This is a genomic window from Desulfobacter sp., assembly GCA_028768545.1.
Classification (GTDB): domain Bacteria; phylum Desulfobacterota; class Desulfobacteria; order Desulfobacterales; family Desulfobacteraceae; genus Desulfobacter.
Window position 1 is genome coordinate 737,501 of the sequence record CP054838.1, and the last position, 922,746, is coordinate 1,660,246.

A 922,746-nucleotide genomic window follows, 5' to 3' on the forward strand; every position below is an offset into this window, starting at 1 on the left:
CCATGTCCAGGGTGAAGCGGGAGTAAAATCTCGTGGAGGCCCGAACCGTCACAGGTTAAAAACTGTTCGGATGAGGTGTGGATAGGGGTGAAAGGCCAAACAAACCTGGAGATAGCTGGTTCTCTCCGAAATATATTTAGGTATAGCCTTAAGCGTTTCTTGTTGGAGGTAGAGCACTGGATGGGCTAGGGGTCTCACCAGATTACCAAACCTAACCAAACTCCGAATACCAACAAGTTAGAGCTTAGGAGTCAGCCCGCGGGAGCTAAGTTCCGCGGACGAGAGGGAAACAACCCAGACCGACAGCTAAGGTCCCCAAATCTATGCTAAGTGGAGAAGGATGTGGGAATGCCCAGACAACCAGGAGGTTGGCTTAGAAGCAGCCATCCTTTAAAGAAAGCGTAACAGCTCACTGGTCGAGTGGATCTGCGCCGAAAATGTATCGGGGCTAAAGCATAGTACCGAAGCTTCGGATTGTATTTATACAATGGTAGGAGAGCGTTGTGTTGTCGCAGAATCGTTGGCGCGAGCCAATGTGGAGATTACACAAGTGTCCATGCTGACATGAGTAGCGATAAAGCGGGTGAGAGACCCGCTCGCCGATAGCCCAAGGTTTCCTGAGTAAAGCTAATCTGCTCAGGGTTAGTCGATCCCTAAGGCGAGGCCGAAAGGCGTAGTCGATGGAAAACAGATTAATATTTCTGTACCACCTCGTTATCGTTTGAGAGAAGGGGGGACGCAGGAGGGCAAGTCATCCGTCTGTTGGAATAGACGGTTCAAGCTGGTAGGCTGATCGGATAGGCAAATCCGTCCGATCTTAAGGCCGAGAAGTGATGAGGAGGAGCTTAGCTCCATAAACTGACTGCACCCATGCTGCCAAGAAAAGCCTCTATCGAGATAGCAGGTGATCGTACCAAAACCGACACAGGTAGGCAGGGAGAGTATCCCGAGGCGCTTGAGAGAACTCTGGTTAAGGAACTCGGCAAAATGATACCGTAACTTCGGGAGAAGGTATGCCCCCTATGGTGATTAATTTTCATTATAAGCTGTGGGGGGCCGCAGAGAATTGGTGGTAGCGACTGTTTACTAAAAACATAGGACTCTGCAAAGTCGCAAGACGAGGTATAGGGTCTGACGCCTGCCCGGTGCCGGAAGGTTAAGGGGATTTGTTAGCTTCGGCGAAGCACTGAACTGAAGCCCCGGTAAACGGCGGCCGTAACTATAACGGTCCTAAGGTAGCGAAATTCCTTGTCGGGTAAGTTCCGACCTGCACGAATGGCGTAACGACTTCCACACTGTCTCAACCAGAGACTCAGCGAAATTGGAATGGCGGTGAAGATACCGTCTACCCGCGAAAAGACGGAAAGACCCCGGCACCTTTACTACAGCTTGACATTGGATTTTGGGATATGATGTGCAGGATAGGTGGGAGACTTGGAAGCATGCTCGCCAGAGTGTGTGGAGTCACCCTTGAAATACCACCCTTCATATTTCAGTGTTCTAACCTCGACCCGTAATCCGGGTTAGGGACAGTGTCTGGTGGGTAGTTTGACTGGGGCGGTCGCCTCCCAAAGAGTAACGGAGGCGCGCGAAGGTTCCCTCAGGCTGATTGGAAACCAGCCGTAGAGTGCAAAGGCATAAGGGAGCTTGACTGCGAGAGAGACATTTCGAGCAGGTACGAAAGTAGGTCTTAGTGATCCGGCGGTTCTGAATGGAAGGGCCGTCGCTCAACGGATAAAAGGTACGCCGGGGATAACAGGCTTATCGCCCCCAAGAGTTCACATCGACGGGGCGGTTTGGCACCTCGATGTCGGCTCATCACATCCTGGGGCTGGAGCAGGTCCCAAGGGTTTGGCTGTTCGCCAATTAAAGTGGTACGTGAGCTGGGTTTAAAACGTCGTGAGACAGTTTGGTCCCTATCTTTCGTGGGCGCAGGATATTTGAGGAGATCTGATCCTAGTACGAGAGGACCGGATTGGACCAACCAATGGTGTTCCAGTTGTCGCGCCAGCGGCATTGCTGGGTAGCTAAGTTGGGTATGGATAACCGCTGAAAGCATCTAAGCGGGAAGCCAACTTCAAGATAAGATATCCCATACGCAAGTACTGAAGACCCCTCGAAGACTACGAGGTTGATAGGCCAGGTGTGTAAGCATGGTAACATGTTCAGCTAACTGGTACTAATAGGTCGTGAGGCTTAGCCACTTTTTTCCATAAACAAGATTAAACGCTTTAATGCAGACATATTGAAATTTACTACAACAGATAACAAATTAGGATCCCTGGGACATGTAGAAGAACATCAATCAGAAGTTCCAAGATCCAGCCATTTTAATCCGGTGGCAATGGCAAGGCGGCCACACCCGTACCCATCTCGAACACGGAAGTTAAGCGCCTTAGCGTCGATGGTACTGCATGGGAGACTGTGTGGGAGAGTAGAACGCCGTCGGATTATTCTTTAAAAAGCCCTGATTCCAGGTACCATTTGGTACAGGGGTCAGGGCTTTTTTTATATATTTTATCTTGTTTCTGGTTCTTATCAAAGTGCCAGTTGCAAGGAAAATGGTGTTTTGATACCCCTTTTGATTTTCATGAAGGGTTTTTGCCTCAGCTGTTAGGCACAGGTCGTGAAGCTGTAGTCTTCCTACTGCGAACGATCTGTAACACAGCAGATGGGGTAAAAAGGCTTCATGAAAGGGGGCCTGTAGCTCAGTTGGTTAGAGCGCACGCCTGATAAGCGTGAGGTCGGTGGTTCAAATCCACCCAGGCCCACCACCCCCGATCCAATAAAAGTGCTAAAAGCCCTGATCATTGATTTCCAACGGTCCGGGCTTTTTTTTTTCGGGTGACTGACAACAATTATTTTTCCAACCATATATCCTCAAGGTACTGAAAGCCTGATCAAGGTAAGGTCCGCATTTTTTTCAGATCTGCCGCTCAGTTGGTCAGAGCGCCCGCCTGGCCCGATGGTTCTGTTGCAAAAAATATTTCCAGGACAAAGAGATCGTTCAGGCGTAAAATTTACGCAGCATAAGAAAACAGATTTTCGACGAATTCTTTCTGCTTTAAAATTTCTCCCTTCCTAATATTTTTAACTTGTCCTTTTCTGATCATGTTCATAATTTCATAGCCTTTTAGCGTCCGCCAGGCAGAATGAAATGTCTTGAACCCCATACCAGCTCTGACAAGCTTTTTGATAAACCGGTGGTCTTGCTCAATAATATTGTTCAGATATTTATTCTGTCTTAGGATACAGTCCTTATTCAGAAGCTTTTTTTCTTTCAAAGCCTTTACTGCCGGAGGATATGCAGGATTTCCGTCAACACTCAGAACCCGAGGTCTGGAGCTATTGGAAGCTCGCAGCATCTTTTTAAAAAATCGTTTGGCAGATTCCATATTACGTCTGCTGCGAAGAAGAAAATCGATGGTATTTCCACGGGAATCGACCGCTCGGTAAAGATACTTCATTTTCCCCCGCACCTTGATATATGTTTCATCAATACGGTAAGAATCATTTGATTGCCGCAGATACTTCCTGCTTCGCTTTTCCATTTCAGGAGCATAGCGCTGAACCCATCGGTAAATGGTACTGTGATCCACAGACAAGCCCCGTTCTTGCATCATCTCTTCCAGATTCCTGTAACTCAGTTGATATCTCAGATACCAGCGAACATTCAACAGGATGATTTCTTTTTCATAATGACGCCACTTGAAAGGGTTTTCATTTTTCATACTATCTCTCTGCAAACAAATTAGTGCCAAAACGGACTTGTATCAGACATTAATAATTTTTTGCAACAGAACCCCTTGGCCAGTATGCAGAACGGGATCTATATTGTGCTGCCCATCGGCCAGATTCTTTTTCCGGATCAATTTGACCAATTTGCTCTGTACTGCTTTTTACTTGTCATGGGGCTTAATCCCATGATGTGGAGTATTGGAAAGGTCATGATTTCAGGGGATATTAAAAGCCGGATACGGGCATCAGACTTTTTCACCCCTCCCCTTGCTGCCATATTTATTTCAACGGCAGCGGTATTTACAGGGATGGGTGATCTTGTGCCCGGTTCAAAGGAATGTTCAGAATTCTGTGTCACGGTTTCGGTTCCCGGATCTGCCTCAGCGCCAGCGGAAGTAAAAGTCAGGTCCGAGAATGGGCCTTCAATCAGCCACGTCGGAGGAGTTGACTTTTGCTGGAGTGGAGTTCCTGGAACCATCTTTTCCATCTGTAAATAAATCCCTATCAAATTCCCAGCTCTTTATCCAGCCGGCCTTCAAAGAAAATTGCCAACTGGGAAATTGTCAGTGACCAATTTTGAATCGGCATTGTCCATTTTTTACTGGCGTTCTGGATCCCCATGTAAAGCAGCTTTAACAGGCTGTCCTGGTTCGGGAATGATCCCTTTGTTTTGGTCAGTTTTCGAAACTGTCGATGCACAGCCTCAATGGTATTTGTGGTGTATATTATCCGTCGAATCTCTTCTGGATATTTAAAGAAATGACTGAGGCGTTCCCAGTTGTTCCGCCAGGATTTTATCACAATCGGGTATTTGTCATTCCATTTATTTTCCAAGATATCCAGTTCTTCTTCGGCCAGATCCTTATTGACCGCTTTATAAACACGTTTTAGATCTGCCATAAATTCCTTTTTATTTTTGGAACCAACGTATTTCAATGAATTTCGGATCTGGTGGACTACGCAGAGTTGAACTTCTGTGTCCGGGAATATGGTCTCAATGGCCTCGGGAAAACCTTTTAGACCATCAACACAGGCAATCAGGATATCTTTTACCCCTCGGTTTGAAAGGTCTGTTAACACCTGCAGCCAGAAGTTCGCACCCTCATTCTCGGATATGTACAGCCCAAGAACCTCTTTGCGGCCCTCGATATTCACCCCAAGAATTGTGTAAACGGCTTTGCTGCCGACCTTTCCGTTTTCTCGTACTTTATAATGTATGGCATCAAGCCATACGATTGGGTACACATTTTCCAACGGCCTGGCCTGCCATTCTTTGACGGTATGGATGATTTTATCGGTAATGGTGCTCAGAGTGGCATTTGAAATCTCAAGTCCATAGATTTCCTGTAAATGGGAAGCCATATCATTATAACTCATGCCCAGGCCGTAAAGGGCTATTATCTTTCTTTCAATTTCATCGCTGAGCGTTGTCTGATGTTTTTTGACGATCTGTGGAGAGAAGGTTCCGGCCCTGTCACGCGGGGTTTCCAGCTCAAATTTACCATCCAGGGATTTAATGGTCTTTTTGCTTTTTCCATTACGGCGGTTGGCAGAAACTTCCTGCCCGAGATGGGACTCCAACTCTCCTTCAAGAGCAGCTTCAGCAAGATTTTTGATTAATGATGTAAGGACGCCGCCCTTACCTGTGAAGGGTTTACCTTCCTGGATGCCTTTAAGGGCTTTTTGAAAATCAAATTCGGTGTTTTCTTCGGTCATGTCAGTTCTCCTTATTTAGCTGAGTATATCAGCTTTCATTCAACTGACACAGAATTTTGAACGCCCTTCGGTTCAATCTTGGCATCCTTGGATCTTTTAGGCCAGGCCACAGTTCTCATTGCCGTGTTTGTGCTCGGGGCCACCATTGGATCTATTTCCTTTAAGCAACTGCCTTCAATATCAGATATTTTACGGGTCAGCCTGGTAAAGTTTGTCCTGGTTCCGGGATCTGTATTTACCCTGGTCTATCTTTTAAACTTTAATATCAGCCTGCCCCTGGTCTGCACCATGCTCATGATCCAGGCCTCATCCCCGCCGGCTACCAATCTTATCCTTATTGTGAAACGCTATGGGGGAGATACCCAGACGATCAGCGCCATGATGCTGATCCAGTATTTAATCGCTATTTTTGCCATGCCGGTGTGGATCGCTGTCTGGCAAAATTTTAATTAGCCTGCATATTTAACGAATGAATTTTGCTTTAGCTGCAAGGCGCAATTGTTCATCCAAACACGGTTTTTCAGTTATCCATTCATGATTTTAAATGGCCTGCTTGCAAATTATTCTTGGGCATCATGAAGGCCGAGGATGGCGTCAATCATCTCAGATGATTGTTTTGCCTCCTGGCTGGTTCCCTGCCAGACGGTATTGCCGGACTTAAGAACGATCACGGCATCAGATACGGCCAGAGCCCTCTGGGTGCTCTGTTCCACCAAAAGAATGGTCAGCCCGGTCTTGTTCAGCTCCTGAATGGCGTCATAGCAGATATCAATGGCCTTGGGCATGAGTCCCAGAGAGAGTTCATCAATCATAAGCAGTCTGGGCTGGGCCATCAATGCCCGGCCAATGGCAAGCATCTGCTACTCTCCGCCGGACAGGGAACCTGCCTTTTGCCTGAGCCGTTCCCCAAGTCTGGGAAAGATCGCCACCACCGTTTCAATATTTGACTGGGTCTCTTGTTTAGAAGTGGTATACCCGCCCACCACAAGGTTTTCATACACGGAAAGGCTTTTAAAAAGGCGCCGGCCCTCGGGGGCCAGGGAAATTCCCTTTTTCACCCGGTCCATGGGGGTGGTATGGGTGATATCCTGGCTGTCATATTCGATTTGTCCGTTTTTGATATTCACCTGGCCTGCAATGGCCATGATCAGGGATGATTTTCCCGCCCCATTGGCCCCTAAAATTGAGGTGACCGATCCCTTTTTTACAGATAGGTTTAACTCGTTGATCACCTGCATATTGCCGTAACCGCAGCTTAAATTTTTTAAATCAAGTATCATGAATTTTATCCCCCAAGATAGGCTGCCTTGACGTCAGGCTGGTTCATCACTGATTTTGGACTGCCCGATGCCAGGTTCCGGCCGTTGTCCAGGACATGGAGGGGGTCGGATATGCGGAGCACCTCGCTTAAATTATGTTCAATCATCACCACGGTCATGCCCTGGGTTGAAATCTTTTTGACCATGTCGGCAAGCTTGCCTGCCTCCTGGGAATTCAGGCCTGCCAGGGGCTCGTCCAACAAGATAATTTTACAGGGCTCTGGTCACTTCCAGCCGTTTGAGCACCCCAAGGGGCAGCTTTGACACCTCGTGGGTGCTAAAGGATTCAATGCCCACCATTTCCATGTATTGATCGGCTGTTTTATTTCCCTTTTTACGGTTTTTTAAAAAAAGCGAGGGCATGGCCCGTTGCATTTTTTTAAACCCTGCGGCAAAGGCGATATTTTCTTGGACCGTCATTGAATTAAAAGGCCTGACAATCTGGTGGGTGAGGGCAAGGCCTAAACGGATCCGCTTGTGGGTGGGCAGGCGCTCGATTCTTTTTTGGCCCAGGGTGATGGATGCGGATACAGGGGTGACAATGCCTGTTATAGCATTTAACAGGGTGGTTTTACCTGCCCCATTGGGTCCGATCAGACTTAAAAGCTCTCCTTGTTCAACAGAGAGGCTGACATTGTCCAGGGCGGTCAGCCCCCCGAACTTTACCGTGACCGATTCAACCGAAAGAATGGGGCTCATTTTTTTTCTCCCGTTTTCTGGGTGACAAGTTTGAAAAAACCGGCCAGACCGTCCGGGGCAAACCGCATGACAGAAAAGAGCAGCACACCGTACAACAGCAGTTTATAATCATTAATAAACCTCAGTAGTGTCCGGTTAGGTTGTTGCATATAAAAAGCATCTAAAATCATTGAAAAAACAGTCGGTTTTGTGTTGACAAATGTGCGTAAAAATTTTTGTGCGCCTTGAAAATTTAACTCAAGGAGCTCAAATGACGCACATCTCAGTCCCTAAAAAACAACTACGGTCCCTGAACTTTGACAATTTCAGGTGCCCTCTGATAAAGTCACTTTCAAAAGCACCGGAATTACAATCTCGAGGAGACCGCCCTTTAAAAATGACATTCGAAGACCAGATAAATGCTTTGGTTTATTTCCATCTTCAGGAGCACAAGTCTGCCCGACATTTAATTCAGGATCTCAAGGAGAATGTTTTTGCTAAAGAAAATATTGCGCCAGACGGTGGTATCAGCCGTAGTAGTTTCTGTGAAGCCATCAATCACAGGGGACTCGAACAACTGCAATTTATCTTTGAGGATCTTTATAAACAGGCTCTTGAGTGTCATCCGGGTGAACACGCCGAGTTAGGAGAGTTGGTTTCCATTGACGGTAGTCTCATAAATGCAGTCCTTTCAATGCACTGGGCGAACTACAGAAAAGGAAGTAAAAAAGCCAAAGTACATTGCGGATTTGACATTAATCACGGAATCCCAAACAAAATCTTTTTGACTGAAGGCAACGGCGCTGAACGCACTTTTGTTCCCAAAATACTTTCCAAGGGGCAAACAGGTGTTATGGATCGTGGATATCAATCCCATAAAGAATTTGACCTGCTTCAGGAGCAAGGCAAACATTTTGTCTGCCGTATAAAAACCAGGACAACAAGAACAATTATTGATAACCACGAGACCCCTTCCGACAGCTACATTTTTTATGATGCACTGGTTAAACTTGGTACTCCGAATCAAAACCAGACGAAAAGGCCTGTTCGGGTTGTTGGCTATAAAATTGCTGGCGTCAAATACTATGTGGCAACTGACAGGCATGATTTAACAGCGGAACAAATAGCAACAATTTATAAACTCCGGTGGACCATTGAGGATTTTTTCAAATGGTGGAAAGAACATCTGAAGGTATATCATCTCATTGCCCGCAGTGAATACGGCCTTATGGTTCAGATTCTTGGCGGCCTTATCACTTACCTGTTACTGGCAATCCATTGCCAAAAACAGTTTAATGAAAAGGTCACGATCAAAAGAGTTCGGCAGCTGCGAACCGCCATTCTAAATGACCTGTTTGGCTGCGAGGAGCAGGGCTCTCATAGTTCAAACAGGGACAATATTGTCAAAGATCAAAAAATTATTGAGCAAGCAAAAACCTAACCGGACATCACTGAATAAACCTGAACATTTCAGGCATGAGGGTTAAAAAAATAGTGGCCACGACAACCCCGAATATGGATCCGATGCCGCCCACCGCCACCATGGAAAGGATGGTGATCGACGGAATAAATCCAAATGTATCAGGAACAATAAACCTTGTGTAATAGGCATATAGACCGCCGGCAAGTCCTGCCATGGCGGTTCCCAGGGCAAAGGCCGTGATCTTGTATGCCCTGACATCCAGCCCCAGGACCCGGGCTGTGTGTTCGTCATCGGCCACGGCATCAAAGGCAAATCCCATCCAGGACCGCTTTACATGCCAGGAAAAGAGAATGGAAATAAGGGCAAAAATCAGGACCAGAACCAGGTATCCGGGTTTTGTCATCCCATGGGCCGGGATACCGGCAATACCCATTTCCCCGCCTAAAAATTCCTGCTGCCTGACAATGCCCACAAAGAGAAAGGCCACCCCCATGGTGACGATGGCTAAAAAATCTTCCCTGACCCTCAGGCTTGTCAGGCCGATAAAGGCCCCGATAATCCCGGTGAACGCAAACCCTGTGCCCAGGGTCAGGTAGATGGGCCATCCCATTTTTGAGAGCAGGGCCACGGTATAGGCCCCAATGCCTTAAAAGGCGGCATGGCCAAGGCTGATCTGCCCGCAATATCCGGTGATTAGGTTTAAGCCCACCGCAAGGATGATATTAATGCCGACAACGGTTGCAAGACTGATTTCATATAATCCCATAGCTTACCTCGATGCAAAAAGTCCGGTGGGTTTAATCATGAGCACCAGGATCAGGAATGCAAATGCAATGGCGTCCCTGTCCAGAAGGTTACCAACATAAATGGTGCCAAAGGCCTCAATGATCCCGAGAATCAGGGATGCAATCAAGGTGCCCATGACATTGCCAAGTCCCCCCAGAACGATCACGGCCAGGGATTTATAAGAGGGTACTGCGCCCATGGTCGGCTCTACAAAATTACTCAACAGGGCCACAAGCACGCCGGCAGCCGCAGCCAGAGCAGATCCCATGAAAAAGACCATATACCGCACCCGGATGGGATCAATCCCGAAACAGGCGGAAATCTGGGGGTCATCCACGGTTGCCCGCCACCCGGTGCCGATCCTTGTTTTCTGGGCAATCCAGGCCAATATCCCCAAAAGGATGATATTGGTGACCACGGTGATAATCTGGCAGGATCTTAAATGGATGCCGAACAGGACAACAACATCCTGAAGCGGGGGCTGGGTAAAGCTCAGGCCGAATGGCCCGAACACCAGGCGGAAAAGTTCCTCCATGCCGATATAAAGACCAATGGATGCGATAAGCGCCACATAGGGGGGCCGGTCTAATATGGGTTCATATACCAGGCGGTAAATACCCATACCCACAATTCCTGCGGCCAGGGCCGCAAGGACAATGCCCAAAGTCAGGCTCCCGGTCTGGTTGGTCAGAATGACACCCAGATAGGCCCCCAGGGTAAAAAGTCCTGCATGGGCCACGTGAAGCACCCTGAGCAGCCCGTAGATCAAGGTCAGGCCGACGGCGATAATGGCATAGGTTGACCCCTGGATGAGTCCTTGAATAATAAGTTCAATATAGAGCACGTCGCATATCCTTATTAATAATGGTCTTTTGACTTGATTTCTTCGTTATAACCTAAAGGTCAGAACCACCCAAATTTGAATCCTCGGAATATCGTATATATACCTGTGGTTAAAATTTGCATCTGCCCTGAACTCAAGCCAAAATCCTGCTTATTAAGGTACCCTTGGATTTTGGCCGGGTCCCGGCAGTGCAGACCCGGCCAAAATATCGATTACAAGGTATTTTTTATTTTTCAGGGGGAGCCAGAAGCTCGGGATCGGAGATGACTGAATGGTGGTGCCATTGTCCGTTTTTGACCACCTGGTTCTGGACATTTTTCATGACTTCGCCCAGGTTGTTGAATTTAATGGTTCCTGTGGCGGCTTTTACGGTAATATCTGCAACCATATCTGCCTTATACCCTGCCATGGCTTTGAAATTTTTGATAAAATCACTGGTTTCGGGTACATCAGAATCCCGGTCCAAAGAGGTGGTGATAATTACGCCTTCGGTAGCTTTTCCGGCAATTTCAATGAATTTCTGGGAATCGTATCCTTCCTGGCCGATCACGGGAACATTGACCCCTGAAGCCCGAAGCTGGCTCACCAGGGGGCCTGCGGTGAAATAATACCCTGAAGCATAGATGGCATCGGGTTTGTCTGATTTAACCTTGGCCACAATAGCGCCGAACTGACGGTCTTTGATGGAATATTCATATTCATTGACAATGGTGATGCCGAAATCCTTGGCCTTTTCCTTGAACCCTGCGGCCAGGGATTTGCCGAAATCATTTTTCAAGGTGATGATGACCACCCGTTTTTTGCCCAAAGTCTCTCCGATGAGCTTTGCACCGGCCCGGCCCTGAACTTCGCCTAAAAATGAGGTTCTGAATACATAGTCCCCTGCCTTGGTGATATCCGGATGAATACCATAGGCGGAGATATAGGGAATTTTGGCTTCCTGGAATATGCCTGCAGCAGATCTTGTGGGGGCGGAATAAGAGCCTGAGATCCCTACGGTAACCTTGTCCTGGCCAATGAGTTTATTGGCAATGGGGATGGACTGGGAGGCACTTGCCTGGTCGTCGTAAACCATGAGTTCAAGTTGTTTTCCCAGAATTCCGCCTGCGTCATTGATCTGTTTAACGGCCAGTTTCGCGCCGATGGAAGAGGATTTTCCGTCAGAAGCGGCAAATCCGGTTAAGGGGGCGTTAAACCCGATTTTAATCGTATCCTGGGCCCAGGCCCCGCCTGTCACCATGCAAAAAACAAGAATCCCAATCACAGCTATCTTTTTCATGATATATCTCCTCATTGGTTTAATGTTCATCGTCCAGCGTTATCAAGGTTCGTCACCTTTAAAGAATCAATATACCTGTCTATACAAGTATAGATATTGTGTCAAGCAGTATTTCTCCCCTGATCCACCATCAAAATACCATATTCTTCGTTGCCTGGGTTTGCTCCTCCCTGGAGAGTTTGACTTGTACACCTCACCTCACTCGTCGCTCGCTTGGCGCCGCAATAGGGTACCGCCTGGTGGCCAGAAAAGCACAGAACATCCCCATATTCGAGCAAATATGAAATTAGGCGGTGGATTTGGGTTCTCAGGTCATAAATACCCGGGGTCAGACCTGAATATTGGTGAAAACGTATATATTATTCTTGACCCTGGCCCGAGTTTGTGAAATATATGGAAATGTTTTTTATAAACAAACACTTATTTATAAAATAAATTATAATTATATTTTTTAACCTGTTCAAAATAAAAAGGATGTTTCCCTTAATTTATTTACAATCAAACTAATTTATTGTATGTGTGACGGGTTATATTGGGATTAATGGAATTTCTCATTACATACGCGAGGTGAAAACTATGAAAAAACGAATGCAGACCATTGACGGAAATACCGCGGCAACTCATGTGGCATATGCCATGAGCGAGGTTGCGGCCATATATCCGATTACCCCTTCAAGTCCTTTGGGTGAAATCGCAGACTCCTGGGCTTCCAAAGGGAGGAAAAATATTTTCGGTCAGGTTCTGGATATTAAACAAATGCAGTCAGAAGCCGGTGCGGCCGGTGCGGTTCACGGATCCCTTGCCGCCGGTGCCCTTACATCTACCTTTACCGCATCCCAGGGTCTTTTACTTAAAATACCCAATATGTATAAAATATCCGGCGAACTTCTCCCCAGTGTTTTTCACGTAACCGCTCGTTCCATTTCCGCCCATGCCCTTTCCATTTTCGGGGATCACCAGGATGTCATGGCTGCCCGGCAGACCGGTTTTGCCATGCTGGCCTCCTGTTCTGTACAGGAAGCCCAGGACCTTGCCCTGGTAGCCCATCTGGCCACCATGGATGCCAGGGTGCCCTTTCTGCATTTTTATGACGGGTTCAGAACCTCCCATGAGATCCAGAAAATTGAAATGATCGAATATGAGGACATGGCCTCTTTGTTTAACTATGAGGCGTACAGAGCGTTTAAAAACCGGGCAGTGAATCCCGAGCATCCAGATACCCGGGGGACGGCCCAGAACCCGGATATATATTTCCAGGGCAGGGAAGCGGCCAATGCCTTTTATACTGCCGTGCCCGGCATTGTAAAAGCCTATATGAAAAAAGTCGGGGATTTAACCGGCCGGTATTACAGCCCGTTTGACTATGTGGGTGATCCTGAAGCCGACCGTGTGATCGTGGCCATGGGCTCCGGCTGTGAAGCCATTGAGGAATCCATCAACCAGCTCAACACCCAGGGTGAGCGTCTTGGCCTGATCAAGGTCAGACTTTACAGGCCCTTTGACACCGAGGCATTTCTCCGGGCTGTTCCTGCCACCACTGAAACCCTGACCGTTCTGGACCGGACCAAAGAGCCCGGCGCCATTGGCGAACCATTGTACCAGGACGTGTGCACCGCATTCATGGAATACGGCGAAGGGCCTAAAATCATCGGCGGCCGTTATGGTCTTTCCTCCAAGGAGTTTAACCCCTCCATGGTCAAAGCCGTATACGACAACATGAAATCAATCGGTCCGAAAAACCATTTTACCGTGGGAATCACCGATGATGTCACCCATACCTCCCTTGAGGTTGAAAAGGGATTTGATCCTGCCCCTGAAGGCACCATCGCCGCCAAATTCTGGGGGCTTGGGTCTGACGGAACCGTTGGAGCCAACCAGTCTGCCATCAAGATCATCGGGGACAACACCGACAAATACGCCCAGGGGTATTTTGCCTATGATTCTAAAAAATCAGGCGGTCTTACGGTGTCACATCTGCGGTTCGGAGATGTGAAAATTCAATCCACCTATCTCATAGAAAACCCTGATTTTGTAGCGGTTCACAAATCCAACTATGTGGAGATCTACGATGTGCTCAAGGGAATCAAAGAGGGGGGCACCTTTTTGCTCAACTCCGAATGGTCCCTTGAAGACATGGAAAAACATATCCCGGGACCTGTGCGCCAGACCATTTATAAGAAAAACCTGAATTTCTACTATATTGACGCGGTTAAAATCGCCGGTGAAGTCGGCCTTGGCAACCGGATCAATATGATCATGCAGACCTGCTTTTTCAACCTGGCCAATGTGCTGCCCGTGGACCAGGCCATTGAACTGCTCAAGGCAGACATCAAACGGATGTTCGGTAAAAAAGGGGATGCCATTGTCAATATGAACATTGAGGCCGTGGATAAAACCCTGGATAAATTGGTAAAAGTAGATGTGCCCGAGTCCTGGAAAGATGCCGTGTCTGAACCGTTTGAACTTGAACCGGCCACACCTTTTGTGGAAAATGTCATGCGGCAGATCAATGCCCAGGGCGGGGATGATCTGCCCGTGTCTGCATTTTCCGTTGACGGGGTATTTGAACAGGCAACCGCCCAGTATGAAAAACGCGGGGTGGCCATTAATGTGCCTGAGTGGATTCCTGAAAACTGCATCCAGTGCAACCAATGTGCCTATGTCTGCCCCCATGCCGCCATCATCCCCATTGTGGCAACAGACGAGGAACTGGCTAATGCGCCTGAGGCCTTTGTTACGGTTGAGGGCAAAGGCAAGGGCATGGATCAGTTTAAATTCAGGATGCAGGTCAATCCCCTGGACTGCCAGGGATGTGGAAACTGCGCTGATATCTGTCCTGCCAAAACCACGGCCCTGGTCATGAAACCTTTGGCGTCCCAGGTGGATGTACAAAAGGTCAACCACAAATTTTCTTTGAATGTTCCCTTTAAAACCGATGTGCTCAAACGTGAGACCGTCAAGGGCAGCCAGCTCTTTCAGCCGCTGCTTGAGTTCTCCGGTGCCTGTGCCGGCTGCGGCGAAACCCCGTATGTAAAAGTCATTACCCAGCTTTTTGGGGAGAGAATGACCATTGCCAATGCCACGGGATGTTCGTCCATCTGGGGGGGATCAGCCCCGGCCATGCCCTATTGCACCAATGCCGACGGCCAGGGCCCTGCCTGGGCATCCTCATTGTTTGAAGATGCAGCCGAATTCGGATACGGCATGATGCTGGCCACCCAGTCCAGAAGAAAGACCCTGGCCGTAAAAATGGAACAGGCCCTGGAAGGGGATGTTTCCAAGGATGTTAAAGCAGCGGTTCAAGCCTGGATTGCCGGCAAAGATGATGCTGAAGAATCCAAAAAAGCCGGCCTGGCCCTGAACACCCTGCTCAAGGAAGAAGGGTCAGGGATTCTCAAGGAGATCTATGAGGACAAAGATCTGTTTGTGAAAAAATCCCATTGGATCTTCGGGGGTGACGGCTGGGCCTATGATATCGGATTCGGCGGCCTGGATCATGTCCTGGCATCCGGGGACGACATCAATATCCTGGTCATGGATACGGAAGTTTACTCCAATACAGGCGGCCAGTCTTCCAAGGCAACGCCCACTGGCGCCATTGCCAAGTATGCCGCCTCGGGCAAGAAGATCGGTAAAAAGGATCTGGGCCGGATGATCATGAGTTACGGTTATGTGTATGTGGCGTCCATCTCCATGGGTGCCAACAAGAACCAGACCATGAAGGCCATTCTGGAAGCGGAAAATTATCCAGGACCCTCTTTGATCATTGCCTATGCCCCCTGTATCAACCAGGGGATCAGAAAAGGCATGGGCAAATCCCAGCTGGAAGGAAAGCTGGCGGTTGAGTCCGGATACTGGCCGTTGTACCGGTATAATCCCCTTCTGGTGGATGAGGGCAAAAACCCCTTTACCCTGGATTCCAAAGCACCGGACGGAACCCTTCAGGACTTTTTGGGAGGCGAGGTAAGGTTTGCCGCCCTTGAAAAGAGTTTTCCCGAAGAATCTAAACGGCTGCGGGCCAAGATTGAAGACGAGGTGGCAGACAAATACACCATGCTCAAGATGATGTCCGAGGCCGGCAAAGAAAAATAGTAGCCAAATAGATCATTAAGTCAAAAAGGGGCTGGAAATCTTATTTTTTCCAGCCCCTTTTTTTAAATTGGTGATATTCAACCTTGGGGTTTACACTTTGATCAAGGTCCTGTATTTTCACTGTTTTGTAAAACCAATAGATCTTGAATGCAACAGGAAACCCAACCCGGTTGAACCCTATGAGATTAAGCTGTGTGTTAGAGAAAATCAGGCAATGGATATATGCATTGCCATGTAAAAGAGTCATCAGTGCCAGTCTTTTTTTCCTTCTTGTCTCTGCCGCCCCTGCAATGGATATTAAACCCTTTGGGGGTAAGGCCCTCTCTGATATTTTTAAGATAGATCAACAGGCCGCAGCCGTCTTTCCCCTGACCCGGATCCGGCGAGGCCAGCCCTATAAGATCATTCTCAATCCGGATCATTTTTTTGCCTTTGAATATGAGATCAATGCCGACCATCGCCTGGTGATCAAAAAACAGGGCCAAGACTATACCATATCCAAGCAGCCGATTGAGTATGATATCCGTGAGGAGGTGGTCTCCGTGGATATTGAGTCCTCCCTGGCAGAGGCGGTTCTCAGGGCCGGGGAGTACAGCTCTTTGACCTGGAAACTGTCTGATATTTTTGCCTGGGACATTGATTTTATAAAAGATATCAGGGCCGGGGACCGGTTTTCGGTATTGGTGGAAAAAAAATTTAAAGGGGAAAAATTTTGCGGGTACAAGGATATAAAAGCGGCTTTTTTTACTAACCAGGGGGTTGAATACAAGGCCTTTTTACATCCGGATGAAACCGGTAAAAAAATCTATTTTGACCCCAAGGGTCTTTCCCTTGAAAAGAGCTTTTTAAAAGCCCCTTTGAACTATTCACGGATCTCTTCTTTGTTTTCGGCCCGCAGGTTTCATCCGGTTTTGAAAAAATACAGGGCCCACCCCGGGGTGGATTATGCCGCCCCGAAAAACACCCCGATCAAGGCGGTTGCAGACGGGGTGATCACCTCTATTTACGATCATAAAACCACGGGCCGCCAGATTACCATCCGCCATTTCGGGGGGTATGAAACCTCCTATTTTCATATGAATAAATTTGCTGCGGCCATGGCCAAAAATAAACGAGTGACCCAGGGCCAGGTCATTGGGTATGTGGGAAAGACCGGGCTTGCAACCGGATATCACCTTTGCTTCCGCATGCGGAAAAACGGCAAACCCGTCAATCCCTTAGACCAGAGCCCGACGCCTGCAACGCCTGTGAAACGAGAAGATATGCCCGGGTTTTTTCGCCTGGCCGGACAATATACACAGAAAATTAAAGTCCATGAAAAACTGGCCAGTTCCGCACCCTGATTTTTAAAATTGACACAAGGTTTTTTGTTGGATCAGGACCCTGTTGCATTCTGCTGGGCTCTGATTCTTTCGGCCCCGGCCAGGATGTCCTCGGCATAGTATTTAAAACTATTGTAAAAGGAAAATACCTGGACCAGCCGCTTGAGGTCAAACCGGGCCGTAAGCCCCTCTTTTCGAATGCCCAAAAGGCGGGTGTCAAGCTCGTTGATCATCCTGGCCAGTTTTTCTTTTTCCAGGTTTGGATTATTTGTCACCAGACAAATGAGAAGATGGCCCGAGACCCTGGTCATGGCCTCAAGCTCATTTGCCATGATGATCTCATGCCCCTCGCCTTCCAGGCTGTTTAATATCCTGGCCATGGTTCTCAGGTTCTGTACGGCCCGGCCCATGAGAAAGACCTTGGCCTGGAAATGATCGGTGGTGAGCCGGTAAATCAGGGCTTCATGCTGGTGAATTTTTGATAAAAAGGCCTGGTTTTCCCTGACCTGGTCCACCAGGTGTTCCACCTGGATCTCATCCACATGCTGCTGTTTGTGAATAAAGGCATGGACCAAAGAGTGGCAGAGCCGGTCACAGGCCTGGGCCTGGTCCTTAAGCCGGGTTCGCAATACATCGGCCTTTCGCCGGGGAAAGACCAGCACAGAGACCCCAAAGGCACAGATAATGCCCAGGCCGATTTCAATGACCCGGGAAATGCCGAACATGATGATATTCGGGTCTGCAATCCCGGTCATAATAATGATCACTACTGTGATGGCGGCCATTCTGTACCGGGTTTTATACCGGGTTAAAAAGGCGCAGATGCCAATGGTTACGAACAGGCCGATTCCAATGCCTATGGGGGTATTGGGCATGATCAGCATCACGCCTACCCCCAGCACGGCACCGATAAGGGTGCCTGAGAGCCGGTAAAGACACATATCAATGGAATCGGCCACATAGACCTGCATGACAATGACGGTTGAAATGACGGCCCAGTATCCGAATTCCAGGTTAAAAACAAGGGTGATAATATAGGCAATAATGGCGGCCAACGCGGTTTTAAAACCGTGCAGCATATGGAGGTATGAAAGTTTCAAATTCAGGATCTTTAATTAAATTTTTTGAATGGCGCCCGCCCAGGGGGGTAAAAAATATTTTTGTGCTGGCAACCTTGGGATAAACCGACTAAACATAATAAATATCATTTATCATACAATGGCTGAAAATTGCCATAGCTTGTTGCAAATAAGGGGGAGTATGCCCAGTTTTTTAAGAAAAAAAGCAGTCCATGGATTAACGGCAGGTGATGTTTTTGTGATAACCCGCACCTTTACCTGGGAAGAGACTGAAAAATTCGGGGATCTGACCCGGGATTACAACCCGGTGCACTATGATAAAAAATGGGCCCGTGCCAAGAAATTTGACACCCTTATCTGCCACGGGCTTTTGGTGGGAGGCATGGTCTGCGAGTTCGGAGGCCAGGTGGGATGGCTGGCCACGGGTATGGATTTTAAATTTCTCAAGCTGGTATATCCAGGCGATACCATTGAGTGCCGGATCACCATCACCCAGATGGAGGAAAACGGCCGGGCCTGCGCTGAAGGTTCTTTTTTTAACCAGAAAGAGGTTCTGGTGGCCCGGGTCTTTTTAAAGGGACGCCTGCCTGCTGGCCGGGACAAAGATCTTCTGAATCAAATGATTGACCAGGGAGATCCCACCAATAAACTGGCCTAGCCCGAAAATTGCGGTGTTGCAGACCGTTTGCAGTAAAGTCACTAGGGCTTCACGGCCTGACGCCTTGCCGCTAAACTAAAATAGATTCGTGAAATATGCTGCCTGGGTTTTGTTCTCCGCGTTTTACAGGGCCGGGATTATTTTTTAGGCAATATTGCCTTCCATAATAGACTTGCCAGGCCCTGGCCCCCTTTGTAGGGACGGCCTTTGAGAATAAGCTCTTTTGTTTTTAACCGGAACAGCTCTTTTTTGTCCATCTCAAAGGGGTTCTGGTCCAGAATCACCATGTCGGCTATTTTTCCCGGCTCAAGACTGCCCCTCTGGTTTTCGTCAAACCCTGCCCAGGCAATTTCACTGGTGTACATTTTCAGGGCCTGGGCCACAGTAATGGCCTGGTCTTCTCTGTAGTGGTTACAGGCGCAATAGATCCCAAAGGCAGGATCCGGCTGGGTGCAGGGGGCATCTGACCCCCCTGAAACCCGGACGCCCATATCCAGCATGGTTTTCAAGGGGGAGATCTCATCCACACGGTCCCCCAGAATTTTTTTGATATACTCATAGGGTTCCAGGTCCCAGTGAATAAAGGCGGGCTGAGCAGCAATGCCGATGCCGTGTTCAGCGCAGCCTGCCACGGCCGACCGGCTCATGAGGCAGGCATGGATGATGGAGTGGCGGTGGTTTTTTCTGAAATTATTTTTCTGGGCCCTGGCAAAGGCGGCCACGGCCTGGTCCACGGCAGCATCCCCAATGGCGTGAAGCTGGACCTGCAGCCCTTTATCATGGGCGGTCTGGACAAATGTATTGATCTCATTGTCATCATAAAAAAGAATCCCCAAGTTGGCTGGATCATGGGTGTAAGGCTGGTTCAAGGCGGCATCACAGGAGCCGAAGCAGCCGTCCAGGGCTGTGGCAAAACAGCCGCCAATGCGGGGGAGTTTGCGTTTTTCCACCTTTTTGATATCCAGGGTCTGGAAAAAGATCCTGAACTGGACAGGGTCTAAAAGCCCCCGGGCCAGAAACCGGACCACATCCACATCCAGATCCCATAAAAATCCCACCCCTTCAGCCGGGTGGACCAGGGAAATCCCTTTGGATGCCAGGGTATCCACCCCTGAGATCATGTTTTTGATCAGGGAAATCACGGAAATTTTACCGGTGATATGATCTGTGGCGGCAAAAAAGGCTTCCTGGAAAAGCTGGCCCGTATCTGCATTATATCCCCTGAGCGTACTGATTTTTTTGGGCAGAAGGTTCTGCATGGCCGTATTGATCACCGAGGCATGGCCATCGTATTTCACCAGCATCAAGGGCCGTTTTTCTATCTTGTCCAGCTCGGCTTTTGTGATCAGACGCCCCTCTTCCACTGAATGAGCTGAGATGCCAAAGCCGAGGATGACTTTGGCCCGGGTCTTTTCCACATAGGCCTTCACCCGGTCGGATAATTGTGAAAAATTTTTAGCCTCTCTTACATCCAGGGTGGCTGAAAACAGGGCAAAGGATGAAAAGTGAAGGTGGGAATCCCCAAACGAGGGTATTAATGCTTTTTTTCCCAAGACCACCCGGTTGTGACCGGAATAGATTTCAGGCAGGTCATTGCCTGTAAATTTGATTTTTCCCTCTTCTTCCACCAGATAGTTGCAGGTGGTGTCCTCGGCGTCGCAGGTGAGAATACTGCCTTGGTATACGGTCATTTGGTTTTCCCGGATTAAAGGGTTGTCCCAACAGGGGCTTGGGGGTGCAGGAAAAAACCCCGTTTTGGGGGTGCCGTCTTATCTTTATTTTTCCATACCATGAATGGAGATAAAAGGTTAAGGAAAATTGTGATCATGGCGGATTCGTTTCTGGCGTCAAGCGCCAAGAGTGATGCCATAAAAAATTTATCTCCCTGGGGGGAATTCATTCTCCTTGGGCTGGCCCTGGTGTGCAACTTAAAACTCACCCCCTTATTCCTTGATCTAAAAGTTTCACCGTGCTAAACTTTTTTCATGTTTTTTTAACTATGATTAAAAATTTACAGGAGGCCGGACCCATGTCACCCCAGATGGAAACCAGAGTAAAAGAAGAGGTGGCCGCCCTGAACCTGGGCAATAAGATCAGGAATCTTCGAAAACACAGGGCCTTCACCCTACAGGAAGTCTCTGATCTTACCGGCCTGTCAAAACCCTTACTCTCTCAGATTGAAAATAATACTGCCGCCCCGCCCATTGCCACACTGATCAAGATTTCCACCGCCCTGGGAGTTAAAATTTCCCATTTTTTCCAGGACCAGAATATGGATGATAGAATTGTGGTGGTCCGGAAAAAAGAGCGGTACTCGGTTAAGAAATTATTTCACCATAAAAACGAAACCCGGATCGGATACAAATGGGAGGCCCTGGCCTACCCCATGGTGGGCAAGCAGATGGAACCCTTTGTGGTGGAGATTGAGCCCAGGGAGGAAAAAAAACTCTTGTTCAACGATCACCAGGGTGAGGAATTTCACTTTGTTCTGGACGGGATTGTTGAATTCAGAAGCGCTGACCAGGTCCATCACCTGAAAAAAGGGGACAGTATTTATTTTGATTCCAGCATTCCCCATGCCCTCAGGGGGATCGGCGGGGTGGCCAAATCTTTGATTGTTATTTTCGCCCCCAAATAAAGGGGGGTGCGATGGAGCACGACAGGTCCAGCCCAGAGTGTTTTGGCGCTGAAACCGTTATGAGTTTCAATCTTGGGCTGACGTATTTGTCTATTCTCAATACGATCTGCCATGGCCCGAATCGTTCATAACCTGAAGGTCGAAAACTGATAATGTTACCTCATCTGTGTCGTTTCAGACCGTTCGCATTAGAGTCACTTAGGCTTCACGGCCTGATCCCTTGAAGCTAAAGCAAAATCCATTCGTGAAATATGCGGGTTGGGGCACCCCAAAATCAAGGGCTGATTTTGGTCAACAGGGGTTATCTCTGGCCCCCGGTTAAAAAATTTCGTGTTTTTTTAACCCATCTGGGGTAAACCTGTTGCTTTTAAACGGTTTGAAGAGAAAGGGTGAATCAATATCATGAAAAAAGGCTTGGAATTGCTTTTTTTACCTGAAAAAAATCAAATTTTGACCCAGGCGGCAATGGACTTTTTAGCGGCCTTTGGCAGTCCTGCGCTTCTGGGCAAAGACTGGGCACGCATATTCAAAGGGGCTGCCCCTGAACAAAGGTTTGACAGACTCTTGTCTGCCTGCGGGTTTGACAGGGATCCCGGCGGTTTTTTTTCAGGGATCAGGCATCTTATTTTGGATGCGGCCGCCGAAGGAAGATCTGCACACATCGTCTTTAACAGGGTTGAACTGCCAACCTTGTTCTTATATCATTTGCTGGAAACCGATGATCCAAGCCAGTCTTTGCTTGCCGTAAAAACCGTAAAAACCTTATCTTCCGCCACAGCCAGACCCATAAAAGATGCGGAAAAAATCCAGGAGGTGCTCGATCAATACCCGGTGAGGCTGTCCGCCCATGTGATCCGGCAGTCCCTGGTGTCAGAGGGGGTTGGGACCCAATACCTTCCCTTTGCCCGGGAACTGGACCCCAACGGTCATACTTTGACCTTTGACGGCCATTTTAAGCAGGGGCTGATGGAACAGATGTACCAAAACCGGGCGATTTTTCTTCTGGACATGCGCTGCCCGGTGTATTGCCGGTTCTGCTTTAGAAAGCACAAGAGTCTGAGGAAAGAAAAATCCCCCACGGTCGCTGATGTTAAGGCGGCCGTGGCCAGGGTCGAACAGAACAAGGATATCAAAGAGATTTTGATCACAGGGGGAGAGCCTTTGATCAACATGAAAAATCTTAAGGCCGCCATCAAGGGGCTTTGCCGGATTGACCATGTAAAGACCCTGAGGATTGCCACCCGGTCCCTGGCCTATTATCCCCATCTTTTTTCCCACCACGACCATGCCTTGTTATCCTATCTCAAGGAACAGCAGCACCTTTGCCGTGACAAGGGAAAACTTATTGAAATCGGGGTTCACATGGTTCACCCGGATGAAATTTCAATTCAAAGCCTTGAAATCATGTCAGAACTGACCCGGTCCGGGATTCCCGTCTATGTCCAGACCCCGTTTTTAAAAGGGCTCAACGATACGGGTCCTGTGCTGGCCAGGCTGTTTACCCTGCTGCGCCAGGCCGGTGTCCGGATTTATTATATTTTTACCCCCTGCCATCCCATCCACGGCACTGAAAAATACTGGAGCCCGATTTCCCTTTCAATATTGGCCTATACCTATTTAAGGGCCAATATTTCAGACCGTGCCATTCCAAAGCTTTGTACGGCCACCTCTTTGGGCAAGATGGAGTGGCATTCCTCAGGCTGGGCTGTGGCACCTGATAGAGACGACCCCTCCCATATCTGGATCCGGACCCCGTATACCCGGGCCTATTTTCAACAGATGGTCCGGAACGGTTCAGCTTTGCCTGAAACCCGGGAAAACAAGGATCTTACCCTGGATGTCAAGTGCCTCATTGATATGGGGGAAGACCATTATTTTCTGGGATCCCATGACCTTGAGGTCTTGGAAGAGATTTGCCTGGAAGATCCCGGGGTACGGGCCCGGGCAAAAGAGATTCAAACATTATTTTACGGACCTGACCCCTTGATGGAAAGCTGTTTTTCAAGCCCCTGTCCCGGGGTGAGCCGGGTTCACAAGACCCGGGTGGAAATGGATTTGGATGTTGGGGATCGGGCCATGGCATACCTTGAAGCCCATCCTGAGATCAGCGATATTGTGTTGAGAGTGGATTTTCGGGCAGCAGATGCACCTGATTTTGGGATCAAAGGGCAGATTGATCAGATTGTCTCTTTTGTCAGGCGCCTGGAACTCTTTGATCAAAGGGGTTTTTCCATCAGAATCAGGTGGCAGGCATTTGACCAGAGGCCCGGGCAATTCACCAGGGAGGATATCGAAAGGTTAGGGGCTTTGGTCACCGATTCTCTGACCCGGCCAAGGAAAATAGAGATTGAAACCTGGTGGCTGGGTCCCTGGCAGGTCTCTTTGGCCCATGGTCAGCTGAGCCGGGCCTTATTATCCAAAGGCATTGCGGTTTACGGGAACCTGGCCCTGATTTCAGATCTAAACCACACCCCCGGTCTTGGTGTTGAAATGGCCCACGCCCTCAGGGATGCCAGTATCGGGTTTCACCATGTTTATGCGGCAGGCCTGTTAATCCAGAACAGGTTCAACCGATCAAAGCCCATTACAACGGACCGGATTCTTGCCATTGCCTCGCGTGTGCGCAAGGAGTGTTCCGGCAGACAGATTCCCCTTTATGTGATCTGGACCCCTCTGGGCGAGGTGGACTTTGGTTTGACCTCAAAGCTTGCAGACCAGGGCAGACAAATTCTGGTCTATCCCTATGACAGGGCATATCTGGCAGATATGGCGCCTATCGACCCGGATTTATCTTTGGACACTGCCCAGAGTATAACACCGGGCAGGAACCTCACAAAGGTAAACCTTGAAGGTCTTGTTTATAGCCCGGGGTTTTGGGTCTGATTATTGGAATCTATGGGAAATATCCGAAAGTCCCCGGTGTGTTCAGCAGGAAAAATTCCCGGGTCCTGATCGGGCCCGGGGGGAGACGCCGTAATCCAATCTCTTATACACCTGGGTTTTGAAGGGGATCATCCCTGTATTTGTCCTGAATTTCCAGGATTTGCTGCCTGGCCTTCATGGCCGTGTTGACCAGGTGGGGGTCAAATATTTTGCCTTTTTCCTGGCTGATATAGTCAAAGACCTTGTCAACGGGCCAGGCTTTTTTGTAAACCCGTTCGCTGCCCAGGGCATCAAAAATATCGGCCAGGCAGGTGAGCCGTCCGGCCAAGGGGATTTCAACCCCTTTGAGTCCCCTGGGATATCCTGTGCCGTCCCAGCGCTCATGGTGGGTATAGGCAATTTCAGCCGCCATTTTCAAAAGCTTTCGTTTTGAGGAGGAGAGAATTTTATGCCCGATGTCCGTATGGGTTTTCATGATGGTGAATTCTTCAGGGGTCAGTTTTCCGGGTTTGAGAAGGATGGCGTCGGGTATGGCCATTTTTCCCACATCGTGCATGGGGGAGGCCGCCTTGATCAGCGCTATTTCGTCTTTTGGATATCCGGCGGCCTTTCCTAAAATCTCGATGTATTCACCGACCCGGATGACGTGGTAGGCGGTTTCCCTGGACCTGTTTTCAACGATTTCTCCGAGAAGATGAATAATCTCCTGCTGGGTTTCCTGGATTTCCTGGTTCAAATATCGGTTGTCAAAGGCCACACCCACGTTCCGGGTAAATATATCCAAAAGACCCTCATACTCCTGGGTCATTTTTTTATCGCATCCTTCCAGGTAAAGGATGTGGTCTTTTTTTTCTGGGTGGGAAAGTATCCCATGAAATTATTGCCGAAATACCGGCTTTTTTGGTCTTTAATGGTTTGTTTTAATTGGGATTCCAGTTCCGGATCCATGGAATGGCAAGTGTTGTCTGTTTTTGTATTGGCATATTTTCCCGTGGCTGCGATAAATTCGCAGTCGCCGTTGGGCCCTTTGGCCATGGTAAAGCCTTCATTCCTGATGTACAATGAATCCTGGAGCCTGAACAGGGCCGAAATCTGGGTGAGCACACCCTGGGCCAGTTTTTTTATGGAATGCTGTTTGAACAGATCCCCTGAGGCTTCAATGATATACCGCAACCCGGTGCGGTTATTTTCAATGGCCTGCATGTCCCGGTAGGACCGGATGGCCGTGTAAATGACCGTGAAGAGCCGTTGGGAGGTCATCTCGGTTTTTTGTTTATAATCATTGATATCGTAATTCACTATGACTTCCCGCTCCGGGGCCTGGCCGGGCTGGCCCGTACGCAGGATAATCCTGACCAGTTTGTTTTTTAATTCTTTTCGTATTGTTCTGGCCACGTCCAGGCCGGCATGCTGGGTTTCCATGACCACATCCAAAAGGATGACGGCAATATCGTCGTGGATCCCCAGGCAGTCAAGTGCCTCTTTACCGGAATAGGCAGAGAGAAACTCTAAGGACCTGCCTTCAAATGAAAAATCGTCCAGCACCAGTTTGGTTGCCGTATGCACCTCTGGTTCATCGTCAACGATCAATAGTTTCCAGGCTTTCAAGGCCGGGCCGGAAGGGTTTTCCGGCTCTTCCGGCTTGAACACCAAAGAGGTATCGTTCATATTCGCTCCCCAAACGGGTTATTATTTTTATGTTGGTGATTCTTGTTCAGGCGGGTTTAATTTTAAGGCCTTTAAGCAATTTTTGTCAAGAAACACTTGAAACAAATCCCAGGGGACTGCCGGACCAGGTCCTGAATTATTTGGGAATTTTAAAGATGGTCTCCAGAATCGTTTCCATGGGACAAATTCCGGTAAAGGCAGACTGAACAAGGTTTAATCCCACAAAGGCCGTAAACAGGAACCAATAGGGAGAAACCAGCCAGCCCAGGGCCAGGGTCACTAGGATGATCACCCCTGCAATGGCGCGGATATATTCTTCCATTTTCATAATTTACCTCATTGATGATGATTTATCGTACAGGGCATAATAGACCACCGGGATCACCACCAGGGTGAACAGGGTGGAGGCGAAAAGTCCGAAAATCAATGCCCAGGCAAGTCCTGAAAACACAGGATCCAGTGTGATGGGAAAGGCGCCGATGGCCGTGGTCAGGGCGGTAAGGACAATGGGGCGCATCCTGACCACCCCCGAATCCAGGATGGCCTCTTTAAAGGGGCTTCCCTTTTGAACGGCTTCCTGGATAAATTCGATGAGCACCAGGGAGTTGCGGATCACAATCCCTCCCAGGGCGATCATGCCGATCATGGAGGTGGCGGTGAAAAATACGGGATTGGAAAAACCTCCCACATCACTGACAAAGAGGTTGAGGATGAAAAATCCCGGCATAATTCCCAGGATGGTCAGGGGAATGGCCATCATGATGAGCATGGGCATGACATATGACCGGGTGTTCACCACCAGGATAAAATAAATGCCGATCAGGGCTGCGGCAAAGGCAAGCCCCATATCCCTGAACACCCTCAAGGTGATCTTCCACTCCCCCTCTCCGGCCCATTGGATCCTGATGCCTTCGTCAAAGGAGATCGTTTTCAGGGTGGCCATCATGTCCAGCACGGCTTCTCCTGGGGCTCTTCCTGCCATTTCACCGGTGACATAGACCACGGGCTCCATGTTTTTATGGTAAATGGGGGGCCGGTTTTGGGTCTCCCGGATTTTTGCCAGTTCTGCCAGGGGAATGAGGTGGCCGGATCCGGACCGGATGGGGATATTGGCGATGGTCGCCAGGTCCGAGCGTTTTTTCCTGGGTAAAATCACCTTGATCCACAAGGGGCTGCGTTCCCTGTCCAGATGGATACTGGCAGGGGATCTGCCGCCCACGGCTGTGTTCAGGGCAGATAAAATGGCTTGGGTGTCAATCTGGTGGAGGGCGGCTTTTTCCCGGTCCACAACAATGTCTATCCTGGGGCTTGGCCCCTGGGTCATGATCTGGACGTCAGTGACCCCCTTTTCTTTTTCCATTGTTTTTTTAATGGTCTTAGCTGCCGTCATCAGGTCTGAATAGGGGGTGTCGTAGGAACCGTAGATTTCAGCCACCAGGGTTGAGAGGACCGGGGGGCCTGGCGGCACCTCAACCAGGGCAATCTTTGTTTTGTGTTTCCGGGCAATGGCCTCCAGATCTTTTCTCAGCCTGAGCAGCACGGCGTGGCTCTGCTGCTGCCTTTGTTCTTTGGGGGCCAGGTTGACCCGGATATCTGCCAGATAGCTTCCCTCCCGGATAAAATAATGGCGGACCATGCCGTTAAAATCCATGGGAGAGGCAATGCCGGTATAGGAGACAAAATTTGTGACCTCGTTCACGGTTTTTAAGTAGGCTTCAAATGCTTTGACCACCCGGTCTGTCTGCTCAAGTGAACTGCCCTCCTCAAGATCCAGGACAATCTGGAATTCATTTTTATTATCAAAGGGAAGCAGTTTAAGGGGGACCAGGCGAAATACCGCAAGTCCGCACGCCCCGGCCAGCATCAGGACAATGACAAGTCCGAGAACGGCTCTAAGCCAGGCCTTATCCAGAAAAGGGGTGAGTATGGCCCTGTACATGGCAGCGGCCCGGTTCATGGGATTTTTCGAGGCCTGTTTGGGGGGGGGACGGTTTTTAAGCAGATGATAAGAGACCCAGGGTACAATGGTCAGGGCCGCCACCGTGGAAAAACTTACGGTCAGGGGGACATTCACGGCCATGGGTGCCATATAGGGGCCCATCATCCCGGTGATGAAAAAAAGCGGGGTAAAACAGATAATAATGGCGATGGTGGACATGATCACCGGGGGTAAAACTTCCTGGACCGCCGCCAGGGCGGCTTTGAACGGGGGAAGGATTCCCATCCGGATATGGCGCTGGATATTGTCCACATTGGTGATGGGGTCATCCACCACAAGGCCCAGGGAGAGGATCAGGGCAAAAAGGGTGACCCGGTTGATGGTATACCCGAAGATATAATTGACAAACAGGGCCAGGGAAAATGAGACGGGTACGGCCAGGGCTACAACCATGGCCTCACGCCATCCCAGGGTAAAGGCTAAAAGCACCACCACCGAGAGAATGGCAAATCCCAGGGCGCTTAACAGCTCATTCACCTTTAGTCGGGCGGTTTCTCCTGTGTTCCGGGTGATTTCGATTCGCATGTCATGGGGGATGATTTTTCTTTTCATGGCAGCCACTTCCTCAAGGATGCTGTCTGCCACGGCCACGGCATTGGTCCCCTTTTTTTTGGAAAAGGCCAGGGTGACTGCCGGAAAGGTATCTGGCCCCTCTTTTGATTCGTTTTTCAGGCCATGGGCAGAAAAACCGATCCTTGTATAGGAGAGGGATTCTTCAGGACCGTCGATCACCTTAGCCACGTCACTCAGGTAGACCGGACTTTTTTTTCGGCCCGAGATCACCAGGTTTTTTACTTCTTCCACAGAAGAGAGAAAAGAACTTGAGGTCAGGGTGATGGCCTTGTTGGCCTTGTTGAAAACACCTGCCTGGGTGGAGACATCCGCCCCTGACAGGGCCAGATGAATATCTTCAAGGGATATGTCAAACCCTTTCATCTGCTCAGGATTCACCTCCACCCGGATTTCCCTGGACCGCCCCCCGATCACCTTTGTTCTGGAGATGTTTTTCAGCCTGGAAAGCCTTGTGGCCATTTCTTCACCCACCCGCCGCAGTTCATGATCTGAATTGGAAGGGGAGTAAAGGGTGAGGGTGATAATGGGCACATCATCTATTTCTATGGGTTTGACCAGCCAGTTGTCCACGATGGGCGGCACCCGGTCCAGGCTCATCTGGATTTTGTTGTGAAGTTTTAAAATGGATTTTTCCCGGTCTTGCCCCACAAAAAAACGGACCGTGACCACGGCCATTTCCCTGGTGGACATGGAATAGACATACTCCACCCCGTCAATTTCCCAGAGGATCTGTTCCAAAGGGGTGGCCACCAGGGTTTCAATCTCTTTGGGGCTGGCCCCGGGCGCCCTGACATAGATGTCTGCCATGGGCACCACAATCTGGGGTTCTTCCTCTTTGGGCGTGATGTATACAGAAAAAATGCCCAGGCTAAAGGCGATGAGTACCAGGATAATAGAGAGCTGGGAGGACAAAAAGACCTCAACGATCCGGGTCAGGAGGCCGGGGCTGGAATCATTTTTCATACTAGTATCCTATGGTGTCGTTTGCGTTTAACCCTGTCAGCACTTCGATTTTGGATTCAAAGCGTTTGCCGGTTTTAACATAAACCGGGTAAAATTCATTTTCCTTTGTTTTGACATTCACCATTTCCAGCTGGCCCACCCGGATCAGGGCGGCCTCGGGGATGAGCAGGGTATGCTCCTCTTTGACCGGGATGAGCAGGCGGCCGAACATGCCCGGATAGACCCCGGGGGTGTTCGGCAGGGCCGCCTTGACCAAAAAGGTCCGGGTCTGGGGGTCGGCATAGGGAACAATCTCTTCAATGGTGGCACTCAGGGTTTGCCCCAGGGTCTGGATCTTTACCCCATAGGATTTACCCTGGATAATTTTATGGATAAGCCCTTCCCTGACCCGGGCTTCCAGGCGAAGGGATCCGCTGGTCTGGATGGTGAGCAGGGGTTTTCCCGGAATGGCCTGGTCACCGGGGTCAATGAGGCGTTCAACCACCACGCCAGGGGCAGGGGACTTGATTCGGGTAAATCCCATGGCAATATTGGCCTCACGCACCACTTCCTGGGCCTTTCTGATATTGGCTCTGGCCGCGCCAACGCCCTGCTTTGAACGGTCCAGCCTTGCCTTGGCCTGGAGGTATCCTGCCCTGTCTATTTCCAGTTTCTGGGACGGCACCACCTCTTTGTCAAACAATATTTTGGTTCTCAAATAGGCGGCATGGGCCTGATCAAGCCCTGCCTGGGATTCTTCTATGGCCTTGCGGGCCTGGTTGAGACTGTTTTTAGCATAGGCAAGCCCCTCTTTTGCCTGTTCCAGGCGGGCAGCCAGCTTTCGGCTGTCCAAGGTGACCAGAATCTGCCCTGCGGTAACCCGGGCTGAAGGGACCACATTCACCTTGAGCACCTGGCCTGGAACCTGGGATTCGATCCGGGTCTGGGTGAGGGGGCGGATGGTGCCCACGGCAGCATGGGTTCTGACGATGACTTTGTTCTCTACCGGAACAATATGCAGAACCGCCACGGACTGGGGGTTTTGGGGGGATCTGCCCGGCTCAATGCTGCCCGAGTCGCACGAGGGAAAAGAAAAAACCAGAAGGCACAGGCCCATAAGCATTTTTTTCATGACACAGCCTTTAAATTAATAATGACAGAGATTGCTTAAAACAGGGTAATTCCAAATCAGGATGGTGTCAACCTATTTGGGATCGGGCCTATCGATAGTCCTTGTAATTGATATTGTATTTACCGGCCTTGTAGGAAAATTTTCTCACCGTGATATTAATGAGTTTGGCTGCCTTGTTGATATTTCCCCGGGTATTTTTCAAGGCATCCATGAGAATCTCTTTTTCCAGGCTGCCCACGGCAGCTTCCAGGGAGAGGGGCAGGGTTTTGGACTTGGTGCCGGTCTGGAGGGTGGCCGGCAGATGGTAGGAATGGACCGCCCCTTCATTGCAGAGGATCACGGCCCGTTCAATACAGTTTTCAAGCTCCCTGACATTGCCCGGCCAGTGGTATTCCATCATCATGTCAATGGCCGGGGTGGTAATCCGTTTAATCTCCTTGGTGTGTTCTTTTCTGTATTTTTCAAGGAAATGATCGGCCAGCAGGATGATATCGGTCCTGCGCATGCGCAAAGAGGGAATATAAATGGGAAAGACATTGAGCCGAAAATAAAGGTCATCCCTGAATTTGCCCTGCTGGACCATCTCCTCCAGGTTGGAGTTGGTGGCCGCCACAATCCTGACATCCGCCCGTATGGGCTTGTATCCCCCCACCCGTTCAAATTCCTTTTCCTGGAGGACCCTGAGCAGCTTAACCTGGGCTGAAAGATCCATGTTTCCGATTTCATCTAAAAAAATTGTCCCCTGATTGGCCAGTTCAAACTTTCCTTTTTTCTGGTGGGATGCCCCGGTAAAGGCCCCTTTTTCATGGCCGAACAGCTCACTTTCAATTAGATTTTCAGGTATGGCCGCGCAGTTGATCTTTATAAAGGGATTCTGGTTCCGTTTTGAGTTGTAGTGAATGGCGTTGGCCACAAGCTCCTTGCCTGTGCCGCTTTCCCCCCGGATCAATACCGTGGCCGAGGAGGAGGAGACCTGGGAGATCATCTGGAGAACTTCTCTCATCTTGTTGGAGTTGCCGATGATATTGGTAAACGAGTACTTGTTTTCCAGCTCTGATTTGAGCCGGAGATTTTCGGTTTTGAGCTGCTCTTTTTCCACCCGGATGGTTTCAATATTGATGACATGGTGGGCCACCATGGTGGCCACCACCGAGAGCAGTTTTTCTCCGTTGATCAAAGAGCGTTTGCCCTCATAGGGCCGGTCCGCAGAAATGGCGCCCACCACCCGGTTTTCTTTTTTAATGGGCACGCAGATAAAAGAATAGTCCTGGCCCTGGCCCAGGTTTCTGGAATGGGTTTTGTCAAGAAACAGGGGCTCTTCACTGATTCTAGGTACCACTGCGGCCTTTCCCGTTTGGATGACCTGGCCGATAATCCCTTCTCCCGGCAGGTATTTTATCTGCCGGGTTTTTTCTTCTGAAATCCCGTGGGCGATTTCAATTCTGATTTCACCGGATTCCGTATTGGTCAGAAAAATGATCCCCCTGATCAGGTTCAGGGATTCGGATAAAACGCTTAATACCTTGAACAGGGATTTTTTCATATCCATGTGCTGGTTCAGGGATTCGCTGATTTCATATAAGAGCGAGATTTCTTCTATGGACTTCATATAAGGGTATACCGGCAATTGAATTTAATATTATTATTTACTACTCTTTCCCCAGTCTGACTGCTATACTGGCACATACCGTGTTATAGCATAAAAATCAAACCGAAATACAGGGAAACACGGGATTGGGGAGCAGATTAAATGGGATCAAGCATTAAAAGGCATTCTTCTGAAGGAAAAAGAGATGATACAAAAGCCCTTGAGGTCTTGTATGATATTTCCCAGGCGGTTTCCAATACCCGGAACCTGTATGACCTTTATGTGAATATCCACAGGGCGCTGGACACCATCCTTACCGTGGATAATTTTTATATTGCCCTTTACCATAAAGACAAAGATTCCATCACCTTTCCCTATTATGTGGATGAAAAGGACGAACTTCCCGACGAGATTTTCAACTTCAGCCAAACCGCTTCCCTCACCGGCCAGGTGATTGATTCCAGGCAGCCCATGATTTTTTATGAGCAGGATATCATTGATTTTTCCCGCCGGCAGAATCAGGAGGTGATCGGCACGGTGTCCAAAATTTGGCTGGGGGCACCTTTGATCATCAAGAACCGGGTCATCGGGGCTTTGGCCATCCAGAACTTTGATTCTCCAAAAGCCTATCAAGAATCTGATCTTTTCGTGCTCAACACCATCTCCCAGCATATTGCCCTGGCCATTGAAAGAAAAGAGACAGAAGAAAAATTCAAGGAACAGCAGCAGGTGCTTGAAACCATTCTCGAGTCTTCTCCTGTGGGGATCTGTCTTGTGGAGAACAGAATATTTAAATGGGTGAACACCCAGATGGTCAAGATGCTCGGGTATTCGTCAAAAAGCGATCTTACCGACAAAAGCGCAGCCATTATCTATGGATCAAAAGCAGATTACAAAGCCGCAGGCCAGACAATAGAATCCCAGATGATCAAAGCCAACCGGGCTGATTTTGACTATGAACTTGTCCGCAAGGACGGGTCTCATTTTAAAGCCCATGTCATTGCCACAGGCTCCGGCAAAGGGACAAACCGTATTATCGGCACCATTGCCGACCTGTCCCAGAGGGAAAGGGTCCATGAGGAGCGGATGGAAAAAGAGCGGCTTCAGGGGGTGCTTGAAATGGCCGGGGCCATCTGCCACGAAATCAACCAGCCCCTGCAGACCATTCTCGGGTATACCACCCTGTTTGATACGCCTGAAACCGTTACCCCCAAAGCCCTGGAAGAGATCAAGTCCCAGGCCAACCGCATCGGAAAAATTACCAAGCGCCTTTCCAAGATTACCCGGTATGAAACCATGTCATACCCGGGAGATGCCACCATCGTCGATATCTGGCGCTCTTCCAACTAATATTCTTTTGTACCTTGATTAAAAGAGGGATTGATGGAATAATAGCGCCCTATTTCAGGGTGACTGAATTCTGGGGGCGGGCTCATCACAGCGTTTATAAGATTGGATTGAATACACAAATGGCCATGGACGAAAATAAGTCTGGAAACAGAGCGCAGCAGCGGAGTCTGGAAAAGACCCTTGCCGTTCTTTTTGAAATATCCAATGCAGTCTCCCATACCCGAAATTTAGAAGAATTCTATGGTGTTATCCACAAAGCCCTGGACACCATCCTCTGTGTGGATAATTTTTTTATCGCCCTGTATGACCCGGTCAAAGATCTTTTGAAATTTCCCTATTATGTCAATGAAACCTCTTCTCCCCCTTTGGAAATTTCAAATTTCAGCAAGACCCAAACCCTTATCGGCCAAGTGATTCAGACAAGAACCCCCATGATTTTTGATGGAAAAGAGAGTCTGGAAACAGCCTGTGGTCATAACAATGGCCGGCCATTCAAGGTCTGGCTCGGCAGCCCCTTGATTGTAAAAAACCGGGTGATCGGTGTCATGTCCATTCAGGATTATGCCTCGGCCACCGCCTTTCATTCAGGGGATTTAAGCCTGCTCAACTCGGTTTCCCAGCACGTGGCTCTGGCCATTGAGCGAAAAGAGGCGGAAACCCAGATTAAGGACCAGGGACAGATTCTGGAAAAGATTTTGGAATCTTCGCCCGTGGGTATTGCCCTGATTGAGGACCGGCTGTTTAAATGGGTGAACACGGAAATGGTCCGGATGTTCGGATACCGCTCAAAGCAGGAATTTGAGAACCAGAATGTCAAGATGGTTTACGGGGCCAGCCAGGATTTTATACTGGCCGGAAAAACAATCTACCAGGGGATTGCCCCAACCGAAAAAGTGGATTATGAAATTAATATGATAAAACAGGACGGGTCCTTGTTTCCCGTTCATGTCCGGCTCAATTCAACCCGGATCCACAGCCCCCTCTCATGGACCATTGGCACCTTTATTGATATTTCCCAGCGAAGGGCTGCTGAAAAGGAGACCTTTGAGCGGGAACGGCTTCAGGGAGTGCTGGAGATGGCAGGGGCGGTCTGCCATGAAATCAATCAGCCCCTCCAGGCCATTCTCGGATATTCAGAGCTTTTGCTCATGGATCCGTGCTCTCCCAGTTCCAAAAAAAGCCTAAGTTCCATCAAATCCCAGGCCAGCCGGCTGGGAAGCATTACCACCACCCTGGCCAATATTACCCAGTATAAAACCGTGGATTATCCCGGAAATACCAAAATCGTGGATATTTGGGGTGCTGCTCCCAAGACCGGGGCAAAAAGCTAAAGCCGGCCTCTGATCTTCGATTGGAACTGACCTAAGGTGTGTCAGAATCCGTTCTTGCCAGGGTATTCAGAAGCTCTTCCACACGGGACCTCAGACGTCTGTCCGGATCCAGCTGTGCTGACCAATAGTTGAGCACCCACCAGAGGCAATTGAGTTTTTCCTTGTCATCCTGCCACCAGGACGCATATTCCAGAATGGCTTCCGGGGTATTGTCTTCTGTGTTTATCTTGACATACATCCCATGGCACATGGACTGGGTCACAGGCGTTAACCCAAGCGAGGCAACGATGGTTGGGTTGATCACGGCTGCTCCTTGATTTGGTATACACAAGTTAAATTCTCTCTTACCTCACCCCCGGGGCATTGTAAACCCCGGGGGCGGTAAAAAAACAGGTATTTAAAATGCCTGTATAAACTGCCGGGTAAACAAAGAATGGTTACCCCTAGTTTACCTGGTTTTTTTCCACCGGGTAAAGATAATCCCCCCGTTTTTTTTTATATCCTTGAAACAAAGGTCGGCCCGGATGCTGGCAGATACACGGCCTGTGTCCGTTACCACGGACCCGCACAGGTAATCGGCCCCAAACTCAAACAGGGTTGGAGATGCCGGCGTGGTGGGTCCGAGGATGATGATCTTTGCACGGGTGGCCCGGGAAAGGTACCAGGCCATGTGACGGGTGAGCAAGGTGGTGCCGGTGAGGGCAAGAATCTCAAGCCGGGGCAGCACCTCTTCCCATTGGTCCCTGGCAAGGGCCCCTGATACGGGTTTGAGTTCAAAGAGATGAAGGGTACCCACCTTTTGCTTTAGGGCTGATGCAAAGGGGAATTCTCCCACCAGGCCCACGGTTTTGTCTTTTCCCAGCTCGGCAATCAGGTCTTCTGCGGGAAAATTGTCAGGTTCAACCCTGTTTGGATCCGGGGCGTTTCCAGCATTCATGGCCGCAAATCCAAGGGATATGGCCCATAGGGAAGACTGTTTGACAAGGTCGGCCGACTCTTTTACGGGTTTTCCAACAAGGGTCTGGGCCAGGTCTTTTTCGTTTTCTTTGGGCCTGGCGCCGAGAAAGGAGGCAAGCCCCATGCGGCCGCCTGCAATGACCCCGGTGAAGTTTTGTCCCGTGACCACTTCCTGTACAAGGGCTTCGGGTCTGGGCAGGGCTGCGAGCATCTGGTTAACCAGAATCTCTTCCTCATATGCTGAAAAACAGGACATTAAAATAGTTGTGGGTAAAATTAAGAACGACCCCGGGCTGCTCTGAATCAGGGTCAATGACAAAATCGGTGATGGTGGCCTGAAAAAATCCCTCTCTTAAGGGGGAGAGCATGAACACGGGGTGCAGGCTCGGGCGGCCCCCGTCTTTGACCAGGGCAAGGGTGGCCCAGTTGTGGTCAAGCCCGACCCTGTCTCGGGTCATGAGTCCTCTTTGTTGTTTTTTGGATGCCTTGAGCAGGGCCGGATCATCGGAAAAAATCACCTCTTTTACCTGGACCGTATATGGGGTAAAGGAAGAGGTCTGGCCGGGACAAGCTGTCTGGACAGGCAGCAGCAGATTCCGTTGGCCAAAAGGCAGACGGCAATGAGGCCCAGGGCTAAAAACCAGGCCGCGGCCAGAGGATAGTCCTGCCATACCATGGCAAGCCATGTGTACAGGTCCCCATGGTTCAGGGCCTTGAAAATTTCTTTCTGGTTTAGACTCAGCCCTGTGCCCAGGGCCAGGACAAGCACCAGAATCCAGAGAGAATAATAGGTCAGGCGGATGGAACTTAAACGTTGGATCATGGGGGGTCCTTTAATGGAAAAAGATCATATAAATGCCGAAAAGCCCTGGCAGAGCTCCGGTAATACCCTGGATTGCCGGGTGTCTTGGGCCGTCCTTGGGTTTGGGCTGGTGGCAGGCCGCCATGACCAAAAGAAAGAGAATGGAGGCCTTGAAAAATCCATGGCTCCACTGCCAGGAGTCCCCGAGCCAGTTCAGGCACCAGAGGGATCCTGTCCATTCTCCGGCCAGATAGACACAGGCCCCGGCCAGGAGGGTATTTCTTCCGCCGGCCTGATATACTTTTGACCCTGCCATGGCAAAGGTCAGGTATTGGGTGGTTCCGTGGAGTAAAACGCTGACCCCTAGAAGCCTGAAGTTGAAAAAAAGGATCACCCAGAGATTGGCATACATATAATAATCCGGGTTGAACTCCATGGGTTTTCCCCATTGAAGTGCCAGTACCCCAAGGGCGGTCAGGGCTGAGGCCAGGTAAAAAAGGCCTGGCTTTTGGGGCTTTTTTCCAAAGATCAGGGCCAGGGTGCCCCCAAGGGCGGCAATGAAGATTGAGGCTTCAAAAGGGCCGTACAAAGGGGGGCGGCCCGCCCGGACAATGACAAAGACAACCCCTGCCCAGGCCGCCAGGGTTCTGAGTACCAGGGCAAGGATATGGATCCGGGTCATTTTGCCCAAAAGGGCGGCAAGTTCAAGAGAGACCAGAATCAGAGCGGTATAATATAAAGTTTCAGTCATAGTGATCCTTTTATCAGGGCATCGGGGAAAAAAAGGTCTTTGGTCTTATTTAAGGCCAGAGCTGAGACCGGGATATTGTACAAAGCTGAAATGTTTTCAGAGGTCATGACCCGGGCGGTTCTGCCCTGGGCCAGAATGGTTCCCTGGCGGATCATCACCACCTGGTCGGCAAACAGGGCCACAAGGTTTTGATCGTGCATGGAGGCCAGAATGCTGATCCCCCTGGAACGGCAAAGCGTTTTTATTTTAGAGAGAAGATGGAATTGGTTGTTGAAATCCAGGTGGTTGCAGGGTTCATCCAAAAGCAAAAGATCTGATGCCTGGATCAATGCCCGGGCCAGGAGGGTGATTTGTTTTTCCCCCCCTGAAATGCGGTTAAAGGCTTTGTCTGCCAAATGGCCGGCATTGAGATGGTCAAGGGCCTGGGCGGCAAGATCATAGTCTTTTGGGCCGGGGCGCTGGGCCAGGCCCAGGAAAGGGGCTCTTCCCATGACCACAACATCCAGGACCTTAAAGGGGAAAATATCCAATTGTTCCTGGGGCACCAGGCTGACCTGCCGGGCAATCTGGCCCGGCCTCATATCATGGATGTTTTTCACCTGGATTTTCACCTGGCCTGATTCCGAAACAAGGGTCTGGTTCAGACAATGGATCAGGGTGGTTTTGCCGGAGCCGTTCCTGCCCAGGATTGCGCAGAAGATTCCAGGGTCAACCTTCAAGGAGATATTTTTGAATATTGAGGTGCCTGCATAGGAAAAGCAAAGGTCCTGGCATTCCAGAACCGGTGTCCGGGTTAAATCCATCCGGCCCCCCTGTTTTTGTACAATAAAAATCCAAATACCGGGGCGCCTGCCAGGGCCGTGATAATGCCCACGGGAATTTCAGAGGTGGTCATGGATCTGGCTGCGGTATCGGCCAGAACCAGGGCAATGGCACCCAAAAGGGCCGTGACCGGAATCATGCGTTCATGCTTTGGTCCGGCTATGCTCCTGGCCATGTGGGGAATGATAAGACCGATCCAGGCAATCTGCCCGCAGGCAGAGACAATGGCCGCCACCACCAGGGAGCTGACCAGAATGAACAGCCGTCTGTGGGGTTTGGGAACCAAGCCTAAAGATTGGGACTGGATATCCCCCAGGGAGAGAATGTTGAGTCTGAACCCCATGGCCATGACCATGACCAGGCCCAGTCCTGTCACAAGCCGGGTAAATCCAGGGTCTTTTACGGGCCCGCTTCTTTTTTGGGAAAGGGCGTTGGCAGGTGGTTTTTTCATTTTAATAATTGACCTGGTCATCAAGCCTTCCCCCCATCTGGGTCAGGCTTTTGCCGAAAAGGCTGAGAAAAAAATCATCGGCCCGGTCCAGGGGGTCTATGCCGATAAATTGTTCTGGATATGCCTTTTGGGCCAGCCAGAGGGTGGCCAGCACAGAGAGGGGAGAGGGAAAGTCCCAGGGTGCCAGGGAAGAGGGGCATCGGAAAACCGACCCTGAAGACACGGCTGAGACCCGGTCCAGGGGGGGGGGGGCATATTCAATCCTTTGAGTTCGGTTTCGGCCATATGGCTGGACAATACAATGATATTCGGGTTCCACCTGACCAGCTGTTCCGGTGAGATTCTCTGGAAATATCCTTCAAGGCCGCCTGCAACATTGATAATGCTGGCCCGTTTAAAAATTTTGTGCTGGAGCATGGCGCCTGTGGCTGTGGAGTAAAAGCCCATGGGAGAGGCGAAATATCCGGTTTTTTTCATCAAGGGATCCAGGCGGGCAATTCTCTGGTCTGTTATGCCGAGGATCTTGTCCATCTCCTGGGCAGCGGCCCTGCTTTTATCGTAAGTCCCCGTGGCTTTTCCCATGATATCCATGGCTGTTTTGATGCTGTCAAAGGTCTCGGGCACAATGACAATGGCGGGAATACCCAGGGTGTTCAGGCGGTCTGCCAGAACCCGTCCGTTTTTTTGGGAGAAGAGAATTACCAGGTCAGGAGCCAGTCCCACAAGGGTTTCCATGTTGATCCCTGTGGCTTTTTGTCCTACCCCGATGATTTTTCGGGTACCCGGATAAATCGCCTGGAGCAGAGGACTTTTTCTTGAGGAGTTGTCCATGCCGCAGATTTTTTGTTCAAGGCCCAGGCAATAGGCCATGATGGTGGCCGGCTTAAAGGTGGTGACAATGGTGGTGACAATGGTGGTGACATTTTCAGGGATTTCAACCCGGCGTCCGACCATGTCCTTGAGAATGGTCTTTGCCTCTGCCGGAACCTGTGCAAAGATTAAGGATGCGATCCAAAACAAGAGGATCAGGCCCATGACTGATGACCGGGGCCTGCCGGGGCCAGGGACGTGTAAGGCCTTTTTAACGGCTTCCATGGCGGCCTGGTTAAGCTTGGGGCTTCTGGAGGGGGTCACCACCTTGAGGGCGGTCATGGAACCGTCATTGTTCAGGATGAACTCTACCTTGACCCTTCCCTCGATATGCCTTGCCCGGGCTGATTCAGGATAGATCTTAACACTGTGGATCCTCAGGTTGAGCAGGTCAAAGTATTCCTTGGCCGTGGTAAAAACAATGCCTTCATGAACAGGGCCTGCATGGACAATTCAATATAGGAGACCGCCCGGCTCTGGTAAATCCCGGTCAAATGGAGCACAATGACCAGATGGATGCCAATGGAGACCAGGATAAAGCCCCTGAGGAGCCAGTTGGGGTTTTGAAGAATGCCGGCCAAAGGTTACAGCCCTTTTTCCGTGGCCAGACAGAGCCGTGCAGCTCCGGCTGCCTTGGCAATGTCCATGACCTGCACGGCCTTGTTCAGGATCACGGTCTTGTCAGCCTTGATGACGACCAATTGGTCGGGCTGCCCATTGATCCGTGTTTTGATCTGAGTGAACAGGGCCGCCATGGGAACAGGTTTTTTCTCCATATAGGCCTGGCCTGTTTTGTCCACGAACACCGTGATTTCGCGCCGGACCTGGGGGGCTGATGCCTTGGCATTGGGCAGCTTGATCTTGATACCCTCTTCCACAATAAAATTGGTGGTCAGCATAAAATAGATGAGCAGCAAAAACACAATGTCGATCAGGGAGGTTAAGGGGGCCTGGATCTGGTAGGGCTGAGCTTTTTTTGCAAACAGCTTCATATTGACCTGCCGTTGTTCTGGGCCAGGGCTGGGAGGAAGCGGACAGACCCGTCCTGGATCCGGGCCTGGTAATCATCCACCCGGGCCAGAAGATAGGAATGGGCCACCATGGTGGGCAGGGCTACGGCAAGGCCTAATGCCGTAGTCAGCATGGCCTCCCATATGCCTCCGGCCAGGACGGCGGCATTGACCTGTCCTCCCATCTCCTGGATGACCATAAAGGCTTTGATCATGCCCATGATGTTGCCCAGCAGCCCGAGCAGGGGGGCAATATTCCCGATGGTGGCCAGGGTCTGGAGATAGGCGGACAGATCCCTGACCTCCTGGTCCGTTGCATTGGCCATGACAATTTCAAGGGTTTCCCGGTCCAGGTCCCTGGCCACCAGGGCTGTGGCCAGCACCCGGCCCATGGGAGAGTTGCTTCTTTTGATGCGTCCAGGGCCTGGTCCATTTCACCCTTGATGACAAGTTTTGCCACCTTTTTTTCGATATTCTTTCCCCGGGACCGGTTCACGGCGTATCGGATGAGCCGTTCAAAAAAGATGGCCAGCACCAGGATTGAACAGAAGAGAATGGGGATCACCAGGATCCCGCCCTTTGATAAGAATTCCAGCATGATTATCCTCCTGGATCATCCCCCGGTTAAGGAAGATGCCTTGTTTGTATCTATATATCAGAGCAAACAATTACTTGAACAAGGATTTATACAACTTATATTTTCCCCATGAGATATTCATCAGATTTACGCAAACGCGTTATAGATTTTGTAGAAAATGGAGGAAGCAAGACGGAAGCTGCCAGTCAGTTTAATGTATCCCGTGGAAGTGTTCACAACTGGACGTCTGCCGAAGATGGTTTGTCATACAAGAAACCCGGTCCAAAAGGACCACGAAGTTTGGATCTGGAAGCTTTGCGCCTCCATGTGGAGACAAATGATGACATGACACAATCGGAAAGGGCGCAGCATTTCGGAGTATCCCGTGCCTGTATCTGGTATAATATGAAACAACTCGGAATCACTCGAAAAAAAAGATGACGGGATACAGGGAGCGAAGCGACAGCAAAAGAAAGGCATATCTTCGTCTTCGTGAACGTTATGTACGTCGTTGCAAAACGTTTGTTTATGTTGATGAAAGCGGCTTTTCGCCTTATACAACCCGTCGCTATGGATATGCTCTCAAAGGGCAGCGTGTTCATGGTTTGATTGCAGGAACAAAGCACCCTCGAACGTCTTTGATTGCTGCCCGCATCGAATATAGTTTTGAAGAACCATTTTTGTTTCAGGGAACATGCAATGCGGATATCTTTAATGCTTGGATCGAACACCAGTTGAGTCCACATCTGAACGATAATCATGTCGTTGTGATGGATAACGCATCCTTCCACAAGGGCGAAGAAACCAAATATTTGATCGAAAGAACTGGTGCAGCTCTTTTGTTTTTGCCCCCGTATTCACCGGATCTCAATCCGATTGAACACGATTTTGCGGCCCTAAAAACCATCCGTGAATACAATGAAAACGAAACGATTGATGAAATTATCAGGATGTATAAATAATTATCGGCATTGCTATAAAATCGGGACGCCCGTCAAAATCAAGGTCTTTTTCCCGTTTGACCAAAGTTTCGTTTTCATCATAGGTTTCCCAGAGGTCGGGTTGACCGTCCTGGTTGCTATCCTCTTCCACCCGGGTCACCATACCCTTGGCATAAAAATACCAGGTATCTGTTTTTCCGTCCCCGTTCAGGTCCTCTTCTGCCCGCTCCGGGGTATCTTTTTGGTTGTAAAACCAGGTCAAGCTGGCGTTTTTTGTCCTGATTTCCACCTGTTTTTCAAGAGCGCCTGACAGGGTATAGTATTCGATGAGATCTATTTTTCCGTCCAGGTCTTCATCTGTTCGTTTGACCCGGATCACCTGACCGGTATAGCAGGTGCAAATGTCAGGGTGGTGATCCCGGTTAAAGTCCTGGGTGGTCACCAAGGTCCATTGGGGGTCATCGTAAACCTGGCAGGTTTCAAAATACCCGTTAAAATCCGAATCCCGGGTCAACCGTTTTTTCACGGCACCCGGTCCGTAAAAGACCTTCAGGTCTGTTTTTCCGTCACCGTTTTCATCCCTTTCCAACCGTTCCAGGCCATTGTTTTTGTAAAACTGCCACATGTCCGGCCTGCCGTTGAAGTTGGTATCATCCGCCAGTTTTTCCCTGGCCCCGGTGGCAGAAAAGAAAATTGTCTGGTCCATGACCTTGTCCTGGTTTTTATCGGTAAAGCTTTGGCGAACCTGTCCCTCTTTCACCAGGGATTGGGTTTCAAACACCCCGTTCTGGTCATGATCCAAAAGGATAACTCTCAGGTCGCCCTCGGTAAAATGACGGATCTTGTCTATTTTGCCGGTGTGCTGAGTATCTTCCTGGATTTTTTTGATCCGGCCTTTGGCGTCAAACACCGTAAAAAAATCGAATTTCCCGTCATGGTTGGTATCTTTTTCCTGGAAGGCAATGACCCCGTTTTCAAATCGGGTGTGGGTATCAAAGGCGCCATTGAAATTATGGTCTGTTTTCTGAAAATCAGGCCTCCCGTTTTTAAACCAGGTGATTTCATCCGTCTGGCTGTCATGGTTTTTATCCTGATTCCGGGTCTTGATCATCCCCTGTTCAAAAAGGATGATTTCTTCGTACCTCTCCTTGTCAAAGGGCTGCTTCATCTGTTTGGCCATCTGTCCCTTGCCGTCAAACAAGAGGATCTCCTCTCGTATACCGTTTTCATCCTCATCTTTTTCCCGGCGCACAGGCATCTGATTTTTATACCAGGTAAAGAGATTGGGGGTTTTGTTGGCATCAAGATCCTGGGTACTATGGGTGAGGCGCCCCGCTTTAAAATAGTATAGGGTGTCAAATTGTTCATCGCCTGTGGTATCTTTTTTCATGAGGCAGACCTGTTCTTGGGCGTCAAACAAGGATATCTGAACCCGCTTGCCTTTGGGGGAAAACCGCTCCTGGCGGATCAGTTTTCCCTTTTGAAAATAATCTTTGCAGTCCATCTGGCAATCATTGTCCAAATCCCTTGTCACGAGGACTGGGCGGCCTTTTTCATAGACCTGGACCTGTTCGCTGAAACCATCATGGTTCATATCGGTTTCCACCCTGAGAAGAATCCCCTGGCTGTTGTAAGTCAGGACCTGGTCGTTTATCTTGTCATTGTCCAGATCTTTTTGAACCTGCCGGGCAAAAAGGGGGGGGGCAGGAAAGGCAGATAAGTATGAATACAAGGGCCGGCCCGGCAAGAGAGTACAAACCACTGAATTTTTGAGAAAAGCGCTGTCCAGGTCTCATGATCTATTTTCTTTTTGGGTCATATCCAGCCACAGGTATATGATTTTTGGTCTGTTTTGTCAAGAATAGCCAGATATTTAAAATGAGTTTTTGCCAAGCATAACCAAAACAAACCAATACGGAGTTTGTATTGTGACTGAGTTTACCTGGGCGGACAGAAGACCACCATTGATTGCCCTTTCTTGCCAGGCCACCAGGCGGTACCATATTGCGGCGCCAAACGAGCAACCAAAGAGGTGTACAAGTCGCAGTGAGGCGCAAACCAAGGCAACGAAAAAGGTGGTTCTGTCTGGTGGATCTGGGACGTGGTTTGACAATTTACCGGTCATGATCTAAGTAGTTTCAGGGGAGTTTTATCCTGAAAAACAGGGCAAAGAGCCTAAAATTAAATAAAGGAGCGTCATGGCCCACTCATTCAAGCAGAGAACCAAAGCCGCTATCATCGGGTATTCAGCCGCCTGGCTGGCCCGCCTATGGTTTGCCACCGTGAGGATAACCATTATCAACCCAAAGGTTTATAATGACCATTTTAAGCAGGTTGGCATTCCCCATCACGTGGTGGGTTCGTCCTGGCATCGGCATTCCATTTTTTTGTTTTATTTTTTTCGAAATCTCGGGGACCGGCTGATTATGATCAGCCGGAGTCTGGACGGAGAGATGACAGCGGCCATTGCCCGGCAGTTTGGTTATACCCCGGTAAGGGGATCCTCCTCCAAGGGTGGCGGTCAGGCCCTTCAGCAGATGATTGAGGTCATGAACAAGGGGGATAAAACATATCTTTGCGGCACTGCCGTAGACGGCCCCCAGGGCCCGCCACGGAAATTGAAAAAAGGCATGGTGGCCCTGGCCGCCCAGACCGGGGCGTTGTTTGTGCCCATGGCCTGTTCCGGAAACCGGGTCATCACCTTTTCCAAGGCCTGGGACAAAACCATACTTCCTAAACCGTTCAGCCGCATGGTCATCGGCTTTGGCGAGCCCGTGGCCATACCTCAGAAGATCGGCGGCGACCAGCTCAACCTCCTGTGCCAGGATCTGGAAGACCGGCTCAACCGGCTCACAGACCGGGTGGATCGTCTCTGTGGGTACACTGCCTGAGCCTGGTTTTTCCCTGCAGATACCAGATCAGGGCAAAGAGTGCCAGGCCGGCAAGGTGGACAAGAATGAGTCCCGGCCATAGCATGACTGTGCCTGCGGCCAGGAGCAGGGCCCGGGTCAAAAGGGAGAGTTTTGTTTTGATATGGCCCTGGAGCCCGCAGGCTAGGGACAAGAGCCCGACCAAAGCAAAGGCGAAAATTTCCAGTTTTACCGCCAGGCTCCCGCTTAAAATGGCGGTATAGGCAAAGAGCAGCGGAATGATGTAAAGTCCTTTGGCAATTTTCCAGGAGGCCAGGCCCGTGGTCATGGGTGGGGTTTTGGCAATGGCTGCCGCAGTAAACCCGCACAAGCAGACCGGCGGTGTCACGTTGGAATCCTGGCTGAGCCAGAAAATGATCATGTGGGCGGACAATAGCGCATAGGTCAGACTGGGTCCAGGCAGAACCAGTTCCCTGACGCAGGATTTGAGTTCCAATGGCAGCAGGGCCATAAGGGTTCTGGCTGCGGCCTCGGTCATGGGCTGTCCTAAGGGGCGCATTCCCATTTTCCCGGTTTTAAAAAGGCCTGTCTTTTAGAGCAAAAAGAATGATATCCTCTGTTACGCTGAAATGAACATAAATGGATTGTGCTAATGAAGAAAGCTGAAGATTGTAATACTGTTGATGAAGTCCTTGCATGCCTCAAAGAACTGGAAGAAGATCCAAATCGCTTGGTTCGTAACGCTAACGAATTAGAACAGATGGAGCAGGAAATCCTTGAGTATACAAATCGGATAAGCGCCTTTTTTTTAAAAAAAAGATCCAGGCCTCAGTAGATTCCTCTGAACAGGTCGACCAAGAAAAAGAATTGATGTCCAATTGGCCGGGACGGATGAAAAGCGAAGGGCTTGAGACCGTTTGGATTCAGCTTTGTACAGATAGTTCGGTTGATATTCATGTTCGATACTATCGAAGGTCCTGTGACCGCCGAAAAGGAAAAAGATATAAAGGTGCATACGCTGGTTTAATCCTTCTTGGAATCCATGATCGCTGCTCGCCTGCTTTGGCTTCTATGGTGAGTTCTTGGTCAGCCTTATTAAGTTCTTTTGAAGAAGTCCGTCAAGTGCTTTGTGACCGTGGGATGACGTTGGGTATAAAGGTCATCCGCAAACTGACCTATCGGTACGCAGAGCGGGCTCGAGCCGAACAACAAGCGGGCCGAATCCCATTAAATGATGGAGATTTACTTGAAGGGCGGCGAGTCGTTATCAGCACTGATGGTGGCCGCACTCGGCTCAGAGAGAAGAAAAGGGGACCAAAAACCCAAAAGGATAGAACCCGATTTCGTGGGGCATGGCGAGAACCCAAGCTTTTGATCATTTATGTAGTGGACGCCCATGGAAAACAAGAAAAAAGCTTTTCACCAAGGAATGTTCAGAATTCTGTGTCACGGTTTCGGTTCCCGGATCTGCCTCAGCGCCAGCGGAAGTAAAAGTCAGGTCCGAGAATGGGCCTTCAATCAGCCACGTCGGAGGAGTTGACTTTTGCTGGAGTGGAGTTCCTGGAACCATCTTTTCCATCTGTAAATAAATCCCTATCAAATTCCCAGCTCTTTATCCAGCCGGCCTTCAAAGAAAATTGCCAACTGGGAAATTGTCAGTGACCAATTTTGAATCGGCATTGTCCATTTTTTACTGGCGTTCTGGATCCCCATGTAAAGCAGCTTTAACAGGCTGTCCTGGTTCGGGAATGATCCCTTTGTTTTGGTCAGTTTTCGAAACTGTCGATGCACAGCCTCAATGGTATTTGTGGTGTATATTATCCGTCGAATCTCTTCTGGATATTTAAAGAAATGACTGAGGCGTTCCCAGTTGTTCCGCCAGGATTTTATCACAATCGGGTATTTGTCATTCCATTTATTTTCCAAGATATCCAGTTCTTCTTCGGCCAGATCCTTATTGACCGCTTTATAAACACGTTTTAGATCTGCCATAAATTCCTTTTTATTTTTGGAACCAACGTATTTCAATGAATTTCGGATCTGGTGGACTACGCAGAGTTGAACTTCTGTGTCCGGGAATATGGTCTCAATGGCCTCGGGAAAACCTTTTAGACCATCAACACAGGCAATCAGGATATCTTTTACCCCTCGGTTTGAAAGGTCTGTTAACACCTGCAGCCAGAAGTTCGCACCCTCATTCTCGGATATGTACAGCCCAAGAACCTCTTTGCGGCCCTCGATATTCACCCCAAGAATTGTGTAAACGGCTTTGCTGCCGACCTTTCCGTTTTCTCGTACTTTATAATGTATGGCATCAAGCCATACGATTGGGTACACATTTTCCAACGGCCTGGCCTGCCATTCTTTGACGGTATGGATGATTTTATCGGTAATGGTGCTCAGAGTGGCATTTGAAATCTCAAGTCCATAGATTTCCTGTAAATGGGAAGCCATATCATTATAACTCATGCCCAGGCCGTAAAGGGCTATTATCTTTCTTTCAATTTCATCGCTGAGCGTTGTCTGATGTTTTTTGACGATCTGTGGAGAGAAGGTTCCGGCCCTGTCACGCGGGGTTTCCAGCTCAAATTTACCATCCAGGGATTTAATGGTCTTTTTGCTTTTTCCATTACGGCGGTTGGCAGAAACTTCCTGCCCGAGATGGGACTCCAACTCTCCTTCAAGAGCAGCTTCAGCAAGATTTTTGATTAATGATGTAAGGACGCCGCCCTTACCTGTGAAGGGTTTACCTTCCTGGATGCCTTTAAGGGCTTTTTGAAAATCAAATTCGGTGTTTTCTTCGGTCATGTCAGTTCTCCTTATTTAGCTGAGTATATCAGCTTTCATTCAACTGACACAGAATTTTGAACGCCCTCTTTCACCATTTATTGATGGCTGTTTCAATGGACCGGATGGTGTATTCCACTTGTTAAAGGGTTATTTGAACTCCCTTCATATTCAGAACTCAGACAAAATACTGTTTGTTGCAGATGGGGCACATTGGATTTGGAATCGAATCCCCGGACTGCTAAAAGCATTGGGTTTGGCTCCTGAGCGTGTGTATGAACTTCTCGATTTCTACCATGCAGTTGAGCATCTGGGTACAGTAGCAGGCTTAAGGAAGACCTGGTCATCCAAGGAACGCAAACGCTGGGTATTGAAGCAGCGAGGTCTTCTGCTGAAGGGAAAGGCGATTGAGGTGGTACAGGCCGTCCAGAAGCTTTGTAGAGGCAGAAACAGTAAGGCTATCAAGACGGAACGGGATTATTTTGTGCGCAATGAACTGAGGCTTAATTTCTCAACTGTAAAAGCGTTGAACTTACCTATTGGCAGCGGTGCTATTGAAAGTTCGATTCGGAGAGTCGTGAATTTACGTCTTAAAGGTCCATGCATCTTTTGGTATCGGGAGAATGCAGAAAAAATGATTATGCTGCGATCATTTTATAAAGCAGGGCGTTGGAACTGCCTGAAGCAGATGGCAAACATGCACAATCCAGTGCCAGCGGTATAACCGGGAAAATGGGAATGCGCCCGATGCCGGTGTTTTCCTGAAGTTCTTTGACCCCGGCCTTGGTCTTGGCCGGGTTATACCCGTCATCAAACATGTGGTAGACGATCTTTCTGCCGTGGATGCCGCCGTTGGCATTGATCCATTTAAAATAATCCCCGGTGCCCCGGGCCACGGATCCCCAGGCTGCGGCAGGACCTGTCTGGGGTCCCCACTGCCCGATATGGATTTCTTTGTCGGTGACGCCCTCCCCGGCCATTGCCGAAAAACTTGCGCCTGCTAGAAAAACCAGACAGGATAAAATAATCAATCCTTTTTTCATGACATCCTCCTTGTTTTGGGTATGGTTAATGACGGACTCAGATTTTTCCTTTGGCTATACTTTTTTAATGTAATGCTTTGCAAACAGGCCGCTGGGTTTGATGCAGAGCACCAGGACAATGATGGCAAAGGCCACCACCGATTTAAATTCAATGGATATAAAGCCGCCGAAAAGGTTTTCAATGATGCCCAGAAGATAGGCTGCCACCACGGCCCCGGGCAATGAGGTCATCCCTCCCATGACGGCTGCGGCAAATCCTTTGAGCATGGGATCCCACATCATGAACGGATGCATGATGGTGGGCGAGATCATCAGCCCTGCCGTGGTGCCGACCATGGAGGATATCCCCCAGGGCATCGTGAGGACCTTATTGGTTTGGATTCCCATGATTCTTGCTGCCGTGGGATTTTGCTGGCAGACTTTCACGGCCAGGCCCAGCCTTGAAAATTTGAAAAATCCAAATAGAAGGATCATGAGCCCGAGGGCTGAGATCAGGGTCAGGGCTTTGAGTTTGGCAATGAAAATATCTCCGAAAATATAGGAATCATAGGGGCTGATGGGAAAGGGCATGGTTTTTTGTTCTGCACCGAATTTCCAGGAAACAAGGCCTATAATGACCATTTCCAGTCCAATGGTGATGACAATGGTGCCCAGGATATTGGGTTCCTTTGCCCGGCGAAGCACGGCAAATTCCAGGAATGCCCCCAAAAAAGCGGCAAAGGCAAAGGCCAGGGCAAAGGCCAGCCACAGGGGCAGGTTCATGGTGGTCAGCATCATCATGGTAAAAAACGAGGTTGCCAAAGCCATCTCCCCCTGGGCAAAGTTGGGAACTTGTGAGGTTATTGTAAATAATCACCATGGCAAGCCCCATGAGGGCGTAGGAAGAGCCGACTGCAATACCGCTGACAATCATCTGGATGAGATCCACCATTGTTTTTCCTTAAAATATTTTTTGCTGTCTTTATTGAACTCTACCCCGGGCCTGGTTGTTTTGTTAAAAAGGCCAGGTACGCCAGTATCGCTTGGTCCTGAGCCATACCCCGTAAAGTCCCAAAGGCTCGAAGAGCATGATGGCCACCATGATGGATCCGAATACGATATACTGGATATTGGAGACCCCGGTGATGGAAAACCAGGATTTGGACAGGGTTTCCAGCCAGTCCCCCACCAAAGGGATATCCAGAATATTTCTCAGCTTAAGATCCAGCCAGCAGAGCAGGGCCGCGCCGCAGATAGATCCCATCATGGAACCTAAGCCCCCGACCACCACCATGGCCAGGAACATGATGGACATCATCAGGGTGAATATTTCAGGCTCGATAAATTTGAGGACAAAGGCGTAGAGTCCGCCCCCGATTCCTGTGTAAAAGGCAGAGACCGCAAAGGCCAGGGTCTTGTAGTATACGATGTTCACCCCCATGGTCTGGGCGGCGATATCTGCATCACGGATTGCGATAAATGCCCGTCCCACTCGGGTTTTGATCAGATTCCGCATGAGCAGGACAAGGAAAAGGGTGAGGGTGATGAGAAGATAATAGAATTCTTTGTCCGTGTCGATGATCCAGGGTCCCATGACAATATCGGGGGTGTGCAGCCCTTCCCTGCCCCCGAACATTTCTATCCTGCCGATGATCTGGGTGATGGTCAGGCCGAATCCCAGGGTGGCGATGGAAAGATAGGGCCCTTCCAAACGGAGGGCGGGCAGGCCCAGGAGAAACCCGAATCCGGCTGCGGTCAGCCCGGCACAGGGGAGCGCCAGAAAAAAAGGGAAGCCTGCCTTGGACATGAGAATCACGGTGCCGTATGCCCCAATGGCGAAAAATCCCGCATGTCCCAAACTGATCTGACCGGTATATCCCACCAAAAGGTTGAGTCCTGCCGCCACAATGATATTGATGGCAATGTAGTTGGCAACATAGACATAATAATTTGTCACAACAAAGGGAAGACAGAGAAGAAAAACCAGGAGGAGAGCAAACCAGAAAATCACAACAGGAGAGGTGAGCAACTGAACATCTTCGTAATAATTCCGCTTCATATCCATGGGCATATCCTCGTGAACGATGAAAGAACTGAATTGTCGGATGTTAATCAAGTCATATTTTTTTAATGGCCCCTCTGTCAAGTAAAAAGCCAAAATTCATAAAATAATCTGGATTTTTCGTTGGGAATAAGCAGGTTAGGCAGGTGCTGAATCGTATCGGGTGAAAAGTAAATGAAATTTATAAACTGGATGACTCCATGCCACTCGGTTTTTTGGGCTTACCCTTGGGGTGTAAAGACCCGACAGAGGCGTTGCTCCATGGTGTTCAGGCGGAACCGGCAGGGGGCTGCTGGAAATCGGGTCAATGTTGTTCAAGGGGAGTTTCAGCTGACATGATTTGTCTCAAGTTGCTGATGCGCTGGTCAATTCTTGGGTGTGTGGAGATAAAGGAATGCCCGGGCAGGTTTGGATCATGTTGTGTCAGTCGGGTGAGTATCTTTTCAAAGGGGTGAATATCCCATCCGTTTTTTTTGAAGTAGAGTGCCACCCCGGCATCTGCGTCAAGTTCAAATTGTTGTGAATATCCCGATTCCAGCAAAAGGGCAGGCAGGCTGACGGCCAGGCCGGTAATTGATGCCCCGTCTCCTGCCACCAGAGAGATGATGACAAAGAGCCCTGTATTCTGGATAAGGTTTCTCAAGGCATGCCTCTGGGTGACATGGGTGATTTCATGAATGAGAATGCCCTGAATTTCCCGGGTGTTTTCTGCCATGGTCACCAAAGAATCGGTTATAAAAATCGTACCTGAGGGCAGTGCAAACGCATTGGCCCCGATTGCCCTGCTCTGTCCAAAGTGAAGGGAAAATGAAAAATCTGACTCCTTTGTTTCCATATCCCTGACCAGGGCGTTGAAAAGGGTTTGAATCTCCTTGATTTTTTCAGGATCAAGGCCTGAAGGCTTGAGCATTTGTTCTTGGATAAGTGTTTGGGCCTTAAGGCTGGTCTTGTCCAAAATATCCCGGGGCAGTTTGTCAGCAATATGGGTTGCAATCAGGGGAAGTCCCTGGGTAATAAGTCCGGCAATGAGAATGCCAAGTCCCAGCAGGCAGACCAGAACGGTTTTCCATTGGGTTTCAAAAAAATGGATGAGAAAAAAGGTTCGGTTCAGGCCCTGGTCATATTCTATCTGCTGGACAGCCGGGTGGTCTTCTGTTTCAAACCGCTGACCCTGGCTGAATTTTATGATTCGCCGGGTCTGTCCCAATTGGGGCACAAAAAGAGCGTCTTCAATTGGGCAGTCAAGGATAAAATCCGTTTTGCTGTCGGTTTGAACGGTGATCCTGCCTTGATTAAACACCAGGGTTGACGGTCTTGCCCGGGCTGTTTTTCCGTCAAAAAAAAAGCCTTGGAGTTTCATTATAATCCAATTTCAAAATCAAAGAAATCCACGGCAGCATCCCCGACTGCCGTCACCTCTTCTTGGTTTCCGGCTGTAAATTCATCCAGGGACTGGCCGGTTTCAATTGAGAGGGATTCCAGGATATAGCGGGTTCTTCTGATTTTTGCCCAGGGCATCATCAGCCCTAATGAAAAAAGGATGGCCAGGATATTGGTGACTTGGATAAAAACAAGCCGCCCGGTTTTCAGGCGGCTGTTGATAAAAACATGGCCAAGGCGGCTTGAATTCCAGCAGTGATTGGTAATTGTTGAAAAGATATATTGCTGGGAGACAGCACCTGCCAGAATCACCCCCGTGTAACTGGCCAAAATTGAGAGACTTGCCATACTCAGCATTTGAGGGTTTTTAATGGATTGGGATGAGGACATTCCCTCTGTCATAAAGACAAAGGCGATCATGATGCATAGGGGGATCGCAAAGATCAGGATAAATTGAATGGAGGCAAAAATATAGGCTTTGTAGAACACCTTGGAACTGGCCGAGAATTCGTTCATGGTGGACCCGAAGCCTGAATGACCGAAAACCCATTTTTTCCGCTGGTAGATCCAGCGGGGAAAATAGAGCCCAAGGGTCAGGGGGATGACCAGCGGCTTGAGCAGGAACAATTGATAACTCTGTTTCAGGGTGCCCTTGAATGTGAACCGGATATTTCGGTGGGCCGAGTTATGGGTGTAAAATTGTATGGATTTATAGGCCAGAAAGGGAAAAACCATATAAAAGAGGCCGATCAAGACAAAGGCCCATTCAGGGCTGAACTGCTCAGTTACCAGATAGCAGATAAACAAGGCGCCCACGATCAGGTGGCCTTTGAGGATGTTGACAGGGTTGGCAAGATAGTCAAACGGGTGACCTGCAATGGTGGTGTTGGCATAAAAATATTGCCGGGTTCTGACCTTGGCCCAGGCAGCGTATATGCCGCAGGTGATAATGGTTAAAAACAGATTCACAATCCAGATTTTAAAGTATTCTCCGGCAGTGCCTGAAAATTGAATTTCATGGATTTGGCTGGCCCTGGTCTGAAGTCATTGTGGAATCTCCCGTGAACATGGATTAGAGAATGTCACCATCCTCTATCGGTTTTTTGGCCATGGGTCAAGAAAAAAAATTAGCTTAAACAATCCTTTTTTGGGGGTGTACATAAAGGCAGCAGGGTATTTCATGGCCTTTTTCCATGGAAGTATGGTAAAGATAGAGGGATGGAAAGAGAACAGATCAACATATTGGCGTTTTCCCTGGACCGCCTGGTAAAAACTTTTGAAAAAGACTACGCCAAGGGGGCTTACCATGCCCATTCCCTCTACAAAGAGGTATTTAAAAAAGGCAATTTTAAATTTTTATCTGCTCCTGAATTCACCGCTTCTCTCCAATTTGCAAAAGCCCTTAAAGGAAACCTTCTGCTTGATCCGGGAACAGTGATCAAGACCTTTAAGGAAGAGAACCTGACAAAATTTATCACCCAATTGTCAGACGGGCTGAAAATAGAGTCTGTCATCATTCCCATGGCCCGGCACAACACCCTTTGCGTCTCCAGCCAGGTGGGATGCAAAATGGGGTGTGCCTTTTGTGAAACCGCCCGCATGGGATTCAAGCGGAGCCTTTTGGTCTCGGAGATTGTGGGCCAGGTCTTTAATGCCCGCCATGCTCTGGGTCATGATATTAAAAATATTGTGTTCATGGGTATGGGAGAGCCTTTTGATAATTTTGATGCTGTCATGGCTGCGGTGGGGATCATGAACGAGCAAAAAGGGTTTGACATTGCCCTGCGCCATATCACCCTGTCCACTGCCGGCCTTGTGCCGGGCATTGAACGGCTGGGAAAGATGAACCTGCCCGGCATCCGCCTGGCCATCTCTGTTAACGGCTCGGATGATAACATCCGGTCAAGCCTCATGCCGGTGAACAACACCTGGCCCATGGCAGCACTTAAAAACGCCCTGATGAATTATCCCCTTCCCAAACGGGGGGTCTTTTTATTTGAATATATTCTTATCAAAGGGGTGAATGATTCCCCTGCCCATGCAGAGCATCTGGCAGAATTTATTCATCCTCTGCCGGTCCGGCTCAACCTCATCCCCTATAATCCCATTGATGCCTTTGACCATGAGAGCCCCGGTGATGAGGAGATGCACACATTTGCAGACAGCCTGACCCAAAAGGGGATATTTGTGATCAAGCGCTGGAGCAAGGGACGGTCTGTCTCTGCCGGGTGCGGCCAGCTGGGAAAAGATATTCACTGATCTATAATCCATTCTGGCAGGTTCGGGTTAATACCCTTTTTGGGGGTCAACCAAATTTAAAAGGGGGCGGCCCGTTCTCAATCTTTTCAGATTTTCAATGATCTGGGGGGCCACGGATGCGGGATGGGTAAGGCTTGATATGTGGGGGGTGATTTTGATTTTCGGATGGGACCAGAAGGGATGGCCGGGTTCCAGCGGTTCTTTGTCAAAGACATCCAGGCAGGCGCCGGACAATAGCCCCCTGTCCAGGGCCGGTATCAGGGCGTTTTCATCCAGGTGCTTTCCCCGGCCCACATTGATCAGATAGCTTTCCCGAGCGAGTCTGGAAAAGGTTTGGCTGTTTAAGATGCGGCAGGTGGCCTGGGTGAGGGGCAGAAGGCAGATCAATACACGGGTTTGGCTTAAAAATTCGAAAAGCTGTTCTTTTCCGTAAAAACTTGGGATTCCCGGTATTGTGCCGGAACTGTTTTTCCAGCCGGTTACTGAAAATCCGTGGGAGATTAATTGCTGGGCAGCAGCCCTTCCCAATTGTCCAAGGCCCATGATGCCGATGGAAAAGTCTTTTTTGTCCAGAGGGGCAAGGGGGTGCCAGTCCTGATGGGACTGGCGGTTGTGATAAATGTCAAATTGTCTGAAATGGGAGAGCACGGCCAAAAGGATGTATTCAGCCATATCACTGACCAGGCCGCTGTCTATTATGCGGACAAGGGGAATATCCCCGGGCAAATCAGGATCTGAGAGCAGATGGTCCACGCCCGCACCCATGGAGGAGATACATCCAAGGTTGGGATAAAGGGTTAAACATCCCCAAGGATGGGACCAGGTCAATGCCAGCTCAATCTCTTCTCTGGGATGGTCATCGGGCCATACTCGGATTTCAAGTTTTGGATCAGCGTCGTTCAGGGCCCTGATCCAAGGGGCCGGGTCTTTGTCTGGGCAGATAAGGGTCAGTGCCATGGAAGAACTCTTTTGAAATTGTGTGATCTAAGGCAGCCCCGTTTGGGGCTGCCTTAGATTGGTTTTTTACCGGGCGGTCTGGGTCAAGTCAATGCTCAGGGCATAGGCCCCGCCTTCGAGTTTTGCCGTCAGGGGATACTCACCCTTTTCAAAGACCTTGAGCATGGCCCGGTTGGAGGAAAGGACATCCGCCGTCATTTTTACGGCCCCGCGTTCCTTTGCCAGGCGGGTCAGCATCTGGAATAAAAAGGTGGCAATTCCTTTCCCCTGGTAGTCTTCATCCACAACAAAGGCAATATCCACAAAGGGTTTGTCCGGGTATTTGGCTATCCTGGCCTCTGAAATCAGGGTCTGGTTGCCGGGCTCTCCCACCATGCCCACCACAGAGATAACATCCCTGTAATCTACATTGACATAGGCCTGCATCTTGGAGTGGGGCATGGTTTTGATGGGTGAAAAATACCGATAGTAGATGGCCTTGTCCGAGAACCTGTAAAATAGCCGCCTCATCTGTTCCTCGTCCGATGGGCGTATGGCCCTGAATTTGACATTGAGGCCGTCCTTAAATGTCTGGGTGGTCTCTATCTCTTTGGGATAAAAATGGGCACTGTCCGCAAGAAACATCTGGTCCGGGTAGAGCAGGTTTTCCATTTTTCCGCCGTCCACAAGACCGGGCCTGTCTTCGGGATGGGCAATTTCAATGAGGGCCTGGGCCCGTTCCCTTAGGGTTCGGCCCTTGAGATGGGCCACGCCAAATTCCGTGACCACCAGATCAACAGACTCCGGCAGGCTGAGCAGGTCCGGTGAATCATCCAGAAAGAGGCGGATATTGGCCACCCCGTCCCGGTTCCGGCTGGGCAGGGCCACAATGGTATATCCCCCGGGGGAAATTTCAGCCCCGTTGAGCACATCTGCAATCTGGCCGGGGCCTGCGGAAATGTTGGAGGAGCTGGAGTGGAGGGCCACCCTGCCGGACAGGTCCACCCTCCGCACCGGAAGCACCATGACAAACTTTCTGTTTCTCCCGATTTCCATGGGGTTGAATACCTTGTCAATACTCTGGAATTCCACCATGGGGTTTTTATTGAGCCAGTGCATGAGTTTTTTGGATCCCAGGGCATAGGCGGTGAGAGAGCGCCCCCGGAACATGCCCTTTTGCCGGTTGGTCACAGCCCCGCTTTCTGCAAGTTCCATTAGGGCGTCGGTAAAAAACGGGGTATGGATTCCCAGCTCTTTTTTTCTGACAAGATACTTGGGCAGGGCTTCGTAAATGGGGCCGTAGGTAAAGGCGATACAGGAGCCGTCTTCAATGACGGATGCGGTATTTTCTGCAATTTTGTCAAATACCGGTTCCACCGGATACCTGGGAAAATAAAAGGGCGGAACCTTTGACTCTATCACCATGTCAAATTCGTCAATGTGGGCAAAGGTATCTCCCAGGGTAAAGGGAATGTCCTCGTTGATTTCACCGATCACAAGATCGGCATGCTTCATGGCACGCCTTGACACATCAACGCCTAACCCCAGACTGCAGTATCCGTTGTCACTGGGCGGGGTGATCTGGATAAAGGCCACATCAATGGGGATGAGTCCCTCTTTCATCAGGGCGGGGATGGACGAAAACCGGGAGGGGATCATATCCACCCGTCCTGCGGTAATGGCTTCGGCCGAGACCCAGCCTGAAAAAAAGGTTCTCAGCCGGTATCTGTGGGATTCCAGGGCTTTGTAGGAAACCGCATCCCCGAAACTGAGCAGCTGGATCAGGGTCAGGTCTTCCAGGCGGTGGCCTTCGGAACTCATGAGGGCATTGACCAGGGTTCTGGGCTCGGCTGTTCCTGTGCCGATGAAAATATGCATCCCAGGTTCTATTTTTTTAAGGACCGCATCCGTGGAAACGGTATGTTTTTTCCATGAGGGAGTTTTCTTTTTAAACATAAGTATAGGTTATCCTTGGGAATTAAAGGTGTAAAATTTATTGTACACCAGGGTAAGAAAGACAGCCAGCATAACCGAAGACAGGCCGATGACCACGCTAAAATAGGCCGGCGCTGTCAGGGAAAGCCGGATAAGAAGGGTGGCAAGGGCATAGCCTGAGTTTCTGAATACTGCAGGAAACTGGGGCAGAAAGGTCTGGGCCAGGAGCACCATGAGCACATCGGAAAATATCAATACGGTGTAAAAAGAGGGGAAAAAGCTAAATACGGTCTGGCCTGTGAGTTTGAGGCCCAGATTGTAAACACCCATGGCGCAGAAGGTGATCAGCATGCACAGGGCCACATTTTTTTTAGCTGCAATGAACCGGTCCAGGGAGGGGCCTTTTGCCAGAACCCTGTCCAGGTTTTTCTGCATGGCTGTGAACAGCCCGAGCAGGGCGAATATGGCAATGGCCCCGAATCCGTAGGAGAGAATATGCCAGATCACCTCATTGTGGTGGCTCAGGGAGATGGGTTCGGGCAGGATAGACAACTCTTTGAATGTATTTCTCAAGAAGATCAGGGCCAGAATTTCAAACTGCTTGCTAAGGGCCCTGGACATGGATCCTGGAAGGGCAAGGATCATGCCCAAAATTTCCATGATCAATACCAGGAGAAATGCAAGATTAATGGCCATGTAATGGCTTGTTGGAATCTGGTCTGCCATGGACGGGGGCAAAAAGTCCTGGCGGTTGAGTTCAATCACCCCGAGGCTGGCCAGAAAAATCACCAACAGGATGGTTGATACGGTTTTGTGGGTGGACTCCCTGTGCCAGAAGTCCCTAAAGGCATCAAAGAGAATGGCGCCTATTTCCAGGAGTTTATCCATTTTTGAGTTTTTCGATATTATCCCGGGCAAAGTCAATGGAGGGGTCCACTTTTAAGGCCATTTCATAATATTTAAGGGCCAGGGCAATCTCTTTGAGTTCTCTATAGCAGGAGCCGATATTGGCATAATTAATGCCCAGGGAAGGATCAATTTCCAGGGCTTTTTCAAAATACTCAACAGCCGATTCAAATTTTTGGGTCATGAAAAAGCAGGCGCCTGCCGTGTTGAACATGTCCGGACGCTGTTCATCGACCTTGAGCCCCTTGTTGCAGATTTCAATGGCCCTGTCGTATTGTTCAAGATCTTTTAGGCAGGCCCCCATGTGGGAATAGATATCCGGGAGGTTGAGCCGGGCAGGATCCTTTTCAAGGGCGGTTTGAAATTGTTTTATGGCCTCTTTTTGTTCATAGACTGCATTGTGCATCAATCCCTTGTAAAAGCTGGTGTAGTACTTGCCGGGCAGGGCCTTTTCAAGTTCCTCCAATCTTGCCAGAGCCGTCACAGGGTCAACACTTTCCGTGATCAGCCGGGCTGAAAACATACCCACGGAAGCTGCGGCAGCCCGCTCCCTGAAATGGGCCCCGGGAATGATGGAATAAAAGGCCGGAATTTCAAGGCCCGGATGCATGGTGCTCATGGCCAGAATATGAAACCCCTTCTCTTCCAGAGTGCTGATCAGGTTTTCCACTTCTTCCCGGATATTGTCCGAGGAAAGATTGGGCAGGTCAGATGCCTTGACCATGGTCTTGGGGCAGGTAATCAAAGCGGCGTCTTGGATATTTGTGAATTTGGGCAGGCCCGAGGCGATATAGTTGGAGCCGGTGTTAAAATCTCCTGCCAGCTGGGCCACTTCCGTGAGGGCACGGCTCATAGCTTTTTCAGGGTCCGGAGAGGTGCCTGCGGTCCAGACGATTTCACTCATCTGGGGAAAGGTGGCCGGATCCCAGGCCAAAACGGCAATGGTGGGAATCCCCGTATCCAGGGTAAAGTCTGAGGCATATACCTCGATTCCCTGGGTTTTGAATTTTTCCAGCATCTCTTTGACCAGAGGGTCGGTAAACGAGTCCAGCCGGATTCCGGGCACTGCCAGTTTTTTCTGGCTGACCAAAGAGGAGGTATGGCGTTCCACAAGTTCACAGATCCCCTGTGTCAGGGCTTCTTCCGTGCAGTTCCCCGCACTTGGACCGTTAAATTCATTGATCATGTAAAACCAGTTAAAGGGGATATTCACCTCTTTTTGGGCACTAAGATCATACCCCCGGGTCCATTGGAGGGGGAGTTTGTCAAAAATAGGTTTGACCTTTAAGGCATCTGCCTCATTGTCATGAACGGATTTGACAATGAGGCTGTAATCCAGGGCCTTTTTTCCAAGTTCTTCCGGGGTGGCATAAAAGAAATTGTCCTCCTCGTTCATGAACGAGAAAAAACTGAACCGTTCTACCAGCTCCATGACAGCGCTTGCTTCTGATTGTTCCGGTGTCCCGCCTTTACCCATCTGTTTGTTGGTGCCGGTCACCTTTTTGGCATCTGTTCCGCATTCGCTGAAAAACACGGGGATATCCAGCCGGCCATTGTCAATGCGCCGGGTTTGGCTTAAAATATCTAAGTTCAGGCGGGTGGATTTTTGTTTGAAACGCTCCACGGTTTCTTTGGGAGAAATGATTTTATCCTGGTCAAAGGTATAGCCTTTTTGTGCATCTTTTAATTCTATTTTATAACCCATGGGGGCAGAGCCTTTCTTCATTTTTGTTCATCCTGATCTTGGCCGGGGCATTGATTTTTTCCTGGCCCTGGTTTTCTCGGGGGGTGTTAAACTGCGGTCTTTGCCTGTTGTGTCCGGGCTTTGGCCTGCAGATTTATGCCTGTCTAACCTGTCCATATTCTTTGCTTAAATCAAAAACTATATCATAATACCCCATAAAGGTTCAATGTGAAACCAAGAATCCCCAGGGCTCACGCATGTAAATATTGTAAAGTGCCTATAGTTTTGATTGGTTCAAGTATCATCCAAACATAACTTCCTCCAGATATTTGATATCCATAGCAGCATTCAACCTTTTGGTTTTTACACTCCCTTTAAATGTCTTATTGTTCCGTAATAAATTTAATGCAATGTGCCGAATCGCTGCAAAATTCTCAGGAGAGTTCCCCTTTCTGACTCTGCTTTCGTCTTCACGGAACGCAATATCCAATACCCAATGCACTGAATTTTCAATTCCCCAATGCCTCCTGACAGCATTACCAAAAATATTGGGGTCGCTATCCAGGCTCGATATATAATATCGCTTTTCATGACTGATCTGGCCGTCCATTTCCCGGGTGGATTCAATCATTCCAATACTTTTCAAACCTTTCCAACTTTTTTTATCTTCAAACCAATCAATATCAGAGGTTATCACAGCCCTGCGCGTTTCGACTCGACCGTGCCCTCCGTCAACACTGGTCTGTTCATTAAACTGGTACCCCTGATTTTTCATTTCTTCCATTTTATTGAAAAAAAGTACCGCTTCATCATGCAAGGTTTTATGATTTTCTTTCAGGGCAAGGACATAGTCACACCCTTTGTTTATTATGGTTTCAGCGATTTTCTTTTGAGTGCCCATGGCATCAATGGTTATAATGCAGCCCGAGATATCTAAAAGTTTTAAAAGATTTGGAATGGCCGTAATTTCATTTGATTTTTCTTCGGTTTTTAATTGCCCTAAAACCACTTTATTAGACGAAGCCCACGCACTGATCATATGAATGGCTTTCTTATCATTGGAGGTATCGTGTGAACGCCTTAGAGTTTTGCCGTCGATTGCAATGACTTGACCTTTGGTCATCTTTGCAACCGACTGAACCCAGTGCATAAAACTGCTCTGAAATTCATTCGGGTTCATCCTTTCAAAAATTCTGCCAAAGGTGTCATGGGAGGGTATCCCATGGGGAAGGCTTAGAAATTTTGACAACCACCTTTTTCTCTTTTTGCCAAAGTTTTCAATTTGCTCATAAGTGTCTGCGCCAGCAACTACCGCACAAATTGCGATGATGACGACATCAATTAAATTATGAAGCTTATTGTGGTGTCTGGGGTCCTGAATATTGTCAAAAAAAGTTTCAAGAGATTTTTTTTCGTTCATTGGCAACTCCTTGTGTTTATTGCCATATATATCGTATCTGTGCAGCGATGTCTAGGAAAATTTTGTTCGATGCTCATATACTATAGCAAGCCAGGAGAGCCAGGCTGGGATAGGGTGAAGGGGGTGGAGTGGCGTAAATGAGCGGCCCGCCAGGACGGCATAGGTCCGATCATTTCCGCTTCTTAAGCGGTCAGGACGACCGCTTAAGATTTAACGGAATCCCCCTCACCTATTCCAGCCGGGTAAGGACGAATCTTAATAAAAGTTACATGCGATGACCCTGCAAGAATCCCTGATCCACCATCAAAATACCATCTTCTTCGTTGCCTGGGTTTGCTCCTCCCTGGGGCGTATGACTTATACACCTCACTCGTCGCTCGCTTGGCGCCGCAATATGGTACCGCCTGGTGGCCAGGAAAGCACAGAACATCCACATACTTAGCCAAATATGCAATTAGGCGGTGGATTTGGGAAGAATCCAGAAGGTGATTTTCTTTTAATGGATTCCCAGCCTCATGGTTTTGGTCTTTATCTTTATGAATACCTGAAGCGGGTGGGGGGCAGGGGTTAGAGCAGGAGAGAAAAAAAAGAGGAACCAGACCCGGGTAGATCTGCCCGGGTTGAATGGTCCTGATGTCCAGGTTGATTCAGGCGCTTGCCACGGTTCTGAACCGGCTCATCCGTTTTTCCAGCAAAGAGAGGACAAAGATGAATCCGGCGGACAAGAGCATGTAAATACATCCGGCAATAAAAAAGAGTTCAACAGGCATGAAGGTTTCGGCGATGAGGTTCCGGGTAATCCCCGTGATTTCCAGCAGGGCCACGGTGGAGGCCAAAGAGGTGCCTTTCATCATGAGTACAAGTTCATTGGAATATCCAGGGATGGCAATCAGGGAGGCCTGGGGGCCGATGATCCGTTTGTAGATCTGGAACCGGGTCATGCCAAGGGAAACCGCCGCCTCAACCTGTCCTTTGTGGACGGATAAAATGGCGCCTCTGATGATTTCTCCGGCATAGGCGGTCGTGTTCAGGGTAAAGGCAATCACGGAACACCAATAACTGTCCTGTAGAAAGACCCAGAATATGGAATCTCTTATCCACTCAAACTGGGAAAATCCATAATAGATGATAAACAACTGAACCAAAAGGGGAGTGCCCCTGAAAAAATAAATATAGAGGAATGCCGGGAGGCTGAGCAGTTTTGATTTTGCATTTCGTATCAAGGCCAGGGGAATGGCCAGAACCAGCCCGGCCACCATGGTGATTCCGACCAGCTTCAAGGTGATGAATGTGCCGTCAATGAGTTGGGGCAGGCATTCTTTTATCAATTCCATATCCATTATGACACCGTCCCCACACCACGGTTGGCCCGTTGTTCCAGAACGTAAAGGACCAGGGTGGTAATTGTAGTGATTCCAAGATAGATGAGTGCAGCCGTGATATAGAAGGTAAAGGGCTTTCGGGTGTTTGCAACGGCCTGGGAGGCGTTTCGCATCAGTTCGTTCATTCCGATGACCGAGACCAGGGCGGTGTCCTTTTGAAGAATCATGAACAGATTGCCCAGGCCTGGAAGCGCATAGCGCCAGATCTGGGGAAATAAAATTCTGAAAAAGACCTTGGTCCGGCCCATGCCTATGGCCCGGGCCGCCTCTAATTCACCCTTGGCCACGGCCAGAATGGAAACCCTGAACACATCCGTGGCATAGGCCCCGTATACCAGGCCCAGGGTGAATACCGCCGCCACCATGGGATTGATTTCAATATAGAGTTCAAATCCCAACAGGGCCGCCCCTTGTGTGATGATGGCAGATCCGCCGAAATAGACAAATAACACCAAAATGAGCTCTGGCACGCCCCGGATGACGATGGTCCATGTGTCCGTGAGCCAGCTTAAGATCTTTATCCCGGAAAGTTTGGCCCCTGCCCCGGCCATGCCGGAAATCAGTCCCAGCGCCAAAGACATCATCATTATCTTGATGGTGCCGACAGTTCCGGCTGCCAGGGCACCGCCGTATCCGTACAAGTCAATCACAAAAGACCTCTCTTATGAGCTTGTTGAAAGGTACCGGCAGTCTTGCCGGTACCTTGTGTTTAATCCGCCTTTTAACCATACCCCCAATTGGGGTCTTTGGCTGTTGGTTATTTAAACCATTTTGAATAGATACGGTCGTAGGTGCCGTTGGATTTGATTTCGGCCAGGGCTTTGTTGAATGCCGCCAGAAGCGCCTTGTCCTCTTTGCGCAGGGCAATGCCAACGCCGTCACCGATGTAGGCCCGGTCTGTAACGGGGGTGCCCATTTTTTTAACCCCTTTATTTTCCGGGTCTGCAATGGTTTTGTTTACAAAGATGTCAGAGGCAAGCACCAGGTCGATTCTGCCGGATGCCAGATCAAGCACCTGGCTGGCAGGGGTGTCATAGTATTTGATCTCAACGGATTTTCCATAGACCCCTTTGATGTAGTTGGCCCAGGTGGTGGCCCGCTGAACGCCGACTTTTTTGCCCTTGAGTCCTTCGGGGGTGAATTGATAATTTTCCGTTGAACGGCCCATGAACAGGCCTGTTTCATCGTAGTAGGAATCGGAGAAATCAACCACTTTTTTGCGCTTTTCAGTAATGGACATATCCGATATGATGGCATCGAATTTTTTGGACATCAGTCCGGGGATCATTCCGTCCCAGTCCTGGATCACATCCACTTTTTCAACGCCCATAACCTCACACAGGGCCGCTGCGATTTCAACATCAAAGCCCTGGATTTTTCCGTCTCCGTCCACAAAGTTAAAGGGCGGGGTGGCGGTTTCATTGGCGATCCTCACCTTTTCCATGGAAAGGGCGGTTCCTGCCGTCATCAACAGTGCGATCAACAGATAAGCAATGATTTTTTTCATGATCTACTCCTTGTGTCTCGGTTGTGGGTGATTTGTTCTGGTCTCTTATGTTTTCCAGGCTTAACCTGGGGTTTCCTCCGTTAATGTCCCGGGTTCATGGTGACAAACTGTCTGAACCGGTCGGTTTTCGGGTGGGTAAATACCTCTTCCGGGGGGCCGTCTTCGGTGATTTCCCCTTCATCCAGAAAGACGATCCTTGAAGAAACATCCCTTGCAAACTTCATCTCGTGGGTGACAATGAGCATGGTCCGGCCTTCATGGGCCAGGGCCCGGGCAATGGCCACCCGCTGCTGCTGGCCTCCGGATAGCTGGCTGGGGTATGCATCTGCCTTTTCTCCCACCCCGACTTTTTTTAGATATTTTTCAGCAATTTCCCGGGCCATGGCCTTGGATCTGCCCAATACCTGGATTTGTCCTTCCATGACATTCTGGATGATGGTCATGTGGGTCCAGAGGTTAAAATTCTGGAATACCATGCCCAGCTTTGACCGGATGCGATTGATCTGGGAATTATCCGCAGCCTTTCGGCTCTCCTCTTTTCCCTGCATTCGGATCATCTCTCCGTCAATATATACATTGCCCTGTTCAGGGGTTTCCAGAAGATTAATGCTTCGAAGCAGGGTGCTTTTCCCGGATCCTGAACTGCCCAAAATGGAAATCACCTCTCCTTTTCGGGCGGAAAAATTAATGCCCTTGAGGACCTTAATGGATCCAAACCGCTTGTGAAGGTTTTCAACGCATATGGCATAGTCGCTGTGATTCATATCAGCCCTCTCATCTGCCGGCCCCAGGAAAGCCTTTGACCGTTAAGTTGGTGCCGGAACATGGGGCTTGCAAAAAAGAACCGATTTGCCAATGTCCCGGGAATGGCCGGCCCGTTTCATAACGGCGGCATTCTTTTCCCCTCTGGCGGTTTTGCCTTGTAAGGCGTGTCTATTAATTGCCAGGGCGGCCTTAAAAATTAAATTTAAATTAGTACTCAACAGCAATGATTAGCAACGAGCGTGCCAGCCAGCAACGGCCTTTGGGGTAATTCCGCGGAATCCGTTAGCCTGCCTGGAATAATTTTTAGTTTTTCAGATTTAAAACCAGGCGGCCTGGTCCAAATCAAAAAGACATTGGCCCAAACTCAAGTTGCTCTGGCCGGTTCAGGCCTGACTTTGGGGGATGATTTTCTTTAAATTCAAGGGGATGGGTGGATTGTCAAGGTTGTCATTCTCGTGCCAATCTTGACAAAGCATGGGGTTTGCGCCTTTTCATTGACGGACTTGAAAGCCGCTGCTCAATAGGTCAGTGTCATAAAGGGGAGCCGGTCTTTGGAAAGCCCATAGGGAATCAAAAAATCCAGGCTGTCCACGATTTGATGCGTTGACAATTCTTCTGGGCGATAAAGGCCTATGGGTTCGTCTTCTCTTTGTTGAAAATTTAAGAGATCATTTGAATATGCGTAAAAAAGATGGCATTCAAAGGCACGGCCATCTATATTGGTGCCCCTTAAAAGTCCCCTCAGCGTCCAGGTCAACTCCAGGCCTGTTTCTTCAAGACATTCACGTGCCATGGCAGCCTGAGGGCTCTCTTTGGCTTCTATTTTTCCGCCGATTCCGTTGAGCCTCCCCTTTTGCCATGCCGGCCTGTTCTTTTTGACGAGGAGCACCCTGGAATCAGTCTGCTCCTCATCTATGGTAAATCCAAACCCGACAACAAATTTGTCCATTATTTTGGGGGGTATCCTTAAAAATGACTATAATATTAATACCGGGTTTTGGACCGGCTTAGGCCGAGTATGCGGTTTAGGCAAGTCCTCCGCCGTCAACGGTTAAATTAGTGCCCGTGACCCACTGGGACATGGGGCTGGCAAAAAAGAGAACCGCGTTGGCCACATCCCGGGGAGCCCCCACCCGGTTCAGGGGGCGGTCTGCAGCCTCTTCCATAAAGGCGGCATCATCCTCTCCAAGCTGCTTTGCCTCATCATGGAGCAAAGGGGTGTCAATGTCGCCGGGGCTGACAGAATTGACCCGGATATTCTGGGGTCCATGGTCAATGGCCATGGCCCGGGTCATGTTCACAATGCCGCCTTTGGCAGCACAATAGGCCACGGCCTGGTTGCCCCCTTTTAATCCCCAGCCTGAGCCGGTGTTAATGATGCTGCCCCCCCCGTTTTTTGCCATGACGGGAACGCAGTATTTGGACAGAAGAAACGCACCTTTGAGGGTCACGTCAACGACGATATCCCATTCGCTTTCTTCAAGGTCTTCAACGGTTTTTCTCCGGATCACCCCGGCATTGTTGAACAAAATGTCAATTCGTTTGTATTGTGTAACAACCTGGTCAATTGCGGCGCAACACGCCTTGGCTGAAATGACATTGCAGGCGATAAACTCAGCCTTGTGTCCCCTTGCACTAATGGTTTTTACTGCATTTTTACCCTTGACCTCATCAACGTCCAGAATCACGGCCACAGCGCCCTGGGAAGCCAAAAGCTCTGCCGTGCCAAACCCAATGCCCGAAGAACCGCCTGAAATAATGGCCACCTTGCCGCTCAAGTCCAGTATGGAATCTGTATTGCCCGTACACATAAGGGATACTCCTTTATTTGTCTTTTGCCGGACCCTGGCCGGCAGTATTTATAATTTGTCACAGGTCTGTACTGAATAGCAATCTAAAGATTAGCAACTCGTGTGCCAGGCACAACAGGGCCCCAAGGTATAATGATATGGAATTCATTGTCCTGTCTGGGATAGTTAAAATTTTAAAGTGTAAAATATCCGTTCATTTTATTTGTATCAAAGATAAACCGATCCGGTTTAGGAGGGTATGAACCGGCCGGATCTGATACACGAGCCCAGATTGTATTTAAATTCAAACGATTACAAGAATGTCAATTCTGGCATCTTCCTTGTCAATAATGTCAATTTAGGCTCACGGTCGAATTAAAATCTTTCAAAATATGGCTTAAGAATTTTAATCGTATTCAAGGCGGAAGGCAGGGAGCATATTAGACATATGTGCCCAGCCACCCAACGCCGAAGATGATTAAAAAGATAAGATATATGGGAGGTTATATTCTGACCGGTAGCTTTAAGGCCAGCCAGTTGTGATCTTGCTTGATCAAACGGATCTTGGGATTCGGCTGATTAAATCAGCACACGCCCCCATTGACGCCCAGGATCTGGCCTGTGATGTATCTGGCCTCATGGGAACTCAGAAAGGAGACGGCTGCAGCGACCTCTTGGGGTTTTCCCAGCCGGCCTGCCGGGACATCTTTGGCGATCTGTTCAAGGGGCAGGCCCTGGACCATCTCTGTTTCAATGAACCCGGGGGCCACGGCGTTCACAGTGATGTTCCGGCTGGCAACCTCTTTGGCCAGGGCCATGGTCGCACCGATGAGGCCTGCCTTGGATGCCGAGTAGTTAACCTGACCGGGATGTCCCACCTGGCCGGAGGCAGAGGCGATGTTGATCACCCGTCCCCAGCGTTTGGACAGCATTTTTTTGACGACCAATTTTGTCACATTAAAAAAACCGGTCAAATTGGTGTCCATAACCCTTTGCCAGCTTTCATTTTTCATCATGACCATGAGTTTGTCATCCCTGATGCCGGCATTGTTTACCAGAACGTCGATCTGTCCTTTTTCTTTGAAAATAGTTTTCAGTTGGGCCTGGACAGCGTTCTGGTTGGTAACGTCAAAGGGGATCAGGGCGCCGTCGGATCCTGCCTTTCTGACCTGTTCAAGGGTGGTTTGGGCCTCAGTTTTGCTTGAATTGTAATTGATGTAAACAAAACAATTGGTTTGGGCAAGGGTTTTTGCAATTGCCCTGCCGATTCCACGGCTGGCACCGGTAACCAGGGCAATTTTTTTTTGGGATTTCTCATTGGCGTTTTTCATGGAAGCATCCTTAAAATCAGTTCAAATTTGTATTGGATTTATAGAAAGGCTGGGGTTTTTTGTCAAGAAATCATCCGGGGTTAAAAGACCATGGCATATACCTGGTCGTGGTTTTTCCAGACACAGGTTTCACAGCCTTTTATGTGGGTGTTGAACCGGCTGCCCTCGGCCATTGAAAAATCAATGTAATCCGAATTCATGATAAAAAGCGATCCTTTTTTTTGGTCCTGCTCAATCACAAAATAGGCGGCCCTGCATTCCCCTATGGCACAGAGCCGGCCCCCGAGAAGGATGCAGTTAAGGGTCGCAAAATCCGGAAGCAGGACTTTGAAACCGAGTTCTTTTGTGAGCAGGGCCAGGGCCTGGTCCACATCGTCGGCATTAAAATCCATTTGCTGATTCCCTTTAAGGTGAGTGGCTACGGCCTTTAGACTGATTTGATTTAGGTTTTTAAAGGCGGGCGTTTTGGGGGGAACGGTCAGTACAAGGGCCAAAAGAACAATGCAGGCAGCAGCAAGGCCTGTGATGGCCAGTGCGTATTTTTTTACAGAAGTTGTAAAAAAACCGGCATCCTGGTCAAGGCTTGCATTTATACTCTCCTCCAGCCCTCGGGGGGGCGTTTTAAAGGAAATCGCTTGGACAATTGCCTGTTCGAGTTCATTGTCCTTGAGAAATAATGCCTTGCATTCACGGCACTCTTTTATATGTCGGGCAGCCCCATGGGCAAGGATCTGGTCGTGGATATCACGATGGGTCAGCCAATGCTGGAATTCTTTACAATCCATTTTTATTTTACGGCCTGGCGGTTAAAGTTAATGTCCAATATTTTTTCCCCGGACGGTTTGAATTTTTTCAACAACCCTGTTTTAAGGTTTTCCCTGGCCCGGGTCAACCTGGACATCACCGTACCAATGGGGATATCAAGGGCTGCTGCAATTTCTCTGTAACGCATTTCATCCATATAATACAGGATCAGCACCTCCCTGTATTTCACAGGGAGCCTGTCAATGGCAGCGTTGAGCAAAAGGGCATCGGACCGTTCCAATATCTGTTCCTCAGCATCCTTTTGCCGGATCTGCTGCTTAAGAAAGTCAAGATAGTCCTCTTCCTTTAGCCGCTGCCTGGATTTGTTCTTCTGGCAGATTTTCAGAAAATTATTTCTTAAAATTCTGAGCAGCCATGGCTTGCACCTGGACGGATCCTTTAATTGGTGGAACTTGTTAAAGGCCATCAAATACGTTTCTTGAACAATATCCTCGGCATCATACACGTTGCCCGTATACCTCAAGGCAACATTGTACAAAAGCGTCATATGCGGATAGGTCAGGCTCTTGAACTTTTGTTTGGCCCTGTTTTTTTTTAATATCATGGACTCATTTCCCGGCTTGCGCCTCCTTGTCTGTTTAAGGTAATCAGGAAATGAGCCTTTGCAACCAATCCGTGCAAAAGCATTTTTGCAATCTTTACCTTATGAGGCTTTTTCCTGCTTTTTTATTCCAGATTTGGTTTATTGTGCCTGGACTGGCAGTTAAAAGCGCTTTCATGTATTTACCCATTGGTTAGATACCCCCCAGGATTGCATCAAAAAATTAAGATTATGGGTCTATAGATTGATTTTGACAATTAGAAAGGTTACTTTAGGATTATCGTTTTCAATTTAAATTATATATGGGTAAGCCCCGGGCTTTGGGGAATACCGCCCATTGTTTGATCTGTTCACGATCAAAGGCTTTAATGACCTAAGCTGTTGAAAGATTGTATGACCCCATGTGTTTGTGGCCGTATTGAACGGGTTTCAATAAACCTTTTGGCTTTGCAGGAGGGTGCGTCATAAAATTACCTATATGAGATACTCATTCAATCATTTTTTTATCACCATTATAGCCATCGTATCTGCCACCTTTATGGGGTTTCAGGATTTAAGTGCAGAAGAAAAAACTATTACCTTTGCAACCGAAGAATGGAAAGATGCCACAAACCGGGATGGTACGGGGTTGTATTGGGATATTTTACGGGCTGTTTTTGATTCTGAAGGATATCAGGTCACCCCCCTGATAAGATCTTATTCAGGATCGGTCACCCTTGTCAGGAATGGAACCGTAGACGGAATGATTGGTGCTTATATTGATGAAATCAAAGAAGGCCTTTATCCTGAACACCATTTTGCCGTTGATATTGTCCAGGCGCTTTACAAGAAAAAATCAAAAATTAAATGGGATGGCATCGAAACGATTAAAGGCAAAAGACTTGCCTGGATTGAGGGGTATTCATTTAACCAGTATCTTCCCCGGTCTGTAATGTACACAACCTCCCTTAGAAGGGTTGATTCGAGAAAAATAGGGGTGAACCTGCTTCTCTTGTCAAAAAGAGATTTTGTCTTGGATGCTGAAGGTGATATAAAGGATTTTTTCAAAGAAAATCAGGCCTATCAAATCAAAGATTTTGTGATGCAGCCAATTTGCGAATTAAAGCTCTACATTGTTTTTTCAAAAACCGAAAAGGGAAAAAGATTGACTCAAGTCTTTGATCAGAATTTTTCCAAGCTTTTAAAAGCGGGTGTAATAAAAAAGATGTACAAAAAATATTCCGGTAAAAACTTCACCCTTCCCTCGGATTTTTAATTGAATCTTTTTTGGGTTTCCGGCCCGTAAGGTTCAAGGTGAACCATGACGTCAATAATCCTGGTGTTTTTTTCAACAAGCACCTGTTTCACTTTTTCTGCAATATTATGGCCCTGAAATACCGTAAGCTTGCCGTCCACCTCAAGGTGAAGATCCATGTAGAAGGAGCCGGCCAGTTTCCGGGTTCGGATTTTGTGGACTCCGAGCACCCCCGGGGTCTGGGTGATGATTTGTTTTACCACCTCTAGGTCTTGTGAAGACATGCTGGTGTCCAAAAGCTCCCCAATGCTGGAGAAAAGGATGTCCAGGCCGACCTTTACAATGAATACGGAAACAAGAATGGCCCCGACCTGGTCAAGAAAGGCCAGTTTTGGGTTGATCAGGCAGGCGATCACCGCCACCAGAACGGGCAGGGAGGAAAGCGCATCTGTCCTGTGGTGCCATGCATTGGCCTTTACCGAAGATGAATTTGTTTCCACGCCCACTTGATAGGTCAGGCGGAAGAGGATTTCTTTGACTGCAAAGGAAAGCAAGGGGGCGGTGAATGTGATCCAGGACAAGGTGGCCTGTGTCCCCGGGGTCATGAGGGCCAGAACTGCCTTGTACCCGATGGTAACAGCCACACCCAGGAGGATGATTCCGATGCCGATGGTGACAAAAGACTCTATTTTCTGGTGGCCGAAGGGATGGCTTTCGTCTGCCGGGGCGGTCCAGTACTTTACCCCGAAAAGAATCACAAAGTCAGAAGAGGTGTCGGAAAAACTGTGAAGGGCATCTGCCACAACCGCCTGGCTGTTTCCATAGAGACCGATGACCAGTTTAACAATTGAAAGTCCAATGTTTGCAAAAAGCCCTGCCAGGGTAATTTTTCGTATCCTGGCCTTGCCCTGGGAAGTGCTCATAGTCATCCTTAATATTAATTTTTATCTGCAATCAGGGGTATGAATTTCAGGTTGGCCTTTGGAAAGGGATATTGATTCAAATCCTTTATTCTGGCCCATTTATGGTCAATGGGGCCTTTTAAGCAAACCCTGCCGGAAATATAATCGCAGTAAAAGACATCCATTTCAATCTTAAAATGGGTATAGGCATGGCTCACCCGTGTCAAAAAGGTATCTGCCCTGGATTCAATTCCTGTTTCCTCCCTGATTTCCCGGACACAGGCCTGGTCCGGGGATTCTCCTTTTTCAACATGGCCCCCTGGAAATTCCCAGAGTCCGCCCAGCAGGCCGGACAACTTTCTTCGGGTGATCAGGACAAGGTCGTTTTTGCGGACAATCCCCACTGAAATATGATGGGTGGGAATCTTTTTTTTCTTTATTCGAACCGGATAAAAGCTGACCCTGTCTTTTTTAAGGGCGCTGCAGGCTGATGCCAGGGGACAGGCTGTACAGACCGGGTTTTTCGGGGTGCAGACCAGGGCGCCCAGTTCCATCACAGCCTGGTTAAAGCTGCCGGGATCTTGTTTGAAAATGAGGCGGCCAGCCTCAGCCTTGAATTTTTTATGGGCAATATTCGCGTTGATCGGGGTATCCATGCAAAATAGTCTGGCCAGCACTCTTTTTACATTCCCGTCCACCACGGCATGTGCCTGGCCAAATGCAATGCTCAAAACAGCCGAGGCAATATAATCCCCGACCCCTGGAAGGGATAAAAAAGCGTCAAAGCGATCAGGGATGATTCCTTTCATCTCTTTGTTCACGATGCCTGCGGCTTTGTGAAGGTTTCTGGCCCGGGCATAATACCCAAGCCCTTCCCATAATTTTAGCACCTGTTCAAGGTCGGCAGATCCAAGATCCCGGACATCGGGAAAGGCTGCCATGAATTTTTCATAATAGGGAATAACGGTTTTTACCTGGGTTTGCTGAAGCATGACTTCAGAGACCCAGACCCGGTATGGGGAGACCTTGTCCCGCCAGGGCAGTTTGCGGGAATTTGCCCTGTACCAGTCCATGAGTTGGGTTTGAAACGCCAGTATTTGGGGGGATGAAAGACTCACAGGGTTTCCTTTGTTTTAGGCCTGAATCGTTTGACTTGGGACTGGAACTTTTCCAGGCTTGCGTCATCACATTCTTTTGTATACCGAAGACCTGAGTATAAATCCATGATCAATTGAATTTCCAGACAAAGATCCGGTCTTTTTTTGATACAAAGATCTGAGAATGTTTTGGGTCCCTGGCCGGGGGGTGGCACCAGCCCGATTTTGGACAGCTTTTTATAAAATTGATTCATGGTGTGTTTGATCGGGTCCAAAGGGGGGTGGGACCTGGAAAACTGCCATGCCAGAACAGAGAAAACAATCCCTGCAACAGATAGGGTCAACAAGATCAGAACAAGTCCTGTGGCCTGGTTGCCCCGGACTAAACCCAGGGTTGTGAGCCAGGCTTTTTGTTTAAAATAGGAGTATCCGGTAAACCAGGATTCCCATTCAAGGTTGGCGGCATCCATGGCAAATCGGATCCTGGACAAAAGGTTCAGGGCTGAAGCGCCTGATCCTGGACGGACAAGGGAGCCGTCCGGGTTGGTAAACAACCGCTGGGGGGCCACCGCGCCCGTGGGATCCCTCCGTATCCAGTCCTTGTCAAAATATTCCACCCAGGCATGGGCATAGGACTGCCGAACAATGAGATAGTTGCCGTAGGGGTTAAATTCTCCGCCCAGATACCCGCCCACGACCCGGGCTGGAATGCCTGCCTCATTGAGCATAAAGGCTGTGGCTGACGCATAATGACCGCAATATCCTTTTTGGGTGTCAAAGATAAAGCTGTCAATGGGGTGGTCGCCTAAAAGGGGCGGTGTCAGGGAGTAGACAAACTTGTTCTTTTTAAAATAGGCAAGAATTTTAGTGGCCGTATCCCTTGGATTGTCCGTTGTTTTACCCAGGTTTCGGGCCAGCTGACGGGTTCTGGGGTTTAGGGATTTGCCGTTTAAAAGGATTTGTCTTTGCATCTTCGTGACAGGATCAGTTTTTTGGGGTTCAGCAGGTGCTGAATCTGTTTTATACCCTTTTTTCAGGCTGGAAATGTGCCCAGGTTCCAGCCGGTCTGAAAACCCGGATTTTCCCTTGGACGGGTCCTGGAACCCGAAAAGACTGTCCGGCAGCCTGGGGAAAACCATGAACAGCAGAACGGCCAGGGCCCTGGCCAGGATAGAGCCTGCAAGATTTCGGCTCTGTTTAATGCTGGATTCTGGCCAATTGATCTTTACCAGGGATAGGGTGGTGACAAAGACACTGAACAGCATATAAATCATGGTGAACAAAGCATCGGACCGGAACAGGGAGGTGATAATCATAAAATAGGTTAACAGCAGGGTAATCATCCTGTGGCGGTGGGTCGGCATTTCAAAGGGTTTTATGGCGGCCATCAGAGCCATCAGCCCCACAAAAGCGTCTGCTCCGATCCTGAACCTAAAAAAGATTAAAAGCCCTGCAACTGCCGAGAAGGTCAGACAATGACGGATCCAGGCCGGAGGAAGGGGCCACCCGGTTTTGAACCGGACCAGTATATATCCCCACATGGTCAGGCACCAGAGATTGATCCAGACGGGAAGGTCGGGCACATGGGGAACAATAGCGACCACCAGGGCAAAAAGGATGGGCAGGGTCTCCTTTTTTTCTGGGTTCATGGAAATTGCCCGGGTTTTGGGGGTTAGGTTTTTCATGGCAGGACCTGGTCAGGGTCATACAGGGCAAGGGCCTCAAGGCATGAATGAAGATGGGCGTTTCCATTTTTAGGCATTTTGGAAAAGGTTTTGCCAATTTTAAGCCCATACCGTTGGTTTGTTTTTTCAGCATCAAGAATTGCCCCGCAGATCAGGGAGAGTTTTGATTCAATATCCCCTTGCCGGATCAGACTCAGATCAAATAAAATATCCTGGCCGGTCGGGGAGGTGAAATCCTTGACGAACATTCCCCGGCCCCTTGAAAAGGTTTTCCAGGAAATTCGGCCCAGGGGATTTCCAGGGACATAGGGTTTGAGCCCTTGAAAATCGTCAGGTCCTTGGAATGTACTTGGTTTTTGGCCGTCCCGGGTATCGCCGGCCTGGCCCCGGGCAATTTTTTTATGTTCAGGTGCCGGATATACAAGTCCTTTGGTGTCCAAGGAGAGCTTTGCCGAAAGCCTGAACAGGCCAAAGGGATAGACAGAACTCAGGACCAGGTTTTTGGGAACAAGATATCCCCTTTTTCGGGATTTGATTTTAAGATCAAACCAGGGGCTGGTCTTATCTTCTTGTGAAAAGGGCAGAGCGACTTGGCTCGGGGGGGTGAGGAAAAGGGACCGGCCCTGGTTGGCTCCGGCTTTGACCCTGATGGGAAAAATCATAAAACGGCCCATGAATACCGGCTGAACATGGGGCACAAAAAATTTAAGGCCGAGCAGGTTTTGATAGGAATGAAACAATGAGATTACAACCATGGTGCCGAGAAGAAAGACCAGGGTGAATCCTGCATTGTTGTTGTAATTGATGGATCCAAGGAGCATGGCCAAAAGGATAGCAAAAAAAAGACTGCCATGCTGGGTCGGGCACAATGAGAGGTCTTTTTTGTCGATAATCATACTACAGGCCTCTTAACATTTTAACCTGCCTTAAATTGGTATTTCCACCCGGCTGAACAGATCCATGAAATCCTGTCCGGGCAGGTGACCTGGCCCTCTTCCATGGCTTCAAGCAGGGCGCTCTGGCTTTTGGGGGTGGCCCGGTTGATTTCATCCACTAAGAAAACCTGGGTAAAGATGGGGCCTGGATGAAAATTGAATGTCCCGGCATTCTGGTCAAATACGGAGACGCCCAGGATATCTGCTGGCAAAAGATCCGAGGTAAACTGCATCCGCTGGAAGTTCAGGCCCATGCACCGGGCAAGGGCCTTGGCCAGGGTGGTCTTGCCGATCCCTGGAAAATCTTCAATGAGCAGGTGTCCCCGGGCAAACAAACAGGCCAGGGCCAGGCGGATCTGGCTTTTTTTCCCTAAAATGACTTGGGAAACCTGATCCACCATTGATTCCACCTGTTTATTCTGAGTCATGGGCTTACCCCTTTTGGGTTTCCCATTTGCGGATCAGGTTGATAAAGGTTCGTGTGGCTGTCCCCGAAGGCCCTTTGGGGATATAGGTTTTTTCGGTAAAATCCCAGGCCGTACCGGCAATATCCAGATGAGCCCAGGGGGTTTTTTCCACAAAATTGGACAAATAGGCCGCTGCCGTGATCGTTCCTCCGGGCCTGCCCCCGGTATTTTTGATGTCTGCCACCTTGGATTTAATCTGTTTTTGATAATTTTTATCCAAGGGAAGCCGCCATACCGGTTCCCCTGCCCTTTTTCCTGCGGATTCAATCTGGGCTACCAGGTCATCATTGTTGGAGATCAGTCCGGTATAGTGGTGGCCCAAACCAAGGATCACTGCCCCTGTCAGGGTGGCCACATCAACAACGCAGTCAGGCTTATAAGTCTTGATTCCGTAGGCCAGAGCATCCCCGAGTATGAGCCGGCCTTCGGCATCGGTATTGATCACCTCCGAGGTCACCCCGTTGAAATGGCGGATAATATCCCCTGGGTGAACGGCATTGGCCCCTGACATATTGTCTGTGGCAGGCACAATGGCAACCACATTTACATTTGGCTTTTCAATGGCCACCGTCTCCATGGCAGATAGAACCGCGGCACCGCCGCACATATCATACTTCATATCTTCCATTCCTGCCGAGGGCTTGATACTGATGCCGCCGGAGTCAAAGGTCAGGCCCTTGCCCACCAGGAGGATGGTTTGGGCGTTTTGGGGGGCGTGGTATTCCAGGATAACCATTCTCGGCGGAACCGAAGATCCCTGGTTCACGGCCAATATGCCTCCCATACCCATCTGCTCCATCTCTTTTTTTTCAATGCAGCGGTATTCCAGGTCGGTTTTTTTGGCCAAAACCTTGGCATAGCCTGCAAAGTCGGCAGAGGTCCATCCGTTGCCCGGTTCATTGGCCATGTTCCTGGCCGTGCAGGCACTAAAGGCTGCGTTCCGTCCTCGTTGCACCCCTTCTCTTATGGTTGTCAGATTCTGGTCACAGACCAGCCTGATCCCAACAAGCCCTGGATAATCGGTTTTCTTTTTGGTGGTGTTTTTGTATTTAACAAAGCGGTAGTCTCCCAGGACAATCCCTTCTGTCAGGATTTCCGCGGCCGTTGAAAGGTCTTTTACTCCCGGGGCCAGAAAGTCAGGCTCGGGCAGGTGTAAGACCATCTCTTTTGCCTTTGTTTTTTCGCAGGTCTTTGCGATCTCTCCGCCGGCTTGTCTGAGCATGTCCAGGGCTGCGCCTGGATCTTTTTCCCTGTCTACGGGACCAAGGCCCAGGACCAATACCCGTTTGGCGCAGGTCTTTGATCTTGCCGGAGGATAAAAGAGGAGCTGGTCTCCTGGTTTTCCCAGAAAATCTTTTAATTCAAAGGCTTTTTTTACCTGGGCCTGAACTGCCAAAGGACAGAGGGGCATCTTGTTTTTATTTTCAACGGCCAGGTATACCAGCAAATCGGTTTTAAAGGTTTTAGCGGCCTTGGTTGTGGTGGTGATTTGATTTTTATTCATGGGGTCACCTTAAATTTAGAATGGAAGGATCAAATATTCATTCATTACCATAGAAAAGGATCCGGCAAAAGGGGTTTTACAAGGGGGCAGCATGAAATGTATTGACCCGCCCTTTTAATGCCGTTAACAGCCAATGAGGGTGATGCTAATTTCCCGGGTTCTGTTGCAAAAAATTATTAATGTCTGATACAAGTCCGTTTTGGCACTAATTTGTTTGCAGAGAGATAGTATGAAAAATGAAAACCCTTTCAAGTGGCGTCATTATGAAAAAGAAATCATCCTATTGAATGTTCGCTGGTATCTGAGATATCAACTGAGTTACAGGAATCTGGAAGAGATGATGCAAGAACGGGGCTTGTCTGTGGATCACAGTACCATTTACCGATGGGTTCAGCGCTATGCTCCTGAAATGGAAAAGCGAAGCAGGAAGTATCTGCGGCAATCAAATGATTCTTACCGTATTGATGAAACATATATCAAGGTGCGGGGGAAAATGAAGTATCTTTACCGAGCGGTCGATTCCCGTGGAAATACCATCGATTTTCTTCTTCGCAGCAGACGTAATATGGAATCTGCCAAACGATTTTTTAAAAAGATGCTGCGAGCTTCCAATAGCTCCAGACCTCGGGTTCTGAGTGTTGACGGAAATCCTGCATATCCTCCGGCAGTAAAGGCTTTGAAAGAAAAAAAGCTTCTGAATAAGGACTGTATCCTAAGACAGAATAAATATCTGAACAATATTATTGAGCAAGACCACCGGTTTATCAAAAAGCTTGTCAGAGCTGGTATGGGGTTCAAGACATTTCATTCTGCCTGGCGGACGCTAAAAGGCTATGAAATTATGAACATGATCAGAAAAGGACAAGTTAAAAATATTAGGAAGGGAGAAATTTTAAAGCAGAAAGAATTCGTCGAAAATCTGTTTTCTTATGCTGCGTAAATTTTACGCCTGAACGATCTCTTTGTCCTGGAAATATTTTTTGCAACAGAACCGTATGGACGGGCAGCTGCTTTAAAATTTTTGTTGAACAATCCCAGGGCCAGATTCAGGTGATGGGTGATCTCGTGGCGCATCAGGGGGGTGGGGGTGATAAAATCATGGTTAAAGGTGACGTACATGAACAGGAGAATCGACCAGGTAAAGACAATGGGGGTGATGTCAAAGACCACCGGGATCTGGGCAATGACGGTAAACCGGTCGATCACCTTGGTAATATAAAGCAGATTCAAAACCAGGGGCACGACAATGACGGCACTGAAGACCCGGGTGACTATTTTATTTTTCCCTGAAAACTCCCGCTTGAACCGGCGGCTGCAAAAAATAAAGCCGGTAATAATGAACGCGTACTCAACGGCCATATGGATGTAAAATAAAGGGCCGAAACTGTCATCCCAGAAATCATAGCGGCTGTAAAACAAATAGTGCAGGGGGTTGATCAGTATCCACGAGAACTGAACCAGGGCAACCAGGCAAAGCCATCGCCTCAATTTTGAAGACAGGGGCTTTTCCGTTAAATAGGCATATCCAAACTCCACAAAGGCCAACTCCAGCACAAGGGTACAGGCATAATAGCCAAGAATAAACACCCACCGAAGATTAACTTCCGGGGCCACGGTTTTGAAAATCTTAAACACCATCCACATGATCATGGCCACCATCACCACAATAAAGGCATTGGCCGCATGGTCATCCCTGCGGGTTTTCATGGCAAACACCGTCAGGCAGACCACGGACAGAATAATGGCTGCCAGATGCACCAGGCAGATGACAGCAATTTCAAGTTTGAGAACCTCGGGCACAGATCCAGCCCCTATTCAATACCGTTTTCAACGGCGTATACGGCCAGCTCAAGGCGATTGGCAATACCAAGCTTCTCATAAATCCGGCTGACCTTGTTTTTCACGGTACCTTCGGTGTAGTACAAAGATTCACCAATGGTCTTGTTACTTTCCCCCAGAACAATGAGGCGGACGATATTGATCTCTTCCAGGGTCAGAAGATCGGCATAGCTTTTTTTTGTTCCCCCGGTTCTGGTCTTGAACTTTTCAATGATCACGGCCTTGGCCCCGGGGTGGATGACGGTGAGCCCCAGGGCCACGCACTTAATGGTGGCAATGAGTTTTTCATATCCGATGTCCTTGGTGATATATCCGTCGGCATCGCCGAGAAAGGCATCGGTGATATATTCCTGGTTTTCAAAGGTGGTCAGGATGAGTACCTTGATTTTTGGATATTTTTTCTTAATAATTTTCAAGGCGGCCAGTCCGTCTATTTCCGGCATTTCCACGTCCGTGACCACCAGGTCCGGCTGTTGGGCTTCACAAAATTGAATCAATGCCTGGCCGGATCCCACTGAACCCATCACGGTAATTTGGGGATCGCTGTTGATTATCTGTTCTAAAGAATTTCTCAATAACAGCTGATCATCGGCTATGGCCACCTTAATTTTTTGTTCCATAATATCTCCTGTACCTGCCCACGGTATCTCTTACCTCGGCCAGGTTGCGTTTTGCATCTTCAATGAGGGTCTCCACCTGGGAATCAAACCCGCCCCCCTGCTCCATCTGTCCAAGCGCCTTGATCCGCTGCCTGAAAGATTCCATGAATTGTTCCTGGGTCTGGGTGATGTTGGTGACCAGGGATGAGACTTCCTTTTCTTTTTCAAGGTCAAACACGATGTTTGAATATTGGCCCAGCTTCTGGTTGACCGCTTCCAGCCGGGCTTTCTGGTCGGCCTGGAGCGCCAGCATGGAAATAAGGTCTGTGATATCGCAAATGACCAGAGCCCGCCCCACCAGGCGTTTGCCCTGGCGGATCTCCTTGGTTCGGCAGTCCATGTACCGCCCATTGTTAGCTGAGGTAAATGTATTAAACCCATACTTGCGGCAGCGGACCATATCTTTGCTGAAAATCCTCTCAGGCCTTCCTCCGGGTATAGCCACGGCCTCCTGAACCAAAAAATCGGCATCCCGGGCTTGACGGTTGCGGAATATGATATTGTTGCCCGGGTCACAGACCAGAATCGCATCTTTGATAAGATCGTTGATATTGGCAAAGGCCTGGCCGCCGATACGATAGGATTTAAGATCTGCGGAAAAAATATGAATAGAGACCAGCCAGGCCGGGTATAAGGTCAGTAGCCCCCAGTTTCCCAGGCGGTCTGCCCAAATCGCCCCGCCCAGATACAGAGCCGGGGGAAAAAGAAAAAGAACAGAGGAAAAAAGCCTTGATTCTGACATCAGAACAACAGCCGCATATGCCAGCCAGCCGCCCATGATCCACAGGTAAACGGTTCCCAGCCGGACATCGGAAAAAACAAATGACTGAATCAGCCACTGGGGATGGAACCATGCCCCTGCAAGAATACAGCCCGAGATCAGAGAAAGAACAGGGTGAACTAAAACAGCAATTGGCCTTTTTTTGCTGAGCAGCCCGGATATGGCGGCAATGGTAATCAGGATGCAGGCAAGTTCCCCTCCCTTTGCCGCTTGGGCTGTCTCCTGGGAAACCAGCACCTCATGGGCGAATCTGAATATTGATGCCAGGCCCAGGGAAAGATGGGCCAAAAAAACGGGCTTGCCCTTCTGACCGAGGCCCTGGTACACGCACATCACTGTGCTGATGCAGACCCAGATCACGAAAAGGGTCAAAAAAACAATCACAGAAAACTGGTAATTTGTGTAGTAACGGCCGTCTCCCACACGTTCTCCTCGGGCCTAAAGGTTAATCTGCATCCCCCTTTATCATATGGAACATCGGTCCCACAAAAAAGTTTTTTTTAGGAAGGATTTCTCCTATCATTCCCATAAAAACCTTGTCAACCATTTCTTTTTTAAAGGCTTTATCCGCACCCAGATCCCCCCATGGGATAAAAACAAATCTTCCAGATCCCTTTTAAGAGTTTTTAATTTACAATCCTTGATTTGACGTTTATATTCCATTTAATGACTATGGAAAACATTGAAAAAAGCAGGACAAAAAAGAAAAAGCAGGCCCAGGCCCTTCAGAAACTCGGAAAAGAACTGGCCGGTCTGCCCATCCCGCATTTAAAGCGGCTGGACCTTCCAGCAGAATTGTTTGAGGCATTAAAAGCGGGCAAGTCAATCACCTCCAATGTTGCGGCCCGGCGGCAAAGACAATTTGTCGGCGCTTTGATGCGAAATGTGGACCCTGTGCCCATACGGATTGCCCTGGACAGCTTAAAGTCGGAAAACCGCCTTGCCCAGCCCTTGTCTCCCGCCCGAATATGGGTGGACAGGCTCCTAAAACAAGAGCCCGCAGCCATTGAAGAATGTCTTGAGGCCTGCCAGGACCTCACCCGGCAGCGGCTCAGGCAGTTGATCAGAAATATCAACAAGGACAAGCGAGCCCAAAAAAGTTCCAAAGCCCTGAAAACGCTGGAGGAGATTCTTTTAAACGGGATGGATCAAAGGTGAAGCGCCAGGGCAGATATGACCGAATCTACACCCAACTGGATGAATTGATCACAGACAAATCCCCGAATCTCATTGCGGCAATGGCAACCATTGCTGCCCTGCTTCACCATAAAATGCCCCATCATTTCTGGACAGGATTTTATTTTTCAGCCCCCAAAGGAGAGCTGAACATCGGACCTTACCAGGGCACCCTGGCCTGTCAGGTGCTCAAAGAGACCGGGGTCTGCCTTTCTTGTGTGAAGAAAAAAGCGCCGGTGGTGGTAAAAAATGTTGAAGAGTTTCCCGGCCACATTGCCTGTGATGCCAGGTCCAAAAGTGAAATTGTCATCCCCCTGATCAAAAATAAAAAGGTGATGGCTGTTCTGGACATTGATTCTTTGGATTTGTGTCAATTCAGCCGGGCAGATATCAAGCCCCTTGAAAAAATCCTCTCTTTGCTCACCCCTTTTCTTTAACCCTGCCAAGCCCTCTTAATTTAACCAAGATTTGACCCAGCCCAACACCCCCTTTTTTCTGGCCTTTTTAGGGACAGGATCAACCCTTTCTTTTCTGGCGGCCTTCCCGAGTTTGGTCATCTGATGTTTCGATCCTGAAACCAGGGACTGGCCAGGGCCGTTCAAGGTGATGAGAATCTCTTTGACCAAGGCGTCCTGGGTCTCTTTTTTGGCAATGTTCAAGTTTGGATTCTGCCCGAGAAAGGTCTCTGCCAGGCAAAGAGTGCTGCCGTCGCCGCTGGCACCGATTTGGGCCTCACGGGCAATGGCGTAGGCAAACTGGGTCAGACCTGCGATGAGAATATACTCAGGCGGGGCCTGGTCCGGCATCTGGGAAAAACCCACCCCCTCGCAGATATTGACCGGCAACTGCCAGGTCTTGAGCACCTGGGCCGCCACAAGGGCGTCCGTGGTGCCGAACAACTCTCGTTCAACCTCGTACAGGGGGTGTTCAAAGGTTTGGGCCCGGGCAATGGCAAAAGAAAACTGATCCGGAAAATGAATGGCCATCAAAAGCTTGCCCAGGCCCTGGAGCATCCCTGCCATATACAGGTCTCCGGGCAGCACATCCATGCCCAGGATGAGATGGCCCAGCCGCCGGTTGGCAACGGCGCAGGCCCAGGAAAATGCCCAAAAATCAGTATAGGAAAAGCCCTCAATATCCGGAAACCTTGGAAGAAGCTGTTTATAAAACTGAAGGCATACCGTATTCACGGTCTCTTTGAGGCCGATGCGGGTGATGGCAGACCTGAGGGTGACACTTTTTTCCATCCCGCTGTAATATTGGGAATTGGCCAATTGAAGAATCCGGGTAAAAAGGCCGGGGTCAGATTCAACCAGCTTTGCAAATTCAGGAATATCAATCTTGTCCTCGGGCTGGCGGACCATTTTAAAAATCCTGCGGATATTGCCTGGAATGGCAGGGATTTTAACACTTGTGGTGAGAATCTCATGGGCAATACTCAGGGCAATGGTTTTTTCGCTAACCAGGGTATCTTTCATGGGTCACCTTATCCTTATATAAAGTTAAAGCAAAGATGCTGAAAAGATGCCAGAAAAAAAATTTTAAGTGTAATCTTCATTGTTTAGGGATTTTTTTTATTTAAGTCAAACACTTATTGCCTCCCCGGTTCAAGGTTGGGAAAAACGCATAGGCATATCCGTATACAAGGCAAGGCGACACAAATTGTAACAATTTGACCCTATACTTTAGCCCGAACCTGGTATAGCATCAGGGCTCAAAATCATTTGACCCATGAATATAACCCACGAGGTGTGACATGATTTTAAGCGTCCTAAATATCCAAGCCCTTGAAATCATGGAATTTGGAATTAAGATTAAAGCATCTTTTAATGATTAGAGGATTTTTCCATGGAAGCCAAACCAAATCCCAACTCTTTTTCAGCCAAAACCATTCTGCCCAGGATTCTGCGCCTGATCTGGCAATGCATTCCCTTTATCGGGGTGCTGGTGGTCAGTGCCTTGATTCTCCTGCCCCTGATGCTGAAAATCTCTGACAAAAAAGCAGATCTTGCCCAGGCCCAGGCCATGCAGACCAAAGAGAACCGGGCCCTGACCAATGTGGTCACCATGGAGATCAGCCCCCAGGAGGTGGTGGAAAAAATCAGTCTCCCGGGTGTGGCAAAGCCCTGGATTTCCCTGAACCTGGTCACAGAGGTGAGGGGAAAAATCGTCACCAAGCAGGTGGAAGAAGGCATGACGGTTAAAAAAGGGGATGTCCTGGCCATTATTGACACCCGGGATTACCAGCACAACTATGATTCAGCCCTTGCCTCCTATGAAACCGCCCTGACCAATCAAAAGCGGTCCAAGGCCCTGTCTGAAAAACAATTCATCACCCAGTCCCAGCTGGATGATGTCCAGACCCGGGTAAAAACCACAAAAGCCGCGGTCAATCTGGCTCGCCTCAATTTGGACCGATGCACCATCCGTTCGCCCATGGCCGGGGTGGTGGACCGGGTATTTATCGAGTACGGCAATTTTTTAGATGCCGGCGACCCTGTGGCCGCTATCCTGGAGATGGACCGGCTCAAAATCGAGGTGGGCATTCCTGAATCTGATGTGTCGGCCGTACGCAAGCTGAGCCAATTTGACATGCAGTTTGATGCTCTGGACAAAAAAACCGTCACAGGAGACTATCATTACCTGTACAAGACCACAGACTCCATGGCCCGGCTCTACAACCTTGAAATCCGTGTGGACAACCCGGACCTTGAAATCCTTCCGGATATGTTTGCCCGGGTCAGCATCGTAAAAAATCATGAACCCCAGGGCCTGGCCGTTCCCATCTATTCCTTGGTCACCCAGAACAATGAGACCGGGGTGTTTGTTGAAAACAAGGGAGAGGTGGCGTTCAGACCCGTGACCACAGGATTCCAGGACGGATGGAAAATCCTTGTTTCAAAGGGGCTGGAACCCGGGGAACGGGTCGTTGTGGTGGGGCATAAGATCATTGAAAACGGGGAGAGTGTCAAGGTGGCAAGAACGGTTCACACCATGGAGGAGCTGATTCAATGATCCTGTCGGATACAGCCATTAAAAACAGGACCTCGGTGCTGGTGCTGGTCATCATCATTGTGGGCATGGGCCTGTATGCCTATAAGGTCCTGCCCAGGGAGAGCGAGCCTGAAATCACCATTCCCTATGTTTTTGTCCGCACCGAATACCGGGGGGGTTCAGCCTCGGACATTGAGACGGCCATTACCATTAAAATCGAAAAAAAACTCAAGGGGCTGAACAAGGTAAAAAATATTTCATCTGTCTCTTCCCAGGGCCTTTCCCAGATCAATATCGAGTTTCTGCCCGGCACAGATATTGACGAGGTATTAACCCGGGTCAAGGACAAGGTGGATGAGGCCAGGGGGGATTTGCCCACAGACCTTGAAAATGATCCCAGCGTCTTTGAGGTCAATTTTTCGGACATGCCCATTGTAGTCTATTCTTTGGCAGGCCAGGTAGGGCCCAAGGCCCTTAAAAAGATCGCAGATGATCTCAAGGATGATATAGAGGCCGTACCCGGCGTGCTTGAGGCGGATGTCACCGGCGGCCGTGAGCGGGAAATCCGGGTGGAAGTGGATACGGACAAGCTGGCCTATTACCGGATTTCCATTACCGATCTTCAGACGGCCGTGGTCACGGAAAACCAGAACACCTCAGGCGGTGCCATCACACTGGGGGACGGCAGGTACCAGCTGAAAATACCCGGAGAATTTGAAACCCCCGAAGAGATCCTCTCCCTGGTGGTGGCCACCCACGCGGGCAGGCCCATCTATCTTAAAGATGTGGCCAGGGTGGTGGACGGTCTAAAGGACGAGACCTCCAGGTCCCGGCTCAACGGGGTTCCCTCAATTAATATTTCGGTCAAAAAACGGACCGGTGAAAATATCATTGCCATTACGGAAAAAATCCAAACTGTCATTGAACGGGCCCGTCTGTCCTTTCCCCAGAACACCACCATCACAAGGCTCATGGACAAATCAGATGATGTCAGGGCCATGGTGGCAGACCTGGAAAATAATATTATTTCAGGCCTGATCCTGGTGGTGATGGTCTTGTTCGTGGCCCTGGGCATCAGGAATGCCGTTCTTGTCGGGCTTGCCATACCCTTTTCCATGTTTCTCACCTTTGCCGTTCTCCAAGCCCTGGGCATCAGCCTGAACACGGTGGTACTCTTCGCCCTGACCCTGGCCCTGGGCATGCTGGTGGACAATGCCATTGTCATCATTGAAAATATCTACCGGTATATGCAGCAGGGCGTCCCCAGGATCGAGGCGGCCATGAAAGCCACAGGAGAGGTGGCCTGGCCGGTTATCGGCTCCACCCTGACCACCCTGGCAGCATTTGCACCCATGCTCTTCTGGCCGGGCATCATGGGAGAATTCATGGGGTATCTTCCCTTGACCCTTATTGTCACCCTCAGCTCTTCTCTTTTTGTGGCCCTTGTCATCAACCCGGCCATGTGCGCCTTTTTCATGAGAGCCAAGGACCAGACCCAGGGGCCAGGGGCCCAGGAAATCCAAGCCTTGGGAGAGCAGCCCATTGAAATAAAAGGCATGGTTTTAAAAACCTATAAATTCATCCTGGAGCATTCCCTGAACCATAAATTCGCCGTGCTGGTCGGGGCCTTTGCCGTCCTGGTCATCCTTGTCCAGATCTGGATGCTGCGCATCGGCATTGAAAAACCCCTGGAATTTTTCCCTTCCATTGACCCCAGGTCCGCCTATGTCAATATTGACGTGCCCGAAGGGGCGGACATTGAATTCATCGACAGAACCGTCAAAGAGGTGGAAAAAGCCATTGCAGGCAGGCCGGAATCAGACTACGCCCATGCCGTTGCAGGCCAGACCCATGAAAAAGCAGACGGCTCTACTTTCACCGCCCCCTCGGACATCAACAATATTGAACATATCTATACCCGGGTGGTCCAGAACGCAGGGGCCTCAATTTTTGACTCCAACCTGCCCAATCACATCGGCATCCAGTTCATTGATTTTGAGGAGCGCAACACCTCTACCAAACTGGACCTGGAAAAAATCAGAAAACGGGTGGCCCATATCCCCGGGGTCAAGATCACCGTGGACGAGCAAAAAGACGGCCCCCCCACAGGGCCGCCCATCAATATCGAAATCTCAGGAGAGAACTTTGTGGTGTTGAGCCGGATCGCAGAACAGGTCAAACAGATGGTTCAAAACGTTCCCCATGTCAAAGATGTCCGGGATGACTACCAGGGAGGGCTGCCCTCGGTCCAGGTCAAGATCGACCGCCAGAAGACAGCACTTTTCGGCCTGACCACATCGGCCATTGGCATGGCCCTGAAAATCGCCTACAACGGCCTGGATGTCTCCACCTATTACGAGGGGGATGAGGATTATGATATCACCGTGTCCCTGGCTGAATCCGACCGCCAGGTCACCGATATTCTCCACAAGCTCATGATCCCCTCTCCCTCAGGAGAGATGGTGCCCCTGACCACCCTGGCATCCATTTCCTATAAAGGGACCATCGGCGATATTGTCCGGAAAAACCACGAGCGGGTGGTCACGGTCCAGGCAAATGTGGATGAGACCAAGACAACGGGTACGGTTGCCAGGGAACAGGTCATGGCCCTGATGAAAGAGATGAGTCTTCCTCCGGGATACCTTTACAAGTTCACCGGAGAGGATGAAGAGCAAAAAGAATCCCAGGAGTTTCTGACCATGGCCTTTATCGTGGCCCTTTTTCTCATCTTTCTCATTCTGGTAACCCTGTTCAACTCCGTGATCCAGCCGGTCATTATTCTCACCTCGGTAATTCTGTCTCTGGGCGGGGCCTTTTGGGGACTGACCGTGATCAACTCCCCTTTCGGGGTGATCATGACCGGGGTGGGTATTATTTCCCTTGCAGGGGTGGTGGTGAACAATGCCATTGTCCTCATTGACTACACCAATAAACTGCGGGATTCGGGCATGACCATCAGGGCGGCGGTGATCTCTGCCGGGGCCACACGGCTTCGTCCGGTGATGCTCACGGCTGTCACCACCATTCTAGGGCTGCTGCCCATGGTAACAGGGGTCTCCTATGACTTTCACCTCATGGCCATGTCCTGGTCCTCTGAGTCCAGCCAGTGGTGGAGTTCCATGGCCATTGTGGTCATTTTCGGCCTCATGATCGCCACCATCCTCACCCTGGTGGTGGTGCCTGCCCTGTATGCCCTGATAGAGGAGATGAAAGAAACAATATCCAGGGGATATACCCGGGCCAAGGAATTTTTCCCGGGAAATCCCGCACCCGGGTCTGTGAACTAAAAACACTACAGAAGGACAAGGTTAACCCCAGCCGGCCTTGGGTTCGCCTTGTCAAAAATTAGAGAACAAGTGTCTCATTCAGCCCCATGGGTCTGACCTCTATTCCGGGAAAGGCTTTGGCCACCTGGTCTGTAAACGGAGTAATGTCCACGGTCCGGGAAAGGGGCGGGAAAAAATCATCCTGGTGATGGGGAATGACACACCCGGGCCCCAGGGCCTCAACATAGGCCAAGGCCTTTTCACAAATCTTAGAATGCCCCTGGAGCGGCAGAAAAAGAATGTCGCAGGGAGTTGATTTAAGCCGTTGAAGCTCTTTTGCGGTGGACCCGGCAGAACCAAAAAAAAGAAGGCGCTTGTTCTGAATTTCAAACTGCCAGCTTAAAACCTGACCGCAGGGGAAATTGACAAGCAAGGGAAAAAAATCAGGCAGTTTTCTGCCGATCCTGGCCAGGCCCATATCTGACAGGGTATGGGCCGCAGTAGGGCTGCACACCACACAGGCCCCTGTCTTTTCAGCAATTGTTGGAACATCCATAATATGATCAAAATGACCATGGGAAATAAAAATATGGGAGGCTGTTTTCAGATCAGACGGCCTTAGAGTCTGGCTGGGGCTGGCCTGGCGATTCCGGCTCAGGAAAGGGTCGATTAAAAAGCATGCCTCTTGGGTACGAATCTTAAATCCGGCCGTTCCCAGCCATTGAATCTCCATGGAACCCTCCATAAATTCATCCTGTGTTTCATCACAATGACACAGGGAAAAAAGGGTTTCAATCTTTTTTAACCCAACCCAATCACCGTTAAAAGGGATACCCGGATCCAGACCAGAATTAATTTACCCCTGTTTTTTCTTTTTTTATAAAAAAACTTTGACTATTGAACATTAATGACAATTTTTAATTGTTGGATTTATATATTTTTAACTTTTTAGGAGTAAGATAAATGCAAAAAAGAGAACAATGGGGAAGCAGGGCCGGATTTATTCTGGCGGCCATTGGATCGGCCATCGGCCTTGGCAACATCTGGCGGTTTCCCTATGTGGCCTATGAAAACGGGGGAGGCGCTTTTTTTATCCCCTATCTGTTTGCCATGATCACCGCGGGTATTCCATTTATGATACTTGAATTTGGTACGGGCAATAAAATGAGGGGATCTGCCCCCCAGATTTTTTCAAAACTATCCCCCAGGTGGGAATGGCTGGGCTGGTGGCAGATTCTGGTATCCTTTACCATTTCCATTTACTACGTGGCGATTGTGGGATGGTCCATTTCTTATTTTTTTCTGGCCTTTAACCAGGGGTGGGGGACTGACACCAGTGATTTTTTCTATAAATCCTATCTCATGCTCTCGGACTCTCCCCTTGATTTCAAAGGGATTCGCTGGCCCATCTTTGCCTCGGTTGCAGGGGCCTGGGCCATCTGCTGGGTGGTTCTGTTCAACGGGGTGAAAAAAGGAATCGAGACGGCCTCAAAGATTTTTATGCCGGCCCTCTTTATTCTGGTGGTGATTATCACGTCCAGGGCGGTGACCCTGGACGGGGCCTCAGAAGGGCTCAACTGGATGTTCAAGCCTGATTTTTCAGCACTTTTAAACTTTAAGGTCTGGGTGGCAGCCTATGGTCAGATTTTCTTTTCCCTGAGTATCGGCTTTGCCATCATGCTCACCTATTCCAGCTATCTGCCCAAAGATGCGGATATGGCCAACAACGGCTTTATCACCGCCTTTGCCAATTGCGGATTCAGCATCCTCTGCGGTGTTCTGGTCTTCTCAATTCTGGGGAATATGGCGGCCCAGCAGGGGGTGGGTGTGGACAAGGTGGTCAGTTCAGGCGTGGGCCTGGCATTTGTCACCATTCCCAAGGCCATCAACAGCCTTCCCGGACCTGCATTTTTCGGTACCTTGTTCTTCCTGGCCCTGATTTTTGCAGGCTTAAGTTCCATGGTCTCCATCTGCGAGGTGTCAGTGTCCTCCCTCATGGATAAATTCCACATCAGCCGAAAAAAAGCCATGACCCTCTACTGCCTGGTCGGCCTTGTCACAGGGGCGGTTTTCGCCTCCCACAGCGGGCTTCTCGTTCTGGATATCGTGGACCGGTTTATCAATAACTTCGGTGTTCTTGCCGGCGGACTTGTGGAAATTATCTTTCTGACCTGGGTCTGCAAGCTTTCCGTTTTCAAAGATCATATCAACAAAACCAGTGATTTTTATGTGGGCAATTTCTGGACATTCTGCCTGAAGATCGTCACCCCTGGGGTTTTAGGCTATATGAGTGTGGCCAATCTCATTGGTGATCTAAAAACCCCCTATGGCGATTATTCATCCACAGCCCTGTTTTATTTTGGATGGCTGCTGGTGGTGGGTATCGTGGTAATCAGTTTTATTTTCCAGGCCCACAGCCTGGCCCAAAACAGGAGGTAGACCATGACAACATCCGCAATTATTATGATGGTACTTGGCCTTGGGGTGACCTGGGGCGGGGCAGCGGTGTGCATTGCCATTGCCATAAAAAAACAAAAAATTTAAACCACTGTAGCATTCCCCGGAAAAAGACCTCCGGGGAATGTTCTTTTTTTCATCCTGCCCTCCTGCCTTCCTTTTAGGCAAAAATTAACGGCTTCCCGCATTCATTCAAGTGAGCAAAAAGATATCCATTAATAAAAAAATTGCATCAGCATAATTACCTGAAAGACCTGCAGTCTTCAGAAGTCATGTAATTCAAATGATTGTCTAATGTACTGCTCATTTTTTTGCCTATATTGCCCAAAATCTTATTCATCTTAAATAGGCTAAAAAAGGTAAGCTGAAAATGATAACAAATCTATTCAAATCATCCTTGGGAAAATTAAAGGCAGCAGAAATCCATGATTTAAAAACCAAAGGCTTGGGGCTTTCTGTCGGGTTGAAAATGATGCTGAGTGTCGGACTGATTTCAATTTGCTGTATTGGCGTTCTTGTCTATTTGAATGTTAAGGTCTTTTCCCAGATCGGAGCAGAAACCCAAACGCTTTTGGAAATCAATTCATCCATGAACAAAGATCTAAGGGCAAGCATTTTTGATCTTCAAAGAAAATACCTGAATATCCCTAAACGGCTGCACGTGGACGCAGGCAGTGAAATTCAAGAATGGATAAAGACCAATTATGCCGTTGATAAAGAAACCATCATTGAGGGCCGGGAAAATTATCGACAATTTTTCAACCGTTCCCAGAGAAGAGAAATTTCAAAAGGCCATTTTGTTATTCAGCAACGGGAGGGTAAAATTATCCTTTCAAAGGGCATGGTGAATAAGGAAAATGATTTTCTTGAAAAAATCAACCAGATCCATTTAAAGACAGAAAATGGGACAGCCGATGCCCAAACCATAGCGGCATATATTCACAATGCGGTTCAGATGGCTGATGGTGACACTGCCTTAAAAAAAAGGGTGATTGAATTGAGCAATTATCTGGCAGATGAAGCCATTGCCGCTGAAAAATCCAGAAATGCCATTCTCTACAAAGTTGAAGAGATTGAAAGCAAAAAAACCAACCTGATTTCATACCGGAAAAACAAACAGCACACCATTATTTTGATGGCGGTGTTGACGATCTTGATCAATTTGGTATTGCTCCATCTCATGGTCTGGCTTCTGGTGGAAAGACCGCTGACACGCCTGACACGATCCTTGTATCAGATCAACAAGGGAGAGATCTTACATATCCCATATCAGAACAGAAGGGACCGGGTGGGTGTTCTTGCCGGTGCATTGAAAAAATTTGAAGATGTGCTGATTCAGCTTCGGAATGACGATCTGAAAAAGAAAGTCCAAAGACAAACAATCCAGGAATTGATTCAACAGATGTCGTGCATGATTGAGACGATTCAGACCAAAGCCCAGACCATGAAAAAAAATGCCGTTGAGTTAAGTATCCTTGCCGGGAATACAGAAGAACAAACCACAAATGCCAGTGAGTCCGCGTCAAGAACAGTGAAACAAACCAATGCGGTTTCGCATTCGACTCAAAAATTGCAATCAGCGGTACAGGACATCATCGGGCAGTTATCAAAACAAAATAATCTGGTGGGGGATATCAACTCGGTTACCCAGGCCTCACGTGAAGATATGGCACAATTGAATCAGGCATCAAGGGAAATCAGTGAAATTGTGAGCATCGTTAAAAACATTGCCGGACAAACCAAACTGCTTGCATTAAATGCCAGAATAGAAGCGGGCAGAGCCGGGGCAGCCGGCAAAGGGTTTGCCGTTGTGGCAAGAGAGACGAGAGCGCTTTGTATGCAAACCGAAGCTGCGAATGAAAAAATTGAAAACAAGATTACAGCCATCCAAAAAGCCAGCAAAACAATTGTTCAATATACACAGCAGACGGATATGCGAATTGAACGGCTAATGCTGGCCGGTCATAAAATTTCTGCCGCGGCTGAGGAACAGGACACCGTAACCTGTGGTATTTCAAAGAGTGCAGATGCGGCCGCAAGTGATATCAAAAATGTCACCAAGGAAATTGCAAAAGTAAATAAGGCAGCAAGCGCAACCAGCCGGTTTGCAGTCAGTGTACAGTCTTACTCTGAACAGATCGAATCTCAATTGTCCGATTTGCTCAAAGAAACCAGAGAAAAACTTTTAACGGCGGGCTTAACCGAAAATCTCAGCAGCTCAATTGATATGGGCGCTGCAAACGATCAATTGTGAGGGCGTTCAAAATTCTATGTCAGTTGAATGAAAGCTGATATACTCAGCTAAATAAGGAGAACTGACATGACCGAAGAAAACACCTAATTTGATTTTCAAAAAGCCCTTAAAGGCATCCAGGAAGGTAAACCCTTCACAGGTAAGGGCGGCGTCCTTACATCATTAATCAAAAATCTTGCTGAAGCTGCTCTTGAAGGAGAGTTGGCGTCCCATCTCGGGCAGGAAGTTTCTGCCAACCGCCGTAATGGAAAAAGCAAAAAGACCATTAAATCCCTGGATGGTAAATTTGAGCTGGAAACCCCGCGTGACAGGGCCGGAACCTTCTCTCCACAGATCGTCAAAAAACATCAGACAACGCTCAGCGATGAAATTGAAAGAAAGATAATAGCCCTTTACGGCCTGGGCATGAGTTATAATGATATGGCTTCCCATTTACAGGAAATCTATGGACTTGAGATTTCAAATGCCACTCTGAGCACCATTACCGATAAAATCATCCATACCGTCAAAGAATGGCAGGCCAGGCCGTTGGAAAATGTGTACCCAATCGTATGGCTTGATGCCATACATTATAAAGTACGAGAAAACGGAAAGGTCGGCAGCAAAGCCGTTTACACAATTCTTGGGGTGAATATCGAGGGCCGCAAAGAGGTTCTTGGGCTGTACATATCCGAGAATGAGGGTGCGAACTTCTGGCTGCAGGTGTTAACAGACCTTTCAAACCGAGGGGTAAAAGATATCCTGATTGCCTGTGTTGATGGTCTAAAAGGTTTTCCCGAGGCCATTGAGACCATATTCCCGGACACAGAAGTTCAACTCTGCGTAGTCCACCAGATCCGAAATTCATTGAAATACGTTGGTTCCAAAAATAAAAAGGAATTTATGGCAGATCTAAAACGTGTTTATAAAGCGGTCAATAAGGATCTGGCCGAAGAAGAACTGGATATCTTGGAAAATAAATGGAATGACAAATACCCGATTGTGATAAAATCCTGGCGGAACAACTGGGAACGCCTCAGTCATTTCTTTAAATATCCAGAAGAGATTCGACGGATAATATACACCACAAATACCATTGAGGCTGTGCATCGACAGTTTCGAAAACTGACCAAAACAAAGGGATCATTCCCGAACCAGGACAGCCTGTTAAAGCTGCTTTACATGGGGATCCAGAACGCCAGTAAAAAATGGACAATGCCGATTCAAAATTGGTCACTGACAATTTCCCAGTTGGCAATTTTCTTTGAAAGCCGGCTGGATAAAGAGCTGGGAATTTGATAGGGATTTATTTACAGATGGAAAAGATGGTTCCAGGAACTCCACTCCAGCAAAAGTCAACTCCTCCGACGTGGCTGATTGAAGGCCCATTCTCGGACCTGACTTTTACTTCCGCTGGCGCTGAGGCAGATCCGGGAACCGAAACCGTGACACAGAATTCTGAACATTCCCAAGTCAGGCCAAAAAAACTACGTGTGCCGCTTAGTCTGAGCACTTCACGGCAACTTAAAAACAAATCGTATTGCCATTAAATACAGCAAGTAATACTTGCCTGCCAAATCAATTCCAAGGGGTCAAACCGGTTCACCCTTCGGGCGAACCGGTTTGACTTCATCTGCGGTGTTGCATACCGTTCGCAGTACAATCTATCTTATGGCCACATCTAATAATCAGGATTTTGGTTTGAGTTCAAGGCGAAGGCAAATTCTAACCAGAGGAATATATTGAACATTGTAAGCATATGTTTCTCTCCGAGCCGAGGATTCAGATTTGCCTGGTTCTGACCTTTAGGTTGCAACAAAAAAATCGAGCCCAAATACCATTATTAGAAGTGGCCTTATTTTTAATTTCAGGATCTAATATTAAATCGCTTCAACCGTTGTGTCCGTGAGATCTCCCCCGGCATCCCCGGTATTCACCGTGCCCTTGGGTTCAATGGGCATGATGGTGCAAAGATCTTTGCAAACGGGTTTGTGCTCCACATTCTTCGGGATGACCGCCATGTCGCCCCGGGCCAGGGTCAGCCGTTTGTCCCGCAGCTCAATGTCAAATCCGCTCTCCACGGCAAAAAACACCTCGTCGGTCTCGGGATGACGGTGCCAGACAAACTCCCGTTGGGCCTTGACCAGCTTGAACTCATAATCATTCATTTGGGCAATCTGCTTGTAGGCATACAGTTCAGTGATCAGGTCTGCTTTTTCTGGTGTATTCAAAGCAAAGCGCCAGGGATCTGCCAATTAAAACCCTGGTTGCTGCCATCCAGAAACTCTGGTCTGAGACAGCATCAGACACAGGGCTTGAACAGAAGACACTTTAAAAAATTTGACAATAATCACAAAACATATCATATTAGGAAAAACCGTTTGTATTTTTAAAAAGGAATTTTTTTGTTCAAAACCTCATTAGATATTGTGTCAATCGTTGCCGACAAAAGGTAGTATAGATTCGGTCGCCGGTTGATTTTTTAATTTAGTCCAGATTAAGCCTAAGTCTTAGATAAAAAAGACTATATTTTTTCTGGCCCTCTCCGGATAGAGTCTCTCTGAAAATTCCGAATTTATTGATACGCCTTTTGTCTGCAACGCCCCTACACACAAAATGTTAAGACGCTATCCGCTTGCATATTTCACGAATCGTTTATGCCTTGGCAAGCTACCATAACTCACTGTATTTAAAAGTGTTATGATTCAATTTTCATGAAATATCCGGGCAAATCATGGATAAACGGGTATTGAATGCATACAAAAATACCCAAGAACCATATAAAAACAAGGTGATTATCAATGACGATTAAAAACAAAGAGACCCATATATATACCAACAACGTCCGCCAGCCTCTTTTAAAAATGGGTTGGGATTCACATTTCCAGGTTCATCTGGACAATATTTGCAATGACACCCTTTTTCCGGCCAGGGTCGTGGGCGTGCAAAAAAACAGTTTTTTTATCAGCCAGGGAGATTCAGAAAGCCTTGTCACTGTGGCAGGAAAGCTAAATCACCATAAAAAAAGCCTGTTCCCGGTCACAGGAGATTGGGTCCTTGTCAAAGAAAAGGTCATCTCTGCCGTATTGCCAAGGAAAAAAAGTTTGTCCAGAGGGGCAAGCGGTACCCATGGCAAGCAGAAATCCCCGTGGATTAAAGAACAGATCATCGCTGCAAATCTGGATATAGTATTTATCGTTTGCGGTCTTGACAGGGATTATAATATTCGACGAATAGAACGGTATTTGACGCTGGTATATAATTGTGAACTGACCCCTTGTATTATTTTGACCAAGGCAGATCTTCATCAAAATCCTGAGCACTATGTTCAAAGGGTTGAATCCGTAGCGTTTAACGTTCCGGTTCACCTTATCTCGGCAAATGATTCCACTGGATTGGCCTCATTGGAACCCTACCTTTCACAAGGCCGAACCATTGCCATAGTTGGATCATCAGGCGCGGGTAAATCAACCCTTGTAAATCGCCTTGCCGGAAAAACCATACAGCCCACCAACGGGGTCAGTGACCGTCTGGGAAAGGGAAAACATACAACGACCAGCCGCAGCCTTATCATGATGCCCCAAGGGGGTATGGTGATCGACAATCCAGGGATTCGGGAAATAGGATTATGGGATGACGACGGTGGGTTAAAAGGGGCCTTCCCAGAGATAGAAGACCTGGCCAATACATGCCGTTTCCAAGATTGCAGTCATACCCATGAAATTGGCTGTCAAGTGCTTCAGGGGGTATCAATCGGCACAATCACAAAAGAGAGACTGGAGAACTACCAAAAAATGAAACGTGAATTGGCATATTTATCTGACCGGCAAACCAAAAGCGCAGATCGGGTGGAAAAAGAACATTGGAAAAAAATCACCTTAAAAATAAAAGCCATAAATCGCAGAAAAAACACCCATGAATAAAACGAGTATTCGGCTTATGAAAAAAGGATTGAGGTTATAAAAAATCGATCCTCAAAACTTGTCCAGAATCGGTCCCATAAATACAGGGTCATCGCATGTAACTTTTATTAAGATTCGTCCTTACCCGGCTGGAATAGGTGAGGGGGATTCCGTTAAATCTTAAGCGGTCGTCCTGACCGCTTAAGAAGCGGAAATGATCGGACCTATGCCGTCCTGGCGGGCCGCTCATTTACGCCACTCCACCCCCTTCACCCTATCCCAGCCTGGCTCTCCTGGCTTGCTATAGTATATGAGCATCGAACAAAATTTTCCTAGACATCACTGCACAGATACGATATATATGGCAATAAACACAAGGAGTTGCCAATGAACGAAAAAAAATCTCTTGAAACTTTTTTTGACAATATTCAGGACCCCAGACACCACAATAAGCTTCATAATTTAATTGATGTCGTCATCATCGCAATTTGTGCGGTAGTTGCTGGCGCAGACACTTATGAGCAAATTGAAAACTTTGGCAAAAAGAAAAAAGTGGTTGTCAAAATTTCTAAGCCTTCCCCATGGGATACCCTCCCATGACACCTTTGGCAGAATTTTTGAAAGGATGAACCCGAATGAATTTCAGAGCAGTTTTATGCACTGGGTTCAGTCGGTTGCAAAGATGACCAAAGGTCAAGTCATTGCAATCGACGGCAAAACTCTAAGGCGTTCACACGATACCTCCAATGATAAGAAAGCCATTCATATGATCAGTGCGTGGGCTTCGTCTAATAAAATGGTTTTAGGGCAATTAAAAACCGAAGAAAAATCAAATGAAATTACGGCCATTCCAAATCTTTTAAAACTTTTCAGTAGTGTCCGGTTAGGTTGTTGCATATAAAAAGCATCTAAAATCATTGAAAAAACAGTCGGTTTTGTGTTGACAAATGTGCGTAAAAAGGGAATGTTCAGAATTCTGTGTCACGGTTTCGGTTCCCGGATCTGCCTCAGCGCCAGCGGAAGTAAAAGTCAGGTCCGAGAATGGGCCTTCAATCAGCCACGTCGGAGGAGTTGACTTTTGCTGGAGTGGAGTTCCTGGAACCATCTTTTCCATCTGTAAATAAATCCCTATCAAATTCCCAGCTCTTTATCCAGCCGGCCTTCAAAGAAAATTGCCAACTGGGAAATTGTCAGTGACCAATTTTGAATCGGCATTGTCCATTTTTTACTGGCGTTCTGGATCCCCGTGTAAAGCAGCTTTAACAGGCTGTCCTGGTTCGGGAATGATCCCTTTGTTTTGGTCAGTTTTCGAAACTGTCGATGCACAGCCTCAATGGTATTTGTGGTGTATATTATCCGTCGAATCTCTTCTGGATATTTAAAGAAATGACTGAGGCGTTCCCAGTTGTTCCGCCAGGATTTTATCACAATCGGGTATTTGTCATTCCATTTATTTTCCAAGATATCCAGTTCTTCTTCGGCCAGATCCTTATTGACCGCTTTATAAACACGTTTTAGATCTGCCATAAATTTTTTTTATTTTTGGAACCAACGTATTTCAATGAATTTCGGATCTGGTGGACTACGCAGAGTTGAACTTCTGTGTCCGGGAATATGGTCTCAATGGCCTCGGGAAAACCTTTTAGACCATCAACACAGGCAATCAGGATATCTTTTTACCCCTCGGTTTGAAAGGTCTGTTAACACCTGCAGCCAGAAGTTCGCACCCTCATTCTCGGATATGTACAGCCCAAGAACCTCTTTGCGGCCCTCGATATTCACCCCAAGAATTGTGTAAACGGCTTTGCTGCCGACCTTTCCGTTTTCTCGTACTTTATAATGTATGGCATCAAGCCATACGATTGGGTACACATTTTCCAACGGCCTGGCCTGCCATTCTTTGACGGTATGGATGATTTTATCGGTAATGGTGCTCAGAGTGGCATTTGAAATCTCAAGTCCATAGATTTCCTGTAAATGGGAAGCCATATCATTATAACTCATGCCCAGGCCGTAAAGGGCTATTATCTTTCTTTCAATTTCATCGCTGAGCGTTGTCTGATGTTTTTGACGATCTGTGGAGAGAAGGTTCCGGCCCTGTCACGCGGGGTTTCCAGCTCAAATTTACCATCCAGGGATTTAATGGTCTTTTTGCTTTTTCCATTACGGCGGTTGGCAGAAACTTCCTGCCCGAGATGGGACTCCAACTCTCCTTCAAGAGCAGCTTCAGCAAGATTTTTGATTAATGATGTAAGGACGCCGCCCTTACCTGTGAAGGGTTTACCTTCCTGGATGCCTTTAAGGGCTTTTTGAAAATCAAATTAGGTGTTTTCTTCGGTCATGTCAGTTCTCCTTATTTAGCTGAGTATATCAGCTTTCATTCAACTGACACAGAATTTTGAACGCCCTTTGTAAAAATTTTTGTGCGCCTTGAAAACTTAACTCAAGGAGCTCAAATGACGCACATCTCAGTCCCTAAAAAACAACTACGGTCCCTGAACTTTGACAATTTCAGGTGCCCTCTGATAAAGTCACTTTCAAAAGCACCGGAATTACAATCTCGAGGAGACCGCCCTTTAAAAATGACATTCGAAGACCAGATAAATGCTTTGGTTTATTTCCATCTTCAGGAGCACAAGTCTGCCCGACATTTAATTCAGGATCTCAAGGAGAATGTTTTTGCTAAAGAAAATATTGCGCCAGACGGTGGTATCAGCCGTAGTAGTTTCTGTGAAGCCATCAATCACAGGGGACTCGAACAACTGCAATTTATCTTTGAGGATCTTTATAAACAGGCTCTTGAGTGTCATCCGGGTGAACACGCCGAGTTAGGAGAGTTGGTTTCCATTGACGGTAGTCTCATAAATGCAGTCCTTTCAATGCACTGGGCGAACTACAGAAAAGGAAGTAAAAAGCCAAAGTACATTGCGGATTTGACATTAATCACGGAATCCCAAACAAAATCTTTTTGACTGAAGGCAACGGCGCTGAACGCACTTTTGTTCCCAAAATACTTTCCAAGGGGCAAACAGGTGTTATGGATCGTGGATATCAATCCCATAAAGAATTTGACCTGCTTCAGGAGCAAGGCAAACATTTTGTCTGCCGTATAAAAACCAGGACAACAAGAACAATTATTGATAACCACGAGACCCCTTCCGACAGCTACATTTTTTATGATGCACTGGTTAAACTTGGTACTCCGAATCAAAACCAGACGAAAAGGCCTGTTCGGGTTGTTGGCTATAAAATTGCTGGCGTCAAATACTATGTGGCAACTGACAGGCATGATTTAACACAGAAAAAATAGCAACAATTTATAAACTCCGGTGGACCATTGAGGATTTTTTCAAATGGTGGAAAGAACATCTGAAGGTATATCATCTCATTGCCCGCAGTGAATACGGCCTTATGGTTCAGATTCTTGGCGGCCTTATCACTTACCTGTTACTGGCAATCCATTGCCAAAAACAGTTTAATGAAAAGGTCACGATCAAAAGAGTTCGGCAGCTGCGAACCGCCATTCTAAATGACCTGTTTGGCTGCGAGGAGCAGGGCTCTCATAGTTCAAACAGGGACAATATTGTCAAAGATCAAAAAATTATTGAGCAAGCAAAAACCTAACCGGACATCACTGAGTTTGTTTATTTGATCGGTCATTGTCTTAACCGCTTTTTTAGCCCCTGCAGAAGTTCCTTTTCCCCTCAGATTGATTGACCATGCCTTGCTGTCGATCAATTTCATTGAGCACCTCATTTTTTTTGTGAATGTATCAAGAACGATAGGGGCCGCTTCCAATGCGATGTCATACCCGGCAGAGCTTTCAATATCATCTATTAAGCCGAATGTTCCAACCGCCATTTTTGCGGCCTCATAGAAAAAGGAATCACCCTTGCTCAGGTCAAAATTTTCCACTTCCTCTGGGGTAAAGCCCTTAAATAAATTTTTAATTTCCTGAGTGCTATCGCTTGCGATCGCTGATTCAACCCATACCATCATGGACAATAAAAGGATTAAAAAAGAGAGGACCTTTTTATTCATCATATTCACCCCTAAATTCGTATTTGTTTTCAATCATGTTTAAATAATTATTTTGTTCACTTAAAAAGGCTTGTACATTTTATCATCAAACAGCCCCATGTTCCGTCTTTGATATATATTTTTTCAAATGGATATGAACCGTGCAAGGTCTTCCTCGGTTCTTCTGGGCAATATGTGGATGGTCAGGGCAAGCCAGAACATGGCAATACCCATTCCAATTTTCCATTGAAAAAACAATCTTACTTCAATGGTCAGATTCCACTGTTTCCATAAATTTATATGGTCGGGACGTTAGGGCAAAAAAAGTTTGCAATCATAGCTTTTTAAAAGAAAATATGTCAATGATTTCCTATAATAACAGTTTTTATTGGAATAATAAGAATAGAGGCGGGATCTTCGGCTGAAAAAAGACCTCACCCTGTCCTGAAATTATCAGGATGAAATTTTCAGGACAGGGGTCAAAAAAAGGGTTAAAAGGGCCCGAATTTGATGGCCACGGCAATCATGAGAAAAATCATGGACAGACTGGCAATGCCCACCTGCATCTTCCAGGTCCACCGCATCCATCTGGGATAGGAGACCACGGTAAAGGAAAGCCCGATGAGCAGCAGGGCATTGGTGGGAAAGACCATGTTGGAAAACCCGTCCCCCAGATCAAAGGCAAAGACGGCGGTCTGCCGGGTCAGGCCCACAAGATCGGCCAGGGGTGCGATGATGGGCATGACCAAAAAGGCCTTGGCCGAGGCGAATGAGATAAAAAAGTTAAGCGCCAAAGTCAGCAGATAAATATAAAATCCCGCCTGGTAGGGGTTGGTCCCTTCAATGGCATTGGAGGCGTAAAATAAAATCGTATCCATGACATGGCCCCGGGTCATGATATGGGGAACGCTCATGGCCATGAGGATCAGGGCAATTCCGGGCAGCATGTTCATGGCCCCTGAAGAGAGCACCTTCAGCAGTTCGCCCTAGGAATAGCCGATGATCCGTCCGGCACCTGCGCCCCCGATCAAAAAGAGCAGAGCCACGGTTGGAAAGGCCGCATCCGACGGCAGGGCCGGGATCAGGCCGGCCAGAATCATGAAGACAATGGCAATGCCCAGGCAGATGCCGAACTAGATGGCCGCCCGTACCTTGGACGGATCATCCTGGGTACGGCTGCCCAGAACCTGTTCCGCACTAGACCGGTCCCTGATCCTGCAGTCGGCATCGTAGACCGGAGAGAGACTGGGATCTTTTTCTATTTTCCGGGCATATCGGCTGACAAAGAAATAACAAAGGATATAGGTGGCAATGAAAAAAATGATCCTGAACCAGGCGCCTGAAAACAAGGGCAGATCAGAAAGGTCCTGGGCCACGGCAATGGTAAAAGGATTGGTCACGGCCGCTGAAAATCCAAAGGTCAGGGCCAGCATCTCCTGCATCACCCCGCCCTGTTCCAATACGGTAAAAGAGCCCCCCAGAAAAATCATGAACAAAGACAGCACCAGGACCATGAGCCAATTGTCACCCCAGATCACCTCCACCGGGGCGGTGAACCACCGCCAGACCGGATAGCCTGCGTCCTGAAGGTAGTCAAAAGAACCTGCCACCACCGCCATCCGGCCTTCGGTTACCACCCGTTCATAGGCCCCGGCCGGAATCCATCGGGTTAAAAACCCTGAAAAAATAATAAGCAAAAATAAAATCCCAAATGCAGTCAGAAAAGGCTTGAGCCTGATTTTGAGTATGGAATCGTCCTGGGCAGCGGTCTGGTCGGCGGTTTTTTCAGTCATAAAAGTATCCTTATGGGTATTAAAGATGAGAAAAAAGCTGAAGGTAAAAGGCCAGTCCCTGTTCAAGGTTTTCCAGGGAGACCCGTTCATTGACCCCGTGGATGGTGGCCACATCCTCGGGAGTCAGCACCAGGGGGGTAAATCTTAACACCTGGTCTGTCAGATCATGGTAATACTTGGAATCTGTGGACCCGTTGACCAGAAAAGGAACGGCAACCACCCCGGGATGGGTATGGGCAAGCACCTTTTGAATAAGTTTAAACCCTGAACCATCCACAGGACCTGAAGGGATGGGTTCATTTGGGGGCCAGTGCCCGGCATCCCCAATGACGAGACCCGGGTCGGCCAGGGTTTTTCTGTGCCGGGTGCGGATCTGCTCGATGGAATCCCCCGGCATAATCCTGTGGTTGACCAGGCAGGTCGCCTGGCTGGGCAGGACATTTTCCTGTTCCCCTGCCCTGAACACGGTCACGGCCTGGGTGGTCCGGATCAGACTGTCCGTCACCTTGTTCTTTGAAAAAATATAAAGGATCAAGGGCCGGGTCAGCCAGAGGTTGGAAAATACCAGGCCCAACCCCGTGGAGACATGGGGGACAAATCTTTTGAGCATCTGAGATAGCACAGGATCAAGGCCGGTGGGAAACAGATTTTTCTCCAGGCGGGCAATGCCCTGGGCCAGCCGGCCAATGGCGGTTCCCTCTTTTGCGGGCATGGAAGAATGGCCGCTCTCCCCGGATGCTGAAATCTTAAAAGTGACAAATCATTTTTCCGCCATGCCCACCAATGCGGCAGGCCGGCCCTTGAGAAAGGCCAGCTGGCATTTGATGTCCAGGGTGCCCCGGCCCCAGAGGATCCCCTCTTTTACCCGGCCGCTGAACGGGGGTTCATCCCAGGATTCATCCCCTTTTTCCTCGGCAGGCACCACATCGTAATGGGCCAGAAAAAGGACCGGCTTTTTTTGGTCATTTTTCCCCTTCCAATGATAAATCAGGCCAAAATCCCCATGGACTTCACGGGTCATTGTCTTGTGCACCTCAGGATACATTTCAACCAGGCTCTCCTGAAAGGCACGGAACAGGGAAAGATCACGTTTGCTCCGATCGGTCCAGGAGATTGTGGGCAGCTGGATCATTCGGGAAAACCGCTGGATAAACCCGTTAAAATCAGGTTCAGGTAAATCAGGCGCATCCTTGCCCAAATCATCGGGCAGGGTAAATTCGCGTTTTACAGATAAGTACCGGACAAAACAGACAAGCCCCACCCCAGCCAAGAGAATCACGACAATCAAAAATACAGGCATAGAATCAACCGTCCTTTAGATTAAGATGAAATTGACCTATAGGACATGGGCACAGGTTTTGTCAAGTAAGAGCTAATTTATCCCGGGTGCCCATTCATGCCGACCTGATTGAAACAGGCCGGCATGGGTCTAACCAGTATTTTATTGAACCATTTTATCGGGCAGATAGGAGACCACTTCTGGAAACAGGGTCACAAACACCACCATGAGCACCATGATAATGAAAAACGGGAGGGTGGCCTTGAGAATGGTCCCCACCCGTTCATCGGAAATTCCCTGGATCACAAAGATACTGAACCCCACGGGCGGGGTGATCTGGGAGAGTTCCACCATGAACACCAGAAAAATACCGAACCAGAGGGGATCAAACCCCGCCTGGATCACAATGGGGAGAACAATGGGCAGGGTCATGACCACAATGGAAATCCCGTCCAGCATCATGCCCAGAAAAATATACATCAGGCCCACCACAAAGATCAGCACATAGGGGGACAGGTTCAGCCCTGCAATGTAAACGCTCACGGCCCGGGCAATGCCGACAAACCCCACGATCTGGGATAAGAATGAGGCTGCCAGGATAATAAAGCAGATCATGCAGGTGGTTTTGACCGCATTGACCAGGGCTTCTTTAAAATTTTCCCAGGTCAGATTTTTAAAGGCCAAAGCAAGGATGAGGGCGCCGATGACTCCGATGGCAGACGCCTCGGTCGGGGTGGTAATGCCCATGTAGATGCCGCCGAGAACGGCAAAGATCAATCCTAAAATCGGCAGAAGGTCTTTTAGGGCTAAAATTTTCTCTTCCGGGGAATAGCTCTCTGTTTTTTCCGGCACCACCCCGGGATTAACCAGGGAAACAGCCATGATATACAAAGAATAACAGGAGGCCAGGAACAGCCCGGGGATGACCCCGGAGATGAACAGCTTGCCGATGGAGGTGTCGGACAAAATCCCGTAGATGATCATGATCAGGCTGGGGGGGATGAGAAAGCCCAGGGTGCCGGCACCGGCAAGGGAGCCGATGGCCAGATTCTTGGAATAGCCCCGTTTGGAAAGTTCATCCAAAGTGATCTTGCCCACCGTGGCGGTGGTGGCGGCGCTGGAGCCGGAGACCGCGGCAAACAGAGAGCAGGCAAAAACATTGATGTGAAGCAGGCGGCCGGGAATTTTAGAGAGCCAGGGCAGAAGACCGTTGAGCAGTTTGGTGGAGATGGCGGTCCTGTAAAGGATCTCTCCCATGAGAATGAACAAAGGCAGGGCGGTCAGCGACCATGAATTGGTGGAATTATAAATGGAATTGGCCAGGAGCCCCCCGATTTTATCCCAGACCGAAATCACCGGCGGCAGCTTTAAATCAAATACCAGCATTCCGAAAATCCCCGTGCAGAGCAGGGAAAATCCGATCCACAGCCCGGAAAACAGGCAGAAAAACATAAAGCCGAAAAGCACAACCGACATAATCAAGGGATCGGAAATCATATGAGCCTCTTTAATAGCCTTGCCCCAAGCTGGAGATCAAAGAGCAGCAGCCCCAAGGGGATGACCAGCTGGGAAAGGTAGATAGGGGTTTCGGAAATGGTATCCGCCTGCATGCCAAGGGCCCAGGAGTCATAGACCATGAGGGATGCATAATAAAGGGCAAAACTGGTCACTCCAATGGCCACGGCCGTGGTCAACACGTCCAGGACCGCCTGCCCTTTTTCGCCCAATACCGATGTCACCAGGGTGATTTTAATATGCCCGTCTTCTTTAAAGGTAAAGGCAAGCCCGAGAAGCACCACCCCCACAAAAAAATAGGCAGAATATTCGTCCGAGATCAGGGTAGACGTATTAAAGACAGACCTTAACAAAATTTCCACGGCAATGACCAGGACGATGAGCACCATGAACAAAGCGGATAAACAGCCCCCCCCTAAGGAGAGCCTGTCTACTAGATCAATAATTTTTTTCATTTGGTATGGGCTTTAAGCAATGCTTTGGTCTTTGAGTCTGCCTTTTTGGCAAATTCCTCAACGATCAGGGCAGCGGCCTTGTCCATTTCAGCACTGAGCGCATCAGAGGGCTGGGCAATGGTAAACCCGTTTTCCTTGATAATGGCAAGGGCTTCCAGGGTCTTGGTTTCAGAGGCTTTCCACTGGTTGGCTTCGGTCTCTGCCGCGGCCTTGAGAATGGCAGCCTTCTGATTCTTGGACATGGCGTCCCAATAATCCATGTTCACGGTAACCATGTTCAGAGGAAAGGCATAGTTAATATTGGTAAAATGGTTGAGCACTTCCCAGAACTTCCCGTTTTTAGTGGATTCCGCAGAGGTCAGGACAGAATCAATCATCCCGGTTCTCAAAGAGGAGTAGACCTCACCCCAGGGCAGGGAGAGCGGTGCTCCGCCCAGTTCCCTTAAAAAATTGGCCCCGTTTTTATCATAGGTTCTTGTTTTAAGGCCCTTGATATCAGCAGAACCTGCAACCGCTTTCTGGGTAACCAGTCCAGAGGGGGGCCAGGGTGCTGCATAGAGAAATTTCTGGTTCCATTTGGCCGCGGCTTTTTCATAAAGGGGTTTGGAGTCTGCGTACAATGCCTTGGCCTCGGCAAAAGAGGCGGCCAGTCGGGGCAAAGAGGAAAGACCAAACACATGTTCACTGCCGGCCACCACCCCCATGAGAATATCACTCATGGGCAATTGTGCATCTTTGACCGACTTTAAAAGCTCAGGCCCCTTGAATCCGAGGCTGCCGCCGGGATGCACCGTAATCTCCACGCTGTCGTTGGAATAGGTCTTGGCAAGGGCGGCAAAATCCATGGCGCCCATGGTGTGGAAACTTGTGGCCCCGTAGACGGCGTTCAAGTCCAGTTTCATTGTTTTTTCAGCCCATGAGGGAGAGGCCGCAAACCATGCCATGACTGTGATGATCAATGCTTTTTTCAAGGTATTCATAAACACTCCTTTGAAATATATTATTATTATTCCCCGGCCCGACAATCTCACCGGCCAGGGGATATCCAGGTCCGGTTAAATCTGAATCATATACTTTTCCATCCGCTCTCTGAAAACCAAGTGGTCGTAAAAATCCCTGCCCAGGGTTAAAATCGATTTGACCCCAAGGTCGGCATTCTGCAACTTCTGGAAGGCGTTCATCTTTTCTCTGTATATATCATGGGCCTGTTCAAGGGAGACAGGCTCAAACCGGATCTGGTTTCCGGGCACCGCCTGGGCAAGCCTGGGAAGATCCGACGAGATCACCGTGGCAATTTTAGCATACCCGCCCACGGTCTGCTCAGCTAAAAGGATAATGGGCTGGCCGTCCGCCGGGATCTGCACCCCGCCGGGCAGGCTGGGCTCAGAGATGATGCTTTGGGGCATATTTTTTTTCCGGCACACCTTGGCGCCGTCAAGCCGATACCCCATTCGGTTGGATTGGGGGGTCACGGTAAAGGGCTGGGTGAAAAAAGTCTCCATGCCGGAATCAAAATAGGTCTCCTGGGGGCCGGGAACCACCCTCAAGGTAATCTTGGAAGGATATCGGGGAACGAGGGTTTCAGGAATTGTTCTGCTGAACGCCAGTTGTCGGCCCTCTCCCCGTTCAAGAACGTCGCCCGGGGCAAGAATGCGTCCTTTAAATCCCCCGAATTTGGCTCCGATATATGAAGACCGGCTGTTCATGACCACCGGGACATCAATCCCTCCGGTCAGGGCAAGATAGGTCCTGCACCCGGTATTCACCAGGCCCAATTGGATCATATCCCCGGGCCGGACATGGTGGGAGGTCCAGGCAGGGCAGGGATTTTGGTTAATGGACAGCCCCATATCCCCTCCGGTAACGGAAATATCAAATTCATCCAAGGCCTCCATCTGGCCGCCTGAAAAGGTAAATTCGAGCACGGCGGCATCAGGATCATTGCCCACCAGTAAATTGGCCAGATCCCCGGCCTCTTTGTCCAGCATACCGCAGGGCGGTACCCCGAACTGCTGAAACCCGAATCTGCCCCGGTCCTGAACCGTTGTAAAAGGGCCGGGGGCGATGATCTTCAACGCCTTCATGCCGCCCCCGTTTTGATCTCGTTAAACCGGTCCAGAGAGATGGGTGTAAATTTTAACTGGTCTCCGGCCTTGAGCAGAATGGGATTTTCCCTTGCAGGATCAAACAATTTAACCGGGCATTGGCCGATGAGCTGCCATCCCCCGGGACTGTCAATGGGATAAATCCCGGTCTGATTATTGGCAATGCCCACAGAGCCTGCCGGCACATGGGTTCGGGGAGAGCTGAGCCTGGGGGTATGAATCTTTTTTGAAAGGCCGCCCAAATAGGGAAATCCAGGGGTAAACCCGATCATATACACCGGATAAAGCGGGGCCGTATGAATTTCAACCACCGCTTGGGCGGTAAGACCGTTGGTCCGGGCCACATGGGCCATGTCCGGCCCGAGGCTTGGGTGGTAACAGACGGGAAGGTCAACAATATCAGGGGCTGCAAGAACAATGGAATCCAGGGTCTCATAAAGGGAGACAAGCCAGGGAATCAAACGGTCAGGAGAGGTCACCACCGGGTCATACACAAGGATCACGGCGCAATAGGTGGGAATAATTTCATCCACCCCTGAAGCAGGATTTTCTGCCATCCGAGTGGTCATGGCCCTGATCCGTGTATTCACACCAGGATCAATCACATTGCCCAGCTCCATGAGCAGCCCCCTGTCACCGGCAAGTTTGAACCGCGGTGCGGCATATAAAATGTTTGTATTTTGTGTCATTTCCCTAATCTGTCTGAAATTCCTTTCAACCGATGAAAACAATCACTAATAAATATACTTGTCATATATTTTAAAATATTGTCAAGTATATTTAAAATATTTTATACCAAAACCCTTCTCTGGAAAAGCCATGAAGAGGCCGCCAACACTCAGGATTAACCCTTGCCCGGAGCAAACAAAAGACAAGGATCAGACATGGCCGCAGATCAAAGGGCCGCGCCCATGGGGACCACCCCCATCCCCATGGATTCAAGCCCGGTGCGAATCTTTCTGACCAGATCCACGGCACTGGGATTGTCTCCGTGGACGCAGAGGGTTTGAACCTCAAGATCGATGCGGGACCCGTCACTGGCCACCACAAACCCCTGGGCCATATCCATGGCCCTTTGGGCCACCTGTTCTGGATCCGAGATCACGGCATTGGGCTCATTCCTGGGCACCAAAGTGCCCTGGGGGGTATAGGCACGGTCCGGAAAGGCCTCAAACACAACCTTCAGCCCCAAATCATCTCCCATTTTCCGCATGGTCTCTCCTTTTTTTCCGGCCAGGGCCACAAAGCAGAGGTCCGGATCCAGACTGAGGATGGCATTGGCCACGGCCCGGGCTGTTTCCTTGTTTTCCACGGCATCCAGATAAAGCGCCCCATGGGGCTTGACATGCTGAAGCCTGACCTTGTGAACCCGGCAAAAGGCCTGGAGAGCTCCGATCTGGTAGACCAGATAGTCTTTAATTTCTTCGGGGCTCAAACGCATATGCCGGCGGCCGAACCCCATGAGATCGGGGTATCCGGGATGGGCACCGGCCATGACCCCCCAGGCCTTGGCCGATTGAACCGTGGCATCCATGACCTGGGGATCTCCGGCATGCCAGCCGCAGGCAATATTGGCCGAAGAGATATAAGGCATGACCTGGTCATCCAGGCCCAGGGTATAATTTCCAAAACTCTCACCCATGTCGCAATTCAAATCAATTGTTTTCATTTTTCCCCTCTAACCTCAGGACACCATAAATTGAATGATGCGGTTCCTGAACGTTTCTATGTGGTGTTTGAGCAATTCCCTCAGCGGCAGAATGTTTTTGGTTTCAAGGCATGAAATGATTTTATCATGCTCCTTGATCACGCTGGCATAATGACTTTCAAGACTCTGGTCCGAATCAATAATCGTATTATAGGAGAGATAGGAGAGCCGTTTTGCTTCGCTTCGCACATCATGGGTGGCCCGGATAAGGAACTCATTCTGGGACGATCCGGCAAAATCCATGTGGAATTGATGATTGGCTTCAACCATACCCAGGAGGTCCTCCTCCTGGACGGCCCTCTGAATCGCCTGATTATCCGCTTTCATCTTTTCAAGAGCAATGCTGCAATTTTTTGTCAGGGCAATCTCAGCCACCCCGTTTTCAAATATGCGCATGGATTCAAACATGGCCTTGGTGTTCTGGAGGGTGATGGGCCGGACAATCACCCCGCGATTGGGGTGGGACTCTACCATTTTTTCACCCTGAAGCCGGACCAGAGCCTCCCTTACAGGGGTTCTTCCGATGCCCAGATCCGCCATGAGCTGGGTCTCTTCCAAATGCTGGCTGGGCTGATATTCCAGACAGATAATGCGCTGGACAATGGCTTCGTAGGCTGTCACGGCAAGGGGCTGCTTTGATGCTTTTTCCGTCTTTAATTTCATGATCCACCTTTTTTGATTGGTTTGGATCAGGTTATCGAAAGGAAAAATATATTTCAAGTATATTCTATTTAAAATATAAAGAGGCAGTTCTCCATTATCCAGGCTGAAACCGTATCGATCTATACCGGGCCCGAAGCCCTCCTTTGTTCCGGGCAGACTTGAAAAACCGAAGGCAAATTTTTTGCTGGGTCAGGGTCAGGGTCGACGAAATTCCCATTTTCCGGGAATTATCCGTTTTTGCCGAATCCGGCAGATCCCTCCGGCCATGGGGGCGTTGGGTGATGTGGGTATAATAGAGAAGGGCCCGATCCATAAGAACATACAAAAACTGAAGATTTTCATTGGGGCCCACCTGGACCCGGTCCCCTCCAAGCCCTTTGGCTCCCTGGCCGGCCGCTGCCGTGTCCAGAACCGCCCCCATGGTCCCGCCCACCACGGCACCGGCCGTGGCCAGCTGTTTTTGGGTCAGGCCCAGCATTTCCCAGGTCTGGTCAGAAAACAAATCATGTCCAAGGATTGAATACTCAGGCAGAGGATAATCAAAAAGATGATGGCGAAACAGGGACCTAATCCTGTTAAACATCTTTTTTTCCATCTTCCGGATCTCTTGGCGGTACGTAAGGGTCAATTGTTCTTTAAGGTCGGCCGGATCCATGTCCCGGGTCAGTTTTCCGGACAAAGAAAAGCCCACAGCCTGTTCAATTCCATGGGTGATATAGGCACAGGCCAGGCGGTTCCGCTTGTTCCACTCCCCTTTAAAGGCCTGGATTACCCGCTCCAGGCCCGGCTCCCAGTCCTGATCAATGGCCTTAAGGCTTTCCAGCATTCGGATCCGCTCGTAAAAATCTGCCTGGTTGGAGTTAAAAACCCGGATCACGTTAAAATATTTGCCAAATTCTTCTTTCCACAGGTCAGTATAATCCCGGTCCCGGGATTTGGCATTGATCACAGCCATCCTGGGCCGGCCCGTGAGCCTGAGAATTTCCATCTCAGCCAGATCATCCTCCCTCACCGGCCTTGCGCCGTCCACCACATAGATAATGCCTGCCCCCTTGGCCACCGGTGCAAGCAGCTCGCACTCATCTGCGAAAAAAGGGTCTGATTCAAACCTTGAAATAAACCGGTTCAAAAGATCAGGGCCGGGATTTTCCCTGAACCAGGCCAGGGTCTGGCAAGGCACCTGGAAGCCGGGGGTGTCCACGAACCGGATAATCTCGCGCTGGTCTATGTTCACGGTATAGGTGCTGGAAACCGTGGTTTCACCCGGCACCTGGCTGACCATAATTTTGTCATTCTCGGTCAGGGTCGAGACCACCGAGGATTTGCCCTCGTTTGGATGGCCCAGCACTGCAAATTCAGGTATGGATTCCAGGGTCATGACATCCACCTTTCCAAAATAATATCGGGATCATTCATCTGAGCCACAGCCGTTTTCCAGACCTGGTAGTTAATATCCGGTTCATCCGATTAATGCGTACCTTTTATTGTGAAGGTCCAAAAGTTTCAACCTGAAAAACTCCGAATCCCTGTATCCATAAGCTTTCCGTTTCATGGTTTTTATCTTGTTATTTGTCCCTTCTAAAGGACCTGTAGATATCCTGTAATCATAGTATGAAAGGATTCTTTGCCTGTGCACAGCCAAGGTCTTGGCAAATTTCATCAACATTGGAATTTTGGAAATATTGGCCAGATTGATCCAATTGCTGACTATCTTTTCAGCTGTTTCTTTTTTCTTTTGATTCCATATTTGCCTGAGTTCCTCTTTCATGTAGTAGACTACCAATAGCGGCTGATTTATTTTCAATGCTTCTTCTAACCGTTGGGCCTCCTTCTTGTCATCACTGAGGTTTTCGGGATTTTTTAACAAAAGCCACCGGACTCCCTTCAGAAGTTTTTGTTGCCCGGTATTGGCAAGAAGGTTGTAGAGCTTTCGCCTGAAATCCGACAGTTTCTCATTGAACAATTTAACAACATGAAATCTGTCAAAGACAATTGCTGAACCAGAAAGATTTTCAATAACAGCACTCAAGTATGCCGGGGACATATCGATGCTGACGGCTTTGATTTTTGCTTTCGATATTTTCACTTTTGTCCAAAAAGATTTCAAAGCTTCACCACCTTTTCCTTCTCCCACGTGCAGAATTCTACCGGATTCCAGATCCATCACGATGGTCAAGTATTTATGCCCTTTCCCTATGGAAATTTCATCTATGGCAATCTGCCGGACTTTCTCAAGGGGGATATTTCGATAACGCCTCAGCAGGTCTTCTTTCTGGATCTGCTTTATCGTATCCCAGCTGATCCTTAAATGGATGGCAATATCTTTGATTGTCATGAACTGAGACAACTCCAAGACATACCGTTCAAAAGCCCGGGTATAGCTTTTCCCCTCCTGGGCAAAGGATAGTTTGATTTGCCGGACAAATTGACAGAACGAACACCAAATTCTCTGGATAGCCGTCCTGAGAATCACGGGTTTTGAACCTACCGGTATTGTTCTGAGATCTCTTGTCACAATCCCTTTCCTGGTGACGGACCTGGAATTACATTCCGGGCATTTTACCGCCTCCGGTTTTGGTATGAGTTCAAAAGTGATTATTCCACCGATGAAACGTGTTGTTTTATAAAAGTAGTCACGAAGGCCAAAGGCATGGTATATGAAGCTTGTGGACATTAATTCATTCTCCGATTTTGTGCGAATAACACAAAAAAATTAGAACATGATCATGTTCACACCATCATTTCAAGCATAAAAATCCTTACTGTGTTATTGCCTTCCCAGTGATGTTTCTCAGTCCAGGTACGCGATTTTCTGATGAACCTAATATCCTCATTGTCCACACCAGGAGAATCCGCTCCAGGGGTCTGGGTTAAAAATATCCAAAAAGGCCGGTCGGGAAACAGGGATTGCCTGATCTGGACAATATAATGGAGAACTCCCCGGATAGGGGGCTGCCATACTTCTTGAAGCATGATCACAGGTGCTTTGCCATGGCTTGGAACCAGGGGTTCAAGAAAGGATAAATCTTTTTCCAAATCAAGGCTGAGACTGCAGGACTGGGTGACATTTACCCCCAATTGGGCTTCCAGGGCCTGGCAGGCCGATGCCATGGCCGACTCCGGATAAACCCGGGCAGAGCCAATCACCAGCCCGGAAATCTTTTGATACCCGTTAACAGGGACCTTCTCTTTTTTCTCCTCTACCCACCCCTCGTTGCAGGGATTTTCCAAAAAGGGATCAGGCAGGGGCGCCCTGTTTGCGGCAATGCTCCCCCGGGTGTGCCGGACCTTAATATCCATTTGGGGAGACCGCATTCTTGCAACCAGCCGTTTATACCGGGGCAGGCTGAAATCAAACCGGTCCACAGCCCTTTTCCGGGCCACCAGATGTTCCGTGGCCAGGCCCAAGATTCCCTCCTTGAGCAGAATCCGGCTGCCCTCGATCTGTTCAAGGGTCGGCACCCCCATGGATTCGGGCAGAATCCAGGACCAGGGCAGGGCCAGAAAAGAGACCAGGGAATGAATCTGGCTGCCCGACTGAAGCAAGGTGGATTGCCAGCCAAAGGCCAGGTCTGTCACCAGCACACGGAAAAGGGTGCCGCACAAGGCGCCCAAAGAAAAAAACAAGGCTGCCAGAGACGAGAGACTAAAAAAAGGCCAAAATAAAATGCCCTGGTATTCCCGGGTATTCAGCTTGAAAAACCCCTTGGCCTCTGAAATGGACCGTATATTTTCTTTCCCGGGCATCGGGCCAATCCCCTTGGCCAGACGCTTAAATTGTTTTTTGAAAAATTCAAAGATCAGGGCATGAATAAAAAAGGGGCCTGACCGGGTATTTCCCGATGTTTCCCCTTGAATCCGACGGATCATTACCCCGGCTGAGGCCAGGGAAAGCAGGCCCTGGAAAATAACAAAAAAAGCAATAAACAAGGTGACATTCACGGGCCGGCTGCCATGGTAGGCCAAAAAAGAATAGGCCGTAACAAGGCCCAGAACCATCCCTGCCAGGGCCAGGCCCCGACAGGTCCATTGATACAAGGATAAAAACAGGCTGCCCGGAAGCCGGGCCGGGTCTGGATTTTTTGTTTCGTGAAAAAATAAAAGCTTGCGGAATTCAAGCCAGGCAAAGATCAGGCCCCTGTCATCCAGGCCATGGGTGTCAATCTGGTTAAATATATCCCGGTCCCTGGCCCGGACCCGGTTCTGATCCTCTCCTGCCCGGGTGTCATCCAGGCGAATCAGATAGTCCAGATCCATTCAGTGATGTCCGGTTAGGTTTTTGCTTGCTCAATAATTTTTTGATCTTTGACAATATTGTCCCTGTTTGAACTATGAGAGCCCTGCTCCTCGCAGCCAAACAGGTCATTTAGAATGGCGGTTCGCAGCTGCCGAACTCTTTTGATCGTGACCTTTTCATTAAACTGTTTTTGGCAATGGATTGCCAGTAACAGGTAAGTGATAAGGCCGCCAAGAATCTGAACCATAAGGCCGTATTCACTGCGGGCAATGAGATGATATACCTTCAGATGTTCTTTCCACCATTTGAAAAAATCCTCAATGGTCCACCGGAGTTTATAAATTGTTGCTATTTGTTCCGCTGTTAAATCATGCCTGTCAGTTGCCACATAGTATTTGACGCCAGCAATTTTATAGCCAACAACCCGAACAGGCCTTTTCGTCTGGTTTTGATTCGGAGTACCAAGTTTAACCAGTGCATCATAAAAAATGTAGCTGTCGGAAGGGGTCTCGTGGTTATCAATAATTGTTCTTGTTGTCCTGGTTTTTATACGGCAGACAAAATGTTTGCCTTGCTCCTGAAGCAGGTCAAATTCTTTATGGGATTGATATCCACGATCCATAACACCTGTTTGCCCCTTGGAAAGTATTTTGGGAACAAAAGTGCGTTCAGCGCCGTTGCCTTCAGTCAAAAAGATTTTGTTTGGGATTCCGTGATTAATGTCAAATCCGCAATGTACTTTGGCTTTTTTACTTCCTTTTCTGTAGTTCGCCCAGTGCATTGAAAGGACTGCATTTATGAGACTACCGTCAATGGAAACCAACTCTCCTAACTCGGCGTGTTCACCCGGATGACACTCAAGAGCCTGTTTATAAAGATCCTCAAAGATAAATTGCAGTTGTTCGAGTCCCCTGTGATTGATGGCTTCACAGAAACTACTACGGCTGATACCACCGTTTGGCGCAATATTTTCTTTAGCAAAAACATTCTCCTTGAGATCCTGAATTAAATGTCGGGCAGACTTGTGCTCCTGAAGATGGAAATAAACCAAAGCATTTATCTGGTCTTCGAATGTCATTTTTAAAGGGCGGTCTCCTCGAGATTGTAATTCCGGTGCTTTTGAAAGTGACTTTATCAGAGGGCACCTGAAATTGTCAAAGTTCAGGGACCGTAGTTGTTTTTTAGGGACTGAGATGTGCGTCATTTGAGCTCCTTGAGTTAAATTTTCAAGGCGCACAAAAATTTTTACGCACATTTGTCAACACAAAACCGACTGTTTTTTCAATGATTTTAGATGCTTTTTATATGCAACAACCTAACCGGACACTACTGAAAAGTTTTAAAAGATTTGGAATGGCCGTAATTTCATTTGATTTTTCTTCGGTTTTTAATTGCCCTAAAACCATTTTATTAGACGAAGCCCACGCACTGATCATATGAATGGCTTTCTTATCATTGGAGGTATCGTGTGAACGCCTTAGAGTTTTGCCGTCGATTGCAATGACTTGACCTTTGGTCATCTTTGCAACCGACTGAACCCAGTGCATAAAACTGCTCTGAAATTCATTCGGGTTCATCCTTTCAAAAATTCTGCCAAAGGTGTCATGGGAGGGTATCCCATGGGGAAGGCTTAGAAATTTTGACAACCACCTTTTTCTCTTTTTGCCAAAGTTTTCAATTTGCTCATAAGTGTCTGCGCCAGCAACTACCGCACAAATTGCGATGATGACGACATCAATTAAATTATGAAGCTTATTGTGGTGTCTGGGGTCCTAAATATTGTCAAAAAAAGTTTCAAGAGATTTTTTTCGTTCATTGGCAACTCCTTGTGTTTATTGCCATATATATCGTATCTGTGCAGCGATGTCTAGGAAAATTTTGTTCGATGCTCATATACTATAGCAAGCCAAGAGAGCCAGGCTGGGATAGGGTGAAGGGGGTGGAGTGGCGTAAATGAGCGGCCCGCCAGGACGGCATAGGTCCGATCATTTCCGCTTCTTAAGCGGTCAGGACGACCGCTTAAGATTTAACGGAATCCCCCTCACCTATTCCAGCCGGGTAAGGACGAATCTTAATAAAAGTTACATGCGATGACCCTGCATTAAAAGAAAAGAGACCGGATTAAAACAGTCGATTTCACCGGCCCGAGCCAGACCTAACCAGGGTATATTTTGGATGAGCCAACAAGATATCAATATTTCAAATACAAACCAGCCAAACCCATTCAAACTATCAATTTGATTTACCCCGACCAGTTGAACTATTTTTTTTGATTTATTCAAACGAACCTGGCCCTAATCAGATTCATATCAATTGAGGAAGGATATTTTGAACAGAAGCAAAAAAATTATCGTGGTATGCCACTGCATACTCAACGCCAATGCCAAGGTCAGTCCCCTGGCAGTCTATCCCGGGGTGCTGCGCCAAGTCATGGACACCTTTATCGAACAGGGAGTCGGCATTGTTCAGCTTCCCTGCCCTGAATCTTCCTACCTGGGAGTTAACCGCTGGGGCATGTGTTTTGAGCAGTACAACCAGCCCAATTACAGACGTCACTGCCAAAAGATCCTGGCGCCTTCTGTGGACCAGATCGAGGCCTTTACCGCAGCCGGATATGAGATCCTCGGTGTGATCGGCGCCGACGGCAGCCCCAATTGCGGGGTTACCAAAATCCCGTCAGGACTTGTTGGCGGCGTGATCCGGGACAAAGAAATGGTCGAAAACCAGCTTAAAAATTTTACCTATCTCCAGGGCACCGGCGTCTTTTTAACCCAGTTTAAAATCATGCTGGAAAAAAGAGGATTATCCATTAATTTCATGGCGGTGGATGAAAGTGATCCATCCCAATTAATCACAGCAAAATAAGGAAAAACAGATGACTAAAAAAAATATTTTAAACATTGCCGCATGAGTTTTCATGGCTCTGGCCGTGGCAGCAAACGGTTTTTGTGCCGATCTTTCATTACAAAAAGTCCAGGACAAAGGTGAGCTTGTGGTCGGGTTTTGCGCCCAGTATCCCCCGTTTGAATTTAAAACCAAAACAGGGGATTTCCAGGGCTTTGATGTGGACCTTGCCAATGCCATCGGCAAGGAGATGAATATCCCTGTAAAATTCAAGGACGGAGAATGGCAGGGGTTGATTGCCGGCCTGCAAAAAGGGGATTATGACATCCTGATCACCTGCATGGGTAAAAATCCCAAAAGAATGGAGATGGTGGATTTCAGCGATACCTATGTGAATCTCACCGAAGTCCTGGTGGTTCGCAAGGATGAATCCCAAATTCAGGGACAAAACGATCTCAAAGATAAAATTGTCGGCGCCCAGATGGCCACCTCCAGCGAAAAGGCATTGAACAGCATCAAAGACCTGGTTGGCACGGCAAAAACCTATAATTACACCACAGAAGCGTTTTTAGATTTAAAGTTCAAACGAATCGACGCCCTGATCTCGGGAATTGCCTATGCTGCGGTACAGATCCAAAAAGACCCCTCGTTCAAGGTGGTGGGAGATCCTCTGCATTCAACGGAGATCGGCATTGCCCTGCCCAAAAACACCTCTGCCCTGAAATCAGAAATCAACCGGGCCATTGCAAAAATCAAGGCAGACGGAAGTCATCAGCGAATCCACGACAAGTGGCTGACCGTCAACTAAAAATCGGATAAAAACAAATGGACGGGTTTCAGACGAGTCTTATTTTAGAAAACCATGAGGAACTTATTTTCGGGGCCATGATGACCCTGAAAATCACCTCGGTTTCTTTTGTATTTGCCCTGGTTTTAGGGACCATGGTCGGGGTCGCAAGGTCCAGACTCGGCTGGCTGAACCTCATCCTCACCCCCTATGTAGAGGTATTCCGGGGAACCCCCTTGTTGATTCAGCTTTTTTTCATCTATTACGGGCTGCCCTCCCTGGGCATCTCAATGGAAAATTTCACCGCCGCATACCTGGGAATCGGATTATGCGGCGGTGCCTATATTTCTGAGATTATCCGGGGCAGCCTGTATGCGGTGGACAAGGGCCAGCAAGAGGCTGCTGTCTCCCTGGGACTTTCACGGTTTCAGTCCCTTTGGCATATTATTCTGCCCCAGGCCGTGCAGGTGGCCCTTCCTGCGTTGGTAAACTCATTTTCATCCCAGCTCAAAGAGACCTCGCTGGTCTCGGTCCTGGCCATCAACGAACTGACCCGGGCCGGCCAAATGGTCTATTCAAGGACGTTCAGGCCCTTTGAAATTTACCTGGCCGTGGGGCTGATGTATTTTATCATGACCTATACGGTTTCTCTTTTATCCCGGTACCTTGAAAAAAAATTCAAGGTCAGCGGGAAATTCAGCTCAGTTTAGCCGAAGAAAAAAATCAGAAGGTATATCCCATGGAAAAATGAAAGCTGCCACCGCTTTCATCTGGCCGGGGATCCAGTTTCCAGCCGTATAAAAATCCAATGGGGCCAATGGGGGTCTGATACCTGAGCCCAAGGCCGACGGAATCTCTAAAACTTTCGGATCCGCCTCTGCCCTGTGTCTGCCGGATTGCCCCGATATCGTAGAACCCGGAAATCTCAAAGTTCAGCCCCAGGTCATACCGGGCTTCAACCGCGCCAAGGATCACCTCCCGGCCCCCGACGGCCTGGCCGGCAGTGTCATAGGCCAGAAGGTTCTCATCAAACCCCCGAACACTTGAAGTGCCCCCTAAAAAAAACAATTGATCCTCAGGCACTCGGGTGTTGGCGCCATAGGGTTGAATAAACCCGTACCTGCCCCTGAAAGCCATGACCAGAGGTGAAAACAGGGTATAGTAATACCGGGCTTCCAACTGATATTTGATAAAATCATCCACAGAATTGTCAAGCCCGTTTGAGATATCCGCATTAACAGAGGAGACCCATCCCTTTTTGGGCCTGACATGAGAATCCGTAGTATTGTAGAGGATTCCCGGGCTTGCCACCAGCACATGCCTCGGCTCATACGGATCTGTTTCCTCCAGGGTCAACGGCCGGTACCGGGTCAGATATTGTTCTCTGAATTCATAGGACAGGCCCAGGTTCAGAATCAGGGTCCTGGACAGAAAATCCTGATAAAAATCCTGGGAAACCCCATAGGTCCGGGAGCCGAAATCCTTGTTGAACGCCTCTTGTTTTTCACCAAAAACCCGGGTATTGGAACGGATTTGGCTAGTCAAAAGCCGTGGTTCCAACAGGGCCAGGTCTGCTTTATATCCGATCTGGCTCACCTCGGCTTCCAGTTTAAGGTCAAGATTTTGACCTAGAAAATTATGATCCCCAAGTGTTGAATTGAAATATAGATGACGCTCGGTATCATACCCGGTTCCCATTTCAACATAATAGGGTTTTTTCTCCTCTACCTCCACAATGATATCGACCTTTGGCTCCTTGTTTTCCAAGCCGATGGTCCTGAACCGAACCGAATCAAGGGCATTGACATTCATCATATTTTGACGGCTCTCAAGCAGTCGTATAAGGGAAAGGGACTCTCCTTCTGACAATTTCATTTCATTGTCAAGTACAGACGGGCTGGTTCTGAAATTCCCCATATAATAGGTCTGTCCAACCCTTGCATGGGGACCTTCATCCACCAGATAGGTCAGGGTTAACCGGGTCCGGTCAACGCTCAGCACCCTGGCCGAGGTTACCTGGCAATTGGGATACCCCAGTTCAGAAATACTCTGCCTCAGACGATTCTCGTCCGTTTTGATCATATACTCTCTGAAGGGTTGTCCTGGCGTCAAGGAGATCAGATCCACAGCCGCCTCATGAGACAGGGCATACACCCCCTCAAACCGGAGCTGACCGACCTTGGTTTGAATGCCCTCGTCAATGACCAGGCTGATTTCCACCTGCTTGTGCCCGGATCTGCCCGGATCATCCCGCACCCTGACCCGGCGGTCAATATTTGTCCTTTGATACCCCTGCCGGAGATAAAGCGCCCGAATGGCGTTGATATCTTCATCAAGTGTTTTGGACACATAGACACCGCAACGTTGAAACAGCGGTACCCGGGTCAACATCTGTTCAAGGATCGTTTTCTCCGAAAAGACCCGGTTTCCTGTGATCTTAATTTTAGAAACACAATATTGGTCACCTTCATCAATGGCAAGGGTCACCTGCTTTACTGTTGGATTGTCAGGGGGGGGCGCCTTGACCCCGGACTCAACTTTTACATCCGGATATCCTTTGAGACGATATTTTTGTTTCAGGTTCCGGATGCTTTTTCTAAGGGCAAAATCATTTTCATTCCCCTCCCTGGACAGGGTCATCTCCCGGTTCAGGGTATGGTCCCAAAATTGTTCATTTCCCTGAAAGACAAATCCGTATCGGGGTCCCTCTTCAATGTGGAAGACCAGGTCTACCTTTTTTTCTTTTTCATTCCTCAAAACTTGGGCCCGGACCTTGACCTCTGCAAATCCTTTTTCCCGGTAAAACTGAATAAAATTCTTCACATCCTCATCCAAATCCTTTTGGATAAACCGTTTGGCGCTGCCGAACAAAATCGAGGCTTTCCAGGTTTTGATCCTTAACTTCAGGCGTGACGAAGAAAAATGGTCATTCCCCATGATGCGGACCTGGTTCACCTGAAAAAACGCCCCCTTATGAATGTGAACCCAGACCTGAAAATTTCCATCGGCCTCATCCTTTTGGGCGGACAAAGATACCTGAGGATCAATATATCCCTGCCGTTGGAACAGGGTCGTCACCCGTTTGGACTGATCTTCCAATCTCTTTTCTATAAAAACATCCCCAATGGAGATGGTCATCATATTCATCACTTCCCGCTCGAAAAGCGGAAAGGCATTCTTAACATGGATATCCTTGATCCGGCCAAAAGGATGAAGCTCAAACACAATTTTCATGCCCTGGGCGGTTTTTTCCGGATCCGGCACATGAATGGATTGAAACACCTTTGAATCTGAAAGACGGTCAATGGCCCGGGCCACCACTGCAGGATCATAGGGATCCAAAGGCCTTATCTGGATCAGATTCCTGGCAACCGCCTGCCAGACCCCCTTTCTCTCTCCTTGAATTTGGATATCAATCTGAAAAATTTTTTCTAAACCGTCCTGGCCGTGAGGCGTGGTAAACCCGGGCTCAGCAAAAAAAACAAAAAAGGCGCCCATGATAACAGCAAAAAACACCCATGGCCGTAAAGGGCAATTCATTATTTTTCTTTCCCATATCAGCACCTGGCTCACCTGAATTCCAATCGGTATTTTAATTCACCCCCAAAATTTCCACCCGTATCCTGGTATCCCCTCATAAACAGATTCTCAAGCAGTTTATAGTCGGTGGTCACCCGCTGAACCGTCTCACCGTTCCTGACATCCACTCCGTATTTAACACTGATCTTCCGGGACAAATCCGTCCCAATGGTCACCTTTACCCCGGGATTCCCCTGGTCATCGGTATCCTGGGGTTTGATCTCAAAATAATCAAATCCCGTGGCCTCTTTCCCTTTTTTTTCCAGTATATCGGCAACCATCCCGGAGAGAATCCCTTGGGGGGCAAAGCCTCCCCCACCGTCTGCCGAACGCAGTTCCCTTGTGGTCTTGCCAAAGGCTATCAAGGAAAGAATATCTTCATGCTGCTCCGAGGGGTCTGAAGAAAATTGAAAATCCAGATTGTCCGGTGTGCCTGAAACCGCCAGGGTAATGGTCCAGTCCCGAATTTGGGTTTCACCCTCAATCTCAATATCGGGCTCTATCTTATAGGGGTTCAAAAAATCAATGATGCCTTTTTTGACCTCAAATTCAACTTTTTGAAAATTAATAATACCGGAATCCACCTGGGCACGTCCGGCCAATAAGGGCGCATCCAGGCTGCCCTGGATTGTCAGATCCGGACTGACCTGAAGGTAGGCCAGATTATTGTCCACCAGCAAAGGCTTTCGCCGGCTCAGATGAACGTTCAGACCGATATTCCGGAAAAATTCAGGAAAAGACCGCTCTTCCAAAGGCGCAAGTTTCCGTGTCCTCCGGGTGGCCGAAGAGACGAGGTCCAGCTCAACATCCTTATAATATCGGCCCTCAACGAGTACAATTTCACCCACCAGATCAGATCCATCGCCATCCCCCCCAAGGCTCAGATGACCGTTCAGATTCAGGTCTATTACATCCGGGATGTCCAGGTTCAGTTGAAGGGCATTTAAGGTAAGATCAATTGTATTCACCGCCCATTCTTTTAACCCGATACTGCCGCCCAGATCAAAGTGGCCCTGGCCCAGCGCCCCCTTAACCCCAAGGATTTCAACCTGCCCTGGGCTAACATTGATCCGGCCCTCTATCTCCTTGAAATCCTGATCAATTGAATCAATGGATAATCCCAGCCCCTTGAATTGGATCTCCCCGGATACCCGGGGAGATGCGATGCTGCCGTCAATGGCAGCGTTCATACGGATCCTGCCCGAGGCAGATTCAACCGGTTTCACCAGGGGGGAAATAATGTCCAGGGGAATATCTCCCTGGGCCTGAAAATCAAGCGCCCCCCCAAGGCTGCCCTTGCCTTTGACCCAAAGGCGCCCCTTTTCCAGCAGGCGGATATGAACCGGCCCCAGGCGGTATTGCCCGTTTTCAACAAGGATACCCAGATCCTTTATCCCCATAAAAGGCCGGTTTGCAAACTGAATATCCAGTTTAGAAAGATCGGCTGAGCCCTTTACAAGATCCAGCCGGTCCCCCTGGCCCCGGGCCTGGATTCTGCCGAATACCCTCCCGGTGAGCTGGGGCCGGCCCCATAGTTTAAAATAGGGAGACAGGTCAACCCCGTCCATATCAAGGGCGGCTGTATATGCCTGGGTATCCAGATGAAAGGTCCCCTCCATGGGAAATCCCAGATCTCCTTTTATCTCCAAACGCCTGTTTCTCAATTCAACCCCAAAATTGCCAGGCGCTTGTTTTTCCCCTGAAATAACAAGATGTTTTACACCCAGATTCCCTTTAACTTCAGGATCTTTCATGGGGCCCCGGGCGGACAGATCCAGAAACAAGCGCCCGCTGCTGACACCTGTTTTTTTGACCGGGTCCAGACAGGTTAAATCAAAATCATCTGACGCCACCCTGAGATCAAAGGTCTGATCCATTGGCGCGGCCGTTCCTCTGGCCTTGACCACCGAACCGGGTGCGACCTGAATATCCAGTTGGGCAATCTCAAGAACAGACCCCTGAAGGAAAATTTTAGAGGAGAATTCATCAATGGACTGATCTTTAAACCCAAGGGCTTGACCCTCAATATTCAACCGTCCCCCAAGGTTTGAAATCCGGCCCTTGACCTGACCGTCCAGAAAGAGGCTGCCCCGAAGGTCTTTAAAAAAATCTTCCAGAAAGACAGAGTCTCCTGACAGATTTATCTCAACATCGGGGTCTGGTATGGGTGACAGGGTAGAGTCCAATACCCCTGCCCGGCCGGAGACTGAGATTAAAGACCTGCCCCGGGACAATTCCAATAGATCAATATCCAATTGTCCGGAGGGTTCCAGGCCGGCGTTTAATGTCAAATCGCCGAGAAAAATATCATTGAGGGCCAAATTTGAACCCAAAAGGGAGAGGGTCACCCAAGACCCAAAAGGACCGTCAATATCTGCCGTGGCCCTGAGGCGTCCTTTTCCTTGAACACGGCTAAGCCTGTCCAGGGCTCCGAGATCATCCATCTCAAGTTCAAGGCGGCCTAAAATTTCCCGGCTGGCTATGTCCATCCGGCCCTGGCCTGTGAATTCTCCTCCCGGCATGGTCAGACAGATGGAGCTGACCTTGGCCACGGACTGATCAAAATCCGCATCCATGCTGAGGTTGAAATCCATTGGGCCCCCCCCTTCCCGGGATTGAAAAAAACTGGCAATGGATTCGGATTGAATGGCAGCCCTCAGGTTTTCAGGATAAACCCCCTGGCCCTCCAGCCGTATTCTGGAAGATACTTGGCCCTTTGGAAGGGTTGGGGCCATGGCTGACAATTTCACCCCCTCCAGAGCAAGATCCGCTTCATAAGAGACTTCGTTCAAATCAAAGCCTTGTAAAAACCCGTTGGGAAAAGCGGTTTCAAGATCCACCTTCCCGTCCAGGGAAAAGTCTCCCACAGGGGAACCAAGGCAGGCCACCCCCATGGTTGCCTGTCTGTCTGTCATCATCAATCTGAAATCAGAACGGCCAAATGAATATTGATTGACGCCTCCACCTTTAGAAGAGATAAAAATCTTTACCCCAGGATTATCAGGACGGCCTTTAACACTGATCTTAGCTCGGACCCGGCCGTTTAGATCTAAATTCTTTATCCCTGCCGCCCGAACGACAGGTTCCAGTATTATCCCGGAAGCCAGGCTCATATCCAGCACAGGGGTTGTAAAAATATCCTTGATCTGTCCCCGGATCTTCATGTCGACCCCGGAGGATCCGCCCTGAACAAGGATATCAGAGAGTTGGCCCTCCTCAAGATCTGCCTGGACAAGCCAGGGATCAAGAACAAAGAATTGCCCCTTGTATTGGATATCTCCGGTCGCCATCTCCATCTTGAGCCGGGCAGAGGTTTCAAAGAGATCAAATTCTGAAACCCGGATATCCAGCCCTGAACCAACAAGATTCAGATCATTGTCCGGCATCTTAACCTGGACACGGCCTTGATTGAGCTCAAATTCATCGATCAGGATATTAAAGGGAATTTCCAGGGGCCCGGTTGAACGTTCAGGGGGGGAGGACCTGGGCGGAATCAAAGCCGTCAAAAGGTTGGAAGACCCGTCTTCCAAAATGCTGAGCCTGAATTCAGGAGAATCCAGAACAAGCCGGGATAAGGAGATTTCTTTTGACATCAGCCGGGTCCAGGATAAATCCAGGCCCAGTTTTTTGATGCGAACCAGGTCTTTCCCGGCCTCCCCCTGCAAAACAATTCCCTCCAGATCCAGCTGTCCTGCAAAAATACCAAGCCTGACTTTATCAACCAGCAGGTAACCGGGAATGGTCTCATTCATACGGGCAAGCAGAAAATCCCGGGGAAACCGGCTCTCCAAAAACCAGGCCAGGCCCCAGGCAAAGGCCATAAAAAGCCCACAGACAATCCCTGCCCATACATAGATTTTTCTGCCCCGGGCCAACAAGGTTCTCTCCTCCTTTTTCCCCCTAACCAACGCTTTGGGTTGTACTCATCCGGCCTCACCTTTTGCCCGGATATTTCATGACAATTTGAAAAAAACCCAGTAGTGTCCGGTTAGGTTGTTGCATATAAAAAGCATCTAAAATCATTGAAAAAACAGTCGGTTTTGTGTTGACAAATGTGCGTAAAAATTTTTGTGCGCCTTGAAAATTTAACTCAAGGAGCTCAAATGACGCACATCTCAGTCCCTAAAAAACAACTACGGTCCCTGAACTTTGACAATTTCAGGTGCCCTCTGATAAAGTCACTTTCAAAAGCACCGGAATTACAATCTCGAGGAGACCGCCCTTTAAAAATGACATTCGAAGACCAGATAAATGCTTTGGTTTATTTCCATCTTCAGGAGCACAAGTCTGCCCGACATTTAATTCAGGATCTCAAGGAGAATGTTTTTGCTAAAGAAAATATTGCGCCAGACGGTGGTATCAGCCGTAGTAGTTTCTGTGAAGCCATCAATCACAGGGGACTCGAACAACTGCAATTTATCTTTGAGGATCTTTATAAACAGGCTCTTGAGTGTCATCCGGGTGAACACGCCGAGTTAGGAGAGTTGGTTTCCATTGACGGTAGTCTCATAAATGCAGTCCTTTCAATGCACTGGGCGAACTACAGAAAAGGAAGTAAAAAAGCCAAAGTACATTGCGGATTTGACATTAATCACGGAATCCCAAACAAAATCTTTTTGACTGAAGGCAACGGCGCTGAACGCACTTTTGTTCCCAAAATACTTTCCAAGGGGCAAACAGGTGTTATGGATCGTGGATATCAATCCCATAAAGAATTTGACCTGCTTCAGGAGCAAGGCAAACATTTTGTCTGCCGTATAAAAACCAGGACAACAAGAACAATTATTGATAACCACGAGACCCCTTCCGACAGCTACATTTTTTATGATGCACTGGTTAAACTTGGTACTCCGAATCAAAACCAGACGAAAAGGCCTGTTCGGGTTGTTGGCTATAAAATTGCTGGCGTCAAATACTATGTGGCAACTGACAGGCATGATTTAACAGCGGAACAAATAGCAACAATTTATAAACTCCGGTGGACCATTGAGGATTTTTTCAAATGGTGGAAAGAACATCTGAAGGTATATCATCTCATTGCCCGCAGTGAATACGGCCTTATGGTTCAGATTCTTGGCGGCCTTATCACTTACCTGTTACTGGCAATCCATTGCCAAAAACAGTTTAATGAAAAGGTCACGATCAAAAGAGTTCGGCAGCTGCGAACCGCCATTCTAAATGACCTTTTTGGCTGCGAGGAGCAGGGCTCTCATAGTTCAAACAGGGACAATATTGTCAAAGATCAAAAAATTATTGAGCAAGCAAAAACCTAACCGGACATCACTGAAAAAAACCCAATCCTTTGGTGAAATATGCGGCTGAACACCCGGGCGATGATTCCCCGGCCGATCCATTTTTTAGCGGAACACTCTGACCATAATGATCAGGCCGATCAATAGAGCTGAAAATCCAAGCATGGGACGGATCTCAGCCTTTGTCAGTTTGCGCATCTCAGGATATCTCACTGCCATCACCCCGGCAAATCCCAGGGAGATAAAGGGAAGGGCAGGTAAAAAAAGATTTCCCCACCAGGCAGAAAATATGGACAGGCACAATCCAAGGCAGGCTATCGGAAAGTACAAACGCCCCTGTTTTCCAACCAGACTGTCATTCATTTTAAATTTTTCAGCACAGGCACAAAGAAAAACAATCACAACCCAGTCAGAGACCCCGAAAACCGGCAGAAAAAGATCAGATCCGGGCAAAGGCATTTTTAGAAGAAAAAAATCCACCAAAGGGGGAATCCCTTTCATTCCCCCTTCATAATAGCCTGAAATATTCTCTGCAAAATTCCGGGTCGGGCCGGCAAAAACGCTGAACAGATCAGCAAGGGAAACAACCACGCAAACCGGTACAAGCTCGGCAGGACGTTTCAAGGACACGGCCAGCCAGCTTCCCAAAACAGAGGCAAACAAGACCAGGTTAAGGGTTAAAACACAGGTCAGCACATTGGATCGTTCTCCGGTCAAAACAACCCATCCATACCCGGCTGCAAAAATAAAAAAACAGGCGGCCAGCACCTTTGTCCGCAACGCCCCCTGCCCTTGAATCCGGGGGTCAATACGGATCATATACACCCTTGAAACCCAGGCCGCCAACAAGACAAATCCCAGGATAAAGCCATATTCAAAAACCTGGAAGATGAGGCCCTTTTCCGGCAGCACCTGTCCCAGAAAATTCATTCCTGATAAGACCAGGCACCAGGTCAGGCCTATAATAAAAACAGGCTTCAGGTTTCAGCCCCCAGCCCCAGAATATCCGCAATATTTGCCCCGGGATCAATCACAGGCTCAATCAAGGACTTAGGGCAGGTCATGAGGGTAGAAATCCCTGGACCGTGGCCGGCCAGCCGGCAGTCGGAATGAACCAGGATGCCGATGCTCACCGCCCCCTGGACAAAGGCCCGGCCATAGGAGTTGTCATGGTCCATGAGTGCCACAAAATCCCCGAACCGCATCTGGTCCAGGCGATATTTTTCAACCGTGTCAGGATCTGAGGTCATGATGTCATAGTCCCCTGCCCCCACATGGGCCCGGCCAACCCCTGATCCCATGCACGGGGCCGGTACCATGGTGGTGACCCCGACCTTGAGCCGTCCGTTTCCCTGCTCTGAAATCTTCATCTTTTCCAAAAGGTTGGGATCCAGGTTAAACAGCTTGATCTCCGGGTAATCTGTCAGGGCAAGCCCCTGGCCCTTGGCCCGGATGAGAATCTTATCCTCATAGGTCATCTTCTCTTTGACTGCCCGGGGAAAATCCACAATAATATGCTCGGATCCTCCGTGATGGCCGATGACCACACCGGTTCCCCCCTTGGCTTCTCCTGAAATCAGCCGGGCCTCATTTCCCACACAGGACAGAAGCTGGAGGGAATTATTGGGAAATTCATTGGGTTTTTCACCATTGGCCGTACACGAGACCCCGGGTTCGATGTGGTCCCCGGCCAGACCAAAGGCTGAATCCCCGGCCTGGACATTGAGGGTGATTCCGCCGATGGCGGGCAATAAAAAAGGCTCTCCCTGGTGATCCACCTTCCAGCCCAGGCCCACCCGGGGCATTCCGGGTTTGCACGCCAAGAACATTTCCACGACTTTATCTTTGTTGGTCTTTAACATAAATTTTTTCCTTTTATTTTGGATATCTGCCCAGTTTAATTAAAAAAGGAACCGCTGTAAATCCTGTTATTGCAGCGATAATAAACATATAATCCAGTCCGAAGGCATCTCCTAACGCCCCGACCACCACCACGGCAATGGAACGGACCGCAAAAGAAATCATCATGAACAGCCCGTTTGCGGCCGAAGGGTTGTCTTTGGCTGTTTCCTGGATCAACGCCAGCATCACAGGGGTGGTGGACAAGACTGTAAACCCTGTCACCATGAGCATGAGAACCTGGAAAATCCCTGAAGTCAATATAAACAAAAGAATGGAAACCGGGGCAATCACAAGGGCCCAGAACAGCACCCGCTGCCGTCCCAACCGGTCCGAGAGAGTACCGGCGGACAAAATCCCTGCCACGCCCAGGGCCTCGTATGCGGCCAGGGCAGCCCCCCCGTACCATAAACTCTGGGTCTTCTGCTCCACGTAAACGGTTAAAAACATGCCCATGGACCCGTGCATAAAGGCCCGGGCCGCCAGAATGCCGGTCAGGGGCTCCAGAACATGACAGATCTCCCTGTAGGCGGATTTTAAAGATCCCCGCCTTTTAAAGGCAATCTTCTCATCCGAAGGTTCCAGAGTTAAGTATAAAAGTATCGACGTGACCAAAGCTAAAACCAGAATATAGTGAAAATTTGCCAGCCCCAGAACCGTGACGGCGGCCACGGCCACCATGGGTCCGAGTGTTCTGGCAAGTTCCCCGCCGGTCATGAAAAAACTCATGCCCCGGCCCTTGAGATCCCGGCTGTACCTTGCCACCAGCACCGGGGCAGGCACATGGAAAAGGGCCACTGAAATCCCGGCCAAAAAAAACAGGACCAAAAGCATGCCGTAGGACGGGGCGATGCCCATAAAACTCATGGGAATGGCCGTCAAGGTCGGGGCAATAATTACCAGCCACCTGGCAAGCCCGCGATTGTCTGCAAAAAGCCCGATCAGGGGATTGACCAGGGCCGGAATCTGCATCACCGTGGACAAAAGCCCTGCCTTACTCAGGCTCAAAGAAAGCTTTTCAATGATCAAGGGCAGCAGAGGGGAGAGAAAACTGGTGTAAAGGTCATGGACAAAGTGGGCAAAAGAGATCAAAGAGACCCTGGGGCCATCAAATTTTTTTTCCATGGAATTCTAGTATCCTGAGGTCTGAAGCATCTCCATGACCCCATAGGCGGTCATGTCGCATTGGATGGGGGTAATGGATAAAAAATGATCCTGAATAGCCCGATTGTCCGTGTCCCGGCCCGGTGCTGCCGCATCCATCTGGGAATACCAGAAATAGGGTTTTTTCCTGGGATCTTTTTGCCGAACAAAACCAGTGGAAAGGTTGTTGTCTGCCTGGCAGGTGATACGCGCCCCCCTCAATCTGATCCATGGGGATACAGGGTCCGTTAATGTTCAAAAACACCCCCTTGGGCAGGCCCTGGGAACAGACCTTGTCCACCCTGGAGACCAGGTATTTGGCCATGCCCTTAAAATCCATGACCTCTCCGTACTGAATGGAAGCGGCAATGGAGACAATACCGTTCAGGGCCGCCTCCCTTGCCGCACCTGCCGTGCCTGAATAATTAATATTGATCCCGGTATTGGAGCCTGCATTAATGCCTGAAATCACCAGATCCGGACGGCCCTGGCAAAGGGTTGCCAAGGCCAGTTTAACGCAGTCAGCAGGGGTTCCGGTAACCGCATACCCCTGACCGCCGCCGTTAAGATCCACCCGGTCATACCGCAGGGGCTGATTCAGGGTAATGCCGTGTCCAATGGCGCTTCTTTCCCTGTCGGGCGCAGCCAGGATCACCTCATGATCCCGGGTCAATGCCCGGTAAAGGGCCTGAATACCCGGGGCCCGGTATCCATCGTCATTTGTCACTAATATTTTCATATTTTTCTCTGTTTATTTTAATCCGTTGGTTAACCTTTTTATGCCTTAATTGTATTGAGGCGACTCTAGGGGATTTTCAAGTAAAAAGTCAAGCATTGGGTGGTAATTTTAAAATAGACGGCTCCCCGGATCATCCAAGCTGAATATACGACTGCCAGGGGCCGGGCATCTCTGCCATGAAAGCGCCGCGCGGTCAAAGGCCAAGGGGAGGCCTGGGCATGTTGACCCGGCAAGCCTTCGATGACTTTTGCAGCCTTGAGGGGAGACTCACTGAAGGGCAGGGCGCCTGGCCCTTAAACGAGCCTCTACCATGGCCCCCATCCGGTCCAGAGAATAGGGCTTGAACAAACAATTGCCACGGCTCAGGGTGGCAGCATCGGAAAATCCCGTGACAAAAAGAACGGCCTGGTCCGGGGGCTTTTTTAAAATCTGTTCACACACGGCCACCCCGTCCATCCCGGGTTCCATAATAATATCAAGAATCACCAGATCCACCGGGTTCCGGTTTAAAAATTCAAGCCCCTCCTCACCCGAGGCGCAACAGTGGACCCGATATCCCAGCCGCTCCAGGAGCCGGCAGGCAATTTCCAATTGAACGGGGTCGTCATCAACCACCAGCAGGTGTTGGTTCTTCCCTTTTACCAGCCTGTTTTTAACCTCTTTTCCTGATTCACGGGCCTGGACAACGGCGGGAAAATAAATATCCACACAGGTGCCCTGGCCCAGGGTGGATTCAACCTGGATAAATCCCTTGTGGTCATTGACCGCACCCATCACCAGGGCCATGCCAAGGCCTGTTCCGGAACGGCCCATCTGTTTGCTGGTATAAAAGGGTTCAAATATGAATTCAATCTCTTCCGGGGCAATCCCGGCCCCGTTATCTGAAATGGAAAAAAGGATATACTCTCCCTTGGGAATCTTAAAATATCCCTGGACCGGGTAAATAATTTTTTGGGGCTGTGACAACACCTGTTCTCTGACCCGGATCAAAATCTCACCGGTGCCTGAAATGGCTTCCACCCCGTTGGTTAAAAGATTCATCAGGGTTTTGGAAAGATGGACCGGAGATCCGATAACGGTTTTACTGCAGGGTTCAAACTGGGTCCTTATGGATATCGATTTGTGGGCCGCCATAAACTGCCGGTGTTCCGGGCTGCCAAGGTAGGATTCGGCAATCTGCTGAATATCCATGGGAACGGCTGTCACCACCCCCCGACGGGACAGGGTTAAAAGGTCATCCACAATGGCTGCGGCCTTCAATCCCGATGATTTAATGGTTTCAAGGGCATCTTTTAAAGGATCATCCTTGTCCATGGTCGGGATAGGTGACAAGGCCGGAAAGTATATTGTTCAAATCATGGGCCACACCGGAAGCCACCCGGCCAACCGTCTCCATTTTTATGGCATGAAGAAGCTGTTTTTCAACCCGGTCCCTCTGCTGGATCTCTTGGATCAGTTTCCGGCTCTGGGCCCTGTATTTGCGTTCTGATTCCTTGAGTTCAGCCCTGGCTGCAAAAAAACCGGACAAATAACTCCGGCGGACCAACGCCGTCCCCAGGGTCAAAAGGGAAAAAAGGCCCACGGCAATAAAAAACCGGGTCCAATAGGCCTGGTTTGCCCAGAAAACATCCAGGCCGGTGGCCAGAAAACAGAAGATCAGGGCAAAATTAAATGCCAGGGCAATGGACACCCCCAAGCGATCAGGCATCCACAAAGAAAGTAAAAAGAGAAACAAAAATGTCCAGGGGCTGACGTCCGCCTGATGCAAAACGCCCCCCCCCCCCAATATATAAACACCGAAAACAAGGAGCTGGAATCGTAACACATACCGGTAAATCAACATTTTCTTCAAATCCAAAAGCCGGGATTTCATAACCCAAAGAACGAGAATGAATCCCAAAAGCTGGAAATTGAGAACCCAGGATGCCCAGAACCGTCCGGAAAAACCCACATAAATATTAAACAGGGAGATGAACGGCACCAGGACAAATAAAAACCCCTTGAGGGTTGCAGGATGCTCCAACACCTGTTTTTCTACAGGACTGATCATAGTCTCCTGGTATAGATCGCTCATAAAGAATAATTCACTCAAACACAGGCAAGTTTTTTTTAACAGATATGGGAAAAATTTAAAAGATCCCTTGCGAAAAGATTGACTTATCATGGTTTGAGTATTATGGGTTTAGTATTGACGCTTTACTGATTTCTCCAGGAGGTATTTCATGGAAAACACGAAATTTCAGGCCATGGTCGTAAGGGAAACTCAGCCCAAAATCTTTTCCCGCACGGTTGAAGACCGTTTAGTCAAAGACCTGCCCCGAGGGGATGTTCTTATCCAGGTTTTTTATTCATCCCTGAACTACAAGGATGCCCTGTCCGCCACAGGCAACAAAGGGGTCACCCGCAATTTTCCCCACACCCCGGGCATTGACGCGGCAGGCATTGTCCAGGCCAGCAAAACATCCCAATTTTCGCCGGGCGACAAGGTCATCGTCACCTCATACGATCTTGGAATGGATACGGACGGGGGGTTTGGACAATATATCCGGGTGCCTGAAAGCTGGGTGATTCCCCTGCCCCCCGGACTGAGTCTTGAACAGAGCATGGTCCTGGGAACGGCCGGGTTTACAGCAGCCATGTCCGTTGAACGGCTGGTCCCGGAAATTACCCCTGCCCAGGGGCCGGTGCTGGTCACCGGTGCCACCGGCGGTGTGGGCTCCCTGGCCTGTGCCATTCTGTCCAAACTGGGCTATGAGGTGGCAGCCGTATCAGGCAAGCCTGATGACGGATTTCTCTCGTCTCTGGGGGTAGAACGAATTATTTCAAGACAAAATTTTATCAAAGAGACAACACCGCCCCTGCTAAAACCCGTCTGGGCCGGGGTGGTGGATACGGTGGGCGGGGATATCCTGGCCTGCGCCATCAAAGGCACCATGGAAAACGGCAGGGTGACCTGCTGCGGCCTTGTGGCCTCCCCAAATCTGCCCATCACCGTATTCCCCTTTATTCTCAGGGGAATTTCCCTGCACGGCATTGATTCCCAGCACTGCCCCATGGCCTTGAGAAAAAAACTCTGGCATCACCTGGCCTCGGACTGGAAACCCAGCCTGCCCGAGACCCTGATCCAAACGACCGGTTTAAATGATCTGGACCCCTTTATCGACAATATTCTCAAAGGCCGGATCAAAGGCAGAACCCTTGTGGAACTGCAATCATAAAAGACCCTTAAACAAGAAGGAGATCCCCATGAGCACACCTCAACATTGTCCCGGGTTTGAACATTTTAAAGAACTAAAATCATTCACCTGCAAATGTCCCAAGTGCAATGCAACCAAGGAAATTTTTTCAGACGAATTTGACAAAACCCATAAATGCGACCAATGCGGCGAGGAAATTGACTTTACCTCGTGCACCTACGAGGCGGGTTAACCCCTTACCCCTGCCGGTCGGTCCGGCAGGGGTAAAGAATCCCATGAACCCGTTTGACAGCGTAAAAATCACCGCACATGGTACAAACCCCGTCTTTGGACGGCCGGGAGTCTTCTTTATAGGCCCTTGCCTTTTCAGGGTCCAAAGCCGCGTCAAATTGTTTTTCCCAGTCCAGATCCTTTCTGGCCAGCCCCATGGCCTGATCTGCCTGTCCTGCGCCGGAAATCCCCTTGGCCAGATCCCCTGCATGGGCCGCAATTTTTGAGGCCATGATTCCCTCTTTGACATCATCCATTGACGGCAGGCGCAAATGCTCTGCAGGCGTAACATAACAGAGGAAGTCAGCTCCGTGCATGGCGGCCAGGGCCCCGCCAATGGCCGCAGTAATATGATCGTACCCGGGCGCAATATCCGTGACCAGAGGCCCTAGCACATAAAAAGGGGCATTGTGGCAGAGCTTTTTTTCAAGCCTCATATTCATCTCCACCTCGTGAAGGGGCACATGGCCCGGCCCTTCGATCATTACCTGGACATTTTTCTGCCAGGCCCTTTGGGTCAGTTCGCCCAGGGTGATCAGCTCCTGGATCTGGGGGGCATCCGTGCTGTCCTGAATAGCACCGGGCCTGAGGCCGTCGCATAGGCTGATGCAGATATCATGCTGTTGGCAAATGTCTAAAAGCCGGTCAAAATGTTCATAAAACGGATTCTCATTCCCGGTTTTGATCATCCACTCGTAAAGAATGGCACCGCCCCGGCTGACAATCCCGCAGACCCGGGGATTGTTTTTAAGGATGGCCGAGACCTTGAGGTTGAGGCCGGCATGGATGGTGACAAAATCAATCCCGTTTTCCCCGTGGATTTCCACGGTTTTAAACCAGTCATCAATACCAATCTCTTCCACCGGTTTTTGGGTTCGGGTCAGGGTATCGGAGATGGGCACACTGCCGATCATCACCGGCACTTGGGCCACCAATCGTTTTCTGAATCCCAGGGTATCCCCGGAGACGCTCAGGTCCATAATGGCATCGGCCTTGTACTTTAAGGCCAGCTTTGCCTTGTTCATTTCAGACTCAAAGGAACATACATCCTTTGACACCCCTAAGTTCACGTTGATCTTGGTCTTAAGACCCAGCCCCACGCCCGCGGCCCTGAGATTTAAATGATTTTTATTGGCCGGGATCACAATAGATCCGGCGGCCACCCGGTTCATGAGCTCTTTTCTGTCAATCGTTTCATTTTCAGCCACTGTTTCCATCTGGGGGGTGAATATGCCTTTTCTTGCCGCATCCATCTGGGTGGTATAGGTCAGTTTCATTTTTATTCTCCTAAAATTTTACGAATCTCATTTAGCCGGCCCGAAATATCGCTGGCACCGAGAATCTCTGTCACCAGACAGAGGGTTGTGGCACCGCAGTCTGCCACAGATTTTAAATTATGCCGCTTGATCCCGCCAATGGCCACAAAGGGTATGGACAAATTGGCAACCACATGGTCCAGATAGCCCAACCCAACGGCATCACAGACATCCGCCTTGGTCCGGGTGGCAAATATGGGACCCACCCCGATATAGTCTGCCCCGTCGGCCACCGCCTGGGCCGCCTGTTCAGGGGAATGGGTGGAGCAGCCCACCATGAGATGGGGAGCTGTCTGTTTTACCCGGGCCACGGGCAGATCCTCCTGTCCGAGATGGACCCCGTCTGCCTCCGTGATCAGGGCAATGTCCAGAAAATCATTCACAATAAAGGGCACACCGGCATCGGCTGTTATTTTCCGGATCTCCATGCACTCGGCCAGCATATTTTTTCTATCTTTTTCATGGGCCTTTTCCCTGTACTGAAGGATATCGACGCCTCCGTCCACAAGGCGTTGTGCCATTTCTACATTGGTTCGCCCCAAAGAAAAGGACTCGCCTAAAATACCGTAAATTCCCTCCGGAAATTGAATTGGTTTTGTCATTTTAGTTTTCCTTGTTCAAATTTGATTTAGGGTCCCTGGCCCGGTCCATCTCCGTTAAAACAACGGCGGCCATGAGGGCGGCAATCATGGCCACCTTGGGCGGGAATAAAGGCGCGTTTTTCTCGTCTGTTGAAAAATCGCCCACAATGTGACAAATGCCCATTTTTTTTATCCTGACACAGGTCATATCCCTTCCGGCAATACCCGAAGCTGAAACCACAGGGATGCCGGCACCGGCCAGTTCCTCGACCAGCATCTTTTTGGCCTGGGCATTGTCAAGGCCTTCCACCACCAGACTGCAGTCCTTGAAAATACGAGTACAGCCTCCCGGTATTAGCTTTTCACGGACAGGTTCGATGGCCATGGCCGGAAAAATATTTTTCAAATTTTCTTCAAGACAGTCCACCTTGAACCTTCCCACCTGGTCAACCGTATAAAACTGGCGGTTCAAATTTGAAAAATCAACCCGGTCAAAATCCACGGCCTGGATACTTAAAACCCCTGCCTGGGCAAGGTGACGGGCCACATTGGATCCGATGCCGCCCGCACCGGCAATGCCGACGATCATCTTAAAAGATCTCCCAGTCTTTGAACACAGGCTGACACCCGGCCGCCCGTATCATACAGGCCACATCATCCACACTTCTGGTGTCCGTGATCTCAAACTGGACCGTGGTCTCCTGCTCCAGACCAGGGTTCGAAGGGACTGAATACCCGCCCACATCGGTTTTGGACCCGGCGGAATACCGGGTGGCTCCCAGATGGATGAGCTGGTCCCTGAAAGCTGCCGACTCCCTTGTGGATACATTGATTCCCACCCTGGGCATGAACAGACGCCAGGCCAGCATGGTCTGGACAAACCCCGTGTCGGAATGCAGATTTTTCGGGGCAATTCCCCCGTCTGCCCGGGTCATCCTAGGCAGGGAAAGGGAGACTTCCACATAGGGAAACGCCCTTTCCAGAAATCTGGCATGAAGACCGGCCATAAAGGCTTCGGACCGGGGATCCCCAATGCCGAAAAGGGTGCCGATATTCAGGGCCCGGAACCCGGCCCGGGCGCCCCGCTCCGGGGTCAGCAGCCGAAAGGCATAATCCGACTTGGGGCCCTTTGGATGAACCTCCCGGTACAAGTCTCTCTCATACACCTCCTGGTAGACGGTCAAAGAATCTGCCCCGGCCTTGTTCAGTCGACCATAGTCATCCTCGTCCATGGGAAAAAGTTCCAGGGCAACAGAGGAAAAGTATCGGGTCAGCAGGGCCACCGCCTTTTCAAGATAATCCAAAGGGGTCTTTGCCGGCGCCTCTCCTGTAAGAACCAGGATATGACGAATGCCCAAACCAGAGACCGCTTTTGCCTCTTGCTCAATCTGCTCAAGGCTCAGCCGGGTCCTCGGAAAATCGGTTTTTGAATTAAATCCGCAATAGGTGCAGTGGTTAATACAAAAATCCGAGATATACAGGGGGGCGTACAGACCGATGGTCCGCCCAAAATACTGAACGGCCAGCGCACTTGCCTTTTGGGCCATGGGCTCTAAAAAATCCGTTGCCGCAGGCGACAAAAGGTTGAGCAGGTCCCTATGATCCAGGCAATTCATCTGTCCGGCCCGGGCCAGGCTGGCACCCACAGCTTCAGGGGTAACAGAGGCAAAATAGCCCTGAAAATCAAAAGTTTGATACTCGTCTGCCAATTGCATAAAAGACATGATTACCCCCTTAAAAACCCGGTCAAAGGCGAGGAATCCCGGGCCGTGGCGGATTGATCCCCAAGTTTTGAAATATAGGCCATTCGCCCGGCCTTTACGGCCAAGGCAAAGGCCTGGCCGGCCAGGGCCGTATCCTGGGCCGTGGCAATGGCCGTATTGACCAGGACCCCGTCTGCCCCCATTTCCATGGCACAGGCTGCCTGGGAGGGTCTGCCGATACCGGCATCCACAATCACCGGCAGCCGGGAGGTGTCAATGATTCGCTGGATCATGGCCGCCATCTCAAGCCCTTGGTTGGAACCGATGGGCGAGCCCAGGGGCATGACCGCCGACGCCCCTGCATCGTGAAGCTGGCGGGCAATGGTGATATCCGGCATCACATCGGGCAGGACAATAAATCCTTCTTTGGCAAGGATATTCGTGGCCTCAAGGGTTTGATGATTGTCCGGCAGAAGAAACTGCATGTCGGTGATCACTTCGATCTTGATAAAATCTCCGCACCCGGCGGCCCTGGAAATTCTTGCGATGCGGACAGCCTCCCGGGCGGTCCTGGCACCGGAAGTGTTGGGCAGCAGGGTCACGGAATCCAGAATCTTGGCCAGAATATTATCCTGGGCTCTGGCCTTTGGATCCACCCGTCTCAGGGCCACGGTGATCAACTCTGACCCGCTGGCTTCGAGCATGGGGGCAATGAGATCTTTTGAGGCAAACTTGCCGGTCCCTGTGAGCAGACGGCTGGAAAAGGATTGATCCCCTAAAATTAATCGGTCTTCCATGATTCAACCTCCCCCTACAAAATTGAGCAGTTCAACAACATCCCCGTCCTGAATAGGGATATGGGCCCAGCAATCGTGTTTAACCACATTAAAATTATGTTCAATGACCAGGGAAGACGGGTCCAGGCCCATGTCCGTGACAAGGGCGGCAAGATCGGGGATATCCGTATCCAGGTCAGCCCCGTTAAAAACAATTTTCATAACACCTCCAATGAATTAATGGATGTTTTACCGGGGATGGACCATGGGGAATAATACAGGCAGGCATAATACAAGAATGCATTATGGTCATGATACACTTTCCCTACGCCGGTATTAACCGTATCAGGTTCCAAGGGTTGAAGGTTTCCCTTCTCTCAGCAAGGATAGCACCCCCAGTGAACGTTCAGGACCATATATGATTTAAAATACCCTGTCAAACTGAAATATCAGATATCAGCTTCCCAAGAGAGTGGATCATGGAGATAAGGCAGGACAGGTCGCGGAATATGGAGGTTAGACCGCATATTTCACGAATCGATTTTGCTTTAGCTGCCAGGCGTCAGGCCGTGAAGCCCTAGTGACTCTACTGCGAACGGTCTGCAACGCCGCAGATGAGGTAAAATCGGTTCGCCCGAAGGGTAACCACCCTTGGAATTGGCTTGGCAGATAATTATAACCTGCTGTATTTAAAATAATTAATACCCAATTCCTTTAAATTGTCAGTTTCTGACCTTCAGGTTATGAAATATTCGGGTTAGACCAGAGAATAGACCCGGACAGGATCTTCTTTCCCCTTAACAGAGGCCTCGGGCATGGGGGTAAAGCTGTATTTTCCCTTCAGGGCATATCGGATATCTTCGCTGACCAGAATGTCGGTCTTAAACTCCTTGGTCAGATCCTGGATCCTGGAGGCCAGGTTCACGGTGTCACCGATCAATGAATAGGCAGACCTGTAGGTGGATCCGATATTGGCGGCCAGGACAGGTCCTGTATGAATCCCCACCCCGTGGGCGATGGAGGCCATGCCCTTATCTGCAAACCGCCGGTTCAGCAGTTCCAGCCGCCCCCGCATTTCCAGGGCGGTTTTTACGGCGGCCTCTTCATGGCCCTTTCTTGCCACAGGCGCGCCAAACACGGCTTCCACCTCATCCCCGATAAACTGGAGGATCAACCCCCCGTTCTGGTCAATGGCCCGGGAAATTTCATTAAAATAGGAGTTGAGCATATAAATCAGCTCCTTGGCAGGGGTGACCGCCACCAAAGGGGTGAAATTCCTTAAATCGGCAAATAAAATAGTGGCCTCTTTTCTCTCCCCGGCCAAAGGGATTTTGCCGGTGAGAATCTCGTCCCTGATCCGCCGGTCCACGTATTTGCCGAAGGTATCCTTGATCAGCTCCCGTTCCATCAGCCCCTGATTCATTAAGTTGAGCATTTCTCCGGCAAACCCGATCTCATCATTGGTAAATATCTTGACCTTGTGGGAAAAATCGCCGTTTTTTGCATGGGCCATGACCCGGATGATATCTGCCACCGGCTGCCTTAAATGGTGAAGCACCAAAAAGGATAATAAAATGGAAAGAACCATGAAAATGGCGCTTTCCTTGGCAATGGTATTTTCAAGATGCTGGAGCAGGGTGGCCAGGGTCATCTCATCCATCACCTCCATCTGTTTAAACCGGTGGATGGTCAAATGGATAAACGAGAGGGGGACCAGGGAAACGGCAAACAGCAGGGCAATGAACCTCACCCGAAGACTGATGGATCTTGCCCCCTTGACCTTGGACAATCCCCCGTTGGGGAAAAACAGAGGAATCCGGGTATGCTGGGACACATGCTCCACCCAGAAAAAAGCCAGGGTCACGGTAATCAGGCCGGACCCCAAACCGATACGCAATCCCCCGGGAGATCCTGCCGACCAGAACATAAATGATCCCAGGGCCCAGACCACGGTATCCATGATCACCACAAAATAGGGTTCGTTAAGGACCCGGCACCTGGCCCGTTCCAGAACGGCCGGGTCAGGCCGGGTCCCCTGGTGGAATTCGGTCAGGCATTTTCGAATGGACCGCTCATACCCGATGGTCAAAACGGACATGACCACGGCGCAGACCGCGCCATAGGAAATATCCAGGTAACTCACCAGGATCAAAAACTGTTCAGAGGCATTCCCGGCCCGGTTCATGAAAAAAACATTGGTCATCCAGTCCCCCACGAGCAGGGCAAGGGCATTGCCCAGGAGTACCTCATTGGCAACGTAGAATCTGTAGAATTTATTTTTTATCAGCCTGGCAGGATCCATATCATAAGATTTATCGATCACTTCCGGTTGTTTGTAAAGGGATAAGTACAAAAATATTGACCTTTGGCTCTCCCGGGTATAATTTATCCCCTAAAATTGGTTAGAAATTTTCAGCCAACGGAACACGGTGTAATTCCGTGACGGTCCCGCCGCTGTGATGGGAAATATCTGTTCTGCCATGCCACTGGTTTTCCGGGAAGGCGCAGCACAGGTCCAAGGCCCTAAGTCAGAAGACGAGCTGAAAATTTCGTGTGTAAAACTTGATGGTAAAGGGTTTTGTAAGATTCATCTCTTGCAGACCCTTTTTTGGGTTTAGCAAGGAGCTTGTCTTGGCAAACGCACGCAAAGCGATTGTCAACAAGACAGCCAAAACATAGCGAGGAAACTATGGCAACACAATTGGAATCTGCCCGCAAGGGCAAACTCACCCGGGAAATGAAAGCCGTGGCCCAGGCCGAAGGCCTGTCCGAGGCATTTATCCTGAATCATGTGGCCAAGGGGGAGATCGTCATCCCCTGCAATCCAAACCGGAAAAGCCAAAACATCGTGGGCATTGGCACGGGCCTGTCCACCAAGGTCAACGCCTCCATCGGCACCTCTTCGGACATCTGTGATATCGGCCAGGAAGAGGCAAAGGCAAGAGCCGCCCAGGACGAAGGGGCAGACACCCTCATGGAATTGTCCGCGGCCGGGGACATGGACAGGATAAGGCGATCGGTCCTGGCCGCAACAGACCTGCCCGTGGGAAATGTTCCCCTGTACCAGGCCTTTAAAGAGACCATTAAAAAATACAAAAACCCGGCCAAACTCAACCCTGAATATCTTTTTGATCTCATTGAAAAACAGCTGGATGACGGGTTAAGCTTTATGGCCATTCACTGCGGGATCAACCTTTACACCATTGAACGTCTGCGAAGGCAGGGCTTCCGCTACGGCGGGCTTGCCTCCAAAGGCGGCACCTATATGGTGGCCTGGATGGATATCAACAAAAAGGAAAACCCCCTTTACGAACAATTTGACCGGGTCTGCGCGCTCATGAAAAAATATGATGCCGTCCTCTCTTTGGGCAACGGGATCCGGGCAGGGGCCATCCATGACAGCCACGACCGGGCCCAGATGGCTGAGATGATCATCAACTGCGAACTGGCACAAATGGGAAGAGACAAGGGCTGCCAGATGATGGTCGAAGGTCCGGGCCATGTCCCCCTGGACGAAATTGAGGGCAATATCATGCTGGAAAAACGGATGTCCGGCAATGCCCCCTATTATGTGCTGGGCCCCATTCCCTGCGACACTGGCGCAGGCTACGACCATATCACCGCCGCCATCGGGGCGGCCTCCTCCGCCCGCTTCGGGGCAGACCTGGTCTGCTATATCACCCCTGCCGAGCACCTGGCCCTGCCCGGGGTTGAGGACGTGCGAGAAGGGGTCAGGGCCACACGCCTTGCCGCCCGAATCGGGGATATCTCCAAATATCCCCATCGCCGTGAAAATGAAAAACAGGCGGCCATGGCCCGGCGGGACATGCGCTGGGACGATCTTGAAAAATATCTGCTCTTTCCCGAACTTGCCAGAAAAATCCGCGAGGAAAGGGCGCCCGAACAAAAAGAGACCTGCACCATGTGCGGGGATTTTTGCGCCATGAAAAAAGGGATGGAAATATTTGAAAAAGACATCAAAGAAAAGAGGTGAATTATGTCATTACTTGAACAGACCATAAACCAAATTCCCAGCCTGGATCAAAAGGCCCTGGCAGCGGCCAAAGACCGGCTGGCAAACCAGGCCCGTCCTGCCGGCAGCCTCGGGATCATGGAAGAAATTTCAGCCCGGCTGGCCGGTATCAAAGGCACCATAGACGTCCGTCTGACCAACAAACGGATCATCACCTGTGCCGGAGATCACGGGGTGACCCAGGAAGGGGTCAGCCTCTATCCTGCGGAGGTCACGCCCCAGATGGTATTGAATTTTGCCGGTGGCGGGGCATCGGTAAATGTCATCGGGGACCATGCAGGCGCCATTGTCAAGGCAGCCGACATCGGCGTCAACTATGACTTTTCCCCTGACCTGCCCATCTTCCACAAAAAGGTCAGGCACGGCACAGGGAATTTCGCCAAAGAGCCTGCCATGACACGGCAGGAAGCAATCCTGTCCATTGAGGCCGGCATTGAAATTGTTGAAGAACTGAATGCCCAATCCCCTGTGGATCTTTTGGGTACAGGGGACATGGGCATCGGCAACACCACGCCTTCCACAGCCATTATTGCGGCATTTTCCGGCCTGCCCGTCAAAACCCTCACAGGCCGGGGCACAGGCATTGATGATGCCGCCCTGGACCATAAAATCGCCGTGATCCAAAAAGGCCTGGACCTGCACAAGCCCGACCCAAGAGACCCCCTGGATGTATTGTCCAAGGTGGGCGGCCTTGAAATCGGAGGCCTTGCCGGGCTGGTCCTGGGCGCTGCCGCCCGGGGCATCCCTGTGATCTGTGACGGGCTGATCTCCACGGCCGGCGCCTTGATTGCCTGTGAACTGGCCCCGGCGGCAAAACAATATCTCTTTGCCAGCCATAAATCCGTGGAAGCAGGCCATAAATACATGCATGACCGCCTGGGCGTCACCCCGCTCATTGATTTGCAGTTTCGCCTGGGGGAAGGCACGGGCGCGGCCCTGTGTATGGAACTTTTAGATCTTTCCACAAGAATTCTGGCCGACATCAAAACCTTTGAAGAAGTCGGAATCGCCCAGGCAACTGACTGAGCCTTTAAAATTATCTGACATCCAAAGTGCCCCGGCTTCACAGGGGCACTTTGGATTTTTTACCTGAAACCAAAATTTTTCACGTCTTGCTTTTTGAATCAAAGTTTAATATGCCTTAACTCAGGTGTATCCTCGTACCACCAGGGAACAAACCATCTTTCTTCTCTGCATTCTTCTTCCCACAAGTTCCCGCATCTAAATCCATGGAGGTGGAACCATGCTATTTCAATACTGGCTGAAATCCAGGGGCAGGACAGAAGATGCCCTTCAACTGATCCATTACCTCAAGGAAAACAAAATCCTCTTTCCTGAACAGGAAGAGACCTTTGAGGCACTGGCATCTCAAATTGATGCATCAAAAGCGGAGGCATCGGTCAAAACCGAGTTAAAAACCCGTGCAAAAAAGCTCTGGGCCCAATTCAAAGCCGAGCCGGTCGCCCACCCCGAACTGCGCTATTGGCTGGGAAAGATCTTGACCCGGGATGTGGCCTTGTGCGGAATTGTTGTTTTTCTCATCTGGACGGTGGCCTCTTCCATCAGCAATGACTCAAATATCTTAAGCCAACTTGCCGACGTTAAAACCGCAAGGGGGCTGATCACCTTTATTTTTGCCCTTGGCACCATTGGCACGGCCCTGGTCATTACCATTTCTGTGTTTACCTCCAACCGGCTGCCCGAAGAGAGTAAGGAACGATTTTACCGGGCCAAGGAAATTTTGACCATTCTCATCGGCATCCACTCCCGGCCAGGAAGGGATATTAAGCCTTTCCGAACCCCTTGTCTCCCCGGACAAACTCATTGCCGGTAAGGCCTTTACCCTTGTCAGCCAGGCCAAAGGCGGAGCACCGCCCTATGTATACGCCCTGAAAATCACCCAGGACCCGCACCGGGAAATTAAAAAAATATCCGGCCACACCCAGGAGGGTCTGGTGCTGAGCCCCCTGACCCTGGACCAAGGCAGTTATCTCATTTCCCTGACCTTGACGGATGCCCGGAAGGAAAGTACCCAAAAGGATAAAAAAATCATTGTAAACAGTGGGGAGTGACAAGGGGCAGCAGCTATCCCGCCTCTAATAATCAGGATTCAAATTTGCCTGCAAGGCGCCAGAGCGCGAAGCTGTAATAATTTTACTGCCAACGGTCTGTAAGGCTGCAGATCATGAAATATCCAGGCTGAAGAAAGAAGACCATGGCAATACGTTCGGCAGTAAAATCTTTGGGGCAAATCTTAAACCGCACGGTCCGGGTCAGGGGGTTTCAATTTCCCATGTCTGAGCGTAAAGGCCCAAACCACCCAAATGAGGCGATTAAAGAGGGCTGCGAGAATAAGATAAGCAGATCCTTTGAACAAAAAATCACCCCGGCCCACAGAGAAGAAAAGTTTAAATTGGTATTTTTTTCATGGCAGAAAACCGTTCATCATTTATTAAGCTTTAGGACAACAACAAGGAGATCTAAAAATGACAAGCGCACTTAGAGATGCCGTCCAGACCATTGGCAACACCATTGTGGACCTGAGCGAATTAAAGGTCCAGACCATTATCGGGGACGTCAATCTGATTCTGGACAAAAAAAAGCTGGTGGATCTTGAAAGCCTCTTAAAACCGGCAGGTGCGGAAGCCACGGCCCAGGCCAGGCTCCACCTGGTTTTGGATACCACCATCAAATTTGACGGGGATTCCATCAATTTTATTGATCCCCAAAAAGTCAGTCCTGAACTCATAGAACTGCACAAGGGAGCAGTGACCACAGGCCTGCTCCAGCGCCAGGGACTGGTTGAAATGTTCAAAGGCCTGATCCTATGACCCGGGGCCTGCCTCAATATCCAAAAACGGAGGACAAGAATTGGAAAACCCTGGATATCACGGATCAATACGCCCAGTTTGACCGTCTGTTGATTCAGGCCAGAAAAAAATCACTCTTTGAGACCCTGCCGGACAGTCCTGCAGCCGCCATGACCCGCGAGTTTAAAAAACATGGCCAAGCCATGGCTAAACAGCTCTGGCTGCTGGGCTACCTGGAAGCTGAGGATAAACACCAGGCCAGAAAGGCATTTCACCGGGACAGAAAAAATTTTTTAAACTCTGCTGCCCGGTTCCAGAAAGAGGCCGGTCTGAAACCGGATCGATGGACAGGAAAAAAAACAAGGGCGGCCCTGACCGCTCTGGTCAGCTTTGAAACGGACCATCTGGATAAAAGATGGCTGGACGCGCCCCATGAATATCCCGCAGTGATGCGGGCGGCCCAGTGCCGGCTTTTTGTCCTGGGCCTGGCGGCTGAACGGCCGGGCAAATCCTTTTCACTCATCGCCGTCAACGACTTGAACAAATTCAAGCGCCTGGCCATGGCCCTTGGCATGGTTACCCTGGAACAAGACCAGATCAGGCATTTTATGGATACCCGCACCCCAAGCCCTGCCCTCCTGGGGCTCATTCTTGACCAGGACTGCCTGATCAAGGCTGTGGCCCGGTCCTGCCGGCCAGGAGCCTGCGGCCTTGAATTCAATATCCCCTCCAGGAAAAGCCATGGCAGACATTTGCCCCAGGCCTACCAGATCAGACGATTTTTAACCCGCCTGGTCCAGGTGGAGTTCTGGCTCATGGGATATCAAATTCCCCTGGCTCAAATGCTTGAATACCCGGTAAAAGGCATTGACACAAAAAATGACCAGGACTGCAACCCTGAATTAAAAACCTGCCTGGCGGATTTTGCAGGCCTTGCCCAAAAAGCAAAAAAGACCTGGGCCAGAGAAATCACTCCGGAACTGTTCACAGCCTTTGATGACGCCTATGAAAACCAGGATGATGAAAAAGTGTTATCCCAAATCAACTCAAGGCTCCAACGGCCCCGGGAAATTGAACGCGCACTGGAACAGGGGAAAAAGCTCCACCTAAGGCTCTGGGATGGTATCAAACGGGTGTTGCGCTAGATCAGGCAGGCCCTTAAAAAAACCCTTCACACCATCCTGGACCTGGGCAAAAATATTGCCCGGTTTTTTTATGCCCGGGCCCTGGCCTGTTTTGACACGGTAAGGCAGGGGATCAGAATCGTTGTCAATGCCCTGGCCACCCTGGACGGGACCGCTTATCAGGCCCCGGGAATCTCCCTTGATCTTTCCTGCGACGGGGATGTGGTGGTGGGGCTGTCAGATATGACCTGTTTTGCCAAAGCCGACAAGGCCATCACCCTGATCCGCCTCAATGCAGAACGGTTCTGCCTGGCCGTCCGGATCTGCACCATGATTCTTTCAGGACTTGTAAATGCCGTCCTCTCCCAATGGGCGGCCCTGGCCAAGGTCTTGTTTGACAATGCCCTGACCTGTATTGATTTAATTAAAAACATTGATCAACTGGAAGATAAAATCCAGGCATTGTCCCATGCCTAAAGGAGGTTCTCTTGCCCAAAACCATTAAACGATTAGAACCGGATCCGGATGTCATCCGTGTCCAGACCCTTTTGTCCGCCAATGGATATTTTAAAAACCGAATCCCTGAACACGGGATATTTGAACTGATCACCTTTGAAAATGTCCAGCTCTTCCAACTTCAGCATGTGGATAAAAACGGGGCCCCCCTGACCCCGGACGGGGTGGTCGGCCCCAAGACCTGGTGGGCCCTGTCCCATGCCAGCGGGGAATTCCAAAAAAATCATTTCACCCCTACCCCCCCCAGGGGCTAACCCCCGCCCGCTCCCGGCTTATTGAGCTCCTGCTTGAGGAACATGAAAAACCGGTATTTGAGGTGCCGGACGGGTCCAACCGGAGCAAAGATATTGACTTGTACTGGGGCAATTCCGGAATCAGGGGCTATCCCTGGTGCTGCGCCTTTGTCTCCTGGGCCCTCTACCAGATCCTGGGATTTTACCCCATCCAGGGCAAACACCACGTGGGGGTCCAGGCCATGTGGCAGGCTGCCGTCCCGTATCAACCCTGAAATATTTTATTGACTGCATCCAAGACGGTCAGTCCATGGATTTTTCAAAAAAAGAACTTGATCTAGACCCGGTAAACCGTCATACCACAAGGTAAACTAAACATCATTGAATCTGGAGGTTGGATGAAAAAAAGTCTTTTTTCCCTTTTGATCCTCGTTCTTGCCCTGTGTTTCGCAGACCTGGCCATGGCCGGAATGTACACCTGGAAAGATAAAAACGGGGTCACCCATATCAGCGATGCGCCGCCCACAGCAGAACAGGGCAAGGTCAAGATCACCCACCCCGATATTTCCCCAAAACCAGACCCCCGGGTCCGGGTGGAAATCTTTACCACCTCCTGGTGACGGTATTGCAAAGAGGCAGTTGCCTTTCTTCGTTCCAACAATATCAAATTCATTGAATACGATCTTCAAAAACAACCGAGCGCGGCAAAGCGGATGAGATCCTTAGGCGGAGGGCGGGGCGTGCCTTTTGCCCTGATCAACGGCCAGAAAATCCGCGGATTTTCAAAGACAGCCTATCAAAACGCCCTTGGGATTTAAGTCATGATGGTATTGCTCCCAAAGGGATGTTTCTACAAAGTTGACACATCAGTGTTTAAAAAAAATGATACTTTGTATAAACAACTTTTCAACCCAAAACAAAGGATTAAAATATGGAAATAGTCATTAAAAAGTTGGGCAACCGTTTAGCCGCCAGTATCCCGGCAGCCATAGCCAACTCTTTAAAAATTGAAGTGATCACAAAATAAAAATTGAAGCCCAGGGGGGCAAGATCATTTTAACCCCGGTTAAAGACGTAACGTATAATCTTGATGATCTTTTAAAAGACTGCCCAAAGAAGCGGTTACGCCCGAGGAGAAAGACCGGAAGTGGTTAAACAGCCCGCCCATGGAAAAAAAGATATGGTAAAAGAATAAATTCCCCAAAAAGGGGATCTTGTATGAACGAATTTTGATCCGGCATCCGGGCATGAACAAAAAGGCAAAAGGCCCCTGCTGAAGTTTTAGGCAAGGTTAAATCACTCTTAAATTAATTGCCCATCTGCCTGCCCCTATTCCACCGGAGGGGGAATTTCAAGCTCCTCTTTTTCCAAATGCTCCTTGATCCTGGCAATGGAAATCACCTCTTCTTTACGGGCCGAAGGGGTTAAAAAAGACTTGAGTTTCTTGTCCAGCACCCGAGGATGAATATCCGAAGCAATGGAGACCACCCCTTCGGTGATAATACGCTGAAGCAAAAGTTCCTGGCTGGTCCGCTCCCGGATATTGGCGGCAATGGGATAACAGATCATGTTGGCCAGGATGACCCCGTAAAGGGTGGAGGTCAGGGCAATGGGAATGGTGGCCATGAGCGTGGCTGAATCCCCGATGCCCCCGAGCATGCCGATAAGACCCACCACAGATCCCACCAGTCCGAATGCCGGGGCCACGTCTGCCATGGTCTGGAGAAGCCTTAAATTTTCATCCCGGCGTTTGCGAAAAAAATACATCTCCGCATTCAAGGATTCCCTGATCTGTTCCGGGGTGTAATTGTCCACCATCAGCCCAATGGCCCGGCGCAGAAAAAAAATCGTGGTCTCTTCCTCTTCTTTTTCAAGGGATAAAATCCCCTTTATCTTCCGTTTAATGGAAAGATCCACCAGAATCTTGACAATGGTATCTGAATCCACGGCAGGCCGGGTATATGAGGCTGAAATCACCTTGAACAAAATCTTAACCCGCTCCATGCGAAACCCGAGAAGAACTGCGGTGCAGGTACCGCCCACCACAATGATAAGCCCTGCCAGATTCAGATAAAGCCCGATATTGCCGCTGAAAAAGAATCCCAGACAAAAAAGAAGAAAACAAAAAACCACCCCGATGATATTCTGCTTGCCATGGGTCCATACGTCAACTTTTGAGTTCTGTGTTATATCCTGGTAGTCCTGGTCCACCGTGTGTCCCCTTTATTTTAAGTTTTCCAGATAAGGCCTTTGTTTCATGAGTACAATCTCCACCCGTCGGTTCAGACGCCGGTTCAATATGCTGTTATTGGGCCTTACCGGCTGGTGCCAGGCATGGGCACTGATAAAAAACCGCTCTGCCGGTATCCCTGTTTTTTCAATCAAAAACCTGACGGTTTGTGTGGCCCTTGCTGCGGACAACTCCCAGTTGGTGGGATATTTTGCAGAATGATTGGGCATGGAATCTGTGTGCCCGGACACGTTGATGATATAGTTGTTGCTTCTCAAAACAGACGAGATCTGCCAGAGCCGCTCCCTTGCCTAGGGCCGAAGATCTGCAAGCCCTGTATCAAACAAAAGGTCCCCGGCAATGGAGATCCGCACAGCCTTGTCCGAAACCATGTCCACCCGCATGGAATCATCAACAAACTCATCTAAAAAGGCCTGTTTGGCCCGGTCATAAATGTCCGAAGGATTATGCAGGGCATCCACGTCCATAACCTTACCGCCCCCCTCGCCCCCGGAAACCCTGCTGCCCCCGGGCCCCTCTCCCAGAAGCAGTTCCCGGTTGCCGGCCTGGTAAACATAGAGCACGGTAAACAGCACAAACATGGTCATCATCAAATCTGACCAGGAGACCGACCATTTATCCCGTTTGCCCACCACATCATCCACCAGCAGATCCTCTCCATAGGGGTCAAACTGGTCAGACGCAAAAAAACCGGTGGATTCCCTGGTTTTGCCAGGTTCATCACCGGTTTGATTTTTGTCTGCTTCTATTTCATTGATTGCCATGCCATGCTCCAGCCTTTGGGGTAAGACAGCTTAAAAGCCCGTTCCAACCCGGCTTCAAGCCCATGACATGTTTTAGGCCATTAAGCCCATAAAAATCAAGGTTTTATTCAACACCCCCTGATTTTCATTTTGCGACCGTCTCCGGCGCAATCCTGCAAGCCCTATAATTCCGCATCCCATAAGGATTGATGTAGAAGTGATGGGCGTGTGTATGGGGGCTGCTTCGTAGGACAGAAAAAACTTGTGATGTTAAAGTCTTCGACATGGTGCCAGAGAAAATTCTCATGAAACCCGATGTTAAACACCAGGGTATTCTCTCCAGGGTATAAAAGACCTGAACCATCGTAATTCCAAAGCCCGGAGCTGCCCTCATCGACCAGAGGTTCAAAGTTGGTGCCGTTAATGGAAAAATAAGTATCACTATCCCACCTCATTGGACCAAAGTGGTTATAGCTCATATTTATATTGGCCAGCCTGATGCCATTGGGTAAAAGTTACATAAACCTGGGTCTGGTCATTAAAATCAGAACCATCGCTGTTGCCAAATGAGAGTACGCTGCCTGCATTAAAGGCCCCAAGAAGGTCAACGGTTGCAGCACAGGCATTGAGAGCCGCTGCAATTAAGATTAACATTTTTTTTGAACATTCTGCTTTTTCTTATTTTTTCTTTACTGACAAATCACTTTTACAATTCGCTCAGCAGCCCTACCATCCCAAAATTGAGGTTTTTGTCCGGTTTTCCAAAAATTGGACAGTATTTTTTCAAATGATGTGATCATTTTTTCTTTTGACGTCCCCATCAACTCATTGGTTCCCTGGGTCACGGTGATAGGCCTTTCCGTATTCTCACGAATAGTAAGACAGGGGATGCCAAGGGCTGTGGTCTCCTCCTGAAGGCCGCCGGAATCGGTCAGGGCCATACGGCTGTCTTTCCATAGGTTTAAAAACTCCATGTAGGAGAGGGGTTCTGTCAGTTCAATATTGGAGCCCGGGGTGATATTAAAGGCTTCCATGTTTTTCCTTGTTCTGGGGTGGATGGGGAAAATCAGGGGGAGGTTTTCTGAGATCTGATTCAGGGTGTTAAAAATCCTTTCAAGGGTCTTTTTATCATCCACGTTTGAAGGCCGGTGAAGGGTGACCACCCCGTATTCTTTATGTACTTTTTTAAATTCGCTGGTGGGAAAGCTGACCGTATCCATGGATTCCAGTTTTTTCAATTGGAAAAACAGATTGTCTATCATTACATGGCCCACAAAATGGATTTTCTCCTGAGGTTTGCCCTCTTTAACCAGATTTTCCAGTCCCTGTTCTTCGGTGACAAAGAAAAGATCAGATATGGAATCTGTCACCATTCGGTTGATCTCTTCGGGCATGGATAAGTCAAAGGAGCGAAGTCCTGCCCTCAATGCAGAGTTTTTTGGCCACAATGGAGCAAGCCAGGGTGGAGTTAACGTCTCCCACCACGATCACAAGATCGGGCCGGTCTTTTTCACAGATTTCTTCAAAACCGGTCATGATTTTTGCGGTCTGCTGAGCATGGGAGCCGCCGCCGGCACCCAGATGATAATCCGGATTCCGGATGCCAAGCTCTTCAAAAAAAACATTGCTCATGTTGGCATCGTAATGCTGGCCCGTATGAACGATTTTATATTCTATTTGGTCTTGGCAATTATCAAAGGCCCGGGCAATGGGGGCAATTTTCATAAAATTGGGTCTGGCCCCGGCAATGAGAAAAATTTTCATTTAAATGTATCCTTGCTGGCTGAGATAAAGCATAACCTCCTGGGCAGCTTCATCCGGGGTAAGATCGGTGGTGTCGATTCGCAGTTCCGGGGTGGGCGGATTTTCGTAAGGGTCGTCAACTCCGGTAAAATCCTTGATCAGCCCAGCTCTTGCCTTGGCATACATGCCTTTTCGATCCCTTTTCTCGCATTCTTAGATAGGGGTTGCCACATGGACTTCAAAAAATCCGCCATGGGTTTCAATGGCAGATCTGATCCCGGCCCTTGTTTTTTCATATGGGGCAATGGGGGCGCAGATGGCAATGCCGCGGTTTTTCGTGATTTCCTGGGCCACAAAGCCGATGCGCCTTACATTGATGTCCCTATGCTCCCTTAAAAAATTGAGCTCGGATGAAAGGTTACGCCTTACAATATCCCCGTCAAGAAGGGAGACCGGCCGTGTGCCGATTTCAAGGAATTTGGCATATAAGATCTTGGCAATGGTGGATTTTCCAGCGCCGGACAGACCGGTACAAAAAATGGTAACCCCCTGGGAAGACGGCGGGGGATATGATTTTTGAAGTTCCTTGATCACTTGCGGAAAAGAGGCCCAGGAAGGAACTTTTTTCCCGGCCCTGATCCTTTTTTGGATATCTGTGCCGGTAAAAGAAATGGTGTCCACCTTTTGGGGGACTTCATGGGAAAACCTGAACTCGTCCTCAAAGGGAAGATAAACCATTTCATCAAAGGAGATCACCTCTATGCCCAGCTCGTCCGAGGCCTGCCTGGCATATTGGGTGGCCAAATCATACTCGTAGAACGGGGTATCATTACTGTCATTGCCCGGAGAGGCATGGTCATAACCGATGACAAAATGGGTGCACCCGTAATTTTTCCCGATGACCATGTGGAGCAGGGCATCCCTGGGCCCTGCCATTCTCATGGACAGGGGCAGAAGGTTGACCATGCAGGAATCAGGGGGGTAATTGGGCACGACCTTCTGGTAGCAGCGCATCCTTGTATAATGGTCAAAATCCCCCTGTTTGGGGATGCCTGCGGCTGGCAGTAAAAGCAGGTTGGCCTTTGCCCGGCCCATGGCCTGGAGGGTCATTTCAAACTGGGGCCTGTGGATGGGCTGGCGGGTATAAAATCCCACAGTTCTTTTCCAACCCATTTTACGGAGGCGGTCGCGGATCTCAAAATGTGTCTGCCTCATCTGCCTAAAATCAGAATGGATGGGCAGGTTCATTGCACGTATCTCTCCGCCGATATAAAAGTTTCCGGATCGGGTGCAAAGATAATCCACCCCGGGATGGGCCTTGTCTAAGCTGCCATAAATTGATAGGGCCTCTTTTTCAATATCAACGGGCCAGATATCTTCCACAGTCATGATGCCCAAAGGGAACCCTTCTGTATCCCGCAACGCCACGGATTAACCCGTCTCAAGGGTGTCGGCAAAGCTTTGGGTTACATCCAGACAGATGGGAAGGGGCCAGAGTTCTCCTGATTCCAGGCGCATCCGGTCAAAACAGACTCATAATTGATCTGGCCCATAAAACCTGACAAGGGATGAAAGGCCCCTGTGGCAAGCATCTCAAAATCACTGATCTGCCGGTCATTGAGAATGACATCCGGCATGGTTGTGAGCAGGTCCTTGAGCAGGGTGTACTCTTTTTTGCCCACAAGCAGATCCAGTGGGTCTGGGTTTAATTTTGTCAAATTTAGTATTCTCCGGAATATTCTATTAGAGCCGCCAGAAGGTCACCCCTGTTTTTTCAACCGCCTTGAGATCCAGAACCGACTTCACGTCAATGAGGCAGCCTTTAGGAACGAGTTTTTGGGTCAGGCTGTCCAGGGGCTGATCCTTGTACCAGGCATGGGGCACGGCCAGGATGAGGGCGCCCAGGTCTTTAAGTTCTTCCCAGGGGCTTAAGTTCACCCCATAGTAGGCCTCGGCTTCACCAGAATCTGCCATGGGATCATGGACAATGGTTTCGCACCCATAGGATTCAAGTTCCTGGATGATGTCCACCACCCGTGTATTTCTCAGGTCCGGGCAGTCTTCTTTGAAGGTCAAACCCAGAACGCCCACCCGGGTCCCTTTGATGTGCTGGGAAGAGGCTATCATCATTTTAATGGTCTTTTCCACCACAAATTTGCCCATGTCATCGTTGATCCTGCGGCCTGCCAGGATGATCTCGGGATGGTAGCCCTCGGTCTGGGCCTTGTAGGTGAGATAATAGGGATCCACGCCAATGCAGTGGCCCCCGACCAGGCCGGGAAAGAACTTTAAAAAATTCCACTTGGATCCGGCAGCCTCAAGCACATTTTTGGTATCTATGCCCAAACGGTCAAAAATCAGGGCCAGCTCGTTCATCAGAGCGATGTTGAGATCCCGCTGGGTGTTTTCAATGACCTTGGCAGCTTCAGCCTCTTTGATAGTGCAGGTTTTGTGCACCCCTGCCTCTACAATGGATTCATAGAGGTCTGCCACCTTTTCAAGAGTATCCTCGTCATCCCCTGATACCACTTTGACGATCTTGGTCAGGGTGTGCTCCTTGTCTCCTGGATTGATCCGTTCAGGGGAATATCCCACATGAAAGTCTTTTTTCCAGGTGAGATTGGATTCTCGTTCAAGGATGGGCACGCAGATATCTTCGGTCACCCCGGGATAGACCGTGGATTCAAACACGACGATACAGCCTTTTTTCATAACACGCCCCACGGTGGCAGCAGCACTTTCCACGGGAACGAGATCGGGCCGCCTGGCCTGGTCAATGGGAGTGGGTACTGCCACAACGATCATGTCTGCATCAGACATAAGGTTGGGATCTGTGGTGGGGATAAAATATTTTGCCTGTTGAAATTCCTGTGCAGAGACTTCGCCTGTGGGGTCTTGATGGGCCAGACTATTGTCCACAATGGACTGCTTTAAATCAAACCCGACGGTGTTAAATTTCTGTGCAAAATGAACGGCCAAAGGAAGGCCCACATAGCCCAGCCCCACAACGGCAATTTTTGTATCTTTATTCATGGTTTGCGTGTTTCCTTAACTCTTTTTATCCCAGATAATTCATATACCATTCAGAGGCCAGATCCATGCCCTGTTTTACCGAATATTGAGGGTCATACCCCAGAAGATGCCTTGCCTTTGAGATGTCGGCCAAAGAGTGCCTCACATCTCCCGCACGAAACTCCCGGTAAATGGGGGTTGCCTGGGCTGCATGGGCAAACTTTGCAGCCACCCTGGTCTGGATCATGGCAAAAAGATCATTTAGCGAAGTCTTTTCTCCAAAGGCCACATTGTAGACCTGCCCGGCAGACTCTTCCCCTGCCAGACAGGCCATTATGTTGGCCTGGACGCAATTGTCAATATAGCAAAAATCTCTGGAGGTCTCACCATCCCCGTTGATGAACAGGTCCTCTCCTTTGATCAATGCGGAAAACCAGAGGGGAATCACCGCGGCATAGGCCCCGTTGGGATCCTGGCGGCGGCCGAACACGTTAAAATACCTCAAGCCCACAGGGCGCAGCCCGTAGGTTGAGGCAAAGACCCCGGCATAAAGTTCATTCACATACTTGGTCACGGCATAGGGGGATAAAGGGCTGCCAATGGTATCTTCTTGTTTGGGCAAACCAGGATGATCCCCGTAGGTGGACGAGGAGGCCGCATAAACAAAGCGCTTTACCCCTGAAAGCCTTGATGCTTCAAGCATGTTTAAAAAACCTGTGATATTATTTTCATTGGTGATGATGGGGTTTTCAATGGATCTTGGAACCGATCCCAAAGCGGCCTGGTGAAGAATGAAATCAATGCCCTGCACCACTTGTTTACAGGTGCCCAAGGATCTGATGTCCCCTTTTACAAATTCAAACCGTTTCCAGTTCTCCGCTCCCACGCTCGCCTGCACCTGGTCCAGATTATGCTGAAACCCGGTTGAAAAATTATCCAGTCCCCTGACCTGCTGACCGGCCTTGAGCAGGGTTTCGACCAGGTTTGATCCGATAAACCCGGCAGCGCCGGTGACCAGCCAAGAGTATTTTTTGTCTTTAAGTGCTTTAATCATTTGATCCTGTTTTCTTTGTTGTAGTATAAAATCGGGTAAACCACTCATAGGTGGTTTTGATCCCCTGGCCCAGGGGGATGGACGGTTTCCATCCCAAGGCTTTAATCCGGGAAATATCTAAAAGTTTGCGCGGGGTACCGTCCGGCTTGGCCGGATCAAATACAAGCTTTCCCGTGTATCCCACCTGTGTTTTTATGGTCTGGGCAAGCTCATTTATGGTGCAGTCAACCCCTGTGCCCAGGTTGACAAAACAGGGGTCAGGATAATTTATCAGGTGATGATCAATTTTGTCATCGCCAAGCGCCATGAGATGAACACTTGCCGCAGCCATATCATCCACATGAAGAAATTCGCGCATGGGCGTGCCGGTTCCCCAGATTGTAACACATGGAGATGCTGCCATCTTTGCCTCGTGAATTTTACGGATCAGGGCCGGCAGAACATGGGAGGTTTCCAAATCAAAATTATCGTTTGGGCCATAGAGGTTGGTCGGCCTGACCGCCATGAACCGGGTTTTATACTCCCGGTTATAGGCTTCACACATTTTGATGCCGGCAATTTTTGCAATGGCATAGGGTTCATTGGTCGGCTCTAAAAGGCCGGTCAGCAAATGTTCTTCTTTCATGGGCTGGGGCGCGGTTTTGGGATAAATACAGGACGAACCCAGAAAAAGCAGCCGCTTTACATCATGGGTGTAAGACGAATGAATGACATTGGCCTGGATAACCAGGTTGCTGTGGATGAAACGGGCAGGCCAGGTGTTGTTGGCATGGATCCCCCCCACCTGTGCCGCCGCCAGAAACACATGGTCTGGATTTTCCGCCTTAAAAAACGCGTCCACGGCTGCCTGGTCTTTTAAATCAACCCGGACAAGGGTGATGGGCATCTTTTTCTGCTCTTCACGGATTGAAGAGTGATAGGTCCCCACAAGGTTGGTATATCCATTTTCGATCAGATTCCGGACAAGGGCAGACCCCACCATGCCGGATGCGCCGGCAATAAAAATTTTATCTGTTTTATTCATTGCGGTCGTACACCTGGAACCCAGCCCTTTGGCAGAGTTCATCTTTTTTGGTCTCTTCAAGGTCTGACAGGGTCATTTCCCGAACCAGCCGCTCAAACCTGATTTTGGGTTCCCACCCCAGATTCTTCTTTGCTTTGGACGGATCCCCCAACAGGGTTTCCACCTCTGTGGGCCTGAAATACCTTGGATCCACCGGCACAATGGTTTTGCCGTTGGCAGAATTGATGCCTTTTTCGTCAATGCCCTGGCCCTGCCATTCAATGGCCATGCCCAGTTCTTGGGCAGATAATTCCACAAATTCACGGACAGAGTGCTGCTCGCCTGTGGCAATAACGTAATCATCCGGAGCTTCCTGCTGAAGCATGAGCCATTGCATTTCAACATAATCTTGTGCATGACCCCAGTCCCTTAAGGCGTTCATATTCCCCAAAAAGAGACATTTCTGCAGGCCCAAATGAATCCGGCAGAGGGCCCGGGTGATTTTCCGGGTCACAAAGGTCTCGCCCCGGATGGGGGATTCATGGTTGAACAAAATGCCGTTGCAGGCATAAATATTGTACGCCTCCCTGTAATTCACCGTGATCCAATAGGCATACAGCTTGGCGCAGGCATAGGGGGATCTGGGATAAAAGGGGGTATTTTCTGTCTGGGGCACTTCCTGAACCTTGCCGTATAGTTCTGAGGTGGAGGCCTGGTAAAACCGTGTTTTTTTCTCCAACCCTAAAAGACGGATGCCTTCCAATATGCGCATGGTGCCCAGGGCATCGGTATCAGCCGTGTATTCAGGAGATTCAAAAGAGAACTGGACATGACTCTGGGCAGCCAGATTGTACACCTCGTCCGGCCGGACCTGCTGAAGAATCCGAATCAAATTGGTGGCATCTGTCAGATCCCCGTAATGAAGGACCAGTTTCCGGTTGTCTGTGTGGGGGTCTTCGTAAAGATGATCAATCCGGTCTGTATTAAAAAGAGAGGCCCGTCTTTTAATCCCGTGGACCTCATACCCTTTTTTCAGAAGAAACTCTGCCAGGTAAGCCCCGTCCTGACCGGTAATGCCTGTTATTAATGCTTTTTTCATGGTCAAACCTCTAAACTCCTTAACAGCCTGCAAACCTTACTCAACCTCGGATAAATCCGTGAGCCCTTTTGCAATGGCAAATTTGGTAAGGCCTGCAATGGTGTGAATATTTAATTTTTTCTTAATGTTGTTCCTGTGGACATCAACGGTTTTGGAGCTGATGCCCATTTTTTTTGAAATGGTTTTGGAGGTATGACCCTCGGATATCAGCTGAAGAACCTCCCTTTCCCGGGCAGATAAAAGCGCCAGGGTGTCCACAACCTCCCATTCCCTGTTTTTGGCATACTCCACAACCATGTGGGTGATTTCAGGGCTTAAAAAAGTGGTGCCGCCCAAAATGATTTTCAAGGCCTTGAGCACCTCTTCAAAAGAGGCGGTTTTAAGCAGATACCCGGCAGCCCCGGCATTGAGCATGCCCAGAACATAGGGTTTGGCCGAATGCATGGTCAGTGCCACGATCTTAACCTTGGGAAGAAGGGAAAGGATCTGGCGGGTGGCTTCTATGCCGTTCATATCCGGCATGGTGACATCCATGATCACCAGGTCCGGCTTGCAGGCGGTTACAAGATCCAGGGCCACCTTGCCTGAATTGGCCCGGACAACCACTGTAAATTCTTTTTGGGCTTCCAGGGAATTTGACAACCCGTCCCTGACGACCTCATGATCATCAACCACAAGCACTTTTATTTTATTCATTTGATAATCTATTTCAACAAAATCGGGGTCTCGGCCCCGGGGGTTGGCGTGACACCAGGCTGTCATACGCGGCAAAACTTTTGATTAATACTCAACTTTCGGGATTCATTTATTCAAACCCGAGCACAGGTATAACACATTGAAATTATAATTTAAAACATTGAAGGGCCTTTCTGTTTGATATATGTTGAATTCGACAAAAAGAGACCTTTGCACGAGTCAATTATTCTTCCCAGTCCTCCCAATCCGGATATTGCTCAGGATTTTTCCCCTTTGCCTCTATGACCCGGGGGTAAACGACACCAGGCTGCGATTGTTTGTCTTTGTGTCGGGTCTTATTGATCTGGAACAGCCAGTTGTCTCCAAAATCAAATAAATAGAACAGCTTGCAACCTGACGGAAACGGCCAGACACTGGATAACCGAACCTTGCTGTAAGTTTTGACAGGATTAAACATATCCCAGTTGGGTTCTCCACCAACGGTATAGGCCCTGTTTCTATAATTCTTGCCTATATAGAACTCAAATAGGTGATCGTTATCAAATTCTACAATATCTTGTATAGCCTCATGCAATTGTAAAAAAGTTGTTACAGGTTCAACCTCCATCACACGTACCCACTCTGTGTGTGGAAGCTTGATTCGAAGCGTCCAAATAATTTGATTATTATCGTTGAGATTACCCATATCAAACTGAAATTATTGAATATCTATATTATTATTTCCCTATTAATTTAACCTCGGAGAGACATCATGGCATACAAAAAGATCGAATACGGTATTTCATTTGCTGACATTGCTATTTTTACTCTGATAAAAACAAAAACCTCTTGTTCCTTCGTGAAAGAGAAAACACCATTGACTGGCAGCCTTTTCAGGAACTGCTGATAGCTCACTATGAACCTGGCAAAGCCAAAACCGGGGAACTGACTGAGACAGAAGTTGAACGCAATAAAGCAATCCCAAAATATCGGTACATCGTTGAGCAGTACTTTGGCATCAGCCATCAGCATGAAAATGGACAGAGGGCTCTATTCCCCAGGATCATAAAGAATACCATTGATATCATGTTTCGGCAGTTTGCGTCCAATTTAAGAAAGGCGTCAACTTATTAAATTCCATTCCTGTTTAGGTGGATAGGTGCGCCCGGATCACAGAATCCGGGAATTAAAGCCTCCGTCGGAGATAAATTCATGTCGTAAGGCTCGATACCCCGCTGGGCCTCCCTGGCGCCAAAAAAAATTGATCCGGGATGCTAAAATCGAAGAATGTCTTAATCATGCAAAGGTCTCCACCTGCCCAAAAACCCGTCCCAAATGAAAAACAGAGATAGCTCCGCCCTGTCGGTTACATCATTCCCGATTATAGGATTCTAAAAAATGCTCACAATTGCCTTAATACTGGCAAAATACATACCAGACAAAAAAACGGCCGACCAGGAAACCAATCTAAAATACCCTCAACAAAAACTAAATAAAAGTAATTAGGACAAATCTGTCAAAATATAGTTTTTTTCAGTAGTGTCCGGTTAGGTTGTTGCATATAAAAAGCATCTAAAATCATTGAAAAAACAGTCTGTTTTGTGTTGACAAATGTGCGTAAAAATTTTTGTGCGCCTTGAAAATTTAACTCAAGGAACTCAAATGACGCACATCTCAGTCCCTAAAAAACGACTACGGTCCCTGAACTTTGACAATTTCAGGTGCCCTCTGATAAAGTCACTTTCAAAAGCACCGGAATTACAATCTCGAGGAGACCGCCCTTTAAAAATGACATTCGAAGACCAGATAAATGCTTTGGTTTATTTCCATCTTCAGGAGCACAAGTCTGCCCGACATTTAATTCAGGATCTCAAGGAGAATGTTTTTGCTAAAGAAAATATTGCGCCAGACGGTGGTATCAGCCGTAGTAGTTTCTGTGAAGCCATCAATCACAGGGGACTCGAACAACTGCAATTTATCTTTGAGGATCTTTATAAACAGGCTCTTGAGTGTCATCCGGGTGAACACGCCGAGTTAGGAGAGTTGGTTTCCATTGACGGTAGTCTCATAAATGCAGTCCTTTCAATGCACTGGGCGAACTACAGAAAAGGAAGTAAAAAAGCCAAAGTACATTGCGGATTTGACATTAATCACGGAATCCCAAACAAAATCTTTTTGACTGAAGGCAACGGCGCTGAACGCACTTTTGTTCCCAAAATACTTTCCAAGGGGCAAACAGGTGTTATGGATCGTGGATATCAATCCCATAAAGAATTTGACCTGCTTCAGGAGCAAGGCAAACATTTTGTCTGCCGTATAAAAACCAGGACAACAAGAACAATTATTGATAACCACGAGACCCCTTCCGACAGCTACATTTTTTATGATGCACTGGTTAAACTTGGTACTCCGAATCAAAACCAGACGAAAAGGCCTGTTCGGGTTGTTGGCTATAAAATTGCTGGCGTCAAATACTATGTGGCAACTGACAGGCATGATTTAACAGCGGAACAAATAGCAACAATTTATAAACTCCGGTGGACCATTGAGGATTTTTTCAAATGGTGGAAAGAACATCTGAAGGTATATCATCTCATTGCCCGCAGTGAATACGGCCTTATGGTTCAGATTCTTGGCGGCCTTATCACTTACCTGTTACTGGCAATCCATTGCCAAAAACAGTTTAATGAAAAGGTCACGATCAAAAGAGTTCGGCAGCTGCGAACCGCCATTCTAAATGACCTGTTTGGCTGCGAGGAGCAGGGCTCTCATAGTTCAAACAGGGACAAGATTGTCAAAGATCAAAAAATTATTGAGCAAGCAAAAACCTAACCGGACATCACTGGCTCAGAGTGGCATTTGAAATCTCAAGTCCATAGATTTCCTGTAAATGGGAAGCCATATCATTATAACTCATGCCCAGGCCGTAAAGGGCTATTATCTTTCTTTCAATTTCATCGCTGAGCGTTGTCTGATGTTTTTTGACGATCTGTGGAGAGAAGGTTCCGGCCCTGTCACGCGGGGTTTCCAGCTCAAATTTACCATCCAGGGATTTAATGGTCTTTTTGCTTTTTCCATTACGGCGGTTGGCAGAAACTTCCTGCCCGAGATGGGACTCCAACTCTCCTTCAAGAGCAGCTTCAGCAAGATTTTTGATTAATGATGTAAGGACGCCGCCCTTACCTGTGAAGGGTTTACCTTCCTGGATGCCTTTAAGGGCTTTTTGAAAATCAAATTCGGTGTTTTCTTCGGTCATGTCAGTTCTCCTTATTTAGCTGAGTATATCAGCTTTCATTCAACTGACACAGAATTTTGAACGCCTTTATGATACTTGAACCAATCAAAACTATAGGCACTTTACAATATTTACATGCGTGAGCCCTGTACATTTAAAGGGTTTAATTTGCTAAGCAAACCTGGTATAGAGAGGCTGAACTTTTATCTATTTTCAATGCCTCGGAGCCGGTAAATTTGAAAATTAAACTCTCTATTGCCAATAAACTCTTTCTCTTTTCCGTGATTGCACTGACCATTGTCATGATCCCCTTGTTTTTTTTGACAAACCAGGCCCTAAAAGACCTGGGTAATTTTGCAGACAAGGCAAACACCCGTCAAATCAGAGACATCTCCAAGATCTTTCTCATGGAAATCACCCGGGAAAAGGTTAAAAAATTCAATGAAAAAGCCTTGCGCTACCAGGCGTGTATCGCCTTTTTGGCCAAAAAAGCCCAAGAGATATACAACCAGCCAGCATTCTCAGAAAACCTGTCTTTTCAATTTTCTAACCTGGCTTTAAATCAGAAAAATCATATTTTTTACACCCCCGAATCCATGGTTTGCCAGACAGCATACTGGGGTGGAAAAACCATGGATCCAGACATCCTAAAAGAACTTCACCGTCTCTCCTCCCTGGACTCTTTGATGGAGACAGCCAGCGCCTTAACCGGAGATCTGACCCCGGTCCATATCACCACCCTGTCCGGGATCGGGAAATACTACACCCATGACCCTGCAGCACGCGCAAAATACTTTAACCTGCCCATACCCTGTAAAGCCGACCTGAGGGATGAAAAATATATCGGTATTTTTAAAACAGGAAAAACAGAGGATAGGATCGCCAGGATGACCGAGCCTTACCTGGGTATCATTCAGAACAAACCCCAGATCAATGCTGTTGCCCCCTTTTTTGATAAAAAAGGGGTTTTAAGGGGGGGTGCCGGAATAGATCTGCCCATGGACAGAATCTCCAGCGAGCTAAATCCTGCCAGCAGCCCAGAACGATTTTCCTTTATCCTGGACCTTAAAGGCCGGGTGATCGCTTTACCCCGCCAATATACCGCCCTGCTAGGACTGCCCGTTCAAAATCCCGAAAAACTGCCCGGCCCCGCCCTGGCTGATTCATCCATTCCCGGATTTAAAAAAATCGCCCGGGCCATTCAACAAAAAGAGGGCCGGTTTTTCAGAGTTGATACCGGAAAAACCGCCTATTTAATGATGACCGCCCCTTTTGTGGGCAAAGAACACATGCTTGTAGAGGTTGTCAGTGAAAAAACCATTCTTGAATCTGTTGTTAAAACCCGGTTTGCCCTGGGCAAAACCCTTTCCCTGGTGTCTGAAAATTTTTTGATCTTTGCCGAGCTGACCCTGATTTTAGCCTTTTTCTGCATCTACATCTTGCTGGAGACCTTTATTCGGCCCATTAAAAACTCACCGCCATGACCCAAAAAATTACGGAAAAAAAATATGGGGCAAGATCACGGCTGACCAGAACAGACGAAATCGGAAATCTGTCCAGGTCCCTGGATATCATGGCCGAACAGCTGGGGCATTTTGAAACCCAGGAAAAAGCCTTTATGGCCGATCTTGCAAAACAGACCCTGCAGCTAAAACAACTCAACGAATACCTGGTCTACTTTGAAGAGTCAGAACGAAAATCCATTGCCTCAAAGCTTCACGGCACCGTTGCCCAAACCCTGGCCATGGGGGTTTCAAAAATAAAAACCCATATCAACGGCTGCGACATCGGCCGCCATGACGACCTGATTCAGGTTAAAACCTTTCTTGAACATTCGGTCAAAGAGATCAGAACCATTATCTACGAACTGGCACCGCCCATTCTGGATGATTTTGATATTGATGTTGCCATTGAATTTTTAGTGGAAGAGATCAATGAAAAAAACGGCACCGGTTTTGATTTCACAAACCGCATCGGCGGGCCTGTCCCCTTGAACAGGGCGGTGAAGCTGACCTTTTACAGGGCCATTAAAACCATCATCACCAATATCCTGGAATATGCAGATGCGCCAGATGATGAACTGGAACTATACGGACATGAAGATTTTTTGTGCATCCGGGTCCAGACCCGGGGGCTCCGGTTAGGACTTAAACAGGCCACCACAGCCCCCGGTGACAAGGCCGGGCATCAAAATTTCTCAGAACGGATGGAACGGCTCGGAGGATCGATCCTGTTAAAACACTTTGCAGACCGGGGCAGCAAAATCACCCTCAAGGCACCGGTGCTCACACAGGTGGGACAAGAAAACCCGGAGTGATCACATCTGGGACAAGACCTTGACCTCAAGATGTTTCATCCCGAATTCAAGGGCTTTTTCTTTTTCCCCAAGGGGCATGGCAATATCAACCCGATGCTGAAATCTTTGATTCATCCGGTCCGTTACCAGGCATTCGCCAAATCCCTGGACCCAGATTCGGGTACCTAAAGGTACAAAATTAGCGGCACAGCGCTTGAGTCCGTTTTCCAGGGCCAGGCAAATATTTTCACCATTGGCGCTGATGCAGGGGTCATCATCGCATTGTCCCGCATCTCCTTCATTATAGGCGGTCACCCGTCTTTTTGCCCTGGCCTCAACATAGGTCAGCAAAGGAAAAATTTCATCTGAATCAACCGGTTTAAACGATGGGGGTTTCTGGGGCAAAGGATAAAGGACGGGGCAATTTTTCTGGACAACAGGGACGCAGGATTCTGCACCATGATCCATGAATGCACTGAAAACCGCCAGGCCAATGACCGTCATCGTGACCGAAAAAATCCATTTTTGGGTTGCCAGGATCAAATTGAATCTCTTTTTTTCCGATGGGATGTTTCCTCCTTTTTTAAAAAAAAGAATAATAGAAATACTTTGCAGCCCGAGTCAAGCCCCTTTTTATTGCACCCGGATTCACCATACAGCAGCCTTGTTTCGTTGCCTCCAAAAATCCTCCCTGGGGAGTATGGCTTATACACCCAACTCGTCATATCCTTGCGGCCGCAATAGGGTCAGGTTCCCAGGGCGGAGCCGAACCTATTTAAGACTTGGGTTGCCCTGAACTATTGTTCCAGTCTATCCTGACGCAGGAGCCCTTACCCGGACGGGAGTCGATCTTAAGCGCCAGCCAAACCGGGTGCATAGACGGGATACAATACTCAAGCCCAGCCCGAATCCCTGGCGTTTTTCCCCTTTGATATGGGAGCGGGTCACAAGGGCAAGTCTTTCCGGCTCAATTCCCATGCCCGTATCTTCAATGGTAATCAGTAGTGTCCGGTTAGGTTGTTGCATATAAAAAGCATCTAAAATCATTGAAAAAACAGTCTGTTTTGTGTTGACAAATGTGCGTAAAAATTTTTGTGCGCCTTGAAAATTTAACTCAAGGAGCTCAAATGACGCACATCTCAGTCCCTAAAAAACAACTACGGTCCCTGAACTTTGACAATTTCAGGTGCTCTCTGATAAAGTCACTTTCAAAAGCACCGGAATTACAATCTCGAGGAGACCGCCCTTTAAAAATGACATTCGAAGACCAGATAAATGCTTTGGTTTATTTCCATCTTCAGGAGCACAAGTCTGCCCGACATTTAATTCAGGATCTCAAGGAGAATGTTTTTGCTAAAGAAAATATTGCGCCAGACGGTGGTATCAGCCGTAGTAGTTTCTGTGAAGCCATCAATCACAGGGGACTCGAACAACTGCAATTTATCTTTGAGGATCTTTATAAACAGGCTCTTGAGTGTCATCCGGGTGAACACGCCGAGTTAGGAGAGTTGGTTTCCATTGACGGTAGTCTCATAAATGCAGTCCTTTCAATGCACTGGGCGAACTACAGAAAAGGAAGTAAAAAAGCCAAAGTACATTGCGGATTTGACATTAATCACGGAATCCCAAACAAAATCTTTTTGACTGAAGGCAACGGCGCTGAACGCACTTTTGTTCCCAAAATACTTTCCAAGGGGCAAACAGGTGTTATGGATCGTGGATATCAATCCCATAAAGAATTTGACCTGCTTCAGGAGCAAGGCAAACATTTTGTCTGCCGTATAAAAACCAGGACAACAAGAACAATTATTGATAACCACGAGACCCCTTCCGACAGCTACATTTTTTATGATGCACTGGTTAAACTTGGTACTCCGAATCAAAACCAGACGAAAAGGCCTGTTCGGGTTGTTGGCTATAAAATTGCTGGCGTCAAATACTATGTGGCAACTGACAGGCATGATTTAACAGCGGAACAAATAGCAACAATTTATAAACTCCGGTGGACCATTGAGGATTTTTTCAAATGGTGGAAAGAACATCTGAAGGTATATCATCTCATTGCCCGCAGTGAATACGGCCTTATGGTTCAGATTCTTGGCGGCCTTATCACTTACCTGTTACTGACAATCCATTGCCAAAAACAGTTTAATGAAAAGGTCACGATCAAAAGAGTTCGGCAGCTGCGAACCGCCATTCTAAATGACCTGTTTGGCTGCGAGGAGCAGGGCTCTCATAGTTCAAACAGGGACAATATTGTCAAAGATCAAAAAATTATTGAGCAAGCAAAAACCTAACCGGACATCACTGAATGGTAATACAATTTTTTTCAGATATGATGATCACAGATCCTTTGGAGGTATACAAAAACGCATTGCGCAAAAGATTGGTCACCGCAATATACAAAATTTCTTCTCTCACCCCAAGAACAGGATTATCACGAAAATCCAGATTCACCACCAGATCTTTCTTTTCAATAAGGTGTCTGGTATTGGCAAAGGCTTTTTCCACGGCAGGCCTGACCTCACAGGACTCATTGACATCTGTTTCCTCCCGGGCCAGCCATAAAAAGGTTTCAACCGTGGTTTCCATCTCCTTCACAGACATAGAAATTCTGTTCAAGGGTTTTTTAAGCAGGGGATTGGTCAAAACTTCCGGCTGGGTTTCCATGATCTCAACTGCCCCTTTGACTACGGTCAAAGAGGTTCTCAACTCATGGCTGGCATCCCGGGTAAACGGTTTCTCCCTTTGGACAAACTCCCGGATCCGGTTCATGCCCGACTCAATGGTGGCGGTGAGCATCCCGATTTCATTGGATTGTTTTTTTTCTGTCCAATGGTCCGGAATATTTTCCGGATTCAACCCCTGAATTTTATCCATCAAGGATTTCACGGGCTGAAACATCACTTTGGAGGTGATGCCCCCGATAATGGCGCCCGAAATCAAAAGCAGGGCCAGGGAAATCAAAAGGATCTGCCTGGATTTTAAGAATTCATTTTCCTGAAAAAATGCCCGCCCGTGGAATCTAAAATAATAGAACGCCCCTGTATCGGGAAGTTGAATCACACCCACATGGACGGGGTGCTTTTTTTCCCCGTGGATGCAGGATGTGAACTCCGGGTTCAAGCCACTGAAAGGAGTCCTGAAAAGGTTCAGGCACCTGGTCAATCCCTTTAAAGGCGTTGCTATATTTTGAATGGGGTAAAGGGGCGGTCCGGTCTTGTTCAAACTGGTAGAGGAAATAATCAATTTCCGTTCCCAGAAGATTTATGACCAGACGGTCCAGGGTTTTTCCCATAAGCATGAAGGTGATGACCCCGTTGATGAGAACCAGGACCTTTCCGAACAATAAAATGGCCGCAACAATACGGAACCGGATACTCTGGTAAAATGTCATGCCGGTTCCTTCAGCTTGAACCCCAGCCCGTGGACTGTCTATATCTGGACGCAGTCAAAGGGTTTATCCACTTTTTTTCAAAGATTATACTCAATGGCTCCTGAGCACATCCGACCCCGGGGGCAGATCTCCCCACAGGGCTGTCTCCATCTCTTTTCTGGAAACCGGGTTGGGACTGGCCTCCATGAGAAGTTTTAAAATATAAAAACAGGCATTGTTCAGATCCATTTTCCGGCCTTGGCGGACCACCTCAAAGGTGCCCAGATCCAGGGTCAGACCCGCCATCCTCAGGATCTTTTCTCCCTGGACTTTCGTTTGGCCAATGCCCTTATCCTGGCCTCCAGCTCTTTTAAGGCAAAGGGTTTTACCAGATAGTCGTCAGCGCTTGAATCAAACCCCACAAGCTTGTCGTCCAGTGTGTCCCTGGCCGTGAGCATGATGACCGGCACCTGTTTATCCGCCTGCCTGCGCAATTTTTTACACAGGGTGATCCCGTCCATTCCCGGAAGCATGAGATCCAGAACGATCACGTCATACGCCTGGGTCAGGGCCAGGTGATGCCCGCCAATGATGAAAACACAGGCCAGGGCCATGGAAATGGGGATTTAAAAAGGGTATCGCTGGTAAAGAAAAAAGGCTGGACAAAACAAGAGTGATTTAAAGCACATTCCGGATAAAATCTGAGATTCTCTCATTTTTGAGACAATCGCCAAAAAAACGATCTGGGGGTGCCTGGGCCACAAAGGCCCCTTTTTCCATAAAAATGACCTGGTCGGCCACTTCCCTGGCAAAGCCCATCTGATGGGTGACAATAATCATTGTCATCCCTTCCTGGGCCAGGGTTTTAATGGTGTTGAACACCTCGCCCACAAGTTCGGGATCAAGGGCTGATGTGGGTTCGTCAAAGAGCATGATATCCGGTTTCATGGCAAGGGCCCGGGCAATGGCCACCCGCTGCTGCTGCCCCCCGGACAGGGTAGCCGGAAAGACATCAGACTTGTCCAGAAGCCCTACTTTTTCAAGCATGGCATGGGCTGTTTTACCGGCGGCTTTCTTTTTCTCCTTTAAAACGGTAAGGGGACCTTCCATGACATTTTCCAGAACCGTCATATGGGGGAAAAGATTAAAATTCTGAAACACCATCCCGATTTTCGCGCGCAGGGCACAGACCTTCTGGGGATGATCCAGAACCTGTTTTCCCTTTTTTTCCACATATCCTGATGGCTTGCCCTTGAAAATAATCCGGCCCTCATCAATCTCTTCCAGGATATTAATTGCCCTGAGCAGGGTGGATTTGCCCGAACCCGAAGGCCCTACAATGACAATTTTCTCTCCTTTTTGAACACAAAGGCTGACATTGTCCACGGCCAGGGTCTGGCCAAACCGCTTGGTCATATTTTCAAGTTTGAAGATGCAGGCATCATCTGTTTTCATAGGCCCCGACCTTTCGCTCGACGCGTTCAAACACCAGGGTAAACACGGTTGTAAACCCAAGATAAATCATGGCGGCAATGATGAGCACATTGACATTAAAATAGGTATTGAAAATCTGGTCCGCCGACCTCATGAGTTCCACCATGGCAATGGTGGAGACCAGGGCGGTATCCTTTATCAGGGCAATAAATTCATTGCCCACGGGCGGCAGAATCCGCTTATAGGTCTGGGGAACAATGATCCGCCTCATGGCCTGAGCATAGTTCATGCCCAGGGCCTTGGCCGCTTCCATCTGTCCCTGGCCGATACTCTGGATCCCGGCCCTGATAATCTCGGCAAGGTAGGCAGAATAATTAAGGCTCAGGCCGATAACAGCTGCAGTCACAGGAGAGAGGGTAATGCCCAGGGAAGGCAGGCCGTAATAAATGAAAAAAAGCTGAAGCAGCAAAGGGGTGCCCCTGAAAAACCAGATAATGAACCAGCAAAGACCGGCCAGGGGAGAAAAGGAGGAAATCCGCCCAAGGGCTATAAAAAGTCCGCCCAAAGGAGAGACCATCATGGTGCAAAGGGTCAGACAAAGGGTCATGACCGCCCCTTTGAGCAGGGCGGGCAGAAACCGTTTACAATCTCTGTAAAAGGCCTGGTAAAACGGGAGTTGTTCTTGGGCCAGGGAGGACAAAAAGTTTTTTGCCTCAACATGATCGGGAAAAACCGCCAGCACCTGTTCACATGCGGCCCTGGCCCTTGGAATATCTTCAAGGGCATGAAAAAGGGAGGCGGCCAGCATCCGGGAGCGGGAAAAATCAGCGCCGCTGAGCCCGGGTCCGGGCTCAGGCACGGTCATCACAAGATCAATGGCTGTCTGGTATTCTCCTGCCGCGATCAGGTTGTTGGCCGTTACAAAGATGGGATCCGGCTCTTGTGCAGGCGCCGTGGCCGGAAAAAAGGCCAGGCAGACCAGAATGAATAGTATCCCGGCTGCCCGGCGTTTCATCATGTAGATTCGGTTTACCATTTTTCAGGATTGGTAATATCCTCGGCAAACCATTTTTTTGAAATTTTGGCCATGGTGCCGTCTGCGATCATCTCATCAATGGTCTTTTGAACCGCGTTCAGCAGATCTGCGTCGGCCTTGCGAAAGGCAATGCCGAAGGGTTCTTTGCTGATATTTCCGGGAAGGGCTTTAAACTTGCCGATCCGTTTGGAAATGGCATGGCGGCCGGCCACATTGTCAATGACCACGGCGTCTGTACGGCCTGCTTCAAGGTCCAGAAGGGCCTTGGGATTGTCTGCGTATTCCTTGACCTCTTTGGGTTGATTCTCCATTTTCCCAATGGCCTTGATGGCTGAAGAATCCTTCTGTGCGCCGATAATGGTATTGCCCAGGTCTTTATGGGTTTTGAAACGCTTTTCAGCAAACCTGACCACGGCAATCTGTCCGTCCATGATATAGGGTTTGGTAAAGGCCACCTTTTCCTGGCGTTCCGGAGTAATGGTCATCCCGTTCCAGATGCAGTCAAACATCTTTGAGTTCAGGGAGTGAACCACTCCGGACCAGGCCGTGGGTTTCCAGACAATTTCAAGACCTAAGCGCTTGCCCACTTCCTGGGCTGCATCCACATCAAATCCCACCAAGGTGCCGTCGGCAACCCGATATCCCATGGGCGGGAAAGAGTCATCCAGACCGATCACCAGTTTTTTGCTCTCTTTTATGCGGTCAAGGGAACCATCCCCTGCATAACAAACCGAGGACAGGGCAAACAGGCAGGCCAATAAAACTAAAATCTTTTTCATTTTTATCTCCAAAGTAAATTAAAAAACCCACTTCGAATATCGGAAAATCTTTATAATTTCAAGTAAATTATGGACATTTATAAAATCCTCTCTTGACCAACAGGCAAATTTTCAGGGCCGGTTAAAGATCTTTCTGCTTTTTTTGCGCTTTGTGAGACCAAAGTGAGATCTGCCTTTGTATATAAAATCATGATAAAATTTTAAGAATAGAATAAAGGATTATGCCAAAGAGAGGAGGATATAAAATAAAAAGCAACACCCTGGTTTACAAAACCAGCGGGGTTAATTGGCCCTCGGCAACACCGGCACAGCCGGGTGGGGCAATATTTTTTAAAAATCTTTTTTTTAATGCCGCCCCGGGGATGACTCGGGATAGAGGATTTCAGACAAATGGCGCACCTTGATCTGCCGGCCCTGTTTCATGGCCCCTCCCCGGAGCTGCATCACACAGCCCGGGCATTCCGTGGCCAGAATCTCGGCATTGCCGGCGGCCACATCCTCGAGCTTCCGGGTCATGATTTCATTGGACACACCGGGAAAATCAAGGGAAAAACTGCCCCCGAACCCGCAGCAGGTCTCTTCTTCTTGGGTGGGCAGATAAATATTGCCGGAACCTTCAATCACCTGCCGTGGAGCGCGTCTCTCCCCAAGGCCCCGGCAGAGATGACAGGGGGAATGAAAGGCGATCTTTTTGCCCGGGCAGGTTTGGGGCAAAAGGTGCGGGACACGAACCAGAAGCTGGCTGTAGGAAAGAACTTTTTTTGAAAATGCCTTGGCCCTGTCCAAAAGATCTTCCTTGAATAATTTTAACACCCCGTGCTTGAGATGGGAGGCGCAGGAAGCGCAGAGGGTGACAATATAATCCACCTCTTCCTCCGGAAAAGCGTCCCAGTTTTGAATGGCCACATCCCGGGCCGCTGCCACCTCTCCCATGCTCACGGCAGGCAGGCCGCAGCAGGTCTGGTCCATGGGAAAGATCACCTTTACCCCGGCCTGTTCAAACCCTTTCATGGCAGCCTCCAATTGTTCAGGATATACAAAATCCTGGACACAGCCTGAAAACAGGGCGATTTTACAAACAGGCCGGTCCACCGGTGTGTTAAGTGCATCAAACCGGTCCCGGAAGGGGACTTTTGCAATGGCCGGAAGCCGCCTGAAATTATGGTCAGAAGAAAAAACCATGGGCAAATGGCGCAGATAATCACCTGTTTTTTCTTTTGTCGTCCAAGGGGCCTGGGCCAGGCTGGCGGTCCGCAGCAGGGAATGAAAAAGGGTTCTGTTTTTCAATACCCTGGCCAGAACCAAACTTTTAAGGGGATGGCCCTCTTCATCCTGAATCCTTGCATGGACCGCCTTGATCAGGGCGGGCAAATCAATGCCCGCTGCACAGACCTGCCGGCATGCCCCGCAGTTGATGCAGTTTTTAACCAGGTTTCTGGCATTTTCACGGCCGTGGAAAAAATAGGTGGTCACAAGGCCCATGGCCCCGATATAAATATGGCCCAGGCCGTGTCCGCCCACCATGCGGTAAACCGGACAGACATTGGCACAGGCCCCGCAGCGCACGCATTGAAGGATGGGAGCAAACACAGGATCCCGGGCAATCCGGGTTCTGCCGTTGTCAAGGAAAATGAGGTGCATCTAAGGGGCGTTCCGGTCACCGCTCCTGGATTCCAAAGGCCCTGTGATCCAGGTGACATAGGAGGTAATGGCCTGGCCCGTGGCATTCCGGGGCAACACCTGGTTAACAGCCAGGGCCTCATAAAGGGTGGGCAGCACCTTTTCTATCCCGGCCAGAACCACGTGAACCCGGGGCAGGGTCGTCACCAGGCGGGCATTGCCCTCGTTGGTGACAAAGCCGACAGATCCTGTTTCTGCAATCAGATAATTGGCCCCGGTAATGCCCATGTCTGCTTTAACAAATTTTTGTCTGAGCTCTTTTCTGGCCACCTTGACCAGATCCTGGATCTGAGGTGCTTGTTCTTTTCCAGTGACCTTGGAAAAAAGATCTGCCACCTGAAGTTTTGACAAATGGATGGCCGGCAGAACCATGTGAGACGGCCCCTCTTTTCTCAGCTGGACGATCCATTCCCCAAGATCGGTTTCCGTGACCTCAAGCCCCTGGCTTTCCAGCCAGGGATTGAGTTGAATCTCTTCTGCGGTCATGGATTTGGATTTAACAATATGGCGGGACCCGGTATCTTTTGCAATCTGTGCAATTAATTGATTGGCCTCTCGTCCTGTGGCAGCCGGATGAACATGAATACCCAGCGCCCTGGCCTTGGCAGAAAATGTCTCCAGCAATTGAGTATTTTCGGCCAGGGCATGGGCCTTGATTTCAGCCACATCACAGATCATCTGCTCTTTATCCATGCCGGCAAAGGCTTTTTTTCGGGACGATTTATAGCCAAGGGCAAAAGCATCCATGGCCTGGCGGAGAAAGGTATTTGAAAGTGCGTTATCCAGGCGGGCCTTGTAGGTGTTCATCTTTTCTTTTTTGTGCATGGCTAATCTTCCACCAGAATAATGTGACGTTCCAAAGGCCCATGAACCCCAACGGCAAGCACCCGTTCGATATCGGCTGTCCTGCTGGCCCCGGTGATAAAGGCGGTATAGGAACCTGAACCGCTTACCAATTCATTGAGTTCTCCGGCCATTTCAAGGGCGGTGGACCGGATTTTTGAAGTGTGGAGAATGGCCAGGTGGACTTCAGGAAGCATGGTGGAAAGCCGTGTCTCTTCTTTATTGGAGTTCAAGACCAGGGTGCCGGTGCTGGCAATACCAAAATCCATGAGGGTAATCCCCATATCAATGCCCCAAGGATAGTTACCAAGGCCCTCTTTGATCAGAACAATGCCAGGGTGAGCGCGGCATTTTGTTTCCAGAAGATGAAAGCTGGGCTCATCCAGGTTGGGTGCAGCCAAAATTTTAGTGGTTCCGGGATCCAGATCACCCGGTATATCCATGAGAGGGACTAGCAGGGGTTTGGCCAGACAGATCTCCACAGCTTTTTCAAATCCTTGATCAAGGCAATCCGCCTGATAGACACAGGTCCCGACCTGGCCGGCATTTTCTTTAAAAAGTTTGATCAGGTCCCTCATTTTCATCTGCCCTGTTCTGCGTCCGAAAGGGCAAAGACCCTTTCGGACAAGAGTGTTTAATTGGGACCTAATTTATCATATTTTTTTTCCTATGACCCGAAAAATATGGCGGGCAGCCAGGTCACAAGACCGGGGAAAAGGCAGAGCAGCCCGATACTGACCACCTGGAGAAAAACAAAGGGAAGAATTCCCTTATAAATATGCATCATGGTATAGCCTTCAGGGGCCACCCCTTTGAAATAAAACAGGGCATACCCAAAGGGCGGGGTCAGAAAAGAGGTTTGAAGATTCACACACATGAGTATGGAAAACCAGAGGGGATTAAACCCAAGCTCCATGGCAATGGGCATGAAAATGGGCACGGTAACCAAAAGAATGGCAGCCCAGTCAATGAACATACCCATGAGAAAAACAATGGCCATCATCACGGCCAGGATAAACCAGCGGTTCATGCCCGATCCGATGAGCAGGTCCGCCACCACATCCCCCCCGCCCATGCTCAAAAATACCGTGGAAAAAAATTTTCCGCCGATAAAAAGCATCATGACCATGGCGGTGGTCCTGAGGGTGGCATAGGCAGATTCCTTGAGCACGGTAAGGGTCAGTTTTTTATTGCAGAACGCCAGAATAATGGAGCCCAACGCACCGAGCCCGGCCGCTTCCGTGGGCGTTGCCACCCCTGCCAGGATAGTGCCCATAACCGCCAGAATCAATGCCAGAGGCGGCACTAAAGATTTAAGGGTCATGGACCATTTCTGGGCAGGGGTATAGACTGCAGCCTCCTGCTTTGAAATGGGAGGACCCAGGGTTGGGTTGAAGTTGCACCGGATAAAAATATAGGTAAAATAAAGCCCTGCCAGGACCAGACCCGGCAAAATCGCACCGGCAAAAAGATTTCCCACCGAGGTTTCCTTCATACCGGTGAGCCCGCCGTAAACCACCATCATGATCGAGGGGGGAATCAGGATTCCCAGGGTGCCCGATGCACAGATGATACCCGCGGTCAGCTCTTTTTGGTATCCTTTGTTGATCAGGGCAGGGGTTGCCAGAAGCCCCATGGCCACAACCGATGCCCCGATAATCCCGGTGGTGGCGGCAAATACCGTGCAGACCACCACAACAGCCAGGCCGAGTCCGCCTTTAATCCCTCCCAGCACCACGTACAAAGATTCAAACAACGCATCCGAGACCTTGGACCGGTCCAGCAACTGTGCCATGAGAATAAACAGAGGAATCGCCACCAGGGTATAATTATTCATCAGTCCCCAGGCATTGTTGACAAACATGTCAAAGAGCATGGGAAGGGAAAATCCATTATCGATAAGGCCGAACAGGGTGGCCACTGCTACCAGGGTATAGGCCAGAGGGTGGCCAAAAATAATGGCCAGGATAAGGGTGGCAAACATGGCCACAGTCATGAATTCAAGACTCATGGAAAATTTCCTTAATTTTTAAACGCATTGATATCTTTAAACAAATTCGCGATGCCCTGGATGAGCAGAAGGGCAAAGCAAAGGGCCATGAGGATCTTCAGGGGCCAGATGGGCGGGGCCCAGGAGGTGGGATTCACTTCTAGGCCGGAAAAGGAGACATATGCATACTTGACCGACCAGAAGGTCATGCACAAAAAGACCGGCATGAAAAAAACCAGGTTGGTCAAAATCCTCAAAAAAATCTGGATCTTTTCAGGGGCAAGTGCCGTAAAAATATCAACCTTGACATGGCCGTCATATGCATCGGTATAGGCCAGCCCGAACATGTAATGAAGACCGTATAAAAAGGTAGTAGCCTCAAATCCCCAGGTGGTGGGGGCGTTAAACGCATAACGCATAAACACCTCATATACCACCACAATGAGCAGGGGATAGATGAGCAGGGAGGTGAGGTCTCCCTCTTTTTTGATCATGCGTTCCAAGCGGTTTGACAGGGTTTCCAACATGGGTATGTCCTTTATCGGAAATTTAATTCTTTAAGTTAGTCAAAATTTAAATGGCGGCCCGGCAGCCTGTGTTATACCGGGATGGTTTATGTTAAAGGCTGCCGGGCCGTGCAGGCCGTTAAAGCCAGGCGGGCCTGAACTCCAGGCCTGCCTGGGCAAACTGCCTGTTATTCGTGGGTTTTTCCGCCCACATAGGTCTCATAGGGCCAGGGGGCGACCCCGCCCCTTGCCTCTCTCCAGTCTGCGTAATCCTTGATAAAGGCCTCCTGTGAATCCAGGGCCTTTTTCACGTCAGGATATTTGGCCTTGACCGAATCCAGGTATTGTTTGGTAATTTTTCTAAACTCAATCCGGGTGGCCTTGTCCATGGTGACAAACTCTACCTTTTCCTTGAACAGACGGATGGCTTTTGCATTCAGGCCGTTGATCCAGTTGTAGCTCCAAAGCTGGGTTTCCTTGGCACAAATCTGGACAATCCATTTAAGATCCTGGGGAAGCGCGTTCCAGGCTTTTTGGTTGAAAATCACATCACATTGAAAGGCGGGCTGATGAACCCCCGGCTGGATGGCGTATTTGGTAATCTCATCAAACCCCATGGGATAATTAATGGCAGGGGTGGAATATTCCGCCGCATCAATAACGCCCCGCTCAAGGGCCAGGTAGACCTCGCCTCCGGGAAGGGGAGAGACCGATGCACCCAGGGTGTTCATGATATCCATGTACCAGCCCGGGGTCCTGATGCGCATGCCTTTGAAATCTTCCATTTTCACGGCTTTTTTATTGGAAAACAAGCCCATTTCCTGGCCGGTCTGCCCTGCGGGCAGTGCATAGAGGCCATGCTGGGCATAGAGTTCTTGAAGCATCTCAAGACCGCCCCGTTCATAAAGCCAGATATTATACCCTTCTGCATCCAGGCCAAAGGGGACTGAACCATAGGCGACAAAGGCCTCGTTTTTTCCCTTCCAGTACAAAGGAGAGCCGTGGGCCAGCTGGGCAGACCCCATGGACACGGAATCAAAGGTCTGGTTGGCCGGAACCAGTTCTCCGGCGGAAAAGGGCTTGATATCCAGGCGGCCGGCAGATGCCAGGCGGACAGAGTCGGCAAAATGGACGGCGATATCGTAAAAGAGCAGTCCCTTGGACCAGGGCATGACCATTTTCCATCGGATCTTTTCATCAGAGGTCTTAAAGCTTACCCGTTTTGCTGATTTATGGCGGGGGTCTTCTCCGAATTTCTCACGTTTGCCGGCATGGGCATTGCCGCAGATAAAAACAAATGCCATCAGGCAGGCTGCCAGAATCGTCAATCCTTTTTTCATCTTTTCCTCCATCTTAAAATTGCCTCAAGGTAAACCGTTAAATTATGGTGTATCCATCTTTATAAACCTGTTGCGCGTCTAACCCTGCAGCCTCCTTTCCCGGATCCTTGCCAAAGAATTCCAGCAAACCAATTTTCAGAAAACAAAAAAAAATACAATCAATCACTTTGGTATGACCAATATTAAAAGCCTGGAATATTATTTGTCAAGAAAAAAATAATATTCGGTTTGTTTTTTTGTACGGCTTTTGATATATAAAAGTTTATCCTATAATTTCAATTGGTTTTAATGGTCAGTACTGTACCCAGCCAGGAAAGGTAAGACCATGATAGGTTGTACCGAAAAACAATAGACCCCATTGGTTTTGCAATTGGTAATACCAATATTAAAAAGGACAAAAACATGATCAGTCAACCCATCATCAACAAATTAAGAGAAGTGCTTGGCCCGCAAAATGTTATGACAGAAAAAGAGGACATGCTCACCTATTCCTATGATGCAACGGTTCTTGATGCCCAGATGCCCGGAGCCGTTGTCATACCGGCCAACACAGAAGAAATCGGCCAAATTGTTCTTGTCTGCCATGAAAATAAGATCCCCTTAACGGTCCGGGGATCCGGGACCAATCTATCCGGGGGCACCATTCCGGAACGATCCGGCATTGTCATGCTCACAGGACGGCTGAACAAGATCATAGACATCAATGAAACAGATATGTATGCTGTGGTCCAGCCCGGGGTGGTCACGGCAGACCTTGCAGCGGCGGTGGAGGCAAAAGGACTTTTCTACCCTCCGGACCCCGGCTCCCAGGCCGTGTCCACCTTGGGGGGAAATGTGGCGGAAAATGCAGGCGGACTGCGGGGGCTTAAATACGGGGTAACCAAAGATTATGTCATGGGGTTAAAATTCTTTGATGCCCAGGGCAACTATGTGAAAACAGGATCAAGAACGGTGAAGTGTGCAACCGGGTATAATTTAACAGGGCTGATGGTGGGTTCAGAAGGCACGCTCGGGGTGCTGAATGAAATCGTTTTAAAACTCATCCCCCTGCCCAGGGCCAGAAAATCAATGGTGGCGGTTTATGACACCATTGAAAAGGCATCTGAAACCGTGGCGGCCATCATTGCGGCCAGGATCGTTCCGGCCACCCTTGAAATCCTGGACAATTTTACCATCCGGGCGGTTGAAGATTTTTCCAGGGCAGGCCTTCCCGTGGATGCGGCTGCCCTGCTCCTCATTGAAGTGGACGGTCACCCGGCCGTGGTTGAAGAAGAAGGGGAAAAAGTGGAAATCCTGTGTAAAAAACAGGGAGCCAAAAGTATTGATGTGGCCCGGACCGATGCCCAGCGTGATAAAATCTGGGCGGCCAGACGGTCTGCACTGTCAGCCTTGGCCAAACTCAAACCCACCCTGGTGCTCGAGGACGCCACCGTGCCCCGAAGTAAAATCCCGGAGATGGTAAGATCTCTCCAAACGATTGCATCCAAGTACAAAATTGATATCGGCACATTCGGCCATGCAGGGGATGGGAACCTTCACCCCACCATTCTTACGGACAAGCGGAATACAGAGGAATTTTCAAGGGTGGAAGCCGCCATTGAAGAAATTTTCGATAACGCCCTGGCCCTTGGGGGCACCCTGTCCGGGGAGCACGGCACAGGCATTGCCAAGGCCCCGTTCCTGGAAAAAGAATCTGGATACTCTTCCATTCTTTTTTCCAGAAAACTAAGATCTGCCCTGGACCCGAACAACATACTCAACCCGGGAAAAATCACGGGTGTGTCAGATTAAAAACGTGGCATAAAAAAATAATCTTCTCAGATTTAGGTATAAATATTATGGCAAATATGAGTGAACTGGCAAATTCAGTTAAAGAACTTGAAGAACAATTGGTGACCTGTATCAGGTGCGGTATGTGTCAGTCGGTCTGCCCCCTGTTTGAACAAACCCGCAAAGAAGCGGATGTGGCAAGGGGAAAGCTGGCCCTGCTCACAGGGCTTATGGAAAATGTTTTTTCCGATCCCGACGGGGTAGACCAGCGCCTGAATCAGTGTCTTCTCTGCGGGTCCTGCGCTGCAAACTGCCCCTCAGGGGTGAATGTCCTGGAAATTTTCATCAAGGCCCGGGCCATTTTAACCGAGTACAGGGGGCTGTCCCCGGCCAAAAAACTGATATTCAAAAAAATGCTGGCCCACCCGGGCAGGTTTGACACCCTGGTGGAATGGGCAGGTAAATTCCAGGGACTGTTTACCAAATCAGACGCCAATGCCCAGGGGACCTCCTGTGCCCGGCTGGTATCCCCCCTTCTGGCCCATCGGCATTTTCTGCCCCTGGCTGACACCCCCTTTCACAAAGAACTCCCGAACCAGGGTCTGAAAACAAAGGAAAAACAGATCAGGGCAGCCCTATTTACCGGCTGCCTCATTGACAAGGTCTTTCCCAACATTGCCCGGTCCGTGATTCAGGTTCTCGATCACCATGGGGTGGGGATTACCATCCCGTCCGGCCAGGGATGCTGCGGAATTCCAGCTCTGGCCTCGGGGGACAGGGATACCTTTACACGGCTTGTGGACCACCATCTTGCCCTGTTTGAAAAAGAAAATTTTAATATCTTGGTCACGGCCTGTGCCACCTGCACATCCACCATTAAAAAATTATGGCCCGCGATATACAAAAATCCGGATTCAGGGATCAAAAAAAGACTGGACGACCTGGCCGCCAAAACCATGGACATCACCCAGTTTCTCGTGGACCGGGTGGCGCCTGATGTTTTCTCAAAACCCCATTTGAACCCCACCGGAGAGGTCGTTACCTATCATGATCCCTGCCATCTGAAAAAATCCCTGGGCGTGGCATCCCAGCCCAGAACGCTGATCAAGGCAGCAGGCCACACCCTTGTGGAGATGAACGGATCGGATAAATGCTGCGGCATGGGAGGCAGCTTTAATGTATACCACTATGATCTTTCAGCTGCCATCGGCAAGCTCAAACAGGAGAATATCGTTGATACGAACTGCACCACCCTTGCCACAGGCTGCCCTGCCTGCATGATGCAAATCTCGGACATGCTGGCAAAACACAAGGCCGAGGTCAGGGTCTGTCATCCCATTGAACTCTACTCCCAGGCGCTGAACAAGAAAAAACCTTGATATCGATAATTGAATGTTTAATACTGTCAATTTTAAAGTTAAATGCCAAACTTGCACCGGAAAAATTATAAAAGACCAATGCCTTTGCCCATAAAACCCATAAAACCCAAACGGATTTCAGACCAGGTCTTTGACCAGGTCAGGGAGCTGATTTACCGGGGCACCCTCAAACCCGGAGAAAAGCTCATGCCCGAACGGGACCTGGCCCAAGCCATGGATGTCAGCCGGACCACGATCCGGGATGCCATTCAGCGACTGGCCGCCATGGGGCTGATTGTCCAGAAACAGGGCCAGGGCACCTTTGTTAAATCCATTGACGACACCCAAAACCCCCTTGTCAAAGCCATGGAAACCCAGGAGGCCTCTTTGAACGACCTGCTGGAGGTCCGCATGGGACTTGAGTGCAATGCCGCATTTCTGGCAGCCCAAAGGGCCGATGAAACCGATATTACGGCCCTGGACCAGAGCATTGGGGAAATGGAGACCGAGGTCAATTCAGGACGGCTGGGCACAGAGGCAGACACAGGATTTCACATGGCCATTGCCTATGCGGCAAAAAACCCTTTGCATATCCTGATCATGCGCAACTTCTACGATTACCTTTCCCATAATATTGGTGAAAATCTGGCCAGCCTCTACAAAGAACCGGACAATACCCAAATCATTTTCAACCAGCACAAAAATATATTGACGGCCATCAAGGCCCGGAGTTCTTCCCAGGCCCGGGCGGCCATGGAAGAGCACATCCGCTTTGTCATGGAATATTTTAAACATTCCGGGCATTAACCCGCTCCCGGTCCCCCCCCCTATTTTCCGGCTTGCGGGGAAAATATTCATCCGGCTCAGAAAATCCTTTTAACTCTTTTCTCACGGCAGCCGTAACAAAGGAATTCAGCCACCACATCACATCCCGGGTTCTGACATCTTCTCTCAGGTTGTGCATACGAGCGGCTTTTTCCCGGTCAGACATCTCAAAGGCCCTGAGTATGGCATCTGCGGTTTTGTCGGTATCATGGGGATTGACCAGAAGGGCATCCGTATAAAACTGCTGGGCAGCCCCTGCAAACTCACTTAAAATCAAGACACCGGTTTCATCGACATTGCAGGTACAATACTCCTTGGCAACCAGATTCATCCCGTCCTTTAACGGGGTGACAAAGGCAATGTCACTGGCGCGGTACAAGGCAACAAGCTCCTTCCGGTCCAATGACCTGAACATGTACCGGATGGGCAGCCAGTCATGGGTATTGAACACCCCGTTGATCTCTCCCACCAATTGCTCGATCTCAAGTTTCAGATCTTTATAGGCTAAAATCCCCCTCCGGCTGGGCACCACCACCTGAATAAAGCAGGCTTTTTTATGAAACTCGGGAAACCGGGTTAAAAACCGTTTAAAGGCCCTCAGCTTTTCAGGAATTCCCTTGGTATAATCCAGGCGGTCAACCCCGAGAATAATTTTGGCATCAGGGGCATTGTTCCGGATGGCCACGGACCGCTGCTTCACCCGTTTATCCCTGGCGGCAAATAAGAATTCATCATAGTCAATGCTGATGGGAAACACACCGATACGTTTGACCCGATTCTTGATTTTAAACTCGGTAATGGTCTGGTCAAAGGCGGCCCTGGCGTCTATATTGACCTCCTGGATCAATTTATTGATGCACCCGATGAAATTGCGTTTATGCTGGATGGTGTGAAAGCCCACAAGATCGTATTCAAGCATGGCTGACAGGAGTTCATACCGCCAGGGGCACCTGGAAAAAATTTCCACCGACGGAAAGGGAATGTGAAGAAAAAAGCCGATCCGGTTTTTTTTAACGGTTTTGCCCAGCAGCTGACCTAAAAGCAGCAGCTGATAATCATGGACCCAGATCAAATCATTGTCCTGGATATTATCCGAAACGATTTGGGCAAATTTTTCATTCACCTGCCGGTAGGCATCCCAGTATTCAGGCCGGAACAGGCAGGGCCCTGTAAATCCGTGGAAAAGCGGCCATAAAACAGAGTTGGAAAAGCCCTCATAGTAATTTTTAATCTCGCTGGCATCCAGGGGGACAGGCCTTATGTCATATCCGGCGGAGTTTGATTCAAGGGCCGTAACCGCATGGTCTTTGGCACCTTTTTCCAGGGTATACCCAGGCCATCCCACCCAGGTCCCTTGTTTTTGTTCAAGCACCGGAGCCATTGCCGTGACCAGCCCGCCCGCGCCTTTTTCAAAAATAATTTTCCCATGCTCATCCTTTCGAATGACCAGGGGAAGCCGGTTGGACACGATGATGATACGGCTTTTTTCAGAATAATATTCGAGCATGGTGCACCTCCTTCTTTTTTTAGCCTGGCAGAACAAATCTCAGATATCCACCACCGCCATATTGCCGGGATATAACTTTATAATCTCGTCTTTGACCATCATTGTAAACGGGATCGCCCTGTTTGTAAGGCTTTTCACAATGATCCGGCTCTGGGTAATTTCCAGATCAAGCCAGTGTTTTCTGTACCGAAGATGAAACTGGACCTTTTTAACCCGGTTGGGAAGAAGTGGATTTAAAATCAGAATATCGCTGCGAATTTCCAGGCCGGCATAGCCCCTCTGGAGAATATCAATGCACCCGGCCATGGCTGCCAGATGGATGCCTTCACGGATGCTGCCGGTATGATCCTGAAACATGTCGGTTTCAAGTGCCTGGCTGAAAAGGGACCAAGACCGTTCCCTGTCCTGGCGGGCCTCAATCCAGGCGTGGATCACCAGAGCCAGGGAAGACCCGTTGGTGGTCCTTTTTAAATAATAATTAATGTTTTTCCGGATAAAATCATTGTCAAACCCGTAGTCCAGCTGCTTGAACATCTTTTTTAAGGTTTCAGCACTGAACAGGTAAAAAAGCATGAGCACATCCGGCTGTTTGCTCAGCTTATACCGGTTTGGGGTATCCCCCTCTTTTTCAAGTATCCTGTCCAGCCTGCGGATATTACCGTATTTCTGGCGATACCCCTCCCAGTCAAACTCCTTGAGGGTTTCATATCCTTCAAACTGGCTCAGGACCCCATCCTCGTGGAAAATCAGCTTCATCCGCCGGCTCATGTGCTTCCAGCGGGCAAGCTCTTTGTCTTTAATTTTCAGTTTTCTGCGCAAAGCTTCCCAGTCCTGCCGAGGCAGGACATGGGTAATATTCAGGGCCTGATTCATGACAAACATGACCATGATATTGGTGTAGGCATTGTTGTTGATCCCTGGAGAGGTAGCCCCTGGATAGCCGTCATGGTATTCATCCGGTCCCATGATGCCAAAAATTTCATACCGGTCAAGGCAGGGGTCATAGCTGGCCTTGCTGGCCCAGAACCTTGCGATTTCAATGATAATTTCCCCCCCGTAAAAGCAGAGGAACTGGATGTCCTGGGTGGTCTGAAAATATTGCCAGATATTATAGACAATGGCATTGTTCACATGGTGCTGAAGGCGGGTATTATCCTCAATCCACCGGCCGGATTCAGGATTTAAATGCACAAGCTGAGTCTCCTCACGCCCGCTGCTTCCGCTCTGCCAGGGATACATGGCCCCGGTATCCCTCTCCGTGCCATCCCCTGGCCAGCATACCCACATCAATATCCAAAGAGTGAAAAGAAGAACTCTGGAGCAGATGAAACATATAAAGCCGGGTAATTTTCCCGGTGGACTGCTCAAGCCTGGCATTGTCCAGGGAAATATTAAAGTCAAACTCCCGCCATAACAAGGACCAGGCCGTGACATGGGAATTGAGCAGGGTTGTAAATTTTGTTTTAAACGTTGACACCGCAGCCTGGGCTTCCCACAGGCATTCATAAATGCCGCTGTCCTTTGAGGTGTATACGGACACTTGTTTTTCAACCACAAGACGGTCTGATCTTCCCACCTTTACCCGAAAGTATTTACCAATATACCCGTAGGGTTTATTCACCGGCAAAGGCTCAACCTTGACCCGTTTACTGCCCACAAATACATGGGTATAGGCCCCAAGAGCAATGTCAATACCCGAATTTCTCGTCCTCACTTTCAAGGCCACGGTTTGATCATCCACATGCCTTGCCTCCACAAGGTCAAGGTGACGGTTTTCCAAGTCCTTGTAACGTTCCACCCCTCGGTTGGTCACCCGGCCATCCAGGGCCGAACAGATGACAACTTCCCCTCCCCAGTTCAAAGGGGTCAGCTCCATTTTCATCCCGGCCAGATGCATCTGCTCTCCGTGGACAAAGGAGATCTGGGACAAAAGGGTGAGTCTTCCCCTTTCATCCCTGAAACTCAGATCCCGGTTCAATATTCCTTTTTTCATGTCCAAAGACTGTCTATAAAAAATCAAGGTGACATCTTTGAGGGAAAACCAGGGGTCTTTTCCAATACGAAAATTCAGGCATCTCCAATTGGGAATATTCACCAGGTCCTCATTTTCAACAATTCTCCCCTGAATATTGGTTTTCAGCCGGTTATAGCATCCGGCCAAATAGGTGCCGGGATAATGAACCTCGTCTGCGATCGCTTCGAGCGCCGTTCCCCGGGTCACAAAATAGCCGTTGCCCATGGCGCAGAGGGTTTCTCTTTTTCCCTCGTCTTCAGGGTCAAATCCCGTATACACATGTTCCCAACCGGAATCCTGGCCTGACCAGCGCCCCGCACTCACCTGTGACAGATCCTTGACCACCACATGGGCGCCGCGGGCTCTCAATTGCCCGGCCCTGTTGTTCCGGTCCACCCCGATGACCAGGCCGAACCCGCCCTGTTGACCTGCTTCTACCCCGGAAAGGGCATCCTCCACCACCACGCACCGTTCTTTTTAAGGGCGTTCAAAATTCTGTGTCAGTTGAATGAAAGCTGATATACTCAGCTAAATAAGGAGAACTGACATGACCGAAGAAAACACCGAATTTGATTTTCAAAAAGCCCTTAAAGGCATCCAGGAAGGTAAACCCTTCACAGGTAAGGGCGGCGTCCTTACATCATTAATCAAAAATCTTGCTGAAGCTGCTCTTGAAGGAGAGTTGGAGTCCCATCTCGGGCAGGAAGTTTCTGCCAACCGCCGTAATGGAAAAAGCAAAAAGACCATTAAATCCCTGGATGGTAAATTTGAGCTAAAAACCCCGCGTGACAGGGCCGGAACCTTCTCTCCACAGATCGTCAAAAAACATCAGACAACGCTCAGCGATGAAATTGAAAGAAAGATAATAGCCCTTTACGGCCTGGGCATGAGTTATAATGATATGGCTTCCCATTTACAGGAAATCTATGGACTTGAGATTTCAAATGCCACTCTGAGCACCATTACCGATAAAATCATCCATACCGTCAAAGAATGGCAGGCCAGGCCGTTGGAAAATGTGTACCCAATCGTATGGCTTGATGCCATACATTATAAAGTACGAGAAAACGGAAAGGTCGGCAGCAAAGCCGTTTACACAATTCTTGGGGTGAATATCGAGGGCCGCAAAGAGGTTCTTGGGCTGTACATATCCGAGAATGAGGGTGCGAACTTCTGGCTGCAGGTGTTAACAGACCTTTCAAACCGAGGGGTAAAAGATATCCTGATTGCCTGTGTTGATGGTCTAAAAGGTTTTCCCGAGGCCATTGAGACCATATTCCCGGACACAGAAGTTCAACTCTGCGTAGTCCACCAGATCCGAAATTCATTGAAATACGTTGGTTCCAAAAATAAAAAAGAATTTATGGCAGATCTAAAACGTGTTTATAAAGCGGTCAATAAGGATCTGGCCGAAGAAGAACTGGATATCTTGGAAAATAAATGGAATGACAAATACCCGATTGTGATAAAATCCTGGCGGAACAACTGGGAACGCCTCAGTCATTTCTTTAAATATCCAGAAGAGATTCGACGGATAATATACACCACAAATACCATTGAGGCTGTGCATCGACAGTTTCGAAAACTGACCAAAACAAAGGGATCATTCCCGAACCAGGACAGCCTGTTAAAGCTGCTTTACATGGGGATCCAGAACGCCAGTAAAAAATGGACAATGCCGATTCAAAATTGGTCACTGACAATTTCCCAGTTAGCAATTTTCTTTGAAGGCCGGCTGGATAAAGAGCTGGGAATTTGATAGGGATTTATTTACAGATGGAAAAGATGGTTCCAGGAACTCCACTCCAGCAAAAGTCAACTCCTCCGACGTGGCTGATTGAAGGCCCATTCTCGGACCTGACTTTTACTTCCGCTGGCGCTGAGGCAGATCCGGGAACCGAAACCGTGACACAGAATTCTGAACATTCCTTTCTTTTTCCACCCCCAACTGCCGGGCCGCTTCAAGAAAGGTCTGGGGAGAGGGTTTGCCCAAAAGGCCCATCTTTTGGGCCACAACCCCGTCCACCCGGACATCGAACAGGGTCTCAATTTTAGCCGATTTCAAAATTTGAACACAATTTTCACTTGAACTGACCACCCCTGTTTTAAACCCGTTTTTTTTCAACTCATCCACCAGATCAAGGGTGGACGGGTATACCTTTACCCCCTGTTTTTCCAACAGGTCTAAAAACAGCTTGTTTTTTCTCCTGCCCAAATCTTCCAGGGTATGGCCGATGTTTCGATCATCATCCCTTGCCGGGTCAAGCACAATATTCCTGGAGGCCAAAAAATCTTCAATTCCCTTGATCCTGGGTTTTCCATCCACGTACAAGGGGTAGTCCGTTTCCAGGTCAAAGGGAACAAACGCCTGACTGCCGGCCATCTTTTTTAAAACCCCATCAAACATCAATTTCCATGCAGCCCCGTGGACAGATGCGGTTTTTGTCACCACACCGTCGAGGTCAAAAAGCACCCCGTCAAAATTTCGGGGATGAATAATAGTTTTTGCATTTGGCATGGGCATCATCCTTTTTTCTTGGGATTCATATCCTCGGCCAGGGCAGACAGATATACGGTGTGTGAAGTCAGATAAAAAGAAAGGGTCCGGGAAAAATTTCTCCCAAGGATGCCGTCCACAAACAGGCGGCTGATATGCTGCTCCTGGGTCAAAAGGTTCTGGGACAAAGAAAAAATATGCGTTTCTTCAAAGGAAAGATGCATCACCATATCCGCCATGACCTGCCGTGCCCGGGGCAGGAACATAAAAAAATACAAGAGGTCAAGACAATTGATCACAATCATAATGGTCAAGTCCCTGACCTCTGAATTTTTACTGTGAAACAGGGCCTCGGGATTTTCCAGGATGGAAAGCTCCTCTGTTTCAGGAAATAAAAGGGCCAGTTTGGAATAAATGGCAAACAGATCTGAAAATTTTTGTTTGATCTCCCTTTGCCTGAGCCGCATATTGTGAAACCTGTCTGCAAGCCCTTCGATCACCCCGGCCATGGTGTCAGAGGCAGCCTTGGAAATAATGGCAGCCCATTTTTGGAGAATATCATCTATCCCGGGCACCTGGAAAAAGCCCAGCCCAAGGCCGATCAGGGTATTGAACACCAGGGCAATGGGAATGGATAAAATACTGCGAAAAAAATTACCCGTGCCCGTTCCCCTGGGCAGTCCCCTGAAAATATTGTGGGTTAAAAGATAAATGCCGTTGGCCAGGGCCATGAATGAATAGAGGGCCAAGGGGCTGGATTTGACATTGATGCCACACCATTGGTCCAGAACCAGGGTTTTCATAAGATAATCCAAGAGCGGCACTGAAAACCCGGTGAATAAAAGGGAATCGGCAAGCCTGTCCCAGCTCAGATGGTCATTCCACCTCACCTGGGAGGAGCGCTTAAAGCCCACCCCCCCCGAGGAACGACTGAAGCACATTTCTGACGCCGGTAATCCCGAACCAGATAAAGGCCCCAAACCAGGCCAAAACCCACCACTCCTTGGTCAGGGCAAAGCATAAAAATGCCGGAATAAAACCCAGAACACATTTTAAAAAATTTTTCACCTTGGAATTGAGATTGTTCCATGATTTTTCATGGACTGCTTTTTTAGGATGGGCCTGGGGATTTTCACCTCTGGTTTGGTCTGGGTTAAAAATTTTACCCAGGGTCAGTAGTGTCCGGTTAGGTTGTTGCATATAAAAAGCATCTAAAATCATTGAAAAAACAGTCTGTTTTGTGTTGACAAATGTGCGTAAAAATTTTTGTGCGCCTTGAAAATTTAACTCAAGGAGCTCAAATGACGCACATCTCAGTCCCTAAAAAACAACTACGGTCCCTGAACTTTGACAATTTCAGGTGCCCTCTGATAAAGTCACTTTCAAAAGCACCGGAATTACAATCTCGAGGAGACCGCCCTTTAAAAATGACATTCGAAGACCAGATAAATGCTTTGGTTTATTTCCATCTTCAGGAGCACAAGTCTGCCCGACATTTAATTCAGGATCTCAAGGAGAATGTTTTTGCTAAAGAAAATATTGCGCCAGACGGTGGTATCAGCCGTAGTAGTTTCTGTGAAGCCATCAATCACAGGGGACTCGAACAACTGCAATTTATCTTTGAGGATCTTTATAAACAGGCTCTTGAGTGTCATCCGGGTGAACACGCCGAGTTAGGAGAGTTGGTTTCCATTGACGGTAGTCTCATAAATGCAGTCCTTTCAATGCACTGGGCGAACTACAGAAAAGGAAGTAAAAAAGCCAAAGTACATTGCGGATTTGACATTAATCACGGAATCCCAAACAAAATCTTTTTGACTGAAGGCAACGGCGCTGAACGCACTTTTGTTCCCAAAATACTTTCCAAGGGGCAAACAGGTGTTATGGATCGTGGATATCAATCCCATAAAGAATTTGACCTGCTTCAGGAGCAAGGCAAACATTTTGTCTGCCGTATAAAAACCAGGACAACAAGAACAATTATTGATAACCACGAGACCCCTTCCGACAGCTACATTTTTTATGATGCACTGGTTAAACTTGGTACTCCGAATCAAAACCAGACGAAAAGGCCTGTTCGGGTTGTTGGCTATAAAATTGCTGGCGTCAAATACTATGTGGCAACTGACAGGCATGATTTAACAGCGGAACAAATAGCAACAATTTATAAACTCCGGTGGACCATTGAGGATTTTTTCAAATGGTGGAAAGAACATCTGAAGGTATATCATCTCATTGCCCGCAGTGAATACGGCCTTATGGTTCAGATTCTTGGCGGCCTTATCACTTACCTGTTACTGGCAATCCATTGCCAAAAACAGTTTAATGAAAAGGTCACGATCAAAAGAGTTCGGCAGCTGCGAACCGCCATTCTAAATGACCTGTTTGGCTGCGAGGAGCAGGGCTCTCATAGTTCAAACAGGGACAATATTGTCAAAGATCAAAAAATTATTGAGCAAGCAAAAACCTAACCGAACATCACTGACCCAGGGTGACAATATTGCCCTTTTCTTCCATATTCAACGAGTAGGACTCAAAGGCCCAATCCTGTTTTTCCTTTAAAAAAAGAGGATAAAATCCGGGAAGATACCGGGCCAGGCGGCCGTTGACATGAACGGTGGTGATCTGTTTCAAGACCCGGGCTTTTACCGGCAGCACCAGCCGGGTAGAGGCCTGGGCCGCCACCTTTGCCCCGGCTCTCGGCCCCAAGGTTTCCAGGACGCCGAACCCCATCCCAAATGCCCGGTGGGGTTTTCCAATGGAATGACTCCCGATTCTGGATTTCAAGGGATGAATGGAATACATGGACCTCAGCCCGTCAATATCATGGAGGATCTCCATGAATCTTTCCATCCGTTCCCCACTTGCCCGGCCTGAGTCTTGGGCCCTGCGGATAATTTCCCTGACCACCTGTTTGAGTTTGAGCAGACTGCCCTCGTTGATGCTTTTTTGAAGTTCATTAACCCCAGTAATCTTTTTAATCTTCTGGTCATTAAAATCCTTTAAATTCAAAATCTCGATCCGGGTAATCAATCCCCTTGATTCATAGAGTAGTTCAAGCACATCTTCGGGCTCAAGCCGGTCCAGGTTCAGGGTAATCCTGAATTCATGGTGCAGGCTCTGGATCTGACCCAGCAAGGGTAAAAACCCCTTTTTCAGCCGGTCGGGAATTGAGGGGGAATGCTGATCAATAAAATATCTGAACACGTCTGAACCACATGAAGGGCAAAGGTATTGGGACATAATGTCCATGACGCCCAGGGCTTTGATTCTTTCAGATTTTTCAGGATCGGCTTTTTTACCCCTTTTGGCTGCAGCCTCAAGAACCATGGCATGAATATACTCGGCAAGGTAAAGGGCGGATGCCTGGCCCGGATGGGCAAATTCCAAAAAGGTTCCCGCATGGATCTCGTCCATTTGAATGTCCAGATCTTTGCACAATTGTTTCAGGCAAGAGGTGTTAAACCGTTCTAAAAGCGCCAGCACACAGTCTTCCTGAAATTTAACCACCGCCTTTCCCTGGGCCATGAAATCCACCACATGGGGTTCGGATAAAAAGCAGAGAAAGGCCTGAACATCCGGAAGCCCCCGTGAAACCCAGACAAAACAAATATACTCATCCCTGAATTCAATGCCGATTCTCAAATCAATTTCCATTATCCTGGCCGCGTCAATAAGTTCAGCGGCAAATTTAGGCTCAATATAGTGATAATAGATCACCCTCAACCGGCGGATGCCTTTGATCCATGCATCCATGATCAAATGGGTCGGGGTTTTCCGGCCGGCAGTGTTGGCATCGTGGACATGGTCGTCAAAGGTGATCTGATTCCACTCTTCGGGCATTTCAAGAAGATGATAATGATCCAGAAACTGCCGGACCACCCGAGGCTTTCCAAATGCCGCCATCCTGAAATCATGTGCCAGCTGAAGCTGGTATGGATAATTTCCCCTGGCACGGACCAGTTCCTTCATGATCTGCAGCATCACCCGGGCCGTATTCATGGGCATGGAACCGTCAATGGCGCTGAAAATATCATCTTTTAAGCCCTTAAGGGCCTGAAGGCGGTTGTCAAATCCCCCTCTTTCCATTGAGGCCAGAAGGTTGACAATGGCATAGGCCGTTCTCAGCCCCTTTGACTCAGCCAGCTCCTTAATGCCCAGAGGGTGAAAAAACGGATAGTACAGGCTCCTGACATATTCGGGAATCGCAGGGGTATTGTAGACCTGTTCCACAATCTGGATCATTTCATGATCCCGTTGGTCAAAAAACATAGCTGTCATTTTTTAAGGCACCATCCAGACGGTCATCTTCCGGGCCCCGTTGACCACTTTCCAGGGAACCCGGCCAATGTTGAAATCAGAGACTCTTGATTTACCTTTTCTCCCGAAAACAATGGTATCGCACCCCTCTTCCATGGCCATTTCAACAATGGCCCCGGATCTGCTTTTCGCGCCTTTCATTGTCCTTTTGGCAATCTGGGCCTGGTTAAATCCTGCATTTAAAAGAATGTCTGAGGCTTTACTCAACGCCTTTTCAATCATTTCCAGGCCGGGGCTGGTCCATATGCCTGATTCATCAACCAATCTCTCTGCACTTGGCCCGTAAAAATCTCTGATCACACTGCCCAGAACAAAGCGGCAGTCAGATCCTTTGAGGGTGTCGGCAACAAACTCAACAGCCCGGTCCGCCCCTTTTGAACCGTCAATGGCCCAAAAAAGGGAGTGGGAGACCTTTAAGATACCGGCCAGAATCAGGGGAACATCCGTGGCTTTTTCAATCAGTTTTGAGGAGACACTGCCCATGGCAACAGGTAAAACAGACTTTGCGATTCCCCGCCGCCTGAGAACCAGGGCATGGTAGCCCTTTTGTGCCTCATCCAGAATATCCCTGGCAATGCCGCGGTTCCGCTCACAGATCACCAGGTCCACATGGTTGGCAGAAAACCCCTGGGCCAGCAATTTTGTCCTGGCCTGATTCATGAATTCATCCATTTGCTTGCGGCAGCTGTACTCCCAGGCATGCCCCCGGGATATAACATTCTGGCTGAAATCCTGGGTCCCCAGATCATAATAATATTCAGGGACCTTGTTCATCACGTTAAAAAGGACAAGGTGCCTGTCCCGGAAGGGCTTGAACGCACATAGATATTGAATGGTTTTAAATGACTTTTCTTCTCCGTCAAGGGCCACAAGTATTTTATCCTTGGCTTCAGTCATGGGACCTCCTTACGGTTAATGTAAAATAAACCCAGGCATGCACCTGGCTCACACTCCCCTGACAATCAGAGCAACAGATGTGCCATGGGACCGAACAAAAGACATAACACCGTGGTATAGGGATATTGGCTGTTAAAGGATTAAATAAGACATGAAAACAATGAAAAGGGATTTGCCAAGGTGTAAAGAATCTTGACACGGTTTGAAAAGGGGACAAGGTCACGCCTGCCTCTGCCCATTCGGGCAGAAACAAAGGGATGATCATAGATGATTGACGATTTTACATATTCCAGAATATGGTTTACATTTTGGGTCCATTTAAAAACCAAAGATCTTGGAGGAATTTAATGCCTTTAACTTCACACTTCCGCGCCCTTGAAAACATGTATGCCTCAGCCCCCATCAATGAAATCTACAAACCGGTTCTGAGCGTGTCCAAGGGAAAAGCTGAAATCAAAATGGCCTTGTCAGAACAATTTTTCCATTCAGCAGGGGCGGTCCACGGATCAGTCTATTTTAAAATGCTGGACGATGCCGCCTTTTTTGCGGCCAACTCCTATGAGACAAAGGTCTTTGTCCTGACCACCTCTTTTACCACCTATCTGACCCGCCCGGTTTCAAAGGGGCGTCTTAAAGCCGTGGGAAAAGTGGTTAATAAAAATAAATCCCAATTTATTGCCCAATCCGTGGTCTATGATGAAAAGAGCAATGAAATCGGCCGGGGCAGCGGGGTGTTTGTCAAAAGCAAAATGGCCCTTGCCCAGGCCAAGGGGTATAAAAACCCGATGTAAACTTCAGATTAAAAGCAAGGGACTGCTCATCGGGCAGGGTTTTACAAGATCACAAATCCAGCCTGTAAAAATGTCAGTTTTTGCTTGGCGGATCAAATGGGTTTAAAGCTGAACTTTTGTCCGCCAATGGCCGCTTCATACATCAGCCCGCCCTTTGCATGGACAAAGACGGCCATGCCTTTGTGATAGCTTGTTTTGGCCTGCCCGCCTGTGGCAGGACCTGCGCTGGCACCGGCAGTCGCCCCTTCTGTCCCTGCTTTTGCCTGGACACCGGCCGTGATGGCCACGGCCGATGCAGAGGCATCAAACTCAAATTCCCCGCTGGTGAACTCTCCACAGGATCGTTTGTCCTGGAAAAAAATAATCTGACTGAATGCCTGACCTCCCAGCTGGAAACCAATGCTCAATTTTGCAAGGGAGGTGGTCCCGGTCACTTTCCCGCCTTTGTAAACCTTACCTTCTCCATAGGCACCCCCGATTCCGATCCCCCCTTTTCCAATGGTTGGAAAAATAGCATACCCGTAGCAGGATTTGAAAAAGGGCTGTACCGCTTCTGATTTTTTAAAAACCGAAATGGTTTTTGAATAGGCGTCTGCATTGGCTATGCCGCCAAGGCAGAATACAAAAACAACACCTGCAATAAACAGCTGAATAAAAATTTTCAAGGATAACCTCCTCTGTCTGGGTTTAAAATTTACTTGGCATTGGATCATAACTGATATTATCTGATTATTTTACCCCAATATTGCACAAAACTTTGATAAAAAAAATCTTCTTTTCCCATTAAATTTCTGCTCTTGGGAAAAATCAAAAAGGCACCACCTCCCAGGTTATCAGAGCGTCACGATAAATTACGACGATTTTAACCCTGAATGCCCTGAAGCTGAAGCCCTTTGTGATTTTTGCAACCCTGGGGTTAGTCTGCCAATTGAAGATCTCCGGGTTTCCATGTTTTATCAAACCATGGATCAAGGGTACCATAGAGCCGCAGCAGGACATTGTAGCTTTTGCCGGGCAGGGTTTGAATCCAGTTGTCCTCCCGGCCTTCTGGGGCTTGGGGGCCGAACCAGACCGTATAAGAGTTATCCTTGTTTGGTTTAACCGAGGGGCTGTTGCTGTCAAGACCGGCTGATTTCTGGTCGGTCTCCAGCATTGAGCGGTGTTGGCCGGAATAGACCATGAATGACCAGAAGTTGTTGACCGGAATCGGCGCAGGCAGGGTCACCTTGTAGGTTTTACCCCCATCAAGAAAATTTCCCTCGGCATCATGGGGGATAAACGCATAGGCAGATCCGGTTCCCACTTTGGGCATGGCCATGGCCGGTGTAATACCGGTGGCGGCATAGTGAAACATAATACGGTCATCAAGAACCAGCTCACCCTTGTCCATAAAATCATGGCCGCCGGCAAAGGAGGTGTACCACTGGCGGTCCGGATAAAAATAGGCAGCCTTGTGACGTGGTCTGAAAACAATGGCCCTTGCCGTGGCATTGCCGATGGCAGCCGCATCTTTCAGAATTTTTTTCATTCGTGCATCCGGTGCAAACGGGCTTCCTTTCTTGATGCCGATGGAGGCAAACAGCCCCACAAGCTCAGGGTTAAAGGCATTGGCAGGTTCATATTGAACCACGGCGTTAAGCTCTTCATAAAAATGTGCATCATTGGCATGAATGGTGTTGAATCGTTTGCCGGAAAGGTCGTAGATTTTTTGCTCTGGCGGCTGGTCTGCCTGTGCGAACGGATAACAGCGAAATCCTTCTCTCAACTCTTTTGTGGATGCCTCCAAATCCCCGTCTTTTACAAAAACGCGCATGAACAGCCAGTTACGGTAGGTCGCAGACCTTGCAACAAAGTAGCCTTCGGGGATATCCCCCTTGTCGTCAGGTCCTAGGAACAGGTATTTTCCCCCCTTGCCCTGATCGGGACCGGTCAGGCCGAGATCACTGACAAAACGGAAAAATGCGTCATTAAGAGAGCCCAGAACAGGGCCGGTGATCTCTACGACAACCGGGCCATTTTTCAAGTCAACCTCTGCAAAGGCATATGGCGTGGTTGATTGGGCAGTCAAAAACAGGGTGCGGGCATCCATCAGCCCTTGGAAAAGCGCCAGATCCCCCGGTTTTAAGCCAGCCTCTTTGAGCCCCTCTAACATGGCATACAAGGAGGCTGCGGGCATGCCATTAAGGAACGCATCTACGCCCCGGGACAGGTCCAGAAAATCATAGGCTTTTTCCACCGTAGATTCGCCGGGCATACCATCAAAAAATTCGAGATCCCCGAGAAGTTCAGTCTCCACCTTGTCCGGGGTAAGCAAAAATTGGGGGACATCAGCCGATGTATTTCGGTTTTTGGGCATCTTGGGCATGAGCGTAAAATGTTGCGATCAATATGGGGGTTAATGCAATGATAATAAGGCGGATTATTTTTTGAGTGTTCATAGGTTCTCTCCTGAGTATTTTCCTATCCATATCAGTTTACAAGTTTGGGATCTCCGGGCCGCCAGGTTTTGTCAAAATAAGTTTCCAAAGGTCCGTAGAGCCTGAGATATACGAAAAATCCCACCCCGGGTTTTGTCTGAATCCAATTGGCTTCAGGAACACCCTCAGGACATTGAGGTCCATAATAGGTGTCAAAAGACCCGTCAGCGTTTGGTTCTGCCCCGTGTACGGTGCCGATGGTGGCATGATCCTGATCATTTTGGACAAGAGAGCGGGAGTGGTTGTCATAGACAGAGAGGGACCAGAAATTTGCGGCAGGAATATCCTTTGGCAGATGAATACGAAAGGTGTTATCTCCGGTAAGCCACCGACCCTTATCATCCTGATAAACGCCAATGTATTGTGATCCCTGCCCAGGAGCCGCAATTGTCATGGATTTCGATGTTCCAATGGCTTCAAAACCGTATCGCGTCCGCTGATCAATTGCCAGATAATTTGAGGCGTGAAAGCTTGGATCCTCAGATATGAATATTTTTTTCCACGGACTTTTATCGTACGGATACAGGTCCTTCTCCGGTACCCGCGGATGCCAGGACACAACTTCGGCCATGGCGCGCCCCCTCTTTGCCGCCGCCGTCAAAATGCCCTGCATCCGCGGGTCTGAATTAAATTTGCGACCATGGGCAATGCCAAGGGTCTCCAGAAGACCCAGCATGGCCATATCCTGAGGGCGCGGCGGGTTGTCATTGATGTAACGGGCAAGGGATTTATAAAACTCGAACCCCTCGTGGGTAAGAAAATCAGCCTTTTTTCCTATCATGGATATGAATGTCATTTCAGGCGGATTTTTGGCTTCCTCCAACCGGTACTGGCGGAAGGTGCGGACCAGTTTATTCAGCCTGGGTAAATCCTCTTTTGACTGGGGAATGGCCCGCAAGTAAAACACCACCGTATTGGTATCCGATTGGACCAGATGGTACGCCACCGAAGGCATTGGCCCCTTGTAACCCGGAGGAAGAACGAGAAAGCGGCCCCCCCGGTTCTGCTCGGGAGAAAAAGGTCCGCCGATATCCACCAACGGCTGTTGCCAGATATTATTCATTGTACCCAGAAGCCCTGCAGGGACATCAATGACCATGGGCCCTTTTCCAAGGTCTAATACGCCGGACAGATAAATGGTGTCCTGGTTGGCCGTGAGGATCAATTGCTGGGATTCAGCGGCCTTGTCAACCATGAGAACGGCATGATCCCCGGCCCCAAACTTGTGATGGGCGTCGGCCATGGCTCCATAAGAGGCCATGGGCAAGGCCCATAAATAAGCTTCCACGGCCCGCTGTAAATCAAGCTCGTCATAAAACTTTTTTGCGGTTTCTTTAGTGGGATATCCACCGATATATTCAACCGGCCCGATGCTTGACTCTCTTATTTCGGCCTGTGAAACCGATAAGACGAAAAAAATGCTGACAACGGCGCATAATGCCAGGCTTAAAGTTTTTTTATCCACTCTCATTTTACCTTCCTTTCTAAATCATTTATTTACACATTTTTTCTTTATTCGCATTATTGAGGGGGTACAGGAACCAGGACCATGAAAGCGTTTTTTTAATCTTTTAAACAAGAATTATCCTAAGTCTCCGGTATCAATTTTTTTGTTCGCACGGATGCGCTCCTTTATCTCATTTTTTAGGCCTTTCATCATCTCCCGGTACTCCTGTGATCTCTCCTGCGCCTGACCGCCCTTTGACTGCGCCCAGTATTCATGGGCCTCAACGCATTTATGATAGTCATCACAAAGAATTTGAAAGGACCGGCTGCCAAAGTACATCCGGCGCAGCAGATTTTTATGACAGGGACATTGCTGCATGATCAAAAAAAGCCCCGGTTTGATTATTGTCATCTTGCCTTCCTTTTTGGGGGGATGCCCGTATTGACTTTGATTGGGGCGTATGTAATATTCCAGACGTCCTTTTGGCTACCTATTATAGGTTAAAATAGGCTATCTGAAACCAATCATATAAATTTTCAAAAAATCGGACAAACTAATTTTGAACATAGAATTCGAGAATCCATCCGATCCATCTCAATTTCCGTCTTCAAAGATAAACCAACAGATGGACAGAGTTTTGAACTCGCCCGAGTTCCGCGTCACAGATGCCCAAAAATCCTTTCTTACCTACGTGGTAAACAAAACGCTTGCGGGCCGGGGGGATGAGATTAAAGGATATACCTTGGCCACAGAGGTGTTTGGCCGGGGGGAGGATTTTGACCAATCCATCGACTCTGTGGTCAGCATCCATGCCAACAAGCTCAGGCGCGCATTGGAGCGGTATTACCTGGTGGCAGGGCAGACTGATCCCATCCGCATCGATATCCCCAAAGGAACATATGTACCGATTTTCATGGCACAAACCTGTCCGGTCCCCTCTCCTGTCCGGGAAAAACCCAGCGCCAGAGACAAACAAAAACCGGGCTGGCCGGGTCTGGTGGTTCAAAATCTTGAAAACCTTACCGGAGATCCTGGGTTCGACCATGTGGGCATTGCCATTGCCACTGAAATTGCAGCAGAAATAACCCGGTATCAGGAGATCCGTGTACTGCTTCAGCCCCGGGATAAAAACAAACAGCGGGCCTCGGACAGCGGCGCCCGGTTTGCCTTGACCGGGAGTCTGTTTAAAGGGCTGTCCCACCTCAAAGTCAATATCGTATTAACGGACCTGAACAAAGGCTGCCAAGCCTGGGCAGACACCCACACAACCCAGACAACCCCTGCCCGGCTCATGCCTTTTACAGAGACGGTGAGCAGGGCCGTGACCAGCAAAATCTGTGCTGAACATGGCATTATTGCCAAACAACTGGCCATTGAATCAAAGGGTATACCCATTTCAAAACTCACCTCTTACGAGGCAGTGTTGAGATATCATAGATTTACTGCCCTATACACCCGCCAATCTTTTGAAGATGCTCTGGAAAGCCTTTTGTCGGCTGCTCAAGCAGAGCCCGAATGCGGACTGGTCTGGAGCATGATCGCCCGTTTGTATGCAGTGAATTACAGCATGGAATTATTTGAACACGATACTCCCATTGATAAGGCCATAGAGTTTGCCCAAAGGGGGGTAAGACTTGATCCGGGCAGCCAGCGGGCCAGAATCGTCCTGGCATTTGCCCTGATGATTGACAATAAACTCTCTTCTGCAAGGGCTGAAGCCAAAAACGCCCTGGCCCTGAACCCCGAGTCCATCATTTTTCTTGACAACATCGGTTATTTATTCACCCTTTTAGGTGAATGGCAGCAGGGCACCGCCCTTATCAAAAAAGCTGTCCGCATCAATCCCTATTACGACCCTATTGTCCATTTTGCCCTGTGGCTGGACATGTTTCAACAGGGAAACTTTCGGCAGGCCCAGGTGGAATCACTGAGCGTCAGGGCCCCTTATCTTTTCTGGTATCACCTGGCAAACGCTTCAAACCTCGGGCAATTAGGACGCATCCCTGAAGGCCGCAAGTCCGCAGACGCACTGCTCAAACTCAAGCCGGATTTTTCCCAAAGCGGCAGACAGCTCATTCGTCATTATGTAAAATTTGAGGACATTGTTGAACGATTGATTGACGGGCTGGGCGCTGTGGGAATTGATACCCTCTGATACCCGCCTTATTGTAGTCAAATCGATCCCGGGGAATGGTTTTCGGTCCGGTACTGCTGCACCCGGCAAGCAAGATAATGAGATCCATAAAAATCAAACAGGGTCTGAATTCAAAAAGGGGGATGATCATACCCTCTGTTTATGGTAACCCATTGCCTCTGTTCTGATTATTTCCTAAAACCGCCAGGATCCCCCCAGGATAATACCCTCCTGTGACACATCATATACAAACCCATCTTCATCGTAATCCACTTTCATATACCGGTACCCAATGGTGGTTGAAAAACCTTCGGTCCATTGGTAGCCTATGTTGGCCATCATGTCCCAGATGAAATCTGACCCCACCTTGAAACCGCCGGCAACCATGGATGTGCTGAGGAAAAACTTGGATTCTCCCAGGGGAATCAGCCCTTTAAAGCCGATTAACGGGTCGACCCAATCTTGTTTGTTGGAGCGCTCAGTCCCGGGCAGTAAGCCTGCACCAAACGTCAAAGAGGCGTCCACAGACCAGTACCGGAGCCCGGCCATGAGATCCAGAAACCCTTGATCTTTCTGAACCACTCGATAAAAACCGGCGGTTGAAAAGATCCAGGTTTTTGTCCGGCTGTTGAGGGTGGAGTAAAAAGGCCCGGGGGTTGGATCCTCAACCTCAATATCAGTATAGGCGATGTCGGCCACAATACCGTATCTGCCCTTTCGGGCCTCCCCAACCAGAAAAACGGCACCGTTGATGCCGCATAGGATGTCATCATAGAAGTCAAGATCAACATCTGCGGGCGGCAATCCCGGCTGGGTGGCAATCCGTCCTTTCTGGCCGGACAGCCAGGCATAGGGCGCCAATTGAAACTGCCACCCCTCCCGGGTCTCTGTTTTGCCATGGATTGGAAAGGCCAAAAAAAAAACCAAAGGATAAATCCGATCATCCCTGTAATATTTCTGATACTCATCTTATTTCCTTCTTGTTTTGACGATAGGAAAAAACACAAATCCCCCAGCCCGGATTGAGAGTCCATGTCCGTTCCCGATTCAGTTCGGCCAGGTTCAAGGACTCATCGCTATTGGTTTTCACCAGAATCTATTTAGTAATACCCAAAGGGGGTTTAACACCTATTATAGGATAAAATAGGGTGGAGATATCAAAGGTAAAAACGGATCAATTATGGTCTTTAAGCCCAAGGTATACCCCGCCGGGACAAAGCTATAAACCGGTTGCAATGCCGGGGGATCAGCCTGGAAAACCCCCACCTGTGATCCGGGCCGGGTCTATTTGTTTTTCATGGGCCAGACCCCGTCCCAGTCCTTGGGCGGGGATGCCATGTATTAACGGCAAATCCGGGCATATGCGTCTGCGGCAGGGTCTTGTTCTTTTATCCGGGAAAAGACCTTAAATGCCGAATGAAAATCGCCCTTGTTATACAGACAAAGCCCCTGGTCAAAGGTCTTGAACAGGTCTTTTCTGGGGTCTGCTTTTTGAAGGTCCATGGGCTCATAAATTTTTACAGCCCTGGCCCGTCCCTTGACCCGGATCCGGCCCAGGGGCCGCCAGAACAGCCCTGAGCGTGATGCCTGTCTTGTCTCGCCGGAAACCATGGTATAGGTGCCCAATTCCTTGTTGGCAGATTCCAGGCGGGCCGCCAGGTTAACACTATCCCCGATCATGGTATAGTCAAACCGGGTATTGGATCCCAGGTTCCCCACAACAGCCTCCCCCGTGTTGATGCCGATGCGCATCTTCACCTCTTTTCCGGTCTGGCGCCTGAATTCAGACCGCATCTTTCCAAGCCGGGCCTGGCAGTCCAGGGCAGCCCTGACAGCAAGGTCTGCATGGTCCGGTGTATCCAAAGGGGCATTCCAAAACGCAATGATGGCATCCCCTTCATACTTGTCAATGGTGCCCCCAAGGCCCTGGATGATATCTGTCATGGCGGTAAGGTATTGGTTTAAAAAACGGGTCAGCTCTTCAGGCTCAAGGGTTTCAGAAAAACTGGTAAAGGATTCCAGGTCTGAAAAAAATATGGACAATCTCCTTCGTTCGCCGCCCAGACGCAACCGGTCCGGGTTCTGGAGAATCTGGTCAATGACCTGGGCACTTAAATAATGGTGAAAGGCGGTTTTAATGAATCTGCGGCGCCGACCTTCTGTGGCGTAATTCACCACCAGACAAAGCCCGATGGTCATGGACACAGAGACCAGAGGCAGGGCCATGGGCAGCCAGACCCCGTAAGGGTACGCCAGAATGCCTGCGGCCACAGGCAGAACTAAAAACCCAGCGATCAATGAAAACATGGGAAGCGCCCGAGTATTGACCGAAGTGAGCATGCCGCAGCAAATCACCAGAATTCCTGAAAATACCAGGGTCAAGCCAAAGGGCAGTTGGGTCATGAAATCCTGGGACAAAAAATTATCCAACAGCGTAGCATGAATTTCCACCCCGGGAAACTGGCTGTCCACAGGGGTGGAATGAATGTCAAACAGGCCGGGCGCTGAAAACCCGAAAAATATATACTTGTCCTTAAATGCAGAATCCGCACGAGCGGCCTCTCCCTGGCCGGTTCTCAGCCGAAGTTCCGATTGCAGGACCCAGGCTGCGGAGTATGTCTCATGGGTGCCCGAAGGCCCCCTGTAGTTTAAAATCACACGGCCCTGGTTGTCCATGGGAACAGATCTCTGGCCAACCATGAAATTCCCGTTTTCAATACGGGCCCTGGCATTGGGGTGGGCCGCCAGGTAAAGGCAGAGCCCCATGCTGGGAACGGCCTGGTTTTCAAAGATGGAAAACAAGGGTATGGGCCTGTAGATCCCGTCTTTACCCGGTGCCAGATTAACATTGCAGAACAGGGCAGAGGCCTTTGCCAATTCGGGAACGGGCAGGGTAAGGCCGGTAAACGGCTTGACCTTGGATGTTTTAAGCCAGGCCTCCAGCCCTTCAACTGTAACTTTTTGGCTGTCAAGATTTTGGGGCCAGGTGCGGCCCTGGCCTGAAGACTGTCCCAGAATAAGGGAGTTGGCGACATTTCCGGCCTTTTCCATGGTCTCTGCAAACCCTGCATCATCAGCCACCCCATAGGATGAAGGCTCAGAATAAATCACGTCAAACCCAAGGCTTTTGGCCTGATTCCGCCGGCAGAAAGAGACAATGACCCCGTAAATTTCCCGGGGCCAGGGCCAGGTCAGCCCCAAGGTATTTTTTGCCCACTCAAGGCTGTTTTGATCCAGGAGAATAAGAACAATCTCTTTGGAGGGGTTTTGGGCGGCAATCCCTGTTTTTGCACGAAAATCCCAGGATTTATTTTCCAGGGTAGACAGCCCGCCCATCTGAAAAATCACCAGGGCAATGCCCAGGGATAAAAGGCCCAGCAGACCTCCCCTCAGCATTTTTTTATTTTTTTTGCTCCGAAAGTCCATTGCGCTTGGGCTTAAACCTTGGACAATTGCTGGAAAAATCTTGTTCGCCGCTGTTCAGGCGTTGTATAGGGTTTATACGGTCCTACAACCCGTTTGAGCACGGCCATCCGGTCCTGGGGAGACGGATGGGTCCTTGCAAAATCCCGGGCATTGGGCTCAAGCCTGGAGGACATCTGGTCAAGCATCCGCATCAGGCCCTGGGGATTATACCCAACCCGGTCCACAAGTTCGGCGGCGGCAAGGTCTGCCTCTTTTTCCTGCCCCCTTGAATACCCGCTGACCACCAGGGTGTGGGTGATGTCGGAAATGGTATCGGAAAAAGCAGCGGTTAGGTTCTTGACTTCCCCAGAACCGAAATGCTTTGTTCCTTCCTGGCCCAGGATGGTGACCGCCTTGGTAATCCTGGACTGCTGAATGGCCCCAAGTCCGTGTTTTTTTTCGACATGGCTGATTTCATGGGCCAGAACCCCGGCCAGGGAATCTTCATCCGGACAGCAGTGGATCAGCCCCCGGGTCACAAAGATAAACCCGCCGGGGGCGGCAAAAGCATTGATCTCATTTGAATTTTGTATCATGAACCTGTACCCGGCATAGGTCTCTGGCCGGTCAGAGGCCGTTGCCAGGGTCTGGCCCAACCGGTTGAGATAGGCATTGGCAACCGGGTTGTTATAGGGGGGATAGGTTTCCAATACCATGGCACCGATGGTTCTGCCGATATAGTATTCCTGTTCCGGGGTAAAGCTTTCAAAGCTTTTGCCCACGGCAGTTCCCACCCGGTTCAAAGACGCTGCCTGGGAATCAGAGATAAGATTGCTCTCCTTCATGGCCTGGGTAACCGTGTCCATGGTCTTGCATCCGGCCATAAAAAAGCCTGCGGCCCCAAGTGATAGGGCTGAACTTAAAAATTCTCTGCGGGTATTGGATTTCATGAAATTCCCCCTTGAGGCGAAAGCTTGCCCTGGATCAGAAACTGCCTGATCTGACTCTGGGAGACTTTATAGGTTTCCATTCTGTCTATGGCTGAAAAATCAAGCCTTGGATTCCGGGCCCGGAACTGGCCCTCGACCTGGGAGTTGAATCCCTTTCCGGCCAGGGCATACTCATCAGAGGAGGCTGCCATCTGTACATCTTTTTTCCCAGGATTGAGAATAACCTGCCTTGGGGTCAGGGCAGACCCGTGGACAAAGCCTGTGCCCCTTAAGGTGCTCACCTTTACCCACCCATTATCCTCGGATAAAACCGTCACCCGTTGTCCATAGGCCAGGACAATAATTACCGGGGAAAAAAAAGAGGGCCGTTGTCTGATATGGCTCTCTTTGACCTGAACGCTCATTGATTGGTCCATGATGATGTCTTTCCTTTACACATTTTACCCAATAGGTTTTAAGTATATGCAACAAAGGCTTTTAAATCAAGTTCTTACCCCATCTTACATATTTGCCCGCCACCCCCAGTCCGTTCTTTACTAAAATCGCAAATCCTGGTATTCAAAATATCATGCATGACTTAAAAATGAGCACCCATACCATAACCTGCGATATGGAGACCGGGGTGGACATCTGCGATATTACAGATGAACTCAACGCCCTGGTGTCCGGGGCCGGTATTGTCACCGGCATGGCCCATGTTTTTGTTCCAGGCTCCACAGGGGCTGCCACCACCATTGAGTATGAACCCGGGGTGGTAAATGACCTGAAACGGGCAATCAATGAACTGGCCGCCCCGGGCAGGCTCTATGACCACGAACTTGCCTGGCATGACGGCAACGACCACAGCCACGTCCAGGCCGCCCTTTTAGGCCCTTCCATCTCTATTCCAATCCGGGAGGCAAGGCTGGCCCTGGGCGACTGGCAGCAGACCGTGGTCATCAACCATGACAACAGCCCGAGAACCCGGGAAATGGTTCTGTTGCAAAAAATATTTCCAGGACAAAGAGATCGTTCAGGCGTAAAATTTACGCAGCATAAGAAAACAGATTTTCGACGAATTCTTTCTGCTTTAAAATTTCTCCCTTCCTAATATTTTTAACTTGTCCTTTTCTGATCATGTTCATAATTTCATAGCCTTTTAGCGTCCGCCAGGCAGAATGAAATGTCTTGAACCCCATACCAGCTCTGACAAGCTTTTTGATAAACCGGTGGTCTTGCTCAATAATATTGTTCAGATATTTATTCTGTCTTAGGATACAGTCCTTATTCAGAAGCTTTTTTTCTTTCAAAGCCTTTACTGCCGGAGGATATGCAGGATTTCCGTCAACACTCAGAACCCGAGGTCTGGAGCTATTGGAAGCTCGCAGCATCTTTTTAAAAAATCGTTTGGCAGATTCCATATTACGTCTGCTGCGAAGAAGAAAATCGATGGTATTTCCACGGGAATCGACCGCTCGGTAAAGATACTTCATTTTCCCCCGCACCTTGATATATGTTTCATCAATACGGTAAGAATCATTTGATTGCCGCAGATACTTCCTGCTTCGCTTTTCCATTTCAGGAGCATAGCGCTGAACCCATCGGTAAATGGTACTGTGATCCACAGACAAGCCCCGTTCTTGCATCATCTCTTCCAGATTCCTGTAACTCAGTTGATATCTCAGATACCAGCGAACATTCAATAGGATGATTTCTTTTTCATAATGACGCCACTTGAAAGGGTTTTCATTTTTCATACTATCTCTCTGCAAACAAATTAGTGCCAAAACGGACTTGTATCAGACATTAATAATTTTTTGCAACAGAACCCTTTGTTGTAATATCTAAAAAAATCCTGGCAAAAGGTTCTTGCATCCTCAATCGAACCAAAATGATTTGGAAATTTTGGACAATATGTCAATGTTTTAAATTGAGCTTCAGAGTAAGGGTTATCATTGCTGACGTGCGGTCTGCTGTGGGTTTTGGTTACCCCTAAATCGACAAGAAGCTGGGCAACCCCTTTGGATTTCATACTGGCTCCCCGATCTGCATGAAGTCCAAGCTGACCGGGTAATATATTTTGGTTTTCACAGGACTTCTCAATAAGCCTTTTGGCCAATGCTGTTTGTTCCCTATGGGCGACCATCCAGCCGACAACATACCTGCTGAAAATATCCATGATTACATACAGATAGAAATAAGTCCATTTTGTGACGCTTTTCAACTTGGTAATATCCCAGGACCAGACCTGATTCGGTCCGGTTGCCAGCAATTCAGGTTTTTTATATTTCGGGCGATTTACCTGCCGTCTTCGTTCCGGCACAGAACCATGTTCTTTGTGAAGAAGCCGATACATCGTTCTGATGGAGCAATAGTATTTTCCTTGGCATAGACCTGGTATGGGGCCTGGTCTCGATACGTGTCCGAGTGAAAAATATCCAAAACCGTTTGTTGTTCATCAGGATTCAAAGAAAGAGGAGAGCTGCCCCGCTTTGATTTCACCTGTTTTTTCGGAGAATAAAACCTATAAAAAGATGAGCGAGGGACACCGAAAGCCTCACATGAAGGCTTTTTCCCAAGATCGTGACTTAACGTTAGGGCGGCATTCATCAGTCGTCTCCTTTGAGGTCGTCCAGATTTTGTTGGATTCCCAGGATCTGAGAAATTTTTTTTTGGGCTTCAATGATGAGTTCCGCCTGTTTTAACTTATGCTCTAATTTAGATTTTTCTTTTTGAAGTCTGGCGACCTCTGTTGCCAATGGGTTCTTCTCTTTGGATTTCCTCCCTCGCTTTCGAGGTGCCATGGCGTTGAGAAGTCCTTTATTCCGGGCTTTGCGCCAATCGGCTAAATTTGAAGAATAGAGGCCCTCTCTTCGAAGTATCCTACCTATTCCTCCGGATTCATTGCAGTTTTCAACCTCTTGGAGAATACGCAGTTTATAAGAAGCAGTGAAATTACGCCGGGGCTTTTTCTCAGGAACTTCAGGATCAGGGATTGAATCCTGTCCCCCCAAGGAGGCACCAATTCCAGTCGCCCTATGGGCTCCTTCCATTGGTGCCTCCTTGGGGGCTGCCTGTTTTTCGGACTCTGGTAGTGGGTTCATTTTTATCGGTTTCATATAAGTATTGCCTTACCCGCCCTACACTAATTTATCAAGGGGTAAGTGTCTCACTTATATTGTCACAGAGGGGATGGTGTATTAACAGCTTTCGGTATTGGTCTTGAAAACTCAGAAGGTCTTTCTATTGGCTACAGAGATGTAGAAGATTAATAACAAAATTCGCATAACAACAGCATAAACGCGGACGGCTATAGCGCCCTTGATGGAGTCTTTTCCCAAAGCTCCGAAAAAAGGTACCCTGAACCCGGCCGTAACGAAGAGGGCTTCCAGCTAAACTTCCGCGGATCTTCCTGATCCGCTACACAGCGGGCGTACAACCGGATTTGTCGTCCTGACATCCGGTTTGTACTCACGCCGCTGGCAAGCTCTCCCCGCCACAGCCTGGAGACCCTGGTTTACGAACGCCGTTTATTAAAATTTGCTGATTGCCATTTCTCAAAACCCCTTGTTTTGTCTGGGGTCCTAAAATTTTTTTGGAGAATTTACAGCCGTGAAAGTTTACCAGGGAAATCAGGCGGGGTGCGGGTGGGATGCTGAACCGGCGTGAGCTCTATAATGATTGCAGGACAGCAAATCATCAGAGCGTCCGCTGCATTTCCGGTCAGGACGACCGGGAATGCTTTAGGTGAAGTCCCCACCCGTGCCCCGCCGGGTTAGGGCACAGATCTTTTTTAAACCAAGTACCAGGGAAAGGGCAATACCGGATAAAATTAATATCCGGCAAATCAATAAAACACATATTACCCGGCCTTTATAAGAGGGTCTCAAAAGGCAAGGGTGTCATATTCATTTTTTGTCTGGGTTGCGGGATGATTTTAAAAATTATTTGGTATGATCAAAAAGAAGAACTTTCCAAGGGCAGCCAGGAAGATGGAGATTTGATGGTGGAAAGACACAGGTTTTCTGAATTGACATCGGTCCGGGTTTTGGCTAAAAGTATTTTGGATAAAAAGCCATTTTAGATTCAGCCTGACCCAAGAGGATCTCTTGGCCAGGCTGAATCCATTAATATAGAAAAGGAAAATTACGATGATCAAGGCCAATGAAAATTATAATAAGCTACAGGCGTCTTACCTGTTTTCGGATATTGCAAAGCGGGTGGAGGCTTTCCAGGCAGCCAACCCTGAAAAAAATGTGATCCGCCTGGGGATCGGGGATGTGACCCGGGCCCTGGCACCGGCCATTGTTGACGGATTCCGTCAAGGGGTTGAAGAGATGGCCCAAGATGCCTCTTTCAGGGGGTACGGTCCTGAGCAGGGGTATGATTTTTTGAGAAAGGCCATTGCGGTCAATGATTTCCAGGCCCGGGGGGCGGATATCCAGCCCGATGAGATTTTTGTCAGTGACGGTGCCAAGTGCGATACGGGCAATTTCCAGGAGCTGTTTGCCAATGATATTAAAATTGCCATTCCCGACCCGGTCTATCCGGTTTATCTGGATACCAATGTCATGGGCGGCAGGACCGGCAACTGTGTGGACGGCCGTTACCAGGGCATTGTCTATATGGACTGCCTAAAAGAGAACCATTTTATGCCTGAACTGCCCAAAGAACCTGTGGATTTGATCTATCTTTGCTTTCCCAACAATCCCACAGGTGCCACGGCAACCAAAGAACAGCTTGGGGTCTGGGTGGATTATGTCCAAAAGAACAAGGCGCTCATTCTTTTTGATGCGGCCTATGAATCGTTTATCCGGGATGAAAAATTGCCTAGAAGCATTTATGAGATTGAGGGTGCAAAAGAGGTGGCGGTGGAGTTTAGAAGCTTTTCAAAAACCGCAGGATTCACCGGAACACGCTGCGGATTCACCGTGGTGCCCAAGGCCTGCAAGGTCTATGGGGCTGACGGTTCCCCCCTTTCCCTCCATGCCATGTGGAACCGGAGGCATACCACCAAATTCAACGGGGTCTCCTATCCGGTGCAAAAGGCGGCAGAAGCGGTGTATTCAGAGGCGGGCCAGGTCCAGGTCAAGGCCTATGTTGACGATTATCTGGCCAATGCCCAGGTGGTGAGAAAGACCATGACCGATCTGGGCTTTGACCATGTGGGTGGTGAAAATTCACCCTATATCTGGATTGACGGCCAGGGCCGTGATTCCTGGGATTTCTTTGATCTTCTGCTCAACAAGGCCGGTGTGGTCTGCACCCCGGGCGGGGGATTTGGCGGCTGCGGAAATAAATATATCCGGATTTCCGCCTTTAACAGTCTTGAAAATGTGACCTTGGCCATGGAACGGGTGAAAGATGCCTTAAAATGAATCATTTTTTCAATGTAAAGTCCCTGGAAGAGGTATTGTCCATGGCCGAGACCTTTTTCCCGGTGGATACCGAGACCATTGCCACAAAAGAGACCCTGGACAGGGTCTTGGCCAGGGATATTCTGGCCAGGGAGAATATGCCCGGATTTATGAGAGCCACCATGGACGGCTATGCTGTCCAGGCCTCTTCAACCTTTGGGGCCTCTGAATCCGGCCCGGCCTGGCTGGAAATTGCAGGGAGCATTGCCATGGGGCAAATTCCGGATTTCAAGCTGACCCATGGCCAGGCCGCCCGGATCGCCACCGGCGGTATGCTGCCCCCTGGCGCCGATGCCGTGGTCATGGTGGAGCACACCGAGGCGGTGGACGATCATTCCGTGGAAATTTACAAGAGCGTGGCCCCGCTTCAGCATGTGATTGATGCATCTGAAGATTTTGCCCGAGACCAGGTGGTATTGAAAAAAGGCACCCAAGTCCGGCCCCAGGAGCAGGGGCTGGCTGCAGGCCTTGGATACTCAAGCCTTGAGGTCTTTAAAATCCCACGGGTGGGCATTATCTCCACAGGGGATGAGGTCATTCCCATTGACCAGACCCCGCGGCCGGGTCAGATCCGGGATATTAATTCCTATTCTCTGTCCGCCCTTGTTGAAGAGGCCGGGGCAAAGGCCATGAGGTACGGCATCGTCAAAGACGATCCTGATGCATTAAAACAGGTGTGTGAAAAAGCCCTCTTGGAAACAGATATGGTCTTGATTTCAGGGGGCAGTTCCGTGGGAACCCGGGATTATACTGTGGAGGTATTGTCAGGGCTGGAAGATACCCATATCCTTGTCCACGGCATGTCCGTAAGTCCGGGCAAGCCCACCATTCTGGCCCGATCCGGCAACACCCCGGTTTGGGGTCTGCCCGGCCAGGTGGTCTCTGCCATGGTGGTCCTTAAAATTGCCGTGATCCCCTTTCTGGAACATATCCAGGGAAAAACCGGGACGAACCGCCGGATACGGGTGCCGGCCAGGCTGACCCGGAACCTGGCATCCGCCCAGGGCCGGAGGGATTTTATCCGGGTCTCCCTTGAACAGGGGGAAAAGGGGCTTGAGGCAAGGCCCGTATTGGGGAAATCAGGTCTCATCCGGACCATGGTCCATGCGGACGGTCTGCTGGACATCGGGGAAAATATAGAAGGTCTGGAAAAAAACAGCCCGGTTGAGGTCATACTTTTATAATAAGAAAAATGGTGCCAAATGAATGCCAAGCGAAATATCTACCTGGACATGAAAAGCATTGAAGAGGCAAAAGACTGTCTTTTTACTGAATTTAAAAAAAATATAACAGGGGTTGAGACTCTGGATGTGGTCAATGCCAAAGGCCGGATACTGTCCAAACAGGCGGTTGCCGCGATTTCCTCACCCAATTTTCATGCGGCTGCCATGGACGGGATTGCCCTGGATGCCCAGGTTTCGTTCGGGGCAAGTGAAGATGCGCCCAAGACCCTTGAAATCGGTAAAACCGCTTTTTGGGTCAATACCGGCCATGTGCTGCCCAAAGAGACCAATGCCGTGATCATGATCGAAAATCTTAACATTTTGGACAAGGAAATCATTGAAATTGAGGCCCCGGCCTTTCCCTGGCAGTATGTGCGAAAGATGGGAGAGGATATTGTGGCCACCCAATTGCTTTTCCCCAGGGACCATGAGATCAACGCTTACTCCATGGGGGCGCTGATTGCAGGAGGGGTGTTCAGGGTTGAGGTCAGGCAACAGCCCCGGGTATTGATCATCCCAACGGGTTCAGAGCTTAAACCATGGCAGGAGGCTGCCCCTGAAACCATGGTGCCCGGAGATGTGATAGAGTCCAACTCAGTTGTGCTCGGGGCGCTCTGCCGGGACTACGGGGCCTTGCCTGAGGTTCATTCCATGCTCAAGGATGATCTGCCGACCATTCAAAAGGCGGTTGCCGACGGGGTGGCAAAGGGGTATGACATGGTCATGATTATCGGCGGGTCCTCTGCCGGATCCATGGATTTTGCCAAGCCTGTGATTTCCGCCTTGGGAGAGGTCTTTGTCCATGGGGTGACCATGATGCCGGGCAAGCCTGTGATGTTCGGCAGGGTGGACAGCACCCCGGTCTTCGGCATACCCGGATATCCGGTATCCGCCATTGTGGCCTTTGAAGAATTTGCAGGCCCTTTGCTCGCCAAAATGCAGCATCTGCCCAAGGTCAAAAGAGAGATGGCTGAGGTGGCCCCTGCAAGGAAGGTGGCCTCCAAACTGGGCCAGGAAGAGTTTTTGCGGGTGAAGATCGGATCTGTGGACGGTAAACTCATCTCTTCTCAACTGCCCAGGGGGGCCGGCAGCATCACCACCCTGACCGAAGCCGACGGAATTATCCGGATTCCCAGGCAGGTGGAGGGAATTGCGGAGGCCCAAAAAGTTGAGGTCCATCTCTTAAGGCCTTTGGATGCCATTGAAAAGACCGTGGTTATCACAGGGTCCCATGACAATACCTTGGATCTTCTGGCCGACCAGATCCGGTTCAACACCCCGGGGGTGGGGATCTCTTCAAGCCACGTGGGCAGCATGGGCGGACTGATGGCCATCAAAAAAGGGGCCTGCCATATGGCCGGGTCCCATCTTCTGGATCCGAAGGACGGCAGTTACAACGTCTCTTATATTGAAAAATACCTTTCCGGCATCCCGGTGCGCCTGGTCAACCTGGTCATGCGGGAGCAGGGCCTGATCCTGCCAAAGGGCAATCCGGAAAATATCACAGGTCTTAAAGATATATCACAGGCCGGCATCCCGTTTATCAATCGCCAGCCAGGTTCGGGCACCCGGATTCTTTTGGATTACAAGCTCAAGGAACTGGGCATTGATCCACAGGATATTCCTGGATATGAAAATGACGAATATACCCATATGTCAGTGGCGGTTGCCGTGTTGTCCGGCCGGGCCAGGGCCGGGCTGGGCATAAAGGCGGCTGCCCTGGCACTGAATCTTGACTTTCTGCTCGTGGTCACGGAATCCTACGATCTGGTCATTCCTGAAAAATTTTTCCACCTGCGAAAAATCCAGACCCTGGTGAAAACCATCCAAACCCGCGAGTTTAAGGAAAGGGTATTGGCGCTTGGAGGATACGGGGTGGAGAAAACAGGAGAGACCCTATATCAATCTGCCTGAATCTGATCCATTGTTTTTTCTGCCCCGGAACCTGTTTCCGGGGCAGGGCCTCATTTTTTTCTAATTTAGTTACAATCTGTTTTTAATCCCGCCCTGTTAAACCATGTGCCAGTATTTTTCAGTAGTGTCCGGTTAGGTTGTTGCATATAAAAAGCATCTAAAATCATTGAAAAAACAGTCGGTTTTGTGTTGACAAATGTGCGTAAAAATTTTTGTGCGCCTTGAAAATTTAACTCAAGGAGCTCAAATGACGCACATCTCAGTCCCTAAAAAACAACTACGGTCCCTGAACTTTGACAATTTCAGGTGCCCTCTGATAAAGTCACTTTCAAAAGCACCGGAATTACAATCTCGAGGAGACCGCCCTTTAAAAATGACATTCGAAGACCAGATAAATGCTTTAGTTTATTTCCATCTTCAGGAGCACAAGTCTGCCCGACATTTAATTCAGGATCTCAAGGAGAATGTTTTTGCTAAAGAAAATATTGCGCCAAACGGTGGTATCAGCCGTAGTAGTTTCTGTGAAGCCATCAATCACAGGGGACTCGAACAACTGCAATTTATCTTTGAGGATCTTTATAAACAGGCTCTTGAGTGTCATCCGGGTGAACACGCCGAGTTAGGAGAGTTGGTTTCCATTGACGGTAGTCTCATAAATGCAGTCCTTTCAATGCACTGGGCGAACTACAGAAAAGGAAGTAAAAAAGCCAAAGTACATTGCGGATTTGACATTAATCACGGAATCCCAAACAAAATCTTTTTGACTGAAGGCAACGGCGCTGAACGCACTTTTGTTCCCAAAATACTTTCCAAGGGGCAAACAGGTGTTATGGATCGTGGATATCAATCCCATAAAGAATTTGACCTGCTTCAGGAGCAAGGCAAACATTTTGTCTGCCGTATAAAAACCAGGACAACAAGAACAATTATTGATAACCACGAGACCCCTTCCGACAGCTACATTTTTTATGATGCACTGGTTAAACTTGGTACTCCGAATCAAAACCAGACGAAAAGGCCTGTTCGGGTTGTTGGCTATAAAATTGCTGGCGTCAAATACTATGTGGCAACTGACAGGCATGATTTAACAGCGGAACAAATAGCAACAATTTATAAACTCCGGTGGACCATTGAGGATTTTTTCAAATGGTGGAAAGAACATCTGAAGGTATATCATCTCATTGCCCGCAGTGAATACGGCCTTATGGTTCAGATTCTTGGCGGCCTTATCACTTACCTGTTACTGGCAATCCATTGCCAAAAACAGTTTAATGAAAAGGTCACGATCAAAAGAGTTCGGCAGCTGCGAACCGCCATTCTAAATGACCTGTTTGGCTGCGAGGAGCAGGGCTCTCATAGTTCAAACAGGGACAATATTGTCAAAGATCAAAAAATTATTGAGCAAGCAAAAACCTAACCGGACATCACTGAGTATTTTTAAGTTTTTTTAGATAATCATACTATGGAGGCCAGGTCATGACAGGTGTGCGTGCAGGCGGATATGTTCCCAGTGAAAATGAACCCTATATGAGTGACTCCCAGATTCATTATTTTAAAGAGAAATTAATAAGGCGAAAACAGGCGTTGAGTCGGAAAATCGCAGAGACCATTGAAAAAATTAAAACCCTTGAATCTGTTCAGGCCGATATCCTTGACCGGAGCAATGCCTATGTCGGGCTTGATTTTGAGGTGAAAACCTTTGAGCGTTGCTCCCATATGATGGATCAGGTGGACCGCGCCCTTGGGCGGATGGATCAGGGCTGTTTTGGATATTGCGAACTCACGGGCAGTGAAATCGGATTGGGCCGTCTGGAGGCTATTCCCTTTGCTGCCATGTCCGTCCATGCCGTGGCAGAGGCTGAGGCTGGCCAGGCGTTTATTTTTCCGGGCAGATTGTCTTCCTGATCAGAAAGGAATCAGGAAAAAAAGGCCCGGAGTAATAGACTCCGGGCCTTTTGATTTTGTCGTCAATTTTCCCCTTGGGGGATTAGAGACTAATAGGGATGAATTTCAACCCTTCGGTTGAGTGAACGTCCGAAATCCGTACCGTTCAGGGCAACCGGTTTGGTGAACCCGAAGCCTGTCGTGGCCATGCGGTTTCTGAGAATCCCTTTGTCCACGAGATACTGGGTAACGGCATTGGACCGTCTCAAAGAGAGGGCCATATTGTACTCTTTGGTGCCGACATTGTCGGTGTGCCCCTGAAGTTCAACGCTCATGGCAGGATTTTTTTCAAGGATGACAACCACATCGTCAAGCATGGGATAGGCCGCAGGCTTGATCTCGGATTTGTCATAGTCAAACAATACATGGTCAAGGGTCCAGCAGCCCACTGCATTGACTTTGGCGCCCTGGGGGGTGCCTGGGCATTGATCTTCATTGTCATAGACCCCGTCCCCGTCACTGTCTTTCATGGCCATTTTTTTGGCCGCAGTCTTTTCCACAAAAACTTTTTCAACAAATGCGGCCATGGCATTGCTGCTCATCATGGCATTTGCATTTGAAAGAAAGCCGCAATTTCCGATCCGGGCGACTTCCGAGAGGAATGCTGTGCCTTTGGGATCGCTTCCCACCTGGATGGGGTAAAAGCAGATAGATGATCCGTATTTGTCTTTCAGGGCCTGAACCTGCGCGATTTTGGGTTCCATATCCAGGCCGTCTGAAATGATAACAACGGCATTGTTCGTGCCGGCGGTGCTTTCAAGGTCTGTGGCCACAGCGGTGAGGGCGGTTCCCAGAGGGCTCCAGCCGCCAGGTTCGGTTACCAGGGCAAGCTTGTTCGCAAGGGCGGCAGAATTGTACTCAGTCATCCCGTAAAATCGTTCAGTCAGGTTTTTGGAGACTGAATCGGCATGGCCAAAGGTTGTCAGCCCGGCGGTCTGACCCAGTTCCGGGATGGTCATATTCAGTCGTTCGGCAATGGCCTTGGCAGTGACAAATTTAGAATGGCCTTTGTCTCCATGCCTCATGGAACTTGAGGCGTCCAGCACGATCACAAAGGTATCCACCTTGGATTTGTACATGGCTGCATCAAATTTTTTGGCTGAAAATGAGGGGTGTTCTACGGTTTTTTTGGTCGCGCATCCAAATAAGAAAAGGAAGGCGATTATGGACAATAAACTTTGGACCAACAATTTCTTGTTCATTTTTTCTCCTTTTTGAATTTTTAACTACTGCTATTGATTTCGGTCTGGGGTTAGATTTAACCATTACTTGAAACGTTAGACAAATTTATCAAGTATAGTACATGAGAAAATAAATGAAATCAACCGTTCTTTTTTCAATTTTACGACAATTTAATTGGGGTTTGGACTTTAAATCGTTTGGTTCGTCACCCATGAAAAAACAGTGTTCGCCGAAGAATTTCACGGGGTCATCCCATTTTTTAAATCTTGCAATTTAGGGCCAGGAATTATATACGAATGCCAGGCTGGCCCCGGGGCCAATAGCGCAAATATTTAGAGCGGGAAACGAATGGAAATATATCAGGGAATTATTCTCGGCATCCTCCAGGGGCTGACCGAATTTTTGCCGGTAAGCAGTTCAGGACATCTGGTTTTGGGGCAGATCTATTTTAATATCACGGAATCGGCCCTTACCTTTGACATTGCCGTGCACATGGGCACCCTGGCGGCAGTCCTGGTGGTCTATTTTTCAGATATCAAAGATATCCTTGTGGCGGTGTTTCAATTTTTAGGGGGCAGGCTGGCCAAGGAAAACCGGGAAAACCTCAACTTTGCCGGGTGTATTATAGCAGGATCTGTACCCACGGCCCTGATCGGGTTTGGACTTAAGCAGTTTGAAGAGATTCTTTTTACCTCTTCTTTTCTGGTGGGGGCCATGCTCATGGTCACCGGCATTCTTTTATGGATATCCAGAAAATATTACCGGGATACCAATGCCAATGCCGGGCTTACCATCAAACGATCCTTATTTATTGGGGTGGTTCAGGGACTTGCCGTGATACCGGGGATTTCCCGGTCAGGCTCCACCATTGCCGCCGGCATGTTTTCAGGCCTGGACAGAATCCGGGCGGCTAAATTTTCCTTTCTTTTGTCCGTGCCTGCCATCTGCGGCGCCCAGGTAATCAGCATAAAGGATGTACTGGAAACAGGGGACGGGATTGACCCTGCCATGATTTATGGTACAATTGTATCGTTTATCGTCGGCCTGGCCGCATTGAAGTTTTTGTTAAAATTGGTTCATACCGGCAAATTTCATTTTTTTGCACCCTATTGCTGGCTGGTCGGTATCCTGGCACTTATATCGAATTTTGTTTAAGGAGGACCCATGCATCTTGGTATTTTCAGGGAATATGACATCCGCGGCATAGTCGGGGATGAGATTTTAGAACAGGACGCCGAGGCCATCGGCAGGGCCTATGGCACGCTGTTAGCCCAGCAGAACAGGAAAAAAGTCTCGGTGGGCCGGGACTGCCGCAATACATCCCAAGCCTTTTCAAAGGCGTTTATCCAGGGCATTTTATCCACAGGCTGCAATGTCATAGATATCGGCACCTGCCCCACCCCTGTGCTCTATTTTTCCATTCACCACCTGAACCTTGACGGCGGGGCCATGGTGACGGCCAGCCATAATCCTCCGGAATATAACGGGTTCAAACTCATGAGCGGCCTGGACTCCATCCACAGCCAGGGGTTGCAGGATATCAGGAGAATCATTGAACAGGGAAAGTTTGTTCAGGGCAAAGGAGAGCTTGAACAGGCCGATTTGATCACCCCGTACAAGGCCATGATTCTGGACAATATCAATCTGACCCAAAAAATCAGGGTGGGCATTGATGCGGGCAACGGCACCGGGGGCATTACCGCCCTGCCGGTGCTCAAGGCTCTGGGATGCGAAGTCCGCGATCTTTATTGCGATCTGGACGGCTCGTTTCCCAACCACGAGGCAGACCCCACCCAGAAAAAAAACCTTGTTGACCTCATTGATCTGGTTAAAAAAGAAAATCTCGACCTGGGCGTGGGGTATGACGGGGATGCCGACCGTATCGGGGTGGTGGACAAATACGGGAATGTCATTTATGGCGATCAGCTTATGATCATTTTTGCCAGGGAGATTTTAAAACGAAAACCCGGATCTACTTTTATCTCCGAAGTTAAATGCTCCATGGTCATGTACGATGAGATCAAAAAACTTGGCGGCATTGCCGTGATGTGGAGAACCGGCCATTCCCTGATCAAGAAAAAAATGAAAGAGGCAGGCGCCGCGCTTGCAGGAGAGATGAGCGGCCATATGTTTTTCAAGGACCGGTATTTTGGATTTGACGATGCCCTGTACGCCACCTGCCGGCTGCTGGAAATTATAGCAGATACGGGGTTGGGGGTGGACGAACTCATATCGGATCTTCCCACAACCTATACCACCCCTGAGATCCGTGTGGAATGTCCGGATGAGATCAAGTTTGATGTGGTGGCAAAAATTGTGGCCCTGTATAAGATCAAGCAGGATGTCATTGACATTGACGGGATGCGGGCCCTTTATCCTGACGGATGGGGGCTTGTGCGGGCCTCCAATACCCAGCCTGCCCTGGTGCTTCGGTTTGAGGCCCTGACCCAGTCCCGGCTGGAAGAGATCAAAGGCGAAATTGAAGCGGATTTGAAAATTATTATTGAGGAGACCCACTAACGCCGGGCATGCCCGGGGTGAGTAAAATTTATGCTCTTATCCCAACCCCAAAAAGAAGCCGTTCATCATACCGGCTCTCCGGCCCTCGTGGTTGCGGGAGCCGGTTCAGGTAAGACCAGAACCCTGACGGCCAAGTTTTCCCATCTTGCCGCCGCCGGCTATGATCCCAAACGGATTCTGGCCATCACCTTTACCAACAAGGCAGCCCAGGAAATGAAATCCAGGCTCATGGAGATGACAGGGCTTTCTGCCCAAAGTTTTGAATGGGTTCGAACCTATCATTCCGCCTGTCTTATGATATTGAAAAAGCATTGCCAGATCATGGGGTATACATCGCCTGTCCAGGTCTTTTCCGTGTACCAGCAGGACAAGCTGGTCAAGGAACTCTGCGTGAAAAACAATATTGAGAAAAAATATGCCGGAAGGATTCTTTCCGCCATTTCCCGGGCCAAAAATTTCGGGGACCCAGGCAAATATTTTGATCTTCACCCGGGATTCTACAATATCCGTATGGCAGATATATTTGACCAGTACGAGGAGAGGCTGGCCCAGATGAACTGTGTGGATTTTGATAATATTCTTTTAAAGACAAGGGATCTGCTCAGGGACAACAAAGAGATCTGCAACAGCTACAGGGAATATTTCACCTATCTTCTGGTGGATGAATACCAGGACACCAACAACCTTCAGGAGGATCTGACAGGGCTTTTACTGGGCAGCCATCGCAATTTATTCTGTGTGGGGGATGACTGGCAGGCGGTTTACGGGTTCCGGGGGTCCAACGTAAATCATTTTTTAGGATTTTCAGATAAATATCCGGATGCAAAGATTTTCAGGCTTGAGGAAAATTACCGGTCTGCCGACGAAATTGTCCAGGCCGCCAATGACATGATCGACTACAACCCGGACAAGATGGAAAAACGCTGTTTTTCACAGAAAAAGGGCGGGGTGGTGGAGATTTATGATTTTATGTCCGATTCCCATGAGGCAGAATGGTCGGCCAAGCGGATCAAGGCCCTTCACCGGCAGGGCCAGGGCATCCCCTATGACCGGATGGCCATTGTCTACCGAACCAAGTTTTGCTCTCTGCCCTTTGAAAAAATTTTCAGGGCCTTCCGGGTGCCCTACCGGCTTATGGGTGCCCAGGGATTTTTTGAGCGCATGGAAATTTTAGACATCAACTCCTATTTAAGCGCCTCTTATTTCCCCAATGACGACCTTTCCTTTGAACGGATCGTCAATACGCCCAAGCGGGGAATCGGGCCGTCCATGATCAAGAAAATTTCAGGGGTGCGCACGGGAAATGACAGCCTCCAGGATGCCGCAAGGACCATGGTCAAGGATCGGGTCCTCACCCCCAAGGTCCATGAAAACCTTAGCGATGTGATCGATATTTTAGAGACCATCCATGACATGGCCCCTGCCATGGCCATGGAGACGGTGCTGGATCGGACCGGGTATTATGACTATCTCAAGAAAAAGACCAAAACCGATGCAGAGTATATTTCCAAAAAAGAAAATATCGAGCAGCTTGTCTACACGGCCAGGTCCAAGGAGACCATGCTTGAATACCTGGAAGAGGCGGCCTTGATCCGGGAGGACAAGGATGAGGACGACGCCCAGGACGAAAACGGGGTGGCCCTGCTCACCATCCATTCGGCCAAGGGGCTGGAGTTTGACACGGTGTTTATCGTGGGGTGTGAAGAACGGCTTTTTCCCCATTGGCGGTCCATTGATGAAGGGGACAAGGCCTTGTTTGAAGAGCGCCGCCTCATGTACGTGGCCATGACCCGGGCGGAACGCTTTTTATATCTGAGCCATGCCAATTATCGCAAAGGGGAGTTTTCCACCCGCAGCCGGTTTATAGATAATATCAGGGAGTGTCTGGCCTGATGCCGGGCCGGACAGGACCTTAAATGGATCTTTTTTATGCCATAAAAGAGCCTGTTTCCCAGGCCCTGTCCAGGATTGCAGGCAGGGGGTATAAAATTATTCCCTCTGCCCATAAAGGGGTGTTTGTCACCTTGTTTTTTATCATATTCACCACGGTTACCGGGGTGGGTATTGTGGTGCCTTTGCTGCCCATCTATGCCCATGATCTGGGGGCGGCAGGGATTTATGTGGCCATGATTTTCGGTTCTTTTTCCCTTTCAAGGACCTTTTTGCTGCCGTTGTTCGGCAGGCTCTCCGATCAAAAGGGCAGAAAACCCTTTATCCTGGCAGGCCTTGTTTCCTATATCATGGTTTCCCTGGCCTTTGTCTGGTCGTCCTCTGTGGAAGAGTTGATCGTTATTCGGTTTATCCAGGGGGCGGGTTCGGCCATGATCATGCCCGTGGTCCAGGCCTATGTAGGAGAAATTACCCCCGAGGGTACAGAGGGGTACTCCATGGGGCTGTTTAATCTGTCCATGTTTTTAAGCCTGTCCATCGGCCCGTTCATGGGGGGCACCATCCTTGATTTATGGTCCATGGACGGGGCCTTTTACTGCATGGCAGGACTCTCGTTGGCCGGTCTTTTGCTCTGCCTTGTCTTTTTGCCTCCCCTGTCCATGGAGACCATTCGTTTAAGAAACAGAACGTCACTTCCTTTTTCCTCGGTAATCAGGGATTGGGAGCTTGCAGGGCTTTTGGTCTTCCGTTATGCCTATACTGCCTGTATCGGGATTATCTGGTGTTTTCTGCCCTTGTATGCCAGCAAGACGTTTAACCTTTCAGGTTCCCAAATAGGGTTTCTGGTCATGCTCGGGGTCTTTGTTTCGGGTCTGCTTCAACTGCCCATGGGGTATGCAGCAGACCGGCTCAATAAAACCCGGATGATTATCATCGGGGGAATGCTGTCGGCCCTTGGCATCATTTTGCCCTTTTGGGCGGCCTCTTTTACCGATCTTTTGGCGGGGGTCTTTATTTTTGGTATTGGCGGGGGGATTTCCATGCCTGCCCTTTCTGCTCTGGCCGTGGTCAAAGGGGATGAAAAAAAAGCCATGGGATCGGTGATGTCGGTGATGACGGTGGCCCATTCTCTGGGCATGTTCACAGGGGCCATCCTGGCCGGACTGTCCATGGATTTTTTTACCCTTGCCTATGCCTTTCCCTGCGGATTTGTCATCATGATTTCAGGCACCTTTGGGTTTCCCCTTCTCTATGGTTTAGGCCGTAAAAGGGGAATGGGATGAGAACAGGCCTCCTTGTCGGGATTTTGGTTTTATTCGGGGTTTTTTTGCTTCTGGCGGTTATTGGATGGGTCTATTCGGTTTTGCGCAGAAAACTTGAGCGGGAAATCAAAGAAAGATTTGACAAAGACCAGGTGCTCGGGGCCACCATTCGTGCCAATTTTTTCGGACAACGATCAAAGGGGAGAAAACAGGTCAGGGGCAACGGAGCCCTGGTATTGACCCGGAACGAATTGTTTTTTAAGCTGGCCGTGCCGGCCCGGGAGTATCTCATCCCCATGACCTCCGTAAAAGAGGTCTCCATGCCCAGGTCTTTTAACGGCAAATCCATATTGACTCGGCTTTTGTGTGTGGAATTTGAGGTCAACAACCAACGGGACGCCATTGCCTGGGCCGTTAAGGCGCCTGAATCATGGAAGGCCGCCATTGACCGCCTGTTAGAAGAACAAGGCCTGTAAAGGGATTTGCCCCGTTCGGATCTCATGATGGCAATGGCCTTGTCCAGGGGCATGGCTTTGCGGTAGGACCGGTGGGAGGTAATGGCATCCCAGCAGTCTGCAATGGAGGCAATCCTGGCCTCCAGGGGGATAGCCTTGCCCCGGGTGCCGTTGGGATAGCCGTTGCCGTCCCAGCGTTCATGGTGGCAATAGGCAATGTTTACCGCAATGGGGGCGATTTTCAGTTTGGATAAGATATTCTTACCGATCACAGGATGCTTTTTGATATGGTCAAATTCTTGGTCAGTGAGTTTGCCCGGTTTGTTCAGGACCTCGTCCCGGATACCGATTTTCCCCACATCATGGACAATGGCACCTCTGTATATGTCTTTGACCCGTTCCTGGGAAAGCTCTTTTTTTTCAGCCAGACCCCTGGCATAGCTGGCCACCCGCTCTACATGGCCCCCGGTATAGGTGTCTTTGGATTCAATGGTTGAGGCCAATACCATGAGAAAGACTTCCAGCTGCTCCCGTTTTGTTTTTTCCCGTTCAAGGGTATGCAGGGAAATCACATTTTTGACCCGGGCCTGGAGTTCAAGGTGGTGAAAGGGTTTGGTCAGAAAATCGTCTGCACCCAGCTGAAGGCTTTTAATACGGTCATCCGGCTCTGACAACGAGGTGATGATGATCACGGGAACGGATGTGATTTTCTTTTCAGCCCTGATCTTTTTGAGCAGGGAAAACCCGTCCATTCTGGGCATTATGATATCGGATATCACAAGATCCGGCATGACCTGGCTGATGGTCTCCCAGGCCAGTCGGCCGTCACTGGCAAGGTAGAGGGTATACCCTTTAAGTGCGCTGGACAGAAAATCTAAAATACCTGGATTATCTTCGGCAATCACAATGCTTCCCTGGGGATTTTTGGCCTCGATCTTCCGGATCTGACCATGGGCATTTTTATTTAAATCCAGCAGATTGATCTGAACAAGATCCGAGGCATCAATCTGGGCCAGGTCTGCCGCCCTCCGGTCAACGGCCCTGCGTTCTGAATGGGGAATGGGCAGGTGGTTTTCGCGCCGTTCTTTTCTGCGCCGTTCACTGACCGCATCAGGCTCTCTCTTTTCAAGATCCCGGGGCAGGGTGAGGGTAAAACAGGTCCATTCGTGTTCTAAAGACGTCACTGAGACGGTTCCATACATGCGTTCCACAGACTCTTTGACAATGGCAAGACCTAAACCTGCCCCTTCGTACATCCGGGTCAAAGAAGTGTCCCCCTGCTGGAACCGGTTGAATACGGTTGCGATCACCTCTGATGACATACCCACGCCGGTATCTTTGACCTTGATGATGATCTCTTTGTCCGTATTGGAAAGGGTGACTGAAATTTCACCTTTTTGGGTGAATTTATAGGCATTTCTGATCAGGTTGTTGAGGATGTCCTTGAGTTTTTCCTTGTCCAGAAAAATTTTGTTTACCGACGCCTCGGAATAATAGTTGAGGTCCACCTGATTGGCCTCGATCAATCCCCTGAAACTTGAGACAATCTGGAAGATACAATTGTCCACATTCATCCGGGTGAGGGATAATTTGTCAATGCCGGCGTCAAACTTGGAGATTTTAAGCAGCTGATTGATTTTATGGGTCAAAGAGAGGGTCTGCACCTTTATTTTATCGATGATGCTTTTTTGTTTCCGGCCAAGGGTTCCGGCCTGGCCTTCATCCATATAATCGGTCCATCCCCGGATCAGGGTCAGGGGCGTTCGAAGTTCATGGGTGATGTTGGCGATAAAATTTTTCTTTACCGAGGCGGCCTTTTCAAGATCTTTTACCGACTGCCGCAATTGCCGGGTCTGATGGTGCACCCGTTTTTCAAGGGTCATGTTGAGTATGACAAAATGACAGAGGATGAGAATAAAAATGGAAAACGAGATGAAAAAAAACCCAAAAGGATAGAGATCAATGTTTAACGAATTGACCAGGCCCGGGTAGTTGAGCAGATAATCCGTGCTGGACATGGAAAAGACCAGGGTGGACAATAAAAAATATTTGGCCCGGGTTCTTTTTATGGCTTGTTTTTCCCGTTGATAGACCCGGGTCAGGGAAATGGTGATCCTGATGACACAATAGACCACGGTCAAAAGATAAATTTGGTGTAAAATTCCAGCCGCGGGATAGAACCCGAACCAATAATTGTAGGGCCCCTGGACAAAGAGGTCGGTTGTCCAGAGGCTGACAAGAAACCCCGTATTAAGCCCGTAAAGCCAGGGGATTTCTTTGCGAGGTTCCTCAAGATAGCGGTAAAGGGTTTCATAGCAGGCCAGGGGAAGAAAAATAATGCCTGAATAACCGATTCTGCAGATCAGGTCTGCCCGTGCAGGATCTGAAGTCAAAAATAAGATCACCCAGGAAAATTGCCAGTGCACTGTGATGGCGCAGATTTTTAAAAAACTGTTTCTGATTTTTTTTGGGAGAGGTAAAAGGCGGTAACACCCATTCCCAGAGAGACAACGCTTGCAAACAGGGGCAGGAGGGCACTGAGATAGGGCATGGTTATTCCTTTATTTCATGGTAAAAATTTAAAGGACCCAGAAAGGTCTCGGGTATCCGGATGACCTTTCCTTTGTTGCTGACCACACAGAAGCGCTGGTATCCCTCTCCAAACAGCTTGCCTGTGACCTTGTCCCTAAAAGAAATGTCCAGGCGGCAGGTGGCGGCCTTGATATCCGAGGTGGTTAATTCCACCACCAGGGTATCCCCGAAATAGGCATTGGCCAGGAACCGGTTATAGGTATCCACGGTCACCAGGCGGATGCTCTGGTTGGCCATGAGCTCATGGAGGTCAGGCACATTGGCCAGGAGAAATTTTTCCTGGACCACCCCCTGGTATTCAATGAAATTTGAGAAATAAACATTGCCAAAGGCATTGGTGTTTTTAAGGGTGACCATGATTTCGGTGCGGAAGATCCTGTCCTGCCCATAGATTTTAAGGGCCTTGAGCTGTTTTTCAACATAGCTTGTAAACAGGTCTTCTTTTGCCTGCTCAACTTCAAGCACCTTGAATCCCACCCCTTCTTGGTTCTGCCATTGGGGATCGCAAATCATTTTAACGGTTTTAAATTCAGAAAGTTTGAGTTCAAGCTGGAATCGGGTGGTTGGAATGTCTCCGTCAAGTTTAAGAAACCCGCCCGAAGTGGAAATATTCTCAATAATTCCCGTACTTTTTTCCAGAACGGCCTTTATCTTTTTGTCCACCCGGGGGGCCCTGCTCATTTTCGATTTCGTCATTTTCGCACCATACTCCAAATAAGATGAGATCAGCAAAATCCATTTTGATTAACAGGTATCCCTTCCCTATCAGTTTTGGTTAAATCAGAATTTGTTAAAAAAGTAAAGTTATAGAAAATAATTATCCATTAAAAATGAGGGTTTATACCAGGGAGGGCCATTGCAAAAGGTCAACTGTATTGAAAATTTCGGAGGCATTTTCAATTCAATTATACTGGGAACGGCAAACCAGGGGGTATATTTTTCTGGAAAATTCCTTGAGGCGTGCAAATTCTAAAATGAGTCTGCCCAAAAGCGAATCCAGGTTTTTTTCTTTTTAGATTTACTCATTTTTTTCATCGCAGAGGCAGCCCGGGTCAGATCTTTGGCCCAAAGGTTGGCTGCGCTGCCCTTGATGGCATGGGTGTTCTTTTCAAGGACTTGATACGCTTGGGTATGGTTGCATTTTCCATAATCTGAAACTGATCGGGCAGCAAAAATAAAAATTCATTGAGCACCTCCGTGAAGAACGCCCGGTCATGGTCAAATTCTGCAAGCACCATATCCAGGTCAATGGGGGGGCTCATGGGCAGGTTTTGAGTCCTGGGTTCCAATCCCCTTTTTTTGGGGGGATCAGCCCGGCCACTCCATGTTTACCGGCCGTTTCGGGGCAATCAGCCAGATGCCGCATCCTGGGGTGACCGGTTCTTTTGCCATGGGGTTGACCAATATGCTTTTGTCCGGGCGTTGAAGGGCAAAGCTGAGGTATTCGTATTTTTGTTTGAGAAAATGATGCAGGTCCCACCAGGTTTGACCTTTTTTGATCTCAGGAACACTGACATAATAAATCTCTTCATTGGCATCATTTTTAAGCAGGATCTGCAGCGGGATATGAACCTTGTCCTGCATGGCTTGAACCATCATTTCCGCGGTCATTTGCATAATGGTTTCAAAGTGTCCCGGTACAGAGGTAAAGGTCTCCAGACTTTGGCTGGACAGGCAGCGCACCGTGATGTCACAGTCGCTTTTTTTCAATTTCAACCCATTGATCAGGGCAAAGAGGCTGACCTCGTCATTGCCCGTATGGATTATGATCTGGTCGGCCTGGCCCGTATTGGCCCGGTTCAGGGCGGTAATGGTGTCTGGCCGGCCTTTGACAAAGTAAAGGTTTTTTTGTTCGGGCATGGGATGCCGGGGCAGGTCTGCCAGCAGCACTATGTCCTGATGTGAATAGGTCTCATCTTCCCGGATCTGCTGGGCCAGGTATTCGGTTTCATCGGTATGGCCGACCAGGAGGATATGGCCGTTGCCGGTATAGGGTTTTTCCCCGTGCATTTTTTGGTCTCTCCTTTCAATGAGGTAGGATGCCACATGTGTGATAAAGGCGGCTCCAAGCCCTATTCCCATGAACATGGGAAGGATAACGGCAATAACTTTGCCTGCGGTGGATACGGGATACAAATCTCCGTACCCCACAGTGGTTGAGGTGACAATGCTCCACCATAGGGCCTGGTCCATATGGGTTAAGGCCGTGCCTTGGGGCTCTGCCAGGGTGATGAGAACGCTTGAAACGCCAAGCAGGCCCATATAGGCTGAAATAAGAACCACGCCTCTGTATTGAAGTCCGGTCCGGATAAGGGATTTAATCAAATGGAACAATGGCCCAACCTTTAAAAAAATCTGTCCGAAATCATGGTTAAAATGGTCTTAAATTACCCTATCCTGCCAAGATTTGCACGGACTATTTCCCCTGGGGAGACCTCCCCAAAAAAAGAGGGTCACCCAACCAGGCATGCCTGGAGGAGGATGGGGCTTGGTCAGGTGAATTGGGCTCTTTTTAATGGGTTTTATTTTTCCTGCCACTCGGGGGATCGTTTTTCGAAAAAGGCCTTGACCCCCTCTTTGGCATCCTGAGTGGTGCACAACCTTGCAAAAGCTTCATTCATATGGGCAAATTGTTTGTCGTAACTCATATCTTCGGAGGCATAAAAAGCTGTTTTTGCGATGCCAACGGCAAGGGGGCTTTTTTTCGCAAGTTCTTCCGCCCATGCCAGGGCTTGTTCGTCCAGATCATCCCTGGGAACGATGCGGTTGATCAGCCCCATGTCCTGGGCTTGTTCAGCCTTGATCAGATCGCCGTAAAGCAGCAGTTCCAACGCTTTTTTCCTGCCCACACATCTTGCCACCGGAATGACCGGACCCACGCAGTTTAAGCCCACATTAATGGCCGTCAGCCCCATGCGGGCATTGTCTCCGGCAATGACCAGGTCCGAGGCTGCAATCAGTCCCATTCCGTTGGCGGCAGCCACTCCCTGGAGCTGTGAAATCGCAGGGGTTTTGAGTTTGGAGATGGTCACCAGTGGGGCTTCCATTTTTTCTATCCATTCTTTGTATTCAACCGCTGTTTTTCCGGCCAGTTCATTCACATCAATGCCGGCACAAAAGGTCTTGCCTGATCCTTTTAAGAGAATGACCCGAACCTTGGGATCCTCGTCCAGTTCAACAAGGGCCTGGTTCAACTCCCCTGCCATCTGGCTTGAAAAGGTATTCATGCTTTTGGGGCGGTTCAGGGTTAAAATGCCGACAAAATTCTTGGTTTTTTCCAGAATAATGGTGTCAAATGCCATGGGAATCTCCTTTATATGTGATGAAGGTCAGATGAACGGGAAATATGGGTCCTCCTTACGATCCGAATTGGTTTGCCCTGCAGGTCCCATAGGGGGGCAGCACCAAAGACTTGCCATGATGGGAATGGTTCCATAGGCCATGGGGTATCCCTTAATGGTTGCAAATTAAATACTTGAGCATACCATGGCATAGCCCCTGACTGATTTTGAGTCAAGTTTTTTTAACGGGTTTGATCTGATGGGAGCCTATGGGAACAACGCCCTTGTCCCTATACTTTCCGGCTGAACCTTTTGGGGCGGTACATGGACAATTGGTCCATGTTCAGGGTGCCCAGGGTGATTTTAAGCCCCTGGCGGGTTTTTCCGGCCAGGCGGAACCAGTTTTCAAGTTCTGATTTTAAATCTTCCTCCCCCACTTTTTTGCTTCCGTTTTCTCCGGAAATATTATGGTCCATATCCCCTGAGTTGATGAAGGTCCACTGCTCTTTTTGTCGGGAAATTACCCCGGTATGGCCTTTGTTCCGCATTGAAAAGGAGAGAACCTGGCCCTCGGCCAGGAGGCTGCTCATGTCTTTCATCAGGTCTGCGGCCTGGGTGGACGGGTTGGTAACCTTGAAGATGGTTTTTTTAAACACGGAATTTCCTGACTCTGATACCAGGCCTTCTCCGTTGAGGTAATGGTTTTGGGGCAGCCCCTTTTCCAGGGCCTGGTTCATGAGATGGCGGCCAAGACCGCCTTTGCCCTGGTATTGGACTCCTAATTCCTTGAGTCCGCCCACCAGCAGTTCATAGCAGTCCATGCCTTCATAGTCTTGTCCGATGAAATTTTTCACGGCCCTGGACAATTGGGCTGGTTGATTGTCCGGGTCAAATTCGGGCAGATCTGTTTTAGCCTGCCGCTGCCAGGCCTTTTTTTCAGGTGCAGTTTCGTTCTGGGCCATAAAGGCGGTCAGCTCTTTTCCCCAGAGCAGTTCCCCGGAGGCCGGGTCGAACATCACCTGGGTCCCCGGCCGTATTTTGTGAAAGGCTTTGTCTGAGTTGATTTTATCGTAGATGATGTTCCAGCATTTTTCTTTTAGGGGGCTGTTGTACAAAAGCTGAGAAACCGTGGGGGTCTTCTGGGTGATCCTACCCAAATCCACAGGGGGGGGCTGATTTTTTCCATTTTGCGCTTTGGACAGGGCCCGGGAAAAGACCCGGTCAAATTCAGGCTTGCCTGGGGTGGCATAAGCCCGGGCCTTGATGGCCTGGCCTATCGTGTTTCTGGCTGGTTCCTGGATTTTCACATCATCCTCCTGGTGAGTCATCTGCCGGACCCTTTAAAGTGTGGATCGCGTTGGGTATCATTGGATACAAAGACAGCATTTTTTATGCCAAAAATAAAGAGAGGGGCGTGAATGGCCTCAGGGCAGGCCTTTTGCCCAAATATAGCCGTAAAAGGCAAGGGAAGAACAAAGCAAATCTGTCAATTTTCTGACAGGGTTTTACAGGGGCTCAGGTTTTTGACACCTTGGGAAAGAATATAGCAATGCCGATAATTATTTATACATCCTGATAATTTCATCAATCGTTTCGTTTTCATTGTATTCACGGATGGTTTTTAGGGCCGCAAAATCGTGTTCAATCGGATTGAGATCCGGTGAATACGGGGGCAAAAACAAAAGAGCTGCACCAGTTCTTTCGATCAAATATTTGGTTTCTTCGCCCTTGTGGAAGGATGCGTTATCCATCACAACGACATGATTATCGTTCAGATGTGGACTCAACTGGTGTTCGATCCAAGCATTAAAGATATCCGCATTGCATGTTCCCTGAAACAAAAATGGTTCTTCAAAACTATATTCGATGCGGGCAGCAATCAAAGACGTTCGAGGGTGCTTTGTTCCTGCAATCAAACCATGAACACGCTGCCCTTTGAGAGCATATCCATAGCGACGGGTTGTATAAGGCGAAAAGCCGCTTTCATCAACATAAACAAACGTTTTGCAACGACGTACATAACGTTCACGAAGACGAAGATATGCCTTTCTTTTGCTGTCGCGAGGGCGTTCAAAATTCTGTGTCAGTTGAATGAAAGCTGATATACTCAGCTAAATAAGGAGAACTGACATGACCGAAGAAAACACCGAATTTGATTTTCAAAAAGCCCTTAAAGGCATCCAGGAAGGTAAACCCTTCACAGGTAAGGGCGGCGTCCTTACATCATTAATCAAAAATCTTGCTGAAGCTGCTCTTGAAGGAGAGTTGGAGTCCCATCTCGGGCAGGAAGTTTCTGCCAACCGCCGTAATGGAAAAAGCAAAAAGACCATTAAATCCCTGGATGGTAAATTTGAGCTAAAAACCCCGCGTGACAGGGCCGGAACCTTCTCTCCACAGATCGTCAAAAAACATCAGACAACGCTCAGCGATGAAATTGAAAGAAAGATAATAGCCCTTTACGGCCTGGGCATGAGTTATAATGATATGGCTTCCCATTTACAGGAAATCTATGGACTTGAGATTTCAAATGCCACTCTGAGCACCATTACCGATAAAATCATCCATACCGTCAAAGAATGGCAGGCCAGGCCGTTGGAAAATGTGTACCCAATCGTATGGCTTGATGCCATACATTATAAAGTACGAGAAAACGGAAAGGTCGGCAGCAAAGCCGTTTACACAATTCTTGGGGTGAATATCGAGGGCCGCAAAGAGGTTCTTGGGCTGTACATATCCGAGAATGAGGGTGCGAACTTCTGGCTGCAGGTGTTAACAGACCTTTCAAACCGAGGGGTAAAAGATATCCTGATTGCCTGTGTTGATGGTCTAAAAGGTTTTCCCGAGGCCATTGAGACCATATTCCCGGACACAGAAGTTCAACTCTGCGTAGTCCACCAGATCCGAAATTCATTGAAATACGTTGGTTCCAAAAATAAAAAGGAATTTATGGCAGATCTAAAACGTGTTTATAAAGCGGTCAATAAGGATCTGGCCGAAGAAGAACTGGATATCTTGGAAAATAAATGGAATGACAAATACCCGATTGTGATAAAATCCTGGCGGAACAACTGGGAACGCCTCAGTCATTTCTTTAAATATCCAGAAGAGATTCGACGGATAATATACACCACAAATACCATTGAGGCTGTGCATCGACAGTTTCGAAAACTGACCAAAACAAAGGGATCATTCCCGAACCAGGACAGCCTGTTAAAACTGCTTTACATGGGGATCCAGAACGCCAGTAAAAAATGGACAATGCCGATTCAAAATTGGTCACTGACAATTTCCCAGTTGGCAATTTTCTTTGAAGGCCGGCTGGATAAAGAGCTGGGAATTTGATAGGGATTTATTTACAGATGGAAAAGATGGTTCCAGGAACTCCACTCCAGCAAAAGTCAACTCCTCCGACGTGGCTGATTGAAGGCCCATTCTCGGACCTGACTTTTACTTCCGCTGGCGCTGAGGCAGATCCGGGAACCGAAACCGTGACACAGAATTCTGAACATTCCCGCTGTCGCTTCGCTCCCTGTATCCCGTCATCTTTTTTTTCGAGTGATTCCGAGTTGTTTCATATTATACCAGATACAGGCACGGGATACTCCGAAATGCTGCGCCCTTTCCGATTGTGTCATGTCATCATTTGTCTCCACATGGAGGCGCAAAGCTTCCAGATCCAAACTTCGTGGTCCTTTTGGACCGGGTTTCTTGTATGACAAACCATCTTCGGCAGACGTCCAGTTGTGAACACTTCCACGGGATACATTAAACTGACTGGCAGCTTCCGTCTTGCTTCCTCCATTTTCTACAAAATCTATAACGCGTTTGCGTAAATCTGATGAATATCTCATGGGGAAAATATAAGTTGTATAAATCCTTGTTCAAGTAATTGTTTGCTCTGCTATAACAGCCTATCCTTAGGGGGATAAAGATCAGAACGGATTCCGCACCCAGGCAGTAAGGTTTTGCAACCCTGGGGGTAAGACTATTCTAAAAGCCAGGACTCATTGTTGTACAGGGTGAGGAGCACAGGAAAGAGCAGGGTATTGATCTCTTTTCTGTCGGTTGTCAGCATGCCTTTGCCAAAAATCCTCTGGCGGGAAAAAACCTCTGGTGTGAGAAATCGGGTCTTAATTTTGAAATTCAGGTTTGAAATCCGCTGTTCAAGCATGGTCTTGTTCACCTTGGGGTGAACGCCCATATACCAGCCCCAGTCTCCGAAAGAGGGAACGTTTTCATGGTAGGGAATCGTATAAAATCCCGCAGCTTTAAGGGTTCTTCCGATGCACAGATAACTTTGCTTGGCAAGATAGGGGGAGGTGGCCTGGACCGCCATGATGCCGTTGGCAGAAAGATGTCTTTTGACTTTTGAGTAAAATTCTTTTGAGTAGAGTTTGGTCAGTTCAGGGGTGGAGGGGTCTGGCATGTCCACGAGGATCACATCCCAGAATCCTTTGACCCGGCCAAGAAATTTATCCGCGTCAATATTCATCACCCTGACCTCTGCCAGCATCTGGAGGGTCTCTTTTTGATTCTGCCGTCGGGAATCAGGGCCTTGCTGGTAAATTTGCCTTGCAGGACCGGAAAAGACCCCGGAGGGCGGAGGGAGGGTGACCCGGGCATCTGAAAAGGCATTCTGGTTTATCCGGGTCAGCAGGGGATGGGTGGCGGCAAGTCGGGTCATGGCCGGGTCCAGATCCACCAGGGTGATTTCTTTGACGGTTTGGTATTTAAGGACTTCCCGCAGGGCCGCCCCGTCCCCGCCGCCCAGGATCAGCACCCGTTCCGGCGCACGGGCCATGGCCATGGGCGGATGGACCAAAGATTCATGGTATCGGGCTTCGTCAATGCTGCACATCTGGAGATTGCCGTTGAGAAAGAGGCGGATTTCATCCAGAGGGGTATAGTGGGTGATGACAATGTGCTGGTACTGGCTGGTTTTAGAATAAACAATGGGATCATCATACAGGGGTTGTTCATTTTTGATCTGCCAGTCCTGGTTGTTGATATACCCGTAGATCAGGGCTGCGAAGGTGGCCGCCATGACCAGTGAGAGCACAGGGCTTTTGGCAATGAGTTTTTTTCGGGTAAAATAGGCAAAGGTGGCCAGGGCCAGAAAAAAATTCATCCCAGCGGTGAGAAAGGCGGCCTGGGTAATGGGAAAAAACCGTAAAAGGATAAACACATAGATCAGGGCCCCTGCCAGGCTGCCGATATAGTCTGCAGACAGAATATTGCCCAGATTGGTGGACAGCTCTTTTGAAAAGTCATTGTTGATTCTGATGATGACCGGGATTTCAAGACCGATGAGGATGCCGATCACAGAGACAAAAAAATAGAGGACCAGGCTGTAGTGGCCGGTGAACCCGTAGGAAAGATAGGTGAGGCTGGGCGAGAACCCGCCTGCCAGGGCCAGGGCGATTTCAATACCGATAAAGGCATGGATGAGTCTTTTTTTGGAGACCTGGGCCTGGATCAAACTGCCGAATCCCATCCAGAACATCATCAGCCCGATGACCATGGCCCATTGTTCAAAGGCGTTGCCCAGAATCATTGAGGCCAGGCTGGCCTGGATATATTCCAGGATAATGCCGCAGGCCCCGGATGCGAACATGCAGGCGCAGAGCAGGGCCGAGGCAAAGTTAAAAGAAGACTGCCTTGGGGCGTCTTCTGTGTTAGATGGCAAAGGCAATGATGAGAGCCACGGCAATGACGGCGCTGTCTACAACGACCAGGGCGGCCACGTTCTGGTCTTCCTTGATTTCAGTTGCCAGGTTGGTGGTGGGCAAAAGCAGACGGTCCACAAGGGTTCTGAATCCCAAAAGCAGGACAATGCCGAACAGGGTGTAAATGGCAAACCCTGCAAGATCGGTCATCCAGCCGGTAAAGGGGCCTGACAGGCTGGACATGAGGATAATGCCCAGGGCAATGAGAATGCCGGCCAGGCTGATGCCTGCTGCCAGATTGTTCTTTTTAATCTCTTCTCTGACATTATACGGGGTGATCAGTTCATAGACAAATCCGAAAAACAAGAGGACCATCTGTCCTAAGATAAAAAAGAGGACCGCGGAAAAAAGGGACTGGAAAAAACTGCCCCCCCCGCCGGAAAGGCTGCCGTTGAGAATAAATCCCGTGGCAATGTACATGCCTGCTTCAACCATGCCCAAAGCAGTATTGCCGGTTACCGTCCTGCCGTCGGCCAGGGTAAATTCTTTGATGCATTCCTTGTCATTTTCCAGATGGCCCATCATGATAAAATCGTTGAGAAACCGTGCGGAAAATAAGAACCCTGTGATGATCAGCCCGTCCACCATGAGCTGGATAAGATCTGTCCAAAAGCCAGATGATGATCCTGACAATGCCCCTGCCATGGCAATGGCAATTCCGAGGTAAAGCCCGGCCCTTCGAAGGCCCACGGCCACATTGCCGTCGTCAATATGGCGGTCGTCGTCAAAGTCCCGGGTCCGCCAGTCATCCAGCCGCTTGGCCAGAAAAATAAAGAAAATACCGACCAGGGCAAAGGAAAATCCCTGGACCAGGCCTAAAAGAATTGCAGTGATATTCATTCTAACTCTCCTTGGAATTTATTCGTCTCTGAGCCCTTGTTTTTCTGTGCAAAGAAAAACACCTCTGGTTGGGGGCGATCCATTATTTACCTTTTGCCTTGGGGCCGCCGCCCCTTATCGATGCGCTGCCGCCCCGGACCGAGGCCGGCCTTGATTTGAACCCCCCTGTTTTGGCAAAGGTGGTGTTCTGGTATCGTGGGGACTGCTTGACTTTACTTCCCCGGGTGCCATAGGTGTAGGCACCGGTCTGGGTCCTGCCGTAGTAGGGCTTTTGATGCCTGTATCTGGTATGCCACCTATTCCATGATCCATAGGAATAATAGGAGGGGGGGAAAAGAAAAGGCTGGAGAAAAAGGCATACCGTCCGTACCAGGACCAGAAGCTTTCCCCTTTTTCATCCTTTTTCCATTCCCCGTATTGGGGATTGCCCACATAGGCCATCCCGGGCGGGGCTGCCTGGGGATCGGGTTCAAACTCACCGTAGGGCTTGGACAATATGGCCATGCCCAGGTTGTCCAGGTTTTTTTCATAAAAGGAGGGGTTTACCTTGACCCAGCCGGTTTCACTGGTCTCTCCATTTTCTTCTTTTATATATTTATGAAAATAGGTCTCTTTTGTGGCTTCCACCCAAAAGGAGGCGGCATTATGGCTCCGATCGGGCCAGTTTTCCGTTGGGTTGATGTTCAGGGTTGCCCAGGCAGGACCGATGTTGTTTTTTAGACTCATCCCCCTGAATCCAGGGGTGATTTCGGCCAGGGTCTCCAAATCCGACTCACCAACGCTCTGGTAGACGGCCGGGGTCACCTGCCGGTTAAAAGAGACAAATCCAGGGTTGTAATAGTCGGATCTTTCATTCCAGGATTCCCTTTTTATGGTCAGCTGATAGTTGACCTTCATATCCTGAAGTACCTTGGTATAGCTCTGGTAGAGAAGGGCCAGCTGTTTTTCCAGGTTGGGTTTTTTGGTTGTCAGGGTTTTTAGGTCCTGTTCAATGGCGTCGGCAGCCGTAATAAAGGCGCCATAGTCTGTCTGGCCAGCACCCAAATGGATGTTGTACTCTTTTTCAACCACCTTTAAATGGTCCCGGGTCTCTTTGGCCATTTTTGCAAAAAGGGCTGTCCTTGAATCAATTTCAGAGACTGCATCTGGAAATTTTTCTCTGGCCTCTGACACAGGACCTTGTTCAAGGGCCTGGATGGAGGACAAAATTTTCTGGCCCGACCTGGCGGCAAGGTCATGAACAGATTGGGGCTGATTCATTGCCGCGCGTATCCTGTCCATTCGGGCAAAGGGAGCTTGGGCTGTTTTCCGGGCCTCCTGAACCACCTCTTTGATCTGGAGCATCTTTACCCGGGCCAGGCCTGAATCCTCCGGGCTGTTTTTTTTGATAACAGGGGCAAGTTCATTCTCATACAGTCCCTGGGCCCTGGACAAAACAGCCTTTGCATCGTCAAAATACGTTGTCCAGTTTTCTTTTTGGGCATAGGGAGCCATGGGTTTAAACGGGGCAGAGGCGGCAAGGCCCTGGTATTTTGATTGTTGGTTCTGGATGTGGGTCTGGGCCGTCTTAAGCTCCCGGGCCAGGTTTTTTGCATCATCCCTGACGGCCTCTGGCAGGCCTTGGCCGCATCCGGCAATGCTTAAAAACATAAGTCCCATGAACAACAGGGCCATGGGCAGGATACCTGGAATCCGGCTGTTATTGGTCTTGTCCGTTTTCATCCCCGGCAACTCCTTTAGTCATAATGGTGATTTCTTCAGGGACAATGGGTTTGGAAATATAGATTTTGTACTCGTCCTTTGCTGATCCTTTCCACTCTTCAATGGTGATGGACAGAGTGCCGGAATCATTTTCAAACTCATACATATAGACCTGTTCTTGTTTGTTGTCCCGTTGATAAACCGCTGCCCAGTCATCCTCATAAAAGAATTTTTCTCCGGCATAAACAATAGTGTCTTCATCCTCAACGATCTGGTCAAGGTCATCCTCATCAATGGCTTGTCCTTCTTCATCTGCAAGCCGTTTGAATTTGGTCTGATTCAGGGTGATGGAGACGGACAATTCGTCATCGTACTCCCATTCAAAATGCCCGGTATGACCGTTTTCCAGGCAAAGGCAGGTCAGCTCGGTCATGGAATAGTCCTGGGGCGTTGCAAAATCCTCTGAGGTCTCCTGGTAGATAGTTTTTTCCTTGATATAATAGGTATCCCCAAAACAGTTAAAAAAATCTCCCTTCTGAGCATCCATGATGGTCAGTTCAGACGCTTCCTGCTGCGAGACCAGCCGTTCCGGACTCAGGGTCCGGATGAGTGAGAACCGTTGGTCAAAGGATTTTGTATCGATAATGCTTAGCATATCCCCTCTCTGATTTTATGATTGAACCTAAAATATCCTGCCTGGCCAAAGGCGCTTTGGCTTTCAGCCAGGGATTTAAGGCGCTTTGAGGTCTGTTAATCCTGGCGCCTGGAGGTCAGGGCATCGGTCCTGGCCCTGAATCGTTCATTCATTTCTCCCAGTGCATTTGAACTTTGGGAGGCAATGGAGATGGTCTCTTTGGAAATCAGGGCATAGGTTTCAAACGCCTGTTCATAGGAGTTGCATGCCTCTTCCAATGCCTGGATATTCACGGTCATACTCTGGCTCATCTTGGCCCCTTTGATTGCGGCATCTCCAATGACCTTTGCCGTATCTTTCATGGTTTCCGCGGCCGCCTGCTGAACCATGTCCAGGTGTTTGAGGGTTTCCATCTGCTGTTCGGCCGCCACCCTTACGGCCAGAGCATTTTTTACAGCCGTTGACAGGATCATGTCGGTTCTTTGCACCAGGCGCTGGACCAGGTGGGAGTTTCTCACCATCATTTCACCGCCGAACCGGGTCTGGAGATTGGAGTTGTCAATGGTCTGGAGATCCACAACTGCCATGGCCAGGTCCGAGGTCAGGGTGGTCAGGGCCTCTTTGATTCTGGGATCATCAACGGTTTTGGTATGGGCAACCAGTTTCTCCCAGATGATCTGTCCGAGAAAGATCTGCTCCTGGAGTTTGGGCTGGATGGACTTGAGGGCATCACATATCTGGGAAAGCTCGGCTGCATCAAAGGCCACCTGGTCCGCCTCGTTGCGCAGGTGGTTTCTTATCCCGTCAATGGTGGAATTGACGGTTTCCCGCCGTTCGGCAATGATGCTCAAGATTTCATCACCCTTGGGCAGCCGGTTCACGGTCCTTGTAAACAGGCCCATCATTTTTTTGGGCAGGGGCATCTGTGTTTTTGCCACGGTTGTGGGGTTGACCTTGTCCAGCTCTGTTTTGATGGCCAAGATGTTTTTTCCCACAGGGGAACTGTCGTTGGAGGCCACATTTTTCAGGACAGAGCCCATTTTGCGGTCATAAAGGGAGACCTGGGTCTGGGTCTCCTCCATGATTTCCCGGCCCAGGGAGAATACAAAATTTCCCAGCTGCCAGTCCGAGGGCTCTGCCTTGACTTGTTCAAGAAAATCCTGGGCCTGTGCCTCAAGGGCCTGGACATCTTCAACCGCCAGGTGTTTGGGCTGGACCGGTATGAGTTCATTGGGGGCCTGAACCGGGGTCAGGGCCCCCTGGCCGCCGGCTTCGGCTACCTCTGCGAGTACCGGGGCTTTGGCCTGCTGGCCGACCTTGGCAAGTTCCTGGGACAGACTGCTCATGGGTTCCTCCTTTATGAAAATTTGCCCTCAAGAAAATGGGCCATGGTTTTAAATTCAGCGGTTTCATTTTTTTCCACAATTTCCCTGGAACGGTGGCAGACATCGTGAAGGTTCTGGATGGCCAGTTCAAATACGGTCATTTGCGTCTTGCGGCTTTCCAGGGACAGGTCTAAAAATTCTTTAACGGTTTTATTTAAATGGGTTTTGCCTATTTTTTTCAATTCATAGGTCAGGGTCTCCCCGGGGTAACGCTCCATCATGGCAGGAATGACCGCCTTGAGATCATCAATGATCTGTTCAATGTGTAAAACCATGGACGTTGTAACCTCCCTGTCCTTGCGTATTATGAGGTTGAGCTTGAGCAGGGTTTCTAAAATTTCTTTAAATTCATCTTCTTTAGATTTTTCCTGGGCTTTTGGAGGTGCCTGCACAGGGTTTTCCTTGGCCTTGAATCCGGCTTGCCGCAGATGATTCATGAGCAGGCCGAATCCGATTACCGACACAAGAAAAAGAGTGACAATGATGATGGTGGTCATGGGCGCATCCTTTGGGTTGAAACTTAGGTTAATATTGACCAAAAATAATGTTAAGAAGAATAATGCAGGGGATTCTCCTTTACAAGGGCAAGCCTTGTTAATTTTATTCATACATATACAATAAATTGTATATGTATGAAGTATGGGCGGGTTTGTCTATTTCCCTGACTTGACTTTGGGTGCTTAATGTTTACTTCATATACCACCTGCAGCATGCATAAAAAGAATAATAAAATAATTTAGGGGAAAAAATATGGGTAAAACAGGATGTATTATCAGGGTGGTTTTGTCTATACTTGCGCTTGTCATTCTGGGTACCGGATGCGGGCCCAGCAAATCATCCAATGTCTATACCAGTGACCAGGCCCAAAGGGCGCACACCGTGGAGGCCGGCACGGTGGAATCCATCAAGGCGGTGACCATTGAGCCGGGCAAGGCGCCCGGGGCAGGAACGGTGATCGGCGGCGTTGCCGGCGGTGTGCTCGGATCCACCATTGGCAGCGGGAGCGGAAGAACCGTGGCCACTGTGGCAGGAGCCCTTGCAGGGGCCGCGGGCGGGGCTGCAGCCCAGAAGAAAATGGGCACAACCCAGGGCCTTGAAATTGTGGTGACCCAGGACAACGGCCGGAAAATTGTTGTGGTTCAGAAGGCTGATGTTCAATTTGCACCGGGGGACCGGGTCAGGGTGCTGACCTCCCCGGACGGTACTACCCGGATTTCAAAATAAGGATCATCAAGGCGGATCTTTATCATTTGCTTTTGCAAAATGGGTTATGATCCGGAGCGCAGTACAATTGTCTTATCTTTCTTGGCGGTTTTTTCCAAGGCAGATGATCAGTGATTTAAACGATTTATATAAACTTAGAAAAATGAAAACAGGGAATTTATCATCGCATAGGTATACCCCAGGAGATTATGAAAAAAAACAGCGCAAAAAATGAAAAATTAAGAAATGTTGCCATCATTGCCCATGTTGACCATGGGAAAACAACCCTAGTGGATGCCATGTTCAAGCAGAGCGGGCTTTTTAGAGAGGGCCAGCAGGTGGATGACAGACTCATGGACTCCATGGATCTGGAGCGGGAACGGGGAATCACCATTTCCGCTAAAAACTGTTCTGTGACCTGCAAGGGGGTGAAGATCAATATTATTGATACCCCGGGCCATGCTGATTTCGGCGGTGAGGTGGAACGTGCCCTGTCCATGGCAGACTCGGCCATCCTTTTGGTGGATGCCTCTGAAGGGCCTCTGCCCCAGACCCGGTTTGTATTGAAAAAAACCTTTGAAGCCAACCTGCCCGTGCTGGTGATCATCAACAAGATCGACAGAAAAGATGCACGGACCGACGAGGTTCTGGACATGGTCTATGATTTGTTTATTGACCTGGACGCCACGGAAGAACAGCTGGATTTTACCTATCTGTATGCCATTGGCCGGGACGGGATTGTAAAGCGGGAGCTGGAAGATGAGGTGGACAACCTCAAGGTGCTCTTTGATATCATCCTTGATGAAATGCCGGCCCCTTCCTATGATCCTGATGCCCCGTTTCAGATGCTGGTATCGGATCTGGGGTATTCGGATTATCTGGGGCGGCTTGCCATCGGCAAGGTGTTTAACGGGTCCGCCGCCTCCAATGCCAGCCTGGTCTGTATTGATGAGTCTGACAAACAAAATGCCCTAAAGGTCTCCAAACTCCAGTCCTATGACGGGATGACCCTTGGTCCGGTGGACCAGGCAGATACAGGGGATATTGTTGTTCTGTCCGGGATCGAGGATGTCAAGATCGGGGACACCATCTGCACCCGGGAAGCGCCTCTGGCCCTGCCCAGGATCACCGTGGACGAGCCCACGGTATTCATGCGCTTTTCCATCAACACCTCTCCTTTTGCCGGAAGAGAGGGCAAATATGTCCAGTCCAGAAAGATCAGGGAACGGCTGCTCAAAGAGACCCTGCTCAACGTGGCCATAGAGGTGGAGGAAAGCAGTGAAGATGATTCCTTTGTGGTCAAGGGCCGGGGCGAACTCCAGCTGGCCATTCTCATCGAGACCATGCGGCGTGAAAATTTTGAAATTTGTGTGGGCCGTCCCCGGGTGATATACAAGGAAGAAGACGGCCAGGTTTTAGAACCCATTGAACATTTGTTCGTGGACTGTGACGAGGATTTCATGGGGGTGGTCACTGAGAAATTGTCCATCCGCAAGGGAAAGATGCTCAATCTGGTCAACAACGGCAAGGGCCGTGTCCGGGTGGAATTTTCAATTCCTTCCAGGTCTTTGATCGGGTACAGGGATGAATTCATGACCGACACAAGGGGAACAGGAATTTTGAACTCCTATCTGTCCGGGTATGAACCCCACAGGGGAGAATTCCCGGTGCGGTACACCGGATCCATTGTCTGCGACCGCCAGGGAAAGGCCGTGCCCTATGCCCTGTTTAACCTGGAACCTCGGGGCCAGTTGTTTATTGCCCCTGGAACCCCGGTTTACGAAGGCATGGTGGTGGGCGAGCACAACCGCCATTCTGATATTGATGTCAACCCCTGCAAAGAAAAGAAACTGACCAATATGAGGGCGTCGGGCAAAGATGATGCGACCACCTGCTCCCCTGTCAAGCCCATGACCCTGGAACAGGCCATCCATTTTATCCGGGATGATGAGATGGTGGAAGTTACCCCAGAGTCCATCCGTATCCGGAAAACAGAACTCAATGCGGGAAAACGTCACATTCTCTGGGGAAAACAAAAGAAAAAAGAGCAAAAATAGCCGATTCACCAAAGGGGTGGTAAATTTTTTTTGCTCTTTTAAATGATTGCTGTACTGTCCAACCACCCCATGGAATCGATCCATGGGGTGGTTTTATATTTTTTTGTTGATACGATCTTGCCAATTCTCCTTTTTGGGCCGTTTTGATCATTCTGGGGTCAATCGTTGGTATAGGTATATCCAATAGCACCCCCTTTGTTTGATCGGGGATATCAATTTGAGTTGTCTGTTTTTTTTATATAAAAGAGAGAACCGATTATCAAAATTTGAATACTATTGAATATTTGCGATCAGGAATTAAAAAATGACCCCGATAGCCCTTAGATTACATCCTGGCCAGGACCTTTATGCTGAACTGGAACGCCTGGTGAACAGCCGCAAGATTAATGCCGCCTGCATCCTGACCTGTGTGGGGAGCTTAACCTGCGCCGTGCTTCGGTTTGCAAATCAGGAAAAGCCAGAAACCCTTTTGGGGCATTTTGAAATTGTTTCCCTTACCGGGGTATTGTCCAACAAGGGGGCTCACTGCCATATTGCCATTGCAGATGAACAGGGCAGAACCTATGGGGCCCATCTCATGCCCGGGTGCAAAATTTATACAACCGCTGAGATTGTGGTGGGCATCATTCCCCATTACCGTTTTGACCGGACCTTTGATCCGGATACCGGATATCCTGAGCTTGAGGTCAAATATTGCTCACAAAAATAAGGAGAAAGCATCATGAGTTTTAAAGAAAGCATCAAAAAAGATTTTACCACAACAACCATGGTGCTCATGGCTGTGGCCATTGTTATCAATATTGCGGTGGGCCAGCTGGTCTCCATACTCAAACTTCCCATTTTTCTGGATTCCATCGGTACCGTCCTGGTCGGCATCATGGCAGGGCCCTGGGCCGGTGGTTTGACCGGATTGCTCACCAACCTGATCTGGGGGATGATTTCCTCTCCTGTGGCTGCGGCCTTTGCCCCCGTCGCCATGGCCATCGGCATTGCTGCCGGTCTTTGTGCCAGATTCGGGCTTTTTAACGTCTGGTGGCTGGCCATTGTCAGCGGGGTGATCATTACGGTGTTCAATGCCGTTGTTGCCGTTCCCATCAAATTGTATATGTTTGGGGGAATCTCGGGAACAGGGGCGGATTTTTTAACCTCGTACCTGCTTGCCCTGGGCAAAAATCTTTTTGGTTCAGTGGTGGTCACTGTTTTTGTGTCCAACCTTCTGGATAAGGTAGTGACTGCCCTGTTGTGCTGGGGGATTGTGATTGCCCTGCCCCAAAGAACCGCAGCCCGGTTGCCCGGCCTTAACAAAGCCGGTTTAAAAAAATAAAGCGTCTTGAAGATCTCTTGTGCCAAACCCCAGGGTGACCTGCCGACAGACGCCCTGCCCGGGCCTTGTCCCGGCTTGCTGATCCCGGGGAGGTCTTGGCTTCATCAACTGCATCCGTTTACCAAGCTGAGTTATTTTTTTTTTTTGCCCTGGCATGGGTGTATCTGCTGCCGGGGGGATGGCAGCCTGATCTGATCCTGCTGGCTGTCAATACAGGGGCTGCGGTCAGTGCGAAAATTTTTAAACCCGCCTGGAAAATTGTCTGGAAAACCATGCTTCCCCTTGGGCTTTTCATGGTGCCCATCCATGGGATGTTTTATCCGGAAAATCATACCTTGTTGATTCCGCTGGGTCCGTTTAGCGTCTACCGGGAGGGTTTGGTGTTTGCCCTGAACACCCTGGCACCGATTTTGGTTTTATTATTTGTCTCTTTGTTTTTTGTGCTCACAACCCATCCGGCAGACCTGATCACCGTCATATCTCAGACCGCCAAATCTCCCTGGCTGGCCTATCTTCTCGGCAGCCCTCTGCTCTTGCTTCCGGCCATGCGGGACCGGATTGTCACCATTCAATCGGCCCAGAGGGCAAGGGGGCGGGAGACTGACGGACATTTGTTAAAACGGTTTTTGGGGCTGGCCCCCCTGGTGATGGGCTCGCTCGTTGAAATTGAACAGAGGGCAACAGCCCTGGAACTGAGAGGATTTAAGTCGGAAAATGATAAAACATCGGTCCGAATCGTTTCTGATTTAACAAGGCAAAAACAGTTCCGGCGGCTGATGCTGGCCGCGGCATTCGTTATTGTCCTCTATGGCTTAAGGAAGGTGATGGTTGCCTGAAATCCAGATAGACTGCTTTACCTACTATTATCCCGAAGCTGAAAGTCCTGCCTTGGAAAAACTCTCCCTTGGGATTTCAAAAGGAGAATTTGTCGGAATTATCGGCGCAAACAATTCCGGCAAGTCAAGTCTTTGCTATGCCTTGTCCGGAATTATTCCCCATCTGTATCAGGGCAGGGTAGAGGGACGAATTACAATCCATAAAAAAGATACCGCAGGCATGAGTGTCAGTGAGATTGCCCAAGACCTGGGCATGGTCATGCAGAACCCTGTGAACCAATTGTCAGGGGTTCGGTATTCGGTTTTTGAGGAAGTGGCCTTTGGGCTTGAAAATCAGGGCATCAAACGAGAGGCGATCATGGATCGGGTGAATCAGGTGCTCACTTATACTGGCCTTGAAGCCTTTGCCGACAGATCCCCGTTTCACCTGTCGGGCGGTCAGCAGCAGCGCCTGGCCCTGGCCTGCGCCCTTGGGACAGAACCCGGCATCCTGGTTCTGGATGAACCCACCACTTTTCTGGATCCCCAGGGCAGCCAACAGGTGTTTGAAATTTTGCACAGACTCAATCAACAGGGTACAACCCTTATCATTGCAGAGCAGAACCTTGGGTGGATTGCCGAATATGCAGACCGGGTCGTGGCCCTGAAAAACGGGGCGGTTGTCATGGACGGTCGGCCTGAAGCGGTTTTAACCTCTTCTGTGCTAAAAGAGATCCGGCTTGAGTGGACACGGTATACAAAGGTGGCCCGGCTGGCCAGGGAGAAAGGCTTCTGGATGTCGGGTGCCCGTTTGTCCGCTTCTTTTGGCACCACCATTGAAAGATTTAAAAAATGACCCTGCCTTGTTTGGCCATTCATATGGAAGATCTTTGTTTTGATTATTCTCCCCAGATAAGTGCCTTGAAAAATATTTCACTTGAAATCTGCCAGGGGGAGCAGGTTGCCCTGGTCGGGCACAATGGGTCGGGAAAGACCACCCTGGTCCGGCAGTTGAACGGGTTGCTCCGGCCGTGTTCCGGCCGGCTGCGGGTACAGGGAATGGACACGGCCGCCCATCCGGTCTCTCAATTGGCAAAACAAACGGCATTGTTGTTCCAGAACCCGGACGACCAGATTTGCAAATCCCGGGTATGGGATGAGGTTGCATTCGGCCCTAAAAATCTGGGGTATGCCAGGCAAAAAGTCCGGGTGCTGTTCAACGAGGCTCTGGCCTTGTTTGATTTATTGCCCCTTGAGGCGGCAAACCCCCATGATCTGGGGTATAGCGAGCGCAAACGGGTGGCAATATCATCTGTTATTGCAATGGATACACCTGTGATTGTGCTTGACGAGCCCACAGCAGGCCTTGACGCCTATGAAATTACCCTTTTGGATCAAATGCTTGAAAAGCTGAAACAAGAAGGCAAAACAGTGATTATCATTTCCCATGATATGGATTTTGTCGCGGAAAAACTTTCAAGAGTCGTCTGTCTGGCACAGGGGGAAAAAACCTTTGACGGCAATTGCCGAAATTTTTTTTCCGATGACCAGCTGCTTTCAGAGTGCGGATTGTTTGCCCCCCAGGTGGTCCGCCTCAGCACTCATTTTCAGCAAAAAAAAATGGCCTTGACCCCAGAGGCGTTCATTGCTGGATTCTAATCTTTTGTCTCATCTGTGATGAGGGTGCCCCCCCCATGGCGTTGATCCATGGGGGGGACCCCAAGTCCCGTGTTCGTTTACAACCTTTACTTTTCATACACCTGGGGCTCACTTAAAGCGTCCAATTCGTCCTCGCTAAAGGCTTCGGCATACACAGCCATTTGAATCATGGGAGGCTTTTTAGGCGTGAATTCCACCCATTTGCCGTTTTGTTTCTCCAGAAAAGGCCATTTTAAAAGGTCTGGCACCAGAGGGATCACCCCTTTGTAGAATTCCAGTTTCCCGTTTTTAAATTTTGCCGGCTGAAAGCCTTTGCCCGCAGCCAGGGTGTCAACCGCCTTTGTGCCATGGCAGTCCTGCATTTTCTGGCACTCTTGGTGACAGAATAGGTAAAATAGGGAACATAACAGATAAAGGGTTCATTGTTTTTTCCCACCAGGGTCTGAAGGGTGCCGCTGGTGATTTTGCCCTTGTATTTTACCAGCAGAAGAAAGTCTTTTACTTTTGTGGTAAAGCTTTTGGCTTGCTTTTGGTCTTTGCCAATTCACCAAAATGGCAATTGTAGCCTGCCATGGTATTTTGAACATGGCAGGCATTGCAGGCCAGAGCGTCCATATGAATTTCATGGGATTCGGTCTGGGGAATGGAGGGGAATTCTCCGGGCTTTTCAATATGGCAGTCCGTGCAGGAGGCACCCATGGCGCCGGTTTCCCTCATGCTTTTATGTTCAGTGCCGTTTCCGTGAATTTCCTGGTGGGTGTGGCAGTCAACACATGTCAGATAGCTGCTCCGGTGCACATCCTTGCAATTTGTCATAATATCAATGGAAATGGTTGCCTTTTCCCGGGCATGGCATTTAAGGCAGGTTTTGGCGCTGCTGGCCTTTTTAACGGAATAGATGGGGCACTGTTCTGTCTGCTTGAGATGACAGGTCCCGCATCCTTTGGCATGGCAGTTCTTACACCCGAGCTGGTCATATGGCACTTTTGTGATCTGCATGAACCCGTCCTTGGCTTCGTACCAATGCTTCATTCCCCTGCCTGTATGATGAAGACTTTTGGTAAAGCTTTCCTGTGCTTGTTCTGCCCCAAACGAAAGGCTCAAGGCAGCCAGCAACAGGATAATGGTTAACACGCCTCCGGATAAAAATTTCATACGGATTCCTCCTGTTTGAATTTAAAATGGGTGTTTAAAAGGTTAAGTTCGAGAATCGGCAGTCCCTAGCACCCTGAACTAGAAAGCCTTTGAAAAAGAAACAAGCGGTTGATTTGGGTGGGTGACGACCGCACCTTCTAATTTAAGAGCAAAATATATGCCGCAGTTTTAAGGGTGTTGGCAGTTGCGCCATCTGCCTGATCAGGGCGGGAAAGACAAAAAATTGATCCGGGGGTCGGCGAGGGTATATTTGCAGTATTGCAATGTTTTCAAATACAAAAGGTGCATTGAAATTTGGGCAGGCAAAAAAGGGAAAGGGTGTTCAAGGCCAAGCGGTTTGATGCTTTTTTTGTTCTGCGGCGGCCTTTTTGGCGATTTGAGTTGGCAGGGGTGAGAATAAATAAAAGGGGTGAATGATCACCCCTTTTATTATGGATTTGGTTATTTGTCTGCTGATTTGTTGGGGATCAGATGCCGAAATCCTTTCCATAGTTTTCAATGACAAAATCAATGTCCTTGTCCCCACGTCCTGAAAGGTTCACCAGGATGGTTTTTCCGGGGCCGGCTGTTTTGGCCAGCTTGGCGGCGTAGGCCATGGCATGGGCGCTTTCAATGGCCGGAATAATGCCGTCGGTGCGAGAGAGTTCAAAAAAGGCATTAATGGCCTCATCATCGGAAGCTGTGACATAGTTGACCCGGCCAAGGTCCTTGAGCAGGCTGTGCTGGGGGCCGACACCCGGATAATCCAGACCTGAAGCCACGGAATAGACAGGCAGGGGGTCGCCCGCCTCATCCTGAAGCAAATAGGAGGAAAATCCGTGAAGGACGCCGGGCTTGCCCAGGCTCAGGGTGGCCGCATGGTCTCCGTCCTTGAACCCTCTGCCAGAAGGTTCAACCCCGTAAATATCCACATCCGAGTCGTTGAGAAAGGCTGTGAACAGGCCCATGGCATTGGAACCACCGCCCACGCAGGCCACAAGGTTGTCCGGCAGTTTACCGGTCATGGTTTTGAACTGCTCTCTTGCCTCTATGCCTACGATCTGCTGAAAATCCCTGACCATCACGGGAAAGGGGTGGGGGCCCACCACAGACCCAATGGCATACAGCTGGGTAACAGGATCTTGAAGGTAGGCTTCAAATGCTGCGTCAACCGCATCTTTCAAGGTTTGGGTGCCCCGGGTTACCGGTACGACCCTCGCCCCTAAAATTTTCATTCTGACCACGTTGGGGTGTTCTTTTTTAATGTCCACGATTCCCATGTAGATATCGCATTCCAGCCCGACCAGGGTGGCAGCCGTGGCCAGGGCCACCCCGTGCTGTCCAGCCCCTGTCTCTGCAATGATTTTTTTCTTGCCCATGCGCTTGGCTAAAAGGGCTTCACCCAAGCAGTGGTTGATCTTGTGTGCGCCTGTATGGTTAAGGTCTTCGCGTTTGAGATAGATATCAGCCTCGCCGATTTTTTCGGATAAATTTTTGCAATGAAATATCGGGGAGGGCCGCCCTGTAAAATGGGTGTTCAGCTCCGAGAGTTCCTGGATAAAGCCCGGATCTTTTTTTATCTTTTCATAGCTCTGGGTGATCTCGTCCAGAACCGCCTGTAGCTGTTCGGGCACATAGGACCCCCCGTATTTGCCAAATCGGCCGTCTTTGTCCGGAAGCGGGGTATTTTCAAGGGGGGGAATATTTTCACTCATTGCAACTCCTTATGCGTTTATATGTTTCTAAAGATAGAAACATATAGCCCCAAAGAATTTAAAAATCAATGGTTTTTTTAATAAAAACGTCAGCCATGGAAAAATGATCCACAGCTGACGTTTAAGATACCGGTCTAAGCTTATGCCTGAGTTTAAAGATCTATGAATGAATGATTTTAAAATCAGATCCGTTGGGATGATCCTGGGCAAATTGAGCCAGTCGGTTTTCAAGTTCAACGAACCGCTCTTTTCCGGTCAGGGAAACACAGGCGCGCAGTCCTTCGTGACGGTCACTACCCGTGGTGGTCAAAGAGATGGCGCTGATGCCGTAGTAGAGCAATTCTTCCACAAGTTCTTCGCCGGAAAATCCCTCGTAGGCAATGGTAAAGTAAAATCCGTCGGCAATTTCCCTGTCTTCGTCCCTGTCATAGACAATGTGAAATCCGTTTTCCAGAAACAAGGCTTTCATGGCCTTTGCCCGCTCCCCGTATTCTTTTACCCCGTCCACGAAATTGTACTCGCCCTGGTTTACAGCCTTGAGCAGGCCTAAAAGTCCGTATTGGTTGGAGTGGGATACCCCTGAGCTTAGGGCATACATGGCTCCGAAGATATAGGCATACCCAAAATTATCTGTGCCGAACCATTGTTTGAGGTTGTTCCCTTTGGAGTTGAACAGCTTGTCTGGAATTGCGGTCATGCCGATGCGCTGGCCTGCCAGGGAAAAGGATTTGGAGCTGGAGATGAGCAAAATATAGTTTTCGGTGTATTGGGCCACCGTGGGGATAAATGGGGCCTTTGCCGGGACGGAATAATCCTGCCTGAAATCCATGCCGAAATAGGCCAGATCCTCAAGCACGAGGCAGTCATATTTTGTGGCAAGCTCGCCGATGATTTCAAGCTCCTGTTCGGTAAAGCAGATCCAGGCCGGGTTGTTGGGGTTAGAATACATCAGGGCGGCGATATCCCCTTTTTCAAGGTAGGATTCCAGCTTGGCCCTCAGCTTTTCACCCCTGAACTCATAGACATCGAAATTCTCAAAGGGCACGCCCAGAACCATGGCCTGGTTTTTGTTCACCGGAAATCCCGGATCAATAAAGAGCAGTTTGTCTTTGCCTTTTATCCTGCGGCAGGCACACATCATGGCCATGTAGCAGCCCTGCATGGATCCCACCGTGGGAAAGCAGGAAACAGGGTCTATTTCTTTGTCCATATAATTTTTTACAAAGGCTGAGATTTCTTTTTTGAGTTCGGGAATCCCGTCAAAGGGCGGATATTTGGAGCCCACCCCTTTTTTAAGGGCTTCGATTTCGGCATCCACGGCAATCTGGGGCGGTTCAAGTCCGGGCACTCCCATTTCCATGCGGATAAACTGCTGGCCCGAGGCCGTCTCTATATTGTTGACAATGCGGTTGAGTTCCCGGATGGAGGCCAGTCCCACAGACGCCAGTCCCATGGCGTTTATTTCCTGTTTTACAATATCCATGTCAATGGGAGGGTTTGCCATTTTGTTTTTCTCCTGAAAAAGATTAAATATTGATATATTTTTGAATCAAAAGATAGTAGGGGGAAACAGGGGAATTTTCAAGACTTATCTATGGATATTTTATCAACCCGCATATTTCACGAATGCCTTTGTGAATATCATTCCCAAGGCCCCCTCAAAAAGCGGCGGCCTGGACATTTGCGTGCCTGCCTTGACGGAAAAGATTTGTCCTGTGACGTATCCTTTTTAAAGGGCCTGTTTTTTGGGGGCCTGTTATAGCAGAGCAAACAATTACTTGAACAAGGATTTATACAACTTATATTTTCCCCATGAGATATTCATCAGATTTACGCAAACGCGTTATAGATTTTGTAGAAAATGGAGGAAGCAAGACGGAAGCTGCCAGTCAGTTTAATGTATCCCGTGGAAGTGTTCACAACTGGACGTCTGCCGAAGATGGTTTGTCATACAAGAAACCCGGTCCAAAAGGACCACGAAGTTTGGATCTGGAAGCTTTGCGCCTCCATGTGGAGACAAATGATGACATGACACAATCGGAAAGGGCGCAGCATTTCGGAGTATCCCGTGCCTGTATCTGGTATAATATAGAGGGCGTTCAAAATTCTGTGTCAGTTGAATGAAAGCTGATATACTCAGCTAAATAAGGAGAACTGACATGACCGAAGAAAACACCGAATTTGATTTTCAAAAAGCCCTTAAAGGCATCCAGGAAGGTAAACCCTTCACAGGTAAGGGCGGCGTCCTTACATCATTAATCAAAAATCTTGCTGAAGCTGCTCTTGAAGGAGAGTTGGAGTCCCATCTCGGGCAGGAAGTTTCTGCCAACCGCCGTAATGGAAAAAGCAAAAAGACCATTAAATCCCTGGATGGTAAATTTGAGCTAAAAACCCCGCGTGACAGGGCCGGAACCTTCTCTCCACAGATCGTCAAAAAACATCAGACAACGCTCAGCGATGAAATTGAAAGAAAGATAATAGCCCTTTACGGCCTGGGCATGAGTTATAATGATATGGCTTCCCATTTACAGGAAATCTATGGACTTGAGATTTCAAATGCCACTCTGAGCACCATTACCGATAAAATCATCCATACCGTCAAAGAATGGCAGGCCAGGCCGTTGGAAAATGTGTACCCAATCGTATGGCTTGATGCCATACATTATAAAGTACGAGAAAACGGAAAGGTCGGCAGCAAGGCCGTTTACACAATTCTTGGGGTGAATATCGAGGGCCGCAAAGAGGTTCTTGGGCTGTACATATCCGAGAATGAGGGTGCGAACTTCTGGCTGCAGGTGTTAACAGACCTTTCAAACCGAGGGGTAAAAGATATCCTGATTGCCTGTGTTGATGGTCTAAAAGGTTTTCCCGAGGCCATTGAGACCATATTCCCGGACACAGAAGTTCAACTCTGCGTAGTCCACCAGATCCGAAATTCATTGAAATACGTTGGTTCCAAAAATAAAAAGGAATTTATGGCAGATCTAAAACGTGTTTATAAAGCGGTCAATAAGGATCTGGCCGAAGAAGAACTGGATATCTTGGAAAATAAATGGAATGACAAATACCCGATTGTGATAAAATCCTGGCGGAACAACTGGGAACGCCTCAGTCATTTCTTTAAATATCCAGAAGAGATTCGACGGATAATATACACCACAAATACCATTGAGGCTGTGCATCGACAGTTTCGAAAACTGACCAAAACAAAGGGATCATTCCCGAACCAGGACAGCCTGTTAAAGCTGCTTTACATGGGGATCCAGAACGCCAGTAAAAAATGGACAATGCCGATTCAAAATTGGTCACTGACAATTTCCCAGTTGGCAATTTTCTTTGAAGGCCGGCTGGATAAAGAGCTGGGAATTTGATAGGGATTTATTTACAGATGGAAAAGATGGTTCCAGGAACTCCACTCCAGCAAAAGTCAACTCCTCCGACGTGGCTGATTGAAGGCCCATTCTCGGACCTGACTTTTACTTCCGCTGGCGCTGAGGCAGATCCGGGAACCGAAACCGTGACACAGAATTCTGAACATTCCCATAATATGAAACAACTCGGAATCACTCGAAAAAAAAGATGACGGGATACAGGGAGCGAAGCGACAGCAAAAGAAAGGCATATCTTCGTCTTCGTGAACGTTATGTACGTCGTTGCAAAACGTTTGTTTATGTTGATGAAAGCGGCTTTTCGCCTTATACAACCCGTCGCTATGGATATGCTCTCAAAGGGCAGCGTGTTCATGGTTTGATTGCAGGAACAAAGCACCCTCGAACGTCTTTGATTGCTGCCCGCATCGAATATAGTTTTGAAGAACCATTTTTGTTTCAGGGAACATGCAATGCGGATATCTTTAATGCTTGGATCGAACACCAGTTGAGTCCACATCTGAACGATAATCATGTCGTTGTGATGGATAACGCATCCTTCCACAAGGGCGAAGAAACCAAATATTTGATAGAAAGAACTGGTGCAGCTCTTTTGTTTTTGCCCCCGTATTCACCGGATCTCAATCCGATTGAACACGATTTTGCGGCCCTAAAAACCATCCGTGAATACAATGAAAACGAAACGATTGATGAAATTATCAGGATGTATAAATAATTATCGGCATTGCTATAATCTTAAAAGAGACTTTTTGCCAGATCACAGGGGCGGTAAATTGGCTCCAGCCCCATTTGAGAATACCGACCAGCCAGAATGAGATTCAGAGGGCCCAGGCCAGCATGGCAATTCTGTAGGCCAGCATGGGTATTGAGATCACCCATGCCTGGGGAAGAACAGGGAGGCTGACGTCATGGTACCATCTGAGCAGGCCGGCACTGGATCCGTTTCCCCTGATGTTCATGTCCGGATGGCCTAAAAGCCCGTTGGAAATGGCAAAGACCAGGGCAGCGGCAGACAGGAATGTCAGAAGGACGATGCCGACCTGGACCAGGTTAAAGCTTCCCCCTTTCATCTGGTTGGCCTTTTTTCTGAAATCCAGGGCAATGAGCCAGCCGATCACAAGGATGCCTGCCCCAAGGTTACTCATGGACATGCCAAGGCACAAGAGGAACCAGTGGAAAAAATGCAGCCCGGCCCATTGGGTGCGCGAGAGGCCCAGGGCAATGATAAAAACAATGATGAGCACGGACCAGAACAGGACTGCCGGTCCGACGAGCTGGTCTCCGCCGACTAACAATGGCCAGCGGTTCCGGGGAAGGCGGATATCCACACTTGCATTGGCACTGGGAAGGCCAAGATCAATTTTCGGGCTTTTAAAACGGGTGGAAATCCCATTGGCATCCATCCATTTAAGCTCTATTTCCTGTTTGCCCGGGGCAATGGGAAGGACCACCCGGGTGCCGTCCTGGCGGATGGGCTGGATTTTTCCCTTGATTTTTACCTCCTGAAGTCTTGCCCCGGGCACAAGTTGGATGGCGTGGTGACCGCCCTGGCTGCTTTTCAGGGAAAGAAACAGCTGGGCCGTGGTGGTGTTTTGTCCGGGGGCAAGTTTGAGCAGGCTTTTTTCAATGGTCAGGGTCTGACCGTCAATTCCCTGGGGCCGTGATATTGTGAGATTTACAGATTCTCCAGGCCAGGGGTACCAGGTGGGATACCAGAGGTTGGCGTTTTTGTGAAAAATTACGGGAATGCCCTCATAGGCCATGTGGAATACAGGTCTGACATCCACCTTCCAGACCTCTGTCCAGTCACAGGGTTTGACATGGGTCAGCCTGATTTCACCGGCAGGTTCCAGAAAAGACTCCCAGGTCAGGGATCTCTGGTCGGACCTTAAATTAATTTTGGCTCTATTGTCTTGCACCCGGATGCCCTTGGTGGTCACAGATTCCCCCTTGATCAAAGGGATATCCATGACCATGCCGGCTCCAAACGGACCGATCCGGGTCACCCGGGTCTGGATCTTCCAGACCAGGCCCAGAAGAAGGGTGCGCTCAACCCGGGCAAAGGGCGGGAGCACCCCTGTTTCAAGCACCTCTTTTTCCCGGGCGGTCTGTTTTGCCTTTTGTTTGAATTGAAGCTGTCCATCAAACCGGCCGTCTGCGTGGACCCCTTCAACAGACCAGCCCTCTGCTCGGACATCCAGGCGCCGGGGTTTGAGATGGAAGGTCAGCTGGAAGGTGTTCTGATTTCGGATCGGGCCTTGAAGGTTTATCCTGTGTCTGCCTTTGGGAATCATGAGCCAGAGTCGGTTGTCTTTTCGAATCAGCCCTTTGGCCGGTGAATTGTCAATGCTGACCTGGGTGGGCAGCCATTGTTTTTCATGGCCGGGAACAGGGATGGCCACATCTGTCTGGGCCTGGACAAGGCCTGTAATTTTCAGGTCAAGGGCGTTGATCCTCACCGAGATTTCTGATATGTCGGCACAGTTTGGAAAACAATCCTCTTTTTCAAGCAGCCGTTTTTCAAGTTCTTCAAGCATCTGGTTTGACGGGATCTCCGAGGCCTGGGCAAGGGTCGGGACATGGACCATGCATATTATCAAAAGGGCAAGACAAGGGGCAAAGGATTTGAGCGCCCGGATATGAACACCTTTGCCCGGTTTGAATTCCATACCAAACATGCCCATGGCAAGGACGATGATCAATCCCACCCGGATAAAGGAGAGTACCCGGTTGATTTTAGGACCGACAAGGGTGAATGAGACTTGTTGATCCCGGGTCACCGGTCCTGACCAGGAAAAGTTTATTGTCTTAAACGGGCGCCATAATGGTATGCCCGGACCTGTCTGGGTCAGGGCTTTGGGATCGTACTGCATCACCCGCTGTCCTGAATCGTAAGGCTCGGCCATGGAGGAAAAGAGCATGCGTTCTCCTTTTTCTTTGATGGCGCGGCCTGCCTTTATGGGTGCTTTTGCCGCGGGCGCCATCTTTTGGACCGCATCCATGGCCCTGGGCAAGGATCGGTTTTTGTTGATTTGTTTTTGGGCATATTCGGTCATGGAGGTCCATGGCTGGGCCAGTTGGGGATATATCCCGATGCGAAGGGCCTGGATGGAATAGGGAATGACAATGGCCACAAAGGCCAGAACCGCGGCGCCCTGAAAGAGCTTGATCAGGTTTTTGAACCTGCCTTTGGGCAGGAATTTTAACAGGGCAAATCCCACGAGCATGACCAGCCAGACATACCGGGGGGCATTGGGTTCATGAAATATGAGTACCATGGTGATAAAGGCAATCGGGGCCAGTTTTTTTGAATAGAGCTTTGCCAGGGCAATGGTGAAAATAAGGACCATAAAAAAATCCAGCAAGGTCCATTTTTTGATCCAGGTATGGGGGATATTGTCCATGCCGGAGGCATGTACTAAGGTCCATCCCGGCGGCAGGTGGAGCCGGCCTGACACCCGTTGGAAATCATGGTCCCATCCGGTTGCAGGCATTGGGGAGATTTTTCCTTTGAAAATACTGTCGGCAACAAGGTTGATCTGACCGTTGCGAAGTTCAATTCCGGCGTTGTCACTCTTTTTTTGCCGGGTGATCAATTGTTCTTTTCCATCCACAATGACCTGGCCCAGAGAGGTGGCAGGATCCATTTCCAGACGCCAGTTTGTATTTTTCTTCCCTTTGATTTTATCCTGGATAAAATATCCTGATCCGTCAAACCGCAGCCAGAGTGTCCGGTCTAAAGAGAGCTGGTCAGGTGCCGGCCGAGGGTCCCCCCGTTTGATTTCCTTGAATTTTAAGTTGGTGTTTGCTTTCATCAGATAGGCTGGATAATTTTGCCAGGCTTTGGGCATAGATGTCTGGAGGGGATCAATGGCCGGCACGCCAAAAATTTCAACAAGCCTCAGATCCGGCCGTGCCTTGAAGGACCAGGTCTCCTGGCTTGGCCAGACCCCTTTTTCAAGGGGAGTGAACCCCAGTTCGTCCAGGGGACCTGAATGTCTCAGATCCAGGTGAAGCCTGTACTTTCCGGGCCTGACCTGGATTTTAATGGTGGCATCCTTTTCAAGTCTTGCCGGCAAGGGGCTTTTCAAAGAAATGGGGGTAAATGCGTTGGGGGCATATACAGGTCCTATGGTGACCTGCCTTGCAGCGCCTGCCACATCAAGGGAAACCCTCGGGGGAATGGCATCGTCAATGAGTCTGAAACATTCTATTTTGAGCCGGTCTTCAATCCGTTTTTCTTTGTGGATATGTCTGAGCCACAGCCGTCCCCGGGTATCCAGGTTGGGGAAATTTAATTTTTTATCGTTTATGGTCAGGGACAAGAGCCCTGATTCTCGTGGCACCTGGATATATTCGGGAAGGCTGTTCCAGGCGAACCGACCTGTGACCACGTGGGAGCCGGGCAAAAGCATGACCCTGGGAAGGTCATTGTTTCCCAGGACCACCTTGGGCCTGCTGTCCACCCGGATATCCATGGGCCAATGCCGGCTGTTTCCGGGAAGGGCCACCCAGGTCCGTGAATTGATCAGCCAGGTCTGTCTGAAATCTCCGCCCCTGTCATCCAGGCTGATTTCAAGAGAGGAGGGCCAGGCGCACTGGTATTTATCTGCGGTATTAAAAAGGGGCACGCATTCCATCTGCTTTTCTTTTCCGTGGAGCACCCATTCTTTCCAGGGTTCGAGTACCTGGGGAATTTTTGCCTGGGGCTTTGCATGGCAGGGCTGGACCAGGGCAAAAAGACAAATAATGACAAACAGCCATGACCCTGTGATTTTAATTGGATTTTTTGAGTTTTTCACAATATGCTCCATTGGAATGGGATAGAGGTTCAGTCTGTTTTTGTTTGGTTGGTTCATGGATCTTGGACACCATTCATGGCATAATAAATTATCCTGCAAAAAGCAATCAGGAAAACCCTCAGGGCTCACGCATGTAAATATTGTAAAGTGCCTATAGTTTTGATTGGTTCAAGTATCATCCAAACATAACTTCCTCCAGATATTTGATATCCATAGCAGCATTCAACCTTTTGGTTTTTACACTCCCTTTAAATGTCTTATTGTTCCGTAATAAATTTAATGCAATGTGCCGAATCGCTGCAAAATTCTCAGGAGAGTTCCCCTTTCTGACTCTGCTTTCGTCTTCACGGAACGCAATATCCAATACCCAATGCACTGAATTTTCAATTCCCCAATGCCTCCTGACAGCATTACCAAAAATATTGGGGTCGCTATCCAGGCTCGATATATAATATCGCTTTTCATGACTGATCTGGCCGTCCATTTCCCGGGTGGATTCAATCATTCCAATACTTTTCAAACCTTTCCAACTTTTTTTATCTTCAAACCAATCAATATCAGAGGTTATCACAGCCCTGCGCGTTTCGACTCGACCGTGCCCTCCGTCAACACTGGTCTGTTCATTAAACTGGTACCCCTGATTTTTCATTTCTTCCATTTTATTGAAAAAAAGTACCGCTTCATCATGCAAGGTTTTATGATTTTCTTTCAGGGCAAGGACATAGTCACACCCTTTGTTTATTATGGTTTCAGCGATTTTCTTTTGAGTGCCCATGGCATCAATGGTTATAATGCAGCCCGAGATATCTAAAAGTTTTAAAAGATTTGGAATGGCCGTAATTTCATTTGATTTTTCTTCGGTTTTTAATTGCCCTAAAACCACTTTATTAGACGAAGCCCACGAACTGATCATATGAATGGCTTTCTTATCATTGGAGGTATCGTGTGAACGCCTTAGAGTTTTGCCGTCGATTGCAATGACTTGACCTTTGGTCATCTTTGCAACCGACTGAACCCAGTGCATAAAACTGCTCTGAAATTCATTCGGGTTCATCCTTTCAAAAATTCTGCCAAAGGTGTCATGGGAGGGTATCCCATGGGGAAGGCTTAGAAATTTTGACAACCACCTTTTTCTCTTTTTGCCAAAGTTTTCAATTTGCTCATAAGTGTCTGCGCCAGCAACTACCGCACAAATTGCGATGATGACGACATCAATTAAATTATGAAGCTTATTGTGGTGTCTGGGGTCCTGAATATTGTCAAAAAAAGTTTCAAGAGATTTTTTTTCGTTCATTGGCAACTCCTTGTGTTTATTGCCATATATATCGTATCTGTGCAGCGATGTCTAGGAAAATTTTGTTCGATGCTCATATACTATAACAAGCCAGGAGAGCCAGGCTGGGATAGGGTGAAGGGGGTGGAGTGGCGTAAATGAGCGGCCCGCCAGGACGGCATAGGTCCGATCATTTCCGCTTCTTAAGCGGTCAGGACGACCGCTTAAGATTTAACGGAATCCCCCTCACCTATTCCAGCCGGGTAAGGACGAATCTTAATAAAAGTTACATGTGATGACCCTGGGAAAACCCTGATCCACCATCAAAATACCATCTTCTTCGTTGCCTGGGTTTGCTCCTCCCTGCGGAGTATGACTTATACACCTCACTCGTCGCTCGCTTGGCGCCGCAATATGGTACTTTGCTGGTGGCCAGGAAAGCACAGAACATCCCAATATTTAAACAAATATGAAATTAGGCGGTGGATTTGGGAAAAAATCCGGGGGTGGGTTTCATGGGAGAGGCGCCAGGGAAAAAATTCAAATTATGGACGAATCCGGGTGAAGATGATAAAACCCCTGGAATTGAGACGGTAGCTGCACCTGAGGTGGTGCAATAAAACAAGAGAGTAAAAATAGAGGCATACAATGGAAAGACTTTTGTTGATCTCGGCTTCAGCTGCCTTGGGAACCATTTTTTTTATCTGGTTTTCCCAGGTGGTTAAAAAGAAGTACATGCAAAATTTTATCCTGTCACACCTGTGGCTGATGCATCCCAATGCAATTTGTTATTGGCGGACCGCCATGGCTCTTTTGGGGTTTGTCCTTTATTTTTTTACGGCCTATCAAGCGGTTGCCATTTTTATTTTCAGCTTTGCCGCCATCCTTGACGGAGCCGACGGTGTGGTGGCAAGACAGCTTAACCTGGTCTCCAGGTTGGGGGAGTGGCTGGATCCGTTGTGCGATAAACTCACCTATCTGCCCCCCATGATCGGGTTTGCCTATACCGGGATTTTATCGATTGATCTGGTTTGGGTGCTGGTGATCATAGAGCTGGTTGGTCAGTTTTTTGCCCGGAAAATCCTCGGCTGGCTCAATGTCTCGGGTGCGGCCAATAACTTTGGGAAAATCAAGGCCATGATCTGTTTTTCCCTTGTTATTTTTTCTGCCCTGGTGGATGCCAACCCGGAGATGCTCAACATTGCAGACGGGGTGCTCATGGGCTGCATTATTCTTTCCGCCACCTCCATGGTGTTTAAATTTATTCCCAACCGTCTCTATGCCGATATCCTGTCCATGCTCAACTTCTGCTGCGGTGCCATTGCCCTGGTCTTAACCTATTATCACTCTTTTGCCTGGGCCATTTGTATTGTCATCATGGGACAGCTGTTTGATCTTTTTGACGGGCGGATGGCCCTCAAGCACGGGGGGACCAAATACGGTCCCTATCTGGATGATATTGCTGATTTTGTCAGTTTTGGACTGGCCCCTGCCTATGTGGTCTTTCAAAAGGGGGGGGAGTTTGCCTGGGTCTTTGCCCTGGTCTTTATTTTTGCCGTGGCCTTCCGCCTGGTCCGGTTTGTGGTCAAGGATAAACATCAGACCGATCTGCCCACAGGTATTTTTAACGGGCTGCCCAGCCCTGCCGGTGCTCTGATTGTCCTTGGGGCCTCTCTTGTGGCCAATACCCTTTTTTTATGGATATTTACCGGGGTGTCAACCCTGCTGATGGTCAGTCATATCCGGTTTGCCCATTTTGGACGGGTGATTTTAAAACAGATTCCCAAACCGGTATTTTTTCTTATTTCAGCCTCAATCATTGTTGCCCTGGCCTTTATTTTTAAAACCCAGAATGTCCAGATGTTTGGGTATTTGATTTTAGGATCCATTCTTTTTTATCTGGTGGCCGGCCGGATTTGGGCCCAGAGAAACTGATCCCGTATCTTTATGGTATAAAATTTACAGGCTCCATGGCAAATGGAGTCATCATTTGCAATCAGATCAGAAATAAAATTTGAAATACCTAAAAAAGCTGTAGATTTTCATGGATTTAATGGTAGTCTTATTTTCGCAGTGAATTGACGCTGATCTATCATAAGGAGATAAAATGAGCTTTCGTCTGTCTGTTTTCTTGTTTGTTTCTCTGTTCTTATTTGTCTTCGGCCTTTGTGCGAATGGTTTTGCATCTGACAACAGTCATTGGTCCAGGCAATTTTCAAAACCTGCTGCCACCACCAAAATGTCCGGGTCCACAGGGATGAGCGACTCGATAGGCAAGCCCACTATTAAAATGGCCTGGTGGAATTCTGCTGTAGATTTCAGTTCTCAAGAGGCTCCCCTGCCCGAAGGTGCGGACAAGCCCTTTGATATTGTTGAGCCCGCCGTGGATTTTACCTGATCGGGGTACTGTGATCTGGTATTCAAAACAAAGGACTGGGTTTAAAAAAATCGGACAGGGCTTGTCCTGCAATACCAGTCTCCGTGTGAAAAAGGGCATGGAACCGCCTGCGTTCTATGCGGCGGTGAAAACAAGCCGCGGCGTTCAAGGCAGTAAAATTCCTGTGGTTCTTGAGGTTGAAAACCAATAACCCATATGGCCACGCGGGTATGGCCGAAACCAGGTTTTTCTGGTTTTGGCCATTTTTAAGGATATCCAAGACAGAATCGAGGCAGACCAAAAATAAGGAAAAAATAAAGGATGCGGATCTGCAAATCATATGAGTTTGGAGAAAAGATCAAGGGATATCACCTGGGCTGGTCTCTGGCGGGCCCGCCTTTGATGTCGGTTTATTTTTATGCGTTTGACCATCTTTTTTTGGATACGGGACAGGCCCATATGGGACAGGAGGTCCTTGAAATTGCAGGGTCACAACAGGTGGAAACCATATTTTTAACCCACCACCATGAAGATCATTCCGGCAATGCCGCCCTGATTCAAAAGGCCACAGTCGCCCGGGTCTATGGTCATCCATATACAAGAAAGAAGCTGAAAAAAGGGTATAAAATTCTGCCCTACCAGAAATATGTCTGGGGCAGGAGCTCGCCTGTGCCTGTCCTTGACTTGCCCAGGACCATTGATACGAGTTTGGGCCCCATGATTCCCGTTCCCACGCCCGGGCACAGCCGGGATCATACCGCCTATTTTCTGCCAGACCAGGGCATTGTCTTTTCAGGGGATCTTTACCTGGGGGACCGGATTAAATTTTTCAGGGCAGATGAAGATATCAAGGCCCAGATTGGGTCTTTGAAAAAATTGCTGGAACTGGATTTTGACCAGCTGTTGTGCTGTCACAATCCCAGGTCCCAAAAAGGGCAGTCCCATTTGAAAGCCAAGTTGGAATTTTTAGAAAATTTTTATGGCGGGGTGATTGAATTGTTTCTCAAGGGGGCTGGCGAAAAAGAGATTTTTTCAAGACTCTGCCTTGAAGAGGATTGGTTTACCAAGCTTTTTTGTTTTGGAAACGTGAGTATGATGAACGGGGTGAAATCCTGCATCCGCCATTACCAGGGACATTGATGCAAAATGTGCTTGGGCTAAATTTTTTTGGTCATTTTTTTATTAAAGCGCTGAACATGGTCCATGATCTGGATGGATGCGGTTTTACCATCCCTGGCCTTGATGGATGCGATGATTTTTTTAAAATCTTTTAGATTTTCCAGGGTCCTTTCCTGGTTCATGGGCAGATAATACTCATAATAGTTATGGATATTGTCATGGACACTCTGCTGGAGAAATTGGAACATCGGGTTCCTGGACATGGTGCCCAGATAGGCGTGCATGGCTTCGTCTGTTTTTAGGAAAATTTCCCAATCTCCCTGTTCATAGTTGGCTTTGGCCTGGCGGTAAAGGTCTTCCATGGCCTGGATATCTTGTTTTGTGGCCCGTTGGGCGGCAAGCTCCACAATGCTGCCCTCGATTTTGATTCGAAATTCAGCCAGATGGTCCAAAGAGACATCCCCGGACCGGATCAGCAGGGCCAGGGACTGCATCACAGGTTCTGCATCAATTTGTTTGACAATGGCACCGCCTGCCACACCTAACTTAATTTCGATGAGTCCTTTTTGTTCAAGCACCCGCAAGGCTTCCCTCAGAGTTCCCCTGCTGGTGTTGAAGGTATCCTTGAGCTCCCGTTCTGCCGGCAGCCGGGTGCCGGGTTCAAGTTTCCCGCTTAGAATCGCATCCTGAATCTGTTCAACCACATCCTGGAATACCCTGCTTTGCTTTGCTTTTTTAAACATGGAGTGCCTTTGTTGTTGATCCTGTCTTCTGAATAACAATGGTAAAATCGTTAGTGTTTTAAAACATCTAAATCGTTTTATGTCAATTCATAAGTGGTTTGGCTTCCAATCAGGCCCGCCTTTATCTTTTTTGGGGTTTTTTCCAAGGGGGGTGGGGTGGGTGTGTTTCTTTTTCGGCCCGGTATACCGTTTGGGTTTTGCCGTGATCACCTGTTTTTGTTTCTCCTTGGCCCTTGGATCTTTTTCCACAAAAAGGGGATCCATTGTAAAGGGATTTTTTTCAGTGTAATACATGAGAGTGGAAAAGGTAGAGGGGGTCGGGGTGAAGATCTGGACCTGTTCCGGACTGGTTTTAAGTTTTTCCCGGGTGAATTTTTTCAAAAGCCTCATATCCTCTGCTGTGCATCCGGGATGGGCCGCAATGAGGTAATAGGTGAGAAATTGTTTTTTCCCAAGGGATGAATTGATCTGGTAAAATTCATCTTTAAAGGCCAGAAGATCATTGACGGTCTGTTTGCCCATGAGGGAAAGCACCCGGGGCTGGGTATGTTCTGGCGCGATTTTCATCTGGCCTGAAACATGGGATTGAACCAATTGTTTTAAATAGGCATGCCCTTTTTTTGTATCCTGAAGGATAAGATCGTACCGGATACCTGAGTTGATAAACACCTTTTTGATTTTCGGCAGGCGTTCAATGGCTGAAAGCAGCGCCATCTGGGGTGTGTGATCCGGTTTAAGCGAAGGACAGGGGGAGGGAAACAGGCACCGCCGGTCCGAACATGCCCCCTTTTTCAGCTTTTTTTTGCACTCATATCCGTACATGTTTGCCGTGGGCCCGCCAAGATCAAAGATGTATCCTTTAAAATCTTTGTCTTCTGTCATTTTTTTGGCTTCGGCTAGAATGGATGCCTTGCTTCGAAAGCTTACCGTTCTGCCTTGGTGGACGGTGATGGCGCAGAAGTTACACTCTCCGTAACATCCGTAGTGGGTGGGGATGGAAAACCGGATGGTTTCCAGGGCCCTGACGCTGCCCTGGGCCTTGTAGTAGGGGTGAAGATCCCTTTGGAATTTAAGGTCATGCATGGCATCCATCTCTTGGGTGGAAGAGACCTGGGCCGGGGGATTGAGGACGATGAACCGGTTTGCATGGGCCTGGCTTATGGTCATGGCGGTTGAGGGCTCAGTGTTGGCATAAAAGGTCATAAAACTTTGAATATAAAGATCCTTGTCTGCTGACACCTCTTCAAAGGAGGGCAGGCAAATGCCTTCGGGGGTGTTGCTGACATACCCGATCCCGGGGATTTCTCTGATTTCATCTTCAATTTGTAAATCAGGGGTATGGTCTGCCTCAGCTTTTCGTTTCAATGCCCGGGCCAGGCTGACAATGCCCTTGTGAGCCATTCCAAATAAAAGATAGTCTGCCTTGGTATCCAATAAAATAGAGCGCCTTATTTTATTGGACCAGAAATCATAGTGGGCAATCCGGCGCAGACTTGCCTCAATACCGCCGAGCACAATGGGTGCGGTGGGTTTGAAATAGTGTCTGACCAGGTTGGTATATACAATGGTGGCCCTGTCAGGACGCTTGTTGTTGGTTCCTCCGGGGGTGTAATCATCTTGTTTGCGTCTTTTTTTGGATGCCGTATAATTGGCCACCATGGAATCCACGGCACCTGCCGTGATTCCCCAGAACAGCCGGGGTTCTCCCAGTCGGGAAATATCTTTGTCCGTATCAAGGCAGGGCTGGGCAATAATGCCCACGGAAAATCCCTTTGATTCGAGCATCCGCCCCACAAGGCTGACACCCATAAAGGGCGAGTCAATATAGGCATCCCCTGTAACCAGAATAATATCCAGCTGGTCAATGCCTGATTTTTGCAGTTCTTCAGAAGTGGTGGGAAGGAACATGACACTCTTAAGGTTTAGTTTGGGTTGAATTTAAGCTGTCATCATAACAGGAAAAACTGTGGAATACAATGTATTGCGGGCCATGGGAAGAAAACAGGTGTTGCTTTTTGATATGGGTATGTTTAGAATGGGCCAACTTCAATTTAAGTGCACCAATACCGGAAAACAGCACCATGCAACCAAAAAAAGACGGGCTCAGCCTGAGAAGTCTTTCAGTTCAGTTCAGTCTGATTATTCTTGGAATTCCTACCCTGGTCCTCATGGGGTTTGGGCTGTATCAGATTAAAACCAACACCATTGCCCTGGAAGCTGAGCTGAATAAGAAACTGGCAAATGAAGCCGCCCAATTGTCTGCAAGCCTTTCCACGGCGTTGTTTAATTTCGACGATGAAACCTGCCAGGTGATTGTCAAGGCGGCCTTGAACAAACCCGAAATCATCAAGATCATTATCCGGGACCTGAATGAACCCTATATGAGCGCCGGCAAGGGGTACAAGCTTAAGGATGTTGAGTCCAAAGTGGTCCAGTACCCATTCTTTTTAAAAAGGAACAGATCGGCCAGCTTGAACTCATTGCCATAACCCGGCTGCTCAAAACCCGGCAGGCCCTGTTAAAGCAGTCCATTCTCTGGCAAATTTTGGTTCTGGACCTTATTTTGGCCTTTGTCATGTCATTTGTTCTTGTTTTACGGTTTGTCCGTCCCTTAAAAGAGCTTCAAAAAGGATCAGAACAGATTGCCAGAGGAGATCTGGATTATCCTATTTCTGTCCGGCGAAAAGATGAACTTGGGGCTTTGGCTGTGAACCTTCTTACGATGCGGGATGCGGTCAGGGAAAAGGTCAACTCCCTTGAGTCTGAAATCAAGCGCCATGAAAAAACATCTGTTAGGTTGAAAACCACCAAAGAATATATGGATACCATTATCAACTCCATGCCTTCCATGGTGGTCAGCCTGGATTCGGATTTAAACATTATCCATTGGAATGATAGAGCCCGGGAGTTGACCCGTGTGTCAGCAAATCAAGCCGTGGGAAAACGGTTGCTTGACGTGATTCCGGCGTTTGAGCCGCTCAGAAAAAATATTCTGGCCGCCATTGAGGATCGGCAGATTTATCTTCAGCCCAGACAGCCCAGATCCATTGGCACGGTCATGGTATATGAGGATATCGCGGTTTATCCTTTAATTTCAAAGTACGTGGAAGGCGCTGTGATCCGGGTGGATGACGTGACCGAGCATGTGAAGATGGAACAGATGGTGGTTCAGTCGGAAAAAATGATGTCCGTGGGCGGGCTGGCTGCCGGCATGGCCCATGAAATCAATAACCCCTTGGCCGGGATGATGCAGAATGCTTAAGTTGTGCTTCAACGGATTACCCAGGATATACCGGCCAGTGTTGAGGCGGCCAGGGCCGTGGGAACCAACCTTGAGGCCATCCGGACCTTTATGTCGGACAGGGGGATTACCCGCCAGTTGGAATCCATCCATCATGCCGGGGTCAGGGCCTCCCAGATTGTCCAGAACATGCTTAGCTTTTCGCGAAAAGATTATGCGGGCAAATCCTTTCATGATATTTCAGACATCCTGGACCTTTCCGTTGAATTGGCCAAAAGTGATTATGATCTCAAGAAAAAGTATGATTTTAAACGGATAGAAATTGAACGGGTCTATGACCAGGATCTGCCCCGGGTTTCGTGTGAAGCCAGTAAAATCCAGCAGTTTTTTTTCAATATTCTTAAAAATTGTGCCGAGGCCATTCAGGAGATTCGCACAGATGAAGACCGGCCGGCTCCCAAGCTGATTCTCAGGATATTCAAAGGACAATCCGAAGTTGTCGTGGAAATTCAGGACAACGGGCCTGGCATGGAAGAGGGGGGCCGCAAACGCATTTTTGAACCCTTTTATACCACCAAACCTGTGGGCAAAGGCGCACGGTTTATCATCCACCTTCCCGCCGCCTGACACTTTCCCTTTTTGATTTTTCCAAGCTTGGGGTTGACATTATCTGTTTCTAAATATAGAAACAAAGCAGGGGCAATCCCCTGGAATCTCTAACCTTGAGGGAGAGCGAAATCATGCAGACGAAAATTTTTTTAAGCGAAGATGAAATTCCCCGCCAATGGTACAATTTAGCCGCAGACCTGCCCGGGACGATCAATCCGCCTCTGGGCCAGGACGGTAATCCCATCAGCCCGGAGATGCTGGCGGCTGTATTTCCCATGAACCTCATTGAACAGGAAATGTCCCAGGACAGATGGATTGATATTCCCGAAGGCATTCTTGATCTTTTGTACCGGTGGCGGACCTCTCCCCTTCACAGGGCCTTTGCCCTGGAAAAGGCCTTGGACACCCCGGCAAAGATATTTTATAAAAACGAAAGTGTTTCCCCTGTCGGAAGTCACAAGCCCAATACCGCTGTGGCCCAGGCCTGGTATAACAAGGAGTTCGGTATCAAACGGTTGACCACCGAAACCGGTGCCGGCCAATGGGGATCTGCCCTTTCCTATTCATGCGCCCTTTTGGGGATGGAGTGCAAGGTTTTCATGGTCAGGGTCAGCTTTGACCAAAAACCCTTTAGAAAGGTGCTCATGCAGACCTGGGGCGGAGAGTGTGTGCCAAGTCCCTCCCCTGACACCCAGGTGGGCAGAGAGATTTTAGAACGTATGCCCGACACCCCGGGATCCCTGGGCATTGCCATTTCAGAGGCCATTGAGGCGGCCGTGGGGGATGAAACCGGTCTGACCCGGTATTCGTTGGGATCTGTGCTCAACCATGTGATGCTTCACCAGACCATCATCGGCCTGGAAACCAAAAAGCAGCTCAAAAAGGCGGGGATTGACTAGGTGGATACCATTATCGGCTGTGCCGGCGGGGGCTCTAATTTTGCCGGCCTTGCCTTTCCCTTTGTCTACGACAAGATTCACGGGGCGGACATTGAGATTATACCGGTGGAACCGGCCTCCTGTCCCACGCTCACGGCCACACCTTTTTCCTATGACCACGGGGATGTGGCCAAGATGACCCCCATGCTGCCCATGCATTCTCTGGGACATAAATTTATCCCGGCCCCCATCCATGCGGGCGGTCTGCGTTACCACGGCATGGCGCCTTTGGTTTCCCATGCGGTGGAGGCAGGGCTCATGGATCCCATTGCCGTTAAACAGCTTGAATGCTATGAGGCCGGGCTTCTCTTTGCCCGGACCGAAGGATTGCTGGTGGCCTCTGAAACCTGCCATGCCGTGGCAGCGGCCATACGAAGCGCCAACCAGGCCAAACAAGAGGGCAAAAAAAAGACCATTGTGTTCAACCTTTCCGGCCACGGCCTCATGGACCTTAACGGGTATGAAAAATTCATGGCAGGCGAGCTTCAGGATATTGCCCTCTCTGCCCAGGATGTGGAGGAATCCAGGAAGGTCAGTCTTGAGGGCCATCCCATACCCAAAATTTAATCCACCAGCCCGTTTTTATTTCCGGCCGGTCACATGGGGGGCTGGCCGGGTCTTTTTTCAGGATCCCATTAATAGCCCGATGCCTGCAACAGCAATCACAGCGCCTGCAAATGCCCGCAAAGAGACCTTTTCCTTGTGGATGTAAATGGAAAAGGGAATAATACAGACCGGGCTCATGGATAAAAAGGTGGAGGCCACCCCGGTGGTGAGGTAGTGGAGCACTAAAAGGGAGAGGGAGACCCCGAGAAAAGGGCCGATGATTGAGCCTGTGAGAGTATAGGTGAACGCTTTTTTATCCTTTAATGCCATGCTGACCCGTCCCCATTCTCGGGTCAGGGTAAAGAGGAGGGCAGAACAGGCAAAGGCGGCAATGGCACGGACCTGGGTGGCGGCAAAAGGATCTAAAAAACCCTCCTGGGTCTGCATGCCGGTTTTGCTCAACACATATCCGACTGCCTGGCCCAGCATGGCGCCGAGACCCCAAAATATTCCTTTTACATTGATTTTTGGGTCATTGGTTTTTTCGGGGTCCTTTTTTTCAAGGATCACCATACCGACCCCGGCCAGGGTGATGAGTATTCCAATCCATTGAAGGGGCAGGTAGATATCTGATAAAAATGCCCAGCCGAGAATGGCTGCCATGGGAGCGGCAAGGCTGAACAAGAGCAGGGCAAGTCTCGGCCCTAATTCCACCAGGGCCTTGAACAGGCAGATATCTCCCAAAAAAAAGCCCACCACTCCCGACAGGCTCAAATAGATCCAGGCGCGTTCAGGAAAATTGCAGGGAATAATATTTCCGGTCTTAAAAAACTGATAGGCCCCGAACAAGACCAGGGCCGCGAAGATCCTGACAATATTGACAGGGGTGGAGCCTACCCGCTTGGAGGCAGCACCGAACAATTGGGCGCTGATGGTCCAGCAGACAACCGTGGCAATGGCAATCATTTCGCCTGTATATGGCATGTCAGACTCCAGGCAAAAATTTGATTCTTCTCAAACAATGCAGAAAAGGGGCTTTCCCCATGGTTAAGACAAATTTCAAACCGTTCATTGTTAGATGAGAATGTGTCAGATTACAAGAACAAAGATTTCAGATCCTATTTACAAGCCCTTTTTTTATTCAAAAACGGTCACCGGTTTCAAGGGCGTGGGCGGATAAATCTGTCCTGCATTGGGGGGCATGGAGTTGTATACCCAGTCAATGTCAACCTCTCCTGTTTTGATTCCGTGTTTTTGTTTCATGCCTGTAAATTTTCCCCGTACCAGAACAGATTCCAGGGTGGTTTTCAGCCCGAATACGGCCACCTCTGTATGTTCAGGGATGCTTTTTTTTCCCAGGGCTCCGGCCGGGAAAAGAAGTTTACTCAGACCCTCAACTCGGCAGGGGATAAATGGAATCAGGCATGGGAACCCGTCTTCTTCAATGATGGACAAGAATTTAAGACTCAAGGGGCTGGTAAGCATTTTTTTGCCATAAGAGGTTAAGGGGGCATCCATGGGGGTGGCTGGGGATTGGCCTTTTAAAAAGGGGGTGAGCAGGGAATACCATCCAAGTTTTAATACCGGCAGGGAGGTTGCAGCCGTGGTTTCAACAAGATCAAAATAATGCACCCGGTGGATGGGGAAATAGGCGTTATATCGTTGCAGGGGGAAATTTTTATAGGTTTCAAGTTCAGGCCCCTGGTCTTTTTTGCCTGTCCAGCACATCTTTCCGGTCCAGAATTTTTTAGCCTGCCCTGCGAGAATAAAAAATGCCGCTTTGGGATTTTTTGTAAGATAATACTTGCTGTTTCCCCTGATAAATTGTCCAAGGGTCATGCAGGTGTCGTCCATGGCCATCAGAGAATTGATAAAGGTGATATGGGGTTTGCCTTCAAGGGTTTGGGTGGCGCAGAGCCCGATTTTCTCCATGGGGGCCATGGTGTTCATGTCAAAGGCATTAAAGCGATGTTTCATTCCATAATCTCCTCTTTATTCTGGGTTTCTCCCATGGGTCCTGTGGAAAATACTATTTTTTTGTTTATCCCGGACTGGATAGCCGTTTCTTTAAGTTTTTTCATTCTGGTTTTTTCAATGGGCAGGCTGTTTTCATAGATCCAGGATCGCCCCAGCGCTTTATACTTGCTTTTGCCCAGGGGATTAAAGGCGCATAATTCCCACCTGGAAACCGCACCGCCCAGGTGATTCATGATAAATTGGCCGATGCCTTGGATGTTTTCTTCCCTGTCTGTGGTTTCGGGAATAATCGGGGTTCTGATCCAAAGATCTGTATTTGTTCTCTGCAAAAGATCCGGTAATCGTCTGAGATTCCCAAGAATTTTTTTGTTGTCTGTTCCGGTGAATTTTTTGTGCAGAACAGGATCAATCTCTTTGATGTCAAAAAGCAGAAGATCAATATGGTCCATCAATCGTTCCAGAATATCAAAAGAGACCTGGCCGCAGGTATCCAATGCCGTATGAATTCCCCGGGCCTGAAGCTGCTCCAGCAGATTTCCAAGGAATTTATGCTGAAACGTGGCCTTTCCTCCCGAAAGGGTGACCCCTCCATCGGAGGTTTCAAAATAGGCCCTGTCCTTGACCAGTTCAGCCACCAGGTCATGGGCTCTCCAGTCTTTGCCCAGAATCTCCATGGAAAGGGTGGGGCAATGTTCGGCACATTCACCGCAGGAGAGACAACGTTCGCGGTTGATGACCATGCCGTCAGGGTCTAAGGCCAATGCATTCTGCCGGCAGGTCTCCACGCAGATCTTACAGCCGATACAGCCTGAAGAATGCCAGACGATCTGGGGGGCGGGTGAAATGCTTTCCGGGTTATGGCACCAGCGGCAGGCCAGGGGGCATCCCTTGAGAAAGACCGTGGTGCGCAGGCCAGGACCGTCTTCCGTGGACATTCTCTGGATTTCGAGCACCCGCCCTAAAATGCCTAGGCTCTTTTTTTCCAGGGATTGTTTTGGGGCGGTATTAGAATTGACCATGGCTGATCCGTTTGATGACCTCGTCCTGAAGCTCTTTCCCGATGCTGGTGAAATAGGCATTATACCCTGTGATCCTGACCAGAAGGTGGCGGTGATCCTTGGGGTTTTTCTGGGCATCCTTGAGCATTTCAGGATCCAGCATATTGATCTGAAGGGCCGTGCCCCCGTTTTTATTATATCCCTTTAAAAAGGCTTTGAATTTTTTCTTGTGGTCCGGATCTTTTAAAAGGGAGGGGTTAAAGGTGATGGTGTGGGAGGCCCCGTTGGGCAGGTCGTTGACAAAGGCTTAGAAATCGTTTTTTGTACCTTTTTTTTACCGCCCAGCACCTTGCCCACTGAATTTGAATTGGCTGTGGGGCCGTTGATGTCCGCCCCGTTTGAAGGACAGATGGCATTGGAGAGAAATTGTCCTTGTTTTCTTCCGTCTGCACTGGCCGCCATAACATGGCTGTCCCCTGCCCAGTAATTCCAGGAGAGCATGCCCGGCCGGAACTGCCGGTGGGTGGAAAGGGTTTTATGCTTCCAGGTCTCTTTGCAGAAGATTTTCATGACCTGTCTTGCCAAATCATCTGCCTTGTCATCATCCCGGCCGTATTTCGGGGCCCGGTTTTTGGCCTTGGCCTGGAGGACTTCATACCCCTTCCAATTGGCTTTTAAGGCCTGGACCATCTGGGACATGGTGCATTCTTTTTTATTAAAGACCAGGTGTTTTATGGCTAAAAGAGAGTCCACAGTGGTGGCATAGGTCACGGCCTCCATGGTGGTAAAACTGATCTGTGCTCCCCCTCTTGTGATGTCTGTGGCTTTTTCCATACAGCCTTGAACCAGGCAGGATAAATAAGGGGTGGCAAAATAATCGTGGCGCAGGGATTCTGATAATTCATAAAGATCGACACATTGGCTGACAATATGGGCCATCTGGGTTTCAAAGGCCTCCATAAATTGTTCAAAGCTGTGAAACGAGTTTGGGTCTCCCGTGTCAGGTCCGTCCTGTTTGATTTTTTCTGTTTTCCCGGTCACAGGATCGATATAGGCAATCAGATCTTTTCCCCGGGCCAGGACAAGCTCCACTGCCTTGAGCAGGTTTAAATTGTTGTCCACGGTGCCGGACCTGTCATTGCCCACCATGGTGTTTTCAAGACACCCGACCGGGGCATAGTCATGGACATTTTTATCATGGATGAGATTTGGGATCCTTCCTTTTTGTCCCTGGAGGAGCATCCCGGCCATGGACCGTTCGTCAAAGTTTAAAAGAAAGGGGGCGCCCTGGCTTTTGCTGATCATGTCAATGCATTGGTCATAGAGCTTTTCAGAACTGTTTTGGTGGAGCCTGACATTGGGTTTGGGCTCTAAAATGGGGGACATCTCGTCAATGACCTCAAGGATCATGAAGGTCAGTTCATTGGTCATATCCCGGCCGTTTTGGCCCATGCCGCCCAGGGTGACCAGCTGGCCGTAGCCTGCGGTAATTCCCTGGTTGCCGCAGCGGATGGTGGCGTCATAGGCTGTGTTGCAGTGGATCCAGAAGCATTTGAGGATTTCCTTTGCAAATTCCCTGTCCATGCCCGCAGCCTTTGATATTTCCCAATAGGGGAGCAGGTATTGGTCCATCCGGCCCAAAGAGACTCCGGGGCCGGGATAGTTTTCGTCGCTCATGATGAGCATATGGTTCATCCACAGGGCCTGGACCGCTTCCCAGAAATTCTGAGCAGGTACCCAGGGCACCTGGCAAAGATTTTCTGCCATCTGGACAAGTTCTGTTTTGCGGCTTTCTTTTTTTTCTTTTTCGGCAAGATCCATGCAGAGGGCGCTGTATTTTTGGGCCAACTCCTTTGGCATCAGGCTTGCGGTTTTCATGGCCCGAAGCTGGGCGGCTGCCGGACCGGATTTTTGGGCCGGAGGGATCTGGTCCAACCGGGTGGATATTTCCTGGTGAATGCCCTTCCATCCCAGTTTCAAGGCTTTTTCATGGCCGGGTACAAGATGGCCGCTGGTCGCGCCGGCATTGCCGTATCCATGATCATGAAACCACTTGACCTTTGCCCTGATCCCGTTTTTGCCAAGGATTCGTTTATTATAGGCGGTTTGTTCTTTTTGGGTCAGGCACATGGAGGTCATGATATTAAACCGGCCCCCTGCAATGAGATCGCCCGGCAAAATTTCCTGGGGCAGGTGATTGACCATCACCTCTTTGACAAAAAGGGCCCGCCGTTCGGCAATGCTTTTGTCAAAAAAGTTTTTTCCAAGGGGAACCGGCCTTGAGGCCTGGGCATAGCCCCCCTTCATAACGTCAAACATCAAATAGGTCTCCGGCACAATATAATAGGTAAACTCATGGTATTGGAGGTCCCAGGGCGTGCCCGTGGTCCAGGCCGTATACTCGTTATTCCATTTTCTTTGGTTCCCTTTGAAGTAATAGTCTTTCAGCCATTGGATCCTCTGTGAATTTTGTTTTGTTTTCCGGTTCTTTTTTTTAATTGGATTCATGGGCCCCCGCTTTTGATTGGTCTATGAATTTTCGAAGATGGCTTTCCCCGTGGCTGAGCATATCCTTCATAATGGTTTTGGCCTTGTCCTCGTTTTGATCTGCAATGGCCCGGACCAGGCGGGTATGGAATCCGAAGACCTCGGGCACAAGGCTATGGTCTGAAAAGAATTTTACAGAGATGCTGATGTAAAATTGTTTCATGGAATTGAGAAGCAGGGGGTAGATCAGGTTGTCCGATGCCATGGCCAACAGATGGTGAAATTCAAAATCCAGTTGGGCCACCCTTTGTTTTTCTTTTGGGTTCATCTTTTTTTCCCGGTCAAGCAGGGCCTCAAATTGAGATAAATGGTCCTGGTTCCTTTTTTGGGCGGCCAGGCTTGCATTTTCCACCTCAAAGAGCAGGCGCATGTCCAGAACCGAATTTAATAGTTTTTCAGAGACCTGGCCCTCTCCGTATTCAAACAAGGTGGTCAAAACAAACAAGGAGCCTTGTTTTCGGTAGTCGTTAATGACAGACCCTTTTCTCGGGACCATGGTGACAAGCCCTTTGGATACAAGGTCCACAAGTCCCTCGTGAACCACCGGACGGCTCACCCCCATCTTTTGGGCAAGCTCTCTTTCCGGAGGCAGTTTTTCACCAATTTTAAAGTATCCTGAAAATATCAGTTTTTCAAAATCCTGGATAAAAAGATCTCGAAGGCTTGAACTCTGAATGGGTTTGATCATGATTTTTTCCTATAAATTTTGGCTGGTGGTAATACCACTATGAGAAATACGGTCTTAAAAGTCAAGAAAAAACTTCAGGTCTCTGCCTTTGAAAGAGAACTTCCGGCAATGGTTTTTTGGGGTATCTTGATAGAAATTCTCTTAAATGGTATATTCATTCGATTTTTCAACTTTTAACAGCGGAAATTACAAGGGCGTGAAGAAAAAGGATAAAACCATATACCGGTGCCGGTCTTGCGGGGGGCAGACCCCTAAATGGCTGGGCCAGTGCCCGGAATGCGGGGACTGGGATTCTCTGGTCGAAGAAAAGATTCTGCCGAGGACACCGGGCAAAGCCGGCGCTGCAAGACCTGCTTTTGCGGCAAAGCCGGTGCCCATTGATTCTGTGGATGTGACCCAGTCCTTGCGCTTGAAAACTTCGATCACCGAGTTTGACCGGGTGCTTGGGGGGGGGATTGTGGACGGGTCTCTTGTGCTTATCGGCGGGGATCCGGGCATTGGTAAATCCACCCTCATGCTTCAGGTTTTGTCCACCCTGTCAAAGGCCGGAAAAAAATGCCTCTATGTTTCGGGTGAGGAATCCGTCAGCCAGCTTTCCATGCGGGGGCAGCGTCTGGACTCCTCTTGTTCCTCCTTGTTTGTGGTCTCTGAGACGGATTTGGATGCCATTCTGGCCATGGCGGACAAGGATGCCTACGATGCGGTGGTCATTGATTCAATCCAGACCGTATTCCATCCGGATATCACCTCCACCCCGGGAAGCGTGGCCCAGATCAGGGAAGCAGCCATGCAGTTCATGCGCCTGGCCAAAACTTCTGGAACGCCCATTTTCCTGGTGGGTCATGTGACCAAGGTCGGGGCCATTGCAGGTCCCAGAATCATGGAGCATATGGTGGATACCGTGCTCTATTTTGAGGGGGACAAAAGCCATATTTTCAGGATACTTCGGGCGGTAAAAAACAGGTTCGGGTCTACCAACGAGATCGGGGTGTTTGAAATGAGAGAGCAGGGTCTCACCCAGGTGCCCAATCCCTCTGCCGTGTTTTTGTCAGAACGGTCTGCCATTGCGCCGGGATCCGTGGTCACGGCCAGTATGGAAGGCAGCCGGCCCATTCTCGTGGAAATCCAGGGCCTGGTCTCCACCACAGGGTTGGGTACGCCTAGAAGGACCGTGTTAGGGCTTGACAACCACAGGGTGGCCCTGATCGTGGCGGTCATGGAAAAACGCCTTGGCATGAACCTTTCAGGACTTGATATTTTCATGAATGTCACCGGCGGGGTCAGGATTGCAGAACCTTGTGCAGACCTTGCCATTGCGGCAGCTTTGGCCTCAAGTTTTCTGGACAGGCCCGTGCACAAGGAGACCACTTTGATCGGGGAAGTCGGGCTTACAGGGGAAATTCGGGCGGTGAGCCATGCCCAGGCAAGGATCAAGGAAGCGGCAAAAATGGGATTTACGAGGTGTCTGGTGCCGGCCTCAACCCTAAAGCAGTTGTCAAAGGTAAAGGGCATGACCATTGAGAGTATTCGTTATTTAAAAGATGCTGTGGAGGTATTGTTTGAAGGGTAAGGGGAAAAAGGGCGGTAAAGGGGGGCAGTGGGCAGATCATCTGACCCAGAAGGCCAAATCCCAAGGATATCCGGCAAGATCGATTTTCAAGCTTGAAGAGATTCAAAAAAAGTTTTGTGTGATGAAAAAGAAAGATCGGATTCTGGATTTGGGGTGTGCACCTGGCTCGTGGATGCTTTACGCGGCAAAACAGGTGGGAGATCATGGCCAAGTGTTGGGCATTGATTTAAAGGCCATTGAAATTAAGCTTCCCAAAAATGTCACAGCGGTCCAGGACAATATCCTGGCATTGGCAGATCCGCAATTTTTAGGGCAGGCTCAAGGCTTTGATCTGGTGATGAGTGATATGGCACCGGCCACCACAGGGCGTAAGGACGTGGATGCATTAAGGTCTTTTGAACTGTGTCGTATGGCATTGGACACGGCCTTGAAAACGCTTTGGGCAAAGGGACATTTTGTTTGTAAAATTTTCCAGGGCAATGAATTCAAGGCGTTCGAGAAAGAGGTGAAAGCCTCTTTCAGGGAATGTAAAATATTTAAGCCGGAAAGTTGCAGAAAACAGAGTAAAGAAATATATATTATAGCAAAAGGTAAAAAATAAGGAGGATCCATGTCAGGACATAGTAAATGGTCGACCATCAAGCACAAAAAAGGGGCGGCAGATAAAAAACGGGGAAAAATCTTTACCAAATTGATCAAGGAGATTACCGTGGCAGCCCGCATGGGCGGAGGGGATCCCGAGGCTAATCCGCGCTTAAGACATGCCTTGAATGCGGCCAAGGCCCAGAACATGCCCAAGGATAATTTTGACCGGGCCATTAAAAAGGGAACCGGAGATCTAGAAGGGGTCAACTACGAAGAAATTGTATATGAAGGTTATGGCCCGGGCGGGGTTGCCGTGCTTGTGGAATGTCTTACCGACAATAAAAACAGGACCATTGCCGATGTCCGTTATATTTTTAACAAGGCCGGAGGGAATGTGGGAACTGACGGCTGTGTGGCCTGGATGTTTGATAAAAAAGGGCTGATCTGCGTGTCCAAGGAAGATTCCGACGAAGATACCCTCATGGAAGTTGCCCTGGAAGCCGGTGCCGAAGATATCAAAGATGAGGGGGATGTGTTTGAGATTATCACCGAGCCCGATGATTTTGACGGGGTAAAAGATGCGGTTGATGGTGCTGAAATACCCTGCCAGATGGCCGAAATCACCATGCTGCCCCAGAACATGACAGAAGTCGCGGGCAAGGAAGCCGAACAGATGATCCGGTTTATGGATGCTCTGGACGATTGTGATGATATCCAGAAATTTTATACCAATGCAGATATTCCTGATGAGGCCTTTGAGGCCATCTAGATAAAGAAAATTTACATTTGGCATAAAAAAAGGAGCTGATTTTTCAGCTCCTTTTTTTGTTTCCAGGCGATTTTGTTTGAATTCAGGTGCGTTTATCTCAAAGGGGTGTTGCAGCCTTGGCGGAAAAATTGACACCAGGGTATTTCAATTTTAACGGTTTGGGTTTTCCTGGTGGCCAGGAGCAATACCATGATTTGTCCCTTATTTCATATGGATCATTTTTTGAACGGCGCCCAGGGCCTTGACCCGGATATCTTTGGGCACAATGATCGTTCCTGTGAGATTTTCCAGGCTGTTTAAAATATCTTTAAGGCTGATTTTTTTCATATCCGTGCACAGCAGCTTTTCTGACACCGGGAAAAATTGTTTTTTAGGATGGGCCTTGGAAATGGGATGGAGCAGGCCGACTTCAGTGCCGAGGATAAACTGCTCTGCACGGCTCTGTCCTGCAAACCGGATCATGCCCGAGGTGGACTGGATGCTGTCGGCCAGCGTCAGAACCTTTGGCGTGCATTCGGGGTGGGCCACAAACAGGGCATGGGGGTGGGCTTTTTTGGCTGCCATGACCTCTTCCACGGTCAAATCGTTGTGAAAGGGGCAGAACCCTTCCCAGAGATGGACTTTTTTATCCGTATGTGCAGCAGCATATTGTGCCAGGTTCCTGTCCGGGGTCATCAAGACTTGGTCGGCATCCATGGCATTGACCACCTGGACCACATTGGCCGAGGTGCAGCAGATATCCGAGGCGGCCTTGACTGCGGCAGACGAGTTGACATAGGTGATCACCGGGATATTGCCCAGCTCCTTTTTCCTGGCGGTCAAAGCCTCTGGGGTGACCATGTCGGCCATGGGGCAGCCGGCATCGGGGTTGGGCATGAGCACGGTTTTATCGGGGCAGAGAATGGCCGCGGTTTCGGCCATGAACCTCACCCCGCAGCAGATGATGATTTTGGCATTGGTGGCTGCCGCACGGATGCTCATTTCCAGACTGTCCCCGCAAAGGTCGGCAATGTCCTGAATCTCTTGGGGCTGGTAGTTATGGGCCAGGATAATGGCATTTTTTTCCCGGGCCAGCTGTTTGATTTTTGTTTCCATGGTCTGTCCTATTTTTGTGTCAATCAATCAGTTCATTTCAATGATGCTGACCCCCTCTGGAAGGGTAAAGGAAAAATTATCAGGGTCAGGATCTTCAAAAATAATATGGGTGAAGTAAAACCGGGTGGTATCCCCATAGATGTTTTCAGTGGCCACGATTTGAATCTGATGGCTTGGCAGATCAATGGTGATGCCAATGGATTTTAAGTCCGGATTTTCCTTTTTGGGGGTGAGAATCAGTTCGGCAAACTTGGGGTCGGTTTTGCCTAAGGAGATCTTGTAATTGTTCCGGATTCTTGAGATGTCCGACAAAAAAGAGCCCCCTGCACCGGCCTTGAAAAAAGGGGCGGCACTGCCTTGCATGACCTGGTTTTCCTCGGGCCGAAAGATCCACAGGGTCGTGCCGTTGGTGATGATTTCATGGACATCCGGGGTGTCGTAGCGCCAGCGCATTTTGCCTGGATGACTGAACCAGGCCTTTCCGGTTGCAATCTCTGTGAGGTCCAGTGCCGTAAGCCTTGCCACCTGTTCAAAATCAGCTGAAAAGCTTTTGTTGGCATAGGTTTTTTCAAGGCCTGTAACCAGGCTCTCTTTTAGATCTTCCGGCAGGGTCTCTGCCTTGACCGGGCTTGTCTGGCCAAGGCCTGCGGCCAAAAGAATCATGATCAAAAATCTAAATACCATGGTCAATCTCCGGTTATTTGAGCAGTTTTTCAAGGTTTTTGCGTTTATCGTCAGCATAGATCCTGCGCAGTTTGGGTTTTTCAATTTTGCCGGTGGGGTTTCTGGGCACATCACCGAAAAATATCTTTTTGAGCTGCTTGTACCTGGGCAATGTCTGCTGAAAATCGATGATATCCTGTTCACACATCATGACATTGGGCTTGATGCTGACAATGCCGGCAGGCAATTCACCCAGCCGTTCGTCAGGCACTCCGATCACGGCAATATCCTTGATTTTTTCATGGTTGAGGAAAAAATTTTCAATTTCCACGGGAAAGATATTTTCTCCTCCGTAAATGATCATATCTTTTTTTCGGTCCACCAGCCAGATAAATCCGTCCTTGTCATACCTTGCAATATCACCTGTGTGGAGCCACCCGTCTTTTATGGCCCCGGCGGTTGCCTCTGGATTTTTATAGTATTCTTTCATCACCCCGGCCCCTTTGACAATGAGTTCTCCGGATTCACCCCCTGGCAGGGGGTTGCCCTGCTTGTCAATGATCTGGGCTTCCCACCCGTGTCCGGGGATGCCGATGGGGCCGATACGGTCAGCATTTTCAATTCCAAGATGGACGCAGCCGGGACCTGATGATTCAGTCAGTCCGTAATTGGTGTCATAGGCCTGGCCTGGAAAGTATTTTTTCCAGTTTTCAATCAGACTTGGGGGAACGGGCTGGGCCCCTGCATGCATGAGCCGCCACTGGTCAAGACTGTGATCTGCAAGATTGATTTGACCATTTTCAACCGCAATGAGGATGTCATGGGCCCAGGGCACTAAAAGCCAGACAATGGTGCATTTTTCTTCGGATATAGCTTCTATGATCCATTGGGGGTTCACCCCGTTGAGGAGCACGCATTTGCCTCCGACGAGAAAAGAGCCCATCCAATGCATCTTGGCCCCGGTATGATAGAGGGGCGGGATGCACAAAAAAACATCTTCATGGGTCTGGTTGTGGTGGGCATTTTCCACACGACAGGCATGCATCAGGCTTTCATGGGTGAGCAGGACCGCCTTGGGGGTGCCGGTGGTGCCTGAGGTAAAATAGAGGGCTGCCTCGTCCTGGGGACCTAAGGCTACCTCGGGCAAGGTTTTAGGGTCTGAGGTTCGGATAAATGTTTTGTATGGCAACGCCCAGGACGGGCAGTCTTGTTCAGGGCCTGTAAAGATCCAGAACTCAACATGCCTGTCCAGATCTTCTTTGACCGCCTCAATCCGGTCGATGAATTCAGGGCCGAAAATAAAGGCCCGGGCTTCTGCGGTCAGGGTGCAGAGCCTGATCTTGTCCGATTCAAACCTGAAGTTCAGGGGCACGGCCCATGCACCGGTATGGAGGATGCCAAAATAAATGGGCAGCCAGTCCATGGCATTGGTCATGAGCTGAACCACCTTATCCCCTTTTTTTATCCCGTTTTGGGACAGGGCATTGGCGGTTTGAATGCTTTGGGAGGCAAACGCTTTCCAGGTGATCTCACTGCGCTGACCCGTGGCCGGTATCCGCTCTACCAGGGCTGTTTTATCCGGGAATTTTTCATGGTTTTGTTCAAGTATATCCGTGATGATCATTTATAATCAGGCCCTTATATCAATAGTACAATCTTACGGTGGTATGCCAAATAAAAATCCTGCCGGGTCACTATAGACCACGGCAGGATTATATTCAACACTAAATAGATGCTGAGCCCAAGGGCTCAACCCCGGGTTTATTTATCTTTTTTAACCTCTTCAAAGTCGGCATCCACCACATCTTCGTCATCACTGGGAGCGGCATCGGCAGCTTCGGCGCCACCAGCTCCTGGATTGTCCTGGGATGCCTGCTGGTACATGACTTCGGCCAGTTTGTGGGAGGCCTGGGACAAGGCTTCGATCTTGGCCTTGATCTCATCGAGATTGTCTGAGTCTTTGGCCTGTTTCAGGGCTTCGGCAGCCGCTTCAATCCCTTTTTTGGTCTCTTCGTCAACTTTGTCCCCGTGTTCTTTCAGGGTTTTTTCAGTCTGGTCCACCAGGGCTTCTGCCTGGTTTTTGGTGTCCACAAGCTCACGTTTCTGTTTGTCTTCTTCAGCATGCATTTCAGCATCCTTGACCATTTTGTCGATCTCATCGTCGCTCAGGCCGGAAGCCGCCGTAATCTGGATAGACTGTTCTTTGCCTGTGGCCTTGTCTTTGGCGGCAACATGGACAATACCGTTGGCGTCAATGTCAAAGGAAACCTCGATCTGGGGAACTCCCCGGGGTGCGGGCGGAATGTCAGACAGTTCAAATTGTCCCAGGGTCTTATTGTCTGAGGACATTTCCCTTTCACCCTGAAGCACGTGGATGGATACGGCCGGCTGGTTGTCGGCCGCCGTGGAAAAGACCTGGCTTTTTTTGGTGGGGATGGTGGTGTTTTTGTCAATGAGTTTGGTCATGACGCCGCCCAGGGTTTCAATACCCAGGGAAAGAGGGGTGACATCCAGCAGCAGGACATCATTGACATCCCCCTGGAGAACACCGGCCTGAACCGCTGCACCCATGGCAACCACCTCATCGGGGTTTACCCCTTTGTGGGGTTTTTTACCAAATATTTTTTCCACCCGCGCTTGGACTGCCGGCATCCGTGTCATTCCGCCGACCAGAACCACTTCATCCACACCGCCTGCGCCGAGATTGGCCTCTTTGATGGCGGTACGGCAAGGCTTTTCCAGATTGTCCAGAAGGTCTGCAACCAGGGATTCAAGCTTGGCCCGGGTCAGTTTGACATCCAGATGTTTGGGGCCGGAAGCATCTGCCGTGATAAAGGGCAGGTTGATAGTTGTTTCCGTGGCTGTGGAAAGCTCCATTTTGGCTTTTTCTGCCGCCTCTTTGAGACGCTGAAGTGCCATTTTATCGGCTCTTACATCAATGCCCTGGTCTTTTTTGAACTCATCTGCCATGAAATCAATGATTCTCAAGTCAAAGTCCTCGCCCCCGAGATGGGTGTCGCCTGAGGTGGACTTAACTTCAAATACCCCATCTCCGATTTCAAGGACAGAGACATCAAAGGTTCCTCCGCCAAGGTCAAATACGGCAATTTTTTCTTCACCTTTTTTATCCAGGCCATAGGCCAGGGATGCGGCTGTGGGTTCATTGATGATCCGTTTGACTTCAAGACCGGCGATTTTACCGGCATCTTTGGTGGCCTGCCTCTGGCTGTCATTAAAATAGGCGGGTACGGTAATGACCGCCTCTGTAACAGGCTCTCCTAGATAATCCTCAGCCGTTTTTTTGATGTTGGCCAGGATAAAGGAAGAAATTTCAGCCGGGCTGTGCTGTTTGCCGCGAAGGTTAATTCGGGTATCCCCGTTGCTGGCCCCTTCAATTTTATAGGGAAGGTTGGGAATATCATCCTGGACTTCCTTTGAGTTGAATTTTCTTCCCACAAGCCGTTTTACGCCGAATACGGTATTTTCAGGATTGGTGACAGCCTGACGTTTGGCAGTCTGGCCCACGATCCGTTCTCCGTTTTCACTGACGGCCACAATGGACGGGGTGGTTCTGCCGCCTTCTGCATTGGTGATGATGGTTGCCTCACCGCCGGTCTCCATGACTGCAACGCATGAGTTGGTTGTTCCTAAGTCGATTCCAATAATTTTACCCATAACATACCCTCCAAGATATCTTTATTTTTCTGTGTTTTTTTCTGTCTCTTTTTCAACTCTTTTTGAAACAACGACCATGGCCGGTCTGATGAGCCTGTCATGGAGAAGATATCCCTTTTGTAATACACTAACCACGGTATTATCGGGAACTTCATCGGTTTCCTGCTGGGTGACGGCCTGGTGGAAGTTGGGATCAAAGGGTTGATCCTGAGCTTCTACAGGGGTCACATTAAAGGTGGCAAAAAGCTTGAGGATTTCCTTGAGCGTCAGCTTTACGCCTTCAAGAAGGCTTGCATCATCAGATTCTTTTTCTGCAGAGGTGATTGCCCGTTCCAGGTTGTCCACCACAGAGAGAAATTGTTTGAAAACCGTTTCATTGGCAAATTTTTTGAAATCATCGATTTCTCTTTGTTTGCGTTTTTTAAAGTTTTCAAATTCTGCTGATAGTCTCAGGTTTTTGTCCTTTTCCGAGGCCAGCAATTCCTTTAGCTCTTTAATTCCTTTTGATTTTTTGTCGTTTTTTCCCGTATCAGAATTTTTTTGCTCGTTTTCCGTTGAGGCTTTTTTGGGGGAAGAGGCCTTTTTTTCTGTCTCTTTTTGTCTCTTATTTTCTTTGAGTACCAATTTGTTTCGCTCCAAAATCCCTAACTATTAAGAGTTTAGTCATTAAATATGATAAATTATGGCTGAAAAATAAGTCTGTTTGAAGCCATGTCAAGATATAAAAAATACTAGGGGGATGAATCAAGAAGAACCGGCTGTGCCGGTCGGACGGATAATTGCGTGACCGGGATCGATCCACGACACAGAAGGGATCACTTATCGCTGCTTCCTTCCGGACCTGACGAGGTTCATGGCCGTCTGTTACGAGGCGACCGATCAGAATTATCCGCCCGACCGACACAGCCGGGGAACACAATATATACGTGTTTTTTAAATTTAATTCAAGTCTAATTTAAAGGGAAGATTTTCATGCAAACACTTAAGAATTTAGTATTTGAACAAAACCAATTTTTGGGATAATATATAAAATATCCCATTTCAACAGATGAGCAAACACAGGAGAGTCTAATGAGTGAAATAGTAAATGACGGGGATCAGACCATTATAAAGCCAGGTACAGATGTCGTTGCCTCAATGGCTGAAACGTTTAAAGGCGAACTACTTTCAGCCATTAACGCCTCCAAAGGGATGGTTGTCATTGACCTTGAGGGTGCGGACATGGTCGATTCAGTAGGAATCGGCGTGATTATCGCCTCCCATAATACCCTGAGCCAGGCAGACCGGCAGCTCAAGGTCATCAATGTGACAAAGGATGTTTTTGGTTTGTTTACCACCATGCGCCTCAATCGTCGTTTTACAGTCCAAGGCGTTGAATAGGCTTTTGTTTTGATACTCAGGGCAGTTTTTATATTGGCCGTTATATCTGCCGTAGGGATTGTCGGCTGTGACAATGAAAAGGATTAGTATTCCGGATTGTCGGGCCTGGTTGCAGAACGGAACGATGCGCGGCAGGCTATTTCTGAACAAGGTGTGCTTTCCAAGAAGGCAGCGCCAAAGCAGGGCATGTATCCAGGGGAGGACAAGCCCCGTATTCTGCCTGAAAAAAAATTGATACCACGGTTGTGTACGAAAAAAAAGTAGAGATTGTGGATTCTCAGTCCAGGCAATCCCTTGTCCATGGGATTGCCTATATGAACAAGAACGGACAGATCGTAAAGATTAAAGTCAAGCGATAATTACCCCGGGTCATAATTACCCTAAGCCATTGACCGGTATCATTGATCCGGGTATCCTTGGGGTTTATGGGGCCGGAGATGGGTTTCTTTTTGAACCGTCCGGCAAATGATCCTCAATTGTTTTTGTCGGTTCCTTTATACCCTCGGGCTTGGTTTTCTGGGGTTCTTTTGGGGTCTCCTCCGGTTCTGGAGAGGCGGCATCCGGTGTTTTTTCAGAGAATGTCTCAAGCTGCTGTTCCAGTTCTTTGATTTTGCTGTTGGCCTTGTAAAGTTTTCCTGCAGCCTCTTCCTGCAGGTGTTCCAATTCACTTATGGTTTTTTTGCCGGCCTTGATTTTGTTCAGATACCCCTGAATGGTCCGGCTGTACTTCGCTGTTATCTTTTTTTCAACCGATTGGGTCAAGGTATGGGTTAAAAGGATATTGATCAGTTCGGCCACAAGGGCGATCACGGTAACATAGAGCATGCCGTCCGCCTGGAGAAAGTAAAGAATGACAACGATGATGATGGATGTAAAAAAAACCATGGCAAGTATCCGTGTTTATTAAATTCCGTAATTCTTTAGTTTAGTGTATTACATCGTCCCTATATAATTTAGGTTATAGGATAGGTTTTTGATTATTGCAAATGGATTTGACGGGAAGTGGTATCCTGAAGTTTAAGGGGTCCACCCTAGAAAGGGGCCTCTTTGTTCATAATGGTCGGGGCGAGAGGATTCGAACCTCCGACATCCTGCTCCCAAAGCAGGCGCGCTACCAGGCTGCGCTACGCCCCGTTCCATCATAAAAACAAAAAAGATTTATATCATTGAGGGTATGAAATATCAAGGTCAATTTTGGGTGTTGATAAATTGTCCCTCAATGGCTCGGGCAATGGTCCGGGCATAGGGCTGTAAAAACTTTTTTTTTGCCTGTTCTGATCTGGGGACCTGGGTCAGGGAAAAAGGTTCAATCATTATGCCGGGCATGAGCGTTCCTTCCAGGGCAATGACCGGAGCCTGGCAGACAAGGGTACGGACATGGGTCAATTTTTTGAAATGCCGGGCCGTGTTCTCTGCCATGCGTTTGGAGGCAGATTGGGATTCAAGGGGCTGGGTCTGCCATTGGTTTGCCTCTGAAGGGATTGCCAGTCCGTAATAAAAGATAAAGGCTTGGCCGGGTTTTTCACGGTGCAGATGAAGGCTGACAAAAAGATTGGCCCTGTTTTGATTGGCAAAGGCAGCCCTTTGTTCGGGGGATTTTTTTTCGGCAGGGCCGGATTGTTCCGGGGGGCGGGTCAGTCTGATCTGAAAACCTTCTGACAGCTCTGCTGCAATCATGTCGGCCAGTTCGAGTGTGATCTGGTTTTCTTGAATTCCGGCTCTTGAAATGAGTCCTGTATCCGTTTCACCATGACCCGGGTCCAGAGCGATGAGGGTCTGGCGGGTCATGATGGTTGCGGCGGGGGCCGGGGTCCAGGAAACCATGGTTAGGACCAGTATAATGAGGATAATCCAGTTTCTTTCTTTGGGCAATTTGCTTGACACCTTTATATAGAAGCGTTATTTTAGTAGACTTTGTGTAAAGTGTTTATGCCATACCATATAATAGTTATGGCATATTTTTTTAATTTTTTGAAGCCGTGTTTGTTTAGAACACGAATTTAATTGAAGACAACAGGACAGAATCATGCCGGTAAAAATCGAAGACAAAAGCAGTATTAAAAAGGTGCTTTCCTTTGAAATCCCCAAGGAAAAAGTGACCAAAGAACTCAATAAGGCCTATAATGAATTAAAAAAGAGCGCTGACATTAAAGGGTTCAGAAAAGGTAAAATTCCAAGAAAAGTGCTTGAGAACCGATTTGCAGCAGAGGTTCATGCCGATCTGGCCCCCCGATTGATTCAGGAGGTTTTTATCGAAGCCATCCAGGAACATGAACTCAACGTGGTGGGCGGACCTAAGATAGATCCCCCTGAGCTGAATCCTGATGCTGATTATGTTTTTGATATGACCATTGAAGTCAAACCGGAATTGCCAGATGTTGAGTTCCAAGGGCTTGAGCTGAAAAAGACCAAGTATGAAGTTTCTGATGCTGAAATCGACAGCCAGATCTATATGATTCAGAAAACCATGGCCAAAAAAGAACCTGTAACCGAAGAGCGTCCGGTTAAAGATACGGATTTTGTTCTCATTGATTATGAAGGATTTTTAAACAAGGAAGCGTTTGAGCATACGCCCAAAGTTGAAAATTATGTCATGGGGATCAACCAGGGTGCCCTGCCCAAGGAATTTTCAGAAAAACTCATTGGGGCTATTCCTGTTCAGGATTTGGAAATTGAAGTGGTTTATGCCGATGATTTTAACGATGAGAACCTCAAAGGCAGGACCATAGAATATAAGGTGACTCTCAAAGAAATTCAGGAAGAAATTTTGCCCGAGGCCAATGATGATTTGGTCAAAGGATTGGGTAAATTTGAGTCCCTTGATCAGGTTAAAGATTCCATCCGGGAGAATCTTGAAAAGGGGATTGAGCAGCGGGTCAAGCATGAGATGAGCGAGCAGATTTTTCAGGCATTGCTGGGCAAAATTGAGTTTGAGGTGCCTGAGGCCATGATCGAAGGAGAGCTCAACGGCATTATTGCCGAAACAGAGCAGGCCTATGCCCAGAATAACACCAGCTTGGAAGAGATCGGCCTGACCAAAGAGGGGATGAAAACCCAGTACAGGGATGTGGCTGAAAAACAGGCCCGGCGTCACCTGATCCTGGATAAACTCATTACCCAGGAAAACCTGGAAATGACTGAGGAAGAGCTGGATGCAAGTTTCGAGGAAATGGCCCAGGGCATGAACGCTTCAAAGGATGCGGTTAAAAATTATTTTAATATGGATCCCAAACAACTTGAATATTATAAGCATACCCAACTTGAAAAAAAGGCGGTTGATCTTATAATAGAAAAAGGCAGTGTTGTTGAAGTCGAACCTGAAGCTGCACCGGCGGCAACAAAAGCAGATGAAGAAAGCGACACTGAAGAATCATAATTCTTCCGCTTGCGGATAATACAAAAAGATAATGACAAGGAGTTTAATCGTGCCTCTTATTCCTATGGTTGTTGAACAGAGCAACAGGGGTGAACGTGCCTATGATATCTATTCTCGGCTTCTAAAAGACAGGATTATTTTCCTGGGGTCAGCCATTGATAATGAAATTGCCAATCTCATCGTGGCCCAACTTTTATTTTTAGAGTCTGAAGATCCTGAAAAGGATATCAGTTTTTATATTAATTCCCCGGGAGGGGTGGTAACGGCAGGTATGGCTATTTACGATACCATCCAGTATATCAAACCGGATGTGGCCACTGTCTGTATCGGCCAAGCCGCCAGTATGGGAGCCTTGCTCCTGGCTGCAGGGACCGGGGGCAAACGGTTTGCCCTTCCCAATTCCAGAATAATGATTCACCAGCCCTTGGGTGGTGCCCAGGGCCAGGCCACGGATATTCAGATCCAGGCCAATGAAATTTTGAGAATGAAAGATACCCTGAACGAGATTATGTCCACGCATACGGGACAGGATATTAAAAAAGTAGCTGAAGACACGGATCGTGATTATTTTATGTCCGGTGCCGAAGCCATGGAATACGGTATTGTGGACCGGGTGGTGGCTGACAGAAGCGAATTGGAACAAGCGTCTGACCAGGAGGCTTCAAAGGAGTCCTAAGATATGGCCAAAAAAGATGATAACAATGATCAGTTTTTCTGTTCTTTTTGCGGTAAAAACCAGAAGGAAGTCAAAAAGCTGATCGCCGGGCCAAGTGTCTACATCTGCAATGAGTGCATCAAGCTTTGCGGTGAGATCATTGAAGATGAAGAAAAAGAACAGGCAGCGGAATCTGAAGGCACAAAAGAATTTATGGTGCCCAAGCAGATCAAGGAAAAACTTGATTCCTACGTCATTGAGCAGGACCGCGCTAAAAAGGTGTTGTCCGTAGCGGTTTATAATCATTACAAGCGTCTGGCATCCCATTTGGAAAAATCCAAGGATGATGTTGAGATCCAAAAGAGCAATATTCTGATCATCGGTCCTACAGGCTGCGGCAAGACCCTTCTTGCCCAGACTTTGGCAAGGTTTTTGGCCGTGCCCTTTGCCATTGCAGATGCCACGGCCCTGACCGAGGCTGGCTATGTTGGAGAGGATGTTGAAAATATTGTTCTTTCCCTGGTCCAGAATGCAGATTACGATATTGAAAAGGCCCAGAAGGGGATCATTTACATTGATGAAATTGATAAGATCTCCCAGAGGGGAGATAACCCTTCAATTACCCGTGATGTCTCAGGGGAGGGGGTGCAGCAGGCCCTGTTGAAAATCATTGAGGGAACCATCGCCAGTATTCCGCCCAAGGGGGGAAGAAAACACCCCCAGCAGGATTATGTTAAGGTGGATACCTCAAATATCCTTTTTATCTGCGGGGGGACCTTTACAGGTCTTGAAAAAGTGGTTGAAAGACGGCTGACCCAGAAAACCATGGGGTTTGGTGCCAAGATTGCCGATAAAAAAGATATTAACATCGGCGCCTTGTTGGGCCAGGTCAAGCCTGAAGATTTGATCAAATTTGGTTTGATCCCCGAATTTTTGGGTCGTTTGCCCGTGATTACTTCCATTGGTGAACTCAATGAAAGTTCTCTTGTTAAGATTCTAACCGAACCCAAGAACGCCCTGGTTAAACAATACCAGCAGCTGTTTCAGGTTGAAGGGGTGGATCTTCAGTATACGGACGAGGCCCTTGAAGCCATGGCAAAAGAAGCGGTGGCCAGAAAATCCGGTGCCCGGGGATTGCGTGCCATCATGGAAGAGACCATGCTGGATATCATGTATGAAATTCCCTCCAAAAAAGATGTGGTCGAATGTGTGGTCGGTGAAGAAGTGGTCTTGAAGAATGAAGACCCCATACTCTTGTATGAACAGCCAAAAAAGCAGGCCTAAACCGAAAGTTTTCGCCAATGATCAAAATTTCAAAATTTTTTAACCCGGACGGCAGCGAAGGGGAGAAACGCATCCTTCCTTTGGTGCCGTTGCGGGATATGGTGTTGTTTCCCTTTGTCACCACCTCTGTGTTTGTGGGCCGGGAAAAGTCCATCAAGGCCTTGTCCCAGGCCATGGCCGGGGATAAAAAGATTTTTCTCACCACCCAGAAAGATCCTGAGGTGTTAAAGCCCAATATTCAGGATATTTTCCAGGTGGGGACCGAAGCAAAAATTACCCAATTGCTCCGTCTTCCGGACGGGACGGTCAAGGCTTTGGTCGAGGGGTGTGAGCGGGGACGCATTGTCAAAATGACTGAGGAATCCGGGTTTCAGACCGTAGAGTATATGGGCCTGGCTGAAACAATCATGGGAGAGGCAACATGTGAAGCTGCCGTTCGTACGGTGTTTGAAGCCTTTAATTATTATTCAACCCTCTCGGGTGTGGTGTCCAAAAGTTTTTTCAAAGGCCTTGATGCCTTGGTGGATGATCAGTCCCGGTATGCGGACACCATTGCGTCTCAGCTGCCGTTAAAGGTGGCTGACAAACAGAAAATATTGGAATGCGTGGATTTGGAAGAGCGGTTTTTTATTCTGCTCAAGCTTATCCAAAAAGAGACTGAAGTTTTTTCCATGTCCCAGAAAATCAAGGGCCGGGTCAAGGCCCAGATGGAAAAACTGCAGAAAAAGCATTATCTCAACGAGCAGATGCGGGCCATCCAAAAGGAGATGGGTGAGGATGGAGATCCCGGGGAATTCGCTGATCTTGAAAAGAAGATACGCAGCAAGCGGATGCCCAGGGATGCTGCCGGCGTGGTCAGAAGGGAGCTGGACAAACTTAAGATGATGTCTCCCATGTCCTCGGAGGCCACGGTTGTCCGCAATTATATTGATTGGCTGACGGCCCTGCCCTGGTATCGGAAAAAACGTGAAAAAACCGATTTAAAAAAAGCGGAAGCAATTTTGGACCGGGATCATTACGGGCTTAAAAAACCCAAGGAACGAATCTTGGAGTATTTGGCCGTACAGATTCTGGTAAAAAAAATAAAAGGACCGATTCTCTGTCTGGTGGGGCCTCCAGGGGTGGGGAAAACCTCCCTTGCCCGGTCTGTGGCCTCTGCAACAGGCCGGTCCTTTGCCAGGATTTCGCTTGGCGGGGTCCGGGACGAGGCTGAAATCCGGGGCCATAGACGAACCTATGTCGGGGCCATGCCCGGAAAGATTATTCAGACCCTTAAAAAGGTCGGGTTTAATAATCCGGTGTTCTGTCTGGACGAAATTGACAAGATGACCAGTGATTTTAGGGGAGACCCCTCTTCAGCCTTGCTCGAAGCTCTGGATCCCGAGCAGAATAAAAATTTTAACGATCATTATCTGGAAGTGGATTATGATCTGTCTGAAATTTTATTTATCACCACGGCCAACACCCTGTTTGATATTCCGGCGCCCCTGAGAGACAGGATGGAAATCATCCAGATTCCAGGGTATACCCGGTATGAAAAAGAAAAAATTGCCAAAGGATACCTGATTCCAAAGCAATTGGAACAAAACGGCCTTGACGAGAATGATGCGGTTTTTTCCAAAAATGCGGTCCACGCCATTATCAAGCAGTATACAAAAGAGGCAGGGGTGAGGAATCTGGAGCGGGAGATTTCGTCTGTTTTAAGGAAAATTGCCACCCAGATTGTCCGGACCGATACCCGTAAAAAACGCCAGGTGACCACCACCATGGTGCTCAAATATCTGGGGCAGCCCAAATTTAGGGATTCTGCCCTGGAAAAAGAGGATAAATCCGGTATTGTCACAGGTCTTGCCTGGACCCAGGCCGGCGGCGAATTGCTTACCATTGAAGCGGTGACCATGCCGGGCAAGGGCCGGGTGATGGTCACAGGGAAGCTTGGGGATGTGATGAAGGAAAGCAGTCAGGCCGCTGTTTCCTATGTTCGGTCCAGAAGCAGCGAGCTTAATATCCGAGAGGGATTTTACAAGGACACGGATATCCATATTCATGTGCCCGAAGGGGCCATTCCCAAGGACGGGCCTTCGGCCGGCATTGCCATGTGTACGGCCGTGGTTTCCATTCTTACGGAAAAGCCGGTGAGTAGGACAGTGGCCATGACCGGTGAGATTACCCTGCGCGGTCGGGTCTTGCCTATTGGCGGGTTAAAGGAAAAGCTGCTTGCTGCCCATGCAAACGGAATCAAAACCGTGATTGTGTGTGAGGAAAATAGAAAAGATGTCAGGGAAGTGCCCAGGGCCATCCTAAAACAGATGGAAATTGTTTATGTGGATGATATGGCCCAGGTCCTTGAACATGCCCTGGTCGAGTGAGAACATAAATACAAAAAAGGCCTCCTGATTGATCGGGAGGCCTTTTTTTTGCCTGGCTGAAATTAATTATCTTCTATAATTCTCAAAAATTCAGACATGGCCGTGACCTCATCTCTGGTCGCAATGGCCCGCCGCATCCCCACGATATAGTCGTATTCTTCTTTGTCCATGAGCAGGTCTTCTTTTCGGGTGCCGGATTTGTTAATATTTATGGCCGGCCAGACCCTTTGTTCCGCACACTCCCTTGACAGGTAGAGATCCATGTTGCCTGTTCCCTTGAACTCTTGAAAAATAACATCGTCCATCCGGGAGCCGGTTTCCACGAGAATGGTGGCAATAATGGTCAGGGACCCCCCGTTTTCAAGCTTTCTGGCGGCCCCGAATATCTTTCTGGGAAATTCCATGGCATTGGCACCCAGCCCACCGCTCATGGTTTTACCGTGGCTGTCGGTATCAATATTAAAGGCGCGGGTCATTCGGGTTAAAGAATCGATGAATACCACGGCATCCTGTCCGATTTCGGCACATCTCATGGCCGTATGCATAGCCAGACGGGTCATTCTCATATGCTGGCCGATTTGCTGGTCGGCAGAAGAGTAAAGTACATTGGCATCCACAAGCCCCCTCTGGAAATCGGTGACCTCCTCGGGACGTTCATCCACCAATAGAACAAAGACTTTGGCATCTGGATGGTTTGCCACCACCGAGTTGGCCATATGTCTTAAAATGGTTGTTTTGCCGGATTTGGGGGGTGCAATGATCAATCCTCTTTGGCCCATGCCAATGGGAACGATCATGTCAAGGGCTTTTCCGGTAATGTCTTCATCGTCCTGTTCTAGGCGATACCGTTCATAGGGGTTAACGCTGATCTGCTCCTGTAACATGGGGGTGTTTAAAAATTCATCAAAGGGAAGATGATTTATGGTTTCGATGCGAATCAGGGCAAGATTTAAATTCCTAGGCCCTTTTTTTTCGCCAAATCCTTCAATGAAACTACCCTCTCTGAGGTTCAACTTTCGGATAAGGCTGTTGGGGACGTAGGTGTTCTCAGGCCGGGGTTGGAAATTCTCTTCAATATTTCTTAAAAAACCGAACCCTTTGTCCATGATTTCCAGGTATCCCTGAACTGGTTCCATCGTTAACTCCTAAAACAATGAGGTGTTGGCAAATCGATAAAGCAAGGATCATGATCTGCTATTCCCTTGTGTGGTAATTTGTATCCAAGAAGAGAAAAAAGAAATGACTTGCATTAAAATTTATCGGATGTTTTTATTATTTGTTTCTCGCCAATTAATATATCATTAATTGTATTTACATGCAAGGATCTGCCTAAAGTTTAGAGGGGAAATTATTTAGGAATAAAAAATTATTTTATATTGAATTTTTGCTTGACACAAATTTTTATTGTTGCTATAATCCCTTCTGTTTTTGGGCGATTAACTCAGTTGGGAGAGTGCAACCCTTACAAGGTTGAAGTCGCAGGTTCAAGCCCTGCATCGCCCACCAAAAATGTGACACACGGGGGTGTAGTTCAGTTTGGTTAGAACGCTTGCCTGTCACGCAAGAGGCCGCGAGTTCGAGTCTCGTCACTCCCGCCATAATATAAAAGGTTTTCAGCAATAGCTGGAAACCTTTTTTTTTTGGGGTACGCCAGACATGGCGCCCACAAAATGGTCTGTCAAAAACAGCCTATCCCGAATATTCCATGAATTTTAAGTTTTTTGCCAAAAAGCTATATTATTACAATTGGTTATATCTTTTTTTTAATTCATTTTCCATTACACAAAACCTCACCCTCCGGGCAAAGCGTTTTACCTCATCTGCTGGGTTATTGTCCGCTCGCAGTAAAGGACTACGGCTTCTCGGTCTGTGCCTTGCAGCTAAGGCAAAACCGCTTTGTGAAATATGCGGGCTGATATGGCTGACATCTGTCAATAAAAAATATCAATCCCTGCTCCAAAAAAAATGTGGGTGTAATCATCAATCATTGCAAAGGCCGGATCATTGATTCGACGGCTGATCACGCTGATATTCGCGGGTTGGGTACCGCATGACTTACGTTCGTCGGGGGCTGCCTCAGTCTATTGCCGGATGTTTATGAACTGCATTATTCATAACCCGAACGAGGATTCTCCCATAACCGTGACCGCGCCTTTGCAATGCATTGATCTATGTTTTTCCATTTCTAAGCTGCTAATGTGGTTACGGCTACGATCATGGATACGCCTCTTAAACTCTGAATCGCTTTTACAACAGGTCTCAGGCGCCAATGCTCCACTACTGCCACTATTTGATTTGTTAACCGGTCAATTCGTTGAAGTGTTTCCTTCAAAGTATCGATATATTCTTGAAGAGCCACTTGTTGCGTCGGGTGTTTCATTGGCACCTCTGACAACCAGGCCAAGTGTGTTTTATTCCATCTGGTTTTTCCAGAATAAATTTTATTATTGCGAAGCAGGAAGGAATTTAACCGCTGCTTTGTTTTTTTTGCACAAATCCTGGCATCTTCTCTTGCCCTGCTCAAATCACGGATGGCTTCATCTTCTTCATTCGGAACATGTATCTGTGTCAAATCACCCGACCGATGTAGTCGTGCCAGATTCATTGCGTCCCGCCGATCTGTTTTTACCATGTCTCCACTCTTTTGGGGGATTAAAGATGGCGCTATCACAGCGCATTCAATATTTTGAGCCTTCAGTTGGCGATATATTCCATAACCTGTTGGGCCGGCTTCATAGACCACATTTAACTCATGCCCACTGGACTTGAGTTTCCGAATCAACTTATCGATGCTCAAAGGTGTGTTATGGATATTACCGTATGACATAGCCGGACTTTTTCTTCCTTCCTCTGCTATTGCAGCATGGATCGTATCTTTGTGGACATCAAGACCAACATATTTTATAGTTTTCATCACGACCTGCCTCCTTGGTTGTTAAAAGTTCTTATTTGCTTAAAACTTTTATACTTTGAGGCAGGTCGTGTTTCAACTGTCAGCCATTATGTCTATTCTTCTTTTAAAAGGCGTTTTTTCTAAAAAAAAGACCCTGGTTTTAATGCAACCCAGGGTCTTGGTTAAAAATATAAATGTTGTCAGCCTGTCTCAGGCCATGGATTTGAGTTCTTCTACAATGGCGTCACCCATCTGGGATGTGTTTACGGCCCTTTCTTTTTGAATTGTCAGGTCTGCTGTAAACACCCCTTTGTCCAGCACCTTGGATATGGCTGCCTCAATGGCATCGGCAGCCTGTGTGTGGCCTAAGGTGTACTTGAGCATCATGGCACCGGATAGGATTTGGGCAATGGGGTTGGCAATTCCTTTGCCGGCAATGTCCGGGGCAGAGCCTCCTGCAGGCTCGTAAAGGCCGAAATTATGCTCATTAAGGCTGGCCGAGGCAAGTAGCCCCATGGAACCTGTAATCATGGCACATTCATCTGAAATAATGTCTCCAAACATGTTGCCGCAGAGCAGAACGTCAAATTGATGAGGGTCCCGGACCAGCTGCATGGTCGCATTGTCTACGTAAATATGGTTTAAGGTGACGTCGGGATAGTCTTTGGCAACCTCTGTGACCGTTTCCCGCCACAAAACCATTGAAAAAAGAACATTGGCCTTGTCAACAGAGGTGACACGCTTTTGTCTTTTTCTGGCCGCTTCAAAGGCCATGCGGGCGATTCGTTCAATTTCAAACCGGGAATAGACCATGGTGTCAAAGGCGGTTTCGTCTTTACCCTCTCCGGTTCTTCCCTTGGGTTCCCCAAAGTAAATACCACCGGTCAGCTCCCGCATACACAGGATATCAAACCCGTTTTTAACGATCTCAGGCTTTAACGGAGAGGCAGAGGCCAGGGGGGGGAAAACCTTTGCCGGCCTCAGGTTGCAATACAGCCCAAAATGTTTTCTTAGGGGGAGAAGGGCGCCTCTTTCAGGCTGTTCCTCAGGCGGCAGGTCTTCCCATTTGGGTCCGCCCACAGAGCCAAAAAGAATGGCATCGCTATGTTCACAGAGCAAAAGGGTTGACTCGGGCAGGGCTTTACCGTGATTGTCGATGGCAGCACCGCCAATATCGGCAAATTCATATTCCAGGTCAAACCCGTGGATTTTACCTGCCGTGTCTAGCACTTTGACAGCCTGTTCCATAACCTCAGGGCCGATACCGTCTCCGGGTAATACAGCGATTTTGTTCAAATTTCCAGTCTCCTCATAGCTTAAGTGTGATGGGGTAATATCATAACGGAAATTGTATTTTATGCAATAGTTTTGTTTATTTAAAATAAATTAAATTAATCTATACTGGATTGATCTGGGCCCAGTCATGTTCAAATGCCGGGCCTGCGGTGGGGAATTTTTTTAAATAAAAAAAGGGGGCTGAAAAAATCAGCCCCCTCTTTTGTTAATCTAAACCGTGTTAAACTGGTTTATTTGCGGTTTCCATATTCAGCATAGGCCATGGCTACTAATCGGTAGACTATATGGGCCATTTTTGAAAAAGGTAAAAATGCAAACAAGTTGAAAATGGCAATGAGATGCAGGTAGTAAAAACCGTAGGAAACCCATTGCATATGCGCCAGACGGGTCATTTCTGCTAGCATGCCGGTAAGGCCAAGGGCAAAAACAACCCCAAGGATAAACCAGTCTTTATAAGCGGTGAGTTGCTCTTTGTTGGCCAGTCGGTTTTTGATCATCATGCCCGAACCGATCACAAGGGCCACCCCTGAAATATTGGCCAGCCATTTGATGGGATTGAGCTGGGGATAGGGACCGGGGTATCCGCCAAGATAGAGCATGGTGCCGCAGACCGCAGTTACAATGAAAAGTCCGATAAAAGAATAAAGCACCATCATATGGGGAGTTGCTCTGTCTTTATTGGTCTCGCATTGGTTGAACTTGTCGTGCTTGAGAACCGTGGGGATCACCCTTAAAAGTGCCTGGAACAATTCTTTATAATCCAGGGAGGTCTTGTCGGTCTTGCCTTCCTGAACGGCATTGTTGTGAATATCGGTGATAAACCGTTTTAAGGCCAGCAAAAAGACAACGACGGCAAAGGTGGCCGTGGGGATCATGGTCAGATCCACAAACCAGGTTGAGAAAAAGTCGCCATGGGAAATGACATGGGCACCCTCGTGGGTGTGTGCCCAGTGAAGGCGGCCGCCAAGGGCATCCCCGAACAAAACATTGAATATCTTGGTCATGGTGTCGCCGAAGTTCATGGTGATAAATGCCAGAACGGCAAACCAGATGGCCGGGATTCCAATAAGGAAGGGCAGTTTTTTGGGGTCATTGATAGCTTTGGCCAAGACCTTGGGTGTGGCATACTCGGTAATGGCAACAGAGCGGACAGCAGACAATACATCCCCCGGGGCAGCACCCCTGGGGCACAGGTCTGAACAATCCCCGCACTGATGGCAAAGCCAGATGTCACCGCTGCAGATCAGCTTGTCTTTAAGTCCCCAGGATGCAGCAATCATCTCTTTTCTGGGAAAAGGGCTGTCTTCAGGGGCAATGGGACAGGCAACGGAACAGGTTGCGCATTGGTAACATTTTTTCAGGGTTTCTCCACCAAGACCTCTTACTTCGGCAATAAACCCGAGATCTGGTTGAGCTAGATATTTAGCACTCATACTATGGTACCTCCATATAAGTTTGATATACCGCTATTAGAATCCTTTGAACGGGTTGGGACCAAGGGCGTCAACCTCTTCAACAAAGTCGTTGATGATCTGAGGCAGTTTGTCATATTCATCTATGGCAACTTCTGCAAAGGCTACACGCTCTTCTTCAAGGGCCAGGGAAGAAAGGGCATCCCCGATCTTTTTAACCCGGACTTCGGCCAGCTCGGAGCCTTTGATAAAGTGACACTGGTAGTCGTCACCATGTTTGCACCCGATGAGGATAACACCGTCCATGCCCTGGGCCAGGGCGTCTTTGATCCAGATGGTGTTCACAGAACCCAGACAGCGGACCGGGATGAAGCGGACGTCAGGAGAGTAATCCTGGCGGTTCATGCCCACCATATCGAGGGCCGGTAATGCATCATTTTCGCAGACCAGGGCCAAAAAGCGCAGGGGCGGCTCATCATAGTCGTCTTCACTGGGAACGCCGATGGCTTTAACCTGGGACCCGATAGAGTCAATGGAGTAATCGGCAAAGGAGATGATACGTTCAGGACAGGCACCCATGCAGGTTCCGCAGCGGCGGCATCTGGTCGGGTTGGCCTTGGGAGTGCCTCTTTCATCATCATCCAGAGCGCCAAAGGGACACTCAACCGTACATCTCTTGCATTGGGTACATCTCTGGAAGAAAAAGTCCGGGTAGGTCATGTCGCCGGACCGGGGGTGAACAGCCATGCCGCGGTTGGCGCTTTCAATACATTGGATTGCCTTGAGAGCGGCGCCTGTGGCATCTTCAATGGACTCTTCAATGGTCATGGCCCGGCGGATGGTGCCTGCGGCATAAATGCCGGTTCTCTGGGTTTCATAGGGAAAGCAGATATAGTTGGAGTCTGCATACTGGCCAAAGATATCATTGTCACGGAAACCCGGTCCCTGGCGATAGGCCAGGTTGATGATGGGATCATCCTTGGTCACCGGAACCATACCGCCGGCAACAACGACCATGTCAGCTTGGAGAGCCAAATTGTCTCCTAAAAGGGTATTGGTGGCAGTGACGGCAAGGCCGTTGCCCTGGGCCGTAACCTCGGTAACCGCGCCCTTGGTCATGAAAATGCCGTCTTCCTGCTGCATGCTTTTGTAAAAGTATTCCTGGAGACCCGGGGTTCTCATGTGCTGATAAATCACATAGGATTTACCGTCAGCATAGTCTTCTCTGACGTAGCGGGCCTGTTTTAAGGCCACCTGGGAGGTGACCGAACCTGTGTACTCAAAATCGGAATCATCTTCATCTTTGCCCGGAGACTGTATAAAGACAACGCTTTTGGCTTCTTTGCCGTCAGAGGGTCTGACAATTTTGCCTTTGGCGGCAATGGCTTCAAACTGGTCGTTGGTGACAACGTCGGGGTTGTCAAGAGACAGGTGCTCAAAGGCTTCACCTTCCAATACGTCAGGACGCCATCCGGCTGCAAGGACAACTGCTCCGTAGAGCTCGCCGTCGGGATCCATCTGAAGGATATCTTCCCGGCCTTCGTTGAATTTTAAATATTTTTCATGGGCAGCGTCTGCATCCAGTTCTTTCCCGTTCTCATCCACCAGCTCTTCTTCGGGCAGGGGAAAGGGGACGTCAAAGGGGATTTTTTCGCCAGGAGTTTTAAAAGAGACGGTGAATTCACCGGGCTGTCCTGCAATACGGGCCACTTCACAATTGGTTCTGACGTCGATGTTGGAACTAGCCTGGATTTCCTGAATCATCCCATCAACCACCGGTGCCTGAAGGGTCTCAAAGGGCTCTGCCACAGGCATCTGGCTGCGCAGTTTGGCCGCATAACCGCCAAGGGCCGCCGTTTTTTCAACAATGGTGACTTCGTATCCGGCCTTAACTGCATCGAGAGCTGCGCCCATACCGGTTACACCACCGCCCAGAACCAGAATTTTTTTGGAAAAAGATTCTGTTTTGTAGGCTTCGGGAAGGTTGACTTTCTCAACACGGATCATGCCCATTTTGATATAGTCTTCCGCCTTCATCTGGACCTGGTCAAAATGCTCTTCATCATCCTTCTGGTCTTCGGTCAATGCCGGGTAGGTCTCTCTTGAGTGGGGCCATACAACCCCCTCTCTAAGGTTTACCCTTTCAACGATGCAACCGGGGAAGTTGAAGGTGTCATGGTTAACCCTTCTGGAACAGGCTCCAATGACTAAGGAGTTGACTTTACCCTCATCAATATCTTTCTGGATGAGTGCCTGGCCTTCTTTGGAGCACAGGAAGGGATGGGTGGTGCAATTGGTTCCCTCTTCTTCGGGGACATCAACCAGAGCCTCCATATCGAGGGCATCTCCGATTCCACAGCCTGTGCAGATATATACGCCGTATTTTTTATCCATGGTCTGATTTACCTCCTAAGGGTCTGAATGGCTTTAAGGGCCATGCCGGTTGCATTCTGGTTAGATGTCACAACGTCGGCAGGTTTATTGGCACACCCTGCTGCGAACAGGCCGCCTTTGGAAAAGTCATTTACAATGAAACCGTCTTCGTTGAATTTCAGGTCTGCATTGGGTTTGTCAATGGCACAGGTGGGCTGCATGCCAGTGGCAAGTACCAGCATGTCCACGGTCTGTCTGACTTTTTCACCGGTAATGGTATCTTCGGCAACCAGATTGATGTTGCCTGTTCCTGCCTCTTCGCTGACCTCGGCCACTTTACCTTTGACAAAGAAGATGTTTTCATCCGCTTTGAGTTTGGCATAAAAGTTTTCGTATTTTCTGCCGGGAGTTCTAAGGTCAATATAATAGATGTAGATTTTGGCTTCCGGATACTGCTCTCTGATATAGGTGGCATGTTTGAGAGATGCCATACAGCAGATATAGGAGCAATAGGGAAGATGGTTTTCATCCCGGGATCCTGCGCATTGTGCAAAGGCGATGGTCTCAGGTGCTTTTTCATCCGAGGGGCGTACAATTTTGCCCTCTGTGGGGCCGTTGCTTGAGGCAAGGCGTTCGAGCATCATATTGGTTACGATGTTCTGGTAACGTCCAAATCCTAGATTGTCGATGCGGGTGGCGTCATAGGGCTGCCATCCGGTGTTGAAAACCACGGCGCCAACCTTGAGATCAACGGTTTTCTCTTCCATGTCAAAGTCAATGGCGTCGTATTTACAGGCCTCTTTTACCCGGTCGCGGTCATCCGTGCTCATGGCCGGATCCATGACATAGCGCTGGGGAAAAGCCATGTTGTGGGGCAGATAGGCGGCTTTTCTTTTGTCCATGCCAAAGTTGAACTCATTTGAAATCTCAGTTTCGCATACTTTGGCGCATTCACCGCAGCAGGTGCAGTTGTCATTCACAAATCTTGGGGCGGTCTTAAGGGTTACCGTATAGTCGCCTGCAGATCCTTCCACGCTCTGAACCTCAGACATGGTGAAGACTTTAATGTTTTTATTTTCTTTGAGCCGTCTGTAATTGATTTCAAGGCCGCAAGTGGGCGGGCAAAGTTTGGGGAAGTAGTGTTTAAGCTGGGTAACTCTTCCGCCAAGGGATGCTTCCTTTTCCACCAGGAAGACCTCATACCCCACTTCAGCAGCTTCCAGGGCCGTTGTCAGGCCGCTGATTCCACCACCAACCACCATGATGCTTCCACTTACCGGGGCTGAATTTTCTGTTGTCATGCTGTCCCTCCGTGCATTCTAAGTTATATCATTTTGGGTTTGTAATTATCGTTTAATGCCATACCTGATCAAAATTTTTCAGGTCTCCGGCATCCTCTCTCCTTATTCGTAAAACAGCAACCCTTGGTTGACAGTCTTACAAAAAAGGAGACAGGGGCGACGCCGGTTTCGGCATAATCTGAAAAAACCCCCAGGCGCTGGTGAACCAGCACCTGGAGGTTAATATCAAGCAACCCTAAGGTTAAAATCTTCTATCCGCACTAGTCGGCGATGATTTTCACGTAGGGTTCTTTTTTCAGAGTCCACTCGTTGGTCTTCTTGTCATAAGAAGAGTTAACAAAGCAGAACCATTCTTCGTCATTCTGACCCATGAAGTCACCTCTGTAGTAGAAACCAGGATATCTGGATTCTTCACGGAACTGGATGTGACGGGTATGAGCCTGAACAGTGTAGAGACGATGGATAATTTCCCATGCTCTCATCAGTTCATGCAAGTCACCAGCAGCAATCAGCTCAAGGTCTTCACGGAACATTTCAAACAGGTCCATGAGGATTTCAAGGGATTTGCCATTGGTCATGTAGTAAGTTGCAGTACCAGCACCATACTCATTGGTCATCTTCATCAGGCGCATTGCCATGCCGGCAGGTTTGCAGTATTTCGGGTTAACATCTGTGGCAGTGGTGTAGTCACAGTTGTCAAGGTAGTTGAAAACCGGTTTGTAAACCATGTCGATCAATTCCTGATCAGTCTCTGCAAAACCCACAACCTTGTCACCTTCAGCTGCCAGATACTGGAGCATGGACTTGGCAATGATACGGCCTTCAGCATGGGATCCTGAGGAGAATTTATGACCGGAGCAACCAACACCATCGCCAGCAGTGAAAAGACCGCGGGCAGTAGTCATTCTGTTGTAACCCCATTTGTAGCTGTCAGGTACCCAGTCTTCTTCGGGACCGGAGCACCAGATACCGCAGCAACCTGAGTGAGAACCCAGCAGGTACGGTTCGGTGGGCATAATCTCAGAGTCTTTTTTCTCAGGCTCAGTATTGGTTGCGCACCAGAGGCCTGCCTGACCAACAGACATGTCAAGGAAATCTTCCCAAGCTTCAGACTCAAGATGTTTGAGTTCTTTCTTGCTCATTGTTTCGCCCAATTTTTTCAGGGCGTCGGAAGTTTTCATGATGATGGGACCGCGGCCTTCTTTATACTCTTTCATCATGAGATGGTTTCTCAGGCAAGTCGGAGTAACAGCAGCAGTTCCGTAAGGAGCATATTTTTCAAGCTCTGCTTTGGCTTCGTCGGAAGCAGCATAGTTCTCACCAAGACCGTTCTGGGTCTGGGCTTTGAAAAGAAGGAACCAAGCGCCAACAGGGCCGTAACCATCTTTAAAACGGGCAGGGGTGAAACGGTTTTCCATCATGGAAAGTTCAGCACCGGCTCTCAAAGCCATGGTGTAAGTGGAACCAGCATTCCATACAGGATACCAGGCACGACCTTTTCCCTCACCAACGGAACGGGGCTGATAGATATTTACCGCGCCACCGCAGGCACACATGATAACCTTGGCATTGATGATGTAAACTTTGTTTTCACGTACGGAGAAACCAACGGCGCCGGCAACTCTTTTGGGATCGTCTTTGTCGTTGAGGATTTCAACAATAAAGCATCTTTCAAGAATGTTTTCTTCGCCAAGGGCTTTTTTACCGGCTTCAGCAACAATTCTTTTGTAAGATTCGCCGTTGATCATGATCTGCCATTTACCAGTACGTACGGGAGTAGCGCCTTCTTTGAGGGTACCCAGTTTCTGGCCTTTTTTACCGTCGAGGTTTTTGTTGTCTTCGGTTTTTTTCCAGATGGGAAGTCCCCATTCTTCGAACAGATCTACGGAATCATCAACGTGACGACCCAGGTCATAGATCAAGTCTTCACGAACAATACCCATAAGGTCATTACGGACCATGCGGACGTAATCTTCGATCTTGTTCTCACCAATGTAAGTGTTGATCGCAGACAGACCCTGGGCTACAGCGCCGGATCTTTCAAGAGCAGCTTTGTCACAAAGAAGGATCTTTGTATCATCGGAAGCCCATTTTTTAATTTCAAATGCGGTTCCGCAGGCAGCCATACCGCCACCAATGATCAGAACGTCAACGTCTCTTTTATCAACCTCTGGCTCTCTTGTAGCTTTAAGCTCTCCAACAGGTTTGTTAGGTAATGCCATTATATACCTCCAAAAATATTATAAGTATCAGAATTAAATGGTTTGATTGTGAACCTTATACCAACTCACTGGGAGTTTTCAGTTCAAAACCATCAGCTTCCTGGGTAGAAAGAAGACCGGAATTCAGGTCTTTGCCCTTAAGATCGTCATAGGAATTTGCTTCGCCTTCAGCAGTTGTTCTGATGGGGAATTTGAAGCGTTTTACAACACCGTTTCTGAACTTACAGGTCCACATGATGTCTTCGGTACCCATCATGGGAACAGTAGAACCTCCCATGGGTACGAAGTCAGAGTAACCTCTGCATTCGATAGCCTGGGAAGGACAGATTTTAACGCAGGAATAGCATTCCCAGCACTGATCCGGTTCCTGGTTGTATGCTTTCATTTCGTTGGGATCAAGAACCATCAGGTCATTGGGGCAGATGTACATACATGCTGTTTTGTCCCCGCCTTTGCAGCCGTCACATTTTTCTGTGATTACAAAAGATGGCATTTAAAATACCTCCATAAATAAAGTTAATCAAATTGCACAATACCGTTGTGCTACTATTCATATCAACATAGTCGACCAGACCGGAACTCTCCGGCTGGCCTGTTAATCCGCTGTTTCGGAGCCTTTTTTTGTGTTATTATCAGTCTGGTTTTTACTGATAAAACCCGTCATTTGCTCCGCATAAATGTTATGAAAATAGCACCCTCCCAAGGTTTTTGTCAAGAAAATTTAAAAAAAAGAATTTATCAATTTATTCAATATTATTGATGATTTTCATTGCTGACAATATATATTAACTCCCCAAAAGGATGCCACCATATATTGTGAATTTGTCCTTTATAAAATCATCTGGAAAAAAGGGTTGTTTCCTGATAGTTAAGCGGTATTTCATAAACACTTTTGAAGTGCAATCATATTGATAAGGAAAACAAATGAAAGAAGATATGATCCCTGTGGCATTGGGTGATCCCATGGGGTTTAATTGCAGCTCTGAAAATTCCTGCTTTAACGAGTGCTGCAGGGATTTGAACCAGGCCTTGAGTCCCTATGATATTCTGCGGATGAAAAACGCATTGGGCATGAGTTCCCAGGCCTTTTTACGTAATTACACCACCCGGCACAACGGTCCTGGAACCGGGCTGCCGGTTGTGGGGTTCAAACCGAACCCGGCCACGGGGCACACCTGCCCTTTTGTCTCTGAAAGCGGATGCACGGTGTATGAGGACCGACCGGGTTCGTGCCGACTGTATCCTCTGGCCCGGGCCATTTCCCGGGATCGGAATACGGGGGTGATCCATGAGTATTATGCCTTGATTGAAGAGGACCATTGCAAGGGGGAGGTAGAACCCGAGGCCGGCCCCAGCGTCGGTCAGTGGCTTGAGGGGCAGAAGGTGGCCGAACACAACCGCGAAAATGATAAGCTGATCGAACTGATCAGTTTAAAGAATCAGATCATCCCGGGTGAGCTGGAAGGGGCGGAGTCTGATATTGTTTACATGGCCCTCTACGATTTGGATGAATTCAGGGAGGCCATTTTTAATCGGGATCTGCTCAAGGATATATCTATTGATCCGGGCCTGATGGAAAAAATTAAAATAGATGATTTGTCCCTTTTGGACTTTGGGATGGCCTGGGTAAAATACCAATTGTTTGGCCGGGATCTGGATATCTGAATATGAAAATCCAAGGGAAAACAGCCCTGGTTCTCGGGGCGGTCAAAGGGATAGGTAAAGGCATTGGCCTGGCCCTGGCAGACCAGGGCTGCCGTCTTGTTCTCACCCGCCATGACTGGGAAGAGGCATACGAGGCCATGGAAAAATCCTTTTCCGACTCAGGGGCGGAGTATTCTATTTGCAAGGCAGACCTTCGCAGCCCCCAGGCGGTTGAGGCCCTTGCTGAATTTATTAAAAAAAAATACGGCAGCCTTGATATATTGATCAACAATATTGAGCGGGGCGGGTGGCCCACGGTCCACGGTGCCTATGTGGAAGACCAGTGGGACCTGGAAATGGAAACCACCCTCAAGGCCAAGCGCTGGGTCTTTGAATCCATGCTGCCGCTGCTCAAGACCTCAAAAGAGGCTGTGGTCATCAATCTGTCTTCCGTTGCAGGGATTGTAGGCAGGACCGGGCCTGCCGCTCTGGTCTTTAACGACGGCTATGCCGCAGCCAACAGGGCGGTGTCTTCTTTTACCGAAATCTGGGCCAGGATGGGGGCGCCCAATGTCCGGGTGAATGAACTCATGCTGGGTCTGTTTGAAACCCGTCATGCCCAGGGTACCCGGGGGTGGAAAGAGGTGCTCACTGATGAGGAGAAACAATCCCTTGTCCGGCATACCCTGGTAGGTCGTACCGGCACGGTGGAAGATGTGGTCAAGGCCATTAATTTTATCATTAAAGAGGCGCCTTATATGACCGGAAGTGTGCTGAGGCTGGACGGCGGCTTTGTGCTGGCCGGTGAACCTGTGCTCCCCATGCCCCAGGGTATTGTCTAAAATCTGGGAGAAAAATGTCACGGGGATATCAATTTTTTTGAAGGATAAAGATTGTCTGTCATTTTGGTTTGACAGTATATAATAAGGAGATCATTTGGTGACATTACGGCAGCTTGAATTGTTTCTTGCCCTGGTAAAAGCCCCCCATCTGAGCCAGGTCGCAAAGGATTACGGATTGACCCAATCTGCAGTGTCCATGGCTATCAAGGCCCTTGAGGAGACCCTGGGCAAGCCTTTGTTTGACCGGATTCATAAACGGCTGGTGATCAATGAGAACGGCCGGTATTTTTACAGAATGGTTGACCCTCTGGTCTTTGGTCTTCGGGAAAGTGAAATGATGTTCAGGGATCAGGATCTGCTCGGAGATATCAAGATCGGTGCCAGTTCTTCCATTGCCAATTATATTCTGCCCCAGATCATCTATGAGTTTGCCGAGCAGTACGGCGGGGTTCGGCTGGAAAAAATCACAGGGAATACCGAAGAAATCGGAAGACTCATCGAAGACGGAGATGTGGATATCGGTTTTGTGGAAGCTGACTATGCAAGCACTGAGATCGAGCGCAAGGTTCTGGGGCTGGATGAGCTTTATGTGGTTACCGGGGATAGGGATCTGGTCAGGGACGAAGAGTACAATCTGGACGAACTTTTGTCCAAGCGATGGATACTCAGGGAAGAAGGGTCGGGAACCCGTGAGGTTTTTCTTCATTATATGGAAAAGTATAAAAAGCGGTTTAGGCCTTTTTTAGAGGTGGGTCACACAGAGGCGGTGAAATCAGTCCTGAGGAATAAGGGGGCTGTCAGCTGTCTTTCCAGAATATCGGTTATGAACGAATTAAGTGCCGGCCAATTGTTTCGTCTAAAGATAAGGGATTTCAAGTTCACCCGGTCTTTTTATACCATCTGGCATAAAAATAAGTATTTCAGTTCTGTGCTCCAGGCCTTTCTCTTTTATACAAAAGAACGGTACAAGGCTGTATACGAAAGTCAGACACATATTCATTAGGCGGGTCAGGGATCCCCAACGTTGGGGCGTCATGGTCGGTTTTGCCGCCAAGTAAATGCACAAGGGCCTGGAAAAATGGTTAAAATTTCCAGGCCCTTTTTGCGGCGGTTAATCCTGGTATTTGAATGACACCCTTAAACTGGCCCTGAACTGGGCGGGCTTGCCGTTTTCAACTTTGATATCCAGTTTATTGACCTCGGCAATGCGCAAGTCCCTCAAAGAAGAGCTTGCCTTTTCAATGGCGGTTGCAGCAGCATCTTCCCAGGATGTGGGGCTGGATCCCACAAGATCGATAATTTTGTAAACACTTTCACCCATGATTACCTCCTTAAACATAAAAAATTAAATTATACGGACGGTATAGGGAAACTGAAGATGTGATGTTTTTGAGACTGAAAACAGATCGGAATGGTTAAGATTATATAAGATTTGCCCGGGTGTCAAACAGAAGGGCCGCGGCATGGGTTGACAAATGTCACCGCATGGTGATATTAACCGGACATGAACAAGAAAGCGCCGGTTGTTATCCGGGATAAAATGATCACTAGAAAAAGGCTGATTTCTGCTGTGGGCAGCATCCTTGGCCGAGAAGGGTTCAAGGGGATCGGCGTCAATGCCGTTGCCCGGGAGGCAGGGGTGGATAAGGTATTGATTTACCGGTATTTTGGGGGGCTGCCCGGTCTGATTGCCGCCTTTGGAAAGGAGGGCGATTTTTGGCCCTCTGCCCTGGAAATGGCCGGAGGAGATATCAAAGCCTTTTCCCGGCTCTCTTTGGAAAAAAGGCTTTCTTCTTTTTCCCGGTATTTTATTTCAGCCTTAAGAAAGCGGCCGGTGACGTTGAATATCATGGCCTGGGAAATGGTGGAGGTCAACGACCTGACCCGGGAGCTTGAAGCGGTCAGGGAAAAAAGTATTCTGGAGTTTTTCAAGCTTTTTTTTAGGACAAATCAGAACGCAGATCAGATTCAGACCGGTATGATGCTGGTCGGGGCTGCCTTGAGTTATCTGTTGATCCGTTCAGACCATATTGAGGTATACGGCGGTCTTGGACTTACCACAGATGAAGACTGGGAACGGATTCAGTCGGGCGTCGAAACCATTGTCAAGGGGATTGTAAATTTCAACAGGATAAATCTGTCCTGATTTTTTTTGTTTTAAAAAGTCACTGATAGGTGACAAATAGGGGGGCGTATGAACAGAAGGATGTTTTTAAAGCAGAATATGGCGGCGGCCGCTCTTTTTTTGGGGGCAGGCCAGACAATCACCGGATGTGGGAGGAATTTTCGGCAAACCCTGATGGATTCTTCATTGCCGCCGGGTGGCCGGGGGCTGCAGCAAAAAGGTCTTGGTCCAAAGGAATGGGCAATACTTTACCATGCCTCTCTTGCGCCAAGCGGTCATAACAGCCAGCCCTGGTGTGTCCGGATTAACGATCCCCGTGAGTGGGTGGTGGGGGCGGATCAAAAAAGAGGCTTAAAGGTGGTGGATCCGGAAAACCGTGAGATGTTATTGTCCATTGGTGCGTTTTTGGAAAACCTGGTTCAGGCGGCAAAAAGTTACGGGTATGATCCCCGGGTTAAGGTGATTGGCCGGAGTCGGTTTGACCAGGACCTTGCCCGTGTCAGGCTTTTGGCTATTGTTCCAAACCAGGCCTCCTTGTCCCGGATTACACTCAGGAGAACGGTCAAGTCCAACTTGAAGCCTGGGGAGATCGGCAGCGCTGATATTAAAGCCTTTAACAAAGCGGTTGGAGACGGGTTTTATTATTTCCCCCGGAACTCCGGCCATGGACGGCTTATGGCCGAGTCGGCCGTGGAAAATTTTAAACGCCAATTTGAAAATAAAGCGGCCATGGAAGAGGCGGCGTTTTGGACACGGCTGTCGGATCGTGATGCCAAGAAATTCAGGGACGGATTGACCACGGACGGAATGGAGATCAACGGTGTGATTGGATGGGGGGTGCGAACCTTTATGAAATCCAGGGATGTAACCGGTGAAACCTGGCGGAAAAAGGCGGTTGAAAAGGTGGCCGCCCAGGCGGGTCAGGGTGGTGGATGGGTGGTGATTACAAGCCGCGGAAACTCGGTGGCCGACCTGATAGATACCGGCCGCAGATTCCAGCGCATGGCCTTGCTGGCCCGGGAAAGAAATATCGGTATCCACCCCATGACCCAGTCTCTGGAAGAGCCCCATGGTCAAAAAACCATTCAAGAGAACCACGATGCATCCATGGTTCCCCAGTTCATGCTCCGGGTGGGGTATCTGGATCAGTATCCTGATCCGGTCAGTCTAAGGCGGCCGGTGCATTGGTTTTTGGTCTGATTATTTTATGATGTCCAGGGGTTTTGGCTGGCTGAGACGGTCTTTTTCCTGGGCCTGGATGGCAGTGATGGCAACGGTATTAATGATGTCCGCCACAAGACAGCCCCGGCTCAGGTCATTCACGGGCTTGTTCAGCCCCTGGAGTACAGGGCCGACAGCCACGGCTCCCGAAGACCGCTGAACCGCCTTGTATGTATTATTTCCGGTGTTCAGATCAGGAAAGATTAATACGGTGGCTTTTCCTGCCACAGGAGAGTCGGGCAGTTTTGTTTTGGCAACGTGGGGGTCTACGGCCGCATCGTATTGAATGGGGCCTTCCACAAGCAGGCCCCTTTGATTTTGTCTGACCATGTCCGTGGCTTCTCTGACCTTGTCCACATCCTTTCCTTTGCCAGAAGTACCGGTTGAATAGGAGAGCATGGCAATCCTCGGTTCAATGCCGAATATGCCTGCGGTCTCTGCCGAGGTTATGGCAATCTCGGCCAGCTCCCGGGCATCTGGATCCGGGTTGACGGCACAATCCCCGTAGGCCAGGACCTTGTCCCACAAACACATGAAAAAGAGGCTGGAAACCGGTGTGGAGCGCTGTTTAGCCTTGATGATCTCAAAGGCCGGCTTGATGGTGGCCGCAGTGCTGTGGATCGATCCTGACACCATCCCGTCTACATGGCCCATCTGGACCATCATGGTGCCGAAATAGTTGACGTCGCAGATCTGGTCCCGGGCATTTTCAATGGTCATGCCCTTGTGCTTCCTTAACTCATAATAGGTTTGGGCGTAGGGCTCTAAATGGGAAGAGTTCAGGGGGTCAATGATTTCAAATTTTCCCATGCGCAGACCCATCTTGTTGATTTTGCGCTTGATTTTTCTGGGGTTGCCAAGGAGGGTGATTTCTACGATTTCACGCCTCAGCAGGGTTTCCACGGCAAGCAATACCCTGTCTTCGGTCCCTTCGGGCAGGACGATTCTTTTTTTAAATTCCCTGGCTTTTTGAATCAGGTCGTATTCAAACATTTTTGGGGTGACAATGGTTGAATCTGTTTTGATCACCTTGTCTGAGAGTTTATCCGTATCAACGTGCTGTTCAAATAGTGCCAGGGCCCGGGTGATTTTGCGCTGATCATCAGGAGAAATGTCGGTTTTTAGTTTTTCCACCCGTACTGCCGTCTGAAAGGTGTCGTCTTCAACGCTCAGCAGCGGCACCATGCCGGAAAAACCCTGGATGAGATCCCATACCGAATCTTCCGGGGTGAGGCCGCCGGTCAGAATAATACCAGAGATATTTTCAATGGATCGGGAACTCAGGGTGGCCATGCAGGCGACAATGACGTCTGCCCTGTCGCCCGGGGTGATGATCAGGGTGCCGTGGGAAATCCGGGTTAAGAGATTTCTCAGCTGCATGGCCGCCACGGTAAACTGGCGGGCATGACGGTACAGCTGTTTGTGTCCGCAGAGGACCTTGGCGTCCAGGGCCTGGGCCACCTCTTTAAGGGTGGGTTTGTCAAGCACCTCTTCCTGGGGCACGGTATAGATTAACTGCCGGTTAAAAAGGTTGGTTGCCTTGAGATGGTCAATGATTTTGCCGGTATCCGAAGGTGCGGCCCGGTTGATGATGGTGCCGATGACATCACACCCTTTGCTGACAAGGGAGTTGAGGGTGAGGCCGGCAAGCATGGATATTTCTTCCATTGATTTTTCAAAGGCATCGGCCACCAGGAGGACCGGGCAGGAGAGGTTGTTGATAATGGTGGCGTTGATGTCAAATTCCACCCCGGCAGAAGAAGATACAAAATCCGTACCTTCACAGATGATGAACTCGCAATGCTGCCTGGCATCATTGTACTTTTCAATTATTTTTTCCAGAACTTCCCCTTTTTTCCCCTGGGTGATGAGGCTGTCGGCCTCAGCCTGGGTGATGCCGTACATTTTTTCGTAGGGCAGGTTGATGTTGAACTGGGTGGCCATGAGCTGGATGTCCTGGTCCAGTCCTTCCTGGGGTGTTTTTCGTATAATCGGTCTGAAAAAACCGATGCAGTCCAGTTTTCTGAACAGCATTTCCATCACCCCCAGGGCAATGGCGGATTTTCCTGATCCGGCTTCGGTAGCGGTAATATATAAACCATTCGACATGGATATTTCTCCTGAAAATGTTTACAGAGTCAAGGCCGGGACAAGAAATTTCAATATGTCCCGGGAAGTGTTAAATTTATAGCTGAATCTGTGATTCAATGGCGGGTCTCTTCATTGACGAGCATCTGTGCAATGGTCAGTTTGATTTTTTGGGTTTTACCTGTTGCATACCGATAGTCCATTTCAACCTTGGCCATCTGGCGGTAAAACGGGGTGCGGTCAAAGGGGACATAGGGCTTTGTGTCAAATTGGCCGGCAGAACAGCCAGGTCCTTTGATCACGGGAACGCCGGGTTTGTGAATTTCATGGGGCAGTCCGTGCATCCGGCAGATCATGGGGCGGAACTTGTAAAGCCTGCATTTGCCGTCAAGGAGCAGGGGGCATGGAATTTTTTGGGATTCAGGGGCTTTTTTGCAGGTGTTTTCATCTTTGAAAAAAGTGGATTTGCAATAGGATTTAGCTTGGGTGAGTATCTCTTTTTGATCCTCGGGGACCAGGGTGTTAAATCCATGGAGCAGGTATGCTTTTTCCACATGGGTGTGGTGGTAGAACAGGGAAAAACAGCAGTTATCCTTGCATCCTTGGCATTGGAATTGGTATTGGGCTGAAATCTTATCCCAGGCATGATCCATGGTTGAAAATAGGTCTGACAGCTGATGAAAATGATTAGGCATCTTTGGGTACCTGGATTTAAACAAGGGGGTTGGGGAAAAAGAGTCGGGTATAGAGCTTGAGCGCATATCTGTCTGTCATGCTCGCAATCAGGTCACACACCGACCGTTTCAATGTGTTTTTCCCCGAATCCCATGGTGCCATTTCCATTTTTTCCAGCTCCTGCTGCATGGTATCGGGGTTTTCCATAAAATAATGATAGAGTCCTTCAATGACTTTTTTGGCTTTGACAAATTCGTTGTGGACCGCCGGAGACCGATATACTTTATCATAGAGAAATTTGCGTAAAATAGTCATGGCCTGGAAAGTTTCTTTCCCCATGTTCAGGACAAATTCTCCGTTTTGGGGGCCGCTGTTGTATACCACCTGTTCCATCATGGTGGAGGCGCGCACGGAGTGGGTTTTTCCCAGTTTCCGCACACAGATGTCCGGCAGATCTGACATTTTGATCACCTTTCCCCTGAGTGCGTCGTCCAGGTCGTGGTTGAGGTAGGCGATGATATCGGCCAGCCGGACGATTCGACCCTCGATGGTGATTGCGGTTTCTCCGGGGGTGGACGGGATAATGTTTCCAAATCCTTTGGAGTGTTTGAGTATTCCGTCCCTGACCTCCCGGGTCAGGTTCAGGCCCAGGCCTTTGTTTTCCAGTACGTCCACGACTCTCAAGCTCTGGTCTGAATGGGTAAAATTAGGAGAATGAACCTGGATGAGGGCGGTTTCTCCACCATGGCCAAAGGGGGTGTGGCCCAGATCATGGCCCAGGGCAATGGCTTCGGCCAAATCTTCATTGAGCCGCATGGCCCGGGCAATATTTCTGGCGATTTCAGAGACCTCAAGGGTATGGGTCAGCCGGGTTCGATAGTGGTCCCCCAGGGGGGAGAGAAATACCTGGGTCTTATACTTGAGTCGTCTGAATGCATTGGAATAGACAATCCTGTCCCGGTCAAGCTGGAAAGGGGTTCGGATGTTGCAGGTGTCCGTTTCAGGATGCCGCCTTTGGGCAAAAGCGCTGGGTGTCCCGTATTCAGAAAGAAATTGCTGTTCTCTTTGCTGGAAAATTTCTCTGATGCACAGGTCGTTTTCTGATTTTTCAAGTGCTTTCATAAAATCATCATTGAATAATTATCAAGATTCATTAAAATACAGGATTTGGTGGAAAATGCAAGTGCCGGGTAAATTCAAACAATTGATAAAAGGGGCAGGCAATCTTTGCCCGTATTAATAAGGTGGCGGTTTTGACGTACGAGTTTTTTATGGAAAAAGCAATGGAGCAGGCAATGGCAGCCTATGACCAAGGGCAATTCCCCGTGGGGTGTGTTATTGTCCAGGATGGAAAGGTAATCGCTCAAGGGGCCAGGGCAGGGACTTCCGGAACCTCATCTTTTTTCAGTGAAATCGACCATGCTGAAATCAGGGCGCTAAAGCATCTGCAATCCTATGAAGGGGTGTTCAAACCCGATGACGCTGTGCTTTTTTGCACCATGGAACCTTGTCTCATGTGCTTTTCTGCCATCCTTCTTTCAGGCATAAAAACAATTGTTTTTGCCTATGAAGATGTCATGGGCGGGGGGACCTGTGTGGACTTGAGCGCTTTGCCTCCCCTTTATCGGGATGCCGGGGTCAAGGTGGTTTCCAGTGTGCTGCGTCAAAAAAGTCTTGATCTTTTTTATGATTTTTTTAATAAAGAGGCTAACTTATACTGGAAGGGGAGTCTGTTGGAAGCATATACTCTGGCACAAAAACAAACAAAGGGGGAATGAAAATATTTGCTTGCTTTTATTGGGTTGTGCCGTTATACTTCTAAGGTTATGCTTGTTATATTGACATGATTTTAATTAATTGCCACGGCAGGAGGTGTGAAAATATCTAAGCGAGGAAGGCAGGATCAAACACGAGTGAATAAGGGAATCAGGGCCAATGAAGTTAGGGTGATCGGTTCTGACGGCGAACAGGTAGGGATTTTGCCCATAGCGGAGGCATTGCGGGTTGCCGAAAGTCAAGAGCTGGATCTGGTTGAAGTGTCGCCGGATGCCAAGCCCCCTGTCTGTAAGATAATGGATCATGGAAAGTATAAGTACGAGCTGACCAAGAAAAAACAGGAGGCCAAGAGAAAACAGAAAAGTTCTCAGATCAAGGAGATCAAGGTTCGGCCGAAAACCGATGATCATGATTTGGCTACCAAGGTCAGGCACGTCGAAAAATTTATCAATAATAATGATAAAGTGAAGATTACATTGGTTTTCCGCGGGCGGGAGTTCATGCTCAAAGAACAGGCCAATGCCGTGCTGGAGAAAGTAGTGGAAATGACCAAAGAGTTTGCCCAGGTCGAACAGTATCCCAAGTTTGAAGGGCGGGTCATTACCATGCTGCTCGGTCCCAAATAGGGGCTTTGCTGTTGGTTTAAGTCTCTTTTTGTTTGAATACATTAGTTTATGTATGGTGGTATATTGCGTGTATACCACCTTTAGTTTTTAGTAATTGCAATACTTAATAGAGAGGGTATTATGCCTAAGATTAAAACGAGCCGTGCTGCGGCCAAACGGTTCAAAAAAACCGGATCCGGAAAATATAAATTCCGTAAATCCCATGCCAGTCATATTCTGACCAAGAAAACCACCAAGCGTAAACGCGGGTTTCGCCAGGATCAGATTATTGACGGTTCCGACATGAAAGAAGTCAGGCGCTTGTTGCCCAACGGTTAAGGACGGTGCTCGGCCATGGGGCTTGACTGCGCTGTTGTGTTAACTTGAATCATTCCCGGTCACGGGCCAAGGTCACGGAAGCCGGAAGTTTTAAAAAGGAGTGAACGTATAATGAGAGTTAAAAGAGGTTTTAAGGCAAGAAGAAGACGGAACAAGGTACTTCAGCTTGCAAAGGGATTTAGGGGCGGAAGAAGTAAATTGTATAGAACCGCAGCAGATGCGGTTGATAAGGCATTGATGTATGCCTATAGAGATCGGCGGACCAAAAAAAGAGATTTCAGAAAGCTTTGGATTGTCCGGATCAATGCGGGTGCCCGCATGAACGGATTGTCCTATTCCCGTTTTATGAACGGATTGAAGCTTGCAGGATGCGAATTGGACCGTAAGGTGTTGGCTGATCTGGCAGTGACTGATCCTGCAGGGTTTTCCCAGCTGGCTTCCCAGGCTGCTGCCAAACTCAATTAGAAGAAAGTCTTGGGGGTAAGTTGCAAAACAATATTTCAGATATTGAAAAAGAGGCCCTGAACCATATCTCTTCGGCCGGCTCCAAAGAGGCTCTGGATGAGATTGCCATTCGGTTTTTGGGCCGGAAGGGCGTGCTCACCGGTTTTTTGCGTAATATTTCATCCCTTCCTGAGGATGAGCGCCCAGGGGCTGGCAAAGACGCCAACCTGCTTAAGATTAAGCTTGAAAAGGTGATCAAACAGGCAGAGGCTGAATTGAACAATAGGGATGCCGGGACCGGGGAAGGCATTGATGTGACCCTGCCCGGCCGCCCAGCGGTACGGGGTGCACTCCATCCCATTACCCAGGTGATGGATGAGATCTGCGGTATTTTCATGCGTCTGGGGTTTGATATTGCCGAAGGGCCTGAGGTTGAGACGGATTATTATAATTTCGAGGCCTTGAATATTCCCAAATATCATCCGGCCAGGGACATGCAGGATACCTTTTATGTTTCTGATAATATTGTTTTAAGAACCCATACGTCCGGGTCACAGCCCAGGGTGATGGAGAAAACAGATCCGCCGGTAAGGATTATTTCTCCTGGCAAGGTCTTTCGCTGTGATTCAGATTTGACCCATACCCCCATGTTCCATCAGGTGGAAGGGTTGATGGTGGATAAAAATATTTCTTTTGGGGATCTAAAAGGGGTGCTGACCACATTTGTGCACCAGTTTTTTGACAAAGAGACCTCTTTGAGGTTTCGCCCCAGTTTTTTCCCGTTTACCGAACCCAGTGCTGAGGTGGATATCCGCTGTGTCATGTGCAAAGGCAAGGGGTGCAGGATCTGTTCAAAGACAGGCTGGCTTGAGGTTTTAGGGTCTGGCATGGTCCATCCTGCTGTGTTTGAAAATGTGGGCTATGATACCCAGAAATATACAGGATTTGCCTTTGGTGTGGGCATTGAACGCATGGCCATGCTCAAGTACGGTATTGATGATATTAGAAAATATTTTGAAAACGATTTACGTTTTTTAGGGCAGTTTTAATATGAAAGTCAGTTTAAGCTGGTTGCGCGAATATATCCCCGTTGACCTGGAATCCCAGGAGATGTCTGACAGGCTGACCATGGCCGGTCTAGAGGTGGATGCGATTGAAAACCTTTTTGATTATCTGGACAAGGTGGTTGTGGGTCAGGTGGTTGAGGCTCGTCAGCATCCCAACGCAGACAAGCTGACCTGCTGCGGCGTGGACGTCGGCCAAGCTGAGTTGGCGCCCATTGTCTGCGGTGCTCCCAATGTCAGGCAGGGCATGTATGTTGCCTGTGCGCTTCCGGGTGCTGTGCTGCCCAACGACTTTAAAATTAAAAAAAGCAAGTTGCGGGGAGAAAAATCCCATGGCATGCTCTGTTCTGCGGCTGAATTGATTTTGGATTCCGATGCCTCGGGCATCATGGATCTTGAGGGGGATCTGGTCCCGGGTATGCCTTTGGAAAAGGCTCTGGAGCTGACAGATACAGTTTTTGAAATCGATCTTACCCCCAACCGGCCCGACTGTCTGAGCCTGATTGGTGTGGCCAGAGAAGTGGGTGCCTTTACCCAGCCGCAAAATAAGGTTGTCCTTCCCGAGGCCTCTTTTCCCCAGGATCGTGTGGGTTCTGAATCCATAAATGATTATGTCTGTGTAAAAATAGAGGATAAAGAACTTTGCCCCAGGTACACGGCAGGTATGCTCTTTGACGTGACTGTGGGCCCTTCCCCATTTTGGCTGAAACAGCGGCTTGAGTCCGTGGGTCTCACCCCCATCAACAATGTGGTGGACGTCACCAATTTTGTGATGATGGAAACCGGCCAGCCCCTTCACGCGTTTGATTTTGACAATCTGGCCCAGGGGAAAATTGTGGTAAAGCCGGCCGGTGATTCATCCGTTGAATTTACCACTCTGGATTCAAAGGTTCATAAGATGGAGCCTGAGATGCTCATGATTTGTGATGGTGAAAAACCAGTGGCCATTGCCGGTGTCATGGGCGGAGAAAATTCTGAAATTTCTGATTCAACCACGCGGGTGTTGGTGGAAAGCGCATATTTTAATCCGGTTTCCGTCCGCAAGACTGCCAAGCGCACGGGGATTGCCACGGATGCCTCCCACAGGTTTGAACGCGGGGTGGACCCTGAAGGCACCCTCTTTGTCATGACACGGGCGGTTTCGCTCATGGCAGAACTCTGTGATGCAAAAATTGCCAGGGGAATCATTGACGAGCACCCCCTGAAATTTCAACCAGCCGAAATTGATCTTAAGGTTGAGGCTTTGAATGTCCGTCTGGGCACAGAATTTTCAAAGGATGAGATTTCCCGGATTTTAACCTCGGTTGAATTTGAGGTGGAGGCCATGGACGATGACCTGCTCAGGGTCAAGGTGCCCAGTTTCAGGGTGGATGTGGTCAGGCCCGAAGATCTATCAGAAGAGGTGGCACGGCTTTGGGGGTATAACAATATTCAGACCAGTTACCCTCCGGTGCCTGCCCGGGGCAAGGTTTTAAACCCGGCCTTGATGCTCAGAAGCAGAATCCGCCAGGCTATGGCCGGGTTTTCATTTTACGAAGCCATTAATTATAATTTTGTCCATGGGGAATCTTGTGTCCGACTGGGGCTGGATGAAGCTGATCCCAGACAATCGGTTGTTAAGATTTTAAATCCCATTTCAGATCAGCTCTCCGTATTAAGGACCTCCCTTGTGCCGGGGCTTCTTGAAACCATGGGGCGGAACACCGCCAAGCAGACCGAGACCTTGAAGGTTTTTGAAATCGGCAAGGTTTTTTATGCCGATACCCAGGGGGCACAGCCCCGTGAGGTTGAGATGTTGGGTGGGCTTATCACCGGAAACCGTGAAGATCAGACCTGGTATTCCAAAAAAGAAGGTTTGGATTTTTTCGATCTCAAAGGGGTGGTCCAGGGCCTTTTGGATGAGCTTTTTGTCACAGATGTTCAATATGCCAAAATCCAGGATCAAGCCTGCCCTTATTTTGAAGACGGGTATGGGGCCCTTGCGGTCAAGGACGGAAGAACCCTGTGCGCACTGGGGAAGATTGATCCCCGGGTACTCAAGGCCTATGGCCTGAAACAGGATGCCTTTGTCTTTGACATGGATGTATCCCTTTTGCTTGAGGTGATGCCTGAATCTGTTCAGGCCCAGCCGTTGCCGAAGTTTCCCTCTCTTTCCCGGGACATGACCTTTATTGTGGATCAAGGGGTTGAAGTGGGTGCTATTCTGGATAATATTGATATTTTTTCAAAAAAACAGGGCCTGATAGAAGATTTCTTCCTGTTTGACCTGTTTGAAGGGGAGGCCATTGGCCAGGATAGAAAATCCCTCTCTTTCAGGGTGGTGTACAGATCAGCAACCAAGACATTGACCGAAAAAAATGTCAAAAAAATTCACACCAATTTATCCAGCCGGATTCTGGAGACCTTTGACGCCAGTCTGCCCGGTTAAGACTTGATCCTGCCGGGCAGGGCAGATCTTTAAAAGGGGTGTTGACAAAAGGAATATGCCTTGTTATATTGTTCCGCTGATGCGGGCATAACTCAGTTGGTAGAGTGCAAGCTTCCCAAGCTTGATGTCGCGAGTTCGAGCCTCGTTGCCCGCTCCATATTTTGGGATATGGAATGGCAGGTTTGTTCCATTTGAAGAGGAAAAGTACAATCTGAGCCTGACTGGCAAGGATTTTGTTGAAAGTGGTACTAATTAGGAACGGGCATCTGCCCGTTTTTGTGTTTGTGGAAAGTATAAAAAAGAGGTTGCAGCTGGATATGGGATTTATCAGACAAAAAGATTTTGGCGGGCTTGAAGATCGGATTTATGCCGTGGCCCAGCCTCTGTGCCGGGCAGAGGGCCTTGAGCTGGTCCATATCGAGTGTGTCACCAGCAATCGGGATAAGATTGTTCGGCTCTACATGGATAAGTCCTCCGGGGTCACCATGAATGATTGTGTGACCGTGAGCCGTCAGCTTGGGGATCTGATTGATGTGCATATAGAGGATATCGGAAGTTATAGGCTGGAGGTCTCCTCACCTGGGCCCAACCGCCCTTTGAGCAATAAGGAGGATTTTATCCGGTTTGCAGGGCAGCGGGTCCGGATAGAAACTCATGATTCTGTCAGTGGTCAAAAAAAGTTCACCGGGATTCTTGAGAAGACAAATGATGATTCTGTTGTTATTGCAGTTGATGGTAAGACGCTTGAAATAGCCGCAATTAATATCACCAAGGCAATGCTTGCAGGTCAGTAATATGGAGAACGTTTAACATGTTTATCACAGATATAAAAAGGGTAATTGACCAGGTAAGCCGTGAAAAAGGAATTGATGCTGAAGTTCTTATTAATACCTTGAAAGAGGCCATCATTTCGGCTGCCAGGAAAAAAATCGGACCCAGGGCGGATGTTGAAGTCCATTATGATGAGAAAAGCGGTGATGTTGAAGTCTTCCATTTTAAAGAGGTGGTTGAAGAGGTTGAATATTCCGACAGCGAGCTGACCCTTGACGAAGGGGTTGAATATGATCCCGAATGTGAAATCGGTGACTCCTTAGGGATTCGAATTGATACCGAAGAGTTCGGACGTATTGCTGCCCAGTCTGCCAAGCAGGTGATCATTCAAAAGATGAGAGAAGCGGAACGCAATGCCGTGTATGAAAATTTTATCCAGAAAAAGGGAAAAATTATCAACGGTATTGTCCAGCGGTTTGACCGGGGCAGCATCATTGTTAATCTGGGCCAGGCCGATGCCGCGCTTCGGCCAAGAGAGCAGATGCCCAAGGAAAACTACAAGCGGGGAGACAGGCTTCGCGCCTATGTCCTGGATGTGCTTGAAGAGTCGAAAGGGGCCCAGGTCTTATTGTCCAGAACCCATCCTGAATTTTTGATTGAGCTTTTTAAAACAGAGGTTCCTGAAGTGGCCGAAGGAATCGTTTCCATCCGGGGGGCTGCCCGGGTGCCGGGCGTCCGTGCAAAAATTGCGGTTTCCTCAATTGATTCAGATGTGGATCCTGTGGGGGCCTGTGTGGGCATGAAGGGGAACCGGGTTCAGAGTATTGTTCAGGAGCTTCGGGGAGAAAAAATTGATATTGTTCAGTGGAGCCCGGATATTGCACGTTTTGTCTGCAATGCCCTGTCTCCTGCTGAAATAGCTCGGGTGATCATTGACGAGGATAATCAGTCCATGGAGGTTATTGTCAATGACGAATACCTGTCCATTGCCATTGGCAAGGGCGGGCAGAATGTATCCCTTGCCTGTGAAATCACGGGCTGGCATCTGGAGGTGACCTCTGAAGAGGAATACTCCCGGGAAGTCAAGGAGGGGTATGACAGCCTTATGAAATTGTCCAATGTGGGACTGCCCATGGCAGAGGTCTTGTTTAAAGCCGGTTTTTCCTCTTTGTTGGATGTAGCAGACGCTCTGGTAGAAGATCTTGCATCGATTATGGATCTTTCCCAGGAAGAGGCACAGGGGGTTGTTGAGGAAGCAGGCCAGATCATGGAAACAGAACGGATTGAAGCCCAGGAGGCCGTTGAAAAGGCGGCAATCGAAAGGGCTGCAGCCGATCAGGCTGAACAAGAGGCTGCAAAAGCTGAAGAGACCCAGGGGGGTGAAAACCCTGAAGATACAACCCAAGAACAGGCGGCGTTAGAAGATACTGAAGACTAGGTTGCATCGGTAAGCGACGGGTAAACGATTAGAATTATTAAAAGAGGATTACTGGGGGCAACGAATGGCGAAGGTCAGAGTATATGAGTTGGCTAAAGATCTGAATATGACAAATAAACAGCTTCTCAACAAGATGAAGGAACTGAAAATCGAAGTAAAAAGCCACATGAGTTCTCTGGAAGATAGCGCTGTCATCGCGATTAAAGGAAGCATGTTCGGAAAAAAGAAACAAAAAAGCGATGTAAAGGTTAAACCCTCAGTGATCCGCAGGCGGAAAACACAGGTTGATACGGATTTGCCTTTAGAAGATGAAGCCGGGGAGGAAGATTTAATTGATGAGGACCTTCCCCAGACCGATGAGCTATCGGCAGAACCGGTCGAACCTGAAAAGGTGATAGAACCTGAGGCTGAAAAACCTGTTGTGAAAAAGCGGTCGGCCAAAAAAAAGGTCAAGGCAGCAGAGCCTGCAAAGATTATTAAACCGGTCATTGCGGAACCTGAAAAAAAAGCGGAATCTGAAAAGTCCGCGCCAATGCCTGAAAAAACAGAACCTGAAGCAGCGGATGTTTCGGTCGAGACCCCTTCTGAGAAAACCCAAGAGGTTTCTGATGCTGCTGAGCCCAAGGGTGAAGCAAAATCATCAAAAACGCCAGAACCCCAGGCCTCTGAAGCAGATGAAAAACCTGCAGATTCGCCTGAGGATACAGACGATAACCAGGTTAAAAAGAAAAAGAAAAAGAAAAAATCAACCCCGGCAAAAATTGTCCGGGTGGCGGATCCGGCGGTATTGGAAAATCTCAAACGGATGAAGCCCTCCGAAGATAAACGCCACAACGGTTCAAGAGGCGGACAGGATGGACCCAGCCGCAGGCCCGTAAGGGATAGTCGGCCGCCAAGGGATACCCGGCCGGCCCCGGGGGCGTCCAGGCCGAATATGGCGGTGCCGCCCGAACCCGGCGGAGAGGTCCGGAAAAAAACATGGGGCAAGGATTTGCCGCCTGCATCAGGACCCGGGTCGGTTAAAAAGAAACGGCGTAAGAAAAAATCCGTGGTTGAGGGTGATGCCCTTTATAGAGGCCGGGGCCGCAAGAAACGCGGCAGAAAAGATAACCGGAGCAAAAAAGGCAACTTTCAGAAAACCCAGATTACAACACCCAAGGCCATCAAACGACGGGTTAAAATTGATGAGGCCATTGAGCTGGCAGAACTTGCCAAACGTATGGGCATCAAAGCCAATGAGATGATTGCCAAGCTCATGGGCATGGGGGTTATGGCCACGGTAAACCAGACCATTGATTATGACACAGCCTCTTTGGTTGCGGCTGAGTTCGAATTTGAAGTGGAAAAGGCAAGCTTTGAAGAAGAAGCGCTGATCAGTTCGCCTGCGGCCCAGGAAGAAGATGCGGGCAATCTGGTGGAATGTCCTCCGGTGGTGACCATCATGGGTCATGTTGACCATGGTAAAACCTCGCTTCTGGATGTCATCCGGGAATCCAAGATCACCTCGGGTGAGGCCGGCGGTATTACCCAGCACATTGGTGCCTATAATGTGCAGACGCCCAATGGCGGGCGGATTACCTTTTTAGATACCCCGGGTCATGCCGCGTTTACGGCCATGCGTTCCAGGGGGGCCAAGGTCACGGATATTGTTATCCTGGTGGTGGCTGCCGATGACGGCTGCATGCCCCAGACCATTGAGGCCATCAACCATGCCAAGGCCGCATCTGTGCCGGTTGTGGTTGCAGTCAATAAAATGGACAAGGCAGGGGCTGATCCCGACCGGATTATGAGAGAGTTATCCGAGCACGATCTTCTTGCCGAAGACTGGGGCGGAAACGTGATCTTTGTCAAGGTTTCTGCCAAAACCGGAGAGGGCATTGATGAATTGCTCGAGATGGTCATTCTTCAGTCCGAAGTGCTTGAACTCAAAGCCAACCCGGATCGGTCTGCCTTTGGTTATGTTGTGGAATCCAGGCTGGATACCGGCCGGGGATCTGTGGCAACGGTATTGGTCAAACAGGGAACCCTTAAAGATGGTGATCCCATTGTCTGCGGTCTTCATTCAGGCCGTATCCGGGCCATGATCGATGATTCCGGCAGCCGGATTGAAGCGGCAGGCCCTTCCACACCGGTTGAAATTGTCGGGCTGACCGGGGTGCCGGACGCAGGTGATGAATTTATTGCTGTGGCCTCTGATAAAGATGCCAAGCAGATTGCCGGCCATAGGATGCAAAAACAGCGGGCCAAGGAACTGGCCAAAAAGAGCCGGGCCAACCTTGAAAAGATGTTTGAAAACCTGGGTTCCGCTGAGATAAAAGAGCTCAAGCTTATTGTTAAGGCTGATGTTCAGGGGTCTATTGAGGCCTTGAACGATTCTCTCAAAGATCTTGCCAAGGATGAGGTTGATGTTAAAATCGTTCATTCGGGTGCCGGCACCATCAATGAATCAGATGTGGCTCTGGCGGCTGTTTCCGATGCCATTATCATCGGGTTTAACGTTCGTCCCAATCCCCAGATACGTAACTTGGCCCGGGATGAAAATGTGGACATGCGGTTTTATGATATCATCTATGATGTGATCAACGATATCAAGGCGGCCCTTGACGGTATGATGCCTTCAACCTTCCATGAAATTATCATTGGCCGTGCCGATGTCAGGAATACCTTTGTTGTTCCCAAAATGGGAACCATTGCAGGCTGTGCCATCACAGAGGGCAAGGTGATCCGGGGCAAAAAGGTCAGGCTGTTGCGTGACGGCGTGATCAAGTGCGATACAGAGCTTTCCTCCCTGCGCCGGTTCAAAGATGATGTCAAAGAAGTGGACCAGGGATTTGAGTGCGGTATCGGCCTTGAAAAATATAATGACATTAAGGTCGGCGATGCCATAGAATGTTATGAAGTCGAAGAAAGAAAGTATAAGGGTTAGCAGATAAAATGAAGCCCTATTCGCGTGCCGAACGCATTTCGGTCAAGATCCAGATGGCCATTACCGAGCTGATGAATAAAAAGATGCAGGACCCCAGGCTTGAAATGGCCACGGTCTCCGGGGTGAAACTCACCCCGGACCTTCGGGTGGCACAAGTGTATATTACCGTATTCGGAGATAAAAACAGGATCCGGGAAACCTTGGACGGATTTAAGAAATCCAAGGGATTCATCAAAAAAAGCATTGCCCCGAAGCTGGGGCTGAAATTCATGCCTGATCTTCGGTTTGTCCATGATGATTCCTTTGACAAAGCCGCCCGAATGGATGCCCTGATTGATGCGGCAACCAAAGGGGACAACAGACAGGACCCCAGCCCGGATACAGACCGATAAAAGATCAAGTTTCAACTCATCCAATGAAAGACGGCATCCTTGTTGTAAATAAACCCGAAGGCCTCTCCTCGGCCGGGGTCGTCGGACGTCTTAAACGGATTCTCGGCGTAAAAAAAATCGGTCACACCGGTACCCTGGACCCCTTTGCCACAGGCGTGCTTTTGATTGCCGTTCAGAAAGCCACCCGGATTTCAAGATTTTTTCTGGACGGAAGCAAAACCTATCATGCCCGGATAACCCTCGGGGCTGAGACCGATACCTATGATTGCACCGGAAAGGTCACAGCCCAGGTTGATCCAAGCCTGCTTGCCGAAATCAATTTTGACACGATTCAACAGGTGGTTTCAGGTTTTTTCGGTGCCCAGGAGCAGGTGGCACCGGCATATTCAGCATTAAAGCACAAGGGGCAGCCCCTGTACAAGCTGGCCCGCCAGGGCAAGATGATTCAAAAGCCCCCGAGACCGGTTGAGATTTATAAAATCAGGGCAGAAAAATTGGAACAGACCTCCGGCGGCCTGCCGGTGTTTGATCTGGATGTGGCCTGTTCTGGCGGCACCTATATCAGAAGTCTGGCCTATGATATTGGCCGGCGCCTGGGATGCGGTGCCCATCTGTCCGGCCTTTGCCGGACCCGCTCAAGCCATTTTCGGATCGAGGATGCCATAGACCTGCCCTGTCTTGAAACCATGGAAAGATCAGATATTAATTCAAGAATCGTTTCCATGTCTGACTGCCTTTATTTTCTGCCTGTGATTGAGGCGGATGATGAAATGGCCGGGAAAATCAAATTTGGACAGAAACTCAGCTTTGATCAGGTTCGGTCCGAATCAGGGGACAGCGCCCCCTATATTCGCGTGGTGGACGTAAACGGCACCCTTCTGGCCGTGGTCCAGCCGGAAACATCCGGGCGTTCTTATAAATATTGTTGCGTTTTCAGCAGTTAACTGGTAAATATATTAGGTTTATTGTGATGGTATGTTGGCTGATTATGCGCCTTGATTCTGAATGGAATATTGGATAAGAGGCCATTCAAAAGTCAGCCATACAAATACCAGGTTTAATTTATTCCAAATAAAGGAGTGTTACAGTGGTTTTATTAGCAGAGAACAAAGAGGAGATGATTGAAAAATTCAAACTCCACGAGTCAGACACCGGATCACCCGAAGTCCAGGTGGCCATTTTAACCCATAGAATCAGTTACCTGACTGACCATTTGAAAACCCATAAAAAAGACCATCATTCAAGACGGGGTCTTTTGATTCTGGTCGGTCGGCGTAGAAGCCTGCTGGACTATGTTAAGAAAAAAGACATAAACAGATACCGTTCTTTGATCGAGAAACTCGGACTCAGAAGGTAAGATGACCTTAAGCCGGTTTTTGGCGTGTTTTGGGTCAAAAACCGGCTTTTTTTATTTGCAGCGGGCGGCGCTTTTGGAAAGGCTTTCAAATAAGTTCGCATCTTTGCTATCAAATCAATCCGATTTTTTTTCACGGAGTTTGATGGTAAATATGCGGGTTTATGATCCTGAAAGTATCTTTTTCCAAAAAACCGCCTTTTTTATTATCCATTAAGGAGAAATTATGGAAAAGATCGTATCAGCCGAAATCGGCGGCAAAGAATTATCCATCAGTACCGATAAAATCGCCAAACAGGCCTCAGGCTCTGTTGTGGTGAAATACGGAGAGACCATTGTTCTGGTCACTGCCGTTGCATCCAAGGACCCCAAGGCAGAGATCAGTTTTCTGCCCCTCTCTGTTGACTACCAGGAAAGAATTTATGCAGCCGGCAGAATTCCGGGCAATTATTTCCGTAGGGAGATCGGCAGACCTTCTGAAAACGAAACTCTGAACGCCCGTCTCATTGACCGGCCCATCAGGCCATTGTTTGAAGATGATTATAATTTTGAAACCCAGATCATTGCCACGGTCATGTCCACGGATAAAATGTGCGAACCCGGCATTCTGGCCATGATCGGTGCGTCTGCCGCTCTGGAAATTTCAGACATTCCCTTTAACGGTCCCATTGCCGGCATCAAGGTGGGTCGGGTCGACGGTGAATTCATTGCCAACCCCACCCCTGCCCAGATGGAAGAGTCTGATATCGACCTTACGGTTGCAGGATCTAAAACCGGGGTGGTCATGGTTGAAGGCGGGGCAAATATCGTGTCTGAAAAAGATATGCTCGACGCCATCTTTTTCGGCCATGAAGCCATGCGGCCGGCCATTGCGCTGCAGGCAGAACTCAAGGCTGCCGTGGGCAAAGAAAAACGCGAATTTATTCCCCTGGCACGTGATGAAGCCCTGGCCGAAGCGGTTAAAGCCTTTGCCGCGGACAAGATCCACGAGACCGTTCAGGTCAAGACCAAGATTGAACGTCAAAGTGCATTACGCGCCTTGAAAGAAGAGGTGGTTGCCCATTTTGAAGACCAATATCCCGAACAGATCAAAGAGATCAAAGAGGTGTTTGGCAAGACCATTAAAGCCGTGTCCCGGAAGATTGTTCTCACCGAGGACAAACGTATTGACGGCCGGGCCTTTGATGAGATCAGAGATATTGCCTGCGAGGCAGGATGTCTTCCCAGACCCCATGGCTCAGCTCTTTTTACCCGGGGTGAAACCCAGGTTTTGGGCATTCTGACCCTGGGTTCAGGCATGGACGAGCAGCGGATTGAAACCCTGAACGACGGCAATATGACCCGGGCCTTTATGCTTCATTATAATTTCCCTCCCTATTCAGTGGGAGAGGTCAAACGGGCCGGCGGACCTTCAAGACGTGATATCGGTCACGGCAACTTGGCCCACAGAGCATTGGCCCGTGTCCTTCCCACTCCCGAAGAGTTTGAATACACCATTCGTTTGGTGGGTGAGGTCATGGAATCCAACGGATCTTCCTCTATGGGCACGGTCTGCTCAGGATGCCTGGCCCTCATGGACGGCGGGGTGCCCATCAAGGCCCCGGTTTCCGGTATTGCCATGGGGTTGGTGAAAGAAGGGGACAAAACCGCTGTCCTTTCCGATATTCTCGGGGATGAGGATCATTTCGGAGACATGGACTTCAAGGTGGCCGGAACCAGAGAAGGCATCACTGCCCTTCAGATGGACATCAAGATCAAAGAACTGTCCAAGGAGATCATGGAAACCGCATTGAACCAGGCCAATGGCGGCCGGATTCATATTTTGGATAAAATGCTTGAAACCCTTGATAAATCAAGAGACGAGGTCTCTCCCCATGCGCCCAAGATTGTCTCTGTCCAGATTCACAAGGACAAGATTCGGGATATCATCGGCCCTGGCGGCAAGGTGATCCGTGCCATTCAGGCCGACACCAACACCACCCTTGAGGTGAATGACGACGGAATTGTCAAGATTGCAGCGGAAAATGAAGAAGATTCTGCCAAGGCCGTTGCCATGGTCAAAGACATTGCCATGGATCCTGAGATCGGCACCATCTACGAGGGTGCTGTGGTCAAGATTACCGACTTTGGTGCCTTTGTTAATATCAAGTCCGGTACTGACGGCCTGGTGCATATTTCAGAGCTGGCCGATTATCGGGTGAAAAAAGTCACCGACGTTGTCAAGGAAGGCGAGGTCATCAAGGTTAAAGTGCTGGACATTAACCGGGACGGTAAGATCAAACTCAGCTATAAAGCTGCAAAGAAAGATGCCGAAAAAGAATAAATCTTTCAGCCTGTGTCCCCTGGCCAGCGGCAGCCGGGGGAACTCCATATTTGTATCCACACAGGATACAGCCGTGTTGGTTGATGCCGGGCTTTCAGGCATTGAGACGCAAAGGCGGCTTGAAGCTGTCGGCCAGTCTGCAGAACAACTGAAAGCCATCATCATCACCCATGAACATACCGATCATGTCAAAGGGGCAGGGATATTGAGCCGCAGGTTTGATATCCCTGTTTACCTGACCCCTCAAACCTTCCATGCCTGTAAATCCTTGGGTAAAATTGAGCACCTTCAATTTTTTGAGTGCGGAACTGCGTTTGAGATCGAAAATATCATTGTTAATCCCTTTTCCATTTCCCATGATGCAAAGGATCCTGCGGGCTTTACCTTGAGTTACAACGGGAAAAAAATAGGTATTGCCACGGATTTAGGGATTGCCACCAACCTGGTGAAAAATCATTTAAGTCTTTCCAACCTCCTCTATCTTGAGTCCAACCATGATCCTGAAATGCTGGTCAACGGGGGGTATCCCTGGCATCTTAAGCAGCGGATCAAATCCAGGACCGGTCATCTTTCCAATCAGGAAACAAGAGATCTGGTGGCTGAACTCCTTCACCAGGATCTGGATCATCTCATTCTGGCCCACCTCAGCGAAGAGAACAATTGCCCGGACAAGGCTGCCCATGAAGTGAGAAAAGGCCTGAACGGTAATGACACGGCTCTGTACGTGGCAGGCCCGGACCGGCCCGGAAAGATGATCCACCTGTAATTTTTGTCCTTGGTGCCTGTTGGAATGACCCTGACCCGGGGTGTTTCTTTTTTACCCGCCGCAATGATCCGCCTGTGTAAAATTTACCCAGACCAGGGTCTCTTGTTTTCCAAGGATATCTGGTTCAAATTAATATATGCTTTTAGATTTAAATGGATTATAAAAGAGGGTTGAAATACGGCACGGACCTTGCTTTTTATTATTTTTTATTTCAATGCGGTGTTGAGAAGGGTAAAAGGTTTTTTGTATTGAAAGTTGAACTTTTCAGGAATGGTGGAATGTCACGTTTAACCCTTTATTTTATTTTGGGCAGTCTGTTGATGAGCTTCGGGTGTAAAACCCTTGACCCGGAACCTGTGCCCCAACTCACCTTTGAGGTGCCTGAGACCTTTTCAGCCCGGGCAGAAAATCCAGACGATTTTCCCCTTATCCAGGAATGGTGGCAGTCGCTGAACAGCCCGGAACTCGACGCTATGATCCAAATGGGGTTGGATAAAAATTATGATTTAAATGTGTCCAAGGCCCGGATTTCCCAGGCTGAGGCAAGTCTTGAAAAGGAAAGGGCCCAATTAAAACCAAGCCTGGGGTTTTCTTTGGGAGGCGATAAAAAACAGACCCGGATAAAAAACAGTCAAACCCGTTCCAACACGGGCAGCCATTCCTGGGACGGATCATTGACAGGGGCGTATACCGTGGATCTCTGGGGAGAGGCCCGGGCAGGTGTCGAGGCAAAAAACCTGGCCCTTGAGGCGGCCAACCAGGATTTAAAAGATGCATCCTTGACCCTGTCGACTGAGATTGCCCAGACCTGGGTGAATCTTATCTCTGTAAGATCCCGGAAAAAAATTTTGGAAAACCAGATCAAAATCAACACCACCCACCTTGATCTTCAAAAATTGCGGTTCCTCCATGGAAAGGCAAGTGCCCTGGACGTGTCCCAGCAGCGGGAAGCCTTGGCCGAGGCCTTGTCCCTTGTGCCCCTGCTGGAAAAAGAAGCCTCTGAATTATTGAATACCCTTGGATTTTTAATGGGCACCCCCCCGGGAGTCCCTGTCCAGGTGTCTACCCAGGAACTGCCAACAGGGATGATCCCGGCAGAGCCGGGCCTGCCTGCCGATCTTTTGGCGAACCGGTCTGATATCCGGGCGGTCCGGGTGAGGCTTTTGTCGGCCGTTTTTGATGTTGAGGCGGCAAAGGCGGATCTTCTGCCCTCGTTTACCCTGTCTGCAGCAGCCCTTTTTTCCAGCGGCAGTCTGGACCTTTTATTTCAAAACTGGGTGGCAAGCCTTGGGGCCGCCTTTGCCGGCCCCTTGTTTGACGGTGGTCTTAGACAGGCCGAAGTTAAACGGGTCCGGGCAAAAATGGACGAGCTGATTCATCTTTATGCCCGTACTGTGGCCCGGGCCATCAAAGAGGTAGAGGACAGCCTGGTGGGGATCCGGCGTCAAAAGGAGTATATTGAGCGGCTGACCCAGGAGCTTGATGCAGCCCGGCTGACCCTGAAAGATGCCCGGGTTCAGTATCTTAACGGCCAAACCAGTTATTTGAACTATCTGACGGCCTGGGTGGGTATTGAACGGCTGGAACGCCAGCTGGTCAGTGAACATGCCAACCTGGTGAAAGAGAAAATCGTCCTGTACAGGACAATCGGGTGGCAATTGCCAGAGAACAAGACTGTGACCCCTGCCATTGGAGCGGAGTAAACCATGAATTCTTTGAACAGAGATAAACACCTGACCCGGACCATTGTAAAAATAATGCTCCCCCTTTTTTTGATCATGGGAGGTGCTGCCGGATTTTTTTATTTTAAATCCCAGAAAGTGGTCATCAAGCGCAAACCGCCAGCCTCCCATGTCTCCGTGGTACAAACCCTTACCCTTTTTCCCGGTCTCCATCGCACAAAGGTTTTTGCCATGGGCACGGTAAAACCGGACCAGGAGATCCAACTTAAGGCCAGGGTGGCAGGAGAGGTGGTCTATCTGTCTGATAAATTCGTCCAGGGCGGTTTGATGGAAAAAGGCGAGGTGCTGGTCAGGCTGGAGGATTTGGATTATCAGCTGGCGGCGGACAAGGCAAAGAGCAGCCTGGACAAAGCTTTAGCAGACCTTGAGATTGAAAAGGGCCAGCAGTATATTGCAAAAGAAGAGCTCAAACTGATCTCCCAGGTCTCCCCGGGCGGGGTGACATCCACGGACCTTGCCTTGAGAAAACCCCAGCTGATCCAGGCAAGGGCTGCCGTGGCCAGTGCCAGAGCCGAGCTTGAAAAGGCCCAGCTTGATCTTGGGCGGACCCAAATTATTCTCCCGTTTGATGCCCTGGTTCTGGAAAAAAATGTGGACCTGGGCTCGCTGCTCCAGGCCCAGGGTGAGATTGCCACCCTGGTGGGGATAAATAAATACCAGGTCCAGGCCCAGGTGGACTTGACCCGGCTCTCCCTTTTGACTATTGATGAAACCCTTGGAAGCCCTGCCCGTATCCGCTCTCTTTATGCCGACCACGTCTGGAACGGACGGGTGGTGAGGACCACGGGAAAAATCACGGGCCAGAGCCGTATGGCCGGAGTGATCGTTGAAATTTTAGATCCTTTGGGGCTTGAATCGAAAAATGCGGGTCCTAGGCTTCTGATCGATGATCATGTGGAGGCCGTGATCACCGGCAGATCCCTTGACCATGTCTATGCCCTGCCAAGATCCCTGATCCGGGAGAACAATACCCTGTGGATATATGATTCAGGAAGGCTTAAGATTGTTGCCGCCCGTCCTGTGTGGAAGGAAAAGGACCGGGTATTTATCCGGTCCGGCATAAGCCCCGGAGACCGGGTGATCGTTTCTGATCTGAGTGTTCCGGTTCAGGGCATGGCCCTGACCCTTGCCCCGGGGGAAAAACCATGAACAGTGGAACACCAGGTCCCCGGACCCCCATTGCCTGGATGGCAGGCAACTCTGTCGCTGCCAACCTGCTCATGGCCATTTTGCTTGTGGGCGGAATTTTCATGGGGATGTCCATGAAGCAGGAGGTCTTTCCCGAATTCAGCCTGGACATGGTCAATATTGTTGTGCCCTATCCCGGTGCCAGTCCTGAAGAGGTGGAAAACGGCATTCTTCTGGCTGTGGAAGAGGCCATTGCCGACCTTGAAGGAATTGATGAAATCACGGCCAGTGCCAATGAAGGCTCCGGCGTCATCAGTGTGGAAGCTTTGGAAGGCGCTGATATCAACCGGCTCTGGCAGGAGATTAAAAGTGAGGTGGACCGAATTTCCACCTTTCCGGACGAGTCTGAGGACCCGGTGATCACCATTGCTGCCCGGAAACGGGAGGTGATCCGGCTGGCCCTCTACGGAGAGGTGACTGAAACCACCATGAGAGAACTGGCAGACCAGGTCCGGGACAGGCTTCTCATGGACAAGAGCATCACCCAGGTAGAACTTGAAGGGGTCAGGTCCAGGGAAATCCATGTGGAGATTTCAAGGGCAACCTTGAGGCGTTACGGGCTTACCCTGGGGGAAGTGGCCCAGATCATCTCCCGGGCCTCTGTGGAACTCGGGGGCGGGGCCATCAAAACCCGGGGCGGGGATATCCTGTTGAGAATCAAGGACCGCAGGGACTATGCTGCCCAGTACAAGTCTTTGCCCATCATTACCCAGGCTGACGGGTCCCGAGTGGTGTTGGAAGATATTGCCCAGGTGATTGAGGGGTTTGAAGAGTCAGACAACTGGGCCTCCTTTAACGGGCAGCGGGCCGTGACCATTGCCGTCTTCCGGGTGGGAGACCAGACCCCCACCCAGGTGGCAGAATCGGCCAAAGCCATTGTAAATCAGCTCAATGCCTCCCTGCCCCAGGGGGTGGGCCTGAGCGTTGTCAGGGATATGTCCAAGATATTTGCCCAGCGGGCAGATCTGTTGATGCGCAACGCATACTTGGGGCTTGGGCTGGTTTTTTTATTTTTGGCTCTTTTTTTGGAAATCCGCCTGGCCTTCTGGGTGAGTCTCGGCATTCCCATCTCTTTTATGGGCTCTTTTTTGTTTTTATCTCCCTTTGGATTTTCCATTAACATGGTGAGTATGTTTGCCTTTATTGTGACCTTGGGTATTGTGGTGGATGATGCTGTGGTGGTGGGGGAAAATGTATATTTTTTCAGGCGTCAGGGAATTGGCTATATGGAGGCGGCAGTCCGGGGAGCGAAAAGCATTGCCATGCCCGTGGTTTTCAGCGTAATCACCAATATGGTGGCCTTTGTGCCTCTGATGTTTATTCCCGGTATCATGGGAAAGATATTTAAGCCCATCCCCTTTGTGGTCATTGCCGTGTTCGGGGTCTCCCTCATTGAAAGCCTGTTTATTCTGCCTGCCCACCTAAGCCATAAGGGCAGGCCTTTGTTTTTCCCTTTGAATCATCTTGAAAACTGGCAGAAGCGATTTTCCATTGGATTTGAAACCTTTGTGAAAAAAGTATACGGGGGCGTCTTATTTAGGCTTCTGGCCTATAGATATGCGGTCATTGCCTTGGGCATTGCCCTGCTGTTGATCACGGGCGGTTATGTTTTTTCAGGCAGGATGGGCATGGTCATGTTTCCAAAAACAGAGTCAAATTTTGCCTTTTGTGAAATCGATCTGCCCTATGGAACCCCTGAAAAAAAACTTAAAATTATTGAGGCCCGGCTGGTTGAGGCCGCAGGTCGGGTGGTGGCTGAAAATGGGCGAGAGAAACTTTCAACCGGGATTTTTTCCCAGGTCAATGAGAACCGGATCCGGGTGAGAATTTATCTTACCGATCCAGGGGTAAGGCCCTTGAGCACGGCAGACGTCACCAGGCTATGGCGGATAAAAACAGGGCAGATTCCAGGAATTGAAACCATTGGGTTTGAGTCCAACCGGGGCGGGCCGGGATCCGGGAAAAACCTGACTGTAAGCCTGAGCCACAGGGATATCGGACAATTGGAAAAGGCAGGCCAGGACCTTGGGAAAAGCCTTGGCCAATACCCCATTGTCCATGATATTGATGACGGGTCTGCCATGGGCAAAAAGCAGTTTGACATCAAACTCAGCCCCGGGGGAAGACGGATGGGCCTGACTTCCAGGGAGGTGGCAAGCCAGGTAAGGCATGCCTTCCAGGGCGTGGAAGCCGTAAAAAACCAGAGGGGGAAAAATGAAGTCACGGTCAGGGTGAGACTGAGCCGGGAAGAGCGGATATCCGAGGCCACCTATGAAGAGCTGGTCCTTTTGGCCCCTTTGGGGGAAATCATGCTCAAGGATGCAGTGGCCACCATCAAGGGCAGGGCCTATACCACCATCACCCGGACCAATGGAAAACGGGAGATTAAGGTCACTGCCAATGTCAGGCCGCCGTCCCAGGCGGATAATATTATCCAGGACATGAAATTAAAGGTTCTTCCGGATCTGCTGGTCAAATATCCGGGACTCTCCTACGATTTTAAAGGACGCCAGGCAGATATCAAAGAAAGCGTTACCTCGCTTTTAAAAGGCCTGGGCCTTGCCATGCTCTGTATCTTTGCCCTTTTGGCCATCCCCTTTAAAAGTTATTTTCAGCCGTTGATCATCATGTTCTGCATTCCATTCGGCATGATCGGTGCCATTGCAGGCCACGTGATCATGGGGTATTCACTCTCGGTGATGAGCCTTTTCGGGGTGGTGGCCATGTCAGGGGTTGTGGTGAACGATTCCCTGGTGCTCATTGATTTTGCCAACCAACGGGTCCGCCAGGGGACGCCCCTGCTTTATGCCATTCAGACGGCAGGCATTCAGAGATTTAGGCCCATTCTATTAACTACCCTGACCACCTGCGGTGGGCTTGCCCCCATTATTTCAGAGACCTCAAGGCAGGCCCGGTTTCTTATTCCCATGGCCATCTCACTCGGGTTCGGGATCTTGTTTGCCACCTTTATCACCCTGGTCATGGTGCCCTGCCTTTATTTGGTGCTGGAAGATATCAAGGCAATCTGGTCCCCAGAGTCCAAGGATGGATCCAAAAACCCTGGATAGACCGGTATTGATTTGTGATAGGATTATTGATAGCTGCCCAGGGTGACCTGTCTTGCACAGTGCTGGATCCAGAATTGATTGTGGGACAAGAGGATGCAGGTGGTGCCCGTTTTCTTGAGCTGATCCAGCCGGGTTCTGTTCTTTGTTTTTAGGCTATTTTGTATGATCATAAAACCTGTGAAATTCAATAATCACTTTTGTAAATTGAAAATATTCATTATACTTAACTAAGGTTGTGGACTCTCTTTTCTTTTGCCCTGTTTCAATACCGGCCTAAAATAATTTACAATCCAATACCATGAATAGAGGAAATGCATATGAATCCTGTCATCAATGCCTTAAACTTTCGCCATGCCTGCAAAGCCTTTGATCCGGATAAACGCCTGGAAAAACAGGACCTGGATCTTATTCTGGAGGTCGCCTGCCTTTCCCCGTCCTCCTTTGGCATGGAAGCCTGGAAATTTCTGGTTCTTTCTTCAGAAAAAATCAGGCAAGACCTCAGGCCGGCCTGCTGGGACCAGGCCCAGATCACCGATGCCAGCCAGGTGATCGTGATCCTTGTCCGGCCTGGTATTATTTTGGACCCGGATTTTGTACTGGAAAATTTTAAACGAAAGGGTCTGCCCGAAGATGCGGTTCAGGCCTATGCAGACCGGTATAAAGGGTATCTAAAAACAGAGGTCTTTCCCAGGATGTCTGCCTATGCCTGGTGTGCCAAACAAGCCTATATTGCACTTGCCGACATCATGACCGCTGCCGCATCCCTTGGGATTGACACCTGTCCCATGGAAGGGTTTGAAAAAGAAAAGGTGGAAAAAATACTTGAAATTGACACCCGGGAATATGAGGTGGCCGTGCTCGTGGCCCTGGGGTACAGGGCCGGTGAACAGACATCCAGGCATCGTCATGGCCGGGAGTTTCTGGTGAAAATCAGATAAACTCTGGCCGTTTCTCAAAGAAAGGTCGTTTCCCTGGAGCCGGGAATCTTGAAGGAGGTAAGGAAGACGAAAGGAGGGGGGTATGGAAGCACTGCGGATTCTGGTGGTGGATGACGAACCGGTCATCAGAAAATCCCTTGCCGGGTGGCTTCGCCGGGACGGATACCGGGTGGAGACCCTGGACAGCGGGGAACAGGCCATTGAAACCCTTAAAACCCGCAGCTTTGACATTATCCTTTTGGATATCCAGATGGACGGGATCTCAGGCATGGAGGTTTTGGACCATGTGAAAGAAGAATACCCGGACATTGATGTGATCATGATCACGGCTTTTGGCTCTGTTCCCTCTGCTGTCCAGGCCATGAAATCCCATGCCTATGATTATCTGCTCAAGCCCTTTGACCCGGATGAGCTGGGGGTGCTGATCAAAAAACTGGCGGATCACAGGGCCAGGAAAAGGGAAAATACCTATTTAAGGGAGGTGTTTGAGGAGCAGACCCGGTTTGAAAGCATGATCGGCCAGTCCACACCCATGCAAAAGGTGTTTTCCCTGATCAGGGACATTGAAAATTCCGAGGCCACCGTGCTTTTATCAGGGGAGACCGGGTCGGGCAAGGGGCTGGCTGCCAAAGCCATCCATTCCAACTCCAGGATGAGACAGGGCCCCTTTGTCTCGGTCAATTGCGGGGCCGTTCCCCCCCATATCATGGAAAGCGAATTGTTCGGACATAGAAAGGGGGCATTCACCGATGCAAAGGAGACCCGGAAAGGGCGGCTGGAAATGGCCAGGGGCGGCACCCTGTTTTTGGATGAAATCGGTGAAATCTCCATGAGGATGCAGATCGACCTGCTCCAGGTGCTGGAGGACAAGATTTTCTACAAGGTCGGGGGAACCCAGCCCATTAACGCCGATTTCAGGGTGATTGCCGCCACCAATGCAGATCTGGGCCAGGCCATCCAGGACCGGACCTTCAGGCAGGACCTCTACTATCGGCTTAACGTGATCTCCCTTGTCATGCCGCCCCTGCGACAGAGAAGAGAAGATATTCCCTTGCTGGCCAATCATTTTCTGGAAAAGTTTACCCAGGAGGTGAACCGCGGGGTGGTGCGGATCTCCAGGGATGCCATGGACGAGCTCATGCTCCATGACTGGCCCGGCAATGTCAGGGAGTTGTCCAACGCCATTGAGCGGGCCGTGGTGGTCTGTAAAACCGGGACCATCACCCCCCATGATCTGCCCATCGGCCCCTCCCTGGAAGAGGTGCTGGAACAGCGGTATTTTTCCCTGAGCGATGTGGAAAAAGATCATATATCCAAGACCCTGGAACAGACCCAATGGAATATCTCCAAAGGGGCCGCGCTCTTGGGGATTGACCGGTCCACCCTGTATAATAAAATCAAGCGCTATGCATTGGTTCCCCCAAAAAGTCCTGACCGGGACTGACCCATGCCTGATCCGTCCCATACCCTGATCCTTTCTCCAATCGGAGATATTCCCCTCTGGGTGATTCAGGTCCTGTCAGACAGGCTTTCCAGGGTATTCGGGTTTGATACCAGGGTGGCAAGGCTTCTTGAAAACCTGGATTTTGCCTATGATTCCCAGCGGAATCAATATTATTCCACCCAGGTGTTGGAGGTCCTTTGTTCCCTCTGCCCAAAAGAGGGGATCAAAATTCTGGGGGTGACCCGGGAAGACCTGTTTATCCCCATCCTCACCCATGTCTACGGAGAGGCCCAGCTGGGCGGAAAAGCCGCAGTCATCTCTGTTTCAAGGCTCATCTCAGGCCAGGACCTGGGCGGGGCAGATGCAGGAGAAGACCGTGTGTTCAAGGAGGCGGTCCATGAACTGGGCCATTGCTTTGACCTCCGCCATTGCGAGGATGAGCAATGCATCATGCACTATTGCCGGAAAATTCAAGAGGTGGATAAAAAGTCTTCCCAATTCTGCCGGTATTGCAGAGTCTTGCTTCAGGATTATATGGGGCAGATGATTTTGGATCAGACCTGAGGGTCGTTATTATATTTAAGATTCAGCCCCCAATAGGTCTTCTGTGCAACGTTTAGACTCGTAGGCAAGGCGAATTCATTTTGGGCTCTATGATTAATAAAATATTTACAAGACCGAGGGCGTTCAAAATTCTGTGTCAGTTGAATCAAAGCTGATATACTTAGCTAAATAAGGAGAACTGACATGACCGAAGACAACACCGAATTTGATTTTCAAAAAGCTCTTAAAGGTATTCAGGAAGGTAAACCCTTCACAGGTAAGGGCGGCGTCCTTACATCATTAATCAAAAATCTTGCGGAAGCTGCTCTTGAAGGAGAGTTGGAGTCCCATCTCGGACAGGAAATTTCTGCCAACCGCCGTAATGGAAAAAGCAGAAAGACCATTAAGTCCCTGGATGGTAAATTTGAGCTAAAAACCCCGCGTGATCGGAACGGAACCTTCTCTCCACAAATCGTCAAAAAACACCAAACAACGCTCAGCGATGAAATTGAAAGAAAGATAATAGCCCTTTACGGCCTGGGCATGAGCTATAATGACATGGCTGCCCATTTACAGGAAATCTATGGACTTGAGATTTCAAATGCCACCCTTAGCGCTATTACCGATAAAATTATTCATACCGTTAAAGAATGGCAGGCCAGGCCGTTGGAAAATGTGTACCCAATCGTATGGCTTGATGCCATACATTATAAAGTACGAGAAAACGGAAAGGTCGGCAGCAAAGCCGTTTACACAATTCTTGGGGTGAATATCGAGGGCCGCAAAGAGGTTCTTGGGCTGTACATATCCGAGAATGAGGGTGCGAACTTCTGGCTGCAGGTGTTAACAGACCTTTCAAACCGAGGGGTAAAAGATATCCTGATTGCCTGTGTTGATGGTCTGAAAGGTTTTCCCGAGGCCATTGAGACCATATTCCCGGACACAGAAGTTCAACTCTGCGTAGTCCACCAGATCCGAAATTCATTGAAATACGTTGGTTCCAAAAATAAAAAGGAATTTATGGCAGATCTAAAACGTGTTTATAAAGCGGTTAATAAGGATCTGGCCGAAGAAGAACTGGATATTTTGGAAAACAAATGGAATGACAAATACCCGATTGTGATAAAATCCTGGCGGAACAACTGGGAGCGCCTCAGTCATTTCTTTAAATATCCAGAAGAGATCCGACGGATAATATACACCACAAATACCATTGAGGCTGTGCATCGATAGTTTCGAAAACTGACCAAAACAAAGGGATCGTTTCCTAACCAGGACAGACTGTTAAAGCTGCTTTACATGGGGATCCAGAACGCCAGTAAGAAATGGACAATGCCGGTTCAAAACTGGTCACTGACAATTTCCCAGTTGGCAATTTTCTTTGAAGGCCGGCTGGATAAAGAGCTGGGAATTTGATAGGGATTTATTTACAGATGGAAAAGATGGTTCCAGGAACTCCGCTCCAGCAAAAGCCAACTCCTCCGACGTGGCAGATTGAAGGCCCATTCTCGGACCTGGCTTTTACTTCCGCTGGCGCCGAGACAGATCCGGGAACCGAAACCGTGACACAGAATTCTGAACATTCCCATATTGGCCTTTTTATAGTCGGCTGCGGTGTCTTAAACGCATCTGCTTTCATTATCATAGATTGCTCCCAAGAAATTATTTCGCAGATTTGTATAACATTTTAAAAAGAATGTTCTCCTACTAATTTAACAAGTTAGCTTTAAATTGAAAATCAAAATTAACGTAAGCAACCTAGGGCGCATTCCCATTTTCCCGGTTATACCGCTGGCACTGGATTGTGCATGTTTGCCATCTGCTTCAGGCAGTTCCAACGCCCTGCTTTATAAAATGATCGCAGCATAATCATTTTTTCTGCATTCTCCCGATACCAAAAGATGCATGGACCTTTAAGACGTAAATTCACGACTCTCCGAATCGAACTTTCAATAGCACCGCTGCCAATAGGTAAGTTCAACGCTTTTACAGTTGAGAAATTAAGCCTCAGTTCATTGCGCACAAAATAATCCCGTTCCGTCTTGATAGCCTTACTGTTTCTGCCTCTACAAAGCTTCTGGACGGCCTGTACCACCTCAATCGCCTTTCCCTTCAGCAGAAGACCTCGCTGCTTCGATACCCAGCGTTTGCGTTCCTTGGATGACCAGGTCTTCCTTAAGCCTGCTACTGTACCCAGATGCTCAACTGCATGGTAGAAATCGAGAAGTTCATACACACGCTCAGGAGCCAAACCCAATGCTTTTAGCAGTCCGGGGATTCGATTCCAAATCCAATGTGCCCCATCTGCAACAAACAGTATTTTGTCTGAGTTCTGAATATGAAGGGAGTTCAAATAACCCTTTAACAAGTGGAATACACCATCCGGTCCATTGAAACAGCCATCAATAAATGGTGAAAAGCTTTTTTCTTGTTTTCCATGGGCGTCCACTACATAAATGATCAAAAGCTTGGGTTCTCGCCATGCCCCACGAAATCGGGTTCTATCCTTTTGGGTTTTTGGTCCCCTTTTCTTCTCTCTGAGCCGAGTGCGGCCACCATCAGTGCTGATAACGACTCGCCGCCCTTCAAGTAAATCTCTATCATTTAATGGGATTCGGCCCGCTTGTTGTTCGGCTCGAGCCCGCTCTGCGTACCGATAGGTCAGTTTACGGATGACCTTTATACCCAACGTCATCCCACGGTCACAAAGCACTTGACGGACTTCTTCAAAAGAACTTAATAAGGCTGACCAAGAACTCACCATAGAAGCCAAAGCAGGCGAGCAGCGATCATGGATTCCAAGAAGGATTAAGCCAGCGTATGCACCTTTATATCTTTTTCCTTTTCGGCGGTCACAGGACCTTCGATAGTATCGAACATGAATATCAACCGAACTATCTGTACAAAGCTGAATCCAAACGGTCTCAAGCCCTTCGCTTTTCATCCGTCCCGGCCAATTGGACATCAATTCTTTTTCTTGGTCGACCTGTTCAGAGGAATCTACTGAGGCCTGGATCTTTTTTTTAAAAAAAAGGCGCTTATCCGATTTGTATACTCAAGGATTTCCTGCTCCATCTGTTCTAATTCGTTAGCGTTACGAACCAAGCGATTTGGATCTTCTTCCAGTTCTTTGAGGCATGCAAGGACTTCATCAACAGTATTACAATCTTCAGCTTTCTTCATTAGCACAATCCATTTATGTTCATTTTAGCGTAACAGAGGATATCATTCTTTTTGCTCTAAAAGACAGGCCTTTTTAAAACCGGGAAAATGGGAATGCGCCCGCAACCTATGCTATAAAGATCATATGAAGTCACAACCCATCCTTAAATTCTGGATGGCGTTCGAAAAAGTCGTTTAATTCTTCTAAAGGCTTGTTGCATCTTTCACATAAGTTATTTGGTGATTTTTCCAACTCAAAAATGGTTCCGCAATTTAAACATTTATAATATATTTTTGGTTCATCCGATTAATGCGTACCTTTTATTGTGAAGGTCCAAAAGTTTCAACCTGAAAAACTCCGAATCCCTGTATCCATAAGCTTTCCGTTTCATGGTTTTTATCTTGTTATTTGTCCCTTCTAAAGGACCTGTAGATATCCTGTAATCATAGTATGAAAGGATTCTTTGCCTGTGCACAGCCAAGGTCTTGGCAAATTTCATCAACATTGGAATTTTGGAAATATTGGCCAGATTGATCCAATTGCTGACTATCTTTTCAGCTGTTTCTTTTTTCTTTTGATTCCATATTTGCCTGAGTTCCTCTTTCATGTAGTAGACTACCAATAGCGGCTGATTTATTTTCAATGCTTCTTCTAACCGTTGGGCCTCCTTCTTGTCATCACTGAGGTTTTCGGGATTTTTTAACAAAAGCCACCGGACTCCCTTCAGAAGTTTTTGTTGCCCGGTATTGGCAAGAAGGTTGTAGAGCTTTCGCCTGAAATCCGACAGTTTCTCATTGAACAATTTAACAACATGAAATCTGTCAAAGACAATTGCTGAACCAGAAAGATTTTCAATAACAGCACTCAAGTATGCCGGGGACATATCGATGCTGACGGCTTTGATTTTTGCTTTCGATATTTTCACTTTTGTCCAAAAAGATTTCAAAGCTTCACCACCTTTTCCTTCTCCCACGTGCAGAATTCTACCGGATTCCAGATCCATCACGATGGTCAAGTATTTATGCCCTTTCCCTATGGAAATTTCATCTATGGCAATCTGCCGGACTTTCTCAAGGGGGATATTTCGATAACGCCTCAGCAGGTCTTCTTTCTGGATCTGCTTTATCGTATCCCAGCTGATCCTTAAATGGATGGCAATATCTTTGATTGTCATGAACTGAGACAACTCCAAGACATACCGTTCAAAAGCCCGGGTATAGCTTTTCCCCTCCTGGGCAAAGGATAGTTTGATTTGCCGGACAAATTGACAGAACGAACACCAAATTCTCTGGATAGCCGTCCTGAGAATCACGGGTTTTGAACCTACCGGTATTGTTCTGAGATCTCTTGTCACAATCCCTTTCCTGGTGACGGACCTGGAATTACATTCCGGGCATTTTACCGCCTCCGGTTTTGGTATGAGTTCAAAAGTGATTATTCCACCGATGAAACGCGTTGTTTTATAAAAGTAGTCACGAAGGCCAAAGGCATGGTATATGAAGCTTGTGGACATTAATTCATTCTCCGATTTTGTGCGAATAACACAAAAAAATTAGAACATGATCATGTTCACACCATCATTTCAAGCATAAAAATCCTTACTGTGTTATTGCCTTCCCAGTGATGTTTCTCAGTCCAGGTACGCGATTTTCTGATGAACCATATTTTTACTATGGGCTTTGATCTAATGCCTTTGATTAACCCATATAATCCCCAAAAAAAAATACAGGGCCCTACAATCCATTTTTCTTGTGATAATTTGACATCATGGTCACTTAACAAATACCACCCAAGTGTTGGTTCTGGCTCAACCGTAATGACAACACCCAAAATGATCAAGAGTCCACTAAATGAAAATAGCCAGATTCTATCTTCCATGTCACCTTATTGATTAAATTTTTTAAAATTTAAAATAATATACGCCTATCAAGATTGCAAAAATAAAGACCCATCCTTTATAGTCATCAATTAATCAACGGCCTTGGCTGAGGTTAAATCCAGACCGCAGCAAGAGCGGATCACCCTGACGATTTTATCGCTGGCATTATTTTTAGTGACATAGGCGATGGCACCGGCAGCCGTCATTTCAGAACCCTGTTCCCTTTCTTCATACATTGAAAGTGCAATGACTTTTATGTCGGGGTTGTGCTGGCAGATCATCCGTGTGGCCTGGACCCCGCCTATTCCCGGCATCATAACATCCATCAATACCACGTCCGGCTTTAATTGGGTTGCCATTTCTATAGCGGTCTCTCCGTCCGGTGCTTGGCCCACAACATGAAAAGAAGGATCCTGTTGTAATATTCGAACAAGGCCTTCACGCAGGACCGCATGATCATCTGCCACAAGAATACGGAGTTTTTCAGTTTCGCTCACCCGGGTGGATCTGTTCTGGATTTTTCGATGGACATTGGCATTTTTTATGGGCGATGAATTTTTACGGATCGAAGGTTTGCCTTTCTTTTCATCAAAGGGTAAATTTAACGTGATCGTACATCCATCACCCGGGCGGCTATCAATATTAACATCTCCTCCCATCCAGCTTAACCGTCCCTTTAGCATAAACAGGCCAAACCCGCCTGTCTCATACTCTGTTTCATCAGTATCCGCCGGTTCGAAACCTTTACCCCTGTCGCATACCTTTATTTCAATTCGGGCATGCGGTTTTTTTGAAATAATGATCTGTGCACTTTTAACGCCTGAATGCTTGACAACATTGAGAAGCAATTCCTGTATTGCGTTAAAAATGGTTAACCTTTCGGAATCGGTGAATTCGGTCAAATCCTCTGTTCCGATTGAAAAATGGACGGCCAGGCCATGAAGGCGGGCCACATGATTTTTAATCCAGTTTAAAGATTGTTTCAACGTGCCTTCGTACAAAATTGGGGGACACAAATCCATTGTCAGCATTCGGGCTTGATCAATGGCTTCACTTAAAATTTCAATGCCCTTTCTGGCAAATTTTTTGTTTTCATCATCCGTAATATTCTCTTCAACCAAAGAAAACGTAAACTTTGCGCCTGCAAGATGCTGCTGAAGATTGTCATGCAGCATGCTGGCCATACGCTGCCTTTCACGCTGTTCTACCTGGGTCAGTGCCTGTTCCATTCTCTCAAACTGCCGGGCACGCAGGTGCAATGCCTTATTGGCATTGCGGAGTTCATTTTCTGCAATACGCTGGTCTGTGAAGTCTCTGACAAGAACAATTACGGTATCTTTTCCGCAAAGAGCGACCCTTCCTTCAAACCAGCGGGATTTTTTATCGATTAAAAGTTCGTAGCTAAAAGAATTAACATCATTTGTAGATCTCAGTTTTGATATTGCACTCATACAGTCTTGACCAATGGGTGGGGGGAGAACCTCCATTACCGTTTTTCCAATCAGATCCTCACGGGGCAGAAAAAGGTCTTCTTCCGCAGCAGAAAAAATATCGATATAACGTCCGTCAAGTCCCAGAAGGAAAACAAGATCAGGCACTGCCTGCATCAGTGCACCACTCTGTTCTTCTATCACGGGAATATTTTTTGGAGTCAGCTTGTTTCCTTTAGATAACATTTTCAACATAGCCTCGAATTTTTGACATGAAGGAATTCATTTTAACCGCAATTGATTTTAGGCTAAAATTTTTTAGCATCATCAGATTATTTATTCAACTTGTTTCATATGGGTAGTGGGGTATCCGGGTAAGACAACCCTTGTTGAATTTTGGCTCCGCCCAAGGGTGACGGCAGGGCTTGCCTGACAGACCTTGGATTGAACCGGTCAGGGAACCGCTTTTTTCAACACCCAGCTGACCAGGGGTTTGGGCAGGATCAGGGCCAGCCGGATCAGGTTCGCCGTGGCAAAGGGAAACAAATAATCGGATTTTTCTTTTTCCATTGCCCGGAAAATATGCTGGGCGGCTTTTTGTTCTGTTATTTCAAAAGGAGAGGGAAGGCCGTCCCGGGCGACCCGTTGGTTGCAACAAATCCGGGATAAACAGAAACAAATTTAATGCCCGATGATTTTAACTCCCTGCGGCAGGTGTCCATTAAGATGCGGCATGCGGCTTTGGCGGCGGAATATGGGCCCTGCATGGGCAAACCCAGAAAACCGGCCAGAGAATTGGTATGGACGATCAGGCCATTGGCTTGTTTTTTCATTTGGACAATAAGGGGGACCATAAAATTTACCAGGCTGATATAATTTATATCCATGTTCCTGGAAATGTCATCCGCGGTTGCCTCTGACATGTTCAAGGGTGGGCCATCACCCACATTCAGCACGGCAGCCTCGATGTTGCCAAAGGCATTCATCGTTTGAATAACAGCCGCTTTTGCACTGTTTTTATCCAGGGCATCGCCTTTAATGACCAGCGCCCGGGAGCCGTTGGCCCTTATTTCTGCGGCCAGGTGATTTAATAATGGGTCTCTTCGGGCAAATACAACAATACGGTTTTGAAAATGGCTGAGTTCAAGTGCCAGGCGGTGCCCGATTCCTGAAGAGGCCCCAACAATGAGTATGGTTTTATTTTTAAGTCTCATTGGAATCGCCTGCCCCTAAAAATTTAACATCCAGCGAGAAGAATTGGCCACTAAAATGCCCAGATAATTACCCGCAGCATACCCTAAAATCGCGGCAGCAAAACCGGGGACCAAAAGCGCTCTGTTTTTTAAGGCTTCGGCAATTACCGGGATAAACGGTACCGACATAATTGCGGCGGAAGAGGTAATTAAATAGGTATTTGTATCTACTCGAAATATTTTGCACAAAACCAATTGGAGAAACAAGGAGCCCATGAGCAGAAAGATGATATACCCGGCCAGGGAATAGTCAATATTCATGAGGATATTCGTATCTGTCATTGTGCCCATGGTAAAACAAAAAATCAAAACCAAATACATGCCCAAAGAAAAGCTGTTTTCCAGTGCGCGAATCCATGGAATAAACGAAGAGATGATCCCCAGAGTGGTGATGGTGATAATCGTGGCCGAGGATTTCATGGATTCAGGAAACAGGCCGGCAATCAATAATGAGAGACCCACAACAAGGCCGGAACAGATCATGGCATAGAGGGTGTGAGACCGTTTGTTTTTTTCAACTAATTTTTTATAGGCATGGGCGGTTTCATCCGCCATATGCTTCATCCCCTGATATCCGTGGTTGGTCGTCTGTGCCGAGGATTCATAGGGCTGCAAAAACCGCCCGAAAATACGTTTCCCCATGGTCATCACAAACAAGAGGTAAACCGCTGAAAATAAAATATCATAGGTCACCATGGTGATAAAAATGGATTCGTCCCCGTGAATGGCGGTTTTAATTGCAGCCATGTTCGGCCCCCCGCCGGTATAGCCACCAACAGCCATGCCAGCAACCTGCCAGATCTGATCCACCTGGTCTTTGAATAACAGGGCACCGCCAAGGCTTGCAATGATCACTGATACCAAGGCAAACCCCATGCCCTTTAAGGTGTTGCCTGCCATATTAAAGGCCGCCTTAATATCAATGGAAAATAATAATAAGGGGATGGCCAGGGCAACGCTTACCTCTGATATCTGGGTTTGAATGCCTTGAATGGCGAGCCTGTCAAGGGAAAAAAGCTGGGATAAATCCAATCCGGCAGCAATGGCAATTCCGGCAGCAAAAGAGAGTAGAACCACCCCGATCCTGTCGAACACCGGCACCCGCTGGCATAAAAAGACCAGCCCGGCAGGGAAGAACAAAGATCCAAAGACCAGCAACATATTTCCTCCAGAATCAAAACGCGCATTTACAGCAATATTTTAGCAATCAGCCTTAATGGTTTAAATTTTTGTACAGCCTTGGTCAATATTCTGTACATTCAGAAGAGTGAAATTGTTTTGAGCCGTCCCAGCCTTAAACATGAGCTGTTCTTTTGGTTAACAAAGGTTCAATAAAATAGCAATCAATACTTGAACACAACGGATTGGTTTAAGGCTCCTGGTCAGAATAAAATTTTTCATATGTCATATTGGGGAAGATTTTACCGTGAGCCTAACCGGCTGGAACTAGCGGAAGATTATCAGAAAAATGTATCTATCAATTCCTGCCAGGTGATATGTTCAAGGTTTCCATAGATGTCATTGACCAGGGTTCCGCCGTCTGCGGCTTTGAGCCCGGTCCGTTCTTCAATGAACTGGTATAGGCTTTGGGCCTCATTTTCCATGAATTTTCGGGCGGTGTCCATGAACATCAGCTGTTTGAGGTCCTGTTTCAGGCCGGGGCAGAACAGGGTGATAATCCAGCCTTCGGTATAGGGCGCCTGGGCAATTTGGTTTGGATTTTTTTGGACCCGGGGGTTGGTCTCTGTGATCATTCCGGATATGGGGGCGGTAAAGGAGACTGAATTCCGGCCCCGGCCAAGGGTAAAGGCGGGCCTGCCCCGGGTCAGCCTTTGGCCCATAAGGGGTGCGGACAAAGCGTCAAACCCGCCCAAAAGCCTGGCTGCAAAATCGTCAACCCCCAGGCTGACCCTATTTTTTTCCTCCAGTTTTATCCAGGTATGGCCCGGGGAAAGATAATATCCGGCAGGCAGGGCAAAGCCTTTGACATGGTTGAATTCCACCTGGTTCACCCGGGCGCAGACCTTGAACTGATCCTGGAAAAACTGGTCAAATTCGCAGTCAATGCAGCGATAAGATCTGGGGCAGGTTTTAAAGTCGATCCGGTTTTTCATATAGTGGATGCAGGGGCGTTGGGACAATGGCCGTGTGTTGAGCTTTTCCTGCCAGAAGATAAATTTATCCGATTTCCGGGCAATGGGCTGATCTTTTGTCCGGGCCGCCTGATTTTTCCGGCAGACACGGACCATGGCCCGGTTAAACTGACAGTCTTCACAGAGAAAGTCTTTAAAACAGGGTTTGCTGGCCACCACCCCTGCCTGCATCCAGAGGCAGTCACGGGTGTTTAAAGGGGTGAGAGATTTCATGGGATCCTCCTCAGGTGCCTAAAAAACGGTTGACCAGGCGGTTCCATCCCAGGCCGGGCAGGCTGCCGTAAACATCCTGCACAAAGATTCCCCCGTCTGCGCTCAAGGGGCCGGAAACTGCTTCGACCATTTTTTCCAGGCCACTCACCTCACGGCCCAGCCATGCCGGGCTTTCTGTTTCGTCCATCAGGGGGCTGACAGCCCCTTTGAGATCTGAATTGTGTACTGTGAACAGCCAATGAGCAGAATAGGGATCATCCGCCATCCGGACGGGATCTTTCATTGGATCGGGATTGACCTTGGTGATCACGCCGTTAATAGGGGATAGAACATCTGCCGTGTTGTCCTGGCGTTTCATGCCCCATCCGGGACATCCGCTGCGCAGTTCCTCGCCCATGAGAGGAAGGGTGAGAGCATCCGGGCTGCCCAATACCCTGAGGGAAAAATCATCCATGCCCACCCGGAGGATGCTGCCCGCCTCAATCCGGGCCCAGGTATGGCCCGTATGGAAAAAGTGGTCCATGGGCAGCTTAAACCCCTTGATATCCTGCACCTGGGTGACGGCCTGGGCCCTGCCCGGGACCAGGGTATCTTCAAAGGTCTGGTCAAAATCGCAGCGCTGGCAATTATAATTCATGGGGCATACCTTGTGGCCGGCCCGGCCGGTCAGGGTATGACGGCAGGTCCTTTCCCTGCTGTCAAGGCGTCTCATGGCCTCCTGCCAGGAGATATGCTTTCCTATGTTAACAGCCTTGGCCATGGCGGAATCAAACCTGCAGCCGGCGCACTCGTAATAATGAGTGCAGGTCTTTTTTTTAACCACCCCGGCTTGCATCCACAAGCAGGGGGTTTCGATGGATTTGGTTTTTTGGGTCAAAGGGTTCATGACAGCCTCCTTTAGGGGTTGAGTTGTACAGATCATATAAAGCAAAAAGAATACCAGGTGTATTGAATTTTGTCGGATAAGATCCAAGGCCCATGAGGCTGGGTCTTTTGGGGGTGATGACCGGCTATTGATGTGTTTTTTAAAGCCAAGTCCTGGGTGTGGTTTTTTCCTTCACCGTTGCGGGGTGGTGTTTGGTAAAAATCCTTGGATGGCCCCGGTGTTACAGGGAAAATCCGGGGAGTGGTAAAATTCAACAGACCTGTCTGAATTTTCCACATCCCGACTTTTCTTGGACAGACCCCCCTCTTTTATGGTAAAAATAAATAATATTTCCCGCAGCTTATCTTTAAACAAGCAGGTGCCCCATGAACATCTCTATCAATGAAATGGATACCATCCTCAACGGGATCCGGGATTTTATCCTGATCATTTCCCCGGACCGAAAGATCCTTGTGGTCAATGATGCCTTTTTAACGCATATGAATTATGCCAGAGAGGATGTGATCGGCAGGAAATGTTATGACGTGTTCCAGGAGGTGACAAGGAAAAGCAGCAACTGCCATGAAAAATGCCCCCTGGAAAAGGTGATCAAAGAGCAGCGCCATTGCCAGGTGGAACTGACCCGGCTGGGCGCGGACAACAAGCCCAGGTTCACCGAGCTGACCATTTTTCCGGTGTGGGAGAAAAAGGGGAAAATTTCAAAATTCATTGAGATCAGCCGGGATATTACCAAGCGCAGACAGGATGAAGCCCGGGCCCAGGCAAGGCTGGTCAAAATGGTCGACCAAAGGACCCGCCAGCTCAAAGAAAGCCATGAGCGTCTTCTTCACCAGGACAAGATGGCCTCCCTGGGAAAACTTGCCTCTTCTGTGGTCCACGAGATAAACAACCCCGTGGCAGGGATTTTAAACCTGGTCATGCTCAGCAAGCGGGTGCTTGAAGAAGAGGATCATTTTGAACATGAGCTGGACGAGTTCAAGCAGTACCTGACCTATATGGAGACCGAAACCCGGAGAATCTCCAGGATCGTGAGCAACCTTCTGGTCTTTTCCCGTCAGTCCAAAATTGAAATTTTCAAGTTTGATTTAAACGAACTCATTGACCAGATCCTTGTTCTTAATTCCAACCTTTTGAAAATTAACCGGATCAGGGTGGTTGAGGACCTTGCCCATAACCTGCCTTTGATTTCAGGTTCCGAAGACCAGATCAAGCAGGTCTGCATGAACCTTATTTCCAATGCCGCCGAGAGCATGGCCCGCAGCCCTGAACGCTGTTTGACCATTAAGACCTTTGCCAAGCCCCGGGAAAAAGCCGTGGGTCTGGTGGTGGGGGATACGGGAAGCGGCATCCCCGAAGAGACCATCCCCAAGATTTTTGAGCCCTTTTTTACCACCAAGAAAAAAGGCAAGGGCGTGGGCCTTGGGCTGTCCGTGGTTTACGGTATCATCAATGAACACGGCGGCAGTTTGTACGTGGATTCCACCCCGGGCAGGGGCACCCGGTTTTCCATCACCCTGAATCAGAATCTGGATCCGGATAAAAAGGGAGCCTCCTCCCTGGTCCGGGCCGCGTCAAACGGCTGATCCAAATCTGTCACGGACAGTGAATTTTTTTTGAAATATTGTTTAGAATAAATTTTTCAAAATAGTTTTAAATTCATAAAAGACCTGATATTCTTGCCCCCACAGTTGCCCTTGGCACCTGTTTCAATTTTTTTAAAGGGGGGATCTCATCTAATGATGCACGCCATAGACTCCATCAGAGGCATTCATACATATCCTCAAGGCCAATGTCCCTATAGGTGCCAATGCCAATAATAATATTTTTGTGATTCCCGGGGCTGGAGCGAATGAAACATCTTAAAAGATTGATTATCATTTGAACTCCTGAAAGATACCCTTTCAATGTTCAGGCGGATTCTCAGCCTGAATAGAGCGTTTACAATGATTGCCGTTGGAATAATTCCAGCAAAAAAAAGGAAAGGAAATGGAAATTTTAAATAAATGGCTGGGGGCCATAGGAAAAGAGCTTGGGTACGAGATAAAACTTAATGATGAGGGGGTCTGTGCTATCGAGTTCCAACGCCCTGCTTTATAAAATGATCGCAGCATAATCATTTTTTCTGCATTCTCCCGATACCAAAAGATGCATGGACCTTTAAGACGTAAATTCACGACTCTCCGAATCGAACTTTCAATAGCACCGCTGCCAATAGGTAAGTTCAACGCTTTTACAGTTGAGAAATTAAGCCTCAGTTCATTGCGCACAAAATAATCCCGTTCCGTCTTGATAGCCTTACTGTTTCTGCCTCTACAAAGCTTCTGGACGGCCTGTACCACCTCAATCGCCTTTCCCTTCAGCAGAAGACCTCGCTGCTTCGATACCCAGCGTTTGCGTTCCTTGGATGACCAGGTCTTCCTTAAGCCTGCTACTGTACCCAGATGCTCAACTGCATGGTAGAAATCGAGAAGTTCATACACACGCTCAGGAGCCAAACCCAATGCTTTTAGCAGTCCGGGGATTCGATTCCAAATCCAATGTGCCCCATCTGCAACAAACAGTATTTTGTCTGAGTTCTGAATATGAAGGGAGTTCAAATAACCCTTTAACAAGTGGAATACACCATCCGGTCCATTGAAACAGCCATCAATAAATGGTGAAAAGCTTTTTTCTTGTTTTCCATGGGCGTCCACTACATAAATGATCAAAAGCTTGGGTTCTCGCCATGCCCCACGAAATCGGGTTCTATCCTTTTGGGTTTTTGGTCCCCTTTTCTTCTCTCTGAGCCGAGTGCGGCCACCATCAGTGCTGATAACGACTCGCCGCCCTTCAAGTAAATCTCCATCATTTAATGGGATTCGGCCCGCTTGTTGTTCGGCTCGAGCCCGCTCTGCGTACCGATAGGTCAGTTTACGGATGACCTTTATACCCAACGTCATCCCACGGTCACAAAGCACTTGACGGACTTCTTCAAAAGAACTTAATAAGGCTGACCAAGAACTCACCATAGAAGCCAAAGCAGGCGAGCAGCGATCATGGATTCCAAGAAGGATTAAACCAGCGTATGCACCTTTATATCTTTTTCCTTTTCGGCGGTCACAGGACCTTCGATAGTATCGAACATGAATATCAACCGAACTATCTGTACAAAGCTGAATCCAAACGGTCTCAAGCCCTTCGCTTTTCATCCGTCCCGGCCAATTGGACATCAATTCTTTTTCTTGGTCGACCTGTTCAGAGGAATCTACTGAGGCCTGGATCTTTTTTTTAAAAAAAAGGCGCTTATCCGATTTGTATACTCAAGGATTTCCTGCTCCATCTGTTCTAATTCGTTAGCGTTACGAACCAAGCGATTTGGATCTTCTTCCAGTTCTTTGAGGCATGCAAGGACTTCATCAACAGTATTACAATCTTCAGCTTTCTTCATTAGCACAATCCATTTATGTTCATTTCAGCGTAACAGAGGATATCATTCTTTTTGCTCTAAAAGACAGGCCTTTTTAAAACCGGGAAAATGGGAATGCGCCCCATTGAGATTCCGGGTGACAGGGAATCTTTGCTTGTTCTATTTGGACGAGCATTGTCACTCAACCTCTTTTTGATTGAGACAAGGGGAACGACAATTGCCTTTGCCGAGGAAATCGGTCAGATTATGCTCTGTTTTATGCAAGAAAAGCAAGTCTGTAATGCCCAGAAATTTGCCAGTCTTATTGAAGGATTTCACCAGACAGCGATTGATATACGGCGTAAACTGGAGGCATTTTCCCAAGAGGAGACAATAGGCGTATCTGCGCCCCCCCCACTCGTCGATTTTGTATAAGTGAGAGATTATCAGGAGGACAGTCATGGGATTTGGACCCATAGATAACCGTGTTAGTATGCTGAGCACTCAAGACCATGAGAAAAAGGTTCAACCCTTTTCTCCCCAAAAAGATGAAGGCTCTTCATCGCTGGTAAATAAAATCGGGATTTTTTTTAAACGGGTAATCGGTGGACGGATTGGAGCCAAGGCCGGTCACCATAGTGCCCTTGGCAGTATGTTTAAAATAGGTTTACAACAGGAGACCGGTCTGAATAAGGTAGTAAAGAAACCGATTGCTCCAACCCATACCTATACCTTTAATAAGCTTGGCAAGGAGAGGGCTCAATATTTTAAGCCATGGGTCACCGCTGCAAAAATAGCCAATGCCATGGATTTTCCGGATTCATATAAAGAGGCGGATAACAATTTTGGAATGTTGTTAAGAAATTCTCAGTGATGTCCGGTTAGGTTTTTGCTTGCTCAATAATTTTTTGATCTTTGACAATATTGTCCCTGTTTGAACTATGAGAGCCCTGCTCCTCGCAGCCAAACAGGTCATTTAGAATGGCGGTTCGCAGCTGCCGAACTCTTTTGATCGTGACCTTTTCATTAAACTGTTTTTGGCAATGGATTGCCAGTAACAGGTAAGTGATAAGGCCGCCAAGAATCTGAACCATAAGGCCGTATTCACTGCGGGCAATGAGATGATATACCTTCAGATGTTCTTTCCACCATTTGAAAAAATCCTCAATGGTCCACCGGAGTTTATAAATTGTTGCTATTTGTTCCGCTGTTAAATCATGCCTGTCAGTTGCCACATAGTATTTGACGCCAGCAATTTTATAGCCAACAACCCGAACAGGCCTTTTCGTCTGGTTTTGATTCGGAGTACCAAGTTTAACCAGTGCATCATAAAAAATGTAGCTGTCGGAAGGGGTCTCGTGGTTATCAATAATTGTTCTTGTTGTCCTGGTTTTTATACGGCAGACAAAATGTTTGCCTTGCTCCTGAAGCAGGTCAAATTCTTTATGGGATTGATATCCACGATCCATAACACCTGTTTGCCCCTTGGAAAGTATTTTGGGAACAAAAGTGCGTTCAGCGCCGTTGCCTTCAGTCAAAAAGATTTTGTTTGGGATTCCGTGATTAATGTCAAATCCGCAATGTACTTTGGCTTTTTTACTTCCTTTTCTGTAGTTCGCCCAGTGCATTGAAAGGACTGCATTTATGAGACTACCGTCAATGGAAACCAACTCTCCTAACTCGGCGTGTTCACCCGGATGACACTCAAGAGCCTGTTTATAAAGATCCTCAAAGATAAATTGCAGTTGTTCGAGTCCCCTGTGATTGATGGCTTCACAGAAACTACTACGGCTGATACCACCGTCTGGCGCAATATTTTCTTTAGCAAAAACATTCTCCTTGAGATCCTGAATTAAATGTCGGGCAGACTTGTGCTCCTGAAGATGGAAATAAACCAAAGCATTTATCTGGTCTTCGAATGTCATTTTTAAAGGGCGGTCTCCTCGAGATTGTAATTCCGGTGCTTTTGAAAGTGACTTTATCAGAGGGCACCTGAAATTGTCAAAGTTCAGGGACCGTAGTTGTTTTTTAGGGACTGAGATGTGCGTCATTTGAGCTCCTTGAGTTAAATTTTCAAGGCGCACAAAAATTTTTACGCACATTTGTCAACACAAAACAGACTGTTTTTTCAATGATTTTAGATGCTTTTTATATGCAACAACCTAACCGGACACTACTGAGATCTGCCATAAATTCCTTTTTATTTTTGGAACCAACGTATTTCAATGAATTTCGGATCTGGTGGACTACGCAGACTTGAACTTCTGTGTCCGGGAATATGGTCTCAATGGCCTCGGGAAAACCTTTTAGACCATCAACACAGGCAATCAGGATATCTTTTACCCCTCGGTTTGAAAGGTCTGTTAACACCTGCAGCCAGAAGTTCGCACCCTCATTCTCGGATATGTACAGCCCAAGAACCTCTTTGCGGCCCTCGATATTCACCCCAAGAATTGTGTAAACGGCTTTGCTGCCGACCTTTCCGTTTTCTCGTACTTTATAATGTATGGCATCAAGCCATACGATTGGGTACACATTTTCCAACGGCCTGGCCTGCCATTCTTTGACGGTATGGATGATTTTATCGGTAATGGTGCTCAGAGTGGCATTTGAAATCTCAAGTCCATAGATTTCCTGTAAATGGGAAGCCATATCATTATAACTCATGCCCAGGCCGTAAAGGGCTATTATCTTTCTTTCAATTTCATCGCTGAGCGTTGTCTGATGTTTTTTGACGATCTGTGGAGAGAAGGTTCCGGCCCTGTCACGCGGGGTTTCCAGCTCAAATTTACCATCCAGGGATTTAATGGTCTTTTTGCTTTTTCCATTACGGCGGTTGGCAGAAACTTCCTGCCCGAGATGGGACTCCAACTCTCCTTCAAGAGCAGCTTCAGCAAGATTTTTGATTAATGATGTAAGGACGCCGCCCTTACCTGTGAAGGGTTTACCTTCCTGGATGCCTTTAAGGGCTTTTTGAAAATCAAATTCGGTGTTTTCTTCGGTCATGTCAGTTCTCCTTATTTAGCTGAGTATATCAGCTTTCATTCAACTGACACAGAATTTTGAACGCCCTCGATAATAATGTTTTGTTAAATTCCAAACCGTTTGATCTTCCGGCGCAGGGTGTTTTTGTCAATGCCAAGTTCCCGGGCGGTTGCCATTTTTTTCCATTTGTTTTTTTCAAGGGCCAGCTCAATCGCATGTTTTTCGATTTCCTTGAGGGTCAGCCCGGTTGAGATAAGCAGGGAACCGTTTTGGGGAATCATCCTGTCCGGCAGGTTGTGAAGGCGGATCATATCCTCCCGGCATAGGACAAAGGCATGTTCTATGGCGTTTTCAAGCTCGCGTACATTTCCCGGCCAGTCATGAAGCATAAATGCGGTCAGTGCATTCTGGGACATGGCAACTATTTTTTTCCCGGTTAAATGGTTGAACCGGTCTATAAAATGATCCACCAAAACAGGGATATCTTCTTTTCGGTCCCCAAGGGGGGGCAGGGATAGTTTTATGATATTGATACGGAAGTATAGATCTTCCCTGAATTTGCCTTTTTCAACCAGTTTTTCAAGATTTTGATGGGGTGCCGCAATGACCCTGGCATTTGTTTTGATTGTCTTGCTAGACCCTAAAGGTTCATAGACCTTGTTTTCCAGAACACGGAGGAGGCGGACCTGCATGGCCTTTGAAATATCTCCGATTTCATCCAGTAAAATTGTTCCGTTTTGGGCCCGGGCGAATCGGCCGGGCTTGTCTTTTTTTGCATCGGTGAAGGCACCCGCCTTGTATCCGAAAAGCTCAGCTTCACACAGGTTGTCTGGTAATGCACCGCAATTGATTGCGATAAAGGGCCCTTTTTTTTTCAGGCTGTTATTATGAATCGCCCTGGCAAACAATTCTTTTCCGGTTCCGCTTGCCCCTGTAATCAAAACCGTGCTGTTGCTTTCGGCTATCTGGGGGAGAATCGAAAAAAGTTCGAGCATCTTCCCGCTTTTGCTTACAATATCATCAAAGGAGTGTTGTTTTCGGAGTGCTTTACGGAGGTTGTCCACGATGGTCAGGTCCCTGAATGTCTCCACACCCCCAATGATTTCACCTTTAGCGTTTTTTAATAGGGCCGTTGTTACACTGATGGGAATACGTTTATTGTCAGGCCGATGGATATAGACGGGCATATTGACAATCGGTTTTTTCCCCTTGAAGGTCTGTTTGATGAGGCAGTTTGTATCACACATACTGGCCTTTAGAATTTTAAAGCAGGGCTTTCCAATGGCCTCTTCCCTGGAAATCCCTGTGATTTTTTCCGATCCCTTGTTAAATGAGGTGATTTGTAAATCCATATTAACAGTAAATACCGCGTCTGCGATGCTGTCTAAAATGGTCTGATAATGCTTTTGAATTTGCTTTTCAAACTGTTTCATTTGAGTGTTCTTTAATTTAGATAAGCAAAATATATGATCTTGTTTAACAACAATATGGAATTGATGTCAAATCATCTATACAGGGGGCAGATTTTACAATTATGGCGTTCCGTGTCCAGGCTCGTCCAATAAAGGAACATATTGTTTCTTTTGCCTGTTGAAAATGGGTTCATATTGTTCCCTCATTTTTCAGGCGTATTCATTTTATCAAGGCATGAAAAATATTTAAACTGAAAATTATTTTTATCTTTTTAAAAGGTTAGATCTAAAAATACGATTGGATTTTTTTTTTGGCATAGCGATTGCTCAGTTACTTAAAAGGTCTTTTGTTTGAATTTGTTTGTCCAGGGTTTGACCAGCCACAAAAAGTTGAGTCCGTACATGCTGTAAAGAAAACTTATAGGTGTCCTGAGTCACAAGGGGCAAACAGATAAAAAGGGGTGCCACAAAAGGAGGTGATACCGAACCCGCTGATTTCCTGAGTGTAATTGTTGATGCAAAAAAAAATGACGTATGAATCTTTAGGAGAAGACCATGAGAGCCATTAAATTAGAAATTTGTTTGGGATTGGTCTTTGCTGTTTTTTTATTTTATCTTATAGCAGCTCCGCTCAATCTTCAGAAAATGAAAATCATTGTTTCACCTGCCATACCAATGCTCAAAAACTGATAAAAATTACAAGAACCATTGCAAAGTCGAATGCCGGAAAACCCGGAGCTTCAGCTAAAACCCAAGGGGAGGGGTGAGGCGGCGCAGTCGAGCCGTTGGCTCCTCATGAAAAGCTTTTTGTTGACAGTGAAATTGCAGAAGATGAAAACTATGGCGAACTCGGGTGTGAGGAGTGCCACGGGGGTGATCCAGGAGAACCGGACTGGCAAAAGGCCCATATCGGCGTTGTCAAAGATCCGTCCTATCCGGATCCGGCCAATGCCTGCGGTGCATGCCATGAAGACATTGCAGAACATTATAAAACCAGCCTGCACGTGAGTCTGTCACCTGAGAAAAAGATGATAGACAAAAGAGCGAACTCAAATCCATCTGTTCATGCCAAGGTTGATGCGGCCAGGGAATTTCATTGTAATTCGTGTCATTCCAGTTGCGGACAATGTCATATCAGCCGTCCGGAATCAGTTGAAGGGGGATTGATAGAAGGGCACCTGTTCCAGAAAAGGCCCCCGATGCAGCAGGTTTGTACGGCCTGTCACGGGAGCCGGATCGGCAAAGAGTATCTGGGCAAAAACAAGGGGTTTAAACCAGACATACACAAAGAGAAATATTTTAAATGCAGTAAATGTCACACAGCCGATGAGATGCATGGCGACGGGAAGGATTATGCCAACCGCTATGAAGTGAAAAATGGTCCCAAGTGTCTGGACTGCCATGAAAAAATTTATGAGGCAACCTCTGAAAACACGAAGAATCACTGGATTCACCGGGATCAGGTGAGTTGTAATGTCTGCCATTCCCAGGCGTATAAAAACTGCTATTCATGCCATTTTGGAAAAGATGATGACGGCCTTAAATATTATAAGACCCAAAAATCTCAAATGCAGTTTAAAATCGGCCTGAATCCCTTGAAATCCAAAAAGAGGCCTGAAACATTTGTTACACTGCGTCATGTCCCGGTGGATCGATCCTCATTTAAATTTTATGTTGAAAATGGATTGAAAAATTTTGACAAACTGCCCACCTGGAAAATGACCACCCCTCATAATATCAGGCGGAAGACGCCCCAGAACGAAACATGCAACGCCTGTCACGGAAATACAAAATTGTTTCTGCTTTCCGGTGATGTTGATCAAAAAGAGTTAAACGCAAACCAGCCCGTTATTGTACCCATGGACAGGATACCCGAAAAAAGGAGGGCTGACTAAAGGAGAATAACCTTGGTTTCTAACACTGAAAACATTCAGTGTGTTTAAATTTAACAGCAAAAGGAGGATATTTTATGAAAAAACGTAATCTGTTTGTCTTGGTATTCATTTCTCTGTTGTTTCTCACAGCACAGATTTCCCTTGCCAAGGACATGACAGCCAAGGATCTGGTGGGCGAGGCTAAGAAAAGTATTTGCGAGGTATCTGTGTCCGAGGCCAAGGCCCTATTTGACAAGGGTGGATATATTTTTTTGGACTGCCGTACCAAAAAAGAATTTAAGATGGGACATGTTCCAGGGGCAATGAATATTCCAAGGGGGCTTTTGGAATTTAAGATCGATAAAAAGATACCGGACAAAACCGCTGAAATTGTCATGTACTGCAAGAAAGGTTCAAGGGGATGTCTGGCCACCTGCACCCTTTGCCAGATGGGGTATAAAAACACAAAAAACATGGGCGGCGGCTGGATGGCCTGGGAGAAGGCAGGCTATCCTGTTGAGTAACTGACCCGCTGTGATTTCATAAACGGGAGCAGGTCAATTTGAACTGTTCCCGTTTATTCTTTAAGGCCACTTCTAATCATTGTCTTTTGGCCGCTGTTAATTAAAAAGAAAAAAATTCCCAGGTTTACAAACCAGAGAATCGTCCATAGATTTAATACCATTGATCGTCCGCTGACACCCTTATTAGGATAAATCCATGGAGACTTTGGTGTTCACCGCAGGATTTGTGCTGATCGCCCTGGCATCAAAACAGTTGGGGGCAAGCCTTTCGAAGACCGGCCTGCCGCTGATCAGCGCTTTTCTGCTCACCGGAATTCTGGCCGGTCCCTACGTGTTGGGGATGATCACCAAAGAGGCGGTTGACACTTTATCCTTTGTGGATGAAATTTCCCTGGGATTCATCGCCTTTGCAGCAGGGGCTGAACTCTATTTAAAAGATCTGCGAAGCAAACTATTAAGCATTGCCTGGATTACGGCCGGTCTGGTTTCTTTTACATTTTGTCTTACCTCGATTGCCTTTTATCTGATGGCCGGACATATCCCGTTTATGGCAACCATGCCGACGGCTGCAAAGGCTGCTGTGGCCATTCTGGCCGGGGCCATTCTTGTGGCCCGGTCTCCTTCGTCTGCCATCGCCATTGTCAATGAACTGCGCGCCAAAGGTCCGTTTACCCAGACGGTGCTCGGTGTGACCGTTATCATGGACGTGGTGGTCATTGTTCTGTTTTCCGCCAATTCTTCGGTGGCCGATGCCCTGCTGACAGGATTGCGTTTTAATTTGGGTTTTGTCCTGGTTCTTGTCTTTGAACTGGGCGGCTCACTGTGTTTAGGCGTTCTTGTGTCCCGAATCCTTTTGAGGATAATGCGTGTCCCAGCGCCTTCTTTGCTAAAAACGGCGGCCATTCTGGCAACGGGGTATCTTGTCTTTGTTCTGTCCGCAGGCATCCGGCAGTTTACCCATGACCGTTTTTTTGCGGAAATTCTGTTTGAACCGCTGCTGATCTGCATGGTGGCCGGTTTTTTTATATCCAATGCCTCACGGTTCAGAACGGAATTTTTAAAACTCCTCTACGACATTGGTCCTGTGGTTTATATCACTTTTTTTACCCTCACCGGCGCCTCGCTGTCCCTGGATGTGCTGGCGGCCACATGGCCGGTGGCCGTTGTCCTTTTTCTGGTCCGGACAACAGCTGTTTTTTTAGGTTCATTTGTCGGCGGAACCCTTGCCGGAAATCCGGCCAAAGCCAATTCGGTGAGCTGGATGGCCTTTATTACCCAGGCCGGTGTAGGGCTTGGACTTGCAAAAGACGTGGTGTTTGAGTTTCCCGGGTTCGGCAGTCCCTTTGCCACCATTATTATCTCTGTTATCATCCTGAACCAGCTTGTGGGGCCGCCGTTGTTCAAGTTTGCCATTAAGCTGATGAAAGAAGATCATCCAAAGTCTGACAAAGACCTGGCCGGGGGGATAAAAAAAGCAATTATCTTTGGAACGGACGGCCAGGCATCGGCCCTGGCCATGTCCCTTGTGTCCCAGGGCTGGCAGGTAAAACTGGCCATGAACGGCAAGGCGGGGCCAATGGAAAATTTTGAAGATATAAAGGTGGAACATTTTTCACAATTTACCCGGGGGGAATTGGAAGGGATCGGATGCCACAGGGCCGGGGCCATTGTCACCATGCTTTCCGACGAGGAAAATTACAGGATCTGTGAAATTGCCTATGAGAATTTTGGCGGTCAGACCCTGATTGCAAGGATAAACCACCGGGTAAATACCCCAGGATTCCAGTCTTTGGGAGTCCTGGTGGTGGATCCGTCCACGGCAATTGTGGGATTGTTGGATCATTTTGTCCGGTCTCCGGCTGCGGCATCCCTGCTGATGGGGATGCACAAAGAAAGAAATGTCGTGGACCTGAGGATTCAGAATCCCGACCTGGCCGGCCTGGCATTGAGAGACCTTCGCCTTCCATTTGATCTGGTGATCATGTCTGTGCGGCGAAGGGGGGTGTTGTTCGTGCCCCACGGATTTACCCGGCTGGAACCCGGAGATCTGGTCACCGTTCTGGGATCGGAAATTTCCATAAAAGAACTTTCATTACGCTTTGGTCTCAACCAAAAAGAGGCCATGGCCCAGATGGTGGAAAAGGCGGCGGCAACAGAGCTTAAAGATGAGGTGCCCATTCAAAAAAAGCTCCGGCAGATGATCACGTCTCCTGATCATACCCGGCCGGACCGGTTTGACCGCCTGGTGGCCAAAAGCCAGGTCATGGATTTAAAAAAACAGATTGACAAAGATGGGTTTTTCAAACGGGCAGCCAATGCCATGGCCGGCCCCTTGGGGGCATCTGCCGAGGAACTCTTCCAAATGCTGACCAAGCGCGAGGAGGAGATGACCACTGTTCTTGCCCCCGGTCTTGCCGTGCCCCATGTGATCCTCAACGGCCGGGAGCAGTTTTGTCTTCTCCTGGTCCGGTGCAGAAAGGGGATTGTGTTTTCTTCTTCCCAGCCCCTTGTCTATGCCGCCTTTGTCCTGATCGGGTCAAGGGATCAGAGGCTTTTTCATCTTCAGGCGCTTTCGGCAATTGCCCGGATTGTACTGGATCCCGGGTTTGAACAAAAATGGAGGCGTGCAAAAGGCAAAACAGCCTTACGGCAAATGATGATCAATGCTGACAGGCCGCGTGATACTTAAATCCGGCATTTTTTGTTTTGAGTTTTGGCGGGCTTGCAATATTCAGGTGATAAAAGGAGGTTTTTATGAAATTTAAGGGAATCAACCACCTTGCAATGGTGACAGGGGATATGGAATCCACCATCCGGTTCTGGCGTGACCTCATTGGTATGCGCTTAATCAACGGATTTGGCCAAAGGGGATTCCGGCATTATTTCTTTGAGATTGATGACAAAAACACCCTGGCGTTTTTTGAGTGGGACGGGGCGCAGCCCGTGGAACCAAAGGACCATGGGGTGCCGTTTAAAGGGCCGATCGTATTTGACCATATCGCCTTTGGCGTGGATTCCAGCCGCGAGGCATGGCAGCTCAAGGATAAACTTGAGGCGGCCGGGTTTGAATGTTCGGATCTCATTGATCATGGGTTCATCCATTCCATTTATTCTTTTGATCCCAACGGTATTCCCATTGAATTCTGCTACGAGGCAGGAGAGCGTGATTTTCGTAAAAATCCTGTTTTAAAGGATGATGATCCGCCCCCTGCTGCCCTTGAAGGGGCTGAGCCCCAGCCGGGAAAATGGCCCCGGGTCAAGCGTCCGACACCAGAAGAGGAGAGGTTTGTCTCCAGATGAAAACAGATAGGCCTTTTTGGGATGAGCTCAACCCGGACAGCTTTTTTTTTCTGATTTGCAGTGAAGGCCTTCAGGTGGTATGACAAATCAGTCATTTCAGGACGATAAAAAAACAGGCACCACCTTCCGGATAACCACCCGGGCAAGATCCGGGAAAAAAAATTAGACAAGGATACCCCATTTGGATACCCCGCCCATACGTTATGATAAAAAAGGTAAGATAGCTGTTATTACCCTGAACCGGCCGGAGAACAGGAACAGCATGGACCGGGAAACCATGCCTGGGTTCCAGAAAATACTGGGACAGGTAAAACAGGACCGGGAGTTGCGCTGCCTTATCATTACCGGCAGCGGCACCACCTTTTGCAGCGGTCCTGATTTTAAAAGCGGGGTCATAAAACAGGACGCACCCCTTCCCAACAAGGCGCTTCTGGATTTATACCAGCCTTTTCTTGATGTGGGAACGCTTAAAATTCCCGTTATTGCAGCTGTAAACGGACACGCCATTGGCGGGGGGCTGGGCCTTGCCCTGATGTGTGATATCCGGGTGGTAAACCGTCAGGCAAAGATGGGCGCCAATTTTGCCCGTCTGGGGCTTCATTCGGGAATGGCCATCTCCTATACCCTGCCCCGGCTGGTGGGGCTGGCAAAGGCAAATGAACTCTTGTTCACAGGATCCATTTTTACCGGGGAACAGGCCTTTTCCATGGGGCTTGTAAACTATGCAGTGGACAAGGATGAGGTTATGGAAAAGGCCATGGCCATTGCCCGTGAGATTGCCCTTTGTGCGCCGGTTGCCGTGCAAATGATGAAGCATTCCATCTATCAGGGCCTTGACTGGAATCCTGAAAAAGCGGCTGAGATGGAAGCCCATGTTCAGTCTCGGATCTTTGAAATGGCAGATGCCCAAGAAGGCATCAGCGCGCTGCTTGAAAAGCGAGAGCCCCGGTTTCAAGGCAAATAGCTCTGGGCCAGACTTCTGGTATTTAAAGATCCCTCAGATATTTGTTTTCATGGCGGCTGCAGCAAAGAGATCAGGCCTTGGATCCAATTTTTTTATTCAGCGTTTTTAAGGTCAGAAAATAAAGCCCTGCAACGATGACCCCTTTGAACAGGCTGCTGATACTGATGCACCACCAGATTCCGTCATATGTATACGATGTGAAATGGACGACAAAAAGTGCTGCAGGAATTCTGAGTCCTGTAAAAATAAAGCTTGTAAACGAAGGCTGTCTTGTTTTTCCAAGACCGTAAAATCCCCCGGAAGATGTTATTTCAATATACATGAAAATTTGGGAGACCGCAATGATTTTAAGGTACAAGGCCCCTGTGACTATCATCTCATGTTCATTTGAGAACAAAGAGAAAAGCGGTTTTCCAAAAAAGAAGAATGCAATGGTTGCAATCAGCCCTAAGCTTATGCTCAAAAAGAGAATCACATAATACCCCTGCTTGATTCTGTCATACTTTTTTGCCCCGTAATTTTGGCCGGTAAATGCTGCAAGGGCGGTGGAAAACCCAAGGGCGGTATTCCATGACAGGGCTTCAATACTTGCCCCGATATTCTGGACACCCAGGGGGATGGTTCCATATGCGGATACAATCCTTGCGATGCACATAGAAAAAATACAAAATGACATATGTCCCAGGGCGACCGGGATACCAATTCTTAAAATTCTTTTTACAATTTTGATTCTAAGGGGCGCAAATACTCTGAGGCAGGGGAGAACAGATTGTGTTGACTTAAGTTTAAAAAGAAAAATTAAAAATACCAGTATATTGGAAATCGTGGTCGCAATTGCAGCTCCTTTTATGCCAAGCTCGGGAACAAACCAGAGCCCGAAAATCAAAATAGGATCCAGAACCATATTTACAATCAAGCCGATAGAATTTACATAAAAAGGGGTTTTACTATTGCCAAAGCCCAGGTAAACGGCACTCATAACCGGGTTGACCACGGCAAAGCACATTCCAATTGATACGATTCTAAGGTAATGAACCGCTTTTACCATGACCTGAGGTTCCAGCCTAAAAAAGCTGAGAAGACTGCCCGCAAAAATAATAATCAGCAAATTGATGATAAATGAAGCAGACAGCCCGATGGTCAAGGCATTTTCCGCTACCTGTCTGGCCGTTGAAACCTCTTTTTTCCCCACAGACTGGGCAACAAGGGTTTCTGTTCCTGATTTTGTCGTATAAAAAAGACTCATCAAAAGCCAGATGAAAAATCCGGCGGTGGTGGCCGCCGTAATGGTTGCTGATCCCGTGCGCCCAAGCCATACAACATCGGTAAGATTATAGGCCATCTGGATAAAGGATGTGCCGATAATGGGAAAAGAGAGCTTGATTATTTTTGCCGCTATGGGACCTGATGTTAAATTTGTTTCTTTTTTCATTCGTTGATCTTTAATAAAAAATTATCGGTCAGAATCAAGGTCAGGGCTCACGCAAAACCCCGGATCTTTAAACCGGAATCATTAGATAACAAAATCCATGGCAAATAAAAAGATCCTGTTGATCTTCCACACAGATCTTGGAATTCGGTATTTTTTTTAAACCCCATAAAATGTTCATCCGTATGAGCCGAACCTTTGACTGCTGGGGCCGAGGATTTTTTCTGCCATTGTTTGGGCAGCCAATTTTGCGATGATCATTCAGCTCAATGGCCTGGGATGATCCTCCTTTTTTTAAGGCCCATGCCGGATGAAACAATCCGTTTATATGGAGTACCCTGTGTTTTTATACGCATAAATTAGCAGATTTAAATAAAAATCAATCCTGTTAGCGCTAAATAAAAATATCGCATTTTTATAGTGGTTTGACCATTTTAACCGGCAGTATCGGAATAAACGCCATGAGTAAGACAACAGAGCCGCTCACCCGACAGAGCAGACCCGAAGTTTTCAGGGAGCTTGCCCCCCAAAAAATCCGGGAGATACTTCTTATTTCAAGTTCATACAATATTTATAATATGGAAGAGGACGGCAGCCTTACCTCAAAAATGGTCAATGAGTACAAGGGGCTGAATCTTTCCTGTCCTCCGAGGATTACAGGAGTCTCGTCCGTTGAGGCCATGGCGCTTTTGACAGACCAGCGGTTTGATCTGGTCTTTATGGTGCCCCATTTGGACAAGATGGATCCCTTGTGCCTGGGCCGGCAAATCAAGGAGATTTGTCCGGATATCATGGTGATACTGCTTTTGCCCGGCACCCGGGGCACCCTGCCCGAATTAAAGCAGCAGAAGATTGACGGGGTCGACTGGACCTTTACCTGGTCCGGCAACCCGGACATGCTGCTGGCCATGGTCAAGCTCACCGAAGACCGTCTCAACGTCGGTCATGACATCAAGGTGGCCAATGTGCGTGTGATTATCCTGGTGGAGGATTCCCCTGAATATGCCGCCTGTTTCCTGCCCATGATTTACAGGGAAATTGTCCGCCAGACCCAGGCGCTTGTGAAAATCGGATGCAGCGACTGCCTCAAGCTGGCGGCAATGGGAAAACGGCCAAAAGTCCTGATGGCCTCAAATTACGAAGAAGCCAAGGACCTGTATGAGCAGTACGGGTCCCATCTTTTGTGCGTGATCTCGGATACGCGGCTTCCCAGATCAGAAAAAGAGGATGACCGGGCCGGTATTTCCATTCTATCGCAAATCCGTGAAGATATCCCTGAAATTCCTTTGCTCTTGATGAGTGCTGAAACAAAAAACCGGGAAAAGGCCCGGCAGATACCAGCGGTTTTTCTGGATAAAAATGCGTCTGACCTGAACCAAGACCTTCATCTTTTTTTCCGGAACCATCTGGGATTTGGGGATTTTGTCTTCCGAAACCGGGCAGGAGAAGAGATTGACCGGGCCTCAAACCTTGCGGTGTTGGAGAAAAAGCTGGCTGCCATTCCCGATGAGTCGGTCCTTTTCCATGCTGAGCAACACCATTTTTCCACCTGGCTCATGGCCCGTTGTGAAGTGGGGACGGCCCTTGAGGTCAGGGCGGTAAAACCCAATGATTTTGATACCATTGACGGGCTGCGCAGCCATATTATCGGCCAGATCCGGGATTTGAGAAAGCACCGACACAAAGGACTGACCCTTCAATTTAATGCCGATCTATTTGATGCCGATGTCATGGATTTTTCAAAAATAGGGACGGGCTCCATGGGCGGCAAAGCCAGGGGGCTGGCCTTTATGGCGGATCTTTTGACCCGCCATCCTGAAATCCAAGAGCAATATCCCAAAATAAAGATCAAAATTCCCAACACCCTGGTGCTCTGTAGCGATCTGTTTGACGGCTTTGTGGCTGATAACCATCTCAAGGATCTTGTCCTAAGGGGGCTTTCCTTAGAACAGATTGTCCAGGGATTTCTGGATGCTCCTCTGCCCGATGATCTGATCCGAAAACTTGAGATTTTTCTGGACCAGGTCAGGGTGCCCCTGGCCGTGAGGTCCTCAAGCCAGTTAGAGGATGATAGGTTCACCCCCTATGCCGGCCTTTACAAGACCTATAAAATTCCCAACAACCATGAGGATCCAAAGGTGCGGCTGGACCATCTGGTGACAGCGGTCAAGCTGGTCTATGCATCCACCTACTATAAAAATGCCCGGCGGTTTTGCCGGAATATAGCAGAGCAAACAATTACTTGAACAAGGATTTATACAACTTATATTTTCCCCATGAGATATTCATCAGATTTACGCAAACGCGTTATAGATTTTGTAGAAAATGGAGGAAGCAAGACGGAAGCTGCCAGTCAGTTTAATGTATCCCGTGGAAGTGTTCACAACTGGACGTCTGCCGAAGATGGTTTGTCATACAAGAAACCCGGTCCAAAAGGACCACGAAGTTTGGATCTGGAAGCTTTGCGCCTCCATGTGGAGACAAATGATGACATGACACAATCGGAAAGGGCGCAGCATTTCGGAGTATCCCGTGCCTGTATCTGGTATAATATGAAACAACTCGGAATCACTCGAAAAAAAAGATGACGGGGGGAATGTTCAGAATTCTGTGTCACGGTTTCGGTTCCCGGATCTGCCTCAGCGCCAGCGGAAGTAAAAGTCAGGTCCGAGAATGGGCCTTCAATCAGCCACGTCGGAGGAGTTGACTTTTGCTGGAGTGGAGTTCCTGGAACCATCTTTTCCATCTGTAAATAAATCCCTATCAAATTCCCAGCTCTTTATCCAGCCGGCCTTCAAAGAAAATTGCCAACTGGGAAATTGTCAGTGACCAATTTTGAATCGGCATTGTCCATTTTTTACTGGCGTTCTGGATCCCCATGTAAAGCAGCTTTAACAGGCTGTCCTGGTTCGGGAATGATCCCTTTGTTTTGGTCAGTTTTCGAAACTGTCGATGCACAGCCTCAATGGTATTTGTGGTGTATATTATCCGTCGAATCTCTTCTGGATATTTAAAGAAATGACTGAGGCGTTCCCAGTTGTTCCGCCAGGATTTTATCACAATCGGGTATTTGTCATTCCATTTATTTTCCAAGATATCCAGTTCTTCTTCGGCCAGATCCTTATTGACCGCTTTATAAACACGTTTTAGATCTGCCATAAATTCCTTTTTATTTTTGGAACCAACGTATTTCAATGAATTTCGGATCTGGTGGACTACGCAGAGTTGAACTTCTGTGTCCGGGAATATGGTCTCAATGGCCTCGGGAAAACCTTTTAGACCATCAACACAGGCAATCAGGATATCTTTTACCCCTCGGTTTGAAAGGTCTGTTAACACCTGCAGCCAGAAGTTCGCACCCTCATTCTCGGATATGTACAGCCCAAGAACCTCTTTGCGGCCCTCGATATTCACCCCAAGAATTGTGTAAACGGCTTTGCTGGCGACCTTTCCGTTTTCTCGTACTTTATAATGTATGGCATCAAGCCATATGATTGGGTACACATTTTCCAACGGCCTGGCCTGCCATTCTTTGACGGTATGGATGATTTTATCGGTAATGGTGCTCAGAGTGGCATTTGAAATCTCAAGTCCATAGATTTCCTGTAAATGGGAAGCCATATCATTATAACTCATGCCCAGGCCGTAAAGGGCTATTATCTTTCTTTCAATTTCATCGCTGAGCGTTGTCTGATGTTTTTTGACGATCTGTGGAGAGAAGGTTCCGTTCCGATCACGCGGGGTTTTTAGCTCAAATTTACCATCCAGGGACTTAATGGTCTTTCTGCTTTTTCCATTACGGCGGTTGGCAGAAATTTCCTGTCCGAGATGGGACTCCAACTCTCCTTCAAGAGCAGCTTCCGCAAGATTTTTGATTAATGATGTAAGGACGCCGCCCTTACCTGTGAAGGGTTTACCTTCCTGAATACCTTTAAGAGCTTTTTGAAAATCAAATTCGGTGTTGTCTTCGGTCATGTCAGTTCTCCTTATTTAGCTGAGTATATCAGCTTTGATTCAACTGACACAGAATTTTGAACGCCCTCATGACGGGATACAGGGAGCGAAGCGACAGCAAAAGAAAGGCATATCTTCGTCTTCGTGAACGTTATGTACGTCGTTGCAAAACGTTTGTTTATGTTGATGAAAGCGGCTTTTCGCCTTATACAACCCGTCGCTATGGATATGCTCTCAAAGGGCAGCGTGTTCATGGTTTGATTGCAGGAACAAAGCACCCTCGAACGTCTTTGATTGCTGCCCGCATCGAATATAGTTTTGAAGAACCATTTTTGTTTCAGGGAACATGCAATGCGGATATCTTTAATGCTTGGATCGAACACCAGTTGAGTCCACATCTGAACGATAATCATGTCGTTGTGATGGATAACGCATCCTTCCACAAGGGCGAAGAAACCAAATATTTGATAGAAAGAACTGGTGCAGCTCTTTTGTTTTTGCCCCCGTATTCACCGGATCTCAATCCGATTGAACACGATTTTGCGGCCCTAAAAACCATCCGTGAATACAATGAAAACGAAACGATTGATGAAATTATCAGGATGTATAAATAATTATCGGCATTGCTATACCAGCGCTCTGCCCCTTGACGATTCCATGGCTGTGATTGTCCAGGAGCTTGGGGGGAAAGAGTATGGAGATTATTTTTACCCGGCCCTTTCCGGAACGGCCCAGTCGTCCAATTTTTATCCCTTTTCACATATGAGTACAGAAGACGGGGTGGTCCACATGGCCCTGGGGCTGGGAAGAACCGTGGCAGAAGGGGGTAAAAGCCTGAGATTTTGTCCCCGGTATCCGAAAATTACTCCCCAGCTGTCAACGGCCAAGGATTTTTTAACCCGTACCCAGGAACGCTTCTACGCCCTCAAGACCCGGGGGTATCCAGAGAGCCTTCATTTTTCCACCCGGTCCAACCTGGAGCATTGGTCCATTGCCGATGCCTTGGAAGATCCTCCGGTAAAGGCCTTTGCCAGCACCTATGTTCCCGGGGAAGACCGGATACGGGATACCTGGTATTGCCAGGGCCCGAAAATGATGACCTTTGCCCGGGTGCTCAAATACGATGATCCGCCCATGGCCGGGCTGATTGCCGATCTTTTATCCCTTGGAAAAGAGGGGATGGGAATGCCCGTGGAAATGGAATTTGCAGCCAATCTGCCTGAACGGGAAGCTGACCCCTGGGAGTTTTTTATCCTCCAGATCCGGCCCATGGCTGATCCCGGCGAGCCTTCCGGGACGGATATTTCTTTAGAAGATGAAGAAAATGCCCTTTGTGTCTCGTCCACGGCCCTGGGCCACGGCACCCTTGAATCCATCCGGGATATTGTTTATGTGGAACCCGGCAGGTTTCAAGGAAATAAAACCCGTGAGATGGCCCTGGAGATCAGCCAGATCAATAACCGGCTTGCCCGGGAAAATCTGCCCTTTCTTCTGGCCGGCCCCGGGCGGTGGGGTTCGTCCGACCCCTGGCTGGGCATTCCCGTGGCCTGGTCCGATATCTCCAATGCCGGGGCCATTGTGGAGATTAGAAACGATTCCATCCATGCAGATCCGTCCGGGGGCTCCCATTTTTTCCATAATATTACGGCCATGGGCATTCCCTATATCACGGTAAATGAAACCGGGAAGGGTTTTGGAGACCGGTTCAGCCTGGCCGGACTCAAAGGCCAAACAATGGATCAGGGGACTCAATTTATCAAACACCTGCGGCTGAAAACCCCTTTGACCGTTAAACTGGACGGAAAGCATTCCCGCTGCGTTATTATGGGCGGATCAACCAAAATCGATACTATTGCAGCCTGAGTTCGCTCGGCCTGATTGTTTACTATTTTTATGAAAGGCAATAAGATGTCAGAAGAACTAGAACGAATCATTGACAAGGATCCGGAACAAAAAGAATTTCACCAGGCAGTCCAGGAAGTCATCGACACGGTGCAGCCTGTTCTGGACCGGAATCCCGAATACCGCCAGGCCAGAATTCTTGAACGGCTTGCCGAACCCGAACGTGCTATCATGTTCAGGGTGCCCTGGATGGATGATACCGGACGGGTTCAGGTGAACCGGGGATATAGAATTGAAATGAATTCTGCCATCGGCCCTTACAAGGGCGGGCTTCGGTTCCACCCCTCCGTCAACCTGAGCATTCTTAAATTTTTGGCATTTGAACAGGTATTTAAAAACGCTTTGACCACCCTGCCCATGGGCGGCGGAAAAGGAGGCTCTGATTTTGATCCAAAGGGAAAATCCTACAATGAGGTCATGCGGTTCTGCCAGTCGTTTATGTCCGAACTCTTCCGCCATATCGGGCCCAATACCGATGTTCCGGCCGGGGATATCGGGGTCGGGGGCCGGGAAATCGGATATATGTTCGGGATGTACAAAAAACTGACCAATGAATTTGCCTCTGTTCTCACGGGCAAGGGCCTTAATTGGGGCGGCAGCCTGATCCGTCCTGAAGCCACCGGGTATGGCTGTGTGTATTTTGCCGCTGAAATGCTGTCCACCCGGACCGATTCACTGGAAAACAAGACATGTTTGGTTTCCGGGTCTGGAAACGTGGCCCAGTACACGGTTGAAAAAATTCTTGACCTTGGGGGAAAGGTGGTGACCCTCTCTGATTCCGCAGGCTTTATCTATGATGAAACCGGAATTGACAGAGAAAAACTTTCCTGGGTAATGGACCTTAAAAATATCCGGCGGGGCCGGATCCGGGAATATGCCGACAAATATCCGGAAGCGGTTTACACGGAATTGGACGGTTCCCTGGACCATAATCCTCTGTGGGATATAAAGGCACGACTGTGCCTTTCCTAGCGCTACCCAGAATGAAATCAACAAAAAAGATGCCGTTAATTTGGTTGAAAACAAGGTGTTTGTGGTGGCCGAAGGGGCCAATATGCCATCCACCCCCGAAGCCGTGGACATCTTTCTGGATAACAAAATTCTATATGCCCCGGGCAAGGCCGCCAATGCCGGCGGTGTGGCCGTATCCGGCCTTGAAATGTCCCAGAACGCCATGCGGCTGGCCTGGACCCGGGAAGAGGTGGACAACCGGCTCAAGCAGATCATGAACAGCATCCATACCTCCTGTGTTGAGGCATCAGCAGAGTACGGACAGCAGGGCAACTACGTTGCCGGGGCCAATATTGCCGGTTTTGTCAAGGTCGTTGACGCCATGCTTGACCAGGGACTTGTTTAGGGGGGAAAATCCTGGTATATGATTTTCCACGCGCTAAACAACTAAGCGCCCCTTTCCCCCGACCCGGGGCAAGGGGCTAAAATGATGGACACATGATTGATACCCAAGGGCAGCCGGATATAGAACGGATTCTGGAACGGAATCGGGAACTGGAAACGTTGGAACATGAGCACAGGCTCATGGAACTCACCCTTAAACAACAGGCCCATGATCTCAAGGAACGGATCAAGGAGATCAACTGCCTTTTCGGTATTTCAAAGATTCTGGAGCAGACCGGACTCTCCCTTGAAACCACCTTTCAGCAGGTGGTGGACCTGATCCCCGATTCCTGGCAATACCCTGAAATTACCTGTGCCCAGTTGCTTCTCCACGACCAGAGCTTTCGGACGGACAATTATAAAAATACATTTTGGAAACAGCAGGTCGAGGTCATGGCCTATGGAGAGCTCATTGGGGTTTTGACGGTCTGCTACCTGGAAAATCGCCCGGAACGGGCCGAAGGTCCTTTTTTAAAAGAGGAGCGATCCCTTCTCAATGCCGTTGCCGAGCTGCTCGGAAGGACCAGCGAGCGAAAACAGGCGGAAAAAGACCTCAGTGAAAGCAAACAGAAACTCAAGGACCAGAACCTTTTGTTAAAGGAGAAAAACATTGCCCTCAGGGAGGTGATGAACCAGCTGATCGAGGAAAAGGAAAGCCTTGAAACAAAGGTCATGGCCAATGTGGAGAATTTGCTGCTCCCCTTGATAAAAAAAATGGACAATCGGGGATCTGAGATCGAACGGGAGTATCTGATCCTGCTCGAAGAAAATATCAGGCAGTTGACCTCATCCTTTGGCACCCGGATATCCAGACCCAATCTTAAACTCACCCCCCGGGAGAACGAAATCTGTACAATGATCCGGGGAGGGTTGAGCTCAAAGGAGATTGCCAAACTGCTGAATCTTTCCTACCGAAGCGTTGAAACCTATCGGAATCATATCCGTAAAAAATTGGGGATCACCAATAAAAAAGTTAACCTGGTCAGCTATCTGGCAAATTTATGAGCCGTGTAAACGGTCTGCAGCCCGGCTGCGGACCTTGAGGATATACCCATGAACAACCGATTTACCGGTGCTGTTTCCCAGCCCCCCATATCATAGAGACAGCAGAAAGCGTTAACCTGGATATCAGGGTTCTTTATGAAGCGGTGATCGACCTTTCTTCCGAAGGCCTGGTCACGGCCAATTGTATCAACATGGCTGCCGGAATTCTGCTCAACGACCTGGGCCTGCCCAATTATTTTTTTGAAAACATCACCAAAGCCTCGTTAAAACATCTTTTGGGGTCCATCGCTTCAAGCATAGCGGTTCAGGACGGCAGGGTCGCCCTGGTAGGACGGGTGGCCCACATTGATTTTGACCTGGCCCACGGCAACGATGTGCAGCGGGTCAGGATTGCCACCCATGAAACCCGGGACAACATGGAAAATGTGATTGAGGGCCTGATTTCCGGTCACCGGCGGGAGTATTATTATGGCAAGGAAAACGGTTATTACACCTATATTATCCGGCCGGAAACCGTGGATGATTATACGAAGAACGAATTTAAGGCCTCCAGGTTCCTCTTTAACCTGGCCGGAGATTATACGGCCACGCCTGAACCCACCCGAAAGCGGTATGAAAAATTTTTAACAGATGCCAAGGCCTCTGTCACCCCCCGGGTTGAAGCCTCCAACCTGCCGGACACGGGGGAGACCCGCTTTATGTTTAACTCGGATTTTGCCTCCCCCCAGATTCCCATCTTCAGGCAATTGTTCAAAGACCGCGGCCTTACCCTGATGCGGGCCTATTGGGACGGATCTTCTGTTCCCTCGTCCATTTGTTCCCTCTATATCCGGGGGGAGATCCCAAGAACGGTAAACGCTGAAATCATCAATGATATCCGCGGATTTCTGGCCTTTGGCATCAATCCGGTCACCGAATGCTATGTTCAGGGAAAACTCAGCTTTAAAGAGATGCTCTTTGCCGGCAATGCCATTGACTTTACCCGTATGTTTATCTTTGCCGATGGTGAAGCGTCAACCGACCGGCAGATCATGTCCCGGCTGGGCGGTCGTGCATATGAAGATGCCTTTGCCCATAGAGTCCACAATGCCAACCGGGCCGCCTTTAACGGGGGGATGATCCAGTCTGCGGCCATGGCCCATCCGGATCTGATTCAATTTTTATACGCCGTGTTTGAACAACGATTTGATCCGGCCCGGGCTTCCAAGGGGGCAAAACAGGATCTGGTGGAAAAACAAGAGGCGTTTAAGCGGCTTCTGGACAGCCGGTTTATGGGATTTGACCTGGGCAGACAGCTTTTTTTGTTCATGTCCAGGCTGGTTTTTTCCACCTTGAAAACCAATTTTTACACGCCTGAAAAGCGGTCTTTTAGCTTTCAGCTGGACAAAGGGGTGCTGGATCCGCTGGTCTGCAGCAGCCCTGTGTTCAGCATTATTTTTGTGAACGGGCACTATGCCTGCGGCATTCACATGGGGGCAGGCCATATTTCACGGGGGGGGCTGGAATTGTTGAATATCACCTAGGCCAACCATGCCGTTAAACGGGACACGGCTGTATTACTCTGTTATGCCTTAGGGCCCAAGGCCCAGCAGGCTAGGCAAAAGGATATCTGTGAATCCGGGGCCGCGGCGGTGATCCTGCCCCATGCCGTTTACGGGGAATATGCAAGGGATGCCCTGTTCGATTTTACCGACGGGATTTTGGACCTCATGCTCTCCCATGAGACCCCTCTGGACGACCGCGGCCGGCCTGAGATGCTTTTTTTCGGTCCAGGCCAGGGGACATCAGGGCTGATGGATGCCCTGACCCTGAGGGCAAAACAACGAAAATTTCCCTATTGGCAAAGTCTGTACTCGGGCAAGAGCAACCAGATTCCCCATCATACCTGCGGGATTCTGGAGAACGGGGATATTTTTGCCCTAAAGCCCGTCAAAGAGCGGGGAATTGATCTTAGGATCAATGGCAAATCCGTTGACCTCACCTCTGATCTTGACAGGCTTCATCAAAAAATCGGAGGGGAAATACGGATTTGGGGCATGGCCGGTGCCGGTATCCTGGCGGCCTTCAGAACCCTTATCTTTCACTATGATTCAAGTGAAAAAGATTTGAACCTGGCCATTATCGGCGGCCCGGAAGGCGGTCTGGGGCTTGGCCCATTTTTGGGGTACCAGGGCAGGATCTGCCTTATCATGGATCATACCGCCCTTGTTTTCGATCCCCAGGGACTGGACAGGACAGAGCTTGGGAAAATTGCCATTTCAGGCTGCCTGCCTTTGGGGGCAACCGCCCAGGCATTTTCGACTGAAAAATTGTCTCCCCAGGGGTTTAAGGTGCCTGCCAGGGAAAAATATCTGACCCTGCCTGACGGCAGGGTGGTGGAGGACGGGGCTGTATTTATTCGTAATTTTATGTTTGATCCGGCGAATCAGACCCATATTGACGAAGCCCGAATTCAGGCCCTCATCCCCTGGGGCGGGTTCAAGGAGATGGTCACCCTGAAGAATTTCACAGCCTTTCTTGATAATTTCCAAGCCCTTGAGTTTATTGTTGAGGGGGCTGGCCGTCTTTTCAGCGATGCTGCAAGATTGTCCATTTCTACAGAGACCGAAATCAAGCTGGTCAAAGATACCACTTCAGACAAAGGATTTGCCTTTTTAAGCGCCCTTGGGGAGTCTTTGCCCGGATTTTTTCCGGGGCCGGAACCCGGGATTTTGAATAATGCAAAAATCCGAAATGATTTGATCCGGGAGATGTTGACCCTGATTGAGGCACGTTCATCTGATGAAACCCGGATGCTTATCCGTATCCACAAAAAAAATCCTGACATTCCCTTGTCCATTCTCTCAGACAAGGTTGGGGAGGATATCCTTGCCCTTGAGTCGATGATAAAAGAAAATCTTGGTTCTCTTTTGAAAAAAAAGGGGGCGGTTTGGCAGGTCATTGAAGCCTACCTACCCAAGGTGCTGACCAAAACCCTGGGCAAAAAACGGATCATGACCGTTTTAAATTCAGATCAGATGCAGGCCTACAGGGATACCCTTATTACCAAAAAACTGGCATCCATGGCCTTTTATCGGTTCGGCCTTGACTGGGAGACCTTTCTTGTCCGGGTCAATATTGATTTTTCAGAGGCTGTGAAAAGCCTGTTCGACCATGATTTCCAATAGGCAAACGCTGGGATTTGGAATCCTTTTAAGCGTATCCCGGGCACTGGGCGACCTGAAATCTTTGGTTGACAAAAGAGCCCGGCCTATCCTATATCCCTGTTAGAGATTCTCAATCAAATCGTTTGAACTCATCCTGTCATCCGCTCTTTATAGATCTTCATCGACTTACACCCCTTTTAGCCGAATATGCAGGTTAGAGGAGCTTTTATCATGGAACACAGGCGGAAATTAATTGTTTTGGTTTTACTCCTGGCACTGGCCAGAACATCCCTGGCGTTTGCAGACGAACATCCGAATGCCCCACCCTTTCTGGACAGGAACCAGGCCTTTTCAATGATCAAAGACAATATCGCCCCTGATCATCCTGGCCTTTTTGTTTCCGATCATCCAATCCAGGGGGGAACTGAGATTCCGAGCTGGGGAAAAACCCTGAGGGTTCCGGCAAATTTTGGCCAGGCCTGGTTCTTTTTTGTTGATGACCAGCCCCAGGCCAATTGGGGCCATGACTGCCGGTATTTTTTCGTGGATATCCAAACCGGGCGCTTTGGTGTTGTCTCCGCTCTTACCCCGCCGGACAATTGGTCAAGGATGGAAAAATTCCAGCATCCCCCAAAAAATTTCAATTAGGCACCACCCATTCCTGGTATTTTTTTGCCTGGAACTTTTTTTATGAACATTATCAAAAGGAGGTCATAATGAAATTTAACCAAGGACGGTGGACATTCTGGTTTATGGCAGGCCTGATATTTTTTATCCCGGACATCACAATTGCGGCTCAGGCTGCAACACCGGAAATCAAAAAAGCCGTTATAATGAACACGCCGCTGAAGGCCCAGCTCTCCCTTGAACAGGCCCAGAAAACCATGACCACCCGGATTTACAAGGGAAAAATCGGTCAGCGGGCCCTGTACGCCAATCCCAAGCTCAAGCCGGCCGGCGCCAAAATCGGCAGCTGGAAAATCCCGTCCAAACTTGTAGTCTCAAAACCCTCCTGGTTTTTTTTCGTGGATGAACAGCCCGGTGCCAACTGGGAACACAAGGCCAGTTATATCCTGGTGGACAAGGCCAGCGGCGAGGTCACACGGGTTCCGGCCATGAGTCCGCCCAGGGAGGCTTTGACCCTAAAGCCTTTGAACAAAAAAGCCAAAACCTAGATGACCCTCATGAAAGCCGGGGCCAAACTCACCCGGACAAAAATGAGGGTCAAACCCATACGCCTGGTCAGGCAGGAAAAGTATGCCGTTCTTCTCTGCGGCGGCTGGAACAGCAGCTCCAACTATGCCCGGTATTGGAATGATCTCCAATTTATTTTTACAACATTAAAGCAAAAATACGGGTATTCAGATTCCCAAATCATTGTTCTTTACGCCAACGGCACCCACAGCCCGTCCGAGGATTTTGACGGTGACGGTATCAATGATATTGATTATGCCACCACCCAGGCCAATTTAACAACGGTGTTCAACATGGTTGCCGCCAATATTTCTTCTTCGGGAAAATTCTTTTTTTACGCCACCAATCATGGGGGAAACGACCCGGGTGATTACTAGGCCAATCTCACCCTTTGGCAGGACAGCATCCGGGATGACGAGTTTGCCAATCTCACCAAAAAAATCAAATGCCGGGAGGCCATTTACGTATTTGAGCAATGCTTCAGCGGCGGGATGGTGGATGATATTCTCAATGCCGCTCCCAAACCCTGCACCGGCCCCAGGATCTGCGTCATGGCTGCCGCCCGCCACGACGAGCCCTCATGGGGGTGTGATACCGAAGGCCAGTACGACGAATATGTCTATCATTGGACATCTGCGGTGTATGGGAAAACTCCTGGGGGCGCCCGGGTGGATGCCGACGCCAACAACGACGGAAAGGTGACCATGAAAGAGGCCCATAATTACGCCAAGGCAAAGGATTCAAGGAATGAACACCCGGTGATCGGCTCCTGTGTCACCGGGGCCTGCGATACCACCCTGGCCGTGAACAAACCTGCCAAGGAAGACTGTCTTTCCTTTAATCCGTCCCAAATATCCGTGGTGAAAAAACAAAATCGGTGGAAGGTGGCGGACGGTAAAAGCTGGCTTTTTGATTTTGGTTCAAACAAGGCCGAGGCTGTCAAAGCCCTGAAGATCATAAAGCATTACCGCATGGATAAAACCTGTTATGTGGGCCGGCCCGATCCGAGTTTTACCTTTCTTCTGGCTAAAAACAAAGCTCCCAAGGGCGGTATGCCCGGCGAAGACTGCATAAAATTCAACCCCCAGAGGCTCCAGGTCAAAAAGGTGAACAATCGGTGGAAAATCGTTGACAGCAAAAGTTTTCTTTTTGATTTCGCCAGTAAAAAAGATGAAGCGATCCAGGCCCTGAACCAAATCAAAAAATACGGGTTTACCCAGACCTGCTACCTGGGCCGGCCCGACCCGAGTTTCTCCTATTTGAAAAAATAGCCTTCTACCGCCGGAGATAAATTTTTCCGGCGGTATTTTTATGATTATCTCCCTTAAAAATAGCCTCAGTATTTTATAGATATTTTTATAAAAAAGTTTTTGATATATTTCCTTCTTTTAAAAGTTACTAAAAAGTAAAGAGGGAAAAGTACGGATATGTCTACAAAATGTTTCAGCAGTAGCAGAATAAAAATATTTTTGAAATTTACCTGTATTACCTGTTTATTCCTTTGCTGGTTTCTCATGTTTCCATATTTTGTCAGGGCAGAGGACATTACGATCACCACAAACACCACAGAAACCAACGGCGGTTTTTCGGATCGAATATATACCGATTCTCTGACATTAAATCCCGGTGTTGAAATTAATACAGCAGGGAATAATGAAAGCGGGGTTAAGGGGACGCATACGAATATGGTGAATATATTCGGAGATATCATCACCCATGGCGAATGGTCATCTGGGGTTGCCCTTACTGACAATAATATTGTTGTATATCGGGAATGTTCAGAATTCTGTGTCACGGTTTCGGTTCCCGGATCTGCCTCAGCGCCAGCGGAAGTAAAAGTCAGGTCCGAGAATGGGCCTTCAATCAGCCACGTCGGAGGAGTTGACTTTTGCTGGAGTGGAGTTCCTGGAACCATCTTTTCCATCTGTAAATAAATCCCTATCAAATTCCCAGCTCTTTATCCAGCCGGCCTTCAAAGAAAATTGCCAACTGGGAAATTGTCAGTGACCAATTTTGAATCGGCATTGTCCATTTTTTACTGGCGTTCTGGATCCCCATGTAAAGCAGCTTTAACAGGCTGTCCTGGTTCGGGAATGATCCCTTTGTTTTGGTCAGTTTTCGAAACTGTCGATGCACAGCCTCAATGGTATTTGTGGTGTATATTATCCGTCGAATCTCTTCTGGATATTTAAAGAAATGACTGAGGCGTTCCCAGTTGTTCCGCCAGGATTTTATCACAATCGGGTATTTGTCATTCCATTTATTTTCCAAGATATCCAGTTCTTCTTCGGCCAGATCCTTATTGACCGCTTTATAAACACGTTTTAGATCTGCCATAAATTCCTTTTTATTTTTGGAACCAACGTATTTCAATGAATTTCGGATCTGGTGGACTACGCAGAGTTGAACTTCTGTGTCCGGGAATATGGTCTCAATGGCCTCGGGAAAACCTTTTAGACCATCAACACAGGCAATCAGGATATCTTTTACCCCTCGGTTTGAAAGGTCTGTTAACACCTGCAGCCAGAAGTTCGCACCCTCATTCTCGGATATGTACAGCCCAAGAACCTCTTTGCGGCCCTCGATATTCACCCCAAGAATTGTGTAAACGGCTTTGCTGTCGACCTTTCCGTTTTCTCGTACTTTATAATGTATGGCATCAAGCCATACGATTGGGTACACATTTTCCAACGGCCTGGCCTGCCATTCTTTGACGGTATGGATGATTTTATCGGTAATGGTGCTCAGAGTGGCATTTGAAATCTCAAGTCCATAGATTTCCTGTAAATGGGAAGCCATATCATTATAACTCATGCCCAGGCCGTAAAGGGCTATTATCTTTCTTTCAATTTCATCGCTGAGCGTTGTCTGATGTTTTTTGACGATCTGTGGAGAGAAGGTTCCGGCCCTGTCACGCGGGGTTTTTAGCTCAAATTTACCATCCAGGGATTTAATGGTCTTTTTGCTTTTTCCATTACGGCGGTTGGCAGAAACTTCCTGCCCGAGATGGGACTCCAACTCTCCTTCAAGAGCAGCTTCAGCAAGATTTTTGATTAATGATGTAAGGACGCCGCCCTTACCTGTGAAGGGTTTACCTTCCTGGATGCCTTTAAGGGCTTTTTGAAAATCAAATTCGGTGTTTTCTTCGGTCATGTCAGTTCTCCTTATTTAGCTGAGTATATCAGCTTTCATTCAACTGACACAGAATTTTGAACGCCCTCGAAAGCAGGGGGCAGATATTTTCAATCCGCTTTATTTTTCGGATCAGGGCCGAATCAACCGGGGTCTTTCCCGAGGCCCAGACTTCACAGCGTCCCTCCTCTTCCGGGGTATACAAGACCGTTCCCTTGTACCTTTTATACCTCGTTTCTTTCGTAAAAAGAATATCTTGCCCTGGTGGCTTTTCCAAAAGGGCCTTGACCCTGGCCTGCAGCTTGAGGACCTGCTGGTCTGCCTTTCCCATTGCAGACCAAATTTGGTCTGCAATCTCGGACAGGGGCTCGTTGGGGGGGGCAGCGCACCCTGCAGCAAGGCTGAAAACCATCAGGGCAATTCCTGTGACCCACCATTTTTTATTTTTAAATACCACCATATATTTTCTCCCGGATCCTGTGCGTTTTCAAGGCAGGATGCATACCATCCTTCCTTTATATCAGAATCGATTTTATCCATACCAAGTTTCACCGATATGTCAAATGCAAGATGCTCGATTTAGGTTAAAATCTTTTGTGTTTTTTCGTTTGCTGTATTGCAGATTTTTGATCCTTAAAGTAACTTTGACAGACTTTGTTTTTTGGGAACGCCTGTGGTTATGCATTACAATGCCATATCCCGGGCCTGTCAAAACAACGGCCTTCTCCATGTGGTGCCATTGGTTTTTGCTTGATTACACAATAAGGGTCGTTTATAAACCTTTTTAACATAAACAAGGATTGGAAAACACTTGTGGACATATTAGTTTCAAAACTCCAAACGCCTAAAAGATACCATGTCCTTCATCGGCGACGATTAATCAGGATTTTTGAAGATTTCCACCAGTCCAAACTTGGGGTTGTCACCGCCGGTGCAGGGTACGGAAAAACCACCCTTGTCAAGGATGCCCTTGAAAATTTAAACATCAATTGTATCTGGTACCGGCTGGATGATCAGGACACGGATTTCCCGGTATTTATCTCTTATCTTTATTCTGCAATCCAAGATCATGTTTCAGATCCCAATGGATTTAAGATCAACGAGAAGGTTCCAAGACCAAACCTGCAAAAGCAGACAGAGGCATTGCTCAAATGGCTCTGCCTGGTTGAAAAAGTTATACTCAGACCCACCGTGCTGGTTTTGGATGATTATCACCTTGTCCAGGAGAGTGATCAGATCCGGGAGGCCATTGAATTTATTATTGAGCGGTTATCCGATCAGGTTCATATGGTGATTATTGGGCGAAGAAACCTGAACTTGAAGCTGTCCGGCTTAAGGGCCGGAGGTCAGCTTCTGGAAATCAGCGAAACGGATCTGGCGTTTACCGTTGACGAGATCCGGCGGTTTTTTACCCAGACCCAGGGGCTTTCAGATGCACAGATAAAAGATATCCATTCAAATACCGGGGGGTGGGCGGCAAGTCTGGTGCTTTTACGATATGCGTTTTTAAAACACAGGCCTACTGCCGTGGCAAATCATCTGGAATTGTTCAGGCAGACCCCCAATCATATTTTTTCATATTTAAAAGAAAACATTTTTGATGTCCAGCCGGACCATATTAAATCGTTTATGATGAAGGCAGCACTTTTACCGGAGATAGATACCCGGCGCTGTAAAAAGATATTTGATATTGATGATGCAGACCTGATTTTAAGACAGATGATTGAAGATCATTTGATGATATTTCCTGTGGATGAATCCGGCAGGGTGTTTTATTTTCACCATTTGTTCAGGGATTTTTTAATTGCCCAGATTAATCAAACCTATTCCATTTCTGAAATTCAAAAACTGCACTGCAGCATTGCCCGCAAAATACAAGAGGATGATATCTTCATGGCATTGCATCATTTTGTTGAAGGTCATGCATTTGAAGATGCCATACGTATTGTTGACAACTATGATATGGATTTTCTGCTGGAAGGTAAAATAAATTTCCTTGACCGGTGCCTGAAAAAGATCCCTGGGAAAATAATAGAAAAAAATCCCCAGCTCCTCCTGGCCCAGGCAAAGCTTTTTACATATTTTGGCGACCCGGGTCAGGCAACAAAGATGATTGGTTTGGCACTCAAGCAATTTAAAAAACAAAAATCCAAAGAAAACATGGTTAAATGTATTGTTGAACTTGGATCCCAATATTATTTTACCGGATATGTTAAAGAGGCAAAACTGCTCATGGAGCAGATCCTTGACGATGTGGAAAAAACATCAGCAACCTATATCATTGCCATGACCTATCTGACCTTTTTGTCCTCGGTTCTGGGAGAATTTAAAACGGCTGCCCGTTATTATCAAATCGTCCGGGATGAAATCAAAAATTTTCCAGAGTTCGAACAAAAGGCATACTCGGCTTTGATCAACACCTCCTATTCTTATACCCTATATATCAACGGTGAATTTGAGCGGGCGCAAAAATTTAATGAGAAATTATTACACTCTGTTCTTGAGTTGAAACTTGCCCCCTGTTCCCCCCTTGTTTATTATCAGCTCAGCGCCACCTGCTTTTACCTGGGCGATTTTGAAACAGGGGTGGACTATGCCAAAAAAGGCATTGGCTGCTGTGAGGATACATCGCTTTCAGACAGCCGGAAAGGCTGGGTTTATCTTGCCCGGGCCCACAATCACCTGGGCCTGGCTCAGTTTGAAAAGGCGATCAAGTATATTGACAAGAGTTTTGATCTTTTTGAAATGCCCGGCAATCGATGGGGAATGGCAAATGCATGGGAATGCCTTTACCAGGTCTATCTGGGTCAGAAAAAGTTTGAATCTGCAAAACAGATACTCGGCCGGGCCTTTGATATTATCAAGGGCTATGGCCTGGTCTTGACCCAAGGAATCCTTGAAAATGACAAAGCACACCTGTTTATCATGGAAAAAAAATATTCAGACGCACTGGAATGTCTTGAAACGGCCAGACCAAAACTTTTCGGTGCAAGTTACCATCTGTTTAACAACCATATGCTGAGCCTGAGATCTTATTTTGAATCCGGCAATACAACCTTCGCGGCCCACCATTTATCCTGCGCCCTGTCCCTTTGTGAGACCCATTCCTATGATCGGTTTGTCAACCAGGCACAGGACTGGCTGATTCCGTTGGTCCGGCAGGTGTCATCAACCCCGGACTTTTTGAATGAAAAAGATCTGATCTATATCCAAACCATATTAAAGGCGGATATAACAGGTCATGTGAAACCAATGCACATATCCTTGTTGGGCCGGTTTAAATTAATCCTGGGAGACAGGGAACTGCCCCTGTCGGCGTGGAAAAGTTCTAAGGCGCTCATGATTTTAAAATACCTTACCGCCAACAGGAAAAAAGGGTTTATCCCCAGGGAGGTTCTCATTGAGATGCTCTGGCCGGATCAGGATCCCCAAAAAACCGGCAGCCGGTTTAACATGGCCATGAGCAGCCTGCGGAAAACATTGGAACCGGATCTTTCACCCAAGGCGCCGTCTTCATATATTGAACGCAAAAAAGATATGTACCGGCTTTTTAATGAGAGACAAATTAAGATTGATACGGAATTGTTTTTTAATGCAGTGGCCCAGGCAAAAGCGATGGCCGGTGACGCTGATAAAGCCCTTGAGTCATATCTTCTGGCCGAATCATTATACAAGGACGTATTTTTAAATGAAGACCTTTATCAAGAGTGGTGTATTCAACAAAGGGAGTATTTCATTTCTGAGTTGATCCTTGTTCTCAAATCAGTCGTAACCCTGTATGAAGAAAAAAAAGACTATGTTCGCGGTATTTTTTTTGCCAAAAAAATATTAGCGGTTGACCCCTCTGATGAAACCGCATTTAAATATTTGATGATTTTTTATGCGAAAACCGGGAACCTGCCCCGTGTGACCAAGGTTTTTAAGGCATATCTCAAAAACTTAAAACAGATGGATTGCCCTGTGAGTCCTGATATGAAATCTTTGTTTGCCGATTTAGTCAAAATTTAGTCCGGTATATTATATCCGTGTTCAACGCGTTTTAAGTTAAACCAAAAAAAAGGGAAACTCAATATGCTTGAACTGGCGTTAAAGGGAAACAGAACATATTGGATATGGATCGCAGGCTTGCTGACCATGATCGGGATCGGGGCTTTTTTCTATGCAGACCAGCTTAAATACGGATTAATGGTAACCGGTCAAAGCCGGGATGTCTCCTGGGGATTTTATACGGCCCAGATGACCTATTTTGTGGGCGTGGCCGCCGGGGGGGTCATGCTGGTGCTGCCCTATTACCTGCACAATTATAAACAATTTGGAAAAATTACCATCCTGGGAGAATTTTTAGCGGTGGCAGCGCTTGTCATGTGTCTTTTATACCTTCTGGTTCACCTGGGCCAGCCCATGCGGGCCCTGAATGTTTTTTTACATCCAACACCCGGATCCATGCTCTTTTGGGATGGGAATGTCTTGTTTGGCTATCTTGTTTTAAACATGATTATCGGGTGGAATGCCCTTGAAGCCGAAAGAAACGGCATCAGCCCTCAGGCCTGGATTAAGCCCCTGATCTATATTTCCATTCCCATGGCCTTTTCCATACACACGATTACCGCTTTTATCTATTGCGGCCTGCCCGGTCGGGGATTCTGGCTGACGGCGGTGCTGGCCCCGAGGTTTTTGGCCTCTGCATTTGCCGCAGGCCCGGCCCTGCTGATCCTCTTGTGCATGGTCATCAAAAAAATGACCCGGTTTGACCCGGGCAGAGAAGTTGTTCAAACCCTTGCCCTGATTGTTGCCTATGGTCTGATTGCCAATCTTTTTTTCCTGATGTGTGAGGTTTTTGTGGTTTTTTATTCGAAAATCCCCTCCCATATGAGTCACATCAAATACCTGTACCTGGGGCTGGACGGGTATGCTGGCCTTGTGCCCTGGATGTGGGCCTCCATATTTTGCATGGTGCTGGCTGCCGTGCTTTTAATCCTTCCGAAAACAAGAAAAAATAATTATATATTAGGTGTATCCTCTGTCCTTGTTTTTATAGGCACCTGGATAGATAAAGGCCTTGGCATGATTGCCGGCGGCTTTATTCCATCGAGCCTGCATCATATTACAGAATATGTTCCCAGTTTGCATGAAATTGTGATATCAGCAGGAGTGACTGCCATTGGGCTGTTGATTTTAACCATATTGTTTAAAATTGCCATCAGCATAAAGGTGTATAATCAGTCTGGAAAAATCTAACCTTAAAGCGCGGGACCCTTCCCCGGGAATTATCCCGGGCATCCGGTGGTTTGGGGGTGCTTTTTTGCCCGGCAGGTTCAGCATCCCCTTTTCAACCCCAAGCGTGTTTTATTGGACACAAGATGAAATTTTTATCGTTTGTGATTATACTGATACTGGTTTTTGGGTATTCTTCCTCGGCCTTTGCCTTCACCAGCTTTGCCTTATACGGGCCCCAGATTTTTTATGGGATGAATTTTGACTATTTTTCCATTCCCTTAAAATTCTGGATTGAATCCAATTTGGGAATGAACATTTTTCATCTCTCCTTTTTATATGACCAAACCATTGATGACCCCGAATACAAAGGCTATTTTGCCAAAACCTGCGGGATGAACAGCAAAGGGCTTTTTTGTGCGTCCCAGGAGATTGAACCCCATATTGAAGGGCAGAAACACGCCGGCAGATCTGAAGTTCACATTGATGATCAATATGATGCCATCTCAAAATATTTTGGTGTTGACCAGATCAAGCAAACCATCAAAGGGAAAAAATGGATTCAATTTATAGGTCCGTCAATTCATAATCTGTTTGCCGATATTCAAGGAAACGCCATGGTTACGGAAACAGACAACAATGAAAATTTTGTGACCTGGATGGACAATGAATTTATCGTCATGTCCAATTTTTCCAATCATGGTATGGCGGGCAAGTCTTATCAGGAGGCTGTGGGTGCTGGGGCGGACCGGTATATAGCCGCCCATGATTACATTCTGGAAAATATGAACTCATTTTCTGTGGATCAGGGGTTCCGGCTTTTGGAAAAGGTCTCTTTAAATGAGAAAGACTGCTCAACCCAATGTTCTATGATTTTTTTGCCCCAAACCAATCATATTTATATCTGTGTTTATCAGGATTTTAAAACCCTGTGGAAGGTCTCACTGGAGAACAAGACAATTGAAACCCACCAGGGGGGTAACCCGAATTTTCAGGCCCGGCTGGGGAAAACCGGTATTCTAGCATCTGATTTAAAGTCCCTGGCCTAGCCTTTTCCTGTTCTTTGGTTTTGATTTACGGGCCTTGCCCGGGCAGGTTCAGGCCTTGTGAAATATGCGGTCTATTGCCTTATTTTTCCTGCTGCCTCGATCAATTTTGAATAATCAACTGATTTTTTCTTTACCTGTTCCTTTTGGGCGTTGGCCTTTGCAAGATAGCGGATCTGGTGTGAGTCAGAACCACTTGTTTTTATCCATCGGTTATGGAACTCAGCTATAACCAGGGCCGTAAAGACAATAAATACAGCCAGGCTCAGGTGTTTTTTAAATTTCAAAGCCCTTTTCCTTTCCCCTTTTTCCTCCCATCCATTTGCTCAAAAATGTTAAGTAGTCAAAAAAACAATTGACCGGGCATAGCGGGAATGTTCAGAATTCTGTGTCACGGTTTCGGTTCCCGGATCTGCCTCAGCGCCAGCGGAAGTAAAAGTCAGGTCCGAGAATGGGCCTTCAATCAGCCACGTCGGAGGAGTTGACTTTTGCTGGAGTGGAGTTCCTGGAACCATCTTTTCCATCTGTAAATAAATCCCTATCAAATTCCCAGCTCTTTATCCAGCCGGCCTTCAAAGAAAATTGCCAACTGGGAAATTGTCAGTGACCAATTTTGAATCGGCATTGTCCATTTTTTACTGGCGTTCTGGATCCCCATGTAAAGCAGCTTTAACAGGCTGTCCTGGTTCGGGAATGATCCCTTTGTTTTGGTCAGTTTGCGGTTACCCCCGATTTTAGGACCACTTGCTTAAGTGGAATCCGCGTCCTGAAAATGGTAAGAAAGGACGCATGAAAATGACACGTAAAAGAAGACAATTTTCGGCAAAATTTAAAGTCAAAGTGGCGGTCGAAGCCATCAAGGGAATGAAGACCTTAGCTGAGCTATCAACGGCCTATAAGGTTCATCCAAATCAAATATCGGCTTGGAAGAAACAACTGCTCACCAATGCCCTAGAGCTTTTCCCATCAGGGAAAAAACGGCGGCCAAAGACCGAGGAAGAAATCACTGCCCCACTTTACGAGGAGATCGGGCGACTGAAAATGGACATCAAGTGGCTTGAAAAAAAGTTATGAGCCTGCCGGTTTCAACGCGTCGGAGTTGGGTGAAACCTGACTCCGTCTATTCGATCCGACGCCAATGTCGACTGGCAGGCGCACCTCGTTCGGGTTTCTACTATAAACCCGTCCCTGAAACAAATGAAAACCTTCTGCTGATGCGTATGATCGACGAGCAATATATGAGGCATCCGGAATTCGGTTATCCGCGCATGACGAACTGGCTCCGTGATCAGGGACACTGTACCAACCGAAAGCGGGTAGCTCGTCTGATGCAGCGTATGGGAATTCAGGCCATCACGCCAGGACCACACACAAGCAAGCCTGCTCCTGAACATAAAGTATATCCATATCTGCTTCGTAATGTTGAGATTGAACGCGTTAACCAGGTTTGGAGCACCGACATCACCTACATTCCGATGCGGCATGGGTTCATGTACCTGAATGCTGTAATCGACTGGTATAGCCGCTATGTTATTTCGTGGGAGCTGTCGAACTCATTGGACAGTCTTTTCTGCATTGCAGCGCTGGAACGGGCCTTGGAACAAGACACCCCGGAGATCTTTAACACAGACCAAGGTTCACAATTCACCTCGGATGCCTTCACGGGTGTGTTGTTAGACAAAAAAATCGCTCTGAGCATGGATGGGCGCGGACGAGCTATCGACAATGTAGGTTCATCAGAAAATCGCGTACCTGGACTGAGAAACATCACTGGGAAGGCAATAACACAGTAAGGATTTTTATGCTTGAAATGATGGTGTGAACATGATCATGTTCTAATTTTTTTGTGTTATTCGCACAAAATCGGAGAATGAATTAATGTCCACAAGCTTCATATACCATGCCTTTGGCCTTCGTGACTACTTTTATAAAACAACGCGTTTCATCGGTGGAATAATCACTTTTGAACTCATACCAAAACCGGAGGCGGTAAAATGCCCGGAATGTAATTCCAGGTCCGTCACCAGGAAAGGGATTGTGACAAGAGATCTCAGAACAATACCGGTAGGTTCAAAACCCGTGATTCTCAGGACGGCTATCCAGAGAATTTGGTGTCCGTTCTGTCAATTTGTCCGGCAAATCAAACTATCCTTTGCCCAGGAGGGGAAAAGCTATACCCGGGCTTTTGAACGGTATGTCTTGGAGTTGTCTCAGTTCATGACAATCAAAGATATTGCCATCCATTTAAGGATCAGCTGGGATACGATAAAGCAGATCCAGAAAGAAGACCTGCTGAGGCGTTATCGAAATATCCCCCTTGAGAAAGTCCGGCAGATTGCCATAGATGAAATTTCCATAGGGAAAGGGCATAAATACTTGACCATCGTGATGGATCTGGAATCCGGTAGAATTCTGCACGTGGGAGAAGGAAAAGGTGGTGAAGCTTTGAAATCTTTTTGGACAAAAGTGAAAATATCGAAAGCAAAAATCAAAGCCGTCAGCATCGATATGTCCCCGGCATACTTGAGTGCTGTTATTGAAAATCTTTCTGGTTCAGCAATTGTCTTTGACAGATTTCATGTTGTTAAATTGTTCAATGAGAAACTGTCGGATTTCAGGCGAAAGCTCTACAACCTTCTTGCCAATACCGGGCAACAAAAACTTCTGAAGGGAGTCCGGTGGCTTTTGTTAAAAAATCCCGAAAACCTCAGTGATGACAAGAAGGAGGCCCAACGGTTAGAAGAAGCATTGAAAATAAATCAGCCGCTATTGGCAGTCTACTACATGAAAGAGGAACTCAGGCAAATATGGAATCAAAAGAAAAAAGAAACAGCTGAAAAGATAGTCAGCAATTGGATCAATCTGGCCAATATTTCCAAAATTCCAATGTTGATGAAATTTGCCAAGACCTTGGCTGTGCACAGGCAAAGAATCCTTTCATACTATGATTACAGGATATCTACAGGTCCTTTAGAAGGGACAAATAACAAGATAAAAACCATGAAACGGAAAGCTTATGAATACAGGGATTCGGAGTTTTTCAGGTTGAAACTTTTGGACCTTCACAATAAAAGGTACGCATTAATCGGATGAACCACAATGTATTCATCGAACGTCTTTGGTGGACACTCAAGTATGAGGACGTCTACCCTAAAGCTTACAGCGATGGGCACTCGCTGTACAGAGGGCTGGATGCCTATTTCTGCTACTATAACTGCGAGCGGAAGCATTCTGCACTGGACAAACAAACCCCAGCTGAGGTATTCATCAAAGGGACAGTCACAAAAGGAGGTCATAAGAAATTATGATCAAATATGCCTCCGGCGGCCCTACTGGGTATATGTTCCGCGCTAAGGCGCGAGGATTTAACGCATTAAGGACAGAAACATGGGAAAGAGAGCAGCATAAAAAACGAGCGGCTCGTAGGTCGCCTATATTACTAAACAAGAGAGCGCAGTTTCCACTTAAGAAATCTCGTTTCGTGGTTTAAGATTGGGGGTAGGCGCAGTTTTCGAAACTGTCGATGCACAGCCTCAATGGTATTTGTGGTGTATATTATCCGTCGAATCTCTTCTGGATATTTAAAGAAATGACTGAGGCGTTCCCAGTTGTTCCGCCAGGATTTTATCACAATCGGGTATTTGTCATTCCATTTATTTTCCAAGATATCCAGTTCTTCTTCGGCCAGATCCTTATTGACCGCTTTATAAACACGTTTTAGATCTGCCATAAATTCCTTTTTATTTTTGGAACCAACGTATTTCAATGAATTTCGGATCTGGTGGACTACGCAGAGTTGAACTTCTGTGTCCGGGAATATGGTCTCAATGGCCTCGGGAAAACCTTTTAGACCATCAACACAGGCAATCAGGATATCTTTTACCCCTCGGTTTGAAAGGTCTGTTAACACCTGCAGCCAGAAGTTCGCACCCTCATTCTCGGATATGTACAGCCCAAGAACCTCTTTGCGGCCCTCGATATTCACCCCAAGAATTGTGTAAACGGCTTTGCTGCCGACCTTTCCGTTTTCTCGTACTTTATAATGTATGGCATCAAGCCATACGATTGGGTACACATTTTCCAACGGCCTGGCCTGCCATTCTTTGACGGTATGGATGATTTTATCGGTAATGGTGCTCAGAGTGGCATTTGAAATCTCAAGTCCATAGATTTCCTGTAAATGGGAAGCCATATCATTATAACTCATGCCCAGGCCGTAAAGGGCTATTATCTTTCTTTCAATTTCATCGCTGAGCGTTGTCTGATGTTTTTTGACGATCTGTGGAGAGAAGGTTCCGGCCCTGTCACGCGGGGTTTCCAGCTCAAATTTACCATCCAGGGATTTAATGGTCTTTTTGCTTTTTCCATTACGGCGGTTGGCAGAAACTTCCTGCCCGAGATGGGACTCCAACTCTCCTTCAAGAGCAGCTTCAGCAAGATTTTTGATTAATAATGTAAGGACGCCGCCCTTACCTGTGAAGGGTTTACCTTCCTGGATGCCTTTAAGGGCTTTTTGAAAATCAAATTCGGTGTTTTCTTCGGTCATGTCAGTTCTCCTTATTTAGCTGAGTATATCAGCTTTCATTCAACTGACACAGAATTTTGAACGCCCTCGATAAATGCAACCGTGTCGCCGCCCCAGAATCCGGAAACAAGGATATCGGGGTTGTCATTGATGATCGAGGTAATGTAGGAGGTATAATCCGGCGCATAAATTTTGGGCCAGTATTCACCCACCACCTTAAAATCAACCCCGTACCGTTCAAGGTTATATTTGATTTCGTCAAACTGGCTGTGCCCGTATGCATAGTCTGGTCCGATAAAGGCAATGGTTTTCCAGGGTTTGCTTTTTTTCAGTTCTTTAAGATAGAGGGCGCCTGCTGCCATGGATTGAAAGGTATTGTTGGACACACGGAAATAGTAGGGTTGAAAATTATCAACAGTCAGACGTGTGGACGCGTGATCCGTACCGATAAAAATTTTTTTATACTGCTTGGAGACTTCTGTGACGGCCAGGCCGACACCGGAGCTGACCACCCCATGAAGAAAATGAACCTTATCTTCAGAAATGTAACGCTTTGCAACCCTTACCGCATAGGCGGCCTTGACCTTGCTGTCATTAAATGTCGCATCAATCTTGTATCCTGCAACTCCGCCTTTTGCATTGATCTCATCAATTACGATTTCAGCAGCTGCGACCGAATCTTTTCCATAGAGCCCCGCCCTGCCAGTCATGGGATACAACCCGCCGATCTTGATCAACTTGTCGGCCGCATTCACCTGTAGGGGAACAACCACAAATGCGAAAAATGCCACCAATAAACACAATAACCGTTGTCTTGTCTGCATTACATTTTTCTCCTATTTCTATTGGTTTTTAAATAGGACATCACACAAGATAATGCCCCAGCTCATCTTCTTGTTTCAATAGTCATAAATCGGAGTTCGTTTGCACGGCTTATAAAAATGCAATGACTGTGCCAGATAGTTGTTATCCCCATAACCGGCTGGAATTATAAGGAAGAATCTATTTAACGCGTTGTGCGAAAAGGCGAGGTATTGCAAAAATGCAATAACCATCAATGATGATAAGCGGCCAAATCCCTTATAAGCGGTCTTTGGATGTTAAATTACAAGGCATTGCAAAAATGCAAGTTACTGCATTTTTGCAATACTTTCTTTAATTCCGTATTTGGTCATCTTCCGCCACAGGGTTGTGGGGTGGAGATTTAACTTTTTTGAAGCTTTGGCAAGAGAACGGCATTCTAACAGGGTCTCCTTGATGATGCAGGCTTCAACTTCCGCCACCATTTCCTTGAGCGATCCTTTAACCAAGGGAATGGAAGGAGATGCTTTTTTTCCTTGGATTGACTCCGGGAGATCGTCAATCATAATTTGATCGCCGTCGCTCATGATGATCATACGCTCCACAATGTTGATCAGCTCCCTGACGTTGCCCGGAAAATCATACTTGCTCAATAAATCCAGAGTCTCATGCCTGAATCTTTTTTTAAACTTTTTCTGCTTGTTGAATTTTTCAAGGACATTTATGGTCAAAGGCGGAATATCTTCTTTTCTTTCCCTTAACGCCGGGATGGAGATGGGAACGACATTAAGCAGGTAGTATAGGTCCTCCCTGAAAAGGCCCTCCCGGATCATGTCCTTGAGATTTCTGTTTGTGGCCGCTATAATATTGACATCAATCCGGGTGGAATGCTGGGACCCTATTTGGGTAAATGTTTTGTTTTCCAAAACCTCAAGCAGTTTGACCTGCATGTCCATTTTGAGTTCCCCGATTTCATCTAAAAAGACCGTGCCCTGGTGGGCAATTTCAATAAGACCGGCCTTGCCTGTGTGCAATGCACCCGTGAATGCGCCTTTTTCATACCCGAACAATTCGCTTTCCATGAGTAAATTAGGAATGGCGCCGCAGTTAATTTTGATGAACGGCCCTTCTTTTCTGGGACTCATTTTATGAATAATTCCAGCCAGCATGCTTTTGCCCACGCCGGATTCCCCCAGCAGGAGAATTGATGTTTCCGCCCGTGCCACTTTTATGGCCTTTTTAACCACCTGGACCATGACCTGACTTTTAATGACCATTTTATCCAGTGCCTGTCACAATGACCTGCTTTCCCCCTAGAACCTTCTGCATGATGGTAATGGGCGCTTTTTTTTTGAGCACCTTAAGGGAGGCCGAGTAATCAAACACTTTCTCTTCCACCAGGCTGTTCATATTCCGTCCGATAAGGTCTTTTTTCTTAAGCCCTGTCATTTTTTCATAGGCAGAGTTCACCCGGATGGTGTTGGCCTGACCGTCTGTGATGTAAAGGCCGTCAAAAGAAGATTCAAATACGGCTTCTATCTCCTTGTAAAGCCGATTGTAGCCTTTAAGGTCTGAAATGATCGACTCATACTCTGAAATGTCCTGGAAAACCAGGAGTGCACCCATTATTCTTCCATCCTTTTGAATGGGCCAGAGTTGAGGCAGTCCCTCCTTAAGCGTATTCACGGTCATACCGTTTTTGCCGGAGGGAAAATGTTTAGTTGCCTGGGCTGTCATACCTATAAGCTATACATGATCCAAGCCAAATCATAAATACAAAAGTTGCCAGGGTAATCTTTCTTCATCTTCCTTGTTTTTTTAAATTATTGTTAGCGCTTCATCCATAACTGAGGATCAGGGCTTGTCTACCTGTTTGACAATTTTTCGATACCCGGCTATATTTGGGTATATCTTCCTCAAAATAAGTTCACAAGAGTTTGCAGATCAAGACAAATTACGATTTTTGTAACCCCTAACCGCTATTTTAAGGAGAGTGTCCATAATAAATGTCAAATGCCTGGTATTGCTCGTTTTATTGAGCATTTCACCGGTATGGATACTACCGGCCGGGGCAGAGACATGGAAACTGACCAGCCTCGACTGGCAACCCTATGCAGGAACGGAAATGGCAAACCAGGGAAACAGCATTCAAAAACTGCGTATACTCCTGGAAAAACAGGGAATAACCCTTGTCGTAGAGTATTATCTCTGGAAACGGGCCCAATTTCTTGCCAGAAAGCCAGAGTATGTCGGATATTTTCCGGCATGGCCCGAAGAGGTGGCAGAAGACTTTGTTGCGTCCCCACCCATTGACTGGTCCGTACTGGGATATATCAAGGAAAAACACAGCCGTGTTGAATTTAATACCGTTCAAGAATTATTCAAAAACTATACCGTGGGGATCGTCTTCACCTATGTATATCCACAAGCGGTTCAGAAGGCAATGACGGCGTATCCCGAACATACTGACAAAAGCCCGGATGAAGTCTCGTTGCTGAGAAAATTATCCCTTGGCCGTTTCCAGGTCGCCCTTACCGATCCCAAGGTTATGATGTATCTTGCAGAAAAAGAAAAAATCTCCAACATAGAGCCCATGACAAAACGCCTGGAAAAAAAGCCATTGGTCATCGCCTTCCGAAAGGGGGCTGACAACCAGAAACGAATTACTCTTCTTGAAAGCGTATTAAAATAAACAAAAAATCAAACCGGATCATAACCGGTATCGCTTAAACCATGATATTTTTTCATCCCAGCCCTTGAAATTTTGTCATCATGCAATAAAGTTGCATATAGGTAAAAAACAATTCCCTTCAACTCAACTTGAACCAGAAAAGGATCAGACATGGGCAAAATATGTTTACGGCTAATCATTTTCTTATCCATGACCATGGCAGCCGGGTCTGTTGCTGCAGCAGACCCTCTGCCCGTTTTTGTCAGCATTCTTCCCCAAAAATATATGGTCGAACAAATCGGCAAAGACCGTGTGGCTGTGAAGGTTATGGTCAGCCCCGGGGCAAGCCCTGCCACCTATGAACCCAAGCCTGTGCAGATGGCCCAACTGGCAAAAACCAAAATATATTTTTCCATTGGGGTGGCCTTTGAAAGGGCCTGGCTTGAAAAAATCGCCAAGACCAATCCCGCCATGACCATCGTTCACACCGATGAGGGCATAGACAAAATCCCCATGGCAGAGCATGGTCACGGAGAAGAGGACCATCTTCATGACAAGGCCCATTCCCATGAAGATAATTTTCACCAAGAAGACGGTCTTGATCCCCATATCTGGCTGTCTCCCAAACGGGTTATGGTTCAGGCCGGACATATCCTGAAAGGACTTGTTCAGGCAGATCCGGGCAGCAAAAAAATTTACACCCAAAACTATACTGAATTTTTAAAGCAAACCGCTGATCTTGACCAGGCCCTATCCAGCCTGCTTTTGGAAAACAAGGGCATGGGGTTTATGGTGTTCCATCCGGCATGGGGATATTTTGCCCATGACTACGGCCTTAAGATGATCCCCATTGAGATTGAAGGCAAGGATCCAAAACCCGGACAATTAAAGGACCTGATCCAGGCGGCCAGAAAAAAAGGTATCCAAATCATTTTTGTCCAGCCCCAGTTTTCAGCGAAGAGCGCCACCCTGGTGGCCAGGGAAATCCAGGGCCAGGTGGTGGCAGCAGACCCCCTGGCCTATGACTGGCACCAGAATATGAAAAACATGGCTGAAAAATTCAAGGAGGCCCTCAAATAGTCCAGATTCTTGAAAAAGCCATTGTTGAAATCAAGGGGGTTGATTTTTCATATAACGGTCAGACCGCCCTTTCCGATGTGGATCTTTGCATCCGGCACAAGGATTTCATGGCGGTTATCGGCCCCAACGGCGGGGGGAAATCCACCCTGCTCAAGCTGATCCTGGGACTGCTGACCCCGGACAGGGGAAGCATTCAAGTGATGGGAGGAAAGCCAAAGGATTTTTCATCTGCCATTGGATATGTCCCCCAGAACGTCCACATCAATGAAAATTTTCCCATTACCGCCCTGGATGTGGTGCTCATGGGCACCCTGGATCCCAAACATAAAAAAAAAAACAAAGGCCCTCACCAGGAAAAAAAAGAGGCCATGGAGACCCTGGACCGCCTTCATATGGCAGAGAATGCCCAGAAAAAAATCGGACAATTGTCCGGGGGCCAGCGCCAGCGGGTATTTATTGCAAGGTCTTTGATGACCCGTCCCCGTCCCCGTCTGCTTTTGCTGGACGAACCCACAGCCAGCATCGATACCAAAGGCCAGGCCGATTTTTATGAACTTCTGGAAAAACTCAACCAGGAGGTGGCCATCCTTGTGGTCAGCCATGATCTTTTTATCGTGTCCAACTACGTTAAATCCGTGGCCTGTGTAAACCAGCGGCTTCACTACCATCCCCACGAGGAAATCACGGGCCAGATGCTCGAGACCATGTATGCCTGCTCTGTGGAAGATGTCTGCAGGGTCCAGGTTCTGGCACACGGCATGCCTAAAACCCATAAATTCGGAGACCATGGCCGTGGACATTCTTAATTTTGAATTCATGCAAAACGCCATTGCCGCAGGATTGCTGACCAGCATCATCTGCGGCATCATGGGCACCCTGGTGGTGGTCAACCGGATTGTATTTCTGTCCGGCGGCATTGCCCATGCCGCATACGGGGGCATTGGCATGGCCTTTTACTTTAAATGGCCGGTGATGATTTCCACCATGGGCTTTTCCCTGGCCGCCTCCATGCTCATGGCCGGCATCACCCTCAAGGCAAGGCACAGGGCAGACACCATCATCGGGGTGATCTGGGCTCTGGGCATGGCCCTGGGCATTATCCTGATGGACCTCACCCCGGGATACAATGTGGACTTGATGAGTTATCTATTCGGCAGCATCCTGACCGTGCCCAGATCCGATCTTTTGATCATGCTGGTCATGGGCGCGGGAATTGCCGCTGTTGTGGCCCTGTTTTACAAGGATCTTCTGGCGGTCTCCTATGATGAGGAATTTGCACAGGTCCGGGGCATCCCGGTAAAACGGATTTATTTTTGCCTCATTGCCATGCTCGGACTCACCATTGTCATGGTCATCCAGGTGGTCGGGCTGATCATGGTCATTGCCCTGCTGACCATCCCCCCCTTTATGGTGGAAAAATATGCCAGATCCCTGGGCCAGATGATGATCTTTTCCAGCCTTTTGGGCATGGGGTTCACCCTGTGCGGACTTTGGCTCTCCTATGCATTCAATTTGACCTCTGGAGCCTCCATCATCCTGGTGGCAGGACTTTGTTTTCTGGTCTCCCTGGTGGTTGACAAACTCTGGGCCACGGCAAAAAAATCATCCAGAACAAAAACAAGGTAGGCCTTATGTGCATTCATTGTGATTATGAAAAGCTCATAAAAAAAGCCGAACTTGACCCCACCCCCAATCGAATCCGCGTCCTTGAAGTCATTGGGAACAATAGGTTTCCCTTGTCAGCATCAGAGATCCACAAGACCCTGGACCGGCAGGCCCCGGTAAACCGGGTCACCATCTACCGGATCCTGGATCTTTTGATGGGAAAAAAGATTGTTGACCGGATCGCCACCGGCGGCCGGGCCGCCTATTACGGCCTTGCCCCCAATGAACACCACCCGGCCCATCCCCATTTTTACTGCACAATCTGCGGCCGGATGGACTGCCTGAGCCCGGATGACCTGAACGTGGAGTACCATGCATTAAAAAGCAAATTTCCAGGAAGAATCGACAAGCTTGAAATGCGGCTGGACGGGATCTGCAACAATTGTCTGAACAAACCGTCATAGAAAAACTTGATTCTTTTTGATCCTCCGCTGGCCCTTATTTCCTTGACACCCAACATATAATTTAATACAAAAATTTTATTCTTCTGCCTGAAGGCAGAAAAAAACAAGTTAGAGATATCATAACAGCAAGGCCACGAAGGCCAGATCTTTTTTATTTAAAATAAAGAGTCTGGCCTTTTTTTATTTTTACACCAAAGGAAATCCTATGACTTATGAATCATTCAACTGGCCCGAAATGAAACTTGAGCCTGTGGGCATTGTCAAAAACCCCATTAAAACACCGAGTCTGTCCGCCGAAAAAAACAATCTTGAGCTTAAAACCCCTATGGATCAAATCAAAAAAGCCCAGAGAAAAATTGAAGAGACCCAGAGTGAAATCCATATTTTTGAAAAATGGGAACCCCTGCTCAAAGGGATAGACAGCTTTTCCCATGTCCTGATCCTGTACTGGCCTCACCTCATTGACCCTGAAAAAAGAAGGCTGCAGCAGGTTCATCCCATGGGAAGAAAAGACCTCCCCATCCAGGGCATCTTTGCCACCTGCAGCCCGGCCCGGCCCAACCCGGTTCTGGTCTCGGCAGTACCATTGGTAAGGACTGAAAAAAATAAACTCATTGTCAAAGGCTTTGAAGCGGTTGACCAAAGCCCGGTCATTGATATCAAGCCCTATCAAATCCATTATATGAAAAAAGAAAATCTCAAATTCCCGGAATGGATGGAACAGATAAACAGGGAACTGGACCATTAATTTACCCCAACGGCCGACTAATAAACAGATCTATCGCAAATCCCCTGGATTGATATTCAGTTTCCGCATTTTATGGCGAAGGGTGGAGGGATGAACACTCAACAGGCTGGCCGCGCCACCCGGGCCGTGAACCTGGCCCCGGCATTGTGTCAAAGCCGCCAGAATGATTTCTTTCACGGTCTGGTCCAGGGATTTTATCCTCTGGGGCCGGGCCTCCGGCTGTTTTGCCGGTAATTCGGCCGGACCTGAAGCCCGGGGGGATAAATTGGCCAGGGCCGCCTGGATCCGCTGATCAATCAAAGATTCCATATATCCCCGGGATTGTTCTTCGGTCAGATACCATCCGTCATCCTTGGGCAAAAAAACCTCGGGAGAAATGATGCCGTCAGTTGCCAGAATAATGGAGCGTTTGATCAGATTTTCCAGCTCCCGGACATTACCGGGCCAGGAATACTGCCGCAACCGGGCCATGGAATCGGTGTGGAGCACCGGCAGGGGGGAAATGTTCAACTGGATACAGGCTTTTTTGATAAACCCATGGACCAGGCTGGGCAGGTCTTCAAGCCGTTGCCGCAGCGGGGGCAGTTGAATGGGAAAGACATACAGCCGATAGTATAGGTCCTCTCTGAAACTGCCCTTTTGAAGCATGGCCCCGAGATCCTTGTTGGTGGCGGCGATAATCCGTGTGTCCACCGGAATGGAGGTCTTGCCTCCCAGGCGCTCCACTGTACCGTTCTGAAGGGTCCGCAAAAACCGAACCTGGGCTGGAAGGGGAAGTTCACCGACTTCATCAAGGAAAAGGGTGCCGCCGTCTGCCTGTTCAAACCGCCCGGGATGGCTCTGGTCTGCACCGGTAAAGACCCCTTTTTCATAGCCGAACAATTCACTGTCAATCAGGTTTTCAGGAATGGCACCGCAATTGACCTTGACAAAGGGCTGATTGTCCCGGGGAGACACCTTTTGAATCATGCCAGCAATCAATTCTTTTCCAGTCCCTGTTTCCCCCAGAATCAGCACCGGAGTATCCCGGCCTTCCAGCTGCCGGACCATTTCCATCACCCCATGAAGTCCGCCTGAGGTTCCGATAAGGGGAGAATCCTGGATCAGACGCAGCTCTTTTTCCAGATGATTTTTCTCTTCATTCAACTCCTGTTGAAAGGCCAGGGTCCGCCTGAATTTTAACATGTTTGACATGGCCAGGGTAAAGGGAGGGAGGACCAGTTTCATCTTTTCCATATGGTCACGGGTAAAACATCCCCTGTGACTCCCGATAAAGCATAGATGGCCCACGCTGGTTTGCCCGGCCTGCATGTGGCCCACAAGATAGGAACAGGGCTTATAGGGCAGAAGGTGGGAAATGGCCTTTCTGTGCGCATCAGACGTGCTGTGGGTCACAAGGTCGCTTAAAACCACCTGGTCCTTGCACTGTTCAAAATTTTCCATGCTGATAACATTTTCCCGGGGCAGGGCCAGGGTCTCTTCCACATAGCTGAATCGGTCCCGGGTGACCAGAAAAAGCAACTTTAAAATCGATAAATCACTGGAAAACTGTTGCAGGGAAACGCCTTCAATGGGAAAGTGTTCTTTGAGAAAGTCAAATACCGACACCATGGATTTTTCCAGGTCCAGGCTGCCGGTAATCAGGGAAACCGTCTCCCTGAAAAAAGAAAATTTCTGATCTGGTGTCATGATCCCCCAAAGCGGTTTAAGGTCAATTGCGACAATTAATACAACCATATTTGACAAAAATCAAGCCAAACTGTCGCATTAGACAATTAGCCCTTAAAAAATAATTTAGCCTGAAACCCTTGGCAATCAAGGGAGAACAAAGGAATACCGGCAATGGCATAGAATTTGTTTAAGAGTTCTGACAGCACTTTAACGGACCTGTTAAACAAGGTTGCCGGCGTTGCCCGGCGTTGGAGAAACCAATGCAGAAGACAAAACAAGATCCGACCCAGTCCGGACAATGGATCAAAGACAAAATCATTGAATTCAAAAACAAGGGGCAGTTTGCCGCCATGATCCAATGGCTGGACAAGCGGCTGGCAGACCCTGAACTCGATGACCGGTCACTCCAGGCAAAGTTATACAATGAGCTGGGGCTGGCCCACCTGGCCCAGGACCGCCCGGAAAAAGTCAGAACCTGTTATGAAAAGGCATTGGCACTGGTGCCGGATCATGTGAATGCCCTGTACAACCTGGCCAATCTCGACCTTGGGTCAGGCTTTTACACCGCTGCCCTGGACCGGTTTTCTAAAGTTTTGGACCTGGCACCGGATCATGCCGGCGCCCTTTACAATTCAGCACTTTGCCATGCCCTTGAAGGCCGGATCCGCGTTGCTCTGCCCCTGTTTGTCCGGGTGACCCAGATCAATCCCCTTTATATGAGCGCCTTTTACTGGGCAGGGGAATGCCAATTGAACCTGAAAAATTATGATTCAGCCCTTGGTTGCTTTGAACGTTCGGCAGAGCTGGATCCGGATCATCCCGAATCCGCAAGAGGACTGGCCATCTGCCAGCTTAAGACAGGGGCGCCCGGTGCAGCCCTGAAGACCTGCCAGGACCTGCTCAACAAAACCGGTCCTGACCCCACCGTCTTAAAGGTGATGGGGGATGCCCTTCTGGCCCAGGGCCAGGCAGAAGCGGCCGCCCTCTGCCACCTGGATATGGTGTTCCTTGACCTGGACGCCAAAGCCTTTCTGGTATCCAGGGCCAAGGCATTGTTTGAAAAAAATCCTAAGACGGCAAAACAATATACCCAGAGGATCATTGATGATCTACCGGAACTTGCATCAGCAATGGCCCCTATTGTTACTGATGAAATTAAACCTGAAACACCGGTTTTACCGGCGTAAATAAAACAAGGAGTTGACAATGCATGATTCAGAAAATCCCATGAAAATCATTCAAGATCCGGCCAATAGGATCGATGCAGCCGGCCATATTGAAGGAGAAACCGTTCCGGATGCCCGGGCAGCCCAACCGGACACCACAGAATCCTCAAACGGCATTTCCAGGAGAAACATACTCAAACTGGGCGGCCTGGGTGCTGCTTTGGCCTCCCTGGGCGGCGCAGGCGCTACCGGCTTTGCCGTTGGCCGGTCCGATGATGCCTATACCGGGTATGGAAGGACCTACCAGGGTGGGGACATGTTCTTTAACCGCAAACCCTTCAGGGTCAAAACAGCAAAAATGATGACCCCGGTGGCCAAGGTCACCCGGCCGGACTGGACAGATTTTTTATTTGACCGGAAACGTGCCATTATGGGGCTGATCAAGAGCGGAGAGTGGAACCCGGGCATGGGGCTTGAAAAAATGCCCGGCAAAATCGGGGATCATTACCGGAAAAAGCCCAAACACCATTATGAGACCATGATGGACTCTCTGGAAAAGGCTGTCACCCGGGTGGAGGAATGGAAAAACGGAAAATACAAACGCTATGCCGTGGCAGATGCTTACAACTCAGCCTTCAGATCCGCAGGCATGTATAACCGTCACGGCAGTGCCGTACCCGAATGCCCGGCAGACATCTTTCGTCAGACCGGCAAACCCCAGCCCCCCGAGGAATGGGATTTTCGAAATGTAAAGCGCAAGCCTCCCATGGAATTCAAATCAAAGGCCCATGCCTCAAAATTAATCAAGCGCATGGCCCATATGTTTGGCGCATCCCTTGTGGGAATAACGGATTTTGACCCCAGCTTCATGTTTACCAACAAGATGAGGGGCATGCCCGACGGCGGCAAAGCATGGGGAAACAAGGTCCCCTCCCATTGGAAAAGCGTTATTGTTTTCGGGGTTCCCATGTACTGGGACGCCTGCTATTCGGCCATTGGATACTCCACTTCCTTTGACGCATATTTCAGGTCAAAATGTGCCGCAGGTCTTCTGGAACGGTTTATCCAGGAATTGGGATACCCTGCCCGTGCCATGTTCCCGGGCACCCATTACGAGATCATGATGTCCCCCTATGTGCTCAAATCCGGGCTTGGAGAATACAGCCGGGCCGGCACGGTCATGGTTCCTGAACTTGGATTAAACTTCAGGCCGGCAGCGGTTGTCACCGATATCGAGTTTGAATATGACTCACCCATCAGCGTTAACATGGCTGAGTTCTGCAAAAAGTGCAAAACCTGTGCTGATGCCTGCCCGTCAGGGGCCATCCCCAAGGATGACGAACCCCAGACCGTGGTCCGGGGATTCAAGCGATGGCTGCTGGACGAGGAAAAATGTTATAATCAATGGGTTTCAGGACCCAACAGCGACGGGTTCGGGTGCCGGGTCTGTATCGGGGTCTGCCCCTTTTCCAGGAAAAACACCTGGATCCATACCCTGTCCCGTGAAATGGAACCCAGGGATCCCACAGGGCTTGTGTCATCGGGTCTTCTTGCCATGCAGCATAATTTCTTCAAATATCCTGATGCCCAGGAGTTTAAATCAGACTGGGACGGCGGAAAAGAGGCCAACTATCACAACCCGCCCTGGTGGATGCGCAGCGAAAACTTTTTTGAGCTGGAAAAAAACTGGGAATATCAAGGCATGGAATAAGGATTGTTTTCAAAGTTAATCCCTTAAAGGAGAAAAAAATGTTTCCCAATTCTACAATACTCAACTACCTGTTCTGGATGCTCATGGGCATGCTTCAGATCCCTGTTTTCATGGGCATGCGGCAATGGGCCCTGGACAAGAAAAAAACCGTAAAATGGTGGCAGCTTGTTCTCATGTACGGCTGCTTTGCCTCTTTATGCCTGGTACTGGCCGGAGGAATGACCCTGGCAGGTGAATATGAGACCCGGGCAGGGTTCTATTTCATCGGCTTTTTAGGCGTGGCCCATGTGGTTGCCGGAACCGTCATGGCCAGGCTGTTTGTATACACAAAACCCAGGTGAGCCGGAAAACAAGATGAACCATTCGGTAAAAAAAATATCAGCCCTTGCCACGATTCTGATCCTGGTACTGGCCTGGCTCGGCGGAGAACGCCGGGCCAGGGGGGCTGTTGAAGATCAGATTCATGCCATGATCCCGGGTCTTACCTTCCTTGAAAAAAAAGATGACAGGCTCTACCAGGGCCGATGGCCCAAAGCCTCAAGCCCTCCAGTCACCATTGCTATTGAATCCTGTCCCGGCTATGCCGGGCCCTTGACGGTGGCCCTGGCCGTGGGACCGGAAAACAAGGTCAACCGGGTGGCAATTTTGCACAGTACAGATACCCCGACCTTTTTGGATAAAATCGTGGATAAAGGCCTATTAAAGGCATTTATCCATCAACCCATAAATCCTGTGCCCCAGGTGGACGGCATCTCGGGGGCCACCCTGTCATCCGTGGCGGTGATTCAGGGGCTGACACAAGCAGGGCAGCGCATCCATGGCCTGGCATCAGGGGAAAAAATAATCCCGGCCTCCATCCCGGTCAACCGCAACGAGTGGATCAAGCTTTTGGGGATCGCGGCACTTTTTTCCGCAGCCCTGGGCCTGGGCCTGATCAAAGCCTTTAAAACCCGTAAAAAGGCCAGAACCCTTTTAAGCATTGTCTCCCTTGTGCTTGTGGGGGTGATCTGGGGCTGCCAGTTTTCCCTGCCTTCCCTTGCCCTGGCCCTGTCAGGCGTATGGGTTCAGGGACTGGCCTCCTGGGCCCCGCTGCTCTGCATGGTCCTGGCGCTTATGGTTTTTTGGAGAACCCAAAAAAATATCTATTGTGCCTTTTTCTGCCCCTTTGGCATGGTTCAGGACGGTCTTGGCAAAATCACAGGCTGCCCTCCGCCAAAACGGTTTTCCTGGATGACTTGGACAGCAAGGAGTCTGGCTCTTTTTGCCCTTGCCTCGGCCCTTTATTTTAAGGACTCGTCCATGGCATTGTACGAACCCTTTGGAATGGTGTTTAACTTTATCGGTTCCCCTTTTATCTTCGGGTTGACCATTGCCATTCTTCTGACCTCCCTGATTTTCAGACGTCCCTGGTGCAGGCTGCTATGCCGAGGGCGTTCAAAATTCTGTGTCAGTTGAATGAAAGCTGATATACTCAGCTAAATAAGGAGAACTGACATGACCGAAGAAAACACCGAATTTGATTTTCAAAAAGCCCTTAAAGGCATCCAGGAAGGTAAACCCTTCACAGGTAAGGGCGGCGTCCTTACATCATTAATCAAAAATCTTGCTGAAGCTGCTCTTGAAGGAGAGTTGGAGTCCCATCTCGGGCAGGAAGTTTCTGCCAACCGCCGTAATGGAAAAAGCAAAAAGACCATTAAATCCCTGGATGGTAAATTTGAGCTGGAAACCCCGCGTGACAGGGCCGGAACCTTCTCTCCACAGATCGTCAAAAAACATCAGACAACGCTCAGCGATGAAATTGAAAGAAAGATAATAGCCCTTTACGGCCTGGGCATGAGTTATAATGATATGGCTTCCCATTTACAGGAAATCTATGGACTTGAGATTTCAAATGCCACTCTGAGCACCATTACCGATAAAATCATCCATACCGTCAAAGAATGGCAGGCCAGGCCGTTGGAAAATGTGTACCCAATCGTATGGCTTGATGCCATACATTATAAAGTACGAGAAAACGGAAAGGTCCGCAGCAAGGCCGTTTACACAATTCTTGGGGTGAATATCGAGGGCCGCAAAGAGGTTCTTGGGCTGTACATATCCGAGAATGAGGGTGCGAACTTCTGGCTGCAGGTGTTAACAGACCTTTCAAACCGAGGGGTAAAAGATATCCTGATTGCCTGTGTTGATGGTCTAAAAGGTTTTCCCGAGGCCATTGAGACCATATTCCCGGACACAGAAGTTCAACTCTGCGTAGTCCACCAGATCCGAAATTCATTGAAATACGTTGGTTCCAAAAATAAAAAGGAATTTATGACAGATCTAAAACGTGTTTATAAAGCGGTCAATAAGGATCTGGCCGAAGAAGAACTGGATATCTTGGAAAATAAATGGAATGACAAATACCCGATTGTGATAAAATCCTGGCGGAACAACTGGGAACGCCTCAGTCATTTCTTTAAATATCCAGAAGAGATTCGACGGATAATATACACCACAAATACCATTGAGGCTGTGCATCGACAGTTTCGAAAACTGACCAAAACAAAGGGATCATTCCCGAACCAGGACAGCCTGTTAAAGCTGCTTTACATGGGGATCCAGAACGCCAGTAAAAAATGGACAATGCCGATTCAAAATTGGTCACTGACAATTTCCCAGTTGGCAATTTTCTTTGAAGGCCGGCTGGATAAAGAGCTGGGAATTTGATAGGGATTTATTTACAGATGGAAAAGATGGTTCCAGGAACTCCACTCCAGCAAAAGTCAACTCCTCCGACGTGGCTGATTGAAGGCCCATTCTCGGACCTGACTTTTACTTCCGCTGGCGCTGAGGCAGATCCGGGAACCGAAACCGTGACACAGAATTCTGAACATTCCCCATTTATCAAACAGGCTCAGGCTTTTGGTCTGTTTAAAAAAATGCTTTACTTTCATCCGGATGCAGGCGGCAACTATGAGCTCATGAGCGCCATGGGAAATGAACTGCCCCTGGGCCTGATTCTTTCTGCCCGTCATCATAACAACTGGCCTGATACTGAAGCGAATAAGAATTTTGTCGCAACTTTTAAAAAAAGGACCGGACGTTTTCCGACCTATGCAGCTGAAGGCGCCTATGCAGGCATTTACGCCATTGCTGCCGCAGTCGAGAAAGTCGGCAACCCCGATGATACAGAAGCCCTGGTCAAAGCCCTTGAAGGCTTAAAAATCAAACTGCCGGAAGATCCTGAAGGATTCACCTCTTATATCTATCCGGCCACCCACCAGATGGTTCAGGCCCAGGCCATCGGTACCACCATTGAAAATAAAGATTTCCCTCCTGCCACACGAATGCTTGGAAACTGGAAGATTTACAAAGCTGAGGATCTGATTCCGCCTGCTGAATACATTGACATGAAAAGAAAATAATCAATCATTGATCACCTGTGCAGGGATTTTGAATCCCTGCACATTTTCAAAAGGGAAAGAATAAATGGATTCCTCGTTTATCATAATGCAAATTATCAGTGGGCTTACCGTTGCAACCTTGTTGTTCCTTGTTGCAAGCGGGCTTTCTCTGATCTTCGGTGTTGGAGATGTGTTTAATTTTGCCCATGGTTCCTTTTATATGATCGGTGCCTACCTGGCGTTTCAGATTGTCAGTGTCCTCCAGGTAAATTTCTGGCTGGGACTTATCCTGTCCGGGCTGGGAGCCGGACTGGTGGGAATCGTTGCCGAAGTTTTCCTTCTGCGGCGGATCTATGGTCGAAAGCATGAGGCCGGGTTCCAGATCCTGTTGACCTATTGTTTGATTCTCATCATCGACGATCTGGTTAAAATCATCTGGGGTACGGAATACAAGACCCTTCAGCGGCCCCCCGGACTTACCGGGGCCGTGCAGATTGGAGATTTATACATTCCTTCCTACAATCTCGTTATCATTGCCATCGGCATTGTCGTGGTTGTTGCCGCATGGTGGATTCTGGCCAAAACCCGGTCCGGACGAATCGCCAGGGCTGCGGCCGTGGATCGTGAGATGCTCGGTGCCATGGGCATCAATGTGCCTTTGACCATGACCATGGTTTTCGGGATTGCCACTGCCCTGGGAGGATTTGCAGGCGCCCTGGCCGCTCCGCTGAGATCGGTTACTCCGGGGGCAGGTATTGAAGTCATCATTGATTCGCTGATCGTTGTTGTCATCGGCGGCATGGGCAATTTTTGGGGAGCCTGGCTCGGTGCCATTCTGATCGGTGAAATATCGGCATTCGGGATCGTCTTCGCACCGCAGTGGTCAACTTTGTTCAGCTATTTGGTCATGATCATTGTTCTTATCTTTAAGCCAGAGGGACTCTTTGCTCCCCGAAACATAAGGAAAGTTTAAACATGAAGGCTGAAAAAAGCTTCAAGGAACCGATCCTTTGGGCAGTATTAATATTGATATTCGGTCTGGTGCCGGTGCTAATGTCTTCAAGTTACCAGATGAACCTGGCCAGCCATATTTTAATCTGGGCATTGTTTGCCACCTCATTTAACATGCTGTGGGGAATCACAGGTATGCTCTCATTCGGGCAGGCTCTGTATTTCGGCTTGGGAGCCTATTCTGTAGGACTGCTGGTAAAATACATGGGCAGCATCTGGTTTTTTCCGGGCATCCTGCTCGGTCTTTTAATCTCGATCATTGTGGCCTACCTGGTCGGCCGGCTCGTGATCCGGGTCGGAGGTATCTATTTTACCATGCTCACCCTGGCATTTGCCCAGCTGGTCTGGCAGATTACATTCAAATGGTATAATTTTACCGGAGGCGATGATGGCATTGTGGGTATTATTCAACCGGGGATTTTTGCCAACCCAATTGTCTATTATTACCTGATTTTGGCCGTGGTGATCACTTCAGTCTGGATACTCAAACGCATTGCCTATTCCCCCTTTGGTCTGATTTTGAGATGTGTCAACCAAAATCCTGACCGGGTCCGGTTCCTGGGCCGCCGGGTCAGGCAGAACCAGCTTCGCATTTATATTATTGCCGCATTTTTTGCAGCACTTGCAGGTGCTTTAATGACCGGTGTAGATAATTCGATCCACACAGACATGTTTGTCTGGACGACTTCAGGAGAGGTTATTCTTATGACCGTTCTGGGCGGGATCAACCAGTTTTTCGGTCCCTTTATCGGGGCAATTGCCATGATCTTCATAGAAGATTTTGTGGGGGCATTCACTGAATACTGGTCCCTGATCATCGGTATCATCATTCTGGTGATCCTTCTGCTTTTCCCCAAAGGAATCGTGGGAGAGCTGCTTGAATTAAAGCATCGCTTTTTTAAATCCAATCAGGTGCGGGGTGGCAAATGAAATCTCTTTTAAAATTAGAAAACGTATCCAAAGCATTTGGGGGCCTATAGGTAACAAATAATGTAAACATGTCGGTGCTGCCCGGTGAAATATCGGCCATCATCGGACCCAATGGTGCAGGAAAAACAACGCTTTTCAACCAGATCACGGGCCATCTCCTTCCGGACAAGGGGAACATTATCTTTCAGGAGGAGGACCTCATCGGCCAGACTCCCCAGGAAATAGTTTTGGTTCATCCGATTAATGCGTACCTTTTATTGTGAAGGTCCAAAAGTTTCAACCTGAAAAACTCCGAATCCCTGTATCCATAAGCTTTCCGTTTCATGGTTTTTATCTTGTTATTTGTCCCTTCTAAAGGACCTGTAGATATCCTGTAATCATAGTATGAAAGGATTCTTTGCCTGTGCACAGCCAAGGTCTTGGCAAATTTCATCAACATTGGAATTTTGGAAATATTGGCCAGATTGATCCAATTGCTGACTATCTTTTCAGCTGTTTCTTTTTTCTTTTGATTCCATATTTGCCTGAGTTCCTCTTTCATGTAGTAGACTACCAATAGCGGCTGATTTATTTTCAATGCTTCTTCTAACCGTTGGGCCTCCTTCTTGTCATCACTGAGGTTTTCGGGATTTTTTAACAAAAGCCACCGGACTCCCTTCAGAAGTTTTTGTTGCCCGGTATTGGCAAGAAGGTTGTAGAGCTTTCGCCTGAAATCCGACAGTTTCTCATTGAACAATTTAACAACATGAAATCTGTCAAAGACAATTGCTGAACCAGAAAGATTTTCAATAACAGCACTCAAGTATGCCGGGGACATATCGATGCTGACGGCTTTGATTTTTGCTTTCGATATTTTCACTTTTGTCCAAAAAGATTTCAAAGCTTCACCACCTTTTCCTTCTCCCACGTGCAGAATTCTACCGGATTCCAGATCCATCACGATGGTCAAGTATTTATGCCCTTTCCCTATGGAAATTTCATCTATGGCAATCTGCCGGACAAATTGACAGAACGAACACCAAACTCTCTGGATAGCCGTCCTGAGAATCACGGGTTTTGAACCTACCGGTATTGTTCTGAGATCTCTTGTCACAATCCCTTTCCTGGTGACGGACCTGGAATTAAATTCCGGGCATTTTACCGCCTCCGGTTTTGGTATGAGTTCAAAAGTGATTATTCCACCGATGAAACGCGTTGTTTTATAAAAGTAGTCACGAAGGCCAAAGGCATGGTATATGAAGCTTGTGGACATTAATTCATTCTCCGATTTTGTGCGAATAACACAAAAAAATTCAGTGATGTCCGGTTAGGTTTTTGCTTGCTCAATAATTTTTTGATCTTTGACAATATTGTCCCTGTTTGAACTATGAGAGCCCTGCTCCTCGCAGCCAAACAGGTCATTTAGAATGGCGGTTCGCAGCTGCCGAACTCTTTTGATCGTGACCTTTTCATTAAACTGTTTTTGGCAATGGATTGTCAGTAACAGGTAAGTGATAAGGCCGCCAAGAATCTGAACCATAAGGCCGTATTCACTGCGGGCAATGAGATGATATACCTTCAGATGTTCTTTCCACCATTTGAAAAAATCCTCAATGGTCCACCGGAGTTTATAAATTGTTGCTATTTGTTCCGCTGTTAAATCATGCCTGTCAGTTGCCACATAGTATTTGACGCCAGCAATTTTATAGCCAACAACCCGAACAGGCCTTTTCGTCTGGTTTTGATTCGGAGTACCAAGTTTAACCAGTGCATCATAAAAAATGTAGCTGTCGGAAGGGGTCTCGTGGTTATCAATAATTGTTCTTGTTGTCCTGGTTTTTATACGGCAGACAAAATGTTTGCCTTGCTCCTGAAGCAGGTCAAATTCTTTATGGGATTGATATCCACGATCCATAACACCTGTTTGCCCCTTGGAAAGTATTTTGGGAACAAAAGTGCGTTCAGCGCCGTTGCCTTCAGTCAAAAAGATTTTGTTTGGGATTCCGTGATTAATGTCAAATCCGCAATGTACTTTGGCTTTTTTACTTCCTTTTCTGTAGTTCGCCCAGTGCATTGAAAGGACTGCATTTATGAGACTACCGTCAATGGAAACCAACTCTCCTAACTCGGCGTGTTCACCCGGATGACACTCAAGAGCCTGTTTATAAAGATCCTCAAAGATAAATTGCAGTTGTTCGAGTCCCCTGTGATTGATGGCTTCACAGAAACTACTACGGCTGATACCACCGTCTGGCGCAATATTTTCTTTAGCAAAAACATTCTCCTTGAGATCCTGAATTAAATGTCGGGCAGACTTGTGCTCCTGAAGATGGAAATAAACCAAAGCATTTATCTGGTCTTCGAATGTCATTTTTAAAGGGCGGTCTCCTCGAGATTGTAATTCCGGTGCTTTTGAAAGTGACTTTATCAGAGAGCACCTGAAATTGTCAAAGTTCAGGGACCGTAGTTGTTTTTTAGGGACTGAGATGTGCGTCATTTGAGCTCCTTGAGTTAAATTTTCAAGGCGCACAAAAATTTTTACGCACATTTGTCAACACAAAACAGACTGTTTTTTCAATGATTTTAGATGCTTTTTATATGCAACAACCTAACCGGACACTACTGAAAAAAATTAGAACATGATCATGTTCACACCATCATTTCAAGCATAAAAATCCTTACTGTGTTATTGCCTTCCCAGTGATGTTTCTCAGTCCAGGTACGCGATTTTCTGATGAACCATAGTTTTTTCAGGTATCGGCCGGGCGTTTCAGATTGCTTCCCTTTTTCCTGATGAAACCGTACTGGATAACATCAAAATTGCCTGCCTTTCCCGAATGGGTCAGACCCGAAGATTTTGGCGGGAAGCCTTGAAATTTAAACGCGCCACGGATTATGTATATGAACTGCTTGAAAACCTGGGGCTTGAAAAACAAGCCGACCGGTTTGCATTTGAGCTGGCCCATGGTGATCAAAAACTGCTTGATATCGGCGTTGCCCTGGCATTGAAACCCAAACTGCTCATGCTGGACGAACCCACTGCCGGGATGAGTCCGGAAGAGCGGGTAACCACCCGGAATCTGATTAAAAAACTCTGGAAGGAATTTAATCTGACGCTCATATTTATCGAACACGACATGGACATGGTTTTTGACATTGCCCAGACTGTAAGGGTATTGCAACAGGGAACTCTGATCGCCGAAGGTACTCCCGAAGACATTCAAAACAACAAGGAAGTGGTCACGGCCTACCTTGGGGAGGAACTCTGATGGAATATATTCTCAAGGCAAAAAATCTTAATACCTACTACGACAGGAGCCATATTCTCTTTGATCTGAGCCTGGATGTCAGACCGGGAGAAACTGTCTGTCTCATGGGCAGGAACGGGGCCGGAAAAACAACCACCTTCAGAACTCTCATGGGGCTGACACCGCCGAAAACCGGAACCGTGACATTCAAGGAAAATGACTGTACAGGGTTTTCCAGTTATAAAATGGCCCGGCTCGGGCTGGGATTTGTGCCTGAAGACAGAAGAATTCTGGGACCCTTTACCATAAGAGAAAATCTTGAGCTGGGTAAGGTTCCGGGCCGCAAAGGACAGTGGGACCTTGACTCTGTCCTGGAAATTTTTCCGATTTTAAAGGACATGGTCAACCGGATGGGCGGCACATTGTCCGGCGGAGAACAGCAGTTGCTGACCATTGCCAGAGCCCTGATGGGAAATCCGGATGTCCTTTTGCTGGATGAACCCACTGAAGGGCTCTCCCCGGTCATTGTTGGTGACCTCAAGGAACTGGTGCTTTCCCTTAAAACAACCCGTACAACCATTTTGCTTTCAGAGCAGAATTTAAAATTTTCACTGGCTGTCTCAGACCGGATAATCGTCATTGACAAGGGACATAAGGTCTACGGCGGCAGTGTGCAGGAATTCGGCGAACAAAAAGACATCCACAAGACCTATCTGGCTGTCTGATTTTTAAATATGACCCACAGGAGTAAAAAACAAATGAACGCAATACGAATTTTTCAGACAACACCGAGAATAATCAATGGTGCCGGTGCAATTGCCAATACAATTGATGAAATAAACCGCCTGAACTGTAAAAAAATAATGATTGTTACAGACAAAGGCCTGGTGACAGCAGGCATTGTTGAAAAACTTGAAACCCTGCTGAAAAATGCCGGTATCGAGTTTTCACGATTTGACAAGGTCGAACCCGATCCCAGGCTTGAAATTGCAGTTGAAGCGGCCGAACAGGTTAAATCCATAGGTGCGGACCTGGTGATTGGTATCGGAGGCGGATCCCCCATTGACATAGCCAAGATTGCCGCAATTCTGGCCACAAACCATGGCGATATTGCCTCCTATGTGGGTATTGATCTGGTCCTCAAACCAGGATTAAAAACCATTATTATTCCTACCACTGCCGGCACCGGATCCGAAGTCACCCCCATTGTCATCCTGTCCGACCAGAATGAAAAGTTAAAAAAAGGAATTGTCAGCCCCTACCTGTTTCCGGATATTGCCATTCTTGATCCGAAATTGTGTACAGGGCTTCCGCCCCAGGTAACCGCTGCCACAGGCATGATGCCTTTATTCACGCAGTTGAGGCCTTCACCTCCAAAGATGCAAATCCAATGACCGATCTTCTGGCATGTGAAGCGATCCATATGATCAGCAGCCATATCCGAACTGCTTTTTCAAACGGCGCAAACATTGAAGCCAGGGCAGCTATGCTTGAGGGCAGTATGCTGGCCGGGATGGCATTTGCCAACGCAGGCGTCACCGCAGTCCATGCATTTGCATATCCCATTGGGGCTGAATTCCATATTCCCCACGGCGTGGCAAACAGCATCATGCTGATCCCGGTCATGGAGTTTAACATGCTTGGCAACCTTGAAAAATTTGCCCACCTTGCTGATATTCTGGGTGAAAACACACAGGGATTGAACATTAAAGAGTCTGCCCAGCTTGCCCTGAATGCAATGAAGGATCTTACCCAAGACCTGCAAATTCCCAGACACCTGGCTGATTTCGGTATTAAAGATTCCGATATTTTTATGCTGGCCCAAGGCGTGATGAAAGTGACCCGGCTTCTGGCGAACAACCCAAGAACCTTGACGGTCAAGGATGCAGAAGATATTTATAGGAAAGTCCTCTAATCCGAGGACCCCTTTTATAAAAAACAGGAGATCCATATCATATGTTTGGTTTTTACAATCTACTGCTCCGGGTAAATGCATCACAGGAATCCTTTGAAATCACATCCCTTCAGGATTCCGTGCTTGAACAAAAACTGGGTGGAAAAGGGCTGGCCACACATCTTCTGCTTGAGAATAATCCTGCCGGGGTTAATCCGTTAAGTCCTGACAACCATCTGATTTTTACCACCGGCCCCATGTCAGGCACATCGTTGTGGGGGTCCTGCCGGTACGGGGTATACACAAAATCCCCCCAGACCGGTTTTTATTCAGAATCCTATTCCGGGGGCACCGTTGGCGAATATATCGCAGCAACAGGCATGGATGCGATTATGATCCACGGAAAGGCTGACCGGCCAGTCTGGTTAGAGGTTTCAGATGCCAGCGTGGCGTTTCATCCGGCAGATGATCTTGTGGGCCTGGACAGCATGGAAACAGAAGACCGGGTCAAAGACTGGATAAAAAAGAACCGGTCCGGAAAAACCAAATGCGGCGTGATTACCATCGGTCCTGCAGGAGAAAATCTTGTCAGCTTTGCCGTGATTGAGAATGATTATTGGCGGAGTGCCGGCCGGACGGGTGTGGGGGCGGTTATGGGTTCGAAAAATATAAAAGCCATTGCATTCAGGGGTAACGCCAAAAAAACAGTGGCCCATCCAGGTATTGTAAAGGCGTTTAATAAAACCCTTGCAAAACGGTCAAAGGATGATCCAGGGGTTTTTGCCTACAAGACCATGGGTACGCCTATGCTGGTTGATATCATGCACAGCGTAAAGGGGTTTCCTTCTGAATACTGGAAAAAAGGAACCGTCCCTCACCAGGACCAGATCAACGCCAAGGCGCTTCACGAACGGTGCGAGGTCAAGCCCAGTTCCTGTCTGAAATGTTTCATGGCCTGCGGACGGCTTTCCACGGTCAAGGAAGGCAGGCACAAAGGTCTGACCCTTGAAGGTCCGGAATATGAAACCATCTATGCTTTTGGCGGACTTTGCGGTGTTGAAACCATTGAAGATATTATCTTTCTTAATGATAAATGTGATCGGCTTGGCATGGATACAATTACCGGCGGAAACCTGGCCGCCTTTACCATTGAAGCCGTACGCCAGGGAAGGGTGAAATACGATATTGATTACGGGCAGACCGACAAGATCAGCAACCTGTTAAAAGATATCTCTGCACGAAAAGGTATCGGGGATATCCTTGCAAAAGGGATTATTGCAACGGCCAGGGAATGGGATATGGAAGATCAGGCCATCCATGTCAAAGGTTTGGAACCTGCAGGATATGACCCCAGGGTACTTCCGGGAATGGGACTTGCCTATGGATCATCGCCCAGAGGGGCCTGCCACCTTCGTGCCACCTTTTATAAACCCGAACTTGCAGGCATTGTTGAAAAGGATAAAATTGAAGGCAAGGCCGAAGTTTTTGCCGAATGGGAAGACCGGCTGACGCTTTTTGACACCTTTATTCTTTGTCGTTTTTACAGAGACATGTACCAGTGGGAAGAGCTTTCCACCATGATTAAAGGAGTCACGGGCCTGGAGCTTGACACAGAAGGGATGCGTAAAATTGCAACAACGGTTTCCGATGATATCCGACGGTTCAATATAAGGGAAGGACTCATCCCGGAAGATGACCACCTGCCCAAGCGATTTCATAAAGAATTCCTTCCCGAAACCAACCGGGTGATCACCCGAGACACCATGAACCAGCTTTTAAAGGAGTATTACAAGGCAAGGGGGTGGGACGAGACAGGCAAGCCCGGAGAATAGTAACAGAATTTAGTGACACGTTTTTTCATTGGATTAAATTTTGCCGGGAAAACGAACGTATTGTTTTCCCGACTTTTTGTACCTCAAAAAAGGCAGTTGGCTGCTCAAGCGGTTTTGTTTGGGCAGAATTGCAAAAAAAAAATTTAGATCAAGTCTGCGCAATGCATACCCATGTCCGGAAAACAAATCTCTGGAGTCCGGAAAGAATAAATGGTAGTTGAAAATGGCGGATTTTTTATGACCTGTTAATGTATAAAGGCAAAGCGTTATGCAAACATCTAAAGTGATTCATACGGTGAGCTGCCATGCTGAAGGCGAAGTCGGGGATGTGATTGTGGGCGGGGTGGCGCCGCCTCCGGGCAAGACCCTGTGGGAACAGTCCAAATGGATTGCCGAGGATGATACCTTGAGGCAGTTTATGCTCAATGAACCCAGGGGGGGTGTGTTCCGTCATGTGAATCTTCTGGTGCCGCCCAAGCATCCAGATGCCCAGATGGGATGGATCATCATGGAGCCGGAACATACCCCGCCCATGTCCGGATCCAACTCCATCTGTGTGGCAACCGTGCTGCTGGAGACAGGGATTCTGCCCATGGAAGAGCCTGAAACGGTTCTGACCCTGGAAGCCCCGGGCGGGCTGATCAGGGCCGTGGCCGAGTGCCGGGCGGGCAGGGTCAGGCAGATGACCATCCACAACCTGCCCTCTTTTGCCCTGGCCCTGGATGCCCCCCTGGAAGTTGAAGGCATGGGGACCCTAAAGGTGGATACCGCCTACGGGGGCGATTCGTTTGTCATTGTGAATGCCCAGGATTTAGGGTTTGAGGTCCGGCCGGACGAGGCCCGTGACATGGCCCGGATGGGAATCAAAATTACCCATGCCGCAACAGAGAAGCTGGGGTTTGAACATCCTGAAAATCCTGACTGGAACCATATTTCCTTTTGCCAGATCGCAGCCCCCCTGACCCGGGAAAAGGGAATCCTTAAGGGCAGGACCGCTGTGGCCATTCAGCCGGGAAAGCTGGACCGTTCCCCCACGGGCACGGGATGCTCCGCCCGGATGGCGGTGTTGGCCAAAAGGGGAATGCTCAAGATTGGGGACGCTTATATCGGAGAATCTGTGATCGGATCCCGGTTTTTTTGCCGCATTGAATCCAAGGTGAAACTGGGGAGACTAGAGGCCATTCTGCCTGTGATTTCGGGCCGGGCCTGGATTACCGGCACTCACCAGCATATGCTGGACCCGGAAGATCCCTGGCCCAATGGATATCGCCTCAGCGACACCTGGCCTGATTAAGTTTGGTTTAGAGAGGGGGGAGATTAATTCAAATCCTGGTTTTCTTTTTTAACCGGGACCTTAAAGACCTGGACCCCTTCTTTTTCCAGGGTTTTTTCCTCTTCCTTTGTGGTGGTGCCCCTGATATTCCTGACGTCCTTGGCCCCATAGTGCATTTCAAGGGCTTCCTTGGCAAAGGAGGAACCTACGTTTTCATAGTTGTTTTCCACAAATTCTGCTACTTTTTCAGTGAATTCGGCCAGGGCTTCCTCGTTGGCCTGCATGGCCTGGTGGGCCTGGGGAGAAGGTGATGAAGACGAGGTTTTAATGGCCACGGCAGAAAGCTTGGGCACAACAGAAAAGCTGTCGCAAACAGGGCATTGGAGCAGGCCTTTTTCCTGTTGTTGGTCAAGATCGGCCCGGTCTTCGAACCATCCTTCAAATGTATGTCCGTTCAGACATTCAAGATCAAATACAATCATCTGCAAATCTTAGGGCGGTTGTTCAATCCAACCGGCCTGTTTTATTAAATATATTTGGGTGCCATAAAATACTTACAAACCTAGCGGGATATACGCTATTTTTGCATCTTTTTCAATTGGGAAATACGGTCCAGATCCTTTTGGGAGGTCACACAGGGAAAAAGGCTGTTGTTTGTCAGCCCCGGATGGGCGCTGAGGTCAAACCGGGCGCAGGCCAAGGCCTCCTCCCACATGGGGGTATGGGGGATGGGGGTGTAGTAGGCCAGGACCGGAAGGATGCCTGTCTGCTTGACCAGATCCATGGATTTTTTTACATCCTCCAGATCCTGATCCGGCAGGCCGCAGAGCAGATAGGCCCCGAGCTGCTCCTTTTGAAACCCTGCATCTTTCAGGCTTTGAACCGCTGCAAAAAATTCATCTGCCCTGACCTTGACATCATGGTGGCGTTCCTTTGAAAAATTGGTGGTTTCAAGGCCCAGGCGGATGGCCTTAAACCCTGCCTGGAACATCAAACGGGCGGCTTTGGGATTGATTTCACGGATGTGAAGGGCATTGGGGGTGTGAAAGTTCAGATCCAGGTCCGCCCCAATAATTTTTTCCAGCAAAGGAAAGGCATAGTTTTTGGGGTTGATGAGCAGGGCATCATCGTAAAAGGGAAAGTGCTTGATGTTGAAATGATCATGCCAATGGCAGATCTCTTTGAACACATGATCCGGGGATCTTCTTCTCAGCCGGGGTTCTAAAAAGGAAGAGGCGCAGTATTCACAGGAAAAGGGGCATCCCCTGGAGGTGAGGATGGGGGCATAGGCCATGTGATTTTGGAGGTCCAGGGCCGGAAAGGGACTGGTGTCCAGATCTTTTGGGTCTGGCAGGCAGGTCATTTTAAATCCTGTGAATTCTTCTACCAAATCGGCCAGGATGGTTTCCCCCGGGCCGGTTACCACACGGTCGGCGCCTGAAAATTGTTCAGCATGGTCCTGGCAGAGGCTTGCATAAATCCCCCCAAGGACCAGGGGCACCTCCGGGAAAAAATGTTTAACCAGTTCAATGGTCTGGGCCACCCCTGAGGCCCAATAGGTCATCAACGAGGTGACCATGATCAGATCCGGCGGTTCCATGGCCAGCAGGTCCTGCTCAATCCATTCTTTTGGGGTGCCGTACCGGCAAAAGGCCCGGGTCTCATCTTCAAGGTAAAAGGCCAGGTCCTCTGGAATGGGAATGGGGGTTTTGTCAAAGGGTCCCCTGCCGTCCCAAAGAATTTTACCGGGCCGGGTCTGCAGGGGATGGAACCTGTCCATGCAGTCCATAAAAGAGACCTTGACCCGGTTCTGTCGCAAAATGGCGGCCAGGGAGAGCAGTCCCAGGGGTTTTGCCCAGAAATCAAAGGCTGCAAAATCGTGGATCCAGGGATTGATGCAGAGAATATGGGGGGGATCAGTCTTCAAAATACTTCATTGAGGTTTTTTTCAGCTCCTGCCGTGAAAACAGCAGGGTATAGGTCTCTTCTTTTATGGCCTTGGAGATTTTTTCAACAATGGCGTAACACTCTTCTTCTGTGCCGGCATGGACCATGGTGTACAGGTTGTTTTCCCAGTCTTTGCAAGGGTTTCTGCGGTAGCAATGGGTGACTTGCCTGAACGAGGCCATGGTGTTGCCCACCTCTTCAACCCGCTCTTCAGGTACTTTCCAGGCCACCATGGCATTGGCCTTGTACCCGGAATTCTGGTGCTTGAGCGTGGCTCCGAACCGTCTGATGATCTTTTTGGCGTTGAGGTTGTTGAGGACCTCTAAAAATTCATCCTCTGTAATGCCTATTTTTTGAGCCATTTCAAGGAAGGGCCGTTTGACCACCGGGATATCGGTCTGGAGCAGGGAAATTATTTTTTTTTCCAGGTCTGTAAGGGTGTTCATCTTGTATTGATTTCACTTGGTTCCGGTTAAAGGTTATTCCTTAATTTGACCTATTTGCCCTTGGCTTGTCAATACCTAGTTTCACAGGGCGATGGGCCTTATCATGAATATTTCACGAATCAATTTTGTTTTAACTGCAAGGCGCCTGGCCTTGAAGCCCTATAGACTTTACTGCGAACGGTCTGCAACGCCGCAGATGAACTATCCTGGTTCGATTTTGGGCGTATTGCTCAAATTATCCCAGGTTTTTTATTCTGACCGGGCAATTTGCCCGGTCAGAACAGAGCCCAGGGTTGGGGGTAAAGGATTTTAAGGCGGCGGCTCACTTCTTTTTTTTATCCGGGAACAGTCCCATAATGGCCTCTTCGGATGCCCGGCAGATGCCCCGTTCCGTGATAAAGCCTGTGACAAGGCGGGTCGGGGTCACGTCAAAGGCGTGGTTGGCCCCAGGGCTGGTTTCAGGGGGCACCAGAACCTTTTGGATTTTGCCGTTGCAAAGTCCCTGGACATAGCGGATCTCGTCCGGGTCCCGTTCTTCAATGGGAATGTCTTTGACACCGTCTGTGATTTCCCAGTCAAAGGTGGACGAGGGCAGGGCCACGTAAAAGGGAATCTCATTGTCCCTGGCTGCCAGGGCCTTGAGGTAGGTGCCGATTTTATTGGCCACATCCCCGGCCCGGGTGGTCCGGTCCGTACCCACGATGACCAGGTCCACCATCTTGTGCTGCATGAGATGGCCCCCGGCATTGTCCGTGATTACGGTATGGCTGATCCCGTGTTTGCCAAGCTCCCAGGCCGTGAGCCTGGATCCCTGGTTCAAGGGCCTTGTCTCATCCACCCAGACATGGATGTTGATGCCGGCATCAAAGGCCGTGTACATGGGGGCCGTGGCGGTTCCGTATTCAATGCAGGCCAGCCACCCGGCATTGCAGTGGGTGAGGATATTGACAGGTTCTCCGTTTTTTTGTTCTGCAATCTTTTTGATGATGGACAGGCCGTATTCCCCGATTTTTCGGCAGTTGACTGCCTCTTCTTCCACCACCTCAAGGGCCTTTTTCAATGCCGTGTCAACCCGGTCCTCATAGTTTGATTCTTGAATGGCCGCATCCATGCCCCGGTCAACTCCCCAGACCAGGTTTGTGGCGGTGGGTCTTGCCTTTTTCAGGCGGTCGCACTCCGAGGTAAACCAGGCATCATCTGCGCCGTTGTTTTTCTCCTGGACCAGGCTTACATAGACCCCGAAAGCCCCTGTGGCCCCGATCAGAGGGGCGCCCCTGACATACATTTCCCTGATGGCATGGATGACTTCATCCACAGAGGTCAGGTCCTCAATGATGAGTTCGTGGGGTAAAAACCGCTGGTCAATGACCTGGACCCGTTGGGTTTTTTTGTTAAACCAGATGGGTCTCATCTCTTTTCCATCCACCTTCATAACTATTTCTCCGGCAATTAAAATGTTTTAATAAAATGCTCTGCTTCTGAAATGGAGACATTCATCTCTTTGATCAGTTCTCCCACCTCTTTTTCAATGGAGACCATTTCACCGCCCAGGGCCCCTACGGCACGGGCGTTGAGGTTGTGTTTGAGATAGAGCACATAGTCGTTGAGCTTGGCCAGTACCGGGTACATGCCTCGGGTGGACTGGTTCATGGCAGCGGACAATTTCTGGTATTTGGCCTTGGCCTCTGACAAAGAGGCCTTGCTGGCATTTTTCAGGCGGGTATCATTGATCTGGCTGATTTCGGTTTTCCATTCGCTGAAAAGATCGGCAGCAACGGTTTCCACCCGGGTGATCCGTTTTTCAATCTGGGCAGCCCTCTGTTCGCAGTCTTCATAACTTGCCTTCAGCCGGTCATAAAAGAGTTCAAGGTCTCCGCCCTTAAAGTTGGTGATTTCTTTGATACGGGTCAGGGCATCTTTAAACTCTTTTTGGGCCTGGGTCTGGCTCTCCTGAACATCTTCCACATTGTCCTTGAGCAGATGGCGTTTTTCCTTGCCCATTTTTTCCATGGCCGAATAATAGGCTGTGGCACAGCCGGTACCCATGACCAGGGCGGTTATTAAAACAATACACATATGAATGAATCCGGGTTTCATTGCATCAATCTCCTAATCTCTCAGGTTAAAAGCATTGGGTTAGGGTTCTTATATCAGATCATATGGATTAAAGGCCACCTCTAAATAATTGTCTTTTGGCTCGATTTCTTCGTTGCAGGCAAATTGTAATCCTCGGAATACTCAATGTATGCCTGTGGTTAAAATTTGTCTGCGTCTTGAACTCAAACCAAGAGCCTGATGATTAGAGGTACCCTAAATTAAATTATTTCTTGGCAATGGGCCTGGTTTATGGAAGGGTAAACTCGCCTTTTTTCTCCTGTTCAAGGATTGACTTTAATTGAAAAAAGGATACATGATGATGTAATTTTTTTAAATTAGGGGGCTTGTATGGATAAGAAACAATTGGCAGCATTGCCCGGATTTTTAGATTGTCTCGGCCTGGACGAACCGCCCATGGGCATTTTTTTCAGCAAAGAACAACCAGAACAGGGATATTGCCCTGATCCTTTGGATTTGCCCACAAGGGAAAAAGAAAAAAACAATGCGATTAACTGGCAAAAGATCTTTTCCAATTTTTCCTGTGTTCTGGGCAAGATCTGGCTGGCCCGGAAAAAACAGACCGCCGCTTTTTTTTCCGCCCGGCATTTCGGCTGTCCTGGCGGGGCATTCTGGCTGGGGTTCAACAAACCCCAGACTCAGACCATTATCGATTATGTCTCCACCGGGGTCCCCGGCCAGATGGAGGGCGAGTTGTATTGCGATTCCCCGGAGACCCTTGCCCATATTTTTAACCAGGTGGACCCGGTTCCTGCGCCTGAACCCTATTGCGTGTTCAAACCTGTGACCCTGTTTAATGAAAATGAAACCCCGGTTCTGGTTTCGTTTTTTATCCGGCCTGAAGCTCTGTGCGGCCTTCATCAGCTGGCCTGTTATGTGACCCATGATCCCGAGGTGGTGGCATCTCCCTGGTCAGCGGCCTGCGGCAGCCTTGTGGCCTGGCCCATGCACTATCTTCAAAAAGGGGAACACCGGGCCGTGGTCGGGGGGTGGGACCCGTCGGCCAGGAAATTTTTTAAAACAGACGAGCTTTCATTCACCCTTCCCTATGAAATGTTTTTAACCATGCTCGAGCAGTATTCCCAGTCGTTTTTAAAAACAAAGACCTGGGCCAATGTCCAAAAAAAGATTCATAAAAGCAAAAAGGCCTGGAATGAAATCAAATGACGGGATCTGTTCTTTTACCGGATAAAGATCCTTTGGGCGCCATGCTCAAGGATTATTACAACGGGGATAAGACTGCCTATGTCCGGGTGGAATCCCCTGTGCTGGACATGTCCAAAATGCGTGGAAAGACCATGTTCCGGGATGAATTCAGCGATATTGAACAGACCGCCCTGGGGGTATGCCGGGGCCGCATCCTGGATGTGGGCGCAGGGTCGGGCTGTCACAGCCTGGCTCTCCAGAAGGCCGGGGCTGATGTGACGGCCCTGGACATCTCCCCCGGGTGCATGGCGGTTCTGGAAAAAAGAAGGGTGGAGCAGAGGATTTTTTCCAGCCTTTTTTCTTTAGAAAACCAGAGGTTTACCACCCTGCTCATGCTCATGAACGGTATCGGCATCTGCGGCTCCATTGAGGGACTGAATTTTTTTTTCCAGAAGATCCGTTCCCTGTTGTCCCGGGGCGGCCAGGTGGTTGTTGATTCTACGGACCTGAGCGCCATGTATACCCGTCAGGCCCTGGTGCCGGGCGAGACCGACACCTATTACGGTGAAACTCAATTTACCATGTCCTATGGCAATATCTGCGGGGATCCCTTTGACTGGCTTTATATTGATTATGCCACCCTGGCCTTTTATGCCCAGTTCCACGGATGGCAGTGTGAGCAGGTCATGACAACAAAGGATAAAAAATTTCTGGCCCGGATTTTTTAATTTAAGTTCTATTGAAGGGAAACGGGTTTCGGGTGTATAATTGAAATCAGCCCGGAGTTTACCCATTGGGTTTTGTCATTTATGAGATCCAGAGATGCCGGGTTAGACTCAAATGCAAAGGAGACCTTCATGACTATTTCTTCTTTTGATACCCGGGAAAAATTTGAGATCCAGGCCTATGGCAAGGATCAAAACATTGACAAAAATACCCATATCCCTTTTTCAGGTTCCCCCAGAAAACATCCCTATGACCCGGAACGCTTTATCCTGGTGGCCGATCCTTTTACGGACAACACCTTTTATTATGAATTTAAGATTGCAGATATCGGATTTGCAGAGGAACTGCCCAATATGACCAACATCAATGGAGAGGCCGTTCCCATGGCCCGGATCTGGGTGGTCAAACAGAGCGTGGGCATTCGGTCCACTCCCTTTGTGGTGGACCATATTTCTGTCTGATCCATCCAGAGGGGGATCAGAAAAAGAAACTCAGACCAGGCTGCGGATAAAGGGGCCTGTGGCATCCACCCCTTTTTCATCCACCTCCCGGATGGTCTGGGATCCGATCACAGCAATATCGGCCTTTCCCTTGAGAAAGTCGATATCGGCCTTGTCCTTGACCCCGAAACCCACGGCCAGTGGGAGGTTCGTGGCCTTGCGGCATCGGGCAAGATAGGCGGCCATGTCCTGGGAAAAATCGGTGTTTTTTCCTGTCACCCCTTTTCTGGCCAGGCAGTAGATAAAGCCTTGGGAGACCGAATCAATGGTTTTCATTCTCTTGTCAGCGGTTTCAGGGGAAAATATATAAATGGGGGAAAGAGCATGGGCCTCCATGGCGGTGATGTAGTCTTTGGATTCTTCCGGGGGGAGATCCGGCACAATGGCCCCGGTTAACCCCCGTTGGGCCATCTGTTCTGCAAAGGCATCCATTCCGTATTTGTAAAGAATATTGGCATAGCTCATGAACAAGAAGGGGATGGAAAACTCTTGGGCTGCCCGTTCTGCAAAGTCCAGGCATTTTTGGACGGTGGCGCCCCTTTCAAGGGCCTGCTGGTTTGCCTTTAAAATCACGGGACCGTCTGCCATGGGCTCTGAAAAGGGTATCTGGAGTTCCATGAGATCCACGCCTGCATCCACCATCTGCCTGACAATCTCGTAGGAGGCTTCAAACGAGGGATATCCCATGACAATATGGGTCATCAAGAGGATCTCTTTGTGTTTGAGCCGGTCTTGGATATGGGATTCAAGGCCCTTATTCATCGTATTCTCCTGCTTTGAGTTTGATAAATTCTTTCCATTTGGGATCGCCAATTGCATCGGCCACGGTAAAGATGTCCTTGTCCCCCCTGCCGGACTGGTTGATGATGATGATCTCGTCCTTGGACATGAGGGGGACCTCTTTAAATGCCCTTGCAAAGGCATGGGAAGATTCCAGGGCCGGGATGATTCCCTCTTTTTGCATGGTCAGCTTGAGGGCTGCCACCACCTCGTCGTCGGTGGCATATTCAAACCTTGCCTTTTTTTCATCATGCATCTGGGCCAGGATGGGAGATACCCCCACATAATCCAGGCCTGCGGATATGGAATGGGTCTCTTTCATCTGGCCGTCTTCATTTTGGAGAAAATAGGTTTTGTAGCCCTGGGCAATGCCGTGGCTGGCATCCTCGGAGCAAAGCCTTGATGCATGGAGGCTTGAGTCGATTCCCTTGCCCCCGGCTTCCACCCCCACAAGCTCAACCGGGTCATCCAGAAAACCGGAAAACAGCCCCATGGCATTGGATCCGCCGCCCACACAGGCATATACCCGGTCAGGCAGCCGGCCTTCAATTTCCATGATCTGTTTGCGGGTCTCTTTACCGATGATGGACTGGAAATAGGAGACCATCTCGGGAAATGGATGGGGGCCGCAGGCCGTACCCAGGACATAGTGGGTGGTGTCCATGTGGGTGACCCAGTCCCTGAAGGCTTCATTGATAGCGTCTTTGAGAATCCTTGTCCCGTCCTTGACCGGAACAACCGTGGCCCCGAGCTGTTCCATCCAGAAGACATTGGGCCGCTGGCGCAGGACATCCACTTCACCCATGTAGATGGTGCAGTCAAACCCGAACTTGGCTGCCATGGTGGCCGTGGCCACCCCGTGCTGGCCGGCCCCGGTTTCAGCAATCACTCGTTTTTTTCCCATTTGCTTGACCAAAAGCCCCTGGCCCATGACATTGTTGGCCTTGTGGGCACCGGTGTGGTTGAGGTCTTCCCGCTTAATATAGATTTTGGCCCCCTTAAAATGCCGGGTTAAATTGTCTGCATAGGTCAGGGGGGTGGGCCTACAGGAATAGGATGCCATCAGGGTTTCATATATTTTCCAGAAATCAGGATCATTTTTAATCTGCCTGAACCGGGCCTCTAATTCCTCAAAGGTGGCCACCAGGATTTCGGGCAGAAATGCCCCGCCAAAGGGGCCGTAATATCCGCGGTCTTTCATATGGGGTTCTCCAATTCAAAGGTTAATCGGGGAAAATACATATCAACTCTCTCCCCGGATGGTCTGGGAAAAGGCAAACTGGTCGGTCCGGCAGAATAAAAGAGAGAAAATGGCCCTGGAAGCCTTCGGGAAGTTGATCTCCCTGCGCACGACCAGGATAGGTTCCTGGGGAGAAAGTCCCAGAAGCTGTGCCCTGTGGACCCCCGGGTTTTCCACCGTGAACTGCTGGCTGCCGTCCCTGGGGTTCAGATAGTATTGTTCAGAGACGATCTGGGCAAGGGATTGGTTTGTAAGATCCATTTTTTCAATGCCTGCAAACAATTCGGTGTCCATGAAAATTTCTTCTAACAGCACAGGGCAGTCCTGGGCCAGGGTCAGCCGGGAGAGGCAAAAGGCAGGACTGCCGTGAAAGGGATTGTTTACATCGGTTTTGATTGTTTCCTGGTGTATGGGGGTGATGATTTTCGTCTTAATGGGGATGCCCCGGGTTGAAAAGGCCTGGGAGGTGCCGGCCAGGGAAAAAAGATCAATCCTGGGCGAGGGCTTTTTCACAAAGGTGCCGGCCCCCCGTTTTCTCTGGATCAACCCTTTTTGAACCAGAAGATTCATGGCCTGGCGCACCGTGGGTCTGCCGATACCGTATTGTTTGGCCAGACCGATTTCCGAAGGGATCATTTCGCCTGGGCCGTAGGTGCCTGAACGGATCCGGTCCTGGAGAATTTCCGCCAGCTGGTGGTATAGTGGCACCGGGGATTGGGAGTTGAGCATGGCTGCCTCATGTTTAAGTGGATTAAAATGAGGGCATGATAAAGAAAATTTGTTAAGTTGTCAAGACATTTGAACGAGCTTGGGTCCCAGGGGTTCAGGTCCGCTGTTTGGGGTTCACCCGTTCTTCTGCCGAAGCGTTGAACTGCTTTAACAGGCTAATGGATAATTCATCCGTGTTTTTATTTAAGGAGACCACCAGGGTATTGAGTTTTTCAGAGGCGGTTTCAAATTGCTTCATGGCCCTGATATAGTCGTTGATGTCAAATGGTTTGCCCGGATCCTGGCCGGGCTGGGCTGAAAATTTTTCAGCCAGTCTGTCCACGGAAAGGATCAGGTCATTGAACACCATCCCTGTTTCCCGGCTGTTGAGGATGAGATGGTCTGCCGTTGCCAGGGCATTGTTCATTTGATCAAAGCTTTTGTCCAGCCGGTCCAGGGTCTGGTTGAGTCCCTGGAGCACGGCATTGGCCTCTTCTGCCGAAAGGGACTTGACCAGGGCCTCTCTTTCCCTTTTGATCAGGTCCGAGGCATTGGCTAAAATGGCCTTGCGTTCTTTTGAGAGAATCTGATCCACCTGGTCAAGAGTGGCCTTGCGTTCCAGGGTCACTTGATCGGGCAGGGACTCAGCCAAATGGCCGAGTTTTTTGGCTGTCTGGCTGACCTCGTCAACCGCTTCGGTGGCCTCCCTTATGGGGGCCAGGAGTCCGCCGGGCCTCTGGATTGCTTTTAGGTTGGGTTTTTTTCCGATATTACCAAAATCGGAGAACCGGATATAATCCACGGCCACCTGGCGGGGGGGTTGATCCTCCAGGAGTGGATCAGGTCCATGAGTTCATCCCTTTGAGGGGGGGTCATGACCGTGGCCGCCTGGGACCAGATATCTTTTTCAAGGGAGGCAAAGGCATCCACCATGATGGTTGCCGGGTTGCCAAAGACCTGGGGCCGCCAATACTCTTCCCAGATGATCCTGTTAAGGGTGGTGATCACCGTCATGTCCAGCAGCGATGCCCCGGGGTGGGCAGGGCTTTTTCAAACTCTACGGATGCCTGGGCAATGGTGGCAAAAAAACGGTTGGCATAGGAGATGACCGCCGCATGGAGTTCCTCGGGTGCTACCCGGTTCTGGGTGGAATTGGCCTTGTCCGGGCCTGAGGTTTTTTGGGAAAAGGAGATACAGCTGGAGATCAACAAGGTGGTCAGAATTAAACAAAAACCATTCCAGACCCAGTCCAAAATCCGGGATTTCATATGCTTTTCCTTTGTCAGGTAAATCGGTTCAAATCAACGGACAGATATCTATCTCAACCAGATCAGGAAAATTTTGTCAAGCAAGGAATGGGAGAAAAAAAGAATCCCGGCAGAGATCTTTTTCTGCCGGGATAAATGACGAAAAAATGCAGTTGGTTAGGAGACCAGTACCTGTTCCAGGCAATCGACCATAAAGTCCATTTCTTTTTCATTGATGACCAGGGGAGGAGAAATCCGGATGGTATGGCCATGGCTGTCATTGACCACAAGACCCAGGTCCAGGAGTTTGCGGCAAAAATCCATGGCATTGCCCTCTTTGACTTCAATGCCGATGAAAAGGCCCTTGCCCCGGACCTCTTTGACGTGGGAGGAACGGTTCCCGATTTCCATGATTCTTTTTTTAAGGATCTTTCCCTTTGCAGCAGACTGCTCTGCCAGGCCTTCTTCTTCAAAAACCTTGAGGGCGGCTGTACCGGCCACACAGGCCAGGGGATAGCCTCCGAATGTGGAACCGTCCGAGCCTTTTGAAAATATCATGTCCATGAGCCGGGCATTGGTGATGAATACGGACAAAGGCACCAGACCCCCGGACAGGGCTTTCCCCAGGATGACTCCGTCGGGCACAATCTCTTCATGCTCAAAGCAGAACCGCTTGCCCGTTCTTCCCATGCTCACCTGGATCTCATCACAGACCATGAGAAGGTCATGCTCGTCTGAAAGGGTTCTAAGGCCCTTTAAAAAGCCCTTGGGCGGAATGAGCATGCCGCCCTCACCTTGGAAGGGTTCGACAAGGATGCCTCAGGTGTTGGGGGTGATGGCCTTTTTAACCGCCTCAAGGTCGCCAAAGGGAACCGAGACAAATCCCGGGGTCAAGGGACCAAAGCCCTCATTGTACTTTTTGCTCGAAGAAAAGGAGACCACCGAAATGGTCCTGCCGTGGAAATTATTGTTGAACACGATGATTTCCTGTTTTCCGTCAACAATCTTTTTTTGTTTAAACCCGTAGTAGCGCATGGCCTTAATCGCGGTTTCAACCGATTCCACCCCTCCGTTTTTGGGCAGAACCTTGTTGCCGTAGTTGCCGAACCTGGGCGCCATCTGGGGAGCGAATTTTGCGGCTTCGGACAAAAATATACCCAGAGGATCTGTAAACACTACATTGGAGAGGACCGAGGCATAGTTGCCGATCAGTGCGTCCATGACCGCATTGGTGATGGTGGGGTGGTGGTGGGGTGGCAGCCGAATATGCGGCCAAACAGTCCAGGTATTTTTTGCCCTTGTCATCGGTAAGCCAGCATCCTTTGGCATGCCTGACCACCAAATTGATCCGCTCATAGTGATGGGCGCCGTAATCTTCCTCTAAATTAAAAATAGTATGGTCGCTCTCATTGGAGAAACCGTCAAAATAGTGGATTTTTCTCATGCTTGTCATGGTTCACCTCCTTTAATTGTCCTCTTTTATAAGCTGGTAAATTCTTTTTTCTTCCGGGGTTAAGGCCTGGTTTCTGTCCAGGGTCTTTTCTAAAAAGCAATGGTAAAAGTCATGTCGGAGACTGTCCCGGTTGGCAATGATAAACCATTGGTTTCGGGTCCAGTTAATGGGGGCGGCATCTTCATTATCGGTTTCAAATATGCCCACCAGCGCCTCTTTTTTATCTGTGATAATATCAAATGACCTTCCCCCGATTTTAGCGATCAGCTCTTTTTGGCCCGGGTGGGTGGCTTGGACATCAAACCGTTTGGGTACTTTGCCCATGGCAATATAGCGAATGGCCACCCCTCGTTTTTCAGCCGTTTCCAAAGCGTCTGCCAGGTGGTGGTCTGCTTCGGGAAATAATCTGGTATAGATTTCCTTTTCAGCAGATTCGATCATTTCCTTGGCCTTGGCCATGACATTGTCATAACCGGTCAAGGTCCATACATACTCAAAATCTTCTTTTCGGCCTACCTTGGCAATTTCGTTTTCCACCGAGGCAATATTGGTTTTAAATTCTCTTTTCAAGCGGCGGATAAGCTCATCAGAGGGCAGGGGGGCGTATTGTCCGGACTGGACTTCAATGACATGGCCCTTGGCAATCAGATTTCTTAATACATCATAGATTCTGGACCGGGCAATCCCGGAAACTTTGCTCAGTTGGGACCCGTTGATGGGATGTTTGCCCACCAGGGCCATATAGCAGGCCGCTTCGTACTGGGAAAAGCCTAAACAGGTTAGTTTGGATTTATTTTGCATCTTTGCCTCGCCTGCTTTATGTTGCTACTATAATAGCAACATAAAGCAGGCCATCTTTTTTGTCAAGGCATTTAGGGGTGAAAGACCGTCATGGCCTGGCGTGAAATTATCTTTAAGTGCCGGCATGAACCATCACGGGATTGACAATTTTTTCGGGCTATGCGCATATGTATTATTTAATTCATATATCAACCAACAGGAGTATAGATATGGCAGGTTTAAACAAGGTCATGCTCATCGGCAGACTGGGAAGGGACCCTGAAATCAGGTATTCCCAGCAGGGAAATGCCGTGGTGAATTTTTCCATTGCCACAAGCGAGCAGTGGACAGACAAGAACACCGGGGATCGTCAGGAAAAAACCGAATGGCATCGAATCGTTGTCTTTGGCAAGCAGGCGGAAACCTGTGAAAAATATCTGTCCAAAGGCAGCCAGATATACATTGAAGGGCGCCTTCAGACCCGGTCCTGGGACAAAGACGGCCAGACCCATTACACCACAGAAGTGGTGGTATCAAATTTTCAGTTTCTGGGGGGACGTTCCGACAACCAGGGCGGTGGCGGATACCAGAATCAGGGCGGTGACGGTTATCAGAACCAGAACCAGAATTTCCAGGGAAACCGGGGCGGGCAAGCCCCCAATTCAAATAATTTCCAGGGCCAGACCAATCCGGGCATGGCAGGCGGACCCGATCCCATTCCTGATGACGATATTCCATTCTAGCCCGTTTAGTTCCAAGGAAACCCCATCATCTCTGGGAAAGGAATCATTGCCCTGGCAATGATTCCTTTCCTGTGGATTTTTTAATATCAATGATTTTGCTTTTCAGATAGGGCTTGGTTTCATACCGGGTGATATTGGTCAGGTCATGGGTGAGCCGTGCCAGCTTATCCACCTCTTTTTGGATACTGGCCAGGGCCGTAGCGGTCTTTTCATCCATTCCCCTTTGATCCAATAAAATTTCACAATATCCCATGATGACCTGGATGGGCTGGCTGAATTCGTGGGCAATTCCGCCGGTGGTTTCCAGGGCGGTTGTGAGCTTTTCTTTTTCCACCCAGACCCGGTCATGGGCCTTTTTTTCAGTCAGGTCCTCAATGGACAGGAGAACCGCTGACTTTCCGCCCAGTTTTAAGGGGGTGGTGGAAAACCTTAAATCTCTTTTCCCTTTACCAATCAAGGTCTTTTGGGTTTCAACCATGAATTTGGGCCGGCCCTGGGCCAGGGTGGTTTCAATGGCATTTTTTAATTTGCAGTCAACGCAACCTCTGCTGAACCCGTATCCGTTGGCATTTTTTTTATGATTGATGCAGTCAAAAACCTCTCCGCTGGCCCGGCCCTTGAGCTGTTTTTTATTGGTGAATATTTTGGCGTTTTGGTTGGATATAAGAACAGACCGATCCTGATCAATGACCAGTATGGCCATGGGCAGGGCATTGATGATGGCCAACAATCCTTTTTTGGTATATTCCACTAGGGGTTTAGACATTTTTCCATCGATCTATTTTTTCAAATCCGGTTTGGGCCGCCTCCAGAAGGCAGGACATGCTCACCGGTTTTTTATAATAATCGTCAAACCCGGCATCTCTGCAGTCAGACAATTTAAACAAGGAGGCATATCCGGTCAGGGCATAGAGAATGGCCATGGGCATCTCTTGTTTGATGGCCCGGCACAGATCAATCCCGTTCATCTCGGGCAGGTTCAGGTCAAGGAACATCACAAGTATTTTTTCAGTTTTAAGGATTTCAAGGGCTTGTTCGGCACTGGCTGCGGTTCTGATCGTATACCCTTTATTTGTAAATGCCAGTTCAAACATATTTAAAATGCTTGTTTCATCATCTACAACCAGTCAGTGATGTCCGGTTAGGTTTTTGCTTGCTCAATAATTTTTTGATCTTTGACAATATTGTCCCTGTTTGAACTATGAGAGCCCTGCTCCTCGCAGCCAAACAGGTCATTTAGAATGGCGGTTCGCAGCTGCCGAACTCTTTTGATCGTGACCTTTTCATTAAACTGTTTTTGGCAATGGATTGCCAGTAACAGGTAAGTGATAAGGCCGCCAAGAATCTGAACCATAAGGCCGTATTCACTGCGGGCAATGAGATGATATACCTTCAGATGTTCTTTCCACCATTTGAAAAAATCCTCAATGGTCCACCGGAGTTTATAAATTGTTGCTATTTGTTCCGCTGTTAAATCATGCCTGTCAGTTGCCACATAGTATTTGACGCCAGCAATTTTATAGCCAACAACCCGAACAGGCCTTTTCGTCTGGTTTTGATTCGGAGTACCAAGTTTAACCAGTGCATCATAAAAAATGTAGCTGTCGGAAGGGGTCTCGTGGTTATCAATAATTGTTCTTGTTGTCCTGGTTTTTATACGGCAGACAAAATGTTTGCCTTGCTCCTGAAGCAGGTCAAATTCTTTATGGGATTGATATCCACGATCCATAACACCTGTTTGCCCCTTGGAAACTATTTTGGGAACAAAGGTGCGTTCAGCGCCGTTGCCTTCAGTCAAAAAGATTTTGTTTGGGATTCCGTGATTAATGTCAAATCCGCAATGTACTTTGGCTTTTTTACTTCCTTTTCTGTAGTTCGCCCAGTGCATTGAAAGGACTGCATTTATGAGACTACCGTCAATGGAAACCAACTCTCCTAACTCGGCGTGTTCACCCGGATGACACTCAAGAGCCTGTTTATAAAGATCCTCAAAGATAAATTGCAGTTGTTCGAGTCCCCTGTGATTGATGGCTTCACAGAAACTACTACGGCTGATACCACCGTCTGGCGCAATATTTTCTTTAGCAAAAACATTCTCCTTGAGATCCTGAATTAAATGTCGGGCAGACTTGTGCTCCTGAAGATGGAAATAAACCAAAGCATTTATCTGGTCTTCGAATGTCATTTTTAAAGGGCGGTCTCCTCGAGATTGTAATTCCGGTGCTTTTGAAAGTGACTTTATCAGAGGGCACCTGAAATTGTCAAAGTTCAGGGACCGTAGTTGTTTTTTAGGGACTGAGATGTGCGTCATTTGAGCTCCTTGAGTTAAATTTTCAAGGCGCACAAAAATTTTTACGCACATTTGTCAACACAAAACCGACTGTTTTTTCAATGATTTTAGATGCTTTTTATATGCAATAACCTAACCGGACACTACTGACAACCAGTATGGTTTTTTCAGACATGGCTTCCTCTTTATACGGTTTTGACTGCTATTGGGTTTCTGAGAGTTGGAATATGCCGTGGATATTTAGGATCAGCCCCACCCTGCCGTCGGCCAGAATGGCCCCGCCGGAAAATCCCTGAATTCCTTCGAGATTCCCGCCCAGGCTTTTGATCACATATTCGTCTTTTCCTAAAAGTTCGTCAATGATCAGGGCTTTTTGCTGGTCTTTGGATTCCACAACCACGGCCAGGCCGTCCCAGATATCTTTATCGTCCTGCTCATCCGAGTACAGGGTCTTTAGTCTGACAATGGGAATGAGGCGGTCTCTTTCCTTGATCATTTCACCTTTGCCTTCTACGGTATAGCAATTATCTTGTTCCGGTTTAAAGGCCCGCTGGATGGCCGTGGTGGGGATCATATATTTTTCGTTGCCCACCCGGACCAGCATGCCGTCGATAATGGCCAGGGTCAGGGGGAGGCTGATGGTGAATTTGGTTCCTTTGCCCTTTTGGGATTCGGTTTTAAGGTGTCCCCGGAACCGTTCTATTCCGGATTTGACCACATCCATTCCCACGCCCCTGCCTGACACATCCGTGATTTTTTGGGCCGTTGAAAATCCCGGCTGGAGAATGAGGTCATAGATCTGGGCATCGGTCAGCTGGTCTGACTCAGATATCAGCCCGGATTGAACTCCTTTTTTAAGGATTTTGTCCCGGTCCAGACCTTTGCCGTCGTCCTGGATTTCGATAATGATGTTGCCGCCCTTGTGATAGGCGCTCAAATGGACGGTTCCCTTGTCCGGTTTGCCTGTTTTCCGTCGCAGATCCAGGGGTTCTATGCCGTGGTCCACCGAATTTCTGATCATATGGACCATGGGCTCGTACAGGGCCTCTACCACGTTTCTGTCAATTTCGGTCTCTTCTCCGCTCATGGTCAGGTTCACGGGCTTGTTGGATTTTTTGGACAGATCTCTGACCAGGCGGATCCTTTTCATGAATGTGGCCTTGATTGAAATCATCCGCATGGACATGGCAATGTGCTGCATATTGGAGACAATCTGTCCTAGATGGGTGACGCTCTGGACCAGTGAGGGGTCTTGGGAGACTTTTTGCTTGAGCATGGACTGGGCAATGACAAGTTCCCCTGCAAAATCCACAAGATCGTCGAGTTTTTCCGTGCTGACCTTAAGCTGGGCAGCCACTCTTTTCTGTTTTCTGTTCCATCAGCGCCTGGGCCACCTGAACAGGTTTTGCCTTGTGTTCTTCCACCAGGATTTGACCGATCCGTTTATCCGGCTTGGATTTTTTCTGGGTTTCCAGGGTCTGGTCCAGGCTTTTTTGGTCAATCACCCCTTTTTTGATCAGAATTTCACCCAAGGGTTCTTTGATCCCCTGGGTCAGCCGGAGGTGGAGGGTGGCAAGTTTGTCCCGAAGCCGGTTGATGTCAAGATCATGATCGCTGGGTTTTACCCCTTTGGCAAGTCCCTGCTTTACACGGCCCACCAGTTTTTTGAGCATGTCCACGGATTCTAAAATTGCATCTGTGGCCAGGTCATTGATCATGAATTCTCCGCTCCGGGCGCTGTCCAGAAGATTCTCCGTGGTATGGGCCAGCTGGTTGATTTTTTTCAAAGATAAAAATCCAGCCACCCCTTTGATGGTATGGACCGGTCTGAAAATATTGTTGATGATTTCCATATCTTCAGGATCCTGTTCCAGTTCGATGAGGTTCACCTCTATTGAATCCAGGTTTTCTTCGGCCTCTGACACGAAATCCATGAGGATTTCCATATCTTCATTTGATAGGGGGTCTGGGCCTTTATCATCTTCCGGAAGATCCGTTTTTGGGGGGGATATTGCGGCCTTTGGGGATGCATCTGGTTTTGGGGCGGAACGGGTCAAAATGGCGGAGTCGAGAATATCAATGACATCCTTGGTTTCAAAGGTGAATTCCACCCCTTTTTTCATGTGGCGGAGCAGGGCATCCAGAAGGATCAGGGCATTTTCCAGGGGCCGGGTATTGGACATGGTTTCCAGGGTCATATTTTCCACAAAACAAAGGCAGGAGTTGATGACCTGGAAAAAGGTTTCGGAATTGCTCTGTTTGGCAGTGATGGACAATTCTTCCAATATTAAAATCAGGCTGCCCAGGTCCGGGGTTTCGCCTGGGCAGAATTCGGCGATGAGTGTGGAAAAGCGGTGTAAGTTGGTTGACAGGTCTTTAAGGATCAGATTTTTATCCACTATGTTTTCTCCAAAGGAAATCTAGGCCGGCTCCGGAATTTCAGACATCAGAAACGGCATCTGCGCAAATTTTAAGAATTCTTGATGGCAAATCGTTAGTCTGGACAGCATCTTTTGTCAAGCATTTTAATCAGTTCTGTGGTTTCAGGCTTGGTGACGTAATTATCTGCATTCACCTGATGACACTTGGCTTTCATCTGTTTGTTGATCAAGGATGAGAACATGACCACATAAATATCCTTGAGCCGGGCATCTGTTTTAATCTTCCGACACAGGGTCAGCCCATCCATTTTGGGCATCTCAATGTCTGTAATCATAACAGTTTTGCGAAGTTTATCAGGCGTCGGGTCTTTAAAGTTTGCCCGGATATGGAAAAAAGCCTGTTCTCCGTTGATGAAATCATGGATATGGGGAAAGCCTGCTTTTTTCAGGCTTGAAACAACGCTTTTCCGCATCAAAGGAGAGTCTTCTGCAAAGATTCTGTCAATCTGGTCCCTGGGAATACTCTGTTTCTGGCTGATCTCCTCTTCTGATACCTCTTCTAAGATCAGGTCCGGAAAAATTGTGGCCAAAATGTGTTCCAGGTCAAGTACCAGGATCTGGGTCTCTTCCACATGTACAGACCCTGTAAAATAAGCATTGGCTTCAAGCATGACATCCATGGGAACAAATTCTTTCCAGGAGAGGCGATAAATTCGTTTCACGCCCTGAACCTTGAAACTATTGACCGAGTTGTTGAATTCCGTGACCACGATGATTTCCCGCTCCTTCTCCTTTTGCGGGGGGATGCCCAGAATCCCGGAAAGATCCAAAAGGGGGATGGTCTGGTCTCGATATAGGTACATGCCTGCAATTCCCGGCGGAGATTCGGGCAGCATCGTAATCTTGGTTTCATCGTATTGCTGAATGGACTGGACTTTGGCCACATTCATTCCAAAGGCCTGATCCCCTACAAAAACAGTTAGCAATTCCATTTCATTGGTGCCGGATTCCAATAAAATACCCTGGCTTGCTGTTTCTTGAATCCTCATTTTTTTTCCTTTGTCTGTATTGGGTCCATGTTTTTGTTATGGTCCGGCCTGGATACCCCATCTCACTTTTGGAACTGGCCTTTGCCCGATGGCCTTATACCTGATCCAAATCATGGGACTCACAGATATTGGACACAAAGCTGATCACGGTTGGCACCTCTTCTCGCCGGATGACAATATTGAGAATACGGCAGTTGAGCCGTTTGCCCGTTGATTGTTGAACCAGGGGAAAAGACCATTGCCCCCATCCGTTTTCAACCAGGGTCTGTTTTTCCCGGTCTGGAAAAAGTCCCATTCCGTTTTTTTTCATCAATTCTTTTTGTGTATATCCCAACGCCCTGCAAAGCGAGGGATTGACCTCAATGATTTTGCCCTGGTCCAGGCTGAACTTTGCCATGGGAAATCCAGGGAGGTCAAACAGGGTGTTCAGGGCCGTGTGGATTTGGGACAGCTGGGCTTCGAGATTTTCTTTTTCCCGGCGTTCCCTGGAGATGGATCCGGGACGATTCTTTGGGCGAATTTTTTTTTCTGGTAAAGATAAAAGAAAAAAAGAACCAGGCTGGTCAGGGCCAGGGCCAGGGTCAGGGTCAGGGCCGGCTGGATATGGCCGGAGCCGGTTGCCGGAAATTGTGCAAAGGCCTGGGACGGATCCCATATCCCAATGATGAGACTTGCAACCAGCCAGATATTAATTTTCGTCAGGATCGGTTTTTCCATTCTATGGCCTGAATTAAATCTCAAATTTTTTAAAAAATGCGTTTTGATTTCCGGTCCGGGAAATTCCTTGTTATCTAACGGGAAATCGTTTTTGAATTCAGCGAAACAGATGTATTAATGACGGTTAATGTACCATATGTGAGAAGGGGATGCAAAAAAAAACATGTACAAGTATCCCCTATTTCCATGGGTTTTTTTTCCGCCATTCCCTGGGGCTTTGATAGTGGCTTTTCTGGGACCAGATCCCTTTTTGGTTTTTCCGGGCATTTTTCTGGGCCCTTTGGTAGGGGGAAAGATTAAATCCCTTGGGCAGGGTTCCTCTGTATACTTCTGCCAGGCCCATTTGGACCATGCCAAGATTGATGTTTTTTCCCTGGTAAAAGACTTCTGCCAGGATCCGGTTTTATCCGCCGGTACCGTATTGGCTGAGCCTTACCTTTTTATTCAGGATCAGGCGGCTCAGCATCTGGGTGGCCTCCCGGCCAAAGGGCTGACCCTTTTTGTTCCTGCCCCCTGTCTCAGGGGTGTCAATGCCTGCAAGGCGGATTTTGAACTCAAGCCCTGCCCCCCGGGCCTTGAATGTGTCGCCGTCGTAAATTTTAATCACCTTGAACTTCTCACCTTGGAAAAGGGCGGTAAGCCTCTCTTTCATGAGGGAGGATTCTCCCCTCTGGGGTGGGGTGATATTTGAAAAATGCCGGGTGCCGTTTTCATCTGTCCACGTATAAACATCGGCATGTGAATGCGTGGGGCCTAAAGGGCTGATCATGATCAGCGCAAAGATGATAAATGGTTTTATACCCAAGGACATAATGCCTCCTGACCCGTGGAAATGATAGATAGACTATAAAAGAAAATCCGGATTAAGGCAACCTGGAAGGAGCGGCGTTTTATTGGGGTGTTGTCTTGAAAATCACCACAGCCCAGTCTTTTTCATCCTTTTGCCAGACCAATGAAAACCCATGGGTCTCATAGTGGGCCACAAGAGGGCTCGTTTCCCAGGAGCGGATCCCGGAAAGCACCAGAAAGGCACCGGGAATAACCGCCTGAACGATGAGCGGTGCAAGCTGTTTGAGTGTGGGAAACCTTAGGTTGGCCATCAAAAGTGACAACGCCAGGTCTTTGGGGTCCATGAGGTCGTCTACGATGGAGATCCGCTGTTCCAGGCGATTGGCAGCCACATTCTGCCGGGCCTCGCTCACGGCATTGGCGTCAATTTCCCAGGCCTGGCAGGTATCCATGCCGGCCAGGCAGGCGGCAATGGCCAAGACCCCGGATCCCGTACCAATGTCTCCAGCCTGTTTCCCTTGAAGGAATTGATGTGTATCCAAATGAAAAAACAGGGTGTCAAGGGCAAGAAGGCTCAGCCGGGTTGTGGGATGGTGGCCCGAGCCAAAGGCAATGCCCAAAGCGATTCTGATATCCATTTTATGGGGCTGTGCAATGCTTTTTATCTTGGGCGGGATGATAAAAAACCGGTCCGAGACCCGTACCGGTTTTGAAAAGCTTTCCATGACATAGGTGGATCCGTAAAGGTCCTGAAAGGCAATCTCCTGATCATTTACCAGGGATTTGAGAACCTGCCTGGCCTGGCGAATGGAGATGGACATGTGTTGGGCGATCAGGCCGATATAGGCACTGGCCGTTAGGCGGTTCCTGGATTCAAAGAGAATGTTCAGAACCTTGTCCCGGTTAAATGGAATCATACCCCTCATTTTTCAACAGCTGGGCATACCAGCAGGAAAATTCAAACATCCCCCTGATTTTTTCTTCATTGTTGACAATCCCCAGGCACATTTCAAAGGCGCCTTCAGCAAATGAGTTTGAATACTCTTCATGGTCCACTGAAGCTAAAAATTCCCGGATCAATACCTGGGAGGTCCGCTTGGTTTTGTCCTTGCGGATATCAATGGGGTCTTTGGGCTCTGCAAAGGGATCCCAGGTCTCATATCCTTTTTTAAGAATATGTTTTTGACCCCGTTTGCCCATGGCATCAAATATGGCTTTTTTTCGTTCCTCGGTTTCCTCGGGGGTGAAGTTAGAGTTCATCTTTTTTAACTCCAAGGTAGTCTTCGTTAAAATCGGTTACCATGGCCATGGAGACAGGGATCAGCATTTCATGCATCCTGATTTTTTCAGAGTTGATCTCTTTGACAAGTTCTGCCGAGAGCAGCTGGAGCTGGGTGTAGATCTTGTCCATGTTCAAGGTGGGGTAAGCCTTGCCCTGGGAAAAGTTGGTCCGGCCGCAGATATGGGAGACCCCTGCCGTGGAGGTGGGGATGCCGTAAACCCTGCAGGTGATGGGGCGGTGATCGTAGAGCACACACAAGTTGTTTTCGCCCAGCAGGGGGCAGCGGATCCGTTCCTGGGACATTTTTCCCACAATTTCCAGCTGGTCGGTCCCTTCTTTGACCTTTTTATAGGCTTCGCGTTTCATTTTGACCAGGGCCCGATCTGTCTTGAATGCAATTTCGAGAAGATCTGTTTTGGTTTTGCCTGAAAAGGTTTCTTTGAATTTATGGTTCAGGTAAATGGCTTCTATCAGGGTGAGGTCAAAAATGGCATAACAGCAGTCCGAGCATTTTTCCCTGCAGAAAACCTCTTTGGGAAATTCCTCTTTAACCTTGTTAAAAATTTGATCCACCATATTGACAACGGCTTCATACTTTACAAAATGTTTTTCTAAATCTAATGCCATGGGTCTTCCTTTTATTTTCCAATGCAAAAATTATTAAATATAGCATCCAGTATATCTATAGAGGCGGTTTCTCCGGTAATTGTTCCCAAAAAATCAATGCTGTTCTTAGCCTCTATTGCCAGGGTTTCTTCTTCCTGGCCAGAATCCATGCCCAGAAAAAGGGCCTCCATATGGTTCAGGGCCAGGCCAAGTGCGTTTTTATGCCGCAGATTGGGGATGACGGCATCATTTTCCATATCCAGATTCCGGATGCAATATTCCATAAGGCATTGACGAAGGGCATCAATGCCATGGTTCATGAGGGCGGAAATCTTTACAATGGGGATATGGGCAAATTTCTCCGGCAAAGAAACCCCCAGGTCCGCATCTTCTGCCAGGTCCATTTTATTGATGACATAGATCACCTTTTTGTCCGGCGGGATAATTTTTGAAAAGGTGTTTTCATTAAATTTTAGCCCCGGCTCTGACATGTATAAAATAATGTCTGCCGCAGCAATATGGTCCCTTGCCTTTTCAATACCGATAATTTCCACCAGGTCGTCTGTTTCATGGATCCCGGCCGTATCAATGACCACAAAGGGTATCCCTTCAATGTTGATCCCCTCTTCAATGGGGTCCCTTGTGGTGCCGGGTATGGGGGTGATGATGGATTTTTCCTTGTCAAGGAGCTGGTTCATCAGGCTGGATTTTCCCACATTGGGCTGCCCGCATATGGCTACCCGGATGCCGGTTTTTAAAAAACAGGCATCCTTATGCTGTTGAATCAACCCCTTTGATTTTTCAATGATCAGACAAAGGTTTTTTCGATCTTTGTCTGAAAAGGAAAACAGGCCGGTCTCATCCGGGAAATCAATGGATGCCTCAAGCCGGGAGAGAAAATCTGTGAGGATTTCCTTCATCTTTGAAATTTCGTCTTTAAGGGTGCCCAGATTCTGGGAGGCGGCAAATTTCAGTGCAGAGTCAGACCGGGCATTGATAATATCGGCGACAGCCTCTGCCTGGGTCAGGTCAATCCGTCCGTTTAAAAAGGCCCGCTTGGTAAATTCACCCGGCTCTGCCAGTCTGGCGCCTAAATCCACTAAAAGATTGAGGATACGCCTGAGAACAATGGCCCCGGAATGGGCCTGGATTTCAACCACATCCTCTGCAGTGTAGGACCTTGGCCCTTTCATGGGGATGAGCAGAACCTCGTCAATCACATCGGTTTTATCCTGGATATACCCGTGGTATACCCTGTGGGTTTTCAGCTTGGGCCCCTTGTCTTTCCGGCCCCGGACACAAGAGAAAACCGTTTGGGCAATCTCAAAGGATCTCGGGCCGGAAATCCGTATGACACCAATACCGCCGCTCCCGTAAGGGGTGGCTATTGCGGCAATTGTATCTGTCATTTATTTTTTTAACCGTCGTTTTCCTTTGTAGGAATTTCTTTTTTTGGGAAAAATAACCAGCCGTCTATAATACCCGTCTCCCATGCTTTGGGTTCTGACCTGGGAGTCTTCTTTCAGGGCCAGATGGACAATGCGCCGGTCCTGGGCACTCATCTGGTTGATGGTTGCCGGCCGACCCGTTTTTTTTGCCTTTTCCGCCATTTTAAAGGCCAGCTGTTTCAGGTTGGTCTTCCGTGTTTCCATATACCCTTCGATATCCACTTTGACCCGGACCCGGTCCTCGCTCTGGCGGTTGATGATCTTGTCCGTGAGAAACTGCATGGCATCCAGTGTCTGGCCTTTTCTGCCAATGAGAATGCCGGCATTGCCCCCTGTGATCTGAAGGGTGAGGCGATCCTGGTCTGTAATGGCCTCTATATGTGCGTCATCCGTGATCAGATCCGCCATTTTCTGGAGGGCTTCCTTGCCCAGGTCAATGGATGCCTGGGTAACATCCACAGGGGGAGGCAGTTCTTTTTCTTCCTTTTTTTCAGCAACGGGTTTACCGGGCCTAGACGCAGGCTTTGTATCCCATCTGCCGTTGTCATCTTCCTCTTTCCTGTCAGTTTCAGCCTTTTTTTTGGGCTTTGAAGGGGCGGGCTTGGCTGACTTTTTGGGCGCGGGTTTCGGGGCTGCCTCCTGGGCTGGCTTTTCTCCAAAGGCTTCATCAACAATGGAGAGAATCCCTTCCATCTCTTCGTCAGATGTATTGGCATCTTCGCTTGGCAGTGTTACCTTAATCTTAGCGTCTTTGCGTCCCACAATGCCGAATATACCCGAGGCTCCTGCTGAGGTGACCTCATAATCCAGATCGTTTTTGGCAATGCCCAGAGCGGCGCATGCTTTTTCTACCGCTTTATTTACATCTTTTCCGGCAAATTCCCGGGTCTCTTTCATATGGCCTCCTTAGGCTAATTTCTTCTGTGTGTAAAACTGCTGGCCCATTGAGATGATGTTGTTGACAAACATGTACAATACCAGACCTGCCGGAAAATTAATAAACAGGACGGTCATGAATATGGGCATGAGCATCATCATTTTGGCCTGCATGGGATCCCCTGCTGTGGGTGTCATTTTCTGCTGCAGCAAAAAGGATGCGCCCATGAGCAGGGTCAGCACGGGGATGCCGTAAGGGGCATCCATAAAGGGAATTGAAAAATCAAAATTGAAGAGGCGGTCAGGATCTGACAGGTCATTGATCCATCCGACAAAGGGGGCATGGCGCAGTTCAATGGCCTGGTAGAGCATCCGGTAAAGGGCAAAGAAAATCGGCATCTGCACCAGCAGCGGCAGGCAGCCTGACGCCGGATTGACCTTATAGGTCTTGTAAAGCCCCATGATTTCCTGGTTCATCCGCTGTTTGTCATCCTTGTACTTTTCCCTGATTTCCATCATCAACGGCTGAACTTTTTTCATTTCGTTCATGGATTTATAGCTTTTGGTGCCCAAAGGCCAGAAAACCAGCTTGATGAGAATGGTCAAAAGGATGATGGCCACCCCGTAATTGGGAATCACCGTGTGGATATAGTTCATGGTGATGAGCAAAGGCCTGGCAATGATGTCAAACCATCCAAAGTTGATGGATTTGATCAATAGGTTGTCATACTGGCTTAAGACCTTGTGGCTTTTGGGGCCCAGGTAGAGGGTATAATCATATTGGCCCTGTTTGCCCGGGTCCAGCCGGTCTATTTTCTGGATAAACCGGTTGGTGACCACTTCATCGGCAAACTTGAGTTTTAGGGTGGCGGCCACCGGAACCTTGGGCATGACAGCAGTCAGAAAATACCGGTCTGTCACCCCTGCCCAGCCCACTGTGGCTGAATAGGTGTCTTTGTCTTCAATATCTTTGGGATTAATGGAGATGTATTCATTGTCCAGATAGGCCACAGGGCCCTCAAAGGCGAACCTGGACCGTTTTTGGATATCATCGTTGAACACGGCAGGCATGGAAAAGACAATGGCGTCATTCACAGGCATGCCTGATCCGTTCTGAACCTGAATCCTGCAATCAATGAGATAGGAATCTGCCCTGAATGTGAAAATTTTCTGCACACTGATTCCCTGGGGATTGGTCCAGGAAAAGACAATGGTTTTTTCTCCCTGGGTCAGGCTCTGGTCTGTGGTTGATGCGTCTGCCGAATAAACGGCATTGCCCAGCCCTTGAACAGAACCGCCTGCCATGTCAAAGGAAAGGGTTCCCCCGAACCGGTCGGCAAGTGCCTGGGAAACCATCTGTTTCTGGGGGGAATCTTTTTTGCTGGTCTGCTTGAAGTTTTTCAAGGTCATGCTTGTTACCGCTGCCATGTGTTCACTGATGGCAATATCATACAGCGGGGTGGATACGGAAATGGTGCGGAAATCCTTTGGCGCAGCCATAACTGCCTGGGGCTGCCCGGTCTGGGTTGTATAGTCCGAAACCCTTGACTCTGCCTGCTGGGGCACGGATTGTTCCTGGGTTTGGGGCTGGATTTCCTGGGAGGGATTATCAAGCTGCTGGGGCGGGGTGAAAAAAAACTGATAGCCCACAAGGACTACCACGGAAAGCACCACAGCTAATAATAATCTTTTTTGCTCATCCATCTTCTCTCCTAAAATAAAAAAAATTTAATTAAGGAAGAGGAAAGCAGTACGCACAACGGTCAAATTACGGAACCGGATCATAACCTCCAGCATGGAAGGGATGACAGCGCAATATTCTTTTTGCGGCAAGTGCGCTGCCTTTGAGACTGCCATATTTTTCAATCGCTTCAAGGGCATATTCTGAACAGGTGGGTACATACCTACAGTTTTTCCCTAAAAACGGTGATATAAAAAATTGATAAAATTTAATCAATATGGATAATATTTGCTTGCTCATTTATGCCGACGCTATTTTTTTAAAAAGGTTATCAATCTTTTCAGTTATTTCTCTGTTGGATAGCGCAGTCAAACCCTTCCGTGCAATGATTTGGATATCGTTTATTCCGGGTATAGAATCTTTCTGGTGTCTGAAATATTCTCGTATAAGCCGTTTTATCCTGTTACGTGCTACTGCATTCCCCACTTTTTTAGATACGGTAATTCCAATGCGATTGTGTTTGCCTGTTCCCGGGAGAACAGCGGCTATAAAATAGCCTGTTCGTATCTTCTTTCCTTGTTTTGAAAGTCTTAAAAATTGAACCCGTTTAAGGATTCTTACATCTTTGGGTAAGGAAAAGTGACTCAATAAATTCCTGTCAGACTAGACCGTGGTCAGTCTTTTTCTGCCTTTTGCCCGTCTGGCATTGATAATTCTTTTTCCGCCGGGGGTTGACATTCTTTTCAGAAATCCGTGTTTTCTAGTTCTTTTCCGGTTGCTTGGCTGAAATGTCCGTTTCATAAAATTATAATCCTTGTTGCTGTCTGGTTTTTTTAAACCAATGGGTTAATCTCTCAAACTACAATAAACGCAAGACTTTAACGCATTCGTCCGTTAAAGTCAAGAATCATCCGAATTTGATTTTTGTTTTTAAACAGAATGCGTTCATAAAAAAGGGGTAATGTCTATATCTTCTGCCTGTTCAGGGCGTAAAAAAGTTTTTGCATATTCCATGCAGACCCCGGAGGTTAGAAATACCCGGAACAACTCCGGGTCAATGTGTCCCCTGTCTCTCATGCCCGCCATGATCTGAATGACCTTCCCAAGGGGCTTGGCTTTCTTATAGGGCCGGTCTGAAGCTGTCAGGGCTTCGAAAATATCTGCAATGGCTAAGATTCGTCCGGGTATGGAGATTTGTTCTTTGGTCAGTTTTCTGGGGTATCCGTCCCCCACAAGGGTTTCATGGTGAGCCCCGGCATATTCGGGTACCTGGGCCAGGTCCGCGGGAAAGGGCAGGATATCCAGCATACGGATGGTGGCGGTGATATGTTCCTGGATCTTATATCGGTCTTCCTCGGTCAGGGTGCCCCGGGCAATGGTCAGGTTATGGAGTTCCCCCTGGTCGTGGGCCAGGTCGGGGACAGGCATGTTGAACCCGAACTTTTCATCCTCCTTGTGCCGGTCAGGATCCCTGGACAGTATATGTTCGGGTCGGTCCTGGAGTAATTGTTCCTGGTAAGGCAGCGGTTGTTCGGTTTCGGGGTATTGCTCAGCCTCGATATGTGAGAGCCCAAGTCTGTTGTCAAAGTGGCGGGTCCAGGTCTGGGCCCTAATGGTTTTAAGCTGATCTGTTCGCTCTGGATCCATGAATTCCCCGCCGATGTTGCAGTCTGCAATAAAGGCAAATTCTTTGTGGAGCCGCTGTTGGGTTTCTTCCAGTTCTTTGATCAGGGAGAAATCCTCTTCTGTGCCCTGGGCTCTTTTTTTCCAATAGGCAAGCTGGGCATCCCGGAGCAATACCTCATACCGCATTCTGATTTCATGGATCCTGTTGTAAATCATCTCCAGTTTGGTTCCCTTGTCCACGATATGTTCCGGGGTGGTGATTTTGCCGCAGTCATGGAGCCAGGCCGCCACCTCAAACTCCCGCCACTGGTCTTTATTTTTAAATTTAAATTCTGCCAGCCCGGGAAGGTCGCTTTTCTGGGCGGCCCGGGCCAGCATAAAGGCAATTTCAGGGACCCGTTCGCAATGTTTTCCCGTGTAAGGGGATTTTTCATCAATGGTGGAGGCAATGAGCTTGATCAGGGCGTCCATGAATTCTTCCTGGGATAGTTAATAGTCCATTATGGCAGAGGCCATGGAGATCGTGGAATTTGACAGGGTCATGATTTCTTTGATGTTGGAGCTTACCCCCTGGATTTCATCCCACCGCCGTTCTTTGACTTTCTGATTTTCAATCACCAGCGCCTTGATGGGCCTGACAATTACCGAGGCCACAAACCAGAGCAGGGGGGTGAAAAAGACAAGGCAGCCCAGGGTGGCAAAGAGGGCCAGCCTGACTTTTTTCAGATAGGGGTTGAGAACTTCTGTTTTGTTTACCAGTACACCAATGGACTGGTTTGAAAAATGGATCAGGGGGTGGGTAAATGCCAGGTGGCTTTTACCGTCGACCATGATGGACTGGATATTGCTCTTGCCTGTTTTAGCCATGTCCAGAAGTGCTTTGTGGGGAACCACATGCCCGGAACGCCTGCCTGGTTTGGATTGGGTATCCGGAACCAGTCCCCATTGGGATGCAATTTTGAGTTTTTGGGCCGGGGTGATGGCCTTAAGCCCTTTTTCCAGGATGCTTTTCAGCAGGGGTTTTGCCGGATGAACCTGAAAGTAAAGGTGGTCTGTGTTTTTATTTGATAGTTCAGGCACAGGGTTGCCCAAGACCAAGGTATCCATGAAATAGGCATTTTTCAGGTAAAGGGCCACCTGTTTGATCTCTATGGTGGCGTCTGCCTTTTCATTTTTCACAGCGTTCATGGCCTCCAAAGGGGTGTTGACCTCCAGGATGGTGATTTGGGGATGATTTCGTTTGATTTCATGGTTTGTGGCCCAGGACCGGGGCAGTGAGATTGTCTTTCCATGGAGTTGGGTCAGCTGTGTAAGGGATTTTTTTCCGGCCTTGGTGACAAAGATGTGGGTCGTTTTTGCATAGGCACGGGTAAAAGGGGCAATGGCTTCCCGCTCAGGGGTTTTGAACAGGGAGTGGAGAAGGTCTAACTCTCCTGCTCGAAACATGGTTTCCAGGGCATCCCAGGAATATCCGTTTACATATTCGAGCCCGAGCCCTGTCTGCCCGGCAATGAGGTTGAGCAAATCTATGGAATATCCTGCCGGAAGTCCGCCAAGGGCAAAGTCAAACGGGGGCCAGTCCATTTCATTGGAGACCCGGACTAGGGGTGGGTCTTGATAAAGGCTTTTTCTTCAGGGGAAAGGGGGATTAACCGGGGCAAAGGCATGGATAAATCATCTGTTTTTGAATCTGATGAAAAGGTGATTTCCCCGTTGGGTTTAAATACAAAAATTTCGCATGAGGGGAGGAATTTCTGGCTTGAAAAAAAACTTAAAACAGCCTTTCGGGTCATGTCGGCGGCCACGACATGGCCTGTCTGTTTTATTCTGCCGGCAAAGGTCACCCCGGGAGACTTGAGGTTGGCAAAAAAATAGGGGGTGGATTTTTCCATCTGGCTCGAATCAAAGGCATGGGTATACCAGGGCCGCTTTCTGGGGTCGTAAGTGGTGGCTATCTTGCTTGAATGGCGCTGGAAATACCGATCATCTAAAAATTCCAGTTCTTTTTTCAAAGGGCCTTTGCCCGGGATGATTTTTATGATCAGCCATCGGTCTTTTGGATCGGCCCCATAGACCTGCCTGATGTCAGGGCTGCTTTCCAGGTTGATGATCTCGTAATATCCCCCGGTGTCATATCCCACCTGAATGGCATAGAGGTTGGGGTTCTGCTCCATGGCATTGGCCAAAACCGGCATGGCCGGATGTCTTGTTCCGGGTTTCGGAGGGGTGCTAAGTGTTTGATAATGCCTGAGCATGTCCACAAGTTCAGATGTTTGGCGGTCCCTGGACACTATTTTCTGGCTTATGTTTTCAGCCAGGGCGTGAAAATTTTTTTCAGCGGTTTTGTTGGCCAGTCTGGAGGAAAAAAAATATTCAATGCCGAGAATGATGCCTGCGGTTGCTGCCGTCATGAGAACAAACAGCCCAAGGACGGTGAATCGTATGGAAATGGTTTTTTTTGATCCGAACAGATTCATATACAAATCCTTCATTGAAAGTATGAAAAAGGATGAATTAAGCCAGGCCTTTGGCCATGGTGAAATTTTAATTTAAACCTGTACCACAGATGCATCTTCCATGGCAATTTCAAGCAGGGCAATGCCGGTCTCTTTGATGCCCAGGATATCCGCCTCTCTGGATCCCATGATATAGGTCATATCGTATTCCTGATTTTTTGGGTCCATTTTTTTACAAATCATATCTGCCAGCCTGACCACCAAAAGAAGGCTGTCGGATTCATCATAGTTTTCAATGTGGTGATCCCGGGCAATGTTGCAGTATTGCACGGGCAGCTTCCATTGGGTCAGCAGGGCATATCCCTGGGTTTCGTGGCGGTTTGTCAGGATATCTCCAACAAGGTCCGGGGTCAGTTTGATCGTCTCCTCTTTTGAGGCCAGCACTTTTTCAAGTGCGGAAAGCAGGCATAGTTTGCCCATGTCATGTAATAATCCTGCAATAAAGGCTTTGGAAACCAGGTCATCCATTTTAAGATGCCGGGTCAGCCAGAGAGAGGCAAAGGCGCAGGCAACGCAATGGTCCCACAGTCGGGTCTGGAGCCCTTTTATCATGGGGTTTTTTGATCTGAAATTCTGTTTATGGATCACCTGCATGATCATGTTGAACAATTCGGCCTGGCCCATTCGCAGGGCAGCCTCTTTGATGGTGGACACCTCTCCCAATCCTCTATAGTAGGGGGAATTGGCCACCTTTAAAATTTTGCTGGTCAGGGTGGGGTCGGTCCGGATCAGTTTTTTTACCGCATCCAGGTCTGGATCCGGTTTTATGATTTCATTTTGAAGCCTTGCCGCATCCGGGTTCAGGACCGGAAAATCACTCTGGTTTTCAATGTATTTGGCAAGGGTGTCTAAAATCGTGGTATTTTGAGTCATTTTTAAATTCCTGACAACCGGTTAATTTCATTGATGGACCTTGGGGGGATCAGCCGGGGAACGCATCTGAAGATTTCGTCCAGGGTGGTGATCCCGGCTGCCGCCTTTACCAGGGCGTCCTCCATCAAGGTCACAAACGGGGTGGTCTCAATGCTGATTTTTCGAATTTCAAATGTGGATTTATGATCAAGAATGGCTTCTCTGACCTGTTCGTTCAGGACCAGCATTTCAAACACCGCCACCCTGCCCTTATATCCTGTGTAGTTGCAGGCCCGGCATCCTTCCCCTTTTTGGAAGTCATACTGGGCAATATCCTTGGGAATGAAATTTAAAAGTTTGAGCTCTCCCGGGGTGGGCTTGTGGGGCTTTTTACAATGGGGGCAGATTTTGCGCAAAAGCCGCTGGGACAGGACGCAGACCACGGTTGATGAAATGAGAAAGGCTTCAATATTCATATTCATGAGCCGGATCAGGCCTGAAATACTGTCTTCGGTATGAAAGGAGGTCAGCACCTTATGGCCTGTGAGGGCGGCGTGGACCGCTACTTCAGCCGAATAATGGTCCCTGATTTCGCCGATCACGATTACATCCGGATCCTGGCGGACCACATGTCTTAGAGTCTCTTCATAGGTGAGGTTGATATTGGGATCAATGGAGCATTGGGTGATGACTTCCATGACGTATTCCACAGGATCTTCTGCCGTAATGATGCTCATTTCCGGTTTTTTAATGTGCTTGATGCTTGAATAAAGGGTGGTGGTCTTGCCTGAACCTGTGGGGCCTGTGATGATAAGCACCCCCCCGAGCACATCCCGGATATAGTGGGTCAGCATTCTGGGCTGCATACCGATATGCTCAATGGGGATGATCTGGTCGATGCGGTTGAGAATCCTGAGCACCACTTTTTCTCCAAACACCGCAGCATAGATAGAGACCCGCAGATCATAGGTGTTGCCCTTGTAGTCAAAACTCATGCGCCCGTCCTGGTGTCGTCTTTTTTCCGCAATATTGGCCTTGGACAGGACCTTGATCCTGGCCGTAACCATGGCGGTTGAATCCGGGTCAAGCTCCTTGTGAAAGACCAGGATTCCGTCTATCCTGAATTTAACCTGTAGCCTTTCCTTTAAAGGTTCTATGTGAATATCGCTGGCCCCTTCTCTGATGCCTGCCCCGATAATCGCGTCCACAATGCCCATGGCCGTGTTTTCATCAATGGGCTGAATTGGCTTTTTCTGGCCTGTGGCAACCTGGTCAATGAATTTTTCAATGGCACCCGGAGAGGAGATGGCAATTTCAAGGTGTTCTCCATAGAATTTTTTGGCCTGGTTGACGCTGTTCTTGTCAAAGGGGTCGGCAAAGGCCACAAGAATTTTGTCGCCCCGGGTTTTAACCGGAAGGAAATGATTGGTCTGGTACCATTTTATCGGGGCTTTTTCCAGAAGATCCGTGTCCAGTTTTCCGAAGAGAGGTTAACAAAGGGGAATCCCAGTTGAACCGAGAGGGCCTCTAAGAAATCAGACTCGCTCATGAACTGATGTTCAATAACGACCTGTCCCAGCTGCTTGTCCTTTTCCCTGGACTGGATATCCAGGGCCGCCTTGAGCTTTTCCAGAGAGAGGTAACCAAATTCCACCAGAAGATCTCCGATACGCAGGGACAAACGGTTTGACCTGAGCACCTCTTTCAGCTGGGTGTCTGTAACAAAGTTCAGCTCTTTGAGCACCCCGATCATGGTTTTGTCAGAGGCCAGTTTGGACTTTACCCTTTGGGCTGTTTTTGCCGTTTTGGCAGAGAGGATCCCGGCCTCGGTAAGCGCCGTAAGGATCTGTTCTGAAACAGAATCGTTTTCAGGGGGCATTTGGATTGTTCCCTATTGTTTTTTATATCCACCCAAGAAAGATCGTTCGAATTTCAGGTGACTATACCATATCCCATACCGGATGAAAAGGCTGGGAACCGAAGGTCATGGGGACAGGCAGGGCAAGGGGGCATTCACCCTATTTGGTCAGGGATTCGAAAATATGGTACTCCTCTATATGGTAATGGGGTTCGGGATAGATGGCAATGGGTTTTGAAAACTGGGTTTCCAGAGAGGCGATGAGATGCTTTTCGCTGCCGTGGAAAAGCTGGGCGATTTCCGGGTGAACCTTTAGGGTAAACAGGTTGCCCATCATGTCCGACGCCTCGGAGACCAGGTCTCTGTATATCTTGTGGCAGATGGATATGCCCGAAAGCAGGTGCCCGTTTCCATTGCAGTAAAAACAGGGTTCACAAAGGGTTCGGGTGAGGTTGCGCCTTGTTCTTTTCCGGGTCATCTGGACCAGGCCAAGTTCGGTTAAAGGGAGGATATTGGTCTGGCTTTTGTCCTTTTTCATGGCTTCGTGCATCCGGGACATCACCTTTTCCTTGTGAGAGTCCCTGCGCATGTCAATGAAATCAATGATAATTATCCCGCCGATGTTCCGCAGCCTTATCTGGTAGGCGATTTCCTTTACCGCTTCCAGATTGGTCTTGAGAATGGTTTCGTCAAAGTTGTGGTTTCCCACATAGCGGCCCGTGTTGACATCAACGGCGATGAGGGCTTCGGTCTGCTCTATGACAATGTATCCCCCGGACTTGAGCCAGACCTTCTTTTTCAGGGCCCGGGCAATGTCGCCTTCGATATTATAGGCGTCAAATATGGGTTCTTTGCCCTGGTAGAGATCCACGGACAGGTGGACATCGGGCATGAGCTTTTTTAAAAAATTCTGGACATTTTCATACTCGGTTTTTGAATCAATGACCAGTTTGTCTGCCTCGTTGGCCAATAGATCTCTTACGGCCCTGAAGGTGACGTTTAAATCCCTGTAGACCAGGGCCGTGGCTGAAACCTGGGTGCTGCGTTCCAGGATGTCGTCCCAGGTGTTGTTGAGAAACTCGATTTCCTTTTTCAAGGTGGACGCGTCAATATCCCGGGCCTGGGTTCTGAAGATATAGCCGAAGTTGTTTTTCCGGATGGGCATGAGCATCTCTTTGAGCCGGTTGCGCTCTGTTTCGTCACTGATCCGTTTGGAAATGCCGATGTGGTCCACCGTGGGCATGAGCACCATGTACCGGCCGGCCAGGGAGATGTGGGTGGTCACCCGGGGACCTTTGGAGCCGATGGAGGATTTGGCCACCTGGACCATGATTTCCTGGCCTTCGGTGAGCAGGTCTTCAATACAGCAGTCCGGTGCTGCCATGGGTTTCCATGACCTGGACTCTTTTTCCGGGTCCGGGTCATCCATGCCTGAGTCCTCAGGCTCCTGTTCAAATTTTTTACAGATTTTATGGCTTGCCGCATCCAGGACATCGTCCACATAGATAAATGCGGCCTGGTCAAATCCAATGTCCACAAAAGCCGCCTGCATGCCTGGCAATACCCTCTGGACCCGCCCCTTATAAATATTTCCTGCAATACTTGTATCATCCCTGCGTTCAATAAAGACCTCTACAATGGTGCCGTTTTCAAGCAGGGCCACCCGGGTTTCGTGGGGGGCGGAATTTACGACCAGCTCTTTTATCATGGGGCTGTCCTTGTCTTAAGTTTTTTTATCCTTGCGGTCAGGATTTTTTCTTGTTCAAGATTAAACCCTTTGGCCAGAAGTTCTGTGGGCCTGATGGTCCGTTCATTGTATTTTTTTAAGACCATTTCAATACAGCCGTCATCCGTTAATCTGACAGATGCAAGGGATTTTCTTAAATCCGTTCTTCTGGTTTTACCTTTTTTGCTGATATCTTCAACCCAAAATTCGTCCAACTCCAGGAAACGGTCTAAATCTGCCTGGGTGATCCAGGGAGATGAGAGCCTGATTTCATACCGGTCTTCTGTGTTTTGACGGCCTTTCAAGTGGCATTGGCAGCCGATGACCGAAAGCCCTTGGGGAAGCTGGGCATCCAGGGCCGCTTTGATCTGCCCTGTACCCAGCCTTTTTTCAAGAAAAATAAACAGGGTTTCTTCCTCGCTTTCCATGCCCAGGGGCAGGGCATTGTCAAAGGAGAGGCGCATGGAGGGGTTGAATCCTTTTGAATATTTTACATTCAGGCCTGCCCGTTTGACTGCCCTCTGGAAAATCGTGGACAGCTCAAGGTGCCCAAAGAGCCTCGCATCATCAAGTTTGGAAAAGGTGATGTCATATTTTATAAAATCTTCATCGGGCAAAGGGGCAGATGTTTTGTTTTCAAGCGCCTTGTTTTCGGGTGTGCGTTTTTTTTGCCCGGGGCCGTGGACAATGGGTTGGATCTGTTTGAAATCACAGATTCCGCAGCCTGTGCAGTCGGCCTTCCTGCAGTCAGGGGTCAGGGCTGCTTTTTTGGCCCGGTTAAACTCTTTTTCAAAGAATTGATTTGAAATTCCGGAATCAATATGGTCCCAGGGCAGGGGTTCTGCCAGGTCTCTTTTTCTTGAGGTATAAAAGGCCGGGTCAATCCGGCAGGCCTCAAAGGCCTGTTCCCAAAGTTTGAAATTGAACTGGTCCCTCCAACCGTCCAGGCGGCAGCCCAGGGTATAGGCCTTGACCAGAAGGGGGCCAAGCTTTCGGTCTCCCCTGGCCCAGACCCCTTCCAAAAGGGACATTTTAGGGTCTTGCCATTTAAGTTTGACCTTGCGGTGGTTGAGGTTGGTTTTCAGGAATAAAAGTTTTTCCTGGGTCTGGTCCAGGCTCATCTGGGCATGGCGCTGGAACGGGGTGTGGGCCTTGGGAATAAAGCAGGCAATCGAGGTGTTGATCATCTGTTTGCCCTTGGCATGGGCCGCGGCCAGGGAAGATGCCAGATCAACAATGCCCTGGATATCTTCCATCTCTTCAAAGGGCAGACCCATCATAAAGTAGAGTTTGATGTTTTTCCATCCCAGGGCCAGGGCATTTTCCACGGTGGCGGATATGGATTCCCGGGTCAGGTTTTTGTTGATGATGTCCCGGAGCCTTTGGGTGCCGGCCTCAGGCGCAATGGTAAATCCGGTTTTCCTGACGGTTTTGATCAACGCCATGAGTTCCGGGGTCAGTTTTTCCGCTCGGATGGAGGGAAGGGAGATGGCGTTGCATTGGCCAAGACTTAAGTTGAGCAGCTCCTGCATCAATACCGTGAGATCAGAATAATCCCCGGTGCTTAAAGAAAGAAGGGAAATGTCCGAATATCCTGTGGATGCCAAGGATTTTTTGGTGATTTCCAAAAGGTCGTTCAGGGATCTTTCCCTGACCGGCCGGTAAATCATTCCAGCCTGGCAGAATCGGCATCCCCTGGAGCATCCCCTGGCAATTTCCAGGCGCAGCCGGTCATGGACAGGCTTGGCATAGGGGACGATGGGGTCCATGGGAAAGTTATCCATGGTCAGTTCCGGCAGTATGGCCCGTTTGATCCTTGTGTAATCTTCATACTCAGGGACCAGGGTCTGAATTCCCTTTTCATCCCATTGGGGAGTGAAAAACGAGGGGATGTATACCCCCTGGATTTTGGAAAGCTGTCTGAGCAGGGTTTTCTTTTTTCCGTCTCCCTGGTGTTTAAAGGCCAGGACCGCATCGCTAATCTCAAGGACAGCCTCTTCGCCGTCCCCAATGACAAAGGCGTCAAAGAAATCAGCCAAAGGCTCGGGGTTAAAGGCGCAGGGCCCGCCCCCGATGATCAGCGGAAAGGTCTCGTCCCGCTGGTCTGCATAAAAGGGAATTGAGGAGAGATCCATGAGGGTGAGGATATTGGTAAAGTTCAGCTCATAGAGCAGGCTGATGCCGATGATATCAAAATCCGCCAGAGGGGTTCTTGTTTCCATGGACAGACAGGGGATCTGCTTTTCCCGCATGAGTTTTTCCATGTCCAGTGCCGGGGCAAAAAACCGTTCTGCTGCAATCTCTTTTCTCTGGTTGAGAATAGAGTAAAGAATCTGGAGACCGAAATGGGAGGTCCCGATTTCATAGAGGTCCGGAAAGGCCAGGGCAAAGGTGAGATCCACCTGGGTATGGTCTTTTTTTACCGCGTTTATTTCATTGCCTGCGTACCGGGTCGGGGTCTGGACCCGGGCAAGGATATCTTGATAATTTTGTTCATGCATGATACTGATTTTATAAAAAAAATTAACCTTAAGTTTTAGATAAATGCCAATGATCAAAGTTAATAAATATATAATTTTTCTATGGGAAACGCAATGAAAAGAACAAAGATTAACATTATATCAGGCCTTGAGACCTCTTTGGGCGATGTGCTTGTCAAAGGATGGATCAGGACCAAAAGAGATTCAAAACAGTTTTGTTTTCTGGAGATCAATGACGGATCCTGTCTTGGTAATATCCAGGCCATTGTCAACAATGACCTGGATAATTATGACCAGGTTCAAAAGCTGACAACCGGCTCTGCCGTTGAAGTGGAAGGGGCCTTGGTCGAGTCTCCGGGCAAGGGTCAGGCATGGGAGATTCAGGCCAAAACCGTGGTCGTGGTCTCCATTGCCCCTGAAGATTATCCCCTCCAGAAAAAACGGCACACAGACGAGTTTTTAAGGACCATTGCCCATCTGCGGCCGAGAACCAACAAGTACGGGGCCGCCTTCAGGATCCGGTCTGAAATGGCCTATGCCGTCCATCAGTTTTACAGAGACAAGGGGTTTTCCTATCTGACCGCCCCTTTGATCACAGGATCTGACTGTGAAGGGGCAGGAGAAATGTTCCGGGTGACCAGCCTGGATCCTGCTGATGTGAAAAAACAGGGACAAATGGATTTTTCAAAGGATTTTTTCGGCCGGGAATCCAATCTCACCGTGTCGGGCCAGCTCTCAGCCGAGATGTTTGCCCTTTCTTTGGGGGATGTTTATACCTTTGGTCCCACATTCAGGGCTGAAAATTCCAATACCAGCCGTCATGTGGCGGAATTCTGGATGCTCGAACCGGAAATGGCCTTTTGCGATCTTGAGGGCAACATGGACCATGGGGAAGAATTGGTGAAAACCCTGGTCAAGCATGCCATGGAACATTGCGAATCCGACATGAAGCTCTTTTCCTCTTTTGTGGATAAAGGCCTGCCCGTCCTTCTGGACAATCTGGTCAATTCGGAATTTGCAAGACTTCCCTATACCGAAGCCATTGCCATCCTTGAAAAAGCGGGCAAAAAATTTGAATTCCCCGTGGCCTACGGCATTGATCTTCAGTCCGAACACGAACGCTTTCTGGCAGAAAAGTACTTTAAAAAACCGGTCTTTCTCACGGATTATCCAAGGGAAATTAAACCCTTTTACATGAGGATGAACCCTGATGAAAAGACCGTTGCAGCCATGGATCTTTTGGTCCCGCGGATCGGTGAACTCATCGGGGGCAGCCAGAGGGAGGAGCGGCTTTCCTGCCTGGAAACCCGCATGGATGAGATGAACTTGGAAAAAGAGGCCTATTGGTGGTACCTGGATTCCCGGCGGTTCGGCACCGTGCCCCATTCAGGGTTCGGCATGGGGTTTGAACGGTTTTTAATGATGATCACCGGGATCACCAATATCCGGGACGTGGTGCCCTTCCCCAGGACCCCGGGGAGCATTGATTTTTAGTTCATGGCAACCTATTTTTATTTTCATTCCAGACTGGTGCGCCAGATTTTGGATGCGGTCCGTGCCGGAAAGAACACAATTGAGCTTTCCCTGGATCTTAACCTTTCGGTCTCTGTCTGGCCCATAGAGGATCATTGCCTGATTCTGGACACGGCCCAAGGGCCGGGCTCTGTTCTTTCGGGTTCTGGCCGAAAGACATTTGCCTTAAGCCTTGAGGACTTGGAACCCATCGCCGATGCCGGCAACAAGGTGTTTTGTTTTGACGGAGAATCGCTATTGCCTGTGGAGGTCCGTGCCGATGGATATTATAAGCTGGTACCCACCTCATCTGCGCCCACCCTTGAAATCAACGGAATCAAAATGCACCGATCCAAGGATATTGATCCGTTGGAGGATGCAAGGCTTAAAACACAGCGGGTGGTCAGGCCCGGAGATATTGTTCTGGACACCTGCGGGGGGCTGGGATATTCTGCCCTCTTTGCTGTAAAGGCCGGGGCAAAACAGGTGGTTTCAACGGAAAAAAGCCGGCAGGTGATGGAGATCCGGCAAAAGAATCCATGGATCAGGGCAAATGCCTTTGCCTGGTTCACCCGGGAGGCCGCTGCCCGGATTGAATTGGAAAATGCAGATATCAGCCGTTATATCCAGGGGATTGGCGACCAGTCCTTTGAGGCTGTGATCCATGATCCTCCAAGGTTTTGTTCTGCCACAGGAGACCTTTACGGCAAAGACTTTTACAGGGAATTGGCCCGGGTGGTGAAGCCCAGGGCCAGGCTGTTTCACTATACAGGCTCTCCCCGGCGGATAAAGGAAAAGGACAGGTTTATCAATAATGCCGTAAAACGGCTGGAAACGGCCGGGTTTGACAATCTGTCCTTTGATGACAGGCTTCAGGGGATATTGGGCACAAAAGCCGTTCCCCTGTATTAATACAGATTAATCCATCTAGGATTTGGGACAATTAAGATGAAGATTACCGTACTTGACTATGGGGCCGGCAATGTCCGCAGCCTGATCAATGCCGTTGAGAAAATGGGCGGCCAGACAAAAATGGTTCAAACCCCTGAAGATATCCTTGGGGCTGAAAAATTAATTTTTCCAGGGGTGGGTAATTATGCCTCCATGATCCAGACCCTTCACACGCGGCAGTTTGTTGAGCCGTTGAAAGAATATTTGAATGCAGACCGCCCCTTCCTCGGCATCTGTGTGGGGATGCAGGCCTTGTTTGAGGGCAGTGAAGAAGAGATCGTTCCCAACGAAAGCCTTGGGTTTTTCAAGGGCCGGGTGGCGCGGTTTAAAACCGATTTTTCCGTGCCCCATATCGGGTGGAACGGGATCAATATCAAGCAGGATTCTCCTTTGCTTGACGGGGTGGACCAGGAGACCAAGTTTTATTTTGTCCATTCCTATCATATTGTGCCCGAGGATACCTCTGTGATCCTTGCCACCACATCCTATGATTATGAGTATGCCTCGGCAGTGCAGCAGGGCAATGTCATGGGTACCCAGTTTCATCCTGAAAAAAGCGGGCGGGCCGGAATGCAGCTGCTCAAAAATTTTATTGATTCTGATTCTCTTAGGGCCCGGGGCCCTGTGGATATCCGGGGCAAAGGATTGTCCAAGCGGGTGATTGCCTGCCTGGATGTGAGGTCCAATGATAACGGAGATCTAGTGGTCACCAAGGGGGATCAATACGATGTAAGAGAAGAGGGCAGTGTTCGAAATCTGGGCAAACCCGTGGCCCTGGCCGGAAAATATTACGAAGAAGGGGCCGATGAAATCACCTTTTTGAACATCACGGGGTTCAGGGATTTTCCCCTTGAAGACATGCCCATGCTCAAGGTGCTCGAAGAGACCTCCAAAAATGTATTTGTTCCCCTGACCATTGGGGGCGGTATCCGGGAATTCACCGATAATAAGGGAGAGCATTACTCTGCTTTGGATGTGGCGGCCCGGTATTTCAGGTCTGGCGCGGACAAAATTTCCATTGGCTCTGATGCGGTTGATATTGCCGAAAAATATATTGAAACCGGTAAAAAGACAGGCAAATCCGCCATTGAACAGATTTCCCTGGTTTACGGGGTCCAGGCCGTGGTGATTTCCATTGACCCCAGACAGGTGTGGGTGGATTTCCCTGAACGGGCACCTAAGCACCATGTGATTCCTTCCAGGGAAAAAGGCCCCAACGGAGAGCGCTATTGCTGGTACCAGTGCACGGTCCAGGGCGGGCGTGAAAACCGGGATCTTGATGCCGTGGCCCTGGCAAAGGCCTGCGAGGAACTCGGGGCCGGAGAGATTCTGTTAAACTGCATTAACAGGGACGGAACCAATTCAGGATTTGATCTGGATTTGATCAACGCGGTGCGCAACGCTGTGTCCATCCCTGTGATTGCATCTTCCGGGGCAGGATGCCCGGCCCATTTTTCAGAGGTGTTCATGGAAACAGGGGCCCAAGCGGCCCTGGCCGCAGGGATTTTTCACAGGGAAGAGGTGCCCATCCAGGCGGTAAAGGCGCACCTGGCCGCCCGGGGGATTGAAGTCCGTAAATAGATCATACGGTTTTTTATGGCAGATCCGGGTTAGCCCGCATATTCCTCAAATTGCCAGTTTCTGACCTTCAGGTTATGAAACGTTCGGGTTAGATATGATCCAGAACAGACCCGGCAATGGCATCAATATCCAGGCTCAGGTCAACCGCCCCTGTTTTTATTGCCTCCTTGGGCATGCCGTAAACCACAGACGAGTTTTCATTCTGTGCGATGTTGAATGATCCGGCCGCTTTCATGGCGCTCATGCCGGCGGCCCCGTCAGATCCCATGCCCGTGAGGATGACGCCCAGGGCATTGGCTCCGGCATACCGGGCCACGGATAAAAAAAGAACATCCACTGCCGGCCGCTGGTGATGAACCATGGGGCCGTCTTTGATCCGCACGTAGTACCGGGAACCGCTTCGTCTGAGCAGCATGTGGAAATTGCCCGGGGCGATCAGGGCCTGGCCGTTGAATACCGTATCCCCGTCCCTGGCCTCTTTGACCCGTATTTTACACAATTTGTCCAGCCGTCTGGCATAGGAGGCCGTGAACTGGGCCGGCATGTGCTGAACCACCAATACGCCGGGGGCAGTTGCAGGGAAACGGGTGAGCACCTTTAAAATCGCCTCGGTCCCCCCGGTGGAGGCTCCAATGGCAATGAGCTTGGACGAGGTGGCTGACAACGACCTGTTCCATCGGGAGCCCACTTGTTTCACCGGGGAAATCGGCTTGATTTTTGCCCGGGCTGCGGCCTTGATTTTCCGGGCCAGGTCAGTGCTCATTTCGCCGACAGAATAGGCTGAACCCGGTTTTGAAATCACATTCACCGCACCTGCGGCAAAGGCATCCATGGCCGTCCGGCTGCCCTTGTCCGCCAGGGAGGAAATCACAATCACAGGCAGGGGGTGAAACTGCATCAGTTTTTTTAAAAAGGAGATCCCGTCCATCCGGTCCATTTCAATGTCCAGGGTCACCACATCCGGCTTGAGCCTGAGAATTTTGCCCCGGGCCACGTAGGGGTCCGGAGCCGTACCAATCACATGGATCCCGGGCTTGGCAGAAAGTTCTCTGGAAAGCAGTTTTCTGACAATGGCAGAATCATCAACTATCAATACTGAAATCGGGTTCAACCGTTGGGATCTCCAAGGCTATTGAGTTTTACACGGGCAATGAGGATATCATCGAGGGTGTGGAGTGTGACAGAGGCATCTGTATTGTCCTGCCCTGGATCAGAAAGGATTTCAGGAATGCCCAGGCCCATATAGGATGTGTTGTCCACCCGGGTCAGGGCGTTGCCCGCAATCATGTTCAAGGCTTCTTTCAGGGTGCCGTCCACGTGGGCCTCACTCAGGGTGCTGATGTCCTGGCCCATGAAATTTTCAGTCATGGTATTTAAAAGGGAGGGGGGAATGCTCAAGAAAATACTGCCTGAAAAATTACCGGAAAAGCTGGCGGCAGCCGTCTTCATCTCTGGCGGGCTGTGATCCGGCTTCAGGGGGGAGCTTCGGTTAAACTCTTCAAGGGTCAGAAAAAACATGGTTTCCATGACCTCAAAAATCGAATTCTTCACCTGTTTCATCAATTTGTTCTTCATCAATATGTTCTCCCAATAATTCAATGAGCAGGTCTCTTAGCTGTTCAGGGGAAAAGGGCTTTTTTATATATCCGGCTGCACCCTGGTTAATGATCTGGGTCACTTTTTCAACACTGCCCTCGGTGCTGATGACAATGACCGGGATTTTTTCCATCCCCTGGCTGGCCTTCATGACGCAGAGCATATCTAATCCGTTCATTACCGGCATGTTAAAATCGGTGATCACAATATCCACATCTGCCTGTTTCAGAATGTTGAGGGCTGCCTTCCCGTTTTCTGCTTCCAGAAAGGTTGAGGCCCCGTATCCGGCTGCTCTGAGGGTCTTTTTCAATACCCCGCGCATGGGCAAAGAGTCGTCAACAATTAAGATTGAAAAGGTCATGGCTTTCCTTTTTCTTTCTGTACTTCAAATGGTTTGTAAAAGATCTTCTAATTCCTGGATCTGACAGGTAAACTCTGCAATGATCCGGGTGATATCCTCGGCTGTAATCCCTATTTTTTTCATGGCTTTTTTATGGAACCGATAGGCCAGTCCGTCGGCCCCGACCCCCATCCCCATCATCATGCAGATGCAGTCGGCCAGGTATACCACGGCAATATCCTGATCCTGAATCATTTTGTCATCATGGATATGGTGGTTTCGTATGATCTTAACCATTTTAGGAGAAAATTTCCACATCTTGGCGATCATTCCGCCCAGTTCGGCATGGTCCACACCGATGATTTTTTTTTCCGCCTCGACAAAGCTTAGGTTTTTATTGACCACCAGGTCGGATATTTTTTCAAAGACGTTCTGGACAAATTTATCCAGAACGGTTTTGCCGATATCCTTGAGCAGGGCTGCGGTAAAGATCCTGCTTTTATGGGGTATGTCCAGGGTCACGGCAATCTGTCGGGCAATGATGGCAGAGGATACTGAATATTTCCATATGGCCCCTTCGTTGAGGTCATAGCCCGGCTGTTTCCCGTTGAGCACCTGGGTGCCGGATTTGAGCAGCACAAGGTCAATGATCTGGTCTGTCCCCAGCAGGTTGACGGCATCCTTAATGGATTCGGCCGGGTGCTTTAACCCGAAAAAAGCCGAGTTTGTGGTGCGGAGAACCGAGGCGGTCAAGGCGGGATCATATTGGATGATATTTGAAATATCCTCCATTGACGCCTTGGGGTCATCCACCTTTTCCAGGAGGGGATGAATCACGGCAGGAATGGGCTTTAAATTTTTGATCTCTTTGATCAAGATCTGGATGGCTGTCATATGAGTTCCTCGCCTATGCCCGACGTCTTGACAAAAATATTGCCCGTGGCAATTTCCAGGCGGACCGTCCGGTTCACGTTTCCGCCCACAGCCTGTTTTTCAATGAGCACATTGTTTTTGTAGAGCATTTTTTTCAGGGCCACGTAATTTCGTTTTCCAATGTTGAAAAATCCCTTTTGATCCAGAATTTCAGCACCACCGGCGATAAAAACCCGTATTCTTGGCTTTTTGGCCCCGAGCGTATAGGTTTTTTTGAACAGTCTTGGGATGCCGGTGTCTGCAAACATATAGGGTTTTGCCCTTGCCTTGGTTTCGTCAATGGTCGAATCCGGGAGCATATAGTGCAAAATTCCCCCTGCCCTGGCAAAGGGATCATAAATCACCACACCGATGCAGGAGCCTAGTGAATAGGTGACAATGGTATCGTTGACCTGGTTGCTGGTTTTCATGTCTGCAACGCCTACAATATGCTTCATACCGCCTCAAAATGGTTCGGGTAAGTGCCTGTTGGAAAACTCAGATGCCGTTAAAGGCGATCTGATCCCTGTGGGTTGTCTGCTGCCATGAGTTACCTGGAAAAAGAATTATGAACCATCATAGGCGATTTTCATAAGGGATGTCAAGCAACCCGGAAGCTTGAATCCTGGGGTATTTGTTCGCGGGTATTGTTACCTGGAAATTAAAATCTGGCAAAACCGGCCCATGCATTCTATACTCACTTTTCAGGGCCGCAAAAGGCAATCAAAATTTGTTTATCCCGGTGTTGCAACCCTTGTGAAGATTGTCGCGGTTTTTAATACCTTTTTACACCCTTGAGGGTTCATTAACCGGCCATAAATCAGGACCCCAAATGACACAGATCTATGAAAATATCAAAGAAAAGGCCAAGGCATTGTTTGAGACCCATCAGTTTTTGAACGAGTCCGTGACCGTGACGGCCAGGGCCCTGTCCGTGACCGAGGCCATCGGCAACCCAGAAGACGATGATTACCCCATTCAAAAGGGTAAGGAAAAACTGATGCAGGCAGACTTTAAATCTTCGTTTGGCCAGGCGTTTACCGATCATTTCGGGAATTTTAAAGGCAGCGTAAAAGATGTACTTGACCTGCCCCTGACCAACAATTTTCACCGGGCCATTCTGGTCTCCACCATCAATGCGGTCATGCGTCACTTAACGCTTTTAGACAACACCGTCCACTGCCATGATGATGAGCCCATAGAATGCGCAGCAGGCCTTGTGGCATATATCCGAGCGCATTACGGCCGGCCTAAAATTACCCAGATCGGGCTCCAGCCCCGAATCCTGTTTTTCCCCTGCGTCTTATTGACCTTGACCCGGACAATATCGGAACAGACAAACACGGGGTTATGGTGGAAGGGGCGGATCAGACCCGGGAGGCCGTGGACTGGTGTGATCTCTTGCTGATCACAGGAACGGTCATTGCCAACGGGAGCATTGATCTTTTTTTGGATAAAAAGCCCACCTTGTTCTACGGCACCACCATTGCCGGGCCTGCAAAGCTCATGGGCTGGGACCGGTATTGCAAAATGTCTTGCTGAACCGGTTGTGTGATCTTGGCCTGAAGAATTGAAATTTTTGTTTTAGGATCGGGGAATGTCTCCTGCCGCCTTATGTTACCATGATCAGACAGGGGGGGTATGACAGAAAAAAATCGAACATTTTTAACTTTGACCCAGGCCGTTGATGCGGTTGCTGCTGATTTCGGGCAGTATGGTGTTCAGCCGGATCTGTTTTATCAAATAGGTCTCCTGGTGATGGGAACCAATTTTAAGCTTGGCCTGTTGAATGGGGTCAAGCGGGCATGGATCCGTCCCGATAAAAATCTGCCCTTTACATTGGCAGGTGATGAGGGCTTAGGTTTTTACTTGATTCATCTGCTTGGGACCTGTCAAAAAGATGCCAGAACCATGGCCCGGATATGCGCTCTTGTTTTTCAAGCAGATGCCAGGCCCGGCCAACTGGGGGATAATTTTGGCATATGGATTGAGAACCATATGGGCGGGTTTGTCTGTAAAAGATGCGCATATTGCTGTCACCGCCTGGAAACGGTCTGCGTTGAGCCGGATTTTTTATTGTGGCAAAGCCTTGGGCGCAGGGATATTCTGTCCTGGGTGAAAGAAGAACGCCTGGAAACAGGGAAGATCCAATACCGGATCTGGGTGAATCCGAATACGGGAAAAATAGCGGAATCATGTCCTTTCCTCGCTTTTGAAAAGACCAATGGCCGATCCTATTGCAGGATTCAGGCAGTTAAGCCGAGGGTGTGCAAGGAGTATCCCTTTACCAGAAAACATGCACTGCACACGGGATGTCCCGGGTTTGACGGTTGAACCGTCCGGGACAAATTGCCTGAAAAAGGGGTAAGATCAGCGGATTTAAAAAGGGTTTAATGGCGGGCTTCTGAAGAAAACCGCACCAAGATGGAATCTGGGTAAAAGACCCGAGGTCATCTTTATGGTAAAAGCCTTTTTGTTATGTTAAGAGTAATTTTTGCCATTTTTGTTTGCCGGGCAGTGCTGGCCTCTGAAAGGAGGCGCGCCGGCGTTATAGGACCAATCAAAGGAGAACAATATGGGCAATAGAATGGATGTGATTTTAAAAGAGTTTGGCCAAACCCTTGGGTGCGACGAGTTGACCTTTGATGAGCACGGGTACTGCTGTCTGTTTTTTGATGACATCGTGGTCAACCTATAGGTGAATGAAAAGACCGAGCAATTGTTTTTGTATTCTAATATTGGTGATATACCCAAGGATGTGAATACTGAACTTTACGAAAAACTGCTGGAGGGTAACTTTTTGTTTCAGGGCACATCCGGCGGCACCATTGGGATGGATAAAACCGCGGGCATTTTTTCCCTTGCCTGGCAGGGACCCTTTATAGAGATGGGTGCGGCCGCCTTTGAAATGATTCTGGAAAATTTTGTAAATCTTACCGAGCATTGGCGCGGCATTGTCAAAGATCTGAGCTCTTCGCCCGGCAGTGGTGATTCCCTCCCTGGTTTTCCCCAGGGCATTCGGGTCTAACGGCCCTTTTAATTATCCAAAGGAGATTTGTCATGGCATTAAGTGTAGGCGATTTTACCTCAAAGGTGGCAAACGGAGGTTCGCTTAGATTAGAGTCCCAGGAAGGCGGGCAGAGTAGGGTTACCAACTTTGCCACCAATTTTAAAGGACGGGTGACAGCCTTTTTTCGGGGGCTTTTCAAACCCGGTACCGTGGCCACGGAAAACAAAAACGTGCTCAATGCCTTTGTCACCTCCTTGCGCGGCGACCCTGCATATGGTGATCGTTTCGCAGATATGGCTGCAACCACACTTGCCCGCAATATCGAGAGGGGCAAGCCTCTGACCACGCGTAATGTGCAGCAGGTCATGGATCAGATTCAGGAGGCCAAACGCCAGAATATCGGGTTTACCCATTTTCAGGCCATGGTCGTATCAGAGAACCAGGACAATCGGCCGGGAACCTTTGGCTCCATGTTTGCCGATATTGCCCATGAAAAAGGGCTGCCTGTGTTGACCTCCGCCTATGACACCCATGCATTGAGCCAATCCATTATGTCCGAGGTCCGGATGGCGGGCCAGTCCGGCATGGGCACGGTGACCGCAGGCCAGGCCCAGAGCATTGCCAAGAACAGGATTAATATTTTTCTGGAAAATGTGAAATCCAATATTGATACAATCCAGCAAAACATGACTGCAGGCCCGGAGCGGACCGCCATGGAAAAAGCCGTGCTGACCTTCACTGCCGTGATCAAGCCCAAGACCATTACCAGTGCCAGGCAAGTCTCTGGTACGGCCACCTCACTGATCAACGACATGTGTGATTCAAGAAAATCTGTGAATGAACGGCTTGGCAGTGTTAAGGCCTTTCTTGACGACGTGCTGGGTGCGCTTGAAAAAAATTATGAAGAAGTTGGGTCCGACGATCTCAATGCCGTGCTGACTCTGGCCCTAAGCTATGCCGGGAAGATGAGCAGCAAAACAGAGACTGAGATCTCAGGCGCCTTTGATGCTTGTAAGGGGTTTAAGGATACGGCCATGGGCCTTTCCGTCCCGCTGACCGGTCAGTTTGTTCGCAACCAGTCTGATATGGATGACGTACGCAAGGCCGGCAACGGATTGACCGTACTTTCCCGAATTGGTGAGTTTTTTGCGGGGCAGGCCGGCTACGGATCGGAGATGGGCACTGCCATCCTGATGGAGCAAGGGGAGGGCCTGACTCGTCCTGACCAGATTAACCCGGCCGGCCGTTCCGGCATGGGGGTTTTGGGCGTACCCATACCGGGTGAATAGGGTGCAATTGTTCTGATGAACAAGGCAGAGCGTTCAGCCCATTTTTTTCTGGCCGTAGGTTTTGAATTTTTCTAGAACCGTTTCCATTTCTTTTTCCGGCAGAATCACGGGGTTGCCGATGCTCTGGGTCTGGTAAAAAATCCGGGCGACAAATTCGATCTCTTCGGCGGCGGCAAAGGCTGTGTCCATATCTGGCCCCACAGCCAGCAGGCCATGGTTGGCCAGAAGCAGGGCATTGTAATCTTCGAGGTGTTTTGTCACATTCCGGGCCAGTTCCTCAGAGCCAAAGGTGGCATAGGGGGCAATGGGCACTTTTTTTCCTGCAAAACCCACCAGGTAATGGACTGCCGGGATTTCCCAGCCCAGGCAGGCAATTGTGGTGGCATAGGGAGAATGGGTATGCACTATAGCCTGAACATCCGGTCTTTGATGATAAACGGACAGGTGGAATCCAAGCTCGCTTGATGGTTTACAATCTCCCTCCAGAACAGTTCCAAAAAGATCGGTGAGGACGACATCTTCAGGCTGCAACGCGGCATATTCAATGCCGCTTGGGCTGACAGCCACAATTTTAGAATTTCGGTCAATGATGCTGAGATTGCCTCCGGTACCGGTTGTCAGACCGGATTCAACCATTTTCAGCCCAAAACGAACGATGGTTTTTCTTTTGGTTTCCAACTGCATAAATACCTCCATGGAAAATGATGATCTGTCCTAAATGGATAGGAAGAGGATTCATCATCTCTTGTCCTGGTTTCAACCCGTCAAAGGGGACTGCTTGAGCCCTGGGTGAATACCTATCAAATTTTTGGGTATTTCTGAACCCGATCGGCCATTTAATTTAAGATCTCTTATCCCCACGGCTTTTTGTTTAGCCGCATTTGGTATAACCGCATGAGTGGCAGGTTTTACATCCCTCTTCAAAGGTTATGGCTTGGCCGCATTCCGGACATAGATCCGACTTAAGTCTGTTTTTATACTGCTTTTTCCGGTGTCCATTTTTCCGGGGCAGATATCGTTTTGACAGCACTTTGGCAATGGCATCAGGAATTGAGTAGACCAACCCCCCATCCTGAAAAACCGCGTGTTCACCGCGAATTCCGCTGATCTGTTCAATGATTTCATCCACTTCAATCCCGGATCGCAAGGCCAGGGAAATCAGCCGTCCGATGGCCTCTGTCTTTGCCTGGGTTGATTTTCCGGATTTGCCCACGGTTGCAAAAAGTTCAAAAGGCCTGCCCTTGAATTCTGAAACCGTGATATAGAGACTGCCCATTCCGGTTTTAATTCTATCGGTAAACCCTTCAAGGGTCTGGGGTCTTTTTTTCCCGGCCAGAAGAAATTCATCTGACTCGGGTGTTTCACTTTTTTTTGAAACAGAAAGTACCTGGTTGTCCTTGCTGCCGTCCCGGTAAATGGTCACCCCTTTGCATTTAAGCTTAAAGGCCTGGTTATAGATAAACCTGACCTCGGCTTCAGGGGCGTCATGGGGGAGATTCACCGTTTTTGACACGGCATTGTCCGTGTACTTTTGAAAGGCTGCCTGCATTTTGATATGGTGTTCAGGTTTAATTTCATGGGCGGTAATAAAAATTTTTTGAAGGTCAGCGGGTACGCTGGGGTTTCCTTTGGCCGTTCCGGTTTCGGCAATTTCCTCCATCAGGGCATCGGAGTAAAATCCTTTTTCAATGGCCCGCCGCTTAAACACCGGGTTCACTTCAATCAGTCGGTCATTGTCCATGACCGTTCTGACATAGCTTAGTGCAAAGGCAGGCTCAATACCGCTGGAACAACCGGCAATGATGCTCAAGGTTCCTGTCGGGGCAATGGTGGTGGTGGTGGCATTGCGCATTTTCTGATCTTTAAAGATACTCTGGTCAAAATTGGGGAACACTCCCCTGGTTTTGGCCAGATGACAGGAGGCCTGGTGGGATTCTGTCTGAACAAAGTCCATGATTTTACAGGCCAGTGCCAGGGCCTCTGGTGAGTCATAGGCGATATCGAGCATATAGAGCAGGTCTGCAAAACCCATGATGCCCAAACCGATTTTCCGGTTTGCCTTGACCATGTCGTGGATTTCATCCAGGGGGTATCGGGACATGTCTATGGTATTGTCCAGGAACCGGACGGCAAGATGGATCGTCTTTTTAAGCTCGTCATAATCGACTTGAGCCTTGTTTTTCTTTTGGATCACAAACCGGGTCAGGTTGATGGATCCTAAATTACACGCTTCCATGGGTAATAGCGGCTGTTCCCCGCAGGGATTGGTGGATTCAATTGCGCCGATGCCCGGTGTTGAGTTAAACCGGTTAATTTCATCGATAAAGATGATTCCCGGATCTCCGGTCTCCCATGCCTGTTTGATTAATTCGTCGTAAACCGCTGCCGCACTGAGGCGGGCGGTTTTTTTCCCTGAACAGGGATCAACCAGGTCATACGCTTCTTTTTGGGCCGCTGCAGCCATGAATTCATCTGTCACAGCCACGGATATGTTAAAGTTGTTGAGCTCTTTTTTATTCTTTTTGCAGGTGATAAAGGTCATGATATCCGGGTGATCCACCCGAAGGACAGCCATGTTGGCCCCTCTGCGGGTTCCGCCCTGTTTGACCTGTTCTGTTGCCGTATTAAAGATTTTCATAAATGATACAGGACCGGATGCCACCCCTCCGGTGGAGCCGACCTTGCTGTTTTCAGGGCGGAGCCGGGAAAAGGAAAAACCGGTGCCCCCGCCTGATTTATGTATGATTGCGGCATTTTTAACCGCATCAAAAATACCGTCAATGCTGTCTTCCACAGGGAGGACAAAACAGGCGGCAAGCTGTCCCAATGACCTGCCCGCATTCATCAGGGTCGGGGAGTTGGGTAGAAATTTGAATTCGGCCATCAGGCTGTAAAATTGATCTTCAATCGTTTTAATATCTGTTTTGGAGTCGTAATTTTTTTCAGCTTCGGCAATATGGGTTGCCACCCGCCTGAACATATGTTCAGGTGATTCACATACCTTGCCCGCGGCATCTTTTTTCAGATATCGCCTTTCCAGAACGGTTTTGGCATTTTTAGTTAAAAAAGTGATCTGGTCTGTTTTTTTTTGACTGGGCATGGATATAGTTCCTTTTGATCGGTTAAAATGAATGTTTGTATCGAGAAAATATACTATATATGGTTATTTTTGCTAAGGCAAGCACAATATGTGGTTGCCGTTGCCGGCCGCTGGAGCCCATTCCTCCCTTGGCGTTTGATCTGTCCGCCCCAAGGGTGCATACCCTCGCCCAAATATATCATAACCTGAAGGCCAGAAACTGACAATTTGAGAAAACCGGGCAAATGTATCCCCGGGGTGATTCACGGTTTTACATTGGCCGGGCATCTGGGTAAAAAAGAGTTGACAAAGGGAGACGGTATAAATAAATTGGTCGTACGTCCGATCAATTTTTTTAGGAAACCGGTATGGGAAGAAAAAGCAAGGCAGACCAGCGGCGAATTCAAATCATCAAGGTGTTTTATCAATGCGTGGTTGACCAGGGTGTGGCCAATGCCTCGGTGCGGAAGATTGCCAATGCCGCGGGTGTCCCACCGTCCACCCTTCATCATTATTTTAAGAACAGAGAAGAGATTATCGAAGAGGCGGTGCTTGATTTTACCGACAAGATCTTTACCCGGTTTAATGAGCAGATGAGCGCCATGGACGCGGATTCAGAATGCCGGGACCAAGACCGGGTCAATCAGGGCATTGAGTTTATTTTTTCCCAGGGCATGATCAATGAGAACCACACGGGTTTTTTTCTGGAATGCTGTGTGGCGGCAAGGCATAACCCAAGGATCAAGGCCACCATTGCAGAGCTTTTTGAAAGATTTCGCAAGGCCATTGTGGATCATTTGGAACAGGTACCTGGATTTGACCGTTTGGATCTTTCCCAAAAATCCCTGCTGGCATCCACTGTGGTGGCTATCCATGAGGGGATTGAACTTCAATGGTTTGCCGATCCCGAACAGGTCAATTTGGCCCAGACCCTTGCAACCACAAGGAATCTGATCGATTTTTTTATCAAAAATGCAGGCAATCTCTCTTCCAAAGGAGGATGATCATGGACTGGACCCGCTGCTATGGAAGGTATCGAAAGATTTTTTCAGGTCAACGGTTTCCTCTGGCCTTTGTGGATCTGGACCAATTTGATCGGAATGTGGCCTATGTGGCAGCCACCCAGAAAAATACCGGCAAAACCATCCGGGTGGCATCCAAATCCATTCGAAGCCTGGATTTGATCAAACGGGTGTTTGAAAAAGGCGGCCCTGCCTATCAAGGCATTCTATCCTTTACCATGGAAGAGGCCGGCTTTCTTTTTGATAACGGCCTGGACGATATCATTGTGGCCTATCCCACAGCCCAGCCCTCTGATTTGGCCCTGTTTGCCCAAAAAACCAGGCAGGGGGCCAATCTCGCTTTGATGGCCGATTCTTTTGATCATCTAAAATTAATTTCCAGGGCCGGTGAAACCGCCGGTATCCCCCTCAAAGTCTGCCTGGATGTGGATATGTCCTTTAGGGCATTGGGCGCCCGGGTTCATCTGGGGGTGAGGCGCAGTCCTGTGTATTCTCCGGACCAGGTTCTGGATCTTGCCGTCAGGGCCGGTCAGCTGCCCTGTATCAGGGTTGCCGGGATCATGGGGTATGAGGCCCAGATTGCCTCTTTAAACGATAATATGCCAAGCCAGGCCATTAAAAATAAATTGCTCAGGCTGTTCAAGCAAAGGTCTGTGAAAGAGCTGACCCGTCGCCGGGAACAGATGGTGGCCCGGCTGAAACAGATGGACATCCCCCTTGAGGTGGTCAACGGCGGGGGCAGCGGAAGCCTGCTTTCCACGGGCAAAGACAGGGCTGTCACCGAAGTCACGGCAGGATCTGCTTTCTTTGCCCCCGGGCTTTTTACCCATTTTCACGAGGTCCATTTTGAGCCTGCGGCATTTTTTGCCCTTCAGGTGGCAAGGATTCCCAAAAAAGGGATGGTCACCTGCCAGGGCGGGGGATATGTGGGCTCGGGCGAGGTCAATGTCAACCGTCTGCCCTGGCCGGTCATGCCCCCGGGCCTGTCCTATATTCCCATGGAAGGGGCAGGAGAGGTCCAGACCCCCCTGATTCTCCCGTCCCAAGGCCCTGACCTCAAGCTTGGAGACCCTGTGTTTTTCCAGCATGCCAAGGCAGGAGAACTTTGTGAACGGTTTAATGAACTGCACCTGGTAAAGGATAACAGGCTTGCAGGCCGGGTGTCGACCTATCGGGGAAAGGGCCTTGCTTTTTTATAACACCAATATAACGAAAACGGTTTAGCCGCCGGGTTTTGATTGTTTAACAACATCCTTAACATTAGAGGAGGAAATGTGAAACCGTTCCGGATATTTGATTTTATCATTGTGGGGGCCGGGATTTCAGGCCCGTTTATTGCCGATGAACTCTGCAGGGCAGGAGCTGATTGTCTGCTCATTGAGGCGGGCAGAAAGTATTCAAGAAAAACCTATCCTGACAACGGCCTGGACGGGAATTCCCAGCTTTATTGGTCCGGCGGTCTGGAACTGGGCCATGACTGCAAGATCGCCTTTTTACGGCCCAAGGTGGTGGGCGGCGGTTCCATTGTCAACCAGGCCCTGGTGGACCGGTTTGATGAGGATGCCTGGGGCTCCTGGAAATCCCAGTCCGGGGTGGATTTTTTCAATGTCGATGATATGGCGCCCTGGTATGACAAGGCAGAAGGGTCCATTGAAATCCAGGAGATCCCGGCCCAGTTCAGAAATAAAAATGCTGAAATTTTTGATCAGGGGTTTAAAAATCTGAACTTCCAGAGTGCGCCTTTGCGGCGGGCCCAGAGCAACTGCCGCATAGAAGAGGGCAATTGCTGTATTGAATGCCTTAACGGATGCCGCCTGGGATCCAAGCAGTCCACGCCTGAAACCGTATTAAAAACCGCTCTGGAAAATGATCTGGTTCTGGTTTCCGATACCGAGGTGGTTAAGGTGGAAAACAACCAGGGGGATATCAAGGTGTTTGGCCTGGATCCCAATGGCGGAGAATCCATTTTCCAAGGAAAAAATCTGGTCTTGGCCGGAGGGGCCATCGGCAATGCAAGGCTGCTGCTCAACTCGGGATTTGGTAAAAAACTGCCCCATATCGGCAAAGGGTTTTTCTGCCACCCCCAGTTTATGAGTTTCGGGGTGTATGAAGAAAAGATCAACTCCCATATGGGGGCATTCCAGGCCTTTAAATCAGATGATCAGGGGTTTAGAAAAGAGGGGTTTAAACTGGAAAACGTCTATGCCGGTCCCGAGGGGATCTCTTTGCTGGTGCCGGATTTTGGCCTGGCTCATCACAGGGCCATGGAAAAACTCTCTCATTTTGCCTGTATCGAGGTCTGCACCCGGGACACCCATCCGGGCCAGATCAGTGTGAACCGAAAGGGCAAGGCCCTGATCCGAAAGGTTCAGAATGATGAGGATATCCGCAGGTATGAAAAAGGGGCCAAGGTCATTGATGATATTTTCAAGTCCACCAATGCCAAAGAGATCATCCACGGCAGGTTCGGCATCGGGCTTCATCTCATGGGATGCTGCGCCATGGGTACAGATTCGGGAACCTCTGTTATCAGTCCGGAGTTCAGCCTTCACAATCACCCTAATATTTTTGCTGCGGATTCGTCCATCTTTCCCAATGCACCGGGGATCAATCCCTCCCTGACCATTATGGCCCTGTCCAAAAGGGCGGCTCACACTATTCTTAAGAACAGAGCATAAGGAATAAAATTATGATCGTGTCAAAATATTTTTCCCAGGCCCAGTTAAAGGGGCTTGTCAAGGCCGGAGATATTATCCTGCCCGGCACCGAGACCTCTCCTTCTTTTTCAGATACCGGCTGCATTGTCCACATGGACCGGATGGCCGCCTTTTTGTCCGAAGATGATTTAAGCGGGCTTAAAATGCTGCTTTGGGTATTCAGGTGGATGCCGAAATGGAAGATACGCCTTCTTTTCAAGCTCTGCAATAAGAGCAGCAAGTTCCCGGGGTTTATCGGGGCCGGGATGCGCATGCTGGAAATTGGTGTCAAAGGGGCCGTGTTTTCACCCTATTATGCCAACCTTACAGCGCCTGGGTATACCGGAAAAAAAGTCCATGACGCCATTGACTGGCACCCAAAATTAGTGCTCAAAGAAGGAGAACTTCCGGAAAAGGCCATGTCCGTGAACCTTGATGATCCAGACCCTCAAGAGATTGACCTTATTTACAAGAGAGCCAAAACTGCCCAGCCTGACATCCGGGACTGGGGGGTGAAAAAACGGGTGGAATTCTTATCCGCCTTAAAAGCGGTGATTCTTGAGCACCAGGAGTTCATCCTTGACCAGGTCCAGAAAGATACGGGAAAATCAAGGTTTGACGCCATTACCGCAGAAATTTTCGGGGTGCTTGATTTTCTGGACTACCTTGAAAAAAATGCAGTGAAATGTCTAAAAGACCGGAAAGTGCCGACCCCTTTTGCCCTGATGGGCAAATCTTCCAAGGTTTATTTTGAACCGTTGGGCACAGCCCTGCTCATCTCCCCCTGGAATTACCCCTTTTACCAGGCCATTGTCCCCATTGCCCAGGCCTTTGTTGCGGGAAATGCCGTGGTGTTCAAACCCTCTTCAGCCACGCCCTTGAAAGGCCTTGTGGAGCTGCTCCTGGCCAAGGCCGGGTTCAGGCCCGGCTGGGTCCAGGTGGTTTACGGATCCGGGTCAAAGGTGGGAGACGCTCTTGTGGACGGCCGGCCAGACAAAATTTTTCTCATCGGCAGCCAGGCTGTGGGCCGTCATGTCATGGAAAAAGCGGCCCGTCATCTGATTCCCGTGGAGCTGGAACTTGGGGGTAAAGATCCCATGGTGGTCTTTGACGATGTGAATATTGAACGGGCCGCGGCAGGGGCCATCTGGGGGGCATTCACCACCACGGGCCAGTCCTGTACCTCTGTGGAGCGCCTCTTTGTCCATGAACAGATTTATGAAGAATTTAAAACCCGATTGATTCGGGAAACCCAAACACTGGTGTTGGGCACAGACAAGGACGGTAGCTGCGATATCGGTCCCATGTGCACCCAGGCCCAGGTGAAAGCCATTGCAGCCCAGGTAGCCGATGCCAAAGAAAAAGGCGCCCGTTTTCTCACCGGCGGGGACTGGGACGGCCGCTCCGAATTGGTTCCCCCCATGATTGTGGAAGGGGTGACCCAGGATATGCTCATGGACCAGGAGGAAAATTTCGGACCGCTTCTGCCCCTCTACTCTTTTTCCAGTGAAGCCCAGGCCATTGAACTGGCCAATGATCCGGAATACGGGCTTTCAGCATCGGTATGGTCCCATGATATCAAGCGGGCCGACCGGGTGGCCAGGGCCATTTACACGGGCAATGTCTCCATCAACAATGTCATGCTCACCGAAGGCAACCATGCCCTGCCCTTCGGCGGAGTGGGCAAAAGCGGGTTTGGAAGGTACAAAGGAGAGTTTGGGTTCTATGCCTTTGCCAACATCAAAGCCATCCTCATTGACAAGGATTCAGCCAATATGGAGGCCAATTGGTTTCCCTATACCCCAAAAAAGTATCAGATTTTTTCAGACCTTACCAAAGCCTTGTATTCACCCGGAAAGATTTTGGGCCTGATCAAGGGCTCATTTTACGGGCTCAAGCTTGAAACCTATGTGAAAAAACTGGCTAAAAAGGGCAGAGATTAACTTGAATTTTTGATGAACCTGCTGGAATAAAAAGAGGGATCAGGAGTCCTTTAGTACATCCTTTACCGTTTCATCGGTCTGGATGACAAGGGGCTCTTGCTCTCTTGCAGGTGCCGAACTTGTGATCTGTTTTCGTGTAATGGAAAAGGAGCCTGAGCCTGAGGAGATCACCCAGTCTTCCAGTTCAAAGTTGAGAAAAATGATTTCCGGGATATTGGAAAGCAGCTTGCACAGGGTTTCCACCTCTTCGTGCTTCATGTCCTGTCCTGAGACTTTGCACAAGCGTCCTGTAAAGCTTGCGGCCTTGCCTGAAAAGGAAAAAAAGAACTGCTGGAGATCTGTTCCGTGGCTGACCAGAACCCGTTTGATCTTTTGATTTATTTCATATCTGGTTTGTTTTGTTTTCATTTGGGGCGAATGATAAAAGTCAAAGCCAAAGAAGTCAATACTCTCTTGGATAAATATTCCGAAAAAAAGGGCAGAGGGTGGGCCCGGGCAAATGGAAAAAAGGGGGGACGCGTTTAATTCAAAAAACAATCCCTGGTCCATGGCTCGGCCGTCTTGGGCTCGCATACTTTGATCAGCCCGGGCATTACCGTGTTTCTGCCGTTGACCTTTGCCTTGTAGAGCATGGTGTCTGCATCTTCGATAAGCCGGGAAATGTCCGTGTTGGCTTCAAGCTGTGAAACCCCGAAACTGGCCGTAATCCTTATGCTGGCACCGTTGAACGGAATCCTCAAGCCCGCAATTTTGCACCGGAGCCGGTCGGCCAGCTCCATGGCCTTGGCCTTGTCTGTTTCCGGAAGGATTGCAATGAACTCTTCCCCCCCGTACCTGGCCAGGACATCCCCTTTTCTCATGCCCTGCCTGATGAGCAGGCTCACCTCTTTGAGGACCTGATCTCCCCCCAGATGCCCATGGGTATCGTTGACTGATTTAAAATGGTCCAGGTCAAGCATGAACAGGGACAAGGGGTTGTTATGCCGGGTGGCAGAAGAGACATGGCCCTTGAGCTGATTTTCAAACTCCCGTCGGTTATAACATCCGGTCAAAGGATCAATCACAGCCGCATCTTTGAGGTTTTCAATTTTAATCTGTTTGGACAGGGCAGCAGCGCATCCCTGGAGAATGAGACGGATCACCTCATCCTGAAAAGAGGTCATTCCTTTTTTGGGCATCATATAGAGGCGTGAAAAACAATTTTCCTCTTTAAGGTCATAATGAACCAGGGTATTAAGGCTGAATTTTTCCTGACATTCGTCCTGCTCAAACTCATGGTTTAAATAATTTAAATCCGAAGGATTTTTAATGCTAAAATCCTTGAGTATAATATCTTCAATGGAAGTCTTGTACATCCTTGGATCCAGCCAGACATCAAGTCCGGCCTCTTTTTTAACCACAAAGGCAAAAAGCCTGTACCCCAGAAGATCTTTAAGGCAAAGGGCCACCTCATTGATAATTTCCTTTGAAGAGGATTTCTGGTTCAAGGCCAGAATGTGCCGGGTCAAGTTATTCTGGGCCGCAGCCCTTTGGATAGAGGAACTGAATATCAGGCTGAAAAAAGCGGTCACAGTATTGCTTAGTTTATTAAGGGTCTGATTCATGGATTTTCCTTTTCAATCGGTGCAATTCCTTTGAAAAGAGAATAAAGCAAGAGGTGTGCCAAAATTTTTTGTTAAACCAAGGGGTTGACTTGTTTTGGGGCAGAGGGGGACTGCGGTCAAAGGGGAAAAATGTGCAGGGGAGTTCCACACCTCCCTGTCAGTCTTTTGACAGGGAGGTGCTCGGGAAGTGAATCTTAAAGGGTGCCTTTCAGGCCGATCTCTTCTGCCACGGGCCGCATCCCCATGATGACCTCGGACAGGTCCATGTCCAGAAAATCAGCCCCTTTCTGAATAACGGTTCTGTCCACAGCAGCGGCAAACCGTTTGTCCTTGAATTTCTTTTTGACGGACTTGGCCTTGATGTCCAATATGCTTTTAGAGGGTCTGACCAGGGCCGCACTTGACACAAGCCCGGTCAGTTTGTCTATGGCATACAGGGTTTTTTCCATTCGGGTTTCAGGTTTAACTTCCGAGCAGATTCCCCAGCCGTGGCTGACAACGGCCCTGATATATTCCGGCGGCCAGTGAAGGTCTTCAAACAATTGAACGCATTTGACACAATGCTGGTCCGGATACATCTCATAGTCAATATCATGGACCAGACCAACAATTTTCCAGGCGTCAAAATCTTCCCCAAAACGGGCGGCAAAATGTCCCATCACAGCTTCTACGGCCAGGGCGTGGCGGATCAGTCCGGGTTTGGAATTGTATTTTTTAAGCAGATCAAATGCCTCTTTTCGGGTGGGCTTATGGGAATTCATTCTCAATCCTTGCAATTTCATTTATTTTAGGTACAATCCTCATAACCTTTAACCCATAAGATGTCAATTGGTGAAGCCTTACTCCATGCAGACCAGGGAAAAAAAAGATGGGTTGTTGACAGAACCGCAGCAATGGTCTGCCAAATTGTTTCTTTTAGCAGGGGCATGGGCTGTTTTACTGGTATTGTTCGGTCTTGGGTTTTGGGCTTTTCCCCAAATTCCGCGATGGATATTTTTCTATCTCTGCCTGGGTATTCATTTTATTTTTCTGGCCGGGGTTTTTTTGGCTGTCAAGCAGCGTCACACCCAAACAAGGCGTTTGCACGCCCAGTCCCTTGAATTTCACAGTCTGGTTTCCCAGACCCGGGATTTATTGTGGGCGTTGGATGCAGATCTGTGTATCACAAAAAAACTGGGCCCGGGCCAGGATATGACAGGGTATTCTGCCCAGGAATTGATCGGCATGCCATTTGCCCGTCTGCTCTCTGAAGAGGCTGCCAAGGAATTTAACGGACTGGCCCGGCAGAATCAGCCCTTTTCCATGGAAACCGAAATCTGTCTGCCCGATGGGCAGGTTCTGGCCATTGAAGTTTCAGGAACCCCGGGAAAGGGCAATTTTTTCTGCCAGGGAGTGATCCGCAATATCTCAGAGCAAAAGCAGAGAATTCGTGACACCAAAGCGGTTGAAGAAAAACTGGGCCGGGCAGAAAAACTCAAAAACCTGGGACTGCTCGCAGGAAGCGTTGCCCATGATTTGAACAATATTCTGTCCGGGATCGCCACATATCCGGAGGTGCTGCTTCTGGACGAACATCTGGATCCAAAGATCCGTCAGGGTCTTATCATGATCAAGGACTCGGGAAGAAAAGCATCCTCCGTGGTTTCCGATCTTTTGACCATTTCCCGGGGCATCAAGGCGGAAAAACAGATTCTCAATCTCAACACCCTGATCGAGCGGTACATGGCCGCGCCTGAATTTCATAAGATCACAAAGACTTATGCCCAGGTGGAGATCGAGGTGATCACCGAGCCGGAACTGATGAATATCAGCGGTTCCTATATTCATATTGAAAAGGCCGTGATGAACCTGGTGCTCAATGCGGTTGAAGAGACTGCTGCACAAGATCGCGGCCGGGTCACCTTGTCCACGGCCAATTATTATGCAGATCATCCCATTGTCCATGGCCAAAAAAAAGAACTGCCCCCCGGGGAGTATGTGATGCTCACCGTGGCGGACAATGGTTCCGGCATTCCCGAAGATTGCCTGGACAAGATATTTGATCCTTTTTTTACCCAAAAAGAGATGGGCAAATCCGGCACCGGCTTAGGGCTGACCGTGGTGCTCAATGCGGTTCAGGATCATGACGGGGCCGTTTGTGTGGCATCCGATTCCCAGGGGACCCAGTTTAAACTGTTCTTTCCGGCCATCCGGGCGGAACTGCCGAAAATAGATATTCCCGGGTCTGTGGAGGAAATTAAAGGCCAGGGAGAAACCCTGCTGATTGTGGATGATCTGCCCAGCCAGCGCAAAATTGCAGCCACCATTCTTAAAAATCTGGGATACAAGGTGTTTTCCGTGGCTGATGGCCTGGCTGCCACGGAATTTGTGAAAAAGACCCCTGTGGATCTTTTGATTCTGGATATGATTATGGACCCCTTTATTTCCGGCCTTGAAACCTATGAGCGGATCAAGCGGATCTACCCGGACCAAAAAGCAATTATTGCCAGTGGACATTCAGAATCACAAGATGTATTAAAGGCCCAGAAGCTGGGTGCGGGCTGTTTTGTAAAAAAACCTTACACCATTTTAGACATGGGCATTGCCGTAAAAGAGGAACTTGAGAATTAATGGATATTTTAAAGACAAAGTCAAGGATGCAGGCCTGGTCCGGAATTCAGAAAAAAAAAGGGAAAACCATCAGTTTTGTCCCGACCATGGGCTATCTTCATAAAGGTCATCTCTCCCTGCTGGAAATCGGGGGTCCCCTTTGCGATGAACTGGTGCTCAGCATCTTTGTCAACCCGACCCAGTTCGGCCCCAACGAGGATTTGGATGCCTATCCCCGGAGTATTGAAAAAGATCTGGCTATGGCCGAAGCTGCCGGGGTCACCGCTGTTTTTCTTCCCAACACCCAGGAGATGTACACCCAAAATTATCAGACGCGGGTCTCTCTGGACCATCTGCCCAATTTTCTTTGCGGAAAATCAAGGCCTGTTCATTTTGGCGGGGTGGCCACGGTGGTCACCAAATTGTTTAATATTGTTCAGCCGGATGTGGCCATTTTCGGTAAAAAGGACTATCAGCAGCTCCAGGTGATCAAACAGATGACCCGGGATCTTGATTTTAACATTAAAATCATCGGCGGAGAGATTATCAGGGAAGCGGACGGGCTGGCCATGAGCTCCAGGAACGCCTATCTCACCCCTGACCAGCGGCAGTCTGCCCTCTGCCTTTCCCGGGCCATTGAACTTGCCAAAAAAATAGTTGCACAAGGAGACGTTTCAATTCTGCCCATTGTCAAAGAGATGGAAACCTTTATCCATTCCTTTGATCATACCCGGGTTGATTATATTGAATTCTGCGACCCGGAAACCCTTGAACCTGTTGATCTCATTGAATCCCAAACCCTTGTGGCCATGGCCGTCCAGGTGGGAAAATCCAGGCTTTTGGACAATGGGCTTATTGATCTGCCACAATAACCACTCGGCATTCTTTTAAAAATTTATGCCGTTCTGTGGATTTTTCCAGGCTCTTTGCATCTTTCATGCTCACCATAACCGCATTGGTTTTGTTGTCGGCTTTTCGCAATGCCTTGAACACCAGGGGATTGGATCCGATCCTTTTAAAGGAAAGCGCGGTTTCCATATCGCATAAATAGGTGGCCACCCCGTATTGGACGGCAAATTCCCGGCTGACAAACATGGACGAGTAAATTTCTTTTCCCTGTTCGCTGACAATGACCGGATAGAGAATGGGATCAAGGCCAAGGTCCCGGGCATCCACCACCAGGCCGGTATAGGGGATTTTGTTGATAGGGATTTCAGGCCGGTTTGATTTGCCCTCTGGTACGGGTTTGGACTTCATTTCAGTGATTTTAGGGATCTGTCGGATATGGTCCGGCAATACCAATTGGAGGAATCCCCCGAAAATTCGGGTTTCCATTTTAACCTCCACATCCATGGCAGAGGTATACAATTGCTGGGTAATGACGGCATCCTGGGCTGTTTTTTCTATCCCGGCCAGGATTACATCATGGGCGGAGGCATACTCCCCCACAGTGAGATCAGGGGAAATTTTAATCTGCTTTAAGATGGTGATGATGTTCCTGATGGCATTGGCCCTGGCGGATCCGGGCATGGCCGTTGGGCCAGCCTCCGTATTGATTTCCGGCTGGGCATGACCTGTAACCATGACCTGGCCGGTGCTCCAGTTGATCGCCCCGTTTTCAAACGATTGGATGCAATAAGAGGGGGCTGCCCTGACCCATTCCGGACGAATGGCCCAGGCCAGGATCATTGTGATGGCCACGGCCCGTCGGATGTAAAGGAATTCAGGTCTCATTTGTCTTTTCTTTTTCGGGTAAAATATAGGATGCCTCTATAAAGTCTGCCAGTTTTACCGCCTCTTCCAGCCCGAACACAGGGATGTCGGGGCGATTGGGGCGGATATTTGAATCTGTTACAAACGCAGCCAGATGGGGATCTTCAAGGCAAAAGGGAGCCTTGTGATCGCTGTCGGTTCTGAAGATTTCTATCTTGGGCTGGGCCTGGCGTTTAAACCCTTCAACAAGGATCAAATCCATACCCCCAAGATAGTCTTGCATTTTTTCTATGGGCTTTCGGGAATCGTCCTTTACCAGGGCCACCCGGGAATCGGTGATGACCAGTGCAGCATCGGCCCCGGCTTTTTTATGGCGCCAGCTGTCCTTTCCCTTTTTATCAAAGTCAAATCTGTCATGGGTGTGTTTTACCGATCCAATGGTGTAGCTGCGCTTTTTTAACTCGTGTATCAGTTTTTCAGCCAGGGTGGTTTTACCGGCGTTGGATTTGCCAACAATCAAAAGTATCTGAGGGCTCATTATTTTTGCTGTCTTAGGGGTAGTTCAAATGATTTAAAATAGAGCCCAGCCCAAAGAAAGTCAAGGCAGCAGCCATATTGTATTTTGTTCTGGGTTTCGCCCCGCTTTTCAAGGCGCTTTTAGCCTTGCAAAGCAGCACAAAGGCATGTATTTCTCTTTTAGTAATAACAGGCAAAACAATGACTTTTTTTCAGTGATGTCCGGTTAGGTTTTTGCTTGCTCAATAATTTTTTGATCTTTGACAATATTGTCCCTGTTTGAACTATGAGAGCCCTGCTCCTCGCAGCCAAACAGGTCATTTAGAATGGCGGTTCGCAGTTGCCGAACTCTTTTGATCGTGACCTTTTCATTAAACTGTTTTTGGCAATGGATTGCCAGTAACAGGTAAGTGATAAGGCCGCCAAGAATCTGAACCATAAGGCCGTATTCACTGCGGGCAATGAGATGATATACCTTCAGATGTTCTTTCCACCATTTGAAAAAATCCTCAATGGTCCACCGGAGTTTATAAATTGTTGCTATTTGTTCCGCTGTTAAATCATGCCTGTCAGTTGCCACATAGTATTTGACGCCAGCAATTTTATAGCCAACAACCCGAACAGGCCTTTTCGTCTGGTTTTGATTCGGAGTACCAAGTTTAACCAGTGCATCATAAAAAATGTAGCTGTCGGAAGGGGTCTCGTGGTTATCAATAATTGTTCTTGTTGTCCTGGTTTTTATACGGCAGACAAAATGTTTGCCTTGCTCCTGAAGCAGGTCAAATTCTTTATGGGATTGATATCCACGATCCATAACACCTGTTTGCCCCTTGGAAAGTATTTTGGGAACAAAAGTGCGTTCAGCGCCGTTGCCTTCAGTCAAAAAGATTTTGTTTGGGATTCCGTGATTAATGTCAAATCCGCAATGTACTTTGGCTTTTTTACTTCCTTTTCTGTAGTTCGCCCAGTGCATTGAAAGGACTGCATTTATGAGACTACCGTCAATGGAAACCAACTCTCCTAACTCGGCGTGTTCACCCGGATGACACTCAAGAGCCTGTTTATAAAGATCCTCAAAGATAAATTGCAGTTGTTCGAGTCCCCTGTGATTGATGGCTTCACAGAAACTACTACGGCTGATACCACCGTCTGGCGCAATATTTTCTTTAGCAAAAACATTCTCCTTGAGATCCTGAATTAAATGTCGGGCAGACTTGTGCTCCTGAAGATGGAAATAAACCAAAGCATTTATCTGGTCTTCGAATGTCATTTTTAAAGGGCGGTCTCCTCGAGATTGTAATTCCGGTGCTTTTGAAAGTGACTTTATCAGAGGGCACCTGAAATTGTCAAAGTTCAGGGACCGTAGTTGTTTTTTAGGGACTGAGATGTGCGTCATTTGAGCTCCTTGAGTTAAATTTTCAAGGCGCACAAAAATTTTTACGCACATTTGTCAACACAAAACCGACTGTTTTTTCAATGATTTTAGATGCTTTTTATATGCAACAACCTAACCGGACACTACTGACTTTTTTTAGATTGCTGGGAAAGGATTGATGGAAATTAAAAATAATCTGGCCTTGATCGGTATGCCGGCGGTGGGCAAGAGCACCGTGGGCGTCCTGCTGGCCAAAAAAATGGGGTATGCATTCCAGGATACCGATATTTTAATTCAGACACAAGAAGGGATGACCCTGGCCCAGATCATCGAGGCAAAGGGGCGTAAGACTTTTTTAGACATTGAGGCCCGGCATCTGATGGGGCTGGGGTGTTCCTCCCAGGTGATTGCCACGGGCGGTTCGGTTATTTACAGGGAGGCTGCCATGATCCATCTTGCACAAATGGCGACCATTGTATACCTTAGTGTTGATCTGCCCGTACTCATGACCCGGCTGTCCGACCTGGAAGCCAGGGGGGTGGCCATTGGTCCGGGCCGGGGGGTTGACGATCTTTACAAAGAACGGACGCCCCTGTATGATAAATTCTGCGATATTAAAATTGACTGCGGGCAGATGTGGCCGGACCAGGTGGTCTCTGCCGTTTTTGAGGCGGTTTGTTGCCCAAACCCCGCCCGTATGGACAAATAATGGCATGATGCCGGGAAGGAATCAGGTTATGGATGAGATGCTGACAACAAAAGAGGTGGCCAAATTTCTCAATGTGAATGAGAAAATGGTCTATTCCCTGATTGCGGAAAAAGGTCTGCCTGCATCCAAGGTGACCGGAAAATGGATATTTCCCATTGACCTGGTCCGTCAATGGGTGGAAACCGGGACGGAAAATTATCCGGAAATTGCCCCCCTACCTCCTTATCACGGCCTGGTACTCATCGCAGGGTCCAATGATCTGATTCTGGATGCCTTGATCACCACCTTTAACCTCAAACACCAGGAGCACATGGCCATGTTCGGCCTTACCGGAAGCATGGGCGGGCTAAAAGCCCTGCGTATGAACCGATGCCATATTGCCGCCTCTCACCTGGTGGCTGACAATAAAGAGTATAATTTCCCCTTTATTAAAGATGAGATGAGCCAGGTGCCGGCTGTGGTGAATTTCTGCCAAAGGGAGCAGGGCCTGATGGTGGCAAAGAACAATCCAGAACAGATTTTATCTGTTCTGGACCTGGCTGCAAAGGGGCTGACTATGGTTAACCGTCGGCTGGGCACAGGCACCCGCCAGCTCTTTGATCGCGAGTTGAAAAAACAAGGGGTTCTGGGTGAGGCCATAAAGGGATATGAGACCTGTCTGCCCCGTCATATGGATGTGGGGATTGCTGTCCTGTCCGGGGCGGCCCATGCCGGCCCGGGGATCCGGGCGGTTGCCAATATCCTGGGGCTGGATTTTATCCCCCTGAACTGGGAGCGGTTTGATCTGCTTGTCAACAAGGACCGGTTTTTTGACAAGGGTATTCAATTGTTTTTATCTTTGCTCAAGGGCAAGGTGATCCAGCGGACTGCTGAAAAATACGGGGGGTATGACCTGTCCATGACCGGCAAGATGGTCTATCCTGAAACCGATCTTCCGTCTGAAGAGTCTTCGGACAAAAAAGATATTGTTGGAGACCCCCCGCAGGGCAAGGGGTGATTCTCCAACAAACGGTTTAGGCGATCTCCGGAAAAAAGATCTGGGGATCTTTTCTGGTGCTGCAATTTTCGTTCAGCCATTTTGCCTTGTCTTTCATGGGGCCTTCTTTGAGAGATCTTGCATTCTGGGGGCAGGCCTTGATGCAGGCACAGCAGAAGATACATCTATCATCAATGGTGGCATATCCCTTTGTTTCATCCACAGCCTCTTTGGGGCAGGCCGTGACGCATACCCCGCAGTCATCACAGTCATCTGAAACATCAATAAAGGCAAAGGCCCCTTTTCCCATCCCCTGTTTGTAGGGATGATTGCCCGGCACCTTTAGAGCGCCCGGGGCTTTGCCGGTCTCTAAGTGTTCCGCAATTTTTTTCCCAAAGGCAAATGCCTGTTCAAGGTCCTGGGCATCCGGCCGGTTTAAGGCCGTGGGAAATTCTGTGCTTGAAAAGGAATGCTCTCCCACAAAGGCAGAGGCGGCCATGGGGTCAAATCCGCAGTCCTGTGCAATGTCTGTAAGCTCTAACAGGGCATCGTCAAATTCCCGGTTGCCGTATACCACGACGGGCACCACCGGGGTGTGGTCGGCTTGAAGGGTTTTAAAGTAATCTGCTGCATCTTTTGGGATACGGCCTGAATACACAGGTGCCCCCATGAGGACAATCTCATTTTCAAACTTGGGAGCCAGCTGAAATCTTGTTGCAGGCAATGTGATATCAACGACCTTGGTCACCTTTTTTCCCATGCCTTTGGCAATTTCTTCCAACACGGTCCGGGTGGTCTGGGTGGGGGAAAAATAAATAAGCGTGATCTCTTTCATAAAATCTCCTTTATTCTAAAAGCGTTTAAATTACCTGATGGCCGCTTTTTGTACGAAGGGTGAGATCGTCTGCTTTAAATCTTCCATCTCATCTTGGGTAAAAAAATGGTGGTCATCCGTTAAAAAACTGGGGTCCAGAATATCCACATTCCGGGAGCAGTTCTGGAGTATATAGGTTGATGCCCCTTGAATCATCTTGCCGATTTTTGCCATGATTTCCCGGGTAATAAAGGGTCTGGCACAGGTGGTCCTGAACTCATAGCCCAGGGCCTTGTCTATGATCAGGTCAATGGACTCCCGGATGCTTTCCACTTCGGATGTGTTTTTCATCACCAAGGGGTAGTGTTCAAGATCTGTTTTAATGTCCATTGCCAGATAGTCCACCAGACCCTGTTCCATGAGGCGAGCCAGGATTGCCGGCCGTGTGCCGTTGGAATCGAGTTTGATCTTGAATCCCATATCCCTGACCCGACGGATGAAATCCGGCAAATCTTTTTGAAGGGTGGGTTCTCCCCCGGTAATGGCCACGCCCTGGATCATGCCCCTGCGCCTTTTAAGAAAGGCGAAAATTTCCTCTTCGGTAAATTCCGGGGCTGTTTTCTTGTCCGTGCCTGCCCTGTTCACAGGCCCGGCAGCAAGTGCCGGGTTATGGCAGTAGGGGCAGGTGAAATTGCAGCCGGGCGTAAAGACCAGGCAGGCAATTTCACCCGGGAAATCAATGAGGGTGTTTTTTTGAAATCCGCCGATATGCATGGGCTGTCCTAGGATGCCACCTGGTGGGTATTATAGGTTTTTCTCATGCAAAATTCGGTTTGTTTGCCGTTGTTCCACTGGCTCACAGGTCTCAGATATCCGACCACTCTGGAGTAGACTTCAGTCGGTGCATCGCAGGTCTCGCATCTTTCATGCTCACCTGAAATATACCCGTGGGAGGGGCAGACGCTAAAGGTCGGGGTCAGGGTAAAATAAGGCAGGCGGAAGGTGTTGGACACCTTGGACACCATCTGTTTGACCACTTCAATATCCTGAACTTCTTCGCCCAAAAATAGGTGCTGGACCGTGCCGCCGGTATATTTGGTCTGAAGGTTGTCCTGGAGTTCCAGAGCCTCAAACAGATCATCGGTGTAGTTTACCGGCAGATGGGTGGAGTTGGTGTAAAAGGGGTCGCTTCCGTTCTGGAATTCTTCTTCATTGGCGCAGATGATGCTCTTGAATTTCTTTTTGTCCAAATTGGCAAACCTGTAGGTGGTGCCCTCTGCAGGGGTGGCTTCCAGGTTGAAGATCTCGTCGGTGGCTTCCTGCAGATTTTCAATCTTGGATCGGATATGATCCATGACCTTTACGGCAAACGCCTGGCCCTCTTTGGATGCAATGCCGTACTTTTCACCCATGAAGTTGATGCAGGCCTCGTTCATGCCCAGGATGCCGATGGTGGAAAAATGATTCCGCCAGTATACCCCGGTGCTTTCCTTGATTTTTCTTAAATAGAATTTTGAATAGGGGTAGAGATCTCCGTTGGTGAATTTTTCAAGGATTTTACGCTTGATGCCCAAAGATTCCGCAGAGATGTCAATGAGGTTGTCCAGGCGGTCAAAAAAGTCGGCTTCATCTTCGGCCACATAACCGATTCTCGGCAGGTTCAAGGTGACCACCCCGATGGAACCGGTCAGAGGATTGGCCCCGAAAAGACCGCCCCCCCGTTTGCGCAGCTCCCTGTTGTCCAGGCGCAATCGGCAGCACATGGATCTTGCATCTTCGGGATCCATGTCTGAATTGACAAAATTTGAAAAATAGGGAATGCCGTATTTTCCGGTCATTTTCCATATGTTTTCCAGTTTGGGATTGGCCCAGTCAAAATCTTCGGTAATATTATAGGTGGGGATGGGAAAGGTAAACACCCGGCCCTTGGCATCCCCTTCCATCATGACCTCGGCAAAGGCGGCATTGATGATGTCCATCTCATCCTGGAACTGGGCATAGGTCTCTTCCAAATATTGGCCGCCAATGATGACGGGGCTGTCCTTAAGGGTGCCGGGAACAATCAAATCCATGGTGATATTGGTAAAAGGGGTTTGAAACCCGACCCGGGTGGGGATATTGATGTTGAATACAAATTCCTGAAGGGCCTGTTTGACCTCTTTGTAGCTTAGGTTGTCATGTCTGACAAAAGGGGCCAAAAGGGTGTCAAAATTGGACATGGCCTGGGCCCCTGCAGCCTCTCCCTGGAGGGTGTAAAAGAAATTGACAACCTGTCCCAGTGCGCTTCTGAAATGCTTGGGCGGAGAGGATTCCACTTTTCCAGCCACCCCTTTGAACCCTTCAACCAGAAGGTCCTGGAGGTCCCAGCCCACACAATACACAGACAAGAGGCTTAGATCGTGGATGTGAATATCACCGCTGTAGTGGGCATCCCGGATTGCAGGCGGGTAAATGCGGTTGAGCCAGTATTCTGCGGTAATGTCCGAAGAGATGTAATTGTTCAGGCCCTGGAGGGAATAGCTCATATTGGAGTTCTCTTTGACCTTCCAGTCCATGCGGCTGATATAGGATTCCATGAGGCCGACGTTCTCGTCAATGGCAATTTTACGGATCTGGTTGTGCTGTTCCCGGTAGATAATATAGGCTTTGGCAGTCTTATAAAAGGGGGAGTCTAGCAGGACCCGTTCCACAATATCCTGAACTTCCTCTACTTCCGGAACAGAGCCCAACTGAAGGTCGCGTGCCAGGGTCAGCACTCGCATGGTCATTTTTTTGGCATCCCTGCCGTTGAATTCTCCGGTTGCCTCACCTGCCTTTACCAGGGCATTGGTGATCTTGGAAGAATTAAATTGCGCAACCCGTCCGTCACGTTTTTTGATCTGCTCAAACATGTACCCACCTCTTGAAATCTGATTGAAATTAGCATATCTTGTTGTCTGTGCCGCCGGAAACATTATCGTGGACGTTCCGGGCAGGCCTCAGATCTATCGCAATATATAGTTGGCTGTCAAGAGAAAAAAGCTATATATTGTGGTTTCAACCTAACACCCTGGAAATGCAATGCAACTGGATCAAAACCCTTTTTTTAGAAAAGCCATCGTGCCCTGGTATGACGCAAGTTTTGCCTGCTGGACCCTGATCTGGGCCATGGTGATTGTGTTTGGATTCTCTTTGGGCGGCATCTGGGTGGTCAGCACCACCCCTGAATTTTCAATGCACATCTGGTTTCCCTGTATGCTGGCAGGATTGTCCGGATTTTTGGCTCTGAAGGTGTATTTGCGGTTGCAGGCCAGGGCCGGAAACGATTAGATTTATCCCCTGAATCCCTGGACCACTTCAATGAGGTGGTGGAGAATTTTAGCCGTCACCCCCCAGATCACCACATCTTCGTAAGGATAGGTCAATTTCATGATACTGGGCTGGCGCCCGGCATAGCCTTTTTCTTTGTGAATTGTTTCAAGCAGGGCAAAGGGAATTTTAAAGACCCTGGAAATTTCTTCCCGGTCAAAACAAATCTGGTCCTTTTGATTCCATATTCCGGTAAATGCCTGGATATCCTTGTTGTTCAGGGTCTGAAAATGCCCGATGGATCCTGTGACCGCAACATTGTCGGCAATGATACCCATCTCTTCATTCAGCTCCCTTAGGGCGGTCGCCTTTGGGGAGGCATCCTTTTTGTCCACATGCCCCCCTGGAAACGCCATCTGGTTTCTCCAGGGATAGCCTTGGGTATCTGCCTTCTGGATAAAGAGAAGACTGGGGTCTGAATTGAATAAAAACAGGGCCATTACAGAGGTGGGCTGGTAAAGTTCAGGGTCCGGGGGCAGGGGGTGGTCTGCCGTCTCAATGGCGGATTGAATTTGTTTTGTACATCTTGCCTGGTCCATGGGCCTCCGATTCAAGAATTTAGGCTCATAAAATACATCTGATCCTTTTTCTTGTCAAACGCCGGGCAGATGATCCTTTAAATTGTTGGCTGATCTGCCCTTTTTTTCTTGACCCGTCTGATCGTAATTGATTATTGATAGGAATCATAAGGTTTCATTTCTTTTTTCCGACGATCAATACCTTATTTTCTTTTTAGTGGAGGTTCTTGATGAATTTGATAAAAATTCTTTCAAAAGTCAATCAGATAGAAAAAATTTCTTTTTTAAAAATTCTGGATAAATTCTGCGAGGAAAACAGAGATAAGAATCCTAAAATAGATAAAATCCTCACTGAGAGTGACAACATGCTGAAAAAGGCTGAAGACTCAAGCATCGTTCAGTTGTTTAGCCTGTTAAGGGATGAATATATGAAGCATCTTGAAACAGGCATAATCTTCAGCAACCATCAATTGGATATCGTTGTGGAAATCTTTGTTCGGGATGGAAACCAAATGATGTCTAAAGATTGGTTTTCAAAACTCTATAAACAATCATTATCTTCTTTGAAAAAGCATATAAAGCGGATAACTTCTGAGATTGCAAAAGAAAAAAGTGAGCTTGGGCCTGAAAAACGAAGAGATTATAAAATATATCAAAGTTGTGTGAAAACAGCCTTTACCAATGACATTCAAAATAATAGGGAAGAGCGCATTTCATGGTCTGAAAGAACCATCCTTCATACATTATCCACAAAACTCGGGCTTTTGCGAGAAGAAGAAAAATCAATTAGATATTCTGTTGTACCACCTGAAAGGCATGAGATAGATGAAATAATTACGGAATTAAAAGAAACAGGTATTATTTTTTTTAATCGGAAAACAAACACAATATTTGTGACGGATGAAATTATTTACCTGTTAAGAAAGATATTGGGCATTGAACTTCCTAATAAATATTTGCGTAGGATTCTTAAACATTTGAAAGATCCAGAAATAAATCTCATTGCGCGACACTATAACCTGGGCGCATTCCTATTTTCCCGGTTTTAAAAAGGCCTGTCTTTTAGAGCAAAAAGAATGATATCCTCTGTTACGCTGAAATGAACATAAATGGATTGTGCTAATGAAGAAAGCTGAAGATTGTAATACTGTTGATGAAGTCCTTGCATGCCTCAAAGAACTGGAAGAAGATCCAAATCGCTTGGTTCGTAACGCTAACGAATTAGAACAGATGGAGCAGGAAATCCTTGAGTATACAAATCGGATAAGCGCCTTTTTTTTAAAAAAAAGATCCAGGCCTCAGTAGATTCCTCTGAACAGGTCGACCAAGAAAAAGAATTGATGTCCAATTGGCCGGGACGGATGAAAAGCGAAGGGCTTGAGACCGTTTGGATTCAGCTTTGTACAGATAGTTCGGTTGATATTCATGTTCGATACTATCGAAGGTCCTGTGACCGCCGAAAAGGAAAAAGATATAAAGGTGCATACGCTGGCTTAATCCTTCTTGGAATCCATGATCGCTGCTCGCCTGCTTTGGCTTCTATGGTGAGTTCTTGGTCAGCCTTATTAAGTTCTTTTGAAGAAGTCCGTCAAGTGCTTTGTGACCGTGGGATGACGTTGGGTATAAAGGTCATCCGTAAACTGACCTATCGGTACGCAGAGCGGGCTCGAGCCGAACAACAAGCGGGCCGAATCCCATTAAATGATAGAGATTTACTTGAAGGGCGGCGAGTCGTTATCAGCACTGATGGTGGCCGCACTCGGCTCAGAGAGAAGAAAAGGGGACCAAAAACCCAAAAGGATAGAACCCGATTTCGTGGGGCATGGCGAGAACCCAAGCTTTTGATCATTTATGTAGTGGACGCCCATGGAAAACAAGAAAAAAGCTTTTCACCATTTATTGATGGCTGTTTCAATGGACCGGATGGTGTATTCCACTTGTTAAAGGGTTATTTGAACTCCCTTCATATTCAGAACTCAGACAAAATACTGTTTGTTGCAGATGGGGCACATTGGATTTGGAATCGAATCCCCGGACTGCTAAAAGCATTGGGTTTGGCTCCTGAGCGTGTGTATGAACTTCTCGATTTCTACCATGCAGTTGAGCATCTGGGTACAGTAGCAGGCTTAAGGAAGACCTGGTCATCCAAGGAACGCAAACGCTGGGTATCGAAGCAGCGAGGTCTTCTGCTGAAGGGAAAGGCGATTGAGGTGGTACAGGCCGTCCAGAAGCTTTGTAGAGGCAGAAACAGTAAGGCTATCAAGACGGAACGGGATTATTTTGTGCGCAATGAACTGAGGCTTAATTTCTCAACTGTAAAAGCGTTGAACTTACCTATTGGCAGCGGTGCTATTGAAAGTTCGATTCGGAGAGTCGTGAATTTACGTCTTAAAGGTCCATGCATCTTTTGGTATCGGGAGAATGCAGAAAAAATGATTATGCTGCGATCATTTTATAAAGCAGGGCGTTGGAACTGCCTGAAGCAGATGGCAAACATGCACAATCCAGTGCCAGCGGTATAACCGGGAAAATGGGAATGCGCCCCTATAACCTTGATCGGAAATTGGACAGGCCCGGGAAGATACAGGCCATTATTGAATGGGGTATTAATGCTACCTCATTATTAACTGAGGATATATATAAAAAAGGAGTGACAAAAGTTGAGAAACCCAAACGAATTCAGAATTTGATACTCAAAGATCTCAACATTGATTTGCCTAAAATGGGAAGATCTTTGGAAGAAAGGGTATGTATCCTACTTGATTTTTTGAGGAACCAAGAAAAGGAAGATACCACATCATTATCAAAAGACGGTTTGTCAAAATTACTCTCCTTGCTCATTGAATTTAAGCCGGATTTGAATCAAGTTGTTAAGTTGGAATTTGAGATTCAAAATGAGGATGTCATGCATGCCGGGTTGCTAAATGACTATAATATCGGGCCAAGAGATTTATTGTATTTGATTCCAAAAAAGGATCTGATTGAATTTTGTAAAAAGAATCAAATAAATTCTCGTGGGAATCTTATTCGCAATATCATAAGCAGCTTTAGAAATATCCAGGACTTATACTTTGATAATTATGTTGAGATTGGATGCCGAGACCTTAATACCTTAAAAGACAGAGGGCTGGAAATAAGAGAAAGTGAACTCGGCCTGCTGTATGAAAAAGTTACAAAGGATATTCTTAAGAAGCTTGGGTTTAATGTTGATGAAGCATTAAAAAAGAAATTAAATACTGCCCGATCAAAGATGGATATCCTTATTAATATAGGGAATCAGGATGTTATCATTGTTGAATGTAAAACGATCAAAGACAAAGACTACAATAAATATACAGCAGTTTCCAGGCAATTAAAATCCTATGAAAGCAATTGTAAGAAAAATGGCTATCATGTAAATCAGGTGGTTATTGTGGCCAGTGATTTTACTGAGGATTTTATCAGTGAATGTGAGTATGATTTGGACTTGAGCATTTCATTGATTTCATCTGTTGATTTGATAAAAATTTATGAAGGCTTGAAAGAGTCCAAGTACGACCAACTGCCGGTAAGGCTGTTGTTAAAAGACGGTGTGCTGAGCGGGGATAGAATTGTAAAGGCCTTGAATCGGTAAGATAAACCTTTGTTAATTTTCCCGGGTGTTCAACTGCCGGTAAAAGGCCTGCTCAATGGCCTTGACCTGGTTGAGACGGTCTTGGGTGAGAAAAATTTTAAACAGCGGATCAGTGGCGGTATAGTCTTGTTCAAGCAGCTTTTGTTCAAGAATGGAAAGCACCTGGATGGAGACATCGCAGGCAGGGTAGCCTTTGTCATCTAGGTGGATGTACTTGTCCTGGTGAATTTGGACAATATTATTGATGTCCACCAGCTTGACATTGCCGGCCGGCGTGAGAATCAGATTGCCCATCCCGGCAAGGTCCGGGATATAGCCGGTCTGGTCCATGAGGTTGCGGACCCTCCTGACAAAGGCGGCCATATTTTTAAAGGCCTTTTGGGCCCGGATATCTTTGGGCGTATCGTGGGCCATGGCAGAGAGCAGGGCCAGGACGTTTTCTCTGCCTGAAAGCCGCCAGGGGTCCAGAATCTCTCCGTCCACATATTCCTGAAGGCCGCAGAGCAGGATTTTTCCGGTATCATTCTGCCCGTAATCGGCAATGAACTCTTCGGATCTTGCAATGAATTTGGGCCCGATATATTCCACAAGGGTATTATACCGTTTGATCTCAAGGAAAATTTCCTCCTGGGTTTTAAACCGGTGTCTGAAGATCCTGAACATTTTTACGGGCCTGGCCCTTGGAAAGACACGGATGCCGTCCTGGACAACACCTGAGCTCTCTTTTTCCACATCAGAGGCCAACACCACCTCAAAAATATGGGATCTTAATCCGGACCTGTAAAATTTACGGAATACATACAGGTCTGAATTCCGGATAAAGTTGAGTTTTTTGACTTCGCTTCCGGATAAATGGGCCTGATTTCTGATGTCTTTCATGGCTTAGCTCTACCAGAGAATGCAAATTTCCTCCAGTTGTTCTTTAACGAATGTGACCGGGCCAAAAAAGAATAGGGTGAAAACCGCCCTGAAACCGGGTGGCAAAAGACGTCATTTGGGGGTATGATAAATTCAATTTCACCACAGGAGCAAAGGAGGATTATGGAAAAGAGCGAAATCGCCCGGAACGTTGCTGGTTGTGCCATGGTTTTGAAATTTTTCTTCCGGGCAAAAGGGCCTGACCCTCTGGCTTGGCCCAGGGCGTCTTAATATGCGTATTTGGGATATTGATCCGGGATTTTTAAATGCCCCGAGCCTTTTGGGAGAACACCGGGAACTCCACGGCCTTTTTTCCATCCACATGAATCATAAAAAAGGCTACTCCCGGCACCCGGAGACCTTGAGGTGGAAAACCGCGCTCACAGGGCTGTTCCAGCGCCACGAAATTCTGGTCCGGGAGATGCAGCTGCGCGGGATGAATCATAAAAGCCCCCTGGAAAAACCTGGAGGAACCCTGGTCTGGCCGGAATCGTGGATTGATCTTCCCCATGTGCAGTTTGGCCTGCTCAGGGCCAAGTATGAGGGAAAGCCCCATGGCCGGATTCCCCTGCCGGATAACTGCCAAAATCTCTGGGCATTTCACAAATATTCGGTCATGGCCCGGGACCCTGGGCTCTATAAACAGATCGGGCCGGCGGTTGCCCGAAACAATATCAGGTTTGACGATCTTGCCCTGTTGGTCACAGGCCTGCTGAGACAGCCCCCTGCCGTGGGGCGGATGAGAAACGTGCTGGATCATATGTGGGGATATGTCTCGGGATTCAGCCGGCTTTGGCCTGAAACTCTTGATTTGGCAGCTCAGTTCAAAGAAATTCAGGTGCTGAGCCTGGATTATGATATTACCTATTTAATAGCGTCTACGGCATTGTCAGAGATAGGGGCCTGGATTTAATTTTGCCGGATTATCTCCCCCGGCCTGAACGGGACTGCCCAAACAGGGATTTGAATTCTGCCTGCCTGCCTTGACAATTTCATTTTTGCTACAATTATTATTTGGAAACTATTATTTATAATTGTAAAAAAAATATAAAAACAGGAGTTACAATGGGAGCAAAAAAGACACGTAAATTTAAAACCGAAGTCCAGCAGCTGCTGCACCTGATCATCCATTCCCTTTATTCAAACAAGGAAATTTTTGTGCGGGAGCTGATTTCAAACGCCTCTGATGCCATTGACAAGGCAAGGTTCAAGGAACAAACCGAACCTGATCTCTTTGCCGAAGATACTGATTTTCATATCCGTCTGTCCGCAGACAAAGAGGCCAAGACCTTTACCGTTTCAGACAACGGCATCGGCATGACTTTTGACGAGGTCAACGACAACATCGGTACAATTGCCCAGTCCGGCACGGCAGCCTTTATGGAAGCCTTGGAAAAATCTAAAAATGAGACAGGCCTTTCCCCTGAACTCATCGGCCAGTTTGGGGTGGGATTTTATTCCGCCTTTATCGTGGCGGACAAGGTCCGTCTGGATACACGGGCACCGGGAGAGGAAAAAGGCACACGCTGGGAATCTGACGGCCAGGGATCCTATACCCTGGAAGAGATTGAAAAACCGGGACGGGGTACTGAAATCACCCTGTTTCTCAAGGATCCTGAAGAGGGTGACCAGGATTTTACCGAAGAGTATACCATCCAGAATATCGTGAAAAAGCATTCTGACTTTGTCACCTATCCTGTGATCATGAACCTGGAAAAGAGCGAGCCCATCCCTGAAAATGAAATCGTCAAGGACTCAGAGGGCAAACCCATTGGGGATACCTATAAAAAGGTCAGGTCCGATGAAACCCTTAACTCCATGAAAGCCATCTGGGCCAAGGCAAAAGACGAGGTCACAGAGGATGAGCACAAGGAGTTTTACAAGCATATTTCCCACAATTGGGATGACCCCTGCGAGACCATTCACAAAAAATTTGAAGGGGTGACCGAGTATGATGTACTCATGTACCTGCCGGCCAAAGCCCCCATGGATCTGTTCCGTCCCGAGCGCAAACACGGGATGCAGCTTTACTGCAAACGGGTCTTTATCATGGACGACTGCAAGGAACTGCTGCCCGAGTACCTGGGATTTGTCCAGGGCATCGTGGACGCTCCGGACCTCAACCTTAACGTGAGCCGTGAAATTCTACAAGAAGACCGGCTGGTGAGAAACATCCGCAAAAACCTGACCAAGCAGATTTTTTCCACCCTGGAATCCATGGACAAGGAAAAATACGAAGAGTTCTACGGTGAATTCGGCCAGGCCCTGAAAGCAGGGATTCCGACGGACTTTGCCAACAAGGAACGTCTGGCCGCCCTGTTGCGGTACAAGACCACCAAGTCCGGCGAAGAGTATGTCACTTTGGATCAGTACATTGAGAACATGAAAGAGGATCAAAAAGAAATTTATTTTCTCACCGGAGAAAGCCTGACCTCCCTTGCCAACTCTCCTCTGCTCGAAGCCCTCAAGGCCAAGGATTACGAAGTGCTGCTCATGGTGGATCCCATTGATGAGTGGGTGACCCAGTCCTTGCCCGAGTACAAGGAAACCAAACTCAAGAGTGCTGAAAAAGGGGACCTGGATTTAGACAAGGTCGATGATGAAAAGAAAAATGAATATTCTGCCCTGCTCTCCTTTTTAAAAGGCAAGCTTGAAGCAAAGGTCAAGGATGTTGTGGTTTCCAACCGCCTCAAAGACTCTGTCTCCTGCCTTTCCGGCGATGACTGGGGCATGAGCGCCTATATGGAAAAGATCATGAAAGCCTCTGGCCAGCAGACCCCGGACCAGAAGCGGGTGATGGAGATCAATGTCAACCACCCGGTCATGGAAAAGATCAAGGCATTGTTCGAGTCTGATACCACCAACCCCACACTTACGGATTATTCAGACCTGCTCTATGATATTGCCGTGATTTCAGAAGGTGGAAAACTGGACAACCCCGCCCGGTTCTCAGGACTTTTAGGGGATCTCATGGCCAAGGCCATATGATTGTTTATCTTGAAACCCTCGGCTGTTCACGCAATCAGGTGGACAGCGAGATCATGCTGGGCAAGCTTATTGCGGCCGGACACGAGACCACCTCGGATCCGGCCGCAGCCCAGGTGATTATTGTGAATACCTGCGGATTTATTTCAACCGCCTCTGATGAGGCGGTTGAAGTGATTCTGGAGATGGGGGCGTATAAAAAGACCGGGGCCTGTGAACGCCTGATCGCCACCGGCTGCCTGGCCCAGCGGTACAAGGATGATCCGGATCTGGTCAATAGCCTGCCCGAGGTGGATGCCTTTTTGGGCACGGCGGCCTGCGATCAGATCACGGCTGCTGTGGAAGGAAAAGACGCCACTCCCCTGGCCCTGTTTCCCGATCCCAACCTGAGAGGGTTCCAGGCTCCGGAAGATTCAAGGGCGCTTCTCTCCCAGGGCTTTGCCTATATTAAAGTCTCAGAAGGGTGCAACCGCCACTGCACCTATTGTATTATTCCCTCCCTTCGGGGAAAACAGCGGTCCCGGCCGGTGGAAGATATTTGCGCCGAAGCCGTTGATTTGGTGTCAAAGGGGGTCAAAGAGATCATCCTGACTGCCGAGAACACCACGGATTACGGCCAGGACCTGGAAAACCGGGAAGTCGGATTTCATACGGTATTGGCACAGCTTTCAGCGGCGGTAAAAAGAGCGGATCCCCATGCCTGGATCCGGTTTTTATACACCCATCCGTCCACCTTGGATGAACGCATCATCAAGACCGTCCGCGACCATTCAAATATCTGTTCCTATTATGATGTGCCTGTCCAGCATGCAGCCTCGTCTGTGCTCCGGCGCATGGGACGACCCTATACCCGGGAAAATCTCATGGACCTGTTCAGGTCCATCAGGCTAAATGACCCGGATGCCAGCCTGAGAACCACCATCATCGTGGGATTCCCCGGGGAGACCGACCAGGAGTTTGAAATTTTGATGGATTTTATCAAAGAGGTGAAGTTTGATCATTTGGGGGTATTTACCTATTCAGACTCCCAGGATCTTTCATCCCACCTATTAAAGGATCATATTGACCCGGAGATTGCCGAACAGCGCCAGGATACCCTTATGGTGGCCCAGGCCAAGATTTCCGAGTCCTTGAACCAGCGCCATGTGGGGCAAACCTATCCTGTGCTGGTCGAGGAAAGCCCCGAACCCGGGGTCTATATCGGCAGAACCCAGTTCCAGGCCCCGGAGGTGGACGGGATGACATTTATTTATTCAGATGGCCTGGACATGGCCACCCTTGTTCAGGTAAGAATAACAGATGCATTTGAATATGATATTGCCGGGGAGAGGGCATGAGTGTTGATATAAAATCAGAGATTCTACAGCTTGCAGCCCAGGACCTTGAACAGGTGGAAACAGCCCTTGAAAAGAACCTGGCCCCCAACCTTGATCTGGTCAAAACAATTGCCTCCCATCTGCTCTTTGCAGGCGGGAAAAGGCTCCGTCCCCTGCTCATGATCCATTCGGCAAGGCTTTGCGGGTATGAGACCGGATTTGAAATCTTGTTTTCCACCATTTTTGAATACCTCCATGCCGCCACCCTGCTCCACGACGATGTGGTGGACGGGGCAGACAAACGAAGGGGTAAAAAAGCGGCCCACACCCTTTGGGATGCTCCCAAGGTGGTGCTGACCGGGGATTTTCTCTTGGCCCAGGCCCTGGACATTGCCGCCCAGACCCAGTCTCCCCGAGTGATTTCCGTGATTGCCCATATCACCCAGGCCATGTCCCAGGGCGAGATTGTCCAGATGGAGAAAAAGGGGGATCCAAATCTTTTAGAACAAGAATACAACCAGATCATTGAGCGCAAAACAGCCGTGCTCATCCAGGGGGCCTGCCAGACCGGGGCCATTGTGGCCCAGGCCGCACCTGAAAAGGAGGCGGCCCTTAAAGCCTATGGATATCACATGGGCATGGCCTTTCAAATGGCAGATGATCTCCTTGATTATACGGCCACGGCCGAGGACCTGGGGAAAAATCCCGGCGCGGATCTGCGGGAGGGCAAGCTGACCCTGCCCCTGATCTACAGCCTGGCAAAGGCAGAAGACCCGGATAGAGATTTCATCCTGGCCTGTCTGGCAGATACAGGGTTTGAACCTGGACAATTTAAGGGGCTTAAACAGCGGCTTGAAGATCTTGGCGGGATTTCCTATACCCGGGACCAGGCCATTTTCCATGTGGAAAAAGCCAAGGCCGGTTTGGAGATGTTTGACTCGTCTCCGTCAAAGCAGCTGCTGACCCTGATTGCAGACTATTCCATCCAAAGAAAGGTGTGACCATGAATTTTAAACGTTCAGCAGGCATATTTTCGGCCTGGCTGGTTCTTTTTATCTTGCCTTCAATGACCCTGGCAGGCCAGAGCGCCAAGGTCCTCACCCATGTGACCACAGGAGAGCAGACCATCGAGGGCCAGGATTTATCCGGAGCCAAAAAAATGGCCGTGCGCAAGGCCCTGGAAGGGGCGGTTCAAAATGCCTTTGCCTCGTTGGTTTCCCGCCAGGTCTTTGCATCCAATCTTGAGTTTCTCTATGACAGGCTTTTGCCCGGAACCGAAGATTTTGTCATCATCTACAGGGTGTTGGACGGTATCCAGCGCAAGAATAATTACCTTGTGGGCGTGGAGTCCAAGATTGATCTTGCCCGGGTGGAAAAATATCTTCAAAACGCCCGGATTCTAAAAAAAGGGGGCAATAATCCAGTGGTGCTCATGCTGGTGGCCGAACAGACCCCGGATACCATTTTACCCCGGTATTGGTGGGGGAAGAATCCCCAGGCCTATACCTCCCTTGCAGAACCCGTGCTCAAGGCCCAGATGGGTGAGAACCGGATTTTGTTTGCCCATTCAGGTACGGATTATCCGGATCCCTCTTTTTATTCCATCCAGTTTTCCTCCATTTATGATACCCGGGCCGCCATGGATCTGGGTCAAGCCATGAAGGCGGACATGGTGGTTCTGGGCAAGGCCAAAGCCTTTGAATCCTTTAACCGGATGGGGGATGAAAAAGCCTTTGATGCCATGATTGATTTAAAGGTTTATGATCTGGCATCCCAAACCCTGGTGGTCCAGACCGATGCCCAGGCCACTGCCACAAGCCAGACCCAAACCCAGGGTTCCACCCAGGCCCTGACAGAGGCGGCCCAGACTGCGGGCCAGGAGCTGGGCCAGAAGATCGAAGCCTTCTGGAGCCAGACCCTGAGAAAGGAAAATCGGTTTGACCTGGTTGTTGAGGGGAATAATTTTCTGACCCGGTTTATTTCTTTGAAAAAAAGATTTCAGGATATCCGGGACATTGAAAATATGCAGCCCAAGGAAATCGGCACCTCCCACGCTGTTCTGGAAATCCTGTACAAGGGTAGCCCCAAGCAGTTTGCAGATGCGGTCCTTCTCAAAACCTTTGAGGGGTTCGGCCTTGAGATTGTCGAGGTTACCCCGGACCAGGTGAAAATCAGGTTTGTTGAAAATCAGGCGGCCGTGGAGGTCCAGGAAACCGGGCCTGAAATGATTTTGGAAAAAACAAAAGAATAATCCCGGGTTTTTCTTGACATAAAACAAGGGGTCTGATAAAAAAACTCGATGTTTAAAGGCGCGTAACTCAGTTGGTAGAGTGCTACCTCGACACGGTAGAAGTCAGCAGTTCAAGTCTGCTCGTGCCTACCAGTAAATTCAAGCACTTATGGAATTATCTGTAAGTGCTTTTTTTATTTTTTGTACCAATTCATACCAGATCGATTAAAATATCTGTGATATTTAGTATGTTGCTGAATAATGCTTCCGCTGGCGCTGAGGCAGATCCGGGAACCGAAACCGTGACACAGAATTCTGAACATTCCCTGTTCGGGTTGTTGGCTATAAAATTGCTGGCGTCAAATACTATGTGGCAACTGACAGGCATGATTTAACAGCGGAACAAATAGCAACAATTTATAAACTCCGGTGGACCATTGAGGATTTTTTCAAATGGTGGAAAGAACATCTGAAGGTATATCATCTCATTGCCCGCAGTGAATACGGCCTTATGGTTCAGATTCTTGGCGGCCTTATCACTTACCTGTTACTGGCAATCCATTGCCAAAAACAGTTTAATGAAAAGGTCACGATCAAAAGAGTTCGGCAGCTGCGAACCGCCATTCTAAATGACCTGTTTGGCTGCGAGGAGCAGGGCTCTCATAGTTCAAACAGGGACAATATTGTCAAAGATCAAAAAATTATTGAGCAAGCAAAAACCTAACCGGACATCACTGAAAAATAATAAGAGTTGAAATGGATTATTTACAGCAGCAGCATTTAATGATCAGTGTTGAAAAAAACGGCCCTGATAGATTAGTCAAACAGAGGTTTCCTTTGCGGTTTGGGAAATATTCGGAAATTAGGACCCCGGATTATGAGTTCTGTTTTAATCTGAACGGAGAGATCAAATCAATTCGAGGGCTTAAACCTGATTGGCCCCATCCGGCTGAGCAATTTAAGCGGACGGCCGGAAACGACTGGGTATATTATACTGTTGGTGATAAAAGCGGAGCTGATGGAATTATTTCCTGGATGGGCGAGTATTATTTGCCCTGCCTGCCGTACAGCAGCAATCCGGTTTGGGAAATCAATTATTTTTCCAACCCCGTGGTTATGAATGCCATGGGCCAATGGTCCCAGTTGTTCGGCACCTTGTATATGGCAAATGAAAAAGGTCTGTATCCGCATGCAAGAGGCCTGATCGAACGGATACTGGTCAATGATGATCAAACGCTTTATAAAAAATCCAAACAGCTGAATGAAATCATTGGCCTCAGGGTCTCTGTGCTTCCACCGGATACACGGCATGTGGATTATGATGTGATTCCTCTGACCATAGCCGACGGCTGCCTTTATCATTGCAAATTTTGCTGCGTCAAATCAGATCAGCCATTTCAAAGAAGGTCACAGGAGAGTATCAGGGGGCAGGTCGCGGCCCTGAAAAAACATTTCAGTTCAGATATTATAAATTACCATGGTCTTTTTCTTGGGAATCATGATGCATTGGCTGCAGGTCCTCAATTAATCTGTTTTGCAGCGCAAGAAGCCTATGATGCTTTCGGGTTCAGATCGCGGAAGGATCAAAGACCGTTTTTATTTCTCTTTGGCAGTGTGGATTCTTTGTTAAAATCAAAACAAAGTTTTTTTGAGCAATTGAACCGGCTGCCTTTTTATACGTATATTAATATCGGGTTTGAATCTGTTGATAAAACAACCTTGGCTGCTATCGGAAAGCCGGTTACTGTTGAAAAGGTGAAAACAGCATTTGCGAAAATGCTTCAAGTAAATAAAGCATATCATCGGATTGAAGTCACAGGTAATTTCGTTGCTGGAGACAATTTGTCACCGGATCATGACGAGTCCCTTGCGGATCTTTTAAAAAACGCTGATGTGGAAGGACAACCAAAAGGGGCGATATATTTATCCCCGCTTAAAAACAGCCCGAAAAAAAGAGAACTATTATCACGGTTTTATAAAATAAAAGAGGAAAGCAGGCTACAGGTCTTTGTCTATCTGATACAGAGACTGTAGATAAGAAAATTTGAACGATTCCGGTGCCGGGATTACCGCGGTTCACACCACAGGCCTGTCCCTCTCCTTTAAATACCCGGGTGAATTGGAAAAATATGCCCAGGGCCACAGCCTGTCAGGTGAACTGTCCTGGCAGTTTTAAAGGGGATAGGTCTATATGCCAGAGGCTGAACCGGCTTTTTTCGGTTAAGAGATTTAATTTCAACAAAGGACATGATAGGGATAAAATCATAGATGTTCAAATTAGGTGGGAATGTTCAGAATTCTGTGTCACGGTTTCGGTTCCCGGATCTGTCTCGGCGCCAGCGGAAGTAAAAGCCAGGTCCGAGAATGGGCCTTCAATCTGCCACGTCGGAGGAGTTGGCTTTTGCTGGAGCGGAGTTCCTGGAACCATCTTTTCCATCTGTAAATAAATCCCTATCAAATTCCCAGCTCTTTATCCAGCCGGCCTTCAAAGAAAATTGCCAACTGGGAAATTGTCAGTGACCAGTTTTGAACCGGCATTGTCCATTTCTTACTGGCGTTCTGGATCCCCATGTAAAGCAGCTTTAACAGGCTGTCCTGGTTAGGAAACGATCCCTTTGTTTTGGTCAGTTTTCGAAACTGTCGATGCACAGCCTCAATGGTATTTGTGGTGTATATTATCCGTCGGATCTCTTCTGGATATTTAAAGAAATGACTGAGGCGCTCCCAGTTGTTCCGCCAGGATTTTATCACAATCGGGTATTTGTCATTCCATTTGTTTTCCAAAATATCCAGTTCTTCTTCGGCCAGATCCTTATTGACCGCTTTATAAACACGTTTTAGATCTGCCATAAATTCCTTTTTATTTTTGGAACCAACGTATTTCAATGAATTTCGGATCTGGTGGACTACGCAGAGTTGAACTTCTGTGTCCGGGAATATGGTCTCAATGGCCTCGGGAAAACCTTTTAGACCATCAACACAGGCAATCAGGATATCTTTTACCCCTCGGTTTGAAAGGTCTGTTAACACCTGCAGCCAGAAGTTCGCACCCTCATTCTCGGATATGTACAGCCCAAGAACCTCTTTGCGGCCCTCGATATTCACCCCAAGAATTGTGTAAACGGCTTTGCTGCTGACCTTTCCGTTTTCTCGTACTTTATAATGTATGGCATCAAGCCATACGATTGGGTACACATTTTCCAACGGCCTGGCCTGCCATTCTTTGACGGTATGGATGATTTTATCGGTAATGGTGCTCAGAGTGGCATTTGAAATCTCAAGTCCATAGATTTCCTGTAAATGGGAAGCCATATCATTATAACTCATGCCCAGGCCGTAAAGGGCTATTATCTTTCTTTCAATTTCATCGCTGAGCGTTGTCTGATGTTTTTTGACGATCTGTGGAGAGAAGGTTCCGGCCCTGTCACGCGGGGTTTCCAGCTCAAATTTACCATCCAGGGATTTAATGGTCTTTTTGCTTTTTCCATTACGGCGGTTGGCAGAAACTTCCTGCCCGAGATGGGACTCCAACTCTCCTTCAAGAGCAGCTTCAGCAAGATTTTTGATTAATGATGTAAGGACGCCGCCCTTACCTGTGAAGGGTTTACCTTCCTGGATGCCTTTAAGGGCTTTTTGAAAATCAAATTCGGTGTTTTCTTCGGTCATGTCAGTTCTCCTTATTTAGCTGAGTATATCAGCTTTCATTCAACTGACACAGAATTTTGAACGCCCTTTAAAATAATTTTCTATACCCATGATTTGATCTTCCAGTAGTCGCTTTTAAACCATTCTAAGAGTCACAAATTCTTGCATAATTCTAAATCCCCCGACTATCGGAAATCGGTTCTGATTTATATCGGTATCATGAAGTCTTTTCACTTCGGAAAAAGTCAATTGGACATTTAAACTATTCATTTTATTTTCCAGCCATTCCGAGAATCTCAACAGGCAAGGATTTAGTATCCTTGTTTATTAAAGGACTCATGAGCATAACAGGATGCATTCTTCTTGTCTGGAACTCAATTGCCATGGAAATTAACGGGTTAGCCAGGACTATGCAAAAAAACATAATTGACAAATTCCCCTTGCCATCCGGGCAATAGGCAGTTTATGCTTCGATTGAACTGATTTCAATGAGGTCTTACGATTTGAAAACCAAGCATCCGACAATTAATGAATGGCTTTTTTTGTTTGCGATTTTAATATCGGCGATTGCATTGATCATCTCCGCCTGGCAGGCGTTTATATTTAGAACCCACAATGAATTAAGTGTCAGGCCGCTTTTCTAAAAAACTTGGACAGGTATTTTCCGAACTCGCAAAAGAGGTCGGCTGGACGTTTGATTAGCGGCAAACATGTTCTTTTTTTTGGGTGTTCACCCCAAACCCAACCGCCGGGAAATACCAGGGCAAAAGATTGATTCCCCATCCCATTGAAATCCCTATAACGCATAAGTCCTTGCAAGGATCTGCTTAAAAAATTCAAGCCTGCAAGTCTTTTCCCTGATCATGGGGTAAGGTTTGAAATCTGTTGACTATAAACCCTTTACAAAAGATTAAACCTATAATTTGCCCCTTGTCCTTATCACAAACGGTGTCAAGAATTATTTGACATTCATTCATCTAATCCATACATTGACTGGCGAATTTTGGCCGGCTAAATTTTGGCGTCGGGCAAATTTTTATGATGAAATTTGGCATTGCCGATGCCAACTGATTTTTGTTGGGAAAAAATTAATTGGCAAAACCAGAGAAGTAGAAAGAAAGCAGCAGGAAAATCATGTTTACAAACCCCTTGAGTTCAGACTTACCGTCTACCATTGACCATGCGGTCAACATCCTTTTGGATGATTTGCGATTATTGGACCGGACCCGGCTGGGTTCCATGACGGGCGCATTCCCATTTTCCCGGTTATACCGCTGGCACTGGATTGTGCATGTTTGCCATCTGCTTCAGGCAGTTCCAACGCCCTGCTTTATAAAATGATCGCAGCATAATCATTTTTTCTGCATTCTCCCGATACCAAAAGATGCATGGACCTTTAAGACGTAAATTCACGACTCTCCGAATCGAACTTTCAATAGCACCGCTGCCAATAGGTAAGTTCAACGCTTTTACAGTTGAGAAATTAAGCCTCAGTTCATTGCGCACAAAATAATCCCGTTCCGTCTTGATAGCCTTACTGTTTCTGCCTCTACAAAGCTTCTGGACGGCCTGTACCACCTCAATCGCCTTTCCCTTCAGCAGAAGACCTCGCTGCTTCGATACCCAGCGTTTGCGTTCCTTGGATGACCAGGTCTTCCTTAAGCCTGCTACTGTACCCAGATGCTCAACTGCATGGTAGAAATCGAGAAGTTCATACACACGCTCAGGAGCCAAACCCAATGCTTTTAGCAGTCCGGGGATTCGATTCCAAATCCAATGTGCCCCATCTGCAACAAACAGTATTTTGTCTGAGTTCTGAATATGAAGGGAGTTCAAATAACCCTTTAACAAGTGGAATACACCATCCGGTCCATTGAAACAGCCATCAATAAATGGTGAAAAGCTTTTTTCTTGTTTTCCATGGGCGTCCACTACATAAATGATCAAAAGCTTGGGTTCTCGCCATGCCCCACGAAATCGGGTTCTATCCTTTTGGGTTTTTGGTCCCCTTTTCTTCTCTCTGAGCCGAGTGCGGCCACCATCAGTGCTGATAACGACTCGCCGCCCTTCAAGTAAATCTCCATCATTTAATGGGATTCGGCCCGCTTGTTGTTCGGCTCGAGCCCGCTCTGCGTACCGATAGGTCAGTTTACGGATGACCTTTATACCCAACGTCATCCCACGGTCACAAAGCACTTGACGGACTTCTTCAAAAGAACTTAATAAGGCTGACCAAGAACTCACCATAGAAGCCAAAGCAGGCGAGCAGCGATCATGGATTCCAAGAAGGATTAAGCCAGCGTATGCACCTTTATATCTTTTTCCTTTTCGGCGGTCACAGGACCTTCGATAGTATCGAACATGAATATCAACCGAACTATCTGTACAAAGCTGAATCCAAACTGTCTCAAGCCCTTCGCTTTTCATCCGTCCCGGCCAATTGGACATCAATTCTTTTTCTTGGTCGACCTGTTCAGAGGAATCTACTGAGGCCTGGATCTTTTTTTTAAAAAAAAGGCGCTTATCCGATTTGTATACTCAAGGATTTCCTGCTCCATCTGTTCTAATTCGTTAGCGTTACGAACCAAGCGATTTGGATCTTCTTCCAGTTTTTTGAGGCATGCAAGGACTTCATCAACAGTATTACAATCTTCAGCTTTCTTCATTAGCACAATCCATTTATGTTCATTTCAGCGTAACAGAGGATATCATTCTTTTTGCTCTAAAAGACAGGCCTTTTTAAAACCGGGAAAATGGGAATGCGCCCCTTTGCAACCGACTGAACCCAGTGCATAAAACTGCTCTGAAATTCATTCGGGTTCATCCTCTCAAAAATTCTGCCAAAGGTGTCATGGGAGGGTATCCCATGGGGAAGGCTTAGAAATTTTGACAACCACCTTTTTCTCTTTTTGCCAAAGTTTTCAATTTGCTCATAAGTGTCTGCGCCAGCAACTACCGCACAAATTGCGATGATGACGACATCAATTAAATTATGAAGCTTATTGTGGTGTCTGGGGTCCTGAATATTGTCAAAAAAAGTTTCAAGAGATTTTTTTTCGTTCATTGGCAACTCCTTGTGTTTATTGCCATATATATCGTATCTGTGCAGTGATGTCTAGGAAAATTTTGTTCGATGCTCATATACTATAGCAAGCCAGGAGAGCCAGGCTGGGATAGGGTGAAGGGGGTGGAGTGGCGTAAATGAGCGGCCCGCCAGGACGGCATAGGTCCGATCATTTCCGCTTCTTAAGCGGTCAGGACGACCGCTTAAGATTTAACGGAATCCCCCTCACCTATTCCAGCCGGGTAAGGACGAATCTTAATAAAAGTTACATGCGATGACCCTGAATCCGGTTGCCTGGAATGGCGTCTGGATTTTCAGATCCAAATTGTGATACCTTGGCTGGACACAGCCGGGATGCGGCCCATTGGTTTTAATGCCTGAGCCTTAGGAAAAAAGGAGTGTGTTGGAATGTCTGTCCAGTTGATGATCATTCTGGGATATTTGGGTCTGACCATATGGGTGGGAATGTTTGCCAGAAGAAAATCAGGGTCTGCCAAATCCTTTCACGGGGCAAATCTCGGGGTGCTCATGTGCGTGGCTGCCGGAACCGGGGAATGGCTGGGCGGCACGTCCACAACCGGGATTTCAGAATACGGGTTTGCCTATGGCATTTCAGGGGCATGGTATACCCTGGCCAACGGAATCGGGGTGATTGTTCTGGCCCTTTTTTTTGCCAAATTGTACAGAAGCCTGGACACGGTAACCATTCCCGGAATTATTGAAAAATTTATCGGACAGGATGCCAGGGTGGTTTCTTCCATTCTGCTTACCTTTGTCATGATTGTTGTGGGAACCGCCCAGATCATTGCCGCAGGTACTTTAGGGGTCTCGGTTCTGGGGATGGATTTTACCCTGTCCGTGGTTGTTTTCGGCATTAGTTTTATTGTTTATACCTTCTTTGGCGGGATGAGGGCGGTGGGATATACCAATATCATACATCTGGCCGCCATGTACGGCGGGGTGATCCTGGCCATTATTTTTGTGGGAAAAGATATTGGCGGGATTGAAAATTTAGGCCAAATGCTGCCGGCCCAGCCCTATTATTCCATGACCGGTATTGGCATGCCCAAGGTCTCGTCCTGGGTGATCGCCTCGATTCTGGGGGCGTGCACGGCCCAGGCCGGAATCCAGCCGCTTCTGGCGGCAAAAGACGGGGCCACCGCTAAAAAGGCCGCTGTGATTACCGCCTTTGTGGTGGCCCCGTTCGGTCTGCTCACCGCATTGCTCGGCATGGCGGCCCGGGTCAAGTTTCCGGAATTGGAAAATGCCAAGCTGGCCCTTCCCCTGTTGATGATGAACTTTAATCCCCTGGTGGGCGGGATTGTCCTGGCCGCCATCACCGCTGCCATTTTATCCACCATTTCCCCCATTATTTTGGCCTCAGGCACCATGGTGACCAAGGATATCTACCATTGCCGGATCAATCCTTTGGCCGATGATGCCAAGATCCTCTGGGTGTCAAGGGTTTTCACCTCCCTTTCAGGGGTGGTCTGCATTGTTCTTGCCCTGGCGGTCTATCATGCCGGGGCCCGGATTCTGGATGTTGTCTACTTTGCCTATACCATCAGGGGGGCCTTGTTTGTGGTGCTGCTGTTCGGGATTTACTGGAAAAAAGTGACCCAGCCCGGAGCCATTACGGCCATGGTGCTGACCTCAATTGCCGGGGTTTTCTGGGTGGTTTACAAAAAAATTACGGGCGCCTATCCCATCCATCCTTATTTTACGGAGACCTATGCCGCTTTGATCGTGGCAGGGGTTTCAACGGTTTTGTTTTCAATTTTTCCCAAGGCCGGACCCTAAAAAGAGTAAAAAACGGGTTGAGTTTACCCTGAGCCAGGACTGGCTGGGGGTGCTGAAAAATTTATGCAGGCCTCACGCCTGACCGTCTGTCCTGGCTGAGGATGATCCCTGAAAAGACCAGAATTGAGGCCATGTACTGGACGCCGGTGAAGCGTTCCCCCAGGACAATGGCACTCATGATCAAACAGAATACAGGGATGAGGTTGATAAAGGCCGTGGCCTGGCTGGCCGGAATCCGGCTGACCCCGAAATTATAAAACCCGTATGCCCCCAGGGTCACGGCAGAGCCCAGGTAGAAAATGGCGGCCAGGGGAACCGGGTCAATCTGGGTGGGCAGGGTGGTGCCGGGCAGAAACAGGGCCGGGAAAAAGAAGACAGCCCCTGCAAAGCCCTGGATAAAGGTCAGAAACAAAGGGGAATACCTGGAGGTGAGTTTTTTCAAGGACAGGGCATAGCCCGTGGCGCAGACCATTGCCAGAAACTCCAGAAAATTGCCCAGCATGGGATTGGGGCCGTGGACAGAGGCTTTTGAGGCAAGGCTCAGCCAGAGGGCGCCGCCCACAGCCAGGGCAAACCCTGCACAGGTTCTGGGGCTGATCTGCTCTTTTAAAAAAAGCCAGGCCCCAAACGCCGTGAGCAACGGCATCATGGTGGTGATCATCCCTGCCTGGGAGGCCGAGGTATAGACCAGGGCATTGGCCTCAAATACAAAATAGAGGCAGGGCTCGCAGATCACCATCAGCAAAATGTATTTTGCATCCTTTAACCGAAGCCCTGTGTTCTTAAAAACAAAGGGGAAAAACAAGGCGCAAAGGCTGGCCACCACCATCCTGCCGAAGATGACCACCATGGGGTCATAGGTTCTGAATGCCAGCTTTAGGGCCACAAAGGTTGATGCCCAGAGTACCATGGCCACCACCAGGCAGATATAGGGGGTAATGGAACTATTTTTATTCACGGTTGATCCTTTTTAAAGTTAAGCTGTCAATCTTATCATTTTTGGAATTTTCCACAACCCCAATTCATGGCCTTTATTTCACCCTTGGTGCCTCAACGCGGAAGCCTTGAAGACTTTTGAAACGCAGGGGGGGATATTTATTTTTCTAAAAAAGGATAATTCTCATTTGTATCTTGCACAAATTTATGGAATCAAGTAGACAATTTTTTATAGTCTTTATTTTTTTACAAAAAAGGTGATTTTATGAGCCTGACATTTTCCTGTATGACCCCTGTGGACAGCAGTGTTTACCTGGAGCGGCCCTATGCTGATCCCCCCCAAATCCAAGCGGCCTTAAAAGCAGGTGTAGCCGCCCAGAAAATCTGGGGCACCACCCCTTTGGCTGACCGGAAACAATTTTGCGCCAGGGCTGTTGATGCCTTTGAAGCCAACCGAGAAGAGATTGCCAAAGAGATCTGCTGGCAGATGGGCAGGCCCATTAAATGGGCCGGTGGTGAAGTGGACGGGATGGTTGACCGGGCCAGGACCATGATCAATTTGGCCGATCAGGGCCTGGCCCCTGTGACCCTTGCGGCCAGGCCAGGGTTTAAGCGCTGGATTCAGCGTGAGCCTTTGGGTCTTGTCTTTGTCATTGCCCCTTGGAATTATCCCTATCTGACAGCCATCAACGCCATTGTCCCGGCCATTCTTGCCGGAAATGTCGTGGTGCTCAAACATTCGGCCCAGACCCCCTTGTGTGCAGAACGGCTGTTCCAGGCATTTGAGGCGGCAGGGCTGCCTTCGGGGGTATTTCAATACCTTCATCTTACCCATGAAGACACCCAGGCCGTTATTGAGGATCGCCGGGTGGATCATGTGGCCTTTATCGGGTCTGTGCCCGGAGGGGCCATGGTGGAAAAGGCTGCGGCAGGGCGGTTTATCAGTCTTGGCCTGGAACTTGGGGGAAAAGATCCTGCCTATGTGCGTGCAGATGCTGATCTGGATCATGCCGTGGACACGGCCATGGACGGGGCTTTTTTTAATTCAGGCCAGTCCTGTTGCGGTATTGAGCGGATTTATGTCCATGAAAGCATATATGATGCTTTTCTTGAAAAATCCCTGGCCTGGGTCAGGGGATTGACCCTGGGGAGGCCGGATGATCCTGAAACCACCCTGGGCCCCCTGGTCAAGGCCTCTGCCGCGGATTTTGTCCGGGACCAGATCCAGGATGCCGTTGCCCGGGGGGCCAAGGCCCATATCCATGGGGACGAGTTTCCCATGGACAAGGCCGGCACCCCCTATCTGGCTCCCCAGGTGCTGTCCCGGGTCAGCCATGAGATGCGGGTGATGACCCAAGAGATTTTCGGCCCTGTGGTGGGCATTCAAAAGGTCTCTTCTGACGATGAGGCCCTTGACCTGATGAATGACAGTGAATTCGGCCTGACCGCCGTGATTTTTACCCAGGATATTGATCTTGGGGTGGCTCTGGGGGCCAGGGTCAATACCGGCACCTTTTTTATCAACCGCTGCGATTATCTGGATCCGGAACTGGCCTGGACCGGGGTGAAAAATTCAGGCTGGGGCTGCACCCTGTCGGTGTTGGGGTTTGAATCTTTGACACGGCCCAAATCCTTTCATATCAAGACCCGGCTGTAAAAAAGGTCCCAGGGTTGTGGTCAGGGGGGATTCTGCTGGGAAGATTACACGATAATCCTAAAGGTGGACGGCGGCCTTTTTTTGGGCGTTTTGGGGGCAGGTTTTTTATCCTGCCCAGGGGCCCTGAGATTTGGGGCAAGTTTGAAATCCGTATGAAATTCATGCCCGCAGTTGGGGCAGCGCATGACCATGCCCCCGATGTCTGCAGGGATACGCAGCGGCTTGCGACATGCCTTGCAATTTTTAATGAGATAATTTTCCATGGGTATGATATCGGCAGGGTTGGTGTAACTATTAAGCAACGTGCTGCCGCCATTTAAAAATGTATCCCCCTCAGCCCGCATATTTCACGAATCGATTTTGCTTTAGCTGCAAGGCGTCAGGTCGTGAAGCCGTAGTGACTTTACTACGAACGGTCTGCAACGCCGCAGATGAGGTAAAATCGGTTCGCCCGAAGGGTGACAATTTGTACTCTTGGAATTGGTTTGGTAAGTAATTATAACTTGCTGTATTTAACATAATTAATATCCAGTTTCCTCAAATTGTCATGAATGTTCGGGTTAGGTGAGACCAAAGGTCTGGCGGGGGGTCAGCTCGTTTGGGAAGCGGTCCGCAAGTAATTTGCATAAATCAGAGCAAAAATGACATTCGTCCACATATCGGTCTGCATGGTCCAGGCTGTATTGCTCGGCCAATGCTGCCGGCCCGCCAAAGGCTAAGGGCCCGCACACCGGATGGGTCTTTGGGTCGTAATTGCCCAGGACCTCGGCCAAAGAGGTGTCAAGATAATTGCCCATGCTCAAGCCCTGACAGAGATGAACATTCCCAAAAGGATCAATATGAACCCGCCCGGGATTTTTCAAGTTTTCCTTTTTGCATTTTGTCAGCTCCGTCCATGGCCGGGTCGGTAAATCCTTTACCAGCGTTTCCACGGCCCGCCCTCTAAGCTTAGGGCCTCCGGCATATATGGGTTCCCCTTTAGCCTGGCCCTTTGGGGGGACCCATGAAGGTTTTTCAATGCAAATTTTATTGACATTCATTCCAAGTGCTTTGGCCGCTTGTGCTGCGATCTGTCCCGGTGTTGTACGGGTGTCATCATGGTGAAAAGAATCATCCCCCGGCTCTATGGTTTTCAAGCCAGCCTCCTGCAAGGGGCCAAGCCATAGTTTGGCATCCTCAACCCCTGTTGCCCAATAACAATTTGTTTCGACGGCTGTCTCAAACCCGGCGTTTGTCACCCGCCGGATCCCTTCATGGAGAAGACCATAATACAAAAAAGGCTCGCCGCCTTCAAAACTGATGGACTGGATGTGCTTTAAATCCTGGGCCTCCTGAACAAGACCCTTTAATTGATTTAAGGTAAACACCCCCGATCGTTCCGGGCTGCAAAAAAGAAAACAGTGGTCACAGGCATATGTGCAGGCGTATGTTAAGAGAATATGCAGTCCTGTAATCATTTTGACCTCCTTATCGTTCACGGATTGATCAAGTATTTTTTCCAGGATAATCGATTTTGACCGGAAAATGAAGGGATATCAGATCGGATCCCGGATCACTTTATCCCCCACGGTCTCAACGAGCTGATCCAGAATTTTGGCATCCTGGGGGTCTGCAGGCCGCCAGGCGTTTCCAAGCACCCGGTCCCCTGCCTTGTCAAGATTGACGTCTGATATCAGGATCTCTGTGTATTTCAGCCTTGGGTCTTTTTTGTGATATGGCCAAACCTCAAAAATCCTCAGATTATATATCTCCAGATCGAATTGTTCACAGATCCTGGGGATGATGTATTCAACGCAATTGGTGGCGGGGACGCCTGTGTCCTCGCCCTGGTCTATCAACAAGACCCAGGCCGCACAGGTCCTGGCTTCCTGGGCAATGATCAGATGACAAAACGAATCCATCAGCCCGGGATCCGTTTGCTCCTGTTCGGTCCCGGACCCTTTCCAATTGTAAATCGCTGAATATGTAATTTTAAAATACATGGCTTTGCTCATGCGTGGCCATGCTGAAGATGGCTGATTCCGGGGTTAAGCATACTTGCAAACATCCACCCATTCTTTAGCCTTTGAATATTTTTCAAGCTCTTCTAGGGTCAGCCGTATTGACGCGTACCGATCCCCTGCCGCCGGGATCACCTCCAGGTGTTTTTTCAAGGAGACATCCAGATATACGTTCATTGGGCGGCTCAGTCCAAACGGGCAAATCCCTCCGACGTCATGGCCCGTATGGGCCAGAGCCTCATCCTTGCTGAGCATTTTCGCCTTTTTGGAAAAATATTTTTTGTACTTTTTATTGTCAATCTTTGCCTTGCCCGCAACCACAATCAACAGCGGGGTGTCATCTATTTTAAAGGACAATGTTTTCCCGATTTGATCCGGATCAACCCCGTGTGCCTGGGCCGCCTCTTCAACCGTGGCTGTGGAGTCTTCTAAAACCATAACCCGGTGGGCCATATTGTATTTTTCGAAATATTCAATCACCGCTTCTAGGGACATGTTCCAACCTCATTGTATTCCAATTCTTATGGGCAGCAATAGTACTCAGCAATGAAGATATAGTGGATATGGAAGATTGAAACAAGGGTAAAAATTGTTTGCCCATGGGCAGGGAAAGGCTGTGCCCATCGTTTCTATGAAAACCTGGGCCTGCCACACAGGTCATTCTTGCCTTAATTTTTTTGGGTCGGACCTGCCGGAATTTCAGAGAGGGTATCACGGTTTGATCGGGTATGCCTGGAAATTTGAATCCATTAAAGGCGCTGGGCATGGAATTTTCTTGAGTACGGTCAATTCGCATTATCGGTTGATCTGATCTGGTGAAAATGATTTTTGATTCTGTTTCCAGTGTTCTGTGGTATAAGACCCTGGTGTAAATATGGAAATTTTAAAACAAAGACATCGTTAACTTAGGGTATCCAAAACAAATGAAGTCCAATACTCCCGAAGGGCCTCCCATGATGCTGGCTTGCTTTATCTGGGGCCTGGGTGCTCTTTTTTATCTGGCAGGATTTTTCCAGCGGGTCGCACCCGGTGTCATGACCCAGGAGCTGATGCAGGATTTTAATATATCTGCTTCAGGCTTGGGGCATCTGTCAGCCCTGTATTTTTATGCCTATGTCGCCATGCAGATTCCCACGGGGATTCTGGCGGATACCCTGGGTCCCAGAAAACTTTTAACCGCAGGCTGTATCATTTCGGGGGTAGGGACCCTGCTTTTTTCAATCTCTCCGGGATTCTTTGGCGCAGGGGTTGGCCGGCTTTTGATCGGCGGGTCTGTGGCCGTGGCCTTTGTGGGGCTTTTAAAGTTGTCCTCCGCCTGGTTTCCTAAAAAATTTTATGCGTTGGTCACCGGGAATGCCCTGTCCATAGGGCTGATTGGAGCGATAACCGCCGGGCCTCCCCTAAGATGGTTAATGGATATCTTTAATTGGCGCAGCGTCATTTTTGTTACTGGATTAATGACCCTTGTTTTAGGATGCCTGATCTGGTTTGTGGTAAGGGATACGCCCCAGGAAAAAGGGTATCCTGGAATTGAACCGGGTATCCCCCCGTTGCAATCCTTATCCTTTAATCAGATCTGGAAAAATCTTTTTAGGGTATTTAAATATCAAAATACCGTACTTTTGTTCGTCATCCCGGGTGGCATTGTGGGCTGCATATTGACCTTTTCCGGGCTTTGGGGCGTTCCCTACCTTGTTTGTCACCACCATTTGAGCCCGGGTACGGCAGCAAATCTAATCTCCTGTCTGCTGGTTGGCTGGGTCTTTGTCAGGGACAGTTTTCGGCTTGACCAATATGGGGGTGATGATGGGGCCCATGCTGTTACAGCCTGCTGTGGGCAATATATTGGATCATTATTGGACCGGGGAGCTGGTTGACGGGGCAAGAATTTATTCTCTTCAAGCCTATGAAACCGGGTTTATCCCTCATCCTTTTGGTTTTTACCAAAGAGACCCATTGCCGCGGGCTTGAATAGTCACAGATCAACCCTGAAACCCTTTCACAGCCGTGTGGAATGATTCTTATGCCCGGCCCACTTGGGCAAATCATCCTGAAGATCAATCACCCGATTGCCATAGAAGAGATGACAGGTGGGTTTGAACGGGTCCGGCACCTTGGCTGGATGTTGGAAATCAAACAATGAGGGGAAGGCCAGCCACATCCTGCGGCCTTCATCGGCAATGGGGGTGCCGCAATTGCCGCAGCTCACCTTGCAGGGTAAAATCCGTTCTCGCCTGCCCAGCTCGCTGTTGAAGAAAACCAGATGATCCAAACCCGCCGTCAGCCTGACATGATGTTTGTGAAAGATCGCAGCCCACTGCATGGGGGCACCGTGTAAGGTCTGGCAAACCTGGCAATGGCAAATTTTAGCATCAACCGGATCCGCGCTGACCTCGTATTGAACCGCCCCGCAAAAGCAGGCTGCCTTGTACTTTGGAATAAATTTTTTATCTTCCAAAGAGGCATACTCATATCCCAATGAATGTTCCATTAACAATTGCCCTCCAGTTTGAAATTGCCCGTTTTTTTAATCCCTCTTTTTTTCTTCCCAGGTATTGCGGTGGATACATCTTTCAGTATACCGCTCTTTTGACGGTAATTTCTGGGCCGGCCATCCCATGACCGCAAGGCCAAAGGGAATGATGTGATCCGGCAAACTGAATATGTTGCTGAATTTTTCCACCCGGTCCTCCAGAGGATAAATCCCTGTCCACACCGCACCAAGGCCGCTTGCATGGGCGGCTAAAAGCAGGTTCTGCATGGCTGCTGAGCAGTCCTGGGGCCAATACCCCTCGTATTTTTCTTGGGACAGATCTCCGCAAACAAGGATGCCCAAAGGGGCTTTTGTGATCATGGGCACATAGGGGTGAACGGTTTTAATCTGATGTTTTTTTGCACTATCCGTGACAAGGATAAACTGCCAGGCCCGCTCGTCTCCGGCACTGGGTGCCATCATGGCCGCGGCCAAAATCTTTTGGCCCAGGGATTCTGGGATTTTTTGATCCGTGTATTTTCTGATGCTTCGTCTGGTATGAATTGCTTCGAATAATTCCATTTTTGAGAACTCCATATTTTCATCCTGATGGTTGCAGGAGGTTAAAATAAAACAGGCTTGCATATAAATCAACTAGGGTATCGTTTGGCTCCATGCCCTTTTAAAACAATATTGGCCAGCATAAACTGAGTGGGCAAAAGCTGTTTTAAAATCTTTATAGCCTTTTTGACATAAGTCTGAACAGGGAAATTTCGTGGCAGGCATTCCATTGAAAAACGGAGCCTGACCCACAGGTCGTTCTTGCCTTAATTTACCTTGGTTTGGCCTGCCGGGATTTGAGAACTGTCATCAAGATTTGATCGGGTATTATTGATATATAGTGTGTTTTTTGGCGGTTGGCCATTGGATAATTATTGTTGAGTTTGAACATTCAAAAAAACTAATCAATTGATCTGTCAATCATTACCAAAAATTGCCAGGTGATTTTGAGCTTATATACCATGATTGCGGGGTCTCAATTTACTAAACGCCACCGGGTAAATCAGGTGGCGTTTAGTTATGATTCTCATGGCACTTTTTTTGTTAAACCAACAACTTTTCCACACGGCACGGTACATATCGGTGAAAGGGTGTTGCTGCAAAGCGATCCCTATGGCTACTTTTCGTTAGCCGGTTCACATTTACCCCATGTTCTCTCCCTTTATATTTCAATCCAAATCCGTGGGGCATCAGGACCTCACCCTTCCGGGTTTCACCGGTGATTTCAAGTTCAATTTCAACACTGGCCGCTTCCGTGGTCAGACTTACGATCTCCCCATCAACCATGTTTAATTGTGCTGCATCATCAGGATTCATGGCAAGTGTGCAGACACGTCTTGATTTGTTCCAGTCCGGCTTTCGCATCAGGGTGTTGGCCACATTGGAGGTGTGACGTCCGGCACTCAATGTCATGGGAAGAACAAGCGCTTTGGCCTCCTGTTCCGGAGTGATTTCATGGACCCATGCTTCCATTTCCGGAATATGGACATGAATCTTTCCATCAAGTGTCTTAAGTTCATCCATGTTGTTTTCAAAATCTGTTTTTCCGATCCAAAGGCCTTCGGGGTGGGTTAGAATTTCTTGAAACATCTTCTGGGACCATCCGATTCCAGGGGTTAGTATGGCAAGAGGGGCAATACTTTTATGACGAATAGAACCGATGATGGCTTTGGATACCAGGCGAAAATCAGTCAATTGTTCAAACCAGCCAGGTTTTGTGATGCCCTTGCGTGACGCCGCAGCAACCACCTTTTTGTTTGCGGGAAGCAAAATACCCCACAAGGCCGCTTTATTGCCTGATTCAAAAACACGTCCTAAGGTCATGGAAAGGATGTGGGGCATGACTTTAGCGGTCTTTTTGTTTTTGGAAACAAACGAAAACAATGCAGCGGCATAATCCATTCTGCCCTTTTGGGCCGCTTTTTTAAGCGTGTCTGGAATGTCAGGAATCAGCCCTGCAGCCTGGCAAATGCCGGTATAAATTTCTCCTGCCTCTTTGGCATCCCCTTTTGCAGCATGACGGGTTGCCGCATCTGAAAATACACCTCAGGGTATGTCCATGTAAAGAAGGTCGCATCCCAGGACTCATATCCGGATTTGGCAGGCAGAACATAGTCGGACAACTCGGCGGTTTCAGTCATCCCTCTGTGACAATATAAGTGAGACACTTACCCCTTGATAAATTAGTGTAGGGCGGGTAAGGCAATACTTATATGAAACCGATAAAAATGAACCCACTACCAGAGTCCGAAAAACAGGCAGCCCCCAAGGAGGCACCAATGGAAGGAGCCCATAGGGCGACTGGAATTGGTGCCTCCTTGGGGGGACAGGATTCAATCCCTGATCCTGAAGTTCCTGAGAAAAAGCCCCGGCGTAATTTCACTGCTTCTTATAAACTGCGTATTCTCCAAGAGGTTGAAAACTGCAATGAATCCGGAGGAATAGGTAGGATACTTCGAAGAGAGGGCCTCTATTCTTCAAATTTAGCCGATTGGCGCAAAGCCCGGAATAAAGGACTTCTCAACGCCATGGCACCTCGAAAGCGAGGGAGGAAATCCAAAGAGAAGAACCCATTGGCAACAGAGGTCGCCAGACTTCAAAAAGAAAAATCTAAATTAGAGCATAAGTTAAAACAGGCGGAACTCATCATTGAAGCCCAAAAAAAAATTTCTCAGATCCTGGGAATCCAACAAAATCTGGACGACCTCAAAGGAGACGACTGATGAATGCCGCCCTAACGTTAAGTCACGATCTTGGGAAAAAGCCTTCATGTGAGGCTTTCGGTGTCCCTCGCTCATCTTTTTATAGGTTTTATTCTCCGAAAAAACAGGTGAAATCAAAGCGGGGCAGCTCTCCTCTTTCTTTGAATCCTGATGAACAACAAACGGTTTTGGATATTCTTCACTCGGACACGTATCGAGACCAGGCCCCATACCAGGTCTATGCCTCTCTTCTTGATAAAGGAAAATACTATTGCTCCATCAGAACGATGTATCGGCTTCTTCACAAAGAACATGGTTCTGTGCCGGAACGAAGACGGCAGGTAAATCGCCCGAAATATAAAAAACCTGAATTGCTGGCAACAGGACCGAATCAGGTCTGGTCCTGGGATATTACCAAGTTGAAAAGTGTCACAAAATGGACTTATTTCTATCTGTATGTAATCATGGATATTTTCAGCAGGTATGTTGTCGGCTGGATGGTCGCCCATAGGGAACAAACAGCATTGGCCAAAAGGCTTATTGAGAAGTCCTGTGAAAACCAAAATATATTACCCGGTCAGCTTGGACTTCATGCAGATCGGGGAGCCAGTATGAAATCCAAAGGGGTTGCCCAACTTCTTGTCGATTTAGGGGTAACCAAAACCCACAGCAGACCGCACGTCAGCAATGATAACCCTTACTCTGAAGCTCAGTTTAAAACATTGAAATATTGTCCAAAATTTCCAAATCATTTTGGTTCGATCGAGGATACAAGAGCCTTCTGCCAGGATTTCTTTGGATACTACAATAAAGAGCATTACCATTCTGGTATTGGCCTGGTAACCCCGGAACAGTTTCATTATGGCATTGCTAAAGAGATTTATGGGTCTCGCTGTAGAACTTTGAAAGAGGCGTTTATTAAAAACCCAATACGCTTTAAGGGGAAAATCCCTCGGCCACCAGCTTTACCAGAAGCAGCCTGGATCAACAAACCGGAACAGGAAGAGAAGGATAAGATTGGAGCCTAATTTTAGGCATAAAGTGTCTCATTGTCATTGACACATTCCGCATGGCAAGCTCTATGGTGACCAGAAGGTCAAGTTTTTTAAAGGCATTCTCATAGGCGGTTGAATCTGCATAGGATCTGAGGGGATTGGAGCTTGAGGCAACAATTGCTCGAAGCCGCTGTGGATGATCGGATAAAATTTCCTCAGGCACCACATTGGGAGGGAAAGCCCCATTAATTGCAGGAATATCAGTGGTAACGGTGCGCCAGGTTTTGGTGTCCCGTTCATCTGTATGGGAGCCCAGAGGGATGAGACCGCCGGGGATGACATTTCCACCAGTGACACACAGCCTGCCGCAAACAGCTGCAAGGATCATATACAAATAGGTCACCAAGGTGCTGTGTCTGTTCATATAGACACCAAGATCAAAATGCATGCACCATTTGCGTTGGGAAAGTTCTTTGCATAATCCATATACATAAGATTCTTCAACCTCACAAAGGGCAAGGGCGCCTTTAATGTCAAATCCCTCAAACCAGGGCCGTATCTTTTCAAATCCTGTGACATGGCTTTTTATATACCCTTTGTTTTCAATGCCCGTTTTAAGGATGATGGCGATCATTGCTCTGGTTAACAGTGCATCAGTACCAGGTTTAACCGGGATATGGATATTGGCGATTTTGGCTGTCTCCGACTTTCGGGGATCAATCACTGCCAGCAGTTTATCTGGATTTTTTGAGAACTCTTTTAACATGATCGGGGCCCGTGGTGTCTGGTGTGACACCATGCCGTTCCAGCCAATGGCCAGGATCATATCACTGTGGTGTTCATCAGGAATGGCAAACCGGTTCTGACGGCCGAGCATTCGCCCGCATGCCCAGAAATAGCCGGTCAGTTCCTGGGCAAGGGCATTATAATTATACCGGGAGCCTAAACCTTTCATGAGGGACATGCCAAATGCGGCTTCAAAAGGGAATGTTCAGAATTCTGTGTCACGGTTTCGGTTCCCGGATCTGTCTCGGCGCCAGCGGAAGTAAAAGCCAGGTCCGAGAATGGGCCTTCAATCTGCCACGTCGGAGGAGTTGGCTTTTGCTGGAGCGGAGTTCCTGGAACCATCTTTTCCATCTGTAAATAAATCCCTATCAAATTCCCAGCTCTTTATCCAGCCGGCCTTCAAAGAAAATTGCCAACTGGGAAATTGTCAGTGACCAGTTTTGAACCGGCATTGTCCATTTCTTACTGGCGTTCTGGATCCCCATGTAAAGCAGCTTTAACAGGCTGTCCTGGTTAGGAAACGATCCCTTTGTTTTGGTCAGTTTTCGAAACTGTCGATGCACAGCCTCAATGGTATTTGTGGTGTATATTATCCGTCGGATCTCTTCTGGATATTTAAAGAAATGACTGAGGCGCTCCCAGTTGTTCCGCCAGGATTTTATCACAATCGGGTATTTGTCATTCCATTTGTTTTCCAAAATATCCAGTTCTTCTTCGGCCAGATCCTTATTAACCGCTTTATAAACACGTTTTAGATCTGCCATAAATTCCTTTTTATTTTTGGAACCAACGTATTTCAATGAATTTCGGATCTGGTGGACTACGCAGAGTTGAACTTCTGTGTCCGGGAATATGGTCTCAATGGCCTCGGGAAAACCTTTCAGACCATCAACACAGGCAATCAGGATATCTTTTACCCCTCGGTTTGAAAGGTCTGTTAACACCTGCAGCCAGAAGTTCGCACCCTCATTCTCGGATATGTACAGCCCAAGAACCTCTTTGCGGCCCTCGATATTCACCCCAAGAATTGTGTAAACGGCTTTGCTGCCGACCTTTCCGTTTTCTCGTACTTTATAATGTATGGCATCAAGCCATACGATTGGGTACACATTTTCCAACGGCCTGGCCTGCCATTCTTTAACGGTATGAATAATTTTATCGGTAATAGCGCTAAGGGTGGCATTTGAAATCTCAAGTCCATAGATTTCCTGTAAATGGGCAGCCATGTCATTATAGCTCATGCCCAGGCCGTAAAGGGCTATTATCTTTCTTTCAATTTCATCGCTGAGCGTTGTCTGATGTTTTTTGACGATCTGTGGAGAGAAGGTTTCGGCCCTGTCACGCGGGGTTTCCAGCTCAAATTTACCATCCAGGGACTTAATGGTCTTTCTGCTTTTTCCATTACGGCGGTTGGCAGAAATTTCCTGTCCGAGATGGGACTCCAACTCTCCTTCAAGAGCAGCTTCCGCAAGATTTTTGATTAATGATGTAAGGACGCCGCCCTTACCTGTGAAGGGTTTACCTTCCTGAATACCTTTAAGAGCTTTTTGAAAATCAAATTCGGTGTTGTCTTCGGTCATGTCAGTTCTCCTTATTTAGCTGAGTATATCAGCTTTGATTCAACTGACACAGAATTTTGAACGCCCTTATATGATCCGCTCCCCAGTATATCTATAGTATCGCAAGCCGGTTATCCGCTGGCAGCTGTCAAAGAGTGTTTAAGGCAACTCGTTTAAAAAATTGTCTATACCCAGCTGTCCATGACCTTGGGTCAACCTGTATACAGCCAGAGAAATTCAACATAATGGTTCATTGCTAAGCGTCTCTCTTTTTAATTTATTTATAGCGTGTAGAGATCGTCCGTGGCAAATACCGCTTCTGTGGTGAGGTTCACACCGAGCTTGCGCAGCCCTTCCTCATCGCCAGGGGAAGGCATGTGGGTCATGTGCATTTCACATTCGTTAAATTCCTTTAATCCTTCCATGGCAACCTGGATTGCGTGGTTGGACGTGGAGCTGATTGCCATGGCAATCAAGGTTTCCTGAAGGTCCATGCTCAGGCTTTTTTCGCCCAGGATATTTGTTTTTAGATTTTTTACCGAATCACAGACAAGATCCGGCATCAGGTTGATTTTGCTGGGAATGCCGGCCATATGTTTGATGGCTCTGACAATGGCACTGGAGGCGGCATGCATCCGGGGGGAGTTGCTCCCCTGGATAATCGTACCGTCTTTGAGCTGGATGGCAGCCCCGAAATGGATACCGTCATTGCCCAGCCTTGGATCTGCCTCGGCTTCTTGGGCAGCGTTTCGTGCCGGGATGACAACAACCCGGTTCTCAACGGTGAGGTGGTGCTCTTTCATCATGAGTTCGGCCCGTTGGACAGTCTCTTTGTCTGCAAGGCCCAGGACATATTCGCAGCGGTAGCGAAGATACCTGCGGATAAGCTCCTGCCGGGCCGCTTCCTGGGCAATCTCATCATTGGTGATGGCAAAGCCCACCCGGTTAACGCCCATGTCTGTCGGGGATCTGTAACCTGCATCATCACCGGTAATTTTTTCCAGAATCCGTTTCAGCACCGGGTAGACCTCAACGTCCCGGTTGTAGTTCACCGATTTGGTATCATAGGCCTCCAAATGGAAGGGATCAATCATATTATGGTCGGCCAGGTCGGCGGTTGCCGCTTCATAAGCCACGTTTACAGGATGTTTTAAGGGCAGATTCTAAACCGGAAAGGTTTCGAACTTGGCATAGCCGGATTGAATGCCGTGCTGGTGGTCGTGGTATAGCTGGGAGAGGCAAGTGGCCATTTTCCCGCTGCCCGGTCCCGGGCCTGTAACCACCACCAAAGGCTTTTTTGATTTAATATAATCGTTGGTTCCGTATCCTTCTTCGCTGACGATGAGGTCCACGTCCGTGGGGTAGCCCTTGGTAAAATAATGGGTAAAGACATTGATGTTCCGGTGCTCTAATTTTTTTTTGAAAATTACTGCTGCCGGCTGGTTTTCAAACCGTGTGATGATGACTCCCCGAACACTGATATCCCAGCTTCTTAAATCGTCTATGATTTTAAGAATATCTGTTTCATAGGTGATGCCGACGTCCGCACGAATTTTTTTGCGCTCAATGTCTCCCGCATAGATGCAAATCAGTACCTCAGCCTGTTCCCGAAGCTCGTGAAGCAACCGTATTTTGATATTGGGGTCGTACCCGGGCAGAACCCTGGCAGCATGATAATCAAAGAGTAGTTTACCGCCAAACTCAAGGTAAAGTTTATTATTGAACCGGTCAATCCGGCTTTTTATTTCAGCAGCCTGCTCTCTTAAATATTTTTCATTATCAAATATTTGTTTTTTTATCATTTTTCTTCCCCGGTTCAACTGTTTAAAAATCAAAAAGGGTGTATCATAAGTTCCTGATTTTGACAAATTACCCTTTTTATTAATTGCCTTGTTTTAATGAATTCATGAGGCGGACTTATCGTCAAAAACAATCAACGAAAAAACTCAAATGTTTGTTACTCAGGCTATTTGTGACATGGATGGTTGTCCATGGAAAATTTTTTTGGGCTCTGTTCTAATCACCGGGGCCGGATTTCAAAAAAACAGGGTGTTTTTCCGGGAAATTTTTAGATAGGCTTTCTGATGGACAGGATGGTTTACGGCATTGTGAAAAAGAAGGTCCACATCAATCCCGGCCCTTTTCACATCTATGGTGTATCGGATGATGTTCCCTTGGGGGATTTGGTTGGAGACAATGCCTTCTATATAGTAGTGTTCTGCATCCTCGGAAGAAAAAGGGGTCTGAGAAAACGTAATGGTCTCGGGCCGGATCATGATGGTTCTGCTGTCTGTGACGGATGAACCGGTCATCCGAGAAAAATCTTCTGAGCTAAGGTTATTGTAGCTTCCGATGAAACTTGCGGCAAATGCGGTGGCCGGCCTTGAATATAATTCCATTGGCCGGCCGGACTGTTCGATCCGCCCGTCATTGAACAGGTGAATGGTATCTGACATTCGCATGGCCTCTTCCTGGTCATGGGTAACAAAAATCGAGGTCATATTCAACTGGTTATGGAGTTCTTTTATTTTGATCTGCAACTCTTTTCTGAGTTTGGCATCAATGGCGCTGAACGGTTCGTCCAGCAACAGGACGCTGGGTTTTGTCGCCAGATTTCTGGCCAGGGCAACCCGCTGCTGCTCTCCGCCGGACAGATACGAAGGATACTTTTTCTCACTTCCGCTCAGGCCGACCATTTCCAAGGCTTTTGCCACCTCATGCCGAATTGTTTTTTCGGGCATCTTCTTCATTCTTAGCCCGAAAGCGATATTTGAATAGACCGTCATAGTGGGAAAGAGGTTATACTGCTGAAAAATCATCGCCACGTTCCGGAGCCTGGGAGGCACGGCAGTTATATCCCTGCCATCCATAAAAATCCGCCCGCCGCCCAGTGCCGTCAGGCCGGCGAGACAGCGCAGAAACGTGGTCTTGCCGCGGCCCGAAGGACCGAGCAGAGTGACAAATTCACCCTGCTCGATCCTAAGGTTTATCTTTTTGAGGATATGCCTGTCCCCATAAGATTTTTCAATATCTTTGAACTCGATATACGCCATGGTCAGTCTATCGGTTTAATGCCTTGTTGACAAAGCGCATATCCACGATGTCATCGTAAGGAATGCTTTTTGTGATTACATGGGTGGCGACACAAAAATTTTCAACCGCTTTCTGGCCTTCCTCAGAGATGTAGCAATCCTTTGTAAAACTGTTTTTGGACAGTTCTATTTTTTCTGTGAGTTCTTCCATCGTCATTGAGTCAAACAGGTCGGTAACCTGTTCAGCGACTTCAGAAGAGGTATGGGCGCCAATCCATTGTGCGCCCTTGACCATGGCGTTGACAAATTTTTGTACGGTTTCCGGATGTTCTTGGGCAAACTTTTTGGTGGTCACCACAATTTCAGCGGGAAAAATGTCCGCTTTCAGATATGACCTGCTGTCTTTATCATTTTCCGTATATACGAGCACATTGTGTTGGATATTTTTTAATTCAGGCAGATTATCCGAAGAAAAATAACTCGCAGAAATTGCGCCAAGGCCTAAGGCGGCCATGGAGGCACCGTAGTCCATGGTGACAAAGGTCACATCCTTTTCCGGGTCCAGTCCGTTCTGATTCAGGATATTTGAAATAAAGGAGTAAGGTGCGGAGCCGGGCATGCCTGCAAAAATGCTTTTCCCTTTGAGCTGTGAGATGTCAGTGATATTTGCCCCTGCCGCCAGGCCGTAAAGCCTTGTTTTGAATACCGTGCCGATCAGAGACGATTGCAGCCCCTGGATCTGGGCGGTCAGTACGGGCTCTTGGGAGAGAAGGCAGAACTGGGAGTCTCCGGCGTGCATCCCTAAAAAGGCTATGGGACCGTCTTTGTAATACATGAATTGGACGTCTAAGCCTTCATCTTTAAAAAAATTGTTTGCATATGCGATATAAACCGGCATCCAGGTGATGAAACGAAATTCTGAAACCACCACTTTGGTCAATTGTGAATCTGTTTTGGTTCCTGCCTGGGCAATTGCGTATCCGGTGATTGAAAAAAGAATGGATATGCTGATTAGCAATAACGTAATACTTTTTTTCATGAATCTGTTCCTTTAATTTTTTGTGTGATATGTGAAAAGATTGAGGTAAAACCCCGTTCCGTTTAGCTCAAAGAAAGCTGGGTTTCACTCCTCCATCTTAAAATGAACCGTTCAATCCGTTCCAGGCAATAGTCCAGGAGAACCCCAACGATCAGCAGAATAATGATGCAGGACATGACTCGTTCGATTTTAAAATATGAGGTGGCGTAGGAGACCATCCAGCCGAATCCGCCGGAGGATCCCATGTATTCCCCGATAATAGCGCCGACCATGCAGGCGCCGACGCCTCCCCTGATTCCGGAAAAGATAAAGGGCATGCAGGCGGGAATCACGACATGCCAGAGTGTCTGGAATGAATTATCGCCCAGCAGATGGGCGGATTCGATTAAGTTCTGTTCGGTATTTTTAATGGCGCTGTAGGTTGAGAAGAATAAGATAAAAAAGACCATCAGACCGGACAAGAATACCTTGGAAGCAATACCCAGCCCGAACCAGAGCACATAGACCGGTGCTAATGTAAGCTGGGGGATGGCGTTGAGGGCAGTGAGAATAGGATTAAAGATTTTGCCCAAAGGATCAAACTGGGCAAAAACAACCCCGGTCAGAATCCCTGCCGACGTCCCGTAAAAAAGGCCTAAGAATGCCTCCTGAAGCGTGATGAAGGTGTGTCTGGCAAGCTTCCCGCTGGCAGCAAATTCCATGAGATCCTTTAGAATCACACTCGGATAACTTGTAAAAAATGTGTTGTATAGATTCAGACGGGCACTGATTTCCCAGGCGGCAACCGCTCCGAGGATTAGCGACCACCGGATTGCAAAATAGACAATTTTTTTATCCGCTTTTTTGAGATCTGCGTCTTTCACGCTTTCTTTCCTGTGCCTTTTGTTTTTCAAAGTCGGTGTAATAAGTATGGCCGTATATAATGTTCATGTCCGAAATTCCGGCTTGGTCAAGTTTTTTCTCGATCACGGATTTACGTTCGTCCATTTCTACTGGGTTGATGGTCTGTCTCACGCCCTCAATAACACTTGAAAATATGGAAAAGGGGATGCCAGCCATGGCCTCTGTATTTTTCCATCTGGCCAGGTAGCGGGTGCCTGAACAGAACATGGAGATGTTCATTGTCTCGGTCTGAAGGGGGGTGACCGTGCATTCCACACAGACGGCCTGGTTCCCGATCATATTAAAATTAGTCTGCATCCCGTGCATATAGGTATACCCTTGGATAAGCCGCATGAGGTTTTTGTTGTCCGTGACAATGAGAACGACATCCGGTGCCTTTTCAAAATTTTCCAATGGCTTAACAATTACTCCATAGGTCGGGGTGGAAATGATTTTCATGTTGCCGGCCACCGTTGCTGCCAAAGATTTGTTTTGGTAGAGGCCCAGCATGATGCCTTCGCTTCCGTCATAGAAATCTTGTGCCGGTTTTTCCATGCCAAGAGCCCTTGTGCTGCCGAAACAACCGGAGTTTTCTGCGGTGAACTTCAACGCGGCACCACTCATGGCACATTTGACGCAGACACAATAACTTAAGGGGGCGTAAAGTTCTCTTGCCTCAAAGGTATCGAACTCTTCTTTTGTCTTGACCAGCTTGACGCCCACGATTCTGCGTCTTGTCTCTAAAACGGCATATGCTTTTTTAATATCGGTTTTCATTTTTCAACTCTTTTTTTGACCTGATTTTTTTAGAGTGGGAGGGCGCATTCCCATTTTCCCGGTTATACCGCTGGCACTGGATTGTGAATGTTTGCCATCTGCTTCAGGCAGTTCCAACGCCCTGCTTTATAAAATGATCGCAGCATAATCATTTTTTCTGCATTCTCCCGATACCAAAAGATGCATGGACCTTTAAGACGTAAATTCACGACTCTCCGAATCGAACTTTCAATAGCACCGCTGCCAATAGGTAAGTTCAACGCTTTTACAGTTGAGAAATTAAGCCTCAGTTCATTGCGCACAAAATAATCCCGTTCCGTCTTGATAGCCTTACTGTTTCTGCCTCTACAAAGCTTCTGGACGGCCTGTACCACCTCAATCGCCTTTCCCTTCAGCAGAAGACCTCGCTGCTTCGATACCCAGCGTTTGCGTTCCTTGGATGACCAGGTCTTCCTTAAGCCTGCTACTGTACCCAGATGCTCAACTGCATGGTAGAAATCGAGAAGTTCATACACACGCTCAGGAGCCAAACCCAATGCTTTTAGCAGTCCGGGGATTCGATTCCAAATCCAATGTGCCCCATCTGCAACAAACAGTATTTTGTCTGAGTTCTGAATATGAAGGGAGTTCAAATAACCCTTTAACAAGTGGAATACACCATCCGGTCCATTGAAACAGCCATCAATAAATGGTGAAAAGCTTTTTTCTTGTTTTCCATAAGGGCGTTCAAAATTCTGTGTCAGTTGAATGAAAGCTGATATACTCAGCTAAATAAGGAGAACTGACATGACCGAAGAAAACACCGAATTTGATTTTCAAAAAGCCCTTAAAGGCATCCAGGAAGGTAAACCCTTCACAGGTAAGGGCGGCGTCCTTACATCATTAATCAAAAATCTTGCTGAAGCTGCTCTTGAAGGAGAGTTGGAGTCCCATCTCGGGCAGGAAGTTTCTGCCAACCGCCGTAATGGAAAAAGCAAAAAGACCATTAAATCCCTGGATGGTAAATTTGAGCTGGAAACCCCGCGTGACAGGGCCGGAACCTTCTCTCCACAGATCGTCAAAAAACATCAGACAACGCTCAGCGATGAAATTGAAAGAAAGATAATAGCCCTTTACGGCCTGGGCATGAGTTATAATGATATGGCTTCCCATTTACAGGAAATCTATGGACTTGAGATTTCAAATGCCACTCTGAGCACCATTACCGATAAAATCATCCATACCGTCAAAGAATGGCAGGCCAGGCCGTTGGAAAATGTGTACCCAATCATATGGCTTGATGCCATACATTATAAAGTACGAGAAAACGGAAAGGTCGGCAGCAAAGCCGTTTACACAATTCTTGGGGTGAATATCGAGGGCCGCAAAGAGGTTCTTGGGCTGTACATATCCGAGAATGAGGGTGCGAACTTCTGGCTGCAGGTGTTAACAGACCTTTCAAACCGAGGGGTAAAAGATATCCTGATTGCCTGTGTTGATGGTCTAAAAGGTTTTCCCGAGGCCATTGAGACCATATTCCCGGACACAGAAGTTCAACTCTGCGTAGTCCACCAGATCCGAAATTCATTGAAATACGTTGGTTCCAAAAATAAAAAGGAATTTATGGCAGATCTAAAACGTGTTTATAAAGCGGTCAATAAGGATCTGGCCGAAGAAGAACTGGATATCTTGGAAAATAAATGGAATGACAAATACCCGATTGTGATAAAATCCTGGCGGAACAACTGGGAACGCCTCAGTCATTTCTTTAAATATCCAGAAGAGATTCGACGGATAATATACACCACAAATACCATTGAGGCTGTGCATCGACAGTTTCGAAAACTGACCAAAACAAAGGGATCATTCCCGAACCAGGACAGCCTGTTAAAGCTGCTTTACATGGGGATCCAGAACGCCAGTAAAAAATGGACAATGCCGATTCAAAATTGGTCACTGACAATTTCCCAGTTGGCAATTTTCTTTGAAGGCCGGCTGGATAAAGAGCTGGGAATTTGATAGGGATTTATTTACAGATGGAAAAGATGGTTCCAGGAACTCCACTCCAGCAAAAGTCAACTCCTCCGACGTGGCTGATTGAAGGCCCATTCTCGGACCTGACTTTTACTTCCGCTGGCGCTGAGGCAGATCCGGGAACCGAAACCGTGACACAGAATTCTGAACATTCCCTTTTCCATGGGCGTCCACTACATAAATGATCAAAAGCTTGGGTTCTCGCCATGCCCCACGAAATCGGGTTCTATCCTTTTGGGTTTTTGGTCCCCTTTTCTTCTCTCTGAGCCGAGTGCGGCCACCATCAGTGCTGATAACGACTCGCCGCCCTTCAAGTAAATCTCTATCATTTAATGGGATTCGGCCCGCTTGTTGTTCGGCTCGAGCCCGCTCTGCGTACCGATAGGTCAGTTTACGGATGACCTTTATACCCAACGTCATCCCACGGTCACAAAGCACTTGACGGACTTCTTCAAAAGAACTTAATAAGGCTGACCAAGAACTCACCATAGAAGCCAAAGCAGGCGAGCAGCGATCATGGATTCCAAGAAGGATTAAGCCAGCGTATGCACCTTTATATCTTTTTCCTTTTCGGCGGTCACAGGACCTTCGATAGTATCGAACATGAATATCAACCGAACTATCTGTACAAAGCTGAATCCAAACGGTCTCAAGCCCTTCGCTTTTCATCCGTCCCGGCCAATTGGACATCAATTCTTTTTCTTGGTCGACCTGTTCAGAGGAATCTACTGAGGCCTGGATCTTTTTTTTAAAAAAAAGGCGCTTATCCGATTTGTATACTCAAGGATTTCCTGCTCCATCTGTTCTAATTCGTTAGCGTTACGAACCAAGCGATTTGGATCTTCTTCCAGTTCTTTGAGGCATGCAAGGACTTCATCAACAGTATTACGATCTTCAGCTTTCTTCATTAGCACAATCCATTTATGTTCATTTCAGCGTAACAGAGGATATCATTCTTTTTGCTCTAAAAGACAGGCCTTTTTAAAACCGGGAAAATGGGAATGCGCCCGAGTGGGATCATAGTACGGAACAAGGCTTTTTTCTAATACATGTTACCAATAACATTGGGCCTGATTGATAGTAATATTCTATTTTAATTAAATGGAGATTTTCACATATGACCGGTGCGAATCAGGTCCTTGTACCCAGAAAAGAAAGGTATTATCGTGCTTGTGTGTTATCGATCATCCCGTGTGTTTTCATCTTGTTCAATTTTTCAAGCATGAGTTGTAAGGTTGATTCTTTTTCAATCAGGGGTGACAAATGATTTGAAAAAGACCAGAATGCCTTGCGTATGGAATGTGATAGATCATTATCTGCAATATTTTGATTGTTAAAATGAAGACCTTGATTGAATTTTGGATAAAATCTGAAAATATTTTTAACGCAACGTTTGGGTCTGTATATATCATCTGATATGAGCAGCCCTTATCCGCGATGCAATACCCGGTGTGTAATTTTCCTGGATGAATTACCATGATGTTCCCTGCAGGAACTATGTCTGGAGGCGATTTGTATCTAAAGGACTGGGCGCCTGATTCAACGATACCGATGGCAAAACTATCATGGGTATGCGAGGCGAATTCGTGATCGGTATATTGCGTAGATAAAAATTGGTTCATCAGAAAATCGCGTACCTGGACTGAGAAACATCACTGGGAAGGCAATAACACAGTAAGGATTTTTATGCTTGAAATGATGGTGTGAACATGATCATGTTCTAATTTTTTTGTGTTATTCGCACAAAATCGGAGAATGAATTAATGTCCACAAGCTTCATATACCATGCCTTTGGCCTTCGTGACTACTTTTATAAAACAACGCGTTTCATCGGTGGAATAATCACTTTTGAACTCATACCAAAACCGGAGGCGGTAAAATGCCCGGAATGTAATTCCAGGTCCGTCACCAGGAAAGGGATTGTGACAAGAGATCTCAGAACAATACCGGTAGGTTCAAAACCCGTGATTCTCAGGACGGCTATCCAGAGAATTTGGTGTCCGTTCTGTCAATTTGTCCGGCAAATCAAACTATCCTTTGCCCAGGAGGGGAAAAGCTATACCCGGGCTTTTGAACGGTATGTCTTGGAGTTGTCTCAGTTCATGACAATCAAAGATATTGCCATCCATTTAAGGATCAGCTGGGATACGATAAAGCAGATCCAGAAAGAAGACCTGCTGAGGCGTTATCGAAAAATCCCCCTTGAGAAAGTCCGGCAGATTGCCATAGATGAAATTTCCATAGGGAAAGGGCATAAATACTTGACCATCGTGATGGATCTGGAATCCGGTAGAATTCTGCACGTGGGAGAAGGAAAAGGTGGTGAAGCTTTGAAATCTTTTTGGACAAAAGTGAAAATATCGAAAGCAAAAATCAAAGCCGTCAGCATCGATATGTCCCCGGCATACTTGAGTGCTGTTATTGAAAATCTTTCTGGTTCAGCAATTGTCTTTGACAGATTTCATGTTGTTAAATTGTTCAATGAGAAACTGTCGGATTTCAGGCGAAAGCTCTACAACCTTCTTGCCAATACCGGGCAACAAAAACTTCTGAAGGGAGTCCGGTGGCTTTTGTTAAAAAATCCCGAAAACCTCAGTGATGACAAGAAGGAGGCCCAACGGTTAGAAGAAGCATTGAAAATAAATCAGCCGCTATTGGCAGTCTACTACATGAAAGAGGAACTCAGGCAAATATGGAATCAAAAGAAAAAAGAAACAGCTGAAAAGATAGTCAGCAATTGGATCAATCTGGCCAATATTTCCAAAATTCCAATGTTGATGAAATTTGCCAAGACCTTGGCTGTGCACAGGCAAAGAATCCTTTCATACTATGATTACAGGATATCTACAGGTCCTTTAGAAGGGACAAATAACAAGATAAAAACCATGAAACGGAAAGCTTATGAATACAGGGATTCGGAGTTTTTCAGGTTGAAACTTTTGGACCTTCACAATAAAAGGTACGCATTAATCGGATGAACCTAAAAATTTTAATCCACTGATAGACGAATCAGCCGAATAGATCGCTTTGTTGTTGTTTGTACTTTTTACCATCAAACGATCAGAGCAGTAAATGTAAAGATTGAAAGAAGGGTTAGAAATTGAGTGATTCTGCAGTAAATGTTTCTGGCCTTTAAAACCTTTTAACCCCTTATTGAAGGGGGGGATACTTTTTATTATTGGGGTTTGAAATGTAAAATCAGGCAGATCAGACACAAGGTGTTTCAGGTAAAGATTACCCTTTGGCCAGGCGCTGCTTTTGGGTTGGATGACGCCCCGGACGTTCTGTATGCTCTGTATTGTAACTTTTTTAAAACACCCCGATAGTCATTCCGGCAATATTTTTGAAAAAGGGTTTGGCCAAGGCCGGAATTTGGGGGGTAAGTGTCAATAAACGAGTGTACAAAATTACTTTTAAGACTTGAACTAAAGGGCTGCGCCATGGGAGCCAAGAATGGTTCGCCTGTCTACAGGTTGTGTTACGATGCTGGCAAGGGCCTGTTTTTTTAATTAATGCAATCTGGTTTTGTTTTGTGTATATTAACAAACTTTTCATCAAATATTTAAAGGAATTAAAATGAAAGTTGATTTAGATAAGGTCAGTTATGTTCTTGGGCAAAGTGTGGGAGGAGACTTTAAAAGACAGGGCTTTGACATTGATCCTCAAATTTTTGCAGAGTCATTTGTTGCGGCGTTTAACGGGGAACAATCCCAAATGCCTGTTGGTGAAATGCAGCACATTATGCAGAATTTCCAAAGAGCAATGGAGGACAAAAAGCAGGCAGAGCAGATGGAATCAGGGAAAAAAAATATTGAAGCCGGGGAAAAATTTCTTGAAGAAAACTCTAAAAAAGAAGGGGTTAAAACAACTCAAAGCGGGCTTCAGTATAGGGTGATCACCCAAGGCAGCGGGAAAAAACCTGCTGTCACAGATACCGTTGAAACCCATTATGAAGGCAAGACACTTGACGGTAAAATTTTTGACAGCTCATACAAACGAGGACAAACAACCACCTTCCCGCTGAACGGCGTCATTAAGGGCTGGACAGAAGCGCTTCAGATTATGGCTGAGGGCTCAAAATATGAATTGTATATTCCATCTGAGCTTGCCTATGGCCCAACCGGCAGTGGGGGCACGATTGAACCATATGCCACATTGATTTTCACTGTTGAACTGATTGCAATAAAATAACGGCGCATCAGATTTTTTGAATTCCGGGGATGGGAATTCGGAGAACCCGATGACATCTAAATTTTATGATCTAAATAGAGAGGCGGTTTCGCTGTTAGGACATCTGTACAAAGAACTATCCAACGGCTGACTGCCAGTGTCAAACTGCGCGGTATGCAATTTTCAGGCGCCTGGTTCTGGACAACCGCTCACGTTTTATTTGTCTTACCCGGAAACCTCAAGTTAGAGGCTTTCACCCAATGGACCGGAGGAATCTGAAATGGAATGGTGGCATAGTTTATCTGAGTTCTGGCAGGGCTTCATCTGTGGCGGTATTGCAGTTCCCCTTGTGATTGTTCTAATCGAGATCATTGTAAAGCTTGGATTCAAGCGGGGCTGACCCTGCCCCAGATTCAACTCCAAAAAAGGGTTTTGTTTTAATTTTTTGACTGCCCGCCGGCAGCCTTGTATTTTGAGCGGAAAGGTTGACTTTTGCCGCCTTTGTCAAAAAATTTGCCCAGATCTGGTAAAATGTTGACCCTAGTTTTATAAAGGTCACCCCGGGGGGCTTGCAAACCAGGCCCTTTGGGGGATGATCGCCCAGGTTTATCCGGAAAAATCTGGGCACCCCAAGATTCCTGATGCGCCTGTTTTCTTTCTTTGTTTTGCCGCAGGTTTTCTTTCAATTGATCTGTGGTCGTTCGTTTTCTTTTTGTCTTCCCAGTGATTTATCCTAAATTTCAAAGATGAAAATCATTTCCATTTTTTTTTAACGGCAGAAGAACAGTCCTGGCAAGTTTTCTGGGAAAAGGCTTGACTTTTATCTGGCTGATAAATAGTCTTCATTAAGTTAGTGGTATTAACAAAACTTTTTTGTAAAGGAATTCCCATGATTTTCAGTCAAATATCAGAGCGGCTGCAAAAAGGAGATCCCAAAGAAATCGCCGATCTTATCGGCCAGGTGTTTGACCAGGGCGCGACACCGGAACAGGTCCTTAACCAGGGCTTGATTGCCGGCATGGACCGGGTCGGACAAAAATTTCAATCCGGTGAAATTTTTATTCCTCACATGCTGCTGGCCGAAACCGGTAATGGCCCGGCAGGACGGGTGGTGCTGGGCACGGTGCAAGGAGATCACCATGACATTGGGAAGAATCTGGTATCCACAATGCTTGCAGGCAAAGGATTTGAGGTCATTGATGTGGGGATCGACGCCCCGCCTGAAACCTTTATCGCAGCCGTGGATGACACGGTACCGATCGTGGCCATGAGCGCGCTTTTATCTACCACCGCACCGTTTATTGGAAAGACCATCGAGGCTCTGGACAAGGCAGGGCTTCGTAAGAATCTTAAAATTATGGTGGGAGGCGGGGCTGTCAGCCAGAGATTTAGCGATGAGATTGGTGCGGATGCCTATGGCGGTGATGCCGCCACAGCTGCCGTGCTTGCAATGGATTTAGTGGGAAAGGGGGCATGATGAACGGAAAAAAACGGATTCTCACCGCCCTGGATCCTGGGCAGGCCGACCAGGTCCCCCTGTATATCCACGGGATTAATGAGGCCCCCATCATTGGCATTGGCCAGCAGATCACAGAAGGGCTGCCCGAAATAAACGATTTTCGAAAAATGAATGACGCTGAAAAGTTCAAGGTGCTGGATACCCTGTTTCTCATCCATGAAACCTTTGAGGTTGACGGGTTTACCTCCTTTGAGATCGGCCATGAATCAGGGGTTGATGACCAGCATATCAAGGATGAGTTCGGCGTGGTCTATGCCTTGTCTGACTTTGGCCTGCCCGTTGCCATGGGGCATCCCCTTAAAGAGGCCTCTGACCTGGAGCATTATCAGCCCCCGGTTCCGGACCCGGGGCATTTGCTGCTTTTAGATCTTGCCCGGGATCGTTTCAAGGGCGAAAAGGCCCTTTTCTGGCTCATGCGGGGAAGCTTTGTTCGTTGCTGGCGGCTGATGGGGATGGAAAATATGATGATCAAGATGTTTGATGACCCCCAATTTGTCCATGATGTGGCAGCCATGATACTGGACTATAACCTGGCCCAGCTGGATCTGCTGGTGGGGGCCGGTCTTGATGTCTTGGTGATTGAGGATGATATTGCGGACAAAAATTTTCCCCTCATCGCCCCGGGTCAGTTTTTAGAATTTGTGAACCGGTATAACCGTCAGGTTGTTGATGCGGCCCATGCAAAAGGCCTCAAGGTGGTTCGACACAGCGACGGAAATCTCTGGCCCCTCATGGACATGCTTCTGGACACAGGCTATGACGGGTTGAACCCCTTGGAACCCCAGGCGGGAATGATGCTTGACAAGGTAAAGGACTATTGCGGTGATCAAATCTGCCTGCTGGGCAATATCGATTGTGTTGATCTGCTGCCCAACGGAACGCCCCAACAGGTGGATGCAGCCGTAAAAAAGGCCATTGAGGATGCAGGTCAGGGAGGAGGGCTGATCATCTGCTCTTCAAACTCCCTTCATCCCGGGGTGGCCTCGGACAATTGTATAGCCATGTTTGAGGCCACCCGCAAGTGTGGCCGGTACCCGACCCCATAAAGGGATTCACCCCTAATTGTGACGAGGAATCAATGAAAACATTTTCAGCCCAGGCCCCACTGGGATCGCCTTCCTACCGCCGTTATCTTTTCTGTCTTTTATTTTTGCTCTATCTTTTTGATTATATGGACAGAATGGTGATTGTTTCTCTGTTTCCCTACCTTAAATCAGACTGGGGTATCACGGATACCCAGTGCGGGCTGCTTGTCTCTGCCGTGTATTGGTCCATATTAATTTTTTCATTTCCCGTGTCCATACTGGTGGACCGCTGGAGCCGGAAAAAAAGTATTGGGCTCATGGCCGGTATTTGGAGTTTGGCCACCCTGGCCTGCGCTTTTACCTGGAATTTTTCCCAGTTGTTTGCCGCCAGGACCATCATCGGGGTGGGTGAGGCAGGCTATGCCCCGGGCGGAACCGCCATGATATCAACGGTCTTCCCCAAGGAGCAGCGGGCCAGGGTTCTGGGGTTGTGGAATGCCTCTATCCCTCTGGGATCTGCCCTGGGCATTGCCATTGGAGGGTTGGTGGCCGAACACTGGGGCTGGCGTCATGCCTTCGGGCTTGTTGCCCTGCCCGGGATGGTTGCTGCCCTGCTCTTTTTTTTCATCAAAGACTATAAAACCGTGGTCCAAAACAGGGAAACGGTTCAGGTCAAGATGCAGTTTTCAGACATTGCCCGGCAGTTTACCCGCAACCCCACCCTGCTTTTTACCAATCTTGGCTTTGCTGCCAATGTTTTTGTGACCACCTCTTTGATGACCTGGCTGCCCACCTATTTTTACCGGTTTGAAGGGCTGACCATGAGCCGGGCCGGCATCAAGGGCGGGTCTGTGATGCTGCTGGCCATCATCGGAGCGCCTTTGGGCGGCGACCTGGCAGATTTGTGGATGAAAAAACGTCAAAATGCCCGCATGGTCTTTCCGGCCATTTCATCGGCCATCACAGCCCTGCTGCTCTTTATTGCCTTTGGATTTTTCAAAGGCCAGGTTCAATATATGGTTCTGCTTGGGGCCGGTGTCTTTGCCGTGGCATTTGTTCCGGCGGCTGTTGCCGTGACCCAGGACGTGGTTCACCCGGGGCTTCGGGCCATTTCCCTGAGTATTAATGTGATCATTCAGCACCTTTTGGGCAGTGCCCTGGGCCCGGTTTTCATTGGGGTTCTTTCCGATGACTTTGGTCTTGAAAAGGCCATGGTCTGCCTGCCGGTCTTTGTTCTCTTGGGCTGTTTGCTTTTTTTAACCGGTTCCCGGTTTTATGCAAGGGATCTGGCTGCAGTGGAACAAAATATTTTAGAAACGAGCTGAACCTGGCCCTGATATTTAACCTTATTTAAAGGATACTGCCATGGGATTTACCATGATTGGAGAATTGCTCAACACCAGCCGTCCGGGAATTCAAAAAGCGGTTGAACAACGGGATGAAGAGACCATCTGCCCGTTGGTGCTGTTACAGGAAAAACAAGGGGCCGCTTATATTGATATCAATGCCGGCGCCGGGGTACACACCGAACGCCGGGATATGCAATGGCTTGTTCGTACGGTCCAGGCCGTGACAAATCTTCCCCTCTGCCTGGACAGTCCGGATCCCCATGTATTGGCATCTGCCTGGGAGATACTGGATCGTCCCCCCATGATCAACTCTATTTCCCTGGAAAAAAATCGTTTCCAGTCAATGCTTGACCTGTTAAAGGGCCGGGAATGCCAGGTGGTGGCCCTGTGTATGGATGATACGGGTATGCCCGAAACAGCCGAGCAGATATGTGGGCGCGCCCATGCCCTGGTCAATGGACTTGCCGGCATCCATATCCAGCCGAATGCCATATGGATCGATCCCCTGGTCGGGCCGGTGAGCACCCATACGGGAAACGGGCTTATCTCTTTGAAAGCCGTGGCCCTTATAAAAAAACAAATTCCCGGGATCAACACGGTCTGCGGTTTGTCCAATATCTCATTTGGCCTTCCCAACCGCCGTATCATCAATCGAATGTTTCTGGGCCTGATGATGGGCCAGGGGTTAGACGGGGCTATTATGGATCCAGGGGACCGGGATTTAACCGCCGCCCTTAAAACCGTTCAAATGCTCATGAATCAGGACGAATACTGCATGGGCTTCATGGAATATTTTGCTGCAAATTCCTTGCAGGCAGATCACCAATGACCCGATCGGATAAAAACTGCCGGAACAAAGCGGGATCCAGGTCCGATTGCTCCCCCCGGACAAGACCGCCCACGGGCAGGCCCTGGGATTATCCCGGCAGATTGATTTTCCGGAGCTGGGCGGGGCGTCTGGGTTTCAAACCCGGTTCCTGGCGGCCATGGCCTTTCCCCATCCTTTTTTGTTGACACGAATGTGGAAGAACCTAGCGGGGGTAATGATGACCGTTCTGCCTTTTAACCGCATATTTTACAAATCGATTTTGTTTTGGCTGCATGGCGCCAGAGTGTGACGCCCTAGTGGCCTTACGGGGAACAGGCCCGCATCGGGGGAGAGGATCATTTGATGATATCCGAGTCAAACTGGATGATCAGGAGAGTTTAAATTCCCTTAAAACAGTTTCAGGCTTGATTCCAATCGGCCCTGGGTATAAAAGAAAAACCGGTGGGCCAATTTGCCGCCATTGCCGTCAGCGGGAAGCCTGCTGCATGGCCGGCCATCGATTTAAAAGGGTATCCAATGGGAACAAAAGAACGGAAAAAAAGGGAAAAGATAAACCGTAAGACCCAGATCCTCGGGGCTGCGCGTGCACTTTTATTCAGTAAAGGGCTTGGCGGGACATCTGTTAACGCAATTGCCGCCCGGGTTGAATTGAGTGTGCCTGCCATTTACCGGTATTATAAGAATAAGGATGAGATTATTTTTGATCTTTCCGAAGAGGGGCTTCAACTGCTGCAAAAGGATATTTGTTTGGCAACAGAGGCTGCCCAATATCCGGAGCTGAAACTGGAAGCCATTGCCCTGGCCTACCGCCGGTTCAGCATCGTCCAGAAAGATTATTTTACCGTGATTAATCATTTTTTAACCTCCCCTGAAACCGTGCTGCCGGATCACCTTAAGCATAGAATTGATCACTATGGTGAACATATTTTAATGCAGGTTGTCTCTGCCGTTGAGCAAGGCTGTAAAACCGGGCGGTTGTCCTGTGATGATCCCCGTCGTTTCAGCCTTATGTTCTGGGGGAGCATCAACGGGATCATCCAGCTCCAGAAGATTGAGCATACCATTTTTTCCGGCAAGGACCATGAGGCCTTGTATCAGCATACCGTGGAGACCCTGATACAGAGCATACAGATCAGTGAATCTCCCTTGAAAAATGCCCATTAAACCCAGGGGGGATTTTTAATCATCCGGACTTCAGCCTCTTTCCATGCCCCTGATCAAGGCTTGCCCGGGGCATACTCTTCTTGATATAAAGTCTTTTCCTGTCCTAATCTTATGCGGGATGAAATAAGGCCCAGAAGCATGGATGGCCGTCCGGCGCGGCGGAGATTCTGCCACCCGTGGCAAGATATTTGTAAATGGTCGTGGACCTTTGTTTTCAAAGGAGAACCAGATGGATTTCATAGACAAGATAATTTCGGGCTTTGGCACCATGGTCGGGCTTTCTGACCTGGCCCTGGACGATGGCAACTGCTGTACCCTTCAATTTGATCAGGTGATTGTGAATGTCGAGTATCTGCCCGATACCCGGGTGTTTTATTTTTATACCAGGATCGGGGCCATTCCGGCCAACAAAGAGGTCCGGCTTCAGATATTTGAATACCTGCTGGAGAGTAATTGTTTTTATCGCAAGGCCCATGGCGGGGTGCTCGGCATTGATGGGGAACAGGATGCCGTGATTTATACCCATAAATTTAATGCAGACGATCTTGATGCCAAAATTTTTGGCGATTATATGGAGGCCTTTGTGAACACGGCCGAGACTTTTGCCGGGGACCTGCTGGATGAATCAGGAGACAAGAGCAATGCCATGCCCCCCATGGGGGGGCTCCGGGTATAGACCCCATGGGGGAAATCCGATTATAGCCGCCCCCTTATTGGGGAATCCAACCAACAGCAAGGAGTAAATTATGCCTGGCGACATGTCACAATTGAATCGTCTGAATCAGTCCATGGGCCGGATCGGAGATCAGCATCTGGGCCTGGACAGTCAAAACCGTATTACCCAAGGATCCACCAACTGGCTGGGCCGGGCCGTGAACTGGGTTAAGTCTGCTCTGGGAATCAAGGGGCAGGAGCGTGACAACAAGGCCATCATGAATCATGTGATTGCCACCATCAAAGAGACCCAGGGTATGGGGGACCGCTTTGCCGACATTGCCAAGGGCCGTTTGAGCAGTGCTTTGGACAGGGGACGGCCCATCACGGGCCGGCGGGTCTCAACGGTGATCTCTGATCTGGTCAGGCTCAAGACAAGCGAGACCTCCGCCCGGGAGGCCAATATCAAGATTAACGTCAAGGACCTTTGCGACACCCTTTGCGATACCGGAGACACCCCGCTCATGGAAGCCCTGGAAGACCAAATGACCTTTTTCGGCCTGGGTGACAGGTTTGGTGAACTGGGGTACGCAGAGGTGATGGATCTGCGGGATGAGGTCGAAACCCGCCTGGAACGCTCCTGTCTGCGCAATGGGAAAAGTCCCACTCTGGAAGAGGCCTGGCCCGTTATCAAAGAGGCCTGCCGTAAGTTGGCAATGAACATGGTCAAAGAGAGCATCTCCCAGCGGGTGTCGACCATGGCCAATTATGAGGACAAGGATTCTCCATTGATGAAGACCTTTCAGGCCCATGCCCGGATTTTGAAAATGGAGGTGGATATCCAGCCCCGGGATCTGGCCAAACTGGCTGAAAAATTTGAAAATAAACTAACGGTGGTCTCTCTCTATGATCCTGAAAATCTTCACCCCCCACCCAGGAAGAATCCACCGATGCCATGAAACGGGTGATTGATTCGTTTTTGAACGGCCTGGCCGTGGTGGAGGCCCGAAAGGATCTGTCCGACACCCAGCAGGCCAGGGTAACATCGCTTTTGGTTTCTGCGCCCAAACTATATACCCCGAAGATGGTCACCGCCCTTTGCGATACGGTCACTGCGTCTGAAAAACTGGTCAGCGTTTTGACCGACACAAGCGTTGGTGTGGAAGAGGCGGGAGATCGCCTGAAAGCCTACCAGGAGGTGGTCAACACGGCACTGTATCAGGAAATGTCAGAGCGTGGAAGCCTGCTGAGAGAGGGCATTGGCGGGGCGCCCGAGGCAGATACCATTCGAAGGGATTCAATTAACCTCGGGCTGGCACTTTCGGGCATGACCCGGGATGATTCCCTGGCCAAATTTTACGATTTGGCCGGCCAGGGCAGTTCCTTGTCTGCCCTGCGCTTTAACCTCGAAAGCATGGACCAGACCGACCGTGCCGTGTCCATGGAAAAGATGACCCTTTTGCGTTTTCTCGGTGAGATGGGCAGGCAAGGGGATGTCCACCCCAAGATCATTGACCAGGCCTTGAACAATGTGGGGCCGGGGGGCGTGTCCGTGGACCATTTGCGTACACTTCTGGGTGAGGGCGTTCACGGCCAGGGCGGAGTGGTCATTGAAGAGGGCTTTAACATGGACGGGGCGCTATCGGTGTTTGATACCAATATTAACGAGGATATGGGGGTTGTCAGCAAGGATCCTGCAGGGCTCCGGGAAAAAGCACCTCAATCCCTGGTCGCCAAAGCCTCTTATTTTTACGACGGGTTTTTGACGGATTTTTTCCGCAACGGAATCATGGTGGGAGGGGACCGCATCCTGGGATCGGGCACCCAGGATTATGGCAAAATGGAAGCTGCCCTGGACAAGCTCATCTCCAAATTCCCCAGTGCCCAGGAAGCCGGGCGTGTGACCCGTCCCCTGTTCCAGAGTCTTGGGGCCACCATCATGATTTCCCTGATGTCGGACCCCGTCACCAGTGAGCCGATGATGAAACTCAATGCCTGCACGGGAAAGGGGCTTAGCGATTTTCTGACCTTTGACATCAGGCCCAAAGAAGAGGGTGTCTATGATGTGCGGGTGGATATGGGCACCCAAAAGGATTCCAGTGCCCCCAGCGGAAACAAGACAGATGGCTTGGGCATGTCCGCAGGTGTTGATATGACCGTTACCGGCGCGGACCGGGACGATCCCCGGCCGCTGGTGGAGACCCGTGGCTTTGATTTCGTGTTCGGCAGGATATAGACCGGCCATTAAAAATCTTCGAGGTAAAGGATTTACTCTGAATCCTGCGGGGTCAGATCCTTTTCCTGCCTCAGGTAACCTGCGGTTTCCGCCTCTTTTTCAATCTCTTTGGGCGGGGTGCCCCCGGGCCGGGTCTGCTGGTTGAGCTGGTAAATCTGGGAGGCATTGCCCAGGTCCCTTACACTGGTGATGGAGGCAATGGATTCCCTGTCCTTGAGAAAGTCGATCATATCTTCTTTGATGGACCTTAAGTCTTTATCAGACTTTCGCATCTCAAGAATATACCGGGGATGTTCAAGATTCCGCATGCCTGTGGCTGTGAATGTGGTCGAGACAATACGGGAGACAATCACCCATGGGGTAATGCTGCTTCGGATCAGGGTGTTTTCCGACCGGGTGCTGTCATGGATGCCCGTGCCTGTCGATATCTTTGATTCCGTGAATGTGCCTTCGCATTTAAAGTAGATGAGCAGGGACTCGAACTGGATTTCCGCGTAAAACAGATGGGCCGTGTTGACCAAAAGGTTGGCAAACCCGTTGAAGATGACCATGATGACGAAGAGATGGGCTGCATTTGCACCCAGGGTCATCAGGTCTTCTCCCCTGCTGCTGAACACATCCCCAAACGCGTTGGCCTGGCTGCCGGTATGCTGGTAGACACGGACAAGGGCAAAGGCTAACAAGATGGTCAGGGCCAGACTTGCCAGATGACAGAGGTTTCCAGCCAAAAGGCTGGTCAGCCGGGCCCTTAAAAATCCGGGTCTCCATGCCATGGGCATGACCCGGGGCTGGACTTCCTGGATCATTTCTCCCCTGAAATCCCCCTTGCCCTCGACCTGTTCGTTGAGCTGGGGGTCAAGTTCCTTGTATACTCTGTTGGGGACCTCTTTATACCGGCGGTTGGCCATGACCAGGTTGTCCAGGTTGATGAATATTTCATTGGGATGGACAGATTCCTGCCAGTTTTCCCTCAGTTCGGAGACTTCGGTCACAGGGTCGGCCTTGGTCATTCTCGCCCGGAGCAAAAAGGCAAGAAGACCGGTACTGATCAGGGCTGCGGCAAAGATGCCGGCCAGATACCAGAAAACATGGGCCCGGGACAGGGCCTCCATCCAGGTGGCCACCTGTTCGGCTGAAAGGCGGTTTTGGGTCATGACCCATGAAAAGCCCATGCCCACCACGCCGGGCAGCACAATGGCCGTGGACAATACGTTTACCAGATCCCGGGAGCCAAAGGAATCAATGGATTTTTCTGCCCCCCTGGGAGATGCCCCGGCCCCCGGCATACCAGACAAAAATCAGGTAGATGACCAGCACCAGGGCATATGCGGGAAAAATCGTCTTGCCGGCCTCGCCTGTAAATCCGGCCAGGGAGACAAAGGCCACAAATCCGAATGCAATCAAGGCGGTGAGCATTTTAACCCAGGCCCCGAAAATCCGCTGGGTCAGGTTCCGAATGGGATAGGGCATGAACAGCAGCTTGGGAAAGAGGCTGTGGAGCAGGCGGGCCAAAAGTCCCTGGGGTTCCAGAAAGGTTGCGTTTTTTCTGCCCACCAGCATCTCTTCAACGACCTGGGCGGTATAGGCCACATAATCGGACTCCTGGTCCGACTTGGTCGCATCTGACTTGTTGAAATTTCTGGCCAGGGAGGTGGGATGATTCCGGCCGACAAAATACCTTAGGGTGGCATATATTCCCGAGCCCAAAGCCCGGATGCCAAGGCTTAAGACAAAGATTCCGAACACAACCAGAATCCACCCGGCACCGGCATCTGTCTTGACAATTTTTACGGCCGTAAAGAGAAGGTAAATACCTGCTAAAAGCTGAAGAACACCTCTGAAAGACGTGATCCGGCCTTCAGGTTTAAACGGATTTTTTAGCCCAAGATCAATGGATCCATAATCAAACGCCATGATTTTAACTCCTTATCAACTCAATAAAGGCCGGGTCTGTCACCGGGCGCATTCCCATTTTCCCGGTTTTAAAAAGGCCTGTCTTTTAGAGCAAAAAGAATGATATCCTCTGTTACGCTGAAATGAACATAAATGGATTGTGCTAATGAAGAAAGCTGAAGATTGTAATACTGTTGATGAAGTCCTTGCATGCCTCAAAGAACTGGAAGAAGATCCAAATCGCTTGGTTCGTAACGCTAACGAATTAGAACAGATGGAGCAGGAAATCCTTGAGTATACAAATCGGATAAGCGCCTTTTTTTTAAAAAAAAGATCCAGGCCTCAGTAGATTCCTCTGAACAGGTCGACCAAGAAAAAGAATTGATGTCCAATTGGCCGGGACGGATGAAAAGCGAAGGGCTTGAGACCGTTTGGATTCAGCTTTGTACAGATAGTTCGGTTGATATTCATGTTCGATACTATCGAAGGTCCTGTGACCGCCGAAAAGGAAAAAGATATAAAGGTGCATACGCTGGTTTAATCCTTCTTGGAATCCATGATCGCTGCTCGCCTGCTTTGGCTTCTATGGTGAGTTCTTGGTCAGCCTTATTAAGTTCTTTTGAAGAAGTCCGTCAAGTGCTTTGTGACCGTGGGATGACGTTGGGTATAAAGGTCATCCGCAAACTGACCTATCGGTACGCAGAGCGGGCTCGAGCCGAACAACAAGCGGGCCGAATCCCATTAAATGATGGAGATTTACTTGAAGGGCGGCGAGTCGTTATCAGCACTGATGGTGGCCGCACTCGGCTCAGAGAGAAGAAAAGGGGACCAAAAACCCAAAAGGATAGAACCCGATTTCGTGGGGCATGGCGAGAACCCAAGCTTTTGATCATTTATGTAGTGGACGCCCATGGAAAACAAGAAAAAAGCTTTTCACCATTTATTGATGGCTGTTTCAATGGACCGGATGGTGTATTCCACTTGTTAAAGGGTTATTTGAACTCCCTTCATATTCAGAACTCAGACAAAATACTGTTTGTTGCAGATGGGGCACATTGGATTTGGAATCGAATCCCCGGACTGCTAAAAGCATTGGGTTTGGCTCCTGAGCGTGTGTATGAACTTCTCGATTTCTACCATGCAGTTGAGCATCTGGGTACAGTAGCAGGCTTAAGGAAGACCTGGTCATCCAAGGAACGCAAACGCTGGGTATTGAAGCAGCGAGGTCTTCTGCTGAAGGGAAAGGCGATTGAGGTGGTACAGGCCGTCCAGAAGCTTTGTAGAGGCAGAAACAGTAAGGCTATCAAGACGGAACGGGATTATTTTGTGCGCAATGAACTGAGGCTTAATTTCTCAACTGTAAAAGCGTTGAACTTACCTATTGGCAGCGGTGCTATTGAAAGTTCGATTCGGAGAGTCGTGAATTTACGTCTTAAAGGTCCATGCATCTTTTGGTATCGGGAGAATGCAGAAAAAATGATTATGCTGCGATCATTTTATAAAGCAGGGCGTTGGAACTGCCTGAAGCAGATGGCAAACATGCACAATCCAGTGCCAGCGGTATAACCGGGAAAATGGGAATGCGCCCCTGTCACCTTGATGGTTTATTCATTTTTAGTGCAAGAAACTGTATTACTGTTTAACCAGGGAAAAATCAACTTGGATTTAAGAATGATGGGGGGGTGCCCTGCTTTTTTTACCCCTTGCTTGATACAATGTATTTGCACTTAAATTATAAAAAAGTTACTCTTTAAAATAAAAGGCAAAGAAAGACCTTAGCCCCTGAACCCGCACACGGCTTTGGTCAGACCGGCCTGAGGCCTTGCAGCTAAAGCCGAATCGATTCTTAAAATATGCGAGCTCGTTTTTATAACACGGAAAAAAGGGATACCCCATGGCCATTTTTGGAACACATGGATTTGTCAGGAAACAGGAAGTTGGTTTTGCAAAAAAACTTCTGGTCTGGAAGTATGAAAATTCGGATATGGCCATGCCTGACCAGGCCGCTTTATCCGCCCAAGCTGAAGAGGTTGTTGAGCAGGCCCATGGGATCGCAAAAAAAAGGGGGCGTAATGTGATTGACATCTTAAAAGAGACAATCAAAGAGATTAAGACGAAAAATCACTTGTAAATTAACCCCCGACTAGATTCATGAAGATTTAGACCACCCATTGCGCAGGAATGAAAAAATAGACCTGTTCTTGACAAAAGCATATTTTTTAACTAAATGAATAAACAACTTTTGTCAGAAGACAAAGATGTAAATACAAGCGGTATACACATATAAATCAAAGCCACGGAGGCTTGTTGTTCCAGATGTCTGGAATGCATTTTCCGTGGCTTTTTTTTATTGGGGATAAAGATGAAAAAATTAAAATATGTTTTGTGGATTGTCGTGATTTTGTTTTCTGCTGGCAGTGCCGCGGCACAAGAGGTGACCGATGCCCGGGGCCGGACCCTGACTCTGCCGGACAGGGTGGAGCGGATCATCTGTTCGGGCCCGGGCTGCTTGAGGCTGGTCGCCTATCTTGGGGCCCAAGATCTGGTTGTGGGGGTGGATGATATTGAAACCCGGCAGCGTAAATTTGATGCAAGGCCCTATGCCTTTGCCAACAAGGACTTTCGGTCCTTGCCTGTTTTTGGGGGATTCAGGGGCCAGGATGATCCTGAGAAAATTTTAGGCCTTGATCCCATGCCCCAGGTGATTTTTAAAACCTTTAACGGTACCGGGTGTGATCCGGATGAGCTATGGAAAAAAACAAGGATTCCCGTGGTGGTCCTGGAGTATGGAGATCTTGGACAGGGAAGGTCAGATCTGTTTGCCTCCATTGACCTCATGGGCAAGATTCTGGACAAACAACCAAGGGCCCTGGAGGTGATTGATTTTTTCAAGGGCGAGATCCAGGCCCTGGCAGACCGTTCTCTGGATATGCCCGAAAAAAAAACATGCTTTATCGGAGGCATTGCCTTTAAAGGACCCCACGGCTTTCATTCCACAGAGCCGTGTTATCCCCCGTTTGAATTTGTAAACGGCCTTAACATTGCCGGCAAAGACCGCCCTTTGGGCAAAGCCCTTAAACAGACCCTCTTTTCCAAGGAAGAAATTCTGGAGGCTGATCCTGCCATTATTTTTGTGGATTTGAGTACCCTTCAGATGGGAGAGGGCCATGGGGGACTCTTTGAGCTGAAAACAGATCCAATCTACCAGGCCCTGACCGCGGTTCAAAAAAATCAGGTCTTTGGGGTGCTGCCCTATAATTGGTATAGCCAGAATTTTGGTTCCATACTTGCCGATGCCTGGTATGCAGGGAAAATTCTTTATCCGGACAGGTTCAAGGAGATTGATCCTGTGAAAGAGGCCGACCGGATCTATTCCTTTTTATTGTCAGTTCCGGTGTTTGAACAGATGAATGCCCTGTTCGAACACAAGGTCTTTACCCGGCTGGACTTGGAAAAATAGGGGGCATATGCATTTTGAAACATCAGGGTCTCCTGCGGCTTACCTGGGATATATACGCAAAAAAACTCTGTTTTTCTGGAGCCTGTGCACCATTTTAGTCGTTTGTTTTCTGGCTGCCATCAGCCTGGGGGCGGTCCATATCAACAGTCTGGATGCTTTAAAGGTGCTGGTCACAGGCTCCGGTGCCGTCAGGGATGAACTTATCATCTGGCAGATCCGGCTGCCCCAGGCCCTGACCGCCATGGTGGCCGGGGCAGGCCTGGCATGTTCCGGGGCTGTGATGCAGTCGGTGCTGAAAAACCCTTTAGCATCCCCTTTTACCCTGGGCATTTCCCATGCGGCGGCCTTTGGGGCGGCATGCGCGGTCATGGTCATGGGGTCCGGGGTCATGGCATCCAGCTCTGCCGATGCCCTTAATATTTCCTATCCTCTGCTCACGGTGGGCTCTGCCTTTTCTTTTTCCATGCTCACGGCAGGTCTGGTCATTTTCATTGCCGGGCGCCACGGGGCCAATCCCCAGGTATTGGTGCTCACAGGCGTTGCACTAGGCTCCTTGTTCATGGCAGGCACCATGCTGCTCCAGTTTTTTGCCGATGATGTTCAGCTGGCCGCCATGGTTTTCTGGACATTTGGGGATCTTGCCCGGGCCGATTGGTCAGATCTTAGGGTCTTGGGGCCTGTTACCCTGGTGATTCTTGTGTTTTTTCTGGTCAATGCCCGGTCTTTCAATGCCATGGCCCTGGGGGATGAAACCGCCCAGAGCCTGGGGGTGAGGGTGAAATCTCTCAGACTCTGGGCAATGATGGCAGCGTCGCTGACCACGGCCGTGATCATTTCGTTTGTGGGCATTATCAGCTTTGTGGGCCTTGTGGCCCCCCATATTGTCAGACGGGTTATCGGGGATGATCATTATTATCTGTTGCCGGCCACCCTGGTTTCAGGGGCACTCATCCTTCTGGGATCGGATATTACGGCCCGTCTTGTGCTTTTGCCCCATGTGCTGCCGGTCTCCATTCTCACCTCTTTTTTAGGGGCGCCCGTGTTTATCTATCTCATACTCAAAGGAGAGCATTCATGATGTTTGAGGTCAAGGATTTAAGCTTTCAATATAACCAGGACAAGGTGCTTGAGGATATTGGATTTTCAGTCCAAAAAGGAGAACTCACCGTCATCCTGGGGCCCAACGGGGTGGGCAAGACCACCCTGCTCAAGTGTCTGAACCGTATCTTTACCCCCCAAAAAGGATCCGTGCTTGTCAACCAGATGGATATCAGGGCCATGGGGGTCAGTGATATTGCCAGGCATATCTCCTATGTGGCCCAGGAAAATCCCGGGGGACGGCTGACAGTATTTGATGCCGTACTCATGGGACGGACCCCCCATATGCGGTACAAGGCAGGGCCTGAAGATATTCAAAAAACCCATGCGGTCATGGACCATCTTAACCTGGATCGGATGAGTGTGAAATATTTGGACCAGCTTTCCGGGGGGGAACTTCAAAAGGTGGCCATTGCCAGGGCCCTGGTTCAGGAGACGGATCTGCTCTTAATGGATGAACCCACCTCCAGCCTGGATTTGAAAAACCAGACCGAAATTCTCGAGTTGATCCGGCATATTGCAAGGTCCCATGAAATGGCCGTTGTGATGACCATGCATGATTTGAATTCTGCCTTGCGGTATGCGGATCAGTATATATGTTTAAAAGACTGCCGGGTTCTGGGCGCAGGACTGATCGGTGAGATCACACCGGAGTTGGTGACCCGGGTTTACGGGCTGCCTGTGGAGATTGTGCATCACAGGGGATGTCCCATGGTGGTGCCCGTGGCCGCCTGATTGCAGCGGTTTGACCGGCTGATAAATGAATCAAAATCAAGGAGAATATTTATGGGATGTGCAGTGGATACCAACTTAATTGAGGCAACGATTTCCTTTCACGGCCATAGCTGCCCCGGCCTTGCCATCGGGATCAGGGCAGCGGAACTGGCCATGGAAAAACTTGAAATTCAAAAGACCGCCAACAGTCTTTGCGTCACAGAAACAGATATGTGCGGGGTGGATGCCATCCAGTTTCTCACCGGGTGTTCATTTGGCAAAGGCAATCTGGTGCACAAGGATTTCGGCAAGTCTGCCTTTACCTTTTTTAACCGGGATACGTCCCAAGGATTCAGGGCCTTGTTCTTGGACAACGGCCCCCAGCAAGAAGACAGGACCGCTCGGATCCGGCAGATTATGGCGGCAGATCTTGAAGATATATTTGAGGTCCAGAAGATTGATGCGCCCCCGGTCCGGCCGGCCCGGATTTTAAAGAGCATTGTCTGTGATAAATGTAAGGAAATGACCATGGAATCCAGGATCCGGCTGTTTGGGGGAGAACAGCTGTGCATGCCCTGTTTTAAAGCTGTGGAGCAAAAGATTTAGGATGGCGGTGGTGCAATAAAAAAGATGCGCCGCAATGATTTTATTGCATGTCTTTCAAAAAAGGCTCACATGGGCAGATCCGTTCCCTGGCGGATTTCCATGGGAGCCTTTTATGATTTAAAATCCCCGGGACAGGATCGTTAACAAATTCGTCTAATCACAGCGAAATGTTTTTTTGGTATGAAATTATCTATAAATTCAAGGTGTTGGTTTTGTGCGGTTCAGAAAGACAGTTCTTTTCTGTCCTCCTGGCATGGTTATGGCTATACTCATGGATCATGAAATTGATTTAAAGTGACTGGATCCGGGCGTAATTTCCCGGCAAGGCGAACCTCCAGAGGAGAGCAAATATGTCAAAACGTTCTGTGTTCAGTGTATGTGGTATGTGTACTGTACGCTGTCCCATTAGTGTAGAAGTGAAAAACGGCCAGGTCTCATTTGTTAGGGGAAATCCCCATGTGCCGGCCATGAAAGGGGCAGTCTGCCCCAGGGGGGCTGCTGGAAAAGCCCTGCTCCATGATAGTGAACGCCCCCAGACCCCCCTGATCCGGGAGGGTGAGCGGGGTGAGGGAAAATGGAGAAAGGCCACCTGGGACGAGGCTTTGGATTATTTGGCCGACCGGCTGAACAGGATTAAAGAGGAGCACGGTCCACGGTCCATTTGTTTTACTGACCGGGGCGGGCCCTTCAGGGATATGCACCGGGCTTTTTTAAAGGGTCTTGGCACTCCCAATTATAATAATCATGATTCTTCCTGCGCCAGGAACGTCCAGCATGCAGCCCTCTCCCTTACCGGCATGGGACGTAAGGCCGTGGCCTACGATCTCAAGAACTGTAAACATGTGGTCCTTCAGTTCAGAAATATTTTTGAGGCGGTGAATGTTCAGGAGGTTAACAACCTTATGGATGCCATGGAAAATGGATGCAGGCTTTCTGTTATTGATATCCGATCCAATGTCTCTGCTGCCAAAGCCTCCAGGTTTATGAAAATTAAACCCGGAACAGACTATGCACTTAACCTGGCCGTTATCCACGAAATTATCAATAAGGGTCTTTATGATGAGAGGTTTGTCCATAAATATGTGGAAGGGTTTAAAGCGCTTCGGCAGTTTGTCACTCCCTATACCCCTGAATGGGCTGAAAAAGAGACCGGGATACCGGCCTCAACCCTTTGCCGTTTTGTGGAAGAACTGACGGCTACCGCCCCCGCCGTGATCTGGCATCCGGGCTGGATGGCGGCCCGGTACAAGGATTCCTTCTACGTCTGCCGTTCCATCTATATCATTAATGCCCTTTTGGGCACCTACGGTGCCAAGGGCGGGCTTCCCTTTGTGTCAAAACCAAAGGATGTGGGCGCCAAAGGACTTGCCTCCTTTATGGATCTTTATCCCAAGCAGGAAGAAAAACGGGCCGACGGGGTGGGGTGGAAGTACAAGCAGTTTGAAACGGGCCCGGGTCTTGCTCACCTGCTCTATGAGGCCATTGAAAAACAGGACCCCTATCCAATCAAGGCCTATATTGCCTATCGCCACGATCTACTTATGGGATATCCTGAACCTGACCGGATCCGAAAGATGTGGGAAGAACTTGACCTTCTGGTCTCCGTGACCTTTTCCTGGTCAGATACCGCCTGGCATTCTGATTTGGTCCTGCCCCTGTCCACCTATCTGGAGAGGGAAAGCATCATTGCCACGAAAAATGCACTCAAACCCCAGTTTTTCGTTCGCAACAGAGCCGTGGAGCCCAGGTACGACACCCGGGCCGACTGGGAGATTATTTCAGGTCTTGCCCGGCGAATGGACCTGCCGGATCTGGTCTTTGACAGTGTGGGGGATCTGTGGCGTTTCCAGTTTAAGGGCACAGGATTGACCATGGAAGATTTTTCTGAAAAAGGTCTGGTTTCTCTCAGTGATGTCCGGTTAGGTTTTTGCTTGCTCAATAATTTTTTGATCTTTGACAATATTGTCCCTGTTTGAACTATGAGAGCCCTGCTCCTCGCAGCCAAACAGGTCATTTAGAATGGCGGTTCGCAGCTGCCGAACTCTTTTGATCGTGACCTTTTCATTAAACTGTTTTTGGCAATGGATTGCCAGTAACAGGTAAGTGATAAGGCCGCCAAGAATCTGAACCATAAGGCCGTATTCACTGCGGGCAATGAGATGATATACCTTCAGATGTTCTTTCCACCATTTGAAAAAATCCTCAATGGTCCACCGGAGTTTATAAATTGTTGCTATTTGTTCCGCTGTTAAATCATGCCTGTCAGTTGCCACATAGTATTTGACGCCAGCAATTTTATAGCCAACAACCCGAACAGGCCTTTTCGTCTGGTTTTGATTCGGAGTACCAAGTTTAACCAGTGCATCATAAAAAATGTAGCTGTCGGAAGGGGTCTCGTGGTTATCAATAATTGTTCTTGTTGTCCTGGTTTTTATACGGCAGACAAAATGTTTGCCTTGCTCCTGAAGCAGGTCAAATTCTTTATGGGATTGATATCCACGATCCATAACACCTGTTTGCCCCTTGGAAAGTATTTTGGGAACAAAAGTGCGTTCAGCGCCGTTGCCTTCAGTCAAAAAGATTTTGTTTGGGATTCCGTGATTAATGTCAAATCCGCAATGTACTTTGGCTTTTTTACTTCCTTTTCTGTAGTTCGCCCAGTGCATTGAAAGGACTGCATTTATGAGACTACCGTCAATGGAAACCAACTCTCCTAACTCGGCGTGTTCACCCGGATGACACTCAAGAGCCTGTTTATAAAGATCCTCAAAGATAAATTGCAGTTGTTCGAGTCCCCTGTGATTGATGGCTTCACAGAAACTACTACGGCTGATACCACCGTCTGGCGCAATATTTTCTTTAGCAAAAACATTCTCCTTGAGATCCTGAATTAAATGTCGGGCAGACTTGTGCTCCTGAAGATGGAAATAAACCAAAGCATTTATCTGGTCTTCGAATGTCATTTTTAAAGGGCGGTCTCCTCGAGATTGTAATTCCGGTGCTTTTGAAAGTGACTTTATCAGAGGGCACCTGAAATTGTCAAAGTTCAGGGACCGTAGTTGTTTTTTAGGGACTGAGATGTGCGTCATTTGAGCTCCTTGAGTTAAATTTTCAAGGCGCACAAAAATTTTTACGCACATTTGTCAACACAAAACAGACTGTTTTTTCAATGATTTTAGATGCTTTTTATATGCAACAACCTAACCGGACACTACTGCAATAAAATGGAAGAAATGAAAAATCAGGGGTACCAGTTTAATGAACAGACCAGTGTTGACGGAGGGCACGGTCGAGTCGAAACGCGCAGGGCTGTGATAACCTCTGATATTGATTGGTTTGAAGATAAAAAAAGTTGGAAAGGTTTGAAAAGTATTGGAATGATTGAATCCACCCGGGAAATGGACGGCCAGATCAGTCATGAAAAGCGATATTATATATCGAGCCTGGATAGCGACCCCAATATTTTTGGTAATGCTGTCAGGAGGCATTGGGGAATTGAAAATTCAGTGCATTGGATATTGCGTTCCGTGAAGACGAAAGGAATGTTCAGAATTCTGTGTCACGGTTTCGGTTCCCGGATCTGTCTCGGCACCAGCGGAAGTAAAAGCCAGGTCCGAGAATGGGCCTTCAATCTGCCACGTCGGAGGAGTTGGCTTTTGCTGGAGCGGAGTTCCTGGAACCATCTTTTCCATCTGTAAATAAATCCCTATCAAATTCCCAGCTCTTTATCCAGCCGGCCTTCAAAGAAAATTGCCAACTGGGAAATTGTCAGTGACCAGTTTTGAACCGGCATTGTCCATTTCTTACTGGCGTTCTGGATCCCCATGTAAAGCAGCTTTAACAGGCTGTCCTGGTTAGGAAACGATCCCTTTGTTTTGGTCAGTTTTCGAAACTGTCGATGCACAGCCTCAATGGTATTTGTGGTGTATATTATCCGTCGGATCTCTTCTGGATATTTAAAGAAATGACTGAGGCGCTCCCAGTTGTTCCGCCAGGATTTTATCACAATCGGGTATTTGTCATTCCATTTGTTTTCCAAAATATCCAGTTCTTCTTCGGCCAGATCCTTATTAACCGCTTTATAAACACGTTTTAGATCTGCCATAAATTCCTTTTTATTTTTGGAACCAACGTATTTCAATGAATTTCGGATCTGGTGGACTACGCAGAGTTGAACTTCTGTGTCCGGGAATATGGTCTCAATGGCCTCGGGAAAACCTTTCAGACCATCAACACAGGCAATCAGGATATCTTTTACCCCTCGGTTTGAAAGGTCTGTTAACACCTGCAGCCAGAAGTTCGCACCCTCATTCTCGGATATGTACAGCCCAAGAACCTCTTTGCGGCCCTCGATATTCACCCCAAGAATTGTGTAAACGGCTTTGCTGCCGACCTTTCCGTTTTCTCGTACTTTATAATGTATGGCATCAAGCCATACGATTGGGTACACATTTTCCAACGGCCTGGCCTGCCATTCTTTAACGGTATGAATAATTTTATCGGTAATAGCGCTAAGGGTGGCATTTGAAATCTCAAGTCCATAGATTTCCTGTAAATGGGCAGCCATGTCATTATAGCTCATGCCCAGGCCGTAAAGGGCTATTATCTTTCTTTCAATTTCATCGCTGAGCGTTGTTTGGTGTTTTTTGACGATTTGTGGAGAGAAGGTTCCGTTCCGATCACGCGGGGTTTTTAGCTCAAATTTACCATCCAGGGACTTAATGGTCTTTCTGCTTTTTCCATTACGGCGGTTGGCAGAAATTTCCTGTCCGAGATGGGACTCCAACTCTCCTTCAAGAGCAGCTTCCGCAAGATTTTTGATTAATGATGTAAGGACGCCGCCCTTACCTGTGAAGGGTTTACCTTCCTGAATACCTTTAAGAGCTTTTTGAAAATCAAATTCGGTGTTGTCTTCGGTCATGTCAGTTCTCCTTATTTAGCTGAGTATATCAGCTTTGATTCAACTGACACAGAATTTTGAACGCCCTCAAGACGAAAGCAGAGTCAGAAAGGGGAACTCTCCTGATAATTTTGCAGCGATTCGGCACATTGCATTAAATTTATTACGGAACAATAAGACATTTAAAGGGAGTGTAAAAACCAAAAGGTTGAATGCTGCTATGGATATCAAATATCTGGAGGAAGTTATGTTTGGATGATACTTGAACTAATCAAAACTATAGGCACTTTACAATATTTATATGCGTGAGCCCTGTTCAAATTGTGCCTGGGCCACTGCCATGCCGTATCCGGGGACGATGACTGTTTTTTTGCATTGAGGATTTTTTCGGCCATATCTTTGATCGGGTTTGGTTTTTCCGGGCTCGGCTGAGTTGTTTCCGGGTCTGGCTGTGATTTGTTGGTTTTGTCCGGGTCCAGGTCCCTTGTTTTTGCCAGGGGCACAAAGACCCTGTAAAGGGATCTGTTCATTGCCTGGCACATCACATGGGTCAGAACGGAACCTGAGGCTGCCACTGCCGCACCACAGGAAATCAATAATTTATTACACAGAACCATGCCGCAAAGGGCCGCGGCAAGACCGGTGGTTGCATTGAGAAAGGATATGAGCACCGGCATATCTGCACCGCCCACACGAATGGCAAACAAAATACCGAATACGGTTGAGGCAAGGATAATGGCAACCCAGATGCAGATGGCCAGGGGTAACGCCAGAGAGGCGGCCAATCCAATCGATATCAGGAAGGTTACCATCAAAAAGAGGGAACCGAGGATGAGGGTGTGGTGTTTAAGTTCCACAGGGGGCTGGTTTAATCGGTTGGCAAGCTTGCCTGCGGCAATGATTGAGCCCGAAAGGGTGAATGCCCCCATGGCCAACCCGAGCAGCCCGGATATTTTATTGACAATGGAAAGGTTGCCCGCCCCCCTTGTCAGTTGGACAAAGGCAATTAAAAAAGAGGCAAACCCGCCTGCACCGTTTTGGAATGCCACCATTGACGGAATTTGAAGCATATTGATCCGGGAGACCACCCACACCCCTGCCAGGGACCCGATCAACAGCGCTCCTGACAGAACGTACGGATGGCAGGGGGGGGGTCTGAACAGGACAATGCCTGCGGCCATGACCATGGCAATCGCTGCAATCATATTTCCCCGTTTGGCCCGATCCGGGTGTCTGAACATCCAGATGCCCCAAAAGATCAGGCCGAGAATAAAAAAATCCAGCCCCTGGTTTAATATTCTTACCCCCATTATTGGCCCTCCCCTGCGTTTTTATTCTTGAACATCCTCAACATTCTGCCGGTGATGGTAAAACCGCCGATAAGATTAAAGCTGGCCATTATCAAGGCAATCCCTCCAATGATTTGTTCAAAGGGGGTGGATTCAACTGAAAAAAGAACCAGGCAGCCTAAAATGGTGACCGCAGATATGGCATTGGTCATGGACATGAGCGGGGTGTGAAGCAAGGATGGAATCTTGGAAATCAACACGTATCCCATGATGAACGAAAAGATAAAAACACCTGTGACTAAAACAATATTTGCCATGGTCGTCTCCCGAAATTTTATTGGTCGCTAAGATTTATGGCCTTGAGGGTGCCCTGGTGGTACAGTTTTCCCTTGTGGGTCACAAGAGATTTGCTGACGATTTCATCGTTCATGTCAAACTCTTTTGAGCTGCTGTCTTTGCAAAGGTTGTTGGCATACAGCCATGAAGAATGGATCGGCAGAGAGCCGGGGATGTTTTTAATGCCCCAGATATAGGTGCCCTGATGATTTATTTCCTTTCCGGGAGAGGTCATTTCACAATTTCCCCCCTGGTCTATGGAAACATCAATAATGACCGATCCGGGTTTCATGGATTCAACCATCTCTTTGGTGATCAAATGCGGGGCCACTTCGCCGGGCACCAATGCGCTTAAAATAATAATATCCGATTGGGCCACCTGGGGGGCCAGATACTCACGTTCCTTTTCAAGCCACTCATTGGACAATGCTTTGGCATATCCGCCGTCTCCAATGGTCACTTCGGGCGGCACATCAAACCCTGTAACCTTGACCCCTAAGCTTTCAGCCTCTTTTTTTGCGTCAGGGCGGATATCCACGGCTTTGACAGCCCCGCCCAGGCGTTTGCCGGTGGCAATGGCCTGCAGCCCCACAACACCTGTACCCACAACCATAATATTGGCCGGCTTGATCATGCCAATGGATGTCCCGATCATGGGGATAAATTTGGGAAAGTGGGCAGCGGCCATGATAATGGCTTTATACCCTGTGATGGCACTCATGGAGGTCAACGGGTCCATCCGTTGTGCCCGTGAAATTCTGGGAATGCCGTCCATGGTAAATGCGGTGATCTTTTTTTCCATCATTTTTTTGACATCATTGTGATTGGACGGTGCTGCCGGGTGCAAAAATGTAACCAGGATCTGATCTGGTTTGAGCATATCGATTTCGTGTGTATTGAAGGCCTCGTTAAAGAGGGGTTCTTTGACCTTTAAAATAATATCAGAGCTGCCAAATACCTCTGCTGCATCCCTGGCAATGGTGGCCCCTGATGCCGAATATTGATCATCACTTGCAAAGGCACCCTCTCCGGCACAGGTTTCAACCATGACATCAAACCCGAGTGTTTTGAACTTTTCCACGGTTTCCGGCAATGCTGCGACCCTGTTCTCATTTTTCATTATTTCTTTTGGAATACCTATGATCATTCTATGCTCTCCAATTTTTATGAGATGTTTTTGTCATTCCCTGATTTTTAAATTTGGGTGCCGGACCTGCTGTACTCCTCTTTGTTGCGGAGCAGATATGAACAAACCCAGGCCCGGCACCAATATTCTTGTCTATTCTTATTTTATCCTGGTGCGGGTCAGGCAACGGCTGCAACCTTTTGAATTTGCACCAGGGCAAGCTCCAGAGCAGCATGGAAAATTGGCGGCTCCGGAGAAGAAAGCAGGGTTGTCACTTCATGGTTTGCCTCCTTGACAAAGACCCGGACAAGCTCGCTATTGCCACCGCTGTTGTCCGTGACAACGGGTACAAGGGTGGACAAGGCCTCTACGGCCATTATTCTGACATTATAGTAGAGATCTGTTCGTTTGATCAGTTCAACCAGTTGTTTTGCCGTATCAACACTCGGGGCTGTCAAGGCTGATGAGGCTTCAACCGCCGCTTCTCTCAACCGCCAGTTTCCGTCAAAGCGAAGTAGCCGGATCAGTTCATCTTGATGATTGTCTAAGGTTCCCCCCTCTTTCAAATTTTGCAGTTTGTCTAATGCACCGCCCCAATCCATCAGATTTCCAAAGATGTCATCTTTCATTATTCCTTCAAGTTGGTTTTAATAAACCCATATCTTGTTTTTCTGTTTTTTTTTGCCTGGGCTGCACCTGTGACCTAATCCTTATATGGGTCATGTCTCCGGATTTTTGTCTAAGATAAAGAGCAATCCCTGTACCAAAGATAAAGAAAGGGTAACTGCTTGAAATCATGGTTTGTTTTAAAGAAGGTACGGAGGGTGTGTCCGGATCAGGACGTTGCAAAATGCAACAAGGATGCAGATTGCATCAGTTGAAACAAGAGACTTGGGACGGTTTAAATTTTAAAGCGTTTCATGATCCGGTATAGGGTGGAACGATTGATACCCAAAATTTTAGAGGCCTTGGTTTTATTGCCCCCGGTGGTTTCCAATACCTCCTGAATATGGTTCTTGCTCATGTGGTCCAGGGAGTTAATATTCCGGCGGGGGGTATTGGAGACGGTTTGTTTTAGAATGCCCGGAAGGCTTTGAACGGAGAGAATGGAATCTTCTTCGAACAGAGTTGCCCGTTCAATGATATTTTCAAGTTCTCTTACATTGCCGGGCCAATGATAATTTTCCAGCAGTTTTAGGGCATCTGAAGATATCTTATCAATTTGTTTTTTATTTTGAGCTGAATATTGTTTTAAAAAATGGAAGGCCAGCAGGCCGATGTCATCTGCGCGCTCACGTAATGGCGGTAAATGAATGGTGACAACGTTGAGTCTGTAATACAGGTCTTCTCTAAAGTCTTTTTTTTCAACCAGATCCTCAAGATTTCTGTTTGTCGCAGCGATAATCCGGACCCTGACATTTTTTCTTTTAAACGATCCCACCGGCTGGATTTCTCCGGTTTCAATGGCTCTTAGCAGCGCCTGCTGCAAGCCTTTGCCAATATCACCAATTTCATCCAGAAACAGGGTTCCCCCATCAGCCGCTTCAAAAACCCCCTGCTTATCCGAGACCGCCCCGGTATAGGCCCCTTTTCGGTGGCCAAAGAGTTCGCTGGACATCAGGTTTTCATTGAGGGCCGCACAATTGACCGGTATGTATGGTTTTGACGCCCGGTTGCCATTATGGTGTATGGCCCTTGCGACCAGGTCTTTTCCGGTCCCGGTTTCTCCACAGATCAACACCGTTGTTCGGGAGTCTTTTACATGGTGAATGGTCTTAAACAAATCTGCCATGGAAGGGCTGGTTCCAATGATGCTCTCAAAGGTATACTCGTTTTTCAGACGAATTTTTGAGCGGGTATTGTCCACAAGCAGGGCTTTTTTTTCCAAGGTTTTTTTTACGACCCGCTTGAACTCTTCCATATCAAAGGGCTTCATAATATACTCTTCCGCCCCTTCTTTCATTGCAGATACGGCAGTATCAACGGTCCCGTATGCTGTTATCATGATAAACATGATGTTTGGATCATATTTTTTTGCCGCTTTTAAAACCTGTTTGCCGTCAATGCCGGGCAACTTAAAGTCGGAAATAATCGGGTCAAATGACCTTGCTTTTATACATTGAAGGGCATCTTCCCCGGACGCTGCGGAAAAGGCTTCATATCCCTGTTTTTTGATGACATGCACCAATCCCCTGTTCAGGTTAAGATCATCTTCAACGATTAAAATTTTGAACCTACGCATGGTCTCGTTAATCCTCTATGGGCAGTTCAAGGGTAAAACTTGTCCCCGACTGTTTTGAGTTATTGGAGGTTGCACTGACCACTCTTAAATCTCCGCCTAATTTTTTGGCCATTTCATAACTGATAAACAGCCCTAACCCGGTTCCCTCGCCCGGCTTTTTAGTTGAATAGAAAGGGGTGAATATGTTTGAAATGGCCTGTTTTGAAATCCCGCTGCCCGAATCGTTTACTTCAATTTTAACCATTTTCAATACCCGGACAAAATGAGTTTTCAATATAAGGCTGCCCCCGTCGGGCATGGCCTCAACAGCATTTGCGACCAGGTTGGTCAGTATGGATTGCACGGTACTGGCATGGGCAACGACATCCGGTATATTTTTTTCCAACTCAAGTTTTACGTCTATTTTTTTTGAATTGCAGTGGGGAATGGTAATTTCCATCAGTTTAGTCAACAAACGATTACAGTCAACGGTCTTAGAATCACTGTGGGTGTGTCTTGAAAAGTACATTAGATTTTTGATAACATTGCTTCCCTGTTTAACCTCATCAATCACGGTTGACAGGTGCTGGCCGATGCTGTTTCGATTGAGATCCTTATCCGCCAGTTCTTCAAGTGCAATTTGAGTATAAAGCAGGGCATTTGCCAGAGGCGTATTTAATTCGTGGGCAAGTCCGGAGGTCAGCAGCCCCAATGAGGCGAGCTTTTCTTTTTGAATGACTTGAAATTCCATCTCTTTTTCGCGCTGATATTTTTCCTTGACCATGTTTGCGATGACCGCTGATATAAAAAAAGCCAAAAGAAAGACAACACATCCGGTGATGGCGGCATAAATCAGGGCTTTTTTTTCAAGGGCTTTAATCCGGTTTAATATCTCAACCATATCCTGGTCAGCAAAGACAATCCAGTTGAAAGGCGGTATGTTTTGTTGTGACTGCAAAACGGTTTTCCCTCGGTAATCAATGGATTGGCGGGCAGGTAACAGGGTGTTCAATACCGGCGTCTGGATTGAAATTTTAGTTTGAAGGGCTTTGGCCCCGAATCGGGAGGCGGATAAAAACCAGCCTCCCTTGTTGACCAGATAAACTTCCCCTGTATCCTCTATGTTATTTTCTTTTAACAGGACATCGATGAACCTGAAATCAACCATGGTGTACAAATATTTAGGGTCATCTTCATTCTGGTTTGTGAGCTTTTTGGATAGAATCAATACGGGATTCAGCTGGTCCTTGTCTGCAAGTAAAAAAAGTGTACCTGCCTGAACCCCCTTCCATGACAACCCGGGTTCGGTGGCTTTTTTCAGGATCTTGGGATCAATGGATTTTCCCTTTGAACTGAAAATCAGTCTTTTGGACTGGCTTAAAATAAAAAAATCAATATAGGGTCTGTGGGGATCGTTTTTCAACTGATTGATATGATGCTCAAAATTTGAGTCTGAAATGTCTAAAATACTGCAGAGCAGATTCATATCATTGACCCGTTCTATCATGAACTGCCGGATGGATTCTGCGTTTCGCTTTGATAAATTCATTAAATATAAGGCGGCTTTTTCCTCGATCATTTGTTTGCCCTGGGAGATTCCTATATACCCGAAAGAGACCAGGGGAACGAGTGCAACAAGCATGAATACACAGATTAAAAGCGATCGAAATTGCCGAAAGTACAGCTTTGTGAATTTTGTATCTATGATATCACCATAAATAAATTATCCTCTCTGTTCAAATTACCCTTATCATAGAGACTTAATTTAACCAATGAGATTCCGATTAAAGAAGGGTGATTTATGAAACCGTAAAAAGGAATACCCCCTGGGTTTGCAGATTTGGAGTATAAAGCAGATTAAAATGGATGGAGCGGGAAGATAATGAGGATAGCGGTTCTCAAACTAAATTTCCATTGAGGTCAAAAGAATCGATAGAACACTGCCTTTTGACATGGTTCAAACGGAAGGTGTTTATGAAAACCGCTATATTTTCATCATAGATTAGGCGTCCCTAAGGCATTTTAAGGGGGGCGGTGGACGTTTTAGGGTATCAAATTGCCGTCGTTTCCGGCCTCAATTCCGTAAATGTTTCAATCAAGGGCATCCCCGAATACCACTCTTTAAAGTCTTTAAGGCCCATATTAAGACAAAAGGCCATGCGCAGGGTATATCTTGAATTCAAGGGGTCAAATTTGCCTGCAACCAAGAGATCAAGCCAGAAGACAATGATTGGAAAGAATCTTAATACATGAGATTGGGCAAAAACAGGATAATCCAGGGGCAGAGCATGAGGATGACCACGCCTGCCATCACGGCAACCAGAAAAGGGGTAATACCCTTGAATATTTTTTCCAGGGGGACTTGTTTTTTCAATACCGTTTTGGCCACCCCGTAAACCACATAGACATTGATGCCCACAGGCGGGGTAATGACTCCCATTTCCGTGACCATGACAATGATAATCCCGAACCAGATCGGATCATACCCCAGGGCCGTGACCACGGGGAAAAATATGGGCACGGTCAGGGTGACAAAGGCCAGGGCATCCATGAAGCAGCCCCCGAGAAAATAGATGAGAATAATCACGCCCATGACCAGGATGGGGGGCATGTCAAGCCCTCCGACCCAGGAGGCGATTTCAAAGGGGATTCGTGTGACCGCTAGAAATTTTCCAAAAATAACAGCCCCGGTAATGAGCATGAGGACCATGCACGAGGTCCTCAGGGTTTCCATCAGCGAGTTGACAAAGCCCTGCCATGAGATCTGTCGTCTTGCCACGGCAATGACGAGCACCCCGAAAGCCCCGACTGCAGCAGCTTCTGTGGGGGTGAACAGCCCGTAGAAGATCCCGCCCACCACGAGTCCGAATATGGCCAGGGTTTCGCCAAGCCCTAACAGGGCCTTGAATCGTTGTGCCCAGGAGAATTTTTCTCCTGCAGGCCCCTGTTCAGGAGACATTTGGCACCGGATATAGATGGATACGATAAAGAGAAGGGTGACCAGCAGGGCCGGGAAAATGCCGGCCACAAAGAGCTGGCCAATGGACTGCTCGGTGAGGATGCCGTAGATGATCAAGACCACGGAAGGGGGCATGATCATGCCGATGCCGCCGCCTGAAGCCACTGCCCCTGTGGAAAGTTCATCATCATAGTTGAACCGCTTCATTTCCGGCAGGCCCACCGTGGCCATGGTGGCGGCGGTGGCAGGACTTGATCCGCAGACCGCTCCAAAGGCGGTGCAGGCAGATACCGTTGCCATGGCAAGTCCTCCCCGGATGTGGCCTAAAAATTTATACCCGGCATCGTAGAGGCGTTTGGAAATCCCTGAATTAAACCCCAGCTGCCCCATGAGAATGAACAAGGGGATGGTGGTCAAATCATAGGATGAAAAGGTTTCATAAACATTTCTGGACAATAGGACCAGGGCGGCAGAGGGGGAAATCATCAGGGAAAAACCCGCCACCCCTACCAATGCCATGACAAAGGCCACAGGCATTCTTGTCATGAACATGAAAAGCATGATCATAATGCCGCAAATTCCGGCGAGGACAGGGCTCATCAGGATTCCTTTTTTTGCTTCATGGTGTCAATGATCCGCTGTCCTATGATCACAGCAAAAACCGCAAGTCCTGCGGCCAGAATAGAGACAATATAGTGGATGGGAAATTCCAGGTTCATGGAGACTTCTCCTGTGTCCCGTATATCCCCGGCATACAAGAACATCTGCCAGGCAATAACGCTGAACAGGATAAAGCTTAAGGTCCGGGTGATGATTTCAAGACCTTGCCGGATGTTTTTGGGCAAAAGCCTTGTGACAATTTCCACGCCCACATGGCCGTCCATTTTATAGGTATAGGGCAGGGCCGCTGCCATGACAATTACGGCTAAAAAGCCGACCAGTTCCACTGAGCCGAAAATGGGATGTTTGAAAAAACGGCCCACCACATCTGCCACGGTGAGCAGCATCATGGCGGTGAGGGCGGCAGCGCCCAGGTATTGAAGCCAGAGAGAGAGGCGGTCGAGTATGGATATTTTCGTTTTCATTGATGGTCTATTTATAAAGTCAATGGGTCCGCCAGGCTGAAATCTACGCCTGCCGGACCCGTTTGTTTAAGTTAACTGAAATATGAACTTACATGTTCGTTTTGATAAAGTCCACAATGACTTTTCCGTCCAGCCCTTTTTTGGCAGCGGTTTTAATATACTTGTCAATGACAGGGGCAGCCGCGGTACGCCATTTTTGGGATTCAGTCTCGGACTGGGCAATGACCTTGCCCCCTTTTTCCTTGAAAAAAGCCAGTCCTTTTTGATCTGATTCATCCCAGGCCCGCCCGTGTTTGCCTGCCCATTCAGCGTTGATTTCCAGGATGATTTTCTGCTGTTCCGGGGTCAGTTTAGCCCATTTGTCCTTGTTCATGAACACGGCAAAGGTTGTGGTATAGGCGGTGGAATAGTTTTGGACCATGTAGTGGACCACCTCTCCGAGTTTCCATCCCTTGTTGGATTCCATGGGATGGGAAGATCCGTCCACCACCCCTTTTTGAAGCATCTGGTAGCATTCCCTCATGCTTTTCCCCACAGGAGACGCCCCGAGAGCTGCCTGTACCAGTCCGCTGGTGCCGGTTCCCCGAAGTTTCAGCCCTTTGAGATCCTCAAGAGTGTTTACCCCTTTGTCCCGGGTGTGGATAAGTCCCGGCCCATGGGCATGGAGAAACATGATCTGGGTATCTTTGAACTCTTTGGGAGAAAATTCCTTGAGCACGGCATTGGCCAGGGCTGTCGCCTGGACGCCCGAAGTATAGCCCATGGGCAGATCAATGGCCGAGGCCACGGGAAACCGTCCCCTGGAGTAGGCCAGGACGGTCATGCCGATATCTGCAATACCGTTGACCACCCCATCATAGGTCTGGGGGGCTTTGGTCAAGGTGCCGGCAGGAAAGTAATCAATGTTAACTTCTTCATTTGTTCGTTTTTTAACCTCTTTGCACCAGGATTCTGCCAGCTGACTCTGGATATGGGTGGGGGGGAAAAAGTTAGCATAGCTCAGCTGGGTTTGGGCCCAGATGTTCGGCGTAAAAAGCAGGCCTATGGCTGTAATCAACAAAAGAGAGCGCATTGTTCTTTTCATGGGTATCCTCCGGAAGATAATCTAATAATAGTTACAATATAACTATAAATAAGATAGGGTTTCTACCCTATGGTATCCAAGCCTGATTCCCTGTCAAGGGAAAAAAAAGGGGGACAGGAAAAAATAGGGAAAAAATTGGTTGATCGATCAACTATGCCCGGTTTAAAAGGCTCTTGAAAGATATAAACGTCCATATTTTTAATTACAAAAAGCTGATTTATAGCTTTATTTTAGCTTTTTGACCGGAGAGGGACGCCCTGGTTTGGGGCAAGTAAAAAAAAAGATCTTAAATTTTCGGAAAGGCCTGGATAATTTGATAGGATCAACCATATTTTAAATTCATGGTCGGTTCGGTTTTTTGAACCAACCGTGGTTAGAGGGGGACAGATTCTCCGGACAATATCATCAGGGTGAGGTCGTCGGCCTGGGCGGCCAGCCTCTGGATGCATTGATCCTTGATCCATTGAACCTGCTCATGAACGGACATCTGCCTGGACTGGACCAGCCAGTTTAAAAATCCCTTAAATCCCAGAAGCCCTTGGTCTGGGGGATCATTTTTCAGCCGTCCGTCTGTGAATCCGTCCGTGTATAGGAACAGCCGGCTGTGGCCCATGGGGATGGTGTTTATTCGGGGAGATGAAACATTGGGCATCACCCCCAGTGGCGGGCCGCAGGGCTTGACCTGAATGATTTTTTCAGGGCCCATGATCAAGGGCGGCAAGTGGCCCATATTGATGAGGTGAACCTCATGGGTGACAGGATCAAACCAGCCGCCTGCAAAGGTGACAAACATCCCCTGGACAGCGGTTTCATAAAGTTCTGCATTCATCATTTCCACCACCCGGCTGATATCATCCCCTACCTTGCACAGACAGCTGAAAAGGGAGATGGCCTTTGCCATGAGCAGGGCTGCGGCCGTGCCTTTTCCCGAGACATCTCCGATGCAGAAGCCAATGGCGCCTGAAGGGAGAAAAAAACAATCATAAAAATCACCGGAAAGGTGATAGGCCGGGATATTAAAGGCATTGATATTGGAAAATTTTTTAAGATCCGGCTGAAGGCTTTTCTGAATTTCCCTGGCCTTCCCAAGCTCGGCTTCCAGGCGGCCGGCATATTCATCCCTTTGACTTAAAGAGTTCTGGAGTTTCCAGGTCAGCTCCCGGTAGGTGAGATTGTCCTCTACCAGTTTCTGGTTTGCCTGGTTCATGATCTGGTTGAAATCATCATGGCTTGTGGGTTTGATCTTTAAAGGGCCGGTGGCCTGACGGACCTGTTCGGGCAGAGAGGAGAGCAGGGTTTGGATCTGTTCGTCCGAGAGTTTAAAAAAGAGTTTGGACCTTTTTTCAAGCAGCTTCAGGGCTCCTGCTTTGTCATGACAGGTATAGACTGCATTGCACAGATCTGCCAGATGGATCAGGGCCGGCAGCATATTTTCCCGACTTGGTTTTTCAAACCGGTGGTGGGCTGAAATGGCCCGGGCATAGGATTTGGGCAGCCCCCATTTTCTGGCCAGAAGCCCGCCCATATGATCGTGGGTAACTTTAAACAAGGCCTCTTCCATGGCCCTGCGGTCTTCGGGCAGATTGGGCCTTAAAAGGGGCCATCGGTCGGCCTTTTCAGGGTCCATGTAAAAGAGGACCAAGAGTCCGATATCCTGGAGCATGCCCGCGGAAAAGGCCTCTTCCACAGGTCCGTTTACCATTTTTGCAAGTTCCCGGGCTGCCACCCCCCGGCGGACTGAATCTCCCCAAAAGGCATCCATGTCCAATTGGGGGATGGAAAATCTTGAAAGGCTTTCCTTGACCGCAAAGCAGAGCACTAGGCTTTGGATCTGTTCCATGCCCAGGACCACCAGGGCTTCGGAAATGGTATGAATCTGCCTGGAAAATCCGAAAAAAGCGGAATTGACAATGCCCAGGAGCTGAACCGTTAAAGAGGGGTTGGTTGATACCAGCCGGGTTAAGGTGTCAATCCGGGCATCCTCTCTTAGGGTATACTCGATTAGTCCCATGATATGATGGTCGGGCATGGGCAGGTTTTCTGGCCGGATGCGGCGGTAAAAAGACGGGTCTGTCATCTTTTGATGCCTTTGTTTGATGGTGTGATCATACGGCTATTTTTCAGCGGCTTGTTCAGGGTTTAAAATCAGTTCATAAGAGGGCGTTTGGCTGAACTGCTCCTTTGCATAGAGAATTTTTCTGTACGTCCCCGTGATGAACATTTGGGCCTGGTCATCATAAAAAGGGCTCATGAAGTTGCCTGAATTGCCTGTGGGTATAATGGACCAGGAATTGTCAGGATCGTTGCAGTCTATGAGCCTCCGGGTGGAGGGCAGGGAGGCCACCTTGTAATCGTGGCTGCCGGTTTTTGACTTGAGCTTGTTTACCGAGGTGAATTCAGAAGGGCTGGCAAAGGGACCCACATTGAACAATCTGTTCAAGGGTTTTTTCCGGCCCATGGCATGGACAAATTTGATGGTGTGAACCGATCCCCAGGTCCATTGGCTCTGGTCTGTTCCGTACCTGTCGCAAAGTTCTTTTACCCCGGCTTTAAAGCCCGCAACAATCAAAGCATCCCTGGATTGAACCTGGATTTTTTTAAGGCCTTCCATATCCCATTTTTCCTCTTTGGAGAGAAGCTCATGGATCCGGGCGGCCCGGTCAGAGGGCCTGAAATATCTTGTGAGCACCCCAATGGGATCGATGGGGATCATTGTGGGCAAATTGTTGGCCGTGATAATCATTGAATTCTCAGGGTTTTCCATCTGGGGATTTTTTTCAAAGGGAAGATAGCCTGACCATTCTTCTGCGCCAGACCCCCCGTTGTGGATTTTTTTTCCGCTCACCTGCCCCGCCCGGATGGGCACCCGGCCTGCCGCCCACCACCCGATATTGCCGCTATGATCTATATAGGAGATATTAAGACCCGGGGCGGCCAGTTTTGAGAGTGCAGTTCTAAACTGGTCCATGTTTTCAGCCTTGCCCATGCCATAGACCACATCCAGTATGGGGTTGTCCAGCTTATGGTATACCCAGGAGACAGAGACAGGACGGCCTGTGTATCCTGTTAAAAAATCTGAAATCACCGGGCCGTGGGGGGTGATCCGGATGGTCAGGATCACATTGTTTTCCCCTTTGACCTTGATCTCTTCTTTAAGGGTTTTGATTTTTACCCACTGGCCCTTGAACTTGACCTCATCTTTTTTCTCCGGATGAAAGGTCTCTGCGTAAAGGTCAAGATCGTCGTTTTCAAACATGGTGATGGCCCAGGCCTTGGTGGTGTTGTGGGCCAGCATGGGAAAGGGCATGAGAGGTAAATGATACCCGTAGTTTTCATATCCCGGGTATGAGAGATGGGCCTCATACCAGACCCCTGGATTGGCAATGCCGATATGGGGATCATTGGCCAGAATCGCATGGCCGCTTTTGGTTTTTCCAGGTCCCAATACCCAGGAGTTGCTTCCGGTAAAGGGCGGGAAAATTTTTGCGGTCTGGTCCAGCAGCCGCTGGTATGCCCGTGTAAATCCGGTAAATTCATGGGCCTTCTTGCCATGGACTGATCCAAGGATATTTGGGGATTTTTTTGTTGATGCAACGGCCAGGGCCTCTTTGCCGATCCCCTGGGGGTTCATCACCGTGGTGTGGTTGTTCAGGGTATAGGCAGGAAAGATCAGGTCAAGATCCGCCCGGGTTAAAAAGGGTTCGAGAATGGTGTACAGAGAATCTCGCTTGATGCCGTCGGCAAAGGAATAGGCCACATATCCCATGACGGCAATGCAATCTTTCCGTGTAAAGGGGGCAGGGGTAAATCCCAGCAGGGTATACTCCACGGGCAGGGGCTGGGTGGCGATACAATGATTCACCCCGTCCAGAAAGGCATCCAGAAAGGCCAGGGCCTCGGCATTGATCAGGTCTTCTTTTTCCAGATAGTCCTGGGCCCTGTGTTTGAGCATCAGGGTGCGAAACTTTTTATCTACATCCACAAGTTTGGGGCCCAGGATTTCAGCCAGTTCCCCCTTGGCCAGCCGGCGTTGGAGTTCCATTTGAAAGAGCCGGTCCTGGGCCAGGGTCAGGCCCAGGGCAAAATAGGCATCTTTGCCGTTTTGGGCCGTGATATGGGGCACCCCCCATTGGTCCCGGACAATGGCGGTCTGCTGAGTGATTTTTGTGATGTTCAGACTGCCCTGGATTTTGGGCTGAAGATGGTCAAGATAGATCCAGGCCCCGCCTGTAGCAAGAATACCAAGTCCAAAAACAAAGAGGATAAAAAAGAAAAGAACTTTTGCGAGCTGCTTCATGGAATCTCCTTATTAAGGGGAAAATCAACAGGTTATTTGCAATGGGGTTGTTGTACACTAAAAAAAATCTTTCACAACTCTCAAACCCGTCGGCATCTGCCGGGGAGGATCGCCATGGTTCCAACCCCTAAAACGGCCGGGTGGGAAAAATTTTGTTTCTGCCAGGACCGGGTTTGGGCGGAATTGGCAAAAGGGGTTGAAATTTAAGGGTTTTTCCCATTGCTCCTCAAGGAGACCCATGATTGAATATTTTAATATTCAAGCGTTCTGCTTTTTTCCAACCCATGAACCGGGTTGCTCTTAAATCCGGAAAAGGAGTCTGTCATGAAAAAGATCATCCTCTGTTTTGACGGGACATGCAACGACCCTTCAGATGCCCGGCAGAAAAAAAATCTTAAGATGGAGATCAAGGACAATAGTGTTTCCAATATCTTTAAACTTCATTTGCTGCTGGGGGGCGGTGTGACCAAGGGAGAGGCAAGGGTTGCCGGCCAGAAAAGTTTTTACTATTCAGGGGTGGGCACCTATGGAAACAAGCTGCTTCAATGGTTTAATGCAGGCCTTGCCCTGTCCAATATGGATGTGGGGCATATTATCAGAACCGCAGCAAAAGACCTGGCCCGGGACTGGTCCCCCGGGGATGAGGTGATGGTCTTTGGGTTTTCCAGGGGGGCGGCCATTGCCCGGCGGTTTTGTGCAAAAATCAACACCGAAGTGGAAAAAAAGACCCATAAAAAGATGGATATCAAGGTCCGGTTCTTGGGGGTGTTTGATACGGTGGCCTCCATTGGCTGGCCCAATATGGATGATGATAAAAAGCCTGTTTCCGATGTGAAATTTGAAAATTGTGTGGTGGCAGATACTGTGGAAGAGGCCGTGCACATGGTTTCCATTGATGAAAAACGGACCGCTTTTATGCCCACCCTCATGGCCCATGATCCCGGTCGGATCACCGAGGTCTGGTTTGCCGGGGCACATTCTGATGTGGGCGGGGGATACCGGTATGACGGTCTTTTCGACGTGGCTCTGGATTTTCTTCTGGGTGAATTTGTTATCCGGGACCTGGGTCTGAAAATTTTGCCTCCAAAGCCCAAAGATTTTCAGAATCCGGCCTGCCGGAAACTCGGCCTGGCCTATGATGATGTGGCAATCCAACCCAACCCCATGGGCAGAAGCCATCAACAGGATCGTTCCTTTTTAGTGGAATGTGCCCTGTCAGACCGGGATCTTCGGGTCCATGTGGATGAAAATCATCCCCAGGGCGCAGCCCCCCTTCCCTGGGTTCATTATTCAGTGGTGGCCAGGATCCACGGGAACCGGTATTATCGGCCGGTTTCCCTGAGCAAGAGAAGCCTGAAAGACCTTGTGGAAAATGAGATTCCCCATGCCTTATGGCGGCCGGACAAGGCCGATCCAATTGAAGTCAAAGGCTTGGCTGAACATTTGAGCATGGGGCCGCCGGCCCCGAAAAAGCTTGAGATCGGCAATTCTCGTCTGGTGACAGTCTATGCCAACCAGAAGATGAACAGAAGCTATGTCTATGCCAATCAAGGCGAGGCCTATCAGTTCAAGCTGGCCCCCAACCAGATCTGGTTTGACTCCGGGGTGGACTGCACACCAAAGGGATGGACAAGGGCCTCTGAAGATTTTCCCTGGTATCTGGATATTCCCATAAAATGCATGGAAGATGAAAGACGATGCCCTGTTGCCGACTGGTTTGAACTGGTGGGGCAGGTGGGCAAAAATTCACCTGACTGCTTTCAGGTGCTCAAACATCTGTCTTCGAACAAGAGCCTTGAAGTCAATGGGGCAGGAGAGCTTTTCTTTTTTGTCAATGATTTGGAAGACCGGTATGACAACAACCTGGGCCTGGTCCAGGTTGAGGTGATCAGGATAAGATGATTCTCTGCCGGGCCGGGGGGGCAGTGATATTTTAAATTTTCAGTTGCTGGTTCATAGGGTCTCCAGGTTTGGGGCGTGGTTAAGCCGGACGACCACCACCCCGCCCCGGCCGTAGCCGAAATGACTGAAAACACCCCCGTAACAGGTGGAGATCCCCTTGTAAAAGGTGTGAAATGAAAGTGTATAGGGGCGGGTCTGGGCGGGATCCACATCCAGTATTGTCACTCTTCGGGTTTGAGGGTCAAATTGGCCCACAGGGGAAATATGGGGGATGTTCAGTTCTCTTATAAAGCTGCCCTGGTCAAAGTGGGCAATGACCAGGCAATTGTCCCGGACCTGGAATTCTTCCAGGACCAAGCCCAGTCTTTTTTGTATTTCTTTGGCAGGGGCGCCTCTTTTTGCCTTTATGACTTCCACCTCGGCATTAAAAATCCCATAGGCGTCCAGGCTGGCTGCGACCACACGGCCCAGCACGTTCAGGGGAAGGCCCCGCCGTCCTTTGTATCCCTGGGGGCCCATGCGTTCCTTCCAATGGGCCGCTGTCACCTGGTCAAGAAGATTTTGTTGGGTGACCTGTGTAAAACCCGGCCCCAGGCGTTTTTCCAGCAAGGTATTGATGATGGATGCCACAGATGCCACGGAGCAGGAGGAGTCATGGAATTGTTTGACATGGTGGCGGTAAAGGCCCGCCCTGAGGCTTTTTCCCTGTTTTTCTTTCGGGCCAGGAACCTTTAAGACCGCCTGATGCCTGCCAAAGCATCCGGTCCGGGTCAGCCAGTGGAAAAAATATCTCACAATGAGAACGGTTCTCATGGTATATCTGTAAATGAGCATCATGGGCGTATCCTGTTCAGTGAAATCAATACCTGAAATATCGTCCCAAAAAAAATATTGTCAATGATGAAAAAATCAGACCTGGAATTTTTAACTATTTTTCAGGGATGAAATACTGGTTTTCTCCCAGTTGGAGCATAAGGCCTTGGTCTGCCTCTTTAAGGCATTTGGAAATTTTGGCCAGGGCATGGGAGGTGAATTTGATCTCATGGGGTGGGGTTGAAAAAAAAAGGCTGTCTTTTTTGATATACAGCCTGCCAGGATCCAGCATTATTTTTTGTGAGGTGTTGAGCAATAGTTCGATCTTGTCTTTGATATGGATATGGGTCACAAAGATGGCCGTCTCTTCATAGGGGAAATATACTTTTTCTTCTCTGTCTTCAATGATCTGGCTTAGAAAATAGCCCTGGTCGTCTTTTTGGATGGATCGGTTAAAATAGCTGATGATCTTGGGATGCTCCAACCGCCCGTGCTCATTATGCCAGACCCCGTTAGAGTCCATCCAGAAAACCGCCTGTTCTTTGGGGATGATATTGATTTTATTTTCTGAACCCATGGCTTTTCCTTTTTTTTGATCCGGATCTTTATTTAGCCTAAAATCCGGTCCATATCAAGGCTGAATCCCGGGGTGCCCAGGGCTATGGCATATGGATTTGGCTTTTGGCCCACCAGGGGCAGGGTAACGGTTTTTTGCTAAATTTCAACATTTGTTTTGACCGCTGAAAAGCGCTGGCCCCGGTATTGACTATGAAAGGATAATATCGCATGCTGGAGCCATGTTTAATACGGGGAAAAAAATGAGCACGGACAAGCGGGTCACCATTATGACCCTGAACCTCCGGTTCGGCCTGGCCCGGGACGGGGAAAATGCCTGGGAAAAACGGCAGGACCGGGTGGCCGGGATATTAGAGCAATATCCGGCAGATTTTATCGGGTTCCAGGAGGTCAACCATTTCCAGGCAGGGTTTCTGGCCGGGCATCTGCCTGACCATAACCATATTGGATGGTACAATAAAAAAACGCCCTGGTGGCAGTCCAATATGATTTTTTATCACAATTCCTGGACCTGTCTTGGCAGCCGCCATCATTTTTTGACCCCAACCCCTGACATCCCCTCCAAACTTGAGGGCTCTAAATGGCCGAGGCAATGTGTGGTCGGATGGTTTCAAAAAAAGGGCAAAGACCTGGTTATGGCCAATACCCATTTTGATTTTTATCCCCGGGTCCAGGATAAAAGCGCACAACTGGTCCTGGAATTTTTGAGCCGGTTCCCCCTGGGTCTTTCTTCCGTCATTACTGGGGATTTTAATGCAGATCCCGGATCTTTGGCCTATGAACGGTTTATGGCCCATGGGTTTGACGAGGTGTTGAAAGGGGAAAAGATGACCACCTTTCACGGGTTTTCAGGCAAAGAAACCTTTCGTCACATTGACTGGATCCTTTACCAGGGCGGGTTGATCCTGGATGGGGTCAGGGTGGTTACCGATGATTTTAAAGGGAAATTTCCTTCGGATCATTACCCGGTGATCTCAACTTTTTCATGGAAGGACAGCCCCCATCTCCCATGAGCCGATTCCTTTCATCTATTCTGCCTTAGTCTGTAAAAGATCTCCCCGTTTTCAAGGTGATTCCTAAGATTGTCCAGGCCCTGGAAAAAGAGAAAAAAGCCCTGGTCCAGGCCCCGCCCGGGGCCGGTAAAACCACCCTGGTGCCCTTGGCTCTCTTGGACCAGCCCTGGATGAAAGATAAAAAAATTGTCATGCTTGAACCCAGGCGTCTGGCAGCCAGGGCCTGTGCCGCACACATGGCATCTCTTTTAGGGGAAAAACCCGGCCAGACCGTTGGCTTCCAGGTCCGCATGGAGCGGTGCATCGGTCCTTTGACCCGAATAGAGATCATCACCGAGGGGATATTGACCCGGAAAATCCAGTCTGATCCCGGCCTGGAAAAGATCGGGGTTTTGATTTTTGATGAGTTCCATGAACGGTATATCCACGGAGATCTCGGCCTGGCAATGGCCCTGGAGTCTTCCTGGGTCTTTAATCCGGAGTTACGGATTCTGGTCATGTCCGCCACCATGGATACCCGTGAATTGTCAAGTATCATGGACAATGCACCTGTAATCCTTTCCCAGGGCAGGACCTGGCCTGTGACCACCCATTACCTGGATCCGTCATCAGGGACCTTGAAACCCGGCTGAGCCAGACACTTGGCTCCCGGCCGGATATTAAAATTTACCCTCTGTTCGGGAATCTTCGTCCGGCCCGCCAGGCCGCAGCCATTGCACCTTCCCTTCCCGGACAGCAAAAAATTGTTCTGGCCACCCCCATTGCAGAAACCTCTTTGACCATCCAGGGGGTAAGAGTGGTGGTGGATTCAGGCCTGGCCAATCTGCCCCGGTTTTCCCCGGGCAGGGGAATGACCCGGCTTGAAACCCTGCCGGTTTCAAAGGCTTCGGCAGACCAGCGCCGGGGACGTGCCGGCAGGACGGCTCCCGGGGTCTGTTACCGGCTCTGGTCTGAGCATGTCCACCAGGGCCTGGTTCCCTTTAACCGCCCTGAGATGCTCTGTGCCGACCTTGCATCCCTGGCCCTTGAACTGGCCCAGTGGGGGGTGAAGGATCCCAGGGATCTAAAATGGCTGGATCCTGTGCCTGAAAACGGATTTGAATCTGCCCGGGCCCTGTTCAAACGGCTTGGCGCCCTGGACGATGGGGCAAGGATTACCGCCCATGGTCAAAGGCTTTTGACCGCAGGCATTCATCCAAGGCTTGCCCATATGGTGGTCAAAGCAATGGGATTTGGCCAGGGATTCATGGCCTGCTGCCTGGCGGCCCTGGTGGAAGCGCGTGATTTCATGGGAACAGGCCAGGGCGGGACAGACCCCGATCTGGGGCTTCGTCTGGAAATTTTACAGCAAATGGCCAAAAAAGGGAGATCCGCCCCTGGCAGCTCCGTCCATATGGGCCGGGCACAATCTGTGCTCAAACAGGCCCGGCGCCTGGCAGACCGGTTCAAAATTACATCCCGGTCCATGGATATTCCCATGGCCGGCAGGGTCCTGGCCTTTGCCTGGCCTGAGCGGGTGGCCCGAAAAAGAGGGGCGAACAGCCTTGCCTATCTCATGGCTTCGGGCAGCGGTGCCTATTTTTCCTTTGCCAATTCCCTTTCAAATGAGACCTTTATTGTGGCTGTCCATCTGGATGGGAATCCCAAAAGCGCCAGGATATTTCTGGGTGCGGCCTTTCGGGAAAAAGACCTTGAAACCGATTTTTCCGTTCAAACCCGTGCCAGGGTTGTCTGGGATAAAAAAAGCCGGTCAGTCAGGGCCTTTACCCAGAAGGAATATGGAAAAATTCTGCTTGGAAAAATCCCCTTGGCCGATCCAGACCCCCAGGCCGTGACCGCTGCCCTGGTCCAGGGGATATTCGAGGCCGGAATTGGGATTCTGCCCTGGACAAAGGATGTGGTAAAATTTAGAGACCGGGTTACCCTTTTAAGGGGACTGAAAGATTTGGATCCGGCATTTGAAGCCCTTCCCGACCTGTCTGATGATGGATTGCACGCCAGTTTGGACCTCTGGCTGGCCCCTTTTTTGGACAGGATATCTTCATTGAACGGTCTTGGGGCCAAAACCCTGGAAACGGCTCTGAAAAGCCGGATTTCTTGGGATCAGCAGCAGATGGTCAAGGTCCAGGCCCCCACCCATGTGACCGTGCCCTCGGGATCACGGATTCCCATCCAATACAGGGACGAAAACGGGCCGTTGAAAAATCCTGTGCTGGCGGTTCGGCTCCAGGAAATGTTCGGTTTGATGCAAACGTCCGCCATTGCCCGGGGAAAACTGCCCTTGACCCTTTATCTGCTTTCCCCTGCCTCCCGCCCGGTACAGATCACCCGGGATATTGAAAATTTCTGGAAACAGACCTACACGGAGGTGAAAAAAGATCTCATGGGTTGGTATCCCAAACATTATTGGCCGGATGACCCGGGAAGTGCCCAGCCCAAGGCCAGGGCCAAACCAAGGCATTGAAAATCTTGTTTAACGGTATGGGGGTTGAATATGTGAAATATCAAAGATGGGGAGTAAAGCGATGGAAAAATAGCATGCCTTTACCTAAAGAACGCGATAAAAAGAAGAGAATCAATGAAAGCACACCCTAAAGAGAGTTGAATAGAGCATCCATGCAAATTCCAGGGGAGATCAGAAATGGCAGATAAAAAATATGACTTTATCATCACCGGTGCAGGTCCCACAGGCCTTGCTGCCGCCATTACCGCAGGCCGTCTCGGGGCCTCGTGCGTGGTTCTTGAAAAGGGGAAAAAACCCGGGCCTGAACCCCGGGGGGAGAGTATTGCCGACTATGATTTCATGGACGAGCTTTTGGGAAAAGACTGGCTGAAAAATAACGCCTCAAACGATCCGAGTTTCAGGCGGTTTCACAGCCCCATGGACCGTAAAAACAGGCTCATTGATGTTCACAGGCCCTATTATTTTTTCCATTGGGATCACCTGATGACCCATATGAAAACCCTGGCCCTGGCGGCTGGGGCTCAATTTCTGTTTGAATCCGAGGTGGTGGATTTGATTGAAACCGACCATGGCTGTACAGGCATAAGATACCAGGATAAACAGCATAATCTCCATGAGATAAAGGGGAGAACCACCTTAGGGTGTATGGGCCATAAGGATCCTTTGGGCAAAAAATTTGGAATCAAAAGAGAACAAATTGATTGTCCCACCATGAAGTATTACAGCGCCAATGCCCCCCGGGTCAATTTATCCGAGCATCCCAACCTTCAATTTTATTTGATCTCCCCTAAAATGCTTGAGATTGCCCCGAACCTGCCCCCGGCCGTGGTCTATGTGTTTCCATTGGCTGACGGAAAAATGGAAGCCGGGTTAATGCTTCGTTTAGGGCAGTTGGAGAATTTAAAAGATGTTGAAATTCCGGATCCTAAACTCATGCACAAGGTCTGGGACCATTTGACTCAGAATTACCCCGGGTTTTCAGATTTTTTTAAGGGGGCCCAGACCAGTTATAAAAAACTGACCATGATCTCCAACCGACAATTATTTGAAAATATAATTCCCCATGAACGAGGCGGGCTGATTTTTCTTGGAGACACCATTGGTTTTAGTGAGGCAAACGGTTCATCCGGCTTGTATTTCGGCATGGCCCAGGCAGACTTCTGGGTTCGTTTGATCCTGGAAAATACAGGGCCGGAAAAATTTTTATGGTCTAAAGCCTTTGCACAAAACGCCAGGAGAGAATATCAAAAATGGCCGGTTTATACCCATATTAAAAAATCCTATAAAGATATTGTCCTGGCCGAAAAGATCATGTTTAAATTCTGCGGGTCTGATCGCGGATTGAACAGATGGTGGACCCCGCTGATGGCGCTTTTACAGATGAAAAGCTGAACATAAAAAAATGTGAATATCCAGACTGCATTGAAAGGACTTTGAATGAGAGTTGAACAGCCCGGACCCGTGACCTCGCGAATCACCCTTATGGGCCGGAATGAATCTTGTGTGTACCTGGTTGACGGAAAAGAGGAATATGCCATCCTGGGCGGGGGCATGACCTATATTGTGCCTGATCTCATGACTCAGATTAAAGCGGCCGGGATTGATGAAAAAAAGATCAGCCGTCTGATCATCCACCATTCCCATTTTGATCATCTGGGCATTGTTCCCTATGTGAAAAAACGCTGGCCCTGGATAAAAATCTCCGCCTCTGCCAGGGCTGCAGAACTTTTATCCCGCAAGGATGTGGTGGCCTCCATTGCCTCTTTGAACCTCATGCTTCTGCCTGACCAGGGTGCAGCAGATCTCAAGGAGAGCCTTGGGATCCAGACCATTGAGATTGACGAGATCCTGTCCCAGGGGGATGAGATCTCCTGCGGAGACCTTGGGTTTGAAATGATTGAGGTGCCCGGGCACTCCTCTTGCTCCATGGCGTCCTATCTTTTTCAAGAAAAGGCCATGTTTGCATCTGATGCCGGGGGAATTCCCTATGGGGACCATGTGTTTGCCGCGGCCAACTCAAATTTTGACGATTACCAGGCAAGCCTTGAAAAACTGGCCGCCTATGAGACCCGGGTTCATCTGTCAGAGCATTACGGGGCACTCACAGGAGAAGAGGGGCACAGGTTTATCTCAAGATCCATTGAAGCGGCGGCTAAAATGAGAGAATTGCTCGAGACCACCTATGCCCGTTACCAGGATGAAAAAAAGACGGTCAAGGCCCTGGTGGAGATCGTTTCAAGTCAGGCCTCTGGATATTTTCTGCCCAAAGAGGTCATGGCAATGGTGCTAGGTCAGATGACCCGGTTTATTGCCAAACAATATTCAGTCTAAGTATTAAAGGGGGAAACATGGGGGAAAAAGGTCTCGGCAGCTGCTGGCAGTTCATATGGAAAATGCACGGCGGCTGTTGGATGATTTCCTTTCTGACCACGGCATTGGCCTGGACGTGTTGGGAAAGGCCATGGAACAATTTTGCCAGACCGTGTTTGAGTTGCCCGAAGATGCGGTTTGCAGGCCCGGATGCGCCTATTGTTGCAGTTTAAGGGTAGGGGTTTCCATTCCCGAACTTCTGGTTATTTTTTACGAGCTAAAGGCCCAGGCCCATCCAGAGGTGCTGGCGGCCTTAAAGGCCCGGATTTTGGGAATGTTCAGAATTCTGTGTCACGGTTTCGGTTCCCGGATCTGCCTCAGCGCCAGCGGAAGTAAAAGTCAGGTCCGAGAATGGGCCTTCAATCAGCCACGTCGGAGGAGTTGATTTTTGCTGGAGTGGAGTTCCTGGAACCATCTTTTCCATCTGTAAATAAATCCCTATCAAATTCCCAGCTCTTTATCCAGCCGGCCTTCAAAGAAAATTGCCAACTGGGAAATTGTCAGTGACCAATTTTGAATCGGCATTGTCCATTTTTTACTGGCGTTCTGGATCCCCATGTAAAGCAGCTTTAACAGGCTGTCCTGGTTCGGGAATGATCCCTTTGTTTTGGTCAGTTTTCGAAACTGTCGATGCACAGCCTCAATGGTATTTGTGGTGTATATTATCCGTCGAATCTCTTCTGGATATTTAAAGAAATGACTGAGGCGTTCCCAGTTGTTCCGCCAGGATTTTATCACAATCGGGTATTTGTCATTCCATTTATTTTCCAAGATATCCAGTTCTTCTTCGGCCAGATCCTTATTGACCGCTTTATAAACACGTTTTAGATCTGCCATAAATTCCTTTTTATTTTTGGAACCAACGTATTTCAATGAATTTCGGATCTGGTGGACTACGCAGAGTTGAACTTCTGTGTCCGGGAATATGGTCTCAATGGCCTCGGGAAAACCTTTTAGACCATCAACACAGGCAATCAGGATATCTTTTACCCCTCGGTTTGAAAGGTCTGTTAACACCTGCAGCCAGAAGTTCGCACCCTCATTCTCGGATATGTACAGCCCAAGAACCTCTTTGCGGCCCTCGATATTCACCCCAAGAATTGTGTAAACGGCTTTGCTGGCGACCTTTCCGTTTTCTCGTACTTTATAATGTATGGCATCAAGCCATATGATTGGGTACACATTTTCCAACGGCCTGGCCTGCCATTCTTTGACGGTATAGATGATTTTATCGGTAATGGTGCTCAGAGTGGCATTTGAAATCTCAAGTCCATAGATTTCCTGTAAATGGGAAGCCATATCATTATAACTCATGCCCAGGCCGTAAAGGGCTATTATCTTTCTTTCAATTTCATCGCTGAGCGTTGTCTGATGTTTTTTGACGATCTGTGGAGAGAAGGTTCCGGCCCTGTCACGCGGGGTTTCCAGCTCAAATTTACCATCCAGGGATTTAATGGTCTTTTTGCTTTTTCCATTACGGCGGTTGGCAGAAACTTCCTGCCCGAGATGGGACTCCAACTCTCCTTCAAGAGCAGCTTCAGCAAGATTTTTGATTAATGATGTAAGGACGCCGCCCTTACCTGTGAAGGGTTTACCTTCCTGGATGCCTTTAAGGGCTTTTTGAAAATCAAATTCGGTGTTTTCTTCGGTCATGTCAGTTCTCCTTATTTAGCTGAGTATATCAGCTTTCATTCAACTGACACAGAATTTTGAACGCCCTCCGGATTTTTGAAATCTCTTCACAGGGCAATCTGCTTGAAGAGGATTTTTGGCGCAGCACACAGCAGGCCTGTCCCTTTCTCAACGACCAGGGCTGCTGCATTATTTACGGGTTTCGTCCTTTTTCCTGCAGGGCCTATCATTCCACGGACCGCAAGATCTGCCAAAGGGGGTATGAGGAGAAAAAAGAGGTCCAGGTGCCCTGCTTTCCCCTTTACCGGGCCACCACGGACATGTACTCTTCTGTCTTTATCAAGGTGTTGGGTGACAAAGGCTTTGCCTCTTTCCAGGTCAGCCTGGTCAAAGGCCTTGACATTTTGTTCAAGGACGAGGGCGCCTCAGCCCGATGGCTTGGGAAAAAAAATGTATTTTTGGATGCAAAAATTTAAAGGCCCTGTGAAGATTCCGACCTTATTTTTTTTTGTATTGAACTTTTATCCCTCTGGCAATGCGTCTGTATTTGAAACCTTTGATATTCTGAAACCATGTGATTTTTCAGAACCGCTGGCGGTTTTTTATCATCTTCCATAAAAGGGGTCGGGTATATGCAGAATTTATAAGGACCCATGGGGCCAAGATTGTCTTTTGCACCCCATGGGTTGTTCTTTCTGCCGAATAAAAGGTCTTATCGGGTCATTGAAAAGACCGTTGGATCAGCGGATGGTTTTCATGGCGCCCATATATCCCCTGAGACGCTGGCCCACCTGCTCAACCGAGGTATCCCTGATGGCCTGGTTGACCTGGATGAGGCGGATATTGTCGCATCCTGAATCGGCCAGGTCCAGGCCTTTGCCAATGACATCCGTGTCCAGGGTTGCCATAAAATCTTCAAGCAGGGGCACGGCTTTGTGGGCAAAGAGATAGCACCCGTACTCTGCCGTGTCTGAAATGACCACGTTCATCTCGTAGAGTTTTTTCCGGGCAATGAGGTTGGCGATCAAAGGCACCTCGTGAAGGGATTCATAATAGGCAGACTCCTCAATGATCCCGGCAGAGACCATGGTGTCATAGGCCAGTTCCACCCCGGCCTTGACCATGGCAATCATGAGAATGCCGTTGTCAAAAAATTCCTGCTCCGGGATCTCTTGGTCCTGGCAAACGGATCGTTCAAAGGGCGTCTGGGCGGTCTGGCCCCGCCATTTGAGCAGGTTGGCATCGTCATTGGCCCAGTCTTCCATCATGGTTCTGGAAAAATATCCGGTCATGATGTCATCCATGTGCTTGTTGAACAAGGGGGTGAGGATCTCTTTGATCTTATCGGCCAGGTCAAAGGCCCGTATTTTGGCGGGATTGGACAAGCGGTCCATCATATTGGTGATGCCCCCGTGTTTCAGGGCCTCGGTAATGGTTTCCCAGCCGTACTGCACCAGTTTTGAGGCGTAACCGGGATCAATTCCCTTGTCCACCATCTTGTCGTAACAGAGCAGGGAGCCCATCTGGAGGACCCCGCAGAGAATGGTCTGTTCGCCCATGAGATCTGATTTAACTTCGGCCACAAAAGAGGACTGGAGCACTCCTGCCTTGTGTCCGCTTGTGCCCGCGGCATAGGCCTTTGCCAGCTCAAACCCTTCTTGTCTCGGGTCGTTTTCCCGGTGAACGGCAATGAGGGTGGGCACGCCAAAGCCCCGTTTATACTCTTGTCTGACTTCAGTGCCCGGAGATTTGGGAGCCACCATGATCACGGTGAGGTCCTTTCGGATTTCCATGCCCTCTTCCACGATATTAAAGCCGTGGGAGTAAGAGAGACAGGCGTCTTTTTTCATCAAGGGCATGATGGCGTTAATGACCTTGGTATGCTGCTTGTCCGGGGTGAGGTTGATGACCAGGTCTGCTGAGGGCAGCAGATTCTCATAGGTGTCCACGGTGAATCCGTTTTCCGTGGCATTTTTCCAGGACTGGCGTTTTTCTGCAATGGCCTCTTTTCTCAGGGTATAGGAGACATCCAGTCCGGAGTCCCTCAGGTTGAGTCCCTGGTGAAGCCCCTGGGCACCGCAGCCCACAATCACGATTTTTTTGCCTTTCAGGGCATCCACTCCGCTGAATTCATCCGGATTCATGAACCGGCACTGGGAAAGTTCTTCAAGCTGAAGCCTCAACGGCAGGGTGTTAAAATAATTATTGCCCATAACAGGGTCTCCTTTATAAGGGTTGGTTTTTTAATCCTGGGGTTTACCATGACCTAAATTTTATATTGCGTCAAATGAATCGTTGGCAACATTGTATTGCAAAAAACGAAACAATACTTTAAAATATCAGGGTATTTTATTCAAAGGAGGCGTTTATGGACATTCGGACCCTGGAATTGTTCCGGCATTTAAGCGGCTCCCTTCATTTTGCCAGGACCAGCCAGGCCTGCCATATCACCCCCTCTGCCCTGACCCGGGTGATTCAGCGTCTAGAGGGGGATGTGGGGGAGACGCTTTTTTTCAGAAATAACCGGTCTGTGGAGCTGACCCATGCGGGCATGGCATTCAGGGCCTATGCCGAAGATGTGCTCAGGCGCTGGGACCTGCTCCAGGGACAATTGAGCGAGGATGAGATTCTCCACGGCGAGCTTTCCCTGTATTGTTCTGTTACGGCCGCCTATAGTATTTTACCCCGGATCATTACCCTTTACCGGACCCTGCATCCCAAGGTGCAGATCCGTCTGGAAACCGGGGATCCTGCCCAGTCTTTGAGCCGGCTCATGAACCGGGAGGCCGATGCGGTGATTGCAGCCCTGCCCGGCAAGCTTGCGCCCCAGGTGTCTTTTTTAAGCATGGCCACAAGCCCTTTGGTTTTTATTGCGGCCAAACAATATCCGGATGTGATTGTTAAAACCCATGGTCGGATTGACTGGGAAAAAACCCCCATGATTCTGGCGGACACGGGACTCAGCCGGGAACGAATGGACGTCTGGTTTGCCAGAAAAAGGGTGGTGCCCAATGTCTATTCCCGGGTGGCCGGGCACGAGGCCATTCTTGCCCTGGTCAATCTGGGCTGCGGCATGGGCCTGGTCCCCAGGATTGTCCTGGAAAAAAGCCCTTTTGCCCGGGAAATGACCATTCTTGAGCATATGCCGGATCTCCCCCCCTATGAGATCGGGCTGTGCACCCGGAAAAACAGCCTGGCCAGTCCCAGGATCCAGGCGCTTTGGGAGATCGGGGGCCAGTCGGCCGCCAAATATTGACTTCATTGCTAAATTCACATATGAAAAAGGCATGTGCAGACCATGGATGATCCGGCAGAAAATGCCTCAACAACAACCTTGCCTTGGAAAATAAGAGATTGAAAATTATTCAGCCAACATCACCTGAGACCGGAAATCAGCACCCGATGCCTCCCGTTTACCGGAAAATAATTCTGGCCTTTGCATTTGTTTTACTGGGCCAGGCGTTGTTTTTTTCCGGGCCTGTTCGGGCTGAATCCATCACCATTGCCTGCTACAAGGATTATCGTCCCTATTCCTATGTTAATGCCAAAGGTGAACCCGAAGGGGCCCTCATTGATTTTTGGCAGATGTGGGGAAAAAAGAACCATGTGGATATTTCCTTTATCCCCGGCGCTTTGGACCAAAGCCTTGAGCGGGTGCACAAGGGAGAAGCCGACCTCATGATCGGGGTTTTCAAGTCTAAGGAGCGCCTGGCAGGCCTGGATTTTTCAAAGCCCATGTTTGATGTCCACACCAACCTTTACATCCGTCAGGATATGGATATAGAAACCATTGAGGAACTGACCTCGGCAACTCCTGTGGGAGTGATCAAAGGAGATTTTGTCATTTCCTATTTTAAAACCCGGCATCCCAATTTGAAAGTAAAAGTCTTTGCAGGGTCTGAACAGGTGGTTAAATCTGTTCAGACCGGAAAAATAAAGGCCTATGCCCTGGATTTTCCCAATGCCATTTTCCTTTTGGCTGAACATGATTCTTTGACCCGGTTTCGGATATTAAAAACCCTGTACACGGAAAAACTCAGGGCTGCCGTGGCCAAGGGCAATGCCCCCCTGCTGGCCATGATCAACAAAGGCATCGCCTCTGTGTCAAAGGAGGAGATTGATGAACTTTACAGTAAATGGGGGATTCGGCCCCAACCTTTGATTGTCAAATACAGGGCCTGGATTGTTGGGGCCATTGTGCTGCTTTGGGGCGGATGTCTGGGATTCGGGGTTTATATTTTCAGGCTGAAGTCCAGGCTCCGATCCATGGGGGGGAAAAACCAGCCCTTTGACAGGGAAGAATGGAAGGAACTCATCTTTCAGGGGGAAAATGACTGGGTGGAATTCAAGTCTTCTTTGGTGTGGAACATGAAGACTCAAAAATCGGACAAGCGCATGGAAGCCGTTGTCATCAAGACCTTGTCAGCCTTTATGAATGCCCGGGGCGGCACCCTTTTTATCGGGATCAACGATGAGGGACAGGTCCTGGGGCTTGAACCGGATTACTCAAGTTTTCAGAAAAAACCCAACCGGGACGGTTTTATGCTCAAGCTCTCCTCCCTGATATCCCATCATCTGGGGCGGCAGAGCCATAAGTTTATCGTCACGGATATCCAGAATCTGGACGGCCATGATGTCTGCCGGATCACGGTTAAACCCGGGGAGCGCCCGGTGTTTGTCAAAGACCAGGGCAAGGAATCCTTTTATATCCGGGCCGGGGCCGCGTCGGTTCCCCTGACCATGAGTGAATCCCACGAATATATCAGCTCCAGGTGGTAAGTTTCGGGGCAGCCCTTTAGAACAAAATAGGTCAGGCACAAGATAGGGTGCCAGCCGTGATATTGAAAATTTTAGCTTGCACCCGTAATTGCAGATGATGAGAATTTTTTTCTCTTGAAGAGATTTTATATCCCAAAAGGTTTATTTCGATACCAAATTATTACCGGATGATAGCATCAGAGCAAACATGGATGCCAATACAGAGGCTAATTGCTTCATATGTTTGTGGACATCCTTTATATCTCGGCCAGGATAGTTCCGATAGGTAATCAGAATCCCGTTAAGGGAGGCGAAAAAAGCATGGGCGGTTATGCGATGGCTTCCATCCGGATTCAGCCGGCTGAAAAAAGTATTGAATTGATCCAACAGGGCCCGCTCTATCTGGTTAAGTTTGTCCACAGAAGATGTGTTTAATGCACCATCCAGCATGAAATGGGTCATCATACGAAAGTATGAATCGTTTTTTATCAGAAATTCCACAAAGGTGTTGGCCATATCCTCCACACCGGCCCCCTTATCTTTGATGACCTTATCGAGGAGAAGGTGGACCTTTTTTGCCCCCCGTGTAAGGGCCTCAATGAACAAAGATTCCTGATCCGGGAAATAGCGGTAAATGGAGGAGAGGGATATCCCGGATTCATCGGCGATATCCCTTATGCTTACCTTTGGGAATGGTTTGGCGGCAAACGATCGTTCCGCCGCATTCACAATCAGTTTTTGACGGGCTTTTCTTTCTTTTTCTTTGAGTATTGCAAGGGGTGTTTTTTTCATATCAACCTTTTTAGCGCTTGCCGTTAAGATTGCAATCTATCAGAATGCCCCCTCTTTCTTCAACACTATTTTGGATCAATCACAAAACCGCATCCACTTCTGCCATGGCCAAATTTTGATACGCATGGGTCAAATCGTGGCAGAATTTGTCCCAGCGTCGGCAGACCTCAAGGGTTTCAGTATCCGGACCAAAAAGAGACGGATGAGCGACCAGGGCTTTTGCCTCCTTTTCAAGGGGGGTAACAACTGCCGGATCAGCACCCGAAAGAAGTGATTTGATAACCTCATCCGGCGGATACCAATGGGATGCCCGTTGAAAATCCCGGTGAATCTGGGCAAGCAAAACGTTTCTTGGACCTTCCCAGAGTTCATTAATGGCAGAATCCCTGAAAAGCCTGGGAAGAGAAGAAAAATCTTCCATCACCCCATGGCCGCCGAAAATTGACATGGCCAGCCGGACCATATCCGTGCTGTCCCAGGCCGCCGTGATTTTCTGGAGCATGATCAACTCCCGGATGTTGAAGCGTTTCATCTTCGTTTCTAAGGGTTCCTGTCCATCTGTTTTCTTTTGAATCCCTCCCAGAACCAGAAAATCCCGGTAGAGTTTAAAGGTTGCCGCAAGGGTTCTTCTGGAAAACAGGGTTAATCTGTCGATCTGGTCCTTTACCATGGGAAACTCCTTGATGGCAAAACCAAAGGCAGACCGTTTGCGGCTGTATGCATGAGCCTCCCTACAGGCCCGGGCCATAAAGGCGGCAGCGGAAATGCCCACAGTCAGACGGGAATAGGTCAGGACAATGCCCACCACATTGGAAACCCCTTTGTCCAGAGGGCCGGCCGGATAGGCCACCGCACCCTTGTAGGAAATTTCAGCCGTTGTCAGTTCGGATGTTCCCATTTTCCACTTGATCCGGTTAATGGTGTAACCGTTCCGTTTTTCTTTGGCTTTGTCCCCCGGCAGCCAGGCCGGTACGATAAACAGCCCCACTTTTTCCGACCCCCGCGGCTTGGCGGTGACCACTGCATAATCAGCATGGGTGGCTGAACAAAAGAATTTATCTCCATATAACCGCCATACACCATCGGTTTCAACGGCTTCCACCCGGTTGGCCGGGACATCGGATCCTCCCTGGATTTCAGAGAGAAACTGGGAGCCGATGGCAATGTCATCCCCGAAGCCCTCCTTGCAATGGGCCAGAATACGGGCGAGTTCCGGAGTGTCGGCATAATTTTCCAACAGGGCCACCAGTCCTTCGGTGCAGGTCAGAGGGCAGGAGATGCAGGCTTCTCCGAGCTGATAGATCAGGTAAAGTTTGGTCAGTTTTTCAAACGGAGAGGTCCGGTCTGAAAAAAGCCGTTCACCAAACACCTCCCTTTCAAGCTCAAGGGTTTCCATGGGGCGGACAATACGGTCTATCCTATGGTTGTGGCCGTCGTACTGTACCAGATACGGCCTTTTTTCGGGCACGGCCGCTTCCTCTGCCAATGCTTTCCATCGGGAGGAGACCTTGGCAGAGGTCTCCCGGGCCGCCTTGTCTATGGCCTCCTTTTCCCCCGGTGCAAAACAGCGGATGACCTGTTTTAAGAAAGGGTCGCTATCATAAAAATCAGCCGTGTCCCTCCATGCTAGAAAATCGTCAAATGAATAGGGATTATCGGGATCGGGTAAAGACATTGGATCTCCTTTTTTTAAACCTGTTCTCTCAAAGAACGTTTCAATACTTTTCCCAAAGTGTTTCTGGGAATACCGTCTGAAAAATAAACCTCTTTTATACATTTGAACCCTGCCAGGCTTGCGCGGCAGGTCTCGAATACATCTTCTTTGTTCAGTCTGCTTTTTTCTGTTTTGACAATAAAGGCAACGGGTATCTCTCCCCAACGGTCATCGGGCTTGCCCACAACGGCGGCGTCCGCGATTTGCGGATGTTCCATCAGCACAGACTCTATTTCAGCCGGATAGATGTTCTCTCCACCGCTGATGATCATGTCCTTAAGCCGGTCAACAACAAAGACAAACCCGTCCTTATCCTCTGTCCCAAGGTCTCCGGTCCTATACCAGCCGTTGACCAATGCCTCTTTTGTGGCTGTTTGATTTTGCCAATACCCGTCAAAGACCTGGGGGCCGTGGAGCCATATTTCACCCACTTCGTCAGAAGCGCATTCCGTACCGGACACAGGATCTGTGATTTGGATACTGCCGTGAAAAACGGGTTTGCCCATGGAACTGGCCTTTTCCAATCCCATATCATGGGTCCAAAAGGTGATGGCTCCGGAATATTCGGTGGCGCCGTATACCTGATATACCTCTATATTTTGCTGGGCATAGGTACGGATCAACGACTCGGGTACGGGTGCCCCACCACAGATCAAATGCCTCAACCCTGAAAAATCCCTTTTTTTAAGCCCGGGGACCATGGCCATATATTGAAGCATTACGGGAACGGTCATGGCAAAATTAATCTTTTCTTTTTCAATGATTTCCCAGGCGGCAACCGGGTCAAAATCCGGCATAAACACCATGGAACACCCCACATGGACATTGGCAAATATCGGGGCCAGACCTCCGATATGAAAAAGCGGGGCAACAGAAAGATACCTGTACTTGTATGCTCAGTCCAGAGTGTGAACCAGGCCAATGGCCGCCCAAAAGCAGTTGTTATGGGTAAGAACGGCACCTTTGGGCTTGCCGGTGGTGCCCGAAGTGTACATGAGCACTGCCGGGTCATCCCCGAAACCTGTCAGTTTTGGTTCTGCATCCGTCATATCCTCAAGTATTTTTTCAAAAGAGTTTGCCTCTTCTGCAGTCCCTGTGGAAACGAAGACCTCAACAGAGGTGTCGGATTTCAAGGTTGAAACCGTTTGGGAAAATGCATCATCATAGATTAGAAGCTTGGCTTTGCAGTCATTCAGGATATATGACAGTTCTGGAGGGGCCAGTCTAAAATTAAGTACAGCTGTGATAACACCGGTTTTTGCGGCGCCAAACAGGACTGACAACACTTGTTCATTATTTTTGGCCAGAATTGCAAGGGCGCATTCCCATTTTCCCGGTTATACCGCTGGCACTGGATTGTGCATGTTTGCCATCTGCTTCAGGCAGTTCCAACGCCCTGCTTTATAAAATGATCGCAGCATAATCATTTTTTCTGCATTCTCCCGATACCAAAAGATGCATGGACCTTTAAGACGTAAATTCACGACTCTCCGAATCGAACTTTCAATAGCACCGCTGCCAATAGGTAAGTTCAACGCTTTTACAGTTGAGAAATTAAGCCTCAGTTCATTGCGCACAAAATAATCCCGTTCCGTCTTGATAGCCTTACTGTTTCTGCCTCTACAAAGCTTCTGGACGGCCTGTACCACCTCAATCGCCTTTCCCTTCAGCAGAAGACCTCGCTGCTTCGATACCCAGCGTTTGCGTTCCTTGGATGACCAGGTCTTCCTTAAGCCTGCTACTGTACCCAGATGCTCAACTGCATGGTAGAAATCGAGAAGTTCATACACACGCTCAGGAGCCAAACCCAATGCTTTTAGCAGTCCGGGGATTCGATTCCAAATCCAATGTGCCCCATCTGCAACAAACAGTATTTTGTCTGAGTTCTGAATATGAAGGGAGTTCAAATAACCCTTTAACAAGTGGAATACACCATCCGGTCCATTGAAACAGCCATCAATAAATGGTGAAAAGCTTTTTTCTTGTTTTCTATGGGCGTCCACTACATAAATGATCAAAAGCTTGGGTTCTCGCCATGCCCCACGAAATCGGGTTCTATCCTTTTGGGTTTTTGGTCCCCTTTTCTTCTCTCTGAGCCGAGTGCGGCCACCATCAGTGCTGATAACGACTCGCCGCCCTTCAAGTAAATCTCCATCATTTAATGGGATTCGGCCCGCTTGTTGTTCGGCTCGAGCCCGCTCTGCGTACCGATAGGTCAGTTTACGGATGACCTTTATACCCAACGTCATCCCACGGTCACAAAGCACTTGACGGACTTCTTCAAAAGAACTTAATAAGGCTGACCAAGAACTCACCATAGAAGCCAAAGCAGGCGAGCAGCGATCATGGATTCCAAGAAGGATTAAGCCAGCGTATGCACCTTTATATCTTTTTCCTTTTCGGCGGTCACAGGACCTTCGATAGTATCGAACATGAATATCAACCGAACTATCTGTACAAAGCTGAATCCAAACGGTCTCAAGCCCTTCGCTTTTCATCCGTCCCGGCCAATTGGACATCAATTCTTTTTCTTGGTCGACCTGTTTAGAGGAATCTACTGAGGCCTGGATCTTTTTTTTAAAAAAAAGGCGCTTATCCGATTTGTATACTCAAGGATTTCCTGCTCCATCTGTTCTAATTTGTTAGCGTTACGAACCAAGCGATTTGGATCTTCTTCCAGTTCTTTGAGGCATGCAAGGACTTCATCAACAGTATTACAATCTTCAGCTTTCTTCATTAGCACAATCCATTTATGTTCATTTCAGCGTAACAGAGGATATCATTCTTTTTGCTCTAAAAGACAGGCCTTTTTAAAACCGGGAAAATGGGAATGCGCCCGAATTGCAATTCGATCGCCCGCCGTTATACCGGACTTGGTTAAAAAGGATGCAAACCGGTTGATCCGCTGGTTCATTTCCCCGAAAGAATATCGGTAATCTTTTCCTATGCAGGCTTCGAGGTTTGGACTTAAAAATGCACGGTTGGTAAACAACTGACCAAGATTGATACCCATAAAAACCTCCCAAAAATGATACAAATTAACAATAAAAACAATGAGAACACTGTTCTCAATTACATTGTATTGTTCTCGTGTGTCAAGGTGCTTTAAATTTTTTGTGATTATAGTTTTCCGTGACAGGGTTATCGTAAACGGCATTTTGTCGAGTTGGCACTTAATGAACGAATTGTCAAAGAGACAAATTATGCCTGAATTATTATGTTATTTTGAAAAATGCAGAGATTTTGATTCAGGAACTCAACGGTATTGGTCTTATTATTAGCGCACAGAGATGATAAAAAAATTTATCAAGGCAAGTAAAGAAATTCAAACACTGAGGGGGATATCAGTATTTCACCGCCGCCAATATCGGATTTTTGTGCACACGGCTCATCTCTGTGGCCCTGAATGTGGCAACCTTAGCAAAATAAGCGTCATACTCTGAGAGTACCGAAGGTTGCAATATGAATTTACCGTCTGAGATTTCAGTTAAAATGTCTTTTTTTATTATGCTTTCAAAGGCCTTGTTCGATTTGTCCGTCCTTACACCGGCGATCTCATAGTCGATAATAACATCGGCAATGGCGTCTTTTTCAATCAGGGATAATTGTTTGAAGGCCTGGTGAAATTCAACCGTCCCCCTTGGCACTATTCCATAGAATGCCTTTGCCGCAAATATTTCTTGCGGGACTCCCTCATGGATTAACTGAGCATAATTTTTAAAACCAAAACGATCATAGTATGTTGGTAATCCTACAAGCGCGCACCCCTTGCTATTCATAGACTTGAGCAAGGCTAATCCATGATGGATAAGTGTTGTGCCTATTCGGAACCCCTGAAATTCGGGCAATACAGATATTGGACCAAGGCCATACCAGTTTGTTGTACCATCAGAAACGCTCACAGGCGAAAAGGCAATGTGCCCCATAATCTGTCCATCAATTTCAGTCACAAGGGATAGAGTCAATGCGCCGGCGGCACGCAAATCACGAATGGTTAAATGTTCGGTTTGCTGATTGAACGAATGATCCTTAAACGCCAGTTTTGTGACCCTAGTGATCGTCTCAATGTCTGATGGTTTCTCCTCTCTGATCATCATTTTATTATTTTCTCACACCAGCGTTGGGTCTAGCCTAAAAGGACCAACCCGTAACGTGAACTTGTAGAAACAGACGGGTCTTTACTTTTTTGCAACCACCCAGCCGTCTTGAGCAAATGGTTCATATTAATTCCATAGCCTGAAACCGATGGTCGAGAAAGGTCCGGATGTCGGCACTTTCCGTCACCGTTCAATACATTGCATTGGAGGTGTTCAGGACAATATATGTTTTTACAAGATCCGCCGGCAAAGGAGCTTGAAAAAACAGCCCCTTGGCATGGGCTGTTTTTTCAAGCGTTATCACAATAAAATGGAGTAATTTTGCAATTTCTTTTCGATTGGCAGAATACATTCGCTCTTGGGCCAGTTCAATTTCAATCAAGATTGCCCGGGGTGTTTCTCTCATATATTCTCTTAACCAATCCGGACCATTTAAGTTTGGCGGACATGTTGGAGATAACCCGTAATTAGGGCATCGGGTTTCCTGGCAAAGCGATGCGATATCATTTTCAATTTTAATTTTTTTGCCGTCAACCACTGCGGCTGCGCTGCTGCCCAGGTCCGTTGCCAACCGTAAAAGTTCTTCAATTATATCGTTTAAACTGTCCATATCCTTCGCTATGGGGTGCTTTTCACTGATCTTAACCGAAGGATTGGGATTCAATATCATGGTTTTGCACTGTCCACACCGCCGCTTTATTTCATCCGACCAAATTTCAACCATGGCACCACACCCATGACAGTTAAACTCAATGGGGACGGTTGACAATGTCTGGTCCAGGCCCGGGCATTTCATAGACTCGTTTAATCCCATATTTTTAAATCCTTTCAGAAAACGATTGTTGGCAATAGATCGCCTTGAATCCGCATGGATACCCTCTTGGGTCGTGTCCAAGAGCTTGCCCAACGGGTTCCCGGCAGACCATGCAGAATGCCAATGCTTTACTTTTTTCTGCGATCACATCCTTTTGATATGCTATTGAAATATGTAATACATCCCCCATTTGGGCTATAATTAAAATTAATTGCATTTCCCATGGTTGGAGAACCGGTTGACCAAGAAAGGGCGTTCAAAATTCTGTGTCAGTTGAATGAAAGCTGATATATTCAGCTAAATAAGGAGAACTGACATGACCGAAGAAAACACCGAATTTGATTTTCAAAAAGCCCTTAAAGGCATCCAGGAAGGTAAACCCTTCACAGGTAAGGGCGGCGTCCTTACATCATTAATCAAAAATCTTGCTGAAGCTGATCTTGAAGGAGAGTTGGAGTCCCATCTCGGGCAGGAAGTTTCTGCCAACCGCCGTAATGGAAAAAGCAAAAAGACCATTAAATCCCTGGATGGTAAATTTGAGCTGGAAACCCCGCGTGACAGGGCCGGAACCTTCTCTCCACAGATCGTCAAAAAACATCAGACAACGCTCAGCGATGAAATTGAAAGAAAGATAATAGCCCTTTACGGCCTGGGCATGAGTTATAATGATATGGCTTCCCATTTACAGGAAATCTATGGACTTGAGATTTCAAATGCCACTCTGAGCACCATTACCGATAAAATCATCCATACCGTCAAAGAATGGCAGGCCAGGCCGTTGGAAAATGTGTACCCAATCGTATGGCTTGATGCCATACATTATAAAGTACGAGAAAACGGAAAGGTCGGCAGCAAAGCCGTTTACACAATTCTTGGGGTGAATATCGAGGGCCGCAAAGAGGTTCTTGGGCTGTACATATCCGAGAATGAGGGTGCGAACTTCTGGCTGCAGGTGTTAACAGACCTTTCAAACCGAGGGGTAAAAGATATCCTGATTGCCTGTGTTGATGGTCTAAAAGGTTTTCCCGAGGCCATTGAGACCATATTCCCGGACACAGAAGTTCAACTCTGCGTAGTCCACCAGATCCGAAATTCATTGAAATACGTTGGTTCCAAAAATAAAAAGGAATTTATGGCAGATCTAAAACGTGTTTATAAAGCGGTCAATAAGGATCTGGCCGAAGAAGAACTGGATATCTTGGAAAATAAATGGAATGACAAATACCCGATTGTGATAAAATCCTGGCGGAACAACTGGGAACGCCTCAGTCATTTCTTTAAATATCCAGAAGAGATTCGACGGATAATATACACCACAAATACCATTGAGGCTGTGCATCGACAGTTTCGAAAACTGACCAAAACAAAGGGATCATTCCCGAACCAGGACAGCCTGTTAAAGCTGCTTTACATGGGGATCCAGAACGCCAGTAAAAAATGGACAATGCCGATTCAAAATTGGTCACTGACAATTTCCCAGTTGGCAATTTTCTTTGAAGGCCGGCTGGATAAAGAGCTGGGAATTTGATAGGGATTTATTTACAGATGGAAAAGATGGTTCCAGGAACTCCACTCCAGCAAAAGTTAACTCCTCCGACGTGGCTGATTGAAAGCCCATTCTCGGACCTGACTTTTACTTCCGCTGGCGCTGAGGCAGATCCGGGAACCGAAACCGTGACACAGAATTCTGAACATTCCCGACCAAGGCGTGGGGATTTAAAATTGGCATGGCCGTTGCCGCCTAATTTTTCAGAAGAGAAATCATCTTTTTGCACAATGCCCTAAAGGTGCCGTACCCTTGGGGTGAAATCATTTAACTTGTCTTCCCATGGGATGTTTGGCAATGACGTGTTTTACAACCGTTGGAAAATATAAGGATTTTCATTATGCCGATATTGACATAGCGAAATGTCTGTGTTACCCAGACCTTAATTTAAAAGCTGTCAGGAGATGATCCTGTAAATTTAAGGAGGGCATATGCCGCATCTGAGCATTGACAATACGCAAGTTGAATTTCAGCCCGGTCAGATCATTCTTGATCTCTGCCAAGACCTTTCCATAAAAATTCCCACCCTTTGTCATTTGGCCGGCACCACCCCCACAGGGGTGTGCGGGGTCTGCCTGGTCAAAGACTCAAAGGCAGGCATGGTACCGGCCTGCTCCACCCAGGCCCGATCCGGCATGGAAATCAGGACCCATGGCTTTGAGGTCAGGGCGGCCAGGAAAAAAGCCATTGAAGCCCTGGTCTCCACGGGCAACCATAACTGCGGGGTGGCAGGAGCCATGACCGCAGGATTTACGGATTTTCAGATGGATGCCCGGGAGATGGAAGCCTCTTTTGATCTTTGTCCTGCATGGGGGGACTGCAGGCTCCAGGATCTGGTCTACGAATACCAGGCCCAGGCATCGGGATTTGATACTCTCTGGAAAAATGAGGTGCCGGATGTGGCCAACCCCATGATTATCCGGGATTTTTCCAGGTGCATCGGCTGCGGCAGGTGTGTGAAAGCCTGCAACGAGGTCCAGGTGAACCGGGCCATCTCCATGGACAACGTTTCCGGCCGGGACCTTGCCGTTACCCCCGGTGGCGGCAGCCTTGTGGATTCTGATTGTGTATTTTGCGGGGAATGCATCCAGGCCTGTCCTGTGGGCGCTTTGGTGGAAAAAAAGGCTGAAAATAATTGGCGGCCCTGGGAAGAAAAAAAAATCAGGACCACCTGTCCCTATTGCGGGGTGGGGTGCCAGCAGTGGCTCCATGTCAAGGACAAAAAAATCGTCAAGGTCATAGGGGTTGAGCAGGGTTCTCCTAACAAGGGGCGGCTCTGTGTCAAGGGACGGTTCGGGTATGATTTTATCTATTCTGACCAGCGGATCAAAACCCCTGTGATCCGGGAGAACGGGGAATTCAAGGCGGTCTCCTGGGATCATGCCATAGATTATACAGCCGACCGGCTCAAAAAAATTATTTCCCAATCAGGCCCGGATGCCGTGGCCGGGGTGAGCTGTGCCAGATCCATCAACGAAGATTCCTATCAGATGCAAAAATTATTCAGGGCCGTGTTCAAGACCAACAATATCGATCATTGTGCCCGAACCTGACATGCTCCCACTGTCGCAGGTCTTGCGGCATCATTCGGTTCCGGCGCCATGACTAATTCCTTTGGGGAATTTTCAAAGGCAAAGATGTTTTTTGTGATCGGGTCCAATATGACCGAGGCCCATCCCGTGGCCGCCTCCTTTGTGAAAAATGCAGTTGAAAAAGGGGCCAGCCTGATTGTGGCAGATCCCCGGAAACATAAACTTACGGATTTTGCAGAGATCCACCTGGGTCTGAAGGTGGGGTCGGACATTGCCCTGCTCAACGGGCTCATGCATGTGCTCATCAAAGAAAATTTATATGACCGGGATTTTGTGGAAAACCATACCCAAGATTTTGACAAATTAAAGGCGGTTGTCGAGACCTATCCCCCGGAACGGGCAGGTGAGATTTCCGGGATTGATCCTGAAATCATTATTAAAACCGTCCGCCGCCTGGCCTCGGTACGCCCGGTCATGGTCTGCTATACCTTAGGGATAACAGAGCATACCTGCGGCAGGAACAATGTGGTGTCTGTTGCCAATCTTCAGATGCTTTTAGGAAATATGGGCGTGGAGTGCGGGGGGGTAAATCCCTTGCGCGGCCAGAACAATGTCCAGGGGGCCTGTGATATGGGGGCTTTGCCCAATGTATTCCCCGGATACCAGGCCGTTATTGACCCCTTGTCCAGGGAGAAATTTGAACGATTCTGGGCCGTGGATGGTTTGCCCGATAAAAACGGTCTCATGATCCCTGAAATGATGGAGGGGCTGGAAGAAAAAAAGGTCAGGGCCTTTTATATTTTTGGAGAGAATCTGGCCAATACCGAGCCGGATATCGCCAAGGTGGAAAAGGAACTGGGATCTGCCGAGTTTCTCATCTGCCAGGACATCTTTTTCAACGAGACCACCGAGTTTGCAGATGTGGTCTTTCCGGCAGCGGCCTGGAGTGAAAATGAGGGCACCTTCACCAACAGCGAAAGGCGGGTGAGCCGGGTGAGAACCGCCAGTCTTCCCCCGGGAGAGGCCCGGCCCAATTGGTGGATATTCAAGGAGATTGCAAAATGCTTTGGTGTGGAATGGGAGGCCACCAGCGCCCAAGAGATCTGGGACAATGAAATATCAGCGCTTGCCCCGGCCCTGGGGGGAATCAAGTATTCCCGGATCGAAGAAGACGGGCTTCAATGGCCCTGTCCAAGCATTGATCATCCCGGAACCGGATTTCTCCACGGCAAAGGATCCTTTACAAGGGGCAGGGGCCAGTTTTTGCCGGCAGAATGGACTCCTGCAGCAGAGGTGCCCTGTGAGGATCACCCCTTTGTCCTGAGCACGGGGCGCAGGCTATACCACTACCATACAAGGACCCAGACCGGCCGGTGCAAAGGTCTCAACCAGCTGCTCTCCGAGGAGACCGCAGATATTTCACTGGCAGATGCCGCCCGTTTGAACATTGACCATGGAGAGTATATTGAGGTCAGTTCCCGCCGGGGCCAGGTGAGGGTGAGGGCCAATGTCACCCGGCAAGTGCCCCAAGGCATGGTCTGGATGGCCTTTCACTTCAGGGAAAACAATGCCAACTGGCTGGCCAACCCCGCCTTTGACCCCATTACCCTGACCGCGGAATACAAGGCCTGTGCCGTGAATCTTGCAAAAGAGTCGTGATAAAACCGCCCGGGCCGGAAAAAGAGTTTCCGGCCCGGGCGGTTATCTTCTTAGGATCATAAAAGCCAATCAAATTTAGGCGTTCATTATACCGGGCATCATCTTCCCCCTTTTATTCCGGGTCCGCCAAAAATATTTTATCCTTGTTGCGAAATCAGGGCAAACCCTTTACTATCAGTGTATTCGATAATATTGTTGCGCTATTAGAGAAAATGACCTGCAGGGGCTGTCTGTTTTGAAAAAATTATTTAAAAAGCGTATTGTCCGGGATCTTGTTTGTCTGGCTGTTCTTGCCGGAGTTATTCTCTGGCTTTCCCGGAAATACGATGCGTTAGAATGGCTGATGGATTTTACCCGGACCCATGAATCATGGGAGCTGGATGAATTTTTTGCCATGGTTTTTTTCCTTTCATTTGCCATGGCAGTTTTTGCCTGCCGCCGCTGGCTGGAAAGCCAGCGCTTTCTTAGCGTTTTAGAAGAGCGGAACAAGGCCCTGGAGAAGGCCTTGGAAGAGATTGACTATCTCAAGGGAATTTTGCCCATCTGCTGTTCCTGCAAAAAGATCAGGGATCACAAAGGAGACTGGCAGTCTGTGGAGGCGTGTATTGAAGATCATTCCAAGGCCCGGTTTTCCCATTCCATGTGTCCTGACTGCCTGGAGGCGCATTATGGGGATGAACCCTGGTATAAAAAGGACAAAACCGGGCTCAAGTCTGAGAACTGATCTTGGATCTTTGTCTTTTTGGGATTTTTCTTGACAAATAGAGCCCGGTTTTGAATAAAGGACAGGTTCAGGTGCCGTACCGGCTTAATCGGGGAACCCTGTTAAAATCAGGGACGGACCCGCCGCTGTAATTGGGGACAAGGGCTGCAGATATCCACTGTGGAGACGCGTGCCATGGGAAGGGGCAGTCCAAGGATGATCCAAGAGTCAGAAGACCTGCCTGGATGTTGATGTTGCTCCCCTGGTATGGGGCAGCACCAGATCTTGGAGAAAAAGGGATCCCCGGATCAAGTGTCATTGGTCCGGGGGTTTGTATTCAGACGCCGGGTCAAGGCCTCATATTTTCAACTGAAAGGAAGATGAGATGAACCTGGGTTTGAATCTGCTGAATCGAAAAATTGCCTGCCGGGTGATGGGTGTTCTGTTGTTTTGTCTGATGTTTTTATCCCGGGCCCATGGCCTTGAGATCCGGGACAGTCTGGGCAACACCATTGATCTGGACGCTGTGCCCAAACGGATTGTCAGTCTGGTGCCTTCGGCCTCGGAAATTTTGACCCGCATCGGGGCCGAAGATCTGCTTGTGGGGACCACCTATCATGATGTTACCCTCAAAGGCTCTGACCGCCGGAAAATTGTGGGCGGTTTTTTTTCTCCCTCCCTGGCCCGGATAAAATCCCTGAACCCTGATTTTCTCATTGTTTCTCCCCTTCATGGGTCAATGATTCAGGCGTTTAAACCTTCTGGCATCCCTGTTTTTGTCTATGAAACAACAACCTTGGATCATGCCTGGGAACTCATGGCCTGCCTTGGCCGGATCACGGGAAAAGAGGCGCCTGCCCAGGCGTTGATCCAAGAGAACCAAAACCTTCTTGCCCATGTCAGGGCCAAGCTGGGCAAGGCCGGGGTTTCGCCCAAACGGGTGATCCGTCTCATGGGACGGGACAAGATCATGACCCCGGGAAAAGACTCTTTTCAAAATGAGATGATCCGGGCTGCCGGAGGGCTGCCCCCGGATTTTCAAAAGCCGGGCAAGGTGGTGACCGTGACCCTGGAGGAGTGGACGGCCTTTGATCCCCAAGTCATCTACGGCTGCGGCGGGGACCGGGCAGCGGCAGAATTGTTTTTTTCAACGCCCGGGTGGAAGGATGTGGCAGCCGTTAAAAATAAACAAATCTATTATCTGCCCTGCGATCTGACCTGCCGGGCTTCTGCCCGGACCGCAGCCTTTGTGGCAGGGCTTTCTTCCATGATTTACCCCCAGGCATTTGCAGACGCTGAAAATTTTGTTCATTCCACCGGAAAGATCAGTGAATCCTTCCTGAACAAGGACCCTGGTCTGCCTGGGAAAATGGAGCCGGACCTGGGGCTTGACTATGTGGACAAGGCCGTTATTGTCCGCAGCCATGTGTTTGATTTTGAAAATAAAACCCTGGTCATTGATTTAAAAGATCCCACAACCGTTGTCTCCACCCTGGAAGGTTCGCGGGATAATATTACCACGGTTGCCAATCACTATTCCCCGCCGCCCACCTGGATGCCCGGCCATGCAAAGGGGATTGATGCCACTAGAACGGGTATTCTCACGGCCATTGACCGAAACCCGGATCATACCTCTTTGCTCATGACCGGTGCGGATATGGATCACCTGGCCGTTCGCACTCAAACCTTTAAAGAGATGCAGGTCACGGCCCTGGTCACGGCCGGGGTGGTGTCAAATGCTGTGCGCATGGCCGAGGATGAGGGGCGGTATTATGAACCCGGCACCATCAATATTATTCTTTTGACCAATATGAAACTGTCGCCCCGGGCCATGACCCGGGCCATTATTTCGGCCACCGAAGCCAAGAGCGCCCTGCTTCAGGATCTGGATATCCGGTCCGCCTATTCAGGACAGGTGAATGGGGCCACGGGCACGGGTACGGACAATGTCCTGGTGGTCCAGGGCCAAGGCCTTCCCATTGACAATGCCGGGGGCCATTCAAAGATGGGGGAACTCATTGGGCGTGCTGTCTATGCCGGGGTAAAACAGGCCATTGCCGGCCAGAACGGCATCCTTGCGGGCCGCCATATTGTCCAGCGTCTTGAGGAGCGGAAGATCAGCCTTTACCAGCTTACCTCGGGCGCCCAATGCAATTGCCAGGAAAAAAAGGGGGATTTTTCAGCCATGGTGGAACACCTTCTGCTCAATCCTGAGTATTCAGGATTTATGGCGGCCGCCCTGAGCCTGAGCGATGCCTATGAAAATGGGCAGGTCCGGGATTTGACCTCTTTTGATCAATGGTGTCTTGGGGTGGCCGGCAAAATTGCCGGCACCCGGGTCCAGACCCTTGATTCACTGGTGGTGGATAAAAAAATACCCCTTGTGATCAAAAAAGCTTTTAACGCCGTCATGACCGGGGCCAGAATCAGGTCAGGCCAGGGGGAATAATGGTATGAAGATCAAATTTTGTTTGAGCGCTTTATTTTTGACCCTGGTGGCCTTTATTTTACCGGCCCTGTCTGCCGGGCAATCCCCAGTGATGGTCACTCGCGTGGTTTCCCTTTCTCCCATTATCACGGAAACCATTTACCTGCTCGGTGCCCAGGACAGGCTTGTGGCCAATACCCATTATTGCAATGTCCCCCCTGATGCTGCAAAAAAGGAAAAGATCGGGTCTGTGACCCAGGTGAATGTGGAAAAGATCATCAGCCTCTCTCCGGATCTTGTGATCACATCGGCCCTGACCCGGGAAAAACAGATCCAGGTGTTGAAGAACCAGGGGATCAACATCATGGAGATCGAAAATCCCAAAACCTTTGACCAGATGTGCGCCATTACCCGGGAAATCGGCCAGGCACTGGGCCGAGAGCGAGAGGCTGTAGCCATTGTGGCAGCAGCACAGACCCAGGTGAAACAGATCCGGGAACGGGTTTCCTGTTTTTCCCCGAGACGGGTGTTTATCCAGATTGGTCTTAAACCCTTGCACACGGTCAACAAGGATCTGTTTATCAACGAGTTTATCCTCTTGTCCAACGGGGTAAATATTGCCCAGGATCAGCCTTCGGGTATTTACAGCCGGGAAATGGTGATCAGGGAAAATCCCGATGTGATCCTCATTGCCACCATGGGCACCTCTAAAAAGGCAGGGTTCCTGGAAAAAGAGCGGTGGATGAAATTTTCATCCCTTAGGGCCGGGGTCAACAATGAGATCCATGTGCTGGATCCTGAAATGATCTGCAGCCCGACCCCGGCAAGCTTTGCCATGGGGCTTGCACAGGTGGCATCTTTGATCCATCCGGAGGCCGGCCATGACCAATAGCGGCAGATCCTGGGGGCTTGTGGTGGGCCTGCTTCTGGTTTTACTGATCCTGGCCGGGATACTTTCTCTTAGCGTGGGCAGTGCCGGCATTGCCGTGATGGATATTCCCGGGATTTTGATGGGGGGGCAAACTAGTGCCGAATACGGGATACTCACCGGCATCCGCCTGCCCAGGATGCTCTTGGGGCTGGCCATGGGCGGCGCCCTTGCCCTTGCAGGCACCCTGCTCCAGGGCATGTTTAAAAATCCTTTGGTCGAGCCCTACACCTTGGGAATTTCAGGGGGGGCCTCCCTTGGGATCTGCGTGAATATCCTGTTCAAGCTCTATGCCCATATCGGTATCATTGCCTATCCTCTGTCCGGGTTTGCCGGGGCGCTTCTGGTGATTTTTCTGGTCTACGGACTGAATCGCCGCACCCGCCATATCCGGTCCAACCGCATGCTTTTGACCGGGGTGATGATCTCCTATGTGGCCTCATCCTTGGTCATGCTTCTCATGGCCCTGGCCGGCACAGACGATCTTCAGAATATCGTGCTCTGGATCATGGGCTCTCTGGACGAGCCGGACATGGATCTCATCCTGCTCTCCCTTGGGGGATCCCTTTTGGGCCTTGTGCTCTCTTATTTTTTCTGTCTTGACCTCAACGCCCTGCTTTTGGGAGAGGAAGAGGCTGCAGGCCTGGGCATCAACACCTCCCGGACCAAACGAGGGGTGTTTTTCATTGCCTCTTTTTTGACGGGGCTGTCCGTGTCCGTGGCCGGGGTGATCATGTTTGTGGGGCTGATTGTGCCGCATTTTATGCGGATGATCACAGGACCGGACCACAGAATCCTTTTGATCGGTTCCTATTTCAGCGGGGCTCTGTTTCTCATTCTCTGCGATGTTCTGGCCCGGACCGTGATTGCGCCTTTGGAACTGCCCGTGGGTGTGATTACCGGCATTATCGGCGGGGTGGTCTTTATCTGGGCCATATCCCGGAAAAAAGGGGAGATATGACCCTGTCACCGATCTTGGATATCCAGGACCTGGGTCTGTCTTTTGCCGGGCGCCGGGTGCTTGAAAAGGTTTCTTTTTCAATCATGCCCGGCCAGATTGTCTCTGTTATCGGCCCCAATGGTGCCGGCAAGACCAGCCTGGTCAGGGCCGTTTCAAAACAGCTGCCCCTGTCCCAGGGCAATATTTTTTTTGATCAGACCAATATTCGCACCCTGGACAACTCTGTCCTGGCCCGGAAGATGGCTGTGGTGAGGCAGGCCATGGATCCTTTGCCCATGACGGTTCAGGCCTATGTGCGCCTGGGGCGTCTTCCTTTTTTTACGGGATTCCAGTTTTTTGAAACCCGGAAAGACAAGGATTTGGCATCAGAGTATATGAGGGTGACCGGGATCAGCCACCTGGCTCTTTCCTCAATGGACCGGATTTCCGGGGGCGAGCGCCAGCTGGCAGCGTTGGCCCGGGCCCTGACCCAGGAGCCCCGCCTTCTGGTCCTGGACGAGCCCACAGCCCACCTGGACATCACCCACCAGGCAAAGATTTTAGACCTTATCTCCGATCTGCGCAATTCTTTGGGCCTTACCGTGCTCATGGTGATCCACGACCTGAACCTGGCCGCTGAATATTCCGACTCCCTGGTCCTGATCAACAAGGATCACGGCGGCATCCATGCCATGGGAACACCAAAAAAAGTTCTCACCCGGGAAAATATTTTAGATGTGTATCACACCCGGGTAAAAACGGCCAAAAACCCGGTGTCGAAAAAGCCCTGTATTTTTTTGAACCGGTGGGGGGCACCTTCTGAACAATAGCATGATCTGTCAAAAGGGTTCTCCAGAGCCGGCAGGCGGCTCTGGAGAATGGGGTCATCCTGATCTTTCAAAAGATAAGGTGATCTTTAAAAGGCGTACTTGAGAGATGCAAAGAAATTGCGTCCGGCCATGGGGTAGCCGTTGATATATTCATAGTCTTTGTCAAAGAGGTTGTTGACCTCTCCGTGAACCCAGAGGGCATTCCCGTTTTCCTGCTGGAAAATTTTATAATTGCCTGTGAGGTTGGTAACGGTGAAATCTTTTTTTGTTACCCGTTCAGTTGCCATTGCAACCGCATTGTATACGTTGATATCCTGCTCTCCTGTGTGGGTAATCACCAGATTAACATTAAAAAGATCTGGATCGGCAACCCTGAGACCTGCTGAAATGGTCATATCGGAAGTATAAAGGAGATCCTTACCCGTATCACCGTCTTCATATTCGTTCAGATAAACGAAATTGGCAAAAGGCCTGACTTCCAGGCCCCATCCCAGAAGACCACCCATGTCAAAGGAGAGGGTGCCCTCAATACCGGAAATGGTTGCTTCATTTACATTGGAATAGGAATAATAATTGCTCATGCCCACGGTACGGGAATATGCGGATACGATTTTATCCTTGTAGTCTGTATAAAAGGCAGTAAGACCGGCCCGGGTCAAAAGAGACTCGTATTCAATACCGGCTTCATAGGTTTGGCTGCGTTCCGGGTTAAGGTTGGGGTTGGCCTCATAGATATAAAAGCCGCCGGAATATGACATATCTATGAGTAATTGTTCTGCCGTGGGCATGACAAAGGCCTGGCCAAAGTTGAGCCTGATTTTCCAATTGTCTGTGAGCAGGTAGGCTGTACCCAGGTTGAAGGTGACATCATCATCACTTTTTTCAGTGCCGTTACCTTCGATTTCATAGTCATCCAGTCGGACCCCACCAGAAAGAATCAGGCGTTCCCCAAGCAATCTGGTTTTTCCCAGGGCAAAGAGGGCCTTGTTGTCGTATTCGCTTGCCACGCCACTGGCGTTAATATCATAATTCACCCAGTCCGTGCCAAGGGTGAGCTGGGAAAGACCGAAATTTCCTGTGACCTGGGCCTGGATACCGTTCTGATCGGTTTCAGTTTCAGACGCATCCTTACCTGAATCCGGGTAATAATAGTTGTTGTTATCTTCTCCGTTGAAATATCTTAGACGCCAGGTATAGGATTTGGTTTCAGTGGCACCGTCATAGATGAGATCCAGAGAGGCGTTGTCTTTTTCGGTATAATCATCATTAGCTGAATTATATGCCAGAGAACTCCAATTCCCGGTTTCAACATCATAGAAATTGTAAATCAGACCAATGCGGTTGTCCGGGGCAAATTCGTATCCAAGATTAATACTGGCATTGATCTGGTCGTCGATATTGGTGTTGGCGTAATCCCCGTCATTTACCGTTTTATAATCATCTTTGTCCAGCCGGGTGATGGCTGCAGAATAGTCAAATTTACCGGATTTTCCAGAAAGGCCCACACTCTGCTCGTTGTGGCTGTAGCTGCCAAAACCGGCTTCCACAAACCCTTCAAAGTTATCGGTGCCTTGTTTGGTGATGACATTGATGACCCCACCCATGCCGGCGGACCCGTATTGGACGGCTCCAGGGCCCCGGATGATTTCCACCCGTTCAATATTTTTGGTCATGAATTTGGTCAGGTTTCCGGTTCCTGCCCGTCGACCGTTAAGGAGGATAAGAATATTACCGTTAAGGTCGTTGCCGTGGGGGTCTGTTCGAAAACCCCGGATACCGACGGAGGTGTTTCCCGAGGGATATTTGTGGATATGGCCGATGCCCTTTTCCGCCAAAAGGTCTGCCAGGCCACTGGCCCCTGAGGCTTCAATTTCAATTTTGTCAATGGTTTGTACGGTCTGGGTGACCTCTTTTTTCTTTTCTTTTACCCGACTGGCTGTTACCACCATTTCATCTGTGTCGTCAGCCATAAGAACTGACGGCAGCATCCAGACCGTTAAAATAATTAAAATCCATAACCATTTTTTCATCTTTTCTTGTCCTCCTAAAATTTAAGTAAAAACCTTAGGGTCCGGGCATCCCCAAAAGGGTAGAAAACAAAAACCCGGACCGTATATATACGATCCGGGATTTCCCATAACTATCCAATCAGGATCCAAAGTACCTTCTCTGTCCACGAGAAATAGGGGTGCTTTTGTCCAGGCAGGTCTTCTGACTTCCGGGTCATCCTACTCCCTGCTCCTTCCCGGCAATTTTGCCAGTGGTCTGCGCAGGTTTTGTCTCCGGTTTACAGCGGCGGGCCCGTTCCCGATTTTCGCGGGATTCCCTTTGCATCCGATGGTTCTCGGTCTGCGTCTGCGTTGTTACACGCACCTGAACAATGTTTCAGCTGTTTTACTACTCCCCCGGGCTTTTAATTGTCAATAGAAATGTGAAAATATTGTCATTGGGTTGTCCAAAGAATTATCCACCCTCTCAAAAGGAGGTGGTCTAAGATTCATGGACGTTTATTTTTTTGAGGGGGGCGGCATTGCCCTGTTCAGAGGTTATTGTCCGCACAAGGGTATTCCCAAGGGTGCATTTTCAGCCCTGATAGGGATTTGTCGCAGAATATGAGCACTCCGGCCCTGGCGGCCAGTATATTTTACTTGACATTTTTTGCCTTGGTTTGTAGCAACTAAACATAAATTTACCTGGTGCCAAAAGGCTTAATAGGGAATTCCGTTAGAATCGGAAACGGGCCCGCCGCTGTGATCGGGGACAATTGCTGCATCATGCCACTGTTTAATAAATGGGAAGGCGCAGCAGGAGAATGATCCGGAAGTCAGAAGACCTGCCATGTAGAAACCGACCTTTTTGTGCGGCACGCAAGGGGTCTGGCTTGATCTATCGGATAAAAAAGGGATATCCCCGGATCGTAACTATTACGGTTCGGGGATTTTTTTTGGAAACTATAAGTGGAATCTTAAAATGAAATTGAAGATGGTGTACGGCCTGGCCCTGATTCTGGCTCTGGCCCATGGCCCGGCCCTGGCAGATACTTTAGTGGACCGGGATATAAAGGTCCCGGTTCAACAGGCCATTAATACCCGGCAGGCAGCCCAGAAGCAAGTGGAGGCATGGGATGGTGAACAGGCCCGTCTGGTCGAGCTTTATGACCGGCTCACAGCTGAAAATATCCGGCTGGCCAAGGTCCGGGATTGCCTGACCCGGGACAGGGCGGATCAGGAAAAGGCCAACCAGGCCCTGGCAGCCGAGAAAAAAGAAGCTTTGAGAATTCAAAAAGAGATCCTGCCCTTTCTCGCCTCTGTGGTCAGGGAGATGAATCTTCTGGTCAAAACGGATGCCCCTTTTCTGGCAGGGGAAAGAGCCGATCGTCTGGCAAGGCTGTCTGCCATTCTGGATGACGGGCAGGTGTCCACTGCTGAAAAGTACAGAAAGACCATGGAGGCCTTGTTTATCGAGGCGGAATACGGGAATACCGTTGAGGTTTACCAGGAAAAGATCTTTTTGGACAACGCCTGGGTGTTGGGGAATATTTTCCGCCTGGGCCGGGTCTCCCTGTTTTTTCTCTCTTTGGACCGGGGCCGGGCTGCCCTCTTTGATGTGGCCCAAAACCAATGGCAGGTTCTGGACAACGCCTTTGTACCTGCCATTTCAGGGGTGGTGGACATGGCTGAAAAGCATCGGTCCATTGAGGTGATCAGCCTGCCCATCGGACGTTTGTCCCCGGGAGGCAGCCATGAATAAAATTAGCCTTCTTGTGATTGTTCTGGTCATGGCGACTGCCTCAACCGGCCTGGCAAAAGATATGCGCCAGTCATTTCAGAGTCTGGAAAAACAACGCAAAACAATGGCCCAAAAGGCGGCTTCGGAATTGGCATTCGCCCGGGCCCATGCCCGGGAACAGGCCCTGACCATCAAAAAGGATCGCCAGGCCCTTGAACAGGCCATTGCTGCCCTGAAATCTGAAAATAAAGATTTGGCAAAACTCACCCAGGGCCTTGAAAAAAAGGTCCAAAATCTCAGGGCCCAGGGACTTGAGCTTGGGAAGAGCCTTGAGACCTGCAGGGCCGTGAACAAGGAACTTGCCGGATTTGTCCATTCCCATGCCAAAGAGCTTAAAGCCCTTCTGGTTGAAAGCCTGCAAAGCGGATTAAACCCCAACCGCCATCCTTTCTTGCTCCCCATAATCAACCAGGAACGCTTCTGGTCCATGGATGATCTCAAGAAAATGACCCAAACCCTCTTTGATGAGATTCGGTCTTCGGGCGAGGTAAACCTCTGTCAGGGCCCTATTGTAGACCGGCAGGGCCGTGACCGGACCGCCCGGATTCTGACCCTGGGCAATTTTAACGGAATCTATGTATTGGAAACCGAATCCGGCCAGGCTGAAGAGATCGGCTTTCTCTTGTATTCAGACCAGAGCCAGCGGTTTTTTGCCTTGTCCAAACAGCCTTCGGCCCGAATGGCAGACCAGTTGGAGGGCTATCTTTCCGGGGACGAAGACAGCGCACCCATGGACATTTCCAGGGGAGGGGCCTTGCGCCGATTCACCCATGAACTCAGCCTTGCAGCCCAGGTCCCCAAAGGCGGACCCATTGTCTGGCCCATCCTGGTGATTCTGGTCCTGGCCCTGGTGATACTTGGGGAGCGGGTGATTTTTTTTATCAGGCAGAGGGTTAAAATTGATCCTTTCATGGACCAGGTGGCGGCGCTGGTGGACCGGGATGACTGGGAAGAATGCGCCCGGTTTATGCGTGACCGCAAAAAAGGCCTGATTCCCAGGGTGCTGCTCAAGGCCCTGGATTTCAGGACCCATTGCCGGGAGGAGATGGAAAATGCGCTTCAGGAGGCCATTTTAAAAGAGATTCCCGTTGTTGAACGGTTTTTGTCCACCCTGGGCATGCTGGCCGCCATTGCCCCCCTCATGGGGCTGCTGGGCACGGTCACGGGCATGATCAATACCTTTCACGTGATTACCTATTACGGGGCCGGGGATCCCAGAATGATGTCCGGCGGGATTTCCGAGGCCCTGGTCACCACCATGCTGGGACTGGCCGTGGCCATTCCCAGCATGCTCTGCCACACCCTGTTGTCCCGGCAGGTGGAAACCCAGATTAATCAGGTGGAGGAAAAGGCGGTTTCCTTTGTCAATATGGTGTTCAAGGCCAGGCAGGTCAGCAATGGCAACCCAGGATAAATTCTGATGCCTGACTTTTTGTATCATATGCAAGTCTATATCCGGTCCGGCGGGATTGTGATGCTTCCCATTCTCGGGGTCTCGTTTATTCTGTGGGTCCTTATTTTCAACCGGGTTCTTTTTTTGCGCAGGCTGTATTCGAAAAATATTTCCAGGGCTGCTGCCGGACAAATGGTCCAAAAAAACCAATGGCCTGCGGCCCGGGACCAGGGGGCCAATGCCTTTCTGGTCAGGGCCTTTTTATCCCGACGCAGTCAGGATCCTGTTTTGGATCAGAATATCCTGGATGAGGCCGTGATCCATGTCAATGCCTCTTTGGACCGATATCTTTCCATCATTGGTGTGCTCTCTTCGGTGGCACCGCTCATGGGGCTGCTGGGTACGGTGGTGGGGATGATGCAGACCTTTGAAGTGATCACCCTTTTCGGCACGGGTAATTCCCGGGCCATGGCTTCGGGGATTTCCGTGGCCCTGGTCACCACCCAGACCGGGCTGATGATTTCCATTCCCGGACTTTACATGAGCGGCTGGCTCAACCAGAGGACCATGAATCTCAAGCACCGGATCTCTTCCACAGGCATTTACTTAAAACGGTTTTTACAACCTGAAACCAGAGGCAGGTCATAAAATGCTCAATATTTCCGCAGCCAGGCGGACCCAGAAAAAGAGTCTTGAACTCAATATTGCTCCTCTCATTGACATGGTCTTTATTCTTCTGATTTTTTTTCTGGTCACCACCTCTTTTGTCAAAGAGACTGGGGTGGATATTTCCCGGCCTTCGGCCAGCACAGCCCAGGCCAAAACCCGGTCCACCATTCTGCTGGGAGTGACCAAGGAAAGCACTGTCCATCTAGACCAGCGAGAGGTCGATCTTAGGGCGGTGCAGTCCAATGTGGAGCGTGCCCTGGCTGAAAATCCGGAATCCGCAGTGGTCATTGTGGCGGACAAGGAGAGCCGAACCGGCCTGGTGATCTCGGTGATGGATGCCTGCAAACTGGCCGGGGCCAAAACGGTTTCCATTGCCGCAAGTCTGCCAAAGGGGCGGTAAATTTTTATGGATCCTAAAAATGTTTTCCTTCCTGAGCCAACACCGGTGAAATGGAAAAATATGATGGGATGGGGGCTTGCCGTATTTTTGTCTTTGGGCCTGAATTTGTTTTTATTCGGGATCATGCCCAATCTTATCCAGGGGGTGCCCCAGGGGGCTGAACCCCTTGAAGATCTCCACCCTCTGGAGGTGGTCCGGGTCAAACCCAAAGAGAGGCTGACCCCAAAGCAAAAGAATCTCCAACCGCCCAAACCCCGTCAGGAAAAAGTTAAACAGACCCCAGCAACAGGGCTTAAGACCTTGGTGCCCGCCATGGTCAAACCCCGGCTGCCCTTTGAACTCAACTCCCGGCTTCCTGAAATTTCCAGCCCCCTTGAAATGCCGCCATTGTCCCATGTTTCCATGACAGCCCCCATGCCCCAGGGGCCTTTTTTGGCCGGGGACCTGGACCTTCCCCTGACGGCTGTTGCCAAGATCCCGCCGGTATATCCGCTGCGGGCGACCCGCATGGGGATTGAGGGCTGGGTAAAGATCCAGTTTGTGGTGACCCCCAAGGGACGGGTCAGGGATGTGACCATTCTTGAGGCTGATCCCAAGGGGATATTTGAAACTGCTGTGATCAATTGTGCGTCCAAATGGCGGTTTATTCCCGGTACGGTTGAGGGAGAGGCCGTGGCCGTCCAGGCCCGGACCATCATCCGGTTTCAATTGGAGAAATGATGAGGCCACGCCCATATTCTTATATCCTGTTCATCCTGGTTCTGGTCATCCTGGCCGGATGGGCACCCCATGGCCATGCCAAAGACATTTTTCGAAACTTGCCCCGGGGTGCGGCCTTGTGTGTGAACAGGGCAGCAGCCCTTATCCAGGCCCGAAAATTTTCCGAGGCCGCAGCCGTGATCAAGGCCTTTCAGGACCGGCAGCAGGGGGTGACCCGGGCCCTGGCCGCCCAAAAGGGATATACCCATTACACCCTTGATTTTTATTTGGGAAATTGTCTGATGATGATGGATGCTTCCGTGGCCGGCCGACTGGAAGAGGCCGCCCGTGCCTATGATCAGGCCGTTGCCAAGGCCCCTGATTTTTCAGAAGCCTGGCTCAACCTGGCCCAGTGCCGGTATGGGCTGAACCAGATGGCCAAGGCCGGCCATGCCTTTGTTCGGGGCTATGATACGGCCCGGGAAAAAAAGGCCAAATCCCTGTATTATGGGGCGGCCTGTTTTTATCATGCCAATGCCCACCAAGAGGCCCTGGATACATTTTACCGGCTGATCAAGCGCCACAAATCAGAGATCCGGCTTGAGTGGACCGAAATTCTGGTCAACACCCTTTTTGCCCTGGACCGTAACCCGGAGGCCTTGCCGTGGATACAAACCCTTGCCGCAGATTCCCGGGAAGACAAACAAAAAAACTGGCAAGAGGTGCTTTTATATCAATACCTGACCCTGGGTATGGACAAAGCAGCTCTTGATTATGCCCGGAATCTGACCGGTCAGGATCCGGGCGAACCTAAGTGGTGGAAGGCGCTTGCCCATATCCACCTGGGAAAGGATCGGCTGGCGCAAGGCCTTCAGAGCTTGATGATTTATGGATTTCTCACCCCGTTATCCCCCTCTGAAATTCGTCTGACAGCAGATCTGTATTCTGCCTGCAATATCCCTTTGGAGGCGGCCCGGTATTATGAAGACTGGCTTAGAGCAGGGCCTGAAAAAGAAATTCAAGGCAAGCCATCACCTGAAAAAAAAGAACAGCATCAGGACCGGTCCGCTGTCATCTTAAAGATGGCCAATGCCTTTTTTCAAGGGGGAGACCCAAGGTCTGCTCTGGACTGGGCAGACAAGGGACTGGCCTTGAAAAAAGATCCCGGTCTCCTTGAGTTTAAAGCCCGTCTTTTATTTCATCATCAGGAATACCAGGCCGCAGGTGATGTGTATGAACAATTGGCTCGGTTCAAGGACTTCAAGGGGCGGGCTTTTTTGATGATGGGATATGCCGCCTGGAACACCGGGCAGTTTGAGACTGCGGCCCGGGCCTTTGAAAGGGCTGCGCTTTATCCTGATCAGAAAAAGGCTGCCCGGGCCTCTCTTGTCCAGGTGAGAAAAATGATTGCCCAAAACCAGATCAAGGGACTCGCCAGTACGCCTGTCGGCAAAAAGAGCCCCCCAACCCTGGATAAACAGTTTTAAAAATGATGAAAACCTTAGAATTCAAAGGTGTTGTAAAAAAAGGCAACAGCAGACATTTTACTGCTTTGGCCCTGTAACCCCTATGATGTTTGCAATGTTGGAGAAAAATTTAACCCATTATCCTTTATGGAGCTGCCCATGACAGATTTAGTGAAAAAATCAGATATCCCCCTTGTTGTTACGGCATTCGGTACCACGGAAAATGCCTTTTCCACCTATGAAAAAATGGACGGGCTTTTTAAAACCAGATTTCCCCGGAACCCGTTACTCTGGGCCTATTCTTCAAGAATGGTCAAGCATGCCATGAAACAGAAAAAAAATCTGGACCTTAAAGATCCTCTGGAAATCATGGCTGATCTTGCTAAGCAGGGCCATGAATGGGCGGTGCTCCAGTCCCTGCATTTGATCTGCGGCCACGAGTTTGACCGTTTGGTCTCCCAGGGCCAGGCCAGCGGCCTGAGGGTCTCCATGGGGCGTCCCCTTCTGACCTCTCAAACAGATTATGTCAAGGCTGCAAATGCCTTGGCAGGATCGATTCCGGCACCTGAGACCGGCATTGCCGCCGTATTGGTGGGCCATGGCACGGATCATCCTGCCTGGAGTGCTTATCCAGCCTTTGAAGATGTACTCAGACAAAGATTTGGTGCCCATGTTTTTGCCGGGGTGGTGGAAGGGTATCCTGAAAAAGAAGATATTCTTGCCCGGGTCAAGGCCGCAGGATTTAAACGGATCTGCCTGATCCCATTTATGCTGGTGGCCGGGGTCCATTTTAAGGAAGATCTCACCTGTGAACCAGATTCCTGGCAAAAATGTTTTGAAAATGCCGGGATCCGTGTGGATGTGGTGGATCAGGGAATTGGAGGGCTGTCGGGAATTCAGGATATTTTTTGCTGCCACATGGAAGCGGCCCTGGATATTATTCCCCTGTGATCCCGGGATAAACCAGAGATTTTTGCTGCGGCAGACCAGGTTTTAAAAATTCACATCCCGGCTGTTTTCTGATAAGAAAAGATCCATATGACAACCCCATTTTTAATACGGTCCAAGGTGTGGATAGAAGACGACTCGGGCAAGGTGATTTTCGGCCTGGGCCGGTTCAGGATTTTTTCGGCCATTGACCGGTGCGGATCCATTAATGCCGCGGCAAAGGAACTTAAAATGGGGTATCGGGCGGTCTGGGGAAAGATCAAAGCCACAGAAGAGGGCCTGGGCCGTCCCTTGCTCGTGAGAAATACCGGCGGCGCTGCCGGCGGCGGATCCACCCTGACCCCCTTGGCCAGAAAACTATTAATCGAGTTTCAAAATGTCCATTCCCATGTGATCTGCGAATCAGATCAGTTTTTTGCCTCTGTGTTTGAGAAAAAAATAGAACCAGACCTTTAATCCCCTTAATCCTGATCCCTGGATCAGGATCTGGGCGGGGGATTCGCAGGTTTTGATCTCTTCTGTGAATTTGACCCCGAATATATCCTGGTCAACAGTGAGCACAGCCTTTCTTCCCTTGATGATGGTCTCTTTTTCCGTTTTGTTTTTTACCCGGACCGCCGGGAGAACCTGCTGGGATCGATAGGCCTGGCTCAGGATAAAGGTCTCTTTTCTGATGATCAGTTGTTCAATGGTCTTTTTTAGGGCCTCTATCTTTGGTTTTCTTTTTTGAACAATTTGAAGCAGCTTATTTTTTTCTGTGTCATACTTGCGGGTATACCTGCGGTCTGCACTTACTGCACCCTTGTACATTCCGTATTTGATATCTGCCTGTGCTCTGACATGGGCGTTTAAGGTGTTGAAATCCATTGTTTGGGCCGTGTGGATCAATTGCTGAACAAAGGGGGCGTTGTCCCAATGATCATTCACCGGGGCCAAGGGCAGGTCCGGCCATTTGCCGGGATTCTGGTTTACGGCTCCAAGTATGTCTTCAAGGGTGCTGACCCCTGACAAAGGCTTGAACTCCAACAGGGCCAGGACATAGTTTAAATATTGATGCTGGCTCAGATAGGCCTCTTTGATCTTTGTTTTTTCAGCAAACCAGGTTTCCAGGGCCTGGAGTTCTTGTGCACAGCGCAGCTGATCAAGTTTTTGGGTCCGGGCCTCTATCATGGCCATGATGGAATCTGCCCTGAGATTGGGGGCCTTGCCAACCTGGAGAACACAGGGCCTGGGACCTGTGCTGAAAATATTTTTAACAATAATGTCTTCAAAGGCCTGGACAGCCACTGCTTTCAGGTCTGCATTGGGCGCTTTCAGACTTTTTCCGGTCATGATGATGGCATTGGAAATGGTCTTTCCTGCCAGGATATTCCCTTCCGCCTTGATTTTGGCAGGCTCACTTGCTTTGCTTGAGCCGATCTCCCCCTTGACAATGATATCTTTGGCCGCTGAAACCTGGCCCAGGACATTGCCGGAGACCTTCAGGGTCTGGCAGCGGACTTGGCCGTTTTTCAGAATGGATCCGTCCACCGTGAGGTTGACCCCTTTGTATTCATCTCCCAGATCCATGTCAATGGCCCCGGTATAATGCCGTTCCGGAACGGACTGGTCCTGGGGCAGGACAAAGAGGGTGCGGTTTTGATCGAGCACAGCCATCCCCTCATCTGCGGCCATGAAAAGATCCTCGTGCCTGACCGCAGTTGAGAAAGGCCGGGGCCGACGGGGCGGGGGTCAGTGAAAATCCACTGACATCTTTGCCTGGAATCCCGTTTTGGGGCGGAATCTGCTTGGCCAGGGCATCCCCTTTTTTCACCATGGGCAGAAGGTCTGCCTCCTGTTCTGCGCCCGAGGCAATAAACTGGGTGTCAAAGTAGAATTCCATTCTCCCGTCTTTTCCCTTTTCAGGGGCACGGCCTCTGGCAATTTTAATTTCATTGCCCAACCGGTTCTGGTCAATAAAGGCCTTGATCTCTTTATCCGGGCAGATGCCCCAGATAATGCCGATGGAATAAAGCCAATTTTTAAGGTCCGGCAGAAGGAGGTCTTCATAGCCCGGTTTAACCTGGATCAAATAGGCGGCCAGCTTGTTTTTTGAAAACCGATATTCAAAGCGCTGGGCAATGCGTTTGTTAATGCTGGTTTCAGAGTTGTATCTGTCCAGGGCCTGTTCCAGGGAGAGTCTTTTTTTTTCCATTTCTTTCTGGATTTGCAGGATTCGGCTGAGTTTTTGTTCTTCAAGGCCGAACAGCTCTTTGAGGACAAGTCCCAGATAGGGCTTGGCCCGGGTCTCTTCTGCCTTTTTTTCCTGGACCCTTAGGGCCTGGTTGAGCTGGTCAATGGAGATGAATTGTTTTTTAATGGCAATGGCGCCGAACCTCATGTTCAAAGAGATTTTATCCATCTTTGAAACGGCAATGTCGTTCATGGCCTCTGACAATAGGTCCTCTTTGATCCGGTCCTGGGTCAACAGGATGGCGGCCTTGTCTGCCTTGGAAATCTCCTGGTTTTCCAGGAGAATATCTCCGATGAGCTTACTCTGGTTGGATTCTTTGAAAATGGTGCTCTGGATATCCAACGCTTTTTTAACGCTTTTGGCCTGGACAAATCGGTTGGCCACCCCAAGTTCCCCGAATTTTTTATCCAGCATTTTCATTTCCAGGTGGTGGCGGACGGCAAAGAGAAATTCAATGTCCTCATCTGAAAGAGGCTGGGTCTCCTTGAACAGCTGTTCTGCCGTAAAATCGGGCCTTGTCCTGCGTTTTTGCTCAAAGGTGTCTATGAGGGCATTTTTCTGGTCAGCTGGGATCAGCCGGCATTTGACGGCCAGGGTGATCAGACCCTTATCCGCATTCGTGAGCGCATGGGCACCCTTTTTACCGGGGGCTTGAAATATCCTGGCCCCGGTGTCGGCTGTTTTTTGGGCGTCCGCATGAACGGACTTGGCATCAGGGTTCATAACAGGGGGAAAAATAAACAATTTTATATGGGATGTCAAGAAACCTGAGCCTTGACAACCGGCATTTTACCTTGTCTGTGCCGCCTATTTGCGGTATGGGTTATCCAAGAGTCATTTGCATGGTGTCCTGTGGCATATAGGTTGACCGGAGCTTTGTTTATACACCCGGCTCATGGGCCAAACAAAAGGATGCCCCCATGCAAAGAATTAAATTGGGAGGCCTGTCTTTTCAGATCCCGAAACGTCCTGCTTTTTAGGGGACTTATTCTGAAAAGAGGCGCACCGGGTGTGCCTGGAGACGGGCTGCCCTTCCAGAGAGGCAGGAGAATGAATATACCGTTTTGCAGCCAATGCGGAAGTCGAATGTCAGAGCGGATTCCGGATGATGATGACCATGTCAGGGCCGTGTGCAGTCAATGCAGCCATGTCCATTATGAAAATCCTAAAATGGTGGTGGGCACCATTCCCGTGTTCAGGGACAAAATTTTGATGTGCTGTCGGAATATTGAGCCCAGAAAAGGAAAGTGGACCCTGCCTGCCGGGTATCTTGAAAACCAGGAATCGGTTCAGGACGGGGCCGTGAGGGAAACCTTGGAAGAGACCCGGGCCAGGGTCCGTCTTGTTGGTCCTTATCGGATGTTTAACATCCTTTTTGTCGACCAGATTTATTTTATGTTTATTGCAGAACTCTTGTCTTTGGATTTTGGCCCCACAAAAGAGAGCCTGGAAGTTTGTCTGTTGTCAGAAGAACAGATGCCCTGGGATGATATTGCCTTTGAGGTGATCGGACAGACCCTGAAAGATTTTTTTGATGACCGGAAAGCACAGGCCGGCAATTCTTTGAAGGAAGCAACCTATGGGTTTAAGGTAAAGGATCTGGTTTTTAAACCCAGACCCGGAACCCCTTCCCTTTAAACAGCAAAAGAGGTTTATCCCAACCTTGCAGCTGAAACCTTCATGATTTTTGCAACATGGGGTTAGGCTCCCGGTCAGAATAAAATCTCCCATATGTCTTGTCTTTTTAATCATCTTCGCCGTTGGGTCGCAGGGCACATATTGAGTATAGTGTGAACGGCCTTCAACGACGCAGATGAGGTAAAATCGGTTCGCCCCAAGGGTGGTCACCCTTGGAATTGGTTTGGCAAGCAATTATAATTTGCTGTATTTAAAGATATCAAGGTCCAGTTTCCTCAAATTGTCAGTTTCTGACCTTCAGGTTATGAAATATTCGGACTATCGGATAAGGCAGGAGGTAAATTCCTTGAAGAGTTTAAGGGAAAATTTGCCTTCCTTGACTTCTTTTTTAATCAGATTGAGTGTGTCAAAGGGGGTTCTGGCCTTGCGAAAAGCTTTGCTCCTATAGGTCAACGATTCGTAGGAATCAATAAAGCCAATGATCTGGCTTTGCCGGCAGGAAATATCCGTTGCATTGGGATACCCGCTTTTGTCAAGGCGTTCATGGTGTTCCAGGGCCGTATTGGCCACAGCCAGATCAAATCCCGCGTTTAAAAGGATCATGTCATGCCCTGCCTGGGCGTGGGTCTGATAGGTTTTAAACTGGCTCTGGGTCAGACGCTCCTTGGATTCGATGATTTCTCTGTCCAAAGTTGAGGTGCCCACATCATGGAGCAGGGCGCACAGCCCTAAGGTCTGGGTATCTTTTTCTGAAAGGTCCAGAAAAAAGCAGTATTGGAGGGTCAGGGCCAGGACATTTACCGTATGCTCCACAATGATTTTTGAGGTGGTGGTTATTTTGCCCAGATAATCCATTGTGGTGTGGTCCTGGCTCATATTTTCAAGGAGGATGTCCAGGGTTTCCGGAAGGGCTGTCATGGCGGCTTCCTGGCCCGGTTCCAGGATTTCCCTGACAATATTGGAAAGTGCGGTCTTGATCTGGACCAGGCCACCTTCGGCCACCTGTTTGGCAAGGTCCATATTCAGGGTCCGGGTCAGCAGGTTCAAGGCCTTTGCCTTGTCTTTTTCTTCAATAAACAATTGGGGGTGGCGGGTCTGGCTTGCCCGCTCATGATCTAAAAGGTCGCCTGTCTGTTTGTATAAAAGATATTCTCCATCCTTGGATTGATGGTAAAAGGGGATGGTTTTTAAAAACTGGACCTGGGAGGGTCTGATGGGAAAGTAGTCTGACACGGGTCTTACCCTTTGCTGGTGATTAAGATTTTGGATTTATTTAATAACGGCCTTATGCTCTGATTGTTATATCCTTAAATTTACGCCTTGGCCCTTACAGCGCAGGGCTTTTAAGGCAAAATATGATGAAACCGAGTCTAAAGGATCTGGTTTAGAATGTCAAACCGGTCAAAGGGGGGCATGACGCAGGCGCCGCTAAAGAGTTCCCGGGCCAGGCCCAGCATCTCTCGGGCATTGTGGATGCCTGTGTCTATGGGAGTTGAATTTTTTTTCATTTTTTGAATCAGGGAAGGGGGAACCGCAATCCCATCCACCTTTGAATCCAGGAACAGGGCATGCTTTACCGAGATCAAGGGAAGAATCCCCATGATTACCGGGATATTGATATGGGCCAGCCCCCTTTGGATTTTTATGGCCGTGTCATGGTCATACACGGGCTGGGTCACCATGAATTCACACCCGGCTGCCGCCTTTTTTTTCATCCGTTTGATTTCATGATCAAGGCCGTCAACCTCTGGACGAAAGTCCAGGACAGCCCCTGTGTTCAGGCCGGATTTTTTTGCCATGGTGATGAGTTGAAAAACATTCAGATCGTTCACCGAGGTGGTGGGATGTTCAGGACCCGGGAGCGAAGGATCCCCGGTCACCGCGATAATGGTGTCCAGACCCAGGGCTTTTGCACCCCAGAGTTCTGCCTGAAGACCCAAGCGGTTGTGGTCCCTGACCGTAAAATGGAGGATGGCAGGTTTTCCGGTCTGCCTTTGAAGCAGGTGGGCAAAGGCCATGGCAGACATCCTGGGTCTTGCCACCGGGTTGGTGGCCACACTGAACCCGTCAAACCCAAGATCTGCAACGGTCAGGATTTTTTCCATCACCGCCTGGGAATTGCTGCCCTGGGGAGGTACCACCTCCAATGTAATTTTAAAGTTTTTCGGATCGGATGTGAAAAATGACATGGTTTTTCTCCGCAAGTCAAGGATGATCATTTGTTTTTCAAGTATGGATGAAATCCGGCCCAGGGTCAAATCCTAATTTGCCAGAGTTTTGAAATCTTTGAATTTTTTCTTGATCATCCCCCTCACACAATGGTAATGTTCCAAAATCGTTCCATGGTAAAATTTCATATATTTACCTAATAAGGGTACCTCTAATAATCAGAATTTTGGATTGAGTTCAAAGCGCAGAAACATTTTAACCAGAGAAATATATTAAATGTTGTAAGCATATGCTTCTCTCCAAATCGAGGATTCAAATTTACCTGGTTCTGACCTTTAGGTGGCAACGAAGAAATCGAGCCAAAAGACAATTATTAGAAGTGACCATAAATTGAGTACGTCCATAACTGCGTCTTTTTAACCCTGATCTTGGGTTAAATTCGCAGACCAATCGGAAACAAGGGGGGTGGATGTGGGTCTGAGCTATAAGATGCGTCTGGTTGTCCTGGCTGTTGGATTGTGCATTATGGTGGGCTGCGGGATCTTGTTCAAGTCCCTGCTGGTTCCCAAATCCTTTGGGGTGTACGGCCCTTACAGGGCCGATGCCATTGATGAAGAGACGATGATGCCCATCCGTCACGGCACAAACGCATCCTGCTATTCCTGCCATGGGTATGAGGCAAAGGTTCACAAGGCAGGCTTTCACAAAACCATCTCCTGTGAATTCTGCCACGGCCCCTATGCAGGCCATGTCAAGGAAAATAAAAAAACAGCTGCCCTGCCCGTAAAAAAGGGAAAAGAGATTACAACGCTCTGTCTGCGCTGCCATAATACGGAAATCAAGGCAAGATCCGAACAGGTGATCAAGACCGTTGCCATGCCGGACCATTTTAAAGCCCAGCAGGTCAAGCTGAGCCATACCTGCAACCAGTGCCACCACGTCCATGCCCCGTTGAAATATATTAACCGGGCCAAAGCGATCACCGGGTTGACGGAGAAAAAAATATGAAATTTGTTAAGCCTTTGCCGGACATGAAAAAGCGGTCTTTTTTGAAACAGGTACTCAAGGGGACCATTGCAGGTTCCCTTTACCTGGTTTATCCCATGGGGGCCAATGCCTTTGAGCCCCCCGAGTAGATTCCGGGAATCCAAGGTCATGACTATGATATCCTGGACCAGGAGTTTGCCTTTATCGTGGACATTACCCAGTGCATCGGTTGCGGGTCCTGCTGTGTGGCGGATAAACGCGAATATCATGTGCCCGACGGAAATTACAGAACCTGGGTGGAGCGATATGTCAAAGGATTTTCAGACCGGATTTATGTGGATGCCCCCAACGGGGGCCTGGACGGATACCAGACCCCCCGTTCGGACATAGAAGAGAAGGTCAGGGACACCTTTTTTGTGCCCAAGCTCTGCAATATGTGCAAAGAAGCTCCCTGTGTCCAGGTCTGCCCTGTGGGGGCCACCTTTACCACGCCGGACGGCTTTGTCCTGGTGGATGAGGCAAAGTGTGTGGGCTGTGCCTATTGCATCCAGGCCTGTCCCTATTCGGTACGGTTTATCAATCCTGAGACCCGTGTGGTGGAAAAGTGCAACTGGTGCTACCACAGGGTCCGCAAAGGCCTTTTACCGGCCTGTGTGGAGGTCTGTCCCACAGGGGCCAGAAAATTCGGCAGCCTCAAGGATGAATCTTCCGAGGTCTATCAGATCCTTAAAGGACCCGGAGTGCTGACGGTGCTGAAAAGAGAGATGGGCACCTGGCCTGCCCTGTATTACAAAGGGGCCAGAAGGGAGGTGGTCTGATGAATGCTGCATTTGCTTCGGTTCAGGGGGCTTCTGACTCCATAGGGTCTGCCACCATGCTTTTGTCCAACTATGTTTTTCCCAATGATCTTCACGTGCACTGGTCCATGATGATCGTGCTCTATCCCTATATTACGGGGCTTGTGGACGGGGCCTTTATCATTGCGGCCCTGTATTATCTGTTTGATGTGAAAAGCCTGCGCCCGGTGGCCCGGTTTTCCATGCTCTTTGCCCTGGCCTTTTTAAGATGTGCCACCCTGCCGCTGCTGCTTCATCTGGGGCATCCCGAGCGGAATCTGAACATGCTCATCACCCCGAGCCCCTCTTCGGCCATGGCCGGGTTCGGCTATATTTTTGCGGTTTCCATGGGGGTGGTGATTTTGTTCTTTTTATCTACCGGCCGGTGCTGGTGGAACTGAGGTGCATCTCAAAAGGATGGCTTCAGGTGCTCTACAGGATTATCACCCTGGACAGCATTGATCTGTCAAAAGAGGCCCTGGCCCTGGATGCAAGAATCATTAAAATTCTGGTGGGCATTGGTATCCCCGTTGCTGCCGTGCTCCACGGGTATGTGGGATTTATCTTTGGCGGGGTCAAGGCCAATCCCACCTGGTCCACCCCGCTCATGCCCGTGATATTTTTATTTTCCGCCTGTGTCTCAGGGATCTCCGCGGTTATCCTGGCCTATATTCTGATCCGGAAATTTTCAGGACGATCCATTGACCATGCCTGTATTGTGACCATGGCCAAGACCCTGACCCTGTTTTTTATCCTGGCCTTTTCCTTTGAAATGCTCGAGGTCTTTTCACATTCCTATCTTAAGACCGGCTACCACCACATGGTGGAAGGTCTGCTCAACGGTCCTCTGGCCTCATCGTTCTGGCTCTGGCAGGTAAAGATCTGTTCTGTGATTCCTTTGATCCTCTTAGGGGTGATGGGCCTCATGCGTTTGGATGAATTCTTTTATAATTTTCTGGCAGGCTCGGTCTCTGCCATCCTCCTGCTCCAGGTGCTGATCATGAGGTGGAACGTGGTCATCGGCGGCCAGCTCATGAGCAAGAGTGCCAGGGGCTATACCCAGTTTCACCCGGAATGGTTTGACAAGGAAGGGATCATTGCCGTGATCGTGGTCATGTCCATTCCCTTTATCATCCTCTGGGGTCTGGGCAAAATTTTTCCCTTTTGGGCCGGGGAGAATGAAACCTAATATTTAAACCTAAAAATATAAAATCTTGCAAGGGAGGTGGTGACGGATCAAGGCAAAACAGCAGGATCAAGGCAAAATCCTGTTGAACCCAATCAACTTGTTACGGAGGGTTTGAGTATGACTATTTTAAGGTCATTTTTGGCAGTTGCAATTTTTGGGGTGTTTACGGCAGGCTCGGCTTTGGCCCTGACCCAGGCCTCCTTTGACGTCAAAAATCCCCAAAATCAGGAAATGAATAAAAAATGTATCACCTGCCATTTAAAGGAGAATAAGTCCTTGGTGCTTCAATGGGAAAATTCCGCCCATGCCGCAGCCAAGGAAGGCCAGGTGGGATGTTATACCTGCCATGCGGCCGAGGCGGGTGATGAAATGGGGTACAAACATGAAGGGGCCTTTATCAAGGCGATTTTATCTCCCAATGACTGTGCCAAATGTCATGAGCCCGAGGCCAGGGAAATGGCGATTTCCCACCATGCCACCGCAGGCGAAATCATGGCCTCCCTGGACAATATGCTGGCCGAGGTGGTCGGCGGCATGCCCACCAACAAGGGCAACATGGCCTCAGGCTGCTGGCAGTGCCACGGCTCTGTGGTCTCATTGAAACGGGACAAGGAGGGCAAGACCCTGAGGTCCAAAACCGATGCCCCCCAGATGGATTACAATACCTGGCCCAATTCAGGTATCGGAAGGATCAATCCCGACGGAACCAAGGGGGTGTGCAACGCCTGTCATTCCAAACATGATTTTTCAGCCTCCCGGGCGCGTCAGCCCGAGAACTGCGGCAAATGCCATCTGGGCCCGGACCATCCCCAAAAAGAGATCTATGAGGAGTCCAAGCACGGGATTGCTTTTTTCACGGCAGAAAAGGGCAATACCCCCAACGGGATGAATATTTACAAGGACGGGTCCTGGGTATTGGGCGATGATTATCATACCGCACCCACCTGCTCCACCTGCCACATGGGATCCTTTATCAAACTGAACGGATCGGTTGCCAAAAACAGCCATAATGTGGGCGACAGATTGTCCTGGAATTTAAGGGCCCCTGTCTCATCTAAGCTGAACCGGGTGACCTTTACCGACGGGTCTGTCACGGATATTACCGGCGATCAGCCCCCCCGGGCCGGACAAAAGGCCAAGAAAAAATCCTATGTCAGGGAAGGGGACAAGCTTAAAAAAGTGATAGAGGAAAAGACCATTGCCTCTGTGGTGACCTGGAAACAGCGCCGCGAATCCATGCAGGAGGTCTGTAAATCCTGCCACGGGGTCAACCATATCAAAGATTTTTACAAGCAATTGGACGATACGGTCAACCTGTACAATGACAAGTTTGGAAAACCCGGGCTTGAAATTGTGAAGATGCTCAAAAAAGACAAGATCTGGAAAAATTCCGGATTCCAGCATAAGATCGGCTACACCTGGTTTGAGATCTGGCACCATGAGGGCCGCAGGGCCCGGATGGCTGCGGCCATGTTTGCACCGGATTATACCCATTGGCACGGCCTCTATGAGATCTCCAGAAATTTTTACCATGAATTTCTGCCCGAGGTTCAGGAGCTGGCCGACCATGCAGGCCAGGGCGAAAAGTACAAAAAATACATAAAAGATCTGCTGGCAAGACCTGAACATCTTTGGATCCGGACCGGCGGTTCGGCTGAAACCATGAAGCTGATTGAAGAGGAAAACAAACTGCGCTATAACCAATAAAGCGTATGTTTGCAATTATCCCTGATCTTGGAGAGGCCATGAACTCCAAGGTCGGGATCTTAATTCCGTCAGGCAGAAAGGGGCGGTGGCGCTCTTTTCTGCCTGATGTTTTTTGGGGGGGTGACAATGAAGAAACTGTTGGCGTTCTGGTTTGCCCTAACCTTTGGGGTGTTGCTTTTTTGGGTATGTATTCTTCCTGTCCAAGGGGGTGAACTTGAAGACCTTTTTGCCGAAGTCCAGGCTCTGAATATAGAACGCCAGGGATATGTGCTCTGCTGCGAACTCACCTCTGCCCAGCAGGCCTTTGCCAGGGATCATCTTGAAAAGGCAAATGCTTCAAAGGTATATAAATTAAGGGACAAGAGCCTTAATATTGTGGCAGACCGCACCACCCACCGGGTGCTGGTCATGTATGAGCAGTTTGAACAGGTTGACCAGGCCCGGGTTCAGACCCTTGTGGGAGACCTGTTTTTATCCTATGAAGACCCAACCCTTTCAGCCCATGACAAGGTGGTCTACTGGGCCTGGGGAAAAAAAGGCAAATTTACCGCAGACCAGTTCAACCTGGCCCGGGAGAAAAAAAAATCCCTGGCCATTGTGGCCACGGTGAAACTTAACTCCGAGATCAAGATCATGGACAAAGCCTTTGCCCACGACAAGGGGGATGTCTATTATATCATCAGTTCGGATCCCTTACTGGCCTTTTTTACTGACCCTTGATTTTTTCTCCAGGTTTTTTTACATTCAACCCCATGACAATTTTAAGACCGTTAAATTTAAGAAAATTGATTTTTTCCCTTTGGTTGGTCATATTCTGCATTCTGGGGACATCTTTGAGTTGCGCCTTGGCCCGCCCCCTGGAATGTGAATCTGCAAAGGGGGGTGTTCTGCGGTATGCCCTTCACAGTTCCAAGCTGGACAGCCTGGATCCTTTTTTTGTCAAAGGCGCCCAGAGCGCCACCTATGCCGACATGGTATTTAACGGGCTTTTGCGCTACACCCCCGGGGACGTCCGGAAGATTGAACCGGATCTTGCCCTTGAAATGCCCAAATTTGTGATCAAGGGTGGAAAACAGGTCTGGACCGTCCATCTTAAATCCAAGGTTTTTTTCCACGAGAGTCCCTATTTTCCCGCCCATGAACTTACGGCCCAGGATGTGGTCCTTTCATTGAAAAAAGTCGCCGACCCTGAACAAAGCGTTTTTTCAGGGTATTACCAGGGCATGACCTTTGAGGTTGTCAATTCATATGCCCTGAATATTATTCTGGATCAGCCGGTTTCCTTCTTGTTTTTTTTCCCTCTGATCACCAATTGGCGGGGGGGTATATTCTAAGCCGGAAAGTGTTTGAACCCGGGGGGTATGGAAAATTTCTCAAACACCCCGTGGGCACAGGCCCGTTTCAATTTGTCGACTATCAGCCCCAAAATAAACTTGTGCTCAAGGCCCATGAGCATTATTTCAGAGGGGCTCCCTGCCTCAAGGGGGTGTCGGTTTATTTTATGCCGGATTCAGCCCAAAGAGAGGCAAAATACAGATCCAATTGTTTGGATGTGATCTATGGCACCGGGGCTCCCGGCTGGCTGGAACGCATGGAAAAACTGCCCAAAACCCGGGTGGATGTCTTTGGCCCGGGATTTACCGGAATGTTTCATTTTAATCCGTCCATCAAGCCTTTAAATGATCTCCGGGTTAGAAAAGCCATGATGCATGCCATGGACAGGCAAGCGTTTCTTCATGCCTCTTCCGGCCGCCTGGTCTCTTTGGTGCTGGCCCCCATATCTGCCGACTTTCTGTCCGGAGGACTGACCAATGAAAAAGTAGAGGCCTTGAACCTTGCCCCGGCCTATGACTTGGGCCGGGCAAAAGAACTTTTGGCCCGGGCCGGGTATGAATCGGGATTTGATCTGGACATGGTGGTCTCTGAAAAACGATTGTACCGAAAAACCTTTGAGGTGCTCAAAGAGCAGCTGGCCCGGATCAATGTGAGGCTGAAACTCACCCGGGTCTCCCATTCCCTTTATAGCAGAGCAAACAATTACTTGAACAAGGATTTATACAACTTATATTTTCCCCATGAGATATTCATCAGATTTACGCAAACGCGTTATAGATTTTGTAGAAAATGGAGGAAGCAAGACGGAAGCTGCCAGTCAGTTTAATGTATCCCGTGGAAGTGTTCACAACTGGACGTCTGCCGAAGATGGTTTGTCATACAAGAAACCCGGTCCAAAAGGACCACGAAGTTTGGATCTGGAAGCTTTGCGCCTCCATGTGGAGACAAATGATGACATGACACAATCGGAAAGGGCGCAGCATTTCGGAGTATCCCGTGCCTGTATCTGGTATAATATGAAACAACTCGGAATCACTCGAAAAAAAAGATGACGGGATACAGGGAGCGAAGCGACAGCAAAAGAAAGGCATATCTTCGTCTTCGTGAACGTTATGTACGTCGTTGCAAAACGTTTGTTTATGTTGATGAAAGCGGCTTTTCGCCTTATACAACCCGTCGCTATGGATATGCTCTCAAAGGGCAGCGTGTTCATGGTTTGATTGCAGGAACAAAGCACCCTCGAACGTCTTTGATTGCTGCCCGCATCGAATATAGTTTTGAAGAACCATTTTTGTTTCAGGGAACATGCAATGCGGATATCTTTAATGCTTGGATCGAACACCAGTTGAGTCCACATCTGAACGATAATCATGTCGTTGTGATGGATAACGCATCCTTCCACAAGGGCGAAGAAACCAAATATTTGATAGAAAGAACTGGTGCAGCTCTTTTGTTTTTGCCCCCGTATTCACCGGATCTCAATCCGATTGAACACGATTTTGCGGCCCTAAAAACCATCCGTGAATACAATGAAAACGAAACGATTGATGAAATTATCAGGATGTATAAATAATTATCGGCATTGCTATACCATGAGAAAATCCGTGAGAATTTAAACCCCATTGTCCTCTATTTTACCTTCCGCCCCAATGCAGACAACTATCTTAGGGGATTTTTTCATTCAGATTCCATTGTTAAAACAGGTAAAACCCCCCACACGAATTTTTCCCATTATTCAGGCATGGACAGTCTTTTAGACGATGCAAAAAGCGATATTGATCCACGGCGGCAGGTGCTGCTCTGGGAGCAGGCCCAGATCAAGCTGCTCAGCCAGGCCCTTGTATTTCCGCTCTTTAATATTAGGCAATGCACCGTCAGAAGGGATTATGTGAATTACGGCCATGTTCTCCACTTTTCTTTGTCAGATTATCCCCAGTTCAATGAAACCACCTGTTTGATTCATCATGGCGGTGTGATTCCGTAGAAAAAAACCATGAGCACCATGACCACGGCGATGTAGATCAGGGTCATGCCGGATCCGGCCCGGATAAAGTCCTTGATTTTATATCCTCCGGGCCGCATGACCAGGGCATTGACCTGGTGGGTGGGCAGGATAAAGATGTTGGAGGCGGCCACGGCCACGAGAAGGGCGGCCATCCTGGGGTCAGCCCCGGTGTGGAGGGCCATGTTCATGGACAAGGGGATCATCAGGACCGCTGCCCCTATATTTGAGGTGACCAGGGTGAAAAAAGAGGTGAGGCAGCCAATGACCAGGAAGAGGAGGACCGGGGTGAGCATGCCCTGGGTGATGTTTATGATTGAGGCGGCCAGAAAATTTGCCGCCCCTGTGGTTTCAAAGGCAATTCCTAAAGGGATAAGCCCTGCCAGAAGAAAGACCGTCATCCAGTCGACCGATTGATAGGCTTCGTCCTGGTTCATGACCCGGGCGAGCACCATGGCCACCGCCCCTGCCAGCAGGGAAATGGACAGCTGGACCTTGAATCCCAGGGACAGGACCAGGGCCAGGCCAAGGCAGGCAATGGCGGTCCAGGCCTTTTCCGGGTGCAAAACCTCGCCTTTAAGATCCTGGGTAAAGGTCAGGGCTTTTCTGGGCCTGGCCAAATGAAATTTTTCCCATTCTCCAAACAATAAAAAGGCATCTCCTGCCTGGATTTTGGTTTCAGAGATATCTTCAAGAATCAGTTTTCCCCGCCTGTAAAGGGCCAGGGGATTGAGGGCTAGTTTTTTTCTGAACCCGTATTGGTGAAGGGTTTTGCCTGTAAGCTCGGACCTGGGGGGGACAATGGCCTCAATAATCCCTGATTTTTCTTTGGACAGGATGGTGCTGAGCCGGTCCGGCTCGGGCAGCAATTCCCATCCCATTTCCCTGGCCAGCCGGGTCGCATGGGTTTTATTATCCCACAAGGCCCACCACATCCGAAGGCTCGATCACATCCATTCGTCCCGGCACCAGGACCCGGTAGCGTCCCCTGTGTTTTGAGATACAGACCACGGTGGCATGGTATCTGGGGCGAAGTTCAAGTTCCTCAAGCCGTCTGGTGTAAAAGTCTTTTGGCACCCTCATTTCAAATACAGAACCGACCTCATCACCATAGGTGCATTCCAGGTCATGATCCAGCAGGTAGGACACATCTGAGCCAGGCGCTGCCTTGGGCAGAATGAGTTTGCCGAAGACCACAAAGTAGAGGATGGCGCAGAGGGTCAGGGAAAGGCCGATGGGGGCCACGCTGAAAAGGGTGAAAGGGAGATAGGGCTGGTCTGCCATGCGGGTATGGCTCCACCATGAGGCTGCCAGATCATTGAGAAGGATGAGAGGGCTGGATCCCACCAGGGTGATGCATCCGCCGATCACGGCAGAGTAGCTCATGGGAATGAGAATCTGGGAGACGGGCAGGTTCAGCTGCCGGCACATCCGGCGGGTGGCCGGTAAAAACAGGGCGGCTGCCCCGATATTCTGCATAAAGCTGGACAGCACTGCCACCGTGCCGGAGATCAGTGCCATGACCCGGGTCTGGCTTTTTCCCCCAAACCGGATAATGGCCCGGGCAAAGAGATTCATCACCCCGGTTTTATCAAGCCCGTGCCCGATGATGATCACCGCAATGATGGAGATCACGGCGTTGGAGCTTAATCCGGAAACGGCCTCGGCCGGTGTAATCACTCCGGACAGGGGTAAGAGCACCATGAGTAAAAGCCCTGCCATGTCCACCCGGAATAGATCCAGGATAAAGAAAAGACTGACAAGGATCAAAAAGATAAAAACAATGATCATTTCCGGGGTCAATCCTGTTAAAGCCATGGCATCACCTTGAAACAAGTCGGGTTGTAAAAAAATATATCCGGGCTAGGCCCTCATAGACGGCGGGTTTGTCTGGTGCATGGCAGAACCGGTATCAGGCCCTGCATTGGTATCAGGCGACAATCCGTTCAGGATGGGTAAACACGGCAAAATTGCTCGGTCTGACAAAGCCCACAATGGTGATGTTCATCTCCTGGGCCAGAAGAATACTCTGGTGGGTGGGCGCTCCCCTGGAGGCCAGGATGGGGATGGAGAACCGCCTTGCCTTGTGGAGAATTTCCGATGACACCCGCCCTGTGCCCAAAAGCACCAGGTTTTCAGGGTCTGTATCCTCAAGCACCAGGGTGCCGATCACCTTGTCCACGGCATTGTGCCTTCCAATATCGTCGTAATGAAATTGGGGCATTTCATTGTTGATGCTCACCCCGGCAGAATGGACACCCCCTGTTTTTTTGTGAAGATCAGAGCATTTGACCAGCCACCCCATGGCATCAATGATGGCCTGGCCCCTGACCCTGGCCCGGGTCTGAACCGGATGGCGAAGGGCAATTTCCATCATTGAGGTGTACATCACCCCTTTGCCGCATCCTGAGGTATAGACCCGCCGGCCTAAGTCCGAAGGGTCCTGGAAATTTTTGACCCTCACATCCAGCCGCCATTTTTTTGTATCCAGATCCAGGTCCAGTATCTCTTTGGCTGACTTGATCATACCCGAGGTAAACAAAAACCCATATGCATAGGCCTTTAAATTCGAAGGGGTGCACATGAGGGTGGCCATTTCATGGCCGTTGACCACAAAGGTCAAGGGCACTTCAAGGGCAACAAAGCTTTGTTCTTTTACCAGCGATCCCCCCTTGTACCGGGTAATGGGCTGACCAACCAATTCTTGGATCTGAGTGTCCACGCGCTTTCCTTTAAACTGTGAAATATTGTTGCCCAACCTATCATTGTCCGGAGGGGTTTGCAAGATTTGCCCATTGCTCAAAGGACGTTTTGGGGTGCCAGGGGGAGACGGATGGTAAAGCAGGTCCCTTTTCCGGGCTCAGATGAGAGATCAATTCGTCCGCCGTGGTCCTGGACAATGATAAAATAGGAGACGGACAACCCTAATCCCGTGCCCTGGTTTACCGGCTTTGTGGTGTAAAAGGGCTCAAAAATGTGTTTGGACACGGACGGGTCCATGCCCGGTCCATTGTCCTGGATGGTAATGCAGATCTCTTGGTCTTTTTGAACGATACCGATGTCAAGGCCGGGCTGCTCTTTAGAGTATGAATGGCCTGCCATGGCCTGGGCCGCATTGTTGATAATATTGAAAAACACCTGCTGGATATTGCTCTCGTCGCACAACACCTTGGGAACATCCCTGGCATATTGTTTTTGAATTTTAATTTTCCGGATATCGTAATTTTTCTTAAGGCTGTAGTCGTTTGTTGCAAATTCAATGCTCTGATCCATTATCCCGGCAATATCCTGAAGGGATTTCTCTCCGGATTTTTTCCGGATGAAATTGAGCATATTCTGGACGATTTTTCCTGCCCTGTTACCGGTCTCCACAATGGTGTCTAAAAAATTGACCACCTGTCTTTGTTCAAGGTATTTTTCCAGGGCCGTTAAAGAGATCCCCGCGTTTTGGGCGGCAGGTCCATTGGCAGGAAGGCTGGAAGACAGCCTGTTTTTGACCACAAGGGCGCTTTGGATCATCCCGGCCAGGGGGTTGTTGATCTCATGGGCCATGCCTGCGGCAAGCCCGCCAACGGTGATCATTTTTTCCGTCTGGATCATCATGGCTTCGGTTTTTTTCCGGTCTGAGATATCCCGCCAGGTGGCATGGAGGATCTGTTGTTTGGGGTTTGCTGAGATGGCGGTGAGCAAAATTTCAGCCGGGAAGACTTCTCCGTTGGCCCGGATATGGTTCCATTCAAACCTGTGACTGCCGTTTTTAACGGCATGGGCCATCATCTCTTTGGATTTTGAAGCCGTATCCTGCCCGTCGGCCTGGACCGGCGGTGAAAGGTCAAAGGGAAAACGATCAATGGGCTGGGCTGGGCTGTCATACCCCAGCATCTCCACCGAGGCCTGGTTGCAATCCATGATTTTCCCGTTTTCAAGGATCAGGAAGGCATCCTTGGACTGCTCAAATAATCGCCGGTATTTTTTTTCGCTGGCAGCCAGGTCTGTTTCATATGTATTTCGCTCCTTGAGCATGAGGCTGGCGGAGTCTGCCAGGGGAATGAATTCGGAAAAACAAATTTGATCATTTTCCAGGGGGCGATGTTTGAAGGCAGATTCTTTGAAATATCGGATAAAAAGTTCCAGGTTCTGGCTGATTTTTCTGGACAGCAGCCAGGCCAGGCCCACAGAGGCCAAAAGACAGAGGCCAAGGACTATAAAGGTTTTTAAAATCAGGACCTGGGTGGCCTTTTTCAGCTGAGCCTCTTTCATGGCAATCTGATGTTCGATTGAGTCAATGTGAACCCCGGTGCCGATATACCAGCCCCAGTCATCAATTGCCCGGACATAGCTGACCTTGGGTGCAGGGGGCTGCCCCTTGAATTTCGGGGCCACATAATTGACAAACCCTCCGCCGGAACGGGCCGCTTGGATCAGTTCCCCAACGATTTTCACCCCGTTGGCATCTTTGATATCAAGGGTGTTTTTTCCTTTAAAAGGCCCTGTCAGGCTCAGCCCTTCAAATGTGCCGGCAAAGATATAGCCCTTTGGTCCGAATTTGAGGGTTTCAAGGTAGCCTAAGACTTCTGTTTTGATTTTTTCTTCTTCATCAATGATGTATTTTCCGTTCCCGATCACCCAGTCCAACGGTTTGAAATATTTGACATAGGAAATTTTGGGCACAAAGATGCCGGGTTTGTCCGGCTTGTTCCAATGATAGGTGGAAAATCCTTCCCCCTGGGCAGAGCGGGCAATACGAATGAAATCTTTCATGATATATTTGCCCTTGGAGTCCTGGACCCCCATGAGGTTGGTTCCTTCCAGCTCTGGATTGTTCCGGTTTAAAAGTTCGGTGCCTGCCATGTCTTCGGCAAAATAATAGCCCTTGCCCTCATCCCAGGATGCAGCAAACAAGGCATCGTGGATTAATACCCTGATCTGGCCGGGTCCAAGTGAGTCCTTATTTTTTTTCCAGATATAGGTGGCGGTTTCCCAGGCCTCTTGAGTCCGGGATTTTACCGACTGCCTGACCCGTTTTTCAGCCAGAGATTTTTTATGTTGAATATAGTGAACCGCCTGCTGCACCTGGGTTTGAATGGTTTGCTTCCGGGAGGCGATATAGGCGGTTCTGACCTGGCGAAATTCTTGTTTCCGGGTGTTCAGCTCCCATCCCAGCCAGAGATAGGCCAGGAGGCATACCAGGGCCAGATAAAGAAGGGTAACACTGACCCAGAAGGTTTTTACAAGACTTTTATGTTTGGCCATAAATGTTGTCGCTTTTGAAAGCTGAAATTCGTAAATGAAAATATTAAGAATGAATTTAACAATTCATGGGCAAAATTGTCAATGTATAATCCTTGGGACGGATTTCAGGGCTTTTGTCCATGCCGGGTTGTATTTGATTTCGTCAAAGAGTAAACCTTGGGATAAGGCCCCCAGAAAAACAGGTTTAATTGTGGCTTGCATTTTTATCGCGACCCTATACAATGGCCGTTCTAATTTAATGGCAAGGCTGAAAATGACCGGGTGAACTCTTTTACTTCAGTAAAAGGCCTGCAAGATCAAAAAAAACAGCAAGAGGATAGTTTGAATGAAAAAAATACTGATTTTAATTGTGGCGGTCCTGGTGGGTACCTTTTCTTTAGCCTAGGCTGAAAAAGATGTATTCATCGGTATTTCAAAATTGATGACCCACCCGGACCTGGATGCACTTGAGCAGGGGATCCAGGACGGGGTGAAGGAAGGCTTGCCCAATGCCGGGTTTGACCTGCAGAATGCCAAAGCCGACAGGTCTGCCGCCAATTCCATTGCCCGGAAATTTGTGGTTGAAAAGGTGGATATTGCCGTGGGGATCACCGCCATGGCAGCCCAGTCCCTGGCCTGGAACATTGAGGACCGGCCCGTGCTCTTTTGTGCCGTCATGGACCCCAAGAAGGCAGGTCTTGCGAAATCCGCCACTCTTTTAAAATCCTTAAAACATGTTGAAAAATGGGTGACCGGCACCTCAAATATGCCCCCGGTCAAAGCGCAGATCATGCTTTTGCATCGGATCAAGCCTTTGAAAACCCTGGGTCATGTTTATTGTTCCCATGAGGCTGATGCCGCTGCCCAGGCCGAGGTTGCCAAGGAGGTCTGCAAGGCCCTGGGTATTAAATTTGTGGCAGCCACGCTGACCGGCCCCGACCCATCCAAGGTAAAGTCGGCGGTTCAGACCATTGCCCCCAAGGTAGACGGGATATACGTGAGCGCAGATTTTACCGTTTTCACGGCCCTGGCCGACGTGACCTCGGTTGCCATGGCCCATAAGATTCCGGTGATCTCCTCGGACCCAGGTTCTGCCGACACCACCGACGTACTGGCGGCCTGTGGATTAGACTATTACAAGATGGGCAGGGTAACCGGCAGGCTGGCCGTCGATGTGATCAAGGGTGCCAAACCCGCAGACATTCCCACCCGGTACATCACCGATCCCAGAGATTTAAACCTGTTTTTCAATATGGATGTGGCCAAGAAACTTGACCTGACCCTTCCAGAAGACCTTGTTTCCATGGCAAACAAGATCATCAAAGACGGCAAACTCAGCTCAAAATAAAAGTCATGGGGCACTGGTTTCCCCATGGGAATCTCTGCTCCTTTTTTTGCTCCAATATGTTCGATTCTCTTTTTCCAATTGGAACCCAAAAAATAAAACCTCAGGCTGTCTGTTTCAGGATTGATTTCATCTGATAATCTTTGCCTGAGAAGGGTCCATTGCGCAGGATCAACATTGCATTCAAAAATTGAGAATTGAACTCTTTGCCCGTAATCTTTGCAGGCTTTGGCAACCCTTCGAAGTCTTTTATGGCCGTTTTTATTTATTGAAACATCGTAGCTGACAAGAACCATCATTTTGATTTACCTCCAGAAAAACGGCGGATATCCGTCCATATCGTTGCGCATATATCGGTTCATTAAAAGCGCCTGAATATGGAAAAGCTGTCCCACCAAAATTTTTTCTTCGATAAAGGGATGGAAAATTTCATCCTGTTTCAGTGATGTCCGGTTAGGTTTTTGCTTGCTCAATAATTTTTTGATCTTTGACAATATTGTCCCTGTTTGAACTATGAGAGCCCTGCTCCTCGCAGCCAAACAGGTCATTTAGAATGGCGGTTCGCAGCTGCCGAACTCTTTTGATCGTGACCTTTTCATTAAACTGTTTTTGGCAATGGATTGCCAGTAACAGGTAAGTGATAAGGCCGCCAAGAATCTGAACCATAAGGCCGTATTCACTGCGGGCAATGAGATGATATACCTTCAGATGTTCTTTCCACCATTTGAAAAAATCCTCAATGGTCCACCGGAGTTTATAAATTGTTGCTATTTGTTCCGCTGTTAAATCATGCCTGTCAGTTGCCACATAGTATTTGACGCCAGCAATTTTATAGCCAACAACCCGAACAGGCCTTTTCGTCTGGTTTTGATTCGGAGTACCAAGTTTAACCAGTGCATCATAAAAAATGTAGCTGTCGGAAGGGGTCTCGTGGTTATCAATAATTGTTCTTGTTGTCCTGGTTTTTATACGGCAGACAAAATGTTTGCCTTGCTCCTGAAGCAGGTCAAATTCTTTATGGGATTGATATCCACGATCCATAACACCTGTTTGCCCCTTGGAAAGTATTTTGGGAACAAAAGTGCGTTCAGCGCCGTTGCCTTCAGTCAAAAAGATTTTGTTTGGGATTCCGTGATTAATGTCAAATCCGCAATGTACTTTGGCTTTTTTACTTCCTTTTCTGTAGTTCGCCCAGTGCATTGAAAGGACTGCATTTATGAGACTACCGTCAATGGAAACCAACTCTCCTAACTCGGCGTGTTCACCCGGATGACACTCAAGAGCCTGTTTATAAAGATCCTCAAAGATAAATTGCAGTTGTTCGAGTCCCCTGTGATTGATGGCTTCACAGAAACTACTACGGCTGATACCACCGTCTGGCGCAATATTTTCTTTAGCAAAAACATTCTCCTTGAGATCCTGAATTAAATGTCGGGCAGACTTGTGCTCCTGAAGATGGAAATAAACCAAAGCATTTATCTGGTCTTCGAATGTCATTTTTAAAGGGCGGTCTCCTCGAGATTGTAATTCCGGTGCTTTTGAAAGTGACTTTATCAGAGGGCACCTGAAATTGTCAAAGTTCAGGGACCGTAGTTGTTTTTTAGGGACTGAGATGTGCGTCATTTGAGTTCCTTGAGTTAAATTTTCAAGGCGCACAAAAATTTTTACGCACATTTGTCAACACAAAACCGACTGTTTTTTCAATGATTTTAGATGCTTTTTATATGCAACAACCTAACCGGACACTACTGATCCTGTTTCCTCTTTTGGTATGCAACCAGAACTTTTTTCCTGCCTTCATCCGTCATGTATACTGCGGTTGAATCTTTTTTAAAAAAGTCATTTTTGTTCACCTGACCAAGATTTATTAAGGTCAAGGTCAGGCGGTCGGCAATCAAGGGTCTGAACTCTTCCATCATATCAAGGGCCAGTCCGGCTCTCCCGGGTCTGTCCCTGTGCAGAAAACCAACCCCTGGATCAAGGCCTGCAGATTCAAGGGCGGATCTGACATCATGCATAAGAAGGGTATACAAAAATGAAAGCAGGCAATTGACCTCATCCCGCGGTGGCCGTCTGTTTCTTCCGGTAAAGGAAAACTCTTTTTTTTGTGCCGTAATCAGAGAATCAAAGACATGAAAATAACCGGCAGCGGCATCTCCTTCAATGCCCCGAATCCGGTTAAGGGTGAGAAGAGGACCGGAGATATCTCTCATGGATCGTTCCAGATGGTTTACGGCCTTTTGGATCCGGCCATCTTCTGTTTTATCTTTGTGATCCCTGAGAAACCGCTGCAGCACCCTGCGGCAGTTGGATATTTTGGCCGACAGGATGGCAGCAGCGATCCGGGAGGAGATATCTTCTTTGTCTGCACGGAGATATTGCTCCCGGCGGACAAGAACATTCCCGGAAACCGGGCCTTTGATCCGGGCTAAAAATCTTCCATACTGGGTCATGAAGCATACGGCAACGTCCTTCTCCGCACAAAATCCCATGAGAAAAGGGCTCATGGATACATTGCCAAAGCAGACAATACCTGACAGGGTGTGTATGGGGATCCTCAGTTTTATTTCTTTTTCCACTTTGACTGCAATGGCTTCCCCCTCTTTGGAAAGGTAGCTGCCCTGGGTGGTGACAAACAAGGTGTTTAATAGTTTTTTCATTTGGGTTCCACCATTTTTTTCATATAGGCCTGGACTGATTTTTTCCCGCAGACACGGGGCATGCAAAAGTCAATAAATGAGCAGTTTCTGCATTTGCCTTGATGATAGTCAGGGGCTGGCGTGATTCTGTCCCGGATCATTGTATGGAGTCTGCGGGCCGTGTCCCTGGTCTCCTGTCGGAGTTCCTGGGTAAAGTCCACTTTTTGCCGCCTGCGGGTTTTCCCGTAAAACAGGGCTCCTTTTTCAACCCGGGTATCGTACATCTCTTCAAGGCAAAGGGCCTGGGCGAAGAGCTGGACCTTGTCGATATTGTCTTTTTTGGGCCGCCCTCTTTTGTATTCCACAGGATAGGGCATCCATATTTGTTTTTTTTTATCGGCAAGATGAAACTCCACCACATCGGCTTTTCCCACCAAGCCAAGTTGCCGGCAGGTCAGGCCGAGGGCGTATTCAACCCTTACCTCCCCCCGGTCCCGGTCACCCCCCTTGTCCACCCGTTCATGCATGACCTTGCCCTCGGCAGTGAATTTGTTTTCAAACCATAGCCGCTCCACATGGATCAGGGCGCACTGCCTTGGGCAGAATAGGTAATGCTGCAGGGCGGACAGGGGTAGAAGATCAGAATTATCTATCATTAGAAACTACCCGGCTATTTTGTTTCAATGGTAACACCCTTGGGTAGGCCTGTTTCATTGATTTTTAATTCATAATCGCTGAAATCACGGGGGGGGGTGTTTTCATCCTTTTTTGTGATTGAGATTCTGTTAAACAATGAATGGGCTGGTGCACTACCTAAGGCAGAGTCATGTTTAAAAATGATTAATTTTCGGGTCGACATAAGTCCTCTGGCTGCGGAACGGTCAAGCTCGAACAGATTAACCAGCGATTCCCAGAATAAGGCAAGATCAGTTTTACTAAACCCTGTCTGGTCGGCCAAATGGGGGGATATAAATCCGTGGGCCATATAAACCCCGTATGGGATGGTATTTTTTCTGCCCATGGTTCTGTTGTCTCCCTGCTGTTTTTCAGCCTCTGCTTCGGTTGCAACGGCCATCCGGGTAATGGCATGTTCCAGAGTGACAACCGGGTCCGCAGATCTTCCAAAGGTCATTTGGACAGGCCCTCTGACCTGGCCTGCATTTTTCCCCGTGCTCATCACAGCGCCGAAGGTCCTGATATCATAATAGTTTTGGCACATCCATTTTCTGGCAACTTCTGTTTTATCGCCTTTGTTTTTTATCTTCTCTACAGTTTCCTGTTCATGGGCCTGGTCAATGAGAGTGTTGAGGACAGCCTTTTCCTTAATAAATATATCAAATGGTTTTTTTGCTTTTTTTAAAATTTGAATATAATTTCTAACTTTTCTTTTCAGGCAGACATCCGTGACAAGGCCGTGTCCGGTTTCAGGATCGATTCTGGGCAGGTTCCCGGCATCAGGATCTCCATTGGGGTTCCCGTCTTTTACATCGAAAATCAAGGCAAAGTCATAGCGGTTTGTGATGATCTCTTTCTTATTGGATTCGTTCATGTTTAGGTTCTCCTTGTTTTTATTTGTCTTTTTGATTTTTTGTGTTTTTTGTAAAGAATTTTTGCATCTGATGGTAATAGCCAATGGCAAATCGCCCCTGGTCTTCAATATTTAAATGGGCCGGGAACGCAAGGTCGGCAGGGATGTCGTTGATAATTTGGTTTAATAAATTTTCAAAATATATTTTGCGGCCATTGTTGTTTAACTTGGACAGATGATGATTTTTTAATCTTAAGAGGTTACCAAAGACTGTTCGTGGGGTCATGGATGCAGAACTATAGAAACGGTCTCGGATTGTTGCGTTGATACCGGGGCTGGCTTCCTGCTGAATTTTTTCAAGGGTGGCAAACAGCCTTCCTAACCGGTAGCCGATGTTAGTATTGTTTTCATCCAGGCTCATGTGAAGTTCCTCCTTTATATGGGGATGTTTAAATCGAATTGATAGGTTTATGCAGGCTTTGATCAGGGACGCCCGGGCGTAGGTGACAGCCTGTTCCGTTCGGATACGTCGAAGGGCTGCCATTAACAGGGTTTGGGGATAGGGCAATCCTTGGAGAATCGACCGCATGGTTTCTCCTGCAAGGTTTGGGGGGATGTTTTCTGATTTTCCAAGGACCGCCGTTGATACCAGGAGCCGGAAAAGGGAAAGTGTCTCCCTCTCCTTTGGGCCGTGGATAATGCGGATATCCTCAAAATGCAGCTTTATTTTTTCTGCCATATTGGAGACCGAGTCCACTATCCAAAAACGGACGGCAATACGGGCGGCATTGGGGGAGAGGCCCAGTACATAAAATTTATTTTTTTTGTTATCTCCTTCTAAGTACGCTCCGTTTTCAACCGACCGGAAAAGACTCTCCACAGCTTTTACCCCCCGGTCTGGATCATCTTTGGGCGGCTCTCCAAAAAAATTTGGCAGTTGCTGTTCAAGGTCACAGGCTTTTTCAGCCCAGAACACTGTAGAGGCATCTCCTACCCGCATCCGTTGACCGGAATCCCTGGACAGCAGATAGTTTAGGGCCGTGGTATAGGCAAAAACAGTATTTTTACCCATAGGCGCGTTATCCCCCTGGTTTTTGCCAAAGGATTTAAATGCCTCAAGGTTGAACGAGACAATGTTGGCACCGGCGGTTTGGGCGCCGTACACCCCTTTTATGGCGGGATGAAGTCTTTCCGAAGAGACCTGTTTGCCGGTCACAAGGCAAATGGTACCATCCTTATGGCTGCCTGAATCGGCTGCCCGGGAAATGATGGATTTTACTTCAGGCCGTTCCGAAATAATGCAGGTATCTTTGGCAAGCTGGAATGTCACATTGGCTTTTTTATCCTCAATAAGTTCCTGCCAAGCCTGTCCAAATCCAGAAAGAATTTCAGTCTTATCTTCTTTAATCAGAAATTGGCTAACAGCAAAAAGGCCCTGTTCTTGGTTATTTTCTAAGGCTTGGATTTTCTCCTTGAATGCCTCATGCTGTTTTGCTACCCGTTCTGGTGCTTCCTTTAAGAGTACTCCCAGGGCATATTCCAGATTATCCCAAAGCAGATTCGCTGCGACACCGCTTGTCTTTTTGACTGCCTGGGGGATCAAAAATTTTTTCGCTCTTTTATTTTTACCCTGGCCTTCATAGGTTGAATTGATGTTGATGGGTGTCCCGTCAGGTTTTAAAGTGATGATATAAGGAATTTCTTTATACTCAAATCCCAATGGTGCCATTTTTGACTCCGGCTCAGATGATTTTCGGTCATAATATTCCTTAAGTGCCTGAAGTATCATCCCAGCACCTCCTCTGAGTTTTTTCTATCCGGAACCGTAATGATCCCATTTTTCATTTGGGGTCTGAAAAACAGAGGTTTAATATTTTGGGGATCTGAGAAATCCATGTCATAAAGCATCCAGCCAAGATCCCGGTTTTCTTCAACCGGAGTCGCCGGTTCTGCAACAGGATTTACCAGGCGGAACTGGGCGGAAAATTCACGGCACCCCAGATAGGGCTGGTTAAAGCATTGGCCCTTTTTTGCCCGCCGTTCAAACATGGCCGCATACTTGGAAGGGGTTTCATCTTTTCGGAGCATTGCCTTTTCTGCCGTATCATTCAGGTATTCCGGCAGGGGATTTAACACTTTTTTCCTTTTTTCCGGGGGGATGAATTCAAACTCGGCAAATAATCGATATTTGACATCCCTGAGCAAAAGCCCCGCTCTTTGCTGCCTGTTGTCATCAATGAATATTTGTTTTTTCCGGGGTGAGGCCACAGCTCCCACTTCATTGCGCCGGACAGATATCCATTTGATGGGGGAGAGTACCTCAATTCGTTTTACCTGCCAGAATATGGCAGGCTTCCATAGAACAGCGTCAAAAATTGCCCTGGCCGCAGACGGGGTGATCACATCATAGCTGACGCGTTCCACCTTCATTTCCGGCCGGGTAAAGCAGGCATAGGGCCCGCTGACCTCCAGGCAAAAACCTTTCATGGTCCACCTCTTTTATTATATTAGGAGATTAAATCCTCTGGTGCCCAGCCCTGGCCAAAAATATCCAGGCCATGGGAATTGCTGTAGGGACCGAGCCAGGCCCAGAATTCGGGCCACACCTCGTCTATAAGTCCCTGGTGTTTTATTTTTTCAAAATCTGTTTTGGAAACATTAACTGAATATCTTTGAAGTTTGCGCATATTTTCCCGTGTGGGCCCGATGTGGCGCAGTTCCTCAAGAAATTTCCCGCTGTTCCCATAGGTTACAAAAAGGGGGCGGGAAGTTTGTTCAATCAGGTTAAAGGCTTTTGCTGCCGTCCTGAATTGAACATGAAGATCAGGCGCGTCTTTGATCAGCCAGTCTTTAAATTTGTCGCCCGTATCGTTGACTTTACCGTAAAAAAGGGAAAAGTACCGGTCAAAGATGTCAGGATGATCGAGATTGATTTTACCCGTATGTATTAATTCCCTGGTTGTATCTTCTCCCTTGCGAAGCAATCCGCCGGGTGAGTGTTTTGGGGGGATGAACACAACGATCCTGCCTAATTTGCCAACCGTGTTGAGCGTTCCTTCCCTATTGCAACGCCCCCCTGACTGGGCCACGGAATCCAGCCCGGATAGGGCCCTGTAAACAACAGGAAAATCAATATCCACACCTGCCTCCACCAATTGAGTGGAGATGACCCGGATGGGAAGGCCTTTTTGGAGGGCTTTTTTGATTTTTTCGATGACCTTTGATCGATGTTCCCCGCACATCAGGGCTGAAAGATGGATGGTGCCTTGGGGCATGAGCTGAAAAAGATCAAAGCAATCTTTGCGGGTGTTGACCACACAGAGCACCTGTTTATGGCAGGTCAGGTCTCGGGCGATGTCTTTCCAGGTGGACGGGGTTTTCATATCCTTTGGGAAAATGGTTTTTGTCCTTTTTAGCTGTTTATACAGCTTGGATGGGTTTGAAATGATGTTGAAGGGCGGGTCAATTCCTGGCAGGGCCGGTTGTGTTGCCGTTGACAAGGCCATGGAGACCTTATAGTCCCGGGTCAGATGGTTGACTTTTGGTTCATCCGATTAATGCGTACCTTTTATTGTGAAGGTCCAAAAGTTTCAACCTGAAAAACTCCGAATCCCTGTATCCATAAGCTTTCCGTTTCATGGTTTTTATCTTGTTATTTGTCCCTTCTAAAGGACCTGTAGATATCCTGTAATCATAGTATGAAAGGATTCTTTGCCTGTGCACAGCCAAGGTCTTGGCAAATTTCATCAACATTGGAATTTTGGAAATATTGGCCAGATTGATCCAATTGCTGACTATCTTTTCAGCTGTTTCTTTTTTCTTTTGATTCCATATTTGCCTGAGTTCCTCTTTCATGTAGTAGACTACCAATAGCGGCTGATTTATTTTCAATGCTTCTTCTAACCGTTGGGCCTCCTTCTTGTCATCACTGAGGTTTTCGGGATTTTTTAACAAAAGCCACCGGACTCCCTTCAGAAGTTTTTGTTGCCCGGTATTGGCAAGAAGGTTGTAGAGCTTTCGCCTGAAATCCGACAGTTTCTCATTGAACAATTTAACAACATGAAATCTGTCAAAGACAATTGCTGAACCAGAAAGATTTTCAATAACAGCACTCAAGTATGCCGGGGACATATCGATGCTGACGGCTTTGATTTTTGCTTTCGATATTTTCACTTTTGTCCAAAAAGATTTCAAAGCTTCACCACCTTTTCCTTCTCCCACGTGCAGAATTCTACCGGATTCCAGATCCATCACGATGGTCAAGTATTTATGCCCTTTCCCTATGGAAATTTCATCTATGGCAATCTGCCGGACTTTCTCAAGGGGGATATTTCGATAACGCCTCAGCAGGTCTTCTTTCTGGATCTGCTTTATCGTATCCCAGCTGATCCTTAAATGGATGGCAATATCTTTGATTGTCATGAACTGAGACAACTCCAAGACATACCGTTCAAAAGCCCGGGTATAGCTTTTCCCCTCCTGGGCAAAGGATAGTTTGATTTGCCGGACAAATTGACAGAACGAACACCAAATTCTCTGGATAGCCGTCCTGAGAATCACGGGTTTTGAACCTACCGGTATTGTTCTGAGATCTCTTGTCACAATCCCTTTCCTGGTGACGGACCTGGAATTACATTCCGGGCATTTTACCGCCTCCGGTTTTGGTATGAGTTCAAAAGTGATTATTCCACCGATGAAACGTGTTGTTTTATAAAAGTAGTCACGAAGGCCAAAGGCATGGTATATGAAGCTTGTGGACATTAATTCATTCTCCGATTTTGTGCGAATAACACAAAAAAATTAGAACATGATCATGTTCACACCATCATTTCAAGCATAAAAATCCTTACTGTGTTATTGCCTTCCCAGTGATGTTTCTCAGTCCAGGTACGCGATTTTCTGATGAACCTGACTTTTTTTCAATTTTGTCTGCTTCCTGACGGATATTTGAAAGATTCTTTTCACCTTCGTCAAGCCTGAATGGAAGGGCTGCCCGTCCGGTTTCTGAAGAATAAAAATCAGGCAGGCCTGCATGGTGGCCGGATACAAGATAGGCATACACCAATCCAACCTGGGGGCCGAACACCTCCATTGCAAAGGCTGCTCCGGCACTGGAATGATTTATTTTTCTGGTTCCGATTCCATCGTACCTTCTATCATCAAGCCCGTTTTCTCTAAGAAGATAGGCCTGGAATTCATCGGCGGCCTTGCCAAGATCGTGTAGGCGTCCTGCATTCCAGGCCCAATCGGAAGAGCAGAAATCCTTTGAAAAGCCGTATGCCTTTTGGGCGACATTTTTGAGATGAACCTCAAGTTTTTGCCAGTCTTCTCTGGGCTGACCGTCCTTGCTGTGGGCATATAGCTTTTTTGACATATGAAAGTCTCCATGATTTTTTTAACTATAGTTCCGATCTGGGACAAAAACGGTCCTATAAAAAACTATGGTTCATCAGAAAATCGCGTACCTGGACTGAGAAACATCACTGGGAAGGCAATAACACAGTAAGGATTTTTATGCTTGAAATGATGGTGTGAACATGATCATGTTCTAATTTTTTTGTGTTATTCGCACAAAATCGGAGAATGAATTAATGTCCACAAGCTTCATATACAATGCCTTTGGCCTTCGTGACTACTTTTATAAAACAACACGTTTCATCGGTGGAATAATCACTTTTGAACTCATACCAAAACCGGAGGCGGTAAAATGCCCGGAATGTAATTCCAGGTCCGTCACCAGGAAAGGGATTGTGACAAGAGATCTCAGAACAATACCGGTAGGTTCAAAACCCGTGATTCTCAGGACGGCTATCCAGAGAATTTGGTGTTCGTTCTGTCAATTTGTCCGGCAAATCAAACTATCCTTTGCCCAGGAGGGGAAAAGCTATACCCGGGCTTTTGAACGGTATGTCTTGGAGTTGTCTCAGTTCATGACAATCAAAGATATTGCCATCCATTTAAGGATCAGCTGGGATACGATAAAGCAGATCCAGAAAGAAGACCTGCTGAGGCGTTATCGAAATATCCCCCTTGAGAAAGTCCGGCAGATTGCCATAGATGAAATTTCCATAGGGAAAGGGCATAAATACTTGACCATCGTGATGGATCTGGAATCCGGTAGAATTCTGCACGTGGGAGAAGGAAAAGGTGGTGAAGCTTTGAAATCTTTTTGGACAAAAGTGAAAATATCGAAAGCAAAAATCAAAGCCGTCAGCATCGATATGTCCCCGGCATACTTGAGTGCTGTTATTGAAAATCTTTCTGGTTCAGCAATTGTCTTTGACAGATTTCATGTTGTTAAATTGTTCAATGAGAAACTGTCGGATTTCAGGCGAAAGCTCTACAACCTTCTTGCCAATACCGGGCAACAAAAACTTCTGAAGGGAGTCCGGTGGCTTTTGTTAAAAAATCCCGAAAACCTCAGTGATGACAAGAAGGAGGCCCAACGGTTAGAAGAAGCATTGAAAATAAATCAGCCGCTATTGGTAGTCTACTACATGAAAGAGGAACTCAGGCAAATATGGAATCAAAAGAAAAAAGAAACAGCTGAAAAGATAGTCAGCAATTGGATCAATCTGGCCAATATTTCCAAAATTCCAATGTTGATGAAATTTGCCAAGACCTTGGCTGTGCACAGGCAAAGAATCCTTTCATACTATGATTACAGGATATCTACAGGTCCTTTAGAAGGGACAAATAACAAGATAAAAACCATGAAACGGAAAGTTTATGGATACAGGGATTCGGAGTTTTTCAGGTTGAAACTTTTGGACCTTCACAATAAAAGGTACGCATTAATCGGATGAACCAAAACTATTTTGAGTTTTGATCTTTTTTTCTTGGATACGTTATTGTTATTTCTGCCTTGTAAAGCAGATACGCAATAAAGCAAAATATAAGAAATTCAATTTTATTGCTTTTGAGTAGTATTAACGCATCTTCTATAAAGGGTCAGTAGTGTCCGGTTAGGTTGTTGCATATAAAAAGCATCTAAAATCATTGAAAAAACAGTCTGTTTTGTGTTGACAAATGTGCGTAAAAATTTTTGTGCGCCTTGAAAATTTAACTCAAGGAGCTCAAATGACGCACATCTCAGTCCCTAAAAAACAACTACGGTCCCTGAACTTTGACAATTTCAGGTGCCCTCTGATAAAGTCACTTTCAAAAGCACCGGAATTACAATCTCGAGGAGACCGCCCTTTAAAAATGACATTCGAAGACCAGATAAATGCTTTGGTTTATTTCCATCTTCAGGAGCACAAGTCTGCCCGACATTTAATTCAGGATCTCAAGGAGAATGTTTTTGCTAAAGAAAATATTGCGCCAGACGGTGGTATCAGCCGTAGTAGTTTCTGTGAAGCCATCAATCACAGGGGACTCTATCTTTGAGGATCTTTATAAACAGGCTCTTGAGTGTCATCCGGGTGAACACGCCGAGTTAGGAGAGTTGGTTTCCATTGACGGTAGTCTCATAAATGCAGTCCTTTCAATGCACTGGGCGAACTACAGAAAAGGAAGTAAAAAAGCCAAAGTACATTGCGGATTTGACATTAATCACGGAATCCCAAACAAAATCTTTTTGACTGAAGGCAACGGCGCTGAACGCACCTTTGTTCCCAAAATACTTTCCAAGGGGCAAACAGGTGTTATGGATCGTGGATATCAATCCCATAAAGAATTTGACCTGCTTCAGGAGCAAGGCAAACATTTTGTCTGCCGTATAAAAACCAGGACAACAAGAACAATTATTGATAACCACGAGACCCCTTCCGACAGCTACATTTTTTATGATGCACTGGTTAAACTTGGTACTCCGAATCAAAACCAGACGAAAAGGCCTGTTCGGGTTGTTGGCTATAAAATTGCTGGCGTCAAATACTATGTGGCAACTGACAGGCATGATTTAACAGCGGAACAAATAGCAACAATTTATAAACTCCAGTGGACCATTGAGGATTTTTTCAAATGGTGGAAAGAACATCTGAAGGTATATCATCTCATTGCCCGCAGTGAATACGGCCTTATGGTTCAGATTCTTGGCGGCCTTATCACTTACCTGTTACTGGCAATCCATTGCCAAAAACAGTTTAATGAAAAGGTCACGATCAAAAGAGTTCGGCAGCTGCGAACCGCCATTCTAAATGACCTGTTTGGGTGCGAGGAGCAGGGCTCTCATAGTTCAAACAGGGACAATATTGTCAAAGATCAAAAAATTATTGAGCAAGCAAAAACCTAACCGGACATCACTGATAAAGGGTATCATTTTTTTCCCTGTGGCCTGAAAATTTCTAATTCTGAAAAAGCTGATAGACTCTTTCACTGTGAAAGAGCCTATTAGCTATTTACTGATATGCTGTTTCAATCCACTCAATAAATCAAATGATTATAGAGACCCTTTTAGGAAAACATAAAAGATAATTATGTGTCAAGCTTTATTTACTAATATGCTGAAATAGTTTTCATGTATTTATCATAAATTTTAACTCATCCTTAATCTCCATCCTTAAATCTTCTGGTTCCAATACCCTTGCCTCCTTACCAAAAGACATGACCCAGCGTTTGACATCCCTGCGGCCCGAGATGGTCATGGACAAGGTAAGAGAGCCGTCTGAATGGTTTTGGATCTGCTGGTCGGCGGCCCAGGATTTTTCTTTGATGTACGGGGCCTCATTTGGGGAGAAACGGATTTTTACCCTGACAGGATCGCCATGGGTCAGGTTGAAAGCGGAGTTCAGGACGGCTTGAGGGTCAAAGTGATTTGGGTAATTTACGTTGCGTTTGAGACGCTGGATGGTTTTGATCCGTTCAACCGCATAGGTTCTGATTTCACGGGTTTGCATTTTCAATGCAAAGAGATACAGCCCGCCGTTGTTTTCGTAAAAGTGAAGGGGGCCGATTTCCACATTTTCAATCGTGTCCTTGTAAAACGCGTGGTATTTGATCTGGCAGGAGGTTCGGTTGAGTATGGACTCTGTGAGTTTTCCAATGGTTTTTTCATGGCCGGCATATGTTTTGGATCCAATGGTTTTTGAAATGAAAATTTGTTTGAGCCCGGCAAGCTCATTTTGTGTTTTTTCAGGAACAAAATGCATGAGTTTGGCAAGCCCGTTTTTAATGTGAGAATGGATTTTTGTTTCCCTGAATATGGCGGTTTCGCCGGAGGCATGCAAAGAGAAATGATTTCCGGGATGGTCAGGGTGATTTTCGGCAGATCAATATTGGGCATGCGGACAAGATAGGCAGGTTCGATATGCCAGTATTTTTCCCGTTCAAAGAGGGGGCGTTCATCGTAAATGGGGATACCGATTTCTTCGAGGGCCTGGATGCTTTTGGATACCGAGCGGATGGAGATGTCCAGTTTGGATGCCATCTCCTTTTTTGTGGCCCCTTGGGATTTGGATAAAAGGGTGAGGGTCTGGATAAACTGAACGAGGTTTTTTCCTCTCATGATCGTCCTCCATAGATTATATTTGCTCTTATAGTAAATAAGCAAGGGGGTTGCAATCAGGGAAAGTATTTAGTTTTGAGGGAAAAATTAATTAAAGAAAAGGGGGATTATGGTGCGGTATCCTTAATAAGGGGGCTGCCCCGGAGGCCTCTGGCTCTTGTATGGGCAGTGCCCCCCTGTCATAGGGGGCAATACGCCCCCCGGTCCGGGATTATTTTTCCCCGTATTCAGCCAGGTATGACTCAATTTTTGTTTTCATCTTGTCGTCCAGAACGATTTGGCCGTTGATTTCACGGTTGTGAAGAAACTCGATGATTTCAGAGATGGTGACAATGGCGAAAATGGGAATGCCCAGGGTATCAGCCACTTCTTTTAGGGCATTTTTTTCGGTTTTGCCCCGTTCCTGGCGGTTGACGCTGATAACGATGCCTGTAACTTTTGGATTGTCACAGGTTTTCAGGATTTCCAGAGACTCTCTGATGGCCTTGCCCGAGGTGATCACATCATCCACCAGGATGAGCCGGGTTGACGCGTTCAGGGGCATGCCCACCACAGCGCTTTTGTCTGCATAGGTTTTGGCCTCTTTACGGTTAAACACATAGCCCTTGTCAATGCCCTGGTCGGCCAGGGCGGCGGCAGCGGTGATGCACAAAGGAATGCCCTTGTAGGCCGGCCCGTATATCCCGTCAAAATCGTCCTTAAAATGCGCCTGAATGGCCCGGGCATAATAGGTGCCCAGTTTCTGGATTTTGGCGCCGGTGTCAAACATGCCGGTGTTGATAAAATAGGGAGCGATTCTCCCGCTTTTCAATTCAAACTCCCCGAATCTCAATGCCTTGCACTGGACCAGAAATTCGATAAACTCTTGTTTGTAACCCATAAATATCTTTCCTGTTTTTTTGTCTCCGGCATTTGCCGGGATTATTGGCATCTCCATGATGCGTATTGGTCAATGGCCACGGGCTGCCCTGATTTTAGCAAGGCCTTGGAGTTGAAATCTTCCATGGTCCTTAAGATTTTGGAGCCAAACACCGGGCCGTCCTTGCACACCACCTGGCTGCCGCAGACACAGGCCCCGCAGACCCCGAACCCGCACCGCATATACCGCTCCAAAGAGATCTGGCAGGGGATCGCATGGGCTTCACAGATTTTAAACACCCTTGCCATCATGATTTCAGGGCCGCAGGCATAGACCATGTCCAGACCTTGTTTTTTTAATCGGTCTTCCAGAATTTCCGTGACAAATCCTTTGTGCCCCCGGGACCCGTCATCCGTGCATAGGTTTCGATGGGTTGCAAACCGGTCCGGGTAGAGGAGAAACTCTTTGGACCTTGCCCCGTGGATAAAAAAGATATCTTTGTCTTCCAAGGCTTCAAGCCGGTCCACAAGCGGGGCCAGAGGCGCCATGCCGCATCCCCCTGCCACAACCCCGATATTGGATTTAGGGCTGATCTTGAACCCATTGCCAAAAGGCCCCCTGATGCCGATTTGGTCTCCTTTTTCCAGGGCAACGGCTCGTTTTGAAAACCGGCCCTTGGCCTCAACGGTAATGGCAAATTGGGTTGGCCTGTGAAGGGAGATGGTATAGGGCTTTTCATCCAGACCCGGAATCCAGACCATGAGGAACTGGCCTGGCTTAAATTTAATGGAAAGGTCAAAATAAAGGCTGGCAAAGGAGGGAGAATGGACCTGTTTTCGGGCCACCCTTACCATCACGGGTCGCTGGTCTGTAATCATTTTTCCCCCTTTGGGTTCACAGGTTTTTGTTTTCCATGGGCAATGCCGATGATCTGGTCAATGGAGGTGGCATGGGTTTTCAGCCAGTCGTCAATTTCCTGGTTGACCCTGTTGAATACATTGATTCCTCGGTACCGGACGGCCGTGCCCATGCCCACAAGGCTGGCCCCTGCCATGATGATTTCCACGGCATCGGCGCCGGTGGTGATCCCCCCAAGGCCGATGATGGGGATGGAGACCTGTTCATAGATATCATAGACACAGCGCACGGCAATGGGCCGGATCATGGGGCCGGACAGTCCCCCTTTTTTAAAGGCCAGCACCGGCTGTTGGGATTCAATGTCAATGACCATGCCCGGTCCTGCCGTGTTAATGGCGCAGATGGCGTCGGCTCCGGCCTCTTCACAGGCCTTTGCAATGGTGCCGATGTCAGGCGCTGCCGGGGTGAGCTTGGCAATTACAGGGATATCGGTCACCTTTTTTACGGCAGAGACCACGGCAAATGAAGATTCCGGGTTGACCCCGAAGATCATGCCGTGGCTCTCTGAATTGGGGCAGGAGATATTCAGTTCAATAAACTCAGGGCCCTTGGCCGCCACAAACTGCGCCACCCGGGCAAACTCTTCCACAGATCCGCCGTAAATGCTGGCATTAACGGGAAATTTTCGGTTTTCAAGATCCTGCCATTCCTCTTCCATGTTGAGATAGCCGGGCGTGTGCAGGCCCACGGCATTGATCATGCCCTCTCCCAGGTCAATGACCGTGGGATTGTGATGGCCGTCCCTGGGCTCAGGGCCGATGGACTTCATGGTGGGCAGGCCGCACCCGTTCGCCCAGACCCGTTCCAGAATGGCCTTATTGTTGCCAAGAACCCCCGAGGCAAGTACCAGGGGGGTTCTTAGGGATGTTCCCAGAAATTCAATCTGCATATTATTTTTATCCTCTTGTAAAATCGAGGGTTTGTCTATCATGAACCCGAGGGTTTGACAAGGCAGAGCAATCCTAAAATTTATCGTAAAAGATCATATCATCTTCTATGCCCATCTCGTAGAGGCCGCTGATAATGGCATCGATCATGGGCGGAGGCCCGCAAAGATAGTATTCGATTTCTGCAGGATCCTCGTGGCTGCAAAGGTATTCATCGCAAAGATGGGTATGGATAAAGCCTTGAAGCCCGGTCCAATGATCCTCTTTTTCAGGGGAGGACAGGGCCACATGATAGGAAAAATTTTTGTATCTTGCTTCAAGATCCTTGAAATCCTCGTCATAAAACATCTCTCGTTTGGATCTGGCCCCGTACCAGAATGAAATTTTCCGGCCCGAGTCAATCCCGTCCAGCTGGTGAAGGATGTGGGACCGCAGGGGGGCCATGCCGGCACCGCCCCCGATAAAGCACATCTCCCTGTCCGTGTTTCTGGCCATGAAGTCCCCGTAGGGTCCTGAAATGGTGACAGGGTCACCCGGTTTAAGGCCGAAGACATAGGAAGAGCCGAATCCCGGGGGGATCCCTGCCGTGCCCGGGGGCGGGGTGGCAATGCGGACGTTGAGCATGAGGATCTCATTGTCATGGGGGGGATTGGCCAGAGAATAGGCCCTGAAGCCGGGCTTTATCCCCTTGGAGGTCAGTTCGAGCAGGTTGTATTTTTTCCACTCGCTTACATACTGGCTCTGGATATGAAAGTCCTGGAAGTTGAGATCATACTCGGGCACATCTATCTGGATATAAGCGCCTGCCTCAAAATCAATGGGTTCCACAGGTTTGAGCACCAGTTCCTTGATAAAGGTGGCCACATTTTCATTGGAGACCACCTGGGCCTCAACTTTTTTGATGCCGAAAATGGATTCAGGCACGTCAATGTTCAGGTCTTCCTTGATTTTAAGCTGGCAGGAAAGCCGCTTGCCCGCAAGTTTGTCCTTCCGGCTCAAATGGGCAAGTTCCGTGGGTAGAATACTGCCTCCACCCTCGGTGACTGTGCATTTGCACATGCCGCAGGACCCGGAGCCCCCGCAGGCCGAGGGCAGAAAAATTTCGTTGGCAGACAGGGCGGACAGCAGGCTGGGGGTGCCGGCCACGGTGATGTCTTTGTCTTTATTGATGGTCACCTTATGCTCTCCCTGGGTGGTGACTTTGGCTTCCACAAAAAGCAAAACCATGACCAGAATGCCGATGACCGCGGTAAAGACCAGTATGCTGATAAAATAAATCAAGGTTGCCTCCTAGAGGGTAATGCCTGAAAACATCATGAATGTCATGGCCATGAGCCCTGCAATGATCATGGTGATCCCAAAGCCGTCAAGGCCTTTGGGCACATCCGAATACCGTGTTTTTTTCCGGATGCTGGCCATGGAGACAATGGCCAGCATCCAGCCGGTGCCCGACCCTGCCCCGAAGACAATGGATTCAACAAAGGTGTAGTTTCGTTCCACCATGAAAAGCGAGGTTCCCAGAATGGCGCAGTTCACGGCAATCAAAGGTAAAAACACCCCCAGGGCTGCGTAGAGCATGGGCGAATACCGGTCAATGACCATTTCCACGGCCTGGACCATGGCGGCGATCACCGCAATAAAGGTGATAAATTTTAAAAAGCTGAGGTCCAGGTCTGGAAAACCTAACCAGGACAGGGCCCCGGGTGCCAGAAGCCCGTGGTAGATCAGCCAGTTGACAGGGCTGGTCACCGTGAGGACAAAGATAACGGCAAAGCCTAAGCCCGTAGCGGTTTCCACATTTTTGGACACCGCAATAAACGAGCACATCCCCAGGAAATAGGCCAAAAGGATATTGCCGATGAAAACCGAATTGATAAAAAGGCTGAGAAGATCGCCCATGGTTAACTCCTTTTTTCGCTTGAAATACCGGGAAGGGAATTTTTCAGCCAGACCAGCAGGCCGATGATGAAAAAGGCGCCCGGCGCAAGGACCATCAGCCCCATGTTTTGGAATCCTAAATCATAGATAAATTGGGGGATGATTGGCAGACCGAAAAATTTGCCCGATCCGAGCAGTTCCCGGACAAAGGCGACCAGCACCAGGACAAGACCGTAGCCAAGTCCGTTGGCAATGCCGTCCACAAAGGAATCAATGGGGTCATTGGCCAGGGCAAAGGCCTCTGCACGGCCCAGGACAATGCAGTTGGTAATGATCAGGCCCACAAATATGGACAGCTGTTTGGAGATGTCATAGAAAAAGGCCTTGAGCACCTCGTCCGTGACGATGACCAGAGAGGCGATCACGGCCAGTTCCACAATGATCCGTATGTTGGAAGGGATATGCTTGCGCATTAAAGAGATGGACAAAGAAGAAAAGGCGGTGACCACGGTGAGGGCCACGGCCATGACAATGGCTGTGGACATTTTTACCGTGACGGCCAGGGCAGAGCAGATCCCCAGGACCTGGTAGGCCACGGGGTTTTCCTTCCATATCCCCTTGATCAGTATTTCCTGGTATTCTGTTTTGGATTTGAACATGACACCCCTTTATTTTTTTTGAGTCTTTAATTCTTTTTGGCGGAAGGTCACAGAGACGCCCTCATATTTGATCAGGGTATCTTTGATTCCCTGGGAGAGGTATTTGCCTGTGAGGGTGGCACCGGAGATGCCGTCCACAAAGTGATCCTGCTCGGTTTGGGGCAGATCCTGGGTCTTGCCCTTGGCAATGGACACGGAGACGAACTTATTTTGGGAGTTGAGAATTTTTTTGCCTTTAAAGTTTTTCTTGAACCAGGCCGCTTCAATTTCTCCGCCTAACCCCGGGGTCTCCGAATGGCTGAACACGGAAAATCCCGACACGGTCTGACCGTCGTTTTCAAAGGCCAGGTAGCCTCTGATTTTTCCCCACAGCCCCCGGGTGTTCACCGGCAGGATATACCCTGTGATATTTTCTTTCATGGTCGTCTGGACATCCTCTTTTTGGGGTCCAAGGATAAAGTAAAGGTGCATGGCCCCGGGGATTTCGGTTTGAATCACCTTGCCCTGTGGGTCCACGATTTTTTCCTGGATACGGGTTTCGTAGATGGCGTTGACCAGGTCTTTGTCAGGTTTGTCCCCCGGTGCCACGAGTCCTGCCGCAGAGAGCAGGTTGATTTTTTTATCCAGGGCAATGTTTTCCTGTTGAAACCCTTTAAGGCCTGTGGCGGCTGCCGTGATCAGCAGGCTGCAGACCAGGGAGAGGCCTGCGGCAAAAAGGATCACATTTTTGCGGCTGTTTTTATCAGACATTGGGTATCCTCCTGGCAGACCGGAATTTTACCACCAGATGGTCGAGTAAGGGTGAAAAGACATTCATGAACAAAATGGCCAGCATCACCCCTTCCATAAAGGCCGGGTTCACCACTCGGATGATCACGGTGAGAAATCCGATCAAGAGTCCGAAAATCCACCGGCCCGGATTTGTGCCCGGTGCAGAAACAGGGTCTGTGGCCATAAAAGAGATGCCGAATAAAAATCCGCCGGCGCAAAGATGATACAGAGGACCTGCATTGGCCCAGCTCTCTTGGCCCCCGGGGATGAGATATACGAGCAGGGCGGTGATCACAAGCCCTGCAATCCCGCCCAGGATGATCCTGAAATTGGCAATCCGTGTGACCATGAGAAAGGCAGCACCGATCAGGCAGCACAGGGCTGAGGTCTCTCCCACACTGCCCGGGATCAGGCCGATAAAGAGCCGGGTCAAAGAAAATCCTGCCTCGGACAGGGCAGACCCGATGGCCTGGCCTTCAAACCCGGTTACGGCGAGGGCGGTGGCTCCGGATATGCCGTCCACAAGATCTTTGCCTGCAATCCAGATGTCTCCGGACATGGACACGGGATAGGAAAAAAAGATAAAGGCCCGGGCGGTCAGGGCCGGGTTTAAAATGTTTCTGCCCGTGCCGCCGAACACCTCCTTGCCCATGACCACACCGAATGAGATCCCCAGGGCCACCTGCCAGAGGGGGATGGTCGGGGGCAGGCTCAGGGGAAATAACAGTCCTGTGACCAGAAATCCTTCTGAAATTTTATGACGGCGAACCACGGCAAAGAGAAACTCCCATAAAAATCCCACCCCGTAGGATACCAGGATCATGGGCACCACATAAAAGGCACCTGTTGTGAATTCCTGGACCAGGGTATAGGATTCCCCCGTAGCCAGGCCTGCCTGAAATCCGGTGTTGAATATGCCGAAAAAAGTGACCGGTACGAGGGCCAGGATCACCATGCTCATATAGCGCTTTAAGTCCAGATGGTCCCGGACAAAGGGCATGAACATGTTTTTGGGGGAGGGCAGAAAGAAAAAGGTTTTGGTGGCATCCCAGATGGGTTCATATTTTTTGTATTTTCCCTCTCCGGTAAACAAGGGCTTTGTCTGGTCAAAGATGTTTTTTAGTGGATTTTTCATGCTTTGTCCTTGTAGTGGGCATCCATGCCGTTTGCCAGGATTTTGGCCAGTTCTATTTTCGAGGGGCAGGCAAAGGAGCAGAGCCCGCACTGGCAGCAGTCCAGCAGCCCCATGCCCAAGGCCTCTTCAATTTCGTCCGCTTCAAGGGCCTTCATGATAAAACTGGGCATGAGATTGTTGGGACAGATTCGTTCGCAATAGGAGCAGTTGATGCAGGCGCGAACCTCCCCGTGAAGGGTGGCGTCCATGGTAACAGGGGTTTTAAACACAGAAGACAAAAAAGAGCTGGAAAGCGTTGCCTTGTTTCTGCCCGGCCGTAGAAATCCAAACATCTCCTCCTGCTCGGCGGCCTCAATGATATTGACGGTGTTTTCAAAAAATCCCAAATGGGACTGGGGACTCAGCAGCCTGCCGTTAAAGCGCCCGGTGGTCATGATGTTGTCCGAAGTCACCTTTCCGGTAAGAGCGTCAAGGGGCACCCCCTGGCGGGTTTTTAAATGGGGCCGCCGGTCCTTGCCCCGGGTCAGGGTGACAATCTTTTCAATGGGATATTGTCCGGTGAGGATAAATTTTCCCATCATGATCAAATGGTCAAGGCTGATGCACCAGGAAAGGTTTTGGGCTTCATTTTCCTTAAGGGCGAAAAGTACTGCCCCGGGGTTCCAGGCAGGATATGTGTCAGCCACTTGGTGGGTGATCTGGCTCTCAATGCTCGGATCCAGCCGGTCAGGACCTGCAAGACAGCTTTGCCTGGCCGTAATCACGATGTTGTGGGAAAAGCGTTTCAGGGCGGCAATGCCTGTTTCAAAGGCGCTCACATTGTTTTCAAGGACCCGGCCCGGATGGGGGGAAAAAAGGTCATTCCCGTTCAGGGAAACAATGATCATGGCCGGGGTGTGGTCCGGGTCTGCCGTGTCCATGGCCGGGAACTGGCGAAGGCCCTGCCAGAGACCGCCTTGCTTGAGGCGGTCGGCTATTTCTGATTTGGGCAGGTCTGCAAGTGTTTTAGTCCCGATCGGGTCAAATTGGAAAAACTCATCCTTTTTTTCAGCCAGGATAATGACTTCTTCCAATCGCCTTCGTTCTCCATACAAGATTTTTTCCACCCTGCCTGTGGCAGGAGAAAGATAGTTGGTGGACAGGTCACGTTTGTCTGTGAACACCGGAGAGCCCGTCTGCACCCAATCCCCCTCTTTGACCAGGAGTTTGGGGCGGATAAAGGGAATTCCTTTTGCAGAACACCCGATTGTACGGGGAAAAGGAATCTGGATCATGGTCAGATCCGGACTTCCGTCTAATTTGGGTGTGAATCCCCTGGGAATTTTGATTTTTTCCATCGGTTCAATTCCATTTTTATCAATGATATGATGTGCTGAACGATATTTTAACTGCATCTCCCGTTTAACCAGAGGTATCTTATCAAATCCTGCTGTAATTTCAAGTCTGCAAAACAGAAGAACAGGGCAGAATTGAATCCGGCCCGTTGATCCCAAATCCGCTTATGGTTATGCCTGACCTGTATTTTGTTTCGGCACGGTTTTGTCACAATTCAGCGGGTTTGATCTTTTAGTCCAAATTTTTGTCCGCCATTGGGGGGCATGTGCCGCAGTGGGAATGGAACAAGGCAACCAGGACGGGGGGACCTTGAACACCAAATCAGGATCATGCCAATTGGAGATGACAAAGGCGAAATAATTATTGTATACTTTGGCCTGATTTTTTTGATTATTCAAACAAGGCCGAAAAAGGAGGGGATAAACCCTGGCTCGGTATTCAGGTCGCGCATTATGACGGGAAGAAATAAAAATATGTCACTTCAAAAAAATAAAGAGATTTTACTCATCTTTGTTCGCGCTCCTGAGCGTGGCCGGGTCAAGACCCGTCTGGCAAAGGCGGTGGGCGATGAAAAAGCCCTGGCCCTGTATAAACAATTTTCAAAGGCAAGCCTTGATGCAGCCCACGCCTGGGCTGAACAGGGGTCAACAGCTTCGGGTCAGGCCCTAAGGCAGGTCTGGATCTGCTTTTACCCCCAAGAAAAGTTGGATCTTGTAACAGAGTGGCTGGGCCGGGATCATATTTTTTGGGCCCAGTCCGGAGCCGGCTTGGGAGAGCGCATGGCCGGGGCCATGGCCGCTGCCTTTGACCAGAATGCCGTGCGGGTGGCGCTCCTGGGTACGGATATCCCTCAGATTCGCCAGGCCCATCTGGGCCGCGCCTTTGAATGCCTGGGGTCAAAGGATGTGGTCCTGGGCCCGAGTCTGGACGGGGGGTATTGGCTCATCGGCGCCCGCTGGGACAGGTTTTCTCCCCGGTTGTTTGAAGATATTGAATGGGGCGGCGATTCTGTGTTTTCCGCCACCATTGACCGATGCCGGGAAAATCATCTGACCTGTGCCCGGCTTGACCTGCTTCGGGATGTGGATACCCTGGCGGACCTTGAGGCCATTGAAAACAAAAAGACTGGCAAGGCTCGTATTTAAATTCGTTCTGGATCTGGGCGGTCATGAATAATACCATTTTTCAAGTTTCCACGGCGATACCCCCATTGCGTATAAAAAGATAAACCCCCAGTTTTTAAGGGTGGTGGAAATAATACCCCGGGTTTCCCAGCGCCGGGCTGAGGTGAGAATGGTTTGGCCCGGGAAAAAGGGGGGTATCCTTTTTTTTTTCACAGCAGCCATCAATCCCACATCTTCCATCAGGGGCAGGTCCGGGAATCCGCCCACCCTGTTAAACAGGTCTTTTGAAATAAAGATACCCTGGTCTCCGTATGGTATCCGGGTGAGCCTGGATCTCAAGGAGGCGGTTCGTTCAATGATCCTGAACACAGGTTTGGGAGAGTCTATGGCCAGGTCAAAGGCTCCGCAGAACAGGGGGCCAGAGGTTTGCCGGCCAAAGATCATTTGGTCCATGCCGGCCTGGCTTGGCCGGGTGTCGGCGTGGAGAAATAAAAAAAGATCTCCTGTTGCGGCCCTGGCCCCTGCATTCATCTGAATTCCCCGCCCCCGGGCAGATGCAATCATGCGGATGCCCGGATCGGGCATCCAATGATGAGCCTCAGGAGCAGTCCTGAGAAAGGAAAGGGTGGATGCTTTTTTTTCCCCGTCGACCACAAGGATTTCAAAGGGAACCAAAAGGCGAATGTCTGCCAGAGCCTTGAGGGTCTGGACAAGGGAGATTGTTTCCTTGTACACTGGAATGATGATTGAAATTTTCATGATCTTTTTTACCATGGTATTTTAGAAAAACACAAACTTTGGAAATTGTTTGCACCCATACCTTTCATTATGGGCTTTGAATTTTAAGCCTATTCAGGGCGGGGTGAAAACAAGGGTCCAACCAGGCAATTTCCCGCGTTATTATGGGGCTTCGCCCTGGGGAATCAGTGTTTTGGGCTTGATTTTCTTTTGAGGAAGGAATAAATGAAAGATTTATATTTGTAATTGACAAGGGAAAAGGAAAGATAAAAAGAATGGATATAAACGCGTTGGACCGTATCATTACCCAGGAGTTTTTAGACCGTCTCTTACCACCGGAAAAAAGCGACCAGTTTTTTGAGGCCCTTTACGGTGACGCCTCTGAAGGGGCCTATGATATACGGCTGGAGCCTGTATCTGTTTCTCAAGACCGAATTGTTCTATCCTTTAATCTGACCCAGCGTCCGGGCAAGTGTTTGGTCTGTAGCCTGACCTATGGTCTGCCCACGGTGTTTTCCCGCCATCCGCTGATCAATATCAAGGGCATGGTGGCTCAGATGGAAGAGGCAGGGATCAGGATTAAAAAATGGCAGTTAGGGGATACCGAAGAAAATTCTGCCGCCCTTCATATCATTCCTTTGTTTATGGATCTTGCCTGATCGTTGCTGGGCTGGAATAAAAAGGCCGGGTGCTTGACGCATCCGGCCTTTAATATTTTATCCCATGTTTTGTAGGTCTTATGCTTTGGGAAGCTTGGGAAAGGATTTGTTGAGTTTTTTATTCCAGTCATCCAGTTTGGCCTTTACCCGTTTAAAAAGCGCACCTGAATTTCCCTGGATGGCGATGCTGTCAATGGTATCGCCCTGGGCAATGCTGTCCACAATTTTCTGGTCATCTGCGGACTCAACCTCTCCGAATACGGTGTGCATCCCGTCCAGGTGAGGGGTGGGGCCATGGGTGATGAAAAACTGGCTGCCGTTTGTTCCCGGGCCTGCATTGGCCATGGAAAGGATTCCGGGTTTGTCATGCTTAAGGTCTTTTTTAAACTCATCCTCAAATTCATACCCCGGGCCGCCCATGCCGTTGCCGTAAGGGCAGCCGCCCTGGATCATGAAATCCGGGATAACCCGATGAAATTTTAGCCCGTTATAGTATTCGCGTTTGGCCAGGTTTGCAAAGTTGCCCACGGTAAAGGGGGTCTTGTCTGCAAAGAGTTTAATGCGGATGGTCCCTTTTGAGGTCTCCATGATTGCTGTCAAGTCTGCCATATGTTTTCTCCTTAAAATTAAAAAAAAGCTGTTCAAAAATAAGGTGTGATTTTATTTTGTCAAATTGGAAACAGGAGTCGCTGCCATTCCTGAACCATACCGGATCAGGTCCGGATGGATTTTTCGTCTCTTTCGCTGAGGTTGAACTCTTCTAAGGTGATTTTTGAGATGTCGCCGAGCGCCTGGCGGATGGATAAAAAATGATCAAAATGTTCAAGAAAAAGATCGGTCAGCATGGGGTCAAAATGGTTTGCTTTTTCCTGCCGGATAATATCAAACACCATCTCAGGCGGGTATGGCTTTTTATAGGGGCGTTTGGAGGTCAGGGCATCAAAGGTGTCGGCAATGGCAACGATCCTGCCGGAAAGGGGAATCTCTTGTTTGGACAATCCTTTGGGGTATCCTTTGCCGTTGAATTTTTCATGGTGGGTCAGGGCGATTTCTTCTGCCATCTGTAGGATCTTTGATTTTGATTTGCTCAAAAGCCTGGCGCCGATCAGGGGGTGCTGCTTGATGATCTCAAATTCTTTTGGGGTGAGTTTGCCCGGCTTGAGCAGGATGCTGTCCGGGATGCCGATTTTTCCCACATCATGCATGGGTGCGGCATAGCCGATGGTTTCGATAAACCGGGTGTCAAGGCCAAGAAGGCGGGCCATACAAGAGGCATATTCTCCAATTCTGACAATGTGGTCTCCAGTATCTTCATCCTTGAATTCCGAGGCCATGACCAAACGGTGAATGGAATCCACATAGGCATGTTTAAGCTCTTCATGGGCGTTTTGGGCCGCTTTTTTGAGCTGCCGTTCCTTGAGGACCCGCCGGACCCTTAATATGATTTCCTGGATGGAAAAGGGTTTTTCAACAAAGTCGCTGGCCCCGATATTGATGATCTCATCGTATTGGTATCCCTGGGCATGGCCGGTGATCAAAATATCCACCGGGGTCTGGCCCATGATTTCCAGGGCAATTTGACCTGAGGGGGCAACCGTGCACCTGTGTCCGGCCACCTCCATGGCCCTTTCAAAGAGATCCTGGATGGATGGATCGTCATCCACAATCAGAATATGGGCTTTGGCGGATGGCGCCAAGGCAGCGGACTTGACCGGAAACCTTTTTTTCCCGGCCCGGATATTTGGGGACGAATCAGCCATGAACCCTCATCATAGGTTAGGATGACATAATCGAAATTTAATGCTGGTGATAGTTTGAAAGTACAGCCGGACCCAGAGACCTGTCAAGGAAAATATAATGAATTCCAGGGCGTTGACTCATCTGGCGGTTTTAATTTTGTCTGGATGGATCTCTATCCTTGACAGAATAGTTTGAGATGTGGGAATGGTAGTTCAGCGGTTGGCCTGTAACTGACCCGGAGAGTGTTATATGATCCGACTCCTTGTGTTTTTTATGTTTGCAATCAGCCTTGTTGGTTTTCCTGCCCGGGCAGATGATTTTGATGATATCATGGCCCGGGGCGTTATTCGTCATCTCGGGGTGCCCTATGCCAATTTTGTGACCGGCAGCGGGGATGGACTGGATGCGGATCTGGTCCGATTGTTTGCCGCCTCTTTGGGCTTGGCATATGAGTATGTGCCCACCACCTGGGAAAAGGCCATTGGTGATCTGACAGGCTATGATATGGTATCCGGTGCCAGGGTGAAGGTCTGGGGAGATATCCTGGCCAACGGGGTGACCATCCTTGACTGGCGGAAAAAACGGCTCATCTTTTCATATCCGACCTTTCCCTCCCAGGTCTGGCTCATTGCCCGTGCGGACAGTCCTGTCAAGCCTATTGTGCCGGGGAAGACCATAGCCGAAGATATCCGCCGGGTCATGGCCCTTGTCAAAGGCCGGCAGGTCATGGGCATGGCCATGACCTGCCTGGAGCCTAAATTGTACGGATTGGAACGCAGCGGTGCACAGCTTCGGTATTTTAAAGGCAGCCTTAATGAGTTGGCCCCTGCTGTGATCAATAACGAGGTGGGCTTAAGCCTTTTGGATGTCCCTGATGCCCTGGTGGCCCTTGAAAAATGGCCGGGCCTGATCAAGATTATCGGCCCGGTTTCCCAAAATCAGAACATGGCTGTGGCCGCAAGAAAAACCGCCCCAAAATTGATAGAGGCCTTTAACCGTTTTTTCATGGACCTCTGGCACCAGGGAAAATACCGGTCCATGGTTGAGACCTATTATCCGGTTTTTCCTGCCTACTATCCTCGGTTTTTTGCAGGCCTTCCCGGTTCAGACCCAGGCCCTTTAAAATGAACTCCCGCGCCACTGTCAAACACCTGGAAGTCAAACACCTGGCAGCCCTGGTTTTTTGCTGCGGCCTTGCCCTGTTTATCGGGTTTACCCTTACCGGCCAGTCTCTTTTTTATAAAGAGATGGAAAAGCAACGGGTGGATGCTTTGAAACAGAGCCTGGAAAAAAGGGCCTTTGACCTTCAATATTATTTTTCAGAGCGGGTTTCCGATCTGGAAAACCTGGGAGATACCCGGGAGCTGAATGCCTATTTTGAAAATATGGCCCTGGGCATGTCCATGAAGTACGGGCTTAAATCAAGTCTTGTCCATGCTGAAAAACGGTTTCACCTGCTGATAAGATCAAAGACCATTGGCCAGGATCCCATTTATTCACGAATTGTGTTTGTTACGGACCAGGCTCAGGTGCTCATGGATACCAGGGGAAGGCCTGGTGCTTTTTCCAGCAGGTTTTCCCATTTGATCCGGGCCGGTGAAAAATCACGGCAGATTATGGGGAAAGGCTCTGACATTTTTGTGTCCCATCCCTTTTATTTTAAGCGGGCATATACCGGGCAATTAATTGCTGTTTTGAACCCTAAGACCATTCAACGCCACCTGGTGTGCCAGGCAGGTGAATTTGGCGGGGTTTACACCATGACAGCAGGGGCAGAACCTTTGCCGCTTCCCCGTGATATGGGTTTAGACCTGCCGGGCATTGACAATATTGACTGGGAAGGGGTGGAAGAAGGCCAGATCCTTGAGTTCAAGGGAAGGTGGAACAATGACCCGGCTTCAAGGATCATTGCCATGAGAGCGCCGGTGTCAGGTACCCCCTTTTCCATTATCAGTCTGAACCCGTCCGGGGCCATCTCCGGGAAAAGACTTGTGGCGATCATGGCGGCGGTTGCGATTTTTTTGATGGTGGGTATTTTTTTTATCTGGCGGGCCGCCACCCAGAAATTGATCATGGGGGTTCGGCTGTCAGAGTCCCGGGAAAATGAAAAAAGGTTCAGACATTTGGTGGAATTTTTACCCATCCCTGTTGTCGAGTACGGGTTTGATCTTAGGGTCAGGTATGCCAACAAAGAGGGCTTGCTTTTTTTGGGGAGTGGTCAAAAAGACGTTGACAAGGGAATCAAGATCACTGATATCCTGGTGGATTCGGAGCTTTCAAAGGCCCGGGACCATTTTGAGACATTGAAAGATGAAAAAAATCCCGGGCCCATTGAGATCAGCTTCAAGCCCGCAGACCGGGATAAAATCTGGGGTATGGTCATTCCAAGTCTGGTCTATGAAAACAATACCTGCATTGGTGTCCGCAGCTGTTTTATTGACATGACCCGGCGGCGGGAAACAGAACAGGAATCCATTCGAAAGGCTGAGCAGGAAAAATACGCCCTTGTGGGTCAGGTGGCCGGTAAACTGGCCCATGACTTTAACAATATCCTCGGGGCCATCATGGGCAATGCAGAGCTTTCCCTGATGGACTGCCGTGATGATGAGATCGGCCAGACCCTGAAGATTATTTTGGACCAGGCCAATCAGGGGAAAATTTTAACCCAGAACCTGGTGGCCTTTGCCAAGGATCAAGAGATCAAAGAAGAGTATTTTAATATCAATGAAAAAATAGATCTGGTCCTTACCCTGCTTAAAAAAGAGCTTTTGGGCATTCGAGTCATCAAGGAGTATGAAAAAAATCCTTCTGATCTACTGGCGGATCCCGGGATGATCGAGCATGCCCTGGTCAATCTTGTTCAGAACGCGGTCCATGCCATGGGCAAAACCCCGGACCCGGAACTTATTGTTGAAACAGCCTTCCGGGATTCAAAATTGACCATCTGCGTAAAGGACAACGGATGCGGTATCCCCAGGGATCAGACCGGAGAAATATTTTCTCCCGCATTTACCCTTAAAGGAAGCCGGGATGTGACCCAAGCCTATCCCCGTGAGGTTAAAGGGACCGGATACGGCCTGTCCAACGTGAAAAAATATATTGACAAGCACAGGGGACAAATTGATTTTTTAACCCAGGAGAATCAGGGGAGCCAATTTATGATCATCCTGCCCCTGAATGCCAAAACCTTGCGTGTGGAGACCCCGCCGATTCCGGGTAAAAAAAATATCATCCGGAATAAACATATTCTGCTGATAGAGGATGAGGCCGCCATTGCCAATGTATTGGAAAAGATTTTAACTTCTGCCCCATTTTTCCACACCGTTAAAAGGGCCGGGGACGGGGCTTTGGCCATGGAGTTGTTTGCCAACAACTCTTTTGATCTGGTCAGTCTGGATTATATTCTGCCGGGCCAAATCAACGGACTGGAGGTCTATACCCATATCCGTAAAACAAACAAAACCCTGCCCGTGGTGTTTATCTCCGGAAATATCCGGTTTCTGGAATCCATGGATGTTCTCAAGGCAAAAGATGAGTATATGGATCATTTGCCCAAACCCTTTGACAACCAGGCCTATGCCCGCAAGATTAACGGCTGGCTTGACCGTGATAAATAGAGGCTGACAAGATTTTTTATGAAAGACAATTTGTTCCCTTTGGATCTTATACCGGCGTCTGAAATATCCTCTAGGATTGCGAGTTTGAAATTTCAGATGGAAAAGGCAGGCATGGACGGGGTCTTTTTAACCCATAGGCCTGATTATTACTATTTTTCAGGTACGGCCCAGGATGCCTGGCTTTATCTTTCCCTGGACCATGATCCGCTTATTTTTGTCCGGCGGTATCTGCCAAGGGCGGTTTCAGAAACCAGGGTTGGCCATATCGTCCCTGTCCATTCGGTCACAGACATCCCTGATTTCATAAAGGAGAGCCACGGCAGATTGCCTGAAAAAATGGGCCTTGCCTTTGATCTGGTTCCGGTCCGGGATTTTAAGTTTTTTCAGTCCTTATTTTTCGGCACCCAGTTTCTGGATGCAACCCCGCTGGTGGAAGCGTGCAGAAGTATCAAGTCCGATTATGAGATTCAACAAATGGAAAAGGTTGCCAACATTTCCCAAGAGATATTTAACTTTATCCATCGTCATCTGACCCCGGGTGTCAGGGAGACTGATTTTTCAGGAACCATTGAGGCCTTTGCCCGGACCCTGGGGCATTCCGGCCGGATACAGATGCGCCATTACAGGGCAGAAGGGTTTTCATTTCATCTGATGAGCGGGGCCTCCGGGGGATTGCCCGGCGCTCTGGATTCGCCGGTCTGCGGCACAGGTGTCTGCACGGCCTATCCTTTTGGGGCCGGCCCGAAAGTTATCCGGGAAAATGAACCCGTACTCGTTGATTTCGCCACCATGGCCCATGGGTATCACATGGACGAATCCAGAATGTTTGTTGCAGGTGAGATGGCGGCAACTGCCCAGGGGGCCAGCCAGGCCGCCATTGATATTCTTTTTCATATCAAGGATATGATCAAGCCCGGTGCCTCGATCAAGCAGGTATTTTCAGGATCAGAGGCGTTGGCCCTCAAAAAGGGGTATGCAGACGCTTACCTGGGGATTCCCGGTCTAAAATCCAGATTTGTGGGGCACGGCATTGGCCTGGAACTTGTGGAAAACCCCATCCTGGCCAAGGGCAGGACCCAGGAATTTGTGCCTGGAATGGTCTTTGCCGTTGAACCCAAGTTTATTTTTAAAGATCAATTTGCCGCTGGCATTGAAAGCGTTATTCTGGTGACTGAAGAGGGCAGCCGGTTTTTAAGCCGGACGCCCAACAAGGTGTTCAGAATTTAGGATGGGGGTGTGTATCAGGGAAAAGCCGCCCAGGACTGAAAAAGCAGCGCCAGGCCTGTGACAAGATTCAAGTAGATGATTAAATTGGAGATCCCCCGGTTAAACCGGTCTTTCTTTTTGAAGACAAGCTTGTGGACAATAAAGGGAAGCAAGCCTGAAACGCCTGTAATTGCGGCCAGGATAATGCCGGAAACAGATTTTTTTTCCACCTCAATGACCCCGTAAAAAAGCAGGATGATGATGGGAAGATGCATGAGGAGAAAACCGGAAATTTTCCCGGGCAGTTTTAAGATCTCCCATTCTTTTTCATAGGCCGATTCAATTTCATGGAGCAATAACAAGGTTGCATTTAAAATATAGACCAGAGTGAAAACATCCATTGCCTGTCCTTTTTTATTGGATCCGTGACCATGGGCAGCGCCTGGTGCCGGCACCAGGCGCTGGTATTTTTCTATGAACAGGGGGTTTTAGGCCTTTAAAACCTCCTGGGTCTCAATGGCGATCTGCTGCTCTTCGTCCGTGGGCACCACCCAGACCTGAACTTGGCTCTTGGGTCCGTGAATGGCATGGGCCTGGGGATTTCTTTGGACATTTTTTCTTTCATCAATGTCAATGCCTAAAAATGACAGGCCGTCCAGGGCTTTGGCCCGGACGATTTCATCATTTTCCCCCACCCCTGCCGTAAAGACCAGGCCGTCCACCCGTCCGAGCACCGCGGCATAGGCCCCAATGTATTTTTTAATCTGAAGGGCAAACATGTCAAGGGCCAGGGCTGCCTGAAGGTTGCCTTTGCCTGCCTGATCATGGATGTCCCTTAAATCATTGTAACCGCAGATCCCTTTGAGTCCGCTTTTTTTATTGAGAACATCATCCATCTCTTTCTGGCTTAAGCCGGTATGGGTCATGAGAAATCCGAAAATTGCAGGATCCAGGTCTCCGCATCTTGTGCCCATCATTACCCCGGCAAGGGGGGTCATGCCCATGGAGGTATCTTTGCACTCCCCCTTTTCAACGGCGCAGATCGAGCATCCATTGCCCAGGTGGAGGGTGATGAGGTTCACCTCATCCGCAGCTTTGCCCATGAGCCTTGCGGCCTCTTTGGCCACATATTTGTGTGAGGTGCCGTGGAATCCGTATTTTCTGACCCTGTGTTCGGTATAGTATTCATAGGGCAGCGCGTAGAGATAGGCTTTTTCCGGGATGGTCTGGTGGAAGTTGGTGTCAAACACCGCCACCTGGGGTTTGCCCGGAAACAAGGCTTCAGCCACACAAATTCCGGTGAGGTTGGGGGGATTGTGAAGGGGGGCTAAAGGATTGTTGGCCTCAATGGCGTTTTTGACATCCTGGGTAATCAAGGTGGCGCATTTGAAGGTCTCCCCCCCCTGGACCACCCGATGGCCGATGGCGTCGATTTTCTGGGTGATCAGCTCTGCCATTAGGTGCATGGCAGCCTTATGATCGGGAATGGCACGGGATATTTCCTGTTTTTGAACCTGGCCGTTTTCATATTGTTTGTGGGTTAATTTTCCCTTGGATTCGCCGATTCTTTCCACGACCCCGCCGGTGACGGCCCGGGTGTTGTTCATGTCAAATAGTTGATACTTAAGGGAGGATGACCCTGTATTAATGATCAGAATATTCATGATCTTTCCTTGAATTTATGTGGTTAAGTGGTACAGACCTTGTGTCCGGCAATTATGTTTCATTGCCGGAGGTGGCGTAAAATTGTTTGATATAGGATTCTTGAACCTTGTAGGACCAGTGAATGTCTTTGAGAACCCCGGCCGCTGCTTCTGGGTTCTTTTGTTTGAGAAATTCAATATACTGGTCATGCTCGTCGCAATTTCTCATTTCCCATTCCGGGATATAGCTTTGTCCCTGAAAATCATAGAGCCTGTGTTTGATGGGAAGGATAAATTTTTCCAGCAAAGGGTTGTCAGACAGATGATTGATCACATCGTGGAAGGCCAGGTTGGTTTTGAACAGGTTTGAAAAATTGTCATTTTCAATATCTTTGCGCATCTGCTGGTTCAGCCGTTCCAGCCGGGTGATCTGGGCCGGCTTTATCCTGTGGTAGGTGTCCAGTACAATGGCGGCTTCAATAATACCGATACTGTCATAGGCATTTTTTACATCTTCAAGGGTCAGGGCATTGACCATGACCCCCCGTCTGGGCAGGATGGTGACAAAGCCTTCCAGCTCAAGGTGGATCAGGGCGTCCCTCAAGGGTGTCTTGCTGATGCCCAGCTGCTGGGCAATTTTATTGAGGTTGATGGCCGAGCCCGGAACCAGAATTCCTGTGACCATTTCCGTTCTCAGGTATTCATAGACCTGTTCCCTCAATGATAAGATATTTAACCGTGGTTTCATTCTTTGCTGCTGCCCTTTTTTTTCCATGCCAAATGCTCTTTTTTATATATGAATTCAAGAATTCCGTCAAATGGGGGCAGGTTTTACCCCCAGTTTAAATTATCTGATATCTAATATATCAGATATCAGATGCCGGTCAAGTGAATTGTTCCCCTTCCTGGCCTTAAAATTAATCGTATTGGTTGAATTTGGCAGGGCAACAGAGGTATAGTCTGGTGGATAAAAAATTAAAAATAAAAAAAGGCAGACCATGATTATTCTCAACACCCTTTTTCCTTTGTTTGCGCTCCTGGTGCTGGGCTGTCTGCTCAAATCCAAGGGGCTGACCTCAGATCTTTTTTTAAAGACTTCGGATAAACTGGTCTACTATATCTTTTTTCCTGTGATGCTTTTCTGGAAGGTGGTGGGATCTTCCACCACGGCCCAGTCCAGTACAGGGCTCTGCCTGGCCGGGATTCTGGCCGTGGGTTTGGTGTTTATATTCAGCCTGATTTTTATCCGAAAAAGAAAGGTGATTGGGTTCGAGGCCGGCTCTTTTTCCCAGGCCTGTTTTCGGTTCAACACCTACATCGGCATGGCCATTGTCCTGGAAACTTTGGGGCAGGAAGGGGTGAGGCATTTTGGGATTCTTATCGGGTTTCTCATACCGGCCATCAATGTGATGGCGGTTTCGGTTCTGATCTGGTATTCCAACCAGACCCTGCCCCTGGGAGAAAAAGCCTATTTTTTTCTCAGGGCCCTGGCCTTAAACCCATTGATCCTCGGATGTGTAGGCGGTGTTATCGTATCCAGAATCCAGGTGGAAATCCCTATTTTCCTCAACAACACCTTTGCCCTGGTCTCCTCTGTAACCCTGCCTTTGGCACTGATTTCCATTGGCGGCACCTTGAGTTTTGCAGGGCTTGCCAGGTACAAAACCCAAGCCCTTGCGGCATCCTGTTTCAAGCTGTTGGTTCTGCCTTTGACCGGATTTGCCATGCTCAAGGTGTTTGGGGTGGAAGGGGTTGCCTTTAAAACCGGGATGATCTTTTTCTGCCTGCCTACCTCAACCGCCCTGTATGTGCTGTCAACCCAGCTGAACTCAGATCTTGAGCTGGCATCAACCGCCATCATGGTCTCTACCATGCTGTCTTTTGGTTCATTGTCCGTGGCCCTGGTATTATAGCTCGACTATGCGGGATAGGCACGCTTTGGAATGGGGTGCTTAAATTCTGACCTGTTCAGCCGGATTCAGCCACAAAAAAAACAAAATATCAAATGCCTTTAACATTTCGCAAGTTTTGATTTTTTGTAAGAATGAATCCGGCCGAATGACGATTTTCAGTTCAGGCCTTTAGTCAATGGACGACCTGCAGTTCAGGGTATTGAGGGTGGTCTCTTTCATGAACCTGGCAACCTCTTGAATGGTTTCCGGATCATCAATTGAATTTCTCAAGATGCCGAACCCTTCTGACAGGGCCAGGATTTTGGCGGCGGCTTTTGCCTTGTCTTCCACGCTGGCAAGTCCCGTGTTTTCCCATCCTTGGATTTCTTTCACACCAAAGTCAATGAATTTGATCATCATGGCCTTGATCTTTTCCCTGATCTGGTCATCTCGAAAGCCCATGGCGTAGCAGGACCAGAACACGGCATCCCTCTGGGGAAGTGTGCCGCTGGTGTCAAAGAGGATTTCCATAAGGCTTTCCATCCTCTCCTTGGGAGTGGTCAAAGTCTCCAGTTCTTTGAGATACTGGTTCATGGAGGATTGGTAGAGAAAATCCACCATTTCCATGATCAGCCCTTCTTTACTTTTGAAATAATGGATGATCAGTCCAGAGTTTACGCCCATCCGTTTGGCAATCTTGCCGATGGTCATTCCTTTAAAGCCTTCTTCTTCAACGACTTTATAGGTATGTCTCAGAATTTCAGGTTTTCTGATATGTGATATGCTTTTTCGACCCATTTAGTATATTACCTTGTTTTTATTGTCTTAACGCTAATCAATATAATATATGAACCCCGGCCAGGGTTGTCAAACCTTTTATTGGATTCCCCCAGGCCGGGGAAAGGACCTTATTCCATCACAATCTCTTGTTCGGGGCCCATGGGTTAAAAAAGCCTTTATATTTCTTGTGCTTAAAAAAACTGCTCTTAAAAATTTTATCCTGAACCAGGGCCCTGTGATAAAAATTCAGGGCCCTGGCAGGTATCTGTTTTATTTGAGGCAGGGCCGGGATCAGGCAATATCCCTTCGGTCTGACATATCCACCAATACCCGTTTTCTTGCCTTGTCAATGCCCAGCTCTTTTCTTTTCTTATCAATATGACCAATCATCATCCGGGCGATTTCAATGGGGTCTTTGGCCACCCCCCATTTCCCATATCCTTGTTTTTCAAGGCCGTTAAAGAGCAGGTCATGGAATTTGGTCTCTTTGATCGAGGGGAATCCAACTCCAAAGACCGTGTACACACCGGAGGCCACAAAGTACTGGCCGATGGCCAGGGCCTTTTCGCTCATCCATTCCGGAGCGCAGCCGGCCACGGGCAGGTCGGCAATGGAATTGCCAAGACCGCCGGCTTTGACCATGGCTGAGGCGGCAATGAGTATCCTTGTGTTGTCCACACATGAGCCTAACCCCAGTACCGGGGGCATGCCCACGGTTTCACAGACCTCTGCTAAGCCCGGTCCTGCAAGGGGGGCGGCTTCCGGCACAAGAAACCCTGCCTTGGCCAGGGCAATTTGGGAACATCCGGTCTGGAGGACCAAAACATCATTTTTAATGAGTTCTTCCACCAGGGCCACATGGACGGAATCCTGTTTTACCTTGGGGTTGGTGCAGCCCACAACCCCTGCCACCCCTCGGATTCGGCCGTTGATAATGTTTTCATTCAAGGGGGAGTAAGAGCCTCTGAAACTGCCGCCCAGCATATATTCGATATACTCGTGGGTAAACCCGTGCACCCCGGACTGGCTGATCTGGGGAATTTCAACGGGCATGGACCGGGTGGCAAACCTGGCAATGGCCTTGGCCAGAATCTGGTCGGTACTGGCTTTGGGGTCAAGTTCGTCAAATTCAATATGGGTGGCCCCTTCAATATGGGCACGGGAATTGGTGGTAATCAAATGGGTGTCATAGCATTTGCTCACCTCTGCCAGCCCCTGTTTGATGCATTGGATATCCACCACGATGGCATCCACGGCCCCGGTGACAATGACGGCCTCTGTTGAACTGAAATTGCCGGCATGGGGCACCCCGTGGCGGGACATCATCTCTGCTCCTGAACAGCACATGCCCACAAGGTTGATGCCCACGGCCCCTTTGGCAATGGCCTGGTCAATATAAAACGGATCATTCACCGCGGCCAGCATTCCTTCAAACATGGCCGGTTCATGGCCGTTGACAATGATGTTGACATGGTTTTCCTTGAGCACGCCCATGTTGACATCTGCCAGGGTGGGAGAGGGGGTGCCGAACATGATATCGGATAATTCCGTTGCCACCATGGAACCGCCCCATCCGTCGGCCAGTGCCGTCCGGTTGATCTGTTTGGTGATATTTTTATAGTCCTGGTCGCAGCCGATATGGGTCCGGCTCATCATCTCCATGATTTCAAGCATGGCCCCCCTGGGAACGATGCCGTCTTTTCGCCATTGTTCCAAAGTGGCCTCGGGTGCCCGCCGGGTAAAGGGCATTTCTCCGCTTACATTGGAAAATGTTTTTTCCAGCTCATCGCACAGATCCTTGGCCACCTCATAGACCTCCCGGCCCTCAACCTCAATGCACAATGATTTGGCGACCCGTTCCAGTTTGAGGGTGTCGTCAATGGTAAATTCCTTTGCTTTTCCCTCGATAATGCCTTTGAACAACTCCAGAATGTGCCGACCATGGTCATTGTGGGAGGAAGATCCTGTGGCAACGTTTCTGCCCAGGTTCCTGGCCATGATGGTGTCGATGGTGGCCCCGCAGACCCCGACTTTTTTATAGGGATCTCTGGGGTTCAGGCGGCAGGGGCCCATGTAGCAATGTTTGCAGCAGGCAGATTCCGCCCCGATGGGGCAGGGCTTCATATCGTATCCGCGGTCAAGGTCAATGACCACCCCGTCCCTTCTTGCCTTGTCCAGCATGAGCCGGGTTGCTTCGCAAGCGGTTCTTTCTGAAGCGGGAACCTGTTTTTTTGTGGATTTATCACTGGCCATATTGTTCTCCTTTGAAATCGGTTTTCAGGGATTTTACAGGCAGATTAAACTGGATGAAGACAAACACCTGCGTTCCTGGCCCTGGTATCGAAAATTACCCTGGTTATAGGGAGATGAGACTAAATATATGATTTTTGTCTCTTGGGTTTTATTCCACAAAAATATTTTTTTTTTAAAGAGCGTTCTGATCATGGAGATTCTGGTGTTCAAAAACCTTTGAAAATACGGGGCCTTTGATGGCCGGTAAAATACCCATGGGATTCCTGGATAGAGTTATGTCTTTGTTCAATTTCCCAGTAGTGTCCGGTTAGGTTGTTGCATATAAAAAGCATCTAAAATCATTGAAAAAACAGTCTGTTTTGTGTTGACAAATGTGCGTAAAAATTTTTGTGCGCCTTGAAAATTTAACTCAAGGAGCTCAAATGACGCACATCTCAGTCCCTAAAAAACAACTACGGTCCCTGAACTTTGACAATTTCAGGTGCCCTCTGATAAAGTCACTTTCAAAAGCACCGGAATTACAATCTCGAGGAGACCGCCCTTTAAAAATGACATTCGAAGACCAGATAAATGCTTTGGTTTATTTCCATCTTCAGGAGCACAAGTCTGCCCGACATTTAATTCAGGATCTCAAGGAGAATGTTTTTGCTAAAGAAAATATTGCGCCAGACGGTGGTATCAGCCGTAGTAGTTTCTGTGAAGCCATCAATCACAGGGGACTCGAACAACTGCAATTTATCTTTGAGGATCTTTATAAACAGGCTCTTGAGTGTCATCCGGGTGAACACGCCGAGTTAGGAGAGTTGGTTTCCATTGACGGTAGTCTCATAAATGCAGTCCTTTCAATGCACTGGGCGAACTACAGAAAAGGAAGTAAAAAAGCCAAAGTACATTGCGGATTTGACATTAATCACGGAATCCCAAACAAAATCTTTTTGACTGAAGGCAACGGCGCTGAACGCACTTTTGTTCCCAAAATACTTTCCAAGGGGCAAACAGGTGTTATGGATCGTGGATATCAATCCCATAAAGAATTTGACCTGCTTCAGGAGCAAGGCAAACATTTTGTCTGCCGTATAAAAACCAGGACAACAAGAACAATTATTGATAACCACGAGACCCCTTCCGACAGCTACATTTTTTATGATGCACTGGTTAAACTTGGTACTCCGAATCAAAACCAGACGAAAAGGCCTGTTCGGGTTGTTGGCTATAAAATTGCTGGCGTCAAATACTATGTGGCAACTGACAGGCATGATTTAACAGCGGAACAAATAGCAACAATTTATAAACTCCGGTGGACCATTGAGGATTTTTTCAAATGGTGGAAAGAACATCTGAAGGTATATCATCTCATTGCCCGCAGTGAATACGGCCTTATGGTTCAGATTCTTGGCGGCCTTATCACTTACCTGTTACTGGCAATCCATTGCCAAAAACAGTTTAATGAAAAGGTCACGATCAAAAGAGTTCGGCAGCTGCGAACCGCCATTCTAAATGACCTGTTTGGCTGCGAGGAGCAGGGCTCTCATAGTTCAAACAGGGACAATATTGTCAAAGATCAAAAAATTATTGAGCAAGCAAAAACCTAACCGGACATCACTGTCAATTTCCAGGCCATTGGGTTTGAATTTTCACGGCCTTTGTTTTTTCTTAAATTTTTGTGCCGGATTGGGCGTTATACATCCAATTCAACTGTGATGGGGAAATGATCTGAAAATCCCTCAAGGTCAGCCCCGCGTTTGGCCGACGGCCGGCTGAATTTTCTGGGTTTACCGCCCTTGGTCTTTAAAATGGCGGGCTTGAATATCTCTAGGCTCTCATGATTTGCCCTTACGGGACTGCCGGGTTTGGTCATTTCTTTGGAAACCAGGAATTGATCCAGCATATTCCAGTCACTGCCGTATGCATAGGTGCCGGGATCATGGCCCTGCATCAAGGGCCACATCAGGTTGAGCAGGTGTCCGGATTTGGAATGGCGAACCCGGCCGGGATCCCTTGTTCCCAGGGTGTATTCCTGAAGGGACCGGTTAAAGGGCTCATCGTTGAAATCTCCCATGGATACCAGGGGAAGGTTTGGATCCCCTCCCCGTTTTTTGTTCAGAAGGCAGGATACAATATAGGCATGGGTTTCTCCGGTCAGAATCCGGAAGGGTTCGGACAGATACTGCCCCGCACTCCGGGCCGGCCAGTGATTGGCAATGGCCACAAAGGTGGCACCCGTGGCATTTACCCTGAGGCGGGTCCAGAAAATATCCCGGGTTGCAGAGCGCTTGATCACTACCTGGTGGTGGGTGCTTAACACTGTGAGCTCGTTGAGATCCAGGATAAATGAGGTATCAATTCCCCGGGCATCATGGGATTCATGGGAGACCACGGCATAATCCCTGGCCGGAAGGTTGACGGCATTGGCAAGTCGCTGGACCACAGATTCGTTTTCCGCTTCACACAGACCGAGCAGAGCCGGGCCTCTGCCATTGAACATCATCTGGATAATTTTTGCGAGCTGGGCGATTTTTTTGTCCCGGATTGCGGCGGTCCATCCCTTGAGTTCTGATTTGAGTTTGGATTTAAGTGCCGTGTCCCGGGATGCGGTTTCGTGCTCAAACAGGTTTTCCAGGTTCCACCAGCCAAGGTTGATTTTGGGCATACTCACCTCCGGATTTAAGGGTTAACCGTCTCGTTGTTTGACCTCTCCTTTGAAGATTATTCCCCGATCGTTTCTATGGAGGCAAACCTGGGTTCATGAAGGGGGATGAGGATAGCTGCGGCCTCCTTGACCCTGGCCATGATGTCATAGGCCTTGTATACATCCACATGGGTGCCCGGCGGGATCAGGTCCATTTCCATTCCACGGATTTCAGGCGGGGGATCATAGTTTTCATCAATGATGCAGAATCCGGTAATGGCCGCCCTTCCCTTGGGCGTGTCAATGAGCACGGTAAGGCCGCCCCGGGTGTGGACCGGGGTGTGCATGACACGAATGCCGTCTATAATTTCCATATCCCGGGTCACCACCCTGATCTGCCCGTTTTCTTCCACATCATCAATAAAATCTTCAAGATACCTGTAGTCCAGGGGATGGGGATTGTGAACGGATTCCAACTCTGCCTCGTGGACAAAAAAATCGGCGTTTACGCATTTATAATCGTTTTCACAATGGTCCATGTGAAGGTGGGTGTGGATGACGATATCAATGTCTGAGGGACTCAGTCCGTGACGGGCAAGGCCCTGTTCAAAGGTTTGGATTTTTCCGTTGATGGCCTTTTCCCTTTCCTCTGACTGGATGGGATTCATTTCTCCTGTATCCACCAGGATATTTTTGTCCCCGCCTTTGATCACCCAGGTGAAAATGGGGATGGTATAGGTTTGGCCCTGTCCGTGCTGATAGGTCATCATGCTCTTGTCAAAGACCTTAGTGCCCATGACGATGGGGTGAATGGTATATTGGGTGGCCATGGCTGAAATTCCCTTTTTTTATTCAGGTTGCCCCTGTCTCATATATCGGTATAGGAAATGAAGGGAAAAGTGTCAATAAAAGAGATCTGTACTGAAAATATGGTGATGGGAAAAAGTAATAAAAATGGGTGAAACCGCCTGAATAAAAAAGCCCGGCCCTTCTAAGAAAAGGGCCGGGCCGGACTGATTTGGAATACCTTGCTTTTAAATTATAGAATTTGTTTAAGAAATAATTTGGTCCGGTCATGGCCGGGGTTTGTGTAGAATTGTTCCGGGGTGCCCTCTTCAACGATCTGGCCTTCGTCCATGAAAATGACCCGGTCGGCCACTTCCCGGGCAAAGCCCATCTCATGGGTGACGCAGACCATGGTCATGCCTTCTTTGGCCAGGGTTTTCATCACATCCAGAACCTCGCCGATCATTTCAGGGTCAAGGGCGGAGGTGGGTTCGTCAAAGAGCATGATTTTAGGATCCATGGCAAGCGCCCTTGCAATGGCAACCCGCTGCTGCTGTCCGCCGGAGAGATTGGATGGATAGGCCAGGGCTTTTTCGGCAATCCCGACTTTTTCAAGAAGCATCATGGCTTTTTCATCCCTCTCCTTTTTAGTCCTTTTCCTGACCAGTTTCTGGGCCAGGGTCACATTGCCCTGAACCGACTGGTGGGGGAAAAGGTTAAAGGACTGGAACACCATGCCCATTTCCATTCTGACTTTGTTGATATCTGTTTTGGGATCAAAGATGTCCACCCCGTCCACCAGAATCTGACCGTGGTCTGCGGTTTCCAGGCGGTTGAGACAGCGAAGAAATGTGGATTTGCCCGATCCTGAGGGACCAATGACCACCACCACCTCTCCGGCTTTAATGGTATTGGTCACATCCACAAGGGCTTTGACCTCATGGGGGACGTGAAATGTCTTAAATATATTTTTTATTTCTATCATTTTGTGGACGTCCTCCTTTCCAGATACTGAACAAACATGGAAAGTGTAAAGGTCATGCTCAAGTAGAGAAGAGCGCATAAAAACCAGAGCTCAAAGGTCTGGAGACTGGTGGTGATGCCCTCACGTGTGGCCTTGGTCAGTTCCACCACCGAGATCAGGCCCAAAAGGGAGGAGTCCTTGATCAAGTTGATAAACTGGCCTGCCAAAGGCGGCAATATGGTTTTCAGGGCCTGGGGCAGGATGATGTGGAACATGGATTGAAAATAGGTCATGCCCTGGGACCTTGCCGCTTCCACCTGTCCAGGATGAATGGCTTCAATGCCTGCCCTTACAATTTCAACCACATAGGCGCCGGTGAATATGGACAATGCCATGATTCCGTACCATTCCGGATGAAGGGTGGGCAGTCCGTTCATGGCCAAAATTTTATTGATGGTGGTACCCAGCACAAAATAAAATATCATGATCTGGACCAGAAGGGGGGAGCCCCGGATAATTTCCACATAGGTGATGGCCGACCATTTGAGTATGGGAGTATCAGATACCCTGGCCACTCCGCCGATAATGCCTAAAAGAATGCCTAAAATAGTGGAGATAAAAGAAATTTTCAGGGTCAGCCAGAGTCCCTTGGCCAGGATACCGGGTTTCTTATCTCCCTTGTACTCTGCAACCACGTCTCCGGGAGAGACCATGTCTCCTTCATCCCAGTCAAAGGAGCCTTTGGGAACGGTGTAGGTCTGGGTTCCTTCTTCATCTTTGACCGTGATGTCAAATTTTTCATTGTTGGCCGAAATTGCTTCAATTTCGCCGTCTGATTCGGCATAAATGGTGATATTTTCGGTGTATACAAAGTATTTGGGGATCTTGAACCAGCGCCACTGGTAATCAACTGCAATGGTTGCCGAGTAGACCGCCCCGACCACTAAGAATACCAGTGCAATAAACCCGATAACAGACAGGGTGTATGCTGTGGGGTTGCTCAATCGCTTGATATTGGATATTTTTTGTGCCATATAAATCTGCCTTACAAAACAGGCCGGCAGTTGTAAAACTGCCGGCCCAAGTTAATTGTTACAAAATGATCTTATTCGGCAAGCTCTTTTTGCCAGTCGTTGGACTTGATCCATTTGTCATAGGCTTTCTGCCATCTGCCGTCGTTTTTATACTGGCGGATGAAATTATTGAGGTAGTTCAAGAAGTCGGGATCCCCTTTTTTGACTGCCATGGCAAGGGGCTCAAAGGTAAAGGGTTTGTTGAGCGCAATGGTTTTGCCTTCACCGTGGGCTGCCTGGAAGAACTCAATCAAGGGCAGGTCGTAAACCGTTGCATCGGCATTGCCCTGGATGACTTCCATGCAGGCTTCGGGCTCTGATTCAAAGGATTTGTAGGTGGCCTTGGGGATCATCCGCTTAACGGCTTTTTCTCCAGTGGTGCCCAGTTTTGAACATACAATGTATTTGGGATCATTCAGGTCTTTGTAGGAGAGAATTTTGCCTTCATGTTTTTTGTTGAGGAGGATGGCCTGGCCTACAACAATGTAGGGGTCAGAGAAGTTAATGGAGAGGTTTCTTTCCTGGGTAACGGTCATGCCGGCAATGATGACGTCGTATTTGTCCGTGATCAGACCGGGGATAATGCCGTCCCATGCGGTGTTTATGCCCACCTATTTTACGCCCATGGCTTTGGCAAGGGCTTTGGACAGGTTAATGTCAAATCCCATGTATTTCCCTTTGGTATTGGTCATTTCAAAGGGGAGATAGCCGGATTCAAACCCAACACGGAGCTGGCCTGATTTTACAATGGACTCAACCGTGGATGTCTTGGCCAGATTGATGTCCGCACTAAAGGCCGGTGCTGCAACAAAAAGAAAAGCAAGCGCAAATAAAGAAACAAAAATTTTTTTCATTTTTCCTCCTGGTTTTGGTGACCTCTCGCCTTGTCTAAGACCCTAATCTTAGGCAGTCAGTCAAGTTTGATTAACTAAAGAACACGTTTAATTAGTAAAATTCAGTAGTGTCCGGTTAGGTTGTTGCATATAAAAAGCATCTAAAATCATTGAAAAAACAGTCTGTTTTGTGTTGACAAATGTGCGTAAAAATTTTTGTGCGCCTTGAAAATTTAACTCAAGGAGCTCAAATGACGCACATCTCAGTCCCTAAAAAACAACTACGGTCCCTGAACTTTGACAATTTCAGGTGCCCTCTGATAAAGTCACTTTCAAAATCACCGGAATTACAATCTCGAGGAGACCGCCCTTTAAAAATGACATTCGAAGACCAGATAAATGCTTTGGTTTATTTCCATCTTCAGGAGCACAAGTCTGCCCGACATTTAATTCAGGATCTCAAGGAGAATGTTTTTGCTAAAGAAAATATTGCGCCAGACGGTGGTATCAGCCGTAGTAGTTTCTGTGAAGCCATCAATCACAGGGGACTCGAACAACTGCAATTTATCTTTGAGGATCTTTATAAACAGGCTCTTGAGTGTCATCCGGGTGAACACGCCGAGTTAGGAGAGTTGGTTTCCATTGACGGTAGTCTCATAAATGCAGTCCTTTCAATGCACTGGGCGAACTACAGAAAAGGAAGTAAAAAAGCCAAAGTACATTGCGGATTTGACATTAATCACGGAATCCCAAACAAAATCTTTTTGACTGAAGGCAACGGCGCTGAACGCACTTTTGTTCCCAAAATACTTTCCAAGGGGCAAACAGGTGTTATGGATCGTGGATATCAATCCCATAAAGAATTTGACCTGCTTCAGGAGCAAGGCAAACATTTTGTCTGCCGTATAAAAACCAGGACAACAAGAACAATTATTGATAACCACGAGACCCCTTCCGACAGCTACATTTTTTATGATGCACTGGTTAAACTTGGTACTCCGAATCAAAACCAGACGAAAAGGCCTGTTCGGGTTGTTGGCTATAAAATTGCTGGCGTCAAATACTATGTGGCAACTGACAGGCATGATTTAACAGCGGAACAAATAGCAACAATTTATAAACTCCGGTGGACCATTGAGGATTTTTTCAAATGGTGGAAAGAACATCTGAAGGTATATCATCTCATTGCCCGCAGTGAATACGGCCTTATGGTTCAGATTCTTGGCGGCCTTATCACTTACCTGTTACTGGCAATCCATTGCCAAAAACAGTTTAATGAAAAGGTCACGATCAAAAGAGTTCGGCAGCTGCGAACCGCCATTCTAAATGACCTGTTTGGCTGCGAGGAGCAGGGCTCTCATAGTTCAAACAGGGACAATATTGTCAAAGATCAAAAAATTATTGAGCAAGCAAAAACCTAACCGGACATCACTGAGTAAAATTAATACTTAGCATAAATTTTTCAAATGGCAAGCACTATTTATAACCTCTTGCATATTTAGCTCATATGATCGGTTTTAAGGGAACATTTTGTTAGCCCGCATATTTCACAAAGCGTTTTTTCCTTAGCTGCAAGGCACAGACCGAGAAGCTGTAGTCCTTTACTGCGAGCGGACTGTAACCCAGCAGATGAGGTAAAACGCTTTGCCCGGAGGGTGATGTTTCGTAGAATGTAAAACGACACAACCAATTGTAATAATATAACTTTTTGGCAAAACACTTAAAATTTCATGAAATATTCGGGTTAGGCTTTCGCCAGGGCTTCGCCTGTGCCAGGGGATCTTGCAAGGAAATTCTTTGAAAATCACCTTTCATGGGGTATACTATCCGCCATGAAAACATGGTTTGCAAAATGGGTGGTTTCCCTGATGATCATTTCCGGGTGGGTTATTTTCCCGAATCCAGGGCAATGCCGTGACAAGGAAATTCTTTCCCAGGCCGTGATGTGCACAGCCATCGAGACATTCAAACCCGTGGACCCGGCCGTGGTTTTTTCCATCTCCCGGGGAGAGGTTTTTTGTTTTTCACGATTTGACCCGGTCCTGGAGAAAACACATATCTTCCACCGGTGGTATAAGCGGGACAAGCTTATTTTTACCATGAAGCTGACCCTTTCTCCTCCCAAATGGTCTTCGTTCAGCAGGATACAGATCCGGGATGCGGACAAGGGACCCTGGCGGGTGGAAATTCTTGATGACCAGGACCAACTGATGCAAACCCTAAGATTCAGCATGACGGACTGATCTGCCCATGGAACAATTCCTATACGATTTTCCGGGATTTCGCTGGCAGGATCTGGTGGATATCCTTTTGAATGCCTATATTCTGTTCAGGCTTTATGTGCTGTTCAGGGGAACCAATGTGTTCAGGGTGCTTCTGGCCGTATGCCTGCTCTGGATCGTCAGCCGGTTTGCCTCTTTTTTAGGGCTCATTATTACCAACTGGGCCATGCAGGGGGTGATTACGGCAGCCACCTTCGTAATTATCATTGTGTTTAGAAATGAGATTTCCAGTGTGGTCAGGACACGGAATTTAAAGTCTTTTTTCTGGGGGATTCCAAGGCACCAGGTCAATACCCCCATAGAGATTGTTGTCGACAGTGTGAGGGATTTGGCCGAAAAAAAGATCGGTGCCCTGATTGTACTTCCGTTAAAACAGGGGCTGGACTCTTTTGTCAGAAGCGGGATCACCCTTAACGGGAAATTGTCAAAAGAGGCGTTGGTCAGTATTTTCTGGCCGGATAATCCCCTCCATGACGGGGCCGCTATTATCCAGGGGAACCGGATTACCCGGGCCGGTGTGATTCTTCCCCTGTCCCAGAAAAGAGATCTTGACACAAGTTACGGGACCCGTCACAGGGCCGCCCTGGGGTTGACCGAACTTACAGATGCCATTGTGATCGTGGTCTCTGAAGAGCGCGGTAAGATCTCGGTGCTGGAAAAAAACAGATTCCATTCCATTGGACAGGCCTCGGACATTCAGGCGGTTTTTAAAGACCATGCCGGAGAAGATCCTAAAAAAAGGGGGCTGAAACGTCAGACACGGGAACTGGCCCTTGCCGGGATGATCTGTCTTGTGTGCACCATTGGAATCTGGTATGTATTTTCAAGGGGAATGTCGACCCTGTCCACCCATGAAGTTCCCATTGAGTTTATCAAGCCTGATCCCAAACTTCAAATCACCCAGGTCTCTGCATCAGAGGCCAAGCTGCTGATTTCCGGAGCACTGCCCCTGATCAAGGCCCTGGATCCGGGACAGATCAATATTAAACTGATCCTGCCTGATTCAGGGGCGGGTAATAAAGTATTGCCCATTTCCCCAAAGGATGTCATGCTCCCTCCGGGTATCCAGCTTAAAAAGATTGAGCCGGCCCAGGTTAAAATTACCCTGGACGCCCTGGTGGAAAAAGAACTTCCCATCCAGCCCGACTGGAAGGGGAAACTGCCCAAAGGATTTATTATGGTCCGGGCAAGAACTATTCCTCCTGTCGTACAGGTCAAGGGCGGAGCCCTGGCCTTAAACCATGTCTCGACCATTTTTACAGAAAAGATTTTTTTGGACACCCTAAGGGATTCGGGCACAATAAAAGTGGGACTGGTGCTGGATTCGCCAGCCATGAAGGTTGAAACCGGCACCCGGGTTCAGGTTCAGTATTTTATATCCAAGAGCAACCCTGCAATTTAATCGACATTCATAAAGGACAAGAGATAACCTTAAGGTTAAGGACATCATTCATGGGCAAGGCAAATATCCTGGGACATACCCACAATTTAAGGATTTTATCCATTTCTGATTTTATTGAGAAGGACTTGACCCGGGATATTGAGAACAAGGATCTTCCGCCCATTGATCTGGTCCTTTCCTGCGGTGACATGGATCCTGAATACCTGTCATTCTTGCGGGACCGGCTGGACGCCCCCTTGTACTACATCAAGGGGAATCATGATATCAGATATACCCTGTCCAACCCAGTGGGGTGTGAAAATATTCATGCCAGGGTGGTCAGGGCAGGATCTTTGAATATTTTGGGCCTTGAAGGGTCTATGTGGTATAATGGGGGACCCAATCAATATACCGAAGCCATGATGAAAAAAATTATCTTTTGGCTGGGGTTTCAGATTTGGCGTAAAAAACCCATCCACATGGTGGTTGCCCATGCCTCTCCCCGTTATGTTCATGACAGAGAAGACTTATGTCACCGGGGTTTTGAATGTTTTAACCGGATGATGGCAAAGCTTCAACCTGATTATTTTATCCATGGGCATGTCCATGAGGCGTTTGAAGGGTTTGAACAGAGAATCACCCAAGTCAACCGGACAAAGGTGATCAACACCTGCGGCCATATTATTATTGAGGTCTGAGTATGATGAAATTTTTAAAAAACCTGTTTGATTCCAAGTCCAGAAATTCGGACAATGACCATGTTTCTTCCTTTAATGAGCAGCAGGCTGAAGAAGAGGACGTGGAATTTGTTGAGCACGGTCTCAAGACCATTCCCATGGACCAGATTACGGGCAGCGTGGGAAAATATTATGATTTTGATTCCAGGTTCAGGCCTAAAAAATATGTGTCAGGCAAGCGGTTCAGTGATATTAAACGGATCATGCGGGAAGGCGGCAGTCTGCCGCCGGTGAATCTTTACCAGATCCGCAATGACTATTATGTCCTGGACGGCAACCATCGGGTGGCCGCGGCCAAGGAGTTGGGATGGAGCGAGATCCAGGCCAAGGTGGTCGAGCTCTTGTCCGGTAAAAACACGATGGAAAATCTGATTTACATTGAAAGAAAGAAATTTTTTGAAAAAACCGGACTCAAGCAGACCATAGATCTCACCGAGGTGGGAAAGTATAATTTTCTGGAAAAACAGATCAAAAAGCATCAGCTTTACCTGGCATCCCAGTCCGGCAGGGACTGTGACCTGAAAAAAGCGGCCAGGGACTGGTATAATACGATTTTTGTCCCCCTGACCGCCATTATATCTTCAGGCGGTCTGCTGGCCTATTTTCCCGGAAGAAGTATTGCTGACCTTTACACCTATATTTCCTATTATCATTGGAACCGCAGCACCAACCGAAAATACGGCATCGGAATTGACCAGCTCATCCCCAAAAGCATGGAGGGGTTTAGAAAATCCATGCTCGAGAAAAATACCCCTGACTATCCTGAAATGAAGCGGACCATTACCGCCTTTATTTTTATCAATATCGGGGCCACAGAAGAGATGCAGATTCTGGACTCTCTGTATGCCTTGGATGAGGTTCAGGAGGTGCACTCGGTTCACGGCACCATTGATATCCTGGTTAAAGTGGTCCTGAAAAGGGATTTTCTGGCCTCCGATGCAGAAACCATTGCCGAGTTTGTGGATCAGAATATCAGGCGGCTTGAAGGCATTAACCGGACCCAGACCATTATTCCGGGCATATCCAAGGTGAAGATGGGATTTTAAAACCTGATGGCGTCGTAAAAAGGGGATTGCCGAGAAAGGGCGAAGGTACGGCAACCGGATATTGTGGATACAAAACGCAAAAAGGGCCGACGACCCAATGGATCGTCGGCCCTTTTATGTATCCTGGTGGATATTTACAAAGGGGTGTTGGGAACAAGATCCCAGATTCCGCAGGGGCAGGCCCCTTTGCAGAATCCGCACCCAATGCATTTGTCCCCGTCCACCACATATTCAAATCCGGTTTTGGTCTCTTGCCGGCTGATGGCCGCTTCTGGGCAGACTGCCACACAGATGCCGCAGTCCCGGCAGTTTCCGCAGGAGGCACAGTCCTCACCGCAGCTGTCCAGGGCAGCGGTCTCTTTTCTGGGGTCGTAATAGGCCAGAGAGACCCGTTGTTTGTCGATCATGGGCAGCTGTGATGCCTGATCCGGTGCCTTGCCCCGGATGATCTGGTCAATGGAAAAGGCCGCTTTTTTCCCTGCGCCGATGGCTTCGGTGATAAGACCTATGCCCACGACATCTCCAATGGCAAATACCCTTGAATCCGAGGTCTGGCAGTTTTGGTCCACTTTGACAAACCCGTTTTCCGTGACCAGTTCGTCTCCGAGAAAGGCAAGATCCGGCACATCCCCGATGGAGATCACCACCGTGTCAGCCGCTAAACGTTCCCCGTCTGCAAGCGTTACCCCTTTGGCTGTGATTTCTTTGGTAAACAAGGGCCAGCGAAATTTAGCTCCGCATTTTTCGGCATCTTCTTTTTCCTTGCCAAATGCCGCAGGTTTTTGGACATCAATCAGGGTGATGTCCCGGGCCCCTAACCGATGTGCCTCTGTTGCCACATCACAGCCGACATTGCCTGCCCCGATGATAAGAATCTTTTTTCCGGGGTGAACCTTGTCCTGTTTGGCCTGTTCCAGAAAATCATTGGCAGAGAGCGCTCTTTTGATCCCCTTCACCGGAAGTGTCCTGGGTTTTTTTGCCCCGGCCGCAACAATGGTGAAATCATAGTGATTTTTGATTTTGTAAAAAAGGGCGGCCGTGATTTTCTGTTCTGTGCGGATGTCCTGGATAAAGGATTTGACCCGGGCAAGTTCTGAATCCAGGGTCTTAGAGGGTACTCTGGATTCGGGAATTACCGAGGCGATTTTTCCGCCAATGGTCTTGCCTGTCTCAAACAGGGTCGGGGTGTGGCCCTTGAGGGTCAAATGCCAGGCCGCGGAAATACCGCCCGGGCCGGCCCCGATGACCGCCACCTTTTTTTTGCTTTTTCTGGCGGGTTTGGGCGGTTTGATATCCTGCCCTGCCCGACCCAGCAGCCGTACGTCAATGGGACTCATATAGGCTGAGTTCCGGGTGCAGGAGGCCATGCAGGGGCTGGGGCAGAGATACCCGCAAACCGTGGCCGGAAAGGGGGTGTGCTCAAGGCCCATGGAAATGGCCTCGTCAATATTATCGGCCCTGACCATGGCCCAGCGGTCCTGGACCGGAATGCCTGTGGGGCAGGCGGCCTGGCAGGGGGACGTATACCGGCCCTGTTCCCACACCGGTACGTACCGGCGGTTGTTTCCTTTGGCAATGAGGGGGATGGTTCCTTTTTCCGTCTCCTGAAGATCTCCGATAAGACCGCCTCGTCCAAGTTCAGCATCCCAGATCTGGTCCCTGAACCATGACATGGCAGGATGGCTGGTCCCTTGGGTTTTCTCCTGGGGGGTCTTTGAGGTAAACAGCCGCCAGTCTCGTCTGTTGGACATGTGTTCAAACAGATCCTGTTTTTGAATCTTGTCCAGAAAATTTTTGATATGGGTCCGAAGCCATTTCCAGTCCTTGTCTGCCAGGGGAATTTCTTTGGCATCTTTTTTGGAATACCCTTTTGCATTTCCCCGGAGAAAAACCTGGCCCCCCACCATACCCACCAGGGGGCGGTAGCCTAAGAGTTCTTCCCGATTTTCGCACCCATGGCCGCAGATCACGGCAATGCCGCCGGCCATGAATTCTCCGAAATAATCTCCTGCAGACCCCAGCACCCATAGTTCAGGGGGATCAAACCGGGGATTCCGCTTGGTCATGGTCATGCCCCGGGCGCCAATGGATCCGCCCACAAAGACTTTTCCCTGGGCCGCACCGTTCATGACCCCGTTGGAGGCGTTTCCATGGACAATGATCTGGGCGCCTGCATTGAGCCATCCAATATCGTCCGAGGCAGGTCCCATGATTTCAATTTCAGTGTTGGCGTTGCCCAAAGAGCCTGTACGCTGGCCTGAGTGGCCGATGATCCGGATTTGGGTTTTTTCTGTGCCTGCATCCCAGAGCCGTCCGCCAATACCGTGCTGGCCAAATGCCTGGACCTCGAGTTTCCGGTTCCCCCGGCTGATATGCTGGTGGATGATCTCTTCAAGAACCCTGGAAGGGATTCGTTTTTCGTCTCTTTTTCCTGCTATAAATATATAATCGCTTTTTTTCATGGCAGCCTCCTTTTACACCACATACTTGATACTGAGGCGGTCAGCAATGGCTTTATCGTCAATCCCCAGGGCATCGGACATACCGATGGGCAGGGAGGTGGAGCGGCCTAATGGGGCCACAATCTTTTTAAGCTCCGTGTCAAAGGAGACAAAGAGATCCACAATGCGCTGGGCCACATCTTCCGGGTCCAGCCGTCTGTAAAGTCTTGGATCCTGGGAGGTGATGCCCTTGGGGCATATCCCTAAATTGCAGACATTGCACCGGTCTTCTTCTGTTCCCACGCAGCCGGCCGCTGCCTGCATCACATATTTTCCGATCTGGACGCCCGAGGCGCCGAGCATGATCAAGGCTGCGGCATTGGCGGCGATATTGCCGTTTTTGCCGATACCCCCCCCGGCAAATATGGGCACTTCATTCTGCATGCCGATTTTGGTCAGGTTCAGATAGTTGTCCCGAATGCAAGAGGCGATGGGATGTCCCATGTGATCCATGGATACGGAATAGGCCGCCCCTGTTCCCCCGTCTTCACCGTCAATGGCAAGGCCCGAGGCATAGTCGTTTCTGGTTAGGTTGTTGAGCACGGCCAAAGAGGTGGATGAGGCGGATATTTTCGGGTATACCGGCACCCTGAATCCCCAGGCCATGGACATGGACAAAATCATTTTGGCCACGGATTCTTCAATGGAATACTGGGTCTGGTGGGTGGGGGGAGAGGGCAGGCTCACGCCTGGGGGCACGCCCCGGATGGCGGCAATGAGCTTATTGACCTTATGCCACATCAAGAGTCCGCCGTCCCCGGGTTTGGCACCCTGGCCGTATTTGATCTCAATGGCGCAGGGGTCTTCTTTCATATGGGGGATGGCATGGATGATCTCGTCCCAGCCAAAATAGCCCGAGGCAATCTGGAGGATGACATATTTTAAAAACCGGGAACGCAAAAGGCGCGGGGGGCATCCCCCTTCACCCGTGCACACGCGTACGGGCATGCCCATTTCCTCATTCAGGTAGGCCACTCCCATCTGAAGTCCCTCCCACATGGTGGGGGACAGGGCACCAAATGACATCCCCCCGATGATGAGGGGATAGATCTCCCTGACCGGCGGGATCCAGCCCTTTGTCTTGAGCCGTTTCATGTTCTCACTCGGGGAGAGCACCCGCCCTAAAAGGGTTCGCATTTCAAACTCGTGGCGGCCGGCATCCAGGGCCGGGTCCGTGAGCATGGAGATCCGGGTGAACTTGATCCGGTCAAGCACTGAGCCCGAGGCATTCCGTCTGCCGCCGCGGCGGCGGGGAACACCCTTTTGATTGATATGAAATTTCATCCGGTCCAGGCCTGGGTTTTTCACCGGGCGGATGGCATCGTTGGGGCAGGCCAGGGTGCACATGGCGCAGCCGATACAGGCATTTGCAACGGATGTTTTCTGGCGGATGCCGTAAAATTGATCATATTGGTTGGACTGTTCAGCCCCCGGTTTGACAGATGTTTTGATGATCCGTTTCTGGAAGGTGACAAGTTCAATGGCTTTGACCGGACAAACTGCTGTACACTGGCCGCAGAGGGTGCATCGGTCATTATTGTATTCGATCTGCCAGGGCAGATCATTCAGGCTTAAAGCGGAAGGTTCAAGGCTTGTGTTTGACGACATATATCTACCTCCTGGCGTTCAGGGCTTACAATGGCTGTATCAAGGTGCATGGGTTGAATATCTTTGGACTTGTCCCGGTCCGGAAGCACGGCATCCAGGCCGCAGATTTCCGAGGAAAAACCATAGAGGCCGGGTTTACCGCCCACGACCCCGGGCCGCAGTTTTTTTCTGTCCTGAACCATGAACATGGAATGGTCGGGCAGGGTGCCGATGACGCAGTTAGGGCCGTCAATGATCAGGGGGCGGCAGCTTTTTTTCAAATGGGATAAAAACTCATGGTCCGGGTGGGCTTCAAGATCTTGTTGCTGAAGGGGGGTGATCACATGCTTGTATGCATCAATGCCCAAGTCCAGCTCTTCCATGGAATAGTGGAGGATGTGGGCAAAGACCTCGGAATCGGATTGGTAACCTGAATATCCCGGGATGTCCCTGGATGAGAGAAAGTCCTTGATGGGAATAAAGGCGGTATTTTCTCCGTTGGTCATGGTGCAATACCCCTTAATAAAAAAGGGATGGCAGGCATAGAGGTTAATGGCATAGTTGGTGTTCTGCCGTCCCTGTGCCATGATGACCCGGGCGTGCAGCTCTTTTCTGTCCAGGCCCAGATAGTCGGCCAGCTGCATGGGATCGCCGATCTCTTTGATCATAATGGTGTCCGGCCAAAAGGAAAAAACGATCATGTCCTTTTTTTCTTCTCCCATTTCCCTGATTTTAAGACGGATTTTCAATAGCCTGTCTGCCAGTTCTTCCGGGTCCAGATTTTCCCAGCCTTCGGGCAGTTCATAGGCGCGGATCAGATAAAGATCGCGTTTTGGAATACCTTTTGCCCCCTGCTTTGGGGGTTTTAAAGAGATTTTATATTTGGTTAAAAACCCTTTGTCCATCATGAACAGGTCCAGGCGACGGATTCCTTCTTCGCTGAAAATACCCGAAAGAATCGGGGCATCTTTCATCTCTTCAAAGGGCTCGCCAAGATCCTGAAGCAGCAGGCCCACCCCGGAACCGTCATGCCCCTCTTTCATTACGTCCAGGGCTTTGATGGCCAACATGGGGGATACGGGATCCTTGCTGGTAAGTGCAAACAGACGACACATATATACACTCCTAAAATCTTTGTAAACAAGTTGCAGCTGCCGTTGTCCCAATCTGGTAAAAAAGGGGTCGGCGGCACAGCCCAGGGGCTGCTGACAAAATTTCGAACTTTCAAGTGTAAAGACAGAGTCCTGCCCTGTCAATCATTTTTATTGTTTTTCAGGGGGTTAGGTGTAGAATCGAACCTAAAGGTGGTTTTGTAAATCTTAAAATTTGCCCCATAAAATTAGGGATTCCCTGGAAATACATATTTATGTTTTGTGAAATCATAAATATGCAAGAGAATCTTAAGGTCCGGGGATGATGTAATTTTATTAAAAATTATTTAAATTTACTCAGACTGAACTCCCATGGGTATGGAAAATCCAGCATTTTTATAAAGTTTTTGGATTTTAACAAGGTCCTGTTCAAGGGTCGGGCCTGGATGAATTTTTCCCAGCCACCGGGTTTTTTTTGCATTATTGTCCAGGTACCAGCAGATGATGGGAATATCTGCGCCCTTGGCAATATACCAGAACCCGGTTTTAATGGCAGCGACATTTTTCCTGGTTCCTTCGGGGACCAGGGCCACGACCAGTTCCTGTCGCTGATTAAACTCATAAACAACGCTGTCCACAAATCCATGGGCCTTGTCACGCTTTACCGGCATTCCCCCAAGGCTTTTGAGCAACAGGGACATGGGGAAAAAAAACCAGGAGGACTTGACCAAAAGCCGTGCATTGACCCGGGCAAGCTTGATATAGGTCAGGGCGCGTACCGTATCCATATTGGCAGTGTGGGGAAACCCGATGACCACGGCTTTTTTTTCCCAATAGGGAGGCAAGGGCTCATAGGTCCAACCCATGAGAAAATAGACCAGTTTTCCTGTCCAGCTGAGGATGAGTGGAAATGGATTAGTGATGGTGGCCACACCCGCCCTCTTTTTTATTCTTTTTTTCCTGGCATAGGTCAAACATGTGGAAGAGTTTGAGTTCTCCTTTTTCATACAGGTCCAGGTTCTGGGCCACAGTCTCGGCTTGAGCTGCATATATTTTGATGCCTTCGCCGTGGAGTCCCCGCTGGGATCCGTCCCCGATACATTTTGTGACCACGGCCGTGACCCCTGAATCTTTGTCTATGAACTTTGTCTTGCAGGAGGTTGCGCCTGCGGCTTTTTTATTGGCGATCACCTGGATGTCACGGGTGTCCATATCCACAATCATGAATGCCTTTGCAACGCCGAAATGCTCGTTGACCCGGCTTTGAATCCCCTTATCTTCCTCGACTGGAAATGCAATTTTCATATTTCCTCCTTAAACCTTATTTTAAATATCATATCTGAAACTTGACCATATGATAAGGCCTTAATTTCAACTTGCAAGGCGAATGAAAATTCGCATCTTTCACCAAAAGATTTATCGCTGGCGAATTTTTGAAATTTACATGCCGTGGCCAGTGTGCTATTCTTTATCCCAGGGTTGATAGCCTAAAGGTCATAACGCAAAAAAAATGAGCTAAAAGATGAACACGGTTGAATTCAGAGCCCTTGGGCTTATGCACTCAAACAGATTAACCTAAAAAAAATTCGTACGAAAATTAGCATTGCGGGGATTTTTTCCGGCTGGACATTTTACAGGAGGGGTATGATGAAGCTCAAAATCGGAGCAAAAGTCAATCTTTTGGTCGTTCTTGCCTTAATTCTGGTGGGCGGTGTGTCTCTGTTTTTTTCCATTTCTGCATTAAAGGGAGAAGGTGAACTTGCCGTCCAACAATACAGCACAGACATGATGAAGGAAAAGCGCTTTCAGATCCGGGATCTGGTCAATTCCGCCTTTACCATTGCCAAAGAGCGGTTGGATGCCTCCATGGACAAGGATGCCATTCGAAAGGAATACGGGGATCAGGTTATGGCTGCGGTGAACCAGGCGGTTGCCGTGTTTGAGGCCATGGACGATGGGGCGTATACAGATTTTACAGAACAGAAAGAAGCTGCCATTGCCATTATTGACAAGATGCGCTGGGGAACTGACGGGAAAGGGTATTTCTGGATTCAGGATACAGACGGTCTCATGGTCCACCACCCCATTAAACCCGCCTTGAATAAGAAAAATCTTTTGGGAATGAAGGATCCGGACGGAAAGCTTTTTTTCAAAGAAATGGATCGGGTTGCCAAAGAACAAACGGCCGGGTTTGTGGATTATAAATGGCCAAAGCCCGGGTTTGAAAAGCCCCAGGACAAGATATCCTATGTCAAGCTGTACAAACCCTGGAATTGGATTATCGGCACCGGGGTATACCTTGAATCCACTGAAGAGCAGGCCCAGGCAAATGCCCTGAGAAGCATCGGTTCCATCCGTTACGGCGAAAAGGGCGCAGGTTATTTTTTCATCTATGATTCCAAGGGCAAGTGTATCCTTTTGCCGCCAAAACCCGAGCGCCAGGGGAAAAATTTTTGGGATCTTCAGGACGCCAAAGGCAATTATTTGATCCGGGATCTGGTCAAGGCGGGCAACTCAGCACCTGAAGGGGGATTTTTCAAGTACTATTTTCCCAAACCAGGTTCTGATGCGGATTTGGCCAAGACCTCTTTTATCCGAAAACTCGGGCCCTGGGACTGGTACGTGGGCACAGGGATTTATACCGATGATATAGACGCGGTGGTGGCCAAAGAAAAGCAGATGATAGAGGCCTTTATCTCGGGCGCCATCATGAAGACCAGCCTTGCCATTTTGGGTAGTATCATTTTTTCTCTGGCGGTCTCCTATTTTGTCATTGCAAAGGGGGTGGTGGGTCCCATCCGGCGCATTATTGATATGCTCAAGGATATCGCCCATGGAGAGGGGGATTTGACCCGCCGGATTACAGACACCTCCGGGGATGAAACCCAGGAGCTGGCCGAATATTTTAATATGTTTGTGGAAAATGTTCAGTCCATGATTTCAAGGATCAAGGGAGATACTGAAACCTTGACCGGATCCTCTTCTGAACTTGCCTTGCTTTCCGACCAGATGAATTTATCCGCCACAGATACCTCGGGCCGGTCGGAATCCGTGGCTGCAGCTTCCGAAGAGATGAGCACCAACATGAACTCCATGGCCGCGGCCATGGAAGAGGCTTCCACCAATATCAATATGGTGTCGGCAGCTGCCGAAGAGATGACGGCCACCATTACGGAAATTGCACAGAATGCGGAAAATGCCCGCCAGATCACCACAGATGCGGTGGGACAGGCTGAACATGCCACGACCTAGGTGGATGAACTCGGGGTCTCTGCCAAAGAGATTTTTACGGTGGTGGAAACCATTACCGATATTTCTTCCCAGGTCAACCTTCTGGCCCTGAATGCGACCATTGAGGCGGCCCGGGCAGGGGACGCAGGTAAAGGCTTTGCCGTGGTGGCCAATGAAATCAAGGATCTGGCCAGTCAGACAGCGGAAGCCTCCAATGCGATCAAAGAAAAGGTCTCGGGCATCCAGGCCTCCACCCAAGGGACGATTACAGAGATTTTATCCATTACCAAAGTGGTTTCGGAGATCAATGAGATTGTGTCCACCATTGCCGCGGCCGTGGAAGAACAGTCCGCCACCACAGGGGAAATTGCCGAAAACGTATCCCAGGCCTCTTTGGGGATTTCCGAGGTGAATGAGAACATTGCCCAGGGGGCGTCCGCCTCCCAGGGTGTCTCCCAGGACGTGGCCCAGGTCACCGATGCCGCAGCAAAGATTGCCGATTCAAGCGCCCAGGTCAAGAACAGGGCCAATTCCCTGTCCGAGATGATGGCCAAGTTTAAGGTCTGATGGGAGATTTTCAGAGCCTGAATTTAGGGCTGTTTTTGCCTCATCTGCTGGGTTAGAATCCGTTCGCAGTATAGGAACGACAGCGTCCCGGCCCTTGCCGCTAAGGCAAAATTGTTTTGCGAAATATCCAGGATAGCCGGCAATGAATTTTAAATTAAAAATAGGCGGCAGCCCCCGGGCTGCCGCCTTGAATTAAAGCAACCCCTTTAAATTTTTCAAAAGCGTTTAGGTGTAAAGGGTTTCAATTTTTTCTTCGTAATTGTCTATGATGATATTCTTTTTGAGTTTGAATGTCGGGGTCATCATATTGTTTTCAATGGTGAACTCCGGCACCAGGGCCACCTTTTTAATGGTTTCAAAGGAGGCCAGTTCCTGGTTCCTGTCTGCCACTTCTTTATCAATTAAATCCTTGATTTTCGGTTGGGTCAGCAGATCTGCATAGCTTGAATGGGGGATCTGGTTATCCCGGGCATAGGCGGTTATGTTTTCTTCGTCCAGGGTGGCCACGGCAGACAAATACTTGCGTTTGTCTCCCACCACGCAGAACTGGTTGATGTATTTGGAGGTCACCATGATCCCCTCAATTCGGGAGGGTGCAATGTTTTTACCGCCGGCAGTGATGATGAGGTCTTTTTTTCTCCCGGTGATTTTGAGTACATTGTTTTTGTCAATGGATCCTAAATCACCGGTTTTAAGCCACCCGTCTTCGGTAAAGTTGTCTTGGGTTTCATCGGGCATTTTATAGTACTCTTTCATCACGTTCCTGCCCTTGAACAGCACCTCTCCGTCGTCGGTGATCTTATGGAAAATGCCTGCCCCGGGAGGGCCGACCACGCCGAAATCATAGTCATCAATGCGGTTGACATTGGAAAAAGAGGTGTTTTCGGTCATGCCCAGGCCTTCCAGGATAAGCAGGCCTGCGCCATGGAAAAATCTTGCAATTTCAGGGTTGAGCGGCGCTGCCCCTGAAATGCACCATTTTACATTGCCGCCCAGGGCGTTTTGGATTTTTGAAAAGATGAGCTTGTTGGCAATTTTGTATTTGAGGGAAAGACCTGCTGGAATGGGTTTTTTGGCCACCTTGAGTTGGCTGACCTCGGCACCCACGGCGCAGACCCAGTTAAAGAGCTTTAAGGCCAGGCCGCCCTTGGCCTCCACCCCGGAGATGATTTTGGTATGGATTTTCTCAAACACCTTGGGCACGGAGATGAACCAATGGGGGGAGGCAAGCCCGAAATCGTTCAGCAGGGTGTTGATGCTCCTGGCAAAGGAGGTCCGGTTTCCTGTCCTGACCCCTGTATAACAGCAGGTCCTGGCAAAGACATGGGCCAGGGGAAGAAATAAAAACATATCTTCGCCGTCAAAAAATTTTCCGCTCTGGTAGACGGACTGGCAGGTGTAGGTCAGGTTGTCATGGGTGAGAACCACGCCTTTGGGCACGCCTGTGGTACCGGAGGTGTAAACCAGTCCGGCGGTATCTTTGGCCGTCACCTTTTGGGTCCGGGCCTGAAATACCCCTTCATCAATCCCCTTGCCCAGGTCTAAGAATTCATCATAGGTAATGACCCAGTCGTCATTTTTATACTCCCCGTTAAAGAGGATCACTTTTCTGATGTTTGGGATCTCTTGTCTGATTTCCAGAAGCTTGTCCAGCTGGTCCAGGTTTTCGGCAAAGACCAGCACTGCATCTGAATGGTTGATGATATATTGGCAGTCCTGGGGCAGATTGGATTGATAGATGCCCACGGTGCCGACACCCACGCTCATATTCCCAACATCGGTCAGGACCCATCTATAGCAGGTATAGCTTAATATATTGACCTTGTCCCCATGGTCTAGTCCCAGGGCAATTAAACTTTTGGAAACCGATTTAACCTGGTCGTAAAATTCCTGCCAGGTAACGGATGAGGCTTTTCCATTTTCATCAAACCATCGATAGGCGGGTGATTTTGCATATTGATCAACGGTTTCACTGAGCATTTGATGAAAATTGGCATAATCCTTAAACTGCATAACTCCTCCTGTAATCCAGATGTAATGGTGATAATCCATGCGTTTTTATGGGGCCTGGGCATTGGGTTCTGCTATGGGGTCACAACTCTCTCCTTTTGGGTCGGGGGTTTTTCCTAATAAACAACATTATTTAATAAAAAACAAGTTTTGGATTGCCATAGTGGCCATAAATTTTCAGGGGATGAATTTAAACCTGAAAATTCGTCCCACCCTGTTGACAGGGAGGGGACGGAATCGTATATTGTGACTGGCGGTCACAACTAATTTTAGGGGGAATATGGGGATTTCAGACCGAAAAGACAGGGATTTTAAACAAAGGGAAGCCGATATTATCAAGGCGGCCTTTGATCTGTTCAGCCACAAAGGGGTTGAATCCACCACCATTGATATGATTGCCGAACGGGCAGAGGTGGGAAAAGGAACGATTTACAAGCATTTTAAAGGCAAGAATGATATTTTTGCCTGCCTGGTGATTCGTCAGAGTCAGGATTTGATCCATACCCTGCACCAGATGGACCAGTCAGCACCGGTTCTGGCCAGGATAAAGAAGATGATCCGTATTTTCTGGCAGTCCCATGCCCGGGATATGGTGACCTTTGAAGTGGGCCGAAAATGCCACCAAATGATGGTGCTGGAAGATCTTCCCTTTCATATCCAGGCGGAGTACAACCGGCTGAACGATGAGAAAAAAGCCTTTGCCAGGGCATTGTTCCAGCAGGCCATTGATGAGCAAATTTTCAGGGATGCTGATGTGGACAACATGATTGTGGCTTCCATGGGGCTTTATATGGGCATGCTGGATTTGGCTCTGGAAGAGGATGTTTTGCCCTCGGAAGAGTTGTATGAAATATTGAAGAGTATTATATTTAAAGGGTTTATGCGGTGACACCCGCCTGGGTGTCATTTTTTTTGGTGATTTTGTGACCATCAGTCACAAAATCACCGAAAGTCACAATCCCCGTAAAGAAAGGAAAATCCATGGTCATCAGGGTTCTTAAATTCTGGGTCACCCGTTATCCTGTCCCGGTGCTGGTATTGCTTGCAGGCTTATCCCTGCTGGCCGGTCTGGCCCTGCCGGATCTTGACACGGACCCATCTCCTGAACTGCTGGCGCCGGACCATGAGAGCCGCCTGGCCGTGGACCGGTTAAGGGGTGATTTTACCGGCGCCAACAACGGGATCATTGTCATGCTCTCTGTCCAGGGCACGGACCAGGATACGGTGTTCAATGCCCATACCCTGGAACGGGTCCGGGCATTGACTTTAGCCTTTGAGTCCATTCATCTGATCAGTCAACAGGACCGGGATGCCCTGGCTGCTGAGGCCCTGGCTGCGCCATTGCCCATCCAAAAGATGGCCCTTGGCCTGGCTACAGCCCCTGTGAATGAAGATACCTGGCTGGAGGTGGATGAACTTTTGGAAACCCTTGCCTTTGCGGATCCGCCCCTGCCAAAGCTTGACGCCTTGGTCTCTGCATGGCCTGAAAAGCTCAGTCCTGTAAAAAAGGTCAGCTCTTTGGCTGCAACGGACAATATCCTGGCAAGGGCGGGGCGGCTTGAGGTCGCTCCCATCTACGAGAGGGTTCCCCAGGATGCGGCCGGCCTGGACCGGATAAAAAAAGAGGTGGGGTCCAATGATCTTTTTTCAGGACTTCTGGTTTCCAACCAGGGCCGCAACACCAGCATTAATATTGAACTTGCCCTGGACGAGGGTGCGGTAAAAGAGCGGTACCAGGTTTATTCCCAGGTGTCAGCCCTTGTGGAATCAAAAATTTTGGGGCCTGAAACCCATTATATTGCAGGTTTTCCCGCGGTGACAGCCGCCCTGGGCAAGGCCATGGAAGAGGACAGCAAAACCCTTTTTGCCATTGTTACCCTGATTGTCCTTTCCTGTCTGTACATCAATTTTAAGGGGGTCAAAGGGGTGGTCCTGCCTTTGTCCGTGGTCATGCTCTCTTTGGTGGTCACCTTAGGGGTGATGGCCGCTGTTTTTATTCCTTTGAATGTCATTACCATTTCTCTGCCTGTCTTTGTCCTCTCCATCGGGGTGGCCGACGGAATCCACATGTTTTCAGAATACCAGGATCACATTGACCAGGGCCTTGACAAGGAGTCAGCCGTCTGCCGGACCCTGGATCATTTAACCATGCCCGTGATCATGACCTCCATGACAACCGGGGCGGCTTTTTTTGCCATTTCCATCACCCGGATTGTTCAGGTCAAGTACTGCGGGCTTTTTGTCTGTCTCGGGGCATTGGTGGCCATGGTTTTTTCCCTTTTATTCATCCCCTCTCTTCTGGTCTGCCTGCCCCAAAAAAAGAGGCCGCACCCAGGCCAAAGAAAGCAGGGGGAAAAAAAGGCATATGAGCGGATTTTGATCCGAATGACCCGATGGGTGGTCAAACGGCCCGTGCAGACCACTCTTTTTTCCGGGCTTGTTTTTGTTGTTTTTCTGGCCGGGGCCCTGCAGGTTAGGGTGGACAATAATACCGTGGCGTTTTTTAAAAAAAAGGCCCCGATTTTTCTCTCATCCCAAGCCTTGAACCGATCCGGGGCAGGATCTGCCCGGATCAATTTTGTGATCCGACTGGACCCGAGTGCTGACAAGATTTCCCAGCCATTTAAACAGCCGGTGAATCTTAGGGCGGTAAACGGATTTATCGATTTTTTAAAGGCCCAGCCCGAAGTGGGCAAGGTCACGGACTTAACCCAGCTTATCCGGCGCATCCATTTTGTCCTCAACGACCAGGATCCTTCCCAGGACCGGCTGCCCGTAGACCCAAACCAGGACCCTGAGTCATCTTGTCTGATTGCACAATTGCTGCTGCTCTATGAAAACGGGGGGGGAGATGTCCTGTCTGACTATGTTGATCCGGCCTATTCCAGTCTGAACGTTTCCACTGTGCTCAGGACCAATTCCTCCAGGGAGACCAAGGCCTTTACAGACCGAACCATGGCCTGGGCCAAAACCCATCTGCCTGGATTGTTTGAGGTGGAAATCACAGGATCTGCAGCTGTGGAGGCCGCCACTACCCGGGAAATCGTACACGGCCAGGTCACAGGTCTCAGCGTCTCTGTTCTGGTGGTTTTGATCATGCTGGGGATCACCTTCCAGAATACGGCCTATACCCTCATTGCCATGATTCCTTTGGTCGGCACCATTGTGATCAATTTCGGGATCATGGGATTTTTTAACATTCCTCTGGATATCGGTACGGCCATTATTGCCAGTGTGGTCATCGGAATCGGGGTGGATTATTCCATCCACTATTTGAGCCGGCTCAAGGCCGGTCTTTCCCGGGGCATGACATTTGAACAGGCCTTGGAAGATACGGTCTCCCATTCGGGCAAGGCCATTGTTTCCAATGCGCTGACCGTGGGGTTGGGGTTTGTTGCCCTCTGGTTTGCCTTTCTTACCCCTTTGATCGTCATGGGCTGGCTGATTACCCTGACCATGGTGGTCAGCGCTTTGGCCGCACTGGTACTTCTGCCGGTGATGGTCTGTCTTGTTTTTAAATTATCTGTTCATCCCCGGGCCCGTGTCCAGGAGCCTGGAAGACTCAAAGGAGAACCTGATCATGAATTTTAAATTGGCCTTGTCTGTTTTTTTGACCCTCGGGCTATCCCTGGCCTCTGGCCTGCCCGCATATTCTGAAGATCTGCCCCTCACCCCATCCCAGGTCATGGAAGCGGTTGACACAAGAGAGGACGGAGATACCCTGATGATTCTCATTGATAAACACAAGAATCAGCGCATCCGTTCCATTAAAAGCATCCGCAAGGATGTGGGCCCGGACACCAAAGGGATATTGTTTTTTTTGAGCCCGGCTGATGTGAGAAACACTGCCTATATGTCCTTTGACTGGGAAGACCATACCAAGGAGGATGATTCCTGGCTCTTTCTGCCGGCGCTTGGCCAGGGCTCACGCATGTAAATATTGTAAAGTGCCTATAGTTTTGATTGGTTCAAGTATCATCCAAACATAACTTCCTCCAGATATTTGATATCCATAGCAGCATTCAACCTTTTGGTTTTTACACTCCCTTTAAATGTCTTATTGTTCCGTAATAAATTTAATGCAATGTGCCGAATCGCTGCAAAATTCTCAGGAGAGTTCCCCTTTCTGACTCTGCTTTCGTCTTCACGGAACGCAATATCCAATACCCAATGCACTGAATTTTCAATTCCCCAATGCCTCCTGACAGCATTACCAAAAATATTGGGGTCGCTATCCAGGCTCGATATATAATATCGCTTTTCATGACTGATCTGGCCGTCCATTTCCCGGGTGGATTCAATCATTCCAATACTTTTCAAACCTTTCCAACTTTTTTTATCTTCAAACCAATCAATATCAGAGGTTATCACAGCCCTGCGCGTTTCGACTCGACCGTGCCCTCCGTCAACACTGGTCTGTTCATTAAACTGGTACCCCTGATTTTTCATTTCTTCCATTTTATTGAAAAAAAGTACCGCTTCATCATGCAAGGTTTTATGATTTTCTTTCAGGGCAAGGACATAGTCACACCCTTTGTTTATTATGGTTTCAGCGATTTTCTTTTGAGTGCCCATGGCATCAATGGTTATAATGCAGCCCGAGATATCTAAAAGTTTTAAAAGATTTGGAATGGCCGTAATTTCATTTGATTTTTCTTCGGTTTTTAATTGCCCTAAAACCACTTTATTAGACGAAGCCCACGCACTGATCATATGAATGGCTTTCTTATCATTGGAGGTATCGTGTGAACGCCTTAGAGTTTTGCCGTCGATTGCAATGACTTGACCTTTGGTCATCTTTGCAACCGACTGAACCCAGTGCATAAAACTGCTCTGAAATTCATTCGGGTTCATCCTTTCAAAAATTCTGCCAAAGGTGTCATGGGAGGGTATCCCATGGGGAAGGCTTAGAAATTTTGACAACCACCTTTTTCTCTTTTTGCCAAAGTTTTCAATTTGCTCATAAGTGTCTGCGCCAGCAACTACCGCACAAATTGCGATGATGACGACATCAATTAAATTATGAAGCTTATTGTGGTGTCTGGGGTCCTGAATATTGTCAAAAAAAGTTTCAAGAGATTTTTTTTCGTTCATTGGCAACTCCTTGTGTTTATTGCCATATATATCGTATCTGTGCAGCGATGTCTAGGAAAATTTTGTTCGATGCTCATATACTATAGCAAGCCAGGAGAGCCAGGCTGGGATAGGGTGAAGGGGGTGGAGTGGCGTAAATGAGCGGCCCGCCAGGACGGCATAGGTCCGATCATTTCCGCTTCTTAAGCGGTCAGGACGACCGCTTAAGATTTAACGGAATCCCCCTCACCTATTCCAGCCGGGTAAGGACGAATCTTAATAAAAGTTACATGCGATGACCCTGGGCGCTTGGCAAGGTGAAGCGCATTGCCCCGGGGGACAAATCTTCGGCCTTTATGGGATCGGATTTTTCCTATTCAGACATCAACGGCATGGAAATCAAGGACTGGGACTATAAATTTGCCAAGGAAAACTTTGATTTAAACGGGGTTGAGACCTGGGTGATTTCAGGCCGGCCCAAGGCTGAAGCCAGAAAAAGGGTGGAAGAAGAAACCGGATATTCCAAAATACTGATCTGGGTGCGCAAGGATAATTTTATTGCGGTCAAGGCCAAGTACTGGGTCACCAAAGGGAAAAAAATAAAATATTTTAAGGCCCAAGAGATCAAAAAAATCGACGGCATCCTTACCCCTTTGAAAATGACCATGGTGACCATGGTCAAAGGAAAGGTCAGCCATTCAACCGTTCTGGTCGTTTCAAATCTTCAGTATAATCTGCCCGTACAAGACCATTATTTTACCCCGAGGCGGATGGAACAAGGATTATGATAATTCATGGGAAAAACAATTAAACGCTTAAGGCCGGCCGGGTTGACCATGGCGGTTCTGCTTTTCATTTTCCTTTTAAGGCCTCTCCCCTGCCCGGGTCAGACGGTGTCTGACCTGCCCCAGGCGTATCAGGACAGGACACAAGAGGTGCGAATGGCAATTTCAGGACCAAAATCACAAGAAACGGCTCCGGCTGAAGATGATGATTTTGATATTTTAGATCCCGACCTGGAATCAGGTGATCAGGATCCTTTTGCCGCAGCAGACCAGGCTGCCCTGGATTCAGCCCTGTCGCAAGACCTGTCTCCATTTCATTTTGGCGGGTACCTGGAAATTACCAGTGAACTGGGATTCAACAAGCCGGCAAACAGGCTTTCCTCGCTCAAGCCGTTGGTGTCCCTGGAAAGTGAATACAAGATTTCCCAGGACCATAAGCTTAGGGCAGATTTCAGGGCCTGGGTTGAAACCGCCTACGCTTTCACAGCCAGGGAAGATCCCGGTTCCTGGAGCCAGGATGATAAAAAATGGGATGTTTCAGCCTGGGATTTTTTTCTGGATTCAAGGCTCAATGAACATTTTTCCCTTAGACTGGGCAATCAGATTGTTGCCTGGGGGGAATCCAACTATGCCCAGGTTCTGGACGTGGTCAATCCCAGGGATATGACCCGGCCCGGCCTTATGGAGCTTGAGGATGCCCGCCTGCCTGTTCCGGACGGGGTGGCCTTTAAAGCGGCCCGATCCTTTAACGGCGGAGACTTAAGCCTTGTGGCCTCCCATGTGTATGATCCTTGTCCAATCCTTGACTACCAGGGCATGACCCATGGCGGCACCCTTGTTTTTGTCCCGGTGCTGGAGCGGATGACCAGTATCGGTGTGGGGGCCTCCCTGGTCAGGGATGCGGCCCTGTTCAAATTTGAGACTGCATTTCGAAAGGATCGGGCAGTACAGCGCCGGGATATTTTGGATCAGATTTATTCAGGCCTCCCACAAGACCAGGTTGAGACCTTTGCCCTGCATGACCAGATCGAGGCCCTGGCAGGCCTTGAATTCAGCAAAATTAACGATCTTTTGCTCTTGGCCGAAGTCTCCTGTGTTCACACCCTTTCCCATGATCAGACCCTGAATCAGCCCGAGAATCTTTACACCAGCTATTTTGAGGCCAAATATGAGATGTGGCACAACACCCTGAGCCTGGACCTTTTCTGGGTCTATTTTAATCCGGGTGACGGCCATATCCTCCGTTTGAGCGGGGAGTATGATGTGTATGACAACCTTAAGCTTGAGGCCGGTGTCGCCTTTTACGAGGCCCGGACGGCTGAAGCCCTTATTTATCCCTACAGGGATATGGACCGGTTATTCTGCCGGCTGACCTGGTTTTTTTAATCGTAACTCAGCCGGGTCTGCTCGTCTGTGATCACCTGGGATATCCGGTCCTGCCACAGATCTGAGGTCCAGGTGCCAAGGTCCTTGTGGGTCAGGTAATAGTTCTGGGGAATGGGATGGGTCCCCACCACCACCTCCAGACCGAATTTTGCCGGGATGAATTCACAAAAGGCCTTGATCCTGGGGCAGGGGGGATAGCCCACCACAAGGCCGGTGGCCAGGTGGATGACCTGGGTGTTGTTTTTTTTCATTTCCAGGGGCGCATATTCCACATTTCCGCCGGGACATCCCCCGCAGCTGGTATATCCGGTGATTTGGATTTCTTCGTCCTTATACCGGGCAAATCCCCCTTCACGGTTTTGCATGGCCCTGAGACATTTGCCCCCGGCACAGGTGTGATAGCGGTGGCAGATGATGATGCCGATTCCTTTCATTTTTTCTCCTTTAATTTAAAGAATTTCAGGATTATTTATATTTGGACGATGTCTGTCGGAATTACTGCAAACCATGTGCCATGAAAAAACAGGCCTCGGGGTATATTTTTATATGATTTTAGCCCGAATATGTCATAGCCTGAAGGTCAGCAATTGACAATTTGAGGGGGCTGGATATTAATCTCTTTAAATACAAAAGGTTAAAATTATTTGCCAACCCAATTTCCAGGGTAGAAATTGTCACCCTTCGGGCAAATTGATTTTACCTCATCTGCGTCGTTGCAGGTCGTTCGCAGTAAAGTTTCTACGGCTTCACGCCCTGACGCCTTGCAGCTAAAGCAAAATCCATTCGTGAAATATGCGGGTCGCCCCTTATCCGGACCAAAGATTGCGGGTATGTAAAGGATCATGGATCAGGGGGTTGCAGTCTTGCTCTTTTGGGCCGGCCTCTTCCAGGGGATTTTGGGGGGTATTTCTTTTTTGGGTTCCAAAATATGAACAAGAGAAGGGGGTTGCAGATTTCTCTATAGACTTGCCTTTTTTTTCCATTTTTCTGGTATGAACCTTGCTGATATTTCAGGTGAGTCTGGGTGAACCCGGAACAACCTGTTTTTAAGGAGCAAACGATGGAATTGACACGGGTGTTCGGCCCTGTACCCTCAAGGCGGCTGGGCAGGAGTGTGGGGATCAACAATATCCCGCCCAAGATATGCACCTATTCCTGCGTCTATTGTCAGCTTGGAAAATCCCTGGACCTCCGGCTGGACCGGCAGCCTTTTTATGACCCCGGTCTTCTTGCCGCTGAAACAGAGGATAAGTTGAAAAATGCCCGAACCCACAAAGAACCCATTGATTATTTGACCATTGTCTCCGAGGGCGAACCCACCCTGGATGCCGGCCTGGGAAATCTCATCGACTGCCTCTCCCCCCTGGGCGTCAAGATCGCTGTGATTACCAATTCCACCCTGCTCAGCCTTGGCGGGGTCCGCCGGGACTTGTGCCGGGCGGACTGGGTTTCGGTCAAGGTGGATACTGTGGATGAAAAAATATGGAGAAAAATTGACCGGCCCCACCCAAAGATCCGGTTCAATGAGATGCTTGATGGAATCGGCCTGTTTTCAGAAGCGTATGCCGGCACTTTGGTGACCGAAACCATGCTGGTCAAAGGGCTTAACGATACGGTGACTTCCCTTGAAAACACTGCCGGGTTTATCAGCGGGCTCAACAGTGGTCTGTCCTATATCAGCATTCCCACAAGGCCCCCTGCAATGCCCTGGGTTCAGCCCCCTGATCCCGGGCAGATTAACCAGGCCTATGGGCTGTTTACCGACCAGGGGGTGAACGCTGAATATCTTATCGGGTACGAGGGCAACCAGTTTGCCTATACCGGGGATATTGAGGCGGATATTTTAAGTATCACCGCCGTGCACCCCATGCGGGAGGATGCGGTTTCAGCCTATCTTGAAAAAGCAGGCGGCAGTTTTTCAGATATTGAACAACTGGTTCAGGATAATAAAATTCTGGTTTCGGAATACAAGGGCAGCCGGTTTTATTTAAGACCCCTGGCTGGCCGATAGGTTACCACCACGTCAGCCCTGAGTCTCTTGGTGCGGAACTCTTTTTCTGGGTTTTGTACCCGTGGATAAATTTTGTTCAAGCAAAAAAGGAGGTCATATCATGGGAAACCGATCTTATGAAAAAATGGTCAGGGATGTTTTTGCTTTGGCTGATGTGGCTGTGAACGGCAGCCGGCCTTGGGACATCCAGGTAAAGGATGACAGATTTTACAGAGACCTGGCCGTTGGCGGGTCCTTGGCTCTGGGTGAGAGCTATATGGATGATTGGTGGGACTGCCAGGCCCTGGACCGTTTTTTTGAACGGACCCTGGCATGCCGGGTGGACCAAAAAACAAGACCATCTTTAAAAATTATCTGGTGCAGTCTTAAGGCCTGGTTCGCCGGATCGCCCGGAAGACGACGGGCATTTGAAATCGGACTCCGCCACTATGATATCGGCAATGAGCTTTTTGCCCTGATGCTGGATAAATGGATGAATTATTCCTGTGGCTATTGGAAAGGGGCCAAGGACCTGGACCAGGCACAAAAGGCCAAAATGGATTTGATCTGCAGAAAACTCTGCCTTGAGCCCGGGATGCGTGTTTTGGATATCGGCTGCGGCTGGGGCGGGCTTGCCGCCTACATGGCCGAACATTACCAGGTTGAGGTCCGGGGAATCACGGTGTCCCAGGAGCAGGCCGCCCTTGCCCGGGAAAGATGCCGGGACCTGCCCGTTGACATTCGCCTGACAGACTATCGGGAGCTGACAGATCAATTTGACCGCATCGTGTCCGTGGGCATGTTCGAGCATGTGGGGCAGAAAAATTATCGGAAATTCATGGCAGTGGTCCGGCGGTGCCTGCTTGCCCAGGGGCTTTTCCTTCTGCATACCATCGGCGGCAACCGGTCTTTAAAGTCATGCGATCCATGGATTTCCCAGTATATTTTCCCCAACTCCATGGTGCCGTCCAGCCGGCAGATCTCATCGGCCGCAGAAAAATTACTGGTCCTGGAGGACTGGCACAGTTTTGGCCCGGACTACGACCCGACCCTCATGGCCTGGCACCGGAATTTTATCAATAACTGGGCCTGTATCAAGTCCAATTATGACCATCGTTTTTTCCGGATGTGGTCTTATTACCTGCTGGCATGTGCCGGAACATTCAGGTCCCGGCGGAACCAGCTGTGGCAGGTTGTCTTTTCCAGGGACGGCCTCAGGCCAAGGTATGAGAGTGTCCGATAACAAAGAAAGCAGGTTCTCTTTGACCTTGTTCCAGGGGGATTTTGTCTGGTTTGCCATCAGCAGACATGTTTCATCCCATCGTAAAAATAGTCCTCTAAATGCATATATCCTTTGATGGCCTTTGTTCCGATCCAGCGGAAGGGTTCAGGCGGCCAGGAAATCTGCTTTCGGTTGACAAAAAAGACCTCTGTGAGATCTGTTTTTTTCTCAAGCACAAGATCCTTTATGGTCTGGCCGTTGAGATGGGTGAGGCTGACCCCGTGGCCCATGCACCCTAAACTGTACACCACCCGCTTGTCACCCAGGTATCCTAATGCCGGGCTCATATCAATGGGCACAGACACAGGCCCGCCCCAGGCATCACTGAACTTGAGATTTTTCAAGGGGGGAAAAATGCTGCGCACATCGTTTCGCAGCCCTTTAAACACCTTTTCATTCATGTCTTTGTCCATGTTATACCCTTGGCTGAGGGTGATATCCCGGCCCCCCATGACAATCCGGTTGTCTTTTGTGAGCCGGTAATAATGAACCAGGTTTCTGGCATCTTCAATGCCCTGACGATTTTGCCAGCCAATGGCGGCATACTGGTCACGGGTCAGGGGCTCTGAGATCACGATATGGGTCCAGGCCGGCACCTGGCGGTTTTTTAAGTCCGGAAAAAAATGGGACCAGGCATTGGTTGCAAAAACAAGCTTTTTGGCCCTGACCTTTCCTTTCAGGGTCGTGAGGGTGAGATCTTTGTTCCCCCTTTTTACCTCGGTCACAGGGCTCTGCTCAAATATGTTGATGCCCATGGGCCTGATCAAGCCACTCAATCCCCTTAAGCCCGAGTTTGTGAGCCAGCTCAATCTCGTGAAGGATGCGCTGTTTATATTTTTCCGAGGTGGCCACCCGTAAAAACCCGGGGTGTTCATAGTCGCAGTCCAGGCTCAGATCCTCAACCAGGTGTTTTAGAAGGTCCACGGATCTTTCCATGTAATGATGGGCCTCTTTGGCCTTTGCCCTGCCGAACCGCAGGGCCGTAATGCTCACTCAGGGTCGGGCCGAACAGGGTCATATTAAATCCTCCGTTCCTGCCGCTGGCCCCGTATCCGATGATTTCACTCTCCAAAAGAACAATCTTGAGGCCGGGATCCTCCTTTTTCAGGTGATAGGCGGTTGAAAGACCTGTATACCCGCCTCCGATAATGGCCACATCTGCATCAATCTCCCCTTGAAGGCTTTTGCCCGGTACATAATCCCGGGTTGTCATCCAATGGCTTTTGGGCTGGATCTGAGTCATATCCCTCTCCTTTTAGTTTGGTTAACCGACCTATTCAATTTTAAAACGCCACTTATTTTTTTTCCCTATATCTTTTGCGATTATTCTGGAATTTTGATGTTCAGCCGATCTTCAATCAAACCAATGATCACGGTGTTGACATCTTTCCGGCTTAACGCCTTTGGGTCAACCATGAACTGAAGGGAAAATCCTTCTGCCACGGCAACCAGACAGGCGCTTAAAAGCCGGCTCTCCTCTTTCCCCCCGGCGGCCTTAAACACAGAGGCCATTTGTTTTCGATAGTTGTCAAACATATGGCTGACCGCAGTCATGAGTTCCTCTCGTTCAAACCCCATTTGAATGAGATTGTAAAAGACCCGGTTTAAGGAGAGGTTAAAGATCAAGCGGTCCGTGATGAATTCAATTGCAGATTTAACTTGTTGGTCAGGGGATTGGGCCTGGCGGATGAGAATTCGGATTTCAGTGGAATATTTTTCAATGATGGCATTGCCAAGATTTGAAACAATCTCGTCTTTGGTTTTAAAATAATAGTGGATGACCCCCGGGGGCAGGCCTGCCTTTTTGGCAATTTCCTTTATGGTCACTTTTTCATGGCCTTTTTCAACCAGACAATCATAGAGCGCCCAGACAATCTGGTCCCGACGTTCAGGTGCATTGCTCTTTCTGCCCATGGACTCTCTCCTGTTTTTTTTGTTTGGTCATACAACCAATATAAATTTTGAGGCCCTGTGTCAATATAAAAAACATTTGCGATCAGCCCGAATATTTCATAACAATTTGAGGCGGCGTTGCAGACCGTTCGAAATAAAGTCACTATGGCTTGACGCCCTTGCGCCTTGCCGCTAAAGCAAAATCGATTTGTGAAATATGCGGGTATAGGCCAAAATTTTTTTAAGGATATATGAATCAGGCGAAAAAAAAACCGGACCGCCAAATGACGGCCCGGTTAAAAGGAAGAGAGAAACAAATGCGCTGGGATTTATGGCCCCTGGCAAAAGAGCGCATAAAAAATATACCCATCACAGATAAATGATATACTTGATCATCTTAACCCTGACATGACAGGAAGATTACTAAACAGTCATGTTTGCACAATTAAATTGTGTTTTGATTCCTGACGGGTAAAACAGGCCTTGTTTTACACTATCGGTTTGGCCGGTGTTTTTAAAACAAGAATTAAAGGCTATCCTCCGGCCTTTACAGCCTTGTGTCCAAGGGATTTCAGGAATCCAACCAATACCTCCCGGTGGTTTCCCTGGAGTTCGATAACATTGTTTTTCACCGTACCGCCGGTACTGCATTTTTGTTTGAGTTGTTTTGCAAGCGCTTTTAAGGCAGGGCCTTCAAGGGCAAGCCCTTTGATCAGGGTCACCCCTTTTCCCTTTCTGCCCTTGGTCGATCTTTCCACGGTGATTTTTTCCTCTTTTTCAAGATTCGTGTGTGCCTTTGTTTTTTTGCAGATACATGCTTTAGACGGTTGATTGCAGTCAGGACATATTCTGCCCAGATCTGTGGAATAAACAAGCCTGCTGTTAAAGTCTTTTTTTTTCAATTTTAAATATCCTGTGACACTTTTTTTGAATGCCGTTTTTACAGGCCGTTAGGTTGTCCAATGTTCAGGATCGGCAATCCCTTTTGGGTCAATGCGGCTTTGCCTGAAACTTTATATATCATACCGGCTTACTCTTTTCACCACTTGCGACAGGTGATCGCCATAGGGGGGCAGCGCCCTTAAATCAATATTGCCAGAGGCTTTTGCAATCTCTTTTAATCCTTTGATCAGCCGCTGGTGGGCCTTTAACATCTCTGCCTGTTCCCTGGACATGCCGCAGAGAATCATCCCCATATGATGGGCATATTCGTTTGAATCCAATTTTGATTTTATGGGCATGATAACAGGGGAGAACCGGACAAGGACCTCCTGATTCGCATACATTGCTTCACATTGATTCCCCTTTTTTTCAATGGTTACGGGCAAAAGCAGATGGCTGATCAGCAATCCCGGGTTTTCAGATTCAATTTCGGGATGATTTGAAACCACCATATTGTAGTGGAGTCGTGAACCAAGGTCTCTTAACACCTCATTGGCCGTGATGGTAAAACAAAAGGGATCATCCTTTGATCCGGCGCAAAAATCGTATAAATGATGGACCGGGGTTGGCTTAGGGTTCTTGTCTGCAATGGCCAGAATTCCATTGAAATCCAGTGTGTTTTGGTGAGCAGCACCGCTATAGAAATCAAAGAGCTTTTTTTCAGTCTCCGGGGTCACAGGACATTTGCAGCTTAAAATGCCTAAAAAAAACGTTTTAAACGCCTCTGTTTCAATTTTAATATTCATCAGATTATCCTTAGGGTTTTTTTATAAATTCTTTAAAGGCTTAATAGGCAGAAATGATAGATGAGATCAAATTGATTATTTGAATAGGCCCCTATAAAACAAGGTTGACTGGAACACGCCTTTTAAGGCGGCGGAAGAAAAAAAAAGCTCCTGGCAACCCAAGTTACGCATCCTGTAAAGCCTTTGGTCCGGGTTCAGTTTGTCAGCCTGATGATTCTAATATTCTCTTTTAAAATCATTGACTTTGGTCTCAGGAATGTTTTAAAAAATTGTATCAAATTGTCAACATGTAGCCAATCAAGTTCAAAGAGGTGCCATGCATTCATTGACAAGAGTCATCGGATTGGGGGGCCAGGCTGAAGATCTCAAGTAGCAGGTGGATCTGTTCCTTCGGATTTTTGACAGTACCGAGAACGGCATCATCATCACAGACCCTGACAGTTATATCATCTATCTCAACGCGTCTTACGGACAGTTTCTTGAACTGGATCCCGATGCCCAGGTCGGCCGGCACTGCACCGAGGTGATCGATAACTCCAGGATGCATATGGTGGGCCGCACCGGCAGGCCGGAACTCAACCAGATTCAGAATCTTCGCGGGGTCAATATCATGGTGGAGTGTATCCCGGTCAAGCGGCTGGGTCAGGTCATTGCCGTGTTCGGCCGTGTTTTGTTCAGCGATCTCAACAAAGTGACCCGCCTGGCACAGACCGTGGAGGCCCTTGACACCCCCCTTGAGCGGATAGGGCAAGGGGGCTTTCGCTCTGCCCGGTTTACCTTTGATGATATTGTCGGCAAAAGTGAGCCCACGGCCAAGGTCAAATCCCAGGCCCGGCGGGCATCATTCAATGCCTTTCCCGTTCTCATCAGCGGGGAAAGCGGTACGGGCAAGGAGCTGTTTGCCCATGCCATTCATAACCAAAGTCCCCGGCAGGCCCATCCCTTTGTGAAGATCAATTGCGCTGCCATCCCTGAAAACCTTCTGGAATCAGAGCTTTTCGGTTATGACCCCGGGGCGTTCACAGGGGCTTTGTCCCGGGGCAAACCCGGGAAGTTTGAGCTGGCCCACCCCGGAACGATTTTTCTGGATGAGATCGGGGATATGCCTTTGAGCATGCAGCCCAAACTTTTGCGGGTCCTGGAGGAGAAGGCGGTTGAACGGGTGGGCGGAAACCGGATGATCCCATTGGATTTCAGGGTGATCGCCGCCACAAACCAGGACCTTCACCAGCTCATGGATGAGGGGTAATTTAGAAAAGATCTGTTCTACCGCCTTAACGTAATTCCGCTCCATCTGCCGCCCCTGAGGCGCCGGGCCGGTGATATTTGCCCGCTGGCCGAACATCTTCTTGAGGCCACTGCCAGCCGGGCCGGGCTTCAGACGCCCTCGCTTCTGCCCGGGGCTTTGCAGCTTTTGGAAAATTACCCCTGGCCGGGCAATGTCAGGGAACTTGCCAATGCCATGGAGCGGGCCTTTATCCAGTTTCAGGGGAGCCAGATCCGGGCCTGTGATCTGCCCGATGCCGTGACCGCTGTTACCCACAGGAAGGGGGCCCCTGTCCGGAAGCTTCACGCCCTCCAGGCCCGCACCGAACGCCGGGCCATCGTGGCTGCCCTTGAAGCGTCTGGGTTTAACAAGAGCAAGGCCGCAAGGCCGTTGGGTATTCACCGCACGCTGTTGTACAAAAAAATTCGAAAATACGGCCTTTCCCTTAAACCCGGCGGCCAGGTGTAGCGGCCTGGCTACAGGTTTGGGGTGACCGGTCGGAGACTGAATCTTCTTTATTGTCTAAATCATCTTTAATTTCAAAAGGTTAAATTTAATCTCCAGAGTCTTGGCATGGCCTTTGCAAAATTCAGGGACACGAGATAACGGCCCGGTCTTTGAGCATTTGCAACACTGGAAGATCTTTTAAACATTAAAGAAAAGGAGAGCATGGGATGAAAAAAGGCATGTGTATTCTGGTTCTGGCATGGATGGTAATGATTTGGGCGGCAAGCCCGTTGTACGCCAAGGTGATCCGGTGGAAAATGACCTCCACCTGGCCGTCGTCCATCTCCCTGATTGAGGCGGATCAGGCCTTTGTAAAAGCGGTAAACCACCTGTGCAAGGGTAAACTTCAAATTCAGTTTTTTACCGGCGGCACCCTGATGCCCTCCTATGAAGTATTTGACGCCGTGAGCAAGGGAGCCATTCAGGCGGCGGGTGACTGGCCCAACTATTGGGCCGGCAAGGACCGGGTGTTTGACTCTCTGGGTTCCTATCCCATGGGGCTGACCCCCATGGACTACCTGCTCTGGATATACAGCGGCGGCGGACTTTCTATTTACCAGGAAGCATATGGAAAGTTTGGCATGCACTATCTGGTCACCGGGGTGACGCCCATGGAATGCGGAATCCGCAGCAATAAACCCATCAAAAAACTGGACGATCTCAAGGGGATGAAGATCCGCATGTCCGGCAAGATCCAGGGGCATCTGCTGGAAGACCTCAAGGCTGCCCAGGTGGCCATGGCAGGTCAGGAGATTTACCAGGCCATGCAAAAAGGCACCATTGACGCCTGCGAATTTTCCAGTCCTTCATCTGACTGGGGCATGGGATTTGGTGAAGTGACCAAATTCTGGGCCGTTCCCGGATGGCATCAGCTCGCCTCTGTCATGGGGGTGATGATCAATGAAAAAGCCTGGAACGATCTGCCCCCCGATCTTCAGGAAACCGTGCAATACGCGGCCAAGGTTGCCACCATTGAGTTCTTGTGCAAGCCAGTGATGTCCGGTTAGGTTTTTGCTTGCTCAATAATTTTTTGATCTTTGACAATATTGTCCCTGTTTGAACTATGAGAGCCCTGCTCCTCGCAGCCAAACAGGTCATTTAGAATGGCGGTTCGCAGCTGCCGAACTCTTTTGATCGTGACCTTTTCATTAAACTGTTTTTGGCAATGGATTGCCAGTAACAGGTAAGTGATAAGGCCGCCAAGAATCTGAACCATAAGGCCGTATTCACTGCGGGCAATGAGATGATATACCTTCAGATGTTCTTTCCACCATTTGAAAAAATCCTCAATGGTCCACCGGAGTTTATAAATTGTTGCTATTTGTTCCGCTGTTAAATCATGCCTGTCAGTTGCCACATAGTATTTGACGCCAGCAATTTTATAGCCAACAACCCGAACAGGCCTTTTCGTCTGGTTTTGATTCGGAGTACCAAGTTTAACCAGTGCATCATAAAAAATGTAGCTGTCGGAAGGGGTCTCGTGGTTATCAATAATTGTTCTTGTTGTCCTGGTTTTTATACGGCAGACAAAATGTTTGCCTTGCTCCTGAAGCAGGTCAAATTCTTTATGGGATTGATATCCACGATCCATAACACCTGTTTGCCCCTTGGAAAGTATTTTGGGAACAAAAGTGCGTTCAGCGCCGTTGCCTTCAGTCAAAAAGATTTTGTTTGGGATTCCGTGATTAATGTCAAATCCGCAATGTACTTTGGCTTTTTTACTTCCTTTTCTGTAGTTCGCCCAGTGCATTGAAAGGACTGCATTTATGAGACTACCGTCAATGGAAACCAACTCTCCTAACTCGGCGTGTTCACCCGGATGACACTCAAGAGCCTGTTTATAAAGATCCTCAAAGATAAATTGCAGTTGTTCGAGTCCCCTGTGATTGATGGCTTCACAGAAACTACTACGGCTGATACCACCGTCTGGCGCAATATTTTCTTTAGCAAAAACATTCTCCTTGAGATCCTGAATTAAATGTCGGGCAGACTTGTGCTCCTGAAGATGGAAATAAACCAAAGCATTTATCTGGTCTTCGAATGTCATTTTTAAAGGGCGGTCTCCTCGAGATTGTAATTCCGGTGCTTTTGAAAGTGACTTTATCAGAGGGCACCTGAAATTGTCAAAGTTTAGAGACCGTAGTTGTTTTTTAGGGACTGAGATGTGCGTCATTTGAGCTCCTTGAGTTAAATTTTCAAGGCGCACAAAAATTTTTACGCACATTTGTCAACACAAAACCGACTGTTTTTTCAATGATTTTAGATGCTTTTTATATGCAACAACGGAATGTGTCAATGACAATGAGACACTCTATGCCTAAAATTAAGCTCCAATAATATCCTTCTCTTTTTGTTCCGGTTTGTTAATCCAGGCTTCTTCTGGTAAAGCCGGTGGCCTCGGTATTTTTCCCTTAAATCGTTTTGGGTTTTGAATAAATGCATCCTCCAATGTTCGGCAGCGAGATTCATAAATATCTTTAGCAATGCCATAATGAAATTGTTCTGGGGTTACCAGGCCAATACCAGAATGGTAATGCTCTTTGTTGTAGTATCCAAAAAAATCCTGGCAGAAGGCTCTTGCATCCTGAATAGCACCAAAAGTTTTGGGAAATTGTGGACAATATTTCAATGTTTTAAACTGGGCTTCAGAGTATGGGTTATCATTGCTGACATGTGGTCGACTGTGGGTTTTGGTTACCCCTAAATCGACAAGAAGCTGGGCAACCCCTTTGGATTTCATACTGGCTCCCCGATCTGCATGTAGCCCAAGCTGACCGGGTAATATCTTCTGGTTTTCACAGGACTTTTCAATTAGCTTTTTGGCCAATGCTGTTTGTTCTCTATGGGCGACCATCCAGCCGACAACATACCTGCTGAAAATATCCATGATTACATATAGATAGAAGTAGGTCCATTTTGTGACACTTTTCAACTTGGTAATATCCCAGGACCAAACCTGATTAGGTCCTGTTGCCAGCAATTCAGGTTTTTTATATTTCGGGCGATTTACCTGCCGTCTTCGCTCCGGCACAGAACCATGTTCTTTGTGAAGAAGCCGATACATCGTTCTGATGGAACAATAGTATTGCCCGTTATCAAGAAGAGAAGCATATACCTGATATGGGGCTCGATCTTGATATTTTTCAGAATGTAAAATATCCAAAACCGTTTGTTGTTCATCAGAATTCAAAGAAAGGGGAGATCCGGTCCGACTAACTCCAATATGTTTTTTTGGAGAATGAAATCTGTAAAAAGATGATCGGGGAATACCGAAAGCCTCACATGAAGGCTTTTTTCCAATATCGCAACTTAACGTTAGGGCGGCATTCATAAGTCTTCTCCTTTGAGGTCGTCCAGATTCTGCTGGATTCCCAGGATCTGAGAAATTTTTTTTTGAGCTTCAATGATGAGTTCCGCCTGCTTTAGCTTGTGCTCTAATTTGAATTTCTCTTTTTGAAGTCTGGCGACCTCTATGGCCAATGGGTTTTTCTTTTTTGGTTTCCTTCCTCGTTTTCGAGGTGCCATGGCATTGAGAAGTCCTTTGTCCCGAGCTTTGCGCCAATCGGTTAAATTTGATGAATAAAGGCCTTCTCTTCGAAGAATCTTGCCGATCCCTCCGATTTCGGTACAATTTTCAATCTCTTGGAGAATACGCAGTTTATAAGAAGCAACGAATCTACGCCGGGGTTTTTTTTCAGGTACTTCAGGATCAGGGATTGAATCCTGGCTCCCCAAGGAGGCCCCAACTTCAGTCGCCCCATGGGCTCCTTCCATTGGGGCCTCCTTGGGGGCTGCCTGATTTTCGGATTCAGGTAGTGGGTTCATTTTTATCGGTTTCATAAGTAATAATCCTTACCCGCCCTACACTAATTTATCAATGGGTAAGTGTCTCACTCACATTGTCACAGAGGGCAACCTAACCGGACACTACTGTGTGCAAGCAGTACTTTGATGTGATTGAATACACCCAGAAATTCGTGGACAAGGGCATTGAGATCAATTCCTATCCCAAAGAGGACCTGGAACGGATCCAGAAACTGATCGACCGCCATACAGAAGAGATCGCCGCAAAAGAGCCGCTGTTTAAAAAATCCATCCAGTCACAGATGGAATTCCGCAAAAAATTTGCCAAATGGCGCCAGATGGAAGGCCCCTTTGGTTTTGGCTACAACCCCACATCTTATCCCGATCTGGAAAAAAATCCCAAAGAATAAGTCTGATATCGCCTGCAGCACCTTGTGCTGCAGGCCTGACCGGCCGTTGCCAGGCGGCTCAACAAGATATTGGCACCTGTATGTTTTGTGCCTCAGGAGGTGGCTGTGAAAAATGCTTTGTTAAAAGTCAGGCAAACCGTGGACAGGCTGAACGACTGGATCGGCCGGATATTTGCCTGGCTCATCATACCCCTGGTGCTGATCACAGTGATGGAAGTTGTTTTGCGGCGGGGGTTCGGATCTCCCACCATATGGAGCTTTGAGGTGCTCAAACAGATCTACGCCGTGCATTTCATGCTGGTGGCGGCCTATGGCCTGCTCCATGGGACCCACGTTTCTGTGGACGTCTTCACCCAGATGCTGTCCGAAAAAAAGCAGGCCATACTCTCAATCATTTCCTACCTGATATTTTATTTCCCCTTTTGTATCCTGGGGGTATGGCAGGGCTATATCTTTGCTGCCACGTCCTGGAAAATGAAGGAGCATACCTGGAGTGTGTTTGCCCCGGCAATCTATCCTGTGAAAACGGTGATCGTGCTGACCTTTGTGCTGCTCTTGATCCAGGGGATATCCCAGGTGATCAAGGAGATCTTCATAATTAAGGAATGGGATGATGTTTGATATCAGTCCGGAGTGGTTGACAATTTTGATGTTTGCAGGGCTTTTGATCGGTTTGTTCATGGGTCACCCCCTGGCATTTGTCTTGGGTGGGCTGGCCGTTATTTTCGGGTATGTGGGCTGGGGACCTTCCATTTTTTATCTGTTTATGAACCGCATATGGGGGGTGATGGACAACTATGTCCTATTGGCCATCCCGCTCTTTGTCTTTATGGCCCAGCTGCTGGATTCCTCGGGTGTGGCCGGGGAATTGTTCCGGGCCATGCGGTATCTGCTCGGCCCCATGCCCGGCGGGATCGGGCTGACCGTGGTCATTGTCTCCACCCTGTTTGCAGCCTGCACCGGGATTGTGGGCGCATCCATTGTGACCATGGGGCTTTTAGCCCTGCCCATGATGCTGGAGTACGGCTACCAAAAGGAGTTGAGCTGCGGAGCGATTTCAGCCTCCGGCACCCTGGGCATTCTGATTCCGCCGATCATTATGCTGGTGGTCATGGCCAACCAGGCCACCATTTCCGTGGGCAAGCTGTTTGCCGGCGCGGTCTTTCCCGGTGTGATTCTCTCTGTGCTCTATCTGGCCTATATCGTTGTCCGCTGCTGGAAAAATCCCGACCTGGGTCCTGCCATCAGTGAACAGGAGGCCGCCGAGGTGACCCGTGCACAGATTTTTTTCATGGTAATGAAGTCATTGGTGCCCCCCATGATCCTGGTACTCGGGGTGCTGGGCAGTATCTTTACGGGCATTGCCACCCCCACGGAAGCCTCCGGGGTCGGGGCCTTTATTGCATTTTTAATGGTCATCGTATACGGCAAGTTTTCCTGGGAGGTATTGAAAAAGGCGGCGGTGAACACCCTACGCATCAACACCATGGTGATCTTTCTGCTGTGCGGGGCCACCTGTTTTACCGGTGTCTTTCTGGGCATTGGCGGCGGGGATGTGGTCACAGGATTTGTCTTGGGCCTGGGATTTGGTAAATGGGGCATTTTCTGGGTGATGATGGCCATTGTTTTTTTATTGGGTATGTTCATCGACTGGATCGGGATTGTCCTCATCTGTTTTCTTTTGTTTTTGCCCATTGCGAAAAGCCTTGGATTTGACCTGGTCTGGTTTGTGGTCATGATCGCCGTAAATTTACAGGCCTCCTTTCTCACCCCGCCATTTGGCTATGCCCTGTTCTACATTAAAGGGGTTGCATCGCCCGAGGTCAAGCTGGCCCATGTCTACCGGGGTATTGTCCCCTTTGTGCTCCTGATGATGGCAGGCCTTGTGCTCTGTGCCGTGTTTCCCGAGGCCGTGCTCTGGCTGCCCTCGGTCATGGTTGAGTAAAAATCGAACCGGGGGCTTGGCCCCCGACAATTTAATCCAATCAAGGAGAAAGCGTAATGTCACGACTTTTATGGACCCCTTCGCCCGCGCGCAAAGAGGCCTCCAATATTCACGGGTTTATGCAGCGGGTCAACGCGTCCCAAGGGCTTTGCCTTGAAAGTTACCAGGATCTGTATACCTGGTCCGTGGACCATATTTCACAATTTTGGGAACAGATGTGGAAAGAGGCGGGCATCCTTTGTTCAGACGCCTGGCACCAGGTGGTGGATGATGAAAATAAGATGCCCGGAGCCCGGTGGTTTGAAGGTGCCCGGCTGAACTTTGCCCAAAACCTGCTCAGATACCGGGACGATAAAACCGCCCTGATTTTCCGGGGTGAGAATCAGGTCCGCCGTACCCTGACCTATGCACAGCTTTATCAAAAAACAGCCCGGGTTGCGTCAGGGCTGAGGGCCCAGGGCGTTCAGCCGGGTGACCGGGTGGTCGGGTTCATGCCCAACATGCCTGAAACCATTATTTTCATGCTGGCATCTGCCAGCATCGGTGCGGTCTGGTCCTCATGTTCGCCGGATTTCGGCATCAAGGGGGTGATGGACAGGTTCGGCCAGATTCAGCTCAAGGTTCTGGTGACGGCGGACGGTTATTTTTTCAAGGGCAAAGCTTTGTCATGCCTGGAGCGGGTAAAAGGAATTCTGGAACAGATTCCCTCCATTAAAAAGGCGGTGGTGGTGCCCTATATTCATGATGCCCCGGATATTAAAGGATTGCCAAAGGCCTGTGCCTATGCGGATTTTGGTACGGACAAACCCGAGATCCTCTTTGAGCAGCTGCCCTTTGACCATCCCCTGTATATCATGTATTCATCCGGCACCACAGGACTTCCCAAGTGCATGGTACAGAGCGCCGGGGGGGTGCTGATCCATCAGGTCAAGGAGCTGATGCTGCACACGGATCTCAAGCGTGAAGATACCCTGTTCTACTTTACAACCTGCGGATGGATGATGTGGAACTGGCTGACCTGCGGGCTTTTTCTCGGTGCCACCATCGTTCTTTACGACGGTAATCCCTTTCACCCGGGCCCGGACGCCCTGTGGCGCATGGCCCAGGAAGAAAACATATCCATCTTCGGCACTTCGGCCGGTTATATTGCCGCCCTTCGCAATGCCGGGGTTCGCCCGGGAAAGGAATTTAACCTTGGTGCGCTTCGTACCCTGCTGTCCACAGGCTCTCCTTTGTCTGCCGAGGATTTTGACTTTATTTACCAGGAGGTGAAAGGCGATCTCCAGCTTTCCTCCATTTCCGGCGGTTCGGATCTCAACGGCTGTTTTGCCCTGGGCAATCCCCTGGACCCGGTCTATGCCGGGGAGCTGCAGTGCAGAGGGCTGGGTATGAAGGTTGAGGCCTATGATCCAGACGGAACGTCCGTGATCGGCGAGCAGGGAGAACTGGTCTGTGAAAAGGCCTTTCCTTCCATGCCGGTGGGGTTTTGGAATGATGAAGACGGGAGCCGGTACCATTCCGCCTATTTTAACGTATATCCCGGGGTCTGGACCCATGGGGATTTTATTGAAATCACCCCCAAAGGCGGGGTGATCATCTATGGCCGTTCCGACGCCACATTGAATCCCGGGGGGGTGCGCATCGGCACTGCCGAGATTTACCGGCGGCTGGAGCAGATGAATGAGATTGAGGACGCCGTGGTGGTGGGGCAGGACTGGGACCATGATGTCAGGGTGATTTTGTTCGTCAAGATGGCCCCAGGGGTTGAACTCACAGAGGGTCTGGAAAATTTGATTCGAATTGATCTGCGCACCCATGCATCACCAAGGCATGTACCGGCCAAGATTATTTGCGTGCCGGACATCCCCTACACCCTGAATATGAAAAAGGTGGAGCTGGCCGTAAGAAACGTGATTCATGGCCGTCCGGTAAAGAACACCGACGCCCTGAAAAATCCCCAAGCCCTGGATTTTTACCGGGATCTTAAGGCGCTCACCGTTTAACGGCAGATAAAATACGAAAGGATATGCCATGGATATTAATGAACCAACAATCACGCCGGACCAGATTCTGATCTTAAAAGATGACCATTTCACAGAAAAAAGCGTCTGTATGGTGACAGGCGCCGGCAGCGGCATTGGCCGGGCAACGGCCATTGCCGCTGCTGCCAACCACCTGACCGTGGTGGGCCTGGATTATAATGAAACATCCGGCCGGCAAACCCAGAAACTCTGCCAGGCACTGGGCGGCCGCATGGTGTTTATCCCCTGTGATTTGACAGAGGATGCCCAGATGGATGCGGCCGTGACCGAGGCGGCAAGCCTCGGCCAGATCAGGTTCCTTGCCAATATTGCCGGCATTCAGCATGTGGATCCCATGGAGAATTTTCCCGTGGAAACCTTTGATCTGATGCAGCGTATTATGGTCAGGGCGCCTTTTTATCTTTCCGGCAAGGTGATGCCCCTGATGCGGGAGGCCGGCGGCGGGGCCATTGGCAACATGGCCTCCATCCATGCCCATATCTGCACCTTGAATAAATCTTCCTATAATATTGCAAAGTTTGCCTTGCGCGGCCTTGCCAAGTCCATCTCTGCCGAGGGCCAGGGCGATATCCGGGGCTTTACCATCAGCACGGGCTTTGTAAAAACCGCCCTTGGCCTGGGCCAGATTCTTGCCCAGGCCAAGCAGAGGGGAATTACCCAGGAAGAGGTGGTCAATGATGTGATGATGGGGGCTTCCCGGGTCAAGGAGATGATGAGTCCTGTGGAGGTGGGCAATCTTTTTGTTCTGGGGTTCTCCAGATTCTCCCGGTATCTGCTCGGTGGTGATCTGCTCTTTGACGGCGGCATCGTATCGACCTATTGATCAAAACCCATAAGGATAGATCGTGGATCACGATCCATCCTTATGGGTTTGATTTCTTCGTTGCAGGCAAATTTAAATTTTCGGCCCGGAGAGATGCCTATGCTCACATATATTTAATATATTCCTCTGGTTAAAATTTATCTGCGCCTTGAACTTAACCCAAAATCCTGATTATTAGGGTGTCCCTTAATATTCAAAATTCGCCTGTTCTTTTTTTCAAAAAAGAAAAAAAATATTACAATTTATTCAAACAGGTCTATAATGATCTGAGCATTGAATTGGTTTTCTCTTCTCGTATCAGGCAGGTCATTTCCCATGGACAGCCCTTTTTTGTCTTGAACCACTATGCGGTTTGCAATATTCAGGTGACAGCGGAAACAAAAGAGTCAGGTATGGATAAATTTTAAATCTGCCATGAGTTGTTTTACGGCAATTTCTTTGGCCTTTGCCTCGATTTCAACGGTAATGTCCATGGGAATCCAATGCCGGGGCAGATCGTTGGGGTCAATAAAATCGTGGTGCTTTCCGGGGCTTGGGCCGTCCCAGCCGTTTTTGGGAGAGGATAAATGAAACAAAGGTTCACGGTTCCATGTGTCCAGGGCGCGTTGGGTGGCCGTTTCAACTGCCAGCCCGTCCGGGAGACATCGGTGGTGGTGGACGTCGTAGACCAAGGGGATCTTCAGATCCCGGCACACAGGCAAAAGATCATGGGGAGAATAGCTTTTGTCATCATTTTCAAGGGTCAATCTTTTTCTGATTGGATCAGAAAGGGTGTCAATGGTTTTCATGAGGCGGGAAATCGCCGAGGGTTTATCTCCATACACGCCGCCGGCATGAATGTTGATCACATCGGCATTCACCCATTCCGCCACCTGGGCCTGGTATTCAAGATCGGATACAGACCGCTGAACCACGTCCGGACGGGGGGACGACAAAACAATAAACTGGTCCGGGTGAAACGTGGTTCTGATATCATGGGTTAAGCTGAATTCGCCGCAGGCTTTGAAGGCACGGATCAGTTCTTGTGAACCGGGCAGATCGCCGATATCATACCCCATATCCGGGTGTGTTTTTAAGGGAAGGATCTGGCTGTTGATGCGAAAAGAACCGATGTTGTTTTTTTGGCAGAAATCAAGGGCGCGGGCCAGGCTTTGGGCGTTTTCAGCGCACAGCCGGGCCAGTCTTTTTTTTTGTTCCTCTTCTGAAAACCGGGCCAGATAGGATGCGGTCGTCCTTCGAAATTTAATGGGATGTTCTTTGAATACACAGCAAAGGCCGAATCGTATCATTGCAAGTCCTTGGGTTTTTAGGGGCGTTTGAACAAAGATAATCACCTTTGGCCGGTATTGAAGTATTAAAATTTATGACCATGTTTAAATGGTATATGTATTCACCCACATCTTTTGTAAAGGCGGTGTTATGATACGACTTAAAGAATCCATCCAGGTTAGAAAAAATATCAACTTCGTTTTTGATTATACAAGTGATTTTAGCCGTATCCAGGAATGGGATCCGGGAGTGATCTCTTCAAAGGCGGTTGAACCCGGCAGAACAGGGGTTGGGTCTGTCTATGACCTGAAACTGAAGTTTGGTTTTTTTCGTCCCAAAATTCAGTATCGGGTGGTGGAATACCAGCCCAATGCAAAGCTGGTGTTAAAAGGCCGGGCAGAATCCTTTACCGCCATGGATACCATACAATTTCAGGCGGACAACACCGGTACCAGAATTGATTACCAGGCCGATATTGAGTTTTCAGGTGTTGGCAAATACCTTGAGCCATGCCTTGTCCCAATTTTAAAGCAGACCGGGAAGGATGCTATACAGGGGCTTGAACGGGTATTGGACCATGGCACCTCAGCCCCCTTTGGCCGGGAATGGTTTCGATCCGGTTCCAACGGGCTGGATTGGCTGGCAGATCACGCCATTGTGCCGGGGATGCTCATGTTCAGCCGGTTTGGCTATGATTTGAGCAAACGATTCTGGACAGAACCCAAAACCAGCCTTTATGGAAAACAGGTGGTCTTGACCGGGGGAACCTCCGGGATCGGCAAGGCTGCTGCCTTTAAAATCGCAGAGAAACAGGCCTTTTTAACCATTGTTGCAAGAAACAGGAAAAAGGCCGAACAGGTGCAACAGGATATTATCGAAAAGACCGGCAATCCAAATGTCGACTTTCTCATTGCCGATCTCAGTCTGATGAAGGACATCAGGCAGGCGGCCACCCGGCTTTGTCATACAAAAAAGAAGATTGATGTCCTGATCAACAATGCCGGCGCCCTGTTCAATGAACGCCAAAAGACACCCGAGGGTGTTGAATTCACATTTGCAACAGATCTGCTCGGGGTGTTTTACCTTACCATGCTGTTGAAACCGGCCCTTGCCAGATCCAATGGGGCAAGGATCATCTCGGTGTCATCCGGGGGGATGTACACCCAGAAAATCGATGTCCTTGACCTTGAAAACCGTAGGGGTGAGTACAAGGGTGCAAAGGCATATGCCCGTGCCAAACGGGGCATTGTCATTTTAACCCAAATATGGGCACAGGCCTTCCGGAAAGACGGGATCACCGTGCATGCCATGCACCCGGGGTGGGTGAATACCCCGGGTATCCAGGGGGCCCTGCCGAAATTTTATCAAGGGGTCAACAAGATGCTCAGAACCCCGGAACAGGGCGCGGATACCATTGTCTGGCTTGCCGGGTCAGCCCGGGCCGGGCAGAGCACGGGCCGGTTCTGGCTGGACAGGCGACCCCATGAAACTGCGGTATTGCCCGGAACGGCGGAATCCGAACAGGAACGCCAGGGCCTGTGGGACCAGCTAAACGCCTTTGTCTCCCAGCGTCTGGGAATGCCCGGGATTTAAAGTGTCAATCTCATCTGAATATTGTCAATGCCGCCAACAATAAAGCCTGCCTGGCAGATGGAAAAATAATATTGCCATTTTCTACGGAAGGTCGGGTTAAACCCCATTCTGGAAATCTCCTGGCTGCGGTCAACAAACCGTTGCTGCCAGTGGTCAAGGGTTGTGGCATAGTGGGGTCCCATATGATAGACATCTGCGATCTTAAAGTCGGTATGGGCTGACAGGGTCTGGTTGAGGACCTTGAGGCAGGGCAGGTGACCGCCCGGGAAAATATGTTTCTGGATCCAGTCCCGTTCCCTGCAGTACTGGGCATATCGTTCATCTTGGATAATGATGGCCTGGAATACCATGCGTCCGCCGGGCTTTAAAAGTTTTTGGGCCTGTTGAAAATAGGTGGACAAAAACTGGGGGCCTACCGCCTCGATCATTTCAATGGAAATGATCCGGTCAAACTGACCCCTTGTATGGCGGTAATCCTGGCGTTCTATGGTGATCTTATCTTCAAGCCCCTCGTCTTTTACCCGCTGACATGCCCGGTCATACTGGGCCTGGGATACGGTAATGCCCGTGACCCTGCAGCCGGTCTGTTTTGCGGCAAACACGGCAAAGCCTCCCCAGCCGCAGCCGATTTCAAGAATGTGATGGTCTTTTTGCACATCTGCCTGTTCAAGAATCCGGACCATTTTATTTTCCTGGGCCTGTTCCAGACTCTCTTGGGGGGTCTTGAAAATTCCGCAGGAATAGAGCATCTGCCGGTCCAGGAACAGGGCATAAAATTCATTGCTCAAATCATAGTGGTCCCGGATGTTTTCTGTTGTATTCTCTATTGTGTTTCTGCGCCTTTCATGGGCTATTTTTTCCTGGACCCGGGTGATAAAAGAGAGCATGAAATTGCCGTCTGAAAATTGATCCCGATTCGTGATCAGCAGCATGAGTAGGCCGACAAGATCGGGGGTCTCCCATTCTGATGCCATAAAGGTTTCTCCAAATCCGATCTCACCGTCAAAAACAAGGCGCTGGAAAAAATGGTTGTCTTGTATCTTCATGACCGCCATTGGCCGATCATTGGGATCACCGAAGAATAAAGGGGTGTTGTCGGGCATTTCAATTTTCAGGCAGCCGGCTGACATCTTTTTCAATGCCTGGATGACCAGACGTTTACAGATGCGTTCCACCCAGCCGGGGGTTTGTTTTATCAATGTCATAGGATTTCCCGGAATCGGTTTATTGTTAAACGGCAGTTTTTTTTGAAAAAAAAGTTTAAATGCATGGGCATAGATTCTCGGAACACTCAAATGGGGGGCTGCAGGATATTTGATCATGGTTTTAAGATGATTTGACACGGTCAAAGGTCGGCTTTCTCCCTTGAGAACGGCCTCCATTATTTTTTTATTGTCATTGACCAGTTCAATTTTGATTTCCAGTTGGTCCGAAAGGTCTGAAAAATAAAAATAATACATCCCTTGGATCTTATTAAAGGGTGAGACATGAAATACCTTGGGGGTTTGAAAACTTGCAAACCAGTTGTCCGGGGGGCAGATGTTTTTGGTCAGCACATAGGGATGGCGCTCGCCGTAGGTGTTGTTGACCTCTGCGATGATGGCCGAAAGTTTTTGGTCCCGGGAAAAGCAATAATGAAAGCTTACCGGGTTGAATACATAATTAAAATACCGGGCCGAGGTGATGGTGGTCACACCGGCAATGGGGGTGGTGATCCCATGCCGGGCCAGGGTGGTTATGATTTTGTCCTTGAGCGGCAGATGGGAAGGGTGCAGATAATCTTTGTCATGGATGGATGTTACAGCCTTCCTGTTATACCCAAACAGGGGATATCGTTGGTTGAGGCGGGCAAGATCGTCAAGATCAAAGGCAAATATATATATTGGATAACAAAGTTCATGATTCACAGGTAAATACCTGCGATGGGCAATGGATCCGCGATAGATTTTTGAATTCACAGGCTCACCCCGAATTTTTCTGCCACAGCCAAAGCCGACCGGACGCCGTCTTCGTGGAAGCCATATCCAAAATAAGCACCGCAGAAAAAGGTGTTCAGATGACCGTTTAAACCGGGCAAATCCTTTTGGGAGGCAAAGGCATCAAACGAATATTGGGGATGGGTGTACACCAATTTTTTGATCACATGATTTTCTGGTATGGGCTTTTGGGGATTGAGGGTAACAAAATAGGGCCGGCTTGTCCCAAGGTCCTGGAGCCGGGTCATGTCATAACTGACCATGACCGGGGCGCCTTTGTCTGATTGTGCGCTCCGCTTGTAATTCCAGCTGGCCCAGGCCCTTTTATTGGGAGGCATGACCCGGGTATCCGTGTGAAGGAGGGTTGAATTGTGTGAATAGGTCCAGGCGCCCAGCAGCTTTTTTTCCCCAGGACTGGGGGTTTCGAGCATTTTCAATGCCTGGTCTGCATGGGTGGCCATAACAACGGCGTCAAAGGTCTGGGCCGGACCCTGCTCAAAGGCCAGGGTGATTTGGTCCTCTGTCCGGGATACCCTTGTGATGGTAGTGTTTTTGACGGCCTTTCCTTTAAATCCGGCCAAAAAGGCCTTGACATAGGTATGGCTGCCGCCTTGGACAAAATACCAGGGCGGGTGGCCTGTAACCCCCAGCAGTCCGTGATTTTCATAAAACTGGGCAAAGGTCTGGATGGGGAATTGTGCCATCTGGAAATCGGAACCTGACCAGATGGCGGCTGCCATGGGAATGATAAACTGATCAACCACTTCACGGTGAAGCCCTTTTTGGCTCACGTATTCGGCCAGGGTGATGTCTGGCAGTTCATGGGTGAGGTACTCTTTTCTCAGCACCTGAAGATAGCGGACCATTTCGTAGACAAATCGCAAGAATTTGGGTTTGACCAGGTTGGACCGGTCGGCGAAAATTGAATTCAGGTTCTGGCTGGCATAGCTGAGCCCGGACCGTTCGCAATGGTAGGAGAAAGACATTTGGGTCAAGGCTTTTTTAACCTTGAGCCGGGATAAAAATTTGATAAAATTCGGATATGTCCGTTGGTTGAGGACGATAAACCCCGTATCCACAGGGGTTCCCCGGTCCGGCCCCTGGTCAAGCACAATGGTGTGGGTATGGCCGCCGAAATAATCATTTTTTTCAAACAGGGTCACCCGGTGTTGGTTCTGGAGTAGATATGCCGAACAGATGCCGGAAATACCCGAGCCGATCACGGCAATGTTCAAATTTTGTTTTGAGTCCATGACACCCGCCTTTCTGGTTTAGATATGGAAAAAAGGAAAAGGCTTTTTCTTTAGGGTATACCTAAGTGTCAGAAAAACTTCAATTTAATCTTAATTTTTTTTAAGAGGTGTGTTCAGTTGTGGGCGTTATATAAGACGGCCCCTGGTTTTAATTGTCAACGATAGGGGATTGTTGGGTACATTGAAATTAAAAATAACGGTCTTAGGTTAATATCATTAACTTAAGACCTCTTTAAATCATAATACGATAGATGGAACATGGTGATTTTATGAAAGATAAGAGACTTATCTTTATTCTGGTCCTGATGGCCGGCGTTTTGGGGACGGGCAGTCTTCATGCACGCGCGGCAATGGTTGACGGCACCCGGTTTGCCCAGACATTTGAGACACCGAACGAACGCCTTTATTTAAAGGGCACCTCATTGCTCCGGTATCTTATTTTTATCAAAGCCTATACCGGGGCATTGTATCTTCCAAAAGGAGTGGACGGATCCCAAGCCCTTGGGGATGTTCCCAAGCGCCTCGAGTTGGAATATCGGGTGGCCATATCATCGGATGACTTTGCCGAAGCTACCCGGGCCAAGATCGAAGAATCTGTAGATGCGGCGCTTTTTGACCGCCTTTTGCCCAAAATAAACGCATTGAACCGCCTGTATAAAAATGTTGAACCTGGAGACCGGTATGCCTTGACCTACACCCCCGGCCAGGGAACCCGGCTGACTTACAACGGCCTGGCCCTGGGCACCATAGACGGGTCAGATTTTGCAAAGGCGTTGTTCGGCATCTGGATCGGTGCCAATCTAATTGATGCGGCATTTCGAGACGATCTTTTGGGGAGTTTATGATGCCGCCTTTTTCGGACGCGAAGTTATCATGGGCAGATCGGTTTGCATATGCGCTTCCGGCCTTGTCTCTGGCGATTATTGGTATTCCCGTATATGTGTTTCTGCCTAAATTTTATACCGACACCATGGGACTGGGCATTTCCACTGTGGGGGGGCTGCTGATGGCGGTCCGGTTTTTCGATGCGATTACAGATCCGGTTATCGGCTATGTCTCTGACCGGACCTCTGGGCGATTTGGCAGGCGCAAGCCCTATATGGCCCTGGGTGCCCTGGGACTTGCCCTGTCGATTCTGTTTTTATTCAGGCCGCCGGTCATTTCCCAGACAGGGCTGACCCTCTATTTTGGATTCTGGCTCTTTGCCCTGTTTTTTTTCTGGACCCTGATCACCATCCCCTATGAATCCCTTGGACCGGAAATGACCATGGATTATCATGAAAGAACCGCTCTTTTTTCTCTGAGGGACGGTTTTTTGATTCTCGGAACGCTTGTGGCCGCCGCATCGCCCGTATTGATTGACCAGCTGGTAAAGGCCGCAGGCAGAGTGCCCACGGACCAATACCGCTTTTCTATTATGGCCTTTATATTTGCGCCCATGATTGTTCTTTTGCCGTTTTACTGCATCTGGAAGATCAAGGAACATACGAGCCATAACCGCAAAGATGGCTTGTTAAAAGGTTTTTCAGCTGTTTTGAAAAACCGTCCTTTTATCATTTTAATCTCAGGATATACCATCAGTGCCCTTGGCAGTAATCTTCCGGCCACCCTGATTTTATATTATGTGGAATATGTTCTCCAGGCCCAAAATGCAGAAGGGTTCTTATTGATATATTTTTTAACGGGGATTTTATTTTTACCGCTTTGGATAATGGTTTCAAAAAAAATAGGAAAAAAACAGGCCTGGATTCTGTCCATGGTGGTCAATACGGGTGCTTTTTTGGGCGTTTTTTTTATAGGGCCGGGAGATACCTTTATCTATGGGGTTCTGGTCTTTTTGTCCGGTATCGGATTCGGTGCAGGCCTTGCGCTACCCTCTTCCATCCAGGCGGATGTGATTGACTATGACCAGTTGTTGACAGGGCAGCGGCGGGAGGGACGCTATATTGGTCTATGGTCCATCGCCAAAAAAATGTCCGCTGCCGCGGGCATCGGTATCGGCCTGCTGCTTTTAGGGAATACCGGATACAGTCCCAATGCGGAGCAAAGTGAGTCAACCCTTATGATGCTCAGGGTGCTTTATGCACTGGTGCCCTGCCTTTGTAATATTTTGTCCATTGTTATCATCAGTTTTTATCCGATTTCCCAGCAAGCGCATGCCCGGATCCGACAAGAGATTGAAAATACCCAGCATCAGCCGTCCTGACCCAAAAAGACAAGACCGGCCGTGGACATCAGGTAAAAAAGGCGTACAGCCCCACGGGGCAGATTATTTCAACCCATGGCCCCGAAGGCTTGATAGATGGCGGAGGCAGCAACGTTGACTTGGATAATATCCATCACCGGGAACGATGCCAGAACATTGCCCAAGCCGTTGATATTGATAGTCTCATGCAAAAACAGTGGTGGTCTGATGGCTGAAAATGGCCAGCCGCCCCTCAGGGTCCCAGATCGTGCTCCGTTCATGTGCATAGCCCCTTTCGGCACTGTCGACTTCACAATGGTAGGCCCACCACTCGTTTTCAGAGCAGGTGACACGATCCAGGTGAACAAATTCCAAAGCCCAATTCAATGTGCTTGCCGCAGCAGGTGCGTTTAATTTAGAGAGAACCGGTGTGGGCCAGGCATCGGCCAGGGCAATCAGCCATTCTTCCGAAAGACAGTCGGCCTGTTCACGAAAATTGATCCAGCCGCCCAGTTCTTTTCCCCCTTTGCCGGAAAAGGGCAGCTCGCCAATGGCCCAGCGATAGTTAAAATGGCGGGTAAACTCAGGTGTCAGGCCTTGGATATACGGCAGCTCAATTGCCTTGGACGGTTCCGGCATCTCCCGGCGGTCAATTGGTGCAATCCCGATTTTGGAGTCACGATCCGCACCAAAGCTTCCCAATGCAGCAGAGCATATTTTATTGTTCTGAATCAACTTGGACTCTATGGTTGTAACAGACTTTCCCGAACGCAACGGCTGGGTCTGGATGGTGAAAGGATCCGAACTTACCGGGCCCACAAAGGAAAACAGAAGGCTGCGGATTTTCCGCCCCAGGGGAACATGAGCACGCATGGATTTTAAGGACAGGGCCGCGACCAGTCCTCCGTAAGCGGTGCGTCCCTGCATCCAGTCATCGGGCACACGAAGGTCTGTTTTTTCCCCAGGAGAGGGGACATTGTCGATCAGGTGAGCAAATGAAGTGTTCTGCATATTAGAATCCTTGTTAACCGTTATGGTTTTGGTACCCCGCCTTTTGGGAGAATTTATTTTTAAAAAGTCTATAGTAAGTATAGATGAAAATCAAATAACAGGTTCAACAAGGTTTCAAATTTTAATTCAGCAGCGTCTCAACCCTGTCCATTGCTATAAACAATGGGATTTTTCGATTCTTGCGGCGATGTGTTATGGTGGGCCAATCAACCTGAAACCCGTAAATGGTTATGAATTCAAGGGTGATGACCGGCAGATTTTTGGCCATGAATCATAATTGAAATAAAAAAAGGATAGATTCAAAATCATTCATTTCAGCAGACTCAATTAAAATTCATCAATTGTTAATTAACCTTTGTACCAATGCCTACCATGCCATAGGAGAAAACAACGGCAGTATCTTAATTTTATTGATTGACAAAAGCATACAAGATCCCCAGAAAATATTACCCCCTGGCGATTATATTGAATTGGAAGTCGCCGATACCGGATCCGGTATGGATGATTCAATCATTGAAAAGATTTTTGATCCATACTTTACGACCAAGCAAGTCGGCCGGGGCACCGGCCTGGGCCTGGCCCTTGTCAAGGCGATTGTGAAAGAGCATAAGGGAAAGATCAGGGTCGAGAGCAAGCTGGGTCAAGGCACCCGTTTTTTTGTTTATTTCCCCATTTTGAAAAAGGAAGCTGACCCCGTTTTTTCTGCTTCAAATCAAACAATACGCTTGGATGGAAATGAGAGGATAATGATCGTTGATGACGAACAAGCCCCTGGCAATGAACAGTCTTTTAAAAACGATTCGAGAAATATTGGATTGAAAAAGGTTTCATCTGAGTTAACCAGGGCCCAGCCCTGTGCAGGGCTGGGCCTTGGTTTAAAAAACAGCCTCAGGTTTTGTCCGGTAATTTCCAGGCAATGACCATGAACGCAGCTCCAATGGCTGCGGCCAGCAAAGTGCCCGGTATCATGGGGATTAATGCCTGGAATTTGTCTGAGCTTGCGGCCAGCATGACCTTGCCGCCGGCAATCTTGTCAAAGAGCCAGGATCCCTTGATATAGCAGAGCAAACAATTACTTGAACAAGGATTTATACAACTTATATTTTCCCCATGAGATATTCATCAGATTTACGCAAACGCGTTATAGATTTTGTAGAAAATGGAGGAAGCAAGACGGAAGCTGCCAGTCAGTTTAATGTATCCCGTGGAAGTGTTCACAACTGGACGTCTGCCGAAGATGGTTTGTCATACAAGAAACCCGGTCCAAAAGGACCACGAAGTTTGGATCTGGAAGCTTTGCGCCTCCATGTGGAGACAAATGATGACATGACACAATCGGAAAGGGCGCAGCATTTCGGAGTATCCCGTGCCTGTATCTGGTATAATATGAAACAACTCGGAATCACTCGAAAAAAAGGGAATGTTCAGAATTCTGTGTCACGGTTTCGGTTCCCGGATCTGCCTCAGCGCCAGCGGAAGTAAAAGTCAGGTCCGAGAATGGGCCTTCAATCAGCCACGTCGGAGGAGTTGACTTTTGCTGGAGTGGAGTTCCTGGAACCATCTTTTCCATCTGTAAATAAATCCCTATCAAATTCCCAGCTCTTTATCCAGCCGGCCTTCAAAGAAAATTGCCAACTGGGAAATTGTCAGTGACCAATTTTGAATCGGCATTGTCCATTTTTTACTGGCGTTCTGGATCCCCATGTAAAGCAGCTTTAACAGGCTGTCCTGGTTCGGGAATGATCCCTTTGTTTTGGTCAGTTTTCGAAACTGTCGATGCACAGCCTCAATGGTATTTGTGGTGTATATTATCCGTCGAATCTCTTCTGGATATTTAAAGAAATGACTGAGGCGTTCCCAGTTGTTCCGCCAGGATTTTATCACAATCGGGTATTTGTCATTCCATTTATTTTCCAAGATATCCAGTTCTTCTTCGGCCAGATCCTTATTGACCGCTTTATAAACACGTTTTAGATCTGCCATAAATTCCTTTTTATTTTTGGAACCAACGTATTTCAATGAATTTCGGATCTGGTGGACTACGCAGAGTTGAACTTCTGTGTCCGGGAATATGGTCTCAATGGCCTCGGGAAAACCTTTTAGACCATCAACACAGGCAATCAGGATATCTTTTACCCCTCGGTTTGAAAGGTCTGTTAACACCTGCAGCCAGAAGTTCGCACCCTCATTCTCGGATATGTACAGCCCAAGAACCTCTTTGCGGCCCTCGATATTCACCCCAAGAATTGTGTAAACGGCTTTGCTGTCGACCTTTCCGTTTTCTCGTACTTTATAATGTATGGCATCAAGCCATACGATTGGGTACACATTTTCCAACGGCCTGGCCTGCCATTCTTTGACGGTATGGATGATTTTATCGGTAATGGTGCTCAGAGTGGCATTTGAAATCTCAAGTCCATAGATTTCCTGTAAATGGGAAGCCATATCATTATAACTCATGCCCAGGCCGTAAAGGGCTATTATCTTTCTTTCAATTTCATCGCTGAGCGTTGTCTGATGTTTTTTGACGATCTGTGGAGAGAAGGTTCCGGCCCTGTCACGCGGGGTTTTTAGCTCAAATTTACCATCCAGGGATTTAATGGTCTTTTTGCTTTTTCCATTACGGCGGTTGGCAGAAACTTCCTGCCCGAGATGGGACTCCAACTCTCCTTCAAGAGCAGCTTCAGCAAGATTTTTGATTAATGATGTAAGGACGCCGCCCTTACCTGTGAAGGGTTTACCTTCCTGGATGCCTTTAAGGGCTTTTTGAAAATCAAATTCGGTGTTTTCTTCGGTCATGTCAGTTCTCCTTATTTAGCTGAGTATATCAGCTTTCATTCAACTGACACAGAATTTTGAACGCCCTTTGAGCACACGGCCAGTTTGAGACCCGGAGACAAAACAATTCTTCAACCCAACATGACCTTTCACATGATTCTTGGAATGTGGATGGACAATTACGGTTTTGAATGTTCTGAATCTTTCAGGGTCACCGAAACCGGTGCCATGCCCTTTGCCTCCTTTGACCGGAAATTATTTATTATTGAGTAAGGCATCGGCAATACAAATAAGGAGACAGAGATTCCCATGGATAAAAAATCAGACCCTATACCCGATGGTCTATCTGATGGTATACAACGCCGGATCATTGAACTGAAATCAGAACTCATTGATCTGCGGCGTGATTTTCACATGTACCCGGAACTGGGGTTCCAGGAATTTCGAACGGCCCAGAAGATTGAAGTTTATCTTCAAGCTCTTGGTTTTGAAACCCATCGTATCGCTGGAACCGGAGTGGTCGCCCTTCTGGATAGCGGAAAACCCGGGGCCGTTCTCATGCTCCGGTCTGATATGGATGCGCTGCCCATAACCGAAGTGAGTGAAAAGGAGTACAAATCAAAAAATGAAGGCGTCATGCACGCCTGCGGTCATGATTCCCACATGGCCATGCTGCTGGTGGCGGCCCGGGTGCTCAAAGAGAACAAGGCCTTCCTTACCGGGCAGATCAAATTTGTATTTCAGCCCGATGAAGAGGTGGCAGGGGCCATTCGGCTGGTCCAAGAAGGGGTACTTGAAAATCCCCGTGTGGACGGTGTCATGGGCATTCACATTTGGAGTCTGATCCCCTCGGGAAGGGTCTCCATCACTCAGGGCGTGGTCATGGGCGGACTGGATGTATTTAAGGTCAGGGTAAAGGGCAAAGGCGGGCATACCGGCTACCCACACGAAGCCGTTGATCCTGTGATCGCGGCTTCCAGTATTATCCAGACGGTCCAGACCATCCAGACCCGGGAAATGGATGTCCAAAAACCCACCATCATTATGTTCGGTAAAATCCAGGCCGGAGAAAAAGCCAATATCATTCCCGAAGAGGTCACCATGGAAGGCACCATCCGGTTTCTCCATACCTCTGATCCGGATTCACCGGACAATCCCACCCAAAAGTTCATCCGGATCTGTGAAGGCATCTGCCAGGCCCACCAATGTACCTGTGAGATTGAAATTGAGCATGAAAACATCCCCCTGGTAAATGATGAAAAAATGGTGGGACTGGCCAAGCAAACGGCGGCTCAGGTGTTTGGCAGCGCTGATCTTATTGAAACCGGTAAATATATTGCCAGTGAAGATTTTAGCGAATTTTCATCCCGGGTCCCCGGGGTGTTTATTTTTCTGGGCTTTGCCAACAAGGAGAAGCAAACCCAATTTCCCCTGCACAATTCCAGATTTGATATTGATGAAAACGTTATGACAAAAGGAGTAGAGTTACATGTAAAAGGCGCTTTGGAATTTTTAAAAGAAAAATGATTTCACGCGTTCTTCGCCTATAAACCAGAACATTAACCCAAGGATAAAGGAGTCGGACAATGAAAAAAAAGTTGAGTTTAACATTGTTAAAAGCATTTTTGGCAAGCATTCTGCTGATTACGGTAACCAGCATGAACCTGTATGCAGCGGAGTGGAAGTATGCCATGGGAGAGGGTGTCAATGACCCCCAGGGTATTTATGCGACCGCTTTTAAGCGCTTTATAGAGGAAAATTCCAGGCATAAAATCAAAATTTATCCCGTGGGAAGCCTCGGTGAAGAGACCGATATGATGGAACAGCCCAAAGCGGGTATCCTGCAGTTTCTGGGACAGTCAACCGGCTACATGGGGGGAACCATTTCTGAAATGGATCTGTTCACGCTTCCCTATGTGATGCCCACAGATACGAAAGAGCTTGATTATTTTTTCAAAAACTCAAAAGTGATTAACGAGATGCTTCCGCCGATCTTCAACAATCACGGACTTGAGCTGCTCTCTATTTTCCCTGAAGGTGAGATGGCAGTGACCACCTTTGAGCCCTTTCACTCCCCCCAGGATTTGAAGGGCCAAAAAATGCGGGTGATGCCCGGTTCTCCGATTCTGGTTGAGACATATAAAGCCTTTGGCGCCTCCCCGGTTCCCATGACCTGGGGGGATCTGATCGGTGCCCTTAAAACCAATATGGTGGATGGTCAGGAAAATCCCACCGTATGGATTGAAGCATATGGCCTGGATAATTTGACAAAAGTATTGACCTATACCGGTCACGGACATTTCAATGCATCCGCATCAGCCAATAAAAAATTTTTCAACGAACTGGGAGATCGGGATAAAAAACTGATTCGCCAGGCGGCTGACCATGCACACGAGGTTATTTTAAAAGAGGCAGAAAGACTGGATGCTTATGGCATCGGTCGTATCGTCAGGACCAATCCTGAGTTTAAAATTGTGACCCTCACTGAACTAGAACGTGCCCCCTTTAGAAAAGCGGCAACAGCTGTACAGGAGTCATTTGCCTCCAAGAGCGATTCAAACAAAAAAATATTGGATCAAATGATGGCGGATCTAAAAGAAGCTGAGGCAAAAACAAAATAATAAAACCACAAAGGATCGCAAAATAGAGTGAGCCGTTGCAGCCGGGTCTATTTTGCGATCCGGGTTTGAGACCCAATTTAGGATTCGGGAGAAAAAATGACTGAGGCAGCAGAAAATAAGGGGAATCCTGTACTAAACGCGCTGGATTTCATTGATATGCAAATCAGCAGGTTTGAGGGTGTTATGCTGGCCGTTGGAGTGATCGCAATGACGATCAATACCATTGCCGCAGTGGTCAGTCGGTTTGTGTTTAATAGTGCCATTACCGTCACAGATGAACTGAACGTCATTTTCATCATTTTGGTGACCTATGCCGGACTCAGCTATGCCGCCCGAAATGGCCGCCATATAAGGATGTCTGCCATTTATGATGCCCTGCCGGAACGGCTGCGCAAGGTGTTGATGGTTTTGATGACCTCGGTGACCTCTGTGTTCATGTTTTTTCTTGCCTTTTATTCCTGCCGCTATATTGCCGAGGTCTATGAGAGCGGCCGGATTCTGCCGGCCTTGGGACTGCCTGTCTTTTATATCTATTTATGGGTGCCTTTTGGCTTTATTATGACAGGACTGCAGTATGCGTTTACGGCGGTTAGAAATCTGACACAAAGCGATGTTTACCTTTCTACCCATGTTAAAGACGGATATACCGACACCGAAAATGATAGTGAGAGTTAAGAGACCATGAAACGCTACCAGATAAATAAAATACTCGTGCTGCTTGTTATCTCCTGCCTATGGGCCACCTCTCTTTTCGCCTCAGATCCTGTCCGAGTGGTGATCGAAGAGACGGTCATAGAACAAAAAGCGGGTCAAAAAACCGACCAGAAAACACGCCTTTCTGTATACGGCTATGCAGAAGGGGTGGATCCATGGCAAACGCTCAGTATCACTTTAGGCGATGACAAGGGTGCCAGTGTCGGGCAGATGCTCAAGATCAATAAAATCGGCAATTGGGAGGTGGAAGCCGTCGACATCAGCGACTTTGCAGACGGCAGCATCTCCATTACAGTCAAGGTAAAAGATGACCGGGGGCATATCGCGGCGCAAACCGATTCAACGATTGTCCTGGATACAAGTTTCAGTTTGATCGATTTTTTGAACAGGCATTTTGCGCTCTCCATCTTTTTGCTCATGATTGTCTTACTGCTGTTGGGGTTTCCAATGAAAATCCCGTTGATTGCCGGGGCAACATTGGGGATCTACCTGCTGTACAACGGAGATCTGTCCCAAACCCAGTTCATGATCCAGCAGATGATGGCAGGAATTCGTCCGGCAGCGCTCATTGCCGTGCCCATGTTTATCCTGTCGGCCGATATCATGACCCGGGGCAAATCGGCTGAGAAACTGATCGATCTGTTGATGGCATTTGTCGGACATATCAAAGGGGGGCTCGCCGTGAGTACGGCCGGGGCATGTGCGGTGTTCGGGGCTGTTTCCGGTTCGACCCAGGCAACGGTTGTGGCCATTGGCGCCCCCTTGCGTCCAAGACTTCTGGAAGGCGGCTACAAAGACTCGTTTATTCTGGCCCTTATTGTCAACTCCAGTGATATTGCATTTTTAATTCCCCCCAGTATCGGGATGATTATCTATGGAATTGTTGCCAAAACCTCTATTCCTGAACTTTTTATTGCCGGCATCGGCCCCGGGCTGTTAATTCTGCTTTTGTTTTCAATTTACAGCGTGATCTATGCGATTTTAAATGGTATCCCTACCCAGTCCAAGGCATCATGGAAAGAACGTGGAATGGCAGTGTATCATGCTCTGTGGCCTCTGGGGTTCCCGTTTATTATTATCGGCGGTATCTTTGGCGGTATCTTCAGCCCCACAGAAGCTGCCGCGGTAAGCGTGGGATATGCCATCGTGCTCGAAGGCTTTCTTTTTCGAACAATGAAACTTTCCGACTTTTATGCCACCGCTTTATCCACCGGATTGGTGACAGCTGTTGTCTTTATACTGGTGGGCGCAGGCGCCGCCTTTGCCTGGGTGTTATCCTATGCACAGGTCCCCCAGCAGATTTTAGGGATGATCGGTATTGCGGATATGGGCCCATATGGGGTTCTTTTTGTGATCTCCGTTGCTTTCTTCGTCGGATGCATGTTTGTGGATCCCATTGTGGTGATATTGATTCTGGTTCCTATTTTTGCACCTGTGGTGAATAATGTGGGATTGGATCCTGTGCTGGTGGGAACCATCATCACGCTTCAGGTGGCCATTGGATCAGCAACGCCGCCGTTCGGTTGTGATATTTTCACGGCAATTGCCATATTCAAACGGCCCTATATTGAAGTTGTCAAAGGGACACCGCCATTTATATTTATTCTTTTAAGTGTGGCTGTGGCCCTGGCCTTCTTTCCACAGATTGCTCTTTTTTTAAGAGATGTGGCCTTTAGATAATAAGAGAGAACCCATGATTTACCAACAAAAAAACAACCAGGTTTCCTATGGGGAAGCCATTGGCATCCTTTTGCTGGATTCTCCGGTTCCTTTTATCCCGGGGGACGTGGCCAATGCCACCTCCTATACCTTCCTGGTCCGGTTTAAACGAGTGGCGGGGTTTTCCGTTGAAAAGGCCATCGGAGGCGACAAAGACATATACCCGGCCCTGCTTTGCGCTGCAAGAAATTTAAAAGAGAATGGGGTGAGGGCCATTACCGGGGATTGCGGGTTTATGGCCGTGCACCAGGATCAGTTGAAAAAGGATTTGAATATGCCGGTATTTTTATCCAGTCTTTTACAGATTCCCTTTATCCGGCAGCTTATCCCGGACGACCAGAAGATCGGAATTATCACAGCCAGTCAAAGGAATCTGACAGAATCATTTTTAAAAACCATCGGTATCCGGGAAAAAAAGGGAATGGTCGTGGTCGGTTTAGAGAATAGTCCGGAGTTTAAATCAGCTGCGCTGGATGAAAAAGGCAGCCTTGATTCAGAGAAAATTAAAACCGAGGTGCTTGAAAAAGCAGGGAGCCTGATTGAAACGCATAAAGAGATGGGGGCCATTTTGCTGGAGTGCTCCCTGCTGCCCCCCTATGCAAAGGGTGTGGCGGACAAGACCGGGCTGCCGGTGTTTGATTATATGACCATGATCGATTTTGTGTTTAGTGCCGTGGTGAAAAAAAAATATCGCGGATATATGTAAAAAATCTATGCTTAAAGGGTTGTAAACAGGAACTGAACAGATGAACCAGACACCTCGATTGCATGATGCCTATTGCGCCCGTGACCGCATCAACCATATTGTCAAGAACACCCCTCTTTTGATGGATTCTGATCTGGCAAAGATCACGGGTGCCAAAAGCATTCACTATAAACTTGAATGTCTCCAAAAAACAGGGGCCTTTAAAGTCAGGGGCGCTGCCAACAAGATTTTAAGCCTGACCACCCAAGAAAAACAAAGAGGCGTCATCACCTTTTCCACGGGTAACCATGGAAAAGCCGTGGCCTATGTGGCGGCCCGCCAGAACATAAAAGCCGTTGTCTGCCTTTCAGAGCATGTACCCGCCTACAGGGCCGAGATCATCAAACGCCTGGGTGCTGAAGTTTCCATAAAGGGAAAATCCCAGGACGAAGCAGAAAAAAATTATTATCAGGTCATGGCCGCAAACGAGATGATTCCGGTTGTTCCTTTTGATGATCCTTTGATTATTGCCGGACAGGGCACCATTGCCCTGGAAATTTTAGAAAAACTGCCGTTCACTGATGTTTTAATGGTCCAGTTGTCCGGAGGCGGTTTAATGGTCGGAATTGCCATGGTGGCAAAAGCCATCAATCCCGACATACAAATCATAGGGCTTTCCATCAAACAATCTCCAGCATTGCTGGAAAGTGTAAACGCAGGCGTTCCCGTTGAAGTTGAAGAAAAAGAGACCTTAGCAGATTCGCTTCTCGGAGGTATTGGCGTTGACAACCAATTTACCCTGGAAATGGTAAAAAAGTTAGTGGACCAGCATCTGCTCATCTCGGAAGAGGAGATAAAAGAGGGTATTCGTTATTTATTTGAACACCACCGCTTGATTGTGGAGGGTGCCGGCGTTATCGGCGTCAGCGCTCTGCTTGCAAAAAAAATAGATGTCAAAGGTAAAAATGCGGTCACCGTGCTCACGGGAAGCAGTATCAACTCTGATGAGTATGTTTCTATCATACAAAACAAATCAGAAAATTCATAAGGATTGTAAGATGGAAAAAGAACTGATCTTTTCCAATGAAGAATATCAGGTAAGAATTAAAAAAACCAAGGAGATGATGGACAAAGCGGGCATGGAGATGCTCCTTGTCATGGATCCTGGGAACATGAATTATGGTTCATCCGATTAATGCGTACCTTTTATTGTGAAGGTCCAAAAGTTTCAACCTGAAAAACTCCGAATCCCTGTATCCATAAGCTTTCCGTTTCATGGTTTTTATCTTGTTATTTGTCCCTTCTAAAGGACCTGTAGATATCCTGTAATCATAGTATGAAAGGATTCTTTGCCTGTGCACAGCCAAGGTCTTGGCAAATTTCATCAACATTGGAATTTTGGAAATATTGGCCAGATTGATCCAATTGCTGACTATCTTTTCAGCTGTTTCTTTTTTCTTTTGATTCCATATTTGCCTGAGTTCCTCTTTCATGTAGTAGACTACCAATAGCGGCTGATTTATTTTCAATGCTTCTTCTAACCGTTGGGCCTCCTTCTTGTCATCACTGAGGTTTTCGGGATTTTTTAACAAAAGCCACCGGACTCCCTTCAGAAGTTTTTGTTGCCCGGTATTGGCAAGAAGGTTGTAGAGCTTTCGCCTGAAATCCGACAGTTTCTCATTGAACAATTTAACAACATGAAATCTGTCAAAGACAATTGCTGAACCAGAAAGATTTTCAATAACAGCACTCAAGTATGCCGGGGACATATCGATGCTGACGGCTTTGATTTTTGCTTTCGATATTTTCACTTTTGTCCAAAAAGATTTCAAAGCTTCACCACCTTTTCCTTCTCCCACGTGCAGAATTCTACCGGATTCCAGATCCATCACGATGGTCAAGTATTTATGCCCTTTCCCTATGGAAATTTCATCTATGGCAATCTGCCGGACTTTCTCAAGGGGGATATTTCGATAACGCCTCAGCAGGTCTTCTTTCTGGATCTGCTTTATCGTATCCCAGCTGATCCTTAAATGGATGGCAATATCTTTGATTGTCATGAACTGAGACAACTCCAAGACATACCGTTCAAAAGCCCGGGTATAGCTTTTCCCCTCCTGGGCAAAGGATAGTTTGATTTGCCGGACAAATTGACAGAACGAACACCAAATTCTCTGGATAGCCGTCCTGAGAATCACGGGTTTTGAACCTACCGGTATTGTTCTGAGATCTCTTGTCACAATCCCTTTCCTGGTGACGGACCTGGAATTACATTCCGGGCATTTTACCGCCTCCGGTTTTGGTATGAGTTCAAAAGTGATTATTCCACCGATGAAACGCGTTGTTTTATAAAAGTAGTCACGAAGGCCAAAGGCATGGTATATGAAGCTTGTGGACATTAATTCATTCTCCGATTTTGTGCGAATAACACAAAAAAATTAGAACATGATCATGTTCACACCATCATTTCAAGCATAAAAATCCTTACTGTGTTATTGCCTTCCCAGTGATGTTTCTCAGTCCAGGTACGCGATTTTCTGATGAACCTGAATTATCTAACCGGGTATGACGGGTGGTCCTTTTATGTGCACCAGGGCGTCATAGTCTCCCTTGATCAGGAAAAACCATTCTGGTTTGGCAGGGAACAGGATAGAAATGGGGCAAGAATAACCTCATGGCTGCCCGATGACCATCTTTACGGATACCCCGATGAATATGTACAGTCCAGGTACACCCACACCATGGTCTGGCTCGCTGACTTGCTCGGCAAAATGGGCCTTGACAAAAAATCTCTGGGAATGGAAATGGACGGATACTGGTTTAACGCCAAAATGTATCTTACCCTTTTAGAAAAATTACCCCTGGCCGCTCCCATGGATGGAACCAATCTTGTCAACTGGGTAAAAACAATAAAATCTCCGGCAGAAATCGCATATATGAAACAGGCGGCACAAATCTGTGAACGCGTAATGAATATTGCGGTAAAAGAGATCCATGTGGGGGGTTGGGAAAAAGAGGTTGCCGCCATGGTCTCGGCGGGTCAGATTGCAGGGACTGATGAATTTGGCGGATCATCCACAGCCATTTTCCCCATTATGCCGTCGGACCAAAGAACATCCACAGCTCATCTGACCTTCCATCCGGACAGAAAATATCAAAAAAATGACGTGGTATTGCTCAGTAGTGTCCGGTTAGGTTGTTGCATATAAAAAGCATCTAAAATCATTGAAAAAACAGTCGGTTTTGTGTTGACAAATGTGCGTAAAAATTTTTGTGCGCCTTGAAAATTTAACTCAAGGAGCTCAAATGACGCACATCTCAGTCCCTAAAAAACAACTACGGTCCCTGAACTTTGACAATTTCAGGTGCCCTCTGATAAAGTCACTTTCAAAAGCACCGGAATTACAATCTCGAGGAGACCGCCCTTTAAAAATGACATTCGAAGACCAGATAAATGCTTTGGTTTATTTCCATCTTCAGGAGCACAAGTCTGCCCGACATTTAATTCAGGATCTCAAGGAGAATGTTTTTGCTAAAGAAAATATTGCGCCAGACGGTGGTATCAGCCGTAGTAGTTTCTGTGAAGCCATCAATCACAGGGGACTCGAACAACTGCAATTTATCTTTGAGGATCTTTATAAACAGGCTCTTGAGTGTCATCCGGGTGAACACGCCGAGTTAGGAGAGTTGGTTTCCATTGACGGTAGTCTCATAAATGCAGTCCTTTCAATGCACTGGGCGAACTACAGAAAAGGAAGTAAAAAAGCCAAAGTACATTGCGGATTTGACATTAATCACGGAATCCCAAACAAAATCTTTTTGACTGAAGGCAACGGCGCTGAACGCACTTTTGTTCCCAAAATACTTTCCAAGGGGCAAACAGGTGTTATGGATCGTGGATATCAATCCCATAAAGAATTTGACCTGCTTCAGGAGCAAGGCAAACATTTTGTCTGCCGTATAAAAACCAGGACAACAAGAACAATTATTGATAACCACGAGACCCCTTCCGACAGCTACATTTTTTATGATGCACTGGTTAAACTTGGTACTCCGAATCAAAACCAGACGAAAAGGCCTGTTCGGGTTGTTGGCTATAAAATTGCTGGCGTCAAATACTATGTGGCAACTGACAGGCATGATTTAACAGCGGAACAAATAGCAACAATTTATAAACTCCGGTGGACCATTGAGGATTTTTTCAAATGGTGGAAAGAACATCTGAAGGTATATCATCTCATTGCCCGCAGTGAATACGGCCTTATGGTTCAGATTCTTGGCGGCCTTATCACTTACCTGTTACTGGCAATCCATTGCCAAAAACAGTTTAATGAAAAGGTCACGATCAAAAGAGTTCGGCAGCTGCGAACCGCCATTCTAAATGACCTGTTTGGCTGCGAGGAGCAGGGCTCTCATAGTTCAAACAGGGACAATATTGTCAAAGATCAAAAAATTATTGAGCAAGCAAAAACCTAACCGGACATCACTGATGTTAATTGATAAATTTATACAAAAGGAAAGATAAAATGAAAAAAGAGATCATTTATACATCCAAGGCTCCTGAGCCCGGACCCTATTCACAGGCAGTTAAATTTGGTGATCTTGTATTTGTGTCAGGCCAGACGTCAGAAGATCCTGAAACATCCCAAACCATACATGACAGCGTTGCACAGCAGACCGAAAGAATACTCAAAAACATCAGCGCCATTCTTGAAGCTGCCGGTTCTTCCATGGACATGGTGTTAAGGGTTGATGTATTTCTTTCTTCCATTGAAGACAAGGACGAGATGAATGAAGTGTATGTTAAATTTTTCCCAGAAAACAGACCGGCAAGAAATGCTGTTGCCGTTGCTGGAATAGATGATAATCTCGATGTCGAAATTGAGGTGATCGCAGGAATTCACTAGGTTTAAAAATATAGCCAAATTGTTTTTGATATCGGCAAAAGTATCGGCGGGAAAATTTTTTTAAATACATCCTGCAAATAGGATGCGCGGATTCTTAACTTAATTTGTCATTCCCTCTTAATTTGACAGCACTCAAAGCAACCACCTGGCCGGATCTGATTGGGGCTGACTTGAGCAGGGCGCTTAATGGCTTGGGAGCCCTTAAATACCCTTAAGTATCATTTTTGTTTTTTATCATAAGCACCTTTAACTATTTATTTTTTCACTGGGTTTGGAGATCTTGATTGATAGTGTTACATTAAATCTTTAGTGTGAGCGTTTTAACATTTTAAGGTGCATAAGGGATCCCTACATGAAACAGACGGTAGCTAATCCTGAAGCAACGGATTTTCGATTTGAGCTGGCAAGATGGTCTATATTCGCTATTCTTATCCTTACCTACATTTTAGTCTATTTTCACCGCATGGCTCCCGGAGTCGTCTCCGAATTTCTCATGGCAGAGTTTGAAATCAACGGGACTCGTCTTGGAGCCCTGTCTGCCATCTATTTTGCAGTATATGCCCTGATGCAGATTCCTTCGGGTATCATTGCTGATACCTTAGGGACCCGATCATCCATTATTTCCGGGAACCTGGTGGCTGGGATCGGCTCAATACTTTTCGGCATGGCCATAGGATTTGAAATGGCCTGTGCGGGTCGCTTTCTAGTGGGCCTCGGGGTCTCGGTGGTCTTTATTTCCATCACCCTCTGTGACAATATAAGTGAGACACTTACCCCTTGATAAATTAGTGTAGGGCGGGTAAGGCAATACTTATATGAAACCGATAAAAATGAACCCACTACCAGAGTCCGAAAAACAGGCAGCCTGCGCCTACCCCCAATCTTAAACCACGAAACGAGATTTCTTAAGTGGAAACTGCGCTCTCTTGTTTAGTAATATAGGCGACCTACGAGCCGCTCGTTTTTTATGTTGCTCTCTTTCCCATGTTTCTGTCCTTAATGCGTTAAATCCTCGCGCCTTAGCGCGGAACATATACCCAGTAGGGCCGCCGGATGCATATTTGATCATAATTTCTTATGACCTCCTTTTGTGACTGTCCCTTTGATGAATACCTCAGCTGGGGTTTGCTTGTCCAGTGCAGAATGCTTCCGCTCGCAGTTATAGTAGCAGAAATAGGCATCCAGCCCTCTGTACAGCGAGTGCCCATCGCTGTAAGCTTTAGGGTAGACGTCCTCATACTTGAGTGTCCACCAAAGACGTTCGATGAATACATTGTCGATAGCTCGTCCGCGCCCATCCATGCTCAGAGCGATTTTTTTGTCTAACAACACACCCGTGAAGGCATCCGAGGTGAATTGTGAACCTTGGACTGTGTTAAAGATCTCCGGGGTGTCTTGTTCCAAGGCCCGTTCCAGCGCTGCAATGCAGAAAAGACTGTCCAATGAGTTCGACAGCTCCCACGAAATAACATAGCGGCTATACCAGTCGATTACAGCATTCAGGTACATGAACCCATGCCGCATCGGAATGTAGGTGATGTCGGTGCTCCAAACCTGGTTAACGCGTTCAATCTCAACATTACGAAGCAGATATGGATATACTTTATGTTCAGGAGCAGGCTTGCTTGTGTGTGGTCCTGGCGTGATGGCCTGAATTCCCATACGCGCTGCATCAGACGAGCTACCCGCTTTCGGTTGGTACAGTGTCCCTGATCACGGAGCCAGTTCGTCATGCGCGGATAACCGAATTCCGGATGCCTCATATATTGCTCGTCGATCATACGCATCAGCAGAAGGTTTTCATTTGTTTCAGGGACGGGTTTATAGTAGAAACCCGAACGAGGTGCGCCTGCCAGTCGACATTGGCGTCGGATCGAATAGACGGAGAGTCAGGTTTCACCCAACTCCGACGCGTTGAAACCGGCAGGCTCATAACTTTTTTCAAGCCACTTGATGTCCATTTTCAGTCGCCCGATCTCCTCGTAAAGTGGGGCAGTGATTTCTTCCTCGGTCTTTGGCCGCCGTTTTTTCCCTGATGGGAAAAGCTCTAGGGCATTGGTGAGCAGTTGTTTCTTCCAAGCCGATATTTGATTTGGATGAACCTTATAGGCCGTTGATAGCTCGGCTAAGGTCTTCATTCCCTTGATGGCTTCGACCGCCACTTTGACTTTAAATTTTGCCGAAAATTGTCTTCTTTTACGTGTCATTTTCATGCGTCCTTTCTTACCATTTTCAGGACGCGGATTCCACTTAAGCAAGTGGTCCTAAAATCGGGGGTAACCGCAGCCCCCAAGGAGGCACCAATGGAAGGAGCCCATAGGGCGACTGGAATTGGGGCCTCCTTGGGGGGACAGGATTCAATCCCTGATCCTGAAGTTCCTGAGAAAAAGCCCCGGCGTAATTTCACTGCTTCTTATAAACTGCGTATTCTCCAAGAGGTTGAAAACTGCAATGAATCCGGAGGAATAGGTAGGATCCTTCGAAGAGAGGGCCTCTATTCTTCAAATTTGGCCGATTGGCGCAAAGCCCGGGATAAAGGACTTCTCAACGCCATGGCACCTCGAAAACGAGGGAGGAAATCCAAAGAGAAGAACCCATTGGCAACAGAGGTCGCCAGACTTCAAAAAGAAAAATCTAAATTAGAGCATAAGTTAAAACAGGCGGAACTCATCATTGAAGCCCAAAAAAAAATTTCTCAGATCCTGGGAATCCAACAAAATCTGGACGACCTCAAAGGAGACGACTGATGAATGCCGCCCTAACGTTAAGTTACGATATTGGGAAAAAGCCTTCATGTGAGGCTTTCGGTGTCCCTCGTTCATCTTTTTATAGGTTTTATTCTCCGAAAAAACATGTAAAATCAAAGCGGGGCAGTTCTCCTCTTTCTTTGAACCCTGATGAACAACAAACGGTTTTGGATATTCTTCACTCGGATACGTATCGAGACCAGGCCCCATACCAGGTCTATGCTTCTCTTCTTGATAAAGGAGAATACTATTGTTCCATCAGAACGATGTATCGGCTTCTTCACAAAGAACATGGTTCTGTGCCGGAACGAAGACGGCAGGTAAATCGCCCGAAATATAAAAAACCTGAATTGCTGGCAACAGGACCGAATCAGGTCTGGTCCTGGGATATTACCAAGTTGAAAAGTGTCACAAAATGGACTTATTTCTATCTGTATGTAATCATGGATATTTTCAGCAGGTATGTTGTCGGCTGGATGGTCGCCCATAGGGAACAAACAGCATTGGCCAAAAGGCTTATTGAGAAGTCCTGTGAAAACCAAAATATATTACCCGGTCAGCTTGGACTTCATGCAGATCGGGGAGCCAGTATGAAATCCAAAGGGGTTGCCCAACTTCTTGTCGATTTAGGGGTAGAGGGCGTTCAAAATTCTGTGTCAGTTGAATGAAAGCTGATATACTCAGCTAAATAAGGAGAACTGACATGACCGAAGAAAACACCGAATTTGATTTTCAAAAAGCCCTTAAAGGCATCCAGGAAGGTAAACCCTTCACAGGTAAGGGCGGCGTCCTTACATCATTAATCAAAAATCTTGCTGAAGCTGCTCTTGAAGGAGAGTTGGAGTCCCATCTCGGGCAGGAAGTTTCTGCCAACCGCCGTAATGGAAAAAGCAAAAAGACCATTAAATCCCTGGATAGTAAATTTGAGCTGGAAACCCCGCGTGACAGGGCCGGAACCTTCTCTCCACAGATCGTCAAAAACATCAGACAACGCTCAGCGATGAAATTGAAAGAAAGATAATAGCCCTTTACGGCCTGGGCATGAGTTATAATGATATGGCTTCCCATTTACAGGAAATCTATGGACTTGAGATTTCAAATGCCACTCTGAGCACCATTACCGATAAAATCATCCATACCGTCAAAGAATGGCAGGCCAGGCCGTTGGAAAATGTGTACCCCCAATCGTATGGCTTGATGCCATACATTATAAAGTACGAGAAAACGGAAAGGTCGGCAGCAAAGCCGTTTACACAATTCTTGGGGTGAATATCGAGGGCCGCAAAGAGGTTCTTGGGCTGTACATATCCGAGAATGAGGGTGCGAACTTCTGGCTGCAGGTGTTAACAGACCTTTCAAACCGAGGGGTAAAAGATATCCTGATTGCCTGTGTTGATGGTCTAAAAGGTTTTCCCGAGGCCATTGAGACCATATTCCTGGACACAGAAGTTCAACTCTGCGTAGTCCACCAGATCCGAAATTCATTGAAATACGTTGGTTCCAAAAATAAAAAGGAATTTATGACAGATCTAAAACGTGTTTATAAAGCGGTCAATAAGGATCTGGCCGAAGAAGAACTGGATATCTTGAAAATAAATGGAATGACAAATACCCGATTGTGATAAAATCCTGGCGGAACAACTGGGAACGCCTCAGTCATTTCTTTAAATATCCAGAAGAGATTCGACGGATAATATACACCACAAATACCATTGAGGCTGTGCATCGACAGTTTCGAAAACTGACCAAAACAAAGGGATCATTCCCGAACCAGAACAGCCTGTTAAAGCTGCTTTACATGGGGATCCAAAACGCCAGTAAAAAATGGACAATGCCGATTCAAAATTGGTCACTGACAATTTCCCAGTTGGCAATTTTCTTTGAAGGCCGGCTGGATAAAGAGCTGGGAATTTGATAGGGATTTATTTACAGATGGAAAAGATGGTTCCAGGAACTCCACTCCAGCAAAAGTCAACTCCTCCGACGTGGCTGATTGAAGGCCCATTCTCGGACCTGACTTTTACTTCCGCTGGCGCTGAGGCAGATCCGGGAACCGAAACCGTGACACAGAATTCTGAACATTCCCTATGGGTAACCAAAACCCACAGCAGACCGCACGTCAGCAATGATAATCCTTACTCTGAAGCTCAGTTTAAAACATTGAAATATTGTCCAAAATTTCCAAATCATTTTGGTTCGATCGAGGATACAAGAGCCTTCTGCCAGGATTTCTTTGGATACTACAATAAAGAGCATTACCATTCTGGTATTGGCCTGGTAACCCCGGAACAGTTTCATTATGGCATTGCTAAAGAGATTTATGGGTCTCGCTGTAGAACTTTGAAAGAGGCGTTTATTAAAAACCCAATACGCTTTAAGGGGAAAATCCCTCGGCCACCAGCTTTACCAGAAGCAGCCTGGATCAACAAACCGGAACAGGAAGAGAAGGATAAGATTGGAGCCTAATTTTAGGCATAAAGTGTCTCATTGTCATTGACACATTCCGCATGAAGAATAACTCGGTCTGGTTCCACGAAAAAGTGTTTGGTATCACGAGTGGCCTAACTCTTTTTTTTGGAAATCTTGGGGCAGTAATGGCTGCCGGCCCTCTTTCACAAGCCCTGACGGTTTTTCATTGGCGCACCGTTTTCATCGGGATAGGTGCCCTTTCTCTCTGCCTGGCCCTTGTCGGATTTTTACTGGTCAGAAACAAACCCGAGGATATGGGATTTACTTATCCTAACACCTACACAGGTCATATCCAAACTGTAAACGCGCACTGGTTGATTAACCTTAAGAATGTGTTTATGACCCTGAGTGTTTGGCCAGGGTTTTGGGTCCAATTTGGTATGATTGGTAGCAGTTATGCCTTTATGGGGCTATGGGGAATGCCATATCTGCGGGATGTTCACAGCCTCAACCGCTCCTTTGCGGCTGATCACATGACGATCCAGTTGCTGAGTTTCGCCCTCGGTGCCCTGTTCTGGGGATGGGTATCTGATAAAATCGGCAAGAGAAAGCCATTTCTCATATTTGCTGCGGCAGCGTATGTCCTATCCTGGCTCGTTTTAATGTATTTGCCGTGGACGCCGGGAGTAACAGGTTTTATCATCTTTGCCTTTATGGGATTTTCAGCATCAGGTTTTGTGATCACCTTTGCCGCAGCCAAGGAGATTGTCCACCCACAACTTTCCGGTATGGGGGTCAGCGTGGTCAACACGGGTTGCTTCATCGGCACAGCCCTGGCTCAGCCTCTGTTCGGTTATATTGCAGACCTGATTTGGGATGGAAATATGGCAAACGGCGTCCGAATATACAGTGCCGCTGATTACCAGAACGGATTCATCGCTATGGTCTTTTTGTCAATTCTGGCCTTGGCAGCAGCATTTAGGGTCAGGGAAACCTATTGCCGGAATAATTTTAAAGGCTAAAATTATCTGTTTAAAACAGTAAAAAGTTTATCTGTTTCAACATATATTATATGTTTTCAGCAATCGTTTTTGTTTTGCATTAATATTCTGATTTCCTCCCGAGTGCTGATAGATAACCCTGTGCCATTATCGGTTCCGGCACCCAGCGTTCCTGAGTGAAACTCCGGGTGCCGAAACTGGCAAAATAAAAAGATATTCAATATTTTTATTTTGCCAGCAGTTCTCCGATCATTTTCTGGACAAGTTTTGGGTTGGCCTTGCCCTGGGAGGCTTTCATGGTCTGCTCTACTATAAAGCCCATGGACTTCTTATTCCCGTTTTTATAATTGTCCACCGCTGATGCATTCTCAGAAAGAACTTTATTGACGATCTTTTCAAGATCAGCCGCATCAGACACCTGCCTGAAACCGAATTGTTCAAAAATCTCTTCGGGCGTACCGTCCATTTCAAAAAGTTTTTCCAATACGGATTTGGCCGAATTTGAGTTGATCTCGTCCTTTTCAAGCAGTTGAATGAGGCTTGCAAACCGTTCAGGCGTGACACTGGTATCTGCCAGGGTCTGCCCGTGGGCCTTTAAGGCGGGAAGCAGTTGGGTTGCGATCCATCCGGCCGTCATCCGGGCGGGGGCGCCATGGGTGACAACGGACTCAAAGAACTCGGAAAGCCCCCGTTCTGAACTCATGAGTGCGGCTTCGTCGTGGGTCAATGAATAATCCCGGACAAACCGTTTGACTTTCTGGGCCGGCATCTCCGGAAGAAGGGATTTCATCTTTTCCAGCCAGGCATCGGCCAGGACGATGGGCGGGACCGAAGGGTCGGGAATGCAAGGTCCCTCGAATTTTGCCCGCATGGCTGTGGTGACACGTTTTTCAGGATCCCACAACCGGGTGTGCAACACAATGGGTTCATTATTGTTGACGGCATCGATCTGCCGTTTGATCTCATAGGCAATGGCATCACCCACATGGTGGATGGAATTCATGTTTTTGACTTCCACCTTGGTGTTGAGCTGATCACTGCCCTCGGGCCGAATGGAAATATTGGCATCGCACCGCATGGTCCCGGATTCCATGCTGCACTCTGCACAGCCCGTATACCGGACCTGGTTTCTTATGATCTTTAAAAATTCCATGGCCTCGTGGGGACTTCGAAAATCCGGCTCTGTGACGACTTCAATCAGGGGGGTGCCGGCCCGGTTGAAATCCACCAGGCTGATGGGAACCCGACCCTCGGTTTCATGGACCAGCTTTGCCACGTCTTCCTCCATATGGACGTGGTGCAGCCGAAGTTTTTTCGGTTGGTCCTGTTCGTCCTGAATTTCAATCCATCCCTTTTTTGCAAGGGGCTTATGGGCCTGGGAGAGCTGGAACCCCTTGGGAAGGTCCGGGTAGTAGTACACCTTCTGGTCAAAGGCACTTTCACTCTGTATTTCGCAATTAAGGGAAAGACAGGCAAGGGTCGCCTTTTCCAAGACCTCCCGGCTCATGACAGGCAGGGCCCCCGGCAGTCAAAGGCAGACGGGACAGACATTGGTGTTTGGATCATCTCCGGGGGAGTTGGCACAGTCGCAAAATATTTTGGTGGCCGAGTTCAGCTGTATATGAATTTCAAGACCGATTATCGCTTCATATTTCATGGTTACACCTTCCCTTTAAGGATATCGGATATGCGGCCGGCACGGGCAAGCAGTCCTGCATCGTCAAACCGCCTTCCAATGAGCTGAAGGGCTTTTCCTGCATCATCGGCGCTGTTCGTACCGGAGAGTGAAACCGATGGATTTCCGGTCAGGTTTGATAGAAGTGTCAATGAGAACGTATCATAAAAATTGGATACCGTGGTTGAATCTTCAGACCCGGATTCAGAGACCGGCCCGGCAGCCACTGGCAGGATGATCAGGTCCACGCTTTCAAAGGCATTTTCAAGGGATTCCATAAACCGGGCCCGGATGCGGCAGGCATCCAGGAACGCATTATAATTTCTGTATTGGAAATATCCTCCCTGGAAAAGATAGGCTTTGACCAGCGGACCAAAGGATTCACCCCTGGAATGGATGTACATCTCGTTCCAGTTCTTTACCGAAATTCCTGTCCGGTGGCCGTAGCGGACACTGTCGAACCGGCCTGCACTGGAGGATGCCTCCACGGTGCCGATCACGTTGTGAACGGTCCTGGCAAGGGAAAAATCCTTGATGTCAACTGCCTTGATCTTGATTCCGGCGTTGCTGAATTTTTCCAGATCCTGTTCAAATTCTTTGTTTTCCAGCCCCATGGCGGTATGCCAATTTCGGATCACACCCACGGTCAGCGGGCCGTCCTGGGTTACCGGATTGTCAAAGCCCTCCATGGCTTTATCAATACCGGCAAAATCCATGGAGGGGTCCCGTTCATCCACCCCGGCCATGGTTCGGACCGTTGTTGAAATTGTCTCAAGGGAGCCGGAAAGAATACCGCAGCACTCCATGGAGGGGACAAGGCCGATAAGGCCGGCACGGGGAATAAGGCCGTAGCTGGGCTTAAACCCGAAACAACCGGAATTTGCTGCTGCCATCCGTGCTTCACCGGTGGTATCGGTTTTCAGTACGACATCGCAAAGTCCTTTGGACAGTGCATCCCCACCGGTGTCTCCGTCAAGGCCAAGGCCCAGTTCGCCCATGGCGGTTCTTCCTTTGAGCTCGGCACCGGCATCCCGCAGGCGGGTGATCAATGCGGCATCTTCAAGGGCGACATAATTTTCAAGGGCCCGTGACTGGGCATGGGTGGGCCAGTTTTCCACAGATATGCCGGGCTCAACAGCTAAACGGACATCTGCCATGGGGCCGGTCCCGGGCCGGGCTGAGGCATTTGTATAGGTAAAAATTTCAGATTCCATAAAAAATCCTTTTGTGGTTCCCAATTATTCAAGTATGCTCGCGACCTTGAAGTAGTCTCCCTTTACGGAAGGCGCATTTTTAAACAGATCCCCGGTTTCAACAAATGAAGATCTTGTGGCTGACGTCCCCTCTCTGAAACAGTTTTGACCCTGGACCACCGAAATGGCAGGGTCGTATTCAGGTGCAATGTCCAGGACGGCTTCGGCCATTTTTGCCGCATCTTCAAGGGCGCTTTCAATCATGGACCGTTCTTTTTCTTCAAATCCCAGTCTGGAAACCCAGGACAGATAATCAATATCCTCCTGTTCCTGGTTTGAACCCGGCAGTGCCTCGGATTTTACAAGGTCCAGCAGGCCCAGTTCTTCTAGTTGTTCATGGGCCACCTGGGAGGGTGCTTCGGTGAGGGGGCAGAATGCACTTCTGTTTTTGGGAAAGGCCGTGACCTCCCGGATGGAAGGGGTATTCAGGATCATGGCGACCACCCGGTCCATACCAAGGGCAAGCCCGCCATGGGGAGGCGGTCCGAAATCCAGGGCCTGGAGAAAGAAACCGAATTTTTCCTTTGCCTCTTCAGGCGAAAGCCCCAGAGCCGAGAATACTTTCTGCTGGGTGGCCGGATCATGGATATGGATACTGCCGCCGCCCAATTCCTCACCGTTGACAACGATATCGTAGGACCGTGACAAAAGGGAGAGCAGGTCTTCGGTATCTGCGGGATCAAAGTCGATCCGATCCGGTGCGGTAAATGGATGATGGCTGGAGGTCACCCCTTCTTCCGTATATTCAAACAATGGAAAATCCGTAACCCAGACCGGTTTAAATAGATCTTTTGCGATCATATCAAGACGATCCGCGACATGAAGCCTCAGACGGCCTAAGGCGGAATTGACCACCTTGATAGAAGGATCGGCAATGATGAGAATCACATCGCCGTCCACGGCGTTGAACCGGTCAATGATCGTGCGCTGTTCCTCTTTGCTGAAAAACTGGACAATGTTGGAATCAAGCCGGTCTCCGGTTACGCGCATCCAGGTCATGCCCTTGGCGCCGAAGCCGGGAACGATCTGTTTTGCATATTCATTTTGGAGAACGTTTTTGCTTAGGCTGTTCGAGGCCTGTCCGACCCGGTCTTGTCCATGGCGTCCTGCCAGGTCATGCGGGGAAACGGCCGCGGCAGGCATGTCCCGCCAACTTCAAACATCCGGCTTAACAACTCTTCAATAAGCTCAAAGATAAATTCTTCATCAATAAAGGAGGCTTCAAGGTCCAGCTGGGTAAACTCGGGCTGACGGTTGGCTCTTAAGTCTTCATCCCTGAAGCATCGGGTAATCTGGTAATATCGTTCAAACCCCGCAACCATGAGGAGTTGTTTGAACAGCTGGGGAGACTGGGGAAGGGCATAGAAATGTTTTGGATTCATCCTGTTGGGGACCAGATAATCCCTTGCGCCTTCCGGTGTACTCCGGGTCAAAATAGGGGTTTCAACTTCGATAAATTCATTTTGCTCCAGAAATGCACGAACACAGGCGTTGATTTTATGCCGCTTGATGAGAAATTGCTGCATGCCCGGCCGCCTCAGGTCAAGGTAGCGATACTGAAGCCTCAAATCTTCGGACACCGGTTCACGGCTTATGGTTCCATCTTCACTGTCCACCATGGCTTTTTCAGAAACGGGAAACGGAAGGGTTTTGGACCTGCTGAGGATCGTCATTTTTTCAACGATCACTTCAATATCTCCGGTTTCAATATTTGGATTTTCGGTTCCTTCGGCCCGTTTTACGATTCGGCCGAAAACGCTTATACAATATTCGTTTCGGAGTGTCGTGGATTGATGGTAAACGTCGTCCGGGGCATATTCCGGGCTGAAAACCAGTTGAGCGATTCCGCTTTTGTCCCTGAGATGAACAAAAAGGACTTCCCCATGGTCACGAAGTGCATCGACCCAGCCCGCAAGGTGAACGGTTTTACCGATATCGCCCGGTCCAAGCCGGCCGCAATTGGATCTATCATTATACAGCATAACGCAAGATTCCTTTTCCTGTGGGAGTAATAATTATTCACACCGCTATGTCCAGATGGCTATAAGAAATAACTCATTTTTTGTAAAGAGAAAACGATTCAGCCGCAATGGTTTTGATCCCGTGGCGAGCGATTACCGGATGCAGCTGTTGGATTTTGGAGTAGGCAAATCCCTTAAGTTTCCTGTGACCGACAAAAAAAATGTTTTACCCAGAAGGGGGGGGGGGGGGGGGGAAATTGTACTCTGCAGAAAACAAAAAAAGCCCCTGACAAAATGCCAAGAGCCTTGATAGTCTGAGTGGTGATCCCACCGGGAATCGAACCCGAGTTTCCGGCGTGAGAGGCCAGCGTCCTAACCGCTAGACGATGGGACCACATCAATTGAGCACCATTAATTATACTGAAATCAGAAAAAAGTCAAATAAAAAGTTAAGGGTCTCTTTGATTTTTGGGGGTGTCTGGGTGAAAGGCCTTTGGATTAAAAGGCTTTTTTCTTCCCTTTTCTTGCACCCAGGGCAAAATAAACAAGCCAGCCGAACACGGGGATGATGGCCACCAGGTGCCAGACAAATTTTTCTTTTACAGAAGGAAAATCCTTTTTAATGATGTCAATGAGGGCCAGCATGGTCAGGCCGAATGAGAGGCCGACAACGATTAAAATGTATAAAAGTGTGTTTTCCATTTGCAGGTATGGGGTTCCTATTTTAATTTGTCTGAAATTTTAAGCAGGGTGTCTACATAATAGTTGCTGTGGTTGTATTTGAACAGGACCTCGTGCTGGCGCTGGCGGCTGATGCCTGACTTCCAGCCGTGGTGTTTTAAATAATTGGCCACGGAAAAAATAGCATCATTATGGTCGAATAAATCCACCCGGCTGTCTTTGTTGCCGTCCTTGGCCAGGGTCAGGGCATTGGAGGGCATGAACTGGGGAACGCCCATGGCACCGGCATAGGAGCCTTTGATGGCAGAGGGGTCAAGGCCTTCCCTTTCAGCGTACCGGATCAGGGCTTTTAATTCCTCATACCCCCATTTGCTCCGCTTGGCCACTTTTTTGTCAAAGCTTTCCCGTTTGGGTTTTTTCTTGTCCGGGATGGATTGCCAGATTTCTTCTTGCAGCGCCTTGTCCGTGAGGGCGGCCATGGTGGAGAGGGTGTTGATCACGGTGCGCTTGCCCAGGTAGGATCCCAGTCTTGTTTCCACAAGGATGATGGCCGTGATCACGGTTTTGTCCACGCCAAATGTTTTTTCTGCCGCATCCAGGCTGAGTTTGTGTTTTTCCATGTAGTTCTGTGCATTGGCAATGGACTTGGAAGAGGTGAACTGGTCGTAATTCAGGCTGGATTCCGAATGGATGAAAAACAGGGAAACACCGTCAGGGTTAAAATAAACGGTTTTTTGGTTGAACAGGTCTTGTATCTTTTGGGGGTCAAATCCGTCCTGGATAAGCCGCTCTGCCAGGGGGGCAAGTTTTTTATTCTCAGACGGTTTATCTTCCTGGGCAAAGGCGGCCGAGGACATGATAAATAGAGAAATCAAAAAAAACAGCAATAGAATCGATCGGGTCGGCAAATTTGGTTTATCCATGTTTAAGGTGTCTGCTCCCTTGCAGGTCTTAGGCCCAGGTTTTTATTCCAATTCCAGGTTACATTGTTTTAATTTTTTTATATAGCGTATTTTGTTTTTGATTGCATTAAAAAAATGATCTCCCCCATCTGTAACCATGGCGGTTCTCAAATTCAACCTTTGATTGGGGTCAAAAATGCCAATGAAATTATGTCTTTTTGCAGAGGTTATCCCCATTTGTTTTTGGGGGCCGGGATAGAGGAGAGTAAAATAAAGGGCCTGGAAACAGGTGGTTTCCAGGCCCTGGGTGTTATTCCCTTAAGAGGAAATGGGCAAATTATACATCATAGTAAAGGTCAAACTCATGGGGATGGGGACGGGAAATAACGGGTTTGACTTCGTTTTCCATTTTATAGTCAATCCAATAGTCAATAACGTCTTTGGTGAACACATCACCCTTGAGCAAAAAGTCGTGATCTGCTTTAAGGGCTTCCAGGGCTTCTTCCAGGGATCCGGGTGCAGACTGGATTTCAGCAAGCTCTTCCGGGGGCAGGTCATAGATGTTTTTATCCATGGGGTCGCCCGGATCCATTTTGTTCTGGATACCGTCGATCATTGCCATGGCAATGGCGGAAAAAGCCATATAGCCGTTGGCGGAAGGATCCGGGGTGCGGAATTCAACCCGTTTGGCATTGGGGGAACCCGAATACATGGGCAGGCGGATGGCAGCAGATCTGTTCCGGCTGGAATAGGCCAGTTTAATGGGGGCTTCAAATCCCGGCACCAGACGTTTGTACGAGTTGGTGGTGGGGTTGGTAATGGCGCAAAGGGCTTTGCAATGCTTCATGATGCCGCCGATGGCCCAGAGTGCATTGTCTGACAGGCCTGCATATTTGTTGCCGGCAAAGGTGGGGTTGCCATCTTTCCAGAAACTCATGTGGACATGCATGCCGGTGCCATTGTCACCGTAAAGGGGTTTGGGCATAAAGGTGACGGTGTGGCCGTACTTGTTTGCCACGTTTTTCAATACATATTTAAACCAGGCAAGCTTGTCGCTCATCTCCAGCAGCTTGTCAAAGCGCAGGTCGATTTCAGACTGGCCCGCAGTGGCCACTTCATGGTGCTGGCATTCCATTTCAATGCCCATGTCTTCCAGGGTGAGCATCATTTCGGTTCTCATGTCCTGGTACTGGTCATTGGGGGGAAGGGGGAAATATCCGCCCTTGGACCTGATTTTGTAGCCCAGGTTGGGTTCGGATCCGTCACCCGTGTTCCAATGGGCTTCCGGGCTGTCAATTTCAAAGAAGGAGGCATGGGGTTCCGAGGCATACCGGATATTGGAAAAGATAAAAAACTCAGGCTCGGGTCCCACAAAAATAGTGTCTCCCAGGCCCGTTGTTTTCAGATAGTTTTCCGTTCTTTTGGCAATGCCCCTGGGATCCCTGGAGTAGGACTCCTGGGTGATGGGATCATGGATGTTGCCGATCAGAACCAGGGTGGGTTCCTTGAAAAAAGGATCCATTTTGGCGGTCTCAGGTTCGGGAATCACGATCATGTCCGAGTTGTCAATGTTCTGCCATGCCCTCATGGAAGACCCGTCAAAGCCGAACCCGTCTTCAAAAGCAGACTCGGTAAGCTCTGAGATGGGGACACTGAAATGCTGCCAGGTGCCGATAAAGTCGGTATAGCGTATATCAACTACTCTTGCACTGTTTTCCTTTGCCATGGCGATTACGTCTTTTGGTGTCATTTTAAGCCCTTTCATAAAATATTTTGGTTGTTATATAAAATGCTGCATTGCGTAATTTAAATTGCATCGTCTCCGTCTTCACCGGTTCTGACCCGGATGGCCTGTTCAACGGGCAGGACAAAAATTTTGCCGTCCCCGATTTTACCGGAGTTGGCAGCGGTGCGGATGGTGTTGACCGACTCGTCCAGCCGGTCATCGGTCACCACGATTTCCAGCTTGATTTTGGGGACAAAGTCCACCACATATTCGGCGCCCCTGTAGATTTCCTTGTGTCCTTTCTGCCTGCCGTAGCCGTTAACCTCTGTTACGGTCATGCCGTAAATACCGATTTCACTCAAGGCCTCTTTAACGTCATCAAGCTTAAAGGGTTTGATAATTGCCTCAATTTTTTTCATTTATAATCTCCTTTGATTCTATCTGTGGAAGACGATTGATAATGGATTTTTTTATTTTGTCCAGTTTTTCAGGGGACTCGATTTTCTGATCCTCGTCCAGGCTTTTGACGTAAAAGATGTCAATGACCTGGTCCACCTTGGTGCCGACCATGGCCACATTCACGTTAAGGCCGCTGCGGTACAGGGTGTTGGTGATGGCAAACAAGAGGCCTGGAAAATCATAGGTCAGCACCTCTATGATGGTGAAAAAACTGGAGGTCTCATTGTCGATTCTGACCTGGTTGGGTTCGGGCTGTCCGGCCGAGGGCAGGGTCAAAACCTCTGGGATTTTTTTGAGGGCCTTGTCCAGGTAATGGTCGTCCTCAAGGGCCTGGCTCAGTTCCTGCTCAGCCTTTTCCCATTTTTCACTTTCAAAAAGCCTGTCCTTTGGGGGGCGGACATTAAAGATATCCAGGATATGGCTCTCTCCCAGGGAATAGGCCTGGGAGGCGACAATATCGATATGGTTCTGGAAAAAGATGCCGGCAATTTTCGAGTAAAATCCGGGTTTGTCCCTGCCGCAGATGGATACGGTTCTCATGTCAGGATCGTTTTCCTTGGCAATCTGCCAGATATAATCCCTGTTGTTCAGGTTTCTGTACAGATTGATATGGTCCACAATGTTTTGGGAGGGAACGTAGAGCAGGTAACGCCTGGACATGGCAGACAGCTGCTGGTAGACCTCGTCTTCCCGCCAGGATTCCCTGAGCAGGGCCAGCACATCTTTTTTCTTTTTATCAATGAGGCGCTGGGTTTTTTTGGTGGCCAGCTCTCCTGTTTTGATGATGCCCATGGTTTTGAGGAAAAGATCTTTGAGCAGGTTTTCCGTCCAGCTGTTCCACGCTTTGGGGCCCGTGGCCTTGGAGTCTGCAACCGTGAGCAGGAGCAGCATGCGCAGCAGCCTGATTTTTCCAATCCGGTTGGCCGTGTGCACGGCGGTTTCCTCGTCAAAAATATCTCTCCGGGTGGCGGTTTTGGCCAGAAAAAGATGGTGTTCAATGAGAAAAAGGATGTCTTGTTTTTCACCCGGGGTAAATCCTATACGGTCAATAATGGGGCCGGCAATTTTCGCCCCCCGTTTGGAATGTTCCTTGGCAGGGTCGGATTTGCCGATATCATGGAGAAGGCCTGCCACCATGAGCACGTTTTTATTCCGGATCTCTTTGTATATCCCGGCGTAGAGTTTTTCCATGAGGGTGGTGCCGGGTGTTTTAAAACTGTTGATGATCTGGACACATCGGATACTGTGCTTGTCCACTGGAAAAATGTGGTAATGGTTATACTGGATCTTGTTGACCAAGGGGGAAAACTCCGGGATAAACTGCTCTAATATCCCCGTGGCCAGCATCACGTTTAATACGTTGAATTCCCAATAGGACAGGGCCAGGATCCGTTTGAAAATCTTAACGCACCTGGGGTCTGTCCGGATGGTGCTATCCACCAGGTGGCGAAACTCCGAAGCCACACGCCTGGCTTCAATGGACAGGGGCATCCGGGTCTGGCCGCTTTCAAGAAAGATCTTGAGCAAGAGGTCCGGCGTCTGGAGGATGGAGACGGTATTGGCAAAGTATAGCCTGTGTTTTTTCACCACCAGGCCCGGGGTCTTGGTGGGCCGGGCCTCAAATGTTTCTTTTTTGATTCGGCAGGAGGAGACAATATCTTCAAAGGTGATCTGGGAGATCTGTTTTAAAAATTCCATTTTTTCATGGAGTTCTCCCAAAAAAACCTCCACGTCGGGCTGGCTGATTTTATTGTCATTGTCCAGGAGATTTGCCACTTCAGCCTGGTGCTCAAAGTGGAGGGTGTCGTTTTTCCTGCGGGTGATATAGTGGAGCCGGTTGCGGATGTCCCAGATATAGGCCAGTGAGGCTTCTAAATGCTGGTATTCAAAATTGGATAAAAACCCGTAATATTCCAGGTCCCGCCTGGATTTGATGTTTGATTTGATTTTGGCATACCAGAGCAGGGTGTGGTAATCCCGCAGGCCGCCGAATCCGGATTTGAGATCCGGGGCCACAAGATAGGTGGAGTCCCCGAAATCTTCCAGCCGTTTTTTTCCGTTTTCATAGAGAAAGTTTAAGGTGGGTTTTAAATGTTTGGCCGCCAGCTGTTTTCTGAATCTTTCCATGAAATCCGAATAGACCAGGGAGGCCCCGCAGAGGAATCGTGCATCCAGGACCGTGGTCAGGATGTCGAATCGTTCAAAGGACATCTTAATGCATTCGTCAATGTTCCGAACCGCATAGCCTACCTCAAACCGGGCGTCCCAGAGCGGGTATAAAAGTTCTTGAACAAAGGCTTCCACATCTGCGGGTACTTTTTTATCAAATAAAATTAAAAGATCAATGTCAGAATGGATGCACTGCTCTTTTCGGCCATACCCTCCCAGGGCAATGACGGCAAAGGGATTGCCCGCAATCACCATTTTCCTGGCAGCAATACTCTTTTCAAATACCGAATAAAAGTATTCGTCCAAACAGGTGGTCAGCCGTTCAAGGAAATTTTTTGCCCTGCCTTGGAGAAACTCTTTAATCAGCTGCTCTTTTTCTCGGATCAAGTGTTTTGCGTCCGGACTGTCCATTTTATCCTGCCTGTTTCTGAGTAAAATCATGTTGCGCACTTTGCCTTTGTTCGGCTCGATATACTGCAATGGCTGTGCCAGCCCTTTATTTTCAGGGGGTTGGAGAAAAGGAAAGGAGAATGGTTCTAAATATTTAAATACGGACGGGATTTAATTGCAAAAATGTAAATTTATAGGGCATTGATTATACAGTTTTGTAATTATAAAATATTTTAGCTGATTTTATACGAGCAAACATGCCAGGGTCGTGGCAGGGGCAGGGGAAAAGAGAACAGCCAGGTATAATTTATACCTGGCTGAAAAAAAAGATCCCTTTATTGGCAGGGGAAAAAAGGTTTAATCTTTTTCGATTTTTTCGGGTTCGTCTTCCTTGTCTTCAATCACAGGTTCCTTAGTGGCTTTTTTAAAATTTTTAATGCCTTTGCCCAGTCCTGCCCCGATTTCAGGGAGTTTTCCCGCACCAAAGATGATCAGGATAATGACAAGGATAATTATCAGTTCAGGCATTCCGATTCCACCAATCATATTATGCTCCTAATTTGTTTCATGGCGTTAGCGTCAAAATAAATCAAGTTAATTTAATTAGCATGTCGACCCGGAGGTGTCAATCTTTATGCGTCATGGCCAGGGGTGAAGAAAGATAACATTTTTGTAGTTTAATTTCTGTTGCAATGGATATTTTCTGAGGTTTGGGCAGATAAAAGGAGGTAAAAATTTTATATCCTGCTATAATGGGGGTTGACTATAAAAACCTGGCCTGTTAACCGTAAACAAAGTTTAGATCTTTGTAACCCTAAAACAACATAATGGTGACCTGATGACTAAATCCCCTGATGCCCGGTTTCAAGGGGCGCAACAATATGTTCTGGATCCGGAACTTGCCTCAATTGTCAATATATCTATGAAATTGGAAATGCCTTTGCTGCTCAAAGGAGAGCCCGGCACAGGCAAAACCATGCTGGCCCATGCCATTGCCCAGACCCTTGACATGCCTTTGATCATTTTGAATGTCAAATCCAGCATGAAGCTGGTGGAAGCCCTTTACCAGTATGATACCCTGACCCGGCTCAACGATTCCAGGTTCGGGGATTCTTCCCGTGATGTGAGCGACATTGACGAGTATATTAAGATGGGCAAGATCGGCCAGGCCTTTTGCTCAGATAAGAGGGCGGTGCTGTTAATTGACGAGATTGACAAGGCAGATACGGATTTTCAGGATGATATGCTGGATGTACTGGACCAGATGCAGTTTGATATCATTGAAACCGACAAGAGGGTTTCCGCCCAAAACCGCCCTGTGATCATCATCACTTCAAATGCCAAAAAGGATTTGTCAGATCCTTTTCTGGGCCGGTGCAACTTCCACCACATTGCCTTTCCCGATCCCAAGATGATGCGCAAAATCATCCGGGTTCATTTCCAGGACATTGACACCAAACTTGCTGAAAATGCCATTGCCGCCTTTTATTCTTTAAGGGAGATTGACGGAATTGAGAAAAAACCGGCCACACGGGAGTTGATCAACTGGATACGGGCCTTGAATGCAGACCCGGATTTCCATGCCAAAGACCTGGTCAAGGGGAGCATGCCCTTTTTAGGGGTGTTGTTTAAAAAGAGCCCGGATTATGAACAGGCCAAAAATATGACGGCCCGGCGTAAACTTTTTTAAGCTGCCTTAAAAAATGATGCAAAACCAAACCGTATTGGATGGGGTGCTATGTTTTTATCTTTTTTTTATACCTTAAAAGATGTGGGGGTGCCGGTCTCTCCCACCTCTTTTCTGACCCTGCAAAAAGCGCTGAACCAGGGGATGATCAACAGCCTGAACGAATTTTATACCTGTGCCAGGTCTGTTCTGGTCAAAAGCGAGCGGTATTTTGACCTGTATGATCAGGTTTTTGCCCACCATTTTGACGGGGTGCCTCTGCCCGAGGATGCTGGGTTTGAAGTGGACGATATGGCAAGGGCCATGCTGGATGAATGGCTTAAAAATCCTAAAACGATTGCCAATGCCCTGGGCGTGGATGAAAAAACCCTCAAAAATATGTCTCCGGACGAGCTTATCGAATATTTTAAAAAACGGCTCAAAGACCAGGACGGACGTCATGACGGCGGGAACAAGTGGATCGGTACCGGCGGGACCTCGCCTGTGGGCCACTCCGGGTATCATCCCGGCGGCATGAGGGTGGGGGGGGAATCCCGGAGCAAGTCTGCGGTCAAGGTGGCCAACGAGCGCCGGTACAAGGATTATTCCACCCATGGCCCCCTGACCCAGGCCAAGATCGGGGAGGCCTTGAAAACACTGCGGCACATGATCCCTTCAGGCCCTAAAGATGTGATCAATGTGGATGAAACCATTCGAGAGACCCTGCGCAACGCAGGTGAAATCGAGCTGATATTTGACCGGGCCATGAAAGACCGGCTGAAAATAATTTTGGCCATAGACAATGGGGGATGGTCCATGGATCCCTATATCCATGTGGTTCAGACCTTGTTTGATTATGCCCGGTCCCAGTTTACAGAGGTGAAGACCTATTTTTTTCACAACACCATTTACGACTATCTCTGGGAAGATCCTGCCCGGTATAAAAAACCCAAAAAGGTTATGGATTTTTCAAGGCTGGATCCTGATACCCGGCTGATTGTGGTGGGAGATGCCAGCATGGCCCCCTATGAACTCATGGCCCATGACGGATCCATTCATATCCGGGAACGCAGCGGCCGGTCAAGCATTGAGCAACTCAAATTTCTGACCGATACCTTTTCCCACACGGTCTGGCTCAACCCGGTCTCCCGGTCCATGTGGGGGTATACCCACACCATTTTAGCCATATCCAAGATTTTTCCCATGTATGAACTCTCTTTGGACGGACTTGAAAAAGCCGTGGTCAAACTCATGGAAAAAAACTAGCCTGAATATTTTATAACCTGAAGATCAGAAATTGACAATTCCAAGACTATAAATTGTCACCCTTCGGGCGAATTGATTTTACCCCATCTGCATCCTTGCAGACCGTTCGCAGCAAAGTCACCAGGGCTTCACGGTTTGGCGCCTTGCAGCTAAAGCAAAATCGATTCGTGAAATATGCGGGCTGGGTCAGGGATTTAAAAATTTTTGGGTTTAAATTTTAACCTGGTAAAGGTCCTGGGTGTTCTTGAAGATTTTTTCGGCAAGGGCCTCTGGGTCTGTGTTCTTGATTTGGGCCAGACGCTCCAATACCGATGCCACAAAGGCAGGCTCGTTGCGGCGGAATTTGTTTTTCTGGGGTTTGGGGGTGAGATAGGGGGCATCGGTTTCAATCAATATCCGGTCTTCCGGGATAAGGGGAGCAATCTGTCTTAAATAGGCTCCCCGGTTCAATATGGTGAGTATGCCGGTGATGCCGATATAATAGCCTAAATCCAGGTATTTGAACATCTCGTCTTTGGTACCGGAAAAACAATGGACCACCCCTCTTCTGGCTGCGGGTCCCTCTGATTTGAGAATCTCATAAAACCGTCCCTTTGAATCCCGTTCATGGAAAATCAAAGGCAGATCCAAGCTGCCTGCCATGGCCAGTTGTGCGCAAAAACAGGCTTCCTGGTCGGGTTTCGGGGAAAACATTCTGTTAAAGTCAAGCCCGGTTTCCCCCCATGCCTTTACACAATCCCGGGTCTGGGCCAGTTCTTTGAGAGAGTCCAGCACCTGGCCCGAACATTGGATGGCATCGTGGGGGTGAACCCCCACCGAGGTGAACACATGGTCATAGGCCTGTGCAATTTCTATGGCCTTGAGAGAGGTGGCCTGGTCAACCCCAACCACCATCATGGCGCGGACGCCTGCTTTTTCGGCCCTCTCCATCATCTGATCCAGGTCCGGGTCATAGCTTTTGTCGTCAATATGGCAATGGGAATCAAAAAGAATCATTGGTTTTCCTAAGCGCTTATGGGTCTGCCTGCCTGCGGTTTTATCCGGCCCCTTCCACAGGGTTTACGCGTTAAAGCCTTCACTGAGTTTGGAAGAAGCCGGGTTACGGGTTCAGTGAAGGCTCTTTGTAAGGAAAACTGTTTTGCAGCACTCCTTGACACAAGTGGTTTATATCAGTAAATTCTTTTTCAGTCAATTACCCAAGATCATAGGCTGTTAGGAATATATGAGCGCGGACGGCGGCAAAGCTAATATAATCAGATTATTCAACGTAACCAAACGGTATGGGGCCAAACTGGCATTGGATGATGTTTCCCTGGATATTGAACCGGGTGAGTTTATCATTGTTTCAGGGCCGTCAGGTGCCGGTAAATCAACCCTTTTAAAAGTGTTGTACCTGGCAGAACGGGTCTCTGAGGGTCAGATTCTGATCGACGGGATGAACCTGGCCAGGATTTCGCCGGGCAAGCTGCCTTTTTTGCGACGCCGTTTCGGCATGGTATTCCAGGATTTCAAGCTTATTCCCAACAGGACTGTATTTGAAAATGTGGCCTTGGTGCTCAAGGTGGCCGGTGAAAAGCCATCCTATATCCGGAAAAAAGTCATGCATGTCCTGAGAACCACGGGCATGGAAAAAAAGGCCAACCACCTGCCTCCTACCTTGTCCGGTGGAGAGCAGCAGCGGGTGGCCGTGGCCCGGGCCGTGGTGGGCGAACCCTCCATTATCCTGGCAGATGAACCCACAGGAAGCCTGGATGAGCATTCTGCACGCCTGGTCGTGGACCTGCTTTTGGAATACCATAAAAACGGGGCCACCATCTTGATTGCCAGCCATAACCTGGGGCTGGTGGAATCCAGTGTCCAGGGGCGGAATATTGCCCTTGAAGAGGGGAAACTTCGAGGAATATCCACCATGCTTTATTAAGGAAACAGACCATTGCCATGAAGCGATTTTTAATCAAAGCCTATGCAGATATACGGTCCAACCGGTTTTTGAATGTGATCACCATCATGACCATCGCCCTTTCCATCTTATTGGTATCCGTGTTCATGCTCTTTTTTGAAAACGCCAGCCGGGTTCTGGAATCCTGGAACCAGGGCGGCAGGGCCATGGTATACCTTGACTCCCGGTTTGACCCCGGGATGCTCATCGGTCTTGAAAAACAGCTCGGGGACCTGGGCGGTATTGAGTCTTCCACCTTTATTTCAAAATCCCAGGCCCTGGAACGACTCAAACAGGAGATGGGGTCTAAGACCGGTTTTTTTTCCAGTTTGAAAACCAATCCTCTGCCCCATGCCATTGAGATCACCATGGTCTCCTATTCCAGTTTTGATCAGGTCAAGGCCCTGGCAGAAAAGATTGAAGCTCTGGACATGGTGGCATCTGTGGAATACGGCCAGGGCTGGCTGGGCCGGTTTTTAAAAATATTCAACCTTTTTAAAATGACCGGGTATGCCATGTGCAGCCTGTTTTTACTGATTGCGCTTTTTATAACGGCCAACACCGTGCGCCTGGCCTTTTATGCCAGAAGAACCGAGGTTGAAATCATGCGCCTGGTGGGGGCCACCGAAGGGTTTATCAAAACCCCCTTTTACGTGGAAGGGCTTTTTCAGGGATTTTTAGGCGGACTCATGGGCGTGGGGATCCTTTTGGCCGGGTATATGACCCTTTCCTCTGGCATTACCCAGAATATCGGCTCTTACGTATATGTGGACATCCGGTTTTTGTCCTGGCAGGCCCTGGGGGTGATTTTATTTTCCAGCACATTTTTAGGTTGGTTTGGATGCTTTTTATCCCTCAAACAAATTTTAAAATAAGCCTGGCATTCCTTGCTGCCGGCCTTTTTTTTCTGGCCGGCCTTGTATGGGGCACCCCTGCTGCCGGTGCAGATAAAGCCGTTTTTCAGGGAACCATAACCGCCTTTAAACTGAACATCAGATCTGCCCCGGCCAGGGGAGCCGATGTGGTGGTGGTGGCGGACAAGGGCGATGCGGTGGATGTCCTGGAAGTTAAGGGGGGCATCGGGGGCTGGCTGCAGATCCGGTATGAGGGAAAAAAAGGATATGTGAGAAATCGGCCACACTATATCCGTTTGACCTCTCTTGCCCCGTCCATACCAAAATCCGCGCCTGTTGTACCGGATCCAAAATTGCAAAAATCCATGCCCCAGCTTGAAAATTCAGAACGCGGGTCTGGAACGGCAAAAAAGAAAATCCAACCAGAACGAACACAGGCCCAGAAAAAGGCCATTGCCCGGAAGATAGAACAAGCAACAAAAAAAGTGGCATCCTTCTCCCAAAAAGAGATGGAAATTTTGGACGGCCTCAATGAGATTGATTATGCCCTGAATCAGGCCCGGGTGAACGCCAGGACCTTGAGGCGGGAATCCTCCGACCTTGGCTCTGAGATTGAGACCATCCGGGAGAGGACCCGTGAACTTGGCCTGTCCATGGACGAAACCCGGAATTATGCCGGGGTAAGACTCAATGCCCTCTACCGGATGCACATGATGGGAAGCCTTGAAATGGCAGGCCCCCCCTCTTCATTGTTTGATTTTTTTGTAAAACAAAGATCCTTGAAAACGGTGGTGGCCTCTGATTTTTCCCTTTTGGACAACCAGGCCCGGGACCTTGAAGAACTGGCCCGGCTTGAAGACGATCTTAAACAACAGGTTGATGCCAAAGCCGTTTTAGAAGAGGAGCTTGGTCTTCAGATCCGGATTCAGGAAAAAGAATCCCATAAAAAAGCAATGATTCTTAAAGAGATCCAGAGGAAAAAGAAATTCTCCCAGGCCGCCCTTGCCTCATTGGAGGCCTCGGCCAAAGCCCTGGACCAGACCCTCTCTTCCATGGGTCTGCGGGGCAGTGCCGCCTTGGACGACACCTCATTTGTCCGGCAGAAGGGCCGGCTTTCCATTCCTGTGAGCGGAAAGATTATTTCCAGGTATGGCACTGCCAGAAAGGGAGATTACAAGTCCTTCACTTTTCAAAGCGGAATTGATATAAAGGTGGAACGGGGAGAACCCGTGCGTTCGGTTTTTAAAGGAGAGGTGATGTTCTCCCAGTGGCTCAAAGGGTATGGCAACCTGCTCATCATTAACCATGGTGACAACTATTACACCCTTTATGCCCATGTGGAAGAAGTGTTCAAGAAAAAGGGTGAACGCGTGAGTACTGGAGAAGTCATTGCAACGGCAGGGGATACCGGATCCATTAAAGGCCTCTGCCTTCATTTTGAAGTCCGTCATCACGGGAAACCCGTGAATCCCATAAAATGGCTGAAAAAAGGAGCATAATAGATGAGAGGTGAATGTTCAATAATGATACGGCGCGCCGGGATGATGGTTCTGGTTCTGCTCTTTTTTTTGGTCGGTGCTCCAGGTGTCGGTGCGGCGGATGAACAGACCTATAAATCCTTGAAATTGTTTTCAGATGTTTTGGAAGAGATCGAAAAAAATTATGTGGATGAAGTGGATGCCGAAGAGCTGATTCACAATGCCATACGGGGCATGGTGGGCAATCTGGATCCCCATTCTTCTTTTATGCCCCCCGAGGCATTCGGAGATCTACAGGATGATACCAAGGGCAAATTTTCAGGTATTGGTATCGTGATTACCATGAAAGAGGGCATTCTTACCGTGGTCTCCCCCATTGAGGGGACGCCTGCGTACAATGCCGGGATCAATGCCGGGGATATTATTATTAAAATTGACGGCCAGTCCACCAAGGATATGGCCTTGTGGGAGGCGGTGAGCAAGATGCGCGGCCCCCGGCATAAACAAGTGCTGATTACGGTGATCCGGGAGGGGGCGTCTGCCCCTTTGGAGTTTGATCTTAAAAGGGATCTTATTCCCATGACCAGTGTCAGGTCGGCGGTGCTCTCCCCTGGATACGGATATCTTCGGATCACCAATTTTCGAATGAACACCATTGATGATGTTGAAAAACAGCTAGCGGCACTTGAAAAAAAGGAAAACGGGCTCAAGGGGCTGGTCATTGACCTTCGGGACAACCCCGGCGGTCTTTTGGACCAGGCCATTAAGATTTCAGACCTTTTTCTGGACCAGGGCGTTATTGTTTCCATCAAGGGAAGACAAAAGAAAAATACCCAGGAGTTTACAGCCTATCCCGACGAGACCCTTCGGGACTATCCCATTGTGATTCTCATCAACGGCGGGTCTGCCTCTGCCTCGGAAATTGTGGCCGGCGCGCTTCAGGATCATTCCCGGGCCTTGATTCTGGGCACCCCTTCTTTTGGCAAGGGCTCGGTACAGACGGTTCGTCCCCTTAAGGAAGGATTTGGCATTAAATACACCATTGCAAGGTATTATACCCCCAGCGGCCGTTCCATCCAGGCCAAGGGGATTTTACCGGATATTGAGGTGGCCCAGGGCACCCTGGTGAAAAAGGATAAAAAGAAGTCCGCATTTGAGCGGATGATGAAAGAGAAAGATCTTAAAAACAGCCTCAAACCCGAGAGTCCGGGTAAAGATAAAAATAAGGTTAAAAAAGAGAAAAACAGTGAAGCCGAAACGCTCAACCAGGATGCCCAGGTCAAACGCGCCCTTGATATTCTCATCAGTTACGGGATTTTTAATAGAGTAAATGGCAGCTAAGAAAAAGATCGGGCCCGGAAAAAAAACCGTTTCAAAGGCAAGCCCTAAAAAAAAGACAAGCCCTAAAAAAAAGAGCCTGGCCCGTAAAAAGAGCGCTCCGAAAAAAGGGATATCCAAGGCAAATAAAACTCTTTTTCATGAGCTGAAAAAGGTGGGTCTGGGCATTGCCATTCTTCTTGCCGTCTGCATGACAACGGCCATGCTCGCGGATATTTTCCTTAAATCCGGCCGGCCTGTGCCGGAATTTGTGCCCTCGGCATCTGTTCCGGCAACAAAGGGGCCGTCCAAGGCCCTTGAGTTTCCCAAAAAAGAACAGGTCACAACCTCTGGGACTGCCGAAAAAAAGAGTGCCTCCCCAGGCCTCAAGGAAAAAGTCAAACCGCCCCAAGATCCGGCCATTGTCTATGAAGTCTTTGATGATGTGGACCCTGGACATGACCGTAAACCCCCTGTGGCCCCCTCTGATACGACCCCTAAAATTGCCATCATCATTGATGATATCGGGTATGACAAGGGATTGGCCATGTCTCTGTTTGATCTGGACAAGGATATTACCTTTTCAGTGCTTCCCTTTTCCCCTTTTGGTAAAATCCTTGCCCAAAGGTTTTCGGCAAAGGGGGCTGAACTCATGCTCCATCTGCCCATGGAACCTGTCCAGTATCCCCGGGTGAATCCCGGCCCCGGGGCCCTGCTCTCTTCCATGTCCCCGGATATGCTTTTGGATCAGCTGAGAAAGGACCTGGACGCAGTTCCGGGGGTGGCCGGTGTGAACAACCACATGGGGTCCAAAATGACGGCGGACTCGGACAAGATGAACCAGATTTTTACGGTGCTTAAAAAAGAGGATCTCTTTTTTATCGATTCCAGGACCGCGCCCAACTCAAAGGGAGAGGCGTCAGCAAGGCTGTTTTTCCTTAAATTTTCCCACAGGGATATATTTTTGGATAATTTCCAGGATATACACTATATATCAGGGCAATTTGGCAAGCTGGTCAAGGCCGCCCAAAAACACGGCACAGCCATCGGTATCGGTCATCCCTATCCTGCGACCCTGGAGACCCTGAAAATTGAACTGCCCAAACTCCAGGGCCGGGTTCAGGTGGTACGGGCAAGCCGCCTTGTGGCCATTCCCGGGTAAGGAATCTTTTTTGTATTGTCCTAAAAGAGCCTCAAGGCAATATGGGTGAAAAGCAGATATTTTGGGACCTGGCGTAGCGGTCCAGGGTTTCAACCCCGATGAGGGGGTCGGGTGAATAGGGCAGATTCAGGACTGGAAAAGAGGGGTATGGGTTCTCGAGGTTGTCTGTATCATTTGCATTGCGGTGGTTGAATATCAGAGCATCCAGCTTGATGTTCAAACCGGTCAGCTGGGTGATGATCCGTTGGGTTTCGGCCAAAGAGAGGCGGTCTCCGTTGTGAACGGCAAAAAAACGGGCCAGTCTTTTGTCTTGGAAAAATTGTTTTAACTCCAAATGGCTGGATTTAAGTTCCTGGATCCTGGCCAGAACCTTGTCCCTTTGAATCTCTTTGCCGGCAAATTTAATTCGTGAAATAATCTCTTTTCTCTGGTTGATTTCCGTTCTCAGTTTTTCCAATTGCTCCACCCAGAGCAGGGAGAGGGCCGGCAAATTGAAAAAATGCATGGACAGGGCTGTGGGCGGCATGTCAATGACCAGATAGTCACAGGCCTTGTGCTTTTCTTTTAATGCGGTGAATGCCGTTGCCAGGGCATGGGCCTCCATGCCCGGAGAGTATTTTAACACCTCAAAGTAGTTGTCCATGTTAAATGCGGTCAAATAGGCGTAGCTTTGTTTGACCTTCTGGGTGGTGAGGGCAAGATAGGCTTTGATCTCCCTGTCCCGGTCCACCTGAAGCACCTCAAGCCCCGCATTGATGCGGCGGGGTTTGTGGGACAGGGATTGTTCAAATATATCAGAGAGGTTATGGGCATCGTCAAAGGAGGCCAAGAGTACTTTCTTGCCTTTTCGGGCAAGCTCCAGGGAAAAGAGTACCGAAGCTGTGGATTTTCCAGTCCCCCCTTTTCCAAGGAAAAATATGGTTTCAGGCGTGTTCATCATGAGATATCAAAGACAGAAAATAATCTGGATAAAGGTTCATTTGCCGTTTCCACCCGTTCCATGAGAAGGATCAGATCCTTTTCCATGTCGGGTAAAAGATCCAAACTGATCTGAACCGGGGGAGAGGGCATGCCGATGAATGCCCCCTGGGAGAGCAGGGCAAATATATATTCAAGTTCTTCAAGTTCGTCTTCCACCCGTTCCACGGCCTTGTGCCTGGCAACTTCATCTGCCGTTGTCCAGAGGTTGACAAGCCAGGTCTTTGCCCGTTGGAAAAGGGTGGGTTTCATTCTTTTACCCTGAATATTTTCTGGTCAAATTCAATCCGTTTTCGGGAGGGAAAATGATAGTACAGGGCATAGAGGGCCATGAGCACAATGGCCCCTGAATAAAACTGGGGCAGGTCGCAGGCAAGGGCGACCAGGGCAAAATACGGGGTTATTCCGGCAACCAGGATCAAGCGTTTCTGAAAGGCCATGAACGCCTTTGGGTTAACCCGGGTGGCATCTTTGACCCTGTGGGCAAAAAGGGTTCTTATGAAAATAGGACCGGCAATCCCGGCCAGGGCCGCGCCGATAAAAAGAAGGGAGTGCCAGATCGGATCAAGGGCCAATTGTCCGGGCTGAACGATTTCGTATTCCCTGGCAAAATACAGGCCTGGGAAAAGAACGAGCACGGGCAGGAGAAACAAAGAAAATATTTTTTTTAATTGGGTCTGCATAAAAAGTATGGGGCAGGGAGTATCCCTGCCCCTTTGGGTCTATTTTATTGGTTATCTGATTTCATGGACATCAGTCTAATGATGCCTTCTGCAAAGATCCAGACGGCCAGTCCCAGGATCAGACCGTTTACCACCTGGAGGAGCATGTTGTGACTGGTGCCGAATTTGGTCTGGTTGAGTACCAGAGCCCAGATGGTCATGATCATCATCAAAGCGGCCGGAATGCCTGAAACCAGCCATTTCATCCCGCCCTTGGTTTTAAGATAAACCGTGATAATGATCAGGGCAAGTCCTGCCAGGGTCTGGTTTACAGCACCGAACAAAGGCCAGAGCTTGAGTGCGCCTTTTCCGCCGGCACCCGTGGCAAAGGCCAGGGCCAGGGCAGTGAGCACCGCAATAAAGGTGGCAATATATTTACCGGTTAAAAAGTTGAGCTTAACACTGGAAAAAAGTTCAGAGACAATATACCGCTGGATTCTTGTGGCCGTATCCAGGGTGGTGCCTGCAAACGAGGCCACAAAAACCCCCATGATAACCACGGCCACCCCGTTGGGAAGGCCTATGGAAGCGATCATGTTGGCAGAGCCGTTGACAAAGGCGGCCACTTTTGACCCCAGGCCTGCGGCAGCAGCCCACGAGGAATAATGGGTGGTCCAGGCGGCAACCCCGGTCAGGGTTTCGCCGGTTTTGGTCACATAGCCCATGCCGATACCGGCGGAGACGGCAATGATGACCAGGGTGGCCAGTGCCCCTTCCATGAGCATGGATCCGTACCCGACAAAGAGGGCGTCGGTTTCATATCTTACCCGCTTGGCCGAGGTGCCTGAAGAGACCAGGGAGTGAAACCCTGAAATAGCGCCGCAGGCAATGGTGATGAACAAGAAGGGCCACATGGGCGGTGCCTTGGCAGGGGTGGTCTGAACCGCCGGGGCAACAATTTCAAGGCTGCCGCCCAAGGCAGAGACAATTACGCCCAGAATGAGCAGGGCCATGGCAATCAACAGCTGGTGGGAGTTGATAAAATCCCTGGGCTGGAGAAGGGTGGTCACCGGCAGGGTGGAGGCGATAAATGCATAGATCAGAAGGATGATGGTCCAGACGCCTGTGGCGGGGATACCTGCCACTGCCGGCATTTTTATGGGAATATAATACCCGATGAATACGGTGAGATACATGAGGACAACGGCAATAATGGACCAGGTCATCACGCTTTTGCCCTGTTTATACACGGCATGGCCCAGTCAAAGGGCAATGGCCACTTCGCACCATACCGGGAATACAGAGGCCGGATACATGGCAAAGACCACGGCAATGACCAGGCCGAAGATGGCAATGACGATCCAGAGTTCAAGAAAGACAATGAGGAAAAAGAAAAACCGGGTTCTGTTGTTGACATATTTGGCCGTATAATCGGCAATGGATTTTCCCTGGTTTCTCATGGAGATGATCAGGGCGCCGAAATCGTGGACCGCACCCATGAAAATACTTCCGAAAAATACCCAGATCAGGGCCGGAACCCAGCCCCAGATGATTGCCACAGCCGGACCCACAATGGGGCCTGTGCCGGCAATGGAGGTAAAATGATGCCCGAAGATGACCTCTTTTTTGGTGGGAACATAGTCAATTCCGTCCTCCAGTTCAACTGCGGGAGCCGTGGCTGTTTTGGACAGCTTGAATATCTTTTGCCCGATAAACCTGCCGTACAGATTATACATCAAAAGGTAGCCGATAAAGGCAACAACCATAATCACAAGAGCATTCATTCTAAAATCTCCTTTTCATCATTTGCAAATAGTTATTGTCGTAAAATACCGTTTGTCTCGTGTCTGCCAGGGCAAACGGTATCATTGTTTTATCCAGTGCATTGTCCGAGCAAGACTATTGCTAGACGGGGGGCTGAAATAAAACCCAAAGATTCTATACGGTTACAATCGTCTCTGGCCATAACCCTTTTCCCTTAATGCAAAAATGCAACGGGTGTGCGTCAAGAACGCCACCACCCGGATATTCCATATTTTCGTATAATTGATATAAATATTGCAAATTTTCTCAAAATACAAATCCTATCTTAGGATTACACCCAGTAGTGTCCGGTTAGGTTGTTGCATATAAAAAGCATCTAAAATCATTGAAAAAACAGTCTGTTTTGTGTTGACAAATGTGCGTAAAAATTTTTGTGCGCCTTGAAAATTTAACTCAAGGAGCTCAAATGACGCACATCTCAGTCCCTAAAAAACAACTACGGTCCCTGAACTTTGACAATTTCAGGTGCCCTCTGATAAAGTCACTTTCAAAAGCACCGGAATTACAATCTCGAGGAGACCGCCCTTTAAAAATGACATTCGAAGACCAGATAAATGCTTTGGTTTATTTCCATCTTCAGGAGCACAAGTCTGCCCGACATTTAATTCAGGATCTCAAGGAGAATGTTTTTGCTAAAGAAAATATTGCGCCAGACGGTGGTATCAGCCGTAGTAGTTTCTGTGAAGCCATCAATCACAGGGGACTCGAACAACTGCAATTTATCTTTGAGGATCTTTATAAACAGGCTCTTGAGTGTCATCCGGGTGAACACGCCGAGTTAGGAGAGTTGGTTTCCATTGACGGTAGTCTCATAAATGCAGTCCTTTCAATGCACTGGGCGAACTACAGAAAAGGAAGTAAAAAAGCCAAAGTACATTGCGGATTTGACATTAATCACGGAATCCCAAACAAAATCTTTTTGACTGAAGGCAACGGCGCTGAACGCACTTTTGTTCCCAAAATACTTTCCAAGGGGCAAACAGGTGTTATGGATCGTGGATATCAATCCCATAAAGAATTTGACCTGCTTCAGGAGCAAGGCAAACATTTTGTCTGCCGTATAAAAACCAGGACAACAAGAACAATTATTGATAACCACGAGACCCCTTCCGACAGCTACATTTTTTATGATGCACTGGTTAAACTTGGTACTCCGAATCAAAACCAGACGAAAAGGCCTGTTCGGGTTGTTGGCTATAAAATTGCTGGCGTCAAATACTATGTGGCAACTGACAGGCATGATTTAACAGCGGAACAAATAGCAACAATTTATAAACTCCGGTGGACCATTGAGGATTTTTTCAAATGGTGGAAAGAACATCTGAAGGTATATCATCTCATTGCCCGCAGTGAATACGGCCTTATGGTTCAGATTCTTGGCGGCCTTATCACTTACCTGTTACTGGCAATCCATTGCCAAAAACAGTTTAATGAAAAGGTCACGATCAAAAGAGTTCGGCAGCTGCGAACCGCCATTCTAAATGACCTTTTTGGCTGCGAGGAGCAGGGCTCTCATAGTTCAAACAGGGACAATATTGTCAAAGATCAAAAAATTATTGAGCAAGCAAAAACCTAACCGGACATCACTGGATTACACCCTTTTTTTTCTGCAAAGTGTGATACTTGCCATTTATCATAATTTTAAATCAGGCTTGGTTTTAAAAAAAAATAAATTCCAGATAGATAAAAAAAGGATCACCGCTTTAAAATACCGGAATAGCATCAGGTGATATGGTTTTTTTCTTGACTATTGAAAAATAGTAAGTAAGTATTACTCACCAAAGACAAAAACAAGAAGGTTAAAAAAGACAAAAACAAGAAGGTTAAAATGAAACACAGGGGAAAAACAAATCCGCCCGGACGGATAAAGATCATGAAATCCTTTTCCAAACTTATGAAAGAAAAGGATTTTCATTCCATCACAACCGCTGAGATTGCCAGGAACGGTTCGGTGACCGAAGGTCTGATTTATAAGTATTTCAAGGATAAAAAAGATCTTCTTCATCAATTACTCAACGATCATTTTACCCGGTTTTTAGATAAAATTGAGGCCAGGATCCTTGAAGAGAAAACCTGCCGGGCACAGCTGGAAATTGTTATTTTTTCCAGCCTGGAAAGCTATGCGGAAAATCGGCTGTTTTCAAAAATGCTCTTTTTGGAGGTGAGAAGCTCCCCGGAGTATTATTCTTCGGGCGCCTATGCCAGGGTGCGCAAATATGCGGCCATCATTCTTGGGATTATCCAACAAGGAATTGATAACGGCGAAATTAAGGAAAAGACAGATCCTGTGCTTCTTCGAAAGGTTATTTTAGGGGCCATTGAACATGCCTGCCTTGGAGAACTTATTTTTGGCAGAGCGCTTGAAATTGACACGGTTGCCAGCGGTATTTCTGACATCATATTCAACGGAGTAAATCCATGACAAGATTAAGTTCAATCAACGCTTTGATAGAGAAAAATTTGGAATCAGGGATTGTTAATCTGAATGAGGATAAGGCCAAGCAAATTTTTCAAATCATGGGTATGCCCGTGGTCAAAGAAGAAAACGTCACCACCCAGGAGCAGGTTTTGGATGCAGGGCAGAAACTGGGATTTCCCCTTGTGCTCAAAGGGCTTGGGGCCAATATCCTCCACAAGACCGAAGCCGGCCTGGTGATTGTGGGCGTGGATGGAAATGACTCGCTCAAACAGGCGGCAAAGACCATTCAGGACCGGGCCGGAAAAAATTTGGATGGGTTTCTGGTTCAGCCCATGGTCCAGGGGGAGCGAGAGTTTGTGGCCGGGATGTTCAGGGACGATCAGTTCGGACCTGTGATCATGTTCGGCCTGGGCGGGGTGTTGACCGAAGCCATCGGTGATATTGTTTTTAAAATTGCCCCCCTTGACCCTGCTGATCTGGAAGATATGCTGGACAGTCTGGGGGCCCAGAAGCTTTTAGGCCCGTTCAGAGGGGAGGCCGCGGTTGACCGGGAGTCCCTTAAATCCGTATTAAAAGCCCTCTCCGATCTGGCCTGCGCCTGCCCCGGAATCCGGGAAATTGATGTCAACCCCTTGATTGTTAAGGCTGATGGCATGCCCGTGGCCGTTGACGGGCTCATGGTTTTGGAGAAAAATATCCCGTCCGGGACGCCGCTTTCGCCGCCCATTGATTTAAACGCATTAAGGTCCTGTTTTTATCCTGAGTCCGTCGCCTTTGTCGGGGCCTCTGCCACACCGGGTAAATGGGGGCATATGCTGCCCACCAATACCTTTGCCAGGGATTTTAAGGGCCGGGTGTTCCTGATCAACCCCAAGGGAGGTAAGATCATGGGCCGTAAGGTGTACAAGGCCCTTTCCGAAGTTCCCACAGATGTGGATCTGGCGGTGGTCACGGTGCCGGCCCACGGGGTGATGGACCTTATCCCCGAAATGGCCCCAAAAAAGGTCAAAGGCATGCTTTTGATTACTTCAGGGTTCAGGGAAGTCGGGGACCAGGGCCGGGATCTTGAGGATCGGATCGTGGCAGAGGCACGCAAGGCAGGAATTTTAGTGCTGGGCCCAAATACCATGGGGGTCTGCAATCCCCATGCAGAGTTTTATTCCACCGCTGCCAATGCCTTTCCCCTGCCCGGTTCCACAGCCCTTGTCTGCCAGTCCGGGAATATGGGGACCCAGCTTTTGGCCTTTGCCGAACAGCAGGATATCGGTATCCGGGCCTTTTCAGGATCCGGAAACGAGGCCATGGTCATCATTGAAGACTATATGGAAACCTTTGAACGGGACGAGCTGACCCGGACCGTGGTCCTTTATATTGAAAGCATCAAGCAGGGAAGGCGGTTTTTTAAGTCTGCCTCAAGGCTTTCCCAGGGGATTATTTCAAGGCTGAAAAAAATTCTTCCTCTCTTCTGGAGCCATGATAACCCTGTGGACATTGTGGGCGAAGGCGATCCTGGTATTCCCAGGACCTGCATGGAAGAACTTTTGCGCTGGGATGGATGCGATGCTGTCATCCATCTGGGCATACACGGCAAGCGGATTCTAGTCAATGCCATGATTGAGTCCATTCTCAAGGCAGACCCGGATGCCAATGCGGCTGAAGCGGCACAGTTCAATCAGGCCCTCGCCCAGGTGGAAGAAGATTATACCCAGTATGTGGTGGAGCTCACCCAGAAATATCAAAAGCCGGTTCTCGGGGTGAGTTTGCTCACCGATGAGCTGAGCCGGACCCTATACCGGTACGATCACCTGGAGTATAAAGGGGTCTATTTTCCCTCGCCTGAACGGGCGGTTAAGGCCTTGTCCGGAATGGTTCAATACCAGACATGGTTGGGCAAAAGAATCTGAAAAGACCAGGGTTGAAACTTGGGAAAAATTACTCTAAGTTGAATTTGTATTGTTAATAAGACTTTTTTTGGCCGGGATCACCCGGAAAATTTATGGATCAGGAGAGAACCATGAGCGCCAAAGTGACCACATCCACCCTCGTAAAAATGAAAGAACAGGGCAAGAAAATCACGGCCCTGACCGCCTATGATTATCCTTTTGCCGGTCTTGTGGACAGGGCCGGGATTGATGTTATTCTGGTGGGGGATTCTCTGGGCATGGTGGTCCAGGGCAAGCAAACCACCCTGCCGGTTACCATGGATGAAATGATTTACCATACCGAGCTTGTCACCCGGGCCTGTACCTATTCCATGGTGGTGGGGGACATGCCGTTTATGTCCTACCAGGGGGATTTGAACACGGCGGTAGAGAATGCCGGACGGTTTTTAAAGGAGGCCGGGGCAGGTGCCGTGAAACTGGAAGGTGGGGCTGATGTCTGCCCTGTGATCACGGCCATTGCAAAGGCAGGGATCCCGGTCCAGGCCCATATCGGGCTTACCCCCCAGTCTGTCCACCAGATGGGAGGATTCAAGGTCCAACGGGATGAAGACCGCCTGCTTGCCGATGCAAAGGATGTGGAGGCGGCCGGTGCCTTTAGCGTGGTTCTTGAAGGGATTCCCTCGCCCATTTCCGCCAAGATCACCCAGGCGTTGAAGATTCCCACCATCGGCATTGGCGCCGGCCCCGCCTGTGACGGCCAGATCCTGGTCCTTCATGATATGCTGGGGATCAATGATCGGTTTTTGCCCAAGTTTGTGAAAAAATATGCAGACATTGCCGCCCTTGCAGGACAAGGGCTTGAGGCCTATATCAAAGAGGTGAGAGAGGGGAAATTCCCGTCTGAAGATTATGAATACAAGTAAGAAGCGGTTTTCAATTATCGGGTGCGGCCGGGTCGGGGTGTCCCTGGCCGTGTTTTTATCGGGCAAGGGGTTTGAGCCGGCCGGGTTTTTCAGCAGAACAAGGGCGTCTGCCCAATTTGCAAGGGATATGGCAGGACTTGGAACGGTCTTTGGCTCTGCGGGCGAGGCCGCCCAAGGGGCGGACATTCTTTTTATCACCACCCCGGATACCCTGATCGAGACGGTGTGCAAGGATTTGGCTGCCAGCCTGAATCTTAAAAACGAGTCCATGGTCTTTCACCTGTCAGGGGCGCTCTCCTCTGATATTCTGGAATCGGCAAGGGAATGCGGTGCGGCCGTGGGGTCCATCCATCCTCTCCAGGCCTTTACCCCCTACGAGCCGGGCCAGGACAATCCCTTTGAAAATATTAATATTTCCGTTGAGGGAAGCCGTGGGGCCGTTTGTCTGGGCAAGGAAATTGTCAGGGCGCTGGGGGCCAAGGCCTTTACCATTCCTACGGAGGCCAAGACCCTTTACCATGCCTCGGCTGTGGTGGCATCCAACTATCTGGTGACCCTGGAAAAATTTGCCTTGAACCTGCTCATGGAAACCGGCCTGGACGAAGCCAGGGCCTATGAGATTTTGGAACCCCTGATCCAGGGAACTTTGGCCAATATCAAGGCCAAGGGGTGTGACCGGGCCCTGACAGGCCCTGTGGCCCGGGGAGATGATAAAATTGTCTCTTCCCATATCAAGGATATTGATGCCAAAACCCCTCAATTTTCAAAATTGTACCGGGTGCTTGGGGCTCACACCCTGGACATTGCCCGGCCGGGGGTAGATAAACAGGCGGAACATGAGTTGTCCCGCCTGTTTAAGAGTTGAATTGTGATACATTGGTGAAAAATGAAACCCATGGTTAGGTAAAACGATTCACCGATAAGGTCACTAAATTTTATTTAGGCTCAGGGGCGGCCGATTATCCGCCTCAAGTGCCTGGTTGGCCTCCTCGAGCATGGGCTTGCTGGAAATGACGGAAATTCCCTTTTTCTCTTCGTCCCGGGTAAAATAGGTGGCGGCAATCTTTTTAATCTTGGCTTTATCCAGCCTGAGCAGGGCATCCTTGAACCCTTTCCGGATTTCATCGGAAAGTTTTGTGATGTTTCGGTAAAAGGCTTTCATGGCCGCCGGACCCGGGGTCTGGGGTTTGTCAATGTCAGAGCAAACCTGGAGAATGGCCTCTTTGACGTCTGTTTCGGAAAAATTGCCCTGGACAATAAAGTCACAGGCATCGGCATAGACGTCCAGGGTCCGTTTGATATGGGGATCCCTGTAAGAGCCAAAGGAGAATATCCCCTCTTCTGTGTTGTACATGGCAAACCCGCCGTAAGCCCCGCCTTTTTCCCGGATTTCTTTGTGCAGGAACAGGGCGCGCAGCAGTTTTGAGATCACGGCAAGGCCCGGGGAGTCTTCATGGGTGATGCGTACGGTTTTAAATGACTGTCCCACAAACGAGACGGCCGTGTTGGTATACCATCCCTCATAGGGCCGGATACAATTGGTTTCCATCTCAGGTGTGAAAAAGGCCTTTGTCCCGCCCTGGGCAAGTCTGTCCTGGATTTGCCTGATCCTCTGGTCCGCCTGGACAAGCGAGGGTGCATCCCCGATAACGGCAGGCTTGATATTTTCTTTTCTGAGCAGGGCCTTTGCCATGGCAGCAAGATTGTTTTCCAATGCGTCCAAGGCGGCCTTGCCTTTTTTTTCATGACCAATGCTGGCCGTCAGGGCCTTGATCTGCTGGAATTGGGTAATGCCGTGCCAGAGTTCGTTGATATGGGAGGCCTTTGACAGATGCTGGGCTGACAGGGAAATGGCATATCTGTGGCCCGTGGAGACAATGGAAGATTCCATGCCTGTCTGGTATTGAAGCACCAGGTTTTTAAGCCGGTCATGATCTGAAAACCCATAGGCGTTTACAAACTCGTCCATGAGATCAAACATGGGGTCGATATTCCGGTCCAACGCTTTTCCCTGGAGCGCCAGAAATGAGTGGGAATCTCCGTTCTGTGAAAAATAGGAGCCTGAAAACGGGGAGATGGATATGCCCCCGGTATACAAATCCATTTTTTCGGCCAGTTCCACATAGGAGGAGTGTTTTGTGCCTGTGTTTGTAAAGGCCCGGCAGAAAAACGGAATCAGGCTGAACAGATCCTTGGGGATATTGCCTGCACCCAAGGGGCAGGTAAAGTACAAAATACCTGAACAGGCCTTGTCATAACTTGTGGACAGGCTGACCCCTTCGATATTGTCCGGAAGGATGATTTCAATTTCCGGGGGAACATCTTCAAGTTCCAGTGTGGGCAGGGAAGAGAGGTCTTCCTCGGTTTCCTGGAGTGCTTCAAGGGCTTTGGCATCCGAGCGGATCTGCTCTATCTGTTCCGGCCGAAGCTGTGAAAGCGTATTTTTGAGTTTTTCCTGGGTTTTTTGGGTCTGTTCTTGTTCCAGTCCAAGGGAAGGTTCCAAGGTGAACAAAAGCCTGTGGGGGTTGTCCAAAAAATAGGCCTTGATCTGTTCTTCCAAAAACGGGCCCTGGTCGAGCTTGCGCTTGAGCCTGTCCAGGTCCTGGTCAATATTGATGCAGGCCACAGGGTCTCCTCCGTGGATCATATGGCTGGCAAAAGAGAGCAATAGTTTAATTCCGAACGGATAGGGGGTATTGGTGATTTCCTTGCGGTAAAATTCAATCTGGTGGATGGCCGAATCAATGAGCCGGGGTTCAATTCCCTCTTCCACCAACCGGTTCAAGGTGGTGAAAATAATTTTTTCCACCTCTGATACCGATGATTTGGCAATGTCTTTAAGCCCGCAGACAAACATGGTGTCCTTGTTGTCTGGGTCAAACCCGGAACCGTCGGACAGGGCAGAGCCCAGGTTGGCATCAATCAGGGCCTTGCGCAGGGGTGAGGCGGAATTTCCCAGGAGAACCTGTTCTAAGATGGTCATCACCAAAACCTCGAAATCAGACCGGATGTCCGGGGTCAGCCAGGCCACACAGGCCTGGTATTTTTGGGACAGGTCCTCGGTGTCGGCATAGGCATAGGGCTGGGTCATGGTCCTTGGGCTGTCCCACCGGGGCTGGGACGGGACCCGGGTATCCAAATCCAGAAAGTCAAACCGGGACAATACCTTGTCCTGGATAAATTCTAAGGTCTCTTCTATGGGCAGGTTGCCATAGGTGTAAAAAAAACTGTTTGACGGGTGGTAGTATCGGGCATGGAATGACCGAAGCGCTTCATGGGTCAGGTCAGGTATGTCCAAAGGCTCTCCGCCTGAATTGTTGGCGTAGGTGGTGTCCGGGTACAAGCCTTCTAACAGGGCCCTTGACAATACCTGGTTAGGAGAGGACATGGCCCCTTTCATCTCATTGTAAACCACGCCCTTGTATATGAGCCGGTTCTCATTGGATTCGGTTTCTTCAAGTTCCAGACGATGGCCTTCCTGTTTAAAACTCAGCTCGTCGATATTGGGGAAAAAAGCCGCATCCAGGTAGACATCCATGAGGTTGTAATAATCTTTTTTGTTCTGGGTGGAAAAGGGGTACATGGTCCAGTCAGATGCGGTAAATGCATTCATGAACGTGGACAGGCTCCGCTTGATCATGGAAAAAAAAGGATCCCTGACCCTGTATTTTTTTGATCCGCAAAGTACGGTATGCTCCAGGATATGGGCCACGCCGGTGGAGTCTGTGGGCACGGTCCTGAAAAAGACCCCAAAGGTGTTCTCCTTGTCCTTGTTGGCAATGTGAATATGGGGGGCTTTAGTTTTTTCATGGACCAGCTCGATGAGATGGGCATCAATGCTGGGTAAATGGGTAACCTGTTTGACCTTGTATCCTTGAATGATCTGTCCGGGTTCAATCGCTTTCATATGTGTATCCTGCTAAATTTTGGTATAAATCCCCCGGCTGACCCGTTGGATTTTTTTGATTTTGTCCAGCCTGAAGATGATATTTCTCAGTTTTTTGTCGTCAAACCCGGTGGCGGCCTTGATGGTCTTGAAATTGGTGCCTTTAGGGTGGTTGCCGATGATTTCCAGTACAATGGAAGAGGTACTTTTTTTCTTTGGCGCCTTGGGTTTTCCCCTTGTTTTGCCCGAAGGCTGTTTTTGATAGATCAATTGCTCCAGCTTGTCAAGCCTTGCATGAAGATTGGTGATATCTTCCTGGGTCGGGATATCCAGACGTTGGAGCAGCATTTGAATAAAGTTTTCCCAGTTTGCGCCAATATCGATAGGTTCCATGTGTGATGCCTCCTTAAAAGTTGGGAACCAGGTTACGTCCTGTATGCCGGTCGTACGAGAAACGCCTGGTTTTTTTAAAGGACAGGACGGCTTGTCCGGGTATTGGATTCACTAGCAAATAAAAATTACTTCCGAACCCTCATAAAGTCAAGTAGTTAATTTGTAATAGAAAGTAAAACTATTTCCTTTGGAGAAAGGGGGTTAGGCATAATGGTTAGGGTAGAATTTTCCTTTATGGATTCTTATATTTTGCACCTTTTCTTTTCCCTGTGCTATGATGGGATAAGAATAAGGATACATTTTTGGGAATACAAAAAACGGAGTACAAGGGCATGACACACCCCGGAGAACTGCTGAAGAAAAACAACCTGTATGCGGGCAAGGAAATGGGACAAAATTTTTTGTCCAACCCTGCCTCGGCACAGATGATCGTTGACAGGACAGGCATTGGCGCAGATGATTTGGTTCTGGAAATCGGGCCGGGGCTGGGGGCTTTGACCCTGCCTTTGGCAAAGGCCGCAGCCCAGGTGGTGGCAGTGGAAAAGGACAGGCGGCTGATTCCTCTGCTGGAAGATGAGCTGGAACAGGCCTCCGTCTCCAATGTAACCATTATCAACAAGAATATTCTTAAAACAGATATTTTAAAGATTGCCGGTGACAGGTCCCTGGTGGTCATGGGCAACCTTCCCTATAATATATCCTCCCAGATTCTCTTTAAACTGGTCAAAACAAGATCTGTGATTGACCGGGCCTTTTTAATGTTTCAAAAGGAGCTGGGGGCAAGGATTCTTGCATCTCCGGGTTCAAGGGCCTATTCACGGCTCTCTGCCGTGGTTCAGTATGCGGCAAAGCTCAGCCATGTGGCCGACATCCGGCCCAGTTCCTTTTTTCCCAGGCCCGAGGTGGATTCTTCAGTGCTCGGGTTTCATTTTTTTGAGACCCCGGAAATGAGCCCTGAAAAAGAAGATCTGCTTTTTGCCGTGATCAAGGATGCCTTTTCCAAACGGAGGAAAACCTTGAAAAATTCCTTGAGCGGCGGCGGACTCGGGTTTGAAAAACAAGAGGCAGGCAAGGCCCTTGACCTGGCAGGAATTGACCCGGTGCGCCGGGCAGAAACCCTGACCATTGATGAGTTTATCTTGCTTGCCAAGGCCGTATGGGCCATGGGCAAACATGGGCCATGATCAAAGGCACCATCCCCATAGACCGGCTGATTGCCATGGTGGTCAACGGCGGCACCCTGAGAACGGGTGTGGATGTCTATGATCGGTTCGGCACCCTGCTTCTGGCCAAGGAAACCCTTGTGGATTAGGTCAGGCCCCTGGAAAATTTACGCAATAGAGGGCTTAGATCTCTGCCCCTGGCAAAAGAGGGGGGTGTGTTTGACAAAAGCGGCAATGCCGTAAAATTCAACCCTCAGGCCCTGCCGGCCTTATCCCTGGAAGATCCCGGTGATCCTGCCCCGGGCTTTGATCTCACCTCTCGGATGAAAGAAATTCAGGCCCTTCGAAAAGAGGCCTGCCAATATTATGCTAAGGCCAAAGACTGCCTGAAAAAGGCAATGGCCCAGATTCAATCCAATCAAGGGCAGTTTGATCATCAGGCCGTGGCTGCCCAGGTCACTGAGCTGGTGAATTTTTCAGGCAAGAATGATCATCCCTTTTCCTATATGGCAAAAGATCTGTTTTTATTTGACCAGTATCTGTTCAGCCACGGGGCAAATGTCTGTGCCCTGGGCACGGCAGTGGTCAACCGGTTCAACCGCTCTTTTTCAAAGGTCATCCAATCCAGTCTTTGGCCGGATTCAACCCCGGGGCCGGCCCATGAAAACCCGATCTTTTCCTATTCTTGCCCTGAAGAGCTTGACCAGATTTCCCTGGGGCTCTTTATTTTTGATCTGGGCAAGGCCCTGGTGCCCCAGGATCTGCTGAACAAGACCCGGGGGTTGACCCGGGAGGAATTTGAGATGATCCAGCGGCATTCCTACGAGTTCGGGGGGCAGATCTTGGAAAAGAACCATATGGATCATCCCGTGTTTACCAACATGGTTCAATATCACCACGGCCCGTTGTTTGCCGGGGAAAAGAATTGTTATCCCTTTGACCGGCCTTTTTCAGATATCCCCATCTATGTCAGGATCTGCAAACTTGTGGATATTTATGATGCCATGATTTCAAGGCGGAGCTACAAAGAGGCGGCCAACCCGGTGACGGCGGCAACCGCCCTGTTTCGAACCTATGTTAAAAAAGATCCTTTGCTTCAGTTTATTCTCCATGCCTTTGTCAACACCATAGGCCTTTATCCGCCCGGGTCCATTGTTTTTCTCAAAAACGGGCAGATGGCCTATGTCCTTGAAAGCTGCGGCCCCATTGTCCTGCCCTTTACGGATTCACACCAGACCCCCTTGACCCACCCGGAGGATCCCTTTGATGTCAAGACCCGGGAAAAAAGGATGGGCATCGACAATGACAGGAGCGTTAAAACCCCCAAAGAGGTCTTGAATCAATTGCCCCTCTTTATCCGGGAAATTGTTCTGCCCGGGCAGGGCAACTGATTTTTAATTTTGCTGCATACTTTTTGTTTTTTGCATTCCAGACTCGCCTCAAAAAAATTCCCAATATTTTTTCATTTTTTTAAAAGAAATTTAACAGGGCATAAAATTGACTGTTGCAATTTTTGACAGAGAGTGCTTAATCTTCAATTGAATTTAAAGGAGTTACCCTCTGTGACAATATAAGTGAGACACTTACCCCTTGATAAATTAGTGTAGGGCGGGTAAGGCAATACTTATATGAAACCGATAAAAATGAACCCACTACCAGAGTCCGAAAAACAGGCAGCCCCCAAGGAGGCCCCAATGGAAGGAGACCATAGGGCGACTGGAATTGGGGCCTCCTTGGGGAGCCAGGATTCAATCCCTGATCCTGAAGTACCTGAAAAAAAACCCCCGGCGTAGATTCGTTGCTTCTTATAAACTGCGTATTCTCCAAGAGATTGAAAATTGTACCGAAATCGGAGGGATCGGCAAGATTCTTCGAAGAGAAGGCCTTTATTCATCAAATTTAACCCATTGGCCATAGAGGTCGCCAGACTTCAAAAAGAGAAATTCAAATTAGAGCACAAGCTAAAGCAGGTGAAACTCATCATTGAAGCTCAAAAAAAAAATTTCTCAGATCCTGGGAATCCAGCAGAATCTGGACGACCTCAAAGGAGAAGACTTATGAATGCCGCCCTAACGTTAAGTTGCGATATTGGAAAAAAGCCTTCATGTGAGGCTTTCGGTATTCCCCGATCATCTTTTTACAGATTTCATTCTCCAAAAAAACATATTGGAGTTAGTCGGACCGGATCTCCCCTTTCTTTGAATTCTGATGAACAACAAACGGTTTTGGATATTTTACATTCTGAAAAATATCAAGATCGAGCCCCATATCAGGTATATGCTTCTCTTCTTGATAACGGGCAATACTATTGTTCCATCAGAACGATGTATCGGCTTCTTCACAAAGAACATGGTTCTGTGCCGGAGCGAAGACGGCAGGTAAATCGCCCGAAATATAAAAAACCTGAATTGCGAGGGCGTTCAAAATTCTGTGTCAGTTGAATGAAAGCTGATATACTCAGCTAAATAAGGAGAACTGACATGACCGAAGAAAACACCGAATTTGATTTTCAAAAAGCCCTTAAAGGCATCCAGGAAGGTAAACCCTTCACAGGTAAGGGCGGCGTCCTTACATCATTAATCAAAAATCTTGCTGAAGCTGCTCTTGAAGGAGAGTTGGAGTCCCATCTCGGGCAGGAAGTTTCTGCCAACCGCCGTAATGGAAAAAGCAAAAAGACCATTAAATCCCTGGATGGTAAATTTGAGCTAAAAACCCCGCGTGACAGGGCCGGAACCTTCTCTCCAAATCGTCAAAAACATCAGACAACGCTCAGCGATGAAATTGAAAGGGCCGGAATGGACTTGAGATTTCAAATGCCTCCACACCATTACCGATAAAAATCCATAAGCCCCAAAAAGGGCGGCGTCCTTACATCGTTAATCAAAATCTTGACCCCGCGTGGGCCGTAATGGAAAAAAGACCATTAAATCCCTGGATGGTAAATTTGAGCCTTCTCTCCACAGATCGTCCATCAGACAACGCTCAGCGATGAAATTGAAAGAAAGATAATAGCCCTTTACGGCCTGGGCATGAGTTATAATGATATGGCTTCCCATTTACAGGAAATCTATGGACTTGAGATTTTCAAATGCCACTCTGAGCACCATTACCGATAAAATCATCCATACCGTCAAAGAATGGCAGGCCAGGCCGTTGGAAAATGTGTACCCAATCGTATGGCTTGATGCCATACATTATAAAGTACGAGAAAACGGAAAGGTCGGCAGCAAGGCCGTTTACACAATTCTTGGGGTGAATATCGAGGGCCGCAAAGAGGTTCTTGGGCTGTACATATCCGAGAATGAGGGTGCGAACTTCTGGCTGCAGGTGTTAACAGACCTTTCAAACCGAGGGGTAAAAGATATCCTGATTGCCTGTGTTGATGGTCTAAAAGGTTTTCCCGAGGCCATTGAGACCATATTCCCGGACACAGAAGTTCAACTCTGCGTAGTCCACCAGATCCGAAATTCATTGAAATACGTTGGTTCCAAAAATAAAAAGGAATTTATGGCAGATCTAAAACGTGTTTATAAAGCGGTCAATAAGGATCTGGCCGAAGAAGAACTGGATATCTTGGAAAATAAATGGAATGACAAATACCCGATTGTGATAAAATCCTGGCGGAACAACTGGGAACGCCTCAGTCATTTCTTTAAATATCCAGAAGAGATTCGACGGATAATATACACCACAAATACCATTGAGGCTGTGCATCGACAGTTTCGAAAACTGACCAAAACAAAGGGATCATTCCCGAACCAGGACAGCCTGTTAAAGCTGCTTTACATGGGGATCCAGAACGCCAGTAAAAAATGGACAATACCGATTCAAAATTGGTCACTGACAATTTCCCAGTTGGCAATTTTCTTTGAAGGCCGGCTGGATAAAGAGCTGGGAATTTGATAGGGATTTATTTACAGATGGAAAAGATGGTTCCAGGAACTCCACTCCAGCAAAAGTCAACTCCTCCGACGTGGCTGATTGAAGGCCCATTCTCGGACCTGACTTTTACTTCCGCTGGCGCTGAGGCAGATCCGGGAACCGAAACCGTGACACAGAATTCTGAACATTCCCTGAATTGCTGGCAACCGGACCTAATCAGGTTTGGTCCTGGGATATTACCAAGTTGAAAAGTGTCACAAAATGGACCTACTTCTATCTATATGTAATCATGGATATTTTCAGCAGGTATGTTGTCGGCTGGATGGTCGCCCATAGAGAACAAACAGCATTGGCCAAAAAGCTAATTGAAAAGTCCTGTGAAAACCAGAAGATATTACCCGGTCAGCTTGGGCTACATGCAGATCGGGGAGCCAGTATGAAATCCAAAGGGGTTGCCCAGCTTCTTGTCGATTTAGGGGTAACCAAAACCCACAGTCGACCACATGTCAGCAATGATAACCCATACTCTGAAGCCCAGTTTAAAACATTGAAATATTGTCCACAATTTCCCAAAACTTTTGGTGCTATTCAGGATGCAAGAGCCTTCTGCCAGGATTTTTTTGGATACTACAACAAAGAGCATTACCATTCTGGTATTGGCCTGGTAACCCCAGAACAATTTCATTATGGCATTGCTAAAGATATTTATGAATCTCGCTGCAGAACATTGGAGGATGCATTTATTCAAAACCCAAAACGATTTAAGGGAAAAATACCGAGGCCACCGGCTTTACCAGAAGAAGCCTGGATTAACAAACCGGAACAAAAAGAGAAGGATATTATTGGAGCTTAATTTTAGGCATAGAGTGTCTCATTGTCATTGACACATTCCGCAAATCGCTAACCTTTACCCCTATAGATCCGCGGCTTCTTGAACCATAAGATTAGCACCGAGCCTCGTGCCTCGGCACGGTTACTAATCCTTCATTTGTTATGATTTCTATTATCAAAAACCACAGAGAATTTTGCTAATATTTCTTCCGTTTGAGAATTCACAATTTTAAGAGTAATTGGATAACGTTCATCTTGCTTTCCTGAATCTGCCGGACAAGTCTTCAATAGTTTTCCGGCATGATGCAAGGCTATTTTACCATTCATCACGCCGCAGATTATGTCTTTCAATTCAAGTTCTATAACATCTACAAGACTCTGAATCTGTTGGGCATGGGTTTTTTCTATATGGGCAAATATATAAGAGTTGATAGTTGAGTACTTATCTGTTGACGTAATGAATTTTCCATCGCCGAAATAGGGAATGTTCAGAATTCTGTGTCACGGTTTCGGTTCCCGGATCTGTCTCGGCGCCAGCGGAAGTAAAAGCCAGGTCCGAGAATGGGCCTTCAATCTGCCACGTCGGAGGAGTTGGCTTTTGCTGGAGCGGAGTTCCTGGAACCATCTTTTCCATCTGTAAATAAATCCCTATCAAATTCCCAGCTCTTTATCCAGCCGGCCTTCAAAGAAAATTGCCAACTGGGAAATTGTCAGTGACCAGTTTTGAACCGGCATTGTCCATTTCTTACTGGCGTTCTGGATCCCCATGTAAAGCAGCTTTAACAGGCTGTCCTGGTTAGGAAACGATCCCTTTGTTTTGGTCAGTTTTCGAAACTGTCGATGCACAGCCTCAATGGTATTTGTGGTGTATATTATCCGTCGGATCTCTTCTGGATATTTAAAGAAATGACTGAGGCGCTCCCAGTTGTTCCGCCAGGATTTTATCACAATCGGGTATTTGTCATTCCATTTATTTTCCAAGATATCCAGTTCTTCTTCGGCCAGATCCTTATTGACCGCTTTATAAACACGTTTTAGATCTGCCATAAATTCCTTTTTATTTTTGGAACCAACGTATTTCAATGAATTTCGGATCTGGTGGACTACGCAGAGTTGAACTTCTGTGTCCGGGAATATGGTCTCAATGGCCTCGGGAAAACCTTTTAGACCATCAACACAGGCAATCAGGATATCTTTTACCCCTCGGTTTGAAAGGTCTGTTAACACCTGCAGCCAGAAGTTCGCACCCTCATTCTCGGATATGTACAGCCCAAGAACCTCTTTGCGGCCCTCGATATTCACCCCAAGAATTGTGTAAACGGCTTTGCTGCCGACCTTTCCGTTTTCTCGTACTTTATAATGTATGGCATCAAGCCATACGATTGGGTACACATTTTCCAACGGCCTGGCCTGCCATTCTTTAACGGTATGAATAATTTTATCGGTAATGGTGCTCAGAGTGGCATTTGAAATCTCAAGTCCATAGATTTCCTGTAAATGGGAAGCCATATCATTATAACTCATGCCCAGGCCGTAAAGGGCTATTATCTTTCTTTCAATTTCATCGCTGAGCGTTGTCTGATGTTTTTTGACGATCTGTGGAGAGAAGGTTCCGTTCCGATCACGCGGGGTTTTTAGCTCAAATTTACCATCCAGGGACTTAATGGTCTTTCTGCTTTTTCCATTACGGCGGTTGGCAGAAATTTCCTGTCCGAGATGGGACTCCAACTCTCCTTCAAGAGCAGCTTCAGCAAGATTTTTGATTAATGATGTAAGGACGCCGCCCTTACCTGTGAAGGGTTTACCTTCCTGAATACCTTTAAGAGCTTTTTGAAAATCAAATTCGGTGTTGTCTTCGGTCATGTCAGTTCTCCTTATTTAGCTGAGTATATCAGCTTTGATTCAACTGACACAGAATTTTGAACGCCCTTCCGAAATATTTTTTATTTAACCACGTTAATTTTAAATATGAAGGTCCCCAACACTGCTCGCATTGTTTGAATATGGATAATAAATCTGCAAACCTTTCTTTGGTATTAAGTCTTAACTCCATCTCAATGACATCGTATTCGATTTGAATATTACCTTTATCTTGGCACTTAATAAGACTTCCGCAAAGCTGATGAGATTCCTCTGGAAGGCTATCATACCACCAGTTTATAATTTTATATAAAAGGACCTGGTTATTATTAATGTAATATTTTTCAGAACAGGCAACATCATTGGGTACTGCGGAAACGCATACCAAAACAAGAGTAAAAGCCAACACCCATTTTATTATCGAATGATTATTCATTTTTGATCATAACTTTAAAATAACCGGCTTGACCCAGTAGTGTCCGGTTAGGTTGTTGCATATAAAAAGCATCTAAAATCATTAAAAAAACAGTCTGTTTTGTGTTGACAAATGTGCGTAAAAATTTTTGTGCGCCTTGAAAATTTAACTCAAGGAGCTCAAATGACGCACATCTCAGTCCCTAAAAAACAACTACGGTCCCTGAACTTTGACAATTTCAGGTGCCCTCTGATAAAGTCACTTTCAAAAGCACCGGAATTACAATCTCGAGGAGACCGCCCTTTAAAAATGACATTCGAAGACCAGATAAATGCTTTGGTTTATTTCCATCTTCAGGAGCACAAGTCTGCCCGACATTTAATTCAGGATCTCAAGGAGAATGTTTTTGCTAAAGAAAATATTGTGCCAGACGGTGGTATCAGCCGTAGTAGTTTCTGTGAAGCCATCAATCATAGGGGACTCGAACAACTGCAATTTATCTTTGAGGATCTTTATAAACAGGCTCTTGAGTGTCATCCGGGTGAACACGCCGAGTTAGGAGAGTTGGTTTCCATTGACGGTAGTCTCATAAATGCAGTCCTTTCAATGCACTGGGCGAACTACAGAAAAGGAAGTAAAAAAGCCAAAGTACATTGCGGATTTGACATTAATCACGGAATCCCAAACAAAATCTTTTTGACTGAAGGCAACGGCGCTGAACGCACTTTTGTTCCCAAAATACTTTCCAAGGGGCAAACAGGTGTTATGGATCGTGGATATCAATCCCATAAAGAATTTGACCTGCTTCAGGAGCAAGGCAAACATTTTGTCTGCCGTATAAAAACCAGGACAACAAGAACAATTATTGATAACCACGAGACCCCTTCCGACAGCTACATTTTTTATGATGCACTGGTTAAACTTGGTACTCGAATCAAAACCAGACGAAAAGGCCTGTTCGGGTTGTTGGCTATAAAATTGCTGGCGTCAAATACTATGTGGCAACTGACAGGCATGATTTAACAGCGGAACAAATAGCAACAATTTATAAACTCCGGTGGACCATTGAGGATTTTTTCAAATGGTGGAAAGAACATCTGAAGGTATATCATCTCATTGCCCGCAGTGAATACGGCCTTATGGTTCAGATTCTTGGCGGCCTTATCACTTACCTGTTACTGGCAATCCATTGCCAAAAACAGTTTAATGAAAAGGTCACGATCAAAAGAGTTCGGCAGCTGCGAACCGCCATTCTAAATGACCTGTTTGGCTGCGAGGACCAGGGCTCTCATAGTTCAAACAGGGACAATATTGTCAAAGATCAAAAAATTATTGAGCAAGCAAAAACCTAACCGGACATCACTGATTTGAAATATATTTTTTTTCTTTTTCGTCAAACTAGTCACCGTTTAAAGAATTAATATTACTATGGGGCAAGACTCTTAATAAGTGATATCACCCGTTTCATTTGGATTATTGGGTTGGTTTGTCATTGGATATCATCCATTTTAAATATCCTGCAATAGACCCAGTTAAATAAAATGGGAGGTTTAGCAGTAAGAACTCTTTCCCGTTAAGAGTTTTGATTTGGTTAATTTCTAATTTTCCGGAATAAATCCTCACGGCATATTTATGAGGTTCGCGGTCTATGAACTGATGGAGATAGCGTAGCCGACCTGTTGCAGCAGATTTTACTTCAACGGGTATGAGCAACCCTTCATATTGAATCAGGTAATCAACTTCGGCAGTGGATTGTTTTTTTTCCCGGTTCCAAAAATACAATTTGAATAAAGGAGATGTTTCAACAGCGAGAAGTTCCTGTCCGACAATATGTTCTGCTATTTTCCCCTGATAGACAGAATCAATACTATTGGCCCCGAACAAATCTTTTTGAAATCCAGAAAAATAGTTCAGCATTCCTGTGTCAAGGACTTGGAGCCTCGGCGATTTTTTTATGTTTGGCAGCAAAGGAGGACTGACAGAGGATGAAGGGTATAAAAGGTAAATCAACATCGCTTTTTCCAATACTTTTAATGCTTCCCCCATTTCCCTTGATTTATAGTTGGAATTACCAAAACCCTGAAATTTAATCCTGCTGCCTGCTTCATAGAATGAAGTTGAAACGGCATGTCGAATTACGTTAACCATTGTACTGTTTCGAGCATACTTTTCAACGTCATCAAGATAAGAAACGATTAAGCTGTCAAATATACTGTTAAGCGCTATGATGTCTTTCTGGTCGGAATGTTTTTCAACTATTTCCGGCATACCCCCAATGATTGAATAGGTTTGAAATAATTTCATTAGCTTTTCATGTGCGAAATCAGGGGCTGGAATGTTTTTTGTAAGAATATCCAGGCTGGCTGTTTCGGATAAAGCATTTAAAAATTCCTTGAAACTCAAAGGTTTCATCACAAGATATTCCACTCTGCCGACAGGAAAGCTGATATGGGTATCAATAAGTGTCTCTAAAAGAGATCCGGCTGCAATAACATAAATATCGGGAAATGCTTCATAAAAATATCTAAGATAAGAGACGGCTGCTGGACAAGCCTGAATCTCATCTATGAATATTAAAATTTCACCGTCATGCTTCACTTGATTTTTATAAAAGAAAATAGCTTGCAGTAAATCTTCAATGGGATAATCCTGCTCAAAAATGGTTCGTTCCTCTTTTATTTCAAGATTCAAAGATAGATATTGATTCAGTGATGTCCGGTTAGGTTTTTGCTTGCTCAATAATTTTTTGATCTTTGACAATATTGTCCCTGTTTGAACTATGAGAGCCCTGCTCCTCGCAGCCAAACAGGTCATTTAGAATGGCGGTTCGCAGCTGCCGAACTCTTTTGATCGTGACCTTTTCATTAAACTGTTTTTGGCAATGGATTGCCAGTAACAGGTAAGTGATAAGGCCGCCAAGAATCTGAACCATAAGGCCGTATTCACTGCGGGCAATGAGATGATATACCTTCAGATGTTCTTTCCACCATTTGAAAAAATCCTCAATGGTCCACCGGAGTTTATAAATTGTTGCTATTTGTTCCGCTGTTAAATCATGCCTGTCAGTTGCCACATAGTATTTGACGCCAGCAATTTTATAGCCAACAACCCGAACAGGCCTTTTCGTCTGGTTTTGATTCGGAGTACCAAGTTTAACCAGTGCATCATAAAAAATGTAGCTGTCGGAAGGGGTCTCGTGGTTATCAATAATTGTTCTTGTTGTCCTGGTTTTTATACGGCAGACAAAATGTTTGCCTTGCTCCTGAAGCAGGTCAAATTCTTTATGGGATTGATATCCACGATCCATAACACCTGTTTGCCCCTTGGAAAGTATTTTGGGAACAAAGGTGCGTTCAGCGCCGTTGCCTTCAGTCAAAAAGATTTTGTTTGGGATTCCGTGATTAATGTCAAATCCGCAATGTACTTTGGCTTTTTTACTTCCTTTTCTGTAGTTCGCCCAGTGCATTGAAAGGACTGCATTTATGAGACTACCGTCAATGGAAACCAACTCTCCTAACTCGGCGTGTTCACCCGGATGACACTCAAGAGCCTGTTTATAAAGATCCTCAAAGATAAATTGCAGTTGTTCGAGTCCCCTGTGATTGATGGCTTCACAGAAACTACTACGGCTGATACCACCGTCTGGCGCAATATTTTCTTTAGCAAAAACATTCTCCTTGAGATCCTGAATTAAATGTCGGGCAGACTTGTGCTCCTGAAGATGGAAATAAACCAAAGCATTTATCTGGTCTTCGAATGTCATTTTTAAAGGGCGGTCTCCTCGAGATTGTAATTCCGGTGCTTTTGAAAGTGACTTTATCAGAGGGCACCTGAAATTGTCAAAGTTCAGGGACCGTAGTTGTTTTTTAGGGACTGAGATGTGCGTCATTTGAGCTCCTTGAGTTAAGTTTTCAAGGCGCACAAAAATTTTTACGCACATTTGTCAACACAAAACCGACTGTTTTTTTCAATGATTTTAGATGCTTTTTATACGCAACAACCTAACCGGACACTACTGATATTGATTGAATCGTTCTGAAAAAAGGTGAATAGCAGTCGTTTTTCCTACTTGCCTTGCACCCCTCAGAATCAATGGTTTCTGGCCTTTTTTCTCTGCCCATCTTGATAATCTTTTTAATATATCTCTTTTAAACATTGGATTCTCATTTGTTGATTGGTATAAGGTAAGAGATATTTGACATCAATATTGTAATAAAGTCAAATATAATATTTGCATAAATTGTAACGTAGTCAGGCATTTTAATGTGATGCAGTCGCCGTGAACGTTTCAAAATCTGCGGCTTGTCCGTCAGCATTTTGCTTGTTAGAGGAAAAATTGAAAGACTTATTTTTGGAAATTACGCCAATTCAAATCATAGCTTGCGCTTCTTCCTCCGCCAGGAAGTCGAACCAGGACCATTTTTTGAACGAGATCAGCCAATTCTCTTTGGGCAGTAGCACGACTGGTATGAGCGATTCCTATATATTTTTTATTTTTCAACCCACCTTCAAAACCGTTGTGGCCAGCATCAAGCAATCTGTTGATGACTTTTGTCTGCCTGCTATTAAGTGGTGTCTGGGCAAATGTCTTCCAAAATCTTGCTTTAATCATTATTCGTTCCAGCAATGAATTTGAATTTAGAATTGCCCGATTCATGCATTCAAGAAACCATATCAACCAGTTTGTTATTTCCAGATTCCCGATCTGAGAAGCATTCAGGATATCATAATAGTCGTTTCTTTCTGCCATTATCTGTGATGAGAAGCTGTAAAACCGTTTCGAGCTGTTTTCGTCACGAGCCAGCAGCATATCGGTTAACGTTCTTGCGATTCTGCCGTTCCCGTCATCAAAAGGATGAATACTAATGAACCATAAATGAGCGAGAGCCGCTTTAAGTATACCATCTAAAGCTGTTTTCTCATTTGCCCAGAATACAAACCTTTCCATTTCGTTTTCAATCAAATTGGCAGGAGGGGCTTCGAAATGAACCTTTTTATGGCCGATTGGGCCTGAAACTACTTGCATAGGCCCATATTTATCATCCCGCCATTGGGCCACATTTATTTGAATCATGCCTGAATATCCAGTAGGGAAAAGGGAGGCATGCCAGGCAAAGAGCCTTTCCGGCGTCAATTCCTTGCTATGGTTATTGGTTGCATCCAGCAGTATCTGTACAAGTCCATCAGCTTTTTGATCCTGTACATATTTCAAACCGGCATCTGGAAGGCCAAGCTGGCGTCCCACAGAAGATCGGACAGCATCAGGATCTAATTTCTCTCCTTCAATGGCCGAAGTTTTTAAGGCTTCTTCCACAAGTACATCAGCCCTTGCCGTTTGTTGGATATCAAATCCCAACTCCCTGACCTGAGCGATTAATGATCCCTGGTTGAACCGGACATCACCCAGCGGTTTTAGCAATGCATCACTGTTCCATGTAAAGTGCGGCCAGGATTTATATTTCCAGATATATTTCATAAATTGAGTTAAATACCCTTCCCGATCAAATTATATCTTGAGTCATTTAATTGTAAGTTTCGACTCACATATTGAGTTGATTATTGAGGCTATTTGACTCAAAGTCAAGGGAAGAATTATCACCCTTCAGTGGATTTAAAAAAATTTTGAAAATAACCGGTATGATCCAGAGTTCCTAAACAGCGTTGAATCTTGACCCCTTTCAGCGTGATCTTGACCCCCCTTAACGATTAGTCCAAATTCACCGAGGATTTTATAAATCCTTTTTATTAAAGGGTTTGAGTGTTTTAATAAAAACAAAATTTTTTCCAAAGAGGTCAGGGTCGAGCGCTGATTGGGGGGCAAATTTGCACGCTGTTTAACACCCCAATTCCTTGATCTGAGTTATTAAAGCGCCTTGACTGAACCGGATATTGCCCAAGGGCTTCAATAATTTAGCACTGTCCCATTTGAGGTCTGGCCAGGATTTAGTTTGCCATATGTATTTAATCAACTCAAAGTCAAGGGAAAATTGGAGAGTCAAAATTTCTGTATATCTGCGCCCTGTATTTGAAATTATGTCGTATCTTCAATGCGTAATTGAATCCTGTTATTAAAATTTGACCAGTTTTAAAAAATTAGAACTGATATGCACAGTAGTTCAAAGTCAAATTTTCATACATTTTCCCCTGATTCTTTTTTGGCAAACCACAGGTGTTTTTTCTCTTGACCTCTCCTTTAATGGGCGACAAAAAGTCGATTGAATTCTCTTAGAGGGCCCATTTCGGTATCAAAATGGGGCCGCCAAGAGCGCTTTTTGAGGGTTTTGAAAAAAATAATCCTTTAAAAATAAAGGGTTGCAAAGTTTTGTTTGGTCCGACACCATTTTACAATTTTCATGAGCAATGAGAGGGTTCAGGCTATACATCAAAACCCTTTGGCAAAACTCAACGAGAACAACTCACCTTCATACCGTGCTTCTGCATCGTATTCCTTCAAATAACGAAATGATACTGACGCATTCCATGGTACATAGCTCAACCCGAGCTGGCCGCCCAGTGCATGAACTTCATCTTTCACATTTAAAAGCGGATGGACATCTCTTCCTGAGTCATTATCCACCTGCCACTGGCTATATCCGGACAATCCCAGTTCCGCTATTAGGGTCTCTTCTTTATTCACCGGGATATATTGGCTGATCCCGTAATCCAGTGAGAACCGATCCCCCGGGGTAATATCTGCACCGTCTTTATCATGGTGAATTTCATAGGTTCCGGATACCATAACGGCGGTCCCCTTGTGCTCCCATGGAAAAACCGTAAGGCTTGCCTGGAACTCATGGGTTAAAAAGCCAAGACCTGTATTGTCGACCGCTCCGTCACTGTATTCTCCGGTCGGTGCATAAATCCCATATCCAATGGCAACTGACGTATGAATATTATTCCAGCCCAACCAAATCGGTTTAAGATAAAGATCACCGAAACCCCACTGTGATTCATCGATACCCCCCCCAAGAGCGGCAAGTGTATAACTTGTGTTAACGATGGCAGGCTGTGCAAAAGCCGCATAAGATGCGCCCAGTATTTTCTGAGAGCTTGACCACAAAAACACCGGGGCAACGGCATATGAATCGACCTGAGACTCAAACTTAATTGGGCCGATTGAACTGACTTCTTTCCCATTACGATCTTTATATGTATTAGAGGTGTAATAGATATTGTACTGCAGATAGTAAAAGCCGGGATCAGGAACAATGAAATCCCTCACGTTCCTGACACCAGGCATGTAATGGCCTAATTCACCTGCTGAAACAGAAAATGATATTCCTGCGAGGACCGCCATTATCGTCAGCATCCCCTGAATAATTTTTTTGACTGCAGTATAGCGGCAATTCATCTTTTTAACCCCTCCTTTTTAGTAATATTCTTCAATGACATTTCTGCTGGGGTCCGGGACCGGTTTTCACCGCATTTGCATATTCGGCTTTTGCAGATTTCAACTGCTCGAGAAAAACAACATCGCTTTGCCAGTGGACGTTGCAAACATACCGGCTTTCTCCAAACATCCGCCCCCGTTCCAGTATCTTATCAGCCCTATCCGGGGCGATCTCTGTGAGAATAAGGGCCAGGCTGTTTGGCAGGGATTCCGGTTTGAGATATCCGACCAAAATCCCGGGGTGTATTTCAGGAACATTGACGGGAATCCATTTTTTTTTAAAATAGGGTTTCTCCGGCCCATACAACCGAAGATAGACAAACCATCCCATGCCCGGTTTGGTCTGGACCCAGTTTTCCTTAGGTATCCCTTCGGGTTGCTCGCGGCCAAAGTAGGCATTATAGGAGCCGTCATCGTTCGGCTTGGCACCATGCACCGACCCGGCAAAAAATGACCTCGAATTAGGCTTGAGTAACTTTGCTTCATCTTAAATTTTGAAAAAAAAGATCTGTTATACAGGTTATTATTTTACTGGCTCTGCCTCCGGTGCTTTCCATGTCCCGTCAAAATATGCTTTCTGCGGTAGGTAGATTCGCAGCATATAGTTCCATCCGGGCATAATCGGAAGAAAGTTTTCCTTTGACGAATCACCTCCAAAGTGTATCGTTACCGAGCCATCTTTATCAGCTTTCGCCTTACGGCTGTTGATGACATATTTATTGTGCTCGTTCTCCTGAAAGAACCCTTCACTGTTGTAAACGCTGATGGACCAGAAAGCATCTTTTGCCGCAGGCACATTCTTGAGCGTCACCGTGTACGGTGTTTTGCCATCATTTTTTTGAGGGACATAGGACCTGTAAACCGCGTTCTCGGGCTTCCAGCCGCCCCATGTGTCGGCGGTACCGACAATATGTGCAATCGGATCAACTTCATCAATGCTGCCGCCATAGGCCGTGTCTCGAATCGGCAGATATTTACCCAGTACTTTTAAAGCCTCACGCATCTCTTTAAGTGCTTCACGATCCCAATTCGGCACCTCGAACTTACCTTTAGACTTTTGGATTACTTTCAGCCCGTCCTGAGTCCTGTGAGCCTCGGCCAGATCATCTGGATCCTCCGCGTCAACGAGCGTCCGCACAATAACGGCAACGTACCGGCTCCCCATCTTTTCCTTCGTCAGCGTGTACTTTCCTGGTTTGTAGGCTACCAGCGTGGCAAAGTGTCCCTCATTTACTACCAGGAGCGATTGGTAGCGGCCCTGTATATCGGGCTTGATAATGGTGGCGGGTTCCGTGAGATCAAGCACCACTGAGGAGTACAGAGTGTCCCGGTTCATCCGTACCACATTCTGTTTGTCGATTGGCGTAAATCCTCGATCGTGAAACCATTTGCCAAAGCTATCCTGGGTATCGACGCCAAGCTGCATCATAAAATGTGTTTCGGCAGTGGCGAACTTGTCCAAGGTGACCGGTACGTTTTCCGATGTATCGGACTTTTTTTCGCCGGCATAGACAGGCGCAGATACAATGGCTAAAAGTAAAATCCCGACACTATAGAAATTACGTATTTTTAAATTCATGCTTATCCTTTCTTAGAATGTGTTAAAAATCTACTTGGCACCCATCCGGAAATAAAAAATATCCGGATGGGGCTTTCAGCACTATTTTACCATTTCAATTGTTCCCGGCCGCCAGGTTTTGTCGAACCAGGGATCTAAAGGACCGTACAACCGGAGAATAAGCCAGAAGCCTTTACCGGGAGCCGTCTGCACCCAGTTATTTTCTTTGCCTTCCGGGGCTGCAGGGCCGAAATAGATATCGGTTGAACCGTCCGTATTGATTTCAACGTTTCCACTCTGGCTGTTAAGGCTTGGAAATTGCTGATCGGTCTGCAGCATGGAACGGGTCTGAGAGTCATACAGCACCACAGACCAGAAATCCTTGGCCGGAACATTTGGCGGCAATGTCAATTTGTAGGTTCTGTTTCCATCCAGCCACTTTCCTTTTGAATCTTTGGCTGCTGCCGCATATTGAGAACCGATGCCCGGCATGGCGACTGCCATGGCAGGCGTAATGCCGATGGCGTTGTACATGAACATGGTGCGTGCATCCCGGTGCAGCCATCCCTCTTTGGACATGAACTGATGATTTCCAATGATAAAGGCACTGAACCAGGTGGGATCATCCTCATAGAAAAAAACTGTTGGGTCAGTGGATGCCCAGGAGATGGTCCTTGCTATGGCGGCACCGGTAAAGGCAGCTTCATCCATGATTGCTTTCATGCGCTCATCCGGTTCGAACGCATGCCCTTTAATAATCCCCAGCAGGGCCAGTCTGCCTTTCCTGTCGGCATCGATAGCGTCTTCCCACTCCTCCTGCACAACAGCGTTCAGCTCTTCATAAAACTCGTAATTGTTCGCATGGATCGTATTGTGAGGCACACCCGATGTATCTTTAAACTCCATCTTGGGAGGATTTTCCGCTTTTGCAAGGGGATAGATCCGGAGGCCGTTCCGGAAGCTTTCCGCTGCCGGTCCGGGATCACCATTGACGAGAAATCCCCTAATGATGAACCACACGCCGTAGGTTTTGGATCGAAAGACATGGTACCCTTCAGGTACATTACCGTCATAGCCGGGAGGAAGGACCAGGAATTTGCCACCCTGTCCTTTGTCCGGGCCTGCATTCCCAATATCCCCCACATAACGCATCCACATGTCGTCCAGAATACCCAGAACATTGGCCGGAGATTCGATAACGACGGGCCCATTTTTTTTCAGATCGAGAAAATTGGAGGCATATACCGTTTCCGTATTGGCCGTCAGCCACAGGGCTTTCGAATCCATCAAGTTTTCAAAGAGGGCCATCTGGTAACATTCCTGGACCCCCATGCTCCGGAACCCCTCGCGGATTGCGAAAATGGAAGCGGCGCTCATTTCATCCAGAAACACATCAACTGCCCTGTGAAAATAGAGATAGTCATGCATTTTCCGGGCAGTCTCATCTGTAGGGAATCCGTAGAAAAACGTGAGAGTACCCAACCTTGTTTCAACTTTGTCCGGTATCATAATCGATTTCGGGATATCCGTTGTCATCTTCATCTGTGGAGCGGTGTCAACAGCACTCCTGCTCACACAACCGGTAAAAATCAACACCATTAAACCGGCCAACAGTATCATAAATTTATAACGTTTCATCTTGTTCTCCTTTTAGATCTCATCTATTTGGGTTTAGGCAGTACAAAGTTCACCTGAAAACGTACTCGAAATCCTTCGGGACCGGAATCCGGTGATTCAACCCAGTAACCAACACCGGCCTGCAGACTGACCGGCAGCCGCCCCTATCTGACCAGTTTGGAAACAGCGGCATTTATCGGGACGGACCATTTTTCTGTTTCCCAGTTATACGAGGATTTGCTCTGCAGTGAAAATGTCCATGCACTCGGCAAGGTGTACGCCAGGAAAGGTTGAACAAACGTGTTACTGATGTCCTGACGGGCGCTGTCTCCCGCATACGACCAAATGTGATTGGCAAGGGTGCCCATGGTCCATTTTCCACGCACCGTCAGTGCCACCGCAGCAGGTCCTGCGCCCCACTTTTCGCCTCCCAGGTAGGTTTCTGTTGCTGAGGGAAAAACGAGTATGGGGCCTGCTCCCAACATCAGTCCACTGGATGTCGGCCTGCTTGGCGAGAAAAAGAGGCTGACGTTGATGTCGCCCAGGCCACAATCGGATCCCGAACCGGGAAGAATATCGTCCTGGTAAATCACCGGTATAATCGATCTGGTGATCAGGTTCCAGTTATCATTCAAATGAAAGGGTATTACCGGCTGGATGTTCGCCTGCAGCCGCCAGCCATCATCCATCGGGCCTATATCCCGGTCGTAGTTTATCTGGATGGGAATCGTAATCAGGTCGGCAAGCGGGTTGGAAAGTTCCTGGGCGAGATCGGCGTCTTCGCCCTGAGCCTGAACCGGAAAGGCTATGGTTATAAATGAAAGTAGTAAAAAGAAAATCAGAAAGATTCTTGTTTGGCCGCGTTCTCTATTTTTTCTCACCGCTTTTTCCTCCATAATTTGAATCCTTTATTTAATCCGTGCTGAAATCCAGCACTGTCTGTAAAATTTCATCTTCAAGTTCTTTTAGGAGAGCTTCATATTCTTTAGTTCGGCTCGGCGCATACTCCTGCTCTGAAGAGTGCCAATATTTCAGCGCTTCATCGCACACTCGATAGCGCCTTTGCTTCTTCCGTGGAAAGTTCACCGGGGTAAGGTTCCGGGTGAGCTTCTGCGCGACAATGCTTACAGGCAAGGTTGCAGGAACGGGTTACTTCCCACGCAATCAGTCTGAGCGGAGGTGAGCCGTAGGCGTTGTTTGCAGGAATAGGATTAACGCCGGGATGTCTGCCTGGTCTTTGACCTGGATTGCCGCCAGGATGCCCCCCGCCCGGATGTCGCGGAAGTAAGTGAAATGAAAACATCTGCATCGGTTCCTATGGAAATCGCTGTCCCTTTTGCAATAGATCCTGAGTAAATTGATTCATTGATAAAGGTGCCACCCCATTTTTGAACGGTTGGATATATTGCCTCAACTTGACTTTTTAAACCAATTTCATTGACAGCGTATTTCGCAATAATGCTTTCAAGATAACTATCGGCTGTCATTCGTTGTTCCTCCTTCACTAACCACAAAAATCTGCGGCGTAGTCCGTAGCATTTTTATTGTTGGGGGAAATGTTATTCTGAATTGTTGAACGAAAACTATGAGTTGTATCCGAGAGTTAAATTAAAGATGTTTAATTTTAAGTTCTTTGTAATGCTTTTTCAAATACTCGGCAGCTAATCTACGATGACACATATCAGCTGTTGGTTCACTGCATAAAAAACATGATCCACCAAGTTCGCTCAAGCTTAACTTGGATTCGATTTCCCGTCTCTTTATCAGAGCGCTGTATTGCACAACGTATTCATCCCAAGAAATTTGTTTTTTCTTATCCCTCTGTGACAATGTGAGTGAGACACTTACCCATTGATAAATTAGTGTAGGGCGGGTAAGGATTATTACTTATGAAACCGATAAAAATGAACCCACTACCTGAATCCGAGAATCAGGCAGCCCCCAAGGAGGCCCCAATTCCAGTCGCCCTATGGGCTCCTTCCATTGGTGCCTCCTTGGGGAGCCAGGATTCAATCCCTGATCCTGAAGTACCTGAAAAAAACCCCCGGCGTAGATTCGTTGCTTCTTATAAACTGCGTATTCTCCAAGAGATTGAAAATTGTACCGAAATCGGAGGGATCGGCAAGATTCTTCGAAGAGAAGGCCTTTATTCATCAAATTTAACCGATTGGCGCAAAGCTCGGGACAAAGGACTTCTCAATGCCATGGCACCTCGAAAACGAGGAAGGAAACCAAAAAAGAAGAACCCATTGGCCATAGAGGTCGCCAGACTTCAAAAAGAGAAATTCAAATTAGAGCACAAGCTAAAGCAGGCGAAACTCATCATTGAAGCTCAAAAAAAAATTTCTCAGATCCTGGGAATCCAGCAGAATCTGGACGACCTCAAAGGAGAAGACTTATGAATGCCGCCCTAACGTTAAGTTGCGATATTGGAAAAAAGCCTTCATGTGAGGCTTTCGGTATTCCCCGATCATCTTTTTACAGATTTCATTCTCCAAAAAAACATATTGGACTTAGTCGGACCGGATCTCCCCTTTCTTTGAATTCTGATGAACAACAAACGGTTCTGTGCCGGAGCGAAGACGGCAGGTAAATCGCCCGAAATATAAAAAACCTGAATTTCTGGCAACCGGACCTAATCAGGTTTGGTCCTGGGATATTACCAAGTTGAAAAGTGTCACAAAATGGACCTACTTCTATCTATATGTAATCATGGATATTTTCAGCAGGTATGTTGTCGGCTGGATGGTCGCCCATAGAGAACAAACAGCATTGGCCAAAAAGCTAATTGAAAAGTCCTGTGAAAACCAGAAGATATTACCCGGTCAGCTTGGGCTACATGCAGATCGGGGAGCCAGTATGAAATCCAAAGGGGTTGCCCAGCTTCTTGTCGATTTAGGGGTAACCAAAACCCACAGTCGACCACATGTCAGCAATGATAACCCATACTCTGAAGCCCAGTTTAAAACATTGAAATATTGTCCACAATTTCCCAAAACTTTTGGTGCTATTCAGGATGCAAGAACCTTCTGCCAGGATTTTTTTGGATACTACAACAAAGAGCATTACCATTCTGGTATTGGCCTGGTAACCCCAGAACAATTTCATTATGGCATTGCTAAAGATATTTATGAATCTCGCTGCCGAACATTGGAGGATGCATTTATTCAAAACCCAAAACGATTTAAGGGAAAAATACCGAGGCCACCGGCTTTACCAGAAGAAGCCTGGATTAACAAACCGGAACAAAAAGAGAAGGATATTATTGGAGCTTAATTTTAGGCATAGAGTGTCTCATTGTCATTGACACATTCCGCAGTTTTCACGGGCCTTATCCACAAGCCTTGGGAAAAGCTCTGCCGTTACAATTTCCCAGGGGTTTCGATGTCCCTGCTGAATCACATTACCGTCGTAGTTGCAGACCGTGCCTTCACCAAAGTAGTAAAACACCCCGTCGTAGCCGGCCAAATTGACTGACATGGTATACATGAGGTTCTGCCAGGCATTGGTGCGGTTGGTCCAGATCCACTGGTCATTAACCTGGGTGGAGTAGCCTGAGATGCGGATATAAACGTTGCACCCTTTATATGCCGCTTCACGGGCCAATTCCGGGAACATTCCGTCATGACAGATACAAACCGCTAACTTGGAGCCCTTGGGACCGTCACACACCGGCATGCCGTAATTCCCCGAAGACCAGGGTTCAATCGGCACCCAGGGCTGTAGTTTACGGTAATGCAGGGCAATCTCACCGTCACTGTTGATGATAATGGCGGTATTATAAGGGGGCAGGGTCGGGTCTTCATTTTTTTCCATTAAAGAAAATACACCCCAGACTTTGTTCCGGACACAGGCCTCTTTAAACTTTGAAATCTCAGGACTGTCAATGGTGAGCAGCATTTCATCATATGTCCAGATACTGGTATTCAGACCCTGGGTGGAATATTCGGGCATCACAATGAGATCCAGATCAGGATACCCTGCCTTGGTTGAATCCACGGTCTTACAAATCTGATCCACCTGCACCTGAATATCCTCAGGACCTTTAATAACAGGTACCGGATACTGAACCATTGCCACCAACAGCGCTTCTTCCCATGCACTAACACTTCCTGTACTTCCCATAACCATCCTCCTTGCCCATAAGGCGTTTTGTTAATAATAAGGGTTTTAAAAATTGCCAAATTTTAATTTCTGACAGTTGCAAAATCTTTGTTCGCTGAAACCCTGATTTGCAAAGAGTGGTCCCTTTCTGATAAAAATAATATTTTTTTTATAACCAACTAATTTAATACAAAAAATCAGTGATGTCCGGTTAGGTTTTTGCTTGCTCAATAATTTTTTGATCTTTGACAATATTGTCCCTGTTTGAACTATGAGAGCCCTGCTCCTCGCAGCCAAACAGGTCATTTAGAATGGCGGTTCGCAGCTGCCGAACTCTTTTGATCGTGACCTTTTCATTAAACTGTTTTTGGCAATGGATTGCCAGTAACAGGTAAGTGATAAGGCCGCCAAGAATCTGAACCATAAGGCCGTATTCACTGCGGGCAATGAGATGATATACCTTCAGATGTTCTTTCCACCATTTGAAAAAATCCTCAATGGTCCACCGGAGTTTATAAATTGTTGCTATTTGTTCCGCTGTTAAATCATGCCTGTCAGTTGCCACATAGTATTTGACGCCAGCAATTTTATAGCCAACAACCCGAACAGGCCTTTTCGTCTGGTTTTGATTCGGAGTACCAAGTTTAACCAGTGCATCATAAAAAATGTAGCTGTCGGAAGGGGTCTCGTGGTTATCAATAATTGTTCTTGTTGTCCTGGTTTTTATACGGCAGACAAAATGTTTGCCTTGCTCCTGAAGCAGGTCAAATTCTTTATGGGATTGATATCCACGATCCATAACACCTGTTTGCCCCTTGGAAACTATTTTGGGAACAAAGGTGCGTTCAGCGCCGTTGCCTTCAGTCAAAAAGATTTTGTTTGGGATTCCGTGATTAATGTCAAATCCGCAATGTACTTTGGCTTTTTTACTTCCTTTTCTGTAGTTCGCCCAGTGCATTGAAAGGACTGCATTTATGAGACTACCGTCAATGGAAACCAACTCTCCTAACTCGGCGTGTTCACCCGGATGACACTCAAGAGCCTGTTTATAAAGATCCTCAAAGATAAATTGCAGTTGTTCGAGTCCCCTGTGATTGATGGCTTCACAGAAACTACTACGGCTGATACCACCGTCTGGCGCAATATTTTCTTTAGCAAAAACATTCTCCTTGAGATCCTGAATTAAATGTCGGGCAGACTTGTGCTCCTGAAGATGGAAATAAACCAAAGCATTTATCTGGTCTTCGAATGTCATTTTTAAAGGGCGGTCTCCTCGAGATTGTAATTCCGGTGCTTTTGAAAGTGACTTTATCAGAGGGCACCTGAAATTGTCAAAGTTCAGGGACCGTAGTTGTTTTTTAGGGACTGAGATGTGCGTCATTTGAGCTCCTTGAGTTAAGTTTTCAAGGCGCACAAAAATTTTTACGCACATTTGTCAACACAAAACAGACTGTTTTTTCAATGATTTTAGATGCTTTTTATATGCAACAACCTAACCGGACACTACTGAAAAAAATTAGAACATGATCATGTTCACACCATCATTTCAAGCATAAAAATCCTTACTGTGTTATTGCCTTCCCAGTGATGTTTCTCAGTCCAGGTACGCGATTTTCTGATGAACCTGAGATATCAACTGAGTTACAGGAATCTGGAAGAGATGATGCAAGAACGGGGCTTGTCTGTGGATCACAGTACCATTTACCGATGGGTTCAGCGCTATGCTCCTGAAATGGAAAAGCGAAGCAGGAAGGGGCGCATTCCCATTTTCCCGGTTATACCGCTGGCACTGGATTGTGCATGTTTGCCATCTGCTTCAGGCAGTTCCAACGCCCTGCTTTATAAAATGATCGCAGCATAATCATTTTTTCTGCATTCTCCCGATACCAAAAGATGCATGGACCTTTAAGACGTAAATTCAGGGAATGTTCAGAATTCTGTGTCACGGTTTCGGTTCCCGGATCTGCCTCAGCGCCAGCGGAAGTAAAAGTCAGGTCCGAGAATGGGCCTTCAATCAGCCACGTCGGAGGAGTTGACTTTTGCTGGAGTGGAGTTCCTGGAACCATCTTTTCCATCTGTAAATAAATCCCTATCAAATTCCCAGCTCTTTATCCAGCCGGCCTTCAAAGAAAATTGCCAACTGGGAAATTGTCAGTGACCAATTTTGAATCGGCATTGTCCATTTTTTACTGGCGTTCTGGATCCCCATGTAAAGCAGCTTTAACAGGCTGTCCTGGTTCGGGAATGATCCCTTTGTTTTGGTCAGTTTTCGAAACTGTCGATGCACAGCCTCAATGGTATTTGTGGTGTATATTATCCGTCGAATCTCTTCTGGATATTTAAAGAAATGACTGAGGCGTTCCCAGTTGTTCCGCCAGGATTTTATCACAATCGGGTATTTGTCATTCCATTTATTTTCCAAGATATCCAGTTCTTCTTCGGCCAGATCCTTATTGACCGCTTTATAAACACGTTTTAGATCTGCCATAAATTCTTTTTTATTTTTGGAACCAACGTATTTCAATGAATTTCGGATCTGGTGGACTACGCAGAGTTGAACTTCTGTGTCCGGGAATATGGTCTCAATGGCCTCGGGAAAACCTTTTAGACCATCAACACAGGCAATCAGGATATCTTTTACCCCTCGGTTTGAAAGGTCTGTTAACACCTGCAGCCAGAAGTTCGCACCCTCATTCTCGGATATGTACAGCCCAAGAACCTCTTTGCGGCCCTCGATATTCACCCCAAGAATTGTGTAAACGGCTTTGCTGCCGACCTTTCCGTTTTCTCGTACTTTATAATGTATGGCATCAAGCCATACGATTGGGTACACATTTTCCAACGGCCTGGCCTGCCATTCTTTGACGGTATGGATGATTTTATCGGTAATGGTGCTCAGAGTGGCATTTGAAATCTCAAGTCCATAGATTTCCTGTAAATGGGAAGCCATATCATTATAACTCATGCCCAGGCCGTAAAGGGCTATTATCTTTCTTTCAATTTCATCGCTGAGCGTTGTCTGATGTTTTTTGACGATCTGTGGAGAGAAGGTTCCGGCCCTGTCACGCGGGGTTTCCAGCTCAAATTTACCATCCAGGGATTTAATGGTCTTTTTGCTTTTTCCATTACGGCGGTTGGCAGAAACTTCCTGCCCGAGATGGGACTCCAACTCTCCTTCAAGAGCAGCTTCAACAAGATTTTTGATTAATGATGTAAGGACGCCGCCCTTACCTGTGAAGGGTTTACCTTCCTGGATGCCTTTAAGGGCTTTTTGAAAATCAAATTCGGTGTTTTCTTCGGTCATGTCAGTTCTCCTTATTTAGCTGAGTATATCAGCTTTCATTCAACTGACACAGAATTTTGAACGCCCTCGAATTTTCTGACTTCTACCTCCCCCTCCTTTTCACGCACTGGATTCAAATATAAAAAAGGCCTTTGGCGTATAATGCATTGAACCCTGGGAAAAATCACCTTTTTCCCACACCCCGAAAAGAAGTCTTTATGCCGATCTTCGAATCCAAGGACAAAATGAAACAAGTACTGGGCGGGCTGTTCGACATTCTTTTAACCGATCCTGATGCAGGCCCCAAGTTTGCCAAGGCCGGGATCACCATCAAGTTTGATATTTCAGATCCCGATGCCCATAGCTCTTGCCAAGGGCCTGATCAAGGCCAAGGGCCCCATGCCCAAAGTGCTCAAGCTTCTTCCCATTCTCATCCCTGCCTATGCTGCCTATCCGGACTGGGCAAAATCCCAGGACATGTCGGTTTAATTTAAAGTTAAGGTTTTTTGACTAAAAATTTACCCTGGGCACAAGGCAATGGACAGATCTATACCCATTGGTCCGGGTGCTCCAGAATCATTTGCCTTTAATTTTTGTCTTTTTATCAGGAGAATTTCTTATGGAACGAAGTATCCGTGAATATGAAACCGACAGAAAAGAGGCCGTTAAAATCGCGGCCCGGCTCATCCTTGCCTCGGGCACCACAACCCCCCGGGTCGGCGGGGTGGGGGAATGCACCATCCATATTTTTGACGATCCCTGTGATATCGAGGATATCTGCCAGAAAATGGAAGCCATGGCCGAAATCAAAAAGTCCTGGAATTTTTTTAACCGGGATGCGGCCATGGTCAGGGATGCCGATGCCTTGCTCATCACCACCTCCCTGCGCTGTCTCAATGACCCGGCAGACATCAACTGCAACCTGTGCGGTAAACTGGTCTGCGAATACCTCAAAGAGGAAGACAAGCTGGAACCATCCGAGGATGTGGCATTTACAGGGCCCTTGTGCACCTTCAGGGCCACCAACATCGCCTACGCCCTGGACGGGATGATGAACCAGGCAAGACATTTAGGCGTTGACTATGGCTCCTATTGGTCCTGCGGGGCAGCGGCCATGCGCATGGGCATTTTGCCCAGGGATACGGGATTTGCCATGGGAGTGGCCATTTCCGTCACTAAAAAAAGCCCGTTCCGGGATATCCCGAAAAACTATGCCCAAATTAACCAGCGGTCCATGAACGATCGGATGATCAACCGGCTCTGGCCCCAGTTCAGATCCATTTATTCATAGAAAGGAAGGCATGTATGAGTATCACAAAAATGTCAGACCTGGTGGAACAGGGATTTAACCGTTCAATTGAACTGGTCAGCCTGGCTGCCCATAATTCATTCAGGTTCAACGAGAGAAACACCGTAAAAATGGTCACCCTCCAGGGTGAGGATTTAGAGCAGATTGCCGAGTATTGTTTTTCCCTGGGCGACATGTCGCCCCTGGCCGCCCGGGACGGCATGAACCTGGTCCAGATGATGAAAGAGCCCTTTGCCCTGTTCATCATCGGAGACAAACGAAAATCCGACTTCAACTACAATTGCGGGGCCTGCGGATACAAGACCTGTGCAGAACTCAACAAGGCCGAGATGGTGGAATCTCTCACCGCCAACGGTCCCTCCTGTCTGTTTAAAAATATCAACCTGGGGATCGCGGCCAATGCTGCGGCATCCTCAGCCCATGCCATGGGCCTGCACTGCCGGGTTTTTTCCACCTTTGCCTTTGCCGCCAAGGCGTTGGAAGTGATCGAGGATATTGACATATGTATCTCGGTTTCCATAAGCGCGGCCAAGAAAAACCCCTATTTTGACCGTCACGAATACTGGACCCAGGACCATTGGGATGAAACCTTTGCAAAAGAATTTTCACCCTATAGCCACGGGTTCATCGGTGCGGTGGAAGATTAAAAGGAGAAAAACCCATGGCAGACAAGCTGCATTTAAACCAGGCCATTATTTCCCATTTTCTGGAGCTCAAAGCAGATGCCCAGCCAGACAAGGAAATACTGGTCTTTGAAAATTCGGGATCCACGCCTTCAACCACGCCGGACCCGGCAGACGAAATTTTCACCTATGAAATGCTTTACCAAGGATCCAACAAAATTGCCCAGGCCTTTCTGGACGCAGGGCTGACCTCCGGCGATACCTATGCGGTGTTCATGCGCAACCATGCGGAGTTTGTGCTCTCCATGCTGGCCGGCCCGGTCATGGGGGCAATCATGGTGCCCATTGATCCTAGAAGCCAAGGGCAGCGGCTGAAATTTTTACTCACCAATTCCAGTGCAAAGGCCGTTGTGGTCTCTTTGGATTATCTGCCGGCCTTGGAAGCGGTACTGCCCGACCTGCCCCAGATCAAAACCGTGTTTCTGGTTGAAAAACCGGGACAGACCTATGAAAAACAAATCAACCATCCCTACCTTAATGAAATTCTTGAACAGAATACCTGGGACCGGGTGGATCAGCAGACCATGGATGTGCGCCATCCGTTTCAGATCATTTACACCTCGGGCACCACAGGAGATCCCAAAGGGGTAATGATCAGAAACAATAGGTTTGGAATGTTCAATATTGTCACCCGGCTGGTCTGGAAGTACAAACCGTCGGATGTGCTGTATACAGGACTTTCTCTCACCCACGGCAATGCCGATGGCCGTAACCCTGTTCCCGGCCATCGGCACCGGGGTCAAGGCGGTGATCTCCCCTAAATTCACCAAAAGCCGAATCTGGGATATCTGCAGAGCCCACGGCTGCACAAGCTTTTCCCTTCTAGGGGGAATGATGGCTGGAATCTTTAATGAAACCCCAAAAAAAAATGATCCGGACAATCCTGTGAAAACAGTCATTTCAGCCGGTACGCCCAGGGCCATCTGGGAAGGGTTTGAAATTCGGTTTGATACCCAGATTTTAGAATGGTACGGGGCGGTGGAAGGGGGATTTGCCTACAAGCCGCCGGGCCGTGGTCCCATCGGATCCTTTGGCAAACCATTGCCCGGGCTCATGGAATTCAAAGTGGTGGATGAATCAGACAATGAAATGGACAATAACACCCCAGGAGAACTCATCGTCAAGATGACCAAGGGAGAGACCAAGGTGGATTATTTGGGCAACAAGGCGGCGTCTGACGAAAAAACAAAGGGGGGATGGCTGCGCACCGGAGACATGGTCTTCAAGGATGACAAAGGGTGGTATTTTTTCTGCAACCGCAAGGGCAAGGAACTGCGAAGATCAGGGGATTTTATCCAGCCCGACCATATTGAAAAGGTACTGGGCGAACATGAGGATGTTTCCGAGGCCTGTGTATACGGGATCCCGGCAGCCTCGGGTGCCCCTGGCGAAAGTGATCTTGTGGCGGCCCTGTCCCCGTTTGAGGGAAAAACCATAGATCCTGTCAAAATCTTTGAGGCCTGTAAAAAAGGGCTGGAACCCAACTTTGTCCCCTCCTATATCCAGGTCAAAAAGATCATTCCCAAAACCATTTCGGAAAAGGCCCAGGACCGGGTGCTCAAGGATGAATTCACCCCGGACGGGGATAATATCTTTTGCCTGGCTGACTATTAAAGGAGATCCCATGAAATTGTATACGGATTTAAATATTGACCTGACCAAAGAACAAGACTCCATCAAAGAAGAGACCCATAGATTTGCCAAGGAGGTGCTGCGGCCTGCCAGCCTGGAACTGGACAAACTCCATGATCCTGCCCAGGTAATTGAAAGTCCTTTGTTCAAAGATGCCTTTAAAAAGGGGTATGAACTGGGATACCACACGGTATTCTTACCCGACTCCTGGGGAGGGATCGGGGCGGATCCCTTGGAATCCCATATCATATTTGAGGAGCTTGCCTGGGGATCGGTGGACTTTGCCATCGGCATCGGCGTGGCCTGTTTCCCGGCTTTTTTTGCAGCCATGGTGCCGGATGAACGCCTCATAGATGAAATCATCACCCCCTTCTGTGAAAACACCGATGCTTCGTTTATCGGATGCTGGGGCATTACCGAACCCGACCACGGCACCGACACCCTCTCTCCTTTTACCCCGGAATTTTCTGACCCTGCCATCAAAGGCCAGACCCTGGCCGTCAGGGACGGGGACGAATATATCATCTCCGGCCAAAAGGCGGCCTGGGTCTCCAACGGCAGTATTGCCACCCATTGCCTGCTTTATCCCCAGCTTGACACCGACAGGGGCCTTGCCGGTGGCGGAATCTGCATTGTGCCCCTGGATCTTGCCGGGGTTAAAAAAGGGGCTCCCCTGGACAAAATGGGCCAGCGGGCCCTGAACCAGGGGGAGATCTTTTTTGACAATGTCCGCATCCCCAAAGAATACATGCTGGTGGATCCTGAATCCTACGAAGCCATGCTCGACATCACCCTGTCCACGGCCAATGCAGCCATGGGCGCCATGTTCACAGGGGTGGCAAGGGCGGCCTATGAAGAGGCCTTGCCCATGCCAAACAAAGAATCCAGGGCGGAAAACCTCTGTACGAGCACCAGAAGATCAAGCACAAACTTTTTAAGATGTTCATGAAAATAGAAGCGGCCAGATCCCTGAGCCGGGCCGCCATGATCTACAACTACTCCAACACCCCGCCTTCCATCCAGTACTCCATTGCCTCCAAGGTCTTTTGCACCAACACGGCCTTTGAAGTGGCAAGCGAGGCTGTCCAGATCTTCGGAGGATCCGGGGTGAGCCGGGAATACCCGATTGAAAAATTTTTCAGGGATGCCAGGGCGGGCATGATCGAGGACGGAGCAAACGACAGCCTCATGATCACGGCGGCCCACCACCTTTAAGATCACAGGTAAAACACACTAAAATTTGGGGTCCATAGACACACAAAGACCTTAAAAGGAGTTCATTCATGGACAAGGTATATATCATCGGTCTGGGCATGATCCGGTTCAACAAATATCCGGACAAGGATGTCAGGACAATGGTCCAGGAGGCCACCCATTTAGCCCTTGAAGATGCTGGCATCTTAAGATCAGATATCCAGTCTGCATTTTTCTCCAACACCTTCTGGGGGATGTTTGCAGGACAGCAGTCCATTCGCGGCCAGGTCATTTTACGGTCCATGGGCATTGAAGCCATTCCGGTCACCAATGTGGAAAATGCCTGTGCAGGTGCTTCCACCGCACTTCACATGGCCTATGCCTCTGTAAAGGCAGGGCTCCAGGAGGTGGTCCTGGCCCTGGGATCTGAAAAAATCACCCACGAAAACAAGGCCGTCTCTTTGGGGGCCTATGCATCCTGCATGGATGTGGGCAATTTTGAATCCCATATGAAAATGATTGAAGCGGTGGGCAAAAGTTTTACCCTGGACATCCCCCCGGACCAGACCCCGCCGGGCAAGGACAGGAGCGTGTTCATGGACGCCTATGCCATGGGTGCCCGATGGCATATGAGCAAATACGGGTCCACCCAGGAACAATTGGCGGCCATCTGCGCCAAAAACCATTGGCACGGCTCTTTAAATCCCTTGTCCCAATACCAGCAGGACATGAGCCCGGACCAGGTGCTGGCGGACAAGGCCGTGGCCTATCCTTTGACCCGGGCCATGTGCGCCCCGGTGGGCGACGGGGCAGCCGCCGCCATTGTCTGTTCTGAATCCTATTTAAAACGACTGGTTTCTCCCAGACCCCTCCTCATCCGGGCATCGGTGCTGAGCACGGGCACGGACCGTGATCTCAACGGCCAGAACATTGGAGAACGCCTCTCAAAACAGGCCTATGAAATGGCCGGCATCGGCCCCCAAGACATTGACCTTGCCGAACTCCACGATGCCACAGCCTATGGGGAGCTTCACCAGACCGAAGCCATGGGATTCTGTCCTGAAGGAGAAGGGGGGATCCATGCCCTGACCGGGGCCACAACACTTGGGGGCAAACAGCCGGTCAACACCTCCGGCGGCCTGGAATGCCGGGGACATCCCATTGGGGCCTCAGGCCTGGCCCAGATCTATGAAATCGGTACCCAGTTGAGACAAGACGCAGGCAAACGCCAGGTTGCAGGCGCCAGGATCGGCCTGACAGAAAACGGAGGCGGAAATATCGGGGTGGAAGAGGCGGCCATGTGCATCCACATCCTGGAAAAAGGATGATAGGATGAAAAATATCTTTATCACAGGCCAGGCAGGGTATATTGCCACCTGTCTGGCAGAGTCACTTCTGGACCACACCGAGGTGGAAAAAATAGTGGGAATAGACATAAGGCCGCCTGATCCGGCCCGTCTGAATTTGGCCCATCCCAAATTTCATTTTATCCAAAGGGGTGTCAAGGATAATATGGAAAAAATCATCGTTGACCATGGGATTGACACCATTGTCCATACGGCCTGGGTCCTGGCGCCTGACCATGATGCCAGACAGATGGAAGACATCAATGTCAGGGGAACCCATAACATCCTTGAGGCGGCCAAAAGGATCAAGGTGGATCAAATCCTTTATACCAGCTCCACCAAAGCTTACGGGTTCCACCCGGACAATGAGATCCCCCTGACCGAAGAGAGCCCTTTGAGGGGAAATACGGATTTTACCTATGCCAAAAATAAAAAAGAGATGGAACAGGTGTTCAAGGATTTTTCCCTGGCCCACCCCAAAACCGTCACCACGATACTCAGGCCCTGCTTTGTGGCCGGGCCCGGGCTTGACAATCCCTTGTCCCATCATTTGCAAAAACCCTTTGTCCCCCTCATCCGGCAAACCGCACCCTTCCAATATGTACACGAAGATGATCTGGTCAGAATCATGGTCCTCAGCCTGGAACAAAGACTGCCAGAGGTGTATAATGTGGCCCCCGAGGGCACCATGGAATTTAACCAAATGGTTAGAATCCTGGGCAACCGGCCCATACAGCTTCCCGACATTGTGGTCAGGATATTCAACAATATCGCCTGGCATCTTCGGCTCAAACAGCTGACCCAGTTTCCCAACCCAGCCTTGAATCTCATGCGCCATCCCTGGATCGCCTCTTCAAAAAAGCTCATCCAGGCCACAGGATACCAATTCCAGTACAATACCCAGGAGGCGTTCCTGGATTATGCCCGGTATATCCAAACCCAAGGGAAATATTCAAAATGAAAAAACATATATTGATCACCGGTGCAGGCAGCGGCATCGGCCGCGCCACAGCCCTGTATTTTGCAAAAAAGGGCTGGTTTGTGGGACTGTTTGACCTTGATGAACAAAAGGTAACCGCCCTTTATCAGACCATTGGCAGCGCCTTGGCCTGTTACGGCAAAATGGATGTCACCGACCCCGGATCTGTCCAGGCAGGCCTGGACCATTTTCTGGCCCAGACCGGAAACCGGCTGGACCTTCTCTTTAACTCGGCCGGAATCCTGTTCATGGGCCTTTATGACACCATTGAACCGGCAAAACAAAAAACCATGGTTGATGTCAATCTCACCGGGGTGGTCAACATGATATCGGCCTGTCTGCCCGCCCTTAAAGCCACCCCCAACGCCGCTGTGCTGACCATGTCCTCGGCATCAGCCGTGTACGGCACGCCTGAACTTGCCGTGTATTCAGCCACCAAACACGGAATCAGGGGACTTACCGAAGCCTTGAACATTGAACTCTCATCTTTGGACATCCATGTGGGGGATATCATGGTCTCCTTTGTTCAGACCCCCATGGTGCTCGAGGCAGAAACCCGGGCCACAAGCCTTGAACGCTTAAAGGCGGCCACAGGCCCGGACCCGGTTGCCCGGATGGTGTTCAAAGCCTATTATAAAAGAAAGGTTCACTGGCAGATGGGGGGCATGCTCAAGCTGATGATCTTTTTCACCACCCTGGTTCCCTTTGCCAAACGCCTGCTGGTCAAAACGTTGGCCTTGGGATCCCAAGCCTGATATTAAGCCCCACCCTTGTGGTGTAATCCTGTCAGGCAAATTGGGCTTGATCGTAAACCTCATAAGGGATCAGGCAGGCCGGTCTCCGGCTCGTTTAAAGTAAGCCTGATGGTAAAACTTGCCCCCTGGCCCGGATCGGACCGGACAAAGAGATCTCCCCTGTGGTTTTCCTTTATAATAAAATAGGAGACGGAAAGCCCAAGCCCGGTTCCCGTGCCCACAGGCTTGGTGGTGAAAAAGGGCTCAAAGATCCGTTTACGGACCGATTCTGGAATCCCAGGGCCATTGTCCTGAATTTCCACTCCTGCCGAGCCACGGTCAAGAAAATACCGAATTCTTAACAAAGGGGCGTCTGTATGGTCTGCGGCCATGGCCTGGGCCCCGTTTTTAAGAATATTGAACAATACCTGCTGGATCTTGCTTTTCTCACAAGGAACCAGGGGAGGATTCCCCTCAAACTCCCTGTGAATGGCAACAGACCTGAAATCATAATTGTCTTGAATATTAAAATCATTCTCCAGCAGGGAAATGGTGGCATCCACCATTTCCGGAAGGGAATGCCTTGACATGGGACTGCCCTGCTTCCGGCTGAAAGAAAGCATATTTTCCACAATTTTCGCCGCCCTTTTTCCCACGTCCACCACCTGGTCCAGCATGTAAAAAATCTTTCTGTCCTCCATATACCCGGTCAGAGCGGCCAGATCAATTCCACATTTATCTGCAGCCTCGATATTGGCAGGAATCGGTCGGGACAGACGATTGTAAATGACCTGAACATTCTGGATCATCCCGCTTAAAGGATTGTTGATTTCATGTGCCATGCCAGCGGCAAGCCCGCCCACGGACATCATTTTTTCAGACTGTACCATCATCTGTTCAAGCCGTGTTTTTTCACTGATATCATCCACCCGGATCACCGCACCGGGGGTGGTTTTGGACAATACCGGAAAAATCAGAATATACGTGATAAAGGATTTGGCGTCAAGGGTCAGCACCTGTTTTTCCCTCAGTTGAGTCTGCCCTGTTTCCACGGCCCTTTTCAGATCCGGCAGATAGGAAGAGACCTGGGGGAAAAGTGAATTTAAGGGTTTACCCCTGGCCTCTTTTTCCCGTATCCCTGTCATCTCAGAAGCCCCGCTGTTCCATTGGATCACCCGGGCCTCCCGGTCCACCCCGATGATGACGCAGGGCATGGAATTGATAATACTCTTTACATAATTTCTGGCATGACGCAGGGCATTTTCCGCGGCTTTCTGGTGAGAGGTGTCCCTCAGGACAATTAACCAGCCGCTCTGGCGTCCATTTTTTTCCCAAAGAGGAGAAATCCTCAACAGCCATGGTCTTGCCCCCTTGCCCCGGATATCCATCTCCAACCCCAATTCCACGGGTTGCTTTGTTCTATTCTAGCATACCACCTGGTGCAGGCAGGGAAAAATATCCCGGCCATGCAGCCCTGTCCAGGGAAGGCGATCCGGCCCAAAAGCACTGACACAGGCATGGTTGACCTCCACCACCTGTTCTTTCATATCCAAAACAATTACCGGATCTCCCAGCCCATCCATGACAGCCTCGTGGGCCAGGGGGATAAGATGGAGCAGATGGTAGCGGAACAAGGCAACGGTAAATGCCGTACTCGTCAGCATAAAGGCAAGGGGGCTGAAATCGATATGGGCAAGGCTTTCCACCTTGGTCAGATAAACCCAGTTGGCTGCCCAGGGAAACAAAAACCCGGCGAGCATGATGCCGACCTGGATTCTATGGGAGTCCTTAGAGGAGACAAGCTCTTTTACCAAAAGGCCAAAGGCGATCAGGATCAAGGCATAGGAAAGTGCCGTATAGATCCAGAATAAAATCCCCCGTTCAAACTCAAGGGCCTGAATCCCCGGCCGGATTGAAAAGGTGACATCCTTCCACAGCAGATGATGAAATCCATTTGTAAACGCAGCCAGGACCACGCCCGCAGGAATTAACCACAAGACCCGGGCCATCCATGTGGATAAAAAAGAGGCCTTGCCCACAACAATCAGAACAAACCGGAACAATAGCAGGCTCAGGCATCCGACCCCCAGGTATTCCAGCCTGACCCAGAAAATTTTGGTGGCCATATCCGGGCTGAGCAGCTCCATCCCATAGGTGGCCGACCAAAACCCTGAAGCCGCCAGAAGAAAAAACAGGTGTCTGGCCCGTTGATTCTGCCAGTCACGAAGCAAATAGGCACCAAGACCCACACTTGCCATGCATGACAAAAGGGAAAGACACCCGTAAATTAAATTCCAGATCAAAAAAACAACTCCCTGCCTGTTCCCTTGGGCTATCCAAAGGCCTGCAATCGGCCCCAAGAAACCCAAAGGGTAAAGGGTCCTTAAAAATCAAACGGTTTGACCAAACCGGGCAGCCATCTTGTCCTTAACGGCCTGGGCAACGGCGGTCCTGTCATGATCCTGGGTCAGACGCTCTCCTAAAAGTTTTCCGGCCTCAACAGCGGCGGCCATAACCTGAGTTTGTTTTGCCACATCCGGAATAATATTATCTGTGATTTTAACACCTGGGCCATGGAGCATGGTGGGAATCCCCACCTGGCAGGTTTCCCCGAACCCGCAGGTAAAACAGGAAGCCGCCCCCTGCCCCTGAACCTTGGCCACGCTTTCAATGAAATTATACATGAAAAATTCTTCAATCTGATCTGCCGGGGCAGCCCCTTTTGTGCCGCCGACCCCCACAGCCACGGCCAGTTTTCCCCACAGGGTTCTTCCTGTCTGGTGGCGAAACTGAAACCAGCGTTCCAAAAAGGCATGGGTCAGGGCATTTAGGGTAGAATAATAGTTAGGCCCCCCGATGACATAGGCGTCTGCCCCTACAATCTTATCCCGCAAAGGTGCCATGTCGTCCTTGACCTTGCAGATATTATCCTTTACACAACCCAGGCAGGCAATGCACCCCACGATTTTCTTTCCCCGCAGGGACACCAGATCATAGTCACAACCCGTGTTTTCCAGAACGGTTTTAACCAGAGTCATCACACCCGAGGTTTCATCTTTTCGCGGACTTCCGCAGATACCCAAGATTTTCATCTCATCCTCCTGTTAAGGGTTGATTCATTGAACTGAATAAGTTTAAGAATACATGATAAACCAATCCGCGTCCAGCAGGGGATCAAATTAAGAGACAGGTCCGTGTTTCCATAAAAAATTCAAATAGTTCTTGCCATAAGGCCTGTCTTTCTATATAGTGCATATTTTTTAATGTATCCTATCTGCTATTTCCAGACCGGATCAATTTTTCATAAGGATTTCCCATACCCCATGTCCCACGACACCATGCCCGAAAACGGGTTTGACCAGATGTCTTTGAGTACTGCTGTGCAGTCCGCTGTTTTAAACGCCGGTTATAAGAGCCCCACCCCGGTCCAGTCCGCCACCATTCCCCTGATGCTTGAAAATTCTGATATTATCGGCCAGGCCCGAACCGGCACAGGAAAAACCGCTGCCTTTGCCCTGCCCCTGCTCTCCCGCATTGATCTATCCCTCAGACGGCCCCAGGTATTGATACTCACCCCCACCCGGGAACTTGCCATCCAGGTGGCCGAAAGCTTTGAAACCTACGGCAAAGCGATGAAGGGCTTAAACGTTCTTGCCGTATATGGGGGCCAGAGCTACGGAATCCAGCTCAACCAGTTGAAAAAAGGCGTACACGTGATTGTCGGCACCCCCGGACGGCTCATGGACCATATCCGGAGAAAAACCATCTCCCTGGCCCATCTTTTTTCCAAGGTATTGGACGAGGCCGATGAAATGCTCCACATGGGATTTATCGAAGATGTGGAATGGATATTTGACCAGACCCCCAACCAAACACAGACCGCCCTGTTTTCTGCCACCATGCCCGCCCCCATACGAAAAATTGCCAATAAATACCTTAAAGATCCTGAAACGATCACCATTCAGTCGGATGCATCGGATCTTGCGAGCATTACCCAGCAGTACTGGCTGGTCAAGGGCTGCCAGAAATCCCACGGCCTGGTCCGTTTCCTTGATGCCGTAACCTTTGACGGGGTGATTATATTTGTCAAAACCAAGGCATCCACCCTTTCGGTCTGCAAGGTCTTGGAAGACAGAGGATTTAAGACAGAAGCCCTGAACGGAGACATGGCCCAGGCGGCCAGGGAAAAGACCGTGAACCGCCTGAAAAGAGGACATATCGACATATTGGTGGCAACAGATGTGGCGGCCAGAGGACTGGATGTGGAACGCATTTCCCATGTGATCAACTATGATATGCCGTCCAAGACCGAACCCTATATACACAGAATCGGAAGAACCGGCAGGGCCGGCAGGACCGGAGATGCCATTTTGTTCATCCATCCCAAGGAAAGATGGATGGTCAGAAAGCTTGAAAATGCCACCTCCCAGAAGATCAATGAAGTCCATTTGCCTTCCAACAAGGCCATCAATAAAAAAAGAGTGGCAGATTTCAAATCCGCCATTTCCCAGGTCTTGGAATCCCAGGATCTGACCGTGTTCCAGGATCTGGTAACCGACTATGCCCAGGAGCATTATGTGCCCATGGAATCAATTGCCGCGGCCCTTGGCCGGCTGGTTCACGGCGACACCCCCTTTCTTCTGGATAAAAAAGAAAAGATCAAACCCGCCACACGCCCGGTCCAGGCCTTGTCAAAACGGCCCAAGGAAAAAAAGAATTCAAGCCGCCAGAACCCGATGGCTTCAAAAACAACCAAACAAGAAACCCAGACCCCGTTTCTGCCCCCCAAAAAAGGCATGGACCGGTACCGGATTGAGGTGGGCCGCAGCCACGGTGTCAGCGCCCGGGATATTGTGGGGGCCATTTCAAACGAAGCCGGCCTTGAAAGCAAATTCATCACAGGGGTCACCATCAGAAATAAATTCACCGTGGTAGATCTGCCCGCAGGCATGCCCGGAGATATTTTTCACCTGCTCAAAAAAACCTGGGTCAAATCCAGGCCCATGGGAATTTCAAAGGTGGCCTGAGAACAAACCTGTCCCCAACAGGATACTGGCAAAGATAAAAAAAATTTGATACCTTCATTTTTATGAAGGAAATGATACGACGGTTAAAAATATTTTTATCCTTATTTATCCTGCTGACCCTGATCGGCACGCTGGGGTTTATGACCTTAGAAAACATCTCCCTTGCCGAGGCCTTTTATTATAACATCGTAACCATGTCCACGGTGGGGTACGGGGATATCCACCCGACCACCCCCCAAGGCAGATGGTTTGCCATTTTCATTATTGTGATGGGCGGTGCCACCTTTCTCGGGGTGGTAGCCAATGCCACGGAACTGCTCATTGCCCGCAGGGAAAGCATGACCCGGAGGCGGAAACTCAATATGGTTCTGGGCACTTTTTTCAGTGAAATCGGTTATGGCCTCCTCATGGCCTTTTCCGGTATTGACCGAAATATCAAGTCCATCGCCCCGGCGTTGATCATGACCATGAACTGGCAAGGCAAGGATTTTATGTCCGCTAAAAAAGCCTTGGCCCTCCACCATTTTGACCTGGACATTCATGCCAAGGTATTGAATGAAACCCATACTTTTTTAATGGGAAAAAGGCAGTTCCTAATCGATTTGATTGAAAACCCGGTGCTGATTGAACACGAAATGTTCTCTGAACTGCTTCTGGCGCTGTTCCACCTCATGGACGAACTCAACTCAAGGGAAGACTTCAACAGGCTTCCCAAAACTGATCTTGCCCACATTTCAAAGGATTTCAACCGGGCCTATCGAACTCTGATCCTCCAATGGATGGATTATCAACAACACCTTAAATTCAACTATCCTTATCTGTTTTCCCTGGCGGTGCGGCAAAATCCGTTTAACCCGGATTCAAGCCCGGTGGTAAGGTAAAAGGGGTACAACAATGACTCAATTTCGACGAATTCACATGGCAGCGGGCATTGTCGTTTTAATCCTTTTTCTTTGTGTGCCTGCCATGGCCGCCCGGCCAAAGTATGTATTTTATTTTATCTGTGACGGCCTTGGGGCGGCTCAACGGCAGCTCAGTGAATTTTTTCTCAGGGAAAAACAAAAAGACCATACCCGATCCCTGGTCATGAACACCTTTGAGGTGGCAGGCATGAACACCACCTATTGTGCTGACTCCCTGATCACGGATTCTGCAGCAGCAGCAATCGCCCTGGCATGCGGGAAAAAAACAAACAAAGGGGTGATCGCCCAGGATGCCAACGGGAAAAATCTCACAACCCTGGTTGAAGCGGCCCGGGACCATGGGATGAAAACAGGTCTGATCACCACCACCCGGCTGACCCATGCCACCCCTGCGGCCTTTGCCGCCCACAATATTTCAAGGGGCAACGAAAATCAGATCGCCGAGGATATGGCTGCTTCCGGAGTGGATTTCATGGTTGGCGGCGGGGCCCGCCACTTTATGCCGCAGTCCGTGGAAATCAAACAAAAAGATGCCAGAGGTAAACGCCTTAAATCCAAACGAACAGATGAAAAAAATCTGGTCAAGGCGATGAAGAACAAGGGATATGCCACCTTTATCGGCAGGCAAGGGGCCAGGGAGTTTAAACAGACTGATTTTTCAAAAAAAGACAAGGTCTTTGCCGCCTTTACCACCTCCCACACCCCCTATGAGATTGAACGGATCAACCGCTACCATGAAATGCCCTCCCTGGCCGCCATGACCCAGGCCGGGATTGAGGTGCTTTCCAAAGGGGACAAAGGGTTTTTCCTCATGGTGGAAGGGGGCAGAATCGACCATGCCGCCCATGCCAATGACCCCACAGGAGTGATTTATGATACCCTGGCCCTTGACCATGCCGTAACCGCAGCCTTTGAATTTTTAAAGACCCACAAAACCCAAACCCTTATCCTTGTGGTGGGGGACCATGAAACCGGCGGTCTGGGCCTGGGTATGGACAGCATGGGATACCGTCTTTCCATGGATGCTCTTATGGCCACAACGGTTTCTGTGGGAGATTCCCTGGCCCATGGAGAAGGCCGGTATACTGGAGATAAAAAAGCCTTTATGGACTATCTGGAAAATAAATTCGGCCTGGCCGACCTGAAGATCAAGGAAATTGCCGCCCTTGAAAAGGCCATGGCCCTGGCCGACAGGAGTCGGACATCCGGGTATTATAAAATAAATCCGCCAGCCCTAATGGCAGCCCGCCTTTTGTCTGCAAGGGCCCATATCAGCTGGGCCACCACCATCCATACCGCCACTATGATTCCCATGTCCGCCGCAGGCGCAGAGGCCCAAAAATTTGGCGGGTACAAGGACAATACAAAAATCGCTGCCACCCTTGCTGCGTTGCTGGGGTTTTCCCTGTAAAAAAACCAATTTCCCGGCCTGTTGCTTTTTGCACGGGCCGTGTCTATATTTCTTCCATGAAAAAATCATTGATAATACCCATTGGCGGACTTTTGGCAGTTATGGCAGGGGTGATTCTCTATTTTTATGTCCAAAGCCCCAGCCTTCCTTTCCTGACCCTGGAAGCCAAGGCCAGGGTCATCCGGGCGGACAATTCAGAAGTCCACTCTTCAGGCCTTTCCCATATCGGGTACCAAATTCTGGAAATCCAAATTTTAGATACAAGGTTCAAGGGTAAAAACACAAGGGCCGTGAAAAGCCTCAACGGGCAGGTGCCCCTTGAAAACCTGTTTGCCCCCCATGACACAATTATTGCCGCCCTGATCCTGAATCCAGCAGGAAATCTTCAGGAGGCCAAGGCAGTGGATCTTTATCGCCAGGACAGCCTTTCCAAGCTCTTTGTCCTCTTTGTGGCCGCCTTGATTCTCTATGCCGGGGTGGTGGGCATCAAAGCATTGATCTCCTTTATTTTAAGCATTTTCATTATCTGGGAAGTCCTGGTCCGTCAAATTCTTGCAGGTGCTCCCCCGCTTTTGACCACCGCATTGACCATTGTGGTGTTGTCAGGTCTTATTATTTTCATGGTGGCAGGCATGAACCGCAAAGGGGTGACCGCGTTTATCGGTACGATAACCGGCCTTGTCATCACCCTTGGGGTGACCCTGTATTTCAGCAAAGAAACCGGGCTTTTCGGCATGACTCAGCCCTATGTCAACGGACTTATTTTTTCAGGTTACCACGAATTGGATATTCGCCAGATCTTTTATTCGGCCATTATTCTCGGGGCCTCAGGCGCGGCCATGGATATCAGTGCCGCCATGGCTGAAATCCAGATCAAAAAACCGGAGATCAGGCCCAAAGAACTGATCCAATCGGGCTTCACCGTGGGCCGGCAGGTCATCGGCACCATGACCACCACCTTGCTTTTGGCATACTCAGGAGGGTATCTGACCCTGCTCATGCTCTTTAAGGTCAAAGATTTAAGTTTCACCAGAATGATCAATTTAAAAATCGTGGCCGCTGAAATTCTAAGGACCCTGATCGGCAGTGTCGGCCTGGTCATGGTGGCCCCCATAACCGCCCTTGTGGGCGGTATCATCATGGCTAACATACTAAAAAACAAATCAATATCTTCATGACCTTCACGATTCAGACCTTAAAAAAAACTTTAAAATATTTATTTTGCATCAGTAGTGTCCGGTTAGGTTGTTGCATATAAAAAGCATCTAAAATCATTGAAAAAACAGTCTGTTTTGTGTTGACAAATGTGCGTAAAAATTTTTGTGCGCCTTGAAAACTTAACTCAAGGAGCTCAAATGACGCACATCTCAGTCCCTAAAAAACAACTACGGTCCCTGAACTTTGACAATTTCAGGTGCCCTCTGATAAAGTCACTTTCAAAAGCACCGGAATTACAATCTCGAGGAGACCGCCCTTTAAAAATGACATTCGAAGACCAGATAAATGCTTTGGTTTATTTCCATCTTCAGGAGCACAAGTCTGCCCGACATTTAATTCAGGATCTCAAGGAGAATGTTTTTGCTAAAGAAAATATTGCGCCAGACGGTGGTATCAGCCGTAGTAGTTTCTGTGAAGCCATCAATCACAGGGGACTCGAACAACTGCAATTTATCTTTGAGGATCTTTATAAACAGGCTCTTGAGTGTCATCCGGGTGAACACGCCGAGTTAGGAGAGTTGGTTTCCATTGACGGTAGTCTCATAAATGCAGTCCTTTCAATGCACTGGGCGAACTACAGAAAAGGAAGTAAAAAAGCCAAAGTACATTGCGGATTTGACATTAATCACGGAATCCCAAACAAAATCTTTTTGACTGAAGGCAACGGCGCTGAACGCACTTTTGTTCCCAAAATACTTTCCAAGGGGCAAACAGGTGTTATGGATCGTGGATATCAATCCCATAAAGAATTTGACCTGCTTCAGGAGCAAGGCAAACATTTTGTCTGCCGTATAAAAACCAGGACAACAAGAACAATTATTGATAACCACGAGACCCCTTCCGACAGCTACATTTTTTATGATGCACTGGTTAAACTTGGTACTCCGAATCAAAACCAGACGAAAAGGCCTGTTCGGGTTGTTGGCTATAAAATTGCTGGCGTCAAATACTATGTGGCAACTGACAGGCATGATTTAACAGCGGAACAAATAGCAACAATTTATAAACTCCGGTGGACCATTGAGGATTTTTTCAAATGGTGGAAAGAACATCTGAAGGTATATCATCTCATTGCCCGCAGTGAATACGGCCTTATGGTTCAGATTCTTGGCGGCCTTATCACTTACCTGTTACTGGCAATCCATTGCCAAAAACAGTTTAATGAAAAGGTCACGATCAAAAGAGTTCGGCAGCTGCGAACCGCCATTCTAAATGACCTGTTTGGCTGCGAGGAGCAGGGCTCTCATAGTTCAAACAGGGACAATATTGTCAAAGATCAAAAAATTATTGAGCAAGCAAAAACCTAACCGGACATCACTGATTTTGCATTTTAAACTCTTTTTAATTAGTATGGCCCAAGTGATATAATTAACCCCTTGGGATAATAATAAAAACCGAGGGCGTTCAAAATTCTGTGTCAGTTGAATGAAAGCTGATATACTCAGCTAAATAAGGAGAACTGACATGACCGAAGAAAACACCGAATTTGATTTTCAAAAAGCCCTTAAAGGCATCCAGGAAGGTAAACCCTTCACAGGTAAGGGCGGCGTCCTTACATCATTAATCAAAAATCTTGCTGAAGCTGCTCTTGAAGGAGAGTTGGAGTCCCATCTCGGGCAGGAAGTTTCTGCCAACCGCCGTAATGGAAAAAGCAAAAAGACCATTAAATCCCTGGATGGTAAATTTGAGCTGGAAACCCCGCGTGACAGGGCCGGAACCTTCTCTCCACAGATCGTCAAAAAACATCAGACAACGCTCAGCGATGAAATTGAAAGAAAGATAATAGCCCTTTACGGCCTGGGCATGAGTTATAATGATATGGCTTCCCATTTACAGGAAATCTATGGACTTGAGATTTCAAATGCCACTCTGAGCACCATTACCGATAAAATCATCCATACCGTCAAAGAATGGCAGGCCAGGCCGTTGGAAAATGTGTACCCAATCATATGGCTTGATGCCATACATTATAAAGTACGAGAAAACGGAAAGGTCGGCAGCAAAGCCGTTTACACAATTCTTGGGGTGAATATCGAGGGCCGCAAAGAGGTTCTTGGGCTGTACATATCCGAGAATGAGGGTGCGAACTTCTGGCTGCAGGTGTTAACAGACCTTTCAAACCGAGGGGTAAAAGATATCCTGATTGCCTGTGTTGATGGTCTAAAAGGTTTTCCCGAGGCCATTGAGACCATATTCCCGGACACAGAAGTTCAACTCTGCGTAGTCCACCAGATCCGAAATTCATTGAAATACGTTGGTTCCAAAAATAAAAAGGAATTTATGGCAGATCTAAAACGTGTTTATAAAGCGGTCAATAAGGATCTGGCCGAAGAAGAACTGGATATCTTGGAAAATAAATGGAATGACAAATACCCGATTGTGATAAAATCCTGGCGGAACAACTGGGAACGCCTCAGTCATTTCTTTAAATATCCAGAAGAGATTCGACGGATAATATACACCACAAATACCATTGAGGCTGTGCATCGACAGTTTCGAAAACTGACCAAAACAAAGGGATCATTCCCGAACCAGGACAGCCTGTTAAAGCTGCTTTACATGGGGATCCAGAACGCCAGTAAAAAATGGACAATGCCGATTCAAAATTGGTCACTGACAATTTCCCAGTTGGCAATTTTCTTTGAAGGCCGGCTGGATAAAGAGCTGGGAATTTGATAGGGATTTATTTACAGATGGAAAAGATGGTTCCAGGAACTCCACTCCAGCAAAAGTCAACTCCTCCGACGTGGCTGATTGAAGGCCCATTCTCGGACCTGACTTTTACTTCCGCTGGCGCTGAGGCAGATCCGAGAACCGAAACCGTGACACAGAATTCTGAACATTTCCCTAATAATATCCTTCTCTTTTTGTTCCGGTTTGTTAATCCAGGCTTCTTCTGGTAAAGCCGGTGGCCTCGGTATTTTTCCCTTAAATCGTTTTGGGTTTTGAATAAATGCATCCTCCAATGTTCGGCAGCGAGATTCATAAATATCTTTAGCAATGCCATAATGAAATTGTTCTGGGGTTACCAGGCCAATACCAGAATGGTAATGCTCTTTGTTGTAGTATCCAAAAAAATCCTGGCAGAAGGCTCTTGCATCCTGAATAGCACCAAAAGTTTTGGGAAATTGTGGACAATATTTCAATGTTTTAAACTGGGCTTCAGAGTATGGGTTATCATTGCTGACATGTGGTCGACTGTGGGTTTTGATTACCCCTAAATCGACAAGAAGCTGGGCAACCCCTTTGGATTTCATACTGGCTCCCCGATCTGCATGTAGCCCAAGCTGACCGGGTAATATCTTCTGGTTTTCACAGGACTTTTCAATTAGCTTTTTGGCCAATGCTGTTTATTCTCTATGGGCGACCATCCAGCCGACAACATACCTGCTGAAAATATCCATGATTACATATAGATAGAAGTAGGTCCATTTTGTGACACTTTTCAACTTGGTAATATCCCAGGACCAAACCTGATTAGGTCCGGTTGCCAGCAATTCAGGTTTTTTATATTTCGGGCGATTTACCTGCCGTCTTCGCTCCGGCACAGAACCATGTTCTTTGTGAAGAAGCCGAGACATCGTTCTGATGGAACAATAGTATTGCCCGTTATCAAGAAGAGAAGCATATACCTGATATGGGGCTCGATCTTGATATTTTTCAGAATGTAAAATATCCAAAACCGTTTGTTGTTCATCAGAATTCAAAGAAAGGGGAGATCCGGTCCGACTAAGTCCAATATGTTTTTTTGGAGAATGAAATCTGTAAAAAGATGATCGGGGAATACCGAAAGCCTCACATGAAGGCTTTTTTCCAATATCGCAACTTAACGTTAGGGCGGCATTCATAAGTCTTCTCCTTTGAGGTCGTCCAGATTCTGCTGGATTCCCAGGATCTGAGAAATTTTTTTTTGAGCTTCAATGATGAGTTTCGCCTGCTTTAGCTTGTGCTCTAATTTAAATTTCTCTTTTTGAAGTCTGGCGACCTCTATGGCCAATGGGTTCTTCTTTTTTGGTTTCCTTCCTCGTTTTCGAGGTGCCATGGCATTGAGAAGTCCTTTGTCCCGAGCTTTGCGCCAATCGGTTAAATTTGATGAATAAAGGCCTTCTCTTCGAAGAATCTTGCCGATCCCTCCGATTTCGGTACAATTTTCAATCTCTTGGAGAATACGCAGTTTATAAGAAGCAACGAATCTACGCCGGGGTTTTTTTTCAGGTACTTCAGGATCAGGGATTGAATCCTGGCTCCCCAAGGAGGCCCCAACTTCAGTCGCCCCATGGGCTCCTTCCATTGGGGCCTCCTTGGGGGCTGCCTGATTTTCGGATTCAGGTAGTGGGTTCATTTTTATCGGTTTCATAAGTAATAATCCTTACCCGCCCTACACTAATTTATCAATGGGTAAGTGTCTCACTCACATTGTCACAGAGGGCTTCCCTGGCCAAAAAAGGCAAGATGCTTTTGACAATTTCCACCACTGAGGACGAAATCCTGGGTATTGGCGGCAAAAATGTTGAAGGGTTTTATGCCTGCATGAAATATTTTCAGAGCCTTCCCAATGAAAACAATAAGGCATTTGTTGCGGCCTTTAAAAAGATGTGGGGAGACGACTCTGTGATCGGTGACGTGACCCAGGCCGCATACCTTGGCCCCTGGCTGTGGAAATATACTGTGGAAAAAGCCGCTAGCTTTGATATTGATAAAATTGCTGTGGCCTCTGACGGGATTGAGTTTGATAAAGCACCTGAAGGCTATGTCCGTATCCACAAAAACCATCACCTCTGGTCCCGTGCAAAAATTGGTCAGATGCTGGCCAACGGCCAGTTTAAGATGCTTGCCGAATCCGATGATCTTATTGAACCGGATCCCTTTCCAGAAGGGTACAAATAAGTCGGCAGATTTTTTTAATGATTAAAAAACGAATGCCCCCTGAAATGGTTGCCGTGTCAAAAATTTAAGGGGGCATTCCCATTTAAGAACGCTTTAAAATGATTTTTTAAGCATGATACAGGAGATATCCCAGTGAATGGTTCATTTTTTCTTGATATTTTTAACGACTATAGCGCTGATGAGCTTTACAGTATCTTTGTTATGCAGGGATTTGCAGGGATCAGTTTGTTTTCTGTGTTTTTGCTGATGGCATTGGGGCTTGCGATTATTTTCGGGCAGATGAAGGTGATCAATATGGCCCATGGGGAATTCCTCACGGCCGGTTCCTATACAACGGTATTGCTCTCTGATCTGGTTACCAAATATTTTCCTGCGGCCCTGTCGTATTATTTTTTTATTGCCATTGTCATGGCCTTTATTGTGGCTTTTTTGCTCGGTTATATCCTGGAAAAGTATATTGTTTCTTTTCTCTATGAGCGTCCTTTGGATACCCTGCTTGCCACATGGGGGATTAGCATGGTTCTCCAGCAGTCTTTTCGTTTGATTTTTGGTGCACGTGAGGACTCTGCCACCATGCCGGATTGGCTTATGGGATCCTGGTCCCCGACTGAAACCATATCCATTCCCATAAATGGTATGTTTTTATTGTTCATGTCCGTTTTGATGACCTTTATTGTCATCATGCTCATGTATCGATCCCGTTGGGGGTTGAGGGTTCGGGCAACCGTTCAGAACCGGGATATGGCAAATGCCGTGGGGATCAACTCTAAAAAAGTGGATCGCTGGACCTTTGCCATGGGCTGTGGCCTGGCCGGTGTTGCTGGGGCTGCCTTTACAACCATTGGCTCGGTCTCTCCTTCAGCCGGGTCTCTTTATATTGTGGATACCTTTATCGTTGTGGTTTTCGGTGGGGCCGGAAGTATCCTTGGCACCATACTCTCATCCTTTGGCATTGCCCAGTCCCAGTCCATCATGGAATTTTTTCTCACGGGTGTTCTGGCCAAAGTATTTGTCCTATTGAGCATTGTCGGCATTTTGATGCTGCGTCCCCAGGGGCTGCTGGCAAATAAGATCCGCCAATAAGGATGCTCGTGTACCCTGACTGCGAAAAATATGATCGGCAATATTTATAAGGAAATTGACTATGAATACTTTATTAAATAATAAAATTACCGGCAACAAGAGCGAGACCGTCTCTTTTCTCATCCTGGCCTTAATTTTGATTATTCTTTTTCCCCTGGTGTTTGATATTTTCAGGTTAAACCTGGTGTCCAAATATTTGAGTTTGTCCTTTGCCGCCCTGGGGCTGGTTTTGTGCTGGGGATACGGCGGAATCCTGAGTTTGGGCCAGGGGGTGTTCTGGGGACTTGGGGGCTATGCCATGGCCGCCTTTCTCAAGCTGGAAGCGGCGGCAAATATTGCCAAGGAAGCAGGTTCGGACCAGTTAAAAGCCCTTACCACAGTAGGAATGCCTGATTTTATGGACTGGAACCAGATTACTGAACTTCCCTATATCTGGTATCCGTTTAAGAGTTTTCCCCTCACCTTGGTGATGGTCCTGGTTCTGCCGGGAATCGTTTCCTACATCATTGGTGTGGCCATGTTTAAAAGACGGGTCAGTGGTGTCTATTTTGCCATCATTACCCAGGCATTTTGCTGGATCATGGAGATTCTTTTTGTGACCCGCCAGGGATGGACCGGTGGAATCAAGGGCATTACGGATTTAAGAACCTGTATGGGATGGGATATCCGTACGGTATCGGCCCAGTATATCCTTTATTTTGTAACGGTTTTTTTGGTGATGGCCATGATTTTACTTGGTAAGTATATCTTAAACTCCAAGCTTGGCAGGCTTTTGGTGGCCACCCGGGATATGGAAAATCGTGTTCGGTTTTCCGGATATGATGTGGCGGATTTCAAGATTTTTATCTTTTGTCTTTCCGCGGTGATCTCTGCTGTGGGCGGGGCCATGTTTGTCTTGAACGTCGGGTTTATGTCGCCCAAATTGGTGACCATTGAACCCTCAATTTATATGGTGATCTTCTGCGCATTTGGCGGACGGCTTTCATTGGTGGGGTCCATATACGGCACCTTGCTGGTATGCTTTGGCCGGACTTTTTTTTCAGAGTTATTCCCCGAATTATGGATGTTTTTGATGGGTACGGCCTTTATTTTGATCACTATGGTATTTCCCCGGGGGGTGGCAGGGATTGTTGAAGATTACACGTCAAGACTCAAGGATTTTTTAAAAAAATATGCCCCTGGATCCAAACAAAAAACGGCATTATCGAAATTGGATGACACTGAACTTGCCCTAGAACCGGTTTATGTGGAATTTGAAAATCCCAAAGGAGCTAAATAATGCCATTAAAAGATTTTGTACTTTCAGTTGAGGGTCTTACGGTTTCCTTTGACGGTTTTAAAGCCGTGAATGATGCTTCCTTGTACGTTGAACAAGGCGCCTTACATGTGGTGATCGGTCCCAATGGGGCCGGAAAAACCACCCTGCTTGATTTGATCTGCGGAAAAACCCGCCCCACGGCCGGGAAAATTAATTTTATGGGCCATGATCTCACCCATATGGCCGAACAGGAGATCGTGAAAAAAGGGGTGGGACGTAAATTTCAAACCCCTTCAATCTATCCTTCTTTAACCGTTTTTGAAAATCTGGAGATTTCATTTCCCCGGGGCAGGAGTGTGTTTGGGGCCTTAAGGTTTAAGCGGGATCAAGAGGTGATTGACCGGGTGAATGATATTGCCGAGATGATTTTTTTAAAAGATAAGCTGGACACCCCCGGAGAATTGCTCAGCCATGGACAAAAGCAATGGTTGGAAATCGGCATGCTCTTAATTGCCGATCCAGAACTTCTGCTGTTAGATGAACCGGTTGCAGGGATGAGTGTGGATGAGCGAAGGCAGACAGACTTGCTTTTGGAAAAAATTTCCAAGGAAAGATCCGTGCTTATTATTGAACATGATATGAATTTTGTGAGGGAAATTGCCCACAGGGTCACGGTCCTGCACCAGGGATCTGTACTTGCCGAAGGATCAATGGAAAGTATTGAAAAAAATAAAAAAGTGATTGAGGTATATCTGGGCCATTAATCTGCCGTTGCTCCGGGTGTTCATCAAAAAATAAAAAGATAGGGAAATAAAATGCTTAGAGTCAGTGATGTCCGGTTAGGTTTTTGCTTGCTCAATAATTTTTTGATCTTTGATAATATTGTCCCTGTTTGAACTATGAGAGCCCTGCTCCTCGCAGCCAAACAGGTCATTTAGAATGGCGGTTCGCAGCTGCCGAACTCTTTTGATCGTGACCTTTTCATTAAACTGTTTTTGGCAATGGATTGCCAGTAACAGGTAAGTAATAAGGCCGCCAAGAATCTGAACCATAAGGCCGTATTCACTGCGGGCAATGAGATGATATACCTTCAGATGTTCTTTCCACCATTTGAAAAAATCCTCAATGGTCCACCGGAGTTTATAAATTGTTGCTATTTGTTCCGCTGTTAAATCATGCCTGTCAGTTGCCACATAGTATTTGACGCCAGCAATTTTATAGCCAACAACCCGAACAGGCCTTTTCGTCTGGTTTTGATTCGGAGTACCAAGTTTAACCAGTGCATCATAAAAAATGTAGCTGTCGGAAGGGGTCTCGTGGTTATCAATAATTGTTCTTGTTGTCCTGGTTTTTATACGGCAGACAAAATGTTTGCCTTGCTCCTGAAGCAGGTCAAATTCTTTATGGGATTGATATCCACGATCCATAACACCTGTTTGCCCCTTGGAAAGTATTTTGGGAACAAAAGTGCGTTCAGCGCCGTTGCCTTCAGTCAAAAAGATTTTGTTTGGGATTCCGTGATTAATGTCAAATCCGCAATGTACTTTGGCTTTTTTACTTCCTTTTCTGTAGTTCGCCCAGTGCATTGAAAGGACTGCATTTATGAGACTACCGTCAATGGAAACCAACTCTCCTAACTCGGCGTGTTCACCCGGATGACACTCAAGAGCCTGTTTATAAAGATCCTCAAAGATAAATTGCAGTTGTTCGAGTCCCCTGTGATTGATGGCTTCACAGAAACTACTACGGCTGATACCACCGTCTGGCGCAATATTTTCTTTAGCAAAAACATTCTCCTTGAGATCCTGAATTAAATGTCGGGCAGACTTGTGCTCCTGAAGATGGAAATAAACCAAAGCATTTATCTGGTCTTCGAATGTCATTTTTAAAGGGCGGTCTCCTCGAGATTGTAATTCCGGTGCTTTTGAAAGTGACTTTATCAGAGGGCACCTGAAATTGTCAAAGTTCAGGGACCGTAGTTGTTTTTTAGGGACTGAGATGTGCGTCATTTGAGCTCCTTGAGTTAAATTTTCAAGGCGCACAAAAATTTTTACGCACATTTGTCAACACAAAACAGACTGTTTTTTCAATGATTTTAGATGCTTTTTATATGCAACAACCTAACCGGACACTACTGGCTTAGAGTAAAAGATCTGCACAGCGCTTATGGCCAGAGCGAAATTATCCATGGGGTGAGTTTTGAGGCCAATTCAGGAGAGATCATCGCCATCATGGGGAGAAACGGGATGGGTAAGACCACCTTGATGAAAACCCTGATTGGTATCAATCCCATTAAATCGGGTGCCATTGAAGTGGACGGTATCGATGTGACCCAACTTCCCACCCATTTACGGGTCAAAAACGGGGTGGCCTATGTGCCCCAGGGCAGGCAGATTTTTTCATCTTTGACCGTGGAGGAAAATATTTTTACAGGTCTTGAGTACACCTTTGATAAAAAAAGGGAGCTGCTCAGCGAGGTCTATAATATGTTCCCGGTGTTGTTTGAAATGAAAAAACGAAAGAGCGGAAACCTTTCCGGTGGCCAGCAACAGCAGTTGGCCATAGCAAGAGCCTTGGTGTCCGAACCCAGGGTCTTGATTCTTGACGAGCCCACAGAGGGGATTCAGCCTTCCATTATTAAAGATATGGCCCGAATGCTCAATGAGATTAAATTAATGGGCGAATTGACCATTGTGGTATCCGAACAGGTGTTGAGTTTTACCGTTGATATTGCCGATCGCATGTATGTGATTGAGTCGGGCCGGTTTATCCACGAAGATGTCCGGGGGGCAATTGATGAACAAAAAATGGTTCATCAGAAAATCGCGTACCTGGACTGAGAAACATCACTGGGAAGGCAATAACACAGTAAGGATTTTTATGCTTGAAATGATGGTGTGAACATGATCATGTTCTAATTTTTTTGTGTTATTCGCACAAAATCGGAGAATGAATTAATGTCCACAAGCTTCATATACCATGCCTTTGGCCTTCGTGACTACTTTTATAAAACAACGCGTTTCATCGGTGGAATAATCACTTTTGAACTCATACCAAAACCGGAGGCGGTAAAATGCCCGGAATGTAATTCCAGGTCCGTCACCAGGAAAGGGATTGTGACAAGAGATCTCAGAACAATACCGGTAGGTTCAAAACCCGTGATTCTCAGGACGGCTATCCAGAGAATTTGGTGTTCGTTCTGTCAATTTGTCCGGCAAATCAAACTATCCTTTGCCCAGGAGGGGAAAAGCTATACCCGGGCTTTTGAACGGTATGTCTTGGAGTTGTCTCAGTTCATGACAATCAAAGATATTGCCATCCATTTAAGGATCAGCTGGGATACGATAAAGCAGATCCAGAAAGAAGACCTGCTGAGGCGTTATCGAAATATCCCCCTTGAGAAAGTCCGGCAGATTGCCATAGATGAAATTTCCATAGGGAAAGGGCATAAATACTTGACCATCGTGATGGATCTGGAATCCGGTAGAATTCTGCACGTGGGAGAAGGAAAAGGTGGTGAAGCTTTGAAATCTTTTTGGACAAAAGTGAAAATATCGAAAGCAAAAATCAAAGCCGTCAGCATCGATATGTCCCCGGCATACTTGAGTGCTGTTATTGAAAATCTTTCTGGTTCAGCAATTGTCTTTGACAGATTTCATGTTGTTAAATTGTTCAATGAGAAACTGTCGGATTTCAGGCGAAAGCTCTACAACCTTCTTGCCAATACCGGGCAACAAAAACTTCTGAAGGGAGTCCGGTGGCTTTTGTTAAAAAATCCCGAAAACCTCAGTGATGACAAGAAGGAGGCCCAACGGTTAGAAGAAGCATTGAAAATAAATCAGCCGCTATTGGTAGTCTACTACATGAAAGAGGAACTCAGGCAAATATGGAATCAAAAGAAAAAAGAAACAGCTGAAAAGATAGTCAGCAATTGGATCAATCTGGCCAATATTTCCAAAATTCCAATGTTGATGAAATTTGCCAAGACCTTGGCTGTGCACAGGCAAAGAATCCTTTCATACTATGATTACAGGATATCTACAGGTCCTTTAGAAGGGACAAATAACAAGATAAAAACCATGAAACGGAAAGCTTATGGATACAGGGATTCGGAGTTTTTCAGGTTGAAACTTTTGGACCTTCACAATAAAAGGTACGCATTAATCGGATGAACCAAAAATCAATTGTTCTCCCAGGACTGATCCGGATGAACCCAAATCCACCGCTTGATTTTATATTTGTTCAAATATTGGGGAGGTCCCGTGCTTTCCTGGCCTTCAGGCGGTACCATATTGCGGTGCCAAGCCAGCGACGAATGAGGTGTATCAGTCATACTCAGCAGTGAGGAGCAAACCAAGGCAACAAAGAAGATTGTTCTGTATGCTGGATCAGGGAGTATTTACTTGAGAAGGGCAGATAATAGTGGTACTTTCAAATGTCTAATATTCATCTCTTTGGAGCTGATACCGGGAATGAAACATATTATTGAGACCCAGGTACTGATCATGGGAGGCGGGGCAACCGGCACCGGACTTGCCCGGGATCTTGCCCTTCGCAATATTTGTACTATTCTGGTGGAAAATCGGGAATGTTCAGAATTCTGTGTCACGGTTTCGGTTCTCGGATCTGCCTCAGCGCCAGCGGAAGTAAAAGTCAGGTCCGAGAATGGGCCTTCAATCAGCCACGTCGGAGGAGTTGACTTTTGCTGGAGTGGAGTTCCTGGAACCATCTTTTCCATCTGTAAATAAATCCCTATCAAATTCCCAGCTCTTTATCCAGCCGGCCTTCAAAGAAAATTGCCAACTGGGAAATTGTCAGTGACCAATTTTGAATCGGCATTGTCCATTTTTTACTGGCGTTCTGGATCCCCATGTAAAGCAGCTTTAACAGGCTGTCCTGGTTCGGGAATGATCCCTTTGTTTTGGTCAGTTTTCGAAACTGTCGATGCACAGCCTCAATGGTATTTGTGGTGTATATTATCCGTCGAATCTCTTCTGGATATTTAAAGAAATGACTGAGGCGTTCCCAGTTGTTCCGCCAGGATTTTATCACAATCGGGTATTTGTCATTCCATTTATTTTCCAAGATATCCAGTTCTTCTTCGGCCAGATCCTTATTGACCGCTTTATAAACACGTTTTAGATCTGCCATAAATTCCTTTTTATTTTTGGAACCAACGTATTTCAATGAATTTCGGATCTGGTGGACTACGCAGAGTTGAACTTCTGTGTCCGGGAATATGGTCTCAATGGCCTCGGGAAAACCTTTTAGACCATCAACACAGGCAATCAGGATATCTTTTACCCCTCGGTTTGAAAGGTCTGTTAACACCTGCAGCCAGAAGTTCGCACCCTCATTCTCGGATATGTACAGCCCAAGAACCTCTTTGCGGCCCTCGATATTCACCCCAAGAATTGTGTAAACGGCCTTGCTGCCGACCTTTCCGTTTTCTCGTACTTTATAATGTATGGCATCAAGCCATACGATTGGGTACACATTTTCCAACGGCCTGGCCTGCCATTCTTTGACGGTATGGATGATTTTATCGGTAATGGTGCTCAGAGTGGCATTTGAAATCTCAAGTCCATAGATTTCCTGTAAATGGGAAGCCATATTGCCGATTTCCCAGGACTCTGCCAAAAGGCCCAGATTCCCTGCAGGCGCCTGGATATTCAAACTGCTCGGGACAAGGCTCCCTGCCTTTCAAAGGAGGTGATTGCCGCATATGAAGTTCCGGATGCTGCAATTGATCCGTTTAAACTTGCCATTGAAAATATGACTCAGGCCCGGGGACTTGGGGCAAGCTATCTTTCCCGTTCCAGGGTCGTTGGATTTGATCTGGACAAAAAAGGGATCTGCCTTGTCCGGGTGGAAAACACCCGGACCCGGGATATTTTCGGCATCAAGGCCGATGTTTATGTCAGCGCCTCTGGCGCCTGGGCCGGCGGTCTGTCAGCCATGGCCGGCATTGAAATTCCCATGGTATTTTCCACGGGCAGCCTGTTGGTGACAGGCCAGCGCCTGGCAAAACCGGTGATCAACCGGCTGCGAACGGCCAGTGACGGCGATATCCTGGTGCCGGGCGGGATGGTTTCCATTCTCGGCACCACCTCTGTCCGGGTGGATTGCCCTGACCGGGTTTTTCCCACTGTGGAAGAGGTGGATCTCATCATTAACCAGGGCTGCCAAATGGTGCCGGGCCTGGAAAAACGGCGGTATATCCGCTCCTATTGCGGGGTGCGTCCTCTTGTCGGCTCCAAACCCGGGGATGACAGGGCCGTGACCCGGGGGTTTTGTCTCATGGATCATTCAAGGGAGGGGTTTGATAATTTTGTGACCATTACCTCGGGCAAGCTGACCACCTACCGGCTCATGGCTGAAAAGACCGCTGATTTGGTCTGTGAAAAACTGGGCTTAAGCCGGGCCTGCAGGACAGGGGAACTGCCTTTGCCCATGGCCGAGACCGGAGACTGGACTCAGCCGGGTGCTGCCCTGCGCTATGGGTTTGCCCTGCCTGATGTGAACGACAAAATCTTGTGCGAATGTGAAATGGTGCCTTCTTCAGCTGTTGATGCCATTGTGGCTGATATAAAAAGGCAAAAGGGTGTGCCCGATCTTTTGTCCATTGCATTGAGAAGCCGTATGGGAAAGGGCCCCTGCCAGGGTTCCACCTGCAGTGGCCGGGTCCTTTGCCATCTTTATGACACAGGAGAGGTTCAGGCAAGGGAAGGGATTCAGGAGATTAAACATTTTTTAAACGAACGGTGGAAGGGGGAGCATGCCCTGCTATGGGGGGATAGCTTGTCCCAGTCTTCTTTAAAAGAAATGATTCATTGCGGCTTGTTCTGTCTGGAGATGGACCATGAAGACAGGTGAGACGGTCCATTGCGACCTTCTGGTCATTGGTGCGGGCCTGGCCGGGATGACTGCGGGAATCCGGGCGGCGGATATGGGCCTGGATACGATTGTGGCAGGCAATACCTCCCATCTCACCTTTGCAAGCGGGCTGATGGATTATCTGGGTGTTTATCCAAGGGGATTGGGTCTGTTCACCTCACCCCGGCAGGGGCTGGACCAGATGATTTCTGATTTGCCCGGCCATGCCTATGCCCTGACCGGCCATGGGGCCATTGTTGCCAGTTTTGACTTTGTCAGAAAGATATTGGCCCGGGTGAACATGCCCTATGTCCGGGCCCAAAGGGAAAACCAGGTCAGAAATCTCGGGGTGATCACAGCCATGGGCACCCTTAAGCCCAGTTTCATGGTGCCTGAAACCATGAGGGCCGGGTGCATTGACCTTGAGTCTGGGAAAACCGACAATTCGATGGTGGTTGCCGGCATCAAAGGGCTTTCAGGGTTCAGTGCCTCCCAGGTGGCCCAGGGCACGGCATCCTATTTTTCACAGACCATCCCGATTGAGGTGGATCTGCCCGGGATACCCCTCAAGGCGCCGCCCCAGGTGGTGGCAGAAAAAATGCAGCAAGAGCGGGTGCAAAAGGCCTTTGTCCGCCAGATTCTGCCCCATGCTCGGGACAACCGGATCTGCGGGATGCCGGCAGTCTGCGGTATTGACCAGAGCCATTCTGTTTGGGCAGGGCTTGGCCAGAGGATACAGATGCCCTTGTTTGAAATACCGGGGTCTCCTCCCTCCATACCCGGCCTGCGGCTCAAAAGGGGATTTGAACGGATATTGGAACAGGCAGGGGCGCGCCTGATGTCCAATATCCGGATAAAAGAGCCTGTGTTTGACGGTAAAGGCTTTACCCTTTTGGCAGGGATGGAGCCGGACCCGATCAGGATCAGGGCCAAGGGGGTGATTTTGGCCACGGGACGGTTTTGGGGAAAAGGGCTTCATGTCAGGCGGGAAAGGATTGTTGAACCTTTGTTTCACCTGGATGTGGCCCAGCCCACAGGACGGCACCTCTGGCATGAGGATGTGTTCCTTTCTCCCAAGGGTCATCCCATTAATATGGCAGGCGTTGAAACCGATACCTTGTTTAGGCCCTTGGATGAGCGGGGGCGTCCTGTGTATTCCCGTCTTTATGCGGCAGGCAGTCTTCTTGCCCACAATGACTGGCCAAGGTTTAAATCAGGTGCCGGTCCCTCCATAGTCTCTGCCTGCAGGGCCGTGGACGCCTTTTACGATTCTTTGGGGGCAGCTGATGATTAAGGTCTTGGTGATCCTCACCCTTTGTTTTTGTCTGGCAGGTCTTGTCTTTAAAGTCTCGTCCATTTTTCGTCTGGGCCGGCTGTTTGAGAAAAAAAAAATGACCCTGTCCAGCCGTATTTTTCAGCTCAACTATTCAGGGGCGGTTTTCAATATTTTGTTTCAGAGCCGGCTTTTTCGTGCCGGAAAGTTTAGATGGCTGGTCCATGGGCTTATGGTTGCAGGGTTTGGCTATCTGTTGATGGTTCATGCCTTGGATGACTGGACCTGGGTTCTTTTTGAGGAATATCAGCCCGGGATTGAGCCTTTCCGAATGCTCAGGAACCTGGCCGGCCTCATGGTGATCGCAGCCTGCCTGGGGTTTCTTTTGAGGCGGACACAACACTCCAGGATTAATTTGGAGCGGCGCAGAAGAGGTGTGCGGTTTAAGGTCAAAGGGACCCTGACCATTATGGTTATCCTTGGACTGGTCAGTTCCGGGTTTCTCACAGAAGGGTTGAGCATCATCTCTGAAACCCGGTTTGACCAAATGGTGGAAGACTATTCTGGCCTGGCCGGGGAGGATGAACAGGTCCACTTGAAAGCCTATTGGGCCAAATATTATCAGGTGGCTTTTTTAAAAAACATGAAGGTGCTGCCGGGCCAGGACATCGGCCAGGCACGCATCAGCCTGGAACAGGGGTATGACCTTAATGAAACCTATTGCCTGGAATGCCATACCCTGCCGAATACTGCCTTTGTCTCTTTGCCCATTGCCCGTCTGGCCACCCCTTTCGCCCCCTGGGCCACCGAGTTCCATCTGGACCGGGTCATGTATTTTATTCATCTGGGTTTTGGCCTTGCCCTGGTCGGGCTGCTTCCCTTTTCCAGGATGTTTCACTTAATTGCCATTCCTCTGGCCTCTGTAAAAAAAAGAATGACGCTCAAGGACTTGGATGTGTGTATGGGATTTTTGGATTTGGCAGGATTGTCAGCCTGCACCCAGTGCGGACTCTGTACAAAGGTCTGTTCTGTATATCCGGATTACTAGGTGACTGAAAACGCCCAGATTCTGCCCCATGTCAAGATTGAGACTTTCACAAGGCTTGCCCGTAAGAAAGTGGTGGATGTTTCCGTTCTGGCCAGACTCCGGTCGGGCAATGACGACTGCACCCGGTGCGGGCGTTGCGCTGATATCTGTCCTTCGGGCATTGATCTTGTCAGGGTGTGGACCTGCGCTGATTATCTCATGGGCTGCCTGGGGTGCACGGATCATTATACTGCGGCCATGCACGCCTCTTTTGACCTGTGGACCGGTGGGGGCACGGAACCGGCCCGGAAAAAGGATGAGATGTCTGACCCGGCAAGTCCCTTGTCCGCTCTCATTGGCCAGGCAGATGCCTTTGAGCATTGTGTCCAATGTACGCTTTGCACCAATGCCTGTCCTGTGGTGTCCTATGACTTGTCTGAAAATGATCTGGGCCCCCACCAGGTCATGAACCTGCTCCGTCTTGGCAAAGCCTTTATGGCGTCCGGTTCGAAAATGGTATGGCATTGTTTGACCTGTTATCAATGCCAGGAGATTTGCCCCATGTCCATCCGGGTGACAGATATTCTTTTGGAACTTAGATGCCAAGGCCAGGAAAGGGCCCAGACCATTACCCTGGAAAGGCTTCGAGGGGAAAGCAAATGAGACTGGCCTATTTTCAAGGGTGCAAAATTTTATTTGACCTGAATTCATATGGAAAGGCTGTTGAACGTTTAATGGCACACCTGGGGGTGACCCTGGTAACCCTTGACTTTAACTGCTGCGGAAATCGGGCAAGGGGAAAGAATCTTGCCGCCTCTGTGCATGCGGCCGTAAGAAATATAGCCCTGGCCCAGGCCCGGGGCCTGGATATATTTACCCCGTGCAAATGCTGTTTTGGCCAGCTTAAACACGGGCTGTTCTGGTATGCTGAAAATAAGATGATCAGGGAAAAAGTTGACCTGGCCTTGGCTGAAGAGGGCCTGAAATTTGAGGCTGCCCCGCTGATCCAGGATCCTGGAACCGGAATTCTTGAAAAAAGAACGGTCAGAATTCGCCATCTTTTGGATTTTTTATTCCATGATATCGGCCCCAGGGTTCTGGCCAGCCGGATCACCCCTGTTTCAGACCCGGTAAAAGTCGTGCTTCAGCAAGGCTGTCACGCCTTGAGACCTTTTTCAGTCACCCAGTTTGACAACCCCTTTGCACCCAGGATGTTCAGGCAGCTTGCCAAAACGGCCGGGCTTGACCCTCTGGACTGGGAAAAAGAGGTTGAATGCTGCGGTTCCCCTGCAGCAGAGACCAACAAGGCCCTGGCATTACAGATTTGCCGGCAAAAGTTGTCCAGTGCCCAAAATGCCGATGCCGATTATATCTGTACGGCCTGTACCCACTGCCAGATCCAGTATGCCATGGGCTATACCCCCAAAAAAGATGTCAGACCCGTTCCCTTTGCCGTTTTTCTGGGCGCAGCCCTTGGCATCCAATCCCGTTTGTTTCATACGGACCAATGGCCAAACATATAAATTGCACGATCCTAACGGTTTGATAACAATCTGTTCTTATACTATTCGGGCATTGAATCAAATCAATTATGGAGTCGTTATTATGAAAGATAGATTTTATTGTGATAATCCTGAATGCCGTGATCGTGAAGGGAAAACCATTGTGGTGGTCATGAATCAGGAAAGTATTATGGACGATGATAACCTGGCCCAGATGTTCTGCCCCAAGTGCAGATCCCGTCTTGTCCGCTGTTATGAGGAGACCAGAACGGCCTGCTGATACAAAAGGTTTTTCCCGGCCAGGCCCGCGCTTGAGCGGTTGCTCAAATTTCTTTGTTACCTTGTTTTTTTATCTTGCCCGAGACCGGGCGTTTCTTTGATCCTTTTTCTTCTTATTTTGTCAGGATTTTTTACAGGATGTTAATTTCGGATGCGTTTAAGGCTTTTTGACCCCGGCTGAAATCGCTTTACATTCAGTATCAGGTCCCCTGGCCCCTTAACCCGCATATTTCACAAAGCGTTTTTGCCTTAATGGCAAGGCACAGACCGAGAAGCCGTAGTCCTTTACTGCGAGGGGACTGTAACCCAGCAGATGAGGTAAAACGCTTTGCCCGGAGGGTGAGGTTTTGTATAATGGAAAACGACTTAAAAATGACACAACCGATTGTAATAATATAACTTTTTGGCAAAACGCTTAAAATTTCATGAAATATTCGGGTTAAATTTGCCGTGGCATATATTTTGAAGATAAGTCTTTGACAGCAAAGATGATTTTCATCCCCCAAGGCATGATCGAGGAAAAGGAGAATATGATGAGTACTGCGAATTTAGCCAGAATGTTCGATCCTGGAACCATTGCCGTGATCGGCGCCAGTGAGAAAAAAGGCCGGGTGGGTCAGGCCATCGTCCAGAACCTGATTACCCATACCTTTGAAAAAGATATTTTTCCTGTGAACCCCAACTATTCAAACATTATGGGCATACCTGCATTGGCAAAGGTTCAGCAGATTCCCAAGGATATTGATCTTGCCATCATTGCCACCCCCATCAGCCAGGTTCCCAAGATCATTGCGGCCTGCGGGGAAAAAAATGCAGCCGGCGCTGTGATTGTCTCGGCCGGGGGAAAGGAGACAGGGCCTAAGGGAAGGGCGATTGAAGAAAAGATAAAGGGTGCGGCCATTGAGGCGGGCATGAGGATCATCGGGCCCAACTGCGTGGGCATTGCAAATACCCTGAACGGGTTGAACGCCAGTTTCATGCATTTGTTCCCCCCTGCCGGGCGGATTGCCTTTTTGTCCCAGAGTGGGGCTGTCTGTACCTCTGTATTGGATCTTGCCCTGGCCGAGAATGTGGGGTTCAGCCATTTTGTAAGTCTTGGATCCATGCTGGATGTTGATTTTGCCGATATGATTGATTTTCTGGGCACCCAGCCCAAGGTTGAAAGCATTGTCATGTATATGGAAAACATGACCCATATCCGGAACTTCATGAGTGCTGCCCGGGCGGTTTCCAGGATAAAACCGATCATTGTCCTTAAATCGGGCAGGTCCCCTGCCGGGGCCAGGGCCGCCGCTTCCCACACCGGGGCCATGGCAGGAGAGGACAGGGTATATGATGCGGCCTTTAAACGGGCGGGCATCCTCAGGGTGGACGAGTTTGACCAATTGTTTGACTGTGCCAGGCTTCTGGCCCGGCAGCAGCGGCCCAGAGGCAAGAACCTTGCCATTATAACCAATGCCGGCGGGCCCGGGGTCATGGCCGTAGACGCCCTGGCCCGGTACGGGCTTGAACCGGCACGCCTGAGCCAGAAGACCATTGAGCGTTTAGACCATGGGCTGGCAAAAGAATGGAGCCGGGCAAATCCCGTGGATATTCTGGGAGATGCCACACCAGAACAATATCTTCGGGCTGCAGAGATCTGCAGCAGGGCCCCTGAGGTGGACGGCCTGCTTTTGCTCTGCTCTCCTGTGGGCACCTTTGACCCTTTGGTTCTGGCAACCCCTTTGGCTGAATGGATAAAAAAAGTTCAATGCCCGGTCTTTACCTCGTGGATCGGGGTCATTCGCATGGACGAGGCCAGGCAGACGTTCAATGAAAACGGCGGGACCACCTTTGACACCCCTGAAAAAGCGGTCCGGGCATTTGCCGGTCTCTACCAATACGGGCGCAATATTGACATGCTTCATGAAATTCCGGTGAGACGGGATAAAAAGCGCAAAATAGATTTCAAAGCCGCCCGGATTATCATTGAGGAGAATCTGGACCGGGATCAGCGGTTTTTAAGTGAAGTCCAGACCAAAGCTTTGCTCGGCTGTTACGGCATTCCGGTGAACCGCACAAAAATGGCCTCAACCCCGGAGCAGGCTGCCCAGGCGGCTTCACAGCTGGGATTTCCCGTGGCACTTAAAATCAGTTCTCCTGACATTGTGCACAAATCAGATGCCGGGGGAGTGGTTTTAAACCTTGTGGACGCAAAAGAGGTACGAGCCGCCTTTGCCCGGATCATGGAAAATACGGCCAAGGCATTTCCTAAGGCCCGTATTGACGGGGTTTGCGTTCAAACCATGGCGCCGATGGGAGATTATGAGATCATTGTGGGGGCAAAAAAGGATGATCAGTTCGGCCCTGTGCTTGTATTTGGCATGGGCGGGGTGATGACAGAGATTTTTCAGGATACCGCCTTGGGCCTGCCCCCTTTAAACCCGGCCCTTGCCAGGGAAGTGATCAATGCCACAAAGATTTCAAAGGCGATCAAGGGGTTTCGGCATTTAAAGGCCGTGAATGCCGAACAGGCAGAGGAAATATTGATCCGGACAGGACGGCTGGTCACGGATTTTCCCCAGATCAAAGAGCTGGATATCAATCCATTGGTGGTTAAGGATGGGAATCTTATGGCCGTGGATGCCAGGATCCGGGTTGAAAAGACCTCTACAATTTCCCCGGATCATTTGATTATCAGCCCTTATCCTGCCTGGCAGGAGGCCTGCTTTAAAACCGTGGATGATGAAAAAATCATCGTCCGGCCTATCCGTCCGGATGATGGCGGGCCCATGATTTCGTTTTTTTCAGATCTTTCCCGGGAAACCGTATATTCCCGGTTTTTTTCTCCCATCAAGCAGTTGTCAAAATCCATGCTGATCAAACTCACCCAGATTGACTATGACCGGGAGGTGGCCCTGGTCGCCTTTGCCCCGGACCTGTCCGGCGATCAGATCATCGGGGCGGCCCGGGTCATTTCCCTGACCGACGGTGAGACCGGGGAGTTTGCCATTGTGCTTGCTGACCCCTGGCAGGGCAAAGGGGTGGGGGCAGGTCTGCTCAAACGCTGCCTTGCCTTTTCACAGCGAGTCGGCCTTAAAACGGTCTATGGCCTGGTCTTGAACGAGAACACCCAGATGCGGAAACTGGGCAAAAAACTGGGGTTTCAAATTAAAAAAGCCCCGGATTCCTGTGATATTGAGTTGAGGATTGATCTTGAAACCCTGGGAGGCCAGGATCAGGGAGTTCATTCTTGATCCCCGGCCGGTTTACTGGTAAAACAGCGTTAAGAAAACTTTTTTCCCGTCTGCCAAATCAAGGAGAATTTAATGCCAGAGATAAATGTGACCAATTGGGAGGATCAGCTGATTTCACCTGAAAAGGTGCTCAATCATATCTAGCCCGGAATGACCGTGTTTATCGGCACAGGCCCTGCCGCCCCAAGGACATTGATACGGACCCTTCTTGATGTGGATAAACACAATATCAGGGACCTTGAGCTGGTTCAGCTGGCCGTGCTCGGGGAAACCATTCTCTCCCTGGACAGACTGAGTGCCCCCAATTACCGGCTGAAAACGTTTTTTTCAGGATTTGTGGCCTGGGACACCATTTCTGCGGGACAGGTGGATCTTATTCCGGCCTATTCATCTGAGATTCCTGAAATCATCAAATCCGGCCGGGTGGATATGGATGCGGCCTTTATCCAGATCACCCCGCCCAATGATGCGGGATACTGCAGTTTGGGGGTTGCCGTGGACGTGGCCCGGGAGGTCATGGACAAGGCCAGCCTGGTGGTGGGAGAGGTCAACGAGTCCATGCCCTTTACCTATGGGGACACTTTTGTTTCCATTGATAAATTTGACCTTCTGGTCCGGTCGGACAGGACCCCTGTCACCTATGCGCCCGCACCCGTGGATGATGTGATGAAAAAGGTGGCTGCCAATGTGGCCTCGGTGATCCGGGACGGGGACTGCATCAACTATTCCCACGGCCCTATGTTTGAAGCCCTGGTCCCTTTTTTGTCGGATAAAAAGGATCTGGGTATCCATAGCCTGTACTTTACAGATGCCCTGGCAGAGCTTGTCAATTCAGGGGTCGTGACCAACCATAGAAAATCCCCTTTCAGGGGCAAATCCCTGGCCTCCTATGCCCTTGGCACCAAAGAACTGATGAAGTGGCTCCATAAAAATCCTTTGGTCGAGTTCCAGGGCATTGACTGGGTATGCAACTCCCAGTTCATTGCCAACAACCCCCAGTTTGTGGCCCTTTACGAGGGGCGAAAGGCAGATATCCAGGGGAGTGTGGCCTTTCCCCTCAAAGGAGCTGTGATCACAGGGCCCGGAGAAGGGATTGATTTTTACAAGGGGGCAGAGGCCTTCAGAGACGGGGCCACCATCATCGGCCTGCCCAGCCGGAATGCAAAGGGATAGTCCAATATCCTGGTCTCCATCCAGAATTATGCCAACCAGCTTCGGTTGAGGGAATCGGTCCATATGATGGCCACGGAATACGGGGTGGCCATGCTCAAGTGGCGTCCCCTGAGAGAGCGGGCCCAGGCCATTATCGACATTGCCCACCCCGATGACAGGGAAGACCTTATCAAACAGGCCAGGGAGAGAAAAATCATCTATCCCAACCAGATTTTTGTGACCCGCTCCGCCCATCTGTATCCGGATCATATCTCCTATACCAAAACCTTTAAAGGGGATAAGACGGTTCGGTTCAGGGCCATGAAACCCTCGGACGAGGCTGCCATGAGACGGTTTTTTTACCGGTGTTCAAAGGAGATGGTCTTTTACCGTTTTTTTTATTCCATCAAGACTATGAGCCACGACAAGATGCAGGAATATGTCAATGTGGACTATGGCAGGGAATTTTCCGTTGTGGGATTTGGGGGAAAAAAAGGCGAGGGCAAGATGATTGCCGAGGCCCGACTGGTAACGGTGGATGACGGAGATATGGGAGAAGTGGCCTTTCTCATTGACGAGGCCTACCAGGGGGTTGGGATCGGGACCTATCTTATTGAACTGCTCATTGTTGAGGGACGCAAACGGGGGTTGAAAACCTTATCGGCCCAGGTTTTGTCCGATAACTAGCCCATGATCAAGGTTTTTGAAAAAGCGGGGCTGCCTGTGGAGTCCCGCCTGGAAAGCGGGGTATACCAGATCAACATTGCCCTGACATAACCCCCTGTTACTGTTTTAAGCGTTGGGTCAACCCGCATATTTCTCGAACCGATTTTGCTTTAGCTGCAAGGCGCCAGGCCGTGAAATCCTGGTGAGTCTACTGCGAACGGTCGGCAACACCGCAGATGAGGTAAAATCGGTTCGCCCTAAGGGTGACTACCCATGGAATTGGTTTATAAGTAATCGTAACTTGCTGTATTTAAAAAATTTAATATCCAGTTTCCTCAAATTGTCAGTTTCTGACCTTCAGGTTATAAAATATTCGGGTTAAAGGGCTTTGTTCATGCAAGAGAAAACAGCCTGGAATAAAATCGCAGACAGGGCATTGGCCACATTTAAAGAATTTTTTTTTCCGAACATGGGAATGTGAACAGGATCATCAATCACTGAAAGCACATGGGGGGAGATGCCGTACTCCTCATTGCCCATGACAATAACGGCCTTGGCCGGCCAATCATACTCATGGCAGGGCACAGAGCCTTGAACGGTTTCCGCACCAATAATCTGGAACCCTTTCTTTTTTTTCTCAAGCAGCAGTCCTGCAAGGTCCTGGGTCTTTTCTTCATCCACGGATTGATGGGCGCCCATGGCAGTCTTTTGGACCTGGCGGCTCTCTTTGCCCGGGCAATTGCCCAGAATCAGGCCGGAGACGCCTGCAGCTTCGCAGGTTCTGAATATGGATCCGATATTAAAGAGACTGCGCAGCCCGTCCAACGCAACCTCATAGTCCATGTCCGGCCGGTTTTGGCAGAGTTGTACTCTGTCCTGGGTCGTGACCCTTTCCAGAAGATCGTAATCTTTGACCCCTTGTCCTGCGGCAGTTCTATGGCGGTGAATGGCATCTGAAATATAGACCAGCCATGCCCTTGTGTCCTCTGTTTTGGGAGGAAGCGCACAGGGAAGATCTATCCAGGTGCAGATGGCCTTGTACTGGGCATGAAAGGCCAACAGGCCTTTAAAGGTCTGCCTGCCCCCTGCCATGGTCTGGTAGATCCGGGAGAGCCAGGCAACAACATGGGTGTAGCGCCCTGTGTCAGAGAGGGATAAAAATTTTTTGCGGGTAAATCCAAAGCTGTCCATCTGTGTTTTATATCAGTAAATTATTGTTAGGCAAATGCAAATTTATCTGAACCTAAATCGGATATTTTTTTTAGGCCTGGCAATCGCGGTTAAAAATTGTGATTCAAATTCGAACCTAAAGGTTTAAACATAGTTACAATATGTTGTGGACGGTCATTTTTGATAAAAAGTTACCAGTCATAAAAGAAAGGTATTGACAAATGATTTTTACACATCTATCGTTTTGCTCAAATGTCGACATTCGACTTTTCATCAAGAAGGTTAGACTAATTTTTTAAGAGGTATTTATGAAAACAAAGCAACCCATATTAACCGACAAGGCTCCCAAAGCGATTGGCCCTTATTCCCAAGGAATTGTTTGTGAAAATTTTTTGTTTGTTTCAGGGCAATTGCCGATCAATCCTGAAACGGGGAAAATCGAAGGAAAGACGATCAAAGAACGGGCCAAACAGGTTTTTTCTAATATAAAGGCAATTATCAATGCTTCCAACGCAAATGAAGAGGACATTGTAAAAACCACATTGTTTTTAACGGATATGAAAGATTTTAATGAGATAAACCAAATCTATAATGAGTATTTTACCGAATCCTATCCCGCACGCAGAAAGGGCGTTCAAAATTCTGTGTCAGTTGAATGAAAGCTGATATACTCAGCTAAATAAGGAGAACTGACATGACCGAAGAAAACACCGAATTTGATTTTCAAAAAGCCCTTAAAGGCATCCAGGAAGGTAAACCCTTCACAGGTAAGGGCGGCGTCCTTACATCATTAATCAAAAATCTTGCTGAAGCTGCTCTTGAAGGAGAGTTGGAGTCCCATCTCGGGCAGGAAGTTTCTGCCAACCGCCGTAATGGAAAAAGCAAAAAGACCATTAAATCCCTGGATGGTAAATTTGAGCTGGAAACCCCGCGTGACAGGGCCGGAACCTTCTCTCCACAGATCGTCAAAAAACATCAGACAACGCTCAGCGATGAAATTGAAAGAAAGATAATAGCCCTTTACGGCCTGGGCATGAGTTATAATGATATGGCTTCCCATTTACAGGAAATCTATGGACTTGAGATTTCAAATGCCACTCTGAGCACCATTACCGATAAAATCATCCATACCGTCAAAGAATGGCAGGCCAGGCCGTTGGAAAATGTGTACCCAATCGTATGGCTTGATGCCATACATTATAAAGTACGAGAAAACGGAAAGGTCGGCAGCAAGGCCGTTTACACAATTCTTGGGGTGAATATCGAGGGCCGCAAAGAGGTTCTTGGGCTGTACATATCCGAGAATGAGGGTGCGAACTTCTGGCTGCAGGTGTTAACAGACCTTTCAAACCGAGGGGTAAAAGATATCCTGATTGCCTGTGTTGATGGTCTAAAAGGTTTTCCCGAGGCCATTGAGACCATATTCCCGGACACAGAAGTTCAACTCTGCGTAGTCCACCAGATCCGAAATTCATTGAAATACGTTGGTTCCAAAAATAAAAAGGAATTTATGGCAGATCTAAAACGTGTTTATAAAGCGGTCAATAAGGATCTGGCCGAAGAAGAACTGGATATCTTGGAAAATAAATGGAATGACAAATACCCGATTGTGATAAAATCCTGGCGGAACAACTGGGAACGCCTCAGTCATTTCTTTAAATATCCAGAAGAGATTCGACGGATAATATACACCACAAATACCATTGAGGCTGTGCATCGACAGTTTCGAAAGGGCGCATTCCCATTTTCCCGGTTTTAAAAAGGCCTGTCTTTTAGAGCAAAAAGAATGATATCCTCTGTTACGCTGAAATGAACATAAATGGATTGTGCTAATGAAGAAAGCTGAAGATTGTAATACTGTTGATGAAGTCCTTGCATGCCTCAAAAAACTGGAAGAAGATCCAAATCGCTTGGTTCGTAACGCTAACGAATTAGAACAGATGGAGCAGGAAATCCTTGAGTATACAAATCGGATAAGCGCCTTTTTTTTAAAAAAAAGATCCAGGCCTCAGTAGATTCCTCTGAACAGGTCGACCAAGAAAAAGAATTGATGTCCAATTGGCCGGGACGGATGAAAAGCGAAGGGCTTGAGACAGTTTGGATTCAGCTTTGTACAGATAGTTCGGTTGATATTCATGTTCGATACTATCGAAGGTCCTGTGACCGCCGAAAAGGAAAAAGATATAAAGGTGCATACGCTGGTTTAATCCTTCTTGGAATCCATGATCGCTGCTCGCCTGCTTTGGCTTCTATGGTGAGTTCTTGGTCAGCCTTATTAAGTTCTTTTGAAGAAGTCCGTCAAGTGCTTTGTGACCGTGGGATGACGTTGGGTATAAAGGTCATCCGTAAACTGACCTATCGGTACGCAGAGCGGGCTCGAGCCGAACAACAAGCGGGCCGAATCCCATTAAATGATGGAGATTTACTTGAAGGGCGGCGAGTCGTTATCAGCACTGATGGTGGCCGCACTCGGCTCAGAGAGAAGAAAAGGGGACCAAAAACCCAAAAGGATAGAACCCGATTTCGTGGGGCATGGCGAGAACCCAAGCTTTTGATCATTTATGTAGTGGACGCCCATGGAAAACAAGAAAAAAGCTTTTCACCATTTATTGATGGCTGTTTCAATGGACCGGATGGTGTATTCCACTTGTTAAAGGGTTATTTGAACTCCCTTCATATTCAGAACTCAGACAAAATACTGTTTGTTGCAGATGGGGCACATTGGATTTGGAATCGAATCCCCGGACTGCTAAAAGCATTGGGTTTGGCTCCTGAGCGTGTGTATGAACTTCTCGATTTCTACCATGCAGTTGAGCATCTGGGTACAGTAGTAGGCTTAAGGAAGACCTGGTCATCCAAGGAACGCAAACGCTGGGTATCGAAGCAGCGAGGTCTTCTGCTGAAGGGAAAGGCGATTGAGGTGGTACAGGCCGTCCAGAAGCTTTGTAGAGGCAGAAACAGTAAGGCTATCAAGACGGAACGGGATTATTTTGTGCGCAATGAACTGAGGCTTAATTTCTCAACTGTAAAAGCGTTGAACTTACCTATTGGCAGCGGTGCTATTGAAAGTTCGATTCGGAGAGTCGTGAATTTACGTCTTAAAGGTCCATGCATCTTTTGGTATCGGGAGAATGCAGAAAAAATGATTATGCTGCGATCATTTTATAAAGCAGGGCGTTGGAACTGCCTGAAGCAGATGGCAAACATGCACAATCCAGTGCCAGCGGTATAACCGGGAAAATGGGAATGCGCCCATCTTCCTTATGTTTTGTTCTCGCATCATCACGCTTAGAGAACCCGCCTGACAGCCTTCATTCGTTCGCCTTGCCCACGTTCTGATAATTTTTCCCAGGGTGTATCAAAAAAGGGGTCAAAGGAGGCGGGATTGTCTTCGAGTTCAGTGTCCAGCCATGACATGGGATTGAATATCCCGCTCGTATCTTGCCTGGCGGCAAGTTCGGCAGCGTTCCTGACATGTTCTGTCAGGTTTAATGTTTTATCCGGGTCGGTATGGCCTGGCTCCTGATCAAAAGGATTGTATTCCGGGTTTTTATAGAGGGTTGCAGACCCGTTCATTATATCGGGTTTATACACGGCTTCGATCCAGTTTTCAGGTTTAAATTCTTCAAATGCAACTGAAATCGAAGATGTTTTGCATTCAAGACTCTTGGCTGCACTGGTGACAATTTTTTCAGTCAGTTCTTTTTTCTGCTGCTCAGATCTACCGGCATATAGTTTGATAATAATATGGGGCATGGGATTTCCTTGGCCGTTGTCAGGTTACCGGCCTTTCAGGCCGGGGCAGATATGTCTAAATGATCTATACCATAAAAACATTTGCCTGACAGTAAGAATTTTTATTGAAATTTTAATGTCTTTATGGCTTTCTGTCTTGACATCTATGTCTCTTTTATGGTTCTATGGTATCAGGTCTGGGACCAGGTGAATGTTTAAAAAATTAAGAGGGTTACATGAGTGAAAAAGACAAGTTAAAGCAACTGACCTTGAGAATGCCGGAATATCTTCACAGAGAATTTAAGTTAACTGCGGTCAGGCAGGGGCGGACCATGGGCGAGGTGACCATTGAACTGATCAGAAAATATGTGAGCAAAGCATCTGATCCCTTGTGAGATAAACAGATGAATCATAAGGAGGATGTCATTCGTTTTTCAGATTTTTTTGTCCCAAAGTATCTGCACTCCAACCCAAAGGTGCGGATTAAATTCATCAATCAGACAACAGATGTGAAACTTCTGGAGCAGATGGTTGAAAAAGACGAGGAAGACTCTGTTGTCATGGCTGCCAGAGAGAGGTTAGAGGCATTGACGGTGACTGCCACATCTTAAGGGGCCAGCCTTGATTCAATGGCATCCACGGCATCCATGGCCGCATCTTTGAGGTCCTCATGGCTGAGATGGGTGATCTGTTGAAGGATCCATGCCTTTGTTTCAAGGCCTCCGATTTCTCCCAGCGCATAGAGGATGTCCCCCTGGATCGGGATGTCCCGGCCTTCAAAGCGTTCCATGAGAATCGGAGCCAGTTTCAACCCAAGGTCTGGGGCTTGTTCTCCCAAGTATTCCACCACCACCATGGCCCCGAGCCGGACCGACCAGGTCTTGTGGAGAAGAAGCCCTGTAAATCCGTCAAAAATTTTTCCGGTTTTAATCATTTCCTTTGTGATCCATTCGGCATCCCTGGCTTCTATTATGTTTTTCAGGGTGGACGTGCCAAGCCTTGATGGATCCCGGTTTAATATCATTGAAATCAATTCTGTTTCGGGCACGGCCTCGGTCCATCGAAAATCTTTGTCCAGAATCAGGCAGGGGGCGGCCATAACCTTGTCCGTTTCCGCCTTTTGCCGGAACAATGATCCGTCAATGATGTGCAGACCGATTTTTTCACAATAGGCTGCCATGGGGATCAGGGTTTTGACCATGGCCGGGCAGTGGGGGCATTGAAGGGCAATATAAAGGGTGAGTTCACAGGGCAGTTCAATACGATCGAGCATCTGGCGGATCTCTTGTGACAGAACGTTTGCCCCAAGGGATTCAAGACTGGATAAAAAGGGAGCCAGTTCCCGTTCCAGGGGCAGGGCCGAATAGGTGATGTTTTCCTTTAAGGCAAATCCGGGCAGATCGGACTCTCTTTTATTGGGAATCCAGGTGATGTTTGAATTCAAATTCGTCCATGCCTTGGCAAACCGGGTAAAGCGCTCTTGCTCCGGGTGGTCTGCGGTCAGGATGGAAATATTAAAATTGCCGGGCGGGGTCCAGTTTTGGATTGTTTTTTTGTCTGCCTTGTCCATGATACAGTTCCTCAATGGGGTGTGGGTTTCTTCTTCTTTATCAGAATCCGTCTTTTAAATTAAGGCCAAATCATGTAAATAATTCTCTGACGTTTTTTATTAACCTCCACAGGCCAAAACATATGAGATTTATTGCAGACCTGCATATCCATTCAAAATACTCCAGGGCGACAGCCAAAAACCTATATCTTGAAAACCTTTACCATACTGCCCAGATCAAGGGAGTGACCCTTGTGGGCACAGGAGACTTTACCCATCCGGCCTGGATGGAAGAACTGGAAACCAAGCTTGAGCCGGCTGAACCAGGGCTGTTTTCTTTGAAAAAGGAGTTTGCCGCCTCCATTGAGTCTGATATCCCTCTTGCCTGCAGAGGTCAGGTTCGCTTTATCCTCCAGACTGAAATTTCCAATATTTACAAAAAAGACGACCGGGTTCGCAAGAATCATAACCTGATCTATATGCCGGATATTCAGACGGCCAAGCGCTTTAATGCCCGTCTGGATGCCATCGGCAATATCAAGTCCGATGGCCGTCCCATCCTGGGCCTGGATGCCAGAAATCTTCTTGAGATCATGCTGGAAACAAGTGACCAGGCTTTTTTTATTCCTGCCCATATCTGGACCCCCTGGTTTTCCATGTTCGGGTCTAAGTCCGGGTTTGACACCATTGAAGAATGCTTTGGGGACTTAAGTGCTCATATTTTTGCCTGCGAAACAGGGCTCTCTTCGGATCCCCCTATGAACTGGCGGGTAAAAGATCTGGATCGGGTGCGGCTGATCTCAAATTCAGATGCCCACTCCCCGGGGTATTTAGGGCGGAATGCCTCTGTATTTGATACCTCTCTGGATTATTGGGCGGTTAAAAAAGCCCTGGAAACCCATGATCTTTCCGCCTTCCAGGGCACTTTGGATATGTATCCGGACCAGGGAAAATATCATTATGACGGCCATCGCAAATGCAAGGTACGGCTCAACCCCGATGATACGGCAGCCTTGAACGGGATCTGCCCTGAATGCGGTAAACCCTGACGCTTGGGGTCCTTTACCGGGTCAGAGAGCTTGCAGACCGGCCCGAGGGGTTTACACCTGAAAACCGGCATGGCCACACCTATGTGGTGCCTTTGGCGGATATTCTTTCAGAGATTTTTGAGGTGGGGCCTAAAACCAAGAAGGTGACCGGGTATTTTAACAAGGCTGTGAACGCTTTGGGTCCGGAACTTGGCATTCTTACGTCCAAATCTTTTGAAGAGATTGAAAAGGCCGGCATTCCCCTGCTGGCTGAAGCCGTCAAAAAGATGAGAAAAGGCGACCTTCACATTGATCCCGGGTTTGACGGGGAGTACGGCAAGGTCAACCTTTTTACTCGGAAAGAAAAAGAAGAGATCCGGGGAGAAAAATATCTATTTTTTGATTTGCCCCGGGAAAAGAAACGATCTGGAAAGAAAAATACCAGACTCAACCCAGGAAAAGTTTTCGGGCCAAAGGCAAGGCTCAAGGAGAAAAACTTTTCAGTCCCCCAGGGTCCTCAGGGGCTTGTGGATGGTCTGAATGCTGAGCAGGCAAAGGCGGTGAAATCAGCGGCCAAAACCATGTTGATCCAGGCCGGACCCGGCACGGGAAAAACCAGAACCCTGACCGCTAAAATGGCTTGGCTGATTTCAGACCAGAACCTAGATCCGGAGAAAATTTTGGCCCTGACCTTTACCAACAAGGCTGCAAAAGAGCTTTGCCAGCGCATTGAGGTCTTTATGCCCCAAAAGGGCGGCCAGGTGATGGCTGTAACCTTTCACGGGTTCTGCCTTGGGATGCTCAAAACATATGGACATTTTTCTTCCGGACTTATGGAAGATGATTTGAGAATGAAAATTTTGGGGCTGGCCGCTCAAAAGGTGCCGTACCAGAGCCCAAAGGGAAAATGGTCCAAAAAAGAGCTTCAAAGAATGGACCATTGGATTGGCCTTTGCAAACAGCAGCTTTTGGGCCCGGCAGACGATCTGTCCTCTGTTGCAGGAGATGAGGCCGGGGTCTTGGCAGCACTCTATGGGGAATATAATCGGCTTTGCATCCAAAGAAAGCTTGTGGATTTTGAAGATCTTATTTATCTGTGGACAGGTCTTTTGATGACCGACGCCCGGATTCTGGACACACTGGGCAAAAGATTTTCCCATATCTTTGTGGATGAGTACCAGGACCTGAACCTGGGCCAGTATGAACTGGTCAAATTATTGGCCCGGAACCATCACCTTTTTGTCATCGGAGATCCAGACCAGTCCATTTACGGGTTCAGGGGATCGGACAACCGGTTTTTTAACCGGTTTGCCCAGGATTACCCAGGATGCGAACAGATCCGGCTTGTTCGAAATTACAGATCCACCCAGACCATTTTAGATGCCTCTTTTCAGATGATTACCACAAGGGGCGCCAATGCCCAGGGAAGTAAACAGGTTTTTTCCATCCTGGAGAATACCCAGCAGGTGGTCATCAAGGAGGCCCCCTCTGAAAGTGCCGAAGCCGTGGCTGTGGGGAAGATGATCGAAACCCTGGTGGGCGGGCTTTCATTTTTATCCATGGAGACAGGCCGGCAAGACCTGGATGGTAAGAAAGAATATGCGTTTTCAGACTTTGTGGTGCTCTATCGGACAAAGAGACAATGCCAGGCATTTATTCAGGCTTTTGAAAAGGCGGGTATTCCTTTTCAGACCGCAGACCGGGAGAGCTGGCTGGCCATGGAAGGGATAAGGGAGGCCCTGGGGTTTTTAAGACTCATCGCGGGTCGGGCCGTTCCCGAAGATGAGGCTGTTTTGGCAAAGGTCTTTGACAAGACCAGGGCACAGACGTTTGACCCGGATCTGCAATCCATGCTTTTTTTTGAAGATCAAGACCCTGGAAGAGCGGATAGTCTCGGGCTACTGGAGAAAATTTCAAAGGCCGCGAACCTTTGTTCCCGGATTCGTGACAATGATCGCCTGTCTGCGGCATGGGAACGGCTTGAAAATTTTGCCCGGGTCTATCCTGTACCGGGTGATCTTTTGGATGCCTTACGCCTTGACCAGGACCAGGATCTTTTGGACCCGGGGGTGGAAAAGGTCTCTTTGATGACCATGCATGCATCCAAGGGGCTTGAGTTCCCCGTGGTCTTTGTGACCGGATGTGAAACCGGGATGATTCCCTATGCCAGGGACGGGGAGAATGTTGAGGATATTCAGGAGGAAAGGCGGCTTTTTTATGTGGCCATGACCCGGGCCATGGATATTCTTTGTTTGACATATGCCAAAAAAAGACGCATATTCGGCCTCAATAAATCCCGGACAAGGTCCTGTTTTATTGATGATATTGAAAAAGAACTGGCCTGCTACGAAAAGACGGGAAGAGGCCGGGTAAAAAAGAAAAAATCAGAAATCCAGTTGGAGCTTTTTTAATCTGGAATCGTAAATTTAAGGAAAAAAGACCAAAGACCATGGAAAGAACCCCCTGCAAGGAAATTAAACTTGAAAATGATCATTGCCTTGAAATTTTTGATGATTCAAGGAAAATAGCTGACGATGCCTGTGTGGTGATCATGACCGCAGAAATGAAAATTCCGGTTCAAAAAGAGTTGTTTACCATAGAACCGGTAACTGACAAAATGTTTGAGACCATTCTTGAAACCCTGGGATCCCCCATTGTTTACACCTATCGGGTGGAACGCAATATGATCATGGACAATGAACGAGAGGCCTTGTTTGAAAGTCTGGTCACAACCTTTATGGAAAATACCGGCAAATATATTGCAAAGCCCAGTTTTCCGGAAAAGCTGGTTTTAAAGGAATACAGGGAAAGAATTGAAAAAAAGACCCCGTAAATTTTTAGGATTTCACCTTTTGGGTCTGGCCTTGGTCTGTTTTTTTATCCTGACCCTTTTCGGGCCCTGTCCCTGCCGGGCTGATATCTATAAATACACAGATAACCAGGGGGTGGTTCACTTTACCAATACGCCCACAGCCAAGGGCTTTAAACTTTATCTCAGGGAAAAAACAAGAAAGAAATCAAGGTTTTGGCCCGGGCCTGAGTTTTATGATCCCATTATAAAAAGGGCAGGAAAGGCCTTTGGGGTTGAAATTGCATTGATCAAGGCCGTGATCCAGGCGGAATCCAACTTTAACCCTAAAGCGGTATCGAGAAAAGGGGCCCGGGGGTTGATGCAGATCATGCCGGAAAACGATAGGGCCTTAAATATTTCCAATCCCTTTGACCCTTCCCAGAATATTATGGGGGGCACCCGGTACTTAAGCCAGCTTTTGATTCGGTATGACAAAAAAGTATCCCTGGCCCTGGCAGCTTATAATGCCGGCCCCACAGCCGTGGATAAATATCAAAACATTCCGCCATTTCAGGAAACCCGATCCTATGTCCAAAAGGTGATGGGGTTTTACCAGAGGTATAAACGGATATAGGTCTGTTTTTTCAGTCTTTATGTCAGATTTTAAAACAGAGGCAGCCCGGGAGATTGTTTTGCCTGGTTACAGGGTTTTTTGAATTTCCTGAATAAACTGAATCAGCTTGTCCCTCATATCCGGTCGTTCCAGGGAAAAGGCAAGGTTGGCCATTTGGAATCCCGCCTTATCCCCGCAGTCAAACCGGGTGCCTTTGAATTTGTACCCGAAAATGGGCTGTTCTTGAAGCAGGCCTTTCATGGCATCGGTCAGCTGGATCTCTCCACCGGCCCCTTTTTTTTTTTTTCCCAGATAATCCCAGATTTTCGGGGTGAGAATATACCGGCCCACAATGGCAAGGTTTGAGGGTGCCTCTTGGGGAGAGGGTTTTTCAACCATATCGTTTATTCTGACCACATCATCTTCAAGGGGGCCGGCATCCAGAATGCCGTACTTGTCGGTCTGGTCTTTTTCCACCTCCATGACAGCAGCGATGGAGGCCCTGAACCGGTCAAATTTTTCCACCATTTGGGTGAGTACAGGCTTGCCTCTTGTCTGGATCATATCATCGGCCAGAAGCACGGCAAAGGGCTCATCTCCCACAATATCCCGGGCGCACCAGATGGCATGGCCCAATCCCAAGGGCTGATGCTGACGGGTATAGACAATGGTCCCGGTTCTCGGGACAAGTTCCTGAATCTGTTTGAGCAAGGCTGTTTTTCCCTTGGCCTCTAAGGTGGCCTCTATTTCAAAACACCGGTCAAAATGATCTTCCAAGGCTTTTTTTCCCCGGCCGGTGACAAAAATGATCTGTTCTATCCCTGCGGCAAATGCTTCTTCAACCGCATACTGGATAATGGGTTTGTCCACCACCGGCAGCATTTCTTTGGCCATGGCCTTGGTGGCCGGGATGAACCGGGTACCTAAACCGGCCACCGGGAAAACAGCTTTTCTGACTTTCATATGGGCTCCTTTGAGCGTGGAAATCTATTGGTGTCTTTTATGTATTTAGAAAGGAATGTCAAATTTAATTTTTTTTGTTCTGATTCCGCAAAATACCGATTTTGTCTGATCCGGGTCCTATCCGATTGACATTATTATCTTTTTTCTGTATAGTCCTGGCCTTTAAATGACCTGTTATAAATTGATGAGGAAACCCCATGACCGACAATAAAGAGAACGACAAGATAGAGAAAACCTCTGAGATACCGCCTGAGCAGATGAGCCTGAAAACTAAGTTCAAGTTTAAATGCCACAAGGGTGTGAGTTGCTTTACCGACTGCTGCCGGGGTATTGATATCATGCTCACCCCCTATGATATTTTAACCATGCGCAAAAAGCTTGACTTGAGCTCTGAAGAATTCCTGGCGGTTTTTACCACCCCCCAGATTCTTGAAAAGGCAGACATGCCCGTGGTTACCCTCAAGATGCTGGACGATGAGCGCAAATCTTGTCCCTTTGTAGAGGACAAGGATGGGTGCGTGATCTATGAAGACCGCCCCACCACCTGCCGCTACTATCCTCTGGGGGTGGGGGCTTTGAGTCATTCCGGGGAGCAGGGCGAAAAGGATGAGTTCTTTTTTACCGTAAAAGAAGCCCATTGTAAGGGGTTTGAGGAAGATCAGGAATGGACTGTGGCCGATTGGCGAGAAGACCAGGGCGTGGACCTTAGGGATGAGGTCAATGACGGCTGGCTGGATCTCATGGTCAGGAAAAAATCCTTGCCCCCGAGCATGAAGCTTTCCGAGCAGGCCAAGCAGATGTTTTTCATGGTCTGTTACAATATAGACAAGTTCAAGACATTTGTCTTTGAATCCACCTTCCTTTCCCGGTATGAGATTTCCGAAGAAGAGATTGAAGAACTCAAAGCTGATGATGTTAAATTGCTTCAGTTCGGGTTTGAATGGCTTAAGGCGACTTTTTTCCATGCCGGTGAGGAAAAGTTCAAGGCAAAAGAGGAAAAATAATCCCTTTCATTTATAGGGGATGTCTGGCAAAATGCGGCCTTCCCCGGTAAGAGTATAACAAAGGGCCATGGATGATCATCCATGGCCCTTTGTTGTTGTGGGTTGGTTTTTTAAAGGTCAAATTTACTAAGACGCCGGTTTAATACTCATACCAGAGTGCGTCGTGGGCCTTTTCATCGGCCAGCCGCGCATCAATATCCACATTGAAAAAATCTGCCACCGGTGCAAAAATTTCAGGGGTTGCGTCCTGAACCTGTTTCATGGTGGTCAGGATTTTATGGAATCCTAGTTTTGTCATTTTACCCAAAGGTTTTCTGCAAGGGCCTGAAGGCATGCCCAGAATCTGCATCATGGTTTTAACGGGCAGCGGATTCCGGGCACGGCAGGAGACAGGTCCGAAGGCGCAGGTCTCCTGGGTGGTTACCACCACAAGATCCAGCAGGGGGCTTAAGGCGGTCTGGACGTCTTGGGCCTCTTGGGTTTTTCCCTGGTTGATCAGGGTGACAAGCTGTGTCATGGCTTGGGGAGCGATATTGGACATTACAGAGATGGCACCGCAGACCCGGATCTCCGGATCTGTCATCACCTGATGCACCAGGGCGTCATCTCCGGAAAAAATGTTAAACCGCTCCCCGCAGAATTTTCGGGTCAGTTTCATATTGGCAATATCTCCGGTGGCCTCTTTGACCGAACTGACATTGGGGCAGTTTTGGGCTAGGATGGCCAGATCCTGAGGCAGCATCTGGGCACCTGTCCTGCCCGGAATGATATAGGGCACAATATCCAGGTCTGGATATTTTTTTGCCACTACCTGGTAGTATTCCTGCCTGATCTCAAGGGAGGAAGGACCATTATAATAAGGATCCACCATGAGGATGGCATCCACCCCTTCTTTTGCGGCATGGCCTGCAGCCACGATGGCCTCTTCGGTGTTGTTGGAGCCGGTTCCTGCGATGCATTTGCACTTGCCCTTTGTCTGTTTGGCGGTCAGGGCAATGACATGGTCATGCTCTTTCCATTTAAACGTCGGGCTTTCACCGGTGGTGCCGGTGGCTAAAATTCCGGTGATGCCGTTTTCCATTTGAAAATCAATGAGCTGGGCCAGACCTGTCTGGTCCAGGTCGCTTTGAGATGTAAACGGTGTGACGAGTGCTGTGTAGCATCCTTGTTCCATAATCCTAAGACTCCTGAAATTTAATCATCTATTGCTCTTTGTTTAGGCGGGTCAAGACCAGGTGCTACCATAGTTTGGGTAATCGCTTCAAGCAATAATATTCCCGTTGTATGGATTTAAGACCTTGACACTTGTGCCGAGTAGACTAATATATAAGATTTTAGTCGAAAGACAATACATAAAACGTTTTTATCTTACGGAGTTAACTATATGTCCGAGATCCAGAGCCAAAAAAGTCTGCCCAAAAATGCAGACGAGCAGATTGCCATGTTACGGAATGCCCTTGCCCAGAATACCGAATGCGGGACCACCCATTATAACCTGGCCGTGGCCCTGATGGGAAAGCAGGAGTATACAGAAGCGGAACAGGTACTTCATGACGCCCTTGAATGCAGTCCTACCCTGGCTGAAGCCTATGTGCTTTTAGGGGGGATCTGTCTCCAGAGAGGCGACCTTGAAGGATGCTTTAGGTTTAACCAGCGGGCAACAAAAGCCCGTGCCGGGTTTGCAGAAGGGTATGGCAACATGGCCTTTGTCCTTCTGCAGCTGGTCGACGGCAAGGATGAAAAAGAGGATGAGGAAAAGGTAGACAAGGCCATCAAGAATCTTAAAAAGGCCATTATCCACAATAAGAATTTTGTCCAGGCCTTTACCACCCTGGGGACAGCCTATTTCATGAAAGGGCTTGTAGAAGAAGGGATAAAAGCCAATCTTGAAGCCCTGGAAGTTCAACCTCAATTTCCCATTGCCCACAATAATCTGGCAGTGGCCTATCTTCAAAATAAAGATTATGAAAAAGCCATCCTTCACTGTGATAAGGCAGTAGAGCTGGGGTTTGAGGTGGCACCCGATCTTTTGAAGGAACTGGCCTCCCACCGGAATTCATAATCGTTTGCCAGGGTGTATTCTCCATCTTTAAAACTAAGCGGATGCAGGATTTTTATTGACATGGGGTAACAGAAATTCTATATCTGCAATGTTATTTTGCTTAAACTGTTTATTTTAAAGCGGGGATTAAAATATAACCGCTTGAAATGACATGGAAATGAACTATTGAATGAAAAGTTTGGAAAACCTTTTCATTAAGTGATTGTAAATTAACTATTAACGGAGGTAAGTAAATGGCAAAACATGAGACTCCTTTCTTGGACCAGTTGGAATCTGGTCCGTGGCCTAGCTTTGTCTCTGACCTGAAACAGCAGGCTGAAGTCAGAGCAAAGAATGAAAAAGGTGTTGAATTCCAGATTCCTCAGGATTGTGTAGACGATCTTCTGGGCGTTGTGGAACTTTCTTACAAACATGGACGTACCCATTGGAAACATGGCGGTATCGTAGGTGTTTTCGGTTATGGTGGTGGTGTTATCGGTAGATACTGCGATCAGCCCGAACTTTTCCCTGGTGTTGAACATTTCCATACCATGCGGGTCAACCAGCCTGCAGGTAAATACTACACCACTGAATACTTGAGGAAATTGACTGAACTGTGGGACTTCAGGGGTTCCGGTGTGACCAATATGCACGGTGCAACCGGTGATATCATCCTTCTGGGAACCACAACTCCCCAGCTGGAAGAAGTGTTCTATACATTGACCCATGATTATAACCAGGATCTGGGTGGTTCAGGTTCCAACCTGAGAACCCCTGCCGATTGTCTGGGTACATCACGCTGCGAATATTCCTGCTATGACACAGCTGCACTCTGCCATTTTCTGACCAACGAGTATCAGGATGAGCTGCATCGTCCGGCATTCCCCTACAAATTTAAATTTAAATTTGACGGCTGCCCCAACTGCTGCGTAGCATCCATTGCACGTTCCGACATGTCCTTTATCGGTACCTGGAAAGACGACATCCGTATTGATCAGGATGCGGTTGCAAAATATGTGGAAAATGATGCTGCCTATCCTGCAAATGCTGGTGCTTACAAGGGTTCAAAAGACTGGGGTCCCTTTGACCTGGAAAAAGAAGTTCTTTCCCTCTGTCCCACCAAGTGCATGAAGTACGAAAACAAAAAACTCTCCATTGATACGGCCAATTGTACCCGCTGCATGCATTGTATCAATGTTATGCCTCGCGCTTTGAAAATCGGTAAAGAAACCGGTCTTTCAATTCTCTGCGGTGCAAAAGCACCCATCCTTGACGGCGCTCAGATGGGTTCTCTGCTGGTTCCCTTTATCGAAGTCAATCCTGACAACGATTACGAAGCAATCACAGAAGTTATTGAAAACGTCTGGGATTGGTGGATGGAAGAAGGCAAAAACCGTGAACGTCTTGGTGAGCTGATCATGCGTCAGGGTTTCCAGAAACTTCTGGAAGTAACCGGTATCGAAGCCATGCCTCAGCATGTACAATACCCCAGAACCAACCCCTATATCTTCTGGAAAGAGGATGAGGTTGAAGGTGGTTGGGAACGTGACGTTGAAGAATACAGAAAACACCATCTTAGATAGGAAGGGAGAATCATAATGGCATTTATTTCTACAGGTTATAATCCTGAGAAACCGATGGAAAACAGAATCACTGACATCGGTCCGAGAGACTATAACGAATTTTATCCTTCTGTAATCGCAAAAAATAAGGGTAAATGGTCCCACCATGAAATCCTTGAGCCGGGTGTCCTGGTTCATGTTGCTGATTCCGGAGACGAAGTATACACTGTAAGGGTCGGCGGTTGCCGCCTCATGTCTACCACTCACATCAATGAAATCTGTGAGATTGCTGACAAACATTGTGACGGTCATGTTCGTTTTACCACCCGTAACAATGTTGAGTTCATGGTAGATTCCAAAGATAAGGTAGAGCCCCTGAAAAACGATCTGGCCTCCAGAAAGTTTGAAGGCGGTTCCAATAAATTCCCCATCGGCGGTACCGGTGCCGGCGTAACCAACATCGTTCATACCCAGGGCTGGATCCATTGCCATACCCCTGCAACAGATGCTTCCGGTACAGTAAAAGCTACCATGGATGCCCTGTTCAGTGATTTCCAGGACATGAGACTTCCTGCACAGCTGAGAGTTTCCATGGCCTGCTGCCTGAACATGTGCGGCGCGGTTCATTGCTCTGATATCGCTATCTTGGGATATCACAGAAAACCGCCAATGCTTGACCATGAATATCTGGACAAGGTCTGTGAAATTCCTCTGGCCGTTTCTGCCTGCCCCACCGCAGCCATCAAACCCAGCAAACAGACTCTGGCCGACGGTACTGAAGTAAAATCAGTTGCTGTTAAAAATGAACGCTGCATGTACTGTGGTAACTGCTACACCATGTGTCCTTCAATGCCTCTTGCTGATACTGAAGGTGACGGTATTGTTCTTATGGCCGGTGGTAAAGTTTCCAATAGAATTTCCCAGCCTAAGTTCTCCAAAGTTGTTGTGGGCTTCCTGCCCAATGAAATGCCCAGATGGCCGTCCATGACAGACGCCATTACCAGAATGGTTGAAGCCTACGCCTCTGGTGCCAACAAGTACGAACGCCTTGGCGACTGGGCAGAAAGAATCGGATGGGAAAAGTTCTTTGAAGTATGTGAACTTGATTTCACCCATCATCTGATTGATGATTTCCGTCAGCAGGCTTACATGAGCTGGCGTCAGTCCTCTCAGTTCAAATTCTAATTAAACTTTTTTGTTTAATTGGTCTTTTGAACCATAGCTGTAAATTAAAGGATGGGCCGGAGAATGTTGTGTTCTCCGGTTCATCCCTTTAAACGCAAAGGAGTTTACCATGAGCGATCTTCTTGATGATAAAGAAGCTGCACGGAAAGCGGTTACTGACTGGCTCGCAAAGAAGTCCAAAACCAAAACCAAATTTTACATTAAAGATTTCTATAAAATTTTTCCCGATGACAAACCCAGAATGATCAAAAAGGTTGTCAATAAAATGGTTGAAGATCAGATCCTTGAGTTCTGGTCTTCAGGATCCACCACCATGTACGGTCTTAAGGGTGCTGGTATCCAGCATTCCTCTGAAGGCGAAAACTAAGAAAGAAAAAGCATATCCATGACCGTCAGTAGGGAAAACGTCCCTGGAGTTGTCATAGCCGGCCTCAGGGGGGGCGCAGGAAAGACAATAATATCCCTTGGGATAACTGCCGCATGGAAAGCGAAAGATATAAAGGTTGCTTCCTTTAAGAAGGGACCTGATTATATTGATGCCGGCTGGCTGTCACGGGCAGCCGGCAGCCCCTGTTATAACCTGGACACCTATTTATGTTCACCCACGGTGGTTCAGTCCTCTTATCTAAGACATACTCAAAATAATGACATCGCTGTTGTAGAAGGCAATCGCGGCCTTTATGACGGGATTGACCTTGAGGGGTCCACCTCTACCTCCGAATTGGCAAAACTGTTGAATCTGCCTGTTCTTCTGGTGCTTGACTGCACCAAGAGCACCCGGACCATGGCGGCCCTGCTTATGGGGTGTATGAATTTTGATCCGGATATCCAGATTTGCGGGGTGGTGCTCAACCGGGTGGCCGGCAAACGCCACGAAAAAAAAGTCCGGGACAATATAGAACGCTTTTGCCGGGTGCCGGTCTTTGGGGCGGTACCGAAATTGACCCAGGATGATTTTCCCGAACGCCACATGGGGCTTGTGACTTCAGAAGAGCACAGTTTTTCACGAAAGGCTCTGGAGGCTGCAAAAAGGGTGGCAAGGGAAAATATTGATCTGGACGGACTCTACCGTTCTGTGGTTAAAACCTGCTGTTCGAACCCGCCTGGGCCTAATTTCTGTGCATCTGTCGCCCAAAAGGAGAATAAACAAGGGGATAGCAAGGTCACCATCGGTATTGTCAGGGATTCAGCCTTTCAGTTTTATTACCCCGACAATCTCGAGGTCCTTGAAGCTTTGGGCGCAGACCTTGTATTTATCAGCCCTCTTTCCCAGGAGTCAATACCCGAAGTGGATGCCATCTACATGGGGGGAGGGTTTCCCGAGACCCATGCTCCGCAGCTGGCAAAAAATAAGGGGTTCCGGGAGAGCCTGAAGGCGCTGTCCAGGAAAGGGATGCCCATTTATGCAGAGTGCGGGGGCTTGATCTTTCTGGGTGAAAGCATTCAGCTGGAGGGCCGGGTCTATCCCATGTCAGGTATTTTGCCGGTACGGTTCGGTTTGTCACCAAAACCCCAGGGCCATGGGTATACCGAAGTGAAAGCGGTGGTTGAGAATCCCTTTTATCAAGTCGGTGAAGTGATCAGGGGGCATGAATTTCGATATTCCAAAATTCTTTCCATTGATTATGATGATGATCAAATGGCCTTTAAGATGATGCGGGGCAAGGGGATCCTTGAGAAAAAAGATGGCTTTTTCACGGATAATACCTTTGGAACCTATACCCATACCCATGCCCTGGGAGCAACTTCCTGGGCGTCTTCGTTGATTTCCAAGGCCCGAGAATACCGCTGCCGATAATTTTTTTTGCCCAAGTCCTTTGGGTAAAAAACCTGGATTGTTTTTAAATAAAAAAGGGGCACCTTCGTTTAAAGATGCCCCTTTTGTCGAATACTTTGAATGCGTTAATTACATTTTTTTATGGCAGTCTCCGCATTTGGTTCCGGCTTCAACTTTCATTTTTTTGTGGCATCCAACGCAGTTTTCATGCATTGCTGCTTCAAGCTGCAGAATATCGACCGGTTTTTTCTTGTAAACACCCTGAAAGGTTTTGTCTTTTTTAACGGCTTTTACCCGGTTGTGGCACTCGTCACATTTTTGAACATCATCCCCTGCTTTAAGATCAGCTAGGGGTTTACCGTCTTTATCATGATGGCAGTCGCCACAGGTCAATTTATACTCTTCGGAATGCTTTTTGTGGGTAAACTGAACCAATTGGGTCGGTTTTTTTGCTTCGGGGCTTTTTTTGCGTTTTTTAATGACTTTGCTTTCCATTGTCACAACATCACCAACTTCAGTGCCTGCCTGAAGACCGGTTGCCAGGAAAATCACGGCAATTCCTGCTGCCAACAGTAGCGTGATCAGTTTTTTGTTCATACCTCTTTACTCCTTTAATGATTACAATTTATTTTGCCTCTTTACCGGTGAATCTCACCGGTAATATATAAAACTGTCTCTATTTTTTCCCATAAGAATGGAAAAAAGTCAATACCTAAGGCCTGGTTTACCAGCCTTTGAATCTCTTATTGAACCTATTGGTTTTCAGGTTCCTGGTCTTTCTCATCCTCTTCTGATACCGCTTTTTTACCAAAGACTTTTGCACCGATAATACTGATTTCATAGAGGACCATCAGGGGCAGGGCCATCATGATCTGGGTCACCACATCCGGCGGGGTAATCAGTGCCGCCCCCACAAAGAAGAGTAAAAGGGCATATTTTCTGTTTTTTTTCAAAAACGTCACATTCACAAGCCCCATCCGGGCCATGAAAGTTAATACCAGGGGCAGTTCAAAAACAAATCCAAATGCCAGGAGCATTTTTGATGCAAAAGAGAGGTACTCTTTCATGGACGGCATGGCATGGATGGTTTCCGTGGCAAAGCCCAGGAAAAACTGAAATCCATAGGGAAAGACAATAAAATATCCAAAGGATGACCCCACCACAAAAAAGAAAATGGATAAAACAACAATGGGTATGAGGTATTTTTTTTCGTTTCGGTACAGCCCGGGTGAGACAAACATCCAGAATTCATAAAAAAGCACAGGGGTGGCCACAATAATACCGGTGAGCAAGGAGACCTTAAGATAGGTGAAAAAGGCTTCAGGCAGGCCTGTGAATATCAATTTGGCATTCCCTGCTTCTGCCATGGCCGTAACCAGGGGAGCCGTCAGAATTTCAAAAAGTTTTTCCTTGAAAAAATAAGCGCCTAAAAAACCAACGCCCACAGCAATAAAGGACCGGACCAGGCGATCCCGTAATTCGCCCAAATGTTCTGTAAAAGGACTTTTACCCTCGTCGTTGCTCATGATAATTTCGTTTCGGCTCTCTTATTTTGGGGTTGCAGACCCATTGTCAGATGAAAACCCCGCATCTGGGTTTGATGTCTCGGCGTCAGTAGCCCGGGTCTGGTTTGATGCCTCAGAAGATTGGGGGGTGGCCCGGTCAGTCTCAGGGGACGTGTTAGGTTTTCCAGAAGATGGGTTTTTAGACTCTGGTTCAGAGTCCGTGTTGATATCCTTGATGACTTCTTTAAGACTTTCTTTGGGCTGAGGGTCAATGTCCTTGACCGTGGTTTCTATATCAATGGATCGTTTAAAATCCTGGGCAGACCGTTTGAATTCTCCCATGGCCCGGCCCAGTGTTTTGGCCAGATCCGGTAATTTTTTCGGCCCTATGACAATCAGGGCGATGGCCAGAATCAATAGAATTTCAGGCATTCCAAGACCAAACATATGAAATAATACTCCTTTATTGCAAATTGCTTTTAACTGAACCTGTTGATTTTACACTGAACCTGTTTGGGTGTCAACCTACTCAATCCTTTTTTGGGGCTCTTTTTCTCGGGGGTCTTCGATTGCCTTTATAGGGCCTTTTTCCTTTGGGTCCAGGTTTTGCTGACCTTGGATGGCGAGGTTTGGGCGGACGGGGGGCCGGCTTGGGAAGCTGAGCTTCTAATGCTTTTGTCGGGTATTCGCAGGATACCTTGTGTCCGAGCACCTCTTCAATTTTGGGAATCTGGAAAGAACTCATTTCATCGGCAAAACTGATTGAGGTTCCTGTGGCTCCGGCTCTCCCGGTTCTGCCGATGCGGTGAATATAATGTTCAGGTTCAAGGGGCAGGTCATAGTTGACCACATGGCTGATATTTTCGATGTGAAGCCCACGGGCTGCCACATCCGTTGCCACCAGGACATTGAGTTTTCCATTTTTAAAGCTGTTGAGCACCTTAAATCGTTTATCCTGGGAAACATCCCCGGATAAAACACCGGCGTTCTGTCCGTACCTGGACAGCTTGTCCGATAGAAATCTTGCCGTATCCTTGCGATTGACGAAAATAATGACCCGTTTGAGGTTTTCACTTATTAGCAGGTTACAGACGTTCTTGAATTTATCCTCTTCAGTGGTCAGGTATACAATCTGGTTGATGGAATCCGCAGCCGCCTGTTCGGGATCTATTTCAATACGGACGGCTTGTTTTGTCCAGGAATCTGCCAGGCGGAGGACCTCATCTGTCAGGGTGGCGGAAAAAAACAAGGTCTGGCGCTTGTCTTTATGGGGGGTCATATAGATCAGGCGGCGGACATCGGGTATGAATCCCATGTCGAGCATCCGGTCTGCCTCGTCAATGACCACAATTTCCACTTGAGACAGGTTGATCAATTTTTTGGATATAAAATCAAGAAGCCGCCCGGGGGTTGCCGCAATAACATCGGCAGGTTTTTCTGTCAGCTGGTTTTGCTGCTTTTGATATCCTGTGCCTCCGTATACGGAAACAATCCTCAGATGGGAATATTTGGCCAGGCCTTTAAAGTCCTTTTCAATCTGGTAAACCAGTTCCCTTGTCGGGGCCAGAATCAGGGCCCTGGGAAATCCTTTGGTCCGTTTAATGGGTTTGCGGGTAAACTGGTTGATCAGGGTGATGATAAAGGTGGCACTTTTTCCGGTTCCGGTCTGGGCTTTGGCTGTGGCATCCTGTCCCTTGAGGGTTAAGGGGAGCATGCGGGCCTGGATATCGGTGCAGAATTGAAATTTTAAATCTTTTACTGCATGCATAAGGCCTAAGGGAAGGTTTAAATCATGAAATCTGGTTTTCCCTTCCTGGGGGTCTACCTGGAAACTTTCCAGGCTCCAGGGTTTCTTTTTTGGCCGGGGTGGCCGCTTTTCAGGCAGGTCCGCTGCTCTCTCAACAGTTTTCTTGTTTGGTTGCCCTTGAGTCTTCTTTGGCAGAATCTCCTTTTTTAAAGGAGCTTCTTTTAAGGTTTCTTGGGAAGTAGAGGCGCGGTCCGCTGATTGTCCGGGGAGCAGGTTTTGTAAAAATCGTAATAATCGTTTCAATAGTATTTTAAATTTTCTGTTTATGGGTGAATATAAAGACTGCCTGTCAGTAATTAACAGACAGGCAGTCTTTTGGGAAGCAAAATTTATTCCATTTGCTTTGTTTTGGGAGGGTTACCCACCGGCAATCAGGGGCAAAAGCTGTACTATTGAGCCGTCTTCAATCCGGGTGTGGTCAAATCGGGGGCTGGATATCAGCCGCCCGTTGACTCTCACCACAGAGACAAATATTGAGTTTTCAACCTCTGCCAGCAGTTGGGTAATGGTCATGCCCTCCTGCCAGTCCATGGGTTTGTCGTCCACCTGGATCATGGGATCTCTATTCCACTCCGTTTTGTTTTAAGACCTCAAGGACTTCGGGGAAATCAATGCCCAGGCGCTTGACGGTTTTTACCGTGGGGATGCCATTGGGTGTCCATCCCCTTCGATCGTACACGGCATCCTTGAGCAGTTCGTATTGTTCCTCCCGTCTGGCTCTGAGAGCCGCTACCTTGGCCGCGGTATCCATGGCTGAGATGTCCATTTCATATTTATCCCTTAATTGGTCATCATAGCGTTTGGACCGGGATTTGTACTCTTCTTGGGTCACAGGACCCATGGCGCGGTAGGGCAGGGTATCGTGTTCTCTGGTGCCATATCCCATTTTCAGGTTGAATACCCGCTGGAAGTTATATACGGCCTCACTCATGACAATGAGGTCGTCCGGGGTGACTTTTTTTCCGGTCACGGCTGAAAAAAAATCCGCGTACCATCCAACATGTTTGGCGACTTTGGCCGGTTCCGAGGTGTTTTTATTGTCTTCAGGCACAATGTCGTTCCATGGCAGTTTGCACAGTCCGCAAAGGCCGAACCAGGTTCTGAACATGGGAAACCAGTGCAGGGCCTCGGCTTTGTTTTCAAAGGTGGGCATGAAGTTGTGGACCATGTCCAGGAAAATCAGCCAGGCTTCATCATGCTGGGGGCCTTTGAGGGCAAGGCCGTATCCTCCCTGCTGGGCCAGGCTTTCCTTGGTAATGTATTCTGAAAATTCAAGGCCTTTGGATTCCATGCCGATATCCTGCATGAATTTGGGGTCTGCCCCGAAATCCCGTGCAAAGATTTTTTTCATTTTCCGGATTCCCTTGCCCACAATAGCCCCGAAACCATCCCCCTGGGCCATCTGATGTATGAGCTCAAGGGCGTTGAACCGGTTGCCAAAGCTTAGATTCATGCCTTGGGTATCTTTAATGGTGATTTGTTCGTTTTCAAAGCATTCCATGACAAAACCGATGGAGGTGCCAACGGAGATGGTATCAAGACCGTAGGCGTCGCAGTAAAAGTTGATTTCAAGAATGGTTTGGGGATCAAAAATCCCCAGGTTTGATCCGCATCCGGCAATGGTTTCATATTCAGGTCCGTCCACAAATACTTTTTTTCCCCGATACGGCCCTGTAAACGGTGAAAAGTCTTTTACCCCGTGGGCACAGGCCACGGCGCAGCCTCTCCAGCATCCGTCAAACCCCTTGTCAAAGATATGTTCAAACACCTCTTCTCCTATGACTTTGCCTTCAGGATGGGAGCCGAACTTGAAATTGTGCACGGGCAGACAGTCATGGTCATTCATAATGGGAACCAGGTGGGTGGTGCCCACAACGGACATTCTGTTTTGTTTGCCGTCCAGGGTGTTGATTTCTCGGGCATGGGCCTTGGTTACTTTTTTGAGAGCCTCAGGGTCTGCCGGGGCATTGGCTTTCATGGAAATCGCTCCAAACCTGGCCACCACCGCCTTGATGTTTTTATCGGCAAATACGGTGCCGATACCTCCGCGGCCGGCCTGTTTGTATCTGACCATTTTTCGTCCCGCATCCCACCAGGAGAAATTCAGACAGCCGAAATAGGTGTTTTGAGCCCCGGGCCCGGCGGTGACCACCGAGACGTTTACCGGTTTTTTTTCATCAAAATGCCGGGTGAGTACGTCTGACATTTCATAGGCATCTTTGGGCAAATCTTTTGCCTTGAAGATTTTGATCTGGTTTTCAATCCCGTCAATGAGAATCACCCGGTCTTCATCGGCTTTGCCGTCAATCTGAATGACATCAAATCCTGAAAATTTTTTATAGGGACCAAAGTATCCCCCGACATTGGAGTCAATGGGGGCAGCGGTGAGAGGCGAAATGGAGGTGACAATGCTTTTTCCTCCCCCTGGGTACCCGGGGGTGCCGCCAAGGGGGCCTGATGAAATACAGATCGTGTTTTCAGGATCGTTCCATTGGGTCGTTCCTGAAACCGCATTCCACATCAGCCATAGGTCGTATCCCTTGCCGCCGATGAATTTATCCTTGATTTCTTCTTTTATGGGGATGATCTCGACCTGGCTGGTGGTGAGATTGACCCGGAGTGATTGATCTGTATATCCCTTTTTTACCCCGCTCCTCTCATAGGATACGGCTTTGATTTCATTAAGACTGATTTGACCCATTTTTTCGCTCCTTAGAAATCCTGCATTTATTTTGTTAAAATGATCATGTTGTGGACTGGCAAAATCCACAGGTTTAACAACAGATTATACCATATTAGAATTTCAAGGTATAGAAAGATCTCCCTTGACAACACTAATGGTTAAACCATTGGTATGTTATTCTCCTTTTTTTGTCAACCAGGCCTTGGCTGGTTTCCATATGAGGATTTTACGGGAAAAGGCAAAAATTCTTGACTTTTCGGGTGTTTCACAGTATTAAGCTTATGGAAAATAACGTGTAGCCAAGGTGGTTAGAATGCTGATTGTCGCCAATTTTTTTGAAGCTGTTGCTGTAGTCTTAGACTATGCCTTAACATTGTACATGTGGATCATCATTGCAGGTGCGGTATTGTCCTGGGTGAGTCCGGATCCGTATAATCCCATTGTCCGATTCATACATCGGGCCACAGAACCTGTCTTCTACCAAATCCGCAAGCGGTTGCCCGTGAATTTTGGCGGAATGGATATCTCACCCATTATTGTCATTTTAGTGATTATTTTTCTTCAAACCTTTGTCGTGAACAGCCTCCACGGGCTGGCGCGCTCTATATAATTAACCGTAAAAAGGGAGTTTTTATGGGGGTTACACCGCTGGTTGTCAAACAAAAGGAATTTTCGACTCGGTTCCGGGGGTTTGATGTACAGGAAGTGGATACCTTTCTTGAAGAGGTTGCAAGGGAATTGGAGTCCCAGGATCGTGCCATTGAATCGCTGGGTCAGGAAAAGCACCGGCTGGACCTGGAAAACCAGGGGTACCGGAAGCGGGAAGATTCCATGAAAAATGCCATGATCCAATCCCAGAAGGTTTTGGATCAGATGAAGGATAATGCAAAAAAATCTGCCCAGGTCGTGATTGCCAATGCAGAGGTTGAAGCGGAAAAAATTTTGAACAGGGCCCATAAGCGGCTTTCACAGCTTCACAGTGATATCACGGAGCTTAAACGCCAGCGGATCCAGCTTGAAATGCAGATCAGTTCCGTTCTTGAGTCCCATTCCAAACTTCTTGAAATGACCAAGGAAGAAAATAAGGCTGCGGACGAATCCGATGCGACCTTGGAATTCATCCGGCCGGCATAGTACATTCAAGTCCGGCCAAAGCCTATGAAAATAGCCCTGAGGGCCAAGAGCACAAGAGTTGGTTGTTTGAAATTGTCCTGCCTGAAATTCGCATCCAGGCGTTAGATTCAGGCCGTCCCCCTTAATTCTTTAACTATTATAGGTGTGCCAATGGCTGAGATTGATGCCTTTTTTAAACTCATGCATGACCAGGGAGCCTCGGATCTTCATTTAAACGCCGGTCAGCAGCCGGCCCTGCGTCTTGACGGGGATATTGAGCGGATTAAGTATGATGAACTCACCTCTGACAAGCTTCGGGGCATGCTCTATGAAATCACTTCCCAGGAAAAAATCAAGGTTTTTGAAGAGACCGGGGATGTGGACTTCGGGTATGAAATTCCCGGACTGGCCCGATACAGGGCCAATTATTTTATGCAGAAAAACGGTATTGCAGCCGTGTTCCGTGAAATTCCGTCCAATATCCTGACGGCAGATCAGCTGGGGTTGCCGCCTGTGATTTCCAAGCTGGCAGATTTGCCCCGGGGCCTTGTTCTGGTTACAGGCCCCACAGGATCCGGTAAATCCACCACCCTGGCCGCCATCATCGACCAGGCCAACAAAAGCCGTAAAGACCATATTATCACGGTTGAAGATCCCATTGAGTTTGTTCACAAGAGCCATAATTGTATTGTCAACCACGGGGAAGTGGGACTTCATACCCAAACCTTTTCCTCTGCTCTGCGCGGGGCCCTGCGTGAGGATCCCGATATTATCCTGGTGGGCGAGCTTCGGGACCTTGAAACCATCTCTCTGGCCATAGAGGCGGCATCCACGGGTCATTTGGTCTTTGGCACCCTGCATACCTCCAGTGCGCCTAAAACTGTGGACAGGATCATTGAGGTCTTTCCCAGCTCTGAACAGGCACAGATAAGATCGACCCTTTCAGACGGTCTCAGGGCCGTGGTGGCCCAGGTGCTGTTCAAGCGGGTGGACCAGAAAGGCCGGTGTGCGGCATTGGAAATTCTGGTGGCCACCCCTGCGGTTCGAAACTTGATCCGGGAAGCCAAAACCCACCAGATCCCCTCGATGATTCAGACGGGTAAGCAATACGGGATGCAGCTTTTGGATGATGCCATCATGGATTTGTATAAAAAAGGATGGATCAGTCCGGACGAGGCCTATTCAAAGGCGAACAACAAGGGGCTGTTCAGACCCTTTCTCAAGAATGCGCCTTCGGATTTTACTGAAGCCTGATAGATACAGGAGCCTGGCATGAAAAAACAGCAGATTGACCATATTCTGAACCGGATGCTCGATTCCCACGACAATGTCTCGGATTTGAACATTACCCCGGGAAAGCCTTTGCAGGTGGAAAGTTCTGGCCAACTGGCAGAGGTTAAAATTCAGCCGGATTTTAGTATCCTCGACCCCTTTTCAGACCGAAGTCTTTGCCTTGAATTTGATCAATAATGACCGGAAACTGACCGAAACCCTTCTTCGGGAAGGCTCTTGCGACCTTTCCTATCAATTGGGAACAAGGGCACGGTTCAGGGTGAATGTCTTTTCCCGTTCAGGCAAGTACTCCATCGTGCTAAGAAAGCTTGAAACTCAGATTCCCACCATTGAAAGTCTGAATCTGCCCAAGGCCTTTCTGCCCATGGCCGAAGAAAAGAACGGCATTATTTTTGTCACCGGTGCCACAGGCTCTGGTAAGTCGACCTCACTGGCTGCCCTGCTGGACAGGATCAACGCGACCAAATCCGTTCACGTCATTACCCTGGAAGATCCCATCGAGTACCAGCATCCCCAGAAGAAATCCACCTTTAACCAGCGGGAGCTGGGTATGGATTTTGATACCTTTGCATCCGGGTTGAGGGCGGCGCTTCGCCAGGCCCCCAAGGTGATTCTCGTGGGGGAAATGAGGGATCGGGAAACCGTTGAAATCGGGTTATCTGCTGCGGAAACAGGCCATTTGGTTCTGTCCACCCTTCATACCGTGGATGCCGGCCAGACCATCAACCGTGTGCTGGGCATGTTTTCCACGGAAGAGGAAAAACAGATTCGGATTCGCTTGGTAGATACCGTGCGCTGGGTGGTGGCCCAACGGCTGCTGCCCAAGGTCGGGGGCGGGCGTGTGGCGGCCTTTGAGATCATGGGCCCCAACCTGAGGGTCAAGGATACCATCCTCAACGGGGAATCCGAAGGCAAGACCTTTAACGATATCATCACCACAGGCAAGGCCCAGGGCATGATTTCCTTTGACGAGTTTATCATTTCCCTTTACGAAGAGGGCAACATAGAAGAGGCCACAGCCATGGCCTATGCTTCCAGAAAAGATATTGTCGGCCGGGGCCTTGATTCGATCAAGAGTTCCAGGGGTGAGTCAACCACAGGGATCGATTCCCTGGAAATTGACAGAAGCTACAAGGGAGACAAATGATGAATATCACATGCCCGCACTGCAAAACAAAATTAAACCTGCCCGACGATAAAATTCTAAAAGACCGGAACGCCTCATTTAAATGCCTTCGATGCCGGGAATCGGTTCCCATAAGAGCATCCCAGGGCTCAATACCGGCAGAGCCCTTGCCCGGGGTGAAGCCGACCGGAACATTTCAAGGGGGCGACCTTGACCAGGCCCTGGTCTGCATGTCTTTGTCCAATACCCGGGAAAGGGTTGCCGAAGGGATTCAGCAGGCCGGTTTTTTTGTTGATATTCCTGAAAACTCATCCCAGGCGCTCAAGCAGCTTGAATATCGGATTTATCCGTTGATCGTGGTGGATGAAGCCTTTGATAGGGACAATAAAATGGCAGGTCACTTGATAGAGATGGATATGTCTGTCCGCCGTAAAATATGCCTGGTGAAGATCTGTTCGGGGGTTGAAACGGGAAATGCCATGGCAGTCCTTCATTCAAGCGTTAATTTTGTGATCCAGTCCAGGGATCTGGAACAGGGAGATGATGCCCTGATCCGGGAGATGTTGGTCAGGGCCATGGCTGACCACAATATCTGTACACCATCTATAACGATTCCATGAGGGCCGCTGGCAAGGCATAGACCCGATATGATGCAAAACTGGTATGACCCGTCAGGACCGAGGGAAAGATTTCAGCGCTCTTTTTCTGTTTTAAACTTGGCAATTATTGTGTTTACCCTGGTTCTCCTGGCTTCGGAATTCAGGTTTGACTGGTGCGAAACCCTTGCGGGCCGGTTTTTGATGTCCGTTAATGAGAACCGGCCTGAAATCGGCGGAATTTGGGATTCCGGCCGTCATCTGGTCAATGCCCGCCAATCCATAAATCAAATGATTCTGCGCAAGGAAACGGCAAGGGAGAATGTCCGCAAGTCCGATTCATTTGAGGCCCTTGCCAAGGACCTTGGCCCGGGGGAATGGGTGAACCTGGACAAGGTCAGGTTTAAACAGCTCTATCTTTCTTTGGCCCGGGAAATGCGCATGTTTCTAATTGAACCGGCACGGCTGGTCTGGTTGCTCAACGGCAATGCAACCGACCGGATTTTTTGCGAGGGTCAACCTTTTGGTCTCAAAGTCTATTTTATCGATTCCAATAACCGGGTGATAGATCAGGTTGATCTGGATACCCGGAAAATGGCGGCCCTGTCCGGCCAGGCTTTTTTTCAAGGTACACTTGATGCCCTGCCCGGGTTTTCAGGCCGGATCTATGATGCAGCCCCTTTTTTTAAGGCGGTGTTCAAGCTGCCGCCCAATATGATGCCGGACCTGATTCAGAATGGGGACAGCCTTTTTGCCCAGAGCGGAATGCTGACCCGGGTGGGCGTTTGGAATACATCAGAACACGGGTTTATTCGCCTGGGATTTGAGTTTATCTATATGGGCGAGACCCGGGTGGTTCAGATCAAGGCAAGGGAGTGGGCCGTCTGGCAGCTGAGCCTTATTCTCAAGGGAGAAGGGGTTTGAAACCTTTTGTTTTTTTTGGGTCTGCCATCCGCACCCTTTTTTTTCTGGCGTTGTTTGCTCTGGCACTTGGATTGGTTTTGGGCGGGGGGCTGGTCCTGACGGTGTCACAGGATCTGCCGAAACTGCCCACACCCTTGAACCGGATTATTGAAACGCCCCAGAGTCTTATTTATGCGTCCAACGGCCAGGTGCTCATCGCTCTTGGAGAACGAAAAGCAATTTCCCTGGATATGGTTTCCCCTGATTTTCTCAATGCCATTGTGGCCACTGAAGATCATTTGTTTTTTGATCACCACGGGATCAATAAATTGAGAACCCTGAAAGGTTTGTACATTACCCTGTTCAAGCCGGGCCAGGTTCAGGGGGCTTCGACCATCACCCAGCAATTGGCGAAAAATCTGTTTTTCAGCTTTGAAAAATCCTGGTATCGCAAGTTCAAAGAACTGCTGGTGGCACTGCAGATAGAAGCGGCCAATACCAAGGAAGAAATTCTTGAGGCCTATGTTAATCAGATCCATTTTGGGGCAGGGACCCAAGGAATTGAAAAAGCGGCCCAGACCTTTTTTGGAAAATCCGCCATTGACCTGGATCTGGCCGAGGCCTCTCTTTTGGCCGGCCTGCCCAAGTCTCCCAGCCAATACAATCCGTTCACCCATTATGATCGGGCCCTTGCCAGAAGATCGGTGGTTCTGGGGCGGATGACTGCCCTGGGATTTATTTCCGCCCAAGAGGCTAAAACCATTGATTTAACCCGGCCCATGCTTCATCAGGGAAGGCGAGATGCCAGAACCGGCAGTTATTTTCTGGACGCATTGATTCATGATTTGATCCAGGCCTATGGCGAAGATGTGGTGTTCCACGGTGGGATAAAGGTGTATTCCACCCTGGATCCGAGGCTTCAGGCCATGGCGGAAACCTCGATGACCAAAGAGCTTGACCGTTTGGATACTATGATGGGGCTTGCTTTGGATGCACCAGAAAAACCCCAAGGCGCACTTGTGGCCATTGACACGGCCAGCGGCGGGGTCAAGGCCATGGTCGGGGGAAGAAATTATTATCTAAGCGAGTTTAACCGGGCCATAAAGGCCCGGCGTCAGCCGGGAAGCGGGTTTAAACCCTTTCTTTACTATGCTGCCTTTCAAGGGAAAGGGTATCATCCTGCCACCCGGGTGGTTGACAGACCGGTCTCGATTCCTGTTGCAGGTGCCCCGGACTGGTCGCCTGAAAATTTTGAACACCGTTATGGCGGCCCCATGATTTTGAAACAGGCCCTGATTTCATCGGTAAATACCATTGCCGCCCAATTGGTTGAGCAGATTGGGCCGGAGGCTGTGATTGATGTGGCCAAGGCCTGTGGCGTTAAGAGTCCTCTGGAAAACGTCTATTCAGTGGCCCTTGGCACCTCCGGGGTAACGGTTTTTGATATGGCGGCAAGCTTTTCTGTTTTTGCCAACCTGGGAGTTCGCCGGCCGCCTTTTTTATTCTGGCGGATCGAGGATGCCAGGGGCCGGGTGATTTTTGAACATATTGTCAAAGAGTCCAGGGTGCTTGATCCTGCCCTGGCATTCCAGGTGGTGGACATGATGTCAGGGGTGGTGGACACAGGTTCCGGACGAACGGTGCGCAAACTGGGGTTTAAGCGGCCTGCCGCCGGGAAAACAGGAACAACGGATAATTATAATGATGCCTGGTTTACCGGGTTTACCCCTTCCTTGTCCTCTTCTGTCTGGGTCGGATTTGACCGGAAAAAAATGCTTAAAAACAAAAGAGGGGGCGGGATTACAGGGGGCCGGGGGGCTGTTCCCATATGGACGGATTTCATGGGCCGGGCGCTTGCAGGCGAACCTGTAAGGGGGTTTGGGGTGCCCTCCAATATTCGGTTTGAAACCGTGGATGGTGTCACAGGATGTCCCGTGGTCCCGATTCTTGACCCAGGTTCCCAGAGGGGGATTCCGGAACAAGGGCCAGGCCAGAATCATGGGGTCCACACATTGAAGGTGGCCATGAAAACAGGCCAGTCATTATGCTCGGAGGATAAAAATGCGCCGCCTCCTTAGACATTTCAGCGTGAGATTCTGGCTGTTAACCCTGATGGCCCTGCCACTCTCTTTCTGGTCCCTGCCCTGGCTGAAAACCTGGTTTGAAACGGTCCCGGTTCTTTTAATATTTGCCGGCCTATTTGTTTTGATGGGCATCTGCCTGGGGCTGGGTTTGGATTTTCTGGGCACTGCCCGGTTAAAAAGCCTGGTACGGGAGGGAGAACTCTGGGAGCATGCCGGTATCATGGCCCGTGCTGAAAAAAAATACATCCAGGCCCTTGGCATGTTTGACAGCGTCTGGGTATCCCCCTGGGCCGGTCGAAGATGCGAACCTATTCTGACCCGTGCGCTTGGGCGGTTTTTTTTGAATGGGGGAAGTCGGCATCCGGGATTTAGGATGGCAGCTGATTTTAGCCTTAGGGCCAATCCCGGGGACAAAACCCTGGCAATGCTCTGGCTGGCCCGTTCCGGTGCTGCGGGCAGGGCTGACGGTCAGGTTCAGTCGGTGTTGACGGCCCTGGCCGATGCCCATTATGATGATCCTGATATGGCATTGGCATTGGTCGGTCCGTTTTTGGACCTTGGCCGGGTGGATTATTCTGCCAGGCGGCTTTACCAGGGCTTTTTTGATGGGCCTGACGTTGTAGAAAAGGATGGGGCAGGGGCTTTAAAAGAGATCCGGGCCAGGATTGATACCCTTGTCGGGGACCATGAAATGCGGTCCGGGCAGCATCTTTCGTTGAAATCTGACCCGGCCGCGGCCCCGGTTTTTGGGAAATATCAGACTGGGACGGGTCAGGGGCTGGATGAGATTGAGATTCAAAGGGAGCTGGGCCCAGACTCTCTCGGTCAGGTGTCCGGGCAGCCAGTGTCGGTATCAGCCCGTATCAAAGGGCGTATTAAACGATGTTGGGCGGCAATCAGTGGCGTTCTGAGCCAGATCAAGCAAGGGGGGGTGACCCGATTTAAACAGATCCGGAAAAAAGAAAAATTAGGCCTGTATTTTCGGGCCGGAGTCATGGGACTGATGGGGATCTGGCTGATTTTTTTTGTTTTTACCACCCTTTCCCATATGTTCAAGTCCACCCAGCCGCCCGGACAAAAGATCCATGTTTTGATTCCAAAAAAACTGACCATTCAGGTGGCCGCCTATCTCAAGCTCGTCCATGCAGAGCGTTATGCCGCAAGCCTAAAAGACAAAGGGATAGAGGCACACATTAAAAAAACCAAAGGCGGGGGTAAAACCTGGTATCTTGTGCGGGTCTCCTCATTTACAGACAAAAAAACTGCAGCAGATTTTGGAAACCGCCTTAAAGATCAAAAGATTATTGAAGATTTTTTTGTGAGCAATAAATAATTGCCCCGGCTTTGGCGACCGGGGGACTTGCTTATAGATTCACCACCTTGTCGGCAAGCTGCATGGCGGTGACAATATCCAGCATATTGGTGGTCTGGCCCACCGCTTTTTTCTCCATCAGACTTAGATGGGTCAGGCAGGTTCCGCAGACCAGGATCGTAATACCATCGGCCTCAAAGGCCTTAAGTTCCTCTATTACGGCAGATTCCTCAATGGCAAGTTTTACCCCGCAATTGACAAAGACCAGGCGCCAGAGATCCTCTCCCATTTCCTTGAGGGTTTTGATGAAGTTGATCATAAGCTTGCGGCCAAGCTCGTCATCCTCTTTGCCAAGGGTATCGGCGGAAATCATCACCATGATTCGCTGGGCGGGATCGGGGTTATCTTCACCGGTCAGGGCTGGTCCTGAACTTTGATTTGCCTGGGATATATCTCCATGGGCCTCGTCCCTCAATCCTTGGACAGTGGAAGACCTGCCGTCTGAGTTCACGCCCACCTCAAATCCGTTGTAGGATAAAAACCGGCTGACATTTTCCACTGCCGCGTCATTGTCAACAATGACCCTGATCTGGGTGAGCCCTTTTTCAGTTTCAATGCAGTTTTTTGTTTCTAGTACCGGGGCCGGGCAGTCCATATTCCTGCAATCAATCTCTTTTTTCATCTTTGTCTTTCACCTGTGGGTGTTAATATAATTTTGATACGTCAGCGACCTTATCCGTTATTTTTCCTTTGAACGCCGGGGAAAGAACAAGGGCGTGGTAAAATCTTATTTTTGCAATTGTATGGTAAGGGTGGACAGGGATGAAGTCAAATTGGGATCTCCAATACAAAATGGAATCTGGATTGAAATAATAAATACCTTAAGGTGTGGCTCGGTGATGTGTTTTGAAAAAGAGGCGGGAACCGAGGATGATAAATCTTGCTTGTAAATCCTGTTTTTAAAAATATTTAAATTAAAAGATTTTGGGCCGGTCTGTTGGCTTCCCCTTGGGATGTGTTATTTAAGGCGCTTTGGGCTTGATAGTTTTTCCCAGCGCCTTGATTCCTGCAATGGAAAATTGGGTGATATGATCTGCCATTCGGTTGATTAAGTCCTGGTCAAGGGGCTGGCCCAAAAAATAGGCCATGTCCCTGGGATTGATGGTCAGCAGGCTCCGGCATTGACTTGAAATGTTCAGTTCGCAGAATATAAGGGTTTCACGGTCCGGGGTTTGTCCCATGATGTTTTGGATAATCTGGTGAAGTTTTTGCCGGTTGGGTTGGATTTTATCGTACCAGGCATCCTGGATCAGTCCGGTGGGATTGACCAGTTCCATCATATAAAGCCGGCTGAAAGCGCCTTTTTCTCCGGTATCGGTGAACTTGTTCATCAGGTTTTGAATATATTTTTGAAGCTGTTCCTGGGGAGAACAACCCTCCATGTCGGCAAATAGAGTCTCTCCAAATCGGTCAACTGAATATTGCCAGGACTCAATATAAAGCCCTGCTTTATCTTTGAAATAATAGTTGATTGATGCCTGGTTGGCGCAGGCTTGCTTGCAGATATCCGCCACCCGCGTCTTGGTGTATCCGTTTTGGGAAAACATTTTACAGGCTGCGTTTAACAGTCGTTTACGGGTTTCTTTGCCATCTCCCCTTTTTGCCATTTTTTTTTGCCTTTTTTCGGGTCAGCAGGTCCTGGTGTTTACAGATCTGAATTTGTGCAATTTTAATAATTTGACAATTTACACTCGTTTGGATAAATTATCTTAAATCATCGTTTAAAACAAGCATTTAATTTTAAAAAGGAAGATGCCATGCGCTCACCCAATGGATTTGTTTTAATTTTATTTTCAGTTTTCTTATCCGGTATTGCAGCAATGGGGTGTGACAGGCAGCAGGCATTTTCACCGCCCCCCCCTGTACCTGAGGTGGCCTTTATCCGCATTGAGCCCCAACCTTTGATGCTTACCACGGAACTGCCCGGCCGGACCTCTGCATGGGAGGTGGCCCAGATCCGGCCCCAGGTCAGCGGCCTCGTCCAAGAACGGCTGTTTACAGAAGGGGCCAATGTTAAAAAAGGCCAGGCCCTTTATCATATTGATCCTGCCCCTTTTCAGGTCGCCCTGGACAATGCCCGGGCCAACCATCTGGCCTCTCAACGGACAGCGGACCGTGAACGGGCAGCCCTCCAGGCCAGTATTGCCGATTTGGCAAGGCTTGAGGCAAATCTTGATCTTGCCCTGAAAAACAGGGAAAGATATGAGACCTTGTTTGAAAAAAAGGTGGTCTCTACCATTCAGCGGGACCAGTTCGTGACCGAGGCAAAGGCCGCAGCAGCGGCATTCAGTGCAGCCCAGGCCCAGGTGGAAAGCCGCAGAGGAGCTGTTGCCGCAGCCCTTGCCGGCATCCAGCAGGCCGAAGCCATGATGAAGACAGCACGGATCAATCTGTCTTACACCCGTATCATTGCGCCGATTTCAGGCCGCATCGGAATGTCTGCCGTTACCCGGGGCGCCATGGTGACGGCATACCAGGCCCAGGCCCTGGCAATCATTCAGCAGATGGATCCCATTTATGTGGATGTGCCCCAGTCCACAACCCAGCTGCTCAGGCTGAGAAAGCGGCTGGAACAGGGGCGTATCAGCCAGGACGGGAGCGGCCAGAACAAGGTGGGCCTGATCCTTGAGGATGGTACGGCCTATCCTGTCCAAGGTGTCCTGGAATTTCAGGATATCACCGTGGACCCCACCACAGGCTCAGTTATTCTCAGAGTGGTTTTTTCCAACCCCGACAATTTGCTGCTTCCGGGCATGTTTGTCCGGGCATCCGTAAAAGAGGGGACCCATGACCGGGCGGTTTTGATTCCCCAGCAGTCTGTGTCAAGGGATCCAAAGGGCAATCCTGTTATTTTTACCTTGGATGATGACAATAAAGTCCGTGCCAAAATGCTGACCCTTGACCGGGCCATTGGTGACCAATGGCTGGTTTCATCCGGTCTTTTACGTGGGGACCGCCTGATTGTCGAAGGTATCCAGAAGGTTCGTCCCGGGGCCCTTGTCCGTCCCGTTCCCCTTGAGCCAGGGCCTGTGGCAAAGGAACAAAAGAAGGATAACCCCCTTGAAAAATCCGTGGACGGAGGTCAATAATGCTCTCTAAATTTTTTCTGGACCGTCCTGTTTTTGCCTGGGTCATTGCCATTGTGCTGATGGTGGCAGGCGGTCTTGCCATTTATAATCTGCCCATTGCCCAGTATCCGCCCATAGCTCCCCCCTCCATTGCCATAGATGCCTTTTATGCCGGGGCTTCTGCGGAAACCGTTGAGAACAGCGTGACCCAGATCATCGAACAGAAGATGACCGGTTTTGATGATATGCTCTATCTTTCTGCGACCAGCGATTCTTCAGGGGCCGCCCGAATTGAATTGACCTTTGCGCCGGGGACGGATCCCGACCTTGCCTGGGCCAAGGTACAGAACAAGCTCCAGTTGGCCATGGCCAGTCTTCCCGAGGTTGTCCAGCGCCAGGGGGTGAGGGTGAGCAAGTCCACAAGAAATTATCTGCTCGTGGTCTCCCTGATTTCAGAGGACGGGCGCATGGATGGAAATGATTTAAGGGATTATGCCCAGTCCACCCTGGAAAAGGTGCTGGCCCGGGTGCCGGGTGTGGGCGAAGTGACCACCTTCGGCACCCAGTACGCCATGCGGGTCTGGCTTGATCCCAACAAGCTGACTAATTTTCATCTGACCATTGAGGATGTGATGGCTGCCCTTAAAGGGTATAATGTGGAGGTCTCTGCCGGTCAGTTCGGCGGATCTCCGGCAGTCAAGGGCCAGCGGTTGAACGCCTCCATCGTGGTCCAGAATCTGCTCAAGACTCCGGATGAATTTGGTGCCATTCCCCTTAGAATCAACCCGGACGGCTCTGCGGTTCGGATTCGGGATGTGGGGCGCACCGAGCTTGGAACCGAGCAGTATGATGTGGCAGCCCACTATAATGGGATGCCTGCAGGCGCACTTGCCATCCGTCAGTCTGCCGGGGCCAATGCATTGGCAACGGCCAAAGCCGTCCGGGACAAGCTTGACGAGATGAGTCAGTATTTTCCTTCGGGCATGAAGGTGGTATATCCCTACGATACCACCCCTTTTGTCTCCGTGGCCATTGAAGAGGTTTTTGCCACCCTTTTGGAGGCCATTGTCCTGGTCTTTTTCGTGATGTATCTGTTCATGGGGAATTTGCGGGCCACTTTGATTCCCACCATTGCCGTACCTGTGGTGATTTTGGGAACCTTTGCCGTTCTGGGGCTGTTTGGCTTTTCCATCAATATGCTCACCATGTTTGGCATGGTTCTGGCCATTGGCCTGCTGGTGGATGATGCCATTGTGGTGGTGGAGAATGTGGAGCGGATCATGGCAGAGCAGGGGCTCTCCCCAAGGGAGGCCACAGCCAAATCCATGACGGAAATCACCAGCGCCCTTGTCGGCATCGGGCTTGTTCTTTCGGCTGTTTTCGGGCCCATGGCCTTTTTCCCCGGGTCCACCGGGGTGATTTACCGGCAGTTTTCCGTGACCATCATTGCCGCCATGCTGCTTTCCGTGGCCGTGGCCCTGATCTTGACCCCGGTGCTTTGCGCATCACTTCTCAAACCCGTGCCGCCGGGCCATGAACCCGCGGACAATGCCGTATTTTTCATGCGTCCCTTTTTCAGGTGGTTTGACCGCAGCTTTTTTAAATTCAGGGATCTGTACTTGAAATTGGTGGGCCATTCCCTCGCACGTAAATTTCGATACTTTATGGTTTTTCTCATCATTGTGGGCGGCATGGGATTTTTATTCGGCAAAATGCCCACAGCCTATCTGCCGGATGAGGATCAGGGCCTGATGTTTGTCCAGGCCATTCTCCCTGCAAACTCCAGCCTGGAACAGACCCGTGATGTGCTGGAACGGGTTAAGGATCACTTTCTTGAAAATGAAAAAGAGGCCGTGGAATCCATTATGACCATTGCAGGGTTTGGATTTTCCGGCAGGGGGCAGAATGTGGGAATGGCATTTGTCAGGCTTCGGGACTGGGAATTGCGGAAAAGCCCGGAGTTGAAAGTCAAGGCTGTTGCCGGCAGGGCCATGGGGATGTTTTCAACCATCCGGTCGGCCATGGTCTTTGCATTTGCCCCGCCCGCAGTTGTGGAACTGGGCCAGGCCAACGGGTTTGATTTTCAGCTTCTGGACCGGGGCGGCATCGGTCATCGTGCGCTCATGGCCTCCCGGAATCAGTTGATGGGCATGATTGCAAAAGACCCAAGGCTCACCCGGGTCCGTCCCAACGGCCTTGAAGATGTGCCCGAGTACCGGATTGATGTGGACTGGGAAAAGGCAGGCGCCCTTGGGGTGGCCATTACCACCATCAACAGAACCATTTCAGCGGCATTCGGCAGCGCCTATGTCAATGATTTTATCCAGGCAGGACGGGTAAAACGGGTCTTTGTCCAGGCAGATGCCCCTTTCCGCCGCCTGCCCAAAGATTTGGAAAAACTTTACGTTCGCAATACCGCAGGTAAAATGGTGCCCTTTTCCGCCTTTGCCACTGGCCATTGGACCTCGGGTTCCCCAAAACTGGAACGGTTCAACGGATTTCCCTCGATGAACATCTGGGGAGAGGCAGCTTCGGGCACAAGTTCTGGTGAGGCCATGACCGCCATGGAAGAGGCTGTGGCACGGCTGCCCCGGGGCGTCGGGTTTGACTGGACCGGGCTCTCTTACCAGGAACGGATGTCCGGGTCCCAGGCACCCTTGCTCTACGGGTTTTCCATTCTGGTGATTTTTTTGTGCCTGGCCGCCTTGTACGAAAGCTGGCCCATTCCCATTTCGATTCTCATGACCCTTCCTCTGGGCGTGATCGGCGGGGTTATTGCCTCGTCCATGAATGGCCTGCCCAACGATGTCTACTTTCAGATCGGGCTTTTAACCATTCTGGGGCTGACCACTAAAAATGCCATTCTCATTGTCCAGTTTGCAAGATCCCGGGTGGACGAGGGGCTGGGGCTGGTTGAGGCCACCCTTGAAGGGGCAAAACTGAGGCTGCGCCCCATCATCATGACTTCCCTGGCATTTGGATTCGGGGTGCTTCCCCTGGCCCTGGCCAGCGGAGCCGGGGCCGGTGCCCAGAGAGCCATCGGCATCGGGGTCCTCGGCGGGGTGGTGACCTCTACCCTATTGGTGATTCTTTTTGCACCTTTGTTTTACGTCATGATCTATAAACTTTTCGGCAAGCACAGGGGAAAGGTTTCCATGGCCCATAACCCAGATGAGCAGGGTAAAGACATAAACAAGACAGGGGTGTAGACCGCATATTTCACGAATTGATTTTGCTTTAGCTGCAAGGCGTCAGGCCGTAGCGACTCTACTGCGAACGGTCTTCAACGACGCAGATGAGATAAAATCGGTTCGCCCGAAGGGTGACTACCCTTGGAATTGGTTTGGTAAGTAATTATAACTTGTTGTATTTAAAGAAATTAATATCCGGTTTCCTCAAATTGTCAGTTTCTGACCTTCAGGTTATGAAATATTCGGGATAGACCGGGTGGGTGCTGCTGTGAGCTGAAAAGCCTGTTTTCATAGGATGTTTTTGGCTTTGAAAATTGCCTGACTGACACAGGTTTGTCTGTAAAGAGATTACTCAGAATGATCTTCAAGGGATTGGGGTAACGTTAGCGACAGGGCAAATTCGTTTCTTTTGCCGCCAAAACCCGTGTATTGTAAACTGTTTACCACTTCTTGGGCAATATAAAGGCCCAGGGCATCAAATGAGGTCCGTTTGAGTTTCTTTTTGGTCCCTTTGGTAAAATATTGGGCCAGGGAGCCGCCAGGTCCTTCATACCCAATGGTAATATGAAGGCTGGTCTTGCCCAGACCAATGGAAATATCAATCCAGAATCTGTTATTCGGTGCGGCCATTTTTGCGCAATATGTAAAGACTTATTCCACGGCAACACCATAAAGTTTGATCTGGGTATCATCAAATCCGTATTTTTTAAACACAGCCTCAAGAGAAGGCACGACCAATGCAAATGTTTTCAGGTCCGGGGCCAGGGAAATGGTGAATATTTTTTCAAGGTTTTCCTTGTCAGGCACGAAGTTCACTCCTCCTATAATCAAAATTTACCTAAGGATAGTCTCAATTCAAAAGGGTGTCAAACGTCGAGGCGGTCCTGATTTATTTTGACACTTCCATACCAGATATCGTTTGGTAAAAATTGAGATAGTCATGATTGCAGGTTATTGTGCTTGCGGCATCATCGGAAGTTTACCAGCATTACTTCTGCCAGTCCGGCCTGTTTTGAATTTATGGACAGCAATCATGTATGCTGGTCAACACGGGGGAATTGGTTTTGCATTCCTAATTTGACCATTCTGTTTCTTAGTGTATTGGGGTGAATGTCTAAAATTTTAGCAGCTCCTCCAGGACCAGAAATTTTACCCCGGGTATAATTAAGAACCGCGTTAATGTGAGATACCGTAATCGTGTTGAGGGTTTTAAATGAGTGGCTGTCGATGGGATTTTCTGATTTGGGTTGCCTTGAAAATTTTTCCAGTTGAGAATCTTCATCCGATGTTAATTCAAAAAAAGAAAGCGGTTTGCCTTTACTGAGGATCAGCGCTCTTTCGATAATGTTTTCAAGCTCCCGAACATTACCCGGCCAATCATATGTCTGAAGCTGCTCCACGGCATTGCAAGCCAGTTTAGGACGAAAGGTTAGGTTCATCTCCCGGCATTTTTTTGAAATAAAATAATCGACCATGGCAGGGATGTCCTGTTTGCGGTACTTTAAGTCGGGTATGGTTATTGGAAATACATTAAGTCGATACCAGAGGTCGGTGCGAAATTTGCCCTTCTTGATTCTTTGGGGAATATTCCGGTTTGTGGCCGCAATAATACGGACGTTGACTTTCAAATTCCTCAATCCTCCCACACGTTCAAACTCTCCGGCCTGGAGAATTCTTAATAATTTAACCTGTGCAGATAAGGGGAGTTCTCCTATCTCATCAAGGAATAGTGTCCCCTTATGGGCCCTTTCAAACCTGCCGGGTCTAGCTTCTATGGCTCCGGTAAATGCCCCTTTTTCATGACCAAAAAGTTCTGAATCTATCAGGGTTTCAGGGATAGCGCCGCAATTAACATTGATCATGGGTCCTTTACACCGATCGGACAATTTATGAATTTCAACTGTGGCCACTTCTTTTCCTGTTCCGGTGTTGCCCAGTAAAATTACAGGACTGTCTGTCGGGGCTACATCTTCAATCAATTGTCTTACCTTTCGCAGGCCTGAATCTGAACCGATCATCAGATTTTCATCCCTGTGCGAGGTTTCACTTTGAAGCGCTTTGTGATGCTGTTCTAATTCCCTGTATCGAAGGGCATTGGATAACGCAATGGCAAAAGGCTGGTTGATTGCCTGGATAAGTTCAGTATGGCTTTGGTTGTAAGGGATTGGCCCTTCTCTCATCATTGTAAAGTTCCCAATCACCTGATCCTGTATTTTCAGGGCACAGGTAATCGTACTGAACGGCGCATTGGCTATCTGCCTGGCACGGTATGAAAACCGATTCATCAGCATTTCTTTGATATTGATATTCATGGGGTTTTTATGGTCTCTGACCCATGGGAGTGTCTGGTCAGCAGATTTTTTAAGCCAGGTATCCAGATAATTTCCAACACTTTGAGGTATAATGATGGGCTCATCCACCAGGGAACCGCCGTCGTCGTTGGCAAAAGCAATCAACCTTGCGGATTTCTTTGTATGCCCGCTTTCGTATCGGCTTAGAAATATCATGACGATGGGTATTTTGTTTTTCAGGTAGGAAAATGTCTGATACAGGGCTTCGCTGAGATCTAAATTTCCACAGATCTTCTGGGTGACTGATTGAAATATTTTTGCATTCAGACTATTTCCCATATTTCGTATTTCTCCACCGTATATGGTTAATATATTCACCATATACGGTATATCAAAATATTATTTTTCTCAACCTGTTGAAAATAAAAATAAAAAAATATTGGCACATTATTGGCTAAACAAACATGCCCAAGAGGTGTTATTCGCTACCCCAAAATCGGGTCTTATTTAAACCAGTCAAATTGAGGAGGCAGACAATGAAATTATCCTTTAACCGACCAGAGGGAAAAAAAAGTTTTTCCGATGACTTGATCAGTTCTATTCGGATGAATGTATCTAAAAGTCCTGATAACATAGCAGTTACATTTGAAGGCAATAAATTGACCTGGGCAGATGTCTGGGAAAGAAGCAGCCGTCTGGCCAACGGCTTGATGGGCCCTGGTCTGCAGCAGCACGATCGGGTATTGATTTTTCTACCTAATTGTCTTGAATATCCAGAAGCCATTTTGGGTATTAATAAGGCCGGTTGCATCGTTACAGGGGGGAACGTTCGTCTGACAGGACCGGAAATTGCCTACCAGCTTAATGACAGTCAGGCACGGGCAATAATTTTAAAAGGGCCGGAAGAATTGGAAACGATTCTGTCTGTTAAAGATCAGATTCCTGAGTTGAATCATATTATTATGATTGATGATAAACCTGTTGAGACGGTTCATAATTACAATAACCTGATAGCGGACAATCAGCCGACTGAACTGGATATTGAAAAAAAATCAGATGATATTCATCTTCTATTGTACACTTCAGGGACTACAGGCAAACCCAAAGCCGCTGCCCGCACTTATAAATGTGACTATCACATGGCCGTTGCCGTCTGCCATGAGATGGCCCTGGGCCCTGCTGACATTTACCTTGCGGTTGCGCCCATGTATGCAGCAGCCAGTATGGGGTACGTTTTATCCACCATGATGAGCGGTGGAACAGTGGCGATCGTTTCAGGATTTGTGCCGGATCAGTTTTTTGCTCAATTGGAAAAAACCCGTGCCACATGGACGTTTGTGGTGCCTATCATGTATGAATGGGCTCTGAAAACGCCTGAAGACATCCTTAACTCCCATGACATTTCCAAAGTCAGATGTTTTATCGCCTGTGGTGCTCCCCTGTCCAATGCCACGGCCATAAAAATGGTGAAACGCTTTCCCAATGCTCAAGTGGTAAATTGGCTGGGAGCTTCGGAATTCGGATTTATTTCAAAATATGTATGCAAAGAAACCATGCCGCCCGAAGGATGTGTGGGCAAACCGCTTTTTGATCTTGAACTAGCCGTGTTTGACAATGCCGGTAAAAAAGTTTCCGCAAAAGAACCGGGTGTGCTTTATGGACGTGGTTACAGCATGTTTGAAGGCTATTTAAACAAGCCAGAAGCAACCCGTAAAACATTTCTGGACCATGAATGGGGAACAGTGGAGGATATCGCAACCCTGGGTGATGACGGCAATTTTTATATTATTGATCGTAAAAAAGACATGATCATCACCGGCGGTATGAACGTCTATCCTGTGGAAGTTGAAAATATATTGATGAGTCATGACGCAGTGGCGGATGTAGCGGTTATTGGAGTGCCTGATGATAAATGGGGTGAAGCGGTTAAAGCTTTGGTCGTGTCAGCTTCGGGCAAAAAATCCAGTGAAGAAGAACTGATTGAATACTGTCGGGAAAAACTGGCTGGGTTCAAAATGCCTAAAAGTGTTGAATTCATAGATGCTGTGCCTCGTTCGCCTATCGGCAAAGCTTTAAAGCATAAACTTCGGGGAAAATACTGGACGGGCAAAGATACAAAAATATAGATGGGCGCATTCCCATTTTCCCGGTTTTAAAAAGGCCTGTCTTTTAGAGCAAAAAGAATGATATCCTCTGTTACGCTGAAATGAACATAAATGGATTGTGCTAATGAAGAAAGCTGAAGATTGTAATACTGTTGATGAAGTCCTTGCATGCCTCAAAGAACTGGAAGAAGATCCAAATCGCTTGGTTCGTAACGCTAACGAATTAGAACAGATGGAGCAGGAAATCCTTGAGTATACAAATCGGATAAGCGCCTTTTTTTTAAAAAAAAGATCCAGGCCTCAGTAGATTCCTCTGAACAGGTCGACCAAGAAAAAGAATTGATGTCCAATTGGCCGGGACGGATGAAAAGCGAAGGGCTTGAGACCGTTTGGATTCAGCTTTGTACAGATAGTTCGGTTGATATTCATGTTCGATACTATCGAAGGTCCTGTGACCGCCGAAAAGGAAAAAGATATAAAGGTGCATACGCTGGCTTAATCCTTCTTGGAATCCATGATCGCTGCTCGCCTGCTTTGGCTTCTATGGTGAGTTCTTGGTCAGCCTTATTAAGTTCTTTTGAAGAAGTCCGTCAAGTGCTTTGTGACCGTGGGATGACGTTGGGTATAAAGGTCATCCGTAAACTGACCTATCGGTACGCAGAGCGGGCTCGAGCCGAACAACAAGCGGGCCGAATCCCATTAAATGATAGATATTTACTTGAAGGGCGGCGAGTCGTTATCAGCACTGATGGTGGCCGCACTCGGCTCAGAGAGAAGAAAAGGGGACCAAAAACCCAAAAGGATAGAACCCGATTTCGTGGGGCATGGCGAGAACCCAAGCTTTTGATCATTTATGTAGTGGACGCCCATGGAAAACAAGAAAAAAGCTTTTCACCATTTATTGATGGCTGTTTCAATGGACCGGATGGTGTATTCCACTTGTTAAAGGGTTATTTGAACTCCCTTCATATTCAGAACTCAGACAAAATACTGTTTGTTGCAGATGGGGCACATTGGATTTGGAATCGAATCCCCGGACTGCTAAAAGCATTGGGGTTGGCTCCTGAGCGTGTGTATGAACTTCTCGATTTCTACCATGCAGTTGAGCATCTGGGTACAGTAGCAGGCTTAAGGAAGACCTGGTCATCCAAGGAACGCAAACGCTGGGTATCGAAGCAGCGAGGTCTTCTGCTGAAGGGAAAGGCGATTGAGGTGGTACAGGCCGTCCAGAAGCTTTGTAGAGGCAGAAACAGTAAGGCTATCAAGACGGAACGGGATTATTTTGTGCGCAATGAACTGAGGCTTAATTTTTCAACTGTAAAAGCGTTGAACTTACCTATTGGCAGCGGTGCTATTGAAAGTTCGATTCGGAGAGTCGTGAATTTACGTCTTAAAGGTCCATGCATCTTTTGGTATCGGGAGAATGCAGAAAAAATGATTATGCTGCGATCATTTTATAAAGCAGGGCGTTGGAACTGCCTGAAGCAGATGGCAAACATGCACAATCCAGTGCCAGCGGTATAACCGGGAAAATGGGAATGCGCCCATATAGATTGTCTGCTGATATTACTCCCCCCCCCATCGTTGCAATGTCGGGGGGGGGGGTAATATCAGCTTTTGCTGCCCCGGAATGGAAAGGTTTTAATCCAATTTTATTGTATTTAAGGATTAAACCATATTTGAGAAAAATGATGCCCAAAAACGGTTCAACCTGCCTGAAACCTTAGCTCGGTTTCGGGCTGAGATGGCCTATCCGGATGCCTGGAACCGTCAGGCGTGCCGGTGCGAAAGGCATTCTAAAAGGCTGAACCCATAAAAAACAATGTGCTTTTTATGGGTTCAGCAGGACAGGCTTTTTTTTAATTATGCCTTTATATCTGCTGTGTCATCCTCATACAGCATTCCCCATTTATTGATGTATCCCAGCAATATGGAGATGAGTGGCGTCAGCCACAGGAAAAACGCCCATGGTGCATACTCCAGTGTGCTGACACCTAAGACGCCGAACATGTACAATGCGTTGTCAGTCCAGGGATAAAGAGGGGCGGTCAAGGTTCCGCCATCTTCCGTGACCCTGGATAAGACCTCAGGTTTTAGTTTGAATTTTTTAAAAGATTTTGCCATTAACTGGGGGGTCATGATCAGGGAAATATACATGCTGCACCCGGCCGCATTGGTAACGTTTCCCACAATAATAGTGGAAAGGATTAATTGGCCGACGCTCTTTATTTTACGTGTTAACGGTTCAATCAATGCATCCAGAACACCGATGTGCTTGAGCACACCGCCAAATCCCAACCCGAATAGCATAACGGCCACAACAGACAGCATGCTGACCATACCGCCCCTGTTTAACAATTTATCAATATATATAATGTTTGTTGAAATGGAATACCCGCCCCAGGCAACCCCCACAGCCTCTGCAAAATCTTTCCCCTGCAGAATTATCGCCCCATATGGAGCCCAGTGCCGCACCAATGGCAATACTGGGGAAAGCCGGTTTTTTCATTATCATCAACCCAATGACAACCACGGCGGGGATGATCATTAAAAGGCCGATATTAAAGTGGGTATCCAAAACAGTTAAGATTTCATTGATATTACTGGTGTCCAGGGAATTATCACCATATTTGAATCCAATGACCAGATACATAACACAGACTATGAGGTAGGATGGAACCGTGGTATACAGCATGCTCATTATATGTGAAAAAACATTGGTTTCCGACATGGATGCCGTCAGGTTCGTACTGTCGGACAGGGGTGACATCTTATCTCCAAAGTAGGCACCGGAAAGAACGGCGCCTGCCGTCATGGGGGCGGGTACGCCCAGGCCTGCGCCGATACCCATCATGGCTACGCCTGTGGTGCCAACGGTTCCCCATGAGGTGCCCGTGGCCAGGGAGGTCAGTGAACAGATCAATAAAGCGGCAAATAGAAAAATACTGGGGTTAATGATTTTTAAGCCGTAATAAATCATGCTGGGCACGACACCGCCTGCAATCCAGGTCCCCACCATGGCCCCGACGATGACCAGTATCAATAAAGCCTGGAGCCCGCTTCTGATTGAATCTGCGGCCGCAGATTCCAATTCATCATAGGTGTATTTTAATTTTCTCCCGAGTATGATTGCCAGGAATAAACAGGCCAGCAGAGCAATCTGGACAGCAATATTAAACGCCAAAATACTTGCAAATATAATAACAAAACATGTAACAACCAGAAACAGCGACTCTCCAAAACCAGGTTTTAACTTGTTCTCCATTTATATTTTCTCCTACTTGTTAAGATATTAAAAATCCCGTTCTTATATGATTGCCGTATTATTTTTTAAGCATTCACTCCTGTCTTGCTGTGAATTGTCTTTTCAATGATCGTTAATGTTTTTTCCAGGATGGATTTTGGGCAGGCAAAATTAATTCTTTCAAACCCCTCTCCGCCTTTGCCAAAAATATATCCTTCATCCAGGGCAATTTTGCCTTTTCCCTGGATAATGGCTTCAAGTGATTTTGCATCCCCTGTGACAGCCCGGAAATCCAGCCAGGCTAAATAGGTTCCTTGGGGCCGGATAAATTTAATTTCCGGCATTTTTTCTTTTACAAAATTTTCGATAAAATCCACATTGGATTCCAGATATTCCAGCACCTGTTCTAACCAGTCTTGTCCCTGGTTATAAGCCGCCGTTAGGGCGACAATTCCAAAACAATTTGTTAACCCGACATTGTTTCGTTCCAATGTCTGGGAAAAATATTTGCGAAGTTTCTGGTTTGGAATGATCAGATTTGAGGTTTGAAGACCTGCCAGGTTAAAGGTTTTACTCGGGGCCGTACAGGTAATGGAGTTCTGGGCGAACGCTTCTGAAATATCGGCAAAGCAAACATGCTTATGCCCTTTTAATATTAAATCCGAATGAATTTCATCGGAAATAATAATCACATCATTTTTAATACACAGGTCACCTAATTTTTTGAGTTCTTCTTTGCTCCACACCCGGCCGACAGGGTTATGGGGATTGCATAAAATCAGAAGTTTGACACGGGGGTCTTTTACTTTTTCTTCCAGATCATCAAAATCCATTGTATATTGTTCATCCTGAAATTTTAATTGATTATAAACAGGATGGCACCCATTGTTTGAAATGGCATTAAAAAATGGATAATACACAGGGTTTTGAATGATGACCCGGTCCCCGGGATAGCAGAAGGTCTGGATCAGGTAATTGATTGCCGGAACAATTCCGGGTGAAAAGACCAGCTAGTCTTTTTTTATTTTCCAGCCATGTCTTTTCTGGGTCCAGTCTATAATTGCCTAGTAATAGCTGTCATCTCTCTGGCTGTACCCATAAATACCATGCTCAACTCTTTTCATGAGGGCATCAATAACCGGTTGCGGACATTTAAAGTCCATATCCGCCACCCACAGCGGCAGAAGATCCGCGTCTCCAAACTGGGCCTTAAGGAAATCCGGCTCCCACTTCATTGAATGGGTCGATTCTCTGTCAACCTCTTTATCAAAGTCATATTTCATTGTGCCAACCTTTTCCCATAGTGATGGATTGTAAATTAGAATTATTTGTGCGCGATGGCTTCAATTTCCACCAATGCATCCTTTGGAAGCCTGCTGACTTCAAAACAGGACCTTGCCGGCGGATTTGTTTGAAAATAGCTGCCATATACGCCATTGAGCTTGGAAAAATTATTCATGTCGGAAATAAACACCGTTGTCTTCACCACGTTGTTCAGGTCCATGCCGGCTTGCTTTAAAATAGCCGCAATGTTTTCTATTGATGTCTTTGTCTGAACTTCAATATCATTGGGCGCCATTTGTGATGTAACCGGGTTTATTGGAAGCTGCCCTGACAAAAAAAGCATATCGTTAACGGCAATCGCCTGGGAGTATGGTCCTATGGCAGCAGGCGCCAATGGGGTATTAATTGTTTTCTTCATTATGGTGTTTCCTTATTCTTAAATAAAAATGAATCCGTATCAATGATAGACACAGAAGGGCCGTATGGATAAATCTGCGTTTATTTAAGCTTATTTAAATATCGATAAATGGTCGGTTCTGATGTTTTTAAATGTTTGGCTATTTCACTCACCGCGCCTTTGAGTAAAAAGATCCCTTTTTGATTCAAAGCCTTTATGATTTGCATTTTTTCTTCCAAAGACATTCTTTCCGGCGGGATATTGGTTTCCACCAAAATCGTTTTAATGGCATCAGAGGTCAGATCTTCTATGGAATGGTCCAGTTTCTCTGAAATCGGTTCAACATTTTTTTGCCTGTCACCCCCCGTTGGCAGGTTAATCAGTTTGTCCAATTCATTCCGGGTCTGAACAAAGGCGGAAATATCTAAATTGATGCAAAGCGCCCCTATGACCTTATTGTTATCGTCTTTAATTAAAAGGGTGGATCCTTTTACGTTTTTGCCATTCTTGGAACACCCTTGATAGTTCGTGATGAAATCCGTGTCCAAGGTTGTGGACCCTTTTTTTAATAATTTTAAGAGCAGGTCGGTGGCCGGCCCCCCTACAACCCTTTCACTGATTTGATTGTTTTCAATGGCAACGATGGACTGGTCTATATTTTTTAAATCATGCAGAACGATTTCAAATTGAGGTCCTAATGCCTCGGCTAAAAATTTAACAATCGGAATATATTTTTGTAACATGCCACCTCGCAAATATTTTTTATTGCCTTAATATTTTTTTGTCAACTTAATAATACTTTAAAGTTGTGATAATAATTTTGCAAGAGTTGTTTGTCCCAAATGAAAAATATTAGGGTTGACCCAGGTATATTGAGTTTTATGCTCAAGCCTTGCAGGTCCTTTTTGGTTTCCAGCAAATCGTACCCAGGAAGTTTGGAAAAAATGTTTGGTCTTTTTTTAGGGCAAGATGGTGCAAAAGAATTGCATACAAAACAAAAGACGATTGATAAGGAATTATACCTGTTTTCTGTAACAGAGTTTGTTTCCCAAAGAGGGCTGCATCCGGCATTGCCGCCTCAAAGTCTTTTTTTTATTCGAAATACCCTTTTGACAGCATCGGCCACCATTGATGGGTGCTGCTCATCGGCATGCCTGATGCGACCGTTGATCCCTTTTAACCCGCACTGATTGCGATGACGATTGTTAAAAAGGAAAAAACCATCCCTGCCGGTGCACTGAAATTTTTTCTGATACAGCGCTGATATCTTTGGTCGTCCAGGTGTTTACCCAATCCGACATGGGAATACTACCGGATTGGGCTTGCATTTTAATCTGCTTTTTCAGGATGCGGCATAAATGGCGCCCATTTTGCTTTTTGGTCCAGGCGGGGGACCCACATGGGCTCGCAATGGGGATACTCCCATTTGAATCCATTTACCTTTTTGATCTGGAAGCTGTCTTCCAGGGGATGGGAAAAAACTTCTCTTAAATGTCGGTATTGGAGCCAGTTGAATTCTTCCCTGATTTCGTTGGGCTTTATTCTTGGTTTCATACCTTCTGGCAGGTATTTAAGGTTGTCTTTAAGATCCCTCAGCCGCTGGAGGCGTTCAGGTTTATTGTATTTGTATTTGATCTTGCAATCGCTCAACTGATTTTTTGGGGTGTCGGGTTCATGTTTCCAGGCGGACCATCGTTTATAGGGCAGGGGGTTGGCTTTGTTGGGGGTGCCGAATATCTTTGTTGCATTCCAGGATTGTATTCCGTCTTTCCAGGCCCCCATCCAGGTTTCCTGGGTGTCGATGCGTTGGAGAACAATGGCATGGCCCAGGCTCGGGTTTAGGGCAAAGGTTCCAAACTGGAGCCTGCCGCCGGTAACGTACATTAAGGAATCACCGATACATGGGGACTTGCCGCCGATACCCCTCAGGATCGTCCGGTCAATGACCTTGTCCTCAAAGAGACGATCACAGATCAGCCGGCAGATGGCGGCCGTATAATACAGGGCTTCGCAGGAATGTCCATGGAACCGTATAATGTCTTTCATTCCAAATTTCAGTGTATGCTTAAAGTATTGTCCGGCCGTTCCTTCGGTAAATATGGACTGAAATTCGGGCAGGTAATCGCAATCCTCCATCAAAGGCGCATAAAACGTGGCTTTGTCGTCAGTATAATCTGTGCCGCGATAGATATATTTGGGGGGTGAATCAAATGATTTGTTCTTTTTTCTGTATTTATTCTCAATGCCCTCATATTTTTTTTGTCTTCTGCTGCCGCTGGTTTAAGAAAGATGCTGCCCAGTGATGCAGCCCCGGCTGCCATTGTTGCTGTGGTGGCGGATTTAAGAAATTGCCGCCGTTCTTTGCCTTTTTTTTGATGTGTCATCATATTTCCTTCATTGTATGTGATTTAAAAAAAATAGTAAAGCAGTTCTCCTGTTGTTTTGCATTAGTGATACTCATCCTTTGGCCGGGGTTTGTCAATTTGAAATTTGAAAAGTTTAATTATAACCAAAAGGGACCAGAATTAACTTAAATCCAAATGGAATCGTTTTTTGAGATTGCCAAAATATTGAGGACTTTGTTTTTCCAAGCCGCATTGTTTTCCAGTGACATGGCCTGATTTATTGCCGGCAATTATCCTGAATATGCGGAATAACCCTGTTTTCAAAGCAATCGTCCACTGCCTTGGATTAAGTTTTTTTTGTACGTCAAAAAGAGTTTGGAATGCCTAAGGAATTGTTGTATAGTCCTTTTGGTTTTTAACCCTTACACTCTGAATTTAAGAAAAGGATGATCATGACTCAATTAAAGACACCCGTGAGCAGCAAAGGCCTTTTTGATCTATTATACCAAAGCTATGTTCCCAGAATTATCAATGCAGCCATTGAAATTGACCTGTTCCAGGCCCTTTCAAAGAAGGGAATGACCCTGGTCCAACTGACCAAATCCCTGAAAATAAAGGCAATAATCACACACGCCCTGCTGGACGTGCTCATTGCCGTCAACCTGGTGGAAAAAGAAGGGGAGGTGTACTCACTTACCCCGGCGGCCCGGGATTTTCTTTTAACGGAGGCAAAGACAAATCAGATTGATGCCGTAAAAGCGTATTCTGGCAGCAGCGGCCCCTTTGATTCTCTTGTTCAAGTCCTCTGCAAGGGACCTGCGCCCTTTAACCCTAATATGTGGAGTTCCCCAAAGGCCGTACTGGATATGGAACAGCAGCAAAAAAGGGGGGGGGGGGGCTATCCAGGCTGTCCTCTCCTTTGCCAAGGGCTTGCCCGAATTTGAATCATCCAGAAAACTATGCGATTTTGCGGGAAATATCGGGTATTTTTCATTTGCCTTTATGCAGGCAAATGAAAATTTAAGGGCGCATATTTATGATCTGCCCGAGGTCTGTGACCTGGCCTGGAAGCTTAAAAAAGATCAGCCACATTTTGACCGTTCGACCTTTCATGATTTTGACATGGAAAAAGATACCTCTTTTGGCAGCGGGTATGATCTTTTTTTCAGCTCCCATTTTTTATACGAGCTGAACGCAGACAACAGGCTTTTAGATTTTTTTAATCAGGTGAACCAGGCCATGATACCGGGCGGCCTTTTTATCTCAAATCACATTGTACCGCCGGAAGACAATGCCCCGCATCTGACATTTGCCATTGTTGAGTTGTTGACACGGTGCATGGGATACCCCACCCACCGCCTTCCGGAACAAGATATTATAACGGCTTTAAGCAACGCAGGATTTGGCAAGTTTACAACCAAACGTATTGAGACAGAGTTTACCTATCCGATACTGCTTTTATCTGCCGTAAAAATAAGGGATTAACCCTTTTAAGGACCCAGGGATCAGATGGTTGATCCCTGGGGTTCGCCCATCTGCCTGGGGATATTGTCCCGGCCCGTGGTTGGCAGGTCTTAAATTCATTTGTCAACGGCCCTAACTGCCTGTAGGTTTTTCATGGGGCAGGCCTTTTTTTGCATTGGCCATCAGGCTTGAATTTCGGTTTGTCAAGAAGGGGCGTATGCCCCTGATCCACCATACAGAAACATTTTCTTTGTTGTCTTGGTTTGTTCCTCATTGCGGAGTACCTTCATTCGTCGCTCGCTTGGCACCGCAATATGGTACCTTTGCGGGTGGCCCGCGAAAGCACGGAACACCCTCATATTCAAGCCAATATAAAAATAAGCGGTGAACTTGGGTATGAGAGGCAGTGCCGGGAGATGAGTTTTGAATTTTCCGGAAATATGGGGGTATGCTCCAAGGGCCTTGGGTTGAATTTAAGGGTTTGGGTCAGGCGTTTAAAATTCCCCTGCCCAGGGGAGGCAACCGTGAAAAGAAGAAAGGAAACCCCATGATTATTATTTCAAATGTTCACTATCCGCCGGAAAGCACCCGGGAGATAGCCAAACGGTATTTGACGGCAAAGGCCTTGCCCGATTATATTATAAAAAAAGGCCCTTATGTCTCTTCAAGTACCGGCAAGGGCATCCATTCCATTACCTACTATGAAGTGGAAACTCACCGGCTGGCGAGGCGCTTCAGGCGGTTGGTCAAAGCCTTTTAGTCTATTTCGGGGTCAAGGGATACACCTATGATATCAAACCCTATTTTGAGCTTGAAGAGGGGTTGGGTATTCTGGGCATGTGATTTTTATTTTGGCGCTGTTGTTTTGCCCATTCGCAGATATTTTCAAAATCAGAAAATTTCCATTTATGGGGGAAATTTTCGCATTGAACAGGCTTGACCGGTTGAATTTTGCAGCCCTTGTCTGTTAGGAAAATGCATGCCCCGTCTGTTTGCTCGATCAGGGACAGGGTCTGCCTGTCCCGGGTCAACCGGGTATAGGTATTGGTAAAGGTGTGTACATCCAGCCCTAAATATTGGGCAATGGCATCGGGGTCTTCAGGGCCGAGTCTGACATATCCCGATTCCCTGCAGCAGGCATGGCATTGGATACAGTGAAAGTCTGTGAGATCCAGTTCTTTGTTCAAAGGCATATTATCCACGCTGTTTTCAGGCCGCATCAGGTCGTTTTTTTGATTTTGGGTCCATTCTTTTTTTTTCAAACTCACCTGTGATCATGGCCACAAGCTCTTCAGAGCTCAGCCGCCGTCTTGAAAGCCTGTATTCATTATTTTCCACCACCACTTCGGCCGGCATGGGTCTTAAATTGTAATTGCCGCCCATGGCATAACAATAGGCTCCGGCATTCTGGATGACCAGAAGATCATTTTCCCTTATCCGGGGCAGGGTCCGGTCTTTGGCAAACAGATCCCCGGTTTCACAGATGTTACCGCAGATATCATAAACCTGGGGGCTTCCCTGGGGGTTGGATAGATTGTCAATGGCGTGATAGGCATTGTAGAACATGGGCCTGATCAGCTGGGGAAATCCTGAGTCTGTGCCGCAGATGGTCCTGTGGCGGTTGCGTTTTATGGTGTTGACCTTTACCAGCAGGCTGCCGGCCTGGGCTGTTAAAAATTTGCCCGGTTCAAACCAGAGTTCAAGTTCTCGGCCATAGTCATTACAGAATTGGGAAAAAACCTGGCACACCGCCTTGCCCATGGATTTTAAGTCTATGGGGGATTCATCCGGCCCGTAGGGCACCTTGAATCCGCCGCCGAAATCAAGAAATTCAAGATCCGGGAAATTCGTTGGGGTGGCAATGGTCATGACCTGGTTCATGGCCTGGATAATTGAATCGGGGTTTTGCAGTCCAGAGCCTGTGTGTTCATGAAGCCCCACTACTTTCAGGCCTGCTGCCCGGGTAATGGCTGAAACCTTGTCTACATCCTCAAGCAGAATACCGAATTTGGTCAGATCCCCGCCGGTTTTAATTTTGTCATGGGCCCCATCCACCACATCCGGGTTGATTCTGAGGCAGACCCGGGTATTTGGAAAGGCCTTTGCATATTTTTCAAGCCGGGACAAAGAACCGATATTCATGAGTACGCCGGTATCGGCCACTTCGTTCATCTCGGCATCGGTTATATTGTTGGCCGTATAGATGATATTATTGATCTTTATCCCGCATGATTGCGCCATGTAAAGATCTCCGGGGCTGACGGCATCAATGCCTGATCCCAAAGCTGCCAGGCAGCCGATGATATCTTTGTTGAAATTGGCTTTCATGGCATAGCAAATTTTTAGTTTGGGCCAGTCAAATGCGGCTTTAAATTCTGCATACTGGGTTTTGATCCTGTCCAGATCATAGACATAGGCAGGGGTATTGTATTGTTGGGCAATGGCGATAAGAATGTCAGATCTCATATTGATTTCTCCCTTGTGTGTGGAGATATATTATCATCAAAAAAGGGTTAGTCAAGAATATTATTCTAAATAATAGCGATTGCTATGAGTTTTATTCGTAATTTATCAGACAAAAAGATTTATATTCGGCACGCTCAGGGTCTGGGGGCAAGGCATGAGCTGGACCTTTATATTTTCTTTTAAGGCGTCCATGGTATCTGCCTTCATCATCTTCTTTAAAATAGAGTGGGAAAATTTAAAATTGGCACAAAAATAGGGGGCAAATTTTTTAAACATTTTTAAGGCAAAAAAGTCTTCATAATGGGTTGTGAGCAATTGAGCCATTCTCATGGCGGTCTCGTAATAGATCTCTTCTTTGGGCTCAAGGCCCTGGGTCCACTGGGCAAATATCCAGGGCCTTGCCACGGCCATTCTGCCCAGGGACAGCCCCTGGCATTGGGTCTGGTCTATCATTTTCATCCCGTCTTGAATCTCAAACAGGTTGCCATTGCCAAATACCGGGATATTGACTGCGTCTTGAACCTGGCCGATGATTTCCCACTGGGGGGCACGGCTTCTCCGGTCCGGTGCCACCCGGGGATGAAAGGTCAGTCCGTCTGCGCCGGTCTGTTCAAATCGGTTGCCCATGGCTGCTGCAAATTCAGGGTTATTTTCCCATCCGGTTCTGTATTTGACAAAGACAGGGCAGGAAACGGCCTTGCGGACCTCGGACACAATTTGGGCTGCAAGGTCCGGTGTTTTTAACAGGGCGGCCCCGCATCCCCTTTTACATATGGCCGCCACAGAACAGCCAAAATTTAAGTCCACCCCGAAAAAACCTTCGTCTTCAATGCGTTTGGCTGCCAGGGCCATGCTTTGGGGGGTGCTGCCGAAAATCTGGCAGACCGTGTGGTCAAGTTCCTGGGGCCGCCAGCTAAAGACTTGTGAGATCCGCGGGTTTTCATGGGGAACGGCCCCGGCCGAACACATGCCGGTAAACAAAAGGCCGAATCCGCCGAATTCGGTGACCATCTGTCTGAAGGCAATATGGCCCAGCCCGGCCATGGGGGCCAGGACCATCCGGTTTTCTATTTTTTTGCTGCCAATGGCCAGGGGGCGGCAGAGATACTCTTTTAACTGTTCATGGGAAATCACAATGCATATATCCGGCAATTTTAGGGATTAAAAAAAGGATATATAACTGAAATAATAGCTGATTGTCAAATTTGAATCTGCCCTGATTCATATCGGGCACGTCCCGGGCCCAACATGGGGGAAGATCCGGTCAGGCCGCTTAAAAATAAACCTTGGGTATCCTGGCCTTGGCTTGGGGTGTTTTTTTAAACCCCAGGGTCATCGCATGTAACTTTTATTAAGATTCGTCCTTACCCGGCTGGAATAGGTGAGGGGGATTCCGTTAAATCTTAAGCGGTCGTCCTGACCGCTTAAGAAGCGGAAATGATCGGACCTATGCCGTCCTGGCGGGCCGCTCATTTACGCCACTCCACCCCCTTCACCCTATCCCAGCCTGGCTCTCCTGGCTTGTTATAGTATATGAGCATCGAACAAAATTTTCCTAGACATCGCTGCACAGATACGATATATATGCCAATAAACACAAGGAGTTGCCAATGAACGAAAAAAAATCTCTTGAAACTTTTTTTGACAATATTCAGGACCCCAGACACCACAATAAGCTTCATAATTTAATTGATGTCGTCATCATCGCAATTTGTGCGGTAGTTGCTGGCGCAGACACTTATGAGCAAATTGAAAACTTTGGCAAAAAGAGAAAAAGGTGGTTGTCAAAATTTCTAAGCCTTCCCCATGGGATACCCTCCCATGACACCTTTGGCAGAATTTTTGAAAGGATGAACCCGAATGAATTTCAGAGCAGTTTTATGCACTGGGTTCAGTCGGTTGCAAAGATGACCAAAGGTCAAGTCATTGCAATCGACGGCAAAACTCTAAGGCGTTCACACGATACCTCCAATGATAAGAAAGCCATTCATATGATCAGTGCGTGGGCTTCGTCTAATAAAGTGGTTTTAGGGCAATTAAAAACCGAAGAAAAATCAAATGAAATTACGGCCATTCCAAATCTTTTAAAACTTTTAGATATCTCGGGCTGCATTATAACCATTGATGCCATGGGCACTCAAAAGAAAATCGCTGAAACCATAATAAACAAAGGGTGTGACTATGTCCTTGCCCTGAAAGAAAATCATAAAACCTTGCATGATGAAGCGGTACTTTTTTTCAATAAAATGGAAGAAATGAAAAATCAGGGGTACCAGTTTAATGAACAGACCAGTGTTGACGGAGGGCACGGTCGAGTCGAAACGCGCAGGGCTGTGATAACCTCTGATATTGATTGGTTTGAAGATAAAAAAAGTTGGAAAGGTTTGAAAAGTATTGGAATGATTGAATCCACCCGGGAAATGGACGGCCAGATCAGTCATGAAAAGCGATATTATATATCGAGCCTGGATAGCGACCCCAATATTTTTGGTAATGCTGTCAGGAGGCATTGGGGAATTGAAAATTCAGTGCATTGGGTATTGGATATTGCGTTCCGTGAAGACGAAAGCAGAGTCAGAAAGGGGAACTCTCCTGAGAATTTTGCAGCGATTCGGCACATTGCATTAAATTTATTACGGAACAATAAGACATTTAAAGGGAGTGTAAAAACCAAAAGGTTGAATGCTGCTATGGATATCAAATATCTGGAGGAAGTTATGTTTGGATGATACTTGAACCAATCAAAACTATAGGCACTTTACAATATTTACATGCGTGAGCCCTGTTTTAAACCCGGCTACGCCTTGACAAGCCAGGGGACATATCCTATTTTAATACGTTATTTTATTGGGGATTATTTAAGCATGTTCAATAGGCATGAGCAGGATAAAAAACAGTTTCGGCGGCTCTTTAAGCAAGAGGGGCTTGATCGGTTTGAGGAACGCTTCCAGGTGCTGGAGGCTTTTTTAAAACTTGAGCACCATGTCAGCGTCCAAGAGATTTCAGAACAGCTTAAGGCGGACGGCACATCCATGTCCGATGAGTTCATCGCCCAGAGCATGGAACAGCTGTGCCGGTTTGGGTTCGCCAACCAGGTGAACTTTCACAAGGACAATATCATCCTCTACGAACACCGGCATCTCGGGGTGCACCACGACCATATGATCTGTACCAAATGCGGGGCCATACTTGAGTTCAAGGATGAGGCCATAGAGGAGCGACAGAGAAAGCTGGCCCGGGCTTATGGGTTTCATATGCTTCAGCATAAGATGGAAATTTATGGTCTTTGTTCCAAGTGCATGGCTCTAAGGGAAAAATTGGTTCCCCTTTCCAAGGCCAAACCCGGAGAACGGTTGATCGTTAAATCCGTGGAAGCCGGCAGAAAAATGCAGTTGAGGATTTCTTCCATGGGGCTCAAGATCGGGGATGTTGTTGAGCTGGTTTCCAATGGCATTGGCGGTCAGGTGGTGGTGGCCCTGGGAGAAAACCGGCTGGTGATCGGCACGGGCATGGCCGAGAAAATCTGGGGAACCCCCATGGCAAGGGGGTGCGGGTGCGGGCATACTGACTTTTTAACCTGCCCCAGAAAACGATGCCGTAAAGGGATAGTTAAACTCTGTCAGATGAAAGCAGGTCAGGAAGGGCGAATTGTCCGGGTGTCCGGGGAAAGTGTTTTAAGACGAAGGCTATTGGAAATGGGCATCAACCGGGGAACCCAGATCTATGTGGAAAAATATGCCCCGCTCAAGGATCCCCTTGAACTGGTGGTAAAAGGCTATCATATTTCCCTGCGTGTGGAAGAGGCCGGCAATATCCTGGTTGAGGATGTAAGGGTTAGAGAAAAATAAGAATGAAAGATGAAATCACCATTGCCCTGGCCGGCAATCCCAACTGCGGCAAGACAACGATTTTTAATAATTTGACCGGAGCCCGGCAGAAGGTGGGCAATTGGCCCGGGGTCACGGTTGAAAAAAAAGAAGGCCGCCTGAAATACAAGAATCATGAGATCCGGGTGGTTGATCTTCCAGGGACATACAGTCTTACCCCTTTTTCCATAGAAGAGGTCACGGCAAGGGATTATGTTCTGAACCAGGCGCCTGATATTGTGATCAATATCATTGATGCATCCAACCTTGAAAGAAGCCTGTTTCTGGCCCTTCAAATCCTTGAGCTGGGACGGCCTGCCTTGTTTGTCCTGAATATGGCAGACATGGCCAAGGCCAAGGGGATCAAGATTGATGCCGACCAGCTCTCCGGCCTTTTAAATCTGCCCGTGGTCTTTACCGTGGGAAATAAGAACAAGGGAACCCATGATATTCTTGATGCGGCTGTCAGTGAAATTGCGGCCTTTGAATCAGGCAAAACCGCCCGCCGGATAAACTATGGAAAAGAGATTGAAAATTGTATTGAAATGGTCTGTGCTGACCTTGAATCAGAACATGGCGATCCGGTGCGCAACCGCTGGCAGGCCATTAAACTGCTTGAAGATGACAAACTGATCAAAGAAGAGATTCAAGAACGCTCAGGCGCTTCAGAGGCGCTTGAGACGGCCATGGTCTGCCGGCAGAGGATCTTTGATCTTTATCAGGATGACTTTGAAATCATACTCACCGACGATCGGTACGGGGTGATTGAGGGATTGATCAAGGCGACTGTCAGTCTTTCCGCCCAAAAACGGATTGATATGTCCAGAAATATTGACCTGGTGCTCACGGATCGGTTTTTCGGGATACCGGTCTTTATCTTTTTTATCTGGGCCATGTTTCAGTTGACCTTTTCTCTGGGGGCCTATCCCATGGAATGGATCGAGCACGGGGTGGGACTGCTGTCCGGTTTTCTGGACCGGATGATGGACCCTTCTTTGTTCAAATCCCTGGTGCTGGACGGAATTGTGGCCGGCATTGGTTCGGTCATTGTTTTTCTGCCCAATATCCTGATTTTGTTCTTTTGCATCGCCCTGTTTGAGGATACCGGATATATGGCCAGGGCGGCATTTCTCATGGACAGGGTTATGCATACCTCAGGGCTTCATGGAAAATCATTTATTCCCATGCTCATGGGATTTGGATGCAATGTGCCGGCCATTATGGCCACCCGGGCCCTTGAAAATCAAAAGGACCGGGTATTGACCATATTAATGACTCCCTTTATGTCCTGCTCGGCCCGGCTGCCGGTTTATATTGTATTGGCAGGAACTTTTTTCGCCCACAGGGCCGGCACCATTATTTTCTGCCTCTATGCCACAGGTATCCTCCTTGCCATCCTTACCGGCCGGATTTTAAGGGGACTGATGTTTAAAGGAGAGGAAGCCCCCTTTGTCATGGAACTGCCCCCCTATCGGGTGCCCATGCTCAAAAGTCTGATGATCCACATGTGGGACCGGGGTAAAATGTTTCTCAAGAAGATGGGAGGGGTTATCCTTGTCGGATCCATCATCATCTGGGTATTGTCCACCTTTCCGATGCAAACTGAATTTTCAGTGGATTACGATGCCAAAATTGAGACGGCAAGATCCGCATCTCTGGCCAGGACGGCAACCCTTCAGAATGAAACGGAACGCAGGCAGGCATCTGATGAGCTCGGGCGTGAAATTCAACATATGTTAAACCTCAAAGAACAGGAACGGGTGGCAGGGTCATATATTGGTATGATCGGAAAAACCCTGGAACCGGTTTTTTTACCCATTGGTATTGGGTGGCAGGCCAGTGTGGCCCTGGTCACAGGATTTGTGGCCAAGGAGGTTGTGGTTTCAACCATGGGGGTGTTGTACGGGGTGGGAAATGATGGAGAAGATGAGCTTTCAAATGCGCTTAAATCGTCGGGAATGACCCCTTTGTCGGCCTTGTCCATGATGGTTTTTGTGCTTTTGTACGTTCCCTGCTTTGCAACGGTGGTTGCCATTTACAGGGAAGCATCGCCCAAATGGGCCTGGTTCAACGTGGTCTATACCACCACGGTTGCGTGGGGGATGTCTTTTCTGGTATACCAGACCGGAATGATGCTAAGCTGATTTTAGATTGGAGATGTTTATGTGGAGTGGATGGTCAAGGGCAATATCAAGAATCGTTTTTTTCTTTATCCTGTGGGCAATGGTTTCAGGTTCGGCTTTTGCTGCCGAACGCCTGGCCGTAAAGTCTTCAATTGCAAACCTCAGGGATGGTGCCGGCACCAAATACAAGGTGCTCTGGCAGGTTGAAAAATACCATCCCTTTATTGTGGTTTCCAAAAAAAAGGACTGGTATGAGATCAAGGATTTTGAAGGGGATACGGCCTGGGTTCATAAATCTTTACTCGCAAAAATTAATACCGTTATTTCTGTTAAGGAAAAATGTAATGTCAGGTCAGGACCGGACAAAAAGACCAAGGTGGTTCTCAGGGTTGAACGGGGGGTGCCGTTCAAGGTGCTGAAACGAAAAGGAAACTGGATTCGTGTTGAACATGCAGACGGTGAGACCGGCTGGATTTACAAAACGCTTGTCTGGTAATTATAAAATTCATAAGGGATAAGGGTATACAAATGTCGGAACAAGGCGTATCAAACGAAAGAAAAAAAGAACTGGAACAGATGGACCCCTTTCAGGAGAGCCTGGTAAAAGGGATGGCCTATGCTTCAAAAAACAAAAAACAGTTGATTTTGATTCTGGGTGCTGTCGTGGTGGTCTGTGTGGTTTTCTCAACCATCATGTTCAGCTTTAAACGCTCGGAACTTGAGGCGTCCAATTTGGCGGCCAAGGCCAGATCCGAGTATGCAAAAGTCTATGCCCAGGATCAGGATTTCCAAAAAGGGTTTGAGGCGGTCAAGGATGATTTTGATGACCTGCTTGAAGAATATGCCAACACCAATGCCGGACGCATGGCCCAGGTGAGTTACGCAAAAATTTGTTTTGATGCCCAAAAATACGATAAGGCCTTTACCCTGTATTCCAACGCCCTGGAGGCCATGGGCAATGAGGCGGGAATGGGAAATTTTTTGCTTTCAGCCCTTGGAAACCTTTCCCAATTAAAGGGAGAGCCTGAACAGGCAAAATCTTTTTATCTTAAAATTGAAAAAGGGACATCCTCTCTTTTAAAAGATGAAGCAAGATTTGCCCTGGCCTTGATTTATGAAGCACAGAACGATATGGCATCCAGCCTGAAAATGTATGAAAAGATCATCAGGGAAAATGAAGATTCCCTGTACAAAGCCATTGCCCAGGCCAAGGTCGATGGCGGTCAATAGCGATTGAAAAAAAGTGAGTACCACTAAAAAAGGCTGCCGTTTGGCAGCCTTTTTTAGAAAAGGAAAAAAAGATGAAAAAACTAACCGCTGGTTAGTGAGAATTTAAAATGCAAAATCTTGGCCATTCTTTTAAAAATTCCCTGTTTAAATCTTTAAGTCACTAAAAACAAAATATATTTTTTTTAAAAGCACCGCAATTCTGATTTTTCCCCCTTCTTTTTTTTTACAAATTGTTCTAAAAGTTCAAAAAATTGAACCCCAAAGGGGGCGAGGCTTTTTCCAACCGGCTGATATCCAAATTTTTAAGCGGGTTAGCCGAAATTCAAAATTTTGAACCCCAGGACTTTTGTATGATTATTTTCCCAGGTTCAATTCCTTGTCCAGATTGAATTTTTTTAATTTCTGGTTGAGGCCGCTTTTACCGATGCCTAAAATCTGGGCGGCTTTGGTCTGGACATTGCCTGACATTTTCATGGCCCTTTGGATCATACGCTTTTCCACGGCAGCAAGGGTTTCGGACAGGCCTACCCCTTCTGGGATTCCGTCCAATTGCAGGGGGGTGCCAGGGGTATTTCGGATATGGGGGGGGAGATCTGATTTGGCAATGCGGTTTGAGCCTGAGAGGATCACGGCCCGCTCAATGACATTTTCAAGTTCCCGGACATTGCCTTTCCATTCATGGTCGCAGAGGATTTGTGCAGCCTCCTTGTCTATGCCTGTGACAGAGGTGCCGGCGGATTCAGGGCCCTGGGTGTACTTTTGAATAAAATGATTGATGAGCAGGGTGATGTCTTCCTGGCGTTCCCTCAACGGCGGCATGGTGGCCTTGACCACATTGAGGCGGTAGTAAAGATCTTCTCTGAAATTGGATTTTTTCACCTCTTCTTCCAGGTTTTTGTTGGTGGCGGCAATGAGCCTGAAATTCACCTGGATGGGCTCTGTTCCGCCGACCCGTTCCACAGTCCGTTCCTGAAGCACTCTTAAAAGCTTGACCTGCAGGGGCATGGGCAGTTCCCCGATTTCATCCAGGAAAAGGGTGCCCTTGTCAGCCAGTTCAAACCGTCCTTTTTTCATGTTGGCAGCCCCGGTAAAGGCCCCTTTTTCATGTCCGAATAATTCGCTTTCCAAAAGGGACTCGGCAAAGGCAGAACAATTTACCGCCACCAGGGTCTGGTTTTTTCTCAGGCTGTTGTAATGGATGGACTTGGCCACCAGTTCCTTGCCAGTGCCGCTTTCTCCTTCGATGAGAACCGAGGCATTGGTGGGTGCGACTTTTTCTATGATTTCATAGAGTTCCTGCATGGGTTTGCTTTTGCCGATAATATTGTCAAATTGATACCTGGAGCGGATGGCGTTTCTTAAAATGACATTTTCCTGGACAATCTTATACATGGAAAGGGCCTTGCCGATATGGGCAATGAGGGCTTCATTTTCAAAGGGCTTTAAGATAAAGGTATAGGCCCCTTTGTGCATGGCTTCTACCGCTTTTTCCACACTGCCGAATGCCGTCATGATAATGACGGGCAGGTCGGGCTTGATCTCTTTTATTTTTTCCAATAAGTCTATGCCTGACATGCCGGGCATTTTAACATCGGAAAGAACCAGGTCGATGAGCTGGCTGTTGAGGATGTCCAAGGCCTCCATACCGCTTGATGCGGTAAATGTCTTGTACCCCTCTTCTGAAAGCACCTCTCCAATGATCATGGGATAGTGCTTTTCATCATCAACAATCAATATGTTTTCCATTTATCTTTGCTCCTTGAAATTCTCTTCTTCGGCGGGCAGTGCAATTTCCAGACGGGTCCCGTGGGGGGAGACATTGGAAATTTCTAAACTGCCCTGGTGGGCCTCAATGATATTTTTGATGATGCCAAGCCCAAGCCCGGTCCCTGTCTCTTTTGTGGTGAAAAAAGGGGTCCATATTTTTTTGATGACTTCCGGGTCTATGCCTTCTCCTGTATCGGTAAAACTGATATGCACCATGCCTGAATCATACCGGGTGGCAATGGTAATGGTACCCTTTGTTGTCATGGCCTGGAATGCATTGAGGAAAATATTCAAAAATGCCTGATACAGCATTGTCGGGTCTGCCAAAATCAGGGGCAGGTTGTTTTGAAAATCCTTTACAATCCTGACATTTTCCTCACGGGCTTTGGGGGATAGGAATACCAGGTTTTTTTCAATGATATCCTCAATGGCGCAAGGTCTTAAATCTGCGATTTTAGGTCTGGCAAAATCAAGAAAATCCTTGATGATATGATCCAGCCGGGTGGACTCTTCAACAATGATGTCCGGAATATTGGTGGATGGATCCAGGCGGCTCATTTTTTTTTTCATCAGTTGGGCACTGCTTTTAATAATGCCCAAGGGGTTTCGTATCTCATGGGAGACCCCGGCCGTCATTTCACCGATGGCAGAGAGGTGTTCGGCCCGCCTGAGTTTTTCTTCAAGTTTCAGCCGTTCTTCAGCCCTTGTCTGTATAATTTTTTCTCCGTGTTTGACCACAAATCTGAGGATCAGGAAGAGAACCCCCATGATGATGGCGCAGCTGGCAACAATCAGCCCCTGGAGTTTGAATACCTGCTGGTAATCCTGGGATACATCGCGGATGATTTCAATAACCCCGATGACCATCCGGTCTTTGTTGGCCCGGGACAATTGAACCTCCTGGATCAAAGGGGCAAAGGTGACGATTTTGGTTTCTTTGGGAAACCAGAACATCAGTTCCAGAAAGCTTCCCTTTTGTATGAGTTTGGAGGTGGCCTCGCTTTTCATGGCCCTTTCATAGTGGACGCCGCCGGCATTTTTTTTGCCGATATAGCTTTTGTCAAAGCTGTACCCGATAATATTGTCCGTACCATAGATATTGACCATGTCAACGTGGAAGCTGTGGAGGGTGGATTTGACTACGGCATCTAAAAGCTGGTGTTGTCTTTTTTCCCTTAGTTTGACTTCTCCATGCTTGAAGACCACTGGGGCGACAAACCGCAGAAAAATCTGGTGGTTGAGGTTTTCAACCAGGAGCCGGTTATACTCTTTGCTTTTTTCAAGCAGAATATTCCGGACCCAGTGTGCATTCAGAGCTGCAATGACAATGGTTGCCGTGAGCATGACAATAAGACTTGACACGGTAAAGGCCTTGACAAGAATAAAGGGGCGGGTGCCGGGTGCCGGGTTGGGTTTTGGGGGTAGTTTTTTCACATTAATAGATAATTTGGGAAGTTTTTTTCATATTTTATCGGTTTTTTATTTGACAAATCCTTTTTCTATTTGCTATTCAATCCTTTAAAAGAAGGATTATACTTGACTTTAGGTACATATCGTATCAAATTATAGTAATATTAATACGACATAGCAATACAAATTACAAATGTATAATCTTTAGTTCAGGCCATTTAAGATAGCCATTTTAAGGTAGGGGCGTATGGTATTCGGAAAAAAAGATCATCTTGTCGGCTTAGATATTGGCTCTGCTTTCATTAAAGTGGCTGAACTGAAAATGGGCAAAAAGGGAAACACCCTTAAAAAGTTTGGTATTGCCCCTGTTCCCAGCGGGGCGATTGATGAAGGCCGAATCGTTGATATGCAAGGCCTTGCCAAGGTTATCCGCTCCTTGTTCAAGTCCCAGAAAATCAAAGAAAAAAATGTGGCCATCTCAACGGGTGGTCATTCCGTGGTGATCAAAACCATTTCCACACCCAAAATTTCAGACAAAGAACTGCATAAAACGATTCGGACCGAAGCTGAGCAATATATTCCCTATGATATTGACGATGTGAATATCGATTATCAAATTCTGGGGGAAAGCGAGTTTTCGCCTGACCAGATGAATGTGCTGTTGGTAGCCGTCAAAAAAGATTTGGTGGCAGAATATATTGAACTGATCCGCATGGCAGGACTGAACCCCTATATTATTGACGTGGATGCTTTTGCCCTTCAAAATATTTATGAAACCCTGCCAGATGAAAATCCGGAATTTGTGACGCTTCTGGTGGACGTGGGAGCCTCTAAAACCTCATTGAACATTTTAAAAGACAATCATTCCATGATGATGCGGGATATGATGGCCGGGGGGAATCAAGTCGTTGAAGCCATAAGTGATCGTCTCGGAGTGGATTTTGATTCAGCTTGCCAAATTCTTCTGGCCGGGGCAAACACGGCTGAGGATGAGGAAACAATCAACGAGATCTGTACAAATATATCCAATCAATGGTGCTCTGAAATCTGTGAAGTGGTTCATACCTTTGAATCCGGCACCAATGATATCAAACTTGAAAAAATTTTGCTCAGCGGCGGCGGGTTCATGAAGACCTTTGCCCAAAGCCTGATGTCGGAATTGGATGTACAGGTATCCAATATCAATCCCTTTGGAGGACTTATCATGGACCCCGCACAAATTGATGACCTTGAGGGACTTAAACTCCAGGCCCCTATTGTATTGGGGCTTGCCATGAGACGGGTGGATGACAAATGATACGGATTAATCTTTTGCCGTTCAGGCTTGCCCGGAAAAAAGAAAATGTCCGCCGTCAGGTCTCTGTTTTTCTTCTTTCCCTTCTTTTGATTGTTTTGTCATTGACCTGGTATACCCTTGGCATGGAAAAGGAAATAACCAGTATAGAAGGGGACACAGCATCTGTAAAGGCCCAGATTCTGCTGTACAAGGAAAAGGCAAATCGGGTGACGGACATTAAGAAAAAGCTTAAAGTACTGAACGAAAAACTGAAAATTGTGGCCTCACTTCAGACCCGGAAGAACGAACAGCAGATCCTTTTAGAAGAAATGGCAGACCGGGTAGTAAAGACCAGGATGTGGATAGAAAACCTTAAGGCCGACGGAACAAGCGTTACCGTTCAAGGCATTGCTTTTGACAATCCTACCATTGCCGATTTTATGAGAAATCTTGAAAAATCTCCCCTGTTTACCTCTGTTGATTTGAAACGGTCCAAGGTCAGGAGCTTTGAAGGGGATGTTGACCTGAAATCATTTGAATTATTGTGCCTGAAAAAGCAAGTCATTCCAGAAGAACCACCCAAAGAGGGTAAAAACTAATGGCTGAAGAAAACAAGGAAAAAATCGGTAACCCGATTCAGGCAAGACTGGAGAGCTTTTTTGTCAGGATTGGAAAATTAACAAAGATCCAGCGGGTGGTGGTTTGTTGTGTATCCCTTTTGCTCATCGGCGGGGCTTATTATTATTTTATTTTTGCGCCAAGGTATGAATTGCTCAAAGCGGCCAAAGAAGAACTTCAGGTCCAGCAAGACAAGCTTGAATCCTATAAGATCAAGGCCAGGTCCCTGGCAAAGTACGAGAAGAAAATGGCTGAGGCCCAGGAACGGTTTAATATTGCAATGAAGGCACTGCCCGATAAAAAGGAACTTCCTTCCTTGCTTACAGGTGTTTCCAAGGCCGGCCGCAAAGCCGGACTTGACGTTCTTTTGTTTCAACCGGAACCCATTGTCAACAAGGAGTTTTATTTGGAAATTCCTGTGTCCATGACCGTGAGGGGGCGTTACCACCAGGTCGCGGACTTTTTCTTTCAGGTGGCCGGTCTGAACCGAATTGTCAATATTCAGGATATGTCCATGACAACTGATCCTAAGACAAAAGAACAGGTTCAAATGAAATGTTCTGCCGTAACCTATATGTTTGCGGATCCGGGCGAGGCAGCGTCCAAGGACAAAAAAGGCAAGAAAAATAAAAAAAGAGGATAATTGGCATCTGGTATGGCAAAATTTATTAAAATATTTTGTGTGACAGGTCTGGGCATGCTGTTGTTCTGTTTAATCTCCTGTAAAGAAGAAAAAAAGACCCAGCCCCCCCAGAAACCGGTCTTGGTTGTTTCTAAATCCATTGGACAACCGACCCCTTCGGCCAAAGGCAAAGATAATCTTGTCACTGACCAGGTAAAGGCGGATGAAAAAAACGGGGCGGCAAAGTCTTCTGGAGTCAAGGCGGCAATGCCTGGTTTGGTTGCGATCCCGCTGAATCCAAAGGATAAAATGGCCAAGGTAGAGCCGGTGGTCAATGAAGAGAGCGTTACATACGATACCCGGGGGTGGGTGGATCCTTTTGTCCCCCTGTTTAGTGAAAAAGAAGAGCCCATATCCGGGGAAGGCATTCCAGGCCAGGCCGGACCTGAAAAGTCCATGCGGCAATTGACACCATTGGAAAAAATGGATTTGAGCCAGATTAAACTTGTGGCCGTTATTGAACTGAGGGGCAGTACCATTGCCATGGTTGAAGAGGCCAGCGGTAAGGGATACGAGGTAAAGCTGGGAACCTATATTGGCAGGAATCAGGGACGGGTATCTGCGATCCATAGGGAAGGGATTGTGGTCAAAGAGTATGTTAAAGATTATAAGGGAAACCGGAAAGAGCGGCTCCAGGAGATCAAATTTCATAAAAGTGAAGGTGGAGAATAAAATGGGGTATTATCAGTCTGCTGTTAAACAACATGGGATGATGGTGGTCAGTGCTGTGTTGGCACTTTTCCTTGTGGCAGGGTGTGCAACCCATAAGGCCGAAAATTTGGCCCCGGAAAAGGATGTCAAGGTTGTTGACAATGCTGGACCAAGGCTTGTTGAGGCAGTCTCGGTCAGCCATGGCCAAGGCATGCTCGAAGTTTGGATTCAAGGGTCCCAACCCTTTGAATATACCTCTATCAAACAGTCATTTCCCTTTGCCGTTTCCGTTTATCTGCCGGATACCCGGCTGAGGTCCGGCCTTGTTCCGGAATCTGTCGCTGATCCCCGGGTTTCCAGTATCAAGGCGGGGTATGCCGATGAGGGCAGGACAACGGCTAAAATAGATATTTTAATGACCCAGGACCTTCAATACCAGGTTAGAGAACAGGGGGAACGCTTAGGGATTATTTTTCAGGAAGAAGTCACAAAAACGGCCATGCCTTTAAAAACGGAGGCCTTGGAGACCCCAGCGGCCAACGCCGCCTCTGACAAAACAATGAATCAGGAAGACCTTGTCATTCCGGATGCCCAGGCAATGCTGACCCATATTGAATTTGATACCACCCAAACCGGACAATCCGACATCCGGATTCAGACAAGTCATCCGGTCCGTTATGAAACCCGTCAGGCCGGCCCGGACTATCTGTATTTGATTTTGCACAACACAAGGATTCCCGAACATCACCAGCGGCCCTTGCTGCCCCGGTATTTTAAATCCGCTGTGGAACGGGTGGACCCCGGTCCGAATCCGGACAATTCAAAGGATACAAGGGTTGAGATTAAAATCAGGGATCAGGTGCCGTTTTGAGTGGCCCAGACTGCTGACGGGATTCAAATGGTGTTTGAGCCGTCATCTGTACAGCCCCCAGAATTTACCAAAGCCAGGAAAAATGTATTATCAGGTGAAACGAGCGTGTCAGAGATTGGGCCTGCCCGTCAGGCCTTAATGAATCCCTCCCTGCCAGAGTCTGTTTTGACCAATGCGCCTGCCCCGTATACCGGAGAAAAGATCAAGCTGGATTTTTACGATACAGATATTAAAAATGTGTTCAGGATCCTAAGAAGTGTCAGCGGAATGAATTTTGCCATTGACCAGGATGTCCAGGGAAAGGTGACCCTGAGTCTTGAAGAGGCAGTGCCATGGGATCAGGTTTTGGATTTGGTCTTAAAGATGAACGGCCTGGGCAAAAAAATGGAAGGGAATGTGGTCCGTATTGCCACGGCAGAGACCCTTAAAAATGAAGAGCAACTGATCCAGGATGCCATTGAAGCCCATAAAAAAGCCATGGAGCAGAAGGTGGCTTTAGAGCCTCTGGTCACAGAATATGTGCCCATTAACTATTCTGATGCCTCAACCGATATTGAGCCCCATGTATCACAAATTCTGACGCCTGAACGGGGAAAGATATCTGTGGATCAGAGGACCAATATGATTATTATCACCGATACCCAGGCAAAAATAGATCAGGCACAGGATCTGATCTATCGACTGGATACTGTGACCCCGCAGATCATGATCGAGGCTAAAGTGGTTGAAGTCACCAAGGAATTTTCAAGAAGCATCGGTGTGAACTGGAATCTGTCCAATGCCTCAAGCGTTACGTCTGGGTTTTTGGATGATTTCAGCGTTTCCGTCAATGGCGCCAATGTGGGCGTTAATACGGATTTTTCATTTTTCAGGCTTTTCGGTTCTTCGGTAACGGCCTTGAATGCCCAACTGGAAGCTTCAGAGGAGTTGGGGGATGTCAGGATTGTATCTTCTCCCAGGATTTTGACCCTGGATAATAAAAAGGCCATGATCAAGCAGGGCCAGGAATATGCATATCTGGAGGGCGCATTCCCATTTTCCCGGTTTTAAAAAGGCCTGTCTTTTAGAGCAAAAAGAATGATATCCTCTGTTACGCTGAAATGAACATAAATGGATTGTGCTAATGAAGAAAGCTGAAGATTGTAATACTGTTGATGAAGTCCTTGCATGCCTCAAAAAACTGGAAGAAGATCCAAATCGCTTGGTTCGTAACGCTAACGAATTAGAACAGATGGAGCAGGAAATCCTTGAGTATACAAATCGGATAAGCGCCTTTTTTTTAAAAAAAAGATCCAGGCCTCAGTAGATTCCTCTGAACAGGTCGACCAAGAAAAAGAATTGATGTCCAATTGGCCGGGACGGATGAAAAGCGAAGGGCTTGAGACAGTTTGGATTCAGCTTTGTACAGATAGTTCGGTTGATATTCATGTTCGATACTATCGAAGGTCCTGTGACCGCCGAAAAGGAAAAAGATATAAAGGTGCATACGCTGGTTTAATCCTTCTTGGAATCCATGATCGCTGCTCGCCTGCTTTGGCTTCTATGGTGAGTTCTTGGTCAGCCTTATTAAGTTCTTTTGAAGAAGTCCGTCAAGTGCTTTGTGACCGTGGGATGACGTTGGGTATAAAGGTCATCCGCAAACTGACCTATCGGTACGCAGAGCGGGCTCGAGCCGAACAACAAGCGGGCCGAATCCCATTAAATGATGGAGATTTACTTGAAGGGCGGCGAGTCGTTATCAGCACTGATGGTGGCCGCACTCGGCTCAGAGAGAAGAAAAGGGGACCAAAAACCCAAAAGGATAGAACCCGATTTCGTGGGGCATGGCGAGAACCCAAGCTTTTGATCATTTATGTAGTGGACGCCCATGGAAAACAAGAAAAAAGCTTTTCACCATTTATTGATGGCTGTTTCAATGGACCGGATGGTGTATTCCACTTGTTAAAGGGTTATTTGAACTCCCTTCATATTCAGAACTCAGACAAAATACTGTTTGTTGCAGATGGGGCACATTGGATTTGGAATCGAATCCCCGGACTGCTAAAAGCATTGGGTTTGGCTCCTGAGCGTGTGTATGAACTTCTCGATTTCTACCATGCAGTTGAGCATCTGGGTACAGTAGCAGGCTTAAGGAAGACCTGGTCATCCAAGGAACGCAAACGCTGGGTATTGAAGCAGCGAGGTCTTCTGCTGAAGGGAAAGGCGATTGAGGTGGTACAGGCCGTCCAGAAGCTTTGTAGAGGCAGAAACAGTAAGGCTATCAAGACGGAACGGGATTATTTTGTGCGCAATGAACTGAGGCTTAATTTCTCAACTGTAAAAGCGTTGAACTTACCTATTGGCAGCGGTGCTATTGAAAGTTCGATTCGGAGAGTCGTGAATTTACGTCTTAAAGGTCCATGCATCTTTTGGTATCGGGAGAATGCAGAAAAAATGATTATGCTGCGATCATTTTATAAAGCAGGGCGTTGGAACTGCCTGAAGCAGATGGCAAACATGCACAATCCAGTGCCAGCGGTATAACCGGGAAAATGGGAATGCGCCCTATCTGGAACGGGATGACTCAGGCGGATCCTCGGTTGCCTTTAAAGATATTGATCTTCTGCTTGAGGTCACCCCCCATGTGACCCCGGACAAACGGATTTCAATGACAGTGCGCCTGACCAAAAATGACGTGGCAAGTGTCACTGCAGGGGTCCCCACCCTGGCCACCAATGAGGCTGAAACAGAACTGTTGGTCAACAATAACGATACCGTGGTGATCGGGGGCGTGGTCAAAACCACCCAGAGCGATGATGATGACGGGATTCCCTTTTTGAGCGGGATTCCGGGCTTAGGCTATCTTTTTTCCACAAAAACCAAAGAGGACAATCGAAACGAGCTGCTGATTTTTCTGACCCCGTCCATTGTTCAGCTTGAACAAAAACGCCAGGGTTCAAGAGCGGTAAATTAGTCGTTTTATTTTTAAATGCCCCCCGCCCGGGGGGCATTTATATCGATATATTCAGGCCGGAATTGAAAAAGATCCTAACCCGAATATTTCGCGAATTGATTTTCATACCTTGAAGCCGTAGTAACTCTACTGCAAACGGTCTGCAACGCCGCAGATGAAAAAAAATCGGTTTGCCCGAAGGGTGTCAATTTGCACCCTTGGAATTGGCTTGGCAAGTAATTATAATTAACTGTATTTAAAAAAATTAATATCCGTTGTGGGAATGTTCAGAATTCTGTGTCACGGTTTCGGTTCTCGGATCTGCCTCAGCGCCAGCGGAAGTAAAAGTCAGGTCCGAGAATGGGCCTTCAATCAGCCACGTCGGAGGAGTTGACTTTTGCTGGAGTGGAGTTCCTGGAACCATCTTTTCCATCTGTAAATAAATCCCTATCAAATTCCCAGCTCTTTATCCAGCCGGCCTTCAAAGAAAATTGCCAACTGGGAAATTGTCAGTGACCAATTTTGAATCGGCATTGTCCATTTTTTACTGGCGTTCTGGATCCCCATGTAAAGCAGCTTTAACAGGCTGTCCTGGTTCGGGAATGATCCCTTTGTTTTGGTCAGTTTTCGAAACTGTCGATGCACAGCCTCAATGGTATTTGTGGTGTATATTATCCGTCGAATCTCTTCTGGATATTTAAAGAAATGACTGAGGCGTTCCCAGTTGTTCCGCCAGGATTTTATCACAATCGGGTATTTGTCATTCCATTTATTTTCCAAGATATCCAGTTCTTCTTCGGCCAGATCCTTATTGACCGCTTTATAAACACGTTTTAGATCTGCCATAAATTCCTTTTTATTTTTGGAACCAACGTATTTCAATGAATTTCGGATCTGGTGGACTACGCAGAGTTGAACTTCTGTGTCCGGGAATATGGTCTCAATGGCCTCGGGAAAACCTTTTAGACCATCAACACAGGCAATCAGGATATCTTTTACCCCTCGGTTTGAAAGGTCTGTTAACACCTGCAGCCAGAAGTTCGCACCCTCATTCTCGGATATGTACAGCCCAAGAACCTCTTTGCGGCCCTCGATATTCACCCCAAGAATTGTGTAAACGGCTTTGCTGCCGACCTTTCCGTTTTCTCGTACTTTATAATGTATGGCATCAAGCCATACGATTGGGTACACATTTTCCAACGGCCTGGCCTGCCATTCTTTGACGGTATGGATGATTTTATCGGTAATGGTGCTCAGAGTGGCATTTGAAATCTCAAGTCCATAGATTTCCTGTAAATGGGAAGCCATATCATTATAACTCATGCCCAGGCCGTAAAGGGCTATTATCTTTCTTTCAATTTCATCGCTGAGCGTTGTCTGATGTTTTTTGACGATCTGTGGAGAGAAGGTTTCGGCCCTGTCACGCGGGGTTTCCAGCTCAAATTTACCATCCAGGGATTTAATGGTCTTTTTGCTTTTTCCATTACGGCGGTTGGCAGAAACTTCCTGCCCGAGATGGGACTCCAACTCTCCTTCAAGAGCAGCTTCAGCAAGATTTTTGATTAATGATGTAAGGACGCCGCCCTTACCTGTGAAGGGTTTACCTTCCTGGATGCCTTTAAGGGCTTTTTGAAAATCAAATTCGGTGTTTTCTTCGGTCATGTCAGTTCTCCTTATTTAGCTGAGTATATCAGCTTTCATTTAACTGACACAGAATTTTGAACGCCCTCTCCGTTGTCCCAAATTGTCAGTTTCTGGCCTTCAGGTTATGAAATATTCGGGGTAAACGCCTTTAAGCATGTATGGGCTATTTTATTTGTACAGGCTTTTATCCGTTCAGGCCACAGATTCCAGTACATGTATATCCGATTTAAACCTGACAGATGCCCCTCTGGCATTGGGAGCGGACCCTCTGTCCGTCCATTGAATTGGAAGAAATATCGCCGTTTTCATCATTGCGTTCCCTTTTGAACCATACGGCCTGCTATTATAACTCAATCTGAGAGGGGGCTTGCGGAGACTTTTTTATGCACAAAAAGTGTTATTGAAGTCTTACGATATGATCATCTGCTTTGCGGGCCAGGCTTGAATTTTCCGGCACCAGCCTTAGTACAAGCTGCCAGGCCTTTATTGCCTGCTTGATCCGGCCCTTGGCCTCATAGGCCTGGGCTATGTCGGCATGGAGGATGGCAGCATCGGGAGATCGCCTTATTTTTTTATGAAGAAAGGTCATGGCGCGATCATATTGACCTGTGCGTAGGTAAACCTGTGCAAGACCATGGGAGGCGGTTAGAAACCTGGGCTCCTCTTCTAGGGCCTTTAAAAAATAAGACTGGGCCTGGGGAAAATTTTGTTTCCCAAGATAGGCTCACCCGATATTGGTCAGAGGGAAATGGGGGGTAGGGTAAATCAAATCATCCAGAACAAGCTGGAATTGTTTGATGGCCGTGTCCCATTCTTTTTGTCGAAGAAAAGCGGCACCCAGGTTGTTGATGGCTTCGGTGTAGTCTGGTTTTTTTGAAAGCGCTTTTTGAAAGGCATTTTCAGCCAGTTCATATCTTTTTTTTCCCATATAGGCCAGGCCCAGACTGTTTTGAATATAGGGATCGTTGGGGACCAGTTTTTCCGCTTCAAGGAGTTTGGCCAGGGCCGTTGTATAATCCCCTTGAGCCTGATACACATCACCTTCTTTTTTGATGGCCTGGGCAATCTTGACTTTTTTTTGGGGCGTTGTCGCGCTGGTGCATGATACGACAAAGAACAAGACCAGTATTAATTGAATATTTTTTTTCATAAAGTCGGATCCTCACCCAGGTTTAACAAGGTTATTCCCTCATTTTTTAAAAAGGATTCTGCCCTTTCCAAAGGGGGAGTTCTGGTAATAAAGTATTTTTCCATCTGTGCGTTTACATAAATTCCAGAGATGGTTTCCACTTTTCCGTTTGAATTAAAAGAGGGATTTTTCCAGGTGGTATATCCGAGTTTTGCAAAAAGCATCAACGCGGTTTCTCCAAAGGTGAGATCCGGTGAAAGATTGAGTATTTCATACCCGTTTTTTTTGACAAGTTCTAAGGCCATCCCATAGACGCTGCCCGTATTGACCAGAAGGTCTGGTTTATTGTCATGGGTGATCCGTCCAAGGGATACTGTCATTTCAATATTTTTTAAGAGAATGGGGAAATGGGCGTCGGCCTCATAGGAAAAGGGCGTGGCAGATACCAGGGCCTTGACCAGGGCTTTTTGGGATTTTGGGACCTCATTCATGGCCTCTTTGTTGAAAAATATGGATTTGCGGGAAAGGGTGGTGTTAAGCTCCTCATAGTTGGATTTTTTTCCAATAGGCTTTCATGGCGGCAACAAGGTCTTTATCCAGGCTGGCTTTGGAGGCTTTCTCCGGAATGATAAGGGTCTTTTTCCCTGTGGGGTCTTCCAGTATCGGGGTTTTTGACAGATCCAGCATTTTGGCTGAATCGCCTTTTTGTCCGGGAAAATAAATTTTTCCTTCATGCATCAAGGTTCCCTGAATGAGCTGGGCATACCGTTTCAGGCGGCCCAGATCCTGGGGAGAGAGAATCGGAAGGGGGGCACTTCCTTGTTTTTTTGACATAAGCTGCTGGGAAATATCAGGCAATCCCTGGGCGAGCAGGGTTTCAAACCAGGGCTGTGACAGGATGTCCGGGTCAGGAACCAGGACGTGTGCCCCAGGATAAATTTGGTTGATATCCTGGATATCCGGGTTGAGACGGGTAAAGGTCTTTTCCCAAAAGGGTTGAAACCGTATCTCCCTTTTTTACGGAACGTTTATGAATAAAAGCTGCCAGGTTTTTTTCGTCCAGGTTAAGTGAAAATTCAAGCACTGGGACCTCAACCATCCCGTCCTCTTTTTGAACATAGGCTTTTTTGTCTACCCGTTTTAGGGGGATTAAAATTTGAATACCCGGGGCAATGGCGTCAATATTGTTGAGCTGGGGATTTATTTTTTGAAATATGGTTAAAAAGCGGGGGAAATCCGATGCTGAAATTTCTCCTTTTTGACGAAATATTTTATAAAGCCAATCATCTTTTTTAACCCGATAGGGTTCGCACAGGTAATCTTCATTTTCATAGGTGAAAATGGAATATTGCTTATAATGGGTTTTTACCCCGTCTGCGCGGGATGGCAAAGGCTGACCAAAGGATATGAGTCCCAGGGACAGCCCGACGAGTATGATTGCCCAAAGCGGTTTCATGGTTGATTACAGATCAAGGTGGTTTGCGATTTTTTGGGAGATATCATTGACAAATTTTTGGAATTCGGATTTTGCCAATCGCTTTTCCTGGGATGGGGCAAGATCTGGGTCGTCCGGGGAAATTAGAACGGGCAGGTTGATGAATTCATCATCCGGGCAAACCCGGTATGAGGCCGGCAGTTCCTTTTTAAAATAAAGATCCTGAAATCCTGAAAATTTGATGGCATGGGCCGTGGCATCCAGAATGACGGTCTCTTTTGAATGAATAATTCCCTGGGATTTTGCCTGAACCATTCCTGCCAGGCATTCACCGCCCTGGGTGCAGGTGATGTGGCCGTTTTGGTTGGCCGTCAACTGCCAGTCCATGATTTCCTGCTCTTTGACCTGTACGATAAACACCTTGGTTGCGCCCGGGTCTGCCTGGTTGTATTTTTTGGCAATTTTGATCACTCTGGGCATGGATACGGGATTTCCGATCATTGCTGCTTGGGCGACACTGGGCTGGGTATCCACTGGCTTAAATGACCGTT

Annotated in this window: 800 protein-coding genes, 7 tRNA genes, 2 rRNA genes, 1 other RNA gene, 70 pseudogenes and 5 riboswitches (2 of these 885 only partly in view); of the genes and pseudogenes, 418 read left to right on the forward strand and 462 right to left on the reverse strand. The window is 48.4% G+C overall.

Annotated elements, in window-relative coordinates:
* From HUN05_03590 to HUN05_03600, 3 genes are all read left to right on the forward strand, one after another.
* Window positions 1-2,211: ribosomal RNA gene (locus HUN05_03590) — 23S ribosomal RNA — on the forward strand; it begins 776 nt to the left of the window's first position.
* 123 nt (window positions 2,212-2,334) lie between these two features.
* Window positions 2,335-2,451: ribosomal RNA gene (gene rrf, locus HUN05_03595) — 5S ribosomal RNA — on the forward strand.
* A 246-nt stretch (window positions 2,452-2,697) separates the two neighbouring features.
* Window positions 2,698-2,774, forward strand: a tRNA-Ile gene (locus HUN05_03600).
* Between the two features lie 246 nt (window positions 2,775-3,020).
* Here HUN05_03600 and HUN05_03605 read toward each other — a convergent pair.
* The gene (locus tag HUN05_03605; protein WDP84349.1) at window positions 3,021-3,731 is read right to left on the reverse strand and encodes an IS6 family transposase; all 711 of its coding nucleotides are present in this window, start codon (window positions 3,729-3,731) and stop codon (window positions 3,021-3,023) included.
* Between the two features lie 75 nt (window positions 3,732-3,806).
* On the opposite strand from HUN05_03605, the pseudogene HUN05_03610 reads away from it, so the two are divergent.
* Window positions 3,807-4,043, forward strand: a pseudogene (locus HUN05_03610) (permease).
* Window positions 4,044-4,242: 199 nt separating this feature from the next.
* Here HUN05_03610 and HUN05_03615 read toward each other — a convergent pair.
* Entirely contained in the window at window positions 4,243-5,454 is a 1,212-nt protein-coding gene (locus tag HUN05_03615; protein WDP84350.1) for an IS256 family transposase, read from the reverse strand.
* Between the two features lie 75 nt (window positions 5,455-5,529).
* Between HUN05_03615 and HUN05_03620 the strand changes: the two genes are divergently transcribed.
* Window positions 5,530-5,907, forward strand: a complete 378-nt coding sequence (locus tag HUN05_03620) for an AEC family transporter (protein WDP87909.1) — start codon at window positions 5,530-5,532, stop codon at window positions 5,905-5,907.
* 107 nt (window positions 5,908-6,014) lie between these two features.
* Here the strand turns inward: HUN05_03620 and HUN05_03625 are convergent.
* Both HUN05_03625 and HUN05_03630 read right to left on the reverse strand, forming a co-directional pair.
* Window positions 6,015-6,734 (reverse strand): annotated as a pseudogene (locus HUN05_03625) (ABC transporter ATP-binding protein).
* 5 nt (window positions 6,735-6,739) lie between these two features.
* Window positions 6,740-7,472 (reverse strand): annotated as a pseudogene (locus HUN05_03630) (ABC transporter ATP-binding protein).
* Window positions 7,473-7,722: 250 nt separating this feature from the next.
* Between HUN05_03630 and HUN05_03635 the strand changes: the two are divergent.
* Window positions 7,723-8,892 carry an IS4 family transposase gene (locus HUN05_03635; GenBank protein WDP87910.1) on the forward strand — a complete coding sequence of 390 codons (1,170 nt, stop codon included), beginning with the start codon at window positions 7,723-7,725 and terminating at the stop codon, window positions 8,890-8,892.
* 7 nt (window positions 8,893-8,899) lie between these two features.
* On the opposite strand, the gene HUN05_03640 is transcribed toward HUN05_03635, so the two are convergent.
* From HUN05_03640 to HUN05_03650, 3 genes are all read right to left on the reverse strand, one after another.
* The gene (locus HUN05_03640) at window positions 8,900-9,502 is read right to left on the reverse strand and encodes a branched-chain amino acid ABC transporter permease (GenBank protein ID WDP84351.1); all 603 of its coding nucleotides are present in this window, start codon (window positions 9,500-9,502) and stop codon (window positions 8,900-8,902) included.
* A 141-nt stretch (window positions 9,503-9,643) separates the two neighbouring features.
* Complete coding sequence (locus HUN05_03645; GenBank protein ID WDP84352.1) at window positions 9,644-10,504, reverse strand: branched-chain amino acid ABC transporter permease; 861 nt, start codon at window positions 10,502-10,504, stop codon at window positions 9,644-9,646.
* 226 nt (window positions 10,505-10,730) lie between these two features.
* A complete protein-coding gene (locus HUN05_03650; protein WDP84353.1) occupies window positions 10,731-11,798 on the reverse strand; it encodes an ABC transporter substrate-binding protein in 1,068 nt (355 codons plus the stop codon).
* 561 nt (window positions 11,799-12,359) lie between these two features.
* On the opposite strand from HUN05_03650, the gene nifJ reads away from it, so the two are divergent.
* Together nifJ and HUN05_03660 are read left to right on the forward strand one after the other, a co-directional pair.
* Window positions 12,360-15,875, forward strand: coding sequence for a pyruvate:ferredoxin (flavodoxin) oxidoreductase (nifJ, locus tag HUN05_03655; protein ID WDP84354.1), 3,516 nt, complete (start codon window positions 12,360-12,362; stop codon window positions 15,873-15,875).
* Window positions 15,876-16,102: 227 nt separating this feature from the next.
* Complete coding sequence (locus tag HUN05_03660) at window positions 16,103-17,218, forward strand: M23 family metallopeptidase (GenBank protein WDP84355.1); 1,116 nt, start codon at window positions 16,103-16,105, stop codon at window positions 17,216-17,218.
* 32 nt (window positions 17,219-17,250) lie between these two features.
* Here HUN05_03660 and HUN05_03665 read toward each other — a convergent pair whose 3' ends face one another.
* Window positions 17,251-18,297 carry an FUSC family protein gene (locus tag HUN05_03665; protein WDP84356.1) on the reverse strand — a complete coding sequence of 349 codons (1,047 nt, stop codon included), beginning with the start codon at window positions 18,295-18,297 and terminating at the stop codon, window positions 17,251-17,253.
* Window positions 18,298-18,457: 160 nt separating this feature from the next.
* Between HUN05_03665 and HUN05_03670 the strand changes: the two genes are divergently transcribed.
* On the forward strand, window positions 18,458-18,934 hold the full coding sequence (locus tag HUN05_03670) for an acyl dehydratase (protein WDP84357.1): 477 nt from the start codon (window positions 18,458-18,460) through the stop codon (window positions 18,932-18,934).
* A 137-nt stretch (window positions 18,935-19,071) separates the two neighbouring features.
* Here the strand turns inward: HUN05_03670 and HUN05_03675 are convergent, their stop codons facing one another.
* On the reverse strand, window positions 19,072-20,625 hold the full coding sequence (locus tag HUN05_03675) for an amidohydrolase family protein (protein WDP84358.1): 1,554 nt from the start codon (window positions 20,623-20,625) through the stop codon (window positions 19,072-19,074).
* Between the two features lie 338 nt (window positions 20,626-20,963).
* On the opposite strand from HUN05_03675, the gene HUN05_03680 reads away from it, so the two are divergent.
* Window positions 20,964-21,572 carry a cupin domain-containing protein gene (locus tag HUN05_03680; GenBank protein ID WDP84359.1) on the forward strand — a complete coding sequence of 203 codons (609 nt, stop codon included), beginning with the start codon at window positions 20,964-20,966 and terminating at the stop codon, window positions 21,570-21,572.
* A gap of 402 nt (window positions 21,573-21,974) precedes the next feature.
* Window positions 21,975-24,455: a radical SAM protein gene (locus HUN05_03685; GenBank protein WDP84360.1), complete on the forward strand. Its 2,481-nt coding sequence runs from the start codon at window positions 21,975-21,977 to the stop codon at window positions 24,453-24,455.
* A gap of 103 nt (window positions 24,456-24,558) precedes the next feature.
* Here the strand turns inward: HUN05_03685 and HUN05_03690 are convergent.
* The 5 genes and pseudogenes from HUN05_03690 to HUN05_03710 all read right to left on the reverse strand — a co-directional run bounded on the left by HUN05_03690 (window position 24,559) and on the right by HUN05_03710 (window position 32,378).
* Window positions 24,559-26,123: pseudogene (locus HUN05_03690) on the reverse strand (DUF3369 domain-containing protein).
* 136 nt (window positions 26,124-26,259) lie between these two features.
* Entirely contained in the window at window positions 26,260-26,451 is a 192-nt protein-coding gene (locus tag HUN05_03695; GenBank protein WDP84361.1) for a DUF2892 domain-containing protein, read from the reverse strand.
* A 3-nt stretch (window positions 26,452-26,454) separates the two neighbouring features.
* Entirely contained in the window at window positions 26,455-29,658 is a 3,204-nt protein-coding gene (locus HUN05_03700; GenBank protein ID WDP84362.1) for an efflux RND transporter permease subunit, read from the reverse strand.
* Window position 29,659: 1 nt separating this feature from the next.
* On the reverse strand, window positions 29,660-30,769 hold the full coding sequence (locus tag HUN05_03705) for an efflux RND transporter periplasmic adaptor subunit (GenBank protein WDP84363.1): 1,110 nt from the start codon (window positions 30,767-30,769) through the stop codon (window positions 29,660-29,662).
* A gap of 88 nt (window positions 30,770-30,857) precedes the next feature.
* Window positions 30,858-32,378 carry a sigma 54-interacting transcriptional regulator gene (locus HUN05_03710; protein ID WDP84364.1) on the reverse strand — a complete coding sequence of 507 codons (1,521 nt, stop codon included), beginning with the start codon at window positions 32,376-32,378 and terminating at the stop codon, window positions 30,858-30,860.
* Window positions 32,379-32,519: 141 nt separating this feature from the next.
* Here HUN05_03710 and HUN05_03715 point away from each other — a divergent pair, with 141 nt between their 5' ends.
* Together HUN05_03715 and HUN05_03720 are read left to right on the forward strand one after the other, a co-directional pair.
* Window positions 32,520-33,707 carry a GAF domain-containing protein gene (locus HUN05_03715; protein WDP84365.1) on the forward strand — a complete coding sequence of 396 codons (1,188 nt, stop codon included), beginning with the start codon at window positions 32,520-32,522 and terminating at the stop codon, window positions 33,705-33,707.
* A 107-nt stretch (window positions 33,708-33,814) separates the two neighbouring features.
* Window positions 33,815-35,038 carry a GAF domain-containing protein gene (locus tag HUN05_03720; GenBank protein WDP84366.1) on the forward strand — a complete coding sequence of 408 codons (1,224 nt, stop codon included), beginning with the start codon at window positions 33,815-33,817 and terminating at the stop codon, window positions 35,036-35,038.
* Between the two features lie 31 nt (window positions 35,039-35,069).
* Here HUN05_03720 and HUN05_03725 read toward each other — a convergent pair whose 3' ends face one another.
* The 12 genes and pseudogenes from HUN05_03725 to HUN05_03780 form a co-directional block, all read right to left on the reverse strand.
* Complete coding sequence (locus HUN05_03725) at window positions 35,070-35,342, reverse strand: hypothetical protein (GenBank protein WDP84367.1); 273 nt, start codon at window positions 35,340-35,342, stop codon at window positions 35,070-35,072.
* Between the two features lie 144 nt (window positions 35,343-35,486).
* Window positions 35,487-36,251 carry a hypothetical protein gene (locus tag HUN05_03730; GenBank protein ID WDP84368.1) on the reverse strand — a complete coding sequence of 255 codons (765 nt, stop codon included), beginning with the start codon at window positions 36,249-36,251 and terminating at the stop codon, window positions 35,487-35,489.
* A complete protein-coding gene (locus HUN05_03735) occupies window positions 36,229-36,513 on the reverse strand; it encodes a hypothetical protein (GenBank protein ID WDP84369.1) in 285 nt (94 codons plus the stop codon). The genes HUN05_03730 and HUN05_03735 overlap by 23 nt, the downstream gene beginning before the upstream one ends.
* 5 nt (window positions 36,514-36,518) lie before the next feature.
* On the reverse strand, window positions 36,519-36,818 hold the full coding sequence (locus tag HUN05_03740; protein ID WDP84370.1) for a hypothetical protein: 300 nt from the start codon (window positions 36,816-36,818) through the stop codon (window positions 36,519-36,521).
* 10 nt (window positions 36,819-36,828) lie between these two features.
* Window positions 36,829-37,548: a hypothetical protein gene (locus tag HUN05_03745; GenBank protein ID WDP84371.1), complete on the reverse strand. Its 720-nt coding sequence runs from the start codon at window positions 37,546-37,548 to the stop codon at window positions 36,829-36,831.
* On the reverse strand, window positions 37,545-38,351 hold the full coding sequence (locus tag HUN05_03750; GenBank protein WDP84372.1) for an ABC transporter ATP-binding protein: 807 nt from the start codon (window positions 38,349-38,351) through the stop codon (window positions 37,545-37,547). Before HUN05_03750 ends, HUN05_03745 begins: the two co-directional genes overlap by 4 nt.
* Window positions 38,342-38,842 carry an iron chelate uptake ABC transporter family permease subunit gene (locus tag HUN05_03755; GenBank protein WDP84373.1) on the reverse strand — a complete coding sequence of 167 codons (501 nt, stop codon included), beginning with the start codon at window positions 38,840-38,842 and terminating at the stop codon, window positions 38,342-38,344. The genes HUN05_03750 and HUN05_03755 overlap by 10 nt, the downstream gene beginning before the upstream one ends.
* A gap of 75 nt (window positions 38,843-38,917) precedes the next feature.
* A complete protein-coding gene (locus HUN05_03760; GenBank protein WDP84374.1) occupies window positions 38,918-39,973 on the reverse strand; it encodes an ABC transporter substrate-binding protein in 1,056 nt (351 codons plus the stop codon).
* Window positions 39,878-40,144, reverse strand: a pseudogene (locus tag HUN05_03765) (energy transducer TonB). Before HUN05_03765 ends, HUN05_03760 begins: the two are co-directional and overlap by 96 nt.
* Window positions 40,069-40,272: a hypothetical protein gene (locus HUN05_03770; protein WDP84375.1), complete on the reverse strand. Its 204-nt coding sequence runs from the start codon at window positions 40,270-40,272 to the stop codon at window positions 40,069-40,071. The pseudogene HUN05_03765 and the gene HUN05_03770 overlap by 76 nt, the downstream one beginning before the upstream one ends.
* A 3-nt stretch (window positions 40,273-40,275) precedes the next feature.
* Window positions 40,276-40,683 (reverse strand): biopolymer transporter ExbD, encoded by a 408-nt coding sequence (locus HUN05_03775; protein ID WDP84376.1) that lies wholly within the window; start codon window positions 40,681-40,683, stop codon window positions 40,276-40,278.
* Window positions 40,680-41,299: pseudogene (locus HUN05_03780) on the reverse strand (MotA/TolQ/ExbB proton channel family protein). Before HUN05_03780 ends, HUN05_03775 begins: the two are co-directional and overlap by 4 nt.
* A gap of 108 nt (window positions 41,300-41,407) precedes the next feature.
* On the opposite strand from HUN05_03780, the gene HUN05_03785 reads away from it, so the two are divergent.
* Window positions 41,408-41,719, forward strand: a complete 312-nt coding sequence (locus tag HUN05_03785; protein WDP84377.1) for a hypothetical protein — start codon at window positions 41,408-41,410, stop codon at window positions 41,717-41,719.
* Window positions 41,716-42,240, forward strand: a complete 525-nt coding sequence (locus HUN05_03790) for an IS630 family transposase (GenBank protein ID WDP84378.1) — start codon at window positions 41,716-41,718, stop codon at window positions 42,238-42,240. Before HUN05_03785 ends, HUN05_03790 begins: the two co-directional genes overlap by 4 nt.
* Here HUN05_03790 and HUN05_03795 read toward each other — a convergent pair.
* Window positions 42,224-43,951 (reverse strand): hypothetical protein, encoded by a 1,728-nt coding sequence (locus tag HUN05_03795; GenBank protein ID WDP84379.1) that lies wholly within the window; start codon window positions 43,949-43,951, stop codon window positions 42,224-42,226. The genes HUN05_03790 and HUN05_03795 overlap by 17 nt on opposite strands.
* A 466-nt stretch (window positions 43,952-44,417) precedes the next feature.
* Here HUN05_03795 and HUN05_03800 point away from each other — a divergent pair, with 466 nt between their 5' ends.
* The gene (locus HUN05_03800; protein ID WDP84380.1) at window positions 44,418-45,110 is read left to right on the forward strand and encodes a lysophospholipid acyltransferase family protein; all 693 of its coding nucleotides are present in this window, start codon (window positions 44,418-44,420) and stop codon (window positions 45,108-45,110) included.
* Here HUN05_03800 and HUN05_03805 read toward each other — a convergent pair.
* The gene (locus HUN05_03805) at window positions 45,070-45,648 is read right to left on the reverse strand and encodes a hypothetical protein (GenBank protein WDP84381.1); all 579 of its coding nucleotides are present in this window, start codon (window positions 45,646-45,648) and stop codon (window positions 45,070-45,072) included. The genes HUN05_03800 and HUN05_03805 overlap by 41 nt on opposite strands.
* Window positions 45,649-45,741: 93 nt before the next feature.
* Here HUN05_03805 and HUN05_03810 point away from each other — a divergent pair, with 93 nt between their 5' ends.
* Together HUN05_03810 and HUN05_03815 are read left to right on the forward strand one after the other, a co-directional pair.
* A complete protein-coding gene (locus HUN05_03810; protein ID WDP84382.1) occupies window positions 45,742-45,924 on the forward strand; it encodes a hypothetical protein in 183 nt (60 codons plus the stop codon).
* A gap of 56 nt (window positions 45,925-45,980) precedes the next feature.
* Window positions 45,981-46,580, forward strand: coding sequence for a hypothetical protein (locus HUN05_03815; protein ID WDP84383.1), 600 nt, complete (start codon window positions 45,981-45,983; stop codon window positions 46,578-46,580).
* 105 nt (window positions 46,581-46,685) lie between these two features.
* On the opposite strand, the gene HUN05_03820 is transcribed toward HUN05_03815, so the two are convergent.
* On the reverse strand, window positions 46,686-47,897 hold the full coding sequence (locus HUN05_03820) for an IS256 family transposase (protein WDP84384.1): 1,212 nt from the start codon (window positions 47,895-47,897) through the stop codon (window positions 46,686-46,688).
* 133 nt (window positions 47,898-48,030) lie between these two features.
* Between HUN05_03820 and HUN05_03825 the strand changes: the two genes are divergently transcribed.
* Window positions 48,031-48,600, forward strand: coding sequence for a hypothetical protein (locus tag HUN05_03825; protein WDP84385.1), 570 nt, complete (start codon window positions 48,031-48,033; stop codon window positions 48,598-48,600).
* Here the strand turns inward: HUN05_03825 and HUN05_03830 are convergent.
* The 5 genes and pseudogenes from HUN05_03830 to HUN05_03850 form a co-directional block, all read right to left on the reverse strand.
* Window positions 48,515-48,919 (reverse strand): ABC transporter substrate-binding protein, encoded by a 405-nt coding sequence (locus tag HUN05_03830; protein ID WDP84386.1) that lies wholly within the window; start codon window positions 48,917-48,919, stop codon window positions 48,515-48,517. The two genes, HUN05_03825 and HUN05_03830, sit on opposite strands and share 86 nt — an antisense overlap.
* A 54-nt stretch (window positions 48,920-48,973) precedes the next feature.
* Window positions 48,974-49,850: pseudogene (locus tag HUN05_03835) on the reverse strand (branched-chain amino acid ABC transporter permease).
* 63 nt (window positions 49,851-49,913) lie between these two features.
* Complete coding sequence (locus HUN05_03840) at window positions 49,914-50,963, reverse strand: branched-chain amino acid ABC transporter permease (protein WDP84387.1); 1,050 nt, start codon at window positions 50,961-50,963, stop codon at window positions 49,914-49,916.
* Between the two features lie 301 nt (window positions 50,964-51,264).
* Window positions 51,265-52,320: a M48 family metallopeptidase gene (locus HUN05_03845; GenBank protein WDP84388.1), complete on the reverse strand. Its 1,056-nt coding sequence runs from the start codon at window positions 52,318-52,320 to the stop codon at window positions 51,265-51,267.
* Window positions 52,320-53,363: a DUF898 domain-containing protein gene (locus HUN05_03850; GenBank protein WDP87911.1), complete on the reverse strand. Its 1,044-nt coding sequence runs from the start codon at window positions 53,361-53,363 to the stop codon at window positions 52,320-52,322. Before HUN05_03850 ends, HUN05_03845 begins: the two co-directional genes overlap by 1 nt.
* A gap of 195 nt (window positions 53,364-53,558) precedes the next feature.
* Between HUN05_03850 and rlmN the strand changes: the two genes are divergently transcribed.
* Entirely contained in the window at window positions 53,559-54,599 is a 1,041-nt protein-coding gene (gene rlmN / locus HUN05_03855) for a 23S rRNA (adenine(2503)-C(2))-methyltransferase RlmN (protein WDP84389.1), read from the forward strand.
* Between the two features lie 27 nt (window positions 54,600-54,626).
* Here rlmN and HUN05_03860 read toward each other — a convergent pair whose 3' ends face one another.
* The 14 genes from HUN05_03860 to HUN05_03925 all read right to left on the reverse strand — a co-directional run bounded on the left by HUN05_03860 (window position 54,627) and on the right by HUN05_03925 (window position 69,624).
* Complete coding sequence (locus HUN05_03860) at window positions 54,627-55,556, reverse strand: glyoxylate/hydroxypyruvate reductase A (protein ID WDP84390.1); 930 nt, start codon at window positions 55,554-55,556, stop codon at window positions 54,627-54,629.
* Between the two features lie 66 nt (window positions 55,557-55,622).
* Complete coding sequence (locus HUN05_03865) at window positions 55,623-57,491, reverse strand: GNAT family N-acetyltransferase (protein ID WDP84391.1); 1,869 nt, start codon at window positions 57,489-57,491, stop codon at window positions 55,623-55,625.
* Between the two features lie 9 nt (window positions 57,492-57,500).
* On the reverse strand, window positions 57,501-58,358 hold the full coding sequence (locus HUN05_03870; protein ID WDP84392.1) for a hypothetical protein: 858 nt from the start codon (window positions 58,356-58,358) through the stop codon (window positions 57,501-57,503).
* Window positions 58,351-60,081 carry a YcaO-like family protein gene (locus tag HUN05_03875; GenBank protein ID WDP87912.1) on the reverse strand — a complete coding sequence of 577 codons (1,731 nt, stop codon included), beginning with the start codon at window positions 60,079-60,081 and terminating at the stop codon, window positions 58,351-58,353. Before HUN05_03875 ends, HUN05_03870 begins: the two co-directional genes overlap by 8 nt.
* A gap of 280 nt (window positions 60,082-60,361) precedes the next feature.
* Window positions 60,362-61,480, reverse strand: coding sequence for an ISAs1 family transposase (locus HUN05_03880; protein ID WDP84393.1), 1,119 nt, complete (start codon window positions 61,478-61,480; stop codon window positions 60,362-60,364).
* Window positions 61,481-62,127: 647 nt separating this feature from the next.
* The gene (locus tag HUN05_03885; protein ID WDP84394.1) at window positions 62,128-62,820 is read right to left on the reverse strand and encodes an ABC transporter permease; all 693 of its coding nucleotides are present in this window, start codon (window positions 62,818-62,820) and stop codon (window positions 62,128-62,130) included.
* Window positions 62,820-63,512: an ABC transporter permease subunit gene (locus HUN05_03890; protein WDP84395.1), complete on the reverse strand. Its 693-nt coding sequence runs from the start codon at window positions 63,510-63,512 to the stop codon at window positions 62,820-62,822. Before HUN05_03890 ends, HUN05_03885 begins: the two co-directional genes overlap by 1 nt.
* 107 nt (window positions 63,513-63,619) lie before the next feature.
* On the reverse strand, window positions 63,620-64,369 hold the full coding sequence (locus tag HUN05_03895; protein ID WDP84396.1) for a transporter substrate-binding domain-containing protein: 750 nt from the start codon (window positions 64,367-64,369) through the stop codon (window positions 63,620-63,622).
* An 80-nt stretch (window positions 64,370-64,449) separates the two neighbouring features.
* A complete protein-coding gene (locus tag HUN05_03900; protein ID WDP84397.1) occupies window positions 64,450-65,133 on the reverse strand; it encodes an amino acid ABC transporter ATP-binding protein in 684 nt (227 codons plus the stop codon).
* 518 nt (window positions 65,134-65,651) lie between these two features.
* Window positions 65,652-66,083, reverse strand: a complete 432-nt coding sequence (locus tag HUN05_03905; GenBank protein ID WDP84398.1) for an NUDIX domain-containing protein — start codon at window positions 66,081-66,083, stop codon at window positions 65,652-65,654.
* Window positions 66,084-66,159: 76 nt separating this feature from the next.
* Window positions 66,160-66,945, reverse strand: a complete 786-nt coding sequence (locus tag HUN05_03910; GenBank protein ID WDP84399.1) for an SDR family oxidoreductase — start codon at window positions 66,943-66,945, stop codon at window positions 66,160-66,162.
* Between the two features lie 563 nt (window positions 66,946-67,508).
* The gene (fabG, locus tag HUN05_03915; protein ID WDP84400.1) at window positions 67,509-68,255 is read right to left on the reverse strand and encodes a 3-oxoacyl-ACP reductase FabG; all 747 of its coding nucleotides are present in this window, start codon (window positions 68,253-68,255) and stop codon (window positions 67,509-67,511) included.
* An 80-nt stretch (window positions 68,256-68,335) separates the two neighbouring features.
* Complete coding sequence (locus HUN05_03920) at window positions 68,336-69,040, reverse strand: hypothetical protein (GenBank protein WDP84401.1); 705 nt, start codon at window positions 69,038-69,040, stop codon at window positions 68,336-68,338.
* Window positions 69,041-69,042: 2 nt separating this feature from the next.
* The gene (locus HUN05_03925) at window positions 69,043-69,624 is read right to left on the reverse strand and encodes a sigma-70 family RNA polymerase sigma factor (protein WDP84402.1); all 582 of its coding nucleotides are present in this window, start codon (window positions 69,622-69,624) and stop codon (window positions 69,043-69,045) included.
* Between the two features lie 475 nt (window positions 69,625-70,099).
* Between HUN05_03925 and HUN05_03930 the strand changes: the two genes are divergently transcribed.
* Complete coding sequence (locus HUN05_03930) at window positions 70,100-70,876, forward strand: transporter substrate-binding domain-containing protein (protein WDP84403.1); 777 nt, start codon at window positions 70,100-70,102, stop codon at window positions 70,874-70,876.
* Here the strand turns inward: HUN05_03930 and HUN05_03935 are convergent.
* From HUN05_03935 to HUN05_03960, 6 genes and pseudogenes are all read right to left on the reverse strand, one after another.
* Window positions 70,873-71,778, reverse strand: coding sequence for a cation transporter (locus tag HUN05_03935; GenBank protein WDP84404.1), 906 nt, complete (start codon window positions 71,776-71,778; stop codon window positions 70,873-70,875). The genes HUN05_03930 and HUN05_03935 overlap by 4 nt on opposite strands.
* Before the next feature lie 14 nt (window positions 71,779-71,792).
* On the reverse strand, window positions 71,793-72,830 hold the full coding sequence (gene mutY, locus HUN05_03940; GenBank protein WDP87913.1) for an A/G-specific adenine glycosylase: 1,038 nt from the start codon (window positions 72,828-72,830) through the stop codon (window positions 71,793-71,795).
* Between the two features lie 41 nt (window positions 72,831-72,871).
* Window positions 72,872-74,539 carry a DUF3488 domain-containing transglutaminase family protein gene (locus HUN05_03945; GenBank protein ID WDP84405.1) on the reverse strand — a complete coding sequence of 556 codons (1,668 nt, stop codon included), beginning with the start codon at window positions 74,537-74,539 and terminating at the stop codon, window positions 72,872-72,874.
* Window positions 74,536-75,435 carry a DUF58 domain-containing protein gene (locus HUN05_03950; protein ID WDP84406.1) on the reverse strand — a complete coding sequence of 300 codons (900 nt, stop codon included), beginning with the start codon at window positions 75,433-75,435 and terminating at the stop codon, window positions 74,536-74,538. Before HUN05_03950 ends, HUN05_03945 begins: the two co-directional genes overlap by 4 nt.
* 83 nt (window positions 75,436-75,518) lie before the next feature.
* Window positions 75,519-75,902 (reverse strand): annotated as a pseudogene (locus HUN05_03955) (AAA family ATPase).
* A 4-nt stretch (window positions 75,903-75,906) separates the two neighbouring features.
* Entirely contained in the window at window positions 75,907-77,445 is a 1,539-nt protein-coding gene (locus tag HUN05_03960) for a leucyl aminopeptidase (GenBank protein WDP84407.1), read from the reverse strand.
* A gap of 229 nt (window positions 77,446-77,674) precedes the next feature.
* Here HUN05_03960 and HUN05_03965 point away from each other — a divergent pair, with 229 nt between their 5' ends.
* Window positions 77,675-78,385, forward strand: coding sequence for an IS6 family transposase (locus tag HUN05_03965; GenBank protein ID WDP84408.1), 711 nt, complete (start codon window positions 77,675-77,677; stop codon window positions 78,383-78,385).
* Here HUN05_03965 and HUN05_03970 read toward each other — a convergent pair.
* Genes HUN05_03970 through HUN05_03980 form a run of 3 tightly spaced genes read right to left on the reverse strand, consistent with a single transcriptional unit; the run spans window position 78,373 to window position 81,147 of the window.
* Entirely contained in the window at window positions 78,373-79,245 is an 873-nt protein-coding gene (locus HUN05_03970) for a hypothetical protein (GenBank protein WDP84409.1), read from the reverse strand. The two genes, HUN05_03965 and HUN05_03970, sit on opposite strands and share 13 nt — an antisense overlap.
* An 11-nt stretch (window positions 79,246-79,256) precedes the next feature.
* Complete coding sequence (locus tag HUN05_03975) at window positions 79,257-79,904, reverse strand: response regulator transcription factor (protein ID WDP84410.1); 648 nt, start codon at window positions 79,902-79,904, stop codon at window positions 79,257-79,259.
* The gene (locus HUN05_03980) at window positions 79,888-81,147 is read right to left on the reverse strand and encodes a hypothetical protein (GenBank protein ID WDP84411.1); all 1,260 of its coding nucleotides are present in this window, start codon (window positions 81,145-81,147) and stop codon (window positions 79,888-79,890) included. The genes HUN05_03975 and HUN05_03980 overlap by 17 nt, the downstream gene beginning before the upstream one ends.
* Window positions 81,148-81,390: 243 nt before the next feature.
* Between HUN05_03980 and HUN05_03985 the strand changes: the two genes are divergently transcribed.
* On the forward strand, window positions 81,391-81,882 hold the full coding sequence (locus HUN05_03985; GenBank protein ID WDP84412.1) for a DUF615 domain-containing protein: 492 nt from the start codon (window positions 81,391-81,393) through the stop codon (window positions 81,880-81,882).
* Entirely contained in the window at window positions 81,879-82,337 is a 459-nt protein-coding gene (locus HUN05_03990) for a GAF domain-containing protein (protein ID WDP84413.1), read from the forward strand. Before HUN05_03985 ends, HUN05_03990 begins: the two co-directional genes overlap by 4 nt.
* Window positions 82,338-82,352: 15 nt before the next feature.
* Here HUN05_03990 and HUN05_03995 read toward each other — a convergent pair whose 3' ends face one another.
* Entirely contained in the window at window positions 82,353-83,378 is a 1,026-nt protein-coding gene (locus tag HUN05_03995; GenBank protein WDP84414.1) for an HDOD domain-containing protein, read from the reverse strand.
* A gap of 370 nt (window positions 83,379-83,748) precedes the next feature.
* Between HUN05_03995 and HUN05_04000 the strand changes: the two genes are divergently transcribed.
* Both HUN05_04000 and HUN05_04005 read left to right on the forward strand, forming a co-directional pair.
* A complete protein-coding gene (locus HUN05_04000; GenBank protein WDP84415.1) occupies window positions 83,749-84,915 on the forward strand; it encodes an efflux RND transporter periplasmic adaptor subunit in 1,167 nt (388 codons plus the stop codon).
* Window positions 84,912-88,181: an efflux RND transporter permease subunit gene (locus HUN05_04005; protein ID WDP84416.1), complete on the forward strand. Its 3,270-nt coding sequence runs from the start codon at window positions 84,912-84,914 to the stop codon at window positions 88,179-88,181. Before HUN05_04000 ends, HUN05_04005 begins: the two co-directional genes overlap by 4 nt.
* 58 nt (window positions 88,182-88,239) lie before the next feature.
* Here HUN05_04005 and HUN05_04010 read toward each other — a convergent pair whose 3' ends face one another.
* Entirely contained in the window at window positions 88,240-88,905 is a 666-nt protein-coding gene (locus HUN05_04010; protein ID WDP84417.1) for an MBL fold metallo-hydrolase, read from the reverse strand.
* A 218-nt stretch (window positions 88,906-89,123) separates the two neighbouring features.
* Here HUN05_04010 and HUN05_04015 point away from each other — a divergent pair, with 218 nt between their 5' ends.
* The 4 genes from HUN05_04015 to HUN05_04030 all read left to right on the forward strand — a co-directional run bounded on the left by HUN05_04015 (window position 89,124) and on the right by HUN05_04030 (window position 94,149).
* Window positions 89,124-90,599, forward strand: a complete 1,476-nt coding sequence (locus tag HUN05_04015; GenBank protein WDP84418.1) for a sodium-dependent transporter — start codon at window positions 89,124-89,126, stop codon at window positions 90,597-90,599.
* Between the two features lie 3 nt (window positions 90,600-90,602).
* On the forward strand, window positions 90,603-90,704 hold the full coding sequence (locus HUN05_04020) for a methionine/alanine import family NSS transporter small subunit (protein ID WDP84419.1): 102 nt from the start codon (window positions 90,603-90,605) through the stop codon (window positions 90,702-90,704).
* 868 nt (window positions 90,705-91,572) lie between these two features.
* Window positions 91,573-92,871, forward strand: coding sequence for a hypothetical protein (locus HUN05_04025; protein ID WDP84420.1), 1,299 nt, complete (start codon window positions 91,573-91,575; stop codon window positions 92,869-92,871).
* Between the two features lie 114 nt (window positions 92,872-92,985).
* Window positions 92,986-94,149: an IS256 family transposase gene (locus HUN05_04030; GenBank protein WDP87914.1), complete on the forward strand. Its 1,164-nt coding sequence runs from the start codon at window positions 92,986-92,988 to the stop codon at window positions 94,147-94,149.
* A 581-nt stretch (window positions 94,150-94,730) separates the two neighbouring features.
* Here the strand turns inward: HUN05_04030 and HUN05_04035 are convergent.
* A complete protein-coding gene (locus tag HUN05_04035; protein WDP87915.1) occupies window positions 94,731-95,018 on the reverse strand; it encodes a cupin domain-containing protein in 288 nt (95 codons plus the stop codon).
* 633 nt (window positions 95,019-95,651) lie between these two features.
* Here HUN05_04035 and rsgA point away from each other — a divergent pair.
* The 3 genes from rsgA to HUN05_04050 all read left to right on the forward strand — a co-directional run bounded on the left by rsgA (window position 95,652) and on the right by HUN05_04050 (window position 97,653).
* Window positions 95,652-96,773 (forward strand): ribosome small subunit-dependent GTPase A, encoded by a 1,122-nt coding sequence (gene rsgA, locus HUN05_04040; protein WDP84421.1) that lies wholly within the window; start codon window positions 95,652-95,654, stop codon window positions 96,771-96,773.
* A 366-nt stretch (window positions 96,774-97,139) separates the two neighbouring features.
* The gene (locus HUN05_04045; GenBank protein WDP84422.1) at window positions 97,140-97,352 is read left to right on the forward strand and encodes a transposase family protein; all 213 of its coding nucleotides are present in this window, start codon (window positions 97,140-97,142) and stop codon (window positions 97,350-97,352) included.
* Window positions 97,309-97,653 (forward strand): ISAs1 family transposase, encoded by a 345-nt coding sequence (locus tag HUN05_04050; protein WDP84423.1) that lies wholly within the window; start codon window positions 97,309-97,311, stop codon window positions 97,651-97,653. The genes HUN05_04045 and HUN05_04050 overlap by 44 nt, the downstream gene beginning before the upstream one ends.
* 230 nt (window positions 97,654-97,883) lie before the next feature.
* Here the strand turns inward: HUN05_04050 and HUN05_04055 are convergent.
* A pseudogene (locus tag HUN05_04055) lies at window positions 97,884-99,046 on the reverse strand (IS256 family transposase).
* A 162-nt stretch (window positions 99,047-99,208) separates the two neighbouring features.
* Between HUN05_04055 and HUN05_04060 the strand changes: the two are divergent.
* Window positions 99,209-100,376: pseudogene (locus tag HUN05_04060) on the forward strand (IS4 family transposase).
* Here the strand turns inward: HUN05_04060 and HUN05_04065 are convergent.
* From HUN05_04065 to HUN05_04145, 17 genes are all read right to left on the reverse strand, one after another.
* Window positions 100,320-100,796: a hypothetical protein gene (locus tag HUN05_04065; GenBank protein WDP84424.1), complete on the reverse strand. Its 477-nt coding sequence runs from the start codon at window positions 100,794-100,796 to the stop codon at window positions 100,320-100,322. The pseudogene HUN05_04060 and the gene HUN05_04065 sit on opposite strands and share 57 nt — an antisense overlap.
* A 467-nt stretch (window positions 100,797-101,263) precedes the next feature.
* Window positions 101,264-101,743 carry a hypothetical protein gene (locus tag HUN05_04070; protein WDP84425.1) on the reverse strand — a complete coding sequence of 160 codons (480 nt, stop codon included), beginning with the start codon at window positions 101,741-101,743 and terminating at the stop codon, window positions 101,264-101,266.
* Between the two features lie 162 nt (window positions 101,744-101,905).
* Entirely contained in the window at window positions 101,906-102,565 is a 660-nt protein-coding gene (locus HUN05_04075; protein WDP84426.1) for a hypothetical protein, read from the reverse strand.
* A gap of 19 nt (window positions 102,566-102,584) precedes the next feature.
* Window positions 102,585-103,277, reverse strand: a complete 693-nt coding sequence (locus HUN05_04080) for a M20/M25/M40 family metallo-hydrolase (protein ID WDP84427.1) — start codon at window positions 103,275-103,277, stop codon at window positions 102,585-102,587.
* A gap of 48 nt (window positions 103,278-103,325) precedes the next feature.
* Window positions 103,326-103,865 carry a M20/M25/M40 family metallo-hydrolase gene (locus HUN05_04085; GenBank protein ID WDP84428.1) on the reverse strand — a complete coding sequence of 180 codons (540 nt, stop codon included), beginning with the start codon at window positions 103,863-103,865 and terminating at the stop codon, window positions 103,326-103,328.
* Window positions 103,866-104,006: 141 nt separating this feature from the next.
* Window positions 104,007-105,341 carry a TRAP transporter large permease subunit gene (locus HUN05_04090; protein ID WDP84429.1) on the reverse strand — a complete coding sequence of 445 codons (1,335 nt, stop codon included), beginning with the start codon at window positions 105,339-105,341 and terminating at the stop codon, window positions 104,007-104,009.
* Window positions 105,338-105,814: a TRAP transporter small permease subunit gene (locus HUN05_04095; GenBank protein ID WDP84430.1), complete on the reverse strand. Its 477-nt coding sequence runs from the start codon at window positions 105,812-105,814 to the stop codon at window positions 105,338-105,340. The genes HUN05_04090 and HUN05_04095 overlap by 4 nt, the downstream gene beginning before the upstream one ends.
* Window positions 105,811-106,794 carry a TRAP transporter substrate-binding protein gene (locus HUN05_04100; protein WDP84431.1) on the reverse strand — a complete coding sequence of 328 codons (984 nt, stop codon included), beginning with the start codon at window positions 106,792-106,794 and terminating at the stop codon, window positions 105,811-105,813. Before HUN05_04100 ends, HUN05_04095 begins: the two co-directional genes overlap by 4 nt.
* A 75-nt stretch (window positions 106,795-106,869) precedes the next feature.
* Window positions 106,870-107,898: a biotin-dependent carboxyltransferase family protein gene (locus tag HUN05_04105; protein WDP84432.1), complete on the reverse strand. Its 1,029-nt coding sequence runs from the start codon at window positions 107,896-107,898 to the stop codon at window positions 106,870-106,872.
* The gene (gene pxpB / locus HUN05_04110) at window positions 107,895-108,608 is read right to left on the reverse strand and encodes a 5-oxoprolinase subunit PxpB (GenBank protein ID WDP84433.1); all 714 of its coding nucleotides are present in this window, start codon (window positions 108,606-108,608) and stop codon (window positions 107,895-107,897) included. Before pxpB ends, HUN05_04105 begins: the two co-directional genes overlap by 4 nt.
* 206 nt (window positions 108,609-108,814) lie before the next feature.
* On the reverse strand, window positions 108,815-109,588 hold the full coding sequence (locus HUN05_04115) for a 5-oxoprolinase subunit PxpA (GenBank protein WDP84434.1): 774 nt from the start codon (window positions 109,586-109,588) through the stop codon (window positions 108,815-108,817).
* 15 nt (window positions 109,589-109,603) lie between these two features.
* Window positions 109,604-110,290: a GntR family transcriptional regulator gene (locus HUN05_04120; GenBank protein ID WDP84435.1), complete on the reverse strand. Its 687-nt coding sequence runs from the start codon at window positions 110,288-110,290 to the stop codon at window positions 109,604-109,606.
* A gap of 94 nt (window positions 110,291-110,384) precedes the next feature.
* On the reverse strand, window positions 110,385-111,662 hold the full coding sequence (locus HUN05_04125; protein WDP87916.1) for a GTPase/DUF3482 domain-containing protein: 1,278 nt from the start codon (window positions 111,660-111,662) through the stop codon (window positions 110,385-110,387).
* 87 nt (window positions 111,663-111,749) lie between these two features.
* Window positions 111,750-112,964, reverse strand: a complete 1,215-nt coding sequence (locus tag HUN05_04130; protein ID WDP84436.1) for an ISL3 family transposase — start codon at window positions 112,962-112,964, stop codon at window positions 111,750-111,752.
* A 56-nt stretch (window positions 112,965-113,020) separates the two neighbouring features.
* A complete protein-coding gene (locus HUN05_04135; GenBank protein ID WDP84437.1) occupies window positions 113,021-114,547 on the reverse strand; it encodes a DUF2868 domain-containing protein in 1,527 nt (508 codons plus the stop codon).
* Between the two features lie 14 nt (window positions 114,548-114,561).
* On the reverse strand, window positions 114,562-115,731 hold the full coding sequence (locus HUN05_04140) for an IS4 family transposase (protein ID WDP87917.1): 1,170 nt from the start codon (window positions 115,729-115,731) through the stop codon (window positions 114,562-114,564).
* A 97-nt stretch (window positions 115,732-115,828) separates the two neighbouring features.
* Window positions 115,829-116,266 carry an ISAs1 family transposase gene (locus HUN05_04145; GenBank protein ID WDP87918.1) on the reverse strand — a complete coding sequence of 146 codons (438 nt, stop codon included), beginning with the start codon at window positions 116,264-116,266 and terminating at the stop codon, window positions 115,829-115,831.
* A 589-nt stretch (window positions 116,267-116,855) separates the two neighbouring features.
* On the opposite strand from HUN05_04145, the gene HUN05_04150 reads away from it, so the two are divergent.
* The 3 genes from HUN05_04150 to HUN05_04160 are packed head-to-tail and all read left to right on the forward strand — an operon-like array spanning window position 116,856 to window position 118,868.
* Entirely contained in the window at window positions 116,856-117,392 is a 537-nt protein-coding gene (locus HUN05_04150) for a hypothetical protein (GenBank protein WDP84438.1), read from the forward strand.
* Between the two features lie 52 nt (window positions 117,393-117,444).
* Window positions 117,445-118,179 carry an amino acid ABC transporter substrate-binding protein gene (locus tag HUN05_04155; GenBank protein ID WDP84439.1) on the forward strand — a complete coding sequence of 245 codons (735 nt, stop codon included), beginning with the start codon at window positions 117,445-117,447 and terminating at the stop codon, window positions 118,177-118,179.
* A gap of 17 nt (window positions 118,180-118,196) precedes the next feature.
* The gene (locus HUN05_04160) at window positions 118,197-118,868 is read left to right on the forward strand and encodes an amino acid ABC transporter permease (protein ID WDP84440.1); all 672 of its coding nucleotides are present in this window, start codon (window positions 118,197-118,199) and stop codon (window positions 118,866-118,868) included.
* Between the two features lie 13 nt (window positions 118,869-118,881).
* Here the strand turns inward: HUN05_04160 and bamA are convergent, their stop codons facing one another.
* Together bamA and HUN05_04170 are read right to left on the reverse strand one after the other, a co-directional pair.
* The gene (gene bamA, locus HUN05_04165; GenBank protein ID WDP84441.1) at window positions 118,882-121,698 is read right to left on the reverse strand and encodes an outer membrane protein assembly factor BamA; all 2,817 of its coding nucleotides are present in this window, start codon (window positions 121,696-121,698) and stop codon (window positions 118,882-118,884) included.
* A 29-nt stretch (window positions 121,699-121,727) separates the two neighbouring features.
* A complete protein-coding gene (locus tag HUN05_04170; protein ID WDP84442.1) occupies window positions 121,728-125,615 on the reverse strand; it encodes a translocation/assembly module TamB domain-containing protein in 3,888 nt (1,295 codons plus the stop codon).
* A gap of 225 nt (window positions 125,616-125,840) precedes the next feature.
* Between HUN05_04170 and HUN05_04175 the strand changes: the two genes are divergently transcribed.
* A complete protein-coding gene (locus HUN05_04175; GenBank protein ID WDP87919.1) occupies window positions 125,841-127,010 on the forward strand; it encodes an IS4 family transposase in 1,170 nt (389 codons plus the stop codon).
* Window positions 127,011-127,094: 84 nt separating this feature from the next.
* Here HUN05_04175 and HUN05_04180 read toward each other — a convergent pair whose 3' ends face one another.
* From HUN05_04180 to HUN05_04205, 6 genes and pseudogenes are all read right to left on the reverse strand, one after another.
* A complete protein-coding gene (locus HUN05_04180; GenBank protein WDP84443.1) occupies window positions 127,095-127,919 on the reverse strand; it encodes a hypothetical protein in 825 nt (274 codons plus the stop codon).
* 47 nt (window positions 127,920-127,966) lie between these two features.
* Window positions 127,967-128,851 carry a DUF4438 domain-containing protein gene (locus HUN05_04185; protein ID WDP84444.1) on the reverse strand — a complete coding sequence of 295 codons (885 nt, stop codon included), beginning with the start codon at window positions 128,849-128,851 and terminating at the stop codon, window positions 127,967-127,969.
* A 13-nt stretch (window positions 128,852-128,864) separates the two neighbouring features.
* Window positions 128,865-130,013: an MFS transporter gene (locus tag HUN05_04190; GenBank protein WDP84445.1), complete on the reverse strand. Its 1,149-nt coding sequence runs from the start codon at window positions 130,011-130,013 to the stop codon at window positions 128,865-128,867.
* A 6-nt stretch (window positions 130,014-130,019) separates the two neighbouring features.
* A pseudogene (surE, locus tag HUN05_04195) lies at window positions 130,020-130,770 on the reverse strand (5'/3'-nucleotidase SurE).
* A gap of 267 nt (window positions 130,771-131,037) precedes the next feature.
* Window positions 131,038-132,102, reverse strand: a complete 1,065-nt coding sequence (locus HUN05_04200) for a response regulator (protein WDP84446.1) — start codon at window positions 132,100-132,102, stop codon at window positions 131,038-131,040.
* Window positions 132,071-132,820, reverse strand: coding sequence for a hypothetical protein (locus HUN05_04205; protein WDP84447.1), 750 nt, complete (start codon window positions 132,818-132,820; stop codon window positions 132,071-132,073). The genes HUN05_04200 and HUN05_04205 overlap by 32 nt, the downstream gene beginning before the upstream one ends.
* Before the next feature lie 172 nt (window positions 132,821-132,992).
* Here HUN05_04205 and HUN05_04210 point away from each other — a divergent pair, with 172 nt between their 5' ends.
* Window positions 132,993-133,988, forward strand: coding sequence for a YhdH/YhfP family quinone oxidoreductase (locus HUN05_04210; GenBank protein ID WDP84448.1), 996 nt, complete (start codon window positions 132,993-132,995; stop codon window positions 133,986-133,988).
* Window positions 133,989-134,016: 28 nt separating this feature from the next.
* A complete protein-coding gene (locus HUN05_04215) occupies window positions 134,017-134,199 on the forward strand; it encodes a hypothetical protein (GenBank protein ID WDP84449.1) in 183 nt (60 codons plus the stop codon).
* Between the two features lie 4 nt (window positions 134,200-134,203).
* Here the strand turns inward: HUN05_04215 and thiC (HUN05_04220) are convergent, their stop codons facing one another.
* The 7 genes from thiC (HUN05_04220) to HUN05_04250 form a co-directional block, all read right to left on the reverse strand.
* Window positions 134,204-135,514 carry a phosphomethylpyrimidine synthase ThiC gene (gene thiC / locus HUN05_04220; protein ID WDP84450.1) on the reverse strand — a complete coding sequence of 437 codons (1,311 nt, stop codon included), beginning with the start codon at window positions 135,512-135,514 and terminating at the stop codon, window positions 134,204-134,206.
* 2 nt (window positions 135,515-135,516) lie between these two features.
* Window positions 135,517-136,155 (reverse strand): thiamine phosphate synthase, encoded by a 639-nt coding sequence (gene thiE / locus HUN05_04225; protein WDP84451.1) that lies wholly within the window; start codon window positions 136,153-136,155, stop codon window positions 135,517-135,519.
* A gap of 1 nt (window position 136,156) precedes the next feature.
* Window positions 136,157-136,723 (reverse strand): sulfur carrier protein ThiS adenylyltransferase ThiF, encoded by a 567-nt coding sequence (gene thiF / locus HUN05_04230; GenBank protein ID WDP84452.1) that lies wholly within the window; start codon window positions 136,721-136,723, stop codon window positions 136,157-136,159.
* 1 nt (window position 136,724) lies between these two features.
* A complete protein-coding gene (gene thiH, locus HUN05_04235; protein ID WDP84453.1) occupies window positions 136,725-137,858 on the reverse strand; it encodes a 2-iminoacetate synthase ThiH in 1,134 nt (377 codons plus the stop codon).
* A gap of 2 nt (window positions 137,859-137,860) precedes the next feature.
* Complete coding sequence (locus tag HUN05_04240) at window positions 137,861-138,634, reverse strand: thiazole synthase (GenBank protein WDP84454.1); 774 nt, start codon at window positions 138,632-138,634, stop codon at window positions 137,861-137,863.
* Between the two features lie 3 nt (window positions 138,635-138,637).
* Complete coding sequence (gene thiS / locus HUN05_04245) at window positions 138,638-138,835, reverse strand: sulfur carrier protein ThiS (GenBank protein ID WDP84455.1); 198 nt, start codon at window positions 138,833-138,835, stop codon at window positions 138,638-138,640.
* Window positions 138,836-138,917: 82 nt separating this feature from the next.
* Window positions 138,918-139,020: riboswitch (TPP riboswitch) on the reverse strand.
* 350 nt (window positions 139,021-139,370) lie between these two features.
* Entirely contained in the window at window positions 139,371-140,966 is a 1,596-nt protein-coding gene (locus HUN05_04250; protein WDP84456.1) for a hypothetical protein, read from the reverse strand.
* Window positions 140,967-140,995: 29 nt separating this feature from the next.
* Window positions 140,996-141,173: riboswitch (cobalamin riboswitch) on the forward strand.
* 129 nt (window positions 141,174-141,302) lie between these two features.
* On the opposite strand from HUN05_04250, the gene thiC (HUN05_04255) reads away from it, so the two are divergent.
* The 10 genes from thiC (HUN05_04255) (at window position 141,303) to HUN05_04300 (ending at window position 148,147) form a co-directional block, all read left to right on the forward strand.
* The gene (gene thiC / locus HUN05_04255; protein WDP84457.1) at window positions 141,303-142,607 is read left to right on the forward strand and encodes a phosphomethylpyrimidine synthase ThiC; all 1,305 of its coding nucleotides are present in this window, start codon (window positions 141,303-141,305) and stop codon (window positions 142,605-142,607) included.
* A gap of 3 nt (window positions 142,608-142,610) precedes the next feature.
* Entirely contained in the window at window positions 142,611-143,672 is a 1,062-nt protein-coding gene (gene cobT / locus HUN05_04260) for a nicotinate-nucleotide--dimethylbenzimidazole phosphoribosyltransferase (protein ID WDP84458.1), read from the forward strand.
* Between the two features lie 217 nt (window positions 143,673-143,889).
* Window positions 143,890-144,480: a hypothetical protein gene (locus HUN05_04265; GenBank protein ID WDP84459.1), complete on the forward strand. Its 591-nt coding sequence runs from the start codon at window positions 143,890-143,892 to the stop codon at window positions 144,478-144,480.
* A gap of 652 nt (window positions 144,481-145,132) precedes the next feature.
* On the forward strand, window positions 145,133-145,477 hold the full coding sequence (locus HUN05_04270) for a hypothetical protein (protein WDP84460.1): 345 nt from the start codon (window positions 145,133-145,135) through the stop codon (window positions 145,475-145,477).
* On the forward strand, window positions 145,474-146,601 hold the full coding sequence (locus HUN05_04275; protein ID WDP84461.1) for a hypothetical protein: 1,128 nt from the start codon (window positions 145,474-145,476) through the stop codon (window positions 146,599-146,601). The genes HUN05_04270 and HUN05_04275 overlap by 4 nt, the downstream gene beginning before the upstream one ends.
* A 207-nt stretch (window positions 146,602-146,808) precedes the next feature.
* A complete protein-coding gene (locus HUN05_04280) occupies window positions 146,809-147,057 on the forward strand; it encodes a hypothetical protein (GenBank protein WDP84462.1) in 249 nt (82 codons plus the stop codon).
* Window positions 147,058-147,068: 11 nt separating this feature from the next.
* Window positions 147,069-147,350 carry a peptidoglycan-binding protein gene (locus HUN05_04285; protein ID WDP84463.1) on the forward strand — a complete coding sequence of 94 codons (282 nt, stop codon included), beginning with the start codon at window positions 147,069-147,071 and terminating at the stop codon, window positions 147,348-147,350.
* Window positions 147,351-147,412: 62 nt separating this feature from the next.
* On the forward strand, window positions 147,413-147,604 hold the full coding sequence (locus HUN05_04290) for a hypothetical protein (GenBank protein ID WDP84464.1): 192 nt from the start codon (window positions 147,413-147,415) through the stop codon (window positions 147,602-147,604).
* A 123-nt stretch (window positions 147,605-147,727) separates the two neighbouring features.
* A complete protein-coding gene (locus HUN05_04295; GenBank protein WDP84465.1) occupies window positions 147,728-147,949 on the forward strand; it encodes a DUF4124 domain-containing protein in 222 nt (73 codons plus the stop codon).
* A 42-nt stretch (window positions 147,950-147,991) separates the two neighbouring features.
* The gene (locus HUN05_04300) at window positions 147,992-148,147 is read left to right on the forward strand and encodes a hypothetical protein (GenBank protein ID WDP87920.1); all 156 of its coding nucleotides are present in this window, start codon (window positions 147,992-147,994) and stop codon (window positions 148,145-148,147) included.
* A gap of 511 nt (window positions 148,148-148,658) precedes the next feature.
* Here HUN05_04300 and HUN05_04305 read toward each other — a convergent pair.
* The 12 genes and pseudogenes from HUN05_04305 to HUN05_04360 form a co-directional block, all read right to left on the reverse strand.
* Complete coding sequence (locus tag HUN05_04305; protein WDP87921.1) at window positions 148,659-149,519, reverse strand: MotA/TolQ/ExbB proton channel family protein; 861 nt, start codon at window positions 149,517-149,519, stop codon at window positions 148,659-148,661.
* A gap of 33 nt (window positions 149,520-149,552) precedes the next feature.
* Window positions 149,553-149,837, reverse strand: coding sequence for an OmpA family protein (locus HUN05_04310; GenBank protein WDP84466.1), 285 nt, complete (start codon window positions 149,835-149,837; stop codon window positions 149,553-149,555).
* Window positions 149,838-149,870: 33 nt separating this feature from the next.
* Window positions 149,871-150,344, reverse strand: coding sequence for a hypothetical protein (locus HUN05_04315; GenBank protein WDP84467.1), 474 nt, complete (start codon window positions 150,342-150,344; stop codon window positions 149,871-149,873).
* A gap of 447 nt (window positions 150,345-150,791) precedes the next feature.
* Window positions 150,792-150,977 (reverse strand): hypothetical protein, encoded by a 186-nt coding sequence (locus HUN05_04320; protein ID WDP84468.1) that lies wholly within the window; start codon window positions 150,975-150,977, stop codon window positions 150,792-150,794.
* 35 nt (window positions 150,978-151,012) lie between these two features.
* Window positions 151,013-152,087, reverse strand: a pseudogene (gene wecB / locus HUN05_04325) (UDP-N-acetylglucosamine 2-epimerase (non-hydrolyzing)).
* Window positions 152,088-153,703, reverse strand: a pseudogene (locus tag HUN05_04330) (bifunctional sulfate adenylyltransferase/adenylylsulfate kinase).
* Window positions 153,704-153,809: 106 nt separating this feature from the next.
* Entirely contained in the window at window positions 153,810-155,099 is a 1,290-nt protein-coding gene (locus tag HUN05_04335; protein WDP84469.1) for a nucleotide sugar dehydrogenase, read from the reverse strand.
* A 25-nt stretch (window positions 155,100-155,124) separates the two neighbouring features.
* Window positions 155,125-156,132, reverse strand: coding sequence for an SDR family oxidoreductase (locus HUN05_04340; GenBank protein WDP84470.1), 1,008 nt, complete (start codon window positions 156,130-156,132; stop codon window positions 155,125-155,127).
* On the reverse strand, window positions 156,125-157,156 hold the full coding sequence (locus HUN05_04345) for a GDP-L-fucose synthase (GenBank protein ID WDP84471.1): 1,032 nt from the start codon (window positions 157,154-157,156) through the stop codon (window positions 156,125-156,127). The genes HUN05_04340 and HUN05_04345 overlap by 8 nt, the downstream gene beginning before the upstream one ends.
* Window positions 157,149-158,234: a GDP-mannose 4,6-dehydratase gene (gene gmd, locus HUN05_04350; GenBank protein WDP84472.1), complete on the reverse strand. Its 1,086-nt coding sequence runs from the start codon at window positions 158,232-158,234 to the stop codon at window positions 157,149-157,151. Before gmd ends, HUN05_04345 begins: the two co-directional genes overlap by 8 nt.
* A gap of 36 nt (window positions 158,235-158,270) precedes the next feature.
* The gene (locus tag HUN05_04355; GenBank protein WDP84473.1) at window positions 158,271-158,930 is read right to left on the reverse strand and encodes a response regulator transcription factor; all 660 of its coding nucleotides are present in this window, start codon (window positions 158,928-158,930) and stop codon (window positions 158,271-158,273) included.
* 223 nt (window positions 158,931-159,153) lie between these two features.
* Window positions 159,154-159,615 carry a hypothetical protein gene (locus HUN05_04360; GenBank protein WDP84474.1) on the reverse strand — a complete coding sequence of 154 codons (462 nt, stop codon included), beginning with the start codon at window positions 159,613-159,615 and terminating at the stop codon, window positions 159,154-159,156.
* 956 nt (window positions 159,616-160,571) lie between these two features.
* On the opposite strand from HUN05_04360, the gene HUN05_04365 reads away from it, so the two are divergent.
* On the forward strand, window positions 160,572-161,741 hold the full coding sequence (locus tag HUN05_04365) for an IS4 family transposase (protein ID WDP87922.1): 1,170 nt from the start codon (window positions 160,572-160,574) through the stop codon (window positions 161,739-161,741).
* Window positions 161,742-161,748: 7 nt separating this feature from the next.
* On the opposite strand, the gene HUN05_04370 is transcribed toward HUN05_04365, so the two are convergent.
* A complete protein-coding gene (locus HUN05_04370; protein ID WDP84475.1) occupies window positions 161,749-162,165 on the reverse strand; it encodes a transposase in 417 nt (138 codons plus the stop codon).
* Between the two features lie 215 nt (window positions 162,166-162,380).
* Here HUN05_04370 and HUN05_04375 point away from each other — a divergent pair, with 215 nt between their 5' ends.
* Together HUN05_04375 and HUN05_04380 are read left to right on the forward strand one after the other, a co-directional pair.
* The gene (locus HUN05_04375) at window positions 162,381-163,628 is read left to right on the forward strand and encodes a cache domain-containing protein (protein WDP84476.1); all 1,248 of its coding nucleotides are present in this window, start codon (window positions 162,381-162,383) and stop codon (window positions 163,626-163,628) included.
* Window positions 163,625-164,461 carry a hypothetical protein gene (locus HUN05_04380; GenBank protein ID WDP84477.1) on the forward strand — a complete coding sequence of 279 codons (837 nt, stop codon included), beginning with the start codon at window positions 163,625-163,627 and terminating at the stop codon, window positions 164,459-164,461. The genes HUN05_04375 and HUN05_04380 overlap by 4 nt, the downstream gene beginning before the upstream one ends.
* Here the strand turns inward: HUN05_04380 and HUN05_04385 are convergent, their stop codons facing one another.
* Window positions 164,462-164,983 (reverse strand): 3D domain-containing protein, encoded by a 522-nt coding sequence (locus tag HUN05_04385; GenBank protein WDP84478.1) that lies wholly within the window; start codon window positions 164,981-164,983, stop codon window positions 164,462-164,464.
* Between the two features lie 267 nt (window positions 164,984-165,250).
* Window positions 165,251-165,466 (reverse strand): sensor histidine kinase, encoded by a 216-nt coding sequence (locus tag HUN05_04390; protein WDP84479.1) that lies wholly within the window; start codon window positions 165,464-165,466, stop codon window positions 165,251-165,253.
* Between the two features lie 101 nt (window positions 165,467-165,567).
* Between HUN05_04390 and HUN05_04395 the strand changes: the two genes are divergently transcribed.
* The gene (locus HUN05_04395; protein WDP87923.1) at window positions 165,568-166,737 is read left to right on the forward strand and encodes an IS4 family transposase; all 1,170 of its coding nucleotides are present in this window, start codon (window positions 165,568-165,570) and stop codon (window positions 166,735-166,737) included.
* Between the two features lie 7 nt (window positions 166,738-166,744).
* Here HUN05_04395 and HUN05_04400 read toward each other — a convergent pair whose 3' ends face one another.
* From HUN05_04400 to dctP (HUN05_04455), 12 genes and pseudogenes are all read right to left on the reverse strand, one after another.
* Complete coding sequence (locus HUN05_04400; GenBank protein ID WDP84480.1) at window positions 166,745-167,506, reverse strand: HAMP domain-containing histidine kinase; 762 nt, start codon at window positions 167,504-167,506, stop codon at window positions 166,745-166,747.
* The gene (locus HUN05_04405; GenBank protein ID WDP84481.1) at window positions 167,466-167,837 is read right to left on the reverse strand and encodes a hypothetical protein; all 372 of its coding nucleotides are present in this window, start codon (window positions 167,835-167,837) and stop codon (window positions 167,466-167,468) included. Before HUN05_04405 ends, HUN05_04400 begins: the two co-directional genes overlap by 41 nt.
* Before the next feature lie 90 nt (window positions 167,838-167,927).
* Window positions 167,928-168,122, reverse strand: coding sequence for a hypothetical protein (locus HUN05_04410; protein WDP84482.1), 195 nt, complete (start codon window positions 168,120-168,122; stop codon window positions 167,928-167,930).
* A 2-nt stretch (window positions 168,123-168,124) separates the two neighbouring features.
* Window positions 168,125-168,430, reverse strand: a complete 306-nt coding sequence (locus HUN05_04415) for a response regulator (protein WDP84483.1) — start codon at window positions 168,428-168,430, stop codon at window positions 168,125-168,127.
* A 64-nt stretch (window positions 168,431-168,494) separates the two neighbouring features.
* On the reverse strand, window positions 168,495-169,271 hold the full coding sequence (locus tag HUN05_04420; GenBank protein ID WDP84484.1) for an amino acid ABC transporter ATP-binding protein: 777 nt from the start codon (window positions 169,269-169,271) through the stop codon (window positions 168,495-168,497).
* A complete protein-coding gene (locus HUN05_04425; protein WDP84485.1) occupies window positions 169,258-170,286 on the reverse strand; it encodes an amino acid ABC transporter permease in 1,029 nt (342 codons plus the stop codon). Before HUN05_04425 ends, HUN05_04420 begins: the two co-directional genes overlap by 14 nt.
* Window positions 170,280-171,065: an amino acid ABC transporter substrate-binding protein gene (locus HUN05_04430; GenBank protein WDP84486.1), complete on the reverse strand. Its 786-nt coding sequence runs from the start codon at window positions 171,063-171,065 to the stop codon at window positions 170,280-170,282. Before HUN05_04430 ends, HUN05_04425 begins: the two co-directional genes overlap by 7 nt.
* Before the next feature lie 345 nt (window positions 171,066-171,410).
* Window positions 171,411-173,570: pseudogene (locus HUN05_04435) on the reverse strand (LUD domain-containing protein).
* A gap of 2 nt (window positions 173,571-173,572) precedes the next feature.
* Entirely contained in the window at window positions 173,573-174,172 is a 600-nt protein-coding gene (locus HUN05_04440; GenBank protein ID WDP84487.1) for a lactate utilization protein, read from the reverse strand.
* 83 nt (window positions 174,173-174,255) lie between these two features.
* A complete protein-coding gene (locus HUN05_04445; protein WDP84488.1) occupies window positions 174,256-175,599 on the reverse strand; it encodes a TRAP transporter large permease subunit in 1,344 nt (447 codons plus the stop codon).
* Window positions 175,600-175,610: 11 nt separating this feature from the next.
* Window positions 175,611-176,105: a TRAP transporter small permease subunit gene (locus tag HUN05_04450; protein WDP84489.1), complete on the reverse strand. Its 495-nt coding sequence runs from the start codon at window positions 176,103-176,105 to the stop codon at window positions 175,611-175,613.
* Window positions 176,106-176,272: 167 nt separating this feature from the next.
* A complete protein-coding gene (gene dctP, locus HUN05_04455; GenBank protein ID WDP84490.1) occupies window positions 176,273-177,424 on the reverse strand; it encodes a TRAP transporter substrate-binding protein DctP in 1,152 nt (383 codons plus the stop codon).
* Between the two features lie 402 nt (window positions 177,425-177,826).
* On the opposite strand from dctP (HUN05_04455), the gene HUN05_04460 reads away from it, so the two are divergent.
* The 3 genes from HUN05_04460 (at window position 177,827) to HUN05_04470 (ending at window position 181,359) form a co-directional block, all read left to right on the forward strand.
* Window positions 177,827-179,215, forward strand: a complete 1,389-nt coding sequence (locus tag HUN05_04460) for an FAD-binding protein (protein WDP84491.1) — start codon at window positions 177,827-177,829, stop codon at window positions 179,213-179,215.
* A gap of 47 nt (window positions 179,216-179,262) precedes the next feature.
* Window positions 179,263-180,573 (forward strand): (Fe-S)-binding protein, encoded by a 1,311-nt coding sequence (locus tag HUN05_04465; protein ID WDP84492.1) that lies wholly within the window; start codon window positions 179,263-179,265, stop codon window positions 180,571-180,573.
* A gap of 78 nt (window positions 180,574-180,651) precedes the next feature.
* A complete protein-coding gene (locus HUN05_04470) occupies window positions 180,652-181,359 on the forward strand; it encodes a FadR family transcriptional regulator (GenBank protein WDP84493.1) in 708 nt (235 codons plus the stop codon).
* On the opposite strand, the gene HUN05_04475 is transcribed toward HUN05_04470, so the two are convergent.
* Genes HUN05_04475 through HUN05_04485 form a run of 3 tightly spaced genes read right to left on the reverse strand, consistent with a single transcriptional unit; the run spans window position 181,340 to window position 185,357 of the window.
* A complete protein-coding gene (locus HUN05_04475) occupies window positions 181,340-182,884 on the reverse strand; it encodes a trehalose-6-phosphate synthase (protein WDP84494.1) in 1,545 nt (514 codons plus the stop codon). The two genes, HUN05_04470 and HUN05_04475, sit on opposite strands and share 20 nt — an antisense overlap.
* A 39-nt stretch (window positions 182,885-182,923) precedes the next feature.
* The gene (locus tag HUN05_04480) at window positions 182,924-184,123 is read right to left on the reverse strand and encodes a hypothetical protein (GenBank protein ID WDP84495.1); all 1,200 of its coding nucleotides are present in this window, start codon (window positions 184,121-184,123) and stop codon (window positions 182,924-182,926) included.
* Window positions 184,089-185,357: a hypothetical protein gene (locus HUN05_04485; protein WDP84496.1), complete on the reverse strand. Its 1,269-nt coding sequence runs from the start codon at window positions 185,355-185,357 to the stop codon at window positions 184,089-184,091. Before HUN05_04485 ends, HUN05_04480 begins: the two co-directional genes overlap by 35 nt.
* Before the next feature lie 88 nt (window positions 185,358-185,445).
* Here HUN05_04485 and HUN05_04490 point away from each other — a divergent pair, with 88 nt between their 5' ends.
* The gene (locus HUN05_04490; protein WDP84497.1) at window positions 185,446-186,657 is read left to right on the forward strand and encodes an IS256 family transposase; all 1,212 of its coding nucleotides are present in this window, start codon (window positions 185,446-185,448) and stop codon (window positions 186,655-186,657) included.
* A gap of 105 nt (window positions 186,658-186,762) precedes the next feature.
* On the opposite strand, the gene HUN05_04495 is transcribed toward HUN05_04490, so the two are convergent.
* Together HUN05_04495 and HUN05_04500 are read right to left on the reverse strand one after the other, a co-directional pair.
* A complete protein-coding gene (locus HUN05_04495; protein ID WDP84498.1) occupies window positions 186,763-187,416 on the reverse strand; it encodes an HAD hydrolase-like protein in 654 nt (217 codons plus the stop codon).
* A gap of 5 nt (window positions 187,417-187,421) precedes the next feature.
* Entirely contained in the window at window positions 187,422-188,336 is a 915-nt protein-coding gene (locus HUN05_04500) for a hypothetical protein (protein WDP84499.1), read from the reverse strand.
* A 360-nt stretch (window positions 188,337-188,696) separates the two neighbouring features.
* Between HUN05_04500 and HUN05_04505 the strand changes: the two genes are divergently transcribed.
* Window positions 188,697-189,866, forward strand: coding sequence for an IS4 family transposase (locus tag HUN05_04505; protein ID WDP87924.1), 1,170 nt, complete (start codon window positions 188,697-188,699; stop codon window positions 189,864-189,866).
* A gap of 7 nt (window positions 189,867-189,873) precedes the next feature.
* On the opposite strand, the gene HUN05_04510 is transcribed toward HUN05_04505, so the two are convergent.
* Both HUN05_04510 and HUN05_04515 read right to left on the reverse strand, forming a co-directional pair.
* Window positions 189,874-191,676 carry a hypothetical protein gene (locus HUN05_04510; GenBank protein WDP84500.1) on the reverse strand — a complete coding sequence of 601 codons (1,803 nt, stop codon included), beginning with the start codon at window positions 191,674-191,676 and terminating at the stop codon, window positions 189,874-189,876.
* Window positions 191,677-191,679: 3 nt separating this feature from the next.
* Complete coding sequence (locus HUN05_04515) at window positions 191,680-192,612, reverse strand: universal stress protein (GenBank protein WDP84501.1); 933 nt, start codon at window positions 192,610-192,612, stop codon at window positions 191,680-191,682.
* A 347-nt stretch (window positions 192,613-192,959) separates the two neighbouring features.
* On the opposite strand from HUN05_04515, the gene HUN05_04520 reads away from it, so the two are divergent.
* On the forward strand, window positions 192,960-193,403 hold the full coding sequence (locus HUN05_04520; GenBank protein ID WDP84502.1) for a PaaI family thioesterase: 444 nt from the start codon (window positions 192,960-192,962) through the stop codon (window positions 193,401-193,403).
* Window positions 193,404-193,495: 92 nt separating this feature from the next.
* Here HUN05_04520 and HUN05_04525 read toward each other — a convergent pair whose 3' ends face one another.
* The 4 genes and pseudogenes from HUN05_04525 to HUN05_04540 all read right to left on the reverse strand — a co-directional run bounded on the left by HUN05_04525 (window position 193,496) and on the right by HUN05_04540 (window position 197,738).
* Window positions 193,496-194,050, reverse strand: coding sequence for a hypothetical protein (locus tag HUN05_04525; GenBank protein WDP87925.1), 555 nt, complete (start codon window positions 194,048-194,050; stop codon window positions 193,496-193,498).
* Between the two features lie 269 nt (window positions 194,051-194,319).
* Window positions 194,320-195,841, reverse strand: a pseudogene (locus HUN05_04530) (DUF1254 domain-containing protein).
* A gap of 31 nt (window positions 195,842-195,872) precedes the next feature.
* Window positions 195,873-197,351, reverse strand: a complete 1,479-nt coding sequence (locus tag HUN05_04535; GenBank protein WDP84503.1) for a DUF1254 domain-containing protein — start codon at window positions 197,349-197,351, stop codon at window positions 195,873-195,875.
* Window positions 197,352-197,462: 111 nt separating this feature from the next.
* Window positions 197,463-197,738 (reverse strand): hypothetical protein, encoded by a 276-nt coding sequence (locus HUN05_04540; GenBank protein ID WDP84504.1) that lies wholly within the window; start codon window positions 197,736-197,738, stop codon window positions 197,463-197,465.
* Window positions 197,739-197,964: 226 nt separating this feature from the next.
* Here HUN05_04540 and HUN05_04545 point away from each other — a divergent pair, with 226 nt between their 5' ends.
* On the forward strand, window positions 197,965-199,482 hold the full coding sequence (locus HUN05_04545) for a hypothetical protein (protein WDP84505.1): 1,518 nt from the start codon (window positions 197,965-197,967) through the stop codon (window positions 199,480-199,482).
* Window positions 199,483-199,656: 174 nt separating this feature from the next.
* On the opposite strand, the gene HUN05_04550 is transcribed toward HUN05_04545, so the two are convergent.
* The 4 genes from HUN05_04550 to HUN05_04565 form a co-directional block, all read right to left on the reverse strand.
* Entirely contained in the window at window positions 199,657-200,388 is a 732-nt protein-coding gene (locus tag HUN05_04550; protein ID WDP84506.1) for a hypothetical protein, read from the reverse strand.
* A 414-nt stretch (window positions 200,389-200,802) separates the two neighbouring features.
* Window positions 200,803-202,887: an adenylate/guanylate cyclase domain-containing protein gene (locus HUN05_04555; protein WDP84507.1), complete on the reverse strand. Its 2,085-nt coding sequence runs from the start codon at window positions 202,885-202,887 to the stop codon at window positions 200,803-200,805.
* Between the two features lie 11 nt (window positions 202,888-202,898).
* Window positions 202,899-203,816 (reverse strand): M48 family metalloprotease, encoded by a 918-nt coding sequence (locus HUN05_04560; GenBank protein WDP84508.1) that lies wholly within the window; start codon window positions 203,814-203,816, stop codon window positions 202,899-202,901.
* The gene (locus HUN05_04565; protein ID WDP84509.1) at window positions 203,813-204,232 is read right to left on the reverse strand and encodes an SH3 domain-containing protein; all 420 of its coding nucleotides are present in this window, start codon (window positions 204,230-204,232) and stop codon (window positions 203,813-203,815) included. Before HUN05_04565 ends, HUN05_04560 begins: the two co-directional genes overlap by 4 nt.
* A 152-nt stretch (window positions 204,233-204,384) precedes the next feature.
* On the opposite strand from HUN05_04565, the gene HUN05_04570 reads away from it, so the two are divergent.
* Complete coding sequence (locus HUN05_04570; protein ID WDP84510.1) at window positions 204,385-204,906, forward strand: YjbQ family protein; 522 nt, start codon at window positions 204,385-204,387, stop codon at window positions 204,904-204,906.
* Here HUN05_04570 and HUN05_04575 read toward each other — a convergent pair.
* The 4 genes from HUN05_04575 to HUN05_04590 form a co-directional block, all read right to left on the reverse strand.
* Complete coding sequence (locus tag HUN05_04575; GenBank protein WDP84511.1) at window positions 204,842-205,552, reverse strand: IS6 family transposase; 711 nt, start codon at window positions 205,550-205,552, stop codon at window positions 204,842-204,844. The two genes, HUN05_04570 and HUN05_04575, sit on opposite strands and share 65 nt — an antisense overlap.
* Before the next feature lie 20 nt (window positions 205,553-205,572).
* A complete protein-coding gene (locus HUN05_04580; protein WDP84512.1) occupies window positions 205,573-206,019 on the reverse strand; it encodes a transposase in 447 nt (148 codons plus the stop codon).
* A gap of 74 nt (window positions 206,020-206,093) precedes the next feature.
* Window positions 206,094-206,405: a hypothetical protein gene (locus HUN05_04585; protein WDP84513.1), complete on the reverse strand. Its 312-nt coding sequence runs from the start codon at window positions 206,403-206,405 to the stop codon at window positions 206,094-206,096.
* Complete coding sequence (locus HUN05_04590; protein WDP84514.1) at window positions 206,405-206,914, reverse strand: hypothetical protein; 510 nt, start codon at window positions 206,912-206,914, stop codon at window positions 206,405-206,407. Before HUN05_04590 ends, HUN05_04585 begins: the two co-directional genes overlap by 1 nt.
* 812 nt (window positions 206,915-207,726) lie before the next feature.
* On the opposite strand from HUN05_04590, the gene HUN05_04595 reads away from it, so the two are divergent.
* The 6 genes from HUN05_04595 to HUN05_04620 all read left to right on the forward strand — a co-directional run bounded on the left by HUN05_04595 (window position 207,727) and on the right by HUN05_04620 (window position 214,254).
* A complete protein-coding gene (locus HUN05_04595; GenBank protein WDP84515.1) occupies window positions 207,727-207,879 on the forward strand; it encodes a hypothetical protein in 153 nt (50 codons plus the stop codon).
* A gap of 67 nt (window positions 207,880-207,946) precedes the next feature.
* Window positions 207,947-209,173: an LL-diaminopimelate aminotransferase gene (locus tag HUN05_04600; GenBank protein ID WDP84516.1), complete on the forward strand. Its 1,227-nt coding sequence runs from the start codon at window positions 207,947-207,949 to the stop codon at window positions 209,171-209,173.
* The gene (locus tag HUN05_04605) at window positions 209,170-210,396 is read left to right on the forward strand and encodes a molybdopterin molybdotransferase MoeA (protein WDP84517.1); all 1,227 of its coding nucleotides are present in this window, start codon (window positions 209,170-209,172) and stop codon (window positions 210,394-210,396) included. The genes HUN05_04600 and HUN05_04605 overlap by 4 nt, the downstream gene beginning before the upstream one ends.
* 18 nt (window positions 210,397-210,414) lie before the next feature.
* Window positions 210,415-212,349 carry a molybdopterin biosynthesis protein gene (locus HUN05_04610; GenBank protein WDP84518.1) on the forward strand — a complete coding sequence of 645 codons (1,935 nt, stop codon included), beginning with the start codon at window positions 210,415-210,417 and terminating at the stop codon, window positions 212,347-212,349.
* A 247-nt stretch (window positions 212,350-212,596) separates the two neighbouring features.
* A complete protein-coding gene (locus HUN05_04615) occupies window positions 212,597-213,766 on the forward strand; it encodes an IS4 family transposase (GenBank protein WDP87926.1) in 1,170 nt (389 codons plus the stop codon).
* Window positions 213,767-213,825: 59 nt separating this feature from the next.
* Entirely contained in the window at window positions 213,826-214,254 is a 429-nt protein-coding gene (locus HUN05_04620) for a transcriptional regulator, TraR/DksA family protein (GenBank protein WDP84519.1), read from the forward strand.
* Window positions 214,255-214,343: 89 nt separating this feature from the next.
* On the opposite strand, the gene HUN05_04625 is transcribed toward HUN05_04620, so the two are convergent.
* Window positions 214,344-215,495: an OmpA family protein gene (locus HUN05_04625; GenBank protein ID WDP84520.1), complete on the reverse strand. Its 1,152-nt coding sequence runs from the start codon at window positions 215,493-215,495 to the stop codon at window positions 214,344-214,346.
* A gap of 328 nt (window positions 215,496-215,823) precedes the next feature.
* Between HUN05_04625 and HUN05_04630 the strand changes: the two genes are divergently transcribed.
* The 4 genes from HUN05_04630 to HUN05_04645 are packed head-to-tail and all read left to right on the forward strand — an operon-like array spanning window position 215,824 to window position 221,168.
* The gene (locus HUN05_04630; GenBank protein ID WDP84521.1) at window positions 215,824-216,630 is read left to right on the forward strand and encodes an undecaprenyl-diphosphate phosphatase; all 807 of its coding nucleotides are present in this window, start codon (window positions 215,824-215,826) and stop codon (window positions 216,628-216,630) included.
* Between the two features lie 9 nt (window positions 216,631-216,639).
* Window positions 216,640-217,995, forward strand: coding sequence for a phosphomannomutase/phosphoglucomutase (locus tag HUN05_04635; GenBank protein WDP84522.1), 1,356 nt, complete (start codon window positions 216,640-216,642; stop codon window positions 217,993-217,995).
* Window positions 217,996-218,025: 30 nt separating this feature from the next.
* Window positions 218,026-219,888 carry an ATP-dependent helicase gene (locus HUN05_04640; GenBank protein ID WDP84523.1) on the forward strand — a complete coding sequence of 621 codons (1,863 nt, stop codon included), beginning with the start codon at window positions 218,026-218,028 and terminating at the stop codon, window positions 219,886-219,888.
* A gap of 23 nt (window positions 219,889-219,911) precedes the next feature.
* Window positions 219,912-221,168: an MFS transporter gene (locus HUN05_04645; GenBank protein ID WDP84524.1), complete on the forward strand. Its 1,257-nt coding sequence runs from the start codon at window positions 219,912-219,914 to the stop codon at window positions 221,166-221,168.
* A gap of 70 nt (window positions 221,169-221,238) precedes the next feature.
* Here the strand turns inward: HUN05_04645 and HUN05_04650 are convergent, their stop codons facing one another.
* The 7 genes from HUN05_04650 to HUN05_04680 all read right to left on the reverse strand — a co-directional run bounded on the left by HUN05_04650 (window position 221,239) and on the right by HUN05_04680 (window position 229,586).
* Complete coding sequence (locus HUN05_04650) at window positions 221,239-223,995, reverse strand: response regulator (GenBank protein WDP84525.1); 2,757 nt, start codon at window positions 223,993-223,995, stop codon at window positions 221,239-221,241.
* 160 nt (window positions 223,996-224,155) lie between these two features.
* Window positions 224,156-224,890 carry a hypothetical protein gene (locus HUN05_04655; protein WDP84526.1) on the reverse strand — a complete coding sequence of 245 codons (735 nt, stop codon included), beginning with the start codon at window positions 224,888-224,890 and terminating at the stop codon, window positions 224,156-224,158.
* 356 nt (window positions 224,891-225,246) lie between these two features.
* Window positions 225,247-225,456 carry a hypothetical protein gene (locus tag HUN05_04660; protein WDP84527.1) on the reverse strand — a complete coding sequence of 70 codons (210 nt, stop codon included), beginning with the start codon at window positions 225,454-225,456 and terminating at the stop codon, window positions 225,247-225,249.
* 46 nt (window positions 225,457-225,502) lie between these two features.
* The gene (locus HUN05_04665) at window positions 225,503-226,456 is read right to left on the reverse strand and encodes an NAD-binding protein (protein WDP87927.1); all 954 of its coding nucleotides are present in this window, start codon (window positions 226,454-226,456) and stop codon (window positions 225,503-225,505) included.
* Window positions 226,457-226,716: 260 nt separating this feature from the next.
* Window positions 226,717-227,496, reverse strand: a complete 780-nt coding sequence (locus HUN05_04670) for an enoyl-CoA hydratase/isomerase family protein (GenBank protein ID WDP84528.1) — start codon at window positions 227,494-227,496, stop codon at window positions 226,717-226,719.
* Between the two features lie 269 nt (window positions 227,497-227,765).
* Window positions 227,766-228,782, reverse strand: coding sequence for a hypothetical protein (locus HUN05_04675; protein WDP84529.1), 1,017 nt, complete (start codon window positions 228,780-228,782; stop codon window positions 227,766-227,768).
* 252 nt (window positions 228,783-229,034) lie between these two features.
* Window positions 229,035-229,586 (reverse strand): IS630 family transposase, encoded by a 552-nt coding sequence (locus HUN05_04680; protein WDP87928.1) that lies wholly within the window; start codon window positions 229,584-229,586, stop codon window positions 229,035-229,037.
* A gap of 19 nt (window positions 229,587-229,605) precedes the next feature.
* Between HUN05_04680 and HUN05_04685 the strand changes: the two genes are divergently transcribed.
* Window positions 229,606-230,817: an IS256 family transposase gene (locus tag HUN05_04685; GenBank protein ID WDP84530.1), complete on the forward strand. Its 1,212-nt coding sequence runs from the start codon at window positions 229,606-229,608 to the stop codon at window positions 230,815-230,817.
* 197 nt (window positions 230,818-231,014) lie between these two features.
* Here the strand turns inward: HUN05_04685 and HUN05_04690 are convergent, their stop codons facing one another.
* The 7 genes and pseudogenes from HUN05_04690 to HUN05_04720 all read right to left on the reverse strand — a co-directional run bounded on the left by HUN05_04690 (window position 231,015) and on the right by HUN05_04720 (window position 238,258).
* Window positions 231,015-231,326, reverse strand: coding sequence for a hypothetical protein (locus tag HUN05_04690; protein ID WDP84531.1), 312 nt, complete (start codon window positions 231,324-231,326; stop codon window positions 231,015-231,017).
* Window positions 231,327-231,460: 134 nt separating this feature from the next.
* The gene (locus HUN05_04695) at window positions 231,461-233,167 is read right to left on the reverse strand and encodes a polyamine aminopropyltransferase (GenBank protein WDP84532.1); all 1,707 of its coding nucleotides are present in this window, start codon (window positions 233,165-233,167) and stop codon (window positions 231,461-231,463) included.
* The gene (locus HUN05_04700; GenBank protein ID WDP84533.1) at window positions 233,151-234,041 is read right to left on the reverse strand and encodes a DUF350 domain-containing protein; all 891 of its coding nucleotides are present in this window, start codon (window positions 234,039-234,041) and stop codon (window positions 233,151-233,153) included. Before HUN05_04700 ends, HUN05_04695 begins: the two co-directional genes overlap by 17 nt.
* An 82-nt stretch (window positions 234,042-234,123) precedes the next feature.
* Window positions 234,124-235,763 (reverse strand): annotated as a pseudogene (locus HUN05_04705) (hypothetical protein).
* A complete protein-coding gene (locus HUN05_04710; protein WDP84534.1) occupies window positions 235,741-236,397 on the reverse strand; it encodes a DUF4178 domain-containing protein in 657 nt (218 codons plus the stop codon). Before HUN05_04710 ends, HUN05_04705 begins: the two are co-directional and overlap by 23 nt.
* Before the next feature lie 95 nt (window positions 236,398-236,492).
* Window positions 236,493-237,722 carry a toxic anion resistance protein gene (locus tag HUN05_04715; GenBank protein ID WDP84535.1) on the reverse strand — a complete coding sequence of 410 codons (1,230 nt, stop codon included), beginning with the start codon at window positions 237,720-237,722 and terminating at the stop codon, window positions 236,493-236,495.
* Between the two features lie 11 nt (window positions 237,723-237,733).
* A complete protein-coding gene (locus tag HUN05_04720) occupies window positions 237,734-238,258 on the reverse strand; it encodes a hypothetical protein (protein ID WDP84536.1) in 525 nt (174 codons plus the stop codon).
* A gap of 253 nt (window positions 238,259-238,511) precedes the next feature.
* Between HUN05_04720 and HUN05_04725 the strand changes: the two genes are divergently transcribed.
* From HUN05_04725 to HUN05_04755, 7 genes are all read left to right on the forward strand, one after another.
* Window positions 238,512-238,985 carry a glycine zipper 2TM domain-containing protein gene (locus HUN05_04725; protein WDP84537.1) on the forward strand — a complete coding sequence of 158 codons (474 nt, stop codon included), beginning with the start codon at window positions 238,512-238,514 and terminating at the stop codon, window positions 238,983-238,985.
* Window positions 238,986-239,173: 188 nt separating this feature from the next.
* Window positions 239,174-241,021, forward strand: a complete 1,848-nt coding sequence (gene typA / locus HUN05_04730) for a translational GTPase TypA (GenBank protein ID WDP84538.1) — start codon at window positions 239,174-239,176, stop codon at window positions 241,019-241,021.
* A gap of 304 nt (window positions 241,022-241,325) precedes the next feature.
* Window positions 241,326-241,730 (forward strand): DNA-binding protein, encoded by a 405-nt coding sequence (locus tag HUN05_04735; GenBank protein WDP84539.1) that lies wholly within the window; start codon window positions 241,326-241,328, stop codon window positions 241,728-241,730.
* Between the two features lie 12 nt (window positions 241,731-241,742).
* The gene (locus tag HUN05_04740) at window positions 241,743-242,345 is read left to right on the forward strand and encodes an ECF transporter S component (protein WDP84540.1); all 603 of its coding nucleotides are present in this window, start codon (window positions 241,743-241,745) and stop codon (window positions 242,343-242,345) included.
* Window positions 242,346-242,440: 95 nt separating this feature from the next.
* Entirely contained in the window at window positions 242,441-243,181 is a 741-nt protein-coding gene (locus HUN05_04745; GenBank protein WDP84541.1) for an energy-coupling factor transporter transmembrane protein EcfT, read from the forward strand.
* Window positions 243,174-244,016 carry an ABC transporter ATP-binding protein gene (locus tag HUN05_04750; GenBank protein WDP84542.1) on the forward strand — a complete coding sequence of 281 codons (843 nt, stop codon included), beginning with the start codon at window positions 243,174-243,176 and terminating at the stop codon, window positions 244,014-244,016. The genes HUN05_04745 and HUN05_04750 overlap by 8 nt, the downstream gene beginning before the upstream one ends.
* 23 nt (window positions 244,017-244,039) lie before the next feature.
* Entirely contained in the window at window positions 244,040-244,819 is a 780-nt protein-coding gene (locus HUN05_04755; GenBank protein ID WDP87929.1) for an ABC transporter ATP-binding protein, read from the forward strand.
* Window positions 244,820-244,905: 86 nt separating this feature from the next.
* On the opposite strand, the pseudogene HUN05_04760 reads toward HUN05_04755, so the two are convergent.
* The 3 genes and pseudogenes from HUN05_04760 to HUN05_04770 form a co-directional block, all read right to left on the reverse strand.
* Window positions 244,906-245,974, reverse strand: a pseudogene (locus tag HUN05_04760) (hypothetical protein).
* Window positions 245,975-246,441: 467 nt separating this feature from the next.
* Window positions 246,442-247,668, reverse strand: a complete 1,227-nt coding sequence (trpB, locus tag HUN05_04765) for a tryptophan synthase subunit beta (protein WDP84543.1) — start codon at window positions 247,666-247,668, stop codon at window positions 246,442-246,444.
* Window positions 247,669-247,828: 160 nt separating this feature from the next.
* A complete protein-coding gene (locus tag HUN05_04770; GenBank protein WDP84544.1) occupies window positions 247,829-249,172 on the reverse strand; it encodes a pyridoxal phosphate-dependent aminotransferase in 1,344 nt (447 codons plus the stop codon).
* Between the two features lie 308 nt (window positions 249,173-249,480).
* Between HUN05_04770 and HUN05_04775 the strand changes: the two genes are divergently transcribed.
* From HUN05_04775 to HUN05_04785, 3 genes are all read left to right on the forward strand, one after another.
* Window positions 249,481-249,792, forward strand: coding sequence for a hypothetical protein (locus HUN05_04775; GenBank protein WDP84545.1), 312 nt, complete (start codon window positions 249,481-249,483; stop codon window positions 249,790-249,792).
* 35 nt (window positions 249,793-249,827) lie between these two features.
* Window positions 249,828-251,039: an IS256 family transposase gene (locus HUN05_04780; GenBank protein WDP84546.1), complete on the forward strand. Its 1,212-nt coding sequence runs from the start codon at window positions 249,828-249,830 to the stop codon at window positions 251,037-251,039.
* Between the two features lie 208 nt (window positions 251,040-251,247).
* Entirely contained in the window at window positions 251,248-251,772 is a 525-nt protein-coding gene (locus HUN05_04785; GenBank protein ID WDP84547.1) for an IS630 family transposase, read from the forward strand.
* Between the two features lie 103 nt (window positions 251,773-251,875).
* Here HUN05_04785 and HUN05_04790 read toward each other — a convergent pair whose 3' ends face one another.
* Complete coding sequence (locus tag HUN05_04790) at window positions 251,876-255,859, reverse strand: hypothetical protein (protein ID WDP84548.1); 3,984 nt, start codon at window positions 255,857-255,859, stop codon at window positions 251,876-251,878.
* A 175-nt stretch (window positions 255,860-256,034) separates the two neighbouring features.
* Window positions 256,035-257,153 (reverse strand): ISAs1 family transposase, encoded by a 1,119-nt coding sequence (locus HUN05_04795; GenBank protein ID WDP84549.1) that lies wholly within the window; start codon window positions 257,151-257,153, stop codon window positions 256,035-256,037.
* A gap of 627 nt (window positions 257,154-257,780) precedes the next feature.
* Between HUN05_04795 and HUN05_04800 the strand changes: the two genes are divergently transcribed.
* The 3 genes from HUN05_04800 to HUN05_04810 all read left to right on the forward strand — a co-directional run bounded on the left by HUN05_04800 (window position 257,781) and on the right by HUN05_04810 (window position 260,649).
* Entirely contained in the window at window positions 257,781-259,067 is a 1,287-nt protein-coding gene (locus tag HUN05_04800; protein ID WDP84550.1) for a CDP-alcohol phosphatidyltransferase family protein, read from the forward strand.
* A 172-nt stretch (window positions 259,068-259,239) separates the two neighbouring features.
* Entirely contained in the window at window positions 259,240-259,530 is a 291-nt protein-coding gene (locus tag HUN05_04805) for a hypothetical protein (GenBank protein WDP84551.1), read from the forward strand.
* Between the two features lie 300 nt (window positions 259,531-259,830).
* On the forward strand, window positions 259,831-260,649 hold the full coding sequence (locus tag HUN05_04810; protein WDP84552.1) for an MBL fold metallo-hydrolase: 819 nt from the start codon (window positions 259,831-259,833) through the stop codon (window positions 260,647-260,649).
* Between the two features lie 17 nt (window positions 260,650-260,666).
* Here the strand turns inward: HUN05_04810 and HUN05_04815 are convergent, their stop codons facing one another.
* Both HUN05_04815 and HUN05_04820 read right to left on the reverse strand, forming a co-directional pair.
* Entirely contained in the window at window positions 260,667-261,371 is a 705-nt protein-coding gene (locus tag HUN05_04815; GenBank protein WDP84553.1) for a FadR family transcriptional regulator, read from the reverse strand.
* Between the two features lie 87 nt (window positions 261,372-261,458).
* Window positions 261,459-263,279, reverse strand: a complete 1,821-nt coding sequence (locus HUN05_04820; protein WDP84554.1) for a YgiQ family radical SAM protein — start codon at window positions 263,277-263,279, stop codon at window positions 261,459-261,461.
* Between the two features lie 173 nt (window positions 263,280-263,452).
* On the opposite strand from HUN05_04820, the gene HUN05_04825 reads away from it, so the two are divergent.
* From HUN05_04825 to HUN05_04840, 4 genes and pseudogenes are all read left to right on the forward strand, one after another.
* Window positions 263,453-263,860, forward strand: a complete 408-nt coding sequence (locus tag HUN05_04825) for a hypothetical protein (GenBank protein WDP84555.1) — start codon at window positions 263,453-263,455, stop codon at window positions 263,858-263,860.
* An 86-nt stretch (window positions 263,861-263,946) separates the two neighbouring features.
* Window positions 263,947-264,633 (forward strand): HAMP domain-containing protein, encoded by a 687-nt coding sequence (locus HUN05_04830; GenBank protein ID WDP84556.1) that lies wholly within the window; start codon window positions 263,947-263,949, stop codon window positions 264,631-264,633.
* A 3-nt stretch (window positions 264,634-264,636) separates the two neighbouring features.
* Complete coding sequence (locus tag HUN05_04835; protein ID WDP84557.1) at window positions 264,637-265,239, forward strand: HAMP domain-containing histidine kinase; 603 nt, start codon at window positions 264,637-264,639, stop codon at window positions 265,237-265,239.
* A gap of 113 nt (window positions 265,240-265,352) precedes the next feature.
* Window positions 265,353-266,726, forward strand: a pseudogene (locus HUN05_04840) (TrpB-like pyridoxal phosphate-dependent enzyme).
* 57 nt (window positions 266,727-266,783) lie between these two features.
* Here HUN05_04840 and HUN05_04845 read toward each other — a convergent pair.
* The 6 genes from HUN05_04845 to HUN05_04870 all read right to left on the reverse strand — a co-directional run bounded on the left by HUN05_04845 (window position 266,784) and on the right by HUN05_04870 (window position 272,915).
* On the reverse strand, window positions 266,784-267,689 hold the full coding sequence (locus HUN05_04845; GenBank protein ID WDP84558.1) for a DMT family transporter: 906 nt from the start codon (window positions 267,687-267,689) through the stop codon (window positions 266,784-266,786).
* Between the two features lie 153 nt (window positions 267,690-267,842).
* Window positions 267,843-268,682: a hypothetical protein gene (locus HUN05_04850; GenBank protein WDP84559.1), complete on the reverse strand. Its 840-nt coding sequence runs from the start codon at window positions 268,680-268,682 to the stop codon at window positions 267,843-267,845.
* The gene (locus HUN05_04855) at window positions 268,679-269,701 is read right to left on the reverse strand and encodes a glycyl-radical enzyme activating protein (protein ID WDP84560.1); all 1,023 of its coding nucleotides are present in this window, start codon (window positions 269,699-269,701) and stop codon (window positions 268,679-268,681) included. The genes HUN05_04850 and HUN05_04855 overlap by 4 nt, the downstream gene beginning before the upstream one ends.
* Window positions 269,688-269,972, reverse strand: a complete 285-nt coding sequence (locus HUN05_04860) for a hypothetical protein (GenBank protein ID WDP87930.1) — start codon at window positions 269,970-269,972, stop codon at window positions 269,688-269,690. The genes HUN05_04855 and HUN05_04860 overlap by 14 nt, the downstream gene beginning before the upstream one ends.
* Window positions 269,924-272,188, reverse strand: coding sequence for a hypothetical protein (locus HUN05_04865; protein ID WDP84561.1), 2,265 nt, complete (start codon window positions 272,186-272,188; stop codon window positions 269,924-269,926). The genes HUN05_04860 and HUN05_04865 overlap by 49 nt, the downstream gene beginning before the upstream one ends.
* The gene (locus HUN05_04870) at window positions 272,175-272,915 is read right to left on the reverse strand and encodes a FadR family transcriptional regulator (protein WDP84562.1); all 741 of its coding nucleotides are present in this window, start codon (window positions 272,913-272,915) and stop codon (window positions 272,175-272,177) included. Before HUN05_04870 ends, HUN05_04865 begins: the two co-directional genes overlap by 14 nt.
* A 196-nt stretch (window positions 272,916-273,111) precedes the next feature.
* Here HUN05_04870 and radA point away from each other — a divergent pair, with 196 nt between their 5' ends.
* From radA to HUN05_04885, 3 genes are read left to right on the forward strand one after another with little or no spacing between them, the layout of a single operon-like run.
* Complete coding sequence (gene radA, locus HUN05_04875) at window positions 273,112-274,485, forward strand: DNA repair protein RadA (protein WDP84563.1); 1,374 nt, start codon at window positions 273,112-273,114, stop codon at window positions 274,483-274,485.
* A complete protein-coding gene (locus tag HUN05_04880; GenBank protein ID WDP84564.1) occupies window positions 274,457-275,086 on the forward strand; it encodes an RlmE family RNA methyltransferase in 630 nt (209 codons plus the stop codon). Before radA ends, HUN05_04880 begins: the two co-directional genes overlap by 29 nt.
* Before the next feature lie 9 nt (window positions 275,087-275,095).
* A complete protein-coding gene (locus HUN05_04885; GenBank protein ID WDP84565.1) occupies window positions 275,096-275,839 on the forward strand; it encodes a YebC/PmpR family DNA-binding transcriptional regulator in 744 nt (247 codons plus the stop codon).
* Window positions 275,840-276,040: 201 nt separating this feature from the next.
* On the opposite strand, the gene nadA is transcribed toward HUN05_04885, so the two are convergent.
* From nadA to ffs, 6 genes are all read right to left on the reverse strand, one after another.
* On the reverse strand, window positions 276,041-276,934 hold the full coding sequence (nadA, locus tag HUN05_04890; protein WDP84566.1) for a quinolinate synthase NadA: 894 nt from the start codon (window positions 276,932-276,934) through the stop codon (window positions 276,041-276,043).
* Between the two features lie 27 nt (window positions 276,935-276,961).
* Entirely contained in the window at window positions 276,962-277,618 is a 657-nt protein-coding gene (locus HUN05_04895) for an outer membrane lipoprotein carrier protein LolA (protein WDP84567.1), read from the reverse strand.
* A gap of 13 nt (window positions 277,619-277,631) precedes the next feature.
* Window positions 277,632-279,221 carry an acyl--CoA ligase gene (locus tag HUN05_04900; GenBank protein ID WDP84568.1) on the reverse strand — a complete coding sequence of 530 codons (1,590 nt, stop codon included), beginning with the start codon at window positions 279,219-279,221 and terminating at the stop codon, window positions 277,632-277,634.
* A gap of 137 nt (window positions 279,222-279,358) precedes the next feature.
* On the reverse strand, window positions 279,359-281,272 hold the full coding sequence (gene dnaK / locus HUN05_04905) for a molecular chaperone DnaK (GenBank protein ID WDP84569.1): 1,914 nt from the start codon (window positions 281,270-281,272) through the stop codon (window positions 279,359-279,361).
* 21 nt (window positions 281,273-281,293) lie between these two features.
* Window positions 281,294-281,896, reverse strand: a complete 603-nt coding sequence (gene grpE, locus HUN05_04910) for a nucleotide exchange factor GrpE (protein ID WDP87931.1) — start codon at window positions 281,894-281,896, stop codon at window positions 281,294-281,296.
* Between the two features lie 160 nt (window positions 281,897-282,056).
* Window positions 282,057-282,153, reverse strand: an RNA gene (ffs, locus tag HUN05_04915) — signal recognition particle sRNA small type.
* 190 nt (window positions 282,154-282,343) lie between these two features.
* Between ffs and HUN05_04920 the strand changes: the two genes are divergently transcribed.
* A complete protein-coding gene (locus tag HUN05_04920; protein ID WDP84570.1) occupies window positions 282,344-282,652 on the forward strand; it encodes an STAS domain-containing protein in 309 nt (102 codons plus the stop codon).
* A gap of 423 nt (window positions 282,653-283,075) precedes the next feature.
* Here the strand turns inward: HUN05_04920 and HUN05_04925 are convergent, their stop codons facing one another.
* From HUN05_04925 to HUN05_04935, 3 genes are all read right to left on the reverse strand, one after another.
* Window positions 283,076-283,537, reverse strand: coding sequence for a hypothetical protein (locus HUN05_04925; protein ID WDP84571.1), 462 nt, complete (start codon window positions 283,535-283,537; stop codon window positions 283,076-283,078).
* Between the two features lie 172 nt (window positions 283,538-283,709).
* Window positions 283,710-283,786 (reverse strand) — tRNA-Pro (locus tag HUN05_04930).
* 54 nt (window positions 283,787-283,840) lie between these two features.
* Window positions 283,841-284,524, reverse strand: coding sequence for an N-acetylmuramoyl-L-alanine amidase (locus HUN05_04935; protein ID WDP84572.1), 684 nt, complete (start codon window positions 284,522-284,524; stop codon window positions 283,841-283,843).
* 154 nt (window positions 284,525-284,678) lie between these two features.
* On the opposite strand from HUN05_04935, the gene tig reads away from it, so the two are divergent.
* Genes tig through lon form a run of 4 tightly spaced genes read left to right on the forward strand, consistent with a single transcriptional unit; the run spans window position 284,679 to window position 290,336 of the window.
* Window positions 284,679-286,028 carry a trigger factor gene (tig, locus tag HUN05_04940; protein ID WDP84573.1) on the forward strand — a complete coding sequence of 450 codons (1,350 nt, stop codon included), beginning with the start codon at window positions 284,679-284,681 and terminating at the stop codon, window positions 286,026-286,028.
* A 31-nt stretch (window positions 286,029-286,059) separates the two neighbouring features.
* Window positions 286,060-286,704, forward strand: coding sequence for an ATP-dependent Clp endopeptidase proteolytic subunit ClpP (gene clpP / locus HUN05_04945; GenBank protein ID WDP84574.1), 645 nt, complete (start codon window positions 286,060-286,062; stop codon window positions 286,702-286,704).
* Window positions 286,705-286,707: 3 nt separating this feature from the next.
* A complete protein-coding gene (clpX, locus tag HUN05_04950; protein ID WDP84575.1) occupies window positions 286,708-287,967 on the forward strand; it encodes an ATP-dependent Clp protease ATP-binding subunit ClpX in 1,260 nt (419 codons plus the stop codon).
* A 17-nt stretch (window positions 287,968-287,984) separates the two neighbouring features.
* The gene (gene lon / locus HUN05_04955; protein WDP84576.1) at window positions 287,985-290,336 is read left to right on the forward strand and encodes an endopeptidase La; all 2,352 of its coding nucleotides are present in this window, start codon (window positions 287,985-287,987) and stop codon (window positions 290,334-290,336) included.
* Between the two features lie 62 nt (window positions 290,337-290,398).
* Here the strand turns inward: lon and rho are convergent, their stop codons facing one another.
* The gene (rho, locus tag HUN05_04960) at window positions 290,399-291,472 is read right to left on the reverse strand and encodes a transcription termination factor Rho (protein ID WDP84577.1); all 1,074 of its coding nucleotides are present in this window, start codon (window positions 291,470-291,472) and stop codon (window positions 290,399-290,401) included.
* A gap of 294 nt (window positions 291,473-291,766) precedes the next feature.
* Here rho and HUN05_04965 point away from each other — a divergent pair.
* Together HUN05_04965 and HUN05_04970 are read left to right on the forward strand one after the other, a co-directional pair.
* Window positions 291,767-291,842 (forward strand) — tRNA-Val (locus tag HUN05_04965).
* A 14-nt stretch (window positions 291,843-291,856) separates the two neighbouring features.
* A tRNA-Asp gene (locus tag HUN05_04970) sits at window positions 291,857-291,934 on the forward strand.
* A gap of 587 nt (window positions 291,935-292,521) precedes the next feature.
* On the opposite strand, the gene HUN05_04975 is transcribed toward HUN05_04970, so the two are convergent.
* The 7 genes from HUN05_04975 to aprB all read right to left on the reverse strand — a co-directional run bounded on the left by HUN05_04975 (window position 292,522) and on the right by aprB (window position 302,326).
* Window positions 292,522-293,250, reverse strand: a complete 729-nt coding sequence (locus HUN05_04975) for an IS110 family transposase (GenBank protein ID WDP84578.1) — start codon at window positions 293,248-293,250, stop codon at window positions 292,522-292,524.
* Between the two features lie 189 nt (window positions 293,251-293,439).
* On the reverse strand, window positions 293,440-294,525 hold the full coding sequence (gene leuB, locus HUN05_04980) for a 3-isopropylmalate dehydrogenase (protein WDP84579.1): 1,086 nt from the start codon (window positions 294,523-294,525) through the stop codon (window positions 293,440-293,442).
* Between the two features lie 230 nt (window positions 294,526-294,755).
* Window positions 294,756-295,958, reverse strand: coding sequence for a quinone-interacting membrane-bound oxidoreductase complex subunit QmoC (gene qmoC / locus HUN05_04985; protein ID WDP84580.1), 1,203 nt, complete (start codon window positions 295,956-295,958; stop codon window positions 294,756-294,758).
* Between the two features lie 36 nt (window positions 295,959-295,994).
* Window positions 295,995-298,331, reverse strand: coding sequence for a hydrogenase iron-sulfur subunit (locus tag HUN05_04990; GenBank protein ID WDP84581.1), 2,337 nt, complete (start codon window positions 298,329-298,331; stop codon window positions 295,995-295,997).
* A gap of 8 nt (window positions 298,332-298,339) precedes the next feature.
* Window positions 298,340-299,611 (reverse strand): CoB--CoM heterodisulfide reductase iron-sulfur subunit A family protein, encoded by a 1,272-nt coding sequence (locus HUN05_04995; protein ID WDP84582.1) that lies wholly within the window; start codon window positions 299,609-299,611, stop codon window positions 298,340-298,342.
* A gap of 260 nt (window positions 299,612-299,871) precedes the next feature.
* Window positions 299,872-301,833, reverse strand: a complete 1,962-nt coding sequence (locus HUN05_05000; GenBank protein ID WDP84583.1) for an adenylyl-sulfate reductase subunit alpha — start codon at window positions 301,831-301,833, stop codon at window positions 299,872-299,874.
* 55 nt (window positions 301,834-301,888) lie between these two features.
* Complete coding sequence (gene aprB / locus HUN05_05005) at window positions 301,889-302,326, reverse strand: adenylyl-sulfate reductase subunit beta (GenBank protein WDP84584.1); 438 nt, start codon at window positions 302,324-302,326, stop codon at window positions 301,889-301,891.
* A 431-nt stretch (window positions 302,327-302,757) separates the two neighbouring features.
* Between aprB and HUN05_05010 the strand changes: the two genes are divergently transcribed.
* The 3 genes from HUN05_05010 to HUN05_05020 all read left to right on the forward strand — a co-directional run bounded on the left by HUN05_05010 (window position 302,758) and on the right by HUN05_05020 (window position 305,322).
* The gene (locus HUN05_05010) at window positions 302,758-303,498 is read left to right on the forward strand and encodes a YkgJ family cysteine cluster protein (protein WDP84585.1); all 741 of its coding nucleotides are present in this window, start codon (window positions 302,758-302,760) and stop codon (window positions 303,496-303,498) included.
* 2 nt (window positions 303,499-303,500) lie between these two features.
* On the forward strand, window positions 303,501-304,319 hold the full coding sequence (locus tag HUN05_05015) for an SDR family oxidoreductase (protein ID WDP84586.1): 819 nt from the start codon (window positions 303,501-303,503) through the stop codon (window positions 304,317-304,319).
* Between the two features lie 97 nt (window positions 304,320-304,416).
* A complete protein-coding gene (locus HUN05_05020) occupies window positions 304,417-305,322 on the forward strand; it encodes a LysR family transcriptional regulator (GenBank protein ID WDP87932.1) in 906 nt (301 codons plus the stop codon).
* Window positions 305,323-305,430: 108 nt separating this feature from the next.
* Here the strand turns inward: HUN05_05020 and HUN05_05025 are convergent, their stop codons facing one another.
* Window positions 305,431-305,640 (reverse strand): dodecin domain-containing protein, encoded by a 210-nt coding sequence (locus HUN05_05025; GenBank protein ID WDP84587.1) that lies wholly within the window; start codon window positions 305,638-305,640, stop codon window positions 305,431-305,433.
* A 222-nt stretch (window positions 305,641-305,862) separates the two neighbouring features.
* Here HUN05_05025 and HUN05_05030 point away from each other — a divergent pair, with 222 nt between their 5' ends.
* Complete coding sequence (locus tag HUN05_05030; GenBank protein WDP87933.1) at window positions 305,863-306,465, forward strand: TetR/AcrR family transcriptional regulator; 603 nt, start codon at window positions 305,863-305,865, stop codon at window positions 306,463-306,465.
* Window positions 306,466-306,618: 153 nt separating this feature from the next.
* On the forward strand, window positions 306,619-307,644 hold the full coding sequence (locus HUN05_05035) for a nitroreductase (protein WDP84588.1): 1,026 nt from the start codon (window positions 306,619-306,621) through the stop codon (window positions 307,642-307,644).
* On the opposite strand, the gene pta is transcribed toward HUN05_05035, so the two are convergent.
* The 3 genes from pta to HUN05_05050 all read right to left on the reverse strand — a co-directional run bounded on the left by pta (window position 307,645) and on the right by HUN05_05050 (window position 311,550).
* Window positions 307,645-309,774, reverse strand: coding sequence for a phosphate acetyltransferase (gene pta / locus HUN05_05040; protein ID WDP84589.1), 2,130 nt, complete (start codon window positions 309,772-309,774; stop codon window positions 307,645-307,647).
* Between the two features lie 95 nt (window positions 309,775-309,869).
* Window positions 309,870-310,448 carry a hypothetical protein gene (locus HUN05_05045; GenBank protein WDP84590.1) on the reverse strand — a complete coding sequence of 193 codons (579 nt, stop codon included), beginning with the start codon at window positions 310,446-310,448 and terminating at the stop codon, window positions 309,870-309,872.
* A gap of 16 nt (window positions 310,449-310,464) precedes the next feature.
* The gene (locus HUN05_05050) at window positions 310,465-311,550 is read right to left on the reverse strand and encodes a deoxyguanosinetriphosphate triphosphohydrolase (protein WDP84591.1); all 1,086 of its coding nucleotides are present in this window, start codon (window positions 311,548-311,550) and stop codon (window positions 310,465-310,467) included.
* Between the two features lie 131 nt (window positions 311,551-311,681).
* On the opposite strand from HUN05_05050, the gene HUN05_05055 reads away from it, so the two are divergent.
* The 22 genes and pseudogenes from HUN05_05055 to HUN05_05160 all read left to right on the forward strand — a co-directional run bounded on the left by HUN05_05055 (window position 311,682) and on the right by HUN05_05160 (window position 337,393).
* Window positions 311,682-312,206 carry a nucleoside deaminase gene (locus tag HUN05_05055; GenBank protein WDP84592.1) on the forward strand — a complete coding sequence of 175 codons (525 nt, stop codon included), beginning with the start codon at window positions 311,682-311,684 and terminating at the stop codon, window positions 312,204-312,206.
* A gap of 96 nt (window positions 312,207-312,302) precedes the next feature.
* Complete coding sequence (locus tag HUN05_05060) at window positions 312,303-312,830, forward strand: translation initiation factor IF-3 (GenBank protein ID WDP84593.1); 528 nt, start codon at window positions 312,303-312,305, stop codon at window positions 312,828-312,830.
* Between the two features lie 120 nt (window positions 312,831-312,950).
* Window positions 312,951-313,148: a 50S ribosomal protein L35 gene (gene rpmI / locus HUN05_05065; protein ID WDP84594.1), complete on the forward strand. Its 198-nt coding sequence runs from the start codon at window positions 312,951-312,953 to the stop codon at window positions 313,146-313,148.
* A 108-nt stretch (window positions 313,149-313,256) separates the two neighbouring features.
* Window positions 313,257-313,613 (forward strand): 50S ribosomal protein L20, encoded by a 357-nt coding sequence (rplT, locus tag HUN05_05070; GenBank protein WDP87934.1) that lies wholly within the window; start codon window positions 313,257-313,259, stop codon window positions 313,611-313,613.
* 20 nt (window positions 313,614-313,633) lie between these two features.
* A complete protein-coding gene (gene pheS / locus HUN05_05075) occupies window positions 313,634-314,641 on the forward strand; it encodes a phenylalanine--tRNA ligase subunit alpha (protein WDP84595.1) in 1,008 nt (335 codons plus the stop codon).
* Window position 314,642: 1 nt separating this feature from the next.
* Window positions 314,643-317,084: a phenylalanine--tRNA ligase subunit beta gene (locus tag HUN05_05080; protein ID WDP84596.1), complete on the forward strand. Its 2,442-nt coding sequence runs from the start codon at window positions 314,643-314,645 to the stop codon at window positions 317,082-317,084.
* Window positions 317,085-317,165: 81 nt separating this feature from the next.
* Window positions 317,166-317,241, forward strand: a tRNA-Gly gene (locus tag HUN05_05085).
* Between the two features lie 160 nt (window positions 317,242-317,401).
* Window positions 317,402-317,878 (forward strand): ribosome maturation factor RimP, encoded by a 477-nt coding sequence (locus HUN05_05090; GenBank protein ID WDP84597.1) that lies wholly within the window; start codon window positions 317,402-317,404, stop codon window positions 317,876-317,878.
* A gap of 17 nt (window positions 317,879-317,895) precedes the next feature.
* Window positions 317,896-319,293 (forward strand): transcription termination factor NusA, encoded by a 1,398-nt coding sequence (nusA, locus tag HUN05_05095; protein ID WDP84598.1) that lies wholly within the window; start codon window positions 317,896-317,898, stop codon window positions 319,291-319,293.
* Window positions 319,294-319,357: 64 nt separating this feature from the next.
* Window positions 319,358-322,219, forward strand: coding sequence for a translation initiation factor IF-2 (gene infB, locus HUN05_05100; GenBank protein WDP84599.1), 2,862 nt, complete (start codon window positions 319,358-319,360; stop codon window positions 322,217-322,219).
* Window positions 322,220-322,227: 8 nt separating this feature from the next.
* The gene (gene rbfA, locus HUN05_05105) at window positions 322,228-322,611 is read left to right on the forward strand and encodes a 30S ribosome-binding factor RbfA (protein WDP84600.1); all 384 of its coding nucleotides are present in this window, start codon (window positions 322,228-322,230) and stop codon (window positions 322,609-322,611) included.
* A gap of 23 nt (window positions 322,612-322,634) precedes the next feature.
* Complete coding sequence (gene truB / locus HUN05_05110; GenBank protein ID WDP84601.1) at window positions 322,635-323,555, forward strand: tRNA pseudouridine(55) synthase TruB; 921 nt, start codon at window positions 322,635-322,637, stop codon at window positions 323,553-323,555.
* 143 nt (window positions 323,556-323,698) lie between these two features.
* On the forward strand, window positions 323,699-323,968 hold the full coding sequence (rpsO, locus tag HUN05_05115) for a 30S ribosomal protein S15 (GenBank protein ID WDP84602.1): 270 nt from the start codon (window positions 323,699-323,701) through the stop codon (window positions 323,966-323,968).
* 223 nt (window positions 323,969-324,191) lie between these two features.
* On the forward strand, window positions 324,192-326,288 hold the full coding sequence (gene pnp / locus HUN05_05120; GenBank protein WDP84603.1) for a polyribonucleotide nucleotidyltransferase: 2,097 nt from the start codon (window positions 324,192-324,194) through the stop codon (window positions 326,286-326,288).
* Window positions 326,260-327,054 carry an MBL fold metallo-hydrolase gene (locus tag HUN05_05125; protein ID WDP87935.1) on the forward strand — a complete coding sequence of 265 codons (795 nt, stop codon included), beginning with the start codon at window positions 326,260-326,262 and terminating at the stop codon, window positions 327,052-327,054. Before pnp ends, HUN05_05125 begins: the two co-directional genes overlap by 29 nt.
* Before the next feature lie 278 nt (window positions 327,055-327,332).
* Complete coding sequence (locus HUN05_05130; GenBank protein WDP84604.1) at window positions 327,333-328,757, forward strand: efflux transporter outer membrane subunit; 1,425 nt, start codon at window positions 327,333-327,335, stop codon at window positions 328,755-328,757.
* A 3-nt stretch (window positions 328,758-328,760) separates the two neighbouring features.
* On the forward strand, window positions 328,761-329,945 hold the full coding sequence (locus HUN05_05135; protein WDP84605.1) for an efflux RND transporter periplasmic adaptor subunit: 1,185 nt from the start codon (window positions 328,761-328,763) through the stop codon (window positions 329,943-329,945).
* Entirely contained in the window at window positions 329,942-333,052 is a 3,111-nt protein-coding gene (locus HUN05_05140) for an efflux RND transporter permease subunit (protein WDP84606.1), read from the forward strand. The genes HUN05_05135 and HUN05_05140 overlap by 4 nt, the downstream gene beginning before the upstream one ends.
* A gap of 317 nt (window positions 333,053-333,369) precedes the next feature.
* Window positions 333,370-333,990, forward strand: a complete 621-nt coding sequence (locus HUN05_05145) for an NAD(P)H-dependent oxidoreductase (protein ID WDP84607.1) — start codon at window positions 333,370-333,372, stop codon at window positions 333,988-333,990.
* An 82-nt stretch (window positions 333,991-334,072) separates the two neighbouring features.
* Window positions 334,073-335,434 (forward strand): sigma-54-dependent Fis family transcriptional regulator, encoded by a 1,362-nt coding sequence (locus HUN05_05150; GenBank protein ID WDP84608.1) that lies wholly within the window; start codon window positions 334,073-334,075, stop codon window positions 335,432-335,434.
* 3 nt (window positions 335,435-335,437) lie between these two features.
* Window positions 335,438-335,998: an archaemetzincin family Zn-dependent metalloprotease gene (locus tag HUN05_05155; GenBank protein ID WDP84609.1), complete on the forward strand. Its 561-nt coding sequence runs from the start codon at window positions 335,438-335,440 to the stop codon at window positions 335,996-335,998.
* A 183-nt stretch (window positions 335,999-336,181) separates the two neighbouring features.
* Window positions 336,182-337,393 (forward strand): annotated as a pseudogene (locus HUN05_05160) (IS256 family transposase).
* Window positions 337,394-337,760: 367 nt separating this feature from the next.
* On the opposite strand, the gene HUN05_05165 reads toward HUN05_05160, so the two are convergent.
* The 9 genes and pseudogenes from HUN05_05165 to HUN05_05205 form a co-directional block, all read right to left on the reverse strand.
* Window positions 337,761-338,921 (reverse strand): hypothetical protein, encoded by a 1,161-nt coding sequence (locus HUN05_05165; GenBank protein WDP84610.1) that lies wholly within the window; start codon window positions 338,919-338,921, stop codon window positions 337,761-337,763.
* A 56-nt stretch (window positions 338,922-338,977) separates the two neighbouring features.
* Entirely contained in the window at window positions 338,978-339,160 is a 183-nt protein-coding gene (locus HUN05_05170; protein ID WDP84611.1) for a hypothetical protein, read from the reverse strand.
* Window positions 339,161-339,438: 278 nt separating this feature from the next.
* Complete coding sequence (locus HUN05_05175) at window positions 339,439-340,653, reverse strand: ISL3 family transposase (GenBank protein ID WDP84612.1); 1,215 nt, start codon at window positions 340,651-340,653, stop codon at window positions 339,439-339,441.
* 56 nt (window positions 340,654-340,709) lie between these two features.
* Window positions 340,710-341,018 (reverse strand): hypothetical protein, encoded by a 309-nt coding sequence (locus tag HUN05_05180; GenBank protein ID WDP84613.1) that lies wholly within the window; start codon window positions 341,016-341,018, stop codon window positions 340,710-340,712.
* A 90-nt stretch (window positions 341,019-341,108) separates the two neighbouring features.
* Window positions 341,109-342,704, reverse strand: coding sequence for a response regulator (locus tag HUN05_05185; GenBank protein ID WDP84614.1), 1,596 nt, complete (start codon window positions 342,702-342,704; stop codon window positions 341,109-341,111).
* A gap of 198 nt (window positions 342,705-342,902) precedes the next feature.
* Window positions 342,903-343,663: pseudogene (locus tag HUN05_05190) on the reverse strand (SDR family NAD(P)-dependent oxidoreductase).
* A gap of 15 nt (window positions 343,664-343,678) precedes the next feature.
* A complete protein-coding gene (locus HUN05_05195; protein ID WDP84615.1) occupies window positions 343,679-344,863 on the reverse strand; it encodes a DUF819 family protein in 1,185 nt (394 codons plus the stop codon).
* A gap of 299 nt (window positions 344,864-345,162) precedes the next feature.
* A complete protein-coding gene (locus tag HUN05_05200) occupies window positions 345,163-346,068 on the reverse strand; it encodes a glycine cleavage system protein H (protein ID WDP84616.1) in 906 nt (301 codons plus the stop codon).
* Window positions 346,069-346,078: 10 nt separating this feature from the next.
* Window positions 346,079-346,954: a glycine cleavage system protein H gene (locus tag HUN05_05205; GenBank protein WDP84617.1), complete on the reverse strand. Its 876-nt coding sequence runs from the start codon at window positions 346,952-346,954 to the stop codon at window positions 346,079-346,081.
* Window positions 346,955-347,319: 365 nt separating this feature from the next.
* Between HUN05_05205 and HUN05_05210 the strand changes: the two genes are divergently transcribed.
* Window positions 347,320-348,537: a PAS domain-containing protein gene (locus tag HUN05_05210; protein WDP84618.1), complete on the forward strand. Its 1,218-nt coding sequence runs from the start codon at window positions 347,320-347,322 to the stop codon at window positions 348,535-348,537.
* 318 nt (window positions 348,538-348,855) lie between these two features.
* Here the strand turns inward: HUN05_05210 and HUN05_05215 are convergent, their stop codons facing one another.
* Both HUN05_05215 and HUN05_05220 read right to left on the reverse strand, forming a co-directional pair.
* Window positions 348,856-350,142, reverse strand: a complete 1,287-nt coding sequence (locus HUN05_05215) for a hypothetical protein (GenBank protein WDP84619.1) — start codon at window positions 350,140-350,142, stop codon at window positions 348,856-348,858.
* A 56-nt stretch (window positions 350,143-350,198) separates the two neighbouring features.
* Complete coding sequence (locus HUN05_05220) at window positions 350,199-350,381, reverse strand: hypothetical protein (GenBank protein ID WDP84620.1); 183 nt, start codon at window positions 350,379-350,381, stop codon at window positions 350,199-350,201.
* A 93-nt stretch (window positions 350,382-350,474) separates the two neighbouring features.
* Between HUN05_05220 and HUN05_05225 the strand changes: the two genes are divergently transcribed.
* Window positions 350,475-350,774, forward strand: a complete 300-nt coding sequence (locus HUN05_05225) for a CesT family type III secretion system chaperone (GenBank protein WDP84621.1) — start codon at window positions 350,475-350,477, stop codon at window positions 350,772-350,774.
* 25 nt (window positions 350,775-350,799) lie between these two features.
* A complete protein-coding gene (locus HUN05_05230; GenBank protein WDP84622.1) occupies window positions 350,800-351,213 on the forward strand; it encodes a hypothetical protein in 414 nt (137 codons plus the stop codon).
* A gap of 7 nt (window positions 351,214-351,220) precedes the next feature.
* On the opposite strand, the gene HUN05_05235 is transcribed toward HUN05_05230, so the two are convergent.
* The 3 genes from HUN05_05235 to HUN05_05245 form a co-directional block, all read right to left on the reverse strand.
* Window positions 351,221-352,390: an IS4 family transposase gene (locus tag HUN05_05235; GenBank protein ID WDP87936.1), complete on the reverse strand. Its 1,170-nt coding sequence runs from the start codon at window positions 352,388-352,390 to the stop codon at window positions 351,221-351,223.
* 97 nt (window positions 352,391-352,487) lie between these two features.
* The gene (locus tag HUN05_05240) at window positions 352,488-353,345 is read right to left on the reverse strand and encodes an IS256 family transposase (protein ID WDP84623.1); all 858 of its coding nucleotides are present in this window, start codon (window positions 353,343-353,345) and stop codon (window positions 352,488-352,490) included.
* 83 nt (window positions 353,346-353,428) lie between these two features.
* Window positions 353,429-354,757, reverse strand: coding sequence for a sigma 54-interacting transcriptional regulator (locus tag HUN05_05245; protein ID WDP84624.1), 1,329 nt, complete (start codon window positions 354,755-354,757; stop codon window positions 353,429-353,431).
* A gap of 764 nt (window positions 354,758-355,521) precedes the next feature.
* Between HUN05_05245 and HUN05_05250 the strand changes: the two genes are divergently transcribed.
* The 5 genes from HUN05_05250 to HUN05_05270 all read left to right on the forward strand — a co-directional run bounded on the left by HUN05_05250 (window position 355,522) and on the right by HUN05_05270 (window position 361,398).
* Window positions 355,522-356,631 carry a hypothetical protein gene (locus HUN05_05250; GenBank protein ID WDP84625.1) on the forward strand — a complete coding sequence of 370 codons (1,110 nt, stop codon included), beginning with the start codon at window positions 355,522-355,524 and terminating at the stop codon, window positions 356,629-356,631.
* A gap of 74 nt (window positions 356,632-356,705) precedes the next feature.
* Window positions 356,706-357,134: a hypothetical protein gene (locus tag HUN05_05255; protein WDP84626.1), complete on the forward strand. Its 429-nt coding sequence runs from the start codon at window positions 356,706-356,708 to the stop codon at window positions 357,132-357,134.
* 196 nt (window positions 357,135-357,330) lie between these two features.
* Window positions 357,331-359,823 carry a cation:proton antiporter gene (locus HUN05_05260; protein WDP84627.1) on the forward strand — a complete coding sequence of 831 codons (2,493 nt, stop codon included), beginning with the start codon at window positions 357,331-357,333 and terminating at the stop codon, window positions 359,821-359,823.
* 65 nt (window positions 359,824-359,888) lie between these two features.
* Window positions 359,889-360,434 carry a VOC family protein gene (locus tag HUN05_05265; protein WDP84628.1) on the forward strand — a complete coding sequence of 182 codons (546 nt, stop codon included), beginning with the start codon at window positions 359,889-359,891 and terminating at the stop codon, window positions 360,432-360,434.
* Window positions 360,435-360,615: 181 nt separating this feature from the next.
* Window positions 360,616-361,398, forward strand: coding sequence for an enoyl-CoA hydratase/isomerase family protein (locus HUN05_05270; GenBank protein WDP84629.1), 783 nt, complete (start codon window positions 360,616-360,618; stop codon window positions 361,396-361,398).
* A gap of 70 nt (window positions 361,399-361,468) precedes the next feature.
* Here HUN05_05270 and HUN05_05275 read toward each other — a convergent pair whose 3' ends face one another.
* A complete protein-coding gene (locus HUN05_05275) occupies window positions 361,469-362,830 on the reverse strand; it encodes an MATE family efflux transporter (protein ID WDP84630.1) in 1,362 nt (453 codons plus the stop codon).
* 458 nt (window positions 362,831-363,288) lie between these two features.
* Between HUN05_05275 and HUN05_05280 the strand changes: the two genes are divergently transcribed.
* The gene (locus HUN05_05280; GenBank protein WDP84631.1) at window positions 363,289-365,073 is read left to right on the forward strand and encodes a hypothetical protein; all 1,785 of its coding nucleotides are present in this window, start codon (window positions 363,289-363,291) and stop codon (window positions 365,071-365,073) included.
* 30 nt (window positions 365,074-365,103) lie between these two features.
* A complete protein-coding gene (locus HUN05_05285; protein WDP84632.1) occupies window positions 365,104-365,415 on the forward strand; it encodes a hypothetical protein in 312 nt (103 codons plus the stop codon).
* A 175-nt stretch (window positions 365,416-365,590) separates the two neighbouring features.
* Here the strand turns inward: HUN05_05285 and HUN05_05290 are convergent, their stop codons facing one another.
* A complete protein-coding gene (locus HUN05_05290) occupies window positions 365,591-366,802 on the reverse strand; it encodes an IS256 family transposase (protein ID WDP84633.1) in 1,212 nt (403 codons plus the stop codon).
* Window positions 366,803-366,858: 56 nt separating this feature from the next.
* On the opposite strand from HUN05_05290, the gene HUN05_05295 reads away from it, so the two are divergent.
* The 9 genes and pseudogenes from HUN05_05295 to HUN05_05335 all read left to right on the forward strand — a co-directional run bounded on the left by HUN05_05295 (window position 366,859) and on the right by HUN05_05335 (window position 376,058).
* Window positions 366,859-367,395, forward strand: coding sequence for an IS630 family transposase (locus tag HUN05_05295; protein WDP84634.1), 537 nt, complete (start codon window positions 366,859-366,861; stop codon window positions 367,393-367,395).
* Window positions 367,370-368,644: a hypothetical protein gene (locus HUN05_05300; protein ID WDP84635.1), complete on the forward strand. Its 1,275-nt coding sequence runs from the start codon at window positions 367,370-367,372 to the stop codon at window positions 368,642-368,644. The genes HUN05_05295 and HUN05_05300 overlap by 26 nt, the downstream gene beginning before the upstream one ends.
* A gap of 45 nt (window positions 368,645-368,689) precedes the next feature.
* Window positions 368,690-370,040, forward strand: a pseudogene (gdhA, locus tag HUN05_05305) (NADP-specific glutamate dehydrogenase).
* 92 nt (window positions 370,041-370,132) lie between these two features.
* Window positions 370,133-371,083, forward strand: a complete 951-nt coding sequence (locus HUN05_05310) for a LuxR family transcriptional regulator (protein WDP84636.1) — start codon at window positions 370,133-370,135, stop codon at window positions 371,081-371,083.
* 59 nt (window positions 371,084-371,142) lie between these two features.
* Window positions 371,143-374,250, forward strand: a pseudogene (locus HUN05_05315) (NAD-glutamate dehydrogenase).
* A gap of 210 nt (window positions 374,251-374,460) precedes the next feature.
* The gene (locus HUN05_05320; protein WDP84637.1) at window positions 374,461-374,877 is read left to right on the forward strand and encodes a hypothetical protein; all 417 of its coding nucleotides are present in this window, start codon (window positions 374,461-374,463) and stop codon (window positions 374,875-374,877) included.
* Window positions 374,878-374,945: 68 nt separating this feature from the next.
* On the forward strand, window positions 374,946-375,404 hold the full coding sequence (locus tag HUN05_05325; protein ID WDP84638.1) for a hypothetical protein: 459 nt from the start codon (window positions 374,946-374,948) through the stop codon (window positions 375,402-375,404).
* Window positions 375,405-375,800 carry a hypothetical protein gene (locus tag HUN05_05330; GenBank protein WDP84639.1) on the forward strand — a complete coding sequence of 132 codons (396 nt, stop codon included), beginning with the start codon at window positions 375,405-375,407 and terminating at the stop codon, window positions 375,798-375,800.
* Between the two features lie 27 nt (window positions 375,801-375,827).
* Window positions 375,828-376,058 (forward strand): annotated as a pseudogene (locus HUN05_05335) (hypothetical protein).
* Window positions 376,059-376,759: 701 nt separating this feature from the next.
* On the opposite strand, the gene HUN05_05340 reads toward HUN05_05335, so the two are convergent.
* The 3 genes from HUN05_05340 to HUN05_05350 are packed head-to-tail and all read right to left on the reverse strand — an operon-like array spanning window position 376,760 to window position 379,015.
* Window positions 376,760-377,347, reverse strand: a complete 588-nt coding sequence (locus HUN05_05340) for a hypothetical protein (GenBank protein WDP84640.1) — start codon at window positions 377,345-377,347, stop codon at window positions 376,760-376,762.
* A 17-nt stretch (window positions 377,348-377,364) separates the two neighbouring features.
* Window positions 377,365-378,576, reverse strand: coding sequence for an IS256 family transposase (locus HUN05_05345; GenBank protein WDP84641.1), 1,212 nt, complete (start codon window positions 378,574-378,576; stop codon window positions 377,365-377,367).
* A 28-nt stretch (window positions 378,577-378,604) separates the two neighbouring features.
* Window positions 378,605-379,015 carry a hypothetical protein gene (locus HUN05_05350; GenBank protein WDP84642.1) on the reverse strand — a complete coding sequence of 137 codons (411 nt, stop codon included), beginning with the start codon at window positions 379,013-379,015 and terminating at the stop codon, window positions 378,605-378,607.
* A gap of 329 nt (window positions 379,016-379,344) precedes the next feature.
* Here HUN05_05350 and HUN05_05355 point away from each other — a divergent pair, with 329 nt between their 5' ends.
* From HUN05_05355 to HUN05_05365, 3 genes are all read left to right on the forward strand, one after another.
* The gene (locus tag HUN05_05355) at window positions 379,345-382,563 is read left to right on the forward strand and encodes a transcriptional regulator (protein WDP87937.1); all 3,219 of its coding nucleotides are present in this window, start codon (window positions 379,345-379,347) and stop codon (window positions 382,561-382,563) included.
* A gap of 63 nt (window positions 382,564-382,626) precedes the next feature.
* Window positions 382,627-383,793 carry a polysulfide reductase NrfD gene (nrfD, locus tag HUN05_05360; protein ID WDP84643.1) on the forward strand — a complete coding sequence of 389 codons (1,167 nt, stop codon included), beginning with the start codon at window positions 382,627-382,629 and terminating at the stop codon, window positions 383,791-383,793.
* Between the two features lie 122 nt (window positions 383,794-383,915).
* Entirely contained in the window at window positions 383,916-384,818 is a 903-nt protein-coding gene (locus tag HUN05_05365; GenBank protein ID WDP84644.1) for a hypothetical protein, read from the forward strand.
* A gap of 71 nt (window positions 384,819-384,889) precedes the next feature.
* On the opposite strand, the gene HUN05_05370 is transcribed toward HUN05_05365, so the two are convergent.
* Window positions 384,890-385,102, reverse strand: a complete 213-nt coding sequence (locus tag HUN05_05370; GenBank protein WDP84645.1) for a hypothetical protein — start codon at window positions 385,100-385,102, stop codon at window positions 384,890-384,892.
* Between the two features lie 254 nt (window positions 385,103-385,356).
* Window positions 385,357-385,536, reverse strand: a pseudogene (locus HUN05_05375) (transposase).
* A gap of 74 nt (window positions 385,537-385,610) precedes the next feature.
* On the opposite strand from HUN05_05375, the gene HUN05_05380 reads away from it, so the two are divergent.
* The 4 genes from HUN05_05380 to HUN05_05395 all read left to right on the forward strand — a co-directional run bounded on the left by HUN05_05380 (window position 385,611) and on the right by HUN05_05395 (window position 388,123).
* Window positions 385,611-385,889, forward strand: a complete 279-nt coding sequence (locus HUN05_05380) for a transposase (GenBank protein ID WDP84646.1) — start codon at window positions 385,611-385,613, stop codon at window positions 385,887-385,889.
* Between the two features lie 29 nt (window positions 385,890-385,918).
* Window positions 385,919-386,608, forward strand: coding sequence for an IS3 family transposase (locus HUN05_05385; GenBank protein WDP84647.1), 690 nt, complete (start codon window positions 385,919-385,921; stop codon window positions 386,606-386,608).
* An 85-nt stretch (window positions 386,609-386,693) separates the two neighbouring features.
* Window positions 386,694-387,908, forward strand: a complete 1,215-nt coding sequence (locus HUN05_05390; protein ID WDP84648.1) for an ISL3 family transposase — start codon at window positions 386,694-386,696, stop codon at window positions 387,906-387,908.
* Entirely contained in the window at window positions 387,905-388,123 is a 219-nt protein-coding gene (locus HUN05_05395; GenBank protein ID WDP84649.1) for a transposase, read from the forward strand. Before HUN05_05390 ends, HUN05_05395 begins: the two co-directional genes overlap by 4 nt.
* Before the next feature lie 131 nt (window positions 388,124-388,254).
* Here HUN05_05395 and HUN05_05400 read toward each other — a convergent pair whose 3' ends face one another.
* The 4 genes from HUN05_05400 to HUN05_05415 all read right to left on the reverse strand — a co-directional run bounded on the left by HUN05_05400 (window position 388,255) and on the right by HUN05_05415 (window position 391,767).
* Entirely contained in the window at window positions 388,255-389,361 is a 1,107-nt protein-coding gene (locus HUN05_05400) for an IS256 family transposase (GenBank protein ID WDP84650.1), read from the reverse strand.
* Between the two features lie 35 nt (window positions 389,362-389,396).
* A complete protein-coding gene (locus HUN05_05405) occupies window positions 389,397-390,164 on the reverse strand; it encodes an ABC transporter substrate-binding protein (GenBank protein ID WDP84651.1) in 768 nt (255 codons plus the stop codon).
* Between the two features lie 306 nt (window positions 390,165-390,470).
* Window positions 390,471-391,418: a sigma 54-interacting transcriptional regulator gene (locus tag HUN05_05410; protein WDP84652.1), complete on the reverse strand. Its 948-nt coding sequence runs from the start codon at window positions 391,416-391,418 to the stop codon at window positions 390,471-390,473.
* A gap of 1 nt (window position 391,419) precedes the next feature.
* Window positions 391,420-391,767: a PAS domain S-box protein gene (locus HUN05_05415; GenBank protein ID WDP84653.1), complete on the reverse strand. Its 348-nt coding sequence runs from the start codon at window positions 391,765-391,767 to the stop codon at window positions 391,420-391,422.
* A gap of 367 nt (window positions 391,768-392,134) precedes the next feature.
* Here HUN05_05415 and HUN05_05420 point away from each other — a divergent pair, with 367 nt between their 5' ends.
* The 6 genes from HUN05_05420 to tsaA all read left to right on the forward strand — a co-directional run bounded on the left by HUN05_05420 (window position 392,135) and on the right by tsaA (window position 396,709).
* Window positions 392,135-392,833 carry a hypothetical protein gene (locus HUN05_05420; protein WDP84654.1) on the forward strand — a complete coding sequence of 233 codons (699 nt, stop codon included), beginning with the start codon at window positions 392,135-392,137 and terminating at the stop codon, window positions 392,831-392,833.
* Window positions 392,834-393,028: 195 nt separating this feature from the next.
* Complete coding sequence (locus HUN05_05425; GenBank protein WDP87938.1) at window positions 393,029-393,892, forward strand: zinc ABC transporter substrate-binding protein; 864 nt, start codon at window positions 393,029-393,031, stop codon at window positions 393,890-393,892.
* A 5-nt stretch (window positions 393,893-393,897) separates the two neighbouring features.
* The gene (locus HUN05_05430; protein WDP87939.1) at window positions 393,898-394,698 is read left to right on the forward strand and encodes an ABC transporter ATP-binding protein; all 801 of its coding nucleotides are present in this window, start codon (window positions 393,898-393,900) and stop codon (window positions 394,696-394,698) included.
* Window positions 394,679-395,518 carry a metal ABC transporter permease gene (locus HUN05_05435; GenBank protein ID WDP84655.1) on the forward strand — a complete coding sequence of 280 codons (840 nt, stop codon included), beginning with the start codon at window positions 394,679-394,681 and terminating at the stop codon, window positions 395,516-395,518. The genes HUN05_05430 and HUN05_05435 overlap by 20 nt, the downstream gene beginning before the upstream one ends.
* A 5-nt stretch (window positions 395,519-395,523) precedes the next feature.
* Window positions 395,524-395,961 carry a transcriptional repressor gene (locus HUN05_05440; GenBank protein WDP84656.1) on the forward strand — a complete coding sequence of 146 codons (438 nt, stop codon included), beginning with the start codon at window positions 395,524-395,526 and terminating at the stop codon, window positions 395,959-395,961.
* Between the two features lie 205 nt (window positions 395,962-396,166).
* Window positions 396,167-396,709 carry a tRNA (N6-threonylcarbamoyladenosine(37)-N6)-methyltransferase TrmO gene (tsaA, locus tag HUN05_05445; protein WDP84657.1) on the forward strand — a complete coding sequence of 181 codons (543 nt, stop codon included), beginning with the start codon at window positions 396,167-396,169 and terminating at the stop codon, window positions 396,707-396,709.
* A gap of 30 nt (window positions 396,710-396,739) precedes the next feature.
* On the opposite strand, the gene HUN05_05450 is transcribed toward tsaA, so the two are convergent.
* Window positions 396,740-398,398 carry a sigma-54-dependent Fis family transcriptional regulator gene (locus tag HUN05_05450; GenBank protein WDP84658.1) on the reverse strand — a complete coding sequence of 553 codons (1,659 nt, stop codon included), beginning with the start codon at window positions 398,396-398,398 and terminating at the stop codon, window positions 396,740-396,742.
* 242 nt (window positions 398,399-398,640) lie between these two features.
* Here HUN05_05450 and HUN05_05455 point away from each other — a divergent pair, with 242 nt between their 5' ends.
* The 9 genes from HUN05_05455 to HUN05_05495 all read left to right on the forward strand — a co-directional run bounded on the left by HUN05_05455 (window position 398,641) and on the right by HUN05_05495 (window position 406,844).
* A complete protein-coding gene (locus HUN05_05455; protein ID WDP84659.1) occupies window positions 398,641-399,567 on the forward strand; it encodes a tetratricopeptide repeat protein in 927 nt (308 codons plus the stop codon).
* A 40-nt stretch (window positions 399,568-399,607) separates the two neighbouring features.
* On the forward strand, window positions 399,608-401,257 hold the full coding sequence (locus HUN05_05460) for a 4Fe-4S dicluster domain-containing protein (protein WDP87940.1): 1,650 nt from the start codon (window positions 399,608-399,610) through the stop codon (window positions 401,255-401,257).
* Between the two features lie 38 nt (window positions 401,258-401,295).
* Complete coding sequence (locus HUN05_05465; protein WDP84660.1) at window positions 401,296-401,598, forward strand: hypothetical protein; 303 nt, start codon at window positions 401,296-401,298, stop codon at window positions 401,596-401,598.
* A gap of 13 nt (window positions 401,599-401,611) precedes the next feature.
* A complete protein-coding gene (locus HUN05_05470) occupies window positions 401,612-402,712 on the forward strand; it encodes an FMN-binding protein (GenBank protein ID WDP84661.1) in 1,101 nt (366 codons plus the stop codon).
* A 39-nt stretch (window positions 402,713-402,751) separates the two neighbouring features.
* Window positions 402,752-403,963 (forward strand): IS256 family transposase, encoded by a 1,212-nt coding sequence (locus HUN05_05475; GenBank protein ID WDP84662.1) that lies wholly within the window; start codon window positions 402,752-402,754, stop codon window positions 403,961-403,963.
* 17 nt (window positions 403,964-403,980) lie between these two features.
* Window positions 403,981-404,661, forward strand: coding sequence for an ABC transporter substrate-binding protein (locus tag HUN05_05480; GenBank protein ID WDP84663.1), 681 nt, complete (start codon window positions 403,981-403,983; stop codon window positions 404,659-404,661).
* A gap of 85 nt (window positions 404,662-404,746) precedes the next feature.
* Window positions 404,747-405,613 (forward strand): branched-chain amino acid ABC transporter permease, encoded by an 867-nt coding sequence (locus HUN05_05485; GenBank protein WDP84664.1) that lies wholly within the window; start codon window positions 404,747-404,749, stop codon window positions 405,611-405,613.
* 80 nt (window positions 405,614-405,693) lie between these two features.
* Window positions 405,694-406,581: a branched-chain amino acid ABC transporter permease gene (locus tag HUN05_05490; protein WDP84665.1), complete on the forward strand. Its 888-nt coding sequence runs from the start codon at window positions 405,694-405,696 to the stop codon at window positions 406,579-406,581.
* Window positions 406,582-406,649: 68 nt separating this feature from the next.
* On the forward strand, window positions 406,650-406,844 hold the full coding sequence (locus tag HUN05_05495) for an ATP-binding cassette domain-containing protein (GenBank protein ID WDP84666.1): 195 nt from the start codon (window positions 406,650-406,652) through the stop codon (window positions 406,842-406,844).
* On the opposite strand, the gene HUN05_05500 is transcribed toward HUN05_05495, so the two are convergent.
* Window positions 406,814-407,833: an ISL3 family transposase gene (locus HUN05_05500; protein ID WDP84667.1), complete on the reverse strand. Its 1,020-nt coding sequence runs from the start codon at window positions 407,831-407,833 to the stop codon at window positions 406,814-406,816. The two genes, HUN05_05495 and HUN05_05500, sit on opposite strands and share 31 nt — an antisense overlap.
* A 54-nt stretch (window positions 407,834-407,887) precedes the next feature.
* Window positions 407,888-409,057 carry an IS4 family transposase gene (locus HUN05_05505; protein ID WDP87941.1) on the reverse strand — a complete coding sequence of 390 codons (1,170 nt, stop codon included), beginning with the start codon at window positions 409,055-409,057 and terminating at the stop codon, window positions 407,888-407,890.
* A gap of 244 nt (window positions 409,058-409,301) precedes the next feature.
* Here HUN05_05505 and HUN05_05510 point away from each other — a divergent pair, with 244 nt between their 5' ends.
* The 5 genes and pseudogenes from HUN05_05510 to HUN05_05530 all read left to right on the forward strand — a co-directional run bounded on the left by HUN05_05510 (window position 409,302) and on the right by HUN05_05530 (window position 414,828).
* Window positions 409,302-409,829, forward strand: coding sequence for an ATP-binding cassette domain-containing protein (locus HUN05_05510; GenBank protein WDP87942.1), 528 nt, complete (start codon window positions 409,302-409,304; stop codon window positions 409,827-409,829).
* Entirely contained in the window at window positions 409,829-410,533 is a 705-nt protein-coding gene (locus HUN05_05515; GenBank protein ID WDP84668.1) for an ABC transporter ATP-binding protein, read from the forward strand. Before HUN05_05510 ends, HUN05_05515 begins: the two co-directional genes overlap by 1 nt.
* A 33-nt stretch (window positions 410,534-410,566) precedes the next feature.
* Window positions 410,567-411,723, forward strand: a pseudogene (locus tag HUN05_05520) (iron-containing alcohol dehydrogenase).
* Window positions 411,724-411,764: 41 nt separating this feature from the next.
* Window positions 411,765-413,534 carry an aldehyde ferredoxin oxidoreductase family protein gene (locus HUN05_05525; protein ID WDP84669.1) on the forward strand — a complete coding sequence of 590 codons (1,770 nt, stop codon included), beginning with the start codon at window positions 411,765-411,767 and terminating at the stop codon, window positions 413,532-413,534.
* A gap of 268 nt (window positions 413,535-413,802) precedes the next feature.
* Window positions 413,803-414,828, forward strand: coding sequence for a proline racemase family protein (locus tag HUN05_05530; GenBank protein ID WDP84670.1), 1,026 nt, complete (start codon window positions 413,803-413,805; stop codon window positions 414,826-414,828).
* 23 nt (window positions 414,829-414,851) lie between these two features.
* Here the strand turns inward: HUN05_05530 and HUN05_05535 are convergent, their stop codons facing one another.
* From HUN05_05535 to HUN05_05555, 5 genes are all read right to left on the reverse strand, one after another.
* Complete coding sequence (locus tag HUN05_05535) at window positions 414,852-415,289, reverse strand: DUF1178 family protein (GenBank protein WDP84671.1); 438 nt, start codon at window positions 415,287-415,289, stop codon at window positions 414,852-414,854.
* A 95-nt stretch (window positions 415,290-415,384) separates the two neighbouring features.
* A complete protein-coding gene (locus tag HUN05_05540; GenBank protein WDP84672.1) occupies window positions 415,385-416,734 on the reverse strand; it encodes a cobalamin B12-binding domain-containing protein in 1,350 nt (449 codons plus the stop codon).
* The gene (locus tag HUN05_05545; protein ID WDP84673.1) at window positions 416,724-417,200 is read right to left on the reverse strand and encodes an Lrp/AsnC family transcriptional regulator; all 477 of its coding nucleotides are present in this window, start codon (window positions 417,198-417,200) and stop codon (window positions 416,724-416,726) included. Before HUN05_05545 ends, HUN05_05540 begins: the two co-directional genes overlap by 11 nt.
* A gap of 322 nt (window positions 417,201-417,522) precedes the next feature.
* On the reverse strand, window positions 417,523-418,632 hold the full coding sequence (gene mtnA, locus HUN05_05550) for an S-methyl-5-thioribose-1-phosphate isomerase (GenBank protein ID WDP84674.1): 1,110 nt from the start codon (window positions 418,630-418,632) through the stop codon (window positions 417,523-417,525).
* Between the two features lie 17 nt (window positions 418,633-418,649).
* Complete coding sequence (locus HUN05_05555; GenBank protein WDP84675.1) at window positions 418,650-419,297, reverse strand: DUF2959 domain-containing protein; 648 nt, start codon at window positions 419,295-419,297, stop codon at window positions 418,650-418,652.
* Window positions 419,298-419,645: 348 nt separating this feature from the next.
* On the opposite strand from HUN05_05555, the gene HUN05_05560 reads away from it, so the two are divergent.
* The 3 genes from HUN05_05560 to HUN05_05570 all read left to right on the forward strand — a co-directional run bounded on the left by HUN05_05560 (window position 419,646) and on the right by HUN05_05570 (window position 421,648).
* Window positions 419,646-420,482, forward strand: a complete 837-nt coding sequence (locus tag HUN05_05560) for a DUF169 domain-containing protein (GenBank protein ID WDP84676.1) — start codon at window positions 419,646-419,648, stop codon at window positions 420,480-420,482.
* Window positions 420,479-421,189, forward strand: coding sequence for a methyltransferase domain-containing protein (locus HUN05_05565; protein WDP84677.1), 711 nt, complete (start codon window positions 420,479-420,481; stop codon window positions 421,187-421,189). Before HUN05_05560 ends, HUN05_05565 begins: the two co-directional genes overlap by 4 nt.
* Before the next feature lie 129 nt (window positions 421,190-421,318).
* Window positions 421,319-421,648: an inorganic pyrophosphatase Ppa gene (locus HUN05_05570; GenBank protein ID WDP84678.1), complete on the forward strand. Its 330-nt coding sequence runs from the start codon at window positions 421,319-421,321 to the stop codon at window positions 421,646-421,648.
* Window positions 421,649-421,678: 30 nt separating this feature from the next.
* Here HUN05_05570 and HUN05_05575 read toward each other — a convergent pair whose 3' ends face one another.
* From HUN05_05575 to HUN05_05610, 8 genes and pseudogenes are all read right to left on the reverse strand, one after another.
* A complete protein-coding gene (locus HUN05_05575) occupies window positions 421,679-422,449 on the reverse strand; it encodes a tryptophan synthase subunit alpha (protein ID WDP84679.1) in 771 nt (256 codons plus the stop codon).
* Window positions 422,442-423,668, reverse strand: coding sequence for a tryptophan synthase subunit beta (trpB, locus tag HUN05_05580; protein ID WDP84680.1), 1,227 nt, complete (start codon window positions 423,666-423,668; stop codon window positions 422,442-422,444). The genes HUN05_05575 and trpB (HUN05_05580) overlap by 8 nt, the downstream gene beginning before the upstream one ends.
* A 42-nt stretch (window positions 423,669-423,710) precedes the next feature.
* Window positions 423,711-424,436 (reverse strand): GntR family transcriptional regulator, encoded by a 726-nt coding sequence (locus tag HUN05_05585; protein WDP84681.1) that lies wholly within the window; start codon window positions 424,434-424,436, stop codon window positions 423,711-423,713.
* 94 nt (window positions 424,437-424,530) lie between these two features.
* A complete protein-coding gene (locus HUN05_05590) occupies window positions 424,531-425,217 on the reverse strand; it encodes a hypothetical protein (GenBank protein ID WDP84682.1) in 687 nt (228 codons plus the stop codon).
* Window positions 425,163-425,423, reverse strand: a complete 261-nt coding sequence (locus HUN05_05595) for a hypothetical protein (GenBank protein ID WDP84683.1) — start codon at window positions 425,421-425,423, stop codon at window positions 425,163-425,165. Before HUN05_05595 ends, HUN05_05590 begins: the two co-directional genes overlap by 55 nt.
* A gap of 2 nt (window positions 425,424-425,425) precedes the next feature.
* A complete protein-coding gene (locus HUN05_05600) occupies window positions 425,426-425,683 on the reverse strand; it encodes a hypothetical protein (GenBank protein WDP84684.1) in 258 nt (85 codons plus the stop codon).
* Window positions 425,684-425,839: 156 nt separating this feature from the next.
* Window positions 425,840-427,115: pseudogene (locus tag HUN05_05605) on the reverse strand (aspartate aminotransferase family protein).
* A gap of 12 nt (window positions 427,116-427,127) precedes the next feature.
* On the reverse strand, window positions 427,128-427,916 hold the full coding sequence (locus HUN05_05610) for a TrmB family transcriptional regulator (GenBank protein WDP84685.1): 789 nt from the start codon (window positions 427,914-427,916) through the stop codon (window positions 427,128-427,130).
* A gap of 203 nt (window positions 427,917-428,119) precedes the next feature.
* Here HUN05_05610 and ssb point away from each other — a divergent pair, with 203 nt between their 5' ends.
* Window positions 428,120-428,638, forward strand: coding sequence for a single-stranded DNA-binding protein (gene ssb / locus HUN05_05615; protein WDP87943.1), 519 nt, complete (start codon window positions 428,120-428,122; stop codon window positions 428,636-428,638).
* A 43-nt stretch (window positions 428,639-428,681) separates the two neighbouring features.
* On the opposite strand, the gene HUN05_05620 is transcribed toward ssb, so the two are convergent.
* The 25 genes and pseudogenes from HUN05_05620 to HUN05_05740 all read right to left on the reverse strand — a co-directional run bounded on the left by HUN05_05620 (window position 428,682) and on the right by HUN05_05740 (window position 452,836).
* A complete protein-coding gene (locus HUN05_05620; protein WDP84686.1) occupies window positions 428,682-429,404 on the reverse strand; it encodes a hypothetical protein in 723 nt (240 codons plus the stop codon).
* Window positions 429,397-429,732, reverse strand: coding sequence for a response regulator (locus HUN05_05625; GenBank protein WDP84687.1), 336 nt, complete (start codon window positions 429,730-429,732; stop codon window positions 429,397-429,399). Before HUN05_05625 ends, HUN05_05620 begins: the two co-directional genes overlap by 8 nt.
* Before the next feature lie 47 nt (window positions 429,733-429,779).
* Entirely contained in the window at window positions 429,780-430,949 is a 1,170-nt protein-coding gene (locus tag HUN05_05630; protein ID WDP87944.1) for an IS4 family transposase, read from the reverse strand.
* 181 nt (window positions 430,950-431,130) lie between these two features.
* Window positions 431,131-433,348 (reverse strand): annotated as a pseudogene (locus tag HUN05_05635) (chemotaxis protein CheA).
* A 74-nt stretch (window positions 433,349-433,422) separates the two neighbouring features.
* Window positions 433,423-434,358 carry a chemotaxis protein CheV gene (locus HUN05_05640; GenBank protein ID WDP84688.1) on the reverse strand — a complete coding sequence of 312 codons (936 nt, stop codon included), beginning with the start codon at window positions 434,356-434,358 and terminating at the stop codon, window positions 433,423-433,425.
* Between the two features lie 94 nt (window positions 434,359-434,452).
* Window positions 434,453-434,755, reverse strand: coding sequence for a PAS domain S-box protein (locus tag HUN05_05645; GenBank protein WDP84689.1), 303 nt, complete (start codon window positions 434,753-434,755; stop codon window positions 434,453-434,455).
* Between the two features lie 29 nt (window positions 434,756-434,784).
* On the reverse strand, window positions 434,785-435,075 hold the full coding sequence (locus tag HUN05_05650; protein WDP84690.1) for a hypothetical protein: 291 nt from the start codon (window positions 435,073-435,075) through the stop codon (window positions 434,785-434,787).
* A 178-nt stretch (window positions 435,076-435,253) separates the two neighbouring features.
* Window positions 435,254-435,472, reverse strand: a complete 219-nt coding sequence (locus tag HUN05_05655; protein WDP87945.1) for a thermonuclease family protein — start codon at window positions 435,470-435,472, stop codon at window positions 435,254-435,256.
* Window positions 435,473-435,478: 6 nt separating this feature from the next.
* Window positions 435,479-435,886 (reverse strand): thermonuclease family protein, encoded by a 408-nt coding sequence (locus tag HUN05_05660; GenBank protein WDP84691.1) that lies wholly within the window; start codon window positions 435,884-435,886, stop codon window positions 435,479-435,481.
* Window positions 435,887-435,965: 79 nt separating this feature from the next.
* On the reverse strand, window positions 435,966-436,781 hold the full coding sequence (locus tag HUN05_05665) for a 50S ribosomal protein L11 methyltransferase (GenBank protein ID WDP84692.1): 816 nt from the start codon (window positions 436,779-436,781) through the stop codon (window positions 435,966-435,968).
* Window positions 436,768-437,124 carry a hypothetical protein gene (locus tag HUN05_05670; protein ID WDP84693.1) on the reverse strand — a complete coding sequence of 119 codons (357 nt, stop codon included), beginning with the start codon at window positions 437,122-437,124 and terminating at the stop codon, window positions 436,768-436,770. The genes HUN05_05665 and HUN05_05670 overlap by 14 nt, the downstream gene beginning before the upstream one ends.
* On the reverse strand, window positions 437,114-437,773 hold the full coding sequence (locus HUN05_05675) for a YkgJ family cysteine cluster protein (GenBank protein ID WDP84694.1): 660 nt from the start codon (window positions 437,771-437,773) through the stop codon (window positions 437,114-437,116). The genes HUN05_05670 and HUN05_05675 overlap by 11 nt, the downstream gene beginning before the upstream one ends.
* Before the next feature lie 11 nt (window positions 437,774-437,784).
* Window positions 437,785-439,161, reverse strand: a complete 1,377-nt coding sequence (gene mnmE / locus HUN05_05680) for a tRNA uridine-5-carboxymethylaminomethyl(34) synthesis GTPase MnmE (GenBank protein WDP84695.1) — start codon at window positions 439,159-439,161, stop codon at window positions 437,785-437,787.
* Window positions 439,162-440,097 (reverse strand): Jag N-terminal domain-containing protein, encoded by a 936-nt coding sequence (locus tag HUN05_05685; protein ID WDP84696.1) that lies wholly within the window; start codon window positions 440,095-440,097, stop codon window positions 439,162-439,164. It lies immediately after the preceding gene.
* 9 nt (window positions 440,098-440,106) lie between these two features.
* A complete protein-coding gene (yidC, locus tag HUN05_05690; protein ID WDP84697.1) occupies window positions 440,107-441,780 on the reverse strand; it encodes a membrane protein insertase YidC in 1,674 nt (557 codons plus the stop codon).
* 64 nt (window positions 441,781-441,844) lie between these two features.
* Window positions 441,845-442,057 carry a membrane protein insertion efficiency factor YidD gene (gene yidD / locus HUN05_05695; GenBank protein ID WDP84698.1) on the reverse strand — a complete coding sequence of 71 codons (213 nt, stop codon included), beginning with the start codon at window positions 442,055-442,057 and terminating at the stop codon, window positions 441,845-441,847.
* The gene (rnpA, locus tag HUN05_05700) at window positions 442,058-442,405 is read right to left on the reverse strand and encodes a ribonuclease P protein component (GenBank protein WDP84699.1); all 348 of its coding nucleotides are present in this window, start codon (window positions 442,403-442,405) and stop codon (window positions 442,058-442,060) included.
* A 15-nt stretch (window positions 442,406-442,420) separates the two neighbouring features.
* The gene (gene rpmH, locus HUN05_05705) at window positions 442,421-442,558 is read right to left on the reverse strand and encodes a 50S ribosomal protein L34 (protein WDP84700.1); all 138 of its coding nucleotides are present in this window, start codon (window positions 442,556-442,558) and stop codon (window positions 442,421-442,423) included.
* Window positions 442,559-442,702: 144 nt separating this feature from the next.
* On the reverse strand, window positions 442,703-443,854 hold the full coding sequence (locus HUN05_05710; GenBank protein ID WDP84701.1) for a hypothetical protein: 1,152 nt from the start codon (window positions 443,852-443,854) through the stop codon (window positions 442,703-442,705).
* 18 nt (window positions 443,855-443,872) lie between these two features.
* The gene (locus tag HUN05_05715) at window positions 443,873-444,967 is read right to left on the reverse strand and encodes a transporter substrate-binding domain-containing protein (GenBank protein WDP84702.1); all 1,095 of its coding nucleotides are present in this window, start codon (window positions 444,965-444,967) and stop codon (window positions 443,873-443,875) included.
* 17 nt (window positions 444,968-444,984) lie between these two features.
* On the reverse strand, window positions 444,985-445,860 hold the full coding sequence (locus tag HUN05_05720) for a hypothetical protein (protein WDP84703.1): 876 nt from the start codon (window positions 445,858-445,860) through the stop codon (window positions 444,985-444,987).
* Window positions 445,861-445,932: 72 nt separating this feature from the next.
* Window positions 445,933-446,772, reverse strand: a complete 840-nt coding sequence (locus HUN05_05725; protein ID WDP84704.1) for an HDOD domain-containing protein — start codon at window positions 446,770-446,772, stop codon at window positions 445,933-445,935.
* Window positions 446,773-446,774: 2 nt separating this feature from the next.
* Window positions 446,775-448,630 (reverse strand): annotated as a pseudogene (tadA, locus tag HUN05_05730) (Flp pilus assembly complex ATPase component TadA).
* Window positions 448,631-448,769: 139 nt separating this feature from the next.
* Window positions 448,770-450,317, reverse strand: a complete 1,548-nt coding sequence (locus HUN05_05735; protein ID WDP84705.1) for an Rne/Rng family ribonuclease — start codon at window positions 450,315-450,317, stop codon at window positions 448,770-448,772.
* Window positions 450,314-452,836, reverse strand: coding sequence for a TIGR03960 family B12-binding radical SAM protein (locus HUN05_05740; protein ID WDP84706.1), 2,523 nt, complete (start codon window positions 452,834-452,836; stop codon window positions 450,314-450,316). The genes HUN05_05735 and HUN05_05740 overlap by 4 nt, the downstream gene beginning before the upstream one ends.
* A gap of 93 nt (window positions 452,837-452,929) precedes the next feature.
* On the opposite strand from HUN05_05740, the gene asnS reads away from it, so the two are divergent.
* The 3 genes from asnS to hisF are packed head-to-tail and all read left to right on the forward strand — an operon-like array spanning window position 452,930 to window position 456,859.
* Window positions 452,930-454,309 carry an asparagine--tRNA ligase gene (asnS, locus tag HUN05_05745; protein WDP84707.1) on the forward strand — a complete coding sequence of 460 codons (1,380 nt, stop codon included), beginning with the start codon at window positions 452,930-452,932 and terminating at the stop codon, window positions 454,307-454,309.
* Between the two features lie 3 nt (window positions 454,310-454,312).
* Complete coding sequence (locus HUN05_05750; protein ID WDP84708.1) at window positions 454,313-455,239, forward strand: hypothetical protein; 927 nt, start codon at window positions 454,313-454,315, stop codon at window positions 455,237-455,239.
* A 36-nt stretch (window positions 455,240-455,275) separates the two neighbouring features.
* The gene (gene hisF / locus HUN05_05755; protein ID WDP84709.1) at window positions 455,276-456,859 is read left to right on the forward strand and encodes an imidazole glycerol phosphate synthase subunit HisF; all 1,584 of its coding nucleotides are present in this window, start codon (window positions 455,276-455,278) and stop codon (window positions 456,857-456,859) included.
* Between the two features lie 88 nt (window positions 456,860-456,947).
* Here the strand turns inward: hisF and HUN05_05760 are convergent, their stop codons facing one another.
* From HUN05_05760 to HUN05_05780, 5 genes are read right to left on the reverse strand one after another with little or no spacing between them, the layout of a single operon-like run.
* Complete coding sequence (locus HUN05_05760) at window positions 456,948-457,970, reverse strand: chemotaxis response regulator protein-glutamate methylesterase (protein WDP84710.1); 1,023 nt, start codon at window positions 457,968-457,970, stop codon at window positions 456,948-456,950.
* A complete protein-coding gene (locus HUN05_05765; GenBank protein WDP84711.1) occupies window positions 457,967-458,434 on the reverse strand; it encodes a chemotaxis protein CheX in 468 nt (155 codons plus the stop codon). The genes HUN05_05760 and HUN05_05765 overlap by 4 nt, the downstream gene beginning before the upstream one ends.
* Window positions 458,391-458,816 carry a response regulator gene (locus tag HUN05_05770; protein WDP84712.1) on the reverse strand — a complete coding sequence of 142 codons (426 nt, stop codon included), beginning with the start codon at window positions 458,814-458,816 and terminating at the stop codon, window positions 458,391-458,393. The genes HUN05_05765 and HUN05_05770 overlap by 44 nt, the downstream gene beginning before the upstream one ends.
* A 24-nt stretch (window positions 458,817-458,840) precedes the next feature.
* On the reverse strand, window positions 458,841-459,689 hold the full coding sequence (locus HUN05_05775; GenBank protein WDP84713.1) for an HDOD domain-containing protein: 849 nt from the start codon (window positions 459,687-459,689) through the stop codon (window positions 458,841-458,843).
* Window positions 459,686-460,165 carry a chemotaxis protein CheD gene (locus tag HUN05_05780; GenBank protein WDP84714.1) on the reverse strand — a complete coding sequence of 160 codons (480 nt, stop codon included), beginning with the start codon at window positions 460,163-460,165 and terminating at the stop codon, window positions 459,686-459,688. Before HUN05_05780 ends, HUN05_05775 begins: the two co-directional genes overlap by 4 nt.
* A gap of 374 nt (window positions 460,166-460,539) precedes the next feature.
* Between HUN05_05780 and HUN05_05785 the strand changes: the two are divergent.
* The 5 genes and pseudogenes from HUN05_05785 (at window position 460,540) to HUN05_05805 (ending at window position 464,006) form a co-directional block, all read left to right on the forward strand.
* Window positions 460,540-461,249: pseudogene (locus HUN05_05785) on the forward strand (hypothetical protein).
* A 99-nt stretch (window positions 461,250-461,348) separates the two neighbouring features.
* On the forward strand, window positions 461,349-462,041 hold the full coding sequence (locus tag HUN05_05790; protein ID WDP84715.1) for a YkgJ family cysteine cluster protein: 693 nt from the start codon (window positions 461,349-461,351) through the stop codon (window positions 462,039-462,041).
* 241 nt (window positions 462,042-462,282) lie between these two features.
* Window positions 462,283-462,405: a CesT family type III secretion system chaperone gene (locus HUN05_05795; GenBank protein ID WDP84716.1), complete on the forward strand. Its 123-nt coding sequence runs from the start codon at window positions 462,283-462,285 to the stop codon at window positions 462,403-462,405.
* The gene (locus HUN05_05800; protein WDP84717.1) at window positions 462,406-462,735 is read left to right on the forward strand and encodes a type III secretion system chaperone; all 330 of its coding nucleotides are present in this window, start codon (window positions 462,406-462,408) and stop codon (window positions 462,733-462,735) included. It abuts the gene before it with no gap.
* Window positions 462,736-462,767: 32 nt separating this feature from the next.
* Window positions 462,768-464,006 (forward strand): hypothetical protein, encoded by a 1,239-nt coding sequence (locus HUN05_05805; protein ID WDP84718.1) that lies wholly within the window; start codon window positions 462,768-462,770, stop codon window positions 464,004-464,006.
* Between the two features lie 33 nt (window positions 464,007-464,039).
* Here HUN05_05805 and HUN05_05810 read toward each other — a convergent pair whose 3' ends face one another.
* Window positions 464,040-464,690, reverse strand: coding sequence for an L-fuculose-phosphate aldolase (locus HUN05_05810; protein ID WDP84719.1), 651 nt, complete (start codon window positions 464,688-464,690; stop codon window positions 464,040-464,042).
* 187 nt (window positions 464,691-464,877) lie between these two features.
* A complete protein-coding gene (locus tag HUN05_05815; protein WDP84720.1) occupies window positions 464,878-467,106 on the reverse strand; it encodes a vitamin B12-dependent ribonucleotide reductase in 2,229 nt (742 codons plus the stop codon).
* Window positions 467,107-467,453: 347 nt separating this feature from the next.
* Here HUN05_05815 and HUN05_05820 point away from each other — a divergent pair, with 347 nt between their 5' ends.
* The 4 genes from HUN05_05820 (at window position 467,454) to HUN05_05835 (ending at window position 472,746) form a co-directional block, all read left to right on the forward strand.
* Window positions 467,454-468,089 (forward strand): TetR/AcrR family transcriptional regulator, encoded by a 636-nt coding sequence (locus tag HUN05_05820; GenBank protein ID WDP84721.1) that lies wholly within the window; start codon window positions 467,454-467,456, stop codon window positions 468,087-468,089.
* 2 nt (window positions 468,090-468,091) lie between these two features.
* The gene (locus HUN05_05825) at window positions 468,092-469,306 is read left to right on the forward strand and encodes an alanine racemase (GenBank protein WDP84722.1); all 1,215 of its coding nucleotides are present in this window, start codon (window positions 468,092-468,094) and stop codon (window positions 469,304-469,306) included.
* Window positions 469,307-469,381: 75 nt separating this feature from the next.
* Window positions 469,382-470,785, forward strand: a complete 1,404-nt coding sequence (locus HUN05_05830; protein ID WDP84723.1) for a GMC family oxidoreductase — start codon at window positions 469,382-469,384, stop codon at window positions 470,783-470,785.
* Window positions 470,786-471,222: 437 nt separating this feature from the next.
* Window positions 471,223-472,746, forward strand: coding sequence for an aldehyde dehydrogenase family protein (locus tag HUN05_05835; protein ID WDP87946.1), 1,524 nt, complete (start codon window positions 471,223-471,225; stop codon window positions 472,744-472,746).
* Window positions 472,747-472,785: 39 nt separating this feature from the next.
* Here the strand turns inward: HUN05_05835 and HUN05_05840 are convergent, their stop codons facing one another.
* From HUN05_05840 to HUN05_05850, 3 genes are all read right to left on the reverse strand, one after another.
* Window positions 472,786-473,154, reverse strand: a complete 369-nt coding sequence (locus tag HUN05_05840; GenBank protein WDP84724.1) for a hypothetical protein — start codon at window positions 473,152-473,154, stop codon at window positions 472,786-472,788.
* Between the two features lie 113 nt (window positions 473,155-473,267).
* On the reverse strand, window positions 473,268-474,350 hold the full coding sequence (locus tag HUN05_05845) for a GGDEF domain-containing protein (GenBank protein ID WDP84725.1): 1,083 nt from the start codon (window positions 474,348-474,350) through the stop codon (window positions 473,268-473,270).
* Between the two features lie 194 nt (window positions 474,351-474,544).
* A complete protein-coding gene (locus HUN05_05850) occupies window positions 474,545-475,111 on the reverse strand; it encodes an HDIG domain-containing protein (protein ID WDP84726.1) in 567 nt (188 codons plus the stop codon).
* 115 nt (window positions 475,112-475,226) lie between these two features.
* On the opposite strand from HUN05_05850, the gene HUN05_05855 reads away from it, so the two are divergent.
* Window positions 475,227-476,960: a response regulator gene (locus HUN05_05855; GenBank protein WDP84727.1), complete on the forward strand. Its 1,734-nt coding sequence runs from the start codon at window positions 475,227-475,229 to the stop codon at window positions 476,958-476,960.
* Complete coding sequence (locus tag HUN05_05860; GenBank protein ID WDP84728.1) at window positions 476,960-477,811, forward strand: pantoate--beta-alanine ligase; 852 nt, start codon at window positions 476,960-476,962, stop codon at window positions 477,809-477,811. The genes HUN05_05855 and HUN05_05860 overlap by 1 nt, the downstream gene beginning before the upstream one ends.
* On the opposite strand, the gene HUN05_05865 is transcribed toward HUN05_05860, so the two are convergent.
* The 3 genes from HUN05_05865 to HUN05_05875 all read right to left on the reverse strand — a co-directional run bounded on the left by HUN05_05865 (window position 477,792) and on the right by HUN05_05875 (window position 480,564).
* Window positions 477,792-478,673 carry a hypothetical protein gene (locus tag HUN05_05865; GenBank protein WDP84729.1) on the reverse strand — a complete coding sequence of 294 codons (882 nt, stop codon included), beginning with the start codon at window positions 478,671-478,673 and terminating at the stop codon, window positions 477,792-477,794. The genes HUN05_05860 and HUN05_05865 overlap by 20 nt on opposite strands.
* On the reverse strand, window positions 478,663-479,190 hold the full coding sequence (gene mobB, locus HUN05_05870) for a molybdopterin-guanine dinucleotide biosynthesis protein B (GenBank protein WDP84730.1): 528 nt from the start codon (window positions 479,188-479,190) through the stop codon (window positions 478,663-478,665). The genes HUN05_05865 and mobB overlap by 11 nt, the downstream gene beginning before the upstream one ends.
* A gap of 204 nt (window positions 479,191-479,394) precedes the next feature.
* Window positions 479,395-480,564, reverse strand: coding sequence for an IS4 family transposase (locus tag HUN05_05875; GenBank protein WDP87947.1), 1,170 nt, complete (start codon window positions 480,562-480,564; stop codon window positions 479,395-479,397).
* 157 nt (window positions 480,565-480,721) lie between these two features.
* Between HUN05_05875 and HUN05_05880 the strand changes: the two genes are divergently transcribed.
* On the forward strand, window positions 480,722-481,252 hold the full coding sequence (locus HUN05_05880; GenBank protein ID WDP84731.1) for a shikimate kinase: 531 nt from the start codon (window positions 480,722-480,724) through the stop codon (window positions 481,250-481,252).
* A 28-nt stretch (window positions 481,253-481,280) separates the two neighbouring features.
* The gene (locus HUN05_05885) at window positions 481,281-482,249 is read left to right on the forward strand and encodes a helix-turn-helix transcriptional regulator (GenBank protein ID WDP84732.1); all 969 of its coding nucleotides are present in this window, start codon (window positions 481,281-481,283) and stop codon (window positions 482,247-482,249) included.
* 16 nt (window positions 482,250-482,265) lie between these two features.
* Here HUN05_05885 and HUN05_05890 read toward each other — a convergent pair whose 3' ends face one another.
* Genes HUN05_05890 through HUN05_05900 form a run of 3 tightly spaced genes read right to left on the reverse strand, consistent with a single transcriptional unit; the run spans window position 482,266 to window position 485,933 of the window.
* The gene (locus tag HUN05_05890) at window positions 482,266-483,063 is read right to left on the reverse strand and encodes a 4Fe-4S binding protein (GenBank protein ID WDP84733.1); all 798 of its coding nucleotides are present in this window, start codon (window positions 483,061-483,063) and stop codon (window positions 482,266-482,268) included.
* Window positions 483,064-483,093: 30 nt separating this feature from the next.
* A complete protein-coding gene (locus HUN05_05895; protein ID WDP84734.1) occupies window positions 483,094-483,816 on the reverse strand; it encodes an anaerobic ribonucleoside-triphosphate reductase activating protein in 723 nt (240 codons plus the stop codon).
* An 8-nt stretch (window positions 483,817-483,824) separates the two neighbouring features.
* On the reverse strand, window positions 483,825-485,933 hold the full coding sequence (locus HUN05_05900; GenBank protein WDP84735.1) for a ribonucleoside triphosphate reductase: 2,109 nt from the start codon (window positions 485,931-485,933) through the stop codon (window positions 483,825-483,827).
* A gap of 169 nt (window positions 485,934-486,102) precedes the next feature.
* Here HUN05_05900 and HUN05_05905 point away from each other — a divergent pair, with 169 nt between their 5' ends.
* Window positions 486,103-486,351, forward strand: a complete 249-nt coding sequence (locus HUN05_05905; GenBank protein WDP84736.1) for a hypothetical protein — start codon at window positions 486,103-486,105, stop codon at window positions 486,349-486,351.
* A 2-nt stretch (window positions 486,352-486,353) separates the two neighbouring features.
* Here HUN05_05905 and HUN05_05910 read toward each other — a convergent pair whose 3' ends face one another.
* Window positions 486,354-486,929, reverse strand: coding sequence for a CoA pyrophosphatase (locus HUN05_05910; protein WDP84737.1), 576 nt, complete (start codon window positions 486,927-486,929; stop codon window positions 486,354-486,356).
* A 209-nt stretch (window positions 486,930-487,138) separates the two neighbouring features.
* Here HUN05_05910 and HUN05_05915 point away from each other — a divergent pair, with 209 nt between their 5' ends.
* From HUN05_05915 to HUN05_05930, 4 genes are all read left to right on the forward strand, one after another.
* On the forward strand, window positions 487,139-487,957 hold the full coding sequence (locus tag HUN05_05915) for a hypothetical protein (protein ID WDP84738.1): 819 nt from the start codon (window positions 487,139-487,141) through the stop codon (window positions 487,955-487,957).
* Between the two features lie 73 nt (window positions 487,958-488,030).
* Window positions 488,031-488,213 (forward strand): hypothetical protein, encoded by a 183-nt coding sequence (locus HUN05_05920; GenBank protein ID WDP84739.1) that lies wholly within the window; start codon window positions 488,031-488,033, stop codon window positions 488,211-488,213.
* 56 nt (window positions 488,214-488,269) lie between these two features.
* Window positions 488,270-489,430 (forward strand): hypothetical protein, encoded by a 1,161-nt coding sequence (locus HUN05_05925; protein WDP84740.1) that lies wholly within the window; start codon window positions 488,270-488,272, stop codon window positions 489,428-489,430.
* Window positions 489,376-490,521, forward strand: a complete 1,146-nt coding sequence (locus HUN05_05930) for a hypothetical protein (GenBank protein ID WDP84741.1) — start codon at window positions 489,376-489,378, stop codon at window positions 490,519-490,521. The genes HUN05_05925 and HUN05_05930 overlap by 55 nt, the downstream gene beginning before the upstream one ends.
* Before the next feature lie 12 nt (window positions 490,522-490,533).
* On the opposite strand, the gene HUN05_05935 is transcribed toward HUN05_05930, so the two are convergent.
* On the reverse strand, window positions 490,534-491,400 hold the full coding sequence (locus HUN05_05935) for a hypothetical protein (GenBank protein ID WDP84742.1): 867 nt from the start codon (window positions 491,398-491,400) through the stop codon (window positions 490,534-490,536).
* A gap of 271 nt (window positions 491,401-491,671) precedes the next feature.
* Between HUN05_05935 and HUN05_05940 the strand changes: the two genes are divergently transcribed.
* The 8 genes and pseudogenes from HUN05_05940 (at window position 491,672) to HUN05_05975 (ending at window position 500,004) form a co-directional block, all read left to right on the forward strand.
* The gene (locus HUN05_05940; GenBank protein ID WDP84743.1) at window positions 491,672-492,352 is read left to right on the forward strand and encodes a DUF1722 domain-containing protein; all 681 of its coding nucleotides are present in this window, start codon (window positions 491,672-491,674) and stop codon (window positions 492,350-492,352) included.
* 152 nt (window positions 492,353-492,504) lie between these two features.
* Window positions 492,505-494,427, forward strand: a complete 1,923-nt coding sequence (gene htpG, locus HUN05_05945) for a molecular chaperone HtpG (GenBank protein ID WDP84744.1) — start codon at window positions 492,505-492,507, stop codon at window positions 494,425-494,427.
* The gene (rimO, locus tag HUN05_05950) at window positions 494,424-495,761 is read left to right on the forward strand and encodes a 30S ribosomal protein S12 methylthiotransferase RimO (GenBank protein WDP84745.1); all 1,338 of its coding nucleotides are present in this window, start codon (window positions 494,424-494,426) and stop codon (window positions 495,759-495,761) included. Before htpG ends, rimO begins: the two co-directional genes overlap by 4 nt.
* Entirely contained in the window at window positions 495,758-496,741 is a 984-nt protein-coding gene (locus HUN05_05955; protein WDP84746.1) for a polyprenyl synthetase family protein, read from the forward strand. Before rimO ends, HUN05_05955 begins: the two co-directional genes overlap by 4 nt.
* Window positions 496,742-496,743: 2 nt before the next feature.
* A complete protein-coding gene (locus tag HUN05_05960; GenBank protein ID WDP84747.1) occupies window positions 496,744-497,991 on the forward strand; it encodes a hypothetical protein in 1,248 nt (415 codons plus the stop codon).
* A gap of 56 nt (window positions 497,992-498,047) precedes the next feature.
* Window positions 498,048-498,123, forward strand: a tRNA-Val gene (locus HUN05_05965).
* Window positions 498,124-498,295: 172 nt separating this feature from the next.
* A pseudogene (locus HUN05_05970) lies at window positions 498,296-498,694 on the forward strand (transposase).
* A gap of 32 nt (window positions 498,695-498,726) precedes the next feature.
* Entirely contained in the window at window positions 498,727-500,004 is a 1,278-nt protein-coding gene (locus tag HUN05_05975; protein ID WDP84748.1) for a radical SAM protein, read from the forward strand.
* Window positions 500,005-500,424: 420 nt separating this feature from the next.
* Here HUN05_05975 and HUN05_05980 read toward each other — a convergent pair whose 3' ends face one another.
* The 4 genes from HUN05_05980 to HUN05_05995 form a co-directional block, all read right to left on the reverse strand.
* Window positions 500,425-501,636, reverse strand: coding sequence for an IS256 family transposase (locus HUN05_05980; GenBank protein ID WDP84749.1), 1,212 nt, complete (start codon window positions 501,634-501,636; stop codon window positions 500,425-500,427).
* Window positions 501,637-502,881: 1,245 nt separating this feature from the next.
* Window positions 502,882-504,042 carry a hypothetical protein gene (locus tag HUN05_05985; GenBank protein ID WDP84750.1) on the reverse strand — a complete coding sequence of 387 codons (1,161 nt, stop codon included), beginning with the start codon at window positions 504,040-504,042 and terminating at the stop codon, window positions 502,882-502,884.
* A gap of 56 nt (window positions 504,043-504,098) precedes the next feature.
* On the reverse strand, window positions 504,099-504,281 hold the full coding sequence (locus HUN05_05990) for a hypothetical protein (protein ID WDP84751.1): 183 nt from the start codon (window positions 504,279-504,281) through the stop codon (window positions 504,099-504,101).
* A gap of 56 nt (window positions 504,282-504,337) precedes the next feature.
* Window positions 504,338-504,679: an ISAs1 family transposase gene (locus tag HUN05_05995; protein ID WDP84752.1), complete on the reverse strand. Its 342-nt coding sequence runs from the start codon at window positions 504,677-504,679 to the stop codon at window positions 504,338-504,340.
* A gap of 408 nt (window positions 504,680-505,087) precedes the next feature.
* Between HUN05_05995 and HUN05_06000 the strand changes: the two genes are divergently transcribed.
* Complete coding sequence (locus HUN05_06000) at window positions 505,088-506,479, forward strand: sodium:solute symporter family protein (protein ID WDP84753.1); 1,392 nt, start codon at window positions 505,088-505,090, stop codon at window positions 506,477-506,479.
* A 61-nt stretch (window positions 506,480-506,540) separates the two neighbouring features.
* Here the strand turns inward: HUN05_06000 and HUN05_06005 are convergent, their stop codons facing one another.
* Window positions 506,541-507,437 (reverse strand): DMT family transporter, encoded by an 897-nt coding sequence (locus HUN05_06005; protein WDP84754.1) that lies wholly within the window; start codon window positions 507,435-507,437, stop codon window positions 506,541-506,543.
* Window positions 507,438-507,680: 243 nt separating this feature from the next.
* Here HUN05_06005 and HUN05_06010 point away from each other — a divergent pair, with 243 nt between their 5' ends.
* Window positions 507,681-509,072 carry an aldehyde dehydrogenase family protein gene (locus tag HUN05_06010; protein ID WDP84755.1) on the forward strand — a complete coding sequence of 464 codons (1,392 nt, stop codon included), beginning with the start codon at window positions 507,681-507,683 and terminating at the stop codon, window positions 509,070-509,072.
* Window positions 509,073-509,632: 560 nt separating this feature from the next.
* Here the strand turns inward: HUN05_06010 and HUN05_06015 are convergent.
* The 3 genes from HUN05_06015 to HUN05_06025 all read right to left on the reverse strand — a co-directional run bounded on the left by HUN05_06015 (window position 509,633) and on the right by HUN05_06025 (window position 511,567).
* Window positions 509,633-510,529, reverse strand: coding sequence for a 4Fe-4S cluster-binding domain-containing protein (locus tag HUN05_06015; GenBank protein WDP84756.1), 897 nt, complete (start codon window positions 510,527-510,529; stop codon window positions 509,633-509,635).
* 78 nt (window positions 510,530-510,607) lie between these two features.
* Entirely contained in the window at window positions 510,608-511,054 is a 447-nt protein-coding gene (locus HUN05_06020; protein WDP84757.1) for a hypothetical protein, read from the reverse strand.
* A 45-nt stretch (window positions 511,055-511,099) separates the two neighbouring features.
* A complete protein-coding gene (locus tag HUN05_06025; protein WDP84758.1) occupies window positions 511,100-511,567 on the reverse strand; it encodes a YbaK/EbsC family protein in 468 nt (155 codons plus the stop codon).
* A 428-nt stretch (window positions 511,568-511,995) separates the two neighbouring features.
* On the opposite strand from HUN05_06025, the gene HUN05_06030 reads away from it, so the two are divergent.
* Window positions 511,996-512,949 (forward strand): MFS transporter, encoded by a 954-nt coding sequence (locus tag HUN05_06030; protein WDP84759.1) that lies wholly within the window; start codon window positions 511,996-511,998, stop codon window positions 512,947-512,949.
* Window positions 512,950-513,071: 122 nt separating this feature from the next.
* Here the strand turns inward: HUN05_06030 and HUN05_06035 are convergent, their stop codons facing one another.
* From HUN05_06035 to HUN05_06045, 3 genes are all read right to left on the reverse strand, one after another.
* Entirely contained in the window at window positions 513,072-513,563 is a 492-nt protein-coding gene (locus HUN05_06035; GenBank protein ID WDP84760.1) for a GFA family protein, read from the reverse strand.
* Window positions 513,564-513,599: 36 nt separating this feature from the next.
* Window positions 513,600-514,127, reverse strand: a complete 528-nt coding sequence (locus HUN05_06040; GenBank protein WDP84761.1) for a nitroreductase family protein — start codon at window positions 514,125-514,127, stop codon at window positions 513,600-513,602.
* Between the two features lie 522 nt (window positions 514,128-514,649).
* Window positions 514,650-515,507, reverse strand: coding sequence for a hypothetical protein (locus tag HUN05_06045; GenBank protein WDP84762.1), 858 nt, complete (start codon window positions 515,505-515,507; stop codon window positions 514,650-514,652).
* Window positions 515,508-515,884: 377 nt separating this feature from the next.
* On the opposite strand from HUN05_06045, the gene HUN05_06050 reads away from it, so the two are divergent.
* Window positions 515,885-517,335 (forward strand): IS3 family transposase gene (locus HUN05_06050; protein WDP87948.1). Its coding sequence is split into 2 segments (ribosomal slippage): window positions 515,885-516,272 and window positions 516,272-517,335, totalling 1,452 coding nucleotides; the frame shifts between segments, so codons are not numbered across the junction.
* Here HUN05_06050 and HUN05_06055 read toward each other — a convergent pair.
* The 8 genes and pseudogenes from HUN05_06055 to HUN05_06090 form a co-directional block, all read right to left on the reverse strand.
* Window positions 517,292-518,266, reverse strand: a complete 975-nt coding sequence (locus HUN05_06055; GenBank protein ID WDP84763.1) for a molybdopterin-dependent oxidoreductase — start codon at window positions 518,264-518,266, stop codon at window positions 517,292-517,294. The genes HUN05_06050 and HUN05_06055 overlap by 44 nt on opposite strands.
* Before the next feature lie 190 nt (window positions 518,267-518,456).
* Entirely contained in the window at window positions 518,457-519,668 is a 1,212-nt protein-coding gene (locus HUN05_06060) for an IS256 family transposase (GenBank protein WDP84764.1), read from the reverse strand.
* Window positions 519,669-519,928: 260 nt separating this feature from the next.
* Window positions 519,929-521,449: pseudogene (locus HUN05_06065) on the reverse strand (DUF1846 domain-containing protein).
* Between the two features lie 234 nt (window positions 521,450-521,683).
* A complete protein-coding gene (locus tag HUN05_06070) occupies window positions 521,684-522,700 on the reverse strand; it encodes an ABC transporter ATP-binding protein (GenBank protein ID WDP84765.1) in 1,017 nt (338 codons plus the stop codon).
* Window positions 522,701-522,707: 7 nt separating this feature from the next.
* Window positions 522,708-523,718, reverse strand: a complete 1,011-nt coding sequence (locus HUN05_06075) for an ABC transporter substrate-binding protein (GenBank protein WDP84766.1) — start codon at window positions 523,716-523,718, stop codon at window positions 522,708-522,710.
* Window positions 523,719-523,780: 62 nt separating this feature from the next.
* Complete coding sequence (locus HUN05_06080; protein WDP84767.1) at window positions 523,781-524,581, reverse strand: ABC transporter permease; 801 nt, start codon at window positions 524,579-524,581, stop codon at window positions 523,781-523,783.
* Window positions 524,550-525,377 (reverse strand): DUF169 domain-containing protein, encoded by an 828-nt coding sequence (locus HUN05_06085; protein ID WDP84768.1) that lies wholly within the window; start codon window positions 525,375-525,377, stop codon window positions 524,550-524,552. The genes HUN05_06080 and HUN05_06085 overlap by 32 nt, the downstream gene beginning before the upstream one ends.
* Window positions 525,378-525,439: 62 nt before the next feature.
* Window positions 525,440-526,009, reverse strand: coding sequence for a hypothetical protein (locus HUN05_06090; protein ID WDP84769.1), 570 nt, complete (start codon window positions 526,007-526,009; stop codon window positions 525,440-525,442).
* Between the two features lie 154 nt (window positions 526,010-526,163).
* On the opposite strand from HUN05_06090, the gene HUN05_06095 reads away from it, so the two are divergent.
* A complete protein-coding gene (locus HUN05_06095) occupies window positions 526,164-527,375 on the forward strand; it encodes an IS256 family transposase (protein ID WDP84770.1) in 1,212 nt (403 codons plus the stop codon).
* 105 nt (window positions 527,376-527,480) lie between these two features.
* Here the strand turns inward: HUN05_06095 and HUN05_06100 are convergent, their stop codons facing one another.
* The 3 genes from HUN05_06100 to HUN05_06110 form a co-directional block, all read right to left on the reverse strand.
* Window positions 527,481-528,059 carry a hypothetical protein gene (locus HUN05_06100; protein WDP84771.1) on the reverse strand — a complete coding sequence of 193 codons (579 nt, stop codon included), beginning with the start codon at window positions 528,057-528,059 and terminating at the stop codon, window positions 527,481-527,483.
* Between the two features lie 56 nt (window positions 528,060-528,115).
* A complete protein-coding gene (locus HUN05_06105) occupies window positions 528,116-528,298 on the reverse strand; it encodes a hypothetical protein (GenBank protein WDP84772.1) in 183 nt (60 codons plus the stop codon).
* Between the two features lie 342 nt (window positions 528,299-528,640).
* Window positions 528,641-529,012 (reverse strand): AraC family ligand binding domain-containing protein, encoded by a 372-nt coding sequence (locus HUN05_06110; protein WDP84773.1) that lies wholly within the window; start codon window positions 529,010-529,012, stop codon window positions 528,641-528,643.
* Between the two features lie 141 nt (window positions 529,013-529,153).
* On the opposite strand from HUN05_06110, the gene HUN05_06115 reads away from it, so the two are divergent.
* Together HUN05_06115 and HUN05_06120 are read left to right on the forward strand one after the other, a co-directional pair.
* Window positions 529,154-530,368: an ISL3 family transposase gene (locus tag HUN05_06115; GenBank protein ID WDP84774.1), complete on the forward strand. Its 1,215-nt coding sequence runs from the start codon at window positions 529,154-529,156 to the stop codon at window positions 530,366-530,368.
* Between the two features lie 598 nt (window positions 530,369-530,966).
* Window positions 530,967-531,581 carry an FKBP-type peptidyl-prolyl cis-trans isomerase gene (locus HUN05_06120; GenBank protein ID WDP84775.1) on the forward strand — a complete coding sequence of 205 codons (615 nt, stop codon included), beginning with the start codon at window positions 530,967-530,969 and terminating at the stop codon, window positions 531,579-531,581.
* 416 nt (window positions 531,582-531,997) lie between these two features.
* Here the strand turns inward: HUN05_06120 and HUN05_06125 are convergent, their stop codons facing one another.
* On the reverse strand, window positions 531,998-532,246 hold the full coding sequence (locus tag HUN05_06125; GenBank protein WDP84776.1) for a hypothetical protein: 249 nt from the start codon (window positions 532,244-532,246) through the stop codon (window positions 531,998-532,000).
* A 203-nt stretch (window positions 532,247-532,449) separates the two neighbouring features.
* Between HUN05_06125 and HUN05_06130 the strand changes: the two genes are divergently transcribed.
* The 8 genes from HUN05_06130 (at window position 532,450) to HUN05_06165 (ending at window position 540,336) form a co-directional block, all read left to right on the forward strand.
* A complete protein-coding gene (locus tag HUN05_06130; GenBank protein ID WDP84777.1) occupies window positions 532,450-533,037 on the forward strand; it encodes a cobalamin B12-binding domain-containing protein in 588 nt (195 codons plus the stop codon).
* Window positions 533,034-534,125, forward strand: coding sequence for a hypothetical protein (locus HUN05_06135; protein WDP84778.1), 1,092 nt, complete (start codon window positions 533,034-533,036; stop codon window positions 534,123-534,125). Before HUN05_06130 ends, HUN05_06135 begins: the two co-directional genes overlap by 4 nt.
* Window positions 534,126-534,157: 32 nt before the next feature.
* Window positions 534,158-535,429, forward strand: a complete 1,272-nt coding sequence (locus HUN05_06140; GenBank protein WDP84779.1) for an MFS transporter — start codon at window positions 534,158-534,160, stop codon at window positions 535,427-535,429.
* Between the two features lie 40 nt (window positions 535,430-535,469).
* Window positions 535,470-536,282 (forward strand): dihydropteroate synthase, encoded by an 813-nt coding sequence (locus HUN05_06145; GenBank protein WDP84780.1) that lies wholly within the window; start codon window positions 535,470-535,472, stop codon window positions 536,280-536,282.
* A 516-nt stretch (window positions 536,283-536,798) separates the two neighbouring features.
* Window positions 536,799-537,446, forward strand: coding sequence for a TetR/AcrR family transcriptional regulator (locus HUN05_06150; GenBank protein ID WDP84781.1), 648 nt, complete (start codon window positions 536,799-536,801; stop codon window positions 537,444-537,446).
* Between the two features lie 229 nt (window positions 537,447-537,675).
* Window positions 537,676-538,122 (forward strand): type III secretion system chaperone, encoded by a 447-nt coding sequence (locus tag HUN05_06155; protein WDP84782.1) that lies wholly within the window; start codon window positions 537,676-537,678, stop codon window positions 538,120-538,122.
* A gap of 70 nt (window positions 538,123-538,192) precedes the next feature.
* On the forward strand, window positions 538,193-539,059 hold the full coding sequence (locus HUN05_06160; protein WDP84783.1) for a hypothetical protein: 867 nt from the start codon (window positions 538,193-538,195) through the stop codon (window positions 539,057-539,059).
* Window positions 539,056-540,336: a hypothetical protein gene (locus HUN05_06165; GenBank protein WDP84784.1), complete on the forward strand. Its 1,281-nt coding sequence runs from the start codon at window positions 539,056-539,058 to the stop codon at window positions 540,334-540,336. The genes HUN05_06160 and HUN05_06165 overlap by 4 nt, the downstream gene beginning before the upstream one ends.
* A gap of 32 nt (window positions 540,337-540,368) precedes the next feature.
* On the opposite strand, the pseudogene HUN05_06170 reads toward HUN05_06165, so the two are convergent.
* Window positions 540,369-542,250, reverse strand: a pseudogene (locus HUN05_06170) (hypothetical protein).
* A gap of 145 nt (window positions 542,251-542,395) precedes the next feature.
* Between HUN05_06170 and HUN05_06175 the strand changes: the two are divergent.
* The 8 genes and pseudogenes from HUN05_06175 to HUN05_06210 all read left to right on the forward strand — a co-directional run bounded on the left by HUN05_06175 (window position 542,396) and on the right by HUN05_06210 (window position 550,020).
* Window positions 542,396-542,578, forward strand: coding sequence for a hypothetical protein (locus HUN05_06175; protein WDP84785.1), 183 nt, complete (start codon window positions 542,396-542,398; stop codon window positions 542,576-542,578).
* 56 nt (window positions 542,579-542,634) lie between these two features.
* Complete coding sequence (locus tag HUN05_06180; GenBank protein WDP84786.1) at window positions 542,635-543,795, forward strand: hypothetical protein; 1,161 nt, start codon at window positions 542,635-542,637, stop codon at window positions 543,793-543,795.
* A 328-nt stretch (window positions 543,796-544,123) separates the two neighbouring features.
* Window positions 544,124-544,360, forward strand: coding sequence for a hypothetical protein (locus HUN05_06185; GenBank protein WDP84787.1), 237 nt, complete (start codon window positions 544,124-544,126; stop codon window positions 544,358-544,360).
* A 231-nt stretch (window positions 544,361-544,591) separates the two neighbouring features.
* Entirely contained in the window at window positions 544,592-545,689 is a 1,098-nt protein-coding gene (locus HUN05_06190; GenBank protein WDP84788.1) for an iron ABC transporter substrate-binding protein, read from the forward strand.
* Between the two features lie 7 nt (window positions 545,690-545,696).
* On the forward strand, window positions 545,697-546,767 hold the full coding sequence (locus HUN05_06195; protein ID WDP84789.1) for an iron ABC transporter permease: 1,071 nt from the start codon (window positions 545,697-545,699) through the stop codon (window positions 546,765-546,767).
* Window positions 546,764-547,522 carry an ABC transporter ATP-binding protein gene (locus tag HUN05_06200; GenBank protein WDP84790.1) on the forward strand — a complete coding sequence of 253 codons (759 nt, stop codon included), beginning with the start codon at window positions 546,764-546,766 and terminating at the stop codon, window positions 547,520-547,522. The genes HUN05_06195 and HUN05_06200 overlap by 4 nt, the downstream gene beginning before the upstream one ends.
* Window positions 547,523-547,573: 51 nt before the next feature.
* Window positions 547,574-548,107 carry a TraR/DksA C4-type zinc finger protein gene (locus tag HUN05_06205; protein WDP84791.1) on the forward strand — a complete coding sequence of 178 codons (534 nt, stop codon included), beginning with the start codon at window positions 547,574-547,576 and terminating at the stop codon, window positions 548,105-548,107.
* 350 nt (window positions 548,108-548,457) lie between these two features.
* A pseudogene (locus HUN05_06210) lies at window positions 548,458-550,020 on the forward strand (molybdopterin-dependent oxidoreductase).
* 6 nt (window positions 550,021-550,026) lie between these two features.
* On the opposite strand, the gene HUN05_06215 reads toward HUN05_06210, so the two are convergent.
* Window positions 550,027-551,196, reverse strand: coding sequence for an IS4 family transposase (locus tag HUN05_06215; GenBank protein WDP87949.1), 1,170 nt, complete (start codon window positions 551,194-551,196; stop codon window positions 550,027-550,029).
* A gap of 144 nt (window positions 551,197-551,340) precedes the next feature.
* On the opposite strand from HUN05_06215, the gene HUN05_06220 reads away from it, so the two are divergent.
* Entirely contained in the window at window positions 551,341-551,805 is a 465-nt protein-coding gene (locus HUN05_06220) for an ISAs1 family transposase (protein WDP84792.1), read from the forward strand.
* Window positions 551,806-551,816: 11 nt separating this feature from the next.
* On the opposite strand, the gene HUN05_06225 is transcribed toward HUN05_06220, so the two are convergent.
* On the reverse strand, window positions 551,817-553,028 hold the full coding sequence (locus HUN05_06225) for an IS256 family transposase (GenBank protein WDP84793.1): 1,212 nt from the start codon (window positions 553,026-553,028) through the stop codon (window positions 551,817-551,819).
* Between the two features lie 276 nt (window positions 553,029-553,304).
* On the reverse strand, window positions 553,305-553,547 hold the full coding sequence (locus HUN05_06230) for an NAD(P)(+) transhydrogenase (Re/Si-specific) subunit beta (GenBank protein WDP84794.1): 243 nt from the start codon (window positions 553,545-553,547) through the stop codon (window positions 553,305-553,307).
* 123 nt (window positions 553,548-553,670) lie between these two features.
* Between HUN05_06230 and HUN05_06235 the strand changes: the two genes are divergently transcribed.
* A complete protein-coding gene (locus tag HUN05_06235) occupies window positions 553,671-554,072 on the forward strand; it encodes a hypothetical protein (GenBank protein ID WDP84795.1) in 402 nt (133 codons plus the stop codon).
* A 244-nt stretch (window positions 554,073-554,316) separates the two neighbouring features.
* On the opposite strand, the gene HUN05_06240 is transcribed toward HUN05_06235, so the two are convergent.
* The 10 genes from HUN05_06240 to HUN05_06285 form a co-directional block, all read right to left on the reverse strand.
* Complete coding sequence (locus HUN05_06240) at window positions 554,317-554,613, reverse strand: NAD(P) transhydrogenase subunit alpha (GenBank protein ID WDP84796.1); 297 nt, start codon at window positions 554,611-554,613, stop codon at window positions 554,317-554,319.
* A 17-nt stretch (window positions 554,614-554,630) separates the two neighbouring features.
* Entirely contained in the window at window positions 554,631-555,779 is a 1,149-nt protein-coding gene (locus tag HUN05_06245; GenBank protein WDP84797.1) for an NAD(P) transhydrogenase subunit alpha, read from the reverse strand.
* A gap of 158 nt (window positions 555,780-555,937) precedes the next feature.
* Entirely contained in the window at window positions 555,938-556,387 is a 450-nt protein-coding gene (locus HUN05_06250; GenBank protein ID WDP84798.1) for a hypothetical protein, read from the reverse strand.
* Window positions 556,388-556,659: 272 nt separating this feature from the next.
* The gene (locus HUN05_06255; GenBank protein ID WDP84799.1) at window positions 556,660-558,000 is read right to left on the reverse strand and encodes a sigma-54-dependent Fis family transcriptional regulator; all 1,341 of its coding nucleotides are present in this window, start codon (window positions 557,998-558,000) and stop codon (window positions 556,660-556,662) included.
* Between the two features lie 7 nt (window positions 558,001-558,007).
* On the reverse strand, window positions 558,008-559,621 hold the full coding sequence (locus HUN05_06260; protein ID WDP84800.1) for a histidine kinase: 1,614 nt from the start codon (window positions 559,619-559,621) through the stop codon (window positions 558,008-558,010).
* Between the two features lie 600 nt (window positions 559,622-560,221).
* Window positions 560,222-561,538, reverse strand: coding sequence for a TRAP transporter large permease (locus tag HUN05_06265; protein WDP84801.1), 1,317 nt, complete (start codon window positions 561,536-561,538; stop codon window positions 560,222-560,224).
* Window positions 561,538-562,023: a TRAP transporter small permease gene (locus HUN05_06270; GenBank protein ID WDP84802.1), complete on the reverse strand. Its 486-nt coding sequence runs from the start codon at window positions 562,021-562,023 to the stop codon at window positions 561,538-561,540. The genes HUN05_06265 and HUN05_06270 overlap by 1 nt, the downstream gene beginning before the upstream one ends.
* 88 nt (window positions 562,024-562,111) lie before the next feature.
* A complete protein-coding gene (locus HUN05_06275; protein WDP84803.1) occupies window positions 562,112-563,107 on the reverse strand; it encodes a TRAP transporter substrate-binding protein in 996 nt (331 codons plus the stop codon).
* Window positions 563,108-563,480: 373 nt separating this feature from the next.
* A complete protein-coding gene (locus HUN05_06280; protein ID WDP84804.1) occupies window positions 563,481-565,184 on the reverse strand; it encodes an HDOD domain-containing protein in 1,704 nt (567 codons plus the stop codon).
* Between the two features lie 36 nt (window positions 565,185-565,220).
* The gene (locus HUN05_06285; protein WDP84805.1) at window positions 565,221-567,404 is read right to left on the reverse strand and encodes a penicillin acylase family protein; all 2,184 of its coding nucleotides are present in this window, start codon (window positions 567,402-567,404) and stop codon (window positions 565,221-565,223) included.
* Window positions 567,405-567,728: 324 nt separating this feature from the next.
* Between HUN05_06285 and HUN05_06290 the strand changes: the two genes are divergently transcribed.
* Window positions 567,729-569,306: a DUF2235 domain-containing protein gene (locus tag HUN05_06290; protein WDP84806.1), complete on the forward strand. Its 1,578-nt coding sequence runs from the start codon at window positions 567,729-567,731 to the stop codon at window positions 569,304-569,306.
* A 51-nt stretch (window positions 569,307-569,357) separates the two neighbouring features.
* Here the strand turns inward: HUN05_06290 and HUN05_06295 are convergent, their stop codons facing one another.
* A complete protein-coding gene (locus HUN05_06295) occupies window positions 569,358-570,140 on the reverse strand; it encodes a phytochelatin synthase (GenBank protein WDP87950.1) in 783 nt (260 codons plus the stop codon).
* 94 nt (window positions 570,141-570,234) lie between these two features.
* Entirely contained in the window at window positions 570,235-570,696 is a 462-nt protein-coding gene (locus tag HUN05_06300) for an MFS transporter permease (protein WDP84807.1), read from the reverse strand.
* 241 nt (window positions 570,697-570,937) lie between these two features.
* Between HUN05_06300 and HUN05_06305 the strand changes: the two genes are divergently transcribed.
* From HUN05_06305 to HUN05_06325, 5 genes and pseudogenes are all read left to right on the forward strand, one after another.
* Complete coding sequence (locus tag HUN05_06305) at window positions 570,938-571,708, forward strand: endonuclease/exonuclease/phosphatase family protein (GenBank protein WDP87951.1); 771 nt, start codon at window positions 570,938-570,940, stop codon at window positions 571,706-571,708.
* A gap of 56 nt (window positions 571,709-571,764) precedes the next feature.
* A pseudogene (gene hrpB / locus HUN05_06310) lies at window positions 571,765-574,172 on the forward strand (ATP-dependent helicase HrpB).
* A 177-nt stretch (window positions 574,173-574,349) separates the two neighbouring features.
* Window positions 574,350-575,564 carry an FAD-dependent monooxygenase gene (locus tag HUN05_06315; GenBank protein WDP84808.1) on the forward strand — a complete coding sequence of 405 codons (1,215 nt, stop codon included), beginning with the start codon at window positions 574,350-574,352 and terminating at the stop codon, window positions 575,562-575,564.
* Between the two features lie 45 nt (window positions 575,565-575,609).
* Entirely contained in the window at window positions 575,610-576,503 is an 894-nt protein-coding gene (locus tag HUN05_06320) for an MBL fold metallo-hydrolase (protein WDP84809.1), read from the forward strand.
* 55 nt (window positions 576,504-576,558) lie between these two features.
* A complete protein-coding gene (locus HUN05_06325; GenBank protein WDP84810.1) occupies window positions 576,559-576,927 on the forward strand; it encodes a hypothetical protein in 369 nt (122 codons plus the stop codon).
* Window positions 576,928-576,983: 56 nt separating this feature from the next.
* Here HUN05_06325 and HUN05_06330 read toward each other — a convergent pair whose 3' ends face one another.
* Window positions 576,984-578,195, reverse strand: a complete 1,212-nt coding sequence (locus HUN05_06330) for an IS256 family transposase (protein WDP84811.1) — start codon at window positions 578,193-578,195, stop codon at window positions 576,984-576,986.
* A gap of 56 nt (window positions 578,196-578,251) precedes the next feature.
* On the opposite strand from HUN05_06330, the gene HUN05_06335 reads away from it, so the two are divergent.
* Window positions 578,252-578,650 carry a YkgJ family cysteine cluster protein gene (locus HUN05_06335; GenBank protein ID WDP84812.1) on the forward strand — a complete coding sequence of 133 codons (399 nt, stop codon included), beginning with the start codon at window positions 578,252-578,254 and terminating at the stop codon, window positions 578,648-578,650.
* Between the two features lie 264 nt (window positions 578,651-578,914).
* Here HUN05_06335 and ilvC read toward each other — a convergent pair whose 3' ends face one another.
* Window positions 578,915-580,387, reverse strand: coding sequence for a ketol-acid reductoisomerase (gene ilvC, locus HUN05_06340; GenBank protein WDP84813.1), 1,473 nt, complete (start codon window positions 580,385-580,387; stop codon window positions 578,915-578,917).
* A gap of 155 nt (window positions 580,388-580,542) precedes the next feature.
* Here ilvC and ilvY point away from each other — a divergent pair, with 155 nt between their 5' ends.
* Entirely contained in the window at window positions 580,543-581,430 is an 888-nt protein-coding gene (gene ilvY, locus HUN05_06345) for an HTH-type transcriptional activator IlvY (protein WDP84814.1), read from the forward strand.
* A gap of 146 nt (window positions 581,431-581,576) precedes the next feature.
* Window positions 581,577-582,953, forward strand: a complete 1,377-nt coding sequence (locus HUN05_06350; protein ID WDP84815.1) for a transporter substrate-binding domain-containing protein — start codon at window positions 581,577-581,579, stop codon at window positions 582,951-582,953.
* Between the two features lie 141 nt (window positions 582,954-583,094).
* Here HUN05_06350 and HUN05_06355 read toward each other — a convergent pair whose 3' ends face one another.
* The 9 genes from HUN05_06355 to HUN05_06395 all read right to left on the reverse strand — a co-directional run bounded on the left by HUN05_06355 (window position 583,095) and on the right by HUN05_06395 (window position 590,430).
* Window positions 583,095-583,724, reverse strand: a complete 630-nt coding sequence (locus HUN05_06355; GenBank protein ID WDP84816.1) for a TetR/AcrR family transcriptional regulator — start codon at window positions 583,722-583,724, stop codon at window positions 583,095-583,097.
* A 79-nt stretch (window positions 583,725-583,803) separates the two neighbouring features.
* A complete protein-coding gene (locus tag HUN05_06360) occupies window positions 583,804-585,399 on the reverse strand; it encodes an acyl-CoA dehydrogenase family protein (GenBank protein ID WDP84817.1) in 1,596 nt (531 codons plus the stop codon).
* Between the two features lie 14 nt (window positions 585,400-585,413).
* Window positions 585,414-586,244, reverse strand: coding sequence for an AMP-binding protein (locus HUN05_06365; GenBank protein ID WDP84818.1), 831 nt, complete (start codon window positions 586,242-586,244; stop codon window positions 585,414-585,416).
* A gap of 90 nt (window positions 586,245-586,334) precedes the next feature.
* Window positions 586,335-586,721 (reverse strand): AMP-binding protein, encoded by a 387-nt coding sequence (locus HUN05_06370; GenBank protein ID WDP84819.1) that lies wholly within the window; start codon window positions 586,719-586,721, stop codon window positions 586,335-586,337.
* A 54-nt stretch (window positions 586,722-586,775) separates the two neighbouring features.
* A complete protein-coding gene (locus tag HUN05_06375; GenBank protein WDP84820.1) occupies window positions 586,776-587,936 on the reverse strand; it encodes a hypothetical protein in 1,161 nt (386 codons plus the stop codon).
* A 56-nt stretch (window positions 587,937-587,992) separates the two neighbouring features.
* Window positions 587,993-588,175, reverse strand: coding sequence for a hypothetical protein (locus tag HUN05_06380; protein ID WDP84821.1), 183 nt, complete (start codon window positions 588,173-588,175; stop codon window positions 587,993-587,995).
* A 607-nt stretch (window positions 588,176-588,782) separates the two neighbouring features.
* Complete coding sequence (locus HUN05_06385) at window positions 588,783-589,535, reverse strand: N-acetyltransferase (protein WDP84822.1); 753 nt, start codon at window positions 589,533-589,535, stop codon at window positions 588,783-588,785.
* Between the two features lie 29 nt (window positions 589,536-589,564).
* Window positions 589,565-589,762 (reverse strand): hypothetical protein, encoded by a 198-nt coding sequence (locus HUN05_06390; protein WDP87952.1) that lies wholly within the window; start codon window positions 589,760-589,762, stop codon window positions 589,565-589,567.
* A complete protein-coding gene (locus HUN05_06395) occupies window positions 589,726-590,430 on the reverse strand; it encodes a hypothetical protein (GenBank protein WDP84823.1) in 705 nt (234 codons plus the stop codon). Before HUN05_06395 ends, HUN05_06390 begins: the two co-directional genes overlap by 37 nt.
* A 235-nt stretch (window positions 590,431-590,665) precedes the next feature.
* On the opposite strand from HUN05_06395, the gene HUN05_06400 reads away from it, so the two are divergent.
* The 7 genes from HUN05_06400 to HUN05_06430 all read left to right on the forward strand — a co-directional run bounded on the left by HUN05_06400 (window position 590,666) and on the right by HUN05_06430 (window position 600,915).
* Window positions 590,666-591,877, forward strand: coding sequence for an IS256 family transposase (locus tag HUN05_06400; protein WDP84824.1), 1,212 nt, complete (start codon window positions 590,666-590,668; stop codon window positions 591,875-591,877).
* A 449-nt stretch (window positions 591,878-592,326) separates the two neighbouring features.
* The gene (gene fdhF, locus HUN05_06405) at window positions 592,327-595,086 is read left to right on the forward strand and encodes a formate dehydrogenase subunit alpha (protein WDP84825.1); all 2,760 of its coding nucleotides are present in this window, start codon (window positions 592,327-592,329) and stop codon (window positions 595,084-595,086) included.
* A 235-nt stretch (window positions 595,087-595,321) separates the two neighbouring features.
* Window positions 595,322-595,810, forward strand: coding sequence for a hypothetical protein (locus tag HUN05_06410; protein WDP84826.1), 489 nt, complete (start codon window positions 595,322-595,324; stop codon window positions 595,808-595,810).
* Between the two features lie 52 nt (window positions 595,811-595,862).
* Window positions 595,863-596,049: riboswitch (cobalamin riboswitch) on the forward strand.
* Window positions 596,050-596,174: 125 nt separating this feature from the next.
* Complete coding sequence (locus HUN05_06415; protein ID WDP84827.1) at window positions 596,175-598,238, forward strand: adenosylcobinamide amidohydrolase; 2,064 nt, start codon at window positions 596,175-596,177, stop codon at window positions 598,236-598,238.
* Window positions 598,239-598,242: 4 nt separating this feature from the next.
* The gene (locus HUN05_06420) at window positions 598,243-599,109 is read left to right on the forward strand and encodes an ABC transporter substrate-binding protein (protein ID WDP84828.1); all 867 of its coding nucleotides are present in this window, start codon (window positions 598,243-598,245) and stop codon (window positions 599,107-599,109) included.
* Window positions 599,099-600,106 (forward strand): iron ABC transporter permease, encoded by a 1,008-nt coding sequence (locus tag HUN05_06425; GenBank protein WDP84829.1) that lies wholly within the window; start codon window positions 599,099-599,101, stop codon window positions 600,104-600,106. Before HUN05_06420 ends, HUN05_06425 begins: the two co-directional genes overlap by 11 nt.
* Window positions 600,103-600,915 (forward strand): ABC transporter ATP-binding protein, encoded by an 813-nt coding sequence (locus tag HUN05_06430; protein ID WDP84830.1) that lies wholly within the window; start codon window positions 600,103-600,105, stop codon window positions 600,913-600,915. The genes HUN05_06425 and HUN05_06430 overlap by 4 nt, the downstream gene beginning before the upstream one ends.
* An 86-nt stretch (window positions 600,916-601,001) precedes the next feature.
* On the opposite strand, the gene HUN05_06435 is transcribed toward HUN05_06430, so the two are convergent.
* Entirely contained in the window at window positions 601,002-602,945 is a 1,944-nt protein-coding gene (locus tag HUN05_06435) for a TonB-dependent receptor (protein ID WDP84831.1), read from the reverse strand.
* 153 nt (window positions 602,946-603,098) lie between these two features.
* Window positions 603,099-603,307, reverse strand: a riboswitch (cobalamin riboswitch).
* Window positions 603,308-603,592: 285 nt separating this feature from the next.
* A riboswitch (cobalamin riboswitch) is annotated at window positions 603,593-603,771 on the forward strand.
* Window positions 603,772-603,885: 114 nt separating this feature from the next.
* Between HUN05_06435 and HUN05_06440 the strand changes: the two genes are divergently transcribed.
* The 8 genes from HUN05_06440 (at window position 603,886) to HUN05_06475 (ending at window position 610,735) form a co-directional block, all read left to right on the forward strand.
* Window positions 603,886-604,665, forward strand: coding sequence for a DUF3450 domain-containing protein (locus tag HUN05_06440; protein WDP84832.1), 780 nt, complete (start codon window positions 603,886-603,888; stop codon window positions 604,663-604,665).
* The gene (locus HUN05_06445; GenBank protein ID WDP84833.1) at window positions 604,658-606,118 is read left to right on the forward strand and encodes a MotA/TolQ/ExbB proton channel family protein; all 1,461 of its coding nucleotides are present in this window, start codon (window positions 604,658-604,660) and stop codon (window positions 606,116-606,118) included. Before HUN05_06440 ends, HUN05_06445 begins: the two co-directional genes overlap by 8 nt.
* 6 nt (window positions 606,119-606,124) lie before the next feature.
* A complete protein-coding gene (locus tag HUN05_06450; protein WDP84834.1) occupies window positions 606,125-606,745 on the forward strand; it encodes a MotA/TolQ/ExbB proton channel family protein in 621 nt (206 codons plus the stop codon).
* 1 nt (window position 606,746) lies between these two features.
* Window positions 606,747-607,166 carry a biopolymer transporter ExbD gene (locus tag HUN05_06455; protein WDP84835.1) on the forward strand — a complete coding sequence of 140 codons (420 nt, stop codon included), beginning with the start codon at window positions 606,747-606,749 and terminating at the stop codon, window positions 607,164-607,166.
* 6 nt (window positions 607,167-607,172) lie between these two features.
* Window positions 607,173-607,886: a TonB family protein gene (locus HUN05_06460; GenBank protein WDP84836.1), complete on the forward strand. Its 714-nt coding sequence runs from the start codon at window positions 607,173-607,175 to the stop codon at window positions 607,884-607,886.
* Complete coding sequence (locus HUN05_06465) at window positions 607,883-609,352, forward strand: tetratricopeptide repeat protein (GenBank protein WDP84837.1); 1,470 nt, start codon at window positions 607,883-607,885, stop codon at window positions 609,350-609,352. The genes HUN05_06460 and HUN05_06465 overlap by 4 nt, the downstream gene beginning before the upstream one ends.
* 138 nt (window positions 609,353-609,490) lie before the next feature.
* Window positions 609,491-610,282, forward strand: coding sequence for a sirohydrochlorin cobaltochelatase (locus HUN05_06470; protein ID WDP84838.1), 792 nt, complete (start codon window positions 609,491-609,493; stop codon window positions 610,280-610,282).
* A gap of 87 nt (window positions 610,283-610,369) precedes the next feature.
* A complete protein-coding gene (locus HUN05_06475; protein ID WDP84839.1) occupies window positions 610,370-610,735 on the forward strand; it encodes a LysR family transcriptional regulator in 366 nt (121 codons plus the stop codon).
* Here HUN05_06475 and HUN05_06480 read toward each other — a convergent pair.
* Both HUN05_06480 and HUN05_06485 read right to left on the reverse strand, forming a co-directional pair.
* Window positions 610,682-611,953 (reverse strand): hypothetical protein, encoded by a 1,272-nt coding sequence (locus HUN05_06480; protein WDP84840.1) that lies wholly within the window; start codon window positions 611,951-611,953, stop codon window positions 610,682-610,684. The genes HUN05_06475 and HUN05_06480 overlap by 54 nt on opposite strands.
* Window positions 611,940-613,274, reverse strand: coding sequence for a DUF342 domain-containing protein (locus tag HUN05_06485; GenBank protein WDP84841.1), 1,335 nt, complete (start codon window positions 613,272-613,274; stop codon window positions 611,940-611,942). The genes HUN05_06480 and HUN05_06485 overlap by 14 nt, the downstream gene beginning before the upstream one ends.
* Before the next feature lie 288 nt (window positions 613,275-613,562).
* Here HUN05_06485 and HUN05_06490 point away from each other — a divergent pair, with 288 nt between their 5' ends.
* Window positions 613,563-614,150, forward strand: a complete 588-nt coding sequence (locus HUN05_06490; GenBank protein WDP84842.1) for an NUDIX hydrolase — start codon at window positions 613,563-613,565, stop codon at window positions 614,148-614,150.
* Window positions 614,151-614,468: 318 nt separating this feature from the next.
* On the opposite strand, the gene HUN05_06495 is transcribed toward HUN05_06490, so the two are convergent.
* Complete coding sequence (locus HUN05_06495; GenBank protein WDP84843.1) at window positions 614,469-615,383, reverse strand: HD domain-containing protein; 915 nt, start codon at window positions 615,381-615,383, stop codon at window positions 614,469-614,471.
* A gap of 137 nt (window positions 615,384-615,520) precedes the next feature.
* A complete protein-coding gene (locus tag HUN05_06500) occupies window positions 615,521-616,339 on the reverse strand; it encodes a methylenetetrahydrofolate reductase (GenBank protein WDP84844.1) in 819 nt (272 codons plus the stop codon).
* Between the two features lie 451 nt (window positions 616,340-616,790).
* Here HUN05_06500 and HUN05_06505 point away from each other — a divergent pair, with 451 nt between their 5' ends.
* The 10 genes and pseudogenes from HUN05_06505 to HUN05_06550 all read left to right on the forward strand — a co-directional run bounded on the left by HUN05_06505 (window position 616,791) and on the right by HUN05_06550 (window position 624,357).
* Entirely contained in the window at window positions 616,791-617,327 is a 537-nt protein-coding gene (locus HUN05_06505) for a hypothetical protein (GenBank protein WDP84845.1), read from the forward strand.
* A pseudogene (locus HUN05_06510) lies at window positions 617,324-618,124 on the forward strand (4Fe-4S dicluster domain-containing protein). Before HUN05_06505 ends, HUN05_06510 begins: the two are co-directional and overlap by 4 nt.
* Window positions 618,125-618,180: 56 nt before the next feature.
* Window positions 618,181-619,331 (forward strand): annotated as a pseudogene (gene nrfD, locus HUN05_06515) (polysulfide reductase NrfD).
* 117 nt (window positions 619,332-619,448) lie between these two features.
* A complete protein-coding gene (locus HUN05_06520; GenBank protein ID WDP84846.1) occupies window positions 619,449-621,038 on the forward strand; it encodes a hypothetical protein in 1,590 nt (529 codons plus the stop codon).
* A gap of 126 nt (window positions 621,039-621,164) precedes the next feature.
* A complete protein-coding gene (locus HUN05_06525; protein ID WDP84847.1) occupies window positions 621,165-621,758 on the forward strand; it encodes a hypothetical protein in 594 nt (197 codons plus the stop codon).
* 113 nt (window positions 621,759-621,871) lie between these two features.
* A complete protein-coding gene (locus HUN05_06530; protein WDP84848.1) occupies window positions 621,872-622,372 on the forward strand; it encodes a hypothetical protein in 501 nt (166 codons plus the stop codon).
* Window positions 622,373-622,380: 8 nt separating this feature from the next.
* On the forward strand, window positions 622,381-623,199 hold the full coding sequence (locus HUN05_06535) for a hypothetical protein (GenBank protein ID WDP84849.1): 819 nt from the start codon (window positions 622,381-622,383) through the stop codon (window positions 623,197-623,199).
* On the forward strand, window positions 623,114-623,425 hold the full coding sequence (locus HUN05_06540) for a hypothetical protein (GenBank protein WDP84850.1): 312 nt from the start codon (window positions 623,114-623,116) through the stop codon (window positions 623,423-623,425). Before HUN05_06535 ends, HUN05_06540 begins: the two co-directional genes overlap by 86 nt.
* Window positions 623,422-623,946: an IS630 family transposase gene (locus HUN05_06545; GenBank protein WDP84851.1), complete on the forward strand. Its 525-nt coding sequence runs from the start codon at window positions 623,422-623,424 to the stop codon at window positions 623,944-623,946. Before HUN05_06540 ends, HUN05_06545 begins: the two co-directional genes overlap by 4 nt.
* 9 nt (window positions 623,947-623,955) lie before the next feature.
* A complete protein-coding gene (locus HUN05_06550) occupies window positions 623,956-624,357 on the forward strand; it encodes a hypothetical protein (GenBank protein ID WDP84852.1) in 402 nt (133 codons plus the stop codon).
* On the opposite strand, the pseudogene HUN05_06555 reads toward HUN05_06550, so the two are convergent.
* The 3 genes and pseudogenes from HUN05_06555 to HUN05_06565 all read right to left on the reverse strand — a co-directional run bounded on the left by HUN05_06555 (window position 624,336) and on the right by HUN05_06565 (window position 629,628).
* Window positions 624,336-626,193 (reverse strand): annotated as a pseudogene (locus HUN05_06555) (anion permease). The gene HUN05_06550 and the pseudogene HUN05_06555 overlap by 22 nt on opposite strands.
* A gap of 112 nt (window positions 626,194-626,305) precedes the next feature.
* Window positions 626,306-627,097: a formate dehydrogenase accessory sulfurtransferase FdhD gene (gene fdhD, locus HUN05_06560; GenBank protein WDP84853.1), complete on the reverse strand. Its 792-nt coding sequence runs from the start codon at window positions 627,095-627,097 to the stop codon at window positions 626,306-626,308.
* 77 nt (window positions 627,098-627,174) lie between these two features.
* Window positions 627,175-629,628: a cache domain-containing protein gene (locus HUN05_06565; protein WDP84854.1), complete on the reverse strand. Its 2,454-nt coding sequence runs from the start codon at window positions 629,626-629,628 to the stop codon at window positions 627,175-627,177.
* 325 nt (window positions 629,629-629,953) lie between these two features.
* Here HUN05_06565 and HUN05_06570 point away from each other — a divergent pair.
* Window positions 629,954-630,955, forward strand: a pseudogene (locus HUN05_06570) (ABC transporter substrate-binding protein).
* A 29-nt stretch (window positions 630,956-630,984) separates the two neighbouring features.
* On the opposite strand, the pseudogene cas2 reads toward HUN05_06570, so the two are convergent.
* The 10 genes and pseudogenes from cas2 to HUN05_06620 form a co-directional block, all read right to left on the reverse strand.
* A pseudogene (gene cas2, locus HUN05_06575) lies at window positions 630,985-631,251 on the reverse strand (CRISPR-associated endonuclease Cas2).
* A gap of 154 nt (window positions 631,252-631,405) precedes the next feature.
* Window positions 631,406-632,575, reverse strand: coding sequence for an IS4 family transposase (locus HUN05_06580; GenBank protein ID WDP87953.1), 1,170 nt, complete (start codon window positions 632,573-632,575; stop codon window positions 631,406-631,408).
* A 122-nt stretch (window positions 632,576-632,697) separates the two neighbouring features.
* Window positions 632,698-633,612, reverse strand: a complete 915-nt coding sequence (gene cas1c, locus HUN05_06585; GenBank protein WDP84855.1) for a type I-C CRISPR-associated endonuclease Cas1 — start codon at window positions 633,610-633,612, stop codon at window positions 632,698-632,700.
* Complete coding sequence (gene cas4 / locus HUN05_06590; GenBank protein ID WDP84856.1) at window positions 633,609-634,247, reverse strand: CRISPR-associated protein Cas4; 639 nt, start codon at window positions 634,245-634,247, stop codon at window positions 633,609-633,611. Before cas4 ends, cas1c begins: the two co-directional genes overlap by 4 nt.
* A gap of 14 nt (window positions 634,248-634,261) precedes the next feature.
* Window positions 634,262-635,140 (reverse strand): type I-C CRISPR-associated protein Cas7/Csd2, encoded by an 879-nt coding sequence (gene cas7c, locus HUN05_06595; protein ID WDP84857.1) that lies wholly within the window; start codon window positions 635,138-635,140, stop codon window positions 634,262-634,264.
* Between the two features lie 19 nt (window positions 635,141-635,159).
* The gene (gene cas8c / locus HUN05_06600) at window positions 635,160-636,908 is read right to left on the reverse strand and encodes a type I-C CRISPR-associated protein Cas8c/Csd1 (protein WDP84858.1); all 1,749 of its coding nucleotides are present in this window, start codon (window positions 636,906-636,908) and stop codon (window positions 635,160-635,162) included.
* Window positions 636,905-637,606 carry a type I-C CRISPR-associated protein Cas5 gene (gene cas5c / locus HUN05_06605; GenBank protein WDP84859.1) on the reverse strand — a complete coding sequence of 234 codons (702 nt, stop codon included), beginning with the start codon at window positions 637,604-637,606 and terminating at the stop codon, window positions 636,905-636,907. The genes cas8c and cas5c overlap by 4 nt, the downstream gene beginning before the upstream one ends.
* Before the next feature lie 20 nt (window positions 637,607-637,626).
* Window positions 637,627-638,619 carry a hypothetical protein gene (locus tag HUN05_06610; protein ID WDP84860.1) on the reverse strand — a complete coding sequence of 331 codons (993 nt, stop codon included), beginning with the start codon at window positions 638,617-638,619 and terminating at the stop codon, window positions 637,627-637,629.
* Between the two features lie 46 nt (window positions 638,620-638,665).
* A complete protein-coding gene (locus tag HUN05_06615) occupies window positions 638,666-639,880 on the reverse strand; it encodes an ISL3 family transposase (GenBank protein WDP84861.1) in 1,215 nt (404 codons plus the stop codon).
* Between the two features lie 85 nt (window positions 639,881-639,965).
* Window positions 639,966-640,493: a CRISPR-associated endonuclease Cas3'' gene (locus tag HUN05_06620; protein WDP84862.1), complete on the reverse strand. Its 528-nt coding sequence runs from the start codon at window positions 640,491-640,493 to the stop codon at window positions 639,966-639,968.
* Between the two features lie 217 nt (window positions 640,494-640,710).
* On the opposite strand from HUN05_06620, the gene HUN05_06625 reads away from it, so the two are divergent.
* Entirely contained in the window at window positions 640,711-641,925 is a 1,215-nt protein-coding gene (locus HUN05_06625) for an ISL3 family transposase (GenBank protein ID WDP84863.1), read from the forward strand.
* Between the two features lie 274 nt (window positions 641,926-642,199).
* A pseudogene (locus tag HUN05_06630) lies at window positions 642,200-643,355 on the forward strand (IS4 family transposase).
* A gap of 223 nt (window positions 643,356-643,578) precedes the next feature.
* Here HUN05_06630 and HUN05_06635 read toward each other — a convergent pair.
* From HUN05_06635 to HUN05_06680, 10 genes are all read right to left on the reverse strand, one after another.
* Window positions 643,579-644,289, reverse strand: a complete 711-nt coding sequence (locus HUN05_06635) for a WYL domain-containing protein (protein WDP84864.1) — start codon at window positions 644,287-644,289, stop codon at window positions 643,579-643,581.
* Between the two features lie 489 nt (window positions 644,290-644,778).
* Window positions 644,779-645,447 (reverse strand): orotate phosphoribosyltransferase, encoded by a 669-nt coding sequence (gene pyrE, locus HUN05_06640; protein WDP84865.1) that lies wholly within the window; start codon window positions 645,445-645,447, stop codon window positions 644,779-644,781.
* A gap of 41 nt (window positions 645,448-645,488) precedes the next feature.
* Window positions 645,489-646,304 (reverse strand): dihydroorotate dehydrogenase electron transfer subunit, encoded by an 816-nt coding sequence (locus HUN05_06645; GenBank protein WDP84866.1) that lies wholly within the window; start codon window positions 646,302-646,304, stop codon window positions 645,489-645,491.
* Window positions 646,301-647,233, reverse strand: a complete 933-nt coding sequence (locus tag HUN05_06650; GenBank protein ID WDP84867.1) for a dihydroorotate dehydrogenase — start codon at window positions 647,231-647,233, stop codon at window positions 646,301-646,303. The genes HUN05_06645 and HUN05_06650 overlap by 4 nt, the downstream gene beginning before the upstream one ends.
* Before the next feature lie 73 nt (window positions 647,234-647,306).
* Window positions 647,307-648,512: an NADH:ubiquinone reductase (Na(+)-transporting) subunit F gene (locus HUN05_06655; GenBank protein ID WDP84868.1), complete on the reverse strand. Its 1,206-nt coding sequence runs from the start codon at window positions 648,510-648,512 to the stop codon at window positions 647,307-647,309.
* Window positions 648,513-648,521: 9 nt separating this feature from the next.
* Window positions 648,522-649,130: an NADH:ubiquinone reductase (Na(+)-transporting) subunit E gene (gene nqrE / locus HUN05_06660; GenBank protein WDP84869.1), complete on the reverse strand. Its 609-nt coding sequence runs from the start codon at window positions 649,128-649,130 to the stop codon at window positions 648,522-648,524.
* A gap of 2 nt (window positions 649,131-649,132) precedes the next feature.
* Window positions 649,133-649,768 carry an NADH:ubiquinone reductase (Na(+)-transporting) subunit D gene (locus HUN05_06665; protein ID WDP84870.1) on the reverse strand — a complete coding sequence of 212 codons (636 nt, stop codon included), beginning with the start codon at window positions 649,766-649,768 and terminating at the stop codon, window positions 649,133-649,135.
* A gap of 9 nt (window positions 649,769-649,777) precedes the next feature.
* Window positions 649,778-650,518: an FMN-binding protein gene (locus HUN05_06670; protein WDP84871.1), complete on the reverse strand. Its 741-nt coding sequence runs from the start codon at window positions 650,516-650,518 to the stop codon at window positions 649,778-649,780.
* Complete coding sequence (locus HUN05_06675) at window positions 650,511-651,674, reverse strand: NADH:ubiquinone reductase (Na(+)-transporting) subunit B (protein ID WDP84872.1); 1,164 nt, start codon at window positions 651,672-651,674, stop codon at window positions 650,511-650,513. Before HUN05_06675 ends, HUN05_06670 begins: the two co-directional genes overlap by 8 nt.
* Window positions 651,671-653,011, reverse strand: a complete 1,341-nt coding sequence (locus HUN05_06680) for an NADH-quinone reductase (GenBank protein WDP84873.1) — start codon at window positions 653,009-653,011, stop codon at window positions 651,671-651,673. The genes HUN05_06675 and HUN05_06680 overlap by 4 nt, the downstream gene beginning before the upstream one ends.
* Window positions 653,012-653,461: 450 nt before the next feature.
* Between HUN05_06680 and HUN05_06685 the strand changes: the two genes are divergently transcribed.
* Window positions 653,462-654,154, forward strand: coding sequence for a TIGR04282 family arsenosugar biosynthesis glycosyltransferase (locus tag HUN05_06685; protein WDP84874.1), 693 nt, complete (start codon window positions 653,462-653,464; stop codon window positions 654,152-654,154).
* Window positions 654,155-654,175: 21 nt separating this feature from the next.
* Here the strand turns inward: HUN05_06685 and HUN05_06690 are convergent, their stop codons facing one another.
* Entirely contained in the window at window positions 654,176-654,892 is a 717-nt protein-coding gene (locus tag HUN05_06690) for a TIGR04283 family arsenosugar biosynthesis glycosyltransferase (GenBank protein ID WDP84875.1), read from the reverse strand.
* Between the two features lie 254 nt (window positions 654,893-655,146).
* On the opposite strand from HUN05_06690, the gene HUN05_06695 reads away from it, so the two are divergent.
* Window positions 655,147-655,530 (forward strand): pancreas/duodenum homeobox protein 1, encoded by a 384-nt coding sequence (locus HUN05_06695; protein ID WDP84876.1) that lies wholly within the window; start codon window positions 655,147-655,149, stop codon window positions 655,528-655,530.
* Between the two features lie 78 nt (window positions 655,531-655,608).
* Here the strand turns inward: HUN05_06695 and HUN05_06700 are convergent, their stop codons facing one another.
* Together HUN05_06700 and HUN05_06705 are read right to left on the reverse strand one after the other, a co-directional pair.
* The gene (locus tag HUN05_06700) at window positions 655,609-656,139 is read right to left on the reverse strand and encodes a peptidylprolyl isomerase (GenBank protein ID WDP84877.1); all 531 of its coding nucleotides are present in this window, start codon (window positions 656,137-656,139) and stop codon (window positions 655,609-655,611) included.
* Between the two features lie 104 nt (window positions 656,140-656,243).
* Window positions 656,244-657,290: an HD domain-containing protein gene (locus HUN05_06705; GenBank protein ID WDP84878.1), complete on the reverse strand. Its 1,047-nt coding sequence runs from the start codon at window positions 657,288-657,290 to the stop codon at window positions 656,244-656,246.
* 229 nt (window positions 657,291-657,519) lie between these two features.
* On the opposite strand from HUN05_06705, the gene HUN05_06710 reads away from it, so the two are divergent.
* From HUN05_06710 to HUN05_06720, 3 genes are read left to right on the forward strand one after another with little or no spacing between them, the layout of a single operon-like run.
* Entirely contained in the window at window positions 657,520-658,398 is an 879-nt protein-coding gene (locus HUN05_06710) for a transporter substrate-binding domain-containing protein (GenBank protein WDP84879.1), read from the forward strand.
* Complete coding sequence (locus HUN05_06715; GenBank protein ID WDP84880.1) at window positions 658,395-660,887, forward strand: response regulator; 2,493 nt, start codon at window positions 658,395-658,397, stop codon at window positions 660,885-660,887. The genes HUN05_06710 and HUN05_06715 overlap by 4 nt, the downstream gene beginning before the upstream one ends.
* A gap of 18 nt (window positions 660,888-660,905) precedes the next feature.
* Entirely contained in the window at window positions 660,906-662,114 is a 1,209-nt protein-coding gene (locus HUN05_06720) for an aminopeptidase P family protein (GenBank protein ID WDP84881.1), read from the forward strand.
* A 14-nt stretch (window positions 662,115-662,128) separates the two neighbouring features.
* Here HUN05_06720 and HUN05_06725 read toward each other — a convergent pair whose 3' ends face one another.
* The 3 genes from HUN05_06725 to HUN05_06735 form a co-directional block, all read right to left on the reverse strand.
* Window positions 662,129-662,494 carry a hypothetical protein gene (locus HUN05_06725; protein ID WDP84882.1) on the reverse strand — a complete coding sequence of 122 codons (366 nt, stop codon included), beginning with the start codon at window positions 662,492-662,494 and terminating at the stop codon, window positions 662,129-662,131.
* A gap of 87 nt (window positions 662,495-662,581) precedes the next feature.
* On the reverse strand, window positions 662,582-663,757 hold the full coding sequence (locus HUN05_06730; protein ID WDP84883.1) for an acetate kinase: 1,176 nt from the start codon (window positions 663,755-663,757) through the stop codon (window positions 662,582-662,584).
* 52 nt (window positions 663,758-663,809) lie between these two features.
* Window positions 663,810-664,484, reverse strand: coding sequence for a GntR family transcriptional regulator (locus HUN05_06735; protein ID WDP84884.1), 675 nt, complete (start codon window positions 664,482-664,484; stop codon window positions 663,810-663,812).
* Between the two features lie 250 nt (window positions 664,485-664,734).
* Here HUN05_06735 and HUN05_06740 point away from each other — a divergent pair, with 250 nt between their 5' ends.
* On the forward strand, window positions 664,735-665,649 hold the full coding sequence (locus HUN05_06740; protein ID WDP84885.1) for an AEC family transporter: 915 nt from the start codon (window positions 664,735-664,737) through the stop codon (window positions 665,647-665,649).
* 168 nt (window positions 665,650-665,817) lie between these two features.
* Here the strand turns inward: HUN05_06740 and HUN05_06745 are convergent, their stop codons facing one another.
* Both HUN05_06745 and cooS read right to left on the reverse strand, forming a co-directional pair.
* On the reverse strand, window positions 665,818-666,426 hold the full coding sequence (locus HUN05_06745; GenBank protein ID WDP84886.1) for a TetR family transcriptional regulator: 609 nt from the start codon (window positions 666,424-666,426) through the stop codon (window positions 665,818-665,820).
* A gap of 273 nt (window positions 666,427-666,699) precedes the next feature.
* A complete protein-coding gene (cooS, locus tag HUN05_06750) occupies window positions 666,700-668,661 on the reverse strand; it encodes an anaerobic carbon-monoxide dehydrogenase catalytic subunit (GenBank protein WDP84887.1) in 1,962 nt (653 codons plus the stop codon).
* A 422-nt stretch (window positions 668,662-669,083) separates the two neighbouring features.
* Between cooS and HUN05_06755 the strand changes: the two genes are divergently transcribed.
* Window positions 669,084-670,253, forward strand: a complete 1,170-nt coding sequence (locus HUN05_06755; protein WDP87954.1) for an IS4 family transposase — start codon at window positions 669,084-669,086, stop codon at window positions 670,251-670,253.
* A gap of 86 nt (window positions 670,254-670,339) precedes the next feature.
* Here HUN05_06755 and HUN05_06760 read toward each other — a convergent pair whose 3' ends face one another.
* From HUN05_06760 to HUN05_06780, 5 genes and pseudogenes are all read right to left on the reverse strand, one after another.
* The gene (locus HUN05_06760; protein WDP84888.1) at window positions 670,340-671,311 is read right to left on the reverse strand and encodes an endonuclease/exonuclease/phosphatase; all 972 of its coding nucleotides are present in this window, start codon (window positions 671,309-671,311) and stop codon (window positions 670,340-670,342) included.
* 56 nt (window positions 671,312-671,367) lie between these two features.
* A complete protein-coding gene (locus HUN05_06765; GenBank protein ID WDP84889.1) occupies window positions 671,368-672,120 on the reverse strand; it encodes an N-acyl homoserine lactonase family protein in 753 nt (250 codons plus the stop codon).
* A 209-nt stretch (window positions 672,121-672,329) separates the two neighbouring features.
* Window positions 672,330-673,061, reverse strand: coding sequence for an amino acid ABC transporter ATP-binding protein (locus tag HUN05_06770; protein ID WDP84890.1), 732 nt, complete (start codon window positions 673,059-673,061; stop codon window positions 672,330-672,332).
* Window positions 673,058-674,074 carry an ABC transporter permease subunit gene (locus HUN05_06775; protein ID WDP84891.1) on the reverse strand — a complete coding sequence of 339 codons (1,017 nt, stop codon included), beginning with the start codon at window positions 674,072-674,074 and terminating at the stop codon, window positions 673,058-673,060. Before HUN05_06775 ends, HUN05_06770 begins: the two co-directional genes overlap by 4 nt.
* 71 nt (window positions 674,075-674,145) lie before the next feature.
* Window positions 674,146-674,967: pseudogene (locus HUN05_06780) on the reverse strand (transporter substrate-binding domain-containing protein).
* Window positions 674,968-675,197: 230 nt separating this feature from the next.
* Between HUN05_06780 and HUN05_06785 the strand changes: the two are divergent.
* The 5 genes from HUN05_06785 (at window position 675,198) to HUN05_06805 (ending at window position 680,392) form a co-directional block, all read left to right on the forward strand.
* Window positions 675,198-676,367 carry an IS4 family transposase gene (locus tag HUN05_06785; GenBank protein WDP87955.1) on the forward strand — a complete coding sequence of 390 codons (1,170 nt, stop codon included), beginning with the start codon at window positions 675,198-675,200 and terminating at the stop codon, window positions 676,365-676,367.
* 411 nt (window positions 676,368-676,778) lie between these two features.
* Complete coding sequence (locus HUN05_06790) at window positions 676,779-677,189, forward strand: DUF2914 domain-containing protein (protein ID WDP84892.1); 411 nt, start codon at window positions 676,779-676,781, stop codon at window positions 677,187-677,189.
* A gap of 7 nt (window positions 677,190-677,196) precedes the next feature.
* Complete coding sequence (locus tag HUN05_06795) at window positions 677,197-678,630, forward strand: TIGR00159 family protein (protein ID WDP84893.1); 1,434 nt, start codon at window positions 677,197-677,199, stop codon at window positions 678,628-678,630.
* 50 nt (window positions 678,631-678,680) lie between these two features.
* Window positions 678,681-679,307 (forward strand): metallophosphoesterase, encoded by a 627-nt coding sequence (locus tag HUN05_06800; GenBank protein WDP84894.1) that lies wholly within the window; start codon window positions 678,681-678,683, stop codon window positions 679,305-679,307.
* A 2-nt stretch (window positions 679,308-679,309) separates the two neighbouring features.
* Window positions 679,310-680,392 (forward strand): ParB N-terminal domain-containing protein, encoded by a 1,083-nt coding sequence (locus HUN05_06805; GenBank protein WDP84895.1) that lies wholly within the window; start codon window positions 679,310-679,312, stop codon window positions 680,390-680,392.
* Window positions 680,393-680,526: 134 nt separating this feature from the next.
* On the opposite strand, the gene HUN05_06810 is transcribed toward HUN05_06805, so the two are convergent.
* From HUN05_06810 to HUN05_06830, 5 genes are all read right to left on the reverse strand, one after another.
* A complete protein-coding gene (locus tag HUN05_06810; GenBank protein ID WDP84896.1) occupies window positions 680,527-682,854 on the reverse strand; it encodes an FAD-dependent oxidoreductase in 2,328 nt (775 codons plus the stop codon).
* A 12-nt stretch (window positions 682,855-682,866) separates the two neighbouring features.
* A complete protein-coding gene (locus tag HUN05_06815) occupies window positions 682,867-684,501 on the reverse strand; it encodes a 4Fe-4S binding protein (protein ID WDP84897.1) in 1,635 nt (544 codons plus the stop codon).
* Complete coding sequence (locus tag HUN05_06820) at window positions 684,465-685,595, reverse strand: glutamate synthase (protein WDP84898.1); 1,131 nt, start codon at window positions 685,593-685,595, stop codon at window positions 684,465-684,467. The genes HUN05_06815 and HUN05_06820 overlap by 37 nt, the downstream gene beginning before the upstream one ends.
* A 329-nt stretch (window positions 685,596-685,924) precedes the next feature.
* Window positions 685,925-686,578, reverse strand: coding sequence for a 1-acyl-sn-glycerol-3-phosphate acyltransferase (locus tag HUN05_06825; GenBank protein ID WDP84899.1), 654 nt, complete (start codon window positions 686,576-686,578; stop codon window positions 685,925-685,927).
* Complete coding sequence (locus tag HUN05_06830) at window positions 686,487-686,876, reverse strand: NifB/NifX family molybdenum-iron cluster-binding protein (protein WDP84900.1); 390 nt, start codon at window positions 686,874-686,876, stop codon at window positions 686,487-686,489. Before HUN05_06830 ends, HUN05_06825 begins: the two co-directional genes overlap by 92 nt.
* 339 nt (window positions 686,877-687,215) lie before the next feature.
* On the opposite strand from HUN05_06830, the gene HUN05_06835 reads away from it, so the two are divergent.
* Entirely contained in the window at window positions 687,216-688,823 is a 1,608-nt protein-coding gene (locus tag HUN05_06835; GenBank protein ID WDP84901.1) for a cache domain-containing protein, read from the forward strand.
* Window positions 688,824-689,369 carry a hypothetical protein gene (locus tag HUN05_06840; GenBank protein ID WDP84902.1) on the forward strand — a complete coding sequence of 182 codons (546 nt, stop codon included), beginning with the start codon at window positions 688,824-688,826 and terminating at the stop codon, window positions 689,367-689,369. It abuts the gene before it with no gap.
* 225 nt (window positions 689,370-689,594) lie between these two features.
* Here HUN05_06840 and HUN05_06845 read toward each other — a convergent pair whose 3' ends face one another.
* Window positions 689,595-691,382 (reverse strand): long-chain fatty acid--CoA ligase, encoded by a 1,788-nt coding sequence (locus HUN05_06845; protein WDP84903.1) that lies wholly within the window; start codon window positions 691,380-691,382, stop codon window positions 689,595-689,597.
* Window positions 691,383-691,659: 277 nt separating this feature from the next.
* Here HUN05_06845 and HUN05_06850 point away from each other — a divergent pair, with 277 nt between their 5' ends.
* The 3 genes from HUN05_06850 to HUN05_06860 all read left to right on the forward strand — a co-directional run bounded on the left by HUN05_06850 (window position 691,660) and on the right by HUN05_06860 (window position 695,316).
* Window positions 691,660-692,268 (forward strand): TetR/AcrR family transcriptional regulator, encoded by a 609-nt coding sequence (locus tag HUN05_06850; GenBank protein ID WDP84904.1) that lies wholly within the window; start codon window positions 691,660-691,662, stop codon window positions 692,266-692,268.
* A 92-nt stretch (window positions 692,269-692,360) separates the two neighbouring features.
* A complete protein-coding gene (locus HUN05_06855; protein ID WDP84905.1) occupies window positions 692,361-694,970 on the forward strand; it encodes an MMPL family transporter in 2,610 nt (869 codons plus the stop codon).
* Window positions 694,960-695,316 (forward strand): outer membrane lipoprotein-sorting protein, encoded by a 357-nt coding sequence (locus HUN05_06860; protein WDP84906.1) that lies wholly within the window; start codon window positions 694,960-694,962, stop codon window positions 695,314-695,316. The genes HUN05_06855 and HUN05_06860 overlap by 11 nt, the downstream gene beginning before the upstream one ends.
* A 38-nt stretch (window positions 695,317-695,354) precedes the next feature.
* Here the strand turns inward: HUN05_06860 and HUN05_06865 are convergent, their stop codons facing one another.
* Window positions 695,355-696,473, reverse strand: a complete 1,119-nt coding sequence (locus HUN05_06865; GenBank protein WDP84907.1) for an ISAs1 family transposase — start codon at window positions 696,471-696,473, stop codon at window positions 695,355-695,357.
* Between the two features lie 296 nt (window positions 696,474-696,769).
* Here HUN05_06865 and HUN05_06870 point away from each other — a divergent pair, with 296 nt between their 5' ends.
* Entirely contained in the window at window positions 696,770-697,240 is a 471-nt protein-coding gene (locus HUN05_06870) for an outer membrane lipoprotein-sorting protein (protein ID WDP84908.1), read from the forward strand.
* Window positions 697,241-697,246: 6 nt separating this feature from the next.
* The gene (locus tag HUN05_06875; protein ID WDP84909.1) at window positions 697,247-698,623 is read left to right on the forward strand and encodes a hypothetical protein; all 1,377 of its coding nucleotides are present in this window, start codon (window positions 697,247-697,249) and stop codon (window positions 698,621-698,623) included.
* Here HUN05_06875 and HUN05_06880 read toward each other — a convergent pair.
* Window positions 698,620-699,057, reverse strand: coding sequence for a CGGC domain-containing protein (locus tag HUN05_06880; GenBank protein ID WDP84910.1), 438 nt, complete (start codon window positions 699,055-699,057; stop codon window positions 698,620-698,622). The two genes, HUN05_06875 and HUN05_06880, sit on opposite strands and share 4 nt — an antisense overlap.
* A 626-nt stretch (window positions 699,058-699,683) precedes the next feature.
* Here HUN05_06880 and HUN05_06885 point away from each other — a divergent pair.
* Window positions 699,684-700,634, forward strand: coding sequence for a radical SAM protein (locus HUN05_06885; GenBank protein ID WDP84911.1), 951 nt, complete (start codon window positions 699,684-699,686; stop codon window positions 700,632-700,634).
* Between the two features lie 100 nt (window positions 700,635-700,734).
* Entirely contained in the window at window positions 700,735-701,856 is a 1,122-nt protein-coding gene (cfa, locus tag HUN05_06890; GenBank protein ID WDP84912.1) for a cyclopropane fatty acyl phospholipid synthase, read from the forward strand.
* Window positions 701,857-701,912: 56 nt separating this feature from the next.
* On the opposite strand, the gene HUN05_06895 is transcribed toward cfa, so the two are convergent.
* The 6 genes from HUN05_06895 to HUN05_06920 all read right to left on the reverse strand — a co-directional run bounded on the left by HUN05_06895 (window position 701,913) and on the right by HUN05_06920 (window position 705,476).
* Entirely contained in the window at window positions 701,913-702,650 is a 738-nt protein-coding gene (locus tag HUN05_06895; protein WDP84913.1) for an FAD-dependent oxidoreductase, read from the reverse strand.
* Window positions 702,631-702,819: an FAD-binding oxidoreductase gene (locus HUN05_06900; GenBank protein WDP84914.1), complete on the reverse strand. Its 189-nt coding sequence runs from the start codon at window positions 702,817-702,819 to the stop codon at window positions 702,631-702,633. Before HUN05_06900 ends, HUN05_06895 begins: the two co-directional genes overlap by 20 nt.
* Window positions 702,794-703,138 (reverse strand): FAD-dependent oxidoreductase, encoded by a 345-nt coding sequence (locus HUN05_06905; GenBank protein ID WDP84915.1) that lies wholly within the window; start codon window positions 703,136-703,138, stop codon window positions 702,794-702,796. The genes HUN05_06900 and HUN05_06905 overlap by 26 nt, the downstream gene beginning before the upstream one ends.
* Before the next feature lie 80 nt (window positions 703,139-703,218).
* The gene (locus HUN05_06910; protein WDP84916.1) at window positions 703,219-703,809 is read right to left on the reverse strand and encodes a TetR/AcrR family transcriptional regulator; all 591 of its coding nucleotides are present in this window, start codon (window positions 703,807-703,809) and stop codon (window positions 703,219-703,221) included.
* Window positions 703,810-704,321: 512 nt separating this feature from the next.
* A complete protein-coding gene (locus tag HUN05_06915) occupies window positions 704,322-704,690 on the reverse strand; it encodes a stress response translation initiation inhibitor YciH (GenBank protein WDP84917.1) in 369 nt (122 codons plus the stop codon).
* Window positions 704,691-704,801: 111 nt separating this feature from the next.
* Window positions 704,802-705,476 carry a hypothetical protein gene (locus HUN05_06920; GenBank protein ID WDP84918.1) on the reverse strand — a complete coding sequence of 225 codons (675 nt, stop codon included), beginning with the start codon at window positions 705,474-705,476 and terminating at the stop codon, window positions 704,802-704,804.
* Window positions 705,477-705,792: 316 nt separating this feature from the next.
* Between HUN05_06920 and HUN05_06925 the strand changes: the two are divergent.
* Both HUN05_06925 and dctP (HUN05_06930) read left to right on the forward strand, forming a co-directional pair.
* A pseudogene (locus tag HUN05_06925) lies at window positions 705,793-707,211 on the forward strand (sigma 54-interacting transcriptional regulator).
* 206 nt (window positions 707,212-707,417) lie between these two features.
* On the forward strand, window positions 707,418-708,257 hold the full coding sequence (gene dctP / locus HUN05_06930; GenBank protein WDP84919.1) for a TRAP transporter substrate-binding protein DctP: 840 nt from the start codon (window positions 707,418-707,420) through the stop codon (window positions 708,255-708,257).
* On the opposite strand, the gene HUN05_06935 is transcribed toward dctP (HUN05_06930), so the two are convergent.
* The 3 genes from HUN05_06935 to HUN05_06945 all read right to left on the reverse strand — a co-directional run bounded on the left by HUN05_06935 (window position 708,254) and on the right by HUN05_06945 (window position 711,090).
* Window positions 708,254-709,423, reverse strand: coding sequence for an IS4 family transposase (locus tag HUN05_06935; protein ID WDP87956.1), 1,170 nt, complete (start codon window positions 709,421-709,423; stop codon window positions 708,254-708,256). The genes dctP (HUN05_06930) and HUN05_06935 overlap by 4 nt on opposite strands.
* Before the next feature lie 150 nt (window positions 709,424-709,573).
* A complete protein-coding gene (locus HUN05_06940; GenBank protein ID WDP84920.1) occupies window positions 709,574-710,581 on the reverse strand; it encodes an IS3 family transposase in 1,008 nt (335 codons plus the stop codon).
* On the reverse strand, window positions 710,578-711,090 hold the full coding sequence (locus HUN05_06945) for a hypothetical protein (GenBank protein WDP84921.1): 513 nt from the start codon (window positions 711,088-711,090) through the stop codon (window positions 710,578-710,580). The genes HUN05_06940 and HUN05_06945 overlap by 4 nt, the downstream gene beginning before the upstream one ends.
* Before the next feature lie 92 nt (window positions 711,091-711,182).
* Here HUN05_06945 and HUN05_06950 point away from each other — a divergent pair, with 92 nt between their 5' ends.
* From HUN05_06950 to HUN05_06970, 5 genes are all read left to right on the forward strand, one after another.
* Entirely contained in the window at window positions 711,183-711,464 is a 282-nt protein-coding gene (locus HUN05_06950; GenBank protein WDP84922.1) for a hypothetical protein, read from the forward strand.
* Window positions 711,465-711,569: 105 nt separating this feature from the next.
* On the forward strand, window positions 711,570-712,085 hold the full coding sequence (locus HUN05_06955) for a TRAP transporter small permease subunit (protein ID WDP84923.1): 516 nt from the start codon (window positions 711,570-711,572) through the stop codon (window positions 712,083-712,085).
* Window positions 712,078-713,409: a TRAP transporter large permease subunit gene (locus HUN05_06960; protein WDP87957.1), complete on the forward strand. Its 1,332-nt coding sequence runs from the start codon at window positions 712,078-712,080 to the stop codon at window positions 713,407-713,409. The genes HUN05_06955 and HUN05_06960 overlap by 8 nt, the downstream gene beginning before the upstream one ends.
* A 56-nt stretch (window positions 713,410-713,465) precedes the next feature.
* Window positions 713,466-715,412: an acetoacetate--CoA ligase gene (locus HUN05_06965; GenBank protein WDP84924.1), complete on the forward strand. Its 1,947-nt coding sequence runs from the start codon at window positions 713,466-713,468 to the stop codon at window positions 715,410-715,412.
* A 28-nt stretch (window positions 715,413-715,440) separates the two neighbouring features.
* Complete coding sequence (locus HUN05_06970) at window positions 715,441-716,274, forward strand: SDR family oxidoreductase (GenBank protein WDP84925.1); 834 nt, start codon at window positions 715,441-715,443, stop codon at window positions 716,272-716,274.
* A 386-nt stretch (window positions 716,275-716,660) separates the two neighbouring features.
* Here the strand turns inward: HUN05_06970 and uvsE are convergent, their stop codons facing one another.
* The gene (uvsE, locus tag HUN05_06975; protein WDP84926.1) at window positions 716,661-717,563 is read right to left on the reverse strand and encodes a UV DNA damage repair endonuclease UvsE; all 903 of its coding nucleotides are present in this window, start codon (window positions 717,561-717,563) and stop codon (window positions 716,661-716,663) included.
* A gap of 130 nt (window positions 717,564-717,693) precedes the next feature.
* Here uvsE and HUN05_06980 point away from each other — a divergent pair, with 130 nt between their 5' ends.
* Entirely contained in the window at window positions 717,694-719,136 is a 1,443-nt protein-coding gene (locus HUN05_06980; GenBank protein WDP84927.1) for an SDR family NAD(P)-dependent oxidoreductase, read from the forward strand.
* Here HUN05_06980 and HUN05_06985 read toward each other — a convergent pair.
* Complete coding sequence (locus HUN05_06985) at window positions 719,133-721,094, reverse strand: DUF1365 family protein (protein ID WDP84928.1); 1,962 nt, start codon at window positions 721,092-721,094, stop codon at window positions 719,133-719,135. The two genes, HUN05_06980 and HUN05_06985, sit on opposite strands and share 4 nt — an antisense overlap.
* Complete coding sequence (locus HUN05_06990) at window positions 721,091-722,365, reverse strand: FAD-dependent oxidoreductase (protein WDP84929.1); 1,275 nt, start codon at window positions 722,363-722,365, stop codon at window positions 721,091-721,093. The genes HUN05_06985 and HUN05_06990 overlap by 4 nt, the downstream gene beginning before the upstream one ends.
* 269 nt (window positions 722,366-722,634) lie before the next feature.
* Between HUN05_06990 and HUN05_06995 the strand changes: the two genes are divergently transcribed.
* Window positions 722,635-723,210: a chalcone isomerase family protein gene (locus HUN05_06995; protein WDP84930.1), complete on the forward strand. Its 576-nt coding sequence runs from the start codon at window positions 722,635-722,637 to the stop codon at window positions 723,208-723,210.
* Entirely contained in the window at window positions 723,207-724,571 is a 1,365-nt protein-coding gene (locus HUN05_07000; GenBank protein ID WDP84931.1) for an MFS transporter, read from the forward strand. Before HUN05_06995 ends, HUN05_07000 begins: the two co-directional genes overlap by 4 nt.
* Window positions 724,572-724,754: 183 nt before the next feature.
* On the opposite strand, the gene HUN05_07005 is transcribed toward HUN05_07000, so the two are convergent.
* Window positions 724,755-725,561 (reverse strand): thioesterase family protein, encoded by an 807-nt coding sequence (locus tag HUN05_07005; GenBank protein ID WDP84932.1) that lies wholly within the window; start codon window positions 725,559-725,561, stop codon window positions 724,755-724,757.
* Between the two features lie 43 nt (window positions 725,562-725,604).
* Between HUN05_07005 and HUN05_07010 the strand changes: the two genes are divergently transcribed.
* Window positions 725,605-725,838, forward strand: a complete 234-nt coding sequence (locus tag HUN05_07010) for a hypothetical protein (protein WDP84933.1) — start codon at window positions 725,605-725,607, stop codon at window positions 725,836-725,838.
* Between the two features lie 64 nt (window positions 725,839-725,902).
* Window positions 725,903-726,481 carry a hypothetical protein gene (locus HUN05_07015; protein ID WDP84934.1) on the forward strand — a complete coding sequence of 193 codons (579 nt, stop codon included), beginning with the start codon at window positions 725,903-725,905 and terminating at the stop codon, window positions 726,479-726,481.
* On the opposite strand, the gene HUN05_07020 is transcribed toward HUN05_07015, so the two are convergent.
* Complete coding sequence (locus tag HUN05_07020) at window positions 726,450-726,629, reverse strand: hypothetical protein (GenBank protein ID WDP84935.1); 180 nt, start codon at window positions 726,627-726,629, stop codon at window positions 726,450-726,452. The genes HUN05_07015 and HUN05_07020 overlap by 32 nt on opposite strands.
* Window positions 726,630-726,671: 42 nt before the next feature.
* Here HUN05_07020 and HUN05_07025 point away from each other — a divergent pair, with 42 nt between their 5' ends.
* The gene (locus HUN05_07025; protein ID WDP84936.1) at window positions 726,672-727,043 is read left to right on the forward strand and encodes a hypothetical protein; all 372 of its coding nucleotides are present in this window, start codon (window positions 726,672-726,674) and stop codon (window positions 727,041-727,043) included.
* 105 nt (window positions 727,044-727,148) lie between these two features.
* Here the strand turns inward: HUN05_07025 and HUN05_07030 are convergent, their stop codons facing one another.
* Complete coding sequence (locus HUN05_07030) at window positions 727,149-728,360, reverse strand: IS256 family transposase (protein ID WDP84937.1); 1,212 nt, start codon at window positions 728,358-728,360, stop codon at window positions 727,149-727,151.
* A 66-nt stretch (window positions 728,361-728,426) separates the two neighbouring features.
* On the opposite strand from HUN05_07030, the pseudogene HUN05_07035 reads away from it, so the two are divergent.
* The 8 genes and pseudogenes from HUN05_07035 to HUN05_07070 all read left to right on the forward strand — a co-directional run bounded on the left by HUN05_07035 (window position 728,427) and on the right by HUN05_07070 (window position 735,274).
* A pseudogene (locus tag HUN05_07035) lies at window positions 728,427-728,612 on the forward strand (ectoine hydrolase DoeA).
* Between the two features lie 36 nt (window positions 728,613-728,648).
* Window positions 728,649-729,866 (forward strand): amidohydrolase, encoded by a 1,218-nt coding sequence (locus tag HUN05_07040; protein WDP84938.1) that lies wholly within the window; start codon window positions 728,649-728,651, stop codon window positions 729,864-729,866.
* Between the two features lie 59 nt (window positions 729,867-729,925).
* Complete coding sequence (gene dctP, locus HUN05_07045) at window positions 729,926-730,960, forward strand: TRAP transporter substrate-binding protein DctP (protein ID WDP84939.1); 1,035 nt, start codon at window positions 729,926-729,928, stop codon at window positions 730,958-730,960.
* A gap of 96 nt (window positions 730,961-731,056) precedes the next feature.
* Window positions 731,057-731,635, forward strand: coding sequence for a TRAP transporter small permease (locus tag HUN05_07050; protein ID WDP84940.1), 579 nt, complete (start codon window positions 731,057-731,059; stop codon window positions 731,633-731,635).
* 456 nt (window positions 731,636-732,091) lie between these two features.
* Window positions 732,092-733,354 carry a TRAP transporter large permease gene (locus tag HUN05_07055; GenBank protein WDP87958.1) on the forward strand — a complete coding sequence of 421 codons (1,263 nt, stop codon included), beginning with the start codon at window positions 732,092-732,094 and terminating at the stop codon, window positions 733,352-733,354.
* A 13-nt stretch (window positions 733,355-733,367) separates the two neighbouring features.
* Window positions 733,368-734,099, forward strand: coding sequence for an aspartate/glutamate racemase family protein (locus HUN05_07060; GenBank protein WDP84941.1), 732 nt, complete (start codon window positions 733,368-733,370; stop codon window positions 734,097-734,099).
* Window positions 734,100-734,139: 40 nt separating this feature from the next.
* Window positions 734,140-735,126, forward strand: a complete 987-nt coding sequence (locus HUN05_07065; GenBank protein WDP84942.1) for a pyridoxal-phosphate dependent enzyme — start codon at window positions 734,140-734,142, stop codon at window positions 735,124-735,126.
* A gap of 10 nt (window positions 735,127-735,136) precedes the next feature.
* Window positions 735,137-735,274, forward strand: coding sequence for a hypothetical protein (locus HUN05_07070; GenBank protein ID WDP84943.1), 138 nt, complete (start codon window positions 735,137-735,139; stop codon window positions 735,272-735,274).
* Here HUN05_07070 and HUN05_07075 read toward each other — a convergent pair.
* Entirely contained in the window at window positions 735,263-736,477 is a 1,215-nt protein-coding gene (locus tag HUN05_07075) for an ISL3 family transposase (protein ID WDP84944.1), read from the reverse strand. The genes HUN05_07070 and HUN05_07075 overlap by 12 nt on opposite strands.
* A 141-nt stretch (window positions 736,478-736,618) precedes the next feature.
* Here HUN05_07075 and HUN05_07080 point away from each other — a divergent pair, with 141 nt between their 5' ends.
* The 4 genes and pseudogenes from HUN05_07080 to HUN05_07095 all read left to right on the forward strand — a co-directional run bounded on the left by HUN05_07080 (window position 736,619) and on the right by HUN05_07095 (window position 739,727).
* Window positions 736,619-737,287 (forward strand): aminopeptidase P family N-terminal domain-containing protein, encoded by a 669-nt coding sequence (locus HUN05_07080; protein ID WDP84945.1) that lies wholly within the window; start codon window positions 736,619-736,621, stop codon window positions 737,285-737,287.
* Window positions 737,288-737,384: 97 nt separating this feature from the next.
* A complete protein-coding gene (locus HUN05_07085; GenBank protein ID WDP87959.1) occupies window positions 737,385-738,554 on the forward strand; it encodes an IS4 family transposase in 1,170 nt (389 codons plus the stop codon).
* Between the two features lie 50 nt (window positions 738,555-738,604).
* Window positions 738,605-738,985, forward strand: coding sequence for a RidA family protein (locus tag HUN05_07090; protein WDP84946.1), 381 nt, complete (start codon window positions 738,605-738,607; stop codon window positions 738,983-738,985).
* 352 nt (window positions 738,986-739,337) lie between these two features.
* A pseudogene (locus tag HUN05_07095) lies at window positions 739,338-739,727 on the forward strand (MFS transporter).
* 323 nt (window positions 739,728-740,050) lie between these two features.
* On the opposite strand, the pseudogene HUN05_07100 reads toward HUN05_07095, so the two are convergent.
* Window positions 740,051-741,192: pseudogene (locus tag HUN05_07100) on the reverse strand (IS3 family transposase).
* 96 nt (window positions 741,193-741,288) lie between these two features.
* Between HUN05_07100 and HUN05_07105 the strand changes: the two are divergent.
* From HUN05_07105 to HUN05_07125, 5 genes and pseudogenes are all read left to right on the forward strand, one after another.
* Window positions 741,289-741,732 (forward strand): hypothetical protein, encoded by a 444-nt coding sequence (locus HUN05_07105; protein WDP84947.1) that lies wholly within the window; start codon window positions 741,289-741,291, stop codon window positions 741,730-741,732.
* A complete protein-coding gene (locus tag HUN05_07110; protein WDP84948.1) occupies window positions 741,732-742,400 on the forward strand; it encodes a DDE-type integrase/transposase/recombinase in 669 nt (222 codons plus the stop codon). The genes HUN05_07105 and HUN05_07110 overlap by 1 nt, the downstream gene beginning before the upstream one ends.
* A gap of 35 nt (window positions 742,401-742,435) precedes the next feature.
* Window positions 742,436-743,647, forward strand: a pseudogene (locus HUN05_07115) (IS256 family transposase).
* A gap of 17 nt (window positions 743,648-743,664) precedes the next feature.
* Entirely contained in the window at window positions 743,665-744,198 is a 534-nt protein-coding gene (locus HUN05_07120; protein WDP84949.1) for a transposase, read from the forward strand.
* Between the two features lie 41 nt (window positions 744,199-744,239).
* On the forward strand, window positions 744,240-745,163 hold the full coding sequence (locus HUN05_07125) for an MFS transporter (GenBank protein WDP84950.1): 924 nt from the start codon (window positions 744,240-744,242) through the stop codon (window positions 745,161-745,163).
* A 205-nt stretch (window positions 745,164-745,368) separates the two neighbouring features.
* On the opposite strand, the pseudogene gatB reads toward HUN05_07125, so the two are convergent.
* From gatB to tatA (HUN05_07175), 10 genes and pseudogenes are all read right to left on the reverse strand, one after another.
* Window positions 745,369-746,799, reverse strand: a pseudogene (gene gatB, locus HUN05_07130) (Asp-tRNA(Asn)/Glu-tRNA(Gln) amidotransferase subunit GatB).
* A gap of 2 nt (window positions 746,800-746,801) precedes the next feature.
* Window positions 746,802-748,031 carry a hypothetical protein gene (locus HUN05_07135; protein ID WDP84951.1) on the reverse strand — a complete coding sequence of 410 codons (1,230 nt, stop codon included), beginning with the start codon at window positions 748,029-748,031 and terminating at the stop codon, window positions 746,802-746,804.
* Window positions 748,032-748,055: 24 nt separating this feature from the next.
* A pseudogene (gene aspS / locus HUN05_07140) lies at window positions 748,056-750,052 on the reverse strand (aspartate--tRNA ligase).
* Window positions 750,053-750,350: 298 nt separating this feature from the next.
* Window positions 750,351-750,425: transfer RNA gene (locus tag HUN05_07145), tRNA-Glu, on the reverse strand.
* Window positions 750,426-750,529: 104 nt separating this feature from the next.
* A complete protein-coding gene (locus HUN05_07150; protein WDP84952.1) occupies window positions 750,530-750,733 on the reverse strand; it encodes a PLDc N-terminal domain-containing protein in 204 nt (67 codons plus the stop codon).
* 17 nt (window positions 750,734-750,750) lie between these two features.
* On the reverse strand, window positions 750,751-751,635 hold the full coding sequence (locus HUN05_07155) for a lytic murein transglycosylase (GenBank protein ID WDP84953.1): 885 nt from the start codon (window positions 751,633-751,635) through the stop codon (window positions 750,751-750,753).
* Window positions 751,636-751,951: 316 nt separating this feature from the next.
* Window positions 751,952-753,364: a type I glutamate--ammonia ligase gene (gene glnA / locus HUN05_07160; GenBank protein ID WDP84954.1), complete on the reverse strand. Its 1,413-nt coding sequence runs from the start codon at window positions 753,362-753,364 to the stop codon at window positions 751,952-751,954.
* A 56-nt stretch (window positions 753,365-753,420) separates the two neighbouring features.
* Complete coding sequence (locus HUN05_07165; GenBank protein WDP84955.1) at window positions 753,421-753,759, reverse strand: P-II family nitrogen regulator; 339 nt, start codon at window positions 753,757-753,759, stop codon at window positions 753,421-753,423.
* Complete coding sequence (glnD, locus tag HUN05_07170) at window positions 753,746-756,379, reverse strand: [protein-PII] uridylyltransferase (protein ID WDP84956.1); 2,634 nt, start codon at window positions 756,377-756,379, stop codon at window positions 753,746-753,748. Before glnD ends, HUN05_07165 begins: the two co-directional genes overlap by 14 nt.
* 336 nt (window positions 756,380-756,715) lie before the next feature.
* A complete protein-coding gene (gene tatA, locus HUN05_07175; protein ID WDP84957.1) occupies window positions 756,716-756,904 on the reverse strand; it encodes a twin-arginine translocase TatA/TatE family subunit in 189 nt (62 codons plus the stop codon).
* Window positions 756,905-757,196: 292 nt separating this feature from the next.
* Between tatA (HUN05_07175) and HUN05_07180 the strand changes: the two genes are divergently transcribed.
* Window positions 757,197-758,048 (forward strand): MoxR family ATPase, encoded by an 852-nt coding sequence (locus HUN05_07180; protein ID WDP84958.1) that lies wholly within the window; start codon window positions 757,197-757,199, stop codon window positions 758,046-758,048.
* A gap of 48 nt (window positions 758,049-758,096) precedes the next feature.
* Window positions 758,097-759,290, forward strand: a complete 1,194-nt coding sequence (locus HUN05_07185) for a hypothetical protein (protein ID WDP84959.1) — start codon at window positions 758,097-758,099, stop codon at window positions 759,288-759,290.
* A 210-nt stretch (window positions 759,291-759,500) separates the two neighbouring features.
* Here HUN05_07185 and HUN05_07190 read toward each other — a convergent pair whose 3' ends face one another.
* Entirely contained in the window at window positions 759,501-760,286 is a 786-nt protein-coding gene (locus tag HUN05_07190; protein WDP84960.1) for a TatD family hydrolase, read from the reverse strand.
* A gap of 226 nt (window positions 760,287-760,512) precedes the next feature.
* Between HUN05_07190 and HUN05_07195 the strand changes: the two genes are divergently transcribed.
* The 5 genes from HUN05_07195 to HUN05_07215 are packed head-to-tail and all read left to right on the forward strand — an operon-like array spanning window position 760,513 to window position 766,040.
* Window positions 760,513-761,211, forward strand: coding sequence for an ATP-binding cassette domain-containing protein (locus HUN05_07195; protein ID WDP84961.1), 699 nt, complete (start codon window positions 760,513-760,515; stop codon window positions 761,209-761,211).
* A gap of 17 nt (window positions 761,212-761,228) precedes the next feature.
* Window positions 761,229-762,104 (forward strand): ABC transporter permease, encoded by an 876-nt coding sequence (locus tag HUN05_07200; GenBank protein WDP84962.1) that lies wholly within the window; start codon window positions 761,229-761,231, stop codon window positions 762,102-762,104.
* The gene (locus HUN05_07205; GenBank protein ID WDP84963.1) at window positions 762,071-763,582 is read left to right on the forward strand and encodes a peptidoglycan DD-metalloendopeptidase family protein; all 1,512 of its coding nucleotides are present in this window, start codon (window positions 762,071-762,073) and stop codon (window positions 763,580-763,582) included. The genes HUN05_07200 and HUN05_07205 overlap by 34 nt, the downstream gene beginning before the upstream one ends.
* Before the next feature lie 24 nt (window positions 763,583-763,606).
* A complete protein-coding gene (locus tag HUN05_07210; GenBank protein WDP84964.1) occupies window positions 763,607-764,902 on the forward strand; it encodes a S41 family peptidase in 1,296 nt (431 codons plus the stop codon).
* Window positions 764,892-766,040, forward strand: a complete 1,149-nt coding sequence (locus HUN05_07215; protein WDP84965.1) for a divergent polysaccharide deacetylase family protein — start codon at window positions 764,892-764,894, stop codon at window positions 766,038-766,040. Before HUN05_07210 ends, HUN05_07215 begins: the two co-directional genes overlap by 11 nt.
* A gap of 31 nt (window positions 766,041-766,071) precedes the next feature.
* Here the strand turns inward: HUN05_07215 and HUN05_07220 are convergent, their stop codons facing one another.
* The 4 genes and pseudogenes from HUN05_07220 to HUN05_07235 form a co-directional block, all read right to left on the reverse strand.
* Window positions 766,072-766,980, reverse strand: a complete 909-nt coding sequence (locus tag HUN05_07220) for an ArsA family ATPase (protein ID WDP84966.1) — start codon at window positions 766,978-766,980, stop codon at window positions 766,072-766,074.
* On the reverse strand, window positions 766,977-767,270 hold the full coding sequence (locus HUN05_07225; protein ID WDP84967.1) for a hypothetical protein: 294 nt from the start codon (window positions 767,268-767,270) through the stop codon (window positions 766,977-766,979). Before HUN05_07225 ends, HUN05_07220 begins: the two co-directional genes overlap by 4 nt.
* The gene (locus tag HUN05_07230) at window positions 767,267-767,593 is read right to left on the reverse strand and encodes a hypothetical protein (protein ID WDP84968.1); all 327 of its coding nucleotides are present in this window, start codon (window positions 767,591-767,593) and stop codon (window positions 767,267-767,269) included. Before HUN05_07230 ends, HUN05_07225 begins: the two co-directional genes overlap by 4 nt.
* A gap of 152 nt (window positions 767,594-767,745) precedes the next feature.
* A pseudogene (locus HUN05_07235) lies at window positions 767,746-769,464 on the reverse strand (carbon starvation protein A).
* A gap of 446 nt (window positions 769,465-769,910) precedes the next feature.
* On the opposite strand from HUN05_07235, the gene HUN05_07240 reads away from it, so the two are divergent.
* The 5 genes from HUN05_07240 (at window position 769,911) to HUN05_07260 (ending at window position 775,594) form a co-directional block, all read left to right on the forward strand.
* The gene (locus HUN05_07240; GenBank protein ID WDP87960.1) at window positions 769,911-771,080 is read left to right on the forward strand and encodes an IS4 family transposase; all 1,170 of its coding nucleotides are present in this window, start codon (window positions 769,911-769,913) and stop codon (window positions 771,078-771,080) included.
* A gap of 252 nt (window positions 771,081-771,332) precedes the next feature.
* A complete protein-coding gene (locus HUN05_07245; GenBank protein ID WDP84969.1) occupies window positions 771,333-771,926 on the forward strand; it encodes a TetR/AcrR family transcriptional regulator in 594 nt (197 codons plus the stop codon).
* Window positions 771,923-773,827 carry an acetate--CoA ligase family protein gene (locus HUN05_07250; GenBank protein WDP84970.1) on the forward strand — a complete coding sequence of 635 codons (1,905 nt, stop codon included), beginning with the start codon at window positions 771,923-771,925 and terminating at the stop codon, window positions 773,825-773,827. The genes HUN05_07245 and HUN05_07250 overlap by 4 nt, the downstream gene beginning before the upstream one ends.
* Window positions 773,828-773,937: 110 nt before the next feature.
* Window positions 773,938-774,729 (forward strand): 3-methyl-2-oxobutanoate hydroxymethyltransferase, encoded by a 792-nt coding sequence (gene panB / locus HUN05_07255; GenBank protein WDP84971.1) that lies wholly within the window; start codon window positions 773,938-773,940, stop codon window positions 774,727-774,729.
* Entirely contained in the window at window positions 774,716-775,594 is an 879-nt protein-coding gene (locus HUN05_07260) for a DUF2520 domain-containing protein (GenBank protein ID WDP84972.1), read from the forward strand. The genes panB and HUN05_07260 overlap by 14 nt, the downstream gene beginning before the upstream one ends.
* Window positions 775,595-775,657: 63 nt before the next feature.
* On the opposite strand, the gene HUN05_07265 is transcribed toward HUN05_07260, so the two are convergent.
* Window positions 775,658-778,636 carry an insulinase family protein gene (locus HUN05_07265; protein ID WDP84973.1) on the reverse strand — a complete coding sequence of 993 codons (2,979 nt, stop codon included), beginning with the start codon at window positions 778,634-778,636 and terminating at the stop codon, window positions 775,658-775,660.
* Window positions 778,637-778,648: 12 nt separating this feature from the next.
* Complete coding sequence (locus HUN05_07270; protein ID WDP84974.1) at window positions 778,649-779,008, reverse strand: hypothetical protein; 360 nt, start codon at window positions 779,006-779,008, stop codon at window positions 778,649-778,651.
* 332 nt (window positions 779,009-779,340) lie between these two features.
* On the opposite strand from HUN05_07270, the gene rsmA reads away from it, so the two are divergent.
* The 7 genes and pseudogenes from rsmA to HUN05_07305 all read left to right on the forward strand — a co-directional run bounded on the left by rsmA (window position 779,341) and on the right by HUN05_07305 (window position 784,906).
* On the forward strand, window positions 779,341-780,192 hold the full coding sequence (gene rsmA / locus HUN05_07275) for a ribosomal RNA small subunit methyltransferase A (protein ID WDP87961.1): 852 nt from the start codon (window positions 779,341-779,343) through the stop codon (window positions 780,190-780,192).
* Window positions 780,189-781,562: pseudogene (locus HUN05_07280) on the forward strand (diguanylate cyclase). The gene rsmA and the pseudogene HUN05_07280 overlap by 4 nt, the downstream one beginning before the upstream one ends.
* A gap of 237 nt (window positions 781,563-781,799) precedes the next feature.
* Window positions 781,800-781,964, forward strand: coding sequence for a hypothetical protein (locus HUN05_07285; GenBank protein WDP84975.1), 165 nt, complete (start codon window positions 781,800-781,802; stop codon window positions 781,962-781,964).
* A gap of 264 nt (window positions 781,965-782,228) precedes the next feature.
* The gene (locus tag HUN05_07290) at window positions 782,229-782,612 is read left to right on the forward strand and encodes a hypothetical protein (GenBank protein WDP84976.1); all 384 of its coding nucleotides are present in this window, start codon (window positions 782,229-782,231) and stop codon (window positions 782,610-782,612) included.
* Window positions 782,613-782,651: 39 nt separating this feature from the next.
* A complete protein-coding gene (locus tag HUN05_07295) occupies window positions 782,652-783,008 on the forward strand; it encodes a transposase (protein WDP84977.1) in 357 nt (118 codons plus the stop codon).
* A 238-nt stretch (window positions 783,009-783,246) separates the two neighbouring features.
* A complete protein-coding gene (locus tag HUN05_07300; protein WDP84978.1) occupies window positions 783,247-784,074 on the forward strand; it encodes an IS256 family transposase in 828 nt (275 codons plus the stop codon).
* Window positions 784,075-784,297: 223 nt separating this feature from the next.
* On the forward strand, window positions 784,298-784,906 hold the full coding sequence (locus HUN05_07305) for a transposase (protein WDP84979.1): 609 nt from the start codon (window positions 784,298-784,300) through the stop codon (window positions 784,904-784,906).
* 131 nt (window positions 784,907-785,037) lie between these two features.
* On the opposite strand, the gene HUN05_07310 is transcribed toward HUN05_07305, so the two are convergent.
* Both HUN05_07310 and HUN05_07315 read right to left on the reverse strand, forming a co-directional pair.
* Window positions 785,038-785,211, reverse strand: coding sequence for a hypothetical protein (locus HUN05_07310; GenBank protein WDP84980.1), 174 nt, complete (start codon window positions 785,209-785,211; stop codon window positions 785,038-785,040).
* A 324-nt stretch (window positions 785,212-785,535) separates the two neighbouring features.
* The gene (locus HUN05_07315; protein ID WDP84981.1) at window positions 785,536-786,747 is read right to left on the reverse strand and encodes an IS256 family transposase; all 1,212 of its coding nucleotides are present in this window, start codon (window positions 786,745-786,747) and stop codon (window positions 785,536-785,538) included.
* A gap of 595 nt (window positions 786,748-787,342) precedes the next feature.
* Between HUN05_07315 and HUN05_07320 the strand changes: the two are divergent.
* A pseudogene (locus tag HUN05_07320) lies at window positions 787,343-788,511 on the forward strand (IS4 family transposase).
* Window positions 788,512-788,632: 121 nt separating this feature from the next.
* Here the strand turns inward: HUN05_07320 and HUN05_07325 are convergent.
* From HUN05_07325 to HUN05_07380, 12 genes and pseudogenes are all read right to left on the reverse strand, one after another.
* On the reverse strand, window positions 788,633-789,973 hold the full coding sequence (locus HUN05_07325) for an ATP-binding protein (protein ID WDP84982.1): 1,341 nt from the start codon (window positions 789,971-789,973) through the stop codon (window positions 788,633-788,635).
* On the reverse strand, window positions 789,879-791,048 hold the full coding sequence (locus tag HUN05_07330; protein ID WDP87962.1) for an IS4 family transposase: 1,170 nt from the start codon (window positions 791,046-791,048) through the stop codon (window positions 789,879-789,881). Before HUN05_07330 ends, HUN05_07325 begins: the two co-directional genes overlap by 95 nt.
* 456 nt (window positions 791,049-791,504) lie before the next feature.
* Entirely contained in the window at window positions 791,505-792,635 is a 1,131-nt protein-coding gene (locus HUN05_07335) for a Fic family protein (GenBank protein ID WDP84983.1), read from the reverse strand.
* 358 nt (window positions 792,636-792,993) lie between these two features.
* Complete coding sequence (locus HUN05_07340; protein WDP84984.1) at window positions 792,994-793,158, reverse strand: DUF4172 domain-containing protein; 165 nt, start codon at window positions 793,156-793,158, stop codon at window positions 792,994-792,996.
* A 383-nt stretch (window positions 793,159-793,541) separates the two neighbouring features.
* Window positions 793,542-794,510 (reverse strand): transporter, encoded by a 969-nt coding sequence (locus tag HUN05_07345; protein WDP84985.1) that lies wholly within the window; start codon window positions 794,508-794,510, stop codon window positions 793,542-793,544.
* 301 nt (window positions 794,511-794,811) lie between these two features.
* Window positions 794,812-794,985: pseudogene (locus HUN05_07350) on the reverse strand (DUF1214 domain-containing protein).
* Window positions 794,986-795,072: 87 nt separating this feature from the next.
* Window positions 795,073-796,128: a DUF1214 domain-containing protein gene (locus HUN05_07355; protein WDP84986.1), complete on the reverse strand. Its 1,056-nt coding sequence runs from the start codon at window positions 796,126-796,128 to the stop codon at window positions 795,073-795,075.
* Window positions 796,129-796,209: 81 nt separating this feature from the next.
* The gene (locus tag HUN05_07360) at window positions 796,210-797,727 is read right to left on the reverse strand and encodes a DUF1254 domain-containing protein (GenBank protein WDP87963.1); all 1,518 of its coding nucleotides are present in this window, start codon (window positions 797,725-797,727) and stop codon (window positions 796,210-796,212) included.
* A gap of 41 nt (window positions 797,728-797,768) precedes the next feature.
* Window positions 797,769-798,566: pseudogene (locus HUN05_07365) on the reverse strand (transporter).
* Between the two features lie 70 nt (window positions 798,567-798,636).
* Window positions 798,637-798,774, reverse strand: coding sequence for a hypothetical protein (locus HUN05_07370; protein WDP84987.1), 138 nt, complete (start codon window positions 798,772-798,774; stop codon window positions 798,637-798,639).
* Window positions 798,775-798,935: 161 nt separating this feature from the next.
* Window positions 798,936-799,211: a hypothetical protein gene (locus tag HUN05_07375; protein ID WDP84988.1), complete on the reverse strand. Its 276-nt coding sequence runs from the start codon at window positions 799,209-799,211 to the stop codon at window positions 798,936-798,938.
* Between the two features lie 121 nt (window positions 799,212-799,332).
* Complete coding sequence (locus HUN05_07380; protein ID WDP84989.1) at window positions 799,333-799,554, reverse strand: DUF488 family protein; 222 nt, start codon at window positions 799,552-799,554, stop codon at window positions 799,333-799,335.
* Between the two features lie 152 nt (window positions 799,555-799,706).
* On the opposite strand from HUN05_07380, the pseudogene HUN05_07385 reads away from it, so the two are divergent.
* Window positions 799,707-801,000: pseudogene (locus HUN05_07385) on the forward strand (IS3 family transposase).
* A gap of 42 nt (window positions 801,001-801,042) precedes the next feature.
* Here HUN05_07385 and HUN05_07390 read toward each other — a convergent pair.
* Window positions 801,043-801,849 (reverse strand): annotated as a pseudogene (locus HUN05_07390) (formamidase).
* A 190-nt stretch (window positions 801,850-802,039) separates the two neighbouring features.
* Complete coding sequence (locus tag HUN05_07395) at window positions 802,040-803,209, reverse strand: IS4 family transposase (protein ID WDP87964.1); 1,170 nt, start codon at window positions 803,207-803,209, stop codon at window positions 802,040-802,042.
* A gap of 237 nt (window positions 803,210-803,446) precedes the next feature.
* Here HUN05_07395 and HUN05_07400 point away from each other — a divergent pair.
* Window positions 803,447-803,578, forward strand: a pseudogene (locus HUN05_07400) (IS6 family transposase).
* A 342-nt stretch (window positions 803,579-803,920) separates the two neighbouring features.
* On the opposite strand, the gene HUN05_07405 reads toward HUN05_07400, so the two are convergent.
* Entirely contained in the window at window positions 803,921-805,132 is a 1,212-nt protein-coding gene (locus HUN05_07405) for an IS256 family transposase (GenBank protein WDP84990.1), read from the reverse strand.
* 197 nt (window positions 805,133-805,329) lie between these two features.
* On the opposite strand from HUN05_07405, the pseudogene HUN05_07410 reads away from it, so the two are divergent.
* The 9 genes and pseudogenes from HUN05_07410 (at window position 805,330) to HUN05_07450 (ending at window position 813,009) form a co-directional block, all read left to right on the forward strand.
* Window positions 805,330-805,600 (forward strand): annotated as a pseudogene (locus HUN05_07410) (hypothetical protein).
* A gap of 130 nt (window positions 805,601-805,730) precedes the next feature.
* Window positions 805,731-806,402: a hypothetical protein gene (locus HUN05_07415; protein WDP84991.1), complete on the forward strand. Its 672-nt coding sequence runs from the start codon at window positions 805,731-805,733 to the stop codon at window positions 806,400-806,402.
* 14 nt (window positions 806,403-806,416) lie between these two features.
* Window positions 806,417-807,067, forward strand: a complete 651-nt coding sequence (locus tag HUN05_07420; GenBank protein ID WDP84992.1) for a hypothetical protein — start codon at window positions 806,417-806,419, stop codon at window positions 807,065-807,067.
* Window positions 807,068-807,081: 14 nt separating this feature from the next.
* The gene (locus HUN05_07425; protein ID WDP84993.1) at window positions 807,082-807,864 is read left to right on the forward strand and encodes an acyl--CoA ligase; all 783 of its coding nucleotides are present in this window, start codon (window positions 807,082-807,084) and stop codon (window positions 807,862-807,864) included.
* Window positions 807,806-808,717: an AMP-binding protein gene (locus HUN05_07430; protein WDP84994.1), complete on the forward strand. Its 912-nt coding sequence runs from the start codon at window positions 807,806-807,808 to the stop codon at window positions 808,715-808,717. The genes HUN05_07425 and HUN05_07430 overlap by 59 nt, the downstream gene beginning before the upstream one ends.
* Before the next feature lie 10 nt (window positions 808,718-808,727).
* Window positions 808,728-809,950 (forward strand): annotated as a pseudogene (locus tag HUN05_07435) (acyl-CoA/acyl-ACP dehydrogenase).
* Window positions 809,951-810,018: 68 nt separating this feature from the next.
* The gene (locus HUN05_07440; protein ID WDP84995.1) at window positions 810,019-811,257 is read left to right on the forward strand and encodes a thiolase family protein; all 1,239 of its coding nucleotides are present in this window, start codon (window positions 810,019-810,021) and stop codon (window positions 811,255-811,257) included.
* Between the two features lie 4 nt (window positions 811,258-811,261).
* Window positions 811,262-812,236, forward strand: coding sequence for an NAD-dependent epimerase/dehydratase family protein (locus tag HUN05_07445; protein ID WDP84996.1), 975 nt, complete (start codon window positions 811,262-811,264; stop codon window positions 812,234-812,236).
* The gene (locus HUN05_07450; protein ID WDP84997.1) at window positions 812,233-813,009 is read left to right on the forward strand and encodes an SDR family oxidoreductase; all 777 of its coding nucleotides are present in this window, start codon (window positions 812,233-812,235) and stop codon (window positions 813,007-813,009) included. Before HUN05_07445 ends, HUN05_07450 begins: the two co-directional genes overlap by 4 nt.
* Window positions 813,010-813,068: 59 nt before the next feature.
* Here the strand turns inward: HUN05_07450 and HUN05_07455 are convergent, their stop codons facing one another.
* From HUN05_07455 to HUN05_07465, 3 genes are all read right to left on the reverse strand, one after another.
* On the reverse strand, window positions 813,069-814,394 hold the full coding sequence (locus tag HUN05_07455) for a PAS domain S-box protein (protein ID WDP84998.1): 1,326 nt from the start codon (window positions 814,392-814,394) through the stop codon (window positions 813,069-813,071).
* 18 nt (window positions 814,395-814,412) lie between these two features.
* Complete coding sequence (locus tag HUN05_07460; protein ID WDP84999.1) at window positions 814,413-815,291, reverse strand: hypothetical protein; 879 nt, start codon at window positions 815,289-815,291, stop codon at window positions 814,413-814,415.
* A gap of 87 nt (window positions 815,292-815,378) precedes the next feature.
* The gene (locus tag HUN05_07465; protein ID WDP85000.1) at window positions 815,379-816,080 is read right to left on the reverse strand and encodes a flavodoxin family protein; all 702 of its coding nucleotides are present in this window, start codon (window positions 816,078-816,080) and stop codon (window positions 815,379-815,381) included.
* 231 nt (window positions 816,081-816,311) lie between these two features.
* On the opposite strand from HUN05_07465, the gene HUN05_07470 reads away from it, so the two are divergent.
* The 6 genes from HUN05_07470 (at window position 816,312) to HUN05_07495 (ending at window position 824,243) form a co-directional block, all read left to right on the forward strand.
* Entirely contained in the window at window positions 816,312-818,015 is a 1,704-nt protein-coding gene (locus HUN05_07470) for a DEAD/DEAH box helicase (GenBank protein WDP85001.1), read from the forward strand.
* A 62-nt stretch (window positions 818,016-818,077) separates the two neighbouring features.
* Entirely contained in the window at window positions 818,078-818,896 is an 819-nt protein-coding gene (locus HUN05_07475; GenBank protein WDP85002.1) for a two pore domain potassium channel family protein, read from the forward strand.
* A 37-nt stretch (window positions 818,897-818,933) separates the two neighbouring features.
* Window positions 818,934-820,349, forward strand: coding sequence for an alkaline phosphatase (locus HUN05_07480; protein WDP87965.1), 1,416 nt, complete (start codon window positions 818,934-818,936; stop codon window positions 820,347-820,349).
* Between the two features lie 68 nt (window positions 820,350-820,417).
* Window positions 820,418-821,527 carry a YibE/F family protein gene (locus HUN05_07485; protein WDP85003.1) on the forward strand — a complete coding sequence of 370 codons (1,110 nt, stop codon included), beginning with the start codon at window positions 820,418-820,420 and terminating at the stop codon, window positions 821,525-821,527.
* 177 nt (window positions 821,528-821,704) lie between these two features.
* Complete coding sequence (locus HUN05_07490) at window positions 821,705-822,874, forward strand: IS4 family transposase (protein WDP87966.1); 1,170 nt, start codon at window positions 821,705-821,707, stop codon at window positions 822,872-822,874.
* Window positions 822,875-823,031: 157 nt separating this feature from the next.
* The gene (locus HUN05_07495) at window positions 823,032-824,243 is read left to right on the forward strand and encodes an IS256 family transposase (GenBank protein WDP85004.1); all 1,212 of its coding nucleotides are present in this window, start codon (window positions 823,032-823,034) and stop codon (window positions 824,241-824,243) included.
* Window positions 824,244-824,419: 176 nt separating this feature from the next.
* On the opposite strand, the pseudogene HUN05_07500 reads toward HUN05_07495, so the two are convergent.
* A pseudogene (locus HUN05_07500) lies at window positions 824,420-825,415 on the reverse strand (IS3 family transposase).
* On the reverse strand, window positions 825,412-825,924 hold the full coding sequence (locus HUN05_07505; protein ID WDP85005.1) for a hypothetical protein: 513 nt from the start codon (window positions 825,922-825,924) through the stop codon (window positions 825,412-825,414). The pseudogene HUN05_07500 and the gene HUN05_07505 overlap by 4 nt, the downstream one beginning before the upstream one ends.
* A gap of 92 nt (window positions 825,925-826,016) precedes the next feature.
* Between HUN05_07505 and HUN05_07510 the strand changes: the two are divergent.
* The 4 genes and pseudogenes from HUN05_07510 (at window position 826,017) to urtD (ending at window position 829,559) form a co-directional block, all read left to right on the forward strand.
* Window positions 826,017-826,454 (forward strand): annotated as a pseudogene (locus tag HUN05_07510) (transporter substrate-binding protein).
* Window positions 826,455-826,655: 201 nt separating this feature from the next.
* Window positions 826,656-827,537 carry an urea ABC transporter permease subunit UrtB gene (urtB, locus tag HUN05_07515; GenBank protein WDP87967.1) on the forward strand — a complete coding sequence of 294 codons (882 nt, stop codon included), beginning with the start codon at window positions 826,656-826,658 and terminating at the stop codon, window positions 827,535-827,537.
* A gap of 61 nt (window positions 827,538-827,598) precedes the next feature.
* Complete coding sequence (gene urtC, locus HUN05_07520) at window positions 827,599-828,816, forward strand: urea ABC transporter permease subunit UrtC (GenBank protein ID WDP85006.1); 1,218 nt, start codon at window positions 827,599-827,601, stop codon at window positions 828,814-828,816.
* Window positions 828,816-829,559: an urea ABC transporter ATP-binding protein UrtD gene (urtD, locus tag HUN05_07525; GenBank protein WDP85007.1), complete on the forward strand. Its 744-nt coding sequence runs from the start codon at window positions 828,816-828,818 to the stop codon at window positions 829,557-829,559. The genes urtC and urtD overlap by 1 nt, the downstream gene beginning before the upstream one ends.
* 75 nt (window positions 829,560-829,634) lie before the next feature.
* On the opposite strand, the gene HUN05_07530 is transcribed toward urtD, so the two are convergent.
* Window positions 829,635-830,804: an IS4 family transposase gene (locus tag HUN05_07530; GenBank protein ID WDP87968.1), complete on the reverse strand. Its 1,170-nt coding sequence runs from the start codon at window positions 830,802-830,804 to the stop codon at window positions 829,635-829,637.
* Between the two features lie 90 nt (window positions 830,805-830,894).
* On the opposite strand from HUN05_07530, the gene urtE reads away from it, so the two are divergent.
* From urtE to HUN05_07545, 3 genes are all read left to right on the forward strand, one after another.
* Entirely contained in the window at window positions 830,895-831,635 is a 741-nt protein-coding gene (gene urtE, locus HUN05_07535) for an urea ABC transporter ATP-binding subunit UrtE (GenBank protein WDP85008.1), read from the forward strand.
* Window positions 831,636-831,752: 117 nt separating this feature from the next.
* Window positions 831,753-832,967, forward strand: a complete 1,215-nt coding sequence (locus HUN05_07540) for an ISL3 family transposase (protein WDP85009.1) — start codon at window positions 831,753-831,755, stop codon at window positions 832,965-832,967.
* Window positions 832,968-833,267: 300 nt separating this feature from the next.
* Window positions 833,268-833,543, forward strand: coding sequence for a hypothetical protein (locus HUN05_07545; GenBank protein ID WDP85010.1), 276 nt, complete (start codon window positions 833,268-833,270; stop codon window positions 833,541-833,543).
* A gap of 7 nt (window positions 833,544-833,550) precedes the next feature.
* Here the strand turns inward: HUN05_07545 and HUN05_07550 are convergent.
* A pseudogene (locus HUN05_07550) lies at window positions 833,551-834,411 on the reverse strand (IS256 family transposase).
* On the opposite strand from HUN05_07550, the gene HUN05_07555 reads away from it, so the two are divergent.
* The 8 genes and pseudogenes from HUN05_07555 (at window position 834,397) to HUN05_07590 (ending at window position 844,917) form a co-directional block, all read left to right on the forward strand.
* The gene (locus tag HUN05_07555) at window positions 834,397-835,671 is read left to right on the forward strand and encodes an FAD-dependent oxidoreductase (protein ID WDP85011.1); all 1,275 of its coding nucleotides are present in this window, start codon (window positions 834,397-834,399) and stop codon (window positions 835,669-835,671) included. The pseudogene HUN05_07550 and the gene HUN05_07555 overlap by 15 nt on opposite strands.
* Window positions 835,658-836,965: a glycerol-3-phosphate dehydrogenase subunit GlpB gene (glpB, locus tag HUN05_07560; protein ID WDP85012.1), complete on the forward strand. Its 1,308-nt coding sequence runs from the start codon at window positions 835,658-835,660 to the stop codon at window positions 836,963-836,965. The genes HUN05_07555 and glpB overlap by 14 nt, the downstream gene beginning before the upstream one ends.
* Window positions 836,958-837,992: a hypothetical protein gene (locus HUN05_07565; GenBank protein ID WDP85013.1), complete on the forward strand. Its 1,035-nt coding sequence runs from the start codon at window positions 836,958-836,960 to the stop codon at window positions 837,990-837,992. Before glpB ends, HUN05_07565 begins: the two co-directional genes overlap by 8 nt.
* On the forward strand, window positions 837,993-838,634 hold the full coding sequence (locus HUN05_07570; protein WDP85014.1) for a 4Fe-4S dicluster domain-containing protein: 642 nt from the start codon (window positions 837,993-837,995) through the stop codon (window positions 838,632-838,634). It begins immediately after the preceding gene.
* On the forward strand, window positions 838,631-839,494 hold the full coding sequence (locus HUN05_07575) for a hypothetical protein (GenBank protein ID WDP85015.1): 864 nt from the start codon (window positions 838,631-838,633) through the stop codon (window positions 839,492-839,494). The genes HUN05_07570 and HUN05_07575 overlap by 4 nt, the downstream gene beginning before the upstream one ends.
* Window positions 839,495-839,576: 82 nt before the next feature.
* Window positions 839,577-839,753, forward strand: coding sequence for a hypothetical protein (locus HUN05_07580; protein ID WDP85016.1), 177 nt, complete (start codon window positions 839,577-839,579; stop codon window positions 839,751-839,753).
* A gap of 532 nt (window positions 839,754-840,285) precedes the next feature.
* On the forward strand, window positions 840,286-842,988 hold the full coding sequence (locus HUN05_07585; protein ID WDP87969.1) for a bifunctional acetate--CoA ligase family protein/GNAT family N-acetyltransferase: 2,703 nt from the start codon (window positions 840,286-840,288) through the stop codon (window positions 842,986-842,988).
* Window positions 842,989-843,060: 72 nt separating this feature from the next.
* A pseudogene (locus HUN05_07590) lies at window positions 843,061-844,917 on the forward strand (GNAT family N-acetyltransferase).
* A 267-nt stretch (window positions 844,918-845,184) separates the two neighbouring features.
* Here HUN05_07590 and HUN05_07595 read toward each other — a convergent pair.
* Window positions 845,185-845,997 (reverse strand): hypothetical protein, encoded by an 813-nt coding sequence (locus HUN05_07595; protein ID WDP85017.1) that lies wholly within the window; start codon window positions 845,995-845,997, stop codon window positions 845,185-845,187.
* 287 nt (window positions 845,998-846,284) lie between these two features.
* On the opposite strand from HUN05_07595, the gene HUN05_07600 reads away from it, so the two are divergent.
* The 4 genes from HUN05_07600 to HUN05_07615 all read left to right on the forward strand — a co-directional run bounded on the left by HUN05_07600 (window position 846,285) and on the right by HUN05_07615 (window position 849,208).
* Complete coding sequence (locus tag HUN05_07600) at window positions 846,285-846,635, forward strand: hypothetical protein (GenBank protein WDP85018.1); 351 nt, start codon at window positions 846,285-846,287, stop codon at window positions 846,633-846,635.
* Window positions 846,636-846,670: 35 nt separating this feature from the next.
* Window positions 846,671-847,735 (forward strand): IS256 family transposase, encoded by a 1,065-nt coding sequence (locus tag HUN05_07605; GenBank protein ID WDP85019.1) that lies wholly within the window; start codon window positions 846,671-846,673, stop codon window positions 847,733-847,735.
* Between the two features lie 73 nt (window positions 847,736-847,808).
* Window positions 847,809-847,991, forward strand: coding sequence for a hypothetical protein (locus HUN05_07610; protein WDP85020.1), 183 nt, complete (start codon window positions 847,809-847,811; stop codon window positions 847,989-847,991).
* A 56-nt stretch (window positions 847,992-848,047) separates the two neighbouring features.
* Complete coding sequence (locus tag HUN05_07615; GenBank protein WDP85021.1) at window positions 848,048-849,208, forward strand: hypothetical protein; 1,161 nt, start codon at window positions 848,048-848,050, stop codon at window positions 849,206-849,208.
* Between the two features lie 56 nt (window positions 849,209-849,264).
* On the opposite strand, the gene HUN05_07620 is transcribed toward HUN05_07615, so the two are convergent.
* On the reverse strand, window positions 849,265-849,732 hold the full coding sequence (locus HUN05_07620; GenBank protein WDP85022.1) for a tautomerase family protein: 468 nt from the start codon (window positions 849,730-849,732) through the stop codon (window positions 849,265-849,267).
* A gap of 215 nt (window positions 849,733-849,947) precedes the next feature.
* Between HUN05_07620 and HUN05_07625 the strand changes: the two genes are divergently transcribed.
* Together HUN05_07625 and HUN05_07630 are read left to right on the forward strand one after the other, a co-directional pair.
* Window positions 849,948-850,106 (forward strand): copy number control protein, encoded by a 159-nt coding sequence (locus HUN05_07625; protein WDP85023.1) that lies wholly within the window; start codon window positions 849,948-849,950, stop codon window positions 850,104-850,106.
* 9 nt (window positions 850,107-850,115) lie between these two features.
* A complete protein-coding gene (locus tag HUN05_07630) occupies window positions 850,116-850,322 on the forward strand; it encodes a hypothetical protein (protein WDP85024.1) in 207 nt (68 codons plus the stop codon).
* Here the strand turns inward: HUN05_07630 and HUN05_07635 are convergent.
* Complete coding sequence (locus HUN05_07635) at window positions 850,319-851,281, reverse strand: hypothetical protein (protein ID WDP85025.1); 963 nt, start codon at window positions 851,279-851,281, stop codon at window positions 850,319-850,321. The two genes, HUN05_07630 and HUN05_07635, sit on opposite strands and share 4 nt — an antisense overlap.
* Before the next feature lie 122 nt (window positions 851,282-851,403).
* Here HUN05_07635 and HUN05_07640 point away from each other — a divergent pair.
* The 3 genes and pseudogenes from HUN05_07640 (at window position 851,404) to HUN05_07650 (ending at window position 855,713) form a co-directional block, all read left to right on the forward strand.
* Window positions 851,404-854,699: pseudogene (locus tag HUN05_07640) on the forward strand (UvrD-helicase domain-containing protein).
* Window positions 854,700-854,737: 38 nt separating this feature from the next.
* On the forward strand, window positions 854,738-855,121 hold the full coding sequence (locus tag HUN05_07645; GenBank protein ID WDP85026.1) for a hypothetical protein: 384 nt from the start codon (window positions 854,738-854,740) through the stop codon (window positions 855,119-855,121).
* Window positions 855,102-855,713, forward strand: coding sequence for a lytic transglycosylase domain-containing protein (locus HUN05_07650; protein WDP85027.1), 612 nt, complete (start codon window positions 855,102-855,104; stop codon window positions 855,711-855,713). The genes HUN05_07645 and HUN05_07650 overlap by 20 nt, the downstream gene beginning before the upstream one ends.
* A 66-nt stretch (window positions 855,714-855,779) precedes the next feature.
* Here HUN05_07650 and galU read toward each other — a convergent pair whose 3' ends face one another.
* Window positions 855,780-856,655 (reverse strand): UTP--glucose-1-phosphate uridylyltransferase GalU, encoded by an 876-nt coding sequence (gene galU / locus HUN05_07655; GenBank protein ID WDP85028.1) that lies wholly within the window; start codon window positions 856,653-856,655, stop codon window positions 855,780-855,782.
* A 197-nt stretch (window positions 856,656-856,852) separates the two neighbouring features.
* Here galU and HUN05_07660 point away from each other — a divergent pair, with 197 nt between their 5' ends.
* A complete protein-coding gene (locus HUN05_07660; protein WDP85029.1) occupies window positions 856,853-857,659 on the forward strand; it encodes a YkgJ family cysteine cluster protein in 807 nt (268 codons plus the stop codon).
* 139 nt (window positions 857,660-857,798) lie between these two features.
* Here the strand turns inward: HUN05_07660 and dapA are convergent, their stop codons facing one another.
* Window positions 857,799-858,833, reverse strand: a complete 1,035-nt coding sequence (gene dapA / locus HUN05_07665) for a 4-hydroxy-tetrahydrodipicolinate synthase (protein WDP85030.1) — start codon at window positions 858,831-858,833, stop codon at window positions 857,799-857,801.
* Between the two features lie 210 nt (window positions 858,834-859,043).
* On the opposite strand from dapA, the gene HUN05_07670 reads away from it, so the two are divergent.
* The 5 genes from HUN05_07670 (at window position 859,044) to HUN05_07690 (ending at window position 864,245) form a co-directional block, all read left to right on the forward strand.
* Window positions 859,044-859,721 carry a tetratricopeptide repeat protein gene (locus HUN05_07670; protein ID WDP85031.1) on the forward strand — a complete coding sequence of 226 codons (678 nt, stop codon included), beginning with the start codon at window positions 859,044-859,046 and terminating at the stop codon, window positions 859,719-859,721.
* A 233-nt stretch (window positions 859,722-859,954) separates the two neighbouring features.
* Entirely contained in the window at window positions 859,955-861,283 is a 1,329-nt protein-coding gene (gene dsrA, locus HUN05_07675; GenBank protein WDP85032.1) for a dissimilatory-type sulfite reductase subunit alpha, read from the forward strand.
* A 15-nt stretch (window positions 861,284-861,298) separates the two neighbouring features.
* The gene (gene dsrB / locus HUN05_07680; GenBank protein ID WDP85033.1) at window positions 861,299-862,447 is read left to right on the forward strand and encodes a dissimilatory-type sulfite reductase subunit beta; all 1,149 of its coding nucleotides are present in this window, start codon (window positions 861,299-861,301) and stop codon (window positions 862,445-862,447) included.
* Between the two features lie 109 nt (window positions 862,448-862,556).
* Window positions 862,557-862,814 (forward strand): dissimilatory sulfite reductase-asociated protein DsvD, encoded by a 258-nt coding sequence (locus HUN05_07685; GenBank protein WDP85034.1) that lies wholly within the window; start codon window positions 862,557-862,559, stop codon window positions 862,812-862,814.
* A gap of 18 nt (window positions 862,815-862,832) precedes the next feature.
* On the forward strand, window positions 862,833-864,245 hold the full coding sequence (locus HUN05_07690) for a cobyrinate a,c-diamide synthase (GenBank protein ID WDP85035.1): 1,413 nt from the start codon (window positions 862,833-862,835) through the stop codon (window positions 864,243-864,245).
* Between the two features lie 108 nt (window positions 864,246-864,353).
* On the opposite strand, the gene HUN05_07695 is transcribed toward HUN05_07690, so the two are convergent.
* From HUN05_07695 to HUN05_07720, 6 genes and pseudogenes are all read right to left on the reverse strand, one after another.
* On the reverse strand, window positions 864,354-864,821 hold the full coding sequence (locus tag HUN05_07695; GenBank protein ID WDP85036.1) for a cytochrome c3 family protein: 468 nt from the start codon (window positions 864,819-864,821) through the stop codon (window positions 864,354-864,356).
* Between the two features lie 155 nt (window positions 864,822-864,976).
* Window positions 864,977-865,750: a twin-arginine translocase subunit TatC gene (gene tatC, locus HUN05_07700; protein WDP85037.1), complete on the reverse strand. Its 774-nt coding sequence runs from the start codon at window positions 865,748-865,750 to the stop codon at window positions 864,977-864,979.
* Window positions 865,751-865,999: 249 nt separating this feature from the next.
* A pseudogene (gene tatA / locus HUN05_07705) lies at window positions 866,000-866,176 on the reverse strand (twin-arginine translocase TatA/TatE family subunit).
* Window positions 866,177-866,258: 82 nt separating this feature from the next.
* On the reverse strand, window positions 866,259-867,674 hold the full coding sequence (locus tag HUN05_07710) for a DEAD/DEAH box helicase (GenBank protein ID WDP87970.1): 1,416 nt from the start codon (window positions 867,672-867,674) through the stop codon (window positions 866,259-866,261).
* Between the two features lie 219 nt (window positions 867,675-867,893).
* Complete coding sequence (locus HUN05_07715; GenBank protein ID WDP85038.1) at window positions 867,894-868,091, reverse strand: MoaD/ThiS family protein; 198 nt, start codon at window positions 868,089-868,091, stop codon at window positions 867,894-867,896.
* 7 nt (window positions 868,092-868,098) lie between these two features.
* Window positions 868,099-870,237: an aldehyde:ferredoxin oxidoreductase gene (locus HUN05_07720; protein WDP85039.1), complete on the reverse strand. Its 2,139-nt coding sequence runs from the start codon at window positions 870,235-870,237 to the stop codon at window positions 868,099-868,101.
* Between the two features lie 295 nt (window positions 870,238-870,532).
* Between HUN05_07720 and HUN05_07725 the strand changes: the two genes are divergently transcribed.
* The 8 genes and pseudogenes from HUN05_07725 (at window position 870,533) to HUN05_07760 (ending at window position 878,667) form a co-directional block, all read left to right on the forward strand.
* Window positions 870,533-870,829 carry a YggT family protein gene (locus tag HUN05_07725; GenBank protein ID WDP85040.1) on the forward strand — a complete coding sequence of 99 codons (297 nt, stop codon included), beginning with the start codon at window positions 870,533-870,535 and terminating at the stop codon, window positions 870,827-870,829.
* A gap of 23 nt (window positions 870,830-870,852) precedes the next feature.
* Window positions 870,853-871,353, forward strand: coding sequence for a DivIVA domain-containing protein (locus tag HUN05_07730; protein ID WDP85041.1), 501 nt, complete (start codon window positions 870,853-870,855; stop codon window positions 871,351-871,353).
* 150 nt (window positions 871,354-871,503) lie between these two features.
* Window positions 871,504-872,586: a type IV pilus twitching motility protein PilT gene (locus HUN05_07735; GenBank protein ID WDP85042.1), complete on the forward strand. Its 1,083-nt coding sequence runs from the start codon at window positions 871,504-871,506 to the stop codon at window positions 872,584-872,586.
* Between the two features lie 18 nt (window positions 872,587-872,604).
* Window positions 872,605-873,772: pseudogene (locus HUN05_07740) on the forward strand (PilT/PilU family type 4a pilus ATPase).
* Window positions 873,769-874,371, forward strand: a complete 603-nt coding sequence (locus HUN05_07745; GenBank protein WDP85043.1) for a zinc-ribbon domain-containing protein — start codon at window positions 873,769-873,771, stop codon at window positions 874,369-874,371. The pseudogene HUN05_07740 and the gene HUN05_07745 overlap by 4 nt, the downstream one beginning before the upstream one ends.
* Before the next feature lie 27 nt (window positions 874,372-874,398).
* Complete coding sequence (locus HUN05_07750) at window positions 874,399-875,271, forward strand: hypothetical protein (GenBank protein ID WDP85044.1); 873 nt, start codon at window positions 874,399-874,401, stop codon at window positions 875,269-875,271.
* On the forward strand, window positions 875,268-877,328 hold the full coding sequence (locus tag HUN05_07755; GenBank protein ID WDP85045.1) for a PBP1A family penicillin-binding protein: 2,061 nt from the start codon (window positions 875,268-875,270) through the stop codon (window positions 877,326-877,328). The genes HUN05_07750 and HUN05_07755 overlap by 4 nt, the downstream gene beginning before the upstream one ends.
* Window positions 877,312-878,667 (forward strand): SPOR domain-containing protein, encoded by a 1,356-nt coding sequence (locus HUN05_07760; protein WDP85046.1) that lies wholly within the window; start codon window positions 877,312-877,314, stop codon window positions 878,665-878,667. Before HUN05_07755 ends, HUN05_07760 begins: the two co-directional genes overlap by 17 nt.
* A gap of 31 nt (window positions 878,668-878,698) precedes the next feature.
* On the opposite strand, the gene yedF is transcribed toward HUN05_07760, so the two are convergent.
* Window positions 878,699-879,328 carry a sulfurtransferase-like selenium metabolism protein YedF gene (gene yedF, locus HUN05_07765; protein ID WDP85047.1) on the reverse strand — a complete coding sequence of 210 codons (630 nt, stop codon included), beginning with the start codon at window positions 879,326-879,328 and terminating at the stop codon, window positions 878,699-878,701.
* A gap of 340 nt (window positions 879,329-879,668) precedes the next feature.
* Entirely contained in the window at window positions 879,669-880,313 is a 645-nt protein-coding gene (locus tag HUN05_07770; protein WDP85048.1) for a CerR family C-terminal domain-containing protein, read from the reverse strand.
* A 150-nt stretch (window positions 880,314-880,463) separates the two neighbouring features.
* Between HUN05_07770 and HUN05_07775 the strand changes: the two genes are divergently transcribed.
* Window positions 880,464-881,795: an efflux RND transporter periplasmic adaptor subunit gene (locus HUN05_07775; GenBank protein WDP85049.1), complete on the forward strand. Its 1,332-nt coding sequence runs from the start codon at window positions 880,464-880,466 to the stop codon at window positions 881,793-881,795.
* Window positions 881,795-884,983, forward strand: coding sequence for an efflux RND transporter permease subunit (locus tag HUN05_07780; protein WDP85050.1), 3,189 nt, complete (start codon window positions 881,795-881,797; stop codon window positions 884,981-884,983). Before HUN05_07775 ends, HUN05_07780 begins: the two co-directional genes overlap by 1 nt.
* A 330-nt stretch (window positions 884,984-885,313) precedes the next feature.
* Here HUN05_07780 and HUN05_07785 read toward each other — a convergent pair whose 3' ends face one another.
* The 3 genes from HUN05_07785 to HUN05_07795 form a co-directional block, all read right to left on the reverse strand.
* Entirely contained in the window at window positions 885,314-885,595 is a 282-nt protein-coding gene (locus tag HUN05_07785; GenBank protein WDP85051.1) for a hypothetical protein, read from the reverse strand.
* Between the two features lie 21 nt (window positions 885,596-885,616).
* Complete coding sequence (locus HUN05_07790; protein ID WDP85052.1) at window positions 885,617-885,772, reverse strand: hypothetical protein; 156 nt, start codon at window positions 885,770-885,772, stop codon at window positions 885,617-885,619.
* 224 nt (window positions 885,773-885,996) lie between these two features.
* A complete protein-coding gene (locus HUN05_07795; protein WDP85053.1) occupies window positions 885,997-887,595 on the reverse strand; it encodes a sigma-54-dependent Fis family transcriptional regulator in 1,599 nt (532 codons plus the stop codon).
* Window positions 887,596-887,792: 197 nt separating this feature from the next.
* Here HUN05_07795 and HUN05_07800 point away from each other — a divergent pair, with 197 nt between their 5' ends.
* The 3 genes from HUN05_07800 to HUN05_07810 all read left to right on the forward strand — a co-directional run bounded on the left by HUN05_07800 (window position 887,793) and on the right by HUN05_07810 (window position 890,885).
* On the forward strand, window positions 887,793-889,382 hold the full coding sequence (locus HUN05_07800; protein WDP85054.1) for an acyl--CoA ligase: 1,590 nt from the start codon (window positions 887,793-887,795) through the stop codon (window positions 889,380-889,382).
* 103 nt (window positions 889,383-889,485) lie between these two features.
* Window positions 889,486-889,668: a hypothetical protein gene (locus HUN05_07805; protein WDP85055.1), complete on the forward strand. Its 183-nt coding sequence runs from the start codon at window positions 889,486-889,488 to the stop codon at window positions 889,666-889,668.
* Between the two features lie 56 nt (window positions 889,669-889,724).
* Window positions 889,725-890,885, forward strand: coding sequence for a hypothetical protein (locus tag HUN05_07810; protein ID WDP85056.1), 1,161 nt, complete (start codon window positions 889,725-889,727; stop codon window positions 890,883-890,885).
* Window positions 890,886-891,224: 339 nt separating this feature from the next.
* Here HUN05_07810 and nhaC read toward each other — a convergent pair.
* From nhaC to HUN05_07830, 4 genes and pseudogenes are all read right to left on the reverse strand, one after another.
* Window positions 891,225-892,626, reverse strand: a pseudogene (gene nhaC, locus HUN05_07815) (Na+/H+ antiporter NhaC).
* A 65-nt stretch (window positions 892,627-892,691) separates the two neighbouring features.
* Window positions 892,692-893,888, reverse strand: a pseudogene (locus tag HUN05_07820) (pyridoxal phosphate-dependent aminotransferase).
* Between the two features lie 41 nt (window positions 893,889-893,929).
* Window positions 893,930-894,307 carry a RidA family protein gene (locus HUN05_07825; protein ID WDP85057.1) on the reverse strand — a complete coding sequence of 126 codons (378 nt, stop codon included), beginning with the start codon at window positions 894,305-894,307 and terminating at the stop codon, window positions 893,930-893,932.
* Window positions 894,308-894,387: 80 nt separating this feature from the next.
* A complete protein-coding gene (locus HUN05_07830) occupies window positions 894,388-895,029 on the reverse strand; it encodes a PAS domain-containing protein (GenBank protein ID WDP85058.1) in 642 nt (213 codons plus the stop codon).
* A 192-nt stretch (window positions 895,030-895,221) separates the two neighbouring features.
* Here HUN05_07830 and HUN05_07835 point away from each other — a divergent pair, with 192 nt between their 5' ends.
* Window positions 895,222-895,476, forward strand: a complete 255-nt coding sequence (locus HUN05_07835) for a hypothetical protein (GenBank protein ID WDP85059.1) — start codon at window positions 895,222-895,224, stop codon at window positions 895,474-895,476.
* Window positions 895,477-895,615: 139 nt separating this feature from the next.
* Here HUN05_07835 and HUN05_07840 read toward each other — a convergent pair whose 3' ends face one another.
* Window positions 895,616-896,332 (reverse strand): formylmethanofuran dehydrogenase subunit E, encoded by a 717-nt coding sequence (locus tag HUN05_07840; protein ID WDP85060.1) that lies wholly within the window; start codon window positions 896,330-896,332, stop codon window positions 895,616-895,618.
* Window positions 896,333-896,421: 89 nt separating this feature from the next.
* Window positions 896,422-896,673, reverse strand: a complete 252-nt coding sequence (locus tag HUN05_07845; protein WDP85061.1) for a twin-arginine translocation signal domain-containing protein — start codon at window positions 896,671-896,673, stop codon at window positions 896,422-896,424.
* Between the two features lie 410 nt (window positions 896,674-897,083).
* Here HUN05_07845 and HUN05_07850 point away from each other — a divergent pair, with 410 nt between their 5' ends.
* The 3 genes and pseudogenes from HUN05_07850 to HUN05_07860 all read left to right on the forward strand — a co-directional run bounded on the left by HUN05_07850 (window position 897,084) and on the right by HUN05_07860 (window position 898,938).
* Window positions 897,084-897,575, forward strand: a complete 492-nt coding sequence (locus HUN05_07850; GenBank protein ID WDP85062.1) for a hypothetical protein — start codon at window positions 897,084-897,086, stop codon at window positions 897,573-897,575.
* On the forward strand, window positions 897,562-898,116 hold the full coding sequence (locus HUN05_07855; protein ID WDP85063.1) for a hypothetical protein: 555 nt from the start codon (window positions 897,562-897,564) through the stop codon (window positions 898,114-898,116). The genes HUN05_07850 and HUN05_07855 overlap by 14 nt, the downstream gene beginning before the upstream one ends.
* Before the next feature lie 526 nt (window positions 898,117-898,642).
* Window positions 898,643-898,938: pseudogene (locus HUN05_07860) on the forward strand (hypothetical protein).
* Here HUN05_07860 and HUN05_07865 read toward each other — a convergent pair.
* From HUN05_07865 to HUN05_07875, 3 genes are all read right to left on the reverse strand, one after another.
* Entirely contained in the window at window positions 898,896-899,288 is a 393-nt protein-coding gene (locus HUN05_07865; protein WDP87971.1) for a YkgJ family cysteine cluster protein, read from the reverse strand. The pseudogene HUN05_07860 and the gene HUN05_07865 overlap by 43 nt on opposite strands.
* A gap of 16 nt (window positions 899,289-899,304) precedes the next feature.
* On the reverse strand, window positions 899,305-900,561 hold the full coding sequence (gene lysA / locus HUN05_07870) for a diaminopimelate decarboxylase (GenBank protein ID WDP85064.1): 1,257 nt from the start codon (window positions 900,559-900,561) through the stop codon (window positions 899,305-899,307).
* A 105-nt stretch (window positions 900,562-900,666) separates the two neighbouring features.
* Window positions 900,667-901,620 (reverse strand): tRNA-dihydrouridine synthase family protein, encoded by a 954-nt coding sequence (locus HUN05_07875; protein WDP87972.1) that lies wholly within the window; start codon window positions 901,618-901,620, stop codon window positions 900,667-900,669.
* A gap of 551 nt (window positions 901,621-902,171) precedes the next feature.
* On the opposite strand from HUN05_07875, the gene HUN05_07880 reads away from it, so the two are divergent.
* The 5 genes from HUN05_07880 (at window position 902,172) to HUN05_07900 (ending at window position 907,780) form a co-directional block, all read left to right on the forward strand.
* The gene (locus HUN05_07880) at window positions 902,172-903,290 is read left to right on the forward strand and encodes an ISAs1 family transposase (protein ID WDP85065.1); all 1,119 of its coding nucleotides are present in this window, start codon (window positions 902,172-902,174) and stop codon (window positions 903,288-903,290) included.
* Between the two features lie 135 nt (window positions 903,291-903,425).
* Window positions 903,426-904,409 carry a FeoA domain-containing protein gene (locus HUN05_07885; GenBank protein ID WDP85066.1) on the forward strand — a complete coding sequence of 328 codons (984 nt, stop codon included), beginning with the start codon at window positions 903,426-903,428 and terminating at the stop codon, window positions 904,407-904,409.
* A 2-nt stretch (window positions 904,410-904,411) separates the two neighbouring features.
* Window positions 904,412-906,571, forward strand: coding sequence for a ferrous iron transport protein B (gene feoB, locus HUN05_07890; GenBank protein WDP85067.1), 2,160 nt, complete (start codon window positions 904,412-904,414; stop codon window positions 906,569-906,571).
* Window positions 906,572-906,590: 19 nt separating this feature from the next.
* Window positions 906,591-907,046 (forward strand): SH3 domain-containing protein, encoded by a 456-nt coding sequence (locus HUN05_07895; GenBank protein ID WDP85068.1) that lies wholly within the window; start codon window positions 906,591-906,593, stop codon window positions 907,044-907,046.
* Window positions 907,047-907,078: 32 nt separating this feature from the next.
* Window positions 907,079-907,780 (forward strand): hypothetical protein, encoded by a 702-nt coding sequence (locus tag HUN05_07900; GenBank protein ID WDP85069.1) that lies wholly within the window; start codon window positions 907,079-907,081, stop codon window positions 907,778-907,780.
* A gap of 354 nt (window positions 907,781-908,134) precedes the next feature.
* On the opposite strand, the gene HUN05_07905 is transcribed toward HUN05_07900, so the two are convergent.
* Window positions 908,135-909,526 (reverse strand): sigma-54-dependent Fis family transcriptional regulator, encoded by a 1,392-nt coding sequence (locus HUN05_07905; GenBank protein WDP85070.1) that lies wholly within the window; start codon window positions 909,524-909,526, stop codon window positions 908,135-908,137.
* The gene (locus HUN05_07910) at window positions 909,527-910,891 is read right to left on the reverse strand and encodes a two-component sensor histidine kinase (protein ID WDP87973.1); all 1,365 of its coding nucleotides are present in this window, start codon (window positions 910,889-910,891) and stop codon (window positions 909,527-909,529) included.
* A 313-nt stretch (window positions 910,892-911,204) separates the two neighbouring features.
* On the opposite strand from HUN05_07910, the gene pilM reads away from it, so the two are divergent.
* The 9 genes and pseudogenes from pilM (at window position 911,205) to HUN05_07955 (ending at window position 918,008) form a co-directional block, all read left to right on the forward strand.
* On the forward strand, window positions 911,205-912,254 hold the full coding sequence (pilM, locus tag HUN05_07915; protein ID WDP85071.1) for a type IV pilus assembly protein PilM: 1,050 nt from the start codon (window positions 911,205-911,207) through the stop codon (window positions 912,252-912,254).
* Entirely contained in the window at window positions 912,251-912,832 is a 582-nt protein-coding gene (locus HUN05_07920; GenBank protein WDP85072.1) for a PilN domain-containing protein, read from the forward strand. Before pilM ends, HUN05_07920 begins: the two co-directional genes overlap by 4 nt.
* Window positions 912,832-913,494: a type 4a pilus biogenesis protein PilO gene (locus tag HUN05_07925; GenBank protein ID WDP85073.1), complete on the forward strand. Its 663-nt coding sequence runs from the start codon at window positions 912,832-912,834 to the stop codon at window positions 913,492-913,494. Before HUN05_07920 ends, HUN05_07925 begins: the two co-directional genes overlap by 1 nt.
* Window positions 913,495-913,506: 12 nt before the next feature.
* Window positions 913,507-914,205 carry a pilus assembly protein PilP gene (locus tag HUN05_07930; GenBank protein ID WDP85074.1) on the forward strand — a complete coding sequence of 233 codons (699 nt, stop codon included), beginning with the start codon at window positions 913,507-913,509 and terminating at the stop codon, window positions 914,203-914,205.
* Between the two features lies 1 nt (window position 914,206).
* Window positions 914,207-915,055, forward strand: a complete 849-nt coding sequence (locus HUN05_07935; protein ID WDP85075.1) for a hypothetical protein — start codon at window positions 914,207-914,209, stop codon at window positions 915,053-915,055.
* Between the two features lie 105 nt (window positions 915,056-915,160).
* Window positions 915,161-916,105, forward strand: a complete 945-nt coding sequence (locus tag HUN05_07940; GenBank protein WDP85076.1) for a secretin and TonB N-terminal domain-containing protein — start codon at window positions 915,161-915,163, stop codon at window positions 916,103-916,105.
* Between the two features lie 73 nt (window positions 916,106-916,178).
* Window positions 916,179-916,361 (forward strand): hypothetical protein, encoded by a 183-nt coding sequence (locus tag HUN05_07945; protein WDP85077.1) that lies wholly within the window; start codon window positions 916,179-916,181, stop codon window positions 916,359-916,361.
* 56 nt (window positions 916,362-916,417) lie between these two features.
* Window positions 916,418-917,578, forward strand: coding sequence for a hypothetical protein (locus tag HUN05_07950; GenBank protein WDP85078.1), 1,161 nt, complete (start codon window positions 916,418-916,420; stop codon window positions 917,576-917,578).
* 22 nt (window positions 917,579-917,600) lie between these two features.
* Window positions 917,601-918,008, forward strand: a pseudogene (locus HUN05_07955) (type IV pilus secretin PilQ).
* A gap of 429 nt (window positions 918,009-918,437) precedes the next feature.
* On the opposite strand, the gene HUN05_07960 reads toward HUN05_07955, so the two are convergent.
* From HUN05_07960 to thrC, 6 genes and pseudogenes are all read right to left on the reverse strand, one after another.
* Window positions 918,438-919,649, reverse strand: coding sequence for an IS256 family transposase (locus HUN05_07960; GenBank protein ID WDP85079.1), 1,212 nt, complete (start codon window positions 919,647-919,649; stop codon window positions 918,438-918,440).
* A 379-nt stretch (window positions 919,650-920,028) separates the two neighbouring features.
* Window positions 920,029-920,781: pseudogene (locus tag HUN05_07965) on the reverse strand (tetratricopeptide repeat protein).
* Window positions 920,778-921,251, reverse strand: a complete 474-nt coding sequence (locus HUN05_07970) for a hypothetical protein (GenBank protein ID WDP85080.1) — start codon at window positions 921,249-921,251, stop codon at window positions 920,778-920,780. Before HUN05_07970 ends, HUN05_07965 begins: the two are co-directional and overlap by 4 nt.
* A 52-nt stretch (window positions 921,252-921,303) precedes the next feature.
* Window positions 921,304-921,594: a hypothetical protein gene (locus HUN05_07975; protein ID WDP85081.1), complete on the reverse strand. Its 291-nt coding sequence runs from the start codon at window positions 921,592-921,594 to the stop codon at window positions 921,304-921,306.
* A 73-nt stretch (window positions 921,595-921,667) separates the two neighbouring features.
* Entirely contained in the window at window positions 921,668-922,216 is a 549-nt protein-coding gene (locus HUN05_07980; GenBank protein ID WDP85082.1) for a hypothetical protein, read from the reverse strand.
* Between the two features lie 6 nt (window positions 922,217-922,222).
* Window positions 922,223-922,746, reverse strand: the end of a protein-coding gene (thrC, locus tag HUN05_07985) for a threonine synthase (protein WDP85083.1). Its footprint extends 973 nt past the window's final position; the window shows 524 of its 1,497 coding nt (coding positions 974-1,497); its start codon lies beyond the right edge, outside the window; it ends in the stop codon at window positions 922,223-922,225.

Bases quoted from the DNA above. Each gene is read 5' to 3' on its own strand.
- HUN05_03605 (WDP84349.1), bottom strand. From the start codon at position 3,731: ATGAAAAATGAAAACCCTTTCAAGTGGCGTCATTATGAAAAAGAAATC.
- HUN05_03615 (WDP84350.1), bottom strand. From the start codon at position 5,454: ATGACCGAAGAAAACACCGAATTTGATTTTCAAAAAGCCCTTAAAGGC.
- HUN05_03635 (WDP87910.1), top strand. From the start codon at position 7,723: ATGACGCACATCTCAGTCCCTAAAAAACAACTACGGTCCCTGAACTTT.
- HUN05_03650 (WDP84353.1), bottom strand. From the start codon at position 11,798: ATGAGGAGATATATCATGAAAAAGATAGCTGTGATTGGGATTCTTGTT.
- nifJ (WDP84354.1), top strand. From the start codon at position 12,360: ATGAAAAAACGAATGCAGACCATTGACGGAAATACCGCGGCAACTCAT.
- HUN05_03670 (WDP84357.1), top strand. From the start codon at position 18,458: ATGCCCAGTTTTTTAAGAAAAAAAGCAGTCCATGGATTAACGGCAGGT.
- HUN05_03675 (WDP84358.1), bottom strand. From the start codon at position 20,625: ATGACCGTATACCAAGGCAGTATTCTCACCTGCGACGCCGAGGACACC.
- HUN05_03680 (WDP84359.1), top strand. From the start codon at position 20,964: ATGTCACCCCAGATGGAAACCAGAGTAAAAGAAGAGGTGGCCGCCCTG.
- HUN05_03685 (WDP84360.1), top strand. From the start codon at position 21,975: ATGAAAAAAGGCTTGGAATTGCTTTTTTTACCTGAAAAAAATCAAATT.
- HUN05_03695 (WDP84361.1), bottom strand. From the start codon at position 26,451: ATGAAAATGGAAGAATATATCCGCGCCATTGCAGGGGTGATCATCCTA.
- HUN05_03700 (WDP84362.1), bottom strand. From the start codon at position 29,658: ATGAAAAATGATTCCAGCCCCGGCCTCCTGACCCGGATCGTTGAGGTC.
- HUN05_03705 (WDP84363.1), bottom strand. From the start codon at position 30,769: ATGAAAAAAATGCTTATGGGCCTGTGCCTTCTGGTTTTTTCTTTTCCC.
- HUN05_03710 (WDP84364.1), bottom strand. From the start codon at position 32,378: ATGAAGTCCATAGAAGAAATCTCGCTCTTATATGAAATCAGCGAATCC.
- HUN05_03715 (WDP84365.1), top strand. From the start codon at position 32,520: ATGGGATCAAGCATTAAAAGGCATTCTTCTGAAGGAAAAAGAGATGAT.
- HUN05_03730 (WDP84368.1), bottom strand. From the start codon at position 36,251: ATGTCCTGTTTTTCAGCATATGAGGAAGAGATTCTGGTTAACCAGATG.
- HUN05_03740 (WDP84370.1), bottom strand. From the start codon at position 36,818: ATGATCCAACGTTTAAGTTCCATCCGCCTGACCTATTATTCTCTCTGG.
- HUN05_03745 (WDP84371.1), bottom strand. From the start codon at position 37,548: ATGACTGAAACTTTATATTATACCGCTCTGATTCTGGTCTCTCTTGAA.
- HUN05_03750 (WDP84372.1), bottom strand. From the start codon at position 38,351: ATGGATTTAACCCGGACACCGGTTCTGGAATGCCAGGACCTTTGCTTT.
- HUN05_03755 (WDP84373.1), bottom strand. From the start codon at position 38,842: ATGACCAGGTCAATTATTAAAATGAAAAAACCACCTGCCAACGCCCTT.
- HUN05_03760 (WDP84374.1), bottom strand. From the start codon at position 39,973: ATGACCGCCCTCAAGGTGGTGACCCCCTCCAGAAGCCCCAAGCTTAAC.
- HUN05_03775 (WDP84376.1), bottom strand. From the start codon at position 40,683: ATGAAGCTGTTTGCAAAAAAAGCTCAGCCCTACCAGATCCAGGCCCCC.
- HUN05_03785 (WDP84377.1), top strand. From the start codon at position 41,408: ATGAGATATTCATCAGATTTACGCAAACGCGTTATAGATTTTGTAGAA.
- HUN05_03790 (WDP84378.1), top strand. From the start codon at position 41,716: ATGACGGGATACAGGGAGCGAAGCGACAGCAAAAGAAAGGCATATCTT.
- HUN05_03800 (WDP84380.1), top strand. From the start codon at position 44,418: ATGGCCCACTCATTCAAGCAGAGAACCAAAGCCGCTATCATCGGGTAT.
- HUN05_03805 (WDP84381.1), bottom strand. From the start codon at position 45,648: ATGCGCCCCTTAGGACAGCCCATGACCGAGGCCGCAGCCAGAACCCTT.
- HUN05_03810 (WDP84382.1), top strand. From the start codon at position 45,742: ATGAAGAAAGCTGAAGATTGTAATACTGTTGATGAAGTCCTTGCATGC.
- HUN05_03815 (WDP84383.1), top strand. From the start codon at position 45,981: ATGAAAAGCGAAGGGCTTGAGACCGTTTGGATTCAGCTTTGTACAGAT.
- HUN05_03820 (WDP84384.1), bottom strand. From the start codon at position 47,897: ATGACCGAAGAAAACACCGAATTTGATTTTCAAAAAGCCCTTAAAGGC.
- HUN05_03830 (WDP84386.1), bottom strand. From the start codon at position 48,919: ATGAAAAAAGGATTGATTATTTTATCCTGTCTGGTTTTTCTAGCAGGC.
- HUN05_03840 (WDP84387.1), bottom strand. From the start codon at position 50,963: ATGGATATGAAGCGGAATTATTACGAAGATGTTCAGTTGCTCACCTCT.
- HUN05_03845 (WDP84388.1), bottom strand. From the start codon at position 52,320: ATGAAACTCCAAGGCTTTTTTTTTGACGGAAAAACAGCCCGGGCAAGA.
- rlmN (WDP84389.1), top strand. From the start codon at position 53,559: ATGGAAAGAGAACAGATCAACATATTGGCGTTTTCCCTGGACCGCCTG.
- HUN05_03860 (WDP84390.1), bottom strand. From the start codon at position 55,556: ATGGCACTGACCCTTATCTGCCCAGACAAAGACCCGGCCCCTTGGATC.
- HUN05_03865 (WDP84391.1), bottom strand. From the start codon at position 57,491: ATGTTTAAAAAGAAAACTCCCTCATGGAAAAAACATACCGTTTCCACG.
- HUN05_03870 (WDP84392.1), bottom strand. From the start codon at position 58,358: ATGGATAAACTCCTGGAAATAGGCGCCATTCTCTTTGATGCCTTTAGG.
- HUN05_03875 (WDP87912.1), bottom strand. From the start codon at position 60,081: ATGGGTTATAAAATAGAATTAAAAGATGCACAAAAAGGCTATACCTTT.
- HUN05_03880 (WDP84393.1), bottom strand. From the start codon at position 61,480: ATGAACGAAAAAAAATCTCTTGAAACTTTTTTTGACAATATTCAGGAC.
- HUN05_03885 (WDP84394.1), bottom strand. From the start codon at position 62,820: ATGGATATGGAATTGATAAAAGAATGCCTGCCCCAACTCATTGACGGC.
- HUN05_03895 (WDP84396.1), bottom strand. From the start codon at position 64,369: ATGAAAAAAATCATTGCTTATCTGTTGATCGCACTGTTGATGACGGCA.
- HUN05_03900 (WDP84397.1), bottom strand. From the start codon at position 65,133: ATGAATCACAGCGACTATGCCATATGCGTTGAAAACCTTCACAAGCGG.
- HUN05_03905 (WDP84398.1), bottom strand. From the start codon at position 66,083: ATGGACAAATTTGTTGTCGGGTTTGGATTTACCATAGATGAGGAGCAG.
- HUN05_03910 (WDP84399.1), bottom strand. From the start codon at position 66,945: ATGTGTACGGGCAATACAGATTCCATACTGGACTTGAGCGGCAAGGTG.
- fabG (WDP84400.1), bottom strand. From the start codon at position 68,255: ATGAAAAACGCCAATGAGAAATCCCAAAAAAAAATTGCCCTGGTTACC.
- HUN05_03920 (WDP84401.1), bottom strand. From the start codon at position 69,040: ATGGATTGTAAAGAATTCCAGCATTGGCTGACCCATCGTGATATCCAC.
- HUN05_03925 (WDP84402.1), bottom strand. From the start codon at position 69,624: ATGATATTAAAAAAAAACAGGGCCAAACAAAAGTTCAAGAGCCTGACC.
- HUN05_03930 (WDP84403.1), top strand. From the start codon at position 70,100: ATGAGATACTCATTCAATCATTTTTTTATCACCATTATAGCCATCGTA.
- HUN05_03935 (WDP84404.1), bottom strand. From the start codon at position 71,778: ATGAGCACTTCCCAGGGCAAGGCCAGGATACGAAAAATTACCCTGGCA.
- mutY (WDP87913.1), bottom strand. From the start codon at position 72,830: ATGGACTGGTACAGGGCAAATTCCCGCAAACTGCCCTGGCGGGACAAG.
- HUN05_03945 (WDP84405.1), bottom strand. From the start codon at position 74,539: ATGAAAAACCTAACCCCCAAAACCCGGGCAATTTCCATGAACCCAGAA.
- HUN05_03950 (WDP84406.1), bottom strand. From the start codon at position 75,435: ATGATTATCGACAAAAAAGACCTCTCATTGTGCCCGACCCAGCATGGC.
- HUN05_03960 (WDP84407.1), bottom strand. From the start codon at position 77,445: ATGAATAAAAATCAAATCACCACCACAACCAAGGCCGCTAAAACCTTT.
- HUN05_03965 (WDP84408.1), top strand. From the start codon at position 77,675: ATGAAAAATGAAAACCCTTTCAAGTGGCGTCATTATGAAAAAGAAATC.
- HUN05_03975 (WDP84410.1), bottom strand. From the start codon at position 79,904: ATGGAACAAAAAATTAAGGTGGCCATAGCCGATGATCAGCTGTTATTG.
- HUN05_03985 (WDP84412.1), top strand. From the start codon at position 81,391: ATGACTATGGAAAACATTGAAAAAAGCAGGACAAAAAAGAAAAAGCAG.
- HUN05_03995 (WDP84414.1), bottom strand. From the start codon at position 83,378: ATGAAAGATACCCTGGTTAGCGAAAAAACCATTGCCCTGAGTATTGCC.
- HUN05_04000 (WDP84415.1), top strand. From the start codon at position 83,749: ATGGAAGCCAAACCAAATCCCAACTCTTTTTCAGCCAAAACCATTCTG.
- HUN05_04005 (WDP84416.1), top strand. From the start codon at position 84,912: ATGATCCTGTCGGATACAGCCATTAAAAACAGGACCTCGGTGCTGGTG.
- HUN05_04010 (WDP84417.1), bottom strand. From the start codon at position 88,905: ATGGAGGGTTCCATGGAGATTCAATGGCTGGGAACGGCCGGATTTAAG.
- HUN05_04015 (WDP84418.1), top strand. From the start codon at position 89,124: ATGCAAAAAAGAGAACAATGGGGAAGCAGGGCCGGATTTATTCTGGCG.
- HUN05_04020 (WDP84419.1), top strand. From the start codon at position 90,603: ATGACAACATCCGCAATTATTATGATGGTACTTGGCCTTGGGGTGACC.
- HUN05_04025 (WDP84420.1), top strand. From the start codon at position 91,573: ATGGCTGATGGTGACACTGCCTTAAAAAAAAGGGTGATTGAATTGAGC.
- HUN05_04035 (WDP87915.1), bottom strand. From the start codon at position 95,018: ATGAATGATTATGAGTTCAAGCTGGTCAAGGCCCAACGGGAGTTTGTC.
- rsgA (WDP84421.1), top strand. From the start codon at position 95,652: ATGACGATTAAAAACAAAGAGACCCATATATATACCAACAACGTCCGC.
- HUN05_04045 (WDP84422.1), top strand. From the start codon at position 97,140: ATGAACGAAAAAAAATCTCTTGAAACTTTTTTTGACAATATTCAGGAC.
- HUN05_04065 (WDP84424.1), bottom strand. From the start codon at position 100,796: ATGATGAATAAAAAGGTCCTCTCTTTTTTAATCCTTTTATTGTCCATG.
- HUN05_04075 (WDP84426.1), bottom strand. From the start codon at position 102,565: ATGACTGAAAAAACCGCCGACCAGACCGCTGCCCAGGACGATTCCATA.
- HUN05_04080 (WDP84427.1), bottom strand. From the start codon at position 103,277: ATGCCCGCAAAAGAGGGAACCGCCATTGGCCGGCTGGCCCAGGGCATT.
- HUN05_04085 (WDP84428.1), bottom strand. From the start codon at position 103,865: ATGCCTGTATTTTTGATTGTCGTGATTCTCTTGGCTGGGGTGGGGCTT.
- HUN05_04090 (WDP84429.1), bottom strand. From the start codon at position 105,341: ATGATTTCCGATCCCTTGATTATGTCGGTTGTGCTTTTCGGCTTTATG.
- HUN05_04095 (WDP84430.1), bottom strand. From the start codon at position 105,814: ATGAAAAAAATTATTGATCTAGTAGACAGGCTCTCCTTAGGGGGGGGC.
- HUN05_04100 (WDP84431.1), bottom strand. From the start codon at position 106,794: ATGAATACCTTGAAAAAAGCATTGATCATCACAGTCATGGCATGGTTT.
- HUN05_04105 (WDP84432.1), bottom strand. From the start codon at position 107,898: ATGAAGGCGTTGAAGATCATCGCCCCCGGCCCTTTTACAACGGTTCAG.
- pxpB (WDP84433.1), bottom strand. From the start codon at position 108,608: ATGACACAAAATACAAACATTTTATATGCCGCACCGCGGTTCAAACTT.
- HUN05_04115 (WDP84434.1), bottom strand. From the start codon at position 109,588: ATGAAAACAATTGATTTGAATTGCGACATGGGTGAGAGTTTTGGAAAT.
- HUN05_04120 (WDP84435.1), bottom strand. From the start codon at position 110,290: ATGAAATTAAAGACGGAAAAAGCATCAAAGCAGCCCCTTGCCGTGACA.
- HUN05_04130 (WDP84436.1), bottom strand. From the start codon at position 112,964: ATGTCCACAAGCTTCATATACCATGCCTTTGGCCTTCGTGACTACTTT.
- HUN05_04135 (WDP84437.1), bottom strand. From the start codon at position 114,547: ATGGATCTGGACTATCTGATTCGCCTGGATGACACCCGGGCAGGAGAG.
- HUN05_04140 (WDP87917.1), bottom strand. From the start codon at position 115,731: ATGACGCACATCTCAGTCCCTAAAAAACAACTACGGTCCCTGAACTTT.
- HUN05_04155 (WDP84439.1), top strand. From the start codon at position 117,445: ATGGCTCTGGCCGTGGCAGCAAACGGTTTTTGTGCCGATCTTTCATTA.
- HUN05_04160 (WDP84440.1), top strand. From the start codon at position 118,197: ATGGACGGGTTTCAGACGAGTCTTATTTTAGAAAACCATGAGGAACTT.
- bamA (WDP84441.1), bottom strand. From the start codon at position 121,698: ATGAATTGCCCTTTACGGCCATGGGTGTTTTTTGCTGTTATCATGGGC.
- HUN05_04175 (WDP87919.1), top strand. From the start codon at position 125,841: ATGACGCACATCTCAGTCCCTAAAAAACAACTACGGTCCCTGAACTTT.
- HUN05_04180 (WDP84443.1), bottom strand. From the start codon at position 127,919: ATGAATTTTCTGGGACAGGTGCTGCCGGAAAAGGGCCTCATCTTCCAG.
- HUN05_04185 (WDP84444.1), bottom strand. From the start codon at position 128,851: ATGTTAAAGACCAACAAAGATAAAGTCGTGGAAATGTTCTTGGCGTGC.
- HUN05_04190 (WDP84445.1), bottom strand. From the start codon at position 130,013: ATGGAAAAAAAATTTGATGGCCCCAGGGTCTCTTTGATCTCTTTTGCC.
- HUN05_04205 (WDP84447.1), bottom strand. From the start codon at position 132,820: ATGATCAGTCCTGTAGAAAAACAGGTGTTGGAGCATCCTGCAACCCTC.
- HUN05_04210 (WDP84448.1), top strand. From the start codon at position 132,993: ATGGAAAACACGAAATTTCAGGCCATGGTCGTAAGGGAAACTCAGCCC.
- HUN05_04215 (WDP84449.1), top strand. From the start codon at position 134,017: ATGAGCACACCTCAACATTGTCCCGGGTTTGAACATTTTAAAGAACTA.
- thiC (WDP84450.1), bottom strand. From the start codon at position 135,514: ATGAAACTGACCTATACCACCCAGATGGATGCGGCAAGAAAAGGCATA.
- thiE (WDP84451.1), bottom strand. From the start codon at position 136,155: ATGACAAAACCAATTCAATTTCCGGAGGGAATTTACGGTATTTTAGGC.
- thiF (WDP84452.1), bottom strand. From the start codon at position 136,723: ATGATCGTCGGCATTGCCGGTGCGGGCGGCATCGGATCCAATGTGGCC.
- thiH (WDP84453.1), bottom strand. From the start codon at position 137,858: ATGTCTTTTATGCAATTGGCAGACGAGTATCAAACTTTTGATTTTCAG.
- HUN05_04240 (WDP84454.1), bottom strand. From the start codon at position 138,634: ATGGAAGACCGATTAATTTTAGGGGATCAATCCTTTTCCAGCCGTCTG.
- thiS (WDP84455.1), bottom strand. From the start codon at position 138,835: ATGAAAATTGTTTTTAACGGGGCTGACCTGGATACGGATATCCCCGAT.
- thiC (WDP84457.1), top strand. From the start codon at position 141,303: ATGGCAACACAATTGGAATCTGCCCGCAAGGGCAAACTCACCCGGGAA.
- cobT (WDP84458.1), top strand. From the start codon at position 142,611: ATGTCATTACTTGAACAGACCATAAACCAAATTCCCAGCCTGGATCAA.
- HUN05_04265 (WDP84459.1), top strand. From the start codon at position 143,890: ATGCTATTTCAATACTGGCTGAAATCCAGGGGCAGGACAGAAGATGCC.
- HUN05_04270 (WDP84460.1), top strand. From the start codon at position 145,133: ATGACAAGCGCACTTAGAGATGCCGTCCAGACCATTGGCAACACCATT.
- HUN05_04275 (WDP84461.1), top strand. From the start codon at position 145,474: ATGACCCGGGGCCTGCCTCAATATCCAAAAACGGAGGACAAGAATTGG.
- HUN05_04295 (WDP84465.1), top strand. From the start codon at position 147,728: ATGAAAAAAAGTCTTTTTTCCCTTTTGATCCTCGTTCTTGCCCTGTGT.
- HUN05_04315 (WDP84467.1), bottom strand. From the start codon at position 150,344: ATGGCAATCAATGAAATAGAAGCAGACAAAAATCAAACCGGTGATGAA.
- HUN05_04320 (WDP84468.1), bottom strand. From the start codon at position 150,977: ATGTTAATCTTAATTGCAGCGGCTCTCAATGCCTGTGCTGCAACCGTT.
- HUN05_04335 (WDP84469.1), bottom strand. From the start codon at position 155,099: ATGAATAAAGATACAAAAATTGCCGTTGTGGGGCTGGGCTATGTGGGC.
- HUN05_04340 (WDP84470.1), bottom strand. From the start codon at position 156,132: ATGATTAAAGCACTTAAAGACAAAAAATACTCTTGGCTGGTCACCGGC.
- HUN05_04345 (WDP84471.1), bottom strand. From the start codon at position 157,156: ATGAATAAAACAGATAAAATTTTTATTGCCGGCGCATCCGGCATGGTG.
- gmd (WDP84472.1), bottom strand. From the start codon at position 158,234: ATGAAAAAAGCATTAATAACAGGCATTACCGGTCAGGACGGGGCTTAC.
- HUN05_04355 (WDP84473.1), bottom strand. From the start codon at position 158,930: ATGAATAAAATAAAAGTGCTTGTGGTTGATGATCATGAGGTCGTCAGG.
- HUN05_04360 (WDP84474.1), bottom strand. From the start codon at position 159,615: ATGGGTAATCTCAACGATAATAATCAAATTATTTGGACGCTTCGAATC.
- HUN05_04365 (WDP87922.1), top strand. From the start codon at position 160,572: ATGACGCACATCTCAGTCCCTAAAAAACGACTACGGTCCCTGAACTTT.
- HUN05_04370 (WDP84475.1), bottom strand. From the start codon at position 162,165: ATGACCGAAGAAAACACCGAATTTGATTTTCAAAAAGCCCTTAAAGGC.
- HUN05_04380 (WDP84477.1), top strand. From the start codon at position 163,625: ATGACCCAAAAAATTACGGAAAAAAAATATGGGGCAAGATCACGGCTG.
- HUN05_04390 (WDP84479.1), bottom strand. From the start codon at position 165,466: ATGCAACAACCTAACCGGACACTACTGATTACCATTGAAGATACGGGC.
- HUN05_04395 (WDP87923.1), top strand. From the start codon at position 165,568: ATGACGCACATCTCAGTCCCTAAAAAACAACTACGGTCCCTGAACTTT.
- HUN05_04405 (WDP84481.1), bottom strand. From the start codon at position 167,837: ATGACATTTTACCAGAGTATCCGGTTCCGTATTGTTGCGGCCATTTTA.
- HUN05_04410 (WDP84482.1), bottom strand. From the start codon at position 168,122: ATGGCGGGTCTGACCCTGGATCTGGGCACCTTTGAGGTGGTCCGCCAA.
- HUN05_04415 (WDP84483.1), bottom strand. From the start codon at position 168,430: ATGGCCCTGGCCTGTGTTTTCATCATTGGCGGGCATCACCTGGCCCTG.
- HUN05_04420 (WDP84484.1), bottom strand. From the start codon at position 169,271: ATGAAAACAGATGATGCCTGCATCTTCAAACTTGAAAATATGACCAAG.
- HUN05_04425 (WDP84485.1), bottom strand. From the start codon at position 170,286: ATGGTAAACCGAATCTACATGATGAAACGCCGGGCAGCCGGGATACTA.
- HUN05_04430 (WDP84486.1), bottom strand. From the start codon at position 171,065: ATGAAAAAGATTTTAGTTTTATTGGCCTGCCTGTTTGCCCTGTCCTCG.
- HUN05_04440 (WDP84487.1), bottom strand. From the start codon at position 174,172: ATGAAAATGAGGGACCTGATCAAACTTTTTAAAGAAAATGCCGGCCAG.
- HUN05_04445 (WDP84488.1), bottom strand. From the start codon at position 175,599: ATGAGTCTTGAATTCATGACTGTGGCCATGTTTGCCACCCTTATCCTG.
- HUN05_04450 (WDP84489.1), bottom strand. From the start codon at position 176,105: ATGTTGGAAACCCTGTCAAACCGCTTGGAACGCATGATCAAAAAAGAG.
- dctP (WDP84490.1), bottom strand. From the start codon at position 177,424: ATGAAAAAAGGATTGACGATTCTGGCAGCCTGCCTGATGGCATTTGTT.
- HUN05_04460 (WDP84491.1), top strand. From the start codon at position 177,827: ATGATCAGTCAACCCATCATCAACAAATTAAGAGAAGTGCTTGGCCCG.
- HUN05_04465 (WDP84492.1), top strand. From the start codon at position 179,263: ATGGCAAATATGAGTGAACTGGCAAATTCAGTTAAAGAACTTGAAGAA.
- HUN05_04470 (WDP84493.1), top strand. From the start codon at position 180,652: ATGCCTTTGCCCATAAAACCCATAAAACCCAAACGGATTTCAGACCAG.
- HUN05_04475 (WDP84494.1), bottom strand. From the start codon at position 182,884: ATGCTCGAATATTATTCTGAAAAAAGCCGTATCATCATCGTGTCCAAC.
- HUN05_04480 (WDP84495.1), bottom strand. From the start codon at position 184,123: ATGTATCCCTGGCAGAGCGGAAGCAGCGGGCGTGAGGAGACTCAGCTT.
- HUN05_04490 (WDP84497.1), top strand. From the start codon at position 185,446: ATGACCGAAGAAAACACCGAATTTGATTTTCAAAAAGCCCTTAAAGGC.
- HUN05_04495 (WDP84498.1), bottom strand. From the start codon at position 187,416: ATGCCAAATGCAAAAACTATTATTCATCCCCGAAATTTTGACGGGGTG.
- HUN05_04500 (WDP84499.1), bottom strand. From the start codon at position 188,336: ATGTGCTTCAGTCGTTCCTCGGGGGGGGTGGGCTTTAAGCGCTCCTCC.
- HUN05_04505 (WDP87924.1), top strand. From the start codon at position 188,697: ATGACGCACATCTCAGTCCCTAAAAAACAACTACGGTCCCTGAACTTT.
- HUN05_04510 (WDP84500.1), bottom strand. From the start codon at position 191,676: ATGACAGCTATGTTTTTTGACCAACGGGATCATGAAATGATCCAGATT.
- HUN05_04515 (WDP84501.1), bottom strand. From the start codon at position 192,612: ATGACTGAAGCCAAGGATAAAATACTTGTGGCCCTTGACGGAGAAGAA.
- HUN05_04520 (WDP84502.1), top strand. From the start codon at position 192,960: ATGCCTTTAACTTCACACTTCCGCGCCCTTGAAAACATGTATGCCTCA.
- HUN05_04535 (WDP84503.1), bottom strand. From the start codon at position 197,351: ATGAGAGTGGATAAAAAAACTTTAAGCCTGGCATTATGCGCCGTTGTC.
- HUN05_04540 (WDP84504.1), bottom strand. From the start codon at position 197,738: ATGACAATAATCAAACCGGGGCTTTTTTTGATCATGCAGCAATGTCCC.
- HUN05_04555 (WDP84507.1), bottom strand. From the start codon at position 202,887: ATGGACTTTCGGAGCAAAAAAAATAAAAAAATGCTGAGGGGAGGTCTG.
- HUN05_04560 (WDP84508.1), bottom strand. From the start codon at position 203,816: ATGAAATCCAATACCCGCAGAGAATTTTTAAGTTCAGCCCTATCACTT.
- HUN05_04565 (WDP84509.1), bottom strand. From the start codon at position 204,232: ATGGACCAATCAATGAGCGTTCAGGTCAAAGAGAGCCATATCAGACAA.
- HUN05_04570 (WDP84510.1), top strand. From the start codon at position 204,385: ATGCATGACTTAAAAATGAGCACCCATACCATAACCTGCGATATGGAG.
- HUN05_04575 (WDP84511.1), bottom strand. From the start codon at position 205,552: ATGAAAAATGAAAACCCTTTCAAGTGGCGTCATTATGAAAAAGAAATC.
- HUN05_04585 (WDP84513.1), bottom strand. From the start codon at position 206,405: ATGAATGCCGCCCTAACGTTAAGTCACGATCTTGGGAAAAAGCCTTCA.
- HUN05_04590 (WDP84514.1), bottom strand. From the start codon at position 206,914: ATGAAACCGATAAAAATGAACCCACTACCAGAGTCCGAAAAACAGGCA.
- HUN05_04595 (WDP84515.1), top strand. From the start codon at position 207,727: ATGATTTTAAAAATTATTTGGTATGATCAAAAAGAAGAACTTTCCAAG.
- HUN05_04600 (WDP84516.1), top strand. From the start codon at position 207,947: ATGATCAAGGCCAATGAAAATTATAATAAGCTACAGGCGTCTTACCTG.
- HUN05_04605 (WDP84517.1), top strand. From the start codon at position 209,170: ATGAATCATTTTTTCAATGTAAAGTCCCTGGAAGAGGTATTGTCCATG.
- HUN05_04610 (WDP84518.1), top strand. From the start codon at position 210,415: ATGAATGCCAAGCGAAATATCTACCTGGACATGAAAAGCATTGAAGAG.
- HUN05_04615 (WDP87926.1), top strand. From the start codon at position 212,597: ATGACGCACATCTCAGTCCCTAAAAAACAACTACGGTCCCTGAACTTT.
- HUN05_04620 (WDP84519.1), top strand. From the start codon at position 213,826: ATGACAGGTGTGCGTGCAGGCGGATATGTTCCCAGTGAAAATGAACCC.
- HUN05_04625 (WDP84520.1), bottom strand. From the start codon at position 215,495: ATGAACAAGAAATTGTTGGTCCAAAGTTTATTGTCCATAATCGCCTTC.
- HUN05_04630 (WDP84521.1), top strand. From the start codon at position 215,824: ATGGAAATATATCAGGGAATTATTCTCGGCATCCTCCAGGGGCTGACC.
- HUN05_04635 (WDP84522.1), top strand. From the start codon at position 216,640: ATGCATCTTGGTATTTTCAGGGAATATGACATCCGCGGCATAGTCGGG.
- HUN05_04640 (WDP84523.1), top strand. From the start codon at position 218,026: ATGCTCTTATCCCAACCCCAAAAAGAAGCCGTTCATCATACCGGCTCT.
- HUN05_04645 (WDP84524.1), top strand. From the start codon at position 219,912: ATGGATCTTTTTTATGCCATAAAAGAGCCTGTTTCCCAGGCCCTGTCC.
- HUN05_04655 (WDP84526.1), bottom strand. From the start codon at position 224,890: ATGACGAAATCGAAAATGAGCAGGGCCCCCCGGGTGGACAAAAAGATA.
- HUN05_04660 (WDP84527.1), bottom strand. From the start codon at position 225,456: ATGAGCCCCCCCATTGACCTGGATATGGTGCTTGCAGAATTTGACCAT.
- HUN05_04665 (WDP87927.1), bottom strand. From the start codon at position 226,456: ATGGGCCTGCTTGGCGTTTCAAGCGTTCTCATCACCCTGGCAGAGCCC.
- HUN05_04670 (WDP84528.1), bottom strand. From the start codon at position 227,496: ATGGCATTTGACACCATTATTCTGGAAAAAACCAAGAATTTTGTCGGC.
- HUN05_04685 (WDP84530.1), top strand. From the start codon at position 229,606: ATGACCGAAGAAAACACCGAATTTGATTTTCAAAAAGCCCTTAAAGGC.
- HUN05_04690 (WDP84531.1), bottom strand. From the start codon at position 231,326: ATGAGATATTCATCAGATTTACGCAAACGCGTTATAGATTTTGTAGAA.
- HUN05_04700 (WDP84533.1), bottom strand. From the start codon at position 234,041: ATGAATATCACTGCAATTCTTTTAGGCCTGGTCCAGGGATTTTCCTTT.
- HUN05_04710 (WDP84534.1), bottom strand. From the start codon at position 236,397: ATGCTAAGCATTATCGATACAAAATCCTTTGACCAACGGTTCTCACTC.
- HUN05_04715 (WDP84535.1), bottom strand. From the start codon at position 237,722: ATGAGCAGTCTGTCCCAGGAACTTGCCAAGGTCGGCCAGCAGGCCAAA.
- HUN05_04720 (WDP84536.1), bottom strand. From the start codon at position 238,258: ATGACCACCATCATCATTGTCACTCTTTTTCTTGTGTCGGTAATCGGA.
- HUN05_04725 (WDP84537.1), top strand. From the start codon at position 238,512: ATGGGTAAAACAGGATGTATTATCAGGGTGGTTTTGTCTATACTTGCG.
- typA (WDP84538.1), top strand. From the start codon at position 239,174: ATGAAAAAAAACAGCGCAAAAAATGAAAAATTAAGAAATGTTGCCATC.
- HUN05_04735 (WDP84539.1), top strand. From the start codon at position 241,326: ATGACCCCGATAGCCCTTAGATTACATCCTGGCCAGGACCTTTATGCT.
- HUN05_04740 (WDP84540.1), top strand. From the start codon at position 241,743: ATGAGTTTTAAAGAAAGCATCAAAAAAGATTTTACCACAACAACCATG.
- HUN05_04755 (WDP87929.1), top strand. From the start codon at position 244,040: ATGGAAGATCTTTGTTTTGATTATTCTCCCCAGATAAGTGCCTTGAAA.
- trpB (WDP84543.1), bottom strand. From the start codon at position 247,668: ATGAGTGAAAATATTCCCCCCCTTGAAAATACCCCGCTTCCGGACAAA.
- HUN05_04770 (WDP84544.1), bottom strand. From the start codon at position 249,172: ATGGCAAACCCTCCCATTGACATGGATATTGTAAAACAGGAAATAAAC.
- HUN05_04775 (WDP84545.1), top strand. From the start codon at position 249,481: ATGAGATATTCATCAGATTTACGCAAACGCGTTATAGATTTTGTAGAA.
- HUN05_04780 (WDP84546.1), top strand. From the start codon at position 249,828: ATGACCGAAGAAAACACCGAATTTGATTTTCAAAAAGCCCTTAAAGGC.
- HUN05_04785 (WDP84547.1), top strand. From the start codon at position 251,248: ATGACGGGATACAGGGAGCGAAGCGACAGCAAAAGAAAGGCATATCTT.
- HUN05_04795 (WDP84549.1), bottom strand. From the start codon at position 257,153: ATGAACGAAAAAAAATCTCTTGAAACTTTTTTTGACAATATTCAGGAC.
- HUN05_04800 (WDP84550.1), top strand. From the start codon at position 257,781: ATGGAAAGACTTTTGTTGATCTCGGCTTCAGCTGCCTTGGGAACCATT.
- HUN05_04805 (WDP84551.1), top strand. From the start codon at position 259,240: ATGAGCTTTCGTCTGTCTGTTTTCTTGTTTGTTTCTCTGTTCTTATTT.
- HUN05_04810 (WDP84552.1), top strand. From the start codon at position 259,831: ATGCGGATCTGCAAATCATATGAGTTTGGAGAAAAGATCAAGGGATAT.
- HUN05_04815 (WDP84553.1), bottom strand. From the start codon at position 261,371: ATGTTTAAAAAAGCAAAGCAAAGCAGGGTATTCCAGGATGTGGTTGAA.
- HUN05_04820 (WDP84554.1), bottom strand. From the start codon at position 263,279: ATGTTCCTTCCCACCACTTCTGAAGAACTGCAAAAATCAGGCATTGAC.
- HUN05_04825 (WDP84555.1), top strand. From the start codon at position 263,453: ATGCAACCAAAAAAAGACGGGCTCAGCCTGAGAAGTCTTTCAGTTCAG.
- HUN05_04830 (WDP84556.1), top strand. From the start codon at position 263,947: ATGTCATTTGTTCTTGTTTTACGGTTTGTCCGTCCCTTAAAAGAGCTT.
- HUN05_04845 (WDP84558.1), bottom strand. From the start codon at position 267,689: ATGCCATATACAGGCGAAATGATTGCCATTGCCACGGTTGTCTGCTGG.
- HUN05_04850 (WDP84559.1), bottom strand. From the start codon at position 268,682: ATGAAACATCGCTTTAATGCCTTTGACATGAACACCATGGCCCCCATG.
- HUN05_04855 (WDP84560.1), bottom strand. From the start codon at position 269,701: ATGGTCAATTCTAATACCGCCCCAAAACAATCCCTGGAAAAAAAGAGC.
- HUN05_04865 (WDP84561.1), bottom strand. From the start codon at position 272,188: ATGAATCCAATTAAAAAAAAGAACCGGAAAACAAAACAAAATTCACAG.
- HUN05_04870 (WDP84562.1), bottom strand. From the start codon at position 272,915: ATGATCAAACCCATTCAGAGTTCAAGCCTTCGAGATCTTTTTATCCAG.
- HUN05_04880 (WDP84564.1), top strand. From the start codon at position 274,457: ATGCTGTGGAGGTATTGTTTGAAGGGTAAGGGGAAAAAGGGCGGTAAA.
- HUN05_04885 (WDP84565.1), top strand. From the start codon at position 275,096: ATGTCAGGACATAGTAAATGGTCGACCATCAAGCACAAAAAAGGGGCG.
- nadA (WDP84566.1), bottom strand. From the start codon at position 276,934: ATGGAAACAAAAATCAAACAGCTGGCCCGGGAAAAAAATGCCATTATC.
- HUN05_04895 (WDP84567.1), bottom strand. From the start codon at position 277,618: ATGGTATTTAGATTTTTGATCATGATTCTTTTGGCCGCAGGCCTTGGC.
- HUN05_04900 (WDP84568.1), bottom strand. From the start codon at position 279,221: ATGATCATCACGGATATACTTGAACAAAACCATGAAAAATTCCCGGAT.
- dnaK (WDP84569.1), bottom strand. From the start codon at position 281,272: ATGGGTAAAATTATTGGAATCGACTTAGGAACAACCAACTCATGCGTT.
- HUN05_04920 (WDP84570.1), top strand. From the start codon at position 282,344: ATGAGTGAAATAGTAAATGACGGGGATCAGACCATTATAAAGCCAGGT.
- HUN05_04925 (WDP84571.1), bottom strand. From the start codon at position 283,537: ATGGTTTTTTTTACATCCATCATCATCGTTGTCATTCTTTACTTTCTC.
- tig (WDP84573.1), top strand. From the start codon at position 284,679: ATGCCGGTAAAAATCGAAGACAAAAGCAGTATTAAAAAGGTGCTTTCC.
- clpP (WDP84574.1), top strand. From the start codon at position 286,060: ATGACAAGGAGTTTAATCGTGCCTCTTATTCCTATGGTTGTTGAACAG.
- clpX (WDP84575.1), top strand. From the start codon at position 286,708: ATGGCCAAAAAAGATGATAACAATGATCAGTTTTTCTGTTCTTTTTGC.
- lon (WDP84576.1), top strand. From the start codon at position 287,985: ATGATCAAAATTTCAAAATTTTTTAACCCGGACGGCAGCGAAGGGGAG.
- rho (WDP84577.1), bottom strand. From the start codon at position 291,472: ATGGAACCAGTTCAGGGATACCTGGAAATCATGGACAAAGGGTTCGGT.
- HUN05_04975 (WDP84578.1), bottom strand. From the start codon at position 293,250: ATGAAAACTATAAAATATGTTGGTCTTGATGTCCACAAAGATACGATC.
- qmoC (WDP84580.1), bottom strand. From the start codon at position 295,958: ATGAGTGCTAAATATCTAGCTCAACCAGATCTCGGGTTTATTGCCGAA.
- HUN05_04990 (WDP84581.1), bottom strand. From the start codon at position 298,331: ATGGATAAAAAATACGGCGTATATATCTGCACAGGCTGTGGAATCGGA.
- HUN05_04995 (WDP84582.1), bottom strand. From the start codon at position 299,611: ATGACAACAGAAAATTCAGCCCCGGTAAGTGGAAGCATCATGGTGGTT.
- HUN05_05000 (WDP84583.1), bottom strand. From the start codon at position 301,833: ATGGCATTACCTAACAAACCTGTTGGAGAGCTTAAAGCTACAAGAGAG.
- aprB (WDP84584.1), bottom strand. From the start codon at position 302,326: ATGCCATCTTTTGTAATCACAGAAAAATGTGACGGCTGCAAAGGCGGG.
- HUN05_05010 (WDP84585.1), top strand. From the start codon at position 302,758: ATGAAAGAAGATATGATCCCTGTGGCATTGGGTGATCCCATGGGGTTT.
- HUN05_05015 (WDP84586.1), top strand. From the start codon at position 303,501: ATGAAAATCCAAGGGAAAACAGCCCTGGTTCTCGGGGCGGTCAAAGGG.
- HUN05_05025 (WDP84587.1), bottom strand. From the start codon at position 305,640: ATGGGTGAAAGTGTTTACAAAATTATCGATCTTGTGGGATCCAGCCCC.
- HUN05_05035 (WDP84588.1), top strand. From the start codon at position 306,619: ATGGATTCTTCATTGCCGCCGGGTGGCCGGGGGCTGCAGCAAAAAGGT.
- pta (WDP84589.1), bottom strand. From the start codon at position 309,774: ATGTCGAATGGTTTATATATTACCGCTACCGAAGCCGGATCAGGAAAA.
- HUN05_05045 (WDP84590.1), bottom strand. From the start codon at position 310,448: ATGCCTAATCATTTTCATCAGCTGTCAGACCTATTTTCAACCATGGAT.
- HUN05_05050 (WDP84591.1), bottom strand. From the start codon at position 311,550: ATGAAAGCACTTGAAAAATCAGAAAACGACCTGTGCATCAGAGAAATT.
- rpmI (WDP84594.1), top strand. From the start codon at position 312,951: ATGCCTAAGATTAAAACGAGCCGTGCTGCGGCCAAACGGTTCAAAAAA.
- HUN05_05080 (WDP84596.1), top strand. From the start codon at position 314,643: ATGAAAGTCAGTTTAAGCTGGTTGCGCGAATATATCCCCGTTGACCTG.
- HUN05_05090 (WDP84597.1), top strand. From the start codon at position 317,402: ATGGGATTTATCAGACAAAAAGATTTTGGCGGGCTTGAAGATCGGATT.
- nusA (WDP84598.1), top strand. From the start codon at position 317,896: ATGTTTATCACAGATATAAAAAGGGTAATTGACCAGGTAAGCCGTGAA.
- infB (WDP84599.1), top strand. From the start codon at position 319,358: ATGGCGAAGGTCAGAGTATATGAGTTGGCTAAAGATCTGAATATGACA.
- rbfA (WDP84600.1), top strand. From the start codon at position 322,228: ATGAAGCCCTATTCGCGTGCCGAACGCATTTCGGTCAAGATCCAGATG.
- truB (WDP84601.1), top strand. From the start codon at position 322,635: ATGAAAGACGGCATCCTTGTTGTAAATAAACCCGAAGGCCTCTCCTCG.
- pnp (WDP84603.1), top strand. From the start codon at position 324,192: ATGGAAAAGATCGTATCAGCCGAAATCGGCGGCAAAGAATTATCCATC.
- HUN05_05130 (WDP84604.1), top strand. From the start codon at position 327,333: ATGTCACGTTTAACCCTTTATTTTATTTTGGGCAGTCTGTTGATGAGC.
- HUN05_05135 (WDP84605.1), top strand. From the start codon at position 328,761: ATGAATTCTTTGAACAGAGATAAACACCTGACCCGGACCATTGTAAAA.
- HUN05_05140 (WDP84606.1), top strand. From the start codon at position 329,942: ATGAACAGTGGAACACCAGGTCCCCGGACCCCCATTGCCTGGATGGCA.
- HUN05_05145 (WDP84607.1), top strand. From the start codon at position 333,370: ATGAATCCTGTCATCAATGCCTTAAACTTTCGCCATGCCTGCAAAGCC.
- HUN05_05150 (WDP84608.1), top strand. From the start codon at position 334,073: ATGGAAGCACTGCGGATTCTGGTGGTGGATGACGAACCGGTCATCAGA.
- HUN05_05155 (WDP84609.1), top strand. From the start codon at position 335,438: ATGCCTGATCCGTCCCATACCCTGATCCTTTCTCCAATCGGAGATATT.
- HUN05_05165 (WDP84610.1), bottom strand. From the start codon at position 338,921: ATGAAAAGCGAAGGGCTTGAGACCGTTTGGATTCAGCTTTGTACAGAT.
- HUN05_05170 (WDP84611.1), bottom strand. From the start codon at position 339,160: ATGAAGAAAGCTGAAGATTGTAATACTGTTGATGAAGTCCTTGCATGC.
- HUN05_05175 (WDP84612.1), bottom strand. From the start codon at position 340,653: ATGTCCACAAGCTTCATATACCATGCCTTTGGCCTTCGTGACTACTTT.
- HUN05_05180 (WDP84613.1), bottom strand. From the start codon at position 341,018: ATGGAAGATAGAATCTGGCTATTTTCATTTAGTGGACTCTTGATCATT.
- HUN05_05185 (WDP84614.1), bottom strand. From the start codon at position 342,704: ATGTTGAAAATGTTATCTAAAGGAAACAAGCTGACTCCAAAAAATATT.
- HUN05_05195 (WDP84615.1), bottom strand. From the start codon at position 344,863: ATGTTGCTGGTCTTTGGATCTTTGTTCTTCCCTGCCGGGCTGGTCTTT.
- HUN05_05200 (WDP84616.1), bottom strand. From the start codon at position 346,068: ATGAAATCTCTCACCCCTTTAAACACCCGTGACTGCCTCTGGATGCAG.
- HUN05_05205 (WDP84617.1), bottom strand. From the start codon at position 346,954: ATGAACCCTTTGACCCAAAAAACCAAATCCATCGAAACCCCCTGCTTG.
- HUN05_05210 (WDP84618.1), top strand. From the start codon at position 347,320: ATGAACATCTCTATCAATGAAATGGATACCATCCTCAACGGGATCCGG.
- HUN05_05215 (WDP84619.1), bottom strand. From the start codon at position 350,142: ATGAAAAGCGAAGGGCTTGAGACCGTTTGGATTCAGCTTTGTACAGAT.
- HUN05_05220 (WDP84620.1), bottom strand. From the start codon at position 350,381: ATGAAGAAAGCTGAAGATTGTAATACTGTTGATGAAGTCCTTGCATGC.
- HUN05_05225 (WDP84621.1), top strand. From the start codon at position 350,475: ATGCGCCCCATTGAGATTCCGGGTGACAGGGAATCTTTGCTTGTTCTA.
- HUN05_05230 (WDP84622.1), top strand. From the start codon at position 350,800: ATGGGATTTGGACCCATAGATAACCGTGTTAGTATGCTGAGCACTCAA.
- HUN05_05235 (WDP87936.1), bottom strand. From the start codon at position 352,390: ATGACGCACATCTCAGTCCCTAAAAAACAACTACGGTCCCTGAACTTT.
- HUN05_05240 (WDP84623.1), bottom strand. From the start codon at position 353,345: ATGACCGAAGAAAACACCGAATTTGATTTTCAAAAAGCCCTTAAAGGC.
- HUN05_05245 (WDP84624.1), bottom strand. From the start codon at position 354,757: ATGAAACAGTTTGAAAAGCAAATTCAAAAGCATTATCAGACCATTTTA.
- HUN05_05255 (WDP84626.1), top strand. From the start codon at position 356,706: ATGAAAAAACGTAATCTGTTTGTCTTGGTATTCATTTCTCTGTTGTTT.
- HUN05_05260 (WDP84627.1), top strand. From the start codon at position 357,331: ATGGAGACTTTGGTGTTCACCGCAGGATTTGTGCTGATCGCCCTGGCA.
- HUN05_05265 (WDP84628.1), top strand. From the start codon at position 359,889: ATGAAATTTAAGGGAATCAACCACCTTGCAATGGTGACAGGGGATATG.
- HUN05_05275 (WDP84630.1), bottom strand. From the start codon at position 362,830: ATGAAAAAAGAAACAAATTTAACATCAGGTCCCATAGCGGCAAAAATA.
- HUN05_05280 (WDP84631.1), top strand. From the start codon at position 363,289: ATGAGTAAGACAACAGAGCCGCTCACCCGACAGAGCAGACCCGAAGTT.
- HUN05_05285 (WDP84632.1), top strand. From the start codon at position 365,104: ATGAGATATTCATCAGATTTACGCAAACGCGTTATAGATTTTGTAGAA.
- HUN05_05290 (WDP84633.1), bottom strand. From the start codon at position 366,802: ATGACCGAAGACAACACCGAATTTGATTTTCAAAAAGCTCTTAAAGGT.
- HUN05_05300 (WDP84635.1), top strand. From the start codon at position 367,370: ATGAAATTATCAGGATGTATAAATAATTATCGGCATTGCTATACCAGC.
- HUN05_05310 (WDP84636.1), top strand. From the start codon at position 370,133: ATGATTGATACCCAAGGGCAGCCGGATATAGAACGGATTCTGGAACGG.
- HUN05_05320 (WDP84637.1), top strand. From the start codon at position 374,461: ATGGAACACAGGCGGAAATTAATTGTTTTGGTTTTACTCCTGGCACTG.
- HUN05_05325 (WDP84638.1), top strand. From the start codon at position 374,946: ATGAAATTTAACCAAGGACGGTGGACATTCTGGTTTATGGCAGGCCTG.
- HUN05_05330 (WDP84639.1), top strand. From the start codon at position 375,405: ATGACCCTCATGAAAGCCGGGGCCAAACTCACCCGGACAAAAATGAGG.
- HUN05_05340 (WDP84640.1), bottom strand. From the start codon at position 377,347: ATGGAAAAGATGGTTCCAGGAACTCCACTCCAGCAAAAGTCAACTCCT.
- HUN05_05345 (WDP84641.1), bottom strand. From the start codon at position 378,576: ATGACCGAAGAAAACACCGAATTTGATTTTCAAAAAGCCCTTAAAGGC.
- HUN05_05350 (WDP84642.1), bottom strand. From the start codon at position 379,015: ATGGTGGTATTTAAAAATAAAAAATGGTGGGTCACAGGAATTGCCCTG.
- nrfD (WDP84643.1), top strand. From the start codon at position 382,627: ATGCTTGAACTGGCGTTAAAGGGAAACAGAACATATTGGATATGGATC.
- HUN05_05365 (WDP84644.1), top strand. From the start codon at position 383,916: ATGAAATTTTTATCGTTTGTGATTATACTGATACTGGTTTTTGGGTAT.
- HUN05_05380 (WDP84646.1), top strand. From the start codon at position 385,611: ATGACACGTAAAAGAAGACAATTTTCGGCAAAATTTAAAGTCAAAGTG.
- HUN05_05390 (WDP84648.1), top strand. From the start codon at position 386,694: ATGTCCACAAGCTTCATATACCATGCCTTTGGCCTTCGTGACTACTTT.
- HUN05_05395 (WDP84649.1), top strand. From the start codon at position 387,905: ATGAACCACAATGTATTCATCGAACGTCTTTGGTGGACACTCAAGTAT.
- HUN05_05400 (WDP84650.1), bottom strand. From the start codon at position 389,361: ATGACCGAAGAAAACACCGAATTTGATTTTCAAAAAGCCCTTAAAGGC.
- HUN05_05405 (WDP84651.1), bottom strand. From the start codon at position 390,164: ATGCAGACAAGACAACGGTTATTGTGTTTATTGGTGGCATTTTTCGCA.
- HUN05_05410 (WDP84652.1), bottom strand. From the start codon at position 391,418: ATGGTCATTAAAAGTCAGGTCATGGTCCAGGTGGTTAAAAAGGCCATA.
- HUN05_05415 (WDP84653.1), bottom strand. From the start codon at position 391,767: ATGGGTGCACTCCTGGTTTTCCAGGACATTTCAGAGTATGAGTCGATC.
- HUN05_05425 (WDP87938.1), top strand. From the start codon at position 393,029: ATGGCAGCCGGGTCTGTTGCTGCAGCAGACCCTCTGCCCGTTTTTGTC.
- HUN05_05435 (WDP84655.1), top strand. From the start codon at position 394,679: ATGGCCGTGGACATTCTTAATTTTGAATTCATGCAAAACGCCATTGCC.
- HUN05_05440 (WDP84656.1), top strand. From the start codon at position 395,524: ATGTGCATTCATTGTGATTATGAAAAGCTCATAAAAAAAGCCGAACTT.
- tsaA (WDP84657.1), top strand. From the start codon at position 396,167: ATGACTTATGAATCATTCAACTGGCCCGAAATGAAACTTGAGCCTGTG.
- HUN05_05450 (WDP84658.1), bottom strand. From the start codon at position 398,398: ATGACACCAGATCAGAAATTTTCTTTTTTCAGGGAGACGGTTTCCCTG.
- HUN05_05455 (WDP84659.1), top strand. From the start codon at position 398,641: ATGCAGAAGACAAAACAAGATCCGACCCAGTCCGGACAATGGATCAAA.
- HUN05_05460 (WDP87940.1), top strand. From the start codon at position 399,608: ATGAAAATCATTCAAGATCCGGCCAATAGGATCGATGCAGCCGGCCAT.
- HUN05_05465 (WDP84660.1), top strand. From the start codon at position 401,296: ATGTTTCCCAATTCTACAATACTCAACTACCTGTTCTGGATGCTCATG.
- HUN05_05470 (WDP84661.1), top strand. From the start codon at position 401,612: ATGAACCATTCGGTAAAAAAAATATCAGCCCTTGCCACGATTCTGATC.
- HUN05_05475 (WDP84662.1), top strand. From the start codon at position 402,752: ATGACCGAAGAAAACACCGAATTTGATTTTCAAAAAGCCCTTAAAGGC.
- HUN05_05480 (WDP84663.1), top strand. From the start codon at position 403,981: ATGGAAAAGATGGTTCCAGGAACTCCACTCCAGCAAAAGTCAACTCCT.
- HUN05_05485 (WDP84664.1), top strand. From the start codon at position 404,747: ATGCAAATTATCAGTGGGCTTACCGTTGCAACCTTGTTGTTCCTTGTT.
- HUN05_05490 (WDP84665.1), top strand. From the start codon at position 405,694: ATGTCTTCAAGTTACCAGATGAACCTGGCCAGCCATATTTTAATCTGG.
- HUN05_05495 (WDP84666.1), top strand. From the start codon at position 406,650: ATGTCGGTGCTGCCCGGTGAAATATCGGCCATCATCGGACCCAATGGT.
- HUN05_05500 (WDP84667.1), bottom strand. From the start codon at position 407,833: ATGTCCACAAGCTTCATATACCATGCCTTTGGCCTTCGTGACTACTTT.
- HUN05_05505 (WDP87941.1), bottom strand. From the start codon at position 409,057: ATGACGCACATCTCAGTCCCTAAAAAACAACTACGGTCCCTGAACTTT.
- HUN05_05515 (WDP84668.1), top strand. From the start codon at position 409,829: ATGGAATATATTCTCAAGGCAAAAAATCTTAATACCTACTACGACAGG.
- HUN05_05525 (WDP84669.1), top strand. From the start codon at position 411,765: ATGTTTGGTTTTTACAATCTACTGCTCCGGGTAAATGCATCACAGGAA.
- HUN05_05530 (WDP84670.1), top strand. From the start codon at position 413,803: ATGCAAACATCTAAAGTGATTCATACGGTGAGCTGCCATGCTGAAGGC.
- HUN05_05535 (WDP84671.1), bottom strand. From the start codon at position 415,289: ATGATTGTATTTGATCTTGAATGTCTGAACGGACATACATTTGAAGGA.
- HUN05_05545 (WDP84673.1), bottom strand. From the start codon at position 417,200: ATGAACACCCTTACAGACCTGGAAAAAAAAATAATTTCCCTGCTCCAG.
- mtnA (WDP84674.1), bottom strand. From the start codon at position 418,632: ATGAAGGTGGATGGAAAAGAGATGAGACCCATCTGGTTTAACAAAAAA.
- HUN05_05555 (WDP84675.1), bottom strand. From the start codon at position 419,297: ATGAAACCCGGATTCATTCATATGTGTATTGTTTTAATAACCGCCCTG.
- HUN05_05560 (WDP84676.1), top strand. From the start codon at position 419,646: ATGGATAAGAAACAATTGGCAGCATTGCCCGGATTTTTAGATTGTCTC.
- HUN05_05565 (WDP84677.1), top strand. From the start codon at position 420,479: ATGACGGGATCTGTTCTTTTACCGGATAAAGATCCTTTGGGCGCCATG.
- HUN05_05570 (WDP84678.1), top strand. From the start codon at position 421,319: ATGACTATTTCTTCTTTTGATACCCGGGAAAAATTTGAGATCCAGGCC.
- HUN05_05575 (WDP84679.1), bottom strand. From the start codon at position 422,449: ATGAATAAGGGCCTTGAATCCCATATCCAAGACCGGCTCAAACACAAA.
- trpB (WDP84680.1), bottom strand. From the start codon at position 423,668: ATGAAAGACCGCGGATATTACGGCCCCTTTGGCGGGGCATTTCTGCCC.
- HUN05_05585 (WDP84681.1), bottom strand. From the start codon at position 424,436: ATGCTCAACTCCCAATCCCCGGTGCCACTATACCACCAGCTGGCGGAA.
- HUN05_05600 (WDP84684.1), bottom strand. From the start codon at position 425,683: ATGAAATCCCGGATTTTGGACTGGGTCTGGAATGGTTTTTGTTTAATT.
- HUN05_05610 (WDP84685.1), bottom strand. From the start codon at position 427,916: ATGCAAAATAAATCCAAACTAACCTGTTTAGGCTTTTCCCAGTACGAA.
- HUN05_05620 (WDP84686.1), bottom strand. From the start codon at position 429,404: ATGTCTAAACCCCTAGTGGAATATACCAAAAAAGGATTGTTGGCCATC.
- HUN05_05625 (WDP84687.1), bottom strand. From the start codon at position 429,732: ATGTTTGAACTGGCATTTACAAATAAAGGGTATACGATCAGAACCGCA.
- HUN05_05630 (WDP87944.1), bottom strand. From the start codon at position 430,949: ATGACGCACATCTCAGTCCCTAAAAAACAACTACGGTCCCTGAACTTT.
- HUN05_05640 (WDP84688.1), bottom strand. From the start codon at position 434,358: ATGAGGATTCAAGAAACAGCAAGCCAGGGTATTTTATTGGAATCCGGC.
- HUN05_05645 (WDP84689.1), bottom strand. From the start codon at position 434,755: ATGGCAAAGTTCAGCCTGGACCAGGGCAAAATCATTGAGGTCAATCCC.
- HUN05_05650 (WDP84690.1), bottom strand. From the start codon at position 435,075: ATGGAAAAACCGATCCTGACGAAAATTAATATCTGGCTGGTTGCAAGT.
- HUN05_05660 (WDP84691.1), bottom strand. From the start codon at position 435,886: ATGTCCTTGGGTATAAAACCATTTATCATCTTTGCGCTGATCATGATC.
- HUN05_05665 (WDP84692.1), bottom strand. From the start codon at position 436,781: ATGATTCCATTTAACCGGGACAAGGTTCTGAACATTCTCTTTGAATCC.
- HUN05_05670 (WDP84693.1), bottom strand. From the start codon at position 437,124: ATGAACTCTAACTTCACCCCCGAGGAAACCGAGGAACGAAAAAAAGCC.
- HUN05_05675 (WDP84694.1), bottom strand. From the start codon at position 437,773: ATGGCATTAGATTTAGAAAAACATTTTGTAAAGTATGAAGCCGTTGTC.
- mnmE (WDP84695.1), bottom strand. From the start codon at position 439,161: ATGACAGATACAATTGCCGCAATAGCCACCCCTTACGGGAGCGGCGGT.
- HUN05_05685 (WDP84696.1), bottom strand. From the start codon at position 440,097: ATGAAAGAGACCCGGGAATTTGCCGGAAAAGATGTAAATAAAGCGGTA.
- yidC (WDP84697.1), bottom strand. From the start codon at position 441,780: ATGGATGAGCAAAAAAGATTATTATTAGCTGTGGTGCTTTCCGTGGTA.
- yidD (WDP84698.1), bottom strand. From the start codon at position 442,057: ATGAGCAAGCAAATATTATCCATATTGATTAAATTTTATCAATTTTTT.
- rpmH (WDP84700.1), bottom strand. From the start codon at position 442,558: ATGAAACGGACATTTCAGCCAAGCAACCGGAAAAGAACTAGAAAACAC.
- HUN05_05710 (WDP84701.1), bottom strand. From the start codon at position 443,854: ATGGACGCCCTGATCAAGCTCATTGCCTCCACCATTGATGAAAAATCC.
- HUN05_05715 (WDP84702.1), bottom strand. From the start codon at position 444,967: ATGGACTGGCCCCCGTTTGACTTTGCCCTTGGCGGACTTCCGGCAGGA.
- HUN05_05720 (WDP84703.1), bottom strand. From the start codon at position 445,860: ATGAATCTGTTCGGATCAAAAAAAACCATTTCCATACGATTCACCGTC.
- HUN05_05725 (WDP84704.1), bottom strand. From the start codon at position 446,772: ATGACTCAAAATACCACGATTTTAGACACCCTTGCCAAATACATTGAA.
- HUN05_05735 (WDP84705.1), bottom strand. From the start codon at position 450,317: ATGATAAAAGAGCTGGTCGTAAATTCCGCCCCCCACGAAACCCGGGTG.
- HUN05_05740 (WDP84706.1), bottom strand. From the start codon at position 452,836: ATGCATGAACAAAATTATCAAGATATCCTTGCCCGGGTCCAGACCCCG.
- asnS (WDP84707.1), top strand. From the start codon at position 452,930: ATGAAAAGAACAAAGATTAACATTATATCAGGCCTTGAGACCTCTTTG.
- HUN05_05750 (WDP84708.1), top strand. From the start codon at position 454,313: ATGGCAACCTATTTTTATTTTCATTCCAGACTGGTGCGCCAGATTTTG.
- hisF (WDP84709.1), top strand. From the start codon at position 455,276: ATGAAGATTACCGTACTTGACTATGGGGCCGGCAATGTCCGCAGCCTG.
- HUN05_05765 (WDP84711.1), bottom strand. From the start codon at position 458,434: ATGAAGAACAAATTGATGAAACAGGTGAAGAATTCGATTTTTGAGGTC.
- HUN05_05770 (WDP84712.1), bottom strand. From the start codon at position 458,816: ATGACCTTTTCAATCTTAATTGTTGACGACTCTTTGCCCATGCGCGGG.
- HUN05_05775 (WDP84713.1), bottom strand. From the start codon at position 459,689: ATGACAGCCATCCAGATCTTGATCAAAGAGATCAAAAATTTAAAGCCC.
- HUN05_05780 (WDP84714.1), bottom strand. From the start codon at position 460,165: ATGAAGCATATTGTAGGCGTTGCAGACATGAAAACCAGCAACCAGGTC.
- HUN05_05790 (WDP84715.1), top strand. From the start codon at position 461,349: ATGACAGAAAAAAATCGAACATTTTTAACTTTGACCCAGGCCGTTGAT.
- HUN05_05795 (WDP84716.1), top strand. From the start codon at position 462,283: ATGGGCAATAGAATGGATGTGATTTTAAAAGAGTTTGGCCAAACCCTT.
- HUN05_05805 (WDP84718.1), top strand. From the start codon at position 462,768: ATGGCATTAAGTGTAGGCGATTTTACCTCAAAGGTGGCAAACGGAGGT.
- HUN05_05810 (WDP84719.1), bottom strand. From the start codon at position 464,690: ATGCAGTTGGAAACCAAAAGAAAAACCATCGTTCGTTTTGGGCTGAAA.
- HUN05_05815 (WDP84720.1), bottom strand. From the start codon at position 467,106: ATGCCCAGTCAAAAAAAAACAGACCAGATCACTTTTTTAACTAAAAAT.
- HUN05_05820 (WDP84721.1), top strand. From the start codon at position 467,454: ATGGGAAGAAAAAGCAAGGCAGACCAGCGGCGAATTCAAATCATCAAG.
- HUN05_05825 (WDP84722.1), top strand. From the start codon at position 468,092: ATGGACTGGACCCGCTGCTATGGAAGGTATCGAAAGATTTTTTCAGGT.
- HUN05_05835 (WDP87946.1), top strand. From the start codon at position 471,223: ATGTCCGTGAACCTTGATGATCCAGACCCTCAAGAGATTGACCTTATT.
- HUN05_05840 (WDP84724.1), bottom strand. From the start codon at position 473,154: ATGAAAACAAAACAAACCAGATATGAAATAAATCAAAAGATCAAACGG.
- HUN05_05845 (WDP84725.1), bottom strand. From the start codon at position 474,350: ATGAATCAGACCCTTAATAAACTAAGCAATACTGTGACCGCTTTTTTC.
- HUN05_05850 (WDP84726.1), bottom strand. From the start codon at position 475,111: ATGAATTCCCATAAGCCCACCCGAAAAGAGGCATTTGATCTGCTTAAA.
- HUN05_05860 (WDP84728.1), top strand. From the start codon at position 476,960: ATGGATATTTTAAAGACAAAGTCAAGGATGCAGGCCTGGTCCGGAATT.
- HUN05_05865 (WDP84729.1), bottom strand. From the start codon at position 478,673: ATGAGACCTGAATTCCTTTACATCCGACGGGCCGTGGCCATCACAATG.
- mobB (WDP84730.1), bottom strand. From the start codon at position 479,190: ATGAGCCCTCAGATACTTTTGATTGTTGGCAAATCCAACGCCGGTAAA.
- HUN05_05875 (WDP87947.1), bottom strand. From the start codon at position 480,564: ATGACGCACATCTCAGTCCCTAAAAAACAACTACGGTCCCTGAACTTT.
- HUN05_05880 (WDP84731.1), top strand. From the start codon at position 480,722: ATGGAAATTAAAAATAATCTGGCCTTGATCGGTATGCCGGCGGTGGGC.
- HUN05_05885 (WDP84732.1), top strand. From the start codon at position 481,281: ATGGATGAGATGCTGACAACAAAAGAGGTGGCCAAATTTCTCAATGTG.
- HUN05_05890 (WDP84733.1), bottom strand. From the start codon at position 483,063: ATGAAAGAGATCACGCTTATTTATTTTTCCCCCACCCAGACCACCCGG.
- HUN05_05895 (WDP84734.1), bottom strand. From the start codon at position 483,816: ATGCATATCGGCGGATTTCAAAAAAACACCCTCATTGATTTCCCGGGT.
- HUN05_05900 (WDP84735.1), bottom strand. From the start codon at position 485,933: ATGTTTGAGCAGATCAAAAAACGTGACGGACGGGTTGCGCAATTTAAT.
- HUN05_05905 (WDP84736.1), top strand. From the start codon at position 486,103: ATGCAACTGGATCAAAACCCTTTTTTTAGAAAAGCCATCGTGCCCTGG.
- HUN05_05910 (WDP84737.1), bottom strand. From the start codon at position 486,929: ATGGACCAGGCAAGATGTACAAAACAAATTCAATCCGCCATTGAGACG.
- HUN05_05915 (WDP84738.1), top strand. From the start codon at position 487,139: ATGAATTTGATAAAAATTCTTTCAAAAGTCAATCAGATAGAAAAAATT.
- HUN05_05920 (WDP84739.1), top strand. From the start codon at position 488,031: ATGAAGAAAGCTGAAGATTGTAATACTGTTGATGAAGTCCTTGCATGC.
- HUN05_05925 (WDP84740.1), top strand. From the start codon at position 488,270: ATGAAAAGCGAAGGGCTTGAGACCGTTTGGATTCAGCTTTGTACAGAT.
- HUN05_05935 (WDP84742.1), bottom strand. From the start codon at position 491,400: ATGAAAGACATCAGAAATCAGGCCCATTTATCCGGAAGCGAAGTCAAA.
- HUN05_05940 (WDP84743.1), top strand. From the start codon at position 491,672: ATGCGTATTTGGGATATTGATCCGGGATTTTTAAATGCCCCGAGCCTT.
- htpG (WDP84744.1), top strand. From the start codon at position 492,505: ATGGGAGCAAAAAAGACACGTAAATTTAAAACCGAAGTCCAGCAGCTG.
- rimO (WDP84745.1), top strand. From the start codon at position 494,424: ATGATTGTTTATCTTGAAACCCTCGGCTGTTCACGCAATCAGGTGGAC.
- HUN05_05955 (WDP84746.1), top strand. From the start codon at position 495,758: ATGAGTGTTGATATAAAATCAGAGATTCTACAGCTTGCAGCCCAGGAC.
- HUN05_05960 (WDP84747.1), top strand. From the start codon at position 496,744: ATGAATTTTAAACGTTCAGCAGGCATATTTTCGGCCTGGCTGGTTCTT.
- HUN05_05975 (WDP84748.1), top strand. From the start codon at position 498,727: ATGGATTATTTACAGCAGCAGCATTTAATGATCAGTGTTGAAAAAAAC.
- HUN05_05980 (WDP84749.1), bottom strand. From the start codon at position 501,636: ATGACCGAAGAAAACACCGAATTTGATTTTCAAAAAGCCCTTAAAGGC.
- HUN05_05985 (WDP84750.1), bottom strand. From the start codon at position 504,042: ATGAAAAGCGAAGGGCTTGAGACAGTTTGGATTCAGCTTTGTACAGAT.
- HUN05_05990 (WDP84751.1), bottom strand. From the start codon at position 504,281: ATGAAGAAAGCTGAAGATTGTAATACTGTTGATGAAGTCCTTGCATGC.
- HUN05_05995 (WDP84752.1), bottom strand. From the start codon at position 504,679: ATGAACGAAAAAAAATCTCTTGAAACTTTTTTTGACAATATTCAGGAC.
- HUN05_06000 (WDP84753.1), top strand. From the start codon at position 505,088: ATGTCTGTCCAGTTGATGATCATTCTGGGATATTTGGGTCTGACCATA.
- HUN05_06010 (WDP84755.1), top strand. From the start codon at position 507,681: ATGAGCCTGACATTTTCCTGTATGACCCCTGTGGACAGCAGTGTTTAC.
- HUN05_06015 (WDP84756.1), bottom strand. From the start codon at position 510,529: ATGATTACAGGACTGCATATTCTCTTAACATACGCCTGCACATATGCC.
- HUN05_06020 (WDP84757.1), bottom strand. From the start codon at position 511,054: ATGTATTTTAAAATTACATATTCAGCGATTTACAATTGGAAAGGGTCC.
- HUN05_06025 (WDP84758.1), bottom strand. From the start codon at position 511,567: ATGTCCCTAGAAGCGGTGATTGAATATTTCGAAAAATACAATATGGCC.
- HUN05_06030 (WDP84759.1), top strand. From the start codon at position 511,996: ATGAAGTCCAATACTCCCGAAGGGCCTCCCATGATGCTGGCTTGCTTT.
- HUN05_06035 (WDP84760.1), bottom strand. From the start codon at position 513,563: ATGGAACATTCATTGGGATATGAGTATGCCTCTTTGGAAGATAAAAAA.
- HUN05_06040 (WDP84761.1), bottom strand. From the start codon at position 514,127: ATGGAATTATTCGAAGCAATTCATACCAGACGAAGCATCAGAAAATAC.
- HUN05_06045 (WDP84762.1), bottom strand. From the start codon at position 515,507: ATGGATTATGCCGCTGCATTGTTTTCGTTTGTTTCCAAAAACAAAAAG.
- HUN05_06055 (WDP84763.1), bottom strand. From the start codon at position 518,266: ATGTCCCTCATGAAAGGTTTAGGCTCCCGGTATAATTATAATGCCCTT.
- HUN05_06060 (WDP84764.1), bottom strand. From the start codon at position 519,668: ATGACCGAAGACAACACCGAATTTGATTTTCAAAAAGCTCTTAAAGGT.
- HUN05_06070 (WDP84765.1), bottom strand. From the start codon at position 522,700: ATGGCGTATATCGAGTTCAAAGATATTGAAAAATCTTATGGGGACAGG.
- HUN05_06075 (WDP84766.1), bottom strand. From the start codon at position 523,718: ATGAAAAAAAGTATTACGTTATTGCTAATCAGCATATCCATTCTTTTT.
- HUN05_06085 (WDP84768.1), bottom strand. From the start codon at position 525,377: ATGAAAACCGATATTAAAAAAGCATATGCCGTTTTAGAGACAAGACGC.
- HUN05_06095 (WDP84770.1), top strand. From the start codon at position 526,164: ATGACCGAAGAAAACACCGAATTTGATTTTCAAAAAGCCCTTAAAGGC.
- HUN05_06100 (WDP84771.1), bottom strand. From the start codon at position 528,059: ATGAAAAGCGAAGGGCTTGAGACCGTTTGGATTCAGCTTTGTACAGAT.
- HUN05_06105 (WDP84772.1), bottom strand. From the start codon at position 528,298: ATGAAGAAAGCTGAAGATCGTAATACTGTTGATGAAGTCCTTGCATGC.
- HUN05_06110 (WDP84773.1), bottom strand. From the start codon at position 529,012: ATGAACCAATTTTTATCTACGCAATATACCGATCACGAATTCGCCTCG.
- HUN05_06115 (WDP84774.1), top strand. From the start codon at position 529,154: ATGTCCACAAGCTTCATATACCATGCCTTTGGCCTTCGTGACTACTTT.
- HUN05_06120 (WDP84775.1), top strand. From the start codon at position 530,967: ATGAAAGTTGATTTAGATAAGGTCAGTTATGTTCTTGGGCAAAGTGTG.
- HUN05_06130 (WDP84777.1), top strand. From the start codon at position 532,450: ATGATTTTCAGTCAAATATCAGAGCGGCTGCAAAAAGGAGATCCCAAA.
- HUN05_06135 (WDP84778.1), top strand. From the start codon at position 533,034: ATGATGAACGGAAAAAAACGGATTCTCACCGCCCTGGATCCTGGGCAG.
- HUN05_06140 (WDP84779.1), top strand. From the start codon at position 534,158: ATGAAAACATTTTCAGCCCAGGCCCCACTGGGATCGCCTTCCTACCGC.
- HUN05_06145 (WDP84780.1), top strand. From the start codon at position 535,470: ATGGGATTTACCATGATTGGAGAATTGCTCAACACCAGCCGTCCGGGA.
- HUN05_06150 (WDP84781.1), top strand. From the start codon at position 536,799: ATGGGAACAAAAGAACGGAAAAAAAGGGAAAAGATAAACCGTAAGACC.
- HUN05_06155 (WDP84782.1), top strand. From the start codon at position 537,676: ATGGATTTCATAGACAAGATAATTTCGGGCTTTGGCACCATGGTCGGG.
- HUN05_06160 (WDP84783.1), top strand. From the start codon at position 538,193: ATGCCTGGCGACATGTCACAATTGAATCGTCTGAATCAGTCCATGGGC.
- HUN05_06165 (WDP84784.1), top strand. From the start codon at position 539,056: ATGAAACGGGTGATTGATTCGTTTTTGAACGGCCTGGCCGTGGTGGAG.
- HUN05_06175 (WDP84785.1), top strand. From the start codon at position 542,396: ATGAAGAAAGCTGAAGATTGTAATACTGTTGATGAAGTCCTTGCATGC.
- HUN05_06180 (WDP84786.1), top strand. From the start codon at position 542,635: ATGAAAAGCGAAGGGCTTGAGACCGTTTGGATTCAGCTTTGTACAGAT.
- HUN05_06185 (WDP84787.1), top strand. From the start codon at position 544,124: ATGGCCATTTTTGGAACACATGGATTTGTCAGGAAACAGGAAGTTGGT.
- HUN05_06190 (WDP84788.1), top strand. From the start codon at position 544,592: ATGAAAAAATTAAAATATGTTTTGTGGATTGTCGTGATTTTGTTTTCT.
- HUN05_06195 (WDP84789.1), top strand. From the start codon at position 545,697: ATGCATTTTGAAACATCAGGGTCTCCTGCGGCTTACCTGGGATATATA.
- HUN05_06200 (WDP84790.1), top strand. From the start codon at position 546,764: ATGATGTTTGAGGTCAAGGATTTAAGCTTTCAATATAACCAGGACAAG.
- HUN05_06205 (WDP84791.1), top strand. From the start codon at position 547,574: ATGGGATGTGCAGTGGATACCAACTTAATTGAGGCAACGATTTCCTTT.
- HUN05_06215 (WDP87949.1), bottom strand. From the start codon at position 551,196: ATGACGCACATCTCAGTCCCTAAAAAACAACTACGGTCCCTGAACTTT.
- HUN05_06220 (WDP84792.1), top strand. From the start codon at position 551,341: ATGAAAAATCAGGGGTACCAGTTTAATGAACAGACCAGTGTTGACGGA.
- HUN05_06225 (WDP84793.1), bottom strand. From the start codon at position 553,028: ATGACCGAAGACAACACCGAATTTGATTTTCAAAAAGCTCTTAAAGGT.
- HUN05_06235 (WDP84795.1), top strand. From the start codon at position 553,671: ATGAGCACCGGCATATCTGCACCGCCCACACGAATGGCAAACAAAATA.
- HUN05_06240 (WDP84796.1), bottom strand. From the start codon at position 554,613: ATGGCAAATATTGTTTTAGTCACAGGTGTTTTTATCTTTTCGTTCATC.
- HUN05_06245 (WDP84797.1), bottom strand. From the start codon at position 555,779: ATGATCATAGGTATTCCAAAAGAAATAATGAAAAATGAGAACAGGGTC.
- HUN05_06250 (WDP84798.1), bottom strand. From the start codon at position 556,387: ATGAAAGATGACATCTTTGGAAATCTGATGGATTGGGGCGGTGCATTA.
- HUN05_06255 (WDP84799.1), bottom strand. From the start codon at position 558,000: ATGCGTAGGTTCAAAATTTTAATCGTTGAAGATGATCTTAACCTGAAC.
- HUN05_06260 (WDP84800.1), bottom strand. From the start codon at position 559,621: ATGCTTGTTGCACTCGTTCCCCTGGTCTCTTTCGGGTATATAGGAATC.
- HUN05_06265 (WDP84801.1), bottom strand. From the start codon at position 561,538: ATGAGCCCTGTCCTCGCCGGAATTTGCGGCATTATGATCATGCTTTTC.
- HUN05_06270 (WDP84802.1), bottom strand. From the start codon at position 562,023: ATGAAAACGAAAATATCCATACTCGACCGCCTCTCTCTCTGGCTTCAA.
- HUN05_06275 (WDP84803.1), bottom strand. From the start codon at position 563,107: ATGAAAAGAACAATGCGCTCTCTTTTGTTGATTACAGCCATAGGCCTG.
- HUN05_06280 (WDP84804.1), bottom strand. From the start codon at position 565,184: ATGACAGACCCGTCTTTTTACCGCCGCATCCGGCCAGAAAACCTGCCC.
- HUN05_06285 (WDP84805.1), bottom strand. From the start codon at position 567,404: ATGAAGCAGCTCGCAAAAGTTCTTTTCTTTTTTATCCTCTTTGTTTTT.
- HUN05_06290 (WDP84806.1), top strand. From the start codon at position 567,729: ATGAAAAAGATCATCCTCTGTTTTGACGGGACATGCAACGACCCTTCA.
- HUN05_06295 (WDP87950.1), bottom strand. From the start codon at position 570,140: ATGCTCATTTACAGATATACCATGAGAACCGTTCTCATTGTGAGATAT.
- HUN05_06300 (WDP84807.1), bottom strand. From the start codon at position 570,696: ATGGGTTCAGAAAATAAAATCAATATCATCCCCAAAGAACAGGCGGTT.
- HUN05_06305 (WDP87951.1), top strand. From the start codon at position 570,938: ATGAGCACGGACAAGCGGGTCACCATTATGACCCTGAACCTCCGGTTC.
- HUN05_06315 (WDP84808.1), top strand. From the start codon at position 574,350: ATGGCAGATAAAAAATATGACTTTATCATCACCGGTGCAGGTCCCACA.
- HUN05_06320 (WDP84809.1), top strand. From the start codon at position 575,610: ATGAGAGTTGAACAGCCCGGACCCGTGACCTCGCGAATCACCCTTATG.
- HUN05_06325 (WDP84810.1), top strand. From the start codon at position 576,559: ATGGAAAATGCACGGCGGCTGTTGGATGATTTCCTTTCTGACCACGGC.
- HUN05_06330 (WDP84811.1), bottom strand. From the start codon at position 578,195: ATGACCGAAGAAAACACCGAATTTGATTTTCAAAAAGCCCTTAAAGGC.
- ilvC (WDP84813.1), bottom strand. From the start codon at position 580,387: ATGGGCAATAATTATTTTAACACCCTGCCGTTGAGGCTTCAGCTTGAA.
- ilvY (WDP84814.1), top strand. From the start codon at position 580,543: ATGGACATTCGGACCCTGGAATTGTTCCGGCATTTAAGCGGCTCCCTT.
- HUN05_06350 (WDP84815.1), top strand. From the start codon at position 581,577: ATGCCTCCCGTTTACCGGAAAATAATTCTGGCCTTTGCATTTGTTTTA.
- HUN05_06355 (WDP84816.1), bottom strand. From the start codon at position 583,724: ATGAAAAAAACACCCCTTGCAATACTCAAAGAAAAAGAAAGAAAAGCC.
- HUN05_06360 (WDP84817.1), bottom strand. From the start codon at position 585,399: ATGTCTTTACCCGATCCCGATAATCCCTATTCATTTGACGATTTTCTA.
- HUN05_06365 (WDP84818.1), bottom strand. From the start codon at position 586,244: ATGGTGTTTATGCCGGATTTTGACCCGGTTGCCGCCTGGGAAATCATT.
- HUN05_06375 (WDP84820.1), bottom strand. From the start codon at position 587,936: ATGAAAAGCGAAGGGCTTGAGACCGTTTGGATTCAGCTTTGTACAGAT.
- HUN05_06380 (WDP84821.1), bottom strand. From the start codon at position 588,175: ATGAAGAAAGCTGAAGATTGTAATACTGTTGATGAAGTCCTTGCATGC.
- HUN05_06385 (WDP84822.1), bottom strand. From the start codon at position 589,535: ATGATGATCAGAGAGGAGAAACCATCAGACATTGAGACGATCACTAGG.
- HUN05_06400 (WDP84824.1), top strand. From the start codon at position 590,666: ATGACCGAAGAAAACACCGAATTTGATTTTCAAAAAGCCCTTAAAGGC.
- HUN05_06415 (WDP84827.1), top strand. From the start codon at position 596,175: ATGAACCTGGGTTTGAATCTGCTGAATCGAAAAATTGCCTGCCGGGTG.
- HUN05_06420 (WDP84828.1), top strand. From the start codon at position 598,243: ATGAAGATCAAATTTTGTTTGAGCGCTTTATTTTTGACCCTGGTGGCC.
- HUN05_06425 (WDP84829.1), top strand. From the start codon at position 599,099: ATGACCAATAGCGGCAGATCCTGGGGGCTTGTGGTGGGCCTGCTTCTG.
- HUN05_06430 (WDP84830.1), top strand. From the start codon at position 600,103: ATGACCCTGTCACCGATCTTGGATATCCAGGACCTGGGTCTGTCTTTT.
- HUN05_06435 (WDP84831.1), bottom strand. From the start codon at position 602,945: ATGAAAAAATGGTTATGGATTTTAATTATTTTAACGGTCTGGATGCTG.
- HUN05_06440 (WDP84832.1), top strand. From the start codon at position 603,886: ATGAAATTGAAGATGGTGTACGGCCTGGCCCTGATTCTGGCTCTGGCC.
- HUN05_06445 (WDP84833.1), top strand. From the start codon at position 604,658: ATGAATAAAATTAGCCTTCTTGTGATTGTTCTGGTCATGGCGACTGCC.
- HUN05_06450 (WDP84834.1), top strand. From the start codon at position 606,125: ATGCCTGACTTTTTGTATCATATGCAAGTCTATATCCGGTCCGGCGGG.
- HUN05_06455 (WDP84835.1), top strand. From the start codon at position 606,747: ATGCTCAATATTTCCGCAGCCAGGCGGACCCAGAAAAAGAGTCTTGAA.
- HUN05_06460 (WDP84836.1), top strand. From the start codon at position 607,173: ATGGATCCTAAAAATGTTTTCCTTCCTGAGCCAACACCGGTGAAATGG.
- HUN05_06465 (WDP84837.1), top strand. From the start codon at position 607,883: ATGATGAGGCCACGCCCATATTCTTATATCCTGTTCATCCTGGTTCTG.
- HUN05_06470 (WDP84838.1), top strand. From the start codon at position 609,491: ATGACAGATTTAGTGAAAAAATCAGATATCCCCCTTGTTGTTACGGCA.
- HUN05_06475 (WDP84839.1), top strand. From the start codon at position 610,370: ATGACAACCCCATTTTTAATACGGTCCAAGGTGTGGATAGAAGACGAC.
- HUN05_06480 (WDP84840.1), bottom strand. From the start codon at position 611,953: ATGGCCGCAGATGAGGGGATGGCTGTGCTCGATCAAAACCGCACCCTC.
- HUN05_06490 (WDP84842.1), top strand. From the start codon at position 613,563: ATGAATATACCGTTTTGCAGCCAATGCGGAAGTCGAATGTCAGAGCGG.
- HUN05_06500 (WDP84844.1), bottom strand. From the start codon at position 616,339: ATGTCATTTTTCACATCCGATCCGAAAAACTTTAAAATTACATTGGAG.
- HUN05_06520 (WDP84846.1), top strand. From the start codon at position 619,449: ATGACTATTTTAAGGTCATTTTTGGCAGTTGCAATTTTTGGGGTGTTT.
- HUN05_06525 (WDP84847.1), top strand. From the start codon at position 621,165: ATGAAGAAACTGTTGGCGTTCTGGTTTGCCCTAACCTTTGGGGTGTTG.
- HUN05_06540 (WDP84850.1), top strand. From the start codon at position 623,114: ATGAGATATTCATCAGATTTACGCAAACGCGTTATAGATTTTGTAGAA.
- HUN05_06545 (WDP84851.1), top strand. From the start codon at position 623,422: ATGACGGGATACAGGGAGCGAAGCGACAGCAAAAGAAAGGCATATCTT.
- HUN05_06565 (WDP84854.1), bottom strand. From the start codon at position 629,628: ATGGCCAAACATAAAAGTCTTGTAAAAACCTTCTGGGTCAGTGTTACC.
- HUN05_06580 (WDP87953.1), bottom strand. From the start codon at position 632,575: ATGACGCACATCTCAGTCCCTAAAAAACAACTACGGTCCCTGAACTTT.
- cas1c (WDP84855.1), bottom strand. From the start codon at position 633,612: ATGAAAAAACTATTAAACACCTTGTTTGTCACCACCCAGGGCAGCTAC.
- cas4 (WDP84856.1), bottom strand. From the start codon at position 634,247: ATGATAGATAATTCTGATCTTCTACCCCTGTCCGCCCTGCAGCATTAC.
- cas7c (WDP84857.1), bottom strand. From the start codon at position 635,140: ATGAACGAATCCAATAAGAAAGAGATCATCACAAACCGCTATGACTTT.
- cas8c (WDP84858.1), bottom strand. From the start codon at position 636,908: ATGATACTTCAGGCACTTAAGGAATATTATGACCGAAAATCATCTGAG.
- cas5c (WDP84859.1), bottom strand. From the start codon at position 637,606: ATGAAAGGTTTTTGCCTGGAGGTCAGCGGGCCCTATGCCTGCTTTACC.
- HUN05_06615 (WDP84861.1), bottom strand. From the start codon at position 639,880: ATGTCCACAAGCTTCATATACCATGCCTTTGGCCTTCGTGACTACTTT.
- HUN05_06620 (WDP84862.1), bottom strand. From the start codon at position 640,493: ATGTCAAAAAAGCTATATGCCCACAGCAAGGACGGTCAGCCCAGAGAA.
- HUN05_06625 (WDP84863.1), top strand. From the start codon at position 640,711: ATGTCCACAAGCTTCATATACAATGCCTTTGGCCTTCGTGACTACTTT.
- pyrE (WDP84865.1), bottom strand. From the start codon at position 645,447: ATGGGTTACAAACAAGAGTTTATCGAATTTCTGGTCCAGTGCAAGGCA.
- HUN05_06645 (WDP84866.1), bottom strand. From the start codon at position 646,304: ATGATTACAGACCAGCGACCCGTGATGGTAAGGGTGGCCCGAAAACAG.
- HUN05_06650 (WDP84867.1), bottom strand. From the start codon at position 647,233: ATGCAGATTGAATTTCTGGGAACATCCCTAAGAACCCCCCTGGTACTT.
- nqrE (WDP84869.1), bottom strand. From the start codon at position 649,130: ATGGGCGATCTTCTCAGCCTTTTTATCAATTCGGTTTTCATCGGCAAT.
- HUN05_06665 (WDP84870.1), bottom strand. From the start codon at position 649,768: ATGTTCAAATCCAAAACAGAATACCAGGAAATACTGATCAAGGGGATA.
- HUN05_06670 (WDP84871.1), bottom strand. From the start codon at position 650,518: ATGTCTGATAAAAACAGCCGCAAAAATGTGATCCTTTTTGCCGCAGGC.
- HUN05_06675 (WDP84872.1), bottom strand. From the start codon at position 651,674: ATGAAAAATCCACTAAAAAACATCTTTGACCAGACAAAGCCCTTGTTT.
- HUN05_06680 (WDP84873.1), bottom strand. From the start codon at position 653,011: ATGGAAAAAATCAAAATTCCCAGGGGATTCACACCCAAATTAGACGGA.
- HUN05_06685 (WDP84874.1), top strand. From the start codon at position 653,462: ATGACGGGAAGAAATAAAAATATGTCACTTCAAAAAAATAAAGAGATT.
- HUN05_06690 (WDP84875.1), bottom strand. From the start codon at position 654,892: ATGAAAATTTCAATCATCATTCCAGTGTACAAGGAAACAATCTCCCTT.
- HUN05_06695 (WDP84876.1), top strand. From the start codon at position 655,147: ATGGATATAAACGCGTTGGACCGTATCATTACCCAGGAGTTTTTAGAC.
- HUN05_06700 (WDP84877.1), bottom strand. From the start codon at position 656,139: ATGGCAGACTTGACAGCAATCATGGAGACCTCAAAAGGGACCATCCGC.
- HUN05_06705 (WDP84878.1), bottom strand. From the start codon at position 657,290: ATGGCTGATTCGTCCCCAAATATCCGGGCCGGGAAAAAAAGGTTTCCG.
- HUN05_06710 (WDP84879.1), top strand. From the start codon at position 657,520: ATGATCCGACTCCTTGTGTTTTTTATGTTTGCAATCAGCCTTGTTGGT.
- HUN05_06715 (WDP84880.1), top strand. From the start codon at position 658,395: ATGAACTCCCGCGCCACTGTCAAACACCTGGAAGTCAAACACCTGGCA.
- HUN05_06720 (WDP84881.1), top strand. From the start codon at position 660,906: ATGAAAGACAATTTGTTCCCTTTGGATCTTATACCGGCGTCTGAAATA.
- HUN05_06725 (WDP84882.1), bottom strand. From the start codon at position 662,494: ATGGATGTTTTCACTCTGGTCTATATTTTAAATGCAACCTTGTTATTG.
- HUN05_06730 (WDP84883.1), bottom strand. From the start codon at position 663,757: ATGAATATTCTGATCATTAATACAGGGTCATCCTCCCTTAAGTATCAA.
- HUN05_06735 (WDP84884.1), bottom strand. From the start codon at position 664,484: ATGAAACCACGGTTAAATATCTTATCATTGAGGGAACAGGTCTATGAA.
- HUN05_06740 (WDP84885.1), top strand. From the start codon at position 664,735: ATGATTATTCTCAACACCCTTTTTCCTTTGTTTGCGCTCCTGGTGCTG.
- HUN05_06745 (WDP84886.1), bottom strand. From the start codon at position 666,426: ATGGGTCGAAAAAGCATATCACATATCAGAAAACCTGAAATTCTGAGA.
- cooS (WDP84887.1), bottom strand. From the start codon at position 668,661: ATGGCCAGTGATAAATCCACAAAAAAACAGGTTCCCGCTTCAGAAAGA.
- HUN05_06755 (WDP87954.1), top strand. From the start codon at position 669,084: ATGACGCACATCTCAGTCCCTAAAAAACAACTACGGTCCCTGAACTTT.
- HUN05_06760 (WDP84888.1), bottom strand. From the start codon at position 671,311: ATGCCCAAAATCAACCTTGGCTGGTGGAACCTGGAAAACCTGTTTGAG.
- HUN05_06765 (WDP84889.1), bottom strand. From the start codon at position 672,120: ATGGCCACCCAATATACCATTCACCCCATCGTCATGGGCACTAAGGTC.
- HUN05_06770 (WDP84890.1), bottom strand. From the start codon at position 673,061: ATGATAGAAATAAAAAATATATTTAAGACATTTCACGTCCCCCATGAG.
- HUN05_06775 (WDP84891.1), bottom strand. From the start codon at position 674,074: ATGGCACAAAAAATATCCAATATCAAGCGATTGAGCAACCCCACAGCA.
- HUN05_06785 (WDP87955.1), top strand. From the start codon at position 675,198: ATGACGCACATCTCAGTCCCTAAAAAACAACTACGGTCCCTGAACTTT.
- HUN05_06790 (WDP84892.1), top strand. From the start codon at position 676,779: ATGAAAACATGGTTTGCAAAATGGGTGGTTTCCCTGATGATCATTTCC.
- HUN05_06795 (WDP84893.1), top strand. From the start codon at position 677,197: ATGGAACAATTCCTATACGATTTTCCGGGATTTCGCTGGCAGGATCTG.
- HUN05_06800 (WDP84894.1), top strand. From the start codon at position 678,681: ATGGGCAAGGCAAATATCCTGGGACATACCCACAATTTAAGGATTTTA.
- HUN05_06805 (WDP84895.1), top strand. From the start codon at position 679,310: ATGATGAAATTTTTAAAAAACCTGTTTGATTCCAAGTCCAGAAATTCG.
- HUN05_06810 (WDP84896.1), bottom strand. From the start codon at position 682,854: ATGAAAAAAAGCGATTATATATTTATAGCAGGAAAAAGAGACGAAAAA.
- HUN05_06815 (WDP84897.1), bottom strand. From the start codon at position 684,501: ATGTCGTCAAACACAAGCCTTGAACCTTCCGCTTTAAGCCTGAATGAT.
- HUN05_06820 (WDP84898.1), bottom strand. From the start codon at position 685,595: ATGTGTCGTCTGTTTGCACTTACCAGCAAGGATCCCGTATCCCCCATG.
- HUN05_06825 (WDP84899.1), bottom strand. From the start codon at position 686,578: ATGAAAAAGGAGAACTCAAACTCTTCCACATGTTTGACCTATGCCAGG.
- HUN05_06830 (WDP84900.1), bottom strand. From the start codon at position 686,876: ATGAAAATTGCATTTCCAGTCGAGGAAGATAAGGGGATTCAAAGCCGG.
- HUN05_06835 (WDP84901.1), top strand. From the start codon at position 687,216: ATGATGAAGCTCAAAATCGGAGCAAAAGTCAATCTTTTGGTCGTTCTT.
- HUN05_06845 (WDP84903.1), bottom strand. From the start codon at position 691,382: ATGCAGTTTAAGGATTATGCCAATTTTCATCAAATGCTCAGTGAAACC.
- HUN05_06850 (WDP84904.1), top strand. From the start codon at position 691,660: ATGGGGATTTCAGACCGAAAAGACAGGGATTTTAAACAAAGGGAAGCC.
- HUN05_06855 (WDP84905.1), top strand. From the start codon at position 692,361: ATGGTCATCAGGGTTCTTAAATTCTGGGTCACCCGTTATCCTGTCCCG.
- HUN05_06860 (WDP84906.1), top strand. From the start codon at position 694,960: ATGAATTTTAAATTGGCCTTGTCTGTTTTTTTGACCCTCGGGCTATCC.
- HUN05_06865 (WDP84907.1), bottom strand. From the start codon at position 696,473: ATGAACGAAAAAAAATCTCTTGAAACTTTTTTTGACAATATTCAGGAC.
- HUN05_06875 (WDP84909.1), top strand. From the start codon at position 697,247: ATGGGAAAAACAATTAAACGCTTAAGGCCGGCCGGGTTGACCATGGCG.
- HUN05_06880 (WDP84910.1), bottom strand. From the start codon at position 699,057: ATGAAAGGAATCGGCATCATCATCTGCCACCGCTATCACACCTGTGCC.
- HUN05_06885 (WDP84911.1), top strand. From the start codon at position 699,684: ATGGAATTGACACGGGTGTTCGGCCCTGTACCCTCAAGGCGGCTGGGC.
- cfa (WDP84912.1), top strand. From the start codon at position 700,735: ATGGGAAACCGATCTTATGAAAAAATGGTCAGGGATGTTTTTGCTTTG.
- HUN05_06895 (WDP84913.1), bottom strand. From the start codon at position 702,650: ATGGGCATCAACATATTTGAGCAGAGCCCTGTGACCGAGGTAAAAAGG.
- HUN05_06905 (WDP84915.1), bottom strand. From the start codon at position 703,138: ATGACTCAGATCCAGCCCAAAAGCCATTGGATGACAACCCGGGATTAT.
- HUN05_06910 (WDP84916.1), bottom strand. From the start codon at position 703,809: ATGGGCAGAAAGAGCAATGCACCTGAACGTCGGGACCAGATTGTCTGG.
- HUN05_06920 (WDP84918.1), bottom strand. From the start codon at position 705,476: ATGAATATTAAAATTGAAACAGAGGCGTTTAAAACGTTTTTTTTAGGC.
- dctP (WDP84919.1), top strand. From the start codon at position 707,418: ATGAAAAAAGGCATGTGTATTCTGGTTCTGGCATGGATGGTAATGATT.
- HUN05_06935 (WDP87956.1), bottom strand. From the start codon at position 709,423: ATGACGCACATCTCAGTCCCTAAAAAACAACTACGGTCTCTAAACTTT.
- HUN05_06940 (WDP84920.1), bottom strand. From the start codon at position 710,581: ATGAATGCCGCCCTAACGTTAAGTTGCGATATTGGAAAAAAGCCTTCA.
- HUN05_06945 (WDP84921.1), bottom strand. From the start codon at position 711,090: ATGAAACCGATAAAAATGAACCCACTACCTGAATCCGAAAATCAGGCA.
- HUN05_06960 (WDP87957.1), top strand. From the start codon at position 712,078: ATGTTTGATATCAGTCCGGAGTGGTTGACAATTTTGATGTTTGCAGGG.
- HUN05_06965 (WDP84924.1), top strand. From the start codon at position 713,466: ATGTCACGACTTTTATGGACCCCTTCGCCCGCGCGCAAAGAGGCCTCC.
- HUN05_06970 (WDP84925.1), top strand. From the start codon at position 715,441: ATGGATATTAATGAACCAACAATCACGCCGGACCAGATTCTGATCTTA.
- uvsE (WDP84926.1), bottom strand. From the start codon at position 717,563: ATGATACGATTCGGCCTTTGCTGTGTATTCAAAGAACATCCCATTAAA.
- HUN05_06980 (WDP84927.1), top strand. From the start codon at position 717,694: ATGATACGACTTAAAGAATCCATCCAGGTTAGAAAAAATATCAACTTC.
- HUN05_06990 (WDP84929.1), bottom strand. From the start codon at position 722,365: ATGGACTCAAAACAAAATTTGAACATTGCCGTGATCGGCTCGGGTATT.
- HUN05_06995 (WDP84930.1), top strand. From the start codon at position 722,635: ATGAAAGATAAGAGACTTATCTTTATTCTGGTCCTGATGGCCGGCGTT.
- HUN05_07000 (WDP84931.1), top strand. From the start codon at position 723,207: ATGATGCCGCCTTTTTCGGACGCGAAGTTATCATGGGCAGATCGGTTT.
- HUN05_07005 (WDP84932.1), bottom strand. From the start codon at position 725,561: ATGCAGAACACTTCATTTGCTCACCTGATCGACAATGTCCCCTCTCCT.
- HUN05_07025 (WDP84936.1), top strand. From the start codon at position 726,672: ATGAGATATTCATCAGATTTACGCAAACGCGTTATAGATTTTGTAGAA.
- HUN05_07030 (WDP84937.1), bottom strand. From the start codon at position 728,360: ATGACCGAAGAAAACACCGAATTTGATTTTCAAAAAGCCCTTAAAGGC.
- HUN05_07040 (WDP84938.1), top strand. From the start codon at position 728,649: ATGGATAAAAAATCAGACCCTATACCCGATGGTCTATCTGATGGTATA.
- dctP (WDP84939.1), top strand. From the start codon at position 729,926: ATGAAAAAAAAGTTGAGTTTAACATTGTTAAAAGCATTTTTGGCAAGC.
- HUN05_07050 (WDP84940.1), top strand. From the start codon at position 731,057: ATGACTGAGGCAGCAGAAAATAAGGGGAATCCTGTACTAAACGCGCTG.
- HUN05_07055 (WDP87958.1), top strand. From the start codon at position 732,092: ATGATTGTCTTACTGCTGTTGGGGTTTCCAATGAAAATCCCGTTGATT.
- HUN05_07060 (WDP84941.1), top strand. From the start codon at position 733,368: ATGATTTACCAACAAAAAAACAACCAGGTTTCCTATGGGGAAGCCATT.
- HUN05_07065 (WDP84942.1), top strand. From the start codon at position 734,140: ATGAACCAGACACCTCGATTGCATGATGCCTATTGCGCCCGTGACCGC.
- HUN05_07070 (WDP84943.1), top strand. From the start codon at position 735,137: ATGGAAAAAGAACTGATCTTTTCCAATGAAGAATATCAGGTAAGAATT.
- HUN05_07075 (WDP84944.1), bottom strand. From the start codon at position 736,477: ATGTCCACAAGCTTCATATACCATGCCTTTGGCCTTCGTGACTACTTT.
- HUN05_07080 (WDP84945.1), top strand. From the start codon at position 736,619: ATGAACCTGAATTATCTAACCGGGTATGACGGGTGGTCCTTTTATGTG.
- HUN05_07085 (WDP87959.1), top strand. From the start codon at position 737,385: ATGACGCACATCTCAGTCCCTAAAAAACAACTACGGTCCCTGAACTTT.
- HUN05_07090 (WDP84946.1), top strand. From the start codon at position 738,605: ATGAAAAAAGAGATCATTTATACATCCAAGGCTCCTGAGCCCGGACCC.
- HUN05_07105 (WDP84947.1), top strand. From the start codon at position 741,289: ATGGAAGGAGCCCATAGGGCGACTGGAATTGGGGCCTCCTTGGGGGGA.
- HUN05_07110 (WDP84948.1), top strand. From the start codon at position 741,732: ATGAATGCCGCCCTAACGTTAAGTTACGATATTGGGAAAAAGCCTTCA.
- HUN05_07120 (WDP84949.1), top strand. From the start codon at position 743,665: ATGGAAAAGATGGTTCCAGGAACTCCACTCCAGCAAAAGTCAACTCCT.
- HUN05_07125 (WDP84950.1), top strand. From the start codon at position 744,240: ATGAAGAATAACTCGGTCTGGTTCCACGAAAAAGTGTTTGGTATCACG.
- HUN05_07135 (WDP84951.1), bottom strand. From the start codon at position 748,031: ATGGAATCTGAAATTTTTACCTATACAAATGCCTCAGCCCGGCCCGGG.
- HUN05_07150 (WDP84952.1), bottom strand. From the start codon at position 750,733: ATGGAAAACACACTTTTATACATTTTAATCGTTGTCGGCCTCTCATTC.
- HUN05_07155 (WDP84953.1), bottom strand. From the start codon at position 751,635: ATGGATAAACCAAATTTGCCGACCCGATCGATTCTATTGCTGTTTTTT.
- glnA (WDP84954.1), bottom strand. From the start codon at position 753,364: ATGACACCAAAAGACGTAATCGCCATGGCAAAGGAAAACAGTGCAAGA.
- HUN05_07165 (WDP84955.1), bottom strand. From the start codon at position 753,759: ATGAAAAAAATTGAGGCAATTATCAAACCCTTTAAGCTTGATGACGTT.
- glnD (WDP84956.1), bottom strand. From the start codon at position 756,379: ATGGACAGTCCGGACGCAAAACACTTGATCCGAGAAAAAGAGCAGCTG.
- tatA (WDP84957.1), bottom strand. From the start codon at position 756,904: ATGATTGGTGGAATCGGAATGCCTGAACTGATAATTATCCTTGTCATT.
- HUN05_07180 (WDP84958.1), top strand. From the start codon at position 757,197: ATGACTAAATCCCCTGATGCCCGGTTTCAAGGGGCGCAACAATATGTT.
- HUN05_07185 (WDP84959.1), top strand. From the start codon at position 758,097: ATGTTTTTATCTTTTTTTTATACCTTAAAAGATGTGGGGGTGCCGGTC.
- HUN05_07190 (WDP84960.1), bottom strand. From the start codon at position 760,286: ATGATTCTTTTTGATTCCCATTGCCATATTGACGACAAAAGCTATGAC.
- HUN05_07195 (WDP84961.1), top strand. From the start codon at position 760,513: ATGAGCGCGGACGGCGGCAAAGCTAATATAATCAGATTATTCAACGTA.
- HUN05_07200 (WDP84962.1), top strand. From the start codon at position 761,229: ATGAAGCGATTTTTAATCAAAGCCTATGCAGATATACGGTCCAACCGG.
- HUN05_07205 (WDP84963.1), top strand. From the start codon at position 762,071: ATGCTTTTTATCCCTCAAACAAATTTTAAAATAAGCCTGGCATTCCTT.
- HUN05_07210 (WDP84964.1), top strand. From the start codon at position 763,607: ATGATACGGCGCGCCGGGATGATGGTTCTGGTTCTGCTCTTTTTTTTG.
- HUN05_07215 (WDP84965.1), top strand. From the start codon at position 764,892: ATGGCAGCTAAGAAAAAGATCGGGCCCGGAAAAAAAACCGTTTCAAAG.
- HUN05_07220 (WDP84966.1), bottom strand. From the start codon at position 766,980: ATGATGAACACGCCTGAAACCATATTTTTCCTTGGAAAAGGGGGGACT.
- HUN05_07225 (WDP84967.1), bottom strand. From the start codon at position 767,270: ATGAAACCCACCCTTTTCCAACGGGCAAAGACCTGGCTTGTCAACCTC.
- HUN05_07240 (WDP87960.1), top strand. From the start codon at position 769,911: ATGACGCACATCTCAGTCCCTAAAAAACAACTACGGTCCCTGAACTTT.
- HUN05_07245 (WDP84969.1), top strand. From the start codon at position 771,333: ATGAAACACAGGGGAAAAACAAATCCGCCCGGACGGATAAAGATCATG.
- HUN05_07250 (WDP84970.1), top strand. From the start codon at position 771,923: ATGACAAGATTAAGTTCAATCAACGCTTTGATAGAGAAAAATTTGGAA.
- panB (WDP84971.1), top strand. From the start codon at position 773,938: ATGAGCGCCAAAGTGACCACATCCACCCTCGTAAAAATGAAAGAACAG.
- HUN05_07260 (WDP84972.1), top strand. From the start codon at position 774,716: ATGAATACAAGTAAGAAGCGGTTTTCAATTATCGGGTGCGGCCGGGTC.
- HUN05_07265 (WDP84973.1), bottom strand. From the start codon at position 778,636: ATGAAAGCGATTGAACCCGGACAGATCATTCAAGGATACAAGGTCAAA.
- HUN05_07270 (WDP84974.1), bottom strand. From the start codon at position 779,008: ATGGAACCTATCGATATTGGCGCAAACTGGGAAAACTTTATTCAAATG.
- rsmA (WDP87961.1), top strand. From the start codon at position 779,341: ATGACACACCCCGGAGAACTGCTGAAGAAAAACAACCTGTATGCGGGC.
- HUN05_07285 (WDP84975.1), top strand. From the start codon at position 781,800: ATGAAACCGATAAAAATGAACCCACTACCAGAGTCCGAAAAACAGGCA.
- HUN05_07290 (WDP84976.1), top strand. From the start codon at position 782,229: ATGAATGCCGCCCTAACGTTAAGTTGCGATATTGGAAAAAAGCCTTCA.
- HUN05_07295 (WDP84977.1), top strand. From the start codon at position 782,652: ATGACCGAAGAAAACACCGAATTTGATTTTCAAAAAGCCCTTAAAGGC.
- HUN05_07310 (WDP84980.1), bottom strand. From the start codon at position 785,211: ATGAATGGTAAAATAGCCTTGCATCATGCCGGAAAACTATTGAAGACT.
- HUN05_07315 (WDP84981.1), bottom strand. From the start codon at position 786,747: ATGACCGAAGACAACACCGAATTTGATTTTCAAAAAGCTCTTAAAGGT.
- HUN05_07325 (WDP84982.1), bottom strand. From the start codon at position 789,973: ATGACCTGTTTGGCTGCGAGGAGCAGGGCTCTCATAGTTCAAACAGGG.
- HUN05_07330 (WDP87962.1), bottom strand. From the start codon at position 791,048: ATGACGCACATCTCAGTCCCTAAAAAACAACTACGGTCCCTGAACTTT.
- HUN05_07335 (WDP84983.1), bottom strand. From the start codon at position 792,635: ATGAAATATATCTGGAAATATAAATCCTGGCCGCACTTTACATGGAAC.
- HUN05_07345 (WDP84985.1), bottom strand. From the start codon at position 794,510: ATGAATTGCCGCTATACTGCAGTCAAAAAAATTATTCAGGGGATGCTG.
- HUN05_07355 (WDP84986.1), bottom strand. From the start codon at position 796,128: ATGAATTTAAAAATACGTAATTTCTATAGTGTCGGGATTTTACTTTTA.
- HUN05_07360 (WDP87963.1), bottom strand. From the start codon at position 797,727: ATGATACTGTTGGCCGGTTTAATGGTGTTGATTTTTACCGGTTGTGTG.
- HUN05_07375 (WDP84988.1), bottom strand. From the start codon at position 799,211: ATGACAGCCGATAGTTATCTTGAAAGCATTATTGCGAAATACGCTGTC.
- HUN05_07395 (WDP87964.1), bottom strand. From the start codon at position 803,209: ATGACGCACATCTCAGTCCCTAAAAAACAACTACGGTCCCTGAACTTT.
- HUN05_07405 (WDP84990.1), bottom strand. From the start codon at position 805,132: ATGACCGAAGAAAACACCGAATTTGATTTTCAAAAAGCCCTTAAAGGC.
- HUN05_07415 (WDP84991.1), top strand. From the start codon at position 805,731: ATGGAACGAAGTATCCGTGAATATGAAACCGACAGAAAAGAGGCCGTT.
- HUN05_07420 (WDP84992.1), top strand. From the start codon at position 806,417: ATGAGTATCACAAAAATGTCAGACCTGGTGGAACAGGGATTTAACCGT.
- HUN05_07425 (WDP84993.1), top strand. From the start codon at position 807,082: ATGGCAGACAAGCTGCATTTAAACCAGGCCATTATTTCCCATTTTCTG.
- HUN05_07430 (WDP84994.1), top strand. From the start codon at position 807,806: ATGGCCGTAACCCTGTTCCCGGCCATCGGCACCGGGGTCAAGGCGGTG.
- HUN05_07440 (WDP84995.1), top strand. From the start codon at position 810,019: ATGGACAAGGTATATATCATCGGTCTGGGCATGATCCGGTTCAACAAA.
- HUN05_07445 (WDP84996.1), top strand. From the start codon at position 811,262: ATGAAAAATATCTTTATCACAGGCCAGGCAGGGTATATTGCCACCTGT.
- HUN05_07450 (WDP84997.1), top strand. From the start codon at position 812,233: ATGAAAAAACATATATTGATCACCGGTGCAGGCAGCGGCATCGGCCGC.
- HUN05_07465 (WDP85000.1), bottom strand. From the start codon at position 816,080: ATGAAAATCTTGGGTATCTGCGGAAGTCCGCGAAAAGATGAAACCTCG.
- HUN05_07470 (WDP85001.1), top strand. From the start codon at position 816,312: ATGTCCCACGACACCATGCCCGAAAACGGGTTTGACCAGATGTCTTTG.
- HUN05_07475 (WDP85002.1), top strand. From the start codon at position 818,078: ATGAAGGAAATGATACGACGGTTAAAAATATTTTTATCCTTATTTATC.
- HUN05_07480 (WDP87965.1), top strand. From the start codon at position 818,934: ATGGCAGCGGGCATTGTCGTTTTAATCCTTTTTCTTTGTGTGCCTGCC.
- HUN05_07490 (WDP87966.1), top strand. From the start codon at position 821,705: ATGACGCACATCTCAGTCCCTAAAAAACAACTACGGTCCCTGAACTTT.
- HUN05_07495 (WDP85004.1), top strand. From the start codon at position 823,032: ATGACCGAAGAAAACACCGAATTTGATTTTCAAAAAGCCCTTAAAGGC.
- HUN05_07505 (WDP85005.1), bottom strand. From the start codon at position 825,924: ATGAAACCGATAAAAATGAACCCACTACCTGAATCCGAAAATCAGGCA.
- urtB (WDP87967.1), top strand. From the start codon at position 826,656: ATGCAGGGATTTGCAGGGATCAGTTTGTTTTCTGTGTTTTTGCTGATG.
- urtC (WDP85006.1), top strand. From the start codon at position 827,599: ATGAATACTTTATTAAATAATAAAATTACCGGCAACAAGAGCGAGACC.
- urtD (WDP85007.1), top strand. From the start codon at position 828,816: ATGCCATTAAAAGATTTTGTACTTTCAGTTGAGGGTCTTACGGTTTCC.
- HUN05_07530 (WDP87968.1), bottom strand. From the start codon at position 830,804: ATGACGCACATCTCAGTCCCTAAAAAACAACTACGGTCCCTGAACTTT.
- urtE (WDP85008.1), top strand. From the start codon at position 830,895: ATGCTTTTTATATGCAACAACCTAACCGGACACTACTGGCTTAGAGTA.
- HUN05_07540 (WDP85009.1), top strand. From the start codon at position 831,753: ATGTCCACAAGCTTCATATACCATGCCTTTGGCCTTCGTGACTACTTT.
- HUN05_07545 (WDP85010.1), top strand. From the start codon at position 833,268: ATGAAACATATTATTGAGACCCAGGTACTGATCATGGGAGGCGGGGCA.
- HUN05_07555 (WDP85011.1), top strand. From the start codon at position 834,397: ATGGGAAGCCATATTGCCGATTTCCCAGGACTCTGCCAAAAGGCCCAG.
- glpB (WDP85012.1), top strand. From the start codon at position 835,658: ATGAAGACAGGTGAGACGGTCCATTGCGACCTTCTGGTCATTGGTGCG.
- HUN05_07565 (WDP85013.1), top strand. From the start codon at position 836,958: ATGATTAAGGTCTTGGTGATCCTCACCCTTTGTTTTTGTCTGGCAGGT.
- HUN05_07575 (WDP85015.1), top strand. From the start codon at position 838,631: ATGAGACTGGCCTATTTTCAAGGGTGCAAAATTTTATTTGACCTGAAT.
- HUN05_07580 (WDP85016.1), top strand. From the start codon at position 839,577: ATGAAAGATAGATTTTATTGTGATAATCCTGAATGCCGTGATCGTGAA.
- HUN05_07585 (WDP87969.1), top strand. From the start codon at position 840,286: ATGAGTACTGCGAATTTAGCCAGAATGTTCGATCCTGGAACCATTGCC.
- HUN05_07595 (WDP85017.1), bottom strand. From the start codon at position 845,997: ATGGACAGCTTTGGATTTACCCGCAAAAAATTTTTATCCCTCTCTGAC.
- HUN05_07600 (WDP85018.1), top strand. From the start codon at position 846,285: ATGAAAACAAAGCAACCCATATTAACCGACAAGGCTCCCAAAGCGATT.
- HUN05_07605 (WDP85019.1), top strand. From the start codon at position 846,671: ATGACCGAAGAAAACACCGAATTTGATTTTCAAAAAGCCCTTAAAGGC.
- HUN05_07610 (WDP85020.1), top strand. From the start codon at position 847,809: ATGAAGAAAGCTGAAGATTGTAATACTGTTGATGAAGTCCTTGCATGC.
- HUN05_07615 (WDP85021.1), top strand. From the start codon at position 848,048: ATGAAAAGCGAAGGGCTTGAGACAGTTTGGATTCAGCTTTGTACAGAT.
- HUN05_07620 (WDP85022.1), bottom strand. From the start codon at position 849,732: ATGCCCCATATTATTATCAAACTATATGCCGGTAGATCTGAGCAGCAG.
- HUN05_07625 (WDP85023.1), top strand. From the start codon at position 849,948: ATGAGTGAAAAAGACAAGTTAAAGCAACTGACCTTGAGAATGCCGGAA.
- HUN05_07630 (WDP85024.1), top strand. From the start codon at position 850,116: ATGAATCATAAGGAGGATGTCATTCGTTTTTCAGATTTTTTTGTCCCA.
- HUN05_07635 (WDP85025.1), bottom strand. From the start codon at position 851,281: ATGGACAAGGCAGACAAAAAAACAATCCAAAACTGGACCCCGCCCGGC.
- HUN05_07645 (WDP85026.1), top strand. From the start codon at position 854,738: ATGGAAAGAACCCCCTGCAAGGAAATTAAACTTGAAAATGATCATTGC.
- galU (WDP85028.1), bottom strand. From the start codon at position 856,655: ATGAAAGTCAGAAAAGCTGTTTTCCCGGTGGCCGGTTTAGGTACCCGG.
- HUN05_07660 (WDP85029.1), top strand. From the start codon at position 856,853: ATGACCGACAATAAAGAGAACGACAAGATAGAGAAAACCTCTGAGATA.
- dapA (WDP85030.1), bottom strand. From the start codon at position 858,833: ATGGAACAAGGATGCTACACAGCACTCGTCACACCGTTTACATCTCAA.
- HUN05_07670 (WDP85031.1), top strand. From the start codon at position 859,044: ATGTCCGAGATCCAGAGCCAAAAAAGTCTGCCCAAAAATGCAGACGAG.
- dsrA (WDP85032.1), top strand. From the start codon at position 859,955: ATGGCAAAACATGAGACTCCTTTCTTGGACCAGTTGGAATCTGGTCCG.
- dsrB (WDP85033.1), top strand. From the start codon at position 861,299: ATGGCATTTATTTCTACAGGTTATAATCCTGAGAAACCGATGGAAAAC.
- HUN05_07685 (WDP85034.1), top strand. From the start codon at position 862,557: ATGAGCGATCTTCTTGATGATAAAGAAGCTGCACGGAAAGCGGTTACT.
- HUN05_07690 (WDP85035.1), top strand. From the start codon at position 862,833: ATGACCGTCAGTAGGGAAAACGTCCCTGGAGTTGTCATAGCCGGCCTC.
- HUN05_07695 (WDP85036.1), bottom strand. From the start codon at position 864,821: ATGAACAAAAAACTGATCACGCTACTGTTGGCAGCAGGAATTGCCGTG.
- tatC (WDP85037.1), bottom strand. From the start codon at position 865,750: ATGAGCAACGACGAGGGTAAAAGTCCTTTTACAGAACATTTGGGCGAA.
- HUN05_07715 (WDP85038.1), bottom strand. From the start codon at position 868,091: ATGATCCAGGTGGACGACAAACCCATGGACTGGCAGGAGGGCATGACC.
- HUN05_07720 (WDP85039.1), bottom strand. From the start codon at position 870,237: ATGGGTCAAATCAGTCTTAATGAAATCAAAGCCGTATCCTATGAGAGG.
- HUN05_07725 (WDP85040.1), top strand. From the start codon at position 870,533: ATGCTGATTGTCGCCAATTTTTTTGAAGCTGTTGCTGTAGTCTTAGAC.
- HUN05_07730 (WDP85041.1), top strand. From the start codon at position 870,853: ATGGGGGTTACACCGCTGGTTGTCAAACAAAAGGAATTTTCGACTCGG.
- HUN05_07735 (WDP85042.1), top strand. From the start codon at position 871,504: ATGGCTGAGATTGATGCCTTTTTTAAACTCATGCATGACCAGGGAGCC.
- HUN05_07745 (WDP85043.1), top strand. From the start codon at position 873,769: ATGATGAATATCACATGCCCGCACTGCAAAACAAAATTAAACCTGCCC.
- HUN05_07750 (WDP85044.1), top strand. From the start codon at position 874,399: ATGATGCAAAACTGGTATGACCCGTCAGGACCGAGGGAAAGATTTCAG.
- HUN05_07760 (WDP85046.1), top strand. From the start codon at position 877,312: ATGCGCCGCCTCCTTAGACATTTCAGCGTGAGATTCTGGCTGTTAACC.
- yedF (WDP85047.1), bottom strand. From the start codon at position 879,328: ATGAAAAAAGAGATTGATTGCAGGAATATGGACTGCCCGGCCCCGGTA.
- HUN05_07770 (WDP85048.1), bottom strand. From the start codon at position 880,313: ATGGCAAAAAGGGGAGATGGCAAAGAAACCCGTAAACGACTGTTAAAC.
- HUN05_07775 (WDP85049.1), top strand. From the start codon at position 880,464: ATGCGCTCACCCAATGGATTTGTTTTAATTTTATTTTCAGTTTTCTTA.
- HUN05_07780 (WDP85050.1), top strand. From the start codon at position 881,795: ATGCTCTCTAAATTTTTTCTGGACCGTCCTGTTTTTGCCTGGGTCATT.
- HUN05_07785 (WDP85051.1), bottom strand. From the start codon at position 885,595: ATGGCCGCACCGAATAACAGATTCTGGATTGATATTTCCATTGGTCTG.
- HUN05_07795 (WDP85053.1), bottom strand. From the start codon at position 887,595: ATGGGAAATAGTCTGAATGCAAAAATATTTCAATCAGTCACCCAGAAG.
- HUN05_07800 (WDP85054.1), top strand. From the start codon at position 887,793: ATGAAATTATCCTTTAACCGACCAGAGGGAAAAAAAAGTTTTTCCGAT.
- HUN05_07805 (WDP85055.1), top strand. From the start codon at position 889,486: ATGAAGAAAGCTGAAGATTGTAATACTGTTGATGAAGTCCTTGCATGC.
- HUN05_07810 (WDP85056.1), top strand. From the start codon at position 889,725: ATGAAAAGCGAAGGGCTTGAGACCGTTTGGATTCAGCTTTGTACAGAT.
- HUN05_07825 (WDP85057.1), bottom strand. From the start codon at position 894,307: ATGAAGAAAACAATTAATACCCCATTGGCGCCTGCTGCCATAGGACCA.
- HUN05_07830 (WDP85058.1), bottom strand. From the start codon at position 895,029: ATGTTACAAAAATATATTCCGATTGTTAAATTTTTAGCCGAGGCATTA.
- HUN05_07840 (WDP85060.1), bottom strand. From the start codon at position 896,332: ATGAAAGACATTATACGGTTCCATGGACATTCCTGCGAAGCCCTGTAT.
- HUN05_07845 (WDP85061.1), bottom strand. From the start codon at position 896,673: ATGATGACACATCAAAAAAAAGGCAAAGAACGGCGGCAATTTCTTAAA.
- HUN05_07850 (WDP85062.1), top strand. From the start codon at position 897,084: ATGACTCAATTAAAGACACCCGTGAGCAGCAAAGGCCTTTTTGATCTA.
- HUN05_07865 (WDP87971.1), bottom strand. From the start codon at position 899,288: ATGCCTTTGAACAAAGAACTGGATCTCACAGACTTTCACTGTATCCAA.
- lysA (WDP85064.1), bottom strand. From the start codon at position 900,561: ATGAGATCTGACATTCTTATCGCCATTGCCCAACAATACAATACCCCT.
- HUN05_07875 (WDP87972.1), bottom strand. From the start codon at position 901,620: ATGGTCCTGGCCCCCATGGCCGGGCTGGGCCATATTGCCTTCAGACAG.
- HUN05_07880 (WDP85065.1), top strand. From the start codon at position 902,172: ATGAACGAAAAAAAATCTCTTGAAACTTTTTTTGACAATATTCAGGAC.
- HUN05_07885 (WDP85066.1), top strand. From the start codon at position 903,426: ATGTTCAATAGGCATGAGCAGGATAAAAAACAGTTTCGGCGGCTCTTT.
- feoB (WDP85067.1), top strand. From the start codon at position 904,412: ATGAAAGATGAAATCACCATTGCCCTGGCCGGCAATCCCAACTGCGGC.
- HUN05_07895 (WDP85068.1), top strand. From the start codon at position 906,591: ATGTGGAGTGGATGGTCAAGGGCAATATCAAGAATCGTTTTTTTCTTT.
- HUN05_07900 (WDP85069.1), top strand. From the start codon at position 907,079: ATGTCGGAACAAGGCGTATCAAACGAAAGAAAAAAAGAACTGGAACAG.
- HUN05_07905 (WDP85070.1), bottom strand. From the start codon at position 909,526: ATGGAAAACATATTGATTGTTGATGATGAAAAGCACTATCCCATGATC.
- HUN05_07910 (WDP87973.1), bottom strand. From the start codon at position 910,891: ATGCTCACGGCAACCATTGTCATTGCAGCTCTGAATGCACACTGGGTC.
- pilM (WDP85071.1), top strand. From the start codon at position 911,205: ATGGTATTCGGAAAAAAAGATCATCTTGTCGGCTTAGATATTGGCTCT.
- HUN05_07920 (WDP85072.1), top strand. From the start codon at position 912,251: ATGATACGGATTAATCTTTTGCCGTTCAGGCTTGCCCGGAAAAAAGAA.
- HUN05_07925 (WDP85073.1), top strand. From the start codon at position 912,832: ATGGCTGAAGAAAACAAGGAAAAAATCGGTAACCCGATTCAGGCAAGA.
- HUN05_07930 (WDP85074.1), top strand. From the start codon at position 913,507: ATGGCAAAATTTATTAAAATATTTTGTGTGACAGGTCTGGGCATGCTG.
- HUN05_07935 (WDP85075.1), top strand. From the start codon at position 914,207: ATGGGGTATTATCAGTCTGCTGTTAAACAACATGGGATGATGGTGGTC.
- HUN05_07945 (WDP85077.1), top strand. From the start codon at position 916,179: ATGAAGAAAGCTGAAGATTGTAATACTGTTGATGAAGTCCTTGCATGC.
- HUN05_07950 (WDP85078.1), top strand. From the start codon at position 916,418: ATGAAAAGCGAAGGGCTTGAGACAGTTTGGATTCAGCTTTGTACAGAT.
- HUN05_07960 (WDP85079.1), bottom strand. From the start codon at position 919,649: ATGACCGAAGAAAACACCGAATTTGATTTTCAAAAAGCCCTTAAAGGC.
- HUN05_07970 (WDP85080.1), bottom strand. From the start codon at position 921,251: ATGAATGAGGTCCCAAAATCCCAAAAAGCCCTGGTCAAGGCCCTGGTA.
- HUN05_07975 (WDP85081.1), bottom strand. From the start codon at position 921,594: ATGTCAAAAAAACAAGGAAGTGCCCCCCTTCCGATTCTCTCTCCCCAG.
- HUN05_07980 (WDP85082.1), bottom strand. From the start codon at position 922,216: ATGAAACCGCTTTGGGCAATCATACTCGTCGGGCTGTCCCTGGGACTC.